Here is a 922,746-nt window from a genome sequence, read left to right as displayed (position 1 = left end):
AATGTCCGACTGCCGTCCAGTGTAACGCCGCCGTTCAGCAACCAGTAATTTTTACGTACCTTCACTACGCCTTCTTGCTTGTTCTCAATACGATGCCTGATCTTTAGCCCCATCTTATTAACATACCGCCTACGCCCTCCAGCCCAGCCAGACAAGGAAGCGGACCCGTTCAGCACTTCCAACCCATCCAAATACCAAGGTTTGCCACCAAAAAAGTGTACTCCTGACCGTAACCGTAACCGACTGCGATAGGAATGCGTGTGCTGAATAGGGGTATACACATGGACAGAAGTAGTAAAGGAAATACCCCCGCCTTTGTTCTCCGTCAAAATACTACGGACCGCCGCCAAGGTTTCGACGCTTCCAGTGTATTTGGCATCCAGTCGAACGCCTATGACCGCGGGGGCTTTGTCGTACACCTCCACCCCGCCGGACTCACCCAACTGGTAGGCAAGCAATTCCTGCAAGGCTACATTGTTCGTTTTGGGATTGAGCACCCACATGGTAAATCTCCGGCGAAAAGATTCAGCCAACTCGCCTGGACGTCTGCGCATACCAAAAAAGCTACCCCAGTAATCGAGCCAACGCCCTGTTGCCATATTACGGTCCAACTGCAGCAAAGCCAGGTCTGTGTCTTCCTCTGCTCTTCGTAACGTTCGATATACCGGATACATCCAGCGCCAAACGTTACTTGTAAAGGCGTTGAGCGTGGAGTTAATATCCTCATTAATTACCTCAATTAGAACCAGTTGCACAGAATCCGCTCTTAGTGTTTCTGGGGCCAACTTCGCCAAGTACCCCATGCCTCGTATTGCATCTAATAGTTCCAGTCCATCAATTCCATGCAAATTGATTGATTGCTTTTCCGGCAGTTTCAGGCGATAAGGCATACTATGAAAATATAAAGTTCCTTCGTCAACCGTCACCATGCTGTGCAATCCAGAACCACGCCCAAGCACTAAATATGGGACTTCTTTCGGTTGGATATTCCACTGGTCCCCTAAGTTATCAAGCAGTTTTCTCAGAACCTTCATGAACCAGCCTCCCGGTAAATTATCGGGAATTGTGGTACAAGCTTCTCTGTTTTGCCTGCTGTCGGATTCGAGTCAGACCAAGTTGCGCCACCATCCACGGACAAATCAAGCTTAACGTCATATATGCCCGATAATAGCTTTATGCGGGTTTCCAACTCAGTTTGTACAATTTCCTGCCCCTGTTTAACCCCGCTGAAATAGTCTCTAATCTCCCGCTCAATATCGATCTGAATCGTTGCAAGGGTCGTACCATCATCAAATTTTATAGTAAGACGGACATCGACCTGCTTGGTGGTAACGGAGAACAAATTTATCTGTATTCCAGCGGACTTGTATCCGTATACGGGCTTGCCGTTTTCATAATACCCGGTCAACGTCCGCTGAATGGCTGCGAACAATTCTGACGATGCAGTCCCAACCCCGTTCCAAACATATAGATCGACTTCTCCTTTTCGCGCAGGCAAATCCTCAAACGCTTGGGAATCCACCACGCGCTCGATTGCCAGCCCTGTTATATCCGTGAGTTGGACGGTAGTCGCTCCATATTCGATGCTCTGCAAGGTTCCCCGCGATAAAGAGGCAATGAATTTCCTGAAACGGTTCTTTTGCTCGTCCTGTGTCTCTTCCTCCTTCCCGTTGGAAAAGGAAGCACCATTAAATACCGTGTCAATTCCCGTTGGCTTGGATACAAAATCGGTAATGGTTTGGGCTTCTGTGTTACCGTCCAAGCCAGGTGTCAGGCAGATTACAGATACATCAACTCTCATTTTCCCAACCGCAATTACCGCATCTGAGGTGGTGCGGTAATTAATCGGTGCCTTGGAAGCTGTGGCCTGTGTTTTAAGCAACGTTCCAACTGGAACAAGGTAATTGGTATCGGCTGGTGTAACACGGCTAAAGGTGACATTTCCAGTCGCATAGATGGCTGGGAGCTTCGGAAAACCAAAGGCCGAATAAATCCCTTGTCCTATGGTATTACGCATGGCACGCCACGTTTTGTCGTAATATTCCTCCAGCTCTTTCCCGAACGCTTCCAGCATTGTCCTTGTACGGGACCCGATAGTAAAGTCCGTTATTTTAGTAGAAACGCCCCGTGACCAATCCACCATATCCTGTACAAGACTTTCCATAGTCTTACGTTCAAAAGCCAATAAAAACCCTCCTCTCTAAGCAGCAATAGCAACGCCAGATTGATCCACCTGTAATCCAATAATTTCCTGTCTGCCTGACACATCAATAGTTAGATAAACATAATATGCGGCCTGCTGAATAACGACATTGTCCACGGTAACGGCGTCTATTCGGTCCTCGTAATTAAGCGTCTCGTGGATATCCAGCTCGACAAGTTGGCGAATGTATGGAGCCTGAGCCAGTCCAATAAACTCATGGAGACGACTACCATAGGTTGGGTGCTGAGTCAGGCTACCACGCCGGGTTACCAGCCTATGGCTTACGGCCTGCTTTATATTGTCTATCCCCGCTACTGCCGCCCAGTCCCCGGTTTCATCTTCCATTAGATCGCCATCCGATGAAACCATTAGGTCTGTGCCGCCCAACGGCTCTAGTGTAGTTGTAACCGCCTGATCGCTGTTAATGTAGATAGTCTGGCCAGTAAGGCGCACCCGCGCATCTTTTCCATTGTTAAAGGGCTCCGGGTTAGTAATGGACAAGGAACCGGGATCAGAGTTGGACCGGACAGACCCAGACAAAACAACGCTATTTGCAATGGTGTTTCCAAAGCTCCCTGGCAATCGACTGCGGACATAAAAATAACCCTCCGCTACACCTGCAGCAAGGGTCGTGTCTTCCACCAGCTCATATACTTTTTGTACACCTTGAGAATCCACATCTGTCATGAATAAGGAACCAGCATAAAACGTGAGTGGCCGTGTAGCCGACTGTCGCCTTACTAGCAAATACCCGTTTGCATACAGCGTGTAATATGCCTCACGGCTGGTCATGGTATATGGGTACTCAAGGCCGTTATAGTCTGCAATATCCTGCCACGGTACATTGTACAGCACAGACAAACCTTGTATGGTATCCGCATCATTAAGTACATGCTCAATCATAGGCCATCATCCTCCGAGCTTATTGCTGTCGGCTCCCCGATTACGTTCGCGCTACTATCGGCGGCTAATGTACGCAGCTTGTACAGCATTGTCAGGATTGACCGCAGCTCCAACAACAAGTCAAAGGGGATGCTAGCAGCGGAAGCCAATCGACTGCAAGTATCTCGACACAGCATAATATACTGCTCTAGCTCAGCAGTATTAACGTCCACACGATCATATACAGCTTCGTTATAATCCGACAGTGCCGTATAGGCCCTCAAAGCATAGGCGGCAATATCCTCTATGTGCTGTTGTTCTTCTCTAAGCACCGGGAAATTTACATAAGTCAATTCTTCCTCAGGCAAATAGATAGGCTCCAACATCGCATCATCTCCTTTGTGTGAGCTTATGAAGGAGCTCTCCGATATTGGACACGCTAGACGACAAGCGCCCGGCCATAGCCGACGTAGAAGGGTTGCGCTTGAGGTAATCTGTGGCTGCTTCCCTCCGCGTTTTGGTCAGACGGCGCAGGCACGTAAAACGAAATTCGTAACGGTATAATAACGGCTCCGACTTACTCCGCTGGAGCCTAAAGTTTTGCGGGTGGATCTCGTAATACTCATTGTCTTCCCAGTTGTACCAATACAACGCGTGCTGCGGATCGTTGGCCTTTAAAAATTTCCGGTAGATATGAGCACGGAATTTTATAAACTCCTCGTACCCATCCATATTTTTGTTTTCCGCAGATGTCCGCTTGCTATATCCCGTTGTGCCGGACAAAGTTACTGTAGGCAGTCCCAAACCAAAGTCAGGCACGTATGCCCCTCCAAGTGTCTGTACAATATTGCCGCGTCCTTGCTCCTCCTGAGTAAAATCAGACGGATTGACCAGTAGTGTGTGCAAAGTAATAGATCCGGAATTCCCGCTTGGCAGCGTCTTACGAAGTTCAAAGGTCATACGGTAAAACTTTTTCTGATCGCGGGTTGAATCCTTGACCAGTGCCATAACAATCATCCTTTCTCTACTGCTATATCCCCTTTCGGTAGTTTGAATATCGCCTTGCCCGTTGGGTGGAAGAACTCAAATCCTCCGGCAGATAAATGGATATAGGCTGGCGCTTCATCTGGAACTGGACAAGATATTTCTACACTTCCCGGCGCCACCCTCAAGGTAACAGGCGGGTTCTTCCCCTCTTTATCGGTGGGATAGCTCAACAAAGCGTGATCAGGGGTCAGCTCCACATAGGCACGCTGGGATTGCTTGCTATCGTCCAGCAAATGTCCCTGAACATCCTTATCGGCTATGCCGTCTTTTACACCTATTTCATACACGGGTAGCTGAAGCTTTACCAGATCCCGCTTAACGGTAATAAAGTTGGTTCCGTAGCTGCTGTTTCTCAAAAATCCAGCCAGATACGGAGCATCCTTTCGGTTATCCAGATAACCTACAATCACGGTATCCCCCTCGACTGGCTCCCTGTCCAGCTCGCCCATAACCCACACAGGAACGGGTTGACTATAGTCCAAAAACACGACCTCAATACGTGCGTATTTTCCATAATCTTTGGTGCTGGTAACCTTCGCCAGCCGGGTAGCACTAAACTCGGGCATTCGGTTTGTCGTCTTTCCTCCAAGTGCAGCTTGATCTTTCACGACTACTTTCCTCCCGGTATCTTAATAACCTGTCCAACATAAATGTATTTCCCGTGTTGGGAAGCATTTCGGCCGTCTCGCTTAATTAGCATGTTCTTATTGGCTTCCCACAGCTTGGTCCAGTCGTCGCCTTTACTGTATACCTTGGCGGAGATACTCCATAGACTATCACCCCGCTTGACGGTATAAAAATCGGCTTTGACCTCTGCCGCTGTCTTAGCGGATGCAGGCTTTTTATCGGTAGCCTTGGCCGCCTGCGCCGTTGTCGCTCTGGAAGCTTTAACTGCGGGTTTGTAATTACGGCCACGGGTAAGCTGCAACGTTGTGGTCCATCCATCGAATACATTGAATGTCTGTGTTACAGATTCTACGTAAAACTCTTTCATAATCCCAGGCGCTTGTAATTTTTGCCCGATCTTATAGCTACCTTTACCACGTACAGTCATGGAACCGTTCAGGAATTTGTGATTATTTTCAAACCACTCCTTCAGCTTGAGCGTATATGCCTTGCTCATTTGTTCCAGCTTGGTCGTGTCCTCCGGCTTGCTCGGATCTATAGCCAATCCTTCTATCTCAATCTCCAATGGCGAAAGGCCATATCGCTCGACAGCAGACTTGTTCATAACAGGCGGAGCAACCCTTTTTAAGTCAAACCCAAACGGATTAATCGTGGTCCCAGCCCAAAACAGGTTATAGTGCTCATCGTCGCTATAGGACAAATCCTCGTCGATCACGTCTTCAGCAGTTACCTCATGAGTTAAAAGCTTGTCCCAAGCGTCCTTTGAAAAAGGTGTATTCCGTAAAAAGACGGACACCACACTGTTGTCTTTGCCGAAGGGAAAACGCGGAAACGGGTAGTAACCCTCTCCCTTAGGAAACTTGGCCTTTGTCTGATCGCTGGACTGCTCAATAGTTTCATTCACAACCCTCGGCTTTGTACCCGGATTCCATGCTTCTAGTGGCTCACGAACATCGACAAACAGCTCCGTAAATGGCTTTGTGGAAGTCCGCTCCATAAGATTCCAAAGAGAACCCTCATAACGATCCAGCGTGAAGAATTGTGGCAAAAATACCGGGACAGTGGCAAAGTTATACCTGAGTATATTGGTAACATCGACCTTCTTCGCGACTGGCTCCGCCTTCTTCTCATCCCAAACAGTCCACTTTACGCTGTTTAGCTTCGGCAAGATAAAACGCATAATGACATCCAGAATTACAGCGGGGCTACCCTTAGCGATGCTCTCCGACTGAAAATATTTAGCCATTGCCAGCCAACCGTTTTCAGTCAGGAAAAACTTATCGGTACCGCCAGATATCTCGGGATAAAATTTAATATTGGACTTAATAAGCACCTTACCAAAGTCCCGCGCCTGAATGGATGTTGTCATGCCATTATCTACGCTGCGGGTCCGCCGAACACGATCCACCAAGCCGACCATGACCGTAGATAATTCCTCGCCCTTGATCGTCTTATATCCCATCTGCACAACCACAAGGTCGTTCGGCATAATGAGTTGCGACCGGAACCACTTGTCTCCAGCAAGGACAATATTCATGGTTCCAGCAGGTGCATCAAGCGTTTTCTGCGTAGTAACGGAAAGCACTTGGCTGGTAGGGTCTTGGCCTGTATCTTCCGTTAAGCTACCTTTAAGCTGGTAGCAGGCCTTATCCGTATGAAAACTAACACGGATAATAGGAACATACCTCTTGCCCTCCACACCGCCGACTGGCGCCCAATTATAACGTTCGATCATGAGTAGCCCGCCTTTACTGGCGACATTCGCAGCCGCTGACGCTCATTTTCCGTAACAAACTGCTTAACAAGTCTCTCGATCTGAGATTTTGCAGCAGTGTTCAAATGTTTGGCTCCTTCGCCTGAAATATTAAGATTGACGGTGATCTCGGATTTATAGCGGATTTCCCTCGGCCCGGATGAAGGCATATACCCCGTGTCGCTATCACCTGATCCAAGTGATTTCAACAAATCCTCAGGATTCATCAGTTTCCCCGACTTATCCATATAACCCAGATGTAAATGACTGCCTGTGGTGCTGTACCCGCTACCCGCAACTCCTGGCGCCCCACCTACATTCCCGATATAAGACCCTGATTCGACTTTTTGACCTACACGGAGAGATGGGTTGACAGCTGATAAGTGGCTGTAAAAATATGTGCTTCCATCAGACATGCGAACACCAACTTCAGTACCGCCTGCCCGTGTATTTTTTGTACCATCCTCATCAAGTTTCCCTCCGTCGTCCATCTTTATAAAAGAAATGGTCCCTCCAGTTAACGCCTGTAACTTGTCTCCCTGAACCCCTTTTATATCTAAACCTCTGTGAGGTTTCTTCCTGAAAGATTCCTGTTGTGCGAATTTACTCGTTATGCGGCTACTCCAATCAGTAAAAAAACCACTTCCGGAATCTGGGGAAATACCACCCGTCAAATCATTTATGATCTCAACTACGCCTTTGGACCAGTAGTTATTCAAATTGTCTGGGTCGTTGCGCGCGCCAATAGGAGCATATTTCCTTTGGACATCGGTTATTGTATCTATTCCTTGATCGACATAATTGACTTTGAGGTTACGCGCCATTGCCGTGATCCCGGCATCAATGGAGGGGAAATTCAGCGGCCCGCTTCCATTTGGATTCATCATGCCGCCTACATTATTACGCGTCAGAACTGCCGCAGATGTACCGTTGCCTGTTTCATGCATCGCAATTGCCGCCAATGCAGCCGGATCAATGCCGAACTGCAAGCCAGCTTGTACAAACTGAGCACCCTTGCCTGCAAGCGCACCACCCAGATTTTTGTTGAGTTGTTCGGCGCTGATCCCGCTCATTGACGTGATTTTTGAGGATATGCTGTATTCCCCTAAGAAACTCGGGACGGTTTCTGGCGAACTTGTCGCCATACTTTGCTGCCAATTTTTAAACTCTGCTAATACATCCGTAGCCCAATTTTGCACCGTGTACAGCATGGAACGGAAAATCCAGATAGATTTGTCTACCAAGTCCTTGCTGTTGCGTTCCATTGAAGCATATTTCGTCCCGGAGTTACTCTCCATCTCGTCAGTATTACGTTCCATCTGTTTGAAATTGTATTTACCAAGAACAGACATGTCTTCGATGTTGCGGTTCACTTGCTCGGGCATACGGCCTATATCACTATCACCAGAACCGCCGAAAAACTCGCTTGTGAATATCTTCGCAGCTTGTTCAAAAAATCCGCCTACCCCTTCTGCAAAGATATCAACCGCAGGCTTTTCTACTACACCAAGTTCTTTGGCGTTCTTGAAATACTGGCTGTTGTATTCAATAACCTTCTGCAGTTCATCATCCGTTAATTTTCCGCCATTAATAGCCTTTTGGCGCAGTTGAGCTCCTTCTGATTCTTTTCTGCTATCCTCATATTTTTGATCCCTCTCTAATTCCCTCATGTACTGTGTTTTTTGTTGGGGTGTTCCTGGGAGATCATCTATCACCGACTTTTTTGGGGTGGTGTCCATTCCGAATAAATTCAAAAAGCTATCCACCAGTCCCCCATCCTCATTACCAAATAGTCGAGTCAGCGCTGTTCCTAAATTCCCAATGGATAAAGTTGTGGCAAGTCCTTTGAGGTTATCATTCATAAACTTGAGGATTGCATCTAAACTCGCATTTCCAGTTCCACTTCCTTCCTGAATAGCTTCAATGACGGAAGTAGCTCCCTCTTTCATCCCCATAACAACTTCCACTAACTTACTCCCCGCTTGTTCCAAAGCGTGTTCAAAGCGAGAATCCGTATCCATATATCCTTGTCCCTGAGTTCCTTGACGCTCCGCATCATACTTAGCTCCCGAATCAATGGAACCATTCTGCAAAGCTTGCAACTGCTCCGGGTTGAACACGGACAGTCCTTTAGTCGCATCATAAAACTCTGATGCTTCGCGTTTGGTTGCTGCGTAGCCGCCATCGGTAAGCCAACGTTGCATGATGCGTTTTGTTAACTGCTCATTACCGCCTGTTTGGGATCGGACGTACTTAGACATAGCCGGAACGTTATCGGCGTTCAGCAAACCGTCCTCAAATGATTGTTCAAGCCCAAAGAGATCCATGCCTCCGTATTTTTGGGGGCTATACTCTCGCAATGCTTGAACTCCCATCCACTTCCAGTCATCGTTCCCTGGACCGAATATGCCACCTAAGCCCGAAATGAGATTGCCACCTTGCGCGCCAGTCAGTTGCATCATGCCTTGCTCTGCACCAATGCGATCAAGTGTAGTCTGATAGGCTAGGAGTTGCTTGGAGCTACCATCTTTCAGCGTCGTGTTCATCGTCTGTAGCAATGCATTATTGGTCTCCATCACTTCGACGACACGCGCTGTCATTCCGGATCTCGCCAAACTACCCGCAATTGCATCGGCAAACCCTTTTGGAGTCTGCATGCCGCCTGCAGCGCGGTTATTCCCGGAAACACTAGCGACTTCAGACGTATCTAAACCGTATCCACGTCCAAATTTCAGCATGCCCTTCAGCTCTCCGTCACTGATATTGCCAGCAACGCGACTGTACTGGTCCAAGAACCCCCAAGTGTCTGCAGCGCTATATCCCATCCGATCAGCACGGCCAGTAGCAGAAGCACGGTCCCACATATCGACAGCTTGGCCACTCCATCCAGCTTGACCCCGCATACGCTGTGCGAGGTCAAGAGAGGTTGTTTGCCGAGCATAGGCTGAACTGTACATTTGTGTTGCGACTCCAATGATGCTGCCAAGACCCACTAGACCAAGTGCAAACTTCCCCGCTCCCAAAACACCAGATAGTGCACCACCCATAAGTCTGTTAGAACCGCCAGTACTCTCAGAATCTTCACTCGCGCTTTTACGTATAGAACCAGCGCGAACAGGGCTTTGGCGGTAGCCACCAGCTTCCTTTGAACGGATGCTATAAAGACGCTCAGCAGCGATCAGTTCTTTTCGAATTACATCTAGTTGACGTTCCCGCTGCTGAATATTTCGCTTGATCTCTTCGCGTTCCCCCCGCTGAGCCGTTTGCAACTTGCCATACAAGGACTCTATGACGTCGTTGTGCTTGCGAAATTCTGCATCCAGTTCCCGCATCGTCCCCAGGAATCGTGAGCGGAATACATCTAATGCTCGGAGTTGCTTTTCATCAAAGAACCCCCCGCCTCTGGCTCCTCTATTAACAACAGAGGAAACACCTTTTAAGTCCTGTTCCAGTTGCTTCAAACCTCGTTGGAGTTGCCCAAATTCGCCTTTTGCTGACACGCGAATCGTTTGTTCTTTTGCCAAATTATTACCTCCTTCCTACTCGATGTCCTCCCAATCACTATCATCTCCCATTGAAGATGATGGGGTTGCTGCATAGTCGTATGAAAGTTTTCCATCTTCTTCTTCAGTTTCGTCTGCCCATTTATCGAACTCAGGATCGTCGTATTCTTCTGATTTTCCCTCCCGGGCCTTTCGATCAATTTCCATATGTTCGAATTCGAGATCAATTTGTTCTGGCGTCATACTCAATATGCGCGGATCAGTTGGAGGCAGTCCGCCGTAGACGTACTTACGGAGTATCCACAGTTTGCGCTCCTGCGGCAGTTTTGCTATGGTCTTCAGATGCAGTTCGAAAACCCTTGCGAAACTGCGCCTCCCACATCTGGTGCAAGCCGAACACGTGGAACAGCAGGTCTGGCTCCGTGATTTCCTTAAGCTTCAGCAGACTCTCAGGTCGTTTATACAGAGCGACGTCGAGGATGGAAATGATGTGCGCCATGAATAAAATGTCTGCATCAACGAGACCGACATCTTGGACGCCTGCCTCCCGTAGGATCTCCGATTTAATAGCACCGGACTTCATTAGATCGGCCATCGTCAGTTTCTTGAACACGAGTACACCTGTGTAATGATTGCCCTCGGCAGAAGTGAAATCTAAGAGTTCGCCTTCCTTCAGTTCTCCACCAGCTCTGACCTTTTGTGCAGCTTCAATAGCTGTTTGAGCAGCGGCTTGTTGCTCTGGAGTAAATTCGGACATAATTGATCGTCTCCTTATATTTTGAAATGTGAATAGCCCTCTCCGAAGAAAGGGCACGGTTGATTGGTCATTTGGTTTCTGGCGTACCGTAGTCAGCGGACAAGTATTTCCAAGTCGCATTTTCGCCAGACATGGCGTTGGCGCTGAAATCTTCGGACGACTCGGACAGGGTGCAACTACGATACACAATGACAATGTCACCCGTGTATTTATCCGTTACCTCAATATCAATTACGTTCATGTTCAAAATACCAGCTCCATAACTGGACAAACCCAGCTCAGCTAAGGACTTCTTACGGATTCGGTATTTCTCCAGACTGATGCTTCCATCAACTTTCAGTGGCACAGACTCTTGTGGCATGATACTTCCAATCTCGTATTGATTTTCCGTACCAAAGGAGCGGTTACCACTCAACCGCTGGCCCCGGCCTACTTCGATTCCGCCGATTTTCAAACGTACCGTGTGTCCTGCGTGAGCTGGTTGGTCTTTTACAATACTCACTGGATGCCCTCCTTTTCCTTATTACAAACTGACATGAGTTGTAATCAAAAAATTATTGATTGGCAGTGTCGGTTTACCTTCCCACTCTAGCCAAAATGCAGTACCATTACGTGTGACTTTAGTAGACTCTGGTACAAATCCTCGTATCCAGCCGTTTTTTTGGAACTCTGCGATGAGAGATACCAAGTCGTTATAGATCGTGACCTCGATTCCTGCCACGCCTGCCTTGCCTGTGTATTTGTTTTCGAAATATGTTTCGACGTTATCGCTCATGTCGTCCGCGAGGGTTGCAACCGAAAGCTCGGCTTTAGTCAGATCATCACTCGGGGAGAGTGTCACACCTTGAACAATACGAAAACCCACATTTTTCACCTGTTCGACAGGGCATATGTGGGCTTCTAAAATTTCTTCAATTTCCAAACCAATGTAGACCTTCTCAAGTCCATCGAACTTGACGGACTTGTATGTGACAGGCTCTTGGGATGCTTGTCCAGCCCAAAGACCTGCAATAGCAGCTGCCATGTAATACCCAGGCTTAACCACCTTGTTGCCGTCACTATCCGCTACGAGAGGGCAAGGAGTCACTAGCATCCCGCGCTCAGTCGGCATGGCCGCTGCCATTCCCTTGATCTCTTCGATCGTTGCACCTGGCTTGTGTCCGTAAAATGCGCGACGACGCTTCCGGTTCTTAACACTCGACATGAATTCGATATGTGTGTCTACCTTGGCCCAGACAGCTGCCTGCGTCGTGAGCGGGATGATCCCAGCCGTGTCCTCTGGCTGTAGTAGGTCAATAGCATCTTGCCATTGTGTATCCGTTGGCGCTGTTGCCGGGGCAGTGACTTTAACGGGCACAACGCCGATTAAATCTGCTCCGTGCCTCCAAGATACCTTCATGACCTCCAGCAGCTCACCTTCACCGACAGCCGCAGCCGCCAGCTTCGGATCATTGAAATATGAGACTTTCCCCTTCGGCAGCATATTCCCCGCCGGAGGTACACCGATCACGGCCAACACTTTGTTTGATCCCAATGTGACGGGGGTCATTTCGCTTGAATCCACAACCGAATAAGCCCCTGGTCGCTTGATGCTAGCCCCGCCAAAAGAAATATTAATGCTCATAGTTTACCTCCTATTCATATTGTGCCTGGGACTGTTGCTCCAGAGTTGCAGTCCACTGCTCATCCGTTTTATCTTTCAGTAGTTCAGGGTTGGACCGGGCTTCGTATCGAAAGCTCGCTACCAAGCCCATATGGACTTTGACGCGGGATAAATAATCTTCCAGCGTGACCGCTTCGGCAGCCTTCTTTTTTAACGTTTCTTGAGCAGGCTGCACCTGCTCTTTTTTGGTATCATCCATCAATTCTTCCCCCCCCTCTCACGGTAAATCCGCTGATCGCCTCGACGTGCTCGGTTACTTGTACGTCAAGCGGATTAATGTACGAAATGACAATGCTTGCCCAATAGACCGGGAACGGGGCTACTTGTCCGGTAAAATCACTCTCGTCCTTGCCTGAATCCATGCTGAAACTCAAAAGGCCTTTACTTACTGCCACTGGACGAAACAGCATAAGCAATGCCTTAAGAATCCTATAAGCCCGCTCACGTTCATCCGCATTGGTATGCCAAATACGCACTTCCATGGACTCCTGAAAGTGCGTACTGTGAATTTCGCTATATTGGAGTTCGGATCGGTCAAAATCCTCTCCGCCGAAGTCACCCAGTATATGAGCTGCTTCGCTGTCCGATACTCGATTGATGCCCACACAAGGCAACTCCACTTCTGTTTGCGGATCGGCCTTGAAGACGTTCATCCGAACTTCGTTTTCTTTGAATCCTTTTTTTAAAAACTGGAGCAGTTCCTCTTTTACATCAACACTATTGAACTCCACGAAGTCAATCGCCTCCTAAGCCGATAGCGGCCAGGTCTTGCTGGAACCCCTGTAAGATCATCTCCTGCACCTGTTCGCGTGTGTTTTCAAGTACCGCATCACGGATCGGTTTCGGCTTGATCGCTGGACGCATCCAGCTTTTAGGGCTTGAGTTTTCGGATAGTCGCCGGAAAGTAAGATACTGCTCTTGTCCAGGACGCCCCATCCTCACCAATCCTTGATATTTACCAGCCTTCCAGCTGTATCCTGCGCCTGGATGCGCGCCCGTGTGGCTCCTCTTGCCTGTCTCATCCTTCCGGATTCTCCCACCCCATGAATAGGTGCGGGTCGGAAGTGGAGCTGTAACTCGGCTGATTTGTAATTTTTTCGCCTGCTGGTGAATCGATTTAGGCATGGCAGGCATTGTCCTGGTTCCTGGTGCGCCGTGGCGAAAAGGAACCGTGATATACTTTTCACCTTCCGCACCAGTCTTAGCTTTCGGGGAACCCAACAGGCCAGGCTTCATATCCTTTGCTGCTTGCCCATCCTCAATAGCCGCTCCATGAGCTGAGGTTGTGAATACTTCTCCTGTCAGATCGTCAGGGAACCGCAACCCGGCCTGGATGCTGCGGACATAGTCACCCGTTTGAACACCAACACGAAAACTGCCGCCGCTGAAATTCACCTGCACACCTGATGCGTACTGTATCCACGTCTGCTGAATCAAGTCCATCGTTGCGGCTTGTACAGCAGCTCGTGTATACGGCAACCGATGTCGCCTTGAGAGATTGGCAAGGATGTTATCAAGAGCTGGCAACTCAGCCTGTATCGACACCATGCTCATGTATCACACCTCCAGGGTAGTAACGAAGTACCACCGTCCGGGGCAAATCCTGATTATTCTGGTGACGAGGTCGAGGCAAGACCGCGTAAACAGTGTAGACCGGACGATGCATGTACATAACACTATATTGCGCCCCTGCTGGGGGCTGATTGCCTATCCAGACGATTGTTGCCCCCTGAACCTTATAATCCCCGGCAGCATACGGCGTCGTTGTGGCGGTGTCAGGATCGTGCATTCGGACGGACAAGACCTTCGTTACTTTTGGATTCAGCAGTGTATCCGCTGGCCGCCCGTGCAGCTCGGTGTCCCGCATGAGCACTTCGGACGTTTTTACTTCATCGTCGGTCAGTGTCACCACATCACCAGCACCAATGTTAAACATCGGGACTGGCTCCCAGCCGGAACGATCAAAGACTCCCTCCGGTGTGCGCTGATACATATTGGCTGGTACGCTCATCAAGGCGTCCCCAGCCTCGAACATCCCCGCGTAAGCCAAGTAGTCCTTGGTTGTGGTCACACTCTGTACAAGAGCACGGCAAGTAAGGGCTGGCTCATAAACAAAGCTTGTGCCACCACAAATTGGACAACCGTATCTCGGCTGTCCGCTGTCCAAGTTAATGCAGGAGCACCGGACAGATTCCTGCCACAGCACATCGCGGCCATGGCGGGCGATCAGATCCTCGAATTTCTGTCCGGTGACTTGAACGCTAGTCATCAAATTCCTCCCATCGTGAAACCGCGCATCTTGGTCCTAGCCCCACCAGCCTTTGGGTCAAAGAAAGAGTCAACCTCTTGTTGGAGCTGTTTGATATGCGCCGAATAAGTGCTGCTTGTCGCTGAAGCAGTCGTTTGGACTGACTCGACCACTCCATCCAATGATAAAGAGTAGTTTGCAACACCCGCCAATACAGCCGTACCTGCCACGCCAAGCGTTGCGATCGCCGCCTGCTTGCCTACCACGGCTCGGATGTCTTCCGTTAACTGCTCTTTGGTCAGTCCAGCGGTGTAGTCAACGTGGAATACTTGGGGCGTTCTGGACATCATTCCGACAGCAAAAGGCGCTGAGTTGTACCCGGTCGGATATCCGCCGAGCATAGGCACCCCCACACCCTTGGTGGCAACATGTAATTGCCCTGATTTCTTGTACAACTTAATCCAATCAGGGTGCTTCATAAAATCAATGCTGATTTGCCCAACGTAAGCTACCAGCTTGAAATCAGCCAACTTGCTTACATATCGCTGCCTCAGTTGCAAAAAACCAAAGTTCTGCCAGCGCTGTGCGTCGTAATCATACGGCGGTTCTTCGACTTCATAATCTTCACCCTGCTCCAGCCCTCGCGCTTCTGCGTTGCAGCGAATGACGGTGGGCTTGAGAAAGATACCAAGCTGCCGCTCAGTATCCTTAACAGCCGCCATCAGAAGTTCGAGTATATCTCGGTCATCCATCGGCTGGCCGTATTGGTCAGTGAGGGGGAGCCCGAAGCACCAACGTCGACGAACTTCGGCTGGGGTGGGCAATCCCACAGAAGAACTGTAGGTGATCTCCCCCGTGCCTGGATCTTCAAACGATTCATAGTACGAAATGATAGGCATAGTGATTATTCCGTAGCTGCAGGGGTATCAGCTGGCGGCTGAGATGCTGAAGACGGGGCTTGCTTTCCCTTGGCCGACTCTTTCTTTTCTTTCCCAGGCTCCTGAGCTCCCTTTCCTTCCTCAAGGTCCGAAGCTTTTGGCTTACATTCAACATATCCCGGAATACTCAGCAATACTTCCCCGATGATCTCGTCTACCTCCGCAATGCCGCGCTTGTCGAAGTGGACAGTTTCATCAAGCACAACAATGTCAAGGGGATATTCTCCTTGTGTCTTGCGAATCATCATATCACTCAATTGTTTCAGCTCCTTTTTTAAGAAAAACGAATGCAAAAAGAGAGGAACAATCCCTCTCTCTACTAATTTGCGTGCACTGGTCGGATGGTGCCATAGCTCTCCGCGCCATAACTTGGATCGTACAGTTCGCGGTTGCTGTTCACGCCCAACTTCCCGACATTTTTGAATACGACAATACGTCGTGGATTGTAGACCTGTAGCATACCGAACAGTAGAATCATGAACTTGCTGGTCGTATCAACCAAACCGAGCGGAACGCGCATCAGATCAGCCAACTTTTTGAAGGCCAACACATCGTCAGGGTCATTATCGATCAAGAAGCAATATTCCGTGCCTGGAATATCCTCTCCGTTATCAACCAATACCTGATTCGTGCCAGTTCCTGCGTCTGTGAATTCAGTCATGAACTGTGCACGTTGGGGATCGGAGTAGTAGCCGCGGTACACTTTATAGCTCTTGGCTTCCAGTTTAGGATCGCCATGAAGGACACGCGGGATTGTGATTTCCACTTTCTGGCCAGCGGCAACAGCGATAGCCCCTGTTGGGACAGGAGCCGACTCGCCAGCTACGCCCTTAGCACTGACGAAGTAGAAATAAGTTCCTGCATCTAGCTTGGACGCGGAATCTTCTGTCGCTACTGCAACCGCCGTTGCAGGAACTGCTGGGGAATCCTTTTGGCTGACTTGTTTCGGTGCGCCCTCAGATTTAAGAAAGCGATCCGCGACGAAGTCGATATTAGCAGCATTGGCGGCATAACCACGTACAGGCTGACCCATACGAACATTGCTCCCAATATCGACGATCCGTTGTCGCCCAGCCGGGCCAACAAATAACTTGGAGAAATCCTTGTGAACCTGATTTGTCAGGTACAACTGTAGCAAGGCGCTGCCGTAGTTATCACTGATGATTGTAGCGGCATCTTCCAAAATTTCCTCGCTTAGCGGCTTACCACGCATGTCGATAATGTGCTGAGTTGCATACGGTTTTCCGCTAACAAATCTTTTGACTTGGGCAAGAACGCCGTCAATAGCGAGGGGATTATTGCTGCTATCACCAAAGTAGAGGTTTTTATTCACTTGTTGAAGCAGCCACATTGTACCGTTTCGCGTCTCAGCGGCAACGGCGTCGCCCACACCGACGGTATTCACCAATTGAGCTGGAAGGGTCGTACCGCGAGTCACGCCCATAAATTTGACTAATCCAGCTTGACGGATGTAGTTGCTGTCTCGTTCGATTGGCCGACCGCCCTCAACGATGAATGGATCTCCATCGCTTCCGTAAGAGTCAAGTACATTGAATTCTTCGGTCGTACCACTCGCACCCTTCTTGCCAATGTTTTTCCAAAGACTGAGATGTTCTTCCTTCGCTGTGACAATACGAAGGGTTGTTTCAAGCGATTGCGGCTGAATCGCTGACATGTCGCCGTATACTCCTGGTGCGTAAGCTGCCCCTGGTCCACCTGTCCCCATTGCTTTGACCAACGCTTCAAGGTCTTGCTGCGTCATTTGGCCGAAGCCATCTGGCAAATTCGTGAAATCCATGCGTTATTCCCCCTCTCTTAAAGCCCCAATTGTGTCTTGACGGTAGCTGGCAGTGCCAAGCGATCCAGCGGAGTGCCTGTTTCAAAGCGAATGACCTCGCTGCCGGCCAACTCACCTGCCTCGAAGGATTTTTCGAGCACACCCAGCACTTCTTGCTTGGTCATTTCTTTGCCACCCTCTGGACGTGCGATCGTGGTCAGATCACGCTGACCCAGCACGCTCTGGCGTTGCTGCGGCTGATTCAGAGACTTGCGCAGTTCCACATTCTCTGCGCTGAGGGTGTCCAGTTTTGTCTCAAGTGATTTGATGAGTACAGAATCTTCGCCCTGCTTCTTGATCAGTAGCGTAAGCGACTTCTCAAGTCCTCCCAATTGAGCGCTGATGTCTTGCGTGCTTTGTGCTTGTTGCTGCTGTTGATTGTCTGCCATAGGTAATCCATCTCCCTTAGTAAATGATTTGACCAACTCCGCGTAAGTCATGGTGTTGACCGGATTCATTGTGAGAACCACATTTCTCAGAACTGATTTAATGATTTTTCCTGTCTGGCGGTCCCGTTCCACGACACCGCCCTCAATGCTCCAGCCGACCGATCGACTGCTTTGAGATTTCTGTAAATCTTCAATCGCGACTACCGCTTGCATCGCCAGATCACGATTAGCAAAAAGACGTCCTTTGACAAAGACGCCATTGACTGATTTATTCAATGTTGGATGTTCAAATTGTCCGATCTTAACTTCTACTGGCTCCCCGATAAATTGATTCGGTGCATTACCGTGTTCCCACTTGATCCACCCTTTATCAAGAAAATAGTTCGTGTCCATCCCTTCCGGGGAAATACTGTCTTGTTGCTCGTCTGTGTCGTCGCTGGAGATGACGCCTTGAACGATATAATCGCCTTTATCATCCACTTCCACGGACTTCGAAAGCGGAACGAACAATCGAAAAGTGTCCTGAATCTCTTCCAAGACTATTCACTCCTTCCCTATTCAGTTTGGTTCTGTTTGGTTCACCCTCCTAGTGCGCACCCATCGATGGCGACAGTGCGGATGTAACGGACAACATGGCCACCACTCGGACGCCTTGCGCCCAATATTGGACTTACCTGGCCAGATGTATTTAAACCCATCCGGCATAGAGCCAGCGGATGCGACGAAGGTTTTACCTTCAAGCAGCTTCTGACAATGCGGGCAGGCACCAGGAACCGTAGCTACCTGTATCTCGTCACCAGGGTCCAACGCTGCTAAATAAGCGTCATTTGTCGCCATAGCCAGCTCGGTAATGGCAACACGACGCCAGTCCCTATTCTGATCCCCGTATGCATCAAATAGCGCTTGGGATAGCTTGTTCGCCCCCCAGCGCTCCTTTTGAGATTGGACAATCAGTTCCTTTGCCCCGGCACGATGGTTATCTGTAATTTGGCTCACCTTTGACGCAGCGTGGACGACAGATTGCTCAATCCCTTGCAATTCCTGCGAAGTCAAAGGCGGAATTTCTTTGTCCGGCAGCGGGTACGGCTCTTTCTCGGCCGCTTTTAACGATGTCGGAAGTCGTTGTAACACGGATGCCACCTGAAGTAGATCCTGGTCAAGTACCCTGCCTACCAACCCCGCTTGCAAAATGTATTTTTCGGCAATCTTGTCGATACCCGCATAATTATCACGGATATTCTGGTCCACTTTACGGATCAAGTCCAGGGTGGCGTCGCTCCCATATTTCAGGGTTTTAGTCGTTCCTTTGGAACGCATCTCCTTGACCAAGTCACTAATTCGCCGCTTGTCCCCCGGGCCTTTTTGCAGATCCTCTACAGGCAAGCCCAACAAAACCAGTAATGACGCCAGCATATGATGTCCCATGTCATCAAGCTCGGTGTAAAAGCCATCCTCAAGGGTCGCGATTAGCGGATCATCGGAGGAATCCCACATGCTACGCCCACCCTGCGGACGCTCCGGCTTTATGTCTAGAGCTTTGGTTATCGTATCGATGATTTGACGGCGATCGGCCAACGGGAACGACTTAACCTCGGGCGGCAACCTGATCTGTAGATTAGACATCAGTATCCCTCCCATGAAATATCAATCTCTAACGATTTTTTTAAGGCTTCAGCGGAGTCGTCTGAATTAACTTTGCTATCCTCCTGATCGTTGCGTTGCGGTTCTTCCTGAGCCTGCGACTGCTGTTTGGCCATGTAAGCCTGGATCAGCACCGGATTGGCTGGCGCATTCATCCACATAGCTTTCGGCGGCACCTCCTGCCCCCGCTGCTTCCGCACCTCAGCAACTGTAGTCAGCCCCATCTCCATGTCGTCTTTAAGGCGCTGGGCCTTCCGTTCCTCTTCCTCTTCATCCAGCCCGGACCAGTAAAGAGCAAACTCCGGGGCGATATGATCAAGAATGTTTGAGTTAAACCCATCAGACAAGAAATGCATCAATGGCACAAAGCCCTTGTCCTTACTGCCGTCCATCTTTTCAGCCGTGTTATCCGACTGACTCATACCGTTGCCGCTGGTCCAACTCTTGAATCCAACTTCGTTCGGGTCAATCTGATACACAGCACATGCTAGGTTAAACAGAAACTCCAGAAATTCATTAAACTGCATATCTTGGTTGCTACTCTTGAAAGGAGTGAACTTAAAGCCGTTCCCTTCTTCCATCGCCATGATTGGAACCGTCCACTTGCCCTGTGCTCCATCAGTCAGTGTCTTCCAGTGCCGGCTAAACGCTTCAATGTCCTCTTCCTCGTACTTACCAACAACCTCAAGCACACCTTGTGGAAGTGAGTTGAAGGAAAAGTAGGATGTGTTGTATTTCACACCATTGACGATGCCCGTTACGATCTCGACCAACGTTTCCAATTCACTGAATCCAAAATCGGCATATGCAATGTCTGTCCGTGGATTGCGGATCAAATAAGACAACTCTTGCCTTGAATATTCCGCTGTTATCCGGCCATCCACTCGCTGTATATATGCAATTTGTGAAGCGGCTCCTGAAGTTACCGCTTGGTACGACGTTGGCTGGTAAATCTCCGAAATAGGAGAGGTCGGCAGCAACTCGATAGTGGCCGCATCAACCGCAAACATATCCGTAATCTGGCCGCTGCGTGTAAATACATTTTCCCAAGCGATTGCGTCTAGTGTCAGACTATCGCGTGTGATCTTACGCAAAAACTGATTGAAATTGTCCTTTCGCTCCGGGTTTCCCCAGCTTCCGGTCTTGAGGAAAAATTCCTCCAACTCAAAGGCCCGTGCTTGTGCTGCTCGGCTCATGGACTGTTTTGGATTTTTGAACCCGATCCGAAAGCCCAAATCCCCTTCATATCTAGGTCGCCGTGCGAAACGCGCCACCTGGTTAAGTCGTGTATTGATGATAGCCGCAATAGCTGGCACACGCGCCATCTGTCGCAGCACAGTAAACGGTAGCAATGATGGTTTGGTTCGCGTGCCGCCCATACCGGAATATTGATACGGCAGAATGACCGCCGATTTTGCTTTTGCCTGCGGTTGCTGCGCTCCGACCATTTGTGTATTTGCCAAAGATGTTCACCTCCCCGCTTACGTAATGAGCATGGAACGGCGTGGCTTGCCAAAGATGGCATATACCACATAACGCAACGCATCCATTGCATGGTCATATTTCTTGATTGGCTTGTCTTCACCGCGCTGAGCTGCCTTGTCGTCCCATATATAACTCTGGAACTCTTTTAGCGTTTCCTTGCATTTTGCAGACACAAAAAGCCGCAGCTCTTTTAAAGCTACGGACACAGATTCGATACCAGGCAGCACGCTGTTGTCAGCTTCTTCTATGCGACGCACACCCAGCTTCTTCAATTCGGTGATAAACCCTTTTGCCGATGGATCGATGAATATTTTCTTCACATCCACATCGGAGATAAATTTAACAAAATCACTTGCATAATCGGAAGGCGCGCGTGGCTCCTCTGGGTCAGAATGATAGTATTCCTTTACGATGTACAACTTGCCGTCTCTTTCACCGAGTAACAAGAATACGGTCGCATTGGTGTGGCCATAATCGACACCTACATAAAATTTACTGTATTCCGTAGGCATGTCATCTGGCTTCAGCTCGTGTTTATCTCGGCCAAACAGGTTGTAAATGACGCCTTCGGCCATGACCCACAGGCCCAGGATGTAACGTTGATAGAATATCCCCGTGTATCTACGGCGATACCGTTCCCGGACACGTTCGGACAATGAAAGATTATCCTCCATTGTGAAGTGGATGTGAACAGCACGTTTGGTATCCAGATCATCCAACCATTCCAACTTGAACCAGTGGTACGGGCCTGCCGGATTACAGTTGAACCACATCTTTGCATCTTCGACGGAACAGCGAGCTGTAGCTTGATCCACAAAGGACTTGGGCATTAGGGCGACTTCATCAAAAAACATACCCGCCAGCGTGATACCTTGGATCAGGTCTTGAGAGCGTTCATCCTTACCACCAAATAGGAAAAACTGATTGCTCACGAGTCCGCGGGACACCGTCAGAACATTGTCCGTCTTGTTGTCATGTACCTGATACCCTCGACTGGCAAGCATCCTTTTGAGCGGACCGACAACGTTACGTCGCAATGCGCCGATCGTCTTCCCGGCCATCCCAAACTGCTCAGACCGGAACGTCTCCGTTGCCCAAACGATGTATGAAAAAGACATGGCGACCGTCTTGCCGGCACGAACCGACCCGTCACAAATGATGGCCTCCATGTCATGATGGGGGCTCTCCGGCATCCACCACGTAAGGACCTGAACTTGCTTATCGGAAAACGGCTTCCACTTGAACGATGAAGGTTTAAGCTTCAGTGTTGCCATCTTTAGCCCACACCTCCGCAGCCCGTCCCCTCAACGCATCGATAAAGCCGTCGTCTTCCACTTCATCCGGTTCAGCGCCGCCACGTTTGATCATCAACTCATGTTTCAGCATCTCGATCCGGACGCGCTTCTCTTCATCTTGGAGCCGTGCCTTCAGTTCAATGGCTTTCAGTTTCTTGTCCTGGACTGCGGGTCAGTGCTTCCTCAAGGGAAATGATGTCATCGATCTGGCGGAATGTCTTTTCTTCGATCTCAGATTCGACCAGCTCCGTGCGAGTAATGGGAATCGTCTTGGTCTTCCCTGACATCTCATCATGAACCGTCATAGCTTCTTTAATGGATTTGAGTTCATAAAGAACACGCCGTTCTCTCTCAGTCAGGCCATTGGTCAGCCTCTTGATCCGAAGCAACATCCGACGTTCGCGGATTTCAAACTTCATTATGGCTTCATCTGCCTGCAAGATCGGGTCCGTATCAATCAGATCGATCAGATCCAGCTCGTCATCTTCCAGGGCATCCAGCCAAATGGTTTCATACTCACCTGTCGTTACGGCTTTCTTATTCCCATGTGGTCCACCGTTCCCGCCTTTATTTCCGACAGCTCGCTTGTTGCCTGGTGGAGCTCCACCGCGATTACCGAATGCATTTTTGTTCCCTTTTGGGGCTCCTCGTTTAGTAACGTTACTAATGGGTTCAATGGTAACGTTACTATTCAATTCAGCCGCCCAACCGTCCTGAGACTTCCACTTTCGGATCTGAGTCTCCCCAACAGAAAGAGCGGCGGCGATGTCTTTTAGCATCATTTTCCTGCCGCTCTCCAGCCACATCAGTTTAGCCTTGTCCCGTTCGGGACTTCTCTCTCTGGCCATCTACATTCATCACCACCCCCAACAAAGAAGGGCCGCGACAGTTTCCTGTCACAGCCCCTATTCGACTACAGTGTATTCAGATTCGAAATTTGCTTGCTTCATATGCTTTAATGTCCCTGCTGTGTCTTTGACAATATAATCCCCCACAGGCACCACCAATGGATTCAAGGGGTCAACGATCACGCGAAGCTCTACCACATTACCCGTCAAGTTGATTGAAATCGGAACCCCAACAAACGAAAACACTTCATCCGTATGGGATGTATTATTTCCCTCGAACTGAATGCCTGTAACGGAACGGACATATTTGTACCTTCCTTCGTATTCATATCCTTTCACAGTTGGATTTACCAGACATGAATCCAACATGTTGGGTCAAACTATATTTCGTATTAATAATTTAACACTCAAAGGAGACGTAAACATGAGCGATATCAAAATTTATAGTGACAGATCGGGAAATCCTATCGACGTTAGTGCGCATTTTGTAATTCAACAGGTTTCAAGAGCCTCCGATGAGAAAATTAATGAAGTTGCAAGAAACGCTTGTATAGCTGAATGCGAAAAAACAATTAAAGGATGGAGTAACTCTCCTTCAGGACAAAGTTACAAGTTTGCTGAAGTAACCAATGTTAGGGTCGAGGATGGACAATCTTTCACTCATCAAGAACCTTGGCCTTCAAATAAACGTACATGGGAGTACACTGCTAATGGTGTATGCAACATGATGTACACAGAGAATTAAAACTCATCTTGCTGAAGCTTGATATCCAATTCGATGAGACGTTCCAGATCTTGAACAGTCTGCATCTTTATATTTCCAGCCTGCAGGTCTTTAACCCACTGGGCAATAGCAGCTTTAACGATTTTGCGGTACTGTTCCTTTGATTCAAGGATCCCCTCCATGACTTCAAGCTCGTGCTGCAACAAAATTTCATCTGGTGTTCTCATGTGTACCCCTCGACTTTCCTGTATTATGGAATGCGAGATAGCGGATGTTGTCGATAAAGCCGCGCGCGGCGGGCCGCTATCTCAGTCGGGGGATACCTGGGTTTCAGGAGGACGTTACAGCGTCCTCCTTTTAATTTGTCAACAAAAATAACCGCCTTGTTCAAGACGGTTACCTGTGTTTTATTGAGTTTTAAATATATGATCTCTATGATACTTCAAGTAAATTTTGTGCCCTTCTAGGAGATTTACTTCCATTTCTTCATGTACGTTCATCAATATTCTATTATGGGCTTCAAGTGACGGGGACAATACAATGAAGCCATCATCCCGAAAACTTATCAGACCCTTATCAAAAAGAACGTCATGAGCCGGACATAGTAAAAAACCGTTATATTGATCGAGTCTTTCTTTGTTGCTGGACACACTCCAAGGTTTTGTGTGGCTAGCTCTTAAAAGATTGGGATTATCAATCCCACACAACTTACATTTTTCCTCAAGTGCTCTTAACCTCTGTTTGAAAATACCTTGACCGATTCTGTTTTTAACAACTTGTTCTCTAACTGTCTCTTGCGGCTCATCTGAAACTGCAATTATTTCAGCTTCAATTAATTCATCTTCGCTTTTTTCAACGGTGACAACATCCTCCAATTTAAGTTCTAGCAAGGAGAATAAGTAGTCAGCAAGTTGATCTGTTATCTGAAATAGATACCCTGTATTACCTCGGCCTAATGAATTAAAGGGGGCGTATTTATCACCTTGCAAAGCTAAGATGTCATCCATGTTATCCCTGTACCTAATAGGTTTATCCACTTGAACGTATCTTGCATCAACTTTCCACCCGTCCTTCTCCCATAGATCAACTCCTGCAAGATCGTCAGGCTTGGGTGACTCTTTAAAACCATTCTTTGCAACAATAATTGATAACAATTCACCATTAAAACTATTAAAAATTACGTCTCCTTTTGATACTAAGGTCATGGAATTCCAGTGATGGAAGGTCTGACCTTCTTTATTTGCTTTAGGAGCCCATAAGAATTCCCCTTTTTTCTCTTCTTTGTAGCTTTTGTTTTGAAACACTAAGAAATATCTCATGAAGTTCCTGGCCCCTATATCGTTTATATTTAGGTATCTAGTTCGACATAATGCAACAAATCCCCTTTTATAAACGACATAAGCCTTTTAGTTAATTGTACTCACCCTAAATAAAAGCAAAGGCTTTGTACCGTTTGCCTCCTGGTACCTCTGTTTGATTACATCGCAGAACTTCGGATCAATCTCCATGGTCCTGCAAGATCGATCCATTTGATCGCATGTCATCAATGTGGACCCGCTACCACCGAAGAAATCCGCAACGGTATTGCCAGGGCGGCTGCTATTCTTAATTGGTATAGCCAGGAGTTCAAGAGGCTTCTGCGTGGGATGAACGTACTTGCCAACATCACCACGGGATACCTCCCAGACCGTAGACTGTTCGGCCTCTTCTACTGGCAGACCAGCACGCCATACCGTGGTCTGCCGACGATCACCGTACCAAGCAGGAGCTTTTCCTTTTATGTGACCATAGAATACAGGTTCATGCTGCCAGCGATACTGTGACCAGCCGAATGATGCAGCATTCTTAACCCACACGCACTGACTCCGAACAACAATACCGGCAGCATTCATGGCATCCTCAAATTCCCGTTGATAGGAAGAGGGATGAAATACGTATATACCAGCCGTTCGGTCCATAACACTTGAATATCTTTCAAAAACAGCATGCAAAAAGCCCGCAAATTCCTCTGCAGGCATGTCGTCGTTCTGTATACTGCTCCGGCCATCTGCTGCCAGACGTGCCGAATCGCTCTCTATAGCCACATTGTATGGCGGGTCAGTCACTACCAGGTCAGCCAGCTCCCCATCCATCAGGCAACCGACATCTTCTTCGGAAGTGGAATCCCCACACATTAATCGATGTGGGCCAAGCTGCCATATATCGCCCCGCTGCGTCTCAGGCTCAAGAATATTATCCAATGCACCTTGAACATCGAAATCATCCTCAACGACTGGTACTTCAATCTCCGTATCAGGTATAGTTCCGAACTCTGCAATCAGATCCTCAAATTCTTCCTGGTCAAAGCCAGACAACACCAGGTCGGCCCCATCGGCCTGCAACTCACCCAGCAATCTGCCCAGAGCCTCATCATCCCAACGACCAGACACCTTGTTCAAAGCGATATTCAGCAAACGCTCCTGCTGATCGTCGAGATCCACAACGGACACCTGCAGCTCAGTGTGACCCAGCTCGTTAACCATGATCTTATACCGTTGATGTCCGCCGACCATGTTCCCTGTGCATTCATTCCAGACGATAGGTTCAACATAACCGAATTCCTCTATGCTGCGGCGGAGCTTCTCGTATTCAACGTCGCCAGGCTGAAGGTCAACCCGGGGATTGTAGGCTGCTGCATTAATCTGATCGATAGGCACGATTCTGATGTTCATGTTCTCTACCTCCATTGGATTTTAGGCAATAAAAAAGGACCAGCTCAAAGGCTCGTCCTTGTGTGTTTCTATTGTTCATTGTGTCCTTAATGCTTCTTCCAGGACTCCAATTAGTTTGCTGTAGCGTTCTTTTAATGCATCATGGGTTTCGATGCGTGTAAATTTTGTTGCATCACTTCCGATTGTTACAGAAGCTCGCACATTTAAAGCATACATATAATCTGTACCCGGATTCTGAAGTTTGATTCTTTCAATCTCTTCAAAATCACTATAATCCAAATGCAATGTATCATTGTTCAAAACATCCATTGTATCCCCCCTCTCCATAACTATCATACTCAAATAATGGAAGTTAAACAAAGGGGATTTGTGTTGAGTTGGTTTCAACGTTTGGGTGACCATCATATGCATGCGTAGGCTCACTCAGTTGCTGTTCTCCGCTCTTCAATAGACTGATTTCTACAAACAGACGTTCTCATGTCAAGAAGCTCAGAACGGCTCACATTCTGTCATATGAGAGCAAAAGAAAAAGCACCCAATTTACGGTGCTTCCTTAAGAAATTCGTATATCATTTTGATATAACGCGAAAGTGTTTCGATGTAATCTTCGTCAGCAACTTTAGAAGCATCAAAAATCAATTGTTCTCCTGAATCCAGAGTGATAGTCAATTTCGAACCGGCATAGCGATCATTATGGTGTTTTAAATAGTCTAGTTTAGTCACCTTGTAATCTTTATAAATAATTTCACTCAGAATTCTCGTGTCATTCTTTATAGAAATGATATCTTTGTCCGTGAATATGGTCAGCCCTGGTTTTTCTTTACCGAACCAATCCTCCGGGTAGAATGCCAGTACTTTTTCCTCAAGCTGACTGTTTTGAATATGCATTAGTAAATCCGTATAAATTGATCTGTTTCCAAAGTATCTCTTAAACTCTTTGTACATTTCCATACGAATCCCTCCTCGACATCATAATTCGACATTCAGGAAGGTTTTTCCTTTCTCACACAACAATCATCAGGTTTAGGGCAAAACTGCTTAACCCCATCCCACCTTCCCCATACACAACCTTTGCATTTCTCTGGCTGCTTGATGGGGCGAATGCGTATCTTCTTCCGTCTTCTGCTGATCACTTCAATTCCTCCAATGAAAAAAAGTCGATCCAGTGAAGGAACGACTTTAATGTGATATGTATGATATTGGTGTTACGTCCTAAAAGCATGCGCCCGAAACGGTCGCCACAAATACGCTGCGCTCTTTGCTTTAAATGCATACGTACTATGTAACTATAGAGGAAGAACAAGACCATTTTACCGAAGCTAACAAAACCGGTCAAGAAGAGAAAAACGGGAGAGTACCGATTCCTCGGAACAAACCCGTCATTTCCTTTGATTTTCTTATTAATTCAATATTAGTTATGAGTTCTTCATTCGAAACAAGCAGAATAGATATCACCGATACTAAAGAAACCAATTGCTGCACTAATCAACTCAGGACCCGCGTCTTTTGCAGCGAATTTGACAGCATATCCAATTGCCTCACTTACGCTATAACCCCACTCGTTTTTAGCAACTTTGAAAGCCGGAACCAAGTTACCAATGAATTTTGTTACTCCTCCGCCGGCTTTGATAACGTCTTTAATCTTTGCAATTTTTGCGAATGCGAAAAGGTTCTCCGCAATAGCAAGTCCTACTGCAGAAGTACAACCGATAACACCCAGCGTTCCTACAGTATCATCTTTAGACAAATTATAAAATTTATCACCATCTGTAATATACTTATCCCCTGTATAAGCACTCAGCCATTTTGCAGTTGCTTGGGCACCTTTTTCAATCACTTCATCAGGGATAGCTTCAATAAGGTATAAGGCCTTTTCCAACTCAGCAAATTCAGTTTGGCTGAATTGATATGTAACATTCTCGTTGTTAGCACTCGCCGAAGCCACACCTACCAAATTCAATAACAATACCAAAGCCACAATACTAGAAATAGTCCTTTTGAAAAAATAATTCATGTCTTCTCTCCTTTTTTTCAAATATTTGGTACAAGGACATCTTATACCAAAATATGCTATAATTCAACCAAATATATACAGAAGGAGGTTTTAATTTGAAAAACAAAGTGCCTTTTGGTCTATTAATTCTAGCTATTGCAATTGGTGGTTTTTTTGTGACTAAACTTGAGAATGATACGTTCAAGATAATTTATTCAGTTTTAGGAATCTTGGTTATTGTATTAAGTTACTTTTTATTTTCTAAAAAGAAAGTATAGTTAACCACAGCTTTCAAGAATTTGGAAAAAGCGAGAAGAGAACGCCCCAGTCATATGCCGCATGTGCAGCTGTGCGTTTCATTCTCGCCTTTTTCTATGCTCCTAATGTATCACGAAAAAATGGTCAGGTGGGGTTCAACATGGTCTCAAGATGAGGTCAGGCTTGGCTCACGTTCGGGTCAATAAATCTCCCTCTAATTACATGCTAAGATAGACTATAATGATATTGTTATATTTAATAGAAAAAAGAATAGAGGTATACATAATGAAAATACTAAATGTTCGTATTGAGAATTACAAAAGCATAAAAGATACAGGTGAGATTAACTTACATAATAAAATCAATGCATTGGCAGGGAAAAATAATACAGGTAAATCTGCATTTATTGAAGCTATATATAAAGTTCTGGAGGGAAATTTAGTTATCATACCCACAGAAAATTTACATATACAGTCAATAAAAATTGTAATGGAAATTAGTCTATCTAACAAAGAGTTGGATAGTTTGCATGAAGGTGTTGATAAAGATTATATATTACAGCATTTAGAAAAGTTCAGACTTACTCTATATTTCTTTAATAATAATAACACTACAGTTCTTGATAAAATCGAAGCTTACTATAATAATTTCTTTAGGCCCGTATACGAAAATAAGACTTCAAAAACGATGGGCAACGATACATACATGTTCTCAAGTACAAAAAGTTCAAGCCAAGTTTCATTACTAGGTATACCAAACTTCCTCATCAATCTATTTAAGTTTCTTAAAAGCAAAATTGTCTATGTAGTTGGTTCTAGGTATGTTCCTTCGACTGAAGGGTCGAGTTTAAACCGTTCCTTGAACATCAACGGCACTAACCTCAATGGGTTTCTTTACTCTCTGCATAACAATGAAGAAGAGACTTTTGATATTATTGTTGAAACATTCACTCAAATATTCACTGATGTCACCTCTATTAGAACTCCTATTGATGCAGCGAATCAAACTTTTATTAGTATAACTTTCGAAGGCTTGGATACGCCGATTCCCTTATCACAGTGTGGAAGTGGTTATACTCATGTTCTATTACTATTGTGTGTTCTCTATACAAAAGAAAATAGTATTGTCCTATTTGATGAGCCACAAGTATTCTTACATCCTTCTGCAGAGAAGGCCATATATGATTTAGTAAGTGAGAGCAGTGAGCACCAATTTATATTCACGACGCACTCACCTATCTTAATTAATTTTCCTTCTGAAAAACATTTATTTCATGTTAGTAAGTTGAAGGGAATAAGTTCTTTCACACAGTTAGAACAAATCCAAGAATTACTACAAGATATAGGTGTAAGTAACAGCGACTATGCTTTGTCTGATAAAGTAATATTTGTAGAAGGACAAACTGAGGAACATGTAATTCCCAAAATACTCTCTCATTTTGGTATAAAGCAGATAGGATACAACTATAGAATACTTAACATGAAAGGAACAGGTAGACACTTCATTAAGAAAACCGCTATGCGCGAACACAAAGATAAACTGGATTTAGTTCTAAGTGGTGTATCGCAAAGCCCCATACCTTATAAGATAATTATTGATGCAGATAATAAAAATGACGGAAAAATTAATGAACTAAGAGAAAGTTATGGGGAAAATATAATTATCTTGGAACGACGAGAGTACGAGAACTTTTTTTTGGACTGTTATCAAGAGCTTTCTGAAATCATTAACCAAAATTTATCAATAGCTGCTACAGATCCAGATCGAATAAAGAGCGAAATCGACTATTTGTTATCATCAACCGATGACAATAAATTATTTCCTAGAAGAGGTACCACAAATGTATTAAAAGATGTTGTTGGAAGTGAATTGTTAGAACGCTTATTTGAAGGTTACTCTTTACACTACAATAAAATAGTTCATGGAATGGAACTGACTGAATTAGTGTTAAACAACACTCCAGAAAAACTGGAATTCTTTAAGAACGAACTGCAAAATTTCATTAAAGGATGATAGTGCAAAAAAGAAAAGCTGACGATTAACTCGTCAGCTTTTTTAGAATTCAGCATCATCTTGCTCAAAGAAGCCGATAAGCTTCAAAGTATTTGCGACACTCTCCAGTCCCTCATCGATTTTACGCTTGATCGTGCTGTCACTGAGTGCGCGCCGGAAGAAGAGTATCGTTTCCTTGCGTGAATAACCTTGAATGTATCTGTAATCAACGGCTTTACGGGCTTCTTCGTCTTTGATTAGCCGTTGCGCCCTTTCCAATTGGTGTGTATAGAAGTCATATCTTTTGTACACCCAGCGTTGTTTCTCTATAAGAATCGTAGCGTTTGCCGTTTTGTCAGCATGCAGATCTGTCTGATCGATGCGGCGAGCTGCTTCGCCATCAATGCCTACTTGTTGCATATCCTGCTCGAATTGTTCAAAGTCTCTCATTAAGGAAACCATATCTGTATATTTATCGAGCAGGAACTTTGTCCGCTGGATTTCCTGTTTAGATGCTTTTGCAAAGAGTTCCCCTTGTCCCCATGCCATCGCCATTCCCCTCATTCCCCTTTATCCTGTGATATACTAATAAGACGAATGAGGAAATATTGACCATCCTATCCCCCGCCTGGCCGGCAAGCTTGCGGGGGATATTTGTTATTCTGGAATGACTTCACTGCAAAACTCTTCCCACTTCGCAGCGCAATCTTCTGCACTCCAAGCACTTACCAGTTCTTCCGGATAACCATATTCTAAAAGCAATGCTCTATGATCTCTTTGCAAACCTACCACTCACCTCCGCGTTTATAGTACCTGCTGTTGCCATTATGCTGTTGTGGAGCAGTAACCGCCTTTTGCAGCTTGTCGGGTGGTTTTGGCGGATACTCAGCCCCAATTGCCTTCAAGTGATTCGCTATTTGTTCAGGTGTCCACACTTCCGTTTTCACATTCAGGTAATCCGTCATCTACTGATCCTCCTTAAACAAAATTTAAAATGGAACTTTTTAATATATTTGTCGTATTTATCATTAAAAGGAGATGACTAAGTTGGGAATGATTGTATTAGGTATCATAATAATCGCGCTCACGGTGTATGATCGCAAAAATCCGAACTCTATTGTTTCACGATTTTTTAAACGTATTACCCCTGGACACAAAAACGTAGAAAGTGCTCAAATCAGTAGTACAACGGGCATAGGTTCTGGTGTGATATTTATCTTAATAGGAGTAGTAGCAATTTTTTTATCTCTGTCTTAGGAAACACATTACATAAGAGTGAGCATTCTTTATTTCTTATCCCCTAGGAAGAGGCCAAATGCCTCTTCTTTTATTATCTCTCCTTTCAAGAACATAGACTCAAAATTATCGAACCCATGTGAATCCCCGATATCGATTTTCAATCAGGTATGACCTTCCGCGAGGCATGAAATTACTCGGTTCAACTCGCAGCGTTCCAAATCCAGTCTGAACCGATCCCTGTTCCACCAGTTCCATACCTGCAGCGCAAACCATTTTGATTTGATCGATCTGGCAGCCTGACTGGATCAACGGATTCAAAGCCCTGTCGATCAACTGAATTACCTTTGGAGATATTGCCATGTGATCAGCTCCTTAGAATAATTGCATTTGTCTGACTCGTCCGGCTACGACCGGGTTTATCCAAAGAACTTCAGTTCGTGAAGCACCACCTTCAGCCTTAACTCGGCGCGTTTCCCGCCGCCAATGCCGTAACTGTCTATCATATAACTCATGACTGTACCCACTCAGAACCACTGGTCCTGGATGCTCATTGAGAATTTCAAGCAAGCTACAGTGATCTTGATCAGTCATCTCATAGCGATAACTGGTTGTTGTCCGAGTGCTGTGAAGATATGGTGGATCTGCGTATATTAACACCCCAGGTCGCGCATAACGTTGTAACAATTCATTCGCAGGTTGACATTCAATTTGTACTCCTTGCAACCGCTGAGCAACAGAAGATATCTTTTGAGGAAACGAAACCCATTCCTGTCCTGGAAGCGGTCCATTGCACTCGATCATGCTGCGCCAACCGGTCCGATGGGCTGTCTTACCCCCTCTTCCCTGCCACAACCTTACAACCAATCGGCGAGCTCTCTCCAAATCGTCGGATGATGGTTCATAACTCTCGTAATACTCCTGCCTCGAGTGTGGCGTCCATTTAATCATTTGTGCCAATTCATCAGGTCGTTCACGAATTACTCGAAACAGGTTGACGACTTCTCCATCTATGTCGTTTACGGTTTCCAATTGGCTACGCTCTTTGCTAAAGAGAACTGCACCAGATCCAAAAAAAGGTTCCAAATATGTTGTATGTTCAGAAACTGGCTGATGATCCAATCCGACATGCTCCACTTGCTACCAGGATAATGCAGGATTCGAGGGACTTTCATATGACTCACCTTCTTCCAATATTTAAGGAGGATACCCTGTTGATATACGTACTGGTGGTCCGTCCTAATGAATGATCACCGGGATCTCGTCTTGTACTAGAGCCACCCAAACCGAGTCTCAGCTCAGTGCAAACGAAATGCCTGGCTTCAGCTTCGGCAGCAGCCAACAGAATGACGTTGCCTTAATGCTTTATAAAGCTTTCATATCCAGCCCATAGAATTTGAGTGAACGGTAACTATGCGCCTAATGTTCCTCTCCATGTGATCCGATAAATCACATAAGGAGGTGATTTATATGTTCGCAGCTGTTATACGAATTGCAGATACGCTTCTTTATATATTCAAATTTTTTTCCTATACGTTAATTGCATTTTACTTATATTTTCAAATGAAAGTTGGACAACTACCGCATAACAGTAAGGTCCAAGATTTTCTTGATTGGTCAGATGGTGTGCTGCTCCCTTTTCTAATGGCGGCAGCTGCTTGTGAAGCAATCCATATCTTCCTTCGTCCTATTTTGAAGTGGGTAAAATTAAAGGAAGAAGATGAGATTAGAAATATTTTAAATTCTTAAGAATGTTATATATCACCCCGGTCGAACATTGACCGGGGCTCCTTTTCGTGAAGATTACGCTACCCCGCTGCCTGCCATTTGTTCCTTGACTGCCTTCTTGTAACGAGAAATTGCACCACTCAGCTTGCCTTGTGAAATACCCAGGCTGTCAGCAATTTCACGCCAAGTTTCATCGCTTCCACGTTTACGTTCAATCGCAGCAGGAACGTCTAGGGTGATATCAGGGATGATTGGACGATTTTCCAAGATGTAACGTTCAAGGTCATCGGGATTGATTTCGTCCGAAGCACCTTCCGTATCACCTGCAGGCGGCTGCTCACCCTCTAAATCTCCAGAAGAGAAATCCATCTCCTTCGGTCCGGACTGATCATCGCCACCATCTTTCATCCAGTTCGGAATGTCGTCGTCACCGTATGGATCGTTCGGATCGTTACCCGGATCATCGCCGCTTGTTGGTGGCACGACTGGTTGCCCTTCATCATTTCCATCTTCCTGACCATCTTCAGAAGGCCCCTGCGGCTGAATCGGTTCGCCATCTGGTCCGAACATCTTGCCTTGATTTTCATCCTGCTCAGGTTCGGAACCTGGCCGATCGATCTTGGTAACAACACCAGATTGATCAGTGGTTACGCGATGGCCGTTCCAAGTACGATACATGGCGTCCCGTTCCTCATCCTCAAAATCGAATGCGGCTTGTGGATCTCCCAGAATGACGTGAATCTCTTTGTTCAGGCAACTTGTCAGGAACTGAAGGTTTTGCTGCGCCACCTTATGTGGAATCGTCAGCTTCAGCTCAACATCCTTATCACCGAATACAATCTTTTTGTCCGTAGTTGCCATGAATTTTGCGAAATCTTGTACCATATTCATTCATCTCCTCAAATTTTATAATTGTGATAATTCCTTGATTTTCACTTCAATACGTGGTCGTGCGCTGTACCGCTTCCGGGCAAACACCTCAACTACCTGGCTATCATCCTTCCAAATCACACCTTTCAGGGCATCTTTTACACCCTTCAAGTAATTGTCCACGTCCGGTTTGGTCGTCGGTACGATGTGACCAGCTTCAGCAAGAGCAACACGCTTTTTGCTAAGTGATTTTGGTATGGACCGATAAACCGTCAATACCATTCCAATGGGTCCGAGTAACAAAGCATCAGGTGCATACTCACTAGCAGCCAATCGTACATAATCTTTATAGTCCTTAGATTTGGCTGGATCGTACATCTTCACGAAACCAGTTCGGGTTGAAGCCTTGGGTCTACCTTGTGCCACCGGTTCCCCATAAACCGTAAAAGTAATCATTTGGCTTTCCGTCCTTTCACACTTACTTTTCTGCGTTGACGTGCAGGCAGCATGTCCCGCCGAATGACAAACACCTCGGCCAGCTTACGACCATCGTCCCCACGAACAACGTAACTCAAGTGTGTTTGATGGTGCGGATCAATCAGCTTTCGCATGTTGTACCTCCTGACCTGGCACTTCACCGACAATTGCATCAAACTCAGCGATCCCTTCGTGGAGCTCAGTTTGATCAATCCCCGCAAATTCCTTTTGCAACTCATCCTGATCTGGAACCTGTCCCGTGTTCATAAATCGATGTCTCATGTACTCTGACACCGACCATCTCGTCCAAGAACTGCCCATCATGCTCCCCGCCGAATAGTTCTTGGCTTACCTGAGAAGCGATGAACAATGACCATTCGGTCTGGCATATCCCTTTCAATCAACCAGTTCTCCGCATTCAAGCCATTAGCCTTAATCTCAATCTTTTGCCGCTTTGTCGGCCGCTTCCCTTGCTTCATGTCCGTTTCCTCCTTACGCCCACTGGCGTTGTTCAATATTTTGAGGCTGTTGTGGCGGTTTTGGCCCGAATGAATCGTTATGAGTGCGTTGATAATTAACGAATTTATTGAATTGCTTCAGGAAGACCAGTTCCACAGTACCGATCGGACCGTTCCGCTGTTTACCGATGATAATTTCGATGATGTTCTTCTTCTCCGATTCCTGGTTGTAGTAGTCGTCCCGGTACAGGAACGCTACGATGTCGGCATCTTGCTCAATGGACCCGGATTCTCTCAAATCGGACATCATCGGGCGTTTGTCCTGGCGTTGCTCGACTGCCCGACTGAGTTGGGACAATGCAACAACCGGAACATCCAATTCACGAGCCAATTGCTTCAAAGTCCTTGAAATCTCGGAAACCTCTTGCTGTCGATTCTCAGAACCTTTTCCTTGACGACCTGCGATGAGCTGAAGATAGTCGATGACGATCATCCCCAGTCCTTCCTGCTTTTTAAGGCGGCGACACTTCGCGCGGATCTCGTGTACAGTAATACCTGGCGAATCGTCGATACGGATATTTGTTGCACCCAGGATTCCGACTGCTTCAGCAAATTTTGTCCAATCGCCTGAAGCAAAATCGCCCATCCTCATGTTACTTGCGTCGATGTTCCCCTCAGCACATACCATCCGCTGAACAAGTTGAGCTGCCGACATTTCTAAGCTGAATATAGCTACAGGTTCGGTATTCCGAATGGCCACGTTCTGGGCAATGTTCAGAGCGAAAGCCGTTTTACCTACTGATGGTCGAGCAGCAACAATAATCAAATCACTCTTTTGCAATCCGGCTGTAATACTGTCCAAATCGGTGAAGCCTGTTTGAATACCTGTGACTGTACCGTTCTTAAAGTTGTCAAAACGAACCTCAGCAGATTCCACAACTTCGATCAACACATTTTCAATGCGCTTAAAATCCTGTTTTGGTGCTGCTCGATCAGTTAATTTGTTCTGTGCTTGTTGAACGCTAGACATTAACTGCGACAGTTCGGTTCCAGCAGCTGCTTGCTGTATCAGAAGCATATTCGTCCGGATCAGCTCCCTGCGAACTGCCATATCCTGAAGCTGTTCGAAGTAATAACCGGCATTTGCGGCAGTAGGTACTCCCCCCGCCAACTTAGCAAGGTAACTGACTCCTCCGATGTCTTCCAGTTCACCTTTGTCCTTCAGGCTTTCCGTCACTGTAACAAGATCGATCGGATTTTGACCTTCAGCCAATTCTGCAATCGCTCTGTAAATTAGGCTATGGGCCTTATCATAAAACGCATCTGCAGTGAGGATCTCTGCATGTTCCAAAGCTTCCACTGATTTGAGTATCAATGCACCCAGCGCAGCTTGTTCAAACTGCATGCTGTGGGGCAGGTTATTTTCTATGTCGAAGCTTTGCAAGTAACTCATCCTTCCATCCCGGCGGCGGCGGGCAAGCTTTAAGAGCCGCTGCTTCTCTCTCCGCAAAATATGTTTCTGTTAAATCTCGCATCCGTTCACGTTCAATCTGTTCGCCAAGTCTTCCGCGGATCTCCGAGATGGTCGGCGGCCACTTTATAGTCTTGATATGCTGATCCACGTTTTGGATAGCTGCTTCATACGGAAAATCTTGAAGATGCTTGTAGTGGCGATCCACATTCTCCTCACTGTCATCGAAAGTCGGGTATTCGTCGGTGATTGCCATGAACAATCGAATAACATCAGCCTTTTCCACGGGCTTCCTCCTCCCTCAGCCTTTGTTCTAAACTGTCCCTCTTTTGCTGCCTTAACGGTTGCTGTCTCCGACCACTCGGTACCGAACCTGTTGTAACTGAAGAACCTTTCCTTGCTTCGAAAGCATCATCCAACGCTTTGGCGGCTTCAATCGTTTTGGCCCCAGACCTCAGATAGTCTCCAAGGATCTTGGTAATAAGGGTGAACCTGTACCCTGATGCAGCCAATGCCGCTCGTTCCATCGCCCGTATAACCACAGCCTCGTCCATGTTGTCCTCATCGATGTAAACGATAAGTTGCTGTGCTTGAAATGGATTGCATTCAAATCCAAACACTCGCTTGTGAGCCGAGTAAAATGATTCATACTCCGGATCAGGTTGTTGATCAATCTGATTCTCGTCTGCAGTAGCAGATGATGAAGCAGAAGAAGAAAGAAGAAGATCTTTTAATACAGGGTCTAAAATTTGTTCCACTTTTCGTTCTACTTGAGGAAAGTGGTTTAAATTTTGTCCCGCTTTCTCACCTACCCCGTCAAAGTGGTCTAATTTCTGTTCCACTTCCTGCCCTACTTCGTCTGAGTAGCTATTGAAGTGGTTCAAATTTTGTTCCACTCCGACACCCAACAAGTCAAATTCGACGCTGTAATCTCCTTTGGATTGTCCTCTTGGCGGTTGAATGTAAGCAATCAATCCTGCATCAACGAGCTTTTTTCGATGAGCATTTAGCGTACCTTTGTTCGTGATTCCCGTTTGAACCATGAGATCCTTATTGGTCATTTTCCATGCCTTACGCCACCCAAGCTTTGCACTGCGTCGCCATAAGGCAATCATTATTGCTATCCCTTCAGGACCAAACTCTTCCGGCCCGCCAATGGCTTCAAATTGTTCCAGAAGCCCGGAAAGGGTCGGTCTGGCTGTCTCGGTCACTTGCGTCTCCCCCTCCCGTAGCAGCCGTGAATTTATTCATTTGCACAAATCAATATCGCTTTACTGCGTGGATCTCGGCACCGAGTTTACAAGTTACTCCATGTGCTGTCCGCATTCCAACTTCTACCCCCGTACTCAACTCAGAGACAACAATGTTGAGGAAATCAGGCATCTTATCACGTTCACCAACCACAGCCATTTGAGCACCAAGCGCATATGCTGCAGCCCTGAAATAATCCACTGTTGCACCTGGTCCTGCAGTTGTCGCTTCATCAAGCAACTTTTCCATGCCTTCAAAAACATTCAAGCTTAACTGTTGTTGACTGCTCACTTTGGTTGCCCCTTCCCTAATCCCTTACGAACCTGATCTTGTACCTTTGCCCAAGCATCTTCATAAACGACGCTCGGATCATCACCGTCAAGTAACTCCATAACGATGCTCGCTTCAACCTTCAAACTTTGAAAATTGCCAAGGTTTTTGGTATATGAAGCACCGACAGATATTTGTTTTACCTTGGGTATCCTTAATGCCCCCTTCTATGTTGTAAGAATACATGCGGATACTTGACCCGCTTGACTTCCCAATCCGGGTACCCGCGTTCAAAATACGCAATAGTTTCACGTTGAAAGGCTGCCTTGTCAGTATCGAACAACTTCCAAATCCGTTCCCCCATCATGCTCTTCAGGAGCGGCTTGCCTGACAGATCGTTCATATCGATCACCTACCCGCTACATATACCTGTTTGCCTGTGAGGGCTGCTATTTCTCGTTTGAACAGCGCTTCATTTGAATTGTTGTCTGACAGGTGAAGCAAGTGAATCTCTTGCACACGCCGCATGTCGTTCGCTCGGATAAACTCTTTGACGTTCTCGAGCGAGAAGTGCGAACGCAATAATCTATGTTTCATGACCGCCGGCACATGGCCAGCGGCGATATTTTGATTAAGGATCTGGATGGAATAATTGCACTCGATCATGATGTGAGTAAGTGCGGTAAAACGATGCTTGATGTAATAGGTATCTGTTGCAAACAGAAGCTTGTCCCCTGCTGTATTAGCCAAGAGGAACCCCAAGGGCTCCGCTGCGTCATGCTGAACATCAAAGGGTAGAATTGACCAGGTACCAATGGTGAATGGCTCAAGTGCCGATACACGCCGCACACGATGACTGTCTATCCTTAAAGCATCAGCAGTACCGGAACTGGTGTATATGTCCACTCCTGCCTTGATCAGATCCTTAACAGCGATGCTATGGTCTCCATGTTCGTGAGTTACGAGACATCCGGACAATGATGACACCTGAAATGCAAGACCGCGCTGAATGTCCTTATAGCGCAGCCCTGCATCCAGCAGCAGGGACGTGTGGCCGTCCGTGATTCGGTAGGAGTTACCCGCGCTACTGGAGCCGAGAGAAGTAATTTCGATCATCAGAATCCAGGTCCATTACCATCAGATGGACCATCATCAACGAACTCCATTTCTCGTTGTTCATCGTGTTGATCAGGTTCATGTTGAAGGTCGTTTTCTTCATTTGGTTGACCTGGCGGCGGTGAAATATCAATCGGCTCTGTATTGGCATGTTCAGCGATTTCGCGTTGAACCTCGTTGTACGATTCGTCGGTTGCTTCGGTGTAAGACATTTCAACCAACGCATTACCAAAGTCTTTCGGAATCTTCTTCACAACGTTGTTCCGCATCTTACGAATGATCATAGACTCACGGCTCTGTGGTTCAGTCCACGCAGGACTGATGTATTGTTGTAGATCAGGGTCATCCAACGCTGCCATACCTGCAGCTTTCGCTTTGTTAAGGATTTCCGATTTCTTCACAGCTATCTGTTTACGTTGGTCGGCAGTTGCCTTGTATCGATCAGCGCAAATGCCAAATGTTTCATTCATCATGTTATTGTTCATATGTGCGATAAGATTACGGACAACATCTTCTCTTTCAGCTATATGAAACTCGATAGTTCCGTCTTTCTTCATGATGGGATATACAACTCTCACCACGTCCCCTTTGCCCTTTGGCTGCCAAGTCGGCGGAACAACATCAAAGCCTGTGTATTGCGGATATGTGAATTCGTCACCTTCCCGGACAAGCCAGAACTGACCAACCTTCTTCACATCGCGTCCGTAACGGGCGAGAATGGCATCATTGCCATCACCCTCAATCCCCATCTCGACTTGTTTCTTCCATGTGGTTACATCCTTGCCCTCAACCTTCTTTTTGACCGAGACGTTCCGGGTTTGAAAGTAAACTTCCCGAGGACTTGCCGCAGCATTAAGTTTAAGAGAAGCGACTTGAAGCAAGATTTGAGTAATATTACTCTTATCGAGATCACTGTCATTCCAGCTGATCCCTTTAGAATCCAAGGAATTGTTAATCGCTGAAATGGCATTTAGTACACATGATTTTGCGTATTCGTCCATCTTCACGCCATTCCCGATGAGTTGACGCTCGATCATCGGGAAATAGTTGTCGTTTACTTTTGAAAGTGTTGTAGAAAAGTCGCTCAATTAAATCGCCTCCTGGATGTTGTGCTCCAAACGGAGCTTCTTGTCGCCTTCTGATACCACCAAGCGAATCACTTGGGCATCTGTATCGATGAGCTGCGTCACGGCTTCGGCATTGTCGACAAATATCGGTGCTGAGAATCCGTAATGCTGTCCAAGCGTATTAATGATGTCCAATCCAACGTTGATTCGAGCAGCGTTATTCAGGCCGCCCTCATAAGGAACGCCGTTATACAACGTCTTGCAAACGTCCTTCAACCCACCATTGATCTGTTCTTCGAACAAACGGAACCGTGCATATCTGAATTTGCTGTTGATCTTGGATTCAAGCATAGAAACCTTGGTGCGCGTGAATTCTTCTGTCAAGAACAATTCGTGTTCCAGCTTTTCGAACTCTCCTGCAAGCTTCCGCTCTTCCTCGCTCAGCTCAGTGATCCGCTTCTCAGTAGCAGCTACTGTCGCCAGCTTAGCTTTGTCTGCTTCCAGGTCATCTACCTGGGAACGGATCAAACGGATCTCGGATTGCACTTTGCCAATGGCATCAGCTGAAGAAGAACGAAGTTGCTCAATCTCAGCACGGACTTTTTCTCCATCTCGCTGTATGGATTGATACTTGGTATTGTCTAATGGATCAGCAATGTTACTTTGTAAGCTCTGCAGAGTTGCTTCGGCTGCCATAACTTCTGCCGCCTTTGTTGCAATTTCCTTCTGAAGCTTTGCCAAATCGCCTTCAAGTGTTTTCAATCCCTTTTCAAGATCACTTTTCTCTGCTGCAGCAAGTTTACCGTCTGCACTAATTGCTTCTAGCCGCTTGGACTTGTCCAAATTAAATGCTTCGAGTGCTTTATCCTTTGCCGACTGGACTTGATCATCCGGAAGTGATTGTCCGCATGTAGGGCAGTTGGCATCATGTTCGTGTTCGTGCACCGGGTACTGGAGACTGTCAAGTGACGTCCATTCTGCCCGCAGCCTTTTAACCTGGCTATCTGCACGAACAATTTGGCCTTTGTAGCGCTCTGCCTCACGTTGCCCCGCAGTTAACCGGGACTGTAGTTCAGAAGCTTCACCGCGTAATTGCGAAAGCCTTGCTTGTTGCCCGTTTACTGCTTGTAAGCCATCTGCCTGAATCACTTGCTTAATTTCAGTCAACTCCGCGTTGATCTCGCGCAAGCGGATCTCCTTGGCCGACAACTCACCGCCGGATTGAATCCGTTGAAGCTCAGCGGTTTTGGCATCAACCCTGCCGCGCATCGTTTCGATGTCTTCCTGTAGAAGTTCAACGTCCAAGTCGGACACGTCTGGCATACTGTGACGAGCTTCATCGATGCGGACCGGGATCTTTTCAAGTTCCTTGTTGATCTCAGTCCGACGAGCTGCGATCACCTTGCGGTGATCCTCAAGGCTTCGATCTCCAAGAATGTCAGCCAATGGCGCGAGTTGCTTGCTGCTTGCAATGATTTCGGCATCCGTCATCTCACCGCATACCTCCAACAAAACTTTGCGGCGAGCATCTGGTTTAAGAATCTCGTTAAAGTAAGAAGGACTTGTCAGGAGTTTGAATATGTCCTCACTGATCAGCCCATCGACTTCGGCCTTGTACTGCCCTTGCTTAACTGGTACGCCATCGACGTAATAATCTGTTGTGTGTCCGCTGAACTCCCCTGTTGCTTGCCCACGCTTACGCGTCCATTTCTCAGCAAACACTTTTTTGAAGGAACGACGGCGACGATCAACCATCAGTACTGCTTCAACCTCATGTTGTAGGCCATGTTCAGCAACTTTCCCGGCTTCATCCAGACCTTTGATTTCAAAGTCCGTCCGATTTTGGCTGTCTTTACCGAACAGCGTCCATACGAACCCATCGAACAACGTTGTTTTTCCTGTGGCATTGTCACCGTAAGCAGAAACACTGCGACCCTCAGCTTCCAATACAAAATCCCGTAACCCCTTAAAATTGCGAAGGATCAGGGATATCAAAGTAATTTGTCTCATGCGCTCTTCTCCTTTGATTTGAAGTGCTGGCTGATTGCATCCGCTACAGCCGCAAGTTGATCGTCATCGGCCATCAGTTCAACGGAACCAAATGTACCCGAGACGGAAAGTATTGCTGGCGTGTAGCGCATCGCTGGCTTAACAGCAGCGTCAATGGTTTGAGCGGATAAGTCGACAGTAATTGCAGTCGTTTTACTCATAACGTCCTCCTTGTTTGGAACGGTCACCCATGGTAAGATGACCGTGTATCCATATTTAATTGTGAAAGATCAGGATGACCGCCTACCCGCGGTCATTTTTCATTTCTTCAACTTCCTCTGTCCATTCCATTCTCATCATCCAAACTTCTGATAAAATAGGATTGTCCATATCATATTTAGAAGGGAGGTGATGTATTTGAAAACTATCGGAATTGATGCAGAAACTTTGTTCGTCATCGGCTTAGGCGAACAAATTGCAGATGATGGTGTACTTGAAGTTTTTGAAGATAAAGAAATTATTAATAATCCCCAATTTCTTAAACCTGCAATAGAAGTTGCTAAAGAAGAAGCAATTATTAAAGCCGTTGCAAAGATGATTGAAGCGAACAACGCTGAGCTTCTAAAGCAGTTAAAAGCTGCTGGCGTAATTGCGGATCAGTAATCAATTTTTCAGCCCGATACTTACGAAGCTCTAATAGCTTTATCTCTTGATTAATCAAAGCCGTCGTACCAGCGGCGGCTTTCAACTCCGTCACATCTTCTGCATCATGTACCGCAATCTGTCGATAATCGACGATCACCGGAGCGTTCTCAACGCTTGTAATCAAATGGCCATTCTCATCAAGAACATAGAATTCTGAATGAATGTGTTGTGGAAGTTCTTCTCCCACCTGTTTGATTTCAATGACCTCGCGGCCTTCGATTTCAGTACCCACTTCAAACACCCTGGTCGGGTTGCTTACAACAGTAAGCCGATGAATAATTTGCACGTGGTATCCTCCCTTCATATGTATTGATGCGTCAGCCGCATCTTCCGACGCCGTACGGGAGTTGGTTATGCAACCGTCCGACGTCGGAAGACAAGGCCGACTTGGCTTGTCTTGTTCTCAAGTGTTCTAAATCTCGTCGATTGCGCTAACCGCAAGTGACATATATTCCGTAGGTAGCTCACGAAGGCTTGCGGCAGCATTCTGCCAGTGGTGATAAATCATATCTCGTTCCTGCCAAAGGGCTTCGAAATCAGATCCCTGAACCGATCCATTGAAGGACATCACAGCCGCCGTGTTCTCGCGTAGAGCCTTGGCTGATTCTGTATAGTTAAAAATGATTTGGATAGCCATTTGTACGTTCATACCGAATCCCTCTTGTGTTTATCTGAGGGAGCGGTTAAAATAAGCAGCACAAGAGACTTTAATCGAGTTCTCAAACCAAGTGTCCGCCCTGCCAGGCGGGCATTTTTCATTTCTACTTCCGCGAACCGGATCATCCGGTCAAGATATTCCTCTGCATTCTCCATTCGTCCAGGTAACATTCTTTCAGGTTGCTTTCGTATCAGTCGTAAGTTATGTAAAGAATGTTTTCCAGCTTGCAACGCTTCGGCTGCCAATTGTTCACGAGACATTTCATCAACCTCCAATTAATCGTTGTATCATGCTGATCCCGTCCATGCCGTACAAGAATGCAACGACGACTTCTCTAGCACCTGTTACCTCTGCCCATCGCATCATCGTGGTCATGTCCGGAATCTTATGATCTTTTTCGAATTTGCTTACACAAGCTTGCGTCCGATGGAGCTTGTCTGCCATCTGTTCTTGCGTGAAACCAGCACGTTCGCGGCAAGCCCGCATGATTGTCCCAAACTTCATTTCCAACCGTGTTCACCTCCCCCTCGGATTATTCCAATTTGGAATGGTAATACGTTTAACAGTGGGAGTATCATACTTGTAGAGCATTTCCCTTGATCCCTTCATCGTCCGCCGGTAGCCGGTACAGCTCCGGCGGATTTTCTTATATGCTCAAGGTGCCATGGGTTGTTGCCTTCAATGAATTTAGTTCGTCGAACGTAATCTCTTCCGGATTGTCAGTATGACGACCGTTATATAAGGTTTGTTGAAGAGCTTCATCTGGCTCCATACCTTTAAGCAAGACCCTTACTGCCGCCCCTGCCACGCATGCGGCTGGAGATGATTTTCGATACCAGTGTAGCGCCATCAAGCAACGCCTCCTCGTTGCTCCCAGTATCCTTTGGCGTTGTCTTTCACCCACTCGGTATGCTCATCGATCCAAGCCATCAATGAGTGAAAAGGAACTCTTGGGTGACCAAATTCTCTAATCACTGGGAAGTCTTCTCTATTCAAAAGTTCAGCTGCTTTCGTAGCGCCGATTTGCAGCAATTCCATTAACTGCTTCTTATCCATCAATGTCGGATGAGTATGTAAAGAAGCATATGGTGATTGTTCGAGGGCCTTGTGAACTGCTGACATGATCATCTGTTCTAACTCGCTCGGATTGACTTCAATTTTGAACATTCCCACTTTACCTCCTTACTGAATTCAGAATTAAACAATTATGAACCCGTCTTTTCTGTAGAGTTTTTAACAAAAACTTCGCGTAACGCGTAGCGACTAGCCAAAAAAATTTCTTCTTTCTTTTTCTTATAAAGGTGGGCTATCTGACCAGCACGTTCAGAACTAACTTGCCTTAAACCATTTTCAATCTGAGATAAGTATCCCGCTGATATACCTAAATTTTTCGCTGCCTCTTCAAGGCTCATCTTTGCATCAAGGCGAGCTAATTTTGCAGAGCTATTCAATTGATTTCCTCCTCCCAAACTTTGCATAACGTGAAGTTAAGGTAATAATACATCGCAATAAGCAAAGTGTCAACGCGTTTCGCAAAGTTTTGTGTATTTTATTTTCATTGTGCAAAGTGCAAAGTATAATAAATAAAGGTGATGCGCTATGTTTAATGGAAAAAGGTTGCGTAATTTACGCAAAGAAAAAGGTCTAACTATGAAAGACCTAGGAAAAAGATTTAGTTTGGCTGAATCTACAATTTCAGGATATGAAAATGAAACACGTAAGCCTGATCTAGAGACAGTTGATAAATTTGCTGACTTCTTCGAGGTATCGGCTGATTATCTGATGGGTCGTTCTGTTTCCAAAGCCGCCTCAGGTGGAAGCGCGTATATGGACGGTGGCAAGGGCTGGACTGATGAAGAAAAAGAAGTAGCGAATGCAGCAATACAAGCCTGGCGTGAGATGAAGAAGAAACAACAGGAGCAGCAGGACAAATAGAATCACAAAGCCCTTTGGGCTTTTCTTTTCAACCAAAAAACGAACATATGTACTATTTTACAAGGGGAAATGGCACAATGCTTCCATATTATGAACCAACAGAAACAGAACTGTTGATCTGCGATTTGTATCAAGCGTTTGGCATTAAACATCCGTACGAACTGGATATCGATCTGATAGCCTCCATTTGGGGAGCAGACATCATTTATTACAACGGAAAACCGAAGTCTCACTGGGAAGATTGGGGCAGCGTTATTTTTCTAAACAAGAACACTTCACTGAAGCAACGAAGAGCAGACTTTTTTCATGAGTTGGCTCACATTGTTCGTCATGAGGGTAATCAGGATGATCTCCCAGAGCTTTTTGTTGACCTGCAAGAGATACAAGCATCAAACTTTTGCTTAATCGCTTCTATTCCCTATTATCTTCTTCCTACACCATTGGATATGACTTGGAGTGAGTATATTGGACTCCTTTCGGAAGAGTTCAGAGTCCCTATTGTATTAGCTGCGGATCGTGCAGAACAGATTACTTCTAGATTCCATGAAGAATACCACAGTTACCGCGAAGATGTTGATGCAGCAATCTCCGCTATGCAAATTTCTGCTGCTCTTTATAACTCTAAAACAGCTAAGTCATCTTCTGAAGCTGAACGGCTACTACAGCAGTTGAAATATCAAGTATATGGTAAAATTAAGAGGTGATAGTCATGCCTTACTTCTACAAAGTAGAAGCTAATAATAAACAAGGGTATAAGTGGGTTTGTGTTGGGGATGCCCAGCCTGATCCTTACACAGGAAAGAGAAAACAAATCTCTCGGAGAGGGGATACAAAGAAAGAAGCATTAGCTCGAGTCAATAAAGTAATTGGAGATTTAAATTCATATGGAATTGATGCACAAAAAAATAAGAAGATCACTTTTGAAATGGTAGCAAAGGAATGGCTGTCCACTTATTCCAAGGGCAGAATCAAACAACGCACTCTAGATCAAAGAGAAAGCACCATAAATGCTCTTTGTAAGTACTTAGCACAAGTGAAAATAGAAAAAATCACACATCAACAATATCAGGATATACTTAATGATTACGACAACAAAGGATACTCCACCAGCGCAATAATAACACTTAATAGTGTCGCTAATATGATCTTTAAACATGCAATAAAAAATAAAATGAGACAAGACAATCCTTGTTTTGGGGCAATTATCCCTAAAAAGACCAGAACAGTTGAAGAAATAGAGAATGATCTTATTGCTGAGAAGTACTTCGAAAAAAATGAGTTGATAGAATTTTTAGATGCTACTAAAAAGCATGGGCAGTATCAAGATCTTGAAATGTTTTACTTGTTAACTTTCTCAGGCATGAGATCTGGTGAGATGTGTGCTCTTAAATGGAAGGATATCAATTTCGAAACAAATGAAATTCGAATTACAAAAACTATCTACAGTAAAAATGATAATCGCGATAATTACTTAATAACTCCACCAAAAACAGAAGGTTCAATAAGAACTATTGAAATTGATAGTGACATCATGAGATTATTAGAAAAACATAGAGCAAATCAGAAAAATATTATGAATTCTTCAGATAGCAACTTTGTTTTTTGTAGGAAAAACAGATATCCGTTTTTTCCAAAAATAATTCTAGAGCATATGAAGAAAATTCTTTTGCACACAACAATATCAAAACCGGCAACACCACACATTTTTAGACATACTCATATAAGCATGCTTGCAGAAGCGGGAGCTGATCTGAAATCAACAATGGGCAGAGTTGGACATACAAATGCCAAGACAACTCTACAGGTGTATACTCACGTAACCGATAAAATGAAAAAAGATACTTCTAACAAGATAAAAATACATTACGCAGATATACTTGGTTCAACAAAATCGCAAGAAAAGTGATTTTTTTTGTGAGTTTTAGAAACTAACAAACCCTTTATTCCCTTGTATCCCTTGCGGTATAAGGGATTTCTATTTATCTAACCTTTATAATGCTGGTAGATACGTTGCACGATAATATCCGTCTTTTCTCTGAATCCAAGCTCTCGATATTCGCACTCGAAAACATATTGAATATCCTCCTCAGAGATATAATAACTTCCTCCATCGTCCGTACCTTCCTCCATTCTCAGTCTGCCAAGATCGTAGGTATCAATCATTCGGGAGAGTGCATCCATACCGAATTGCTGTCGGTACAGATAAAACACAATTTCGAATCGGTCCTGGATCGTCAACAAATCTGGTTCTGCAAACAAAATAACTTCATCTACATTTGATTTGTTCAGCCCTATGCTTCGGGTCAGGAGATCCCCTATCAGATTTTTGACATACGTTTTGTCGCTGATACTGCCTGAGACACAGCCCTTCAGTGCTTTTCTCATCTCGGCACGTTGATTAATTCTTCGACGATATTCTTCTTCATGCAGACCCGCATCCGCGAGCTGACTATGACTAAGCTCATGAAGTGAGTTCTTCACCTTCTCAATCAACATATCAATTGTGAATGATTCCTGTTCAGGAACACGAGCATTCTTTTCACGAAGAAACGTTTTATACTTGAACCAGATATAAGTCAGGCACACAATCAAAATTAAACTTATCCATATGGTATTCCAGAGCATCGGAGGTTCAGGCTCCCCTTTCCAGCCTCTTCAGAACTGTGCGCATACCTGCACCGTCCATAATCAGGCGAGCGAGTTCGCTCATACTTGCAGCAAAGCTCCCTTTACGAATATCCTTATCCTCAGTCAAACTTTCCAACTGCAAGTATCTAGCGACATCTCGCCGATTCATTGCATCCAGGTATCCGGTTGTGTACGGTATCGCAGATATCGTACCTTTGTATTTGAACTGGCGCCGAATATTCGAAAGCGTTGCACGGGAATGCAAATCGTATTTGTTAATTACAACATGTATATTCTTATTGTTCATTCGTTCTGGCAGGATCTCTTCAAAGAACAACTCCAGATTTCGCATATTTTGATCGAGATTAATTACAACATAGTCCGCCTGTTGCAGCTTGAGCTGTGAGTCAACACCAGCATGATCCGCATCCAGAAGAACCAGATCATAATACTCGTTAGCTACATTTAGCAGCTTTTTCACAGTCTCACCATGTTCCTGCGGGGAACGTTCCATCACATCAGTTCTTCCGGTTAGGAAATCAAGTCTTTCCTTCAGAAGTGGCTTGGTATAATCCCTGAGATTGTACTTATTCAGACTTCCGCTCGAATGCAGCCGTTCAATCGCATCCAAGCCACCCTCTTCGAAGGAGAACATAAAATCCGCTGAATCCGTATCTTTGGACGGTAGAGCAGCTTCTGTGCCAGTTCCGGCAAGGCCTGCATTAACAAGTAACACTCTTGTCCTGTAGTGAAGCGACATCGCATAAGCACTAATTAATGTGCTCGAAGTGCAACCTGTTCCTGCAAAAGGGCTCCAAAAGGTAATGGTGCTCATGCTTTCATCCTCTCTGCTTCTTTCATCGCACGACGACTACGAACACTTTCCCAACCTGTTAACTGCTCGACCACGCGACACAACGATTTTTTGTAATTTCGTGACAAAGGTCCAAGATGAACTCGGCGATGATGCTCATTCTCAAGCTTAACCGCAGCTGTTAACTCATCCCACGGAAGCACTAAGGATTCTCCTGTCCATGCAAACGGACTGCCCTCCAGATACGCCCACAGATAACGAGCTTCAAGCTTGCAGTCAACCCCGTTAATTAAGATCCGCTGAAATGACAGCTCACCAGGTAATGATTGTTCTTCAAGCAACCGCTTCAACCAGCCCTTGCCACGTTCCAGATTGTAACGCTCATAATCACTCACCCAGACTCTTACATCAGCATTCAGCCAGAGATTACGGGAAGCAAAGTGTGAGGTCTCCATGTCATATAACACATAGTCATAACTGTCTAATCGCTCTCCATTTACTTCAAGATGATTCTCTACAGCTGCTGAAGTGACAAAATGACAAGCGATATCAAATCCTTCAAATTCCGTAATTCGCAAAGACTGCTTACTGTCACCCACACCGTATCCATACTTCTGTTGTAAGGTTCCATCTACGAGCAAAACCTTGTTGCCTGTCGAAGCCAATATCTTGCATAGATATAACATCAGATCATTTTTCTCACATAAACCCGCAAAGATCCATGTATGCATAGATGTTACAACTCCTTTCTTTTTCTAAAACTCCTTGTTATCTGAATTATTCTAAAATAAACCTCGGATTTCGCTCTATTCTCCACCCGTTAGCAAGCTCTGTTGTTCTGTTTGTGAAGCTTCAGCAGGATCATTCACGCTTCCAGAATTAGCTCCTGCTCCGTTTCCTGAACCATCATTCCACATCACTCCATCCGACGTTGCCGGATTATTGGCTGATGGACGACTGTTATAGTTAACTGAGGATTGTGCCACATCCTGTTCAACCCCTTTTGACGGTGCTGTCACGGAGGCGGCCAGTGAACTTTCAAGCGAACTTCGCACCTGTCTGGATAACTCCTGTTCGGCTCGTCGAACAATATTCGGATCACTCTCCAGCAGTTTTAACACTTCTGAATTGGCGGGATACGTCGCGATTGCAGGTGTCTGAAACTGTGGTTCTACATAGGTTAAGGCATAGATTGAAGCTTTATGTAAATAGGCATCTACAATTGCACTTGAGAGTGACAGAATCTCTTCCTCCGTCATCGTAATCCATAAGGTAGCTGCATTGAGTCGTTCCACTTTTTTCTTCGATAAGAGAACATAGTCTTGTCCGGTAGGGAATTGGATACGAACATCAATAATATCTCCCTTAACAAGTGAGGACGGCAGTAATACAACTTGCAGCTCTCGATTTCTTAAATCGGGCGGAGCCGGTGCATCCTCATACACCATCTCGGTGGTAATGGCTGTTCCTTTTTTCAACTCTATTTTGGCCACTTGGCCGTCGATCTGCTTGGTACTGGACCAGAGATTTCGCGGTGCTTGTGCATCCGGAACAGCAATGAGCTTCAGATCCTCCGGTAATATCGGTTCACCTGCTTCAATATCCCGAATCGTAACCCATCCTTGTGCTCCCGAATCCCATTGTTGCTTTAACTCAGCTTCCTTTTCCTCATATGCCGATAAATAACGGGCTTCTACAGCTGACCTGACATCCCCCATCGTTTTGACATTGTAAATAACATATCCTCCGAACACCAATCCTACAGCTCCTGCTCCGATAAGTCCGGCATAGATCAGTTGACGGCTTTGTTTTCTTAATTTAGACAAAAGAGGCTCTCCTTTCGTAATCTCTTCTAATCATGTACTTTCCTTCGTGAAAAGAACGAACGTTTCTTGGGTTGTTGTGCCATCATATGCGTTAAAATATGAGAAAACACTTTATCCATCTGTGCGTCCTTGTCAAAAGGGTCAATATGTAACGGCAGCCCATATACACTCGGTGTATCCAGAGCTTTACGAATGCGCTGAACAGCTTCACTTGCTGCCAGGGGCAGACAATATATCCATTTCTCTCGTGGATACCGATGATGTGATCGAACAAAAGCACCAATCTCCGCCTGTCTCCATTCGGCACCTGAGCCTATCACAATAGGCAGATCTGCACGAAGGAATTCTTCCAGCCGGTTCTGGTCCTGACCACTACCAAGATCCATCACGATGAACTGATAACTCCCCCCAAGCAAAGACAAAATATCCGCTCGCCCGGATTGTTTCCAATAATGCACACCATCCACTGCAAACTGTCTGCCTGCTGGCACCGGTTTACCCGCTTGAGCGATTTGTTGAATTCTTGCAAAGGATTGAGAGCGAGGTGACATTTCAATCACAGCTACTTTGAAGTTTTGCCTTTCGAGATAATGACTGATAGCTATAGCCGTGTGGGTAACCCCTACACCAGATGAAGCCCCAGTCAAGGCAATAACTCTTGTTCCGCCATTCAAGGTCATGGTTGCATCTCCACCAGGCGTTATTCCACCGGGTATTCGGAGCAGTTCCTTCCGCACCTCATCGGCAGATTGGAATCGCTCCTCGGCATTATATCTTAACAATCTTCTTGCCACAGGGATGTACGTCCGTGGAACATCGCTCCGGATAGAACTTTCCACACCCTGAATCCATTCCGTATAGGCCCCACTTGTCATAAGATACAGCAGCAATGCTCCGAGTCCATATAGATCTGAACGCGCATCGGTCTGACCCGAGCCATATTGTTCTGGAGCGGCGAAACCAGCGGTTCCCAACTTAACGGTATCTTCAGCACTTTGCGGTTTGTAACTTCTGGCGATGCCAAAATCAATTAATCTTACTTCATGTTCCGGCGTGATCATAATGTTTGATGGTTTCAGATCCCTATAGATCACAGGTGGATTCAGATTATGCAAATAACTCAACACATCCAGCAATTGAAGTACAAGCTCCGTCAACTGCTCCATCGGGATTTTCCCACGACACTGCTTGAAATACTCACTGAGCGTTAACCCGTCGATGTATTCCATCACCAAGTACGTGTACCCATCTTCATCCGGGACAAAAAAATCAACAATTTGCGGCAATCTTGGATGGCGAAGTGATGTCAGAAGAGCGGCCTCCGTCTCCATACTGCCTTCATATGGCATAATCGTTACGCTTTCTTTAATTGCCCATATCTTGCCCGGCAACTTCAGATCCTCCGCCTCGTATACATGGCTCATTCCGCCTGTTCCCAGAATGGATACGATACGATATCTACCTCCCAGCAGGCTTCCGCGTTCCAGCCTGGCCGGATGTCTCATACCAATTCCTCCTTCATTACACAACAAAAAAGGGAAAGCTTCACCGAAGTAGAACAGACCGGATATCCGGTTTTGTTCACTTCGGGATGCTTTCCCTCAGGTTTGTTATGGTTAATATTGGTATCATTATAGTACAGGCAGGAATAGATTGTAAAGCACAAAATTTAATGTGCTTAATCTCTTAATATTTGACCATATAAAGTGTAATCTCTTCCCGGTTATGGAACAACTGTTTGGAACGTTGAATCTGCATCCGCGAACGCTCAAACGTATCAATGACGTCTTTAATGAGCGCGAGCGGCTTCTTATGCAATAACTTCACGGTAACGATGGCTGTTCCCCCGGGCTGAAGGCTATACAGAAGATCCGATACAAGTCGGCTCATCAGCTTGGGACTCCAACTCATATCACATACGAGCAGGTCGAATTCTCCTTCGCGGAAACGAACATCCCCTGCATTCTTTTTCAAGAAAGTCAGTTTGGGTGATGCCAGCAGCGTTGCATCCATCTTCGCCGGATCTACCGCGGTAACTTCAAGCCCACGTTCAAGCAGGAAGGAGGTCCATCCACCTGGTGCTGCACCGATATCAAGTGCTTTATGAAATGAAGTAAAGTCAATGCCAAACGTTTGCTCGGCTTCAAGCAATTTGAACTTAGCACGCGAGATCTGCCCATCTTCTTTTTGAAAACGTACGGCCCCCCCGCTCCAGTCTGACAGGTTCTGTTCAGGTCTGGATACGCCAGCATACAACATATCATTCGCAGCAAATACAGAAATGACATATTCAGCATCACGAACAACCCATTCACAACCTAGCTCGTCCAGCTTTTCTGTTATCAATTGCTTCAATGAGGCTGCGTTTTCTTGCCAAAAGGACCCTTCTGTCTTCCTTACCTGCAATACGACAGGGGTGCCGGACAATTCCTTATGATTTAGGACGAATGCTATCAATTTCTCAATAGACTGCTCCGAATCTTCTGTATTCTCCTGAAACTGAACAGGTTGAATATGACGTAAAAACGTTGGATACTCTGCCCATAGCTTATCTGCAACTTCTTCCTCCGCTACAGGCAGACCCGCAAGCAATATTTCTCCTGGTACGAGTACCGTGCTCTTCACCGCACCAAACGTACGGCGTAACTCTTCCTGAGCATAAGGGGCAAAGCCATGATTGGCCGTGCAGATAAAACGGGAGAAGTTGCCTTCTTCCCAAGACGATTGTGTACTCAAATTGTGTTACCCTCCAGAACGTACGCGTATCCACGGACGACCATTATCCCACTGGATATCGACCGGAACATCGTACGTATGCTTAATTGTATCTTGTGTCAAAACTTCATGCTTGGGGCCAGCTGCCGCAATACGTCCATCGCGGATCAAGGCCACATGCGTAAATAAAGGTACGATCTCTTCAACATGATGTGTTACATACACAACTGTAATGTTACGCTGGCGCAGACGATCAATCTCAGCCAGCATTTTCTCACGTTCATATAAGTCTAGTCCGGCACAAGGCTCGTCCATAATCAGCAATTTGGGCTCAGCCATTAATGAACGAGCAAGCATGACTTTTTTGCGCTCCCCTTGGGATAACGTTCCAAGCGGGTTGTTGGCCAAGTTGGCAAAGCCCATGTCATCTAACAAACTCATTGCCTTTGCTTTTACTTCATCAGGAATTGTCTGATAAAAACGCAAAAAAGCATAAGCACCTGTAGCGACGACCTCCCATACCGGATCTCTGGGTGTGAGTTTCTCAATCAACGTTTGGCTGATATAACCGATTTTCTTACGTACTTCCCTGACGTCACATTGTCCATACAGATTACCGAGTACTTCAATGCGTCCCTGGCTTGGAAACATATATCCGTTCATCATTTCCAACAACGTTGTTTTGCCAGAACCATTCCGACCCAGAATAACCCAATGTTCGCCTTGTTCAATGTGCAAATGCACGTTATCCAAAATCTGATTCTCTTCTCGTCTAAGTGAGACATGTTCCATCGAGATTATACTCATTTCAGCACCACCTTCCGGATCTCCGAGAGCAAATGCTCCACAGAGCTCATCCGATAAACCATTTTTGGAACATCTTGTTGGCCATCAAAAAGCATCACTGCTGGAACGCTTGAAATTTGAAATTGTTGTACAAGTTCAGGAATATCATGAATGTTCATTTCGGATAAAATACCTTCTGGCAGCATGTGCTCTACTACCTCTAACATACGGCGTGCTGCCGCACATGTCCCACATAAAGGGGTATATATAAATACAGCCTGTGGCATGCCTTCCCATACGCCGCGCATTAACATTTTGGATGTAATTGGCTTCATTAACTTTCTTCTCCCGCAGCAACACGCAGCATGACCTCACCCGTCATTGGACCATTATGAATGGTTACCGAATCCGGTTTATTGCTGTATAACATCTCGTACATTTGGCGTTTTCCAAACATACTGGACGTATGCAAATAGATCTCACGCGGAAATAAACCTTCTCGTACAATGGATGCCGCGACCTCACCGCCACTCGGCGAATCCGGACCAAGCTCATAATCCAGAGACAAAATGTCCACGTCACCTTCTCTTAGCAGCATCAGGCACTCTTCTGCATTCGTTGCCAGAACAAATCCTTTCGGACAGGCCCGATAGTCATCCAAAAAAACATGCATACAATCGCTCCTCTCCCCATTATAACCAGGAACGCATGAGCGCTATATCATCATGGTGCGTTCCATCTTCGCCCGTTTCTGTCTCGAGCACAACAACCGCTTTTTGGAACTCAGGCGCAGTTAACAATGCTTTCATTGATTCATCTCCGATATATCCCTGTCCGATCCTCGCATGTCTATCCTTACACGAACCAGACGCATATTTGGAATCATTAAAATGTATAGCAGCAACATTATCCCAATATCCAAGCATCCTGCCCTTATCAAGCATCGCTGCTTCGTTGCCTGACGACCACAAACCTGAAGCAAAAGCATGGCATGTGTCAAAACAAAAAGCAATATGCTCCGGATATCGGCTTAATTTGCGAATCTGTATCATTTCTTCCATTGTCGTGCCCATCGGGCCATGATCACCTGCCTGATTTTCAATCAGCACCTTCGAATGTCCATTCCAATTCTCCAAGGCGGTATCCAAACAATGAATGAGGTTCTGATAACCCTCCAGCGGATCGTTTGTTTTGATATGTCCAAAATGGACCACCGTCCCAACAGAACCGCAAGCATTTGAAATTTCAAGATCATTGCGAATAGAAGCTATTGTAGCATGAAACCCCGCCTCTCCACGGGTCAGGCCCAACGCCGGATTCGTAGGATAGGGTGAATGCGCAATCGAAGCAAGTCCATGCTGTTCACACCAATCCCTGCACTGCTCAGCATCCTTGAGGTCCAGACTTTTCAGGCTGAGACTACGCGGGTTCTTCGGAAAATACTGAAACGCCGTTGCCCCCATCTCATACGCTCTCTTGGCAGCCTGAAGAAATCCACCTCTGGTGCTGACATGTGCCCCGATACCAGTTTTAGGCCTCATGCTGGCATTTCGGACAGAAGAACGCCTTCTTGCCCGTAATTTCCACTCGTTCAATTGTTCCCCCGCAGCGCGGACAAGTCTCGCCTTCCCGATCGTACACTCGACATTGCTCGTCAAAACTTCCTGTCTTCGTATCCCCTTGCATCAGTGGCATTTCCATATAGCCACCCTCAGAAGCTGCTTCACGCAACACGGACTGCATCGAATGGAACAAGCGCTCCGTCAGCTCAGGTGAAGTCGCGATGTTCTGCGTTTTGGAGCTTGGTTTCAGACCAGCAGCAAAAGCAATCTCATCCGAGTAACAGTTGCCAATCCCTGCAATGATATGCTGGTTTACCAATGTTGTCTTAAGTGTACCCCGACGACCTTTCAACAGAGAAGCAAAACGTTCCACGTTCATCCGTCGATCCAATGGTTCAGGCCCAAGATCAGACATTGCCTCTTCGGTTTCTTTCGAAGTAAGCAGATGTAAATAACCCAAGCGTAGTCCAATAAAGAATAATATGTGATCGCCAAACTGGATTTCCACTTGTGTGGAACGATCAGGACGTTCCTCTTCCGTGCCCCAGAAAATCATACCACCCAACATGAGGTGCAGCACCAGACGTTTACCATTAGCCAAGTGGAAAATCAAATGCTTCGCTCGGCGCTCAACAAATATGATGCGATTACCTGTAAGTTCATTGATGAACAGATCAGGCTCCGTATTTATCGTTTTATCGCGATTAATCACAACACCTGTAATCGGTAGATCAAGTATTTTCTCGGACAGCAAAGTCCGGTAATTTTCCATTTCCGGTAGTTCCGGCATCGTACATTACCCCTTTTTGGAAGCTTGGTCTGCCTCTTGCGACAGCCACTCCATCAATTTATGCAAATCTTCAAACACATGATCAGGTCGAGCCTTGGCTGCTTGTATGTGTCCATCCATATTATCCCGTGTTGTCACACCGGTAAGTACCAACAGCGTCTCACACCCTGCTGCCACTCCAGCTGCAATATCGGTTCGCATATTATCTCCGATCACTGCCACTTCATGAGACGCCCGGTTTAGCCGGCTAATGGCCGACTTCATTATAACACTCGATGGCTTGCCTATAACTGTAGGATGAACTCCGGTCGCGGCTTCAATTGCTGCTCCAATAGTCCCCGCTCCAGGTGTCAGTCCATCATCGGAAGGAAGCTGCAGATCCGGGTTGGTCATGATGAATTTTGATCCCGCATTAATCCACCTTAGCGCCTTGGTCAGTTTATGATAGGAAAATTCACGATCAATCCCCTGTATCACGTAATCTGGTGCATCTTCCGTCAGCTGTAGTCCTGCTTTTTCTATGGCTTCCAGCAGTCCTGCTTCTCCAATACATGCCACTTTTGCACCCGGGGACTCTTCAGCAACATATTCAGCAGCCGCCACAGCAGAAGTACATACTTGAGACGCGTCGGCAGGTATGCCCATCCCGTTCAGATGATCTGCCACACCTTGTGGTGTACGGGAAGAATTATTTGTTACGAATAAATACGGCTTTCCTAGCTCTTGCAGTGTTCGAATAAGCTGATCGGCTCCTTCGATACGATGTCTGCCATGATAGAGCGTACCATCCAAGTCAATCAGATAGGCCTTAATCACACACAGCACTTCCTTTCTTCATTCCATTAACGTTTCATGTCCTTAATCATTTACCTCGAACTTGAACGCGAACCTATGTATTCAGGAAAAAAATAATGGGTTGCTGACATATGCACGTAACAAGTCGAACCGGATCGAACACCGACGGTTTAACTCGCGCGTCTTCTGTACAAGCTTGTCATTTCCTGCGCTTTCCCGGAAAATAATTTGAATCATTTCCCTCTTCATATTGCCCATCCTACACGCTTTCTGACCAGATTGCAAAAGGGACCGCGGGAGTTCCTCTCCCTCAGTCCCGTGCAATTACCCGGATCTTTATATGACGTGTTTAACCGTGCACTGGTTCGCAATCAGGTTTAAGATTCTTGCTTGCGATGCACGACAGGAATAAGCTGGTGTTCGTTTGCAAGTCTGGTATTCGGGAATACGGACTGCGCCTCTTCCAAAAGTGGCTGAAGTTGATCCTCGTCCTTATAGCGTGAACTGAAGTGAGTCATAATTAGTTGCCCTACATTGGCTGCTCTAGCCGCTTCTGCCGCTTGTTTAGAAGTACTATGATAGTACTCATGCGCTGTATCGGCCAAATCATGCATGAATGTAGCTTCATGCACAAGTACATCTGCATTAATGGAAAGTGGCTGTACGTTGTCACATGGACGTGTATCACCTAATATAGTGATCACCATGCCTCGTTTTGGCGCTCCCAATACATCTTCTGGACGAAGCGAATCACCGTTATCCAACGTAATGGTTTCTCCACGTTTCAACCGGCCGAACAATGGGCCTGGTTTCAAACCGTATTCCGCCAGTTTGGCTGGGTCCAGGCTTCCTGGACGATCTTTTTCCGTAATCCGGTATCCATAGCTGTCAATCCGATGCTCAAGCAAAGCAGCTTCCACGATAAAACTGTCATCCTCGAACAGGACGCCGCCCGTATGTTCCACGATATTCAAATCATAGTTAACCCGGGATTGGCTAAGCTCCATTGTTGTACTGATCATTCGTTCCGTACCTGGCGGACCATATACGGTTAATGGTGTGGTGCCACCTTGATAGGCTCTGCTCGAAAGCAGTCCTGGAAGTCCAAATACATGATCACCATGCAGGTGAGTAATGAATATTTTCTCCAATTTGCTCAGTTTAAGCGGAGAACTTAAAATCTGGTGCTGCGTTCCTTCCCCGCAGTCAAACAACCACAAAGCTCTGCGCTCATCCAACATGCGTAGCCCAATGGAAGTTACATTCCGTTGAAGCGTAGGTACACCAGCATTAGTTCCCAGGAAATATAGTTCCATTCTGGATCGCACCTCTTTCTGTTGCCAGCAAAAAACCTCCGACAATGCGGAGGGCTTTGCCTGACACTCTACTGAATTTATGCCTTCTCTACATTAAAATACTTAGCTTGCGGATGGCTAAATACCATCGCTGATACGGAAGCTTCAGGTTCCATCATGAAACCTTCCGTCAATTCCACACCGATATCCTCAGGCTGTAGTAACTTGAACAGCGGCCCTTGGTCTTCCAGATCCGGACAAGCCGGATATCCAAAAGATACCCTGATCCCTTGATAACGTGCACCGTGACGTTGCTTCATGGTCATCTGGGCAGAATCCGGGAATCCCCATATATCTCTCATCATATGATGCACACGCTCAGCTAATCCCTCTGCTACTTCGAGCGCTACGGATTGCAGAGCATGCGAGCGAAGATAATCCCCTTGATCTTTCCACGCCGTCGATAGTTCACGCACACCGTGTCCGGCAGTAACTACCATGAAACCAACGTAATCCATTTGACCAGATTCAACAGGTTTCAGGAAGTCGGACAGGCACAGGAACGGCTCGACTTTTTGACGTGGGAACGTAAATGTATGCAAAATATTGCTCGTGTCCTTTGGATCATAGATGATAATGCTGTTACCACTGGACTGAGCAGGGAAGAAACGATACATGGCATGTGCCTGAATAATCCCGTCACGAACAGCCTCTTGCATAATATCATCCACGACTGCTTTCAGGTCGGTAGCCTTCTTATCTCCTGAAGCAAGCAGTTGTTCAACTGAACCGCGCAACCCCAGATGGTGTCCAAGCAACATCTGCATGTTCACGTAGGGCAGGATGTGTGATAACGGATAGTTGCGCATCGTATGCCGCTCCAGATCAGGAGGGACAAGAACAGGATTATCTACAGCAATATCCGAACGCTCCACTCGTGTAAGCTCTGGAAGAGCCTGAACAGCTACAGCACTTGAAGCATCAGCTTCTTTTTCTGCTTCCATCTCCAGTTGCATCGCTTCACGTGAAACGGGGTTCATCAATTTGTTCGCCAGATCCAGACCGTCCATCGCGTCTTTAGCGTATACAACCATTCCGTTATATTCAGGACGAATACGATTTTTGGTGAATTTACGTGTTAGCGCCGCTCCACCAACCATAATAGGCACATCAATACCTGCTGTTCGCAAATCCTGAGCGGTAAGAATCATCTGCTGCGCTGATTTTACCAATAGCCCCGAGAGGCCGATAGCATCGACTTTTTCTTCTCGGTATGCCTCAATGATACGTTCTGGTGGTACTTTTATACCCAAATTAATGATCTGGTAACCGTTATTCGACAGGATGATCTCAACCAAGTTTTTACCGATGTCATGCACATCGCCCTTGACCGTGGCCAGAATGATCTTGCCTTTAACCGAAGTCTCGTTCTTCTCCATGAATTGCTCCAGATATGCTACAGAAGCCTTCATAACCTCCGCACTCTGCAACACCTCAGCTACAATTAACTCATTGTTGTTAAAGAGACGACCTACTTCCTCCATCCCCCGCATCAGTGGACCGTTAATCACTTGAAGTGCTGTGTATTTGGCAAGTGCCTGTTCGAGATCTGGCAGCAATCCTTCTTTACTTCCTTCTACTACATATGAAGCGAGACGTTCTTCTAATGAAAGGTTCGAGATTTTTTCCTTCTTCTCAACCTTCTTGTTACGGAACGCCGCTACGAACGCCGCCAAAGTTTCATCATTTGTGTTATATAAAAGCTCTTCCGAGAGCCTGCGTTCTTCTTCTGGAATGGACGCATAACGCTCCAGTTTCTCTGTGTTCACGATGGCATAGTCGAGACCTGCTTTGGTACATTCATACAAGAATACAGAGTTCAGCACTTCACGACCTGCTTCAGGCAGTCCGAATGAAATGTTACTGATCCCGAGTATCGTATGACATTCAGGCATCGCTTCCTTAATCACTCTTATACCTTCAATGGTTTCTTTGGCTGAACCGATGTACTGTTCATCTCCCGTACCAACCGGGAACACCAACGTATCGAAAATGAGGTCTTCTGGTTTGAGACCATATTTGTTCACCAGCAAATCGTAAGAGCGCTTCGCTACGTCAAGCTTGTCTTCCCGACTAATCGCCTGACCCCGTTCGTCAATCGTTCCGACAACAACCGCACCACCATATTTATGAAGCAACGGCGTAATCAGCTCAAATTTCTCTTCGCCATCCTCAAGGTTAATGGAGTTAATTATCGCTTTACCTTGTGAGTACTGAAGGGCCAGATCAATTACTGAAGCATCTGTCGTATCGATCATCAGAGGAACCTTAACTTTTTTCACAACCAGTTCAAGGAACTTCACCATGTCTTCAGACTCTTCGCGGTCCGGGTCTTGTACACAAACGTCAACAATGTGCGCTCCATTTTTCACTTGAGCACGAGCAATTTCCGAAGCTTCTTCATATTTGCCTTCTACAATGAGTCGTTTGAATTTCCGTGATCCCAGCACGTTCGTACGCTCACCAACCATGTATGGACGATTGTCCTGTTCAATGTAGATTGGTTCTATACCAGACAATGCCGGTGGATGTGTTCCGTTCATTTCTCTTGGGGGGTACTGGGCAAGTGTATCGCGCATCGCCCGAATATGTGCAGGGGTTGTCCCGCAACACCCACCAGCAATATTCAACCAGCCCTGTTCGGCAAAAGCACCAATCTTCTGAGCAAGCGAGTCTGGTGACTCATGGTAATTACCATTCTCATCCGGAAGACCCGCGTTCGGGTAACAACTAACGGCAACCGATGCCATTCCGGAAAGCGAGCGAATGTGATCACGCATGAACTCAGGACCCGTAGCACAGTTTAGTCCTACCGAAATTGGGTTAAGGTGTTCTAAGGATATATAAAAGGATTCGATGTTCTGACCCGCAAGAGTCGTTCCCATCGGTTCTATCGTTCCTGATATCATCAGGGGCAGTGTAACGCCACTCTGTTCGAAGGCCTGCTGAATTCCAATGCTGCCTGCTTTTACATTGAGGGTATCCTGTGAGGTTTCGAGCAGTAGCGCATCAACGCCTCCCTCTATTAAAGCAAGCGCTTGCTCCAAATAACTGTCGATAAGTTCCTGGAACGTTACTCCCCCAGTTACAGACAGTGTTTTGGTAGTTGGTCCCATCGCACCTACCACATAACGTGGAGATTCCGGTGTAGAGAAACGATCAACCGCAGCTTTCGCAATTCTGGCTGCTTCCAGGTTAATCTCGCGTGCCCGATCCTGAATATCGTATTCAGCAAGCACAACGGATGTGGCACCAAATGTATTGGTTTCAATTAAGTCGGCGCCAGCCTCCAGATATTCTTCATGAATGCGCTGGATCAGCTCTGGACGAGTAAGCACCAACATTTCATTACATCCATCCAAATCTTCGCCGCCAAAATCTTCGCCAGTCAGATCAACTTGTTGAATCATGGTCCCCATTGCACCGTCGAGGATTAATATTCGTTGTTTTAATGCATCGTGTAGACTAATCTTATCCAATATCTTCACCCCCGCAAAACGTTAAATCTTAGTTTAACAGAAACTAACTTAATGTGAAAGATCGGGTTTGGTCCCGAAAGATGGCGGGTTTGCACGAATATGAACGGAATTTGAGAATCGACAAAAACAAAGCAATCCGATATAATTCAATTAAACCAAGTGGAAAAGAGGGAAAGAACATGGCTGAAATTGTTATCCGAAATACGAACGAACGCATCACTGGTGACGAGAATGTTCGAAATTTCTTGAACAAATACGAAGTATTATATGAGAAGTGGGACGCATCCAAACTGAACACTGATCTGCAAAATAACTTTGGATTAACTGATGAACAGAAAACCGAGGTTTTGGAAACTTACGATTATGAAATCAGAGATTTGGCTGCACGTCGCGGATACCAGATCTGGGATGTCATCACGCTGTCCGAACAAACACCAGATATCGAAGAAAAGCTTGCCAAGTTCGAAGAGATCCACACCCACGCTGAAGATGAGATCCGTGCAATTGTTGCTGGTAAAGGAATCTTTGTTATCAAAGCTACAGATGATGTGGGTTACTTTAATGTAGAACTGTCTCCTGGAGACGTCATCTCTGTACCTGAGAATACACCGCACTTCTTCACTTTAATGGAGAACAAACAAATAATTGCTGTACGTCTGTTCATCGAAAAAGATGGCTGGATTGCAGATCCATACCCTGATCCTACTTTTATCAAACAAGCCTAACACTCTCGTGTTACAACTTGCTTAACCAAAACCCCTGTTCAATTGAAAAGGGGTTTTCGCATATGCATATGGAGAGTATTATACAACATCGGTGCATTATATAAAATAATGCGGGTATTTCGCCTTAATCGATTCCTGTTCAATAACAACCAGTCTAAGATGAGCTTCCATCACTTGAACAGCTTGATCGGTCTGACGCTCTGTGATAAGCCGATAAATCTCTTTGTGTTGGGAGATAATGACCTCCAGGTTGGAGTCCTCCGCTAGACGTAATAAACGCAACCGATTAAACGGAATATTCAGTTGTTGCAACATTTTCCATGTTCTCAGCTTACCCGTGCCCTGGAACAAAATCTGATGAAACTCTTCATCCAGTTCAAAAAGCCGATAGAAATTGTTTTTCCCTATACAGACTTCCTGCATTGCAATGTTGGTTTCAAGTCGAAATCTGAACTCTTCAGGAAAAGAAACACAAGCCAAAGTTACGATTTCCTTCTCCATCTTCTCCCGCATAAACCTGCCTTCTTCCACATGCTCCAGATTAATGTGAGAGACGATCGTTCCACTCTGGGGAATAATGTCCAGCAGTTCTTCTTCAGCAAGCTTCATGAATGCTTCTCTAACGGGTGTTCTGCTCACCTGCAGTTCATCTGCAATCTCTTTCTCTGAAATCTTGGTACCTGGCTTAAGTTCCAGGTGAAGAATTCGTTCTTTTAACAGGTTATATGAATATGCCCGGGTCGAGCCTCTAATTTTTTGATTAAGTGACATGCCTAGACCTCTTTCTATCAGCCGTATTCATTCATCTTAGCACAAATTACCGTTCCACTTATATATCGGTGTGAAACGGTAATCTGGCCAACATCAACTATATTATTGCTTGTTTTCTTTGTAGGCTTTGTACGTATCATTTGCCAGCTTCAGATAATTAGATAATCCTTGACTCTCCAGCTCTTTGGCAAATGTATCGAATTCAGACAAGTCCCGCTCACCCAAGATAAATTTAAGTGTATTTTGATCCGAATAGTCTTTCAGTGGTGTACTCAGAAGTGTCACCCGTTCACGGTCCTCTGAAGAGTAAGGAATCGGTGGTTCTGCCGGGATCACTTCCTTGGTATCCTTCATGTCTTGCTGGAATTTCAACTCTTCTTCACTAAACATGGATTGCAGCAGATCTGTGGTACCCCCGTAGGCAAATACTCCACCAGAGAAACCAAAGTCAATACGCAGATCTTTCGTTCCTTTCGGATTCAAGCCATTGTAGTTCACGTCTTCTACCAATTTACGTGTTCCGCCCTCTTTGGTAAATGTTTCGCCTTCAACGCCCCATTTGGCAAACTCTTGACCCTCATCGCTGTAGTATAACCAATCAATAAATTGCATAATAGCTTTGAAGTTTTCGCTTTTTTGAATTTTCCCGGAGATCATAACACCGTTTTCAAGTCTGGAGCCAGACATTAATTGCCCTTTTGGTCCACCAGGTACTGTAATCTTTGCAACTGAGTATTTACCTTCTCCCAGCGTTTTGTTCATATCATTTCGGTGCAGCACCACCGTTTGGGAATTACCATTAATCATGAATGATTTGCCGGATACAAATTTCTGTACAGCCTGATCATCATCCTGTGTAAAACTTTCTTTGTCCAGCAATCCTTCGGATACCAACTTGTTAAAGTATGTTAGCAACTCTTTGTATTCTGGTGTTGTAGCCGTGTACACAAATTCATCCTGATCTTCCTTATACGTCAATCCGTTACCAAAACCCCATCCAGCCTTGGTACCAAAGCCCGTAGCAGCGATGTTCAACGTACTATTAAATTGGAATCGGTCCGAAAACGGAATGGAATCCGGATAAATCTCTTTCAGTTTCTTCGCAGCATCATACAATTCGTCCCATGTGGTCGGAATCGCGATGTTATTTTCTTCAAAAACATCCGTTCTTACGAGTAGTGTGTAATCTGGCCATACTTCTTCATGCAGACCTGGGAGTACATAGTACTTTCCATCTTCCTGTCGAAGTCCTTCAAGTTCATCTTCCAGACCCCATTTTTCCACTTTATCCTTGAAGTTTGGCATTAAATCAATATAATCACTAATTGGCAAAATCGCACCAGAGGACACAAATGCAGACTCTTCACCAGGGTACGTTTTAGGAATAACCAGTGGTGCATCACCAGAGCTTATCAACAGAGATCTCTTCTGAGGGTAATCACTCATCGGTACAATCGTTGGCTCAAGCGTAACACCCGTCAGTTCGGTAATTTTATTAAAAAGTAACCAGTCTTTTTTATATGGATAACTAGGTTGATCACTATATAGTATGGAGAGATTAAATGGCTCGGTCGCCTTGAATGTATCCCCTACATTGTACGTCTCCATCGCTGCCTTGGTTTGAACTTCTGTGACGTCACCTCCAGCTCCGGTACCGCTGCTACATGCTGCCAGAACAACGGTCATCATTGATGCCAACATCATTTTACCAACAAACTTACGTGGCTTTTGATTCATTTAGGTTATCCCCCTGAATTTGGTTTAGGTTGACCTTGCCTTAAAACTTTTTAATCAATCTCTAAAAGTAATCATGTGAATCACTCTAGCTGCTGCGTATTACTGTTTAACAGAACCTAACATGATACCGGTTACAAAGTATCTTTGGACAAATGGATAGATGGTGAGTATCGGCAAGATGGTTAATACCATCGTTACTGACTTAATATTGGCTGCAATCTGTGTCAGGTTATCAGCTGAGGTTGCACCGGCAGATGCCCCGCTTGTCGCTCCTGCAATCATATTGCGCAAATAAATGGTGACCGGGAACAGTTCTTTTTTGTCCAAATACAGAAAGGCTGGGAACCAGGAATTCCAATGACCTACTGCGTAGAACAGCACCATGGTTGCCATAACGGCTTTACTAAGCGGCAATATAATGCGTAACAAGATCCCGTATGTGTTCAAACCGTCAATGGAGGCAGCTTCCTCCAGTTCTTCAGGCATATTTTCAAAGAATGACTTCATGATCAGCATGTTGTATATGCTAATTGCGCCAGGAACAACAAGTGCCCACATGGTGTTGTTGAATCCAAGGGAATTAATCAACACATAGTTTGGAATCAATCCACCACTGAAGAACATCGTGAATACGGCGAACATCGTCAGAAACTTGCGACCCATTAACCTCTTTTTGGACAGGGCATATGCGAAAATAGTCGTCATAAACATGGAGATTAATGTACCTACTACGGTGTAGATAATCGTGTTTTTATAGTTGGTCCAGAACATACTGTCACGTGAGATGGTCTTGTATGTCTCTACATTGAATCCTCTTGGGAACAGACTAACCTTGCCCGAATTAATATAGGACTCACTACTGAAAGATTGTGCCACGACATTTAAGAATGGATAGAGGGTTATAAATACCACAAACAGCAGAAAGATAACATTGAATACTTTAAATACCTTATAAGATCTGGATTCCTGCATGATGCTCCTCCTTTACCATAAGCTTCTTTGTGTCAGTCTGCGTGAGATGGCATTTACGGAGAACACCAGAATCAGACCGATCAGCGATTCGAACAAGCCAATTGCGGTAGCATAACTGAAGTTACTGGATTCCAGTCCGACCCGATACAGGTAAGTGGAGATCACATCAGATGTCTCGTAGATCAGCGGGTTGTACAAGAGTAAGATTTTTTCAAATCCAACAGCCAGGAAATTACCCATGTTCAAAATCAATAACGTCACAATCGTTGGCAAGATCCCTGGAATCGTTACATGAATCGTTTGCTTCCACCGATTGGCACCATCGATACGCGCAGCTTCATACAAAGATTCATCAATGGTTGTCAGTGCAGCCAGATACAGAATCGCTCCCCAACCCATACCCTGCCATACCTCAGAAGTGATATAGATTGTTCTGAACCACTCAGCCCGCTGCATAAAAGGAATATTGTCTCCGGTGAAGAAAGCCACCAGTCCATTAATGGAACCATTCACTGCTGTCAGCTGCAGGATCATACCCGCAACGATAACGATGGACAGAAAATGAGGCAGATAAGACGCGGTCTGTACAAACTTTTTAAATCGTTTACTCTTCACTTCGTTAAGCATCAAAGCAAAAATAATTGGAACCGGGAATGTAAAGAGTAACGCAAGTCCGCCTAACATCAGCGTATTACCGAATACTCTCCAGAAGGTAGGGTCCTCAATAAACATTTTGAAGTATCTTAATCCAACCCACGTTTCTCCAAATATACTTCCCCCGGGAACAAAACGTCTGAACGCAATCACATTACCAATCATCGGCCCATATTTGAAAATAAGGAGATAAATGATGGGAAGGATTAATAGTGAATACAGCTGCCAGTCTTTGCGGAACAAAGTTGCTGCCGTTCGTAATCTGCTCTCTTTACGTAAAGATGTCATGGTTAACGTTGTTTTAGCGGTTTCCGACTCCATGTGTTTTCACTCCGATCCAGGACTTGATAAGTAAGAGTAATTCATGTACAATTCTCATCGTTTCTCCTCTTGTAGAAGACAACAACTCCTTTAACTTCACCCCCACTACGAAATAGATAATTGCTAAATGTAAGCGATATCAATTTGATGTATTATGTAGAATCACACAATCCAAGATGCTTCACATCATTAATTAGCACTTACTACGTGGTGTGATCTCCAAATCGAAAGAAGATTTTTCAAAATATTAAGCGCTTACAATCAATCAAAAACAATAAGCAATAACTCCCTGCTTCCATTTAATGAAGTCAGTCAAAAAGAAATTGCTTTAGGACAATCTAAATACTAGTCATACTAGTATGTTAGTTATATTCTAATCCAGCTTCCCTCTAATTTCAATAACTTTTAGTAAAAAAAATGGATATCTCTTTTAACAAGGTAATTTAGTCAACAAGCTCAAATAAAAAAACATTGGTAACTTCAAGAACGACATCATCGTTCATTGAAGCTTCCAATGTTTCAGGGTGCTGAGGAAAGATGTTATAGCTGATCTGCTTAGAAATTAGCAATAAGCTGATTTAATTCCGATAAATGCGTTATTTCATGGTCTGGCGCATACGTTTCATTGTTGGTCTTATGCTCACGGTTAATCCATACGGATTGGATGCCAGATGATAAAGCACCACGAATATCAGTCGTTAACTTGTCTCCAACCATCATGCTCTCTTCGGGTTTAACACCCAGTTTACTCAAAGCATGTTCAAATATCGACGGATCTGGTTTTCCTTTTCCGAAGTTACCCGAGATAATAATCTCATCAAAAAAAGGAGTTAATTCAGGTACACCATCCAACTTCTCTTGTTGCAAAGCAGGACAACCGTTTGTTAACAACAACAGTTTGTACTTTCCTTGTAACTGACGCAAGGTATCCATCGTTTCTTCGTATACATGAGGTCTGGATCTCCGTTCCACTCCAAACTGTGCGGCCAGTTGTTCAGCAAGATCATCCCGATCTATACCCAACTTCAACAAGCCACGACGCCAGGATTCTTTACGGTAAACTGGAGCAAGCTGTTCCAACTGACGGAACTCAGGTTGATCCCCACCAGTAAAGTTAGCCCAAAGACCTTCAAACGGATTGATTCCAATCATTTTAGTAAAAGGAAAGGTTTCATATGATTCATACAGTCCACGTGCCTCATTACGAACAGCTTCTTCAAGTTCTTCTGGTTTAACCCCAGTCTCTTGCGCTGCGATTAGACAAGTCTCATGAAAAGCTTCTCGAACACTACGCTCATCCCATAATAAAGTATCATCTAGGTCGAACAAAATCGCTTTTAACGCCATTCCGATCATCTACCCCTTTATGCAATAATTACTTTTCGACGGTTTCCACGGTGATCTGGTGTGCTTTTGCAAACTTCAGCAAACGTTCTGCAATCGCATCTGTATCGTAACGGTTCAATAACTTGGTGAACACCCATCTTTTCCCACGACTGTTATGTTCGATAACAACTGTACCTGGTTCAATTCTGAATTTGACAATATCGTCAACCCCAATTGAACGTTCACGATTACCCTTCGTCGTGATAATCCGATTACTGCTAATCTTGATGTATGGACGACGAAGCATGAAGATGACTGCCAAAAATACATAAAGCAACATGGTCACCCAGTCCCAAGTTGTCATTGGAGCTTGCACAAGAAACGTGCTCATAAACAGATACAAAAAGGCGAGACCTATCAAAAATATTGGGAACAACAAGCTGCGTCCCTTAAAGACTTCTTCACCTGGTGTACCAGTGATTGGTTGACCACTTTTTTTGCGTTGCTGATTTAACTGCTTGGAATTTTTCTTAACCGTTCTCTCGAACGAACGCGACATGTGAATCCCCCTTATGTGTCTTTGTATCAGGCTTACATAATTGCAAACCAACATTTCCCCCTATAAATTGCACACTCAAAATAACAGGAAGAAACCTAAATATCATAATGATATCATTAGGTTTCGTTAGTGTTTGAGTTTGCCTTGGTGGCCTTTGTCATTCTCATCATCAACAATCTCAATGGTATCCAGTTGTTGTCTGAAATTGCTGCGAATATTGCTCAAATAAATCTCTCTTAGCTCGGCACGTTCAGCAAGTTCTTCCTCCGACAATCCAGTGGACTTTTGCTTACGAGCCAATTCGTTAATGCGTGCTACCAGACTATCTATATCCAAGCTTGTCCCCTCCAAAAATACAAAGTCATATTAACTTTGCCATTATAAAGGCAGCTTGTCAAGCTGACACGCGTTAACACTCATTGATGTGCATTTTATTCTGCAAATTGCGGTAGAGTTAGTACTTGCCCCACTTGGATGGAAGTCGATTGAAGTTGATTCACTTTCTTAATTGCTTCTATATAAATACGTGTATCCATATTCGTCGGTTTATGTTCCAAAGAAATACTCCATAATGTTTCCCCTTGTGCAACGGCTATCTTTCCTCCAGGTAGAACATCATTCTCATTGCCAGCAAATACAGTTAAAACAGTGCTGCATCCAATAAATATAATCAAAGAGGTAATGGCTACCTTTAACATCCATGAAGAAATCTTGAAGCGCGCTAAAACCTTCTTGTAGTTCCCTATTTTAGACTTCACCAGTTCCGAATTCATTGGTTCATAAATGCTTTGATAAGTAGAATATCTCATTAAATACCCGCCTCCAAACGTTTGTTCCTATCTGTTGAAATCAATATAACACGAACACTTGTTTTGTTCAATAGATTTTTAGAACAATTGTTCGCTTCTTTTTTGAAGGAGAAATTTCTTATTTCACTTCCTTTTGCAAAGCATTTGCAGTATTATGCTCTGACTTTTGGACAATTTCTGTTCTATAAGTTAAAAAACACTGATTTAATGCTATTTTATTTAGAACTTATGTTTGTACGAACGGAGGTTCTATGTTATAATTTTCCCAAACGTTACTAAAATGGGGTTGATACGGTATGTCGAAGATATCCAGCAGGCAGCAGGCTATTCTGGAGTTTATACGAAATGAAGTCCGGTTGAAGGGGTATCCTCCTTCCGTACGGGAAATTGGTGAAGCTGTTGGACTTGCTTCCAGCTCAACAGTACATGGACATTTGGATCGTTTGGAGAAAAAAGGTTTGATCCGACGTGACCCTACCAAGCCAAGAGCCATTGAGCTTTTGAGCCAGGAAGAATCTGAGCATTCTCATCAATTTGCTCATAGCGTTGCACGTATTCCTGTTGTTGGTAAGGTTACAGCCGGGGTTCCAATCACTGCAACCGAGAACATTGAAGACTATTTCCCTCTTCCTACACATTATGTAGGCGAACAAAAAGTGTTTATGCTTTCAGTAGTGGGAGATAGTATGGTGGAAGCTGGAATCGTTAATGGAGATTACGTTATTGTCCGTCAACAGCAAACTGCTGATAACGGTGATATCGTCGTTGCAATGACTGAAGACGATGAAGCTACAGTGAAAACGTTCTATAAAGAGAAAGATCATATTCGCCTTCAACCGGAGAATGCGACCTTCGAACCTTTACGTTTGAAACATGTTAGTATTCTGGGTAAAGTCATTGGCCTTTTCCGAGATATTCATTAATATTTAACTTGAGTAACAAAACTAGATGTAATGAAATACGAAAGAGGTTGTCCTGATCAACAGGACAACCTCTTTTTTTCATGTTTATGTTATTTTTGCGGCTAATTATTCACTGCGTTTCAGAACACTCTTGTGATGCGAGAACACATCAAAGCTCTGTTGACCGTGATATGAGCCCATACCGCTCTCTCCGACACCACCAAACGGGAGATAGTGTGAAGTCATATGAGAAAGTGTGTCATTAATACATCCCCCACCGAAGGATACTTGATTCAGAACCTGATCCTGCAGTTGCTCATCCTGTGTGAAGAGATATAGCGCCAATGGTTTTGGCCGGCGAACAATCTCATCCAGCATAGGATTCAGGTCACTGTACGTAAACACAGGAAGAATTGGACCGAAGATCTCTTCTTGCATCACAGCTGATTCCCAGTTCACATCGCCAAGTACAGTCGGCTCAATGAGCAACTGCTCACGTACAGAACGTCCACCAATCAGCGTTTTGCCATCTGTGAGGAATCCCGACAACCGATCAAAGTTACGCGCATTGACAATGTGCGGGAAATCAGCATTCTGTAACACATCATCCCCAAATTTATCTTTGATCTCTGCGCCAATCAGACTAATCAATTCATCATGAACTTGTTCATGCACAAGCAAGTAATCCGGAGCAACGCAAGTTTGCCCTGCATTCAGGAACTTACCACGAACAATACGCTGGGCCACCAGCTTCAGATCTGCATCACTATGGACAATAGCAGGACTCTTACCACCCAACTCAAGAGTTACAGGAGTCAAGTGCTCCGCAGCTGCCTTCATCACAATGCGACCAACACCTGTGCTGCCTGTGAAGAAAATATAATCAAACTTCTCTTTCAACAATGCTGTACTGGCCTCAACTTCTCCTTCCTTAACCGCAATATACTCCTGAGGGAAGATCTCCTGAATCAGATCATACGTCAGACGAGATACGGCTGGTGTTAATTCAGAAGGCTTGATAACTGCACAGTTACCGGCTGCAATTGCTCCAATCAGTGGGCCAAAGGCCAGTTGGAACGGATAATTCCAAGGTGCAATAATAAGCGCCACTCCGTATGGTTCCGGGTAAATGGTACTCACCCCATCCGGCATAGCCGAATTGGTTGGGACTTGTTTGGGTGCAGCCCATTCCTGCAGGTGTTCTAATGCAAAATCCAGTTCACCCAGAACAATGCGAATTTCGGAACCGTAAGCTTCCGCCTCAGATTTGTTCAGATCAGCCCGAAGTGCATCTTGAATCCGTTGCTGATACTTTTCAATTCCTTTTCTAAGCTGTTGCAGCGCATTAATCCGATACTCGATATTTTTAGTTTGTCCTGTATAAAAAAATGTACGTTGTTCTGTCACTAGTTGTTTTGCCTGATCCATAATAACATCTCCAATTAATTATTTAAAATTAAATTGCATAAAATTTAATTAAAAGTATACCTCTTTTATATGAAACTTTCAACATATAGTTGAAACATTGATTTGAAACTATCTGAAATTTGGTAGAAGTTTTAAGATATGAGAAAGCTACTATTCTTTTTAATGCAAGTATCCATTGATTATAGCGAATTATTGGTATTATTAGAATTCATCTTTATTTCCACAGAAGATTATATGTACTGAGATCTGAAGAGATGAATGTCGCCTTGTAGATCTTACGCATTCAATGTCAACATCTGCCAACATATGTCCTAATTGCGGGTAACTTCGCGGACGAGGAGAAGTGGTTTCTCTAATTCAATGATTTGTGGTTTTATCCTTGGGTTTGTTTGCATAGTAAACAAAGGAGCCGGTGAAGATGGCTCCTATTTTTGCACCCTATACTTGAATGTATCACGAAAGTTTCTCTTTCCCATGTTCTTAATGGATACTGTGCGCTACGCTTCTACTACTCCTCCATAGTCAATGTTTTAGTACATACCAGATAGATACCCGAACCTACATAAGGCTACCGGGAGGAAATCATCTTTTATAATAATGTCTTATATGTATATCTATCTTATTATCAACCAAATCTATTAGTTCGATAAAAGGCATGTTTGTTGCAAAAATAGATCATTTCTATCAATTAGTCAACCTTAGCATTCCAAAAGAATATCCATAAATCCAACATTTTACAACTATATCATTTACAAATAACAATCTTATATGGTATATTTAACCATGGTTGGCCAACCTAATTATGTGAGATCTACTCGATATCTTTAATTTCAAATAACAACTTAAAACAGAATCTTACTCTATTGGTTCTAGTATATTTGGGAGGTTTGAATATGAAAAGATTAAGAAAATTCTCTATTTCTGTTATGGCAACTGCTTGTCTATTAGCATTCGGTTCCAGCTCTGCATTCGCTAAAACTGGTTGGGCTGATTCATTTGAGACAGCAGAAGTGATGTACTCAAGTGTAAACCAGTCTTCTGGATTTAGCGCAACACAGTATTTAGATAGCATGAGCGACAACGATTTTTATGTAGTCGACAACACAAACGGTTCATCCGAAATCACATATTCTGTTATAGCCACTCCACCAGCTAACTTCGACATTGTTATGGGTGTTATTAAAATGAATGCAAGCGGTGCGATCCTGTCCATTCAAATGGATAACTGGAATGGACGGGGATACCCTGAGGCAATTAGTTGGAATGCTAAACCTGGTGAGAAGGTTTACTTCAGAATTATGGATAACGGTATCAACAACTATAACGAGCCTTATACAATTCAATTCACAAAAACCAGCTAAATAATATTTTAGTAGATATTCAATGGCTCCCCGCTATATTAATGGGTGGCCATTTTTTTATACTTTGTCAATAAGGATGAGTACAGTGAAAAATTCATTTTTCGTTTTCCAGAGAGAATGCCCTTTAATTTGTTGAATTGTAACTCAAGAGAATTTTTCATCGAGTCAATATTGCTTATTCAGATTGAGAAGAGCTTTATTATCTACTATTTAAATGAAGTAATAATTTAGTGATCAAATCAATTTATTCTCTCTGATTGACATAGAAATTCCATCAAATTCTCGGAATAGCTATGCATCATATTTTATCATTTTCAAAGTTTGAACGAAGATTTTTTACTCATGGTTAGGAAACAGAATTCAATAGAATATTTTAAGGTTCGTTATTGAATCTAAAGTTATCAGAATTTTACAACATTGTGATCTTCCCTCCCTTTCCGTTCACTATCTCATACCTGCGTGGTTCTTTTACTTGAGTGCGGGGAAGATCTGAAATTCACTGAAGAAATTTTCGAATAGAAAAATATTTTGTGGGCATTTTGTGGGCACTTTGATTTTTCTTTAAATATGTAGGGACTTGCCCACAAAAAGAAAAACCCCTCAGCGCTAGAGCGCCAAGGGATTGAGCTATTAGTACAACGTGATATATTGATCGCGTTCCCATTGGTGGACTTGTGTTCTGTTTATGTGCGATAGCGTCATATTATTGTTTTCTTCAATATATACGCGCTAAATACGAAATATATTAAAAACATACGTTCGCACATAATCATACCTTTTCACGATCTGGGGGACGTTTGGGGGATGATTTGGGGGACGTCCCCCAAGCTTCAAATGAGCTGTCAGTACAGTACTTCCGAAGCATTCTGAAACAATACTATATAATAGAAGAAAAAAACTGAGCCCTTGGGATAATCCCTTGGGCTTGATCAATTATAAACTTGCCTCAGCGATCTCTTCAATCTTGATCCAACTGTAATCCTCTTCACCTCTGACAAGCTTAATTCTTCTATTTGGCCTATCAATTGATGTAACAACACCTCTTATCTCCCCATCGTCAAAAGGATTAAACACCGTCAACGTAACCGCCTGGTAAGACTTCATGATCGACTCTTCGATGGGCTGTACTTCCTGATCGTCCAGAATAGGCTTGCCACGTCTCTCTTGCACATTCATTTCATTGAGATATGCCTCCCGATGCTCAGGAAGGATTATGCGAGATCCTTCATAATACCGTTACCCGACAATTTACTCGCCATAGTTCATTCCTCCTCAATATTCAGTCCAGTATTTAATGTTGCTTGCTCCATTTAATGGCAGCGCTTCTTCAAGTATTGGCTTTTCAGCTTCACGTTCCCAGCCTTTGAGGATAACGATATTCGACGTGTCAGACCTGTCTTCCCAATGTATGTATTCCGCAGCCACAAGAGCGTCCAGAGCAACCATAACGTCTGGTTTATGCTTACCTGTTTTGACAGTCAGTTCATGGATTGTAGGAAATCTACGCCGTCCACCTTTGTAGTTATATAAGATCCGAAGGACCTTTCGTTGATAGTCCGTTAACATATAAATCACCTCCTTTACATTATATACGAACATATGTTCTTTTATCAATAAAAAAATGCCCATTCCGAAGACTAGGCTATTTACCCAAGCAATTCTTGTATTATGAGGTGCTAAAATCCAATCACAACACAGCCGTGATAATCAACTCATCATTTTTAAATAACTCTAAGAATGTTTTCCCGTTAATTTTGCTTTCCTTAATCATTTCTTCATAAGTTGTATAGATTGGTCCCTGAGTCTTGTTTTCGCATACAAAAGCAAAGCCATCCTTATGAGAAAGGAATGCATACAGTTTGTTATTATAAACAAATTCTACTTCCCTGTGCTCCCGAAAAAATTGCAGCATTTCTTCGTAAGTAAACTTTTCACTCATATCGTCACCACCCATTAGAATCTATCACCATTTATCCATTTATGTCTGTGAGGGAATGTGTGTGACCCATCCGCATTAGAATGGTCATAATCGATATCTTCATCTGCATTACCATTTTTATCATAATATCTACGTTGTTTCAACCCTACTCTTGTGTCATAAAGATCTTCAGAGGAGCGGGGTTTGCCGGTTCTATCAAGAGTATTTTTATATGGTGGACGTCTATCGGTATGTGTTCCTGCTTTAGTACCGTTCTTCTTAGCGTCTTGATAAGCTTTTTCTGCTGCAACTTCTGCTGAGGGAGCATCCTTTTCGGAGAAATAAGCTTTGACTTTATTATATATTGCTGAACCGGCGTAGTATGTAGCACCTGCTACAATAACTCCTCCTGTAGCAAGTAATGCCACTTCACCGACTCCTGGTATGAAATAGACGCCAGCTGCCCAAGCAATCTTTGATTCAGCTAATTGATCTTCAGTTAAATAACCATTTGATAAATCATCAACTGGAACTACATAGAAGTCCTCATATGTATCCTCTGTTACCGTTTCCTGCTCAAAAGTTGTTTCGGACGTAAATGATTGTTCTACTTTAACACCTTCATTAGACGATTCAGCATAAACTTGGACACCAGCTACACCTGCAAATAATGATAATGATAGCATTGCGCCCACAAATTTTCTTAAAACCATTCTCTCATCTCCTACTTTTTTAAATTGAAGTATAATCTTACCATATTAATATTTACGAAAACATGGTTAATATGTCACAATATTTATATTATAATAATTACATAATGACGTTTTATTGAATTTGATATACTTCTATAGTAATCATTATCCGACATTTTTCTCGCTAGATTTACTATCCCATAACTTACCGCCTCTACCCCTTATAGTAAAACGCTATAATTGGGGTGAGGTGTTTTTATGTTTATCAGTCCTATGTTATTAGCAACAGCACCGGGCCCCTTCTCACATTCAGAATTCATTTTTGAACCTAAAGTTGACGGTCACCGGTTGATATATTCGCAACAGTCTGGCAATGTCCGGTTATACACACGTCACAATAACGATTGTACTCGCCAGTATCCTGAGTTAACCCTGCCGTTTGACTCTGACATTATCCTGGACGGCGAGGTTGCTTGCACCGATCCAGAAACAGGCTTGAACGACTTCGAGGCAGTCATGAGCCGGTTCAGCACACGGCAGCATTCAAAGATTCAGCAGTTCATCAAGACGTTACCAGCCACGTTCGCAATATTCGATATCCTACAGTACAAAGGTCACGACCTCCGTAAGCTACCTCTTATAGAGCGCAAGGCGATTCTGCACGGCCTCCACCTACCATCTAATAGCTTTGGAGTGGTGCCACATATAGAAGGCGCTGGAGAGGATTTATACACTCAGATAGAGACTATGGGTATGGAAGGTGTAGTTGGCAAGCGCAAAGACAGCCAGTACGTCAGCAGACGGTCCAAGGACTGGATGAAGGTTATTAACTGGTCCTATGCTGATGTGTTCATCATAGGATACAAAAAGGCCGAATTTGGGTGGCTTGCTGCCGTTCCAGATCAGTCAGGCAAGATGAGCCCGGTAGGGATCATCGAGCATGGGCCGAGTCCAAAACATAAGCAAGCTTTCCGCGGAGTGTGCCAGCAGCTCGTGACCGGAGAGGACAAGAATCACGTTTACCTGGAACCACGTATACAAGCTAGGGTCAAAATGCGCAGCTGGACAAAGTCAGGCTTGCTGCGTATACCCGTGTTTGATCAATTTATTGTCTGAGATAATGCAAAAAAAGACTCCGCAACTCAATGCGGAGCCTTTTTTATTGATAGCTTAGTATTCGCTCACTTCAAACGTTAGGACTCGATCAAATAGGATGTAGTCTTTACGGCTCTTGAACGGTCCTTTGTTATTATCATGTTTGTCAATTGCATAAGATGCTTTCCCGCTTCCAGCTTGTTTTGCTTCGTACCAATCGATGAATTCATTCACTTCTTGCATGCTCAGGTCGAACTCTTTCTCCAGACCTGTCGTCATGGTCACTACGAGAATTGCACGATTGCCAGAAGGTTGTTCAGGCTCTGTTGGTTTCTCTGGCTCCGTTGGCTCTTCAGTTCCAGGTTGTTCTATGCTTGGAACTTCTGTTGTTAATTCACCGATAACATCAATGCTATATAAATAATCTATAGTCATTTCCTAAAGTATTTGTTGACGGATCAACAGTCCAAATTTTTACTTCATGTACTCCCATTTTTAAGTTTGTTTTCTCATATATTAAAATATTGTAGTTATAATCTTTGACTGACTGATTATACGGACTAAAGTATTCAACGTTTCCGTCAATGCTGATTGCTACTTTCTTCGAGTATGAATAATTCACAGAGATAAGCAGACGAAGATCAGTCCCTTTAAAGTTAAAATTCAAATCTCCAGCACTACCGGTTTTTGCACCTGAATAAGCTATCTTTGCTTTTTCATCAGTCATATGATCCCAGAGATTTCCGTAATTAAAAAGTTTATTGTTTGCTGAATATCTTGTCCAACCCTCTTCAGGAGATTTTAGTTGTTCACCTAATGCAGCAGCATATGTACTTGATTGAGATAAGCCTATGTACAGTAAAAAAGAAAATGTAAAAACTAAACTTAACCTAAGAAATTTATTCATTCTATCGTTCCTCCTACAAATCTAATTATTAATTCAAAGATAAATTAGATTGCTAAAACTGTCTAAACATTAACTTGCTGATCTATAAATATCATCTAAATTATTGCATTTTTATTTTATATTGGATGCGTATCTCCACAAATTACCCGTTTCTATTCTTAAAGATTTGAGTAAAATTACATAGTAAAGAGTCTCAAAGGAGGCATTATTATGTGCGGAAGATTTACAATAACTGATCCTATAGAAGCTATAATGGATAGGTACTATGCATCTATAGCTGATGGTTTTGAGTACAAACCTAATTACAATGCATCACCTATGCAGTACATTCCCACCATTATCGGCAGTAAGGACGGTAACCGATTGGGTTCGCTCCGATGGGGACTGGTACCCGTTTGGGCCAAGGATGACAAGATCGGGAATAAGATGATTAATGCCCGGGCCGAGACATTGACTGAAAAGGCATCCTTTAAACGGTTGATCAGCTCCAAACGTTGTATCATTCCGACAAATGGATTTTACGAGTGGAAGAAAGAAGGGTCTGAAAAACGGCCGATGCGCATCTTGATGAAGGATGACCGTTTATTCTCGCTTGCTGGTCTGTACGATACCTGGACAGATCCGGATGGAAACAAATTGAGTACGTGTACCATCATTACTACTGAACCAAATAGCCTTATGGAAGACATTCATAATCGTATGCCGGTTATCTTGCGCCCTGAGGATGAAGCTGCGTGGCTCGGAAGAGACAATGATGATGTCCAATCGCTGCTTGGCTTGCTCAAGCCATATCAATCTTCAGAGATGAGAGCGTATGAGGTGCCGAAGGAAGTCGGTAATGTGAGGAATAACAGTGTGGAACTATTGAAGAAAGTAAATTAGAGATTCGACTAGAGTGATACCTTAGTGGTAGTCACTCTTTTTTACTGATCATAATTCAGAAATATATGGAAATAGACGAATAACTTTGATAACATAAGTGGATTGATTACATAAATGGAGGATCTAAATGACTGATAATATGGCATCATACTCACTTCTGGGTCTTGCCGGTCTCATTACTACTTGTTTATTTATATTTGGTATAGCTTGTTTAGTAGCATTGTTTATCAATGTCTTCAGACTGCTCAAGGGTCGATTTAACCGAAAGTTAGAACAATGCCAATCGTGTGTTAATACTATCTCAATCTCAGCTATCATTTGCCCTAATTGCGGACACCATTACGGCAGATCTAATGGAGTTTTCAATTCAATTTTCGGATCATTCGTTGGTTTCGTAATTTTCATTTGCGGAGGATTCATAGCATTAGCTGAACTTATAAAGATGATAAATGATAAGTAATTAAGTGAGAAGGAGCCATAAAAGGCCCCTTTTTGGTACCTTAGATTCAAACACCTTAGCGAATTATTTACTGCCCATGATCTTAATGGATGCCTTTCTATTACTCGATATGTATTCATTTTCTAACATCCACACATTTTTTATAGAAAATTATACGTAGGTCTGATAGACTATTCTGGATTGACTTTATCGTTGAAGGAGTTTGTTATGATTCATAATATCAGTGAGATTTTTGGTATGGTATTCTTTGCAGGATTGATCTTAGCGTTATTTGTACTAGGCTTAATGGGTATTGCTGGAATGTTTCTTAATATCTATAGAAGATTGAAAGGGCTAAAGACTAAAAAAATGGAACCTTGCAGATCTTGTGGGCATTCAATCTCAAGTTCTGCCATTATATGTCCTAATTGTGGAGAACACTACGGACGAAGAAGTGGATTTGCTAATTCAATCATTGGTTGTTTTATCGTTGGATTTGTTTGCATTGGAATTGGTTTCTATGCCTTGTCAGAATTTCTCGAGACATTTGAAACCTTTAGTTTTAAATAGTAAATGTTACATAGTAAGCAAGACTATTCTGGATTAATTAAAATTTGGAGGGAATACATGGAAGAGAAAATAGGAATTATAGTTGGAACAACATTACAGTCTGTTTTCATTTTAACAATGTTTTATATGGCTACTCGTTTCTTTGGTAGAATGTTCGGAAATATATACGCGGCAATTAAAGGTAATAACACTAGCTTGGAATCTTGTCGTTCATGTGGTCATAAAATATCTAAAGAAGCTGTTTTTTGTCCTTATTGTGGTCAAACTTTCGGAAATATCAATTCATTCTCTACCTCTATATTCGCCAACTTTATTGCTGGAGTTGTAGCTCTCGCTGGAGGAATCGGACTTTTATTTTACTTGTTAGACTTATTAAAGGATCAGTAATCTAGCTTTCAGCTACAAAGGTGCCATTAACCAAGGCTCCTATTTTTGTACCCTAAATTCAAATAGGTTACAGAATTATCTACCACCTATGCTCTTTGTTGATGCCTTTCTAATACTCGATATTTATTCATTTTCTAGCATCCACACATTTCTATAGAAAATTTTATCTAGGTCTGATAGACTGTTCTGGATTGATTACATAGCTGGAGGAACGTCATGTTTGAGCGCATAAACAATATAATAGGTAATTTATTCGGTATAGGGATCATTATCGCAATGTTTGTACTAGCAATCCTAGCTTTTAAAGCAATGTTTAGAAATATAAAAAGAAAGTTCAAACCTAACTCAAACAATTTAATACATTGCCAATCTTGCAGAGGTGCGATTTCTGGGGAAGCTTTCATGTGCCCACACTGCGGGCAACATTATGGTAGATCAAGCGCTGGTAATTCTATATTTTACTGTTTATTGGCCGGATGCGGATTTTTGTTGGGGGCATTTTATGGTCTCCAACTCTTCTTTGAAGATGAGGAGGTTCTTTTTTTTATCCAAACATACTTTAACTAATCAAATACCAGTAATTAAGGAGCCATGTATGGCTCCTATTTTTGTGTCCTGAATTCGTACTGCTTTCGGAAGTATCTACCGCCCGAAACTTAATGGATAACACGATATATCCTTCTACTGGGGCGCCATAATCAATGAGTTGCTGAGGATCCACTTGGATTTCCTGCAGATGGATCCGTGTACCTTAGTTAAGGCTGCTGTGAGGAAGTCTTTATTGATGGATAATGTCTGATAGCATAATTCATCAGTCACCTAAATATATTAATTAAACAATTGTTAAAAAGAACTTATTTATATCAATTCAATAAACAAAACACTCCAAAATTATAATTTAAAAACCCACAATTTTACACAATATGTTATTAAAAACAATAATTACATATGGTGTATTTATCCATATTTAGCCAGTCTTCCGAAATTAGCGCAACACAGTATTTAGATAGCATGAGCGACAACGATTTTTATGTAGTCGACAATATAAACGTTTCATCCGAAATCACATATTCTGTTATAGCCACTCCACCAGTTAACTTCGACATTGTTATGGGTGTTATTCGAATGAATTCAAGTGGTTCATGCCTAAATCATCATTGTTCAATGCCTTCTCCCGCATCTTACAACGTTGTGATCTCCCATCCCTCCCCATTCACTCTCTCCGACATACCTGCGCGGTTCTTTTACTTGAGTCAGGGGCAGATATGAAATTCGTTCAAGAACAATTAGGTCACGGAAGTATTCAGATCACATCAGATGTATTTGCCCACATCTCAGGCAAGATCCAGAAAAGCAATATAGATAGATTTGAGAAATTCACTGAAGAAATTTTCGAATAGAAAAATATTTTGTGGGCATTTTGATTTTTCTTTAAATATATAGTTATTTGCCCACAAAAGAAAACCCCTCAGCGCTAGAGCGCCAAGGGATTGAGCTATTAGTACAACGTGATATATTGATCGCGTTCCCATTGGTGGACTTGTGTTCTGTACATATCCCACTCAATTTCTTTCAGCTCATAGAAGTGAGCCAAGGCGTGGTCGCCCAGAGCATCACAGATGACTTCGCTGCGGATCAATTCATTCAATGCTTCTTTCAGGTCAGCCGGCAAGCTTGGAATGCCTTCTTCCACACGCTCTTCTTCTGACATGATGTAAATGTTACGGTCAATTGGAGCTGGTAAGGAAAGCTCACGTTTGATTCCGTCCAGACCTGCTTTCAACAGAACAGCCAAAGCCAGGTAAGGGTTAGCAGCCGGATCCGGGTTACGAACCTCAACACGTGTACTCAGACCACGGGAAGCTGGAATACGAATCATTGGGCTGCGGTTACTCGCAGACCATGCTACATAACAAGGTGCTTCATAACCGGGTACAAGACGTTTGTATGAGTTTACGGTTGGGTTAGTAATTGCTGCAAACGCACGTGCATGCTTCAGAGTTCCAGCCATGAAGTGACGAGCAGTTTTGCTCAGACCCAACTCGTCCGACTCATCAACAAATGCGTTCTCATTGCCTTTGAACAAGGATTGGTTACAGTGCATACCGGATCCGTTCATACCAAACAGCGGTTTCGGCATGAATGTAGCATGTAAACCATGCTGACGTGCAATCGTTTTAACAACGAGTTTGAACGTTTGGATCTGGTCAGCTGCTTTCAGAGCGTCTGCATATTTGAAGTCGATCTCATGCTGACCTGGAGCTACCTCATGGTGGGAAGCTTCGATCTCAAAGCCCATTTCTTCAAGTGTGATAACGATGTCACGACGACAGTTTTCACCAAGATCCGTAGGCGCAAGGTCGAAATAACCACCTTGGTCATTCAGTTCGTTAGTTGGGTTTCCTTTTTCGTCTGTTTTGAACAAGAAGAACTCTGGTTCAGGACCAACGTTGAAGGAAGTGAACCCCATATCTTGGGCTTCCTTAAGGTTTCGTTTCAAGATGCCACGTGGATCTCCTGGGAACGGATTACCATCCGGAAGATATACGTCGCAAATCAGGCGTGCAACACGGTTCTCTGCAACCCATGGGAAAATAAGCCAAGAATCTAGATCTGGATAGAGGTACATGTCGGACTCTTCAATACGTACATAACCTTCAATGGAAGATCCATCGAACATCATTTTGTTATCCAGAGCCTTAGTCAACTGACTCACTGGAATCTCAACGTTTTTGATAGCTCCAAGCAAATCAGTAAATTGCAATCGAATGAATCGTACGTTTTCTTCTTTCGAAATGCGGAGAATGTCTTCTTTTGTATAACTCACTATAACCTCTCCCTTTCTTATCTGCGTATTTGGCTTGCCTGTTATATTTGTACATTAGAAAGTTCCACGGGTCAAGGAGTCTCACACCAAAAGTGCATGTTTTCCCCTCACTCGCCAAGTTATGCGAATTTAATTTTTATTAAAGAATCGGGAAAGCTCTCCCTGAATGAGAGATACTTGTCCTGGTCTCTTACCTGATACCAGCTGCTGCTTCAGCAAGCGGTGCAACTGCGTATCGGACAGCTCTCTGCGTTTAACTTCAGTATCTGGCGTGATAACTGTAGCTTCCTCGGATTCTTTCGAAACAGGATTCATCACTTGTTTGATCCCCGCGATGTTAACTCCTTTTTCAATCAAAGCCTTGATCTCTAGCAATCTCTCTACGTCATTAAAAGAGAACAAACGTTGATTACCTGACGTTCTCGCAGGAACGATCAAGCTGTGCTGCTCGTAGTAACGAATCTGACGTGCAGACAGATCCGTAAGTTTCATTACAATACCAATCGGGAATAAGGCCATATTTCTGCGAATTTCATCACCCATGTTCATCAACCTTCCAGTCATCTATTCTTCACCCTATTGTACATTTAGTTATTACCAAGTGTCAATGACGTGTTAGATAAACTCACAATAATTTGCGATCTTTCATAGTCTGTAACGCCATCAAAACGCCATATTTGACATGAGAGTACGTTAATCCGCCTTGCATATACCCGATATACGGCTCCCGAATAGGTGCGTCGGCTGATAATTCCAGACTTCCACCCTGAATGAACGTACCTGCCGCCATAATGACAGGGTGCTCATAACCAGGCATATCCCACGGTTCAGGGACCACATGACTATCCACAGCTGCCGCACGCTGAATCCCCTGCACGAAGGCGATCAGATGCTCGGCAGAGCTAAACTTAACAGCCTGGATCAGATCTGTGCGAGCTTCATTCCAGGCGGGTTTGGTTACAAATCCGGATTCAGCAAACATTGCAGCAGCAAACGTACTTCCTTTGATAGCTTGTCCTACAATTGTCGGTGCCATGTAAAGTCCTTGGTAGATGCCACGTGTTGTCCCCAGCATTGCTCCAACCTCTCCCCCAATTCCAGGGGCCGTTAGACGATAAGCTGCCAGCTGTACGTATTGTTCCTTCCCACATATGTATCCACCGGTTTCCGCAATGCCTCCACCAGGATTCTTGATCAGTGATCCGGCCATCAGATCAACTCCGACTTCTGTCGGTTCACGTTCCTCGGTGAATTCACCGTAACAATTATCTACGAATACGATGACATCCTCCTTAAGCCCTTTAACACGCGTAACCATCTCAGCAATCTCAGCAACACAGAAGGAGGAGCGCCAGTCATAACCACGTGAACGTTGAATCCCAATGACTTTTGTAGCCGGTGTAATGCTTTTTTCAACTGCTGCCCAGTCCACTCCACCTTCATCAGTTAAGGCCGTCTCACGGTAACCGATGCCAAAATCGCGTAATGAACCTGTGCCATCACCGGGTTTGCCAATAACTTTATGCAATGTGTCATAAGGCTTACCCGTGATGTACAATAGTTCGTCACCTGGACGCAAAACGCCAAAGAGAGCTGTACTAATCGTATGAGTACCTGAAGCAAAATGAGGACGTACCAACGCGGCTTCCGCGCCGAAAACATCAGCATATACTTCATCAAGCACTTCACGCCCACGATCGTTATAGGCATAACCTGTTGAACCTGCAAAGTGAAAATCACTTACTTTTCGCTGTTGGAAAGCATTAATCACCTTCCATTGATTGTGATCTGTGATCCGATCAATCTGTTGCAGTTGTCCTTCAATCTGACGCTCCACTTTACGTTGAAGTTCAGATATTTCTGAATCAAAGCTTACCATCTTACTTCATTCCCCTTCATAGCACGAATCTGACGTTGAATATCTATTATCGTGTCAACTTATCACACCAATATGTCATGAATATTACAATTCAATGAATTCTTCAAGCATATAACCAAATTTCTCATATTCACCTTTTTGCAATTCAACTTCATAAATTACATCATTCTCTTCAAAGCTGGTATCCACCACATCACCAATTTTGTAGAGTATGGACGTTAGATCACCACGTTCTGCCGGAATACGGAAGCGTTTCGTATCACCTGTCAGCTCTGTCTGAATTAATTCACGGATTTTAAGCAGATCCTCAGAGTCTAATGCGCTTACTTTAATATGGCCTTTATCCAATGGAAGCATTTCAAGTTGCTCTGGTGTACATGCATCTTTTTTGTTATACAGGACTAACTGCGGCTTGTCCCCTGAACCAAGTTCTTGCAAAATCGTGTTAACCGTCCGCATTTGATCTTCACGCATAGCTGATGAGGCGTCCACAACATGCAGGATGAGATCTGCTTCATTCACTTCCTCCAGCGTTGCCCGGAATGCTGCAATTAGATCATGCGGGAGATTTTGAATAAAACCAACCGTATCGGTAAGTACGATTTCTTTACCACTTGGAAGTTCCATCGTACGTGATGTTGGATCCAGAGTAGCGAATAGCTGATCTTGAATATACACGTCTGCAGCCGTCAACTGCTTGAGCAAGGTTGATTTGCCAGCATTGGTATAACCAACAAGGGCCACCTGTACAATACCTGTTTTTTTGCGGCGTTCACGATGTAACTTGCGATGACGAGTCAATTCTTCCAGATGACGCTTCAGATCATCGATGCGACCACGGATGTGACGACGGTCCGTCTCCAGCTTGCTTTCACCCGGGCCTCTTGTTCCGATTCCGCCCCCGAGTCTGGATAGGTTCTTGCCATGACCCGACAAACGTGGCAGCAAGTAGCTATGTTGAGCCAATTCCACTTGAATAATACCTTCTCTAGTGTTGGCACGTTGTGCAAAGATGTCCAAAATCAATTGGGTACGGTCAATAATTTTGAGATCGAGGGTTTCTTCCAGATTACGAACCTGCGCGCCTGACAATTCCTGATCAAAAATAGCTGTAGTTGCTCCGAGTTCCTCCGCGATTGCACGGAGCTCTTCCACCTTACCTTTACCAATGAACCATTTGGTATCACGTTTTTCCCTGTTCTGAGAAAGTACACTTAGCACTTCCACTCCAGCTGTCTCGGCAAGTTTCACCAGTTCCTCTAAAGAGTACTCAGGGTTGATACCTGTACGTTTTACATCATCCGTAACAAGACTCACCAAGACGGCGCGATCTTTTTTGACCATATCTGTATCATATGTGCCATTTGTCATGTATATGTTCACTCCCTCTAATTACTATTCCGTTGATATTCATTACCACGAATATGCCATGGCATGCCTTAAGCCGAACCGGTTGGCCCGGCCGGCTGGTGTAAAAACTATATTATCGCTTACTTTCGCTCAAAGTTCAAATCCTCTGTACGGATTGTCATCAGCTCCAGTTTTCCTGGACTGCCTTCCGAGTATTGTTCCAACAAACGAACCGCCTGATGCCTGATCGAACGCTCAATGGCATTACGAACGTATCTGGCGTTACTGAACGCATGCAGCGAATCATTTTTTTCCTGAAGCAAATGTTGCTTTAGCTTGAGTATGGTCTGAGGCATTAGAATATAATCACGCTCTTTGGCCATAATCTCAGAGATTTGAATCAACTGATCAATACTATAGTCTGGAAACTCCACTTGAATGGGGAAGCGGGAAGGTAATCCGGGATTCGTCTGAAGAAAAAAATCAATCTCATCTGAATAACCAGCCAATATGAGGATAAATTGGTTTTTATTGTCTTCCATTGATTTTACAAGCGTATCAATAGCTTCCTTTCCAAAATCCTTCTCTCCCCCGCGGGCCAAACTGTAAGCTTCATCAATGAACAATATCCCACCGAGTGCCTTCTTGACCAGATCTCTTGTTTTCTGCGCCGTGTGACCGATATATTCTCCAACCAGATCCGCACGCTCTACTTCAATAAGATGACCTTTACTTAACACACCCATCTTCTGAAAGAGTTTGGCAACGATCCTCGCCACGGTGGTCTTACCGGTCCCCGGATTACCTTTGAAGATCATATGATACACGTGCGCACCACTAAGTAAACCTGCTTCAGTACGCATCTGAGCAATCTGTAGAAAAGCATAGATCTCAAATACCAAGTCTTTGATATTTTCAAGTCCAACCAGTTGCTCCAATTCACCCTGTATTTCCTGGAAGTGCGCATGTTTGGTTATACTCTTGGCTGCCTGTACTGCCGCTGCTTCATCTTTGACCAACATCTGAGGTTCCTGGTTACGCAACACAATATTAATTTGTCTGGATGGTCTGCCTCCTGGTTGCTCTCCTGCAGCCATGACCCGTCCGTTCATTCGCCATCACCTCTATTTTATCGGGCTGAACTCTCCTGATTATTAATGTATTCTATCAGGTGCTCCAATATTAGAAGGATCATGAAGAATTCTACAGATAAGTAGATGTCTCAAATCTGAATGTTTTTTCGAAACTCTCCATTCTCAAACAAACTCTGCCTATGCTTCAGCGATAACTGAAAGTATGGGAATACATGTGCATCAATGGCATGAAGCAGTTCCTTTGCAGTCTTGTTAGCCAAGTCATAATCACCGGTCGTAATATGCTTCCGTGACAATGCATCTTCAAGCTCATCTTCATCCAGCAAAAATACTTCTCCATCTTTCAGTACAACGACATCCAGATACAGATCATCAAACCAAGGAACCCCCTGATCGGTTATCCCCTGACTGCGACATGTATCAATGTACCATTCCACAATCCGTTCCTGATCGTCAAACATCGCTGTAACTACAAAGTGCTCTCCCTTCGGGTAGTATTGCAGCCAGGAATACCCTTTATCTGCGATACAGAAGGTACTGCCTCCATATGTTTTCCACAAAGGTTCTTTCAAATCCTGTATGGTGTACAACGTAATATAACCTGTAAAAATTTTGGATTGAACGAACCGGCATGTGAATTGTCGGTTCGTAATCCGGCGCCAGTTCGCGCGGTCCCCGAATTTCCGTTTCATACGAACCCCTCTTTGCCGACTACAGGTCCATGACCTGCTCTGATGTTATTGGTGAACAATGTAATAACGTCCGCATGATAGATTCCAGCGCTCTGGGCCCATCTTGAACAACGTATTACGAATAGTTACAGCTTACCATATTTAAGGTATACACTCAAAATGAAGCTTTGTCCCACATATTCATCAAATCAGCTTCCATTACTGTTGGTTCCGTATAACAAAAAAACTGCTTCACCGGTTTTCCGGGAAGCAGTTTTTTCAATGTAGCTATTTAGTGATTCGTTGGCTTAGCCGCCGGTTCCAGCTTGAGAATCTGCAGGTGCATCTGTCCCTCCAGTATCCCCACTTGTTCCGCTGTCCGGAGTTACAACCTCGCCTGGCGTTGTTACGGCCCCATCATCGGGACTTTCACCGGTACCCCCTGGCTCTGTTGTCCCCTGACCAGGTGGGGTCGTGTTTTCTCCCCCAGGTTGACCGTTTCCTTGGCCGGCTCCACCGTTATTACCGTTATTGCCATTGTTGCCGTTATTACCATTACCATTACCATTTCCGTTGTTGCCATTTTCATTGCCGTTACCGTTATTACCGTTCGAGTTGCCATTATCCGGTGAACCATTGTCCGGATTCTCCGTACCTGGCTGCTCAGGATCTATCTCTGTTCCTGGGTCTATACCAGGATCAGGTTCTTCCGGCGGCATTTCCTCCGCTTCAATCATCAAGGAAATAGTGTTGGAAGGATCCGTCTCAAGTCCTGATGCCAAGTCGTAAGCTGTCACATAGTACTCATAGGTTAGACCAGGCAACGCACTTAAATCTTGTGCATTGGTCGCTCCTATTGCATCAATGAGATGAGTGAACTGGGCTTCCGATGTTTCTTTCCGATAAATCCGATATTGCGTACTCGCGTCACCCGTTCCAGTCCAACTCAGGGAGACAGTTTGTGCATTTGGATCGTATGATCCACTCAGCCCACTAACGGACAGAGCCGGCTTTTCTGGTTCTTCTACTGGCGGAGGTGCCTGCCCTCCAGCTGGTGCTTTGAATTGCTTCACAGGAACGCCTTTTAAAGCATCTCCCATGACTTTGGCAAAGAAAGCTGCTGACAGCTTACTGCTGTTCTTAAGCATATGATTGGCATCCGGATTGTCATAGCCCATCCAGACTGCGGCAGTCCATTCCGGTGTGTATCCAACAAACCATACATCACGGTTGGCACTGTTGCCAGAGATACCACTTTGAACTGTTCCTGTTTTACCCGCTACCGGACGATCCAGACGCGCTGAACGCCCTGTACCGTCATTAACAACGTTCTGCAGCATCTGTGTAAGCTGATACGCATTTTGCTCACTCATGACACGCGTTGTGTCCGAGTTATCGTGTTTGTACGTGGTTTTGCCTGCGCTATCCTTAATTTCCTTAATCGAATAGGCTTGTTGGTATTCTCCGAGGTTGGCAAATGCACTATAGGCTTGCGCCATTTCCAGTGTATTTGTACCTTTACTTAGACCACCGAGGGCAATCGCCAGGTTTTTGTCTTCATCTGTCAGCTGTATACCTACACTCTTGGCAAAATTAATGCCTGTGTTAACGCCTATTTTATCAAGCAGCCAAACCGCAGGAATATTTTCCGACTTCGTAATAGCATCCGTCATACTGATCGTTGAAGAATATCCATGCAAGTTACCAGGACAGTAGTTACCAAAACATTGCTTCGCATTACTTAGCGACGAATTGGCACTGTAATTTCCTGATTCAAGCGCCGGTGCATAAGACACAATCGGTTTGAAAGCTGAACCTGGTTGTCTTCGACTCTGCGTTACACGGCTATAACCTTTAGTCTGATAATCCCGTCCACCCAGGAGGGCAACGAGACTGCCATTCTCGTGGTTCATGATAACCATGGAGCCTTGGACCTGTTGATCGTCTTTGCTTGCCTCGAACAGACTATCATCTGTGAAGGCAGTTTCCATGGCTGTTTGAGCCTGAGCATCCATGGTTGTATAGATTTTGTATCCGCCGATATTCAGATCATCTTCCGTTTTGCCTGTTACACGTTCAGCTTCACGGAGCACATAATCAATAAAGGCTTGATATTTCTGGTCTTTTTCTGGTCGCTTGTAGTTATAATCTACCGCTTTAGCTTTATCCATCTCTTCCTTCGTGATGTAGCCTTGTTCATACATTAGCTGGAGAACAACACCACGACGTGCCTTGGAATCATTCGGATTGCTCACCGGATTGTAGGCAGAAGGCCCTTTGGGCATCGCGGCGAGTGTGGCAATTTCCCACAATTCAAGTTTATTCAGATCTTTTTCTCCAAAATAAAATTCAGATGCTGCTTTAATCCCGTAACGCTGATGACCGAAGAAAATCCGGTTCAGATACATCGTCAGGATTTCGTCTTTTGTGTACTTGCGCTCTAATGCCATGGCAATCGATACTTCCGTTGCTTTCCGGAAGAACGTCTTGTCACGGGACAAGAACATGTTCTTGGCAAGCTGTTGGGTTAGTGTACTACCACCTTCCACCATGGAACGAGCCATGACATCCTTAACCGCCGCACGCCCAATGGACCAGATATCCACGCCCTGATGATCGTAGAATCGCTTATCCTCCGTTGCAACAAAGGCTTGCTTCACCAGTTCAGGAATATCATCTTCTTTGACGGGTTCCAGCTTCTGAATGGATAGCTCCCCCATTAATTGGCCATTGCGATCATATACTTTTGAAGTTTCATTAATTGTGGTTTTGTCCTTGTTGGCTTTGAGCAGATTCTCACCACTCACCATAATAAATAAATATCCGCCAAGTGCACAGAATATGGCGATTGCCATTGTGAAAAACAGTGTCCATCCAACGCGTTTACCCGTAATTTTTTTCTTTTTAGAGGTCTTTGGCTTCGCTTTTTTGGGTGACTTGTTATTGTTGTTGCGATTGTTAGACCTCGACAACGGATCGTTTGGCATGTTAACCTCCTGACTCCCTTTCGGTTGCATAATTTCTATTCGTCTGTTGGCTCAGGCATATATTAAACATATTTTGCCCGGAATGAAAAGAACAACCCTTTATTCAGGTTGCTCTGTTTCAATACCTATACTTGTAGACGAAATGGTTGGTGAAAAGGTTTCGTAATTTTTTTAAGCTTCGCCGCTGTTATCTTGCTGCATCAGCGATACGCTGCGTTGCGGCGTGAACGTGGAGATGGCATGCTTGTAGACCATTTGCTGGCGTCCGTCGCTGTCAATGACGATCGTAAAATTGTCAAATGCCTTGATCGTCCCGCGGATTTGGAAGCCGTTGGTCAGATAGACCGTAGCAGGAATATTTTCTTTCCGCAGTTGGTTCAAGAACGTATCTTGGATGTTGATGGACTTGTTCATTAGCCGTACCCCCATTGGTTCATTTGAATTCGTGTTCAAGTAATATTCAATATCGCTGAGTAGCTTTCGTGCTATTATATCATGAACAGTTTCATATAATCCACAAAAACCCCTTGTCTGTTATTTTACCCCCATTCTTGACGAGGTGAACAAATAGAAGACTTATCCATTATACACCGCTTGTCTGTTTTGCAAAAGAGGGACAAAATCTTCATTTTAAAGCACACTTATTCGTTGTTTGGAGAACTATCAATCTCTATCATCTGTTTTAGTGATAATTAAAAACCTCTATCCTTTTGATGACTAAAAGGTAGAGGTTTACATATCTTGATCTAATCGATGCCCGTCAGAAGAATATTAGCAATCGCTCAAATCAATCAAATTTTTGTGTAATCAATTCACTTATCTGCTTGTATTTCCCTTCAAAATCCTGGGTATCCGTCATGTCCACCCATTCAATATCCTTCATATGGCGGAACCAGGAAAGCTGCCGTTTGGCAAACCGACGCGTATCCCTCTTCAACCACTCCACCGCAGCTTCCCAACTCACTTCCCCTTGCAGGAACGCTGCAATCTCCTTATACCCCAGTCCTTGCATGGAAATATGACCTCTGGCCACTCCTCGTTCCAACAAAGATTTCACTTCATCTACCAGACCTTGTTCGATCATCAGATCAATCCGTTCTTCTACCCGGGCATACAACTTCTGGCGATCCATTGTCAAACCAACAATAAGAAGGTCATAAGGTGACTCTTTCTTCTGTACTGCCAGCTGATCAGACCACTTCTCGCCTGTGAGGTGATGGATCTCAAGCGCACGTACAATTCGCCTTTGGTCATTCGGATGCAGACGATCTGCACTGACCGGATCAACTTCCCTCAATCGATCATGAAGGGCCTGTGCGCCGTGTTGCTCCGCATAGCTGAATTGTTGCTCCCTGAACGCTTCATCCGAACCACTATCGGAAAATTGGAAGCCGTAACATACCGATTCCACATACAGACCGGTGCCACCTACAATAAAAGGCATTTTACCACGTTCATGGATTTCACTAATTAATCGTGTGCAACTCTCCTGAAACTCGGCCACAGAGTATGGGTACTCCGGTTCATGAATATCAATGAGATGATGAGGTACACCCTTCATTTCTTCAGAGGTAATCTTGGCTGTTCCGATATCCATTTCACGATATACCTGCATCGAATCCCCTGAGATAATCTCACAATTGAAAGCTTGGGCAAGCTCGATGCTCATTCTTGTTTTGCCTACTGCTGTTGGTCCAACCAGCACAAGCAGTTTGGGTTTTGGTTTAACTTCCACGTTCAACATTAATCACTCCGTACAGGGTTTTTGCATTCGCCCGATCAAGTATTTCAAATCCGAGCCTTTCAAACTCCGCGCTGCCGCGCTTTTCTTTCATCACTACCCTTTTACGGGCGACCCGCCTCGCTTCCATAATGCTCTGTTCATCCAGCGCGTGAGCATTTGCATAATCTCGCAAGGGCTGTATAGCACTTGAATCCATCATCGGTTCACGGAACATGGGGTCAAAATATACGGTATCACAGCTTCGATCCGGCATGGACCGGAGTAACTCAAGATGATCCACATGCCGCAGATCTATGCGTCGGAAAGCCTCATCCACCAAGGGCTGATTGCTCTTATAATGAGACATGCCCTCCAGCAGCAGGGTATAGAGCGGTTGAGAACTTTCACAGGCGATGACTTGTCCACTCTTCCCAGCCGCAACCGAAAATACCAGCGCATCTGAACCAAGTCCAGCGGTACAATCAACAATCGTGTCCCCTTCAAGTACCGCACCTGCTTCCAGCATGGGATCAGCTTCCCCTCTCAGAACACGTTTAGCGCGAACAAATCCCATACTGGGGTGAAATTCAAGCTCCGTTGCATCTTTGCGAAACAAGCGGGCTCTACCATTGAGTACCACTAGTATTTCATTGATACCATAATGTTCAATCAGTCTGGGTAAAGACGTTCTATTGCGCGGTACGTAGGTACCTCCTGTCGTTTCGGCGAGCTTACGTGCACGCTCCACCTGAGAGGCTATCTCCTTGTCACCGGTTGTAATGTACATAATGTCCCCCTAAATAGCTACATCACTCGTTTAAATAATTTTTCCAGATCATACGTTGAAAATGAAACCACAATCGGCCGCCCATGTGGACAAGTGTAGGGCTGACGACATGAACCCAGACGCTGAATCAGCACTTCTGCTTCCTGATCCGTGAGCTTCTGGTTGGCTTTGATGGACGCCTTGCAGGAACACATGATGGATGCAGCTTCTCGCATTTTGGCTACATCTATGCTGCGTTCGCTTAGAACCCATTCGGACATCTCTTCGATAATGTCTTTCTCATCCCCTTTGGGGAACCAGAACGGATGGGAACGCACACGGAACGTCTGTCCACCAAAATGCTCCAAATATACACCTGCCTGCTCGAACCAGGCCAGCCTTGTTTTCAGCTTTTCCGTCTCCGAAGGTGTGAATTCCAAGGTGATCGGCAGCAGTAACTCTTGTGAGGCCTGAGCAGGGTTACCGAATTTCTCGTAATAGTATTCATAATTCACACGTTCATGAGCGGCGTGCTGGTCAATCAAATATAAACCTTGGTCATTTTGCGCGATTAAATACGTACCATGATGCTGTCCAATCAGGCTCAACTCCGGAAATGCGGGCATGGATGCATCCGATTTTATGGCAGCAGCAAGTTTAGTAGCATCAGGCAGACCTGAAGTTTTCCACGTCCGTTCACCTCTTGCAATTGAAGACGGGTTGTAGGTTGTCCGAGCTTCCCTAACCGGTGAATTTACGGATTCGGAGCGATACGTAGCTGGTTTACCTTCAGCCAACGATTTTTCTGTTGCTCCACGATCCCCACCATCTTGAGAAGAGAGGTCAGATTTGGGAACAGTTTCGGTAGAACTTATACTTGTACTTGTACTTGTACTCGTACTTACATCCTTAGTGCCTTCTTGCACGTTAACGGATGTCTGCCCCCCGTCATGACTAGCAATCTTCTGCAAAATATCCCCGTTCCAACTTTCTAGCTGCTCCGGGGGCTGTGTAACCTCAGGTGGAGCTTCGGGCAACGGCACTGTCTGTCCCTGTTCAGATACCGGTTGTACTGCGGACACATCCGCCGGAGCATCCAAATCCAGATCATCATCTTCCGCTGTCAACTTCAGCGGTGCAGCATTAGGTTTCCCGAGTGGACCTTGTTGCCCATATCCTTCTGCATCAGATGCATCTTTCAGCGGACCACGTGGAAAGAGAAATTGTTCCTGAATAAAGGAACTATCGTCTCCACGTCGAATCTGCTGTTTTTTGACCTGAGGAATCAATACCTCCTGCCGGAGTATCCCCCGCAACGTCGTCTCTATGAATTCATACAGTTCTGGTTCCTTGCTGAAGCGAACCTCCAACTTGGCCGGATGCACGTTCACATCCACAAGGGATGGATGCATCTCCAACTGCACCACGACAAGTGGGAAACGGTTAATGGGCAGCAAGGTATGGTAGGCTTTGAGAATCGCCTGATTGAGACCGTAATTGCGAACAAATCGCCCATTAACAATGGTCGACATACCACCACGGTTCGCTCGTGTCCATTCTGGCAGGCTGATCAGCCCACTCACCCGGTAATCCAGACTTTCTCCCTGGATGGGAAGCATCGCTTTGGCAGCACTTGTACCATAGATCGCTGCAACCACTTGCAGCAGATCGCCGTTGCCCAACGTCTGAAGCAACACATTCTCATTATGGCGCAATCTGAACGAAATGTTTGGATGCGACATTGCCATCCGGTAAAGGACATCTGATATATGTCCCAGTTCCGTCTGGATCGTTTTCATATATTTGAGTCGGGCTGGTGTATTGTAAAATAGTTCTTTCACTGCAAAATCTGTACCTTGGGGTGAGGTTGCATCTTCATGAGAGACAAGGTTCCCGCCTTCAATTACAATGCGGCGCCCCCGCCCGTCATTGTCACTTGCCGACAACACCTCTACCTTGGAGACTGCGGCAATACTCGCCAGGGCTTCCCCGCGGAATCCAAGACTTGTGATCTGGAACAGATCTCGGCCATGGGCTATTTTGCTGGTCGCATGACGATAAAAGGCAGTTTCCATATCCTCTGGCTCGATACCTGAACCATTGTCTTTGACACGAATACTGAGGAGTCCGCCCTCTTCCACTGTTACTTCAATCTTGGTGGCGCCTGCATCCACCGAGTTTTCGAGCAACTCTTTGACAACTGAAGCAGGCCGTTCAACCACTTCACCCGCCGCAATCTGGTTGGCAATATGTTCATCTAGCACATGTATTTTCGCCACAGGTTTTCCCCTCCCTTATATTCAGGATAATTGCTGTGCCTTCAATTTGAGATCATTTAATATCTGCATCGCCTGAAGAGGCGTCATATTCATGACATCGATATCTTTCATCGTACGGATGAATTCTCGCGCTGGCTTATCCACCGCAACTACATCCGGTTTCGTTGCCACATTCGGCTCTTCATCCCCAAAGATAGACAGTTGAACCACATCCGAATGGTTTGCACTGGACTGTACCTTGCTGTTTGATTTCTTGGTATGTTGCTTCCCGACCGAATCTTCAATAGAAGGTGTGTACTCTGCACTCTCCACAATCTCGTGTTCCCGGATCAATGGTGCTGAATCCGTGTGCTGGAATTCTCCACCTTTTAATTTCAAGCCTGCTTCCTGCTTCTCGTTTCCGATATATTCACTGCCCACAGCTACTTGCGCGGCCGCATATTCGAACCCATGCAATAGTCCATTCGCCCGCTCAATAATGCTATCAGGCAGACCTGCAAGGCGTGCACAATAGATACCATAACTGCTGCTGGCTGCCCCGGCAATCAATTTGCGCAGGAAATTAACTTTGTCACCACTCTCCTGTACCGCCATCGAGTAGTTGGCCAGCTTGTCCAGACTCTCCTCCAGATGAGCAAGCTCATGGAAATGAGTTGATACAAGGGCTTTACAGCCAATGATATCATGTACATATTCAATAACAGACTGAGCAATGGCCATACCTTCGCTGGTCGACGTTCCCCGTCCCAATTCATCGATAATAATCAGACTGCGTGGTGTGGCTTTGTCCGTCATGACCTGAATGTCGGCCATCTCCACCATGAATGTGCTTTGTCCACCAATGAGATCATCCGCGGCACCGATCCGTGTGAAAATGCGATCCATGATCGGCACTTCCGCCTGACCCGCAGGCACAAAACAACCTACTTGCGCCAAAATGGAGATTAAAGCGACCTGTCGCATATACGTACTCTTACCAGCCATATTCGGTCCAGTAATCAGCAGAATACGTGCCTCTTCCTTGGTCATTGCCGTGTGATTGGCAATAAATGCACCATCTCGCATGACCGCCTCGACCACCGGGTGGCGTCCTTCTTCCACAACCAGATCATAACCATCGGTCAACGTAGGCCGTACAAAGTTTCGCTCAGCACTAATCACCGCAAAAGATTGATACACATCAATTTCGGCTACCTGTTCAGCCAGCTTTTGCAATCTTGCAATCTCTTTGTTCAGCCGCTCGCGAAGCTCTGCAAACAGTCCGTACTCAATATCAACCATTTTGTCCTGAGCTTCGAGAATCAGCGTCTCTTTTTCCTTCAACTCCGGCGTAATGTAACGTTCTGCATTGGCTAAAGTCTGTTTACGTTCATAACGTCCCTCTGGCAACGCGGACAGATTGGACTTGGTGATCTCGATATAATAACCAAATACTTTGTTATATCCAATTTTCAGCGATCGAATGCCTGTCGCCTCACGCTCTCTCGCTTCCAGCTCGGCAATCCACTGTTTCCCGTTAACCGAAGCCTCACGCAATTCATCCAGACGTTCATGGTACCCTTCACGAATCAGACCTCCATCCCTTACCGATACCGGCGGCTCGTCCACAATGGCTTGCCCGATGGCTTCACGCAGATCATTGCAATCATCCATCGTTTCGGCAATATGTTTCAATGTTGCGGAAGATGATCCTGCGCAATGCTGACGAAGTCCTGGAATTTTCTCCAGCGATGACTTGAGCGCATTCAGGTCACGACCATTGGCATTACCAAACGCAATCCGGCCTACCAAGCGCTCCAGGTCATAGATGTCTTTGAGTTCTGCCCGCAGGTCCTCACGCAATATAAACTGGTTGTACAACGTATCCACTGCTTCAAGACGCTCATTAATCTTCCCTTTTTGCAATAATGGCTTATCGACCCAGCGACGCAGCATTCTTGCACCCATGGACGTCTCGGTCCGATCAAGCAACCAGAGTAATGAACCTTTTTTGGAGCGTTCACGCACGGTTTCCACCAATTCCAGGTTCCGGCGGGTAAACGGGTCCAAGATCATATAATGATCCGGCTCATACGTTGAAATTTGGGTTAATTGTCCCAGAGAGCGTTTCTGTGTCTCACTCAGATAGGAGAAAAGACGGGCAATGCACGCTTGACGTTCAGGCTCTAATCTTGCCCATACAGCCTCACCAAACTGCTGACGGACCAGATCTTCCTTATTCTTTGTCCACGACGTGTAGACCACCGGGCGACCGATTGGAGATGCCTCGGCTTCTACCGTTTCAAGCAGCGCTGCATCCCCCACCAGCTCCGATGGTTCGTAGATACCGATTTCATCCTTAAGCCATTCCTTGGAATAGGGTACGGATGTCACATACAACTCACCCGTTGACAGATCACAGGCCGCGAGCGCGAGCGTATTTTGATTACCTGTAAGACAAACCATGTAGTTGTTGGACTTGTCCCCTAGTGTTTTGCCTTCCATTACCGTTCCGGGTGTAACCACACGAACAATTTCACGTCGTACCATGCCCTTGGTTACACTTGCATCCTCCATCTGTTCACATATCGCAACTTTATATCCTTTTTCAATCAGACGCTGTATGTAATTGTCAGCCGAATGATAAGGTACACCGCACATCGGAATTTTGTCATCCGTGCCTCCGTTACGTGCGGTCAGTGTGATCTCAAGTTCACGAGCAGCATTAATCGCATCCTCGAAGAACATTTCATAGAAGTCACCCAGTCTAAAAAATAGAAAAGCATCCTGTGCTTCGGCCTTCACTTGCAAATATTGTTGAATCATTGGCGTATACTGAGCCATGATGAATATCCTCCATCCCGTTCCTATATTGTCAGGAAGAAACGCGTCCTGGAAGGACAATAAGACGGTCAGGCACTGTGTTTGCGCCTCCGCCTTATGTGTTGGCTAATCGCCACTTCCTTCAAGGGTTGCTGCTCCATATCTTCCGTAGCTCTCACTTATAAAAGACTTGTTTCTTATTATATCAAAAAAACGTCCGTACTTCATGAACCTGCCCGAATATTCCAGAGTTTGCGAATATCTCGGCTCTCATCCCAGGTTCTTCCCAGTTTTAATTGAAGAATTAACGGAGATGCATACCGTTCATAACGTGCATATTCATCCAACCTCTTCAGATCATCTACGAGAGCTGGAATGTGTTCTTTGATCACTTCGCGCTTTCCTTCATAAAAAGCGGTATGAACCTCAGCTTTTGCCAACGGACGCTGCCGTAATTGAGTATACCCGCTGGCGATCAGACCTGCCAAGGCCACAACACCTTTCGCAACAAGGGGCGACACAAGAAAGCTGGGTAACGTACGATACTCAAACCCACCATAGGATTTCAGGCGAAAATCACCAAGTGCTCCATAACGGGGTCGTCTTCCCGATCCACGGGGGTCTTGAAGAAATGCCAGTGGCAATGCCAGATAATTGTCCAGTGCACGAAGCAGTTCTCCGGTAAGATTCACGCCGCTAAAATGAATATGTCCGCCAAGAGGTAAACCCCGCTGTGGCATCCCTCCTGCCTGCCAGATGAGCGAGTGATCACTGATGCTGCGGGAAGCTGCTGCGAATGCCCTCATCAGATGAGCCAGCAGTTCTCGTGGTTCGGAGCTGGGAGCGGGTCTCAGTTCGGCAACCGGATATATCCGCCGTCCACCAATCGTCACGGAATCACAGCCTGCCATTCCGGTACGTTCAAGAAATCTGGAGGCGGGTACGATTTTGGATTCCGGCATCTGCACCAGAAGAAACTCCGGGTCCATGCCGAGTATTGGAGTGGGTCTGTGACTCACTTCCTCATCCAGCAGTTCCTGATGCTGCTTCCAGCTTTCCCTATAGGTAGCAGCAAGGTTGGTCACCCCTTTCCAGGGACCCGGATCGATCGAAATCACTGCACATCCGCCGTTCCCTGAGGATTCCATTCGAACAGCTCCATGATCCAGTCCTAGCGTATACAGCGTTTTGATCGCAAGTCGTTCTACGCGCTTAAACAAGGTTGAACTCGCTTCACGCTCCAACAGAGTTTCCTGCGCCCCTCCCATGCCACTAGTATCCTTGCGTTTGATCCGGATCGCCTGCAGACAACTTATCTCTACGTCATAGCGTACACGCAAGCCTGGTTCACGTTTGCGCCGATCGTGCAGTGACAATACTTCAATGCCTGCCTGTTTCAACCGTTCTGCACGTTCTCCAGAAGTCATCCTTTCATATCGGCGCAGCGCTTCCTCCGCTTGTTCCATCACATTCATTACGTCCCCCCTCCCGGATCATGCAACTAAAATAAAAATAACCCCGCAATGCGGAGCCTTCCCGTGAAAGGTATTCCAGGCACATTGCGAGGCTCGTTACCACCCATTTTTCAATATTTAAGAAGAAAGAGGGCTTACGCCCTCTTCACCGCGCCTTCTGGCGCATATGATACCTTAGGTTATCAAAAACAGGCGTCAAACTCACAGTTCATCGTCGAGCAGATCGGGATCGAGATCGTCATAATCTCCATCGCCACTGCCAAAGTCATAGTCCTTGTCTTCGTAATCACCGCAACCATCTGTGCAGACCTTCACACAAACTTTGGTTTCGGCAACGAGTTCCACAGCGAATTCCCGTTCAACCCGGATAATTACACTGCTTCCACCTGCTGATACTGTGGCTTCCACACAGCTGGGTTCCTGCGTTGCATCCGCAGATACCTCCACTGTGGAAGTCCGGTGTTTCGGGTCCAGATAGGACAATGGCACATGTTCTACATACGAGACCGTTTCTTTGGCTACATCCGTCTGCGAATTCTTGTCGTAGGAATACCAAATGTTGATATCGTAAGTACCAATAACTTCAATTCCGTCACCCGCTGATACGGCTTCATATTGGTGGTTGATAATCCAAGCCCCCAAAATACTTGTCGGACCATTTGGCGGAGTCACGGTATGTGTTACGGTAGAGAACTTACGACCTTTGCCGCAGATCGCCTTCGTGATAATCTCTCTACATTGATGTTTATGACTCAATGACATCTTTAAACCTCCTCCATACAATCATTCACTACAAGTGTATGCAGGGCATTCGTCTAGGGTGACAACTATTTTCTATTATTCGTTTGTAGATTGGGACCGGTCCGATATTGGGGACGGTGCTTTGTCCTTCTTCGCGACTTTCAGATACAGCGCGAGTTCACGGCACAACTGGAGAATTGCGGAACGAATCTCGAATTCTTCCCTTGTATCCGGCAGCTCCATACGTTTGAATTCTTCTTGCACATTCGCAAGAAGTTTTTCAGTTCGTCCGGTGTAGGATTCAGTAAGTACATCCTGACTGAGCTGATCGAACAGCTCCGACACCATTTCCGCATGTGGCATCTTTTGATAGATCTGGGACACCAGATGCATCATGTGCTGGATGGAGTCGAGCTGCGTTTTGCGCATATAAAAGTAGACGCTCCATTCCTCATTCGGATGAATCACCTGATTTTCCAGAGAACGCTTGGCTGCATCAATACCGCCCAGAATCGCTTTATCTGCTTCAATCAGTTCTCTACCCGCCCATGCTTCATTTGGATTACGCAGCGTCGCCGCGAATTCTTTGAAAATCTTCGAAAAGAGTTCATCAATTCGTTTGCGAATGCGCAGCATCTGTGGATCCGCTGCCGGCATATAGGCCAGGTTAACCGCCATTGCAGAACCAAGACCAATCAGTAACAAAGCAATTTGTACGAGGACAACATTCACGTCCATCTCTCCGCCGCTGAACACCCGAAACACAACGACTGAACCTGTTACAATACCTTCCTTGAAGCCCACCCGGACAATAACCGGGAATGCAATCAATATGTATACGGCCAACACCCAATAATGGAAGCCTAGAAAGTGAAAAAGTACACTTGCAAATAAAAGTCCAACTACTGAAGCAAAAAATCGCGCCGATATGGTACGAATACTTCGTTTTCTCGTTACATCCACCCCAAGAATGGCAAGCAATCCCGCAGATGTTGGTCCTGGCAAGCCGCACCAGTCCGCAATCAGCACGGCCATTAATGCGGCGATTGCGGTTTTAATTACCCTAAAACCCATTTAACATTCCATCTCCTCTAAGCTGTAAAAAAATTCTTAGCCAGCTCGTCGCCTCATTCAATTATCTTGACTAGTATGTCTCATCCCAATGTAAACTAGACGACATCAACCGACATGCGCATGCATGCCGGTCACAGCAACACGCCCCGAATGAGGGACGCTGGCAAGTTAGATCGTTGCGACAGAACCTCAAGGCCCTCTTCTCCAATCATCGCATTCATTCCGGATCTGCGCGGAATATTCATACTAAATATGGTACTTGATTTTACGGTATCGGGCAACGTGACACCCCTTGTGAAATTGTATACATATCATACCCGGTCACATTACGAGTAAAACCCTTCCGAATCACCTGCGGCCAGCCAGCATTTTGCGTTCTGCATAGACAACAAGTTGGTACATGGCTGTTGCAACTGCAGCAATAATTAACAGACTTGATAATACAAGTGTGAAGTTGAATACCTGGAATCCGTAGATAATCAGATAACCGAGCCCTTGTTTGGCGACCAAAAACTCACCCACAATTACACCCACCCAGGCCATGCCCACGTTTACTTTCAAAGTGGATACAATCGCCGGAAAAGAAGCAGGTAATACAACTTTCGTAAAAATCTCGGAACGGTCTCCACCAAACGTACGAATGACTTTAATATAGTTGGGATCCACTTCATTGAAGCTGTTATACACGACCAGTGTCGTAATAATGACCGTGATGGACAATGTTGTCATAACAATGGCTGTAAAACCAGCGCCAAACATAACAATAAAGATCGGGCCAAGCGCTACCTTTGGCATACTGTTGAACACAACCATATAGGGGTCCAGCACCTTGGACAAAAAAGGAGACCACCAAATTAAAACCGCAAGCAAGGTTCCAACGAGTGTTCCCAGTAAAAAACCAACTGCTGTTTCCCCCACGGTTACCCCAACATGTGCCCACAACTCGCCACTAGCAATGTCCTTGCCGATCTGGGCAAAAATCTTACTCGGATAACTGAATAACAGTACATCAATCCAACGGAGTCTGCCTGCCACTTCCCATAACAAAAACATACATACCAGCATGGATAATTGTACGGCAAGCACTTGATGTCGCCATCTGGCCATCTGCTGAATATGGTTCCGATGCAGTTGCCCCATCCATTCGTCACGCTTTTCCTGCTTCGGATTCGTTTGATTCACGCGTCTTTCTCACCTCCCCCGGACTGATCCAGTTCACTCCATAACGCCTGAAACAACGCATTGAATCCTTCTTGCTCCCTGGCATGGAAGGGCTGAGCCTTCCGAATTCCATCGGGGATGATAAACTCACGACGGATGCGGCCGGGATTACGATCAAGCACAATGACGCGGTCACTGACAGCAATGGCTTCAGACAAATCATGGGTGACGAGTACAGAGGTTTTTCCAAATTGTTTTAACGTGTCCGAGACCAGATCCTCCAATTGCAGCTTGGTTTGATAATCGAGTGCTGAGAATGGTTCATCCAACAATAAAATTCCTGGGTCTGTCGCCAGCGTGCGCACCAGGGCTACTCGCTGTCTCATGCCTCCTGAAAGCTCTGAAGGGTACTGATTCTCCGTTCCGGCCAAGCCCATACTTACCAGTAGTTCCCGTACACGCTCACGGCTCCGTTCATCCAGTCTGCCTGTCAGTTCAAGACCGATCAATGCATTATCCAGAATGGTCCGCCATGGAAACAGATAGTCCTGTTGAAGCATATAACCAATCTGTGCTGAGGGGCCGCCAACGAGTTTGCCTTTAACCTTAACTTCTCCTCGGGTGGGTGTGAGCAGCCCGGCGATGATCGACAACAATGTTGTTTTACCGCATCCGCTCGGTCCAACCAGACTGACGAACTCTCCTTTTTGGATCTCCAGACTCAAGTCCTCAATCACCAAGGAAGCTTCCCGCTCGCTGACGTATACTTGAGAGATCCCCTCCAGTCGGATCACACTTTCGGATTCAGGCATTCTGCTCACTTCCTTTCCTGAATACCCATTACTTTGATTTCGTAGCTTCTTCCGCATAGGCATTATCCACAATGGCGTTCAAATCCACGCGTTCTTTCAGCTCGCCGGCGGCACTCATGACATCAAGCAGATTGTTCCACTCTTCCTCATCAATGATCGGGTCCGTTGCATAGCTGCCCTGTTCCTTATAACGGTTTACACTACTGATCAAAATGGCTGAATCGATGTCTTTGAAAAAAGGAGAAATGACCTCCGCAATCTCTTCAGCACTGTGGGAATCTACCCATGCCTGCGCTTTGTGCAGACCATTCGTAAATTTCTGTACGATATCCTTATTGTCATTCAGATAACTCTGTTTCGTCATGAAGACGGTATAAGGCAGACGACCACTTTCTGTTCCAAACGATGCAACAACCTTGCCCCGATCTTCTTGTTCAAAGATGGATGCCTGGGGCTCAAACAGTTGAACATAATCTCCCGTACCTGAGGCGAAAGCAGACGCAATGTTGGCAAAGTCCACATTTTGAATCAGCTCCAGATCACTTTGCGGATCAATGCCATGTTTGTTCAGTGCGAACTCCCCTGCCATTTGCGGCATGCCGCCTTTGCGCTGACCGAGAAATGTGGAATCCCTCAGTTGCTCCCAATCGAAGCTACCTTCTGTGTTACGAGCGAACAGAAATGTACCATCCGTCTGGGTGAGCTGGGCAAAGTTAATGACCGGATCTTCCGCTCCCTGCTGATAGACATATATGGACGTCTCCGCTCCTACCAGTGCGATATCCACTGAACCTGCGAGTAATGCCGCCATCGTTTTGTCTCCGCCAGCAGTCGTCTGAATATCCACCTCAAGTCCCTGCTCTTCAAAAAAACCTTGAGCCACAGCCACATATTCCGGTGCGTAAAATACCGAACGAGTCACTTCGCCAATCGTAATCTCGGCTTCATTCTCTTCCTTATTACAGCTGGTGAGCGCCACAATGATAATCAGCAGAATAACGATGCCCCGGACGAACCATGGCGTGTATTTCATGTTGTTTCCCTCCTTCACTGGTTTCAGCAGTTTCTCTCTATTATGGATATGCCGATGCCCAACAAAAGGTTAAGAACTTAAATGCAAAAAAGAGCCGGGCAATAATGCCCGACTCTTCAGCTCTTCGAAATGTTATTCAATATGTTATATATGGGTTACCTACAGCTTGTAAATCTCGGCGTATTTGGCTTCCAGATAATCGGCCAGATAATCCGGGTTCAACTCTTCACCCGTTACGGCAACAATCAATTCGGAAGGTGTGCGACTTTTGCCATACCGATAGATCTTGTCTGTAAGCCATTCCTTAATTGGAATCAGATTACCTTCGGCAATAAGAGTATCAAACTCCGGCATTTCCTTGCGCAATGTATGTAGAATTTGAGCTGCATACATATTACCCAGAGAATACGAAGCAAAGTAACCAAAGTCACCACCAGACCAGTGAACATCCTGAAGAACGCCGTCTCCATCATTCGTTGGCATAATACCGAGGTATTCCTTGTATTTTGCATTCCAGGTCTCCGGCAGGTCTTTCACTTCCAGACCATCGTTGAATAACATTTTCTCGATCTCATACCGGATAATAATATGCAGGTTATAGGTCAGTTCATCCGCTTCAATCCGAATGAGTGAACTCTCCACCCGATTGATTGCACGATAGAAATCTTCCAGTTCAACCTCGCTCAGTTGCGGGAAATGCTGCTGCAAATCTTTATAATAACGTGTCCAGAATGGCAGGCTGCGACCAATCATGTTTTCCCAAAGACGGGACTGTGACTCATGAATCCCCATGGACGTTCCTTCGGCAAGAAGGGTACCCGCCAGACTGTCATCAATATTTTGCTCGTACAGGGCATGTCCGCCCTCATGCAGTGAACTGAAGACTGCGCTTGCTACATCATCTTGCAGATAATGTGTTGTGATCCGCACATCACCCGGGTTAAGACCCGTTGCAAAAGGATGAACACTCTCGTCCAATCGTCCAGCTTCAAAGTCATATCCCATTTGTTCCAAGATGAACAGACTGAATTTTTCCTGCTGTTCGGTGTCAAACAACTGATTCAGAAACTCTGTATTTGGCTTGTTTTCTGAAGCATTGATCTTCTCTTGCAAAGGTACCAAACGTGCTTTGAGGCGAGCGAACACAGCGTCCACTTTCTCAACCGTCAGATCTGGTTCATACATATCAAGCAACGTATCATAACGTGTATCCTTCACACCCCAATAATCAATAAACTCCTGTTTGAGCTTAACGATATCTGTCAGATATGGGGAGAATCCTGCAAAATCACTGTTATGCTTGGCATCTTCCCATGCCGTTTCTGACTTGGCCGTGAGCACGGTATATGCTTGCACTTTCTCAGGTGGTACAGACTGACTGCGCTCATATTCTTTCTTGCAATCTTCAACCTGACGACGATCTATATCTTCGAGCTGTTCCAATACCGCTGGAGTCGTTAATGCATCCAGGTAAGTCTTCATGTCAGCCGAGGTTTGCAGCTTGAATGCTTCGGTGGACAACATACCCAGCGTCTCCGAACGTGTCGGAACGCCTTTTTTCGGCGCACCTGTGCGCAGATCCCAGTGAAGCAAACCAATGGCTTCATGATAGCTCTTAATTTTTCGAGCCAGATTACGGAAGGATTCCAAATGTTCCTGTGTTTGTTTATCCATTGTTATCGTTCACCTCTTCAAAAAAAATGTTATACCCTATTGATGATACTTTTTGCATTGCGTATAATCAACTTTTAACAGATGAAAATTGCATTGTTCTCCTAAAGATACGTGTTCAAAAAGTCTGGTTTTCATTACCGAGAAGATAGAAATTGAATTCAACTTCGATGCTGATGATGCCCTTAGGCATGATTCGTAATCAAAAGTGGACTTTTTGAACAACCTCTAAAGGGTTGGAGTAATGCCATCTGCTGACCGTGAAATACTATTAAAGCAAAGGCGCGTAGGACAAGCTGCATCATATGCAAGTGGCCGTACTCGTCGTATTGGATAACAGGAGGCAATGGACATGAACAACATTCAAGAGATTTTGGCTTACAACAAATCATTTGTCGAGACCAAAGAATACGAAAAGTATACGGCTGGCAAGTTTCCAACCAAAAAGATGGTTATCATCACTTGTATGGATACACGTCTGGTGGAATTGCTGCCCAAGGCTATGAACTTGAAAAACGGCGATGTGAAAATCATCAAAAACGCAGGCGCAATTATCTCTCAGCCTTTCGGGAGTGTAATGCGTAGTGTACTTGTCGCCATCTATGAACTGGGTGCAGATGAAGTCCTGGTAGTGGGACATACGGAATGTGGTATGGCTTCCCTTCACGCTGAGACCATGATTGGACATATGGTAGAGCGTGGTGTATCGGAAGAAGTCATGACTACTCTGGAGAATTCGGGCATCCGTTTGCAAAAATGGTTGCGTGGGTTTGACAGCGTCGAAGAAGGGGTAAAACATACTGTGGAAGTGATCAAGAAGCATCCTTTACTTCCTCCCAATGTACCCGTCCACGGCATGGTTATCGATTCTGCCACAGGTGAGCTTGATCTTGTCGCTGAGGGGTATGGACAACAGGCATCTCTCTAAATGGTTTGGAGTGCGGACCTTATGGTTCGCACTTTTTTTGTCTAAATTAAGGCAGTTGTTCTGTCAGGTTGTCAAACCATACAGTTTCAGTGTACACTTTTTATGAAAGCGGTCAAAGAAAGTAAAAACGATTGTTCTCTCTGACCTAGCCCTAATATTAAGGAGACATGTGCATGAACATACTTTCCTACGGATTGCTCGGGCTGCTTACCCGCGAGGAGTCATCGGGCTATGATCTGATGCTGAAAATCCAGCCTCATTGGCAGGCGAAACACAGCCAGATCTATCCCCTCCTGTCCAAGATGGAAAACGATGAGTTATTGGCCTCCCGCTGGGTACAACAGTCTGACAAACCGGACAAGAAAATGTACGCAGTTACGGAAAAAGGCATTGAAAAGCTCTTGGAATGGATGATAACTCCTGTTACCGCACCGGTTACACGCGATGAATTTAATTTGCGTATTTTGTGTGTTGGCATAGCGGAAGACGGAAGCATGAGACGCATTCTGAATGAGCGTAAAAGCTGGTTCATGGAACGCATACGTTATTTCGAGGATCTGAAGTCACGTATACCTCAGGATAATCTTCGTGTAGGCAACCGAGATTTTGGAAGCTACATCCTGGTACAAAAAGGGTTAATGCACGCACAAACAGGCCTGGAATGGTGTCATTGGGTTACCCAATTGCTTGATGGCCAAGCTGCAATTCAAGACCCAAGTCCAAGCGTTTCGGAAATTTAATAAAATTTGAAACGTTCCTGCAAGTTGACCGTATTACATGAGTAAGGCCCATTTTTGGGCGATTCAAACAAATTAATCGGGGGGTTACGATCTTTACAATGAAGAAAAAATTTGGAGTTAAACATCTAATGATGGTATTTATGGCCTTTACATTATTGTTCGCAACAGTGGGAGTAACGAATCCGGATTCAGCGGATGCTAGACGTGGTGGCGGATTCAAATCCGGTACAAAAAGTTATACCAACACTCCTAAGAAATCCGACTCCAACAGCAACGTGAATCAATCCAATTCCGGTAATAACTCCGGTACTGGTGCAGCTGCAACCCGTGGTGGTGGATTCTTCGGCGGTGGCGGCGGATTCATGAAAGGCATGATGCTTGGTGGTCTTGCTGGTATGATGTTTGGCGGATTGTTCGGTGGCATGGGCGCTCTGGGTAACATCCTTGGATTGCTCGTGAACGTTGCAGCAATCATGTTGATTGTTATGCTGGCTATGGCACTCTTCAGAGCCATCTCCAATCGTCGTAAACCTGCAGCGGATGGTCGTTATGACCGTCGCAATGATCGTGATGATGACCGTAACAGAAACGGACGGTACTAATCTCTATGGTTCTGAGCATGGATGAAATTGTGAATGCAATCTGTATTCATATGGCAGAACGTAAGGGTGTACGTCCAACCGATGTGAACGTAGAACTGAGCTGGGAAGAAGATACAGGTTATTCCGCTGAAGTTTGGATCCAAGGACGCAGTCAATATTTGGTTGAGTCCAACATGATTGAAGCGATTCTTCGCTACCTGCACAGTGAATACAACATCCGGGCGTACCGTGAGAACGTACGACTTGATCTGGATGAAGAGATCACAGCGATTGTCAATCAATAAAATAGGTCGCACACTGGCCTGTTATACTAAAGACCGTCTCCGCTCTGTCGCCTGACAGAGATGGAAGACGGTCTTTTTGTTTCTGTATTTGTAGCTTTATTTGTGTGTCTATTGTAGTCTCTATACGTTTTTGTGTTACGTTCTAATACTCAGACACTACGTTTGGAGTTTAACCAAGCTGTAGTTCTTCTTACCTTTACGGATAATGATGAATTTACCGCCAATGGCATGCTCTGCCGACACCGTGAATTCAAGCTCCGTGATCTTCTCACCATTCATGGAAATCGCACCTTTGGTGACATCCTCACGCGCCTGGCGTTTGGATGGCTCCAGACCCAGATCTACGAGCCAGTCCACGATATTTTTAGCTTCGCCGTCCGTTTCAAATGTTGGCATTTCCTTGAAACCCTGCTCAATTTCATCTGCTGTCAGGGAACGGATATCACCACTGAACAGCGCCGCTGTAATCCGCTTAGCCTGTTCAAGCATTTCTTCGCCGTGAACGAATTTTGTCATTTCTTCCGCGAGTGCTTTCTGTGCTTCACGTCTGTGCGGCTCTGTCTCTACCTTTTCAGCCAAAGCTTCAATTTCTTCTTTGCTCAGGAAGGTAAAGTATTTCAAGTATTTAATGACATCCCGGTCATCTGTATTCGCCCAGAACTGGTAGAACTCAAATGGTGTCGTTTTGTTCGGATCAAGCCAGATTGCCCCGCCAGCTGTTTTACCAAATTTGGTACCGTCGGATTTGAGCATGAGCGGAATGGTCAGACCGTACGCTCTCGCTTCAGATCCTTCTTTTTTACGAATCAGATCAAGACCACTCGTGATATTCCCCCATTGATCCGAACCGCCGATTTGAAGCTGTACATCTTCGTTCTGGAACAGGTGCAGGTAGTCGAGTGATTGAAGAATCTGGTAGGAAAACTCAGTGAACGAGATTCCGCCTTCCAGCCTGCTCGCCACTACATCCTTAGCCAGCATTGTGTTAAGGTTAAAGTTTTTGCCGTAGTCACGCAAAAATTCAATGACATTGATTTTGTGTGTCCAATCATAGTTATTCACCATGCGAACCTGATTATCCCCGTCTGTTACAAACAACTTCTTCATCTGCGCGGTCAGTGCATCCACATTCTCCTGCACTTGCTCCATCGTTTGCAAAGAACGCTCTGCCTGACGACCACTTGGATCACCAATCGTACCTGTAGCTCCACCAATCAAAATGACTGGACGATGTCCTGCCAGTTGAAAACGTTTCAGCATCATGAAGGGAATGAGATGTCCGATATGCATGCTATCCCCCGTAGGGTCAACGCCGCAGTACAGTGAAATTGATTTGGTTTCAGTCAATTCACGTAATCCCTCTGCATCCGTCTGCTGGTTAATGGCGTCACGCCACTGTAGTTCATCAATAATATTCATTTGTATAACCCCTTTTCTATCCTCAAGATTCAGTCATGATCTACGTTAAATTACGAAATTACACGCTGGAACGGCTTTTTTGGACACAAAAAAATCGCCTCCTTGTCTTCATTAGACACAGGGACGATTATCATAACCGTGGTACCACCCAAATTGCATGGACAACACGCGACCTTAACACGTTATCCATACCACTTTTGGCAATATATCGTTTGCCCATCCGCTTGGCATTACCCAAGTACTCCAGAGTGTAATTCGCAGCCCTTGTATGTATCAGGTTCCATCAACCCCTGACTTTCTGTAACAGGGACAAAGCCGCTACTGCGCTCTATCAACGTGATTCATGTATTCAATTTATAGCAAGTATAGCCGAACGTTTCAGTCATTGCAAGACCAAGTATTAATCTTCGAACAGAACAACGGATGTATAGTTGAAACCAGATTATATGATCATCATGTTCAATTTTCCGTGATAATAACCATAGGCTTTCTCCGAGATCTGATCCTCATTATTCCAAAACTGCTGATCCAGCGCATCTAACTGCTGCTCTTGTTCCTCTGTCAGGAATTTAGGAATATCCCACAGCTCAGTAAGCCTCCCATCCTCTTTCAGATTTTCAGATGCTCAATGCATCCGTATGCTGACGTTATAATCTCCACGACTTGAGTCGCACCAATGATATGTAATGCCCGCAACGCGTAACGATATACCTCTTCCCCCCAGTTACAGAAAAACTGTATAAAACCGCCATTAAAGACATCCGCCTCTAACAGCCATAAAGCAGCAATGTCCTGCTCGTTCGAAGTCAACGATGCCCAGCCCTGTTCGGATATAGTCATACCATACGTCATTAATATCTTGCTCGCTCATGTAACACACCTCACTTTTCTTTATGCCATGCCCTCTAACTCCTGACGTTTACCCGTCTGATGCCAATGTAAATACGGATTACCGATCTGCTGGAAAGCTTCCTGAACCCCCCTGTTCAGGTCCTTCATCACATCATTTGTATAGTTCAAATGCGTCTCTTTATTATCCACGCCATGTCTTTCCAACAATCCTACATGCGTCGCGGTGAAAATAATATCTTCCAGCAACCAATAGATGACTTCATCCGGCTGTTTCACCTGTCTCTATAAAAGTAATCTCTATTTCTCTAATTATTGCATGATAATCTCCGAATTCAATGCCCACGATGGATTTTAACATCGATGACAGAGTGAAAAATGAAAAAGCTGCCCAAGGCAGCCTCTTCATTCCATACTGTTCAATCAGGTTCCACAAAAAGTCTGATATGAAGTATTGCACTGTGCTGGCAGTTCGGCATATTCAGCCTGCTCAGGTGAGTGCGCGAACGGGTCTGAAAGAACTGCCAAAAGCTTCTGCATCACGCTAAGATCTCCGTGGTTCTCCGCTTGCTCAAGGGCTTCCTCGACCCGATGATTTCGGGGAATGACGGCTGGATTGCTTGTTCTCATCAACTGCCGAGAGACTTCCTTCTCCTCTTGCTGTCTGTCCAATCTTGCTTGCCACCGCTCATTCCATTCAGCAAATTCTGGCGAGCCAAACAAAGCTGTCCCTTCCAACCTATCAAAGGTCAATGCCAGGAACGTATTGGTGTAATCTGCACTATGCTTCTCCATGAGTTCAAGAAGCTCCTTGATCAACGCTTCATCTTCGGCCTCTTCATCCAACAAGCCCAGTTTGGCACGCATTCCCTTGAGCCAATGATGATGGTACAATTCAGAAAATTGTGCGATAGCATCCTGAGCGACTTGCACCGCCTGTTCTTCATCTTCATGCAACAACGGCAGAAGCGTCTCGGCAAAACGAGCCAAATTCCACCCGGCAATATACGGTTGATTACCATAAGCATAGCGACCTTGCCTGTCAATGGAGCTGAATACGGTTGAAGGATTGTAAGCATCCATAAAGGCGCACGGACCATAATCGATGGTCTCACCACTGATCGCCATGTTATCCGTGTTCATCACGCCATGAATGAAACCAACACGCTGCCATTGGGCAATGAGTACCGCCTGCCGTTTAATTACTTCCTGAAGCAGCAAAAGATAGCGATTCTCAGCTTGAGCAACATCAGGAAAATGTCGATGCAACGTATAATCAGCCAATGCCCGAAGATCGTCGATAGACCCCCATCTGGCTGCATACTGGAAGGTTGCTACCCGGATATGACTGGAAGCCACCCGGGTTAAAATGGCACCCGGCCGCTCTGTTTCGCGGATAATGTTTTCTCCTGTTGATACCACAGCCAGACTGCGTGTCGTTGGGATTCCCAGTGCATACATCGCTTCACTAATAATATACTCTCGCAACATGGGCCCTACAGCAGCACGTCCATCTCCTCCACGAGAGTACGGTGTTCTCCCTGAACCTTTCAGCTGGATATCCACTCGCTCGCCCTGTGGCGTTATCTGTTCACCCAGCAGCAAAGCACGACCATCTCCAAGCATGTTAAAATTGCCGAATTGATGTCCTGCATAGGCCTGAGCCAAAGGCTCGGCTCCTTCCGGAATCGAATTACCTGCAAAAATTTGCGCCCCTTCATCACTGTCAAGAGACTCCACATCCAGTCCCAAGCTGGATGCAAGCAATCTATTGAAAATGATCAACTTTGGTGATTCAACAGGCACCGCGCCCTGACTTGTAAAAAAGGGTTGCGGTAACTGCGCATAACTATTCTCCAAGTTCCACCCTTTGTTCAACGTTTCTTGTTGCATGTGATCACAACTCCTTTTCTGCACCAGGGATATCCCTTGGTTATATTATAGCCTTGTGAACCAATGCTCATTTATGTAGTCGCATGGAAATTCAATTCAAGAGGATGTTGACTTAAACGAACATCTAAAATGTTCTTGATGAAACTTTAGCATATTTGCATGTCTTTTGCATTCCTCATGAATCGTAAGCACCAAAAAATCCAAGAGGTTTCTTTGCCAAGTGGAATCATTGTCTTGCATTCCACTTCCCAGAAAACCATCTTGGATCCATTCCACTTACTACCAGATGACACGTCTATTATTACAAGGATTACGTGTGTGCTTCTTGAGTCTGTACTGGCTGTACTGGCAAGCTCTCTTTTTTCAAAGCAAGGTTAAAGAAGACATTAAGCAGGATCGCTGACAGGCTTCCCGTAATAATACCATCGCTAACAATAATCCGAATACTTTGAGGAAGCTGGGCAAACAGGTCGGGTACAGCAGTAACACCGAGCCCAAGTGAAACGGAGCAAGCCACAATCAATAGATTGGATTGTTTGCCAAAGTCGACGTTTTGCAGCATTTTGATCCCGGATGAAACAACCATTCCGAACAGGACAACAGTCGCTCCCCCGAGGACAGCACTTGGAATAATGGTTGCAAAAGCAGCTACCTTCGGAATGAGCCCCAGAAAGACCAGAATACCTCCGGCTGCAACAACAACATTGGTCGTTTTCACTTTGGAGAGCTGAACCAAACCAACATTCTGTGCAAATGTATTGTATGGAAAAGCTTGAATATGCCGCCAAGGACAAACGCGAGACCTTCTGCACGATATCCCCGTGCCAGATCGTTTTCGTTGATCGGTTGATCACAGATTTTGCTCAAAGCCATAAATACACCTGTTGATTCGATGATAACCACCGTACCTACAATAATCATTGTAATGATTGGGCCGATTTCGAAGGTAGGCCATCCAAAGTAAAAGGGTTGAGGTAAATGGAACCAGGAGGCTTCCTGTACAGAGGCAAAATTCACTTTTCCCATGATGGCTGCGATGAGGGTTCCCACGATAATACCAAGGAGAACAGCCAGGGATTTAACAAACCCGCGAGCATATCGATTCAGGATTAGAATAAAAAGTAATACACCAAATGAAAGCGCCAAATTATCCAAACTTCCGAAATTCTCACTGTTTGCTCCACCCGCCATGTTTTTAATGCCGGTTGGGATTAGCGCAAGACCGATAATGGTTACCACTGTACCGATCACGACTGGCGGAAACAATTTGACGATTTTGCTAAAAAATACGGCAAAGATGACGATAAATAACCCCGCTGCGATGATCGACCCATATATGGCAGGAATGCCGTATTGTGATCCAATCGCAATCATCGGTGTCACCGCTACAAAAGAACTTCCGAGCACCGCTGGCAAACCAATCCCCAAGTACTTCCCTTTTCGTGCCTGAAGCCATGTGGCAATCCCACACGTTAACAGGTCGATGGATACCAGATACGCCAACTGCTCTGCAGTCAGATTTAGTGCTCTGCCCACAAGCAAAGGCACCAGAATCGCTCCCGCATACATCGCGAGTACGTGCTGAATCCCCAGTGAAAAAACTCTCATCTTTTTGGTTTCTTTCATCCCACGTTGCCCCCCTGAAATTAGAATCAACAGAACCGCTGCAAAATCATGTTATGTTGATTCACATTATATAAACTATTCAGGGAAGTTCCATGATTCATAACATAGAATTGTGATCAGAGATAAAGAGCCTAACTAAAATTGGGCGTGTTATACAAAAGGTACTCTCATACCGATTATATCGCGTTATATTAGTTGACAAAAAAAAAAAAAAACGAAAGTGCTCTTTACACTCAGAAGCAATGAAACATGAACGTGGGATGTAACTTCATTGATTCATGTTAATGCATATTTCTCAACATCACTTCTTTCATATTCTCAGCTTGTCAGTTGAGAAGCTTGATGTTAAAACGTTGCTCCATTACTTCTCCGTTCTGGTGAACCATCTCCGTAAAAAACACTTCTTCTCTATTCATCAGAACAACGGATGAAGCTCTGGTCCCATAGTCAAATTTTTCACTTTTAACGAAGATGGGAGAAAGTAAACGTTCCCATTCCAATGGAACACCTGTATGGGGGAGAAGCTCATCCACTGAAGGATCTGCCATTTGCAGCAAACCTAATATTTCTTCTGTCAGGGTAGCTTCGTCCTCCCCTTGGATGACTTTCTCCAGCCCTTCTTTTCCACGTTTTACCTTGGGCCAATCTGTATTGATCAAGTGATTACTAATCCCGTATATTCCCGGTTTCAACTTCATCACAACATTACCTACATTAGAATAATAATAGAGGTCGTCAGGATCACCCACTAACAAATTGTAACCGGGATAATCATTTTGGCTTTGCTCCGCATGTTGCATATATTGCTCAGGTGTGGACGTTCCCTTTAAAAAATCAGCAACCAGATCTCCTCTTGAGCCTTTGGCATGTACCTCTTCATTCGGATCACGATAATTCGTGACAGCAGCCAGACGCCCCTCTGTGGTTACGCCCATCCAGGTTCCCATTTTCGACAAATCCCGGCCAGCCAGTATATGAGGATGGTCTTCCCAATAGTGTGCTTGAGCCGTAGGTCTGTGATAGAATTCATCCCTATTTGATCCCAATATAAGCGGATACTTTGGATGCATGTTGTAAGCAAATAAAATTAAACACATGGGAATCTTCAACTCCTATATTCGTTAAACCTCTAATTTTGCGCCTTTATATCGCATAATCAACTACAATTACATCTTCCACCCAACCTTCGAGGGAAGCTACGAATGCCTGATGAGCAGGATGTGGACCATAGGCGCGCAATGCCTCCTGATCTTCAAACGTCACTCGCAAGCCAATCGTGTAACCTTGAATACGGTCCGTTTCTTCCGTTGCATTGATTCCTGCGGTCAGCCCGACAATCCCCGGGATTTGTTCCTGTAACGCGAGTAATTGATTCACCCATTCCTGCTGTTTGTCTAGCGTGGTTTTATCGTTAAATTTAAAAACAACCAAATGTTCAAACATCTTGTTATTCCTCCTATGTCCATTTGAATAATAATGCAATTTCGTTAAATGAAGTCAATTCAACAATTCCAATCCACCCATCATATAGGGGACCACTCTGTTGGCTAATTCAGCCGGGGATTCCTGCCCGCCTTCAATATTCCATCGATACGTCATTCCATAGATCGACCAGCTTAGCATAGTTGCAGTAATTTTCAGCGTTTTGGGATCTACATCCCCCGCTACTTTGCTCATTAATTCAAGAAGGAATTGCTCCAGTTGAGTCTTGATGTTCTCTTCAATAATTGGTGCAACCGTCTCATATTTTTTGATGCATCCATTACTTGAGACGTGATAATCACATAATGAAAATATAAGCTGCTGTATGGTTTCGGCTGATAACCGGGCATCCGGGTCCACCCTTTTCGTTACATATTCCATAAAAGCATCCGATAACAAGGCTTCAAGCAGTGCATATTTATCCTGAAAATGGGCATAGAATGTAGCCCTGTTAATTGTGGCTTGTTCCGTAATGTTTTGAATTGTAATGCTGTTGAAATTTTTAAGATTCAATTGGTTTAAAAACGCATCCAGAATTAATTGACGCGTGCGAATTACACGCGGATCGTTCGAGTTTGGAGACAATACACCAGACATGTCCCAATCCTCCTTGTACACAAAATATTTGGTTAGACTCCTTCATTATAGATAAGTGTTATTTGTTCAACAAGTGAAAGTAAGTGCAGAGACACCATACAATAATCAGTGTCTTTCGCTTAAGCAACAAAATGCTCCGATTGTTGGTTGAGCATGCCTATACACCTTGTTAAGATTGCACTCGTACCCGCTTGAAGGTGCATAATAATGGAGGTGCTTAGTTTGAGTAATCAACAACATAACGTTATTTCTACGGAGTTTCTGTTCCAACCATACACTGATCAAAAATTAACCCTGTCCTCGCGCATCGTCATGTCCCCCATGGCTCGTGCCTTCTCCCCGGATGGTGTCCCGGGCCCCGATGTAGCCGCATATTATCGTCGGCGTGCCGAGCATGGTGTTGGACTCATTATTACAGAAGGTGCGACCATTGAGCATCCATCTGCATCAAGTGAGCCTAGAATCCCTCATATGTATGGAGAAGCAGCTCTTCAAGGCTGGGCTGAAGTGGTCGAACAAGTCCATGAAGCCGGCGGCAAGATTTTTCCGCAGATTTTACACATGGGAATCGTTCGTCCTTCAGGATCTAACCCACACCCGGAAGCTGCATCACTAAGTCCATCGGGAGTTGATATGGAAGGTACTCAAGTAGGTGCACCTATGACGGAGACAGAGATCGCAACTGTGATTCAAGCTTATACTGATGCAGCAGTTAATGCGCAACGTATCGGTTTTGACGGAATTGAGCTTCACGGTGCACACGGTTTTCTGATCGATCAGTTTTTCTGGAAAACAACGAATAGGAGAACGGACCGCTATGGCGGTGACCTTCAGAAACGAACTCAATTCGCGGTTGAACTTGTAATGGCAGTTCGTGCTGCGGTAGGTCCTGATTTTCCTATTGCGATGCGGATTTCCCAATGGAAGATGAATGATTATCAAGCCAGACTGTTCGACACCCCCGAACAATTGGAACAATTCCTTCGTTTGTTAGTTGACGCAGGTGTAGATATCTTTCACTGCTCGACACGACGCTTCTGGGAGCCCGAGTTCGAAGGATCTGAGCTTGGATTTGCAGGTTGGGTAAGAAAACTGAGTGGCCGAACCACAATTACCGTTGGTTCTGTGGGTATGCCAGATGAGCCTGAAGCAGGAGCAGATAAAACAACACATCCAGGTATGGGCGAACTCATGAAGCGATATGAGCAACAGGAATTTGATCTGGTAGCTGTGGGACGTGCACTCCTTGGTGATCCGGCATGGGCTGCCAAAATACTCGAAGGCCGCGTATCCGAGATTCAGGCTTTTACACCTGAAGCACTCGCTACGTTACACTAAGAACAATTACTTATTGTTCCAGACATTTTTTCTCCCATAAAATATAGGCTTGCACTTATGAATCAACTATACTAAACAAAGGGCTCGCTTTCCCTCCGGGATAGCGGGTATTTTGTTTTTGGAGATATCTGTCCGATCAGACACTTCGAGCAATAGCAATATCATTCAAGAAAATTCCTTCTTTGCATCCTATAATGACGTTAACATACAAGAAAGAAGGTGCATCATGGCTCGGGAAGTACGAACTGTTGTATTTGATACTGATCTACAGCTAGAAGCTTATCAATTTGAAGGCATTATGCAGAAGTTTCCCAATCATTTTCATGACTATTATGTCATTGGATTCATTGAGCAAGGCAAGCGACACCTCGTCTGCAACAACGAAGAATATGTTCTGAATAGTGGAGATATGATTGTCTTTAATCCACATGATCCACATGCCTGCGAACAGGTCGATGGAAGAACCCTCGATTATCGCTGTATCAATGTCCAGCCTGAGGTTATGCGAGAGTATGCGAGAGAGATTACTGGACAAGCTTACTTGCCACGGTTTACATCCCCCGTTCTCTATCAAAGTGAACTTGTAGGTTCCCTGCACGAGCTGCATCAGATGATTCTAGAGGAGCAATCCGATTTTTGCAAAGAAGAATTGTTACTCTTACTACTGGATCAATTGCTGCGAGATTATTCAGATGCTGAACCACCTGTTTCCACACAGGATGTGACCACAGAGATCAGACGCATATGTGATTACATAGAAGCTCATTATATGGAGAGCATCTCGCTGAACGAGTTAGCCGATTTGACGGAGATGAGCAAGTACCACCTGCTGCGTTTATTCACTCGCCAGAAAGGGATATCACCTTACCGCTACCTGGAAACGATTCGCATAAATCAAGCCAAACGTCTGCTGGAACAAGGCCTGCTTCCGATTGAAGTAGCCGCACAGACAGGATTCAGTGACCAGAGCCATTTCACGAATTTTTTCAAAAAACTGATCGGCCTGACACCCAAGCAATATAGACGTATCTTCAATCATGATACCGAGCCGAAACGAAACACCGATCACATCATATGACGAGTCATCATAATACCAAGGTATCTACCGGACATTTGCTCGCTTTGTTTACCATCTTAGTCTGGGGGACTACGTTTGTCTCAACGAAGGTTCTGCTGATTGACTTTACTCCTGTAGAAATTTTATTTTTTCGCTTTCTGATCGGGTATGTGGTACTCGTACTGATCTATCCGCGTTCACTGCGGACCGCCTCATTCAGAGAAGAATGGTTATTTATCGGAGCAGGAATATGTGGAGTAACTCTATATTTTCTCATTGAAAATATTGCACTGGTGTATACAACTGCTTCCAACGTGGGTGTTATTGTCTCCATTGCCCCGTTCTTCACTGCCGTGCTCGCACATTTCTTCTTAGATGGTGAGAAGTTAACTCGCCGCTTTATTATCGGATTCGGGATTGCCTTGAGCGGCATCCTACTCATCGCACTAAATGGCAGTTTCATTCTGCAACTGAATCCGATAGGTGATCTGCTTGCTTTCATCGCACCTGCGGTATGGGCGATCTACTCTGTGTTAATGCGAAAAATTGGCGAGCTTTGTTATCACACCATTGGTGCGACTCGCAAAGTGTTTTTCTATGGCCTGATCTTCATGCTTCCAGCTCTATTCCTGTTTGAATTCCATTGGGAACTCGGACGCTTCACGAACATGACCAATCTCTCCAATATTCTCTACCTCGGTCTGGGTGCCTCCGCGTTGTGTTTCGTGACCTGGAACCGGGCCGTGAATCTTCTCGGAGCTATCAAAACGAGCGTATATATCTATCTGGTGCCTGTCATTACTGTTGTGTCATCTGCACTGATTCTTCAAGAGCAGATAACCTGGGTGATTGTACTCGGTGCGTTCTTAACCCTATTTGGCTCTTACATTTCAGAGCGAAAAGGACACAAGCTTAACAACAAAAACACTAATCCGCATAGGGGTTAGTGTTTGCTTCATTTTTTACTGATATAACTGGACATCGTGGTTGACCACCGTTGACATGAACAGAAGTCATTCATTTTATCTCATTCAATTGACACAGCAGAATCTCCAGTTCCTCTTGCTCCAGATGACGCCATTGCCCCCGCTCCAGTTGATCCAGCGTAATATTCATAATTCGCACGCGCTCCAGCTTCAGGACTCGGTACCCCAAGGCTTTGCACATTCTCCGGATCTGCAGATTGAGACCCTGTGTCAGAATAATACGAAATACATTGTCACTTTGCCTGTACACTTCGCAGGGCTTGGTCACCACATCCAGAATTTCAACGCCATCAGACATGGACTTTACAAATTCGTCGGTTATGGGTTTGTCTACAGTCACTACATATTCTTTATCATGATTATGCTCTGAACGCATCATCTTGTTCACAATGCCTCCGTCATTCGTAAGCAAAATCAACCCCTCAGATGCCTTATCCAGCCTGCCTATCGCAAATATGCGAGAAGGATAATTCATATATTGAATGATGTTCCCCTCCACATGTTCTGCTGCTGTGCAGACAATACCAATGGGTTTGTTCAAAGCAATGTAGACAGGTTCGCTGTCATTACGAGGAATCTGCTTCCCATCAATGAGTACCACATCGTGAGGTTCAACTTCCGCCCCTTTTTCACATACCCTGCCATTGATCGTTATGCGTCCAGTTGCAATTAAACGGTTCGTTTCCCTGCGGGAGCAGAATCCCGTTTCACTTATGTATTTGTTAATTAACATGTGTCACCACTTCTCATCTATAGTATTGCCACTGGTTCTTAGAGTGCTGGTACGTTCATTCGCTTTGTGCAATGAGTTAGCACCTTGTACTGATTTTCATTCCACATCATCTCATTTATACTAAAACGAAGCAATGAATTGTTATATAAAAACACATACAACATTACATAGGAATGCCAAAATACACTCTGGAGGGAGTTTCTCATGTACAAAGTTACTCGAATTACAGTTGACCCCGATGATCCAAACCAAGACTCTGGCATGTGGATTGGCGGAGAAATGGCATACGTTTCCGACTGGCCGCTCAACCCTGAGGGGCAGCCTTTATTACATCTGTTCTCCATTAATTGCAATACACTTTCACAGCAGGTCCATATCCCTTCCTTACCACAAGATAAATATATCTCGGTCTTCTCAACCTACTCCGCCTCCGAATACTTTCTGGATCAGGTAACCTATACGGGGGATGAGCTGGAATGGAACGAGAATATTCTCGCCGGGTGCACTTATGTCTCGGTATCTTCGCATCCACTCACTTCCGTATGTCCCGTTCCACCCATTCCGTTAAGCGGCGTACGTTTGATTGAAATGGAGTTAGACGATCAGGCATTCCCTGCATTCCCTGCATTCTCATTTTTCTCTCCCACTTTACCAAACGGTGTGAAAGGAATTGACCATTTGCTAGAGGAACATCAACTGGTGTGTCAAATATATTCCGGAGATTTTCCTGAGCCTTATCGGGATATATTGGGTCTTCCCGATGCAAACGGTTATTTATTTTTGCGAAGTGGTCCGGCGTCTGTTCACGCACCATTCGATGGAATTTTCTTTGTACAGACTGCTTAATAGCGATACGTGGAAGTCAGGTATCATCATATAAAACGGCTAATCAAAACGTTTCCCGTATACTCAGACAGGGAACGTTTTTTTATATATGCACGTTTTACTATTATCGATCAATACAGATGCCAAACCCTGTTAAAAGGTCATATGGATTGGATCATATTTATCCTTTCGACACGAAATCGTTTTAGAAAAAAATATAACACAATAAATATTTCCAACCTTCAAAACTTAACATTATTTTACAATAAAAAGCATGTACATTTGTGCATTTATGGTATAAGTTATATATGAAATAAACATTAATTACATAATATAAAATTTTTATCCAACTAGGAGGCGGGCTTTTGAAAAGAATATTCGCTCTAAGCTGCGGTTTTTATCTGTTAATCGGCATAACCAGCGTTGTGCTCGGTGCACTTCTCCCTGTTTTATTGTCACATTATGAACGCGGTTACAGTGATGGCGGATTTTTATTGTTTTCTTCTGCAGTTTCTTGGATTTCTTGTCGGTGTAATTGTAGCTCCTGCCCTGACAGCCCGTATCGGAAGAAAAGCTATGCTGACCCTTGCCCTGATCTGTATTGTAGCCGCTTATACATTACTCGGTTTTTTGCCCTCCTGGCCTGTGGTTCTCCTTCTCACGATTATCGTAGGCTTCGGTTCAGGTATCATCGAACCCTCTGTAGGTGCATTCACAATCGAATTCACTGAGAATCAAAAGGCGGTCGCCATGTCCAAGCTGGATGTCTTCTTTGCTCTTGGAGCACTTCTCATCCCGGCTGTTGCCGCTTTATTCATCTGGATGGATCTGTGGCATCTTACTTTTTATACGGTGGCCGTGTTGTCACTGGTTCTCATGCTGCTGTGGATCACTATGCCCCGGCCAGCCGCACTTTATCTGGAACAGGCTGGCGAGAATACAGTGGCACATGCAGCAGGTAAAGCCCAATATTCGAGAAAACATCTGGGTCTGCTGACGATCTTCGTCATCTTCTTTTTCATCTACATGGGATTGGAATTGGGATTGATGAACTTCCTGCCCTCCATACTCGTAGAACGACTGCAACTTCAGGAATCTGTCGCATCGCTGAGTGTCTCCATCCTGTGGATTGCGATGATCATCGGTCGTCTTTTCTCCGGAAAAATAGCCGAATCCGTCAACTATATGCCTTTCCTGATCTGGAGTACGGTTGGCACGCTTTTGTTTACGGTCGCTATGGTATTTGTAACTGGACAGTGGGCAACGTATGTGCTCATCTTCGGAACCGGTCTGTTCATGTCAGGGCTGTTCTGTATCGCACTGGTCTACGCAAATGTGCTCATTCCCGGTATGACCGAGCGGACAACCAGTATCCTGATCGCATCGGGTGGTATTGGAGGTGCCATCTTGCAGTATGTGACTGGATGGAGTATGAGTACATGGCCTGTCGTGAATACGATCTGGATTTTGGCCGGATTCTGTCTGATCTTGCTTGTTACTTTGATGGTCTCTCATCTATGGACTGTAAAAAATAATGCAGTACGTGCTGCTCTCGCACAACATAGCAAGGAAATGTAAACATCGTTTCTTAAGGGAGGTGATGCCCGCATCATCCGGGATTGTTGAGCTTCGTTCGAGCTAGTACACCATTATATTGGAGGAAATCGTATGCAAACTTTAACCAACAACCGCTTCATAGCCGGAAAAGGGATTAAGTTGATTGACGATTCAGGTGTTGAATACCTGGATGGCGTGTCGGGCACGTTCAATCTGTCACTGGGCTATAATCACCCACATGTTGTCAGCAAAATTCAGGAACAAGTCGGCAATCTGACGCATATGTCTTCCTCCTTCACCGAACCGTACGTAAATGAAGTACTTGATCACTTAATCGAATATGCTCCAAACGACATTAATGCCGGATGGATGCGGGATATTACTGGTTCAACTGCCAACGAATGTGCAACCAAAATTGCACAGAAGTATACCGAATCGACAGACATCATCAGCCTGTATCTGTCCCATCATGGGCAGACCCAATTTGCCACCGGGATTTCGGGGAATGCCTTCCGGCGGAAACGCTTCCCCAATTCGGCTGTGGCTAACGCTGTCCATGTACCTGCCCCATACTGTTATCGTTGCCCATTCAAATCCTCAAATGGAGACTGCGGCTATCAATGTGTTGAAGCTATATCTGATGCGATAGAATATGCAAGTTCCGGCTCAGTCGCCTGTATGATTATTGAACCCATTCTCGGGAATGGAGGCAATATCATCCCTCCCGCCGGATATTTCAAACGACTGCGTAAACTGTGTGATGAGTACAATATTATTCTCATTGCTGACGAAGTACAGACAGGAATCGGTCGTACCGGAACCATGTTTGCCAGCGAACTGTTTGATATCCAGCCTGATATGATTACTCTTGCCAAAGGTCTTGGCGGAATTGGCGTACCTGTTGCTGCTGTATTAATGCAATCCCGATTGAATGTGCTCGAAAAGCATGAACACTCCTTCACCTCAGGAAGCAATCTGATCTCCGTAACCGCTGCCAAATCCACCCTGGAGGTGGTATCTGAACCTGGATTTCTGGATGCCGTGAAACGCAAAGGTGAAATTCTGGGTGAATTGCTGCATGAATTGGCTATAAAATACCCAAGTATCGGGGAAGCTCGTGGTGTCGGGTTAATGTGGGGGTTGGAGATTGTAGGTGACGGTAATGAGCCGGATATGCTAAAAACCAATGCCATTGTTGACCGCGCTTTTACAGATGAGCATCTAATCTTGAGAAGTTCAAGATATGGCTTCGGCAACGTGGTTAAGGTCCGGCCTTCCCTTACCACAACCGAAGACGAACTGGTTGAGATTGTGGAGCGGCTGGATTCGGTGCTTGCCAGCGTTCATTAAAACATTTCAATTCAACTGTTCGAAGTGGGCGTTCCGGTTACGAATCGTTCTTATGATCGCTGTTATCCACGGATTTTCTTGAATTCCCTTTTACGAGGGAAAAATCCTTTGATAAAGGCGAACGCTCCGCTTCTTCAGAATCGATTTCGTCCCCTTCACTACTTTCGTATCTTGTCAGAAACTGTTTTAAGATGAATCGCTATATTTATATTTTTATATAATTATAAGGAGGTTATATCATGCTTGCATTGGTATACAAATCGGCTTGGGATGTGGCGCTTGAGGAACGGCCTGTTCCAGAAATCACGAGAGATAATCAGGTGTTGGTTCGTATTCGGGCGACAGGTGTATGTGGTACCGATCTCGGTATTGTAAGCGGCAAATATCATGCGGTTCCTTCTGTCATTCTCGGTCATGAGTCTGCCGGGGAAGTCATTGATGTTGGATCTGCGGTAACGACATTACAACCGGGCGACCGTGTTGTGATCGATCCTACCTACTATTGCGGACAATGTGACATGTGCAGAACAGGTAGACAAAATCATTGCACACACAAGTCTGTTACCGAGACAGGTGTGAGTGCTGACGGAACATTTACAGATTATTATGTGACCGAGGATCGCTTTTTGTACAAATTGAAGGATCATGTGAGCTATGAGGAAGCGACTTTGACGGAACCACTCAGCTGTATGCTGACGGGGATTAATCAGATTCATTTACTGCCGAATTTCAGAACGATCATCCTCGGAGCAGGCCCGATTGGCATTCTGTACAGCTACGCGCTCGCTTCCAAAGGGGTCACAGGCTGTCTGGTCGACATCTCTGAGGAACGCTTAGCCATTGCTGGTTCCATTGCACCTGAACGTTGGGAAGTTCATTCATCCTTCGAAAATGCAATAGAATCGCTGTCACCCGCAACCCATCAGGTCGATATGATCGTGGATACAACAGGTGTTGTGGGCACACAAGTGCTTTCCCAGCTCGCCAGTGGCGGCTATCTGATGCTGGTTGGTCTGAGAGATGGAAACACATCCTTCAATCCCAAGGAAGTTGTGGACCGCAGTCTGAAAATTATTGGTTCCATCGACTCTCTGGGGACATTCGCTACCGCACATTATATGATTGAACAAGGGATTATTCCGGCAAAAAAAATCATCACCCACTCCTTCCCGTTGGAGGATTACGAAGAGGCATTCCGCACACTTGGCTGCGATATTCAGGGACGCACACTTCAAGCTTCTTCACATGCCATTAAAGTTGTACTGCAATCCAGCGGTTCCAGTTTCTAAAGTGGAAGGTTAACCATGAATGGATTACATTAGACATATGTTTACACAATCCTGGAGGAGGAATACAACATGGCAGCAAACAAAGAATCTAACGGACTGGGAGCGCCCAATGATGACATCATTCAAGCGGTCATTTTTGACATGGATGGTGTACTGATTGACAGTGAACCGATTTATTTCGAGATTGAGCGCAGCTCTTTTGCCCATTTTGGAACAAGGGTGACTGATGAAGAACATCATACCTATGTTGGAGTTACGCTGGAATCCATGTGGCAGCAAGTATTGGACAAACATCAGCTGACAGCTACGCTGGAAGAAATATTTGCTTATCATCAGCATAATGTGATGCAAACCATGCTTGCCCACCCGAATCTGACGGCCATGCCTTCCGTGGAACGCTGGTTAAGCTGGCTGCATGATCAACACGTACCAATAGCCGTTGCTTCTTCCTCTCCACGTGCACTGATTGATCTGATCATGGACAAAACCGGACTTGGACAATACTTTGAGGTGCGAATGACAGGTGAGGAAGTTACGAATGGCAAGCCGGCACCAGATATTTTCCTGACCACAGCTGAAATGATTGGTGCATCCCCTTCGAATTGTCTGGTGATCGAGGACTCACGCAATGGTGTTCAGGCCGCCAAAAGTGCAGGCATGCGCTGTATCGGATATCGCAATCCGGGATCAGGCAACCAGGACTTGTCCAAAGCCGATCTTCAGATTTCCAGTTACGATGAGTTATGGACATTGAAGGACACACTGCCCTTTGAAGGCAGATTGCCAAGTTTGTCAAAGTTTCGCTGAGAAGATCATAATAAAAAGATCGTAATTTCGGAATGAGTATTTAAAATAAAACAACCCAAACGGCTTCAATTCATTTGAATTGGAGCTGTTTGGGTTTTGCTTGCTGCAATGGGTGTTACATAAGAACACATGCTGTAATTTCAACTAAACCGAAAGATCGAGACTTCTACCCAGATTGGGATGAGGAGCAGGCACAGACTTCAACATTTCCGTCATCTGCTGGCCTTGCTGCTGTGCCATGTCTTTCGTAATCGACATCACTTGCAAGCTTGCCGACTGTACGACCGAAGCTTGGCTCATTGCCATTGATAATGCTGCAATATCCATGTTTTTCACTCCTTTCACTTTCTGATTACATAGATGTACTTATTATATATCGGTTAGAAGGGAGGAATTGTTAAAAGGTCGATCAAAATGTATACGGAAATCCATTCCATTCAATCACACCACCCCAGGTCTGTGGTGTAACGAATCACAGAGACGTTATTTCGTCGATTGGATCGTTTTTTTACTTGTGCATTAATAACTGTTCGACGTAATCAATGCAAGTTCGTTTATTTTAACTTCCGGGTTACTTACCACCTGTTGAATCATGGAAATAAAGTGTTTTTGAATCTGTTCAACGTTAGATAAGTCATACACATTGGCATTGTACATCAATATGATCTTCATCTTTTCATGAGGCTTGACGATCAAAGTAAAATCAAAACTATTGTGTTCTGTACCCCCAACATTCATAATCTCAAGCGGTATTTCGCCTTTTTGACCCAAACTCTCCATTCGATGATCTACCGGGAAGTTCTGATACACAACAACATGGTTAATCAGAGATTGTTTTTGCTTGGTCAGATTTTGAATATCATATAACGAATACGTATCATATGCATGTGACTCCACAGCTTGTGCCTGATTCCTTTTCATTAGAGATATAAATGACTCATCGGCCTGAGCCTGGATACGAACAGGAATCGCATTAATAAATAATCCAATCATACTTTCGATCCCAGGAATGACAGGTGGTCTGCCCGATACAACACTTCCGAATACAACATCGTTGCTTTCATTGTATTGCTGCAACAATACACCCCAGACCGTCTGCACTAACGTATGGAGCGTTACATGCTGCTGTTCTGCAATCTGTTTCATTTGCTCGATTAGTACATCATCCAAATAACAGTTTAGTGTTCTGGAATCCTGTCTTTCATGTTTCGGTTTGATTTTTTCTCCAGGCAGTTTCGTTTGCCCCTCATAACCATCCAAGTAATGACTCCAATAGGTTATTGCACCTTGATGATTTTGCTGTTCCAACCATTCAATGAATTGACTATAAGGTGTTAATAGAGTCACTTGAGGCTTTCTATTCTCCCGAATCGCAAAGTAATTCTCAAATATTTCTTTGCTTACCAGAGACATACACCAGCCGTCCATCAAAATATGGTGAAAACTCCATATGACGCGGTATTCCTCATGCTTTGTTCGTAAAACAGACATACGTATTAGCGAATCTCGTTGTAAGTCAAATCCTCTTGCCTTGTCCTGCTCGATATACTCGTCAACATACGTTTTACGTTGCAGCTCACTTGTGCCAGCTACATCTTCATAGTGAAATTCAAATTTCTTCTCTTGATACACGATTTGAAGAGGGATATCCACGAAATCACTGTAAAAATTCGTTCTTAATATCGCATGCCTTTGCATTAATTGATCCAAACTTTGCGCAAAAGAAGTAACATCAAAATCTCCACGCATATCAAACATGATTTGTACAAAGTAAGCGCCCGAAATTGGATTCCGTTCACTTTCGTACAACATTTCCTTCTGTAATGGTGTAAGTGGGTACACATTTTCGATTCGACCGATGTGCCCAGTTTGTTCCACGATTTGATCCAATTGATCAATGGTTAATGACTTGCATGAAAAATCACTTGGCGTAAGCTCGGTTTGTTCCTTCGTTACACAATGTTCAACGACTCTATTAAGACCTTCCTTATAGAGACAAGCCAATTGCTCCATCGTTTCCCGGCGATATTGTTTTGAACTATAGTTAATGGACAGCGACAACCGACCCTCTGTAACAATGCCATTGATATTAAGCACAAATGGTCTCTTGTTGTTTTCACTTACGGATGGCCCGCTGGAATAATGCGAGAATTTAATGCCATCTTGGCCCGAATCCTGATTCACCTGTCCCATATAGTTGAAACTAATTTCGGGATTTTTCTCTAACTTGATTCCTTCATTTCCATGTGACAAATACCTCGAAATCCCGTAGCCAATGCCCTTGGTTGGGATCTGGCGCAGTCCTTCCTTGACGGTCTTAATCTTCCTTGATAAGTCAGCCCCGGACTCCATCGTAATCATAACGGGGTACATACTCGTAAACCATCCCACTGTACGCGTAATGTCCAGCTCCGGCAGGATGTCTTCTCTACCATGCCCTTCCAGATTTACAAGGATTTCTCCCATGCCTGTCCAATCATGAACAGCCATTCCTAATGCCGTTAGCAATATATCATTAATTTCCGTATGGTACGCATGATGTGTTTGCTTTAATAAAAGCTCGGTTTCCGCTGCTGTCCAATGAATGGTGATCGTTTCACTATCTTTGCCAATCGTCTCATCACAATCCATATCTTTAGGCAGCGGGCTTAGCTGAGCCTGCTCCACACGACTCCAGTATGGATTCTCTTGCTTCATCGCCGGGCTGTCTCCAAACGTAGACAATTGTTCTGCCCATTGTTTAAACGAGGTCGTTTTTTGAGGTAGCCGAATTTCTTCACCTCTTAAGAACTGGTCTTGCCCTGTCTGAATATCTTCATATAAAATACGCCATGATACCCCGTCTACCAACAAATGATGAATGGCAATAAGCAGGTGATCCCCTTCAGCACATTGGAACAACCCAAGTTTGATCAAAGGTCCGTGAGACAGATCCATACCACTCTGAATTTCTTTTGCTTTATTTTCAATGAACGATGCAGGATCTGCCTCTGTTTTGAGGTCAACGATTTCAAGGCTGTATAATCCTTCTTCGTCTGCCCCTCGATTCCACGCTTCATATCCGCCTTCAGGCGCTTGTCGATAAAGGATACGTAGAGCATCATGCTGTTTAACGATCTTATCCATGATGCTGTGAATAAAGCGGACATCAAACCCTTTTTCACGAAAGAACATCATTTCCTGATTGTAATGATGTGCGTCCACCATATTTTGATCAAAGAACCAGCGCTGAACAGGTGTCATCATCACTTGTCCCGTAACTTCCCTTTGGTCAGAAATAGTGCTCACCGATGTAACGTGTTCACTCAACTCTGCTACTGTCGGATAGGTGAAGAAATGCTTCATTTCCACTTTATACCCTGCTTGAAGCAGTCGTGAGGAAACTTGAATACATTTAATCGAATCACCGCCGAGTTCAAAGAAATGATCTGATGTGCTAACCTTTTGAACACCAAGAACAGCTTCCCAGGCAGAGACGATCGCTTGTTCTACAGCGTTTTGTGGCGCCACATACTCGGTACCTTTTTGCATACGTTCTTGTGGAGAAGGTAATGCCTTTCGGTCAACCTTTCCATTGGAAGTTAACGGTATATGCTCTAAGTGAACAAAATAAGACGGGATCATATAATCCGGAATTTCATGAGATAATGCCATTCTGATTTTCTTCGCTGTCAGTGAGCTGTCGCCTTTCCAATATGCACACAACTGCTTCGAACCATCTTCATTTTCACGGGCAATAACGACCGCTTCCCGAATGAAGTCTATTTTCAAAAGCGCAGTTTCCACTTCGCCAAGCTCAATTCGGTAACCGCGAATTTTTACTTGATGATCGATTCGTCCCAGATATTCAATATTTCCATCCGGCAGCCATCTCGCGGCATCTCCTGAGCGATACATTTTCCCTTCTGTAATCCAGGGATGCTCCACAAATTTCTCTGCGGTTAAATCAGGTCGGTTCAGATATCCTCTGGCAAGCCCTTCACCTGCTACAACTAATTCTCCCTGAACACCGATCGGTTGAATCCGTTGATGTTGATCCAAAATATAGGTTTGCAACGTCGGGATTGGTTTTCCAATATTGCTCTTTCCAGCATGTATTTCAATGTCGGTTATTTCCTTATACGTTACATGAACCGTTGTTTCGGTTATCCCATACATATTAATTAACTGGATAAATGGATATTTCAGCTTCCAGTCCTTCAATAACATTGGATTGAGGGCTTCTCCTCCAAAAATCACTTTTCTTAATTTCAGATCTGCTGTATGACTTGCCAGTTCTTCCTGAAGAAGATGATAGAAGTACGTTGGCGTTTGATTCAAGATCGTCACTTGCTCGTTTTTTAACAATTGTAGAAATTGTTCCGGACTTTTTGCCGTCATTTGAGGTACGATAACCAGTTTTCCGCCATATAGCAATGCCCCGTACATCTCCCATACCGAAAAATCAAAACAAAAGGAATGGAACAGTGTCCATGTATCTGATGCCTTAAAATCAAACAAATTTTTACTGTTGAACAACAATCGCACCACATTTTTATGTGCAATACACGTACCTTTCGGTTTACCTGTCGTTCCTGAAGTATAGATCACGTAGGCCAAGCCTGTTGGTGTAGCAGTAACTCCCAAGTTCGAATGATCTTCATGATAGGACTCAGGTTGATCCAGGTAAACGACCTCTCCTGCAAAAGAGATGCGTTCTTGCAAATGACTTTGCATTAATAATACATGTACACCCGAATCCTCAAGCATGTAGTTTACACGATCCTCCGGATATTCAGGATCAATCGGCACGTATGCGCCACCCGCTTTCAAAATCGCAAGGATTCCTACAACCATGTCTAGCGAACGATCAGCGATGATCCCGATTAACTGATCATTTTGAATGCCTTTAGCCTTCAACGTTCTTGCCAATTGGTTGGCTTTCTCGTTCAGCGCTTGATAGGTCAAATGTTGATCCTCGAATACAACCGCAACGTGTTCAGGAGTTCTTGTCACTTGTTCCTCAAACAGTCCATGAATCGTCTTGTCCATTGGGTATTTAGCCATAGAATCATTAAAATGTTCCAAAATTTGTTTTTTCTCCTGTGTTGTAGTCAAGTCAATGTCATGGATAGGGATAAGCGGATTGTTGACCACTTGCTCCAACATCTGAATCAAGTGACCTTGAATGCGTTCTACGCTTGCCCGATCATAGACGTTAGCATTGTAATAGAACATACATTTCATGGATTGGCCTGGTTTAATAATCAGGTTAAAATCATAGTTCGTTTGTTCATCTGCTTCTACATTCGTAATCCGAAGAGCTGTCTCTTCCTGATCCCCAAACTGTTCCATAATGCCCTGTACAGGATAATTCTCGAATATCAGGATATGATCAATCAAATTTTGCTTTTGCGATGTTTCCGCTTGAATCTCGTATAACGGATACGTGTCATGTGGATGCGAAGCGACAGCATGTTCCTGATTCCGCTTCATAATCGCTGCAAATGTCTCGTTACCTTGAGTCTGAACGCGTACAGGAATGGTATTGATGAATAAACCAATGATTCGCTCAACTCCAACAATCGCCGCAGGTCTGCCCGACACCACGCTTCCGAATACAACATCCTCACTGCCGTTATATATCTGTAGTAACATTCCCCAGGCTGTTTGCATAAACGTATTCAGCGTCACCTGATTCTGACTGGCCACTTGTGCGATTTGTCCGGTTAATTCCTGACTAAGTGTACAAATCATATGCTCTGAATGATATTCATCACTCTTCGTAATTGAATGTTCTTTTGGCAAAGTGGTCTGCTCATCATAACCTTGCAAATAGTCACGCCAGTATTTCAGGGACTCTTCATGATCTTGGTTGTCCAGCCATTCAATATAGTGTTTGTATGGAATCGTACTCTTTGCCTCCAGTTTTCGTTGTTCCTGAATAGTAAAATATCCATCAAACAACTCCTGGATTACAAGAGACAGGCACCAGCCATCCATCAAAATATGATGATAATTCCAAATGAAACGATAGGTTTGGTCTTGCGTTTGCAAGATCGAGATACGCATTAACACATCCTGAGACAGGTCGAAACCTTTTATTTTATCTGCTCTTGTATAGTCTGCCACGTATGCTTTACGATCTTTTTCATTCATCTCACGCAAATCTTCGTATATAAGCCCATTCCGTTTATGACGGTATACCACTTGCAGAGGTCCATTCTTCCATTTGCTGTGGAAATTCGTTCTGAGAATCGAATTACGCTGCATCAACTGATCCAGACTCTTCGTAAAAGCTTCCACGTCTAACGAACCATGAAGATCCAGCGTGGTTTGAAGGAAATACGCTTCAGACTTTGAATGAAGCAGATGATGAAAGAACATTCCATTTTGCATCGGTGACAAAGCATATATATCTTCGATTTCACCAATGTGTTCCGATTCTTGAACAAATCCTTCTAATTCTTCAATCGTAATTCCTTTTAACGTTAGATCACTTGGTGTACATTCCGGCTTCTCTTTTGTCACACAATGCATCACGATTTCTTGCAGATGATCTCTAAAATATGTTGCCACTCGCTCCATCGTTTCTTTTTGATATTGGGTGCGACTATACCGAAGTGACAACGTCAATTTGCCTTCCACAATTAAGGCATTCATATCGATCAGAACATTTCTTCTGTGATTGTCGCTTGCTGTTGTTCCGCCTGGATAGGGAGAGATCTGCATCCCACTATTCTGAAGATCCTGATCAAATTGACCCAAATAGTTAAAACTAATTTCAGGATTCAAGGTAAAGGGCGTTTCTTGCTGATGTGCACTTAAATATCGTAAAATACCATAACCAATCCCTTTTTTAGGGATTTGACGAATCATTTCTTTGTTTGTTTTGATGAGAAAAGACATATTAGAACTTGCTTCCATATCAAGTACAACCGGATACTGGCTAGTAAACCATCCAATCGTTCGTGTAATATCGAGATCCGGTAAAATTTGTTCTCTTCCATGTCCCTCCAGATTGACCAGCACTTTATCCATGCCTGTCCATTGGTGAATAGACATGCCTAATGCATGGAGCAGCAAATCGCTAATCTCCGTTTTATAAGCACGATTCGCTTGTTTTAATAATTGCTCCGTTTCTGCCGCTGACCATTCCATCGTGATCTCTTCACTGTCTTTTTCGAGTGCATGATCCGCTTCGAAATCTGTAGGTAACGGCTTATAGGTTGCTTTTTCAATTTCATTCCAATATGCAATCTCTTGCGTTATCGCATCACTGTTCGCATACAACTGGAGCTGTTCTGCCCATAATTGGAATGAAGCCGTTTTTTGCGGTAGTTGAATCGATTCTCCATCACTTAATTGTTCATAGCCCCTCGATAGGTCTTCGATCAAAATTCGCCATGAAACTCCGTCGATGACTAGATGATGAATAACGATTAGTAAATGATCTCCGTCTGCACATCGGAATACGCCCAGCTTCATCAAGGGCCCACGTTCCAAAGTGAACGTGCTTTGCATTTCATTTGCCTTCTTCTCGATTTCTTGAGACGGATCTGCTAATGACTTGAAGTCCATCACTTCAAGTGTATATAAGGGGTCCTTTTCCTGCCCTTCATTCCACGCTTCATAACCCTGTTCTGTAAGGCGATATGCCGTACGAAGTGCATCATGATGCTCACTCAGTTTATCGAATACACAGCGAAGTGTGGCTTCGTGAAAACCTTCTTTCCGATACAGCATCACGGACTGATTATAATGATGGGCGTCCACCTTGTATTGCCCAAAAAACCAATGCTGGATTGGAGTCAGCATCACTTTTCCAGTGATGATTCCCTGTTCTGACAGGGTACTTATAGGTTGAACATAGGGAATCAAGCTTGCTATGGTTGGATTTTTAAACAGATGATCCATCTGCACCTGGTAACCTGCTTGATATAATCTTGAAGAGACTTGAATGGATTTAATCGAATCTCCTCCAAGCTCGAAGAAATTATCCAAAATCCCAATGTTCTCTACCCCAAGTACCTCTTCCCAGATCGATACAAGTTGTTGTTCCACCATCGTTCGGGGTGCTTCGTACTCCATGCCCTTCAACATATGTTCTTTGGGAGCAGGCAGCGCTTTGCGATCTATTTTCCCGTTGGACGTGAGCGGCATCTGATCCAGCTGTACAAAATAGGACGGAATCATGTAGTTTGGCAGCTGCTGGGACAGCGCCTCCCGCAGTTCCCCGATCGTGATTGCATCCTCTCCTACCAGGTACGCACATAATTGTTTGGTTCCCGTTTCATCTTCTCTGGCTATGACGATGACCTCTTTTATCTGGGTACTATTTAGAAGAGCCGTCTCCACTTCACCAAGTTCAATCCGGTGTCCACGAATTTTCTCTTGATGATCTACCCTTCCTATATACTCTATGTTCCCATCGGGCAGCCATCTTGCGAAGTCACCCGTCTTGTACATTTTTTCTCCCGAAACAAATGGATTATCCACGAATTTCTCCGCCATCAGATCTGGACGGTTCAAGTAACCTCTGGATAGCCCTGCTCCGGCTACACATAATTCTCCCTGAACTCCAATAGGCTGCAATTCATTCCGTTCTCCTAAAATGTAGACTCTATTGTTCGCAATAGGCTTCCCGATTGAGATATTTTGATCTGCCGACTTGATCGACAGAACTGTGGATACAACACTATTTTCGGTTGGACCGTATTCATTACACACTTCGATGCGTGGATTGATGCGCTGCAATTTGTGTATTAAGGCAGGAACAATCTTCTCTCCCGCAGCCACCACATTTTTCATGGATGCCCAATCTTCCGCGCTTACTTGTTCCAATAGGGTCATCAAGAAACTGGGTGGACTTTGGATGTGCGTGATTTGCTGTTTTTTGACCATCGTATTGATGGCTATAGCATCTTTACACTGTTGCTGGTTTAACAAATACACTGTCGAGCCAGATATCATCGGACCAAAGAAATGAGTAATAAATGAATCAAAAACGAAAGGATTCAGCATTAATACCCGATCATCTCCGGTAAAATGATAAAAATCCGACTTCCATTGCAGGGAATTCACAATGCTGGCATGTTCAATCATTACGCCTTTGGGATGACCTGTTGTTCCAGACGTGTAGATCATGTATGCCAAATCACTGGAGATCGCTCCATCTTCCAAATTTAAATGATCATCATGGTGATTTACTTCAGAATCCAGAATGACACATGTCCCTGCATAATGTTCCGGCTTCTGTATATGACTTTGATGCAGCAACCAAGCCACTTTTGAATCCTCAAGGATATAGTGAATACGGTCTGCCGGATATTCCGGATCGATTGGGACATATGCCCCGCCAGCTTTTAGAATACCGAATAGACCTATGATCATCTCAAGTGAGCGTTCTGCCATAATGCCAACGAACTGACCCGCCTGCACCCCCTTAGCTTGAAGCAATCGGGCCAATTGGTTGGATTTTTGATTTAACTCTCTGTACGTTAACTGTCTATTCTCAAATACGACTGCCGGATGGTCCGGTGTTCGTTCCACCTGTTCTTCAAATAATTGATGCATCGTTTTGTTCTGTGGATACCCAACCCTTGTATCGTTAAAGTCATATAACAGCTTGTTTCGATGAAACTCTGATAGCATATCAACTTGACTTAGCTCCAGATCAGGTTGGTTCAGCACAACGGAAAACAATTGGTCAAGATGTTCTACAATTTGAACCATATAATCGCGATCATAACGATCGTCATCATAAACTAATCTTAACTGAATGGAGTCGTTCTCCAGATCAAAGTGGAACATTGTCGCCGCTTTTACATGATTTTCATCAAGGGTGGGATGAATTTCATTCAACGAAACCAAGGTATGAATTAATGGGACATGGTTCGAATCATATTGAACATTTAGATGTTCAACCATTTTTCTGAAAGGAATTCGTTGATGCTGAATGGCTTCGGTTAAACTGGTCTTCACTTGATTAAATAAGGACTTGAATGACATCGCATGATTGATATTATTTTTTAAGACAAGAACCTTATTCGAGAGCGATAGATCATTGTTCTTTTCTTCCATCGTTGGTATGCCAATAATCATCTTGGTTTCATTCGTGTATTTATATAACAAACACTGAACTCCCGTTAATAAGATCGTATATATCGCCATAGGAGCATTTCGCGACATGGACTTGATTTTATATGAAACATCGGCTGACAAAGACTTATATATATCATTCTGGTGCTGCGTATCGTCTGTATGTTTGGAGGTTGTCTTGCAATAAGGCAAATGAACAAGATGATCCTCATCTTCAAATCGGCTTGCCCAATACGATTCCTGTTTTTTAAAAATAGACATACGGCACCCCGATCACATTTATATTTTTAGGTTATTTTAGAAATCTACTTCAATTAGATCAGCCAGCGTATCCCCATCTATTAATTCTTCAACCAATTGAATCTTCTTGATTTCAATATGAGGGTCGTTGGCAATGGTTGTTAATATGACCAACAGATTTTGTGACATCGCTTCAATCGTTGTTTTCTCAAATAAAATCGTACTGTATTCAAAGGCCACTTCTAACTTGTGTTGCAATTCGGTAACATACAACGTTAAATCGAATTTGGATACTCTCGTATTTGGAGCATAAGGCTTACAGGTTACCCCATCCATCTGAATCTCTGAGGCATCTGTATTCTGCAATACAAACATGGTGTCAAACAACGGATTCCGCCGAGCATCTTTGGTTACATTCACTTTCTCAATCAGTTCTTCAAACGGATAATCCTGATTCTCATATGCGTTCAACATATTTTCTTTGACTTCCAGCAGATACTCCGTAAAAGTTTTATCCGCGGCAGGATAATTTCGAATAGCCAGTGTATTCACGAACATCCCCATGACCGGTTCAAGCTCAGCATGTGTCCTGCCTGCAATCGGCGCGCCTACAATGATATCTTCTTGCCCGCTGTATTTAGATAATAGAATCGTATAGGCGGCTAATAGAATCATATATAACGTTGTTCCTGTCCGTACTTCCATGTTCCTTAAGCCTGGAAGGATGTCTTCTTGCAAAACAATGTCCAATACATCTCCCGCATAGCTTAGCGTTTCAGGTCTTGCGTAGTCTGTTGGCAGATCCAATAGCGGGATACTCTCATCAAACACAGTAAGCCAATACTTCTCCTGCTTTTTCATCCGCTCACTATGAAGTTGCATTCGCTGCCATTCAGCATAGTCCTTATACTGAATTCGAAGAGGAGATAGCTCCTCTCCCTTATAGAACTGGCTAAGTTCAGTCATCAGAAGATGCACGGATAGTCCGTCTGCAATGATATGGTGGAGATCTACCAGCAATACATGACGCTCCTGCTGAAGTTCAATAAGTCCCACCCTCATAAGAGGTGCTTGCCCGAGATCAAATGTGCGAACAAACTGTTCAATGCGATCTTCGATCTCTTCTTCCGTTGACTCGATCAATTCAATTCCAAAGTTCACTTTAGGGTATACGATCTGTTTCGGTTCTCCGTGTATGACTTTGAATGAGGTCCGAAGCGATTCATGACGATGAATCAATTGTTGGAATGCTTCTTCCAATCGGATCCGATCAAGCGATCCTTCCAGCATAAACATACCTGACATGTTGTACATGAGTTCCTTGCCAGCTTTGATGCTCATAATGTACATTCTCATTTGCGCCGAAGAAATAGGATAATACTCTTTTTCCTCTACTTGAGGAATGGACACTACTACATCCTGTTCCATTTGTTCAATAGATTGAGCCATCTGTTCAATGGTCTGCCATTCAAAGACGTTTCTTACCGATATGCGGATATTCAGCTTTTGATTGATTATGGCGGCCAGCTTGGTCGCACGTAAAGAGTTGCCTCCTACATCAAAAAAACTGTCTTTTACACTGATTTTTTTCACGGCAAGCACATCCTGCCAAATAGGCAGCAACTGTTTTTCCACCCCAGTTTGGGGTTCTATATATTCACTTCCCGTTTGTATGTTTTCTTCTGGACTCGGAAGCGATTTGCGATCGATTTTCCCGTTTGATGTCAGAGGCATGTGATCCAAGTGTATAAAGTAGGCTGGAACCATGTAATTCGGCAACACCTTAGAGAGGCTTTGTTTTAACTCTCCCACCGTCAGCGTGGAATCCGCTGTAAAGTATGCACATAACGATTTGTCCCCGTGATCATCCTCATGTGCAATGACGATAACTTCTTCCACACACTCTAGATCTAACAGCGCTGCTTCGACTTCTCCTACTTCGATCCGATATCCGCGAATCTTAATTTGGTGATCCATTCTTCCCAAATACTCGATATGGCCATCGGGAAGCCATCTCACCAAATCTCCCGTTTTGTACATTGTCTCTCCCTGAACAAACGGATCACGTACAAATTTTTCTGCTGTCAGCTCAGGTAAATTCAAGTATCCTCTACCCACCCCATCGCCAGAGATACATAATTCCCCTATGACGCCTACAGGCTGAACTTTGCCATGTTTGTTCAATACATACAGGCGATTATTTCCTAATGTTCGACCAATCGGTAGGTGAGCTCGTTGATTCGCTGTATCCAGGTGTTCTGGAAGTACACGGTATGTCGCAACATCCACACAACATTCTGTTGGACCGTACACATTAATTATGGCTGGAGGCGTTATATGATTGAGAGCAAATAATGATGTGATTTCATTTACACTTTGCTGAGAAAGAGCTTCACCGCCAATGAGCATATATTTTAGCGATATGCCTTGAACGTTTTTTGCCTTCGAAAGTAATTTCAGGTGTGCAGGTGTTCCGTCCGTCAAATCAATTTGGTGGTGCTGATAATAATTCATTAAATCTTGTCCATCCAGTACTGTGTCCTTGTCTACAATAAACAAGGCATGTCCTGACAGCAGTGCGCCAAAAATCTGCTTCACAGATGCATCGAAATAGTAAGGCGCAAGTAAAGCGACATGCAAACCACTATGCTGATCATCTATAACTTGACTGTACAACGCTTTAACCAAGTGATGAACCTGACGATGTTCGATCATCACACCTTTTGGCATGCCTGTTGTGCCTGAAGTATAGATCACATAAGCCAACTGCTCGGAATTCCCCGCTGGTTCCAGATTCGACAGATTAGCTGCATAGGTTTCTTTATCGTCCAAATCAATCATTTTTCCATTAAACGATACCAACTGCTTCAAATGCTTTTGCGTGACTAACAACGTTGCCCCCGAATCATGCAGGATATAGCGGATACGCTCTTCAGGAGAATCCGGATCAATCGGTACATACGCCCCGCCTGCTTTTAGAATGCCAAAGATGCCAACGATCATATCAATCGAACGATCTGTCAGAATACCTACAAATTGATCCTGCTGCACTCCCTCAGCTCTAAGCGTATATGCCAATTGATTCGCCCGTTCGTTCAGTTGACGATACGTCCATTGCTCATCTCCAAAAGCAACGGCTAATTGATCGGGTGTCCGCTCCACCTGTGCTTCAAATAATTCCTGAATGGTCTGATCACGGGAATATTCTATGTTGGGTTCATTAAAGTCATATAAAAGAACGTTCTGCTCACGTTCAGACAGCATTTGAATATCGGACAAGGCAATATCAGGTTCGACCATAATGTCTCTGAGGATGTTGAACAGATGTGTTTTCATTCTGTCGATGGTATCCCGTTCAAACAGCTCCGTCTTGTAATTAAAGTGCATTTCCAGACACTCGTTATCATCCTCAACGATGAACATCAGGTCATATAACGATACACCGACATTTAATTCTCTAACTTTAAAGCTGCAATCCTGTTCTTGCCGTTGATTCAACGCGGTATTTAAGAAGATATACATCGTATTGAAAAGTGCTGTCCCGGTTGTATCCCGATGTGTGTTTAAATTCTCTACAAGGTTGTCAAAAAGATAGTCCTGGTTATCCAATGCATCCAGGGATTGTTTTTTAATTTCCTCGAGATAGGATCGAAACGACTTATTCCCCACCGGCTGTGATCGAATCGCTACCGTCTGGATAAAGACACCTATCATATTCTCGACATCCGGATGATTTCTTCCTGATGTTGGCGTACCTACAATCATGTCTTCTTGTGCTGTGTATCGATGAAGCAGCACATTATACGCTGCCAATAACACCATAAACATCGTAGTTCCCGTTTGTTTCGCAAGCTTCTCCAGCGACTGCTTCAAGTGTGCGTCCAACACAAATGACAGTCTTGAACCTGCCGAAGTCAAATGAGGTGTCCGAACAAAATCAGTAGGCAGATTAAGGTTCGGGAGTTCTCCTTTGAATTGATCCAGCCAATATTTTTCTTGCTGCTTATAAGACTCTCCTGCCAGAAATTCTTTCTGCCAAGCTGCAAAGTCTTTGTATTCAACCTCAATGTCCGACATGTTTCTTCCGTCATACACATCAATCAGTTCATTCGCAAGAATGCCAACGGAATATCCGTCCGATATAATATGATGCATCTCAATGAGGATCTCTGCATGATCATCGTCTATACGAATGAATTCGGCACGTATTAACGGCGCTTTGGAGCAATCAAATGGTTTTGCAAACGTCATAACATGTTGTTCGAATGAAGCAGAGCTTTCCTGAGATCGTTGCACTTCAAAATCAATCGTTGGAGCAATACGCTGGTAAAGCTCTCCATCCATCAGATGGAAACTGGTGCGAAAAGCTTCGTGACGGTGCACGATTTGTTCCAATGACGAAATTAGTTTAGCTTCATCGATATTTCCTGTGACCGTGATATGGCCGCACATGTTCTGAAACACACTATTCGGCTCAAATTGATCCAAAAAGTAGATCCGTTGTTGTGCAGATGACGTCTCATAGAATTCCTTGACGTCCAATGCCTTAATCGGAATGAATGTTTCCTCGTTCTCGCCTGTAATCAGACTCGCTAGCTCCTTCAGACGTTGATTATTGAAAAATTGAACGATTGAAATTTTATGATTAAGCTGCTCATGTACCTTGGAAAGCATTACTGTCGCCTTGAGCGAGTTTCCTCCGAGATCAAAAAAGTGATCATGTCTCCCCACTTGATCGAGGGATAATACGTCCTCCCAGATCAAAGTCAGCTTTTTCTCCACGTCATTGACTGGAGGCTCGAACATGGCTGCATGATTAACGTGAGGAAGACGCTCCGTAACAAAATGATTATATATTTCCTGTAATTGGTCCTGTTGCTCGGATGAGAACAACGTCAAAGACGAAATTTCAGCCTCTGGATGACTCACCATTTTTTGCAGCAAACCCTTAAATCCTTCAGACCACAATTTCATCATCTCAGGTCCAATAAGCTTGGTATTGTAATCAAAATCCAGGTACAATTCATGGCTAACATCCGTAATATTAAGAAACAAATCGTAAGAAATATGTTTGATCGGATACGACATGAATTCAGTCTTGATATTTTCAAATTGAAGATGATGAATCGTTCTGTCCATATTGAATAAAATCCGGGTATCCGGTGCAGTCATAGGAGCAAGCTGTTCGGATACGAGGGTCAATGGAACATGCTGATGCTTCATGACAAGAGCCAGCGTTTCCTTGAGCTGAAGAACATGCTCTACAATGGATTGCTTCGTTAACAAGGCATGATGAACAGGTACAATGTTGACACAGTTGCCAATCAGCGCATTTTTTCGCATATGAGACTGACCCGCTGTAGGCACGCCGATGACAAGGTGAGAGTGCCCTGTTAGTTGATGCAAATATAAATGAAACGCTGCAAACATCGTTACAAACAAACTGCTCTTATTATTGATGCTTAACGTTCGCAAAGACTCTGTTAATTGATGATCCAGCTTGATGGAATATCGTTCACCGTCATATCCCTTGGGCACATCATCAGACGGTGCCGTTGGAAGTGTAATGTTGGGATAGGATAAGGAAAATTGTTCTTTCCAGAACTGGACTCCTTCGGTAAATGAGCCTTTTTCATGTTCAAGTCGTTGCCATCTTAAATACTCACGGAATGGAGTGGCTTCAGGTAATTGAACCGGAACTCCTCGGACCAGAGAAGAATAGATATGTTCCAACTCTTGAATGAATACAGCAATCGACCAGCCATCTGCAACAATATGATGAAATGTCAGCACCATAAGGTATTGATCCGCTGTCTGTTTAAGCAAGGTGATTCTAAATAAAGGTTCCCCAGACTGTAAATCGAAGGCTTCATTTGCATCGGCAGATAACCAATTGGAAATTTCCCGTTCTTGATCCTCACCCACATATGCTGAGAAATCCAACCATGTGCACTGAAATTCCATTACGGATCTGATTTGTTGTGTTTCACGATCGGCATAAATGACTGTTCTCAGGGCTTCGTGACGCTGTGCGATCTGATTCACGGCCTGATCCAGTGTGGAAGGCTTTATTCCACCTGTCATTTTTAAAATAACACTCTGATTTAATGCAGCATTTGCATCTTCCCCATGTAACGAAGTTAATAACAATTGTTGTTGCTCTAAAGAGAGCGGATATTCCGAGACAGGCGATTCACCAAGGATAACCCCCCACTCGCGTAGTTCATGGATCGTCTCTTTCACGATTCTAATTATCGTATCCATGTCACCCATGGAATGCACGGTCGATATAAAACAGTTACGGCCTTCCCAAATATATAAACCTTTATAAATTAAATGGTAGAAGAATAATTCCATATCCCCAAATGAAATAAATCGAAATAAGGATCCATAGTTCACCATTTGCATCGGTACATTCGCTGTTTTGAAAAACGCATTTAATTCTTTTACAAGATAATCTGTTTTTTCATTTAATTCCTTATATAAAGTTTCTGCTTCAGATTGAAGATACTGCAGTACCGTTAACGTCACTCTCATCGTAAGAGGGTGTGTACAGAAGGTTCCACCAACAAACGTTTTCTTATCTGCATCGGAAGGGTAAGAATCATCACCAAAATTCCAGGTTCCACCATCTACCGGATTCATAAATTCAGCTTTACCGGCGACTATGCCAATAGGCAGCCCGCCACCGACCACTTTCCCATACGTAACCAAATCTGCTTGAACGCCAAACCAATCCTGCGCTCCACCCAATCCAATTCTGAATCCAGTGATGACCTCATCGAAAATAAGTGCAATGCCAAACTGTTTCGTGATCTCTCTAAGTTCCCGTAAGAATTGTGTTGGCTGCATATCAGGTCTTCGACTTTGCACCGGCTCTACAAGCACAGCAGCCAATTTATCACCCAGGTTCTGAATCATATCCAGGGATTGCGGATGGTTATAGTTAAGAATAATCAAATCTTCCATAGCGCTATTTACAATACCAGGAGCCATAGGCAGCGCAGACGATAAAGCATCCCCAGGATTCGCTACACCCAACACGCCGTCATGTGTACCGTGGTAAGATCCTGAAAATAATACAACTTTGGTACGCCCTGTTGCTGCCCTCGCTAAACGAAGTGCCACCATAACAGCTTCTGTTCCTGAATTATAAAATGCGACACGCTCTACACCCGTTAGCTCGGAAATTTTAGCTGCGACATCTCCTGCCAAGTCTGACATAGGGCCCAATGGCGGCAACTGTTCCTGGAGGCTGTCTGCTATTACATTTTGAATAAATGCTGGATTATGACCAAATAGATTTACACCAAATCCCATCGTCAGATCCAAATACTCGTTCCCATCCAGATCCCATAACTTAGATCCCTCTGCACGCGTTGAAATGATGGGATACACCATTTCCTTCCAATACGAACGAAATCCGGATACATTGCGATTATTCGCATGAACCAAACGTGTTTGGCCTGTTTTTAATTTTGAGCCTTTGGTTCTTGCGGTATACTTGGCTATAAATTGTTCAACATACTGGTTCTGAAGCGGTGATAATCCGCTCTCTTCATGAATCTTCAACGATTGATACGGTATAAAAGGTTTGGCTTCCTTTGATTCCGAATTGGGTTGGCTCTCTTTGGTTGGTTTGGTTTCATTATGTTTCATCTCCAAAAGAGGCGATTGAACAGCATTCATTTGCTCGCCTAACAACACATTCAAACTTTTTAATTGGGACTCCATGAGCTGAATGGCAGACATCACAATTTGTTCCGATACATTCCCTGATGATTTTGCCGTGTTTATATTGTTCACAGATGCCAGATTTCGTTGTTCAGTATGCTCCTGAACTGTTTGATTGTTTATATTTTCAGATACATTATTATGCTTTTTATTCTCTGACACATATTTAACTAAGGAATTAATATTTGTAAGGGTTTCAAAAAACATTTCCATCGGGATATCTAAACGGAACAGCTCTGAGATCTCCTTCTGAATTTGCACAAGAATGATGGAATCCAATCCCATTTGGAGAAAATGAGCTTGATGATCCAGCTCTTCCAACTTCAAACCAGATGCACGACTGATGCTTGTTTTAATCTTTAATTCAATATCGTTTGTATTCATCTCCATTTGAACCTCATTCCTCTCTGACCTATGTCCCGCTGGTATCTGATGTTTGACTTCAATCCAACACCGCTTCTGCTCAAATGGGTATAAAGGTAATGGAATTTTCCGAATGACTTCATGATTATAAAACCTTTCCCAATCAATCACTGCCCCCAGTGTAAATAACTGACCGAGTTCATTTAAAGATTCTACCTTGCCCTGAGCATACAGATGATCGGTAACAAGCGTCTTGTCTTTTTTGGCATAACCAAAATAAACATTTGGCAGTTTACCCTCTCCGTTTGCAATTCGTTGCAATTTTTCATGTAATTCTTGTGTACTCGTGACTACGATGGCAAGCCGATAATCCAGATTAGCCCTTCCCGTACTGGCTGTATAACAGATTTGTTGAATGGAAACATCCGTGTGATCGGTTAGATATTCTTGATACGTTCTGACCAATTCATCCAGCGTCCGTTCCGTGGCAGCAGACAGAACAAATAGATTAGGCTCTTGGGATATGCTTTTATCTACTGTTTTGGAAGGAACATATTCTTCGAGAACCACATGTGCATTGGTACCACTGAAACCAAAAGAACTAACCCCGCATCGTAATGAACCCTCTTCTTCACCAAAAGCCATTAATTCCTGATTCACATAAAAAGGTGAAGCTTCAAACTTAAGCAGGGGATTAGGCTTGTCAAAATGAACCAATGGTGGAATCTTTCTCTGTTGAAACATAAGAATAGATTTAATTAATCCAGCGATCCCCGCCGCTTCAAAGCCATGTCCAATGTTAGCTTTGGCAGATCCGATTGCACAAAATTGTTTCCGATCCGTATATTTCTCAAAAGCTTTACGCAAAGCATTGAACTCAACCGGATCACCTAATTTTGTCCCTGTTCCATGTGCTTCAATAAAGTTAAGCGTATCAGGAGAAATGCCGGCTTCTTTCCATGCCTGTTCGATCACATTGGTTTGTGACTCCGGGTTAGGTGCTGTGATTCCTACCGTCTTGCCATCCTGATTAATCGCACTTCCCTTAATCACACCATAGATATGATCCCCGTCCTTAATCGCTTGCTGCATTGGCTTCAACATGACCGACCCAACACCTTCGCCAAATCCCGTGCCATTGGCATCTTCGCTAAATGTTCTGGTCAATGCATCTGGAGATTCCATATCCAGTCCGATACTTATTGGTAATAATGCCGTTCGAATGCCTCCTGCGATTGCCATTTCACAATCTCCAGCGAGCAATCCTTTACATGCCATGTGAACAGCAACAAGTGAGGAGGAGCAAGCGGTATCAATCGTTAAGGCCGGGCCCTTTAAATTCAAGAAATATGCAATCCTGCTCGCCAGTACAGATGGTAAATTTCCAATGATATAATTTTTGAGTTCTGCGGGGTAATTCGCCGTCACCAGCCGTTCGTAATCATATCCAACTTTGGAATACCCCACGTACACGCCCACATTTCTTCCATTGATTCCTTCCCCTGCATACCCAGCGTCTTCAATCGTATGCCATGCCGTTTGCAAGAACATCCTTTGATTCGGGTCCATAAATTGAGCGGTTTTTGGGGTTATGCTAAAGAAAGAGTAGTCGAATTGATCAATTTGATCCAAGTAACCACCCTTGATCCATTGAATTTCGCTCATTTCACTTCGCATGGATTGTATATAATCCGCTGCGTCTTTTATCCTACTTTCAGGGTAGTCCCGAATGTTATGTGTTCCATTTTCCAAAACACGCCAAAACTCGCTTGCATTTGATGCACCAGGGAGATTCAAAGACATACCGATAATAGCAATATCTTTGGATGGAGTATGATCCTCTTGAGTTTGGTTGACTTTCACGGTCTCGCTGTAGCCTCTGGACAGATATGCTGCCAATTCAGTTATCGAGGAATAGGTAAAGAGGTCCGTAACAGCAAGTTCTTCTCCATATTTTTGTTCTATACGTTCAGCGATTTGGGCCAGCTGTAATGAAGTTGCACCCATATCAAAATAGCTATCCTCAAGGTCAACCTTTTTCCCAACCAGTACTTCAGAAAATAGTGAAGTTAATTCACGTTCTATGACTCGAACCGAAACAGCAGCCTTTCCTTTTGCCTTGTCATTGTCATTCTTGATCCAGTCATGGATGAAAGCGGATTCTGTTGAGAATTTGCCTGCTTCATACTGCTTGGCTAACTGATACCGTTGGATTTTCCCACTTGTTGTTTTGGGTAATTTTTTGATGGGCAGTACCTCTTTGACACTCCATCCCCCATGTTTATATAGGTGTCTTTTGATTTCTTTAACATGAGGCAGGAAGTGTTCGATCTTTTTTTTGTACACGACAAACAAAATAATTTCTTCACTTTGACTATTCGAATCATACACACCACAAGCAGCAACTCTTCCGAGTTCAATATCATCTAATTGGATGGCGACACGTTCAATGTCATGGGGATATACATTTTTACCATTGATAAAGATAATGTCTTTTTCCCGCCCTGTTACAACCAGTTTTCCGTTCATGATGAAACCCAGATCTCCTGTATTCACCCATCCGTCGTGCGTTAATAACTTCTCCGTTGCTAGTGAATTATTATAATAACCTTGGGTGACGTTATCCCCCTTGATTTGAATTTTTCCAATAACCAAATCGGGAACACTGTTCATTTCCTCATCGCAAATTCTAAGATGGCAATAATCAATTGCTTCGCCAACGGCAACAAATGATGCCACATGTTGAGCATGTTTCTCGACTTCGATGACACGCTCCCCTAAGTTCAGATGATCCCGGTGAACGTACACCGCAGTAAATTCTTCTTCTACCTTGGGAAAGGAGACGGCAACAGAGGCCTCTGCTAATCCATATACGGTAAACATGGCTGTTTTCTTTAAGTGATATGCTGACAATACATTTAGGAATTCATCACACACTTCGGGTAATATAGGTTCCGCCCCATTATAGATGACTCTGACAGATGACAGATCCCATCCCTCCGCTTTATCTTCGCGAAAGAAATTCAGGAAGTATTTATAACCAAAGTTAGGGGAAGACAGTATGGTTGCTTTGTGTTCATTTACTTTTTTCATCCATAGAATCGGTTTTCGAATAAATAATTCCGTTGGGAGCAAGTACTGATGAATTCCTGCCACGAGGGGTACGAGATGAAATCCAATCAAACCCATATCATGGGTAAGGGGCATCCAGGAGAGAAAACTATCGTTTGAACTAATTTGTGTGCCATTAATAGCAGCACAAGTATTATAAATCAGGTTTCTATGGGTGAGCATAACGCCTTTCGGATCCCCGGTTGATCCAGAAGAGAATTGAATAAATGCCAAGTCATCAGACTGAGGTGCAACTATATTATTAATAGATTCATAATGATATATGGTGTCTTGGATCAGATCCGTTCTGACTTCTAATTGATGATGGAAATCAAACATGTCATGTTCCAAAACAAATCTCTTCATTTTATCCAGCACCTTCTCAGATGCAATCATGAAAGGGTTATTTAGCAAATTCCAAATACGGCATACTTTCAAGTTTTGTTCTTCATCTTCACCAATACTTACAGGGATAGGGATCATTCCACCGAGTATACAAGCCCAGAATGCTACTAAAAACCGTTTGTTTTCTTGAATCTGAAAAATAATCTCTTGTTTAGGTTTAATTCCGATGGCTTGTAGATAACCTAAATACCCTTGTGCCTCAATAAATAATTGATGATAAGATATAAAAGTTTCACGTTTGTCCGCATCGATAAAACGAATACCGCGGTCCGTTATTTTACCTCTGTCGCGGATAACATCCACTAATGTTTGAAACTGATTAGTATACATATCTCTCCTCCAAATGAATCATCTCTAACATGCTTATCTAATTATTTACACATATTTTCAAGCAAATTTTACCATAGAAATATATGTAAAATCAATCAATTTATTGTTACTATATGGTAAAAAATAGAGATTGATTCGTGAGTTATTGACATATTTATTACCAAATATCTGAAGCTTCAACAAGTTTAGATGCATTAAAGGACAAAAAGACTACCTTTAAAAAGGCAGTCTGTCGCTGTAATATAGATCTTGCAAAAGAACAGATCGGGTACTAGATTGCATCAATCAACGCGGTTCCATCGAATGGAATTTTTTTTGCTATAATAATGGAATGACATACCTGTAGAGCATCATTTATCTCTTCTTCACTAAGTTCATATTCATTGTTGTTTACTTGTTCCTTTGCCCGTTGTAATTGGTGAAATAATGGCTCAACCGTTTGGGTGTATGATATCGAATCTGGGTTATAATTCCGTGAAATGAGTGCGGTTACTATTAGTTCTGATAATAACTTTTTACGAATCGTTATTCGTTTATTTTTCCTTTCTTGTGTATTTGTAAGCATTAGTAAATCGGAAGGCTGACTTAGCGAGTAAGGTACAATACGCTTCGTTATTTTACTCATAAGACTAACTAACACATGTTTAGAACCCAACTCTAAAACTTCAGTAACCCCATTTGCAACCAGATAGAGCATAGACTCTGACCATCTTACAGGCATCGTCATTTGCATGTTTAAATAATCAACGACAGATCGATCAGACTCATAGGGTGCTGCTGTAACATTGGAAATAATTGGGTATATTGCATGGGCATATTGATATTGATCCAATTCAACTTTGAATTGTTCTGCGGCGGTTTGCATCATGGGAGAATGATAGGGACCACTTACATTGATATAAGAATGTTTCGCTCTCAGGGCTTCTGTCCTTTTAATAATTTCTCGTATAGAGTGCCGATGTCCCGAAATGACAAACTGCTGGTCAGCGTTCATACAAGCCACACAAGCAGGACGCTCGATCGTGGAAACTTGTTCGCATATGTTTTGAAGTGTATCAAAATGAATACCTGAAATGGCGGCCATGGTACCTTTCTGATCCGGGTCTGCATTGTGCATAATAATCCCTCGTTGTCTCACAAGTTTAATAGCGTCACGAAAAGATAGAACACCAGCGCATACCAAAGCCGAATATTCTCCCAAACTATGCCCAGCCAAATAAACGGGTTCCATCCCTATTTCTTGCATATAAACTTGATAAGCAATGACACTAACAGTCAAAAGTGCAGGCTGAGCATTCATTGTCATTGTCAAATCAGCCATGCTACCTTCAAAACATAACTTTCTCAAATCGAAAGAAATGGCATCACTGGCTTCTTCAAATAACTTCTTAGCCACATCGAAGTTATTCCAAAAGTCTCTACCCATCCCAACCATCTGAGAACCTTGTCCAGGAAACAACAGAGCTACATTACTCATCCAGCATCCTCCATGTATCAACTTTATATTTCATGCACTTCGACAACCGAAAACCAATAAATTCCTTGTTTGCAAAATTTATAATAAACTTTCATTAGGAGTTATGCAATAATAAAGTCAAAAGGAGGGTCATCTATTTCTATGAACGGAAAAAAATTCGTGGTTCTTTTTGGGATCCTTGTTGGCCTCTGTGTTGGAACATTTAGTGTTATTCTTTACTGGATCTTGTCTGGAGTCTGAGTACTATGCAAATAGACACCTCCATTGAGGAGATGCCTGTTCCATTCTGATCTGATCATTCAAGACTCACGATTCTGCTTATCCTAAGAGAAACGGATTCCTCCAGAGAATTCCTGTTATCGATTTTAACTGTAACTTGTTGTGTTGGCCGTACATCACTGACAGCATTATTCTCAATAGGTCGGTTGACAAAATGGCCATTTCGATTCTCTCTTCCACTTAGATATTATGGTTTGATTAGAACCCTTTTGTAAAAAAATAAAATTGATCTGTTTAAACCAAAAAAAGACCCTGCAATAATATATGCAGGATCTAAAATAAGGTTTGGGACAAAGGGTGTACGTATTACCCGTTTTCCAGATTGTCTCATTACTTTATCAAGTGATCAATCCATACTTCACAAAACTATGATACAATCCATCTTCCTCGACTGTTCCAGTAATATCATCTGCAATGGCTTTCAGACCTGGCTTTGCATTACCCATGGCAATTCCGATGTTACAAAATTCCAACATCTCGGCATCATTCATGCCATCACCGATGGCAAATGTATCTTCTTGGGACATGCCTAGATGCTTCAGCAGATCGGCGATCGCAATGGCTTTGTGAATGCCAGGGATCATCAGTTCACCACTTCCTTCACCAAAGATCGGCACAGTGCACTGAATGACTTCGAATTTCCCTTCAAACTCTTGCTTGATCCGCTCAAACGGGATGACTGAGCTCTCCAAGAAACATACTTTGTTCACATCATCCTTGTACAGGTTAGCCTCTCCATACGTCAATCCGGCAATAAACGGGTGCGGTTTCAGCTCCTTCTTCTCTCTGGCTACAGGGTCATTCTCCACATCGCCATAGATACGGCGTTCCAGGTGAGGTTGAAGATTGCTACTCGCGTACAATGCCGAATTGGATTCAAGGTAGAAGTCAATGCCATTTTCATTAAAGAAATCGACCATATGTCGAACATCTTCCGCTGTTACCCTTTTGTGATATAACACATCCTTGCCAAACTCCACATAACCCCCACCTGCACCAATCAGACCATCGAATCCGACATTCCAGATGGAATCATAAATTTCTGCTTTGGATCGGCCTGTACATAAATAGAGCAGATGTCCGTTCTCTCTGGCCTGTTTACAAGCCTTCTGTGCTGACAACGGAATGCTTCCATCATCGTCGACCAATGTGCCATCAATATCAATAAAAACAATTTTCTGCTTCGTTTCTTGCATCTGCTTATGCCCCCATCATGTATCTCGTATCCCTATACCATCCATCACAATGCAAATTTCACTATTTGTTGGAACTTGTTATAGCACAAGGTTTTAGGTTTGTCCGTTTCCAATGGTTACTTACATGCCAACTTGTCCATATGTACGGTTTGCCAGTCATCATCCTGCTCAGCAATAACCGTAAACCCTTGGCGTTTCCAGAAATCTACGGCTCCTGGCAAGAAGCGATGTGTATGCAAATACAGCGTCGTATAGTGCATATCCTTTACCACGTTCTCCAGTTCGTTCATTAACATCGAACCAATGCCGAACCTACGATACGCGGGATCTACATAACATTTTACTATTTCGGCAGCCGATTGGGCTGCATATCGACCTTCCACAGCTTCGATACGTCCATCATATGGTAATATCCCAATAGAACCGACGATCCCAGCATCCCCCATCATTGCAACAAGAAAGATCGATCCATCGGAGTCCAGATAATGTTCTCTGAACTGCTCGAAGTCCACAGGCAATTTCGTATGATCCATCATCGGAAACACTTCTCTGCGTACACGCATGGCAAAATCAATGGCATCATGAATATGGTGTGTCTGAACTGGTGTGACTGTCGGTATACTCTGAAGTTGTGTCAATAAATCCACATTCCTTATCCTCTGTATTAGGAGTTACCTCTCGGCCCTTCCTTAAATCTTGTTCATGCCAAAGTGGCTCTCTTCATATCATCTTACCGAATTTATCCCTTCCTATCAATCTATCTACACTACTAACCAAATTGAAAAAGTGCCCACGCAGTCTGATAGAGTTCGCATACGATAAGGCGTGTCACAATCCATATTGGAGGGAGAAACGCTCATGTGGTTATGGTTAGGTGTTTTTGGTTTCATTTTGCTATCAATAATCGTGTTCGTGTATCGTTATCTGGACCAACGTGCCGAGAGTAAGTTTCACCCTCATGCCCCCAAGCAGCTCTTAGTCAAATTCAAGGAAGGTACAACCGAGGATGAAATGCACACCCTTCACAAAAAAGGGAGATGTAAAGTCGCTGAGACATACGAGGATTTGGGTTGGTACCGTGTGGAATCCCGCAAAAAAATGCACCGAATGCTGAAACATTACAAAGATCATGAGCTTATTGAACATGCAGAGCCGAATTACCTTGTTGAGGCATCCTTCACCCCTAATGATCCGTTCTTTCCTTACCAGTATAACCTGTCCAAAATCAATGCACCCGCTGCATGGGACATCACTCAAAGTAACAGCTCTGTTAAAATCGCCATTATCGACACCGGTGTACAGCTAAACCACCCAGAATTGGCTTCCAAGCTTCTCCCCGGTTACGATTATGTTGATTATGATAATATCCCTGAAGACGGGAACGGTCACGGCACCCATGTAGCCGGGATCGCTGCCTCCGTTACCAACAATGGTGTAGGTATCGCAGGCGCTGCACCACTCGCATCCATCGTTCCGCTCCGGGTACTGGATAACAACGGGCAAGGAACGGTAGGTAATGTCGGTAACGGGCTTGTCTATGCTGCCAATAACGGTGTACAGGTTGTTAACCTGAGCCTTGGTGGTCCGATGGGAGACGCTTTCCTCCAAGCTGCCGTGCAGTATGCCTGGGATCGTGGAGCCGTAATTATTGCTGCAGCCGGCAACGACAACACTACATTCCCGATCGTACCCGCATCGTATCCCAACGTCATTGCTGTCGCTTCAACCAATCCTTCCGATCTCAAATCCAATTTCTCCAACTATGGTTCGTGGGTCGATATGGCTGCACCAGGAGATACCATCCTATCCACCTATCTGGGTGGTTCCTATGCCTACCTAAGTGGAACATCCATGGCAGCACCACATGTGGCTGGAGTAGCCGCACTTCTCGCTGCACAAGGTAAAACCAATGCCCAGATTCGGGATGCACTATGCTTTGCTTCTGATCCAGTATCCGGCTCCGGAGTCTACTGGACGTATGGACGATTGAATGCCTATCGGAGCTTACAGGTGCCATAATACACTGACTATCGCTCAAGATTGCACAAAGGCATATCATCTATTTTCACGAATAAAAAAAGAAGGGGCATCTGTATATAAGATGCTCCTTCTTTTGCTTAAAAAGTATTCGTTGTTAAACTTTTGCCGCCCAAAGCTCTATTTCAATTTTAATCTCTGGCAGACCTAACTCCGTAATATATCCAATCGTCATTGCAGGATAATTCGTATTAAATAATTGTCCCCATTCGGCATATAAATAATCCCAATCGATTTTCTCGGTTGCCCATACGTTCACTTTGATAATATGTTCAGCCTCTAAACACTCAGATTCGAGCACTGTTTTGATATTAATAAATGTATTAGTAACTTGCTCATTCAGACTGTCCGGAAAGAGTCCGCTTGCATCTGCTCCAATTTGACCCGAAGTTACGAATAGCTCTGCGTTCCTCGGAATTCTTGTAATATGCGTGTATTGTCCTACAGGAGCTGGCATATTCGCTGGATTTTTTCTGGTGATTTTTTCAATTTTCATTTTGATTACCTCGTCATTCTTAAGATTTTTCTGCGTTATTTTCTAGTTTTCTTCCGATTATGGGCAGACCTCTCCCTTGGAATAGATTCTAGAAAAAGACAGCAGTAGAGTAACCATATCCCGAAGATATAAACGCAAGTGATTTTTTCTTCATGATTGGATACTCCCCCTTCTGAAATGACAAGATTATCTACATTCAAATATTATATCCAATATCTACACATTGAGTCAAATTCATCCCTTTATAAACAAAGAGCAATCCCGTTATAACGAGACTGCTCTTTGTTTATTCTATAGCATCGAACACCTTGTATCAGAAATATTGTGCGCCATTACTTGCAATGACATCTTTGTACCAGTGAAAACTCTTCTTTTTCACTCTGCGAAGTGTGCCCGTACCATCATTATTTCGGTCTACATAGATATAGCCATAACGTTTCTTCATCTCTCCGGTACCCGCACTGACCAGGTCAATCGGTCCCCAGCTTGTGTAACCTATCAGCTCGACACCATCTTGAATCGCTTCAGCCATCTCGGCAAAATGACTATTCAAATATTCGATGCGATAGTCATCTTCAACGGAGTCATTGTCTAACAACACATCGGTTGCGCCAAGTCCATTTTCTACGATAAACAAAGGTTTGCCATAGCGGTCATGAAGCTGATTAAGCGTAATTCGAAGTCCTTTGGGATCAATGGTCCATCCCCACTCGGAAGCTTGCAGATAAGGGTTCTTCACCGAACCAAATACATTACCTTCTGTCGAATCTTTCAAAATCTCAGGGTCCGTACTGGTGCACCGGCTTGCGTAATAACTAAAACCGATATAGTCGACCGTGTTCTGCATCAATATATCTGCATCTTCCGGTTGCATGTCAATCCAAATGTCATTTTCTCTGAAAAATCTTTTGGTATAACCCGGATATGCTCCCTTCGATTGTACGTCGATGAAGAAGAACGATTCACGATCTTTCTCCATAGCCTTCCACACGTCATCCGGGTTAGAGCTGTATGGATACACCATTCCAGCGGCCAACATACAACCAATCTGAGCACCCGGAATGATCTCGTGACAGGCCTTCACAGCAAGTGCACTCGCTACCAATTCATGATGTGCTGCCTGATACAGGACCTGATCTTTGTTTTCACCATCCTGAAGAACAATACCCGCTCCAATGTACGGGAGATGCAGCAACATGTTGATCTCATTAAACGTCATCCAGTATTTCACTTTATTCTTGTATCTATTAAATAGCGTCGTCGCATATTTCTCAAAGAAACCAATCATCTTACGATTCTTCCAACCGCCGTAAGTCTCGACCAGATGTACAGGTACATCGAAATGGCAGATCGTTACCACAGGTTCAATGTTGTATTTTAATAACTCATCAAAGACATCATCATAAAATTGTAAACCTGCTTCGTTTGGCTCCGCTTCATCACCATTAGGGAAAATCCGTGCCCAGGCTATAGAAAGTCTAAGGCACTTGAATCCCATTTCTGCAAATAACGCAATATCTTCCTTATATCGATGATAGAAGTCAATGGCTTCATGTGAAGGATAGAATTCCTCTGCCTTTGGCTCATACGAATCCAGGTTACCCAGAGCAATATTCCATCGATTGGCACCAATCGGAATCAGATCTACCGTTGTTAAACCTTTGCCACCTTCCAGATAAGCACCTTCCAATTGATTCGCTGCGGTTGCTCCACCCCAGAGAAAATTCTCCGGGAAGGCTGTAAACTTTTCATTCATTGAGGAGTTCCTCCTTAACCATCCTTAGTTTGAATTAGCTTAATACCGTGATCAATTTATCTTTCTCATGAACGGATGCATCTTTTGTTCCTACAACGTCCAGATAATTTGAAGTATTAGTCACAATGATCGGTGTAACCGTCTCATACCCTGCATCCTTAATGGCTTGCAGATCAAACTCAACAATCAGGTCACCAGCGTTAACACGGTCTCCATCTTTCACATGGGTTGTAAAATGTTGACCTTTCAGCTTGACCGTATCCTGTCCAATATGGATCAGCATCTCTACACCATCATCGCTTACAAGACCAATGGCATGTTTCGTGCGATATACCGTTTGAACAATACCCGTAATTGGAGATACCACTCTACCGCTGGTTGGACGAATTGCAATCCCTTTACCCATGTGCTCTCCTGCAAACGTTACGTCATTAATATCTTTCAGTGCAACGACTTCACCAGCCATTGGGCTTACAATTTCGTATCTGCTGTTCGGATTTGGATCAAGTACTGGTGCAGGTGCAGCTACTTTTTCCACCGGATCTTTGAATCCAACAACATAAGTCAGGACAAAACCAAGAACAAATGCAACCAGTGTTGCAACGATGGCCATATAGAACGTCGAATCCAAACCTGTTTCTTTATTGATGAACGTTGGATATCCAAATACCCCGAGTCCGCCAATCATATATAATTTCGAACCTGCATACCCAAGAATACCGCCTCCGATACCCCCAGCAATACAGCTCATGATAAACGGTTTTTTCAATGGAAGCGTAACACCATAGATGGCAGGTTCAGTTACCCCAAATATACCGGAGATAAATGCTGGAACACTAAGTGTTTTGAGTTTTGTATTTTTAGTTTTGAGCAACACAGCAAGTACAGCACCGATTTGAGCAAAAGAAGCAGCGAACGACATTGCTATAACTGGATCTGCACCTATCGTGCTAAGATTGAGAAGTGCGACTGGAACCAGTCCCCAGTGGAGTCCAAACAATACGAATACTTGCCACAATCCACCGATAACCAACCCTGTAACAATAGGGCTTAATTCATAAATGCTAGTTGCACCAGCACCAATCAATTGTCCTGCCCATGTGGAGATCGGCCCAATGACCAAAAATGTTGCAGGCACGATAACAAGCAGAGTGAAGAATGGTACAAGGAATGTACTTACTACTTTTGGAATAACGTTTTTGAAGAATCTTTCTAATTTCACAGCTACGAATGTGGCAATAATGATCGGAATAACTGATGAAGAGTACTCCATCAAGATAACCGGCATACCCAGGAACGTAATGTGGATAGGAGATTCAAATAATGTACCTGCAAATAATGTGTATAGTGGATCTCCTGCCTTAAGGCCGCCCAATGTAGGATAAACGAGAGATGCACCGATTGCCATACCCAGGAACGGAGATCCTCCAAACTTCTTGATTGCTGTGTAACCCAGGAAAATAGGGAAGAAATAGAACAGGCTGTCACCCGTTGCTTTTAATAACTGATACGTTCCGGAATCCTGAGTTATCCAGCCAAAAGATACAAACATCTCGTTAAAACCTTTAATCATACCTGTTGCAGCCAGCAAACCGAGTAACGGTGTGAACACACCTGAGATCATGTCGATAAATCGGCTGAACAACCCTACTTTTTTGCCGGAGTTGTCCGTTTCCTCTTCAACTTGTCCTTCACTTGGGAAATTCCCTACTTTAACAACTGCTTTATATACATCCGGCACTTCGTTGCCGATAACAACCTGATATTGTCCACCACTTTGCATGACGGTTATAACACCTGGCAGATTTTTAAGTTCTTCCGTTTTGGCTACGCTTTCATTTTTCAGTTTAAACCGCAGTCTTGTTACGCAATGGAATACACTATTTACGTTCTCGCGACCACCTACACGTGACAGAATGTCCTTAGCCAATTGATCGTAGTTGCTCATTGCAATTCTCCCTCTCTAAGTAGACTCCCCATGACTTTTGAAACAAATAAAACCTGAACCACTGAACATACACAACGTACCGGATCGTCCGGAAATCAGTCGTGTTATTCAGCAATTCAGGTTTTGCCCTTAACGGTTGCAACCCTGTAAGGCTGTACACATTGGTATTTAATTATTTGGATAACGAAAGTAAGTTGCACTCCATATCCTCTGAACTGAGGATGGTCGGCATTGCCTGATTGAACAGTTACAACCCGATTAATGTATGCGCTTACTTCTTGAACTCATCATAGAACATCTGAACTACGTTTGCAACACTTATTTTTATTAAATCACAAATACATTTGGGTGACCGAAAATGAAAAAAAGAGACCACTTCGAAAGCATCGAAGTGGCCTCTATATAGCTTAACGTTCACATTTATAAATACACACTAAAGCAGAATTAACCAATAACCGTAACCAATTTATCCTTTTCTTGCACTTCACGATTTGTTGTAGCAACCACGTCCAAATAATCAGCCGTATTAGTTACAATAATCGGTGTTACGGTCTCATAACCCGCCTCAATAATGGCTTGCAGATCGAATTCAACGATCAGATCGCCAACACTCACACGATCGCCATCTTTCACATGGGCAGTGAAATGTTGACCTTTGAGCTGTACCGTATCCTGACCAATATGGATCAGAATCTCTACACCTTGATCATCTACAAGTCCAATCGCATGTTTGGTACGGTAAATCGTCTGTACCACACCATTAATCGGAGATACAACTCTCCCACTGGTTGGACGAATAGCAATCCCTTTACCCATATGTTCACCAGCAAATGTAGCATCGTTAATTTCTTGCAAAGGAACCACCTCACCCGTCATCGGGCTGGCAATTTCGTAGCGATTGTTTGGATTAGGCTCAAGTGCTGCCTTCTCTTCTTTTACTGGCTCTGGAGCCTGTTTGGCAGCCTCTGGATTAGCAGGATCTTTGAATCCTACAAAATAAACGAGAACAAAGCCTAGTACAAAAGCAATGATAGTGGCAATCATAGCCATCCAGAATTCATAGTTGATCCCATCTGTGGGACTAATCAGCGCTGGAACACCAAAGATTCCTGAAGCAAATACAAACATTTTGGAACCTGCAAAGCCAATAATACCACCAGCGGTTGCAGAAGCAATACAACTCATAATAAATGGTTTTTTCAGTGGCAAAGTAAGACCATAAATAGCAGGCTCAGTTACACCAAAAATCCCGGACACAAAGGCAGGAACACCCAGTGATTTGAGTTTAGTATTTTTCGTTTTAAGCATAACCCCAAAAACGGCACCAATCTGAGCAAAAGAAGCAGCAAACATCATCGCCAGAATCGGATCTGCTTTCAGAGTGGACAGATTGAGCAACATGATTGGTACGATACCCCAGTGTAACCCGAAGATAACCAATACTTGCCACAATCCACCAACAACAATACCAGTCACCAACGGACTCAAGTCATAGATGCCCGATACCCCGGCACCAATCAGCTGACTTGCCCATGTTGCGATTGGACCAATCAAGAGGAATGTCACAGGTACAACAATCAGAATTGTAAAGAATGGCGTGAGGAACGTTCTCACAACAGAAGGAATGATCTTTTTGAAGAATATTTCTACCTTTGCTCCAAAATAAGCAGCAATAATAATCGGGATTACGGATGAGGAATAACTCATCAAGATAACGGGAATACCCAGGAACGTGATATGAATCGGTGATTCAAACAATGTGCCTGCAAACAGCGTATAGAGCGGTTCCCCACCACTAAGACCGGATAAGGTCGGATATACAAGTGATGCTCCGATGGCCATCCCGAGGAATGGAGATCCACCGAATTTTTTCATAGCTGTGTAACCCAGGAAGATTGGGAAGAAGTAGAATAGACAGTCTCCTGCAGCGTTCAACAATTGATATGTTCCTGAAGCTGGGTCCAGCCATTCGAGAGAAGTAAACATGGACAGGAAACCTTTGATCATCCCAGTTGCAGCAAGCAATCCGAGAATTGGTGTAAATACACCTGAGATCAAGTCGATAAACTGACCCAAGAGACTCTCTTTTTTACCGGAAGATTCTGACTCATCAGTTGAGACCGGTTCATCCGCATTCATATTACCCACATGTAACAAGGCTTTATACACATCAGACACTTCGTTACCCACAACTACCTGGTATTGCCCCCCGCTTTGCATTATCGTTATGACTCCAGGTAGATTTTTGAGTTCGTCTGTTTTCGCATTATTGTCATTTTTTAATTTGAAACGAAGTCTGGTAGCGCAGTGCACCACGCTGTTAATGTTCTGTTTACCACCAACGCCAGACAGAATGTCCTTGGCTAATTGCTCGTGTTTCATGAAGTCTTTTCTTCCTTTCTGGCTAAACACGGATTCGAAGCATATTGGAGAGAATAAAAAAACCTGAACATCTGAATGTATGGAACATCCGGTTAACGGTATGTTCTGTCATTCAAGCGTTCAGGTTTTGCCCTAGTGGTTGCAACCCTGCAAGCTGATCTATGGGATTATTCAGAAGTTGCATTCACAACTCTCTCAATATGGATCGTTAAGTACATCAATTCTTCGTCAGTTAGTTGATACGTGTAGTTGCTTTCAATGAATTTCTTGATTTTCTCCGAGCACTTGTGCGCTGCCGGATACTTTTTCTGAATCATCAGGAACAGTTCATCATCGTTGTTGCTCTTGTAATGTTTTCCCTTCACCAAACGTTGGGCGAAGAACTTCAAATGCGTCACAAAGCGATAAAATGTCAGTGAGTTCTCATCAAAATCAATCTTGAAATGATACTTGATGATTGTCAAGATTTCTTGCATGACCTGGGTCATACTCTTGATGTTGGGCATTTCCTCATTCAACGCTGCATTGACAAAGTGAAGTGCCATAAAACCGGCTTCGTCCTCGGGCAAGATCACACCAAACTGATCACAGATCATATTGAGCGCTTCCATTCCAACTTCATATTCCTCTTTGTATAACTGCTTTGTCTCCCAGATCAAACCGTTGCGTATGGGCAGATTCTTACGATACCGCTCAATGGCAAAGTGAATATGGTCTGTGAGATGTAAGTAGATGCTCTCATTTAATTTCTTGCCAAGTTTTAGCTTGGCGTAAGCGATGATTTCCTCGGATACTTTCATGTATTCCAAAGGAATGCTTGAGATTAATGCCTTGAAGTTTTCCTGAATATCTTCATTCTGTAAAGTAAATATCTTGTCGATATGCTGCTCGGAAACCATATCACCCGCCCGCTTCTGATAAGCAATCCCCCGGCCAATGATAATAACTTCCTGTTGTTCGTCATTCATCGCAACTACAGCATTATTGTTCAGCACCTTCTCGATTTTCACTTTATCACTCCAATATACAGAAAAAGACAAACCAATCCCTTTTCTCAAGGTATACGGCTTTGCCTGATTCAACAGTTACAACCCGATATGTTGTACGCGCTTCCCTCATAATATTACAAATTTCTACACAGTGCAACATAAAGTTAAATTAGCATGACTCCCGATCTAGGTATATATACTCACAGGAGTGAGCAAATCAAGAATTATTTTACAGGGATTCACGGTTTATTGTTTTTGCTTTCTTTCTCCAGTTCCGCTTCAATTCTTCGATTAATCATGTCCATCTGTTCTGAATCCAAACGATCAACTTGAGTGTATTCTTTATCCAACTCGTACTCTTGCGCCTCGCCTTTGTTCATTAGTCCCAGATGATTCTTGATGTCTCGGATATCTTCACGCATATGCATTGTCTGGCGGTATTGGTCCACAACGAGTGCAAAAATAATACCCCCGGCCACTATTGGGCCAAATGGGAGCAGATAACATAAAACAAGACCTATGAGCAAAAATATAACAAAGTACATGATGTAATGCCCCTCCCATATAAGTATCTACTTTGCTAAGATAGACGTTTCTCAGATTACAAATTAAATCGTTCCTGAATTAACTTTGCCACCTCGTCTGGGCTCTTGTATGTGTTATCAATCCTTATGTAGTGTTCATGCGTGATTTCTCCCGCTTCCGAGTTCAGTCGATATTGCTTCATCGTATCAAGTAAATCTCGCTCAGACCACGCAATGTCACGCTTTGTTGGTTTATGTAACAGACGATGCGGACTTTTATTGCGCTCTAGTCTTTCCGATGCATCGGCCTCCAATTCCACATAACAGACCTGACCCCCTTGAGATGTAAACAACTCACTGATCTTACGGATGTATTCACCATCTGACTCCGCGTCCAAAGCCCATACAAATGTGAAAATTAAACCCGGCAGGTCACTCTTCGCCACTTCTTCGAAAATCTCCTGACGGAACAGACTCACCAGTCTTTTGCCTTGTGGTGTGCCATAGCCGAAGAAAGGAGACACCAATTCAATCGTCATGTGGTTATGAAACAATTTTAGCTTTGTTATCTTCTCCAGCTCTTGCCCCACCGTCATCTTGCCCACAGCCTGTGGGCCAAAAATAATCACTAATTTCATTTTCGATCACTCCTGACAAGGTAGTGTTCATTCCATTAATTCAATTTTATGGACATTAAACTCTATGATACCTTCTTTAGGGCAAATAAAAAAGAGGTTTCAAGTGATTCCCTCAGCGCGTGAGGGCTTGAAATCTCTTATCTTAAATTGCATATGTTTATTTTAACTTAACGTCCAATCAGTACCCATCCCCACTTCATCCGGCGCAATCCCATTGCGCAGATCCATGAGATCAGGAGAGCAACAACATAAGATAGGATGATACCCACGCTGAAGTGCCGAGCCAGGTCATCTGTAAATTCACGTCTCCAGAAGAGCAGTACGAGGGGATGCATTAAAAACACACCAAACGCAACTGTACCCAAGGAATCCAGAATATGCGTAGCTTTACGAACTTCAGTATGTTTTCCTGCGCCCAATCGTTCACTAAAGATCAGCAGGAGCAAGCAGGCTGACAACGTAAACAGATTTCGGAACAGGAACAGCACGGTATAGGTTACCACCGGATATGCAGCAAAAGCGGTTTTGATATAAGCATTACCATATATAAAAATGGCACCTCCACCTAACAACGCAGCTATGAGCACATAACGGTGAGTATACAGTTTCTTTAATGCCCACTCAAAGTTCAGCCCAACCCATGCGCCAAATCCAATCACGATCAGATAACTGGGTAACAAACTTCCTGTCCGTTCGAAGTGAAACTGCAAATGTAGTGCATAAAAGATCGCTTGACCCGCAATAAAGAATAATGGCAAATAACGATTAAACAAACGATGGCGTGTAAGGGACAGAAGCCATGGAAAAACGACATAGAATTGAAGAATAATCAGAAAAAAGTACAAGTGCGTATGAGCGGTTCCCATCACTAATTGTTTGGCAAATTGAACACCATGGGTCAAAGGTTCTTTGCCCGCAAGCAACTGTTTAATGGCAAAATAGATAAGGGACCACACCGCATAGGGTACAAATACATAGAATAAACGCTTTTTATAAAAAGCGAGCATCCAACCCTTCTCATTCACCTTGGAGCTGTAGTTGTAGAACAAAACCAGGGATGACAGGAACAGGAACGCTGGAACGGCAAATTGCAAAAACGTGTTCCAGAAATAATACACATCATGATCTAATGTGTTCTTGGGGTAATGCGCAACTGCTGTTGAAGTCGCATGGATCGCTACCACTGCCATAATGGCAAAAGCACGATAGAGATCCAGATACTCAATACGCCGGGGCCGATTAACCGGTTGATTCATAAAGATAACCTCACTTGTGCCTGATATGGGATGATAGTTTCCGGCCGCAATCCAGATTCTATGCTTCATTTTAATCAGCACGCGAGGGTAATACAATCATAATCCATATTATTTTCGTTATATTACATCATTATTCTGCATCATTCGACATTTTCTATCCAGAATCGTTCAACAACGTTGCCATTGGATTCTACATAGTCTACATCCTTGATGCCACCATTTCGAAGGATAACCCTTCTGGAAGGCTCATTAACCGCATCGCATACGATCAATACTTTGGTAATTCCAAGCTCTCTTGTTTTCTCCAAAGAAAGTCTGAGAATTTCGGAACCATAGCCACTTTGCCGCTCTCCTGGACGAATACCATATCCAACATGCCCTCCACTGTTGAACAATTTATCGTTAAGCTCATGTCTTATATTCACGGCACCCACAATTTGTTGACTATCCGTGACCAGCCAGTATGTACTGTCTTTGACCCAGCCTTCCGGGATGTCGATCCCTTGTTCATTGCGCTGCAAAAACGCCAACATCTCATCGAACGCATAAGGATCTTTGGAAATGACCCAAGGTACCATCGATTCTCCACTTCTGACCCAGTCTTCATAAAATGCCAAATACGCATCCTTATAGGCTTTTGATGGTTTAATTAATCTAACGTGTTCTTTCCCCATGATCATTACATCCTCCCAACAGATATTGATATTGCCACGTTCTCTCTTCCAGGACACGACGTTCTTGCTCTTCCATCAAACAGTCATAAAAGATAGCTTTCACTGCATACGTTGCGGCATGCACCGCATGGTCTTTCACATGGGCCGTTGCAGCTGCGTGTCCCGCCGCACGAGATGCAGCAGAGGCAGCGACATTATCGGCTTCCCGTGCAGCAGCATGAGCTGCAAAAGCCGCCTTTCGAGCATCAACCATGGCAATTTCTCCACGGATCCAACCTCTTCCTGCATCAATGGCATCACGGGCGCGGAGATCCTCCGTCTTTTTCTCAAATATATGCAAGACACGTGCCGCACACTCCGCAGCCCAACAGGCCAATGTATGGTGATCCTGTTGCTTAGCCAGATCCTCTATTTCGCGGCGCAAAGGCGCATCTTTGAATGCAGGTTTTGCCATGGTCATGCTCCTTTCATTGTTCAAAAACTACAAATTTACTCTAAGACAGTTTCGAAAAAGGACCTGCGTGTGTGCAGATCCTCTTCAACTGTACATCTTACCACTTATTCTATCATTATACGGACTCTGTCAATGCAGACTGTTGAATATCTCGTTCCTTTTTCGCATCCGTGTCTTTGTACGTGAATCGGTAACTCCCAGATCCAAGTGTGACTTCAACATCGTCCCCAATGTTTTGAATATCCTGAATTCCACTTATCTGATCCAACTGATCCAACGGTTTCCCTTGCTCCAGAACGATCTGTGCACCTGCTCCAGGAAGACGTACCGTACCTCTCGTATTGACAGGAATATGCACTCGTATCTCCATTTCTCCCTCCGCCAGCCGATACCAACTTGAAGCAACTTGACCATACATCGTCTCCAAACTTGCTTCCACCCAATCCAGCCCAGGCCCGGGTTGCGGCTGGATATGCACCATTCGGAATCCTGGCTGATGTTCATCGGACCGAATGCCAGCAACATAACGATACAACCATTCTCCAATCGCACCGTACGCATAGTGGTTAAATGAATTCATATCAGCACTCCAGAGACTTCCATCCTCTTTGATCCCATCCCAATGTTCCCAGACCGTCGTTGCGCCTTGAGTCACCTGATATAACCAGGACGGATAATCCTCTTGAAAAAGTAATGTATAAGCCAGGTCGTGAAGACCCGCATCACTCAATACCGGATTCAGATAAGGTGTACCCACAAAGCCTGTAGTAAGATGATTGCCCGCCTCTTTCACGAGTTTTGCCAATTGTTCGACAGCACGAGTTCGGGCAGTGGCGTCCAACAGGCCAAATTGGAGCGCAAGAACATGTGCTGTTTGCGTGGGAACAGCAATTTTGCCGGCTGGAGTGACAAATTCATTTCGAAACGCATGAACAATGTTTGTATGCAACTGCTTGTAATATTCAGCATCATCTGTCTTTCCAAGTGCCTCAGCTGCTTTTTGAGTTAACAAAACCGAATAGGCATAAAATGCAGTTGCCACATAATCCGTGTCCGTTGCGCCAACATAACTATCAGGCTTGGAATCCAGTCCCAGCCAATCGCCAAAGTGGAATCCCGTGTTCCACAGATTCGGATTGTCACCCTGCACGTGAATGTACTCGATCCACCGCTTCATACTCTCATATTGCTCGGCCAGTAATCTGGCATCCCCATACATCTCATAGATGGTCCATGGACAGATGACTGCTGCATCACCCCAAGCGGCGGAGGAATGACTGGTGTCACCCCATCCTTCTGACGTGGAACTTCTCAGATCCGGAACGAAGAATGGAATACCTCCATCTTCTCCCTGATCCGCTGCCAGATCCCGCAACCATTTTGTGAAGAAGGGTGCCGTATTCATCAGGTAGGAAGACGTGCGGACAAACATCTGTGCATCGCCAGTCCATCCGAGCCGTTCATCCCTCTGTGGACAGTCTGTCGGCACGTCAAGGAAATTCCCTTTTTGCCCCCACAATATATTGTGATGCAGTTGGTTCACCAGTGGACTGGAGCATGAGAACTGACCTGTTTGCTCCATATTCGAGTGCAGCACTATTCCAGTGAATTCATCCAGACAAACGTGTTCCGGGAAGCCAACCAGCTTAACATAACGGAACCCTTGGAACGTAAAATGCGGCTCAAATGTTTCCACGCCATCCCCCTTGCACGTATAGCGAATACACTGCTTGGCGGAGCGAAGATTATCGGTGTAGAAGTTGCCTTCATGATCCAATATCTCAGCATGGTGCAGCTCAACCGTCTGACCGACCTCACCTTGAATGCTGAATCTCACCCATCCCACCATATTCTGCCCCATGTCTATTACACGATCTCCCTGTGGGGTTGTTAAGAAGGCGATTGGCTGTAGTTGTTCGACTTGGGTAACGGGTACGTTCTCCTGCGCAACGATGATATCTTTGGGATGATCCAGTACGTTCACAGGTACCCAATTCGTCTGAGATGAATCCGACCAATCAGACTCCATTCGTGCATCATACGTCTCCCCCATATAGATGTCCGACATACGGATTGCACTAGGAGCAGCGGTCCAATCCCCACCAGATAAAATCCATTCCTCCGATCCATCTGCGTATTTCATATGCAGTTCCAGCAGCAATGCGGACGTTGAACCAAATATCTCCCGTTCTTTGTTCCAGCCGAGATACCCTCGGTACCAGCCATCACCCAGATAAGCGCCTAATATGTTCTGCCCATCCTGAAGTAGATGAGTTACATCATAGGTTTGATATTGTAACCGCTTACGATAAGAGGTCCAGCCAGGTGTAAAATAATCTTCTCCTACTCTTGTGTTGTTCATATGCAACTCGTATAATCCAAGTGCTGTTACATATATTCTGGCAGACGTAACAGGTTGCTTCACATTAAACTGCTTGCGCATACGTGGGCATGACGTATCTCCATCATCTGATGGTTGAGCTGTGATCCATTCTGCTTGCCACTTGTTATGACGATCCATAAGTCCCATCTCGAAATAAGCCGTTTCGGACCAACCCGAATCACTTCCTGCATCATCCCATGCCCGAATCCGGTGGTAGTATCGCGTTTGTGGGGAAGGCTGAAAATGGTTTAATTCCACATGTATGGATTGATCCGTGTTTATCTTGCCAGAATCCCATGCAATCTCATCAAAATCTTCTGACAGGGACAGCTGGATCTGGTATGCGGATTGCATGCAGTTTCGAAGATCAGACTGTAACTGCCAGCTTAATCTCGGTGATTTGACATCAAGGCCTATCGGATTGATTCTATACTCACAGCGAAGGTGACTCACGTTGAACATTAGCAGATCGTCCTTTCCATCTTGGCTTCCCATTCGGGGTTACGATATAATTATATCGATCCTGTTGCCCTAAATACCCGGTTATCAGGACTATTTCATCCGGTGATTCAGCCATCTGTGCGAGGAGGTTGCTTGTGAATTCATCTGTACAACTTATGAAAAGCGAATACTTTCTGCATAATCATCTGCAACTTTTTGTCAATCGTTGCTCTGAAGATTTTGTGCTTCCTTTTCACGCACATGAATTTATTGAGTATAGCTATGTCTCCGAAGGAAAGGGCTTTCATCATATCGGTGAAGATGTCATTCCCGTGAAGAAAGGCATGCTGTTTGTCATTCCTGTTGGTGTTCCTCATGTCTTTCGTCCTGTGAGCACAAACGTAACCGAGCATCCATTAATTATATATAATTGTCTGTTTAATGCTGAATTAATCAACACGCTGACAGCCATCATTCAGGAAAAAGAAATCATTCAACATCTGATGAATCTGGCACAAAATCAAGTTCCTTATATAGCCGTTGTGGATCACAACGACCGGATTGAAGAACTAATGGTGAAGCTGTACCGTGAATCCTCCGTTCCGGGAATCGGTTCCTCTACCATGTTATACACCTTGGTGAGCCAGCTGGTATTGATGACCTACAGACAACTTTATCAAAAGGAACATGATGTAGAGAATCATTCCACCGGTTTTGATTACATTCTTCATTATCTCAAACAACACGTAAGCAATCGTATTCGGATGTCTGATCTGGTCCGTGTATCGGGCTGGAGCGAGAAGCAAATTGGACGAATGTTTCTTCGGCATACTGGACAGACCTTTAGCGGCCACCTGCAACATCTGCGCATACAAAAAAGCTGCGAAATTCTAAAGAATTCACAGCATAAAGTCAGCCTCATTGCAGAGCTGGTCGGATATCGGGATATGGATTCATTCTATGCCGCATTCAAAAAAATAACAGGCGAAACACCTCTCGCCTATCGCAAAAAATCCAGAGCACTGCACTCTGGACAATAAGGTTAACTAACTTTCAGACACTAACAACCTGTAACACTTCATCTATGTATGCCTTGGCTTCTTTCCATGAAGACATCAACGGAAAGTTGTATCGCTCACGCTCCTGTATATTCCACGGATGCGGGATACAGATAACCTTTTTGCCGTCCTCATGCGCGGGAATCAGGTTATGTGCTCCATCATCAATGAGCAGATCGAAACTGAGCAAGTTTTTTCTTTTGCATGTAATAAACTGTTCAGCGGTTATAAAAGGCATGTGCTGTTGAAGCCAGTTCCACTTCTCAACGACTGTTTTTGGTTCTGCTGCCGTCACGACAATGACATCATAAGCATCGTTCAGCTTTCGCATCTCATCTACAACATATTCGTCGTATAATTCCAATTCCTCGAACAGACCCGGCCGACCATAAAATACATCGTGCGTGCTCTCTGGATGACGCAAATGGGATGTATCCCAATGAATCATATCCTCATACCGCAACGGATGGGTCGGGAAGTTGAGGTTGTTGTGATAAATAGCCCGCTTGACCAGATGACATATCGTGTCATCCATATCTACAGCAATAATAGGCTTCTTCATGGTTATCCCTCCCCCGATACGATCACAGTATACCATCCAGTATGTTATGAAGTCATCCTTTTTACCTTGAAGTGCCATTAGCGCTGATGAGAATCCTGCGAGATGATATTAAATAGGCACCCCGATGACGTAACACTAGCTACGCCTGGGGTGCCTATTTAGATTAATCTATTCCAAGTTTTCGCCATTGGAGGCAATGACTTTTTGGTACCAGCCAAAGCTCTTTTTCTTATAACGATTCAATGTGCCTTGTCCATTGTCATCCTGATCCACGTAGATTACGCCATAACGCTTGGACATTTCCGAAGTGGATGCACTGATGATATCAATCGCTCCCCAGTTGGTATATCCCATCAGGTCCACACCATCCATAACGGCTTCTTTCATTTGTGTAATATGTTTTCTCAGATAATCAATACGATAATCATCGTTGATGGAACCGTCTGCTTCAACCGTATCTTTCGCGCCAAGTCCATTCTCCACCACAAACAATGGCAATTGGTAACGATCATACAGTTCTTTCAATGCTACGCGCAGACCGATCGGATCAAGCTGCCAGCCCCACTCCGTACGCTCCAGATTCGGGTTCTTAATTGTACTGTACAGGTTACCACCCGTCACTCCATATTCCTCTGGGTTCACTGCGGACACCAAGGATGTGTAATAACTGAATGAGATGAAGTCAACTGTGTGCTCACGCAGGATCTGCTCATCCCCAGGTTCCATGGCAATGGTAATCCCGTTCTCTGCCCAGTACCGAGCCATGAATGTTGGGTAACTACCACGAACTTGTACATCCGTATGCAGCAGGTTCAGCTGGTTATCGATCTGTGCTTGCAGCACATCCTCTGGCTTCGATGTCGCCGGGTAGTGAATCATGCGTGCAAGCATACATCCGATCTGGAAGTTCGGGTTAATCTGACGTGCTTTTTCTGTTACCAAGCTGCTGGCTACAAATTGATGGTGAAGTGCCTGATAGGAAGCCTGCATCGTATTCTCCACACGGTCTTCAATAATACCTCCGCCTGTGAACGGTTCAATAATGGTTGTGTTAATCTCATTAAACGTCAACCAGTATTTTACTTTGTCTTTGTACCGGGTCATTACGGTTTCCGCATATCTCACAAAATGTCCAATCACTTCACGGCCAGCCCAGCCGTTATATTTCAGTACAAGTGCCATAGGCATCTCATAATGCGAAAGTGTTACCAGTGGTTCGATATCGTATTTCCGGAGTTCATCGAACACTTCGTCATAGAAACGCAATCCCTCTTCATTTGGCTCGGCATCATAACCATTCGGGAAAATACGCGGCCAGTTGATGGACAGTCGGAATGTCTTGAAGCCCAGCTCAGCGAACAGCGCAATATCCTCTTTGAAACGGTGGTAAAAATCAATCCCGTAACGCTTCGGATAACCTTTCGCGCTATGATGTGCCATTGCTTTCTCAACCGTCGCACTGGTAACATGCATCAGTTCTCTAAGGTTGGTGTAGTCCTTTTTCTCAAAATAAGGAACCATGTCGGCCGTCGACCATCCTTTGCCGCCAGCGTCGAATCCACCTTCAGCCTGGTTGGCGGCAATAGCGCCGCCCCATAGAAAACCTTCCGGAAACCCTTGTCGATTAATCATTCGTATCTCTCCTTCTTTAGTTGATATTGTTAGTCCTAAGACGGACAGTTTAGATTTCAGCTTTCAAGACGTCTTCACCCATCGTGATTTCGCCCAATTTCACAGGTAGAACCTGCTTGTAATCTGCCGTATTGGTAACAACCATAGCGGTTGTGATGTCGTATTCTTTTGCAATCTCGGCCAGTTCAAATGTAAGTAACTTGTCTCCAGCCTGTACACGTGCTCCTGTAGCAACATGTGCATCGAAATACTGTCCACGCAGCTTCACCGTGTTAATTCCAACATGAATCAACAATTCCATTCCGTTATCACTGCGGACAACAATCGCATGTTTTGTTTTGAACACATTCATGATGGTACCTGTCACTGGAGATACCAATTCGCCCACCGTTGGAACAAATGCCACACCTTTACCCATCAATTCATCACCAAATGTTGGATCGTTGACTTCTTTGAGCGGGATGGATTTACCTGTCATCGGTGCAACAGCTACTGCATCACTCGTTGGTGTTGGATCGCCCATGTCTTCCACGTTCACGGTTGCGGCGTCATTGGAAGTTACTTTCGCTGGTGCAGAAGAAGCACCTGGTGAGAATTGAGCTAACGCCTCTGCGTCTCCTTCTTCTTCCTTAATACCAAATATCGTAGACATGATTGCACCCACGATAAAGGCCAAAATCATACCCCCAAATGAATACCAGAAGGTCTGTCCGATCAGGGAAGGAAGTCCTGGGAGACCACCGTTACCCGCAAGTACATACGCTTTCGCGCCAAAAGCAAGGGCGAATCCGCCACCTACTGCACTACCAATCATGGCTGCGGCAAATGGTTTTTTGTATTTCATGTTAACGCCGTACATAGCTGGCTCCGTTACACCCATCAGCGCTGTAAAGCTCGTGGACAATGCCACCGTTTTGAGTTTTTTATCTTTTGCCCGGAAGAATACGCCGAGTGTTGCACCAGCCTGACCCATATTGGAGATAAAGGTCAGTGGCAAGAATTTATCAAAACCCAGTGTAGCGATATTACTCAGGATGATCGGCACAAGTGCATAGTGCATTCCTGTCATAATAATGAGCGCCATCGCGCCGCCAAGAACAATACCTGCAATCAATCCGCCTTCATTCAGCAGCCAGTTGATGCCGCCAGACAATCCGCTACCTACAAATGTACCCAATGGACCGATCGCAATCAGCGTTACCGGAACCATAACAAGTAAGGTAATCAGCGGCACAAGCAATAGCTTGAGTGCAGCAGGGATAACGCGGTCAACCCATTTCTCAACATAGGACATCAACCATACTGCAAGAAGAATCGGGATAACCGATGAAGCATAACTTACTGCTGTAACCGGGATTCCCAAGAATCCAACCGATTCACCGCTAGATAACAATGCTGTCATGTCTGGATACATGAGTGCCGTACCTAGTGCAATCGCAACAAACGGGTTACTGCCAAATTTACGAGCAGCGCTGACTGCTATCAGTAAAGGCAGGTAATGGAATACGCCGTCACCGATGGCTGAAAGAATACGATACGTATCCGTTCCGGCAGACATCCAACCTACGGACACGAATAGTGCAAGTAATCCTTTGAGCATACCTGCTGCAGTAATCGCTGGAAGCATTGGGGCAAAGACACCTGCGATTGTTTCAAAAATTTTCAGTACTATATTTTGTTTTTTATCCGACTTAGGCTGTTTATTTTCCGTACTTTGCTGGATCGCTGGATGTTCCTTCACCATGGCATCGAATACTTTTGCCACATCATTACCGATAATGACTTGGAATTGATCGCCGGAAATATTCGTGCCCATGACCTTATCCAGTTTCTTGAGTGAGCCGTTGTCTACTTTCTCGTTGTCTTTTAGATCAAAGCGCAAACGTGTGACGCAGTGATACACTGAATTGATATTTTTGGTTCCCCCAACGGCTTTGATGATTTCCTGCGCCGCTTCCTGATGTTTCATGATGTTTTCCTCCTCATTTTTCCAATAAAAAATACCCGAATGAATATAGCGCAAAATGTGGCGCCATCTCATTCGGGTATTGCCTGATTGAACAGTAACAAGCCCATAGGATATCCAGTTGTGATTTGATTCTATTGCGTGAACTTTTCGTCCCGCTTGGTTTTCATCAAACGTTCCAGATGGAGCGTTAGATATAACTGCTCAGAGTGAGTCATGTCATACTGATAGTTCTTATGGATAAAAGTCTCGATCTTGCCAATACATTTGAATGTCTCCGGATAGTTTTTCCGAACCACTTCATATAAATACTCCTCAGCATCATCATGTGAAGAATGTGTAATGACACGCTGACAGAAATATTTCAAATGGGTGATGAAGCGGAAATAGTTGACGCTATCTTCATCCAATTCGACGTTGAAGTGATATTTGATGATATTCATGATCTCCTGCAACAGCTGCATTAGATGGGTGACATCGTTCATGGAATCATTCACTTCCGCATTGATGAAATGCAATGCAATATTACAGATTTCATCTTTGGGAAACTCAATATCCAGTCTTTCTTTCAACAAGGTCAATGCTTCTCTGGCCACATCGTACTCCGCCTTATAGAAATGTTGAACTTCCCAGGAAAGTGGATTGCGAGTGATCATTCCTTTTTCCAAGCGTTGAACAGCAAAGTGAATGTGATCAGACAGCGAGACATAGATCCCGTCACTGATGGTTTTGTTCAATTGCGTTCGTGCCAGTGTCACAATATCATCTGTTGCCTGCAGAATCTCAATCGGCACTTCAGCTACGATGGATTTGAATTTCTCATAGATCGATGCATCCTGAAGACGAAATACCTTCTCAATCCGCTCTTCATCAATCTCATCGCCTGCTTTGAACTTGAATCCGATACCCCGGCCGAGGATCAGCAGTTCCTGATTTTTGTCATCCACGGTACTGACAATATTGTTATTAAATATCTGTTTAATAATCATTATGGACCCACCTGGTTTTTTTTGAGGAATAAAAAAGGGCAAAACCAAAACAGAAATAATAAAATCATTTCCATCGTGGTTTTGCCCGCATTACCGGTAACAAGCCTCGGATATAATTTATCATAACCTGAAAACGGTGTCAACCTAAAAATAGTACCGCACTATTCCACTTTTTTCGGTCATATGAAACATTTACCTTTTATGTTATGTTGAAATGAAATTAACCTTTGATTTTTAATAATATGACCCAAACTAATCAGGAGGATTCACTTTGAAAAAAATCACTTCGTTTACCGCCGTCATTGCTGCCATCTCGCTATTGTTATCAGCTCCGCCCACCTTGGCCGCAAAATCCAATGAACTCTCGTTGATAGAAAATTACGAGTCCGCTGACCACCTGGATCGGAAGACACAAAAACTTTTGAGTGATGAACTAGTTAAACTCGTGGGGAAACAGACCATTCAATTCACCACAATAGACACATCATTTGATCCATGGGTCATTAACGGAACTATTGATGGAACCGGATTCGCCTATTTCACACAAACATACGACCCTGATACAAATCGTGTCGCGTCCACCCATATCATGTATGATACCGCCGATCTGGATAAAGTCATGGATAATGCGCTGCGCCTGAAACTCGACGCCTTCTTAAAAACATTTGAAGATGAAGATATCTTCATTAAAGGTGGTTTTTGGCGTTTCAAAGCCAATGATCAGGAACATGGACATTTACTCCAAAACTACTGGGTCATCTTTGGACCAAGTCAACAACTTTACATCGATGTGGACAAAGATAATCAAATGTCGGCAATCCTGCAATATAAAATCGATGATGCCTATGCCTGGATGACAAACATAGCACGAAATTCACTCAAAACACTTGGAATCCCCTCAGTAAAAGCTTTTGATTACACCTTATTTACCGTAGAAGGAAAAGATATGTTATGGCAGTATCGGGATGACGACAATCTAAATTACGTACATATCGGCAGCAAGACCGGAAAGGTATGGAAAGTCACCAACGAACTAGGTATCAACTGGAAAAATGATACTGATTTCAAAAAGTCTTTTGCCAAGCCCAAGCTCAGCAAAAACAAAGCACTATCCATCGCTGTACCTACAGTCAGATCTATATTTGGTATTGAGCTAAAAGGTTATTCCGTTCGTATCCAAGAAAACGAATACACCTTTACGAAAAAAGGAGCCACAACGCTTATCGGTAAAATCAATACAAAAGGCGCATTTTATTCGTTTGAAGCTATTCCTTCAAAAGGGGTAAGAAACTAACTTACATAATAAAAAACAAGCGGCTTGAACTCCGATTTCCGGGAGATCGAGTCGCCTTATGTTAATATAAACTCCTTAATCAATCAGCACCCATTTAAAATTGCATAAGAAATACTCCGCTTTTATGACGACAGTCGATTTGATCTTGTCATCATAAAAGCGGAGCCGGTATCATCAATCTACGCTTGACGTGCTTATAAGGCAGCCCTTCTCTCGAAGGGCTTTTCATCATTGTTGGAAGGTCACATTAATTTGTACAATCTCCGAACGGCTACTAGTACGAATTGGAGGTCCCCAGAAGCCAAATCCTGAGGTTACGATGGAGTGCATAGAACCTTTTTGCAGATAACCCCAATCATTCTCGTAAATCGCCTGTGTGATGAACTGAGCAGGCGCAATCTGTCCACGGTGGGTGTGACCAGATACGACCAGATCTACATTGTTTTGCTCCGCAATATCCAGATCATACGGCTGATGATCCATCATAAGCACCGGTTGGCTAAAGTCAGTACCTTGCATTAACGTAGCTACTTCTGCACGATCCTTCTCTGTGCGATCTTTCCGACCAATCAGAGTGATCTTGTCATCCAGAACAATCTTGTCATCGTACAGAACTTGCATGTTGCTTTTCTCCAGCGCAGCGATCAGATCTTCAATCGGACCATCGAACTTATCGTGATTCCCGAGAGAAGCATAGACACCGTATGGTGCCTGAATATCACTGATAATATCGGCAATTCCGCTATTGAGGTACATATCCAGATTGTCATCAATAATATCTCCAGGATACAGCACCAGATCCGGCTTCAATGCATTAATCTCCTCCACCATGCGTTTGGCATGTGCAGGGCCAGACAGAAGTCCGAAGTGCATATCGGCAGCCATGACAATGTTGAGCTTGTCTACACCTTCTACTTTTTTATCAATCTGGATATTATATGTTCTGACTACCGGGCTGTAAGCGTTATAAATTCCATAACCTAATGTGGACACTAATAACACCAGCGTAACGACTCCCGCCCATTTCTGTGTGTGATGTCTAGGAATACGGGTTAATCTCAGCAACCACATCATAAGGTGAACGACGGGCAGGATCAGTAATAACAACGAAAAGATCGCCAGCCAGTAAGAACCGACGATACCGAGGAACGAGATGCTTCCAAATACCCGTGCCAGAATGAAGGAAACGGCAAGGAATACAAGCGCTATAATATACAACCATCGAAATCTGGCGGACACAACTGGCTTCATCCAACTCCAACCGCTCCAGCCTATGTAGAACACTAATAAACCGTATACGACCAAAAACAATATACCTGCTAATACAAACATGCCCGGTCTAACCTCCACGTCAATAAGTTGTATTCTGAATTTTCATCACGGACACAGGTCCGTCTGAACAAGTATAACGTAGTTGATGAGTCAGATCATCTGTTTGCCAAACCCAGATTCGTACATTTTATTACAATTTGATGATATTCAAATTCGAACCAAAACGAGAAAAAGCATTCCCGCAGCCGCCCTGAATAGTTAAATTCAAGGACAACTGCAGGAATGCTATATTTTCGGAATTAAAATTACTCGTTTGTGTCCATCCACTGGAAGTGGAATGAACCTTCTTTGTCCACACGTTTGAATGTGTGAGCACCGAAGTAGTCACGTTGTGCTTGCAGCAAGTTTGCTGGCAAACGCTCTGTACGGTAGCTGTCATAGTAAGACAGTGCGCTGGAGAATCCAGGTACTGGAATACCTTGTTTTACAGCAGCCGCTATAACTTCACGCCATGCGCCTTGATAAGATTCAACGATGTTTTGGAAGTAAGGATCCAAGAGCAGGTTTTTGAGTTCTGCATCTTTGTCATATGCTTCTTTAATGTTTTGCAAGAACTGCGAACGGATGATGCAGCCGCCACGGAAGATCATGGCAATGTTACCGTATTTCAGATCCCAGCCGTATTCATCGGAAGCTGCACGCATTTGTGCAAATCCTTGTGCATAGGATACGATTTTACTTGCAAACAATGCTTTACGTACGTTCTCGATGAATGCTTTTTTGTCGCCAGAGAATGCTTCAGTTGCTGGTCCACTCAGGATTTTGCTAGCTGCTACACGCTCGTCCTTCATGGCAGACAGGAAACGGGAGAATACGGATTCCGTAATCATGGACAATGGAACGCCGAGATCCAGCGCACTTTGGCTTGTCCATTTACCTGTTCCTTTTTGTCCAGCCGCGTCCAGAATAACGTCAACCATTGGTTTTCCTGTTTCTGGATCGTATTTGGAGAAGATATCTGCCGTGATTTCGATCAGGTAGCTGTCCAGCTCCCCTTGATTCCACTCAGTAAAGATCTCATGCAACTCTTCAACGGAAACGTTCAATACGGATTTGAGCAAGTGATAAGCTTCACCAATCAACTGCATGTCTCCGTACTCGATACCGTTATGCACCATTTTCACATAGTGTCCAGCACCGTCTGGTCCGATGTATGTGCTGCAAGCGTCATCGCCAACTTTAGCGGAGATCGCTGTCAGGATCGGTTCTACCAACTGATAAGCACTTTCCTGTCCACCTGGCATGATTGCCGGGCCTTTCAGGGCGCCTTCTTCACCACCGGATACACCTGCTCCGATGAAGCGGAAACCTTTTTCTTCCAGTTCTTTACTACGACGTTGTGTGTCAGGGAAGTAAGCATTACCTCCATCGATAATAATGTCGCCTTGATCCAGATGAGGAAGCAGTTGCTCGATCGTTGCATCTGTTGCTTTACCTGCTTGCACCATGATCAGAATTTTACGCGGAGACTCCAGGGATTCCACGAATTCTTCAATAGTGAACGCACCTGTCAGGTTTTTACCTTCTGCTTCTTTCAGAAGATCGTTCGTTTTCTCCGGGGAACGGTTAAATACCGATACCGAGAAACCTTTGCTTTCAATATTCAAAGCTAGGTTTTTACCCATTACTGCCAATCCAATAACACCAATCTGTTGTTTACTCATTATGTCCTCCCAATACTCCATTATTTATATAGTAAGTTAAAACGAATGAATGGTTATAGATTATTGTACTGTTTTTTTCCAGTCAGCTGCAAATTTGTCCATACCTTGATCTGTCAGCGGGTGTTTGGAGATTTGTTCAATGACGGAGAATGGAACAGTCGCGATATGTGCTCCCGCCATTGCTACACGTGTAACGTGATCCGGATGTCTTACGGAAGCCGCAATAATCTGTGCATCCAGGTTATGTGTACGGAACAATTCAGCAATTTTGGTAACCAATTGTACGCCATCCTCAGAGATATCATCAAGACGTCCCAGGAATGGAGATACATATGTCGCACCAGCACGAGCAGCCAGAAGCGCCTGGTTCACAGTGAAGATCAACGTTACGTTGGTTTTCACGCCTTTTTTGGTCAAGTAACGGCAAGCTTCAAGTCCTGCAAGTGTCATTGGCAATTTGATCGTAATGTTTTTGTCGCTGTTGTTAATTTTGATCAATTCGTTCGCTTGTGCAATCATATCTTCAGCAGTAAGGGCATCTGGTGTCACTTCCGCAGAAACGGACTCAACTTCAGGTACCAAACGCAAGATTTCTTCAATACGATCTTCGAATTTCACGCCTTCTTTGGCTACCAAAGATGGGTTTGTTGTTACACCAGACAATACACCGATTTTGTATGCTTTTTGGATATCTTCCACGTTAGCTGTATCGATAAAAAATTTCATAATTTAATTACCTCCAGATATAATTTTTTTTATGGTTTAGAGATTCGCATTAACCGCCAAGGGTATGCTATTTGTAACTACAGACTCCTGATCCGCCGGCTCATCAAACCACCAGTGGTGACCATCTTCTTCAAGCATAACATCTGATTCAGCTGGACCATAGCTACCTGCAGGATACAGGTGAAGTGGCAACAGATTTTCCTGGAATGCATCCAGAATGGGTTGCACCCACGCCCATGACAATTCTACTTCATCCCAGTGGGCAAAGAATGTTGGATCACCCAGCAAAGCATCACGAATCAGATTCTCGTAAGCTTCCGCGAGGTCACCTTTATCCGGAGAAAGATCGATGTGAACCGGTTTGAATTCACCTTTATTCTCAGGATCACTTGCGTTCAGTTGCAATGTCATGCTCTGATCCGGACTCATCTCAATGACGAGCAGGTTTGGCTTGGAACCCTTGTTTTTCAGCACATTTGTTTGTCCTGAAGGTTCTTTGAATTCAATCACGATACGTGTTGATTTCTCCTTCATTCTTTTACCCGTGCGAATGTAAAACGGAACACCACGCCAGAAGAAATCATCAATTTGCAATTTGGCAGCAATAAATGTGTCATTCATCGTATTCTCGGCTACACCCGGTTCAGCAGTATAAGCATTTACCGGTTTACCTTGAATGTTGCCATCTGCATACTGTCCACGGATGATGTTTGCGCCCACAGTTTGTTTTTGTAACGGCTGGATCGATTCCATAATGTGTTTTTTCTTCAATCCAACTTTTTCGGAAGTACTGTTGTATGGAAGCTGGATCGCCATCATCATGAGCAATTGCAACATATGATTCTGGAACATGTCTCGCACTGCACCTACATGATCATAATAGGATGCACGTTCTTCGACACCTACAGTCTCATTCGCTGTAATTTGCACATTGGAGATGTAGCGGTTGTTCCATAACGCCTTCATGATTGGGTTACTCTGATGTAACGTCTCCAGACGCTGTACCATCGGTTTGCCCAAATAGTGGTCAATCCGATAAATCTCTTCTTCCGTGAACGATTCGCTTAATTTGCGATTAAGGTCGCGGGCGGACTGCAGATCGTGACCAAATGGCTTCTCGATGACGAGACGCTTCCAGCCGTCTGTGGAACCCAGCCCACTTTGTTGAATGTTCTCTGCAATGGGTTCGAAGAATTCCGGACCAACCGAGAGATAAAACAAGCGGTTGGACGGAATGCCAAGCTCAGCTTCTCTTTGTTCAACTAATCCCAACAGCTTTATATAATCTTCCTTATGGCTTATATTCAATACACTGTAGCGGAAAGCTTTCACAAATGACTTCACAACTTCAGGATCAGCTTGGCGCCTGGAAAATTCATTTAATGATTTTTCCACTTGTGCCTGAAAGAATTCATCAGACCACTCTCTACGCCCCAGACCAATCAATGAGAAGGTTTCAGGAAGCTTCTGCTCAAGATATAAGTTATATAAGGCAGGATATATTTTTCTTTTGGCTAAATCGCCAGTAGCACCAAATAAAACAATGGTAGTTGGTTCCATCTCACCGTTCTCCTTCCAAGTAACTCTGGTTTCTTTGTTGTAGTTACACTATAATACGTTTTATAGCTATACAAGTAATTAATATATTTCACAGGAGCTATAGACCACATCTATGACAACAAATTACGAACTATATAAAGTCTTTTATTGGGCCGCCAAAACGGGAAGTTTGACACAGGCTGCGAAAGCACTGTATATCACTCAACCCAGCGTCAGTCATGCCATTAAGCAATTGGAAGAGAGCTTTGGTCTCACCTTGTTTTATCGAAATTCCAAGGGTGTAGCGCTGACACAGGAAGGTGCCAGTCTATACTCCTATATTGAACAATCCCAAATTCTGATCTCGCTTGCGGAAGAAAAAATGGCCGCACTGAAGAATCTGGACAATGGTGAACTCCGGATTGGTGGCAGTGACTCCCTGTTCAAGCATTACATGCTGGCGTATCTGGAGGAATTCCACACCCTGTATCCTAACATCAAGCTACATCTGAGTCATGGAACCACGCCGGAAGTGATTACCTTTCTGAAAGAAGGCAAGATTGATCTTGGTGTTGTTCGAATGCCCATTGTTGATCCGCAGCTCGAAGTCAGGGAAAGCATTCAGTTGAAAGACTGTTTTGTAGCTGGGGAACGTTATGCTCAGTTGAAGGGTAAAGTCATGACACTTGAGATGCTTCTGGAGCATCAACTGATCCTCTTCTCCCGGAACAGCCGTGTTCGAATGGCTATAACCGAGTTGTTTAACAGCTATAATTACACGTTGAAACCTGAGATTGAGGTTGGTAGCGTTGATCTGTTGATTGAGTTTGCGCGTCGAGGACTGGGGATTTCCTATGTCACACGTGAATTTATATCCAAAGAGCTGGAGGAAGGTTCTCTCTTCGAAATTCAGCTTGATGTCCCGCTCCCCCCTTCCCATGTGGGGATTATGACCAAACGAAATATGCCGATCTCTCTGGCTGCCAACCGGTTTATGGATCTCATTTTCAAAGCCTGAGTGGCCACAATGTCAAAAGGTACAACAAAGAGCCCCACCATCCAGTCATGGATGATGAGGCTCTTTGGCCTGCATAATGTTTGTGTTTATCTAACGATTAAAGACTCACCAGATAGGACGCGTCCAATATAAGGGCCACCTTACCATTACCGAGGATCGTTGCTCCAGATAGATGGTTCATCGCTCCCAGATACGTACCAAGCGTCTTAATAACGACTTCCTGATTTCCTATAATCTCATCTATCGAGTATGCTGCAATTTTGTCAACGGAACGCACGATCACCAGTGGAATGGTCTTGGATTTGCGGTCTGTTCGTGGATAGTTGAGCCTGTCGCACAGTCGGTGAAAAGGTACAATTCGTCCATGATTCAGGATCGCTTGTTGCCCCTGAATCATCTGAATATCTTCAGGTGAAATTCGAACAATCTCAGCAACATTATACATCGGCAAGATTAGCACACGACCTGATACTTTAACTAACAAACCTTTAATAATCGCCAATGTGAGTGGTAGACGAATCGTAAACGTGGTGCCAACACCAACCTCCGTATCAATATCAATGATACCGTTGAGACGCCCGATCTGGCTACGCACGATGTCCATTCCAACGCCGCGCCCCGATACTTCACTTACAGAAGAAGCTGTGGAGAAACCAGGCTCAAATATGAGATGGACAGCTTCCTGTGTTGTTAGGCGTGCAGCCTGTTCCTCACTAATGATACCTTTGCCCAAGGCGGAAGCTTTAATCTTCTCACCATCGATACCTTTACCATCATCCGAATAACGAATGACAACATGATTTTCTTCATGAAACGAAGTTAATGTAATACGTCCTTTGGACGGCTTATCGTTCTCCGCCCGAACCTCTGCACTTTCAATGCCATGATCAGCACTGTTGCGGATGAGATGGATCAGCGGGTCACTCAATTCTTCAATAATCATCCGGTCAAGCTCAGTCTCTCCACCTTGAATAACTAGTTCCAGATCCTTACCAAGCTTCTGCGATAGGTCACGAACCAATCTCGGGAAGCGACTGAATAGTTGATCAATGGGTAACATCCGTGTCTTCATCCGGGCCAGTTGTATTCACGTTAGGCAAGCTTTGTTTCGTTTGCTCTGTTTCAGAGATTAATTCAAGTGGTGCAGACATCGCTGCAACCTCATTGGATTCCAGCAGATATGGAACAATCTCCGGCATATGTATATCCGAGTCTGAAGACAGGTCTGCCTTAAGCTGTTGTGTGTCCTTTGACGTTTTATACTTACATATATACGTATATTCAACATTCTGCATTGACTTTCACATACATCTCCATACAAAATTTCATGTAATATGGTCTTCTTATATTTACATAAGAAGTTGTATAGTTCTTACGTCTAACAAATATCATTTTCCATGAGTGAAAATTATGTATTTCGCTGTAAACACTCAACATTTCAAGACTTAAGTCCAATAAATACTTACACATACTGAGTCCATTTTCCCATAAAAAAAACCAAACCCGAATAAACAAAGTTTGGTTTTGAAGCGAAAAAATACACTTAAAATTAACATAAAACCCGTTTAAAACTAATTACTCATGTGTTATATAACTGCTCCAGTTCCATTAAGCGGTCCTTAATCCTGTGCGGAATAATATCAAACAGATTATCCCACGTCATGAACATCTCCGGTTTTAGTAAATATTCTTCGAACTCCATGGTAGGTACAAACGCTTTGGTCTGCAGATAACGCTCCACCTGAGCATCGATCTGTTCATTCGTTTCAAAATAATCTTGAAACAACTCATTCACAAGTAGCCCATCACATCCAGCTTCGGCACCTGCTGCACTATACAGGTTTGGCAATAACTCAAATACAACCGGAAGTGGTGAGAAAGCATGTTTGCCAGGCTGAGAGTACAGACATACATGATGTCCAACCACATTGACCCGTTCCTTCAATAATCCGCGCAGCACTTTCCCATGAAAGCTGGCTTCACAGTCTACCACCTCTCCGTCATGACCCACATAAACCCATACATGCTCCATTTCATACAGATGTCCAATCTCATAATCCCACCAGATTGCATATTCAATTACGTATTGTACTGCTTCGGTCGGAAACTTAATATCCCTTCTGAACGATGGTGAAGGCCCAGATTGATGCAACACAGAAATGCCAACTAAATCAGGATAAAAGGGTTCGGCTCTGTCAAACATCAAAACAGGTGCATAACTCATTGCAGTTTCAAGCGTTTTCATTTCTGACATGTTCATTCATGAGTCCTCCGTTTTTGTTGGATGTTCATACTATACTAACGATTATTACATCAACACGTCAAAAAACCTGAAACTGTTATTCTCCAGTTACAGGCTCTGTACTTTGATAATAAATAAGGAATCTTGAATTAAGATTTCAGCTTATTGGATGGTGACACGGACGTCTTGGAAGGTGAAGTCGATTGATCAGAAACCTGCGTATCACATCCTATTGGTGGGCCTAGAATCGCATCATTTTTAATAGACGCAACAGCTCTCGCATATGCCTCTTCATCCAAACAGTACGCGCGGTGAGCCACCTCCGGCGGTGTAGCTGCCAAGAAATCCGCTCCAAACACAATATCAGGGGTTGGTTGATCAAAGATGGTTAATACATATACATCATCTGTCTCAGCAACAAACCAGTGAAACCAGCCTTTCGGAAATACCACAACCTGCCCTGGTTTCAGACGATATGTCAATCGTTCACGCGTAAACGGATTGAAGACTGACGCTGTAACTTCACCGCTGATAACCACAATCATCTCCGTGACATTGGTATGCCAGTGTGGCTGCACAATAATTCCTTTGCTTAAGTACACGTTGAAGAAACCATTTGCAATGGTCGGCAGCTGTTCTCCAAACAACTGGGTTACATAGTTGCGTGAATCCCTCTGATAATTGACAACCGCATTGGAATCGGCTGCCAGCGGAACATTCGGGGCTTGTAAAATCGGATTCATCATACGATCATTTCTCCTCCTTGGGCATACACCTCATTGTTGTACTGTATGCCGGAGAATAGAAAGATAATACCGTTGACACATGTTATATATTGTTTTTAATCCTGAACATTAGGTTTCTTAGAATCATGTATAAACAAACTAGACTTGACCAGGGAATCTGCCTCCGGCTGCAATGCCCTGGGGTGATATGCGATCTATCTGGTTCATCTCATCATCCGTAAGCGAAACCTGTAGCGCTCCTAAGTTCTCGTGAACTCTTTCCAAGTTCCGAGTCCCCGGGATCGGAACGATATGTTCTCCCTTTCCAAGCAACCAGGCCAGAGCAAGTTGAGAGACCGTGCATCCTTTTTGCTTAGCCATCTCTTGGATCAATCCAACAACCTCCAAATTTTTCTGAAAGTTCTCACCTTGGAAACGCGGATAGTGACGACGATAATCATCTTCCGGCAAATCGTCTATAGAACGGATCTGACCTGTCAGGAAGCCCCGTCCCAATGGGCTGTATGGAACCAAGCCAATGTTCAATTCATGCAGGACAGGCATAATCTCATCCTCAAGCTCTCGACTCCATAATGAATATTCAGTCTGCAACGCTGTAATCGGATGAACAGCATGTGCACGCCGAATGATCTCTACTGGCGCTTCGGACAAACCAATATATCGAATCTTCCCCTGTTGAACCAGATCGGCAAGTGTGCCTACCGTCTCTTCAATGGGTGTATTCGGATCAGGACGATGCTGATAATACAGATCGATATAATCCATTCCCAGATTGTAAAGACTCGCATCTACTGACTTTTTAATGTAGGCCGGATCTCCCTTGGGCCCCTGTGTGTGCGTAATACCGAATTTAGTGGCAACGATTGCCTTGGATCTTCGACCTTGAAGCGCGCGTCCAAGCAGTTTTTCATTCCCTCCAAATCGCTGTTTTTCATACTCTCCGTACAGATCCGCCGTATCAAACATGGTAACTCCTGCATCCAGCGCACCCTGAATGGTATGTACCGATTCGTCATTATCCGGCATCATCATCACACCCAGGCCGAGCGCAGATATTCGTAATTTATCATTTCCCAGTGTTCTTGTTTTGAGCATGAGGCTCCCTCTTTTCATCTTGAAATAGAAACGTTAACTAGAAACGTATGAACTTGAGTTCATTCTATTTCACTCCCGAGACCCCAACCACACTCTGTTTATGCTAGTAAAGAAATTACCAGTTTGATTAACTTTCTATATGGCAACAGGAACGTAAATACAACAATGAATGCCTGATTGGCTGTTCAGATTATTCATGGAAAAGATATCGTATGCATGCACAACGCCATCTGCCCGATCCGTCGTTTCAAGCAGGACACGATTGACTTGTTTTAATTCAACCTGGTGCAGGTTCCAGATCGTTCGGAAGTCTACACTTTCTTCACTCAATTGTTTCACGATTCTGCTAAATTCGGGGTCACTCGGGTACTTGTCATAATACGTACGGAATACGGCTACCGAGTGCCGCGCGAATTCCTCCCAGTTGTGCATACGCTCCCTGAGCGCTGCATCTAAAAATAAAATCCGCATCATTAAACGCTCATTCACATGCATCGACGAGAAGTTGAAAAGGTTCGTATCTGCAGCTTCATTCCAGGCAAGTACCTCAGAACGTTCATTGGTAATAAAGGAAGGATGAGTCAACTGGCCAATAATGCTCTGCCACCCTGGCTCCAGTTGCGAATACGAAGCAAGGAATTCATGTTCCGTATTAGGGTCCCATAAGTCAAATAGATGACTCTTCTCTTCCAGGGTTAAACGGAGCGCATTCGCTATACTCTGCATCACTTCTCGTGAAGCCGCCAACTCCCTACCCTGTTCGAGCCACGTGTAATACGTTGCACTGACACCAGCCAATACCGCTACTTCTTCCCGCCGTAGACCGGGTGTTCTTCGCTGTCCATAAGATCCTGACAATCCAACTTGTTCCGGTTGAATGCGGCTTCTCCGTGATTTCAAGAACTCACCCAGTTTTTTGTTACGGCTCATACTTGTATCCATAGACATCGTTCCTTTTTATAAAAGTATTCAAGCCTATTCGACTCTATCCAAAATGGTAGTCTCTGAATGACTTTGATATAATTCATCTATTATTAGTTCTGCAGAATACTTGGTTTACAAGTAGCTTAGCATCGATTGGTGCAGAACGAAAGGAGCATAACATGATCCCTAATGTTGGAGATGTATACTGCGTGTACGTCGAAAAATTACAACAATATACCGCCTGCCAGGTAACTGGACTGAAAGAAACGGAGGGTAAAACTTCCGACATGCTTGCCTCCGTCCTTCAGTTGGATTGGACTGGTGATCAACTGCCTAATGAAATGCAGCTTCATCAGATGAAACCGCTGATCTGTAACTTCTATTTCTGGCATGATCGACTTGCCCATAGTTTCGTGAGTGCTAATGTTCCTTCACGGTATGTACTTGCAGGCAATATCCCTCCTCTCTACACCGAGGAAACAAATACGTATGGCGGAGGCTGGCCGATCGGAGAAAGTCTCTATCTCCAGCGTGAATGGGATGGTATCGATGCGACCCGAAGAGCGCAGTTCAAACAAGCTACGGATGAGGACGAAGAAGTGATGGTTGGCGATCGTGTAATGCGGCGCAGTACGAGTACACTCCGCGATTTCAGCCCTAAATCTTCTGAAGATGTAGTCGAACTCGCAAAACTACCTTGTCTGACACATATTGAAATGGATGGATATACGGAATCGATCTTTACATTTATAGAAGACAACCCGTTCATTAATGAACTTCATATCATACATCATGGTCAAACGATGCTGGATATCAGCAACAGTCATCTGACCAAACTTATTGTGGATGTCAGCGGGTTGAAGGAGTTAATTTTGAACACAAAGATGAAGAGTCTGAATTTCACAGGAGAGGTGTCTCCTGATCTGCGTATCGTGGCTTATGAAGACGGTAAATGCATCACTCTCAATGTTCCATCGGGCCTGCCACAGGTTACGGGTATCTCACGACTTGAAGGTCTGTATATCAGAGATATTACGGAACTCAATCTGGAGCCACTTGTGCAGTATTATCCTGAGCTTTCAGAGTTACGATTGTGGGGTAAACCCGGCAATGTATCCCATATAGATTCGATTCAGCATTTGGCAAATCTGCAGACCTTCACTACATATGACCTGTTCGGTTTCAATGGTGAACAATTCCCTGATCCAGAGCAACTTCCGAAATTGGCTAAGCTGTGGCTAACCAGCCTGCCTGCCGATGCAGCCAAATCAATCAAAACAAGATATAAAAAATCCGCTGCTGCCGGACTTGATATGGAAATCACCAAAGCACGCAAACCCGAATGGCTTGCGGAGAACCTGAACAATCCGTTTCGGGATTGGGATGGGCGGGACCACATTAAGGCAGCTCACGCCCAAAAAGCAGCTCAATTGTACAAACAGTGCTTGAAGGAAATACGTCAGTTAAGTCAAGATTTTAACAATCAGGAAGCTATGCACAAACAACTCGTCTCCATGGTTGAGAACTACACACAGACCTTCAACAAGATGGATGCCAAGACCGGCTTTATTGAAACTATTGAGCGGGAAGAGATTTATGTTGTTCTAGCAGCGTTGCTAGAGCAGTTACAGCAGAATTTGGAACTGCGTCAAGATGATTCGGTAGAAGTTAATCACGAGGAATTATATGAGGTATTTGATCGTTTGAGGGATTTCTAGTTTACGCAAAAAGGGTCCTGTTATGAAAATGGCGGGACCCTCTTTGGCACCCCCGACCTCAAGTGTCGTAACTAACCAGATAATGATGAAGTTCCGTGTTATAACAGCCGATACTGTGCTCAATTAATCTGCCTTCTCCGTCGAAGGAGTTACGGAGGCGCTTAAGCACATGCGTCCCCGGGGGGATCTTCAGTAGCTGGCATACCTCAGGGGCTGCCAGCTCCACAAAGAAACGGTCTTTGAAGTTCTCCAGCAAAATGTTGTTCTCCTCCAGTGAGTCATACAGCGATTGAATGTCTCCATTCATCTCTTCCATGCCTCCGCCGGGCAATGCAGCTGCTGCCAAGAAGTGTATCAGATGAATATAAGGTTGTCCGTTAAGAATGTAAAGCCTTTCAATCCGCTGGCAATACGGCCCGTAGCGATCATATTCCTCCGTTCCGGTATCATTGGTGAGTAAACGGGAATTCAGAACTTTCTTTTCCAGCTTATGGCCCTCTTCTACGAGCAGCTCCGTAAACCGTTTGCCCTTTGAGAGCTTCTGATGAGAGGTATTGCGCAACACAATCGTCCCAACACCGCTTTTTTTCTGCACGTAACCTTCCTGGGACAGCTCTTGGACCGCACCGCGGACTGTCATTTTACTGACGCCAAATTCTTTCTCCAGCTGCGGTTCGGAGGGGATGATGCTTCCGAGAGGATATACGCCATGTAGAATCCGATCTTTGAGAATTTTTTGGATTTGCTGATATAAAGGACCTTGCTTGCGCTTCAGAGACACTCACTGTTCACTACCTTTCAATATCTGAGGTATGGTCCGACAGCGCCCGGAGCACCTCATTCTCGGTAAAAAGCGCTGTATCACCTTGAGTGGTATGGGCCAGCATCGCTGCCGCCACTGCCATATTAACCGTATGTTCCTGTGGATACTGCTGCAATTCCCCATGGATGATGGTGCTAGCAAATACATCGCCGGCACCGATCCGGTCATACACCGGGAACGTCAGCTTGCGGGAAAATACGAACGTACCTTGATGATAGATATATCCTGTCAAGGAATGCGTATGGTCAGCGTTAATCTCACGGTGAGTTCCTGCTACCGTTCCGATTCCGAATCGCTGTGCAACTTCAGGAATCGCTTGCTTCATCTGTGTTATTCTATCACATTCTCCGGTTACGATGCCAAGAATGCACTTCGCATCCTTCTCATTCATTAACACCAGATCTGCCAGCCCCAGCAGTTCCTCATAATGCGGGCGGGCCTTGACATAACCATCTGTCCCCCATAACGTAGGACGGTAATTACAATCAAACACAACCTTGCCCCCAGCACTCTTCACTTCCTCAGCAAGTCGTTTCATCTGCTTGCGCACGCCATCATTCATAGCCAGCGTAATGCCACATAAATGAAGAACGTCGACTCGGGAGGCAAGATCTTTCATATCATAATTGTCTGCGTCCGCGGTATTGAAACTGCTGCCCAGCCGGTCTGTGTAAGTAACTCTGCCAGGGCGGGCTCCAAAGCCATTCTCCAGAAAGTACATCCCAAGGTGTTTACCGCCCTGCCTAATAAGAGAGGTATCCACCCCAAGCTTGCGCAGATAAGCGATAGCCGCTTCGCCCACCGGAGTTTCCGGCAAGGTCGTAATAAGAGCGCCATAATGGCCGTATCTGGCTAATGCTGCCGTTACATTCACCCCGCTACCGGAAAAAGAATATTCCAGCCTGCTGCTCTGGACCAGCGTTTCGTAGCCCGGAACCTGCAGCCGCATCATCACTTCGCCAAAAGCAGCAACCCTAGGCATATCGGTCCACCAGCGATTTCATTGTTTCGAGCAGGCTGCGGACATCCTGTACGTTCGTACTCCCGGTCTGTGAATCAATAATTGAAGAATAGACATGTGGTATAACCTGAGGTACGCCTGCCTGAAGTGCAATCTCTAGAATGGGTCCAAAGTTGTCCAGATCAATTCCGCCTGTAGGCTCCAGAGCAAAAGCCGCTTCTCCACAAGCCTTGGCAACAGCACGGTACTCCTCTTCCAGCTTCAACCCCTGCATCGGATAATATTTGAGCGCGTTCCCTCCCATGTCACGAACCAGTGCAATGGCGGCATGAACCGGAACAATGGCCTGCGGAGTGGTTACTGAACTGATGGGGCCAGTCGATATATTTACATAACCTGGCTGACCGCATGGAGATACCAGGCAGTTAATCCAACTATCTTTAGGTCCCAGATTGGCACGGGTTGCCCCGACTGCCGGGAATACCTGATTGATATGGCTTCCCGGATAGCTGGCGACAATCTCCGCCACAACTGCAGCCTGACGGCTGTCTCCGGCCCCGAGTCCAATAGATACGGCATCTTGAATAGCCTGACCATATTCAGTCATGGCAACTACAGCTTCTTCCGACGTAGCATAATTTTTGGAGAGCACACCAATAAGTACATATCCTTCCGCAGCCTCGTACACATCCTTGGCGTTCCCGATACTCCCGGCCAATACATTAATTGCGGCCCTGTTCCTATACAGACACTGCTGAATATGACTCATTCTGGTTTACCTCCCACGATTTCATGTATTCTGCTGACGATGACCTGCGTATCATCCCCTTGTAGCGACCTTGGATCAATATCGAAATAACCCTGCTTGACGCCATAGTCTCGGGTATATACCGCAATTGCACCTTCACGTAGCTGGTCATTCATTTTCTTCGCATCCACCCCAGCAAGAGAGGAATCAATCTGGACACGTCCCCGGAAAATCGATCTGCCGGCTTCATCCTGCACGATGCGGACCGAAACACCAGGAAGTCTATCCAGTGGCTGAAGAGCCTCCAGCGTCTGCTTCTCTCGTTCACTATTATCCGCTTTGTCCTGGTATTCCTCTAGCGCTTGAAGTAACCCAAAAATGGTCTCTTTGCCGACCTTCATGCTGCGGCCAATCCCGTGTAGCTGTACCTTAAGCCACTCCACGTATTTATTTTTGCCGACGACAATGCCGGAAGTAGGGCCTTCAATAGCTTTCGACCCGCTGTAAATGGCCAGATCCGAAAGTTGGATATATTTGTGCAGATCCTCTTCCGCTGCCGCATCAACAATCAGCGGCACCCCTCTACGCTGTGCAACCTCCCACGCCTCTTCCACAGAAATCATGTTCTTCTGGACAGCGTGATGGGATTTAACATAAAAAATGGCTGCAGTGTGTTCACCGATCGCCTGATCGATATGTTCCTTACGGCCTTCATTGGCATACCCGACTTCTACTACCCGGCCGCCGCCAAGGAATATCATGGTTTCGACCGGCGCTCCATATTGCACATTATGGCCCTTTAGCATAATAATTTCATTTTCCAATATCGGCTCCTGGTGCAGACGAAGGCTGAGACGTGAATCTCCGGCAGTCACAATGGCTGCCACTGACAGCGCTATACCACTGGATGCGGAGTTCACCACAACCGCGCTTTCCGAACCAAGTAACTGTGCAATATATTCTCCGGATTTGTCCACAAGATCCGCAATTTCCACGTACTGCTGTCCGCCCTGTTTCATCGCATCCATGACTGAATCCGTTGGTGCGGAAACGCCAAGGATGCTCATTCTTCCACTGGCATTAATAACACGCTTCAATCCATATTTAGCCTGTAATGAGTGACCCATTAGCAAAGACTCCTTTAGCCTCAATATAGTGTTGCGTGACCCGGACATCACCTTCCGAGTCCTTAAGTTGCTTTTCGCCTGCTTCCAGGGAAAATAAAGTCAGGTTCGCCTGCTGTCCCACCCTAATCTGCCCGAGCTCCGGCTTACCGAGCCACTCCGCTGGACTTCTTGTAACCGCACGGATCACCTCTTCCAGACTGTAGCCGAGGTACAGAAATTTCGTCAGCACATTCGACATACTGTATACCGGACCATTCATACGGTTGCCTCGGTAAATGTCCGTACTGATTGTATTCAGCGCAATGCCTGCAGCCTTGGCCTGTTCTGCAATCCGGAAGGAAAAGCTCGCTGTGCCATGCCCCACATCCAGTTGAACTCCCCGAGCAGCTGCATCCAGTAGTTCTTGCAGCGGTGTGCCGTCCGCATGAAACAGATTGTTGGACTTGCCATTAAGGTAATGGGTGATTACATCGCCAGACTGTAGTAGCTCCAGCACATCAGAGATCGCGGGCGGAGCAGAACCGATGTGAACCATGAGTGGAAGCTTCGTTTTTTCCGAGAGTGTGCGTGCCAACTTGAGTGGCTGTATGCCGCTGTCTTTGACGACACTTTGGCTGATGCGGGCCTTCAGACCAACAATGAAATCAGGATAAGCCGCTGCCGCCTCCAGGACCTTGGCCTGGTCAATCCATTCCAACTGCGACAGTTCATCCGTCCGTTCGAGCCCGATGCTTGAAATGTTCAACAGAGCAAATACTTGTGTAGCAGCCTGTAGTCTTGCGGTATAAAAAGCTCCAATTCGATCTGCACCGCAGCTTCCAGCATCTACAAGCGTTGTTACCCCCTGCTTCACACCAATTTCGTCGATATCATCGCCATAGGGATCAAGCTCCTGGACGGCATGCACATGCAGATCAATCCACCCACTAGACACATATAACCCTGAACAATCCAGCTCATTTTCTCCTTCAACCTGTCCTGGCGGTGTAATGGCGGTGATGATCCCGTCCTGAATGGCGATATCCATAATTCGCCCATCAACAAGCTGCAGATTGCGCAGCACATTCTCTGTGCCCACTCATCCCATCTCCTTTTTCAACCCCGGTATACAGGCAAAATCCAAAAAATGATTCATGAAATCTGTACTTCCAAATAGGCAAAAATAAGCCTGATGAGCTACTTTATTCTAAAGATTATAATGTTATAATGTTATAATGTTTATACTAGCACAAGTGTAATCCAGAAGAGAACAATATTTTTAATTCAAAATTTTTAATTCGAATATCTAACACTGGGGGACTGCTTCATGGCAAATTCGGCACTCAAGCCATCCTTGCTCAACAGATTCAGGTTCAGCTGGAATCATTTCAAATCAAGGCTTCTGCTGAAATATGCCTTTTCTTACATTCTCATATTTCTTATCCCTCTGACAGGTGTAACTATTTTTGTATATGAAAACGCTGTCAAAGGATTGCGAGTGGAGATTGAACAATCAAATGTCAATCAGCTTAACCAGGTGAAGAGCACTATAGATAACCGCATGAATGAACTTCAGGAAATAGCGGGGAGAATCGCCTATGACAAACACCTGACCCCTTATATGGTACAGCATCCTTATTATAGCTTGGAGGCGATTCAGGCGCTGGCCAATTACAAAGCTAGCAGCAGCATTGCAGAGGATCTGCTCCTCTATTTCCATAACGATTCCAACATCTATTCATACCGCGGTCTGGCTAATCTTGATGTCACCTTTGATAGTCTCTATCAGTTCGAGCATTGGAATCCGGAAGAATTGCGGCAGGACTTGAATGAAACCAGGCAGCCCCTGGTCCGTCCCGCTGAGAACGTGAAGGTTAATTCCCGAATGGAGTCGATGCTTGTCATGCTTGTGCCCGTTAAACCGAATGACCCGTTTCTATATGGGACCGTTGTTTATTTAATGAAAGAATCCAACCTTACGGGGGTCATGGATTCGATTTTGAGTGATTTCTCAGGAAGCAGTTATATTTTCAGTCCCTCCGGAGAGGTGCTGACCGCGAATAGCCATGGCATCAGCCTTCCCCAGGACGAAATTGAGCATTTAGCTACACTTGAGCCCGGTATTCATAATTTGAAGATGAATGGAGAACAATACTCCGTTGTTTCTGTTCAATCGGAAGAAAATGGCTGGACCTATGTGACCACAATGCCAAGCTTCCAATTCTTCAGCCGTGTCGCCCATGTCCAGACCCTGATCTTGATCGTCTTCTGTATTACAGTCATTACTGGCATAGCTGCTGCGCTGCTGTTAGCCAAACGGCAGTACCATCCGATCAGGGATTTGATGGACAAGATGAGAGGCAGCGGCGATGATGCTTCCAAGCTGCGCAATGAATGGGAATGGATACGACAGACGCTCCACAGTTACAGTGTAAAAATTGATTTTCAGGAGCCCTTCGTCCGTAATCAGTGCATGTTGCTGTTACTCAAGCACGGCAAGCCGGATGATCCGGAGATTGAGCAAATGATCCTGAGCGCCGGATTCCGGCATCCTCAAGGACAAGGGCTCTATTTCTCGGCTATATTGTCTTGGGATGATACGTTGTCTGACGACATGTCCTGGCAGGAAAGGCATCTGTTGCAGAATATACTCAGCAATGTGTGTCTTCCAGGTACCAATGCTCAGATTTTCGGTGTAGAATTCTCAGTCAAAGACCAGTTTGCTCTGATTATTTCACTTCCCGGTGATGCGGAGAAGCCAATTCATAACCAATTGGAACAGGTGATTGAAGCCATTCAAGCGGTAATCCGCGAGCACTCGCAGCTATCTCTGAGTATCGGTGTAGGCACGGCATACAGGGACTTGGCCCGTCTTAACCAATCCTTCATTGAAGCTGCTACAGCTCTGGAGCACCGAATCATCCAGCACAGCGGTCAGGTAACTTATTTCGAGCAGCTTGCAGAGCTGAACCCTTCTGCTTCCGAGAGCTTTTGGATTTCACGCAAATCCATGCTGAAACTGGAGCAGAGTCTAAAGCAGGGCAACGAATCAGTAACCGTGCAACTGATTACCGAAACTATTCATACGATCAAAAACGAGCCGTTACAGGTTCATCTATTGCGCTGCATCTGTTTCGATCTGCTGAACGCTTTTCTACGCACCGCCTCCGAGCTTGGTATGAACGAAGTGTTCGCCAATATGCCGGAATTGACTTCCTTTGAAACACTTGAAGAGTTGGAGAGTCGTTTGCTCTGTCTGGCCGCTGACATTTGCGCGAAGGTGGAGCTGAATACGAAGACAAGCGAGTCTACATTAATGGATGACATTCTCGCTTACGTGGATCAACAGTTTGCAGATTACACACTCAGCCTAGAGCATGTGGCACTTAAGTTTGCCATTTCAACTTCTTATTTAAGCCGGAGCTTCAAAGAGAAGACCGGCCGCAATTTCTCACAATATATCTGGCAGCGACGTGTGGATGAAGTCATGCGGCTGCTGGAGAACACTAGCGCACCGCTCAAAGAAATTATCGAACAGGTCGGTTACATGGATGCGCCAAATTTCATCCGCAAGTTCAAAAAAGAAATCGGTCTGACGCCAGGGCAGTATCGCAAAGAACATGCCTTAAGAGGAGCTACTATTAAAGGACCTGTTTAAGTTGGCGGAGCTTCCGCCCCTTCTGTACTACATTCTTATATTTGAAGATACCGCTTCATTTATGGTTTATTTAGCTACTGCCCTTCCTGAAGGATGTGCTCTACCAGCTCATCCAGCGGAACAGTTGCGAGTGCTATCGCCGTATCTGTTACCCCGTAATAAATATAGAGCAGTCCATCTTTGACCACATTTCCGGTTGGGAAGATGACATTTGGGATCTGGAACCCAAATTTCTCATAATACGTCTCTGGCTCCATAATAAAATGATGTGTCCGGGCAATGATTTTCTCAGGCTGCTCCAAATCCAGCAGCATAGCCCCCACACGGTAGACAATGTCCTCATCGACGCCATGATAGAGCACCAGCCAGCCCTTGTCCGTACGTATCGGGGGCGTAGAGCCACCAATCTTCCGCGATTCCCAGGAGAGGTTCTGGGCGGTAGCTAACAGCTTGGGTTCTTCCCAGTTCACGAGATCCTCGGAGTAGGTAATCCACATGGCCGCCTTATCCGTACCGTAGGCTTCTCCCACATATTCCTCAGGGCGGCGCAGCAGTACGAATTTACCGCCTATTTTCTCAGGGAACAGAATGTTGTCCCGGTCATTAATATCAAGAGGTGTCGTGTCCGCCACATACTCCCAATCCAGCAGATTATCTGATTTCAAAATGGAGGACCGGGTTAGCCAATGTCCCTCCTCGTCTCCCCACCCGTCCGGATATTCCGGAATAGAGCGAAGAGGGACGCCTGCCCCGGTAGGGTAATAACTCATGGCACAGGGGCGAAGGGCGTAGTTCAGGTAGAAGGTTCCGTCAATTTTGACAATCCGCGGGTCCTGCACACTACCATAAGGGAATCCCAGCATGTCTGGCGTCACAATGGGCTCATCCTTCACGTGGGTAAAGTTCACCCCGTCTTCACTCTCTAGCAGACCCAGATAATTTTTGCATGGAGTTAGGGAACCAGCAGTGCGCTCAATCATATAAAATTTACCGTTATCGATGATGACCGCAGGGTTGAAAACCGTAACCTTACGCCATTCATAGTCGCCCGGGACAACAATGGGATTATTCGGATGTCTCGTGATTTGCATGTCTATTCCTCCTGCATCTGCATGAATGTTCAGGGACGCGTTGTATCCTTATATCTCATTTTTAACAGCAACTTTCTTCGCATGGACCTGATTAGTTGGATTTCCAACGATCATAGGCAGCCTGATTGATTTCAACCATACGCTCTCCGCCCATTTTCTTGACCGTCGCCACATAATTGTCCCAACCCGTAAGCGGCTCGGCTCCAGTGATAAATTTCGCCTCCATCTGATTCACATATGTCTTCAAATCAGAATTCAGGCTGCTGATTTCGGTCTGTTCTTCCACGGTAAGGAACAGAGTGGGAAACGGAATCCGTGCGCCTTTATCGAGAAGCTTCTGCTTGGTCTCCTGCTCTACCCAGAGGTCAAAGTCTGTCTTCAGCCCCTTATTAATATCATCCATGGACAGGGTTGGAGCGGGAATGCCGTAGTTAGGTGTCAGAGTTGCCCGATAATCTTCCATTTCCTTACCATCGGGTACCGGCAAGTAACGTTTGACCCGGTTATCTTTGTCAGTGTACTCCCAGAGAGTGCCCTCTGGACCTTTATTGAAGAACATGGCACCTTCATACGAATAGAGATAATCCACCCAGCGCATAGAGGCTTCCGGCGCAGGATTACTCTGCGTGATAGCAAAGGCGCCGCTTGTAATCCCCCTATTCTTCGCAATAGCTGGAGCAGCAACTGATTCACTGTGGACAGGTGCAAACATCGGATCCGCCGTCGAAGGTTCTCCACCTTTGCTCATGTAGGCATGCCAGTCCGAAAAGAGGGCGATTTGATTGTTCTGTGCTTTGGCCTTCTTTTGCTCCGCTGTTTGTGAGAAGCTCTCATGATCCAGCAAGTCTTCAGACCACAGGCGGTTCATATAAGATAAATACTCCTTGTAACCTTCTTCAAGTGGTGTATAATGCACCTTGTCCGCATCATCCACATAAATTTCTTCTTCATAAATGCCGAAGGCACCCAGCAGCCATGTGCGGATATCGCGGAGGTTCGCAGCGGGTGTTGTCACCGAGGAAATCGGAATTTCATCGGCTATGCCATTGCCGTTGGGATCTTCCTCTTTCACACGCTTCAGATAGGTATACAGCTCCTCTGTCGTTTCAGGGAGTTTATCGATATTCAGCGCCTTTAGAAAGTCCCCGTTATACCACATCGGATTGCGGTACCAGTGCTGGCTAAGTTCTACTACTGGCAAGGAATAGATATGCCCGTCCGGTGCAGTGATCGATTTGCGGACATCTGGATTCTCCTCCAACAGCGCCTTAAAATTCGGAGCATACTCTTCAATCAGATCCTCCAGTGGAATGAGGATACCCTGCTCTCCGTAATTCATCTGCTCTGCAGTTGTCAAACCGGCAGCATAGAGGATATCCGGGTAATCCCCACTGGCGAGCACCAGATTTTTCTTCGTTTCGAAGCTATCCTTCGGTGCGTTCTTGTATTCCAGCGTAATACCGGTCTTCTCCTGCATCTGCTGAAGCACCGCCATGTTCTCCCAGTTCTGAATCCCTACATCTGGTGCCATAAGCGACAGAGTAACGGGTTCATTAACAATCGGGAAACCTTCATTGTTCACAGCGACTTTTCCGAGATTGTTGTTCGCTTCACCTTCGTTTGAACTGCTGCAGCCTGCCAGTAATGTAATAACTAAAGCCGAAGACAGCAGCAGCTTCCATGGCTTGCTTGTGGTTGGCATTTATAATTCCTCCCTTGATTTCATCACATTTTAACTGTTTAGCCTTTAACAGAACCTATCATGACCCCTTGGACAAAGTAGCGCTGTAGGAACGGATAAATTGCCACGATGGGCAGTGTGGAGACAACAATGACTCCATATTTAATCAGGGATGCCGTTTCTGCCTTATTATTCATGGCGGTCGCCACCTCGCCGTTGATGGATGAGCCCGTCGTTTCCGCTGTCATTTCCTGAAGAACAAGGATCTGACGCAGAACCATCTGCAGCGGATACTTCGCTTCATCATTTAAATAGATCAGGGACGGGAAGTAACTGTTCCAGTGGCTAACCCCATAGAACAGGGCCATAACGGCTACAATCGGTGCCGACAGCGGCAGAACAATGCGAATGAACAGCTTTAGATTCGTACAGCCGTCAATGTGCGCTGCTTCCTGAAGTTCTTTCGGAATGGTCGTCTGAAAAAAAGTGCGGGCCACGACGATATTCCAGACCGAAGCGGCCACCGGCAGAATCAATGCCCATATGCTGTTCATGAGTCCAAGGTTCTTAACCAGCAGATACGTCGGCACTATTCCGCCACTGAAGAACATCGTGAACAGAATGAGGCCCATGAACAACTGGCGCCCGACAAAATCAGATCTGCTGAGCGCATACGAGGCCGGTAGAGTGACGGCGAGATTGAGTAGAGTGCCCACAACTGTGTAAATAATGGTGTTCCAGTAACCACTCCATATCTTCGGGTTTTCAAATACAAGCTTGTAGCCGTCCAGTGTTACATTCTTCGGAAACAACCACATCGCTCCCGAATTGACATCCTGCGGCGAACTGATTGAAGCGCTGAGAATATAGATGAGCGGATAGAGAACAACCAGCAGTGAAAGACCTAAATAAATATAAGTGCTGATCAGAAAAAGCTTGTCCCCCCTGGATTCTTTCATCGCAGTAACCATAGACTTCAACTCCTTTCTACCAGAGGCTGTTCTCACTGGTGCGTTTGGCGATCTGGTTGACCGTAACAAGCAAAATAACGTTGACTACCGAGTTGAATAATCCCACAGCCGTTGAGAAGCTATACTGGGCGTTCACCAGACCGGCGCGGTATACATAGGTGGATATTACATCGGAAGCTTCCATATTGAGTGAATTCTGCAGCAGCAGAATCTTCTCGAAGCCAAGGCCCAGTATATTACCCATATTTAAAATCAGCATGATCGTAATCGTGGGTAATATCGTCGGCAGATTGATATGAAGCACCCGTTTAATTCGGCTTGCTCCATCCATAATGGCTGCTTCATGGAGCTGGGGATCTACGCCAGACAGGGCTGCGAGATAAATAATGGTTCCCCACCCGGTGCTCTGCCAGACGCCGGAGAATACATACACCGTCTTGAACCATGCAGGATCAGTCAGAAACTGTGCTGGTTCAAGACCAATGAATTCGATGAACCTGACAATCATTCCGCTTGAGGGTGATAAAAAGGTAATGATCATACCTGCCATGACAACTACAGAAATGAAATGGGGTGCATAGGTGACCGTCTGGACCGATTTCTTGAACGGGCCGTTGCGGACTTCATTGAAGGCCAGCGCCAATATGATAGGCAGCGGAAATCCGATGGCAAGTTCATAGAAGCTGATACTGAATGTGTTCCAGAGCAGATCCCAGAAAAAATAAGAATTGAAGAACCGTTCAAAATGGTCAAAACCAACCCATTCGCTGCCTGTAATTCCTTTTGAAGGTACGAAATTCTTAAAAGCAATCTGAATGCCGTACATCGGACCATAATGAAAAATAAGGAAATACAACAACGCGGGAAGCATGAACAGATAAAGCTCCCAGTTTTTCCAAATTCTCTTGCCAAGGGAGTTCTTCTTCAATGAAGGATTTACGGATACTACTGTGTGACTCTCCTTCACTCTCTCACTCCTTTCTATGTCTTTCATTAGCTACGGTTATGTTGCTGCTTTGCATTCTTGCTGACTCCCTTTTTGGTAACGCTTACAATTCGAAGTATAGTGAAACGACGATGACACGGTAAATATGTAGGTTCTGCATTGTCACGAATAGGGTGGGTAAAACCGCGCTACTGCGGTACTTTTCGTCCAACCCTGATGTGGATGGTTGCAGATGGAGCAAGGCTGTACATATGTGAATTACGAACCTCCTCCACGTTGCAAAAGAAACATATTGTGATCACCGAGCAAGAATTCAACGTTTGTTATGAGTAACTGATCAATACTTTGATAAAAAAAAGCTGTTGCGGAGGACGCTACGTCACAATCTACAATGAAAAAAATGTGATAAAGGAGTTTTCATTATGTCTGAGACCCATGCAAAGGAACATTACAAAATACTGTTGATCGCATTACTAACGCAATCAGCTTTTCTATTTATTGGATTTATTTTTATTGGTTTATTTAAGTGGGGAGAAATGTTGCCATTTCTAATTACATTTATCAGAACAAGAACAGAACTCCCTAAAACCGAGGGGTCAGATATGATTAAAAAAATAATGATCCAACCAAGTGGTATAGCTTTAACGGCGATAGGTGGTATATTTGAAGAATTCTTTTTTAGAGGTGTCCTGATCGGATTATTTATTGGATATTCTTTGTTCGTGGATTGGCTCGTCATTCTAATAAACACTTTTCTATTCTGGATAATACATGTTCCTCAATATAAAGGAGCTACAGGTGTCCTTATAGTTGTGTTTGTAAATGGTTTGATTTTTGCTCTACTCTTTTATTTTACGGGGTCGTTAATTCCCCCAATCCTTGCCCATGTCACTTATAATATTTCTGTTGGAATTATTCTGGCACGAAAATACAAGAACTGATTATTTGAATTGAAAAGAGGGAAGTTAGATGCGATTAACAGTGAGTAAATTTGCAAAGCTGGCGGACACAACAGTTCGTACGTTAAGACATTATCGACAACTTGGCATATTGGTTCCCTCATAAAAGAACGAAAATGATCATTATGTATATATAAATGAAGATTTTAAAAGGCTGCATGAAATTCAATTATTTCAAAGTCTAGGACTTTCATTAAACGAGATTAAAGCCGGTTTTGAAGATCCACAATATTATTTTGATGAAATAATTAGAGTTCAAGAACAATCCCTTAAACATAGGAGAAAAGCTATTGATTGTTCTTTAGCATTAATTAAACGAATAAAACTGTTAAAGGAAAAAGATCAATTCAATGAATTAAATTCAGAATTGCTCATGCTACTTATGAACTCGATGCATGTTGAGGAGGACCAAAAAAAGCTGTTTCAAAAGTATGTTTCTACGGATATTATTGAAAAGGTGTTCCCAGAGGATATCTCTAAGCAAACTGCTTGGATGAACAATTATACAATTTGGTATTGCTTGTCCATCGAGCTACCATACACGATCTTAAACCAGATCATCCTTCCATACAGCAACAGTTGAAAGACATTATTGCAAATACCCAATTAAATCATCTGATTCTCAATAACGAAGAAAAGAACGAAGAACTTTATAGAAACGTAAAACCCTATGAGTCGTTGATACCTAAACATACCATGGATTTTTTGACAGAAGCATTTGAGGTATTAAATACGAAGAAGAAATCTTCTAAAGGATCTCGATAACTACCAATAAAAATCTAGAGGTTACGGGTACCCTTTATTGTGAATGATGTATCCAAATTCCTGGCAAGTGAATAGGGATAAAATAAAAAAAAGCCGCTATCTAAGCGACTTTCAATGGAAAAATATTATTGTATCCTGCCAGTATGTTTGTGTTGTTTCATCAACTTCATTATATCCAAATATCATTGACTGCTGTTAATTCCGACTCGGTTTCCCCAGTATTTACTACTCCCCTGGGCTCTACCATCATGATATGACATTCCTGGTGTGCAAACGTTTTGTGTTCGACTCCTCTCGGTACAATGAACATCTCACCTTCGGAAATCTTTACTTGGCCATCGCGGAAATAGACAAACATCTCCCCTTTGATCACGATAAACACCTCATCGGTATCTTGATGATCGTGCCATACAAAATCCCCTTCGATTTTAACCAATTTAAACTGGTAGTCATTCATTTCACCAATAACTTTCGGAGACCAATGTTCATTGAACTTAGATAATTTCTCATTAAAATTAATAGGCTGGTATCTCATATTAAACACTCCTTTTTATTGAGGCTTTAAGGCTAGACTATTGATTCAAAATAACCATAAATAATTCATGTATAAGCGGCGGTTCATCAAATCCGTTGAGGGATTGAAACGGTTCGTTCATTCACTATATTTCCTGTATTTAGTGTAGTTTTTGGTTCGATTAATAATAAATGGACCTCATCTTCAGCAATTGGCTGATGTTCAATACCTTTAGGTATAATCACAAACTCTCCTTCGTTAACAGCTATTTCACCGTCTCTCAATCGGATGAGTAGTCTCCCTTTCCATACAAAGAACATTTCGTCCTCGTGATCATGGTGATGCCAAATGAATTCTCCCTTTATCTTCACCATTTTTACGTAAGAGTCATTCAGCTCTCCACTTATTCTGGGATTAAAATAATCATGGATTCGCATAAATTTATCTTGTATATTGATCTTTGAAATCATCATGAGATTCCCTCCTCATTATCCGATAACGAGATAATCAACCCATTCGCAATGGTGTTAATCCCTCTGATTCATTAAGTTTACATCCTATGATGCATCACGTAAAATCAAATAAAAGTATATAGATCATCATAATATGTGATGCAAAAGGAGAGGGCTGTTTTGGATATTAGGTCTTTGGAAGTGTTTAAGGCAGTAGCCATTGAACAAAGCATCACCAAGGCTGCTGAGAAATTGAATTATGTACAGTCCAACGTTACTGCACGAATACAACGTCTTGAGCAAGAATTGGGCGTTCCTCTGTTATATCGATATCATAAGAAGGTATCCTTAACGCCTGCAGGACGTGAGCTGTTGCCGCATGTAAACAAGTTGCTTTATGATTTCGAGGAAGCGATTGAGGCAGTTAAGCTTTCATCTGCCCCGCGGGGAACCTTGCGCATTGGAGCTATGGAGTCAACTGCTTCTACACGATTGCCATTGATCTTCACACAATATCACAAGAAATTTCCACAAGTAGAATTAAGCTTATATATGGCACCTACCGTAGATCAAGTAAGTACCATTCTCGAATATAAGGTAGACGGTGCATTTGTGGATGGACCAATTCTTCATCCGGAGATTGTTGAATACCCTGTCTTTGAAGAATCTCTAGTTTTGATTACGAGTTTCTCTCCCGAGGCCTTTCAATTAGAATCGATTTTACATGAACCACTGCTTTCGTCTTTCGCCCATTGCATCTATTTGGGACGTTGGCAGCGGTGGCTAGAGGACAATGGTTATGCTTCTATGAAGGTCATGGAATATGGCACACTAGAGGGTGTCCTTAAATGTGTCGAGAACGGGCTAGGAGTCACTGTTTTACCCGTGTCTATGGTTGAATCACGCATAGCGCAGGGGAAAATTAGCTGTCATCCATTACCAGAATCGTATGGAAAAGTGCCCACGATGTTTATAAGACGACGTGACTCGTACATGACAAGTGCTCTCTCACAATTTATGGAGCTAGTGGGCATCACTGATTGAGCCACTGCACGGCGCTCCTCATTGTACGTTTCGAGTAAGGCGGCGTCCGCTCCGTGTAGGATGGCCGCCAGCTTCCAGCCGAGGTTGTACAATACCTTTTCTTTTTCCGGATACACCGTCGGTGATCGGGGGATCACCCTGTCTTCACCACTACCTGTAACGTAAATTCCATAATCTAAACGATACGACTTCATTATTAATGGTAAACGCAAAAACGGAACGAAGCATGCTGATACCCTGCTTCGTTCCGCCCATCTTTTTATCTTCATCCCATTTCGTTAGTGAACTTGCTCTAATCTAAAGCAACCCTTTATTGAATGGAAAAAACTTCTTTTTTCAATAATTCTTCTGGCGTCTGCCCTATCACATCACTGTGAAAATAATCGCGTATAACGCCATCTTGAAGATAGTTGGCGATCGACACCATAATCATCCCTTGATCCAGTGCCAGATAAGCTTTTGCAAGTTCTCCCGTTTCAACATTGACTGAGTCATAGAACCCATACTTGCCAAACATTTTGAAGTTTTTTAAAGCTTTAATGTTCTTTCGAACAGCTTCAGGGGCATAATCCAGGGCAAGGCAATGTTGCGTGTGCTGTTACCGTTGCTCCATCTTTGTAACCTGAGGTACCTAACGGCGTTGCTGCAAACTCACTGTAACCTGCCGGAGTTGCAGAAGGTGAAAAGCCCCATGCGGCATAGCCTTTTTCTTTGGCGTATTCGATCTGCAATTCGACATGACGCTGGTTGTTCAATCCCAAAGCTTGAGTACCCAACTCTTTTTCCTTTATGACCATACCGGGCATAAGAGCTTCAAACATGCTACCTCCCCAGCTTGGTACGAACTTTTTATCCTTGTATACATAACTTCCTTCAAACACATCCACTCCATCGTACTTAACGGATTTCCCTTGAGGAATCTGAGCTTGCCAATCCCATTCTTGAGGTAATGTGCGATACATCTTCCACCAATGATCTTGGGGAACGTCACCTTTCCCAATAGCAATATAACTTCCTACACGGGGTTCTGTATAAAACATCCCATAATGGTGATCCGTCAACGCGCTTTTAGCCACATCGTAACCTCCGCGGAATTGGCCGACTTCAGGATCATATAACGGAGTATAATTCATATTTTTAACCAACTTGCTTGTTTCCCCATGAAGTTCTTCATAGGCTTGCCCAACAACAATTAAACCAGCGGATAACCAGCCATTATCGACTTGAGAAATAAATTGTCCCCAATCTTTCTTAACTGAACCGTCATCTGTGTTATACCAGTTATAGAAAAGGCCGTTCCACTTTTCTAACTTTTCGAGGGAATTGATAGTCGTTTGCAGGCGATGTACAGCTTCTTTCTTTGAAATAATGCCTAACTGTTGCGCTGAAACGGTGCTCATCATATACATGGCGATGTTTGTGGGCGAGGTACTTTTAGCTTCTTCTGTCCCGTTTTCAGTGAGCCGAACTTCATCGTAAGTCAAGCCAGTGTTCTGATCCGTATAGTCCTCAAAATACAAATAGGTCTTATATGCAATCGCTTTCAATTCTGCTCGAAATCCAATTAAATTGCTTGAGTTAGCCGCTGAGGCCATCGGAGTTAAAGCTAGATTAGCGAACAGACAAAAAGTTAAAATGAAGCTGAATATTTTTGCTTTTTTCATGATGTTCTCCCTTCAAATGGATTCGAAACGTTTCGTGTATATGTTATCATAAATTTCCCATTTCCGTAAACAAGAAAATAAAACGCTTACAATTACTGATTATCATAAACATAATATTTAAATATAAATTCGAAACGTTTCATTATCGAGACCACATTAAGACAGAGTTCTAGATTCTAAATTGAGGAGATAAAAGCCTGACTCTATATGAATCAGGCTTAATCCTTTTCTCGTATCCATTCTGGACCGTTCTAAGTTGCTACAACTGTTGTTCCACAATACTCGCAGTCCGTTGATTGCTTGGGAAGCACTTTTGCCTTCGCCCCACACCCCGGGCAACTTACTGAAACTGGCCTTTGTGGCTCTTCTACTTTTTCTTCGACCTTTTCTTCAGCGTTTTCCTTGTCTGATAAATTGATCTCTGTATAGTTTATTGTATTATGACTGCTGTAACTCACGGTGCTGCTATTGGAACTTGAATAAGTATGCGAATTCGCATTCTCACGATCAAGATGACCTCCATAATCTCCCCCATAAAACTTTCGTTCCGGGCCACGCTTTTTCTTAACACGTTTTTTCCTAAGCAATTTAATGCCAAAAAACAAAAATAAAAATTCAATGATAATAACTCCAATTATGCCAAATAGATCTCCACTTTTGTGATTGTCTGCATTGAAAAAAGCAATGGGTATGCCAATTGCATACACCATAAAAATGAGCCCGAAAAACTTCCTCAATCTGATTCCTCCCCAAAAACCAACACCCTATACCTGGCGGTATACACTACAGGTATCTGTAAAAGCTATTAAAGTGTATTTATGTTAGCTACAACTACGAAATTCTCATTGTCGTTCCACAATACTCACAATCCGCAGACAAAGTAGGATATACCTTTACCTTGGCTCCACACCCTGAACAATTCACGGCTACAGATTCTTGAGGTGCCTCGTCATATTTCTCATTATGCTGATCTTCGTAATATTGATTATCATTAGAATCGTAATGATGGTATTGATCAGTGTTAGAACGAGATTTAGGTCGACCACACATTTTAATTCCCGTAACAAATACGATAACCCCAGGGATAAAAAGAATTATCGTACTGATAATGGCCGTTTCTGTTCCCTCGGATATTAATATTAAAGATAACAAGATCGTCAGAGACGAAAGGATAATGAATATAATTCCAAAAAATCTTTTCACCGCGTTTCCTCCTGCAATTTATGATTTGCTTGTCATGATCTGTTGATTGCGCTCTTTCAAACGGAACTTTAACTGGGATAGTTGCGAAGCAAAACGTTCACTATTTACCAATTCCCCTGCTTCGTACTGATTTGCAAGTTCACTGTTCATCAATTCAATGTCCAGCAGGATCTGGCGGTCATTTTTCTCAAGTGAATCCGGAGTGATTGGGTCACTATACTTTACAAGTTCAATTAATGATTGAACGGTTTTGCGCTCCTCTTCCACAGTTAGGACAGGTTGTTGCACCATGGTATGAAGCAATTGCTGTAAAGCTTTTTCGATTAATTGTAAGTTTGCGATTTTTGTATGTTCATCTGTTTCATGACGGCGCACACTCTGAATATAGATCATAATGATTCCGCACAAAATAATTGCGATCGCAATCGTTACCGTGTGTAACAATACGAACCAACGAAGCGCATGATCTGCTGAACCTGTTAACAACGTGTAGATCATCACACAAATTAGATAAATAACCAATACTACACCTAACGCTGTGTAACCTGGAACAAATCGTTTAAACCGATCCATATTTTGCATGATGAACCGTGCGTAGATCCAAATAGCCGTAATCGCTACATAAGAAGCAACGAGATTCATCCAAAAAGAAAACGATAGAAGCGCATGATTAAACAGCGTAAAAGAAACGATTGACGATACTATCATGCATATTAAATAAACGACATCCAAAATCAGGAGATTGCTCCGTTTTACCATCACTATGCCTGTCCTCCTTCTTGCAGATTGTTTCCGCAATCGAGACAGAACTTCTGTCCGGGTTTTACTTCATGTTGGCACCGACTACATTTCAAGCTTAAGCTTGTGCCACAGTTGCCACAGAATTTTGTATGACCGGAATTCATATGGTTACAATTTGGGCATGGGTTAGGCATCGGTTGATGACATTGAATACATTCCAATGCGTTCTCCGCATTATCCGCCCCACATGAAGGACATGCATGGTATTTGTCACCACAGTTAGGACAGAATTTGGTTCCCTTTGGCAAGGCATGTCCACAATTGTTGCAATCTGTTGTTGCTACCGATTTTTCGGCTAATGAATTGCCACATTTGCTGCAAAAAGAGCTGTTCTCCTGATTCGGATGATGACACTGCTTACATATACTTACTGCAGGCGTTTCCTTAGTCGACATCACTTTAGACATCTGGGACATCTCGCTACTGAAAGAACCACCCAGACCAACCCCCATACCTATACCAAGTCCTGCGCCCATGATGTCTGACTGCATGCTTCCTTCATTTTTGGCTGCACCTTCAAGCGTATCAAACGAACGTTCTTGCTGATATGTGTACCCAATAATATCCATCTCAGCTTTGCGCGCCAACGCTTCTCTTAATCGAATGACGGAAGGATCTTCTTCGGGCAGATTGACGTTGTGAATATAGAGGTTGATCAACTCAATACCAAATTCTTCAAAAGTAGAAGCTATTGTGTCTGCGAAATGCCTTGAAATCTCAGCGATATAGGCATTGATCTCCAAAACACTAACTTTTCTATGTATTAGATAGGATGACAACGTGGAGTTAATATTCATGATAATTAGCCCGCGGAAGTAATTAATCATATTAGCTTGGTTAAACTCAGGCAGTGTGCCCACAAGCTTGACCAAAAATTTTCGTGAATCCGAAATTTTAATTCCCATTTGTCCAAATGTTCTTACGGGAACTATAATATTATACTTGGGATCCTGGATCTGAATCGGATTCGCTGTTCCCCATTTAACATCTAATGCGCTAACTTGATTGACATACCAGACTTCTGCTGCAAAAGGTGACTTTCCTCCAAACGGAAGGTTAACGAGTCGGTTCAAGATCGGGATATTCGCAGTACTCAGCGTATGCCTTCCTGGTCCAAACATATCAAGTGCTCTTCCATCCTTAAAGAGAATTGCTTGTTGAGATTGATTCACAATTAACTGGGTCCACGTTCCCAATTCAGTCTCCGGATGTTTCCAAGCAAACACATCAGGTGAGCCATCGTACTTAATTACGTCAATAATCGCCATGTTCAATTCCTCAATTCAGTATTAGATTACTATAATTTACTAAAAAGTTCTTTTGCTAAAACACTGATTCTACACTATTTCCTATATTTAATTATCTTTCCTCTACTTGTTCCATGTTTAGGCATTGATATTTTACCATTTCTAACCTTAATACGCACTAACATAGTTCATTTTTCATATGATATTTTTCCTATATTGACATGTTCATGATAGTAAAAACCTCTTCCATAATGTTAAATAGGAAGAGGTTAACTATATAACTACATGTTGTGAAAAACCAAAATATTAGCTTGAGTATCCACTCTCGATCTTAATCAACGTCCCAATTTTGAAACCACTTGCAAAAGCCTCTTTTGAATGTATAGAGTGAATTTGATCCATCATATCAAACAATATCTCCAACTGTTTAAAGTCCCTCCGAAAGCTTTCTCTGGAATTTTTCGATATAAGTTGTAATTTCCTTATTAATAGATCGATACTCCGAATCTTTAGGAACAATATTCTCTTCTGGTCTCAGGTTACGTAATATAATTCTTCTATTGTTGAGCCCTAGCTCGGGAGTATGCTAAGATAATGGACACCTATTTCTACAAAATTCTATTACAAATCAACCGTACAGAAAGGACACTATGAATCCTTCATCACTGTCATCCAAGTTACAACATATCATTCCGCAGCTGGATCTGCGAAGCTGCCTCGTAAGCGTACGCGGTGAGCTTATGTACGAACACTACCGCAACCGTGAGGCTGCGACCGATATTGCAAAAATCAATTCATGTACCAAGAGTGTGCTGTCCGCACTCATCTGTATAGCGATGGATAAAGGCTTGTTGCCAGAGGCATCAGCTCCAATTTCTACCTTTTTCCCACAGTTGACATCCGATCCTGACCCGCGTAAACCTGCGATTACACTGGAACAACTGCTCACCATGACAGCCGGATTCAACTGGGATGAGTTCGGCGGGCAAAATTCATTCCCTCGCATGACCCGTACCGATCATTGGGTGGATTTTGCGTTGGAACAACGGTTAAGTCATGTACCAGGTACACATATGGAGTACAACTCAGGAGTATCACAGATCCTATCCGCTATTCTGATGCAAAATGCAGGTATGAACGTCGCCGCGTTCGCAGAGCGTTATCTTTTTGACCCACTTGAAATTAAGGACTATGAATGGGAAAGCGACCCCCAAGGTGTACATACCGGCGGATTCGGTCTTAAGATGTTACCCGTAGATCTGCTGAAATTTGGTCAGCTTTTTCTACAGCAAGGAATGTGGGAAGGGGAGTCTCTCATTTCCAATCATCTCGTTACCCGTTCTACGCAGCCATTCATTACAGTCAGCCCACCTAATTACGGCAGTTATGCTTGGCATTGGTGGGTGGATGTCTATCCGAACGAAAGGTCTGACTCCGAAAATATTGCTGCTGAAGACGACAAACCCAATCTCCATTATTATTACGCGCGAGGATTTGGGGGTCAGTATGTATATATTGTCCCAGAGCTCGAACTTGTTACGGTGTTAACCAATGACAAACGAAAGAAAGAGAAACCTCCGCTGGATGTTTTCCCTCGATTAATCGCCCCTGAGCTATGGAAAATGTTATAAACGCAGGCAGTCCTTCTATCCTGTTCGACCAATGCCCCCCCCAACCTTGTGGCCATAACCTGACCATTGGTTGAGGGTTTATTCGTCATGCCAAAGCTTTTTCGATAGCAATTGTTATTGGATACGGACCAGACTCTTGATTAGAGACCACAACCAGTTGTAGATCATAGTCCGGATACACGGAAGACATGAACGACACCCCTGGATCAAACCCCATGACATAAAATTTGAAAATGTCTTCCTCTTTGCGGTCAATCCAGATACCCTGCCCATAATACTCTTCATCCTCTTGATGAGCATGTGGAGTTAATAACTGCTGTGTTGTCTCTGCATTCAACAATTGGTGACCCCATAAAGCATCCCAAAACCGAATCATATCCGGTGCCGTAACATAGGCTCCACCATCTGATCCACCTTTGACAGGAATAGAGAACATATTGGTGTTCCAAGAGCCATCTTCATGATCGATATACCCTAAAGCTGTGTTACGCGGAAGCTGATCTGTTACGAAATAACCAGAGTCCTTCATGCCAATCCTTTTGAAAATGTGCTCTTCCACATAATCTGTAAACGACAGTCCTGAATGCTGTTCCACGATAAGCCCCAGCACAATGAAACCCGCATTGTTGTAGTGAAAACGTTCACCCGGAGCAGACTTCATTGGCAGCTGCTGAAACATGGGCAGAAAGTCACTTAATCGCCGCATCGCGTAGACGGGTCTGTCTTTCCACAATTCTGAAAAGTCATCCATCACTTCTTCATCGAAATAATCCGGAATGCCTGACGTGTGTGTTAACAACTGCTGGATGGTGATTCCTTCGTCCCACAGTGGAAACTCCACATCCAACACATCCGTAAGCTTGGAATCCGCAGACAATTTGCCTGCTTCAATTAGTTGGCATACACTCACTGCCGTGAAAATCTTACATCCTGATGCAATGCCGAACCGTGTATCCACCTGATTGGCAAGCTCTTCACTGCGATTCGCATAACCACGTTTCATATTCAAAAGGGTTTTCCCGGCTTGCTGGAGTAATACAACACCCGAAAAATTCACGCGTTCCATGACTTCTTCTACTTTTGTTGTTAGCTCTACTGCATTCAACATTTTGTTGTTCACCTACTTGTCTATGTATTCATTACATTCTCATTCTTAATTCTTCGTCATATCCTGCATACCTGCCATATTTTCATAAAAAGAAGGATTACTCCCTTATAAAAGGAAATAACCCTTCTTCAGACAACGTAAGATTAAGTTTGACAAAGCATGCTCAAATGCTGTTCAATCACCTGTTCCACTCGTTTTACCGTAAGTCTATCTGGCTGCATTAGGATATGAATGGCGAGTCCATCCACAAAAGCATATAACTTCTCTATTTCCATCTCGGCATCCAGTTCAGGATGTGTCATCCCCTGCTTCTGCAACTCCTCTATCACCCATTGAACCGATCGATACATCCCCTGATGCATCTGATCACTTAACTTTTTTAATTCGGGGTACACCAATAATTTGGCTGTAAACGAAAACCAGACCTCCATTTCCATCATTCTGTCTTCATCCAACGGTAGGAATTGCAAGAGCAGATTCTTCATATCCAGCAGTACAGATCCACTCATCTGTAACGCCTCCACCCTTTTCTGTACCCGTTCTGCAAAAAGATTCATGCAAAAGGCGAACAATTCCGCCTGTGTGGCAAAATAATGACGCATGGAACCTACAGAAAGTCCCGCTTCCTTCGCTATATTCCGAACTGTAGCATGCTCCAGTCCGTGCACTTGAATGACCCGGATTGCTGCATCAGCAACGATTTTCCTTTGAGCTTCATGATCTACGATTTTTGGCATGACAACATTATACAACAAACTTCTCTTTTTGTAATACACTGTGCTATAATCTTTTTAATACATTGTACTAAAATATAAAAACAGCTGTAGGAGAGGAATTCATAAGATCATGCATACAACTACCCCAGCCTCAACACGCAAGAAATTCAGAGTTTTCACCTTCATAGTAAGGTTATTCTGCACAATGCTACTACTGATAGGTGCCGCTTTCCTCTATGAGTGGTTTGCTTCGTCGCAGACCAAAAAGGACTTTCCACCTCCAGGTACACTCGTTCAAGTCGGCGGTTACCAACTACACATTCATAAACAAGGAAATGGCTCGCCGACCATACTTATGGAGGCTGGAAGTGGTGAGACGAGTTTGTCGTGGAGAGACATTCCTGCGGCACTCGCCCAACATGCAACGGTGGTCACGTATGATCGTGCAGGATATGCCTGGAGTGAATCTGCACCTACAGAACGTACAGGTGCAAATATCGTCAAAGATTTACATGCAGCTCTGGAGAAGGAGAATATCCGTGGTCCTTACGTTATGGTAGGCCATTCTCTTGGGGGTATGTATGCTAGACTCTTTGCACAGACCTATTCAAATGAGGTTCAGAGCCTTGTCCTCATTGATGCGAGACCTGAGGATGATGAACGGAACACAAAGACTTTGTTGGAAAAAGCTCAGTTTCAGGGAAACCCGCCTGCCTCCTTGTTATCTTTACTGAAGGTATCTGGAGCTTTCAGATTATTTCCAGACTTTATGCTTGATGGTCTGGTTGCCAAGCAAGATCGGGATACCTTTGTTAATGTGATTGCTACCCCTTCCTATTTTCACGCCAAAGAAGCAGAAGCCCTCCTCGCCCATTCAACAGAAGATGCCATTCGTGGCCAAAGTCTTGGATCAATCCCTGTACGTATCATTGCACGCGGACGTCCTCAAAACTATGCTAGTGCAGGGATTCCAGTTGAAATTGGGCAGAGGCTCGAATCCATATGGCAATCGGGACAGCGTAACATGTTGAATATATCGAAGGATAGTCAGCTCATTGTGGCCACCCGCAGTGGACATATGATTATTCACGATGAACCTGAACTGGTTGTGAAAACAATCCTAGCGTTAATCTCTGGTAAGTAAAAGTAAGATGTTTTTTCTCAGTAGATCCAGGTCTCGTTATAACGAAAGGGCTGTTCCAATAGCCATGTGTATGACTTGGAACAGCCCTTTAAGCAATATATTAAGATTAGTTCTATTTGGTTGCATGCCTCATTTAGCGCAACGCTTGTAGGTCAACCTCAGGACTTCCTGCACTCTTCTTCATTTCACGAGGAGACCTCGTATTAATCAGATAATACAATGTGGCATAGATTGTAGTGATAAACGTGCCAAAAAACAGGCAAAACGCCAGAGAAGGACGGCTTACACTTTCGTGCATCAGTTCAATTAGCGTCTCGCGATTCGTCAGTGCATCCCAGCTATTCAGTCGATATACACGTCCAAGCAATACCCCGTAACTTCCCAAAGCACAGCCAGCCAGTACAAAGATCCAGGATGCCCAGCGTCCAATTCGGTGATAGATCACTTCCTGAAGCTGATACATCGACAGGAATCCAAGCAGGAGTCCAGTCCAGACAAACATTAATACAACACTCAAGTCGTACCAGTAGGTGTAGTCCACTCCATTTCCACCATAATACCGAGAACTTCTTGCTGTCAGATGAACCAAATCCGTAACAATGTAAGAAGAGTTCGGGAAAAATAACAACCACAGCAGCCCACTTACGACTGCAAGCCATGCGGACCCTTTCCATTTCACATCAGATAGCAGATAGGATGCATAAGAGAACACAAAAGGAATCCAGCCCAAAAACAGATTCCAGATCAGGAAGCGGAAATAACGCTGATCCAGCCAATCTGCGGCTACATAGTACAATCCAAGCGTTACTATTGTGACCACACTAAGGAAAATAAATATGCGAATATAATTCAGTTTTCTCAATGATTCTGACCTCACTTGATAAAATTCAAATTAATTTCGAAAATAGCGGATGATTTCTTCCTTGTTCTTTTCAACACGTAAATTCAATCCACGTTTATCCTTTAATCCATACTGCTGTAGTTCATGGCCTGGATCAAGCACCAACGGTTTAGTCGCCACATCAACCAGCAAGTCCATCGTCAATTGATAGGTTTCCCGTAACTTGTCCATCGGCAGAGAAGATTCATACCGTTTAATGAGCTCAATCAGACGTTCAGCATACACGAGACGAACCATACTGTCTGCACTCTTCAATTGTCTTGAGGCAAATTCTGTAATTGCCTTAATTATATTGGGTTCTGTCCGATGTTTGGCAATCAACGCAAGTTCATCTACCGCATCCCAATTCATGATAGACAGCTCGGAACTTAATTGTTGAATTGGAGCTAGAATAAAAAGTGGACACCCGTTAACGGACGGAAGGATAATAAGACTAACGGAGGTGTCCACATGGGAGAACAGCGGCAACGATATAACGAAGAATTCAAGAAACAAACGGTCAAATTCATTCAAGAGCAGACGAAGACACTTGGAGATTTGGCAGAAGAACTCAACATTCCAAAAAGTACGTTGCACCAATGGATGAGTAAGTACCGCGAACTAAAACATGAGCCTGTTGCCAGCGTAGATCGAGTGAAGGAGCTGGAAGCAGAGCTTCAAGAGATGCGCCGGTTGCTTCAAGAGAAAGAGCACACGCTTGCGGATACACAAGAAGAACTGGCGATTGTAAAAAAAGCAGTGCACATCTTCAGCAAACCAAAGAGCTAAGATTTCAGTTTGTGGAAGATCATCGCTCCGAGTTTTCTTTGGAGAAGATGTGCAGAACCTTTCAAGTATCACGGAGCGGATATTACAAATGGCGAATGGGCCAAACCAGCAAGCGACAGAACCGCAAAGACGAGGTCATGAAGCGTATTCGCTATCATTTTTACGACCACCAGATGCGGTGTGGAAGCCCTAAAATTACGTATCTGCTCCATTTAGAAGGGTTGCGAATCTCTTCTCGTACTGTCAGTATATACATGCGTCAAATGAATCTACGTTCTGTGGTCATGCCCAAATATCGCGTTCAGACTACGGATTCCAAACACGACCATCCCCTTGCGCCAAATACGCTGAATCAGCAATTTAAAACGTCCAAACCGAATAAGGTATGGGTTACCGACATCACCTACATTCCTTGCCGAGGAGGTCGTCTATATCTCGCCAGCGTTCTGGATTTGTACACACGTGAAATTGTAGGCTGGCGTCTATATAACCATATGGAAACCAGTTTGGTGATGGGTGCACTGGAGGAAGCTTACAAGGCCAAACGCCCTGCTCCGGGATTGCTCCATCACTCGGATCGCGGCTCTCAATACACGTCAAAAGAATACGTGGAGCAACTAAAATCATACGGAATGGAATCAAGCATGAGCCGCCGAGGAAACTGTTATGATAACGCCTGTATTGAGTCATGGCACAGTATTTTAAAGAAGGAACTCATTTACTGCAACCCTCGTTTTAAGACGCCGGAAGAGGCTTATACTGCCATCTACCAGTACATTGAGTTCTATTACAACCGCAAGCGAATGCATGGCGCGCTAGGGTATCTTTCCCCTGCTCGTTTTGCGATGAAATTTACGGACAAATCCGCAGCGTAGTGTCTACTTTTTTGACATAGGTCCAAATTCGCTCCCCTATCCATTGTTCCTCTAACTCTTGGGGTACGTCCCATCGCTTATATTCTGCATACACACCTTCTCGATGCATTTGTATAGCGCTCCCGTAATGTTTGACGAACAAATCCTTTGCTACACCCCGATCGGTCTCTTCCATCTTTAACCACCACCATGCCTATTCCTATTTGTGCGTACGCTTTTATCCATACACAATACATAAATTTACTACTCTCCAAGCATACTAGAATCATACCATTTACCAAAGGAGAATCAAATTTACAATGAATCCAAATTCCATGAACCCTCAGAATGTAGTACAACCCACATTAAATGCTAATCCAAATGTCACCCCTAACATGAATCATGGCGGCCATGAGATGTTCGATGTGCATGAGATTCTGTCCTCCACCATTAACGTGCTGGATCAATACATGATCTTTCGTACTTTTGTGCAGAGCCAAGAACTGATTGGCATTCTGGACCGACAGTACAACTTCATATTATCCCAGTACAATCTGACAGCAGAGTGTTTTGCATCTGGACAGAAGCCTCATCAAGAGACAGCTACCTATATGATCCCCAACATGGTACCACCGGTATATGGCCTTAAGCCATCAGCACCGAAAAAACCAAACCAGAGCTTGGCCGATGTAAAGGATGCCGGGATTAGCGGTCATATGCTGGGACTGATCAAGTCACATGCGAGTCTGCTCGGCATGTCCTGTAGCGAGATCACAAATGGAACGGTTCGCCGAGTCATCGCTTCTCAGATCCAGCATTTTATCGAGATGGCCTATGAAATTTTCATGTTCCAGAATAAAAACGCCTATTACCAAGTACCTCAACTCACCCCAAGTGATACACAACAGATGCTTCAGGCATACATTCCAGCAACCGGAGCACCTCAGATGCCTAATAGTAATAAACCACTTCATTAATTAGAAAATAAAGTACGAATACCTAGAACAGTCTCTTTAACCCTTTCGGGTTTTAGGGGCTGTTCTTTCATTATTTGTAATCATTTTCCTACTGAAGACACTTGATTCGCTTACCAGAAACTGGTTTAATCAAAGACAGAACTTACATATTCAACATACGGATCATACATATAAAATACGGTAACATGCGGTTATAAGAAAATTCAAATAGCTTTTTCTTCATTATCGGGAGGTATACAAATGAGATGGAAGCAACCTACTAAACTTGGTTTACTGGCTATGGCTCTCGGCTGTACTGCCATTGGCGCAATAATCACACCTTCAACAACACTGGCTGCACCTGTTCCCGCTTCCAAAACGGTGTATCATCAATTCCAAACCTATCGAACAGAAGCAGTGAAGTCCACAGAAAGTCTGGTTAAAGCGCGTAAATACCTGATGAATCATATCGATAAAGTCAGCCCTTGGCAGGCCACATTAATGACGCTGCAACTGGAGAACATGCAGAACGTGAAATTGGCTGATATGGATTACCAAATGTATACGGAACAATTTCAACAGGCCATATCTCAAGCCCATGAACAACTTGGTTACGAACAGAAGCTTACATATAGTCGTCTGCTCAAAGAAATTAAAGATCCGACAGCGAAGAAACTTCTGCAGGAAGCTTCTGATCTCGGGTTCAAACTGGAAACCAGTGAAGGTTTGTATTACCCCATCATCAATTATGAGATATACAAAAAGTTCAAACCTTTTGTTAAGGCTGATATTGCTGCGTACATTGATATTATGGCTACCGAGTCCAACCAAATGACGACTTCAGATGGTGGCATTATCATCTCTTGGAACGAATTAATCCAGCGTGCATTGGAGAAAGAAGCCTTTTTGAACAACTTCCCGAATTCCAATCGCACATCAGCAGTGAAGCAAGGGTTATTTGTGGATTATCTGTTTTACGGAAGTGACAACACGCCTGCTTATGATTGGTACACGGACGAAGAAATCCGCACCATGGACCCTGAGGTGAAACAAGCTTACGAGAAAGCTTTGGCTAAGCGTGAGCCCAATAAGGAGAGTGTTATTCTGGACACTATGGAAAAGATTTTACTGGTTCTCAATCAGAACAGTGATGAGCTTACACCTGAAGTCAGAGCAATCATTGAACCTGTTCAACAACAATTTGCCCGGGAATAATTGGATGCTGAATCGCAAAATGTGAATGCCAAAAAAGCGGCAGTCCTCGAGAAAGAGATTGCCGCTTTTAAGTTTACATATCAAGTCCTTACGTTTGGATCAAAGAGTTGAGGTGTCTATTGATGTAAGTTTGTTTGGATTTACGACGAGATAAACGCCCTCAATCCTCTCTCTGGAAGCGTCCAACTCCAAACAGAGTACCTCGGACAACTGCCCTTCTTTCATCAATGCGAGTTGAAGCTCGCCATTGATCCACATGGGCACCCATTCTCTTTCACGCAATCGCGTAAGGACTCGCCGTGAGGTCAGGAGTGCAAGCACACCTTTGTGAACGTTCATTGTTCTCATAACCGTATGCACAACGCCACCGCCATCTGCTGTAAATACAGGCTGATCCGCCAGTAACTCAAGCATGGCAGAGACGTCATAACGAAGGAAAGCCGTTGTAAAACGGCTCAGCAATTCACCCTTGGCTATCATATCCGCATCACTCTGCTCGATCGGTGGAAGTTTTTCAGGCAAGTTCCGTCTGGCACGGCTAAAGATTTGACGGCAGTTGCTCTCCGTTTTGCCCAGCCAATCCGCTATTTCGGAATAATCATATCGGAACGCTTCACGAAGGACAAAAACAGCCCGTTCCATGGGCGATAGACGCTCCAACATGACCAGATAGGCGTAGGAGATCAGCTCTTTTTTCTCCATCGTTTCCTCTGGCATGTTCGCCTCTTCACTGTCACCCATCGGCTCTGGCAGCCACTCACCAACATAACTTTCCCTCTGATTACGGGCGGAATTTAGCAGATTCAGGCTTCGGTTCACAACCAATCTGGCGATGTAGGACTTGGGATTACGAATATCCTGAGCAGACGTGCTCTGAATCCCTGCAAAGCAATCCTGCACAATATCTTCAGCTTCTACCACACTGCCCAACATGCGATAAGCTATTGAAAATGCATATTTTTTATAACGAATATACAACTCACCAACATCCAGAGAAGACACTTCTGGCTCATTGGCGTGGAAATTAGAATTCATAAGAAGCCTCCTCTGGCATGAGTGCGTGTATTTCTAGTTAAAGCAACCCGGATACATCCCAGTTGTGATCGCAATCCGGTTCCAGTTGTTAATCGTGTTAATGGCCAGGATCAGATCCACCAATTCGGATTCACTGAAATGTTCACGTACCTTATCGTATAACGCAAGTGGTACACCGTGCTCAGAGATTTGGGTCACCGCTTCAGCCAACTCCAGCATAACACGTTCTTGATCCGTGAAGAAAGGCACTTCACGCCACACACTTAGCAAGAGAATATGATCCGCATAATCTCCCAGTTTCATCAGATCTTTGGCATGCATATCGAGACAAAAGGCGCAGCCATTAATCTGGGACACCCGGATTTTTAACAGCTCATACAATACTTTATTTTCAAATTGCCCGGATATATATTGCTCCATCGCCATCATCGCTTTAAAAGCACCTGGACTCGCTACTCTGTAATTCGTTCTTAAATTCATTTCTCATTCGCCTCCGTCATTTGGGTTACATACTGTAGACAAATGACGGCCGGGATCTGTGACATTCTTTGCGAAAATCTTTTATGCCCACAAGAATGGTTGCTCAACTAACGAATATTCACACTGCAAATTCTAAACAGTAAACCTCCATAAAGCCATCAATCAGTAAAAGAAATAACATAATTAAAGGTTGTTCTTTTTTTCTATAAATAACATCAAACGTAATGTAAATTCGAAAATCTCCGTATTCATGTACGGTTTTTGCTGCAGCGTTTGTGATTTTAACCAAAAGTAGGTTTGATATATTGATACTTTGACCAAAAGAGTAGTAACATACGGCTAATCAAGTTAACTTTTCTGACATGAAAAGAGAAACGTTAATCATATCGGCAAGGAGTGTTTCCTATGATAACTTCCAACGCAAACCGTAATGTGACGTCCGAATTGCCTAGAGGCTGTACGTTCACCGCTGAAGACTGGCATGTATTATCCCAATATTGGTACCCGGTAGCCCAAGCAACCGAAGTAACAGACAAACCCTTGGCTGCTCAATTACTCGATGTGAAGCTTGTTCTTTATCGCAGTAATGATCAGGCTGTGGTAGCCAAGGATCTTTGTTTTCACCGCGGGGCTCCACTTAGCAAAGGCTGGGTAGAAAATGGCGAGATTGTCTGCCCTTATCACGGTTTCCGTTATAATTGTGAAGGAAAATGTACCGCAGTGCCTGCGCACCCAAGCTCCAAGATCTCGCCTAAGCTCAAACTCATTGTGTACCCGGCAGTTGAACGTTATGGCTTAATATGGACCACTTTGGCAGGAACGGAAGAACAGATCCCCTCCTTCCCTGGATGGGATGATCCGGATTATATCAATATTTTGCCACCCAACTTTGACATTGCTGGTTCCTCTGGACGACAAATGGAGGGATTCCTGGATGTATCCCATTTTGCCTATGTGCATACCAAAACGTTTGGTGACCGAAACAACACAGAAGTCCCCCAATACAAGGTGAAACGCGAAGGTAATGAGTTACTGGCCGAGTATTGGAGTACAGTGAGTAACTATGGTAAAGGGCAAGATCTTGTTGCACCTGAGGGTTTCCAATGGCTGCGCGAGTTTCGAGTGTTCCCACCTTTTGCGGCTTCTCTTACGGTACATTTCCCAGGTGAGGACAAGCTGAATATTCTGAATTGTGCTTCGCCGATCTCTGCCCGTTATACACGTCTATTCTGTCCAATCACACGCAACTTTGACAAAGATGCTCCGATTGAAGACACAATCAAGTTCAACTTGCAGGTATTTGAAGAAGACCGTGAGATGGTCGAGTCACAGAAACCGGAGGATCTGCCCCTTGATCTGCATGCCGAGGCCCATATTCCCGCAGACCGTACTTCGATTGCTTACCGTCAATTATTAACGGAGCTTGGCTTGGGACGAAATTACACGTCATAAGTAGATAGTATATAAATACAAGGTGTGTATTCAAATTAAGCTATCGAGTTAAATGTGAGCGCCTAAAAAGTCTTGAAGTACCATCCTGCGGACTCTGGGGGAATGGGTTGAAAATTTTCTTAGGAACTCAGGACATCTTATTTGGCCTCTAGGTCCTCATTTAAAATTGTAAGGAACTCCAGACATGTTATTTCCCATAATCCCCGATATAAACACATCAAACGGCTATTTATTCTGATATAAAGTGTCTCAGATTCTTTAATTTCTGGGCACGCTTCAAATCCTTGATTAAGACGCCTACGATTCGTTAACACTCCATGCTCCGGACATGTTCAGGTATGCATCGGCTTTCAGCAGGTTTGAAGACACCTTTAATCAAAAAAAGAAGCGTTCCTTTGCGGACGCTTCTTTTGCTATACCTAATTCAACTGAGTTACCTATGTGTATTAGATAAACCTTGCCTACTAAAGTTCATCTTTCCTCTTGATTATTCGTATTCACAGGAAGCTCTCTATAATACGGGCAACCCGGTTCGTGGATAATACGTGGATCAACCCAAGTGCCCCAGTAAGGAAGACGGTTTACGTAAGGTTGCATATTGGGCTGAGTATTTGGTTGCATGTTGGGTTGTGTGTTTGGTTGCATATTTGGCTGTACATTAGGCATTACGTACGGCTGATGATTCACATTTGGAGCACTGTTAGAGATGGGGGCAGTGGAAGTCATACAATCTGCCGGCGGGCCAATAATCACTGTTTTTTGAATGGGAGCCAGCGCTTCTTGAACTTTTTTCTCATCTAGACAGTACGTATAAGCCAGAAGTTTGGTAGGTGTAAGTCGCAAGATGTCTGAGCCGAATATCGCTTCAGGCACCGGTGCATCGAAGATCGCCAGTAGATGCGTTTGATCTGCAGTAGCCACTTCATAATGCCACCAGCCTTGAGGTACATTCGCCACTTGCCCCGGAGTAATCGGGAAATGAAGCAACTCATTGGTAAACGGATTGATGAGGGACACGACGGCAGAACCGCTGGTGCAATACACCAGTTCGGTTGCATTCTGATGAATATGAGGTTCAACCACATTGCCCGTGTTGAGGAAAATATCCAGTAAAGAAGTATTGCCCAGTGTGTTTAACTGCTTGATGGAAAGAGAGTTAATATAGTTGTTCTCATCCTTCTTGAATAACGGGTTATTGCTCAAATCGTAAGTAAATTCGGTGGTTGGTAAAGTGTAATCCATGTATGAGGTTGCCAAAATAAAACGCCTGCCCTTCGCTCTCGGTTTAGGTCATAACCTATATGCCAGCTTATGCCCAGCGCCCAGATACGTGAGCCCATTTCCGCCAATTTTTCATCGCACAACAAATATCCCTGACTCAGATACACGGAGCCGGGATATTTGGTTATTATAATTCTTCTTCGTCGGAGATGTCCTCCCAACTGATCCCTAGTGGAGTACTGTCCAAATTTACACTCTGAAGCCAGGTCATTCGCTTGACTATGTCCGGCATTCCTTCGATTAAACTATTCGTTATACTCAGATAACGCAGTTTCTTCAACTGCGCCAGTTCGGGTGGGATTTCACGAATGCCAGAGTAACTTATATCCAGATTCACAAGTTCACTCAATTCGCCAATCTCGGCCGGAATATGTTTCAGACCAAGATTCGACTTCTCCTTTGGCTTCCACCCGGTAGGAACATGATAAGAACTACCGCAATAAATTCTAAGCTCTCGAAGTTGTTTCAATTTTCCAATGTCTTGGTGAATACCTTCTAAATCCGCCGTCATGATCTCCAATTCTTCCAAAGATGCCAGTTCAAAAAGGGCTGGAGGAAGCGTATAAACATCCTGCTCAAAAATCGTCAAACGTTTCAAGTATTTCAATTCCCGAATTCGTTCCGGAATCTCTTTCAAGAAATGTGAACTAATATTCAGCACATCGGTCTGATGCCTGATTGCATCCTCCAACAGTCGATGAATATCTTTCTGACGATCTAACTCGAAGAACAAACCTGGAATACGCTCCATTAGCTCAATTGCTTCTTCTTGTGTAATGTGCATGCCATACATATGCTCATGAGCAACCGTGTAGAAGTAATCGCTCCCATCCTCTTTCAGAAAACAAAGATCGTCCGGCAATGACGGATATAACCAGTCATGAAAGCGATTGGCTTCCTCCTTAAGGACCTGCCCGGAATCAGGCGTGCAACGATATATGTAATAGATGCCCTCTGAGTACATAGCGCCACTTTGCATCATCATTTCTTCCATCGTACTCTTTTCAATCAGATACGGCTCAAGTCTCTGTAACACTTTGGCAACCCTCTCAGGTGTATCTCCCTCGACATACTTTCGGTCAACCAGCATAAAACGATTTGTCTTCTCGATCAATTCGTCAATCAACAGTTCATAGGCAGTTCCTCTTGGATCGGTGTGAAAAGCTACGGCTACCATATGCTCCCCCTCATGACTCTATATTCATTATTCTTCAATCTGCTGTATCACCTGAAACCACTATGGCATAGGCTGATATCATCAATCCAGTTATTGGAGGCTTGTTACATGGCATACGGTCCTGGTTCAGTGTCATCCCCGCAACTCGCGGGTTATCCTTACCCTTATTATCCACCACCGCCACCGTACCCTTATCCTTATCCCTATCCATACCCGCCCATCGTTCCTGTTCCACTGCCATTTCCGATCGGTGGCCCTTGGTGGCATGGTGGCTATCCCGGCGGTGGTTACCCCGGTGGACACCCTGGTCATTTCCCAGGAGGTGGCTATCCCGGTGGACCTCACGGTGGTCCAGGTGGTCCAGGTGGACACGGAGGACCTCCAGGCGGAGGATTTCACGGACATCGTTTTTTTCAGTGGTAAACAAGTGATTCATTCAAAGTCCAGGTTCAGATCAGATAAAGAAGCTGCTTCAGCAGCTTCTTTATTCATCTAGAACTATCCTCTAATCGTTTAGATTTAATATGTGATGTCATCCATCACCTTCAGATTTCGGTTCGTCATGCTGAGGAGATCCGTGAAGGTAGGTGTAAGGTAATAAACAAAGTCCGGATCATGCACGTACATAATAATCTGTCCATACGTCCCTTCCTCCGTTGGATCGAAATCGAGCATCAGATACAGTGAACCTCCCGCGATCGTTGCAAATGGAATCCATGGTTTGTGGAACAGGTACGGCTTAATCTCAGGGTCCAACCGGCTGATCTCTTCCGCAGAATAATACTCTTCCAGCTTCTCATCCACTTCACAGAAGTATTGTTTGGTCTCTCGAATCTCTTCCAATGACATCATATAAAATGGCGTACAACGCCCAGCCTCAGCATCACCCGGGTACAGCACATGCAACCCATAGCCACTACCGTCTTTGCCTTGGTAAAAGGTACGAAAATCGCCAGGCAGCCGGACGCCATACTCCTTTTCGAATAGATCCAGACTTTCCTCGGATGCACCTTCCCGATGTTGATATTCTTCAAACAATTGCCGAATCTCGTGATCCTGTATTTTCTCATCCAGCAAGCGATTCAGCTCGTCAATAAGTACGTTTAATGTTACATTCGATTCCGGTTTCACTAGACCTCCCCTTTCTTAGCTCCGCCATTCTCTTCTTGCACATATTGATGATAGCCCCAAAACGCTTCTTCTTCTCCGCCACCTTCGATCAGGATCATGACTGCGTAAGATAACAAATTAAGCCATTGTTCCATCAAAACTACCTGCTCGTCCGAAATGAGGTTGTTGCTGCGAAGCATACCCTCAGGTTCAACGGCCCAGGCACGGGCCATGTGAGTAATTCCCCATAGACATGCCATGACTTCCCGATCCAGTGAAGGCCGTGCAAGTTCTGGTGCCAGAACCCGCAGTATCTCCATCAACTCATGAAAATTCCCTTCAATCAATTGTCCGCGGAAGGGCCGCAGACTGCCAATAAAACCGTTCTCCATCTTGGGATGACTCAGATCATCATAGGATAAGGAGTGACATTTTAATAACGTTACAGCCTCTTCACGTTCCATTCGTTCACCCCTTTACAGGTTGTCATGCTGCCTCACCAGCGCAGAGGTTCTTCTCCACGCCAAAACACATACCGCTCCAACTCACGAAGAGTGCCTGTACCTATCCCGTACTCGTCCATTTCTTCGGAACAAAGATCAAGCACATGCAGCATGCCACCATATGTGCCAACTGCCAGCTTGGACTGCCCTGGCGATACGGCGAGAGAATAGATGGTACTTCCCACAAAATGACGCCATACTTCCTTACCCTCGCCATTTACACAATATAGATAACCATATGCATCCCCCAGCACCATGCCTGCCTCTATTTCCACCGCTGCATACACTCGTGCATTCTCATCCATGACCGGCCAATCTTCCTTCGTTTCGTTACCTGCGATTGATTCCAGCAGAACCTGTATCGTGACCCCGTTATAGAAATGACATGCGTTAAACCAGACGGTCTGGTTATCACTGGTGAATGCCGCATAATGAGGATAGCTTGATTCTGGATAGAGGGAGTATGTCTTGATCAGCTGACGGTCCATCACCATATGATTGCTTCCTTGGCTACCATATGCAATCCATCGACCATCCCGAGAGACCGCTGCATGTCCCATGTCTAACTGTGTATCCTCTAGCTCATATTCTTCGATCTCTGCCAGATCGGGATGAAGCAATGTCACTTGATCTTCCGTTACCAGATATATCCCGTATCGTGAATGTATAAGTAGTGCCCTGCCTTCATCCATAGGTATAAGTCCCTCTAGTGTACGTTCGGGATGCTCACAATCAGCAAGTGATTCAATTCGAGGTGAGGACGACTGTATCCGGGATTGAATATCTACCCAACGATATGTCGCTATCTCTTGTCCTTCCAACTTGCGATCTGGCTGACGAATGACACGAATCCCATCCGGTCCTGCAAGCGCATAGTCCAATCCGTCTGATGAGCAGCCTGCAAAAGTATATGAAGAGATCAACTGCCACCCCTGCTGATCCATCGTATATATCTGACTATTCTCCGTGAAAATCCCCGTATTACATACACACGTTTCCTCGTTCAGATAACCTACAACATTGACCGCCTGCATGGAAGCCTGAAACGTCTCATTCAGTGGCCACGTCGCTGCTGGCAGCTCACGTCGGAGCACCTCCAAGTCACCGTGGAGATTGGCCTGTCTCACCATATGGAATACTTTAATACTCATTCCGTTTCTGGAGTCTCCCTCCAGCTCGGATTCATCCGGTTGCTCTCCCTCCATGCTTCTCTGGACAAATGCATTGACATCCCTTGCATAACGCTTGCCTTCATTGCGCCATTGTTCCGCGATGTCTTCCTTTAACCAACTCATCTGTTCCCCTCCACTCTGCATCTATTCATATGCCGTACAATGATGTGCCTGCAAGAACAAACTGATTTCGTTATCCGTTGCCTCCTCCGCACCATTCTTTTCTTCATAGAACAGGGCAACTTCTCGCCCAGTTGCATAGTTAAATCGTAAATATCCTCCCATCGACACCATGAACATCTTGCACATGTACTCATTCTCCAACACAGCATCCCACTTAAATTCTGTTTTGCATGTATTAGCGAGTTCCTTCATAGAGCTTCCCTGTTCCGTCCCTGAAAAATGGTAAAACGTATGTTTCCGAAGCTCATTCCACGGTTCAAAGTATAGTGGCGTTATTGGATTATCCTGATGGTAATACCCACAATAGATCCGGTCCAGCGTTTCGCCAAATTCAGTCTCCGAGCATGTCCATAAGGTGATATTCTCATCATGACGCGGTAGCCACAACAGCCCCTCAACTTCCGGATGAACAGCAAGGAAATCTCCATCTACAGAACTGCCGATGGAGATGCACTGTTCAAGTTGATGCTGACTTATAGGCGAATCATCCGTATGTATCCAAAAATCATATTCAACAAAAGGCTTCAGCACTTCCGGGTCCGGCCTCTGCACATTCATCCATCCCGTGTATGTACCCTCTCCGTATTGTTCAATCCAGGTCCGGTATGACAAAGGCAGCGAGATGGCGTGCTGTTGTTCAAAGTGATCCAGTTCCTCTGTTGGAACCGGCTTAAGTACACGGGATACGATATACATTTGTCGACATCTCCCATCTCAGTTTGGTTCATTCGTTTTCAGGATCTAAGCCAGTTCTTCCTGTACAATGTCAGTCCATACGCCTTTACGATTCAGAATTCGAATGGCAAAGGCATCATATCCATCACGCTTGACCTGATCAAAATGCATGCGCTCTCCCGTAATCAGTTCATATGCACCATTTTCATCTACATCTTCGCCAAACTCTTCATCCCAAGGCACATTGTAGTAGGCCGTCAACTCTACTTCAAAGATGTCCTCTCCTTCAACATCCAGGTAAGGACGAAGGGGTCTGTCATGTAGTGCTTCTTCCGAATAGGTCTCACATAACATGGCATCATATCCATGCTTGGCGGCATCAATAAGCAGATAGCGCTCACCCGTGACCGTATGCTCCGCATATACAAGAAGCGGTGTCGAATCATGCCAGGTAATCAGATCATCTTCGGTTAAGTCACCATAATAAAAAATATGGAATTTATCATGACCATCACTCATTTGAAGTTTGCCTTTCCACTCCACTTCCTCGGAATTAATGTCGTTGTCCTTACTTGTCAAACCTTCCAGATAAGCAGGTCCGTGTTGCACACCATACTCATTCATCATCTCGCCTCCGATTTGTTCATTCGAATAGTAACTACTTTGTGCTCCTCATCCACCGTCAGTTTCACATCGATGTTTAGCTTGTCACGGAATAGCGCCGTAATATTGATATAAGGATCGCGGGCAGCTTCACTACTACCGCCACTGTTACGGCTCATTCCCTGATGAATAATGGATTGTACGAGCTGTTTATCTCCCTTGCCAGTGTTATCGTAGGAGTAAATCACCTGCCCATCCTGATCATACAGATTCAGAACGGTTCTAAAATCATTGGCGTTCTCGTACTTTTTCTCGGTCTGCACATAGGCGTGGTCCGTGTGTTCATAGTTTACAGTACCTTCCAGATACGGATTGTCCCCACCGGGCTTCACTTCATACTCCCGATAGGCCAGATTAAACAGGTATTGGATATGACTCATATCGATCCGGTAATAAAACTGACGGTTATCCTCTTGTTTATCCATCGCTGCAAAACTGTTAATCAGCGGCCAGGCTTCATAGGACTTCCCTTTAACATCAACCGCGAGAGCATAGTCAGATAAGACTGTCTGTTTTTGAAATATGCCATAAGTCTGTAAAATAAAATAAGCAGGAATCATCAACATACCCAGAATGATTGCAAAAATAGTTAATTTAAATCGTAGTTTCATGTCTTCTCTCCTTGCGGCGTTAACTCTTCAATTTCATTCTCATCCAGTCTTGTGCTGAAGCTTTGACAGTGTACGCACAACCACATCCCTGTTCTTTGCATCCTTGATATAAGCCGGAATACTATGTGAAGCCGTTCGTATAGGCATATTTCCGTATTTCACACGCAGATCTGCGGAGACATAAGCGATGAGATAATTCAGATGCTCCCGATTCACAGCCCATATTATTTTCCCTCTGAAATTATCCAGGAAGTATAATTCCAGCCCGAACACAGGATCTTTCCCTGCACGAATCTCGGAAAAACACCTTTGGTATGTCGGCTTGGCGTGTAATTCAACCTGATTAACAGAACCACAATGCGGACATTCCACATGCGTTGATCGGTGAGACGTCTTCTTCTCGTCTGTGACTTCCACGTTGAACCAGCGTTCACATACAGCACAATTCCCCTTGGCTTTATATTGATACACTGGTTCTTCAAAAGCTTGAGCGTAACATTCGAAACACTTCCATCCCAGTTGATCATTCTGTTGTTCAATCGAAGCGTGCCCACCGCATTTGGGACATTTCACATCAATCCGCTCTCCCCGTCGAAGAACCGAATAAAAACTGTACTTATACGCACCTTCATCTTCGAAACGTTTCATCCTGTATCCACCCTTCTCCTGGACTATGACACACACCGCGTCAGAATACTCAACATTTACCAATCCATCTCTCTAAAATTATATGAAACTCCGTTCCTCAGCACAAGAATTGAAGGAACAATGTTGGAAATACGTCTAATACGACATACCCAAGTGTGTGCCTCATCACACCCGTCCCCACCTCAATAACGTAATCTATAACTAAATAACTACTGAAATGAAAGAAAACCTGCTTTTTAGATTGTGAAAAACATCACTTGAGTAAAGGTTGTGCAACTATGTTTTCCTTACTGAATGTATATAAATGGTCACTCGTATTCGCTATATTCACAGCAACTCTCTCTCACTGTAGTTCCACTGATACGGTTAAACCTGTTCACCACGATGAAGTCTCCTCCTCCTCTGCGATCAGTCAACCCCCGGTGGACCCGATCATTCGCAGAGAAGGTACTACGGTATATATTGAAATGACGGCCCAGGTTACAGATATCGAAATCTCCGAAGGCGTAATCTACAACGCTTGGACATTTAATGGTACCGTTCCCGGACCCGTCCTAAGAGTGACCGAGGGAGATACCTTGGTGTTCACGTTGAAAAATAAAGATTCCAGCCTGCCTCACTCCATGGATTTTCACGCTGTACATGCTGCTCCAAGCAGCAAATTTATTGATGTTATGCCAGGCGAGGAAGGTACGTTCACATACCCAACCTCCTCACCCGGTGTATTTATGTATCATTGTGGAACCAAACCGGTCCTTGCCCATATCGCAAACGGGATGTACGGCATGATTATTGTGGAACCCAAGGCTGGATACCCTTCTGATCACTTGGTAGATCGTGAGTATACCCTTGTTCAGAGTGAATGGTATAAAGAACATGATTACGAAGCTTTTTTGAACGGGGAACCGGATTATGTCGTATTTAACGGCAATGATTATGGATTAGTTAAACATCCCCTGTTAGCCAAAGTAGGAGATACGGTGCGGATCTATGTCAGTAATGCCGGCCCCAATGAAGTCTCATCCTTCCACGTTGTAGGTACAATTATGGACCGTGTATATACCGATGGGAATCCACGCAACATCCAGTATGGAATACAGACGGTTATGCTCCCCGCAAGTGGTGGAGCTGTCGTAGAGTTCACCGTGACAGAAGAAGGCGATTATGCGATTGTAACCCATCAGTTCAACCATGTAGCCAAAGGAGCTGCCGCTGTTCTGCGTGTGACCAAGGATGGTACTGATCATGGTGGACCCGCGATGTCTCACTGAGACATGACAATAGATAATGGCTATACCTATCCTGAACCATTCGAGGTGATTAAACGATGATCTGTACACACGAAGCGAAGGTTGCCTGTTTCTCCAAAGTATCTCTGTTCCAGCATCTTGATCCATCCGAAGCTGCCTTGTTGATCTCCCTTCTGCATACCCGCAAATATAACAAAGGCGAAGTTGTCGTCCAGGAGGGAGAACGCTCAGATACGCTTTATGTGGTTCATCAGGGATGTGTGAAGTTATCCAAATACAATGAAAATGGCAAGGAACATATTATCCGGTTTCTGTTTCCCGGCGATTTCTTCGGACAAGATTCCCTGTTACACCAAAAACCACATGCCGCGAACGCCGAAGTTCTGGAGCCTTCAGCCATCTGCTCTATCAGCAAGCATGACTTTGACCAATTACTTGAACATAATCCGAAACTTGCTTATCATTTCCTGCTTGCCATTTCCAAGTTGCTCCGTGAAACCGATGAATGGAATAGCTCGCTAAGTGCGATGACAACGGAACAGAAGATTGCCAAGTTGCTATTGTATTTTCATACCCGAAATCATGCAAAGCATGAGATCCGCCTGCCTGTTTTCAAAAAAGATATGGCTCTGCTACTCGGGATCACACCCGAAACACTTAGTCGTAAACTCGCCATAATGCAAACTCAGGGACTGCTTCAGGTTACAGGGAACTGCATCCTTATTCTTCAACTGGAGCAGCTTAGGGAAATGGTTCCGTACTGAACTAAAGATTATTTACACTAACACCACGATGACAGAATAACCTTCCCATCACTGCTAACGTGTGAATGATTAGTTCAACTCATATAGCTTTTGGACAAGTATTATATTTCACATTGGATGTGAGTATCATCACAGTGTCACCTAGCATTACAGTATACAGTTAAGAAAATATCTTCAGGAGGTTTATGGGATGAATACGGTTGTTAAATTGGACAAACAGATCATTATGCACAAAATGCAGGAGCTCTGTTCACTGCTACTACAGGATGAAGGCTACAAAGAGATGCGGGAGATGATTGATCAGTTTGCTGCAGATGAGCAAGCCACAGCCCAGTATGAGCGTTTTATGGAAAAACACCAGGCACTGGAGGAAAAAGAACGGCAGAATATTGAGTTGCTTGCCTCTGAAATTCAGGTGTATGAAGAGGAAGAACGTGCTCTTTATGATCATCCCCTCATTCGTCGGTTCATCTATGCACAACGCGAGTTCAGCCAGCTGCATCAACAGATCAGTCACTATTTCACGAAATCCGTGGAAATGAACCGTCTACCCCAAGCGAATGAACTGGGTAAAGAAGCTTGCGGGTGCGGAGGCAGCTGTTCCAGCAACCACTAAGAACGTCCTTTGTTTAATAATAAAAAGAGTATCCGATCAGAAACCACTCTGTTCGAATACTCTTTTTATATAAATCAACTAATATCTACACGACAATGTAGGTATGTAGAGGACAGTGACTAGCAACTGGTTCTGTCATCTACAGATCCAACAACAGCGATACGAGCAATCCCATGGATGCAATCAAGCCCACAACTGGCCCGCCCTCTTCAAAGGCTTCAGGCATCATCGTCGAGCAGATCATGGCAATGATTCCACCACCTGCAAATGCACCAATCGCTGCACCCATCTCCTCTGGAAGCTGTTCCAGAAACAGATATCCACCCAAAGCCGCAAGCGCGGAGATCAATAGTACACTCAGCCACATTAATATAATTTTGCCACGACTGTACTTGCCCTGTAGTCCAACCGTACTGGACAGACCTTCAGGAATGTTGCTGACAAAGATCGATACCACCAGCACCACACTGACACCGTTGCCAGCCAGCAAGCTGGCTCCAAGCATGATGGATTCCGGGATAGCGTCCATTACCGTGCCTGCAAAGATACCCAGGCCGCTTTGATTCGAGTCTCCTGACCTTCCCGAGCGTTTACGCCCTGCCCCTCCCTTTGCAGAAACGAGCAAGTCAAACAGCGTATATACGACGGCACCCGCCGTAAATCCAATGGCTGTAGGGATAATCCCTCCATCATTCAGCGCATCTCCGAGTAGTTCAAAGGTAGCTGCCCCGATTAATGTACCTGTCCCAAAAGCCATAATCCAGCCAATGACTCGTTTGGGAATCTTCAGAAACAATGCTGCGAGTGCGCCTATGACAACCGCTGAGGCAGAGATGCCGCCCCACATGAATGCAGTCCACATCTGGGCCGACCCCTCTCAAGTTCAATTATGTTCTATCATTCCATTAACCTTGGCTGACGAATCAAAAACATTCCTGCGACGTTGTGACCTATATCACCTGCTGTGTTCAAAAATCACGCTATGATGAAATGATGCGAATTACAATAGAATAGACCACAGCAAGAACTGCACGGCTCCAATAATTTCGATGATACCAACCTTCATAGGGCGGAGTGTCCTGCCTGCATAGATGAAGGTTCGCACAGCGGAGTAGACATACGCCAAAGACATCCATGGATATCCTATCACCATCGGTATGATGATTAGAAGGATATGTACCATGCGAGTTAGCATCAGCCAACGCTTATTCGTTCGCTCTCGAAAGACCGATTTCACAAAGAACGTACTTCCTGTAAAATGTAAGAAAGAAAACAAAACTACGATCGCCATTCCATAGTCCCAGTGCCCGCTTCCTACGAGATAAGCAGCTGCTCCCCCTAGAGAAAATACGAGCATGGCACACAGGTCATTGGTAAGCGAGCGTTCTACTTTGTGTCTCACATGCCAGATGTTCACCAGCAACAAGCCAGCCAGTACCGGGCCAAAGAATAACAGTGAGGTATGACCAAGAACGGGCGGAATCAGGCAGATGAGAGCCACTGTACCGTAAATGGCAGCCCATTTGTAGAGACGCTGCCGATTGGCATTTCTTTTCAAAGACTGCAGTAAAGGATACGCAGTTAGATATAGTCCAAGCCAGGCTACAAATAAGGGCACATGCAGCCATTGCGGCCCACTTGCAACCATACCTACCAGAAAAGGTACACTAACCATGGCCCAGCCGCCATGTTCATGGGGGATAACGATTGAATGCGTATTGGTTTTCACTTCACAGTTAACCTCCTAGGATTGAATGATGTCGAAGTTCAGAAATATGAACACAGAGAGGAAAGATTCTCATGAGCAGGGTAAACAAAGATTCAGCAGCTGAGTTTTTACAACAGTTCCCCATCTTTCAGGACCTTAGTCCAGAAGAATTAAAGCAGGTCGAAGATATCGCCATTTCCAGAAGCATTCATAAGAAAACGGTCATTTTTAGCGAAGGTAGCGAAAAAGAAGCTGTTTTTTTCATTCGTACCGGCATTGTAAAAGCATATAAAACGGATGAGAACGGACATGAACAGATTGTCTCTTTCCTCAAAACAGGGGATATGTTCCCGCACACCGGCTTTTTTAACGCACACCCCTATCCGGCTACCGCTGAAGCGATTACCCCTACTGAACTACTGGCCATACCTGTCCGATTGTTCGAACGATTAATGCTGGGCACTCCATCGATTGCGATCAAAATCATGCGTGTACTCGGAGACAAAATACGAGAATTACAGGATAAATTGCAGGTACTCTCTGGTCAGGATGTGCGCAACCGTGTGCTTTCCTTCCTTCTCATGCTCGCAGAACAGCATGGACAGATACATGGAGACCAAATTATCATCAACCTTCCCATGACACACCAGGAGTTTGCCAATTCCATTGGTACAACAAGGGAGACAGCGAATCGGCTTCTAAATCAGCTTACTAAAGAGCATTTGATCGAAGTGGATCGCAGCCGAATTATCATTCTTGATTTACAAGCATTGAAACAACAAAAGGATGCATGATCACCAAGCTCCACTGGGGTTTCCCAATTCCTTACACCAATCTCTGTGTGCAAAAAGAGACCTTAACGCCTGCAATCGATGTTAAGGTCTCTTGCTGTATGCACAATTACCGATACATGTATCAGGCGATTGTGAGCTCTGGCTTGCCCATGTCACTGAACATGCCCGCATAATATTTGACTTCGCCTGCTTCATTACGGATTGCCGTAATACTTAGCCATTCCTGATAGATGTCTCCATTTTTCTTCCGATTCCAGATCTCGCCTTGCCAATATCCTTTTTCACGTAATTCCAGCCATAATTGGTCATAGAAACGTTTATCCTGCTTACCGGATTTCAGCAGACTTGGCTTCTGTCCAACCGCCTCTTCGGCACTATACCCAGTGACCGCAGTAAAGGCCGGGTTCACGGATGTAATAACACTGTTTGTATCTGTGATCAGAATGGCTTCAATGGTACTCTCCAGAATGCTGGCAGATAACTGAAGCTTCTCCTGGTAGAACATCCAGATCACAAGTACCAGGCTGACCAGCGCAATCTGAGACAAAGCCATGAAACCAATGGCATAATGACCCGTCATGCTGTACAACAAAGTCAACATCAAAGGAGGGAAGAATCCACCCAGCCCCCCCATAGCGGAGATCACCCCATTCGCTACACCTGGTTGTTTGACGAAATACATTGGCACTAATTTGAAAATGGTTCCGTTACCTGTCCCTGCGCATAATGCCACAGTCAGACATCCAATCGTATAGATATAGAATGATGGCGCGAAGGATAATACAATCGCTGCAATCGTTAATCCGCCAAAAACAAACATTAATATTTTGAACGGATTAAATCGATCTCCAAGCCAACCTCCTACGGGCCTCATAATGGTTGCAACGAGAATGAATCCCGCTGTACGAATACCTGCATCGACTTTATCCATCTGAAAGTGACTAACCAGAAAATTCGGCAAATAGACCGTAAACGCCACGAACGAGCCAAATGTCAGAAAATAAAACAAGCAGAGCAACCATAGTTTATTGTTGCGTGATATGGCCTTCAGTTGCTGCATCAATGGAGCGTTAACCCGCACTTCCTGTTTGTCACCCAGAACGAAATTTAGCGCAGCCATCCCTACTAGTAAAATACTGTAGAGCAGAACCGTCGTAGACCATCCCATACGATCAGCGATCAGCGGGGCTCCGAATGCAGACAGTGCTGTACCCAGGTTACCAATTCCGTAGATCCCGTTAACAAATCCATGTCGCTCTTTCGGATAATATTTGGGCAGTGAAGTTACACCGACGGAGAAGACAGCTCCACCAATACCGAGGAACAGTCCACCAATAACCAGATCACTGAACGACGTCGCTCGGCTAATCCACCATACCGGGGCCAGCAACAGGACAAAGCTGATCATGAAAATATTGCGTGCTCCATATCGATTCGTCCAATAACCAATCGGAATACGGGCAATCGATCCGATCAATACGGGAATCGCTGTCGCCCATGCAAGCTGAGAAGACGTAAGCGCAATGTCTTCTTTAATAAATGGCATCAGAGATGACAGGATAACCCATACCATGAAACCAAGAACCAGACTTGCGGTTTGCAAGGGCAGTTGAACCTTTCCTTTATGTTGCATTTACATCGCCCTTTCCTTTTTTTGTTCCTGTTTCGGATACACAGCTCCATCTCTTCTGCGATACAACACATAACTGCGTTTCAGATAACCCAGTGGCATACTTAACATGTGAACCAGACGAGTAAATGGAAACACGCAGTACAGTACAAAGGTAAGCAGAATGTGTACTTTGAAATTCAGCGGTACCGTCTGCATCAGAACCGGATCAGGCTGGAATACGATCAGACCTCGCAACCATGGATTAATCGTTGTTCGATAGTCGAAACCTGTGTGATTCACCGCATTGGCCGAGGTCGCCAGTATTCCGGTGACAATGACAATGATCAACATGACAAGGGCCAGCCAGTCCCCGATGCTGCTTGTTGCCCGCACTCTGCGAGCAACATAACGGCGAACCAGTAGAATGACTGCACCTGCAAATGCAATGATCCCCGCAGGCAGTCCTCCTGCGATAGCCATCAAGTGATATCCTTCATCACTCAGGCCGATCCAGCGATAGAACTCCACCGGAACAAGCAACCCGGCAATATGTCCACAGATTACGGCGAATATTCCAATATGAAAGAGTAAGCTGCCCCATTTTAACATGCGTTTCTCCAACATCTCACTGGACTTGGACGTCCAACTGAAGGGATTCGTCACATATCTCCAGATCGTCGCCGTAATACAGAAAACAATGACCATATAGGGAAGAGCGCCCCATAACAACAGTTCCAGTGTACTCACCGATTCCCCCTCCTCATCTGGGCAGCGATCTGCATAAGATCTGCTGGTTGTTGGTTAACTGTTTCTTCTTGTTCTGGCACATCAGAGGCAGGAGGCTCAGGAATGACCTGTAACATCAGGCTGAGTAAGGGTCCATATGGGCTTTTCTGCCCCGCAATGCTTTTGCTCATTGTGACCAACGCCTTATGGCAACTGGAGAGCACACCTAAGGCGTCTTCCTCGGGAGCCTCAGCTACAAATTCAAGCACCATAGGCAGGTAGTCCGGCAACTCACTTACTTCCATGTAAAATCCCGCAGCTTCGTATCTGCGCTTCAATTCAATCAAAGCCGGACCTCGATCCCGCTCATCGCCATGAAGAGCATATGTGAGATAGAGGTTAGACTTTTTATCAAAATCAAATGTACGAACATAAGAATCCTGCCACTCAATCGAGCTAACAACCTGTGCTTCATCGACAAATGTCAACAGGATCTGGTTCACCGTCTCATCCGAAATAGACTGTGCAGCTTCCTTAACACCTTGTAGTCCTTCTCTCCATTCTGTATCAGGATATTGCAGCAGATAGGAGATCAGTTTACAGACCATTCTTCTCGTATCCGTATCGTAAACCAGAGCCTGACCTGTTCCTTCATTGGGTTCGATCGTCATCGTTGTCGTTGTCTCCTTTCCCATCAGAATACTCCGCAAGAACCTGGACCACCTGCAAAATCAAGTCCGCAGCTGCCCTGTTCGCTGAAGAGATCTTCCACTTCCTCACGGTGAGCTGGCGGGATGACAAAACGGTCATTGTATTTCGCAATAGCGAGCAGTCGGTACATGTCCTCTACTTCCTGAGCATCCATGCCTACTCTTTCCAGTAATTCCGATTCACTGGTCTTGCCCGTCTGCTGGTTACGCATGTGAATGCGCATAACTGCCATTTTCCGCAGTACTTCACGGATTCGATCCGTATCTCCTGCCGTAAGCAGATTGGCCAAATATTCCACGGGAATACGCATGTTATCAATCGCCGGGAAAATATCATTGGCCTCCAGTGAACTTCCCTGTCCCTCTACCCGATTGGTAATCGGGCTAAGTGGTGGAATGTACCATACCATTGGCATGGTGCGGTATTCAGGGTGAAGCGGGAGCGCAATTTTCCAGTCGATAACCATTTTATAAATAGGGGACTGCTGCGCTGCAATAATCCAATCCTCTGGAATTCCGGCCTCGCGCGCTTCACGAATCACCTCAGGGTCATTCGGATCAAGGAAAATATCCATCTGGGATTCATAGAGATCCTGATCATTTTCAACTGAAGCAGCGGCTTCAACACGGTCCGCATCATACAGCATCAAGCCGATATAACGGATCCGTCCTACACAGGTTTCGGAACAGATCGTTGGTAGACCCGCTTCAATCCGTGGGAAACAAAGAGTACATTTCTCGGCTTTGTTTGTCTGCCAGTTGAAATAGACTTTTTTGTAAGGACAGCTCGACACACAGAATCTCCATGCGCGGCATGCATTTTGGTCGACCAGTACAATGCCGTCTTCTTCCCGTTTGTACATCGCTCCGGAAGGACAGGAGGATACACATGCCGGGTTGAGACAGTGTTCACAGATTCGTGGCAGGTACATCATGAATACCTGTTCAAAATCCATTTTGATTGAATCTTCTACCCCCTTCATATTGGGATCTTCCATTCCGGTTATATGGGCACCTGCCAGATCATCTTCCCAGTTCGGACCCCACTCCAGATTCATATATTCACCGGTAATCTGGGATTTGGGTCTTGCTACAGGCTGGTGTTTTTTCTCCGGACTGTTCGTCAATTTCTCATACTCGTATGTCCATGGCTCGTAATAATCATCAATGGTAGGCTGATCCGGATTATGGAAAATGTTAAGCAGGCGTCTTGCACGTGTTCCGGATTTCAGCTCCAGCTTGCCATTCTTCATCTCCCAACCACCGCGATAACGCTCCTGGTCCTCCCATTGTTTCGGATAACCGACCCCTGGCTTGGTCTCTACATTGTTCCAGTACATATACTCTGCACCTGGACGATTGGTCCAGGTGTTCTTGCACGTTACACTACATGTATGGCACCCTATACATTTGTCCAGATTCATGACCATGCTGACTTGTGCTTTAATCTTCAAGCCAATCCACCTCCTGCAGTTTTCTTATGATGACGTTGAGGTCACGCTGGTTGCCTGTCGGGCCATAGTAGTTGAAGCCATAACTTAACTGGGCATAACCGCCAATCATATGTGTCGGCTTCACATGAATACGTGTCGGACTGTTATGTGTACCCCCACGTGTCTGTGATATTTTGGTGCCCGGAACATTAATGTGACGGTCCTGAGCGTGATACATGAATGCCATGCCGCGAGGAATACGGTGCGTTACTACGGCTCTGGCAACGACTACCCCGTTACGGTTGAAACATTCGATCCAGTCGTTGTCAACGAGTCCCGCTTCTTCTGCATCTTCGTGGTTCATCCAGATTGTCGGGCCACCTCGGAACAGGGTCAGCATCGGCAGCGCATCATAGTACATACTGTGGATCGACCACTTGTTATGCGGTGTCAGGTAGTTCAGGACGATTTCCTTGCCACCCTCAATCGGACGTTTGCTGTTGGGATGAAACGGCGTATGCTTCAGCACAGGTTTAAATGTCGCTAATGTCTCTCCGAACTCACGGAGCATCGCATGATCAATGTAGAACTGCTGTCTGCCTGTCAATGTACGCCATGGAATGAGGCGCTCCACATTGGTGGTGAATGGCGAATATCGACGTCCACCTTTTTCCGATCCGCTGAATGCAGGCGAGGTAATGACCGTTTTCGGTTTGGAAGTGATCTCGTCAAACGTAAAACATTCCTCCGACCGTTCCTCAGCCAAATCTTTCAGATGTAATGCTGTTTTCTGTTCAAACGCCTCCCACGCACGCACAGCCATCTTGCCGTTCGTTGTACTGGACAAGGTCAGAATGGCCTCCGCAACGTTACGGTCTGTGCTCAGATCTGGACATCCTTGACCAATGCCATCTTTACGGTGCACGCCCAGAATGCCCTTGAGTTTTTCATACTCTTCACTAGCTGACCAAGATATGCCTTTGGTGCCGATTGGTTTATCCTTCACCACAGGTCCAAGGCTGATCATTTTGTTATATACGGCAGAATAGTCACGTTCCACGACCTGAATATGTGGCATCGTTTTACCCGGAATTGCTTCACATTCTCCCGCACTCCAGTCTTTGATCTCTCCGTACGGTTGAGCAAGCTCATCCGGTGAATCATGCAAGAGCGGTGTAGCAATGATCTCCTTCTGCGGCCCATCGAATTGCTGCGTAGCCATCTCGGAGAATACACGTGCGATTTCCTTAAAAGTATCCCAGTCGGAACGGGATTCCCACTGCGTGGCTACCGCCGGGTTGAATGGATGAACGAACGGATGCATATCCGTACTGCTCAGATCGCTTTTCTCATACCAGGTCGCTGCTGGCAGCACAATATCGGAATACATCGCTGTACCTGCCATACGGAAATCCATGTTGATCATCAGGTCAAGCTTGCCTTCCGGTGCTTCATCCACCCACTCCACATGCTCTGGGCGCAGTCCATGATCGTCATCGTTCAGCAATCCGTTCGTTGCACCGAGCAAATGTTTCAGAAAATACTCATGCCCTTTGCCAGAACTTGAGATCAGATTCGCTCTCCAGACAAATAGTACACGCGGGAAGTTCGCCGGATCATCCGGTTGTTCGATCGAGAACTTCAGATTTTTGTTCTGTAGCTCGGAAGCAACATAAGCGCCAATCTCTTCCTTCGTCGTTGCTCCGGCCTGTAGTGCATCCTGATGCAGATCAATCGAGTTACGATTGAACTGTGGATAGGATGGAAGCCAGCCCATACGCGCAGCCATCACATTATAATCAGCCACATGCTGGAACCGCGGTTCACCTTCAAGCGCCGAAGTCAACTCTCCGACTTGGGTCTCCTCGTATCTCCATTGATCTGTTGCAAAGTAGAAGAAGGATGTTCCGTTCTGCAGACGTGCAGGTCCGGTCCAGTCACGAGCAAAGGCAATCGTCTGCCAGCCTTCAGCCGGACGCAGTTTCTCTTGACCGACATAATGGGCCCAGCCTCCACCGTTCACACCCTGACAACCTGTCATCAGAATTAAGTTAATGATGGCGCGATAGATGACGTCGGAGTTGTACCAATGATTAATACCGGCTCCCATGATGATCATGGAACGACCTTTGGTATCGATCGCATTCTGTGCGAACTCACGTGCAATCTGTACGACAGTCTTTTGGTCCACACCAGTGATTTTCTCTTGCCACTCTGGAGTGAATGGTTTTACTTGTGTTGCATGCAAGATGTCGTCTCCATGGTTAACACGTACACTCAACTGTCCCACACCAGTGACAACTTCTGTTGAATCCGCAGAGCGGGTCATTTCTCGTTCGACTCCGTACTTCGCAAGCACAAGATCATATACGGCTGTGACCATAATCCATCGATCCTCAAGCCATATTCGACGTACAGGAATCTGACGTTGCATGATATGTTTACCTTCATCATCAAAGTATGGCAGTTGAATCGTTACAAGATCATGATGGACACCGAGCATGGATAGTCTTGGATCAATCGGCTCACCGTTCTCCACCTGTTCCATTTTGAGATTCCATGTGCCTTCTTCACCCCATCGGAAGCCCAAACTTCCTTTGGGCATCGCATAGGTTCCACTGTTTTCATCGTAAACGAGCGTTTTCCAAGCCATGTTATTACCTGTGATGCCCAGATCTTCCCCAACGAGAAATCTGCCTGCTGTGTGTACGCCATCTTTTTCTTCTACAATCAGCAGATTTGGAAAATCAGTATACTGTTTGGCATATTGCATGAAATAGTCCGTAGGTTTTTCAATATAAAACTCTTTTAGAATGACATGGCCCATAGCCATCGCCAGAGCGCCGTCCGTTCCTTGTTTTACCGACATCCACGTATCTGCGAATTTCACATACTCCGCATAGTCCGGGCTGATCGACACCACTTTTGTTCCCCGATAACGTGCTTCAGCCAGGAAGTGTGCATCCGGTGTCCGCGTCATTGGCAGATTCGAGCCCCAAACCAGAATGTATCCCGAGTTGTACCAGTCACTGCTCTCTGGCACATCCGTTTGATCACCCCAGATCTGAGGTGAAGCCGGTGGCAGATCCGCATACCAGTCGTAGAAACTGAGCAATGGTGATCCCATCAGGGATAAAAACCGTGATCCTGCTGCATAACTGACCATCGACATGGCAGGAATCGGAGAGAAACCAATAATCCGGTCCGGTCCGTATTCTTTGATCGTATGAATTAGCGAAGCTGCAATAATCTGTGTAACTTCTCCCCAAGACGCACGAACCAATCCACCTTTACCACGTACCGATTTATATCTTTTTACTTTTGCAGGATCATCCGCAATGCTGGACCACGCTTGGACCGGGTCACCATGCGTCTGAAGTGCATCACGCCACATATCCAGCAGCGCACCACGTACGTACGGATGTTTGACACGCAGTGGGCTGTACAGATACCATGAGAAACTCGCTCCACGTGGACAACCTCGTGGCTCAAATTCCGGCATATCCGGTCCAGTTGAAGGATAATCAGTAGCCTGCGTTTCCCAAGTGACAATGCCGTCTTTCACATAGATCTGCCAGCTGCATGATCCGGTACAATTGACGCCGTGTGTGGAACGCACCACTTTGTCATGCTGCCAGCGGCGGCGGTAGACATCTTCCCAATCCCGGTTAACCGGGGACATCTCACTCCAGCCCTCCGCACTTTTTTCACGTTTGGCAAAATATTTGAGTTTGCCCATCCAGGGCATGCTTTTGTTACTCATTGTTGTCCTCCCACATATATGACCTGTTGATGCAAGTTGAATCCTGAACTGCTGTTGCTAACCTCCGATTTGCGACATATGTCGCAGCGTTGGCGTGCCGTCAATCTGTTGCCCGTTTAAGGCTTTTAACATGTCATGTGTTTCGGGTTTGGCTCCGAGCGCCTTGTAAAATAAATCCTGCACCGCCTTGTCATCACCTACGAGTGGACGAACATTGAACTCATCTGACCAGTAGAGACAAGGTTTGATATTTCCGTCTGCTGTCAGCCTGAGCCGATTGCAATTTCCGCAGAAATGGCTGCTCACCGGGTGAATCAGACCAAAGGTTCCGGCAGCTCCCACAATGCGATAACTATCTGCCGGGCCATTGCCGTAAACTTCACCACAGCTTTCGTAGTTCCATGATGCTCCGCATGTTTCCAGCACATGTTCGAGTGGTAGATATCCTGATCTCCAGCCATCACCACTGTCACCTATGGGCATGTACTCAATAAAACGAATATCAATTGGATCATCCAGGGTCATACGCAGAAAATCTTCCACCTCATCGTCGTTCACGCCTTTCATGAGTACGACATTTAGCTTGATCGGATGAAATCCTGCTTGTTGGCTGGCTTTGATGCCGTCCAGCACACGTTGCACTTTACCGCCTCGTGTAATGCTTGCGAATCGCTCCGGCTTCAAGGAGTCGAGGCTAATGTTCACCCGGGTTAGTCCCGCAGCCTTCAGCAGATCCGCATAAGCTGCCAGATATATACCGTTCGTTGTCAATGCGATATCTTCAATTCCTGGAATGGCGGACAACATGGCAATCAGTTGATCCAGCCCCTTGCGAACAAGAGGCTCCCCTCCAGTTAAACGCAATTTCCTAATGCCTAATGGAGCAAGCGCCTTAACGATGGACGTGATTTCTTCATAGGACAGGATTCGTTCTGTCGGTTCAAACTGCATTCCTTCCTCCGGCATACAATACACACAGCGGAGATTACAGCGATCCGTAACCGAAATTCTTAAGTAATCATGTATTCTTCCAAACGGATCCATTAATTTCGATTCCATACACGTACCTCCCTTCTCTAGGGTGCTGTCTTCACATCAGCCGAAGGAGAAACCTGCTTCCTCTCATCGAGTGTCATCTTGACGCTAAATATAAGGATGTCTCGTTCGCTCAACTGTGCAAAATATCACAAGAAGTGAAACATAGCGCACAGTTGCACATCTATATATGCTCCGCAACCCTTTTCCAAACAGGATTTTGGTCTAAATAAGGCAAAATTATGGCAAAAGGAAATGTGTGAGCAGGCTCACACAGACCCCTCTTCACATTTTCTATAATCAAATTGCAACACCACACTATCCCTATTTGGAGGAATGACACATGAACACATACACAGCAACCATTAATGCCACGGAGTATCCACCGCATTTGAAACATAAAGTTATTTTCGAAACGTTTGATCAATTGCAACCACATGAATCCATGCTGCTCATTAACGATCACGATCCTAAGCCACTTCGATTCCAATTCCAGTCCACACATCCCGATGGCTTCAACTGGGAGTATATTGAGCAGGGTCCTACAACCTTCCAGGTCAAAATCAGCAAATTATAGATTGGAGCTGAACCGCCATGGCCCACGTTGAAATCATTGACGATACTACACTTCGCATCACGCTGAGGTTGGAAGATGCCCTAACCATGGTACAGATAGCACAGCGTGAGCAGGCCGAATATGCGCAAGAGATTATCACCATCTACGAAAAAATGTCTGTGTTCGAATACACTCATTTCTGTTTTTACGCCTATGACAGTGCAAGACTTTTTGAGCGTATGCTCGGGATGGACCCCAAAGCCTATCTGTCCTTCTCCCTCGATGCGCCGGAGTCATTCTTCTATGCGCTGTACGGTGGAATGGCCGCCCTGTATGAATCATCTCTGCAATTGGTACAGCAGGCGGATGTAGCTAGTGCAGGATCGGATGTGAACGGACATGTCTCCATCTGACGTCCATATTGTTGAATTGGATGTGCGTCCTCATCTGAGTAAAAAGTTGGAGCCGTTTCAACTGATCATGGACACGGTCAAAGGCCTTCAGCATGAAGATGTATTTGTACTACATGCTCCATTTAAACCAACGCCACTGCTCGGTATTCTCAAGATGAAAGGATACTCCAGCACATCGGAAAGAAAAGGTTCAGATCACTGGGTTACCACGTTTGTGCACAAAAAAAACAAAACCGGTGCAAAAGCATTATCTGCAATGGTTTTATCTGGATCAGAAGTTAATTGGGAACCCCATTCAGATGAAGAATCAGCTTCATGCAAAGGACATTCAGAGGAGCAAGCTGTTGCGATTGAAAAATTTGAATCCCTACAGGCGCCCACCGTTATACTGGACAATCGCGGATTGGAACCGCCACAGCCAATGATGCGAACACTTGCCGCACTGGAACGTTGCAAACCTGGGGAAGTCGTACTGATTCACAATGACCGTGTGCCAGTTTTCTTGATTGAGGAGTTAAATAATCTCGGTTGCCCCTTCACGGTTGAGGATCAAGCCGATGGTACGGCCAAAGTGAGAATTGAAAAAGGGTAAGGAGGCAAAAGCCATGTCCAGGTTGCCGTTTCTTTTTATCATCACGGGCATCTTTGGATTTGTAATGTATCACGCATTCTCCCTGCTCTCGCTGACAGGCTGGCTTGGTGATGAACTCAGAGGACCCGAAGGCTGGTTTCATGCCCATCTGTTTGTGCTCGGGTGGGCAACCATGCTGGCTATGGGTGCCGTTTATCAGTTGATACATGTTATTTTGCAATCCAATATCTATAGTCTGTTTCTCGGTTATTGTCATTATTTCTTGTTTAGTATCGGAATCGTGGGCATGTTATACGGCTTCATTCGTGCAGATGTCATCTGGATTGCCGGTTCTGCTACACTCGCGCTTTCTGGCATTCTGTTGTTCGGATGGAATATGGCCATTACCCTCTTCCGGGCCTCACAGTGGAATCCGGTAACGATCAGCGCAGCTTGTTCCTGTCTTTATCTGGTTCTTACCGGGCTGTCCGGTATGCTAATGGGTCTGAATTTTGCCTTTGGTGATTGGAATAGTCTGCATGAACGCTTATTCGGCGCACATATCTGGATGGGAACACTTGGCTGGTTTGGCATGTTAATTACCGGCTTCAGTTACAAAATGCTTCCCATGTTCTACTTATCCCACGATTATTCCATTCGACTGCAAAAAGTGGTTCTGGTTCTGTGGAATGCAGCTGTAGTTACAGGTGTTGTCGCATTTCTGACAGGTATCAAGGGAGGCCTACTCTGGCTCGCGCTCCTACTTCTAACCGCAGCCCTTCTCTTCTATGTGTATCACTTGGAGCAAATTCAGGAGAAACGGCACAAAAGTAACCCAGGTCCGGGCATTCGCTGGTCTGTCTATGTAAGCCGTGCGTTTGCTGTATATGCTGTTGCCCTACTGATCTATTCCTCACAAGGAACTGAACTGCTGCTCCATCCACGTGTTGTTCTGCTGTCTGGATGGGGATATCTCGGGGGCTGGGTGTCTCTCACCATACTTGGCTATGCCTCCAAAATCGTGCCTTTTCTATGGTGGACCCACAAATATGGCAAGCAGGCAGGCAGACCGGGAACACCGTTGATGGCAGGTATGTTGATTGAACGGTATGTCAATTGGGGTATGCTCGCCATGGTGGCTGGAAGCCTTTTGCTTGTCAGTGGAATTCTGATTAATCTGGCAGAGGTCATGATGGTTGGAGGGACGATTTTGTCTCTTGTCTCCATCATTTATATAACAAATATTGCTTTGGTATTCAGACGTTAACATAAATAAGGTGGACTGGAGAGTGAACATGATGGAACAAACCACGCATTTGCTGGAATGTCTCAAGGAAGTGTATGACCCTGAATTAGGTGTCAATATCGTTGACTTGGGTCTGGTGTATGAAGTAAGGGAAGAACCTGAACGGGTACATGTACGGATGACGCTGACTACACCAGGTTGTCCGCTGCACGATACCATTGTTGGTGCGGTGAAATGGGTTTTGCAGGAAAATACAAATATGGCCGATATTGATGTTCAAGTCGTGTGGGAGCCACAATGGTCTCCACAGCTGATGTCGAATGAAGCCAAGGAAATGCTGGGATACTTCTAGGCAGAATGTCGATAGACCGGATGAATAAACAAGCTGCTGGCGGAATACGAAAAAGCGTACTTCAGATCTGATGTTCTCAGACCCAGGTATGCTTTTTATTTTGCGATGGAACAGAATCAAGGTATTCTTGAATAAAAATAAATAAGGAAACTCCAGAATAGAGTTCCCCTTATATGGTGCCGATCATTAACCATTTTATCGATGTCTGGATAAATAGATGTTAGATGAAGATGTTAGATGTCCTTGGCATACGATGCTGCTGGTACTTTATTTAACACCACGAACAAACGAACCTCCTGATCTCCTGTATTATGGAATGCGAACTCCACCTCACCGCCACAATGGATCACATCCTCTTGTTTCACCTCTTGTTCTTCACCATCCAAAATAAGTGTGCCTGTGCCTTCGACCACCAGCAAAATAACGTCTGTGCCCGGATGTTTATGAACGGGAAGCTGCTGACCTGGCAGGAAATGAAGTACAAAGGTCACTCCACCACCCTGTTGGAATAAAATCCGTTTCGTAAAACGGTCCTCGCTGAATGTTTTGACTTCTTGCAATGACGTGATACTCATGATTAATCTTCCTCCTCGATAATATAATCTGTGAATACATTCATCTTATCGCAAGAAAACCCGCATTTCCTTGATCTGAATCAAGGAATGCGGGCAATGAACAGATCGTGGTCGGTCCCTATGACCGTTTGTTTCTAAGATGGTTACACCATCATTTTGCGCAGAGAAGCGATATATCTCGAACGTATAACGATAAAATAAAACGTCTGTGCAAGTACAAAGGCACCAAATACAGTCAACACCGGCATCGTATAATTGGTAATCCCGAATTCAATAAGAAATGGCTTAACCACGACCAAAGTTTCAATGATAGCTACTCCGATCGGTAAAAAGAACAAAATGGCAATCTGAACGGTGGATGATCGTTTCATCTCCTGGAAACTGAGACCCATTTTCGAAAGAGAATGCACCATCTTTCCATCCGCTTCAAGATCGGTATGCAGTCTGAAATACAAAAAGCTTGCGGAAGAGATCGAGAAGATTAATCCGATAAATATGCCCAGGAAGGTAAAGAGTGCTGTCCCCTGTCTGAATCTTTCAAAATCACCGTACCGCGTACTCAGATATCCAGAGTGGTTATCCGTTGAAGCGTTACTGCTTTGAATGGAATCCGCAGAGAATAGAAGCTGATCGCTGACCATGGCTTCCGAGGAGTGGCGGTCAGGTACCGCATGACCCCATGCAGGGATCTGATACAGATATTTACCAGATATCATATTCTCTTTGATCTGTTGGGCAATCTCTTCATACTTCTCATCCGGTAGGACAACTACACCTGTAGCATAGAGTAGGGTTCCAAACTGTGGATCGATATCTGTATCCGTAACCCGAGCTTCCAGTGGGCTCGCATTCAGACTCAACGTCAACTTGTCTCCCTTCGCATAATTACGAAATCTGTTGCGCTCTATCTGACCCTGATCCTTCTCATTGCGGGTATCCACAAATAAGGCGGATCCGGCATCCAATTGGAACATCTTTTTCCCTTGTGTCAGATTGTATTGGTTGTAGTGACTAAGCGGCATAACCGAGACAGCACTCTGATCTGCAGCTGACCAGAAATATTCCAGATATATCTGTTGATAATCCAAACCTGCAGCTTCAAGCATCGAATCAATAGCGCTCATATCCAATTGGTCTGCTGGTCTGAAGACATTGTATTGAATTGGAAAATCGTTGTTTGTAAACTGCTCCCGGTTCTCCTGATCCAGTGACAAAATTACAACTGCACTCATTGAAGCAATCGCAATGACCACGGTCACCATAAACAGCATGCGGGCATTATCCTTCATTTTATAGCTCATCTCTGAGATCCATAACAGACGTGTACCATGCCATACCGTTTTACGATTACGCTTCAACAAACGGATGATGAGCACGGAAAGTTGTGAATAGAAAAAATATGTTCCTGCTATCCCTGTTACTGCTGCAAGCATGATTGTTCCGCCATTTAACTCGCTACGGAGTACCATAAAACCTACTGTAAGTAAGGCAAAACCCAGAAGTGAGAAGAACCACGAAGCTTTGGGCTCTTTTTTAGGTTTGCTGGTCCCCGTCAAAAGTTCTAACGTCCGTTTGTTTCCGATAAAAACCAATGTGAAGAGTGAAATGCAGAAAAATAATAACAGAAAGGCCCCGATCGTAATCAGAATCGCTTTCACCGGAAAATAAAAGGGCAGATCATCCATCCCGATAAAACGAGTAGTTAACATCAGGAACAGCTTGGACAACAACATACCTCCGCCGATACCGGCAATAATGGACAGACAGCCGATCAACATATTTTCCAATATGACCAATTTCCGAATCTGTCCAGGCTCCGCACCAAGTATGGTCAGAATGCCAAACTCTTTATTCCGTGATTTGAGAAAAGCACTGATGGAATACATGACAAAGAAAAAAGCAAACACGTACACGATAATTGAAGCGATCTGCATCCCCGTAGCAGTTGTGTCACCCATTGGCAACTCCGCCACATATGGATGATAGATAAATACTGCATAAGCGAAAAATATCATGACCATAAACACACTGCTAAGAAAAAAAGCAATATACGCTCGCCCATTGCGGCGAATGTTATTAAACGCGAACTGAGGAAAGCTCATGTGAATTCCCTCCCCAGAAGGATAAAGTATCAATGATCCGCTGGAAGAACGTCTGTCGATTATCTCCGCGGTGTACCTCGGCTGCCAGTTTTCCGTCCTTGATGAACACAATTCGGTTGCAATAACTTGCAGCAAGGGGATCATGTGTAACCAGCATAATGGTCGTTTTCTCTTGCTGATTAATCTGTTCAAGCGACTCCATGACGGCCTGAGATGAAGTAGAATCCAATGCGCCAGTAGGTTCATCCGCCAATACAATCGAAGGCATATTAATCATGGATCTGGCAATGGCTGTGCGCTGTCGCTGTCCGCCCGAGATTTCGTACACTCGTTTATCCAGAATATGATCAATCCCAAGCTTGGCTGTAATGCGGTGTAGTCTGCTCTCCATCTCCTTCAGTTTGACCTTGTCCAGTGTCAATGGAAGTACAATATTCTCGGCAACCGTCAGCGTGTCCAATAGATTGAAATCCTGAAAAACAAACCCGAGTTCCCGACGTCGGAACATGGCAAGTTCTTTCTTTTTCATATCAAACGGATTCATGCCATTAATCAGCACCTTGCCTGAGCTGGGTTCATCAATGGTGGAGACCATGTTTAACAAAGTTGTTTTGCCACTACCCGACGGGCCCATAATACCCACAAACTCACCTTGCTTGATTGTCAGATGAATATCACTAAGGGCTTGAGTCTGCACTTTGCCCTGATATACTTTGTTCAGTCCCGATACTTGTAACATTTCCATACATAATTCCCTCCTGATCCATCATTCTTTATACGTTAATTCTATTCTTATCCTAACTGACCTCCCATAACGGTGCTATCGAATTACCTTAAACTTCCCTTACAGTACGTTTAAGGTTCTGTTCCCCTGCCTCCATAACTTGTTGTATCTATAAAAAAAACACCTCACCCATGGCTGTGGGCAAAGCGCTCTTTATTGCGGATATTTCGAATGAATCCAGCTAAATCTGACCAACGTTCCCTTATTCAGCTCCGAAAACAACTCTACCCGGTTATCCAGACGTGCACTGATCTCACGAACCAGATATAACCCCATCCCTGTGGATTCGTGGTATTGCCTGCCACGTTCACCTGTAAAATAGGGATTGAACACACGATGAATATCCTCGGACGAGATGCCGATTCCCTCATCCTGAATGTCCAGGATTGTACGCTCTTCCTGTTTATAGCCGGTAATGATCACTTTTTTGCCTGATTTGCTATCGGAATAGTTCACGGCATTGGTCAAAATCTGGGTGAACATGAACCGTAGCCACTTGGAATCACTGTATATCTGAAGGTCGCCCTCCATCCGGATATCCGGCGTAATGCCTCTGCGAATAAACAAACGTCGGTTCTCTGCAATGCTACTCCGAAGCACCTCATGCAGAGACAGCAGCTCTACACGAAAATCCCCTTCGAACTGTTCAAGCCGTGATGAATGCAAGACCATCTCGAGTCCTTTGCGCATTTTATCCAGCTCATCCTGAATACTGCCAGCCGTCTCATCGTCCACATCTTCCAAGGTCAGTTGGATAATGGACAACGGGGTCTTCATCTGATGAACCCAGCGATTCATGAATACCACCTGCTGTTCCTTACTGGTACGTAATTGACTTATCTCATTCTGCCGATTACGCTCCAGTTCATGTAACAATTCCTGGATGGCTTCCGCCACGACCGAATTTCCAAGCGTTTGGAAAGGCTCGTTTACCAGTTTACGTGGTTGTTCAAGTAGACGATAATACGCTCGTAGCTGGAGGTAACGTATGACCAGATAGATCAACAACACAACAGTACTGATCAGCATACCATAGAGAACAATCTTCATCGGACGGCCCTCACCAGAGAGCCAGTAGACACACGGAACCAGCAACATCTGTAACACATAAATTCCGACTAACAACAGGTGGTCTTTCAGGAAAAGTCTCATTTCCCTTTTCCCTGTGCGGATGAATCCAGATCCAATACACGATAACCCGCTCCGCGAACCGTCTCCAAAATCTCTTCTGCACCCAGCTCCTTCAACTTCCGGCGAACACGTGTAATATAGACATTCAACGTATTATCATCGATAAAATGCTGATCTTCCCACATTTGTTCCAGCAATTTTTCTCGGCTGACAACTCGCCCTGCCTTCGCCATTAGTGCTTCCACCAGTATCGCTTCCTTCTGTGTCAGCTCTGTTGAACGTTCCTCATATTCCAATACAAATCGCTCAGGATAGAGGATCATGGGACCATTCGTCACCGTTACTTCCTGTTGAACAGCAGCGTAAGAACCATAGGCTCGGCGCAGCTGACTGCGGACTTTGGCAAGAACGACTTCATATTGAAAAGGTTTTGTAATATAATCATCCGCTCCATGTTCCAACGCCATAATCTGATCCATACCACTATCACGAGCCGATATGAATAAAATGGGACATATGGAATGTGTGCGTATCTGTCTGCACCAATAGTATCCATCATATTGAGGCAAATTCACATCCATCAGCACAAGGTCGGGATTCACTTCCACAAATTCATCCAGTACATGACGAAAATCACCGGTGACTTGTACCTGAAATCCATTTCGGCTCAGATAAGCCGCCAGCAATCCTGCAAGCTTGGCATCATCTTCAACCAACAATATCGATTGCATCGTTAACCCTCTCTTTCCGTTTCCTGACGTCAATGTATCACATCTAGTTACCCATTTTAGTTGGAAACGGCTTGAAAATAAAGCTTTAGACCACGAGACGCCCTCTCTTCTCTGCCAAACCAATGATAGCTTCCACTCCTGAATTAAACTCAAGAAAGTCCTGCTCGACCCCATCGCTGAAAATAACACCATCCTCTGGCATCTGGGATACAATGTGCAGTGGTTGCTTCGAATGGATCTGTCCAAACACCAGATTGGCCGCTGTCGTTCGGCTCGGAAAAGGTTCACGTACTGAAAAATATAAGTACGGCGCATCCCAGTTAAAATGATTCAGCTCCTGCCTGCTTCCATGAATGGATGCCGATGCTGTAGCGACCTCTGCTTCGGAATTCATGTTCTGCCATGCAGCCGACCCTACAATTCCGGTGGCTCCGGCCAGCACACTTTTGAACCAGCCTGTCGATCCCATGCCTGTGGATACAATAATCCCACTAGAGGATTGTTGTTCACTCGATGTACCCAAACGCACTTCATAACGAGCCGATACATGTGTCTTCCGACCAATGAACAGATCATTGACACCATATAGATACTGTCCATCATTTAGTTCCACTTTGGCGAGAGTGACTTCTTTCAATGTTCGTTGCTTTCGAATGACATCAGGAACAATGAAGCTCAGATCTTCCACGGTAAAAGGTAATAACACCCCGTCCCACCGCATCGGGTCCGGGTTCACACCAATGAGCGGCTGCTCGGTTACGTATTTGAGGGTATTGGCTACAAGCCCATCCTGTCCAACCACGACCACGATATCCTGCTCTCCAAAGATAAAATTAGGCACATGTTCCCGATCAATCGTCTGAACGCGGCCCAATTGACCCAGTTGCTGCTGTGCCTGCTGCACAGATAGCCGATAATGACGGTCTTCCTCCATATAATCACTGAAGTCTGCGCCCAGACGTTCAATATAAAACTGAGCTTGCTGCACCGTGTTATATCGAACCACCAGCTCTTCCAGTCGGGTCCGGCGCTTCACCAGAATCAGCTTGTGTTCGCTCATTCGATCGTCCGGCGTAGCCTCATGACGTACTGATTCCCCTACTTGTTCTGCCTGCTCTCTTCTTCCTAATCTCATCGTGCTCGACCTCCCTGATCTCTGCCCGGCGCGGGAGACATCAATCCCTGCAACAGATCAGGCGAGATATTAAGCTGTCCGATCTTGCCTGCATTTTCAGCCAGTTCCTGGAATGCAAGTGCAATCAGCTTATCAGAATTCATGCCCATGTTTGCCATCGCTTGCAGTACATTTGGCTGTACATTTTGCAACGAATTCATCACGGCAGCAATCTCATACGCTTTGGCATCGGCTTCCGCATTGTGATTGGCAATGGTTAATTCAATCAGTTGCTGCTTGCGTTCCTCCATCGCTGTATTGAACTGAAGCTGCTCCTGCTCCATCTCGTTTTGTTTCTGTTTCACCGAGCGTTCTGCCTGCAATTGGGTCTCACGAATTTGCTGTTTCTTTGTCTCCACGGCAATTTCGGTGTTCAGTTCGTTCTCCTTCACTCGTCTCTCCTGTTCAATCGATGCATTGCGACGCACATACAGCGCTTCATCTGCTTGACGTAAAATCTCTTCCCGCGCTTGTGCTTCCAATGCACGCATCGTCTCTTTATTGGGCAGAATGGCCAGGATGGATAGACTCATCAGCTCAACGCCCAGTTTCTCCAACTCTTCACTTTGTACAACTTCGCGTTTCATGCTGCTTGCCAGCCGTTCACTGGATTGAATGGCCTCCTTCAACGGCATTTTCTCCAGATATTTCTTGGTTAGTACTTTCGCTGTGGTGATCACCCGTTGGTCCAGTTTGCCGGGGTCGTCGGAAATATACCGATTCTTGCGCAAATTGTATGTGTAATTCAGGCTCTGTGTTATTTTCAAATAATCTACAATGCGATAGCTTAGTTGTCCCTGCACTGTAACGGTCTGATAGTCCGCCGTAATCTCTTCGAACATGAATGGTACATCCACCGAGGACACGGGTAGGACTACTACCGATGTGGTCGGCTCATAGTAATAAAAGGACAATCCAACACCCTGACGTTTTACCTCACCATTTTTCACTTTCATTACATATTCACTGGGTTGAAACTTCGCAAATCGGAATCCAAACATGGCTCATTCCCCATTTCTTAATACTGTCGTTTTGATATTATCGAAATGATAACAAATGAATTCGATATTGTCAATACGACATTAACAAAATGTTTATATGCCTATTTAGAGAAAGGGATGAAGTCTGAACCTCTTCTTTCCACAAAACAAAGAGACCGAATCAGTTGATTCGATCTCCTTACCTGCTTTGTTATTTTCTAATACAGTCGTTCCATCAATCTGGCTACTGCAACAGCTCCCTGTGCACGGTTCGCTATTTCTTTCGGAGCAAACGTGCCATCAGGCATGCCATTCAGCAGTCCAAGTTGTTGCATCGAGGCTACAGCCTCTTTGGCGTATGCCGCGATCTCGGCGTTGTCTACAAACACCATATTTCCTTGTACAGAATTGGTCGCAACCTCACGCTGCATAACCTTCAGTGCTCTGTTCAGCATAACGGCCATATCTTCTCGTGAAATACGTTCATTGGCTCCAAAGCTTCCATCTGCTCGGCCTTGAATAATGTCCATTTCAATTCCAAGTCGTACTGAATCGGCATACCACTGCCCTTCCTTCACATCTGTTGGGACCGAAATAGATGGATTCGGCTGGCGTGTATCACCAATACCTTTAATAATCATTTGCAAAAATTGTGCTCTGGTCAGTTCACCTTGCGGGGCAAAACGAGTTGCGCTCATCCCCGAAATAATCCCTTTACCGTAGAGGTTCTGTACCTCTTGGATTGCCCAATTGTGATTTTGCAAATCATGTAATGGCACTTCAACTTCTGCAATAACATAACTGCCCGATTCCAGCGGTTTGAACGTCATCGTTTTGGTCTTGTCATCGTACTTGGAATACGTAACAGGTTTCATTTCTCCACTTGGAGATATGGAATGTACAACCATAACTACATCATTTTTTTTAGGTTGCTCCACATTGGATAGAGCAACTTCAACCGCTCTGTTTGTCCATTGCAATGGCTTATTGTTCATTAACAAATTCACATCAACAATCGCATGATTACCGATCGCTGCTTTTTGAGATGTGGACAGTGTATCTGTCGATCCTTTTGCCACTACGATGTCGAACGTTCCCGCAGTCTCCGCAATAGTTAGCGGGAGTGATTTTAGAGGAACACGAACGGTAGTCTGTCCTACAACTACATCCAGGGATTTCACTTCCTCGGAACGAATCCATGCTGCCAGTTGACTTGCACCCAATTGGAATGTGACTGTCTTGGCTGTGTCAGGCACATCTGCAATCAGTTTCAACGTACGATTTCCTGCATCCATGGATTGCAGTGCCTGAGTTAATAGGGATACATCTGGACGAATCGAATACTTGTCATCCCCGGTTGCTGTTCCTTTTACCGTTATCAGACCCTTAACTGGCGGATTACCAGGTTCAACCGGTGGTGTTACAGCCGGATTCCCCGTTGAAGGAGCTGTTCCCGGGTTGGAAGGTTGTGAAGGTACACTTGGTTCTGATGGCTGGCCAGGGCCAGGTGTTACATCTTGACGTACAAGCTTACTCACAGCATCTTGTAACGCACGATCCGCATTGCTCACATCTTGCATTGAAGATTCAACATCCAAAATGAATGCCTTCGCTTCAGAAAGTGCCTTACTAAATACATTCCAGCTTGAAGTCGTGTATTCGGTTTGCTTTAATTTCTCAGCGGTATCTACAGTAGCTTGCAGTGCAGATTTGTCCGCCGGGAACGTACCGTATGCTTCAAATTCCATGAATCCTACCCATGTGGGACCTGTTTTAATCGTTACGCGAATATAACGTCCCTCCGTGCCTTCTGGAAGTACATGGCTAGGTGCGGTCGATACAACAACATCACTTGTGGTGTCGACTACTTTCACAAAACTTTTGTTATCATTGGACACTTCGATCGTATATTTGATGCCGCCACTCCACATGGACATCTCGATCTTGCGCAGGTTAGCGACTTGCCCCAAATCCACTTGCCACCAGCTGTCAATACTCTTATCGGTCCCCCATGAAGTGTTCGGATTGTTGTCAATTGCACCTTCAGGAGAGTTGGCTTGATTACCTCCTGTCCCTGCACTGCTTGAAGCCGTTGCTGTTTTGCCGGTTGTTAAAGCCTCCAGAGAGACCAGATTAGTAAAGGCTTGTTTCAACGTACTCAGTGCTGAATTCACTTCAGACTGGACAACAGCATTGTTATCTCGGACCTGAATCGCTGCCTGCAAAGATTGTTGCAATACAGACCAGCTCCGGCGTGTATAGGAAGATTCATTCTGCTGCTGCATTTGTTGAATGTACTGGTGCAGTTGTGTTTTGTCCACATTGGATAGACCTTGAATCGCATCATGCAAACGTTTAACCGCTGTATTCACATCCGTCTGTGTTGCTCTTGGATCATTCAAGACCTGCTCAGCGCCTTCCAGCGCTTTGGTCAATACCGCCCAAGTGGCCGCAGACCAGTCAGTCTGCTGATACGTACGCGCTTCCGCTATTTTAGCTCTGAGCTCGTCAAGCTGCGGGGCGATAACCTGCATCTGCTGCATCACACGTTCTAGTGCTGTTGTCGCTGCATCTGTATCTGCTTGAGTTACCCCACCCGGCGTGTATGCCTGACGATTTACGTCATCCGCTGCCGAGATTGCCGGAGCCAGAGTCCCCCAGCTTTCCGGAGTAAAATCAGTCTGTACCAATGATTTGGCTCGTGTAAGTGCCGCATCCAGTTGCTGGCGGTCTGCGGGCAGAAGACTCAATCCACGTTTGTACACATCAAGGGACCATAACGCTCTGCCTTCATACGAATGCCCGCCGTTGGCCGGAAATTCGTCGTAATCAAACATCGCTTGGTTCTCCCATGCATTCCCTTCAGATGCAATCCAGCCTACACCGGCCGGAATCCAAGCTGGCTCCCAGTAGAAGAAACCTGCGCCATGATTATCTGGCACGTTCGCAATCATGTCCATAATGCCGGCGATGGCATCATATTGACCTTGAACGGTTGCGGGGAAGTCTGCTCCCCCAACATGAAGCGCTTCGTCCGACCCGATGATGTTCCCATGAGCGTCCCCGTTTTTGTAGGAAAACGGATAGGACGTTTCAGCGATAATGACATCTTTGCCAAACTCGACTGACACTTCATTCATCGTTTTCTGCACATCCGCAAACGTCCCATGCCAGAAAGGGTAATACGATAGTCCGATAATGTCATAGTCCAGTCCGCCTTTACTTAACTCTCCAAAGTACCATTTGAACGTATCTGCCTTGCCACCTTCAGCCAGATGGATCATGATCTTCACCTTATCCGCGTTATTGGTGATCTCTCCTTCTACTGCACGTACAGCATCAATTCCGCTTTTCAGCAATGCAACATTTTGCTTAAAATCCACGTCGCTGCTCAAGCCGTTCAGAACACCACTGTTGATCTCATTACCGATCTGCACCATATCAGGCATGGCGCCCTTAGCTTTCATTTCTCCCACAACTTCATACGTATAGTTGTATACGGCCTGCTTCAGCTCTTCGGGCGAAAGACCTTCCCAAGCTTTTGGACGAAGCTGCTGACCCGGGTGCGCCCACTCATCCGAGTAGTGGAAATCCAGCAGGATCTTCATACCTTTTTTCTTCACCCGCTCGGCCAAACGAATGACATCTTCCTTATCGTTGTAGCCCCCTGATTTCTGTGGATCATTCCACAGACGAAGACGAACATAATTGACACCGCGATCCTTGAGAATATCGAGCAGATCACGCTCTGTACCGTTGCTGTCCACATATTTTCCGCCTTTGTCCTCAATGGCAGTCAACGTGGAAATATCGACACCTCTGACATAGTCTTCACGATACCCCTCAACGATCACCTTAGCTTTAAGCTGAGGCTCTGGAGGCGCACCATATACAATTCCTGTTACCGTAAATTCGCCTGCAGAGGCGTATTGCATAGGGTCGATATGATCCCAAGTCACAGGCACCATTCCCGATTTTTCATTCTGAAACTGTGCCTTTACCTCGTTAGGCAGAATTGGCGTACTTCTAGTCACCGTTCTCACTTCGATCTCATCATATCCTTTAATATTGGCTGGTTCAGTTCCTTCTGCTTCTCCCCACACTTTGAACTCCAATATTTCCGGCCAGACTCCCTCACCCTTGTAAAAAGATATGTTCAATCTGATGTATCGCACATCATTCTGCTGAAACGTCAGATCAGCGATCTGTTTGGGATCGGCATTTTCATTTTGATCAGCAACGTTGGTCCATGCCTGCTGATCAGCAGATGTTTCTACCATATATTTCACAACCGTGTTTTCTCTCCACGTTATTTCCGCTCCGGACAGATTGTAGTCTTCACCCAGATCAATCATCACCCATTGTGGTTGTTCCGTTGTCACTCCCGCCGTAGCAGTCCAATGCGTGTCACTTTTACCATCAACCAAATGGTCTTTCTTACTCCCCCACTCCAAATATTCTGTGCTTACCGTAACCTGCTTGTTAAGTGCCACGTTCACTTTCGCCTCTTCTGCAGCCGCTGGACGAACCATTAATCCCAGATCACAGAACAGCATCAGCAATACCAGACAACTGCTTATGTACCTTTTATTCACTCTTGATCTCCCCCTTTTTGTGTTTGATTGTGCATGGATCAATGAATGTTATTAACCTCCCTCATTGTAAGCGCTTAATAGCAATAGGCGACACGGCATAATCCAAAGGAAACAGCAGTTATTTTAACAATATGATCCTGTGACAGTTACATTTGCTCTATGTCTGGTTGTCATAATTAGTGAAAAAATCAACAAAGAAGTTTACGTTTCAATACAAATTTTCATAATGAATGAGAAAAAGCACAAAACTCACTTCCCATCTTTATGCATGATATATGAGTACAAATTTTGCGTTATTTTAATCTTAATTATAAAGCAAAAAAACCACTATCTTGTAATAGATAACAGTCAGTTTACATACTCTATTCTCTTCATTAAGATTATTTTGTCTTCTTCTCTTTTACAGAAATTAATACAAATATTGTTAAAAATAAAACTAGTAGATACAATCTTTATACATAAACCACACCATATGTACCTGTATTACCTTGATAATACTACTTAAATCAATAAAATTGGTACATAGGATCATACAGTCCCACCTGAATCGATCCAATGAGGAACCGTATTATCCTATAATATAGAACGTTTAAATCTCTTCAAATCTTTCTACATAATAAGTCTATCCAGAATCTACGCCACACCCGAATTGCACGGAACTATCATGGTTAATCCGCGAGGGATAACCTCAATGTCCATTAACCCATTAGTATGCATTTCACCGTCAATCCCCACTTTTGCTATGTTTTCACCATATTGAGTAATTCTTAAACGTTTTGTCTTAAAATACAAGACATCTGAGCGGTCAAGATGGGTTCCATTTCTTATATCTAAAAGAAGTTGAATTGTATTAAACAATGATTTTTTTTGAATTACAAGTACATGAAGATGACCGTCATCCATCTTGGCATCCGGAACAATGCCCTCAATTCCGCCAATAATCGCTGATTTTGAAACCAGGTAGAGAAGCACATCATGTTCTTGTTCTATATGATCACATTCAATCTTGATATGTGTTCCAGATAATATTTTAGGGAGTTTAGGTAGAGCGGACAAATAATAAGCCTTATCTCCTATAACGTTTTTTAGGGTTTGGTTGGTTGTATAACTGATTGAATTCATTGCACCACCAGCCACAACGTAATGAAAATATTCATTTCCAACCAACCCGATATCTATCTTCTTCGTCATTCCTTTTTCGAACATTTCCGTGAAACCTTCATATGATCGTGGTAATTTCAAAGCATTTCCAAAATCATTGACTGTACCTGTGGGTAGGTAAGCTAGAGGTATATCTAAACCTAGATTTTTAATTGTGTTAATGGCGTAATGCAAAGTTCCGTCGCCACCTGCCACAACCAGTGAATGGCAATCTTCAAAAAAAGAAGTTCCTATATCTGTATTCTCCTTACTTGTGTAGAAGATATCACTATCAAGTAAAGCGTATTTCATTTTCATATACTCTATAACTGAAGCTTTCGTTTTATATGCTGTATGCAGCCCTGAAACGGGATTTACAATCATTTTTGGTTTCATCACTGGAATGCTCCCTCTCCATAACTTCCTTTGATTTATGATTAAATTTTATATTTTTCACGCATGATCGACATCGTACATAAGGGCGGATGTGATCCTGCCCTTTCGGGTATCCGTGAATAGGAGGAGCATGAAAAATGACAAAGTTGGCCACTCTTTCGGATTTTTTCATTTTGATCTGAGCAAATGATACAGAGTTCCCTAAAGGGCAGAAATGATCTGCCTCTTCGAACGATGTTACATTTTTTTATCAGTTGTAGTATATGTGTATGCTATTAATTTAAATTTTGTAGTCGGCATAGCGAAGCATGAGAGTATCCTAAGAATTGAGAGGAGAAAAATGATGAAGAATACTACGATAAGAATGTTGACGGCGAGTTTGACAGCTTTGGCGATTATGACCGTTGCTGTAGGTTGTGGAAATAATACAGATTCGAGCCCTACCCAAGTTGAGGGGAATATGAGTTCAGGCGAAGAATCTATGGTCAGTATTTCTGATTCCTATGACAATACTGAAGAACTTGCGGCTAAATTCCCAATTATTAACTCAACACCAATTGAAACTAAAATGGAAAAAAATATACAGAATAGACTCCTAAATGGATTTGAGAACTGGAATAGAGGATATGAGGCTTGGGAAGCCTGGGGGGACATTCTTTATACAGAGGACTCGCTCTATAACGTCCATGGCGTGAAGCTCACGTTGAAGGAATATCAGGCTGCTATGGATGCACAGCTAAAGTCTACCGATATTCAGATGGGTAACTTCAACAATATGATCATTAACGACGATTGGGCAGCAATTCGATATGACATCTCTTCGACTGCACGAGACAGCCAGCAATCTTCCGATGGAAGCGTAATGGAGTTCGTCCATTTCAAAGATTATGGTGATTTGCTCGGAACACGGGTCGTTGAAGGGTGGGCTGGTACAAAGGGGGCAGATTTTAACGCATTGACCAATTTCCAAACCGATGAAGCGAAGGCGGCACAACAAGCTGCATTGGATGAAATTATTAATACCAAGATCCCTGACACTATAGATCTCAAAACCAAATATCCTGTTACTTATCCCACGCCAGTTGATACCGATATAGCTAAAAAAATTCAAAGCGCCATTTTGAGCGATTTTGATAAATGGAATCAGGGCTTTGATGCTTGGACTGACTGGGCCGATACGTATTATACTAGCGATCTCAAATATCACACAAATGCGGAAACCATGACTCTCCAAGAGTATAAGGATTCCGTGGAGATAGATGCCGAATCAACTGAGGTAAAACGTATTCGTTTTGATAATATGCTTATCAGCGGCGACTGGGCAGCCATTCACTATAGAATTACGAATAAGGACACGAAGACAGAGGAAAAGACTGCTGGCGACGTAATGCAGTTTTTACACTTTACTGAGGAGGGTGACAGCTTAAAAGTTATTGAATCCTGGACCAAATGACTCAGTTGGTTATGAGAAACCAAGGACTACAAGTTCGGATTTGTCTACAGATTAAAAACACATACGAGGAGTACCCTGCAATGGGTGCTCCCGTATGTGTTTTTAATCTGTAGTTCTGCTCATCAGTTTACTTGTTTGATCCGATAATGATATGCGTTTATAGAAATACCTAAAGTAAATACATAGGATAAAATGTACATCCACATGATTAAAACAATAACATTGGCAAAATCTCCGTATAAATCGCTGTATTGGTTATTAAAATGATTAAGATAATATGAGTATGCAAATGTGGAAACTACCCATACAATGCTCGTGAAAAGTGCTCCGATATTGGTGTACTTTCCAGGGATTCTATATCTAGGTGTTACCATATACACAATTTTAATTGTGAGAAACAAAAACAGTAAAACGACAGGCCATCTCAGAATAGCGATCAACAGTTTTGTTATCTCATTAATGCCTTCAAGTAAATCGAAATGCAAGACAATACTGCTATAGCCATACACCAACAAGGTAAATATGATAATTACAACCAACATGATGGTCAGAAGAAGTGCTTTCAGTCGACGAAGAAAATAGTTTCGATGTTTGAAACCAAATAGAGTGTCCGAACAGACAAGCACTGCATGCATTCCGTTAGAAGCTAAAATAAATGCAAAGACCATCCAGACACCACTATGAAGCGTGAGCCCTTTTTCAGTATAAGGAACCAGCATTTCAAATACAGACGTTGGAAGTATTCCTTTTAACGATGCTAAAATATCTATGATCGGAAATTTCAAATAGGCTGATGTGTAACTAATCAAAATTAAGATTGGAATCAGGGATAATACGAAAAAAAGAGTAAGATGCCCGGGGAGTAAACGTAACTCAGGTACGACGATCTGCTTTACTTTATTCCAGTATGGAGTGCATTTTTCTCGAATATGTATGTACGTTTCTTTAATTGCAAATCATCTCCTTTATGTACGATTATCATATATCAATATCCCAATACTTGCATCAATGATAGTACAGGCTCTTTAAAATAAATTCCTAAAGCAAAATAAGTTATTGTCCAAATCAAAGCACTTGAATAGGTAAAAAGAGCAAATTTCTTGAAATGAATTTCACTCATTCCAATCAGCAAAGGCATCGCATAACGCACCACTGGAATAAACATGCCAATAAGCATGGCCAGATCACCCTTTCTTCTTAACATAGACTCCGCTTTTAAGAAATAGCGATTGTTGGACCATCTTTTTTTAAATCTATGACCAAAAAACCTTCCTAGGATATAGGAAGTTGTGATCGCCGATAATAAGCCTATTACAATGGCGCTGTACGTTGCCCAATAATTGACAACTCCTGTATGGCTTAATATGGAACCAGATAAAATAATGACTTCATTAGGTACTGGAATCCCAAAAGGGCCCAGTGAAAAAGCCAAGAAGAAAAATACATATCCGTACTGATTAACAAGTTCTAAGAGTGTATTACTAATCATTATCTTTTAATACCTTCAATACGAATGTGGATCTGATCTGGAGAAATACCCGTCATATGATTCACCACCTCAAATATACTGGACTGTAATTCACGGCTGACATAGTGGATTTTCACTCCGTAATTTACAATAATTCTAAGCTCAATGATTAATTTTGAGTTGGAGAATGATACAGATACTCCTTTGTGCATTTTTTTCCCGCTCACGTGTTTAATCAAGTTATCTACGGCTCCTGTTGACAACAATATAATTCCCGACTCTAACCTTGCAACTACTGAAACAATTGTTGTAATCGCCTGCTCTAAAACATGTATCTTCCCTATATCTGTCTGTATAATCAATTGTAATGTCCCCTTTAAAACAATTTTGTAAGTGGTATAGACCCATTTTATCTTGAATTAGAAATTAACGTAATGTACCTTGGGGCAGAGAGGTTTTGTACCTTTGGGCATATGCTTTTCATATCTGAGGAGCAAACACAAAGAAAGGGAGACATCGACTAATGATGTCTCCCCTTGCCTGTATCCCGAATCATAAAACAGTTAGCCTGCAATCATTTCATTCTTACTCTCTTTGTCCCTCCTGATTACTGTAGACATCAGGTAACTGTAATAAGTAGCTATTAGAGAGGTCAAGTAAACGCTGGGTGGCCGAGAATTGAGATGCAGTCGCTCCCTCTTCCACCATACTGTTATTACTTAGTTCATAACGTACTCCATCGGCATAATTGTTTCCTGTCATATATAATATTTTATCATTAATAAAAGAACCATCAGGTAGAAAGTGTCTTAACGGAATCAAATTACGCTCTTGATTGAACAGGTCTTCACCTAAAACCAGTTGATCTCCCAAGGAAATTCCCAACAGATTGGCTACAGTTGGCAGAATATCAATTTGTCCACCTGTCGTGTTTATTACAGGAACAAGCTGCCCTGAAGGCGAATGCACAATGAATGGGATGTTCATCATATCTGTGTACCCATAGTTATGACCTAATAAGGAATTTATCAGTTCTTTTTCTTCTCCTGTAAGACCAGTCAATGGTATTCCCTGGTGATCTCCATAAAATACGACCACACTGTTATCCCATAGTCCAGACTCTATCAGTTCATCAAGAAACTGACCCATCGCAACATCTGCGTAATTTTGAGCCTGAATATAATCACCGATCAATGTATCCTTGAAACGATCAGGCAGCTCCATTTTAACCTTTTCTTCAGGCAAGTGATAGGGATGATGTGCACTCATGGATATGACCATGGCATAGAAAGGTTGATTCTGGTCATCCAAAATAGACATTTCAGAAGAGGTTTTGGAGTACAAGACTTCGTCTGATGCGCCAAAAGCAATAGGATCGTCTTCTCCGAAAAATACTTGATCATAATATCGTTCAAAACCTATGGCACGATATAATCGATTGCGATTCCAAAAATTAACACTATTGGTATGGAACGTCGCTGTAAAATATCCATTTTCCTCAAGTAAATGTGGTAGACTTGGAAGTTGTTTATCCATATATTTGGATGAGGTTGCTGGTTCATCCTTGGGTACGTAAAAGGATGTGTTTACGACGAACTCGGCATCCGAGGTTGTCCCCTGTCCAGCATTCGTATAGAAATAAGGGAAATACGTATTCTTTTTAATTAACTGATTTAGATGAGGTGTAATCTCCTGTCCATCGATTCTGAGGTCAATCAAAAAGTTTTGAAAGGATTCCATCTGTACGAGTATTAAATTCATGCCTTTATTGATTCCATGAAACTTCGGTTTGTCTTTAATTGGAGATATTCCCTTCGTTTCATTAATTTCCTCTTGGGAGATGTCACCGGGAGCTATTAGCACTTCCTTCTCCAAACGATCGGCAACAACCTTATAGACTTCATAATTAAGAATCCCCATACTCTTCGCTTTATAGATTTCATTCAGACTAGCATGAACCGGCCAGATATTGAATACACATAATGCGAATGATGCGCTAATCATACAACTTAACACCTTATGACTCATACGTGAAATACGATTCTTCCAGATTGAACCATACTTAGATAGGATAATTAAAACGAGAAATAAGGCGATGTCAACAAACAAAAATAGATAATAGGGTGTAAGCAAAGATAATGCGCTTTCTCCTACATGAGTAACTTTTTTGGCTTGTTTAAGTGAATGATACGTAGCGATAACACCATAATATTTGTAGTACATGATGACTGCAAAATATATTAACGTCATGCAAAAATTAACCAGCATATAATATAAAACTTTTCTCTTAGCAGCAAACCACTCAATTAAGCTGAATACCAAAATAAAAAAAGGAAGTTCTGTTTGAACAATAGCCCAATTGGTTCCATCATGAAATACAACAGACCATGCGACTACACTTTTCAACAGGAGAATAAAACTAAACAAACACAAATTTTCATAGGATCGATGTTTTAATCTGATGTCCGCGCCTTCATTTCGTTTGTACATACCATTCATCCTCTAGAATTATTAAAAAGGAGAAGGAGCAGCACCTTCCTCCCTCCCTTACAACGTAATCAATCTTTTAGAATAGAAAAACGAGATTAACCTCTCGGCAAAACATTGGATGGCAGATTTCATCAATAAACCTGCCATCTTCAATTTACATCTCTACTCTATTTATAGGCTCTGGAAATAGATCATGTTGATTCGTACGTTTCTGATGACGCTCTTCAACGATTTCCATTACCTTTTCTCCCTCAACATCAAAGTTCGGCAGAAGTCGATCTAACCATCTGGGCAAGTACCAAGCCGATTTACCCATCAAGATCATCACACCTGGGACAATGAATAGACGAACAATAAAGGCATCAAACAATACTCCAAAGAGTAGGGCAAAACTCATGACCTTAATACTTGGATCATTTGTCATCATAAACCCTGCAAATACGGATATCATGATCAATCCAGCAGTTGTAACTACACCCCCACTATGCTTCATTCCTGCGAGTACAGATTGTTTGGCATCACCATGCTTTTTGAAGTCCTCACGCATACGACTAACCAAAAACACTTCATAGTCCATAGCCAATCCAAACAGGATACCAACAACCATTATCGGTAAGAAGTTAAGCACAAGTGATTGTCCACTGAAGCCAAAGATATTTTGGAAATGTCCATCCTGAACAACGTAGGTAATAAATCCCATCGTAGCTCCAAGTGAGAGAACAAAACCGAGTACTGCTTTAATTGGAACCAAGATGGAACGAAACACCATGACTAGCAGGATAAACGCCAAACTAACGATTATGATACAGAACTTAGGTAAGGCTTCGTTCAGCTTTTGAGAGATATCAATATTAATTGCCGTACTGCCCGTTATTTGTAGTTCTACATGGTTCTGACGTTCAATCTCAGGAATATGACTGCGAATCGTTTTTACCAGTTCCACCGTTTCCACATCAGCGTGCCCCGTAGCTGGAATAATGTTAATCAAAGATACCTTTCCGGATGCGCCTGTAACCGGATCAGCAACCACCCCAATGTTCGGATAGGTTTTAAGCTGTTCCACTGTTTTCAATACATTAGCATCAGCTTCAGCACTTCCATCCGTTTTGGCAAGAATCATCAGAGGATTATGGTATCCCACGCCATATGCTTCAGATAACAAATCGTATGCTCGTCGTTCCGTCATACTCGTTGATTTTAATCCATCATCCATAGTCCCTGTTTCCATGTGTAGAAAGGGTACCGATATCGTGGAGAGAAGAGCCAATCCTAGAATCACTGTGATCCAAGGTCGTCCTGTAACCAATCTACCCCACAGATTTCCTCGAGTTGTTGCTTGATTTAATTTTTTAGAATTCTTTATCGGCTTAACCTTGATTTTTCCGCCCATTACGTCAAGAACGGCCGGCACTGTAATTATTGCAATTAGTACAGCTACAAAAATACAAAGCGCAGCAGCTACTCCCATCGCTGTGAGGAAAGGAATTCCAACGACTACCATACCTGCAAGTCCAATAATGACGGTTATTCCTGCAAAAACAACTGCACTACCTGCTGTACCGTTAGCTATTGCAATAGCCTCTCTTTTCTCAAAACCCTTCGCACGTTCTTGACGATATCTTGAAATAATAAATAGTGCATAATCAATACCTACTGCAAGTCCAATCATACTTGCTAATGATAATGCGAAGGAAGGTGTATCCAGAAAATTAGATCCAAGAATGATCAGCATTACGCCGGTTCCAAGACCAATGACTGCGGTTAGAATCGGAATGATGCCAGTGAGGACAGATCCAAAAGCAATAGAAAGTATAACCAGCGCAAGTAGAATACCAATTCCTTCTGTAGCTCCACCAATCTCCATCTTCACATAACCTGAACCCGTGAGTTCTGCTTGCAGTCCGGCGTTCCGTAAAGCTTCTGCCGCATGGATTACATATTCTTTAGACGTCTCACTAACATCACTATCAGCCTTGTTATAAGAGACTGTCGCATAAGCGATCGTGCCATCCGTGTTCATTGATTCATTATTATATGGGCCAGATACTTCAGTTACAGCAGGATCGTTGGATATGCTCTGAAGTTGTGTTTCAATCAGTTGTTTTACCTTTTCAGAAGATAATGTTTCGTTTGCAGGCGCTTTGAGCACCAGCTGAATTGCTTTGCTGCTATCTATCATAGAAGGAAACTCCTGATACATCTGCCCCATCGTTTCAATAGACTCTAACCCGGGTATCGTAGTTTCTTCACTAAGCTTCGGCCCCATCCCCATTGCTACCATTGAGGTAATCAACATCACCATCATTGTTCCGATGATTACCTTAATACGGTTCTTGGCAGACCAAAAACCCAGTCTGTATAACATTTTTGCCATGTCAGTTTCGTCTCCTCTGCTCTATATCTTAAATATAATCTTATTTTATAATTAGTTTGGGATAGCAACATCGTCCCAATGGGCATTCAATTCTGCCCTTTGGGGAAAGTTATATCAAGTTAAAATTCTCTTTTATGGATTTAATCTACAACATGTGTATTGATTGTCATCAACTCGATAACAACAGAAAAAGCATGCAGGTCGGTACCCTGCATGCTAGCTAGCATTGATCAACAATTATAGCTTCAAAATACCTCGATCCAGCGCAGTAGCTACGGCCTGTGATCGAGAATCTACCCCCAATTTATTGTATATGTTCGTTAGATGAGCTTTGACTGTTCGTTCTCCGATATTCATATCGAATGCGATTTCTTTGCTTTTATAGCCTTTAGCCACGCATTGCAAAATGTAGCTTTCTTTATCGCTCAAGAGTTTGACATCTTCCTTAACCTCTTGTTGCGATTTTAATTTAGCAGCCATTACTCGCTCTAGCATCTCCTCAGATAAAAGCATTTCCCCTCGCATTGCAGAATCAATGCTTCTGAACAAGCTTTCTCTGCTTGTATCTTTTAACAAATACCCTTTGGCTCCCAAAGCCAACCCGTTAATCATCATTTCATCCTCATTATACGTAGTCAGGATAATAATAGGGATCGTCAGACCTTTTTTCTTAAATTCCTTCATCGTTTCGAGTCCACTCAGAACAGGCATATTCAGATCCATTAAAATGATGTCAGGCTGAAGCTTTTCAACGTTCTCAAGCGCATCCTGGCCATTTACGGCCTCCCCTACGACTTGATATTTTTCGCTGGTCTCTAATATGAGCTTCAGCCCTTCACGCACTACAAAATGATCGTCCACCAACATAATTTTATAAGGGCTCATGCTGACCTCCTTCATGAATTGTCATTGACATCGTTATGGTTGTACCTTCTGGGCTGCTCTCCATCTTAATCAGTCCACCAATCAATCTTGCTCGCTCATGGATTCCAAGTAACCCATAGTGGCCTGGTTCCTTTCCGATCGCATCAGGATTGAATCCTTTTCCATTATCTGATATTTCGATCTGAAGTTGATTGTTCGAGACGATAACACTGACTTTTACTATATTTGCTTTGGCGTGGCGTGCAACATTCGTCAAAACCTCTCTGACGATATGAAGACTATGTTCCATCACAACTCTGGATAGTAGCTGATTCAGTTGTACATGGCAGTCTACCTGAATGCCCGTGGAATGTCTGAAGTGTCTCACCTCATCTTCAATCGCTTCCTTAAAATCGATATCAGGTGCTGATGTAGTTCTAAGATCATCTATTGCCCTACGTGCTTCAGCCAGTGTTCTGCGTGCTTGCTGCATGGATTGAATTATAATGTTATGAGCCTTCTCCGTATTCCCCTGCACCATATGTGCATTAGAAGCTTCCAATTGCATAATTAGACCCGCCGACTCCTTGGGCAAGAGTATCATGTAAGTCCCTAGCCATTCGCTGCCGTTCATTGGACAATGTAAGTTCTTCGACCTTTTGATGAGCCACTTGCAGTTCATTCAAAAACTTTTGCAGCCTGACTCGCTCATGTACTTGACGAAAAAATAGGATTCCATAAGCGATGACGATAATTAACATCATTATAAAAATCGGAATGAATACCAGCAGTTCCTTTGTATCTCCAACAGTTAAGGCAGAATCAAAAAATATAATAACACTAACTAAAGCTATAAATATCACCCTGCTGATTCGAAAAGAAAAACCCAAACTTTGAGCAATGAGTACAGGAAGCAACCCAACCAGAACTGCCTGATAACTTCCTGGAAAAAGTATAGCGCACAAGTAAATTAGAATCCCTTGAACTCCAAAATAAAACCAAAAATGTCTTTGGTTAACCCGATAAGAAATCCAATGCAACGCGGCGTGGAGAATAAACAATCCCGTAAATACCAAACTGCTAATTACTCTAGGATCATCCAGAAACTGAAGAGTAACAGATCCTGCGTATACAAAGATTAACCAAATCAAGATGGGCTTTCTTGTTTCAAATAGTTCATGTATAGTCTCAAGTTTATTCTTATTAGTAACAACCATAAAAGTTCACCTCAGTTCCAATATGTACAATGGTTTTTGCAAATTTTTCGATAAAAGCTTACATTCCCTTTTTTGGGTATATGGTTAACGACTTGTCCGATACTTATGCTAAGGATTTGTAAAAGCGCGAAAGAGAGTTAATTCAGTTATTACCTCATCTTAATATTATCTACCTATCCTTTACATCGTACAAATGGGTATGTCTGATTGCCCTTTTGGGCAAAAATGCTCACTCGTATCTCACTAAATACAGTGAAGCACTCCAGATATTGGAGTGCTCCACATACATTAGCTGACCTGACTCAAAATATGACTTAAACTTTACAGGCAGAGAAGCCAGACCTTGTGAGGACAATGAGAAATGCCAGTTCACTTCATCTTGTGGGATGCTGAGCTTAAGCATGTGTAGTCGACGCAACAATGTAGTAAAGACCACCTCTACTTCAACACGTGCCAGTCCTCCTTAACGTTATTCTATTATTTCTTTAAAATTATTAGAGTTATTAGAGTTATTAGAATTTCATATTTCATATTACTACTGTGACATGATGTTTGTTCTCGCTCCATATCACTATTAACTCTTCAAGCGTATACTTATTCAGAACCTGACTAAATTAAGTTGTTTCGGCCTAGGATATTATTCTGGCAATGAAGACATAAGTCATGTTAGCAGCTTGAGTTCTGCTTGAATACAATTCTCTTTCGTTAAAACCATTATACTGTTTATAGTATCAAAGTTACCCTCTAGGGAGAATCAATCCTCTCAGATGAATTCCGATAATTCCTCATGTTTTTTTGCCTGACTACAATAATCGGCTGCTCCTTGTTGTCATTATACACTAACGTTTCTACGTTAGTTTAATGTGCACTGGTTCAATGTCCCACAAAACTATACTTAGATGAGTGTTAGGTTGGTCATCTATAAAATCCAAATCTCGTAGTTTCACAGCGTCTAAAATATTTTCATTCATATGACAACGCATACTATAAGAATCACACGATTTGTAAAAAACAAAAAAATCTGTCCGTCCACCGGAAAGCGGAAGCAGAACAGATTTTTAGGTATATGATCGTTGTCACACTTATTTGGTAAGTTTCAATTCAAGCTGTACCTGAATGTCATTTTCAGTCGAGAGTACAACGGAGTGTGGATTTTCCATTCCGAAATCTTCGAATGTTACCATGGATGTTGCCGACAACAATACTGCATTATTCTCATAAGCAGCTTTTGCATCAAAAGTTACTTCTTTTTCAATACCTTTAACCGTAATCGTACCATTCATTTTGATATCAACCGTTTGACCGACAGGCCATTCCGCAGGTACCCCTTCAAAAGAAGTCGCTGTAAATGTAGCTTGTGGATAGGTAGCAACGTCGAAGAAATCGGCTTGCTTCACGTGACCATCCCGTTGTCCATTCCCGGAATCAATTCCGTCCATCTCGATCTGTCCTTCTGCCTTCATCTGAGCAGCATCATTTACATTAATTGTCCAATTCCCTGTTACCTGCTCGTCCACAAAGTTAACGGTCTCCTGCGATGTAGTTACGGAGAAATATACTTTGGAACCTTCGCTGATGCTCCAGTCTCCGTTCAGTTGCTCTGCTCCAGCAGTTTCATTGGCTACAGGCGTTCCTGTGCTATCTACAGCTGTTGTGGATGTCGCTGTGCTCGCAGGAAGCACCTGCTCAATCTCCACATTGTTCCCCAAGTAGCTATTTGCGATATAGTAACCACCGCCACCAATTACGGCAACCGCCGCTACACCTGTAATAAGCCATGCTTTTGCTTTCTTGTTCATCTCTATGTTTCCTCCAGTACATGATTGTTTAGGTTGCTTGTTGGAGTGAATCATATCAATTGAATGTGTCAGGAAGAAGTCAAGATAAGACAAGTCCCATATTTTTTCAAATCCGTAATACAAGATTGGCTTTACGCTCTGGCTCATGTAAAATCAGTACAAGTTTACAAAGCGAAAGGAGAACGCTTTTCTTGAAATCCATACTTATCGTCGAGGATGAGCAAGCTATTGCACGAGTATTGGCTGCTTATCTGAGAAAAGCAGAATTTGAAGTTCATCATGCAGCAGATGGACCGACTGCACTTTCCCTTTTTGATACCGTAACGCCTTCCCTTGTATTACTTGATGTGATGCTGCCAGAAATGGACGGATGGGATCTACTGCGGATTATTCGTGAAAAAAGTGCTTGTCCCGTGATCATGCTAACCGCACTGGATGACATTTCAGACCGTCTCAACGGATTAAATGCCGGTGCTGACGATTATATGAGCAAACCTTTTGTACCGGAAGAAGTGGTCGCCAGAGTGAATGCGGTGTTGCGCCGTAATCCACATTGGACCTCAGGTGGCGAAGAGAAGCGTTCCTTTGGAAATCTCGTCATTGATCTTGCTGCCAAGCAGGTATTGCTGAACGGAGCAGAGGTTGCTCTCACACCTCGTGACCTGTCGTTACTGTTCTTCCTGTCCGATTATCCGAATCGGACATTTACCAGAGATCATCTTATTGAACAGGTATGGGGGATGGACTATGATGGCAGTGACCGTGCTGTAGATCTATCGATTAAACGACTACGTCAAGCCCTCTCCCACTGGTCGCCAGATACGGGAGAAATTCGGACGTTGCGAGGAATGGGGTATCAATTTTGGATCGCCAACTGAAACAGAAGAAACCCAAACGAACGATATCCATTCTGTCACACTGGACACTGCGATATTTTCTCATTTTGTGCATTGGTTTCACGATTATTGTGGCAGGGGCACTCTACTGGATTCGAACAACCTCCATTGAGAAAAGCCTCAAAACCGCAGAACTGCTTGGTCTGGAGATTGCCGATCATGTGACCAGTGAAAATGATATGCTTCGGGTTCCACCCGATCTTGACAGACTGGTAACCAAGCGAGAGAAACTATTTAATACAGATCATTATTTTTGTGTCATGATCTTGGACAATAACAATCAATTGATCTTTTCCCAGCCTAAAATGGAACAAAAAGATGTGCATTATCGACTGTCAGACGACTATCTTGAACCTCGAAACAACAAATATGCAGGTGTGACGGTCAACATATCCGAGGGTGATCAAACCTTGGGCAAAGTGTGGGTCATGCAGTCCAAACAATCCATTACATTTGGTCCAGAGACGATATGGCTCGTGGCTCTAATCCTCGGAGGACTAATCCTCTGTGGATGGTTTACAATCTATCTCCTGTCCAAAAAGTTATCCAGACCGATTCGTCAGGTCGCCTATGCCGCTGAACAGATTCGAGGTGGCAATTATGATGTGAGTCTTGACTTGGATACACGAGAACGTGAGATCAATGAACTTGTTAATTCATTCCGAGATATGGCCTCTCGTCTCCAACAACTCGAAGAATGGCGTACACTTTCGCTGGCAGGGGTAAGTCATGAACTCAAGACACCGGTAACTTCCATCAAGGGGCTCGTTATGGCAGTACGTGACGATGTCGTGAGTCCACAGGAAGGTAAAGAATTTTTGGATATCGCTTTGAAGGAATCCGAACGCATGGAGCGTATGGTCGCAGATTTGCTTGACTATAATGCCATGGCTGCAGGAAGTGTTGCCGTTCGCAAGGAACGGACGGATCTGAAACTGTTGGTCGGTGAGATCATCTATCAGTGGAAGATTGCGTATGAGGACAAAATGCCAGAGGTTCAGCTGCACGCCCCTCCAATTAACTTCTTTACCATGGGGGATGCTCTCCGCATTCAGCAGATCATTGTCAATTTGCTCAATAACGCACTTCATGCCACAGCTCCTGAACAGAAGGCTGTCTTCAATATTTATCTTAGTACAGAAGAACAGATGCTGTACGTTGATGTCAAGGACAACGGCACAGGCATCGCAGCTGAAGAACAACCCAAAATCTTCGAACGTTTCTATCGTGGAGAACTCAAAAAACGTCGTAACCGCGGCCTGGGTCTGGGATTAACATATAGCCGGCTACTCGCTCAGGAACAGGCTGGTGAACTGACACTTGTCTCCAGTAGCCCGGAAGGCAGCATGTTCAGATTAAGCCTGCCACGCTGGAATGCAACACAAGAAGCCATGGCTGCAGAAAAAGCATACGGAGCAGCCGTTAAGGTGTAACGCACCACGCTAACATGCCAACTAGCCCAGGACTCCATTCAGGAGACTGGGCTAGTTCAACGTTGTTCCTTGTTGCTTTATCCAGAATGGAAGCATTCAACACTCTAATACACGTGGTCTGTATTCATCATAAGCATCCGAGATCAGTTTCTTATGAAGTACACTACTGGCAATGATCGCTTTCCGTTTTGCTTTCAAAACGATCTGCTCTATATCCGCATAACTGCATCCGGTCAAGCGTTCACATATGTAATCTTCCACCTGGGACTCCTGTTCAAATGATCCCACCAACTTACTGATATACAATCTGCGACTTGTATCATCAGGCATACCATAGGTCATCTTCGTATCAAACCGCCGCCAGATGGCGTGATCCAGTTGGGTTTCCAGATTCGTCGCAGCTACCAGGATACTGTCCCCATCGAATTCGTCCAGACATTGCAATAACGTATTGACGACACGAGCCATCTCTTTCACTTCATCATTGCTCTCACGCGTCCGGCCCAAGGCATCAAATTCATCTAGAAATAACACACAGGGATTCATTCGTGCATATTCGAATAACTTACGTACGTTACTCCCCGTCTCCCCAAGATGGCTATGAATGATCGCATCTAATCTCACAAGAACCAATGGCAGATCCAGGCGCTCCGCCAGATGTGATGCCGTTAATGTTTTTCCCGTACCGGGTGGCCCGAACATGACCATTTTGTTGGGGACTGATACATCATGCTCTCTGAACTTCTCTTTCATGCCCAGAATGGTGACAAATTCATTAATGATGCGTTCATTTTCAGCGGAAAATACAATATGCTGGGCTTTGCGCCTACACTCTTTCGGCGTGTAAAAAGCAGCCATATCGATCCCTTTCGCGCGGGGAATCCGGTTCATATGGTTTATTTTGCTCATGTATACACATGCTCCTTCATTTATGTTTCCGGTTATTAATCGTAATTATTACTATTAAATAATAACATACTACTGCCTTTTTGCAAATATAACCACAGCACGTCCACTATTTTGTCACAGATGGGAACATTTGGTTGCAAGCTTCAATAAAATTTGCTATTCTAAATGTGCATCGTTGTGTATAACGCAAAAAAGCCCTCCGAATTTCGTGAGAGCAAAAAATTTCCAGATTGACAAGCGGCAACTTGTTATATCTGGATCTTTATACCAACGACTGTAATCCAATTAAAGTGAGGTTATCGATCATGGCAAAAGACGTATTGTGTGAAGTTAATTCCTGTCGTCACTGGGCTCAAGAGAACAAATGTAACGCTTCTTCGATCTACATCGTGAGTCACAGTTCCAAAGAAGCAAGTCAGTCTGCTGAAACAGACTGTAAGACATTTGAAGTAAAATAAGTAATTTCATGTGATCCACTTAAAGGAGCCCTTACCGGTTCCTTTTTCTTTGTCTATTGTAACAAGAATGATAATTATTATCAAGCCTATTCTGTAAAAATCCTTCTCACCTCTTAAATGCACATTGGACAGATGACCTACGTACACTACGTAAGAAGTCAGTATGCCCATGAACGATTAGAACCAAGAGGTGAATAACAATGCCTGTTAAAAGTGGCACACAGTATCGCGAACGAATTGATGCACAGTCCGTCCCTTGCTGGTACAAAGGTAACCTTATTACTGGAAAACGCTCTGAACATGTAGCATTTGCTGGCTTAATGGAGACTCAGATGTACATGTATGATCTGCAATCTGATCCTAAATTTGCAGATACGATGACGTATGCCTCCCCGGCAGACGGCAAACCTGTGGGCATATCCTTCCTGCCTCCAACCAGTGCAGACGACCTCCGTAAACGCCGGGAAGGGATGAATATCTGGGCAAATGTGCATCATGGCTTTCTTGGTCGCTCACCCGATTACATGAATACAGCCATAATGTCCTTTTACACTGGTGCCGATCTCCTGAACGAACTATCTCCCCAATATGCAGAAAATCTCAAGAATTATTATGCGTACTGCCGTGATCATGATATTACGCTATCCCATGCCTTTATTCAGCCATATGCCAGCAAAATTTCAGGACAATTGGATGCCACTGAGGATGCTATTGCCGCAAAGGTCGTAGATCGCACCGAAGAAGGTCTCATTATAAGCGGAGCATTCATGATGGCTACACAAGCTGCCACTTCGGATGAGATTTTTGTCTATCCGTCACCTTCGCCTGCCCCATTTGATGACGAAAATCCATTTGCATTCTCTTTTGCTGTCCCCAATGATCTTCCGGGAATCAGTCTGGTATGCAGGGATACCTATGCAGCCGAATCTCACACTAATTATCCCCTGAGTTCCAGATATGAAGAAATGGACAATATCGTCATCTTTGACCGGGTACTCGTTCCGCATGAACGAATATTTTTTGCAGGGAGTGAGGAAATGTCCTCGCGTCTCTTCAGTGGTAGCAACTTTCATATTCATGCAGGTCATCAGGTACTGTGTCGTTATATTGCCAAGACGGAATTTGTTCTCGGTACAATCCAGCTGCTCACGGATACACTGGGTCTGAATACGGAAGCACATGTTATCGAGAAAACTGCACGTGTGTTCGCAGGTCTTGAATCGTTAAAAGCATTGGCTTTGGCCGCAGAGGCAGGTGCCATACCAGACGGAAGAGGATTTGTATTACCTGCACCCAAACCATTGATGGCAGCCAATCTGCTTTTTCCGAAACTTTATCCTGAGATGATTGAAATTCTGCAACTTTTGGGTTCGAGCGGGGTAATTATGATCCCTCAGGAAGAAGAGTTTCAATCCGATATCGCTCCTTCACTGAATATATATCTGAAAGGGAACGATATGGCTTCTTATGAACGCAACGCTCTGTTCCGCCTGATCTGGGAGCTTGGGGCTGGATCATTCGGGGGCAGACAGACCCAATTCGAACGATTCTTTTTTGGCAATGTCCTTACAGTATCCAATCGATTATACTCCGTATATAACAAAGATCAGACGAATCGTCAGCTCGTTCGTGATTTTCTATCCAACACCAGCAAATAAGTAACTAAAGAATCGTTTTATACCAGATGGTCATAGACCGTCATCAGTTCAGAGGCTGGTCTGCTTGCATCCACATCCCGCAATCCAGGCTGGTCTCCGTAACCGATATGGAATACCCCCAGCACCTTCTCTGTACTTGTCAAACCCATCAAATTCATAAACACAGGATGTTGTTGATAATCATTGATCTTCCAGACCGCATTCAAACCCTGTTCCGCAGCCAGAATACTAAAGCGTTTGCTCCAGGCTTTGGCCGGCAGAAGATCATCCTCACGGGCATTTCTAGGTGCCACGACAACCAGATGGGTTGGAATTGCTTCCGTGTATTGATATGTAGCCCAATCGCCGTAGCGATCAGCTAGATGGGGTGGATAGCTCTGTCTGACCGCTTCCAGATAAAGCTGTCGCCCTTCGCCTGCAAACAACATAAACCTCCAGGGTTCTGAACTCATCACATATAATGAAGGATCTGCTTCATCAAGCAACTTTCGTATAACCGACTGGGGTACTGGCAACGGACTGAATTCGCAAGTTCCTGCACGTCTCTTGCCGCTGCTTATATCTTGACTTAGACCGGTAGACATGGCAACTTCCCCTCCTCTATGTGCATGATATATCGTTATCCTTCAATCGCCTTCACATCAACCATGTTTTCTTCGGTTCAACGGCTTCCGTTTTCCAGCGATCTACCTCTTCATGTATGCGCGCTTTATCACGCGTCGTAAACTGTTCTGACTCCACCACTTCTGCTTGGGGCATGCTGTCACGTATCAAGCGAATGTAGTCCATGGAACGTATCAGAGACTGGCGTCCAGGGATGTACTTAATTTTGCGTCCTTCCAACAAGCAGTATATCTCGATCATACCCGGTAATTTTCCGAAGGCTTCCCAGCAGAATACACTGACCATATGCTGAAACGCTTCAACTACGTTTGGATCATGGACAACCATATATTTCTGAATAAGAAGCGAATCCCAGCCTTCTGGTTGCCAGGCCGCCTGAAATATCATCGACAAATGCATGGATAATGAAGGTAACTCCGTTCTCCACTGTTCAAAAAGAATGGCTGGATGCTTCAGATCATCGTTCATTGCAATGGCGAGTGACAATTCATCCGTAATCTTGTTCTTCACATCCCAGTAATGGAGAACAGATTCGAAACCATCCGCCTTTCTGGGCCACCATTTCTCAAGTAAATACTGTACGGGTACCTCTTTGCGAACATCGGGGTCGAGACTGTAAAAGGCATTGATCGCATGGCTCACCGCATATTGTACACGGTGCCTCCATTGAAGTGGAAGACGCTGCTCAGACACGGGTTCAGGGCGGATGAATCGGTGTGGGCTGCGCAGCATTTCTTCCAATCTGTAATCTTCAAGCAGACGTCCAGAAAGATCATTTCTTCCGACTGGCATCGCTGCCTGAACATTATGTTTTAACATGATCTTTAGGATACCTGTAATCCGGCAGCAGCGAAGCGTTTGCCAAAATCACGGCATGTTTCTTTCTCCTGCTCAAGCGGACTGTATTCAATTTTCAACATCTCTGGAGATACCTCCGCCCCACGCTCTTGCAGCTTGGCAGCCGCGAGATCAACTGCACCGCAGAACTGCTCATACGAGGTGTCACCACTACCAAACACCGCAGCTCTCTTACCACTCAGGTCAAGCTCATCCAGCTCCTCATAGAAATCAAGGAATTCATCTGGCAACTCCCCATCTCCCCAGGTGTACACACCGATCATGAATCCGTCATAGTCCAATACATCAGATGCATTACAATCCGTTACTGATTTCAGGTCTGCCTCGTGGCCTCCCTTTGTAATTCCCTCCACAATCAGTTCTGCAATTTCTTCTGTATTTCCTGTCATGCTCGCATAAGCCACTAACAATTTAGCCATCTATTTTTCCCTCACTTTAATTTGATCATGTTATATTCTCTCTATGAAGAAAGAATGAATTTTGGATTAACAAAATCATATGTGATAATGATTATCATTGTCAAATTAAATTTTTGGTTATCTTTGTTTTTCAGTATATGGGGCATGTTGGATTTCAACACAGCTAAAATACTTCATCCTTTAAGGTCAGATGTAATACCTTCCTCCAATGATCCCGTCCCCCAACTGGCGTACAAGCCCTTTTTTGTTGTACAATAGTATCCAAATGACTTTTGAAGGATGGATAAATCATTATGTACGTAGCTAAGAATTGGAAGGACTATGAAGTAATCGATACAGGAGGCGGCGAGAAACTGGAGCGTTGGGGAGATGTGATTTTACGCAGACCTGATCCACAGATTATCTGGCCCCTCGAGCAAGAAACCAATGAATGGCGTCAGGTGCATGGTCACTATCATCGCAGCTCTTCTGGTGGCGGTAACTGGGATATGAAAAAGCCTATTCCCGAGCGCTGGACGATCGGATACGAAAACCTGAAATTCCACATTAAACCTACCAGCTTTAAGCACACTGGTCTGTTCCCTGAACAAGCCGCCAACTGGAGCTGGATGATGGATAAAATCTCCAATGCAGGACGCCCGATTTCTGTCTTGAACCTGTTTGCCTATACAGGCGGAGCAACGGTAGCCGCAGCTTACGCAGGCGCTTCTGTTGTGCATGTGGATGCAGCTAAAGGCATGGTTCAATGGGCCAAGGAAAATGTTCAATTATCCGGACTGGCTGATCGCCCTGTTCGTTTTATTACAGATGATGTATTCAAATTCGTACAACGGGAACAACGGCGTGGAAATCGTTATGACGCCATTATTATGGACCCTCCTTCTTATGGCCGCGGTCCGAATGGCGAGACATGGAAACTGGAAGAGAACCTTTATCCATTCTTGAAGTCATGTATGACGATCTTGTCGGATAATCCATTATTCATGTTGGTTAACTCCTACACTACGGGCATTTCCTCTACGGTTCTGCGCAACATGTTGACCATGACGATGTCTGCTCAGTACGGTGGTGACATTACTGCAGGTGAAATTGGTCTGCCGATCACACGCAGTGGTCTGGATCTGCCTTGTGGTATTCTGGGCCGTTGGGAGTCTTAATCATGTCAGAACATCGGCATAATCACGATGCAATTCCGATTTTGTTCGAAGACAACCATCTGTTAGGCATTACGAAGCCGGTCAATGTACCTACACAGGAAGATTCATCAGGTGATCCGGATTTGCTTACATTGCTGAAGCAGGATCTGAAAGAACGATACAATAAACCTGGCAATGTTTATCTCGGATTAGTACACCGACTTGATCGTCCTGTTGGAGGGGCAATGATTTTTGCCAAGACTTCTAAAGCAGCTTCGAGATTGTCCGAGACTGTGCGGGGACGTCATTTCCGTAAAATATATGCAGCTGTTGTACATGGCAAGTTGCCTGCACAGCAGGGAACGTTAAAACACACGCTCCTGAAAGATGCACGTACAAATACCGTTACTGTTGTACCTAAAGGTACGGCTGGCGGTAAGGATGCCGTTCTGGATTACCGTGTTATCGGCGAGACAGACCGTTACAGCCTCGTCCATATCGAACTGCACACCGGCAGATCTCATCAGATTCGGGTGCAAATGAAAGAAGTCGGCTGCCCTCTGTACGGGGATCAGAAGTACGGTGCAAGCGTGAATAAACCCGGGCAACAAATTGCTCTATGGTCTGTGATTGCAGCCTTTCCTCATCCGATTACCAAAGAAGAAGTTATTCTACAATCTTTGCCTGCAAGAGAATTTCCCTGGGCAGAATGGCCTGCTGCGGTGTACCAAAAAGCTTTTGAACAACCTCTATAATACGTGTTCAAAAAGACTGGTTTTTAGTACCGAGAAGATGGGATGAAGCTAGAAATGGAGTAGCGGAGCGTAGATAAGCTACGTGAGCAACTACAATGTTTCCGCAGGAAACATACTTCGTAAGCCTCCCGCTTATTTCGGCTGAATTCCTTATTCGATGCTGATGATGTCGATAGGCATCATTCGTAATCAAAAGTGGTTTTTTTGAACAACCTCTATAAGTGCACAGGATCAGGTTAGATCTGTCCATATTACGTGTCGTTCAGATTCTGTATCTGAACGACACGTTTTTTCATATTTTCAGCTATATACCTAAGATACAGAGAGGAGACATCATGATGACCCCGTTTACCAAACAAGTCATTGCGATCATCGCGGCGATTCCCGAAGGTAAAGTGATGACTTACGGTCAGATTGCAGCCCATGCTGGAAGTCCAAGAGCGGCGAGACAAGTCGTCCGTATTCTGCACTCGATGAGCCGCAAGGAACGTCTGCCCTGGCACCGTGTTGTCAACGCAAAAGGCGAAATCTCCATACCGGACGAACACTCGCGCATGATGCAGGAAACAGAACTGATTAGCGAAGGTGTGGAGTTTCAGCTGAACGGAACCATTAATCTAAAACGGTTCGGACATGAGCCCGATCCTGTATTTCTTATCGATCCAACGATCCAGCCCGAATAATAAGAGTACTCTCCTCCTATCGCGCACACCAAAAAAAAAAGAGAACTCAGGCAGTTAGGGTTACCCCTTCGACTGCTAGAGTTCTCTTTTTTGGTTTTATCTAATATTCGTTATGCAGTAGCCGTCGCTTTTTCCTGTTCTACAGTAACAGGTTCAACAGCTGGTTTTGTTTTCCGAATAAAGAACGCCATGATCAAAGCAACCACAGTCATTCCGGTAGCCACAATGAATGCATAGTTAACACCGTAAATCGTTGCATCTGCTGTAGCAGCTATCATCGCTGTCTTATCAGTAGGATCAACCTGACCCGCAGCCACTGCATTCGCCAGATGTGTTTTGAGCTTGCTACTCATGATGGTAACGAGTATAGCTGTACCAATCGCTCCGGCAACAGTACGCAATGTGTTGGACATGGCGGTACCATGCGCGTTCAGACGTTGTGGCAGTTGATTCAGACCTGCTGTCTGGATCGGCATCATCAGCATCGACATACCGAACATACGAGCCGTGTAGATAAACATCATGTAGCCGTACGTAGTATCGATTGCCAGGCGACTCAGTCCAAATGTTGTGATCGCCGTAATAGCAAGACCCGCAACTGAAAGCCAGCGAGCGCCTACCTTATCAAATATGCGACCCGTGATCGGAGACATAATCCCCATCAATATCGCACCCGGCATCATCAGAAGTCCTGATTCAATCGGTGAGAAACCACGAATGTTTTGCAAGAAAATAGGAAGCAGGATCATACCTGCAAACATCGCCATCGTCACAAGCATATTGATAATTGTTGTTAATGAATACATATTGTACTTGAAAATACGGAACTCAAGGAGCGGATGATCTGTTGTCAGTTGACGAATAACGAACAGAATCAGGGATATCGCACCTACGACGAGGCATCCAATGACAATTGCACTGCCCCATCCATCGGTACCCGCATCACTAAATCCGTAAAGCAAACTACCAAAACCAAGTGTAGATAAAATAACGCCTGGATAATCCAGTTTAGGTCTGGATTGACGTGTTACGTTTTTAACAAAAGCAATACCAATTGCCGTTGCAATAATAGAGAATGGCAAGATGATGTAGAACAACAATCTCCAGGAATAATGCTCAACCACATAACCTGAAAGTGTAGGCCCAATCGCAGGAGCCAGAATCATCGCGATCCCCATGGTTCCCATGGCTTGACCACGTTTCTCGATTGGGAAGATGGTCAGGAATACAACGGTCATGAGAGGCATCAGGATACCTGCACCTGCCGCTTGAATAACACGACCTACCATCAGAATGGTGAAGGTTGGACTAAGACCACAGACTAATGTACCTATGGTAAATAGAGTCATGGCTGTAATAAAAATTTGACGCGTTGAAAATTTGGCAATCAGATATGCCGTAACCGGAATCAGTACACCGTTCACAAGCATGTAACCCGTGGTTAACCATTGGGCTTTGTTTGCATTGATCGCGAGGTCTTCCATGATTTTAGGAAGCGCTACGTTCATCAGGGTTTGGTTCAGGAATGCCACAAAGGCACCAATTAACAATGCCGCTACAATCGGGCCTTTCTTGATGTTGTCCATCGCTGAGGATGGAGCTGCAGCAGTAGTCGTACTCATATGTTGTTCATCTCTCTTCCTTCTAACTTTTCAATCATTTGACTATGAATTCTAAGTAGGTGCTCAAGGTCTTCCTTCGATATATCCAGAATGGGTGACACTCTTTCCATCCACAAATGGTGCGTTTCCTGTTGGGCCTGTTCCCCTTTGTCCGTAATCTGAAGCTTAACGGATCGGCGGTCAGCATCTGAACGTGTCCGAACGATATACTCGCCTTTGACCAGTCGCTCCACAACAGCACTCATGGAACTGCTGCCCATATGGCATAGCTCAGCCACTTCGTTGATGCCAATGGAAGGACGCTCCCTCAGAATGGATAACACCATAAACTGGATCGAAGTCAGCTCGATCTCCTTGTTTTCATTCCAAAATGCTCGAAAAAGCATTTGATTCACTTGGCGGAACGAATTAATAATATAGAATACTTCATACGTATCAGTCATTGATTCACCCTTTTACTTTTGGAATATAATATTTCGTACACGAAATATCAGGGGAACAATTATTTATTATAACAAAAATATTTACATAGTCAACTCTTTACATATGAATTCACAAAAATAATATTAGGACATACTAACTGTGTTACATCCTTGTCTTTACTCAACTAACCTGGACACAGTGTGTATCATATGTAATTTGTAAATAAAATAACCATAGGGCTCCTGCATGAAACGAGCAGGCACTCCTATGGTTATTCAGAAGAATCAGCATGGCATCATACCGAAGTAGATAAGGCAGGCTCTTTGGTCTTGGGTGTTGTCATTTTGCCTAACAGATATACCAGCAATTGTTGATTGTGCATCGAAATGTTACTGAGAACAGAGTTCATGAATTCATTACGGATGGTGATTCCCCGCTCTGTCTCCATTCTTCCTTTCTCTGACAGAGATACCCACACAATGCGTCGATCCTGATTATCCCGATTCCTGCGAATCAGATCATTCTTCTCCATCCGATCGAGCAGCATGGTTACAGCAGCTGGCGTAGTCGACAGATAAGGAATCAGATCCGAAGGTTTCATCTTCTGATGGTCTTCAAGCACCTCCAGAACAGCCAGCTGAGCCTCCGTTAATGAGGGTGCCAGCTCTTGATCCATATGCAATTTATAATCTTTGGTTAACCTGGACCAACACTTGGCAAAATCGGAATTATACATCTTCCATCGCTCCTCTCTGCAACCGGTTATCACTTCACCTGCTTAAGTTTTCGCGCTCCAAAGCCGCATTCCTGCTGCCTTTTTTCAATTTCCTAGCGATCGACCGTAATCGACGAAGGTTGTTAAACTTCGCATGAATGCCCTCGTCTAATCCGCCTTCGAACAACAAAAAAAGACTCCTCGCATGACAGGATTAGCTGTTCTGCGAAAAGTCTCGTTTGTTTGTTTTTATGAAGATGCTGCTGGTTGATTCTCATTAAAGTCCCTCAGAAGTTCAACGATCTCGTCCTGTTTATCCACAGGAACAATCAGTTTGCCAATATGTTTGCGCTCAGTAATCGGAACACCTTCCGAAGAGATCTGATGCACTTGGCCTTCCTTGGTCATTACAGTGATCTTACGTTGCTCTTTGCAATAAAACGCTCCAACAATACGGCTGCCATTCGGTTTCACACGTTTGCCTTCTTTGAATTCAAATGTGGCAAGCCCCTTGCCTCCACGGCTCTGGACAGCATAATCCAGGAGTAATGAACGTTTACCATATCCCAGATCGGACAACACGGCAACTTCACCTTCATCTCCTTCTACCCATAGAGCGGATACAACTTCATCTGTATCTCTCAACTGAATACCACGAACACCACCGGATACACGTCCCATTGGATTGACCTCATCCTCTCGGAAACGAATCGCCATGGCTTCTTTTGTAATCAGCATAATATCTTGAGCGCCTGTACTTAGATGTACAGATAACACTTCATCGTCCTTGCCCACTTTACAAGCCGCAACTGCACCGGAACGTTTGGTCACGTAATCCTTCAGTTCCGTTCGTTTCACCTGTCCTCTTCGTGTGACAAAGACCAGACTGTGATTTGGCTCTTCAAAGGATTTCACAGCAAGCACACTTGCAATACGGTCATCTTTCGCAAGGGGAATCACGTTCACAATGGCTGTGCCCGGGTCTTTCCACTTGAATTCAGGTACCTGATGAACAGGTAACAAGAAATACTGACCTTTCCTCGTAAAGACAAGCAGATTCTCAAGTGTGTTTACTTCCAGAACCTGAGCGATATAATCGCCATCTTTTACTCCACTTCCGCTCCGTTCACCACCAGAACGTGTAAAGGACTGCATGCCTGTACGTTTCACGTATCCTTCTTTGGATAACGTAACAAATACATCTTCCGCATTCACAAGTACTTCGAGATTAACCTTGAGTTCTTCCACTTCACCCTGAATCGCAGAACGACGGTCTATACCGTATTTCTCACGAATCTCCATCAATTCTTTGCGGATGACTCCGATGAGCTTGCGGTCACTATCCAGAATGGATCGTAATTGCGCAATCTTTTTCATCAGTTCACCGAGTTCCTTCTCCAGAGAATTAATCTCCAGATTCGTCAAACGGTATAATTGCAAAGTAAGGATGGAATCCGCTTGACGTTCCGTGAATCCAAACATCCACATCAGGTTATTCTGAGCATCCTGCCGGTTCTTCGACGCTTTGATCGCTGCAATGACCTCGTCAAGGATGTTAAGAGCTTTAACCAAGCCCTCCAGCACATGTGCACGGTCTTCCGCTTTCTCCAGCTCAAACCGGGTACGGAATGTCACAACTTCCCGCTGGTGGGCAATGTAAGCCTCCAGAATTGATTTCAATCCCATTTGTTGTGGTGCTTTATTCACAATCGCAACCATATTGAAGTTGTAAGTGACCTGCAGGTCGGTTTTCTTCAGCAAATAAGCCAAAATACCTTGTGCGTCCGCTTCTTTTTTCAACTCAACCACGATTCGCAGACCTTCACGTCCGCTCTCATCACGCACTTCGGCAATACCTTCAACCTTCTTCTCAAGTCGGATGTTCTCCATCGCTGTAACCAGACGAGATTTCACGACCTGATAAGGAATTTCGGTAATGACGATTTGCTGTTTGCCTCCGCGCATGTTTTCAATCTCGGTTTTGGACCGGATATAGATCCGTCCCTTACCTGTGCGATAAGCATCCAGAATGCCGTCACCGCCCATAATCAATCCGCCTGTTGGAAAGTCAGGACCCTTCATAAACATCATGATTTCGTCTAGCTCAATTGACGGTTTCTCCATCACAGCGATCGAAGCATCAATGACTTCACGCAAATTGTGTGGAGGAATCTCCGTTGCAAATCCGGAGGAAATACCGCTGACACCATTAACCAGCAAGTTCGGATAACGGGATGGCAATACAACCGGTTCTTTGGCCGTATTATCAAAATTATCCTTAAACAGAACCGTCCGTTTCTCGATATCGCGAAGCATCTCCATCGCGATGGGCGACAAACGGGCCTCCGTATACCGCATCGCCGCTGCCGGGTCATCATCCTGTGATCCCCAGTTACCATGACCGTCCACGAGCATATGGCCCATTTTCCATGGCTGAGCCATCCGCACCATGCCCTCATAGATGGATGAGTCACCATGTGGATGATAATTACCCATTACGTCCCCAACGGTTTTGGCAGACTTGCGGTAAGTCTTGTCAGGCGTATTACCTGAATCGTACATGGCGTACAGAATACGCCGTTGTACTGGCTTCAACCCATCCCGGACATCCGGAATGGCTCGATCCTGAATAATATATTTGGAGTAGCGACCGAAACGGTCCCCAACGACCTCTTCGAGAAAGGCCGGCATAAATTGTTCTGATGGACTCATTCCAAGCACCTTCTATTCTTCGTACTCTGTAAAGTCGACGTTCTCTACAATCCAGCGTTTCCGCGGATCAACCTTATCACCCATGAGCGTAGATACACGACGTTCTGCTTTTGCTGCATCAACAATCTGTACCTTCAGCATCGCACGAGTTTCCGGATTCATTGTTGTCTCCCACAGTTGATCCGGATTCATCTCACCAAGACCTTTATAACGTTGAAGCTCAACATTATTACCGAATTCCTTCATATAATTCGCCAGTTCTTCATCCGTCCATGCATATCGAACACTCGCAAGCTTACCAGACTTACGAGTAAGTTTGTACAATGGCGGCTGAGCAATATATACTTTGCCTGCATCAATTAAAGGCTTCATATAACGATAAAAGAAGGTCAACAGCAGCACCTGAATATGTGCGCCGTCCGTATCCGCATCGGTCATAATGATAATTTTGGAATAATTGCTGTCTTCAACTGCAAATTCGGTTCCTATGCCCGCCCCGATCGCCGCTGTAATGGCACGGTATTCTTCATTTTTGAGAATGTCGGCCAGCTTCGATTTTTCCGGATTGAGCGGTTTTCCCTTGAGCGGCAGAATAGCCTGAATCTTCGAGTCACGTCCCTGTTTGGCAGAACCACCTGCGGAATCACCTTCAACAATAAACAACTCATTTCGGGTAAAATCCTTTGATTGCGCCGGCGTCAGTTTGCCGTTCAGGTTGGAACTCTCACTGCGTTTCTTGCCTGTACGCATATCATCACGTGCTTTGCGAGCTGCTTCTCTGGCTCTGGAGGCTTGAACCGCTTTGCGAATTAACGTTTGAGCTACCTGCGGGTTTTCTTCCAGAAACCTTTGAATATTTTCGGACACGACCGAATCCACTGCACTTCGAGCGGAAGCGCTGCCGAGCTGATCCTTCGTCTGACCTACGAACTCAACATCTGACATTTTGACACTGATGACAGCCATCATACCTTCACGCAGGTCATTACCTTCGAGGTTTTTGTCTTTTTCCTTAATCATGCTGGTACGCCGTGCGTAATCATTCATTACTCGGGTATACGCAGCCCTGAATCCGGTCTCATGAGTACCGCCGCCCCGAGTAGGAATCGAGTTCACGAACGAAGCCAGTGTCTCCGTATAACCCGCGTTATACTGGATTGCCACTTCGACTTCAATGTCATCCTTCTCCGCATAGAAGTGAATAACATCATGCAGCACATCTTTATTTTCGTTAAGAAAAGCAACAAACTGGCTTGCTCCGCCTTCATACATGTATTCATCCTGATTGCCCGAACGTTCGTCCTTGAGCACAATTCTCAGACCCGAATTCAGAAAAGCAATCTCCTGAAGGCGTTCTGCCAATGTATCATAATTAAATTGAATGCCATTCTGGAACACACGAATATCCGGTTTAAATGTAACTTTTGTACCTGTCCGATTGGTATTGCCCAACACTTCGAGACCGGAGACCGGTTCACCGACATGTTCAATCCCTTTTTTGTCCTTCCAATACTCGAATCGCTGACGATGAATCTTGCCATCACGGAAAATCTCGACTTCAAGCCACTCGGACAATGCGTTTGTAACTGACGCACCTACACCGTGCAAACCGCCTGATTTTTTGTATCCTGATCCACCGAACTTTCCGCCTGCGTGCAAAATCGTAAACACGACCTGGGGAGTAGGAATCCCTGTTTTATGTACACCTGTCGGAATTCCCCTTCCGTTATCCTGAACCGTAATAGAACCGTCCTTATGCAGCGTGATATCGATTTTGGAGCAGAATTTGGCGAGATGTTCGTCGACAGCGTTGTCGACAATTTCCCATACCAAATGATGTAGACCCGAAGTGCTGGTGCTGCCGATGTACATCCCCGGCCGTTTCCGTACCGCTACCAACCCTTCAAGTACTTGAATGTCGTCCGCGTCGTAGCCTGAAGACCCCTGTCCTCCGCCTGTCGAACCTGCCGACATATCGATTTGCTCGACCATTCATGCTCCCCCTTCTTAACTTGCAACTAAAAAAATGCCTAAAATGCAAACAGATGTTTTCTTATCCTTGTCCATTTTAATTCAAGATATCCCGTTTCGTAAAGACAAGGAATGACACAATGAGTGAAGCAATGCCCCAAACACTAAGCACAATAAGGGAAAAACCTAAATTCATACCCTCGATTGGAGGTAATCCGCCAGACAAATAATTCGGAAGTTCGAGGTTAACCATGAACAGATACTTCGCTGTCTGCCAGGATGCTGCCATACTGGTCAAGATTGTTCCTGCAATCAGCGCGGCCATCATGATAACGATACTTGCAGCAGTACTGCGCACAAGCACGGATACCATAAATGCAAGCATAGCCACAATTACACTCACAAACCAGATCAGTCCTGCCTGCATAAGCATATACAGCCACTGGTCTACAGCATGCACTGCCGACATATCGACATCTGTTCCCACAACTTTGAATCCTGTGAAGATTGGCATGTTGAAACCTTTATAACCAAAGACCGCACCCGATATGACATAACATATAATGTAGGCTGATACCACTATGATCGAAACAAACATAATCAGCGTAATTAATTTACTCAGAAGCACTTTCCAGCGTCTAACCGGACGCGTTAAAAGCATTTTAATCGTACCTGTCGTACGTTCACCTGAAACAAGATCTGAAGCAATAGCCATGATTAACAGTGGAATAAACAAACCAACCGCGTTGTTCATGAACTCCCGCGTAAAGGTAACACCACCTGGTTCTTTGGGATTGATGTCATTTTCAAGATAATACTGCATCTGCTGGATATATACTGTTCTATATTTTTTGTACTCTTCAGGTACCCGATCGCTACCGAGCGAATTTTGATTGTCTGTGATGGCCTGTTGCAGTTCAAGACGCCAATCACCGCCAAACTTGTCGCGATTATTCTCCGCAGATTTCATCTGGGCATACGTAAACATCGGTACGAGGACCGCAAGTACAATAAATATAATATAAAGCCGTTTTTTCTTCACCATCTTAATCGTTTCATTACGGATCAGCGGCATGATATTACTCAATGGATTCACCTTCTGTCATTTTTAAGAATAGTTGTTCAAGCGTAGGCTGAATCCGCTGTACCCCTTCAACCTGAATACCTGCTTGAACCATCTGCTGCACCAGATCAGGAATTCGATCTTCATGCATCTCGGCAACCACAGCGTTGGGACCAAGGCCCGCAACAATGGTATCATCCATCACATCCGCAGGTCGACCTACCAAAGCAATTCCTGCATCCTGTAACATCTTTTTGCCTTGCTCCAGTGGTGAAACATGCCATATGGCCAACTTGGAATGATCTTCAATCAGTTCGCTTACACCTCCAACGGCAAGCACACGTCCAGCACTGATAATGGCTACTCTGTCACAGAGAAGCTGAATCTCACTTAACAAGTGACTGCTGACAAATACAGCCATACCTTCGCTGGCAAGTTGCTTAATAAAGACACGAAGTTCCTTAATGCCTTTTGGATCAAGGCCATTTGTCGGTTCATCCAGAATGAGCAGACGCGGTCGCCCAAGCAGTGCTTGTGCAATACCGAGCCGTTGACGCATACCCAATGAGTAAGTTCTGACTTTATCGTGAATCCGCCGATCCAGACGCACAATATCCACAACTTCCTGAATTCGTTCATTGTCCACACCTGGTTGCATGCGGGCAAAATGCTCCAGGTTCTCCCACCCTGTCAGATAGGTATATACCTCCGGATTTTCAACAATGGAGCCTACATACTTCAAAGCACGCTCAGGGTCTCGATTCACATCATAACCACAGACTTTAATTTTTCCTTCTGTCGGTTTGATCAGATCGACCAGCATCCGTATCGTAGTTGTTTTTCCGGCACCGTTGGGACCGAGAAATCCGAAGATTTCACCAGGTTTTACGTCAAATGTAACGTCTTTAATGATCCACTTGCGTCCGATCCGCTTTTTCAGATGCTGTACAGACAGGACGGAATCATACTGCTGCTCTGCCATTTAATTTCCGCTCCCTTCTGCCGGTGTATCCGCCTGGAATTCCTGTGCAATCCGAACTGCAATTTGCTCATAACCTTGGCCGTTTGGATGAAAATGATCTGACGAGAGATACTCCCCCAGATGATTTTCAAATAAATCGAATGTAGGGACAAGTGTCATCTTATCCTCATTGTTCAAAATAGCCAGTGCAGCGTCGTTCCAAGCAGCAACAACTGCATTACCTGGCTTCTCCAATTCCTTCACATCACCAAATGGATTGTACAACCCTATGTACGCAATCTGTGCATCGGGATTGATTTCTTTTACTTTCTTCAATATCTCTTGAAGGCGTTTGGACGTTACCGGTAAAGCTGCTGCCAGCTGCTCTGCTGTTGGCGGATCTTCCCCCTGTAGAACTTGCCCTCCCTGGAACAGATCATTTGCGCCAATCGAGAGCAAAATAAAATTGGACTGCTGTAGGACATAACGTACGCCTTGCTCATCGAGTTTTTCCAATAAAGCATCCGTTCTCAAACCGTTTACACCCAGATTGTTAAGAACCTGAACGTCATATCCTTTAGATTTAAGCAGGTTCCCTGCACGTCTCACAAAACCGAGTCCCTCATCATCCCCCGTACCTCTTGCCAGGGAATCGCCAATGACGGCCATACGAATCTTGCCATCTTCCACTACAGCGGGTTCTCCTTCCTTATCCTTGGATGGAGCAGTTGCCTCCTGGCCTGTAGTTAACGCTGAATCTCCCTCGGGGAAAATCACGTCTTTTATAGCGTATCCAAATCCAAATAACAACAACAAGGTTGCCAAGATGGATACTGTACTGACGGTTCTCCAGATCCATGGTGCTGAATCAAGGCTTTTTTTCTTTTTCATCATCACATCTCCGCTCATGTACACCAATCCGGGTGCTTAATAATTTATAATGACTTTACATTAAGGCGTGTCTAAAAATCCGCTTCCTTCGGAGTTTTCAGACACGCCCTGATGATGTTATTCCTAAATAACATAAATGTTCTGTCGTTAATTTGCAAATTTTGCCGCTACATTCGCAGAATTCATTTTCTATATGTCATTTAACGGAAAAAAGGTTATGCCATACACAGATTTCAACTGTGCTGGCATAACCTTGTGGAAAAGAAAGTTCATACTTTCTTCATTATAATTGCTTATTTACCGATAAACTCTTGAGCCCAGTATCCGTTGTAGAAGCCTACACCGATATGCGTAAAGTTTTTGCTCAGGATATTGGCACGGTGTCCTGCACTATTCATCCAGGCTGTTACAACTTCCTGAGGTGTTTTTTGTCCTTTGGCAATGTTCTCACCTGCATAGCTGTAAGTTACTCCGAACTGTTTCATCATATCAAACGGAGAACCATACGTAGGTGACTGGTGATCAAAATAGTTATTGTTGCTCATATCTTTTACTTTGGCTACAGCTACTTTGTCCAGAAGAGCATCTGAAGTCAGTGCGCTCAGACCTGCTTTGGCACGCTCAGCGTTCACAAGCTTTACAACTTGCGTAGCAAAGTCGGATTGTGTGCTTTCGCTACCATTATTACTTGTATTGTTACCGGTATTACCTGTGTTACCTGTGTTTGAAGAATCTTTAGCCGGTGTCGTTGCCGGTTTTTCTTCTTGTGTTGGTTGTGCTGGTTTAGTCGGTTGCTCAGGCTTAGTTGTCGGCTTAGTTGGCTTTGTAGTCGGCTCAGCAGGTTTGGTCGTTTGATCAGGCTGCGTAGCAGGCTTCTCTACGATTTGCCCCTCGGATACAGTATATCCGTTTTGTTTGAGCCATTTCTCCAGATATGCTTTCAGGCTGTCTGTACTTGTAATTTTGTAAGTGGTGATAGTCTTATATGTTGAATCTGCAGCAGACGCGGAAGCAGGAAGCATTACCCCTACGGCCAGTACGGCTGTCAGACTACTCGTTACGACAGTTTTCATCCATTTCTTTTTCAAATTCATTCATCTCCTTAAGATTAGTTATTACAACTTTGTAATTAATACTCTAGCAGTATATCAATTCAACAGGAGATTGTGAACCTATAAAATATGGAAAAGTAACTTTTTTGTCATTTTTTAGAATGTTTTAGATTTATCCTAAGGGCTTATCCTGTAAGGCTCTACCCCCATTGACAAAAGCATAAAAAAAAGACATTCGGACTAAAAATGCTAGTCGAATGTCGCTTCACCATCTATTTATCATTCACCACACCAGTATGTGCAGATCAGGATATCATGAGAATTTCCATGCAATAGAAGAAACTTTTTTTATACTATAGAAGAACTTTACTGAACCGATAGCCTCTCTTCTGAAAACCAATGTGCTCATAAAAAGAGTACGTTGTTGAAGTCACTTCACGGTTAGCACCCGTGACAAACAGTTGTTTACCACCTTGCTGTCTGCCCCAATCTTCGGCACGAGCCATCAAACGACGGCCAATCCCACCACCACGATGTTCTTGACCTACAATCAGGGAAGTAATTTGTGCGGCAGGTTCTGGATAGGCATGACTTTGCACACATTGCAAGCCAATCACACCAATAATTTGTTCATCCACTTCGGCAACAAGCATGCATGCGTTTGGATTGGTTTCCAAACATTCAATGCGTTCTTTCATGACATTGGTTGTTGTCGGATAGCTGACCTCTCGCATCAGTCCCGTTACCGCTTCAGCATCTCGCAGCTCACACTCTCGGATCATCAGTACAGGGGCCTCAACATTATTGGACATGATTTACCTCCACTTTCAGCATATTAGCGGCTTGCACCGCTGTTTTACGAGCTTCTTCCACATCTTGGCCAGCACTTAAGGCTACAGCCATTCGGCGTCCTACTTTGGTCTCAGGTTTGCCAAATACACGAATCTGAGTACGAGGAAGAGCCAGTGCTTCTTCGATCCCGCCTACAGTAAAGCCAGATGTTTCATCATTAGCCTTCAGCGTTGCTGAAGCTCCCGGTGTCAACAGATGTACACCTGTGACCGGAAAACCAAGAATTGCACGTACATGCAGCGCAAACTCGGAACTGTCTTGCGTCACCATTGTAACCATTCCTGTGTCATGTGGACGAGGAGATACCTCGCTGAACACAACACCATCCGGAGTCAGGAACAATTCCACTCCAAACAGTCCATAACCGCCAAGTTCATCCGTGACGGATTTGGCAATATGACAAGCCTGCTCCCATTGTTCAGGAGTCATTGCATGAGGTTGCCAGGATTCGACATAATCCCCATCCTTCTGAATGTGGCCGATCGGAGGACAGAATACGGTGCCTGATACGGACCTAACGGTAAGTAATGTAATCTCACTGTCAAATTGCACAAAGCTCTCCACGATAACACGAACGGATTTGCCACGAGCTCCCGAAAGAGCAATGTTCCAGCAATCCTCCACGTCGCCCGGTGTACGGCATACACTCTGCCCTTTGCCGGAAGAACTCATCAATGGTTTAATGACACAAGGTGTGCCAAGCTCACGTACGGCTTCCTGAAGTTGTTCCAGGTTGTCCGCAAAAAGGTAGTCAGCTGTCGGAAGTTTCAATTGTTCGGCTGCAAGCCGACGGATGCCTTCGCGATCCATCGTTAAACGTGCAGCTCGGGCAGTAGGTACTACACTAAATCCCTCTTCCTCAAGCTCCAGTAAAGCTTCTGTTGCAATAGCTTCAATCTCAGGTACGATGTAATGAGGTTTTTCTTTACGGATCAATTGTTTCAAAGCTTCGGCATCCAGCATGTCGATGCAGTAAGACCGGTGCGCAACCTGCATTGCAGGTGCGTTCTCATAACGATCAACAGCGATCGTCTCTACTCCCAGTCGTTGGGCCTCAATAACGACCTCTTTTCCCAATTCTCCACTGCCTAGTAGCAGCATTTTTTTGGCTTGAGCCGTAAAAGGAGCACCCCACATGTTCTTTCCAATCCTCCCAAAGAGAAATCTTCTATATCTGTCTCTCTATTTTCGGGGTTTTGGTTAAAGATTGCAAGAGTGCTCCCTATTTTTCTTGTGAATTTTACAAGATTTTTTGTGTTTTTTCGATTAAATTTTACAATTACCGCTTACAGATTCGATACTCCTTCCATTCCTCCCAAAATTAAGGAAATGTTAAAAGAGCAGACTTTAATACTCCAACGAATCGAAATACGCAAACAAATCCCAAGTTTAAAGACTTGGGATTTGTCGATTTTTTTCTCTGAAGATTTCATGATGGGAAGAAACATAAGCCATCTGGGGTGCGTCTGGCGTCATATATTGTTTCGCACTATTAACTGCCACGATCGCATCATTGAAGGCTCCTGCAATGAGTCTAACTTTGCTCTCGTGGGTCGCACAGTCCCCTGCTGCAAAAACACCCGGAAGACTCGTCTGTGCATGGTGGCTCATTAAAACCATTCCATCGTCCATTTCTAAGCCACAACTGGCAAGATCACTTAAATTGCTTTTATATCCGTGACTAATGACGACTTCATCCACTTCCAACACTACATTGTCCTGACTTTTCATATGCGTAATCACAACCTGCTGGATTCGCTTTCCATTATTATGAAGCTGCGTGATGCTGTATGGTGTTCTCACATCCGTTATATTGTTCATCTCACTGACATTACGTTCCATTGCGCGAAACTCATTATTCCGGTGGATTACAACTACACTGCGAGCAAGTTGAGCAAGTTCAATTGCCCAATCTACTGCACTGTTGCCTCCTCCTGAAATAAGCACACGTTTCCCTGAAAAATGTTCTGGATTTTGGACGGTGTAATGAAGATTCTCTTGCTCATATTCTATCGGCTCCTGAAGCTCCAGCTTCTGAATCTCTGCGATACCACGGCCTACTGCGACAATGATCGTTCGCGTATAATGTATCTTCCCTTCAGTGGTATACATACTCCATATTCCGTTATCCAGTCGAGTGAACCTTTCCACTTTGCAATTCAATACAACCGTTGGATTAAATGTATTGGCCTGCTGAACAAGCCACTCGATCAACTTCGAACATTTCATAGGCGGTAGACCGCCTACATCCCAAATTGTTTTTTCCGCATAGGTATGCAGAAATCCACCAAGCTGGTCTTTGCCTTCGATGATTTTAACTTTCATATCACGCATCCCTGCATAAAAAGCCGCATACATGCCAGCAGGGCCGCCTCCGATGATGGTTACATCATAGATATCTTCTTCATTCATTTTAAACACACCTTGTTTATTTAGTTATGAATTCGAGATACAAGTAACATTCCCAGTTTGCTTTATTTATTTTTTGCTTCAAAAGCAGCAACAATATCATCAATGACATATTCATCGGCAAGTGGGGACATTCCCAGATTGAACCATTCCTTGCCACCCACCATGTAGACGTGGTCCTGCTTGACTGCTTTCAGATTTTTCCATAATGATGAAGATAACATATCTTCAAATTTCTTTTTAATTTCAGGATTAGTCTCATCATCCAGCTGAACGATCAGATGATCTGCGTCGTATTCAGGCAGTACTTCCAAGGATACGGACATGGCAGTTTGATCTTTTGGGAAATTAGGAAGTGGATTCATTCCCAATCGTTTGTGGACAAAGTTTCCTCGGTCAAGGTTCTCCCCATGAAGTACGATTTCTTTTTCCATCACTCTAATGTAGAGAACAGTCTCCTCACCAATCAGCTTATCCAATTTGGCAGCAGCTCCCTTCTCCTTATCCACCAAATCCTGGATAACCTTTTCTGCCTGTTCTTCTTTGTCCAAAATTTTGGCCATATCCCGCAGTTCATCGCGCCAATCATCACGCTGTGGCAAAAGTACGGTAGGTGCAATCAGAGTAAGCTGATCATAGTCCTTTTTGGACCACCAGTCAGGAGCGATAATTAAATCCGGATCTGCCTCCATGAGGGCTTCAAAGTTAGGCGTTCTTCCTATTCCCATTTTCATCGTGTTTGCGAATGGCTCTTGCAAGTAAGAAGGAAAATCCTCATGGTAGTTCTGTACAGCAATGGGTACGATGCCAAGTGAATATAAAAATTCTGGATATACAACGGACAAACCAACTATTTTTTGTAGGTTCACCGGAATTTCAACTTCTCCCATTTCCGTGTTCACTTTTTTCACCTGACTGACTTCTGTTGTTGAAGAATTGGCGGTACCCGCTTCTTGTCCCTCGCTCGAGGATGCTTCTTTGCCTGCTGCCCCACAAGCCGAAATAACGAGCATCAACATCATTGTGTATATTACGGTTAACCATCTGAATCTCATTCTCTATGTACCCCCTATAGGTCATTAATATATGACAATGTCTAATCAATAATAATTATCATTATCACTACGATATAGGAGTAGTATAATAAAATATGTTCAGGCATGATATTGACTATTCAGACTTTTTGCTATGGACGATCTTGCCATAACTTTAATATTTCATCCAACATAAGCTCATGAGTAAACGCAGTGTAGTCCAGCAGGACGCTCGACAAAAGGATATCCATTCTGCCATTCTGTACCGCCAACAACGCAAGCCATTCTTCAGACTTACACACAGCAGACCATGTCTGCCTGGATGTCTCATCATCACCCACAATCAGTAATATTCTTTCCACGTTGAGAACAGATAGCTCCTTAATGGTCACTGTGCCCCGTTCCCAATAAGTCTCAGCTCCTTCGGGACCCTCCATTTGCATATCAACGTAAAAAACGGAAGCAATGCTCCTTGGGCCTAACATCTGCAACGCTTCACCATGAACTTTGAGTACAACCAACCTGTCTTTTCGTATAAAATCCGCAAGCTGATTCTTAATGATCTTTGCCTTCTCTTCATATCTTTGAAGCCACACCTCTGCAATATCCGACCTGTCCAAAAAGCTTGCAACATATCTCAAATGTTCTCTCCAATCCCCTTTTTCCCACGGGAGGTCACACACAGGAGCAATGTATTGAAGCTGACTTTGCAGAGCCTCAGACTCTGTCCCAATCGTAATAATATAATCAGGTTTAACTAATTGAAGCTGTTCCAGCCAGGTGGTCTCACTCTCTGCGAGTGGCATAACTTTGTCCGTTTCATATTTACGTCGGTAATAGTATGTCCAAGGATGACTTGCCGGCGCGGCACATGGAATGATCTGCAATGCAAGCAGTATACCAATGCTCAAAGAATGAACTGCAGCAATTTTTTGTTTGCTATTACGTATAAACGCTGCTGGTGGAATGCCAGAGATTTGCTTGAATTTACGCCGGAAATACGTCTCATCCTGATAACCCACGTACGATGCCACATCCTTGAGTCGATAACTGTGATCATTTCTCATTAAGATCTGGGCTTGTTTGATTCGATATAGCGTTAAATAGTCCACTGGACTGTAACCATACATTTTCTTGAATAAACGCATGAAATGTCGAGGGCTCATTCGTGCCACATTTGCTAATTCCCCAATGGTTAATCTCTTCGAATAATTCTGCTCCATGTAGCCTTTAACATGTTCTATTGGTGAAGCCAGATCCGTCTTTTCTGCGCAGGCCACGTCATAAAACATGGTATACAATAATTCCTGAAAACGAATCTGACCATAGTACCTTTGCAAACCATCCTTCTTCAATGTGTGGTGGTAAATCATCTGACAGATCACGCCAACAGCAACGGGCGAAGATGAGCTGACCTCGCCATTCACTTCATTACGTAAAAATTGCTTCATCATTTCAAGGGCTGTCCCACCCTCCTGATCCAATGTGTACATGACATCAAAACTCATGTGATACACACCTCGTTCATCCAATGAATGCACATTTGCCTCAACCAGTTGCCCCGGGAAACCTACGTACAGTCCGCCCACCTTCAATTCGATGAAACTGCCATCTATCTTTAACCACCCTTGTCCACTGGCTACAAATAATAACATGTATGTTTCAATGAAGTGTTTCCTCAGAAGCCACTCCGTCGCAGGGTAACTCGTATAATTCACGTGAAGGAGCCTAAAATTCATATGATCCAGGTGATCCAAATGCTTTGAATTTATTTCGTTGTTGTCCATCTGCATTGATCTCCCTCCAGCCATGAACAAATTGTATTGATTTCATTCTTCAAAAATATAACATACCACACTAACGAATAAAAAAAACACTCCGGCTATCCTCTAACCTGTCTTCAATGAATAAGATGCACTTATTATTGAAGGATCAGGCTATAGAACGCCAGAGTGTTATAAGTTCATATGTGTTCAGACGCTTCACAGGCGTCCGAAGGTTTCATCACAAAAATCTGTATTGAGCTTCTATTAATCCATTATACACGCCTTGTTTTTGGATCAGCTGCTCATGGTTGCCCTCTTCTTTAATTTCACCATGATCCAGGACGATAATGTTATCTGCATTCCGGATGGTTGAGAGACGGTGAGCGACCATAAAGGACGTTCTTCCCTGCAACAGCACCTTCAATGCTTCCTGGATTTTAAGCTCTGTCTCCGTATCAATGCTGGCTGTAGCTTCATCCAGAATCAGTATGCGTGGATCAGCAAGCAGCGCACGGGCAAAGGATAACAGTTGTCGCTGTCCCATGGATAATACGTTCCCGCGTTCCTCTACTTCGGTATCATATCCGCCAGGCAGCTTCATGATGAACTCATGTGCATTGACTGCTTTGGCTGCGTCCTCCACCTCTTCATTCGTTGCATCCAGTCGTCCAAATCGAATATTGTCACGAATCGTCCCCGAGAAGATGAAGGTATCCTGTAATACAATGCTGATCTGACTGCGTAAACTCTCTACCGTTACGTCCCGCACATCCTGTCCGTCAATGGTGAGACGTCCGCCAGATATATCATAGAAACGACTGATCAGATTGATGATCGTACTTTTACCTGAGCCCGTATGACCAACAAGTGCAATCGATTGTCCCGCAGCCGCCGAGAAGCTGATCCCTTTCAGCGCCTGTCTGCCCTTCTCGTATTCGAACACAACATTTTCAAATGCGATATCTCCTTTAATAGAAGGAAGTGGCTTGGCACCTGGTTTATCCGCAATACTTGGTTTTTCATCCATGAATTCGAAGATACGCTCCGATGATGCCATCGCAACCAACAACTGATTGTACATCTGTCCCAGACGGTTGATTGGGTCCCAGAAGTTGCCGACATAGTTGGCAAAAGCGACAAGTAATCCCACGGTCAACTGACCTTCCTGAATCAGGTAAGCACCGAACCAGAAGAGTATTAATGTACCAAAACCGCCTGTAATCTCAATCAGCGGTCCAAAGCCCTGGTTCATCGCTGATGCTCTATCCCATGACTTTTTGCTGGACAGGTTCATGTTGTCAAAGTATTTCATGTTCTCTTTTTCCTGGGTATAGGCCTGAGTCACTCGAATCCCTTGAATGGATTCATTCAAGTGGGAGTTAATTCGAGAGTTCTTCATGCGCACATCCTGCCAAGCACGACGGATCAGCACCCGCAGTTTGGTCGAGATGATAAACATGATCGGCACCGTAATGATTACGGCAAGGCCCAGTTTCCAGTTAATCAACAGCAAGATTACAATGATCCCGAGCAGCTGTACACAGTCGATCATGACGTTAACTGCACCGTTCGTGAATAGATCCTGAAGGGAGTTAATATCATTCGTAACACGTACCAGTACGGAACCTGCCGGTCTTTTGTCAAAAAAGTTAAAGGATAGCTTCTGGATATGCTTGAACAGATCCGAGCGAAGATCATAAATAACACGCTGTCCGATAATGTTCGTCAGTTTGATCCGGTACGTATTCGCAGCCCATTGAATCAGATACAAAACAAATATGGAGCCTGCGATAAGATAAAGCATAGTCATGCTTGGCAACCCCGTTGCCGGTGCGATGGCCCGGTCAATTGCCAGACTGATCAGAAACGGTACGGACAATTTCGTAATGGTACCCAAGATCATCATTAGAATAACAAGTGGTAACAGTTGTTTCGCATAGGGTTTCATGTATGCAAACAAACGTCCGAACTCTTTCCAGTTAAACGGTTTTTCAATAATTTCATCGTCCTGATACACAAATCGTTCATTCAGTTTCTTCTCAGAGGCCCCTTTGGCCTCGCGCCTGTCTGCTATCGTTTCGGCACTCATGAATTCACCTGCTCCCCAGCCTCCCGCTTACCGCGGGCAATATAATCTGCATATTGAATTTTATAAACATCCTGATATGGTCCAGGTACTTCAATGAGTTCGGTATGTTTGCCACGTTGTACCACGCGACCTTCATCGAGCACCAGAATCTCATCTGCATGTCGTAGTGAAGAAATACGGTGTGCAATAATAAATGTCGTTCTGCCGCGCATAACTTCCTGGAAACCGGATTGAATCTCGTGTTCTGTCTCCATGTCCACGGCGCTTGTTGCGTCATCAAGTACCAGAATTTTCGGATTTTTCAGCAAAGCCCTTGCGATCGCAATCCGCTGTTTCTGTCCACCAGATAAACCCATACCGCGCTCACCAACCACCGTGTCATATCCGTCCGGGAACTCCATAATGAAGTCATGAGCCTTGGCCAGCTTGGCTGCACGGATGATCTCATCCATGGTGACGTTCTTAAGCCCGTAGGAAATATTATTGCGAATGCTGGATGAGAACAGGAATGTTTCCTGGAAGACAGAAGCGATCTGACTCCGCAAACTGCGGATACCTATATCTTTGATGTTTTTACCATCCAGCTTGATCGTTCCCGAGTTCACGTTATATGCACGCATCAGAAGCTGAATGATAGTCGATTTACCTGATCCTGTTCCCCCGAGGAAACCGATTACAGAACCGGGTGCAGCGTCGAAATTAATATCGGTTACCGCTGGCATTTTGTTGCCGTAGGCAAAGGTAACGGATTCAAACGTTACATGGCCGTTGACCTGGTCTGCCTCCACAATGACCGGATCTTGCGTTTCTTCCACGTCCACTGGCGTATTGAGCAGTTCGAGCACCCGTTCACCTGAAGCTTTGGATTGCGTATAGTTGTTGATATGGAACCCAAGGTTCCACATTGGACCGATTATGTACCAGATCAAACTGAAAAAGGCAACGAGTTCACCGAGTGTCAGCGTCTTCTGTATAACCATTCTTCCACCAATCACTAGCAACAGTACGATACTCACCGAAGCAAGAATCTCCATGATCGGAAAATAACGACTCCACAATGTTGCCGCATGAATCTGATTTGTTTTGTAACGTTCATTACGTGTAGAGAATTTCTCCACTTCATAAGGCTCACGTGCAAAGGATTTTACCGTACGTACGCCAGTGATATTCTCCTGTACCGCTGTTGTCAGTGAACTGAGCGCCAGCCGCATCTCCTGAAACGCAGGGTGAATTTTGGATTCGAATCTCAGCGCAACGAAGGCAAGTAATGGGATGCATATGAGCGTGAACAGCGTTAGCTGCCAACTCATGGTCATCATCATGATTGCGCCGAATACGACCATCAAAACCATGTTGAGAATCTGGGCGAAACCAAATCCGATAAAGTTACGGATGGCTTCCAAATCTCCCGTGAGGCGGGACATCAGATCACCTGTCTTGGCCGTATCATAATAACGGAAGGATAAAAATTGGAGCTTTTCATAACATGCGTTACGAAGTCTGTACGCCAGGAAGTTACCCAAGCGTCCTCCAAAAAAGCCATGTAAAAACTGCATTCCCGCTTTCAAAATAACTACACCTAACACTGTCAAGGCAATTATGGGAACGTCTTCAAAAGTTCGCGGAACAATGATGTCATCAATCAGTATCCTCAGCATGTAAGGATACACCAACCCAAGTGCGGTCGCTAAGGCGAGGAACAAGATTGATACAAATAAATACGTTCGCTTTTCCCAAAAAAAGATTTGCAGTTGCCTAAGAACATCCATGTTTCTCCTCCTCTTATGTCGTTCAAAAATACTATGAACATTTATGAAGTTTATCACCGTACCCCATTCGCGGCAAAGCGAATAACAGACCATATTCTGCCTGCTTTCAGCTTATTGACGCATTAACGAAGGTAAATACCCACCTTTCAATCAAATGTTTGAATATTCTCTTTATTTCAGGTTGTTCGTACCAAAAAAAGGCTCCCTATATGCCTTTTCGGCAGGGGCCTTTTTGGGTTGATTTTCGCAACATTTTCAATGTGTTGCTGTATCATTCATTTTGTTTTACAAAGACTTCCAGAGAATACGTGTTATGCCGCGATTTTAACTGCGTTCAATCTGTTCCAGTTGGTTAGACAAGCTGGTCCATTGCTCCGCCGGAATTCCGCTCTCCAGTGTATCTTGAATTCCACTCACCGCCTCGTCCAGACGTTCTTCCAACTGACGGGATTGGTGTTGCAATGATTTACAAATCTGGTTGTCATAAAACTGAATCAGTTTGTCTTGCGCAGCAGGAAGAACTTCAATGATCATCTGTTTGAGGACAGGATCAAGTGCCTCTTGTAATCGCTGACGTCCATCTCCTTCGAAGAACTGTTTCGGATTGCGGAAATAATTCAAATAGCTTTTCCATCCAGACGGTTCTTCCAGACGAACTTCTTCAAGCACAGGTGTACTCCAGCGTTCGTTCAGTGGCAGTGACACATCCACGCCCCCTGATAACTGTCTCACCTCATCTATACAATCCGTAACTTGCTTCATCAGCCAGGTCTGACCTGCCTGCTCAAGTCTGAGGGTTGTGGCGAGCAGTTCCTGCTCCAGTTCAATGGCAATCATGCGTAACAGTTCACGTCCACAGGCTGCAAAAGCCATCTTCAGATTGCCTCGATCCTCCCGAAGTACGGATGGATGGAATGCTTCTGCCATGAATAGACCAAGGCGGTAGGCAAGTCGTTGCCGCACATGGAAGAGTAATTCTGCTGTTTCCTGTGACAATTCTTCCTTCATGGATCTTGCTGCAAGTTGCTGTATGCGCTGGCGTGACTGTCCCTGGATGGTCTCCAGTTCATCCCGCCGCTGCTGCAAAGCTTCCTCCCCTTGAGCCGCATCCTCCGCGCGTTTCTTCAGCCGCTGAATGACACGTGCCATCTCTTCGGAAGCTCCACCTACCGCAAGGTCGGCTAATTCTCTGCCTGCAAATTGGTTGAACTCTTCCTCAAACCGGATAAAACCGGATTGTTCAAGCAGCTTCGAATCACCTGCCATCTTGCCTTCCATCGCCAGTATACTGGATACCGGGAAGAGTCGTGGTGCCCGAATTCCATTACTGCGCAGTTGGGTGCTCACATGATCGAGAACCTGCTCCAGTTCTTCCTCAGAGGAAGACAAGTCACTGGCATTCACAACAAAGAACATCTGATCCATGGCAGAACTATCCTTAACACGTCCCAACTGATTCAGGAACTGGCGATCTCCTTGTGAGAAAGCATGGTTGTAATACGTTACAAAAATGAGTGCATCCGCATTCTTCATATAATTGAAGGTCACGCCCGTATGACGAGCATTCACGGAGTCCGCTCCTGGTGTGTCTACCAATACAATGCCTTGTTCAGTCACATCGCAACTGTAATAGAGATCGATACTGTCTACAAAACAGGACTTCTTCTCGTTTGCGACAAAGTTACGATAACCGTCCAGATCCACCAGCACATCCTGACCTAACTGGTCCGCTGTTTCTTCCCAGCCGGCTGCCGCTGCCTGCAAAAAGCTGTAATGCGGGCGCCCCGCCGGATGCACATCCTGTGGTGAGAGGGACCGTACTCGCTTCTGCCACTCCGCTCCAGGCTCACCCAATCCGAGCAATCGGAAGGAATAGCCGAGGTCTTCCTGGAAGGCATCCCGGGTCTTCATGCGGACCCGGGCTGTTCCATGCTCCGCGCCCCCGGCAGGAGCCATGATCCGGTTAATCGCCGCTGTTGTTGGATGCGGCGAGACGGGTAGTACAGCTTCGCCCAGCAACGCGTTGGCGAAGGAGGATTTGCCTGCGCTGAATGCTCCGAACAGCGCCAGAGTGAACGTGCCGCCCGCAAGCGAAGCCGCGCGTGCACGCAGATCCCGTACCGCCGACCCCATGGCGGGGTACGGCTCCACCAGCGCAGCAGCGGCTTCAAGCCGTGCCGCTGCTGCGTCCAGGCGTCGGCGGCGTTCAGCGCCAGCCGCCGACGATGGCCCAGGCACTGCCGCTGCGGCTGCGCGCTGCGCTGGCGGTGCCTCTGACGTCTGTGGCTGCGCAGCCACAGACGTTGACGTGCCCGCATGCGAACCGGAAGCTTCGCCCGGTTCAGGCACCGCGGGCACGTGCGGGCCCTTCACCTCCGGCAATAGCCCGGAGGGGAGGGGGCTCGCATCGGGCAGCAGGCTGCGCAGCTCTGCTGCCTCTGCGGCGGCGCTGCGCTGGAGCGCCGTGTAGCGCGCCGCCGCCGCAGATTGCGCCAGCAGCGCTGCGCGGCTGGCGTCCAGCGCCTGAAGCGCGGCTTCGCCTTGCGCTGCCAGCGCTTCCAGCATGCGGTCGGCCAGCATCATGGCCGACTTGCGATAGCGGGCCTCAATCTCGCCCCGCACATCTTTACTGAACTGAATCACATATTCTGGTGATACCTCTGCACTGGCACTGCGTTTCATCTCCAGCAATGCTTCATCTATAGCAGGCAGCTCCGTATTAAGCGATTGCTCCCACTCCGCTCCCCATAGCTGATGAGATTCACCCAGCTGTCTAAGCATCGTACGAATATGTACCTCAACTTGTCCGGAAGCCTGATCCTGTAACAGTCTTACCAGCTCAGAAGCACGGCGTTGTTTCTCCTGCTCGGTTTTGCCACCTGAGAACAATAAACCTACTCGGAAGCCCGGTTTGCGGCTCTCCAAATAGGCAGCAGCCGACGTACGAATATCCGCAGGAGTAAGATTTGCATTCGCCAGAAGAGGCTCAAGCTCTGCCCGGAATTTCTCACGCACTCGCGAAGGCCCGGTGCGAATATCTTCTGCTTGTTGATCAAGAAGCTCCAGCTCCCGTTCCAAGCGTTCAATTCCTTCCTTGCCACCGATCTCATCCAGCAGAGAATTTTCTTCATCCTCACGTTTCTCCGCTTCTCTCGTCAGGTGTTGCTCCGTTACATGACTGGCCGAACTTGCCAAACTGTGCGTAATTAACGCTTCCTTTTCTTGCATCATGTGTCCAATGAGTTCCGGAAGCACATCCCACTGGTTGTAGCGATGCTGCTTGTCGCGGAGGGAAGTAAACAACAGTCCGTCATATCTGACTTCCCAGGCCGCAAATATAGCTTCGACACCTTCGGTATATTGTTCAAAAGAAAGCTCACGTTCCCGATGCTTGTCGATCTGGTTTACGATCAAAAACAACGGTTTGCCCCAATCCGACAGACTCTTGGCAAATGAAAGATTTGTCTCGGACTGGACATGATTATAGTCCATGACGTAGAAGACCACATCCGCCAGATGGAGCGCGGAATGGGTCGCGAGACTGTGCCCCCGATCCGTAGAATCCACACCGGGTGTATCCAGTAGAACAGCATCATCCTTCAGCAGGGGAATATCATCCCATACCTCAATGGAGCTGTACGCTCCCCCATTTTTGCAATACGCCTCCAATTCCTCTGGAGAAACTTCAAGTGTTCCTGCTCCATTGTCAGCGCTTACGTTTGGCGTAGTATAAATAAGCGCTCTTGGCTTACCATTACGTATGGATACCACATTTGCACTTGTTGGCACGGGACTTGAAGGCAGCACCCGCTTACCGCACAAACTGTTGATGAGACTCGATTTGCCTGCAGAGAAATGACCACAGAACGCAATCGTCAGATGTTTCGTTTCCGCCTTGCTGATTAAATCCGTTATAGCCTGTACAGCCGTATGGTCCCCTGTCTGCTCCATCGCTTCACGCAGCGGAAGCAGAGGTTTGGCCATTTCTTTTGGGTAATCTGTTCTGGACATGACTGGCCTTCCCCCTGGCTCCTCTAATTTGACATCCGTTTCGACGTCTATCTCTTTTACAACATTTATTTTAACATTATCATGTTTGAATTTGAACGGTTGGAATTGAATATACATAAATGAACGTATAAATCTATAATCTAAAAAAAATAAAACCGAACAAGTCGGTTTTATCTGTAATACGTTTTATACTCGGTATTTAGCAAATGTTTACGCCAAGTGTCTGTTGCATGAATGCGATGCGATCACCTTAATGACAACGATCCTATGACATTAATACAACAGAATCAATAGTGTAATCACTTCTTATGAAACTGCGTTCTCCATGGAAGGCAGCAAGATTTCAAATACTTGTCCATGTTGCAGAATTGTAATGTCTCTGCCTTTGTCTCTCATAACAACAACTTCGGGTTTAACGGACATACGCTCCAGATAATGTTCAGGCACGTCGCCAGAGTGGCTTACTGTGATTCCTTCTACTTCTTTTTCTTCATTTTCAGCCATTTCCTGTTCAACGATTTGTTCAAAGATATCGGAGAAGGCCTCAAAATTGTCAGTGTACACGGAAATGCATTTCATGATTATTCATCCTTTTCTGCTCATTAATTTATTTTTCGTTTTCGGGTGGTGACACGTTCCTTATCTTTCCTGATTTGGGACGTTTTCATACGTTTTTTCCCTTCCCTGCATATGTCCAGCAATGGACAGATATGACACGCAGGGTTCTGTGCCTTGCAATGGTAGCGTCCAAAAAATATAAACCGGTGGTGAGTTAAAGTCCACTCGTCCCGGGGTACGCGCTTCATTAGTTTCTTTTCGACTTCAAGTACGGAGTCATCCCAACCTGCAAGCGCCAGCCGCTTGGATACACGTTCAACATGAGTATCTACCGCAATTGCCGGTACTCCAAACGCATTGGAAACAACTACATTCGCGGTTTTCCGCCCGACACCTGGTAGCGTCACAAGCTGATCATGTTCCTGCGGTACATCACCGCCATACTGCTCTATTAAAATTCGGCACATGTTCTGAATATGCTTGGCCTTGTTCCGGTACAAACCGATTCGCCGAATATCCTGTTCCAACTCTTCGAGAGGAACCGCCAGATAATCTGCTGGGCTTCTGTACTTCTGGAACAAATCTGCGGTTACCTTGTTCACCGTTTCATCGGTGCACTGGGCAGACAAAAGGACAGCTACCGTCAATTCAAATGCATTGCTGTGATTTAATTCGCAATGTGCATCAGGAAACATTGCTTCCATAGTTTCGAGTATATGTCTAACCGTCGCTGCATTCATGAAGAGCTACCTCCCACAAAATGACTCCACTCTGCGGAGCCTTACTTCGAAGCTTCATCCGAGTACTTTGCGGGGACCTCAAAAAGCTTGCAAAAAAAACGTCTTGATGCGGGAAAGATCCCGTATCAAGACGGTCATTCTTTTGATCCTCGAAAAGAAACGATTACTGTTTTTGAATCTCCAGAATAACATTGTTCAGGAGATACAATACAATATTATCATTATCTCTGAGAGATTGCACGCTTAAAGTATTGTCACCCTGGTGAACAAATACACTTGATCCGAGTGCAAAACGATAGTTTGTGTCTGCTGCCGTTTCCCGTTTAACCAAAATCTGGTTACCCACGCCATCATAAGACCAGAATTGTTTGCTCATGACAGTCAGTACTCTGAAGCGTGTGGAATTATCCGTATCTTTTGTCATTTCGACACGATCTCCAACCGTAAGACTCGTCAGTGAAGTTAATGTAGAGCCAGATTTCACGACTTTAACAGCACCGCTAACAGGCACGGTTTCAGTCTGGCCGTTAAACTGCTTGAGCGTTACGGATGAAGCATCCACCGCTGTAACTTCAGCCAGCGTACGCTTCAAGACTTGAACCGCTTTTGGCGTAGCTCCTTCAAACGTTACATTAATCAAGTTGCCTGCTGTCAGTTGTGAAGGCGTGATCGTCTGACCACTCTCTCCTGTCAGTACCGCTTGATCTACGTAGAACTGACTTGTCAACAGATCGGATTTTACTCGAATACGACTATTTGCTTCCAAGGCAACCACTTCGAATTGAGCCACAGTGTTCAGTGCAACCTTCTGCACTACATCCTGATTTGCTCCAAGCGTTACAGTCACTTTGTCACCAATCTTCAAATCTCCCAGACTTGCGCCCGATTTGTTATAGATCTCAACCGTAGGTAAGATAGTATAAGGCACTGTAATCGTCTGATTACCAGACAACAAACTGATTTTTCTGCCCGATGTGTCAATGTTGTTGATCGTACCTTCGTACTTGTAAATCACTTTAACGGACAACGCACGTGTTCCCACATAGGTCAGATCCAATTTGCGACCATCATTTAAAATCGACTCCAGACCAGCCAGTGTAGGTTTGGTTGAATTGTAGTCCAGTTTGGTTTTTTCGTCCAATGTAAATACAAACGGTTTTTTGTTGTTGTCCAGTACGGTAAGTACCTTTGTTTTGCTGTTGTAAGATACAACCGTTACTCCGTTCATAGGTTCCATTTGACGTCCAATCACCTGAATACGCGTTACCTGATCGTCAGCGTTCAATGACAACTCCACCTGATCCCCGTTCGTTGCATCTGTGATGAGATCATTCAGCGTTGCATCCTGAATGCCATTGATAATTACTTCCGGCTTTTCAATCAGCAATTTCGCCTCAAGGGAACCCCCTTCACGTTTGAACGTTAACGTAGACTGGTTGCCACCGATCTCAACCAATGTTCCGCGCACAGATTGCTCCACACCTTGAGACAATGTGATAGTTTGCAGAACACTGTCCTTTACGGTGTATTTCACGGCACTGCCGGCTTTGAGATCAGCCACTGACATGATACGGTTTTGATATGTGATAAGCAGATTGTCATTGTATGCAAACTGCTCTGTTGCACCCGCTGCATTGACAAGTTTGATCGTTTTTCCAGAAGTGGATACTTCAGCAACTACGCCATTGTCACTCTTGTTCACAATGCCGGATTTCACACGAATAGCAACTGTTTTTTTGTCAGCCGAGAACGTCTCACGCTGTACTTCGATGATGCTATCTGCCGTAATATCGGACAGTTTGATTGCATTACCATTCTGATCTATGAATGCAGTTGCCTCATCATAACTGTACGTTTCGTAATTCTCGCCCACAAAGATACCAATTTTATTACCAGACAATGAACGTGCAAATGTACCTTCAACACTTTCCACCTGCGGTGTAGCATCAACAACTTCCACATAGGAAGCCCCACCTGCCGAACCTACAATCATAACTTTCGTATACAGCTTCACATCTGTGGCGGAAGCACGAGTTTCACTGTCTTTCGTAAAGTAAGGCGTACTGCTGTTCACTGCGAAGTTAACGGCTTTGCCGTCCACAACCAGCGTGATCTGCCCATCTTTCAATCCTGTCACATAACCCGTGGATGTGTTCGGGTACGTTGTATCCGTTAACGATTCACCACGACTGAAGAAGGTAGCCAGTTGAGCACGGGTTACGGAACCAGTTGGATTGAATTTGTTGCCTTCCACACCTTTGGCCAGATCCAGGCTAACAGCCAGATTGACATAACCTTTACCACTTTCGGAAATACTTGCATTATCAGCAAATCCGGTAGATTGATTGTTGTGTGCCTTCGCTTCAGCATCCTTGTCCAATGAACGGATTAACAATTTCGTAATCCATTCCCGTGAAGCAGGTTTTTGACCCCAGGAGGTCTTGGATACATCCACCGTTGATTCTTCCGTTTTGTCAATCAGTCCCAGTTGAAGTGCCAGCGCGACATATGGCTTGAAATAATTTCCCACTTCCATGTTTGTCGGTAATGCCGCAGCCGTGTCGGTATTCAACTGGCCCTCTTGATTCATAAAACGGATTGCCATCGTTACAGCTTCTTGCTGTGTTACCGCGTCTCCTGGACGGAACAGGCCGTTGTTACCGAGAAGAATACCTTGATATGCCAGTTTGTACACATGTTTTTCAGCCCAGTATCCGACCTTGATGTCACTGAACAAACCAGTTGGTGCAGCCGTATTTGTTATTGCAGCAGTCTGACCCTGCCCCGTTTCTGTTGATTCTGCTGCCATGGCAGCTCCGCCGGCGCTAAGGGCCATCATGCCTGCAAGCACGGCTGATACTACTTTTTTAGAGTGTGATGGATTGTTATATTTAAAAGTCACCTATGATTCCCCTCTCTCATGTAAAACGACCCATATTCCGTGGATTCACGGTACAACAGCATGCTGTACAGCCTATTCGGATCTTGTCATTGGATGTTCAAGATCCACATGGCCCATCAGACTCTCCGTCTGCTGACCATCCACCAGTAAATCAAGTGATTTTACTTCATCAAACTGGAAGAACGTTTGTTTTAAAGCATCCAGCGCATAAGATTCTCCACCTGCTCCAAGACGTGCCGTATCCGGCATATGAATATCCAGCGTAAGAGCTCCATCCTTGAACTGAACAGACTTCAATTCAATTTCTTTAGACCACAGCGGAACAAGTTTAGCGTCTTTGCTCTGTTGCAGTGATTCAAAGGCAGCTTTATATTTGGCATCATCCGATGCGTATGAAATCTCTGCCGAAGCTTTGTGCAACTCCAGTTCTTCTTCATCCGTATAGAATACAGTGATCGTTTTCTTTTCATTACTTTCGGAAGTTGCCGGCTTCTCCGTAGATGTTTCGCTTGGCGGAGTAGTTGTAGTCGCTTCCTCCGAACCGCCTTCCGTCGATTCTGTAGGCGTTGTATTCTCTTCAGGCTCAGCAGTTACCGGTTCGGTAATTGTTTCGCCTTCAACCTCGGTCACATTGTTTTCAGTTCCTGCGCCTTGCGTCTGATTCGGAGCAGCTGTTGGCTTGCTTCCACATCCAGCAGCAACTGCCATAACCGTTACCAGCAAGGCTGCAATCCATATTTTCTTGTTCATTCTAACTCCGCCTCCTCAACATAAGGGCTTGTCCCTTATTTAATTCCCAGATACTCCTTGATTCCTGCAACAATCCCTTGGGCAACACTGTTCTGGAAACTCTCCGTGAACAGGGCTGCTTCGTCGCTCTTATTGCTAAGGAATCCACCTTCCAGCAGAACTGCTGGCATTGTCGTTTCACGGGTCACATGGAGACTTGCCGTTTTCACTCCACGATCTTTCAGTCCGGAAGACTGTAAAAGATACTTGTGCATCACTGTAGCAAGTGCTTTGCTGTTGGAGCGTGTATAGAATGTCTCTACACCGTTCGCAGCAGCAGGGCCACTGTTAGCATGAATGGAGATGAAGATATCCGCTTTTATGTCTTGTGCAATCTTCACACGTTCTTTCAATGCCAAAAATGTATCATCGCTGCGCGTTAACACAACGTCAATTTTGGATTCTTTTTTCAACAAGGCTTCCACTTTCAGAGCCATTGCCAGATTGAAGTCTTTTTCACGTTTACCAGTTACACCGATTGCCCCAGGATCATGATCTCCGTGTCCTGCATCGATAACGACAACTTTTTTGCCATTATTACCAACTGGAGGAGCAGGTGTACCACTTTGATTGTCCAGGTTAATCATGATCAGTCCGGAATCATTTTGCACACTGTACCCTTTTGAACTGGACAGATCGATTACAAAACGAATTGTAGATGGGCTGTTGCTGTATAACGAGTAACGAATCTTAGACACATCCGGATAGCCGCTAACGACGAGTTGTCCATTCTGGTTGCTGTCTAGAGCCTGTCCTTCACTGAACGAATCAGCAAATGCGGTATTCGGCAAGTCTATAACGATTCGATCTGGTCCTGTCATCGTGAAGACGTTCGGCTTCGTACTTCCGCTTGTTGCAATCATGAAGCGGTTGTCGCTGAAGCTGATGCCGTTCACCAGTACAAGACCTTCTTGATCCGATCCTCCGCCTTCATTGCCAGAGTTCGGAGGTGTGGTTGTCCCGTTTCCGGAACCTGAATTCTGGGTAACTAATGTTACCGTCTTCGTGGTATTGTTCCAACCCACCTTAAGACCCATTTCCTCACCAATAAATCGGAGAGGTACGAGCGTAGTACCATTTTTCACGAGTGGCGGGGCATCCAGGTTTACGTTACTGCCGTTCACCGTTGCCGTCTTCTGTCCAACAATCATCTGCATGGCAGTGTTGTCTTTGCTAATAGTCACCGTTTGCGTTTGCTGCTTCCACTCCACGCTATATCCAAGATTTTCGGACACAACCCGGATCGGAACCATCACCTTGCTGTTGATAATTTCCGCTTTTGTATCCGATGGCTGTACGATTTCTTTTCCGTCTAGGATAATTTTCGTGTCTGTCGCTGCGTGACTATAGCCCGGGAATACGAGCCCAAAGACAAATAACAGTACCAAAAAACCGAACTTCTTCATCCTTCACCCCTACCATTCTCATATTTTTTTGCCGCATGTTGTCATTTTCCAACTCCGACTGACCGCTTGGGCATTACCAGACACCTATTAGACGCCCCTCGCTCTCAAAAGTTGCGAATATATTCCAACATAACAGAAAAAAAACGTTGTCAGATCAAGCTTTTTTTACATTTTAATGTCTTCTTTTTTCCTTATTTATCAAATATACATCTCTAAACAACGTACTATCCTAACCTTCATATTTGCGCACAATTCAATTTACAGTCCCAAAAATTCAACAATTCCTTCCACAATCGCCTGTGCACATTTGTTCTGGTATTCTTCCGTGAGCATGACTGCTTCATCTGTAGGGTTACTTAAAAAACCAAGTTCAAGTAACACAGCAGGCATGGTTGTTTCACGCGTCACATGCAGACTAGCCATTTTAACCCCACGATCCTTGAGTCCTGTTACCGGCAACACATATTTGTGAAGAGTGTCAGCCAAAGTCTTGCTTTCTTTACGACTGTAGAGCGTTTCAATGCCGTTTGGTACCGGTGTAGTGAATTTGTTTCCATGAATGGACACAAAAACATCTGCCTGATTCAATTCAGCAATATCCACACGCTGTTTAAGTGAAAGTTCTGTATCATCCTGGCGTGTAATGACCGTTTGAATATTTTGGTATTGTTGAAGGATTGCCTGTACCTTCAGCCCTACAGCCAGATTGAAATCCTTCTCATAAGCTCCTGACAAACTCACTGCACCCGATTGACGACCACCATGTCCCGGATCAATGACCACAATTGTTTTACCATCATTGGTAGGTACTGCCGGTTGGCTTGTCGGTTCTCCATTCGTGGCTGTCAGGTCAACGAGCAAGACATTGTTATCTCCAACAGACCATTTGGCTGTAGCCGTCTGATTCAGATCCAGAACGACACGCACGGTAGAAGGCGATTTACTGAACATGGCATAACGGACTTTGGAAACTATTGATGAATCCGTAACGAGAATCTGTCCACTGCCATCCGGATTAGATGCTTGTCCCTGAATGAATTCCTGAGAGAATTTCGCTGAAGGCAGATCAACAATAATTCGGTCTGGCCCACCAATACTGGATACTTTGGGGCTAATATTACCGTTTGTTGCTACAATCAACCGATCTCCGCTGAAGCTGATGCCTTGAAGTTCTGTCAAACCATCCGGGACAGGTGCATCGACGGGGTCACTGTCACCTTCCGTTTCAACTACAGGAGGAATACTAAATAGGCTTACTGTCTTGGTTCCATTGTCCCAGCCAACACGCAGACCCATGCCTTCCCCAACAAAGCGTAACGGAACAAGCGTAGTTCCCTGTTTGATCAGTGGGGGCGAATCCAAGTTCACCACGTTTCCATTCACTGTAGCTGCATCTTTGCCAGCCGTCATTTGGATCATGCTGTTTCCTTTTTGAACCTGGACTGACTGAGTTTCCTTCTCCCACTTCACCTTATAACCCAGGTTCTCGGATACAATTCGAATTGGAACCATGACCGTTTTCCCGATATTCTCTGCAGGTGCACCAGTCTGCTGGTTAATGGTTACACCGTCGAGTACAATCGAGGGAGTGGTGTCTGCATGGGCCATGATTGGGAATAAACATAGGAACAGAAGAAAAACGACTGCTGCCGACCATTTTTTCATACCTCATCCACCATTCTTTTTGTCTTTTGAACATCCGACCTGATTCTCTGCAGCGTAACATCAATGACAATATGTAACCTTCCATAATCTACTAATCAGTTTATCAGATATTGTCTGATCATCCGGTTACAACGTTGTCATATTTAGTCGGAAACAGAGTGGCAAAAAGGTTACTTTCTCCATTCGTCTAGTTCCCGAAATCATATGGAAATTACATTCCTCATCCATTTTTGCTATGCTGAGTTCAAATACTTGATTACAGGAGATTGAGACTTGATGCCTAAAATACTGATCGTGGACGATGAAGCAGATCTTCGAAAGCTACTGACTGATTATTTTGAAATTAACGGATATTCCGTGATGACGGCCAGGGACAGCCGGGAAGCGCTGCGGAAAGTGGAGCAACAACCCGATCTTGTTTTGTTAGATATCAACATGCCTGAACAGAACGGCCTTCAATTATGTGAAAAAATTCGGGACTACGTCTCTTGCCCCATCTTATTCTTAACGGCTCGAATCGAAGATGCTGATAAAATAGCAGGTTTTCGTGCCGGAGGCGATGACTATATCCTGAAACCTTTCAGCATTGGCGAGTTGGGCGCCAGGGTCGAAGCACATTTACGCAGGGAACAACGAATCCAAACTAAATCTTCGGTAAGGTTTAACAATGAATTGGTCATTGATTATACGGCCAGGGAGCTCTACTACCTGGAAAAGCGAATTTCACTGCCCAAAAAAGAGTTTGATATTGTCGAATTGCTGTCCACGCATCCTGATATGGTGTTTGGAAAGGAACGCATATACGAAAAGATTTGGGGCATGGACGAGCAAGGCGGACAGTAACGTGATCGCAGAGCATATCCGGCGAATTCGCTACAAATTAAAGGAATACGGCTGTGATAATCAAATCGAGACTGTTTGGGGAGTAGGCTACAAATGGCCAAGTTCATGACTAGACTCCTGTTTTTAAAGCGATTGTCCTTACTCCACTCTTTTATGCTGTTGTGTGTGGTCACACTTATTGCCGTGCTGGCCATCATAACCATGGAGTTTGCTTGGGCGGAGAACCTGCGGCTGCGTTTCGGAGATACGGATTGGGTGCTGCCCTCCCTCGTCTCGGCGGTTCTGCTAACCGTAGCGACTGGAATTGTCACCATGGCCGTTCTATTTTACAGATGGAAGCTAAAACGTCCGCTGGAGCTATTAAAACGAGCATCCGAAAACATTTCGGCCAACGATCTAAACTTCCGCATTTCCTATGACAGCCAGGATGAGATGGGCGAGCTGATCGCGCTATTTGAAAACATGCGCTCACAATTGGAAAAAAACCTTAAGACACTTTGGCGTTCGGTTGAAGAGCGCAAGCAGATCAATGCTATTTTTGCCCATGATCTGAGAACACCCCTGTCAGTGTTAAAAGGAAACGCCGAGCTTCTCGCCACCTATCTTCCCGAGAAGAAGTTGTCGGAAGAAAAGGTGCTCGACCTGATCCATACTATGAACCTTCACATCTTGCGTCTGGAGAGTTATGCAGAGGCCATGAACTCAATTCAGAGGCTGGAGGATGTGCCGTTGAACATCCAATCGATGGATACGATCTCATTGACGGCTTTGCTGGACGGCAGCGCTGAGCAAATCGCGAAACAGTACGGTATACGTTTCGTCTCTTCCGTGGAATATGATAATGCCTCAGTGCATGTAGATCCCTATCTCGTCATGCAGATATTCGAGAATATAGTGGCTAATGGGGCAAGATACGCAGCCAGTCAATTAAACGTTCACTATGACGTGCAGGGTGGCATTATGAAGATTACCGTCTCAGAGGACGGTCCTGGTTTCTCTGACGAAGCACTGAGTAAGGCTATACTCCCTTTTTACCGAGGCGAAGTATGGGATGCGAGCGAACATCGCGGGCTGGGCCTTTACGTTTGCAAGGTGTTTTGCGAAAAACATGAAGGTAGTCTTCAGATTGCAAACGGTCCTAACGGAGGTGGAAGCGTGACGGCAAGTATTGGGACGCAAGTTGATAAATAGTTGAAAATGATCTGATAACATCTTCTTATCTTGAATTCGAGGAGTGTTATCATGCTAAAACTAAAAAAAAGATTGTATATCACAATTAGCTGCTTGTTGTTATGTATCGCGTGGGCGACCCCCTTATCCGCCAATGAAGCCAGAGACAGGACAGAAGTTCTGCAGGAGATCGACGAATATATGAATCGGAGCATGAAGGCCAATCACATTAAGGCTGCTTCACTGGCGATTGCCAATAACGATGAGGTGTTTTACGCAAAAGGCTACGGGACATTTGCAGATGGCCAGAAGGTTACGGGCAACACCCCTTTTCCCATTGCTTCACTCAGCAAGTCCTTTACTGCATTGGCCGTTCTGCAGTTGGTGGACAAGGGTCGGATCAACTTGGATGCTACTTACGCTTCCTATTTTCCAGAGCTTTCTCCACAGGATCCCCGCGTTCTTGACATCACGGTCCGTCATTTACTGAATCAGACGAGTGGTCTCAATGACAAGATAAATCCCGATATGACAAAGACTCCGCAATTCCAATCGTTGGCTGAAGCGAACCAATTATTAAACACGGTTCAACTTGCCCATATCCCCGGAACGGCCTACAGCTATCATAATCCTAATTACGTGCTGCTGGCGAACCTCGTGGAAAGTGTTAGCGGAGAGCGCTTTTCGGATTACTTGAAAGAACATATTTTTGAACCGCTAGGAATGAACCATACCTTCAGTGTCAGTACGACGCAGCAATTCTATGAGAATAATACTATCCCGCTAGGACATTACCTGAGTTTGGGACGCTCTGTAGGTCAATCTGAACCGCTTTGGTTCATTGAAGGCCCCGCCGGCATCGTTTCAACCGCAGAGGACATGTCCCTTTGGATGCTTTCCCAATATAATGGCCGCCTCGTTTCCCCTGTGCTGATGAAACAATATCATGCAGCAGGAGATTTCAGTCCGTACGGCATGGGCTGGCTTGCAAACCAAGATGCGTCTAGCGGCCGAACAATCTCCCACAGCGGCATTTTCTGGACCTACAAGTCAGAAGAACTGGTTTATTTGGACGATCAAATGGGCATTGCCGTAATGTTTAATTCTGGTATAAACGCTTATGTGAATTACTCGGCATTTATTGATGGAATAGCGGATATTATGAGGGGGCAGGAACCCCAAACCTCTTTTGTGAACGGTCGGAATATGGAAATAATCATGATAGCGCTGATCATCGCTACGCTTGTATGGGGCATATACGCCTATTTCCGCATACGTCGGAGCAACCAACGCCTAACGATCAGCAAATTGATTATGATCATGGTTGGTAGACTGATCCCGGTTCTAATTCTCTTGTCTCTGTTCCCCTTGGTTACATTTATCGGCGGAGGACGTGTGCTGCCATGGTTTGGCATCTGGACTACCCTATCAACTCCAATCATATGGCTTATGGTATGGTCACTTGTGAATTTCGTGCATTTGGCTTGTTATATCTATGTCTATTTTCAGAATACAAAAAACGACCATTTGGAGTTACCTCAGTAATCGATTTTTAGGTTCCTCTATTTAGTCGGCTGTTATAGTATCTGTTGAAGTATTCGGCCAAGAAGAATCAGGAGTTCTATGTATAGCTGACTTATTAAGCTAATTTAGCTTCTGAAACTACAAAAAGCTTCTGTCTCACCGATGGGAACAAGGTCCCTTTGGCGAGGCAGAAGCTTTCTTCTATACGATACTTTAGTAATTAACCGAACAGTTTTGCCGCGTGGCGTTGTTCGTAAGCAGCGATTTCATCATCATGTTGAAGAGTCAGACCGATATCGTCCAATCCTTGCAACAGGAATTGACGACGGTGCTCATCCAGATCAAAATCGATATGCAGTCCGTATGCATCGGTGATCGTTTTGTTTTCCAGATTTACATTCATCTCATAGCCTTCATGTGTCGCTGTACGTTGGAACAAGTCTTCAACTTGCTCTTCTGACAACTTGATTGGCAAGATTCCGTTCTTAAAGCAGTTATTATAGAAAATGTCTGCAAAAGATGGAGCGATCACACAACGGAATCCATAGTCCATAATTGCCCATGGCGCATGCTCACGGGAAGATCCACAGCCAAAGTTGGCACGTGAGATCAGGATGGATGCCCCTTCATAACGAGGTTTGTTCATTTCGAAGGAAGCATTATTGTTGCCCTCTTCATCAAAACGCCATTCATAGAATAAAAATTGTCCAAATCCGGTACGTTCAATCCGTTTCAGAAACTGTTTCGGAATGATTGCGTCTGTATCTACATTGACCCGGTCTACCGGTGCAACGATGCCTTGTAATGTTTTGAATTCTTCCATATTAAACGTTCTCCCTTCTGTCTGTTATAGATTAGATCGCTGCTTCTGTTTTGAAATTCCAGTCCCGTACGTCCACAAAGTGACCCTTAACCGCTGCTGCTGCTGCCATTGCCGGAGATACCAGGTGCGTACGTCCTCCGCGTCCTTGGCGTCCTTCAAAGTTACGGTTGGAAGTCGAAGCACAACGTTGTCCTGGCTTCAATACATCCGGGTTCATCGCCAGACACATGCTGCATCCCGCATCACGCCATTCAAATCCGGCTTCCGTAAAGATTTTATCCAAACCTTCTTGTTCTGCTTGGATTTTAACTCGTCCTGAACCTGGTACAACAATTGCTGTAACCTGACTGGATACCGTGTGACCTTTAGCCACTTTTGCTGCTGCACGCAGATCTTCGATCCGACCATTGGTGCAAGAACCGATAAATACATAATCAATTGGAATCTCGGCGATTGGTGTTCCCGGTTCAAGCCCCATATATTCAAGCGCTTTTTCAGCCGCTTTGCGTTCGTTTTCTGTAGGCAATTCAGCCGGAACAGGAACTTTCGAAGAGATGTCGGTTCCCATGCCAGGGCTTGTTCCCCAAGTTACTTGCGGAATCAATGTCTCCACATCGATTTCAACCACATGGTCGAACTCGGCACCTTCATCGGTTACAAGCTGTTTCCAACCTTCTACAGCTTCATCAAACTTCGCACCCGCTGGTACGTATTCACGTCCACGCAGATATTCAAATGTTGTTTCGTCAGGAGCGATCAATCCTGCTCTTGCTCCACCTTCAATGGACATGTTGCACACCGTCATACGCTCTTCCATGCTCAACTCACGGATGGATTCGCCTGTGTACTCAATAACATAACCTGTTGCAAAGTCTGTACCGTATTTGGCGATGACTGCGAGGATCATATCCTTCGCGGTTACACCCGGGTTACGTTTGCCGACAAAACGAACTTCCATTGTTTTGGCTTTTGCTTGTTGCAAACATTGAGTTGCCATAACGTGCTCAACTTCACTTGTTCCGATTCCGAATGCCAGTGCGCCAAACGCACCGTGTGTGGACGTATGACTGTCACCACATACAATCGTTTTACCCGGGTGAGTCAGACCCAGTTCAGGTCCCATAACGTGTACAACGCCTTGATCAATCGTGTCCAGATCATACAATTTCACGCCGAAATCACGGCAGTTTTGCGAAAGTGTATCAATTTGTTGTTTGGAGATAGGATCTGTAATGTTGAAACGGTCTTTCGTTGGAACGTTGTGGTCCATTGTCGCAAATGTCAGTTCAGGGCGACGAACTTTACGTCCGCTCAGACGAAGACCTTCAAATGCCTGTGGAGAAGTTACTTCGTGCACCAGATGCAGATCGATATACAGAATGCTTGGTTTGCCTTCTTCTTGATGAATCACGTGGTTTTCCCAAATTTTCTCAAACATCGTTTTTTTACTCATCATTTTCACCTCATTATAAGTTCGGTCCTTGGAAGAGCCTCGTGTTTCCTTTAAAAAGTGAAGCTCTTGAATGACATAAATATACCACCCTGTCCTTCATTGTTCCAAGATATAATATCTATAGATGTAATAGGTTTAACCTATAGTAAGAGAAAGACAAATAAACCACTGCTCATCGCAGAGGTTTCAATTGATAACAATTATCATTATCAGATAAGTCTTATACTACGTTCCCGCTTCTTCGCTGTCAATGCTTTTTATCTAGAACATAAAAAAGCAGCCCTGAATCCAGAGCTGCTTTCCTAGTTTCTGTTATGAAATGAAAATTATCATATCAACGCCTACTATGAGAGTACTTGTCCTACTACTGTATTACAAACCGTTATTCGCAATCACATCTTTGTACCAATAGAAACTCTTCTTGCGTTTTCTCTCCAGTGTTCCATTGCCGTCATTATCCTGATCTACATAAATAAAGCCATATCGTTTCTCCATCTCTGAAGAAGAATAACTAATCAGATCAATAACTCCCCAACTGGTATAGCCCAGCAATTCAACACCGTCCAGAATCGCCTCATGCATCTGTTCAATGTGAGAGCGGAAATAATCAATACGATAATCATCCTGAATGCTACCATCAGCTTCAATCGTATCTACGGCTCCAATCCCATTCTCAACGATAAACAAAGGCACCTCGTAACGGCTGTACAGTTCATTCAGTGAAATGCGCAGACCTACCGGGTCAATCTGCCAGCCCCAATCATTCGTTTGGAGATACGGGTTCTTCACCCCTCCAGTTGTATTGCCACTCACCTGCTCCAATCGGTCGCCATCCACACTTGATACCAGGGACATATAATAACTGAATGAGATAAAGTCCACAGTGTGTACTTTCAGAATCTCCTCATCCCCCGCAAGCATATCGAGGTTAATTCCTTTTTCGGCAAAAAATCTCTTCGTAAAGTACGGATAAGCCCCACGTACCTGTACATCCGTAAACATAAGATTAAATTGATTATCCTGGGAAGCAACGAGTACGTCTTCGGGATTACATGTATGAGCGTATGTTGTCAGTTTGGTAAGCATACATCCGATCTGAGAGCCGGGAATGATCTCATGACAGTATTTCACTGCGAGCGCACTCGCTACAAATTGATGGTGCAACCCCTGATATACAGCCTGCTCCACATTTTCGAAACGCTCCGGAACAATACCACCACTCGTAAACGGATGACGAACAATGCTGTCAATTTCATTAAAGGTAATCCAATACTTCACTTTGTCCTTATAACGGGTGAACACGGTTTTGCAAAAGCGAACAAAATACTCGACGACTTTCCGATCCGTCCATCCACCGTGGTGATTCACCAGATACATCGGCATCTCGTAATGGGACAACGTAATCAATGGTTCGATTCCTTGTTTGAGCATGCCATCAATAACGCGGTCATAGAACTGCAAACCGGCTTCATTCGGCTCTGTTTCGTTGCCATTCGGGAAAATTCGGGTCCATGCAATGGATAGTCGCAACGTTTTGAGTCCCATCTCCCCAAACAGGGCGAGATCCTCCTCGTAACGGTGGTAGAAATCAATGCCTCTGCGTTTCGGATATTCTCTGTCCGAGGTAGACTCCATCGCAGCCTTGATCTGTTCTTCATTGATCGCATTATGTTTTTTATACTCACTCTTGGCCACACCTTTTCGATAGATAGCAATGTCGGCAGTAGATAGACCTTTGCCATCCACATTCCACGCTCCTTCTGCCTGATTGGCAGCAATCGCTCCTCCCCATAGAAAATCTTCTGGAAACGTTCTTGTTGTATTGGTCATTGTGTATTCCTCCTTGGATTATCTCTGTGACTCTTTGATTCACGCTCAATTGCGACTCATGACCCGATTGATATGAATGATCAAATACATCATCTCTTCATTGGAGATCGTATGTTCAAACCGGGCTTCAATATAATCCTTGATTAGCAGTACGCAGGCTTCTTCCTGCGGGTATTTATTCGCGATCTGCTCAAAGAGCTCATGATCCTGCGTGTTTAATGTTTTATGCTCAAAAAGCCGTTGAATGAAAAACTGCAAATGGGTCAAAAAGCGTGAATAGTTGATGCTGTGTGTATCCAGCTCCACTTGATAGTGAATTTTGATAATATTGAGTACATCCTTGACTGTATTGGTCATCAGCATGACCTGATTCATATTGTCATCATTCTGCTGGGCATTAACGAGATGAAAGGCAATATTCGCCGCTTCCTCTTCAGGCAGGGAGAGTCCAAGCTGCTTTTGAATGAGAGACAGGCCATGCAACCCGATACTGAACTCCTGGGGATAGAACTTTTTCACTTCCCACAACATTCGGTTCTGGATCGTCATATTGTCCTTGAATCGCTTCATGGCCATATACAGGTGATCCGTTAATGCGACATAGAGATGATCACTCAGATGGCGGGACAATGTATGTTTGGCGTATGAGATGATTTCATCAGCCAGAATCAGGTATTCTTTTGGCGTTTCCTTCATCAGGGCGGTGAGATCCGAAGAGATCGTTTCATTTTCAAGGACATAGATCTTCTCGATCTCATCCTCGCCCACGACATCTCCCGGTTTGCTCCTGTAGCCGATGCCCTTTCCCATCACAATAACTTCCTTGTCATCCTCACCACGTCTGGCAAGAACAATGCTCGAATTCAGTATTTTTATGACTTCCATATCAGGCTGCCTGCCTTTCATTCTTATTTCAGCGGGTTATAACACGGTAATTAATGGTTTTCCCGGTCCTGTTATCGAAGCAGTTTCATTGCCCAATACTTCCAGATAATCCGAGGAATTGGTTACAATTACTGGGGTCGTGGTGTCATAACCTGCGGCTTGTAAAGCTTCAATATCAAATTCGATCAGGAGCTGACCATGGGAGATCTGTTCTCCCTCGTTCACTTTTACATCAAAATGCTGGCCTTTCAGTTTCACCGTATCCAATCCTACATGAATCAGAAGTTCTACCCCCTCTACTGATCTCAGACCGATGGAATGTTTGGTACGGAACACCGTCTCAACGGTACCATCAAACGGGGCAAACACCTTGCCAACACTTGGCTGAATGGCCATACCTTGTCCCATGGCTTCTTGCGAGAAGGCCTCGTCCTTCACCTCTCTTAAAGGCAGAACCTTACCTTCCAATGGAGCAAACACCACTTTTTTGGACTTCATGCCGGAAGCCGAAGTTTGCGACTGAGAATCCATACGGACTGGAGAAATGGGCTCAGCAGATGGCTTACCCGCTTTACCAGACTCCGCACTTGCTGCTGTATCTTGAAACCCGATAAGGAACACGCCTACAAAGGCAATAACGGAAGAAATCGCAACCGTAATCAGCGCATATAAAATATTGTTGGGATCATCACTGACAAAGATCGGCAATGTGGCAAGACCAGGGCCAACTGCTGTATACGCCTTCAGATTGACGATTCCCGCGAACATGCCCGCCGCTCCTGCGCCAATGAGGCATGCCAAAAATGTCTTTTTCAATCGGAGATGCACCCCGTAGATTGCTGGTTCAGTAATCCCGAACATTCCGGAAATTCCGGCAGAAAGAGCGATCTGTTTCATTTTTGGGTCTTTTGATTTGAACGCTACTGCGAGTGCCCCTCCCCCTTGTGCCATATTGGCAGCAAGCATTGAAACGAGGAACAGCGTCTCGTAACCCGGTGAAGCTATTGCTCCAAAGATCACAGGATAAAACACTTTGTGCATCCCAAACATCACGATAAATGGCATTAACATCGACATAATAACGACCGTTACCCAGCCTACTTTATCCTGTATCCAGAAGACTCCTTCTGACATCCCTGTACCGATATATGTGCCCAATGGACCGAGTGCAATCAATGAAATGGGGGCAACAATCAGGATCACGATGAGCGGCTTCAAAAATATTTTCACAGGACCGGGTGATACTTTATCAGCGAAACGTTCGATATATGACATGAACCAAACGGTCAAAATAATCGGGATGACGGAAGTTGCATAAGCGACATTTGGTACGTTCATGCCAAGGAAATATACCGGTTCCTCTCCACCCAGAAGACCAATCATGTTCGGATGAAGCAGGACGCCTCCCAGTAATACAGCTATATACGGATTGGCCTTGAACTTGTTAGCACTTGAGAAGGCAAGCAGCATGGGCAGGAAATAAAAGCCTGCATCCGCGATTGCGTTCAAAAATACATAGGCCTGATCTTCTTTCGCCATAATCCCGAAGACGGTAGCCAGCAACAACAGTGCTTTGAGCATCCCAGAAGCTGCGATAGCTGGAATAATCGGTTGGAAGATGCCTGCGACGATATTGGCAAAGGCATTAAACAAACCCTTGGGACTGTAATCCTGCTGAGGCTTAACCTCATCACCGGAAGCTTCCATGCTTACTAACGGAGCCAGTTCGTTATATACATAACTCACATCATTACCAATGATGACCTGATATTGCCCGCCACTATCCACGGCTCCTATGACTCCATCCAACTTTTTGATCTCTTCTGTATTGGCTAGCTTTGAATTCTTAAGTGTAAAACGTAATCTCGTTGAACAATGAATTACTTGATTGATGTTATTATTTCCACCTACATGCTCCAAAATTTCCTGAGCCAGCTTTTTGGAATTCATAACGACACCTCCGCCATTTCTTCTTGATGGGAACAAAAAAAGACCTAAAAAGGGTAGGAAAAAGAAACTCTTCCCACCCAATCTAGGTCTTGCCTGCCGAACAGTAACACGCCATCGTTGGATGAACTGTTATTCAATTATATAAACGAAAAAGAATATGAACATTTGAAATGGTTCCGTACTAACACTTGAAACTGGTACACATGAAAACGTTGATTTTGTTTTACCCGGGTAAGTGGTTCTCTTAAGCGTTTTCAAAATCAGTATATCAACTCTTCTGATGTAGTGCAAGCGGTTAAGCTAAATTAATGTTTTCTTCTTCTGTAGTGATATAATGGTGGCATAACGAAAGGAATGACCAATGACGATGGAATTCAGACAACTTCAATATACGCTGCAAATTGCGGCCGAACGCAATTTCTCCCGGGCAGCAGAGAAGCTGCATATTGCTCAACCTTCATTAAGCCAGCAATTATCCAAATTGGAAAAAGAATTGGGTGTGCTGCTGTTTCAGCGTAATACAAGTACCGTGGAGTTAACCCATGCCGGTGTTACGTTTGTCGAGCAAGCCCAGAAGATCGTAGATGCCATGGAGCTATTGCGTCAGGAAATGTCAGACATCTCCCAGCTTCGCAAAGGTAAAGTCGTTGTGGGCAGCATGCCGATCACGGGTTCACACTTGCTCCCACACGTGCTTCCGGCGTTCCAACAAGCTTATCCCGAGATTGAGGTAACCTTATTGGAAGACTCCGGACTTACGCTTGAGAAATTGACAGCAAGCGGCAAAGCTGATCTGAGTCTGCTATCTCTTCCTTTACAAGAACCAAGCTTGGCTTATGTAACTATTGGCGAAGAACGGATTGATCTGGCAGTTCCCCCGAATCACCCTCTGGCACGCAGGGCAGATCCGGAACATCCGCTTCCTGTGCGAATTGAAGAGCTTCGTGATGAACCGTTTGTTGTATTGAAAAAAGGACAGGGTTTCCGCAAACTTACATTTGATCTCTGTGAGCAGGCTGGTTTTGATCCCCAAGTTGTGTTTGAGAGCACCAATATTGAAACCGTTCAGTCGCTGGTCGCCACTGGCATGGGTATTACACTGGTTCCACGCTTTATTGCCCGTGCGCCGCGCAGTGAATTCGTACCTGTGTATGTGCCGCTTGCTGAGCCAACTCCCAGCAGAACACTTGTTGTGGCTTATCGTCAAGGCAGAGTCCTGTCGAAGGCAGCCGAAGCATTCATCCATACGTTTCAACAAACCGTGGCCGAACTGTCAAAGGGAGACTAAGAAATTTCTCCTATGGTATAGGTACATTTCTTTAGGTACAATTCATACTGAACCAAAACAAAGGCTTGACCCTTATGGGCCAAGCCTTTGTCATATACTCGTTTCCCGCATCCGCAGGATAAAGTTCTTACATTGCAATCACAGTAACTGGTTACAGTACAATGTTGCTTGTTAAGTTGTTTAGCTTTAATGCTAATTTATAATGTTAACGTAGAAACGTACATAAGAAAACTTCATGTGTGGCGGTTTATTTTCGCAAATTACGATCGCTTGTCAGCCTGTTTTGCTGATTCATTACACGGCCTTCGTCCTGAACAGTTGAATCAGGCGGTGATAGCCCTCCTGCTCCATTCTCTAAGAATGCCCTTAAGTGATCTTCCCTTGTGTTATCCTGTTCCAGTCTCCTGAGCGTATCTTTCACATGGTTGTCCATTGATTGATCATCTCCTTGGTAACGGGATAGTTATCATTACCCGCGTCCTGGAAGAATAAACACTTTCTCTGTAGAATTTATTTCATTTTTTTTATTTTTCGCCAAAATAAACGCCAGGTCGACGGTCTTCAAACACGGGAATACGCCCGCGAACCTCATCTACCAGGGAAGGGCGAATGATTCCGGTCACGATCTCTTCCCCTTCGCCACCTTCCGCTACAATCTCACCCCACGGATCAATGATGAGGGAATGTCCGAAAAACTCGGTGTCTCCCCCTTTTCCCACACGGTTACAGGCGATCACATACATCTGATTCTCAATCGCTCGTGCCGTGAGCAATGTACGCCAGTGGTGCAGACGAGGATTCGGCCATTCGGCCGGTACAATCAATGCCTTGGCACCATTCAAAGCAAGGGTGCGGGCAAGTTCCGGAAACCGGATGTCGTAACAGATCGAAGCACCCGCTGTAAGACCGTTCTGCAATTCAAAAATTTCAGGTTCCGCACCTGGCTGTAAATATTTCTCCTCATCCATCAGACGGAACAAATGTAATTTGTCGTACCGAGTGACCTGTTTTCCTTCACGATTATAAGCATACATTGTATTGTATATTTGACCATCCCGTTTCTCAGCGATTGACCCGCCAACGATGGAAATTTGATGTTTTTGAGCAAAAGCAGACAACCATTCCCGAGATTTCTGGCCTTCCGGGTCAGCGAGTTCATGAATTTGCGTCAGAGCGTAGCCCGTATTCCACATCTCAGGTAACACAGCCAGCCCCAGATCCGGATATTGTTCTACCGCACGCTCAAGCAACGTCTGCATATGTTTATGATTGGCCTCAGGGTCTCCGAGTTGAATATCGCCCTGAATCAGGGCTACACGCATTTCTCCCTGTTGTTTTTCTGTCATGACAAGCACTCCTCTGAACCGTAATACCTGCTATCATAGCTTGATCCTCCTGGAGACTGCAAGCCTGTTTTTGTTATGAACTTCCACATAACAACTCAGGCAGCAGAGTCAACAATCGATCACTCGTGAGCGCATCACCCACATTCCATGTTGACTCCTCCACAGGGTATACCCGTCCATTCTGCACAGCCGGAAGGGCCTTCCAGCTGGGACTTTTCATCAGCATCTCTGTAGCCTGTCTCGCCACGACTTCCTCAGGCAGCATAACAAATACATGATCTCCCGCATACTGACGTACCGCTTCAGCCGAAATTTCCTTATAGGCTCTGCCTGCCGCAAGTGCTTCCTTCACTTTGGTAACTGGCCTGAATCCCATCGGATGATATAACATAGGCGCCAGACCGATATTGCCCATAACAAATAATCGTGCACCCCGATGGTATGTAAATACGGAAGCCGTTTCCCCCTCTTCAATCACAGTATGGATCTTCGCCCACATCTGCTCAGTACGCTCCTCATAGGAGGTTAGCCATTGTTCAGCCTGAGGTTGTCTGCCAAACCAGCTGCCCAATCTGCGCATTCGTTCTTCCAACGTGGCATGTGAATTGTAAGCAAGCGTCGGTGCAATCCGGTAAAGTTGTTCATACTGCTGTTCATTGCTGCTATCAAAAATAATCAAATTCGGCTTCATTTGAACAGCTGCTTCCACATTAACCGGAGCAACCGCGTCATAAGTCTGATCTCCCAATATCTGAATACCCAGCATCAGCAGATCTCCAGCCGAATCTCCGTAATACATAATTCGCTCCGGGTTTACTGGAATATTCAAATCATGACCCAACCAATCTTGTACCAACGTCTGCTGCTGAATCGATCTGTCATATTGACGAGGAGATAATCCGGTCATTTGGCGAAAACGCCTGCTGAAATAATACTCATCCTTAAACCCTACGCGACTCGCTATATCCCGAAGTGGTTCATCTGATTTGCGAAGCCAGTCCTTGGCATGTTTGATGCGTACATAATTCACATAATCGAGCGGCTTGTGACCCGTGAGTTGTCTGAAAAGAGTCGTAAATTGTACAGGTCTGATCTCCGCAAGACGTGCCAGTTTCTGTACAGTGATTTCTTCAGCATAATGGTCGTCCACATACTGAATCGTACTGTGTAGTCTTGCTTCCATACTCTGTTCCGTCTTTGGAGAAGTGTACCGGGTAATGATCATCTCCATCCATTTTTGGAACTGTGCATTCAAATGACTGTATTCGGCATCTGTTTTATAATTCCGAATGACATACATTTGCTCAAGCAGACCACTTAACGGAGCATAGGGATAACCATTCAATTGGTTTCTGTGCTCAAATACAGGGCGGGTAAAGAGCTCGGGATCACCCGTCAACACATGAATAACATCAAAAGCCATTACGAAATATTTCAATTCCAAGTTATTACGATGTTCAATCTGGTGCCCCTCTACCGGAGAAAGCGGATAAACACATCCCGTAGTAAACGGAAACTGTTCATGTCCAATATATAACCGCCCATCCCCTTCTTCGCAGATCAGGAAGGCATGTTTCTCGCAAGCAACTTCCAGCATCATCTGTTCAGGTGGTTCAATTCGTCGTACCAGATGATCCATCCGAAACATGAATGCTGAAAAGAACAACGCTCCCCCATCGGCATCCAAAGCCTGCATGTCGGTTCACCTCGTTTTTCTAAAATGAGAATAATTATCAATCATTCTGTATGGTCTGATTATAAGCGAGCGATTGTCAATAATCCAGATATGAGTTTATTCAGCAAAAAAGAGCGCTCAACGAAAGGTTGAAGGCTCCTTTTACTTTTTAAATCCGCATTACTTAAAGGTATTACCAGTGCCTTACTAGCTCATCACCAATTATTGGATCATCTGTTTTGGCAGCTCTTGTAACAGCCACTCCCTGGAAAGGGCATCACTCGAAGCTTTGGCGATATCAAAGCGGTATACTCTTCCTTCTTTCACCGCAGGCAGGTTCTTCCAGATTGAACTATCCAGCAATTCTTTGGTGGATTGCTTGGCATCGTCGGTCACAGGATCCAGAATAAATATCCGATCACCGGCAAATTCAGATAATTTTTCAGTCGAAATCTCTACAAATCCCATGTCTTCATCCAATACTTTCTGGATTTCCGCGGTTGGCTTCAGCCCGTCTTTTCCGTATAACAACTGTGGCAATCCTGCACCCGCCATGACAAACAGACGATTCCCGGGATACATGGTGAATACCGATGCGGTCTCCCCTTCTTTTAATCCGTTCTCATGAAGTTGCGTCCACATCTCTTCAGTCGCTTTTTGATGAGCCGTAATCCAGTCCTCCGCTTCTTGCTTCTTATTCAACAAATCGCCAAGGATACGCATGCGATTTTCTATTAAACCAAACGAATCAAATGTAACCGTGGGTGCAACCTTCGCGATCTGATCATATTGACCCTCGTCACTGTTGGAGAAAATGATCAGATCGGGATTCAGGTCTAACGCCTTTTCCACACTGATCGGACATCCTACATCTTCTGCCCGAGCAACCTGATCATCGAATACGGTTCCCTCTTGACGAAGTATGCCGACAGGGACAACACCAAGCGCGAGCAGATCCCCTGTAACTTCTCCGTGATAGATAACTCGCTTCGGATTTACAGGAACCTCTACTTCATGGCCTGTCCAGTCTTTGAATATCCGGGTCTCGCCTTCATTCGTTTCTTCCATTGCAGTCGTGGTCTCTGTCGTTTCTGTGGCTGCTTTGGATTCATCTGTGCCAGCAGCAGGTGTTGCAGCCTGATTTCCACAAGCTAGTAGCAAAATGGATAACCACGTTACCGTAAATAATACTGCCGTATTTCGAATGCCCTTTTTCATTTCTATTTCTCCCCCTATATCATGTGCGTTGTGAAATGAATTAATGATATTGATTATCATTATCGGATATTATCATAAAACATGGCTTCTCTTAGCTCAATGGACAAAACTAAATGAGTACTTTCAGTTTTGTACAATACTCTGCTCTTTGCTCCTATGTACTGTATATTCAAGTCGATTTCCCTCTATACAGCTCGGGATTGGCGTGATAAATTAATGAGAACTATTTGCCATTTTTAATAACCGGAGTGATGAATATAATGACCCATTCAGACCATACATCTGCTCGTTCAGCTTTTAAGATACCGACTTCTGATGTGATGACACAGCTGCCAACGCAATTTTTCGCCACCCTTGTTCAAAATGTAAATCGTGAAATCGCAAGTGGACATGACGTGATCAATCTGGGTCAGGGGAACCCGGATACACCTACACCACCTCATATTGTGAAAACACTGCAAGAGTCGGCTGAGAATCCCCTCTACCACAAATACTCCCCTTTTAGAGGGTACTCTTTCCTGAAGGAAGCTGTCGCCAAACGTTATAAGGAAGATTACAACGTTGATCTGGACCCCGAGACTGAAGTAGCCATTCTGTTCGGAGGCAAGACCGGACTGGTTCAGTTACCTCAGGTCCTGCTTAACCCCGGTGACACCGTTCTCGTTCCCGATCCAGGCTACCCGGATTACTGGTCCGGTGTTGCACTCGCCAAAGCAAACATGTCATTTATGCCTTTGCTGGAGTCCAATGCATTCCTGCCGGATTATGAAGCTGTTACAGCCGAAGATCGGGAGAAGGCCAAGCTGATGTTCCTCAACTATCCCAACAATCCAACGTCGGCAACGGCTCCCCTTTCGTTCTACGAAGATACGGTTGAATTTGCCATTCAAAATCAAATCGTCGTTGCCAGCGACTTTGCTTATGGTGCGATTGGATTCGACGGACATCGTCCCGTAAGTTTCCTGCAAGCCCCTGGTGCCAAAGAAGTGGGCATTGAGTTCTATACGTTATCCAAAACGTACAATATGGCTGGATGGCGTGTTGGATTCGCGCTCGGTAATGCAGAGATTGTCTCTAAAATCAATCTGCTTCAGGATCATATCTATGTCAGTCTTTTCGGTGGAATTCAAGCTGCGGCAACGGAAGCACTTACTGGCTCTCAGGAATGTGTTGCCTCGCTGGTTTCACGTTACGAATCGCGTCGCAATGCGTTTTATGACGCTCTTTCCTCGATTGGCTGGCAAGCTTCGAAACCCGAAGGTTCATTCTTCAGCTGGTTGCCTGTACCTGCAGGTTATACCTCAGCTTCATTTGCAGACTTACTACTGCGAGAAGCCAAGGTGGCCGTAGCCCCAGGTATTGGTTTTGGTTCGCATGGCGAAGGCTATGTGCGCGCAGGACTGCTAAGTGATGAAAACCGATTACGCGAAGCTGTCGAGCGGATTGGCAAGCTGAATTTATTCAAGTAATTTACAGGACCATAACCCCTTTGCATATGCCAAGTTTCCATGGTATGTTATAAGAAATATTGAACGAAACGTGATGACGGGACCAGTAAGAGAATATCAGTCGCGCCCAGAGAGTAAATTCCACCCTGCTGAAAGAATTTACCGCGGCTCTTCTCTGAAACCTACCCCTGAGCGGCCTGTTACGTGCAGGACAGTGCCTTCTGTTACAGGGCATGAAGCCGGATGATCTAATCATCAATAAAGGTGGTACCGCGGAAGTAACGAACTTTCGTCCTTTTTAACTAAAGGGCGGGAGTTTTTTTTGTACCCGCAAAAGCCCGCTCCAGAAGCACTTATTAATCATGTTTAAGGAAGTGAAACCATGACTTCACGTATTGTAGTTAAGATTGGAAGCAGCTCGCTTACCACGGAAGAAGGCGGTCTGGATCGCAGTTCGATCACTTTTTTTGCCGGAGAAATTGCAGCATTGGCTGATCAGGGTCATGAAGTGCTTTTGGTCACCTCAGGAGCGGTAGCGGCCGGATTCCGGGAGATCGGTTATCCTCAGCGCCCCAAACTGCTACATGAGAAACAAGCCGCAGCGGCCGTTGGTCAGGCATTACTGATGCAGGCATATCAACAGGCTTTTGCAGCGCACCGCGTTACTACAGCGCAAATTTTGTTAACCCGCACAGACTTTCACAGTCGTAAACGCATGGGTAATGCAGGCATGACCGTGGAAGAGCTGCTCAAACAGCGAGTGATTCCAATTTTCAATGAGAATGATACAGTGTCGGTGGACGAATTGAAGTTTGGTGATAACGATCTGTTGTCCGCGTTGGTTGCAAACCTGGTGAAGGCACAGCATCTGATCATTCTTACCGATACCAACGGCTTGTACACCGCAGATCCGCGTAAAGATCCATCTGCCGTTCGTTACGACCGCATCCCCGAGATAACGGCGGAGATCTATGCTTTTGCCGGTGGTTCAGGATCAGCGGTTGGTACAGGCGGAATGCGATCCAAAGTCGATGCAGCCAAGGTAGCAACCCGTGGAGGCGTACCCGTATTTGTGGGAAGTGTGAAAGAACCTGGTGATATGCAGAAGGCAGTTGATGGTACTGGCAAAGGAACTTACTTTGAGACACGCCTCGCTTCGTTATCCCGTAAAAAGCAGTGGCTGGGCTTCATGTCCACTCCGCTGGGAACCGTCGTTGTGGATGATGGCGCTGAAGAGGCCCTTGTCCATGGGGGCCACAGTCTTCTGCCTGTAGGGGTCAAACGCGTACTTGGAACGTTCCATGCCGGAGACGTCGTAGAGGTCATTGGCATGGATGAAACCTTGCTCGGTCGCGGTATTGTCAATTATGATGATGACCAGCTTCGACTCATTGCCGGACTTCCCAGTGGCGAAGTGATGAAACAACTCGCTAGCATCCACAGGCTTGAGGTTATTCATAGAGACGAATGGATTACGTTAAAATAAACATGAATCTATATAGTCGTTGGAATATTCGACTTTATATATATGAGGAGGAATTAAGATGAGTGAAGTGAGAGAAAAAGCCAGCAAAGCTCAAGCCACGGTTCCACAGCTGAACCGATTGAATACAGAACAGAAAAATGCGGCCCTGCGTGTCATGGCAGATGCTTTGATTAAGGAAACGGATTCCATCATTACGGCAAACGCCGAAGATCTGGCACGCGGCAGAGAACAAGGCACGCCGGAATCCATGCTGGATCGGCTCGCACTTAATAAGGAGCGCATTGCTGGCATTGCTGAAGGATTACGTCAGATTGCAGATCTGCCTGATCCAGTCGGCGAAGTGTTAGAGACATTTACCCGTCCAAACGGATTGCATGTTGAAAAATTAAGAGTGCCGATTGGCCTGATTGGCATCATCTACGAAGCTCGTCCTAATGTAACTGTAGACGCAGCTGGATTATGTCTCAAAACAGGTAATGCAGTGCTTCTGCGCGGTGGCTCCTCTGCCCTGTCCTCCAATCGTAAAATTGTGGAGGTGCTGCATCAGGCACTCACAACGACAGACATGCCTGCTGATGCTTTGCAATTGGTTGAAGATGCAGATCGTGCTTCCGTAGATGAGATGCTCAAGTTAAACGGACTGCTGGATGTTATCATTCCACGCGGAGGGGCTTCCCTCATTCGTAATGTGGTTGCCAATGCAACCGTACCTGTTATCGAAACTGGGGCAGGCATCTGCCATACCTATGTGGATGAATCAGCTGATCCAGTTATGGCAGCCGAAATTGCCATCAATGCCAAGGCACAACGGCCATCCGTATGTAACTCCATGGAAACGTTGCTGCTGCACGCCGCATATGCAGAAGAGCATCTGCCTGCTCTTGCCGAGCAATTCCGTGAGGCCAATGTAATCTTGAAAGGTTGCGATACCGTGCGCCGACTTGTTCCTTCTGCCCTTGAGGCAACCGAGGAAGACTATGCGACCGAGTACAACGACTACATTTTAAATATCCGGGTGGTCGAGAACCTGGACGAAGCGATGCAGCACATCGCACATTACGGAACCAAACATTCCGAGTGTATCGTAACCCGTGATACAGACCATGCAGAGCGCTTTATGCATGATGTGGATGCAGCAGCCGTCTATCACAATGCGTCCACGCGTTTCACCGACGGATTTGAATTTGGCTATGGAGCCGAAATCGGAATCAGTACCCAGAAACTGCATGCACGAGGACCAATGGGACTACCAGCACTGACGTCAACCAAATATCGGATTACAGGCAATGGACAGATTCGTCAATAACATCCCAGCACCAGCACCAGCACCAGTTATATAGGAGGAACGATAAATATGAGTCAAGAGCAACAGACGTTACTACAACAGAAGATTACTTTCCACGGAGCAGGCGCGATGGCTGAAGCCATCGTGCGCGGACTGATCTCCCGCCTGGTCGTTCGTCCTCAGGATATTACGATGCTGAACCGCAGCAACCAGAAACGTCAGGAGGAGCTCAGCACCCGTTATGCAGTACATACCGGAACGGCTTCACAATCTCTGGATCATCTTGCCTCCACTCCGGTCATTGTACTCTGTATGAAACCCAAAGATGCTGCCGCAGCGCTGCGCGAACTGGGTCCGCTGTTATCACCTGATCAACTGATCGTGTCTGTCATCGCCGGATTATCAATCCGCACGATGCAGTCCTTGCTTGGTCGTAAACAGCCAATCGCCAGAACCATGCCGAACACATCCAGTACCATTGGACTTGGTGCAACCGGGCTTGCCTTCTCTGCGGAGATTACGGATGAACAGCGCAGTACGGTAATGACCATGTTTGAAGCCGTTGGTATCGTGACCATCGTGCCTGAAGATAAACTCGAAGTGCTCACAGGGATTTCCGGAAGCGGCCCTGCTTATGTATACTATTTAATGGAGGCCATGATTGCCGCAGGTATTCGTGGTGGCTTATCCAGCCAGCAATCTCGTGATCTCACTGTTCAGACGGTGCTTGGCGCGTCACGTATGGTACAACAAACCGGTTTGGAACCGATGAAGCTTCGTAGTGATGTGACATCCCCAGGAGGGGCAACGCAAGCAGCACTGAAAACGCTGGACGAAGGAGATTTCTTTGAAAATGTAATCGCAGCCGTCAACCGCTGTGCAGAGCGCTCACGGGAGATGGGAGCTGCCTTGGAAGGGGATTTAAAATGAATAACATGTGCACAGCCACATATCGTCTGCACGATGACCATGCAGACTTTCGCAAGAAGGCTCAGTCCATCGCGATTGGCATGACCGTGGGTAGCTGGACGGAGTTGCCACAAGCCCAGCGCGAAGCGATGCAGAAGCATCTCGGTGAAGTAATCAGCGTAGAAGTCCATGAAGCTGATGGCGAATGGCTGCGGGTGAGCGTTACGCCGATATTACCATCGGATATCCTGATGTTAACTTCAGTCGTGATATCCCTGCCCTGCTCGTGACGGTTTTTGGCAAAATCTCAATGGATGGCCGAATTAAACTTACAAAACTTGGTTTCTCGGATGGCTTCCTCAGTGCATTCCCTGGACCCAAGTTTGGACTGAATGGTGTTCGTGATCTGCTTGGTGTGCATGATCGTCCACTGTTAATGAGTATCTTCAAATCGGTTATTGGGCTGAATGCAGATGAACTGCGTGAACAATTTATTCGTCAGGCCCTTGGGGGCGTTGATCTGATCAAAGACGATGAGATTCTGTTCGAGAATAAATTGACACCTATCGAAAAAAGAGTCGAGGTCTGCATGAAAGCTGCCGAACAGGCACGCCAGGAGACCGGCAAGAAACTTCTATATGCAACTAATCTCACTGGGCCTACATCTCGTCTGAAGCAACAAGCTGAACGCGCCATAGGTGCAGGAGCCAATGCCCTGCTATTCAACGTATTGTCTTACGGATATGATGTGCTGCATGAACTCAGCAGTGATCCTGACATCAATGTGCCAATTATGGCTCATCCTGCTCTTGCAGGAGCACTGTATCCTTCACCACATTACGGCATGTCGGCTTCGGTTGTACTTGGTCAGTTGATGCGTCTTGCAGGTGCCGATCTGGTGCTCTTCCCTTCTCCTTATGGATCAGTAACGATGCCGAAGGAAGAAAATATGGCGATCACGGAGCAATTACTGACAGCTGATCTGCCAGTACGAACCAGTATGCCAGTGCCTTCAGCCGGCATCCATCCAGGCCTTGTACCGCTTATTTTGCGCGACTTTGGTACAGATGTCATCGTTAATGCTGGTGGCGGTATTCATGGACATCCTATGGGCACTGAGGCAGGCGGACGTGCATTCCTGCAAGCGATTGAGGCAGCTCAGCGTTCCATTCCACTCGCGCAATATGCAACCGAGCATCCGGAGCTAAAAAGCGCATTGGACCTGTGGGGTGGCGAACGATGAGAAGTGATAAAAAAACAGTCATTTTCTGTGACTTTGACGGTACGATTACCCTCTCGGACAACATCGTAGCTATCATGAAACATTTCAAGCCTAAGGGCATTGAAGCGATCATGAAAGATACGATCGAGCAAAAAATCTCGCTGCGTGAAGGTGTTGGAGCCATGTTTGCTCTTCTGCCTGCATCGCAGAAAGATGAAATTGTGGAGTTTGTGCTTGGACAAGCGGGGATCCGTGAAGGTTTCAGCGAGTTTCTTGACTACGTTCGCAGCGAAGGGATCGAATTCAATGTAACCAGCGGTGGCATGGACTTTTTCATTGAGCCGTTACTCGCACCATTCCATATCCCGCAGGATCATGTCTATTGCAACGGAGCTGACTTCTCGGGTGAAACCATTAAGATTGAATGGCCGAATCCCTGCCAGCCTCCTTGTGAGAACGGCTGCGGCATGTGTAAAACGACCGTGATTCGTACCTTCCCGGAAGATCAATATAATCGAATTCTTATTGGAGACAGTCTGACAGATTTTGAGGGTGCAAAGATTGCCGATCTCGTCTACTCTCGCTCCATTTTAACGGACAAATGTATTGAGCTGGGTGTAGACCATGTGCCATTCGCTACCTTTTACGATATCATCGAAGATATGAAACAGAAGCAAACACAAGGAGTGCTGTAAACGATGGGCTTTGAAAAGATTACATTGGAACACAAACGTCAGGTCCTTGAAGAACTGGCTGATATTAAAGCGTTGTTCGCCAGTCGTAACTGGTTCCCTGGAACAAGCGGCAATCTGTCGATGCGTGTAGGAGACTTTGACCCGGAGCAATTTTATTTTGCGGTTACCGCCTCAGGCAAAGACAAATCTCTTCGCACACCGGAAGACTTTCTTTTTGTGGACAAACACGGCAAAGCGATTGAGACAACAACGTTGAAACCAAGTGCCGAAACGTTGATTCACTGTGAAATCTATCGTTTGACCGGCTGTGGTGCTGTATTCCACGTGCATACCGTGTTTAACAACCTGATTAGCGAATTCTTTGGAGCAGATGGACACGTACCGATTCAAGGAATCGAATTGATCAAGGCTTTCAACATTTGGGAAGAAAATGCGGAGATTCGTGTACCTGTCCTGCCTAACTTTGCGGATATTCCATCTATCGCTGAATTAGTGCCAGGTGTACTTGATGCCAATGTACCAGGGATCTTGCTGCGTAACCACGGTATTTATGCCTGGGGTAAGGATGCTTTTGAGGCAAAACGCCACCTTGAAGCTTTTGAATTCCTATTCGAAGTGATGTACCGTCAACTTCTGCTGAAGGGTGCTACGAAATAGCAATCATTCATTCGAAATCAAAGCAGCAAAACCAAAAACACGCCAGAGGCTGGTATACATAGCCCTTGGCGTGTTTTTATGTTGTGGGGATAACAGCGATTAGAAGGTTGCTCTGTCATCGTAGTGTCAGTGTAAATAATCTTTGATTCAACTTGGATCGTAAATTACAGTCGATCATCCGGATCCTTGAATAAAAAGAGACTGTCTGCTCCCTCATCATTTCGATGAGCAGCACTATGGATCCCCGTCCCCCTCTGCTTGCCAAACAGCAGTTTCAAGCCGCCAAAAATGAGCAGCAAGGATACAATGACGGTGTTTAAATAGGAACGGATCTCATACGTCATAAATGCATTAGGGAAGAGCTCATTCAGCTGTGGAATGACAAGACGGATCGTCAGGTAATATAGACCCAGCGCCGCAATTCCGAATCCAATCAGGCGCTGATGACGGGCCCAATCCTTAAAGATCGGCTGATCGATCAATGGCTCGCGTCCATAGCGACTGGAGCACTGTAGCCCGTCAAAGAAGCTGTAGAACCAGATCAACGGTATCATGAACAGGAACACTGATAAGTGAAGCAGGTCCAGAACATAGATGCTGCCCAGGAACAGGAACATCAATTGCATGCCTCTTTTTTGCAAACCCAGATATAGATGACCCGCACCTGGAAAAGCAGATAAAAGGGTTGCAAGCACTTTACTGCGTCGTCCGGCTACTCTGCCCATCTCCAATTCCTCGAATAACGTCCGATCCTGCAGTACCTCTCCAGCCTGCTTACGGTGGACATGCTGCACGGCATCAAACATGCAGTATACCCATATTACAGGCAGAATGAGTAGGAACATTAGAAACACCGATTCATTGGTGATTGAAGCTACAAAAACCATCATGGCAAAGGAACCAAAAAACGCCATCAGGAAGGACAACCCGCGATGCAACAATCCCAGATGAAGATGTCCCAATCCAGGAACAAATGAAAGCAAAATGGTAAAGAATCGTTCACCCTCACTGCCTTTTCGATACATGGGCTGACCATATCCACCCTCATGGTGACCATATTCATTACCTGGATGTTGATGTAGCTCATCTTCATTCATCTGCTCCATAGGCCCTTGCTGACCCATGTATGCTCCCTGGTAGGCTGCTCCTTGGTGTGGAGGAGCTCCATAAGGCGCACCGTATCCCCTATAATGAGCATCTCGGGCAGAAGGTGCACGGAGCAGAACAATAATCATGTCCAGCATGCTGATCCCCCAGAAGAAAGCTGCAAAAAGTGCTCCAATAATCATTAAATCTTGTTCATTAGTGACCATTGCTAACATGAATGAGCCAACAGCTGTTCCGAAGAAAAGCAATGGATAAATCACGGCTCTTGCGGCCCGTCCCCAATACATGAAACCGAGACCTGGTATCAGATTTAATAGAAATGCGAGTAGTTTGTTACGATCTGAGTGCACAGTCGTCATCCTTTCTTTTCAGGCAATGCAAAACTATTTATGGTTTAGGCTTGAAGTTATCCAGCCATGAAGTGGCTGCCTCCGTCCATTTCTCGGTAAAAGACCCTCTGTGGTCGCCATCCTGGAACTTGTGATATGGTGCTACCTTGTCAAAAAGTCCAGACGAGAGGAAGATCAATGTCAAACAGGCTGCTACCGCGTAATGGAACACTTTATGATCAAGCCAGCGCCGGTTTCGTCCAGCACGGGATTTGCGTTGTACCTTGGGTGATTGAATGCCCTCAATCCGATGCATGACTGAATCCGCAAACCCTGTTGGGTCATGTAGCGGAGGCAGTTCTCCGTGGATACCAAGCGCTTCCAGATAGATGTCCATCGCATCCGGATCTTCCATCAGAAGCTGTTCCATTTGGTTCGCTTGAGTTTCACTCATATGGCCTTCAATATAATCAGTCCACTGCGCAGCGGTATACTTCTCCTGTTTACTCACGCCATTCATCCTCCTTCCAATGTTTTCGAATCCACTGCCGTGCACGATACAAGCGGGATTCCACGGTCTTCACAGCCACCTGTGCATCACTGGCAATCTGCTCATAATTTTTTTCGCTTAGATAATACGCAGTGATAATGTCACGATGCTGAGCAGGCAACTGATTAATTCGTTCGCGAAGTTTATCCTGACGTTCTTCACGAACGAGACGGGTAAGAACGTCTTCATCCCGTCCGGGCATATTGATTATTTTTTCTTCTCCACCCAGATCCTCAGCAGTTCGTCTGCCCAGCTTGCGTTTGGCATCAATCGCTTTGTGAAAGGCAATTCGGGTTAACCACGTTTTGAAACCTTCAGAACGGTAGTCGGGGAGAGACTTATACATCTGTATGAACGCCTCCTGAGCTGCATCCTGTGCTTCCTGATCGTTCCTGAGTACGGAATAGGCCACATGGTATACATGCTGGCTATACTTATCAATCAGAGTACGCATCTGGGATGTATCTCCTTGACGGATTTGTTCGATTACGCGCGCTTCATCAATAACTCTCCCCTCCTCTCCAATACAATAGACGACAGCTTGTGTGTTAACCCCTGCGTGATCTATCAAATTTTTGTAAAACAAAGTGAAATCATTGCCTGAAAGGTTGATGTTACTGATAACTCATCCAATCTTTAATCCAAAAAAACAGGCACAGAATGACTTCTGGCCTGTTTCTTGTCCCTGCGTACGCTGGAATTAACGTCCACCATTACGAAACCGCTGCGTGTATGCCTTCGCGTCTTGAACGGTCTTGACACGATTGCGACTCCACTCAAGCAGAATTCGATCGATATACCGAAAATGTACTTTGCCTGCAAAAACCGCTTCCTTCAGAGCCATTAGAATCAATTCCTCTTGATAACGGTCCTGATCCAACCAGCCGGATATCGTCTCGCACTCCATTGGAGAGAGCGGACGTCCAAATTCTTTTTCAAAGATGGAGAACATGTTCCGTTCTTCCTCTTCTTTTTGAACACTGTTCGAATCTTGACGTGCTGTATTTCTACTCTGCTGCTCCGCACGGAATGCGGCTACTTCTTCAGCAGTGCACGCTGCAAGCTTGGCATATAATCCATGTAAATCATATCGTTCGTACTGGATGTCCCGTTCTTCGTCACGGTGCTCGTCAATAGCAATATACCCATCCCTCATCAGACGTTGCAACATTCTGGCAATGCCTTCAGGTGCAAGTCCCATGCGCGCCGCAAGCTCTTCAAGCGTGGGAAACTCATTGAACTCTGCCTGACGGAACCCTAGCAGTTGAATCAGAAGAAGCACTTCTGCATCTGATAGGCCAAGCATGTGATAAAAACGTAACAAGGCATACGGCAGATGGGCTGTACCCGAAGTCATGCCATAAGCTGCTCCATCCAACCAAGCTTTGGATGTGGTGTCTTCCATAGACGCTCCTCGGTTAAGCATTAAGGGTACAGACGATAGAGCATACGTGGGAATGCGATTGTTTCACGTACATGATCCAATCCACAGATCCATGCTACCGTCCGCTCCAATCCCAGACCGAAACCGGAGTGAGGAACCGATCCGTATTTACGCAAATCCAGATACCATTGGTAAGCTTCATCCGAGAGATTGTGCTCCTCAAAACGTTGTTGCATCAATTCCGGATCATCGATACGCTGCGAACCGCCAATAATCTCTCCGTAGCCTTCTGGTGCAATCATATCAGCACAGAGAACAACTTCTGGACGATTTGGATCTGGTTTCATGTAGAACGCCTTGATTCCAGCAGGGTAATGCGTGATAAAGACAGGTGTATTGTACTTCTCAGCAATAGCTGTTTCGTGCGGTGCACCAAAGTCTTCTCCCCAAGGAATATCAAAGCCTTGTCCATGCAGGAATTCAATCGCTTCATCATACGTAATACGCGGGAATGGAGCTACGATTCCTTCGAGTTTGGATACGTCACGACCGATAGATTCCAGTTCTGCACGGCAGTTTTTAACCACGGATTGAACGACATGAGCGATAAATTTCTCTTGTACGCGCAGACTTTCCTCGTGATCTACAAATGCCATTTCCGGCTCAATCATCCAGAACTCAATCAAGTGGCGACGTGTTTTGGACTTCTCTGCGCGGAATGTTGGACCAAATGAATATACCTTACCCAGCGCCATGGCTGCGGCTTCCATATACAATTGACCACTTTGTGTCAGATAAGCATCTTCATCAAAGTATTTGATGTGGAACAGGTTCGTTGTTCCTTCCGCAGACGATGGTGTCAAAATCGGAGGATCAACTTGTGTGAATCCGTTACCATCAAAGAACTGCTGAACAGCGCGAATAATCTCTGCACGAATCACCATAACCGCACGTTGCTTCGTAGAACGGAGCCACAGATGACGATGGTCCATCAAGAAATCAACACCATGCTCTTTAGGCGTGATTGGATAGTTTTCAGTCAGATGAATGATTTCGACCCCAGTAACAGTCATCTCGTAACCGGACGCACTGCGAGGTTCTTCACGAATAATCCCTGTAACATACAAAGAACTTTCTTGTGTCAAGCTCTTGGCATTGTTCCAGATCTCTTCGCTAACTTCACTTTTTACAACAACCCCTTGAATATATCCGGTTCCATCACGCAACTGCAAAAACTGAATTTTGCCGCTGGAACGTTTGTTGTTAATCCAGGCACCGATCGTTACGGTCTCGCCCACATGCTCGTTCACATTACGAATTACACAATTCGTATCCATGCCATATCTCCCCTTGATTCCTGAAATTTGAAAATGCAGCGGACAGGCTGTTGCCTGTCCTCTGCACTTCCTTGCCATTCTATATTTACTTTACAGTTAGATTACTGAGAATTCAATACGATTCGATGCGTATCGCGAGCAATTACCAATTCTTCGTTTGTTGGCACAACGAGAACTTCCACTTTGGAATTCGCTGTTGTGATCCGGCGTGGTTCGCCAGAACGAATGGCATTCAACGCTTCATCCAGTTCAACACCCAGATAAGTGAGCTGCTCACATACTTTTTGGCGAAGTACAACAGAATTCTCACCTACACCAGCCGTAAAGACGATCACGTCTACACCGTTCATTGCAGCTGCATATGATCCGATGTATTTACGCAGACGGTATTCGTACATTTCAAAAGCAAGCGTGGAGTTGGCATCGCCATTCTCCATACCTTCCGTAATCTCACGCATGTCACTGCTGATTCCCGAGATCGCAAGCAATCCACTGTGTTTGTTCAACATGGAGTTCACTTCGCTTACGCTCAGTTCTTCCTTGTTCATTACATAAGGTACGATGGCTGGGTCAAGGTCACCCGAACGCGTTCCCATCATCAGTCCCTCTAGTGGAGTCATACCCATCGATGTATCAACGGATACGCCACCTTTAACTGCTGTTACACTACCACCGTTACCGATGTGACAAGTGATGATTTTCAGATCTTCCACTGGACGATCCAGATATTCAGCAGCTGCCTTGCTTACGAAATCATGGGAAGTACCATGTGCGCCGTAGCGACGCACTTTATATTTTTTGTAAAGTACACGCGGAATAGCATACAGATATGCTTTTTCCGGCATCGTCTGATGGAACGCTGTATCGAAGACCATTACCTGAGGCACACCTGGCATATTTAATTCAGCTGCACGAATACCCATCATTGCAGCAGGGTTATGAAGTGGAGCCAAGTCGAACAAACGACGAATTTCAGCTTTGGCAGCATCATCTACCAATGCAGATTCTTTAAATGCTTCACCACCGTGAACAACACGGTGTCCAACAGCTTGAATTTCACTTACAGAATCCAGTACACCATTTTCTTTATGAGTCAAAATATCAATGACTTTACGGATCGCTGTTGTATGCTCCAGAATCTCGCTAACTTCTGTAACATCCTCGCGGCCTGTCGGTTTGTGTGTCAGAATGGAGGAATCCATTCCGATCCGTTCCACCAAACCTTTAGCCAGTACAGATTCGTCAGTCATATTATACAGTTGATATTTGAGCGAGGAACTCCCCGCATTAATTACGAGTACTTTCACAGTCGGTCACCATCCTTGTCGTACTTGAAGAATCCTTCGCCTGTTTTGGCACCCAGGTGTCCTGCACGCACCATTTTCTTCAGGACTGTAGAAGGACGATATTTCAACTCTCCGAATTCACGGAACATTCTTTCGAGTGCAGCTTCAACAGAATCCAATCCAAAACGGTCAGCCATTTCGAGTGGTCCATGCTGGAAGTTGTATCCGATACGCATTGCATCATCGATATCTTCAGCAGATGCAACACCTTCTTGCAATACATGCAACGCTTCGTTAATCAGCAGGCAGATCAAGCGGGAAGTTACGAATCCAGGTGATTCATAGATCATGACTCCTTTTTTGTCTGCTACTTCTTCAACAAAACGTCTGGTTTCTTCGAATGTTGTATCCGAAGTTTTCAGTCCACGAATAATCTCTACAAGATCAACCCGGGATACCGGGTGAATAAAGTGCATACCAATAACACGCTCTGGGTATTTGGTCGAGCTTGCAAGCTCGGTCAAACTCAGCGTGGATGTATTACTTGCCAGAATGACATTGCTTGGACAAACTTGGTCCAGTTGGCTGAATACTGCTTTTTTCGCATCCAGATCCTCTGAAATCGTCTCAATGACCATGTCGCAAGTTCCAAGTTCAGCTAAATGAGCTACCTTGGTAATACGGGAAAGAATCAATTTCTTCTCCGCTTTTGTAATCGCCCATTTCTCCAGTTGTTTATCCAGATTGGTTTCGATCATGTCATATGCATGATCCAGCTTTTGTGTTGTATGCTCCACGAGAAGCACATCAAGTCCTTTGGCTGCGAGCATCTGGGAAATACCTTGCCCCATCGTACCGCCGCCGACAACTCCTATTTTTTTGAAAAACATGGTTCTACTCCATCCTTTCGGTTCTCTATTTCTCTATTGTACCCTGTTCGCCGAAAATTACAAATTTCGACCCAACATATAATAATATCTTAGCACGAGTGAAATGTAAAAAAAAATAACCAGCATAAATAAATTATGCTGGTAGAAGGGCACTGTCACGAAATTGACAACGAAATTGCTCGCCAGACAAAACTTCCTCACGAATCAAGATGTCGAGTGAATTGTCGAAAATTGTCCGTTGTTCTTCAAGTAACCGCTTTGTCTGTTCCATCAGTTCTTGCAGAATTAATTTATTCTCTCGCATCAGTTCCTCGGTTGTGACCATATCCATGTTCACAATCCCAAGTGAAGTCAATCCCGAAGCCATCATCGTCTGTACAACATTGGTTGCCTGATCAAAGTCATTGCGTGACCCAGTGGAACGTCCACCGTAGTACATTTCCTCCGCAGCGGCTCCTCCGAGTGCAATCATGATCTGCTCTTCCAGGAAACGCTTCGTATAGAGGAACTGTTCCTGTTGCGGGTTGTGACGTACATATCCCAGCGCCTGACCACGCGGACTAAGTGCCACCTGACTAACACTGCCTGGACGAACGAGTTCAGCCATAATGGCATGTCCCAATTCATGAATGGCGACCCTTTTCTTCTCTTCCACACTGGACTCACGGTCTGTCTTCTCACCCATCATGACTTTATCAATGGCCAGGGACAAGTGCCGTTGTTCAATGTGTAACAGCCCGTCCCGCATGGCGTATATTGCTGCTTCGTTCATAACACTTTCAAGCTGCGCACCGGAAAACCCATATGATTCCTCGGCTGTCTTCTCCAGATTAACTTCCTCCATCAGAGGTTTGTTCACAGCATGCAGTTCAAGAATGTGCTTTCTGCCCTTTTTGTCGGGCAAGTCCACTTGAATGTGACGGTCAAAACGTCCCGGACGTGTCAGGGCACTATCCAACATTTCTTTGCGGTTCGTTGCAGCTATAACCAGAATTCGAGGTGTCTCAGAAGAATAAATTCCATCCATCTCCGTCAAGAGCTGATTCAGAGTCTGATCATACTCGCGCTGTTGACCACCTTCACGTTTACCCCCGATGACATCAATCTCATCGATAAATATAATGGCATTTTCCTTATTTTCCTTGGTAGCACGGGTTCTCGCATCCTTGAATAAATCCCGAATTCTGCTGGCACCCACACCAACATACATTTCCACGAACTCACTACCCGATGCTGCTACAAATACAGAATCTGTGTAATGGGCAGCAGCCTTGGCCATCAACGTTTTCCCTGTCCCTGGAGGGCCTGTCAGCAAGATCCCTTTTAACGGACGAATTCCGAACTTCCGAATTTCTTCATGTTTGATGAGAAAGTCAAGTGCTTCACGCAATTCCTGCTTGGCACTGTCCTGACCTCCAATTTCTTCAAAAGTAAGCTTCGAAGGTCCTTTCTTCTTCCGTTTACGTTCCTGTGCAGCGCCTACTGTAATCCCGCCGCGCATTTGCATCATGAACAGCAGACCACCGACAACCGCCGCCGCAATAAGAATCGGAACAATATTAACACCAGTAAACGCAAGGAAAATAATCAACACAGGAAAAAATCCGATGGCAACTTCTTTTGTCCATTTAGGCATTAGGCCACACTCCTATCTGACCGGGCACACGCGGCAGAATAATAAACTTGCTGGCATCTCCGTCACTGAGACTGACATATACATTGTTGTCATCCATAGCTGTATTCACTTTAATCCCGTTCGTCGCCATCTTCGACAACGTTGGTGTAATCTCGGTGTACTGCTTGTTCTCCATCGCCTGGGCTACGGTAAACATGGCATCACCCCACCAGTTCTCAAGCGCCTCGTTGGAATGATCCACAACATCCAGCTTTAACGAGCGTGAACCAATCACCGTCTGTCCTTCTTTGTGAATATATTGTACCAGTCTGCCCAAATCAACATCCGGTTGCAGATCCAGTTTCAATTGTACGTCATTGCGGTTAATAGTTAATTGAACGTCATTGACTCCATCGTACTGGGTAACCATCTTTTCAATCGGATTCTGCACGGCCACCTGACGATATACAAACCAACCTCCAAACAACACAACGGCTGAAATGACGGCAGTTAAAGCAATAGGCAATACTTTTAGCTTCAAGTGAATTACCCCTCCCAGATTTTGGCCTAACCTACTGGCTTATTGGTATATACGAATATGTGCACATTGACTCCTGCGAGAATTTCGACAGGATTATTTGTTTTGAATGTAACTTTGAGTACATATCTGAGTATATCACATCGTATATACATTTTCGAAGGCGAAAATATGAATAAATTATTAATTTTAACTATTTAAATCAAAAATGTTTACAGACAACACAAAGAACCGGTTCAGTCGGATATCCGTCTGCCGGTTCTTTCATTTCTCTAATTCTCTAGTTATGTCACTCTATTTGTACTAGCTGTTCGGGAGTGTGTAGACCAGGTCCACCTGTTCTCCATTGCTAAAACGATAAAAGCGATAGTGGTTATGCGTACCGTCTTTATAATACACTTGCCACACATATATTCCATTCACAACTCCGGGCATGATTCGTTTAATCTCGCCGGCAGGAACTTCAGAACTGAAGCGAGTGCGGATCTGCGCTTCGGACATACCATTCTGCAGCAGCTCACTGTGTACAGCGTTTCCACCCTTAGCCGGTTGATTGTTTGCATCGAATTTAACCCAGACCATAACATCCTGGTTATCCTTATTTTTGCCGATCAGGGTCCAGTAGATGTTGTCAGAGCCTTCTTTGTCTCCCCAGATGTACTTGCGCAATTCATCATAGGATGTAATGCCCAGTTGCTTCTGTGCTGCCTGTATAGCGAGAGCTTCTTCCTTGCGCTGGTCCTGCGTGACATAGACGTAATAACGCTGAAGTCCAAACAGAATCAGAACCAGTGCAAGCAGCGAAATCCATATCCACTTCTTTTTTTTCTTCAAAAGCCGAACTTCCTTTCCCTATGATGCTCTGTCCTGCAATTAACGAGCAAGCAGACCATCAAATGCCAATTGAGACTCACGCAAAATGCGTTCTTCATCCAGCGTCAGACATTCGCCGTGTTTCACCACTTGTTTTCCATCCACCCATACGTGCTCAACATCTTTGGCAGAAGCCGAGTAGATCGTATGTGAGATCAGGTCTGTATGTGGATAGAAATGTGCCTGTTCAATGTCAAGAGCGATAAAATCAGCCTTCATGCCGACCTCAAGTGCTCCGGTATTGTTCAAGAAAATGGATTTGGCACCGTATGACGTTCCGAGGAGTAACGCTTCGCCTGCTGGCACAGCCGTCGGGTCACCAGATACACCTTTGTGGATCAATGCAGCCAGTCTCATTTCCTCGAACATATCCAGGTTGTTGTTGCTTGCCGGTCCGTCTGTTCCGAGTGACACGGTAACTCCTGCTTTCAGTAACGCAGGTACCCGCGCAACACCGGAAGCGAGTTTCAGGTTACTTCCCGGGTTATGGGATACAGCCACATCATGACGGGCCAAAATTTCAATCTCTTCGTCATTCAGATGCACCGCATGTGCAACCAGGGATGGACGAGAGAAAAAGCCCAGTTTCTCCAGATGTGCCACAGGACGCAGTCCATAATCAGCCACGTTCTGCTCCACTTCACGAAGCGTTTCAGACATATGTGTATGGAGAGGAAGGTTCAGGTCGTTCGCGACCTGTACAAGCTTCTCTATGTAGTCAGGAGGGCATGTATATGGAGCGTGTGGCGAGATTACGGTTGTAATGCGACCATCTGCCTGTCCATTCCACTCACGTGCAAACGCTGCCGACTCGTCCAGCTTCCGCAGTTGCTCTTCTTCCGAGCACAGCCCGATTACACCACGTGCCAGTGCTGCTCTAACGCCTGATTGCTCCACAACTTTGGCAACTTGATCCATGTGATCGTACATGTCCAGGAAAGCTGTAGTTCCGCCTTTCAACATTTCAAGCACCGATAGCGAAGTTCCCCAATATACGTCTTGTGAAGTCATTTTCGCTTCCATCGGCCACATTTTTTCCTGCAACCATACTTGCAACGCAAGATCGTCTCCGTGCCCTCTCAGCAACGACATTGCTGCATGACCATGCGTATTGATCAGACCCGGCAGGAAGAACAGTCCTTTTCCATCCACTTTGGTACAATTTTTGTCTCCATCCGGCAATGTCTCACCAATATGCACAATCTTGTCATCCTCAACAACCATGTATCCTTGAACCACGTTCCATGTTGTGCCGCCTTCATTAACGGCAAATTTGCCGTTGTGAATTACCCATCTATTTGTTGTCATCTTCCTCGTCGTCCTTTCCAGTCTCCAAGTAATAGGCCAAACTAAGCAGATCCGTTGTAAAGTCAGCATGGTGAATGCGGATATGCGGCGGTGTTTTTAGAATGGTTGGTGCAAAATTAAGAATCGCTTCGATTCCGGATTCAATAAGCTGATCGGCTACATTTTGGGCTTCCGTATCCGGAACCGTGATAATTCCGATGCGGATGTTTTCCGTTTTAACCGCTTCCGTCAATTCATTCATTGGTTTTACCGTCAAACTGTTAATTTGACTACCAATCTTCGGTCCATATGCATCAAATACAGCAACAATCTTCATGTTGTCTTTCAGATATGCGTTGTAGTTGGACAAGGCTTGACCGAGATTACCCGCTCCTACCAGAGCTACATTAATTTGCTGATCGATTTTGAGAATGTGACGAATTTTCTCGATCAAATAGGATACATCATACCCGATCCCTTTACGACCAAAATCACCGAAGTAAGCCAGGTCTTTACGAATTTGGGCCGGATTCAGATCCAGCCTCTGTCCAAGCTCTTGAGAAGAAACAGTAGCCACCTCACGCTGATGCAACTCGTTCAAATAACGCAAGTATACAGGCAGACGTCGTACCACTGCTTCCGAAATTTTATCCGATTTCATTCTTGCTCCCCCTTACCAAGGCCACGATAAAATAATAGATGAAAAGATGAGCATTCTGTATAAACTCAAAGATAAACATGACATTTTATACAGAATGCTCCTTGTAATTTAGGTTATAAGTTCTTACGTGCAACTGCTTTAATCGGATACGGAAATATCTAATAAAGTTTAACGCCAAACGATAGTGTCATGCAATGATATAACGAACAAAACAACCATTATTCTTGTTCATTAACAGGTTTTTCCAACCACTCGGTAATTCGTGGAACCATCTGCTCCGTGAGCATGTGCTCCATTTTGGGACCAGGTAAAGAATATAAAAAGAATTTACCATAGTACGCTTCAATCACCCGTGTATCATAAACAATGACAATTCCTCTGTCCTTCGCTGTACGCACCAACCGGCCAAATCCCTGCTTGAAACGAATGACCGCTTGCGGCACGGACAGTTTCATGAACGGATTTTTCTTCTGTTCCTGAAGCAGCTCACTCTTGGCTTCCACCAACGGATGATTCGGTGGCTGGAAAGGCAGTCGCACAATAGCGAGACAGGTTAGCGCCTCTCCCGGGATATCTACACCCTCCCAGAAGCTGCTTGTACCCAGAAGTACCGTAGCTTTGGCATCTTGGAACCTGCGAGTCAATTTGGAACGACTTCCACTGTCAACGCCTTGCCCAAGCAACGAGATGTCGTTACCAGATAGCGCCTCCTTCAGCGGATCATAGACCTGTCGCAACATCTTGTATGAAGTAAACAGAACCATCATGCGTCCACGCGTGGCAATTGCCGTCTCTGCAAGTGATTGCACCAGCATATTGACAAAGTGCGCATCACCCACACTTCCCTTCACACTCGGGAAATCACGCGGAATCACCAGAAGTGCCTGATCGCGATAGTTGAAAGGTGATGGCAGCATCGACGTTAACAACCGATTATTCTCGGAAGCTTCCTGCAAGCCAAGCTGTTCAATCATGAACTGGAATGACTTATCTACCGAAAGCGTAGCCGATGTAAGCACAACACTTTTCTTTTTATCAAAAAATAAATCCTTAAGTTGTGCACTGACATCTACAGGTACAGCATACAGCTGAAGAGATTTGCTGCGGAATTGACCGCTGGCTTCCATCCAGTACACCGTTTTGGCATCATCCATACGCATGAAGAAACGTAGATTCTCCTTCAATGTGGTCAGATCTTTCAGCAGTCCTGTAATGTCCGTAATCAGACTATCCGATTGATAATCGTCCTGATCCTCTTTCACCTCAAGCAGCAATTTGTCCCCTTTGCGAACCAAATCCCCCAGAGTCACATAGATCTGGTTCTCCAGATCCTGCAACTCCTGCCATTTCGCAGGTTTCTGAGATGCTTTCAGACGCAGGGAAAATTGCCCCGTCTCTCCCGGTGAAGCATCACTTCGTTCAGGCAACAGACCGAACAAGGCATCGCTCATACGATCCCACAGCTCCTTAACTTCAAGAGCGAGCGGGAACATCTGATCCACCATGGAGCCCCATTGCACCGAATTTTCATGCCCGGATAACTGCGAACGAAGCATAGGCAGCTGACCATTACGACTGTCTTTAAACAGGCGGGTCAGTGTATGAACCAAGGTGAAATATTTCATATGCATTCCAAGATGTTTTCCAGCGACATCCTCCAGATGATGTGCCTCATCGATCACAAGACTCTCATAGGCTGGCAGCAGCTGATGCGCGGCTTTCACATCCGTAAATAATTTGGAGTGATTGGTGATTACGATATCTGACAACCCGGCCTCATGTTTGGCACGATGGTAGAAACATTTGCGGAACCATGGACATGATCTTCCCAGACAAGACTCAGATTCGCTCTGTACCGTCTCCCAGAAGTCCCCTCCGCGTCCGCTAAGGTTAAGTTCCTCATCATCTCCGGTTTCGGTCTGCGTAAGCCAGACAATCATCTGAGCAGCTGTGAAATAATCCTCTTTGGGTGTAGCGAATTCACGTTTATTGATTTTGTGTTCAAATTTGCGCAGGCACAGGTAATGTCCACGTCCTTTGAATACAGCAGCCTTAAACGGGAACGGAACCACTTGAGTCAGCATCGGAATGTCCCGCTCTCTCAATTGCTCCTGCAGGTTGATTGTATGCGTGCTGACCATAACTTTCTGTTCTTGCTTCACACTTTCGTAAATAGCAGGCAAGAGATAACCCAGAGATTTACCAGTGCCTGTTCCTGCTTCGATCAAGAGATGTTTCTCTTCATCAAGGGCTTGCCTTACACTGCTGAACATCTGAGTCTGCGCTTCACGCTCTTCGTAATGATCAAGCGTATCCTTCAGGTTCTCCCGAACCTGGTCCATAAACTGTTCGAAGCTTACACCATCGAGGGGGTTAGCCTCCCGCTCATCGCGTGGTGCACCTATATCAGTCCAATCACTTACATTAAGAGCAAGCTGACGATAATAGGTATGTCCGTCCAGATCCTGAATCGGCTCTGCTTCCTTCTCACTGCGCATTCCATCCAAGAACCAGCCCAAGTCACTGTCTTCTGGTGCAAACAGGTCACTGAGGCGCTGAATCGTTATGAGCGGTAATTCCTTTAACTCATCCAGACACTTGAGCAGCACATAGGCTGTCGCCAGTGCATCACTGTCTGCCTGGTGAGGGCGATCATGTTGAAATCCAAATTCGGAAGACACATAACCAAGTTGATAAGAACCCAGTGATGGGAATGTAATCTTCAGAAAATCAATCGTGTCCAGAATGCGGCCAGTGAACGGCAAATAACCGCAACGGTCAAGAGCATTCTGCAAAAAGTGAAAATCAAAAGCGACGTTGTGTCCAACAAGCACCACATCATTAAGCAGCGGAACCATCTCCATCATCATCTCTTCGAGTGAAGGAGCGTCCGCCACATCTTCATCGGTAATACCCGTCAACCCCGAAATAAACGGGGGAATCGGTACACCAGGGTTCACATAAGAACTATATATTTGAGTTATGCTGTAGTCATGATCTATGATGGCAAGTCCGGCCTGTATAATCTCACCGTCGGACTGCGTGCCGGTTGTTTCGAAATCCAATACGGCAAATTTCATTGCAATGTACGGTCCCTTCCATTCCAGTCTATGTTACAGCATAGCAAAAAAAAGGGGATTTGAAAATTAACTGACAAAAAAGCGGTGTCCCCGCCGCTATGCCAAAGGAGGGAACACCGTTTTTTGTCGCCGAATTCCCGCTTAATGAAGGGTCGTCAGCTGATTAGCATATTGCAATTTTCCCCTGTTCAACCTGCAAGCTTCCATGTTGTACAGTGGTTCGGTCAACGTCGGGTCATACTGAAGGGCCTGTGCAAAGAGTGAACATGCAGCTTCGGGATTCGCAAGCTTGGCTTGAATACAGCCCAGGGCGTTACATACAAGCCCTTTTAATCGAGGAGAACCCTTAAGGTACATGATCTGCTGCAAATGTGTCCCGGCTTCCGCCATTTGTTCCAGATTCAGATACGCGAGCGCCAGGTAAAAACGTGTCAATGCACTCTCCGGATGGTCGGTCACAACCCGGGAGAACTGCATGATCGCCTGCGGATACATCTGTAATTTGAAATAGCCCTGACCTCGACTGAAACATTCCAGATGGAGTTCAGGCAGAGCAGTAACAGCTTCCTGTTCCGGTTCAAGGGAAGTAGGCTTATCCATCTCCCGCTCCCTCACCTGGCTCATCTTTTCTTCAAACATCAGCCATTCATCCAGCATTCCGTCACTCATCCGCTTAAGCAAATTCCACTTTTGCAGCAATTCCTGTTTGTTCAGGCCTTCAGCGGAAGGATAGCTCTTGATAATTTCATCTAACATGTCGTTCATTTCTGCGAAAACATGCTGGAACATCGATGCATCCCCACCCTTGAAAAAATGGATTAGTGCAGTGACCTGTACTCATTTTTTGCTTCAAGGGCCGATTTCATTCTCCTTACCAGTCGATTACATAATTGTTGCGTGGACTTCCTGTTTCATTGTTTGTACAGGTTTATTCTGTCCATCTACAAACACAACGGTTGGTTTGTGAGTATTTGCCTCTTCTTGCGACATCATGGCGTAAGAAATGATAATGACGTTATCTCCAGGCTGCACCAGACGTGCAGCTGCGCCGTTAAGACATATGACCCCGCTTCCGCGTGGTCCTGGAATCACATAAGTTTCCAGACGTGCACCATTGTTGTTGTTCACAATTTGCACTTTCTCGTTTTCCATCAAGTCGGATGTTTCCATCAAGTCTTCATCTATGGTAATGCTACCCACATAGTTCAAGTTGGCTTCCGTTACCGTAGCCCGGTGAATTTTGGATTTCATCAGTGTTCTAAACATGGGACAGTACCTCCGATTTTTGCAACCTTATATTGTCAATCAATCTTGTTTTTCCGAATTTCACCGCAAGTGCAATGAGCAGATCATCACGTCCTTGAACTTCTTCCTGATCTGCGAGCGGCTCCAGGCTTGGAAAAGCCTGAATCTCGGCGTAGTCGATAACCGCAAGCGGTGAGGTTGCAATCTGCTCGCGCAGAATACGACGGATATCTGCGGCGTTTATAGCTGCACCTGTATCTGCGGCTTCCTGAGCTACACGCAGTGCCTTCGACAGAACCAACGCCTGTGTACGCTGTTCAGCGCTAAGATAGACATTTCGTGAACTGAGGGCAAGCCCATCCTCTTCGCGAACAATTGGACAGGGTACAATTTCTACAGGCATATTCAAATCATTCACCATCTGTTGAATGACCGCAACCTGCTGAGCGTCTTTCATTCCAAAAAATGCACGCTGTGGCTGTACGATGTTGAAGAGCTTGGAGACTACAGTTGTTACCCCATCAAAATGACCCGGACGGGAAGCACCACATAAGCGCTCCGTCAGTTTTGAGACAGATACCGTCGTTTGCGTTGCCTGTGGATACATCTCTTCCACAGAGGGAATAAATACGATATCCACTCCTTGTGAGCGTGCTGTTTCCACATCTCTGGCTTCATCCCGCGGATAGCTGTCAAAATCTTCATTAGGGCCAAATTGAATCGGATTAACAAATATGCTTAATACCACGATATCGCTCTGTTGTCTGGCTGCCTGCATCAAGCTTGCATGACCTTGATGAAGATAACCCATTGTTGGTACCAGACCTACAACGGATGCATTGGAACGAATCGCTTGACGCTTCAAGCTTAGTTCCTGTCTTAACTCTGCGATTGTCCGTAGTACTTTCATGAGTTACTCACCACCTTTTCCTTGCGTTGTCCGCCGTACAGTTGATCCAAAGCACCATCCGCAGCATTGAATACATGCTCTTCGGCCGGGAACGAACGATCTTTCACTTCTTTCACGTAAGCTTCGATGCTGGTTCTGATTAATGTACCCACATCTCCATAGGTTTTGACAAAACGTTTGGGCGTATACGGAGATGCGTATTGAACCACATCATGGAATACCAGTACCTGACCATCACAGCCCCGTCCTGCTCCAATTCCGATGGTAGGGATGGATAGTTCCTCCGAGATCGCCTGTGCAACTTCTTCCGTAACCAGTTCAAGCACAATACCAAACGCACCAGCAGCTTCCAAGGCCTTGGCTTCGTCCATCAGACGTTTCGCATCCGCTGCATCCTTGCCCTGAATGCGGTAACCACCAATCTGATTAACTGATTGAGGTGTCAGTCCGATATGTCCAAGAACAGGCACGCCTGCTTGCACGACTGCTCTGACGGTGTCCGCTATCTCAACTCCGCCTTCCATTTTAACCGCATGGGCATGCCCCTCTTGCATCAGTCGACGTACACCCTTAAGCGTCTCATCCACGCTGCCATGATAGGTCATAAAAGGCATATCAGCCACAATAAACGTCTTCTCAGCACCGCGCACTACGGAACGTGTGTGGTACACCATGTCGTCGATGGTCACCGGAAGCGTCGAATTATAACCCAGTACTACATTGCCAAGTGAATCGCCAACCAGGATCAGATCGATACCCGCTTCCTCTGCTAGGAGTGCTGTTGGATAATCGTAAGCCGTGATCATCGTAATCGGCACGCCATCCTGCTTATATTTTTTCATTTTAACAATATTCAACGCTTGTTTGTTCGCCATTTTCTCTCATGGCTCCTTTCTTCTTTTCAAATAAACGCAACAAAAAAACCTTTTAGTTTTCCACTAAAAAGTCCCGAAAAGTCAAAAAAGAGTCACTTGCGATCGTCCCTTCTGTCTCGGTCCTCTTCGGCTCAGAGCAGAATCCAACAACTCACTTAAACGTATTTCATTCTTGCACTGCGGTCTGCTTATATAAAACACATCAAAGCAGAACAAAGGTTACTGTAACGGGAGTGCAATTCGGTCTGCATTAACCGATATCGCCTCACGAACACAGTATACCAAAGTTCTGCTCAAACTTCACGTCTTATGTTCATTTTACCAGTGAAAATTCGACAAATTGTTTATGATTTCCAGGAAATCTCACCAGAGATGATTAGTGTATGTTCTCCATCGTGCTTCTCCACGATAAGTGCTCCAGAAGGGTCAAGACCGATTGCCTTCCCTTCAATGACACCATGAGGATTCGTCACTGTAATCGCTCGATTCATCGATACGGACAGGGCCTCCCATAGGGCTGAGATTACGCCAAATCCTTCTTTTTGATACAAAAAATATAACTGTTCAAGCTCCGTCAAAATGGCAGCCGTTAGTTTGGTGCGATCAACGGATTGCCCCGTCTCCATCTTGAGTGAAGTAGCTATAGTTGTAAGATCTTCCGGATAATCCTCGGGATCAAAATTCACGTCAACACCTATACCTGCAATACAGTATCTGACTTCATGATCTTCCACCGTAGATTCTAGCAATATGCCACATACCTTGCGTCCGTCAATCAACAGATCATTTGGCCATTTGATGCCTGCATCAGCTCCTGAACAAGCTCGAACGGCACGACATACAGCCACACCTGTTAATAAAGTTAGCTGCGGCGTGTGCTGAAGTGGTAGATCAGGTCGTAACAGAACACTCATCCAGATTCCTTTACCCGGAGGAGAGAACCACTGTCGACCGAAACGTCCTCTTCCTCCTGTTTGTTCTTCCGCAATGACCACAGCACCTTCTGCCTGCCCTTGCTCAGCTAGCTTGAGAACATCCCCTTGCGTAGACAGGGTCGAGGTCAACAAAACAGCCTTACGGCCAAATACGGTTGTATCCAGTGCCAATTGGAGGCCAGTAGCATCAATGCTATCCGGCTTCGTTACCAGACGGTATCCTTTGCGGGATACAGCTTCAAACTCATAACCCATGTCTCGCAACTTGTTCACATGTTTCCACACAGCGGTCCGACTGATGGACAGATTACGGCTAATCTCTTCACCCGATACGAATCGTCCTTCTGCATTTAATAACATATGTAACAGATCTTCATGTTTGGTCATCTTGAACCACCCGCTTCACTTCTGCACTTAGTGCTTCATGCTGATTCGCTATCGTTCCAATCGCTGTTTCTCGTAACAAATGTTTCATCAGTTGACCCAGCCAAGGCCCGCCTTTGCGCTGCACCATTTGTAACACTTGTTCCCCTGTGATATCCAGCTCTTTCAAGTCATGCACTGAGATCGATTGACTCCATTCGGCTGCAAGCTCTTGAACCAAAACAACCTGCATTTCTGCCTGTTCGGATTGATTCCGCCATCCTGCTGGCAGTGTAGACTGTATTCGAAGCCAATCATCCGCCGCCTGAACACCACAAGTCAGAACCGTAACGATCCAATCGGAACGGAGACTGACCGTATCCTTCTGCTCCTGAACGGAAGTATGAATCAACTGCTCCACCTGAAGGACCCCTGTTATTCGAGAACGATGTTCATTGGAGAATGTCCACTGACGTAATAATACATCTGCTTCATCCTTGCTATAACCGCCAGCAATCAGGATGAGTGACCAACGGAGTAACACATGCTGACCTGACAATTGTTCCAGATTGGATAACAACGTCTTGTTAAAACGCGCCGAGCTAACCGGCGCTTTGATGTGCGCAAGCGCATCACTTCTGAATAACAGCTCCAATCCTCTTAAAGGATGCGGTCCCGACATCATTTTTACCATCTCGGTGCGTACCCGTTCCATAGCTATATGTTGAAGCAGGTCTTTCTGCCTTACAAGACCCTTCCAAGTATTATGGGCAATTTTGAAATCAAATACGGAAGCAAACCGGACACAGCGGAGCATCCGCAGTGCATCTTCACCAAATCGTTCCATCGCAGAACCCACACATCTGACTCGCTCTTCCTTGATATCTGCCTGTCCACCAAAAGGGTCAACGATTGTCCCAGTGACGTCCATAGCAAGAGCGTTCATCGTGAAGTCACGCCGCTGTAAGTCTTCCTTGATATCCTGAACAAATTGAACCGCAGCAGGTCTGCGGTTATCCTGATATTCGGATTCTGTTCGAAAGGTGGTCACTTCAAAATAATAACCGCCTGAACGAACGGTAACCGTACCGTGTTGCAGACCTGTAGGAATACAATCGTCAAACAGTTCCATGACTTGCTGAGGAGAAGCAGATGTCGTGATATCCATATCGTCTACAACTCGTTCCATCAATTCGTCACGAACACAACCACCTACCCAATATGCCTTGTAGCCATGTTTGTTTAATGTTGTGAGTACATTCTCACTTTGCATTGCCATTTCACGATCTACCTGTGTCCATTGAACCACTACATATCACCTCTTCTCTTGCCTGTTGTGGTATGCACAGTATGAATTCGTCAAAGAAATAATTAACCGCAAACCGGCTTCAGATTCGGAACTTCCCTTCCCAACACCCGGTAATAAATCTGTTCATATTCATGCCGAATAGCATCATTGCAAAAGTCGTGATGCGCGCGCTGAAGACATGCTTCCCTGAACTCCGCAGCCAAACGATCGTCCGTCAATAAACGGATGGTGTTCTCGGCCATGGATTGTGTATCCCCGATCGCGGATAAATACCCCGTCTTACCATGTAAGACCAGTTCCGGAATTCCTCCGGCCTGTGAACCGATTGTAGGTACGCCACAAGCCATTGCTTCGAGCGCCACAAGTCCGAAACTTTCCTTTTCTGAAGGAAGCATCAACACGTCAGCCATGGAAATGACCTGAGCAATGTCATCCTGTTTGCCAAGGAAATGAACTTTATCATTTAACCCGAGATCATTAATTTTCCATTGCATCTTCGGCAAATCAGGTCCTTCACCAACAAATAACAGTTTGGCAGGAACCTGCTCCTGCACCTGACGGAAGACCTCTACCACATCCTGAGTTCTCTTCACCGGTCGGAAATTGGAGATGTGCATTAATATTTTTTCGTCGGGCGCAGCAAAGTCTCTTCGCAGACTGGCAGCATCCCGCGGATAATATATTCGTTTGTCAATAAAATTATAGGTTAGATCGATTGGACGCTGAATATCCAGCAATTCGACCGTTTCTCGAATCAAATCTTGTGATACGGCAGTAACCGCGTCACTTTCATTAATGGCTAGACGGATCAGATCCTTCAGAGATTCATCCTGAGCCAGAACCGTAATATCCGTTCCGTGTAACGTGGTAACCACTTTAAGGCCGTCCCCTACCATTTGTTTCGCAAGAAAGGCGCACACTGCGTGTGGCACGGCATAGTGAACATGCAGCAGATCGAGCTGCTGTGACTTAGCCACCTGAGCCATCTTTGTTGCCAGTGACAGGTCATACGGAGGATAACGGAAAACATAATAATCATTTACTTCAACTTCGTGATAAAAAATATTTTTCTGGAACGTACCCAGTCTGAACGGGATACTGTTGGCAATAAAATGAACCTGATGCCCCTGTTCGGCAAGTAATTTGCCCAGCTCCGTTGCAACAACGCCAGACCCGCCGAGGGACGGATAACAGGTGATGCCGATTTTTAGCTTTTTATCCATCCTGTGGACGCTCCTTTGATCTCCCGCTTCATGCAGGTTGATATCATGCAATGGAATAATGAAACCCTTCGTTTCATTAGACGTAAAATGTGAAATCGTTTATTGAGCACCCGAGCCAAATTGATGAACCACGTAAGGTGTAATTGTAGCAAAACCTTCTGCAAACGGGATGAGACTGCGTTGTCCGAGCAAGGAATCACGGGCTCTTACACGTTCGATATACCCTTGATTCAATGGCGTCGAGACCGCTCCGTCTCCCAGTTCGAATTGGGAACGATAAGAGAGCAATGATGCTTCTTTTTGCTCATAGTGTTCCGTAATATCGACAATCAAATCCGTAGGCCCGATGTCATTAATAAAGTAAAAATAAAGTTCCTTCACCTGCACGGCAGGCATGTCCGGCATGTAGTTGCGAAGCTTGGCGTTAAATACAGCCTCCTGCACAAGTTTACTGCAATTGACATGATCCGGATGACGATCTTCCCAATACGGAGCAAACACCATCCGAGGGGCATGACGTCGTATCTCAGCCGTCACAGCCTGTACATGTTCAGGCGTAAGATATAAACCACGATCAGGAAGCCCCAGATTCGTTCGACACGAAAGACCGAGGACGCGGGAGGCTTGCTCCGCTTCCTCGGTTCTGCGCTCTACTGTTCCGTTGGAAGACATCTCAGCACGAGTCAGATCACACACGCCTACTTTCAAGCCAGCAGCGGTATGTTTGGCAATCGTTCCACCCATACCAATCTCCGCATCGTCTGCATGTGCTCCAAAGATGAGAATATCCAGACTCATTCGGAATCACCCGAATTCAATCCAGCCTCCGGCTTGTATTTATGTACCAGCTCTCTCCAGGCAAAATCACCACGATCCAGAGCCTTAACCAGAATCTCAGCGGTTGCGATATTGGTGGCAAGTGGAATTCCCTGTACATCACAAAGGCGCAGCAACGCATTAATATCCGGCTCGTGAGGTTGTGCCATCAGTGGATCGCGCAGGAAAATAATCAGATCCATCTCATTTTGCGCAACCAAAGCTCCGATCTGCTGATCTCCGCCCAGTGGGCCTGATTCGAATCGATGAATCTTCAGCGACGTTCCTTCCATAATACGAAGACCTGTTGTTCCTGTAGAATATAATTGATGGTCCGTAAAAACAGGCTCATATGCCGTCACGAAGTTAACCATCTCTTCTTTTTTACGATCATGGGCGATAAATGCTATTTTCAACATGACAATCTCCTTTAGTCGATAAAGTGGTCAAATCCGTAGATCATTCCTGTATATTCCATAACCTTTTGCACACCAATCTTAACACCAGGCATATAACCTGCGCGCTCGTAGGAGTCATGCCGAATTTTGAGTGACTGTCCATAGTCTCCGAAAACAACTTCCTGCTGCGCGAATACGCCAGGCAATCGTACACTGTGAATTCGGAAGCCGTTGTAATAACCGCCGCGTGAGCCTTCAATCGTTTCTTCCTCATTCGGATTACCCTGACGAAGTTCTTCCCGATTGGCAGCAATCAGTTCCGCAGTTTTGATAGCTGTTCCAGAAGGGGCATCCAGCTTCTGATCTCCGTGATATTCGATGATCTCCACATTAGGCATATGTTTGGCAGCCTGTGCTGCGAATCGCATCATCAGAATGGCACCGATCGAGAAGTTAGGGGCAATAAGCCCTCCAATTCCTTTGTCCTGGCATTGCTTGTCCAACTGTTCAATCTGCTCCGGCGTAAAGCCGGTAACACCCATGACAGGTCTGACTCCATGACGGATCGCAATCTCGGTATGTGTAAAAGCATATTGCGGTACTGTAAAATCAACCATAACCTGCGGTTTTGTTTCGGCAAAAGCCATTTCGATATCATCAGTCACCAGCACCCCACACTCTGGCAAACCAACAAGCGTTCCTGCATCCGTGCCTGCTCCGGAGCGGTTGACAGCCGCTGCAAGCTCCAATTCCGGGTCCTGAAGTACCAATTTCACAACTTCACGGCCCATACGGCCAGCCGCTCCGATCACGGCAACTCTGATTACTTCACTCATATTGACTGCATCTCCTCGCTATGTTGGATCATATCGTTGAATCCATTTCAATTCGAAAGAAAACTTTGCAAAATGAATTCTTATTGAATGGATTTCATACGTTGCTTGATTTCCTGTAACATCTGATGCAGCTGCCCATTCTGTGGGTCCAGCAAAATTGCCTCACGCAGCGCCTGAATCGCATAGTCAAATTCATTCAAATCACTGTAAGCCAGCGCAAGCATAACATGAGCTTCCACTGAGAGCGGATCAAGTTTGACCGCTTCTTGCAGAATCGTTGACGCTTCCTCATAGCGCTCCTGTGTTGCAATACCCGCCTGCTCCAACAGCAACTTCGCTCTGGAGGTCAATTGTTTCGCTTCCAATGTCTGCAGATGTAAAATATACTCTTCTGTTCCTGGCGACAATTCAACCGCCTTACGTGCATATTCAAGCGCCGGAACCAGATGTTTGCTGCGGGCGTGGGTAATGGAACAGCGATAATATAACTCCGCATGTTTTGGATGAGCGTGAATGGCTGACTCGAACCAACGAATCGCCTGCTCAAAATCATTTTGCAATATACAGCGGTAAGCCTGCTGCATATATTCTTCCGGTTTCATCATTAAGCTGACCCTCCCCGATCGGGTGATGGTACAGCATATGTAATCTACGCCTAATCGGTGTTTTTGGGAGTCCACCGATTGGCATCGCGGGTGTTAAATTTATGCATGACTTTATCGTGCGCCTCAGCCAGATCAATTCCCAGTGAGTTCGCAAAACAAATCGTGATAAATAAAATATCTCCAAGCTCAAGTTCAATGGAATTGGCTGCTTCGGAAGATTTCTTCGGCTTCTCGCCGAACTCATGATTCACTTCTCTGGCGAGCTCCCCAACCTCTTCAGACATCCGGGCCAACATGGCCAGAGGACTGAAATAACCCTCCTTGAACTGGGAGATATACTGATCAACCTCACGCTGCATTTCTGCGATGCTTTTCTCCATGAGAACGGATTCTCCTTTTGAAATGATGTCGTATTTGTTCCTAATAATATCAGTTATTTAGATTCACTTCCACCATCATCATCTACAAATCATTTTTAAAGAATCAATAAACAGGTATACTAGATGGGAATGATTGCTTCTTCATTCTAATATATCTACAGCGAGGGATCTTATGAGCACTGCCAAAACCTGGATTCAAGTTAAACTGGTTCTTCCCATCGTGCTGGGCACAGCCTTATATGCCTTTGGGCTCCTCTATTTCATTATCCCCAATCAGCTTATGGAAGGCGGCCTTACCGGGGTTACGGTGCTGATCAATTACGCTTTTGGCATCTCACCTTCACTTACAACCTTGATTCTGAATTTTCCCCTCTTTCTGATCGGGCTCAAAATTTTGGGCGGCAGACAGATGATCTATACGGGTATCGGAATCGGGGCACTGACCGTTTTTCTATGGTTGTTTGAGAAGTTGATTCATCTGGGCTGGATTGAACCATTACATACCGAGAATGACCTCCTGCTCGCAGCTCTATATGCAGGTGTCACCCTTGGAGCCGGCCTTGGCATTGTATTTCGTTGGGGCGGAACGACGGGCGGTTCAGACATCATTGCTCGTATTCTCAATCGCAAGTATGGGTGGAGTATGGGACGAGTATTACTGGGCATCGATTTTGTCATTATCGGGCTCTCTCTCATCTACATCCCCAAAGAAAAAATTCTGTACACGCTCGTAGCTGTATTCATCGCTTCCAAAGTCATCGACTTTATTCAGGAAGGTGCATATTCTGCCCGGGCATTTATGATCATTAGTGACCATGCGCCCGAGATTGCTGAGCAGATCACACGGGATATGGATCGTGGCGTTACCCTCATTCCGGCCATTGGCGCGTACTCTAAACAGGCCAAACACATGGCCTACTGTGTAATCTCCAGGCAAGAGTTCCGGCGTCTGCAGACCATTGTACGTTCCATAGACCCCAGAGCTTTTGTCATCATCAGCGATGTTCACGATGTACATGGAGAAGGTTTTAAAGAAAGCTGACATGCTGGAGACACTACAAAAAGTCCTCTTTTCACATGAAGAGCCGTTACCGTGGCTGTTTATGCGAAAGAGGTCTTTTTTTTAAAAAAATATACCACGATCACGTTTATATCCAATTAGCGCCGAAAAGGAAAAATCCCCTGCTGCTGTGCACGATATTTACGATATCCGGCGTAACTTAACGTCGCCACAATGACCGAACTTATCAACAGCCCGGCTGCCCTGCGATCAGGGCCTTGTACAAACGGTACAAAGGCACTCTCGTCCTTCTCGCGACCAAATAACTGGTTCACCAGCTCCTCCCCGTGGCCCACCATGCTCTTTAACTGAGCCAGATCAGGCTGCTTTGCAGCGGTGAGCCCTTTGGTATGAGATAACCAAGCGTCCATCTGAGCAATCTCATACGGTTCACGGCGAATCAGTGCGGCAGGACGAATCGTCTCATAATGCTCCTCCAGAACGGTGTAGCGGTTTGCCAGTACGGCCGCAGTTTGCCCTTGATCTGTAGCAGCAGATAAAGCGTCCAGATCGTTTTTTACGATTTTATAATACTGAAGCCATAAAGGCTTGGTTGGATTTGCGAGACTATCTGCTGCAAGTCTGAGTTTGGCAGAGGATTGCTGAAGAGAAGCATCGTCATTTTTCACCTTCACAACGGCTTGTTTCACTTCAACTACGGTTTCGGACAAGGCGTGAATGCCCTCGACTGTCGTTTGTCCCTCAAAGGAAATATGCTCCAAACTTTTACTGATGCGCAGAATGCTTCCTCGCACTTCTTCAATATTGTTCTCGAGTGCCTGACGATACAATATGGCTGCTTCCTCATTCAGTTGTGCAATTGAATTGCTTGTGGACACTTGTTGATCTGAAATCGAATTCAGTCCTTCACTTTGCGCGGATACACGATATGCTAAGTTCGTCCAAAGCAGCAGAGCCATGAACGATACCACCAATAAGCCAGTTTTGATCCCGAACGTTCTCTTCATGGACATCCCTCCCACCACCAATGTATGGCGGGGGACAGTTCCTTAGAACAAGCTTGAGGTCGGAAATCAGGTACGTCTTGCCTGTCTTAAGGCTAGCCACGCGCACAGAATGCTCACCAGTGTCAGTCCGAATGTGAAATTACGTACACCATCTACATGATCATAGAGGGAACCGGGTAACCAAGGGTAAATATCATATGTATAATCCATCGTATCGTTCAACAGCGTCCAGAGACCTGCAACGACAAGGGCAGCCCAGCGGAAGCCGAAAAAGCGTACATAAATGAGAGCTTCAATGGCCATCGCACTATGCGAAGCAATCAACATCCAATCTTGCCAGTGCTGTGTACCACCTTGCATCCAGCCAGCGAAAATAATGGACACGGCCCACACGCCATATTTCACAGATGTGACTACGGCAAGCGCCTGAATCACATGACCGATCCGTTTGATAATGATGGACCGTGGTGGGTACAATATCCATAGCAACGCTAAAGTAAAAAACAAACTCGCTGTTGGACTATCTGGCACAAATACGATCTGCCACACCGGCTGCTCCGCCAGCGTCAATTTCATTTGCTCTCCGTACCAGATGTATCCGTATACCGTTCCTACCGCATTACACCAAAATAATAGCCACAGGAAATAACGATTGGTCAAAAATTCCCTACTCCAGAAATACGATAAAGCCACATTCCCTGCCCCTTCCTTCATCACATATTGTGCACGATACAGTGCTGTTCAAAAAAAACACTTCAAAAAAAACCTGACCGCATAAACGATCAGGTTTCATTGGTTATTTCGATTTTACTGTTCTGCTTTCTGTTTCGCAAGCCATTCGGTCAGATGAGTAATCTCTTCATCCGTAACGCCTTGAGCAATAGCATTATTGTACTGAGGCTGCATTGCATTGTAGCCTTCTTTAATAATGGTCAGAATCTCTTCCTGGCTGTGCTTGTCACCCACACCTCGAAGTGAAGGTCCAGTTGCTCCCTTCATATCAGCCGCATGGCAGCCAATACACCCAGCCTTCTTGTACGTTTCCATTGCAGGATCATCCTGTTCCACGATCGCAACTTCTTCTTGTTGTCCAGGTGCATTGGAAACTGGTGGGAGCCCCTGTTCACGCCTCTCCAGTGCTTCTTCTTCACGTTGAATATGTTCAGGCTTCTGTCCACTTGCTTCCAACTCATGCTCATAGTGCGTCCACGCTACATTCGTCAGGTAGAATACAGAAATGACCGACAAAATCATCAGTGATGAAGCAATGGGGCGCTTATAGAAACGCCGCTCCTTGCCTGTGTCCAGAAATGGTGCCAGCAGCAAAGCTCCGAAAGCGACTCCGCTGACCCCCAGTACCCCGAGCAGAACGTAATCGCCCGATGCGTATGGATACTTCAAGTACTGATACAGAAAAAGGAAGTACCAGTCCGGCATAGGAATTACGGATGCGCTCGGATTGGCCGGATAGCCCAAAGGTGCAGGTTCTGAGATCGTGAGAACCAGAATCCCCACCAATACAACGACACCAACCATCCATTCTTTCAGCAGGAAGTTGGGAATAAAGGCTTCTGATTTGCCGGGATACGCCGTGTAATCAGGCGGGGTAATGAAGCCCACCCCTTTACGGACCCGTGAATCACCGACAAAGATAACCTTTTCCTCATCATCCTTCTTATGTCCGTGAGCCATTGCGATTCCTCCCTTCTCAGTTTATAGTGGTCCCGAAATGCCCTGTCTGCGGATCATGATAAAGTGTCCGACCAGAAGCACCAGAAGCACAGCGGGGAGGAAGAATACGTGCAGGGCAAAGAATCGGGTTAGTGTCTGTGCACCAACAATCGTACCGCCTTGCAGGAATTCTTTAATAATCGGTCCCAGCCAAGGAACCGTATTGGCAATCTCCAGTGTTACTTTTGTTGCAAAATAGGCTTTGTTATCCCATGGCAACAAGTACCCTGTCAGCCCCAGGCCCAACATGACGAAAAAGATCAGCATGCCGACAACCCAGTTCATTTCACGCGGTGCCTTGTAAGAGCCTGTAAAGAACACACGCATCGTATGTAAGAACATCATTACGATAACCAGACTGGCTCCCCAGTGGTGCATGCCGCGAACAATTTGGCCGAAGGCTACTTTGGTCTGCAGATACTCCACACTTGCGTAGGCATTGATAATATCAGGTACGTAATACATGGTCAGGAACATGCCTGACAAAATCTGAATAACAGTAATAAAGAACGTCAATCCACCAAAGCAGTATACGAATGCGGAAAAGTGATGAGCCGGATTTACATGCTCTGGAACTTCATGATCCGCAACGTCCCGCCAGATTGGCGTGATGTCGAGACGCTCGTCAATCCAGTCATAGACATTTTTAAACATCTGCGTTCACGCCTCCTAATTCACTCGGGTGTTCGGAACAATGTCGCCCAGATATACCCAACCCTGCTCTTCCTTGACTACGTACTCATCCAGCGGTTTGGGGGCTACGGCAAGATTCTTCCCTTCCTTGTCATAGTGCGCGCCATGGCAGGGGCAATGATACTCGTCAGGGTATTGCTTGTCACTATTCCAGCCTACTGTACATCCCAGATGTTTACAGATAGGTGAGAGTGCATAAATTTTACCCTGCTCGTCTTTGCGAATCCACGCCACTAACGATGCATTACTCAGATACCAACCATCCTGTTGTTTAAGTTCAAAGGTGAATTCTTGAGGCTCATTCGTAATTTTGCTGATTTCAGCTACTTTGACAGAGGTGCCTTCTCCCTTATGTTGCAAAATCGGGTCCACCGCAAAACGGACCATAGGAAGGATTGCACCGGCGGCCATGTAGGCTGTAGCTCCACCAAGCGTGTACGTCAAGAACTGCCTGCGTGACATCTCCATGCGGCTTGGCAATTTCAATGAAGCTTCGTGGTCATGCTCACTGCTCATACTGTCTCCAACCCCCTTTTTCAGCCAACTCTCTCAAACGTTTTCATTTTCATAAATTCCACGACTTACTAGAACATACATAATCATATAGTAGCCCTAGAACACCGTCAAGAATTTGTCACACATTTTTAAGGTTCAATTGTAAGCGTTATTAAAAAATTGTTGTAAAATTGTCACATTTGTCGCTAAAAACTATTTTTTCCACAACTCTCGTATCTTTTCCCCTACAAATCTCGCAATCCCTTCTTCTCCAACCTCATGAGTTAAGACGGACCGACTCAAAACCAGATCAGCAGCTGGAATGTCCACGCCATCCAAATGACCATCTGATGACATAATAACCACATATTTGAATCCTGAGGATTTAAGCTGTGCGGACAAGGAATTTAATGTCATTGACAATTCCGAATTAGCATAATGAAAGGCTGGATAAGTCATGATTCTCCCTTTGAAAGGAATTTCGACCAGATCCAGAAAATCTCTCAGCCGCTCCAATGCCTCGGTAGCTTCAACTGGCGACTGCTCACCGCTAAGAGCTGTGTATGGAATAAGGCATGTATCCAGATAGAGTTGCAGTTCAGCCCAGCTGTCTTGAGTCATCTCACTGAATTTCAATTCCCTATATCCCCTCTCTATCCATTTTATTCCCATATTATATATGACCATATCTTATAAATCCAGACATTCATTTCAGAATTACACATATCAAAAAAGGAAATACGCCTCTGCGCATTCCCTTTTATCTCAGAAAGGATATATTTTGCCTATCAGTTTATGGTCCTCAGTTCATCCGTCAGACTCCGGAAAGCTACTTCGTCTCCGGTAGCTAACGCTTTATCGATTTCCAAATAGAGCTTCTCGCTGCGCTGTTTGCGAAGCGCTTCGTCCCAAACCATCTCAGCTGCCAGCCCCAACATGACTTCATACGTAACTTTCATTTTATCCAATAGGATGCACCTCCAAAACGGATTTAAGAGCTCCTATATTCTTTTCCTTTGGTAACATAACCCAGTGAAGTTCTGGACATCCGCTCCAGATCGGCATCAGTCAGCTCACGTATCACTTTGGCAGGTGTCCCCAAAGCAAGAGTATAGGGCGGAATCTTACTATTCTCAGTAACAACAGAACCGGCTCCAATCAGCGTATATTCGCCAATGTCGGCTCCATTCAGCAGAATGGCTCCCATGCCGATTAATGATCCTGTTCCAATACGACAACCATGAATGATCGCTGTATGTCCTACTGAAACATCATCTCCCACAATCAAAGGTTGATCAGTATTGACATGCCCGACAACGTTATCTTGAATATTACAGCGCTTTCCAATGATAATAGGTGCCAAATCAGCCCGCAGGACTGCATTGAACCAGACGGAAGACTCTTCTCCCATTCTCAAATCACCGATCAGTTTTGCACCTTCAGCCATATATACCGAAGGGTGTAACTGAGGTTGTAGACCTTTGTATGGAATTATCATTATTATTATCACTCCTTAATTTGGGAGTGATTTTAGCAACTTGTCCTTCACTTGTCAAACATAATAGGTGTAATGTCTCCTGAGATGGAGCGACAGGATGAAGCAAGACGTGTGCCCCAGGCTGTCATTTGTATCGTCCTGCCTTCCTCATGTTCCCCAATACGGACCATGCCAAGATGCAACATCATTTTAACAATTCTGTTATCATAAATGGCCTCGGCCGTATCATAGTAAAACGGCTGAATGAACGGACCGATCTGACGAAACAGTGACTCGGCGGTTGACCATTCTTGGGCACATTCGCCTGTCCAATACACAATAGAGGACAGATTGGGAATAGCACCTTTATACAATCTTAACCAAAACCTAAATAGCTGTATCATTTCGGCTGTTTTCTCAGCTGCCAGCTTGTCTTCTCCAGCTGGTGATAACTTCAGCGTGCCTTGCTCCTCACGAACCAGCCGATGGTGAAATGCATAGTCGTAGAGAAGTGCAAAACGATCCGGGTAATCCTTGAAGGAACGGCCATATCCGAATCTCCATCCACCTTTGCCCACCAATTCCTCACTAATGTGCAGATGCTCCATAATCTGCTGTTGAGAGCGACGGTACATCATTCCTTCAGCGTTAAGGGCAATCTCGTGCTGCTGGACAAACTGCAGGAACAACTTGAGATCATCCGCTAAGAGATGATATTCATCCCGATACATGGGTGGTTCCGTTGTTTTGGTAATCCCTGCTCGCAGATGTGTGGATAACACATCCCTGAATCTTAATTTCAGATCCTGGGGTACCTGATACAAATACCTGGTCTGCTGCGTTGTCCCATTGAACAACCATCCACTCTTATTAAAGCGAACGATGAGATCACGTGGACTCGCGCCAGCCTCACTCTCCTTTTTGTCCATCGATTGACGGGCTATGGCAATGAGTTCTTCCATACCATAATACTGGCGAGGATCAAACAACAAGTTGTTCAAAAAGCGCTGATCTGCTTGATTCAGTTGACGTACCTGCTGCTCAAAAAAGGGTCTGCTGCCCAATGTAGTGAGAATACTCTGGATGAGTTCGTGTTTGGAATTGGGCTTGCATTCACATTGGTAATAGTCTGCTATTCGATTAAGCTGGCCAATATCGGCAAAAGTAAGCATATCCGCTAGATTCATGGGTCCATCGCCTCGCCCGTTAACTACTTCGACTGATGATTCGGAGCCTGAAATAGTTTGGTTTTGTAAACATCGTTGACGGAATTCCCATAATCTAAACCTCTTTTTGGAAATCTTTTATGTTTTAAACCATACTATGCCCCAAGTTGGTCAATCAGAAGAAAAATGAGAGGTTTGAAATCATATAAAGTCTTTATTTCCCCATAAAATGCAAAAAAACAACCCAAGTTGGATTACTCAGGTTGTTTCGCAGTGTCCAAAGACAGATGTCGTGTGCAATTATATAACAGCGGACTCCAGTCATCACGTTCCTTTTCCAGGATCGTCAGTGACAGGTTTCCAATCCGTTCTGTATACCGATCTTTAAACAAGGCTGTTAACAGGTTGGCCAAGAAAGCTCCGTGAGTGACAATGAGTACGTTTTGGTCCGAATAGGCAGACCATAGATCTTCCAGAAACGCCAGTGCACGAATCTGGATATCCGCTATCTGCTCCTGTCCCAAGTCCAATGTCTCCCAGGCTTGGCCCCAACGGGCAACCCGTTCTTCTGAAGTCAGACCTTCAATCTGACCAAAAGCCCTTTCTTTCAACCGTGCGTCCGGCTCAAGCAAAGGTACATTCAACAGCTTGGAGATAATCTCCCCTGTTTCCTGTGCCCGCGATAATCCACTTGTGATGATATAGTCCCATTGGTATTCTTCCTTCAGAAGACGTCTTCCCAGGCGCTCTGCCTGTTCACGACCTTCTCCATTCAGAGGAATATCCGTCTGACCCTGTATACGGCCCGCCGCATTCCAGTCTGTAAGACCGTGACGAATAAGCCCGATTCGCACTTACATCCCTCATTTCTCCACACGGCGAACGAAAGGTTATTACCTATGCACTCGCACCTTGTTTGCGTTTATTCGTTGTTCGATGCATACGTCCAAGAGAAAATAACGCCATTCCTATTGCAAGTAAAGAGAGTGCCATCCAATACTGCGGATAAGCAGGTCCCATGCTCACAACAAAAGGTTCTATGATACTTCCTCTGTCCGCTCCAGTCATGTTGTACTGATACATTCCAGAGGACGATGGTCCGCTTCCGGCAACCCCTGTCTCCAGGATACCCGTAGTAACAACTTTGGTTTGCTCAGCTTCTGATACGTCTGGCTTAAACATTGCCATATACAGAAAGCTGCATAAAAAAATAGCCAGGAACGCGGCAATCCACAAAGACATATGCTTGCGGATCACAGCAGAGAAACGATTAACCTTTACCTCTTCCGGCAGTAACCATGGAGACTCCGCATAGATCCGGTCCATCACGTTACGGTTCACTCTCTCTGCTTGTTGTTCTGTCACTGGAACCGGAATGCTGTGCAGCAAGATCTGAGCTTCTTCCCAGACCTCAAACTGCTCGGAGCACTCTTCACAACCAGCGAGATGAGCATGAAATGCAATCCGCTGAGGATGAGTTTCCGGCAAGTCCCAGACCAGTGCAAACAGTTCCTGGGCTTCATTGCAATTCATCGGTTCTTCATCCCTTCATATGGCTCGTACACCGGTTCGAAGAAATAAGGTTCCAATTGAGTTTTTACGCTTGATCTTGCTCTGAATAATAGCGATTTCACAGAACTGACGCTCTGCCCAAGAATATTCGCAATCTCTTGGTAGTCTAGTTGATCATACTCACGGAGTATAATCGCAGAACGCTGCTTCTCCGGTAAATTGTTAATCGCATCCCTAACCAGCATCACCCGCTCGCTGCGTAGTACAGCATACTCCGGTGTATTCTCCGAAGGAGCAACGGGAACAATCCCGCTCTCTTCAAGTGGGACATTTCCGCTGCGCTGTTTGCGAAGCTCACTCAGTACCGTATTTCTCGCAATGGTATATAACCAGGTTGAGAATGAGGCATCCACCTCACGGAAAGAGTGCAGACTGCGGAACGCCTTATAGAAAGTCTCAGAACAGAGATCTTCCGCAAGCAGCTCCATATTGGAACTTTTCAACATATGATATACGAAAGCCAGTATTTTACGCTGATAACGACTCATCAGCTCGGAATATAACTCCAGGTTACCTTCCTTGATCTCTCGAATCAACTGGGAATCCGTCATTTGAGTGCGACCCCTCCTCGCCCATCCATGTGCTTCTCCCCGTTCGACTCTATCCATGTATTACCGAACAGGCACAAAAAAGTTGCGGTTCTCACCGCATATAAAAAGCGTTCAGCGCCATAACTGGCCTTCCCGCCAAATTCCCCTATGTAATGGCAATTTCCCCAACGTTTCTACATTAACAGTATTATTGTACAACGGTCTGCATCATCCTGGCAAATCTATTGGCATCCACAGAACCCGACCTGTCATTCATATGCAGTCATTTTCACGTTCATGACTTCATTTTGAGCCTTTTTGGTAAGCCTCCCTTATATAGACGGACGACGTACTGAAAAGGTTACAAAAATGTGATATTTTTTTTGATCTAAGGTATGCTAACAGATTAAGGAGGGAGTATGTAAATAGAGGGTGTAAGTTTAAGTGTAACTTTTAACATATCAGTGCCTCACCCATAACTTTTTAAGACAAAAAAAAGACCGCTTACATAAGCGGCCATTGCTCACGTGGAGCAATACAGTTATTGGATAGGAGTGGAGAGAAACCATACTGTACCCTTATTATATGTATACGTTTTCATTTTGTCAACACTTTCAGTAAAATTGTTTGAATTAATTATATCTTTCGGTAATTCAGGATAATACATCCTTTTTTCCGTGACTGAAAATCAAATAATAACTCCAAAATAACCTCACAAAAAAGAGGGCTTTCGCCCTCTTTCTCGTCTTATATCCACACTTGATAGCCTAAGGAATCCAACAAAGTCTTGGCTCGTTCCATATCTTCTTCCTGACGGAAAGACAGACGCATAATACCCGGCACATCCACCCGGTTTTCGATAATCTCCAAGTTGCTCAAGTTGATATCATTCGCACCAAGCTCAGTTGCGATCTTACCAATCATACCCGGTGCATCCTGGACATCAGTATATAGATCAAATAAAGGCGAAATCATGCCTTTGCGTCGTTCTGGTAATATACTGCGGAACTCGCGGGCCTGACGGAATGCCTCCTCTATACCTTCACCGTTCTTATGCTCCAGCATATCCGTAAAGGCCGTCATCTGGCTATTCCAGTCCTTAAGCAAGCCCAGCAGTACATCACGGTTGCTAAGCAAGATATCTCTCCACACAATCGCATCACTGGACGCAATCCGGGTAATATCCCGAAAACCACCTGCAGCCAGCATTTTATACAGTGGATTCGACTCATTATATTCACGCACCTGATTCACCAGCGCAACAGCAATAACATGTGGCAGATGACTAATCGCCCCCACGATGTCATCGTGCAGCAGAGGCTCCACACGCACGATCTGTGCCCGCGTATACGCAAGCAGCTCAGACAGCCTGCTGTAGGCTTCCTCAGGTACATGTTCTGAAGGGGTTAAGACATAGTATGCATTCTCAAACAACACAGCTGAGGCCGCATCTACGCCTGCACGCTCCGACCCCGCCATAGGATGACCACCAATGAAGTAAGCGTCAGTCAACCGCACATGCTCGGCACATGCGGCAATGGAAGCTTTTGTGCTTCCTACGTCCGTGATGATACATCCTTTTTTCAATGGCAGCTTGGAGAGCTTTTCGAAATAGGATTCAAGCAAACCTACGGGAACGCACAAAAAAATAAAGTCGGCATCGTCTACCGCTTCTTCCAGAGAGAGCGTAGCATCATCCACTACACCGCTCGCTATGTACTTGTCCTTCAGTTCATCCAAGTGGGCGTAGCCCATCACGGTTACATCTGGCTTGCCTTTGAAGCAGAGCGCCAGTGAACCGCCGATGAGTCCTACACCAATCATTGCAATTTTTAGTTTCATGGGTCCTCACTCTTTCATCGCCAGTATTAAGGGCGTGCTACCGCCTTCTCAGCCAGCGTGTTCTCCAGTGCCGTGACAAAAGCACGGTTCTGTTCTGATGTTCCGACGGACACACGAATGTAAGTTGGGTATACGTGGAATCCTGGGCGAACGATAATGCCTTGTTTGAGCAAGGATTGGAACGCAATTGCTGAAGGCATATCCAGATCAACCATAATGAAATTACCCTGTGAAGGGAAATATGACAATCCCAACCGTGTAAATTCATTTTGCAGGTAATCCCGATCCGTTGCATTCCGCTTCGAGCACTCTTGAACAAAATCCTGATCCAGTAGTGCAGCGGTTGCCGCAACCTGTCCAAAACGGGAGGTGTTAAACGGTTCACGTACACGGTTAATCAAATCAATAATTTCGGGACGTGCAATGCCGTACCCGATCCGAAGTGAAGCCAAACCGTAAATTTTGGAGAATGTCCGCAGTATGACCAAGTTAGGATACCGTTCGATCAATGGTACGCTTTGCGGATATGCTTCATCGGTTACGAATTCATAATAAGCTTCGTCCAGTATGACCATCACATGAGCAGGCACACGGTCCATAAAAGCTGTAAGTTCCTGCTCGGAGATAATCGTACCTGTCGGATTATTTGGATTACACACCCATACTGCTTTGGTTTTGTCGTTAATTTGCGCGAGCATCGCGCTCAGATCATGCGTGCCATCTTTCAGAGGCACTTCGATGGTCACGGCACCCTCAATATCTGCATTGCTTTTATATACGGAGAATGTCTGATCTGCCATGATGGTCTCGTCACCCGGCAAAAAGAAAGCTCTTGTGATCAAAGCAATAATCTCATCGGAACCACAACCAAATATTAAGTTGTTCCGTTCAACACCAAGATGCTTGGCAAGAACTCCCGTCAGCTCAACCGAGCTACCGTCTGGGTATATGCTTATATTAGTCATTTCTCTCGTAATGGCTTCCAGGGCGGCAGGAGAACTGCCGTACGGGTTTTCGTTGGAGGCCAGCTTGATGACTTGTTCAAGCCCCAGTTCACGTTTCACTTCTTCAATCGGTTTGCCCGGCTGGTACACAGGCAGATTGACAATCTGGGATTTCGGTTTCAACCCGACCGCCTCCTGTTATTGAAATAATGTTAGACACGAATCATCATGCACCTCACGTGTCCAAAAGATGTACTTTCAGGACATCCCTATCCCTTTAATTGTGCCACAAAGTTGCGAATTTGCAACAGTCCTGCTGCACGCGTATCCGGATTTTCAAGCAGAGGAATCGCATCTTCCACCTGACGAACAATGGCACTACCTACAACAACGCCATCGCAGATGCGGGAGAAATGTGCCACCTGCTCATGACTGGAGATACCAAAACCTACCGCTACAGGGAGGTCTGTCAGACTTTTCACCGTCTCAATGAAGCTTTCAACGCCATCAAAGAAAGAAGCTCTCTCTCCGGTTACGCCAAGAGAAGATACACAATAGATAAAGCCACTCGCTCCCGTTACAATCCGCTCAATCCGGGCATTAGATGTAGGTGCAACAAGCGGCACCAGATGCACACCAGCACGATTTGCGCGTTCTCGCACATCTTCCGCTTCCTCAATCGGCAGGTCCGGAATGATCATGCCACTAATATCGTGTTTGACCAATTCATCAAAGAATACATCCAGTCCTGTCTGCAATACCGGATTATAATAGGTGAACAGTACAAACGGCAGTTTCACACCTGCCTTACGAGCTTTTGCAGCGGTTTCCATAACAGTACGAATGGTAATCTGGCTTTTCAGCGCACGTTCGGAAGCACGCTGAATGACTGGGCCATCCGCAAGCGGATCGGAATAGGGAACACCCAATTCCAAAATATCCGCTCCAGCCTGTTCAAGCTCCTTGATGATATCAATCGTTGTGTCCACATCCGGGTCCCCCACGGTTAAGAATGGAATAAGTGCCGTGCGCTTCTGTTCCTTCAATTGCTGGAAGGTCTGGTCCATCAGATTCATCCCAAGTCACCTCCCGTGTATTTCATGATGGATTCAACATCCTTGTCTCCACGTCCCGACAGACAAATGACTACAATATCATCTGCTGTAAGTTCAGGCGCCAGTTTAACAACTTGGGCTACCGCATGTGCAGACTCCAGAGCAGGAATGATTCCCTCCGTCCGACATAGGAGTTGCAGGGCATCCAGTGCTTCCTGATCCGTGATCGGTACATATTTTGCCCGTTCAATATCCTTGAGATAGGAATGCTCCGGACCAACACCCGGATAATCAAGTCCGGCCGAGATGGAATGCGCTGGCTGAACCTGTCCATACTCATCCTGCAACAGGTAACTCATAGATCCCTGGAATACACCATGCGTACCTTTGGTCATCGTCGCAGCATGATACTCGGTTTCGACCCCTTTGCCTGCGGCTTCAACACCAACAAGCTTCACATCCTGATCACCGATAAATGGATAGAACATACCGATCGCATTACTTCCGCCACCGACAGCTGCTACAATTACATCCGGCAAACGCCCTTCGATCTCCTGAATCTGACGACGGGTCTCATCACCAATCACACGTTGGAAATTCCGCACCATCATCGGATATGGATGAGGACCAACCACTGATCCGAGCACATAGAACGTATCCTCCACATTGCTGACCCAGTAGCGAAGCGCTTCATTACCAGCATCCTTCAGTGTCCGTGTTCCGGACGTAACCGGAATCACTTCTGCACCGAGCAGCTTCATCCGAAATACGTTTAACTGTTGACGCTCTGTATCTTCTTCGCCCATAAATACTTTGCATTCCAATCCAAGCAATGCGGCTACGGTTGCCGTTGCAACGCCATGTTGACCTGCACCTGTTTCGGCAATAACTTTCTTTTTGCCCATCCGTTTGGCAAGCAAACCTTGTCCAATGGCGTTATTAATTTTGTGCGCGCCTGTATGATTGAGATCTTCACGTTTCAGATAAATTTTCGGTCCGCCCAATCGGCGTGACAATTGCTCTGCATGATACAATGGCGTTTCACGTCCAGAATACTCGCTTAGCAGATAGTTCAGTTCCTTGTTGAATTCCTCATCTTCAGAGAAGTGGCTATATGCCTCCTCCAGCTCTATGAGTGCGTTCATTAGTGTCTCAGGTACAAAGCGGCCTCCGAAGTGACCGAAACGCCCGTGTTGATCCGGCAATTGATGTGTCATGCCTGCTTCACCCTTTCTACGAATGCTGTAATTTTGGCAATATCCTTCACACCTTCAGTCTCCACGCCGCTGGATACATCGACGCCGAAAGGTGCATATGTCTGTATTAGTTGTTGTACATTGTCCGGCTGCAAACCTCCTGCAACGAACAGAGCAATTTCGCGACTTTTTGCCCATTCAGCATAGGCAGGGATTCGCTCCCAGGCAAACGTCTTCCCGGAGCCCCCTCCATATAGAGGATCATGCGTATCAAGCAATATCGCATCCACGAATTTATCATAAGTATCAAGAGCCCTTATGGCTGCATCATCAGCTTCCGGTCCCGTTTCATCTTTGGGAAAAGAAAAAACTTTGAACACTTTGGCATTCCACCGTTGCTTCACCTGCTGGCAAAATTCCGCAGTCTCTTGTCCATGCAGCTGAATAACATCCAGGTGAGCAATGTCCATAATGTGTTCCAGTTCATCAAGCGTAGGATTCACAAATACACCCGCAAGCTTCGGCCGATCATAGGTAGACCATTCGAACAACACCGTTCTTAATGCAGCAGCCTGCTCAGGTTCGATTCGACGGCGTGATTTGGCAAAAACAACACCAATGTAATCCACAGGCAAGTTTATCATCGATTTTAGCACTTCAACGTCCTGAAGTCCACATATTTTTACGGCCGCTGGCAGCGGGTTTCTCAGTTCTGACATACTGTCGCCTGTGCCATCGTGTATGGAAGTATTCATCATTTGGGTCCCATTAGATCATATACAGCCGCCTCGACATCATCCTCGCGCATGAGATGCTCACCTACGAGAATACCATGAACACCGGCCTGGATCAGAGGTACTGTTGATTCTGGCCCGTCAATACCACTTTCGCTAATCAAGGTAACGCCACTTGGAATCAATTCCATCAAATCCAGTGTCGTGTTCAGACTGGTTTCGAATGTTTTCAAATTCCGATTGTTGATGCCCACTAGTGTTGCCTGCGGAATCTCCAATACCTGCTCCAATTCTGTTCGATCATGGACTTCAATCAAAGCGTCCAGCCCCAAACTTTTGGCAAATTCCAGATATTGACGAATCTGTTCAGGTGTCAGAATACTGGCAATCAGCAATATCGCATCCGCACCCAATAATCTTGCCTCGGCAATCTGTCGTTCATCTATAATAAAATCCTTGCGTAATAGCGGAATATTCACCGCTTGATGGATCGCCTGCAAGTACTCGTTGCTGCCTTGAAAATACGACACATCCGTTAATACGGAGATGCAGTCTGCACCCGCACGCTCATAAGCAGCAGCGATCTCTACCGGATGAAAATCCGGGCGAATCAACCCTTTGGATGGCGAAGCTTTCTTCACTTCAGCAATAAGGCCGAGCTTGCGATTGCGTCCACTTGATAGTGCTTGTTCAAACCCCCGGGTTGCGGGTAGTTGTTCGATTTTTTGGATAGCCTCATCCATGCGAAATGTCTGTGCCAATACTTCTACTTCTTTATGTTTGGTTGCAACGATTCGATCAAGATACATGACTGTACGCCTCCGTTGTATGAATTAACTGTTCAAGCTTCCCGGCAGCTTTGCCCGAATCTACCGCTTCTGCGGCAAGTGTGACTCCTTCAGCAATGCTATCTGCAAGACCGGATACATAGATGCACGCTCCCGCGTTCAAGAGAACAACATCGCGATAGGCACTCTGCTCACCCTGGAAGATCCTCTTAATAATTTCGGCATTCTGTGCCGCATCTCCTCCAAGCACCGCTTCGAGCGGATGCATAGACAAGCCCATATCACGTGGATCAATATCATAGGTGTGCACTTCACCATTGCGAAGTTCAGATACCTGAGTCGGTGCCGAGATACTGATTTCATCCAGACCATCATGGCTGGCCACAACCAACGCTCTTTTGAGACCAAGGCGATTCAGTACTTCAGCAATCATCGGCGTCCGGGAACGATCATACAGGCCAAGCAATTGGCGATCTGCTCCCGCAGGATTGGTTAATGGTCCGAGCATATTGAAAATGGTACGAACACCCAGCTCTTTTCTTGGTCCTGCCGCATGTCGCATGGAAGGGTGATATACCTGGGCAAAACAAAAGCAGATTCCGATATCATCCAGACATTGTCTGGCCTGCTCGCCGTTCAGATGGATATTTACACCAAGTGCCTCTAATACATCTGCACTACCAGCTTTACCTGAAGCTGAACGGTTGCCATGTTTGGCAACCCGAACCGAGACGGCCGAAGCAATGATGGCGGATGCTGTGGAAATGTTGAATTTGTGAATACCCGATCCACCTGTTCCACAAGTGTCCAGCAAGCCGCTGCCATCCGTTAGAATTCGTCCGCCCTGACCACGCATGGCTTCAGCAAAACCGGTGATCTCATCCACCGTTTCACCCTTCATCCGCAGCGCCATCAGCAAACCTCCGATTTGAGCCGGCGTTGCCTCACCTCTCATAATCGAGTACATCAAATCTCTTGCTTCGGCTTGCTCCAGATGGCTGCCCTCCAAAATCTTCGCCAGGCCATGCTTCATGCCTTCCTCACGAGTAATCTCAGCAATGGGGGTTACAGGGTTCTCATTCATTATTGGGTTTATGTTCATCTCCGGTCTCTCCTCTCTCAGTTCTTAGCGGCCGCTGGTGTGACAAAGTAGTCTGCATTGGCCAGTCTCAACGTGCTGTCCTTTTCTTTGGCAGGAAACATTGCTTCTGCTGTTCGAATCGCTTTGAGCAATGCTTTAGCTTTGTTAACCGTTTCCTCATATTCATTCTCAGGCACAGAATCCCATACGATTCCCGCTCCGGCCTGTACATATGCTTTTCCTTTTTTGAAAATAATCGTACGAATCGTAATACAGGAGTCCATGTTACCCGAGAAACCAAGGTATCCGATTGCTCCTGCATAAGCACCCCGTGCCTCTTTCTCCAGTTCCGCGATAATCTCCATTGCTCGCAGTTTCGGTGCACCGGATACGGTACCCGCTGGCAAGCAAGAGAGGAATGCATCGAAGAAATCCTTATCTTCTCTAAGCTCGCCCGTAACGTTGGATACCATGTGCATAACGTGAGAATACCGTTCAATCTCCATGAACATGTCACACTTCACACTGCCGAAGCTGGATACCCGGCCCAGATCGTTACGCCCCAGATCAACCAGCATCAGATGCTCCGCGCGTTCCTTCTCATCCTGGAGCAGATCAGCAGCGAGTGCACGATCTTCCGCTTCTGTTGCCCCCCTTGGACGTGTGCCTGCAATCGGTCGTGTCTCCACACGATTCCCGTCCACCTTGACCAGCGCTTCAGGCGAAGTACCCACGATAATCTCATCATCCATTTTGAGGTAGTACATATAAGGTGATGGATTCAGGGTCCGAAGCACACGATACACGTGAAGCGGAGAAACTTCCGTATCAATGTGGAAACGCTGGGATAATACCACTTGAAAAATATCACCTGCGCGAATGTAATCTTTGGCTTGCTCCACATTACCGATAAACTGCTCCTTCGTGAGGTTGGAGCGAATATCCCCCAGTTCCACGTCTCCCGGAATAGAACGCGGATTCAGGTTCTCCCCTGGTCCTTGCTGCTGCAAACGTTCTGCGGCCTGCTCCAGCTTCTCCGAAGTCACTGCATACGCTTGACGTATCTCGTCATCCGTTGCACCGTCCTTGACGTGTACATTCCCAACGAGCAGCATCTGCTGCTTCACATGGTCAAACACGATAATCTGGTCACAGAACATAAAGCGAATGTCATCCATATTCAAGTCATCCAGCGCGTGAGCTGGAAGTTTCTCATAATAGGAGAGCAGATCATATCCGAAGAAGCCAATTGCCCCACCTGTGAATGGTGGCAGTTCATCATCTTTTGGGCTGCGATACTTACGCAGCAGTGCTTTCAGTTCTTCAATCGGTTTGCCTGGCAATTCACGAGTTTTCCCTGCTTCTTCTACAACAATCCGGCCCTTCTTGGCCGAAATCATCAGGAACGGATCTGTACCGATGAACGAGTATCTCGCCCATTGGATACCCCCCTCTACACTTTCCAGCAGGAATGCCCGGTCGTTGTCAGCATAACGGCGAAATATACGAATCGGAGTCTCCATATCTGCCAGAATCCGTTTGACTACCGGAATCAGATTATACTCATTCGACATTTTCAGTACTTGATTAACGTTTGGCGTTATCATCAGATCACGTCCTTTCAGATTTATATAAGTTCAACTAGAGAGGTTTACACTGAACACTCCGATGACAGAACAACCTTCCGATCGCTGTTATCCCCAGATTTTTTGACTCCCTTTCTAAAGGGAAAATCCGGTGATAAAGGCGAACGCTCCGCTTCATCAGGTTATTTCTGTCCTCTCCGTTTGTGTAAAAAGTTTAGTTGAACCTATAAGGGTAGAAGGAAAAATAATATGTACAAAAAAACCTCTACCATCAGGTAGAGGTTTGGTTATAAGCTGTATTTAACAGGGTGATGCTTCATAAATAACAAGTCCCTATACTTCGCTGTCGGATTATTCACAGGTCGCTGAATTGATGCATCTCACATCATCCAATAGGGAAAATATATCAGTTATAACACTTCAACTCCCATTCCAATATTTCGTAAAATATAGGAGAGTGCATTGATTGTGTTTGTACCAAAATATATCAAAACAAAAGGTGTCCTATGACACGTTTGTTTTCCCTGCTCCTGTTACCTATTCCGTAGCACGACGTACCGTGAATCAGTTGACCGGTTTCTGTTGCCCCGGTTACCACCCACTGGACTCTGCTATATACTCCACTAGCTCAGCTGCTCTCAGCTCAATCTCTACTCTACTCAACTGGTTCTCACTATACATCATTATGATCGGTTTGACAACCCACTACTTAAGAGCCAGAAGGTGCTGCCAAATCCGGACGTAATGCCTGTGCACCGTTTAGATACACATGGTTGATTTCATTCTGAGCTTTGTTTGTATTGACATGCACCATGAAACGAATGCACTGCGCCAAGGCACCTTTAACAGGAACCTCCAGTGCACACATTAGTGGTACGAGTTCCCAGCCATCCAGTTGGCGAATAGCTTTTGCCGGGAATGCAGCATCCAGATCCCCAGTTAACGTAATCCACACACTGCAGATATCTTCCGGTTGGATCTCATTGCGATCCACGATCTCCTGCAATAATACAGCCGTTTCCTTCAAAATCTGTTCTTCGTTGTTCTGCGTGACTGTTGTAGCCCCGCGAATTCCCCGTGTGACCATTGCTGTTATTCTCCCTTCCTGAGCATTTCAATGACGTCCCGAACTGCCGACACAGGTACGTCCTTCACAATTCTTGCAGCCCCGATCCGATCAGGAATGATAAACACCATGTGACCTTCACGGAATTTTTTGTCATGCATCATCGCTTCCATTAATGCATCCGTGTCGAGATGTGCAGGCATCGTTGTTGGAAGGCGGAGTGAACGCAGCATGCGGACCGTATCTTCATAGAGCCCTGCTGGCGCACCAAGCTTCTCACCAAGCAATGCTGATCCAGCCATACCGATCGAGATCGCTTCTCCGTGCAGGAATTCTCCATAACCGGCAATCGCTTCAATGGCATGACCAATCGTGTGTCCCAGGTTCAACAACGCACGTTCTCCATTTTCACGTTCGTCTCTGGATACTATCTCTGCCTTAATGCCACAACCTCGCTCCAGGCCATATCCTAACGCTTCCGGATTAAGCGCAAGCAACTCTTCCGCATGCTCCTCACACCAATGTGCAAAAGCCTCATCACGGATCAGCCCGTGCTTCAGCATCTCTGACAACCCTGCCGAAACATCTCGTGGTGGCAAGGATTGAAGTGTGTCCACATCATAGAGCACTAGCTCGGGCTGGTGGAATGCACCGATCATATTTTTGGCCAGCGGATGATTGACAGCCACCTTGCCGCCTACACTGCTGTCATGCGCCAAAATCGTTGTAGGTACTTGAACAAACTTGATTCCACGCATATATGTAGCGGCAACAAAGCCAGCCAGATCACCTACGACACCACCACCTAGGGCCAGAATCGCAGAACTCCGATCCAGCTTACCTTCGATCGCAACAGTCATCATATCCTGGTATACCGAAAGGGATTTCGATGTTTCACCAGCGGGCACAACCGCCGATACGACTGTATAACCAGCCGTACGCAGTGTTTGCTCCAAACCTGACAAGTATTTGGGAGCCACATTTTCATCTGTAATGATGAGTAACGGACTTTTTTTGGTCAAGCCATATTGCTCAAAATATTGAGGGGCTTGTGCCAGTAGGCCGCTGCCAATCAAAATCGGATATGAGCGTTCCTCCAACTGTACCGTCAGCTGACGCATATTAGTAATTCTCCAGTTGAGCGTTATAACTAGCAACATTCGCACGGATCTCTTCCATGGAATCACCGCCGAATTTCTCCAGGAATGCTTTGGCAATTTCCCACGCTACAACATGCTCCATAACTACACTTGCTGCTGGTACAGCACAAGCGTCCGAGCGCTCAACCTGAGCCGTAAATGCTTCTTTTGTATCGATATCGACACTTTGCAGTGGCTTATACAACGTTGGGATCGGCTTCATCACACCACGTACAACTACAGGCATACCGTTCGTCATGCCACCTTCGAATCCGCCCAGACGGTTGGTCGCCCGGTGGTAGCCGCGCTCATCCGTATGCATGATTTCATCATGCACCTGTGATCCACGAATGACTCCCGCTTCGAATCCGATACCAATCTCTACACCTTTGAATGCATTAATGGACATTACGCCTTGAGCGATTCGTGCATCAAGCTTGCGATCGTATTGAACATAACTGCCAAGACCAATTGGCACCCCTTCAACGATACATTCCACGATTCCTCCGATGGAATCGCCTTCTTGTTTAATCTGGTCGATGTAGGCTTCCATCTTCTTCTCTGTCTCAGCATCTGTGACACGTACAGAGGAAGCTTCTGTCACTGCGATCAATTCATCAATCGGAAGGTCCTGATATGGAGCTTCGATCTCTCCAATACGAAGTACACGTCCAGCTACCTTGATTCCAAATTCGGCCAGGAATTGACGTGCAATGGCACCACATGCCACACGTACCGTTGTCTCACGTGCACTGGAGCGCTCCAGTACGTTACGCAAGTCTTTGAGATTATACTTGAGTCCACCGTTCAGATCAGCGTGTCCGGGACGAGGACGATGAACGCGACGTTTCTCTTCGTCACTGCCTTCGATCGGCTCAATATTCATAATATTCTGCCAATGTTTCCAGTCGTTATTTTGAACAACCAGCGCTACCGGAGCACCTGTTGTATATCCGTGACGGATACCACCAACGAAATTCGCCTGATCTTTCTCGATCTGCATCCGGCGTCCACGACCATATCCCTTTTGGCGGCGGTGAAGCTGGAAATTCAGTTCTTCAAAATCAATCGTCAAATTACTTGGCAATCCTTCAATAATAGCGGTCAATTGGGGTCCGTGCGTCTCCCCTGCGGTTAAATAGCGTAAACTCATAATACGTTCCCCCTTTAAACTGTTAAACTTCACATTGCTAAAATCCCATAATTTCTTTGCTTATTATAGTATAGCTGACCGGCTTTGACAAGAAAGTCGGCTCTTTCTTGTACTTGGTATACAAATAACCGCCTGAACACATGTACATGTGCTTCAGACGGCTGAACAACCATTATCATTATTTTTTCCGATAGAAAAATGTTTCTGCTGTCTCCAGACCATATTGTCCCGGGGAGAAGATCTGCTCCGTACTGCCCACAAATAAAATACCGCCTGGACGCAAACTTGCTGCAAATTTGTGATACAACAGGTTTTTGGCTTCCTCGGTAAAATAGATCATGACATTTCGGCACACAATCAGGTCGTACCCATCGTCAAAACGGTCCACCAGCAAATTTTGTTTCATGAACTTGATCGAATTTTTGAGTTGCTCATCAATACGGTATACCAAGCCATCCTGCTTGAAGTAACGGTTCGCCGTTTCCTTTGGCACATCCTTAAGTGAGCGTTCCATATAACGCCCTTCTTTGGCTTTGGCCAATGCACCTTCATCCAGATCACTTGCCGTAATCGAGCTGTCCTTCAAAATGCCCATCGTGTCCAAAATCATGGCGAGTGTGTAAGGTTCTTCACCTGTTGAACAGGCTGCACTCCAGACTTTGACACGACGCTTGGACCCCAGCAGTTCAGGCAGGATCTCGTCCCGCAGTACTTCCCAACGATTGGGATTACGCCAGAATTCCGACACGTTAATGGTCATGCGATCAAGGAACTCGTAGAACAATGATTTATCTTTCTGCATAGCATCAAAAAAGTTAGAAAATGTATGAAACCCGTTTTTGTTGCGAAGTGTGGTCAGCCTTCTTTTCATCTGGCCTTCCTTGTATTGAGCAAGATCAATGCCTGTGCTCTCTTTGATTTTACGAATGAATCCGGTGTAATCCGGGTCTAGTAGTTGTTCTTGCTCCAGCATCGTGTATCACCCTTTTGGCTAATAATTACAACCAGGCTGCGATGCTCTTGTCGTATACCACCAGTTCATCTGAAGCAAAGAAATTTGCTGCTTCACGGGAAGCACTTTCCGGTGAATCTGCTCCGTGAATCAGATTATGTGGTGTGTGGCTGGCGAAGTCTCCGCGAATGGTACCCGGAGCTGCTTCCTTCACATTGGTTTTTCCGATGACAATGCGCGCAAGCGCCACAATATCGTCCCCTTCCCACACCATGGCAAATACAGGCCCAGATGTGATAAAACGAACCAAATCATCGAAAAACGGTTTGCCCTCATGTTCAGCATAATGGCGTTTTGCCTGATCCTCAGACATCTGCACCAATTTGCCTGCCACCAACTTAAATCCTTTGTCTTCCAGACGGCTAATAATTCGACCGATCAATCCACGCTGCACACCATCCGGCTTCACCATCAAAAATGTACGATCCATCAGCTCACTCCTCACTCACGGTTCAAAGTTAATCACTATGTAAACGCAATCCCTCTGATTGTAACATACATGTCCAAATCCTCCCAATGAGGAATATCACAAGTCTGTTCATCTTTGGGTATGAGCGATCTGAGAGTTGAAGGTCATACAACAATTAATGCGTACGTTTAACCACAAAATGAGCGATATCACGCAGGTTTTTGGTCGTCTTGATGTTAGGTAGCTGATCGAGAGCATCGAGCGCTTTCTTCATATATCGGTCAGCAAGGGCTTCTGCTTTAGCGATTCCTTGACTTTGGCGAATCATTCCAATTGCATCCGATGCACTTGCCCGTCCTTCTTCATGCTGGACACGGGAAATCTCCTTAAGCAAAGGTTCCCGCAGATCGGATTCTTCTAGGGCATAAAGTACAGGAAGAGTAATATTTCCTTGCTTCATATCACTGCCTGGTGGCTTGCCAAGTTGTTTCTCGGTACCTACCAGATCAAGTACATCATCTTGAATCTGGAAAGCCATCCCCACATTGTATCCGTACGTATACAGCAGGGAAGATACATGCTCAGGCGCGCGTGTGGCCAATGCCCCTAACTGACAGCTAACCGCAATCAGAAGTGCTGTTTTACGGCGAATCCGCAGCAGATAGTTACGAACACTTTGTCCCGTATTGAAAAAATCGCGAATTTGCTCCATTTCACCAATGGACATCTGTACCATGGCTTTAGCAAGAATACGATGAATAGCTGGATCGGATAATCCGGCAGTCATTTCAAGTGCCTTACCGTAGATATAGTCTCCAGTGTACATGGCAATCCGATTATCCCATTTTGACTTCACCGTGGGTTTGCCTCGGCGTGTCTCCGCATTATCAATAACATCATCGTGAACGAGGGATGCCGAATGTATGAGTTCCAGCGGAACCGCAACCAGCTTCAGACGTTCAATGTCGTATGTACCAAATTTCCCACCAAGTAACACAAAAACGGGCCGCAACCGTTTTCCTCCTGCTTTGAGCAAATGAAGTGACGTTTCACTCAGCAGCTTCTGTTCTCCTCGAACACTGCGATACAACTCTTTCTCAATGTAATCCATGTCCTTTTTTAACAACCCGAAAATATCCAATAGTTTCATTCGTTCACCCGTATCAGCGTATTGTCAGTCCATAAATTCATGCTTACCTTCCCCTCCAGCAAGTCGGGCCTGCAGGCATTACGAAAAACCCGGCTTACCGTTCTTGCTTGTGTTTTTCTATAAGGTAATCTAACGTATTTTTCTTCTCCGAATGTCATAGCCGACACCCGGAAATTAAACTCTGCGACTTGTTCTGAAACAAAATACAGAAGTTGCCGGAGCATGGGTCAAGACTGTGGTTCATGAAGACTCACCATCAGCACTCACCAATACCCCGGGATTCGTGGGACAAATAAACCGAGCAACACTTTGGCAAAAAACAGCCTTGTATCGAACTCAGTCGTTATCCCCGTTCATCCGGTTCTCCCCATCTTGTAAACAGTTGATGTGGGATGCGCAAGCTATCCAGCACTTTCCCCACCAAAAACAGAATCAACTCATCCATAGTTTGAGGTTTGTAATAAAAAGCAGGCATAGCCGGTATCATTCGTACACCAAGACGAGAAAGCTTCAGCATGTTCTCCAGATGGATTGCATGAAGAGGCGTCTCACGTGGTACGAGGATCAATGTTCTTCCCTCTTTCATCATAACATCGGCTGCGCGAGACATCAGATTATCCGACGATCCCTGCGCGATGGACGAAAGAGTTCCCATCGAACATGGCATGATAATCATGCCGTCGGCCAGATAAGAACCACTTGCAATGGAGGCCCCTATATCACTCACAGGATGATAGATCAGAGAACCGGCACGGTTGCCGAATTTTTCTTCCAGCACCGTGTCCCGATTCGTCACATCCCAGTCCAATTCTTCTTTCAGTACACGCCACCCTGCATTGGATATGACCAGATGAACGTTATATTCCAAATCAAGCAGCGTTTCAATTAATCGAATGCCATATATGCTGCCACTCGCTCCGGTAATTCCGACAACCAGTCGTTTATTGTCCGGCTGCTGTACCATTTATTTCACCGCCAGATCAATCAAAGTGAAAGTAAATACGATTATACTAAGCAAACTGTTCATGGTAAAAAACGCCGTTTGAACACGGCTCATATCATTAGGCGATACAATATAGTGTTGATAGAACAGAATTCCATACGTCACCAACATGCCTGCGCCATACCACCAGCTCAGATCTGTCATCAACAATAACGCAAGAAAACCAATTGCAGTAATCACATGGAAGAACTTAGCGATCTGCAAGGATTTAACCAGCCCAAAACGGGAAGGTATGGAGTGAAGACCCTCTCCCTGATCAAATTCCAGATCCTGACATGCATAGATAATATCAAAGCCCGCTGTCCAGAACACAATCGTAACGTACAGCACAATCGCTGTCCAATCCATCGTTCCTGTTACAGCTACCCAGCCACCAAGAGGTGCCAAACCAATCGTCATTCCGAGAACGACGTGGCATAACCATGTGAATCGTTTGGTATACGAATACAGTACCAACATAAACACAGCAATAGGCAACAGCTGCATGGATAATACATTAAGATTGGATGAGGCCCAGAATAACAATATAAATGAGATAATGACAAATATAACAACTTCCCCATTTTTCAACAGTCCTGCCGGGATGGCTCTCATCGCGGTACGCGGGTTTTTACCATCAATCGCTTGGTCAATAATTCGGTTCAAACCAAAAGCCGCACTACGTGCGCCGACCATCGCAAGCAATACCCACATGATCTGCATCCAGCTTGGGAAGGTATCATTCACTACCATGGAGCCGAGAATGGCCCCCATAAATGCAAAAGGTAAAGCAAAAAGCGTGTGTTCAATCTTGATCATTTCTAAAAAGATGCGAATTTTCCTAAACATGCTGATTCTCCTTGGTTCCAATATGCAGTGCCGCGATACCTCCGGTCAGAGGGTAGGCCTGCACTTGTTGTAATCCAGTTTCTGCAAAAATGTCTGCCAGTTCCTGCCTTCCCGGAAAAATGGCCAGTGAGTCCGGTAGCCATTTGTACTGCTCAAAACTTTTAGCAAACACTTTGGCAAGATTCGGTAAAACCTTCTCAAAATAAAAATAATAAATGCCTTTGAACGGCTGCCATGTTGGCTTGGACAATTCCAGGCACACAACCATACCGCCCGGTTTGACCACACGTTTCATTTCAGACAACACTTGTCTGAGATCAGGTACATTACGCAGCCCGAACCCGATCGTCACATAATCAAATGAATTGTCTTCAAAAGGAAGTGACATGGCATTTCCCTGTGTCAAGGTAATCTGCTTTTGACGTTGCACCGCATTGATCTTTGTCTGGCCGACCTCCAGCATGTTGCTACTGAAATCAAGTCCGTGCATGTGCCCCGTTTCACTTGCCTCTGCCATAGCAAGTGTCCAGTCACATGTGCCGCAGCACAAATCAAGACCGGTATCGCCTTTGGACATATTCATCTTTTTCATGGTGAATTTACGCCAAGCTTTATGCCTGCGGAAACTTAGAATATCATTCATGACATCATATTTTCCGGCTATACTCTGAAAAACCGAATGGACATATTCTTCTTTCGGTTTGGTCTCTCCGCTCCCCATTCGTCTGTCTCCCCCTCAATCTTCCCTTACTGCCGCATGTGAAGGCTGCAAATATGCCAAGTAAGGCTCTAGAATTGCATGTATCTCCTGCAAGCCCATCCGCCCTTCCTCGTCTTGCAACAACAGTTGAATGCGGTGTGTACACTCGCGAAGCTTGTCCAGCAAAACCTCGCCAACCCTATGCTTCAGCACCATAGCGTTCCATGCACGTGCATCCGGTTCAGACTGACGCAACACATTGCGCTCATCGTCATTACCATGCTCGTATATGTGCCAATATGCATAGCTGTGAAGATATTGTTTCGCGTCATTCATCCGCTTCAGTTCTTCCACGATCGTTTCGCAGGAGCTGAATTCAGTCAACAGGCTGTTCCATAAGGACTCTTCGTTATGTTGAATCATGCCTGTAAATGAAAGAAACAGCTGCATCCTCAGCTGTACCGTTTCACGCAAGTATTCATCAGCCGAAACGAGAAGCTTCTTCATCCGTTCATACAGCGTCATCTTGCGTGCGTTCACTCCGGATACAGCACCACTGAGTTTGCCAATCATTTCAATTCTGCCCGCTTGGGCAAGCAATTGATAAAAACGGCTACTTAAATAATCCCCGGCGAGTACATTCAACTGGCGTGAACGCATCTCCTGCTCTCTACGCTCACCGGAAATGGTATCGATTCGATCATGCGTATCCATGGCCAACTGAACGAGCGAAGTTGCAAGAGCATATAACTCTTGATGCACCTTTTCGTCTGTGCGGCCTACAAATACCTGCAACAGACGTGCCCGGCTATCCGGAAATGATGGGATTTCCGTATGTTGTCGAATCATGTCGTAATCCGTATATTTCTTTGCTAGTTGGGGTACGCGATATGAATTCATTCTCAGCCTCCGAGCCTTAACATTGTTAAACCATTTCTGCACTACAATCTTATATATTATAGCATATGTTGAACGGGCACGCACTGAATCCTGCTATTCTATTACCCCTGACTTGTCATTTCGAATTGCTTCTTCCAGAGTTCGGTCTCCATCAAATGAAACCAGTCCTTCAATTCATCTGAAAAGGCCGCACTTTTCCAGTTCCGTAATGTTTCAATCGCATACAGAGGCCACTCTCCACGCCGAATATCAGCAGCAAGCAACAGATGACGTTTATGCATCCATTCATCTTCTGCCATCACACGCAGCAGCACCTGATCCACGTTATCCAGAGTACGAAAGCCCAGATCCGCCACAGCTGCCATGTTCTCATATATTTCAGTGTAACTTGTACCCGTTCCTTTAACTTTGAGGTCCAGCGTCAAAATGGACTGTTTCCATTCCACTCTTGCAATGGGAGTTGATAGTTGCATGGAGCTTAGCACATCAACCAGATTGTCATTCGTTAGCTGAACCGGATGATGTGATGCAGAGGCAGGTTGTACGTTTTCCCCGCCCCATGTACGCATATGTAAGGTTTGTATCGCAACAAGCAGAAAGACCGCCGCAACCGTTGCCAGCATTGAAGCAGTAACAATCATCCGCGGATTCATATACGCCTCCTTGCCTTTACCTGTTAGTGTAGTCTGTCCGGTAAAGGCTCATACCTCATTGTACAATGAAAAAAAGCAGGCTATGCCTGCAATCTTCATTTGATTGTATTCAATCTGTCCATTACTCCGATTCTATCTGTCCATGCTTGGTAATCAGCGTGGCTTTGCCCCGGATTTTAATAGCTGAAGTATGGGTGGTAAATTGGGCAAACATCACTTCACCCTTGTCCAATTTCTCGGTGTGGTGAAAACGTGTATCCTGACCTCGGGTTAATCCGATCACCTGGACACCATTTTCCTCTGCCTTAATTACAATATAATCATTGCCGGTTGGATGATCCATCACGCATGTCCCCTTCTTTAGTTCGATAGCGTTAATGATGATTAAGATTGTTTCATTTGTCAACCTGCGCCTTATACGAATGAACCGCAAGAATCGGCGACCCTCCGGTCATACTACAGTTGTACAGCCACAGAAAGGAGAATCTGCATGAAGTACACCCCTGCCGCACTTACAGACGAGCATATTCATCAGTTAAAAGAAATCGAACAGCATCTGTCTGAAGCTGCTGGCGAAGATCTGATTCTGGTTGCTTATACCGGGCAACCGGATGATCCTGAGCACTCGGATAGCCGCAAGAATCATCGTTAAAGGGCAAAAGAAAAGGCCGTGAACAAGTCACGGTCTTTTTGTCGACATATGGAATATGTAGAAATCTTATTTAATTCCGTCTTTGAGCGCTTTACCTGGTTTGAATGCAGGAATTTTGCTCGCAGGAATTTCGATTTCTTCACCTGTTTGCGGGTTGCGTCCTTTACGTGCAGAGCGCTCGCGAACTTCGAAGTTCCCAAAACCAACCAATTGTACTTTATCTCCGCTTTGAAGAGCCTCAGAGATTGCTTCGAATACGGCATCAACCGCTTTCGTTACATCTTTCTTGGACAATTCAGTCGCTTCAGATACGTGTGTAATCAAGTCTGATTTGTTCATTTGTTTTTCACCTCCTGTATCAATGTCCTGAATGTTATACTGTGTTTCCGTTTTATAGCGAAATATACGTTCATACGCAAAAAATCTACGTACATCTTGAGCGCTGAACACAAATCTCCGCCTGCGGTCAACAGTCATTTTCGGCAGAATGTCGTCTGAAACCACGGGCATTTCAGACGCCGAACAAATTTCATACTAATACAGACAGCCCACAATTTCAAGTCCGGTTGCGGTTTAAGACGTAAAATGTAACCGCCAGGGCAAGCACGAGAACCCCACCTTTTACAATATCATGTGTGAAATACTGTACGTTCATCATCGTTAAACCGTTCACAAGTACACCAATCAGAACCGAACCGATGAAGGTTCCGATGACATTTGGTTTACCCGCACCAAACACAGAGAAACCGACAAATACTGCAGCTACGGATTCCATTAACAACGGTGATCCCGCATCAATTTGCCCAGATCCTACTTTGGAAGCATAGATGATCCCCCCGATTGCTGCAAACACTCCAGCGGCTACATAGGCGAGTGTACGCACCTTTTTCACCTTGATTCCAGACAACCGTGCAGCTTCCTCATTACCGCCTGTAATGTACATCTGGCGACCATATTTCGTATACGTCAAAAAGATATGCACACCTATTACCGCAATAAGTAGCATGATTACCGATATCGGCATACCAAGCCATTTACCCTGCCCTATTAGCAGGAATGTCGGATCCATCTCTCCCGCAGCTTTGCTCCCGTCAGGGAACTGCATGTGATTGTAAATGGTATATCCCTGTGCATACGTTTTGTGAATACCTCCGATGATGTACATCGTGGCAAGGGTTGCGAGTAAATCCGGAATACGTAATTTTACAATGAGCAAAGCGTTCAGTAAACCAATAACAGCGCCAATGATTAGTGGCACAATAATTACAATTGCCAGTGGTTGTTGATACCAAATCATTAACGAAGCAGTAACGACGGTAGTCAATGAGACAGTCGCCCCAACCGAGAGATCGAATCCATCAACAATGAGAGATAACGTAACACCGATCGCTACAAACGTAACGATAGAGATAGAGCCCAAAATATCGGTCAAGTTACTGTACGTAAAGAAATAAGGCAATTTAATGCCAAAAAATGCGATAACACCTATGATGACTATAATCGCCCCGTAACGGAACGCAAAATCCAGTGATTTATCCTTCATGATTGCACCTCTTGTCCACCGCTTGCATAGTATAGCAGCTGTTCTTGATTAGTCTCGCCACGTTTGAACTCTTTCACGATAACACCCTCGCACATGACAGCGATTCGGTCGCCAATTCCCAGGCCTTCATCCAGTTCACAGGTGAAATAGATGACACCCTTGCCGGCCAAAGCCAGTTCATTGATGATGCGGAAAATGTCACTTTTCGCCCCAATATCTACGCCTTTGGTTGGCTCATCAAATATAAATACGTCGGCATCCGCATTAAGCCATTTACCAATGGCTACCTTCTGCTGATTACCACCGCTTAGATATTTCACTTCCTGCTTCACTGACGATGTTTTAATTCCAAGCTGTTTCACCAATGACTCCGCATTCAGACGTTCCCGTTTGCGGCTTATGAAACCTAATGTACTGAGACGGCTTAGCAAAGGCAGACTTAGATTCCGTTCCACGTTCTCCTGAATCAGGATTCCTTGTTTACGTCGCTCCTCCGGTACAGAAACAATCCCCAGAGCCGCCGCATCCGCAGGCTGAGACAGGCGGAGATTACGGTTGTTAAGTCGGATCTCGCCTCCCTCCAGCCGATCCGCACCAATCAGCAAACGAGAGCTTTCCGTTTTACCCGCGCCTACCAGACCTACCACAGCGAGGACTTCACCTCGGCGTACAGAGAGGTCAACACCTTTGACCTTCACTCCACGACGAAGCCCACGTGCCTCCAATAACAGCTCCCCCACGGGCGCTTCCGTCTTCGGAAACTCTTCTTCGAATGGTTTGCCAAGCATCTGTGTGACCAAGTCGTTAATTGTCAGTCCTTTTGCTTCACCAGTAAATACATGTTGCCCATCTCTCATAACCGTAACGCGATCACAGTGACCCGTCACTTCAGCAAGACGATGGGTAATGAAAATGCAGGCTACGCCCCGTTCCTTCAACAGATGAACAATCCGGAAAAATGCATCCGTTTCTTCCTGGCTCAGCGGTGCAGTAGGTTCGTCAAAAATGATAACCTTGGCATCCTGAATTAAAATCCGTGCCAGCAGTATCATCTGTTTTTCTGCAAGCGTCAGATCGGCCACTTTTTGGTGAACGGATATGTCCGCCCCTAATTGTTTCAACGCCTCAACTGCACGCTGTTGCAGCTTTCGCGGACTTTTCCACCAACCCCCGGCAGATGAAGCCAGCTGATCCAACATGATGTTCTCCGCAGCCGTCAGCTGTGGCACCAGTGCCGCATCCACTTCCTGATAGACACAGTGAATCCCACTTGCCTTCGCGTCTCCCGGAGAACTTAAATGAAGCGCTTGTCCACTCAACTGAATCGTACCCTGATCCAATGGATAGGCACCCGACAGAATCTTCATTAACGTGCTCTTACCGGCACCATTGGCACCCAGCAGCGCATGAATCTCCCCACCTTTTACAGAGAAATCCACATCCTTCAGTGCAGGAATACCTGAAAACTGCTTGTGGATATGTTCCATATGAAGCAGAATTGGTGCAGTGCTCATGATGTTAACCTCCAATCGTTCCCTTCCGGGAGCATCCCTTTTTTCATCCAGACAACACATATCTTCATTTATGTTTGAAAAAGCGCGCCTTGCGGCGCGCTTCCCATACGCTGCTTATTTAGCAGTAATTCCGTATTCGCTCATCCAGTCCTTGATTCCTTGTGTGCTGCCACCCCAACCTTCAACGAACTCTGACAGCTCAGAAGTGGAGATTTGTTTATCTGGCAGAGCTTCACGTTGAACATAGACCGGGTTAAGAACAACTGCATCTTCCGTCTCGTCCCCGTTCAGTTTTTGATAAGCATAACGTACCTGGACGCGACCAATATCCGTTGGATCAACAGCCGCAGAAGCAACCCAAGGATTTTTCGGGTCCTGAATCATTTGCAGGTCCTCGTCACTCATATCAATACCATACACTTTGATCTCATCACGTCCAGCTTGTTGAATCGCACGCGCTGCACCTTTGGCGAACTCATCCCATGCAGTCCATACAGCTGTAATCTCACCTTTTGGATACTGCTTGAGAATAGCTTCCATTTTGGCTTGAGTATCCAGCGCCGGGTTCTGTGCAGAACCAAATGTAGCTATTTCCTTGATGTCCGGATTTGCTTTCATGAATTCACCGTATGCAATCTGACGGCGTTCCATCGGTGCGAAACCAGCTACCCATACTTTGACAATATTGCCTTGTCCATTGATATCTTTTTTCATTTGCTCCAGCGTCAGCTCAGCCATCTTCTGGTCATCCTGCGACAGGACTGTGGCTCCCGGAACACTGATAGCTGCGTCAAACACGACCACTGGAATATTCTGTTCTACTGCCTTCTTCACGCCTGGCTCTAATAGGGAATCCCCATGATCCGTGAGAATGGCATCGAATTTTTGGTTAATAGCGCTATCAAGCAAGGATACCATCTTTGCTTTGTCATTATCGGCAACAAACGTTGTCAGTTCTCCACCGAATTTTTCGATTTCTTCTTTTACACCCTGTACATATTGCTGCGAGAAAGTACCTGTATTGAATTCCATAATAAGTGCGATCCGTTTTCCGCTTAGTGGGCCTGTGACTGCTTCTGTTTTTGGTGTATCATCTGATGCACCCGAAGCCGGAGTGGCTGCCGGTTCTTTTTTGATTCCGCAAGCGGACAGCGCCAATGTAAATACTAATAACACACTCAACCATAGCCATTTTGTCTCTCTTCTTTTCATTTCTGTATCCCCCTGTCCAATCTCTGTGATCTCGATCACAATAGTTGAATATTAATATAACGGCTAATCCCTAGTATGTAAATGGGTTTTAGCAATTTAAAGCTAAAACTCGCTAAGTTTTTTCGAAAGCACTATTCTTCCTATCCATTTCATCCAAAATAAAGAAATCACATAAAAAAGACCGCGAGGGGATGCCCCTTACGGTCTTTTGATGTTTTACAGAATGATAGCGATCAAGCCACCTGAACCTTCGTTAATGATTCTTCCCAGCGTCTCTTGCAGTTTGTATCTTGCATTATCCGGCATCATGGCAATCTTGCCCTGAATCCCTTCTCGCACAATAGAGTGCAGAGAACGACCAAACATGTCTGAATCCCATACCTTGATCGGATCGTTTTCGAAGTCCTGCATCAGGTATCTCACCAGTTCCTCACTTTGCTTCTCCGTGCCGATGATTGGAGCGAACTCCGATTCCACATCAACCCGGATCATGTGAATAGACGGTGCCGTTGCTTTCAGACGTACACCAAATTTGGTACCCTGACGAATGAGCTCAGGTTCATCCAGAGCCATCTCGGCAAGAGATGGAGCAGCAATGCCGTATCCGGTCGTTTTGACCATCTCCAGCGCTTCTGCAAAGCGGTCATATTCTCTCTTCGCATGCGAGAATTCCTGCATCAATTGCAGCAGATGATCCTTACCACGAATCTCGATGCCAACCACTTCCACGAGAATCTGATCATACAGTTCATCCGGCGCATACAGGTCAATTTCGGCTACGCCCTGCCCCATATTCATGCCACTCAGGCCTGCGCGATCGATGAATTCATATTCCATGAACTGAGCGACAACCCGATCCACATCACGAAGTCTGCGAATATCCTTAACGGTATCCCGTACGGAATTTTCGTAGTTGCTACGCAGCCAGTGAGTCTCGTTGAGTACCATAACCCAGCTCGGCAAGTTCACATTCACTTCATGCACAGGGAACTCATAGAGCACTTCACGAAGTACACCCGTCACATCATCTTCCGTCATGGTCGCAGCACTGAGTGTCATCACCGGAATGTCGTATTTGGCAGCAAGCTCACTACGCAATTGCAGGGCTTCTTCACTGCGTGGGCGAGTGGAGTTGATGACCAGGACAAACGGTTTACCCACTTCTTTTAATTCCGCAATAACCCGTTCTTCGGATTCCACATAGGAACTGCGGGCAATTTCGGCAATGGTGCCATCTGTTGTGACCACAACACCCAGTGTGGAATGCTCCTGAATGACTTTGCGAGTACCAATCTCTGCGGCTTCCTGAAACGGAATTGGCTCTTCGAACCAAGGTGTGGAGATCATGCGCGGACCATTCTCATCCTCGTACCCCTTGGCTCCTTCCACCGCGTAACCCACACAATCCACCAAACGTACATTGACATCCAGCCCTTCGGCCACCTTGATCTGGACTGCGTTATTCGGTACAAATTTTGGCTCGGTTGTCATGATGGTTTTGCCTGCTGCACTTTGTGGAAGTTCATCCACTGCACGGGCACGATCAGCCTCGCTTGCGATGTTAGGCAATACGATCGTTTCCATGAATCGTTTAATAAATGTTGATTTTCCCGTCCGGACTGCGCCGACAACCCCGAGATAAATATCCCCTCCGGTCCGCTCAGCTATGTCCTTAAAAATGTCCACTTTCTCCAATGAAATCCCCTCCCTAAATTACTCCGAAGGAAAAATGCTAAAGAGCATCCGCTTCGTTTTTTCAATCAGAAGACTGAAATCCCTGCAACGGTAGAGCCGCCTTTGTGAGTGCCCGGAAGTCGTCCGCCGCCGAACGTTGCATTCTGATGAAACCGGCGAGAGCGGCGTTAACTCGTACATGCAATTGGACTAGTATCATCTTATGTATCCGTATGCGGCAATATGACGCGTATTTTTGTTTTTTTATCTTAAGGTGATGACATTAGGAGAATCCCCCGATCTCGGACTGCGCGTCTTTATTTCAATCTACTTTATGTGATCCGTGAAGCTTTTATGACGGTTATTGCTCATACTGACAAAAGAAAAAAGAGATATCCCTTATTTGGAATATCTCTTTTTGAACCATTAGAGCCATGGTGGTTATACAGCTAAATCATTTGAATTGCAACCATGCTTATTTTATTGGCTGGGCAACCGGCGCATTATTTTTCCAAGCGTAGAAAACGGATTTTACAGGTACGAAGTAGGAGTGTTCCACCAGCAAATCCCGAACATCTTCAGTCTCTGCTGGAGACATGTCAGACTTTTCCACTGCCTGCATAATGTCAAAAGCATAATCAACATAGACCTTGCCTTCGTCATCCATCATAAAAGGTAACGCCTGACCTGAATATACACTATTCAACGTTATGGAAGGTGTGCCCGCCTGTGCAGCCTGCTCCATATCCACAGCATATAACCCCGGATACAGTTCTTCCCCACTTGGCAACTTATTGTTATGTACGGACTTATATTGATTAACCATTCGTTGCACATCATTCACTTTCTGTACGGTTAGAAGATCCATCACTTTAACGGTTGGATTCACTTCTTCATCCTGAATAAGGAAGTAAGCGCTCCCACCACTTTCAAAAGCAGTCCCCGGTATTTCATCCAGATACCCCAGTTGTTTCAACTTGGGCAGATCCACTCTGAACTTTTCATATTTTGGCGTTTCCATATCTGCATTAATGATTGGCAAAATCCCCTCATCTTGCTGGAATGCCTCTACCGCACTCTGGATACGGCTCACGCTTTCCCGATAGGCTATCTTAGGGTCTGAATTACTCTGGGATGGATACATACAACCACTTGCTGTAAAAGCAAACAACAGGAATAACAGCAGACCGTCCGTCTGATGTTTCAGACGCTGCCGTCTGCTTCCTTCCACACATTTTGGCTTGTTCCTAATCATTTCTGTCCTCCTTGAATAACTCATTAGAGAATCAATTTCATAACGCTTAGAACCAGTCGTCTTCCTGTTGTTGACGTTCCAGTTGTTTCCGAATGGCTGCCTTCAGCGGGTCCTCTGGAACATGAACCGATAGAGATCCACACACCTTGGCCTGACAGGAGAGTCGTGTACCTGCTTCCAACAATGAACCCAGCTTGCGCTTTTCTGCATCTGTTGGTGGATACAGTTCCGCCCGATGTTCTTCATCCACGTTCACTTTGCACATCAGGCAAGCCGCTTTGCCATCACATCGGGTCGTAATCTTGACTCCAGCACGTCGTGCTGCATGCAAAAGTGTCACCCCTGGTTTGAGTGCTATCGATTTGTTCATAGGTAAAAAAGTAACTTTATAGTCCATCATTTTCCTCCCTCAACCTACTGGGGCCATGTAAAGCCAACAAGCTCTTCCACTTCGGCTCTGAAGCGACTTGTCCATACATTCTGTTGACTTAAAAGCATCATTATAGGTTGATGTGCATCTGGCTGCTCGCGCATCTGTTTAGCAATGGGGACATAACGATCTTCACGACCTCGTAGCAGATTAAACAACAGCTCATGCGCAAGCGGCATCAGTCGCAGAGGATATGAACCCACTTGTGCTACTGGTGCATGCGGAGCAAGTACATGTTCAATCTCGATGCGGTACCAACTTTTGCGAGCCCATATTTCGAAACCACCAACCAGTTCCAGCGCACATTCACCCACCTGATAGTGGCTCAGCAGAGAAGCATACGGTCCCGTCTTGTCCACTGTAGGCTCGTCAAGCATTTCCCCTGGAGCGCTACGGTGAAGTCCTTTAGCAGCAGCGACATCCGCATAGATATCAATATCTCTCGGAGCCTGTTGCAACTCCACCCCTTGAAGCAGCAACCCACAACTTCCTCCAAGTAACCATGTCTGCGGCTGTGTGTTCCAGGCTTTGGCCGTTTCCAGCAAAGCCGCGTGTAATTCCGGATAACGCTCTGTCCGACCCTCCGTATCATGCGGCCCCATAGGCTCACACTCCCCTCATCCGTGTTCATTGTGTCAGTTCTTATGATGTGCTTATGCGGATGTTATCTTTCAGGTTGGGAAATCAGGTCAGAGAAGCGATTCCACCGAAAAAGCCAATCAGCATAATCAAAAATGCAATCAGAGAAAGAATCCCCCGTACAATACCTTTTGTTTTGGCACGAGCAAACGTAATCAGGAATACAGATAGTCCCATAATGAGGATGGCCACCAATGACAGCCACATCTTGTCCATTGCGCTCATAATCCAGCAGTCTCCCCTTCAGTCCGATATTCATCACTGACACTGTGACAATTGCAACCATTATAACACGAAATTCAGCTCAACTTTCCAAAAAAAAGACAAAAAAGCAAGCCGGCAGAAGCCGACTCGTCTTTTTGTCTTACTGGATCACCTGTACATGCAGGTGTGATCTATTATTTTTTCATCATCATTTTCATTAACGATTCCATACTGCTCGGATTCAATCCGCTTTTCTTGACCGCACTCACAATATCCTTAACCGTATCCTCAGATACCGGAACTTTCGCCATGGCGGATACTTGTTTGATCAACTGGCGCAACTGAGCTTCATTCTGAATCGTCGTTGGTTTCACCGTGCTTGCCAATTTCTTAACGGCACCTTCAGTTATCGTTTTACCCGTTTTCTTGTTGATTGCATTCAGTGCATCTTTGGAAATGTTGTTACCCATTCGTCTCCCCTCCTCCGGCAATACTCATGTGTATAGTATGAGTCTGCTACAGAAAAGGTGAATAAGCTTCTTATTTCACAAGGTACCCTTAGGCTGATTACAATCAGGAATGCCATTGCTCCCAGGTTTCAAGTTTCATGACTTCCATCTCAGTCTTCGGGTCACGTCCCATCAAGGCTTCAACCGCATCACGCGGCTGTCTCTCCTGGAATAAAACGTGATATAACTGATCCGCAATTGGCATTTGCACACCGTATTTTTGTGAGATGAAATAGGCAGCTTGCGTAGTTCGAATGCCTTCTACCACCATGCCCATGGACTTCAGTACATCATCCAGCTTCTGTCCCTGACCCAACATTGAACCTGCTCTCCAGTTCCGACTGTGCTGACTTGTAGCCGTTACAACCAGATCCCCGATTCCGGCAAGTCCCGAAAACGTTAGCGGATTTGCTCCCATCGCAACACCAATACGTGTGATCTCTGCCAGACCGCGTGTTAGCAAAGCGGCTTTGGCATTATCACCAAATTGAAGACCATCGGACATGCCTGCACCAAGAGCAATGATATTTTTGAATGCGCCCGCCAGCTCAACACCGATCATATCCCGATTCGTGTAAACCCGGAAATAGGCATTCATAAACAAAGCTTGGGCAGACTCGGCAGACGCCTTATCCAGTGAAGCTACAACCACTGTCGTTGGACAACGCTTCACCACTTCTTCCGCATGGCTTGGGCCAGAAAGAACAACAACACGTCCTTCTTCACATTCAAGCTCTTCTGAAATGACTGTGGACATCCGTTTGAGGCTTTCTGTCTCGAAACCTTTGGTTGCATGAATGACTAACATCTCAGGCTTGTAATAAGCCTTAAGCTGGTTCGTAACTGCACGCATGGCTGATGAAGGCGCAACAATTAACACAGCTATAGCGCCTTCCACCGCAGCTTCCATATCAGTTGTTGCTTGAATCCGTGGTGAAAGCTCCGCATCCGGAAGATAGCGTGTATTGGTGTGCTTGTTATTGATTTCGTTAGCCTGGTCTTCACCACGTGTCCACATCATCACATCCAACTGATTGGCAGCGAGTACACTGGCCAGAGCCGTTCCCCAGCTTCCAGCGACCAGAACAGCAACTTTTTTAGACAACTCGTTTACCCCCTCCAGGGTTTTTCGATCCCAATTTATTTTCCTGTCCTTTGGCGAGCTTCGCAATATTGGTACGATGTCTCCAGAACGCAAACAGACAAATAATCAGACTCCCCCAGAAGATATTCATTGAATATCCGGGTAATACCAAAATAAAGATGGGTGTAAATGCTACAAAAATCAGAGACCCCAATGAAACATAGCGTGTCAATACAATAGACAGAATGGCGATCACCCCAGCACATAACGCAGGTAGGAAAGCAAGACTCACCAGAACACCAATGGCTGTGGCAATGCCTTTTCCTCCACGAAAATGGAAGTAAAGCGGCCAGTTATGTCCTGCAATGGCTGCTATACCACTGAGTGCAGGAATCCAGGCAGAACCGTCACTCAGCCAGATTCCTATCCATACAGCTGCAACACCCTTAAGTACATCAAGTAACAGAACAGCAATTGCCGGTCCTTTACCCAAAATACGCAATGTATTGGTAGCTCCCGCGTTTCCGCTTCCGTGCTGACGAATATCGATCCCCCGTATCGCTTTGGCAAGGAGGACACTAAAGCTGATCGAACCGAGCAGATAACTCAGTACAATCGCTGCGATTTGTAAAATCACACACTTCTCCCCTAACTTTCGTCGGACTTCTTCCGAGTAAATATGCGAATTGGTGTTCCTTCGAAATCAAACGCTGCACGGATTTTATTCTCCAGATAGCGCTCATATGAGAAGTGCATCAACTCAGGGTCGTTCACAAAAATAACCATGGTCGGCGGTTTAACTGCAACCTGAGTCACATAGTTAATTCTCATTCTCCGTCCTTTATCTGTTGGCGGAGGATTAATCGCAACCGCATCAGACACCACATCGTTAAGCAGATGTGTCTGCACACGTAACGAGTGTTGCTCTGCTACACGTTGCACAACCGGCAACAGTTTTTGTAAGCGTTGTTTTGTGAGGGCTGACAAGAATACGACCGGAGCATAAGTCATAAACAGGAAGTGATCCCGAATTTTTCTCTCAAACTCTTTCATCGTTTTGTCATGCTTCTCTACCACGTCCCATTTGTTCACAACAAACAATGACGCTTTACCAGCTTCGAATGCATATCCTGCAATATGCTTGTCCTGTTCAATAATGCCTTCTTCACCATTAATGACAATCAGAACAACATCTGCACGCTCAATCGCACGCATAGCCCGCATTACACTGTATTTCTCAGTTGTTTCATATACTTTCCCACGCTTACGCATACCTGCTGTATCAATCAGCACGTAACGTTGGCCGTCTTTTTCAAAAGGTGTATCAATTGCATCCCGGGTCGTTCCAGCCACGTCACTTACAATGACACGTTCTTCACCCAGAATAGCGTTCACCAGTGAAGATTTACCCACATTAGGACGTCCGATCAGAGCTACACGAATGACATCTTCATCGTAAGTCTCTTCCTCAAGTTCTGGCAGCTTCTCCACAATTGCATCAAGCAAATCACCTACACCTGTACCGTGACTTCCGGATACGCCGATGGGATCACCGAAACCAAATCCATAAAACTCATAAATGAGCTCACTTCGTCCGATATTATCCACTTTGTTAACGGCTACAACAATAGGCTTGCCTGAGCGGTAGAGCATCTCTGCTACCTCTTCATCCGATTGCGTAATACCTGCTTTTGCATCACACATGAATACAATAACATCCGCTTCTTCAATAGCGAGCTCTGCTTGCATCCGAATCGATTTTAAGATTACATCTTCACCATCAATTTCGATACCACCTGTATCAATGATACTAAAGGGTTTACCGTTCCATTCACCGATTCCATATATGCGGTCACGGGTAATGCCCGGCTTGTCTTCCACAATGGCCAGTCTGTCGCCGATGATCCGATTGAAAATGGTGGATTTACCCACGTTCGGTCGTCCGACAATTGCCACAACGGGTCTTGCCATACATTCCACTCCTCCTGTCCATACTTACGATACTCATCATAGCAAAAAAGATATGTCTTGGCTAACGTTTCATGCCAAATTACTCGCAATAAAAACAATCGGCGAACCCGCCTGGGGCTCGCCGATCTTGCTTTTGTTATTCAGCAAAATATGCAGTATATAACTTAGAACCATGCATTGTTAACTTATTTGAATTTGCTGAGTTTGTCTCCAAACAGTTCGCCAAGCGTAGTGCTCATACCTTGATTGTTCAAGGAAACGTTTGGATTGTTGATTTCTTCACGCGGAGCGTTGTTTCTTGAAGGTCTTTCTGATTTTTGTGGTTGAGCTGGAGCTTCTTCTGTTTCTTTGATGCTCAAGCTTACACGTTGCTCAGAAGGGTTCATGTCCAAGATTTTAACTTGAACTTCTTGTCCTTCTTTCAGCACTTCATGAGGAGTGCCGATGTGTTTGTGGGAGATTTGCGAGATATGCACAAGTCCCTCAACACCAGGAGCGATTTCAACAAATGCACCGAAGTCTACCAGACGTTTTACAACACCTGTTACGATATCGCTGGAATTGAATTTTTCGCTTGCTGTTTCCCAAGGACCTGGTTGAACAGCTTTCATGCTCAGGCTGATTTTGCCTTTTTCAGGGTCAACTTTCAGCACTTTCACACTAACTTTATCACCTTCAGACAGTACGTCGGATGGTTTTTCAACGTGTGTCCAAGCCAGCTCGGATACGTGAACCAAACCGTCAACTCCGCCCACATCAACGAATGCACCGAATTGAGTCAAACGTTGTACTGTACCTTCGATCACTTGACCTTCTTGCAAACCAGCCATTACTGTAGCTTTGTTTGCTTCGAATTCTTGCTCCAGTACGTCTTTTTGGGAAAGGATCACTTTGTTGTTCTCACGGTCGATCTCTTTCACTTTAACACGCAGTGTGCGTCCTTTGTAGTCGCTGAAGTCTTCAACGAAATGGCGTTCAACCATGGAAGCCGGGATAAATCCACGTACGCCCACGTCTGCTACCAGACCGCCTTTAACAACATCACCTACAACAACTTCGAATACGTCTTGGTCTTCAAAATGCTTTTGCAATTGATCCCATGCGTTTTCGCTGTCGATTGCACGTTTGGACAGAACGAGTTTTTCTTTCTCGTCGTCGATGCTAAGAACTTTAGCTTCAACTTCTTGTCCAACTTCTACTGCGTCAGACGCGCTGTCAACATGTAATGAAGACAGTTCACGAATTGGAATGACACCGTCATATTTATATCCAATGCTCACATAGGCTTGGTTATCTTCCAATTTGACGATGGTTCCTTTTACGGTATCTCCTTTTTTCAAGGAAACGAATTGATCCAACTCATCTTGGGTTGCTTCTTGATTTTTCATTTCTTCCGACATGTCAAATACCCTCCTCAATTCAAAAACCCCATTATATTCAAACCTGCCTGTAGCAGAGTTCAAAACACTTTCATCACTGAGTGCTCAAGCTTTAGTCTCCCTCAAAAATATGGAAACATGCACTCAGCTACCGACGAAGCCATTACTTGCTTGGCACGCCCGTTTGCACCATTTCGTTAATCTTGGACATAATCTTTTCAGTCGCCTTCTCCAGAGCTTCTCCAGATGGGTCTTCCTTGAACTCGTCCAAACTTACTGGTGCTCCATATACAACTTTCATCTTACGAAAAACTTTGTAGTTACCGATAATAGCAGTAGGAATAACTGTAGCGCCACTGCGGAGAGCAAAACTCGCTGCCCCTTTTTTGCCGATACCTCCATCATTGTGACGGCTTCCCGAGGGGAAGATTCCAAGCACTTGACCATCACGCAAAATATTGAGTGAGGTTTTGATGGATTCCTTGCTGACACCTCCACGTTTAACGGGGAAAGCGCCCACGGCTTTAATAATTCGGCCGAGTACCGGAATTTCAAACAATTCGCTTTTGGCCATGAAACGCACCTGACGGCGAATTTTGATACCAACGGTTGGAGGATCGAAGTTACTAATATGATTGGAACATAAAAGTACGCCGCCTTCTTTCGGAATATTCTCCCGTCCAACGGCCTCCAAGCGGAAAAGAATGGTATAAATGATCCGCAGTAATGTGCTGCAAAATGTGTAAATCATAGACCGATCTCTCCTCTGACCATTGTGCAATAAGATACGATTTTGTCAACCACTTCATGAATGTTCATCTCCGTTGTATCAAGGACGATAGCATCCTCAGCACAACGCAATGGGGAAATTTCCCGATTCTCATCCAATCTGTCACGGGTGGCAATGTCTCGCTCCAGCTGTTGCAACGTCAGTCCTTCAGAGGGGTCCAGTTCTTTGAAGCGGCGAAGTGCACGCTCTTCGACACTGGCAGTCATGAAGATTTTCACTTCCGCATCGGGCAGTACTGTCGTTCCGATATCGCGTCCATCCATGACGACGCCCTTGCGCAAAGCCATTTGCCGCTGAGTATCCACTAATTGCGTACGCAGCCCCTCGATTTGCGCATATCGGGACACGATTCCCGTCACTTCACGGGAGCGGATTTCCGAGGTTACTTCTTCCCCATTACAGAACACTTTCTGTCCGTCGGGATCCGGTTGTAAATCAATGACCAGCTTTTGGGCTTCCTGAAGTACCTGTGCCACTTCTTCCGGCGCAATATCTTTCCGAAGCATGTGCAAGGTTACCGCACGGTACATTGCGCCTGTATCGACGTATACATACGCGAGCGCCTCTGCAACCAATCGGGCCACCGTGCTTTTCCCGGCACCGGCAGGTCCGTCAATTGCAACGTTCATTTTCCCGTTCTCTGATGTGTTCTGGCTTGCCAACGGGGCATTCCTCCTCAAACGATAAACCTCAATAAAAAAACAGGCATTGCCTGCATCGTGAAAATTATACCACACTCTACACATGGATGCAAAAACAGACAAATCAACGATGTTCGTAATCATTCATCGTTTGCACTTCAATTGGCGTTCCTTCCAGGCGGTCAATGGTGGTCAAATTCTTTTTGAAGCCTGGTACCAACAGCAGCAATTGATATACCACAAGCAGGATTAGAAGGACTGTAATCAGAATCGTAACCTTTCGTTCCATTCGCCTGGAGAAAACATAATAAAGTCGTTCATATCTGCGGGTTGCATGACGATGATTCATGGCAATGCCTCCGTTTTTTTCATTACGGTACCCGCAGTTCCTTCTTCTTATGCCACAACATTCCTATTTCGTACGATAGTCCAATTGTCGTTCGAAACAAAACTTGATAATTTTCTGGCGCTCCGAATCTGAAATCTGCACAAATTTCAGCATGCATAGCTGTCTGCCGGTTTCCAGGGTTTTGATCCGCACAACTTCAGCTTCAAAATTCACATGTTCAATGGTTGAATTCCGGTAGGGAACCAGCAACCAGCATTTCAGTTTTTGACCTTCAGCTATTGAAAATCCCGTTTCGCCGTAGATGGACAATCCACCGCCACCAATATCTTCAGTCAATCCGACGGCACGGGTCAGATCTTCACTTTGGATGGCCAATTCGAGGTTTGCATGAACACGAAGAAAGCTGCGCCGTTGTATTTTGGATATATCGCTCGGAAGCGGTTTGCCGATACGGACAAGACGGACCACATCTTCCTCAAATCCCGTGACATAGGTATTAAAATAATGCCGGACCCCATCCTCCGTAATATATGAAATGGACAATTCCTCTCCGAAAAAGAGCCTTTTCAGGCGGCTGCTTCCTTGTTGCATCGGGACCTCAATCAGAAAACTGCTGTCATCCATATCTGCAATGCGTGATTTGTACTCTTTGTGCTCCTCTTTTTCATCTGCAGAAGCAATCTGGATGTATAAAATTTCATTTATTTTAGGAAACAAGCTGTTCACCGCCACTTTATGTATTTATCTTCGTATGTACAAGGACTATTATACCATGACCTTTCTCACATTGAACAAGAAAAAACAGACCACATCGTGGTCTGCCGCAGTTATTCGCTCAACTTCAAATTCAGATTACCCATCGTTTTATGAGGTTGCATTGACCGGTTTGATCTCTTCAACCGCTTCTTCCATTCCTGTATTCGCATTAATGTATATCCGGTAACGAGAACCGTTAATTTTCCCTCCGAATTCATAACACAATACTTCTTTGCTGTAATCATTCTCAATCAAGGATTTTCGAACATAATTTTCTTCGAACTCCGAATTAAGCTTTTTCCGCGCCTGTTGCTCCGTAAGAGTTGCTTTCGGAATTTTGCGCTTGTCATTATGTTCGTAGACAAAGTCACTCGCCTGGAAGCCGGTTACTTCGCCTGTATCCAAACCTACACGAACTGACATTTTCTCAGGATAGATCAAGGTATCCCCTTGCTTACGCACATAAGTAAGGTTACCCAGATTACCATATTCATCGTAGTTTACAGCCTTCATATCCTTATAACCTTTGTTCATTAGAAATTGATCTGCTTTAGCCATGGCATTCTGACGAGACACTTTTTTGGTTCCGATTGGACGCGTATCACTGTAAGAGATCAGCATTCCGCCATTACGAGTGAAATCCATCATCAGTTTGCCATTGTTGGCATGATCAATCGTGGCAGTGTAGGACTCCCAGTCTGTTCCTTTGCCGTTCTCCTGCACTTGGATCTTGCTACGATCCGCATCAGAGAATTTTGCAGCCTTGCTCTGAATCTGTTCTTTTGTCACCGGTAAGCCGCCCAGTTTCTTGACTGATCGTTTTGCATAGATATTGGATACGGAAGGACCCCAATCAAGCTCCGGGTATTCCTGAACCTTTTTGTTCACAGTACGAAAACCATCAACGATCGTGTTGTCCATGGTTTGCTCTTGCGTTGCCATGGCAGTCTCTGCATCCATCCAGCGCAATCGGTCCGTCAGGACTTTCTGCTGCACATCCTGCAGATTCTTGGTAATCTCGGATGAATTCTGATACAGCTTTTTCAGGTTGCCCATTTCCTTCTCACTTAGCGGTTCGTTTGTCAAGTCACGCATCGACGCACGATAGGCAAAGTTGGAAATACGCGAGAGAAACTCCTCTGTCTCGTTAAATGGCAGCATGGTGAGTGGCAGTTGGTTGATCTCATTCTGCGCTTCACTGGTGAGTCGCCATACATTCATCAGACCTTTGCGATGCATCCCCTGTGATGTAGAGTGAACCGCCAAGGTGTTGCCAATCTCCGAATGCAATTTGTCCATATGAAAAGATAAATCGTGAAAGGCACGCTGATATTGATTCTCTGCCTTGATCAGAATTGCATTCTTCTCCTGATTCTCCTGATAGCCCCACACGAGCGCACCGACCAGCAGAACCGCAAATATCGGAAACATAACTGAACTTAATCGTTTATACATCGGTAGAGTCTCCTTTCTTCTAAACCACTACCTCTATTGTGGATCGAAGAAAGATCTCTTATGCATGCGATTTCCAGTCCTTACACAAGCAGGCTGCTAAAGTACCGTTTGGGTCCTCCTTTTAATTCAGCTGAATCCCAGTTGCCATGCCCTCTTCTTCAATTTCGAACTGGTCTCTGTTATCACAGAGGCACTGCTTGAATCCAGTCTCAATCCGGCCCCGCTCTTTCTTCCCTCGTAATGTAAATCGTTCACCGCATTGTTTGCATCTGATTTTAATTTTAATTCTCATCACAACGATCTCCGTTTCTGTTGGTCATTCCCCGGGAGTTTATCCGTAAAAATAAAAACACACCGGAGCCATAGGCGCAATATGCGCTTTATGTCCACCAGTGTGTCCGTATTTTTATAATTTAACCTCTTCCTCCCGCTTCACAAAACGAAAAGGAGAACGGTTATTAGCACGTGTGATTTTACCCATTGCCCCATACCACAGGCCCGCCATTAGCGGCGCTATAAACCACAACCAATGATTCACCATGGTGTTCATGATGACATCGTACAATGCATGCCAGAAAAAAGGTAACACCAGAGAAAGCACCAGGTACCACCGCTTTTTCTTACCACCGATAAACTTGGCTTTACCCATGTAATAACCCATGATTACCGCAAACATAGCGTGCCCCGAAACAGGGAGCAGTGCCCGAAGGAACATGGCTGAGACGGATGCATTCCCCGCAAAGGCATACAACACATTCTCAACAGTGGCAAATCCAAGTGAAACAGCGACTGCATATAAGATCCCGTCATACGGCTCATCAAATTCGGTGTGATTATAGATGATATGATAAAGTACGAACCATTTAACGAATTCCTCCACACCACCTGAGATCATAATGGCCTCAAGATAAGGATTATCCCCGAGCCACATCATCATGCCACGCTGAATAATCATCACAGGCAGTACCATCAGAATCCCCATGAGGAAAACCCGCAATACCATATGAAGTGGCTCATAATCATAACGGTCTTTCAGGTAAAAGTATGTTAACAAGGCGAGACCCGGAGCAACTGCTGCCGCTAAGACCGAAAACAAAAGCACCGAAATTCCCTCCTCTGACTAAAGACGCGATTACAACTAGAGATTAATCCTGGCGTTTGAAGTGGGTGCAGATAACATCAATCGCTTGTGCAGGAATAACAACCTTACCATACTCTTCCATAACTGCCGGAGTAACTGAGGAACCTTCGCCAAATTCAGCAAGCAAGGCAATCAATGCCGCATGTTTGGTGGAATCTACCTCATCTGGCTCCAAATGCAAGAACCACTTGTCTTTATAAGAATAAAGTCTCCCAGCATCCGTAACATGCTGACGCAACATATGTGCAGCTTCAATGAGCACTTCAAAGTCCTTGAATGCATAAACGATGGAATCGCTTTGCTCGAGTGTAACTTCCATTTCATATACTTCTTCAGGAAGATCATCTTCATGACCTGAACCATATTGTTGCGGATCATATTTTCCACGTGTGACAATGACAACCATCCCTTGAGCGGGAAGTGCGAATACTTCGACAGCGAGTGGACCTGTGGCATCAAATCCAAGTTCGGAATAGGCCTGATCCATCATTTCAGTGAACAGTTCATGAACCTTAGGTATTTCCTGCCACATATCTTCTTTTTGTATTCCGCGCTCGCTCAGATCGTCAAAGGTCAGGAAAATCCGTATCTTATCGTGACTTAGTCGTTCTATTTTCATACAGGATCTCCCCTTTATAAGCAAGTCTTATAACAGATTATGAAGCACAAAACAATATGTGCTGAAAATAAATCTATGTAGTTATGTTATCATTTTATACCTCTAAATGCACGAAGTAAAATCGACAAAAAAAGAATCATTCCACAGCCAATCTAGACTGTGGATGATTCTAATTAAAGATTTTGGTTTATAAACCCGGTACTGTTGTGTTTGTTTGACTTAAAATTTGCTCAACTTCATGCTTCACATCCGGATTGGTGCGAATAAAATCTTTGAGCATGCTCATATTCGCTTCTTTTTCCTGCGGTGTGATTGCTCTTGCAGTCTTTGCTGCTGGATTTTTGTGTGATTCACCATGTTGATTTTGCTTGCTTGTGAACCCATCCATACCCGGGAAAGTCATCTCCATCATCTTATGTTTTGCCTGATCCATCATATTTCGTGATGAACCCGATGACATCATGGGCAATTTGCCTTTGGACAACCATGAACTGGCTGCGACACCAATGACAATGCCCCAAAAAAAGGATGACGTCTTCATTACACCAACCTCCTTCAAGTGTTAAAATCATATTTAGTGTTTGCGGTAGTGAGCAATCTCATTCCGTATAAATACAGGAAAGCGAGTTGAAATCATGTTCAGACATACCGCCGCATTGATCATTGCTGCAAGTTTGCTGCTGTCAGCTTGTGGGACAGCGGAAGAAAAAACATCTGATAATTCCGCACCAGCGGGCGAATCAACTACCACAGTTCAAGAAGAGCAAGGTAACTCTAACCCAATTGAAACAGAAGAAACTGGAACTGGTGTGCCCGAGCCTTCAACGGAAGATTCAACTGTGACAGAAGAAGAACCTGAATCTTCGGAGAAGGTTTCTACAGAAGAGAAAGTGGAAAAGACGTACCATATGAATGAAAATTATTATATTAAACCAAACGATGAAGCGAGCCCAAACAAAGTGGTCTTGTTAACTTTTGATGATGGACCCAAAGAAGAAAAAATGATTACTTCACTGATCGACACTTTAGATAAACATAACGCTAAAGCGATATTTTTCGTCAATGGATATCGGGTGAAAAGCCATCCGGAATTGCTCAAACTCATACATGAACGAGGTCAGATTGTAGGCAATCATGCCTGGGATCATGAGGATCTCAAAAAAATGTCCAACGCTGAGGCGGCAAAACAGGTTACAGATGTCCAAAAAATAGTGAAGGATACCATTGGTGAGGAACCGCAATTCTTCCGTCCACCTTTTGGGTCGGGAAATGATGCACTGAAGGCTACTGTGAAGAAAAATGGCATGTTATATATGACTTGGTCTAATGGTTCGCTCGATTGGGATAAAAGCACCAAAGACAAACCGGAAAAAGTCATCCAAAATGTACTGGACCAGTTAAACCCCGGAAGCAATATTTTGATGCATGAGTTGCCATGGACGGTTGAAGCATTGGATGAGTTGCTGACCAAGCTCGAAAAGAAAGGTTATTCCTTTGTTGATCCGCGTGCAATTGAATTGGAAGCTCGTTAAATTGTAATTTTGCGCATTAAAATAAAACAGCCTTGATCCATTGGATCAAGGCTGTTTCTCTGTGAGTGCTTTTTCCGCGGGCACTCTTAACGTGATGATATGCATCTCCGCAGGACAACCTAGTCGGAGAGGAAGATGATTTGTACCATATCCTCTGCTAACAAGCATTTTGCCTTCTTGGTGAACGTCCTCCGGACTTCGCTTCAGGGAGTACCACCCGTTCGATACGGGACGATACGCTTTGCTCAGGAACACAGGTCCGAAAAATGGTAAAACCAATTGTCCGCCATGTGTATGACCGCTTAAAATAAGATCTGCATTTTCTTCCAAGCGAAGGGCCTGCAAAGGATCATGAACGATAGCAATTTTGCAAAAACGGTTACCGATCTGCTGTAGTAATACATCGCCCTGTTTGGAACGATAATCTATACCGATCAGGCTCAATCTGTCGTTGCCCCTTTGCAGATATTCCACATTATCCTGCAGGAGCTTAACGTCCGATTCCCGAAGGATTCGCGTAAGTTGAGCGGTACCAGCCCTCTTGTCATGGTTGCCATACACCGTAAATGAAGGAGCAATGTGCGATAAAATTTTCATGTTATGTCTAACTAAAGACCATGAGATTCCTTTTTCCGCAACATCCCCGCCGATGAGAACCCAGTCCACCTTGTTTTTTACGTTTTCCAGATCCTTCTGCTTCAGCTTGCGCTTGTGAGTATCGGATACATACAAAATCATAGCCCCGTCAAAGGATGTTGGCAGATGAGGCACTTCAACCTCTTCTTCAATCATTTGATGAATATGGGCTTCTCGCCACATATGAAAAAGTAGTAAAACTCCCATCAAAATGATTATACCTGCGAGTAAAAGCATTACCACGGCAAGGGAAGGAACGTATTCAGAGCAGGTGCCCCTTCAACCCCCCACCAAACCAGACTAATCGTTAACATGACAAAAATAAAAATGAGTGAATTGACAAACCTCTTGCTCAATTTTAACCGACGTGAAGGATGTAATTCTGTCCGTGTAGGAAGCGAACCCGCTTCGGGGATCGATTCTTCCGTTGAATTTGGCGTTTTTTTGGAGCGTGATGGTGCCCTTTGAGGAAGTACTGGACTTTCCAGTTTTTCTGTATAAGGCTTGCGCTGTGATCTAGGTAAAGAAACGGAAGTAATTGGTGTGATTCCGCCAACCTCAGCAGCTGCTGCCGTTTCAGCAACGATGCTTACTTGAGAAGCCACCTGACGTTCGGATTTCTCTTTTTTATCCGATTGACGATGGCGCTGACTGCCATATGTCTTCATTCTACTTAATGGCTGATTCATGATCCCCTCCGAAAACGTATCGCTAATCCGGACACCAAATCAATAATAAAGTGACATAATATAGGCGCCCATAATGTGCCGGACTGCAAGTAAATCCAACCCAATCCATAACTTGAGACAAACACCCAGCCTGTTGGAATCCAGTGGCGCAAATAACGAATATGGATAACTGCAAATAAAATACTTGTCCAGTAAGGACCGATGGCATGTTGGATGGCTCCACGGAATAATAATTCCTCACACACAGCAACAATGGCTGCTATACATACAATGTGCCAGATCGGACGCCCACGGAACAACATCTCGTTAATTCCACCGTCATCCATGCTTTCCTGAGGTATAACATACGACAGTACCAAGTCCATAACAAGCATTATTCCTGCAAGACCAAGACCCCACCATATAAATTGGTAATTGTCAGGCCATGCGAGTACATCTAACAAGTTTCGTTTCTGCAATAAGATCCACACAACTCCGATAATCAGTGTCAGACCTTGTGTAAAGTATAGATTGATTAAAAGCAAACGCTCAGTAAGCTGTTGTGGCTCAGCCTTCTGAATCTTGAACTTGGGAAACTTGAATTTTTTCATCGGATGCGTCTGTCCTCTTGAGTTAAATTTGATGGATAACAATTACGTTGTCCAATCGGATAGTATACTAAATGATAGCCAAAAAACCAATTAGGTTCAAGACCTGCTCCAAGTCCTGGTTAGATGTCAGCACCATTACTTCATTAAAGCAGTAAAATTCAGTTCACCAAACAGCTTACTTTCCATCTTCTTGTCGTAGGTATATTAACTATTGTATTACTTATGGTGACTCTGTTTATGTGTGAATCTAAAGACATCTGCAAAACATTTTAAAACATTTAAGCCTATTGACATGCTCATGTCAGCCATGATACATTATGAAAAAATTAGTCACGTTAAACACGATGATGGAAAAAAGACGTTGCTTCGTCTTACAGAGAGCCGATGGTAGGTGTGAATCGGTGGCAGGCAAATGGTCTTGAGCGCTCCTGAGTTATTGCATTGAAATTGGAGTAGGTGCAATCGGTTTAGACCCGTTATCCTCTTCGGTCTTCATTGACCGCTAAGACTGTCGTTGCGAAACGGCGGTGAATTAGGGTGGTACCACGACAACTCTCGTCCCTTATTGCGCAAGCAGTATGTGGATTGAGAGTTTTTTGATTTATTTTAAAGGATATCTGTGGGATCACTCTATTTGCTTCACCTTCTCCCTCTGCTGCGACACCGCGTTGTTGGGCGGAAGAATAACCTGGTTTTAAGGAATACCTCTTCGCTGAGGTCAGACCTTGACGATATAGATACACATACCTAAGGAGGAAGAAACCATGTACAAAGTGTTAGTGTCGGACCCAATCAGTGATCTGGGGATCCAGCAACTGGTGGATGCAAATGATGTTGTTGTTGAGAAGAAAACCGGTCTTAGTGAAGATGAACTTGTTGCCATTATTGGTGATTATGATGCCCTCTTGGTTCGCAGCCAGACTCGTGTTACAGATCGTATTATGACGGCTGGTACCAACCTTAAGGTGATCGGACGTGCAGGTGTTGGTGTAGATAACATTGATCTGGAAGCTGCTACACAGCGCGGTATCATCGTTATTAATGCACCTGATGGCAATACCATCACAACCTGTGAGCACACGTTTGCCATGATGATGGCATTGGCACGACACATTCCTCAGGCATACGCCAAGACAATTCAGGGTACGTGGGATCGTAAAACCTTCCTGGGTGTGGAATTAAGAAATAAAACGCTCGGTGTACTGGGGATGGGACGGATCGGTAGTGAAGTTGCCAAGCGCGCCAAAGCATTCGGAATGGATATTCTTGCTTACGACCCGTTCCTCACGGAGGAGCGTGCCGAGAAGCTGCAAGTGAAGCTGGCTAGTGTAGATGATATCATTCGCAATGCGGACTTCATGACCGTTCACACGCCATTAACACCGGAAACACGGCATATGATTTCACGTCCACAATTCGAAGTGATGAAAAAAGGCATGCGTATCATCAACTGTGCTCGTGGTGGTGTAGTTGACGAGATGGCACTTGTCGAAGCCATTGATCAAGGTATTGTTGCTGGTGCAGCATTTGACGTATTCGAAAGCGAGCCGCCAGCCGCTGATCACCCGTTCCTGAATCACCCAAGCATTATCGTTACACCTCACCTTGGTGCGTCCACAGTAGAAGCACAAGAGAACGTGGCTATCGATGTGTCGGAACAAGTTCTTCATATTCTGCGCAATGAACCGTTCAAGAACGCAGTTAACATGCCGGCTGTTGCACCAACCGTGATGAACAAATTGCAGCCGTATTTCAAACTGGGTGAAACGTTGGGTAGTTTTGCTGCACAGATTACACAAAATGCAGTGCAGGAGATTCGGATCGACTATGCTGGTGAACTTTCTGAAGTAGATACTTCTCCTCTCACACGTTACATTGTGAAAGGGATTCTCGCCAGACATTTGGGTGGGGAAGCCAACATCGTCAACTCCATGCATCTGGCTAAAATCCGTGATCTAAATGTCGTTGTAAGCCAAACCTCAGCAACTAAAGGATTTACTAACCTGATTACCGTAACATTGGTTACAACTCAGGATGCTGAGGAACGTCGTGTAGCGGGTACATTGCTTGCAGGTTATGGAGAGCGTATCGTTCGTCTGGACAAATTCCCGGTAGATATCGCACCGGAAAGTCATCAAATCTTGATCTCACATAACGATAAACCAGGTATTATCGGTCGTGTAGGCACACTGCTTGGACAAAACGATGTCAACATCGCATCCATGCAGGTTGGACGTAAAATTATTGGTGGTGCAGCGATCATGATTCTGACCGTAGATAAAGCTGTTCCAAAAGATGTGCTTGTGCAGCTTGCTGCGCTGCCTGAAATTAATACTGCTGTTGAAATTGTTCTGGAATAATTAAACGTATTTCTAAATGTAAAAGTAGAGACGGGACCCTCGTGGTTCCCGTCTTTTTTTCGTGTACCCGCTGAAATATCGGTGATGAAGTTTTCAAACAAAATATTAGTGGAATTGGAAAAGGGGTGCCCACCAACCCTATATGAACTCCGCTTCTTTTGCTCAACTTAACTTAACTTAACTTAACTGAATAATGTTTAGTGTAGCCCCCGGAGGAGAAAGAACGGCTGCGCCAACAAGCCCGAATAATTGTAACTGTATTGTTGAACCAGCGGTAACGGTGACCATAAAGTCAGACTGCAGCTGACTGAGAGAAAGTACTGGAGATACTACACTCGCTGGAATTACTGCACCGTTAAGTAAAACCCGAGATTGGATAGCAAGTGCAGCTGTCAGATTTATTTTGTATGAGATATAGTAACGACCTGCATTGGTCAACGTGAAGGTGTCATTTGTCCCATTGACGGTTATACCTGTACCAATATTTTGGTTATTCGGTAATGGAACGAGTGTACCACCCAATATTACAACAATCGTACCATTAGTGTTCTCAGCAAAAGCCGAGTTAGATGTTACAGATGTTCCCGTTGCTCCTGTAACTCCAGTTGTCCCTGTTCCCCCCGTACTTCCCGTTACGCCAACTCCTGTGGCCCCGGTTATACCTGTCGCTCCTGTTTCCCCAGTCGCACCAGTTGCCCCGGTACTTCCCGTTACGCCGACTCCTGTTGCTCCGGTTTCACCAGTCGCACCAGTAACTCCAGTACTTCCCGTTACGCCCACTCCCGTGGCTCCGGTTATACCTGTTGCTCCCGTTACGCCAGTCGCACCAGTTGCCCCGGTACTTCCCGTTACGCTTACTCCCGTGGCTCCTGTTATACCTGTCGCTCCGGTTTCCCCAGTGCCACCAGTTGCTCCGGTGCTTCCCGTTACGCCCACTCCCGTGGCTCCGGTTTCACCAGTCGCACCAGTTGCTCCGGTACTTCCCGTTACGCTTACTCCCGTGGCTCCGGTTATACCTGTCGCTCCGGTTTCACCAGTCGCACCAGTTGCTCCGGTACTTCCCGTTACGCCCACTCCCGTGGCTCCCGTTATACCTGTTGCTCCTGTTCCCCCAGTGACACCAGTAACTCCGGTACTTCCCGTTACGCCCACTCCCGTGGCTCCGGTTATACCTGTCGCTCCGGTTTCCCCAGTGCCACCAGTTGCCCCGGTACTTCCCGTTACGCCGACTCCCGTTGCACCGGTTATACCTGTAGCTCCGGTTTCCCCCGTGACACCAGTTGCTCCGGTACTTCCCGTTGTGCCGACTCCAGTTGCTCCCGTTATACCTGTGACTCCTGTTTCCCCTGTGACACCAGTAACTCCGGTACTTCCCGTTACCCCGATTCCTGTGGCTCCGGTTATACCTGTCGCTCCGGTTTCCCCCGTGACACCAGTTGCTCCGGTACTTCCCGTTACCCCGACTCCTGTGGCTCCCATTATACCTGTGGCTCCGGTTTCCCCCGTGACACCAGTTGCTCCGGTACTTCCCGTTATACCAACTCCCGTGGCTCCTGTTTCACCTGTTACGCTTATTCCCGTTGCGCCAGTCAATCCCGTTACGCCTGTTGCTCCTGTTTCACCAGTTGCCCCGGTTTCTCCAGTTACTCCTGTTGATCCCGTTACGCTTAATCCCGTGACTCCTGTAATTCCTGTCGCCCCGGTTACCCCTGTAAAACCAGTCACTCCTGTTTCACCAGTACTTCCTGTCACTCCAACTCCAGTTGCCCCCGTCACACCCGTTGCTCCCGCGCCAGCAAGCAAAGTGTAATCTGGCGATGTGCCCGGAGTTCCAGTTGGTGATGCGACATTCGCAATATACGTACTGCCGTTGAACGTTACAACCTGACCCGCTGGATACATTGGGGCTACGGCTGGATCGAAAGGTACAATGCCACTTAAACCTACACCTGTAGCTCCTGTTACGCCTGATGCTCCGGTACTTCCTGTCACTCCAACTCCAGTTGCCCCCGTCTCACCCGTTGCTCCCGCGCCCGCAAGCAATGTGTAATCCGGTGAAGTCCCCGGCGTTCCCGTTGGTGACGCCACATTCGCAATATACGTACTGCCGTTGAACGTTACAACTTGACCCGCTGGATACGTCGGGGCTACGGCTGGATCAAATGGTAAGATACCACTTAAACCTACGCCTGTCGCTCCCGTTACTCCTGATGCCCCTGTGACTCCTGTACTTCCCGTTGCTCCTGCGCCCGCAAGCAATGTGTAATCCGGTGAAGTCCCCGGCGTTCCGGTTGGTGACGCCACATTCGCAATATACGTACTGCCGTTGAACGTTACAACCTGACCCGCTGGATACGTCGGGGCTACGACTGGATCAAATGGCACTAGGCCTGTCAATCCCGCCCCAGTTGCTCCCGTTACACCTGATGCACCTGTGGCTCCTGTAGGTCCTGCACCTGCAAGCAACGTGTAATCTGGTGAGGTGCCCGGCGTACCCATTGGCGAAGCGACATCTGTAATGTAAGTACTGCCACCAAACGTGACGATCTGTCCAGCTGGATATGTTGGTGCTAATGCGGGATCGAATGGCACGATGCCACTTAATCCTGCACCTGTGGCTCCAGTTACACCAGTCGCCCCCGCAGCAGCGATTAATGTGTAATCCGATGAAAATCCTGGTGTTCCTAGAGGACCAGCTACACTCGTAATGTAAGTACTACCGTTATACGTAATTACTTGACCTGCTGGATAACCCGGGGCGAGCGCTGGATTAAATGCCACGGCTCCTGTCAAACCAGCTCCGGTTGCTCCCGTTGCTCCAGTTGTTCCACCCGACAGCAAAAGAGTATAGTCTGGGGAACTTCCAGGTGTACCCAAGGGACCGTTTACATTGGCAACATAAAGACTACCCTCGTAGCTTACTACTTGACCTTGAGCATAAGTTGGTCCCAGTGCAGGATCATATGCAGTAATATTGTTCAAGCCAACACCAGGTGCTCCTGCCGGACCCTGTGGACCCTGTGGTCCAACTGGGCCAACCGGTCCTACTGGTCCAATTCCTCCCGGTGTACCAGTAGCCCCTTTCACCCCAGGGACTCCTGGGACACCTGGTACGCCCGGGACTCCTGGCACTCCCTGTGGGCCGGCTGGTCCGGTAATCCCTCCGGTTCCAAGAGTTGTCGTCGCCCGGCTTAGCGATATGAAGATCGATCGAATTAATCCCACAAGTTTATCTTTTTCTGCAGGTGGTACTTCCAGAAGCAGTGTCACACTTAACAAGTCATCCAGTAAGTTCTGCAAGTTACCTGCGAGATTAATAAGAGGAACAGGGACAACCTCTGACCCTGCAATCGTTAATTCCAATACGGCTTGTAACTCTGCCTTTACCCCGGCACGAAATCCGGATTGATTTACAAAACTAAGTAACTGGCGTAATGCGTTCTGCAAAGACAGTATATTGGATGAAGTCGGCTGACTAATTGCAGCAGGAATAGCCACAGCCAATGAACGCAGTATGGATTCAAATTGCTCCAGTTCTCTTGTGGTTATTGGAATAAACGGAGAGCCCGGTCTAAAAGATCTGCCTTCCAGAAAAGCTTTAATATTGACCCTTTTTCGATCATCGGACATGCTTAACTCAATCCTCCTCTATCTTGCTTGCTTTTCAAGCTTATGTAACATAGGAAGGAAAATTATCTTGGACACTCTTTTTAGTCAAAAAAAGACCACTCATGTTCCACGTTGAACAAGATTAAACGGTAGCCTTCAACAAAAAAACACCCTCCATAAGAGGGTGTTTCCGCACTTTTTGTATGAAATTCAGGCTATTTCGATGAATCCAAAGGAAATTGCAAAATAAACTCTGTTCCTTCGCCAAGCACACTATTGACGGTAATCATGCCTTGATGCGCATCAACAATATTTTTCACAATCGCTAAACCGAGCCCCGTACCTACACTTTCTCCCCGAACACGAGCCTTGTCTGCTTTGTAGAATCGTTCGAAAATAAATGGCAAGTCGGATGAAGGGATACCTACACCCTGATCCTTCACAGAAACTCTGACAAATGGAGCACGAAGATAAGTGACCCGCTCGGCTGAGATCATTACATTTTTGCCAGTAGGTGTATGTCTGAACGCATTATCCAGCAAATTCGTAAATACTTGCTCAAGTCGATCCTCATCTGCTTGTTGAAGTTCAATGGTTGGTTGTTCGAACTTAAATTGCAGTTGAATTCCCTGTTCTTTTGAACGCACCGAGAACTTCCGATATACACGTTCAAGTAGTTCTCCGAGGTCAACTTCCTTCATCACCATGTCCGTGTGTCCAGCTTCCATCCGCGCCAGATCAAGCAAGTCTTTAACCAGTCTGCCCATCCGCAGGGACTCATCATGAATGACCTGGATCAGTTCTTCGCTCTCTTCCGGTGAGGTTGCCATGCCGTCCAAAAGGGCTTCACTGTAGCCTTGCATCATGGATAGCGGAGTTCGTATCTCATGAGATACGTTAGCCACGAAATCACGCCGCATTTTCTCCAGACGCACTTCTTCTGTTACATCTCTTAAGACGGCCACAGCCCCCCTGACAACACTGTCAGCATACAACGGTGCCATCTGAACAGACCAGACACCTTGCTGTACATGAACATTGGAGTTCTGGTCCCCGCCTTGCTCCATCACCATTCTGAACAAAGGAAGAAGGGGCTCAGGTACATCACGCGAAGTCTTGTCAGACTGCTCGGATTCTTGTCCTTCGTCCATTTTTGCCCAATCGAGATCATACCATGCCTGCATGATCTTCTCTCCAGGCGGATTCGTCAGAATAACTTTGCCTTCACCATCAAATGTAACCACCGCATCGGTCATGCTGCGAAGCACACTCGCCAAATGTTCCTTCTCATGGTTAAGGTTTCGAATATTATCTTCCAGTTGAGCAGCCATATGATTAAATGTGTTGGCAAGTTCACCAATCTCATCACTCGTTACCAGAGAGAGACGTGTTCCGTAGTTCCCTTTGCGAATCGCATTGGCTGCCTGAATCAATTGCTGCATGGGTTGCGTTATTTTGGTGAATAGAAACAATGCAAAAAACGTGGTTAAACTGAATCCGATAATACAGATATAGGTGAACAACCGCTTAATATCTCTGGATTCGGATTCTGCAAAGTTCGTATCAATGTAGGGCAGCAAAAAAAGACCCAGCGCTATAAGTACACAACCCACAAGGCAGATAATAGTGATCCATAACTTCCCGACCAGTGATCTCCAGAAACTAAAACTACTTCGGTACTTCCAGTTTATAACCCACACCCCACACCGTCGTAATCATGGCCGCCGATTCAGGCGATACCTTGTTAAGTTTCTCGCGAAGACGCTTCACATGCGTATCCACGGTACGAAGATCGCCAAAGAATTCGTAATTCCACACATCCTTGAGCAATTCTTCTCTGGAGAAAACTTTGTCGGGAGATGTTGCCAGGTAGTGCAGTAATTCATATTCTTTTGGTGTAAGACTAATCTCTTCGCCACCAGCGGTTACCCGGTGGGCATCATGCTCAATAACCAGATGCGGGAACACGATGTTGTTACTCGAATTGCTCTCCTTGGAGAGATAAGCTGTCGCGGAAGATCGACGCAAAATCGCTTTGACACGATAAATCACTTCACGCGGGCTGAATGGTTTTACAACATAGTCATCAGCGCCAACTTCGAAGCCTTGAACCCGGTTAATCTCTTCACCTTTTGCAGTGAGCATCAAAACCGGCGTTGATTTCACCTGACGAAGACGGGTACACACTTCAACTCCATCCATACCCGGCAACATCACATCAAGCAAAATCAGCCCGTAGTCCCCTGCTGTTGCTTTACGCAGCGCAGTTTCCCCATCCTCAGCTTCATCGATTTCATAACCTTCTTTTTCAAGATACATTTTCAAAAGCCTACGGATTCTCTCTTCGTCGTCCACGACCAGTATTCGATTCTCATGTTCAGCCATGCCTCTCCAGCCCCTTTGCAATAACTCCTCATCACTTCTATTATGTTCGATCTGGCGAACAATATTTGAATACCCTTCAATAATAAGGTACATTTGTGTTTCCCGCTTCTAAACTCAACCTTTGCAATACGAGTCTGTCCTAGTCAGCTCCAGCGTAAGAATGTAATCCGGCAATGATCAGGTTCACTCCAACCAGCGTAAACATGACGACCAAGAAGCCAAGAACTGCAAGCCATGCAGACTTCTGACCTTGCCAACCTCTGGATAAACGCAAATGCAGATACACACTATAATATAGCCATGTGATCAATGCCCACACCTCTTTGGGGTCCCAACCCCAAAAGCGACTCCAGGCAATCTGAGCCCAGATCATGGCAAAAATTAATGCTCCCAGCGTAAATATCGGAAAACCAATGGCAATCGCGCGGTAACTTATCTCATCCAGATCATCAGCATCGATTCCATCCATCATTGGCTGTAACGCTTGTCCAAGTGGTCTGCGTACAAGAAGTCGTACAATTCCATACAGGATCAGACCTACAATAAGTGACCAAACCACCGTATTCAGCTTACGCCCGGCATTTACGCCGTTCATCCAGGAAGGCGTCTCAAGTAAAGGTTTTTTCATGCCAAGAAACGGTGTCATGCTCTCCACTTCACTATTATATGGAGCAAAAATCGGAGGCATGCGATAATTCACTTTCTCTATTGTACTATTTTCCTGTACCTCCGTGTCAATGCTGACCGTTTTCTGTACAAAAACCGCCTCATAACCAGCTGCACGAAAGGCAAATACCGTCCCGATAAAACCGATAACGACGACGATCGTAACCAGGGTGAATTCAACCCATCCTCTTTGACGTCTTGAAGACTTGTCTTTACCACTGAAATCAACAGTACGGAGCAAATACATGAACCCTGCGGCAAAACCCACGGCGAAGAATGCTTCACCAAGTGCGGCCAACGTCACGTGAATTTTCAGCCAGATGGACTGAAGTGCCGGGATTAACGGCTGTACCTCCTGAGGAAATACAGCAGCGTAAGCCATTATAATGATGGTAAGTGGTAAGGCAAACAAACCCAGTAGTGACTTCCGATATATGGCGTATACAACGATAAATGCAACCATGATCATCATGGACAGAAAAGACATAAACTCGTACATGTTACTAACCGGGATATGCCCTGCCCCAGCCCATCGTGTTGCAAAAAATACAAGATGTGCTGCCAAAGCGACAGTCGAGGCAATGAAAGCTCGTTTACCCCAGCGATTCATATGGTCCAGAGGATCACGATTGCTCCATTTTTTGCCCATTACCGCAACACCATATAAAAAGAATGCGGCACAATAGAGAAAGAAAGCTACGATAAATGCGTCGCTGCTGAAATCCAATAAATTCATGCTTGGTTCCCCCCGTTATCCAACGACTTCTCTTCCACTTCCAAATTCATTTGTTTCAAAACAGCCGCGACTTCACGCCTGAAGCCAAACCAGTTTTTGTTGGTATGTCCACCCAAGGTAAGCTGTTGATCATCAAAACGAATCCAGATACGGCGATGATGCCAATAAAAACCCATGACCAGACCCAACATGACAATGCCGGCTCCTACCCACACAAAAGGCATTGCTTTATCCACGCGTATATTGAGATAACTTACGGATTGAATAATATCAACCTTGTCCATGCTGTCTACTTCCAACTGTAAAGGAATCTCTGTTCCAATCAGCTGTTGGTTAATTGCATCCTGCTGAAACCGTTGTTTATCAATCTGCTTCGCAAAATAAAGATACTGTATCCCCTCTTCTGGCAGATTCGGTCCCTTAATGAGAAAGAGAAAAGCAGGTGCATTAGGTGAAGGCGATTTTGATTTGGGCTGACCATTCTCATCCAATCCGAAGTCCATGAACTTTTCCTTTACGGTCAGTTCATAAGGACCCGCTTCAAATGTTTTTTGGGTGTCGACCATATCAATCTTAATCGCCCCATATACTTCACCCGTCTTTGTATTGACCAGATCAGGCGTTACAGACCGAATGGTGGGTGTTAGATCATAATCAAACTGATATGCCTTCAGACCGTTATAATTTAATGGATGATTCACACGTACATCATGTCTGGCTACCTCAGCTAACTGAGGTTTCTTCGAAAGATCCGAACAATCTGCTGTACACTCATACAAAACAACTTTTGTTTCGAACAGTTTTGGAACGGTCTTATTCAGGTTACGGAATTGCTCAGGTACTTCTTCCTCACTGTAAAATTCAACATTAAACTGTTCATTTTGCAGATACATCGACGTATTCGGGATCTTTTTGATCTCACCTTCCGGAAAAGCAACATGCTCATCCAGATTCAGGCCAGGTAGCCCTCGTGCGAGCACCGCCAGCAGAAATATAATGAGTCCAATATGGATGACATATGGGCCCCATCGACTGAATCGCTGTTTCTCGGCGAGTAATGCATCCCCCTGGGTGTGCACGCGGTATCCTTTCTTTTTCAACGGCGTAACCGCTTTCTTAATCCAGTCTTCTGGTGCCTCTTCGATGGTACCTTGGTACACCAGACGCTGTCTTGTCAAAAATTGCGTATGCTTACGTATTCTCTGTTTATTCAGTGCTTTGTAGAGCGGTAGGACGCGATCCAGACTGCATATCACCAATGAAGCCCCAATCAGCACCAGCAGTAGAATAAACCACCAGGATTCGTATGTATGGGATAAACCCAACAGATAATAGATATGACCCAACTGACCGTATGTTTCTTTGTAATACACGGAAGGATCAATATTCAAGAATGTACTTTCTTGCGGATAGATTGTACCAAGCATAGAACCTACAAGCGTAAAAACAATCATATAGACGGCAATTTTAACGGAAGAAAAAAAGTTCCATATGCGGTCAATGATGTTGGGATTACTACGCTGTGAACGGCGCGCCATGCCATCATAACGCATTTCCAGCACTTCATCCGATTTAGCTTCAGACTCCAGCAGCGGTTTCCCACATGCTTCACATAGTACAGTGCCTACCGGATTCTGGTGTCCGCACTCACATTTGGTATTTTGGAACACGAATAGACCTCCTATCAGGGCTGCTTCGCCAGTTGCGAAATTTGAGCGTCAAGTGTGTCCAAATCAAGTTGCCCGATATGAATGGTAGAGATTTTGCCCGTGTCGGATACAAAGAATGTCGTTGGCATCGGAGAGATCCCAAAATCACGAACCGAGTTTTTCTCACGGTCTAACATGATTGGAAACGTAACCCCAACCTGCCGTACAAAATTATCCACGGTCATCTGGTCTTCTCCAACATTAATTCCGACAAATTGTACTCCCTGGCCCTTCCATTTGTCAGCTTGCGCCTGAAGTGCAGGCATTTCTTTAACACAAGGTTCACACCAAGTGCCCCAGAAATTGATCACCATTGCTTTTCCTTTGTACTCATCAGACGTATGAACTTGACCATCCAGGCCCAGCAGTTCAAAAGAAGGAGACTTGTCCCCTTCCTTTGGCTTGCCATTCGAGCCGGATACCGATGTGGTAATCGCATATCCGCCCAACACCAGGATCAATAACAAAATGACGATTTGCACCGTTCTTCTTGATTTCCCCATGTGCTGCTCCCCTTTTAAGTGACTGTAGCATTCGCATCTTATTGGTCTAAGACAACTGTGAACATCCTATGAACAATTATAGCGAATTTCGTCACAAAACTGCGGCGGTTTTATGAAAATTATGTGTCCTCACATTACCTTTTTTTCATTTTTTTGGCTGGTTCTGATTGTGCGAGGGTAATCAGGTTGTTGACTTCCTCTTTGGTCAGATTACGTGTCAGACCACGTTTCAGGTTTTGTAGCAAAATACCACCAAACGAAATCCGTTTCAGACGGGTTACCGGATGGTTGATTGCCTCGAACATACGTCTAACCTGACGGTTACGTCCTTCATAGATCGTAATGGAAATGACCGACTCATTAGCGGCTGTATCCACATCTTTGTACTCTACCTCTGCAGGAGCAGTCATGCCGTCATCCAGCATAATGCCTGTCTTTAATTTCTCCAGAGCTGTACCATGCGGCACACCTTTAACCGTTGCATGATACGTTTTGGGTACGTGATGCTTCGGATGCGTCAGCAAATGTGCAAACTCACCATCATTGGTAAGGATCAATAAGCCCTCTGTGTCATAATCCAGACGACCCACAGGATATACGCGTTCCTTGACACCTTTCAGGTAGTCGGATACAATTTTCCGACCTTCCGGGTCAGATGCACTTGTGATTACACCTTTTGGCTTGTTCAACATCAAGTACACTTTTTTCTCACTGCGGATCGGTTTTCCATTAACCGTAATCATATCCTCTTCGGGGTTCGCTTTTGTACCCAGTTCGGTTACGACCTCCCCGTTAACTTCTACTTTGCCGGACAGGATTAGTTCCTCGCTCTTGCGGCGGGATGCAATGCCTGCCTGTGCGATAATTTTTTGTAATCTTTCCATGTTTGTCATGTCACCTCACACTAATGATACCCATCAAACAGGGAAATCACAAGGATAATCCAAGGATTTTGTAATCTGGCGACACGAATACGCATTTTAGGCTACCTTCCCCTTTGAGATTGACGCAAAAAAAGCCTGCCTATACACGACCTGTTAAACACAGATAGTGTAAAGATAAGCCTTTTCCTCAAATCATTTAACTGGAAACTTTGCCGGCAACTGCAACTTGTTTTTTGGCAGGTTTAGTACTCTCTTTAATGAAAGTCTGCAATGTTTTGGAAGTAATATAATAGGTACGTCCACCGTACACAAATGTCATCATACCAATTACCCGGTTGTTCTGATCCAGAACAGGGCCACCTGAATTACCTTGTGCCATGGATTTCACAATACTGCCGATTCCCTTTTTACCTGGAACGTCCGAAGCTTGGGAACTGAACACTCTGCTTTTGGCTATCGTATTGTAGGTTGAAGGAAAATCTTCATCCAGGATGACAAGATCACCAGCAGGATTTTTGGGGAATCCAATGGTATAGACAACCTGGTTATCCCTTGCGTTTGCAAATGTGACCGGTTGGGCGTCTATTTCCTTGTCCAACTTCAGCAGTGCCATGTCTGTGACCGGATCTGTCTTAATAATCTTTGCCTTTATAGGCTTACTAAGGGAACCCGGACTTGCAACAGTCAGTGTACCTTCATCACCATCAGACAGTTCTGCAAAACTCTGAACGACATGGTAATTCGTGAGCACTTCATCCTTCGAGATCAGTATCGAGGTACCAACATCATAATATACCATATCGGGTTCATCCTGCTTGACCAAACGTACATTCACGACTGGAAAAGAATCTGCCGTGACTGCCATTTGTGCACGCAGCTGTTTATCGAAGTAACCTGTAAAATGTATCGTCTGAACGGCTTGAGCTGCCGCCAGCCCCGTTGACCCTGCGAGCATTGCAATAGCAAGCACGCCTGTCATTCCGACACGGAGCATTCGTTTCCAACTCTTCTGCATGTCTCACTCTCCTCCGCTATTATTCTAGCATATCTAATATATCGGAAGGAAAGGAGATATCTTTTAACCAAAAACGAGCAAACAAATGGCGAGGGCAGCAATAAAACCAACGACATCGGAAAACAACCCTACTTTGAGTGCATATCGACCATTCCGTATGCCTACAGCCCCAAAATAGACAGTCAGCACATATAAAGTGGTGTCTGTACTTCCCTGAATCGTAGATGCCATACGTCCAATCATGGAGTCAGGGCCATGAGTTTTGATCAGATCGGTTGTAAACGCCAGAGAGCCTGTCCCCGTTAAAGGACGCAGTATTCCGAGTGGCAACACTTCGCCTGGAACACCCATCCAGGACACCAGCGGAGCAAACAGACTAATCACAAAATCCAGTGCACCCGAGGCACGAAATACGCTGATTGCGACCATCATGCCCACGAGATGCGGAATAATACTGATTGCAGTGGAGAAACCATCCTTGGCCCCATCAACAAAGGATTCGTAAACCGGGACCTTTTTGGTAAACGCATATAATGGAACAAACGCGATAATAACCGGGATGGCCCAGACGGAGATCCAGTTGATGAAGGTTAACAAAGGTGCTCATCCTTTCATGCCGGGATTGCCACTTTTCTGTATGCGCGGCGGTTTGTGTAAAGCCCTGTTTCGATACCAGCGATCGGCGATTATAGCTGCAAGTGTAGCGATAATGGTAGCCATCAATGTTGTTCCCACGATCTCTGTAGCATTGGCGGAATGATAGTTTAAGCGGATGGCGATCAGCGTTGTCGGAATAATGGTAATACTAGCCGTATTCAGAGCCAGTAAGGTGCACATGGCAGGAGAAGCGGTTTGTTTGTCCGGATTAAGCTCCTGCAGTTGTTGCATGGCTTTGATTCCCATCGGTGTAGCCGCATTTCCTAGCCCCAGCAGATTGGCACTCATATTGGAGAGAATATAACCCATCGCTGGATGATTTTTAGGCACATCGGGGAACAGGAAACCCACAACCGGACCGAGCAGCTTGGCAATACGAGCCAGTAGACCCGCATCTTCAGCCATTTTCATCATGCCCATCCAGAACACAAGCACACTAATCAGTCCAAAACAGACCGTGACTCCCGTTGCCGCCCCATCAAAAGCAGCTTGTGTGACCACTTCGATATTGCCGTTGACGGCTGCAAAAGCAAATCCGATTAAAATCATGAGCAGCCAAATTAGATTAATCATGGATGATATCCTCCCTTCAATGGCGATTTAGCTAAGGAGACAACAGGTGGCTTAACACGGCACGCCATGCAGCTGCCCAGGAAGAAACATCACCGATTCCACCCAGCGTTGCATCTTCTGTCTTCGGTTCAGGAGGAATATAACTGCCTTTGCGATACACGGGAATTGAGCCAACAAGTTTGCCGTCAAGCTGCATATCAATGCGACCTGCCAATCCGAACGAAGGATCTGTCGATTGTTCCTTGCCATCCGTTTCCGACTGTCCTCGATTTTCGTGTAGTATCAATTTCTTGGTCAATGAGCCTTGTTCACTCTTAGCCAGTGGATACCAAAATCCCCGGCCCGTAACGACATCTGTATTTTGCACAGGCTGTTCTTGCTTCGCGACCTCTACCAACGGGAAGTACTCAAACCCGAAATCAAGCATCCGTGCATGATCGTTCCAATCGTTTCCATCATTCAGCGTTACCGCAGCGAGCTGCTGTCCGTTGCGTGTAGCCGAGCTGACCAAACATCTGAAAGCTTTTTTTGTGTAGCCGGTTTTCACTCCATCCGCACCTTCATACATCCGCAGCATTTTATTTTTGTTGTGCCAAGAGTATTCCCAGCTTTCATTGGGGTTCGGTGCGGATTTGTCCTCCGTGGCTACGATGCGTTTGAACACCGGATTGTGCAATGCATATGCCGTTAATCGGGCCAAGTCATTGGCTGTAGAATAGTGACCTTCTGCATCCAGTCCATGAGGGTTCATAAAGCGGGAATGCGTCAGGCCGATTTGCTCCGCCTTTTTGTTCATTAACAGGACAAAGCCTTCTTCCGATCCACCGACATGTTCTGCGATCGCAGAGGCAGCGTCATTGCCTGAACGGAGCATTAGCCCGTACAACATGTTTTCAAGGGTCATCTCTTCACCTAACTTCAGATAGAGAGACGATCCTTCTTTGGCAAAAGCCGTGGGAGTCACTTTCACTTTCTCATCCAGCTTGCTGTGTTCGATCGCTACGATCGCCGTCATGATTTTGGTCAAGCTGGCAATTCGCAGTTCCTTATCCCCATCCTTGCTGTATAAGATCCGGCCTGATGTGACATCAATGAGAGCAGCGCTTTGCGCATGTGTAGACGGACCTTGAATCGTTGCCTGGGCTTGAGTAACCCCTATTGAAGACAGCAAGAAGACAGGGATAAGCATGCATGCAAGTACTTTCGTTATTTTTCGCATCAATTCATTCCTCCGGGTCACTTGGAATCTTGTACTATCTTATGTTCGGACAACTTAGAGTATGTCCCATAGGACGAAAACAGCAAAAATCCCTCACGCTTGGATGCGGGAGGGACGTTATGTATGAGACGTTATATAAGATATGAAGGGCTGAGGCAAAAATCATGCCTGATCCTTTTTATCCAGCATTTTAGCTACTTTTCGCATAATTCTAGAGACCCTCATCTGGCTAATGTCTTCCATATCTGCTGTCTGAGTTTGATTAAATCCTTCTACACGATGCTTCAGTACAGTCACTTCTTTCTCACTAAGCTTGCGCTTGACCGAATCAATAACCGCATCAACGTATAGCTTGTCTAGAATACCTTCTTCAATATTCTCCCCGCTATAGATGGTATCCATCAATGTCACGGATTGAGTTTGTTGATCATCAGCACCTACAGGCTCATCCAGGTACTTCACACCTTTACCCACCTGAAGTGCTTTGTTGATCTTATCTTCCTCCTCATCCAGCAGCAATGCGATTTCATGTGCTGGTGGCAGGTAGCCCATATCGTGCTCAAGTCGATTGATTCGGTTGATTAATTCCGTAGCTGTGCGAGTTGGACGAATAATGCTTGCACTATCTCTTAGAAAACATCTGATTTCTCTGACAATCGCAGTGACAGCAAACGAACTAAATTTCACGCCACGCCCCGTATCAAATGCCCTAATCGCTTTGATGAATCCCAGACGGCCCAGTTGGAGAATATCATCCTTCTCTACACAATGATTTTTAATAATCATTTCGGGCTTTCCAATATACTTATGAACGGAATGCCAAATCAGATTCTCATTGACCAAAATACAATCCCCTAGGAAATGCTCATCGAGCTTACAACGTTCAATATTTTCTACGTCATCCATTGTGTAATGCTTCTTATCTACCTGCAAATTCGTGCTAATATGTTCTGGAAATTTTCCCATTTGGATCTCCCTATGTAAAATTAATAAACGATACTTTAGTATTAAAACTCTATTGTTAACTGATGTTTATTGACCTTTTTTGATTATTCCAAGCATCTTTTTATGATGCTCCTTCACTTGATTGTAGTACCAGGGGCGAGCCTTTCCTTTATCTACATTGCCCTCCCCCTGATTGTACGCAATGGTTGCCTTACGAAGATTTCCGTCGTACTTATCCATAAGATATTCCAAGTATATAATGCTTGTCCTGATATTCGTTTCAGGCTGATGTAGCTCCTCTTTGCTCACTCCAAACGATTTCGCTGTGCTAGGAAGAATCTGAAGTAAACCAATCGCTCCATGAGATGATACACTTTTCTCTAACATCCGGCTCTCTTGCCACATCATAGCCAGAATCCAGACGGAATCGATATCCGTATCCTTCGAATATTGAACTACCCACCTCACATACTTCAGCAGCTTTGCCCGGCTCACTGTTTTCTCATGGTGGAGTTCTATGTACTGCTCAAGCATATCAGTCATTTGTATGTGCGCAGGAGCAACCGATTTAACTTGTTTCTGTTTTTTTTGTTGTTTTTGTTGTTTTTGTTGCTTCGTTGGCTTTACTTGCTTTATCTGCTCTTCTTGTGTTACTTCCTTTAATCTCTTGGAGTCAAGCGCTTCTTCGCCGATCGGTTTGTAATTTCCTAATGCTGATAAACTCCCATATTGCGAAGCTAATATTACAACAGCAATAACAATACCTATTACTCTTTCTAAAGTGAGCAACAGATTCGCCCACCTCCTTACTGAAAGCCTCTATATTATAGAAGGAAATAATCTCATACATAAGTTAGGATTGGTCTTGTTCACTTGGCTGATATACAATGATTGCTGCAAATTCCAATGTGTTACTGGATGGTTCAACGGTGGAGGTAAACTCCAGTCCGGTAACGAAAGTGTGTGGTTTGGATAACATCCATGCGTTGATTAATTCTTCCACACCTGCAGCGCTAGCGGACACAAACGTTTTTACTGCTAAATCCGAGGCGTAGTTTAACACCTTCATTGCTCTTCACCAGATGAGTCTTGTTCCTCTTCCTTTTTCTTTTCAATGAGTTGATTAAACTCCTCTTCGGTCAGTTCATGAATCTCCAATTCATAAGCACTTGTCAGAATGTACCCCATACCATCCGTTAAATGAACGTTATAAAATGTTTGTAGTTCTTCATGGAAGGTACCCTCTTCGTAGTTGAATCCAATAACGGCTTTTTCGTAACCAGCTACACTACCAGCAAACCATACGTTGGCTTTCGTTGTTGCGCCGGTTGGCGTCTGGATTTCATGCATATTGGTCGGCGCGTGGATATACTTTCCAATCATACTGGCTACGATTTCTTCCGTTAATTTATCTTCTTTTGCTTTGATCACATGTGTCATTGAATTATTCCTCCATTAGTTAAAGTCTCGCGAATATTCTTGCCCTTACATTCTCTATACGTGTTATCGGAGCAGCAGTTAAATTGGAGCCGCAGATGAAGTATTGGTTCCGCTGCTTAGGACCATATAGTTCGTCCGCATATGGTGTACAGCCACGTCCAGATCAGCCACTCGTTTGGAGACAAAGTCTTCGATGACAGGCTCCAATGGCCTGAAACCCACAACCAAGATCGGCTTTTTATGTATATAAGCATGATGCATGATCACAATATCAGTAGAGGTCAAATGATCCATATCCAGATTAACCAAGACGGCATCAGCCTGTACCACTACTTTCTCAATGATCAAGGCATACTCCCTGTTGCTTAAATCAGAAGCTGTCGAAGAATCATGACTTGCCCAAGCGATATCCGAATACCCCTCTAGACGTTCCACAGAAAATCCTAAAACCACCACACTAAGCATCTTGTTCCGCCTTTCTTTCTGTACTAATCACTCTATACGACATAAAAAAGCACCCAGTTAAGGGTGCTCTCTCTGTTCTATGTAGGTTACTGATCTATCTTCATCAAACTTAGGCTATTAATTGCCACTTATGACTACAATGCTTCGTATTTCTCACGAATCGCTTTCCATAACTGGGATATACGTGCCTTGGATACACCTAGCATTCCTGCAATCTCTACAAATTCATACCCCGAAGTCCGAAGCTTAAAGATTTGTTTCTCACGTTCGTTCAGCCTCATATTTTCCATAATATCTGTTACAAACTCAAAATTCTCATAAGCAAACCCAGCATGACCAAGTGCTAATGCGATATCTGAGCCTTCCGATTCATCGCCACCACCCTGATCCGTACACATGATCTGTACAGCGTTAACCACACTGAGATTTTTCTCAGACATGCACTTGCGGTACATGTCCTTGATTTTATTTTCGATAAGATGATCAACAAACGTCGACATTTTGGCTTTTTCTGCATCATACTTGTCCAGGGAGTTAACTAATTTGATCATAATCTCCTGGGTCACATCTTCTTTCTCCATCCCGGCAAACGTTTTACCTCTAAGCTTGTGACGACACTTCTCCTGAGCTTTATTCAGGAACATGTCTATATCCCCAATCTCAAATAAATCATCAAAACCCATAGCAGTTGTAGCAGACATTATACATTTCCCCCATTAACTATTTAATTATTAGTAGTTCGTATTCTTTTTTCACAATCTAGTCGCTATCCAGCATGATCTTACTCTATATTCCCGCTATTGCTCCAAAAATCTCATATACCTTATGTAGTCTTATTTACACAGAATTGAAGCTAATAAGCCTAATTACATACAAACGATCAAGAAATCTCCCTTTGATCCGCCTCCCTATTCCCATCCTATTACATTCAGAATAACAAATACGAACTAATGTTCGCAACATTTATTTATTTCGTTCGCTTATATGCCTTTTACTGACTATATACGAAGTATACGGTGAAAGGTAAAGCAGCATTTTTTACAAACAAAAAGACCAACACAGAGCGCACCACTGGAAAATACCAAAATGGTGGAATGTGTCGGTCTTGGTCTGACATCTATTTCGTCCCAATTACCGAAGATATGGCCTTCAAGTTCTTTAACAAGGTTATAGGCTTCGTCAAGATTATTAATCTATTCGATCGCCATAAGGGTAGTATAAGGAAATATGTAGGATATTGTCAACAACAAAAATTAGTTCCTAAGAACCTGTCCAGTATTCAAACGTTAGTTCATAGGTCTTAAGGCATCTTAATCTCATCATTTTTCAGCAGCACTTCAACATCCTTGTTCATCTTGAAGACTGTAATCTGCTCTGCAAAATCATGGCCAAAAAATGTTGTTTCGATGTCTTCGATCTTCAGACCCATGTTGATATAGGAGAAAACGGGGTTGAAATCTTCTCTCATCATATGTGCTAGCTTCATCTTGTATTCGGCGAAAATTTGACTTGAGTGTGATTGCATATGTTCCAGCATGAACGCTTCAGGCTTGGTGAATTTTGCTGTAAACTTTAAGATGATAAAATGATTCATGATAGAGACTCTGGTATCTACCGGCCCGCGCTCAGTAAAATCTTTTCTTATTCTGGATGCCAACTTTGCGAGCTCTCTTTCCAAGTCTTTTATCTCAATGTCCCATCCCTCCTTGCCAATCATCCTGACCCCTTCTACTGCCCCTGAACATATGAATTCAACCTAGTTTAATCAAAACTGCTTGTACAAGACAAGTTTCAATGGATGCATTAAATCAAGTCACTATCAACTTTTCATGAAAAAGGAATAGACCCCAGAACTAGGCTTGGGGTATATCACTTTATTAACTATATTTTATAATTATTCAAATAAATTAGCAGTTAGTGCTGAAAAGCTAACATTAGTTAGCTTATACGCTTAATTTATCATTTCATTGGTGAGCTCTATTTTGAGCAGGCTAAACGCAACCAGGTTCAAAACGACATTGGCACCATAGTCTCTTTCGATCAAATCGAACGCTTCTTCCGTTGCTCCAACCAGATCCTCCTTATCGGAGGTCATCTCGGTAGTGACAATTTCCTCATCATTCAGTGCAAAGGTCAGCCTGTACAGCATCTGTATTCCCCTCCTTAGAGGTCAATTCAATATTTCGCACATCGGTAAGATCAATGATATGAACCACATCGTCTGTATCTTCCAACGTGATCGATTTTCCCTCGTTCTTGTGTTTGGTGAATAGTCGGCGATATTCTTGCTTAACCTCATCCGCAGTTAACGGGATTTCGCGTACGACCTTATCCGAATCTTTCTCTTTCTGTTGTAATCTAGGATTATCTTCTATCCAGTTCACCGTCTTTTTCTTCCCACTTCCCTTGAAATAGAAATGAGCAGTAAGTTCAATATTCATCGTACACTACCTCCCGGAATAATTACGTTCTCATACTACTTTCTCTATACGTCTTGACCAGCTAAGTGTTAATACTAATCTTCATATGTAGATGTGGGTTTCACAAATTATTTCGTTGTTAAAAAGAAAAAAAGGACAGCATACGCTATCCTTCCGTATTAGTGTTTCTTAACCGCTATACGATTGCCGTATGAGTCATATATATATTGGAAGTTGGTTTGAACAGGTGTTGTTCCCAACCTGGTGATGGACTTGGTCACCAATCTTCCCTCATCATCATACTGATAGATGACATCAACCAAAGTAGGAAGCTGCACGAAGTCTAGACCATCGTATCGATAAATCTCACCAATGGAAGTGACCATGAAAGATTCATCCTGTGCATAACCTTCTGGAGAAGCTGGCATGGTCAGTACAGGTTCTCTGACAAGCTGCTCGGTGTAGTTGTCTGTAACGACTTGTCGAATAACTCTTCCCTGCATGTCAAAAGCAAAATATGTAACCACATCTGTATAATCTACCAAATCACTGATCGATTCCCACGGATCAATGACATTCAGGCGTTTTCGTTCACCCCAAGTCATGCTCACATGTGTTTCTCCATCCCTGATCATATCGGCACTGTGTGTGTCAGGATGTGTGTAATGATTGGCCTCACGCTCGATGTTGGACAATTTTTCACGTTCGTTCAGAGTCATGATAACGTTATGACTGCCATCTGTTAACATATCAGCACTGTGTGTATCCGGATGGCTATAGATCACCGTTTTGGTACCATTAAGATTAATCGTTCCATTCTCAGGATGGTTCGAAACTCGATCACCACCCACCTTTACATATTTCCCACCGCTGTATGTATAGGTCGTTGATTCATTTTGATTGCTTGAGTCTTGGCGTACCAGATATAATCTTCCTGCTTCTCCTACGGTTGGAAGTTCTGTTTTCAGTCTGACCGAGACCACGTTTCCTACTGACACTGCGTCCAGTCTGCCATCAAGTGAGGCATAAGAATCCCTGGCTTGTTTAACTTCACGTTCTACTTTGGCAGCTTTGCTGTATGAAACAATATCCATGTGATGGTCCCCCTCTCACCTTGTAGTCAAACCAACGACCTCAATATCGAAGTTGGCCACATCTGTACCCAGATTTTTTAACGACAAGTGAAGTGTTGAAGTCCCATCTACGTCCTCATATGGCAAATCGATCATATCGTAAATTCCTTCCAAAAAATTCCCCGTCGAGTATTGGGCATTGTTGAAATAGAGAACCTCTGGATGTGGACCCGCACTGTTCAAAACATGAACTTCCACATTCGTCTCTCTGGACGGAATGACCCTAATCGTTTTGATCATGAATCGAGGATGTTCCATGGGAATATCAATCATTGCCTTCGCCCCACCGCCAACATACTCTACTCTTTGGGCAAACGATACCGGCAATAGCACTTTTCTCATCTCCTCCATCAGTTTCCATGTCCTGTTCAAGAGTCTTCCCTCCTTCTAGGAATATGCGTATCCGGATACCGTCGTGGACGAAGATGACTATCAGATGTGTCGCCACTTCCGGTGTAGGACCAATCCCCCCACGTTTTCCCCACTAACCCAGCCTGCTGGACAGGAATCTTGACCTTAATACACCAATCGAGCCCCGCATAATTTTGTTTCACTTTGAGGCCACTTATGGTATCACGAATTAAACCTACTCCACTGGACTGGGTCAAAATTTTATGCTTGAGTATCATATTTTTTTCATTAGGAACTCCCACTCTGGTTCGTAGCCCATAAATATACTTATCCGTAACGTATCCAACCAATTGATCGTTATGGTTGTCCAGCATCCTCCATGTACCCCAACGGTAGATGTCAATTAATTCAGCCGTAGTGGATAACGTTCCTAATGAATAGACTATGTCCTTACCTTCAATGGTTAACGGAACAGCATCAAGATCGTATCCAATGCCATGAAAAACTGCCGCCTTACTCTGGGTATAGAGAGAACCGCTCTCGGCGGTCCCTACAACTTTCCCTTGATGTATAGCCATGTCCATCACCACCTTAATTCATCAGGACAGCAACCGTAGCTCCTGATAAGAAGCTCTGTCCACCAATCGACAGCGAGTATACCTTATATGTTTTGGTGCCCACTTTGATCTCATCTCCATGGGAAACTCCGGCAGAAGGTACCGCATAGATATCAATAAGCTCGCCTCTAGGGCCTTCCACACCATTACACATAATAACCGGAGCAAGATGATAAAGAGACGCCCACCCTGGATTAACAGGAAGCATGGCAGAGTAAGCATCATAAATGTTATTCACCATCTGTTTATCTTTATCACGCAACGTCCGGATACCATTATCCCCGTTGTAGCTGAGGCCAACACTCAAACTCGAGGAATCTGTCTCTGTGGCATATCTGTTCAGAATTCCGAAGTAACCCAGATTGGATATACCGGTGACCGAGTTCACATCCCCCTGCAAATAAATAATAATACGGTTTGGTTGAACTGAAACTTGGTAATCGATTAATAGATTCGTATCAACCGCACTCGTATGACATAGAAAGTCCTTTTTCACTTCAGCTCTGCCCAAAGGAATACTACCATCTGTTGCCATCACATCTTCAGCCACACTCACGGTCAATTTGTTTCCCGTAGTTTCCTTCGTGTTTCCAACCTCAAGTCTGAAGAACAGTTTATCTGAACCCGTTGTGCCCACCGATTTCAGCACGATCACACTCGCTGTCTCGTAAAAAATGGACCAGGGAGATCCCGCAATCGTTTTAAAACCTTGAACAATATTCGCGAATAATTCATTCATCTTAACTTTGCCTGTGAAATTAGCCATCCCTCATAAACACCTCCTATATTTGGAAAAGTAACGCTCTTTGCCCGCCACCAAGCAGTCTGGCACCATGGAAGAACTTCGGTCTTGAATACACAGGAGCCAGGTTCGAATTGTGGTAATAACGTCCATAGTCTGTATTCGGATAATCCTGATCTACCACATGAAACACGTAGTACTTGCCATCATTGCCAAGATCCAGGATCGATCCATCGGGGTGCTGCGCACTGTTTTTAAAAACAATGGAACGCATACCCTTGAATTCACCCCTAGCTCCTTCAGATGGATGATAGACCATGAAAGGCGTAACATAGTATCTTGAACCTACACCTGGAGAAGGAATGGACTCTGTCCCAAAATTGTACAGTGCGTACTCCGTTCCATTCCGTGAAGTCATCACGACACCTCTCGGTGTATCATATTGATCTGATATGTTGTTATCCGAAGCGGATAAAGGCATATGTGGGAAAACCCCATAAAATTTATTGGCAATCGCCGGGTCTTCTTGCTCTAATGGCTGGCATTTACCAAGGAATATTCGTACCGGGTAAGCTCTTTCCGGATAGTTCAGACTCTCTCCGTGGATAAACAGGATATCCTCATTCGTAATTACAGACCATTTATAGTTCACATTGTACTGTCCGTTATGACACAAAAAGGGAGTTTCCAACATGAATTTATCCGTGTCTACTGGCGGATTTACGAATAGATCTGGTGATGCCTCATTGCTTCCCAGGTTCTTCAGTCCCCAGCGAATGTTGACTCCTCTGGCGTGCGCCCATACACACATGGTAAAACGCATGGATGTATTTTTTTTATTGGTAAGCAGCGCATTTCCCCAGTTGGCGTAAGTTGTTTCGGCCGTATGTATGGTATCCCAGTAAGGATCGAGTGCATCTTTCAAAGTACTTACAAGTGTTGAAGCAAATAAACTAAGAGTGCTGGTAAACTCGTGTCTGCGAATCATGGTCATGCACTACACCTCCTTCTCGATCTCGAATAGCAGCACCCGTTGTCCGCCACCGAGAAGTAACGCTGAATCGAAGAAGTAGGGTTGTCCATTGTAGTAAGCTCCATTAGTTGCAAAAAATCCCTGATGAGTTGCCGGATGCTGCTGAACATTCACATGGAATACATAATAGCGCTCATCCCCCAGGTCAAGAATTGAACCATCCGGGTACATACTCGAATTTCTTAGTACGGCAGTACGTATACCGAAGAACTCTCCCCTTACTCCTTCCGTTCCATGCCAGACATAAAAAGGAGAGATAAAGTACCTTCCACCTAAACCCGGAGAAGGAACTTGAGAACTCGTTGAGAAATGATATAACGCATTACTTGTACCATTTCTTGATGTCCTCACGTAGCCTCTGCCTGTATTATGCTTCAATTCAACACCAGCAATATTCATACCAACTGGATAATGACCAAAAATTCCCACAAAGTCATTTGCCACAAGTGGATCTTCTTCCTCAAAAGGCTTCATTCTGCCAAGATATAATCTAACAGGATAGGCTGCATCGCCAATGTAATTTTGTGCCTCACCAAATAAATAGATGTAATTAAAATTAGTGAATAGAGTCCACTTCCAGTAAACATTAGGAGCATTAGATAAATTTGAATACGCTTCGTTAATGCAAGTATTCAGAGGAATTTCGGTTACAGCTCCTACATTGGTATAAAGATCAGGTTTCACAATCGAACCATTATTTCTCAAACCTGTTCTAAGCATATAACTCCTAGTGCAATCTCTGCTGTAATTGGGTGTATAAAACCTAGAAACATTCATACTAATTGTGAAGAACATACTTGGATCTTTTATATTTTGAGCCGTAAGAGTGCCCAGATTTGCATCACTCCTACTAGGATGAGTCCAACTCCTTGGAATTGAATATTCATTAGATGGTTCATAAGTCCAGTTCCAATGTATATCCCCATATAAATCTTGACTAACTGTTTTGTAAAGCTCAGCAATCAAATTGGAAGAATAAGAATAAAACTCATAACGACGCAGTGCACCTAACAAAATATTTTCAGCCAACTATCCCACCTCCTTAAGCACCAAATCGGATTTTCATTTCGTGAAAGATGTTCTCTTTAAGTACGGTTAACAAGACTGTTTTCACCATGTCACTTCTCTCTGTTATGAGATTCTCATGATAAGACTGCTCTTTATCCCCGGCTTCATCCTCTGACTCCACACCACTACTAGCAGCCTCATAAATTTCAGGTAACCCTTTTAGTGAAGGCAGAAACTTATGAGCCACATTATCAAACAGAATATTGCTTTCAAAAGCAAAGATCAGAATTTCAATTTCCTCTGTACTGAATGGCTCTAAATGATTGCCCACTAATTTATCCAAAATGGTATGTAGTGCAAACTTCACATCCTGCACGGTCATCGTCACGTCAAATCACAACCTTTCTGATTTTTACTTGTTTGATGTTACCGCTAGCATCGTATACAAATGCCTTCTGAACTCCCTGGCCGTCATAGATTAAGGTCTCAGTCTTAACGGTACCATCTGCATTGTAAGTAAACGATGTTTTCTTCAATAGCTGTGGGGTCAATTCTACTGAGAACACTTCTTCTGACTCAATGTCACCATTAGAGAAGTAGTTATATACGACATCCAGCTCAAGTGTACTTCCTTCAAGAAAGACAAGTCTCCTCCGGATGTCCGTGTCATCGAAGGTAGCACCTCCTTGAAGCACATAATACTCTGCACCATTGTTGATTTCGCGCAGTACTTTACCCGTAATGTCACGCTGATACTCAATGGACTTGATCTGCCCGTTACTCTCAGTAACCTCCTGTCGTTCCAGATTTCCATCCGGGCTATAGAAGTGCTCAATAATGCGGTTGATCCCTCCATCAATCTTCTCTGTATGTACTTTTCCATCTGGATAATAGGTATATTCGGTTACCGAAGTGGTGTTAATAATTGACCCACGACCAATGACCGTTACTCGTGCTTCCTTGGGCACATCAAAGGTAAACCGTATAAGCGTATCATTATATTCAATGTAATCGTCTCCTGCATCCATGCGTATTCCATCCAGAAATACCTCTGCGGAATTTGAACCAATCACATATCTGGGTACTTGAAAATCTCTAGTCGTCGACAACCTGCTGTTAGGAGCAGAAGTAAAATGGAATACGGATTGATGCTCCATAGTGCCTCGACTCTCAGCGAGTTCAAGGCGGCTCTGCATGTTGTCCAGTCTGTCCTTGAGAGCATCATAGACTACTCCGTTTTTATCTTCTCTTGAAACCACAACCTCTTCAGCAACTGCTTCCAATTGGGCTTCCATTGCTTTGATCACCGTATGATGTGTAGCCATTGTTGTGGTTTGCTCACCAACGGTTTTTTCCAGATCATCTACACGAATTCCCAATGCAGACATGTCATTTTCAATAGAACCCTTTGTTAAGAAATACCTGAAATCCAAAGCCGTGAGTGAAGTTGTTGGAGAAACTCCAACATCGAGTCCACCAATGATCATAGCATCCTTGGGCTCTTTTTGATCTGAACTGTAAGAGTACTGCCCATTTTCATGAAGAAAAATATAATATGTCGTATTGGCCACAATGTCTGGAATGCTGAATGTCTGGGTAAATTGATCTACAATAATCTTGTTGATACTGGCTCGTCCTGCATTAATCGTAACTTGAACACTGTTATTTGTATCTATGTACGTGGGGTTGGTAACACTGAGATCCTGAATGGGTTGCTTCGCAACAACTTCAATTGCTTTCTCCAACGTATCAAATCGATGATCTATGGATGCCTCTGCTCCACGTGCTTCTTTCATTTCCGTCTCAGCCAGGCTCAATCTCTTCTCATGGTCATCCTGACTTTTGGAAAGGGTGTTGACATCTGCTCTTACCGTCAGAATATCCTGCTGAACATCATCCAATCGTGAGCTGTTTGAAATAACCTTAGTCTCGACATCGCCAAGTCTTTGCTCATGATCTTTTACTGCATCTCGGCTATCGTGTGCAGATTCTTCTATCAGCGTGATTCGGTCGCCTAGACTGAGTGCAGACCCTCTGGCTTCTTCCAACTCTGCAAGATAGGAATCAATCTCATCATGCGTACGGACCCCAATATCACTCAATTCCTTATGACTCTTGGTGGATGATCGATGAGACTGGTTAATTCTTACTGACATTTGACCACCTCCATTCATGCCTTACATGATCTATACGTAATTACTCCAATTCGATTAAGTCATATGTATGTCGAATACATCTGTAGCGAAAATTTGACCTGGGAAGCATACCTGTCTTGAGATTCTTCCCTTTCCATTCGGAGCCAGAATGGATAGGACGCTCCTGGCAAAATAGTAAACGCGGTGATCGAGTAACTGAAGGACCCAGGAATGCCTTCAACATCAGGCGCAATCTGCACTTTATCCGTCCCGCTTGTGAGCGCAAAGGTTACATTTTTAAAGTCTCCTGATATCATGGGGTTCTTAGCAAACATTCGAACTTCTTGTGTAGCAGAACCACCTGCGGTTAAATAGCCTAGAAACCGATCCGTGTTAGGATAAAGAAGCACATCGAAATCTTCTCCTGTTTCAGGATTCGACTCTTTGTAATATAAATCTGGGGTAACCTCAAAATACATTAGGTCTCCCTTGTATACCTTTATAGAATCCATCGCCTGAAACCGATTTCCATCCGGAAGCCTAATCCCGAAATTGCCCTCAAACGGATATGGATATGGATCCATGTTAAAATGTACAACCGTTTCTTCAGATCGGCACACCCTGGACTCAAGCACAACCCCATTCTGATCGATTAGATCAACCACAGTTCCTTTGGTTAGATTGTCTACGGTAATAGATGTTCCTTTGTTAATTCGAATATACTGAACATGCATGGGGTGATCTCCTTCACCCTTCAGATAGAGACCAATCTTAGGGGCTCCCACCAGTTCTACAGAACCAATGATGTTCCAAATCACGCCATCATCCGACCAATACGCCGTATAATAGTTATAATCTCGAATCAAACGTATCCACGGGTAAGTCTTCAGCAAAGGCTTTGGCAAGGACATATCCAAAAACTCTTCAATCTCCATGTAATTATGTTCGTCTACAAAAACAATAACCCCACCGTAGCATCCCTCCGTATCGGGATTATAATTGTTCTTCACATCCATGACGAATTGCTTCATATCTGTCAGAGGTTTATAGAACATATACAGTGGATCTGGACCATGTTTGAGCACTAAACTCCCACTACCCGCTTCATAGCGAGTAGCATCGTTAGGGAGTATTTCCCATTTGGAATCCAGGTTGGAGCTTGCGAACGCATCCTCATATATCCTGCCTGACTCTTTCAATCTCGCAACACCCATACAGCTCCTCCTTTCTTTAAGTGAATAACCAGATGCGTTTACCGATTACACACATCTTAGGCCGTGCTTTCCAAACTTCCAGCAGGCATTTAATAAGTGCTTCAACACACTTGTCTCCCCCACCGCCTTCGCAGTAAGGAATGACATAGACGTCATCACAGATCCAGTTGGTCAGTTCCATCCAGTCCAGATTAGCGTATTCGTAACTACGCGTACCTACTTCCTGAAGCGAGGTAAACACCCATTTGAATTCATGTTTACCTTTGGGCACTGGATGTGAAAATGTATAGTATCCACCCTCCTGGGTGAATGTTTTGATTAGTTCATCATCAATGAAGAAATCCAGCTGACAATCAAACGGCTCTGGTACCCACACCCATCGTTCGTAGGCTTTGAAGTCATGCACACGGAAGGTGGTCAGATATCGTTTTCCTGTCCAGTCACTGATCTGTCCCTTCTGATCTGTTGTAATCTCCACTTTATACTTGCTATAAGGCTTGGGAGCCAGTTCATTCAGTTCGAAGCCACGATACCCTTCCCCGTAATACTTTTCATCCCATAACACTTTTCCGTCCTCACGTGTAATTTTTACGCGCATATTACTGTTATCGCAGCCGCCCATCCAGATCGGTTTGTTATTCCAAACTTCAAAGTGAGTCACCTCAGCCCAGGATGGATCTAATTTGCTAATATCGTCAAGTTGCATCGATCCGCCCCAGATCATGGCGCCATCTCCAGGGCAGTCTTGCTCGAATCGAACGCGAATCTCGTAATTCTTTTTCTGATCTGAGGTATTCTCAACTTCAATGGAGATGATCTGATCATCTTCATTTGTCACTGGTCGTGGTGGAATTAATAGTTGACCGTCCTCGTAAGTTTCAATGACAATTTTGGTTCCTCGACAAGCCCGATCTCTATTCTCGTACAATCGAATAACGTCGAGCCAGGCATGACTTCCACCATCTGGCGCAGTCGTAACTGGTCCAGGCGGATTCCATGAGTCTTGGTCTGGGTGTGGCGACTCCCCTTCTCGATACAATAACCCTTGAGCATCTATACAATAGTTATCCCACTCTTCTATAAATCTACCTCCACTGAGAGTAAAGCCACCAGCATTAAGCCCCGTTGCCGCCGATTCTCCAGGAGACTTGTACAAGGTGTATTCAATACTATATCCATGTCCAGGTTGTAAAGTGTAAGGGTTTGAGTAGGTTGTTGGTTGTCCATCCATCGCATAGTACTCGTCACCGTTTCCAAGACGCTCTCCAGTGGTTAAATCTGTTAATATTACCTTTACTTTTGTAGAATCAAGAATATCGTAATTATTATTTATTAGATTATTCCCATTCCTACCATAAGGATCTTCGGTCTCTATTTGGATATTTCCAATTGTTGCATGATAAGGAACTTTATCATCGTTCTGATCATCGTCCGTGAAAATATCTGTTACACCGATACATATTGTATACTCCCCTGGTTGAGATACTTTGATAATCTCCGATCTATAGGCAGCCGCAGACTTATCCCAATAATCCTTTGTAAAATATTTATAATTCATTTCCGTGCTACCGTAACCTCTATTTTTTTCTTCTTGGTGAATCAAGATTCTTTTCTCTGGTTTCTCTGTAGGGTACAGATATACCCTTAGCTTGGCACGTGGATCTATACCATCCACTAGATAACTTATGAATTTATAGTTGACTCTAAAATTCCCTTCACAATAAAAATTAATATATATCTTTTTTGTATATTTACTAAAAAAATCAGAGTTCTTATCTCCAGGCTCTGTACCTTTGACGTTAATCGAATAATAGGCTAATCCTAAATACTCAGGCCGATCTATTTCACGACCTGCTAAAACAGTTGGTCTAACTTTTCTGAGATTTAGAACTTTTTTATTTTTTACTGGGTATACGGTTATTGTCTCCAGATATTCAATACTTCCTATAGGAGGCGCTTTAAAGTATCGTGTGATCGTCTTTTCCTCATCCAGCATTTTGATACCATGGACACCATCATCACTGTATATTAATCCCTCGTTCCTCCATCCCCAACGACTCGCTCGTGCTGAATTCCCCTCGAATGGTACTTGCCCATATTCAATTTTATGAATCTGTCTACCAGCCGGGAAACATTTTTCTCCAAAAGGATCGTTTGAAGTATTTTCGGTTTGACCATTCCCAATAGTACCTCCCGAGCCACTCCCAGACCCACCTGTATTTTCAGCACCAGGGGTATACGCCTTACCATCCCGGTAAATCCAGCGGAAACGGTGACTGCCAGAAGGAACTGGATACGTGCAGTTTGTTCCATCGTTTCCATTCGATTGATTCCCTGTCCAGACTGAAACGCCATCTATTTGAAGCTCCAGTTTCTCACCGGGATCGAAATCTCCACCATACTGCCAGAATATATAACCGGGCTTATTTAAATGGGCTTCGAGTTCGCAGATAAATTCCTGATTGTGTCCCTGAGCCCACATTACACCATCACCAGCAATTAACTCCTTCCATTGCCAGCTTCCTGTAAATCTTAATCTTGAACTAATTTTGTCTTCTTCATTGAACAGCTCATAAAAAACCATTTCATCTCGATTCGCGCCCGTTTCCGGATCGTAATTATAGTCCATCGCGGGATAGATTCGCATGTGTTCTTTAATCGTCAGCTTCGCACCTGGATTTAACTCGGAACGATATGTAATTGTGTCGTTATTCGTTTCCGTGGTTGCTCCAGCATCCGTTACATCCCACCCACGTGTCACATCAACATATGAACCTAGCGGAGACGTTGTGCGATATGTATTACCTGTGTTATTGCCATAGGTAAATAACTTGTCCAACTGATATTTAAAGGGTTCCTCCGTTAAACTATCTCTGATTCGAAATTGGATTACGTTGTTTCCAGCTTGCAAAGGAATGCGTACTTGTTCGCCATTACCATTCGTCGTTGTATAATGAACAGACATACCATTGACATTGACCTCAAACGCTTCAGTAGGCCGTAGCTGATGCTTATAGCTAAATATGAACCATCCCTCATCCGGCAAAGATACTATGGTTTGAGCAATCATATCTCCCTGCTTCGGTTCTTCCAGACGCAGCACATTCCCTTGATTCACCCATCTCGGATTTCCCGACATGTACCATTCATATTTCCCAATACCTTGTCCAAGATGAGACGGCTCCCAATGATCAATTTCTCGCGGAGGACAAGTTACTTCGAGCGCACCTCTCAAGTCCACCGTCGTATCCGGCCCTGCAACAATTTCATATTCGATTTTAGCCTGGTTGGTCTCTGTTTCTGAATATTCTCCATTCAGTATCCACTCCACACCATGCAAGGATCGAGCATAACTACCATGATCTCCATCTCCGCGTTGGCTCCGCTGAACGAATTCATCATCAAAAAACAACTGATAATCATGATCGGGATACGGCTCTTCATCCACACCCATTTTGTATGCAAATGAAACCGTACCATCACATTCGTTGTCCAGATCCATCGTCATGGTTTTCTTACGCAAATCATCCGTAATGAACTGTCCTTTAAAATGGGCCTGTGCCACACTTTGCGGTGATCTTACAACCCAGTTTCCATACTCATATACGTCCTCACCATCCAGATCGTAATCTTTCGGTGCAGGCGGCTTACGTGTATCCACAATCTCAACGACTTCAACATCCTTGATATAAATACCATTGTTCTGCCATACTTCAGGTCTCATTTTACGGATCAGCCAGTCGAACTTGTACATCTGTCCTGGCTGCAACGTAAATGCAGCTTCTTGCCATCCGCTATTCTCGCTCCATTCGCCCCCAACTTGCTGCCCATTAATATAGAACAGCATGCCATTACCGCGCTTGGCACTAGCCAGGTACTTGAACCTGATCTGTCCATAACGCTTCACACGCCAGTTAAATGTGATTTTGGATGAATTGCCAATCTCCAGAAGCCCTAAATCCAGTTTTAAGATCATCTCTGAACCAGATTGTTCATTTCGGCCTACGGAGTGGACAGCTACCCATTCCTGATCCTCCGTCGATGATACATATCTGAAGAAATCAGGGAATTTATTCGAGAACGGGACGTCCTTTTTCATTGAAAAGAGCGGGATCTCATATACGGTTGCATCAAAATGATTAAAGTAATTCCCACTAAAATGATGGTAGTAGGGTGCCGGACAGACGGGCAATGACACACCATGATGACTACCGCCAGGCTTCTGGGCGTTTTCAAGAATCTTGTGAATACAGTCTTTTACCATTTGCAGTACTCGCTGATATTGTGTTTTATCTGGAGGCTGCTGCTGTTCTACCCACCATTCAATCCTGCGATACATATTCCACAGTGCTTCACGGCATCGTACACTCGCATACCACGACTTATCTTTCAGATATTGCTCAATGATTTGATCAATACTGTTTTCCAGTGCATCCAATTGAACCGTCTGCCATCTTCCGATCTGACCATAACCTGGATCACCCAGAATAGGATTATTTTCTTCGCCATGCCGGTCCGTTTCACTCCTAGGTGCATTGGGACTCTGCGGTAAATACGCAGGGTTGTTGGGGTTGCCGTAACTTTCGTCCGCAATCTTCGCTCTCATATTCGCGAACAATACACCTTTCTGTGATTTGGAGAACAAACCAAATGTATGACCCATACCAATCACCTCCCAATCTCTCTATACGACAAAAAGAGCACCGAGTTAATCGGTGCCCGTCAGATCATATTGCAATTTCGAGTCGGTGTAGATTTGGAGTTTGTTTTTCATGACAGACACGGACAATGTATACCATTTATCCTTCTCCCACTTAAAGGGTTGCATCGGAGAACCCACTGCAGTTGGATTGCCAGCAACGATTTTGTATAGCTGCATCGGCGTTCTCATATCCAGACTGTTATCGCTGTCTCCTCCATGAACCATAAACATCCAATAATTATTTTCATCGAAGTATTTGAAAATAATTCCTGCGCCATCCCCATCCGTACTTGTATCTACCTTAAAATCAATTGAGAACTTATACGTCTCAGCCAGGAAATTATTTCGGTACCATCCGCTGATGTCCTTCGTATCTTCCTTGGAATAAAACTTTCCAAGCAATTGATCCCGATCCCAATCGCCTTGACCGAATTTAGTCCAATCGTCTGACTGGGATAATTCCAGCGCATCCATATCCTTTGAATACGGATAGTACACATTAAACGGATCATTCGGATCATAGTCCTCTGGAACACCCAATCCCCCTTCCCAATCTTCAGGATCCATCCCTCGATCGAGCAGATCTTCCGAGTAATCGAATATGAGACCCTGTGCCATGGTATCCATCATTGGAATGTAAGCCTCAGCGGATTCCCGTTCAGCCACCGGGTGATCAGTCAGTGTGAAGCTCTCACGTGGTTCCATCTTGGCTTCGTGATACATTTCCATAAGATGAGCTGTTCTCTCGGGAAGGAACGCGTGCAACTGTTCCAGATACTCTGCTCTTTTCTCAGGTCTTTCAGCGAAAATAAAACCTGTGATGACTTGAGAACAGCGTTCTTCAAATGAAGCCATGAGAGAATCAGGATCCTCAATTTCAGACAATCTGGCGTTCGCTATACCAGTCGGCAACTCTCTTTCTATGCTGGATTCACGTTCCTCTGTTATCCCTTTAAAATCATCTTCACTAAGATAACCCGGGTCTATTAGCTTACTGCCAAAGCTCTGGCCGTCATTATCAACGTAGCTTGTGTATGGTAGACTATTTCCGTAACTTAACTCGTCACCTGAGAATGCAAACCTCTGGAGTGTGGTCCCGTATATCCCATCGAAATGCTCACCGGCTCGCTCACCCCCAACGCCACTTTCCAGTTCATGTGTATGACCATATCGATCCATTTTCCCCGCTGCAAGTTGCTCGCAATCCAGAGTCGTGCTTCTTAACATATTCAATCCAGCATCCAATTGATGGTTATACGCATCATAAGAACTTCTGGAGCTCATGAACGAGTTATCTTCAATATGAACGTCTCTCGTTTTAAGGTAAGCATATTCGCTTAGGATCAGGTCTAGCTGTTTATATTGGAAGCCAACCAGTTCCATGTCCAAAATGGATTCATTAAATTCCTTGTTTCCGTAGAACATGTCCTGATCCAACGATCCATTTCGCAGCTTCACTACATCATTGATCGTCTCATGGGTATGAGCCCATCTTTCAGCTTTTACCCCAAATAGGTTGTCATGCAAGAATGCTGATCTATCCTCTTTATTTAACTCAAGCGTTTGGGTCACATCAGCTTCTTTACCGTTTTTAAACGCATGAATTTGCACATCACTAGTGGAATCTTTGGCATTTTTCAGACCATACATGTTCTCTTCCAAATATCCATATTGCGGTTTGTCAGCGAGCAGATTCTCCTCCATATTGCCGTACTGAGGTTTATCCGCTGAGAGCACGATTTCTATTGTTCCATACTTCAAGTTTGTTCCACCAACAATCTCAACCGGAACATCACCGTATTTCAGATTCGTTCCGCCAACAATCTCTACAGGTATATCTCCATAACTGAGCCCCGTCCCACCCACGGATTCCACTGGAACATCTGCATATTTCAGATTTGTACCGCCTAGTGGTAGCGTAAGGTCCATGTAACCATATTGCGGTTTATCCGCTATAAGTTGTTCTTCAAGATTAGCAATCTTTTCAATAATGCTATCAGTTGTCTCATGAAGGTAAACGTCATGAGTATGCTTATAGGCAAGAATCACATCATAATCCAGTGCCGAATCCTTTTTACTCTTTATCGAATCATAGATCAGTTCAACCAAGTTGGAATCTCTGAACCCTTTACCACCGTACCAACCCTCACCATGCAATTCACTCAAGCGTAACTTGACAACTTCACTCTCAATCTCATGGACTGATGCCTCTTTCAAGATTCTTGTAGAATCGTTTTCTTCAAGCATGAGAGATAATCTGTTCATGTTATCCGAAATAATTTCAACGTTGAATTGCCCTTTGCGCATGATTGAATGAGCCGTCAGCATATCGTCAAGATTCGCAGATTTCATTACAGTAGTGGCTAGAGATATCTCATCTTGCACCGATCCATATCGATCTACCCTAATCGCTTCAGAAGTAATATTTACCAACGTAGATTCCCATGCTTGCCGCATACCTGCATTAAACTCAATATCCATCGCACTTTCTCTTGCCCACGATGAACCAAGCGTATATCCAATCCCAGCTACTCCATCTCGATATTTCGAGCTGCTTATGGAATAATCGTCGCTGAGCAGTGCCGATCTCCATTCCATAGTTGCCAGTGAGTAATCGATATTAATAGCTGCCTGACGTGGTTCAATCATGCCAATAGTATAGCTCTCATTCAAATACAACTGTCTAATCCTGGCTGTGCCTATAGAGTACTCACCACTGATTAAACCTTCTCTCATTGGATTAGTAGCCATAAGTTGTTGATCATACGAGTATCCCTCACGAGTCTTTGACGTTCCAATAGCATATTCGCTGTTCAAAAGCATCTGACGCAAGTTCGTACCACCCATGGTGTATTCATCATCAATCATTCCATAGCGATACCGGGAAACCCCGCCCATATTAAATTCGGTATGAATTACGCTTCCACGGTTCATGTTGGAACTCACGACATCATGGTCAAGAACCATTCCGTCCCGTTTGTATTTTGCCCCTATCCCGTACTCATCAAAGGCTTGTCCTCTGCGTTCAACTTGAGTTCCTTCATATTCTGGGTCATCCGGGAATAATCCCCCTCCAGAATTCAGGTAACCTAATGAATCTTCAAACTCAATAATAGCCGGTCTTGCATTAAAATCTGCGCCGTAAATGACTTCCGTAATTTCGCCATGCTGATCTTCCTTTACTTTCACTCCCTCGAAAACGTCTGTCTCTAGAGTCGAATTACGTCTGTTCAGTTCAGCCGATCTAGATTCATCTTCAAGTACTGTCATGCTCAATTCTTTGGATGCTTCTGCGAGTTCCGTCCCTATATCACCAAGCTGAGATTCCTTCGCACCTTCGAAATTAAAGGAAATGATGCCTGATCTGGTTCCTTCTTTGTCAGCTGTTAAGATCCCACAATCGATTAACGCATCTACCCGCTCTCTAACCCCGGCCAAAAACGGTTCATCAAAATAAACCGAAGCGTCGGCATTATTCACAGCTTCCATCATCATTTCCAGAATGACTGCCGGGCTGTTCTCCAAGATCTCCCCAACAATAAATTCCTCATCCAGATATCCAGGGTATGCTTTATTCCCCAACCATCCTCCACCAACCAATTTGTCCAAAAACTCGTCTCGAATCATGGTTGTTCGACTACTATCTCGGATAGATTGCAGGATCGTTTCCAGATGTAGCTTTTTACGATCTCGATGTAACACAAGTGGTTTCTCTGTCAGATGTACATGCTTCTGTTCGTCGTTCTTTCCATACGAATTTAGCTTTTCGAGCATGGTAGAACGTAATAATTCTTTGTCAGCCAAATGGTCCTCAGACTCAGGTAACCACAAATCATGAGCTAGCGCTCTTTCTGCCGTTGTTGAACCAGCCGTATAGCTTTCAAAAGATGCTTCTCTTTCTGCACCTTCCTCGCTGTTCGGGATGTACAAATTCTTTTTCTCTGTTTTTGCAGTATGGAAGTTATCCTCAATATAGCTGTCTAATTTGTTTTCTCTTTCACCAAGTGATTGCTTATTGAGTATTTCAAGAGCCTCTGCAGTCACTCGTTTGCCTGGCCTACTTTCCCTTTCTACATACCCAGGAACCTTACTGATCCTTCTGCTCTCCTGCAAATCTCTGAAAACAAAGCCGTACTCCGTACTTTCACGATAAGCCTGTTCTGCATGTCGGTCCACCTCACTATGAACTACATAAATCCGTTGTGCCTTTGGACGCTCATGCTCAATATACATTTTCTCCAAATAAACTCTTTGCCCCGTAGTCAAATCACCTATGACGTTCATCTTTTCCGCTTGATCCCGAACTGCCCAAGGAAACTGCCTCTCCACATCCGTAATAGTCCCTATATCTCTGGATGCCAAAATGATACCGGATGCTGTAGTTGCCGGATGTTTGTCTATAATTCTGTGAGCTTGGAGCGGATTCCACAGGGTATCACTTGGACGAAAGACTAGTGCATTTCGATATTGGTCACGGCTACTTTGACTGAGATCATCATGAAAGTAAAGTTGCTTGTTGACTTCTCGCGTACTTCTCATTTCGGTATGCAGAACAGTGGGGTACTGACGATCCTTCAGTTTGGCAAGTACATTCTCATGAGTTGTCATTTCATTCTCAATTACCCTCGTAGCCTGATTCAGTTGTGAAAGAAACATATTCTCTTCGATGTCTCTGATTGCTTGAACAATTTTGCCTGTAGTCGTTCCACCAAACGTTGTTGCTCGCACAGCTGTTCCCAGTGTTTGCATGAGTGTCAATTGTGAAGTGTTATACACTCTTTGGGCTAACGGCAACGTGCGATCAAGGTGCATATACTTTATTTCCTGAAATCGACGAATATAAGCAGTCGACATATCAGAGAGAATGGATAATTGCTGATGATCATCTACCCTTTTCCCGATCATGGTAGTTTGTTCAGCAAATGTTTCTTTATGACCATCACGTAAACCTAGCAGATCCTGATATAGAATTTCCACGTCTTGCTTGCTTACCTTCCGGGATTGAAGGCTCCTCTCCAGTTCTGTACTTCTGAAGTGGTCTTGAATGGCTTCTAACAAAAAATCATTTTGTGTCCGGCGTCCAATGATCTTCTCCACTTTCTGGAAAACCTCTGCCACATCCATATCCGGTTTATCGTTTCGAACGGAGTGTATCAATTGCTTAATCACCAGTTCAGAGCTGTTATCTTGCTCTGCACTATCTGCATAGTCCGCAATCATCCCAAATTCACTAACCCTGAAACTGATTCTTCCAGGCTCCAGCTTATCCAGATTCTTCACAAAGTTACGAGTTAAACCCAAATTACGGACAATCTTTAGCTCTTTATCGTTATCTACGCGCCAGCCCTCTGACATATCTTCAGGAATGAATGAGTCCTTTAAACCTCCGGGTCTGTGGCTCTCATCTTGATGATCCATCTCCAAAGCTTCAATTAACGCAGACCGCTCCATTTCGAACGAAAATTCCATAACATCGCCTTGCTTGGTAGCTGAGCTCGATCCTTCCATGGAACTGTGCAGAATCGCTTCTTTATCCTGTTTAGCATCACTTAGGACAATAAATCGTTCTTCTCCTTCCAGATCCTTGCGAATCGCTTCCACAAGTTGATGATTAAATCCATGTGAGATCGATCTTGCCATGTAGAAATCAAGCATCAGGACACTTGGATACCGGCTGTAAGGCATGTATATAAATCGATAATCCTCAGGCCCGCTTCCTGTAGTTCCGACTGTAAACAGGTAACCGTACTGAGTTGTCGTGTAATCTATAACGGTGAAATCAAACTTATTGACTACTTGACTCACGTCACTGCCCCCTTCCAACTAAAAAAAGGGAACCCCTGAGTGGAGTCTCAGAAAGTTCCCTCTCACTGAATCTATACGACTCAGCTTTGATTCAGTTTAACTTACGCCGTATAACGGACTTCCTTCAGAATAGCCACACCCATGCGTTGGTTGGCAGACAGATTCATAAAATTCTGCGCCGTATCGGTATCGAAATAACGATACACCTCTTGGTCCCAAGATTTGCCTTCCACATCAATAATTAACTCATCCAGGTGAAGGATATTATGCTTCGTAACCCGCGATGCAGTTATCGAATTGACCGCGGTAACCCTCGTAAGGGTGAACCACGTAGATCGGAGACAAGTGATATTTGGATGTCCATTTGGACGCCTGGAAGCCTTGAGGCTCCAGTTCCAAACCCGTATCCCCCAATTCAGGATCTTGATAAGCTTTACCTTTCGGTGGAGCTTGCGTGATAAAGGAAGGATAGTGCTGCTGGAATTCAATACCCGATTTGGTTTTCAACATCTGAAGTGTGTTGTTACCTGCAGAAGTATATTGACCGTAGTAGTACGTTCCTGTTGTCGCAATCTGAGAGATATCCGGTTCTTCGATTACCGCTCCAGCTGTCAGCATTACGTTTCCGTCTACATCATTCAGGTTGTATTTGAATGGTTTCAATGCACCTGCGTACAGGAAAGACTTCTTGTAATCAAGGAAGTTTACTGCTGGGTCCGCGACGAGAACCATCGCCAAACGATTGTTCATGACATTCACATACATGTATACAGGTTTTTCTTTATTCCGATCGGTTGGTGTGTAGTTTTCCAGTGCCCATTGGTAGAGTACCGGATGTCCTGTCAGCTTGAATGTTGGACGAGTGGTAACCGGTAGTGTGGTTGGTTCACTGCCTTCGAATCCTTCAAGCAGCTGAACAGTCAACGTACTATGCTCCTCATAGGCTGGAACTGGTGCAACGACGCGTGGTACCAGAGCATGATTAATGAAACTTACATAGAACTGTTTAGTAATCGGTGTTGCTTGTGTTCCGATCGTCATGATCCCGCGAAGAATAAGCTCCTGAATTCGGTCACTACTGTCCTTTTCTTCGTAAAATACTTCCCACAGATTTTGTTCCTGAGATTCGCCTGCCGTGGATTCAAATGGGAAACTCTTAAACCCTGTAACTTCCTCCTTCAGTTTTGTCAATACGTCCTGTGAAGTGGTGATTGTTTCTACATATTTAAAATTTGCCATTATGTAATCCTCCTTATTTTATCTCTTTCAAAAATGCAATCGTAATTACATCTGGTGATGGGGAATGCTTGAATAGATTCAACGGACTCTTGATACTGAAAAACTTGTAAACCTCTGTCCACGTACCCAACGCAGGTTTGGAAGGATCTTTCAGAATTTCTGTGTCTACGATTAATTCATCACGGTTGACCAAATTATGATCGTATATCGCAACTACACCGTCCATATAACCCCGATATCCTTCTGCCTGATGCACAAGGTAGATTGGACTCGCATGATACTTTCCTGTCCAAAGGGACTTCTGGAACCCATCAGAATCTACAATCAATTTCGAAAGTCCCGGGGGAAGTTTACCCACAGAAGGATAGTTTGGAAGATGCGAAATAAATGCCGGGTAATACCGCTGGAACAAGACATTACTGCGTGTCTTCAACATGGACATGGAGTCCATACCATTTGAAGTGTACTCACCGTATTTGGCATAGATATCCGGATTAAGATCAGTGAGAATATCATTTTTCGTATAACCTGTCATATCTGTTCGCAGATCACCCATGCCTACAGTGACACCGAAGTTTCCTCCATGGTCGTAATCATTGAACGGAACGATCTTGCCTATGTATCCAAAACTGCGGTAATAACTGTGAATATTCGGTGAAGGATCACCTTCCAGAACAAGAACTACTCGATCATTATTTACCGATAAAGTGTAAGCTACCAGGTAATCCGGTCTGCGTTTTTTGTTAGGCAACCATGAGGTTGTAGAATGTCTGCCGTGGAAAAAGCGAGCAGCCGGGCTTACGATCTCTGTCTTGCCGTCATAATCCAGCTTCCACTTCGTGGACGGTGGGATGAATGTTTTGACAATCGTATCTGTGTTCCACATCTCGTAAATGGCTTGTGCCTTGGCTTGATCTATAACTGTAGGCGTTAACCCCGGTTTAACCGTAGCTGGATCACAAGCTCCTCTGTATGTGGTCGTTGAATCTCCACTTGTGTTTGTACCTTCAAACTCTTCACCATAATAAATATTAATATAGTTCCAATCATTGGTAGGTTGTTCCAGCATTACAGAGTACTCTCGCACAGGAATTCCAGTTGGTACAGTTGGCGTACCTTTAACCACTACTCTAGAAGGCACATCATGAACGGGATCAGCAGTATAATAACGCTCTGTAAAAGTATACTTAGACTTCCCAGGCTCTACATTGCTTGTTTTTAAAGAAGTCCAACTACCGTAATAATCAAAAAATCTTACATATTCCCACTGATAGGCTGTCTTAAGACTGTAGTTCCAGTCATCAGGAAGCTCCGTAACTATCTCAAATTCATTCCAGTCATCCAAATAAACTACTTCACCCGTGCTAAGCGTTTGTCTCTGCTTTACAATGTAGGCAGTAACACCATCAGGTTTGGTTAGATCTGTTACCAATGTAGCTAGCTGATTAGGAACGTCTACAAAAATATTAGCCCCTGTATTGTCCGTATATGAAAACTGAACAACTTGAATCTTTCTACCGGTTCTGTAATTACCGTAATCCTTTTCTCTAACTGTGGGACGAACACCACCTTCGACAATTTGGTCCCAATATACCGAACTCACTTCATAAAGAAAACCATCATCTTCAACAGCTGGTGTTCCATCTTTAAACTTAAGTTTACTGTAGTCAGGAATTTTAACCACATCATACAAATTACCATCCGTATGAAGGTACTTCCCTTGAATATTAGGCCGAGTTTTAGGAGTATATGTTACCCAATAATCTTGCTCTGCCTCGTATACCTTCTCCCAGCGATTGGCGTCAATTCCGCCCTCTACTCTGGGAATATCAGCACCTACGATTTCATCGGCCAGCGTGTTGATCAATTTTTGTGCTTCCGACTCTCCGTCAATATAAGCGGCAAAGTTCGTCTGCGGTTTTTGCAGTGCCATCGTCACCCTCCTTATCTCAAAAATTTGATGTTGTACCAGACCGACTTGGCTTCAGCCACCGCGTTAAAAAAGTCAAACGTGATGGTCGTTCCAGCCGGAATCGGGTAGACAATCCCGAAACTGTTCCCCATGGAAACCGACTCGGGAAGTTCCTTCGCATAAATGGTGCGGCACACCTTTTCAGTCCCGATCGTCAGTTCCCAGTAATCGCCGACACAGTAGTGGCTCGCAGCAAATGCAATGCTCAGAAACTCCGTGTCATACGCCAAGGTGAACGTATCAGACTGTGTGGTCTTCGCCGCCGGAATGTCCAACATCTGTCCCCGAATGAACGGGATCGTCTTTTTACTGAAGTGTGGGTACGGCAGCTCGCGCACTTTGTCGATGACGCCACCCGCGATGTAAGATACATTAAATGCCATGGAACCACCTCCTACATGTTATATACGACTTACGCTCGTTCCAGTTAAGCGTCCTTCGTCATCATAATTTAGACCAATATTGTAAGTGAACATGGACTCTCCAGCTGGATCATATGTACGGGCCGTCACCTGCGTTAACCTGAAATACTTGTAATAATCATAATCCGGATGGGAATAGCCCACTCCGGAAGGAAAGTCTTCCTCATCCTCTGAGCCAAACTTCATCCAGATCGAAACCTTCCATGCCGATTCATACAAGAGGTCTGCTCCAGTCACCCTGTCCGGGTCCTGCATGTGCTCCCGATATAATGTAACGGAAGGTTCACCTTCAAGAGGAGAAACATTCGAATTGGAGATACTGCTATATTTGCGAAGCTCCCGGTGGATTAGATCCAGCACGGGAAAAACAATATTTTCATTCACAATGCCGGCCATTACACCATCACTCCCTTTCTTGCCCACATCATATCAATGACCTGTAACATGCCACGGTCAACCGAATAACTGGTTTTAATACTTTTAATCGTATATACAGCTCGTGTGGTGGTCGTTTTATCCGTCACAATAACGTTGTCAAGCAGATCAAGCGCAGGATTCGCAGGAATGGATACCTGAAGCGTACGGCACATCCGTTTCATATCAAAAAAAGCTCGCTCTGCCACCTGTCTTTTGGCTTCAACCGTCTTCGCCCAAGGAACGGCCAGCACCATGGTTCGGATTTCTCCTTTGAGTTCGAGCAAAATCTCCTTGTCCACGAAACTGCTCTGACTAGCATTCGAGTCGATAACAACGATGTGACTTCTTCCTCTGGACCAATCCGTGGATTTGGTAATGGAGATCAAATTGTCATTCTCGGAAAACTCTGCCACGACAGGTTTGTCATAATTCAAGCGTTCCAGTCGGTATGTACCATAACGGTCACAGTAGCTTCGATACGGTATCTCCGAGATTACCTCCTGCACAGCTTCTGTAACTTTGGTGGACCATTGCTCAAACGTCCTGCCATATTCCTCAATAAATGGATTAAGCCATCCGTTCGGAGTCAGCACTGTACTTGCGTCCTTGACTTCAAACTCACCTTCCTGACCCGGTACCGGGACAATGACCCTACCCGTCTTCTGGTTCACCTCAATCAGATAGGTCTCATCAATCACATAGTCAGGATAAGAACGATCCTCACTGGTTGCCCTCCAACCCACCATACCTGCATGTTTAACCAGATCTAGTACAACGGTTGATTTGACCCAGGCCGGCTTTTCAAATTCTACAGGCTGAGCTGGTGTTGGTGTAACTGCGGGAGTGGAGGTTGCTGTAATAGTCCAGCTTGCCGGATCTGCGAGCATCTCCTGATAGTAGGTCCATACCTTGTCCACCCAATTCTCCCGATCTTGACTCCAGGTCATGGGAGCAATGTCTCCACCATTATGGAAATAAAGTACATCCGCCTTGGAACTCACTTTTTTCCCTCTGGAAGCCAGCGCCTTGGACATCCGTTCTGCTCCACGCTTCATTTGCTCCTGAATTCCCTTGTAAAGGGGATTGCAAGCACTTTTACTAGGACAGCCATATCCAAGAATAAAGCTTCCATTTTCTTCTGTGCCCTTCCCCTGTGTTCCGAGAACGGTCTCGTGCCTGCATATCGCAAGCAAAAACTTATGATCAGGCACACCATACGCTGCAGCTTGGGCCTGTGCAGCCTGAATTATGGATGATGTCCGGTCCGTGCCAACTGCTGCAGGCGGCACCGGATCTGGCACATTATCAATCTCTTCTACCTCTGGATAGGCTTTTTTCTCGGAAATGACTTTCTCGATAATGCGCTTGTACATATCTCGAGCCGTGATCTCCAGCGTGGAGCCTTCGCCATTGATGTCCACCTTGTCAATCAGTCCCGTAAATACCCGCATCATGTGCTGACCATATCCCATATATATGCGTATCGGTGTATTTTCACTCAGAACTCCGATATGGAATCCGTTTGCAAAATAAGACCATGGAGACGGCACACCCCCAAGCTCAGGAAAATGAGCAGGATTATAATCGGGGGAGAAGAATCCTCTCGGATTGGAGATGGTCAGCCGTGCCTCCCTGGCTTCAGAATCAAACTGATCATCGATTTCGGCACTAATAATATTGGGAAGAACCTGTGTGTCCATATAGACAAAAGATCCGACCTGAATAACATCCGTCTCGATCCTTCTATTATTGATAAAATCTGTGTAGCTGTTCGTTTGATAATATCCTTTAGACGGATCGAGCCCTTCTTCACTCTTTTGATTCTTCAACGGAGCAGGCAACAACTCTTGTATGCGAATATAATCAATGGCAAATTTTTTATACTTCTTACTTGAAGCAGGAACAGACCCGGTTGGGACAGTGGAGTTTTGTTTGCCCCCATACGTCACCTTAATCTTGATACTCTTGGCTTTTGCAGGGATCACAATATTATTCAATTCCGTGAGTTTGGTCAGATCATATGCCCCGTTAAACTTATTCACATAGGCATACGTTTTACCATCAATCACCACAGCGAAAGAATCCCCTTCTGCTTCACTAAAATTAGTCCCCATTCCAATACTAAGCAGCCCTTGCGTCGGCATACTCAGTTTCGTCACGTTAATCTCGAATTCAGCTACGGCGGCTTTGCCTTCAAACGTATACAGCAACTTGCCTCCTGAATCAAACATAGTCCAGCCCGATTCAATCTTGGCATAATCCAAAAATTTCAATCCGGTTGTATAAACGTTTTTCTCATGCCAGTTTCGCTTGTCGAACTTCTCATTCAGTTTGATCTCTCCGGGATATCCTTCGACCTGAACCGGCTTTACATCAGTAAATGTTGTTTTCGCATTCCCATGCAGTTTGCGCTGTCCGCTCAGATATAATCTAGGATCAACTGGCTTGCCGCCCTCTCCGGTTCTCGTTGTTGGATTAACTCCTTCCCAAATTTCAAAATGCAGATGTTTTCCCTTGCCCGCCGCACGTTCTGCCGCAGACACCTTATGACCACCGGTATACACGCCACCAGTATTGCCCAGCGTTCCAATGACAGCCCCTTGAGCTACTTCATCATCCACCGAACAGAGAATTTCTTTCAGATGAAAATATTTGGTGATAACACCATTATCATGTCTTATATTTACGGCATTACCGGCACCTTCTGTTTTATTCAAGGATGTTCGGACTACTTTTCCGGCCCATGCAGCCAAAATTGGCGTTCCGATCTTCTCCGACAAATCGATGCCTCGGTGAATTTTTGACGCGCTATTACGAGGAGCACCAAATTCATCTGTAACAGGAGTGGTAATCAGCGTTTTACCCTTGATCGGAAAACAAATCTCCTGAGCATTCGCTTGAGTCGAACCGTTATATATACCATTACTCGACTCTTCCACCCAAACGGATTCTGTACTGATGATGGGTACTTGCTCGGTTACGATATGCCTGAACTCTTCTGTCCGTCCCGGGATAAATGCCAGCCGATCTACTTCTACACGGATATTGGGAAGCGCTCCTTCCCCCAGCTTCAGACGCTGGGATAGCACATTCATAACCTCATCCGAAATTGGAATCATATTGTAATCTCCCCCTTACTTGAATCGCTCGATGGTCCATTTCATGAATCGGTCCAGGAAAGCTACGGCTTCAGCCCGGGTCATAGCGGAATTCCCAAGGAACCATACCTCTGCTTGCTCTGTGCCATTTGTAGGTCTCCCCATATCTGTTACTATCGCTGCACCATCCAGCTTGTTATTGATCGGAATGCCAGCAATCAGTGGATCATTGTTCGCAAATGTTTCGTCTTCCATTTCCGAGACGGCTATTTTCCAGAAGGCATCCTTGTTCTGTACAACTCGCTCCTTTTTGTCCCGATAATAAATGGCCGAATCTTTGCCAACGTCTGCGAACCTCTCGCTCACATCTTTCAGATAATTGAACGTCACTTCGTCTCCTTCTGAAAAAGGTTGGTTAAAAACAACCGTGTGGTTGTCAATTTCCGAATAAGCCGGTGTTTCTTGGACTTTATCTTTTTTTGGTTCTTTGAATTTCACTGTAATTTTAAGTTTCTTTTTACCTGCCGGATAATTGCCGTTAAGTCTAAAAACCCGTTGTCCTTGAAAAGCGGTAATGGTTTGATTAATCCCCGTCGTTGGTGCTTTCATGTCCGTAAATCTGGCATAGAACACCTTGCGTAACTTATTAATCAGATGAAAGGCTTCTCCCCGCTGTATAATGGCATTAGGAAAGAAACAATTGTTGTATGCTGGTTTGAGTGTTGTCGCTTTGATATCTTCACTCATGAATTTGTTATTCTTTGTCCAATAATTGAACTTGCAGGTGACACCGTTCAGATTAAAAGGAAGAAATACCGAGCCCCCCGGGCTGACACAATATACATCCGTTCGGTAACCAATAGCCTTTGTTGCAATTTTGGTTACCGCCTCTGCATCTCCCATGGTGTCTGCCCATACCTCGGAAGGAATGCTGAGTCTGCGAAGTGGTTGGCCTGCTGCATACAAATATTCCTGATGATTACGACTGAATGGATCGTAGAAATAGGTCGTCGCTGCACTAAGTACAGCTCTGGGCAGATCTCCAGTCCAGGACACGGGTGGCCTTTTCCAAGCACTGTCTAGCAACGGTTCTCCATAACTACAGAAGGACACCACCTGTCCTGCTTTTACACCGGTATACAACTCCACATCGGTTAATCCCTTACTATTGGTTTCAGCCGTTTGGTAGATCGTTTGAACACCGTCAATAAACACATACAGTGGATTGTCATCTGTTGGTTTAATCAGCACAGGCAGACTAAATGAGGTTTGCCCCGCTTTCCCTTTGATTTCCTCATATACAAAAGGCTTGCCTTCCTCAAACTTGTTATAGTTGATCCCGGCCACAAAGACTTCACCATCTTCCAAAACCATATTCGTGGCTTCCATAACATCGTTATAGAACCAATCCCCTTCGTTTACATCAACCCATTTTCGTATGATAAACACCTCCTATCTTTAGAATAGACAGAAAAGAGAGTAGGTCACCCTACTCTCGAATTGTTCGTTCCAGCAGACGCTTGGTTCGCATCAGGAAAGTAACAAACTCTGCTCTGGTTATAAAGTTTTCCGGTCTGAAATATAGAATTGGGGTGCCATCCAATTGTGTTACAACCGTCAGCCCCAAATCAGCCAAGCGTTCAATGGAATCTCTTGCCCAGTGGTCCTTCCCTTCTGTCGTCTGTAAATCCTGAAACTGTATTGCACTCTTACGGTCATATCCATCTTTTTTGATCAGGGTCATGGTCAATTCGACCTTATATCCCTTCTGATCTTTATCCATCGTATCCTGATGGTAGAAAATAGGGTCAACTTTGATGGACTCTACAACACCAACATAGATATTGCCCTTCTCATCATAAAATTTGTGTGTCCAGCCTACGTACATGGCGTAGTCGTGATAGGATTGCTTATCTTTAAACAGGATGTTAATGATGGCCTTGTACGAAGATACGCCCATCTGATGAAAATGCGAGGGAGCATTAATCATTTTAATTTCCCTCACTTGCGGATTGGGCGAAGGTGAAGAGTACGGATCAATGATTCTTCCGTTCACTGGCTCGAACTTCATGCCTGTATCTACCAACAGCCTTCTTTTATACCGGTCATTTACTAAGCCAAACGGGTCTTGCTGAGTCATATCAGAACTCCTCCTTATCTACTATATTTAGAGATATGATTACTTCCCATTCCCGCACCTACATTGCTGGCCATATAGTTCACCATACCCGGGTTGTTCTGCCGCAGTGTCTTGTCCAACGTAGATGTCAGTCTCTCCACATCTTTTGTGCTGCCAGTCATATTATCGATGTTCACATGAACCGTGACATCACCTGAGCCAACCATCACACTTTTATGTGTATTGTTCGTCGTCATGTAATCAAAGTAATCCATGACCTTAAGACCTGCTGGAATGTTGAATGAAGATATCGGTTTATCCATTTTTTTGCTAATTTCAAACAAATTTTTAGACTGTTCTACACCTAATGACTGGATTTGTTTTAAAATCTCCATATATTCATTTGACCCTGGTTTAAACACACCACTATTCAGCAGATTCTTCCAATCTTGCTTGATCGAACTTATTTGTGAGTTCATTTCTGATGCACGGGATTTGTTCAATGCAATTAATTCTGGTGCATCTTCCTTACCCCCATTAGCCGCCAGGAGATCATACATTCGTTTATCATAATCCAACTGCGTCAACTCAAACTGATCATTCATCTTGCGTCTAAGCTCATCAATTTGGCTGTTTTTGACACCATTCAGTTCAAGCTCTGATTGTGCCTTCTGCTGTTTCTTCTCATTGATCTCCAGGCCCAGTTCATCTTTCTCCTTACCTTCAGCCATCTTGTCGTACGTCTTCTGTAAACTTGCAATGGCCTTATCGAAGAACTTGATATTCTCTTGCAAATATTTCTCCATTAGCGCGCGCATCTGACCAGAATCTTCGCGAACACCACTAATCAAAAGACGGGATCGAGTGACTTGGTAATTGGTTTCGTTATCACTTGTCGACTTGTTAAGCTGCCGATTAATCTTGGCGATCATTTCATCAATACCGTTGCTTTGCGGCTGAGGCCTATAACCGTTAGCAATAGTTCCTATTCCGCCCGCAGCAGGAATATACTGCATTTGAGGTTGAATGTATTGTATCTGCGGTTGTTGTTGTTTGTTGTCCCCAGGCGGTTTTCCAGACTCTTTATCCATTTGAATCTGGGCTTCTTTTTTCTCCTGCTTGTAGTTGTATTCCTTGCCCAGTTTCTTCTCAACTGCATCTCCGCCATCTTCACTCCAAACCGCCTTAAATCCCTTCCAGTAATCCCCGAACTTGTTATTGGTAGCATTGTTTCCGAATATTGAACTCATTGTGCCGGACACAGCGGCATCCATCCCCAGGTTTAACCCTTTCCACACTTTCCCTACAAAAGATGACTGCTCCATATCCTTGAAATCTTTGGCCAACTCTTCCTTATTGGTTGCGCGAATACTCTGCTTCTCCGCTTCTGACTTACCCATATTGTTCAATGGATCGACAAGACCAGAGACGACATCCATGGCGGTCATCGCCAACCCAAGTGCAGGTACAGCTTTTAAAGGCCTCAATAATCTCCCGCCGGATTTGACTAATTTCGAAAATTTTCCGGGTGTTTTAATCCCACGGGCAGCTTGCTCCGCATTGATGTCACGCTGAGTAATCGAATTTCCTTGTCTATCTCGAAGTATATTTCCATCTTTATTACGGATCGGGGCATTGCTGTCAAAAAATGCTTTGCGATTGCCCGTGTCTTTCATATCCTTAAACCTGGAAAGAAGGCCTCTTTTGGGTGTATTTTTATTCCCTTTTTTCGAGTCGCCCCCCGGATTGAATTCATCCATTATTGCGTCTTTCATGACATCTTTAATCAAATCTTCATGGCGAGCTACAAAGGTTTTGTTTTTGGAATCTTTCTTGTCATCCTTAACAGGGGATTCAGGGGATCCACCACTTCCTGCACCTGGAACAACTAGTAATCCTCCTGGACCACTCATCATGCTCGCGAGCTGAACCTGTTCCAGTTCCTTCAGTTTGGATATGTATGCTGTAGCATCGATCATGCCTTGTCTAAAAGAAGCATTTAACTCATTGACTTCGGTTCTCAATGTGGAGAGAACGTCATTCAATAGCGTTGACTGTTTACGCAGCTTCTGGATCTCGGATTCGTAGCGCTGAACATCCGTTGAACCGTATGTAAACTCAGCATTAAGGAAATACAACTTGTTTCGTAGTTCAACTGCATCAAGGTCCATGTCATCCATCGCCATCATCAGTACTCTAGCTTGGTGTTCAAGTTGCATCATTGCTCTACTCGTGTCATCCAGTTCTCGGCCTAGAAACTCAAGACTTCGCTTCATCTTTGCAATCTGAATATCGAGTGAATGCATTTCTTCTCGCAACAGAAGAAGTTCTCGACTATACGTTTTGACTCGCTTCTCAGCTTCGTCACGTTCTTCTGCATGAATGGAAGAAGCCGCTGTATCCCCATCTTGTATAGCCTGATTGTACATATTATGTTTATGATCTCGGTTAGTCCGTGCCTGAAGTACATCATCTTGCTTGGCGGCGGCCCTACTTTGAATTTCTGTTTTGCGATGTTCCAGAGTCTGCAGACGACTCTGCTGTCTGCCCATTTCCTGCGCTACACCAGCACGTTGCACATCCGTGACTCGAAGTGGCTCGGGAACATCGCTCCCCGTATTTTCGACTTTCCCTGGATCCGCATTCGTAGCACTGTATCGCTTCTGATCGCCTTCATTCATCACTTCACCGAACTTATCCCACGCAACCTGAACTCCGACTTCATCCATAATTCGGTTAAGCAATTCCATATGATCAACAACGCCACCCGTACGATCTCCAATTAACCGCATGACTGCGATAAGATAATCGCCCAGCTCGGCAAATTCCTCTTTCAACCCTTGCATCGCCTCATGTGTTGCAATCTGAAAAGTGATTTCGATCTCTCGTTGTCGGAATTGAAGGTTGTCTCTACTGCCAGTGCGCTGATGGATCGACGCGTTTGCATCCTTAGCCTTCAATTGTTCAGCAAGAAGATCGAATCTAACTCGATTCGATGCAAAGCCCTGCTGAGGATTATCTCCTTTTGACTTAACCAACAATCCAGCCTTACTAATCCAGTTGGCTAATGCATCCTCTTGTGCAAAAGTTCCATCAGGGTTCCCAACCTTTGGAAGGGTCTGACGCATCATATCCATCAAGTCCTGAATGCCAACATCCAACATCGTTGAAGCTCTGATCATCATGTCTGTGACTTGGGACAGATCAAAGCTACTGCTTCCCCATGCCGGAGTAACAGCTTCCAGACCTGTTGCCGTCTGTTCTACATCCATATTGCCCGCTGAATGCAGCTTGGCTACTTCTTCAGCAAACGCGACAGCTTCAGATGAATGATCATAATTACGAGAACCAATACGATAGGCAAGGCCTACATCTTCCTGATCCATACCATGTTGCAGTGCAATTCGTTGCAGATTTTTGACTGTTCCGGTTTGTGTGAATTGCCCACTGTCATTCGTTGTCCCAGACGATCTAAGCTCCAAATTTTGGTCGGCCCGGCTCATCTGTTGATCCATCTGCTGCGACGAGTCAAGGGATTTCTTGAGTAATGTTGATGAATACCCCTTGGTTCCACCTGCTGAAATATATTTCATCGTATTCATCACGGAGTCTATCAACCCCTGTGAGCCAGCTGCAGACACATCCTTCATTTCACTGAACGCTCCACGATAAAAGTGCTCCAAATCGGTAGTCAGTGTTTCAATCATTTTCGACTGCAAATCACTTCTGATTGTCTCTACACGTCTAATCAGCGTGTTAACGCCTGAAGGGGAACTCCCTTTCAGTTTTACGTTTTGTCCAGTTAATTGATCCTTATCCGTTAATATTTCTTGTGTTAAGGAATGTTTGTCTCCTTGTCCTTCTGTTTCAGTCATAAGAATCACCGCCTTTATGCATAAATCCCGTTCTACCTTCATTTAGGCAAAACGGGATGTCTCTCTCTTATCCTCCGAGCGCTTGTGCAAGCATACCGATATCATCTTCTGATATCTCCGTGTAATCCTCGTCATTGAAGGTTCTTTTACGTCTGACGGTCCCATCTTCTTCAACTTCCTCGCCCCCACCGCCACCGAACATGCGAAGAGGTGCTGTCATAAGTTCAACCTCAAATTGAATATATTTCTCGGCTGACTTGCACAGCTCCGCAACCTGAGGGAGTGTGTACTCCCAAATCTCCCACTTGTTCAGCCCACAGTGTTTATGGAGGGTGAAGAAGATCTCTCCCCAGTGAACGGGTTCCTGTGTTTCCGAATCACGGATTTCGGTTCCCTCCAAAGACTCCCCCTCGGTGCGTTCTACTTTTTTAAACCGTTGAGTCCAATGAGCATATCAATGACTTTACGAGCTGTGTTCAGATCGAGGTACTCATCCAGATATTCTCGATTGATGATATACTCACCATGCTCATCTTTGGTCACGATATGTGGATAGTTTTTGAATGCCATTGCCAATACATCAAATAAATCCTGCTGCCGCTTTTCATCCAGTTCATCATTCTCAGTCGGAATGAAGTTAAGAATAATGGCATCGATATTCACCGTTTTCAGCAACTTCATCAGACGGCGGGCATCCTTCAGGTTACACGGCGGAATACGATATTTCCGTCGATCCCGTAACGTAATAATCTCATCATCTTCAAAGAATGCACGCTCAGCAGCCTCCACTTCCTCTGGAGTCACCCGTTTGTTTTCCGGATCATCTTTGATTCGTTTCGCCGCTTCCTCATTCAGCTTTTCCGCAAGTTCACGCTCGGCTTTTTCTTGTTCTGTTTCCATGAATTTAAAGACCTCCCCAGGACATTCTCCCCCATATAATAAAAAACCTGGCAAGGCAAGGCTCTGTGAAGGGGAGGACACAGATGCCGTTTGATACCTTGCCAGGAGCAATCAACCTTATTTAGATATTAGATCTTGCTTGGTGCGCTGAAGCGTTTGATACTGCCGATTTTTCCGTCAGCACGTTCAGGATCAAGAATCTGCAAGGAGATTGCAGATGCAGAAGCGGCAGCGCGCTGGGCATTGATGCTGAATGTACCTTTTGCACGGCACATGTACAGCTCGGTTTCAACCCCTGCATACGAACCATCTTTTTGCTGGAACGTACCGTGATGAACGACAGAGATTGGGAATGGTACTTCATCAACCAACAGATCAACCATGTCTACAATTTGGTCTCGCTTGTAGTTGAACACAACCTCTTTACCGATATGGGCAGCATTCAGGATAACTACATCATTCGCTTCGTCGTAGAAGAACGCATTGGGTTCCACGGCCGTTCCTTTGGAAGTGAGTTGTTTCAGCAACGTGTTGGAATCTTTGAGACGAACCGTAATGTCACCGTTACTTCCATAGATATCACTCGCATGCTTCGGTTTGGCTTCAGCAAATCCGGAATTGGATACGCCAGCAGCCACTGTAGACTGCTCATTCAGTACCCATACATAAGACTTCACTTGCTCTTGTACCGTTGAACCCATCATCAGCTGGATCGCATCCAGATCGAATTTGGCATCTGTTGCCGACACTTCAATCGATTTGGACTTCACCAGTACATCAATGGCGAACAGACCGTCACCACCAAAGATGTCCTCAAGCTCCACGTTAAGGTCAATTTTCAGATCTTGCAGGGTACCCAGGGTAACTACCTCAATTTCGCCCATCGGATCTTTTGGAAGGCGTTTAGCCATGAACGTACCTACACCTTTGATAATCATTTTTTTAGCCATTGAACAGTCCACTCCTTAGGATAGTATGTATTTTTAGCTACGGAGACTTGCTTAAGCCAGGATCAGGTTAAATGACTTGATGATCGGGAGATCCGTTTCGTTTAACCCGTCTGGCTGTTAACCGTCTCTGCTTTTTATAGTGTAGAACGCTATCTTCAATCCCTAACGATAATGTAAACGAAATATATTGAAGCAGGATTAGCCCCGTCATCTTTGCAAAAGGAAAAGGCCTATATACGATCAAAGAAAAGACCCCTACATTAGAGGGGCCATTCTGTTTGGCAAAGAATCAATAATTTGCGCTACCTGTTCCGCACGTTCCTTGATCTCAAATTCATCGGCAGTAACCAGATGAACATGTGAGCAGTATTTTCCATGCTCATAGATTCTCTCAGGTGTAATGAAGACAACGTCAGCAACAGCTTCCATCTTGTGTTTGTGCTTTTCGTACTGATCCGGATCGGTCAACGAATCAAATACGACCAGATCAGGATAGGCTGTCTCGACAGAACTTGCCAGCCGGCTATCGTTCACCCAATAGATTACGCGATCACCTTGAAACAGCGTACGGACATTATGGCCCACACGGGCTACAACAAAGTTTGGAATCTCCGGATATGGATACTCCAAGGCATCTACCTGATAGAACTCATCACTGGAGTTGATATATATTACATTGTAGCCTACTTCCGCGAGTGCTTTTAACAGCCGCTGTGGTCGACGCCCGAATCGTTCACTATGGAAATCGATCGCAGGCAGATATACAATCGTTGTATCCGTGTTTGGGGTGTATGTCGTAACATTGAACTCTGTCGCGTCAATCTCTATTTCTTCAAGCTCGATTGTTGGTGTAGTCGATTGGCTACCAAACATTCGTTTAAATATCTTTTTCATTTCTCATACCTCCTATGACCTGATTAATCATCTTCACAGCATCCATTGCCCTGCCATCCCAGCTATTAGACTTAGCCACCCTTACTCTTGCCGCAATTTTGGAAGTACTATTCTCACGAATCGCTTTCTCCAACATCACCCCGCAATTATGCTGATTCATAAAGTAAGTTACATCGCTGTACTTATGAACAATTTCCTCCATACGCGTTGTCAACACAGGTTTGCCCGCAGACAAATATTCATAATACTTGATCGGATCGCAACCCCGGATCATCTCTGTCAGCTTGAATGGCACGATACAGACATCGAATTGAGCAATGTAGGCGGGAAGCACTTTATAATCTTTGTGCGGAAGACAAGTCACATTGGGATGCACAATATTTTTTTGATAGAGGGTATTGTTTCCAATCAAAACAACACGATAACCTTTATCTGCAATAGCGGTAATCAGCGAATAATCCACCCACGATGCCATTGCACCGTGGAAACCCACAATCTTTTGCCCATCATGAACATCGGGGAAGTCGGCCGGTTTGGGCAGAATCACTCGCGCTTTCTCAAAATGTTGGTAATCTGCCCCGTTAGGGCACATAAAGATTGGTTTGCCGTCATGTTTATGTGCCTCGTACATCACCTTGGCAGTCGTGGCAATAAGATCTGCACGGTCAAAACATTTCGGGATGTAGGATTTCCACACAGCAAACTCGTCAGCCGAATTATCAAGGTAATCAAATACGGTAAAATCAAACTTCCGTCCATCCGAATAATTGTACTGGCCTGGATTCGAGAACCAGAGTACCTTCTTTCCTTTGACCAGGTGATCGTAGTTCACGCCTTTTTGCACAAGGAACAGATCCTCATTTAACTTTTCAATCGGGCGGCTCTGCTTTCTGTACGTTTCTTCGTTGATAAAGATGGCCCGTATACCTGGAATATTGGAGAAGGCGGTCATCAATTGCTGAGGACGCTGGAACAAAAGGTTCCAGTCGAGTGCGGGCGGGTAGACAATGGTCATTTCTATACTTTCAAAAACCGGATTTTCTCGTTGTTTTCTACGAAGCAACCAATTGAGCAATCAACTCCACCCCTTCCGCATAGGCATGAACGGGACGCAACCGAGTATCTACAAACAGTTCAAATCCCAATCTTCTAGCTTGCTCACAGAATGGTGCATCTTCACCTGTTGGATGAGAACCATATCGAACCCCTGCTTCGATCACTTCACGCTTAATCAAATATACCGCACCTGTCAGTTCTACCGGGAACAAACCCGCTTTGAATTCAGGTATATGTTTTCCGCCGATCATGGCATTATGAGCCTTTAACTTTGGGTGATTCCGTATAAGCATGGAGCATATATCTTTGTCATTATCTATTAACTGCCGTAGGCTACCCTCGGGAATGATGATATCCGTATCAATTGAGAACAGATACTCACAGTCCGATTTCAGAAACTCATCCAGAAGCGTATTTCTCAACAACGCCAGGTTGTGATAGGAATATTGTCCACGTATATGACCATATGTTCTCCCCAGATTATGAGTTAGATAAGGAATCTGATGACAATCAAGGATATGCTCCGTCTGATCTTCACTATCATTCAGGATATACATATAATGTTTCTGCACTGCTTGTTGCTCAAGCGATTGCAAGTGCCGTTCCATAATCCAAGCCCGGTTTCGTACAGGACTACCTATAAATACGTTTTTCACAGTCCATCCCCTCTCCCTTTTTACATAGTCTAGACTGTTGCTCAGTAACCTTCGCACATTAAACAAAAAAGGAGTGATTCCTCAAAAGAAGAGAGAGAACGAAGCATTTTTCCTATTCTAGTACAGAAGGAGTTGATGAATATGTATACCAAAAAAACCATTATTCACACATGGAAAGAAGGTGACAGGCATGCTGGGGAGTGTAGAATTAATCCACAACTGGTTCCAAATGGCCTCTGATGGAGAAGCCCATGCTTCTGTTCGATTTGGGGATGCTTCCAACACCATTCTGGCCCACGATACCGTTCTGACTATGGATTTCATTAAGTCTCATTACGGCTGGTTGAACGATCCTACCTATTGCGGGATAACCTTACCCAACGCGAGTGCGAGAGAAATTATTGTACACTGTCTGCGAAAAGCGGATTACGTTGGACACCTGATCCAGACAGATCACTGGTATTTCAAGCCGTTATTCGATATGTGCCTTGCATATTACAAAGTTGAACCCAGAGAGACCTTCTATGCTTTTGAGAATAATTACATCGCCCGATTCAAGTTATTCTATGAAACTTTCAAGACCATGCCTATTCTGATCTGCGGAGCCAAGGCCGAGCAATATCGAGAAGTTCTGGAGCGGAGATACGGGTGGACAAGCATCGTGGGAACGGTGGACTGCCCCTCGTGGTCTCATGTGAGCACAGCATCCAAACAAATGGAACATATCTACCAACAGACACCGTGGAAGCTTGCTCTGGTGTGTGCAGGTGCACCCGGTAAGGTACTGGTTATTAAGGCCAAAGAACTGCAAACCGTAGGTGTTGACTTTGGTTCCGGAGCAGATGTTGCCATTCAAGCCGACAGCGAAAATCTGAACGCATGGGATTACAACGGATTTCCTGATTATTGGGAAGGCAGACCCAAAAAATGACCCTCTCCGGGTCTTTTTTACTGGATAAAACTGTAATTTCAAATCCAATTTTATTGACTTAGTAGCTGTTGATAAATTAAACTATCTGCCTTATTATTGTTAAGATAACTCCTAATCTAACCTGGTTTAAACTTGCATGAAGAGGAGCTCTGCTAAGATATTCGAACCGTTGGAGGGAAATGTAATGGCGTACTCGCAGTCAAAGACTGAAATAGTAGCAACTCATTTACGAACAAGATTTATGGAAGGTAACGTAGAGGGACATGAGATCGTTGTTGCCTTGATCAGTATGGTCAAAGCTGAGAAGATTAATTTAGATGAGGTTGCCCCTATTCTCTCTACAGTCTTTTTTGAACAACCGCAAGGTATTCTGTTGGCACTCAAAAAAGCTAGCACTCTGATTGATGATGAATTAATTGATTCCATTCTCCACGAAGTAAACGAAAAAGCTTAATCTTACATACAAAGGGAGAGCTTATCATCAGATATTAATTTACAACAACCAGTTATTCTCTCCACACTTTTAGATTAAATAGATTCATCACTGAGAAATTGGACTTTCTCGTTATTTTCTGTCCTCCTCCGCTTATTCTAGTAGTATTACGAAGGAGGGGACACCAATCGAGACAGTGAATAAAGCCATTTTATTTTTAACTGTTATTGAAACCATGCTTGAAGCGCTCCACCATACAGAAGTAGATCAGACAGAACTTGTGGATTCGCTTGTCATGTTAGGTTTTGATCCCATTGAGATGTTGTACGAGACAAATACCATTAGATCTTTCCAAAAGATATGCAGGGCTTTCGCAGAACTCCATCTTACAGATGAGGCCCTGGACACGTTCTCAAAAGAGTAGTTACATAAGCAGAACCCCACATCACATTCGACGTGGGGTTCTGCTTTTTTTTGAATTTCGAACCCTTTTTGAACCGGATCAGCTTAACCTTCCCCATCCTGCCTCGTATAGGTCATCTAGGGACCATGGACATCTCCATCGCCCCTGTTGACTCTGACTTAATAAACGAAAGGATGGTTGTATGAGCTCACCCACACCAACACATGTGATGGAGACAAATCAACTCGCTGTTATTGGAGTCGTCGATGAATCCTCGATTCAGACCCAATATGAACTTGAGTATCCTGACCATATCGTGATTATACAACATTTTTATTTTTTGAAAAATCCGGCACACTTTAACTCCTGGTTAACCAACAGGCATCCTTAGCTCCTAATCAATATGTACTGCTCTCGCGGTTAGGACTTTTTACGTCTGCGCTCATCAATTAAAACTTTCAGTAACAACAATTCTCCATAGGTTAACTTCTTCTTGCGTACCTTCTCTACCCATGCCCAATCTTCAATCACCTTGTCGTTGTAGGCATCTCCAATGAACTGATCAAGTTCATTCCAGGCCCATTGTGCATAATCCAGAACCGTATTCATATCATCATCCTCCGTTACTGCTAATTCTTGTAGTGGGTTTAGTTTTATATGTACTGCTTGCTTAAATCTTTCATATTCACCTGGTTGCTTAATCCATGGCAATGGGCATTCCTTCCATCCAACCACTTCTTTATGTGTGAAGAAGACGGGTGGAAAGCCCCGTTCCCTGATTAGGTATACCGCGAGGTCTACAATGTTATTGAATGTATCCTCATGGATACTGCCATCCTTTTCAATGCACATCTCAATGCCCACTGTACTATTGTTCGGATATGTCCCAAGTTTGGCCAGAGCTTCCTTCGTGTATGTTGCACTCCCGCAGTGATAAGCTAATTCATCATCCGGGAGACTGTTATATATCGAAGTTCGATCTACCGAGAAATGTGCACTTGCATAACGACCTTTCACTGCTTTATTGGAATCCTGCTGTGCCAGACTTGCAAAGTATTTGCTAATGTTCTTCGCGGGCGCTCCGGGAGAAGCCGTATAATGCATCACAATTCCACGTTTCGCTTTTAATTTCAGTCCGGCTCGGCTGTATTTATTCACAGGTATGTAATCCTTAGTGATCTGTATCATGACATCTTCTCCTTATCTTCAACTTGATCTTCATTCCCTCGAAGCTTAAAGAGTGCTGAAGTGATAAACTTCGGTACAGGCAGGCCCAGTTTTCCCATGTTCTCCAAAATACTGATTCCTTCGGTACCAATGATGAACATTAACATTGCATCTCGCATAAAATCATTTGAATTGCCTGCAACCATATCCAGTTGATGTGCAATAATGACAAAGACAAATGTCAATGACTTACGAGCAAGCCCCCACCATCCAACCCTGCTGGATAACTCCTTCCTATACCATGCAGACAGCACCCCTGTGATGTAATCCAGCCCCACAAAGATGGTCACTGCAATAAACAGGTGATCAATTCCTCCTACCAAATACACGACTGCCGATAGCAGCCAGCCAAACAAAACCATAAACACGGTATCTCTGTGCATTAACGTTCCCCCTTCAATAACCTATTTCATGTCTAGGTTAGGCGGATCATAGACATAAGTCTCATGCAATACGGAAACCACCGAAAAAACACTCACCATTCGCTGAACAAACAGCAAAAAATCCCTCACGCTGGGATATGCGGGAGGGATCATGACCAACTGATTCAGCTATAGGTTGATGGATCTGGTGTTACTGGTACATCTGTTGTATTCGTTGGTGTTGTATTACGTTGGAACATGCCTTGAATTCGATCAAGAACATAAGGCGTAGAGTCAATGAGTTTCTCAAACAGATGTGTGGAGTTATCGAGTGGCACAATGTGTACCCCCTGCTTACCTACCACCAGAAACGCAATAGGACGTATGGATACACCGCCGCCGCTACCGCCACCAAATGGAGAAGCCACTTTTGCTGAACTGGCATGTTCAGTAGAGGTACCCGTGGCACCACTTTTGCCATTACTTTCTCCATTGACGTGAAAATCACTACCACCGGCAGCAAATCCGAATCCCACCTTACTGATTGGCAGAATCACGGTACCATCCGGTGTTTCGACTGCATCGCCAACAATTGTATTGACATCCACCATGGCCTTGATATTCTCCATAGCAGTTTCCATTAAGCCTTGAATTGGATGATCTGACATTTTAATTCCCTCCAGTTTCAATGTAAGCTAGGTTTGATCTAACCATATCATCCCCAAACTTGAAGGGACTTATGTAAATAAGCATTTTAAGTACACGCACCGAACCCCAACCTCATATTTCCAAAACAGGTCGGCTATAATGGGTTTTTACAGAGTTGTCCCACTAAGTTTCTTCTTTTGCTTCTCCTTATGCCTGCGGCGCTGTTCCTGAAGAAGTCTGAACCACATCCGCCATCCGCCTTCGACTTGAAGCACACGGGTGAGTAGTGTAACTCCAGCGATCAGAACGGCTGTAAACCGAATTTTCGCTCTGAAATCCAGATCGGTTCTAAATTCCATTTCATCGGACCATACCGGCATAACCTGAAGCACGGGTGTTTCATCAAAGCGGATCTGATAGGTGAGAAAACCAATAATAATGGATTTGATACTCCACACCCAGCCCGTCAGCACCGCTGTATATGCTGCATCACCAACGCCGATGTGGGTAGCCCAGGACAGTTGGGTCATATGTACGCGTGTGAGTGTTTGCTTAAGCCACAGCTTGAGCGCGTCTGTTGCCCTAAGCATAATTTTCACATCTTTAGCCCACTTCTTGACTTTGCGTTTGTTGACCCGCTCACTTCCATGGGCCTCGCCTCTCGAATGATTCATGGAATGTTCGGTCTTGACCAGAAAACCTTCCTTCATATTGCGAAAAACAATACTCGGGATCTCATAGTTAATCCGCACAATTCCATAGAGAAGACGAACATTAATATTGGCGTAATCATCACTTTTATGTTTACTGAATGTAAAATGTACATGAACATTTGAGATGAGGACTGCGGCAATCAGCAATGCGAACAACAAACCGATTCCTCCAAGCCAAATCCACACAGGCCTTACCTCCAAGCCCTCAATTCTTTTCTCGTCTAGTATGGCACTCTGAATAGGAAAAAATTCACGTCTGACCTAAAAATCCCATTACATATTTGTTTGGAAACTGTTCTTTTCACCATTTATCTAAAACAATGCACAAAAAAACCGACTCCACTGATGGGTGTCGGTTAGTATGAGCTAGCAAATTAGAGTGAAGAATCCGTATTATCGTCTTCGTTGTCGATATGACTTAGGTCATCCGCCGGATCAGCACTTTCCGGTTCCAGTTGTTGCAAATCCAGTTTGTTGAATAACAGTTGTGTCTCTTCTTCCAGGTTTTCCGAATCTTCGAACAAGCCTGGTTCCGGAAGGTCTTTAATTGAAGCCAGTCCGAAATAATCCAGGAATGACTTGGTCGTTCCATACAGAATTGGTCGTCCGATGGCCTCGGCTCGTCCCACTTCAATAATCAGATCCTTATTCACAAGCGTATGGATGGCCCGCTCCGATTTTACACCGCGGATTTCCTCAATCTCTACCCGTGTAATCGGCTGACGATACGCCACAATGGCCAGCGTCTCCAGAGCCGCCTGGGATAAGGACGTGCGTGCGGGAGAGTATGCCAGTTTCTCGAAATAGACAGCGTGGTCAGGCAAGGTGCCCAACTGAACTACACCAGCGATCTTGAGAATCTGTACACCTCGTCCCTGCTGTGAAAATTCATGAATCATCTCCTCAATCGCGTCCGTTACAAGCTCAACTCGCTGGTCGACGATCTCGGCGATTTGTTTGATACTCAGACCTTCTTCTCCGGACAAAAACAGCAGGCCTTCAATAATCGATTTCAATTTCGGAAAATCCATGATTCTTTGTTTCCCCTCTCCACTCCATAACGATATCCTCAAACATCCGTTCCTGATAACAGACAATCTGCTTCATCTTCATCAGTTCCAGCACCGCCAGAAAAGTGACAACAATCTCATGGCGATAGATATGCTCATCCATCAACTTGGAGAATAACAGTCTGCCTCCCGGCCCCATACTTTCCAAAGCGCCGATGACATCCCGTATCCGGTCCTTAACCGAAATCTCATCCCGTTTGATCCGGGTTACAGTTGTACGCTTCTCAGCCTTGCGTAGCGCCTTCTGAAAGGCTGCAATCAGGTCAGAGGTGTGTAAACCCTCAACCGGGTTCGATTGGGCTTCTACGGGCATATAGGGGCGCAGATCCTCGGGCTCTTTGGAAAATATAAGGCTGCGTTCCCACTCCCGTTCATGAAGATGACGCGCAATTCCCTTGTACTTGCGATATTCTATCAGACGTGCAATCAGCTCTGCACGTGGATCATAATCTTCTTCTTCCATAAAATCATAATCCTCAAAGTCCTCAATTACCGGTGGTTTGGGCAGTAAAAGTTTGCTCTTGATCGACAGCAATGTTGCTGCCATGACCAGAAATTCACTCGTAATATCCAGTTCCAGTTCCTGCATCGAATGCAGATACGCCATGTATTGATCGGTAATATCGCTGATGGGAATATCCTGGATATGAATTTCAGCCTTATCAATCAGATGAAGCAGCAGATCCAAAGGCCCTTCAAAAGTCTCCAGTTTGTATGTAACTACCGTCACTAGACGAATCCTCCCGCCAGAAAAATACAAAACCCTGCTAAGCCGTCCGAATCCGGTTTCCCGTGTTCGTCTGCGCAAAGCAGGGCACTACTATTAAATAAGCACTATTTTAGCTGTTTCGTCAAGTTTGCCATCTCAATTGCCGCCGTAGCTGCATCCCAACCTTTGTTACCCGCCTTGGTTCCGGCACGTTCAATCGCTTGTTCAATATTTTCTGTTGTAACCAGTCCAAAGATCGTAGGCACGCCTGTTTTCAGGTTAATTGCCGCTACCCCTTTAGCCATCTCGTTGCATACATAATCGTAATGTGTAGTTGATCCACGAATGACAGTTCCCAGCGTAATCACCGCATCATACTTGCCGCTCTCCGCCATTTTCTGCGCAATCAAAGGGATTTCGAACGCACCTGGAACCCAGGCTACATCCACTTCATCATCCTGCACGCCGTGACGTTTGAAAGCATCGAGCGCTGCGCTAAGCAATTTACTGGTAATGAATTCGTTGAAACGTCCAACGACAACTCCATATCTGGATCCTTCTGATACTAAATGTCCTTCAAAAAATTGTGGCATTCAAGTCATCTCCCTAACGGTATAATGTAATGTAAGTAACGGAAATCCCTAATTATTATCTTCCATAAATTACATGGTCAACGTTGTTCATCTAAAATATATTTACTGTTCGTTTTGTTCGATATCATCAAACTTGAGCATATGCCCCAACTTGGCTTGCTTGGTATGAAGATAAACCGTATTGTCCTCGTTCTCCTCTATCTGGATCGCGACACGCTCTACGACTTCAAGTCCATATCCTTCAAGGCCTTTAATTTTACGAGGGTTGTTAGTTAACAGTCTGATCTGACGAACCCCAAGGTCTTTCAGTATTTGAGCGCCAATTCCGTAATCACGCAAGTCAGCAGCAAAACCCAAACTCAGGTTTGCATCCACCGTATCCATACCTTCCTCTTGCAGCTTATAGGCTTTGAGTTTGTTGATCAGGCCAATACCCCGACCTTCCTGTCTCATATAAAGCAGTACACCATTGCCTTCCTCATGAATCTGTTTGAGTGCCGCATCAAACTGCGGACCACAGTCACAACGATGCGAATGGAATACATCACCTGTCAAACATTCAGAGTGCACACGTACAAGTACGGGTTTCGAACCATCAATTTCTCCTTTAACCAAAGCCACATGTTCCTTATTGTCCACAGCGTTTGTATAAGCCACCGCTTGAAACTCACCAAAGTCCGTTGGCATACGCACAGCCACTTCACGTTGAACCAGCTGCTCTTTTTCGTTACGGTAACGAATCATGTCCTGAATACTGATCAGCTTCAGATCATGTTTGCGGGCAATCTCCTGCAGATCCGGAAGTCTGGCCATCGTGCCATCTTCCTTAATTACTTCACAGATAACGCCTGCGGGATATGAACCACACATAATAGCCAAATCTACCGCTGCTTCTGTGTGCCCGGCACGACGAAGTACACCGCCGTCTTTTGCAATCAGCGGGAACATGTGACCAGGCTTACGGAAGTCCCCGGCTTTCGCCTCAGAATCGATTAGACCTTTCACGGTAATAGAGCGTTCATGTGCCGAGATACCTGTTGTCGTATCTTTGTGATCCACAGAGACGGTGAAGGCTGTTCCATGGAAATCCGTATTTTGTTGAACCATCGGTTTCAGGTTAAGTTCGTCCGCACGTTGTTGTGTAATCGGAACACAGACCAGACCTCTACCTTCAGTAATCATGAAATTAATGACTTCAGGTGTCGCCTTTTCGGCCAAAGCGATAAAATCGCCTTCATTCTCCCGATCTTCATCATCCACAACAATGACAGGTTTACCACGCATGAGATCATATATGGCTTCTTCTATTGTGTCCAGAATGGATTGTTCTGACATTGTTCCACCTCCAGTTAATTTCTGTTCTCTATTTATGCAAATCCGTGATTGGCGAGAAAATCTTCACTGATACTGCGCGGCTTGCCAGCACCCGTCTCCCGATGTCCTCTCCCATACTGGAGCAGATGATCCACATATTTGCCCAAAATATCGCATTCGATATTAATGGTATCCCCTGTCTTTTTCACATTTAGTACAGTTTCACCAATGGTATGCGGGATAATGGAAACCGTGAATGCGGTATCCGACGTATGGACAACGGTCAAACTAATGCCATCCAGTGTAACCGATCCTTTGGGGATCAGATATTTGAACAACTGGTGATCATCAGGCTTGATCTCAAACACAATTGCATTTTGATCACGTGTTATACTGCCAATCACTCCAGTACCATCTACATGGCCCTGAACGATATGGCCGCCAAAACGACCGCCTGATTGCATGGCCCGCTCCAGATTAACTTTACTGCCAGATTGCAGCTGACTGAGATTGGTATGACGATAGGTTTCAGGCATTACGTCGGCGGTAAAACCTCCACCTTCGAGTGTTGTTGCTGTTAAGCACACGCCGTTTACTGCTACACTATCACCAATCTTCAGATCGTCCATGATGGCGGAAGCTCCGATATTCAGGACCATCGCTTCGCCTTTCCGACCAATACGCCGGATCTGACCGACTTCTTCCACCAAACCGGTAAACATGCTGCCGCCTCCCTTTTTCAAGTTATAAAGAACCTAACTTTCTACTTTAAAATCCATTTATTTATTCAGGCCACACCGGAATACCGCCAATGCTGATATTATCTCCAACTTGTTCGATCTCCAACTGATTCAATTGAATCGCCTGATTCATACGTTCCACACCCTCGAAGCGGAAGCTTCCAGGTGTATCATAACCGCCTACAATCTTCGGAGCGATAAACATGAGCAGTCGATCGACCAACCGTGCCTCCAGCATGGCTCCATTCAAGGTGCCTCCACCTTCAAGCAAAATCGAACCAATCTCACGCTCACCCAACTTGCTAAGTCCGTTTAACAGATCCACACGTGGTCCAGGACCACAGCGTATAATTTCGACGCCGTAGGCTTCCAAACGTTCAGCAGCTTCAGGACTGGCTTCGTCTGTTGTCAGCACCCATGTTGGAGCAAGACCATCCTTAACCATTTTGGCACCTACGGGAAGACGTAACTTGGAATCCACCACAATGCGCACTGGACTAATGCCTTCGACTTGCAAACGGGTTGTAAGTTCCGGATTATCGGCGATTACCGTGTCGACGCCAACCATAATTCCCTGGTGACGATGACGAAGGGCATGCACAATCTCACGAGCGGGCTCGTTAGAGATCCACTTGCTGTCTCCGCTGCGAGTAGCAATTTTGCCATCCAAAGTAGTAGCCGTCTTCAGTGTCACAAAAGGTAGACCCGTTGTAATAAATTTAATGAATTTTTCATTCATGCGTCTTCCACGCTCACGCAGTACGCCAACTTCAACTTCAATGCCTTGTTGACGAAGCATGCTTATGCCCCTGCCGGATACTTGCGGATTTGGATCTTCACAACATACCACAACACGTTTCACCTTCTCATGAATCAGGCGTTCACTACAAGGTGGCGTCTTGCCATAATGACTACAAGGCTCAAGTGTAACGTATACCGTACTTCCTTCTGCATCACTGCCTGCCATGTTAAGTGCATGCACCTCTGCATGACCGGTTCCACGTTTCAGATGGCTCCCCAGGCCTACAATACGACCCTCTTTCACAACTACACATCCAACGACCGGATTGATCCCCGTCTGTCCCTGTGCTCGTTCCGCCATATCCAATGCCAGTGCCATATAAAATTCATCATTGATCATTTCCAAATCCGTTCACCCCGCGGTTTAAAGTCTTGTTTATTAAAAAATCCCCGTCGAACAATCAGTTCGATGGGGATGATGAGAGACAAATGTCACCAGCAGGAGTGAAATGGATACAGCACGCCAACACTTTGCCCAAAACTTCATTTCGGGCAAGTGAAAATAGACACATACCTTAATGAACATCAATTACAGGTAAAGAGCTTTTATAGTGTGGCATATGTATGGAACTTTCCGACGTAACCGGATCTTCCCTGCACAGTGCAAGACATTACAAATCGTGACTGTGCAGCAATACTCCTGCTGAATGCAAACCTGTTAGGTCTGCACCTCTCCTTCTCCCATCCAGACTATACTGTCGGTTCTGGAATTACACCAGATCAGCCATCTGCCAAGGGCAGACAGGTCACGGACTTTGCATCAAGTGCTGGACACATAGGTCCTTACACTTCCTGCATCACCGCCGGTAGGGAATTGCACCCTGCCCTGAAGGATTGCTTTCGTTATTACTTGGATGTTAGCACTTTAATGCCAAAAAATCAATTGTTTTTTGTTCCTTTTTGTCACATACTAACTTTTAATAAGCTAAGAAACAACAAAAAACCGCTTCCTCTCAAGGAGGCACGGTTTTTGCTTGGAGGCACATTTCACATCCATCGCATCATTCTACATATCAGGAAAACACCAGCTCGCCATATGCTTTAATTCTTTGGCATTATGAAATGGAGTGCGGTCAGGTTCTTGCAGGGGTGAAGTTGGAAGCGGGAACTCTCTTGCCACCCTTCTGACCCAACTTGTGGAATCGATCGCAATAGCCGAGCATTTCCAGCGTCCGTTCGCTCTCGGTCGAAACGTCCCATGCAAATCTGCTTTTCCCGGCATCTCTGGAAAGACACCATCCAGATATTCTACGATGACACGCTTGTCTCTGACTTCATGACAATACACCGTCACCCATACACCTTCCCGCACCCGAACAGCATACACATCTCCAGACTGTACCTCCCCGGTACCTGCATCAGGAGATGCCTTTGGTACTTTTCCGCGAACACTTCTCTTCTTCTCCAATGCCCCTAAGATTGTGTCCTTTACAGCTGGACTCTCATCAGGCTTATCCGCAAGAGATATATTACTCAGATCAAAATCATGAAATATCTTGTTCAGGTTGTTCTCATTAATTCCGACAGATGAGTCCCACCACGCCAGAGGGGCCTGCACTTCAACACGCATATTGGGGCGTGCGTCACGCTGCATGTAAGAGGTGAATTCCGTGATCATTCCGGGATGTTCCGCCGTATCCAGTATGCCAATCAGAGCTAACGTCTCAAGCAAATCACGGTAGGCATATTCCTTCTGTGTAGGCAAAAGGCGTTCCTTCTTGAGCGCTACTGCTGCCTTGCTGTAACGTGTTTTGGGAGGTAGTTCGCGCAGCACCGTTAACACGCACGGAATGTCCAGCGGTCGTAATCATTGGGTATTGGAATCTCCTGCGCGGCAGCCAGCTCTCGGAGTGCCAACACATATCCAAAAGGATCACCGTCCAACGGGGTTCCATTGGTCATCCGCCAATACCATTGCAGCGTCGTGTCGGTTGCTTGATCTACACTTAATCCGCAGATCTTGCAAGTGTTCGAAGATGGATATGGCGTATGTTCATGACTTGGCATACTGCTCGCAATAAGCTTGCCCGTAAGCAACGAGCGCCAGATCATGGGTGCGGACCACAAAGAGGATACAAAAGCCTGCGCTGCATCATTTATCGTCCATTGATTTGCAACTTTTTTCAGCTCAGTAATCGTTTCATCATGTTGCGGACGTACAAATCGATTCGGTTCATGCCCGGCTGCCTCAAGCGCTTCTCGATCCTTTACGGATAGACTATCCGGAACGACATGCCGCGATGCCTGCAGTTCTTCATCCCACAACGTGCGCTCACTATAAATTTGTTTTAACAAGCTTAGCTGAGTAACCATATCCAAGGTTTAATTCATCCTTTCTAATCATCGATTTCAAGTATGTAAAAAAAATAAAAAAAGTGCTTCTATAAAAGAAGCACTTCATGTTTGGATCCAGTTAAGGTGAAGGTATTAAGCTTCTACAACTTCAACAGTTTCCATTTTGTCTTTACCTTCTAAAGCGTCCACGAACTCCATACCTTTGGTTACTTTGCCAAATACCGTATGTTGTCCATCCAAATGTGGTTGCGGTTGGTAGCAGATGTAGAACTGGCTTCCACCTGTGTTACGGCCAGCATGTGCCATAGCGAGTGTTCCGCGCTCATGTTTGTTCGGGTTGATTTCACAGTTGATTGTGTACCCTGGGCCACCTGCACCGGAACCGTTAGGACATCCGCCTTGAGCTACGAAGCCCGGGATAACGCGGTGGAAAGTAAGGCCATTGTAGAAACCGGAGTTAGCCAGTTTCTCAAAGTTTGCTACTGTGTTTGGAGCTTCTTGATCGAACAGATCGATCAAAACTTCTCCGCCGTTTGCCAATTTAATTTTCGCTTGTTTCGCCATATGTAAATGACTCCTTTCGTATTGACCATCGTTAATGGTGCCAGAACGCATGACCCTGGGCCAAGCATTACAGCACTTTTCTTAGTGTACACCGAAAATGTCTGGATCGCAAAAAAAACGGCAACTTTTTTCATGATTTAGCTCAAATACGCAAAAAGCAGACGAAAAAGGAAGTTCCCTTTTCATCTGCTTCAACTTTAAGATCACTATATCTTGAATAATGCAGAATCGTATTATCTTTTGACGAATTAGCGAGTTACTGGCTGTTTTCCAATGCGCGCTGGTACCAGGTCATTCTGGATGATATCTTGATACGTCTCACGGCGTACCACGACATCTCCTTGACCGTCTTTGACAAATACAACGGCCGGACGACGAATCCGGTTGTAGTTGCTTGCCATGGAGTAGTTATACGCGCCTGTGCAAGCTACAGCGAGCAGATCGCCACTTTCCACTTTTGGCAAGTCCAGATCCCAGATCAGCATATCGCCACTCTCGCAGCATTTACCCGCAACAGATACCGTTTCCTGAGCAGCCTCATTCGCACGGTTGGCAAGCACAGCTTCATACTTGGATTCATACAAAGCAGGACGTGGGTTATCGGTCATACCACCATCAACGGCAACGTATTTACGCACGCCTGGAATGTCTTTGCTAGTTCCAACTGTATAAAGCGTTGTTCCCGCTTCACCCACGATGCTACGGCCTGGTTCAACCCAGATCTCAGGTACGGCATAGCCGATTTGAGCAAAATGATTTTTAACTGCGTCTGTAATAGCCTTCACGTATTGCGCAACTTCAAGCGGCGTATCTCCGTCGATATAACGGATTCCGAATCCACCACCAAGGTTAACCACTTTGAAAGCAACATTAAGACGCTCATATACACTTGCTGCAAATTCAGCAACACGTTGAACAGCCATCTGGAAGCCTTCAACTTCGAAGATCTGGGAACCGATGTGGGAATGCACACCCAGCAATACCAGGTTAGACTGCTTGGAAGCCAAGTCAATCGCTTCAAATGCTGTACCATTACCGATATCGAATCCAAATTTGGAATCCGTCTGACCTGTGGAAATATATTCATGCGTATGGGCCTCAACACCAGGCGTCACACGAAGCAAAATGTTTACTTTACGATTTTTGTCCGCAGCTACAGCCTGCAACAGATGTAATTCATTGAAGTTATCAACAACAAAGCATCCAATCTCTGCATCAAGAGCCATTTCGATTTCTTCCAGCGTTTTGTTGTTACCGTGGAAATGAATGCGCTCAGCCGGGAATCCTGCTTGCAGTGCAGTGAACAATTCACCATCAGATACAACATCCAGGGAAAGTCCTTCTTCAGCTGCAAGTGCACACATCGCCATTACACAGAACGCTTTACTTGCGTAAGCAACCTGGAAACCCAGTCCGGAAGCACGGAATGCTTCCATGTACTCTCTACAACGCTCGCGAACCAATTGCTCGTCCACAACGTACAGGGGAGTTCCAAATTGTTCTTTCAGATCTGTTGCATCAACTCCGCCAATCTCCAGATGCCCTTGCGCATTTATTTTACTTGTACCATGTAAATACATAATCTGCATTCCTCACTTTTTTATATACTGGAACATTTGCTATTCCAATGATTTTACACCAGTATATCAAATTAGGCGGCGAGATGAATGGATTTTTCGGAAGATCATTTGTGTTTTTTACTTTTTCGCAGTTCACCGTCCGGATCATCGGACATTTTGGTGTTGTCACGGGTTTTGTTAAATGATGGACGTTTTTTATTTTCCAGCAGCGGAAGCCGGAATAAAAAGTTACCTAAGGCCTTTGCATTAAACGGTATAAAAGGCCAGAGATACGAAGAATTGTAAGACCGGTGAACGGTGAGCGCCAATATGAGTAGTGTACTGCCCACGACCAATCCAGGAACCTTGAATATCGCTACTGCAATGAGCAGAAACAACCTGACCAGCCTATTGGCAAGTCCCAGCTCGTAACTCGGGGTGGCAAACATTCCGATGGCTGCGATCGCCATATAGAGTACAACCTCATTGACAAAATATCCTGTTTTCACGGCGATATCCCCGACTAGAATTGCCGCGATTAAGCCCATGGCCGATGCGAGAGGTGTAGGCGTATGAACCGCTGCCATACGTAATAAGTCGACGCCAAGCTCGATCAGTAGAAACTGTAGAATCAGCGGTAACTTTACATTTTCCTGTGGACCAATGAAGTCCAGTCCCATCGGTTTAATTGAAGGATCAATAACCATCAGCAGCCATAGTGGTAGCAAAAACAACGATATGAGAATCCCTGCAAAACGCACCCATCGTAAATATGTTCCCATTAAGGCAGTCTGTCTGTTCTCCTCCGCATGCTCACACAGGTCGAAGAAGGTCGTAGGCAGAATCATCACACTGGGGGAAGTGTCTACAAAAATGACAACTCGTCCTTCCAGCAAATGGGAAGCTGTAACATCTGGTCGTTCCGAATAACGAACGAGTGGGAACGGGTTCCACCCCTTGTTGATAATCGCTTCCTCTAGCTGCTTATCGGCCGCGGGAATACCATCGATATCCACTCGCTGTATTTTTTCACGAACGGAATCCACCTGCACTTTATCCACAATATCATCAATGTACACAACACAGACATCGGTTTGTGTTCTACGCCCCACCTGCATGATCTCAAATTTCAGTCCAGGGTCGCGTATCCTGCGGCGCACCAAGGTTACATTGGTCAGGAGCGTTTCGGTAAAGCCGTCTCTGGAACCTCGGACTACCCTTTCCAATGAAGGTTCTTCGGGTGAACGTACCGGATAACTCCGGGTATCCATAATTAGGACCGAGCGGTCCCCTTCAACAAACATTGCGCTCATACCGGTAAGAACCTTGTTGATGACCGCACTCATCTTGTCGACTCTTTCCACCTGAATATGGGGAATGTAACATTCGAAATAGGACTTGAGTGCATGCCCTGACACATCATCAGGGGTAAGGTAGGTCAGTCTTTTTAATACTTCAAGCAATATCTCATCTTTCGCGAAGCCGGTGATCATCAGCAAGCCAACGTGTTTGCCACCCAGAACCATTTCCCTCAAATTAACATCAAAGGATTCTCCGAGCCCGAGCACCTGTTGCAGTGTATATTTATTCTCACTCATGCGTGGGGAAATATCATCGTTTTCCTGCCAATACTGCACCGATTCCTCAATGCTGTCGGACATTTCATTTTGTTTTTTCTTTTTGTACGCTCTCTTCTCTTCTTCCTTCTGAATCTCATAAGCAGACTTGTGTAACATCTCTTCCGTTATACCTTCACTATTTTCCTGGCCTCTATGATCCGAACGTTCATCCATTTTCCATCCTCCTATGGCCACGATCTAACGCTGATATATAAAAAAATCAAACAGGGAACCTGTCATTTTGCCCAAAATCATGGCGAGCAGCAATCCAAATAAATAAGGTTTCATGCCCAATCGTTTGGCTAGCACGGGCAGTACATTAAGCACCTCGGTGAGCGCTGCGGCGAGCAGACCGATGAATACACCACAGAACAAACCAACGATCGGGCTGAGCAGCAGCACCCCATGCATTTTCCAGTGCCAGAAATCCGCCACCGTCCCGACAAGTGAACCACCAATTAGCGCCCCTTCATACCAGTGAGTCTTGTCATACGATTGCGTAAGTTGGGCCAACCTGGGAATCATATCGAGCACCAGAATGAGCGCAATTACGCCGCTTCCTACGGCAATTCCCCCTGCAATACCCAATACAATGCTGATTGCTCCATTAAGAACGCTCATCCGCATTCATCTCCCTGCGTTCCTGCTCGTGCATCCGTTCGCTTTCTTCAATCACTACATATTTATCTACATTTTGCTGGTACAGAAACATCTCCACTTCCAGCGGGGTAGGCTCCTCATTCCACTTTTTCTTGAACAAATGATTAAAAAATACTGCCATTCCAAATCCAATGCCAATGGAATACGCCACTTGGAACAGATAGGGATGTTCGTCCCGCTGCCCAGTAAGCATCTCCACAATTCGAATCTGTACTTCCTGCATGTTCACATCGGCATGAAAATTCATAATGGTTAAGGCTGATCCGAAGAACAGCAGCAGCCAAACCAATATGAACAGGGACTTGGAAGGTTGACCATTTCCCGCAATGACTTCAACCAACGTATGACCTGATCCCATCAGTTCCACACTTACCTCCGGCAAAATGTGCCGAATTCGGGGAATAATCTGCAATATATCAATGAGGATCAGATTGCCATCCTCTGGTCCAGGGCGCAGCAGTTCAAGCTCCAGTAGCCTGCCCTCCTGGTCTTCAGAAGAGGTCAGTACATGTGCAATGTCTCCAAGCTTGACTGCTCTGCCCCTCTGGATGCGAATACGGCTGCGTAGACGAATATAGACCATTGGAGTGGGTGTCTGGGACATCCATAGCACTCCTTTACTGCGTAATTTAGGTTAGTATTTGAAGAATGTGCAAATTTATTACAAACGGGTTGGAAAAAGATCGGGAGGTTGTGCTAGTGCTGCGGGATGGATCGGTCATTGGTCGCTGTTGCTCGGGGGAGGATACACGCAGACACTCCGACGGCAGACCAACCTTCTGATCGCTGTTGTCTCCAAATTCTTTTGATTGATTTCTAAGTGTTAGAAATTTGGAGACAAAGGCGAACGCTTCGCTTCTTCAGGTCTAATCTGCCGCCTGCGTTGCTTATGTATCCTTAGGTGAGCCCTCACGCTTCGCTCCTTTTGACCAATTCCATCCCTCCGCTACCCATCGTCCTCCCGTTTCCAAACGTTTGAAATAAATATGCTGGGGAGTAGGCAGGAAGGGAATTAAAAGATGAGCTTTTTGGGGTTATTTTGCTCAAAATTCCATGACTTGTGAAAGTAGCTTTTTGATATTAATTTTAGAAATTAGGAGATTAGCCTTTTATACGCTCTCCTTTTGACCGATTTGAGGCGTAACGGAGTGTAAAGCATTATTTTACATATCAAAAAAAGTCGCCGTATGGGCGACTCTTTGGGATTGGTTGATAGACTTACCGATCATAAACATTTTCTCAAGAATTATTTTCTTTTTCTCTTTTGTTCAATTCCCTTCTAAATCGTAAAGGGGTTGAATTCATTGTTTTGCGGAATTGGTTAATATAATAACTCGTGCTGTTAAAACCGACCTCATAGGCAATTTCGGTGACGCTACGCTTGGAGGATTGCAATAGTTCAATGCTTTTTTGGATGCGGTAATCGATCACATATTGCATGGGTGTAGTTTTCAGGATTTGCTTGAAATAACGGCATGTCTCCGATCGACTCAACTGTCCCGCCTTCGCAATATCTTCCAGCTTAATTTCATCAGCATAATTGAGATTAATCCATTGCAACATGTCTTTCATTCGATTGTTTCTGCTCATCTCTGATGGATCATGTTCTAGAGAATATCCGTTCATAATCAGCAGTTTCCACATATTAAGCACCGCAGAAGCAACATTCACTTCGTAAAAAGGAACTTGGTGCACTAACTCCTTTCTAATCCGTGCAATAACATCCAGAATCTGTTCTCCCCAAACGTTAGCTCTTTCGATATACAGAAAAGGCAAATTAGTTGCTGTTACATATGGATGTACGTACTTTATATACAAATCCGAAGGCATGATAACATGCGGGGACAAATTCAGACATAAATAAATGCAGTTCTCGCTCTCCTCGTGATCTTCAGCCATATGCATTATTCCACTGTTGATAAAAATCCCGTCACCTTTGGACAAAATCATCTTTTGATCGTTGATATGGAACAACGCCGTACCCTGAAGAACGGTAACAAACTGCAATTCATCATGCCAGTGGAGAGGAATATGTCCGTGAACATTTTGAACAATGGTTGTCTCATAACAGGCTATAGATAATGTATCGGTACGGTGTTGCGTCATTTCTTTCAAATGTTGATCAATGATAAATTCGATCTTCTGCATGGCCCTCATCTCAATATAGTTATATTTTTAAGTGTAATATTGATATAAATGTATCGTATTTCTCCTTAATATAACACTATTCTTATATTTAAGGTGAGGCGAACAAGAATGACAACTTCTGCAAAATCCAAAATTTCAGGCATCGTACTCGTTCTGACGGGAGCCATCTGCTGGGGCATTGGGGGGACGGTATCTCAAAAACTGTTTCAACTGGATGGAATTGAGGTCAATTGGTATGTTACTGTACGCTTGTTAATTGCTGGGTTACTATTACTGGTTATTCAATCGTTTACAAATGGACGATTTCAGATTTTTGATGTGTGGAGAAATAAAAAAACGGCTGGACAGCTGATCATTTTCGGATTGGTGGGCATGCTTGCCGTTCAGTATACGTACATGGCATCCATTAAACACGGCAATTCAGCGGTGGCTACACTGCTGCAGTATCTGTCCCCTGTCATGATCATCATTTACATCGCACTCCGTAAGCAGTCGGTCCTCACACGCAATGACCTTGCATGCGCCGTTTTGGCTCTCAGTGGGTGTTTTTTCCTGCTGACGAATGGCTCGCTTACGCGGTTATCTGTCTCCTCGCTGGCAGTGATATGGGGCCTGTTATCTGGGGTTTCAGCTGCATTTTATACGCTGTATGCCGTGCAACTAATTAAAAAGTACGATTCACTTGTTGTGGTCGGCTGGGCTATGATCATCGGTGGTTTGGGAATGAGTTTTATTCACCCGCCCTGGAAAATGAGTTTTGCTAACATCACGCTTGAAACCTACGGTTATTTGATATTTACGATCCTTTTTGGAACCCTGATTGCTTTTTGGTTTTATATTGCGAGTCTCAAAAGTCTTACACCCAAGGAAACTAGCCTGCTCGGGAGCGCTGAGCCCCTTGCTGCTGTTGGAACAACCGTCATATGGCTCCATGAACCTTTTGGCTTCTATCAATGGATTGGTATGGCATGTATTCTTGGCATGATGCTGGTCATGCAGTCCAATCGTTTGAGATCTCCCCGTATTAACAACAAATAACCTTCCTCGCCATAATGCGCGATAGAAGGTTGTTAGTTGTCGTATATTGGTGTATAGACGCCAATATTGTATTGCACTCCACAAAATCACTGCGCGATCTGGTCGCGGATGGATTGCAGTATTTTTTTCTCCAGACGTGATACCTGCACCTGGGATATTCCCAGCCTGCTGGCAACCTCGGATTGGGTCTGATCCCGGTAATACCGAAGATAAACGATTAACCGCTCCCGCTCACTGAGACCACCGATGGCTTCGTTCAGCGCCAGCTTGTCAAACCAACGTTCCTGAGACTCGTCGGCAATCTGATCCATTAACGTAATAGGATCACCGTCATTCTCAAATACCGTCTCATGGATGGAGGTCGGTGGTTTGTTCGCTTCCTGGGCAAATACCACTTCCTCGGGGGTTACCCCCAGCTCTGCGGCAACTTCCTTAATCGTTGGTAAACGATCCAGATGTTTGGACAGTTCGTCCCTTTTTTTGCGGACTTTATTCGCCATCTCTTTCAGTGAACGACTGACCTTAAGGGTACCGTCATCCCGCAGGAATCGCTGGATTTCTCCGATGATCATCGGTACCGCGTAGGTTGAGAACTTCACGTCATAACTGAGATCGAATTTGTCCACTGACTTGAGCAGACCGATACAACCAATCTGGAACAGATCTTCCGGATCATATCCCCTGTTCATAAAACGCTGTACGACGGACCAGACGAGTCTGATGTTGCAGTTCACCAGCGTATCCCGTGAGACATGGTCACCCGACTGACTGAGCGCAATCAGCCGTTTGACCTCGGCATCGTCCAAATAGGTCTGTGAAGATGGTTTCACTTCAGCATCCATAAGAACACCAACCCCTAATTATACAATGCTTTCTTGGATTCAATCCTTTTTTTCATCTTGATGGAGGTGCCTCTGCCGGGCTCACTGCTGACTTCGAATTCATCCATAAAGTTTTCCATAATGGTGAAGCCCATGCCCGACCGCTCAAGTTCGGGTTTGGACGTATATAGCGGCTGCTTGGCGAGTTCAAGATCTTCGATTCCTTCACCGCGGTCTTCCACAATAATTGTGATCATGTCTTCCCGAATCTCGGCCTGGATAGACACCACACCCTCGGAGTTGTTGTTGTATCCGTGGATGATGCTGTTGGTCACGGCTTCCGAAATGACCGTCTTCAGGTCACTGAGCTCGTCCATCGTTGGATCAAGCTGGGAGATAAACGCAGCAACGGTTACCCGTGCAAACGACTCATTCTCTGACTTGGCCGCGAATTGCAGATTCATGAAATTTGTCCCTGTTCCTTCATTCATGAGACGACCTCCAGACCTGAGAGAGCAGTTCCCTCATTTTCGTATATCGGCATAATCTTGAACAGACCCGACATTTCCAGCAAACGGTACACTGGCGAATTGACGTCACACACCACCATCTTGCCGCCTTTATTCTTAATGAGCTTGTATCTTCCCAATATGACACCCAGGCCCGAACTGTCCATAAATTGCAGATCTTTCAGGCTGAGTACGAGATGCTCGCTTTGTCTCCGCTGGATGGCTTCATCCATCTGCATCCGTACCATGTCAGCTGTATGGTGATCCAGCTCCCCGGATAATCGTACAATCAGAATCCCGCGATGGTGTTCCATTTCCACATGCAAGTTCACGTTTGCTCACTCTCCTCCCTGTCTTAGAACAAGGATTTCTACGCTTCCGAAGGCTTTTCCTGCCCCCCGACAAAACTAGAAGAAAACCCCTATTTAACTACAAAATATGTTCGAAGGATGCGTGCAACTCGCGGAAATCGCCGTTTAGTCAAACAGATTGGACGTTGTCCGCTTGAACAGCTTCCACCAGCCAGCCTTATTCACATCCTGTGGAGCCTGAATGTCGAACTCCTTAATGACGTCGTTGCCCTGGTAAACCACCAGTTTACCTATACTTTGCCCAGCCTTGATCGGAGCTTTCAATTCTTTGGCAACCAGCAATTCATGCCGGATGTCATTGGATTTGGCTCCTTTGCGCATCAGCACACTATAATTTTGCGTGGCATTCAGAGGCAATTCGGCAACTTCGCCTTTTTCGATCTTCAGACTGCCCAGCAGATCCCCTGCCTTATAGAGAGCCTTCATCGTATATTGACTAAAGGCATAGTCAAACATCGAAGATACTTCGCTGTTCCGTGTTTTGGTATTCGGTTCACCGAGTACCACGGAAACGACACGCAGTCCATCCTTGGACGCTGTTGCGGACAAGCAGAATTTCGCTTCGGATGTGTAACCTGTTTTCAAACCGTCTGCCCCTTGATAAAAACGAACCAGCTTGTTTGTGTTCACCAGCCAGAATGGCTTTTCCGTATCTTTGCGAAGGTAATCCTGATATGCACCGGTGTACTTCGTAATCCCGGAATGCTTCAACAGTTCACGGCTCATGACGGCAATATCATGGGCGGAAGAATAATGATTATCGACCGGCAGACCGTTACAGTTGGCAAAATGAGTATCCTTCATGCCAAGCTCCTTCGCACGCTCATTCATCAGCTGTACAAAGGCTTCTTCCGAGCCAGCGATCTTCTCAGCCATCGCTACCGAGGCATCATTGCCTGAAGCCATCGCGATCCCTTTTAACATATCATCAACTGTCATTTCTTCCCCGGGCTCCAGAAAGATCTGCGAACCGCCCATCGAAGCTGCATATTCGCTCGCTCTTACTTTGTCCGTCAGCTTCAGCTTGCCTGAGTCGATCGCTTCGATCGTAAGCAGCATGGTCATAATTTTTGTAATGCTCGCCGGAGGCAGCTGATCATGACTGTTTTTCTCATAAATGACCGTTCCCGTATCTGCATCCATTAAGATGGCAGAGCGCGCCGACGGGGCCAGATCAGTTCCTCCCGCTGCCTTCGGTGTTTCTTCAGCTAATGCCGTTGATGCCAAAAGGGACAGCAGGATGCAAAGGGTCATGAACGATGCCATTATTCTTTTATTCACTAAGTTACCTCCTCAAATGACTTGCTTACTGCATGTTCCATGCATGTACTGCTAATCATTGTCGGCCCGTTTCCAGTAAATTATTCCATGTAAAGCATGATTTCCCGAACTTTTATTGAAAATGTGGTCAAAGCAAAATAACGCACTGCACTCAACGAATGAATAACCGTACATTTAACACAACAAAAAAAGGTTACCCCCCGATGATTTCTCATCCAAAGAGGTAACCTTATCTACTCAAATCTTGCTTACATTTGTGGAATAACCGCCAATACCAGCGCCAGGAACGACTCACGCACACGTTCCGTCGTTTCCATCACCTCATCATGTGACAGCGGCTGGTCCAGAATTCCGGCAGCCATGTTGCTGATACAGGAAATACCGAGTACTTCCAGGCCTGCGTGGCGTGCCACGATCACTTCAGATACAGTGGACATGCCCACTGCGTCTGCGCCCAATGTACGCAGCATTCTGATCTCTGCCGGTGTCTCGTAGTTCGGACCAAGCATACCTGCGTATACCCCTTCACGTACGTTAAAACCTTGTGACGCGGCCGTATCCTTCGCCAGCGCACGCAAACGGCGGCTATATGCTTCGGACAGATCAGGGAAACGCACGCCCAGTGCAGCGTCATTTGGTCCGATCAGTGGATTTTTGCCTGTGAGATTTAAGTGATCAGAGATCAGCATCAAGTCTCCAGCTTCATACGACGTATTCACACCGCCTGCAGCATTGGTTACAAGCAGGCTACTTACACCCAATTCTTTCATAACCCGTACCGGGAAAGCTGTCAATTCCGGACCATATCCCTCATACATATGGAAACGGCCTTTCATCATCACGACTGGACGACCTTTAATGGTTCCGACCAATAGTTCACCTTCATGTCCTTCTACTGTGGACACCGGAAAATGTGGAATATCCTGATAAGCAATACTTACGCCATCTTCAATCAGTTCTGCCAGTACGCCAAGACCTGAACCCAAAATCAAACCGACTTCCGGCTTGATGGAGCTTTTGCTTTGAATATAAGATGCTGCTTCCGAAATCATTTGTTGGTTTAATGCTGTCATGCGATGTATGTTCCTCCTTGAGTTGAAACGATCCGTCTTATGTATAACGGCGTTTGGATGTATTCAATTTATTTTATCCTAAATCGGCCCAATGTTCCGCATGTATTTGTGAATGCCATGCGTCAAAATCTATCTTGCCCTCGGATGATGGGTTTCATAGATTTCTTTCATGGTTTTGCGACCATGATTGCCATATTGTTGTCCAGGCTGCTCCACGTGACCCAGCATATCTTGAACCGCACGTGTATCGGCCCCATTGGCAATCAGGTGTGCTGCAAAGGAGTGACGCAGCGTATGCGGCGTAATTTCTTCTGAGATTCCTGCGTCCACCGCCGCTTTTTTGAGCAGCTTCCAGAAGCCCTGCCGGGTTAAACGTCTGCCAGATACATTCACGAATAGTGCCTGCTCGTCCGAATCGGTTTTGAGCAACTTGTTGCGGAATTCCTCCACATATACACTTGCCCAATGTGCTGCTGGTGCACCGATGGGAAGGATACGTTCCTTGCCCGCCCCACCGCATCGTATAAAGCGCATGCCAGGCTGAACATCCCGAATGTCAAGGGCAATCAGTTCCGAGACCCTAATGCCTGTAGCATATAACAGTTCAAGCATGGCTCGATCTCTCACACCCTGCGGTGAACGAATATCAGGCGCCGTCAGCAGTTGTTCGATCTCCTGGATACTTAACACCTGTGGTGGCGTCTTGTCCGCCTTGGGAGCTTCCACATCAAACGTAGGGTCCTGTATAATATCACCCCGCCGCATCAAAAAATGAAAGTAGGAGCGCAGAGATACGATGCTGCGGGCAATGGTTGCATTGGCACGTCCCGCCTGTTTGAGTTGACCTGCAAACAGGACGACATGTGTGCGTCTGACCTGATCGGCTTCGCGTATGCCATATTCCTTATCTGCAAATTCAATGAACTTGTCCACGTCTCGGAGATACGATTCAAGCGTGCTGCTCGACATCCCTTTATCATCTTCCAAGTATAAGGCATAGGCATGTATCGTCTGTTTCATATACAACGCTCCTCAACTGACAGATCTGCCGCTCTGGCAGACTGCTCCCGTATTTGCATCCCTGGCTGTTTGAAGCTACTCCCCGTACCAATAGAACAAACGGAGACGCTCTGCCATCGTAGGACGTCCTTCTCCATTACCCGGCCAATCCGTTTCCTGAAATACTTTGATTGCATTGCCAGTTGGCATCTGATACTGATCCACAGGTGAGATCCAGCCATTGAACAGATCCAGAACATGATAGAACAGATAAACTAATGCGGCAAAAACTATGATAAATCGAATAAAACGGAGCCCTCTCCGCACTGATATAATCATGGGCGCGTCCCCTCCTGATTCGAATCCGGTATTGTCCTTGAATCAGGGTATGTCCATAAACAGAGGTTTATGCCATTCGGGGGAAACTCCAGATCATGTCCGGTGCCAAAAAAGCTCTCCCGTCAAAACCGCCGGTGAGAGCTTGAAGATATGCTATGTTATTCTTCATCTTTGGGTTTCTGTTCATTTTTAGCTTTGCAACGATAACAAATTCCATGAAAGTCCAGTCGGTGATCTACTACCGAAAAGTTGAATTCCCGCTCCAAACGCTCTTCAAGCGGTCCAAGCCAGTCTTCACGTATTTCATCCATACTTCCGCATTGAACACAGATTAAGTGATGATGGTGATGCTTGGATGTATCTCCGCGCAGATCATAACGCGCTACACCGTCGCCGAAGTTGATTTTCTCTACAACATGCAGCTCACTCAGCAGTTCGAGGGTACGGTACACGGTTGCCAGACCGATTTCGGGAGCCTTTTCTTTAACGAGCATGAATACGTCTTCTGCGCTCAGATGATCTTCTTCATTCTCAAGAAGTACTCTTAAGGTGGCTTCCCGCTGGGGCGTTAATTTATATCCTTGGGACTGTAGTTGCTGCTTAATTTTATCAATCCGTGCTTCCATTTTCTCCCTCCCCCTAGGAAATCACTGCACACTGCAACTTAACCCACTCTTTTCATTATAGGGGGAGTGCGTAATTAAAGTCAACATTTTACACTATACGGTGCACGTTAGGCCGGTAGTAACATTGGCGTGACCCAACGCATCATCGCAGGTGTAACCCATGTTTCAAAAGATGCCACGCCGAGCAGCAATGCAGCCATAACCAAAGTTAACACTATATATGAAGCAAAAGGCCTTTGTCGACCAGGTGTTCGCTGCATCAAAACACGATTGCGAATGATGTATAACGAGAACGTCATCGCCGCCACACTGCAGACCAGAAGGATCGGAATGACGAACAAATTATGCGGTGCCACGGACACCAGTGCAAACAGCAGCCCTTTCCAGGAATACTGTCCAACAAGGTACCCTACTGTGAATCCAATGAGCACACCTTTCAAAAAATCCAGAACCAGTATACCGGGTAGTCCAACGACGGATAAACCCAGAATAAAGATCAGACCTACCCATTTCAGATGAAGCATGGCAATGTCCCAATATGCCCCGGTCTCCGTCACCTGTGCACTGTGCTGCACGGTCATGAAGAAATTGCCCAGATAACCCTCCAGATCCTGACGTTGCTCAAGAGACAATGCGTTCACCATGAGCGCGCCAAAAATGACGCCGACCAGAAACAAGACAGCCACGAATACATATAACGAAGTCTGACCTTTAAATGTTAAGTAGGAAGAGCGCATACAGGTACGAGTCCCCTTTCCGGTATCATGCTGCAAGGATTCTCAGTTACATCCTCATAGTCATTCTTATGAACCGGAATGCACCTGTATGACTTCTTGTCCAGATTGGCTCTACGTGAAGAGAAGCTTTATCAGTTGAACCTAGGAGTATTTACACGGGTCACTCCGAAGCTTTTTCCTGAACAGCAACCTTACCGTACGTACCGCCACCTCCGGAGGACAGCACCAGTTGTCCGTTCCGTGCAGCCACAATTAAGCCTGCTAGCACAGGTCCAACAACCGCAGTAAGCTCTTCCTCACGCGTACGATGAAGTACGTTCATTTCTGTACCAAAATGGTCCAGTAGCTGGCGCAGTTTGGCTTTGCCAAGACCGGGGATGAACTCCAGTGGTACCTGATAATGATAGGCTGGTCTGTTTGCAGGGACATGAGGACTCTCCCGATCAGAGATTGACAGAATGCGGTCCAACACCCCCTGAACCAACTTCAGACTGCCACAGTGAGGGCAACGCTCTGCTGACATCGCTTGCTCGTCCATAATGCTGCCACATGCTGCACAGTAGGTACGGTGGTATTTGCCCAGCCTTGGATTCAGTCCATAATTGGCCGCAATGCTCCTGCCGGCTTCTCCTTGAAGTGCCATACGGAATTCATCAAAAGAAGGGGCAGCAACTTGCAGTTCGTTATACTCCCGTCCAATCTTACCAAGTGAATGAGCATCCGAATTGGTCAGAAACGGTACATGATCCAACTCCCGAATATAGCTGGCCATGGATGAGTCCGAGCTTAACCCCAGCTCTACCGCATCCACGAGACTAGTATCCAGCACATCGCTCATACGGGGCGCAGTACTACCATAGATGCCTTTATGCGGTGTAAATACATGTGCAGGCACAATAAGCCCACCACGTGCCTTAATCTCGGCTTGCATCTCCAGAGCGGGCACGTATACCCGCTGAGAACTGAGATTCACATTTTTCATATAACGTTTCATCCAGTCCGTGAAGGACTTTATTGTTTTCAGATCACGGAAGTACGCCAGCATATGGAACTCACGCATTCCAGGCTCGCGCAGCTCAATCTCTGTACCCAGCAGAATGGTGGTGTCCTGGTAGGCAATGCCGCCTCCCTCAATCTCGGACATGGTACCACTCTCCAGCAATTGTTCAATATCCATCTGTACAACCGGAGAATGACAATCAATAACACCAAGCAAATGAATTCCTTTACGTTCCGAAGCTTCCCGGGCAATATTCTCAAATGTCAGATCCCGACTGCCACTAATTTTAACAGCCTCACCGCGAGAGGTTCGTCCGATGTGAATATGCAGGTCTGTATAACAGGGCTCCCACATCGTGGACGTTTTCAGTTGGTCTTGCATGCCTAGAACCGTCCTGTCGTTCTGTAAAGGTCCCACGCGTACACAGCCATCATCGTTTTAGCATCACTAATCCGGTTCTCGTCCATGAGAGCGTAAGCTTCCTCCAGTGTGATCTCGGATACTTCAAGGAATTCATCTTCGTCCAGCGCCATGTCCCCTGCTTCAAGCTCTTCTGCGATGTAGAGATGAATGATTTCATCTGCGAACCCCGGTGAAGTATAGAACGACCGCAAATGACGTAGCGACTTGGCCACATATCCCGTCTCTTCTCGCAATTCACGTGCTGCTGCAACCTCTGGTTCTTCACCCGGGTCCAGTTTCCCCGCAGGAATCTCTACTTCGGTACGTCCCATTGCCTGACGATACTGATCCACAACAAGCATGCGATCCCCATTCAGAGCAAGTACAGCTACCGCTCCAGGGTGTCGGATTATCTCACGTGTCGCCGTCTGGCCGTTTGGCAGTTTAACGGTATCGACTTGAAGTGAAATCACTTTGCCCTCGAAGATTGGCTTAGTGGATACGGTCACTTCATCCAGTTTTGGATTGGCAGGCTGCGCCGCGTGGATGGATTGGGCAGATTGGTTTGGTTTCATTTGTTCTTCAACTCCATATCGTTGGATTATATATAAATTGACTAAAAATATTTACACTAACCACTCCGATGACAGAACAACCCTTCGATCGCTGTTATCCCCAGATTTTTTGATTTCTTTCACTAATAGATAAAATTTGGTGATAGCTTATGCTTACGATGCAGCTTTCCTTCAGAAAGCTTTTTGGCGAACGCTCCGCTTCTCTTGGTTATTTCTGTCCTCTCCGTTCTTGTGTAAAGGATTAGCTCAATTTATATATTCGCTTAATGTATAAATCTCTGATTTGGGGCATATGGTGAGCGTATAGAAGTCTCACAGTAAATATAAACAAATCAGGGGGAATTTTGATGAACAGTTATTTGACGCCTAAATCCGTACACGTGGTAGGACAAGCCCGGCAAGTGCAGCTCATACTCAAGCAATGGTTGCGCGAGTGGGGCCCAGATACCAAGTTAGTCGATCTGCTCGCTGGACGCAAATGAATGGGTCATTAATCCATTCACCCATTGACTCAATTTGACCCTAAATTAACGAGTCTTCTCCCTTGAAATATAACATGAATTCGCAAAAAGTCCGAATCCGTACAAACCGGGTTCGGACTTTTGTCTAAGAAGTACACATTATTTCTTGCCAGCTGCCGTTTCCTGAATAATAGCTACGACCACCTGGGACAACTTCACAATATCTTCAGCACGAATGCGTTCTTTGGTTGTATGAATATCCTCATACCCTACCGCCAGATTCACTGTCGGAAGGTCGAATCCGTTAAAGATATTGGCATCACTGCCACCACCGGAAGCAAACGTACTTGTCTCCAGCCCAATACTGCGGATGGCACGCTGTGCAAGCTGTACAACTTCGTGTTCATCATTGAAGCCAAATGCAGGGTAGAGGATCTCACTTCTGAATTCAGCTGTAGCACCGTATTTGCGACATGTTGTTTCGAGCGCGTCACGCATCTGTGCAACCTGCAATTCAACTTTCTCCTGCACAATACTGCGAGCTTCCGCTTCAAGTTGTACAAAGTCACATACCACGTTGAGTGCTGATCCACCCTGGAATTTACCAATGTTCGCTGTCGTCTCATCATCAATTCTGCCCAGTGTCATCGCTGCAATTGCTTTGGCTGCTACCTGAATGGCGCTGATCCCGTCTTCCGGGTTCACACCCGCATGTGCGGACTTCCCATAGATGCTCATTTGAATTTCAGCTCTCGCTGGTGCAGCAACACAGATCGTGCCTACAGCTCCATTAGAATCCAGCGCATAACCGAACTCGGCATCGATATCCTTCGGATTCATGGCACGTGCGCCCACCAGGCCAGACTCTTCGCCGACCGTAATGACAAATTGAATTTTACCATGTGGAATCTTGTTTTCCTGGATCACACGAATCGCTTCGAACAATGCCGCAATCCCTGCTTTGTCATCTGCTCCCAAGATCGTTGTTCCATCACTGCGGATCCAGCCATCTTCACCCAGTTCAGGCTTAATTCCCTGTCCCGGCGTCACGGTGTCCATATGACATGTGAAAAAGATCGGTGCAACCCCTTCAGTTCCTTCGGCTTCCCAGGTAATGACGAGGTTTCCGGCGCCATGTCCGGTTTGCTCCATGGTATCATCCTCATAGACATGAAGACCGAGATCTGTAAACTGTTCTTTTAACACTTTCGAGATGCTCTGTTCATTTTTCGTTTCACTATCAATCTGCACCAGTTCCATGAACTGATCGATAACACGTTGTTGTTTAATCATAGGACTTTCCTCCCTCTCGTGGATACGGTACAATACAATTACTATGGCTTGTTTACTTTATGTTGAAAGGAGTTCTCTCATCATGCAAAAAAAGAAATGGTTCAAAATCATCATCTATCTCATGCTGATCGCCATGATCGGGTCCACCCTTTTCATAGCTCTCGAACCGTTACTGTTCGGATAGCAACCTAAAGCCTTTCGACGAACTGTTTACAGACGTTGAAGGGCTTCTTTTTCCGTGACCCAATTAATTTGATATGGAAAAATACGATTAAAGTACGGAACAATCTCCTGCGCTACCTGCTCCACCGCATAGGACTTGCCCGTTATATCCTCCAGTGAGGTAACGCCATACTGCTCAATCCCACAAGGAACAATCCCCTGAAAACCTGCATGTTGAATGCCTGAGCTGATGTTAAAAGCAAACCCGTGACTGGTTACAAAACCGCGGCGGTTTTTGCAACGATTAAACTTGATGCCAATTGCAGCAATCTTCATATCGCCAATCCACACACCCGTGTAACCCTCTTTGCGTCCTGCTTCGATGCCCTGGTCTGCGAGATAATCCATAAGTACCTGCTCAAGTTTCCGTAAATAGCCGTGCAGATCCAGGTCTTCATCCCGACCAAGAATCAATAACGGGTAACCTACCAACTGGCCCGGGCCATGATAAGTAATATCACCGCCGCGGTCAATTTGAAACAAAGAAATCCCTTGCTCACGCAACTCTTCCGGACTGAGAAGCAGATGCTCCGGATGATTTTGTGAGCCGATCGTATACGTAGGCGGGTGTTGTAAAAGCAGCATCTGCTCCGCTCCCTCGCCCTCGTCCAATCGCTGCACAATCGCTTTCTGGCGGTTCCAAGCCTCTTCATAATCAAGCATTGGTATGTATGCAACATCCAGCGGCTTGCTCATGATTCCCCACACCCTTCTGCTTCAGGTTCAGTGTACAATTGAGCACCTGTCCGTAGACAGCAGGAAAAGTGCACGGCCTCCGGCACATACACTTCCCCGACAACTATTTGCTTAATACACCTTGGTCTCCATGGTATATCCTTCAAGGTTTTCTTTGACACGTTGCAAGAAACGTCCGCTGATTACGCCATCCAGGATTCGGTGATCCAGCGACAGACACAGGTTAGCCATCGAACGAACAGCGATCATATCATTAATAACCACTGGTTTCTTGACAATCGACTCGAATGTAAGAATCGCTGCCTGCGGGTAGTTAATGATTGGCTGGGACAGGATCGAACCAAATGAACCTGTGTTGTTTACCGTGAACGTACCTCCCTGCATATGGTCCAACTTCAACGTACCTTCACGTGTTTTGCGAGCCAGTTCATCCACTTCACGGGCAAGACCTGCAATATTTCGCTGATCGGCATGTTTGATTACGGGTGTAAGTACGGAATCTTCGGTTCCTACCGCCATGGACAGGTTAATGTCCCGTTTGACGATAATTTTGTCCACTGCCCATACCGAGTTCATGATTGGGTAGTCTTTAATCGCGTTAACGACTCCCTTCATCATGAATGACAGATATGTCAGATTGATGCCTTCCTTACGCTTGAACTCATCCTTGAGTTTATTGCGCAGCATCACAAGATTTGTAACGTCCACTTCAATCATTGTCCATGCATGCGGGATTTCAGATACGCTTTGACGCATATTCCGGGCAATGGCATTACGCACAGGGGTAACATCGATGAAATACTCCGATCTTCCCTGGCCGCCACCTTCCACTTCGATCTGTGGAATTTTCGGGCTTTCGGTTAGATGAATGCCTGAATGTCTCACAGGAACACCTGCATCGGACGCTGAGATCGCTTCTCCAGCGGTTAAACCCATTTCTCCATTTCCACGATTCACTCCGCTGAATGGAGAAGCAGACGGCACACCAGAAGGTGTATGCTGTGCTGCTGCAGATGATGCTTGTGCAGACGATCCAGCCGCGTTACCTCCCTGTGCAACAAATGCCAGCACATCTTTGCGGGTAATACGACCACCGGCTCCAGTGCCTTGGATGCTTTGCAAGTTCAAACCATGCTCTGCTGCCAAGGATTGTACTGCCGGGGAATACCGATTGCGCATCGGCTGGTTGGGATCATGTGCTGCTGTATTTGAGGCGGCAACAGGAGTGTGGCTAGCATGTTGCTGCACTTGCTCCTGTTGCTGCGATACTTGTGTTACTTGCTCAGCCGCTTCTTCGTCAGAAGCTGCGACCTGCATGCGGCAGATTGCTTCACCAACAGCAATCGTTGTGCCCTCTTCCACCAAAAGGTCACCCATAATTCCATCCACAGTGGATGGAATCTCGGCATTAACTTTATCAGTGATTACTTCACAGATCGGCTCGTACTGTTCCACACGGTCGCCCGGTTTTTTCAACCATTTGCCTATGGTAGCCGAGACCAGCGATTCCGCCAATTGCGGCATAATGACCTCGATCCATTTCATACGTTCAGCCATTTGATTATCACTCCAAACTTTACTTTTAAACGATCCAAAAAACGAAATTAAAACTCGGCAAGTGTACGCATTGCTGCTTTGGCTTTGTCCTTGCTCAGCATGTAGAATTTCTCCAATGTTGGGCTAATTGGCATGGCCGGCACGTCAGGTCCGCAGAGACGCTGAATCGGTGCATCCAGTTCAAACAGACATTCCTCGCTAATAATCGCAGCAACTTCGGCACCTACACCACCCGTTTTGTTATCTTCGTGTACGATCAGCACTTTGCCTGTCAGACGAGCGGAAGCAATAATCGCTTCACGATCCAACGGTTGCAATGTGCGCAGATCCAGAACGTGTGCTGTAATGCCTTCTTCACGTTCCAGCTCCTCAGCAGCCTGCATTACAAAATGCAGCGGCTGACTGTAACCGATCACTGTAATATCCGCACCCTCACGAAGTACGTTAGCTTTACCAATCGGAACGATGTAATCATCTTCAGGCACATCTTCCTTGATAAGTTTGTAACATTTTTTATTTTCAAAAAAGAGTACCGGGTCCGGGTCGCGAATAGCGGCCTTGAGCAGTCCCTTGGCATCGTATGCCGAGTAGGGAGCTATAATTTTCAGACCAGGTGTACCAAAGAAAATCGATTCCGGACATTGGGAGTGATACAACCCACCGAAGATCCCGCCACCAATCGGCGCACGGATAACAATCGGACAGCTCCAGTCATTGTTGGAACGATAGCGGATCTTCGCCGCTTCACTAATAATCTGATTGGTTGCCGGCAGCATAAAGTCCGAATATTGCATTTCGGCAATCGGCTTCATGCCATACATCGCTGCACCAATGGCAACACCTGCAATAGCGGATTCAGACAAAGGTGTGTCCATCACTCGCATTTCGCCAAACTGATCTTGCAGCCCTTTAGTTGTGGTAAACACACCACCTTTGAGACCTACGTCTTCACCAAGGATAAAAACATTTTCATCCCGTTCCATCTCTTCTTTCATCGCAAGACGGATTGCATCAATATATTCCATCACTGCCATACTTACCGTCCCCCTTCTTCGCTGTCCGCATAAACGTGCGTCAGAGTGTCCTCAGGTTTAGGATATGGCGCGTTGTCTGCATATTCAGTTGCTTCTTTCATCTCCATCGCAAGCTGGGAAGCCAGATCCGCATCCCGGGCTTCGTCCCAGATGCCGCAATCAATCAAGTAGTTCTTCATGCGAGGAACGCCATCTTTCTTCCAGTTCTCCTCAACTTCCTCTTTGGTCCGGTAAGCCAGATCATTATCGGAGGTGGAATGAGGTGACAACCGATACATCATCGCTTCAATCAGTGTTGGGCCTTCCCCGGCTATTGCACGGCGACGCGCTTCCTTCACTGCAGCATATACTTCTAATGCATCGTTACCATCAACACGCAGTCCGGGGAACCCGTATCCTTGTGCTCGATCGGATATTTTGCCGCTCAACTGTTTGTGAATCGGTACCGAAATTGCATATTGATTGTTCTCACACATAATAATGACAGGCAATTTATGCACACCTGCAAAATTGGCTCCCTCGTGGAAGTCACCCTGATTGCTTGATCCTTCGCCAAACGTAACAAAAGAAACAAATTCTTGCTTCTTCATTTTGGCAGCCAGCGCAAATCCAACAGCGTGCGGAACCTGTGTTGTAACCGGACTGGAACCCGTCACAATCCGCAGCTTTTTGTGACCGAAGTGACCCGGCATTTGCCGACCGCCACTATTCGGATCTTCTGCCTTCGCAAAAGCAGACAACATCAACTCACGCGGAGTCATGCCTACCGCGAGTACAAAACCGTAATCGCGGTAATAAGGTAAATAATAATCGTGATCCCGATCCAGACCAAAAGCAGCGCCTACTTGCGCAGCTTCCTGTCCTACACCGGATACGTGAAAGTTAATTTTGCCAGCCCGTTGCAAGAGCAAGCAACGCTCGTCAAACTTGCGCGCGAGCAGCATGTATTTGTACATATCCAATACTTCACCATCGCTAAGTCCCAGCTGTTGATGCCGATGGACCGCGTCTGCAGTACCTTGTGAACTCATATGAGGTACCTCCTTTTAATCAGAGCCTGTGCCACTCTTACTACCCGATCTTATAACCTGGTACTAAGACTTGGCTTAACCTTATTATAATCCCTTTTACCCAAAAAAGGAAAGGACCTTTCTCATAAGCTTGTTTGGCTTACATTCCAATGGCCTTTCCATCGACCGCCAACATGGCTTCACCCATAATTTCCGACAGAGAAGGGTGCGGATGAATGGTTTGTCCGACTTCCCAAGGTGTGGCATCCAGCATCTGAGCCAGAGAAGCCTCAGCGATTAATTCCGTCACATGGGTGCCAATCATATGTACCCCCAATATATCATTCGTCTTGGCATCTGCGATCACCTTCACGAATCCATCCCGACTTCCGTGAATAAGCGATTTGCCAATGGCCGAAAATGGGAACTTGCCTGTTTTAATGTCATAGCCACGTTCTTTGGCTTCACGCTCGGTGAATCCGATGCTTGCTGCTTCCGGGCGTGTGTACACACAGCGCGGGATACGGTGGGATTCTACAGCATGTACCGTTTCGCCCGCCAGATGTTCGACAGCGAGAATGCCTTCATGACTTGCGGCATGTGCAAGCTGCAAACCGCCGATGCAGTCACCAATGGCGTAGATGTGACCTTCACCGGTCTGTAACTGTTTGTTCACAGCGATGAACCCACGCTCCAGTTTGATATCTGTATTTTCAAGTCCGATATTTTCGACATTAGCTTGACGTCCAACCGACACGAGCATTTTCTCCGCTCTCAGCGTTTCCTGCTTATCTTCACCAAGCTGCACATCAATCTGGATGCCCTCTTGATCTGTGTTATATGTTTCCGTTAGAACAGTGGCACCTGTTAGGAAACGAACACCTCGTTTGCCGAGCAATCGCTGCATTTCTCTGGCAACATCCTCATCCTCGGCAGGCAACACGTGAGCAGCTGCTTCTACTACTGTGATGTCTACGCCAAAGTCATTCAGCATGGATGCCCACTCCAGTCCAATCACGCCCCCACCGACAATGATGAGTGATGCAGGAAGTTCATCCATACGCAGGGCTTCGTCGCTGCTCATTATGAATTTGCCGTCCGGTTCCAGGCCCGGCAACACACGAGGACGCGAACCAGTGGCAATGATGAGATTGGTTGGAACTACCGTATCCATCTCTCCATCTTCAAACTCCACAGCGACTGCTCCGCTCTGCGGTGAGAAGATGGATGGTCCGATGACGCGACCTTTCGCGTGTACAACCTGAATTTTATTTTTTTTCATCAAATACTGAACGCCCTGATGAAGCTGTTCGACAATTGCATCCTTGCGCACCTGTACTTTGGGAAATACAAGTGTAGCTCCAGCTGTCTCGATACCATACGTCTCGCTCTCCTGGATCTCGGCGTATACTTCCGCACTTTTCAGCAAAGCCTTACTCGGAATACAGCCACGATGCAGACAGGTACCACCAAGCTTGTCCTTCTCAATGATAACGACCTGTTTGCCCAGCTGTGCAGCCCGGATCGCGGCTACATATCCACCGGTTCCTCCTCCAAGAATTGCAACATCACATGTAATTGGCATCTCTCATGCTCTCCTCTATGAATCAAATTTCAATATAATTTATGATGGCTTGAATCATGGTTTGGCTTATACCCTCTATATGCCATTGTACTCTCCTTGAGCGGTCAACTCAAAGTTTGAACCAATCACACATGGACAGCCCATGCATTCCAAGCTATGATGGAATCAGGTATGATCTGTAAGCGTAACCTTTATTTAATGTCGACTTTGGCAGAAAGGGTATAATGCTCATGAATACAAGATTGGTCTTTGCGCGATTTTTGGCAATTGTTGTTCTGGTCATCCCCGGTTTAATGGCAATGAAGGGTTTTCTGATGATGAAAGATGCCCTGTTCCTATATTATGCCGAGCACGGGAACGAACTGATTTCACCAGGATTCCAGTGGCTTTCCTTTGGCGGTGGACTTGTCCTTTTTGCCGCAGGTATGAGTTTTCTGGGAGGCTGGATCTTGTTCCGTGACCGCAAGCGTAATTATGTAGGTCCCCGTTTCCGGTCCAAAAGTGTACCCGAAAAAGCAGAGACGCCCGGAAGGACTCCATGAGTCCGGGCTTTTTGTGTGTTTATACAACACACCGCCTACTTTACATAGACAGGATGGATCATCATGGTATCATTTCTAATCACGTTACAACGATTGCTCAAAGGCATTTTCCATGCGTTCAAAGACCCCAAGTTTCTGGCTCTGTTCGCGTTAACGGCAGCAACGTTGCTGTCAGGCACTTTATTTTACACTCGTGTTGAAGGTCTGCACTGGATCGATGCGTTATACTTCTGTGCGGTTACCCTGACTACAGTGGGACATCCTGAATTTGTGCCAACCACCGGATTCAGCAAAGCCTTTACCGTAATCTACATGTTTGCAGGCATTGGTCTCACCTTTGCCATGATTGCCAGAATTACAGCAGGTATTCTATTCCCTCGCAAATTAAAGACAGAAGAGGACCCGGAGTAATCTCCGGGTCATTCGTATAAGGCATCCCGCAGTTTGGTAGACATACGTGATTCTTTGGAAGAAGACTTCAAGATCGTTCTACGCAAGGTAAGGTTACTTGCCTGCAGTCTCTCCGCTTCTGCGAACAGTTCTGCAAATAATGCCTGCGCCGCTTCATCTAGAGATCCCTGTTCTTTCAGGCTTTCATATTGCGCTTGCAGTGATGTTAATGCTTCACTCATACTAAACACCTCTTTTCACAACTCCTGTTAATTAGCTGCCGTAACCAATACCTTAACAATCCATATAGTAACACAAAGCTGCGCAGATTAGTTCTGGCTCTTTCCAAAGATTTTGTGGTACTCTGTAAAGGTCGCTTTTTTTGTTGAATCCCGTATGTGAGAGGAGTAGCAGCATCGTGCAAACAGGACGTATTACCGTAATTACTGGACCCATGTTCAGTGAAAAATCCGGTGAACTCATTCGCCGTTGTCAGAAATTAATACAATTTGGCCGTAAAAAGGTTGTGGCCTACAAACCAGCCGAGGATGATCGGTTTGCCCAAGACGAGATCGTAAGCCGAATTGGTTATCGACTCCCTGCCCATTCCATTCCCCGGCAATTAACCCCGGAATCCGTAGAAATGATCTTGAATCAAACCATAGATGCTGATGTTGTTGCATTTGATGAAGTACAATTTTTCAGCAGTGCCATTATGGAACTTGTCTCGGAGTTAGCGTATTGTGGCAAACATGTCATTGTGGACGGACTTAATATGGATTACCGTGGTAAGGAATTCGGATATGTCGGTGGTTTGCTTGCCATGGCAGATGACATTGAGAAACTCTCGGCTTTCTGTGCGGTATGTGGCAGCCCGGATGCAGCCTTTACGCAACGTATCGTCAATGGGGAGCCTGTTACCTTGGGTCCGGTTGTCATGATTGGCGATTCAGAAGCTTACGAGCCACGCTGTCGTTGCTGCTTCATTCCTCCTCACAAAGTTGAATGCTCATCATAATTTCTAAAAGATCTTAGATATCTTCCAAAAAGGCCCCTTGGGGCTTTTTTTGTTATAGAGTAAATATTCGCACAAAAAAGCACCGCTTCGCAGCGATGCTTCCAGAGTCACTTCCCGCTAGTCCCGGGAAACAAAATATTTGTTGGTCATGTAGTAAGCGTCACCACGCGACGTTTCCACCATTCCTTTTTTGGCATCCAAAAATACAATCTCTTTACACTTTGTACAGTACCATTTTGTGCGCTTGTATGGGGATTCCGTCACATAAGCCGTGCCACATTTACAATCAATCTTCATTAATAACTCGGTTGATTTATAAGCACTGGACAAGCGTTCCAGGTTATCCTGCTGCTGTGTAGGCATAATGGTCTGCTGATAATCCGATAAATGATTTTGAACCTTGAAGTCTGCTACCAATCCTGCATTCAATCCAAAAAACTCCTTGCCAATTTCGGTCACGAAGCGCTTCTCATTTCTGTAGCAATCCAGCCACTCAATAATCTGCTTATTAGACAGTGGAACCGTACCCTTGATACCGCTGTTTAAGGTGTAGGTCATGATGTATAAAGTATCGTCTTGTCTACCTGAGTACATTAGAATCCTCCTTCGAATACATTTGCTAATGTACTACAAAAACGCGCATAAATCAAAGAATTGTTATTTCCTGAGCGCATCTCTTCTTATTAAATGGGAAACATTCCTCGTTCATCCGCCAAAGACTTACAAGAACTGCATACACCTGAAACATTTCCCTGTGGAGCCGCATAATGCACGACCGATTTAACGTTTTTCTTGCATATGGAACAGTAGTGCCTCCTTTCCTTTTTTGGGATATAGTCCGATAGCTTAACCACGTTTTTGTTCGGTCGGAATCGTTGTAAGAAACCCGGCCATTTCATCTCGCTTCACTCTTTCTTGTTCGTCTACTTCGTAGTCATTTTTGTGCTCTGGGCTAAAAATCATTTCGCCTTTTTTTATGTATACGATTCCAAGTTGTGCGTGCCTATCTCATAATCTATTCGACGTTTTGGGCGTTTTTCCTGTTTTTAATCTCTACACATACAAAAAAAACCGACAGAACCTGCTCTCCTTATTTTCGGAAGAACAGTATTTCAGTCGGTTCCAACCTTATTTATAAAAAGTTCCCAGAACGTCCAGCTCTGAAGAGCGCTCAATTCGAAATGGATAGATATAACCCTGATTCATTCGGGTAAATTTGCGGCTCCACAGATCCAGTCCCGAGGTGAATTGATAGGCCTGATATATAAACTTGGAACAGTAATTGCGCTCAATACTGCGCAGATTGGTCTGCAAACGGTAGAATTTTACCTGCTTGTAATGGTCATGTACCCACCCGGCTGCTTTCATGCCTGCCTCATTCAATCTGGAGCGAAATACAATGAAGCGATCACCTTCATAAAACCGCGTGAGATACCACTCTAATGAATCAGCAAATACAGGCCCATAAGGGTGCACATGATAAACCTTGCCGTCGAGACCAATAATGCCCATATGCCCGGCGTAATACGTTGATTCCGAGCTTGGCGTGTACACAATATCCCCTGGCTCTAGCTTCAATTCGCCCAACGCGTTAATGGGCAAGTCCTGATGCAGCCGTTTGGCTGCTGAACGTTCACGCCGCCCTTCAACCAACAAGCGATGAAGCGCGCCAGCCAGTGCGAGATACATTTCAGACCATTTGATCTTTTTTTTATCAGATCGTTTGAACCACCGCTGGATGAAGGTGAAACCTCGTTGTGGCTGTGATCCCTTTTTCATACGCTGCACTCCACTCTGATCTAGTTATTGTATCTACATAAGTTGAATTAAAGTTTATTTACACTGACACTACGATGACAGAACAATCTTCCAATCGCTGTTATCCCCAGATTTTTTCGATTCCCTTTTTCTTAAGGGAAAATCCGGTGATAAAGGCGACCGCTTCGCTTTTTCAGATTTTTTCTGTCCTCTCCGTTATCGTTTAAATGATTATTTCAACTTATATAGTGTCATTCTACAGTTTCTCAGGCTTATTATAGACATTTGGTGGTTCATGTTCAATTCTAAGCGTGTTCTATCTTGTGCCATTATGCCTTCTTATTACCCATTTTATGCAAAAAAGATGACTTCGGGATTAACCCGAAGTCATCTTAATATAACCGATCGCAGACCTTTATTCTTCTACAACACCAAGGGCTTTATTTTTCTCCTTAAAGCGACTGTTATGGGAAGAAACATAAGCCACTTTTTCCGCTTCAGGGTCCATGTAAAGCTTCGCACTGTTTACCGCTAGGGCTGCATCAGTGAAAGTACCTGCAATCAGGTACAGTTTGCTACCATAATCTACAAAGTCACCTGCGGCAAAAACACCAGGAATATTGGTTTGCAATCTCTCCGTTGTAGTGACATGCCATTCGCCAAGATCAAGTCCCCAATCCCGGATTGGACCAAAGTCACTCTTCATGCCGTGGTTTACAATGACAGCATCGACTTCAAGCAGTTCAGTTTCACCTGTGTCCACGTGTGAGATGGTCACCTGTTCAATCACATCACCACTCATACTATGCAAGGTCTCTACCGCATATGGTGTACGGACATCAACAGAGGATTCTCTCATACGCAGTACATTACGCTCCAACCCGCCAAAGCGGTCACGACGATGCACAACCGTAACTTGCTCTGCCAGGGCTTCCAGTTCATTCGCCCAATCCACAGCAGAGTCGCCTCCACCCGAGATCAGCACGCGTTTACCACGGAATGGTTCTAGTTCCTGCACGGTATAGTGCAGATTGCTAACCTCATAGCGGTCTGCACCTTCAAGCTCCAGCTTAGCCATTTTATATATACCATATCCGATTGCCATAATGACGGTACGTGTCCAGTGTTGCTCACCTGTTGCAGAAGTTAACAGAATCGTGCCATCAGGTTGACGCTCGAATCCTTCGATCTGTTGTTCAAATACGAGGGTTGGCTCAAAAGTTCTTGCCTGTTCTTCCAATTGTTTGATCAGATCTTCACACAGAATTGGCGTCACACCCCCGACATCCCAGATCATTTTCTCCGGATAAAAGAGCATGCGACCTCCCAATCTGTCACGTGCCTCAATCAACTTGGTCTTCATATCTCGCATGCCGCTATAAAAGGCAGAGTACATGCCCGCAGGGCCACCGCCGATAATGGTTACATCATAAAGTTCCAACTGCTGATTCATATTAAAAATACCTCCGTTAATTCGATCCAGAACATCGAGTATTTGATATCGATTCTCATTATCACTTAAATTCTAGTCTAATGGTAATCTTATCAAAATACAATGGCTAAAAAACAAACATTTCTTGTACAAAAATTTCACGAACACATCTGCTCTTTACTATTGCGCTCTTGGTGCCGCCAACAGCTTTTCAACGACAAAATCAAGTTGTTTATTAATCGAATAGATATCCGAATAATAGAAGAAATCGAAATCAATCTCAATCAGACGACCTTCCTTGATCGCTGGGATACTGCTCCATATTGGATTATCCGTCAAGTTATCTGCCCCTTCATACACAGAGCGAAACACATAGTCTCCGATATATTCAGGAAGGACTTCCATGGAGATCGTGGAGCCTGCCGCGTCCGAAACCACGTCGATTTTTTTCTGCACGACTTCGGGTGCTTTCATTCCCAAGTACTCATATACCGCCTGAGATCCACGGCCAAATTGTTTGCTCTCTACAATAACCATACCTTTCAAACCACCCTCCACAATGGAGATTGTTTTGTCCAGAATGCCTGCATCTGCAAGAGTTTTCTTACTCTCTTCGACTTTGTTGTTGAGATTGGTGATTAACGTTTCGGCTTCCTGTTCTTTGCCAAAGATACTTGCTATATCATGAAGTCTCTCTTCTGTAGTCAATTTCTCATACGGAATATATACCGTAGGTGCAATATCTTTTAATAAGGTATACGTCTCTTCTGAAGGAACAATGATCAGATCCGGATCAAGATCAATGACAGCTTCAGGATTCGGTTCAAACCAGGTACCCAATGCGTTTACACCCTCTAGTTCACTCTTGTATGCAGCCCCTTCATATACATCTGAGGTAGCGATTGGCTTAACTCCAAGTGCGACGACATCCCCCTGGAGATACAATACAACAACCCGTTTCGGATTCGCTGGAACAACTACGTCACCCTTAACCGTTGAGACCGTACGTGTTTCATTGTCTTTGTTCGTCTGGCTTCCTGTATCTGATGATACTGCCGTACTGCTGTTATTGGAACTGGCACCCGTTCCTTCGCCAGCTGTTGGTGTTGTTGCTGTACCTGAAGAGCAGGCTGCGAGGAGCATCGTTATGCTCAATAATGCAACCATAATCATACTGGAACTTGTTTTTCTTCTTTTCATTGGTGTAGACCCTCCGTCTATATATTGATAATGATTCTCATAATCAATATATCCCGACTTCCATCTTCGGCCAATGGACGATTCAGAGATTACCAATGGACGATCCTCTGTTCTCGCTTCTTCTCTTATCTTTCGTTGATACTGAATCGGAGAGATCCCCACATGTTTTTTGAAGATACGACTAAAATAATATACATCCGAATAACCCACTTCTGCTGCAATTTCACTCAGCGTTGCATCAGATCGTACAAGCAGATTCCGAGCCTTGGCGATTCGGGTCTGAATTAAATAATCAATGGGACTGTAACCCGTTTGTCGTTTGAATTGCATAGATAAATGTCGGGAGCTGTAGTTGAACTGTTCAGCCAGGAAATCAAGCGTCACCTGTTCCCTATAATGGTTCTGTATATAACGAAGTGTTTGTTTCACCGGGTCAGCAAGCTCTGTTTTAATCTCCTGCTCTGCCAACTGAACCATCATTTCATGAATGAATTGGTAAAATAAACTTTTTGTATGAAGCAGATCCAGACTGCCAGATTGAATCCATGCACCCTCAAGCTCATCAAGGTAACGTAACAACCCCAGCGGACTACTTGGCGTAAATCCATATTGCAAAGAGAACGGTGCAACCTCTGGCTGTGCCAATAACCACTTTTTGCGAAAACTAGGAAAGGCAAGGAATGCTCTGTAATAGAGCAGAATATATTCAAAATCTTCGTTGGTTTGGATATCCAGTGAAGATCCTTTGGCCCCATGAAGCATGTAAAATCGCTCTGCATTGTAAGCTCTACCATCCATTTGGAGGTCAGCCGAGCCTCGAATCGTATATATAAAAGCATTTGCCGGAAGTGTGTAGGAACTCAGTTGTGCCCCTGCCTCCATAACGATTCGTCGTATATCCAGAACCTTAACAGCGGCATGATTCCAGCATTTCATCTGTTCGTCTAATTGCATCACATACTCTCCAATCCCAGCCTCACCCGGAACAAAGGCCTTACAAGGTCATCATTCTGCCATACATCCGATAACATATATGTAGCAGAGGTTTACTAATGTACCTTTATTATAAATGATAATAATTTTCATTATCAACTGTAATTTAGAGTGGAATTGGTTTTCATCTCATCCATCACTTGTTAGACTTAATTTGGTTCAGAGATCTTCGTAAACCACGCAGCCAATTCCTCTGTTTGATCCAATGTTACAATCGGGTCAAAGTACCATGAACGATCCGGGCTCCAGATAAACACACGATCATTTTTAACCGCATCCAGTGAACTCCAGACCGGTTTGGATTTCAACTTCTTCCAGGGTCAGATTATCTACTGTTAGAATAATGTAGTCTCCGGCAAACTCAGGATTCGCTTCCGATGAAACTTCAACCAGTTGATCCTTCATTAAGATCTCTTTTTTATCTGCAGGAGGATTCAAACCAAGCGCGCTGTAGACTGCCTGACCTCCCCGACCAAAATTATCACCAAGGACCAACGGTGCTTTATCATAGAACTGCATGACCGACACCTCGGCGATATAATAATCATTCCACATTTTACTAACCCATCTCCGTCTTCATAAATTGTGTCTGTACTCTACTCACTTATTGATAACCATTATCATTTATTATGATGAAGCACGCAATACAACCGATGTAAATGAATCCATTCAGACGAAAAAAGAGCTATTCAAATCCTTCTCTTAACATCCGATATATGTAAATAGAACCATGATAAAGAGTAGAAGGAGAACAGAGGATATGAATTCAATCTCATCTGCAACCAAAAGCAGTTTCACTCCCGGGAATCAAGTCTCCAGTCGGGATAAAGAAATTCAGGGACTCATGCAGCAGAAGATCCGGCTCAATGAAGAAATGCAAGGTGTAAAAACTAATGACGAGTTGGATACCAAAACCAAAGCTCAGCGAATTAAATCCTTAACAAGCTCCATATCACAGATCGACAGCCAGATTGCCCAAATTAAAGCTGAAGAATTGCAAGAAAAGAACAAATTAAGACAGCCCGAAAAGACTCAACACCAACAACCCAAACCAACCGACGAGACACAAGCCCCTTCACTCGATCACCTGATCAAGCATAGTCAGACTTATGATCAATTGGGTAAGCTGGTCGGTTTACGTGATCGCATGCAGGGCTCCATTCAGACCACCGAAGGAGAAACCCGCTTCGACCGACTTGTTCTGGAGATTAATCCTCCTACAAATGATCTCGATCTCGGCAAATCAATGATGTTGGAAAATTCAGAACGCACCGTCTTTCAGGCAAAGCGTGAGACCGTCCAGGACATCAACTCCCAGTTAAACAAGGTTAATCAGAAGATGGGGGAACTGGTGGAAGTGATCCATCAATCCGCGCCTAAAGAATCGGCACAAACTCCTATCTCTGCAACATCTGGAGAAGATAATCAGGAAGTAAATGAAGGAAAGAAAACGGGAAGTAAGGAGCACCCATCAGATGGCGGAACCACAGATCAGGAATCCGGAAAAGGCCCGCAAACTACGGCTTCTACATCTCCTGCTGCTTCATATCCATCCGTCGATATTCGAATCTGAGTACCCTTTGCTCAAACATACCCATATGTATACATAATGAGGTTGAAGTGTTTTCGCAAGAAAACACTCGACTCGCATCCATTGATAGAAAAACCGCTATTACAGGTGACTAAGTCCTGATAAGTAGCGGTTTTTCTTGTATCTTTAACGTTAGTAGTTATAGCTACTTTCTAGCACGGAGTAATGGCGGAATCATTTGCACAGATGACACTACCGACAATCGCTTTACAACCTTTTTTGATCCGTGTAGCCTCATCAATAATCTGATCTATGTTTTCATATTTTCGCTTACTGTTGGTTACAACGGCGATGGATACCGACACGAGAGGGATGGGCCGATTTAGCCCGGAACGTCCTTCCCCCAGAACATATTGATGATGCCAATCATGTTCGTTGTAAAATGTCCTTTTCATTTCCTCAAAACCTGAGATGACTTCCTCACTAATATATTTGTAATCATGGTGATTCAGGATCGTAATAAAATCATCACCACCGATATGTCCAAGAAAAGCTTCAGGGGGAACAAATAGCTTGCGAAGCAAGTTAGCTGTCGCCTGAATAAGCTGATCCCCCATTTTGAAGCCGTAGCTATCATTGAAGGTTTTGAATTGATCGAGATCAACGTACAGTACGCTAAAATGGTCCATCTGAAGAGCCTGAGACAGCCTTTCATCTATAATATGATTACCTGGAAGACCCGTCAGCGGGTTCATAAAAATCGCCATTTCAGCCCGTACGTCAGCAACAGCGAGTAGCAAACGCCGAATACTCACAGCGCCAAAGAAACGTTCTCCTGACGTGACCAACACAAGGTCATATATTTCCCCTTCATCTCGGTCCATGGCTAGAACACTGACATCTGTAATCTGTTCCGAATAATCCACGACCAGTGCCTGCGTGTTCATCACCAGTTCTACAGGACGTCCCATGTACAGATTATAGCCATACTGGGTGCCAATCTGCTGAAAGAATCGGGCCCGCATCATTAATGACACACACCTCTCCCCCATAACAGCTATACCTTCCAGACTAGGTTTGGACTTGAAAAGATGATAGACGATATCACATTTTGTATCAGAATGTACTACAGGAATTGGTTCAGCAATCTCGCCTATTTGCGTAAACATACTATTCTACACCTCTGTTCGTAGCATCTAATCCGAACTTTTTAAATATATATGTAGGTCTTTGTCAATGGTCACATCGTACCACTTTCTACTTGAAAAAGCGTTAACTGAGGGTAAAAGTTTATGAAATAAAATTTTTATCCCCATGTTCTGTGTTATTTCGTTTATGCAAAAATACCGTCATTTACTGGATATCTTAAATCCAATAAATGACGGTATTCGTTGGCATATATTACAGAAGTTTATCTGCATGAAATGAACGAATTCTGATATTGGCCGCCAAAATTCATTTGGCCAGAATCTAATCTGAATTCAAAATTTCCTTACTCGATCACTACTCCTTATCCTTCAGCTTACCTTATGTTCAATTCTCAGCTTGTCAGCGACCATCGCGATGAACTCGCTATTTGTTGGCTTCGACTTGCTGATATTGATCGTGTAACCAAACAAGTGGCTGATGCTGTCGATGTTACCTCGAGTCCATGCCACTTCAATGGCATGACGGATGGCACGTTCGACGCGGGACGGCGTGGTTTTGAATTTTTCGGCAATCGCTGGATACAGTGTTTTGGTGATGGCTCCCAAAATTTCGATATTGTTATACACCATCGTAATGGCTTCGCGCAAATACTGATATCCTTTAATATGCGCAGGAACGCCGATTTCATGTATGATGGACGTAATGCTTGCATCCAGATTTTTGTGTTTGCCCATTGGCACAACATTGGATTTCATGAACATGGATGATCCGTTGCTTGTAGACATCGCGGTCTGTGTTCCAACCAGTTGACGCACACGATTCGCAAGCACTTCCATGTCAAACGGCTTGAGAATATAATAAGAAGCTCCGAGTTGCACGGCACGCTGTGTGATATTCTCTTGTCCGAATGCCGTAAGCATAATGACTTTAGGCTGTGGAGACAGGTTCAGGTTGCGCAAGCGCTCAAGCACACCCAGACCGTCCAGATGAGGCATGATAATATCCAGAATCAATACATCCGGCACATCCCGAGTTTGCTCCAGCAATTGCAGTACTTCTTCTCCATTGTATGCAATACCGGTAACTTCCATATCTTCCTGCTCAGATATATATTCGGCAAGCAAATTCGTAAATTCACGATTATCATCGGCCAGCAATACCTCAATTTTTTGCAAAACGGTATCCTCCTTTAAATTAAACATCGTTTCGTACATTTCCTTACAGGTTAAATTTTCGACACAGCAAGTTAAATTCCTCCTGTCGAAAATTATTTTTCTTTATTTTTTTTTCTTGATCCTATATAATAAATAATTTATTTCATTATCCGATATATTATGTTTGCTTTCGACAAAAAAGAACCTCAGGGCTGTTTAACCAGCCTTGAGGTTTTTATCGTTTTCCTTTTTCATCATAACGCCAGCATCTTGTAACATCCATTCAATGAAGCAACCGTAACCCGATTTCGGATCATTCACGAATACATGAGTAACTGCACCGATCAACTTACCATTCTGTACAATGGGGCTGCCACTCATGCCTTGAACGATACCTCCGGTCTTATCCAGCAGTTTCGGGTCCGTGATTCGAAGTACTAGACCTTTTGTTGCTGGCTCGGTTTGATCTGCCACATGAACAATGTCAATCGAGAAGCGTTCAACTTGTTGACCGTCAACCACGGTAAGTATTTCGGCCGGTCCTTCTTTGACTTCATGAGAAAAAGCGACGGGAATACCTTTCGAATACAGACTGTGCTCAGGATTTCCGGACATTTTACCAAAGATGCCAAAAGCCGTATTACGTTCAATATTGCCCAAAATCTTGCTTTCCTTGAGGAAATGAGCACGTTTTTCACCCGGATCACCGGTCTCACTTTTAGAAATGGACGTCACATTGGACTGAACAATCTGACCACTACCCACAACAATAGATGTTTGTGTGTTCATATCTGTAATGACATGGCCCAGTGCGCCGTATACGCCCTGATCTGGAGCATAGAAGGTAAGTGTGCCAACACCGGCTGCAGAATCACGAATGTACAATCCAAGCCTCCACGCTTGATCCTCGGAGTCATACGCCGGAGTTAATCGTGTCTTCACCGTTTCCTTACCACGTTTCAACACAACATCAATACCTTTTTTACTTTTACCTGCAAGTTCAACGGCTTCAGAGACACCTGCCACGCCATCAAGACGTTTACCATCCATATGCGTAATCAGATCTCCGAGCTTAATGCCTGCCGTTTCTCCTGGCGATACACGCTCATCCTGCCCAGAGTGGACCAGATGATGACCTACAACCAGAATGCCTGCCGATTTAACTTTGACGCCAATCGTTTGACCCCCGGGTACAACACGCAAATCCGGTATCACATTCACATGGACTGTTTTGACCGGAATTTTACCCCACAACTTCAACGTTAATTTGGCATGTCCCGTTTGTTGAGGGTGAAGATGCAAAGGTTGTTGCCTGGTAACATGCATCGCTGCCTGATCATCCAAACCAACGATATCTGGACGATCTACAACGGCGCTTGAAGCAGCAGGTACAGCGAGCCGGACATCCGCTTGCCTGCCAGCAAACACTTGCAATTCATCCGGCAGTGAAGCATAACTTTGCACAGGCTGAATGGCCTGGCTAATCACACAAAGAAAGAAGGCAAATAAAAGACCTAGCAATTTCTTCCTGAGGGGGGAATTCAATGGCTGTCACACTCCCTTTGCTTCTTTCGCTTGACGAAAGGTGGTCGCCAATTGCGTACCTATAAGATAACCTCGCCCCCAGGCTTTTATTACTGTCAATCATTACGCCAGCCGTCCGTTTCACCCTTTTTTGGCTTCCGCCAAATTCAGCATTTCCTGTGCGTGATGCAGCGTTTTTTCTGTAATTTCCACGCCGCCCAGCATACGTGCCAGTTCCTTCACTCTGCCTTCGTCTGACAGCGATTCCACCTGCGTCATCGTCCGTCCATCGTAGACATGTTTCTCAATGAGATACTGATGATCTGCCATACAAGCCACTTGTGGTAAGTGAGTTATTGAGAAAACCTGACAAGTCGAAGACAAGCGGAACAGTTTTTCCGCAATGGATTGAGCTGCTCTACCGCTAACTCCGGTATCAACTTCATCAAAAATCAACACAGGTATCCGGTCATGTCGTGCAAAGATACTCTTCATCGCCAGCATCATTCTCGACAACTCGCCACCTGAAGCAATCTTGCCAAGTGGACGTAATGGCTCGCCCGGGTTCGGCGAAATCAGGAATTCCGCATTGTCCGCACCCTGACGATTCAGACGAATACGGCGTCCATTCCATTCAATGCCCTTCGGATCTTCGAAAGGAGTAATCTGAACACGCAGCGTAGTCCGCTCCATTTGCAGATCCTTGAGTTCGCTTTCCACCTGTGCAGCAAGTTCCTCGGCGCATTGTTTGCGAACCTTGCTGAGTTCTTCAGCAGACTCCATCACAAGGTTAAGCATTTTGTCACGTTCAGCTCGCAATTTCTCCAGCCGTTCGTCCTTGTTCTCCAATTGGTCGGTTTCATGGCTAATCTGATCATAATAACTCAGAATAAGTTCAACACTGTCCCCGTATTTCCGTCTGAGGCCAGAAATCAGATTCAGCCTTTGCTCCACTTCTTCCAGCCTTGCCGGATTAAATTCAATCTTCTCCCGGTAATCCCTTAACTGAAATGTTGCATCTTCCAATTGATAAAATGCGGATTGCAGCTGTTCTACGATTGGTTGCAGTCCTTTGCTATCATATCCAGAAATGTCTTCAATTCTTGAAAGAGCAATGCTCACAGCTTCAAGTCCGCGTTGACCACTGAGCAGATCATATGCACCAGCAACACTGTCCATCATTTTCTCACTATGGGATAGTTTGACCCGTTCTTCCCCGAGTAATTCATCCTCACCTCGTGTAAGGCTTGCTGCTGCGATCTCCTCAAGCTGAAACCGATACATGTCCAAGAGTTGATATGCCCGCTGACTGGACTCCTGAAGCGCACGCAGTTCCTTTTCCGCCGTGATAAACTTGCTGTAACGCTCTTGATACTTCGCTTTGACAGGTCCGATGACTTCCGAGCCATAAGTATCGAGAAGCCCCAGATGGCTCTCTGCACGCAGCAAACTCTGATGTTCATGTTGTCCATGAATATTGATCAGCTTCTCGCCTACTTCCCGCAGCATGGTCAGATTGACCAATTGCCCATTAATGCGGGACGTACTTTTCCCCTGTGTGTTCAGTTCACGTCGAATGACCAGATGCTCTTCAGGCTCACAATGGATACCCAACTTCTCTAATGTCTGCCATACCGGATGACTCTGCTCCATCTCGAACAAGGCTTCCATCTCTGCCTTCTCACATCCGTACCGGATCAGATCAGCTGAACTTCGTCCACCGGCAATTAAGCCAAGTGCATCTATAATAATCGACTTACCTGCACCCGTTTCCCCTGAAAGTACATGGAATCCCGGATGGAATACAACGTCCACTTCTTCCACCACAGCCAGATTACGAATCGATAACGTAACTAACATCTGCAAAAACACCTCCGGATGACTAACTCAGAAATTATGTTTTTGAACCATTGATTAGGAAATGTAACCCATGATGCGTTCAATAACGGTCACGCTGTTACCTTCAGTCCGGCAGATAATCAGAATGGTATCATCTCCACAGATCGTCCCCATGACTTCATTCCACTCAATATTATCAAGCAAAGCTGCAATCGAGTTGGCTGTTCCTGGCAAACATTTCATCACAACCAGATTGTTTGTGTGATCAATGTGCAAGAAGTTGTCAACGAGTGCACGCTTCAACTTTTGAATCGGATTATATCGTTGATCTGTTGGCAAAGAGTATTTGTATCTTCCGTCATCCATCGGAATCTTGATTAACAGAAGTTCCTTGATATCCCGGGATACCGTCGCCTGAGTCACCTGAAAACCTGATTTGCGTAGTGCTTCAACCAGATCATCCTGGGTCTCAATTTCATTTTGACTAATGATTTCACGAATCTTGATGTGCCTTTGTCCTTTCATACATGCCTCCAGTTAAATGTATTGCAATAAAGCAGCGTTTGTAATTCGCCGCAGACTTTGCCCTGCAATGTTCATTCTTTTATATTAGTCCAGATCATCTCCATCATACACATCTTCCTGATAGTCCATGAGCCTGATTAACTTAATATCGGAATCCTCCACGTCAACATACAGCAAGCCTTCACAGCCAGGATATAACAAAAGATAATTGAGGAAGCGATCCCTTAGCGCAGGGCCAGTCATTTCAAGTGGTTGTCTGCGACGAGACGTTTTCACCAGGTATCTGAGATCCTCACGTTCTGCAACATAATCAATGAATAATCTGCTGTAATACACGGATTCATTGGCCTCAAATGCCAGAGGGATTTTCATTTTGCCACCGATGACTTCGTAACCCTGTGCTTCAAGTAAATCCAAGGCCGGGGAATCCTGAATGTTCACGTTCAGTTGCATTCCAGACAAGCTTACCGGCATCGGTCGGTTCACCCAATTACGCAAGCCAAAGAACAGCCACAAGATCAAACAGACAGCAAGTACACCTATAACGATTGTGTCATATTGACCATTCATTATTGCTCACCTCGAAGACATATTCGAGGTTCAGTAATGATTTCCCTTTACGTCAATCACCTTTCCAGCGAAAAGAAACCCATCTTATGATGAGTTTCCCGTAAATGTATGAGCTGCTTCCTTTGCAACTTGCTCCGCAAGTGCATCAAGTGAAGCTGGATCAATCTCTGGTTGTGTTGCCTCTGGTGCTTCCAGACGCCAATGTGCGAGAAATTCTATATTACCTTCTCCACCGGTTATCGGTGAAAAAGTTAAACTCTGCAGATGTAAACCAAGTTGACTGGCAAAATGAAGCATCGTCTGCAATACATCCTTGTGTACCTTCGTATCACGTACCACCCCGGACTTGCCTACTTTTTCACGCCCTGCCTCGAATTGAGGTTTAATCAATGCAACGATGTCTGCAGGTTGTTTCAAAAGAGCCAGAAGTGGCGGCAATATGATTCGCAGTGAAATGAACGACACATCAATGCTCGCAAAGTTCGGCACGGGTCCCGCCAGATCTTCAGGTGTCACATAGCGGAAATTAGTTCGTTCCATAACAGTAACCCGCTCATCATTACGCAAAGACCAGTCGAGCTGATTATACCCCACATCAATAGCGTAGACGTGAGACGCGCCATGCTGAAGTGCACAATCCGTAAATCCACCGGTCGATGAACCAATGTCGAGCATGACAAGTCCATTCATATCAAGGCCGAAATGACGGATCGCTTTTTCGAGCTTCAATCCGCCTCTGCCGACGTAGGGATGTACCGAGCCTTTAACTTTCAGCTCGGCTTCCCTTGGAATTTTCATGCCCGCCTTTTCGATTGGCTCATTATTGGCATATACCAGTCCAGCCATGATTGCAGCTTTTGCCTTCTCACGACTTTCATAATAGCCCTGCTCAACCAGCAGAACATCAATTCGTTCTTTCGGGAGTGACATGTCTGTCTCCTATCATGTAAATTTACGAAGGAAAACGTGTTTTCGGTATGCCGTAAGATGATTGAACAGCCATCTTGCGCAGTTCAGCACATACATTCTCAACGGTAAGACCCACTTCCTCACGTTGTTCCTTAATACTGCCATGCTCGATGAAGCGATCCGGAATCCCCATCAATTGTACATGAACATCATGCAGTCCCTGTTCTGCATAAAACTCCAGCACTGCACTACCCATGCTGCCTGCTTGGGATGTTTCTTCAAGTACAATCAATTTGGTGCCTCGAACAGCTAAATCACGTAACATTTGCTCGTCAAGAGGTTTCAAGAAACGAGCGTTGATTACGCCTGCTGTAATCCCTTCCCGTTTTACCATCTCTGCTGCTTCTTCTGCAAGCTGCACCATCGATCCTGAAGCGATGACAGCATATCCTTCGGATGGACGCAGTTGCTCCCATGATCCGATCGGAATCGGAACAAGTACATCATCCAGAGGTACACCGACCACATTGTTTCGTGGATAACGGTAAGCAATTGGACCTTCATTATAATCAAGCGCCGTTTTCATCATGTGGCGCAATTCATTTTCGTCTTTTGGCATCATCAGAACGATATTTGGAATATGGCGCATAAATGCCACATCATACACCCCTTGATGTGTTTCCCCATCCGGACCAACAAACCCGGCACGGTCAATAGCAAACATCACGTTCGCGTTATGTCGGCAAATATCATGTACGATCTGATCATATGCACGTTGCATAAACGTAGAATACACGGCAAAGACCGGCTTCAAGCCTTCCATAGCCAGTGCAGCACACATGGTTGCCGCATGCTGTTCTGCGATCCCTACGTCAATCATGCGGTCAGGAAATTCCTTACTAAAAGGAATGAGACCTGAGCCTGTAGGCATTGCTGGCGTTACAGCTACGACCCGCTTATCCTGCTTCGCAAGATCAATTAACGTTTGACCGAACACTTCCGTGTACATCGGTTTTCCCACAGCTTTCAGCACTTGACCGGATTCAATTTTGTACGGAGAAATCCCGTGCCACTTGTGCGAATCGGCTTCTGCTGGCTGATAACCTTTGCCTTTGGTAGTGAGCACGTGAACGAGCACAGGACCATCAACGTTATCTGCCTGTTTGAAGGTTTCAATCAATTTGGGAATATCGTGCCCATCAATCGGACCCAAATACGTGAAGCCCAGTTCTTCGAAAAGAACACCTGGTACCATCATATATTTGACACTATCTTTGATCCAGCTTGCCGATTTGGCCAAACGATCCCCAATAGCTGGGATTTTTTTGAGCATCCCCTCGACATCATCTTTCGCTTTCAGATAATGACGATCCGAACGAATCTTGCTCAAATATTTATGCATGGCTCCAACATTTGGAGCAATGGACATTTCATTATCATTCAGAATAACCATCAGTTTTCTCTGCTCATGACCGATATGATTGAGGGCCTCAAAAGCCATACCGCCTGTAAGCGCTCCATCACCAATCATCGCGATGACTTGATTGTCCTCACCCTTCAGATCACGTGCAAGGGCCATCCCCATCGCAGCGGACAATGAAGTACTGCTGTGTCCAGCTTCCCATACATCATGTTCGCTTTCGTTGCGTTTGACAAACCCGCACAGGCCATTATGTTGACGCAATGTATCAAAGCGATCCATACGCCCTGTCAGGACTTTATGCACATAAGCCTGATGCCCTACATCAAAAATCATTTTGTCTGCTGGACTGTTATAGCAGTAATGCAGGGCTACCGTGAGCTCAACCACGCCTAAGTTGGGTGCGAGATGCCCACCTGTAACAGACAGTTTCTCAATCAGAAACTGCCGGATCTCTGCCGATAAAAGGGCAAGATCATCCTGAGACATCGACTTTAGATCACTGGGTTGTTTAATTTGTGGAAGCAGCACGAGAATCTCCCCGCTTTCCTAGATTGTTTAGTTATTGTTGTAAATTGATATATACATAATGAATCAAATGACATTAAATCATTATAACATAAAAGAACAAGAATCATAATTTACTGCACTATACTCCCGATAACGAGCATTTCCGCCAGCAAGTTATTTAGAATTCTTCTCCATATGTATTCCCGCATCCACTCGGGACACACTTTTTCCATCTACTCGGAAAAAGGACATTACATTCATTACACGGTTATACAGATTTTGAAACAGCACGTTTTATCAGAATCTAATGGTCTCGACGCATCAGGTAATCTGCAATTTCCAGCAATCTGGATGCATCAGGTAACTCAGCTCTTTCGAGTGCGTCTTTCGCAGATTGGGTAAGGGATTTCACCTCAGCTACAGAAGCCTCCATGCCAATAAAATAAGGATATGTTACCTTCTGCTGATTCACATCGCTCTGTGTTTTCTTGCCCATCTTCTGCTCGTCACCCGTCAGGTCGAGAATATCATCCTGAATCTGGAACGCCAGCCCCAGATCACGGCCAAACACACGCAACGCTTCCAATTGTCCTTCCGTTGCTCCACCGATTCGTGCTCCAGCAATGAGGGAGAAAACAATCAGGTCACCCGTTTTGTGCAAATGAATATATTGAAGCTGTGCAAGATCAGTCAATCCTTGCTCGCCTTCCATATCCGCAACTTGGCCGCCGACCATGCCTCTTGCTCCAGCAAGTTCGGACATGTCCTCTACGATGGACAGCAATGCATCTGCCGTCACACCGCTGCGACGACCCGCTTGAACAATGCTATAAAAAGCATGAGTTAGCAACGCATCGCCCGCCAATATGGCTGTTGCCTCACCATATACCTTATGATTCGTTAATTTTCCCCTGCGGTAATCATCATTATCCATAGCAGGCAGGTCGTCGTGGATCAGTGAATAGGTATGAACCATCTCCACGGCGCAGGCTACCGGCATTGCAGCTGTACGCTGTGCACCGAAGGCTTCCGCCGCAGCAACGACCAGAAGAGGACGAAGGCGTTTGCCTCCGGCCATGAGTGAGTACTGCATCGCATCCGTCAGCGATTGGGGTACATCCCAGTGATCGGGAAGCGTGTGTTTCAACGCTTCTGTCACCTCAGCTGTGACCTCTTCGAGATATGCTTGAAACGAAGGACGATTACTCATGGACTTCACCGCTCTCATCGTCAGCAGTTCCGAAAGGCTTCTTGCGAAGCTCTCCATCTTCTTCTACGATCATCTCGATCTTACGTTCCACTTGTTCCAGCTTCAAACCGCAAAGTTGCGAAAGCTTCATCCCGCGTTGAAACAGATCGATGGCCTGTTCCAACGGAACATCACCATGTTCCAGCTGACCTACGATGTCTTCCAATGCCGCCATTGCCTCTTCAAAATTCAATTCCGGTTCATTCGCCATGGGTATTGTCGTCCTCCTTCATTCCCCAAACCTGACAGTCCAGCTGTCCGTCTGTTAATTTAATCTTAATTGAATCTCCAGGCTGTACATCCTTCGTTGACTTAATCAATCGCTGTTCTTGCTCATCATAGACAAGGCTGTATCCCCGTGACATGACTTTAAGCGGGCTAAGCGCATCCAGATGCCGCACAGATGATTTCCACTGTTGCTGCTTCGATCTGGTTATAGACCTGATCGCAAGTTCCAGTTGTCTGCGTGCTGCCGCATTCTCACGGCGTGCTGCATTGACCTGCTCACGAGGATTGAATCGTTGCAGTGCTGCTCGCAGACGCTCCTGCTTCTCTCCTGTCCATTTCATACGTGTATCCACTGTTCTCAAAAGCCGTTGGTGCATCATATCCAGTCGTTCCGTATGCTGCATCAAGGTACGTCTTGGATGAACCAGCACTGGCGAGCGCTGTAATCTTGCGAGCCGTTCGCGATTATGTACAGCACGCTGACGCAAGCTATGCTGTAACTGGCGCTGACGTTGTCCGATCTGATCAAGCAACTCAGCTCGATTAGGTACAGCTAATTCCGCAGCTGCTGTAGGTGTAGCCGCACGCAAATCGGCTGCAAAATCAGCAATAGTGAAGTCCGTTTCGTGCCCAACCGCAGAAATGACAGGAATATCCGAAGCGACTATTGCTCTTGCCACAATCTCCTCATTGAACGCCCACAATTCCTCCAGTGAACCGCCTCCACGTCCAACGATAAGTACATCGGCTTCTCCCATCCGGTTCAGGTTGCCAATCGCTTTGACGATGGAAGGTGCTGCACCCTTGCCTTGAACCAGAACAGGATACAAAACAACCTTGGCAGAAGGGTACCTGCGCTGGAGTGTGATCATGATATCCCGCACTGCCGCTCCCGTCGGTGAAGTTACAACCCCGATGGTCTGGGGATAACGAGGAATCTGTCTTTTTCGCGAAGGTGAAAATAACCCTTCATCCTCAAGCTTTTTCTTCAGCTGTTCGTAAGCCAGATACAGACTTCCAATCCCGTCCGGCTGCATATGGGTAGCGTAGAATTGATACTGCCCATCCCGTTCATACACCGAGACATTACCACGAGCAATAACCCTTGCACCCTCCTTCGGTACAAAGGGTAATCGCTGGTTATGGGACGCAAACATAATCGACTTAATCCGGCTGTCCTTGTCCTTCAATGTAAAATACATATGGCCGCTGGAGTGATGTGTGAAGTTCGAAATCTCCCCGCGTAGCCAAACGTCCGACAGGACCTGATCCGATTCCAGTTTCATTCGAATATATCGGTTCAGGTCTTTGATGGAGTAGATCTTTTGATCTGCCACAGACAAAACCCTAGGCCAATCCGTGAGCGCGCTTGGCAGCGATCAATGTATTTTGCATCAGCATTGTGATTGTCATCGGACCAACACCACCAGGAACGGGTGTAATTGGACCAGAAACTTCTTTCACGCTCTCGAAATCAACGTCTCCTGCCAGTTTGCCATTCTCCAAACGGTTCATGCCGACATCAATAACAACTGCACCCGGTTTCACAAAATCAGCATCCACAAAATTGGCACGACCGATGGCTACAACTAGAATGTCCGCCTGGCGTGTAATTTCTTTCATGTTGGCGGTACGGGAATGACACATGGTTACCGTTGCATTCTCGCGTTGCAGCAACAGCGATACCGGTTTGCCGACAATATTGCTTCTTCCGATGACTACCGCATGTTTACCTGACATTTCCAATCCAGTACGCTTGATCAGTTCAATTACACCCGCTGGAGTACATGGAAGCAGACTATCGTCTCCAATAACAAGATTACCAACATTGACTGGATGGAATCCGTCTACGTCTTTATCCACGGCAATTGCATCAATGACCGCTTTCTCTTCGATATGCTTCGGTAGTGGGAGTTGCACCAAAATTCCGTTAATGGATTGTTGATTGTTCAGCTTGTCCACCAGCGCAAGCAGATCTTCTTGGGACGTATCTGCATCCAAGCGATGCACTTCGGAGTAGAAACCGAGGTCGTGACATGCTTTTTCTTTATTACGCACATATACTTGGGATGCCGGATCTTCCCCGACGAGCACAACAGCCAGACCAGGTACTACCCCCTGTTCGCTAAGCTGTTTTACTTCTGTTGTCATGCTTGCGCGGATCTCTTGGGATACTTCTTTACCGTTAATAATAGATGCTGTCATTGTACTCTCTCTCCCTTATGTGAATATAAATTTAGAGGTTGTTCAAAAAAACCGCTTTTGATTACGAAGGATACTGAAAACCGGTCCTTTTGAACACGCACTATAGTTAATCATAACTTAAGATAATTTTGCTTTAATGGCGTCAACTTCCTGAATCATGCGTCCAAGTACGCCATTGACGAACTTACCGGATTCTTCTGTACCAAAATATTTGGAAAGTTCGATTGCTTCATTGACAGATACTTTTGCCGGAATATCATCACGGAACACCATTTCATACGTAGACAGTCGTAGAATCTGGCGATCTACACGTGACAGACGGCTAATCTGCCAACCTTTCAAATAATCCACGAGCAGCCCGTCAATGGCTTCCTTATTGTTCCAGGCTCCTTGTACAATCTCAGTAACATAAGTACGCATTACATCTGCATCGCGGATAACTACTTCGGTTTCATTATCTTCAGCAGCTTCATTGATCAACATGTTTACAGCTTCTGCTGCACCCACCTCATTCATTTCCATCTGATACAGACTTTGTACTGCAATTTCCCTTGCCAAACGTCTTTTCATGTCCTGCCTCCTGCAGCGCTCCGTCTGGAGCGTCATCATGCTTATTTTATAATCCATGCATCCATCTCATCAAATCCTGTATCGGTTAGATCGATGGCTTACACGGTATTGTTATTGTTATCCCTTTTCACAAAAAAACCTGCAATACGTTTCCTCCAAAAAACGGGCAACCTAAACTACAGCTCTATTTTCGGAAGAAACATATTGCAGGGTTCAGGTAGGTCACTTAAACGGACGCCAGCGATCGCCCAGCCATTGTCCCCACTCCCTCCAGGGAATGGACGAACCCAGCTTCGAATCGCTTCGTCTGCCTAACGTATAACCAATGAACACCAAGAGTGCAAAGAACAACATATCCCAAAAACCGATCCATACATAAAGAAATCCAAAAAAGATGCCGCCGATAATTCCGGTAATTCGGCCTCTGTGACTATCCCAAATCTCTTTCCACAGCATCAGTGAAACTCACCTCATTCCACTCGACTCTTGTAGTTAGGCGACTGGGTCACATTAGCGATATACACCGTGACAAAAGAAACCGGGATGCCCGTAATCTCTTGTACATGATCATGAATCGCCTTTTGCAGATCAGAAGTCAGCGCAGGAATAGGTGTCTCACCATCCACTACTGCACGGATCATAATCTCCAGTCCTGACTCAACCACACGTATGCGTGCCTTGACATCACGTACTCCCCGGAAACGGGAAGTTGCCTTCAAACAGAGATTCTCAATCGTCTCCATCGAAATCTGTACATCACCAAACTCAGTACGTTGATCTACAGACGGCAACGATGCACGCTCACGCCGAACCGAGATGTAGAAAAATCGCAAACTCAGGATAAACAAAATCGCTGCTGCTATAACCGACGCAACAATAACGTTTTGTTCCTGCTGGTAATTCAATTCGTAAGGCAGCACACCGCTAATCAGAAGAATGACGGCTGCCGATATTGCTCCAACGCTTATGCTGTATATAAACAACAGAAGCCGATCCAGTATTTTAGCCACGAACTGCACAGCCTCCCTTGCTCACTAACATTACTTAACCTGTTCAATAGCAAAAATCAGATCCTCATCCAGCTTTCGCTATAATGAAGACCTGTCCAAGACGGGATAACCCCCGGCAGATGATGCCGGGGGAATCTGTCTTCTTTTATTTTACGCGCTGACTGTTCAGGTCGATCTCTTCCACTTTCTCGGTGCTCTTGAACTGAACGTCATGAATGTGCACATTCACTTCATTCACATTCAAGCCTGTCATGTTCTCGATGGAACGTTTCACGTTCTGTTGAATCTCCGTAGCCACCTGTGGCAGACGGTATCCGTACTCGATAATTACGGAAACATCAACTGCAGCTTCACGTTGGCCCACTTCAACTTTAACGCCTTTGGAAAGGTTTTTGCGACCAAGCAATTCAGCAAATCCGCCAGCGAATCCGCCACTCATGCCTGCAACACCTTTCACTTCAAGGGTTGCCAATCCAGCAATCACTTCAATAACTTCAGGTGCGATCTGGATTTCACCGATATCCGTTCGTTCAAATTCAGTCGGTAGTGTACTCATAACTGTTCAACACACCTTTCGCGAGATAAGTTTGCGGCCATCCGTCAGGGCGCTGGACTCAGGTTAATCAACCTTCAGAACCCTTCCGGTCCGGCTTTACCGGAACTCCTGCAAACATCCGCGAGATGCGGGCTTATCCTTTGCAGGAGACATGCGCTCTTATTATTACATACTATATCATTTGGGCTACATTATGACAAACAAGCCCAATATACCTTTTAAATCTCGTTTTCTTCAAGAAATTTGATATCAAAGTCACCACGAATGAACGTTGGGTGCTCCAGCAATTTCTGATGGAAAGGAATAGTTGTAGATATGCCTTCAATTGCAAATTCCCCAAGCGCACGCTTCATCTTGGCAATCGCCTCTTCACGATTCGCTCCCCACACAATCAATTTTGCGATCATGGAGTCATAGAAAGGAGAAATGGTATAACCCGGATAAGCAGCACTATCTACACGAACGCCAGGTCCTCCCGGTGCAAGGTAGAATCCGATTTTGCCTGGTGATGGCATAAAGTTACGGTCCGGATCTTCTGCATTGATACGACATTCAATGGACCAGCCATTGATAACCACGTCTTCCTGACGGAATGAAAGTGGGTTGCCTTCCGCTACCGAGATCATCTCACGGATCAGATCCACGCCAGTAACCATCTCAGTTACCGGGTGCTCTACCTGAATACGCGTATTCATCTCCATGAAATAGAACTCGCCATTCGGGCTGAGCAGGAACTCCAATGTACCTGCTCCCGAGTAATCCACAGCAAGGGCAGCCCGTACCGCAGCTTCCCCCATCAGTGTACGCACGTCTTCGGAGAGGATCGGACACGGAGCTTCCTCTACCAATTTCTGGCGACGACGCTGAACCGAGCAATCACGCTCTCCCAAATGTGCTGCATTTCCGTGTTTATCAGCAATGATCTGAATTTCCACGTGTTTCATACCTGTCAGGAATTTCTCCAGATATACACCTGCATTGCCAAATGCCTTTTGTGCTTCCTGCTGAGCAGCGGTAATCTGCTTAATCAGCGTTTCTTCATCTTCGGCAATACGAATTCCCTTACCTCCGCCACCAGCAGTAGCTTTGATAATGATAGGATATCCGATATCTCTAGCAATCATGATGGCTTCATCCATATTTTCAACAAGGCCGTCTGATCCAGGAATAACAGGTACTCCTGCATCTTTCATCGTTTGTTTGGCAACAGCCTTGTCTCCCATTTTGGTAATGGCTTCGGGTGAAGGCCCGATGAATGTAATGTTGCAAGAACCACAGATTTCTGCAAAGTCAGCATTCTCCGCCAAAAAACCATATCCAGGGTGGATTGCATCACATTCCGTCAGTGTGGCTACACTCATCAGGTTTGTGAAGTTGAGGTAACTGTCCTTAGACAGTGTCGGTCCGATACAATAAGCCTCATCTGCAAGACGAACATGTAGAGAATCCTTGTCCGCTTCCGAATAGACAGCTACCGTTGAGATGCCGATTTCACGGCAGGCACGAATAATACGTACCGCAATCTCTCCACGGTTCGCAATCAGTATTTTTTGAAATTTCATTTCGTTTTGTCCTCCTTCGAAGCTCATGCGGTTAGCTGTTAACCAGCTATAACGGTTATTCCGGTTTCACCAGGAAAAGGGGCTGCCCATACTCGACCAGCTGTCCGTTCTCAACCAGCACTTCAACGATTTCTCCCTTGATGTCCGCATCAAGCTCGTTCATCAGCTTCATAGCTTCGATGATACATACTGTTGTTTTCTCAACAACTTTATCACCAGCGCTCACAAAAGGACCCGCTTCCGGCGAGGAAGCTCTGTAAAAAGTACCTACCATCGGAGATACAATTTTATGTAAATGACTTGTAGTATCGACCTGCGGAGCAGCTTCACTTACCACTGCGGCCGGCTGTACTTGCGGAGCAGCAATCATTTGCGGTTGCACAGCAGCTGCTTGAACATACTCCGTTTTGCCCGGTTTGCGGATCGATAACCGTGATCCTTCATTTTCAATTTCCAACTCTTGAACGGAACTTTCATCTACCAGTTTAATCAGTTCTTTGATTTCACTCAATTTAAACATTTCCATTATTCACTCCTTCGGCATCATGCCAGTCTCACTAGGACGGTCATATGGCTTTATGTATTATATCATAATCATTAAAAATGGAAAGAGCCCGAGAGTACAACCAGCTCCCGGGACTGCATTTCCATGATTTGGATTACTGTTCTGTGACGTATTGCACGCTGATTTTGTTCTGTGAAACCGCCAATTCTTTCATGACCAGATCCACAATGGAGACCGCCTGTTTTACATCCAGTTTGTCACTGAGGACCACCACTTTATACTTGTCGGCATCTTCTTGAACGATCGCATTAGCGAACTGTTGAGAGAGCGTCTCCTCAATGCCAGTGATTTTAGCTTCTTTTTCTTCCAGTGTACGGAGCTGCTCCGTTGCTTTGGCATTCTCCTCTGGTGTTTTACTCAAGTCACCTGCCACGGTCATCAGTTCCTCATACTTGCGATTGTTGCTCTCTTCACGCTGCCATTGGTAGTTCTGGAACTGGCTGCTTGCAGATGCTGTCGTATTCTGCTCTTCCATTTCCTTGAGGACTTCCTCATCTGTCTTCGTTGCAGTGCCGCCTGCCTGACCGTCTGTCTCGGGTGTAGTTGTTGCCCCTTTGTCGGTATCTTTGTTGGTTTCTTTGCCTGCCTCACCCTTATTCTCGCCTGGTTCGACAGCAGGTGTTTTCTCTGCATTTCCAGCTTCTTTACCTTCCGTAGCCGCCGGTTCTTCCACAGCGCCAGCCGCACTTGGATCATTTTCAACTTCGCCGCTATTTACCACTTCATTCACAACCAAACCTTCTGTAGGATCAAGAATGCCTGCCGTCTCCTTCGCTTCCCCTTGCTTGATTCCATCCACTTGCTGACTGTCAGCCACCGGCGCGTTGACTGGACCGGAATCCTCAGTGAACAGATAATACGCGGACAAAATGACCATCAGACTCAGCATGGAAACGAGCCATACCGTTTGACGTTTGTTATTCATTAGAACTTCCTCCTCAAATTGGCTTCAATCTTATGAGAATTGAATCTTGTGATTCAACACATCAGATTAGTCTTGTTTGCGCGGTACAACCGAGATCCGGTAGGCTGCCACATTCAGTCCTTTTTCCACAGCATCGGTTATCAGGTCCTTCACAACCTTGTTCTCTGCACCCCTCGCAACAACAAGCACCCCACGGATCTGCGGTTTGAGCTTTTTGGTCACTATAGGTGTCTGATCCCCTGATATTTCGTACGTAATAATCTCGCCATCACGGGTATATTGCGTCATATGTCGCTTGCCCCCGCTAGCATCGGTTTCTTCGGTAAGTTGCTGAGAATCCTTCACGTTCCGCTGAACGACCAATTCTTCTGTGGAATCCACGGTAACCATCACATCAACCGTTCCTACACCAACAATGTTTTCCAGCACACCTTTGATTTTGTCTTCAAATGCAATTTCGATCGCCTGAAAAGGATTCTGTTCCGACGGATCACTCTGTATGGATGCCATGGATGTTGTCGGGTCCGGTGGTTCCCGACCGATATTTTCGGAATCAATTTTTTTGACATTGACGAAGGAATTGAACAGCATGATTCCCACCCCGATCAAACCAAGGATAATCAGCCAGCGGAAGGTTTGACTTCGCCTTGCCCCACCCTCTCCGCCACCCATCCAGGTTTCCATCTTTTTGAACCATTGTTTCATCGGACACCCTCCTTCTCAGAGCACTCCAGCACTTTTTGGTTCTGTCACTTGAACGTTGTTCGCATCAACATCCCACTTTTCAGTCAACAATGTAATAATCTGCACCGCATGTTCGGACCTTGTGGATGTCTCACCTTGCTGCTTCGTCTCATCTGTCTGATCACGTATAACAGGTTCGGAAGACGCTTCATTTCCATCACGTTGCCCTCTACTCACATCAATCTGTACATCAGGCACTTCAATCTGACCGATCTGGATGGGCTGCTGTATTTGATGTGTTTCATCCTTCTCGGATTCTGTGTTTGTTCCAAATATGGGTTGTGTATTTGCAGCGACTTCTTGCTGCCCTGCCTTCACTTCTCCTCCTGCATCCTCTCCGGCCATCTCGACCAATACACGCTGGATTACAGGCAGTTCGACTGATGAGGCAGCTTCCATCTCGGTTTCATATTTACTCATGGTCAGCTGTACCTCTACGGATTGAACCCTCGCTCCTGTTGTTTCTTCAATCTGGCCTTTCATGACATTAGCCAGTTCTTCCGCTGTCCATTGTAAGGATTGTTCCTGTTCACCCGCTTGCAGCCGCTTGCCCTGAGCTAATATCTGTTCGAGTGTTGCATTCCCATCCGATGGAGCATCCATTGCCGACATTGCCCGTTTCAGTTCGCCAACCGGATCACTTTTGAGCAGCTTGGTTATGGGGGATAAAAGGGTCAGCAGGATGAGAAGGCTCAGCACAAGCTTGACATAACGTTCCATGGATCGATTGGGCAACAGCATATCCACAAAAGTCGCCAGCAGAACGATCATTATCAATTCCTGGAGCCAGTTGCTCAGCCACCCCATCCTTTCCATCCCCTTTCTTGCCAACATACATTCAGCGCATCATGACAGTCAGATTGCCCGCGGTCAGCAAGATGGTAATTGCCAGAAAAAACATCAGCCCGACGGCTGCGAGCGCCGCAAATACGTAGATCATACTCTTGCCGATGGCCTGAAGGCATCCTACAATCGGGGTGTCTCCAAGCGGTTGCATAATGGCACCAGTTACGTTGTATATCAAGGCAAGAGCCAGGATCTTGAGTGCCGGAAAGGCACATAGAAACAAAATGATGATCACTCCGGTGAGTCCAATCGCATTTTTGACAAGTAAAGAAGCTGTAATTACCGTATCCGTCGCATCCGCAAATGTTCTGCCCACGACAGGGACAAAGTTGCCTGCGATGTATTTGGCGGCCTTCAGGCTAACTCCATCCGCTACGGAGCCCGATGCTCCCTGAACCGAGATTACACCCAGAAACATCGTCAGCAGGATACCCAGCAGTGCCACACTAATATTGCGGAGGAGGTCTGCCAGCTGTGTCAGCTTGTACTTGTCAGACAATGAACTGACGAGATGCAGAACAGCTGAGAAGAAGAGTAACGGGAATACCAGCAAGTGAATCAATGTACTCACCAGATGAATCATGAAAATGATGAGTGGATGTGTCACGGAGACGGTGATGACATTACCCATGGACGCAAGCAGTGTGAATAACAAGGGAACCATGGCCATCATGAAGTTGATCATGCCAGTTATGGCATCCTTGGCGTATCCAATCGCCACACTAAAGCTGTTGATTGCAATGATGATGATGACCATATAACAGATGGAATAGGCGATTTTACTAATATTATTTTTCTCAAATGCGGTCTGAAGCGTCTCCAGAATCATGCTGAGTACGCTTAACATCACAATCGTGACCAGAAGCTTACCATTATATAAAATTTCATGCAGCATGAAGGTTCCTATCGCTACAAACACCGATTTCAGGCTGAACCCTTCATTGCCGGGGATTAACATATCCATGAAGGAAGGGGTCTTCCCATCCGGGAAGAAACCACCGTATTGTTGCATCAGTTGATCCCAGTATTTCTCCACCTGATCCTTGGGAAGCTGATCGGCCTGCTGCTCCATCCACTCACCGGAAGGTGAGGTTGCAGCAACCTGTCCCAGGATACCAAACAGAAAACAGAGCATCAGCACAACCGTAAGGCGCCACTGCGGCTTATGATGCATTGATTTCATATGAAGTCCGCACGCCCTTTCTACACCGGCATCAGCTTCATGACGGTTTCGATAATAATGCTGATGATCGGTATAGCAAGTACAAGAATCAGTACCTTACCAGCCAGTTCGATCTTGGACGCAATGCTCTCCTGACCTGCATCCCTGACAATCTGTGCGCCAAATTCAGCGATGTACGCTATGCCAATAATTTTCAGCACCGTTTTCAGATAAATACTTTCCATGCCTGAATTCTCGGCAAGCCGCTTCAACACTTCGATGACTGCACCGATTTTGCCAATCAACAACATGAAGATGACAATGCCGGTCGCGGCAGCAATCAGAAAAGCAAACATCGGTTTCTGTTCCTTAATGACCAGAATGAGCACTGTTGCGATGAGCGCCAAACCTACAACTTGGATAATTTCCACAGGTCACCACCATCCGGCTTCATGACCGTTTTTCATTGAAAAAGAAATATCGATTTGATCTCTTGTAGCAGGCTGTCCAGCATACGGACCACCATGAACAATACAACGACAAATCCGATTACGGTCACCCAGTGAGCCATATCTTCCTTTCCCATTTGTTTCAGTACCGTGTGAATCATGGCGATAATGATTCCGATACCCGCAATTTGAAAGATTGCGTTCACTTCTAGATTCATGACCTTGGCACCTCACTATCCCGGCTATTTCAGAAGATCAGAATGACGATTAACGCTCCGACAAGCATCCCGAGGCTTCGGCTCATTCGTTCATATTTCATTTGATCGGCCTGGGCACGGGATTCCTCATGCATTAGTTGTTGAATGGCTAACGATATATGTTTGGTCTGATCCTGACGGTCACTTGTGCCAAGGCTGAAGCTTAATTGCAGCATCACTTCCTTCTCGTCAGCCTTCATGGCCGATCTTCCCCACGCCAGATCCACGCCTGACTGCAGACTTTCCCGGGCAGTGAGTCCATGAGGAGGTTCCATCTGTGTAGCTGCATGAAGAAACAGCGTCTTTACAGGTTCTTTGGTCTGTGCTCCCATCTTGCCCATGGCATCGGGAAGTGGAGTGAGCCCATAGTTAATCTCCGTCATTAGTCGCTGGAGGGCTGCAATGAGTTCTCGCAACTGTCTCGGTCTTAATGCATACTGTCTGGCCTTGTAAAATCCGGCGAGGGTGCTGGCTAACAGAATAATTACCGCACCAAACATGTTAACCAAAGGCTTCACCTCCTGCCCCGGTCTGCTGCAACCCACGCATTTTGCCATCAGCCAGCCGAAAGGTCATGCCCCGGCTCGTCCGTTGCAGCTGGACATAACGTTGAAACATCTGCTCCGTAATTAAGGTTCTGAGGGCGGGTCTGGCCGACAGCTCCGATAGGTCACGGCCATGCGCAGTCGCAATCACTGAAACTCCTGCATGCAGGGCTTCCATCACCGCCTCGGCATCCTCCGGACGACCGATCTCGTCCACAATCAGGACATCGGGCGACATGGAGCGAAGCATCATCATCATGCCCTCAGCCTTCGGACAACCGTCCATCACATCTGTTCGAGGACCTACGTCGAAGCCAGGTACTCCTTTGTAGCTACCAGCTATTTCGGACCTTTCATCTACAATGCCCACTTTCAGACGCGGACGTATTCCCTGAACCAGTTCAGTTCCCCCTGTAAGCTTTGTACCACTGCTAATTTGTCTCGCCAGATCTCGCAGTAACGTCGTTTTCCCTTGTTGTGGTGGTGATAGGATCAACGTGTGCAGGACCTGTCCGCTCTTCATATCGAGAAGATAAGGAAGGATACGATCAGCCACTCCATGTACCTCACGGGCTACCCGAACGTTAAACCCGTTGATGTCACGCAGGTATTCGACACGCCCACCGCTCAGTACCGTTCGGCCAGCAAGTCCGATTCGATGTCCTCCAGGTATGGTGATGAACCCTTTACGCAGTTCCTCTTCCAATGTATAAAGTGAATGGTTACTGATCAGGTCCAGCAACCTGTGCGTCACTTCTTTCTGAGGAACATACGCTTCTTCAGGATTCCCGGTCGGACAACCTTGAGGTGTCAGGAAGTGGTATGTGTTGCCTGCATTAATCTCCAGGGGTCTGCCTTCACGAATACGTACTTCCTCCACTTGTTCCAATAGAGCGGGTGGCATTCTTCCAAGAATGGTTCGGATCGGTTCCGGAAAAAGTTCCCTCCAGTTCACCTTCATGAGTAGGCTCCTCCAACCTTGAGATCATTTGGTTCACACTTCTGGCGCTTGTTCATATCTCAAGTTTATGCCTGTACATTTAATTTATGACGCTGAAATCTATCAATTCTTCAGAATACGGTTGAGAGTTGAAACCATAGATGCACCTTCTGTTCTAGGCACCCGTCTAGATGTGCATGCATATAGTATTTGCAGATAGGTAAGTTCCATTTCGGTTCAAAACAGAACTACCGATCCCCAGATACAGAAAGGAGTTGTGGGGAGTGCGAGTTGATGTCGTTGGCAATGTGAATGAAGTACGTACCATTGATATTGCAGGGCGAAGTGCAGTTGTCATTGATGTATTGTGTACGACCAGTACGATTATTACGGCTCTGGCGTATGACGCTTCCGCTGTGATTGCCGTAGAGACCGTTCCACAAGCCAAACAAATGGAAGTGAAAGATTGCATTCGAGGCGGGGAACGTTTTGACAAAAAAATCACCGGATTCGAGGTGGGGAATTCCCCCTATGAATATATGACTGAGGACATTGCAGATAAAACAATCATACTGACCACAACCGATGGAACCCGAGCCTTGATTAAAGCTTCCCGGGCGAAACATGTACTAGCTGGATCATTTCTCAATGTCAGGGCTGTCGCAGCAGTTCTCTGCCAACTTCAACGAGATGTATTGCTGTTATGTGCGGGGAATCAGGATGAATTTGCACTGGAGGACGCCTTGTGTGCTGGATGTATCATCGACGAACTGCACCGGCAATCCTGTTCTCCCCTCCAACTAAACGATCTCGGCATAGTACTTCATCAGGCGGTATCCCAATGTCAAGAGGGCATCCCGGAGCTGGTTCAGGGATCTGTTAGCGGGCGTAGGCTTGAAAAGTTAGGCAGGGTTCATGACATTTCATATTGTTCTCAATTAAACTTGCTGGATTGTGTTCCCGAGATGGGGGAGGGAAACCTCATGCAACCTTATAGAGGCATACGTGGCGGAAAGATGTTCAAGTTGATGTGAGAATTGCCATGAGAAAAACAAAAAAAGGTGTACTGCTGCCCGTTGGCAACAGTACACCTTTGCTAATTAACATACACAGAAGATACTTATCTGCGATCTTGAGGTCCACCGATAACGGCTTGCTCGGCAGTGTCGAGATCATATGCTGTATGCAATGCCTTAATGACGTCATGCAGCTTATCTCCGTCAATAACACAAGATACTTTGATCTCGGAAGTGCTCACCATCTTGATACTCACGCCTTCAGCGGAAATAACTTTGAACATCTTCGCAGCTACACCTGGGTGACTGACCATGCCTGCGCCAACAATGGAGATTTTAACGAGGTTCTCCTCAGATGTGACTTCACGGTAAGGCAAGCGGCTGTGAAGGCCTTCAATGACACGTAATGCGTTCTCACGATCAGACAGCGCCACAGAGAACGAGAAGTCCGCTTTGCCATCCATCACTCCGCTCTGAACGATAATGTCCACATCCAGCTGATTGGATGCAAGCGCACCAAATACTTCGGCCAGAACTCCTGGTACATCCGGCACACCCAGAATACTGATGCGAGCCACGTTTTTGTCATAGGCAATACCACTAACCACTACGCCTTGTTCCATTGCTGCTTCCTCCTTCACAACCGTTCCTTCATTATGGTTAAAGCTGGATCTTACAATTAAAGGTACACCGGAATGCTTCGCGTACTCTACTGCACGCGGATGCAGCACCGCTGCTCCCAAATTAGCAAGTTCCAGCATTTCGTCATAGGATATTTCCTTCAGCTTGCGCGCAACCTTAACGATCCGCGGGTCCGTAGAATAGATTCCGTCTACATCCGTATAGATCTCACACGCATCAGCCTTAATTGCTGCCGCCAGCGCTACAGCTGTTGTATCCGAACCACCACGACCCAGCGTTGTGATCTCGCCGTCTTCCGTCATGCCCTGGAAGCCTGCAACAATAACAATGTTGCCCTCGGCAAGTGCTGCATTCACACGGTCAGGTTGAATATCATGAATACGTGCCTTTCCGTGAACCGGCTCTGTGCGGAATCCCGCTTGCCAGCCCGTAAACGATACTGCCTTACGTCCAAGCGCTTGAATAGCCATCGATAACAAAGAGATAGAAATCTGTTCTCCTGTCGTTAAGAGCATATCCATCTCACGAGCAGGCAGATCACTATTCAGTTGTTTTGCCTGATCAATCAAATCATCTGTTGTATCCCCCATGGCCGAAACCACGACTACACACCGATGTCCTTCATCAGCTTTTTCTACAACACGTCCGGCTACACGCTTCATGCGTTCTGTATCTCCGACCGAGCTGCCCCCAAATTTCATGACGTACAATGACAACGCAAATCCACTCCCTACCTTGTGCAGTATGCATAATTAATGTCCATCGTCATTATTCTCTACGAGAAATGACTTTAACCCAGTATATTACGAAAGCGCCTCATAGGCTAATCTTTTTTCGAAAAAACCCTCTGCCAAAGGAATGGCAAAGGGTTGTTAATACCGTTTATTAGCTTACAGCTTGTGAAAGTTACGCACGGGAAGAGTATTTACCTTCACGTGTGTCAATCAGGAGAACGTCACCTTCGTTAATGAACAAAGGAACCTGTACGTTCAAGCCTGTTTCCACTTTTGCATTTTTGGTAGCGCCTTGTGCAGTGTTACCTTTAACACTTGGCTCAGTCTCAATGACTTTCAACTCAACGCTTGTTGGCAAGTCGATTCCCAGGATTTCACCTTGGTAGCTAACAATCTTAACGATCATGTTTTCTTTCAGGAAGTTCAATTCCCATTCCAGTTGATCACTAGTCAATGTGAACTGATCATATGTTTCGTTATCCATGAACGTGTGCTCTGTACCGCTTGCATACAGGTAGGATACGCCACGGTTTTCGATGATGGCACGACCAATAGTTTCGCCTGCACGGAATGTTTTTTCAACGGTGTTACCGTTACGCAGGTTTTTCAATTTGGAACGTACGAAGGCAGCGCCTTTACCTGGTTTAACGTGTTGGAAATCAAGCACGGTATAGATATCGTTATCTACTTGCACGGTCAAGCCTGTTTTAAAATCGTTTACTGAAATCACAAAAAATCCCTCCTGATATGGTTAAAAAGTAGGTGATATAAGACGATGGGTTAATATAAAGGTGAGCTCATCTACTTGGTGACTCTGTGCGACTTGACCGTTTCGGGTTCGGATCGTTCTTCCGATCGCTGTTGTCTCCCCATTTTCATGATTGAACTGGAATGCGGTTGAAAATAGGGAGACAAAGGCGAACGCTTCGCTTCTTCAGAATCGATTCCGTCCCCTTCACTGTGTTTGCGCTCGCATAGAATCAATCGTAGATGTACACCTCTATATTAAAAATCGTCTTATATCCCTTGTGGCTGTAATTTAGCCGATTACGGTGAACTTCTTGTCCGACTTCGTGAGAATATGAATACCCGTCTCGGTAATCACTACGTCATCCTCGATACGCACGCCGCCAAGCCCATCAATATATATACCCGGTTCAACGGTAACAACCATACCCGGTTTCAATACATCGTCGCTAAGCTTGGACAAGCGAGGAGCTTCGTGAACTTCCATACCCAGACCGTGGCCTGTGCTGTGTCCGAATTGATCTCCATATCCGTGACCTGCAATGATATCACGAGCCAATGCATCTGCTTCCCGTCCGGTCATACCCGGTTTCAGGTTCTCCAGCGTATGTAACTGAGCTTCCAGTACAATGTCATAAATTTTGCGCAGTTCAGGTACAGGTGTACCTGTTGCAATGGTACGTGTCAGATCTGAACAGTATCCGTCCAAAAGTGCACCAAAGTCAAATGTAATTAACTCATTCTGTCCGATGACCTTGCTGCTCGCTACACCGTGAGGCATAGCAGAACGTTCACCCGAAGCTACAATGGTGTCAAACGAAGAGGACGTTGCTCCATGTTTGCGCATGAAAAACTCCATCTCCAAATCCACTTCACGCTCCGTCATTCCTGGTTTTGCAAACTGCAAAACGTGGCTGAACGTGGCATCCGCCAGATCTGCTGCTCTCTGCATGACCGCGATCTCATCTTCATCCTTGAACATACGAAGTTGTTCCACGATCCCGGATACAGCTTTCAGTTCAATAGATTGAAGTGCTTCAGCATAAGCGGAATGCGTGCCAAATGTGACACTATCCTGCTCGAAGCCCACTTCTTTGATATTCGCGGATGTCAGCAATTCGCGCACCGTATCCATCGGCTTAGCTCCATGCTCCACAACGGTAAATCCTTTGGCTTGCTGAGGCGCTTGTGACATATAACGGAAATCAGTCAGCAGATATGCATCCTGTTCCGTAATCAGCACATATCCTGCCGAGCCTGTAAAACCCGTCATATAACGACGGTTAATCGGGTTTGTAATCAGCATTGCAGTGAGTTCATGCTCACGCATGGCTTCACGTAACTTATTTACTCGTTTGTTTTCCATCGGTAACCCTTCTTTCTCTCACATTCCCGGGTTCCCGGCTCAGGTTTGTTTGTCCAGATGACGCACAAGAGCCAGCAATCCCAGTTCATAGCTTACTTCGCCAAATCCGGCAATCTGCCCGATTGTTTCCGCTGCAATCACTGAATGATGTCTGAACGCTTCGCGTGCATGAATGTTGGATAGATGTACTTCCACCGTAGGGACTTTTACAGCATTGATTGCATCACGTATAGCATAGCTATAATGGGTAAATGCTCCGGCATTCAGTATTAATCCGTCTGCCTCACCCAACGCTGCATGAATGCGGTCAATGATGTCCCCTTCATGGTTCGATTGATAAAAAGCGATGGAGACGCCAAGTTCATCAGCCTGTCTGCGAATTTTGTCTTCAATATCCTTCAGACTAAGCGTTCCATAGATGCCCGGTTCACGTACACCAAGCATGTTCAGGTTCGGACCATTGATCACAATAATTCGTTTCATCGCTGCTCCACCCTCTCTGCAAATAACCATCTGCTATTTTAACACAGCCATTGCCGGATTGAGAAGCTTTTTTGCGCTATGCCCCCGCTTGCTCCGGCTCGCGTTTGCGTTCGTCCGTGTACTCCATGGCTACCGTGTAACCAATGAACAGCCCCCATAACAAAAAGAAACAGAGTTCCGTGATGATCGAATCCCATGTTAAACCGTTCAAAGGTTTCATCATCCCCAGTTTTGGTCCGACCAGTATGAAGAGAATCAGCCACCAGACGATTCCATACACCATGCCGGGTAACGGCCCTTTCAGTTTTCTAATCGTGAACGTGTAAAGCAAGGATGCCAAGATGGAAAAGACGATAAAAAACAACCAGCCTGTCAAATGTCCCGCTGCGGTATATATATATTCATGTTTGAAAAAAGGCTCGGCCAGAAATCCGACAGGTACAATCGTAAAATGCAACAGATAGAATAGCCAATGCAGCCCGCCCCAGATAAAACCGGCAAAGAAGCCAAGCTCTAACGCAAAGGAAAATGGCTTGGTGTAGTAGTGTGATTGACCTTGCCTCTGGGTAGGGCGCCTGCCCTTGTCTTTTGGCTGCCGCTCATTGGGACGTTGACCTTCATCTTGTGATCTATTTTCATGCTTACGTTCTGTCATCGATATTCTCCTTCATTCAGTTGATAATCCCGCATTATGCCTCGAATTTCCGCTCCGATTCTACGAGGTAGTATGTTCAAAACAGGACAATCTTAACAACATCCTTCAAGGTTTGACTCACAAACTAGAAATTGGTCTTAAAATTCGATACAATAGGGTTATTAAACTGCCTTTGATCGCGAAGGCCTAGAACAGAATAGGAAGGTGAATAATTTGCCTCAACAATCCAAGCCTGTCAGCTATGGGGGGCAAGCTGTCATTGAAGGCGTAATGTTCGGTGGGAAACATGTCAACGTTACAGCTGTTCGTAGAAAAGACGGCGAAATTACGTATCTGGAAGTTCCCAAGCAAGACAAGTCCTGGGTCACGAAATTGCGGCGGATTCCTTTATTACGCGGAATTGTCAGCATTATAGATTCAAGTGTCAAAGGTAGCAGACATCTCAATTATTCTGCTGACGCCTATGCTGATGATGAACTGGAACCGGAAGAGAAAGCCAAGCAAAAAGAGAAAGAAGGTTCGGGCTGGAGCCTTAGCATGATTATTGGTGTGACCGCCGTCGCCATTCTTTCATTCCTTTTTGGTAAAGTTGTGCTCACATTGCTTCCTGTTGTTATCGAGAATTTTCTATTCAAAAATGCATTCGACAATCAGTTTTTGCATAATTTACTGGAAGGCGGCATTAAGCTGATCCTGTTACTCGCCTATCTGTGGTTAATCTCACAGACGCCGATGATTAAACGTCTCTTCCAGTATCATGGGGCGGAACACAAAGTAATCAGCGCACATGAAGCTGGTGAAGAACTGACACCGGAGAACGTGCAAAAGTACAGCCGACTGCACTACCGCTGCGGAAGCAGCTTCATTATGTTGACTGTCATTATCGGAGTGTTTCTATACTCCCTCTTCACGTACGATAACCTCTGGGAACGGATGGGTCAGCGTCTGTTGTTATTGCCAGTTGTGCTAGGCATTTCTTTTGAACTGTTAAAGCTCACGAATTCAGTACGTGATATTCCTGTACTGCGTTATCTCGGATACCCAGGATTGTGGCTGCAATTGCTGACAACAAAAGAACCGACCAACGAACAGGTAGAAGTGTCCATTGCTTCGTTTAACCGTATGCGTGAGTTGGATGCCAAGCTTGCCAATGTCTCCGCTACGTCAGAAGTACCTGTTGCAACACTCGATCCTGTGAAAGGGTGAATGATATGAACAAGCAGGCAATCTTATTTTGGACGTTCATCGCACTAGCTGCTGTTGGAGTCTTGACTTGGCTGGGGAATGCTAGTCCATCCAGGATCATTATTCCTCTGGTCGTGTTCGGAGCCGTATTCCTGCTGTACAAATATCCGCCTCGTCGCTGGGCAAGCAAAACCAAATCACCAAAGATTAAGCCATCGGCACGAACCATGGCGAAAGTCAATGCACAGTCCAGTGCCAGAAAGAGCAGCGGCTCTTCAAAGAAGCGTAAGGATTATCCTTTCCAAGTGATTCAGGGACAAAAAGGTAAAAGCGATGAAGATATACCGAAATTTCACTAAAAGGTACTGAACATACAAAAAAGCAATTCTCCCAACATGCGGAGAATTGCTTTTTTCACGTTTATACAGGAATCAGAGGTGGAGCTTCTGCTTGTTTCTTGCGCAATTCTTTTCGTTGTTTGTCCAACTGTTCACCATACATTTTCATATTCCATCCGTTGAAAAATTCGCTCCCTGCGGTTGCGCCTGATCGATATAAGGCTGTGCTGTCCTGTAACGATAAATGAAATTGCGTCGGTTTAATCCCAAGCGTTGGTATCTTCACTGTACGAAACCGATTAATCTGTTCGATGTAGCGTTCATCATGTGCTGTGAGCATCGTCTCCACAAGGGCCTGAAGCATGCTTAGCGGTCCTTTAATCCGGGCAGGTTCCACTTCCGTCTTCCCCACCATTTTGAATCCGACAACCGGAATAAAGTCTCCTCCTCGTTCAGAACGATCACCATCGAAGAGCCACAACGGAAAATTGCTAAGCAATCCACCATCCACGACATACACAAACTGATCTTGAAAAGGAAGTCCTTTGGAGAATACTGGTGATTTGCGTATGACTACCGGATCGAAAAAATACGGGATACTACAACTCATACGTACCGCCTTTGCAACATCCAGCTTCGCAGGGTCAATGCCGAACCGCCGAATATCGTCTGGCAACACCAGAATGGTCCCATTGGATATATCGGATGCGGTAATAAGCAACTTACCTAGTGGCAAGTCAGCGAATGTGCGAATCCCTTTCTGCTCCAGCATCTTGCGAATCCATGATTCCAATGCCTCCCCCGAATACAAACCTTTCTTCAAGAACAGCCTCGCTGCGGGGCCAATCCATCGGGTATTAAATATGTGGGAACGACGCAGCAATGAAACAAAGGGGGTATTCTCAATAATGACTTTCATCTCCTCGGCGCTGTAACCGGCCGCTAGTAGAGCAGCTACAATGGAACCGGATGATGTGCCTGCCACTCGATTAAACTGAATGCCGCAGTCTTGAGCACCCTGCACAGCACCTGCAAGCGAGATCCCTTTGACGCCTCCACCTTCAAACACCGCGTTAATTAACATAACAAAAAACCCCCGTTCTCCAGGCAGCCACATTTCTACTGCCACTCTATGAGAACAAGGGTTTGTCTTATCACTGTATTGTTAAAATGTTTTATAGACCATAGTAGGCTTTTAATTTGGCAATCAAGCCGAGAGGATTCTTCGTCAGGTGCTGTGAACTAAAGAAAATATCCCCTTTGACCGAACCATACTTCTTGTTGTAGTTCAGCTGATCGATGATTTCCTGTGATGTCTGCCAACCTATCTCCGGTGTACCTAACTTATAAGGAGAGTGGCCGATATACAATTTCACATTTGTGTTAGCCACTTCATTCGCCCACCAGTCCACGACTTTGTCGTATCGAGCTACACTCAGTGTCATACTCCAATACACCTGCGGAGCGACATAGTCGATCCACTCCTGCTTAATCCATGTCCGCACATCTGCATTCATGCTGTCATACGCGGTTACTCCTGCTTTGGTATCAGAGCCTGTCAGATCAACGGATTTATTACGCCATACACCAAATGGACTAATTCCATATTCAACATTAGCTTTCACTCTGTGAATGCTCTGCCCGAGCTGCTTAACGAACTGATTGATATTGTCCCGACGCCATTCAGCACGGTCTTTGGTATTCAATGTGTTGTAAGTTTTGAAGGCTGCATCATCATTAAAAGTCACATTGGATGGATAGAAATAGTCATCCAGATGTACACCATCAACATCATACTGATTGACCACTTCCATGATCGTATCGATAATATGCTGTCTGGCTTCCGGGATACCCGGGTTAATGTACATTTTGCCGGATGCATTCACAATCCAGTCGGGATGAAGCTTGGAGATGTGGTTTGCAGCCAAGTTCGATGTACCCGCTGAGTTCGTTGCTCTAAACGGATTAAACCAGGCGTGGAACTCCAGACCTCTTTTGTGTGCCTCCTCAACCATAAACGCGAGGGGATCATAACCGGGATCTTTACCTTGTGTTCCTGTCAATACGCTGTTCCAAGGTACCAGACCTGAAGGATAGATGGCATCCCCATTGGCTCTGACTTGGACAAATACTGCGTTAATGCCCATACCTTGCAAAGTATCTAGCTGTTTTGTATACTCCTGCTTTTGCTTCTCTACATTTCCCTTGGCACCGGATGAAGGCCAGTCTCCATTCACAGTGGAAATCCAGGCTCCCCGCATCTCTTCAGAAGCTGGTACAGTACCCGTGCCTCCAGGCTCCGCTGGGGTTACCGGGGTTGGTTCAGGAGTTGGGACTGATTCGTCTCCTGTGTACAGATCAATGGTCTGGGCTGCCTGATTCCAGTTCACTCGAATGGCCAGGTTCTCACTGACGAATCGAATGGGTACCATGACCCGACCTTGTTTCAATTCGACCGATGCATCCAGACCAACTACAGCGTTATCCACGGTCGCCTGCTGGCGCCCGCTCGTCATAGAGATGACCGAATCAGATTTCTGAATGGTCACGGTACGAGTAGCTTGAGACCATAAAACAGACGCACCCAGTCCTTCGCTAATAACACGCAGAGGCACCATAGTTACATTTACTTTGGGCAAGATGTAGGGTGATACATCCGATTCCAAACGGTTTCCGTCTAGAAAAATAGCGATTTCCTTCTGCCCGGCCGCTTGTGCCGTCATGCCTGCTGTCTGTAATCCAAGTACAAAAATGAGCAGCAGCATCAATCCTTTACGAACGTTCATTAGTGCAGTCCTCCAAAATCATTATAAATTTGCGGTAAATTCTACTAGTTTAATAGACGCTCCTACTGTTCGTTTAGTTGCGATAATCACCAAATTATGGTTTGATTGCACACAAAAAAATGCTTCCTGCCATTGAAACGGCAAGAAGCATCCTTTGATCACAGGATACAATTCATTGTATATCACCATGTGTATTCCACTGCTGAAACTTAAGACTCCGTATTACTCATGACATCCTGAAGGTTTTTGAGGTCACGCAACCGGCTCTCATCCTGACGGAAGTATTCAACCAAGGACTCAATGCATGTAATGGAGTCCCAGCTCAGATGATGTTCAATGCCTTCAACATCATTGTAGATATTTTGTTCCTGAACACCAATCGTTGTCAAAAATTGTTCAAGCAGATGATGTCGCTCCATCAAACGTTTGCCCATCTTTTTGCCTTTTGGCGTAAGCACCAGTCCGCGGTACTTCTCATAGATCAGGTACTCGTCTTTGTCCAGCTTTTGGATCATCTTCGTCACCGATGAAGGATGTACTTCCAGTCCTTCAGCTATATCAGACACACGAGCATAGCCCTTTTCATCAATTAATTTGTATATACGCTCCAAATAATCTTCCATACTGGGCGTTGGCATCTGCTTCCCTCTTTTCTCTCTGACCGGCCCCTATTCGTGCCTGGTCCCTATCTTATAATGATACATGTTATCAATACGCATTGGCAAGTCCTGCACAGTTCGGAGCGCGCTGTTACACAAGTAATTGGCAGGCGTGACTTCTCCCCAAACGAGGCAAACTAAGCAAAGTTCCGCAACGAAAGGAGTGATTTCGTGAGTACAAGTGTAGCCTCACCGCCAGTTCGTAAAGCAAAAGGTACTAAACCCTTTATTCCCGATTTGGTGTATTTTGAACCCGGTGCGTTGGAATATGACAAAGGCAAACGGATTATGGAATGGGTGACATCCAAAAACATACCTTATCAGATGACCACATCCCATAACCGAATCACAAACTTGCCCGGTGAAACCGAACAAGAAAAGTACCGGATGGCAAAGCGTACTCTGGTCGTTGGTGTGCGCAAAACACTCAAGTTTGACCAGTCGAAACCTTCAGCGGAATATGCCATTCCCATCTCTACAGGCTGTATGGGGCACTGCCATTATTGTTATCTTCAAACTACACTTGGTGCGAAACCTTATGTTCGTGTCTATGTTAATACTGAGGAGATCATTCAGGCTGCAAAAGGATACATCGAAGAACGGGCGCCTGAAATCACGCGATTTGAAGCCGCCTGTACGTCTGATCCCGTAGGACTCGAGCATATCACAGAGAATTTAAGTGACTTGATCCGTTTTATGGCGGAAGAAGAATATGGGCGCTTGCGATTTGTAACCAAATATCATCACGTTGATCCGTTGCTGAACCTTAAACATAACGGTCACACCCGTATCCGGTTTAGTGTCAATTCGGATTATGTCATCAAAAACTTTGAACCGGCTACCTCCAGATTTGAGGAACGCATTGAAGCTGCTGGCAAAATTGCACACGCCGGTTATCCCCTGGGATTCATTATCGCTCCGATTATGTGGTATGAAGGCTGGGAAGAAGGATACTCGGAGCTGTTGCAGAAGCTCGCAGATACACTTCCAGAGGAAGCAACCAGGGATCTTACCTTTGAGATGATCCAGCACCGTTTTACCAAAACGGCCAAAGCAACCATTGAGAAACGTTATCCCAAAACCAAGCTGGAGATGGATATCGAGAAACGCAAGATGAAATGGGGCCGCTGGGGTCAGTACAAGTATGTGTATAAGGATGACCAGCAAGATGCGCTGCGCGAATTCATTACGGAACGGATCTTTGAACATTTTCCACTAGCCAATATTGATTACTTCACCTAAACGGAAACAGCCCGACATCATACGCTGATTTTAGTATTCCTAACTAACGATTAAAAAGCAGGTTACATGACCCAGAGTGTCTCTGGTAACATGTAGCCTGCTATGCCATACATAATAATACTTGAATTCAGTTCATCCGTTTAAATAATCATCCAGTCTGGTGTAATCTGCTGCAACCAGATGGTAATCTTCGTCATCTGATCTGTAAAAAGCAATACCCCAAGGAACAACATCAATGCTCCTCCGACTTTCATCATGACATTGGAATACCGTAAGATCCAGCGTGTCGAACCGATGAAAAAGGCCAAAATAAAGAACGGGATTGCAAACCCTGCCGTATAACCTGTAATCAGCGCCAACCAGGTTGTGGGCTCACTTGCAGCCATAGCAATGATAGCTGTTAGAATGGGACCAATACAAGGCGACCAGCCTGCTGAGAAACCAATACCAAATATAAAAGAGCCCAGATAGCCTGCAGGTTTCCATTTCATATCCAGCTTGCGTTCCTTCATCAGAAACTGCGGCTTGAACACACCAAGCAAAAATAAGCCCATAAGCATAATCAAAATCGCAGACAATTGCCGAATCAGTTCCCGGTTATCATTGAAAAATTGGCCAAACAGTCCAGCACCAAGGCCAAGCGAATAAAATACAGCCGAGAAGCCCAAAATAAACGCCAGCGTATGCGTCATCGTCTTAAAACGGACTTCGCGCTGATTGCGGTCATCCTTCAATTGTTGCACCGTCATACCTGTAATGTAGGAGAGGTATGATGGATACAGCGGAAGACAACATGGTGATATAAATGAGACCAAACCTGCTACAAAAGCCATCCATACATTAACATCAGGCATGAAGCGGATGTCTCCCTTCCCCGGGCTCACGTGCTTGCTCGTTCAGTCGTCAGGCTCGGAACCCTTTTTTTCCAATCATCGTCAGAATCAGCATCATGATCAGCAATAATACAATCGTTGCTCCAGGTGCAAGGTTCCAGACACCTGCTACGACCAGTCCAAGGACTACGGCAATTTCGCCAATCACCACGGACAAAATAATGGCGGATTTGAAACTTCGAGCCATCAACAGGCTGACCGCTACCGGAATGGTCAATAGCGCTGACACCAGAAGCGCACCGACAATCTTGATCGCCGTGCTAATGACAAGTGCTGTCATCACAGTGATTAACATGTTCAGAATTCTCACAGGCAGCCCTGTAACCGCTGCCGCATCTTCCTCAAAGCTGAGCAGGAAAAATTCTTTATGTAACAATGCCACTACAATCACCACGATCAGTGTAACCACACCTACCAGCTTCAGATCCGTAGCGTCTAATGTATATATACTGCCGAACAAATAACTCATGACATCTGCATTATATCCTTTGCCCAGCGTGAAAAACAAGGAAGCAAGAGCCACGCCTCCGGACATGATAATGGCAATCGATAATTCGGCGTAACTCTTGTACGCTTTGCGCAATTTCTCTATCGCAAATGAAGCAAGCACGGCAAATATCAAGCCCACCGCAATCGGATACACTTCAATCAGGAATCCAAGTGCAACCCCGGCAATGGTCACATGAGACAAGGTATCTCCGATCATGGATAACCGCCGCAAGACCAGGAACAGTCCGATTAACGGAGCGGTAATGCCGATTAACAACCCACCCGCCAGCGCACGCTGAAAAAAATCACTCATTAATATTTCCAAAACAAACACGACTCCTTCGGCCTTACTCTAATCTAATGGGCCATAAATACGGCTAGCGTACCTGTGCAGTAGTATGTTGCAGATTGGTCTCTGCACAATCCTGTACCTCATGCGAATGACGGACATGAAAATTAATTTTGCCATTCGTTATGGCAGCTTCAGAACCCAAATAACTCTCCATTCGATCCATATCATGAGACACCATCAGAAAAGTCATGCGGTGATGTTCATGCATATGGGTAATCAGTTCAAAGAAACTGGCCTGTGATTCAGCATCAATACCTACTGTGGGTTCATCTAGAATCAACAGATCCGGGTGATTGATAAGCGCTCGTGCCAAAAATACACGCTGCTGCTGTCCACCGGACAATTGACCAATTCGTTTGTTCGCCAGATCTTCAATCCGCATAACCTGCATCGCATCTGTGCACTGTTGCTGACATTTGCGAGACATACGACGGAACATGTTTTTGTTATTATACAAGCCTGACATGACCACTTCACGAACGGTCGCAGGAAACAACGGGTTAAATGCATTCTTTTGAGGCACATACCCGATTCGGTCCCAGTCCTTGAACCTGCGGATCGACTGTCCGAATAGTTTGATATCTCCCTGCGCAGGAGGAAGAAGTCCTACCAGCATACGCAGCAATGTCGTTTTACCCGCCCCATTGGAACCGATAATCCCGACAAAGTCCCGTTCCTGGGCCATAAAATCGAGATTCTCAATTACTCGCTGGTCCCCGTAGGAAAATGATAGTTTCTCGATCTCTATAATTGGATCATGACATAGTGGCATGATTTGCTGCATGGCAAAGCCGCCCTTCATTATATATAAGAATCCCATAGCGTCCTAAGAGCCTTCACCGTGAACGGTAAAGACTCTTCGATCTGAATTCTTCATTCTATCTTATTTTAATGCGATCAGCAGATTTTGCAAATTTTTCTCCATGAGGGTGAAATAATCATCCCCGTTTGTTGCCTGCTCCTTAGTCAATCCCTCAACGGGATTAAGGACCATGGTTTCTACTCCTGCTTCACTTGCCAATGTTTTCGCCAATTTGTCAGAAACCAGCTCTTCGAAGAAAATGTATTTAATGCCCTCATCTTTAACCAGTTTCGCAAGTTTCACAATATCCTGTCCTGTCGGTTCAGCATCCGGGGAAAGTCCCATAATGGCATGCTGGGTTAATCCATAATCACGTGCAAGGTAGCCAAACGCTTGGTGCGAGACAACAATTTCATTGTTTGGTACGGTAGCCAATTCATCTGTAAAACGCTGATCCAGCGTCTCAAGCTTCGTACGAAGCTCTTTATAACGTTGTTCGTAACCTGCTTTGTGATCAGGATCTGTTTCGACCAGACTATTTTTGATGTTTTCAGCCATGATCATGGCCGATTTCGGACTAACCCACGTATGTGGATCAATATGATGATCAGCGACATCTTCACTGGTAGCCTCATCTGTATGTTCATCTGCATGCTCGTCTTCGTGCTCTTCGCCGTGACCGTGCCCATCATCACCCTCAGCGGTTAACAGCTTAACCCCTTCGCTGACGGCAACAGACTTCACCTGAGTATCACTATTCAGCGACTTCAGGAAATTCGGCGCCCATCCTTCCAGTCCAGCTCCATTATAGAAAAACAGCTGTGCCTTAGACGTATTAACGATATCCTGACTCTTCGGAGTCCAGTCATGTGGCTCTACTCCCGTTGGCAGCAGGTTAATGACATTGGCATCCTCACCACCGATTGCGATCGTAAAAGCATATACAGGGTAAAATGTCGTCACAACGTTTACCTTGCCTTCCACTATCTTCGCACTATTGGAATTATCCTGCCCACACGCTGACAATACCAGCAAAGTTAGAATAAGCAAACCCGTCCAAAGTAACTTCATGTTGCCTCTTTTGCTCGTCTTCTCTGTCTGGTTATCCAGAACTTGATGTTGAACTTTATAAAATGTCATTATGATTCACTCCGCATCTCTTAATCGTAAACATTACTGAAAGAATTATAGGTAACCTGAACCTACTTGTCAAGCTATCCCGTCCTATTCATTCTGTCCTGAAGTACGGAGTTCATAACAGTATATGCTTGTTCTCTTCCCGTCAGATACGAATTCTATCAATAAAAAAAGGGACCCGAGTTACTTCGGGCCACCTTGAGTCATAGTTACGACAGTATTTGATTTCTTATTTCACTTGTGCGCCATTAGGCATGTTGTCTGGTACTGTAGCCAGTGTGAGCTGGTCGCCATGTGATGCTGCAAGGATCATACCCTGGGACAGTTCACCACGAAGTTTCACCGGTTTGAGGTTGGTCACACAGATGACTTTGCGTCCAACCATCTCTTCTGGGGAATAGAACTTCGCAATTCCAGATACGACCTGGCGCTGCTCATAACCCAGATCCAGCTGCAATTTCAGCAACTTATCCGCTTTTTTGACTGGTTCGCAGGCAATGACTTGCGCTACACGCAGTTCAACTTTGGCAAAATCTTCAATACCGATCTCTTCTGTACCTTCAGGTGCTGTTACCGGTTCAACAGCTGCTGAAGCTCCAGCATCTGCTTGACTTGCTTCAGGCTCTGCTGCTTTTTGGCCACCAGTCATTGCTTCGGAGATATAAGCAATTTCCTGTTCGGAATCCAAACGCGGGAAGATTGGATCACCTTTTTGCAATGCGTTTCCAGCTGGAACCAGACCCCATTGCTTAGCTGTATCCCAAGCCGTAAGTTCACCTTCCTGAATGCCGAGCTGTGCCCAAATTTTATGAGGAGCACGTGTCAGGAACGGTTGCAACAGAATTGAAGCAATTCGCAAGCTTTCGATCAGGTGAGCCATAACGGATGCCAATTCATCGCGTTTTGCCTCATCACGAGCCAGCGCCCATGGCTGCGTCTCATCAATATATTTATTGGTGCGGCTGACAAACTGGCTGATCGCTGTCAGTGCTACGGAAAACTGCAGGTTTTCCATCGCCTGTTCCACTTTTTCCACCGTAGCATGGCCTGCTTCTTCCAGAGAAGCATCAAATTCCGTTACATTCGAAGCAAACGTAGGGGCTTTGCCTTCAAAATATTTGTCTACCATGGCAACTGTACGGTTCAACAGATTACCCAGATCATTTGCGAGGTCGGAGTTGACACGCTCTACAAAGCTCTCTGGTGTAAACGTACCATCCGAACCAAACGGTACTTCACGCAGCAGGTAATAACGCAGTGCATCGAGACCGTAACGGTCAATCAGGGTAACTGGATCAACAACATTGCCTTTGGATTTGGACATCTTGCCATCCTTCATCAACAACCAGCCATGTGCAAACACTTTCTTCGGCAAAGGCAGATCCAGCGCCATCAACATAATTGGCCAGTAAATCGTATGGAAACGAACAATTTCTTTACCTACCAGATGTACATCCGCAGGCCAGAACTTGTTATACAGGGATGCATCAGATGAACCGTAGCCCAGTGCTGTAATATAGTTGGACAACGCATCAATCCATACGTAGACGACGTGTTTTGGATCGCCTTTAACTTTGACGCCCCATTCAAATGTAGTCCGTGATACAGCCAAATCTTCAAGACCTGGCTTGATGAAGTTGTTGATCATCTCGTTCTTACGGGATTCCGGCTGAATAAAGCCCGGGTTCTCTTCATAATATTTCAACAAACGATCTGCATATTTGCTCATACGGAAGAAGTAGGATTCTTCTTTGACCAATTCAACGGGGTGTCCGCTATCAGGGCTCTTGGCCGAGATAATCTCACCCTTCTCATTCTTCTCTACATCCACCAGTTGAGTCTCCGTGTAATACGTCTCATCCGGAATGCTGTACCAGCCTTCATACTCACCTTTGTAGATATCTCCCTGTTTCAGCAAACGGTCAAAGATATCCTGAACGACGGTTTTGTGACGCTCTTCGGTTGTACGGATAAAGTCGTCATTGGAAATGTCCAGCTTGTTCCACAGTTCCTTGATCCCCACAACGATATCATCGATAAAAGCTTGCGGAGTCTGTCCTTTCTCCTGTGCCTTGCGCTCAATCTTCTGGCCATGTTCATCGGTTCCTGTCAGATAATGAGCATCATAACCACGCAGACGCTTGTAACGAACCATCGCATCTCCCGCCACAGTTGTGTACGCGTGCCCAATATGCAATTTGTCACTCGGATAATAAATCGGGGTTGTCAAATAAAATGTTTTTTGCTCAGCCATGAATGACTTCTCCTCCTTCAAATGTTCCTGCTTCATGTGATCCCTTCATCCAAAATAACTAAAAAAGAACACAAAAAACTCCCGTCCCTATGGGACGAGAGTTGCTCTCACGTGTTACCACCCAAATTCCCCATGTTTTTCGCAAAACACAGGCTCTGTCGGTCCTTCGACCGCCCATTAACGCTGGATCACGCCTCAGCCTTACGACAGCAGCTCTGAAATCACTGTCTGCACGCTCGAAAGAGGTTCCTCCGGGACCATATTCCATCCTCCTCCCAGACCGGTTCTCAGCTCATCCGGCTCTCTGCACTGGGGGTGTGTCTGTACTTATCCCTTCACTGGAAATCATATAGAGGTTGTTCAAAAAGTCCACTTTTGATTACAAATCATGCCTACCGGCATCATCAGCATCGAAGTTGAAATTCAGTCGAAATGTCCGTTGCTCACGTAGTTTCCTACGCTCCGCTACTCCATTTCTACTTCAATCCATCTTCTCGGTACTGAAAACCAGACTTTTTGAACGTGCATATATAGGAAAAATATACTGAAACGCGGACCCCTTTGTCAAGTGGACAGCATCCTCAAGTCAATCCTGGCCTGCTTCTAGTTCATCCGAATGCTTCCGGCTATAACATTACTCTGATACCATCATAGACTTTTCCGCCTTTGGTGGTACCAGATCTACCCCGCCTGGATGAAACGGGTGGCATTTGGCAATACGTTTCGCTGTTAACAACGAACCTTTGAGCGCACCGTGCACTTCAATCGCCTCCATGGCATAAGCCGAACAGCTCGGATAGAACCGACATGTTGGCGGTGTTAATGGAGAGATATAGTTGCGGTACACCCGAATGGGTGCCTGAGCAATTCTGCGCGATAACTTCATGGTCAGTGCTTCCCATGAGCGTGTTGATGTCCCGATGCAGCTTTGGCCGGAGCATGCTCTGCACAGTCCTTACAATATCCAAATACCTCGAACTTGTGGTCTACAACCTGAAATTGCTCAGGCGCATCCGCAAGCTGCATCGGGCAAAAAATTATAGGATATGTCTTCTGACACTTCAGACAGATCATATGATGGTGATGATGATCTTCACTACAGTGCGCTTTGAATTTAACGCCATCTTCGAAGATGACCTGTTCCAGTACACCAAGTTCCTGCATCACCCGCAAATTACGATATACTGTGTCAAAACTCAGTCCGCTGTAAGTCTTACCCATATATTCATAGACGTCCTTGGGTGTAAGATACCCGGGAGACTCAGCAAATAACCGGGCCAGTGTTTTCCGCTGATCGGTTATGCGAAGCCCCTGTGAGGACATGGTCGAAATAATCTGTTCTGTCGACAGCATGATCTAAAGCACCTCCTGTCATACGAGCATTTTGCATCATTCATAGAGCGACAGTTTATTCGGCAAAAGCGAAAACTTTCGCTTTCTTGTATACCTCTAATAATGCATCAAATTACGATTAGAGTCAACGAAGACACCGGGTTAGGTCATTTCAACATCACATAAAAAGGACTCCATACACATGCATTGCCATTAGTCTAGCTTGAGCTAATGACATTACATTTTGATGGAGTCCCTTCCTGACGGTTCAGATGATCAATCGTTCGGGCGACTTTTGGGGTGAACGGGTATATATGATATAAGCTTTCACTCCAAACCGTCCGTGCATGTTCATGATATTACTTTTCAGCCGGAAGAGGCGTGAACAGCAGGTTAACAGGCAAGTTACTTCCTGGTGCCGCCGAGAAGAGAATAGTTACACTCTCGCCGTACGAACCTGTGCGATACATTACGCTTTGCTCATTAGGTGCAGTTACAGATTTCCCTGTGGAAATCTGAACGACCTGTCCATTCACGAGTGCCACACCTGAATATCTGCCTCCACGAGGGTTGAATGAAATCAACGTGCGCGGAGCAACATTATTCAATGTAATTTTGTACAATACACCGAAGTTACCTGCGTTGGACGCTTCAGTGAAAGCCATAGGGTCCGTTCCTACAAGGTTTGGATCACTTGCATTGTCTCCAAGTGGAAGACGTGCAGGCTTCGATCCTAATTCTTGATCGTACGTAATGATCCGTGTTGCATTCGGGTACGTTCCGCGGTTGTGAACACCATCACGATCCAGAACCGGCAGGCTTGACAACACTTCCATCGGGTCCTTGTTTTCTTCAATCATGATAATGTTGTAATCCAGTTCATAGTCACTGAATACATCCGAATACAAGGAAATGACTTGTCCCTGTTTCATCGGAAGAACGCTCAGATCATTAAGAATCAGCTTGCTTTCTCCTGGCTGGATGTACACTTTCTTTTGTCCGGTACCATTCTGCATGGATTGGAACCAACGATCAATGGACAACTTTCCAGCTACCGTTGCAAAAGGAGACGGTCCTGCAAAGCCCATGTTTTGCTGGTCAATGGACGCCGTGTATGCATTGTTGTTTGTCGCTACAACATACATTTTCACATTTTTGCCCGTGTTGTTCACATGGTGAATCATGAAGCGTGTTTGTCCGAAGGAAGATTCCTTGTACACAATGCCTTCTGTATTCACGGTTTCCGGGCTGTTACTGCGGATCAGCAGACTTGGTTCATCATAATAAGTGAAAGGTACTTTCTCCAATGCCGGCACTCCACCACCGTCAAAAGTGAACTTCTCACCGACTGGTGTGAACAATTGATTGAAGTCAGTCAAACTATAAAGTGTTTCTCCCGTAATATTGATCATCTTGGTATAGCTATCGCTAGCACCATGTTTATCGGTAACTGTAATCGTTACGGTCTTCGGTCCTGGAACAAAGAATGCAAGTGCATTGTTATCCCATTCGGTTTTTACAATCGCATTTTCATCATCTGTACTTTGATCAATATAAGTGATTTTCTCACCCATTTTGTATTCTTCTTTATCTGTCGTAAACATTGCGACAGGTGGCAGATTTGGTCTTTCAACCTTAATCGTAACCGAATACGGATCGCTCCATTGACCACTTGAATCCTGAACCGCATAGGTTACTGTGTATACACCTGGTTGGTCGAATGAATCCTGACGGCCTGTCCAACGCTCATCTACAATGCTGAGTCCCTTGGGAGAGCTGGATTTAGTTGTGTAGGTTACCTGGTCTCCGGCAAAAACCTCTTTTTGTACCGTGAAGCTCGCCACCGGTTTGGTACTCAGATTCAATACAACCGTTTTAGCAGATTGATTTACTTTATACGTAATGTCCAGAGCCTGGGTAATTGAAGTCAACGGCACCATGAACGTATTTTTTTGTTGATAAGCCGCGCCCTTCATCGTTCTAGACACACCATTAACGGTATAGATCTTGCTGTTTGTTTTGAAACGCAGCTCATCTTCACCACTAATAATGATCGTTTCTTTGGTTGTGTTATCATATTTGACATCATAGCCAACCCGATCAACGAGAGCACGGATCGCTACATAGGATACACCATTTTTAACAGCCATCGGCTGTCCAGCAAGATACGTTTTGCCATCTTGCATCATTTTATTACTGTTCATATAAAGAGTGAGGTCTCCACCCCGGCCTCCAGCAACAGATGAACTCCCTGTAGATGGTTGCTCCACTTCTACTGGTGCAGGTGCTGGTGTTTCCTCAGCTGTACCTTCTTCGTCCGTAGGTTCAATTACCGGCTCAACAGGAGTCGCGTCTGTTCCTGTAGGAACATCTGTCTCAGGGTTCACTTCTTCAGTTGTTTCATTATTTGATGTTGGAGTGTTTGTTCCAGATTTCACTTCGGATTCCGCGATGGTTTGTTCTTTCTTCACAACCTCCACGGATTTAACTTCGGCTGTATTCACTGATGTAGTATCGCTCTGATCTGCTGATTGTGCATTGGCAGGAATCACTGCAAACGCCTGAAACACAGCAAAAGCGGTAAGTATTGACAATTTCTTCTTCAAATTCATTCTTTGTCTTTGGCTCCTTCTGCTCCCATTTTATAAATATCCCCTCAAAAAGTCATATTATTAGACGCTTGGAACCGGGAAAAGTTGCTAAAAAGTTAAGAGGAGAATTGTAAACTTTTAATAGAAGGAAAATACTATGAAAATAGTTATCTATCAATTATCTTTTTAGCATTCATATCCCAAAATTAACCAATAGAAAATTCCAACAAAAAAATCTCTCCAGGAGATGGTTAATCAGCACCATATCGCAGAGAGATTTAAGGATTGAATAGGTCTAGCGCAAACGGACAGGCAGACTTCCTGTTGGCTGCAGTCCACCGGTTAACACATGGGACAGGGCCCGAACAACTGCAGGTGTATTCTCATACGTACATACATAACTTCCCGGCCTCGAAATCTCCAGCAGGTCATATGGATTACGCAAAGCAATTACAATCAGCGAATGGTTTTCACTAAGCTTTTCAACCAAATACTGTTGCCCTTTCGGAAGATGACCTGCCGATGTGTACGTACATACGATAACTTGTTCACTATCCGACACATCCGCCAATATCCGATCTGCTTCATCATAAGTGGGCTGAGTAGTAATTTTGTGCTCACGAACTCTGCCTCGTAGCTGCGATAGAGCAATACCCAGCGATTCTGTATGAGACCAAGGTTCATCCACCTCTGTCCGTTGCACAACCTCAGGCCAGATGACATACACGTCCTTCTCTGGGTCCAACGGCAGCAGCCCATCATTATGAACGATGGTAATACTGTTTGAAGCAATCTTGAACAACGTCGATTCGTTGGGCTCTGTGGGTTTAGTGGATTCAGTGCAATCAACAGGTTCAACATCGGTTGCTTCGACCGTTTCACTCGCTTTCGGCGAAACCAGATGATCATTCTGCTGGCCGCAGCGCTTTCTTTTCCATGTCATAATGCGTTCAACCGCCTGATGAATAACTTCTTCCGAGATCCGGCCCGTTCGAACTGCTTCCACAATGGCTTCCAGCGCAGCAACCTGATCGTGCAAGGTATGACTCACCAGGATCAGATCTGCTCCTGCCTCCACAGCACGAATCGCAGCTTCAGCTACCCCATATGGCTTGGATATCGCATGCATTTCAAGACAGTCTGTAATAATAATGCCTTCAAAACCCATTTCCTCACGTAATAGACCCGTTAACACCTTATGCGACAACGTTGCCGGAATGGGCTCGGGCTCAATCGAAGGGAACATCACATGAGCTGTCATAATAGCATCAACTCCGGCCTCAATCGCCTTACGGAACGGTAACAACTCCATCTGTTCCAGCCTGTTTCGATCATGAGGTACCGTAACCATACCAAGATGAGAATCTACAGCAGTATCTCCGTGTCCCGGAAAATGTTTGGCAGTAGCAGCTATGCCCTGTGATTGATATCCGGTGATGGCTGCTACGCCATGAGCGGCCACACTTTCAGCATATTCACCATACGAACGAACGCCGATGACCGGGTTAAGAGGGTTGTTATTCACGTCGACCACTGGCGCAAGGTTCATATCAATACCGATGTTTTTTAACTCACCGCCCAGAATTTGAGCACACTCCAGGGTATATTCCGGATTGCCTGTCGCACCCCAAGTGCCATATTACCCGGCACTTGGGTCATTCCCTCTTTGTCAATCCGTGCAACCATGCCACCTTCCTGGTCCACCGAAATCATGAGTGGTAGGGCCCCCGCTTCGGCAGCCATATCTTGTAGTTCGGCGGACAGCCGTGTCAATTGATCTACACTTTCGACATTGCGCCGGAAATAAATGACGCCCCCGACGTGATAGTCACGGATTAAGCGAGTAATCTGTTCATCTGCGTGCTGACTGGGAAATCCACACATCAACAATTGGCCTACCTTTTGCTCCAATGTCAGATCATTCAAGGGTTTCATTTGACCTCTCCTCCCGTTTCCCTTGCCACTACGAACCCAATCGTTTACTCTGCCTGTACTCGGAGGGTTTCATGTGGAAGTGTTTATGAAACACCTTGGAGAAGTAACGGCGCTCCTTGAAACCTGTGGCTTCCCCAATCGCTGTAATGCTCCATTCGGTTGTACTCAACAATAAAGCGGCACTTTCCATCCGTTTCTGCGTCATGTATTCTACAAAAGTAACACCCATTTGGTTTTTAAATAGCTGGCAGAAGTATCCCGGACTGATTCCGAGCCAATCTGAGACTTCATCTATTCCCAAGTCCTGTTGCAGCCGTGCATCCATATACTCACATGCAGACAGGATCAGTTCCGATACAGAAGGACGTGGCTGCGTTTGTTTGCCCTGACAGACATGGGTAACAGCCTCTGCAAGTTCAAGGAGTTCCCTCATGGATACGGCTCCTTGCAGTGCATTCCAAAAATTCGCTTCGTGCTCTTCAGCGAGGGCCTGTACTTCACGCAGTTCCCGAAGCATGTGTACAAGCATAAACCGAAGATTGGTTTCATCTATCTTGCTGGAGGATTGTCCTGAATTCCCCATTTGCTGTTTAAGCCGATCCAATACATCACATAACCCCTGCTTGTTGCCTTGACGAATCCACCGAGTAACAAGCTCCAGATCTTCTCTTGTAATCCATGAGTTAGCCCCTTTGGAGGCCGTATGATCATACGATAAGGCGGTTTCGGGACAACTCGCCTTCAGCACCTTGTCTTCACTCTCCGAATGGGACATCAGTATTTTTTGACAATACCGGTATCGCTCCAGAATTTGACTTTCCAGGTTCACGGGCACAGCATCCTGAACAACCCTGAACTTCACACTTGAATCCAAGGACAATATCATATTTAATTCGAGACACAGTTGATGGGCCAGTTCCTCTGAGCGACGTTTCCACTCCCCCGATGCCTCCAGCAGGATGCACCACTCACCTTTGCGGGTCGAAAGAATCTGGCAGTCATCCATAATTCTCTCTGCCACTTCCCTAAGTCTGGAACTTACGGTCTCATGCCATCGTTGATGCTGAAGCTCGGACCAGCCGATAGAATGGCGAAAATAACCGACTGCATCCACCAGCAGCAACGTATAAGGTGCAGCAGTTGTTATGAATTCAGGAACAGAGGCAGGATAGGCCACCTTCAATGGTGCTTCTCCTCGCAACAGGTCAATCAACTGTTTGTGTCTGATCCAGCTTTCCATCTCTTGGCTGCGATAACGTTGCGATTCGTTTTCCAGGCGTCTCTTCTGGATCTGCCCGGCAAGCTCACGCAGTTTATGTTCCAGATTCAAATAATCAATTGGCTTACATATGTATTCATGTACATTATACTTGATAGCGGTTCGAGCATATTCAAACTGCTGATAGCCGGTCAGCAAAATAATTTCACACGTTTCACCCTGCTCTCGCAGCAAACGAATAAGTTCCAATCCATCCATAGACGGCATCCGAATATCGCACAAGAGAATGTCTGGATGACTTTCTGTTACTTTCCCCAGCGCTTCTACCCCACTTCTCGCTGTACCTGTGATTTCAATCCCCATCTCTTCCCAGGGTAAAATGAAGTTCAGATTCTCCAGAATCGGCAGCTCATCGTCAACCAGCATTGCAGTCAGATTCATCCGGCTTCCTCCTGCTCATATAATGGAATGATGCATCGAATAACTGTGCCGTACCCCGGTGCTGAACATATAAATATGCCATACCCGGCCCCGTATTGAATACGAATTCGATCTGCCACACTTCGTAATCCCAATCCCCTGCGTTCAGTTATAGACGATAATGATTCCGCCCCTTCCGTGAGCATATCCTCCGGCGGATCTTCTGCCATATACTCAAATCGTGCGAGCATTTCCTGGGGAATACCGATCCCATTATCCTCAACACATAACACCAGATGACCCCGTTCTGCATATGCGCTTATCCGCAGTACACCTGGATAGGTGATCCCCTCAAACCCATGTTGAATACTATTTTCCACCAGAGGCTGGAGGGTAAGCTTAAGCAGGATTGAGCTGTATAGATGGGGTGGAATGTCAATCTCATAGGTGAACAAATCACTGAACCTGTACTGTTGAATCTCCAGATAACTTTGCAAATGTCTTATTTCCTCACCCAGCGGAATCTCCTCCTGATCCTGAATGCTAATACGAAGCATATTGCCAAGTCTGGTCACCATCTCGCTTACTTTACGGCCCTCCCCACGCAGCGCTAATCCATTAATGGATTCCAATGTGTTAAACAGAAAATGAGGTTTGATCTGAGCCTGTAGTACACGCAGTTCCGCTTGGGCTTTCTGCTCTTGCTCTGCACGAACACGACGAAATAATCCCCCGATACGATCCAATAGTTCATTGAACCCTTGCGCAAGCAGCTGCATTTCATCGAATCCTTTTCCTTCCACCCTCGCATTAAAATCACCATCATCCACACGACGCATAAACCGTACAAGTACAGCAATGTTACCCGTGATGCGATTCATGAAAAAAAGATTAAAGATCATTGCTGCGAGCAAGCATAATAGAATAATGATGACAGACCAACCTGCAAAGGCATTGGTTTCCGCAGATAAGGCTTCCCATGAAGTCACACTGACGAGACTCCAGTTATAGTTCTTCAGATGATATTGCGAAATGATGCTCTCCTTGCCGTCAAAGACCGTTCTGACACTGCTAAAGCCGGGACCGTACCTGCCGGATTCAGCACCAAGGTTTTGCATGTTCTCACCGTTATAAATACCTGCAGGATCATAAACGATCAGTCCTTCTTCATTAATTAACAGGAACGACGTATCCTGTGCCGAATCGCTGATTTGCAGGTGACGGAAGATCCGGTCGATCTCTCCTTTTTTGATCTGAACAACAAGCACGCCGATATTTTGAAAATAACTGAGTTCTTTGACCAATCTGATTTGGGTGAAGACAGGCTCTACCCCGGTTAATTCGGGATATTCCAGAGGTGCGAGCCATTTAGGCACACCATTAAGTTGCTGAATTTCGTTGAATAAAGGATGCACTTTGAATTGCTGAAAAGGAAGGGCTTGAAAGTTCTCTTTGGTGAAAATGGAGACAATCTGGTTGTTCTCGGAAGAACGCAAATCATATAAAAAGGCATAACTGATGAATGGATAGTTATATAGAAGGGAACGGAAATTGCGCTGGCTGGCATTCAGGGATAACTGATTACCGGTCCCCAGATCCTGCTTGGTCGGATCTTTGGCGTTCAATGCCATTTGGAAAACCGATGTGGCTATCCCGTTGTCGGTCACATTGTTAATCTGCTGAAATACATTCTCGATATTGTAACTAATAGCCTGAAGCGCATATTCGGCCTGTTGATTATATTTTTTCTCAATCGTATGTGATGTGACCAGAAACATGCCAATGCCCAGCGCACACATCGGTACAATGATCAGCAGCAGAAATGCCAAGGCCAGCTTCATTCGCAAGTTCATATCCCGTTCTCCCTATTCACTGGTTCATGGTATTAACCTTTGACACCACCTGCAGTTACTCCTTCTATAATTTTCTCCTGGAGTATAGCGTAGATCACAAGTACAGGTACAACACTGTATACAATACCTGCCGACATCTGGGCATAGTTCATCTGATATTGATCCCGAAACTGGACCATGCCCACTGGCAGCGTGCGCAATTTATCGGTGGATAAGAAATAGTTGGCGAGTAAAAATTCGTTCCAGTTGCCGAGGAAATTAACGATAAAAACGGTAACAATAGCCGGAACCGTAAGAGGTATCACTATTTTAGCAAAGATACCCGGGGCCCTCAAGCCGTCCATAACCGCCGCTTCCTCAATTTCTCCAGGCAGAGATCGCATAAAAGCCGCCAGTATAATAATGGTAAAGGGGATCGCATTCGCCACATAGGGCACAATCAATGCCAGATGTGTATCCAATATGCCCATTTTGCGTACAAGCAGATAGATCGGCAGCATGAGTGCATTGTTGGGAATAAGCATGCCCGCCAGAATCAGGCTGTACAGAAACAGACTCCATTTTCGGTGTCTCATTCGGGTTACGGCAAAAGCAAACATGGCACCGAGTGCAATTGTGCACGCCGAAGACAGAATCGAAATGTACAGGCTGTTCCAGAAATACGTGCCAATCTTTGCATTCACCCATGCCTCCACATAATTGTTAAACTCCCATGTTGTCGGCAGACCGAATGGATTCAAGGCGATCTCATTGTTATCCTGCTTGAAGGACGAGAAAATCACAAATAAAAAGGGAAACAAAATCGCGATTAAATACAACATTAACAACACATGAGGTATACTGCTTTTTATGCTTTTCGCCATCAATATTCCACCTTCTCGCCCCGCCTCGCTACCAGCAGTTGATACACCGCAGTAAGCACAAGCGTCAGAGCAAAGATCAGCACTGCAATGGTATTGCCATAACCATATTTGAAGTTGGTAATCGCATATTTGATCATGTATGTCGCCAGAACCTCGGTGGACCCTGCGGGCCCACCTTTGGTCATGACAATCACGATATCAGCTGCTTTCATGGCTCCTGCAGTGGACAACATGATCACCACTGAAATGATCGGCCGGATCAGCGGCAACGTAATTCGCATTGCACGTTGTACCGCCGTTGCCCCATCGATTGCAGCCGCTTCATCCAAATCACGGGGAATCGCCAGAATGGCCGCCAGCACCATGACAATGTAAAATCCCGTCCACTGCCAGGCGTTGGTCACCAAAATGGACAACATGGCAAATCGGTTATCCGATAACCAGTAGATGGGCTCGATGCCCAGCACATGAAGTATTTTGTTTAACAGTCCAATATTGGGTTCATAGATGAACCCCCACAAGATACCGATAACGGCTGTCGACATGATGGATGGTAAGAAAACAGCCGTTTTATACAGACCTTTCAGCCTTTTCACATTGGCAATCAGAAGCGAAAACAGGACGATTAGGGGTACCTGAATCAGTACCGAAAATCCGATGAAAAAGCCGTTATTCCTTGTGGAAATCCAAAAACGTTCATCGGTCAGCGCCTTCACATAGTTGGATAAACCCACAAAACGTGGCTCAGCCGATACCCCATTCCAACTCGTCAGACTGTAATACAGGGAGCTGCCAATAGGATATAGGAAGAACATCACAAACAGGATTAGGGCTGGCATTACAAACAACGTATAGATTAACGGGCTGCGGAGTGAAGTATTCATGGTCAGCCTCCTTCAGTCACTTCAACGATCGCAGTTTCAGCTTGGATTGATTTATTCCACTGAAGCGTTTGCTTCTTCCTGTACCTTTTGCAGCTCTTCTGCCATTTTCTCTGGCGTGGTCTGCCCACCAATCAACTTCTGGATTTGCAGATTGCTGATCTCTGTCGTCACATCCGCCTGAACGAGTGCATCAAATGCCGGGAACGACGTCTTGGACGCATTAAGAACGGCCACAATTTCTTTCATCAGATCATCGGTAATGCTATCGGTTAACACTTTCTCATCCAGCTTCATGGCAGGCAACACACCATCTTCCACAAGGCCGCGAACCTGCATATCTTCATTGTAGAAATTTTTGATAAAAGCTTTCACTGCTTCCAGCTTCTGCGGGTCATCCGCCACTGCTGCAGAGAATCCGTATCCATTGTTCACATCACGCATCAAAGACGTCTGATCACCTGCTCCGTTCTCTACCGGAGGCATATTGAAGAATCCAACCTTGCCAATGAGCGATTCACCGCTCTGACCTTCCTTGAATACAGATGATTTCCATGTTCCGTCATACATTAATACCGCTTCTCCACTTGTAAATTGCGTGGTGTATTCGGCATACTCGAAGCCCAGCTCACCTTTTTTGAAATAACCCTTATCAACCCATTCCTTATGTTTGGCAAAACCTTGCACAACACCCGGATCGGTCCACTTCGCTTCACCTGTTGCAAACTTTGCGGTAATCTCCGGCCCGGCATATCGGGACCACAGATGGTTGGTTAACATAAGCGGTACCCAGCCCGCCTTGGATGCGGAAGCAAGCGGCACTTTGCCATCAGCCTTGATCTCGGCCAGTATATTGTCCAGTTCAGCCATGGTAGTTGGGGCTTTCCATCCTTTTTGTTCAAAGTACTCTTTATTATAGAAAAAACCTTCGCCTGAACCGCCAATTGGCAGTCCATAGACTTTGCCTTCATACGTAAACGGTTCAAGGGATGTAAACTGGTCTTGAATGCCCAGCTCTTGCAGGATTGGGGTCAGATCAAGCAACATACCTTCCTTGGCATAAACTTTGGAATCCGGGCTACCGAACAGTTCGAATATATCCGGCGGGGTTGCCTGCCGCCATCTCCCCGCGAAGCTTCTCCTTGCGATTCACATCGGATTCGACACCATCCAGCGTAAAGGTCAGATTGGGTATCTCACCCTCCACTTTGTCCACAACATCCTGCAGAATGGCCAATCTTTTTTGTTTGTCAGCCCCCACCTGCGTGTGGCGAAGAAGCATCTCAACCGGTTCCTTACTTGTCTCCTCCACAGGTGTATTGCCTGCGCCCTGCTGTGGCTCGTTACTTGAGCCTGCACATCCCGCCAAAGTCCATGAAGTGATAAGCAATAATGAAAGCAGCAATGTCATTCTTTTTTTCATCTGGTTGACCCTCCTCAAGATATTGAGCATTTGGCTTTACACTCTGATTATAAAAAGCCGGAGCTTACATCGTAAGGATGACAATTCATCAATGGAGGGATAAAATCCTTTACTGGACAAAAAACAGCCCCTGCGAAGTGTATTCGCAAGGACTGCTTGGCTCTTAGTTTCTACGTTATATATAAATGTTGATCACTTACCGGAACAAGCCGCGCCAGCCGTTTCCTGGCGACCTTGTTCGATCAGGCGATACGCCCGCTCCACTTCTTCTTCACTTGGCGAAGGAACACCATCCAGTGGATATACTTTGCCGAGCGCCTCCCATTTATAGATCCCCATCTGATGGTATGGAAGAATTTCGAATTTCTCGACGCCATTTAATGTTCCAATAAATCGTCCGAGGTTAAGCAGATCCTCTTCCTCGTTATGAATGCCAGGAACATACACGTGACGTATCCACATTTTCCGACCTTGCTCCGATAACCACTTGGCCGTTTTCAACGTTCTCTCGTTGGATTTACCTGTCAACTTGATATGTTTCTCATCATCAATATGTTTGAGGTCCAGCAGAACCAGGTCTGTATGATCCAACAGATCGTGAATCCGTTCCGGTTCGTTAAATCCGTTGCTGTCCAGTGTCGTATGCAATCCCCAGCGCCGCTTCACTTCCTTGAAGATTTCGGCTACAAAGTGGGCCTGTAACGTTGGTTCTCCGCCAGATATCGTGAGTCCGCCTCCCGAGCTGCGGTAGTAGGAAAGATACGGCTCAATTTCAGCCAGTACCTCCTCAAGCGTCATTTCTTTTCCACCATCCAGCGCCCATGTATCAGGATTGTGGCAATATTGACATTTGAGTAGACATCCTTGCATAAAAAGCACAAAGCGGATGCCTGGGCCGTCAACCGTCCCGAAAGTTTCGAGTGAATGAATATGTCCTTTAACCATGCTGCCTCTTCCTTTCTGTATCCGCATCCGCTGTGCGTTTAATATGTTTGGAATGCCTTGCTCTAGCAGTCCTCTACTTGCAAATTATTTACATCGAGCCATGGAACGTACGGTTGATGACATCCAACTGTTGTTCACGAGTCAGTTTAATGAAGTTAACGGCATATCCGGATACCCGTACAGTCAGTTGCGGATAGTTTTCCGGGTGATCCATCGCATCAATCAATTGCTGACGATCAAATACGTTAACGTTCAGGTGATGAGCGTTTTGACCGAAGTACCCATCCATCATCGCAGTCAGATTGGATTTACGTGTAGTCTCCTCTTTACCCAATGCTTTTGGCACGATGGAGAAGGTATTGGAAATACCATCAAGACTGTGTTCATAAGGCAATTTGGCTACAGAGCCAAGGGATGCCAGTGCACCTTTTTTATCACGACCATGCATTGGGTTCGCGCCTGGAGCAAATGGTTCACCTGCTTTACGACCATCCGGTGTTGTCCCTGTTTTCTTACCATATACCACGTTGGAAGTGATCGTTAGAACGGATTGTGTTGGAACTGCGTTACGGTAAGCTTTGTGCTTGCGAATCATGCCCATGAAGTTCTCGACCAGTTCAACAGCAATGCTGTCTACGCTGTCTTCATTGTTACCGTAACAAGGAAAGTCTCCTTCGATTTCAAAATCAACAGCGATGCCTTGTTCGTTACGAATTGGTTTTACTTTGGCATATTTGATTGCACTCAGTGAATCTGCTGTAACCGAGAGACCGGCTATACCACAAGCCATCGTACGTACAATGTCACGGTCATGTAATGCCATTTCGATACGCTCATAGCTGTATTTATCGTGCATGTAGTGAATGACGTTGAGGGTGTTCATATACAGTTTCGCCAGCCACTCCATCATTGGTTTGAAGCGTTTCATAACCTCATTGTAATCCAGCACTTCGCTAGTGATGGCAGGATACTCAGGTCCAACTTGTGCTCCGGATTTCTCGTCACGACCACCGTTGATCGCATACAGGAGAGCTTTTGCCAGGTTGGCACGAGCGCCGAAAAATTGCATTTGTTTCCCGATCTTCATCGCCGACACACAGCATGCAATACCGTAATCGTCACCGTAGATTGGACGCATCAGATCATCATTTTCATACTGGATTGAGCTGGTTTCGATAGATACTTTGCTGCAATAATCTTTGAAAGCTTCTGGAAGTTTCGTTGACCAGAGAACAGTCAAGTTCGGTTCTGGTGCAGGACCCAGGTTGTGCAGTGTATGCAGGAAACGGAAGCTGTTTTTGGTTACACGTGTTTCACCATTCACAGACATACCACCGATGGACTCGGTCACCCATGTTGGATCTCCACTGAACAGTTCGTTGTAATCCGGTGTGCGCAAGAATTTGACAATCCGCAGTTTCATTACGAAATGGTCCACCAATTCCTGAGCCTGTTCTTCGGACAGAATGCCTTCTTGCAGGTCACGTTCAATGTAGATATCCAGGAAAGAAGATACACGACCCAGTGACATCGCAGCACCGTTTTGTTCTTTGATCGCAGCGAGATAACCGAAGTACAACCATTGGAATGCTTCTTTTGCTGTAGTCGCTGGCAAGGAAATATCGAACCCGTGCATTTCGCCCAATTGTTTCAATTCTTGCAATGCACGAATCTGTTCAGACAATTCTTCCCGCAGTCGAATGACATCTTCATCAATAACATCAACTTCGAGTGCGTTCAATTCACCTTTTTTGTTACGAATCAGGAAGTCTACCCCGTACAAAGCTACACGACGATAGTCACCGATGATCCGGCCACGGCCGTAAGCATCTGGCAGACCTGTAATAATCCCTGCTTTACGCGCTGCACGCATATCGGAAGTATAAGCATCGAATACACCCTGGTTATGTGTTTTGCGAATGTTTGTAAATATATCAATGACGCCTTGAGGCAATTCGAAGCCATATGCTTCACATGCATCAATCATCATCCGGATTCCGCCTGTTGGTTGAATGGAACGTCTGAATGGAGCATCGGTCTGAACGCCGACAATCTGCTCTTTGGATTGATCCAGATAACCTGGTTGGTGAGAAACAATAGTCGCTGGTGTGTTCACATCAACGTCAAGGACACCGCCGTTATCCCGTTCTTTTTTGGTCAGATCAGATACGATCTCCCACAATTCTTTGGTATTCTGGGTTGCACCTGCTAGGAATGCTTCATCACCGTAATACGGAGACAAGTTGTGTGCCAGAAAATCATTCACATCTACGGATTTGGTCCATGTTCCTTTGGTAAAGTTTCTCCAGCCTGTTTGTTGTTTGACATCTTTTTCAATCACCGACATCTTAATCCCTCCACTAATTTGGATTTCTGGACACATAACATCTTGTTTCATTCGTAGCATTGTGTGCCCAGAGCCGCGATTAATGTGAATTGTTTCACATAAACCGGAACATGTTCTCTCTACTTGGGAACCGGAACCGCGGGATGAATGTTTTTCTTACATTTTCAGTATACGACTTGAGGCTTTCATCATCTGTGATTTTTGTCACAAAGTCAGTGAACTAACTCACTCCACCTGCGCTGTGTCCCATTGAACCCTGTAAATTCACACTTAGCCACTGCGCGGGCAGAACAACTTCCGATCGCTGTTATCCCCGGATTTTTTCAATTTTATTTTTCAAAGGGGAAAATCCGGGGATAAAGGCGAACGCTCCGCTTCTTCAGTTTTTTCTGCCCTCTTCGTTATTGTGTGAACATCTGGGTCAAACGACCTCATCACGGATTCCGTGTAATCTCTTTAGGACCATTGCTCCGTTAAACTCGGAGCAAACAAGGACTTAGGACCATTTCCTGAAAAACAGGTGCTTCGCTCTTCTGTTTTTCTGCCCTCTTCGTTATTGTGTGAACATCTGACTCAAACAGCCACCTCACGAATTCCATTACTACCTCTTTAGAACCCTTTTGCTCCTCTATGCTCGGAGCAAATCAAATCTTAGAATAAAACCTGAAAAACAGGTGCTTCGCTCTTCTGTTTTTCTGCCCTCTCGTTATTGTGTGAAAGATGGCAATCGGGGCTCCCCTCTCGGGGAACCCTGATCTTCTTGCCGTAAGTCACGCTTCGTTCTAGATTTGTTATTCAAACTTTCCGTAGAAAGCGTTGCGGTATACATCAGCCAGTTCAGTTACCAACGGCAACTTCGGATTGGCAGTTGTACATTGGTCTTCGAAGGCACGGTCAGCCAGATAATCTACATGTGCTTCAAAGTCTTTGGCATCAAATCCGATTTCCTGGAACGATTCTTCAATGCCCAATGTTTTGTTCAGTTTGCGAATGGCATTGATAAGACTGGTTACGCCTTCTTCTGTTGTACGTGCAGGCAATCCCAGAATCCGGGCAATTTCGGCATACCGCTCATCCGCTACAAAGTGTGAATATTTCGGGAACGATGCAAATTTGGTCGGTTTTTTCGCGTTGTAACGAATGACGTGTGGCATCAGGATCGCATTGGTGCGTCCGTGTGCGGTGTGGTACTGACCGCCCCATTTATGCGCCAAGCTGTGGTTAATGCCCAGGAATGCGTTGGCAAACGCCATACCGGCAATGGTGGAAGCATTATGCATTTTCTCACGTGCCAGTTTATCTCCTTGCAGCGCAGATTGCTCCAGGTATTGGAATACCAGCTGGATTGCTTTGATCGCAAGTCCATCCGTGTAATCATTGGCCATAACAGATACATAAGCTTCAATCGCATGCGTCAGTACGTCCATACCTGTATCGGCAACGGCTGTTCTAGGCAGGGAGTATACGAACTCCGGATCAACAATCGCTACGTCTGGTGTCAGCTCATAGTCGGCCAATGGATATTTGGTGTTACCTTGATTTTTATCTGTGATAACCGCGAACGATGTCACTTCAGAACCTGTACCGGATGTGGTTGGAATCGCTACAAATTTCGCTTTTACGCCGAGACGTGGATATTTGTAGATCCGTTTGCGGATATCCATGAATTTTTGTTTCAGATCGTTGAAGTCCGTGTCCGGATATTCATAGAACAACCACATAGCTTTCGCAGCATCCATCGGTGATCCACCGCCGAGTGCGATAATGCAGTCTGGTTGAAAGCGTCGCATCATTTCGGTTCCGCGATCTACTGTTGTTGTGGATGGATCTGGCTCAACATCGGAGAATACTTCGATTGCTACTGGCATTTGGCGTTGACGCAGATAGTGTTCTACCTTTTCAACATATCCAAGCTTAACCATCATTGCATCCGTAATAATGGCCACACGTGTGATGTCAGGCATTTTGGCAAGATACTGTGTTGCCCCTTTTTCGAAGTAGACTTTGTTCGGCACTTTGAACCATTGCATATTCACGGTACGACGAGCCACCCTTTTCACATTGATTAAGTTCACAGCGGTTACGTTGGAAGAAGTCGAGTTACGTCCGTATGATCCGCATCCCAGTGTCAATGACGGCATGTTTGTGTTGTAGATATCCCCGATGGCACCGTGTGTGGATGGTGAGTTCACAATAATCCGTCCAGTTTGCAGACGATCTGCGAATTTGCCAATCACTTCTTCATTTGTGGAGTGGATAACCGAGGAGTGACCCATGCCGCCAAAAGCAACCACTTCTGCTGCACGCTCAATGCCCTCTGCTGCCGTTTTAACTTTGTAACAAGCGAGTACCGGACTTAATTTTTCAGCCGACAATGGGAATTTCGTACCTACTCCTTCAATCTCTGCCACGAGAATTTTGGTGCCTGCTGGAACTTCAATTCCGCACAACTTCGCAATGCTCACCGCAGATTGACCAACAATCGCCGGGTTCACCGCACATTTCTCGGCATTAATTGCACCTGCGGTCAATTTTGCTGCTTCATCTTTGTTAACAAAGTAACAGCCATTTGCAATCATTTTTTTCTTCACTTGATCAAAGATCGGTTCTTCAATGATTACCGCTTGTTCAGAAGCACAGATCATGCCGTTATCGAAAGACTTGGATAGGATCAAATCCGTCACTGCCTGATTGATATCTGCGCTTTTCTCGATAAAGCAAGGTACGTTACCCGGTCCTACGCCCAGTGCAGGTTTACCACAGCTGTACGCTGCACGTACCATGCCTGATCCGCCTGTTGCCAGAATGAGAGCCACATCATTGTGATTCATCAGTTCGTTTGTACGATCCATGGAAGGATCATCAATCCATTGAATACAATCTGCTGGTGCACCATGTTTCACAGCCGCTTCCAGCAGGATTTTAGCAGCTTCCCGGCTACAATTCTGTGCAGATGGGTGGAAACCAAAGATGATCGGGTTACGCGTCTTGATGGAAATCAATGCTTTAAACATCGTCGTTGATGTTGGGTTCGTGACCGGTGTAATCCCCATAATAATGCCGACCGGCTCCGCAATTTTCTGGAAGCTCTCATACTCGTTATCTTCAATCACACCTACGGTTTTGTCATACTTGATGCTGTGGTACACATATTCTGTTGCAAATATATTTTTGGTGATTTTATCCTCATACACTCCGCGGCCCGTTTCTTCTACGGCCATCTTGGCGAGCATCATGTGTTTATCCAGACCCGCAAGCGCCATCGCTTGCACAATCCGGTCAATCTGCTTCTGGTCCATCTTCATGAATGCGGCGTGTGCTTTATTCGCTTTGTCGATTAACGTTTGAATATACTGACCTGCTGTCGGTTCTTTTGCTGGGGCGACTTCGTTCTTTACAGCCATCTCCCTCATCCTCCTAAAGGTTCGTATTAGTTTGTCTCTCTCGTTTACATTCACATCGTAACATGACAATAAACTTAATTATGTGATTTTTTTCACAAAGTATAACAAATTTAATTTAAGTTTTGTAGTGTCCTTCATACGACCATTTTCACTTCCTATTTAAAATATAGGGCTGTAGAATTCATCCTCTCCATTAAAAGTGAATTTTATCACAATGTTTGAAATTTCGTCATTTTTGCCCCCTTTCCTTCCCCCTCAAACGGTAAGATTAGGTATATACTGAACTTAAAAATTGAACCACCGCAATTTGTACCGTCCTTCCTCCCGGCCGAGATGACCCTGATCAGGACGGCAACGGTTTGCGGCGAACCTCGGAGGCTACTGCTTACTACAGAAGGTCGTCCGATGGACATAAAGGGGAGATAGACTTATGACAGAACTAACAACTGTACTGGAAAAGCGCGGTAATACTAACTGTTTCTCGGAAGCGAATTTCAACCATTTGCTGGTTACCATGAAAGATAGAACCTATCCGGAAGGTACACATCTGTACTGGGAAGGCGACATCTCTGACAAACTTTATTATATGAAACGGGGTCGTGCCCAGATCACCAAATCCACGGATGAAGGCAAGGAACTGATCATGTACATGTATCAATCCGGTGATATGATTGGGCAGGCTGATCCCTTTTTCGGCTCTAAACACAGCTTCTCAGCGGAAGTGCTGGAGGATAGTGAGATCGGTGTACTGGAGCATAAAGACCTGGAGATGTTAATCTGCCAGCATTGTGACTTTGCGATCGACTTTATGAAATGGATGGGCATCCACCACCGTTTGACACAGACCAAGTTCCGGGATCTCATGTTATATGGCAAACCAGGTGCACTCTGCTCCACCCTTATTCGGTTGTCGAATTCGTATGGTGAGCCTCATGGAGAGCATGTCATTATACACAAAAAAATTACCCACACGGACCTATCCAATATGATTGGAGCCACTCGTGAAAGTGTAAACCGCATGTTAAGCGACCTGCGTAAGAAAGATGGGATTGAATATGACAATGGCATGATTGTTATCAAAGATCTGAAGATGCTGCAAGGGATCTGTCACTGTGAGCTTTGCCCGAACGAGATCTGTCGTATTTAACATTTGGCTATGCTAATCGGATATTACTTATATATTTAATGAAAAAAAGCCCAGTTCTCTAAAAAGAGATTGGGCTTCTTGGTATACTTAGGATGCATTGGTCAATTCAAGCTTTACCGCATCACGTGGATTCAATTTCATGTCCAGACCATTTTCCATTAATTCTTTGTCATTTACCATAATGACCCATCGCTCATTCATACGAGGCGTAACATTCTCGACCGAAACGACAAATTTGTTATTCTCCGACATTCTTACAATGCCGCTGGACTTCAACACATCGCGAACTGTGCACTCTTGAACGTAGACGCCGGCATATTGACGATTAAGGGTTGGCATAATGTTTCCACCGCTAACCTTGAGTAACGTTGTCTGATATGCAACGCCATCCCCCCCACTGTCAGCGGCTTTCACGTAAATGATCACTTCATCTTTGGCATGAAGTTCCATGTCCCAATCTTCCTGCTCAATATCCTTGCCATTCAATTTGACAGCCCAGCTAAGCGAAGAATCCAGAGAAACTTCACCGACGGATTGAATCCGTTTGCCATCTGCCGTAAAATCGACCAGTCCGCTATTGAGTAATGCTTTTTTGAGTGTCAAACCCTCACTAAAATCTCGCTTAATGGACTTTGTTGCATCAGGCAAAAACGTACTGCCATCTACAGCCACTGTGATTGTATTCGCTGTTTCTGTCTCTTTGACAATTGGCTGCTCAGAAGGCTGTGTCTCACTACAACCAGCCAAGATCGCCAGTAGGAGCAAACATACACCTATGTAACCGGGGATTTTCTTCATCATGTAGGTAACACCACCCTGCGTAAAATCATTCACCCTGTTGTCCATAACCTCTATTATGGCACAACCCTCGGCAAAAAAAAGTGTCAAAGCCGTTACTTTTATAGGGTACCGCCTCCAAATAAGGCTTGTACAAGAAAGAGAGCCTGCACACAGGCTCTCCAATCTAAAGCATTTTTATGTTCTCATTGGTTACGTTATCACTGGACACTAGCCTGCATATATGTCCGTCCTCCATCGCCATCTTTCAGATATGGATTAAGCCCGAAAAACTGCTCCTCAGATACGTATACACCTGTCAGCAATCGCCCTTCAAGCAATCCACCGTCCACCTGCACGCAGCATGAAGGTGCGTCTACATACTCCTGATACAACGGAATCTGCCCATATTGTTGATGTACCTTGAACACCTTCCCTTGCTCATGCAAAGGTCGTTCCGAAAAATAGGTAGGCACAATATAACGGGCAATGACATCCAGTTCCTGCACGCTGTAAAAGGGTTCATCACCAAGCCATGGTGCAAACATTCGAATCTTCTCATATTGTGACCAAACAACCGCCTGAATCAGCATTTCTGCCTGAACCAGCCGACCTTCTCCCACATCCAGAACCAACCGCTTACCATGGATGGTTTCTTCCATCTGAGAAGTCGTTGAATCAGGTTGTCCCAGCTCACATCCGATACACTTCCAGCCCCTGGACGTTTGAATCCATTTTTGCAGCACCGCCGGAGCTAATCTCGGACCATCGCTGTTCACAGAATGCGTATTCACTTCGGCAAGATCATCCTTAATTGAACGGGAATATGCTGTGCGCTTGAACAACTCCGCAGCTTTTTTATAAATTAGATGGACCTGAATGGATGCGCTCTCAAGTTCTGCAATATCTTCTTTGCCGTAGCGTACTTCACGGGATAAGCTTTCTTCTCTCATGACAAGTGGGCCTCCTTCGCTCCGGCCGTCTGTGGCCATTTTCTATAGATTATACTACAACTCATGACAACATGTGCATAGCCCAGGAGAAAAACGCCGATCCACCTAATACTTAAGACAAAAACCCCTGATTTCCACGGAAATCAGGAGTCTATGTCATTCATGTAACAAAAGTGGGTGATGCTTATACGTTAGTCAACCCACTGCTCAGCCCAGTCTTGAATTTGATTCATGACGGGCTGGAGCGCTCTACCTTTCTCCGTCAGTTCATATTCAATACGAACTGGCGTCTCGGGATAGACGTGACGAACCAGAATACCTTCACTCTCCAGATCTTTCATCCGTTCGGATAACATCTTATCACTCATGGATGGAATCAGATTGGAGATATCCTTGAATCGCTTCGAACCACTCATCAACGTTTGAATAATTAAACCATTCCAGCGCTTGCCCAAAAAAGAAAACGCCGTCTCAAAACGCGGACACATCCGCAAGTCTTGACCTTCCACATTAATCACCTCTTTAGAGATCACTCAAACCAACTTACATTTTGTTAGTATATTTCATAATAACATATTTAAGCTTCAAAGAAAACGCCTGCAACTAAAAAGTTTAAATTTTAGAAGCATAACATCCAAAATGGATCATACATCCCAGTATACATTACACGCTACGTCGTAACCATGGGAAATATCGTATAACTTCCCCATAGTACTATCTTACCCAAAAAGAACCCAACTGCCACAGTCATCAATGACTCGGAGAAGGGTTCTTTTTGAATAAAACTTATATAATTTCCATTTCACGATTGAGTTAGTGAATTAGACCAGCACGCCACCAAATGGTCTTACAGGTTCGCTCTTGCCAAATTCCGGCTTAAAACTGCGGGCAGGATATGCCCATTTCACTGCGTTGCTGATTACTCTTAATATTTCCGGCTTGTAATAGGTCGGATACGTCTCATGACCTGGTCGGAAATAAAAGATTTTACCTTCACCACGCCGGAACGTACATCCGCTCCGGAATACTTCCCCACCTTGGAAGTTGCTTACAAACACCAGTTCATCCGGTACTGGAATATCGAAGAATTCACCGTACATCTCTTCTTTTTCCAATACAATCTTGCCTTCGATGCCATCCGCAATCGGATGAGATGGGTTAACACACCATACAATTTCCTGCTCGTCAGCTACACGCCACTTCAGATCGCAGCTGGTTCCCATCAGTGCTTTGAATGGTTTGGAGAAATGACCTGAATGGAGCACAATCATCCCCATCCCGTTCAGCACTCGCTGCGCGACCTTCTGTGAGATCTCATCGCTTACGCGATCATGTGCCATATGTCCCCACCATATGAGCACATCTGTGGAATTCAGCACTTCATCACTTAATCCGTGTTCAGGCTGATCCAGTGTAGCTGTACGAATAGCAAAGCCTTCGCCGCCAAGTCCGTCAGCCAGTGCTCGATGCAGACCATCCGGGTAGACTTCCCTTACTTCATCGTGAATTTTCTCATGGACAAATTCATTCCAAATGGTGACGTTGATCATATTCAATTTCCCCCTAGTGTAGCTCTAAACCCACCACATATCGCCCAGCGGTTCTTCGATTAATACTTGCTGGAGATTTTGCACAGCTTTAGAGAATCCTTCTTCAACCGACATGAGACCGTCTTCGTGCTCAATACTTACTACATAATCATATCCGACCAGACGCAAGGCACTCATAATGTCTGCCCATGTCTTGTTATCATGTCCATAACCAACCGAGCGGAACTGCCAAGCCCGATCCAGCATATTGGTATAGTCCTGCATATCCGTTACACCGTGTTTGTTCACGTTTACCGGATCAATTGTTGTATCTTTTGCATGGAAGTGATGGATGGCTCCTTCACGTCCCAAGATGTGAATTGCCTGAACCGGATCAATACCTTGCCACCACATGTGACTTGGGTCAAGATTGGCTCCGATCACTTCACCGGCTGCTTCACGGAGTCTAAGCAATGTTGCTGGAGTATGAACGGAGAATCCACCGTGCAGCTCCAATCCAACTTTTACTTTACGATCTGCTGCAAATTTACCCCACTCTGTCCAGTAAGGGATAACTTTGTTCTCCCACTGCCACTTCAGGATCTCCTGGAAGTCATTTGGCCATGGTGCAACAGGCCAGTTCGGATATTTGGCATCCTCATGGTCTCCCGGACAACCGGAGAAAGTATTCACTACAGGTACTTCCAGCTTCTCAGCAAGTTCTACCGTTTTAACAAAATCATCGTGAAATCCTTTGGCAATATCCTTTTGTGGATGTAGCGGGTTACCGTGACAGCTAAGTGCACTGATCGTCAAACCACGTGATTCCACTGCATTTTTGAAGTTTTTCAATGCTGTAGGATTGCTTAACAACTCATCTGGCTTACAATGTGCATTGCCTGGATGTCCGCCTGTTCCGATCTCTACTGCTTTTAATCCCTTGGATGCTACATAATCAAGAGCATCCTCCAATTTACGTCCTCCGAATAGTACCAAAAATACGCCGAGTTTCAAGTGCGATTCCTCCCTGGATTAGATATCGTATGATTGCTGAATTCATGAATATTGAACTACAATTACCGTTCAGATCACATGCCTGTTTGATTAGTGTGGAAAATCGAGAGTGTTTCTATCCTGAAATTGAACGTAAGAATACTGGTTATTCTGCTTCACTCGTAAGAGCACAAGCTTCGAACACTTTTTACTCAGACTAGTGGGATTCCACGGTTTCAATTTCAGTTTGAACTGTGCGAGTTACTGCAAAAGAATCATAGCTGCTTTCCAGATGTATATGCTTGCCTTCAAGTGAAGAACGCTGGAATGAATGCATGGCTTCCAGTACGTGATAAGCAAGCTTGCCACTGGCTTTGTGTTCCCGTCCGGCACGAATGGATTCGACCATTTCGGTTACGCCGATGCCTCGTTCGTTTTGTCCACTTTCGAAGACTGGTTTGACCGTCTCCCAAGTGTCTTGACCGTATCTGCGAACCTTCACTTCCCCGTTAAAATAATTGGGGTCCGGTACACTAAGCGTACCTTCTGTACCATAGATTTCAATACGTGGCAGATCCGAAGCTCCGCGAATATCGAAACTGGTGATCATGGTTGCAATGGCACCTTCTGCAAAATCAATGGTTCCTGCCAAGTGGGTAGGCGTCTCTACTTGCAGTGCTGTACCTTCCTTCGGCCCAGAGCCAATCTTGCGATCTGCAATCTGTATGCCTGCCGAGGCACTGATTCTGCGTATCGGTCCAAGCAGCGTAATCAGAGCGGTCAGGTAGTAAGGTCCCATATCAAACATGGGTCCGCCGCCTGCAACATAAAAGAACTCCGGATTAGGATGCCAAGCTTCTGGTCCTCCACCCATAAAGAATGAAGTCGCTGCAACCGGCTTACCAATCAGCCCATCCTCAATGGCTTTACGAGCTGTCTGTACCCCTGAACCAAGGAAGGTGTCCGGTGCAGAACCAACATACAAACCCTTTTCCTCAGCCAACTCAACAACCTTGCGACCATCCTCAAGAGAAATTGCCAGCGGCTTCTCGGCATACACATGTTTGCCTGCTTCGAGTGCAGCCAGATCGGTCATCGCGTGACTGCCAGGAACCGTAAGGTTCAACACAAGTTCAATTTCGTTATTTTGCAGCAACTCATCTACATTGTAAACGTTTGCGATATTAAATTCATCTGCCCGTTCCTGAGCGCGTTCACGAATCAAATCCGCAACAGCCACGACTTCAATGATCGGGTTGTTTTTGAGATTTTCCAAGTAGATGGCGCTGATGTTACCACACCCGATGATGCCTGCTTTCATTTTCTCCACTGTGACGTTCATCTCCTTACGCATGGTGAAAATCTGCGTTTGAATGGTTGAGATACATATGTTTTGTTGGATGTTTCCTGTTCCTTAAATCTAATACTATGGTATTCCGTTTCAGCTTCAATTAAAATGAATAATATGATTGAAACATGAACTATCTGGTCATAATTTTCAAATTGCAAGGAGTATGCCCATGCCGACAGATCAAACCTGCCAAGTTCTTACAGCAGGCTTTTCATTTCATCGTAAACCCTACGCTATGGTGCAGCCTGAAGGGGTGAAGAACTACCTGTTAAGACTGCAAACAGACGGACGTTGCCGTGCACGCATAGACGGGGACATGTCCCTGGTGGATGCGGGCGATCTGCTTCTTTTTGATCCTGACGAGCCCTATGAGCTGAGAATAGACAATGAAACCAATCCGATGGGAGAACGACTGGTAGAGAGTGGCGACTATCACATCTTCTTTAATGGTTCCTGGGTGGATGAGTGGTGGAAACGTCACAAACGGCCGATCCGAATCAAAGTCGAACTGACGGAAAGCCTCTTGGTCCTGTTTCGACAGCTCGTACTGGAGCAGCGCCGCATCTCCAATCCTTATCCGGAGATTTCAAGTTATTATATGCGAATTTTATGTCTCGAAGTGGATCGTCTGCTCGCGGAGCATCCAACGATAACCAACACCAATTATGTGGCTTATGAGATCAAGAATTACATTGAAGAAAACGCTTCCTCTTTATTCAAGCTGGATGATGTGGCAACACATATTGGCATCAGTGTCTCACGGGGTGTACATCTCTTCAAAGAAGCGTTTGGCAAAAGCATCATGCAATACACGCTTGACGTACGGCTGAATATGGCCAGGGAACGGATTATTTTCAGTCCAATGACCCTGGAGCAAGTGTCTGAGTCTTCCGGCTTTAACAACTATACCTATTTTCATCGGGTATTCCGTTCCCGGTTCGGCATGTCGCCGAAGGAATTCCGCGTCATTCACCGGGAACAGATGTAATCATACCAGTATACGTAAGTTGAACTTATTTGCGCGCGGCTATGGCCTCGGATACAACCATCGCCAGATCTTCATTGCCAAACATGGACAACACGCCAAGTACAGTATCATCCGGGATCTCACCGGCTTCCTCCTTGGATACAATCAGCTTCTGCACCTGCTGCAAACGCTCGTTGCTCTGCTGATTCGGGTAGGCTTGCCGGTACATCTCTTCCGGGTCCAAACCATTATTGACACACCACTGTGCAAATACGAGGATCATCATCTCTTCTTCCTGTTTATAGGTTTCTATAACAGCTTCCTCGATCTGTTTATTACGTTCCTTTTCATATTCATCCATGACTTGTATTCCTCCGTATGTGTATTCTGCAATTATTTGCGAATCAATTGTTCAGCCAGTTCATGACTGTCCATGACATGACTTGCACTGATCAGGCAATCATCAGGTGAGTCCAGACAAGCCAGGAAATTGTCAACTGCTCCGCTAAAACCTCTGCGTGTTAACACGGTGTCCCAGCTCCCGAACGTTTCTTTGGTTTCCAGACTCCCCTGTTCCATGTAGCTGATCGTCTCCATGTTTACCACTTCAACAGATCGTCCACCACCATGCAATTCGATCTTCTCCAGATCTGCCCCAGCTTCACGCACCATATCGAATCGACCGTAGGCTGTTCTGCCCAGCTTGGCCGTTCCGGTTGCATGCAGCAGTCTGTCCAGATCATTCTTCCGAATCCATTGATGAAGTAACTCCACATTATGATCCGAGTACCACAACATCAGGTCCAGGATATGGATGAGATCATCATAGATGGTTTCTGCCGCAGGACGATCCTGAATGCCTGTACGATGTTTGGTCACTGTCAAGGATTCAAAGCCTTTTCCACCCTGCATCCATTCTTTGGCTTTTTGGTACATCGGTGCGAATCTGCGGTTGAAGCCCACTGCCAGCAACAGCCCTTGTGCCTCGGCAAAAGCAGTCATCTCTTCCGACTCCCGAATCGTATAGGATAACGGCTTGTCTACGTACACGGCTAATCCCTGTTCCAGACATTGCATGACAATATCAAAGTGTGCTTCCGTTGCTGTATGTACAAACACCGCATCCAGATCCCAGGACAACAGTTCTTTCAGATCCGTTGTTCCCCGTTCTAATCTATACGCCTTTTGAACGGCTTTGACCGGCTCCGGAGATCGGTTCATAATGCCTACAATCTCCACGTTCGGATGAGCTGTTAACAGCGGCAAATATACTTTACGTGCAATATCGCCGAGGCCGATAATTGCAACTCGTTTACGTTGGGTTGTTTCCATGATGATCATTCCACCTTCAGTTTGGTTCTATATTTCCACGTCCTATAGTGTAACCCTTCAGACAGCAACTTGCCAGTGATTGCAGCAGACTTCGCACGAATTGTTCAGACAATGGGCGAACGTGGTAAACTTAGGAGGAACAGCAGTACAGATCGGGACACGACCAGACCTGCCTGATCTGAAAGGAGCGTTTGGGATTTTGCGAAAATGGTTATGGCTTCTGTTATATGTTTTACTTGCAGGAGTCACGTTTATTTACAGATATGAACTGCTGGCCTGGACCGATCTTCATCAGTCCATTCCGCTGTTACTCGCCATGGCAACATTGTTTGCTCTTGTGCCTGTCATTCCTTATAAGTTTGTTATTATCGCCTTTGGTTACAGTTACGGTACCACCACGGCAGCCTGGATATGCTGGCTTGGCACCACACTTGCAGCCATGCTCGTTTATGGCGGAGCAAGAACCATCTTCAGACATCAGGCGAGATCGTACCTCGAACGCATTCGGGGTCTTAACCGTTTTACCACATGGATGGAAGCACATCCGTTCATGGGTGTCATGTCGATGCGACTGTTGCCGATCGTGCCTCAGATGGCCGTTAATATTTACGCAGGTATAACGTACACGCCATTCTGGGTCTTCATGGTTGCCACGGCCATTGGCAAATTGCCAGCGATTTTTGTTTTTGCCTATGCAGGTGCACAGGCTGAAACGTCCATCTGGCTGAGCCTGGCCATCCTTGCCGGATATCTGGTGCTCATGGCCATTGTATTGCTCTTATTTCGCTTTCGGTCACGCAACAAAGCCTGAATTCAGAATTCGCAAACCGTTCAGATTCAGCTTGTTTTCATTCCGGCTTGGTTGGCTTGCCAATTCAGGATATAATAGAAGAGCAAGCCTAATGCTTGTGTAACAAGTTTTAATAAAACGGTAGATTGCTGGAGCTCGAACACGAGCGCTAAATCTTCATCAGAAATGGAGTGACTATAGCATGGAACAACATTCAAGTGAGTTAGCAACTTTTGCAGGCGGATGCTTCTGGTGTATGGTGTCCCCCTTTGAAGAACTGCCCGGTATTCATAAGATCGTATCGGGTTATACAGGAGGACATACCGAGAATCCAACATATGAAGAGGTCTGCTCGGAGACAACAGGACATGTAGAGGCTGTACAAATTACGTTTGACCCTGCCATCTTCCCTTATAAGAAACTGGTTGAACTGTTCTGGCAGCAGATTGATCCTACGGATACAGGCGGGCAATTCCATGACCGTGGATCCTCCTATCAGACGGCCATCTTCTATCACAGCGAAGAACAGCGCCAGATTGCGGAAGCTTCCAAAGCGGAGCTGGGACAAAGCGGACGTTTTGACAAACCAATCTTCACTCCCATTTTGCCAGCCAAACCGTTCTATGAAGCGGAAGAACATCATCAAAATTATCACCGGAAGAACCCTGCCCATTACAAACGCTACAGCAAAGGTTCTGGACGTGTAGATTTCATCGAACGTAACTGGTCCGGTAATGTGGACAAAGACGGGCTGAAAGAGCGTCTGACGCCGCTTCAATATGAAGTTACGCAGAACAGCGCAACCGAGCCTGCATTCCATAACGAATTCTGGGATCACCACGGTGATGGTATCTATGTGGACATCGTATCTGGCGAGCCATTGTTCAGTTCTACCGACAAATACGATTCCGGCTGCGGCTGGCCGAGCTTCACACGTCCATTGCGTGACCACAACGTGAAGGAAAAAACCGATCTCAGCCACTTCATGATTCGTACGGAAGTGAGAAGTCGTGAGGGTGATTCCCATCTGGGTCACCTGTTCAACGATGGTCCTGCCGAAGCAGGTGGAATGCGTTATTGCATCAACTCTGCGGCACTTCGTTTTGTACCCAAAGAAGACTTGCAAAAAGAAGGATACGGTGAGTACGCCCGTCCTTTTCCAATAAGTTATAATACAAATACAAAAAGAGCAGTGGGATGATCCCGCTGCTTTTTTGTTGTACGTTTTTGTTTTTAATAGACGAACTATTGTTACACGAGAATGCATTGATTTAGGTTTGGCTCGAAGAAATTTCCGAATTCAATTGGCTGGCAGAAGCCGTCTGATCATTATGAAATTGAATTCGCATCGCTGGAACAATACCCATGATCATCACGGTAACCGAGATTGCGTAGACGATAAAAATGGATGTGCTGTTCATCAGTACACCTGCCATGGAAGATCCAAGAAGCATGCTTCCTATGAATAAAGGTGTGATGGTGCCATTCACTCTCCCGATCAAGTGCTCATCAATACGGGTGACCAAGTACGTGGAGATGATGACGTTGATGAATGCCAAACTGATTGAGCTTAAGAAGCTGATCAAAAGGGTCAGCCAGAACCAACTGGATAACACTTCCCCCATCGTGGCTACAGCCAGACACAGCACACCTACGATTAGAGTTAAAGTCTGATTCAACTTGCTACTTACAGCAGCCGCAATCCCTCCTCCAATCAATAAACCTATTCCAGATGCACCTGACAAAAACTGTAACGACGTTGCTTCAAGTCCCAGACGTTCGGTGATCAGAAATATTCCAAGTGGGCTGATGAGACCCGCAGAAAGCCCTATACAGATGAATACCAGACTAAGCATTTTTAACGAGCGAGATCGAGCAACATATTGCCAGCCCTCTTTGATATCCGCTAATAATGAGGTATTTGTTTCCCGCTGAGTGGCGTCTTTAGGCAGAAATGTGAGTAGAAGCGCAGAGGTGAGGAATAGAATGAGTAATGCGTACATGGATGCCTGAATTCCCATTGCAGTGTATATAAACGTTCCGACGATTGGTCCGAGAATTAAAAACAACGATTGACCACTCTGTGTAATAGCAATTGCAGATTGCAAATGTTCTCCCTTTACATTTCGCCTCACAATCTTTAGAGAGGATGGTTGCGAAAACTGGCTAACGATAGAGGATACAAACGTGGCTACGTATAGAATCTGCCAATACCCGGAAGATAAAACGCCAATAATCATGACAATAGACAACGCACTCAGAATATCTCCCAGTATCATTGTACGTTTGGGATTCCAGCGATCAGCAAGTGCACCGCCAATGATGGAGAAAACAAAAATCGGGGCATATTCAAGTACGGTAATCAGCGAGACGGCTATTGGACTCCCCTGAGTTCGATCCATTACATAATAGAGGATCGCCATATTTCGGATCCATATCGCCAGATTTTGCAGCAGATCAGACCCTGTAACGATTAAAAAAGCTTTGTTTCTGAACAATGTGTTCATTCTCCATCTCCTTTTTTAAAACCGACTGTCCGGTTTATTAATATTTAAAAAGAAAAACTGACGTTACATCAGCTTTTCATGGTTAACGTTGTTGAATGCCTGCTAGCAAACTGGCCATGCCTTTGTGGTAAATACGACGAATATCCGCCAAGTCCTTCTCGTAATAGAGTGTAGTCAATCCGCTAAACAGACCGTAGATAATGTGCATTACATCCTGTGGATCATCCGTCTTTAACTCCCCATCTTCCATCCCTTTAGTAATAATGGACTCGTATGTCGCATATGGAATTCGGATCAGGGAAAGCATCTCATCGAGCATCTCCTGACTAACGACCTGACCTGAGACAAACTCGTTAATGGCGTGATTCAGCGGGTTAGCCAAATCATCCACGTAATGGTCAGCAAGTCCGTACAGTTTATCTACAGCTGTCTCATACCTGGATTCTTTCTCTAGCCAAGCATCCATCCAATCTTCATTATTAAGCTTGATTAGATACATGAATAACTCTTCTTTGCTTTTGAAATGATAATAGATACTGCCTTTACTCCGATTGTTAATCGTACATATGTCTTCCATGGAAGTTGCACTATATCCCTTTTGGGCAAACAGTTCCTTGGTATTACGTGCAATGTCTTTTTTAATCTGGGCAACATCTTTTCTTCGTTTGACTTCGATTGGAAAAACCTCCATAAACTAAACCGACTATTCGGTCTAATAGTATCACAGCACAAATACCTCGTCAATTCAATTTGCACTGGCACCCTCTCATTTACTGCTTCAAAAGATATACAAGAGAGTGCCTGGCTACAATTCACGAAAGAATTCGTCACATCATACTTACGATCCAACCGATCCAATACGCAAATGGAATTAATAACAACTGTGCCAACAGAGTTCCGAATAGACGGGATACGAGCATGCAGCCATAAATCTGATTCATGCGATCCAAACGGATCTCGCCACGTAATGATCGGTCACTGAGCAAGGAAATCCGCGGATCAATCAGGATGGTTAACAAAATAGTCGCTATTCCGTTAATTAACCCGGTTGATTGGGATGCAGCTACAGCCTGCCCTGGGTAAAGGTACGCTGCGTATAAACTGGACAGGACACCTGTGGTATAGATTGCGGTTACCGCTACATTAAGCAACATTAACCGTCTTGGCATCCCATGTTGTACCAATCGTTTGGCCATCTTCCAGGATGGCGGGGTGATGTAATACGTTGCATTTCTAATCTTGCTTCGCTTCAGCATACCGCGAACCATTGCTGGGATAGAACCGGCTGCTTCAAAATGTACAACCATTCTCGACGAGAGCTTCACCATGGTTGGAAAACACAATATGGCTAATGCCGTTCCAATCGTTGCCGCACCCATTAACCAGTGCAGCTGTGCTGCAAAGTGTGGATTGGCTCCACGTGTTGCGGTATCCACCAGATTACCTACCATTGGACCCTGGGCCATATTCGAGGTTCGAGAAACCAACAGCAAGATACCTGCCAAAGAAATGGCAAGCGCAATTCTGCGAGTGCGTAGCCCACCAAGGCGCAGCGCATAGGACAAGCTATCTGCGGCATGAATCAGCATGGTGAACAGCATAGGGATTGCCAGGCTAAGACTAAACATATGTATGTACTCCTTTATATTCCTTTTGTTGAACTTATTTCTTTCATGGACAGCATTATACTCCTCTGTCTTGCAAAAGTATAGGAACGAGATCCTTCTGGGTCATCGGTAAATGCACTTACGACCTCGGATGTTCATCGTTTATCCTCCCCCTCACAGGGTAATATACAACTAATCCATTATTGTACAGGAGGGGTTCATATGCCTTGGAACAAACAGGATTATCCGGTATCCATGAAGAACCTGGAACCACGTGTCAGACATAAAGCAATTGAGATTGCCAATGCTCTGCTCGATGACGGGTATGAGGAAGGACGCTCGATTGCCATAGCGACAGCTAAGGCGGAAGAATGGGATGAAAATCATCCCGCACCGGAAAGTTCGAAATCGGACTCCACATCTTCTTCCGATCATTCCGACCACAAAAAGTCGACTTCCACGGAACGTCGTCATTCCGAGCCCGTTTCTTCGTCCAAAAGTCATGATAACATCCATGTAGTACCTACCGACTCCGGTTGGGCGATCAAAGAAGAAGGAAAGTCTACCTATCTGTCCACATTTGATACTAAGGCAGAAGCTGTAGATAAGGCCAAAGAACTGAGTAAAAAACAAAATATTCGAGCGATTATCCATAATCAGGATGGTCAGATTGCTTCTTCGATCAAGCCCTGAATGGATCGGAAAACAACAAAATCCCTTTTGCTGCTGAAGAGCAGTCAAAAGGGATTTTATATGAACGTTAACTATCAAGACCTGAATATGATTCATACAGGTTATGGTTGTTCTGAAACGTATGGTTAATTGGATACCCCTCTAGCCACCGTAGTCCGTTGTGAAATAGCAGCAGCGTTAACTGCCTTGGCTGCAGCCGATGGCATCGGCAATTTCACAGCCGAAGTTGTAACCACGGTTCCGCGAGCCGGAACACTAACGACGTACGTGATGACTTTACTGGCAATCCATACGGCCAGAATCGTATATAAAGTTTCTTTTACCGGAAGAAAGAAAAGCGACAATCCCAATACAAAAGCATCGCTGACAAAGAAAACTGTTCCCAGCTTCCATCCCTTCCAGCGGCTAACCAGCACGGCGAGAATATCATCTCCGCCTGTCGCTCCACCGAATCGAAGCACGATCCCAGCGCCTACCCCTGTCAATATACCGGATAGAACTGCCGGAATCCACAGATTTCCGTTAAACGACAATACCAGTGTGGAGTATCGTTCAAAGCCGTCATAGAATAGGGAAAATGCACCAACGCCAAGCAATGCCTGAATCATGAATTTCCAGCCTTTGAGGAACCAAGCCAGGATCATGACCGGAATGTCCAGTAACAACATACCGATAGCAGGTGATAAGCCTGTTGCGTATTTTCCGAGCAGGGCCAGACCAACAAATCCGCCCTCCGATAAATGATTCTGAAAGTTAATGTGATAATAGGCAAAAGCTAAAATAAATGTACCGAGCAGCATAATGGCGAATTTGATCGCCTCTGTTTTAACGTGTTGTAAGGTTAACGATGTTCTCTTCATTCAGGTTCCCTCGCAGTTTGTAGGTTGGTTTTTTAGACCGACCGTACCCTGCAAAAGGTAAGCCTGGAAGAAATCATCGTGTACGTCCTTCGAATATTCATTCCAATCCCCTCTTTCGCAGAGTCAGCCGTTTTTTTGAACCGGTTGGTGTACTCTACAAGGGGCGCTATGTGTATGAGAGATCGTAACGTTTCCAGATCGTCCTTGGGGAGATTGTCCTTCGGGAACTCATGGTATCCTGATCCTTTCTGTTCTGTTGTGGTTAGCTGTGCTCAGTTAAACTGAAAAATAACTACAATGCATAAGCTTGAACATTTAATTGTACACTTACATTTGGATTACAGTACCCTCTTTCGATCGCGGTTATCCCCGGATTTTTGGAATTCCATTTTCCCTCTGGGGAAAATCCGGTGATAGCTTATGCTTCCCAAGCTGCTTTCATTCAAAAAGCTTTCAGGCGAACGCTTCGCTTCTACAGATGGGTTCTGCACTCTTCGTTCCTGTGTAAATTGTAAATCCAACTTACAGCAGTTGCAAGTTCATTCAGTTTAAACACCAAAGCTAACTTGCTTGTTCTTCTATTATATAACACCAACGTGACCGGGTCTAAACAGCGGACCCCTCAAAAACAGGCATAAAGCAGCCTTTGGACTGCTCCAGCAGTCATACGGCAACACCAGGATAAGCAATGCTTGCTAATGGTGCAACCTGCTCCTTTATTCTATGACCAAAGCTTCCAAAAATAACTGTCAGTCACCCAACTGTGACAAATTGGAGCCTTTTTTTATTTTCTTGCGCTTTTTAAAGGAATCATTTTCCTTTCATACATACACTATAGCAAACGTAATCGGCTTATTCTTTGTCCAGTTCAGACGTTTCCAGACTTACTCTGCTGTTTATGGTATAATATAACAATTGAATCCCACTACCGTTTAAGCGAGGCGGATTGATGAAAACGTTAAAGCCAAGAGTCTTTATTGGTTGCTCGCTGGAAGCAAAGCCGATTGCAGCCGCAGTACACGAAAACTTACGTTTTTCAGCCGAAGTTACCCCTTGGTATTCTGGGGTTTTTAATCCAAGCAGCTATACCATGGACGATCTGGAAGTAGAGGTCCGTACGACCGACTTTGCCATTTTTATTTTTCATCCGGATGATATATCCAAAATTCGCGGGAAGTACTACGCGTCGGTCCGGGATAATACAATGCTGGAAATGGGTCTGTTTATGGGTCGTCTGGGACGAAAACGTATTTTTTTCATTCTTCCTGAGGATATTACAGACATCAAGGACACAACCAAGGTCGAAGGATTGCGTATGCCCACAGATCTGCTGGGGTTAAATCCACTCGTATATGAAATCCGTTCTGACGGAAAGTGGGCACCAGCCGTGTCCGTGGCATGTTCCAAAATCGCAGACAGTATTGAGGAACAAGGACGCTGGAGTGATCCAGAATTGGAGAACATCATTGAGAAGCATAAACGCACTGAGGGAGAAGCAAGGTTACAACTGCTTAAGTTGCTGCGGTTCTTTAGGGAATTGCTGCGTACCCGCAAAGCAGATGCCAAGATGCTGGAACGAATGAGCGATGCCCTGCGTACTGCCTTTGTCTCTCATCCTCCATTCGCTGTACGTGGCACAGCCATATACCGTACAGATGACAGTGGTTATATTGAGCAATTATGTGGTAATGTTGGAGAACCGGGGAGAAAGTATGACTTGTCCGCTAATGACGACAAACAACCGGATGATCCCAAGCGCATCCTGGTTATTGATTCTTACCGGGAGAATAAAATCAAGATCAACCTGTATGATGATTACCTTGAGAAAGAGTATCTGCTATGCTATCCTGTAGCCAAGAGGTATGTAATCACCGTTCACATTATTGGACATATTGAAGCGGATGAGGCGGTATTTCAGCAGATTGACCTACAGAATCGTCAACTGTTCAACGCCATCAACGATTTGTTAGGAGGCGAACCGGAATGAAACCGGAAACGAAAAAAATAAGCAAGCGCTGGGGCAGCGAAAAAAAGGTACGCCTCAGTTCTGCGCCCGAATCATCACGACCGGTTCCGGAACCCAAGGAAGAAGATCGTTTCCACAAGCCGGCCGTACCGCTAACTACCATTGGGCCCTCTTTGAAGGGCAAGGAAAGACCTTATAAGGTCATCCTTGAAAAAGAGGCGTTCTACGAAAAGCCTCAATATCTTGCCTAATTTCTGAACACATCATCAAACCTGCCGCTGAATCGGCAGTATTCCATAGGCCCCGCCGCCCAAGGCAGGGGCTTTTTTGTTGCTCATTTTCGCTAAAATAAAACTGCTTCTACTCGTTGACCTGGTGCCATCCTGTTAAAGGTAAGGCATCCTTGAATCATTATCGCAATTCATTGCTTGTAATTACTTCTGTAGCAGACTGCATTGCATAAGGTTCATTTGGTTTATGGCCTTAGGTTTCCTGCAAAACCCATAAATTATACCTTATTTTGGAGCAGGCTTGTCCTTAAATCCCTAGCTTCATCCACTATCTGTACCTTTAGAAAAATGAGGTAATATGTGCTTCCAATATTTCTCGGTTGTATTGTGTATCTCCATTACATATATTGATTATAATATAGGAACACATGTTCTGTAAATATAAAATTCCAATTAAAGGTTAAGGAAGTGAACATATGACATCCTCAACTTCCGCCCCATCCCCTGCGGATGAAGATCATCGTCTGATTAAAGGTCTGGTTGTTCGCACGCTATTGCTGGATGTACTTGAACGGGATATTCGAACTTTGGATACGCTGCTGCTGAAGATGCCTGAAGTCTACATTTTGTCGCTGACCCGCATTCAGAACAATGTACTCAAGGAGATTCTGGGTCTTCGCAAACAGATGAGAACTCGTGGTGTCAAAGTTTTGGAGGAGAAACGTGAGGCCGATGGAATTGAAACCTTGTATATGTGCAGGGGGTATTGGCAACGTTTCTACATGCTGTGGACGTTCGCACGCAATGAAGTCAAAAAAGAGCTCAGTCGGCATCTGCAGATGGACTTGGCGCAGACTTGATACAACTCTGACAATATTGAACCCATCCCCAGCAAAACAAGTTGACCACGGAAGGTTACGTTCATTAAGATGGAATAGAGATATCCAACCATTCCAATAAGGCATGAATTGATTTCAACCGGATATACTCTCAACGTCTTATCAATCAAGGAGTTGTACTTCATGGAATTGAATACACATTCGATTAAACAAACACCCGCACATACAGGCATTGCTGCAGATGTAACCGAGCTAATCGGCCAGACACCTGCCGTTAAACTGAACCGACTCACAGGCAGCGACTCCGCTGACGTATATGTGAAACTGGAATATTTCAACCCAAGCGGCAGCGTCAAAGACCGTGCCGCCTATAATCTGATTGTTCAGGCTGAACTTGCGGGACACTTGCTCCCTGGTGCTACCATTATTGAACCAACCAGCGGCAATACCGGGATTGGTCTTGCGATGAATGCCGCCGCCAAAGGATATAAAGCCATTTTGATCATGCCTGACAATATGTCTAAGGAGCGCATCAATATCCTGAAAGCCTACGGCGCAGATGTGGTGCTCACTCCCGCTGCGGAGCGGATGCCTGGCGCGATTCGCAAAGCGAAAGAACTTCAGGCAGACATTCCGGGAAGTTTCATTCCGCAGCAATTCGAGAATCAGGCGAACCCGGACATTCACCGAATCACGACGGCTCCCGAGATTATGCAGCAGATGGATGGCAAGCTGGATGCTTTCATCGCTACCGCGGGAACTGGCGGAACCATTACGGGCACTGGGGAAGAACTGCGCAAGCAGTTACCCGGTATTCGCATCTATGCGGTGGAGCCCAAAGGTTCTCCGGTGTTGTCCGGTGGCGAGCCCGGCCCACACAAACTCGTCGGTACAAGTCCGGGGTTCATTCCGGACATCCTGAATACCGACGTGTGGGATGCCATCATCCAGGTGTCCGATGAGGACGCACTGGATACGATGCGGCAGCTTGCTGCCCGGGAAGGGCTGTTGCTCGGCCCTTCCTCTGGCGCTTCGGTGTGGGCCTCCCTTCGCATCGCGAAGGAACTCGGGCCGGGACACCGGGTGCTCTGCATTGCGCCGGATACCGGGGAACGGTATCTGAGCATGGGTATTTTTTACACAGCTAACATCTGTACACATCAAAAAGGGGCTTCCATATCCCACAAGCCATGAGCCCATAAGCATGACAAAGGTCCTCCCTTATTCGCGCTCATTGGTCATTGGTTCTAATGAACCTGACACACGCTATTCGCTCCTATTTGCGCAGGTCTGACGTGTAACGAATCATAGCGACGTTATTTTTCCAAATTCGGTCGATTTACAGCTTAAAAGCTATTTTCGGCGGGATAACGTTACTGAGATTCGTTAGAATTTACATCTCTTCATTATCACCCCTATAAGGTGTGATAGGTTCGTTAGAATGTTGGAGCGATTGGTAGCGAGGAGCGAGGGAAAATCCCTCGAAAAAAAGGGAAGAGAAGTACATTGGAGGAACCATCAAAATAAAAAAATAAGCTCATGCTCACATACGGATGGTGAATCCGCAGAGAACAAGAACTTATTTTGGCAAGAAACCTTATCATCAAAAATAAAGCAAGAACATTTAACGTAAGCTGGTTAATGTGTCAGCGTTGTCCATTCCACACCTTCGGGAAGCAGAGCCGCAATGCGGTCTTTGGCTTCCTTTTTGGTATACAGTGATTCATCGAGAATGACCGCAGAACCGGAATCCGTGCTTGTCCGGATCAGACGTCCAAGACCTTGCTTCACACGCAGGAGCATATACGGAAGATCGATCTCTTCATAAGGGGCAGCCGACGCACTGCGTTTTGCATTGAACACAGGGTCCTGTGGTGGATACGGGAGCGACCAGATCATGACATTGGATAATGACGGACCTGGAACGTCAAGTCCTTCCCACAGATTGACGGAGCACAGCACACTCTCCTCATCCTGCTGGAACGCCGCGATCAGATCACTGATCTCCCGGTCGCCCTCATACATGAAGCGCAAACCTTCTGCTTCAGGCACATGAACAATATCCTGCTTGAACGCACGCAATTCTTCCATCGTACGGAACAGGATCAGCGCACGTCCTCCACTCTCCTGAAGCATGGATACTGCATCGCGCATGCGATTTTCATTTTCGGGATGACCCGGTAAAGCTTCATCGGTAATCTTCATCTTCATTTTGTCCGCATAATCATATGGTGAAGCTACGGAGAAGGATACAAAATCATCAATACCCAGGCTGTCCGCCACATAACGGAATGAACTGTCCACAGATAACGTTGCAGAGGAGAACACGATTGGAATGCCTGTGTTGAACACACGCTCGTTCAGCATTTCCTTCACGGTACGCGGCATAATCGATAATGTCGTCTCGTCTTCACTCTCTTCCGCCCAGCAGATGTAGCCGTCTTCCTTACGGAACAACGCAAGTGCAGACTGAATCATGTCCAAATGTTCTTCGACGACACGCATCTGGTACCCATCCAGCGAGAACAATCCACTTTCAAATACCAATTCTTCGCCGATCGCATCCAGCACACTAGTGAGACGTTCAATCTCACGCAGCAATGGCGGCTCTACCCGAACTTCTTTCCGTTCCGATCCCGGAATTGCCACCGTATACGTATCCAGCAACGCAAACAGTCGTTCACTGCTCTCAATCGCCTCATCCACACGCTCCGCGAGGGATTCACGAATCTCTCCTTCAAGCAGGCGAGTCACGAGTTCCTCGAAAATACGGTGTTTCAGCTTGTAACTCAATGCGTTCAGGGCTGCTTCTTCCAGCAAATGTCCTTCATCAAACACAACCGAGCTGTGATCAGGCAGCAGGGGCAGTTGTCCCTCGCGTTTGCGCGCATCATAGGTCCACACATGCTCCATGTAATAATCATGGGAACAGATGATGATGTCTTTGGAACGACGGTAATGGTCACGTGACAGCGTTAGGCCGCAGCGTTGTCTTTTTGGACAAACAAAACAATCCTGGAACGGGTCCCAGTTGATTTTGTTCCACTGACGATCGTTCAGATGTGGATATTGTTTGCGGTCACCATACGGATGGAAAGCCTGAAGCGTACCCGGCGTATTCACAAAATCCGGAAGGCTCTCGTGCACTTCTTCAATAACAGGCGCATCCTCATCGGCGAATCGCACCGCACTTAATTTGTTCAGACAGACGTATTGGTCCGGGGACTTGCCCAGACGTGCGTCCACTTCCAGATCCAGATGTGCAGCCAGCTTCGCAATATCTCCGCCAGGCTTCACAAGTTGTTCAATCAAAGACTCATCGGCACAGGCGATCACTGCCGGTTTGCCCGTATAACGTGCATAACAGACCGCGTAGAGCAGATAGACTAACGTCTTGCCTGTCCCTACTCCGGCCTCAGCCATAATGGTCTTTTTATCTCCATAGGCCCGTTCGAGCTGGTACGCCATAAAAATCTGTTCATCCCGTACCTCGAAGCCGAACTCAGGCAAAATATCGTAAAAAACATCGGCAACCCACTCTCCCAGACGGGATACAAAAGGTTCAGCCGGATCATATGCAAAAGGATAACGTTGTGTAGACAATCCTAGGTCAGCCTCCATTCTTAGACAAAGCGGTCCTATTTCATTTTCACGTACCAAAAAGGCCGCTGGACAAAAGTTAATTATCTCACGCAGCGAGGCGGGTGACAAGCTTTTTTTACGAGGAAGCACGCCAGGGCGGTTGGTGAGGTTTTTCAAAAGGTAGTTTAGATGTTCGTTGGTTGCCACGATGTATAGAACCTGCCCACAGGGAAAATATATACAGGAATCCAACTTAAGGAAAGGTGGCGTTCCACTCTATGGATAACCATTCTTCACAATCCGAGCATTCCTCAGACCAATCAAGCGAGACTTTAACGGACCGACAGGGTCACCCCATCACGGACAATCAGAACGTACGAACCGTTGGCAGCCGCGGACCAACAACACTGGAGAACTATCATTTTCTCGAAAAGATCACTCACTTCGACCGCGAACGCATTCCGGAACGGGTTGTGCATGCCCGGGGTGCTGGTGCTCATGGGGTATTTGAAGCGTATGGAACGGCCGGGGATGAACCTGTATCGAAGTACACACGTGCACGTCTGTTTCAGGAAAAAGGCAAACAAACGCCCGTATTCGTTCGTTTCTCTACCGTGATACATGGTGGACATTCACCGGAGACCCTGCGGGACCCGCGTGGCTTTGCCGTGAAATTTTATACCGAAGATGGCAACTGGGATCTCGTCGGTAACAACCTGAAAATCTTTTTCATTCGTGATCCGCTCAAGTTCCCGGATATGGTACACGCCTTCAAACCCGACCCGTTGACCAACGCACAGGATATGGAGCGGTTTTTCGATTTTGTCTCACTCAGTCCCGAAGCAACCCATATGGTGACGTTCCTCTTCTCCCCTTGGGGTATTCCAGCCAATTACCGTCAGATGCAAGGCTCGGGTGTTAATACATATAAATGGGTCAATCAGGAAGGCACGGGCGTGCTCATCAAATATCACTGGGAACCGCTCAATCAAGGGATACGCAACCTGCTGCAAAAAGACGCGAGCGAGATTCAGGGGCAGAATTTTAACCATGCCACGCTGGATCTGTATCATGCCATTGAACAAGGCGACTATCCCGAATGGGAGCTGTGCGTTCAGGTGATGGAAGACGGCGAGCACCCGGAGCTGGACTTTGACCCGTTGGACCCAACCAAGTTGTGGCCGCCGGATCAGTTTCCGTTTCTGCCTGTGGGCAAAATGACGCTCAACCGCAATCCCGAGGATTATTTCAATGAAGTGGAGCAGGCAGCATTTGGCACCGGTGTATTGGTGGACGGGCTGGATTTCTCGGATGACAAGCTGCTGCAAGGACGCACCTTCTCCTATTCAGATACCCAGCGTCACCGGGTCGGTGCGAACTACCTGCAACTGCCTGTGAATGCACCGAAGAACCGTGTTGCGACCAATCAGAGCGGCGGGCAGATGCAATATCAGGTGGATCGTGCACCGGGTCAGAATCCGCATGTGAACTACGAACCTTCCTCGCTTGGCGGGCTAAAGGAAGCGGCGCCACGTGGCAAGGAACATGAACCGTTGGTGGAAGGCAGGCTTGTTCGTGAGAAGATCGAACGTACGAATGATTTTGGACAAGCCGGGGACACCTACAGGGCATTCGAGGATTGGGAGCGGGATGAGCTGATCAGCAACATGGTCGATGCTCTGGCCCAATGCAAACCGGATATCCGGGAGCGCATGATCTCTCATTTTACCCAAGCGGATGCCGACTACGGTCGTCGTGTGGCGGAAGGACTGGCGTCTGTGCCAACCGATGATAGTGCCACAGTCCAACCAAAACATGAACCAAGTGTCGAGCAAGCGAAGAAGCGCAGTCATGAGACGGACGGATATTAAAGTGAGCAGCGTTGTAGAACTCTCGTCTATGCATCGCTTATAGTGCATGAGATTGTTCGGACGATAAGTCCCAGCGTTGGTTTAATAGAGCACATCGCTTGATTCGATGAGTCTTGCCATGAAGGACAACGCCTACAATGATTAGATAATACAACTTCGAACATCGCCCCAATAGTCTCGTTGCCTCTGGCAGCCACTATGGGGCTTTTTGTTATGCGTTAATTGCCCCATCATTTCGATAGATGGCACGGATTATGTTTATGCCCCCTATTGAATGCGTGTTGGTCTTTTTTGAAAATGCGAAGTTCATTTGGGTGGATTGAGGGTGAGTCTCGTGCCTTGAGCGTTGTAAAAGCGTGCATCTCGAAGTTCATTTCAGATGATTCATCGTTAAATCAGGGCTACCAGCCAATGTCAGGATTACATGTAACCTGTGAAACTCCAGGCACTGGGAGCGACTACGCCTAACCTGCCTGCGTCTAGACCCATCTGATCAAATGATTATTGAAGATATCCTTTACAACATTTACCATAAAACTATGCTGTACAGAGAGTATTCATTCCATCGCAATGAGCTACTTCATCGATGCATCTGTCCGGCATACCGCAACAGCTCACGCATTCTATTTTCCATTAACCAAGGAGGTCTATTAATGAAATTATTCCCATCCACATCTACTCATGTGTCTGCACGATCTGTACATTCCCTGAAGGAGCGTTCCCTCAAATCAAAAATGGCCCAGATCTGTCTGAGTGCCGCGTTTCCTCTTTTATTGATTGGTGGTGGATCGGTTAGCGCGGCGGATGTAATCGAGAGCAGCTTGCAAAATAATCCATCAGAAGCCGTGGCTACCTCAAGTGTGACACTTGCTGCGGGTGATCTCTATGTCTCCCCTAACGGCTCAGCCAGCAATCCGGGAACCATAAATAGTCCAACATCGCTGGCTAACGCATTGACCCAGATCGCCCCGGGCAAAACGATCTATCTGCGCGGCGGCACCTACAGCTTCTCCCAGACCATTACCATTGAACGCGGTAACAGCGGCACCTCCTCACAACGTAAAAATCTGGTGGCGTATGGATCGGAAAAACCAGTCTTTGATTTCTCCGCTCAAGCCTTCGCTTCCACCAATCGTGGACTGCAAATGTTTGGAGACTACTGGTTCGTCAAAGGTCTTGAGGTGAAAGGTGCGGGTGACAACGGAATCTTTATCGGAGGCAGCTACAACCGCTTGGAGCAGATCGAGGCCCATCACAATCGGGATACAGGGATTCAAATGGGACGTTATGCTTCCACCGCCGCCAAGAGTGAATGGCCTGCTTATAATGAAGTGATTCGTTCCTACTCCCACAACAACTATGACCCGGATGACGGCGAGGATGCAGACGGTTTTGCCGCCAAACTGACCGTTGGCCCGGGCAACGTCTTCGACGGTTGTATTGCCGCCTATAACGTGGACGATGGCTGGGATCTGTATAGCAAAACGGACACAGGCGCCATCGGCGCGGTCACGATCCGCAACAGCATTGCCTACGCTAACGGTGCAACCGCAGACGGCACTTCTACCTCCAACAGCGACGGCAACGGCTTCAAGCTTGGCGGCGAGAAGATTGCGGTGAATCATATCGTTGAGAACAATATTGCTTTTAATAATAAAAAGCACGGCTTCACCTACAACAGTAATCCAGGTTCGATCCAGATGAAAAACAACACCTCCTGGAACAATGGGCAAAGTAACTTTGCCTTTGATGTAGGCACCCACATCTTCACCAACAACCTGTCCTTTCAAGGCGGCGCCAGTGACAAAACAAGTGGAACCGACGTCAGCAGCACTAACGTCTGGTGGAAGAACAAAAAAAGCATCAACGACAAAGGCCTGCTCGCCAGCGCAGCCGACTTTGTCTCCCTCGTGCCTTCGGTAACACGTAGCACGGACGGAACACCTGTCCTGGGCAATTTCCTGAAGCTTGCGGGTGGTAGTGATCTGATTGGATCGGGTACGCCATCAGGTACGAATATTGGGGCGAGATAAAAGGTAGTGTAAGTTGGAGTTTGAGTAAGGCATGTGTGTTGAGTGTACATGTGGATTAAAAGATGCTACGGAATAAACATAAAATCCCCTTCTCTATGCCTGACAGATTGTCGGTGTTGGAGAAGGGGATTTTTGAGTTGCTATGCATACCCTGCTGACTTATGGATTGATAGATACTCACGTTTTGCGTAGAACCTCAATGATGAGTTTACCGCCTGTGCGAAAACCTTGCTCGAACGCCGCTTCCACATACATGGATGTGGATTGTCCAATCAAGTCGATCAGTTGCTCCAAAGCATCGTATTCGTTCTCGTCAAGCTGTATTTTGTAGTCTTGCATAAGGCTCGCTGTCGATTGATCTCCTGATACTCAGTTTGTTCAGGATGAATTGACTCGTCCAACCGCAGGTTTTCCGTGAAACAAATCTTCAATCAAGTTTGACATGTTATCCCCACCTAGTCTTTTTACCAACTATTCTCACTATACTTTAGCGGATTTTCCGCTAAAAATCAATAGCGGATAACACGCTAAAGTATAGTATTGGTGAGGTGATGAACATGTATAGTCGTATACGCAATTTGCGTGAAGATAAAGACTTATCCCAAACACAAATGGCTACCTATCTTGGCTGTAGCCAACGTGTTTATAGCAACTATGAACGTGGTGAATTGGATATTCCCACAGCTATATTGATAAAGCTGGCTGATTATCATCAGACCAGTACAGATTATCTCTTGAATCGGACGGATGTAAGGAAGCCATATCCTTAAAGTTGATTTGAATTTCTGCTGGCTAGTGCTACTTTTACATAACTCCGAAGGGTTCAATTATCTCATCATAATCAAAAATTAGTTCAGTAGATTATACAACAAAGACAGTAATTTTCTTTAGGGTAATCTAGTCCCTTTTATGTTGGATTTTTTTCATGAACATTTAAAAGTACATTTTCACTTCATTATTTCACTTTTGTTTGGCTTTACTTTCTGTAATATGAATTCAACGAAACTAAACTTCACACTGGAGAAACCTTAGTTTGTGAACTAACAAAAAACGGCATCTCTGCCGTTTTTGTTAGTTGATTTTGAAGTCAAAGATTGAAGCCACGATGCAAGATCAAATTTTTAAACGTTAAATAAATTTGAAATATCCTTGTAAAGTAAGTTTCGAGATTTGTTTTTTTACACTCAAATAATGTGACAACATTATTGTTTAGCTTTATTCGCAATAGAGTCCAAAATTTCTAAATTGTCAAGAGAGGACAATATTAATTGAATTACTTTTTCTTTGTTGCTTGCTCTTAATAAAGCTTTTGAATGTCCAAATTTCTCATGTCCGATTTTTTCCAATAATACTTTAGTTACATTTTCAGAATTCATGCACATATTCCTGATTTCAGCGTTAGAGATATCCAACACTTTTAGTGAGTCTACTATTTCGTCTCTTTCAGGAGATTTTTCTTCAATCAAATTTGAAATAATATCAGTTAATTCTTGTAGTGACATTCCTTTTATAGGCTGTAATGTTTTAAGGAAATTTTTTATTTGAGAGGAATTTGCACCACTGCCCATTAAAGGATTTTTAGACATCCTATAAATCGACTCTATAATTGAAAGTAAATCCTGTACTTTTACTTCCTTTTCAACTCCTATTTTTTTCCCACCTGCTTTTCGGGCACTCTTTTTCTCTTCTTGCATAAACTACCCTATCCTCCCTACTGTATTATGTACCAGTTTTTCAAACACTTCAAAATACTCTCTCTTTTCAATATTTTTGTTATCTGTTCTATCATATACTGGGTAACCTTCTGCCATCGCTTCTGGAACCCCCGTACCTTCTTCAATATAAGGGCGTATGATTTCATTTTTCCATTTCGAACTAATCAAAGTCAGATGTTGTGTATGATCATTAGTATAACCGCTTTTAGAATTACCTGCTACCTTAAGCTTAGAGACAACCACACCTCCAAGTTTTGTATCTCTCACATAAGCATTTGGAACTTCTCTACCACTCGCTACCAAAAAGTCTGCTAAACTCGAGGTTTTCTTATCAATTTTATTTTTTAGCAAATGAACAAGATGTTCTAATCCTCTACTGGAAATTGCATCAGGAATGACCGGAACAATATAAAAATCAGATGCCGAAATAGCATTTTGTGAAACAAGTTTAGTTGCGGGTGGACAATCGAAGAAAATATAATCATACTCATTATCTAAATTGTTTTTATCAATCCATGAACTTAACAATGTTCTTTTCTGAAACTCGGAAAAAACAGCTTCACCTCTTGAAGAAGAAGCCAGTTCAAGTTCCAAATCATCTAATTCAAGACTTGATGAAACAATATCTAAATTAGGATAATCTTTTTTATATGGAGCAGGAATAATTATTTCTTTACCAGGCAAAGGTTGATTCGATTTTGTAAAATGTTCAAAAATTTTATTCACTGTTTTTCCGCTATTCACTGCATCTTCCCATTTTTTTCTTAATGCCACTATTGAGAGACTACTTTGGTGATCCACATCAATCATTAATACCCTTTTCTGATAAAAATATTCAATACCAGCAGCTAAATGCAACGTGATGGTTGTCTTTCCAACTCCACCTTTAAAATTAATAATACTTATTTTCTTTGCCAAGATACTTTTCCTCCTGTTATATAAAAATTATGAAATTGTGATGAATATTTAAATGTTCTCTTACTTAAAAATGAAAACTATCCGTTTAAACTCTGGGAATTGCATTATCTATAAATCCAATGTCATATCCAGCCCTCGGAACTACACTGAACTTCTTAACTACAAAAGCTTCTAAGGAATCTTCCAAATCTTCAGGTAAATCATTATCTACAATAATAATTTGAAAATCGTATTTATGAAGCAATTCTTCACACATCAAAACTAAGTAGGCAAAAATGTTTCTATACTTAAGTGGATCGTTTAAGCCTTCGGCACGATCTTGACTCTGATCTGTAGATAGCAAATACTTTGGTTTTGTCTTACCTATATATTTACCAACTGTATCAACCATAACAAGACTTGGAAAATTAGTCTGATTTCCTAAGCTATTTCTTAAGATACTTATTAGGTATCCGACTGAAACTAAAGTTCTAAGTCCACCTGATGTTAATTTCGAATAATCTTTTTCTCTGACAACAGGAAGGAATGTGTTTCTACTTATACTTATTCCATACGCATTTCTTATTGGAATACTTGTAAGAAAGTCATTTAATAAATCACCTATATTTCCCAAAACACCCTCGACAGAAGGAGCATTTGCCTTCAGAAGCTCTAACTTCTCATTTAACTCATCAATTTGTTCTATAAGTTGATCTGATTTTATTGTGAGATCATTGACTTGCTTCCTGAGTTTCAGTAAGTATTCAATTCTTTTAACTTCTTCCGTAATCTCTCCTCTTCGTGTATTAAGCAGATCTCTTTGAGCTATAAACGGAGAGACAAACTCTTGTGTCTTTAAATCCAATATTTCTTTAGCTCTACGAATATCGTCCTTCTCATTTTCAATTGTTGCGATAAATCTTAAAATTGCCTCTCGATCTTGTTCAATTAATGCAGACAATTCCTTTTCCCTATTTTTTAAACTTTTAATCTCCTGTTCTATAGCAGTCGAGTCATAGTGACTAAATAATTCATTAAACCTTGAAGCTTTTAATTCGCTCTCACATATTGGGCAATTAACATGATGTGATTCATGATTTGGCATCTTACGAATAACCTCAAGAGAAGCCTTCAACTTTTCAATGTCTTGGCGATAATCTTTTTTCAATCTTAAATTTTGTTCTAACTGAGTGTTTTTGTACATTTTACTCATTGACAATTCATCAAGATGACTTTGTTTATTTACGATTAGCTTTCGAAGTTCTTCATCCTGTTCATTATTCGATTTCATACTATGTGTTATCATTGTCATTTCACTATCAACTGTATTTAAAGCTTCAGCAAGTTGTAATGATTTTTCTTCTAAAGATTCTGTAGATTCTAACTGTGCTTCTCGTAAAAAGGAAGAAATAATCGTAAACTGCTGACTGATTGATTGCTTTACTCGGTTCTTCTCACCTATCTCTTCTTGCAAGAGTGTAATTTTATCATCTAACAAGTTATGGATAAATTTAAAAGTTTCTTTGTTCTTGGTAAATACAGAAAAGTTTTTCTGATCCAATATATCCTTATTACCTACTTCATCTTGATCCATAAAGCAATATTTCAAAATATCTCGAAAGCTCAATGTTGACATTTTGGAATCTTCTTTTGAAGGCGCTTGTTTTAGTTTAACCCGTGGGATGTTTAGCGCCTCTAAAAGAAATTCAGACAAATATCCAGCAGGCCCTTCTTTTCTAGAATGTGGACCGTACTCCTTGGGAAATACTTGATCCATATGCTCTATTGTTTCTTTATAAACTTCAATAAGTGCATTTGGGTCAAATATGTCTCTCTTTATGGTATAAATTTGATTGTTTAAATTAACTTCAAGCAGTGCATATCTACCATGCATTTCAATTTCGTCATAAATAGCAACTTCACTAGCACCCAATAAATAATCAATTAAATTTAAGATACTTGATTTACCTGTATCGGAATCACCAAAAATGATATTTAAACCTGACGAAAATGGTACAACATAATTTTTCTCTCTTCCTACCAGTATAAGCTTATTCAAAATCATTTTAGGAGATCGATTGTTTTTCATAATTAAGAAAGCACCCCGTATTGAGTCGATTTTATAATTTTCTGCAATTGTGCATTAGATAGCTTTTGTAGTGAAATCAAAACTTTGCTTAAAGTTTGTATTCGTTGAAAGTAATTTGATTCCAACTCTTCAACAAACTTATCCCCTAAGGGACTTGTAAAATAAAAAATGTACCCCTGATTGTCATGCTTTGCTGAGACATAGCCATAATAAAACAGAGAGTACATAATTTTTTTAATAATATTCGTGTCAAATAGAGAAGATTTATTAGGAAATAAAGATTCAATTGAGTTTCTCTCTTCGTACTTTAGCTCCATTAATTTGCCTTGTCCTTCTGCTTTCAACACTCTTTTAAGCAATTCAGGATTCCTCAATAAATAATCGTATATAGCTATTCGATCTATGCTTAAAACAAGTTTCCCTCGTTTACTGAAAGCTAATTCCTTCACAATAATAAGTAGTCTCGCAAATCTAACATTATATTCATTTTCAGGAATAATAAACGGTAGTTGCATCATTTCCTCCGCGCCTCTCTAAATTGTTCAATAGTTTGTATATTATGATCTTGTGCCCACCATAAATCTTTCTCCAATTTATTCATTAGTTGATGTAACATACCTGTTTTATGGTAGCTACTTAGTAAAGGTATTGCGCAGTTAAGAAGTTCAGGTTCTTTCATGATTTGATCATGAACGTAGGTTACCAAATGATTACTATTAGTTAGTTCTTTACTCATAAGTTTCCCAAAAGCAATTGTATAAAAAAATTCTATTTTAGCGTACAGATCCGTCAAAAGCATTATTGACTGATCCCCTTGATTGGTAAGAACTTTCCTCATATATTCTGCATTAAAAAAAGTTTGTTTAGCACTACTTACATGAATATTATGAACATCAGCAATCAATAATCGAATAACAAATACCTCATCATCCATTTGACCAGTATCTATAAATTCTTGAATGTTTAATGTAGCTTGGCTTAATGTATCTTTAGCGAAATTTTGAAGTATTGATTTTACTGCAACGAATATAAGTCTATTCTTATCGGATGGTCTCGTAATAGAATTATGATCTTCATCACAAGGCACTTTCTCTGGTTTATTTACTTGGAGCAACACAGCACTATCCTCACTTACTACATCATCATAATGACCGTAGAAGCATACAGTTCGAGGTGTATTGGAGTTTTCAATCCAACTCCGATTAATTTGAGACATTAAGTGACTTAAAGGATTAAGATCAATAGCTTGTACATTTCTGAAAAGTTTCTCGCCTAATTTTGCCCAGTCAGAACCAGTGTGAGGTACCGCCAGTGAAAGAAACAGTTTTACTTGGGGAGCAGTCGAACGCTGCTGTAATTCATTTAATATATATGATTTCGCAACTAGCCCTCCCATGCTATGGGCAACAATTACAATGTTCTCATATGATTCACAGTTATACTGAATTACTGCTTGAATAAACTCTCCCAATTGCTCAATACCAACATTTTTTCTAGCAGTACCTGCATCGAAATTCAACATTCTCATCAGCTTTTTTGCTCTTGACTTAAGACCGTATAAATCAATCAATGTCGTATAGTAGGAAACGTAGGCAACATCATAATGTTCAAGAATTCCTTCTTCTTCTATAAGCATTTTGGGGAATTCTTGACCAGTTCCATTTTTCCATGTATCTTGGCTACCAGTGAAACCATGTATAAACAAAATTAAATTAACCTTGTTATTTCTTGATATAAACTCAATGGTATTCATCCTAGTCCTCACTATCTATATGATACTTATTATAATTAAACAACTTTAGTCCTATTTATATTGTATCCTTAGACCTATGTCGAATGCTGGCGAAGTCTGTTGTCGAAAAATATTAGTATTTCACTCCTGAGATTGCATTAAATTAAAATAAAGCACACAAGTTGAAGTTCATATTGAATTTTTCAAGAATGCTCGTAATACAATTTTGCACAAAACAGCAATTTGGCTTTCATGGTCTGTATTCTCGATGCCTAACCCGAGTTCAGATGTTTACCAAAAAAATTATCTGCACCAACTTCAAACTACTTTATTCATATGGATTGCCTCCTAGTAATTGATTTATGTTATTCCAATAATCAAGTCAACATAAGTAATACTTAGAAGACAAGCGAATAACTTCATCTCACAGGAGGTTCATTATGAAAAAATAATGCTGTTTATCTTGATTAGTATGATTATACTGCCTGACTTTACTAACAAGGAGGAGAAAGAGCATTATCCAGTTTACGAGGGTATTGTAGTACTTGGAAAATGGAAATCTTGAGGATTTTATAGAACTAGCACAAGACCAGGAAGCTTCGTATTATTTTGTCGATAAAGAGAATTATAAGTCAATTGAAATAGGGCAAAGAGTAAAAATCGCTGCTGACTTTAACCAACAAGAATCCTTGCCACCCACTAGGACGGTTGTGAGTATTGAAAAAATCAATGAATAAGTTACTCAATAGAGAAAATCCCCCGCGATAACTTCGCAAATTATTAAAACAAGAACCATGATTAAAACCGACAATCCAAGACTGAGGGGAAATTATCATGGTTCTTTGTACTCGATAACACACTTTTTCACCAAGCCGCTGTTCGCCCTCAAAAAATAAAACCCCGAAAGTGAGATAACCAATCGAGGCTTGCATTGCGCTAAGATTCAAATGTTGTTTTATCGGGGAATGGTCCTTTTTCTCTATACAGACATCTTGCCAATCTTTGAGCCGCTCTATCGAAATAAAATTTCGATTCGTTATTAGGGTTTACTACTGGCTCCACTTCTTGAATGGTTTCCTTTTTTTTTAGTTCAATCTTTCCCATGATGTTCATTTGGACCAAACCGATAAATTACCTTTTCATCATCTTCATAATCTTTCAATAATAATACAAAGGAAGCCATTTATTTACTCTCAAAATCTTTAACTTGCTCAATCTTTTGTGCGAAATCACAAGCATCCTGAAAATCTTTTTTCGTATAAAGTTCGGTTAACCCATTTGCCTCTTCCTGCCAATCGGGTCCATACTGTAAAAGGTAATCGGTAAACCATTCATAGTAGGACAGGTTGGTTGGATTTAACAGAATCAATCTTTGATACATCTTTATCACACAAGGGATCGGTAGAAAGAAATACGTAAGCTCATAATTAATGGCTTCTAATAAATGATCTGAGTTGTTGGTATGATCTATCTCAGATAGCAATTCATTGGATAGAGATTCTACAGTCTCCCTCGTTGTTTTTAACTCTGCCTGATCTAATTTCGACCAATCCTGGTCAATCAACTGATGCAATTCTTCCACTGTCTTCTGTATAGTCAAGGTAAATGTCCCCTTTATTTTTTATTTAGGATAATAGGTAGAGACCCTTAAAGTACCATCAGGCGTTTGTGTTACGGTATAGCCCATCGGTTTCTCATTTACTTGAATAGTTCGTTCAATCGTTTTAGGAGGTCTAGGGAAATCAATATTTGCCTTATTGGCTAATTCCATATCTTTAAGTATAACGGATTCAATCTGATCCATGGTGCCAATATCTTGAGCATTTCCTGTTCGATGGCCACTTCCACGGTAACCATGTCCACTATTAATTTCTACTTTAGTTCCGTCTATCTCAAAAGTACGTTTTAGTGCATCACCTTCCCCTTTAGTCCCAAGTGGCTTCAATTTAACTTCTCCGATATTAGAAGCTTGCCCTGTAACCCCAGAACCACTCTTTTGCTCATTCGCTTTCCTCGCCTCAGCCGCTTCCAAATTCTTTTTAATCTTCGCCACAGCTGGATGAGAAGAAGGTAAGCGAAACGGACCTTTGCCACCCGGCATACTCCCGCGAACCATCTGAAATGCCATGAATAGCTGGCTAAACTTTAGAGAAGTCAACATCATCTGAGCATATTTATCGGATACAGGCTCGCCTGTGAACGGATCAATTCCCATTTCAAAGCCTTTGATCTGCATCGCAAAAATATCTTCCCCTGACGGTTCAGCAGTTACAGCCTGCATTCGATTAATATCCAAATGCCCCTGATCTCTCTCATAAGCTTGGAGTGCAGACTGATCCGTAACTCCATTCTCGTTGACAGGCATCGACATCCACTTTCCAAAAACATTGACTTGTGCCATCCCATAGCCCTTATCGTCCGAACCGGCATAATATCTCGAGGTCTCCATCATCGCTACAGCGCCAACAGTACCAACGGCATTACCCAGACTCACCTTCTGAGCATCAGCATTCTCAAACCGCATAGCGATATCCTTGAGTTCCTTGGAGATGCCCACCATACTTTCCAGCGCCTTCTGCAATACAGGGCGTGACTGCTCAAATTCATAGTAGAATCGCTCCTGCGTCACACCCAGCCACATCTGCTGAAGGAACATGATCTGTCTTGAGAGATCCTCCCGTATATGCTCCAATTGATGTCTCGCCTGATCTATTTGATTCGATACGTTATGTAACTGTTCAGGGGTAACTTTAATGGTACTCATCCATTTTCACCGCTCATCTAATATATGATAAGACTATGTTAGCAGAAGTTTAATGGCAATGACATCCGGCTAATCTCCTGATTTCACTACATTAATTCCCACTAAGAATGATTTATTTCCGTTCTTCAGTCCCATACGATTTCTATGTAGGTGTATACATGTTCCTGAGGGTTCCTTTTATTTGACGACTTCAGGATACTGTAGCATCTTTACTGCGACGAGCAACACGCTTTAACAATTCATAGAATTAATGAATAAACTTGACTTGAATTGATAATCAGATGTACTATATGTTTATATAAATGGAATATATTTCAATTTAAATGCTTATTTTGAAATCTTATATTTTCACCATGAGTATTAGGGCCTAATATGAGTTTACCATTTTGTCTGCAACACACAATGATTGGCAGGCATTCATTTTACATATACATTCCTACTTCATAGAGTTTTCTAGCCTGTAGAGTTCTATCTCCTTTATTTCTATTTTCCAGTAAAGAAAAAGAGGGAAGAACCATTTTCACAAGAGAGGAGGGCAAGAGGCTTTAATCTGCAAGCAGGTCTATTTGTCGTTATCCATATTTTTGTAAAAAAAAGAATACCCATAACAAGAAAGGTGGAATTTATTACTATGAAAAAGTTGGTTGGTTTAGCTCTTATTCTTGTTCTCGTACTTTCGTTTAATGTAGCTGCCTATGCAGATGGTGACGTGACTCAAGCCAAACCGTTGACAAAGGAAGAAATTATTAATTCCAAAGAATTCCGTGAAGCTGTTGAGGCTGCTAAGGCTGAATTTAAAGCGCAGAAGGCTAAAGATACGGGTGGTCCAGTTCTGTTTGCACCTGCTCCGAACGTATCTCACATTAATGTATACGGTGTTGTATCTCCTAATGGCGGTCAAGAGATTTACGGCTTCAATAACAACCCGCTCTCCACGACCAATGATCATGGCGGGGCTTGGATTCAGTGTATTACGTTCCAGATCGGTTATGACAGCAGTCACTACGGCAAACTCGCCGGCAATACAATGACCAACAACTGGTCTGAAGCTATTGATCTGGACGGTGATCGTGTCGTAGATGCTTTTGCCCATTCTTGGGTTTATGAATCCCCTAATACAACAGGCGGACAATTTGTAGGTACGGTCTATTCCATTAATATTCCAACACAGTGGACCGCTTGGATTAATGTTCGTTAACAGGAAAGATGTTATATGAATATTGGAGGAATTGGCCATCCTGGTTCTATCCTGAGGAATACGGGGGAAGTACGCCCAAATGCTCATCAGCTTCGGATACGAATTCGATCGTATCTCAATTTGATGTGATAGCTCACTCTTCTGCTAACAATTACGTTAGTACATTTTCTCAGGCGGCCTTCAAGAATGCATCTCAAGAAGTCCAGGAGGAGTGGAACAAAGCATAGGAAAGAAACAGTGGCTTCAATCCCTTAACTGATGCTGATGGTAAACTTGCAGGTTCCTCCTTGTTGGCGCGACATATGGAGATGGAATACAACCTGATGCTTGGTTATGGTAATAAGGAAGCCCGTGTACGCATGGACAATGTGTTTGCAGACAAAGATTCCGCAAAGGCTCTTATCCGTGCGGCTTTGGAACGAGCTAATCATCCGTTAACAAGCACTAAAGGCTCTGCCCAGTTTGAGTAGAAAAGCATTTTTTAGAGTCTTTTCTATCCTATCTGGATTGATGGACACGGATTTGATTCTTGATCAGGCGCAGGGATATACATCCCCTGCGTCTTTTCTCGTACACCATATGCTTTCCCACTACCATCAAGTTAAAAGAGGCTTTTCCTTCTATTCAGCCTCCTGCTACAGAATAGTGACAAGGATTATTTTTTATTTCATCTGCTCTTGCTTCTGCAGTTTTCTTCATTGAGGTGCTAAAATCAATACATTTCTTTGTTTTGCATAGGCATCATAAAAAGAAAACACCCGAAAAGGGTGTTCTCTTAGGCTATAAATCGCTCGTCATATCTACCCACTTCAAATCCAATACAACCGATACTTTAATCGAATCTCTCAAAACCTTGTTTTTATAGTCGCTGTCGTCTTATGCAAAGGAGAAGTACTTCGCCGAGCACTGATAATTATAGACTTCTAGGTATCGACTGGACATATCCCCACACTCACGCTCCACATACCTTGAGTGTACCAAAAAGATGCCAGCTAACTAGGACGTGTCTCAAAAATCGCTGAAGTGCATCTTTTACCACCTTTTCGCCCCATGCTGCGTCACTTTCCCTTGACGTGCCCAGGCACACCTGCGGAAAACTTCCTGGCTTGGAACGAAAATTCGGCAAAACCTGCTTCCTTCGGAGTTTTCAGACACGCCCTAATCCCTCGCACTTTCGATTAGTCTTAGTTTCTTAGTATCCCGAGCCGGAGATGAACCGAAGAAGCGGGAGTACTCTCGATTAAATTGTGAAGGACTCTGATAGCCAACTTGATATGCTGCACTGGCTACTGCATAACCCTCATATGCAATGAGGTTTCTAGCCTCCAACAGCCTTAATTGCTTTTGAAATTGAATAGGACTTAAACCCGTTGCACGTTTAAACTGACGGTGAAAGGTGTTTATAGCCATACCAGATTTTGATGCCATCTCATCAATGTCTATTGGCCTCATAAAATTATCGCGCAACCATTTTACAATTTGAGAAATCTTAGAGAAATTACTTTCCCGCAGACCCAGTTGTCTCAGGTACCACCCTTGTGATCCCATCAGAACGCGATACAGGATTTCACGTTCATAGGCCGGTGCAAGAGCTGGAATATCTCTTGGTGTATTCGTTAATCGCAATAAGCGTAGCCATGCCTCCATAAATTCAATGTCTATTTCACAAGCTGCGAAATGCTCAGAAGCAGTTGGTATTAGATTTTCAGGAAGATCTCTTAATAAACTCTGAAGAACATTCTGATTCAACTCAAGACCAAGGGACATGTAAGGACGGCCATCACGGTCTGGATGTACACTCGCCGTTGCGGGAACATGTACCGGTACGACGTAATACGAGGGCCCTTCTAGTGTAGTGCTACGCCCCCCGATGGATAGAATCTTTGTTCCTTGAACCGTAAATCCAATCATCGGCTCGTAGAGCGCTGCGAGTTGATGTGCGGGAATGTCTCCCTTAATCATCCATAGCCCCGGCACTCCGGTTTCAACTGGTCGAGTTCCTGCACTTTTCATTAGATCCATAATTTCATCTACAATTTTATTCATACACTTATTTTATCACATTATCCCTCAAAACAACTCAGACATACATCGGCATTTTTAGGATCTTCTTATAATAAAGAGAAGGGATATTCTCGGTTTATCGAAATTATACATGGTGTTTTTAGGCAACCAATAGGCATTATTAGATCTATATTATTTCAACAGATGCGACTAAAATTTAAGACAGATCGAACACAAAATAAGGAGGATTTTATGAAAATTGCGATTGTAACAGGTGGAAGTAATGGTATTGGAAAAGCGACGGCACTTGAGCTTGGTAAGCGCGGAATTAGCGTCATTCTCACGTACAATTCCTATAAGGACCGGGCGGAAGCTGTCGTTAAGGAAATTGAGAAGAACGACGGAGTTCGGGCTGTAGCACTGAAGTTGGATCTGACTCAAATATCAACATTCGAAGGTTTCGTTCTAGAAGTCAAACAGAGCCTTAAAGAAATTTGGGACAGCACGACTTTTGATTACTTAGTTAATAATGGCGGTGTTGGTGGGCCAGCGATGTTCAATGAGATGAGCGAAGAGTACTTCGACAAGATTGTTAATACGAACTTTAAAGGACCGGTTTTTCTAACACAACACCTCGTCCGATTCATGAATGATGCTGGAGCCATCGTAAATACCACGAGTTCATCCAAGAACCACGCATTTCCAGGATACTCCACCTACGGCTCGTTAAAAGCAGCATTCTCAACTTGGACTCGCTATATCGCCAAAGAACTTGCACCTCGCAAAATTCGGGTCAACGCGGTTTCTCCTGGTCCTACGCACAGCAATTTCGGCGATGGAGTATTCGATAAACAACCTGAATTTATTAAGCCGCTGGCTGAGCAATCTGTATTTGGCAGAATCGGACAACCCGAAGATCTTGCGAAGGTCATTGTGAATGTATTGTCCGATGATTTCGGCTGGGTTACAGCCCAGGACATTGAAGTGTCTGGCGGACATTTGCTTTAATAATGTAAGGACAACACGTTCTGAATAATGGCATATCTGCGGAGTTCCACACTGATCTTGCTCTGCTTATAGAAAATTCCGCTAGCTGCTACGCTCGATTAAACTAGGGTTTGTTTAGCTCATGGTGAATTCTACTGGTGTGAAAAGTTGTGAGAACTTTCATTCTAATCGAATTTGGCCATGAGCATTTTTTATTTATTTTCGCAAGAGTAGTATTACATTGCTCTTTCCGGTTCGTGTATTTCTTGATTTTCTTGTTAAACAATTCGATCAGATGCGTCGAATACAGGCTTCTCCAGATCGGTTTGGGAAAGCTGTGAAAAGGTCTTCCTTTTTCTATTTACACAATATATTTTACGCTCTCCTCCGTAGAAGCTGATAAAGCGGTAATAGTAATTTAGTTCTCAATTATAAGGACTATTTTCCTTTTATACTTCGATGACATTTGGAATCAATCTGATTAACTAGTCAATTTTCGGCGGTAAATGATACTCGTAAGAGCATCCTCCAAAAGGTTGCTGGATACAACAAAAGCCGCCGGATGGCGACTTTTTAGTAAAAAGCACTTATCCTTATAATTTGCTCACATAGTACAAACTACTTTTCCTCTCTATATATAAACACATACGTACTCTCATCCGATTTCTCTTCTGAAAAAACAAACTCTAACCGATCAAAGCTTTTTACATCTCTCACATCTGTAATTTTCCGCTCTGCCATATATCGTACCATCTCACCTCTAGCCATTTTGGCCCGGGTTGCCTTTTCAACAAGCTTCCCATCAACCATTTGTCCAAAAACACAAGTGATAAAGCGAGTTTCCTCGCTCAGAAAAGGCGTGATGTTTTTGCTATACTCTTTGGAAGCCAAATTCAGAATACAGTTGCTGTCCGCTTGAAGTTGATCTGCCAACTTGCTGCCCCAGAATTGATAGAGCGATTTGAAGCCCGGACCTTGCAGCTTGCCCTGCATCTCCAACCGATAAGGTGTAACCCCATCCAAAGGCCGCAACATGCCATAAAAACCGGATAAAATACGTAAATGCTGTTGAAGATACGCCAGTTCCTCATCTTGAAAAACACCCGGAGCCATATATTGATACTGAATGCCCTCATAGGCATATATTGCTGGTGTCAGATTTGCTTTTAAATTCATCTTCTGAATCCGCTCCACGTTCTGTTCGGCGATTGCATCGTTACACTTCCACATCGCTTTGAGTTCGTCATAGGATAACTCTTTTAGCAGACTCAATAGCTGTTCTGACTCGTTTATAAACTGCGGCATCTGCGCGATAGCCATAAGATCGGTATCAATCTTCATCTTTTTAGCTGGTGATATGATAATTCTCATCGTGCTGATCCATCCTTAATCTACCGTTGTTTTTGTCGTTATCCATTGTACAGGATTGGACAGGCGAATCCAATGCCAAGGCTTAACTAAATCCCTCATAGTACCTTTGAAAAGACTCAAAATGAACAAGTCAGCCCACGATTGGACCGGCTTGTTCATTAGAATTCAACACATTCAATTGGTGAGAAAGCAAGGTGTGCATTTCAAACCGCAATTAGGGAGATACGCTCCCCGCGCCGCTATTTTGCTCTGTTTTTGTAGTCGGCAATTGAATCATTGGCGTATTTGACCCACTTACATATGGAAGGGCTCCATCCCATTTCTTGATGGTTTCATATTCAACGAGTTGACTCGATAATGATTGTTGAAGCTCTTTATTTGCTTTAGCTTGACCTTCTGCTTCGATCAATAGTTTGTCTGCATTACCTTGCGCTTCCACGCGCTTACGATCTGCTTCTTTCTTGGCGATCTCAAGTTCAGTCGTTTTACGTTCCAGTTCTTGAGAAGCTTCGACACGTTTATCGATTGCTTCCTGAGTCTTGGCGTCAGGTTGAGGAACACCTACAGTAACGTTTGATACAATAAAGCCTAATTCTTTAACGTCATCAGAAAAACGTTGTTGCACGTCTACTCCTGCTTCGGATGACTTTTCACCATAAACATCAATTACTGTAAACTTGGAAATACCTTTACGAGCTGCGTCACGGAAACGTGTTTTGAGATATGTATCCTCAATTTCTTGAATGCTAATTGGCCCAAATGTGTTGAAAATAGAAGATACTTTACTTGGTTCTACTTGGTAGTTGTAAGCAAAATCGATTGTGATGTTTTTTCCGTCAGACGTAGCAATCTGAATATCTCTGTATTCCACCGTTTGAATTCGGATCGGATATTTGGTTACTTTATCAAACGCTCCAACCAGTTTCCACCCTTGACTCAGTGTGCTATCTTTTACCCCTCCATTGGGTGAATACACGACCCCAACATAACCATTAGGAATTCGTGTGACGAAGAAGGTCACCAGTAATACTCCTACAATAATAACGAATGCAACTGTTATTGCCCCTACTCTAAACGTCTTTGAATTTTTCATTACCATTCTCCTCTTGTTTGAATTTATTGTATTTCTTCAGAATTCTACTACCTATTTTATTGAATAGCGGGATCATTAATGCCCATAGAATAAATGCTAGGATCAAGATTAAAATGATTCCCCCAATAAATGGCATATTCGTCCTCCCCTCTATGGATGTAACCGAGTACAAATTTATAACCAACTAATTATATCCTCCTTTATATATACTTTGTAAATTCATATTAGGTTTCAATGATATTCAGCGTCGCTTCCTGTAGCCCCAGAATTTCTACAACGTGACAACAGAATCCTCACAATATATGTATGAGACCGTTGTTTTTGTCGTTATTCATTGTACAGGAGCTGTAACTTCTTGCCACTAAGCGGACAACTCTTTCAAATAAACAACATATGATATTTAAATATAATAGATTGGAGGAATGAAAATGGTTCGTACACTTGACGCTCGTACTTCTCTTGCGTCCACAGGCATTACTCCGCTCAACATCCCACTTCCATCTAACACTCCTACTCTTCTTGGGATCCTGGGACTCAACATTGTTAATCCGGGACCACTCATCCGTACTCAGTTTAATGGGACCTATCGATTCTCAGTGGCCAGTTTATCTTCGTTGCCCTCTACTATTCGCCTGGAAATATTCAGGGGATCCACCAATACAGGCCAACCTATTTATGTCGTTTCCCAACCTGTATTCCCTTCCACCAACAGTATACTCGCAAGCTTCGAAGGTTCAGATTACAATGTTCCTCCCCCTGTAAATGGTCAATTAATCTATTCTTGCTATGCAACATTTGTACCAGCATCCGGGATGGAACAAGCTACCCGTATTGGACCGGAATGCTTTAATGCTGTCGCATATAGCGACGATTAACTTCAATTTCTATATGAATCTTTATGGAAGGAGGACATCCAATGGTCAAAACCTTAGATGCACGGACTTCCCAAGGCTCGAACGGACAGAACCTTTTAACACCCAGCTTCACGAATGGAGTCCCACTATTATTCGCGCAGGTTGGACTACAAGTAAATAATCCAGGAACGGTCATACGGACGCTTTTTTCGGGTATTATCGAAATTACCGCTGATCAGCTTCCTGTTAACGGGGATCTTGTCATAGAAGTGTATCGAGGATTGAGCAATTCACAGCAGCTTGTTTATCGTGCGGGTACTATTGTTCAGGCCAACCCGTTCTTTAGTCCTTGCGTATTAAGCTTTACTGGTGCGGATTATAATGTGACACCACCAGGAAATGGCCAACTTATTTATTCTGTATACGCTACATTTACCTTTAATCCAATTTACAGTGTTAGTAACCTGCGCCTGGGGCCCGAAAGTTTCAATGCTACTGTTTATTCCAATGATTAATAGTCATGAGCTAATTTCGGAAAAATCTCCCCCTCTTCTCATTCATTTATTGAACGCAAAAAGGGGAGTGCTAGAATTCATTAGCTCTCCCCTTTATTTCCGTTTGTTATTTAGTAAACGGATTCCTTACTTAGCTCTATCTCTTTCAATACTTCCAACCCCAGTTCTATAAAATATATATATCTAAAATCAAACTCTGCATTCAAGTCATAGGGCTAGCCGATTGCCTTTTATTCGATATATATCGCTGCGGTCTCATTATCCATAACCCTGAGCGTCCAAGCCATAAGAGCCGTTTCGATATTCATCTTTTTGGCAGGTGAAATCATAATCCGTATCAAGCTGATCCATCCTTACTCTATGTTGTGTTTTCGTTATTCATTGTACAGAATTGGTTAGGTTCATCCAATGTCAAGTCCCCGGACCTGATCTACGTGCCGAATAACCGCCCTAGAACACCAAAATATATCATGATGAAAAATAATAGTATAGATATGGGTAGTATAATCAAAAATTTAAGTCTGCTCGTAGGAACAACAATGACCATGATTAGATTTATTCCATAAGTATTGTAATCAAATAGTAATGAGTATGCTCTGGTAAGTAAGCGTCTCGCAATTGATACCCTTCGGACATTAGAGCTGTGATTGGAAGGGATAAAACTAAACTATCTACACATCCATTGCCACGTGCATACCACATCACATAAATAAGTAATATTCAGCAGTTTCGCTCAATTAAACAAACCCCCGGCAACGCTTCTGCATTGAGCAGCGAGCCGGAGGTTTCACTTTATGGCCTGCCATCCAATGTATTTTAATGCATGATTTCTTTCTTGTTTACCTTCATGCCAGACAATGACTGATCGAACATGTCAAGAACAAATAAGAATCTTTCGGCTTCACGAAAAACGTGATCTGCTAATAAGGGGTGAATGATACTTTTGATTCGACACTCCTCAATTAAGTCGCGAGCAGTCTTCTTAAAGTCTCGTAACGATTGAACTGAAACGCGGTTTTCATCAACAAATTGACTTAGTAAGGGATGGGTTTGCGATTGTGGACGCATGGAACTTAAATCGATGGCTTGAAACATCAGCGTATCAAAATCTTGACTAAATTCCCTTGCTTGTTCCACTAATTTTCGCTCGGATGGATCAAGAAGATGACCTATAAATTTTGCATGGTCTGCCATGATTTTGAGGAAAAATACATTCTCATCGATAATCGCATCAGGTAATGGTTCAAGTCTCCCACTATTGAGTTCCTCTAACCGATTTCTAAAGTAATTGGCCTCTCGGCTAACATGATCCACAAGCAAAGGGAAATTGGTTCCCCCCGGAAGCTGACACCGTAGTATAAGCCCAAGCACTTTTCTTTTAAATGCCCATATGTGCGCAGCCGCATTGTGAACTTCTAAATTAAACTGTCTAATGGTTTGCGGATCCGTATCTGCTTGAAAAGAATGTGATCTTCTTTCAATATCCTCAAAGATTGCATGGAATTGATTAGCCTCATTAATTAACTGCGTATCTTCACACCTAAATCCCAGTCGAAGAAAAAAGGAATGTTCTTTCATAATGCGTGACCAAAACCGTATTTCGTCTAATGATTTGACAACAAAAGGATCCGACAAACCTTATCCCACCTTTCAGCACAATTAATAAGTAGACCATTTAAATATGCCATGATAGCAGAGTATATGGGGATGCAATGTTTCAATATGCTACCGAAAAATAAAAATCATGATTAATAAATTGAATTTAAATACTTTTAACAAAACAATTGTCTTTTAACATTTAAAAACCAGAGTTTGAACAACGCAAGCTGGTTTATTTGTCGCTACCTGTCCGCCAATATTCTTAGCTAAACGTGCACATAAAGCTTACACGGCTCATCACCAAAACATGCAACGCCTCGTCAAGCACTTTCTGCAAAGCAGACTTCTTAACGTTTCAGCTGTCAAACTAACAAACCCCCGGCTGGCGCGTCTGCATTCAGCAGGGCATAGCCGGGGGTAATTTAATATTTACAATTATTTCTCTTAATTCCTCTACTTATCTCATCTCGTAAAATCATGCTGCCCAATGGTCAGAAGCGTCGGCCTGCTCTTACTCCACACCGAAGTGGCAATCTTCGGATTGTAATAATAGAGTGCTCCGTTCGTCGGATCAGCGCCATTCAGAGCTTTGCGAGCAGCCCTGTAAGAGGTCTGGGTTGGCTTGGTGTTAAACTGGCCATCGTCTATAGCCGTGAACTGACCTTTCTGGAAAATGACCTTGGAGATCGATGATGGGAATGCACTCGAATGCACCCGGTTTAGAACAACCGCCCCAACAGCGACTTGCCCTTCAAAAGATTCCCCACGCGCTTCACCATGGATTAGCTTCGCTAACTGGCGTAGTGTCTCACCCTCAGCTTTGGCCTTTTTGTTCAGCCTGTTCAGTGTTGCCGGGCCTGCAATACCGTCTGCACTCAGTCCCTGCGCCTGTTGGAACTTGCGAACAGCACCTTTGGTGATGGTACCGTAATATCCAGTCATTCCAGCATCGAAGTAGCCCAGATCGCTTAATTGCTCCTGCAATTGCAGCACATGCTCGCTACGAACGCCCTGTTCCAACTTCTGTGCTCCCGCAGAAGGAGCTGCCACGGTCAATCCCAGAGTCAATGCGCAGGTACCGAGAAGCATGCTGACCCGCCCTGCTCTTTTGCCAGCCGTTTTCCCCTTTCCATGAGTGACTTTCCGACTGACAATGATAGGTTCCATGTTGTCAGCAAACGTCCGCACATCAGATCCTTCATCTGTACTACTGGTTCTAATCAGTGCATTCTCGCTTCCCGTGTTGTCCATGTTTTTTGTAATCGTCATGTTATTCATCATATTAGTGACCTCCATCTCTTTCATAGGTTTACTTTCGTCCACAACATACACATCATACATTCCGTTCATCTGACTCAGTTCATTACTGTTATTATCGCTGTACGTTACATGTATGTCGTTATTCATATGTGCACGCACCATGTCAATCACGTTATTTTGGCTTCCATTTACTGTATTCACACGAGACGTTTCATTCATTTGTGCCATCTGCTTATACTTCTTCATCATTCCAGTTACCTCCACTTTTCTGAATCCACACAGTTGGACATCCCGAGTGTCATTATAGGATATAGAAAAAATGAAGTCTATCGGACCGATGACGCAGTGAAAAAACGACGCTGAACATAACAAAAAGAGGCATGAGCCCATGGTCACACCATGGTCATGCCCCTTCTTGTATCAACCTTATACCGCTTGTCCAACCTGTTATTTCCGTAGGCAGGCAGACCCGTACAAAAGTTACGTTGTATTTATTGACAATTACTCGGCCAGTTCCTGACCCTTCGTTTCCCGGCCCCAGAACAGTACTGCCGCTGCGCCAATGAGGATTGTCACGAAGAAAATCGTGAAAATCAGGCTGATTGCCACTTCACGCTGAACCAGCATACCGACCATCAGTGGAGCAAGTACGCCACCGATCCGGCCTACCGATGTGGCAAGACCGACACCCGTCGAACGAACGGAAGTCGGATATAATTCCGGGCTGTACGCGTACAATCCACCCCAGGCACCCAGGTTGAAGAACGAGAGGCATATTCCCGCAGCCAGAATCGTTGCTTCCGTGGTTGCGAGTCCGAACGCAATCGCACTGCACGCAGTCAACGTAAGATAGACAACAAGTACGAACTTGCGACCGTAACGTTCAATGAAGTACGCCGCGGTGAAGTAACCTGGCAACTGCGCGATCGTCATGATCAGCACGTATTGGAAACTTTTAACCAACGTAAATCCTTTGGCCATCACAACCGAAGGCAACCACAGGAACATGCCATAATAAGAGAAAATGACGGTAAACCATAAAATCCAGAGCATCAACGTTGTACGGCGATGTGGTGCTGACCAGACGGTAGCCACTTTCTCGCGGAACGTGATTTTACGAAGCTTGGCATGATTCTTATACCGCGGCGGGTCCTGAATGGCACGACGCAGATATAATGCGTAGAACGCCGGAAGCGCACCAATGGCAAAAGCAATTCTCCATCCGTACTCCGGAATGACAAAGTTGGCAATGAGCGCCGATACAATCCAGCCCCCTGCCCAGAAACTTTCCAATAATACAACGGCACGTCCCCGTTCCGCTGTAGGCATCGACTCCGATACCAGTGTGGATGCCACGGGAAGCTCTCCACCAAGTCCAATACCCGCAACCAAACGCAGGGCACACAATACGGCGAATCCAGTCGCCAGTGCAGATAGACCGCTTGCAATCGTGAAGATTAGCAAGGTCCACATCAGTATGGCCTTCCGTCCAAATCGGTCCGCAAGTGCACCTGCAAGCAAAGCACCTAGCGCCATACCGATGGAGTTAATACTCGTAAGCACGCCGACTTGTCCGGGACTGAGACTCCATTCCTTGGCAAGTGCAGCCACGATAAAGGAGATCATTCCCACTTCCATCGCATCAAACAGCCAGCTCATGCCGGCACTGAACAGCAGCTTGCGCTGCTTGGGATTCCGCAATACTTCCAGTTTGCTCATCACTTATAGCTCCCTTGATCTCTATGTAGTCATCCTGACACTAAATCATTATTATGCAGAATGCTCCAGAAATCAATGCAAAATAAGCTTTTCCTTCCGATTTCTGCGATACCTTACCCCTTGAGTGAACCCGCTGTCAGACCTGCAACAAAGTAACGCTGGAGCAGAAGGAACAACGCGATCATCGGAATGGCCGTTACCAGCACACCCGTAAGCATCATCGGATAGTTCGTCACGTATTCCCCGCGGAACTGCATAAGCGCAAGCGGTAAAGTGAGCTTGGACTTACTGCTGAGCATCAACATCGGAATAAGCAAGTCATTCCATACCATGACGAGCAGGAACGTAGCCGTTGCAGCCAGCGAAGGTGCAGCCAGTGGCAGTGCAATCCGTGTATAGAGTCTCCATTCATTTGCTCCATCCATACTGCCCGCTTCCAGAATCTCCGAATTGAGCATGCGCATAAAACCTGTCAGCATAAATACTGAGACAGGCATGAGCATCGCGGCAGATACGACAATCAATCCCGTGAGACTGTCCGACCAGCCCAGCGTACGCGTGAGGGAATAGATCGGCAGCATGCTCACTTGGGAAGGAACAATCAGACCGGCTACGAACAGAGCAAACACGATTTTGCCTACGCTGCCACCCCAGCGGACAATGGCATAAGCAATCATGCTGCTCAGCAATAACTCAATTGCAACCGTACCGAGCGTCACGACCAGACTGTTTCCGAAATATTGCCACATCGGCTGATTGCGGAACATGCCAGTAATGTTATCCCACGTAAACGGGTCCGGCCAGCTGAACGGACTGGTGAAGAAGTTGCTGCTTGTTTTGAACGAGGATACAAATACAAAGTACAGCGGCACCAGGATCAGCAGCGCGTACACCAATAAGATCAGGCGATTGAACCATTTTAAAAACATGTGAACTCCCTTCTGCCTCGGTTGCAGGATGAATGATCCAACATCAACCTCAATAGCTTACCCGGTCGGCACGAAGTGCCTTGAACTGCAACAGCGTCAAGAGCGCGAGCAACACCAGGAAGATCATTGAACCGGCAGAAGCCAGACCAAATGAATAGCTGCCAAAGGCGGTATGATAGATATAGGTTGTCAAAATTTCAGTTGCGTAGTTCGGGCCTCCGTCCGTCATGGTGAAAATGAGGTCAAATGCCTTGAACGACTGAATGGTCGTATAGGCCACAACAATCGTTGCCGAAGGTGCCAGCAGTGGCCAGGTCACGGTACGGAATACCTGCCATTTGCTGCCGCCATCCATGCGAGCCGCTTCATACAGTTCTGCTGGGATGCCTTGCAGACCTGCGATGAATACAATCATCATCTGGCCAGCATGGGCCCAGACCTGTACCGCAGCGATGGAATAGATCGCGATCTTCGGATCACCAATCCAGTTACGAGCGATGCTGCTCATCCCCGCCTCATTCAACCCATAATTGATCAATCCAATGGATGGATCATACATAAATGCCCAGATCAGTCCGACCGATACGGATGACAGAATCGCTGGCAGGAAATACAATGCCCGAAGCACAATGCGTGTCTTGGTATTGCGTACCAGGAGCAGCGCCAGGACAAGTGAAATAAAGGTTTGTGCAATAACAACCGTTAACATGAACTCCACGTTATTGCCAAAGGCTTTGCGGAATACGATGCTGCTGAGACTGTCCTTGTAATTATCCAGCCCTACAAATGCATACGACGGGGATACCCCATCCCAATCCGTAAAGGAATAGAACAGCCCCGTCAATGTAGGAAATACGAACAATCCAACGTACAGCAGCAACCCAGGGATCAGAAACAGGGATAGCTGAAGACGGTTTTTCATCGTTTATTTCCCGATATGCTGATCAATGATCGCTTGTGCCTGCTGTGCTGCTTCCTCTGGAGAAGTGCCGCTCAGCACAGCCTGAATGGAGTTGGTTACTGCTTTTTGATTATCTCCGTTCAGGATGGTGAACCGTGGCTGGAACACGGTCTTTTTGCTCGCCCATTCTCCGGCTACCTGAAGTTCAGGCGTATCGTACTTCACATCATTTACCGTTACATTCTGTCCTGTCTGGTTGGCGTAGTCACTTGCTACATCGGGATTGCTCAGGAATTCGAGGAACTTCTTCGCTTCTTCCGGATGTTTTGACTTGCTGTTCACAGCGAGCATGAATGTCGTCGTATGCACTCCTTCATACTTCGCTTGATCGACACTTACCGTAATTGGTGCAAGCAGTTTTTGCTCCAGATTAGGATTCTGCTGCTTGTTCTGAGCCAATTGATATGAGCCACTCGCCAGTATCGCTGCTTTCTCTTGGATAAACAGTGCGCCCGCCGCAGGGTCTTTGGTACCCAGTGCATCCTGTTGGAAGTAACCTTTATCGTTCAGTTCCTTGATTTGAGTCAATGTTTTCACCCAAAACTCATCCGTCAGTTTCGCTTCGCCCGCTTCAACTTTTGTAAAAATGTCGTCACTTGGCGCATTGTTCATCACCATCGTATTCATGAATTGGCCCGGACCAATGTCCGCTCCGGCAAAGGCAATTGGAATGATGCCATTGTCTTTCAGCTTCTGGCAAAGGGCCAGGAAGCCTTCCCAATCGGTCGACGGCGTCAAGCCATATTGTTCAAACAGTTTTACGTTATAGATTGGATCGTTATATACGAGTTGATACGGAATTGCATATTGCTTGCCATCGTGCTGTCCTGATTCAATCAGCTTCGAATTGTAGGCCGACAGGAACGATGATCCGGTCAGATCCGTGAACAATCCGGCTTTGGTAAAGGCTTCAAACTGTGCACCCGGGAAGGAAGCAAATACATCTCCTACCGAACCGTCACTGATTTTGGATTGTACGGTGGACTGATATTGATCGGAAGGCAGTGTCTGCATCTCCACTTTAATGTTTGGATTTGCTGTCTCAAATGCGTCAATGCTCTTGTTCAGTGCTTCCACATCTTCTCCACGCCAGTGCATGAAGCTGATCGTAACTTTGCCTGAACCCGAGGAGCCGTTCTCACCAGATGACGCGTTATCCCCGCCGCCGCAAGCCGACAGCAGGATGGACATGACCAGCATACTGACGAGCGGTAGGAGCAATTTTTTATTTTTTTTCACGAAAGACGACCTCCTGAGGATGATTAATGTAAGTTGCACGAAAGTTTTTACACGGCGCACTCCGAGTGCAGTACCATCTTCCGATCGCTGTTATCCCCGAATCTCTTTGAATCATTTTTTTAATGGTTAAAATTCGGGGATAAAGGCGAGCGCTTCGCTTCTTCAGATCGGTTCTGTCCTCTCCGTTTTCGTATAAAAAGATTAGTTGAACTTATTTAGTTGGTAGTAACTGAATGTTGCTTCTGTCTTGTTTTCCATTTCTCGCGAATGATGGGCATCACGGTCCGTCCGAAGATTTCTGCCTCTTCCAGATGCGGGTAACCGGACAGAATGAAGGTTGTAACGCCGAGATCTCCATATTCCATCAAACGCTCTGCGACCTGTTCAGCTGTACCCACAATAAGGATTGCACCGCCGGAGCGCACAACGGACAAGCCTGTCCACAGGTTGGGACCTACGACAAACTGCTGCTTCTCGGACAGTTCCCGTAGCTCGTTCTGTCTGCGTTGGTTGGTTGCATCCGTCTCGGCAAAAGCGGCTTTGGCTTTCTCAATCGCTTCTGGTGGTACTTTGCTAATAATCTCCCAAGCTGCTGCCCATGCTTCTTCTTCAGTATCCCGAATGAGCACCTGAGCACGCATGCCGTAACGGAGCTGACGATCCTGTCCCGTTTCCTCTTTCACCTGCTGACGAATGACCTCAATCTCTTCGATCTGCTCCTGAATCCAGTCATGAGGCTCGCCCCACATGAGGAACGTATCTGCATGTTCAACAGCGACCTTCTTCGCAATCGGTGAACTTCCTCCCAGATAAAATGGTGGATGTGGATTTTGCACCGTCTCCGGCATGCCTACTGGTCCTTTGAAGTTGTAATACTGGCCGTTGAATTCAGGATTGGGATCGCTGAGTGCATCTGCACCAGAGTTTGAACCACTTCCGGCAAACTCCGTCAGATTCAGTCCCGTCGATTGGGTCCATGAACGCTTCATGACTTCCATATACTCGCTCGCCCGCACATAGCGTTCATCATGTGCATGTGCCAGTGGATCGCCAAGTTCCTCCAGATCGCGAACAGAACTGCCTGTAACCACATTGATCATGGCGCGACCACCAGATAGCTGATCCAATGCCGCTCCCATGCGTGCAGCAAGTACGGGTGTAACCAAACCCGGGCGAATGGCAACAAGTGGACGCAATGTCTTCGTGTGGCTCATCACAGCTGAGCCGACCACCCATGCGTCTAGACACGCTCCCCCTGTCGGAATCAGTACAAATTCGAATCCTGCCTTCTCCGCCGTCTGTGCCACATCAATCAGATAATCCAGACTTGGCTCCCGCTCCGGGGCAACCCCTACATACTTACCATCCCCTGCTGTAGGCAAAAACCATCCAAACTCCATTTCTTCCTGTTCGCTCACACAAGTCAATCCCTTCTATGATAAATTGCTCTAAAAATGTTTCACTCAAGCCTTCGGTTACAGAAAACCTTTCGAGCACTCTTGTCCCCAGATTTCTTTTAATTCCCCTTTCATGGGAAAATCCGGTGACAAAGGCGCCCGCTTCGCTTCTTCAGGTTCTTTCTGTCCCCTCCGTTGTCGTGTCATTCTTTAAATTGATTTATTAGGCATAATCAAACTCAAATACCGATTAATTAACTTGGTTTAATAGGTATGGACATCATATCAATTGATTTGTCTGTGATCAATGTCATTTCGCGGCAATTTCATTTTGTCATTTTGTGGTCTTTTCTCAGATTTAGGTCTTCCTGATCTTGAATATGCATAAAACCCACCTGTATAATAGGTTTAAATACGTGTTCAAAAAGTCTGGTTTTCAGTAACGAGAAGATGGGATGAAGTTAGAAATAGAGTAGCGGAGCGTAGGAAAACTACGTGAGCAACCACAATGTTTCCAAAGGAAACATACTTCGTAAGCCTCCCGCTTATTTCGGCTGAATTTCAGCTTCGATGTTGATAATGCCACTTGGCATGATTCGTAATCAAAAGTGGACTTTTTAAACTACATCTGTAAGTGAAACTTTTAGATCGTATCTACGATACTTATACATTAAAGAGGTGTTCCTGATGACCGAGAGTATGAAGGAGGACCACCATGAGTTTTTGGATATTATTTTCTTCACTCCATCTGAATTCGAGAAAGCTGGTGGCGCCTGGCCGATTCGCATTGGCCGTAATATAGCCAAAACCAACTATCATATTGGCCCGCGCACTACGCCTTATTATTATTTGCTGTTTGTACTGGAGGGGGAAGGTACATTCATACAGAACGGACAGCGTCACGCCCTTCGAGCCAGGGATGCGTTCTGTCTGTTTCCACATGTTACCCATGAGTACTGGACAGACCCAGAGGATACGTTGCAGAAAATATTTATCGCCTTTGATGGTGCATACGCAGCCGAACTATTGTCTCGGATCGGACTTACACCTGACTTACCATACCGTTCAGGTGTACTTACCCCGGAGACTGCAAGTGCCATGCGCTCGTTCATGGAGGATGTTCGCAAACCGCAGGATGGAGCGAGTGATCTGGGGCGACTCACCCGTTTTCTAAGCCTCTTTGACCGGATCGCCCGTTCCCCTGCAACCAAAGGATTGCAACCGGATTCAGCCACACCTTGGCTCCAGAAAGGCAAGGAATACATGGACATTCATTTTGCAGGCGGCATCTCCGTGGAAGGGGTATCCGCTCATGCGGGTGTGGATCGAACCCATTTTGCCAAACAGTTCCGCAAAGCCTATGGTCTGTCCCCTGTGCAATATATCCAACAATTGAAAATGAATCAGGCCAAACGTTTGCTCGTGCAGACTCCACTAAGCTTAACCGAAGTGGCTCATTCCGTAGGTTACCCGGACTTGTTCTCCTTCTCCAAAGCGTTCAAAAAGCAAGTCGGTCTGCCGCCCAATCGCTATCGCACATCGGAGAGCACGAAAGAATGAGGGAGCGACCTTTCGCTCCCCAGCCTATAATCCATGCCTCATGCACCACGCCTTGTGTACGGTTGTGTAGATGTCGCCTCTACCAAATTACAATGGACTCCTGAGTTTCATATCCTGCACATCCTAGTGCTGCAAAACCCATTACGAAATCCGTCACCAAAGAAGGCAAGCCCCATCTACCCGGGACTTGCCTTCTTTCTATACTATAGTCTTGACGCACGTACTCGAAACCAGGAACTTTTTACGTTGAACTAACGCTATTCCTTCTCCTCATTCTTGCGCGCAAGTGGAATACCGTTCTTCTTCGCATACCATGCTTCATAATGATGCACAGCCACACCTGCAAAAGAAGAATGAGAGGAACCGAGGTCAAACACCTTCTCCATCTCTTCATTCATATTGCTAACCGGTTTACGGAAAAAGGTCAGGTGATCCCCCTCGTGTGTATCCGCGAGTTCCGCTCCGATCCAGACTTTCTTGCCGAGATCATCCGCTTCGTCCAGTTCTTCCTTGGACAGATCATACATCTGCTGCCCACTGTCCCGGTAAGCCATAATGGCCACCGCATCGAAGTGGGAGATCACCCAGCGACTGAATGTACCCTCACCTTCAGCCGACTGACGGGCATCAAGCCAGAACGGAATGGCAGCGCTCATGTACAGTCCGGCATCCTCGCCGGCTTTTGTCCAGGCCTTCATGTTGTTCTGCCACTCTGCAATGACGCTGCTCTCCTCGTTCTCCCAGCGCTTCAGCTGATACGGCTCCACATCCAGTTGAATGCCTTCGAAGCGTTCATTCTTGGTGGAAGCTGCATTATATGCCCGTACTCGCTCGATAAAAGCAAGCCCTTCATCCCGCTTTTCCTCATAGGCCCAGTCTGCATGACCGTTAAGTCCATGCACTTCAATCTCAGCCTGCCCTGCAGCCGCAATGAATTTGCGATATGTTGCATCAGGCACCTCATCCTGGATTTGCAGGAAGATGGTATCCACGCCCTGTTCTTTGGAAAAAGCAATAATCTCAGGCGTTTGTTCTGCAATAATGGACGCGTCCCACAGCCAAGTCGCTTTGTGTTCCTCCGCCGAGAACCATTTGAACATCCAGGACAGAAGCAGCAGGCACAACACCACAGCCAGAATGGCCCATTTCGCCATACCCACCAGTTTGCCCCGTTGCCTCATATATTTCCTCAGACGAGCAACGCTTCACTTGGCTCAAGCACAGGATGCTGCACCGAGTGACCAATCTTGTAGATATGCGGATGTGTGTACGAACGGAACGCATTACGTGTATCCAGAATCGGCACACCCATCTCGGCAATATCAAAGTAAGGCAAATCGCTGTGGTTGGTGATCAGCACGATGCAATCGTACTTTTTGAACTGCTCCAGATTGAACACTTCGCTGTGTACGGTCTCGCCATGCTTGTCTTGGAAGGAATCCGCATGTGGATCGTAGTAGCTAACGTTAGCTCCACTTTCCTTGAACAGTTCATATACTTCCAGTCCTGGTGATTCACGCAGATCGGCAATATTTGGTTTGTACGACATGCCAAGGAGCAGAATATTTGATTTACGTACGGATTTCGCGTATTCGTTCAGAATCGTTGACGTTTTGTTCAATACATAATATGGCATGTTGTCATTGGTAGATTGCGCCAGCTCAATGAATTTGCTATAGAAACGGAAACCTTTGGCCTTCCATGACAGGTACATCGGATCAAGCGGAATGCAGTGTCCACCGATGCCTGGCCCTGGATAGAATGGCATGAAACCAAATGGTTTCGTCGCCGCAGCGTCAATAACTTCCCAGATATCGATTCCCATGCGGTCACACATCATCGCCATTTCATTCACAAAGGCAATGTTCACACTGCGGAATGTGTTCTCCAGCAGTTTGGACATCTCAGCCACTTTTGGCGAAGATACCGGTACTACGGTTTCTACATATTTGCTATATAACGCTGTTCCAAGTTTCAGGCAGGCTTCAGTTGTGCCCCCGATCACTTTCGGCGTATTAAATGTTGTGAAACGTCCGTTGGACGGGTCCACACGTTCAGGCGAGAAGCAGAGGAAATAGTCTTTACCTGCTTCATGTCCGATCTTGTCCAGCTTCTGCTGAATCAATTCTTCGGTAGTACCCGGATAAGTGGTGCTCTCCAAGGTAATCAGCATGCCTGGTTTCATATGCAGTTTGATCTGATCCACAACGGTCTCGATGTAAGACGTATCCGGGTCCTGATTCTCACTAAGCGGTGTCGGTACGCAGATACTGAGTGCGTCGATCACGCGCAGCATACTGTAATCTGTCGTTGGTTGGAAACGGCCGCTTTGCATTACTTTTTTCAACTCATCGGACGAAATATCGTGAATATAGGAATCTCCTTGATAGATACTGTCTACTTTGGACGCATCCAGATCAATTCCGATTACCGTGAAACCTTGATTGACCATTTCCACGGCAAGTGGAAGTCCTACGTAACCGAGCCCGACAACGCCGAGTACAGCTTCTTTATTTTCAATCGCATTCAGTAATGTGTGGAATTGTTGATTCTCCATGATATTCCCTCCGGGCAGTGTATTTTGGTGGTGCTTAAAATCCATATAAATAGATGAGTGTCTGTGCTCTAAATGTTGCTCTAATCTATCTGATTCATAGTGTAGAAAAATATCTTACTTGGCACTTCACACAATCAGTTGTTCCAAGCTGTCTTCTAATGCAGGCAGCGTCTGATTCGGGCATCCAGCTCTACAGGCGAGAACGGTTTGGTCATGTAATCATCGACTCCGCTGCGGAAGCATTGACTGATCGTCTGCTCGACACGTTGCTCGGTCAACACGACAATTTTGGGTGGCTGCTCCATCTCCAGATTTTGGATATGATGGATGAACGGCAGACCGTCGATGCCATACAGATTCAGCTCGGTGAGCACCAGGTCCGGTGTAACTTTCTCGATCAGCTCCAGTGCAGCCAGTCCATCGACGGCTTCATAGGTTTCGTATCCCTGCATCTTCAACCGCAATTGCAGGAACTCGCGTACCGTAGGATCGTTATCCACAATCAAAATGCGTTCCGGCTCGTCCGCCGTATTGTCCAGTGTGTAGATATGAATCTCCGACGAATCTACGAGCTTCGAGGACTCAGCCATATGCTGAATAGTTGCCTTCGAAGGGCGCTCCCCTTCCGGGAAACTGGCCAGTGTAATCTGTGGATCGGCACCGGGAACGGTCTCTTGCAGTTCATGCTTGATCCGAAGTCCTTCATAATGAACTTCATCCAGTGACAACCCTGGCAGCAGGACGGCAATCGCCTGAGTGGCCCCATCCTTCCACACCTGGAAGGCTGTCCCGCTCGTCTGTTCCAGATGTGCCCTGACCTGCTGCTCAGGTTGAGAATTTCCTGCACAATGGATGAACATTAAGCCGCATGTCTCGGCACCCGTTTCCTTCAATCCCTGTTCTACACTTCGGTACACATTAACGGCAGCCTCACGCTGCAATGTCGCCGTATTTGGCATGTTCTTTTCCACCCTTCTCCTCGATTATCTATACATGTCCAAAAAATGTTATTTACACTGACACTCCGATGACAGAACAACCTTTTGATCGCTGTTATCCCCAGATTTTTTTGATTCCTTTTAACAAGGAGAAATCCGGGGATAAGCGTATGCTTTCGATGCAGCTTTCTTTCAGAAAGCTTTTAGGCGCACGCTTCGCTTCTTCAGGCTTTTTCTGCCCTCTCCGTTATCGTGTAAATGTCTAGTTGGACATATAATTGCTTTGATTATTCTGTACTTAAGCGGCTTCGCTTGTTTTCTTCTCATCCTCGGACCAGCTTTGGCGTGTCATGGTACCCCATGAGTTGTTGTTTTGCATGAACTGCACATGTCCCTGCAATCTCCACAGTACGCCGAGCTGATGGTAGCCCACGAATTTCAGCGCGGAGTAGACCAGCATTTTGACCAGATCGGAGAGCTTGTTGTAACGCTTGAAAGCAATCTCCTCCAGGACAAGTGCGCCTACACTCAACAGATAACCACTCACGAAGTTCAGCAGTCCGAACAGAACCAGAATCGGCCATTGCGTCATATCCAGAAGGACATATCCAGCGAGAGCCAGAAGTCCGGTAATCCGGAAATACGGGTTCAGCGCTTCAAAAAGGACGTTATATGGCATGGTCACCATACCCATGACTTTGTATTTCGGATTGAACAACATGCCGCGATTCTCAATCATGTTCTTCAGATTCCCGCGGCCCCAGCGCTTGCGCTGACTGGACAAAATTCGGTAGGAATCCGGTGCCTGCGTCCAGCATACGGCCTCAGGGCAGAAGGCAACGCGATACTTCAATTTGTTTTCCAGCATGTAACGGTGAAGTTTGATGATGATGTTCATGTCTTCCCCAGGATAACCATCCCGGTATCCACCTACGGCGATTACAGCGTCCTTACGGAACATGCCGAAGGCACCGGAGACAATGATCAGACCGTTCATGTGACTCCAGCCAATCCGTCCGCCCAGGAAGGCTTTGAGATATTCAATCGACTGGAACATGGGCCAGATCTTGCGTGGCAGTGATACATCTTGCACTGCCCCGTTTTCAATTTTGCAGCCATTAGCGATCCTTACATCTCCACCGATGGCTACCGTCTCTTCCGGATTCTCCATATACATGCGTGCCATGCGGATCAGGGCATCCTTCTCCAGCAAAGAATCGGCATCGATGGAAGAGATCAACGGATAATGGGACAGGTTGATCCCGGCATTGAGGGAATCGGCCTTACCGCCGTTTTCCTTGTCAATGACATACAGATCAGGAAACTCTGGATTATGGTAGATCCCGCGAATTTTCTGACAGGCGATCTTGCCCCGAATCTTCGTATTGGGTACTGGCTTCAAACGATATTCTTCCAACAGGATATTCAACGTGGCATCACTGGAGCCATCATTCACAACAATGACTTCATACGTTGGATAATTCAGCGTCATCAGGCAGTTCACATTTTCAATAATCGTCAGTTCCTCGTTGTATGCCGGTACCAGCAGAGAAACGGAAGGTACCAGTTCCGAGCCTGACAATGTATTGTATTTGGAATAATGCGACCGCCGGAAGATCGTCCAGATGTTACGGAACGATAAGGCCAGAATGGAAAAATAGAGCGTATTTACAAAAACAACATAGTAGATTGCGACCATACCGTAGATTAATAGTAGATCCCTAAGCAGTGTAATCCCCTCCTACCGTAGCGACACCTGTACGTTTCTTGCTGGTTCTGTTCTCTCGTATAGGGCCAAAATAGCGATCGTACAGCAGTCTTTTTTTGTTATGTGCAATCATCTGCTCTACAGCTCTGTCATCGGTTCTCGTGTGCTGCATGGTACTCTCAATCTGCTGCATCGCAATCTCGCGCTCAGCAACTGTACCTTGCACCGCAGCCTGACACAGCGCTTCGAATCCCGGTTCGCCGAGCTTGCTCAAACTCTCCGCACTGTTATAACGAACTCTCCAGTCTTCATCCCGCAACGCTTTGCGCAGCAATGGAATGCTACCCGATGCATGCTTCGAACCGAGCGCTTGCACCACTTCGGCACGAACTTCCGGGTCAGTGTCCTGAATCAGCTTCAGAATTGTCTCATCCCGCAGTGCCGGACTTGCGCTAAGATACAGCTTCACTGCTTCGGCACGTACATCCTGATGTTCTGCGCCTACCAGTCTGTCGAGTGCAGGCATCACTTCAGGTACAGCCTGTCCCCACATGGCAACCAGTCCGACTTTGACAAAATCAGGATTTGGGTCTTCCAGCAATTCGATTAGAATTCTGCTCGTATCCAGACTCGTTTCGAGCAGAATATCTGCTGCCAGATGATGAATGGACTTACCTTTGGTTAACAGCAACGCGAGCATGTCTTTCAGTTCACCTTGTCGGGTCGTACATCTGGAGATGGAACGACCAATCATAATGGCCATCGGGCCCGGCTTCTCATCCTTAAGCAATTCCATCAAACCCGGAACGGCTTCGGGACAACGCATGCCACCCAAGCGATAAGCCGCATCAATCTGGCGACCGTAACGCAGACGGCCCAGTTCCTTCAGATCATGCTCTACGAATCCTGCTTCACGGCACAGTGCGATTAATTTGTCGCGATACTCACCCTTAAACTGGTCGATCCATTCAATCAGTCTGTCCTGAATGACTCTGCGTTCCAGCGGAGCCAGTTTGCCTGGTGGCAATTTGAGTGGACTATTCTCAGTCAAGGCTGTTTGCAGATAGGTGAAGTAGTCACGCTGCTTCAATTCATAAAACGCCGTCTTGCGTCGTTTGCCATTGTGGGACATTTTCATGGCAAACAATACGATGACGCCTACAACAACAAGTGCGATACAGATGTACAAAAACAGATAGGCCAAAGCCAAACTTGGAAACATGTGAAAAGGTCCTCCTTTATACTCATTTATTCGATCTGAAAACTAGGAATTTTTTCATAGATCTTCTTCATTTTTTCGTAGCTTAGCTTCAGGCGTTCACTATACTGCACCTGCTCCCAAGGCTGCCAGCTATATACCGGCAATGTCTTCAGATCCAAGGTCGTCTGTTCACCCCCAGGCCAAGATACTTTCTTCGTGGCGCGGTCCGTTAACCACGGAATGAGGGCAACGCCTTCCACAGCAACTGTAGAGAACTCACGTCCATTCTTGAGCGGTCCATAGTCGATCGCTTGCAGCGAACTCGGATCACCGAACCCGAGCAGCATCCAGGGAATTCGCATCTCCACCTGATTGCCGTTATACTGCCATGCCGTTAATGAATCCGTATCGGGCTGACCGGGAGCCGTCGTTCCCCGCTTCAATGTTCCGACCTTTTCATTCATGAATGGATGAGCAGATCGGGTATCCGGCGGTGTCATTCTCAGGCTGACTGCCAGATTCCATGGGTGGAACGGATCTGTGGAGTCTGACTGCTGATCTGGTAGCATGTCGTATCCATCCTTGCCATACAGACGCTGATTAAAGTCATAATCCTTGGCGATCTCCACCTGAGATTCTTCATCCTGCCCCAGTGTAATCACCGCCTCAAGACCATCACTGAGTGTCCGGCCCGGGAGTAACTTATCAGGTTGACTGCCTCCAGCAAGTGTATCGGTCCCAATTCGCAGCACTGTCTTATCCGGGTCAAACGGTTGATCCAGGGTCAGCCCGATATACAGATAGGCTTCATCATGGGTCATCTTCATTTCCTGAATGCCGTCCACTTGGCCCTGCCAGGTCGTGACCTCTCCATCCTTCAGATCATCCCAGTCATCCAGTGATCCGTCGATGGTCAACTGTTCCTGTTTACCGGGGTCCATGGCAAGCAGACCAAACATTTTCTCGTTTGTCAGCACATTCAGCCAATATGCACGGCGATCAGCCGGGATTTCCAGTGGCATTGTGTTCCATGTTTTTTTGAACCATTCATCCTGCCACATGAACACAATCGCTCCCGAGTATCCTTCATCATAGATATCCTGCGTCAGTGACGCGTCAATGTCTCCCTGCTGCACTTCGTTATGTCCACCCTGATTCCGGCCGCCCATACCCAGATGGGAAATACCAAGAGACGAGGGTACACCATACTCTGTAATCATTACAGGCATATCGGAAAACTCGGCTTTGAGTTTGCGCAGATAACTTTTGTACGTGTTGTACTCACCGTTCTCATCCTTGATCGTTTGGAGCGTTTTATCGATATGGAACAGGTCCGGGTAATACGGGTACACATGGTAGGCTGCAAAATAACCTCCCTGCCACGCCTCCGGCTGAATATGACGGGCATCCACACTGACAAGATCCTCTTCATACAGCGGCTCGCCGGGATGATCCAGCACATCGGTGGTTACCCAGTTGGTGAAGGTCATCGGATGCTCCCATCCGTATTTCTTCTCCAGAACCGCCGTATGATCCAGCAGCTCTGCGAGCCAGTTCTCGAACGGTGACGCTTCTGGACTCGCCGAGAAATGAACTCCCTTGTACTGCGGCACGTCTGAATGTTTCGCGTTTGTATTGTCTACCATCGCCGGGTCCCATTCCGTCCCCACATGCCAGGCCATCAGGTATTTTCCTGCATTCGTCTTGTATTTGCCGCTGGACTCTCCCTGCTTGGCAGGAATGTCCGCATCGCCATAGACAGCAGATACGGCCTTTTCAATCTCCTGCTTGAACGTCTGCTCAATATGGGCCTCATAGGCATCCTGCTTCTCAATCAGCTCTTCTTCAGGTGACCATATGCCCTGTATAAAATATAACGGTTGCTCCCGGCCGCGATTATATTCGACCAATGCGGAGTAAAAAATCGGTTCGTGAACCGTGTATACCCGGATTACATTGGCTCCCAGATCCTCGATCTGCTGGAACCACCGCAAGTAATCCTCTTTGGTCAGCGGGAATTCTCCCGGGTAATGCCCCGGTGAAGTTGCGCCCAGGTTGACACCTTTGACGAACATCTCCCTCCACGTTCCATCCGGCCCGTATTCCATGAACCGGTCTCCATCGGTCTTGAATTTCATCTCCGTGCCGTTCTCCGCTGTGTACGTAACGAGCTTGGGTTGCATATAGTGCCATCCGGCAAATATCCCACCGGTTACCACCACTGCTCCTGTCAACACCGTTAATAGCCAGCGTCTTCGTCTTTGTCTGCTCATGTCTTTAGATTGCTCACCTCTCTAATATCATCCTGCTTCAACATCGAATGGTCCAACATGAAGTTTATGAATCATTCCGCTTCGGATGTCCGCTTGGTAGAGATGTCAGCGGTGTGTTCTCACTATAGCGCTAAGCCTCTGCATTTGTAACTAGGCTGATGGAAGCAAACATGAAATGGAACATTCTGCCCATAATTCGTAAAAAACGCCATCAATTAACACCCGGAAGCCTCCACGATACGTCTGATTCACAAACACTAATATCTGCGGGAATCGCATGGGTTCGATGCCTGCTGATCTTGCACTTCTGGAACCTTTAATGTTATGTGCAACGCGGGTCCAGGCAAGGTTTGCCGTTTGAACACATACCCCATTAAACGCGAGTTATATTTTAAAGTTGCGGACTATTTTACAGTATTAACCATAAAGATTACAAAATTGATACTATAGTCCGATAACGCATCAGCGATATTCCGCGTCACATCAAGGTTTTCTGAAATATGCAGAAAATCAAAAAAGGACATCAGTCCCCCTCTATAGGACTGTGCCCATTTATAACCCTTTTACAAAAACCCAAATGAACGCCCGGTCATCACCCAGAGGTCACGGATCTCTCACATTAAATGTAAAAAAGCACATCTTATTTCCTAATTTCTGCCTCTAATATAGCTAACCAATAATTGTGTCCAATTTGCAAAATAATTCCGGTTGCTGCATTTCGAATTGTCAGATATGCTTATAAAACAAGAACACTTGTTCCATACTGTAAATAAACTGTTAATTACCGATGTTCAAATGAAGATAATTGATGCTCAACAGAAGAGCTTAGCATCACGAATAAGGAGAGAAGTCTTATGCCCCGCCAGGACAGACGTGTCATCATGTTGGCAGACTGCCAGTCATTCTATGCCAGTGTGGAGAAGTCTGCACACCCCGAATACAAGGACCGCCCCCTCGTTGTCGCGGGAGATCCTGCTCGCCGTTCGGGTATTATTCTTGCGGCCTGTCCAATCGCCAAGTCCTATGGAATTACGACAGCAGAACGACTGGGCGAAGCGCTCGCCAAATGTCCGGATGTTGTTGTTGTGCGCCCCCGGATGGCCGAGTACATTCGGGTGTCCCTTCATATTACGCGTATCCTTCAGTCGTACACAGATCTGGTAGAACCCTATAGTATTGACGAACAGTTTCTCGATGTCACCGGAAGCCTGGAACTGTTCGGCAGTCCCGAGACGATTGCGCGCAGCATTCAATCGAGGGTAATGGAAGAGACGGGTGTGTACATTCGGATCGGCATTAGTGATACCAAGGTCGTTAGCAAGATGGCCTGTGATCTATATGCCAAAAAAGTCCCTGGTGGCATCTGCACACTGCCCCGCAGAGATCTGCCGTCCACCATCTGGAAAAAACCTGTGCGAGACATGTTCATGGTGGGTTCCCGCATGGCGCAGCATCTCTACAAGATGGGGGTTCATACGATCGGTGATCTGGCTCAGACTCCGCTATCCCGTCTGAGAGAACGTTGGGGTGTGAATGGCGAGGTACTGTGGCGTATCGCCCGCGGTATTGACGATTCCCCGGTCAAACCCGGGACCTATGCTCATCAACAGCAGGGGATCGGACATCAGATGACGCTGCCCCGGGACTATGACTCCTGGGAAGATATCAAAGTGGTACTGCTTGAACTGGCGGAACTCGTCAGTCGACGTTCCCGGGACAAATCACTCATGGGCCATGTGGTCTCGGTTGGATGTCGCGGACAGGATTATGATCGGCCAACCGGTTTCTCCCGCCAGATAAAGGTGAATGAACCCACCAACATTACGGATGAAGTATACGATGCGGCAGCAGCTCTGTTCCTGCGCCATTGGGACGGATTACCCATCCGCCGCATCAGCGTGTCATTGACCGGACTTGTACCCGATTCTGAAGTGCAGCTGTCCTGGTTTGATGACCGCGAACGTAAAAGAGAATTGGAACGTGCCACGGATGATATCAAGCGCAGGTACGGAGATACCGCCATCATGCGGGCATCCTCCCTCTGCTCGTCCGCGCAAGCCCATGAACGTTCTCATAAAATTGGAGGTCATTATAAATGAGTAAAAAATTGCAGCAAAACGGTATCTTTGAGTCCTCACGCATGATGCTCCCCGAACACCGGGAAGCCTACATTCTTCATCAGGAACAACTTGCTCCTCGTACCCGCCCATCTCTGGATGCCCAGGCCGCGGAAGTAATGTCCCGTTTGCTCAGCAACTCGATGATGCTTGGAGATATCGTTACCATTACGTTGTTTCACGAACATGACGATATCCGTTACACGGGGCAGGTGCTTCGGCTGGACCGTCCTGCCCGTACCCTCAAACTGCTGATGGAAGACGGGTCCCGGGATATTCAGATGAATCTCATTACGGATGTGGCGCTTGCCAATGAATGAAGGGATATATACCCACCCCGATGTTGTGGATGTTCCATGATAGATGCAGCATAGCCGTTGCCATGCAGGACTGCCTTCCTACACATCCTGATGAACACCAAAAGCAGCCGACGAGACATACCCGGACCATTCACTTCGTTCAAAAGAAGCAAAATATCGGATACGTGATTCATCGGCTACATATAAGGGTATAACTTTTTTCGAAAACTTTTTAGAAAAAGCTCCAGTCGAATTCCTTGGACAGACGCTCGAGCAGATGCACGCCGGCAATACTGTTGCCTTTGCGATTCAGAGCAGGGCCCACAAGACCAATGCCGAATTGACCCGGTACAAGGGTCAATATCCCTCCGGATACACCACTCTTGGCGGGCAAACCAACCTCGATTGCAAATTCGCCTGACGCATTGTACATACCACAGGTCGTCATGAAGGTTTTGGCAATCTGTACATAACGACGGGGAATAAGTTCGTTGCCCGTAATCGGATCTGTTCCATCATAAGCCAGAACGAGTGACATTCGTGCCAGATCAGTACAGGTAACTTCAATAGAGCAATGTCGGAAATACACGGCAAGTACATCTTCCACGTCATCCTTGATCACACCATTATGCTTCAGGAAATAACCAAGCGAACGGTTCAGGTGACCACTCTCCGATTCGGACTGGAATACCTCTTCGTTATAGCCCAGCTGATCATTATTCGCCAGTTTGCGAAAAAACTCCAGAATGCGCCGTGATTTCTCCTCTTTGCAGTCACCTGCAATTAGAGAGGACACCGTAATCGCACCCGCATTAATCAAGGGATTAAACGGAATTCCGGGTTCAACTAGTTCAAGCTTGATCATCGAATCGTAATCGTCGCCTGTCGGTTCTTTTCCTACATTAAAGAAAACCGCTTCTTCCCCATGATCCATCAGGGCCAGAATAAGGGTAAATACTTTGGAGATACTTTGCATCGTAAATGGGACACCGCAGTCCCCTGCCGACACATGGTTCCCTTCGGCGTCCATGATATGTATACCGAGCTCATCCTGAGAGGCTTTGACAAGCTCCGGGATATAAGAAGCCACCTTACCCTGCCCGGTGTGCAAACGACTGGTCTCCAGCCACTCCGGCAGTAATGCATTCAGACGTTCCATGGTTGAATTGCTCATATGTCATCTCCTCCACATCTCTATATAAGCAAGCATCTTGCATGAAATGTGTATGGTGAACCCATGTACCATGATGATAATGAGTTCCAGCCATCTCATGCAAGATGCCCTATATTATCTGATTACCATAAGAACAGTTCCTTTACCGCTTCATTTGAAGATTCAACTCTAAAATCTCACCAGGAAGACCATCGTAATCACCTGTCCAGGTGGATACAAAGTTCTGTCTGGTCAAGATCCGGCGGGAAGCAGCGTTAGCCGGATCGATAACTGCATAAAGTGATCCAATCCCTGCGGCTTGTGCCTGAATAATCAACCGTGACGCTATGGATGTGCCTTGACCTTTGCCCCAATGTTCAGGCAGGATCATGTAACCTATCTCAGCCTTGGTCGGGTCCTCCTGATCCGGAATCAATTTGGCATACGCCACACCGGCACCATCTTCACTAAATACCCGGTAATGTCCGCAAGTGGAACGCTCATTAAACTCCAGCATGGACTCAAATTGCGTTCTCGCCTCTTGCTCCGGTAGTGCACGTTCTGTAATCTGTTTCATTACTTCCATATTGGAAACCAATGCATAATAATCATCAAAATCAGGTTGTGTGTATTTAATGAACTTCATGATATGCCTCCTCTGGGGTACATAACTTGGTCTTAGTCTTGTTGAATTCACCTAGAGTATAACAGATGCGAATGATGGAATGCACACAAGGCACCACGCTTGCAGGCAGCCAGATGGTCCGATAGGCCAACAAGTCAGCAATCTGACAACTGTAGATACCAAAAAGCGGCCTCATCTGGAGACCGCTTTGTTTACTTTGTTTTTTAATTTGCTTTTTAAGATGAAGAAATATTCTCTGTTCCGTACTTCCAGTGCATGTTGTTAGCTTGCCCGTGATGAAGGGTTAAGGTTCATCTGTTTTTCACGTTGACGTGCACGACGACCTTGACCCGGAGGGGTAATGATCAGTGCGAGCAACAGCGAGACAGCGCAGAGTACAGCAATCACGATGAAGGTTAGATGGAATCCACCCAGCAGGGCGCTGATGAATGAGCCAGCCAAAGCACCAAATCCAAATCCCTGATAGATCACACCATAGTTTTTGCTCTGATTTTTCAATCCGAAGTAATCGGCCACAATCGCCGGGAATACCGTAATGTTACCGCCGAAGCAGAAGGCAACGGCCGCCACACAGGCGAAGAAGATCCCGAAGGTCAGTGGAACCAGACTAAGTGTCATGACAGCTACGGCTGTAACCAGCAGCGCACCAGCGATGACTTTCATTCGTCCTACTTTATCCGACAGCGCACCGAGAATAATACGTCCTGCCGTGTTAAAGATTGCAACCATGGCCACTGCGTTCGCAGCGGTAGCTACATCAAGACCTGCAAGCTGTACACCGATATCTTTAACAATACCGATCAGATACAAACCGCTCATACACGCCGTGAAGAAAATAACAAACAGCATGTACGCTTCTTTTGTACGCAGCATCTCTTTCACCGTGTAGTCATGACGTGCTACGACTTGTTTGGATCCTTCCTTGCTTGTCGGAGCCTGTACACGAACAACCGCTTCACGGATCAGGAATGATCCCGCAACGACCAGAACCAGAACGATAATGCCCCAGTACATAAATGCCTGAGCAGGACCAACGGCACCAATCAATGCCGTGTTCACATATTTGAACAATAAACTGCCGGTACCAAAAGCTCCAACCGATATTCCCGAGATCAGACCTTTACGCTCCGGGAACCATTTGATCAGATTAGACAGCGACGTAATGTACGCCGTACCATCTGCAAAACCAACGACAAATCCAGCCAAAATGTACAGCAGTGTTAATGAGGTGACTTGGGAACTCAGAATCAGACCCAGCCCAAGCACAACCCCGGCTACACGGATCAGACGCTGAAGACCCCAACGTTCCTGCAATCGTCCTGCAAACAATGTGGCAAAAGCCAAAGCAAAACTGGTAATTGAAAAAGTTATCGCGACCGAGCTGACGTCCCATCCGAAACGATCAGACAACGGTTGATTAAATAAACTCCAAGTATAGATGGTTCCAAGACCCATTTGTACAATGATGGTCCCCAAAACAATAAGCCAGCGATTCATTTTTGTAGGTACAGATGTTGATTCAGGTGTTGATGAAACGGATGAAATTGTTGCTTTCATCGTGATCTCCCCTTTGCCGATGTCATATACATGAATGCGTTCACAAGCTAATCATACATGAAAGGGGATTCATCACACCGTTTTGAGCATGAGTTGCATCAGATGCGGAATGAAATGCTTCTAGATGCGCATGAGTTGCCTGAATTCTTTGACCTTCCCACGACTCACGGGCACTTCAGCTTCCAAATCGCGCAGACGGAGCAGATACGTATTGTTGAACCAAGGTACTATTTCACGGATTTGAGACAGATTTACAACGTACGAACGGTGGCAGCGAAAGAACGTATCCTCTGGCAGTCGGCTGTGAAAATCCGATATGCTCACTGGCATGGTGAACTCCCCATTTTTGGTATATACCTTTGTCACTTTCTCTTGCGCTTCCGCATAGTAGATATCTGCCGTATCCGTAACAATAATATTGTCATTCCGCAGCAGATTAATTCTTCTGTCTGTATGGGAATTCGTATCTCGTTCTCGTAACAGATCTCCCTGTGCAGCAGATCCGTCCACCAGAGTAGCTGGTCCATCTTCAGCATGTTGCTCCACCGGCGCATGATCACGTTTGAATGCGAGCTCCAGCTTATGGAGCATTGCAGCAATTCGTTTCTCGTCATACGGCTTCAGAATATAATCAAACGCCTCCAACTCAAAGGCTTCCGCTGCATGTTCCTTATACGCCGTAGTAAATACAATGTAGGGTTTCGTTGCAAACTTTCCAATATGATGGGCCAGCATCATACCGTCCAGCGAGGGAATATTGATATCGAGGAAAATGACATCTACTTCTTGTTCCTGCAAAAACTTTAGTACATCCAGCCCATCTTCAAGGCGATCCACCACTTCAATCTGACTATGTTCCTGGATTAAATAATTCAATTCCTCACTTGCCAGAATCTCGTCTTCCACAATAAGAGCTCTCATTGATCCATCATCACCTTGTTACGACATCTCCTTTGGGCACATCAAATAAAATATCGGTTCCTTGTTCCAGCCGTGTAATGGTTACACCTTGTCCGTAGATAAGCTTGACCCGGCGATGCACATTATATAGCCCGATCTGGTTACCAGGCATACGATCGTGATAGACCCGTTCAATAACATCTGCACTGATCCCTGCTCCTGTATCGCTGACACTGATTCGAACAAACTCCGGATAATCCTGCACCCGAATTCGAACAGTCCCGGGTCCTTTGACCTTGAGAATGCCATGAATAATTGCATTTTCGACGAGCGGTTGGATAACGAGACTCGGAATATGCACCGCGACCTCATCAATGTCATAGATCACGTTAAGTCGACTACCAAAGCGAGCTTTCTCAATCTCTACATAATTACGGACCTGCTCCAGTTCCTTATGAATATCGATTAACTCATCCGACAGCTCCAGATTGTAGCGCATGTACCCGGATAGATTCACAATCAGCTCCCGCGCTCGATCCGGTTTGGTTCGAATGGACGATGCAATCGCATTTAGCGCATTAAACAGAAAATGAGGATGAATGGTCGTCTGTAATGCACGCAGCTCTGCTTTGTTGGCAGCAGCCTTGATCTCTTCTACCCGCGATACCTCCATCTGGGTTGAGATGATCTGCGACAGACCTACAGCCATCGTTTGTAATGGATACGTAATTTTGTACGCTTTGCGATAATAGATTTTGAGCGCACCTGTAATGTCTCCTCGTTCTTTGAGCGGAATGATTAACAGCGAGTGGATATCGGGTGTTTTTTCATCAATGACATCATTACTGATCGTAATCTCCCCGCTGGATATCGTCTTCTTGGTCATCTCACTTATAATTTCATTACCGATATGATATCGTTCCTCGCCAAATCCTACATACGCCAGTACATTCCGGGTATCCGTAATTGCAACCGCATCGGCCTGAATATCCTCCTGAATAATCCGGCAGATTTTGCGCAGAGAATCCTCATCAATCGATCGAAAATACGGCAAGGTTTTGTTTGCAATCTCCAGTGCCAGCTTCGCCTGACGGGCTGCAATCATTTCCTTTTCCCCTTCAACACTCTGCACCAAGAGCACAATCAGCCCAATGTTGACTTCACCCAGAATCATAGGCAGCGCAATCTTCGAGACAATGTCGGCACCCAGTGGATCGGGATAGGAATATAGCAGGATCAATAACATCGTGAGCGCTTCACAGATCATTCCGGCACCAATACCGATAATCCATCGCTTAGGCTTGGGCGTGTACTTATGTATATATCCGGAGACCAGACCTGCCAGGATACTTGTGATCAGACAAGGTATAGCTGTGACTCCATCCATATCAATCAAATACCGATGTACCCCGGAGACAATCCCCGTAATAATACCCACAGGCGCTCCGAACAAAATACCACCCGATAACACGGCGATGATCCGTACATTCACCAGTGAACCTTCAACATTAATGCCCGTATATGTCCCGAAGATGGCAAAAGCACAGAATAACAAGGTAACTGCAATAGACTCTTGCCACCTTAATTTCCCCTTTTGCAGAATCTGCCTAAATCTCGGCACCCTCGACAGAAAGAATAAAAATATAATCAACAGCGCTGCCCGTTCAAATAAACCCAGCAGCATCGTAAACATTTCCAATCGTACTTCCTCCACATCTGTCTGAAAATAAAATGCATACCGACACAGCCACGCCTTTTTGACATAAAATCCAGGACATTGATCGCTGCTGCTCGTATGCTCGTATGCTCGTATGCTCGTATGCTCGTATGCTCGTATGCTCGTATGCTCGTATGCTCGTATGCTCGTATGCTCGTATGCTCGTATGCTCGTATGCTCGTATGCAACAGTTTACCGCTCCCCCCGGAGGAAAGCAAAGTCCATCCTGTGAAAATACATCAACTATGTTACACCATTCACACTATAGTTCATCCCTTAACTTCTATGAAAATATCCGACTCCAGAAAAACCTATGTTATAATTAGTTGTCATGTTATTCCAATTATTAAGTGAGAATTAATACAGAAAGGTGTTCATGCATGCTTGCCATTATACTCCTAGGTTCATTTCTGCTTTTTAGTCTTATATGGTTCATCATTTATTGTGTCTCCAGACGATCCAACAATCCTGATCGCTCAACAAGACTTGTCCTGCAAATGATTTTATTTATCTCAATCCTGACTTTAATTGTACAGGACTACATTCTAAAAGAAGATTCTTATAACAGCACTATAATTGTATTTCTACTCATAACTTTAATATTCATCAGCTCTTTCCAGGATAAAAGTAAAAGTGTAGTGGATGAATATACATAAACACAATTTAAAGCCCAACTAAAACCTTTTTCATCCTTACCTCCACCAAAAAAAGGGATGTTCCATTAGTCAGATGACTTAATGGAACACCCTTCTTTACATTACTACACCAACTTGGATGTAATTTGGTTTTTTATAAAGTACTTTCGTTTACTCAACAACGGAGAGGGCAGAACCAATCTGAAGAAGCGAAGCGTGCGCCTTTATCCCCGGATTTTACCCTTTAGAAAAGGGAATCAAAAAAATCCGGGGATAACAGCGATCGAAAGATGGTACTGCACTCGTAGTGCCCCCGTGTAAACAACGCTCTTTATCCCACCCAACATGACATCAAATCCCTACCTAAACATCCCCCACAGCTTAATCAAATGAAACGTATTGTTCGGATCAATCTTCTGCGCGAGTACAAACGCAACAAACTGCTCCTCCTGCGCCGGAGAGAAATTCTCATTCATAATGACAGCTGAAGACTTGACCAACCTTCTGACCTTGGCCTTATCTTGCAGATCAGACTTGGTCACGCCATCAATCAACTTTTTGATACGCTCTTTGACAGCGGGATTTTTCATCTTTAATTTGATCCGCTCCACCAGCTGCGGACTAATTCCATATTGTTGATAACCCAAAACGTATAGCACCTCCCAAAAGAATGAACTCACTTCTTATTCATATGTCGGGAGGGCTTGTACACTTGTCTTTTTTTACAAAGGTAATACGAAAAACCCGCTATCATGGCAAACATTAGTCAATCAGATCACCCTTGAATACTTGCTGTTGCTGTAGGAAATCACGCAAAGGTGCGTAGTCCATAGACGTCCAGAAGGTCGCATCCTCAATCAAGTGGGTTACGTCATCTCTGGCTTGTTCCAGCACAGCAAAATCGGCAACCATGTCGGCAAGACGGAATTCAGGCAATCCGCTTTGTTTTGTACCAAAGAAATCACCCGGGCCCCGGAGATCGAGGTCACGCCGGGATACCTCGAATCCATCCTCCGTTTCCGTCATGACCTTCATGCGCTCCGTTCCAACCTCCGTCTTGGGATCAGCAATGAGTACACAATAGGAAGCATGTGCACCACGACCGACCCGACCACGAAGCTGATGCAGCTGGGATAGACCGAAGCGGTCCGCGTCCATAATGACCATCAACGTTGCATTTGGCACATCGACCCCAACCTCGACAACGGTGGTGGAGACAAGCAACTGAATATCATTGCTGTAGAAGTCTCGCATCATCTCTTCTTTCTCCGCAGCCGTCATCCGGCCATGCAGCAGACCTACACGATATTTTGGAAAGTTCTGCTGCATCTGCACATGCAGATCAATGGCATTCTGCACATCCAGTTTCTCCGACTCTTCAATGAGCGGACAGATCAGATAAGCCTGACGCCCCTGATCCACTTCTCTGGAGATAAACCCGAGCACCCGCTCCATCATATCGTGCTTAACCCAATACGTAGAGATCGGAATCCGTCCTTTCGGACGTTCCGAGATCGTGGATACTTCAATATCCCCAAAAGCCGTAATCGCCAGTGTCCGTGGAATTGGCGTAGCCGTCATCGTTAACACATCCGGGTTATATCCTTTACGTCTTAAAACGCTGCGCTGATTCACCCCGAAGCGATGCTGCTCGTCCGTCACCACAAGGCCCAGATCACGGAAGAAAACATCTTCCTGAATCAGGGCGTGTGTACCCACCACAATATCAATCATGCCCATTTGCAACGAGGCGATCAGATCTTTACGTTTGCGTCCATTTACACTGCCCGTTAACAGCCCTACGGTTACCCCAAACGGTTCAAACAGCTTTTGCAGTGAGCGCATATGCTGTTCCGCCAGAATCTCAGTAGGCACCATCAGAGCCCCTTGGAACCCAGATCGAACAGTCGTGTATAGTGCAATTGCCGCAATAACCGTTTTACCCGATCCTACATCACCCTGCAATAACCGATTCATTGCATAGGGCGAACGCATATCATGCAGAATTTCAAGCTCCACCTTTTTCTGAGCATCTGTCAATTCAAAAGGTAAACTGCGTACAAACTCACGAATCGTCGTATTGTCCGTAGTATGCACAACACCATCCATACGATTCCGGTTGAGCGCACGATACGCCTGCATTTTCAACTGGAACAGAAACAGCTCTTCATACACCATTCGCTGTCTGGCCTGCTGACCTTCCCGGTTGTCCTGTGGACGATGAATCCCCGCAATCGCCTGTTTACGAGGCATCAAGCTGTATTTCTTCATCAAGGACTGAGGCAGAATCTCAGGAATCATATCTCCGAATTGGATTAATCCCTGATTGATCGTTTTCCGCATCCATTGTTGCGTCAGCTTGCCGGTTACCGAATATACAGGTTGCAGTGTACCTGAACGCCCATCGCCTTTATCGGGGAACTCCGAGTCAGTAACTGTCATCTGCATGCGTTTTTGTTCCCATTTTCCCGTAATCACAATCTCCCGATTGGGGGTAAGTTGTTCTTTGAGGAAATGGCGATTGAACCAGGTGGCTGTAATCATCCACTCTTCCGTCATGATCTTACAGGTAAGACGGGACTTTTTACCGTATCGTTGTAATACAGGAATACCCATTACCTGTCCCTGGACCGTAATTTTGTCCCCATCCTTCACTTCACTGAGCGAACGAAGACGATAATCCTCATAACGGAACGGATAATATTCAAGCAGGTCTTTAACAGTAGAGATGCCAAAGGCGTGAAGCTCTCCCTCTTTGAGAGCACTCACGCCGTTAATTTGCTTAACTGATATTTCTTCCAATTTCATGTCTAATCCCTCATTCCGGAACAGGCCACATAAAGATCGCAATGACACCAGGTCCAACATGACTGCCTATTACGGCTCCAATATTGGTATAGATCACTTCATTCAGTGTAAAATGACCCCGCAGCTGCTCTGCACAAGCGATCGCTGATCCCGGGTCAGCGGTATGACCTACCGCCAGGTTAACCCGTTTGCCTGCAAGATCCTTCTGGAACAGCTCAATAATGCGTGCCATTGCTTTTTTATGACCTCTGACTTTCTCAACTGCGTAGATAACGCCTTCTTCATCAATAGACAGGATCGGCTTAATGTTAAGCAACGTTCCCAAGATGGCTGAAGCTTTGCCAATCCGACCGCCTTTTTGCAGATACTCCAAAGTATCTACAAGAAAGAACAACTTGCGAGATTGTTGCATCCCTTCAATAGCAGCAGCGATTTCGACTGCTGACTTGCCCTGTTCGGCAAGTTCAGCAGCCTGTACCACCATTAGACCGTATCCATACGAAGCTGACTTCGAATCCAGCACGGTGATGTCACCCTCACGCTCCAGCAAAGACTTGCCAAGCATGGCCGATTGGTAGGTACCACTCATGCCGGATGACAGGTGGATCGATACAATCGGGCGTTCCGGGTTCTCATCAAGAAGTGATTGGTACACATTCATGAAATCGGTTGGAGATGGCTGTGAAGTTGTAGGCAACACAGATACCTTCTTCAACTTTTCGTAGAACTGTTCCGAAGTCAGATCAACGCCATCTGCATAGGTCTCTTCACCGAACAGAACACGTAGCGGAACAATATGAATCCCGTATTTGCGAATGAGTTCTTCGGGAATATCTGCCGTACTGTCTGTTACTATCGTAACCTTGTGGCTCATGACTCTCCTCCTCTTCGCTAGAGTGCTATTGGTACCTGTTCAAAAACTCAACAAGAGACGTTTTGAACAACCTTTATTAGGACTCTACGGAGAACAAATAATAATACACAGGCTGTCCTCCACGATGTACCTCTACCTCAGCATCAGGATACTGTACTTCAAGCCATGCAGCGAGGGCAGCAGTAACCTCAGGGTCAGCTTCGTCCCCTTCAAGTATCGTCACCACTTCATCTCCACTCTCCATCATCTGTTTGAGCAGACCTTCACATGCTTGAAGCATGGTTTCATCCGTCGCTACAATTTTGGAGTTATGGATACCGATGTAGTGCCCCGCCTTGATATCCAATTCATCATATTGCGTATCACGAACCGCATGAGTCACTTGACCGGACTGCACCCGGCTAATGGCCTCCAACATTTGGTCACGGTTTGTTTCCGCAGACTCATCCTCCTGGAAAGCAAAGGCAGCAGCCATCCCCTGTGGAATGGTCTTACTTGGAATAACCGTAATCCGGCGCTCATCTTCAAGCAATTCACGAGCCTGCTCCGCAGCCAGTACAATATTCGAGTTATTCGGGAGTATAAATACCTGCTCCGCAGCAATGGAACGAACGGCTTTTACAAAATCCTCAGTACTCGGATTCATCGTCTGTCCACCGGACAGAACAACATCAACGCCAAGACTTTGGAAAATCTCTGCGATACCGTCACCGGAGGATACCGCAATAAAACCATACGGTGCCATCTCATCTGCAGGAAGCACAGCCTCTTCCATACTGCGCGCTGCCTCTGGTGGAATCTCTGCAAACAATTCAGGTGATGGAGCAATGTCCATGCCTGCTGTCAGGAGATCCCGATGCTGTTCACGCATATTGAGAATATGAATCTGTGTTATCTCACCATAATGCAGCGCCAAGTTTAATACATCGCCTGGTGTCTTGGAATGGACATGAACTTTGATGACTTCATCATCGGCAATGATGATGATCGAATCCCCATTAACTGACAACGCTTTCCGGAATGCTTCGTCATCAAATGCCACTCCTGCGTTCTCTCCAAGCTCACGATTAATGAAGAATTCCATATCATACAGGAATTCAATATCTTCCGTTTCCAGTCTCGCCTGAGCAGACAATGGCATCTCCGGTGCAATCACCTGCTGCTGTGCAGGCTTCTTGATATCCACTTCTGTCGGTGCAGCCGGTTTCAAAGCAGATGCTGCTACGGATGGGGTTACTTCTTTGTTCAGCGAAGTACGACTCAATCCGTCACTTTGCAGCAATACTTCCATAAAGCCCTCGTAGATATATACAAGCCCCTGACCACCTGAATCCACAACACCAACCTGTTTCAGTACAGGCAGTAATTCCGGAGTCATTGCCAGTGCTTCTTTTGCTTTTAACAAAACTTCATTCATTAATTCAGTAATATCATTCGTCCGTCTTGCGTAGTAATTGGCATGTTTTGCCGCTTCCTTGGCTACGGTAAGAATGGTCCCTTCAACGGGTTTTACGACTGCTTTGTAAGCTGCGTCAACACCGTTCTGCAGGGCTGCTGCAAATTGGAGCGTATTCAGTTCCTCATAGGGAGCAGCTGAACGGCTAAAACCACGGAACAATTGCGACAGAATAACTCCTGAATTCCCCCGTGCGCCCATAAGCAGGCCTTTCGATAGAATACCGGCAGCTTCGCCGATGGAGGCAGAACTTTTTCTTTTAATCTCTGCGACTCCTGCACTCATTGTCAAATTCATGTTCGTTCCCGTGTCACCATCCGGCACAGGGAAAACATTCAGGGAATTGACGTGCTCTGCATGCTGTCCAAGTTGTTCCGCTCCGGCAAGTACCATTGCGGTGAAATCTGTTCCATTTAAAGAACGTATACTCAAGTGAGAATTCCCCTTCCTAGCTTGATACACGAACACCTTGCACCAAGATGTGTCTGGTCTGTTCATGCGCTAACGCGGACCGCGTTATTCTTCGTCCATACCTTGTCCGGCACAGGCATACAATACAACATGTCAGCCGGATTAACGGTCTGGGCGGCCGGGCTACCAATATCCTGCACTCTCTGCACCCCTAACTTCGGGGCATACGGATATGCACCGGTATCAAGAGCCGGCATGAATGCCGCATGGAGACTGGTGCCAATGATGGAATGCCGCAGCTCACAGCGTTGCCAAAAAGCAGACCACCGACCTCTAAGTACGGTTTATTCTCCGACTTCCTCGCGGCAACAGCCTGTTCACCACTGTATTATGGACTACTCAACATTGTACTATATTAGACAGGAGAAATAAATAAAGTTTTTGGATCAGTTGACGAAGCTTTTTTAATTATGATATTATATTCAAGTATTGTTTTATGCAGGTTAAGTAATGGAAATGATCCGGTTCATGCCGGCTTAAACAACGCCATTAGCTACTGAAACTTGATCTTTATGATCAGGAAGAACAATTTAGTCCTTATGGAATGACTTTTCGTTTCTGAAGGCAACTGGTTATTTTAGGATAGGAGGTGTAATCTATGTCTCGCAAATGTTATGTGACAGGTAAGAAACCGGGCACCGGTAACCACGTATCCCACGCTAACAACCGTAACCGTCGTACTTGGGGCGTAAACGTTCAGAAGGTCCGCATTCTCGTTGACGGCAAACCAAAACGTGTATACGTAAGCACCCGTGCACTGAAAGCCGGTTAAAGTGACTCGCGTATAATCACGCAAAGCTACTATAAATCGGGTAAGCAAAAAGCACCTTGTTCCTTGCAGGTGCTTTTTTGGTATTCAAAAAGAGGGATTCTTGAATACGCTCATTAACATGTGAATGGCCGCCGCATGGCGCTTCGCAGGTACGAATTCCAGATAAGACTGAGCCAAAGCGGCGGTATTCCCTGTTACCTTATCAATCGGATCAGTTCTTTTGAAACGTATTAAGAATCGCCTTTACAAACCCTCCCAAAAACTTCGGCAGTTTGAATGTGTAAAATTTCATAATTCACCCTCCCCATCATGCTCATGCGTCCGCCGTATCCTATGCTTCAGGCCTTCTTTACCTCAAACACGACAAAAAAGGCTACATGAGAAACCTGCTCATGTAACCATATTTATGCGGAACCTTCGATCCCTATTCCACAATGACAAGCCCGAAGATCAGGTCATTTACGTTTGGGCAGGAATATATTGATAGACAGCGATCATGAAAACACTCAGTACATAATACAGTATGCTGAATATGACAAAAGTAACCCGATGTCCGGTACGATCAAATTTGCGGAAATACATAATAACAACGCCTACCCCGATTAATGACGTGATGGCATTAAACGGGGATTGAATAACCGCAAACAAAGCAAGCACAAGTCCCGTCACGAGACTCGCAGCCATCGTCCACAGTGTCTCCTTGAGGGTCATAGATCAGCCTCCGTAGCTACGGCGAATTTCAGTAATCGCGGCAGCACGATCCTCACGGCCAAATACGGCACTCCCAGCAACGAGCACATCCGCCCCAGCTTCCACCACAAGCGGGGCTGTATCGGCAGCAATTCCGCCATCTACTTCGATATGTACATCATGGCGTCCCTTTTCGTTCAACCAGGTACGAATCTGCTTGATTTTGTTCATGGTACCCGAGATAAATGCCTGTCCGCCAAAGCCAGGATTGACCGTCATTACAAGAACCATGTCCACATCATCCAGAACTTCGAGAATGGCAGACGCTGGCGTTCCCGGATTAAGGGCAACTCCTGCCTTCACTCCTTGCTCCTTAATTAGATGAATAACGCGGTGCAAATGCACACAAGCCTCAGCATGAACGGTAATTACCGCTGCACCCGCTTTGGCAAATTCCTCAACATAACGCTCCGGATTCTCAATCATCAAATGCACATCGAGCGGCAAGCTTGTATGTGGAGCGATTGCCTTCACAATCGCAGGTCCAAGCGTAATATTAGGGACGAAATGACCGTCCATAACGTCAACATGAATCCAGTCTCCTCCTGCGGCTTGAGCTTCTGCAACTTCCGCACCAAGGCGGGCAAAATCAGCTGATAATATCGATGGGGCAATTTTAATCATGTTAATACCTCCGCTTCTTATCTTTCATTTCGGTCAGGAACAGCACATAGTGCTGATATCGGCTTTCGGAGATCAGACCTTCCTCCTTGGCCGCAAGCACACGACAGCCTGGTTCATGTGTATGGGTACAACCTCGGAATTTGCACTGATCTGCAAACTGGGCGAATTCCCGGAAACAAGTGGAGAGTTCCTCCACACCGATCTCCAGAAAGTCCAGTTGGCTGAATCCTGGCGTATCCGCAACGAATCCACCATTATCCAAGGGAATAAGCTCCACGTGCCTGGTGGTGTGTTTCCCTCGTCCTAGACGCATGCTGATCGCATTTGTCTCCAGCGTCAGGCCCGGCATCAATGCATTTAACATCGAAGACTTGCCTACACCGGATTGTCCGGAGAATACGCTGATCTTACCAGCCAGACGATCTCTGAGCAATTCACTGCCTTCACCGGTACGTGAACTTGTGGAGATCACTTCATAACCAACCTGTTCATACAATGCTTTCACTTCAGCAACAGTGTCTTTGGCTGGATCAGCCAAATCCAGTTTGGTTAACACAATGAGTGCATCCAGCCCCGCCTGCTCGATGTGAACAAGGAACTTGTCCAACAGGTTCAGGTTCATATCCGGTTCCTTCACAGAGAACACGAGAACAGCCAAACTTACATTGGCTACAGGAGGACGGATAAGTTCCGTCTCACGCTTCCGGATTTCATCTACCGTTCCTTCTCCGTTCTCTGTCAACATGTAGCTGACGCGGTCACCTACAAGCGGTGACGTTCCCCGTTTTCTGAAGATACCTCTGGCTCGACATTGAACGGCGGAACCTTCAACCGAAGGAACCCCGTTTTCTTCCACTGGCATGACATAATAGTAACCGCTTAGCGCTTTAACGATGATACCTTCTGGCATAGCTCCGTCGCCCTCCTTTAGATGGTGGTACATTTACTCCAGACGCCAGCATAAGCCGCCCTTATGGACGGCTTGATGCGTTAATGACTTCCTTTTTCTTCTCTTTTTCCTTGCCGTGCCCCTTACCATTATTCATGGCAGAAGTGTCCTCATCTACACTGTCACCTTCACCGTCTGCCGGTGTGGACTCAGGTTCGCCTTCCTGATTGGGATCAACACTGCCTTCATCAACGCTACCTTCACCTGGATCAGGCTCATTTTCTGGCGGCGTCTCAGTGCTTTGTTCCGGGTCAATGGAAGGTACATTCACTGTTCCGTTTTTGGCGTCACTGTAGGAGACAAGATACGTATCCAGGAACTGTCCATCACGATATACGGACACAGCCCCATTTTCATTTGGAGCGAGCACAAGTGGAATGGTCAACATTTGGGTTGAATTAACAGTGCGAGTTCCCCATTCCTGATTCTTGCCACGTGCATCTTCATATGTGATACGGATTTTACTGTTTTTGCCCTCTTCTTTGGGTGATACATTGATATCAAAAGGATATTGGAGCGCTTCAGGCGGATACCCTGTGCTGATAAAGATCGTAATCTTATCGCCAGGACTCACATCTGCGCCCGCTTCCACAGGCCATTGCTGCGTCACTTTACCCTGCTCCACTGTATAGCTAAATTCTTCCTGTACCTGAGCAAGCTCAAGTCCGGCAGATTTAAGCTTTTTTTCGGCTTCACTACGGGTAAGATTTTTCAGATCAGGCATTTTAACCGTTTCAGTACCTTTACTTACGGTCAACTCAATCTGAACTGTCACAGGATCGAATTCCTCATTCACACCCGGTGTCTGGGAAATAACAGAACCTGAAGCCACATCATTGGAGAAGTCATCTTTCCGCTGAATCTGATCTTCCTTGATGCCAAGCGCAGTCAACTTCTTGACAGCCTCATCATAAGTTTCTTGTTTGACATCAATCATCTTCACCAGTTCTTTTTCTGCACCAACACTGATCTGGACCTCGGATCCTTCTTTGACGACATCGCCTTCTTTTCTGCTCTGGTCAAAGACAATACCGGGTTCGATACCTTCCTGGTACAGACGGATGACCTCATCACTTACGACGAGTCCTTTCTCCTCAAGCATTTCCCGAGCCTTTTCTTCTGTCTGGGTGATCACGTTAGGCACCGTTACTTCAGGTACGACCAGCATACCCTTGACATACCATACAACGCCCACCATGGCGATTAGAATAAGAACGGTTAATGAAATGAGTAGAGCTGGCTTCTTCCAGCTCTTGGATTTTGCCTTACCCTTGCCAGTTTCTTCGTCAGACTCCATCACAGGCACTGCACCCGTCGATGTAACTCCGCGAGGTTCAGGTTTGATCGCTGGCATAACGCGAGTCTGGTCTATATCATCCTCATCCGGAAAATCAATCTTCGTTTCATTACGTCTCTCCGGCATCAGGCAAGTTTCCAGATCGGTCTGCATTTCTTTGGCCGACTGATAACGTTCCTGCGGATTTTTACGCATGGATTTTAAAATGACATTTTCCACACTTTGCGGAATCAATGGATTGAATTTGCGTGGTTCATCGAACTCTTCCTGCAAATGCTTCAATGCCACACTGATAGGACTTTCACCCAGAAACGGAAGTTGCCCGGTAAGCATTTGGTAAAGTACGATCCCAAGAGAATATAAGTCCGATTTTTCACCAGTAACGATCCCTTTGGCATGCTCTGGTGAGAAGTAATGTACAGAACCAACTACGGAACCGGTCTGCGTAATCGTTGTAGATGTAACGGCACGGGCAATCCCGAAATCCGTTACTTTCACACGGCCATTCCGACCAATTAATATATTGTGGGGTTTGATATCCCGATGAATGATTTGATTATGATGTGCATGATCAAGAGCATCTGCAATCTGGGAAGCGATTCGTACCGATTCGTCCACCTGCAGAGGGGCACGTTCTTTAATAATTTCATTCAGGTTTTTGCCTTCCACGTACTCCATGACAATATAATGAACGTCATCTTCCTGCCCCACATCATAAATGCTAACTACATTCGGATGAGACAGCGATGCTGCCGACTGTGCTTCCCTGCGGAAACGGCGAATAAACTCTTCGTCATGCACAAACTGTTGTCTAAGGACTTTGATCGCTACATTCCGGTTCAACAGAAGATCCTGGGCTTTGTACACAAGAGCCATGCCGCCACCGCCGACACGCTCAATCACTTCATAGCGTCCGCCTAGCTGGTGCCCAATCATGACTCACACCCCGTTTCCGTATCCACGGAACCTTCCCTCTGCAACTCGAACAAAGCAACCGTGATGTTGTCGTCTCCCCCAGCAAGTAAAGCCAACTGAAGCAGTCGGTCTGCACGATCTTCCAATGCCAGTTCCAGATTGCCGGCAACCTGAATAATCTGCTCATTGCTGACCAGGTTACTGAGACCATCACTGCATAGGAGAAGAACTTCGCCTTCTTCCAGCTTGACGGTATCCAGATCAACCTTCACCTCGGCATCTGTTCCAAGCGCACGAGTTAGTACGTTGCGACGTGGATGATGGGACACATCCTCTTTGCTAATCTGACCATTTTTGAACAATTCATTCACCAGTGTATGGTCCTCGGTTAGCTGGATCACAGCTTTGTTCGCAATTTTGTAGGCTCTGCTATCACCGATGTGTCCAATAACACCTTCCGTATCGTTCAATAATGCCGCAACCACCGTTGTTCCCATGTTGTGGTACTTGTCATCTGTGGATGCCTTACGGAAGATAACTTCGTTGGCATGCAAAATAGCATCGCTGAGAGCTGCAGACAGAGACGCATGTGACAGACCTGGTTCCAGTGTTCCCAGATCTTGTACCAACGTCTCTACTGCCAAGCGGCTTGCCGTATCCCCTGCAAGATGTCCACCCATGCCATCGGCAACAATACCCAAAATATATCCTGTATCGAGATTACGAATCCAGGCTGAATCTTCATTCACCGAACGCACTCGTCCGATATGGCTCACATGAACTGTTTTGATCAAAACGTTCTCACCTCAACTCCATATGCTTTGCACGAAGCTGACCGCAAGCGGCAGCAATATCATGTCCCTGTTCACGACGAATGGTTACATTAACACCCTGTTCCGAGAGAATCTTCTGAAAATTGAAAATGTCGCTTCTCGATGTTCTTACGTATTTGCGTTCAGGTACATGGTTAACCGGAATCAGGTTCACGTGGCACAACATGTTCTTAAGCACACTTGCCAGTTCTGCTGCATGCTCTGGCTGATCGTTTACCCCACCAATAAGTGCATACTCAAACGTAATTCTCCGACCTGTTTTGGCCAGATAATAACGAAGGGACTCCATCACGTCTTCAAAAGGAAAACGACGGTTAACCGGCATCAATTTCGAACGCAGTGCATCATTTGGTGCATGGATCGAAATGGCGAGGTTAATCTGTGTATCTTCATCCGCAAACTTGTAGATGTTTGGAACGATTCCGCTCGTGGATACCGTGATGTGACGCTGACCGATGTTTAGCCCTTTTTCATGAATCATAATGCGCAGGAAAGTCATCGTTGCTTCATAGTTTTCGAAAGGTTCACCCGAACCCATGATTACAATGCTGCTGACACGCTCGCCGCGTTCATCCAGAATTTTCTGAGCCTGTACAACCTGGGCAACAATCTCCCCAGCCGTAAGGTTACGCTTGAGACCACCCAATGTGGAGGCACAGAACGTACAACCAATACGACAACCAACCTGTGTGGTTACACAGATGCTGTTCCCGTAGTTATGCTTCATGATTACCGTCTCAATGGCATGATCATCATGAAGACCAAAGAGGAATTTAACCGTTCCATCCTTGGATTCAAACTTGGTAATTTCCTTAAGCGTTACGAATTCAAATTGCTCTGTCAGTTTTTCACGCAATGGCTTGGACAGATTGGTCATTTCACTGAAATCATTCACGCGTTTTACATAAATCCAGTCAAAGATTTGGCCACCGCGAAACGCCGGCTCCCCATTCTCAACAGCCCATTGCTGCAGTTGTTCCAGAGAATAATCATATATAAAAGGTTTCATTTTGTTGTCAACACCTATTCCTTCTTTTCTTTTCGTTGGCTTCCTTCTTTTCGTTCCATTCGTCCTATTCTATCACAAAGACCACGTTACATCCATGTATACCCTTGATATCTGTACTTCATGCATTATAACACCTCAATGCCGCCATCGCACCCTGTCATCACTTTTCTCTGACAATTATATCGAAGTCCCATCACAAAGAAATCCGCCGAAGTTCCCCTCGGCGGTCATGCTTCCGTGCTCTATTAAACTGTTATTCCCCTGTTTTTGTCAACCGTGCGATGAAAAAACCGTCGCTGTGAGCGTATTGTGGCAAAATCTGAATACCACCGTTCACGGCCTTCAAATTCACTGTCTCCGATTCGGACCAGACCGATGTTTCTGCTGGACTATATTCCGGATGTCGATTCAAGAAATCTGCAACCATATCCTCATTCTCAGCAGGCTCAATCGTACACGTGCTATACACCAGAATACCACCTGGTTTTAACAACGGCGCAACCCGATCAAGTAGTTCACGCTGCAAACCTGCGATATCTTCGATATCTTCTACGGTTTTGGTCCATTTCACATCAGGCTTGCGGCGAATAACACCTAGACCCGAACATGGTGCATCCAGCAAAATGCGATCAAACGACGCTTCCGGATACCGCTCGTTCAGATCAAGAGCATCTCCAGTTACCGCATCGATGCAACTCAGACCGAGACGCTCCGCCTGATCCAGGATCAACTGGCGCTTATGAGCATGTACATCGTTAGCGACAATACGACCACGATCGTGCATTTTTTCAGCCATGTGAGCTGTTTTACCACCTGGAGCTGCGCAGCAATCCAATACAAGCTGGTCTTCTACAGGCGCAACCGCTTCAGCGACGAGCATGGAACTTTCGTCCTGTACAGAGAATAGGCCGTCCCGATACCAGGACGTTAGAGCCATATTTCCGCCACTACGCACAAGAATACCATCGGAACTCAACTGAGAAGCTTCAACGACTGCACCTGTGCTTGCCATCTCATGCATCAGTTTCTCCCGTGTGGTCATTGTTGTATTGACTCGGACACTCACTGCTGGAGGCTCGTTATTCGCACGACAGATCGCTTCCGCCGTCTCCTCGCCGTACTGGGCAATCCAGCGTTTAACCATCCATAACGGGTGGGAATGCTCAAGTGAAATACGTTCGGCAACGGGCAGATGTTCTGGAATACGAAGTTCATCCCGATTACGGATCATATTGCGAAGTACACCATTCACCATACCCGAGATTCCCTGATGGCCCAGTTTCTTCGCCAGATTAACCGCTTCGCTCACCACGGCATGCTCCGGAATACGATCCAGGTATATCATCTGATATACGCTGATTCGAAGCAGGCTACGAACCCACGGTTGCAGTTTGGATACTCCTTTGGCGACGTAACGTTCCAGAAAATAATCAAGTGTATTCAATCTGGCGATTGTTCCATACACCAATTCGGTAGCTAGTCCAGCATCTGCGGGGCTTAGTTCCGCCTCTTTCAGACGACGGTTCAACTCCAGATTACTGTATGCTCCATCTTGCTCAACAGCACTCAGAACCTTGACTGCCAATGCACGAGCAGATGTTTTGGGTTTCTGGGAGCGAGATGCACCACCCGATTTACCCGAATTAGGATGACGGTTTCCTTCACGCCCGGATGAATTTCCAGTAGCTTTCTGGCCTTTTCCTGACGAACGACCTGGTATGTTACCGCTCATCGCAGCACCGTTCCAGGTTTCAGTGTACCACCGCGAGCAAAGTCAGCGGCCTGCATCACCTTTTTGCCTGCAGGCTGCACCTCAGTCAACCACAGAGACCCATTACCTGTACGAACTTCAATCCCTGCTTTGCTCAATTGCAGCACGGTTCCCGGCTCTGCTTGTCCAGCATCCGAAGAAGTTGCCAGATCCACCTGATCCGGGTTAGCCGCAGCCCAGACTTTAAAGACCTGATCATCCCACATCGTAAATGCACCGGAGAACGGCACAAGACCACGAATCTGATTGAACAGTTCGCGTGAAGTACGATTCCAGTCCATTTTCTCGTCATCCCGAGTCAGATTACGAGCATACGAAGCCTCGGCATCATCCTGAGGGACCGCCGTTGTCTCGCCTGCAATCAATCGTGGCATTTCTGCCTGAAGCAGTTTGGAACCAGCCTCACTTAATTTATCAAACATCGATCCTGATGTATCTTCATCCGTAATCGGCAGTTCCACACGCGAGATCATATCTCCGGTGTCCAGGCCTTCAGCCATATACATCAATGTGACTCCTGTCACGGATTCCCCGTTAATAATGGAACGTTGGATCGGGGCTCCTCCGCGATATTTTGGCAGAAGAGAGCCATGTACGTTCACACAACCGCGAACAGGCATATCCAGCACAGCTTTGGGCAGAATCTGTCCAAAGGCCGCGGTCACGATCAGATCCGGCTTCCATTCAGCCAAGCGGGCTACGGCTTCCGGATCACGCAATTTAACAGGTTGAAACACCGGCAGATCATGGCGTTCTGCCGCGGCCTTAACCGGTGTTGGCGTAAGTACTTTTTTGCGTCCCTGTGGTTTATCAGGCTGAGTCACCACACCCACCACATTGTATCCCTCTGCCATCAGCATATCGAGAGAAGGAACTGCAAATTCAGGTGTTCCCATAAAAACAATATTCAAATCGATCACTCCTTAATTACGACGCGGTCCCGTTTGATCGGCTGCAATTTCGTACACTTTCTCGGCGACATCCGTAAAGAGTACGCCATCCAGATGATCAATCTCATGCTGGAATGCACGGGACAGCAAGCCACTACCCGTAATAATCAGCTCTTTGCCTTCACGATCCAGACCTTTAACCGTAACGGTCTCGAAACGGCGAACATCACCATTAATTCCAGGGATACTCAGACAACCTTCCGGTCCAAATTGTTCTCCCTCACTTGCAATGATCTCCGGGTTAATCATCTTGATCAGCCCTTGCTCATCACCTGCGTCGATAACAATCAGACGTTTCAAAATACCAACCTGCGGCGCAGCAAGACCCACACCTTCTGCATCGTACATGGTATCAGCCATATCATCCAGCAATTTTTGTACATTTGGTGTAATTTTAGTTACTTCTTTGGCTCTCTTGTGGAGCACCTCATCTGGTTCTTGCACGATAATGCGAATCGACATGTTGTAAGCACCTTCCTAATCCTCATCATAATTTCAGGACGATATCTGTATTTTTGGGGTATTCATTTTAATCTATGTTTATACCGCTTGTTTACATCCGCATTGCTGCAAAATGCTTACATTAACATTTGCGGGTCTACATCCAGACTAATAAGCAATTTCTGCGCCTGAACATCATCGTCCATGCGCCGGGCCGTTGCCAGAGCGAGTCCTATGGCGTCTACATCCCCCCGCCATTTTATCATACATTGGAATCTGTATCTATTCTTGATCCGAGGAATCGGAGACGCTACCGGCCCTAGTACATCAAAGGCATCATTGCTGAATCGATCCAAACTGCCGAGCCATCCGGCTGCATTAGCCTTCTCTTTCAGTATTCGCGTGTAGTTCTCGGCAAGACGAATCAATACCGGAAGCTGCTCATGCGAAAAGGTCACCAGAATCAGGCGACAGTAAGGCGGATATTGCAAATTGCGACGGTGCAGCAATTCCTCACGTACAAACGACACGTAGTCATGCTGACTCGCATGGCCAATGGAGTAGTGTTCCGGCGTATAGGACTGAACAAACACTTCACCAGGCAATTGGTGCCGACCAGCTCGGCCAGCTACCTGTGTTAATAACTGAAACGTTTTTTCCGCAGCACGGAAATCAGGTAAATTCAACGCTGAATCCGCTGTTATTACGCCAACCAGGGTTACATCCGGGAAATCAAGTCCCTTCGCAACCATCTGGGTGCCCAGCAATACATCCGCCTTTTTCTCACGAAACTGTTTCAGCAGCTTCTCGTGCGCCCCTTTTTCCGTTGTTGTATCCACATCCATCCGAATGACCCGAATACCCGGGAAGAGCTTGGCAAGCTCTTCCTCGACTCGCTGTGTACCTGTACCAAAGTATCGAATATGCTCGCTTCCACAATCCGGACACACTTCCGGGGCCGCTTCCGCATACCCGCAGTAATGACAACGGAGATTATTCGAGCGCTGATGATATGTTAATGAAATATCACATTCGGGACAACCTGCCACATATCCACAACTTCGGCACATAACAAAGGTCGAATATCCACGGCGATTCAGTAGAAGCACAGTCTGTTCACCACGCTCCAAGCGCTCCTCCAGCCCTTTGTGCAAAGCCCTGCTGAACATGGAACGGTTGCCATCCTTCAACTCTTCACGCATATCAACGATCCGCACTTCAGGCAGCTTGTTACCCAGTGCCCGTGTTGGCATCTCCAGCAAGAGTGGTGCAAAATCATCATTACTCTGCGAGCGTGCCGCATAATAACTTTCCAGCGAAGGTGTCGCTGAACCCAGAACAACCACGGCCTGGTGCTGCTGTGCTCTTTTTACGGCTACATCACGGGCATGATATTTCGGAGTTTCCTCCTGTTTGTAGGAAGTCTCGTGTTCCTCATCCATAATGATCAACCCAAGCCGACTGAACGGAGCAAATACAGCTGAACGCGCCCCAATCGCAACCTTCACCTGACCCTCACGAATCTTGCGCCATTCATCATAACGTTCACCACCAGACAGACGACTGTGCGTAACAGCAACTTGGTCCCCAAATCGCCCTTTAAAACGTTCTACCATCTGTGGTGTGAGTGCAATCTCGGGCACCAGAACGATAGCTTGCCGATCCTGCTCGATGCATTGTTGAATGGTTTGAAGATAGACTTCCGTCTTGCCACTTCCCGTAACACCATGTAACAAAAACACCCCATGGCGTTGTTCCTGCAATCGGCCATTGATATTGTCGTAGACAAGTTTTTGTTCATCGGTCAGAACCAGCGGTTCAGTCGCTTTGAACTTCCTGCCCTGATAAGGGTCACGAAAGACCTCAACGTCCTCGGTTACGATCAATCCCTTTTCCTCAAGCCCTTTAATCGTTGCGGCCGATACCTGTAGTGTAGATAACACTTCTTTCATCGGCATGGGCAGCAGTTCTTTCATTTCCAGCAAAAAAGCCAGAATCTCCTTCTGCCGCTGTGCTTTCGCCGGGAATGAAGCAAGTGCTTCCTGAGCAGCAGCAATATCTACAGCCAGATCAACGGACTTCATCGTTTTTTTATTTAACTTGTCCTTGATGGCCTGACTTTCCAGCAGCACGCCACCAAGCAATAATTTCTTAATTAGTGCAGCATGATTGGGATATTTTCGACTCAGTTGTTGCAGCGGTACCTGACCCCGACTTTTGACAAAACGGATGATATCCTGCTGTACTTTCTCGGTCGTAGACTCTTCTCCCCAAACAAATAACACCTCATCATCCGGTTGTGCACCCGCCATCTGTCCATCAAGTGCATCTCCCAGCGAGATGTATCGCTCTGCTTTCCCTTTCAATGCCGTCGGCACCATGACCTGCAATGACAAAATCCGGTTACTGGCATAACGTCCACTCATCCATTCGGCCAACTCAACCAAATCCTTTGACAACGGGGGAACAATGTCCAGCAACTCCTGAATCTGCTTAAGCTTGAATGTTTCCTCTCCGGTACGCGGCACAAGATCAATCACGAATCCCTGTACCGTCCGATGACCAAAAGGTACACCCACCCGGCTGCCAATCTCGATCCATTCCCTCATCGATTCAGGTACCAGGTAATCAAACGGCCGGTCTGTTTCCTTCACGGGAACATCGACTATGACCTTGGCAATCTCCATATCCTAATTCCTCCCGGCAATGCGCTCCGCCGCAATCCGAAGCAACCGATGAGCCACATCGTCCTTGGCCATCACTTGAAGCTCCTCCACCAAACCTTCCCGGTCATAGATATGTACCGCGTTGGTGTCTGTTCCAAATCCTGCACCCGTGCGGGTTACATCATTGGCTACGATCAGATCACAGTTTTTCCGTTCCAGTTTCTCACGTGCATACATCTCAACTGACTGAGTCTCCGCAGCAAAACCAATCAAAAACTGATGGGTTTTCTGTTTGCCCAGCGTTTCAAGAATATCTATATTTTTAACAAGTTCGAGCGACAACGTGTCGCCTTTCTTCTTGATCTTCTCGGTGTAAACTTCCTTTGGACGATAATCGGCAACTGCCGCCGCCTTAACCACGATATCAGCATCGCCCCACTCGCGTGATACGGCTTCATACATATCCTGTGCAGACTGTACAGGGATCAACTCAACATTCTCCGGTGGCTCGGCTTGGGTATTGCCCATAACCAATTTAACATCTGCCCCCAGATCACGCGCAGCTGCGGCTATGGCAAATCCCATTTTGCCAGATGAATCGTTGGTAATGTATCGTACTGGGTCAATGCGCTCAATCGTACCGCCAGCCGTAACAACAACCTTCTTGCCTTGTAACAATTGAGCTTGTCCCTGCCGGCTAATGTCTGCAGACTCGCGCTGTTCAAAGAAACGTTCCACCACATCCACAATGCTCTCCGGTTCTTCCAGACGTCCCTTGCCCACATATCCACACGCAAGCAGACCTTCACCCGGTTCAATCATCATGGCTCCCCGTTCAACAAGCAGGTTCATATTATGCTTTACAGCTGGATGATCATACATATGTACATTCATCGCTGGAGCAATCATGACAGGGGCTGTCGTCGCAAGAAGAGTTGTTGAGAGCATATCATCTGCCATGCCATGCGCCATCTTGGCAATCACATTGGCAGTTGCCGGAGCAACCAGAACAAGATCCGCCAGATCGGCCAGATGAATATGAGATACGACTGCTGGTTCACGCTCATCAAATGTATCGGTATATACGGTGTTTCGGGTCAACGTTTGCAGCGTCAATTCGGTAATAAACTGTGTAGCGGAAGCTGTCATAATCACATGAACATCCGCTCCCTTTTGCACCAGTCTGCTGCATAATGTTGCCGCTTTGTAAGCGGCTATGCCGCCAGTCACACCAAGCACGATTTTTTTACCGTTCAACATGTTTATTTCCCCCGATATTTATACGACGTCTAAGTAAGATTCCGTTAAAATATGCTTATTCGTAAAAAAATAACAACCTCGCGGTTGTCAATTAATCCGGCTTGCGCCGTATGCAGTTGAAGAGCAGCCGCAGGCGGCTTACTCTTCTTCTTCGTCCTGTCCTTTGATGACAACGAGCAGGTCTCCATAGATTTCTTCCAGTGCAACGCCAACTTGTTTATGGGATCTCGCACCTCTTAAATCCGTTTTTTCACCTTCACGTAGCTGTCTAGCCCGGCGGGAAGCAGCAACAACAAGGGAATACTTGCTGTCGACTTTGTTCATCATTTCATCAATAGAAGGATACAGCATATTAACAAACACCTCTTCGCATTAGTATAATCGCAAGTTGCCGCCTGACAGAACTGATGTGGCATGTCTTCACACCCGGGCATTCCGAGAAGGAGTGCTTCAGTATATGATATGACAACTGCCCCACTTATATCGCATTCTTCAGCGGCAAAAGGGATTATTTATTGATCTTACAATGTTCGGCGATTATGATGCTTTCTATTCTCTTGCACGCCAAATCAATTTCATCATTAACAACAGCGTAATCATACTGCTCCAGCAGACTGATCTCATCAACCGCCACGGACATCCGGTGATCAATGGTCGCTTGGCTTTCGGTACCACGGCCCTGAATGCGATCTTTCAGCTCGTCCAATGAAGGAGGAAGCAGGAAAACAAAGATCCCTTCCGGGAATTTCTCTTTCACTTTTAACGCGCCTTGAACCTCAATCTCCAGAATGATGTCGCGGCCTTCGTTAATCGTTTTCTCTACAAAATCACGCGGTGTTCCGTAATAATTACCAACATACTCCGCATGTTCCAACAATTGATCTTCAGCAATCATGTTCTGGAACTCTTCATGACTTCTGAAGAAATAGTTCACACCATGTTCTTCACCAAGACGAGGCTGACGGGTTGTCGCCGATACGGAATAGATCAATTCCGGCACCCGTTTGCGCAAAGCGCTGCATACAGTACCCTTCCCGACCCCAGATGGGCCGGACAACACTACCAGTAATCCCTTAGACATATTACACTCCATTTTATTCGTCGTTATCATCATCTTTCGAAGAAAGACGATGGGCGACCGTCTCAGGCTGAACTGCAGACAAAATGACATGATCGCTATCCGTAATAATTACGGCACGAGTACGTCTTCCGTACGTTGCATCAATCAGCATGTGACGATCTCTTGCCTCTTGTATAATTCTCTTGATCGGCGCCGATTCCGGACTCACGATGGATATAATCCGGTTCGCCGATACGATGTTACCGAATCCAATGTTAATGAGTTTGATTGCCATAATCAGGTTCTTCCCCCTATACATGCGACTCTTTTGCCGAAATTTGGCCGTTCATTCGATATTCGCAGCTTGCTCACGAATCTTCTCCAGCTCCGCCTTCATCTCGACAACACGATTCACCAGAGCCAAATGGTTGGCTTTTGATCCAATCGTATTGACTTCCCGATTCATCTCTTGAATTAGAAAGTCCAATTTACGACCTACAGGCTCATCACTCTTCAGCAGTTCCCTGCTCTGTCCAAAGTGACTCTGTAGACGCGTAAGCTCCTCTTCTATGTTAGAACGATCGGCAAACATTGCAATTTCCATACCCAATTTATGCTCATCAAAAGGGAAAGAGCCTTCTTCCTGCATTTCCGTAAGCCTCTGTCTTAGCTTGTTGCGGTAATCACTTACCACAGTCGGTGCAAGATCAAGCATCTCGGTATGCAGTGACTCCAGACGGGTAATCCGCCGTTCCAGATCACTGGCCAGATGAAGACCCTCGCGAGCGCGCATCTGTTCAAGGCTGGACAGAGCCTCTTTCAATCCTTCCTGCAGAACTCGCTCCCATTCGTCCTTCTGCTCTTCGGGAATGGAACTTGTCCCATCCGAATGAACCATGACGTCCGGCAGCCCAAGCATATCCACAATACTTGGTTTGCCCTGCATTCCATATTGGGTCTCCAGTTGCTCTGCAGCCTGCAGATAGGCCCTGACCGTCTGTTCATTCAGAACAGCGGGAAGAGCCTGGTCTTCCTCTTTTTCTTTCATTACATAAACATCAATCCGCCCACGTTTCAAACGACTCTGTACGATTTTCCTCAAACCGTCTTCATAATACGTCCACTCTCTTGGCAGACGCATCATCACTTCGCAATAACGATGATTAACAGATTTGATCTCTAATTGTACCTTATAGCCGCCAAAATGAAAGGCGGATTGACCGTATCCGGTCATACTGAATGACATCGGCATCACATCCGTTTTACTATTGTAATTGATTATTAGGGTTGAAACAAGTAGGACATTGATGCTCCGACTTCTCCCATACGTACTGAGTCAGTTCGGCCGTCATACCGTAGAACATAAACGGTGTCATAAGATAGATCCCTTTGAAATGCGCTGTTGCTACGTCCAGCAATTCTTTGGCAATTTTTACCCCCATCGCACGGCCTTCTTCGCCTTCCAGACCTGCCATACGGGAACGCACTTCATCCGAAAGCTGAATTCCGGGAACCTCGTTGTGCAGATACTCTGCATTCCGTCCACTCGCCAGCGGCATTACACCTATAAAAATGGGCACATCCAGATGTTTGGTCGCTTCGTGCATTGCTACAATCAACTCAGGATCATAAATCGGTTGTGTCATGATGTAATCAGCGCCAGAAGCAATTTTCTTCTCCAGACGTTGTACAGCTTTCTCCAAATATTTCACATTAGGATTAAATGCTGCTCCGATGACAAAGCCAGCTTTCTGCTTCAGCGGTTTACCTGAGAAAGCCACTCCATCGTTCAACTGTTTGATCATGCGTATGATTTCAAAAGAAGTCAGATCATATACCGAGCTTGAACCCGGCAGATCACCAAATCTTGCAGGATCTCCTGTTACAGCCAGTACATGATTAATGCCCAGAGCATCAAACCCCATCATGTGGGACTGTGTTCCAATCAGGTTCCGGTCACGGCAGGCAATGTGCACAAGTGGACGAAGGCCCGTGCGATCCTGAACAAGGTGACCCAGCGCCATGTTGCTCATCCGTGTAACCGCGAGTGAATTATCGGCCAGTGTCAGGGCATCTGCTCCTGCTGCTTTTAATGTCTCGGCACCTTTCATGAACTTGGCAATGTCCAAGTCACGCGGCGGGTCAAGTTCAACAATGACCGTGTGACGCTGCTTGACCAGATCAACGATCGTAGGCTGTCCTCCACGTCCGGAACGCTCATCCACATGTTCATGCAACACAATACGCGGTTTGGATTCTGACGGATCAGGCTCCAAAATAGGCGAAGGTATATAGTCAGCAAGCGCCTCTTTCATAGCGGTAATATGATCAGGTGTCGTACCACAGCAACCGCCGATAATACGAGCGCCCAGTTCGGCAAATTGCACTGCCGTCTGACCAAAGTACTCCGAAGTTGCACCATAACGGAACTGACCATCTACATAATCTGCTGCACCCGCATTTGGATAAACAGACATTGGAATACCAATACGTCCGGAGACGGTTTCCATGGCACGCATAATCCCGTTTGGACCTGAGCGACAGTTAAAACCAATGACGTCCGCGCCCTGCTCCCGCATAATCCGGAAGGCTTCAGGCATCGTATATCCGTCCAGTGTATGTCCTACATCCTCTACAGCGAACTGTCCAATTACAGGCAAATCACTCAGCTTGCGCGCTTGCAAAAGGGCAATATCCATTTCCTCGATATCATAGAAGGTTTCAAGCAAAATGCCATCCACGCCTTCATCAAGCAGTGCAGAGATCTGTTGTTGATAAAAGCGCTTCAGTTCACTCGTTGACACGTTCGTCCGCTTGCCACCTCGAATGGAACCAACTGCACCAAGCACATAACCGGTATCCCCAGCTACCTCTTTGGCAATGCGTACGCCGGCACGGTTCACGTCCTCCACCTTGGACTCCAGACCGAACTTGGACAACTTGTCGTAATTGGCAGAATACGTATTTGTTTCAAATATTTCTGTACCTGCATCCCGATAACGGCGATGTACATCCGCCACTACTTCAGGTGAAATCAAGTTCAATTCTTCATATGAAATCCCCACTGGGAACCCCATTTGGTACAGAAATGTTCCCATGGCCCCATCTCCAACGAGAACCCGTTCCTGCATAATTTTGCGCAAATCCGCCTTCATCCCATTTCCCCCCGCCTAGCTGTGATCATTTACATACTAATGTAACACAAAAAACGCTAAAAAACGAAGAAAAACAAAGGTTTTTGTTGAATATCCAGCTCATAAGGACTTTCTTTCCACATAACACCCAATATGTCTCTGTACAGGAGACACGACCTGTCCTTTTTGACAAAAAAAGAGGCCCGCAGGCCCCTTTGGTTAAACCTTCCACTTTTTATGAAGTGATTCCCTTAAAAACAACTTCAGCAGGTCCAGTCATGTACACATGATTGTCAGCTTCATTCCACTCAATGTGGAGATCCCCACCCTTGAGGCTGATGACTGCTGTACGATCTGTATGTCCATTCAGGACAGAGGATACCAGTGTTGCACAGGCTCCGGTTCCGCAAGCAAGTGTTGGACCCGCTCCGCGTTCCCATACACGCATGTCCACATATCCACGGTCACGAACTGTTGCGAATTCCACATTGATTTTTTTTGGGAACATGGGATGTACTTCAAGAAGTGGGCCCCAAGTTGTGAGATCAAAATTAACAGCATCATCAACATAGATAACTGCATGTGGGTTACCCATGGATACGGCAGTGAATTTGAACGCATGTCCATTTGCTTCAATGTAGTGATCAACCACTGGGTTGGCATCCACCGTTGTAGGCACTTGAAGACCGTTCAGGATCGGCTCACCCATATCGACACGAACCGTTTCCACTTTACCATCACGAATATTGAGACTTACAGGTTGTACCCCTGCACCAATCGTTTCAATGGTGATCTGCTCCTGGTTCACGTGACCATGATCGTATACATATTTGGATACACAGCGGATGGCATTACCGCACTGCTCTGCTTCCGAACCGTCCGAATTCATGATGCGCATCTGAAAGTCAGCCTTCTCCGAAGGCAGTATATAAACCAGGCCGTCCGCACCGATGCCAAAGAAACGGTTGCACCATTTCACAGCCAATTCTGCTGCATCTGCCGGAAGCTCCTTTTCACCAAATACAACGATAAAATCGTTACCAAGTCCATGCATTTTCGTAAATTCCATAATCTTGCCCACTCCTTTTGGCAGTCTGCTACCAAAGCTATATTCTTGCTCTTCTACAGGATTACCATAGAAATTCATATTCAACATTTACACAAAAAAGCTATCCTGCAAAATGCCAAAGCTTCCGCTTCGAATCATTTTGAGGATAGCATAACGAAATAGGTGAGGAAAAGGTATTGATTTTATGCCGAAAACTTTGTACTTTTCGGTACGAAGCGGCCAGAACCACCCATACGGCGGCGGTTACGACGACCACCCCACACGCTGCCTGCGCCCATAAGGAACGTGGGAATGCCTGCAGCAACGATACAGATCGCCCATTCACGCAATCCCAGAGGTACGGTTTTAAAGATCGGCTGCAACGGTTCAACGTACATCACAACCAGCATCAGTACAACCGATGAAATCACGGCAAGAACCAGATATTTGTTCTGTAAAGGATTCCGGTGGAAGATGGACCGCGAACTACGGCAATCAAAGACATGAATAAGCTGCGCCAAAACGAGTGTAGCAAAAGCCACAGACTGTGCCTTGATCAGTTGACCCGGATTATCCGGTGCAGCCTGAAGGGTAAGCCAGAACGCTCCGAGTGTACATAATCCAATCAATACACCCCGGCTGACGATTTTCCAACCCAATCTGCGGGCAAAAATGTTTTCCTTGGCTCCACGGGGTTTGTGTTCCATCAAATCTTTCTCAGGCTGATCTACCCCGAGCGCCATTGCAGGCAAACCATCTGTTACGAGGTTAACCCACAGAATCTGAATAGGTACGAGTGGTAGCGGCAAGCCCATCATCATTGCAAAGAACATTGTCAAAATCTCACCCACGTTTGATGCCAGCAAATAACGGATAAACTTTCGAATGTTCTCATAAATATTACGGCCTTCTTCAATGGCAGCCACGATCGTTGAGAAGTTATCATCACTCAGAATCAGCGCCGAAGCTTCCTTCGTGACATCTGTACCCGTAATGCCCATCGCGATCCCGATGTCTGCTGCTTTAATGGCTGGAGCATCATTGACTCCATCACCCGTCATGGCGACGACATGCCCTTTGCGCTGCAATGATTTCACGATGCGAAGCTTATGTTCAGGAGATACCCTGGAGAACACGTATATGCCCTCTACCTGTTTATCCAGTTGCTCGTCTGTCATGCCTGCCAGCTGCTGACCACTTAAGGAGGCACCTCCACGTGGAAGAATCCCGAGTTGATGAGCAATGGCTTCTGCCGTTGTTCCATGGTCACCTGTGATCATGACAGTTCGTATCCCCGCCTTGCGGCATGTGGCAATCGCATCTCGCACTTCACGACGCGGCGGATCAATCATACCTGCAAGCCCTACGAAGACAAGCTGACTCTCGGCGGCTTGTTCGTCAGCCACTTTTTCTTCCGGCCTCACTTCACGATAGGCCATTCCGAGGACACGCAGTGCTGCTCCAGCCATGCTCTCGTTAGCTGCCATCACTTTCTGTCGCAGTGTTCCAGTGAAAGGCACGACCTTACCTTCCCACAAAATATAACTACAGTGTCCGATTAACACATCCGGTGCACCTTTGGTGTAGATCATTCGGCCCCCCTGATGATGAACCAGAACCGACATGCGTTTTCGCTCCGAATCAAACGGGAATTCCTGCTGGCGGGCATACAACTCTTTGAGTCCGGCAGGAGTAAGCCCCATTTTGGAGGCCAGTGTGACCAGTGCCCCTTCCGTCGGATCACCTTTCAGCTCCCAGAATACATTGTCTCGTTGAACGGTTTCTTCTTGGAGATCACCTTTTTTTGTGTTTTTCTTGCCGTCCTTTTTGGTATCCTTGCCCTTTTTCTTGCTCCCCACCTCGCTTGCAACACTCTCGACAATACTGGCATTGTTGCAAAGCGCGCTGATCTGGAGCATTCTGCGTAGCGACTGGTCACTCTTCAGTTCTACCGTTCGACCGTTCTCCAGCATCTGTCCTTCAGGTGCATAACCATCCCCGGTAACCTTGATGTTACGTCCCTCCAGCCACACATCCGTTACCGTCATCTTGTTCTGAGTGAGCGTGCCTGTCTTATCCGAACAGATTACGGATGCACAGCCCAGAGTTTCGACGGAAGGCAGTTTGCGTACAATGGCTTTACGTTTGATCATACGCTGCACGCCTAGTGCAAGTGCAATGGTTACAATAGCCGGCAGACCCTCCGGTATGGCAGCCACCGCGAGGCTGACCCCTGCCAGAAACATGCCAACGGCTGGTTGTCCGTGCAATATCCCTGCAACGACAACCATGACAGTTAGTCCCAACGCTACAAAAATCAGAATTTTGCCCAGTTGTTCCAGCCTGTGCTGTAGCGGTGTTTCTTGCTCCTCCGTATTCTGGATCAGATCGGCGATTTTGCCCATCTCCGTCTCCATCCCCGTACGGATAACCACACCTTTGGCTGTACCACGAGTGACCATGGTACCCATAAAACCAATATTCTTCTGATCACCCAGCGGAACATCCTCATCGGCAATCGGAAGGCAATGTTTGCTTACAGGAACCGATTCCCCGGTAAGGGCCGACTCCTCGACATCCAGACTGTTTGTTTGCAACCAGCGCACATCAGCGGGTATGCGGTCCCCACTCTCCACCATGACAATATCTCCGGGTACAAGTTGTTTGGCGGCAAGGTGTACTTCCTGGCCTGAACGAAGCACTTTGGCAAGAGGTGCAGACAACTGTTTTAATGCACGAAGTGATCGTTCAGCCCGGAATTCCTGTACAAACCCCAGAATCGCATTCAGTACGATAATAGCCACAATCGTTACCGCATCCAGATACTCACCCAGCAATCCGGATACCAACGTTGCTCCCATCAACACCAGCACCATAAAATCCTTGAACTGATTCAAGAGCAATGTAATTGGAGAAATGCGTTTTCCCTCGCTCAGCTCATTCGAACCGACCACTTTCCTCTTCTCTGCTACAGCTTCATCCGTCAATCCTTCCTGCGGGCTGACGCCAAGAGTGTTACGAAGCTCTTCATCACTAAGTTGATGCCACTTGGTATGTTCCATGCTTCAAGTTTCCCTCCCAGTCTGTATTTCATCTGCTAAATAAGCTCACATGCTTCACCGGCGTGCTGGTCGACAGGCTGTACACTATGCCGGACAAACTACCTGCTCTATATGTATTCGGACAGGTCTGTGATTAGCACCCGGAAGGTGAATCCTTTCCCTGATGGACAGAATAGGCTAAAATAAAAGTCTGCGATGTTCTGCGCAGTACCGATTCCAGCGTTCAACAGGCAAGCAACGAAGAATCTGCAGCCAGTCCTTGTTTTTTTATATACCTGGTTGCACGGTTTCAGTTATATAGATGAAGCATTTGGCATGATAAATGCAGATGCTCGATAGAGAGAGGAAGTGGAAAAAATGGCATTGGACGGCATCGTAACACGGGCCATTGTTCATGAACTGCAAGGCTGCATTGGTGGACGTATCAGCAAAATCCATCAGCCGAATGGTCATGACGTAGTTCTCACCCTGCGTGCTCAGCGCGGTAATAGTAAATTGCTTGTTTCGGCAAGCCCAACCTATCCCCGTGTGCATTTTACGGAAAAGACATTCCTTAACCCTACGGAAGCACCCATGTTCTGCATGCTGCTCCGCAAGCACTGTGAAGGTGCAATCATCGAGGAGATCCGTCAGATTGGCATGGAACGTATCATCCACATTAATGTGCGCCAGCGTGACGAATTGGGGGATGTTTCGGTTAAACGGATCATCATTGAATTGATGGGGCGTCACAGTAACATTATTTTGCTTGATCCCGTTACTGGAACGATTCTGGATGGCATTCATCATGTGACTCCTTCCATCAGCAGCTACCGGGTAATTATGCCTGGATTCTCATATACTGCCCCACCCGAGCAACATAAAAGTAATCCGCTCGAAGTGAGTCGTACAGCATTCGAGGACAGCTATCATTCCGCTGAGGAAGAGGCATCACGCTGGCTTGTGAACTCCTTTAGCGGTCTTAGCCCGTTAATTGCGGGAGAGATTGCTGACCGCGGGATTGCTTCTGAAGGCACATTGAGCACTCAGGCTGTGGTTGAGGGTGAAAGCCGAGTTGAGGCTGGTGCACTCTGGAACGCTTTTGAAGCCGTGATGGGGCCTGTCAGAGATCATATCTACACGCCTGTAACCGGAACAAACGCCAAAGGCAAAATGATTTTCTCGGCCGTTCATCTTCAGAGCATTCAGGACTTGGAGAAAACCTATGACACGATGAGTAAGTGCATGGAAGATTATTACGGAGACAAGGCTGAACGGGACACGGTAAAACAGAGAGTAAGTGATCTGCTCCGTTTTCTGCAGAATGAGCGAAGCAAAAACATCAAAAAGCTGGACAACCTGAACAAGGATCTGCTGGAAGCGGACGATGCAGACAAGTTCAGACTATGGGGTGAGTTGCTGTTTGCCTCCCTGCATCAGGTCCACAAAGGGGACAAGAGCGTGGAACTTGTGAACTTCTACGATGAAGACCAAGCCAACATTACCATCCAGCTTGATCCACTGCTCACACCGTCTGACAACGCACAACGTTATTTCAAGCGTTATAACAAATACAAGAACAGTCTAGCTGTGATTCATGAGCAGCTTGGCAAAACCAAAGACGAGATTGACTATCTCGATAACCTGTTACAGCAGCTGTCCATTGCATCCATGAACGATATTGAGGAAATACGGGACGAGCTTGTGCAACAAGGATACCTTCGTGACCGCAATAAAAAAGGTAAAAAGAAGAAGAAAAGTGACCGTCCAACCGTACACCAGTTCACCTCCTCCGAGGGGATTGATATTCTTGTGGGCAAAAACAACCTGCAGAATGAGTACGTGACCAACCGTCTCGCTTCTTCCAACGACACCTGGTTGCATACCAAAGACATTCCAGGTTCACATGTCGTTATTCGCAGTACGGACTTTGGTGAAGCTACATTGGAAGAAGCAGCACAGCTTGCTGCCTATTTCAGCCAAGCCAAGGAGTCCAGCAGTGTGCCTGTGGATTACACGTTTATCCGTCATGTGCGCAAACCAAGTGGTGCGAAGCCAGGTTTTGTGATCTATGATCATCAGAAGACCTTGTTTGTCACGCCAAATGATGAATTGATCAAGAGTCTGCCATCCACGATTAAAAATGGATAAGGCTATATAAGTTGAACTAAAGATTATTTACACTGACACTGCGATGACAGAACAACCTTCCAATCGCTGTTATCCCCAGATTTTTCGATTCCCTTTTTCCAAAGGGGAAAATCCGGGGATAAAGGCGAACGCTTCGCTTTTTCAGGTTTTTTCTGTCCTCTCCGTTATCGTGTAAATGATTAGTTCCACTTATATAGATGTAACAGTAACAAAGACAGAAACAAAATCCCCTGACCATTAACGGTTCAGGGGATTTTTGTGGTTGCATTTCTTGTTTGAATGATATGTGAAGCTCAGCTTATTTAGCATTCTTATTGAATGTTAATTCATTTATATCTATAATAATTCAATTCTAAGAAATAAAAATTACTTTTAAGGAAGTGTACCATGACCCTACATATCAGAGAAACTCAACCTGATGATCTGAAACCCCTGATGGCATTAATGCATGACTATGTGGTGGGATTCTACAACAACCCCTGGCCTGGTGATCAATCCATCCAGCTTTTGATCAACAACCTGCTTAATCAGCAGATCGGTGCTCAATTCGTGGCAGAACAGGACGGAAAGCTTATCGGATTTTCCACCCTGTTCTTTACTTACAGCACGATGAAAGCAGAGCGTGTTGCCATCATGAATGACCTGTTTGTTACGGAAACATTCAGAGAGGGCGAAGCAGAAGTCAAATTATTTGCACACTGTCAGCAATATACGCGTGACCATGGATGCGCATATATGTCTTGGATCACAGCAGTGACCAATGAGCGAGCACAGCAATTATTCGAACGTCTCGGGGCTACACGTGGCGCTTGGGTAAACTATTCCATTACATAGACTATTTTTAACACAAAAAAGGGACATGAATACATGAAGGTCGAGCCTACCATGTTTCCATGTCCTATACTCCTTTGATCCTAAAATGTACTCAATAAGCAAAAACTCCCTCATAGCCAGAGAGAGCGTTGCAACGTCTCGCTTACTCTCCCTTTTGCTGTGAAGCAGCTGCCTTCAGCCTTTCCAACACATCAACCGTCACCGTCTTGCTACCAAGATCCCCGTGGAAAACAACACCTTGCCGTTTGCCATGATAATCAGATCCACCTGTTTCAATGAGTTCGTATTCCTTGGCCAGCTCACCATACCTGCGTTCCTCATCCGGGCCATGGTCCGAATGAAACACCTCAATGCCATCTGGACGAGAGTCTTCGATGATACGTCGCACCAATTCATCATCATTATAGAGACCCGGATGGGCAATCACAGCGGCTCCACCTGCGGCTCTGATCCACTCGCACGCATCCTCTGGTGCAACGCGGGGTACAGAGACAAAGCCTGGCTTGCCTTCAGCAAGATACCGATCGAATGCATCCCGCATGTCAACAGCGTATCCCTTCTTCACCAGCACATCAGCCATATGAGGTCTGCCAATACTCTCATCCGGCTCTAACGGTCGTCCCAGCTCATCCAGTACCTCCTGCCAGCTTATATCAAGCCCGAGTTCTTGGAGCTTGGCGATAATCAGATGATTCCGCTCATCTCGCGCTTCTCGTAATCCGCGCAACCGTTGCAGGAACTGCTCATCCTCTGTATTCACATAATACCCGAGCACATGAATATCTTTCCCACCAGCCCGAGTGCTGATCTCCACTCCGGCAACAACATCAATATCGTACTCTTTTCCCGCTTGTTGTGCTTCCGCTACACCAGCTACTGTATCATGGTCCGTTAGGGCAACCGCAGATAGCCCTTTTTGTTTGGCAAGCTTCACATTATCAGCAGGTGGCTGCATTCCATCGGATGCCTGACTATGCGTATGAAGATCACAGCGTCCTTGGCGCTGATTCATGAACAACAGCTCCTTTGTGTAAAATTGATTATGATTCAATCTTATCTATCATTGATGTTGCCAACTATTATGCCTTCCCCGTCTTATGTACCGACTCAGGCTGCTCCTGCTGACGCAGATAATTCAGGAAAGCGACTGCTGACAGGGGCAACAAAGACGATTTTAGATGGATGGCATAGAACTGCCTTTTGAATTCGAGTCCGCGGATATCCACAATATGAACAAGTCCCAGAGCCAGTTCATGCTGCACCGAAGAAGGAGATAACATCGTAATGCCTACCCCTGCCTCCACGGCCGATTTTACCGCTCCTGTACTGCCAAGTTCCATTACAACATTCATATCCTGTGGATCAATCTTTTTCTTTTGCAATTGGTCTTCCATCACCTGACGAGTACCCGAGCCCTTCTCACGCAGCACAAAAGGATAATTCATTACATCCTCAATATTAACTTTGCTACGCTTAGCCAAATCATGCCCGGCAGGTACAATCAGTTTCAGCTCGTCCTGCATGACAGGCTCTACAATCATGTCCGGGTGGTGCACTGGCGCTTCAATCAGACCAAAATTAAGCTGGTGCTTCAATATATCATCCATAATTTGCGTTGTATTCATCACTTTCATGACGATGGAAATATCCGGATATTGAAGTGCAAATGGTCCGAGCATGCGCGGAAGCACATATTCCCCGATCGTTAAACTGGCTCCCAGCTGGAGTCGGCCTTGTAACATCTGGGTAAACGCCGACATCGCTTCGTCCGTCTGTCTGACCAGCTCTACACTCCGTTTCGCATGAGGTAATAAAGTCCGGCCAGCCTCGGATAATTCTATTTTTTTGGTGGAACGATGCAGTAACTTGGTGCCAAAATAGTCCTCCAATGATTGAATCTGCATCGTTACTGCCGGTTGAGTCATATGTAATGCTTGTGCAGCAGCCGAGAAACTCCCCTTCTCTGCTACCGTATAAAAAATATGCAATTGGTGAAAATTCATATCTTCGCCCCTCTTCGATTACACTCTCTACATTGTAGCCGATTTCCCGCTTGGCAACAAAAAAAGCATGCAGCTTGTCTGCATGCGATAATACTTGAATCTATGATTTCAACATATTGAATCTACTCAGGCTTACTTATGCTTGCGGCTATTTTTGACCAACGTCATTCTTCTTGAATGTCTTAACCATGAATAATATGATTTCAGGTCCCTCAACTCAATGGTCTCCGACATACGTCCTAGAAACGTAACTACAATCATTTTGTGCAGCGGGTTGCCCGCAATATCATATTCTCCTTCAAGTTCGGAAAATTCGGCGACCACCACCAGATCCTCATCAATCAGGTAGACGTCCTGTTCATTACGGTAGTATGGTGTTATACGGTCCTGCTTCAGACACTCCCATAACCACGCCGCAATATGGTCATCATCACTACGTGCAGGCTCAATACGGTCTGCATACCGCATCTTGGCATGATGGGTAATGACGATGTCGGCCACTTTCTTGTCTCCAAGAGCCACGAAAAAAGGCTCGTAGGTGCTCCAACGTTGCATCACCTTATCACGCATGGGAATCACTCTCCACCAGATAGGACTTTCTATCTATTTATTACCAAATATATTACAACATTAGTCCCGCAACCTCAAGGCGTAAGTTTAACTTTTTTTCACAATAGCCAATTTGTGTATAATTCAAGAAAAGAGCGACCCCAAAGGGTCCCTCCAGTTTCTCGTCTATATTCCGTAAAAGCTCGTTTTGTCCATCGTTTTGCTGGCATACTCGGTTTTGATCTCATTACGATACGAGCGTTCGATCTTGCGCACATAGGAAAGTCGCTTCACATTTTTCATCGTATCTTCTGCCCGTTCTGCATTAACATACATGACCACATAATGCATACGGCGGGAGATATAATGCACGGTGCCATATTTTTCGAGATTACGGGCAGCCTTCAAATCACTGACCCAAATAATGAATCCTGTCCTTTCCGCAAACATCATCGTTCCCCGCCCTTCTATAATGATTACTTAACTGCAACCACACTTGCCGCCACTACCGCAGCCGCCCTTCGGATTCGGGTCATTGCTCGGTACTTTAATGGTTGTTGACACTGCGAATGCAATGGTCTCTGACATCTGGAATAACATATCATCCAGGGACTTCTCTGCCTGTTTGAAGCGGATTACCGCCTCGAAATTTTCCAACTCCTGTTCCAGAGCCTTCACCTGGTCTTTTGCTGCATGATAATCCGGGTGAAAATGACCGAAACGCTGTGTTTCTTCAAACAATTCCTTCTTGGCATTCAGCTTCCGAATCCCCATCTGAATCTCAGGGGTAGTCTCGACTTGCTGCTTCCAATATAAATAATCCGATACTTCGGCAGATTGGTTAATCATGTCGCCCAGTTCATATGCGCCCGTTAACACTTGGGCCATATCGACCGTGTTCATTTCCGCTACGCTCATGAAATATTCATCCTATCTATATATAAAGTTCTACTTAACGTAGACTACCTCATCATAGCATATCCATGAATAGTTAAGAAGAGTTTTTCCTGCAATTAGAAATAGGGGGAACTCGAAAATTCGCCTTTCAACCTGATATTCACGTGATATAGTCAGGTTATGACATCATCTGGCAGGATAAGACGCATTGTATCCCACTCTGACGGGGAGAATGTACGCCATTCCGTCTCTGATGTATTTTCACTTGAATCCAGCATGCACCAACCGCTTAAAGTCCATTGTTCATGACCCTCTACCTGATGTGGAATGAGGTATTGCGTACGATTTTCCTGTTGTATCCCCAGCTTGGTCTGCCATTCAATGGCTTTGGCAGCAATCTGTCGGGCGGTTGAACTATGATATCGACGCCACTCCTTGTACCAGGTCTCCGGTATCTCCTCAAACCCCAACAGAGAGAACTTCTTCTCAATGACAGAATGATCACGCTCCAACCCATGCAGAGAAGCAGGGACATCAACCAGACCTTGATTATCCGGTGTGTAGAAAGAAGAATATACACCGCTCAACACATCTTTTTCTAATAACTTCGAATCATCTGCGGAGCCTGTACTTACATCCATTACCTCCATGTGCTGATCTAAAGTTAACGGTGCAGCATCCGTCTCCTTTGCCCAATCTTCTAACGCAACACGTACATTCTCCGGTATACCTGTCAGAGCATATTGATCCAGAAACTCTATCACTTCAGGTAATTCATACCCTCTGGCTATGACCGAAATGAATCGTTCTCTTGTCATGCGGTAGATCGACATTCGATCACGCGTCACCCGTTCTGCGCATTGCTCCAGCATCCAGATCACGTCAGGCCCTGCTTCCGGCGGCACCAACATTTCGAAATCAGGCTGCATGTAAAATCCACACGGCTCCGCTTCACTTACCATCTCTTGTTCTCGATATAACAGGCTCTGCGGTTCGATCAGCCAGCGGAATGCCAGATCTCCCGACTGATCTTCTCCTACTTCACCATACCCCCAGCCAGCTAGTGCGTAGAGCCAGCCCCTGACTCGTGGTTTCAATTCCGAATTCTCTATATGGCACCAAATGTTCTTTTCGGGAGCAAGCACTGCTAATTGATAACAGAAATGCTGCAACGCGGGTTCAGCTTCTCCGTATCTTTCCATACACGCTTGATATATTTCCCGATGCATCTGTCTCCACGAGAGCTTCAACCATTTTTGTAATCGATGATCTACAATCTGAATTCGATCATCTGACTTCTGAACCAGATTCAGACTGAGCAGTAGATCGAGAAGGATAGCTACGTGGGTCGGATACAAATCCGAATGCTCATATCGGATGCTCAGACCATCAAAGTCTGTCGAAGATAATACCGTGATCACACTTAATTTTTGAACACTTTTTTTATGTATAGTGCCCTTACCTGTCAAAGGAAGTCCTTCTCTTTTGATCCACGCGATCAGATGAAGCAGCTCCGCAGCAATATCCGGCTTTCCTTCCTGTAATACATGAGCATGCTGTGCCATCTGTTTAACGGTTATACCCACTCTTTGTGCGTAAGCAATCGTCAATGTCTCCATCAGCGAAGCAGGAATATAGAATAATCGCTCCCCCCAACTCTTATGCACAGATTCGATCCATTTTTGCTGCCGAAGGTTGGCAAATGAAGATTTGGCTTCTGCGACACTTAGTCCTTCGATGGCCCACTGTTCTCGAGGCAGGAGGGAGGAAAAAGGCTGACCCGCATGTTTGTGAAAAATTGCACCAAGTACTTTTTGTTCCACCAAAGCAAGCTTTGACCAAGAATCAAGGTTCAGTACCACAGGCTCATCTATTGGTTCAAATGAAGACATATCCCAATCCCTCCTCTTTTCGCGAGTATAAATGGACTATTCGTTCTCATGAACGATGGCATATTCATATCCCTGCTCCACCAAGAACATCTGACGGTTTAATGCAAACTCCTGTTCCTTACTATCCTCTGATACCAGCGCATAGAAATAGGCTTTGTTTTCTCCTGCTTTCGGTCTCAGAATTCGTCCCAACCGCTGTGCTTCTTCCTGCCTTGAACCGAAACTCCCGGATATTTCAAGCGCAACAGCAGCATCGGGCAGATCCACAGCAAAATTGGCAACCTTGGATACCACAATCGTTTTAATCTCTCCACGTCGAAAAGCGGCAAACCATTTGATTCGCTCTTGCTGTGACATGGTTCCCGAGATTAGAGGTGCTTCAATTTCCCGGGCAATCAACTCAAGTTGATCCAGATATTGACCAATCACAAGTGCAGGCAAATCCCGATGACGTTCCAGCAAACGCTTGACTACACGTACCTTCGCCGGATTCTCGGCAGCCAATCGAAATTGATGCTTAACCTCAGCTTGCAGATAATTTGATCTTAGTTCCGGGGAGAACGGGATGCGTATCTCCTGACATTGTACATCCGCAATCCACCCTTGCTGCTCCAATTGTTTCCATGGCATATCATAGAGCTTCGGACCAATCAACGAAAACACATCCTGTTCACAGCCATCCTCTCGAACCAATGTAGCCGTTAATCCCAGTCTTCGGGTAGCTTGAATATCCGCAGTTGCACGAAACACTGGTGCTGGGAGCAAATGTACTTCATCATATATGATCAGCCCCCATTGCCGCTCACTGAGCAGTTTGATGTGGGTAAAATCAGCATCCTTTGATTTCCGGTGTGTAAGAATCTGATATGTAGCTACAGTCACAGGTTTCACCTGTTTTTTCTGACCTGAATACTCACCAATCTGTTCGCTGGTAATTGTGGTTTTGTCCTGAATTTCTTGAATCCACTGTCGCACAGACGTTGTATTGGACGTCAAAATAAGGCATTCACATTGAAGCCGCTCCAGCACGGCCATGCCAATGACCGTTTTGCCTGCCCCGCAAGGAAGTACGAGTAAACCACTTCCTCCCATGCCCTCACTTCCTTCGAATGCATCCACAGCCTCTCTCTGGTAAGAACGCAGCGCAAATCGCTCAGAGTGGTCCCCTGTATCATTGGTTCGCCATTGGAATGAAAGCTTGGTTCCCTCCCGATACCCCACGTAATCAAGTACGGGGTAACCCAATCGTGTTAATTCCCTTTTTAATAACCCTCGCTGTTCTCCTGGGAGCAAAAGTTCATGAGCGTCCTTGCGTTCCATACGAAAGGCAGCTATCGTTTTCAATCCACTTAATTCATCCAGCAACCGCTCATCCTCACTGTAAAGGCGCATTCTGGTGTGATCTGCTTCGGAATGCAGCTTTAATTTGCCATACTGATCCATGATTCTCCGAACATCCTGTATGAGTGCAGCAGGCACGTTCCAGCGGGATACCAGCTCCAGACTTGCGATGACTTGTTCTGCATTCCATCCCAGCGCAGCAGCATTCCAGAGCGATAACGGAGTGATTCGGTAGGTATGAAACGCTGCCGGTGTCTTAACCAGTTCTGAATACATCCCAAGTTGCTCTCTTGCTCTTTCGAATCCGGGGTGACCAACTTCCAGCAAAACTGTAAAATCTCGCTGAACAATACAAGCATCTGTCCTTAACATATGTTCTGTTCCTTCCATGTGGAGCCTTCCTCCTCACAAAAAAAGTCCAGTTCCGGCAGCTTCCGAAAATGAACCTCTATAATTTCGAGTTCAAAAAGTCCATTTTTCAGTACCGAAAAATGGACTTTTTGAACAACCTCTAAAAATCCACAAAAAAAACATCCTGCCCATACCTTGGTATGAACAGGATGCCCAACTGCATCTAAAGTCATTCGGCTGTGTAACCCTTAGCCATGGCAATAAATAATCTCACGGCCGTCTGCATCGCGTCTTCATCAAAATCAAACATCGGATGGTGATGCGGATAGATCGCATTTTTATCCGGGTTACCTGCTCCAACAAACATAAAGCACCCTGGAACCTTCTGCAGATAATAAGCAAAATCTTCCGCTGGCATCAGCATTGGGGAAACTTGCACTTGTTCTGCCCCAAATAATTCTGTAGCTTCTCTGAAGAAACGTGCTGTCTCCTGTTCATCATTAACCACAGGCGGATATCCCATAATATATTTCACTTGCGTCTCTGCCCCATAAGCTGCCCCTGTCTGGGCTACCATGGTAAGCACACGCTCTTTCATCCCGTTTCGGGTCTCTTCATCAAACGTTCTTACCGTACCGCTCATTTTGCATTGCTCTGCAATTACATTCTGAGCCGAGCCCGCCTGCATTGTACCAATGGTCAGCACCGCGGGTTGCAATGGATCCACCGAACGACTGACAACGGTCTGAAGCTGCATCACAAGCGCAGAACCCGCGATAAGACTATCTATCGTGGATTGTGGCATCCCGCCATGTCCACCTTTGCCTTTGATCTCAATGTAAAAATCGTCCGCCGCCGCCATCATCGGTCCTGCTTTACTGGCAACAACACCTACAGGTAGCGGGGTCCACAGATGAATGCCATATATGACATCGACACCTTCAAGCGCACCATCCGCAATGACCTGAACTGCGCCGCCCGGAAGCAGTTCTTCTGCTGGCTGGAACAAAAACCGAATCTCTCCTTGGATCTCCTGCTTGTGACGGCTGAAATACAATGCCGTACCGAGCAAGATGGAGATATGACCATCGTGGCCGCATGCATGCATCGCTCCTGCTTGTTGTGATGCATACTCGACATTCTTTTCATCCTGAATTGGAAGTGCGTCCATATCAGCTCGCAGCATGACGACAGGACCCGGCTTGTCCCCACGAATGGTACCGATGACCCCGTGACCACCAACATGACGCCTCACTTCAACGCCAAAACTCTCCAACATATCCGCTACAAAAGAGGATGTCTTCTCCTCATGAAAGGAAACCTCAGGATTGCGATGAAGGTGACGCCGCCATTCCACCATGTGGATCTGCAGATCTTCCCACCATATATTATTAGTCATTTCTCTCCACCCTTTCAATCTTAAACGGGACTTATATCAAGCCCGAACCTTCCTCTTCAAACCTATTGCTGTATATTGTAGCAGAATTGGAAGAAAACCGATACGAAACGCCTTCGGAAAGCTTGCACGGGAAGGGGAAACATACTATCATGAACTAGAGAAATACTCGAGAAATTATACTCGGAAGCTTATGAGGAGGATCAAACGCTTATGATTTTTGAGAATACAGGCTTGGATGGCTTGAAGAGCGACTTGGCATACCTGGATGAGAGCGCCGAGAAAGTCGGATTTGTCCGGTGGCAATGGGAATATTACCGTGCTACATATGACTACAAAATTGAAGATGAACAAACCAAATCAGAATACTTTGTACGCATCAATACCCGCGCTGTGGAAGGCAAATTGGAAAAACCGGATACCGTTCTTGCTGTTGAAGCAGTATACCTTGGCAAAGCCACTTTCCCTCACGGCCTGGATTATGACTCTTCCGTTCCGCAACCAGTCGTGAAGCTGGCAGCCGAAAAATTACAGCAGCTTAAAGAACTGCTGGAAGCATAGGCTGGGCCAAACGATGAAACAACAAACGGCCCAAACGAAAACGAAGAGAGGCACGCCGGATTTTCAACTGCTAATCCTCACTTTATTGTTGGTGGGCTTTGGACTGGTGATGGTATTCAGCTCCAGTTCCAGCATTGCAATCGCAAGCGAAAAATTTAACAATGATGCCCTTTACTTCACGAAAAAACAACTTATGTGGGCGATTATCGGTCTATTTGGCATGTTTTTTGCCATGAATATCCGCTTCAACAAGTACAAAAAGCTTTATGCACCCTTTTTCCTGCTTACTACGGTAATGCTGGTAATTGTGTTGGTCACAGGCGCGGTATTGAACGGTGCACGAAGCTGGATTCACATTTTTGGTTTCAGTCTTCAGCCTGCGGAATTCGCTAAAATTGCTATCATTCTCTATCTCTCTGCTCTTATTACCAAAAAAGGTGAGAAATTCAGGGTTTTCAAGACAGGGTATTTTCCCGTCTTGTTCATCGTTGGATTCATCGCAGGGCTGATTATGCTGCAACCAGACTTCGGCACCACCTTCATTCTGGTGTCCACCTGTGGTCTCTTGATCTATGCCGGTGGAGCCAGTATGAAACATATCCTGGGTTCGATTCTCTTGGTTGTACTCGGTGGGGCACTGGCGTTCGGAGCGAATTCTCTGTTTTCTTCCATGTCTCCTTCCGACACAACGACTGCTACAACAGCAGTCACTGCGGAGCAGAACTACAAGATCGGACGTATTCAGGCTTTTCTTGATCCATTATCCGATATTAATGGCGGAAGTCTTAACCTCTACCGTTCTCTTGTTGCCATTGGTGATGGCGGCATGACAGGTTCGGGAATTGGACAAGGTACGATGAAGCTGCACTATTTGCCAAATGCGTATAATGACTTTATTTTCTCCGTAATTGGGGAAGAACTCGGATTCATCGGAAGTGCATTATTCCTGCTCGTTTACCTGTACTTTATCTGGCGAGGAATTATTGTCTCTCTCCGCTGTCCCGATCCATTCGGAACATTGGTCGGCATAGGTATCATGGGACTAATCGCGATTCAGGCATTTATCAACATCGGTGGTGTAACTCAGACCATTCCGGTAACGGGTGTCACACTTCCGTTTATCAGTTATGGAGGTACCTCACTCTTTGTGATGATGGTTGCCATGGGCATTCTGCTCAGTATCTCGCGCACCAATAATCTGGACGTGATCAAGGAAGAGAAAACCAAGTCCGTGACTGTACAGACACAGACTCGGACCTCTCCTGCTCTTCGTTCACGGGAGTCCATCCGTCGGATTCGATAAAAAACAACACAAAAAAGGCTGTGCACCTAATGGATGCGCAGCCTTTTTCTGTGTACTCGGTACAATTCTGTCTATCAAGATGAAGAACAGGTCAATATGGCTCTGTTCTCCATTGCGGATTGCGATTTCTACAGATCGTCGCCTTTGAAAGATACGCCTTCTACCTTTACATTGACTTCAACCACGCGTAATCCGGTCATGGTCTCTACCGCTTCTCTTACATTCTGCTGGAGCATACGGGAAACTTCATGAATCGGGGTTTCGTACAGGACGATGATGCGCAGGTCAATGGCTGCTTCCAGCTGGCCGACCTCAACGCTCACGCCTTTCTGTACGTTTTTACCGCTGAGTCGCTTCGCCCAGCCCTCTGACAATCCTCCAGACATTGCGGCAATTCCGGGCGTTTCCATTGCAGCCATTCCGGCAATTTTTGCAACCACGTCATCGGCAATCCGGATGTTTCCGCTCTCCAGTTGAAGTTGTTCTGCCATGCCACATCCTCCTTCACTTCGTTACTCGTATTTTAAATCCTTTCCACCCCAAAAAGCAAATTAAACTCAAAAAGATGCGTTTACAACCTACCACCATTTGGTTATATTGAAATATGAAAATAATCTCATAAGCGATTTACAGTGTTATTCAAAACAAAATAATTTATAACCGAGGTGTTTGTTGTGAGAAACCGGATTTCATCCATTTTGCTGATTGCTTTCTTTGCACTCAGTGCCATCGCCCACTTCATGAAATGGGATTCGATTCTACAGTTCGTGATATCAGCCATTTCGGTTATTTTTGTGGCCGGTTTTTTAGGCAAAGCCACCGAAAATGTGGCCCACTATGCAGGACAGCGGCTGGGTGGATTCTTGAATGCGACCTTCGGCAATGCCGCCGAATTGATCATCGCCATTTTCCTCGTTAAAGAGGGGCTGTTCGACATGGTCAAAGCAAGTCTGACAGGCTCCATCATCGGAAATCTGTTGTTAGTGCTCGGGTTAAGTATTTTTGCCGGAGGACTCAAGTTCAAAATTCAGAATTATAATGTTTCACTCGCAGGTCTGAATGGTTCCCTGATGATTGTTGCCATCATTGCCCTGTTTATTCCGGCAGTCTTTCTCAATACACATTCCATTACACAGAAAGACACCAATACACTTAGTCTCATCGTGGCCGGATTGCTCATCCTCGCGTATATTGCGTGGTTGCTATTCTCCATGGTGACACATAAGAACTACCTTGCAGACGTCACTGAGGATAGCGATGAAGAGCTACCTCATGAGCATGCTCCGGCGTGGTCCAAGAAAAAATCTATTCTCTACCTGGTGCTCGCAACAGTCATGGTTGCCTTTGTCAGTGAATGGCTGGTGGGCACGCTCGAAGTCTTCACTTCGGAATTTGGACTTAGCGAACTGTTTGTCGGTGCATTCCTTGTGGCCATCATCGGTAATGCGGCCGAACACAGTGCAGCCATCATGCTTGCCATGAAAAATAAAATCGGAGCAGCCGTCGAGATTGCGGTTGGCAGCAGCTTGCAGATCGCGCTCTTCGTCGCTCCTGTACTGATTTTTGTCAGCTACTTCACAGGCAGAACCATGGATATCGTATTTACAACGATTGAACTGGTCGCCATCGGCGTATCCGTATTTATTGCGAAGTCCATTACCCAAGATGGTTCAACGAATTGGTACGAAGGTTTACTCTTGCTCGTGGTATATATCATACTCGGTGTATCCTTCTTCCTGGTATAACCCTTCCCTCAGGTAGCATATAAACAAGCCACAAGAGGCAGCCCGAATTCACATTCGGTGCTGTCTCTTTGCTTGTATACGCCTCCCGGCTGGCTTGCATCCCAATCCCGTTCAGACGCACAAAAAAAGCATGCATAAACGCCTGCATGCCTTCTATTCTGACCCGCGCATCTGCAGGCTATTGCTCATTCTTCTTGTTCAAGGCTTCATATAGAATTGCCAAATTCCGCTCAAGCGCGCTAACCAGCTGCTTACCTGCACCTTCTGGAAGGAGCCCTGCACGAACAGCAAAGTCAACTTCCTTGGAGAACCCATACATCTGTGTATCCAATACTTCCTCATAGAGAGGGCAGTAGCGGGTAGCCAGATTCTCCATCTGTACTTCAATAAGCTTCTGTATTTTATCTGCATCTTCTTGAAGAAGACTGATCGCTTTCAAATTCAGCTGGTCCTGCAGATCAGATGAAGTCATGCATTTTTCCCCCCTATGTCCCAAAAATCGCGTAAAGACGTTCTACCTCTAATATTAGACGAAATGAAGAGCTAATACAAGAACCTGACCAAAATAAGCCCGCAAAGTTAAGCCTTCTGTTGAAGCATAATCCACCTGTTCAAGTCACGTCCAGACGAGTATTCAGATCATTCCATGCCAAAAAACACCCCTGCCTAAAAAGGCAGAGGTGCTTCTTGAGAGCTATTACTCAGATGCGATGCTTACATTCAGTCCATGCTTGGCAAATACTTCTGACATGGCTGCTTTTGCTTCAACTGCATCTGGACCATGAACATGCAGTTCATAGCTGTGCGTGCTGATCAGCGTTGTAAACAATCCGAGAATACTTTTCACATCGATATACTTGTTCTCCGAATGAAGCACGATTGAAGAAGTAAACTTGCCTGCTGTTTGAGCAATTTCCACTACAGCCGCGTTATTACTCGACATAGGAATCCCTCCGTCTTTTTACTATTGGTATCATCTATTAATTACCACTACATGATACCGTGAATCCGCTTTCCTAGCAACAGCAAAATCCTGTTCCTATTTCAAACGGTCCGGATTCAGGCATTCCAGCTCAGGAATAACAAAAATACCGTCTTTACGAATCAGCACATCATCAAAATAAATCTCCCCGCCGCCATAATCCGGACGCTGGATCAACACCAGATCCCAGTGGATGGACGAGCGGTTGCCATTGTCCGTTTCTTCGTATGCCTGACCCGGTGTAAAGTGCAAGCTGCCTGCGATTTTTTCATCGAACAGGATATCTTTCATCGGATGCAGAATATGCGGATTAAATCCAATCGCGAATTCACCGATATGACGAGCACCCTCATCCGAATTCAGGATTTCATTCAAACGCTCTGTATCGTTGCTTGTCGCTTCAATGATTTTTCCATTCTCGAACGTGAACTTGATATTTTCAAATGTCACTCCGTTATACAGCGTTGGCGTGTTATAACTAATCGTTCCGTTCACGGAATTACGCACAGGGGCACTGTACACTTCGCCATCCGGAATATTTTTTTGGCCAGAACATTTCTCTGCACCGATATCTTTAATGGAGAAGCTCAGCTCTGTTCCTGGTCCGGTGATACGAACTTTGTCCGTCCGCTTCATCAGGTTAGCGAGCGAGTCCTGCGCTTTGTCCATTTTGGCGTAATCCAGGTTACATACGTCGAAGTAGAAATCTTCGAACGCTTCTGTACTTGTATTAGCGAGTTGCGCCATACTTGCGTTAGGGTAACGAAGTACAACCCATTTCGTATGTTTGACACGTTGTTCACTATGTACCGGGTGGGAGTACAATGAATTGTACATTTTCATTTTTTCTTCCGGCACATCGGACAGATCATTCACATTTTCTCCCGCACGAATACCGATATAACAATCCATCTGTTTCATCCGGTTCAGATCAATCTCTGCCCACGTTTTCATCATTTCTTCTGTGGCATTTTTCAGCATCGCACGCTGTACGGTTTTATCGGTCAACTGTACAAAGACGTTACCACCTTTTTTGCCTACTTCTTCAATAATGGCGTTAATCAGATCACGTTCCGATCCAATCATCTCAACCAATACATTTTCACCAGGCTGTACATCTACTGAATAGCCCACCAGGTTTGCTGCAAGCTTTTGAATTCTTGGGTCCTTCATCTTGGTAAAATCCTCCTGTCATCTGCCATACTTAAATTGAACAACGGTAAATTACGATACTATTGTAGCACGCGAACAGTCATCCCGTCAGCAGGCAGTCCCTCACTTCGTTTATTGATATGACTTGAAGTTTACATCGGTGACAAGGGCTTCTTTGTTACTTTTACGGTTGTTGTCCGTGTAACTCATCTGACTTTCAGAGGATAAACGAAGAGGCAGACTGCTCTTCCGATCTACCGTGAGATGATATACCGTCTGCACGCTCGCTTGTTTCATCATCTGTTGCATCGTTGTTTCACCCTGTTTCCAAACTTTCTCCAGATCCTTCTCAAGCTTCTCCTTACGCGCCCCTTTCACCGAAGCTGCCTTATGCATATATTCTGCCCGAATGGCGTTCATCTCGTCGTTTAGCTGGGTTACAGCCCATGATTTGGCGTCTTCCGGTGCAAGTTCAATCCGTAATGTTCTGGTTCGACGACCAGCGCCATACTCCGATTGAATGGTTTTGTGCATCCCATCGATCTTCTCCAATTGGGCAATTGGGTTAAAACGAGAAAGAGACCCACGTAGCGGCTCATGCTGCGCTGACAATGCCATCCATTGCCCTTGTTTCCGCTCGAAAGAGGCGCTAAACCCACTGGGCTGTCCATTATTTTTTACGGCAGTTGTTTGAATGCCTGTGCCCACAGCAGTTACTTCTCCAGGTAATCGGGTCTGAAGGGTCAGACGATCATGATTCTCCAGCTTGCCTTCAAACTTGAACTGATTCTCGAACAGCCCACTGTTCTCCCGTCGAAGTCCTGCCTCTCCTTCAAAACTCAACGTTTCTTTTCCCGCTATCCCCGATAAAGCCAAGGAAAAAACCTCTTCAGGCGTTTGATCTCGCTGGATTAATCCACAACCCGGAACACCAATAATCACGATGCTCACAAATAACCATAATGTACGTAACGAATGGCGGTTAAACATGTCTATCTTCACCCTTCCGTGAACTTTCTCCATAGATTGCCCCGCCCGTATACGCTTATACTTCCTTCTATACACAACTTGATCTGCAATGCACAAAAAAAAGAGAACGACTCCGCAATTGGAATTGTTCTCTCTTAACGTGTTACATCCTGTTCCTCTACAACGATTCTGTTCCGACCACCATTCTTGGCGCTGTACAAAGCCATATCAGCCCGATAAAACAAGGACTCTACACTGACCTTTTCATCCATCCAATTCCACTCTGCGATGCCACTGGATACCGTAACGGGCGGTCTGGTCTCTTCTGCGACTCTCTTTCGAATCACTTCCGCATAATCTAACGCCTGCCTTACACTCACCTGTGGCATATAGATCGCCAGTTCTTCTCCACCCCATCTGGCACATACATCCTCCGAGCGAACAGAGCTGGTGACGATCTCACTCACTTGCTTCAATACTTGATCCCCCGTCTGGTGTCCGAATGTGTCATTCACCTGTTTGAACTGATCAATATCCACTACTATGAGGGAGCCACAGAATTCATGAGCCTGTCGCTCGTGAATCACACTATCCAGATAATGCCTCACATACAGACCTGTCAACATATCCAGATTAGCCAAGCGCCGAACCTCGGCATGCAGCGTGGCATTTGACAGGGCAAGCCCGATATGAATGGATAACATCTGCAAGAGCCGATAGTTATCATATGAAAAGTAATGCTCTCTACTATGTCCCAACAAAATGGCACCCTTCACTTCACCATTAACTCTGATCGGTGATGCAATAAGTGACATGGATCCCGTATCTTCCATGAAAAAGGAGGACACTTTATCATATTGCGCATAATTGACTATAATAAGCGGTTCCTCTGTTCGATAGATCAAGCCTGCGATACCGTAGTCTACAGAAAAGGATTGGTGAAAAACATCTTTCACGTTAGATGACATAACTTCGAAGTCATTTGTACTGTCATTGAGTTGAAGAATGCAACACGTTTCAGCCTGGAATATTTCCTTTAACTCTTGCTCGGATAGTTGATAAATCTCCGAAAGATGCAGACTCTTGTTCAACCGCTGTGTAAGATCATTAATTAAACGAAGTTCCTGAATTAACATATTGGATTGTTCATGCAACTTGGCGTTCTCAAAGGCCGTTCCTGCAGTGTCTACCATCATCGTAATCAATTGCAAGTCCGATTCTTCCATAATCTCTTCATTCATTTCGATATGGAACACACCGTATATGCCTTGTTTGCCTTTCAGCGGAATCCCTACATCTACAATGCGGTTCTCTGCATCATGTGAGCGAGCAACAATCAGCTTACCCTCCATAAATGAACGCACACAAATATCTTCTCCTCGCTCGTGCACAAGCAACGGTTTAATCCGTGGGTCAGAGTTGCTCTGATCCTGAGACATATACAATTTGATATAAGTCGCCGGGTACAAGTAGTCCATACTGTCAAATACCTCATCCAATATAGCCTCGACATCCATTTTGTCATGCATTCGCTGAACAATCTGAAAGAGGATGGACCTCCGGTGTTCCTCACGGGCTGTTTGTTCATGAGCATGTAACAGGTCCGTCATAAATATGTATTCAAATCTTCGGTAAAAGCAGGTGCGATAATGCAATGCCTCAGATTGAACCACAGCTTCAGACGTTTCATATCCATTGGATTCATAGATCACAGCAGTGAATACGGCAAACATATCCTTGTTTGTTCTGGAGAATAAGGGATGTGTTATTATAAGATATTCTCCGCGTTCGCTTGTCCCTTTAAGGGACAGGACCTGTCTCTTATCCAAACATTCCAATACCAGCCTGCGTGCATTTACGCCCGGATCAGCTTCATGATCGCTATCGTATCCTATGCAATCGCCTTCGGTGTTCCACACGCTGTAAAAGGTTGATGTTCTGGCCAGCCTTGAACCCACTCTGGAGTTCCAGTCACTGTATGCCTGCTCTAGCAAGCTGCCCAAATATGAAAAATCAAAAGGTGTGATATCCATTTTTTGCATCCACAACACATGCTCTTCATGAGAATGAGGAGCGGCAAAAGATGCGGAATCGCCCGAACTTCGTGAATTCAAGCTGGCAGGTAAACTTCTTAGATGTTCTAACATGTCAGGCGCTCCTTTGCACCGTTTTTGCATCCACCAGGATGCATTAATCTGCAGACGTTATCGCAAACCTGCAAATTCGTTGCGATAACCTTATTACATAAAGATGATTTAAAGTTAAGATACAATCTATTTTACTCTGTTTAAAGCTTTTTTGCATCCATATTTCAGAAAATTGTCCCATTATTTTAGGCCCAATGACCTATCGACAAATTTAGACGTTTTTTTGCTTTTATTCTACGCTTGACTTTGTTTCTTTTAAACTGTAAAATAAATTGTTGATGAAGACTACTAATGGGTCTTTAAATTTGGGCATTACCGGTTGTGTCACCCTCATTCTTTTTGTTGCTTTCAGGACAGCGGCTGAACTTTCCTGATCGTTCTATGCGAGGCCAAGCCCGCATCAACAAATTGGAGCGCAAACAGAGCCCTAATATGAACTTTAACTAAAAAGGAGCTACTTTAAACATGGCACGTTACACTGGTCCTAAATTTAAATTGAGCCGTCGCCTCGGCATTTCCCTTAGCGGAACAGGCAAAGAATTGAAACGCCCTTTCCCTCCAGGTCAGCACGGAGCTAACCAACGCAGAAAAATGAGCAACTACGGTATGCAATTGCAAGAAAAACAAAAATTGCGCCACATGTACGGTTTGGGCGAGAAGCAATTCCGCACACTGTTCTCTAAAGCTCAAAAAATGCAAGGTATTGCCGGTGAGAACTTCATGTTCTTGCTTGAGTGCCGCCTTGACAACCTCGTTTACCGCCTTGGGTTTGCTAACTCCCGCGCTGGAGCGCGTCAGTTGGTAGCACACGGTCACGTAACTGTAAACGGCAAAAAAGTCGATATCGCTTCTTACCAAGTAAGCACTGGCGATGTAATCGGCTTGCGTGAGAAGAGCCGCGCTCTTTCTTCCGTTAAAGAAGCTTTGGAAGGCCGTTCGCATCTTCCAGCATACGTTGAATACAACGAAGCAGCTGTAGAAGGTAAATTCATCCGCTTGCCTGAGCGTGCTGAATTGTCCCAAGACATCGATGAAAAACAAATCGTCGAGTTCTACAACCGTTAATCGTTGCAATCACATTAAAGTTTCAATCCAAACAGCTGTCGAGATTTTCTCGGCAGCTGTTTTTCTATGCTTTTTTTTAATTATCTTCATTATAGGAACGTAAATAACGATATAAAATATAGACTCCCTTCAGGAGAAGCACACATCCATATATACATCACAAGAATGACACCGAGGGGGATTAAACATGCATTTTTTTCGCAATCGCAAGCTCGCTGTTAAGCTTGGACTTTTACTCGGTATCGTATTACTCTGTTGTATTGGAGCCCTGATTGCATTTAATACCAAATCCATTTACGACAAAAGCCTCCAGTACGGCGAAACCGTTGCTGGACAGGCAGCAAACCGGGCTACGAATGAGTTTATGACTGACATTAATCAGGTTAAAAACACGTTGGACACCATGAGTACCACCTTATTGGATGCCGCTCAGAACGGATCACTCAACCGTGAAGAAATCGTCAGACTCCTTGAACAATATCTGAAAAAGGACGAGAAAGTTTTTGGCTTTTACACGGGCTGGGAACCAAATGCCTTTGATGGAAACGATACGGAGCACATCAACAAAAAAGAATATGATGATGCTACGGGGCGATTCGTTCCATACGTTATACGTGATGGCAACTCCATGCATTTTGAGCCTATGCCTACTTATGAGGGAAGCGGTGAAACCAGTACTTACTATCAGCAGCCAAAGAAAACCAAATCCATCTATTGGTCCGAGCCTGTTACCTATACGGTTGGTGGAGCTGCAAGAGTCCTCCCGTTCCATGAATGAAATATCTGCAGGGATCGGAAGAATTGCAAAGGCCGCCTCCGATGTATCGGATTCATCGCGAGCTGTGGCTGAGCGAACAACTGTCGGAACCGATAAGATTCAGTCCGCCATGCGTATGGTCGATAGTGCCACCTCTTCTGTGCAGACATCCATGACCGCACTGGAGAATTTCCGTCAACGTTCTGAAGAGATTGGCCATATTACAGGCATGATCACGGAAGTTAGCCGTCAAACCAATCTTCTTGCCCTTAATGCTTCCATTGAAGCATCACGAGCAGGTGAACACGGGCGCGGCTTTGGTGTTGTTGCTTCCGAGATTCGTAATCTGGCTGATCACTGCAGGTTGATGCCACGTTAGTGCAACTCAAAACCATTGGTCATGAGACAGCAGATCACGCAACTCGTGTTGCCTCTGCCTCTGAAGAACAACTCGCATCCATGGAAGAGATTACGGCGGCATCTGCCTCACTAGCGAATCTTACTCAGGAATTATTAGAACTGATTCAACGCTTCAAAACCTAATGTAGAAGACCTCCAATACGACAAATCATTCAGGTCACCCTATGCACCTCAGCATGGAGGTGGCCTGCTTATTTTGGCTTACAACTCATGAAATGTGCTTCAATATCGCATGATATATAGCATAATGCATGGCAGAATGGCAAATTTCGACCATTACTTGTATTTCTCAGGCATGCAAACCCGCCTTTTTATGCTATAATAAGTGCTGTTAAAAGGAGGAAGACACTGAATGGTTGATGTTAATAAGAAAAAGCCCGATGAACAGCCTGTACGCAAACGCAGTTTTGCCCGCAGACTGGGAAGTTTCGTCAAATGGATGGTTGTCCTTGGATTTATGGGGGCACTATTTGTAGGCGGTGCTTTGATGGGATACGTCAGTTCCATTGTGAAAGACGAGCCTGTCCGTTCAAGGGCCCTGATTGAACAAAAAGTCAGCGAAAACTCCATCACAGGCTTTGCTTACTTTGCCGACGGCAGTCCGATCGGTCAATTACGTACGGAAGAAGACAGGCGTCCGGTCACTACAGACCAGATCCCACAAAAGGTTATTGATGCTGTCATTTCGATTGAAGACAATCATTTTTACGAACATAAAGGTGTAGACATGAGCGGAACACTACGTGCCGTGAAACAAAAAGTGCTGAAAGAATCAGTACAAACCGGCGGTAGTACACTGACTCAGCAATTGGCGCGTCGTGTGTTTTTGAATCTGGATCGCACGGAAGATCGGAAAGTGAAAGAAATTTTGCTCTCACTCCGACTCGAACGTTTCCTGACCAAAGATGAGATCATGACAGCCTATCTGAACAAAGTTCCTTTTGGTAATGGTTCCAGCGGATACAACGTTTACGGAATCAAAGCGGCCGCCAAAGGATTGTTCAATATTAACGATCTAGAAAAAATCAACATCGCTCAAGCTGCTTATCTTGCTGGATTGCCACAACTCCCCTCCTCTTACTCCGCTTTTAACGGTAAAGGTGATTTTGTAGAGGAGAATTTTGACCGCGCAATCAACCGTCAGCATCTGGTACTGCGCCGTATGCTTGAACTGGGCAAAATCAATCAGTCCGAGTATGACAAAGCTCTTGCTTTTGATATCAAAAGTTCACTCGCTCCGAAGACCATCAAGGCTTACAACACTTATCCATATCTTATGATGGAAACGGAACGACAAGCTGCACAGATTTTGATGAAACAGTTGAATTCCGACACAGCTGAATCTACAGACAAAGCTACGGATGCAGCCACACCTCAGAAGGAAAGCAGTGCATTATTAGAGGAAGCTCAGACGCAACTGCGGACAGGTGGATATCGTATATACACGACCATCAACAAAAGTATCTACAAAACGATGCGTACCATTGCGGAAGATGACAGCAATTTCTCAGCAGATGATCCTGTCAAAGGAAAAGAACAAACTGCTGCCATGCTGATTAATCACAAAACCGGTGCTATTCTGGGCATGATCGAGGGTCGGGATTTCCAGGATGAACAGATGAACTATGCAACGCAGATGATACGTCAGCCAGGTTCAACGATGAAACCTATTGCAGCTTATCTGCCAGCTCTGGATGAGGGTCTTGTCCAACCTGCTTCTATTATTGATGACTCACCGATCATTCTCAAAAATGGTCCGAGCGGCTACCACATTGCCAAGAATGCCAACAATCGGTATCAGGGACTGGTCACTGCCCGCAGAGCACTGAATTATTCTCTAAATATACCGGCTCTGAAGTTGTTTAATGAAGAAGTAGGGATCGAGAAAGCTTGGACCTTCGCCAAGAAACTGGGGATTACCACCATTCAGAAGGAAGACTATCAGGCTCAGACAGGTGTTCTCGGAGGTCTCCAATACGGTGTAACCGTTGAAGAATTAACCAGTGCCTATGGCGCTATCGCCAATAAGGGCGTATATAACGATTCTTACATGATTAGCAAAATTGTAGATTCCAAAGGCAACATCGTCTACAAACACGATACTGAACCTGTCCAAGCCTTCTCGGAGCAGACAGCATACCTGATGACCGATATGCTGCGGACCGTTATTACAGAGGGAACAGCAGATAAAGTACGTGAAAATTACAAATATTCCAAGAGTGTGCCAATCGTAGGTAAAACGGGTTCCACTCAAAACTACGCAGATGTCTGGTTTGAAGGTTATACACCAGATGTCACACTTGGCGTGTGGGTTGGATACAAACAGCCGGTGAATACGCTGGAAAGTAAATCACAGAGAAAACGTGCGCAGCAACTGTGGTCGAAAATCCTGAACGAAGTGATCGATACGCAAAAAGATCTGTTCGTCACAGATTCGTTCAAAAAACCATCTGGCATCGAAACGCGCACGGTGTCGGCTTACAGCGGCAAGTTGCCAACATCCATGACTGACAAATTTGTTACGGATATTTTCAACAGCAAGTTTGTTCCGAAGGATAGCGATGACGGTGTAGCCAAAGCCAGGTACATTACTTACAATGGTGTAAACTATATTCCGCGTGACGGAACACCTTCGGACATGTTGAAGGAAAAAACAGTAATCAAACGTAAAAAACCAATCTCGGATCTCATCAAAGAATTGCAAAATGCATTCTCACGTATGAGTCGACATGAGTCACTTGCGTATTACCTTCCCGAAGATGCTGATGCAGACATGCCAACACAGATTGATCCAAGAACAGATAACGGTAAAGCACCTGATGCACCAGGTAACGTACGAATCTCAACCTCGGGTGACAGAGCTGTCATTACATTTAATGCCACACCTGAAAATGATGTCGTGGGTTATCGTCTGTATCGTTCTGTAAACGGTGGAGGATTCCAGAACCAGGGTCAAGTTGTCCTGACTGGTGAATCGAGATCATTCTCTGCATATGCAGCACAAGGCGGCAACTTCGCCTTCTATGTGACCGCAGTGGATGTTGCCGGCAGAGAGTCTGCTCCTAGCGCTACAGTAAATAGTGCTGGTGTAGCTCCTCCTGTGGAAGAAGAGATTAATGAGCCAATTGAAGTTCCAGGCACAGTCATTACGCCGGGAGAAACGCAGACCGATAATACAACAACGACAGCCCCAGCTACACCTGGTCAAGTCAGCGTATCTGCCCTCTCTCAAGGACTGCGCATTCAATGGGCGTCAACTCCAAACGCAGATAGTTATGCTGTATATTACAGTGAAACAGGCTCGGCTCCTTACACCAAAATTGGAACAACAGCGGGAAATACGATGGATTATGGAGTACCCGCATCGACCAGTGGATGGTTTAAGGTATCTGCCAGCAATAGTGCGGGTGAATCCGAACCTTCTGCAGCCATACATTTTCAACCCTGATTCAGACATAGCTTTCCAAAACAAGCCGCATCCTCAGACTGTATCTGAGTGTGCGGCTTTTTATTTGGTTGTGCAGCAGCTAAAAAAGCCTGCTTTCATGCCATTGGCATAAAGCAGGCTTTTACAATCCATTTTAATGGGTAGAGTCACCGTATTTGGCTTCGTAGAGTATTAACTTCTTCCCCACTACTCAATGTATCGGTATCGATACCGACACATTGATGATCCTGGCACTGTCACGTTAGTCTTCAATGGTGGATAGATCTCCTGTTGGCAGATCAAGCTCCCAGGCTTTCAGGACACGGCGCATGATCTTGCCAGAACGTGTCTTGGGCAGTTTATCCTTAAACTCAATCTCACGCGGAGCAGCGTGGGCAGACAGGCCCTCTTTGACAAAACGATAGATCTCTTCTTTCAGCTCAGGTGTCGCCTCATATCCTTCACGAAGCGCCACAAAGGCCTTGATGATCTCACCACGTGTCACATCCGGCTTACCGATTACGCCCGCCTCTGCTACCGCAGGATGCTCCACGAGCTTGCTCTCCACCTCAAAGGGGCCGATACGCTCGCCTGACGAATTAATCACATCATCAATCCGTCCCTGGAACCAGAAATATCCTTCTTCATCCATATAAGCGGAGTCACCGGATACATACCAGCCCGTAAGCCTGAAATACTCCTCGTATTTCACAGGATTATTCCAGATCTTCGCCATCATGGATGGCCAAGGTGCCCGTATGGCCAGATTACCCATACTGTACGGCGGCAATTCCTGCCCGCGATCATCAATAATCGCTGCTTCGATTCCAGGTAATGGACGTCCCATGGAGCCAGGCTTGATCGGCATTCCGGGATAGTTACAGATCAGCTGTGCACCTGTTTCCGTCATCCACCATGTATCATGAATTCGCTGACCGTAGGCTTTCCATCCCCAACGAACAACCTCCGGATTGAGCGGTTCACCGACAGACATGACATGACGCAGACTGCTCAGATCAAACTGGGCGATGGTCTCTTCTCCCGCTCCCATCAGCATACGGAAGGCCGTTGGTGCACTGTACCAGATCGTGACTTTGTTCTTCTGGATGGTGCTGTACCAATCTTGAGGACTGAAACGACCACCCCGTATCACATTGGTTACTCCGTTGAGCCATGGAGCAAAGATACCGTAAGACGTGCCTGTCACCCAGCCAGGGTCAGCAGTGCACCAGTACACATCATCCTCACGTAAATCCAGAACAACCTTACCTGTATAATAGTGCTGAATCATGGCATTTTGAACATGATATACCCCTTTGGGTTTCCCCGTAGAGCCTGAGGTATAATGAATAAGCAAACCATCCTCACGATTCAGCCACTCTACTTCCATCTCATCCGAAGCGGCAGACATCTCTGCATCAAAATCGATGAGTCCTTCTTCAGTTTGCGCGCCCCCACCCACAATAAATATATGTTTGAGTTCGGGCAACTCGGAACGTTTGATCCGTTTCAGTAATTCTGGAGTTGTGACGAGTGCTACTGCTCCGCTATCCTCCAGCCGATCCTTCACAGCCGTTTCCATAAAAGCTTCGAACAAAGGGCCCGCGATGGCTCCAGCTTTCAATATACCCAGGAGACTAAAATACAGCTCAGGACTTCGAGGCATAAAAATAAACACCCGTTCCCCTTTGGCTATGCCATATTTGCGGAGAACGTTCCCGAACCGACTCGACTGTTCACTCAGATCAGCGAAAGTATAGGACTCTTCACGTGAAGCATCGCTATACAATAAAGCGGTTTTTCCGCCCCTTCCTTCCTGTACATGACGATCAATCGCTTCATGCGCCATGTTTACTTTTCCGCTGGCGTGCCACGTAAAGTGCCTTTCCACCGATTCCCAATCGAACCGGCTTCTCGCCTCCGTGTAATCGCCCAGATTAGATTCAGACACAACCGTTTGCAGCATCTCACCATGTGCTTGACTCATGCTTGCCAGCCTCCTTCAACTCGACATTTCGATTCCCGTCAGGGGTCAATTCTCATTGCCTTTGTGTTGACTGAACTTCCAGTTAGCGCTTACATTAGTAGAGAGAACTTCTCATCATGTACTTGCTCGGCCAAACAGATGTTAACTATACTGTATTGAATTGTGAACATTTTTTGTCTACGCAATTATAGCAAATCTTTTCAATTGTCGTCTATGGCTTTTCAATTTTTTGGATTTTGCTATAGCGAACTTTTGGAACAACCTCTATAAGTAGGAGAGAGAGGAGCATGAACCATGGAGCATATCAAAGAACATCATATACGTTCCATCTTCAAGTCCGGCCACCGAATTACTGTTGAAGGCCCCGTGCAGGCCGAGGAGATAACCCGTCTTGCCTTCCATCCGGATCTGGATGCCTTTCGGCGACCAACGGAGCAGCAGGAAGCTCTGGCCGAGATCGCAGCATTACCTGAAGGGCGAATTATCATTGCACATGAAAATGAAACGATTATCGGTTATGTAACCTTTCACTATGCGGATGATTGTGAACGCTGGTCCGAGGGCAATATGACTGATCTGATTGAGCTTGGGGCAATCGAGGTTGCGGACGACTATCGCTCGCTTGGCATTGGACGTGAGATGTTGCTTACTGCTTTGGAAGATAAACATATGGAGAACTACATTATTTTCACCACAGAATATTATTGGCATTGGGATCTGAAGGGCAGCGGACTAAACGTATGGGATTATCGTAAAATGATGGAGAGGCTGATGGAAACGATCGACATGACCTGGTATGCAACAGACGACCCCGAAATCTGTTCACATCCTGCGAACTGTTTGATGGTGCGAATCGGAAGTCAGGTGCCGATCACATCAGAAGAACAGTTTGATCGTGTACGCTTTCGCCATCGGTTCATGTACTAATTTGATGATCTGTTCGAAAAACGATATACATAACAAAAACCGCCTCTCGCAGCGTTGCTCCATACTTCATGGAACAGCTAATCAAAAGGCGGTTTTTCAAGTTACTTCCATTACATATTTTCTAACATATGCTCCACAATACGGTGTGAACGCTGAGAAGATTCCACGGTAAATTCAGCAAAGTTAACATGCGCCGAACCATCCGCTTTATCTGACATCCCCCGCAGGACAACAAATGGTACTCGATTCATGTAACAGACCTGAGCAACTGCTGCCCCTTCCATCTCGGCACATGCACCGTCCATTTCGGTATATAACATATTAACCGTATCTTTATTTGCAATAAATTGGTCTCCAGATAACACTTTACCGATCAGGTAATTGGCTCCCTGAGCTTTACATGCTTCTTCAGCCAGTGTAATAAGCGAAGCCTCGGCAGGGAATGCAGATGTCTCCTGGTAAGGGATAACCCCGCGTTGAAACCCTAGTGGCGTTACATCCATGTCGTGCTGAACACATACCGACGATATAACCATATCTCCGATGTTCAGATCCGGGTTAACTGCACCCGCAACACCTGTGAAGATAATCCGATTAACCTGAAAACGATCAATCAAGATCTGCGTCGTAACCGCTGCATTTACTTTACCTACGCCGGATTTGCACACGACAATTTGCTTGCCCAGCCACTCGCCTGCAACGTATGTAATCCCGGTTTGTTTGACCGTCTCAAGCTGCTTCATACCTGCCAGCAAAAGCTCGACTTCCTCATCCATCGCTCCGATAATCCCAATCGTTTCACGCATTTTCCGAATACCTCCTGTTTTCACTTTTAACCTCATTCAGCACAAAAGCTCCGTCTCCGGAGCTTTCGCATATCCACTATGTAGAGAGAATGACTTCTCCCTTACTGTATATAATCCCAATTAAACTACATCTGCGTGACTTACAGACAGACGAAGAATTGTTTCATGCGGCAAAATAACCCGTGGGTTCTCCACATTTTCTTTCTTCATCAACTTGGTCAGCAAACGCATCGCTACTGCACCCAGGTCATACATTGGCTGAGCCACTGTTGTCAACTGAGGACGCACCATGGAAGCCATACGGATGTTATCCACACTAATAATGGAGAAATCATCCGGTACTTTCAGGCCTTCATCTTGAATGCTGTGAATGGCACCAATCGCCATTTCATCTGTTGCAGCAAAGATCGCCGACGGCTTCTTCTTCAGTCCGAGGAAATACTTCATCGCTTCCACACCGGATTCGTAACGATAGTTACCGATACGTACCAGATCCTCTTGGTATTCCATGCCTGCTGCTTCCAGTGCTTTCTTGTAACCTTGGAAACGGGCATATCCATTCGCAGGATCTTGCAGTGTACCACTGATCATCGCAATTTCCTTGTGTCCATGACGAATCAGGGTGTTTACCGCGTCAAACGCAGCCGCCTCATGGTCAATATCCACCGAAGGGAATGTGCCCTTCTCATCACTCGTTGCACAAAGTACGATCGGCACAGCCGCAGACTGGAACGCCTGAATGTGTTCGTCCGTTACTGTTCCACCCATGAAGAGCAGTCCGTCTACTTGTTTTTCAAGCAACGTGTTAATAACACGAATTTCTTTTTCTTTCTTCTTGTCTGCATTACACAAAATAATATTGTAGTGATACATATTCGCAATATCTTCAATTCCGCGGGCAATCTCTGCGAAGGTTGAGTTCGAAATATCTGGAATAACGACCCCGACCGTGGTTGTCTTCTTGCTTGCCAGACCTCTGGCTACCGCATTCGGACGATATCCCAACCGTTCGATGGCTTCATATACTTTTTTCCGCGTTTGCGGTTTGACATTAGGGTTATTATTAACTACCCGTGATACCGTTGCCATAGACACTCCAGCTTCACGTGCCACATCATAAATGGTTACCGTCACAGTACTTCTCTCCATTACCAGTAAATTTTCATACCATTTTCATTAAGATTTATATTACGACAAATTTTTGCATTAATCAATTAAAATAGGCTTTAGGACTCACCCAAAACATTCGTAAGTGTGGTTCTAGTAATATCTGAATGGGAAGTATGCCATACAGGAATTCCCTTTTTGATCAGGATTGCCTGTGGAGATTCGTGCTTAACACCCAGTTTGTCTGCTGCTTCATTCGATACCGGGCGATCTTCCACAACATAGATGATGCCATATTTCACTTGTTCATTGGCATTGTTAAGCAAATAATCGTTCATCTCCTGAAAAGCGTTCGAGCTGATCGGACAGCGCGTGCTATGCTTAAACAGAAGCAAGGGTTGATCCTTGGTAGCCTCCACTGCGGAGTTTAGCTGTTCAATACTTGTCATTTTAGTCATGTCAGCCATTAGATATACATCCCCCTTTACCAGGAATACCGCTATGTTGAGCGTTTTCACTCTTCGATATCTTAACAAAAAGTGCGCGAAAAAGCCAATTTTCATGAAAACAAGCATTTTACACGTCAAAATTAGACAGCATTTGAGAAGTACTCCTGCCACACAAATCCGGATAATTGACTTAATCTGCGCTCCGTGGTCTCAATCCACGCTGTATCACCAGACTTCGTTGCGTAACCCATAATGTCCAGCAACAAATTGATACGCTCCTCCACTGCTTGCTGCATTCGATACTCCATCTCCCGATCGGTCGCATCCGGCCAGGCCAGCAGTAACTCATGAAACAGGTCTGCCAGTTCATTACGTTCACCAAAAGATACGTCTTGTTTCACGGGCTGTTCACCCAATGTGTTAATGCATTCTGTTAAGTCCGGCTTGACCGGCGGAAGCACTTCATATGATACACAGTCTGTACACGCAAATACGGGTACGTTTCGAATCTCCACTTTTTTGGCGTATACCACTGTTCTTAATTCCAACTCCATTACATGTCCACATCTGCACGACTTGCGCACCACCATCACCTCATTCGTTCTATACTCTATATAAGTACCATTCGACCTATTTCGGCTCAAATCCTGCTATAAACGAAAGGTTGCACAAATTACCACTCCCTCCAGATGAAGGTTGTCGAATGCAGGCAGTTACTGACTTGTAATCGCTTCCTCCAAACTGAATATGCACTTCCATGAAGTCCCTTGGAGAATCTGTTACAATTAAAGACGCAACAGACCTAATCACCGCAAAAAGGAGAGATGGACATGAGATTAACTGGTAAAAAAGTCATCGCTCTGGTCGATGAAGAATTCGAGGATTTGGAATTGTGGTACCCTGTGCATCGTGTTCGTGAAGAAGGTGCAGAAGTGCATCTTGCTGGAGAGAAAAAAGGAAAAACCTATATTGGCAAATACGGTGTGCCTGCTGAAGCCGAATACAGTTTCGATGAACTCGACAGTTCAGATTACAATGGCATTCTCGTGCCAGGCGGCTGGGCGCCAGACAAGCTGCGTCGTTATCTCAAAGTACTGGAGCTTGTGAAGGAAATGAATGCAGACCGGAAACCGATTGGACAGATCTGTCATGCGGGCTGGGTGCTGATTTCTGCCAAAATTCTGGACGGAGTTACAGTAACCTCTACACCAGGCATTCGGGATGACATGGAAAACGCAGGTGCTATCTGGAAAGATGAAGCCGTTGTTGTTGATGGACATATCATCTCAGCACGTCGTCCGCCTGACCTTCCACCTTATGGCAAGGCATTCTGTGATGCACTCGCTGACAAATAAAAACAACCCCATTGTGCTCTCATGCACAGTGGGGTTGTTTTATATAACAAGTTTTCCAATAAATAATTATCACAAATGTAAATATATTAACTTAAAGGTATTTATATCCAATTTACCTAATCACGATGCGTTCGAACCACTTTGTTCATCTGGACTTCCCGTGGAGTCATTAAAAACTTGCAGTCGCTCCTCAATATCTCCGCTGGTCCGTAAGGCGAAGCACTTTCGCGCTTCTTCTTTGGCGGCCGATGCTGTTGTGTTCAGCACTCTGTGCTTCACACGTAACAGGGATTGTGGAGACATACTCAAGTGGCGAATGCCAAGCTCCAACCAAAGCGGAATGGCGCGTTCGTCCCCTGCCATCTCTCCGCACACACTGACATCAATTCCAGCCGTATGAGCCGCATCTGCTGTCGCACGAAGCATCCGCAGAACAGCCGGATGATAGGGGTGATACATATGAGCGATCTGCTCATTCATTCGATCTACTGCCAGTACATATTGAACCAGGTCGTTCGTACCAATACTGAAGAAATCAGCTTCCTCTGCGAGCAGATCAGCAATCATCACCGCTGCAGGAACTTCAATCATAATCCCCACCTGAATGTGAGGGTCGTATGATAATCCGCGCTCGTCCAGATCGGACATCGCCTCACGGAGAATCTCATTGGCCTGCTGAAGTTCTTCCACCGAAGAGATCATCGGGTACATGATTTTGACATTTCCGGCAGCGCTGGCACGCAGAATGGCTGTAAGCTGTGTTTTGAACAGATCCTTGCGGTCCAGACTAATCCGAATGGCACGGTATCCCAGAAACGGATTGTCTTCCTCCGGCAGTTCAAAGTAATCGAGTTGCTTGTCACCACCGATATCCAGTGTACGAATAACAACAGATTGTCCTGCTGTTTTCTCCGCCACAAGGCGGTACACCTCATACTGTTCTTGCTCACCCGGGAACGTAGCACGGTCCATATACAAGAATTCTGTTCGGAACAAGCCCACACCTTTGGCTCCTTGTTTCAAAGCAAGGTCCAATTCCTTCACCGAACTGATATTGGAAGCCAAGTGCAAAACGGCCCCATCTTTGGTTACGGCATCCACGGTAGCAAGGACTTGAAGTTGTTCCTTTTTCTTCAGTTGTTTGCTGCGAAGCATGGTATACCGTTCAATCGTCTTGCGATCCGGGTCCGTAAATACCAAGCCATTGTCACCATCCACCACAAGCATATCCCCTGTCTCTACCGGCATGCCAAGACTCGCTTCCAGACCGGAAACGAGAGGAATGCCAAGGGCACGAGCCATAATCGCGGAATGTGATGTTTTCCCGCCAATCAAGGTTACAATACCTAGTACATGGGTGGGATTCAGATGCGCCAGTTGAGATGGCGACAGTTCTTTGGCAACGAGTACATACGGCTGGGTATCCGAAGGAAGTGTAATCTCCGGTGCACCGAGCAAATGCTTGAGCAGACGGTTCCCCACATCCTTGATGTCAATGGCCCGCTCCTTCATATACTCGTCTTCCAGCAAGTCAAACATCGTGACAAAATGGTCTATGGCTTCTTTGACCGCCACTTCTGCTGCCTTATATTGACGCTCAATAATACCGCGAATTTCGTTCATGAATACCGGATCTTCCAGGATTGCCAGATGTGCATCAAAGATACTGGACTCTTCTGGACCAACAACTTCCTTGAACTCATTTTTGATATATTCGATCTCATCCTTAGATGTCCGTATGCCCTCATACAGCCGTTCGAACTCTTGGGCGAGATCCACCGAATCCATCTTCTGATCCGGCAGATCCCATTCCCAACTGGGCAGGACAAATGCTTTGCCGATGGCTATGCCTGCAGCTCCGTTGATGCCTTGTATCTTCATTCTACCCCTCCAACGTTCCTGTCATAGAGCACCACGGACATAACGGATGCCTGACCTTTCTTAACTTGCTTAAATGGAGCAAAACTCCATGATTTTACACGATCTGGATTCGTAATTACCATTGGTGTTGTTAGTGACGCCGCTTGCTCGCGGAGTACTGCCAGATCAAACTTGATCAACAACTGCCCTGGCTCCACCGTATCGCCCTCCTGAACAAAAGCTTCAAAATGGCCTTTCAACTGAGAGGTATCGATGCCGATATGCAGTAACACTTCAAGCCCCTCACGGGTAGAAATACCCAAGGCATGCATGGTCGGGTATAAGTGCATAATCGTTCCGTACACGGGTGAGACCAGCTCTCCCTTTTCCGGAACAAAGGCTACACCATCACCGACAAGCTTGGCTGCAAAGATCTGATCCGGCACCTCTTCAATCGGGAGCATTTTGCCCTGAACGGGGGCACAGAACAGAACCTGTTGCAGGTCTCTTTCCAGCAGCTTCGCGATTTCTTCCCGAATCAATTCCGAGTAGGTACCGAATACCACCTGTACGTTACCGCCACCCAGCTTGATCAGTCCAGCAGACCCCATACTCTTCATGGCACCCGTGTCGATCAGGCGGTCATCATGCACAGTCAGGCGAAGACGTGTAATACAAGCTTCAACCTGTACAATGTTACTCTTCCCACCTAACGCTTCGAGGATTAAAGGTGCCTGATAAGGAATGTTACCTACCCAATCTTCCAGCATGGAGCCCTCTTCACGTCCTGGTGTTGGAATCTTGAACGTACGAATCGCCCATCGGAACAGAAAGTAGTAAACCAGCCCATATAGTATGCCAATCGGAATGAGCTTCCAAGCATTCTCCGATAGATGGAAATTGAGTATGTAATCAATAATACCTGCGGAGTAAGAAAATCCATGCCGGATATCAAGCCAGTAACTAATCCACATGGCAACGCCCGACATCACTGCATGCACGATGAACAGATAAGGTGCCGCGAACAAAAAAGCAAACTCAATCTGTTCCGATACCCCGGTTAGAAAACAAACGAGTGCCGATGTCAGAAAAGTTTTCTTGATTTTTGGTTTCAGATCTTCCCTGGCTTCCTGAATAATAGCAAAGGCTATTGCCGGAATGGCAAACATCATGATGGGAAACAAACCCGCCATAAAGAATCCTGCTGTTGGATCACCTGCAAAAAATCGGGGCAAATCCCCTTGCACAATGTTACCATCAGGCGTTTCAAACGTCCCTAACTGGAACCAAAACACATTGTTAAGCAGGTGATGAAGCCCGAAAGCGACCAGCACCCTGTATAACACCCCGTAAATGAACAGGCCAAACCCCCCGAGACTGTATTCCCAAGTAGCAATGCCGTTCAATCCATGCTGTAGGATCGGAGCGAGCCACAACATAAAACAGGAGAACAATGCCGAACAGAGTCCGACGATGAGCAAAACAAACCTTGAACCTCCAAAAAATTGTAAAATTTCAGGCAGTTTAATGCTTTTAAACCGATTATGCATCCCACCGGCAAGCGCGCCGAGTATGATTCCGATTAAGGAAGCGGGCTGAACGGTGCCATCCCCAAAGTTCCGAGTCACCTGATCATATATCACGATACCAGCCAGAGCAGCAAGTCCCGCTTGTCCGGCCTGGTTGGAGAGTCCCAGTGCTACACCGACAGCGAACAAATACGGTAAGAAATAAAAAATACCGTGTCCGGCCACGGTAGACACTTCACCGACAATATCCAATCCCCAGGCGTCCCAAGGCAGACTGCCAACACTGAGCAAAATTGCGGCGGCGGGCAGGACCATTGTAGGCAGCATTACCGCTCGTCCGAGCTGCTGCAAGGATCCGAGCCAATTCATGGCGACCTCTCCTTTCTATCCTAGATGGTAAGCTTTACGCAACGTTTTGTCAAAGCAAAACAGTAACCAATTGGTAATTAATAACGGCAAAAATAGAACAGAAAAAATCCCGTCAACTTCAAGTTAACGGGATTCAACCTATGTTCATTCAATTGGGTCAGATCAGGAGATCATCCGATCACAGGTGAACAAGCCTCTCAGCCGCGTCCAGCGCCGCGCAGAACGATGGAATCCTCTACCTTGATACAACGATTAGTTACCGCTGTCATGCCGTTCTCAGCAGCAATCTGGACCGCTTCATCACTATGGATGCCAAGCTGCAACCATAGAACATTTGCTTTGATGGCAGCGGCGTCACGAGCGACATCCGCGCAGAACTCATCGCGACGAAACACATTGACAATGTCTACCGGCTCTGGAATATCCGCGAGTGTAGCATATACCGTCTCTCCCAGGATTTCACCTTGCACCTGTGGGTTAACCGGGATGATGCGATAACCTCTGCTCTGCATGGCTTCTGCCACCATATAGGAAGTGCGATCCGATTTGTCTGATAAACCGACGACTGCGATGTTGCCTGCCTTGCGCAAAAGTTGTCCAATTTCTTCACGAGTAGGGTTGTTAAATTCCATGTTCAAGCACCATCCTTTTCTGATTAAAGTGCGTGTTCAAAAAACAGGTTTTCAGTTATTTACTCTTTTACCCATTGAACCGAGGCACCAAGCGCCTGCAAATGATCGAAATATTGCGGATAAGACTTGGCTACATGGTGTGCATCCCGAATACGAAGCGGCTCCTTGGAACGCAGACCAACAACAGTGAGCGCCATAATTACGCGATGATCGTAGTGAGCGTTAATCTCAACACCGCCTTCAACGCCTTCCGGACGTCCGTGTACGATAATCTCAGCTTGACGCTCTTCAACGTTCGCTCCTGCCTTCCGCAGTTCGTTCAGGTAATCGGTGATTCGGTCACATTCCTTGTAACGCAGGTTCTCTACATTATAAAACCGTGACGTTCCTTCCGCAAACACAGCTGCGGCTACCATAGCCAAAACGGCGTCCGTCGCGGCATCCCCGTCGAATTCGATCGCTTTCAGTCTGCCATTACCTTGAACGTGTACAACATCGTTCTCATGTGTCAATGGCACTTCCATCATACGCAGCACGTCAACGATGGCACGTTCACCCTGTTTGCTCTGCTCCATCAGGCGCAGAATTTTCACATCAGACTGTGTAACCGCTGCTGCGGCAAGAACGGCTGCCGAGCCCGGGTAGTCCCCTTGAACCGTGTAGGTCGTCGGCTGGTAAGCCTGTCCACCTGGTACACGGAAGGACATGTAATCATCACTTGCATGGATAACGATGCCTGCCTGCTCCAGCACTTCCAGCGTCTGTCCGATAACCACCTTGGACTTCAGGTCATTCAGTACTTCGATGGTGCTGTCTTCTGCAAGCAACGGCGTAACAAACAACAAGGCGCTTAGATATTGGGAGCTGACGGAGCCGGATACACGAATGTGTCCACCCTTGGCATTGCCACCTTTGATTGTAATCGGCAAACGTCCTTGTTCGTGCTGTACTTCTACACCCAGTTGGCCCAGCGCATCGATCAGGTCATCATGTGGACGTTTGCCCAAAGAATCCGGGTACGTATTCACAAAAGTAACTTCAGGGCAGAGCGCTGTAACACCCATCAGGAAACGAAGTACAGCACCTGCATTTCCTACATTCAATTCACGCACATCACGTGGATGACTGCCAAAGCCCTGGATCACAATCTTGCTGTCGTCTTCTTCAAGCACTGCCCCAAGATCACGAATACATCTGCGCATGGCGTCACTGTCTTCACTGTGTGCCGGGAAATGAATGGTACTTGTGCCTTCTGCCAGCGCAGCAGCCAGCAAATAGCGGGTAGTGTAGTTTTTGGAGGACAGAGCCCCGATTTCCCCGTTCAAAGTTGGGGTTGGTTTAACAATAACGTCCATGGATGAAATTCTCCTTCATTGATTATATTGTGGCCAAATTGACATTCCGTGCATCGCTTGGGTATCATTATAGCGTTAAGTCCATACAGAAAAGAGGACCTGAATATGACACAAATAGCTGAAATTGAAACGTCTGAGCTGCGCCGCCGTTTACAGGCAGGAGAGGAGCTGCAGATGATAGACGTCCGCGAGGACGATGAAGTCGCGCAAGGCATGATCGAAGGAGCCAAGCATATTCCGCTTGGACAGATTCCGGACCGACTGTCTGAGATTGAGAAGTCAGGCGAGATCGTGATCATCTGCCGTAGCGGATACCGCAGTGAGCGTGCCTGTGAATATCTGCAGCAACTGGGATATGAAGGCTGTACAAACATGGTCGGCGGTATGCTTCAGTGGCAACAGGAAGACTAGAGAACCCCGGAGGGGAGCGAAGTCATTTGTAACCTTGTGACCTCTGCTCTGCTCCACTTCTAGAAACGGGCCAATATGGCCCGTTTTGTTATATCTGCCACCATCTTTCATCCATCAAACTTCGATGATAACAAGCTTAGACGCGGTAATGCGCTAAAATTAAACGAGTCACTTCAGCAGCGGATAACTCGGTTGTATCCACCGTATAATGTGCGAACCGATATGCGTCTTTCCGTTCTTCCATAATTGCCTGAATGCGTTCCTCTGCATTGCCTGCGAGGAGTGGACGATTGTCACAGCCACTAACACGCTCTACAATCACTGCCGGATCAGCAGTCAAGGCAACAACCCAACCATTTTTCAACATCACGTCACAATTATCCGAACGCAGCACCACGCCACCTCCGGTCGCTATGACCTGTGACTTCTTCTCCAGCATCGAGCATAACATGCGGCTCTCGGCATCACGGAAATACGTCTCTCCCTTGCCAGTGAACAGTTCCGGAATCGTACAGCCTTCCTCTTTTTCCACCGCGGCGTCTACATCAATCAATCGATAACCAAGCTCGCGTGCAAGCATATCAGCGACGGTTGATTTGCCGGTTCCCATCATACCAATGAGAATAATATTGTTAGACTTGCTCAAGGTGTACACTCCTTTAATTCAAGCAATTCGTGAGCACTTTTGTCCTATCATAACACAGCCCTGCGGACTGGGAAAGACCATCTCCTAACCGACTTCCTTTCGACCATCTGCAAGTACTTCCAAGACAGATCAAGTAACTCCCGGCATCTAAGCCTACGTCAGATTACCCTCAAGCAGTTATGAGCCCCCAAACGTCTCAATCAGTAACCATCCCAGCAAACTAACGAGAACCGGCTCATTTTGCCAAAATAGAGTGTCTCATGTTCATTATGTCTAGAACCAGCTACATATCTTCTCCATCAACATTATTACTGTATAACACAGTAAAAAAAGAGGCCCAGCGTTAACCGGCAATCACCGGAACACCAAACCTCTTTTGAGCCCCTTAGCAGGCCAAAGCTCCTGCTTAAGGGCACTTTGGCCAAATCTAATAGACTTGTATAGGTGGTACTACTCCATCCAGTTGTGGTGGAAGCTGCCTTCTTTGTCCACACGTTTGAACGTGTGAGCACCGAAGTAGTCACGTTGAGCTTGCAGCAAGTTTGCTGGCAGACGCTCTGTACGGTAGCTGTCGTAGTAAGAAAGAGCGCTGGAGAAGCCAGGTACCGGAACACCTTGTTTTACAGCAGCCGCTACAACTTCACGCCATGCCCCTTGATAAGACTCAACGATGTTTTGGAAGTAAGGATCCAAGAGCAAGTTTTTCAGAGCTGCGTCTTTATCATAAGCTTCCTTGATGTTTTGCAGGAATTGCGAACGGATGATGCAGCCACCACGGAAGATCATGGCAATGTTGCCGTATTTCAGATCCCAGCCATACTCGTCGGAAGCTGCACGCATTTGTGCAAATCCTTGTGCGTAGGATACGATTTTACTTGCGAAGAGGGCTTTACGCACGCTCTCGATGAACGCTTTTTTGTCGCCGGAGAACGCTTCAGTCGCTGGTCCACTCAGGATTTTGCTAGCTGCTACACGCTCGTCCTTCATGGCAGACAGGAAACGGGAGAATACGGATTCTGTAATCATGGACAATGGTACGCCGAGATCCAGCGCGCTTTGGCTTGTCCATTTACCTGTTCCTTTTTGTCCAGCCGCGTCCAGAATGACGTCAACCATTGGTTTGCCCGTTTCTGGATCGTATTTGGAGAAGATATCTGCCGTGATTTCGATCAGGTAGCTGTCCAGCTCCCCTTGATTCCATTCCGTAAAGATTGCATGAAGCTCTTCAACGGAAACGTTCAGTACGGATTTAAGCAAGTGGTACGCTTCACCAATCAACTGCATGTCTCCGTACTCGATACCGTTATGCACCATTTTCACATAGTGTCCGGCACCGTCTGGTCCAATATATGTACAACATGGATCGTCACCGACTTTGGCCGAGATCGCCGTCAGGATCGGTTCAACCAGTTTATAAGCACTTTCCTGTCCACCTGGCATGATGGAAGGGCCTTTCAGTGCGCCTTCTTCACCACCGGATACACCTGTACCGATGAAACGAATGCCTTTGTCTTCCAACTCTTTGCTGCGACGTTGCGTGTCAGGGAAGTATGCGTTCCCTCCATCAATGATGATGTCGCCCTCATCCAGGTGAGGAAGCAGTTGTTCAATGGTAGCGTCGGTCGCTTTGCCGGCTTGTACCATGATCAAAATTTTGCGCGGGGATTCCAGGGATGCTACGAACTCTTCAATGGAGAATGAGCCTGTCAGGTTTTTACCTTCAGCTTCTTTCAGAAGATCATTGGTTTTCTCCGGGGAACGGTTATATACCGATACTGAGAAACCTTTGCTTTCAATGTTAAGGGCCAAATTTTTGCCCATGACAGCCAGGCCAATTACGCCAATTTGTTGTTTTGTCATCTGGTCCTCCATCCTTTGCTCCAATTAATTTTATTGAAATAAATTCTCAACAATACTCCCATTTTAACGGTTTTATGTATAGAAGTGAACCCCGTGGCACAGCTACGCAACGAGAAAACACCCCAATCTGCTGAGGTGTTCATCGTATTTTCATAAATACGGACTTATCTTGTCACCCTTCCAACATTAACAGATGTCCAGACAACTGTTTTAAGACTTCACGGCAAGCATTTGCTTTTTCGATATTATCCATCTGCATGGCCGTGTAGAGGCGCTCCAGTTCATCGTCCACTTCCATGCGCAACAACATGAGCCTTTCCTCGCCTTCACGCGAGAGGAACATTTCTTCCATCTCTTCCGCCGTCGGCGCAGGTTCCTTTTGAAAAATGACACGCTGTTTGAATCCGGACACTTCCACGAGCCGAATGACTTCACCGAACAAAATGTTCTCCACGGTCATCTGCTGATCCTTAAACCGCTTCACAACCGCATGCCCGCGTGTATCTCCAATCAGCTTCTCCAGCCACTCTGCAAGCTTTGCATCCTTAATGATATAATCTCCAGTCATCTTGTAGTTCCCCGTGCGTGTCTGTTGAAAGCGGAGCTTTACCAGCTTGCGGCCGGTCCGGACTGACAGAATAAAAAAGGATTCGTCCTCGCTCCAATATAGTGAATATCCCTCACGAATAAGGTCTCTGATCAAATTTTGGATATGCCGACGGTTGAACCGCAGCTCCAGATTGCAATATTCAACTTCATAACTCTTATTCACGGCACTCCCTCCATCTGTACCGGATCAACTCCGGCCCTCGTCTTCAATCGCTTCTACTCAATCGGCTTACCCTATTTTATACTTCATTTTATGTAAGGGTACTTGGTTATTTGACTATTTTTCACCGAAAGGACCGCAGGATTGCAGCTTTCCGCAGACGCACAGGGGCAAGCCCCCGATTATCATGATATAATGGACGCGAAAAAGGGAGCTCCACAACCAAGACGGTTGGTGGAACTCCCTTTTCTTTTGCTTATTTGGCCGGAGCGGTGCGAAACGGATTGCGGGATAACACAAAGTGCACAACGGCAAGTCCTGCCATGACGATGGCACTGCCAATGAATGGGGCCGGATGGCTCACATGGTCCCACAGCAGCCCGGAAACAATAGGGCCGACAACCATGCCTGATCCCTGCAATGTAAGGAAAAATCCCCAGATCGCTCCCCGCTCTCCTTTCGGAATCAGTGTGGCTACAAAAGCATTCCAGGCGGGCAAAATCATGGCATAACTGATGCCCACCAGCATCACAACACCAAACACCACCGGAATGGATGTTATGGAGGAGAATGCGAACAGACTCGCAGCCGCCATCAAAAAACCAACGTTCAGGAACGGTTTCGTGCCAAACCTGTCTACCATTTTACCTACAGGCAGTAAGGCAATAACGGTTATTCCACCTCCCGCAATCAGCAACAAGCTGTAAAGATTTGGTGAGATGTGCAGATCTGTGCGTGTATATAGCGTGATTACTGGACTGAGCAGCCCAATGACAAACGACTGCATAAACAAGGCAGGATACACGAGTGGATTAACATTAAGTGTGCTGCGAACCCGTTGCAGTGTGCCCTTCACACTCTTTTGCAGCCGGATGAACGGCGTGAGCAGATTCGGTTTGGCTGGATATTTCCCATCACTATTCTTCACTGCTTGCTCGGTATGCTCTCCTTCAACAATGACACGTCCAGGAAGAATCATAGCCACCAGAATAACAAGAATGGCACAACCCATCAGCACGAGGAATATAGTTCGATAATCATGATGCGTGCGCTCCAGCAGCCAGTTCATGCCTATAGGTCCAAGCCCCGTTCCGCCGAGAGCAGCCATCTCCAGCGCCCCCATCGCTGTACCATTCTTGTTCTGTGGGCCTGACATCGCAGTCACCCCTGTCATGGCGCAAGGCCAGAGTGGTGACGTACCAATGCCAAGAATGAGACAGGCCATGGCCAGTCCAAAGGCACTTTTGAGAAAAAGGATCATAATAACAGCGATTAAGGTACAGATTAGAGCTGTAACCATCGTTGCGCGGAACCCGATCCGTTCTGCTGCCCAGCCGGAAGGCGCCCGGAACAGATTATCTCCCAGATATTGAAGAGCAAATGCCACACCAATGACGCCTGCAGACAGACCCAGTATATTGTCCATGTACACGGGCAAAACAGCTACCAACAGGGCTCCTTTGATAATTTCAACTAGAAAAAGTGTCAGCCACATCGCGATAAAAAATGGTGATCTCAAAATTTTGGCTGGTTTTGTATCGGTTTGCATTCTTTTTCCCCTTTCGGTGTTCATTTGCCTATTCCCTATCCTTAGTGTAACCGTGGGGAATGTGCCCAAATCTCGGCAATTTAAAAAATTGTCGATTATACTGTTGCATTCGGTTCTTAATTTGCTATACTCATCTTTGTTTACCAATTTTATTAGGAAGGGTTGTGACAGCACTGATGAATCACCACCGTACGCCGCTGTTTACCGCTTTAAAAAATCATGCGGCACTCAATCCGGTACAGTTTCATATTCCGGGCCATAAAAAAGGATTGGGAGCGGATACCGAATTCCGTGAATTTATTGGCGATAATGCCTTCTCCATAGATTTGATTAACATCGCACCGTTGGATGACCTGCATCAGCCAACCGGTGTCATTCAGGAAGCACAGATTTTGGCAGCAGATGCCTTCGGAGCCGATTATACCTATTTTAGTGTACAAGGCACAAGCAGTGCCATTATGACCATGATTCTGTCTGTATGTTCACCGGGTGACAAAATTATTGTGCCCCGTAATGTGCATAAATCGGTTTTGTCCGCCATTATTTTCTCAGGCGCCAAACCCGTATTTGTTTCTCCTTCTCAAGATGCCAATCTGGGCATTGACCACGGAGTGACCACACAGTCTATCCGTCGCGCACTTGAGCGTCATCCAGATGCCAAGGCATTACTTGTAATTAACCCGACCTATTACGGCGTGGTTACCGATCTTAAAGAGATTGTTGAGCTGGCACACAGCTACCAAGTCCCTGTACTTGTTGATGAAGCACACGGTGTACTCATTCATTTCCATGAGGATCTGCCGTTGTCTGCGATGGCAGCAGGTGCCGATATGGCTGCAACCAGTGTTCACAAGCTTGGTGGCTCCATGACACAGAGTTCCGTACTCAACTTGAATACGAAGAATGGGTTCGTGAATCCACAGCGTGTACAGACGATCCTGAGTCTGCTCACCTCAACATCAACTTCATACATTTTGCTTGCTTCACTCGATACATCAAGACGCAACCTGGCACTCCACGGTCGTGAAATTGCACAGAAGGCGATTGAACTAGCTGAGTTTGCCAGACGTTCGATTAACGATATGGATGGCCTGTATTGCTTCGGTAGAGAGCTTCTGGGTACAGAAGCGACCTTCAACTATGATCCAACCAAAGTAACGATCCATGTTCGCCATCTGGGCATTACAGGGTATGAGACAGAGAACTGGCTGCGTGAACATTACAACATCGAGGTTGAACTTAGTGATATGTACAATATTCTGTGTCTCATCACGCCAGGAGATACGGATGACAGTGTCGATATCTTGCTGAACGCTTTGCAGGATCTCTCCCGTACCTATTATCAAGTGAACCCAGCCCATGAACTGGTAGTAAAAGTTCCGGATATTCCACAGTTGATGCTGACTCCACGTGATGCATTCTACGGTGATACCGAAGTGATTCCGTTTAAGGAATCCGCAGGACGTATTATCTCGGAATTCATCTATGTCTATCCGCCAGGAATTCCAATCCTGTTACCGGGTGAGGTTATCACCCAGGAAAATATCGACTACATCATCGATCATGTCGAAGTTGGATTACCCGTCAAAGGACCCGAAGATCGCAGCGTAACCAACGTTAAAGTGATCGTGGAAGCCGATGCCATTTTCTAAAACAACTCCCTTGCGCTGTGCAGGGTATAAACTTAAAGGACCAAGCCCTAGCTTGGTCCTTTTTTATTTTATGAGACAAGCGAGTTTGCATTTTCCCGTCTATTTCGTCGTTCAAACCGGTGGTGTACATGCTCGTATACCTCTTAAAAAACAAACAAAAGGCCCCCTGAGATCAAGGAGCCTTCATGTTATGTTCCAAAAGAATGACTATTCTTGTGATGCAACGAGTTCGTTGTAAGCCGCTTCAACGCGGTTCCACTCTTCTTCGTCTTCAATATTGTAGAGCACCATTTCCTCGTCTTCTTCTTCCATACGCAGGATGATGCCGTCAGCTTCAGGATTGTTACGTTCCAGCAGGAGCGCATAAACATGCTTCTCCACGTCAAACGTCTCCACCAAAACCATCTCCACGTCTTGGCCGTTCTCGTCTGTTAATGTGAGAAGGACTTCTTCATGCTCGTGGTCGTGGTCGTGGTCTTGCCCGCATCCGCAGCCATCGCCGTGTTCATGTGTGTGATCGCTCATTGAAATACCTCGCTTTATAAATAGAAATTGTGTAACCTTGCATATCGTAACATGTTCAATGACCCAGGTCAATTTAACTCACAGGGTAATTTTCGCTTCAATCGTTCAGCGCTGTAATGATTTTCTCCGCTACCAGGACGTAGCTGCTGTTTGCATTTTCTTTAATATGAAAGCCGACCTGATACTTGCCGGCACGACTGAAATCGTACGTAAAATCATATGTGCGGAACCAGAAGTTATCCTTCTGGGTCGTGAGCTCCTGGGACTGGATATCCTTCACCTGACCGCTCGGGTTAGTGATTGTTACTTTCACGGCAGCTACATCTGCTGTCAGGCTGTCCACTTGTGAAAATACATTGAATTTCAGCTTACCTACGTTAACGTTGCCAAATACAGTGTCTCCCTTGAAGAGAAAAATATGTACATTCGGTTTGATCACCGTTACTCTCTTGTTACTGCTGTCCCATTTGACGACGCCTCCGGCTTCTCTTACAGGTACATAGGTCGTTCCATCAATGAGATAACCTCCATCAGCTGCTTCCTTGCCGTTAATGAGAACACGAATCTTCTCGTTCACCGAATCTGCAAACAATAAAGACCCGCCGAGCAAGGAGAATACCGTGACACAAAGCAATATTCGTTTCCATTTCATCCCGTCAATATTCCCTCCCCTGCTGCTAGCTGTTGTACATTTATACTGCAGATTCATCCACAAAGTTGCGCTGTTTTTCATCATTTTTCATTTTTTATCCAGAATTTTTTCCACCCCTTGGAATGCACAAAAAGAGGCGATCCTCATTAAAGGATGCCCCTGATCTATAATTGTTATATATACGGGATTATACGAAGAGTTATGAAGAAGTATGGCGGGTCAATATACAGGGAACGCCCTTGCCTAAAGCCCCTTCAATTCTCATACGTGCAGCATAATCCATGCCTCGCGTACATGGTGTCTTACATCTCTCACATACATCCGAAGTGACCAACTTCATGGATACACGAATTTTGTCACTCTTTAATGCGGGAGTTTTCTTGCCCTTTGCTTTTGCCATCCCGGATTCCCCATTTCCCCAAGTGCTTACTGATGTAATGCATCATATGGGGATTCGCCCGGTTGTGTGTCTATTTAAAAAACGTATTTAAATAATAAAAATATGACCAGGAGGATGCCTCCGAGAATGAGCCAGTTGCTGATTTCATACCAAATACCCTTGCCTCCGGACAGGTATTTCTGTTCATTCTCCTGATGACGCTGACGGTGTGTATCCGTCTCAGAGCCATGGGGTGGTTTGCTAAAATCCATCATAAGTACATCCCCTTTCAGCAGTTTTGTGTAATCTTACTACCATTATAACCCATAATTGAGTATGAGTTTGATTTTTCTGAATAAAAAGGGCTGTTTCATGCCAATGGTTCTATTGGATAGCAGATAATTCTTCTTCTGTGACCCATTTGTGATTCTTTATCGAATCTCCACCTGTTGTAGGAGTATAATCAACCATATATACCGTTGTCTGTTCAGCAGAATCAATTGTGGCCTTGGCACCCTTCATTCCCTTCATGTGATCAGCGCTCAACACTACCTCAGAACCTGCCGCATACGATTGATCCGTATGGTCCTCTATTTCCTCATGGATAACCCATTTATGATTATGCACGGGATCTCCGCCTGTGGTTGGCGTATACGTAACTGCATATACCGTAGTCTCATATGCTCCAACGATCTTTGCTTTCGCACCCTTCATGCCTGGCATGTGGTCGGCACTCATCAGCGCCTGGCTTCCTATTGGGAAGGTGGGATTGTTTTTTTCACGCAGTTCTTTCGGTAGCTCTCCCGATTCAGAATGGTGCATCTCACCTGCGGCAGCTGTATGACTGCCATCGTTACTTTTAATAGTCTGTCGATTCTCCTTGCCACATCCACTCAAAACCAAACTGCTTGTAATCAATATAGTCGATATGGTCAATACGTACTTTTTCATGTTCTGCACTCCTTTAATTCTATTTATACCATTCATTATACCCCCTATAGGTATGTTGCAATCATTAATATTGCTTTTTCCGAGCAAAGCACATCTTAGAACGGAGCAAAATAATACAAAAAAACCTCCGATTTCTCGGAGGCTTCTTATCAATAACAAATAGTATCAGTGATTACGCGAGTTCCACGTTAACATTCACGTTCCCTTTGATTCCTTTGGAATATGGGCAGTAGTCATGGGCAAGTCTCACAAACTTTTGTGCTGTCTCCTCATCTAGACCAAGAATTTTAACTTCCAAATCGACTTGAAGCTTCACGCCGTTGTCCTCAGAGTCTGTCACCAACATTACGGTTGCAGCTACAGTACTTCTTTCAATTTCAACTTTGTGTTTCTTCAATTGAAACTCCAGTGCGGAGTTAAAACAAGCACTATACCCTGCTGCAAACAACTGCTCCGGATTGGTAGCTGTCGTCACTTGTCCTCCCAGTTCAGGCGGTGCCGCAACATCCAACATAAACACGTTATCTGGGGATTGTACGATTCCTTGACGTCCACCTGTATTGATGACTGTTGTTTCATATAATGTTTTCATTTGTGAAAACTCCTTTAGTTGATTGGATTTATGTTGATTAAAATTCGACTTCTCTTGTATCGCTAACAATTACATTGTACACAATTTAATTGTGTATGTAAATAGTTAATAAAAAAAATAATACAGTTTAATGCTGCGTTTAAACGAATAGCGATGATAAGGATTATAATTGTAGTCATCGGTAGAGGAAATTTGTCCTTTCTTAACTGTCACCATCGGATAACCTAAGTAAAACCTAAGGAGGGATAACACGTTTGGAGAATAATTCATTTCTAACCCCGGACAAGCCCAAACATAAATCCAGGGCTCTCTATGAGGTGCTGGCTGTATCAACCAAACTCGGCCTTACTTCATTTGGAGGACCGATCGCTCATCTTGGTTACTTTCATGAAGAATATGTTCGCCGTAGGAAATGGATGGATGAACGAAGCTATGCAGATTTAGTTGCGCTATGTCAATTTTTGCCCGGGCCTGCCAGCAGTCAAGTCGGGATTGGAATTGGCATCATCCGCGGAGGTTTGCTGGGGGGACTGATGGCTTGGCTTGGTTTCACACTTCCTTCTGTCATTGCTTTAGTTTTGTTCGCTTTCCTTCTTCAAGGATTTGATATCAGCAGTACTGGCTGGATTCACGGCCTTAAGATTGTTGCTGTAGCTATTGTCGCTCAAGCGATATTGGGCATGGGGCAAAAACTAACTCCTGACCGTTACAGGGCAACCATCGCTATCTTTACTGCTGCGGCGACTCTTATATGGCAGACTGCGTTCACTCCAATCCTTTTTATTGTTATTGCAGGCATAGTAGGCATGATCCATTTTAGAAAAATGACAAGTATTAAGACAGCAGACTTGTCTGTTCCTGTGAGTCGTAACTTGGCAATATTATGTTTGGCTACGTTCTTTGGAATCCTGTTTCTTCTCCCGGTACTCACACCCTTTGATCGTTCGGGATGGCTGTTATTCTTTGATAGCTTCTACCGTTCAGGGTCACTTGTATTTGGTGGAGGGCATGTTGTACTTCCGTTACTGGAACGTGAATTCGTCCCTACGGGCCTGATCAACAAGTCCGACTTTTTGGCGGGATATGGAGCAGCACAAGCTGTACCAGGACCATTGTTCACCTTTGCCGGTTATTTAGGAGCGATGATGCGTGGGGTTCCGGGTGCTTTGGTTGCAACGATTGCTATCTTTTTGCCAGCGTTCCTTCTTATCGTAGGAGCATTGCCCTTTTGGAATTCTTTATGTAAAAGTTCAAAAATTCAAGGAGCATTAATCGGAATTAATGCAGCCGTTGTAGGTATTTTGTTGGCATCGTTGTACGATCCGCTTTGGACAACTGCGATTCTGACTCCTGTTGATTTTGCACTGGTATGCATGTTGTTTCTAATGCTCGTTTTTTGGAAAATACCACCGTGGATCGTTGTCGCTGCTGGTGCAGCAGGCGGTACAATCATCAACCTTCTCTAAATAAAAAAGGTACCCGTACACTTGAACACTTTTTTTTCAAAGTGTTCAAGTGTACGGGTACCCGATTATTCTAAGCATACCTTTTTTACCGCTCCATGCAGATTATCGATTTATCCTCTTCGTCATTCCAATCGTAAACTTCTCAAATCCCAGTTTTGCGTAGTAGGTTTCCAAACCTTCCGTGCACATCAGTTGTGGAATCACCTTATTTTTCTCGCAATGCTCAACGATTCGTTTCATTAATTCTGTACCTATTCCTTGAGATTGATAGTCAGGCAGAACGCCTACCCCGCATATTATACCTGTTATCACTCCATCTGATATTACACGCCCCATGCCCACTAAGCGCTGCTGATCATAAGCATACATTGCATACCAACTTTGTTTGCACATACGTTCCAATTCATGTTGAGATAAATTCAGCGAATTCCATCCCAAAGATTCATATAGCGTTAATAATTGGTCGAAGCTCTCAGGTGGTTCTATTGAATAATGTATCGATTCTCTCATCAGATACCTCCTCTATCTACTCCATTTTAGTTCAGTTGCTCCAAATATCCACTTTCATCTGTGCACATTTGAAATACTTGGCCTCTGCCTTGCTTGTAGTCAGTTTCAAAAGACATTGCAGTTCTCCATGTTGGAACAAACCACCGCTAAGGTCAGCAGCAACACCACCATACTGATCATCCGCACCAAGCCATACGGACGGTCTCTCGAGTCCAGCTGAGAACTGTAATCCGGTACAGAGCAGCACAGTGAGATTCTTACGGTTCTGTGCCTCATCTCCTGCTACGCCATGTGTGGTGAAGAACACCATGTTTTGATTAAAATCCGTGTACGTTCCATCTGCTTTATAGGCACGGACCATACCATACTTCTGATTTACGTTTTGAAAAAAGGTGATTCCGGCTTTGCTATCCTTTGATTTAATGCCAACCTGAACTGAAATTCCAATGTTCCCGTTTAATTGTAGCGCTTCCAAAGTGATTGCAATTGCTGTTACTTTCGAGCTGTCAATCAGATGTTTCATTTTCAACTCTGCCGTGGCTCCTGCCGTTGTCGGTGTTGTAACGGTTATGGTCCCTCTGTCGGGCAAAGGCTCAAACGTAGGGTTGCCCACCACCTCCACCCAATCCGGTAACGTTCCGTAAAGAAAATCGGCCACAAGCTGTTTGTGAACCTTTCCAAAGGGCACGATCTGACCCGCTGCATCACGTATAACCATCTCTACACCCCCACCGAATAGGCTACACCGATATTATGATCGGTATTGTAATACACGTAAACTACACCGTCCATAACGGACACCATCAAGGACTGCATGTTCGTCGTTTCCCAAGTCAATGCCGGAAAATATATATCTGTAGGTTTGTCCAGCAGTTGACGGAAGTCTGCGCTGATCTTGGCAATGGCAGGTCGAGCTACAGTCGTAACCCCACCGGAAGCATAAGCCGATAACATGCCCAGCCACCACATGCTCCCTTTGTACATAAATACACCAGCATTGGATCTCGAAATGTTTTCTCCCGCTGTTAAAGTGGCATCATTACCACCCATTAATGGTCTTGGATCAGCTAACCAGCTACGTCCGTCATGTGAATGCCAGATACATTTACGACCAAAGTCACCACCGCCCATCACCGAGAAACCGATCCATTTGCCGCCATTTTTGAAACACGAGAAGTAACCGGTATGACCATCACCAGGGAACCCGGGAGGTTTGTCCAATATCAAACCCACTCTTGTCCAGTTAATCATGTCTACAGAGGTCGCAAGTGCCGTTGATTGATTGATCCCCAGTCCGTTTTGTTGATAATACATAAAGAACAATTGTTCTTCATCGTTCCAGATCACAAATGGCGTTTCCGTCGAATTCCCAACCACAGTATCGAGATACACCTGTCCGTGTTTGGTCCATGGTCCTGTCGGGCTGTTGGAATACGCAAGTCCAATTCCACCGATACGATTATGGTTGGTAGAATACGTAGCATAATAATCTGCTTTTGCATCAGGGATAAGCCCCTTCACTTTGATCGCCCGAAACCAATAGATCGATTGAAGACCAGCCATTGCGGCGGTATACATAGGATTGTCCATTTTTTTATCAAATTGAGGCGTGTACATCCGTCTGGATTCTGCATCGCAATAATCATAAGGCGCAATGGCCCTGTTGGCCTTCATCGCTGCGTCGAGTGCTGCCTGAGCAATATTCTCAGTCGTAGACATAGGAACTCAACTCCTTCGTGAGCAGGGGATTACCATTTACCGGTCGCAAATCTAAAACATCCGAAGTGTCCTCTAATAGGATTGAATAATCAACAACATTACCCACATTCGCAGCCGGCACCTGAGTAATACGAATGATAGGACAAATTCTAGCATTATATGAATACGCTTTCATTTTGTTCATTCTTTTATTTCCTATACAGTTGTAATCAGCAACTGTCCCCTTCATGGGTACGCCCGGATAATGATGATCCTTCATATTAATCCCTCCTATTGTTTTCTCCCGATAAGTATATTCATGAAGTTACCTTTCTGTTAAAGCATTATGCCCATATTACAGCCTATTATTCTCAGTCTGGTTTTCATATAACTAACCGTTTGCTTATGTTAAACATGACTAAACAGAAAACAGGCTAACCAATACGAATTGGCTAACCTGTTTGAACGAAGAAACTGCAAAACCAATTACTTATTACTCCGCAAAAAGTGAAGATATGGGATTCGCAACTTTTTTATTGGATTTCTCCTTGCCTTGGTTATCCAATACATAGTACTGGTAAAAGTCGTTAGTGAATCCGATAGACTCCTGTGTTTTCTGCTTAAAAGCTTCAAATGCCGCATCACTCAGATGATCCTCATTCCAGAAATAATGAAGCATCAATCGATTCTGGTTATAGGGATGTTTGATAACGTATGCACCCGCGGCGAGAGGTTGATTCATGGTATTTTTCCAAGGAAAACCCGTCTGTTTCGTTCGATCAATAATGTTAAATTTTAAAGCCTGCACCAATCCGTTTGACTTGGCATTGCCAATGACTATAAGGTTACTGTTGCCAATCTCTTTTTTCATCTTTTGCTTCAGTTTCTTGCGATCCCGTATAATGTTGTATCTCATACCGGTCATATCAAGGAATCCGGTCAACTGATTAACCATATCTTCCTGCTGTTTAGTTGCAAGCTTACTGACCTGATCACTGAGCACAATGGTTAATTCCTCGCCTTGAAGGACTTTGTCCATCAATCGATTCATCACTTCATAAGGCAGATTAGGGATCATGCCCATGACAGCCTGATACTGTTGTTGTAACATGTCATGTACATAGGCGGCGGTCTCTTCCTGTGATAATTGGTATTCCGGCTTTAAGACAAAGTTAGGCTGATATAGGGCCATCTGCATTTCTGAACGTACTTCCTTACCAAGCACATCTTCAATGGTGTGAAGCAGCCCCTCTAAAGTTGCATTCTGGTACACGTAGCGTTTGAAATATGTTCTCATCAATTCGTCAAATTTCTCTTCGCCGACGGTACGATAAAGCTGATAGATCGCTTGTCTTCCCTTCTGATAATATACCAAACCTGCTAAATCCCCAGCTTCATCGTTTGTTGACGCAATCGCCATGTCTATGGGCACAGTATCAAACTGTATGGATCTGAACCCATTTAGCTTGTCTCCCTGTTTCTCGGCAAAATACACCATGGAGAAATCAGCAAAGCCTTCATCCAGGAAGGATTCTGTCTCCGAATTATTACCGATCAATGCATGGAACCACTGATGCGCTATTTCATGAACAAAGGTTGTGTCTTCTTCTGGAATAGCACCATTTTGAATCTGTCCCATCTGGATGAGCCTCGCATACTCCACGGCAACGCCTTGTACATACGTCTCGACAATTCGGAACTCTGGATAGGGATACTTGCCATATTTCTCACTATAAAAATCGATGACCTTGAATGCCTGATGAATGTACCGGTCAACTATCTTTTTCTTGGATGGATCATCGTTGTAATAATAGTATTCCACCGTCAGACCGTTACGGGTAGCGCGTTCCACTTGAAGATTAGGACTTGCAAAGAAAACAAACTCCCTCGTATTCTCGGCTACAGCAGACACAATCTTACGTCCATGTTCTGTACTGTCTTGAGTGGTGATCGTGCCCGGCATGGCTACCTGATACTCATCAGGAACATTTAATTGAACTTCAAAGTCCGATGAGGTGTAATAATCGCTCTCAAATGTTCGACTATACGGTGCCTTGTTCCATTGATGCTTAACCTCGTCGTAAACAGACATCACCGGGAACCAGTGCGCACCATTGATCATGTCCTTGTAGTAGGAAACTCGCTGTGAGCCATAGGGTATATTCAACTGAAACTCCAGTTGGAATGATACCGATTCGCCTGGTTGAACGGGCTCTTTCAACTGCACGGTCAACGCTTGGTTTTCCTTATGGAGCTCCAGCGATTGGCTATCTGCTGTTACAGCCTGAATATCGATGCCACCCAGAAAGTCCTCCGCCGTCTTCTCCGGATGATCTTCACTAATCTTTTCATTATGCTGTTGGTACATGCTCGCCTGTGTAGACTTGGAGAGGTTTGCGTCAGCATATGTATGAAGGACCAACTGCTGGAGGGTATCCTTGCTTGTGTTGCGATACGTTACCTTCTCGCTCCCCTGGATCGTCATGTCCTTCTCATTTAATCGAGCCTGGATCTGGTATTGAATCGGGGTCTGCGCTAAAGAGTCTTTCTGTGTTTTATGTATCTTCGTAGATACAGGAGCTAGGTCTGCTTCCGCGGCAATAACCCCCATGTTGGCAAGTGGGCTTGTTGCCAGTATTAAAGCCAGTGTACCCGCGATCCCTACTCTGGCTAACTTTGATGTAAATGGACTTGAATAATTCATAAGTTCTCTCCTTCTTCTGTTCTATCTTGACCTCAGAACCAAGTATAGAAGACGAACCTTACGCTGAATTTATGTTTTATTTAAGTTTTGTTTAAAAAGAGGAGAGAAACTGAAACTATCGCAAATCGCATTCATGTTTGTATGTAAAAAAAGAAAAGAAGCCTTACAATGTAAGGCTTCTCATGTATGATCTGTAGTGGGCTCGAACCACTGACCCCTACCCTGTCAAGATAGTGCTCTCCCAGCTGAGCTAACAGATCATGATATATAATTGTTTCCCAATCAAGTAACAGTATCATATCAAGTAACCGTGTTCATTGTCAATGATTTATTTGGTTATAATTCACCCGAAATGGTGCACAATAAAGGAAAGATTACCATTTCTACAACGAGGTGAATTCCCTATGAGAAACTTAACAAAACGGTCAAAATCCAATGAATATACATTTACCAAATACATCTTTCTCTTTGCTGGGCTTGTGATTCTCAGTACAACCGTTACTGGTTGCAGCTTAGAGAGGGATGAACATACAGTTCAATTCCAACAGTTAAAACAGCCCAATGAAAATGGTGAACCTCTGCCCGTTTGGCTGGACGTATACTCCAAATCTGTAATTCAAGATGTATATTCTCCGCGAGGAAGCAGTGAAGTCTTGCCGTGAAGGTTAACAGATGAATTACTCATCTTCATCCCACTTGCGTGAGTATGCTTTCTTGGTCACGTAATACAACAGAGTAATCATTGCAGCCGACATTAACAAGGTAATGACCATGATGCCTGTCATGCCCATCACTATCCCCTCCTCTCCCAATATGTTCCAGACTTCACTATACAGGAAAAACATTTTTTTGTATAATTCAGTCTGATATGTCGCGCAAGAGCAGAAAGAAGGAATGGAATTGGCAGCTGAGATTAGTTATGTATCGACAGAAGAACAACTGGAGCAAGCCCTGGGAATTCGCCATCACGTCTTTGTGATCGAGCAACAGGTGCCTGCCGAGATTGAGATTGATCAATATGATGTCATCAGTCCAGATGTGCATCATGTATTGTTAAGTACGGATGGCCAAGCTGTAGCCACAGGACGTCTGATCTATTACAGCAAGGATACGGCCAAAATGCAGCGGATCGCGGTGCTTGAGTCTCATCGTTCATTCGGTTATGGACGTGTGCTTCTGCTCGCGATGGAGGAGCGAGCACGTGAACTCGGCTTATCCTATTCTGTACTGGATGCTCAATGTCAGGCACAGAAATTCTATGAAAAACTGGGTTATGAAGTGATTTCGGAAGAACCTTTTTATGATGCAGATATTCTGCATGTTCGTATGAGAAAGAGCCTGTAAAACCTCGGCGTTGGCAGGTCTTATTAGCATATGGTGCATACTTCCGAAGAATTCGGATAGGCTAATCAGGTAAGCAGATTCCTATCTCGTCATATAAGGAGAGTGTGACATCATGGATCAAACAACACGCGAGAGTTTCACAGCCGTACAGAAAAATGGCGACGGTGACCTGACAGCATTTCAGACTTCAGCAGGACGCGTACTGGATTATCAGCAGGCACTTGCAGAAGTAAAAGCTGGCGCTATTGCCGGTGTGAATGTATTTAAAGGCAAGGATGGCGAAATGTACATTCGCGGAGATGCCGACGGTGACCCAACCAACAACCTGGACCAACTTCCCCATTTCTAAAATAGATGCACACGTTGTATGTGTGACACAGTAAGCGCCGATCCGGATATCCGGGTTGGCGTTTTCTTATTATGATTAGTAGTCCGTAAAATATTTTGCAGAGTCCCCGGAAGGCTGGCTTTTGCGAATCGGCTGTTGTACCTGTTCCCATGCCTGCAAAATCTGTATCCCTTCCAGAGTAGACCGGTTCTCCCACGCGATGTACCCGGTGCGTTCAAGCTCCAGCAATGACTCATGAATGTAAGCTCTGCTTCGTCCCGTCTTGGTCTCCAGTTCATCCATACGCGGCAGCCTGCGCCGTTGTCCTGCATAGTTCACCATAATACGCAAAATCTTGCGTTCAAAGTCGTTCAGCATACTGTACCTCCCCATTCTGGTCCTTAACAGGACGCCATGCCAGAATACCTTGCTCCAGAAATGTTCGGGGTGAGCCTTCTTTTCCCGCTGATGCTCTAATCATCCCGCCACGTACACTATTAATTCGAATGTGTCGCTGCGTAATCTGCCCTGCACGATCCATGTAGACAAGCTCCACCATCTGGCCAATATATTTCCCTAGCATAATCATCCCTCCGATAAGAACGTTTGTTTGTATTTCATATTATATGCGAACATAAGTTCTTTATTCAATAGTAAAAAAAGGATTTTGTAAAATAAAAAAACCAGACTTTCACCTTAATGATCAAGGCAGTCTGGTTCATAACGGATCAGTGTCGATCCGATTCCGAAAATTGTACTTTCTTTAACTGTTGTGTAGATGGATTAAAATCAACATTTACATAGACTGCGAATTGCTTGCCGTCTTTAGCACGAACCCACAGCTTGAACTGTTCCCGTGATTGATCCGCTGTTAGAGAGGTACGACCGATATGCTTATAGTCCAAAATATCCACATTATACTTGGTCTGTGTTTCTTTGACCGCAATAATTCCCCACTTCGCATAATCAGGGATAGCGCCACCTGTTCCTGATGTAATTCCGGCTAAACTCAGGACTACCGACATAACGGTAACGATGAGCATTCTCATTTTACTCACTCCTTGGGACAATATGTTTCTGTTATATTGCCCGTCCGGCTTTCATTTTACACGAATAAACGAAAGATCCAGGCCAGTGGCCGTAGGGAAAAAGGAACCACATGAACAAGCCGGTCAAACGAATCAGGAGGCTCCGTCCGAAAGCTCATTCCCCAGTCACCCGAGAAAACGTGTTGTTGTGTCTTTGGCTCCTCAGGCCGTTCCAACCCGTATTTCTTCTCAAGTAACTTTCTCGTTGTTTCATCCACCTGAACTTCGTTCGTAACGACATATGCTGTGGCAGGCTCGCTGCTTATGTACATCAGAATCATTAGAAACATCACAATCCTAACTAGTTGTATCCAACGCTTGTTCATCTCTTACTCCTTTATGGATTCATGGCTCTCTTCTCTTGTACGTGAAAACTTGTTTGAATGTTTTATTATACAAAAATTTTACTATAGTAGGAAATAACAAGTGGTAAAAAATATGAGACATTCGTTATGCGATGCTTAAGTCCCATTTGGTTGATTTTTTGTTTGAAAAATCCAATAGACGTGTAATAGGCCATGACAGAGTTACTTCACGATCTGAAACCCTACACGATCTGCCATACCAATTTGAGGAGGTTACACCGAATGTTCAAACGCTTGGATGAAATCCTGATTGAGATTCCCAATGTCGAGAAGCCAGATCCGAATGCTGCGGCAGCTATACAAGAATTACTCGGCGGCAAATTCGGAGAAATGTCAACGTTGAACAACTACCTCTATCAATCTTTTAATTTTCGATCCAAAGAAAAGCTGAAGCCTTTCTATGACCTGGTCATGAGTATTACGGCTGAAGAATTGGGTCATGTTGAACTCGTGTCTCATGGCATTAACAAGTGCCTTAGAGGTTCAACCGAGTACAAAGAACCCGATGATACGCCGCTAGGTTCCGTGAAAGATGCTCGTCTGTCGTATCATTATCTGGCAGGTGCACAAGGCGCAATGCCTTTCGACTCTATGGGTAATCCATGGACGGGAGCAAACGTCTTCAACAGCGGCAACCTGGTCGAGGATCTGCTGCATAACTTCTTCCTAGAATGTGGCGCTCGTACCCATAAAATGAAAGTATATGAGATGACGGATCACCCGGCAGCCCGGGAAGTAGTTGGTTTCCTGCTGGTACGTGGCGGTGTGCATGTCGTCGCATATGCGAAAGCACTTGAGATTGCAACTGGCGTAAATGTGACCAAGCTGGTGCCTATTCCTTCACTGAACAACAAAGCCTTCAACGAGGCTCGTAAATATGAAGAAAAAGGCGTACACACCAAGCTGTACACCTATAGTGATAAAGACTTCAATGCGATCGGCCAGATCTGGAAAGGTACTCACCCGGAAGATGGACAACCTCTTGAAGTCATCCAAGGGATACCTGAAGGATTCCCGATTCCGGAAGCTCCTGCAGTAGAGGAAGAATTCGCACCAGGTATATCGCAAGAAGACTTTAAAGAGATTGCTCGCCGTCTGAAGATGGCAGGGAATATTGCGGATTAAGGAACAAGTTGTTTAACAGTTTCTTTCCCTATATATATTGTTAACTCTATGTTTAGGTGAAGCCCTCAAACCCTGCTGCTGAATGCAGAGAGGATTTGAGGGCTTTGTTATAATAAATTTATGATACAACTTTATGTTGCAAAATGAGTATGTTGTATGCACTTCATTTCCTGAAAATTTAGCTGTAAAAGTAAACCTGATCTCTGCTCACATCGTTAAACTTAGTTAAACTCCAACATCGATTCCTCACGCTGACTCATGACTTCAATTAGCATGTTGGCCCCCAGACGAAAACCTTGTGCAAACGCTGCTTCCGTATGCATGCCCTCACATCTGCCACACAAGTCAAATAACTGTTCAAGCTCAAGAAATTCGTCCTCGCTCAATCGATTCTTCCATTGCACTGTCAGAGCTGCAATCTGCCGCCCTAACGCTTGGTATTCAGGATGTGTCGGCATCATCATCTCATCCGGTCGAAGTCGTCCATTATATAATGCTTCTAATATCAAATTCATGTGCATCCTCCTGTATATCAATTCGCACCTCACTTGAATGAACGTTCTACACATGATAGGATATTTATGCAGTCGCTCATTCAACAAGTGATTGTGGGTTAGGAAGCAGCGTGTTCTTCGTGGGACTTACGCTGCTTCCTTTTTTCATTTTTGGAGTTCGTCGTAAATCTTCTCAATCCCTTTGCGAACGATGTCTGATCGATTCGTATTCAGCTTCTCAGCCGAAATATCGAGCTTGTTCATAATGTCCTCATCGACACGTATCTCAATCGTTCTGCTTTTGGGTTTGTCAGATTTAGGCCGCCCCATCTTTTTGGCGGACATTGCTTCACCTCTTTTTTTGTCCTGACAATAATATATTATTGTAAGGACAAAAAGTCAATTTAATTATAGAACATACGTTCGTTTTTGTGACAGCAGATTCATAGATAAATTTATAGTCCGTAATCCGTTTCAATGATAATAAAAACTTGAACGGCTAGCCGCTCAAGGTCGTTAGAGTACTATTATTGAGTAACACTTTAAAATTCAGGAGATACGCAAACAGGTAGGGAAAAGAAGTTGGTATTTTAGCATTTTTATCACTACATATTCAATATTTTTAATTTCGAAAACCGTTTCACTTGTCAACTGGCTTTCCATATCTCACTAAGACATGCCAGAGTAATTTCAACTCTTGTAGAACTTCTGTGTAGGTTCCTCTATCACTCCAATGGCTTGGGTTTTGTTTCAATTCCATAGCTGCAGAACCAATCTTATTTGCATCAATAAAATCACTTTTTGCAATTCTCTTGGCTAGTGAAGGCATCGAAGGACCTCGAAAATCCATTGGAACTTCATCTACTAATAGTGTAAAGCCCATGTGCCAGTGGAGATCAATGGAATACTTTAAACATATCTGCTCTAAGATTCGTCCTGTATGTGTGCCTTTAAATGATGGGTCGGCAACAAGCATCTTTACATCTTTTTCAAGGGAAATATCACCATGAACCTGAGCTTCGATATAATGGTCCAGATTTCGATTTGGCTCTTGGTTTGATGGATTTCGGAATGATTTCTCAAGATTGATGAGCATATGGTCAATTAACTTTTGAACTGTTAGATTTCTTTCACCAATGGCAAAATTATTATAAAATACATCCCTCATAAGAGCAGCCAAAACCAGGTCAAATTCCTCATACGTTCCCTTTTCCTCGGGGTCTTGGTGAGAATCCAAATATGTATACGTGCAACGCTGAGAGACCTCAGTGGATAAAAGGAAGTAACATGATCCAAAACGCGGAGCAGGTCCATCGGGATGTAACATGACATTGAGTGCCCCATACTTGGGACGTTCGCTATTGGTTGAGCCATTAATTTGGTACGCTCCGCCAAACATTTTATTCTCCCAAACGTCACGTTCACCGCCTGGAAATGCGGATAAACTTCCATTCGATAAGAAAGTCTCAAACTGACTTTTATAAAACCCCTGCTCAAGTAGTGCCTCAGCCACGCTTTTCATATTCGGATCTAATCGATCTGGGTGAAAGTGTAACGCGATACTTGCATGAGATTTTAGTTTAGTGATAGCATCTTCAAATGTCTTCAGCTCGATGTTGGACATACGAATGATTTCCCTAATGGTTTGCTCCGCCTCATTTTTGCGGCTTCTTGCATAATTGGTTACATGCTCTTGAGCTAATTGCTGAGACCTTGATAATTCCATGAGCAGAAGATTCCTTTCCATTTTTATAAAACCATAATACATGATGGACAGTAAGGGAACTTACAGGCGGTTCAAACATCATGATAGCTTGCAATGAATCTAATCCACATCATTTCTTTCAATTTGAATCATATTCATGTGCAACGCGCGTTCCTCCACCATCATAAAGCTATGAACCCCTTATTCTCCGCCTTGTGTCTTAACTTTCTCCTCATCCTTCACGGTCACATGAACTACTTGCCCTTCATTCGCTGTATTCGCATCTCGCATCTGAATGGTCCATGTCCCTGTATCTGCAACAAACCGTGTGTCCTCTATGACGGGAATATGCATGTTCTCTGTATCAAGTGAATGCAGTCCGCTACGAATCGCATCCGCAGCCGTCATGTGCGCACCATCCGGTGCTACTGGACAAGATACCGCTATCTTTTCTGCTCTGGCCTGCCCAGGATAGGGTTGATTTTCCGGGCCTCCATCCGTCCAGACTTCAACATAGGAGCCGATCTGCGGATCAGGCGCATTGGAGAACCATTTTGCCGGATAATACCGACTTTTTCCTCCATTGGAACTGTAATCTTGAAACGTGGGATCAACAACAAGAATGGAATTGTCTTTGCGTTCAACCACATAACCAGAGAAGCCCTTTTCTGTCGGTGAATTTGCAATAGTCTGTACTGACTTGCATTCGTTTGATCCAGCACATCCCGTAAGACCTAGTATCCAGATCGGGAGCATTGTACAAACGATACGAAGATTAGACAACTGTTGTTTCCCCCCTCTAACAGCATTCACTTTCTACTTCTTATTGCTGACGTCCCAGATCAGGTTATTGTTGCATAACAATGGAGTCAACTTTGAGTGCTAGATTTACAAATACAACCAAAAGTCCTCTTGTTTTCCTTCGATACAAAACGTATCATTTATATTAGGTAATATAATCAATGAGGGGGAATCATGTATGATCCAAAGTCCAAAATGGGTAATTCAATCATTCATGCTATGTATTTTTACTATCTTACTTTACATTACATATGCTGAAACATCTCATGCTGCTGGTTCAGCGGCATCACCTTCCACTTACGAGAACGATATCACCCTACCGGCTGTTGTTTATGGAAAAGTTACAGATAGAGGAGGAAATGCGGTACCCCACGCCAATGTTGAATATGAACTCAATCATCTAGGAGAAATAACGAAAAATAGTACAGTAGCAGATGAGAACGGAAATTACCATATTGAGGCTGTTGTACGAGATTCTACAGATATGTATTTGTACGTCAGTGCAGATGGTTTCATCACCTACATTTCATATAATAAATACGATACCTTTACGCTAAGACCTGGTGATGAGGTGAAACATGACATCCAGTTATATGAGCCATCCACAATCATAGGCACGGTAAAAGACCAGACTGGCCAGCCCATCGCTGGTGCTAAAATTGAAGTTACAAGTATCCCATACCTGGTCGAAACAGATGAAAATGGCAGATATACCGTAACGGGTATTGATTACGATTATAGTGCAAACATTGCAATGTGGGTTGATAGTGACAACTATGTTCCCTACGTGGAAGATCGTATATACATCCGAGCAGGTGAAACGATCCAAATCGACGTAATGTTAGAAGAGGCTGCACATGTAAGGGGACAGGTGGTTGATGAAAACGGGGTACCCATGCCTGGGGTCAGAATAAGTGGTAATCCTACAAGAACAACGACTGATGCTCAAGGATACTTCATTCTCAGACGCACTATGGCAGGTTCAGTCGCACTAGCCGCAGACTTTACAGGGTATCCCAGACACGTAATATTAGTAGATTTAGTCCCAGGAGATCATAACACAGTTAATTTTGTTCTTAAAAAGAATCCTTGAACCTTGGGTTCTTTTACAATAACCTTAGCATAACCTCTGAGTAGTCTCCCATGGTCATCTATCGTATTTGTAGAACTGAATTTCCAGTATAATCATAAACTAACCCAAAAGACTCATGATGAATTCTCTATACGAATTCGGTCATGAGCCTTTTCTTATGTCCAAACATGCAGATGTGACCATCGTAAACAGGTTATTAAACCATTCACTGCTTTCTACGCTGCTTGTACACGTACCTTCCCCATACCACCAACGCCGTACACAACAAGATCACACAATAAGCCCATACAAAAAACATGGCAAGCCCCAACCCGATGTTGGCATCCAGGCGCTCATCAAAGAACTCTGTGTATAGCGAAAAACCGAGTGGCACGGCGCCAACAATGAAAAGCCCAATGGACCATCCACCCCAGCGTCGGAAACCGGACCCCGCACGAGTACTGGAAAGTTTACGAACTCCTTGAATGAGAAACCACAAAATTAGAATAAATAATAGACAGGTTATTAGAATTTTAAGCATGTCGTTCATCTGCATCTCGTTCGCCTCCTACGCTATAAATAATGATGAGTATCTTAACCAAGTAAAGTTTGAGACTTGATGATCATTACCCGTTTCCATGTCCCCTGATCACAGGCAGACACAATTCAGCACCCCAGAACTACATCCTATTCACATCACAGAAAAAAATGCCATCGCCCTGACTCCTTCCAAGTCAAGAACGATGGCGTTACTTCTCATATTTACATTTTTACATCCACATCTGATACGTTATGCGCCAAACTGCGCATAGTGAAGGCGGCTGTACACCCCACCTGCTGCGAGTAATTCTTCATGACGTCCCTGCTCCGTAATGCCTTGTTCAGCAACGACAATAATGCGGTCTGCATTTTTGATCGTAGCCAATCGGTGAGCAATAACCAGTGTGGTCCGGCCCTCGGACAGCTCAGCAAGGGATTGCTGAATCGCCGCTTCCGTTTCTGTATCCAGCGCGGATGTGGCTTCGTCCAGGATCAGAATTGGCGGGTTTTTCAGGAACATACGGGCAATAGACAAACGCTGTTTCTGTCCACCGGACAACTTCACGCCACGTTCACCAATTAACGTATCCAATCCTTCCGGCATCGATTGAATTAAAGGTTCCATCTGTGCACGTCTGGCAGCCATCCAGATCTCTTCTTCGGAAGCATCCAGCTTGCCGTAGGCAATATTCTCCCGAATGGTTCCATCGAAGAGGAATACATCCTGTTGTACAATACCGATATGACTACGCAAGGAATCCAGCGTCATATTCTGAATCTCCTGCCCATCAATCGTGATGCGACCTTCCAGCACATCATAGAATCGTGGCAGCAGACTGCACAATGTTGTTTTACCCGCCCCGGATGGACCGACAAGAGCGACGGTTTCGCCTGCTTGCACGTTCAGATCGATACCTTTGAGAACAGGTTCCTGATCGGAATAACCAAAGGTCACTTGCTCATAACGAATATCTCCACGCAAATGGGATACCGTAACGGCCCCTGGACGATCTTCCACATCCGGCTCCATATCAAGCAGCTCCGTATAACGTTTGAAGCCTGCAATCCCTTTCGGATACGTCTCAATAACCGAGTTGATCTTCTGAATTGGTGTCAGGAACACATTGGACAGCATGATAAATGCAATGAACTGACCGTAGGTCATACTGCCTTTAATGACAAACCATGTTCCGCATACCAGAACAAAGAGGGATACCAGCTTCATCAGCATATAACTGACAGAGGAGTTCCAGGCCATGATTTTGTATGCGATCAGTTTGGTTTGACGGAAACGACCGTTGTTCACAGCGAATTGTGCTTTTTCATGCTCTTCATTAGCAAAAGCCTGAACAACACGGATACCTGTAATATTGTTCTCTACACGAGCGTTGAAGTCCGCAATATCTCCGAACATTCGACTGAATGCCTTGGACATTTTGCTACCAAAGTAGAGCGACAGATAGATAATCAACGGCACGATGATAAAGGTTAACACCGCCAGATTTCCGTTAATGCTCATCATGATACTGAATGCACCAATTAGCGTCATGACCGCGATAAATACATCCTCTGGACCATGATGGGCAATCTCACCGATATCCATCAGATCGTTAGTCATGCGGGACACGAGGTGTCCTGTTTTTGTATTATCGAAGAAACGGAACGATAACTTCTGCACATGATTAAACAGACTTTTACGCATATCCGTCTCGATGTTAATACCCAGCTTGTGTCCCCAATAGGTAACCACGAAGTTCAGGAATGAATTCAATAAATAGATGCCGAGCAATGCCAGACACGCCCATAGAATCCAGTCCCAGCGGCCGCCTGGCAGCAGATCATCGACTACCCGGTTGACCGCCAGTGGAAAAGCAAGTTCAAGCAGCGCGACCAGAATCGCACAGCTAAAGTCAAGAATAAAGAGCTTTTTGTAAGGCCTGTAATAGGCAAAGAAACGGCGAAGCATGGACCAATGTCCTCCTTATGCAACCACACAATGATGATTACGTTCTATTTCGTCTTGCTTAAGAGGTACAGGAAGTATGGCGCACCAATAATGGCAACCAGGATCCCCGCAGGAATCTCCGAAGGCTGTAGGATGACACGACCCAGCGTATCTGCAACCAGTACAAGCAATGAACCGATCAGTGCAGATGCGGGTAACAGGAATTGATGTTTTGGACCCACCAGACGACGCGCCAAATGCGGTCCGATCAGACCTACAAAACCGATCCCCCCACTCACAGATACACATGAGCCGGCAAGTCCTACAGCAGCCGCAAGCAAAATCAGTCGCTCACGCTCAACCGGAGTCCCGAGTCCGCTTGCAGTCTGGTCCCCCAGATTCAGTACGTTCAATACACGTGCCTTATACAGGACAAGCGGGACAAGAATGATCAGAAACGGCAGTAATGCCGTTACAAATTTCCAGTTCGAACCCCAGATGCTGCCTGCCATCCAGGTAGCTACAAATTGATACTTTTCCGGACTAAGCCGTAACGTAAGCACGATCATGGCAGAACTGATTCCCGCCGCTACCCCGATCCCTGTAAGCAACATACGCGTAGGAAGGATGCCCTCTCCTTTTTTGTAAGAGAGAACGTAGATCAGAAATGCAGCAAAACCGGAACCGATCAGGGCCAGAATTGGCAAAAGAAATACCGGCGCTGCTGTCGTTGTCGGGAAAAAGGAAACAAATAACATGACGACCAGACCAGCACCTGCATTAATCCCGAGGATCCCCGGATCTGCCAACGCATTCCGAGATACTCCCTGCAAAATACAACCAGATAACGCAAGTCCGGCCCCGACCAGCACCGAAATCACAATACGTGGCAGACGGAATTCAAAGAGAATCAATTCCTGTTTCGCCGTGCCTCCACCAAACAGAGTTCGCATCACCTCGAGCGGCGAAAGCTTGGTAAAACCTGTGTTCATGCTCACCACAAAAGCCGTAATAATTAATAGGGCAAGTACAATGAGGACAATCGTACTCTTGGTTCTCTTCTTGCGCTCTGCTCCAACTATTGTTGAGGATTCCATCGTTACAGAGTCCTCCTTTCTTTACGCGCCAGATACAGGAAGAATGGTACCCCGATGAGGGCAACCAATGCGCCAATTGGCGTCTCGTACGGCGGGTTAATCATACGTGCGGCCAGATCCGCAAATACAAGCAACAGACTGCCCATCACAGCGGAACATGGAATAATCCAGCGATAATCGACCCCAACCAGCTTCCGCGTGAGATGGGGAATAATGAGTCCAACAAAACCGACCGCACCCACCACGGATACAGCCGTACCCGCGAGAATCAGTACAACAATCAGGCCTATGAGCTTGATCAGCCCAGTACGTTGCCCCAAGCCCACCGCAATATCTTCTCCGAGACTAAGCAGAGTAATGGAACGGGAGATGAGAAGACCTGCGATTAGTGCAGCGAGTACCCATGGGAACATGACCTCAAGTTGAGACCACTTCGTTCCGGCTACACCACCCGCTGTCCAGAAAGCCAGATCTTGTCCAATCCTGAAATATAATGCAATCCCTTCACTGAGTGCCGACAACATCGCTGATACAGCCGCACCTGCAAGCACAAGGCGTAGTGGTGTAAGACCCGATTTGGAAGCTGCACCAAAACCATACACCAACAGGACACCAAGCCCTGCTCCAAGGAAGGAATACATGATGATATACATAAATGGCAAGCCAGGGAAGAAGGCAAAACAAACTGCAAGCGCAAATCCAGCTCCCGCATTCAACCCAAGCAGACCTGAATCGGCCAGCGGGTTACGAGTCATGCCCTGCATGATCGCACCAGCTACAGCGAAACATGCACCTACCATTGCTCCTCCAAGGATACGTGGTAATCGAATCTCCCATATGATCTGATGTGGAGTCAGCTCAGGATTGAAATCAAAGATAGCCTTCCAGACTACACTAAGCTTAATATCAGCAGCGCCAAATGAAATGGACAACGCCATACCCAGAGCGAGTAGCAAAACTCCCCCTGTAAGAATAAGTGTGGCTGCCCACGGACGAGTGTGTATCTTCGCTGTGGGTGAATCCGGATTATGTTTTTCTGGTGAAGCTTGTGAACTCATACGCGCCCACCCTCGTTATGAGTGGAGCTGCTCAAACCTATGTACATAACAATCACCTCTCTATAAATACCGAACTTTAATGATATTGATTCTCATTCCCATAGACCATTGTAAGTGAATCCACGGGCTCTGGCAATGGACAAATAGGACATGTTTATTGCATATATGAAGATTTGCACACAATTTTACACGCAAAAAGGCTGCGCAGGAGCCAAAAAGCTCGAACACAGCCTTATCATTACATATGTAGAACATGTAAAATACAGACTCGTTTAACGGGCATGTACCGTAAGTAAGGATACCAGGACATCCGGAACATCGGTAATGATTCCTTGCACACCCATGTCAATCATGGCCTGCATCTCGGCAGGATCATTCACCGTAAATGGATAAGTAACAATGCCATGTGCCAGTGCAGCAGCAATATCTTCTTGTGTGACTGCCAGCTTGTAGGGATGAAGGCCGGAAGCTTCGAGTTTGGCGGCATAATCATAGGGACGGTACAACTTTTCCATATATAAAAGTGCTGTACGGATCTCCGGGGCAAGACGTTTACATCTCACGAGCGAAGCATGATTGAAGCTTGACAGCACGACCTGTTGCTCCAGATTCCACTCCCGGATCGCCTGTATAACCTTCTCTTCCATCCCCTTATAACTCACAATACCATTTTTCAATTCCAGATTAAGCAGGGTTCCTTTCCCCTGTACCAGCTTGAATAACTCCTCCAGAGAAGGAATACGTTCCCCGGCAAAATCAGCATGGAACCAGGACCCGACATCCCGTGCGCGCAATTGATCGTAAGTTGTATCCTTAACCCAGCCTTCTGCGCCGCCAGTTCGGCTTAACGTCTCATCATGAATCAGTACCAGTCTGCCATCACTCGTCATCTGCACATCGGTTTCGATCCCTGTTGCTCCAAGCTCTAGACTCCGTTCAAAAGCGCTCATCGTATTCTCCGGGCATACGGCAGATGCACCGCGATGGGCAATAATCTCCATGTTCCTCATTCCAGCGCCTCCTGTGTTCAAGCTTCACTCTATGATCCTTACTATAAACACGGTTTGTTAGACCTGTATTAACAGAGCGTATAATGGGTTACCTGCTTCGCTAATACTAGCGACCGGGTTCAACATCAACGGGCTGGGGATTCACTCATTTTTGCGAACTCAATCTGAAAATCGACATAACATAGTATGAACGATGGAAGCACTGAACTCCGTATAAGGAGGTTGACTATTGAATCCCCCAAAGAAAAAATCGATACCTACGCGTCCTCACACATCCCAGTTACAGTCGGCTTCCAGGCTTTCCAGATCATCTGTCCATATCAAAAACAAATCCGGCAAGACGGCTAATCAGCGTTCTCTTAACTCCAGTTCACCCAACATACTGGATCAGCTGGCTATTGTTGCAGCAATACTCTCCTTAATTGCAGCCGCCATCGGGCTATATATCGCCTGGAAATCGTTAAGTAATCCGGATCAAACTGCTGTTGTGGTGTAAGCTGCTTGTTACGCAGCTAATGGCTCAGGAGGCTCTCTCTCCTGCTTCTGACCTTATTCAGGGGCAGGTTTTTGCTTTTTCAATTACTTAACGTATGCTGGAAACGTCAAAAAACCGTTCCCCTGAAACGCCGGCATATACCGGCGTCTCTTTGGAAAGGTCATTTTTTTATTCGGGCGCTGCCTCTGCAGCTTGATCCCCGTCCCGAGATACTGACCGAATTACAGAATGAATGTGCGAGAGATAATAACCAACAGAATGAACAATACCAGAATTGCACCTGTTGATGTCCATGCTCCACCACCGAAGCCTCCGCAATATCCGTAACCTGTACCTTTGAGCTCGCTCATCAGTGACACTCCCCTCTTCATCGAAGTACACTATAGACTATGTCCGATAGCGCAACTTGCTTGGGCAGATCGAAAATTCTCCCGAGGAACGAGTGGGATCAGGCCCGTCTTCTTATGCACTCATTTCCCGTTGAGTTGTGACCACTTCTGAGTCAGCTCTGCAGGAATATAGGATGACATTTGTTTAATTAGTTCAGCCGGATCAGCTTCCAGACTCCACAGGCTGAGATGGGAGGTGTTGGAGAATCCTTCCTGTACGCTATGTTCTACCATCTTCATCAGCGGTCCATAATATCCGTTGACATTCAATAAACCGACAGGCTTACGATGAATACCGATCTGTGCCCAGCACAGTACCTCGAATAGTTCTTCAAATGTACCCATACCTCCAGGAAGTGCAATGAATCCATCGGATAATTCGGCCATCGTAGCCTTCCGTTCATGCATGGTTCCCACTTCAATCAGTTGTGTGAGCCCTCCATGAACAACCTCGCCCCGGAACAATCCGGTAGGCATAACCCCGATAACCTCTCCCCCTTGCTCAAGAGCAGCATCGGCTACTGCACCCATCAAGCCCATGCAAGAACCACCATAGACCAGTGCATAACCGCTATCAGCAATCTGTTTGCCCAGTTGAACAGCCTTCTCTGTATAATCGGGGTGATTTCCCGGATTGGAGCCTGCAAAAACAGCTATACGTTTCATTGGGTTTCACTCCTTCTCATGATCTATTTTAATAGTATACAACATGAATGTAATGGGTATGTACAACAGGTTAACAGAATCAATGGACAAAAAAATACCCGACCGTTTGCAGCCGGCCGGGCTCCCATTTCAATACACATCAATTTAGAAGGGGTTGTTACTATCTAATATACAGACCGAACATTAAATCCGTATGATCTTTGCATGAAATGAATATTAAATCTTCGTATAACTAACGTATCCCACGGCGTGAACGTACGACAAACATATGCTTGTCTTTACGAAGAACCCGACCATCTGCAAGTTCAACCTGATCCTCGTCATGACGCAGAATCGTCGTGGATAACGCTACAATTTTGGCCCGGCGCCAGATCATAACCTGTGACTTGAAATAGATCGCATTTTCGAACTGAATTGCCTTTTTCATCACATATCCAACCTTGTGCACCTCAGAACGTGCTTTCTTTAAGGGAAGACTCTCTTCGGGAAGAGGTCTGATCATTGCGATATTGTCAAACGATACCTTGATCCGTTTCGGTCCGATCCGTACACATTCCGCTTCTTCATCCCACTCGACCAGCGTTCCCTTCAATGGCTCCCGTATGCCTGTTGCACGATATACCGCTACTTTTCGTCCTATCCAATGTCGCAATGTTCTCACCTCCATCTGTCTATATAAGTTGACTACAGATTATTTACACAGACACTACGATGACAGAACAACCTTCCAATCGCTGTTATCCCCAGATTTTTTCGATTTCCTTTTCCGAAGGGAAAAATCCGGGTATAAAGGCGAACGCTTCGCTTTTTCAGGTTTTTTCTGTCCTCTCCGTTATTGTGTAAATGATTAGTTCAACTTATATCGTTTTCCGGTATCGTCCAATCGATCGGTTCAATACCTTTGGAGGTCAAGAAATCATTGGCTTTGGAAAAGGGACGACTGCCGAGGAATCCACGATGTGCAGCCAGCGGACTGGGATGTGTAGACTCCAGTACCAGGTGCTTGTCCCTGTTAATAAAAGCACCTTTCTTCTGGGCATGACTGCCCCATAGCATAAATACCATTGGCTCTGAACGTTCATTCAACGCACGAATAACAGCATCCGTAAATGTCTGCCACCCTAGTGCCTGATGCGAGTTAGGCTGACCTTCACGAACCGTCAGAACAGCATTTAATAGCAGGACTCCCTGCTGTGCCCAATGAACCAGAGATCCATGATTCGGAATTGGCAGGTCCAGATCGGCATGAAGTTCCTTATATATATTTTTCAGAGAAGGCGGTACGCGTACCCCGGGTCTAACCGAAAAGCTTAATCCTTGAGCCTGTCCCGCTCCGTGATAAGGGTCCTGACCAATAATAACGGCCTTAACCTGATGATATGGCGTCAGCTTCAGTGCGGAGAACAGGTCTTCTTTGGGCGGAAAGACCGTCTGCGTTTTGTACTCGGCGGCGAGAGTGTAACGAATCTTGTTGAAATACTCGGCTTCTGTCTCTTCCTGAAGCACCTTGTCCCAATCGTTTCCAAACATATGTATAGGCTCCTTTCCCCTGGTGAATGCAGTTTCGTTCAGCCCAACTACTGGACTCTTCCTTCTGAGAGCCACATGCCATGCAACTCATAGACTATCCACCATTTTAACATAACCGGGGACAGCAGACCAGAATTGCACATCAGGGTATACGTTCACCTCGAAATTAATCGTATTCTTGCTACATTCAGTATACTCATACAAAAAAGTCACCTCGCTATTGCGTGATGACTTGATGACTTTACACTTGAACGGGTACCTCTTCGACTTCTTTCACAAGCACACTGCTAATTCTACGTAATCCTTCCTGAAGGACAGAACGGGGACAAGCCAGATTCAACCGAATGCAACCCTCACCATTGGCTACAAACATATGACCATCTTCGAGCAATACACCCGCTTGCTCCGCGAAGAATAAAGGTAAACTTACATGCTCGGGAGCATATGCCGAGATATCAATCCAGGCCAGATACGTGGCTTCCGGGATGTGAAAGACAGCCAGTGGCAGATGCTGCTTCACATACTGTTCTACGCAGGCGAAATTGGCGTCTAGATAACCTTTTAATTGTTTCAGCCATTCATCACCCGTTTCGTAAGCCGCTTGAGTGGCAGCGATGCTCAGTGGGTTTTTGAAACCATAATGGCGTGCCTGCCAGATATCTCGAAGTTCCTTATTCGGAATGATGACATTGGAGAACATCAGACCAGCCATGTTGAATGTTTTGCTCGGAGACATACATGTAACGATTCGATCCGTATCGGGAAACAGCTTCGCAAGTGGCGTATGTCTTTTTCCAGTCCGCAGCAGATCACAGTGAATTTCATCTGAAATGACCCATACATTGTTTCGCAGGCAGATCTCACCCACACGTTGTAACTCTTCCGTTGTCCAGACACGTCCAGATGGATTATGCGGGTTACAGAAAATACATACCCTTACCTTCTCATCCTTCGCCTTGGCTTCAAAATCCTCAAAATCAATGGAGTAACGCCCCTGCTCGTTGATCATATCCGAACACACCAGTTCAAGATTGTTATGCTCCGCAGCTGACTTGAAGAAACCATAAGACGGGGTCACGATCATTACTTTCTCATCCGATTGACAGATATATTCCACCAATTCATATAAAGCGGGAATGATCCCGTTTGAGGTCTCCAAATGCTCCTTCGCGAAGGACCAGTCATAGTATCTTTTCATCCAGTTCGAGACAGCTTCATAGTATGCCGGATCAAATACCTGAGAGTAACCCATAATTCTACGGTCCAGACGCTCCTTAACTGCATCCAGAATCTCGGGAGGTGTGGCAAATTCCATATCTGCAATCCACATGCGAATAAATTCTTCATCTTTGAATGGAAAAGTCATGTCCTCTGTCGCGTTAAAAATATATTGACGGAAACCATCCGTATTCATGGCATTTGTACCTGTGCGGTCGATAATCTCATCAAAATTATATTTCATAGCTTCTGCTCCTCTATCTGCTTTACTTTTTCATTGTCGTTTCATGTCGTATTACACCTATTATTTCATGATGCAGGAATTGCATCAAATGCAATACAATCTATTCTGACGAAACAAATGAAGCTTATTGTTTCTTCAAAATAGGTATTTCCGAGAAAAAGTGATATATTTCTCATATAACATCATTTTATGAATGACTTTCATCATTTTCACGTACTCTCAAGAAACATTGGCATAAGGAGAACCGGTTATGAACAATATCAATCAGGAAGTTGGCAAGAAAATACGAAACTTTCGGAAGTGGCGGGGACTGACCATTCAACAGCTTGCGGATCAGATCTTCAAGAGCAAGGGCACGTTATCCAAATATGAGAGCGGAGATATTACACTTGATCTGGTCACGTTACATCATATTGCGAACGCGCTCAACATTCAGGTGGAGCAACTCTTGTACCAAGAACCGAGGCATGCATCTCCCCTGATGAATGCCGTCCCGTCCAGCTTTTTCAAGAACTCAACCCGTTTCTATTCCTACTTCTATGACGGGCGTAACAACAGTCTCATTCGGTGTGTCATTGACATGATGGCTCAGTCGGATGCCAACCGTTATCGCACCGTGATGTATATGAATGTGAAGGATTTTGAGAACTACCAAGAGTGCGAGAATATGTATTGGGGCCACACCGAGCATTATGATACACTGACCACGCTAATTTTGAAAAATCAGGCCACGCCGCTGGAGAATCTATATATTAATATTCTGGCATCTTTTCAGGAATCGGAGAAAAAGTGGGGACTGATGGCAGGTGTCTCCTTCAGGCCTTTCATGCCTATCGCGCTCAAAATGTTATTCTCCAGAACCCCGCTGCCCGAGAACCAGGAGTTATATAATGAATTAAAAATCTCAAAGGAAGATCTGCGGACCCTGAAAATATACAACATGCTTGCTGTCACCTGAAGAACGCAGAGCGTCACACATTCTCATATCATATGGGATGGAGACAGTCCCTCCCCATTAGAAAAGGCACTTCTATAAGCTGTTGAAACCAGCTCATAAAAGTGCCTTTCGCTTTGATGCCTATTCGATCCGGGAATAAGCGAGACTAACGCTTAGTTTTTAATTAAATCCAGCGTCTCGTCAAACATTTGCTTCTGTTCCTCAATCTTGTTCTCATTACCGATCACGCAGCGCTGTTGCTGCTCAAGTATGGCCGATAAAAGCTCAGCAAAACCGATAATGTCGCTTTCCTTTGTGCTTAACACTTCGTCACGTTCCTGTTGCAGATCTGCTTCCGTCACATTCGACAGATAACACTCCAGGGAGAATGCCCCTTCGCCATAAGGTGTTCTCGGCGTATCTAGATCCTGGATCGCACCAATGATGTAACGTGTCATTTCCCGCTCGTCTGCCCGGAAATCGGTTAAATATTGCGGTATCTCTTCATACACTTTGTACGTTTTATCCAGGTTCGGATCACGGTACGATGCAACGTAGCTGTCTCCGTTCCGTCTGAAGCCTGACATACAGCCATAAGCTCCACCTTTGGCGCGGATATTGGTCCACAAGTAATCCAAGGATAGAATGCCCTGCAAAACCCGTAGTGAACCGGTGTATTGATATCCTTTGTCGATATAATTACCCGTTTGCACCACGTACTGCACCTCTGAAGGAGAACGGAATCCTTCCTTATGAGTAGCCGGTGTGAACGTAAACTCTTCCTTGGCAACCTCATGTGTGAACAGCTTCGCTTTCAGATCGGAAACCTGTTGTTCCAGTCCTTCATATCCCTGCTCATCGGCAGTGTAACTGACAAGCAAGTTCTCCGGTCTGAAAATATACCCCGTTAACTCTTGCAGGCTGGAAGATAACTCTTCTTTTCTAGCCTCAAAATTCGCCTGAAGATCCTCAAGCCACTGGTAAAAGGCAATGCCACTCACAGCTTCTCTGAAATCCGCAACCGCTGAATGTTTGGACGATGACCGACCAATTCCCGCAGAGTGTCCGCTATTGATCAGATTACGTTGCAGATTACCTTTCATCTGAGAGATGATCTCATACAATCGCTTCGAATTATCGAATCGGGATGTGAACACAATTTCTTTGATCATATCAAAGGCAAATCCAAGCTTGTCATATAACACTTTTGCGTTGAACTCATAGGTAGCCTTGAATTCATTGTGCTTATGCGCGTTGGCATAAGATCCAATCCCGCTATGAATACCGCCCGAATGGATATGGATTTCATTGGACAGTTCATTGAACGAGTAGTTTTGAGTATCCACGTAACCCAGTACATTTTTCAGCAATCCTGCATACGGCAGGAGATGACGTGGCACTTCTTTGATATCAAACAGCAGTCTCAGATAACCAATTCCGTTGGTGTAAAGGTTATGATGGAGAATGGTTGTGCCGTCGACCTGGTTCACCGTTTGATGCAACGTAGAGGCTTTTGGTTCAATATCTTCAATCGATAACGTCGGAATGACCTGCTGCTGCTCTTTGGTTGAAGGTGTATTCTGATACTCGGCGAGTGCTTCTGTTTTCTGAATCAACGTCTGAACTTCTTCCTCACTAAGACCGGACTGAATAGTTTTCAGACGTTCTTTCAATGCTTCCTCCTTGCGTGAGTTCAGCCCCTTATCCGGGGTAAGCGCCACAAAAGAAGTATGTGTGTTCTGCAAAATATATTTCTCAATCAGTTGCTCGAAGTAACCTTCGTTCATTTTTGTCCGCAGTTCAGCAAATACGTCATTGGCTTCCAAATGAGTGAAAGGTGCTTCTTCATCGTACAACCAGCTTTGCAGGGAGGAGAATCCGTAGATCAGGCCTTTCGGCATTCTGCCATAGTCCGCTTCCCTGTGATTGAACTCATACGAGTTAATTCCAGCAAGCAGCGCTTTTGGATCAAAGCCTTCTTTTACCACACGCTCAAGCACTTCTTTGACCGTTCCCAGGAAATCCTCTTTGCTCGCTAGATTACTCTTCTTCAGTCCCACAGTGAACACAGGCTGATACAGGCTGTCATCATACGAACCATAGACGTCCTTCGCAATTCCTTTATCCAGCAAAGCCTGTTTCAATACCGCTCCCGGAGCGTTCAGCAGGGCGTATAACAGAATTTGGAACGAAATGTTCAGTTCCTTGTCCAGACTTGTGCCGATCACCGCGTTATAGGTCAAGAAGCTGTTATCCACTTCCGATTCCGTACTTCCCGCAGAGTAAGTCTTAACTGTGTCTACCCGTTCTGCAAAGGCAGGTTGAAGTTGAATGGCCGAATCAATATCGATTCGATCATATGCACTAAGGTAGTTCTCATCAAGCCATTGCAGCTTCTCTTCCATATCCATATCCCCGTAGAGATAGATGTAACTGTTGGAAGGATGATAGTATCTCGTGTGGAAATCCAGCAGCCCCTGATAGGTCAGATCCAGGATAGCTTCCGGGAACCCGCCAGACTCGGAGGAATAAGTGGTATCCGGGAAAAGGGAGTTCAGCACTTCTCTGCGCACCATTCGTTCCGGTGAAGAAAAGGCACCCTTCATCTCGTTATATACAACTCCGTTGTAGGTTAACTCATCGTCAGCAGAGGTCAGGTTGTAGTTCCAGCCCTCTTGCAAAAATATCTTTTCATTCTCATAAATATTTGTATTTAATACCGCATCCAGATATATATCCATTAGGTTATGGAAGTCATGATCATTACGACTCGCGATCGGATAGATCGTCTTATCGGGATACGTCATGGCGTTAAGGAATGTATTCAATGAACCTTTCAGCAACTCAACAAAAGAATCCTTGGCCGGAAATTTCTTGGACCCACAGAGCACGGAGTGTTCGAGGATATGGGCTACCCCTGAATTGTCTTCCGGAGGTGTGCGGAAACCGATACTGAATACTTTGTTGTCGTCCTGATTGGACAAAAGTACAATTTTGGCTCCGGATTTCTGATGTTCCAACAGATACGCATCCGATTTCAATTCTTCGATTCTGCGCTCCTGTAACACCTTGTATGGCTTAAGCTGTTTCATCATAAACTTGAGTCCTCCGTCCATAAGATTGTTTTATTGGTTTTGTGACTATATCGTTCAGCAAGGTAAAGGTAATATATGCCTACGGATAGTATACACCATTGTTCCGTCTCTTCATAAAAGTCAGATAAATGTACCTTCTGATATGTATTATGTAGGGTTTATGTTTATGAGCTGCATGGTGATGTGGTCTACAATGAAGTGACATTGATATTAAAGAACATAAAAAAAGATCGCATGCAGCTTGGTTAACAAGCGTCATGCGATCTTTTCTTTTTAAGATGCCGAGGACCGGGATCGAACCGGTACGGTAGTCACCTACCGCAGGATTTTAAGTCCTGTGCGTCTGCCAATTCCGCCACCCCGGCATGGATATTATTTCTTGGCGACAAGAAATATCTTACCATGAACTAATTAACTTTGCAACACCTTTTATTAAAAATAATAAAAAAATGAAACAGGCACTGCAAGCGTCAGCTCACAGTGCCTAGAAAGTCCGAGTTGCGGTCCCGGACTTCCGGTAAACCAATCTATATTAAGGGAGGTGTGAGATAAGAATACCTCCCCAACATTAAAGAAACCTAAAATCAGCCTTAAATTAAACTAAAAAAGTAAAATAGGTCGAACACGAGCCGCTTCTTCCTCACTACACTCCACGATAACCAAGATATGGTCCTTTAACAGCCAATCTTCGTAATACCGCGCATCCTCCTCCGAGATCCCCGCTTCAGTCAGTGTAAGCACCAAATCATCAGTCTCACTCCCAATCTCATTACCAGCGAGCCTGCGCACTGCATTTCCGATCGACATCGTCTGATCCATTCGCTTCCCCAGACCAGCCAATATGCCTTTCAGAGCGCCAAAGGCACCATCTGTTCCGGCACCCTTCAGAGGTTTGGGCAACCCCGTCTTTTCGCTCACCAGCTCCAGATTAAGCTGCTCCTTTGCCACCGCTCCTAAATATTTATCCTTGATGCCTTCCTCTTTCACCTGATTCAGCATCAATATAGCCTCGTTTTCGGTACGGGCCAGCCCAATAATCAATTGTGTCATTCCGTTCCCCTCCTTTTACCCTAATATAACCCCGTAATGCCCATTCAAAAACGGATACACGCCAGCTATGACAAATCACCTAGAAGATTGTTGATTTCTCTTCTGGAAATCTATACCTAGTTCTGATAGACTAGATAAAGAAGACAAATTAACCATTGAAAACATTGACATATGGATTTAACATCTCATAATCAGGAGCAATGACTTATGAAAAAAGAGGTAGAAATTGCCATCCGGCGCAAGCAACAGATTATGGTTCGTAATACAAGCGGTCAGACGGTAACCGGTTTTCCCGAGCGCACCGCTGATACATCCATTCTCTCCTTACGTACCGTTCACGGAAGTCTGTGGATTCCGTTTGATGAGGTTGAACATGTTACACGTCTGTTAAGCATCCGGTCTCATCATTTAAGCGGAATGCAACTCGTATAGTCGGATCTGTAATTCTAGAAACTCACTTCCCTTATAAAAAAATACGTTAACTAGATCTATTTATGCCAGCACTTTATACCAAAAAACCAGACGCATGCACGTCTGGTTTTTCTCTTCTACTTATCCTGTAACATACCGCCACTTACCTCACAACAAAGGCCCTACTATCATTGTTTCTGCCCACCCATATCCTGTTGTTACTTCACTACAAACTTCACTCGTGTTCCATCCGGATATGTACTTAACTGATTCCCTACCCATGAACCCGCACCGCGATTATCCTTCGGGGTAATGTACTGGATATCTGCACCTGTGCCTCCCTCAGCGCACATCGCCATAGGCCACTCGTCACGATCCTTACCTTTTTTGACCGGAACACCCTTGAGTGATAGATCCCGATTGCCTTCAGCTCCACTACGATCAATGGTGCATACATCCGAATGCCCTGCCTTAATGGCAGCTTTAATATGATTGGCTGTTTCGGGATAGCGCTCTGAAGGGAACGTAATGGTGTGGTCCACACTCTTATTAACCCCTCCGAATGGATTAGGTATCTCCTCCGGCCATTCTCCCCCTGCCCAGGCGTAGAGGGCTACCAGCAGCATCGCTACCAGTGTCAGTACCTGCTTTTTGAAGCCTTGTTTACCTTTTCGTTTTCGTCCAGTGCGTCTCTTACTCATGCTGTGTCTCCCCCATTCAACACTTGCATTATAACAGAACGCCCGTTCGTAAAACAATCCAATAAAATGTAAATCAGGACCACCCGTCCAACGGGTGGTTTGCTCTTGGGGTATAACCCCCTGTTGCCAAACTGCGCCTAAAGACGCTAGCCTGACAGCAGGGCTGTTCAGGCTCAGTGTTATTTGTCACTTTCACTTACCAGTTAAACTGGTCTTACTTCTTTTTGCTCCGATTACTGCTGAATGGATCTTCGTATTCTTTTACACTCAGCTTATCTAACGCTTGATCATGTGCTTCTTGCTCACGAATATACTTTCTTACCGTTGCTTCATTTAGACCCACTGTACTCATATAGTACCCTTCTGCCCAAACTTTCGATTGCCGTATTTATACTTGAGCTGGGCATGCTTCTCGAAGATCATGAGCGAACTTTTTCCCTTTAGATATCCCATGAACGTTGAGACAGCTATTTTCGGTGGAATCGCTACCAACATGTGAACATGATCGGGCATCATATGACCTTCTATAATTTCTACTCCCTTGTACTTACATAGACGTCTAAAAATTTCGATTAAGTCTTTTCTCACTTGATTATAGATTTCTTTCCGTCTATACTTCGGGGTGAATACAATGTGGTATTTGCACATCCACTTTGTGTGAGCTAGGCTGTAGCTCTTGTTTGCCATTGAAGACCATTCCTTTCTTTGAGCCTGAACATCTCAATTTTATCGGAATGGTCTTGGTGGTCAAACCTCAGGTCCCTCCACCCGCATAGCGGGTGGTTTTTTGTTTCGCGCGTTACACGCACTCAACTGGCTAAAGCCATAAATAAAAAAAACAGCCGAGACCGCCCGGCTGTCCTGCTTGATTATCCTACATTGGGAATGGCCTGGTGGCGCAGCAAGGGCAGTGTCACCTCAAACTGTGTACCTTTCCCTTCTGTACTCTCCACCGAAATCTGACCATTCATCAGTTCCAGCAGTTCTTTGCAGATGGTCAGACCAAGACCGCTTCCGCCAAATCGGCGCGCATGGGAGATGTCGGTCTGGGTAAACGCATCAAACAATTGTTCGATCTGATGCTGAGGAATGCCAATTCCCGTATCACGCACAGAGAATACCAAAACTATGGTATCCATGATTTGTTGCCTCACATCAACCTGTAACTGCACTTCACCTTGTTCTGTGAACTTGACCGCATTACTCAGCAAATTATCCAGTACCTGCCGAAGTCTTAGCGGATCACCGATAAGCACATCAGGAACATTCAGATCAGCATGACAGAGCAAACGTATGTGTTTATTCTGTGCGGCAGGTTCATGTGTCTTCACAATCTGTTGAATTAGCTTCAATGGTTGAAACTCAATGTTTTCAACATCCATTTTGCCTCTGCCCAGTTTCGCCATATCCAGGCTATTGTTAATGATGCTAAGCAGCGCCTCACCTGATTGACGTGCAAGCTCCAGATATTCTTTCTGCTCATCCGTAGTTTCACCCATACTGGCAAGTTCGATCATGCCCATAATGCCGTTAAGCGGGGTACGAAGCTCGTGATTTAGCTTTCCGATGAATTCCAATTGCCCTCTGCTGTTCATCTCAGCCATGGAAGTTGCGAACTTCAACTGTTGTTCGGCATACTTCCGTTCTGAGATATCGTATTGAATGCCTACAAAATATAAACACTCTCCGGATTCATTAAAGATCGGGTCAATATTCAGTTCGTTCCAGAACTTCTGGCCACTTTTTGTATAATTTAAGATATCAATCTTAATGGACTGTTGTTTCTTTAATGCATCACGAATCTGCATTACCGTTTCGGGGTCTGTATCCTGCCCTTGCAAAAATCGGCAATTGTGTCCGACAGACTCTTCATACGTGTATCCTGTCAGTTGGGTAAAGTGTTCGTTTACATACATGAGCGGAAGCTCAGGCAAGGTAGCATCGACCACCGTCACGGAGGACTTCACTTTCGAGATGATAAATTCCCATTGTAATGAGAGTTGATTATGTTGGCTCATGCCTTCCTCCTTCATCTCACACACATTAATGTTTATATATTCTGCAATCGTACATTATAAGGAGAGAAAACTAACCAAACGGAATGTGTTGATATTAAATCAATATATTTTAATTGTAACACAGTTATTCAAGTCATGTGGTTCTTGGGTAATAGTTGATAATTAACATTACACAATAACCTAACTACTCATTAGGAGGAACATACATGAAATTTCTGTTAATTATCATCATTATCATTTTGATTGTAGTCTTTTTTACCAGACGCAAACGTTAAGATGAGATTCGTTATGTAAGTAAGAAAGGAAGATGGGTATGAGAACCCTCTTTTTTATATTCATGGTACTCTGTATCATCAATTTCTGTTTCCCAAAATTCGGCTGGTATCTGCGCTATGGCTGGATTTTCCGCGGTGAGGCCGAACCCAGCAGGCCTTATATGACGATGGTGAGAACGACCAGCCTGCTGATGTTACTTATCGCCTTCACACTCACCATGGCATGAACTATAACCATTAGAAGATGACTGCCCTGTTGGGCAGTTTCTTTTTTTGAGCTGAAATGACGGGAAAATGATAACTTTGTTTGTGGTGCAATGATGACAATGCCCGTAATATAGATATATCGTTTCGGAAAGGACATCATTGGCATGAACATCGCATTTTATCCGTATTGGGCCGCCAAAACGCTGCTCTCGCTTATTAATGTCATATATATCATGGTCATTACTACGTTTATTTACAGTCACACTGGATCGGTACTCTATGCTGCAATGTTTCCACTAATTCAGATCATTACACGTATAACAGCAAGTTTCACTTTGCCATTACTTGTGAACCATTTCCCATTCTCCAAACTATTGATCCGCATTTCCATAGCCAAAACATTAATCATGACCTGTATAGCCATTTCGTTGAATCACTTGATTTCACAATTGCCGCTTTTATTGCTCGCAGTGGTCATACTATCCTTTTTGGACGGATGGGAAACCCCGTTACTGAAGACTTTAACGCCACAATTGGTTCAAGGTGAAGATCTTATAAAAGCAAATAGCCTACTATCCGTCTCCAATCAGACTGTAACCATTGTCGGTTATGCCATGACGGGATTCGCCGTGATGAACTGGGGGGCGGCACAGACCTTCTGGGCAGCTACAAGCCTGTCCTGGGCCGTTCTGATCTTCATGATTACCATGGGATCGCTCACACGGAATGTAGAACAACCCCACAAATCTGCTGTATCGCGGAAAGTATTTAGGGAAGGTTGGAGTATACTTTGGAAGAATCCATCATTACGACTGATTACGCTTATGGACATTGCCCAGGCACTTACGGGCTCCATCTGGATCGGAGCTGTTACGCTGGCCTTTGCAAAAGAAGCTCTGGGACGAGGAGAAGGTTGGTGGGGACTCATGAACTCGAGTTACGCTGCTGGAACCATGCTTGGAGGTATTCTGGCTCTTGCACTGGCCAAACGTATTCAGAAGCATCTAATCGCTAGTATGACCATGGGTTCTCTTCTCTTCAGCCTGCTGACCGTAGTTTATGGTCTAAACAACCTGCCATGGCTCGCTCTGGTGTTATGCATACTCATGGGTCCAGTTCATCAGATTCGTGATGTGGCTCAGCAGATAGCGCTTCAGAACAGTGTACCTCTCGAATCTCTAACCAAGGTATACGCCACCCATGGCGTCCTAATACCCGCGGTAATGAGTGTATCCATAGTCATCTTTGGTCTAGTCGCTGATCAACTGGGTGTTCGATGGGTATACCTTATCGGTGGAGTCTTGTTTATTGTGTCTGCGTTATGCTCATTATCGTTGAACAGGGTTCACAGGAACCAGCCCATTGTTAAACATACGAAAAATATGTAAATCAAAAGAGACGAGCAACATTCTGCTCGTCCCTCACAATCTCAATCCAATCGATAATCGGTCAGCGGCCTGCCTTTTTTATAATACAAATTAGGTGACAATATATTGAAGAAAATATGCACATCCGGCATGTATGCTTCTTCCAAAATAGCTTGCACCGACGATGCAATCCGATTATGAATCTCCTGGTCACGTTGAAACATCAGAATCTCTATAGAAGCCGGAGAAGGTGTTAGCGCTTGTACATCATGACGCTCTGCCTTCATTCTCTCCCTTGGAATATGAGTAATTAGGGCCATCTGCTCTGTAATTTGGGGTACAACTTCCTCTAGCTGAGGACCTGTGAATCCTTTAAAGCGAATAAACGGCATTGCTATCCCTTCAATCTCTGTTAATAGTCTCTTATGTGATTTTAAGCACATTGTTTTCAGTTGTCAAATGTCATGGATGGCATATGTTGCTTCTTATAAACAGGAAAAGCCCCGCTGAAGTCTCAGCGGAGCCACTGTTTGCACGTTTCTATACGTGACTTACAGCCAGAAAGATTTTGTGATGATCACGAGCAGGATGAAAAGCACAAGAATTGCACTTGTAGAAGTCCATCCGCCGCCGAATCCACCAACATTGCCACAACCGTATCCAACTTGACTCATTTGATTGGCCTCCTTTGAATTTCAAGGTATGCCATAACATATGCGTATTACGCGCAAGTGACCGGGCGAATCGGAAAGTTCATCAGCCCATTCATACGGGTTTCATGCTTGGTAACTTAACCAGATGAGTCGATGGAGATTTTCAGTTGTTTTTCTTGTGACTCCTGAGGTGAAGGGTCTATACTTCCTCTGTCCAGTAGGATTGTACGAGTACGTGTATCACTTCGGGATGCCAGAACAACCTCTCCATCAGGTGTTATACAATAGGCGATCGGAATGGAGATCTTGCTATCACGGTACGAACCATCCGCATGGCTTGTCCCCATGACAACACATCGATGCTGTAAAGCGATCTTACGTGCCTCTTCAACCCACTCACTGTACTGCCCTTCACTGAACATACCCACACCAATGGAATGCATCACAATGTCCACGCTTCCTAAATTCTCGTTGCGAAATCCTTGCAGGACCAGCTCATCACACAACAAAGTGCTTATCACCCAGCCTTGTTCCTCAACCATCTCAGCAGGTGTATATTTAGCTTTCTCCAATACAATCTCTCCAGCCTTACTGATGATGATTGATCGGTCCTTCGGACGTTCGTCCAGTCTGCGATGACCTGTTACAATCATGGTTCCATATGCAGCTGCCAGGCGGCAAGCGTCTTCGACATTCTGGTTCAGATATCCTTCAGGAAAGAACAACACATCCGCATCAGGGTGTTGCTTGAGTTCGGCTTCAAGCTGCAGCACATGCTGTTCCAGCCTCGGTTGTCCAATGATAATCTTCATCCGGTATCCCCCATTCATAAATAAAAGCCGGTTCATACCTGAATAAGGTACAAAACCGGCTTAAAGGTTGTACGGTCAGAACAGCTCATCGTACTTCGCTTCAAGAGTAAGTGCTTCTCATGTTAATGCTCGGTGAAACAATTACCTTTACAGTTCAATGATATGTAGTTAGGCATTTCTACGTTCAATACTATCATAGATAGCCTGCCCATCATAGCTTCGATCTGTAGCGATATCTTTCACCAAAAGGACACTGTTTGCATTTCCAGATAAGATACTCAGTGCCCCCAGCACCCAAGCAAGTGGATATAATGCAACGGATAACATTTTCTTCATAGCTCTATCTCCTTTATGTACTATAGAAATAATTGGTTGAATATCCCATTAATACGATTACACCCCAATTAAGTTTCAATTTTATATACAACCATCACTACTTCTAGACATATAGGAGACAAGACTTCAATTGTTCCGTTCAGATCAACTCAAAACTCTGAAGTAACGCTGCTGCCTCTTCATGATCAGGTTCTAAAGCCAGTACCTTATGGGTATATGACAGTGTTTCTTCTTCCAGTTCAAGTTCATAACAGCACACAGCCAAATCGTATAAGACGGCTGGATTATGGTTACTCGGATCTGCAACCAACGATATCTCCAGAAACCGTTTTGCATCCTCATACATATACATCTCATATAATAGCTGCCCTGCCAGAAATGCGAGACCTCCTTGCTGCTCCATCACATAGTAGGACGACCACATCGTATGAATACCAGACTGAATATCCAGCATTTCCTCATCACTTGCATCAGGAAGAAGACTGGAGATGTGCGTCGCACTGTGAATCAAGAACTCAGCATCGTACCCGCCCAGACGCCAAAACGGTAAAATATGCTTCAACTCCATACTTTCTATCCGTTGATCTACCCATTGTTTCATGCTGAAAAAGTCATCCGGGCCAAAACGTTCAACAAATCGATGGTAGGCCAAACGTGTGTTCACATAGCTGATGGGTTCGTCCAACATCAACATGCACCCAACATTCAGGTCTTTATAATGATGTGTTGTGAATCGTGTATGGGCACCCTGTTGTTCCAAGACATATTGAATGGCATGGTAGTTAGCAGTTAGCGAAAAACTCCCGTGAAGAACAAATTCAGGTGGCTCTGCGAACTTCCAGTTATCCAGACGATGATCCCCTTTATCAGCGGTAATCAACACATAACCTGACTGTGACAATTTGTTCAACCGTTCAAGACAGGACAAGCCGATGGCAGGAAAAAGAATATGTGAATCCTCCAGCTCTGCCTTGTACAATGTGATCAGCTCCGAATACGGATAGTTATCTGCACTGTATTCGGGCGCCCGGCGATACCCATAACTCAGCGTCATATTCTTCAGCATCTCAGCGGGATCAAGTTCACGATGATCCGGAGACTGAACAAGCAGATCACATTCATATATCTCGCCATCCCCAATATAGATTAGTTCCTGTGGGATGCTGTCAAAAAAGTAATTGGCAATCAACAACAACGGTTGTTTCAGATCACCGGGTCGAATAACCGTTCCTGCAACGACCAGATTCAATTCCGTATCCGCTACAGCATCAAAACGTGCAAAATCCACTATGCCTTGTTGAATAAAGGATTGCATGGATGGATGCTCCTGCCAACCCAGCACATTCTCCGCTACCAGATCCGTCATCACATATCTGAAAGGCGGTAACTGTATTCCAGCAAATTCCTTTAACTCAAGCAGTTTCAGGAGAATTTGGTGTGCCAAACGCCCTACACCCGCTCCAAGTTCAAGAATGGTTACGGTCTCGCTGATCTTTCCTTTGTTCGAGAGGTCCTGAAGAAAGCCAAAGATCATCTCTGCATACGCCGTGGCAATCATCGGATTACTCGTAATATATTGAGGGACTTGGTTCTCTGTCCAAGCTTGTAGCCCCTTCTGTTCATAATAAGCCCTCTGCCAATCCCAGACCGGAGCTTCACTGTAACGAAAACGTTGACTTTCATTTGACGTCATTAAACGGAAACCTGCTTTCTATCACTAATTTCATACGTTTCCAAGATGTTCACGTACTATTTTATGTCCAATACCATTCAATCTCTGTAATGCATTATATCATAGAACCCTACCTACTCGATGAAGTTCAGTTTTCCCCTTAACCAAGAAAAAAACCTGCTTTTGAGGGCAGGCCTGTGATTTCCTTCATTTAAAACTGATTGCTCTAATTCACTTTGGAGTAAGTGAGCTCAACATTAATCGGAAAACAAGACTCCATCAAAGTTCTCAGGGCCTACACGGATCGTACCGAGCAAGTTGGAACTGATAAATGCAGTGTACGTCAATTGAGGCGTGATAGGCGGATTGAAGTCATCCCCAGAGAAGGTAATAATCTGAGGTGCGAGGACGCTCAAGTTAAACGTAGACGTTGCAGAGTAAATTACGGGGTCTGTTGGCGCAGTTCCTCTGACAATGGTGATCGTTATACCAGCGAGAGCTAATGGGAGTTGCACAGATACGGTACCCTTGAACTGAACCCGTGGGTTTGCTCCAATGCCAGCAGTGGTTATCAAACCAATCTGTCCAAATAACTGAGGCGTGTTAACTACAAGGATTGGTATGGAGATTGATCCTGCCAAACTCGCATTCTGCGAGGTTCTTGCATCAATAAATTGACTCATGAAATCTACCTCCTGTGTGTGGGATAGGATAGTATATGCGAGATTTGATATACGGCATGGACATACATTGAGATGCACAAAAAAGGGCATACCAACAATTCCTTGATGATGATAACAAGTTACCTTTTGGTCCAGCACCTATATGAAGACAGAAAAAAACCCTTGCTCGGCAAGGGTTTCAAGAGTATGGGCCCTACAGGACTCGAACCTGTGACCAATCGGTTATGAGCCGACCGCTCTAACCAACTGAGCTAAGGGCCCTAGACATAATGTATAACGTGCAGATGATGGCTGTGGATCATCCAAGTGAAACTAAATTGCGGGGGCAGGATTTGAACCTGCGGCCTTCGGGTTATGAGCCCGACGAGCTACCGGGCTGCTCCACCCCGCGTCAGTAAGAAATATTAAAACAGCGACTTAATTAATATACACCATACTACCCTAATAAGTCAAGGGGTAATGTCAGGGAATAAAACGTACACCATAACGACCTTTGCGTGAACGATACACTTCGACTTCTGCCGGTTCATTGTGACCATAGATCCATCCGTCCTGTTCCATACGTTTGGCCAGACATCCTGCCTGAAATTTGGTTGCATACAACTTGCTGAAATATACCCAGTGCATACCGCTCGTCCTTTCCGAAGTCGTCATTTATTCCTTCTTTTTGTAGAATACCCCATTTTCATAAAAATAGCCGCCAAAGATTAAAATCTTCAGCGGCTATCCTTATCATGATATGACTACTTCATCAAATCTCATTGGAACGTAGCTTTAGGATCCTTTTTTAATTTCTCCAGCATCTCGTTTCCTTTAGCTGCCCACTCACCAAGTGCTTCTTTTGGTGTCTTTTTGTTCTCTATTACTTGGTTGAAATATTCCATACCTTTTTCATTTACTTGCCATAAGCCTGGGGATTTTTGATACATTTTATCCAGATTGGTATTTGTTGGCGGAATCGGCTTCAGTGCATAGAATGCTTGAATGTTGTAATCCAAGCCATCTTTTGGCTTGATGAAGCTCTTCCGGGATACCATCTCATAGCTGCTACGTGCTTTGATCTTAGCCCAGTCCTCACTGTTCATGTACTTAATCAGTTCCCACGCATCATCCGGGTTCTGAGCCGAACTATTAATCGCCATGAGGTTGCTCAGGTAGATGCTGCCTCCAATTTCAGGAGCTTCCGGGTGAACTGGAGGTGTTACCACATCCCAATCTACTTTCGTAAAGTCTTTCATTTTATCCGCGTTTTTATTGGCATCAATTAATTGATTAATATAGCTGTAATCACCAATAGCCATGGCTGCCTTGCCGCTCAGGAACAGGTCACCCTGTACTGGATCATAACGTCCACTCGGATTTTGATCCTGTGGTTCGTCGCCTTTAGGAATAACTTTGTCAATCGCAAGTTTGCTGATGGTGCTCCACACTTTCTCCCATTGAGGAGAATCTACTGTCATCTTCTCTGCTTTGTCATCAAACGTCTTCAGCTGCAACGCGCTGTAGTACTGCTGCATGGAGTAATAAGGCGAACCACCCTGATATGTCGTGAAGGCGAAACCAAATACGTGATCTTTACCCTCGCCTTTTGTAAGTCGGGTACCCAGATTGAAGATATCGTCCCAAGTCATATTGTCCGTTGGCGGTTCCACACCTGCTTTTTCAAACATGCCCTTGTTATAGAACAAAGCCGAAGATGAGAACGTTGGTGTCAATGCATAGATGCTCTGATCCCCCAGATCTTTGATACCCTCCAGCACACTAGGAACAATGTCAGTGGTATCAAACTTATCTTCTTGCATTAATGGGTCCAGCTGTTTCACCAGATTCTCCTGAATTAATGATTTGACAGTAGAGGTATCCGCCACGATGACGTCAACCGGGTTATCGCCAGTCATAATCTTCTTCAGACTTTCCATCGTATCCGGAACTTCCGGCTGTTCTTCGGTGTTGCCATACCCATACATGCTGCTCTGATCAACGGCAGCTACAATCTCAATGGTTACATTGGGATGGGTCAGCTCAAAAGCATCAGTAAACTGTTGACGGAAATAACTGTCGTCTTGCCCTCCCCACATTGTAGCCACACGTAATACACGTTGCTCTGTATCTTTCGCCTCACTTGCCGTACAGCCAGCAATCAGCGGCAATGCTAGCGTCGCAGTAGCCATGACAGCCAGCACACGTTTTCCCCACAACCTGTTCTTCATTTCCCAATTCCCCCTCATTAATTATCTTGGCGGTGTAATGACAATGCGTTCACCGTCAAATTCCAATGTAGCCCGGTTATCAATGGATAAGGCCTCCAGATACTCTTTTGGCACCTGAAGCCGCCCTGCACGGTCAATAATGACAAATGCTTCGTGAATGTCCGGCATACCCGTCTCGGATAAGCTATGCTCATCGTCCAAATTCGGGTTGCGCTTCACAAACTCAGTACTGGTCAAGCCGTCCCGGATCGCAACGATCCGGTCTACCTTGCCAGCTAGCGTCAAGTCATGGGTAACGATGACAATCGTAACGCCGAGTTCCTTGTTCATTCTTCGGAAAATGTCCATGATTGTATCACATGTCTCGGAATCGACCGAACCGGTTGGTTCATCTGCAAGCAGAATTTTGGGACGATTGGATAAGGAGATCGCAATCGCTACCCTTTGTTGCTCTCCTCCTGACAATTGATGCAATTTGTTATGCATCCGATCCTTAAGGCCTACCCATTCGAGCAACTGTTTCGCGTAAGCACGATCACGCTTGCCTCCCAGAATCATGGGAGTCTCCACATTTTCCAGTGCAGTGAGATAAGGCAGCAAGTTACGACCGTTATTTTGCCAGATAAAACCTACCGTATGACGTTTGTATTCGACCAATTGGGCATCTGTCATCTTGAGCAAATCCCAGTCTCCCACAACGGCCGTACCAGCCGTAGGACGATCAAGCCCGCCCAGAATATTCAGCAGTGTGGATTTACCGCTACCGCTGTTACCGATGATGGCCATCATTTCACCTTGATTGACAGTCAGGTTGAGACCCTGAAGGGCAACGACTTCCACATCGCTGGATTTAAAAATTTTGACAAGTCCTTCGCATTGGATCACGTTTACCTCTCCTCTCCCATTTTGACTGCCTGGTGAACCCGCAATCTGCGAATCTGCCAGAGCAACATCGTTGCACCAATGACCAGCATCACTACGGTGACCCCATACAGTTGCAACATATCTTGCTGTTCAAACACAATCCGGAACGGAGGTACCTGAGCAGATACATTATCCGTCGTTTGCAGGAATGGCAGGAATAAACGACTGGATACCTGACCAATCCCAATACCTAGCAGGATCGATAGCCCCGCTGTGAACACCTGCTCCAGTAGCAGCATACCGCTCAGTTGTGCCCGGGATAAACCCATGGCCCGTAATACACCAAACTGCACAACACGTCCGGACAAATTGAAGAACCAGTACAGCACGTATCCGATCAACGAGATAATAACCGATACCAGGAATCCAAGGCTCAGAATCCCAAATACGCCGCCCCGTGACGGATGTTTGCCCTGAGATACCAATTCGGTACGTACGTCACGCACAGAAGATAACTCGATACCTTCTGCTGCGAGCTTCTCCATTAATGGAGCCACTTTGGCATCCGGTTCCATTTTCAGCCACACCTCATAAGGAATTAGAGGCACCTGATCATAGATATAATCCAGATTCGCCACAAAGAATGGCATCTGATCCGGATACTGGGCTGGCCAGTAAGGAATGATCCCGAAGACTACGAATTCAATCGCCTGTCCCTGCACACCCATGGAGACGAGGTCTCCAGTTTTCAACTTAAATTTGTCAGCAAATTTGGAAGAGATCAATACAGCCCCTTCATATTTACCAAGCAAGTCAAGGTACTTGTAGGGATGTGCCGGGAACAGATCGTTGCGGAACCACGCCACTTGAGCAAAGTCCACATTATCAATTCCGACCAGCATCCCCTGTCCGCCCGATTTACCAGAGACGATAATATTGCCTTTGGTCTGCAGCACTCTTGCTGCATGTTCAACCCCGTCTAATCTGCGGAACACTTCGAATGGAGGTTCGGAGTAGATGACTTTGGATGGCTGCGAAGAACCGCCGCCACCACCACCTGGAGCACCTCCACCGCCGTTGCCTCCGCCGGAACCACCACCAGCAGAACCTCCTCCTCCATTGCCACCACCTTGTTGACCTCCACCCGTACCGCCATTCTGTCCGGAACCACCGGGTTTAACCTCAGGTGTTCCTTCCCACACAGTCTGCATAATCACATCAGATCCATAACGGTACAAGGTACGCTCAGTGGAATTCAGATCAATCGTCCGAGCAGCAGCCGAGTTGTACACCCCAAGTCCCAGTGTCAGTACAAGGAGGATCATCAGCGGATAATATGAAGAAGATGATCGCGATAGCTGTGTTAATGTCAGATACAACGGGACCGGGAGAAACTTGCGACCGATTAACTGAATAAGCTTCAATATCCACGGGAACAAGCGCAGGAAGAATAGTCCAAGCGCAAAAATCGCGAGTGCGGGTACAAAGAACAGAAACGGCTGTACCTGCAGCTGATCAGTTGTCATTCCAGTCTGGAAGGTCAACATCTGACGTTCATAGAACAGGTAGTATCCATATCCAGCCAGACCCAGCAACACAACATCCAGGAACCAGCGTTGCCATACTGGAGCACGGTCTGTCCGTGCTTGCCGCCGTTTGGCAGATACAATGGTTGCCCGTGCATAGGTTATCGCAGGGATAAGTGATGCGATGATCGCAACAAGGACCGCTGCTACGCCCAGGAGAATAGCTTCTTTTGATACACCGATCGGAATAGATTTTCGATCTACGAACGAGAGAAAGCCACTTGCTGAACCGATACTCTTGGCCATAAACCAACCGAGCAACGGCCCAATAACCAGTGCAATAGCGCCCAGAAATATGCCTTCAAGCAGGTAGAGAGAGAAGATCTGCCGAGCTGAAGCTCCACGGCTGCGCAATACCGCAATATCACTCTCTTGCTTTTGTAATGACTGTCTGGCATTCATCGCAATAAAATAAAAGACCATCGCAATCATTGGTGCTGCCAAGGTAAACAACATCGTCTGCAGTTGCAGACTCTGACTGCGGAACTGCTTAAGCAGATCACCAAAGGTGATGTCCACTTTTGTATCTTTCAGCCGCTGGTACAGATCGATATCCAGCCTTTCCAGCATGGAAGTCAGACCTGATAACTGGCTGGTTTGAATTTCTTTCAGATCAAAGGCATAATACCAACGTGAATTTTGAAGTGGAATCCCTTTTTCCTTCAGTAAAACATCATTAAAAACCGATTCATCCACATAAAGTCCATTCATCATGCCGTCAAATCCTTGTACCCAGTAAGGGCTGTTCGGATCATCTGCCTTGAAGGAACCCGTAATCTTCACACGTAATGTGATATCAAGACCGCTATACACCGGATATTCCAGAATATCACCGATATGCAGGTCGTTACGGTACATACCCTCTTCCAACATGACTGCCTCGATCGTGTCATCTTTGACCTGGTTTCCAGGTTTCACCCCGGCAGAGTAATTCACCTGTGCATCCAGCCCACTCATCGTACCCAGACTCATACTGCGCGCCCTGCTGGCATCCACTTTGGTTGGATCTTCCGGGCTCACCTCTGTGCTGCGAATAGATCTTGAATTCACATACGTATGAAAAGGAAACCCGATGTCGCGAGGAACATCCTCACGAATATAACGATCTACTTCATCCAGACCCCGTGTGTCTGTCTTCACGCCACCGGGTGCCTGATAACTCATAAGCAACGAACCGGCTGGCAACCCTTCACTGTTATCCTGCAGCGTTTGCGCGACGACCCGTTTCAACGCACCATCGGCATACATTGGAATACTGACGGTGAACGCTACCGCCACAATCAATCCGATCAGTGTGCTGAAGGTCATCCAGCGCGTGTTCCACATTTTGCGGAACAGCAGCCGAAGCAATGGCAGCCCCATTAGCGTCCCACTACTTTCTGGCCTACGGTCAGACCTTTCAAAATCTCAACATCTGTCGATGTCTGCTGACCAACTTCAACGTCCACTTCACGCTTGCTGCCATCACTCTCCACCACTTGCACATACGTTCTTGAACCGATGGAGCGTAAAGCGGATACAGGAATCACAATTGCGTTCTCGGTACGCTGCGTTACAATCGAGACCGATAGTGGTGTACCGCGTTCGACGCCTTTTGGCATTTTTGCAAGTGTAACGATAACATACTTATCCAGCGTTTCCTTGGTTGGAGGCGTACCGCCTTCACCCGTCCCTTCGCCACTGCCACTTCCCGATGCTTCCGCGATAGGCATAACTTTAATTTTGCCAGAGACTTTACCAGCTCCATTAATATCTACTTCTGCCTTCATACCCGCGGAGAACTTCTCCAGATCTTCCTTGGCAAAGGTAGCTGCCACAACCAGATTGGATGTATCCGCAATCGTAGCAATCGGATCATACGCTTTCACGGCTGCACCCTTCTCTACCTGCACAGCAATAACGGTACCGCCAAACGGAGCTGTCAACGTGGCTTTGCCCAGTTGTTCCTCCAGATCAGCGAGTTCCTGGCGCAGTTCTTCAAACGCAATCGTTGATTCTTCGAACTCTACCGGGTCCATCTCATCCTTCTTGCGGAGTGTTTCCTTCATTTGAACTTCGGATTTGCGAATAGCCAGTTTCTTGCCACGGATCTCCTTCTCCACACTCTCCACATCGAGGACAGCAAGAAGTTGACCCTTCTTCACTTTATCCCCTGGTTTAACATTTAACTCTTTGATATGCATGCCATCAAGCGTGAAGTACACCTTCTCTTCCCGCTGACTCATCATTTTTCCACTGCCACTTACTTTTTTCTCCAACGTTTCCGTCCGGACTTCATATTCCGGTTTCTTGGAGATCGTTGGTGGTGTAATAGGCGGAAGTACTTCTTCCTCTGTTTCTGACGGCAGCAATGAGCAGCCGGACATCGTTGCAACCATTATCGCACCAAGTACAATAAGTGCTGCGCGTTTCCCCCTTTTCGGAGCGGCCCCTTTACTTGATAAATCTGCCGTCCGCCATTTCATAAACATGGTCCGCAACCTCCAAAATTGTAGGATCGTGTGTAGTCATACATATTGTTACTTGTTCTACTTCAATAATATTGCGGAATACGGCCATGACCTGAGCGCCCATCTTGGAATCCAGTTCCGCTGTAGGCTCATCCGCAAGCAACAATCTGGGTCTATGGGCAATGGCCTTGGCTATAGCCACCCGCTGTTGTTCTCCCCCGGACATCTCGAATGGACGGTGCTTCACCCGTTTGGATAGTCCAACCAGATCCAGACAGTGACCAACCCTGTCCTTCCATTCCGCTCGCGGAACGTCCGCCATGCGCAGCGACAGTTCTACATTTTCCCAAGCAGATAATAAGGGCATGAGTGCATATGCCTGAAAAATAAAACCGATCTCTTTGCGCCGCAAAGCGGTCCGCCTCCGGTCTCCCCAATCCTGAAGAGGCTGGCCAGAGAACAGAATGTCTCCACTTGAAGGCTGATCCAGTCCACCGAGCATATTCAGCAGTGTTGTTTTGCCTGAGCCCGATCGCCCCTTCAGCATGACCAGTTGTTGCGGATTCACTTCCATATCAATGCCTTTGAGCACATGGATAATGCGACTGCCTGTCTGGAAACTGCGATGCACGTTACGCACCTCCAGTACAGGTCCATCATATGGAGGCAGCATATCCTTCTTTGGTTTGATCTTCTTCTGGGGTTCATCAACGGTGGTGATAGCAGCTGCAGCCACTTCATCCGAAGCGATTTCACTTTCAGATAAAGATACTTCACTTGTCGGGTGCGCTGATTCACCTATGTATGTATTTTCTCCCGACTCCGTCGATGCCTCCAACGGTGTTTCCCCCTGTTGATGTTCATCGCCTGACTGGCTCTTGGCAGGTCTTTTTCTGAGAAATAAATTCTTCATGCCAGCAATCACGCTCATCCTTTCTTGATATCCCGATCATTTCTTCAAAAAACCTAAAATTAGAAATCTGTTCCAACCTACACTGAATTATAAACGACCGATCCCAACTAAAAGTTACAAGCTTTTTACAACGGTAGAGTGAAAAAGTTAATATTTTGATGAACAAACAAAAAAAGCACCCCAAAGTGCGGGATGCCTCTTGCATATTCGATGGTTTTGCCGATATGACGGCAATCATTACAATTTTGATACCGTTCATTCATGAACATTTTTTCGAGGTATCAATTAAATTATTTACCAAATGAAGAAGGATCTTCACGCCATGATTTTAGCAATTCAAAATCGCTTTCCTGAATCGTTCCCTGAGCCAAAGCCACATCCATCAGAGCCGTATAATTGGACAACGTCTGAAGTGGAATTCCAGCATCTTCGAATGCTTTAACACCTTTATCCAGCTGGTAGCTGAAAATGGCAAGCACGGCCAACGGTGTTGCGCCTGCTACACGTACGGCTTCGGCTGCTTTGATCGAGCTTCCACCTGTAGAGATCAGATCTTCGATGACAACCACTTTCTGTCCTTCGGTAATCAAACCTTCGATCAGGTTCTCCTTGCCGTGTCCTTTCGCTTTATCACGAATGTAGGCCATCGGCAGATCCAGCTTCTGAGCCACCCAGGCAGCATGCGGGATACCCGCGGTTGCCGTACCTGCAATGACTTCTGCATCCGGGTATTGGTTACGAATGATCGTTGCAAAGGCTTCAGCGATATCATTACGAATCTCGGGATAGGACATCGTTAAACGGTTATCGCAGTATATTGGTGATTTGATGCCGGATGTCCATGTAAATGGCTGTTGCGGACGTAACGCCACGGCTTTAATTTTCAACAGTTGGGAAGCAATATGATTCGGAATCTCATTCAGTTCGATCATGCGTTCAACATCTCCTTCAAAATGGTTTCTGCCGCTTCACGCGGATTGGAAGCGCCTGTAATGGGTCTGCCTACAACAATGTAATGACTTCCTCTGGCAATGGCTTCACCCGGCGTCAAGACTCGTGTCTGATCTCCCAGACCACTACCCGCTGGACGAATTCCTGGTGTAACGGTGTGAAAAGCACTGCCACACGCTGCCCGAATTGCGGGTACTTCCAGTGGAGAAGCAACAACCCCATCGAGTCCGGCCTCTTGGGCTAGTCCTGCATAACGGACCACAGCAGCTTCCACACTTCCCGGGATGCCAATCTCGTTATTCATCGTTTCCAGACTTGTACTGGTGAGTTGGGTGACTGCAATGATCTCAGGCTTGCTAAGGGAAGGATCGGCAGCGATTGCTGCCTCAGCACCTTCACGTGCAGCACGCATCATGAGGGCTCCACCCGCTGCATGAACATTGAACATGTCTACCCCAAGACGTGTGATACTTTCAGCACCGCCACGAACGGTGTTGGGAATGTCATGCATTTTCACATCCAGAAAAACGGAGTAACCTTTGGATTTTAGCTCCCGAATAAAGTCCGGTCCTGCTGCGTAGAACAGCTGCATGCCCACCTTCAGATAACAGGGAATGCCTTCAAGAGCTTGTACCAATGCTTTCGCTTCTTCCGCTCCAGGATAATCCAGTGCCACCATCAGACGGCCAGCCATTTCATTGAAACTCGCTTGATTCATCACCAGCGCTCCCCTCCACTTGCTCATTTTTTCCGTTTTTGCCCGATATAAAGGACATCCCGCCAGCTCGCAGGCTGACTGATGTCCTTCATCAGAGACTTATTTATTTTACAAAGACAGGCATTGCTTCTGAGGAGAAGTTGATCGTTTGCAGCATGATCAGCAGCGCACGAATCGTATCCAGTGAAGTCATACATACAATGCCGTTTTCTACCGCTTCACGACGAATTCGGAATCCGTCACGCTGCGGTGTTTTGCCTTTGGTGAGTGTGTTGAAGACAAAGTTCGCTTCGCCGCTGCGAATCATATCCAGAATGTTCGGCGAACCTTCACTTAATTTGTTCACAGTCGTTACCGGAATGTTCGCTGCTTCAAGCGCAGCTGCTGTTCCACCGGTAGCCATGATTTTGTAACCCAGTCTGTAGAAACCTTCGAGCAAAGGAACCGCTTCGTCCTTGTCTTTGTCTGCTACAGTCACAACAATCGCTCCGGTTGCCGGAATTTTCATTCCTGCGCCGATCAGGCCTTTGAACAACGCTTTGGCGTAATTCGGGTCACGACCCATAACCTCACCTGTGGATTTCATCTCAGGTCCGAGGGTTGGTTCTACACGACGCAGCTTCGCGAAGGAGAAGACCGGAACTTTGACAGATACATGATCCGATTCAGGCCACAGCCCGTCAACATAACCAAGATCTTTTAGTTTCACACCCAGAATGGCTTGTGTTGCCAAGTTCGCCATCGGAATGTTGGTTACTTTGCTAAGGAATGGTACAGTACGGGATGAACGCGGGTTCACCTCGATAATGTACACTTGGCCATCATGGATAACAAACTGGATGTTGACCAGACCAACCGTTTTAAGTTCTTTCGCAATTTTGATTGTAATCTCTACAATTTTCTCTTTCAAATCCTGGGACAGGTGTTGAGGAGGATATACCGCGATGGAGTCACCAGAGTGAACCCCTGCACGCTCGATATGTTCCATGATTCCCGGAATCAATACCGTTTCACCATCACAGATGGCGTCAACCTCAACTTCTTTACCCATCATGTAACGGTCGATCAGGACCGGATGCTCTGGATTGATTTTAACCGCCTGTTCCATGTATGTCAGCAATTCAGCATCGGAGTATACAATCTCCATCGCACGACCGCCGAGTACATAGGAAGGACGAACCAGTACCGGGTAGCCCAGACTTTGAGCTGTTTCTACCGCATCATCAACGGAAATGACCGTTTTACCTTTTGGCTGTGCAATCTCCAGACGGGAGAGCAGACGTTCGAACTTCTTGCGATCCTCCGCCTCATCGATGCTTTCCAGATCCGTTCCGAGAATGGTTACACCTGCATTACGCAGTGGTGCTGCCAGGTTAATGGCCGTTTGACCACCGAACTGTACGATAACCCCTACTGGTTTCTCCTGTTCAATCACGTTCATGACATCTTCGAAGAAGAGCGGTTCAAAGTACAGGCGATCGGATGTATTAAAGTCCGTAGACACCGTCTCCGGGTTATTGTTGATAATGACTGCTTCATAGCCTGCTTTTTGCAATGCCCATACTGCGTGTACAGTAGAGTAGTCGAACTCGATCCCTTGACCGATCCGGATTGGTCCTGAACCCAGTACCACAACTTTTTGCTTGTCGGAAGGGATCACTTCATTCTCTGTCTCGTAAGTTGAGTAGTAATATGGCGTTGTGGCTTCGAACTCAGCCGCACATGTATCTACCATTTTGTACACTGGGCGCAGGTTCTCTGCTTCCCGACGAGTTCTAACTTCCGCTTCAGTTGTTAATGTGCCTCCTGGTTGACCTTGCGCACGCAGTTCAGCAATGGCACGGTCTGTGAATCCAAGGCGTTTCGCTTGATACAGAATGTCGGAAGACAATTCGGATTCTTCGCGAATGCGATCTTCGAATGCGATCAGACCTTCGATTTTGTCCAGGAACCACCAGTCAATCTTGGTCAAATCCTGTAGCTGTTGCAACGTATAACCTCTGCGGAATGCTTCGGCAATCAGGAAGATACGCTCATCATCTGCTTTGATCAGACGCTCGTTCAGGGTAGCTTCGTCCAGCGTTTCGGCATCCTTCAGGTAGAGGCGATGTACGCCAATTTCCAGGGAACGAACTGCTTTGTGGATCGACTCTTCGAATGTCCGGCCAATCGCCATTACTTCGCCTGTTGCTTTCATCTGAGTTCCCAGTTTACGGTTCGCCGAGATGAACTTGTCGAACGGCCAGCGTGGGATTTTGCTCACGATATAATCCAGCGTAGGCTCGAAGCAAGCATACGTTTGGCCTGTTACCGGGTTCACGATTTCATCCAACGTGTAACCCATGGCAATTTTGGCAGCCATTTTTGCAATCGGATAACCCGTTGCTTTGGAAGCCAGAGCCGATGAACGGCTTACCCGTGGATTTACTTCGATAACATAGTATTGGAAGCTGTGTGGGTCCAGTGCAAACTGTACGTTACATCCACCCTCGATGTTCAGGGCACGGATGATTTTCAGGGAAGCTGAACGCAGCATTTGATATTCACGGTCCGACAGGGTTTGGCTTGGTGCTACAACGATACTGTCGCCTGTATGAACACCTACCGGGTCGAAGTTTTCCATGTTGCAGACAACGATACAGTTATCGTTTTTGTCCCGCATAACCTCATATTCGACTTCTTTCATGCCTGCAATGCTCTTCTCGACCAGACATTGCCCAATTGGGCTGTAACGAATTCCCGCTACCACAGTCTCGCGCAGCTCTTCTTCGTTCGCACAGATCCCGCCGCCTGTTCCGCCCAGCGTATAGGCTGGACGCACGATGATTGGATAACCAATCTCATTTGCAAATTCAAGTGATTCTTCAAGTGTTGTTACGATCACACTCTCAGGTACAGGCTGTTCCAATTCACGCATCAGGTCACGGAACAGATCACGATCTTCCGCTTTCTCGATGGATGTCAGTTGCGTTCCGAGCAATTTCACATTTTCACGTTCCAGCACGCCTGCACGTGCCAGTTCTACCGCCATGTTCAGACCTGTCTGACCACCCAGTGTTGGCAGCAAGCCGTCTGGACGCTCTTGACGAATGATTTGGGTTACAAAATCCAGGGTGATTGGCTCAATGTATACTTTGTCAGCCATGTTTGTATCTGTCATAATGGTCGCCGGGTTGCTGTTAATGAGTACAACTTCCACGCCTTCTTCTTTCAGAGCCTGGCAAGCTTGTGTACCGGCATAGTCGAACTCGGCCGCTTGACCGATGACGATTGGACCGGAACCAATCACCAGGATTTTTTTGAGATCTTTGTTAATCGGCATGTTATTGTGCTCCTTTCACTGCGGCTGCCAATACGGCTTGACGCGGCTTTTGCGGGTTAGTGATCTTGTGCTCGCGAATCATCTCGATGAAGCGGTCGAACAGATAGCTGTTGTCATAAGGACCCGGGGCTGCTTCAGGGTGATATTGAACCGAGAATGCCGGGAATGATTTATGTTTCAGACCTTCAATGGTCTTATCGTTATTGTTGATATGTGTAACTTCCAGATCTGTACTCTTCACAGACTCTTCGTTTACGGTAAATCCGTGGTTCTGGGATGTGATGAAGCAACGTCCGCTCTCCAGTTCTTTCACCGGGTGGTTTCCTCCGCGATGTCCAAACTTAAGTTTTTCGGTGTCTGCTCCTGCCGCAAGTGCGAACAACTGGTGACCCAGGCAGATACCGAAGATCGGGTATTCGCCAAGCAGTTCACTGATCATCTTAACTGCATGAGGTACGTCTTTCGGGTCCCCAGGGCCGTTGGACAGTTGAATGCCGTCCGGGTTCAAGCGACGAATCTCGTCTGCTGTTACATCGTGTGGAACAACAACAACGTCACAGTTACGTTTGCTGAGTTCGCGCAAGATTCCTGTTTTAGCACCATAATCCACGAGCACAATACGCTCAGCCGTTCCCGGGCTGTTATAGACATGTTCTGTAGAAGTCATTGGCACCTGGTTACGCAGTTCGGCAATGGTGGTGTCTCCCATCATCTCCAGCAGTTCTTCCACAGGCTTCGATCCTGTTGTGAGAATTCCCTTCATTGTGCCGTGGTGACGAATCCGGCGAGTCAACATGCGTGTATCAATTTCGCTGATTCCTACGATGCCGTATTCCTTGAGCAGATTGTCTACGCTATATTCCGCACGCCAGTTGCTTGGCGTTGGCTCATGACGACGCACAACGAAACCGTGTACGTATGGACGAATCGACTCAAAGTCATCACGCGTAATGCCGTAGTTTCCGATCAGCGGATACGTCATGGTTACGATTTGACCGCAATAGGAAGGATCCGAAAGCACCTCTTGATAGCCTGTAATTCCCGTATTAAAAACGACCTCACCTGTCGTTTCACCTTCAGCACCAAATGCTTTCCCGGTGAACAGTGTGCCGTCTTCCAACAATAATCTTGCCTGTGCCTGCATCCCATTTCACTCCTCTGTGTTTATCAACGTTGAATGGCATTTGGGTTGAACATGGGGGACGTTACGATTGTGCGGCTCCGCGTACAGAAAACCCTTTGATCGCTGTTATCCCCGGATTACTTTGATCCCATTCTTCAAATGGAGTAATCCGGTGATAAAGGCGAACGCTTTGCTTCTTCGGGTTCTTTCTGCCCACTCCGCAGTTACGTTGGTGTCCAAGTTCAAAATCATGACATTCAACTTTGCTTTGTTTCGTATGTTAGACTCTCGGCATGATTTGCCTCGAGTTAGTTGAAAAGATGTTACTGATTTAAAGAGTTAAAGATATAGAGTTACTAATTTATTAATTTGCTGAGTTACCGTTTTACTGTTGTACCGTGTTATGCCACACGCTTTTGCCATCCACCCAAGTTTGTACGGCCCAGCCTTTCAGCTTCCAGCCTGTGAATGGTGTGTTTCTTCCTTTGGTGGCAAACGTTGCAGGATCAACCGCTTTTTCCTCGTTCAAGTCAATCATCGTGATATCGGCTGGTGCTCCCTCTTCCAGTTTGCCTGTATCCAGTCGGAATACACGTGCCGGATCAGCAGTCATACGTTTCACCAGGAAGTCCAAGCTCCACAGTCCTGTTTCCACAAACTTGGTGTACAGCAGCGGGAAGGCTGTTTCGAATCCAACGATTCCGAAAGGTGCCAGCTCCATGCCTTTGGCTTTCTCTTCTTCACTGTGTGGCGCGTGATCAGTTACGATCATATCCAGCGTGCCGTCCAGCAAACCTTCGATACAAGCCTGCACATCGCGTGGTGAGCGCAACGGCGGGTTCATCTTCCAGTTGGCGTCCATGCCCGGGATATCTTCATCCGACAACACCAGATGGTGCGGACATACCTCAGCAGTTACTTTAATGCCGATGGACTTCGCTAGACGAATCAGACGAACCGATTGCTCTGTACTTACGTGACAGACATGGTAGTGAACTCCTGTTGCTTCTGCGAGCAAGATATCACGGCCAACGTGGATGGCTTCGGATTCATTTGGAATCCCTTTGATGCCGTGGCGCTTCGAAAACTCACCTTCCGTCACATATCCACCAACAACCAGTGAGTCATCTTCACAGTGAGCGATCACTGGCATATCCATGCTTGCCGCAAGGCTCATGGCATCTTTCATCATTTGAGCGTTTTGTACGCCTACACCGTCATCTGTGAATCCAATAGCGCCTGCTTCCTTTAATGCGGCAAAATCGGTAAGTTCACGACCCAGTTCGTTTTTTGTAATGGCTGCATAAGGCAACACTTTAACCAGATCAGCTTCTTTGGCCTTATCCAATACCAGCTTCACAACTTCCGCTGTATCTGTTACTGGTCTTGTGTTCGGCATGCAAGCAATTGTTGTAAAACCACCTTGTGCTGCTGAACGGGCACCTGTCTCGATCGTCTCTTTGTGTTCGAATCCAGGTTCACGCAGATGCACGTGCATATCGATCAATCCCGGAATGACCAGTTTGCCTGATGCGTCTGTCACACTTTGCGCTGACTTTTCGGCATCCAGTACCGCTTGGTCTTCCAGACCAACGATCTTTTTAATTTTACCTTCATCTATAATGATGGTTTTCCGTTCAAGTTCCCCTTTTTGGTTCAAGACGTTCGCGTTTTTTATAATCTGTAGCATAATTGCCCTCCGCTTCGGTTCTGTCCGGCTTACCAGGCAAGCCGGATGATTTTCTTTATCGTGTACTCTCTTATTGCTCTATAAGAACTACCGTACCGTCAGCCTATGACCCACAGCCAGACCCTGTTACAGTTTCATCGCACGTTCCATAACCGCCATGCGGATTGGAACGCCGTTTGCCATCTGCGGGAAGATCCGCGATGCTTCACTCTCCACAACCGCGTCATCTACCTCGACATTGCGATTCACAGGAGCAGGGTGCATGATAATGGTGCTTGGTTTTAGGCGTGATGCCCGTTCTTCCGTCAATCCGTAGTGTTCGCGATAATCCTCAGCTGAAGTAATTAAGCCATGTTGATGACGTTCCAGTTGAACACGGAGCATCATGACCACATCTGCATCCAGCGCTTCTTCAAGACCGACATAAGGAGCATGCTCTGCGAGTTCCGGTGCCTGCATCGTTTGCGGAGCACAGAAGCGTACATCTGCACCAAACTTTTGCAGTGCCCACAGATTGGAACGAGCTACACGGCTATGCAGGATGTCACCAATGATGGAAACACGCAAGCCTTTCAGTTCGCCAAATGCTTTCCTCATCGTGTAGAGATCCAGCAACGCCTGTGTGGGATGCTCATTGTTGCCGTCTCCGGCGTTCACGAGTGGTACATTCACTTTCTGAGCCAGTTGTTGCAGAACGCCTGCCGGTTTCAACCGGATCACGCCTGCATCTATGCCCATCGACTCAAGTGTTCGTACCGTATCGTAGATGGACTCTCCTTTTTCCACACTGGATGCGGCTGCCGTAAAGTTCAGCACTTGTGCACCCAGGCGTTTCTCTGCCATTTCGAAGGAGAAGCGGGTACGTGTGCTGTTCTCGAAGAACATGTTCGCAACAAAGCGTGATTCCAGTACAGGAGCCAGTTTCTCTTTCTGTGCTTCCCAGTGAGCCGCTCTGTTCAGAATGGACTCGATTTCTCCTCGACTAAGTTCCTTCAGTCCAAGCAAGCTTCGGTCTCTCAATGCTGTCTGTGTAATCATTATGCTTGCTCCCCCCGGTTCTGAGTGATTTTGACTTCGTCCTGTCCGTCCGTTTCCATGAGTGCAACTTCGATCTCCTCTGATTTGGAAGTCGGCACATTCTTGCCGATAAAATCAGGTCGAATTGGAAGTTCCCGGTGTCCGCGGTCTGCGAGTACAGCCAGCTGAATGTTCTGCGGTCTTCCACAGTCCATCAAGGCATCCATCGCTGCGCGAATCGTCCGTCCGGTATAGAGCACATCATCGAACAAAATCACTTTTTTGTTATGGATCGAAAGTGATTCAGGTGTCATAATCAACATTTCCTTGCGATTCGCTTTATTTTCGTCCAAGCGGTCATCGCGGTAAGGAGTCACATCCAGTTCTCCCCAGGGGACTTTGGCGCCTTCGATTTCTTCAATCTTGGCGGCAATCCGTTCTGCGAGGTAAACCCCGCGTGTGCGGATACCGACCAACACACAATCGTCGATTCCTTTGTTTTTCTCCAATATCTCATGGGCAATCCGTGTTAGTGCGCGGCGGATCGCCGTCTCATCCATAATGACATGTGTCTCTGTGCTCATGCGTTCAGCCTCCTCAGGATTTCCCTTCAGCATCATGGCCCCGTGACGAGGAGAAAAAAAAAGACTCCTTGCCGTGTTTATTGGCAAGGAGTCTCCGAACTTCAGACCGCTCTGAAGAAAGTTTACTCTCGGGGATGCATCGCTTCATTTGCCGCAGCAAAAAAACGATGTATCGTTCACGTTACCTTGCCAGTCTCACGGGACTGATTTAAAGGTGCTATTCATGTCGTTCATATTGCATGACCTCACAGGGTTCTGTAATCAATATGTCCGTTTGTCTTCATGAATTATGACAGAAAGACAACCCCCTGTCAACACCTCACCATCGCAGGTGAAAACCCTCTGCTACGTTCTTCTTAGAATCAGCAGTTAGGCTGAAAAACATCCATGCACAATACATCTCATTGGTTATTCATAATTATACAACATTTCTGCATATTTATCCATAGGCAAATGAGAAATTTGATATAACCAAAATAAACCTCTGACTATACTTAAGTAGAGACAAAACACTTCTTTTGAGAACAAACGGTGAGTTTCGTTTTACGCAATATATGAAGGCTCTGAATTAGTACCAAGTGAAATGGGTACAGTTTATAAACATGAACCCATTCATAGATGCTGCAATAATGCCGATATACATAAGATTCACAAATATGCGACATAGAAATAAGATACGCCCTACATTTATGTACATTTAGGAGGAAGTCATGCGTCACATTTGGCACGTTTACAAAACAGACTGGTTACATATTCTGAAGGTTCCCACAGGTATATTTCTAATTGTGGCTATTATTCTACTTCCCGGGGTGTATGACTGGGTCAACGTGAAGTCCGTATGGGACCCGTACAGTAATACCCAGGGGATCAAAATTGCAGTGACAAGCGAGGACGCGGGTGCGACTGTTGAAGGAACCAATATTAATATCGGAGACGAACTGGTATCCAGCCTCAAAAACAACGAAAAGCTGGGCTGGACTTTTGTAGATCGAGCTGAGGCTAGTCGGGGGGTACAAACAGGAGAATATTATGCCAGCCTGCTCATTCCCGGAGACTTTTCGTCCAAAATTACAGGTATCGTTGACGGAAAGCTGGAACGCCCAGAGGTAATCTATACCGTTAATGAAAAGGTGAATGCCATTGCTCCTAAAATCACAGGCTCTGGTGTATCTGCCATAACAACACAAATCAATGAAAATTTCACTGAAGCCGTCAGTGAGGCAGTTCTAACCAAGTTGAATGAAGCCGGGGTTGAGATTAATTCCCAGCTTCCAACATTACGCAAAATGGAGAATGGCATTTTTACATTGGAGAAAAATCTTCCGGCTATTCAAGCCGCAGGTCAAAAGGTTCTGGAAGTAGAAAAAGCCATGCCCGAGATTGTAAAAGATGCTCAAAAGATCGTTGAAATCGAGAAAAAACTGCCTGAAATCAATGAAGCAGCACAGTATGTGCTCAAGGTGCAGGAGTATTGGCCACAAATTAATGATGCGGCTTCCGAGGTGCTGGATATTCAAGGGCGGATACCGGATTTACAAAAAGCGGTAGAACGCATTCGAGAAGTGGATGAAAACTTTGGTCAGGTATCAGATGTCATCCAAACGGCGCTGGATAAAACCAACAAAGCTCTGTCTATCGTAACGGCCGCAGAACAAGATCTGGACAAAGTATCACAAATCGCTGGCAACGGGATTGAGCTTGCAGAGGGATTAGATCAGTTCGTGGATTCCAGTGAAGAAGCGTTCCAGACAATTAGCCCGGCGATCCACCAAAATCTGCTGCTGGTGCAGCAGATTACTAACGCTGCAGGAGACGTATTTGCACAATTGCAAAATTCGGATCTTAATAACCTTCCTACAGTAGAAGATCTCGACCGGATTGCTTCACGTTTAGGGATTGCGGTAAAACTCGTCGACAGCATGGCAGAACTACTGGGCAAAATAGACAACTTGCTTCCAAGCCATCCACTTGCCGATAAAATTACACAACTGAACTCCCTTTCAGATAAACTTCAGTTGCAAATCCGCTTGGCTGGCATCATGAGTGATGCCATGCGTCGTAATACAACTCCACCGACAGAAGTCATCGCTCAGTTAAATGCTCTCTCGAAGGACATTAGCAGCGGGATTGGCAATATCTTAAACACCTATGAAAGTGAAATATCGCCTGCACTTGCAGCTGGTGCGGATAAACTCAGGTCTATCCTCTCCACTTCATCAGAAACTCTACAAGGAGCAAAGGATCGTATTCCGGATATTGCTGACATTCTGGCATCAGCCAAAGAAGGGATTATGTTCGGGCAGACCGAGTTGACAAAAATCCAGAGCGAACTGCCTCAAGTACAATCTAAGATCCATGAGGTATCAGAGACACTCGCGAACAAAAGTGAAGGTTTTATCCAAGCTTTGAACACCGTGTCTTCATTAATTCGAAACGATCTGCCCAAGCTGGGAAACAAACTGAACGAAGCCGCTAATTTTGTTCGTAATGATCTGCCTAATGCCGAGAAACAGATAGGCAAGGCATCCGATTTTGTCCAGAACCAGCTTCCGGAGGTCGAAAAAGGAGTACATCGTGTTGCCACGCTGGTACGTGATGATCTGCCAGCATTAGAAAGTGCCATCAGCAAGGCTGCGGACAAGCTCAGGGAAGTCGAAGGTAATAACCAATTTGCCGAACTTGCCAAACTTTTGCGTGGCGATATCGAAGAAGAAAGTGCTTTCCTTGCAAGTCCGGTGCAAATTAAGGAACAACAGCTTTACCCAATTCCGAATTATGGATCGGCTATGTCACCATTTTATGGCGTGCTGTCCTTGTGGGTTGGCTCAACACTGCTGATCTCCCTGCTTCGTGCTGAAGCCGAAAATCCGGATGGCAAGTTCCGGGGATATGAGTTGTATCTTGGACGTCTTGCTACTTTTCTAACCATTGGATTGCTCCAAGCGGTATGCGTCACCTTGGGAAATATATTAATCCTGGGTGCTTATGTCGCAGATAAACTGTGGTTTGTCCTGTTTGCCATGCTGGTGAGTGCCGTATTTGTCACCATCACGTACACCCTGCTGTCCGTTTTTGGAAATATCGGAAAAGGGATCGCCATTATCTTCATGGTGTTCCAGTTCTCCAGCTCCGGCGGTACGTTCCCAATCAGCATGACATCACCCTTTTTCCAGGCATTAAATCCGTTCATGCCCTTCACGTATGCGATCAGTCTGCTACGTGAGTCGGTCGGCGGCATATTGTGGTCTACTGCCATCAAGGATATTCTGTGGTTGTGCATGTTCATCGCACTGAGTCTCATTGTTGCTCTCGCTTTGAAACGCCCACTCAGCAATCTCACCAAACGTTCAGCCGAGAATGCCAAGAAGACCAAAATTATTGCTTAACTCATTAGCTGGATACTAAATAAGATAAGGCCATTGGACTTTCCATCCAATGGCCTTATCTTATTTCCTTATATGAATCGATACATTTTGATTAATTCACTGAGCGTTCCTGTTCCAACTGATTATAGGATTGTTTGATTGTTGTTAATGTTTCTACATGGCGATAGATGTTGTTACTTGCCGTAACGATAACACATAACATGATCAAGCCTATAACCACTTTTTTCCCCAATCCCGGACGAAGGCTGATGACAAAACCTCCACCCAACAGGAAGAACGCAAACAGATAATGCCCCGCATACAGGTACATATCATATTGAAATACAGCCAGACCAAAGCCCACGACTACATGAAGCAAAAAGGCAAACAGAATATATGGCACAAGGGTCCACACTTCTCGTTCACGAATTCCTTTAATGAAGCCCATGAATGCCAGTAGTAAAATAAAGATACCTGTCATCTGCACATAGATTGGATTGTAACGGGATAGATCCGTAACAAAGGCTGCCATGCCCGGGTCCAGTAAATGCATCTTCGGTGTCAGCATCGGATTAATGGTTAGCATGTTCAATGCTCTCCAATGAACAGCGAACTGGAATGGCGTTGCATAGCTGGTTCCACCATTTTGAATGCCCAACAGCCAGTTACTAACCCAGCTGCGGCCTCCAAAGGCAACATACTGAATACCAGTTAATACGACGATGATCAGAACCGCCAGTGCCATGATGCCGATGTATTTTTTCAGATTCGCCTTATTGCGCCATACGTTCATATTGAAGAATGTGGCCGCAGCAAATGGTACGATATTAGTCGAGGTTAGTCCAAAGTTAATCGACGCAAGCAATGCATTGGGTACATAACGTACGTCCTGACGCTCACGAGTATACTGCATGTAAACTACAGAGAGAAGGATAACGAACTGTACATACGGATACGAGTCCGGAATCAACGCAGTATACATCAGGTAGGAACTGAAACCAAACAGTAAGGCCAACAGCAACGGTACGATGGTCTGTTTATCTTCTTTTTGACTCAGGAACAGATAGGCCAGCACCACCGAACCGGCATTTATCATCGATTGCAAGATTAGAAAGAACCAGTTACCTCCCAGCAGTTTCGCTACAGCCGCAAGGGTGACTGCCAGAAAGGAAATCAGCGGATGGATCACGGAAGAACTGTTGTCCCCATAATACATTGAAGGATCAAAGTTGAATAAATTGATTGGAAACAGCGTTGTATTAAATGGGGTATACTTCCCAAGCAGTTCTGCATTATTTTCAATGTACAGAACATACGAGCCGTTCATTAAACCATAGAACAGAGCAAATCCTGCAAACAGGTAAAAGGCTGTCCAGTTGGCTCTGCGATTATAAAATAAGTAATCTAAAAAGTTCATGCTTTCATTTCACATCCTGATTAATTAAGTTCTAGAACACCAATAAACATAGCCCGCCCATAATACATGCCACACCTATCCAGTGTAAAGGGCCCACTGTCTCTTTAAATACCAACATCGCAATGATGATAGTCCACACATATGTTAATGCGTTCGCAGGCAACACTACGGTTAATGGAAGAAACTTCAGCAATACAATATTCAGCAACGCACCCGTTCCGTAGAATCCAAGTCCCATGAGTACATGCAGACGATTGCGACTGGATGCATAAGCTTTCAGTCCGGCCCCGCCCAGTGCACCACACAACGTCATGACAATTAATACGGCAACCATCCAGCTATCGATCAACACTGGTTAATGTCACCCCGATTCCAAGCAACACAACTGCTGCCAGCTTCTGCACCGTAATTTCTTCCCCAAGCAAAAAATATCCATAGATTAAGGCAAATACGTAGCTGGCACACATCAGAGGATAAGCAACAGAGAGTTTTTCCAGAGCAAAAGCTTTAATCATCAAAATCGCTCCAAGTCCATAACAAAGAAAACCAACACCCAGGTAGATCCACTCGGTTAGTCCCCATTTCCAGAACAATTGACCCGTTGCTGTCAGAAATGCGGAGACGAGCATCAACCATTTACCGGTATGACGCGATTTTATTTCCCCCACGTTAATGCCTCCATGTCCGGAACACGCTTGTTAATAAAGTATCGTTGACTCACTAGCTGCATGACTGGAAGGTCGGATAAGGAGTCCGAGTAGGAACATGACTGGTCATAATCAATTACCATATTTTTCTCACTCAGATAAGCCTGAATTCGGCGTACCTTCTCTTCCCCTTTGCAATTGCTGCCATCAATTCTGCATGTGTAACCATTCTCATGTCGGACAAGTTCAGTTCCAATGACATGATCCACCCAAGGAAAGTTTTTAAAGTATTTCATATAGGCATGCGGAGATGCGGTTACCAGCAAGACATGATAGCCTGCTTCTTTACGATGTTGCATCTCTACACTGGCCTCGGCAAAAATGGATGTACGCAAGTGGGTATCAAAGAAATGTTCGAGATCTTTTTCAGACATACGCTCAATTTCTTGAAAGTAGGATCGTTTGACTTGTTCAACCGTCATGAAGCCTGCCTTGAATAACACGGTATGTAATGCAATGACAGGTAATCTCCATACCTGCCACGGGTAACGGCGAACACCGTAATGCACAAATTGAAACATGGAATCACTGCGTATGATCGTTTTATCAATATCAAAAATTGCGACTTTCGTGCTTTTCACCCTGATCCCCCTCAGCCTTTATTCAAAGATTGCAAAGATTGTAACAACACTTATCACATACAACATAACCGTAATTAATATGGGCTTGTCCTCAAACAGCACACGATCGGGCGAACCTCCCTGGTTCTTCATGTGGATCAGATACAGGTAACGGAACATGCCGTAAATGACTAATGGAATCGTCCACATGAGATGAATGGTTCGATCTGAAGTGAATGTGAACAGGGAATAACTGATAATCGTAGCTGTCGTCACAATCGTATTGAATTGATCCAGTAACGTAATGGAGTAGTTATCCAAAACCTTACGATGTGATCCCGTATTCCCCTCAAGCAACGTAAGTTCATTTCTGCGTTTGCCAATGGCCAGAAATAACGACAACAGCATTGTACAGATCAAAAACCACGGTGTGAACGGCACATGGATCAACACACCACCTGCAATGGCACGAAGTACAAACCCGGCTGCAATGGTCATCATATCCAGAATAACGAGATGTTTCAGCACAAATGAATACGATACATTCAACAGGAAATAGACGATACATAACACCCCGAATATAGGGTTCATCATGAAGGCCGTTCCTACGGAAAGGATTAATAGAATAATGCCAAACAACAAAGCATGACTCGGATTCACCTGCCCAGAAGCCATAGGACGATACTTTTTCACCGGATGCTGTCGATCCCTGTCCTGGTCTACAAAGTCATTTAAAATATACACACAGCCTGCAACAAGGCTAAATAGAATAAAACCGAGCAACGTCGCAAGAATGGTTTCAGCCCGTATCTCCTCAAAAGAGAATAGTAACGCAGCAAATAACAGCAGATTTTTAGTCCACTGTTTGGGTCTTAACAATCTGAATAATCCTGACACTGTACTGCCTGTTCCTGTAGCCGGTGAAGACACCGTACTTGTTCGTGATGATAACAATTATAATAACTCCCTTCAAAAACAACTTCTGTATATAACAAATAACGTAAAGATCTAATCATATGTTGCTTGTATAATTTTGTAAAGGGAGTAAATGAAAAAAATCTAATATGGGCATAAAAAAGAGACCGTTTCCGGTCTCTTCGTTAGTACGTGATTTAATTATTGGGTAATACGATTAAAATTCGAATTGTACGTCGCTCAGACGACGTTTGATCTCAGCAATAACACGTTTCTCTTCCTCTTCACCCTTCGCCTCAAAGGTTACGGAGAAACGAACAAAGTTACCAGCATCATCCCAAGGTACGGATGAGATCAGTTTCTCACGGATCAGGAATTGGGAGAAATCTTCGCCGGATTCGAAGCGACGTCCGCCAACCACACCTTTTGGTGCTTCAACATACAGGAAGAATGAACCTTTAGGTTTTTCAGCCTGGAAGCCCAGTTCATTCAATGCGGCAACGAGCATGTCGTGACGACGGGAATATTTCTCTGCAATTTTTTCCGTAATTTCAGGGTGATTCAATCCATAAGCAGCAGCCTTTTGAATCGCGATGAACTGACCGGAGTCATTGTTGTCCTTCACGTCGCTGAATGCTTTGACTACAAGTGGGTTACCCGCTACAAATCCGATCCTCCAACCCGTCATGTTGTAGGACTTGGATAAAGAGTGCAGCTCTACGCCGACATCCTTCGCTCCAGGTACCGACAGGAAGCTGAACGGTTTTTTGCCATCATACGTCAATGCTGCATATGGAGCATCATGTACAACCACAACATTGTATTTCTTAGCCCATTCAACGACTTCAGTGAAGAACTCCACCGTCGCGCTTGCGCCTGTTGGGTTGTTCGGATAGTTCAGGTAGAGCAACTTGGCACGTTTTGCGATGTCTTCCGGAATCGCCGTCAGATCAGGCAGGAAGTTGTTCTCTTTCGTCAATTGGATATTGAACACTTCTCCACCCAGATACTTCGTATGTGTACCCATAACCGGGTAACCTGGAACGGTCATGATGGTCACATCACCCGGATTGATGAAGCATGAAGGCATCATCGCTAAAGCCGGTTTGGAACCAATGGAGTGTACGATTTCAGTATCTGCATCGATACCTTCTACGTTGAATACGTTTTTCAGGTAAGAAGCAGCAGCAGCTTTGAATTCAGGAATACCATTGTCGGCATAACCACGGTTCTCAGGTCTGGAAGCTTCTTCTGCAAGTGCAGCTACAATGCCTGCATCAGCCATTTCGTCCGGTTCACCTACACCAAGGTCAATCAGTTCCACATCGGGAAAATCTTTTTTGGCCGAAGCTTTGGCACGTTTGATTTTCTCGAATTTATAAATGTTCGTGTCTTTACCATAGTTGGAGCCACCGATACGGTCGGCAAAATTAGTCTGAATGTAAGTTTCTTGATATTTATCGATACTCATAACGTTGTTCATCTCCTCATTTGACGCAAATTTCTACACTTTAATATGAAGCATTTGCGTGATCAAAGCCATGGACAAAGTATCCGAACATTTGTACTTTCTTGGAGCTGTTAACGACTGCGTAGCGAGGCAAGCACGTCTTCCATATCTTGCGGAATCGGAGCTGAAAATTCAAGGTATTCTCCCGTTGTTGGATGCACAAATCCAAGAATAGCCGCATGAAGAGCCTGTCCTTGCATTTTGATGCCTTTATTCCGTCCATAAGTTGGATCTCCTACAAGCGGATGACCAATAAATTTCATGTGAACCCGAATCTGGTGAGTACGTCCTGTCTCCAGTTTCAATTCCAACAAGGTGTAATCATTAATCCGCTCTCTAACGGTAAAATGCGTAACGGCATGTTTACTGTTACGTTCTGTGACCGTATACATTTTGCGGTCATTGGTATCTCGTCCAATCGGTGCATCAATAGTCCCTTGATCATGGTTAAGATGACCATGAACGAGCGCAATATACCGTCTATTCACCGTATGGTCCTTCAACTGAGCAGCCAGTGATGCATGAGCACGATCGTTTTTGGCAGCCATGATCAGGCCGGATGTATCCTTATCGATACGATGCACAATACCCGGGCGCAACTCTCCATTAATACCCGAGAGGTCTTTGCAGTGATGCATAAGTGAATTAACGAGGGTACCAGACGTATGTCCTGGTGCCGGATGCACCACAAGACCACGCTGTTTGTTAATCACGATCAGGTCGCTGTCTTCATATACCACTTCCAGCGGGATATCTTCGGCAACGATCTCAACGGCAGCCGGTTCAGGAATCTGTAGTTCAATCAGATCACCTTCGGATAACTTGGCATTGGCTTTGACTACAGCACCATTTACCGTAACCATTCCGTCTCCGATCCACAATTGAACTTGGGAGCGAGATACGTTATCCACGGCTTCCGTAATATATTTGTCAATTCGTTCTTTTTTATGTTCAGCGGCAACGGTCCATTCCATACGTTCATTGCCATTCATTAGTTCTTCGTCGTTAATCTGTTCCTTATTCGGATTACTCATGATGTTCATTCCCTTCAATCTTCGCGGCTGCTTTTTCGCGCCGTCCTTCAAGCAATGTCTCCACTATGATCAACGCTACACCGATGCAGATTGCCGAATCGGCGATGTTAAAAATGGGAAACGTATAACTTCCAAAATTAAGTTGTACAAAATCTACAACTTCTCCGGTCAATGCCCGGTCAAGGAAGTTGCCAATTGCTCCACCAAGCACCAAACTAAGCGCCACAGGCAGCAATTTGTGCGGGGTATCTTTTACCTTTTGCAAATACCAAATCAAGGCAACAACCACAATCAACGTAACCACGATAAAGAACCAACGCTGGTCTTGCAGAATGCCAAAAGCTGCTCCTGAGTTACGATGTGATGTGATGACAAAGAAATTGCCGATGACCGGAATTTCTTCTCTGAGTTCCATCCGGGTTGCAATCAGATACTTGGTTCCCTGATCCAATAAAAATACGATAAAAGCGAGGATATAATACACCACGTTTGTTTGTCACTCCGTTCTTGTCTTTTCCAAACGATACCAGGCTTACGCCAGACTTGTTTATTGTAGCACAGCTGTTTGGAAATCGTCCACGACGCGCTATATCAGCAATGCTTATGGCAAAAACGATAACATTTCCCTTCTGTAATCTTGCCCATAATGGCACATCCTACAATAGAGTCAAAATCCGGATTCCAGCATGAAAGCAGAAAGGGGAAAATCATGTCACATTTTACTAACGAACAACTGCAATTTTTACGTTCCCAACTGATGTCCGATAAGCGCGATATTGAACATAGACTTTCGGAAAACGAGCATTATGGCCTTGGAGATTCCCTTAAACTACAGACAGGTGAATTATCACCAATTGACAACCATCCTGGAGACATAGCCACGGAAGTGTATGAACGTGAGAAAGATATTTCCCTGCTGGAACATGATGAATTCCAATTGGAACGAATCGATTCTGCACTGCACTCCATCGAAGAAGGGCATTACGGTACATGTGCGGTCTGCCAGCAACCCATCCCTTATGAACGCATGGAAGCTGTTCCCTACACCAAATACTGCAAAAAACATCAACCGGAAACCGTTGTCTCCGAAAACCGTCCTGTAGAGGAAGAATTCCTTGCCCCGGCATTTGGTCGAACCAGTCTGGACGAGCGTGATGATCAAAATGGCTTCGATGGTGAAGACACGTGGCAGATTGTTGAAAGCTGGGGCACATCGAACTCTCCAGCCATGGCTGAAGGACGCGATATCGACAGCTATGATGTTATGGCGATTGAAGCAACCGATGAAGTGGAAGGCTGCGTTGAAGCGTACGAAAGCTTTGTTGCCACGGACATCTATGGTCATGACGTCTCCATCGTGCGCAATCGGCAATATCGCCAGTACCTGGAGAACCGTGAGGGCGAGGGTCTGTTAGAACCGGACATGGAGACGGATGACATTTACTAAATGCACTTTGATATCCTTCACCTTTGATCGCTTAGTAGGTGTTCATATCAAGCTGACGCTGGACAATGCGCACAATATCAGCGATGTAGTCTCCAACAATGGGAAGATTGAGCGCCCCAAGTAGCTGCAAAACGTAAATAATCGTTGCTGCAAAAAAGGTAAATCCAATCGCAATCCCCACACCTCGTGCGGCTCCAGACAACAGGTTAAGTCCGATCAATTTCCATGGTCTGTTCAGCAATTCTGTGTATTGCGCTATTCGTGAACGTTCCAGTTCATTCGCCAGACGGTTCGTCAGGGTATGTAACTCTTCAATTTTGTCATGGGAACTCGGATTATCTGATGTTGATTGTTGTGAAGTGGATACGGTTTGCTTATCATGTTCGCTCATGTTTTGGTCAGTTCCTTTGATCAATATAGATTGGCTGCACTATAGAATCATTGCCTTTTTGCTTAAAAAACAAACGAGCCCAGATACAGGGAATATGTCCCTGCCTCTGCGGCTCGTTGGTTTATACTCTATATTCTGTCCTAATTGAATGGGACATGCTTCGAATTACGCTTCGATGTAAATACCGATCGATTTGCCTCCAGCTTCAACGCGTTCCATAGACTCATTCGAACCAAATGTCACTTCGGTTACGAGAACATTTTCACGCAATACATCATCAAACGCCTGAATAGCTTCCTGAAGGGATGCATCCACATCCAGTGTCAAACGTACTCTTTTCTCAATCGGCAAGTCCAGTCGTTTCCGGGTATCCTGCACAGCACGAACCACTTCACGGACCCAGCCTTCCTGTTCCAATGCTGGCGTGATTTCGGTATTGAGTGCAACCGTCAGACCGTAACCTGATGCTGAAGCAAAACCTGATTTGGCCTGTTTATCAACCAATAATTCTTCGCTCGTCACTTGCAGCTCTTCGCCTTCCGGTGAAACGATGTTCAGCACACCCTCCGAAACCACTTTACGCGTCTCATCGGCCGACATTCCCTTGAAGAAGTTTTGCAAGAATCCTACGTTTTTACCGTATTTCTTACCTGCAACTTTCAGGTTCAGCTTCAATGTAAAGTCAACGAATTCCGCATCATTATGCTCCGTACGAATTCCTTTTACATTGATCTCTTCCTTGATGATCTCTTCATAACTTGCCAGGTCAAACCCTTTATCGAGAGAAACGATCAATTCGGACAGTGGCTGACGTGTCTTGATGCCTGTTTCGTTACGAACGTTACGGGCAAGTTCAACCACGCGGCGAGCCGTCTCCATATCCTGTTCCAGTCCTGCATCAATTAGCGCTTCATTAGCTACCGGATAGTCTTCCATGTGCACACTCTCACCTGTTGCAAGGTTCAGATAGATGTCTTCTGCCAGCATCGGTGTGAACGGAGCAACCAACTTCGCAGTAGTCACCAGTACTTCAGTCAATGTACGGTAAGCGTCCAGTTTATCGTCTGTCAGGCCACTTCCCCAGAAACGGTCACGGGAACGACGGATATACCAGTTACTCAACTCATCAACAAATGCTTCAATCGCTTTGGAAGAGTTCAGATAGTCGTTAACCAGCAACGCTTTTTCTACAACCAGGATCAGGCTGTTCAGTCTCGACAGAATCCAGCGATCCAGCTTGTGTGCGGACAGTTGGAACGGGTGCTCCTGTGGATCAAATCCATCAATGGTAGCATAAAGCGTCAGGAATGCATGGGTGTTAACCAGCGTATCCACCATTTTGGATTTTGCTTCGCCTACGATACCTTTGGAGAAACGTTTGCTGTTCCACGGTGCACTGTCAGACAACAAAGCCCAGCGGAATGCATCTGTACCGTATTCTTCAATCACTTCCCAAGGATCAATAACGTTACCTTTGGATTTGGACATCTTCTGTCCGTTCTCGTCAAGAACGTGTCCTGTAGCCATAACCGCTTTGTAAGGCGCTTTGCCTGTCAAAAGGGTAGAAACCGCCAGCAAGCTGTAGAACCAGCCACGTGTCTGGTCAATCCCTTCACAGATCATATCTGCAGGATACTGTTGTTCGAATATTTCTTTATTTTCAAATGGATAATGTTGCTGGGCAAACGGCATGGAGCCGCTGTCGAACCAGACATCGATCACTTCCGGTGTACGTTTCATTTCATATTTGCCACAAGAGCTCATGACTTTAACGTCATCCACATACGGTTTATGCAATTCAAGATTCTCAGGCACATCACCTACCGCACGGGCACGCAATTCTGCAATGCTGTGTGGAGCAAATTGTTCGCCAGTCTCCTCGCACACCCAGATGTTCAGCGGAGTTCCCCAATAGCGATCACGGCTGATATTCCAATCCACCAGATCCTCAAGGAATTTCCCGAAGCGACCTTCACGAACGTGACCTGGGTACCAATCCACTTCACTGTTGTTGGCAATCACTTGGTCCTTGATGGCTGTTGTTTGGATAAACCAACTGTCCATTGCATAGTACAGAAGCGGTGTATCACAACGCCAGCAGAATGGATAGCTGTGCTCATATTTTTCTTTGCTGAACAAACGTCCATTTTCAGACAGATATCGCACGATATCAATATCACAATCCTTCACGAAACGTCCGGCAAAGTCAGTAACCTCAGCAACAAATTTACCTTCCAAGTCCACCATGTTCACAAAGCTGATTCCATTCTCACGGCATACACGGTAGTCATCTTCACCATGGGCAGGAGCCATGTGTACGATTCCCGTACCACTTGCATCCGTTACAAAGCCTGCACCCAGAATGATGTTGGCTTTCTCAGCCTGTACGTAGTTGAACGGAGGATCATACGTTTTGCCAACCAGATCGGCACCTTTCAGTGCACCGATGATCTCATACTCACCCTTGGTATCTTTCATCACTTTCTCAACCAGATTGGTTGCCATGATGTACACTTCATCACCTTGACGAACACGGGAGTAGTCCATATCCGGATTCACGGCAAGTGCAACATGTGAAGGCAGCGTCCAAGGTGTTGTTGTCCAAGCCAGTACAAATTCTCCGCTGTCATTCAGTTTGAATTTCGCTGTAGCGCTCAGGTCTTTGACGTCTTTGTACCCTTGTGCAACTTCATGGGAACTCAGTGTTGTCTGGCAAGATGGGCAATACGGACTCACACGGTGACCACGATACAACAGGCCTTTCTCATGGATCGTCGCCAGGATATTCCATACACTCTCGATGTAGTTGTTATCAAGGGTAATATACGGGTTATCCATATCCGTCCAATATCCGATACCTTCTGTCAGATCACGCCATTGTTGCTCGTACTCGAATACGCTCGCTTTACATTCGTTAATGAATTTCTCCACGCCGTAATCTTCGATTTCCCACTTGTGGGAGATACCAAGCTTCTTCTGTACACCCAGTTCTACAGGCAGACCATGTGTATCCCAGCCTGCTTTACGCACAACACGGTAACCCTTCATCGTGTTATAACGACCAACAAAGTCCTTGATTACACGTCCAAGCACGTGACCGATATGCGGTTTTCCGTTCGCTGTAGGTGGCCCTTCATAGAATACGAAGTTTGGCTTGCCCTCCCGGTTTTCGATGGATCTTTTGAATGTATTCTCCGTTTTCCATTTATCCAACACGCGTAATTCTCTGGCACGTGCCTTCTCTTTGACGTCAACTCGTTGCATGATGATTATCTTCCCTTTCTTTGGTTGGATTGTGGACCGTCCACAAAAAGCGTTTCAATCCCCCTAAATCCCCCTTGCCAAGGGGGACCCCATAGGCGCTCCGCCCTCTGGACACCCGGAATGGGTTGTCGTTGGGAATCCCGTGGCGTGCTTATGGGCGAGGGTTTATGTGCGTGGTGGCGGCCATTTTGCGGCTGTTCCCTGCGTGAACGCCGCATGGCCTTACCGCGAAACCCGTGTGCCGGGTGCTTCGCTCTCCCGGCAGGCGGCTCTCTCCCTGAGGTCCCTGCGGGCCTCATGAACGTTCGCCTTGGCGAAACCCGTGTGCCGGGTGCTTCGCTTTCCCGGCGGTTGGCTCTCTCCTTGAGGCACCTTTGGGCCTCATGGACGTTCGCCTTAGCGAACCCGTGTGCCGGGCGCTTCGCTCCCCCGGCAGGCGGCTCTCTCCTTGAGGTCCCTGCGGGCCTCAAGGAGAGAGCCTTTTTTGGACACAAAAAAGCCCCGTCCCTGGAAAGGGACGAGGCTATACTCGCGTTACCACCCTAATTCTGTTCATCACAAACCACATCCAGACAAGCCTGGGTATGCTCTGTCATCAACAGCGCTTATGCCCCGCTATACTACTGCAGGGTGCCGTTATAACGTACGGCTTACGGTTCGGCTTACCCACGGCAATCAAGATCACCGCTTCAGCGTCACTTCTCCGGGGAGATATTCGGCTATAACTCATCCATTGGTTTGCACCAACCACCAACTCTCTGAGGGATGAGATCATAACGTACTGAACCCGTCATGGAATCACTATTCATTATGAATATAGTTATAGCCTCTTTGCAGACAAAAGTCAACCAGGAGAGAGACTAATAAATTTCTTTCATCTCCCGCTCACGGTCACGCACTTCCTGCTCCCGGCTCTCCAGCACTTCCCAACCATCCTGAGTCAACAGTTCAAGCTGCGCTTCAACAAGCGTGCGGAAACGGGCACGATAAATCGATGCCTGCTTTTTCAGTTCTTCCACTTCCAAAGCAATTTTACGCGATTTTCCCAGCGATTCGTTCACGATCCGGTCTGCATTTTTCTCTGCTTCCTTCACGATCAACTGCGCTTCTTTCTTCGCATTGTTTTTCACATCATCAGCAGCTTCCTGCGCAATGATGATCGTTTTGCTAAGTGTCTCTTCAATCGTGGCAAAATGATCCAGCTTTTCCTGAACGGACAGCAACTGATTGCTCAGCTCTTTGTTCTCGCGAATGACGCCTTCGTAATCTTTGATGACTTGATCCAGGAATTCATTGACTTCATCCTCGTCATACCCGCGCAAACGTCGGGAAAATTCCTTGTTGTGTATGTCCAGCGGCGTTAATGGCATGCTGTCCACCTCCTGTTAAAGTTCCTTCCCGTCCAGAGAAGGTTTGCAGCACATGGGTACCACCCAAGGGGCCGTATCGTTGATGCCTATAAACTTGGCAAGGTATACGGAATGCAGGATCAGAATTGCATCCTCCAACGTTCATGTAAAGCTTTGACTTAATGTATATCGGATACACCGCGTATTTTCTACACCTTTATGATAAACATTTCGACAAGAAAGCGGATTTTCCTGCAACAGACTCAGGCAAATTTGCCGATTTTCACTCGGCAGCGCCCTTTTTTGGTCATCCCATCCTGTTCCATAACCTTGAAACGGCCAAATCCCTGAATGGATACGACATCACCCGCTTTTAGCGATTTGGAGGGATCTTCCTCAACTTTCCAGTTCACACGGCAGCGACCAGCTTTGATCGGCACCAGCACTTTACTGCGACTAAGCCGATACACATCTGCACAGATTCCATCCAAACGAAGCGAAGCGACCGTAATGTCCATCGTCTCCAGTTTACTCTCTGACCATCGCATCTGATCCAAAGGAAGTAACTCTGTAAACACATGTAACCGATGCACCTGATTCAGTTGAAGCGATAAAAAAGCGCCGGTTTCCGCCGCCACCACTGTATGGCAACCGTCCTCCAGCACTTGGATATCCCCGATCTTTCCACGTTTCATCCCAAGCCCGAGCAGGGAACCCATATAGTCCCCATGCTCCAGCTCCGAGATTTTCTGATCATCAGACGTGATACTGAGCACCTGCATTCCCATATCCTCATCATCCAGATACATATAATCAGGTGCAACCAGCGCACGCTTGCGTTCAGCAGCCTCGTAACCACCATCCAGACGAATCTGAACGTCGTTACGACGATTGGCAAGAGTCTGTAAGATAAAAACCTGTCTTGGGTCAAGGAAGTCAGTTAGCTTCATGTCATGATACTTGCCTGCCCGCTCAACCCAATCCGAAGCCTTATCTACAAAATCCCGCTCATCATGGCTAAAATGTTCGTAAATTTCACCGCTCATCTATATCACCCTACCCTAATAGTCCGTGTTCAAAAAGACCGGTTTTCAGTACCGAGAAGATGGGATAAAGCTAGAAATGGAGTAGCGGAGCGTAGAGAAAACTACGTGAGCAACCACAATGTTTCCGAAGGAAACATACTTCGTAAGCCTCCCACTTATTTCGGCTGAATGCCATATTCGATGCTGACGATGCCACTAGGCATCCTTCGTAATCAAAAGCGGACTTTTTGAACAACCTCTAATATACAAAATACCGAAGTATGGAGATCAGCCCATTAAGCGCGAGTTGCAGAACGATCAGCGCCACAATTGGGGAAATATCCAGCACACCGAACAAAGGGGGGATAAATCGACGGAATGGTCTTAGATATGGCTCCACTAATTTGCCCAGCCATTCACCGATGAAGCTTTCCCGCGCATTGGGAAGCCAAGACATCAATATGTAGACAATGACCATGTAAAAGTAAATCTGGTATAACGTGTACAACACGCTTTCAATCTGATACAAAAGTGGCTCACCTCATTCTGTTATAATCTTGCTCGCTGTCAGCCAGTATTTCCGTAATTGAGCCCTGAATTTCAACCGTATCTGGCGTACAGAGAAAAATGTTTCCGCCGATTTTGGAAATACCGCCACCCAATGCATATACCGTGCCACTCAAAAAATCAATAACGCGCAGCGCTTGGTCCTGGCGAATTCGTTGCAAGTTCACCACAACGGTACGATGCGAACGCAGATGGTCGGCAATTTCCTGTGCCTCGTCATAAGAACGCGGTTCATACAGGACAACTTTAACATTTTTCTGGGAATGAATGCTCACCACATTATTCCCCCTTTGGTTTCTACGTTTATCGAGACTGGAGGTTTCAGCTTCCTGATGTTCAGACTCATTTTCCTCCTGTGCTGCCATCCGTTCACGTTCCACAATCTCTTCCTCTTCCTGAAGTCCGAGGAAATTCATAAATTTATTCATTACGCCCATCGTGAACCCTCCTCTTTTCCTACGAGAATCGATCCTAGCCGTACCCAGGTTGCCCCTTCTTCAATGGCCACTTCAAAATCATTGGACATCCCCATCGACAGCTCAGTCAATGGCTCTGCTGTAAGGGCTTGTCCATTCAATTGATCTCTCAGCTCACGCAACCCACGAAATACGGGACGTGTCAGCTCCGGATCTTCCTCGTGAGGTGCCATGGTCATCAGGCCAACGACCCTGAGATTGTTGAACGAACGAATATCACGCAAAAAAGAACTTGCCTGTTCAGGCTGTAAGCCATACTTGCTCTCTTCACCCGAAATATTCACCTGCAAAAACGTTTCCACTTGGATGCCAAGTGAAGCTGCTTTTTTATCCAACTCCTTCGCCAATGACAAACGATCCAGTGAATGTATGTAACGAAACTTGCCAATCACGTCTTTCACCTTGTTTGTCTGCAAATGACCGATAAAGTGCCAGGTACCCTGTTGACCAAAAGCTTCCCATTTGGCCTGTGCATCCTGCCACCGGTTTTCTCCAATATGCTCAAGACCATGATTCAGCACCAATCCCGTTGTTTCAAGTGAGACATATTTCGTGACCGCAATCACATTCACATCATCACGATGACGGTTACTGCGCCGACATGCATCCTCGATCTTCTGATTTACTTGTTGTATACGCTCCTCCAATGACACAGAGGGTCACCTCTCTTCCAGCCCAATCCAGCTCGCCATCCGCCCTGTAACACCATTTTCCTTCCGATAGGAGAAAAATAGTTCAGGCTGACAACTTGTACACCATGTTGTACATTCGATATGATCCGGCATTATTCCTGCTTTCATCATAATGTGTCGATTACATTCTTTCAAGTTTAACATCGTTTTACCGTTATTCACGGCTCGATATGCTCGTTTAGAAGCAGAATCCTCGTATTTATCATTAACCGGGGAATCATCAAACCAAACCCGTACATGCTGCATGACCGCCTCATCCACTTCATAACAGCAATCCCCAATCGACGGACCGATTGCAGCTCGAATGTCCTGCCTACGGCTGCCATACTCCCGTTCCATCGTCTCCACCATGGATACAGCGATACCCGCGACTGTGCCTTTCCAGCCAGCATGAGCAAGACCTACCGCCTGCTGCACAGGGTCATAGAAATAAAGCGGAACACAGTCTGCGTAGAAAGAAGTCAGCAGCACACCAGGCACATTCGTGACCAATCCATCCGTATCCTGCAACGCAGATTGACGATCAAGTAATCCTCTGCTCCGATCTTCAGCGGTAATTACTGCGACATGTTTGCCATGCACCTGCTCTCCACAGGTCCAAGCTTCTGCTGCAAAACCAAGCTTCTCGGTTACAAGCCTGCGGTTGTTAAGTACAACTTCAGGGTCATCCCCCACATGATAAGCACAATTGAGCGTGGCATACGGAACTTTTCCGACTCCACCATGCCTCGTCGTAAACCCGACTGACAGCTGTTCAAATTGCTGTCTCCAGGGCTCAACATATAATAATAACGGATCAGGACCGAAATCTGAATTTGGGTTCTTGGTCCGTTCAAGTAATTTTTTATCCAATACAAAGGGTTCCATTATCTCACCTCACCACTTCCAGTGTACCAAATGAGCCACATTCTGTCTCATTTATATCGTTCGACGCTGATTACGTTCCGACCGTTCAATGCGTTCCACACGCTCTGTCCGGTTATGCTGCTGTTCATCATACAGGCGCGCTTCGCGATCACGCTCGTCATACGTATTTTCCTTCACCTCATCCATCTTTACCAGAATCACATCTGAACCAATCTTCACAATGTTTCTCCAGGGAATCACCAGATCCGTTCCCCCTCCAAAGAGTCCCATAAAACGGCTGTACCCTGGCACTACAATCGCTTCAATTCGTCCCTGCTTCAGATCCAGCTCCAAGTCACTGATCTGACCCAGGCGTTTACCATCCGTAATGTTAATGACATCCTTTGTCTGAAAGTCCGAGATTTTCATGCCTCGTGCCGCTACTTCGCTCGTATTTACTTTCATTCATTTCCGCCCCCTGTTATTCCTCTTCTGCCCGTTCTTCACGCTTCTATACAATATATGTTTCAGGGGCGAAAAATGTCCTGTTTTTCATCGAATGTGGAAACAGTCCATAACAAAAAGACGACCAACGGTATACACTGCCCCGATTGATCGTCCTTCTGCCTTTGCATCGTGTTATGACTTTACATGTTTTTGCATCTGCTGTATCGCTGATTTCTCCAGACGTGATACCTGAGCCTGGGAAATGCCAATTTCATCAGCCACTTCCATCTGGGTTTTCCCTTCGAAAAACCGCATCGACAGAATCATTTTTTCCCGCTGACCAAGACGATGCATCGCTTCACGGAGTGCAATTTCCTCGATCCATGACACATCTTTGTTTCTGTCATCGCTGATCTGATCCATTACATAGATCGGATCTCCACCATCATGATAAATCGGTTCGAAGAGCGAGACCGGGTCCTGAATGGCGTCCAATGCAAAAACAACATCTTCCTTCGGCACATTCAGTACTTCCGCAATTTCGAATATCGTCGGTTCCCGAGAGTTTTTATTCGTCAGGCTGTCACGGACCTGAAGTGCTTTGTAAGCAATGTCCCTCAAGGAGCGAGATACCCGAATCGGGTTATTGTCACGCAGGTATCGACGGATTTCACCGATAATCATCGGCACCGCGTAGGTTGAAAATTTGACATTCTGGGATAAATCAAAATTATCAATGGCTTTCATCAGGCCGATGCAACCAACCTGGAACAGATCATCGACAAACTCCCCCCGATTGTTAAAACGTTGAATGACACTGAGCACAAGACGCAGGTTGCCATTCACTAATTTCTCTCTTGCTGAGCGATCATGGTGTTGCTGAAGGGAATGAAACAATTCCCGCATTTCAGTGTTGGTGAGGACAGGCAATTTTGCGGTGTCCACGCCACAAATCTCGACTTTGTTTCGGGTCATCGTGATTTACCTCCCAAGGAGAAACATTAATGTACATTATCTCCGGGGCAGGCTTTTTTATTCGTACTTGGCACCCTTGCCAGTAATACCCATTCTGACCAATGACGTATTTCAGACCATTTTATTGAACTCCTTGCGAAGTCTTTTAATGATTCTTTTTTCGAGTCGAGAGATGTAGGATTGGGAGATTCCGAGGAGATCGGCTACATCTTTTTGTGTCTTTTCTTCCCCATCCGTCAGGCCAAAACGAAGCTCCATAATCATTCGCTCGCGCTCCGTTAATTTTTCCAGTGCCTTGTGCAGAAGTTTCCGGTCTACCTGCTCTTCAATATTCCGATAGATTGTATCGTTTTCTGTACCCAGTACATCGGATAATAATAGTTCATTTCCATCCCAATCAATGTTAAGCGGTTCATCAAAAGAAACTTCAGTTCGGATCTTACTATTACGTCTCAGGTACATCAAAATTTCATTTTCGATACAACGTGATGCATAGGTTGCCAGTTTGATTTTCTTTTCCGGGTCGAATGTATTAACTGCCTTTATCAGCCCGATGGCTCCAATGGAGACCAAATCCTCAATATTAATTCCTGTGTTTTCAAATTTGCGTGCAATGTACACCACCAGACGCAGGTTGCGCTCAATGAGCATCGCGCGAATGGCCGAGTCTCCCGAGGATAATTTTTGCAGCAAAAATTCTTCCTCTTCCCGTGTCAATGGCGGCGGAAGTGCCTCACTTCCCCCAATATAATAGATCTCTTCGCTTTTGAGTCCCAATAAAAATAACAGACGGTAATATTGCAGCTGCGCCACCAGTTTCCATTTCACAAGCATGTACGTTCCTCCTATACCACATTCAGCGGCTTTTCTGTTGCTCCCGCAGAGAGAGCCGTAGACTGCGCAGAAGCAGCGTCTTGCACAAGTTCAGGATGAATCACGGCCTGGTATTTCCCATCCGACGACAAAACACCTCCATCCAGCCCAATAAGTACCCTTGTCGTCTCATAACATGTTTCCTCCATCGTCACCTTCACCCGGTCCGGCTTCATTGCCAGCATAAACGCAGTCCCTTTGTTAATGCCCCGATAAGGCACTAGCCGCAGTCGATCCTGCCACTGAAAACTTTCCTGATCAAGCTCCAGAATAAGGTTGTCCGGCGCCTCGTCCTTGAGTCTACCCTTCCATGAAGCAGGTAACATGTCTTGCCATAACGAAACCTCCATAACCATGACCGGCATGCGCGATAAGGGATCTGTAAGTTGATTGCCCGTATCCAGAAGGCCTGTACAAGAAATGACTACCTCATCGATGCAGACCTCAACTTTGCCCAAATAGGTCGTCATGCGATCCGTTTTCCGTTTTGAACTCTGCACAGCTTTGAATAAAAACAGGACAGCAAAAAATACGATAAACGTGAACCAGAAAGCAATTTTCAGATCAAATGACATACCGCCAGAAGCCGTGAACCAAATGCCGTTAAACAACTCACCGGAGCTCTGAAGCATGTAATGCACACCCAGAATACCTCCAGCAGCGACAAAATTAATCACATAGAAGGTACCCAGCGTCCTCGCAAAAGCCTGCAGACCTTTAAAACTAAAAGCAATCGTAAGCATGACCAGCGAGAACCCGAACTTGATCAAAAAGGTGAACATAAAATCAAACTCCGGTACAAACATCATGACCACGTATAATGCACCGACAATGGCTGACAGCAACCATCGCCACCAAACCAGCTTTGTCTTGCGCATCCAGGCGGTCATTCCGATGAGTGCACCGTCAATACACAGGTTTGTCAAAAAAATTAGATCCACATAAACAACCAAAGTCTTCACCTGCCTGCGCGCAACATATCGAAATACCGGTACCCGATATCCTGATATTCATGAGCATATTCACAAGTATACGGAGCCCCCTGTTCAAAGTCTGTCTAATCATGGGGGTGTGGTTCCAACTTTTTTTGTCGGAATTGCTCAGGCCCTTTGTTCAGAATTTGTTCATTGCTGTATGCTATGATATCTAAATAAACAGAAAAAACCCGGTCGCTCCATAAGGAGTACCGGGTTTCCAATAAATTGATTTGCGTATTAATCGTTGTTATTATTGCGTGAACGATTGCGTAAAAATGTCGGAATGTCCAGCTGATCATTGCTCGGCTGATTTCCGAAAGGACGCAGGTTCGGCGAACGCGTATCTGTCGTCTCCGCTGTTGCTGGAGCAGGCTTACGTCCTGGTGGTGGTGGAGCAGGTTTATCTTCAAAACCAGTTGCAATAACTGTAACCTTAATCTCCTCTTTCAGGTCTTCGTCAATGATGGCACCAAAGATCATGTTTACTTCCGGGTCGGAAGCAGAAGTTACAATCTCTGCCGCTTCGTTCACTTCATACAGGGACAGATTAACGCCACCCGTAATGTTCATGATTACCCCGCGAGCACCTTCAATAGAAGTTTCAAGCAAAGGACTCATAATGGCTTTCCGTGCTGCTTCTGCGGCACGATTCTCACCAGTTGATTCACCAATCCCCATAAGGGCTGAACCACGTTCGTGCATAATCGTTTTGACGTCAGCAAAGTCAAGGTTGATCAGACCCGGTACAGCGATCAAATCAGAGATACCTTGTACAGCTTGACGAAGTACGTTATCCGCTTGACGGAATGCTTCAAGCATAGGAGTCTTTTTGTCTACGATTTCGAGCAAACGATCATTAGGAATCACGATCAGTGTGTCGACTTTTTCCTTGAGAGCTTCAATACCTTGCTCTGCATGGCTGGAACGCTTGCGTCCTTCAAATGTAAATGGACGAGTTACGACACCAACGGTAAGTGCACCACACTCTTTAGCGATTTCGGCAATAACCGGAGCCGCACCTGTACCTGTACCGCCGCCCATACCGGCTGTAACAAATACCATGTCTGCACCTTTCAACGTGTTCATGATCAGATCTCGGGACTCTTCCGCTGCTTTTTTACCTACATCCGGGTTGGCACCAGCACCAAGACCACGAGTCAATTTATCACCGATTTGCAATTTATGCTCGGATTTCGCCAGGTGTAACGCCTGAGCATCCGTATTTACCGTAATAAATTCAACACCTTGTACACCATTTTCAATCATACGGTTGACTGCATTGCTTCCGCCGCCGCCTACACCGATGACTTTAATTTGAGCCAAGCTCTCCATCTCGAAATCAAATTCCAACATATTATTCCATCTCCCCCTCAATGTGCATGGATGGCCCGTCCAATTTTTGATTTGAACCGAATCAATTTCATATATCGACGAACGAAAGCGTTTATTTTAGTACCGGCGCATTCAGACGGCTTCAAGAATGTATGAAATGGATCCAACCTGTTATATAAATTCGCTGAACATATTCTTCAGCCGCTCGAACAGACCGGGTTTTTGCTCCGATTCCTGTGCCGTATTTGGCTTCGGACGGTTGGTCGGTTTCTTGTTGTTATTATTGTTGTTGTTATTTCCACCGCCGTTATTGATCGAGGGACGAATGCGCAAACTGCGAATTACACTGTGCAATATGCCGACTCCGCTTGTAAACCCAGGGTCACGCACACCAATATAATCCGGAACTGCAACTCGTACCGAAGCAGCAAGCTCATGCTGAGCGACCTGCAGAACCCCCGGCATAGAGACCGTACCTCCCGTTAGTATATAACCTCCAGGAAGCTCGTTGTAACCAAGACGCTTCACTTCTTGGGATATCATCTGGAATATTTCTTGAACCCTAGGTTCAATAATTGCTGCCAGATCCTCCTGTGAAAACTCCTTGTCTACATTACTGCCAATTCGGGTGACTTTGAACATCACATCCGCAGCAGCATCATCCAACCAGGCGCAGCCATATTTCAGTTTCACCTTCTCTGCCTGATCCGTTAACGTGCGTAAGCCATAGGCGATATCATTTGTTACGAATTCCCCACCTATAGGCAACGTTGATGTTGCAACAAGACTGTCTTCTTCAAAAATGGCGATGGTTGTTGCACCTGCTCCAATATCAACAAGCACTGAACCCATCGTTTTTTCATCTTTGGACAAAGCCAGTTGACCCGCTCCAAGCGACATGAGAACCAGATCGCTTACTTTCAGACCCGCTTTTTCCACGCAGCGCAAAAGATTATGTATCGCGGTTTTTGCACCCGTAATGATCGTTGCTTCAACTTCCAGACGAACACCAATCATACCACGGGGGTCCTGTATGCCCTCCAAGCCATCTACAACATATTGCTTGGCGACAACATCAATAATTTCCCGTTCCGGCGGAACTGCAATGACTTCGGCTGCTTTCAACACCCGTTCCATGTCTTCTTCTCCGATTTCACGATCCTCGTTAGACACAGCCACGACGCCGTGACTGCTCATCAGTCCGATATGATTTCCCGAGATTCCAACATACACTTCGGATATTTGAATACCTACCATACGTTCTGCATGATCCACTGCGTTGCGAATCGACTGCACCGTCTGATCGATATCTACGATTACACCTTTGCGAATTCCCTCCGAGTCGGCAGATCCAACTCCTATAATATTAAAGGTTCCATTATTCATTTCCCCAATAATAGCGCGAATTTTGGATGTACCGATGTCCAAACTAACAATGATGTCATTGTTGCTCAAGTCTGTGGCACCTCCTGACTCCAATAGTAAATTACGTTCGAATTTAAACACTCTTAAAACATATTCAACACACTTCAGGCTTTCCCTCTTTTTTCTACAATGTTTTTGGGTGTCAAAATCTGGTTGCCAGACATAAAACATTGAAGAAAAAAGAAGGAGGCAACTCATGTGCCATAAGTTCAAGTGTATCATTTTTTCTTCATCTCAGAAAGAACAAGTTTCATTGCTCTGACGGGGTCAAACCCCGACCTGCCTAGGCTTTCATATTCAGTCCAGCCTCATCATGGCAAAGATCAGGGGGTTGCTCCTAGTTCAGCATCATCTTCCGGGTCATCCGGGATGAAAGGGACATAGGTATCTGCCTCAAGCATGGTGATTTTCCCAGGCCGTTCGGTCTCAATCACCTGATTCAGATACTCCACTTTATCCGATAAAAGAGAGACGGTTGTAATCACTTCAAACTGTGATTTGGTATACATCCGAATCTGATCCGGAAATGAAGGCGTTGGATTCGGAATAATTTCCGAAATATCCGTCGTCAATTCATTCGGAATTTTAGCCAGTGTCTGGCTCAGTTTGGCTTTGAGTGGATCATCAGCCTTCCATTGGGTCAATATGGGCTTCTCCACAGCAACACCAATTGTTGCCGGAACCGTCAAGCTTGTCCCACTGGCTAATATCGCTTTTAACGTACCGTCAGAACCAAGCTCATAAGCAACCGTGGCATATTCCTGAACCTTGATATGGATGATACCCGGAAATTGCTTGTCCACGGTAACGGTGGAGATCGCCTTGATGGTCTTGAGACGCTCAATAACCTCGGCAGTACTTGTCCCAAAAAATTGTTCGCCTTCTTTCAGCCCGCTTTTCTCCAGCAGTTCTGAAGTTGCTGTATATACATTACCCGTAATTTCAATTGCCGAAATCCGACTCATGGAAGAACGAAAGAATAATACAGCGAGCAATACAATAAATAATAATAAGAGAATAATTACAATTTTGCGGCTTGTGTTTCCTTTTGGCCGATTCTTCTTCAGAACCGGAATTTGACTTTTAGGCATAAGTAGCGCTCCACAAAGCCTCAGGTCCCCTCCCTTCAAGAAGGGGACTCCAAGGACGTTAATTGGCAAAATCCAACTGTTTCGAAACGGACGACTGTCGCTCAACCGATGCTCCAAGACTTTGGAATAACTTCTCGATCTGATCGTAGCCCCGGTCAATATGATGCACTTGCTCCACAACCGTTTTGCCTTGAGCAGCCAGACCAGCAATTACCAGAGCTGCACCTGCACGAAGATCGGTTGCTTCTACTGTAGCCCCGTACAGACGGGGAACACCACGGATAAATGCTGCGTTCAGATCGACTGAAATATCAGCCCCCATCACATTCAGTTCATCCACATGTTTAAACCGGCCCTCGAATACCGTTTCCTTCATCACACTGAATCCGTCTGCCAGACTGAGCAGCACCATGATTTGCGATTGCAAATCTGTCGGAAACGAAGGATACGGAGAAGTCACAATACGGTCTACTGATTTGGGACGGCTCATACAGCTCACCGTCATTATATCATTGCAGACTGTGATTTGAACACCAGTGCGCTTCAATACATGTATAAGTGAAGTAAGATGAGCAGGATTGCAGTGTGTAAGCGTAACATTGCCTCGTGTTGCTGCTGCTGCAATCATCACAGTTCCGGCAACGATTCGATCCGGTATAATCTCATAGGAACAAGGCTTCAGTTTCTCAACGCCATTGATCGTGATTGTATCCGTTCCTGCACCAATAATGCTTGCACCCATAGCATTCAAAAAGTGTTGCAGGTCCTGTATTTCAGGTTCTCTTGCCGCGTTGCAAATGGTTGTCGTCCCTTTAGCCATAACGGCTGCCATCATGATATTCTCGGTCGCTCCCACACTCGGGAAATCCAAATGAATATCTGTACCCACCAGATTGTGCCCATGACAGATAATCTGTTGGTCCTGCTCTTCAATCAAAGCTCCGAGCGCTTCCAGGCCCCGGAGGTGAAGATCAATTTTGCGTTCTCCAATGGCACAGCCGCCTGGCTGATACACTGACACTTGCCCAAACTTAGCCAGCAATGGTCCCATCAAAAAAATGGAAGAGCGCATCTGCTTCATTAGATCTTCTGGCACATCATATGACCGGATAGACGAGGTATTAATCGTCACTGTTCCCTGTTCATGCCGACACGTGCATCCAAGCCGTTCCAGGATATACAGCATCACTTCAATGTCCAGCAAGTGTGGAACGTTATGCAGTGTAACTTCTCCATCTGCCAACAAACTTGCGGCCATAATCGGTAAAGCGGCATTTTTTGCTCCATGGATGCGTATGGATCCTGAGAGGGGTTTCCCGCCTTCAATCACCAATTTGTCCAATGTATCACCTCCGGGGTTTACCGCTCACCCACTACGAAGACTTCCGGTACCAGGTTAATACCGTTTTGAGATGATATAGTGCTCTGTATCTGCTGCATTAGGGTGATAACGTCCTCTGCTGTTGCTTGGCCTGTATTAACAATGAAATTGGCATGCATGGTGGATACCTGTGCGCCTCCCTGGGTCATTCCTTTCAGCCCTGCTGCTTCAATCAGGCGGGCTGCATGATCACCCGGTGGATTTCGGAATACACTACCTGCACATGCCATCTGCAGTGGCTGTGTGCGGCGCCGGCGATCTTTGTAAGTCGCCATGGTTTCCGAAATGACGTTGCGCTCTCCATACTGGAGTTCAAATGTAGCTTCCAGCACGATGCCTCTCCGATCATGCAGAACAGAGTGGCGGTAGGCAAAATCCATGTCCTCCTTGCTGTAACGTACCAATTCCCCTGTCTCCAGTACAATCTCAGCGAATTTGAATATCCGTGACACATCCGATCCATGCGCGCCTGCATTCATGTACACAGCTCCACCGACAGTGCCGGGGATACCGCTGCCGAATTCCAGACCGGTCCATTCCTTTTTGGCAGCAACCACACTGAGTTTAACAAAAGAATGCGCCGCTCCGGCAGTTACACCACCTTCGTGAAATTCGGCATAATCAAAGCCCTCGCCTGGTTTCACCACAACACCACGTATTCCTTTGTCTGACACCAGTATGTTTGAGCCCCGTCCAAGTTGCATCCACGGAATCTGATACGTGTGAAGCAATTGAACGAGATTCATCATCTGCTCTTTATTCTCGGGAATGACCAGTGCATCCGCAGGACCGCCGATCTTCCATGTGGTGTATTTGGCTAGCGATTCGTTTTCAAGAACTCTGCCAACATTATTCTGGGATAGTAACGATATCCACTGATGCATGTTTGCTTCCTCCTTTGCTTCAAAACCGATGAGCACGGTATGTTCTGTTGTTACAGACCGTGTTCTGGTGCCATGGAACGATGGTCACGATTTATACGGTATCTTATGTCAGCCCCGTCTTGTGTGTGACAATCGCCCACAAACACACTTTATCGGCCTGCAGCAAGACGCTGAATTTCATGAACAAGCACTTCAGCTGCATCGGGTTTCCCCAGTTTCCTAGAGGCTTCAGCCATTCGTTTGCGTCCCGATTCATCATTCATAATCTTGGCGATGGCTTCATACAGGACTTTGCCTGTAAGATCCTTCTCCAGCATCGTGAGTGATGCGCCTCCACCTTCAAGCGTACGTGCATTGGCTTCCTGATGATTATTAGTCACGTTAGGTGACGGAATCAGGATCGAAGGAATACCCAGTGATGTAATCTCCGCAAGGAATGATGCACCTGCACGGTTTACAATCAAGGATGTGCAGGCAAGCACCTCAGGCATATTGTGCACATAAGGCAGGACATGCAGGTGGTTTGGCATCGTACCCAATGAGCTGCGAATGGCTTCACGCGTTTCATCAAAATAGGTATCCCCTGTCACGTAAACTACATGTACATCGTCCAGTTGTTCCAGCATTGGAGCCATGTCCACCATGGCCTGATTGATTGCTTTTGCCCCGCGACTGCCACCAACCACAAGAACAACACGGCTGTTCATCGGTACACCTAACGTGGCAAAACCACGATCACGGCTAGCCTGGGCTACCGTAGTCGCTCGGGGATTACCGGTGTAGATCACCTTTTTTGCGCCGGAAAACGATTTTTCAGAACCTTCAAAGCTAACGGCAACCGTGTCCACATAACGCATCAAAAATTTGTTCGTCAGACCAGGAATGGCGTTCTGTTCATGAATTATACTCGGAATTCCCAGTTTTGTTGCTGCATATACCACAGGTCCACACACATATCCACCTGTACCAATCACAACATCCGGTTTGAATTCCTTCAGCATTTTTTTAGACTTGCGTACACCTTGAATGAAACGCATGACCGTTTTCAGGTTGTCGATGGACAATTTCCGCCGAAAGCCCGTAATATCAATGGATTTAAAAGGAATATTTTCTTGGGGAACCAGCTTGCTTTCCAGCCCTCTGGTTCCTCCAATGTATAGAAATGTCGAGTCCGGGTTCTCCGCCTCGCATTGTCTTGCTATGGCAACGGCCGGATAGATATGTCCACCCGTACCGCCACCGCTTAGAACGACTCGCATCGCATAGTCACCTCGCATAACGGGATAAATTCACTAAAATGCCCAGTGCTGTGAGCATGAGGGTCAATGATGATCCGCCGTAACTGATCAGGGGCAATGTAATGCCCGTAACAGGCATCATGCCAATGACAACACCAATGTTAATAATGACCTGTACGGCGACCATACCTACGATACCAACACCAAGCAGACTGCCAAAGGCATCCGGAACGGTCATGGCTACACGCATTCCTCTCCACACCAGCACCAGAAACAACAATAATACAATCATTCCACCTATAAAGCCGAGTTCTTCGGCCAAAATACTAAAAATAAAGTCCGTTTGCGGTTCAGGTACATAACTGTACTTCTGCCGGCTCATACCCAGTCCCAATCCCGCCAGTCCACCCGGACCAATCGCGTATAAGGATTGAATGATCTGATATCCGGCACCCAATGGATCGGACCACGGGTCCAAAAACGCTGTGATACGCTGCAACCGATAGGGTGCTGCTGCAATCAAAGCTGCAAACCCCGCTACGCCGCCAAGAGCAAGCAAGCTCAGATGTTTCATTCGCGCTCCGGCTGTGAAAATAATAAGCATCGATGCGCCCATCATCACGGTGCCAGTCCCCAAATCAGGTTGCAGCATAATAATCCCAAAAGCCAAACCGATCAATCCCAGCGGTGGCAGAAGCCCCGTTGTGAAGGTTTTGATTTTGCCCGGCTCCTTGCTCAGCCAGTGAGCGAGAAACAGAATCATGCCCAGCTTCATAAATTCCGAGGGCTGAATACCGAACGAACCAATGCCCAGCCAACTTCTTGCACCACCGCGAACCACACCGATTCCAGGAATGAGCACCGCAATGAGCATAATAAAACAGGCAATCAATATAGGCTTGGCATATTTCCTCCACACCCGGTAGTCTACGTTAGCAGTTACGAACATGGCCACAAGCCCAAGCACCGCAAACAAGGCCTGTCTTTTTACAAAATAAAATGAATCGCCATAGTCATGAAAGGCAAGCACCGAGCCCGCACTATATACCATAATAATGCCGATGGCAAGCAATGCCAAAATACAAATCAGCAACCAAATATCTGGTGCCGGTCGCGTCTGTTTCATCAGGAGGCCACCCCTTGCATGGAAGTAGGGGCTTTTCCACCCCCCTACTTACAAGTTATGCGCCGCCTCTTTAAAAATGCGTCCCCGCTCTTCATAGGAAGCAAACATGTCCCAACTTGCACATGCCGGGGATAACAAAACGACATCACCGGCACTGGCAAGCTTCGATGCTTCCTGCACAGCAACGGTTAACGTCCGGGCAGCGTCCTCCTCATTATCGACGACCTTAATTTGCTTTAATCCGGCAAGTTCCGCGACCTTGGCAATTTTTGTTCGTGTCTCTCCAATTGCAACGACAGCTTTTACCCGTTCCTGGAACAAGGGCAACAACTCCATCATGTCTGACCCGCGATCCAACCCTCCAGCAATTAATACGACCGGTTCCTTGAACGAATTCAGGGCCATAACCGTAGCTTTCGAATTGGTCGCTTTGGAGTTGTTGTAGTATGCAGAGCCGTTATGCTCCAGGACATATTCAAGTCGGTGTTCAACCGCCTTGAAATCTGCAAGCGGAGCAGCCAGCACTGCTGGATCAGCTCCTGCCGCTACGGCAATGGCCACAGCGGCCATTGCATTTTCCACATTGAATCGTCCAGCGATGCCAATATTCTCGATGTCAATAATGGTGTGGTGATCTCCGTTTTCATCCGCGTAGATAATCTGACGCTTCACATCATCCTCTTCTCCATCCACATAAGGAGGATCTGCATACACACCTGTATCCAATTTCTCTGTCACTGAGAAGGGGATCAATCTGCCTTGGATGTAAGGAACCAGACCACGACATACCGCATCATCCCAATTTAGAATGGCTACGTCGTCAGGCTGCTGATTGGCGAACAGTTTGGCTTTGGAAGCCACATAATCATCCATGTTCCCGTGATAGTCCAGATGTGTCTCTGCAACGTTAAGTAAGCTGGCAATTCGGGGACGGAAATCAACCGTTCCTTTGAGCTGGAAACTGCTAAGCTCAACAACCATCCAGTTATCTGGAGAAGCTTGCTCTGCCGCTTCACAGAGAGGTGTTCCGATATTACCGGCAACGATCGGGTTGAGGCCGGCATGTTCCAACATTTCCCCCACCCAAGTGGTTGTTGTTGTTTTACCGTTGGAACCCGTAATCCCGATCATGGGTGCAGCACATAGATGATAAGCTACCTCTACTTCGGTCACCACTTCAATGCCCAATGCCAAAGCTTGCTGCACAGGAGCTGCATGGTATGGGATACCCGGATTTTTAACGACCAGCTTCACACCACTGTGAATCAGATCATCCGGATGCCCTCCGCATACAACAGAAATTCCCAAAGCCTCCAATTCGGAAGCTTCGGGACATTGATCTCTCTCTTTTTTATCATTTACTGTAACCTTCGCTCCTGCGCGATCCAGCACTTTGGCGACCTGTACGCCACTTTTCGCCAATCCGAGCACGACTACTTGTTGTCCGCGATATGATTCAGGATGGTTCATGATCTACAACCCCTTGTTGAGATAAAGTCCAAGAGCGGCCAAAATTGCGCCTACCGCCCAAAAGGTAATAACAACCCGCCATTCTGACCAACCACTTAATTCAAAGTGATGGTGAATGGGGCTCATTTTGAATACACGCTTGCCACGAGTCTTGAAAGATACCACTTGAATGATGACAGACAGGATCTCGATAACAAAAATACCGCCAATGATGACAAAAAGAAGCTCTGTCTTGGTTACAATGGCTACCGCACCAATCGCACCGCCAATCCCCAGAGAACCGGTGTCTCCCATAAACACTTTGGCCGGATGTGCATTGTATACCAGAAAACCGAGTACGGCTCCGATCATCGCTGCTGCACACACTGCTGCCGGCATCGACGTGGCTTGCATCGCCACAATGGCAAACGCGCCAAAGGCAATCGCACTTACACCTGACAGCAAACCATCCAGACCATCGGTAAAGTTAACCGCATTGGTGATGGCAAGCATCATGAATACGACAAATGGATAATAGAACCATCCGGTCCAGTCAAACGAAAATGACGTACCCGGAATAGAGATGGCTGTGCTGTGTCCATTCTGAATCAGCAAGAAACACATCACTGCACTGAAGAACAATTGACCCAGCATTTTTTGTCTGGCCGTCAGTCCCAGCGAACGTTTGAACACAATTTTGATGTAATCATCCAGGAAGCCAATCAGCCCAAACCCCAGCGTAGCCACGAGCAAGACATAAAAGTCTGTATTCTTGACTGCCGAAAATTTCAAAAAGGCCAATGTGAACGCAACTAAAATGACGACTCCACCCATTGTAGGTGTTCCGCTTTTTTTCAAATGGCTCTGAGGCCCATCTTCCCTAACTTGCTGTCCGAATTTCATTCGACGTAACAGCGGAATCAGGAGCGGTGCGGCAATCACCGCCAGAATAAATGAAACACCGATTGTTAACAGTAATACCTGAAAATCCATGGGTTCACCCCTCTAGTCTACTCGATTCTGTAATGGTGCTATTTGTAATGCTTCGACCACGTCCTCCAGCTTCATGCCTCTTGAGGCTTTGAACAAGACAACGTCTCTGGGATGTAGTTTCTCCAGTAGATAACGGGTCATTTCTTCTTTATCTATAAAAGCATGCACAGCCTCTGCCGGCATATGCTTTCTTGCTCCTTCAGCAATATGTGCTGATAGGTGACCATATACGAGCACCATGTCCATTTTGGCAGATGTAATATACTCACCAATTCCAAGATGCAGATTCTGTTCTTCAGGTCCAAGTTCAAGCATATCACCAAGCACAGCCACTTTCATGCGGTATCCTTTCAGACCCTCTAGTACATCAATTGCGGCCTTCATGGAGGTTGGACTTGCATTGTATGCATCATTCAGCAGGGTTAGACCACTAACGCCTTGAGTAACCTCAATACGCATGCCTGTCAGTTTCAAGCGAGACAATCCCGCTGCAATCTGCTCCGTCGTCACTTTGAAATGACGGGCTACAGCCAAAGCAGCCAGACAGTTAACGACATTATGCGTTCCTAGCAGAGGTAGCGTAAATGCATGTTCTCCAGACTGTTTGGTGGTGAAAACTACGCCGTTCTGCGCATTCATAAGTCCGGTAGGATAGTCATCATTATCGGTTTGCAGACCAAATGTAAACCTCTGCAATCCCTCAGGTTGTTTCGTTGCGGGCTCTTCAAGGACTTGTGCAATTAAAGGCTCGTCTCCGTTGTAGATCAGTAACCCGCCAGACTTCAATCCCGCGGCAATCTCGGCTTTGGCTCTGGCAATCTCCAATCTGGACCCCAGCTGAAGCAGATGAGATTCACCAATATTGGTTATAATCGCTACATCTGGCTGAGCAATAACCGACAAATCGTTAATTTCCCCGCGACCACTCATACCCATCTCCAAAATGATAATCTCGGTATCCGGGTCCATGCTTAGTACAGTCAGTGGTAAACCAATGTGATTATTAAAGTTGCCTTGCGTCTTATGCACTTTGAACGTCGTTGAGAGAATGGCATCAACGATGTCCTTTGTTGTTGTCTTGCCGTTGCTGCCTGTAATGCCAACAACAGCCGCTTTATTCTCCGTTAGATAAGCAGATGCGAGTGCTTGCAGTGCGACAAGTGTGTCGTCAACAATAATGACAGCTCCTTGTGGCGGAATACCATGATCCTTTTGCCAGATCGCGCCTGCAGCCCCCTTCTCTAGACAGGCTTGCACAAATTCGTGTCCGTCAAACCTTTCACCCACTAGCGGAATAAATAAACTGCCTTCCAGAGGTTTACGCGAATCGGTAAACACCCCTTCAACCATTACATTGCCATGAGCGGCAACGTCACTTAATGTTCCTCCACACATCTCGGCCAATTGTGCCAATGTTCTTTTTATCAATTGGATTTGCCCCTTATCGCTTCTTTGGCTATGATTCGGTCATCAAAATCGGTTTTGGTTGTGCCGATAATCTGATAGGTCTCGTGACCCTTGCCCGCAATCAATACTACATCGGCTGGGCTTGCCATTTCAATAGCTTCATGAATCGCCTGGCGTCGATCCACAATCATCGTATAACGTTCAGCAGGAACGGATTCTTCAATCAGGCCCTGTTCAATGTCTTTGAGAATCAGATCCGGATCTTCTGTCCGTGGATTATCGGAAGTAACCAGTACAAAATCACTATAATTCGCAGCAATTTTCCCCATGAGAGGGCGTTTGGTACGGTCCCTGTCACCACCACAGCCAAACACGCAAATTACACGTCCTTCGGCAAATTCTTTCACCGTCCGCAGCACATTCTCCAGTCCATCCGGTGTATGGGCATAATCGACAATAACAGCAAATGGCTGTCCTTCGTCCACTCCTTCAACACGTCCATCCACGCCCGGAACCGTCTCCAGACTGCGCTTGATCTCTTCCAGCGGAATACCTTCCACCAGCGCTGCAGAGATTGCTGCCATTGCATTGTACACATTGAATTTGCCTACCATGCGCAATCGAATATCCGCGCTGCCTGCAAATGTATCCACGTGAAAAGAAGTTCCCTGAGACGTGATTGAGATTTGGGATGCGCGTACATCCGCCTTTTCACCCATGCCATATGTAATCACTTCAGCCGCAGTCACAGAGATGAAATAAGCCGCAGCCGGATCATCTGCATTGATGACAGCGAATTTACGCTGTGAAACATCTTCCGTATAACCGTTACCCAGACGTGCAAAGAACAATCCTTTGGCCCCGCGATATTCCTCCATGGAATGGTGGTAGTCCAGATGATCTTGCGTCAGGTTAGTAAATACCGCAGTACGGAAATTTGTTCCCTTTACTCGTCCTTGTTCCAATGCGTGAGAAGAAACTTCCATAACACAGCAGTCCGTACCCTTCTGAACCATATCATGCAGACTACGCTGCAGATCAAGCGCCTCTGGTGTCGTTCCTGACATCGGGTAGGTGCGACCGTCATACCGCATTTGAATAGTACCGATCAATCCCGTCTTGCGCCCGTAATCACTCATGATTTTTTCAATTAAATAGGTGGTCGTTGTTTTTCCGTTCGTTCCCGTTACACCAATCATATTCATCTTCTGGCTTGGCGAGTCAAAAAAGAAATCTGCCAGAACAGCCATCGCAAATCGGCTGTCCTTCACCAGTAATTGTGGTACAGGCAGATCCAGCTGCCGTTCAACCACCAATGCAACTGCACCAGCATTTACAGCTTTTTCTGCATAATCATGACCATCTACCGTATGTCCCGGAAGACAGATAAACAGATCACCCGGTTTTACCTGCCGGGAATCTGTCTGAAGGTTTTGGCATTCTGTATTTGATTCGCCCACGAGGCGGGCGGTGGTCAGCATCGATGCAAATTGTTTTAAAAGCACATGAATAACCTCACTTTTCCAATTATACTTCTGTTTTAACATATGTCTGTATTTATTAATATCGTCAATACAACCCTATAATGAAACGCACTTGGATGAATTTTGTTGCGCTAGAAGCCTCAAACTACCCCTAAGTCCTGTTATTCATCCTTTGTGTGATCATGTGCATCGTTCAGTACATTCCCCATATAAATGCGGATGGTTGATCCCTGATCTACCCTCGCGCCAGGTTTAGGTGCCTGATTAATCACGTATTTACCACTGCCAGACTTCGCCAGCATAAAATTCATGTTCAGGTCTTCGTACAGATCTTCAACAGTAGCTCCTGTCAGGTCTGGGACTGTCACGATTTTGGTTTCACCATACTTGTATTCTTTGGCGACCTGATCCTTCCGAACAGGTACATTCATATAATGCAAAGCATCTTCAAGGATGTTCTGCACAATCGGGGCGGCAACCACACCTCCGAACTGAATTCCTTTGGGATTATCAACTGCGGTATAGACCACAATCTGTGGATCATCTGCTGGTGCAAATCCGATAAAGGATACGATATGCTCAGTCGAGGAATAACGTCCGTTGATAACCTTCTGGGCTGTACCTGTTTTGCCACCGACCCGGTATCCATCAATGAATGCCGGACGCCCGGTACCTTTTGCGACAACACTCTCGAGTGCTTCACGTACTTGTTTGGATGTATTCTCCGAGATCACCTGACGAACCAGTTCCGGCTTGGCTTCTTCCATAACTTCCCCTGTGACCGGATGGACCCACGCTTTCGTAACATAAGGCTTGTAAAGTTTACCCCCATTGATGGCCGCTGACACAGCTGCTACTTGCTGAATGGGTGTTACGGATACACCTTGACCAAAAGCAGTCGTTGCAAGCTCGACAGGTCCCACTCTGGACAGTTTGAACAGAATTCCACTGGCTTCTCCGCTGAGGTCGATCCCTGTCTTGGTACCGAAACCAAAGTCTTTAATATAGGAGAAGAGCGATTCTTTGCCCAGCCTCTGCCCCAAAGCCACAAAGCCCGGGTTACATGAGTTCTCCACAACTTGTAAGAAGGTCTGACTTCCGTGGCCTCCCTTTTTCCAGCAACGCAGACGGGCTCCACCCACCTCAACATATCCGGGATCAAAAAATTGATCCTGTTGCAGATTGACCTTTTTCTCTTCAAGCGCTGCTGCCAAAGTAATGATCTTAAATGTGGAGCCGGGCTCGTAGGTCATCCAGATCGGTAAATTGCGATTGTATATCTCCGCTGGATATTGCTGATAATCGGCAGGTTCGTATCCCGGCCTGCTGGACATCCCCAAGATTTCACCCGTTTTGGGATTCATCGCTATGGCCAATGCTGAGTTCGCCTGGAACTTCACCATGGCCTGATCCAATTCTCTCTCCATGATGGACTGAATAGATTTATCAATGGTCAGCTTGAGGTTAAGGCCGTCCTTCGGTTCCACATACTTCTCGGATGAGCCCGGCATTAGCCTTCCGGCCGCATCGGACAAGTAGGACACACTGCCATTCAAACCATTCAGCTTATCATCATATTTCTTCTCGACACCTGTTAAGCCCTGATTATCAATGCCCGTAAAACCAAGAATATGGGCAGCCAAATCATCATAAGGATAAAAACGTTTATTGTCCTCAGCAACAACGATACCCGGAAGCTTCAAATCACGGATGCGCTGAGCTTTCTCCATCGTAATTTTGCGGCCGCCGGGTTGTAGTCGTACAATGAGTTCTCGTTTCTTGATGGTTGCGAGCACTTTTTCTTCCGTCATCCCAAGTAATGGGGCCAGCGCTTTAGCTGTCGTTTCAGCTTCTTTAACCTGAGCCGGAATGGCCATAATGGTCGGTGTTGTCACATTATAGGCCAGAGAGGTTCCATTTCGATCCAGGATCTCCCCCCGCTTGGCTGAGTAAGGAATATTACGCCGCCAGGATTCTTCTGCTTTTGCTGACAATTCAGGGCCTTCCCCGAGCTGTACATAAGCAAGCCTGATCATCAGGGCCGAAAATAACAAAACTAAAATCATTAAACTCCATAGCAACCTGCGCCGCAGATTTACGCTTGATCCCTTCACGAAAAGATCCCCCCACTCGTCCCAAAATCATGACATTCGTTCCATTCATGAATATTCAGGACAACCGGGGGTTAGAACAAGCTGTCAGAGCTCCCTAAGGAAGCGAAGCTCCGTTTGTGGCTGGATCATCAGAGGACTCGGATTCATTGGCAGGAGCCTTGTTGTTATCTGTTTCGTCGGTTTTAGCTTCTCCGGCCGAAGCCTCTTGTTCCTTCACTTCAGCTTCTGACGACGGATCAGAAGAGATTGGAGCCTCATCGGCTATACCTGTTACTGCAGCTTTGGCAGTTTGCAAGTTCAACTGCACAGTTCTCTGCTCACCTGCGACCTGCTCGGTTTGCTTCACGACATAACCCTCACCCTTGACTGTAACCCCCACCTTCATGAGAGAAAGTACTTCCAGGGCATCACGGAGAGATTCACCTGTTAGATCGGGAATCTTCATCTTGCTGCTTTCTTCCGTTAGCAGATAGATTCGTTGGCCTGGATTCATAGAAGCGCCAGCAACCGGATACTGCCGAATTACATTATCACCTTGACCAAGAGTCACATAAGCAATACCTGCGCTTAGAAGCTGGCTTCTGGCTTGTTTGGCTGTCTTGCCACTCAAGTCAGGCGCCTTTGCTTGCACGACAGAGACTTCTTTTGACTTTTTGTCAGGAGTTTTGGCTGTATCTTTGGGTATTCCCATGTATTGAAGAGTCTGGCTGACAATCTTTTTGAACACCGGGGCAGCTGCGGTTCCTCCCCCAATGTTGGTTCCATCCGGTTGGTCAATGACAACAAGTATAGCAATCTTCGGATTATTCACGGGCGCGAATCCAATAAACGATACAACGTCTTTTGACTTGCTGTATGCTCCATTAACAACCTTTCTTGCCGTACCTGTCTTACCAGCTACACGGTAACCTTCAATATAGGCGTTACGACCAGTACCAATCGTTTGGTCTGCAACCACTTGTTCCAAATAACCACTCACCAGTTTGGAAGATTCCTTGGAAATCACCTGACGAACAACTTTAGGTTTGATCACTTCCGTTGTCCCATCATTTGGGTTCTTGATCTCCTTCACCAGATGTGGCTCCAGCAATTTGCCGCCGTTGGCAATCGCAGAGATGGCTGCGACCTGTTGAATTGGTGTTACCTGTACAAGACCATGCCCATAGGCTGCCGTGGCAATCTCGGATTTGTATACAAGTGGCTTGATCGGTGACGCTGACTCATTCGGCAGATCAATACCTGTCTTTTTGCCGAAACCAAATTCGTCTATGTAATGACGCAGACGTTCACCACCAAGCATGTTATAACCCAAGTTAACAAAGGCAATGTTACTTGACCGTTTGACACCTTCAAGATAAGATATCCAACCATAGGCATGTCCATTATCACTAATTGGGAAACCACCAATATACATGCGTTTGGATTCAAAACTTGCATTGGGATCAAAGAGTTTTTCTTCTACAGCCCCTGCTAGCGTAACTATTTTGAATGTACTACCTGGCTCATAGATGGATTGCGTAGCATGGTTGATAAAATTCTTTTGATCAGGTGTACTCCCATACGTATTCGGATTAAAAGTTGGCCAGTTGGCCATCCCTAGAATCTCCATGGTGTTTGGGTCCGCAGCAATGACCGTCATGCTCAATGGATTATACTTGGCAACGGCTTCTTTCATTGCATCCTCAATGTAGAACTGGATCGTATCATCTATGGTCAGCGTAAGGTTCTTACCGTTCTGAGGTGGCAGATAGTTATCCTGTGAATCCGGAAGTTTAATGCCTTTGGCATCCTTCTGATAATTCAGATATCCGTCTGTACCTGTCAGTGCTTCATCATATGAGACTTCAAGTCCATTGACAGCTTTCCCATCACGGCTCATATATCCCAAGAGGTGAGAAGCAAGTGTTTCTTCAGGGTAAAAACGCTTCGACTCTTGAGCCATGACAATGGCATTACGAGCCTTGTATTCTTCTTGTAATTCCTCACGCAGTTCGTTGACTTGTGCCGCAAGTTCAGGACTTATCTTATATCCTTCACTGCGCACTTCACGCTGCTCAAAGAATTTTCCATCTTTTTTCTTCGCTGTGACTAGAGCACGCATCTCACTCTCATTTTTCCCAAGAAGGGCCGAGAGCTTCTCCGTAACAACATCCTGAATGCCAAGTTCATTAATTAATAACGGATTAACGGAAACCGTGTATGCAGGCGCGTCCGCAGCCAAAACGTTACCATTGCGGTCCGTAATCGTCCCACGTGCTGCCTTAATCGTCTGTTCCCGCTCTACCAAACCGGCCGCCCGTTCTTGCCATACACCGCCGTTCACAACTTGAATGAAAAAGATTCGGGTTACGAGTACAAGAAAAAAGAGGGTAATACATCCCCCTATTAGCAACGTGCGCATCTTTATTCTTTTTATCATCGGAACACCTCTTTACTTACTGCTTGTTGTATTCGAAGACGATTCAGTACCTGTTGATTTCGTACTTGTTGAGCGTGGTACAAAAATGACATCCTTACCGGAAGCTTCAACGTAACCAAGTTGTTTTGCATTTTCGATAACCTGGTTGTTCAATGTTTCTTTTTCCACCTGCAGGTCTGCGATCGTCTTTTCATACACCTTGATATCCGAAATAGTGGACTGCGCCTGCTTGTTCAGATCGTAGATATGAGCATAACGAGACATCAAGGCTCCTCCAACAAGGATAACTGCAACCAGGGTAATCAGATACAAAATCTTCTCGCGCGCCGGAAGACCCGTACGACGGGTCACCACTTTGGTGGTTTCTTTGTATCGTTGCTGGGTCACACGTTCCTGGGACGCTTTTTCTTTTACAGCGAGATTACCACGTGTATATGCCATACTCCGATTCTCTCCTCCACTCTTGATCTACAATTTCTCGGCTACGCGCAGCTTGGCTGAACGAGCACGTGAATTTTCGGTCAATTCCGTTTCCGTTGGAATCAACGGTTTTCTGTTAACTAATCGCAGGGTCCCCTTGCCGCCGCATACACACAACGGAAAATCGGGTGGACATGTACATTTTTCCAGATAACTGCTGAAAATCTGTTTACATATCCGATCCTCAAGGGAGTGGAAGGTAATAACAGATACACGTCCTCCTGGTGCCAGACAACGAACAGCCTGATGCAAGCCTTCCTCAAACGCACCCAACTCATCGTTGACGGCAATGCGTAGTGCCTGGAAGCTGCGTTTGGCAGGATGTCCACCAGTACGTCGAGCTGCCGCCGGGATGCCTTCCTTGATCAGTTCCACGAGTTCACCTGTTGTCTCAATGGTAGACTGCGCTCGTTTTCCGACGATAACACGGGCAATTCTTCTCGAAAACTTCTCTTCACCATAGCGATACAAAATTCGAGCAATCTCTTCTTCTGGCCACTCATTCACAATCTCTTTGGCCGTCAGCATTGCATCCTGGTCCATTCGCATATCGAGCGGAGCATCGTGATTGTAACTGAATCCACGTTCTCCTTCATCAAATTGCGGAGAGGACACACCCAAGTCGTACAAAATACCGTCGACCTGTGGCACACCATCCATCATTGGTACATCCAGATCCTTGAGTACCTGTTCCAGATCTCGAAAATTGGTTTTCACCAATGTTACACGTTCTCCATAAGCAGCGAGCTTCTCGCGAGCATTATCCAAAGCCCAATCATCCTGATCAAGTGCGATCAGACGTCCCCCTGGACCGAGCTTGGAAGCAATCACGGAGCTATGTCCGCCACCGCCTAAAGTGCAGTCCACGTATATACCGTCCTGCTTGATGTTTAATCCCTCTGTTGCCTCTTCTTTGAGTACGGTTATGTGGTGAAACAACCTGCACCCCTCCTGACTTTATAAATCAAAATTAAAATCGACCAGCTTTTCGGCAATGTCGTTGAATGCTTCTTCGGATTGATTGAAATAACTCTCCCATATGCCTTTGCTCCAAATCTCCACCCGGTTCGACACGCCAAGAACAACACAATCCTTGTCCAGCTTGGCATACTCTCTTAAATTGCCCGGCAGATTTACCCTGCCCTGTTTGTCCAGTTCACATTCGGTTGCACCCGAGAAAAAAAAACGGGTAAACGCACGTGCATCAGATTTCATCAATGGCAGTGCTTTGAGCTTCTGTTCCATGACCCCCCACTCCTCCATGGGGTACACGAAAAGACACTGGTCCAAACCCCGTGTGACAACGAAAGACGGTCCCAGAGATTCGCGGAATTTAGCCGGAATGATAACCCGACCCTTATCATCAATGCTATGTTGGAACTCCCCCATAAACATTGGCCCACTCACTCCTCACCCGTTTCTCCCACTTTGCCCCACTTTCCACCACCTAAGCATAATAGATTCGCACAAAAAAATCAAAACCCTTCTTGCATTACTTGATTTTTTAATTTTTCAGCATAAAAAAACGTCCTTGATCCTGTCACTCAGGATCAAAGACGCTTCCCTTAAACGGGCAATCTTATATCTACCCGCACATGAGCCATATCATCAATATACCATTCTATACCTATTGAATCATTTCATCAGCTTGTAATTATTGGATAGTGCTTAAAATTTCCAGCTATCCAGGTATTTCTCTTGCTCAGCTGACAAGGAGTCGATGCCAATATTCAGGCTTTCAAGTTTATAGCTGGCAACCTGCTGGTCAATATCATAAGGTACATTAACAACGTTTTTACCCAAGTTTTCATAATTCTCACTTACATAACGCAGACCAAGTGCCTGCAGGGCAAACGTCGTATCCATGATTTCGGCAGGGTGACCATCTGCTGCACCCAGGTTTACAAGACGACCTTCTGCAAGAAGATACATTTTACGACCATCTTTGAAACGATACTCCTCAATGTTACGGCGAACTGTGCGAATCGATTCCGAACGTTTGGCCAGTTCAGGTTTATTCACTTCAACATCAAAGTGACCTGCATTACTCAGGATCGCTCCATCCTTCATCACATCGTAATGCTCACCTGTGATAACATCCTTATTGCCTGTAACCGCAATAAAGAAATCGCCCAATTTGGCGGCTTCCACCATCGTCATGACCCGGAACCCGTCCATGTGTGCTTCTACCGCTTTGATTGGATCGATCTCGGTTACAATCACATTCGCTCCAAGACCTTTGGCCCGCATCGCTACACCTTTACCACACCAGCCATAACCTGCTACCACTACGTTTTTACCAGCGATAACCAAGTTGGTTGTACGAATAATTCCGTCGAATGCAGATTGTCCTGTACCGTAGCGATTATCGAACAGATACTTGCAGTATGCGTCATTAACCGCAACCATTGGAAACTTCAATTGGCCTTCTTTCGCCAATGCTTTCAAACGAATAATACCCGTTGTCGTTTCTTCTGCTCCGCCGCGAATTGTTGCTGCGAGGTCAGGGCGCTCGGATGCAATAATGGTAGCAAAGTCTCCGCCATCATCAATAATGAGATCAGGCTTCACCTCTAGCGCACGAAGTTGCAATGATTTGAATTCCGCAGGTTCCGGATTGTATTTCGCATACACTGTAACGCCGTCTTCCACCAATGCTGCGCAGACATCATCTTGTGTAGACAATGGGTTGCTGTGCGTAATCGTTACTTCCGCCCCACCCGCTTGAATCACTTTTGCCAAGTAAGCTGTTTTCGCCTCCAAATGAAGACAAATCGCGACCTTCAAACCTTTGAAAGGCAGATCCTGTTCGAACTGGCGACGAATGCGGTTTAATACCGGCATATGTGCCTCTACCCAGTCAATTTTCAGATGACCCTCTGAAGCGAGTCCCATATCTTTCACAATACTGTTTTGCAACGCAGATGTAGTCATTCCATATCCTCCTTGTTTATGTGTTTCTTCTATTATAAAGGGCTCTATAGTGCAATAACCTTGTGCTCTCCAAGGAATTCGCTTGAGGCCTTAATCAGTTCATCGATCCACTCGGAGCCATAACGATTCAGGTAAAAGAGTGCATTATGTACTCGTTCCTGTGGTTTGCCCGTTGGAAATAAGGAGTTTTGAATGCCGTTCCAGTGCCTTAGACTCACATTATGTTTATCTTCAATGGCTTTGTGAGTCTGCTGTTTCAGATACTGCATTTGCTCGTTGATTTTACTCAAATTGGTATCGCCAATTCGTTCCAGCCCTGGATGAATCTCCACGATCTCATCTAGCAACGGTCCATACAGTTCAAGGAATGCTTCCTGTACCTTGTCAAACTGTTCATCTACCTGGAACGTCTCCTGTTGTGCGAGCCACTGTTCTTTCTTTTCTTCCATGTGATATTGAACATCCTGAAAAGAAAGTCCATATTGTTTCATATGTTTGTGATGAATATCTTCCATAATGGTGAAGGACAACCGCGGCAACAAAATGGGCATTTGCAGTCCGAACTGACGGAATGCTTCCCGAGTCAAACCCCAATATGCAATTTCACCTTGCCCCAAAATAACAGCGGCTACAGGCAGCACGGAATCTTGCATTAATGGTCGTGTCAATACGTTGTTACTGAAGCGCTCCGGATGTTCTCCCAGTTCCTGAAGCAAACGCTCCTCTGTGAAAGAAACCAAACCTTTGCGATCACTATATAAACCGTCCTTCAACAACAAGAGCAAACGCGTACCTTCATGAATGTAGAACAGATTGGATCCATCCTCCGCTACTTCGGCAGGCATAGCATAACCAGCTTGTTGTACCAGCGAAGCACCTTGTGTGTATGCGCTGCGCAGCACTTCATTTTTTCGTATCAACCGCTCAAACACGGGCTGTTCCAATCTGCGTAAATCTGGATCCGATGCATCCATTAGAACAAGTCCACTACTGGCAAACAAGGCAGATATCATGCGGGCAAATGCATCACTCAGATTTGAACTGGATTGATGGATCTCTGTGATGCATTTCATCAGTCCTGGTTTATGTATCGTATCAGGTAAAAGATGTTCCACCTGTTCGAGTACATTCACCCACTGCTGCGAATCCACATGAACATTACTCACAGAATCCCTTCCTGCGAATCGTCCTTGTAACTTGACCTTCTTCATGTCTCCCTGATGATCAGGTAGATATGTGTGGTTAACCTCATCCCAGTCATGGTCTTCACCAGCAATCCAAAATACCGGAACTACAGGGCGTTGAAGTCTTTTTTCCGCTTCACGCGCAGCTGCCACTACGCTGGCGGCTTTGTATATGACGAACAGGGGTCCGGTGAGCAGACCGCTCTGCTGTCCTCCTGTAACCACTAGTGCATCTTGTTCTGCAAGACGTGTGATGGACGCATGAACCTCTCCATGGTCGTTCACCCGCTTATTATATATACGTAAATACTCTGCCAGATCACGACGATCAATACGTGTGTTTTCCGATTGGTCCAGCCACTCGGCACGCGCCTGAAGTCCTGATTCCCAGCGAATGTCATACTCGTAAAGGCCACGCGCAGCATCTCTTGAACAGATATAATCTTCTGCAAGTTTTGATCCGCTGCGGAGTGCCTCGGTAATACCGTTCATGAGGTCTGCCTCCTATTCTGCTTCAAAGAGCCTTTCTTGATTGTACCGAATTCAAGGCCGCTTCGTCAAAAGAAAGTGATTAAAATACGAAAAAAACCGCCGAACGAGTCGGCGGCACTTAATACATCAATAATAGCATATCGCTTTAATATTCCTATTATACGTAAGGTTCTGCAACCCAGTGACCTTTGGAAACCTCAATCAATTGAGCATTTTCCAGGTTGTACGGGTCATTTGCAGGACCACCAGATCCATTCTGAATCGGGCTCATATGCTCTTCCGGCAGCAAGATGCGACGTTTGTTCGCTTCCACTTCCGGATCAGGTACAGGGATTGCTGAAAGCAATGTTTTGGTATAAGGGTGGACAGGGTTCGCATACAGTTCTTCACTTTCTGCGAGCTCAACCACTTTACCCATGTACATTACAGCGACACGGTCACTGATATGTTTAACCATCGACAAGTCATGCGCGATAAACAGGTACGTCAAGCCGAGACGTTGCTGAAGTTCTTCAAGCAATTTAACGACCTGCGCCTGAATGGATACATCCAGTGCAGACAATGGCTCATCACAGATGATGAATTTAGGGTCTACAGCAAGTGCACGCGCAATCCCGATCCGTTGTCTTTGACCACCGGAGAATTCATGTGGATAACGCAGTGCATGACTTGGGTTCAAACCTACCAGATCAAGCAGCTCCTCCACTCGTCTCTTACGCTCTTTAGAGCTGGAAGCCAGACCATGAATATCGAGGGACTCCCCGATAATATCCATTACGTTGAAACGCGGGTTAAGGGATGCATATGGATCTTGGAAGATCATCTGCATATCTTTACGCATTTCTTTCATTTTGCGCGGAGACAACTTGTAGATATCCGTTCCGTTAAAGTTAACATTTCCACCAGTTGGCTCGTAAAGACGCAGAATGGTACGACCTGTTGTGGATTTACCACAACCAGACTCGCCTACAACACCAAGTGTTTCACCTTCAAAGATATCAAAGCTTACGTCATTGACCGCTTTGAGAATGTTACCTTTACCCAAATTAAAGTACTGTTTCAAGTTTTTCACTTGTACCAGAGGCTTATTGCTGCCTTTGATAATACCAGCCGGAGCTGGTTTTTCCTTTTTGGGGCTCGTCCAGACGAGGCAGAGCATTCAGCAATTTAATGGTGTATGGATGTTGAGGGTTACTAAAGATTTCAGCAGTTGTTCCTGTTTCAACAACTTCGCCTTCCTTCATAACAACAACACGGTCACACATACCCGCTACGACACCAAGGTCATGCGTAATCAGCATAATCGATGTTCCCAGCTTTTGCTGCATGTCTTTCATGACATCCAGAATTTGAGCCTGAATTGTAACGTCAAGTGCAGTTGTCGGTTCATCCGCAATTAGAAGAGATGGACGACATGCAAGTGCGATCGCAATCATGGCACGCTGACGCATACCACCAGAGAATTGGTGAGGATAATGATTCATGCGAATAGCCGCATTTTTAATACCTACAAGTTCCAGCATCTCCAAAGCCGCTTTATTCGCCGCTTGTTTGGACATGTTCTGATGCTTGCGCAATACTTCAGTAATTTGTTTACCAATTTTAATGGTAGGATTCAATGAAGTCATTGGATCTTGGAAGATCATACCGATATCTTTACCACGAATCGCTTCCATTTGTTTGTCTGTCTTATTCAGCAGGTCTTGCCCGTGAAAAGTAATTTCTCCGCTTTTGACCTTCGAAGGCGGGGAGGGAATCAATTTCATGATGGTTTGGGCGGTAACACTCTTACCACTACCCGATTCACCTACGATCCCCAGCGTCTCTCCTTTGCCAATTTCAAAACTCACATTTTTAACGGCATCAAATTCACCAGAACGTGTTGAGAACGACACACTCAGGTCTTTGACTGTTAAAATCGGCTCCATAATCCCACCTCCTATTTCTATTTACGTAATTTCGGATCGAGTGCGTCACGCAGACCGTCTCCGAGCAAGTTAAATGCAAGCATTGTAAGAACCATCAGACCTGCTGGGAACCACATCCGCCACGGGAATAGCGTCCAGCCTGTAAGTGCATCATTGATCATAGAACCAAGTGAAGATCTTGGTGCAGATACACCCAATCCAAGGAAGCTCAGGAACGCTTCGGCAAAGATTGCATTTGGAATGGACAATGTCAATGTTACAAGAATCGGTCCTATTGCATTGGGCAGCAAATGACGGAACAATTGACGCCCTGTGCTTGCTCCCATGGACCTTGCAGCAAGAATAAAGTCTCTGTTTTTGAGTTGCATAATCTCACCACGCACAATCCAAGACATGCTGATCCAGCCTGTGATGGTGAGGGCAATGATAATCGTTGTCAGACTTGGTTCCAGTACAACCAGCAACAAAATTACAACAAGCATGTACGGCAAGGAGTAGAGGATTTCGGAAAACTTGTTCATAATTCCATCTACACGTCCACCGTAGAAACCCATGATCGCTCCATAAATAACCCCGATAACAAGGTCAATCAAGGCGGCGGCCAAACCTACAGTTAGGGATACACGTGCTCCTACCCAAGTTCTTACCCACACGTCACGACCAAGCTCGTCCGTACCGAACCAGTGCTCCGCACTCGGCGCTGCATTGGCATTCAACAAATCATTGGAATAATAATTATAACTTGTAAACAAAGAAGTTGGACCAATCAAAGAGAAAATCACGACAAGAACCAATACACCCAGACTTATCATAGCAGCCTTATTGGTTGCAAGTCTGTACATGGCATCTTTAAAAAGGGATACACTTTCTTGCGGTTTAACCGCTGCCTGACTAGTCAGGTTCGTGTTCGCCGTTTCATTCTTTTTATTATTCGTGCCAGACAACGTTATGCCCCCTTCCGGCTTTCCAGCTTAATTCTAGGATCAATCAGCACGTAAGCGATATCCGTAAAGAAACGAGCCAACATCAGGAGGATACCATAGAAAATTGTAATCCCCATGATCATAGTGTAATCACGGTTTGTGATACTCTCTACGAATACTTTACCAATTCCCCCGATGTTAAAGATCTGTTCAATTACAACGGAACCTGTGATGATATTCGCTGTCATTGGACCAACATAAGTTACTACCGGTAGAATACCGTTTCTTACAACGTGTTTAAACATAATTGCAGGCCATTTCAGACCTTTGGCTTTAGCTGTTTTGATATAATCTGCATGTAAGACTTCAAGCATGCTCGAACGCGTCAAACGAGCGATAAAAGCAATCGGAGATGCAGATAGCGCTGCAACCGGAAGAACGTAATCCAATGGACCATCAAAGCCCATAACGTTAAACCAGCCTAATTTAGTAGCAAAGAGATACTGCAATAGTGAAGCAAGCAAGAAGCTCGGAACAGCTATACCTATGACAGCGAGGATCATCGTGATATCATCAATGAGTTTACGATGGTAAACTGCCGCAATAAGGCCCAGCAAAACACCCACGATAATGGAGATAACAATTGCAAACACTCCAAGCTTCAGCGAAGCGGTGAATGTTTCGCCGATCATTCCGGCTACATCTCGATTGAGATATTTCATTGAGACTCCGAAATCTCCCTTAAGGATTCCACCCATATACTTCAGGTATTGTTCATACATCGGTTTGTCCAATCCATACTTCTGTTCCAGCAAGACCCGAATTTCAGGCGATACTTTTTTCTCGGATGTAAAAGGGTCACCCGGAATAGCCTTCATCAGGAAGAAGGTTGCAGATGCGAGTATGAAAAGCGATAGCAGCATAAATAATAGTTTTTTCAACACATACTTAACCAACCCTTGCACACCTCCACAAACAATATTTTGTATACAAATCGATTGTAGAATTAGACAGAAATAAAGTCCAATCCATTTATCGGAAATTTCAAGAATTATAAGGAAAATCGGTGCACATACAAAAAATCGGGATATATATGGAATTCCACATATATATCCCGAAGTATTCATATTAGACTTCAGAACAACTTATTTCTCTTCCAGATATGCACGCGTGAAGTCAATAGCTCCACTGAAATCAAGTTGTACGCCTTTCAGGTAAGGCTTGGTCAAAGATACGTTAGTGTAGTAATAGATTGGCATAACGCCCATTTCATCTTGAATCAGGATTTTCTCAGCGTCAGCAAATGCAGCCATACGTGTAGCTGGATCAGCAGATTTTACAGTTTCTTTAACATCTTTGTCATACTGTTCGTTGCTGAATTTGGAATCATTGTTTGTGTTTCCAGTAGTCCACATTTCCAAGAAGTTGTATGGATCGTTGTAGTCAGCAGACCAACCTGCACGAGCTACTTGGAAGTTTTGGTTCTGACGGTTCTCAAGGAATACGCCCCACTCTTGGTTTTCTGTTTTCACATCAACACCAAGATTTTGTTTCCACATGTCAGCAACCGCCAAAGCGATTTTCGCGTGACCATCACTAGTGTTGTAGATCAACGTAACAGCTGGCAATGTTGTGTAACCTTCTTCTTTCATACCTTCAGCAAGCAACGCTTTAGCTTCTTCCACATTTTCTGTGAAGTAATCGTCTTTGTGCTCATCACGGAATTCGCCGTTTTCACCACGGATACCTGGAGGTACAAAGCCGAATGCTGGAATTTGTCCACCTTGTGTAACTTTGTCAACAATCAGCTGACGCTGAATTGCCATTGCAAATGCTTTACGGATTTTAACGTTGTTAAATGGTGCTTCGTTTACGTTGAACTGATAGTAGTACGTACTTGCAATACCAGTAGCTTTGAACTCGTCCGGCAATTCCGCTTTTACAGAAGGAATTTGGTCGGATGGAATTTCACCGTTAGGTGCACCAGTGTAGTCCAATTGTCCTGATTTGTAAGCTTGCAGTTCGGAAGCACTGCTGTTCGTCAGAGACATATCGATTTGAGCCAATTTAATATCGGCAGCCGCATGGTAACCATCGTTTTTCTTCACAACAATTTTTTGACCTTTAGAATATTGATCCATTACAAATGGTCCGTTAACGATCATGTTTTTGTAGTCTGTGAAGAATTTGTCATTTGTGTCAGCAGATGCATGTACTGGGTAGTACGTGTAGAATGCTGTCAGACCCAAGAAGTAAGGTGTTGGGTTTTCCAACGTTACTTCCAATGTGTGCTCATCAGTAGCTTTAACGCCTACTTGTGAGAAATCTGTGACTTTAGTACCTTTGTATGTTTCATCTTTGCTGAGGTTGTAACCTTCAGCGCCTTTGATGTAGTACAATTGGTAAGCATATGGAGAAGCTGTTTCCGGTTTCAAAGCACGTTCCCAAGAACGAACAAAGTCTTCGGCAGTGATTGCATCACCGTTGCTCCATTTAGCTTCCGGGTTCAGGTTGAAAACATATTTCAAACCATCTTCGGAGATTGTCCAGTCTTTAGCTACGCCTGCTTGTTCTTTACCATCAGCATCGATGCGTACAAGACCTTCGTACAAGAATTTCAAAACTGTGTTGGTTTGGCTGTCTTTTGCTTGAGCCGGGTCCAACGTAGGAGGTTCAGCTGACAGGTTGATTTTCAGAATTTGATCTTTAGCAAGACCATTTCCTTCGTTTGCAGAACCAGTATCGGTGTTACCTGTGCCTTCGTTTTTCGATCCGCACGCTGCAAGTACGGTACCGAACGCCAAAATCAGCGTCAAAAGGACTAATAGACTTTTCCTTTTCATCTAACACGTTCCCCCTAAATTGATATGGTTTATATGTTTATAGATTATACAACCACCGGTCAAAAAAATCTACATTACTTTTTCAGAAAGTAATGTTTTTTTCAGTTTTCGACAAAATCGACACATTTTTTGCCTCTTTTGCGTTATGTAACCTCACATCTGTTTCATGAAGTATCTAAATAATCCAAATAAAGTAAACAAAACATACCCGAAACTCATAATGATGAAGGCCATGCGCCATACGGCCCGGAACATTCTACCCCCATCGACCTTCCCCTTTAGTCGATTTTGCGCACCTCCGATAAATCCAAGTGCTAGTAGTATGAGTAATAGTGTCAGATAAAAACCAAAATTCGAATCAAATGTTAAGTTGAATAACGCCGATACTGAAAAAACAAGAAAAAAAGTGGTTACATCCATTGCCATCCGCATGGCGTTCCGTTTGTCTTTTTTCCATACGTACATTCCCCAATAAACAAGAAAGAACGGAAAAAAGGGCAATATGCTCAACACAATAAAAAGTCCCATTAATTCACTCCTTCCGGTTGCATTCCTTCAATCAGATGAAGCAGTATTTCATGTGTAGGTGCAACAAGGTCCAACTCCTGTGCCATTCTTACAATATGACCGTTAATTGACCTCACTTCTGTACCACGTCCAGCGAGAACATCTGCAAGCATGGAGGAAGTATTCGTGGCAGTAGAACGACAAACCGATATTAGTTGATCCCACATATCCTGATCCAAACATATTCCACTTGCAGAGTAGATCAACAATACCTCATCATATAACTGGCGCATTAGCCTCTTTCGTTCTTCCTTGATGATCAATTCTCCATTAGGGACTCGCCATAATGCTGTAAGCGGGTTAATGACTGCATTAATCAATAGTTTCCTGTATATCAGCTTATCGATTTCATTCGACACTGTACAGTCAAATCCTGCCTGCTGCAACGATCCCGACAGAGTAAATGTTCTCTTCTCCTCTATAGAGGTAGAGGCTACTATATGTATGTTATACCTTCCCAGCCTGGTTTCACCTGTACCTGCACGAGTCACCTGACTCTGTGTACGCTTCGCACCTTCTGTTGTAACCGCACTACACAGAAGCGACTTTGGCAAAGCTGCTTGAAGTTTGGCCAGATGGCCCATCCCATTCTGAAAACAAGCGATATTCAGCACATGATCTTGTAATGGACTAATCTCATGAATGAAATCATCAATGCTTGTCTGCTTAACCATGAGCAGTAACCATTCTCCTGGTGTGTTCTTCCATGTGTCAGTCAGCTCACTTATTGGTTTCGCCTGTATTTGATCCGGTAGAACATGTATCTCCTCGTCTTGTTCCACAATGGTTACTCCATCACGGCTGAGGAGGTTTGCCTGAGCAATTGTTCTGGTCCAAAATCTGACCTGGTTACCTGACGCCAGCAGTTTCCCGCCATATAAAAGACCCAGTGCCCCCGCTCCTACGATGTCAATGATCATATGATGCACTCCTCTCCGCTTCAGTAGTTGCTCTTCTATTATCTATAATAGAACAAAAACACCAAACTAAAAACCCGTCATACCTACCGTTGTGTAACGGAGGTGTGGCGGGTTCATACCTGACTTTCAAAAATCAAACGTCTGAACTTGTTATTCAATTCGTTCCAGATTCCCGTTGGCATCCATCTTGAAACGTGTCTTAAGTTCCTCTTCTTCTTCGGACAAAAATGCGAGTCTGCGAGCCCGATCCATAATCTGAATCAAAGCTTTGTAGTCGTCATTCACCACACGGTAATCCGTCTGCACTTCATTCACTTCCTTGGAAAGACGGTCATTCTCAAGACGTAGTTCAAGCAATTCATCTTCTTTCTCGCGAAGCTCCTTCTCCAGCATCTTGAGTTGACGATTGCTCTCCTGCACTGTTCCCTTCCATTGTCGCAGGAAGCGGATTACTGCATCCATCGATAATGAATCGTCTGAGATCCCATCTGATTTGTACAGATGTTCTTCAGTGTCCAGTGTAGACAGTGCTGCAACCTGCGGTCCGAGCATAGCTGGTTGCTTTCTGAGATAACTTCGTTTTTGTCGTTGTGCCTTGGCGTTACTGATGGCAGAATCATACTTTTTTCGTACACAACTGTTCCAGCGAAAACCGCATGCGGCAGATGTTCTGCCTATTTTTTCGCCCACCTCTTCAAAAGCGGCCAATTGTGTACTGCCTTCCCGAATATGACGCAAAGTAACCTCAGCCAATATCAAATCGTCCTCTGTACTCCAAGCATCCTGTCTCACTGCAGTCATGCTATAATACCCTCCTAACAACATCCTAAAATAACCGTCCGCATTACCGGAAGCCCGGTATGTGAATTAGGTATAAAAGCTGCTTCATTCATTCTTATGCCTCTCATAGAGTTCATAGAATTGATTTCATACTAAAATGTATTTCCACATTCAGGCTTGCTCATACGTGACATACGTAAAACATATCCCTCTATACTTACTTTGAGCAAAAAAAGAATTCGCTTTCATATCCAAATTTGTTTACACGTTTTTCCTTTCCCGGTATAATGTTGTGTAGACAATCTATGAACGTACTTAGGAGAGGAGGATTTACCGTGGCACGCATGTTTCGGGTACTCGGGTTCTTCACGCTTGCAATTGGCCTGATGGCTTTTGCGGGAGATCTGGTCGAAATGGCTTTGCTTTTTTTCCTGCAGACTGCGTTTTTTGTCATTTTGGGATACTTGAAATTTACCGAGCGAACGTACATATTGCTCTTCTGGGGTTATATGATCGTAACATTCACGGGGTTCAGCTACTGGACCGTATTCGAAATGGGGTTGCCGCTCTAATCCACCTGCAGCATCAAAGTGATCCGATATCTGTCGGGTTGCTTTTTTGTTGTGTTCAGATTAAATGAATGTTCATGGTGTTATTTAACCACTAAGGATATTTCACGTATTTGTTTCATATATTGTCTGGAGCACAACAAGCCTGTACGATTGTCATTTAAGAAGTGGAAAGGAGAATGGATCGGTGAAACGTCAATACGGCATTTCAGCCTTTATATTATGCATCATTTTATTACTCCAGCTACCTTTAGCCCATGCCTATGGAGAGTCTTCACCTGAGGATACACGTGAGATATTGCAAAAAAGCCTATCCATCGTTGAAATCGATCACGAAATCGAACGCATCGCCGAAAGGCAGAAACAGCTGGCTCAACAATACGAGACATTATCCGTCCAGCTTCAGGAACAGGAAGAGCAGATACATATTCAGCAAGATCGGGCCGGAGCAGTAGTGAGGTCCTACTACACAGGAGAACGCGACAGCCTCCTCATGACGGTCCTGGGAGCCAGGTCATTCAAAGACCTGTTTGTACTGTATGATTATTACCAGATTATTATCGGACGGGATCAGGCTGTGCTGGACAAGTATCAGGACCGTTATCGCAACCTGCAACAGACTTCCACTCAGATTCGTCAGACTACAACAGAATTAACCGAAATGAAGACTAATCTTCAAAACCAGCGGGAACGTGTAGTCACCCTGCAAAAAGAAATGGATGCCCAAATAGCCACCAGCGGAGATGCGGCAGCGATTCAGAAACTGATGGATGAACTAACCCTTTATTGGGAGAATATCGGCATCTATGAGGTGAAACGATATTTCAAAGCATTGGCATCTGCCATGCAGAACCTGCCTGACTTTATCCAAAAACAAAACGGAGGCATATCCACGACTGGAACAACGTATACGATTCGAATTGAGCAGGATGAGCTTAATGCATTTCTGCGTTCCCAAAATCCAATCTTTGAAGACTTTGCCTTTCAGTTTAACCAGGATAAGATTATAGCTTCCGGTCAGCGGGATCAGTTGCAATTAAGCATTGAAGGACATTATACGGTAGAAAATGAACCTCAAAACTCCATTCGTTTTCATGTGGACAAACTTGTATTCAACCAGCTTGAACTACCAGATACGACTCGCCGAATGCTGGAAAGAGAATTTGACCTTGGGTTCTATCCACAGAAAATCCTGTCGTTTGTTAAAGCAACCGATGTTTCAACAAGTGAAGGCATACTTGAAGTAAAACTAGCTATATCATTTTGAACACGAACTTAAAGTTAATTCGTCGTTCCAATACTATCTACGTATTGATTCGCTGTAATTTCTCCTTTTAAGAATTGTTGTACTTTTTTATGAAAACGAGTTATTAGAGCATGATTTTTGGTCGTTGCAGCGGGGACATCTTGGGTGGTTGAGAACCAGGATTGTCCCTTTGTCATGTCATAAGGTCCAACGAGTTTCTCAGACTCCAAATCTAGCTCCTGTTGCTTTGCGGGCAACCGGTTAACCTGTTGGTACCATTTCAGCTGTGTCGTAGCGGACGTCATTCCTTCAATCCATCTACTCGCCTCCTCAGCCTCAACCGAACCCGCAGTAATGACAAGACTTCTGGAGTTTACAGTTTCCAAGGTTTCGAAAGAAATTCGCTTAAAAGAATCTTTATCAACTGTACTCGCTTGATCCGCATTCAATAATTGAGATAATAATGATACAACCATTGGTGTGTCGTTTTGGTCAGCAGTTGGAGAGAACCCTGGATTGGTAGACTCAAGCCTAATAAGGGGCTGAATCTGATTCATCAACTGAATCCCCTGCTGAAGATCCCCCGTTTGCGAATCTATTTGTGTTCGTTTAACTTGATCTGGTGCCATTCTCGGTTCCAAATGATTCAGCCACGCATTTGTCCCGTACATATCATTGATGTTTATTGTAATTAAAGGGATGCCTTCCGCAATGGCTTGTTGAGTAAGTTTGACCCACTGATCTTTATTTCGAGGTAATGACTCCAGACCAGCTCTCTTCAGAAATGAAGATTGTGCAGCCAGAATGTACGGATCAAAATCAAAAGGCATTCCCCACTGATAACCATTCCACTCTGTCATTCCCCGTAACCCAACTACCGTATCTCCTAGTGACTTCGATAATGTTGTTCCGTTTAAGGGATACAGGTACCCTTTTTGGGCATAGTATTGCACTTCCTCACTATCAAGCAGAACAACATCACCGTTCTCCCCTAGTGAAAATTCAAGATCCAAAACATGCTTATATGTATCCGGCTTCTCATTCCGAAGATTAATTTCTACCAGCTGGGAAGCAGCAACTTCTTTGGCTATCTTTTGAAAGACTTGAAACTCTTCATCCGACATCGCCACTACAATCTCCAGCGGAGCTTGAGCATCTTCATTACGGGACGAAGACCCAGGAAAAGCATCCTTCTCCTGATCGCGTTCCTGATTGAGCTGCGAACCTCTAAAGTCAAAACTCGGTGACAAGATCGTTAACGAAAGCAGTAATACCGCGAACAAAACAACCTGATGTCTACGCTTCATTAACTTCCCTCCCTGTTCACCTAGTTTTTTCCTGCAGCAATTATTGTAACAAATAAGTAGTACTCTTGTCCTACCCTGCCGAAAAACACTTTTTCGGATTTTTGCATAATACGAGCATATCGAGTTCTGTGTAATAACGCTTACTTATTTTTTCAGCAAAAAGCCGACTCCAGGAGCCGGCTTTAATAACAACATTTTCCGGGAAATAAATCCCCTAAATATTACAATAAATCAGCTGCAAGCTGTGCCAGCTTGGACCGTTCTCCTTTTTCGAGCATGATGTGTCCGCTGATTCCCTCTTGTTTGAACCGTTCCACGATATACGTCAGGCCGTTACTGGCAGAATCAAGATACGGATGGTCTATCTGTTCGGGGTCTCCCATCAAAATAATCTTACTGCCTTCACCGACCCTTGATACAATGGTCTTCACTTCATGGCGGGAGAGATTCTGGGCTTCATCAATAATGATAAACTGTCCAGGTATCGATCTCCCACGAATATACGTTAAGGCCTCCACCTGAATACTGCCAAGCCCCATTAGAATTTTATCGATATCTCCGGCTTTTTTGGTGTCAAACAAAAACTCCAGATTATCATAAATCGGCTGCATCCATGGACGTAGTTTTTCTTCCTTCTCACCAGGCAAGTAACCGATATCTTTCCCCATCGGAACGACAGGACGAGCAATCAACAGTTTTTTGTATTTATGATCATCCTCTACCTTAAGCAGACCTGCTGCAAGTGCCAGCAAGGTTTTCCCTGTTCCAGCTTTACCGGTGATGGTAACAAGCGGGATGTCATCATTTAAAAGCAATTCCAGTGCCATGCGTTGTTGTGCGTTACGTGCGCTAATGCCCCAGACATTGTCATTACTGAGGAAAAGCGGCTCCAGCTTTGTTCCCTCTGTATTTACTTTAAGCAAAGCCGATTTATTGGTTCCCATCTCATCCTTGAGAATGACAAATTCATTCGGATACAACGAATAAGACAACTGTAACGGTTTGATTGGTAAAAAACGATATGTGTAAAACTCATCAATCACTGACGGATGAACTTTTAGGGCCGTATAACCTGGATATAATTCACTGAGTCCTGCCGTCCGATCTGATAAGTAATCCTGTGTAAACAGACCAAGTACATCCGCTTTGATACGCACAAGTACATCTTTACTGACAAGCACGACCTGACGTTCGACTACTTCCTTTTCATTCTCCTCAATCTGATAATTCAGTGCGACAGCCAAAATGCGATTATCGTTGGACACTTCACCAAACATTTCCTGAACTTTCACGAAACTCCGATGATTCAGTTCTACTTTCAGGTTACCTCCATTAGCCAAAGGTACCCCACTGTGCAAGTGACCCAGCTCACGTAATCCGTCTAACAGTCTGGATACATTACGGGCATTACGCCCAATTTCATCGGCATTTCTTTTTTTGGAGTCGATCTCCTCCAGTACAACCGCGGGAATGATTACCTCATGTTCCTCAAAGGCAAATATGGCATTGGGGTCATGCAGAAGCACGTTGGTATCCAATACAAAAATCTTTTTCATTCAATCCCCTCCAAAGCGGCGTCGTTAAAGGCATGGATAGTGTGATCTTTCAGCAGCGGCATGGACAATCATGATCCCATACATAAATGTATTCGACTAGGGCAAAATAATTGTCAACCATTCTGAAAAACTCCAAGAAAGGATGAACATTTATGAAAATATGGGTTTGCACGCTGCTTCTGATCTTTATACTTACAGGTTGCAACAGTTCCACACGCAGCGCTTCTCAGGAACCGCATACGTCACATCCAAGAAGCTACGGAGGAAATGTAACAACTCAGCAAGATCAAGGGAAAGGATCTCACATGCTCAATGCACAGGAAGATCGGATGAATCCTTCACGTTTGGATCGTCTCAATGAGAATACAGGTGAAGTCCATGATACCAACATTGCTGATGATGCAAAGAGTGGCCGGATGCCCAATGAAAAACGAATCAATCACCTTAAAGCTCTTGCCAAGCAAGTGGAAGGTGTTGAAGATGCGAACTGCGTCATACTCGGTAATACAGCCGTAGTTGGCATCGATGTTGATGGTGAACTGGAACGTGCTCGGGTTGGTACCATTAAGTACGCTGTCGCCGAAGCACTTCGCAAAGACCCAGAAGGCTTGGATTCCATTGTTACTGCTGATGCAGATGTCACTGAACGAATTAAAGAAATTGGTGAACATATTCGTCAAGGGCACCCAATCTCCGGTTTTGCTTCAGAACTTGCTGACATGGTGGGACGAATTATCCCTCAACTCCCGAAAGACGTCAAAGTCCGTCAAAATCCGGATGAAAACGTGAATCAAAAACAACAAATGCAGCAGCTGCATTCATCTGACAAAAGACAACAAAAAGCCCAGTGATCTCTCACTAGGCTTTTTTCATGGCAGCAAAAACCTGCTCATCTAATTTCTCAGCAGCACGCTGATCATATATTTTGACATATTGAGGCATAGAGGACAATTGAGCGCCGTAAAACAGAGCATTCCTCACCGCTTCAATTGTAATGTCGAAACAGCACATATTAAATGGAACGTCCTGCAGCGGATCTTGACGTACCGCAGCACGTCCGTTCACTGCGTACACCGTCTCTTCTCCAAAGACAGTTACCGTAATGAGCGGATTAGTAATCATGTTATTCACTAAACGTGAACGATGATCGATCGCCAAACGAAAAGTAGAAGCATTCTCCGCATAAATCCAAGAGATGGCTGTTGAAGTCGGACCTCCGGATTCTACATCCACTGTGCTCAGAAGCACAAAGGTCTCATTCTTGAATTGCTGTAAAAGAGATTCAGTTAATTGTGTGACGGCTTCGGACATTCAACCAGCCCCCCTAACCTTCTTTATGCAATTCTTGTACTTGGTTTATGTTATTATAGCATACCGATTAACGTGCTTCCAATCCCAAAGGAATGAAGGTTATTCGCCTGAAGGTGAAGCCGTTACTTTACCTGAAAGTGTATCTTGTAAAGCCTGCTTTGCATTGGCAAGTTCCGTCTCATTAATATACACATATGGACTTCTCCACTCTCCGGTAACCGGAGTATAATGCACATCCGCGGTGGAAATGTTCCAATACGTCGAGATAAAGTTTTTCATTTGTTCCGATTCCACATCTGTCGTCATATTCTTGTCAACTGCACCAATCACTTTGCTGATCTTTGTAATGCCCCCAAGAGATTTCATCTGATCCAGCATGGAGTTCAGCACTTGGTTTTGACGTTTGTTACGATCAAAGTCATTGGATTCATCAGTCTTTGGATTACAATTGGATTTGCGGTAACGAACAAAATCTAGTGCTGCTTTACCATCGAGATGTTGTGCGCCTGCGACCAGATTGATATCTGTACCATCGGCTGTATCTCTATAACACATATTTTTATCCACAGTCACATCCACGCCACCAACGGCATTGACAGCATCACGGAATGCCTGGAAATTCAGGACGGTTGTATAATTAATATCTACATCCAAATACTTGCCCATCATTTCTTTCATCTGATCCTCTGCATTTTTTCCAGTGGTTTTTTCCTGTGCTTTGAATCTTGGATAATAGGAATTCAGCTTGTTGGATTTGTACCCATCCAATTGAATACGCGTGTCTCGAGGCAAAGATACAATGGTTGCCGTCTTGGTCTCGGGATTCAACGAAGCCACCATAACAACATCCGAGAGATATGTGCCAGTTTCAGGACGGTTATCTGTGCCTAATAACAGCATCGTGATCGGTTTGGTTGTGGCTGACATCCCGGGAGGTACCGGTTTATCGATGCCTGTGTCCACGACTTGATTGTATACCCAGTATGCATATCCACCGCCTACCACAATGGCAATAACCAATAGACTTAAAAGGATTCTGCCAAAAGCATTCATTCTCTTTTTCTTCTTAGGCTGCTTGCCCTTGCCATTCTTCGATCCAGAAGCACCAGATTGCGTTGGTGCCTGTCTCCGTGGAGGCAGTCCGTTCGAATTTGAGTTCATATCTTCAACACCTTTATCACATCTGTTTTTGTCTAAATAAAAGACAACCGCTTTCCCTAAGGAAAACGGATGGTCTGTACAAGACAGGATTTATGAGTTTCGAGCGGCAGCTTCCGCTTTTTTCTTTTGACGACCTTCAATAAAATAACGCACTCTCACTAACAACATCAAACCAACCGCGACCAACAAACATTGAATGATGGGCAGCTTGTCGATCTGAAAAATAAGAAGCATGAATGTGCCCATCGCCATCAAAATATAGAGAACGATTTCCTTACCAAGTGGCAATTTCTGACGTACCCGAAACACCTTGTTATATACGTAAGTAATCAATACAAAGATGACGATGTAGGCTACGATCGGGTGTGATGCGAACCATGCTTGCATGCACAGCCAGCTCCTTTCGTGTTCATGCTAGAATATAAGTTAACTATTGTGAAACCCTTTCGATAACTCTGAATAAAACACACATCGGAGGTGACCGTTCCGGTATCGGATCGTTCTTTTGATCGCTGTTATCCCCAGATTTTTTTGATCCATTTACTCAATGGTAAAATCCGGGGATAAAGGCGAACGCTTCGCTTCTGCAGAATCGATTCCGATCCCTTCACTACTTCCACTGTGCATAACATCGTTAACTTCTGTGTTTCATCAAATGCTAACTTATATAAATTATTTTGTTGTTATTAGGCTTTGGAAGCCATTTTGCGTTGTTTTTCTGCACGCTCACGCTCGGATTTATTCAGGATCTTCTTACGAAGACGAATAGATTTTGGTGTGATCTCACAATATTCATCTTCATTCAGGTACTCAAGCGCCTGTTCCAATGAGAAGATAATCGGAGTTTTAATTTTAACGGTATCATCTTTACCAGAAGAACGAACGTTAGTCAGTTGTTTTTCTTTGCAGATGTTAACTACGATATCATTGTCACGTGTATGTTCACCAACAATCATACCTTCGTAGATCTCAGTACCCGGCTCCAAGAAGAGCGTACCGCGATCCTCAACGCCCATCATGCCATAGAACGTAGATGTACCCGTTTCAGTTGAGATCAGTACACCTTGGTGACGTCCACCCACTTGACCGGATACTACTGGAGCGTAGCTGTCAAATGCATGGTTCATAACACCGTAACCACGAGTCAATGTCAGGAAGTTTGTGCTATATCCGATCAAACCACGTGCTGGAATCAGGAACTCCAGACGAACTTGACCACTACCTGTGTTAACCATGTTAACCATCTCTGCTTTACGTGCACCCAGGCTCTCCATTACGGAACCCATGCTCTCTTCAGGGATATCAATCAACAAGCGCTCAACAGGTTCCATTTTCTTCCCGTCAACTTCTTTAATGATAACTTCTGGTTTGGATACTTGAAGCTCATATCCTTCACGACGCATATTTTCAATCAGGATACCCAAGTGAAGCTCACCACGTCCGGAAACGACAAATGCATCCGGGCTTTCCGTTTCGTCAACACGAAGGGAAACGTCTGTTTCCAATTCTTTTAACAAACGCTCACGAAGTTTACGGGAAGTTACCCATTTACCTTCACGACCTGCGAATGGACTGTTGTTCACGAGGAACGTCATTTGTAGTGTAGGCTCATCGATTTTCAGAACTGGAAGTGCTTCTGGATTGTTAGGGTCGGCAATGGTTTCACCAATGTTGATGTCCTTGATCCCTGCAATGGCAACGATGTCGCCTGCTCCTGCTTCTTCTGTCTCAATACGTTTGAGACCCTGGAAACCGAACAGTTTCTCGATACGTGCAGTTTTGCTCTTACCATCACGCATAATAACCGTTACCGATTGTCCTTGACGGATCACACCGCGGTTAACACGACCAATGGCAATACGGCCAAGGTATTCATTGTAGTCCATCAAAGTAACGAGGAATTGAAGTGGTTCTTCAACATTTTCGGTAGGGTGTGGGATATGACTAACGATGGTATTGTAAATCGCCATCATGTTGTCATCCTGTTTTGCAGGATCATTATCCATGCTGGATGTTCCGTTCAATGCGGAAGCATATACAACAGGGAATTCAAGTTGTTGATCGTTGGCACCCAGTTCAATGAACAGGTCCAGTACTTCATCAATAACCTCAGTCGGGCGAGCCGCTGGACGGTCAATTTTGTTAACAACAACGATTGGTGTCAGGTTGTGCTCCAGAGCTTTACGAAGTACAAACTTCGTTTGTGGCATACAGCCTTCATATGCATCAACAACGAGCAATACGCCGTCAACCATTTTCATGATACGTTCCACTTCACCACCGAAGTCGGCGTGTCCTGGTGTATCCACAATGTTAATCAGGTAATCTTTATAAGTTATAGCCGTGTTTTTGGCCAAAATCGTAATACCGCGTTCACGCTCCAAATCGTTGGAGTCCATTGCGCGCTCCTGTACCGTTTCGTGATCACGGAAAGTACCGGATTGCTGGAGCAACTTGTCGACGAGCGTAGTTTTCCCGTGGTCGACGTGGGCAATAATCGCAATATTGCGAATGTGTTCTCTTGAATGCATGGTTTGTATCCATATCCTTTCCAATTTCAATTCTTATCTACTAAACTTCCCGCAATTTCGCAGGTTACTCACAAAATAAGCGTCGGTGATATCCCGACGCATGTCTATATCCCTTATATTATAGTTTATTATAGGTAAAAATCAAGATATTTCGCACGAAAAGACCATTGGGAATGTTACCAGCCTCTCCCTTGACGTCCTCGTCCAAGCAATAACCAGACTCCGCCCAAGATCAAAAGGACAGCAAGTACATAGATTATTCCTGTTTGCAGCAAGGTAAATCCGAATAATATGATGGACACCGCACCAAGGATCAAAGCTGCAGGTAACACATATTCCGGTCTTCGCCGTTCAGCCATTCCATATTCGAGTAACCCTATGGCGATCCCGAGCAAAAATGCTGGCCACAGCCTGCTCATAAGTCCAGCGCCCCATGTATTCGTTATACTGAATATAACACCATACACCGTTAGTATGCCGGCAGGAACGAGTGACCACGATGGTGAAATACGCGCATAATATAACGCATGAAGGGCGATGCCTGGCAGCAGGATCAGCAAAGGCCAGAAATTGCGACCAATAAATCCAAACACGCCAAACTTGCCAAGCAGAATAATAATTCCCGCAGCTGCAATAAATAGTCCAATCGCTTTTTCATTTCTCATCCTCATCTGCAATCACCTCTTATATCATGGCTATGTACTTTATTTCTTAATAAACGATACGCATTCCATACTGACTGTTGATTTTTAAGCCTGTAATCCTGCTTCTAGTGTATCCGATGTTTCGGCAAAAAACTATACTTTATGTCGCACTTTGCGTGTGTCCTTTACCTGTATTACCCTAAAATGTGCAACTTATGACTAGCCCAACGGTTGTTGTATTTACAAGCGTATTATCTCAACACAAAACCGCCTAAACCCGACAGTTCAGACGGTCATATGTTCAAGCTTTTATCCAAAATTAAACTATGCGTTCTTACGCACAAATTTATGTGCGCCTCCAATCGCAACCACAAGACAAGCCATTGCTACGGGTAGCAGCGTATGCACCTCTGATGCCATACCTCCCAGCCATTCTCCTAACTTGGGGTCTTTCATCACCATCTCACCTGCTGTGAAGGCTAAGATGCCTGCTCCGGCGAATACAAGAATCGGAAATCGCTTCAACAAACCAACAATTAACCCGCTCCCCCATACGACGATGGGGATACTGATTGCAATACCTATGACAATCAAAGCCAAATCTCCATCTGCCAAAGCCGCTATGGCCAAAACATTATCCAAGCTCATTACAAAATCGGCAATCAGAATGGTTTGAATGGCTTTCCAGGTCGTAGAAACTTCTCGAATATGTACTTCATCATCATTTTGAAGCAGCAGCTTTACTGCAATCCAGAGTAGCAACAGCCCACCTGCTGCTTGGATAAAGGGAATTCCCAGCAATAATACCGCTACAAAGGTTAATACACAACGCAGCAGCACCGCACCAAAAGCTCCCCACCATACCGCTTTTTTGCGTTGTATTGGTGGCAGATCCTTGCTGGCAAGCGCAATAACAACCGCATTATCTCCACTCAATACCAGATTGATCATCAAAATTTCAGTTAACAGCCATAGTGTATCCATGTCCTCATCCCCCCACATTAACTTGTATGTCAGAGTTGTCCATGCTATTCTTAATGATTGAACCGTATATAAGGAGTGACATATATCATGGAGCTATTTAGTCCCACATTCTGGCTGGCTTTGCTGAACGTTGTCTTTATTGATCTAATTCTGGCTGGGGATAATGCCATCGTCATTGGTCTCGCAGCTCGAAATTTGCACCCTTCCGTGCAGAAAAAGGCGATTCTATATGGAACTGGCGGTGCACTTTTGATTCGAATTTTAGCAACAGTTGTTGTTTTATGGTTGCTTAAAGTTCCGTGGCTCTTGCTTGTGGGAGGCATACTTCTGATCTGGATTGCCTATAAATTATTGGCGGATCAGGGAGATGAACACAATGATGTTCAGGCGGGAACTTCCTTGTGGACCGCTATTCGTACCATCGTGATTGCGGATGCAGCCATGGGATTAGATAACGTGATTGCAGTTGCTGGAGCTGCGCAGCAGCATCTCGTGCTTGTCATCCTTGGACTCCTAATTAGTGTACCTATTATCGTCTGGGGAAGTACCCTGTTTATCAAGCTAATTAATCACTTTCCTTGGATCATCTATGTCGGAGCCATTGTTCTCGGGTATACGGCTTCTAATATGATCACTGAGGAACAGCGACTTTTGCCTTACTTTACTGAGCATCCGGCACTGCGCATTCTCTTCATCGTTGTGGTTATTGCAGGTGTAGTCTTTGCAGGTTATCGCAAACGCTCCAGCAGTTCCAGCCACAAGGGATCTGGCGGGGAACAGCAACGCTCCTATTCGTAGGCTAATTTAAACTAAAAATTTCATCTGAATACAGCAAAGGACTGAACGATATTTCATCGGACAGTCCTTTTTTGCAGTTAACATAGCCCTTATTATGTCAGCCATGCTAATTTTTATTTAGTTTAGAACCAGTCATCCTTCATACCATTGTCTCCTGTCTGATTCGTTACCACAGAAGTTTCACCGGCGTGCAGTGTGATCGTTTCAGTTTGTTCCACCGCCTGATCCACCCATTCTGTCAGATGGCTCATTGTTGATTCTATTTTATCCACAATTCGAAGATTTGGATTGGTTGAAGGTGACTTTGGCACAAAGAGAGTACAGCAATCCTCATATGGCAAAATAGATATGTCATAAGTTCCGATCTGTTTGGACAGGGTAATGATCTCCTGTTTATCCATCATAACCAGTGGTCGCAACAGTGGCAGATCCGTCGCACGACCAATGACATTCATACTCGGAAGAGTCTGACTCGCTACTTGGCCCAAGCTATCCCCGGTGATCAGTGCCAATGCCCGCTCACGCTCGGCAAGTTTGGATGCAATTCGCAGCATTGAACGTCGCATCAGCGTAATAATCAGATTATCCTGACCTAGCTGGGTAAATGCCGTTTGGATCTCCGTAAATGGAACCAGATGCAGCTTGATTGTTCCTGCATGATCAGCAAGGGCACGCGCCAAATCAATGACTTTTTCTTTGGCACGCTGGCTTGTGAACGGATAACTATAAAAATGTACACATTCCACTTCAAGTCCACGGCGCATGGAAGACCAGGCTGCAACCGGGCTGTCTATTCCACCTGATAGCAGTACCATCGCTTTTCCATTCGTGCCCAGGGGAAACCCGCCTACTGCAGGAATGGTTTTGTTGAAAATATAGGTGCCCTGATCCCGAATTTCCACTCGCAGCTCAATATCAGGTTGGCGAACATCAACACTCAATTGCTGGAACTTCCGAAGGATCGGGGAACCGACCAAATGGTTCATTTCATGGGAAGAGTTCGGGAACTCCTTCCATACCCGCCTTACATTTACCTTAAATGTGGTGCCTTCTTTGAATTCGTCTTCCCTTTCGTCCATAAACGCAACTGCTGTTTTTACAATCTCATCAAGCTCTGATGGAGTAACTTTAACCGGACTAATCGACATCACACCGAATACCCGCTTCAGCACCTTAATCAGTTCAGTATGTGATTCACCGCCAAGATCCACGTAGACACGGCCATATTCTTTGCGAAGGCTCGCTCCTGGATAAGGTTTAAGCAAAGCTTTCACCTGTGTAATGATCGTTTTTTCAAATCGGGCACGATTTTTCCCTTTTAACATAAACTCTCCGAAACGGAGAAGCAGCATATCATATTTCATATTCATTACATCCGCCTTTCGAGGGGCCTCAACTGCCCCACCATCTGATGTAAAGCCTGTTCAAGCAAGGCTACATCTTCCTCTGTATGTTCATCTCCAAGACTAATACGCAATCCGCCACCAGCACAAGCTGCATCTCTGCCCATCGCAAGTAGAGCCCGACTCGGTTCAGCCGAACGCGATGAACAGGCAGATTGGGTCGATATGGTTACACCAAGCTGCTCCAAGGTGTGCAGCGCCACTTCTGCCTTCATCCCGGGATAGGAGAAGTGCACAATATGAGGTGCACCCTCTGTGCGACTGTTCAATTCAAATTCAGGAATGGCACGTATCGTTTCCATTAATCGATCACGGAACGCCGTTGTACGCCGGGCAAAATCAACCTGATCTTCTGCTGCCATTCGCATAGCCTTTGCCATGCCTACCAGCAAGGCCACGTTTTCGGTGCCTGCTCTTAGGCCTTGTTCCTGTGATCCTCCTGACAATAGTGGCGTAAGCTCCACCCCACTTCGCACATACAGGAGACCTGCTCCCTTCGGTCCACGAATCTTGTGAGCAGACAGACTGTACAGATCTGCACCCCAAGCAGCAGGTGTCGCCTCCATTTTCCCAAAACCCTGAACACCATCTACATGGAAAAGCACGCGTGGTGCTTTCTTTTTGAGCTGTTTGCCGATCTCTGCAATCGGATGGATGGCTCCTGTTTCATTGTTTACATGCATCAGACTTACAAGCACCGTGTCGGGCCTGATCGCGTCTACAACCTGCTGAGCATTCACCACACCAGCGGAATTGACAGGAATAAGCGTCACATCCCATCCCCACTGCTGCAATTGCATAAAACTTTCGTACACCGAGGCATGCTCGGTAGCCGTAGTGATGATGTGTCTGCCTCGTGACTGATAACGTAATGCCACACCTTTTATCGCAAGATTATTGCTCTCGGTCGCACCAGAAGTAAATACAATCTCCTCAGGCTTAACGCCGATTGCCGCAGCACAGCCGGATCGAGCACGACGCAGCAACTGATCGGCACGCTCTCCATACCCATGGATGGAGGACGGATTACCGAATTGTGTCTCCATAATTTCGGCCATCGTACGAATTACATCCGGATGGGGAGGTGTGGTTGCAGCATAATCAAAATATTTCAAATGAGGTTAGACCTCCCTTATCTCTTCGTTCATGAACCTACAGTGAGCATTGTAACACGATACCCGTACAACACAAAAAGACCAACCGGGAACAGGCGTTTCAAGCGCTACTGCTCCCACATTTGATCTTGTCCTGCCTATCAATGTTATCGCGAAATGTCTATCTGTGAGTTTAGATCACATATTTCGACTGTGCCTTCTCCACCTTGGAGATATAATTCTGAGTTTCGGAAGGCAGACGGTTAAGTACACTCATCAGTTCGCTATCACTCGACACACCCAGACGTGAAACACGGCCTGGTCCTGCATTATATGCAGCAAGCGCCATCTTCACTTCTCCACCGAAACGCTGGAGCTGAAGGGAAAGATACTTCGTACCCGCATCAATGTTCTGGGCAGGGTCAAATGAATTACTCACACCCAGCCCTGCAGCCGTGCCATCCATTAATTGCATGAGCCCCTTGGCTCCGGCAGAGGACACAACATTTGGGTTAAAATTGGACTCTGTGTCAATGACGGCTTTAATCAATGATTCAGGCACACCATATTTCGCACTTGCTTCCGCAATCAATGATTCAAAATCCGTAGGTACGGATGCACCGGAATCCACGATTCCTGTATTGGATGAAGATAATAAAGACTCAACGATGTTATTGGAGACAGAGGACGATCCTGCCGTATTTATATCCGGATTGTACGTGCTTCCGAGTTGCAGCCACAACAAACCATCACTGGATCTTTTGGAGACCGTAGCGGTGGAATCTGTATTGCTCGTCGAATTGGCACCCGTACCTAACAGCCCGTCCATCACATTGGCGAAATCCACTGTTGAACCAGCATCCGATTGTGATCCACTGGTTTGGTTTTTCACATTGGACAATTGCAGTTCCAACAACTGCCGCGATCCGCTTGGATCAATCTGCATGAGTTATACCCACTCCCGTATAATTAAGCGTATTATGACCTTATTCTACATCGTTTTACAGCAAGGTTCCATTGTTTTCAAAAAAATATATGAATCTTCCCACCTAACCTGCGCATATACGAAAAAAACCTTCTGTAATTCACCACATTTGGGTGAGAACAGAAGGCTTTTGAATGAATCATTTTACAGGTTAGCGAGCGAATGGAATCATGAAAAAATAACTCAGTGTGGCTACAATACCCAGTCCAATGGACCAAGCTCCCGCTGTCTTACGACCATTCACATATGCATAGTAACCCAGTACGGCTGCGGCCGGTCCAAGTACGATTGACCACATGAACAAAGATGCGATCCCGAAGGCAAGTCCCATGTAACCCGCGACTTTGCCTGTTGATTCCATGACCCGGTCTGCCTCATGTTTCTCAGGTACAGGCTCTGCCCGTTCGGTACCTCTAGTTCTTACGACAGTCGGAGGAGCGACCTCTGCCCCGTATTCTTCGCGATGTACTTTTCTTGGATAATCGACACGCATACGCTGTTTTTCACCGTCACCCTTGGTTTCAGGGCGATCTTGAAAATTAAACTTATTATCGTCATTTTTCATTTGGAAGCACCTCCGTTATGAATAGGGATGACTGCTCACTTGGGTTTGAACGTGTGACAGCATGTTGCAGAGGATGTGCGTGCGTGATCATGGTGATCGGAGTCAAATGTCTCACCGGCAAATTCCTCATGCAGACGACGGGTGGCATGTTGGTCAATGTCAATCATGATGGCATCAGCGTGGCAGAAATTGTTCTCTCCCCAAAAGTTGCAGTTGGAGACGCTGCATTTGACAATTGGTTTGTCTTGGCTCATTTTTTATCACCTCGACTACTATTGTCTCCCCGCCACAAACCTGATATTCCCCGTCAAAATGCCAGATGATGACATGATCACACCTCGTCTGATTCTCACTAAAAACACAAAAAAACCGCCACAAGGGCGGTTTCGTCCAATTTCATATTAAGGTTTAAACGTTACTTAGGCGTGATTCCGTTGATTTTGCATACGGCGCTGAGTCAGGTAATCACTTTCATAATATGCCAGATCATCGCGCAATTCTTCGTACGTTTTGGAAACCTCCAGAATAACATCCCGTACTGCACGGATTGGCTTATCACGGAAACGAATGGCATCTTGTCCTGTGTAAGCGTATCTTCCGTCTTCGGAATAACATTCATTTTTGGGATAGAAAAAGCTGTTTACGCATTGGTGATACGTATTATAAAGAGCCTTTTCGGCAAAATCGACATCAAAGTTGGCACGACGCAGCACAACGCCAAGTTTTTCGTAAGAAACTTCAGAAAAAACGAGCAAATGACGGAGATCTGAAAGAAATCCTTTATAGAAGGCTGTTGATTCTTCCGTCTGATTCTGATCCAGTTCAGGCAAAGCATTCTCATTCAAAAATTTTTCAATCCGATCGATAGCCGGTTTTAACTTTTCCCTAGTTGACTCACATGTTTTCTGTACATTGGCTGCTGACATAAAGGTAGCTCCCCCTTAAATAAGTCCTTACATATAGGTCGGCCAACGGTGGTTTTCCCCTGACCTTTGAATTCTCAGCTATAATCCTACCATAAAAAGATGACGAGCGGTATCCCTTAATCATGCTTTCCGCTTCTGCCGTTAAACATGCCTATTATACGCAGTCAGACTCGAACTCGCCTGCATAAAAATATCCGCTTTTTCTAACGATAGATATAACCAGTGACAACGATGAAGCACTGTTAATGATTGTCCAAAATGAACGAAGGAGGTTCCATCCACCATGTCCAGACCGAAATGGATTAACTGGGCCCTTGCAGCTGGTGCAGGAGCACTCGCCCTGACACTCTTGCTTCCAACATCCAATCGTCCCGAACCTAAACCAAGTGCCCTGTCCAACTCTGCTCATGAAGAGCACACGAGTAAGAAGCGTCTGAAAGTGCAGGATGTCAAAGCAACCGATCTTCTGACCCGTATGGATGCCAAGCAACATCTCAGTATCATGCTGGAGAAAACCGCCACAATGAATGCTGCGCAGGTTAGGCGATATGTGAATGATCTCCAAAGTTCACATGAACATATCAGATCCATTCATCTCATGAATACCAATGGCTCTTTTGACAAGCCCTTTGATCAAGCCACCTCACAAGGAAGCAAGTTGGAACAACAGAAGCTTCAACATTCGCTCAACCTTGCCAAAAAAGCGGTAAACAAACGTCAAAGTTTTGAATCCTCTTCTTTTCCTTTGGGTAAGGAAAAATATTTTGTTATGGGGCAACCCTCCAAAGATGGCAAAAGAGCTGTAATTGCCTTGTTCAGCCAGAACGTATTAAATGCTGTTGAACAACATCAGCGCAAAAATCTTCGCATGATCCCTTATCCGCGTGAGGGTAAATTCAAAATTGAGTCTGTTCACCCGGATACGCTTAACGAAATCACAGTGAAGACCGGACATGATAATGCAAATGCCAGTCATTTTTACGAAAATGAAATCGTCATCCGTTTTCGCCAAGATCCCGGTGAACGGGATATGCGTATCATTAAATCCGATCTGAGAGCGCAATCTGCGCGCAAGCTGGGATACACGTATGTTTTTCGGTCAGAACACATGAGTTACAAACAATTGCATAGTTATTTCGAAAGCAAATGGAATCCACTCTATATGGAACCCCACTATATGTATTTAACCAATGATACTGTAACTGAACAAACAGATGTAACGATACCCAATGACATTTTGTTCTCCGATTATCAGTGGAACCTGCCTGCGATTGAGACAAACAGAGGTTGGAATATTACCAAGGGAAACAAAGATGTCATCGTTGCGGTGGTCGACACGGGGGTTGATATGAATCATCCTGACCTGAAGGGCAAGCTCCTTGAGGGTTATAATGTGGTCGAGCCGGGAAGCCAACCGATGGATGATGTGGGACATGGGACACACGTCGCAGGCATTATCGGCGCTACTGTCAACAATAATGAAGGCGTGGCAGGAATGAGCTGGTATAACAAGGTACTACCGGTTAAAGTACTCGACAACTCGGGTTCTGGTACCACGTATGCCGTTGCCGAAGGCATCATCTGGGCAGCCGATCATGGAGCCAAAGTTATCAACATGAGTCTGGGCAATTATGCTGATGCGCAATTTCTTCATGATGCCATTAAATACGCTTTTGACCGGGATATCGTCCTGATTGCAGCCACGGGGAACGATAATACAGAGCGTCCAGGATACCCTGCTGCTTATCCGGAAGTATTTGCCGTATCTGCTACAGACCCGGATATGAGCAAAGCTTCCTACTCCAACTATGGGGATTATGTAGATGTGATGGCTCCCGGGTCCAGTATCGCCAGTACCTATCCAAACAATCAGTATGCAGCCTTGTCTGGAACGTCCATGGCTAGCCCTCATGTAGCCGCACTTGCAGGTTTGATTCGTTCGTTGAACCCGGACTTGACCAACACGGAAGTGATGGATTTGATGCGCCAAAGTGTTATTGACCTCGGTGATCCGGGTCACGACAAGTATTTCGGCTATGGGCAAATCGATGTCTATAAGGCACTGCAAGCCGCATCAGGCAACAGCGCTCCTTTGCAATTCTGGCCGCAACATGTCAGACAACAAATGGATAACACGATGAAAAAGTATACTCATTAACCGTAATGACTCTGCTCAATAAAAATACAAAAGCAGCTGCGCCCCGGGGCGTACGCTGCTCTTTTGGTTTATATCCAATTCCCCGGGGCACCCGCTGCAATTAGCGCTTGCGAGAAGATGTGCGGGCTTTACTCGATTTTTTCACGGATTTTTTCTTCGGATTATGGCTGGATACATAACAAGGGTCTTCTTCTTTGACAACAACAGGATACATGTGGTGATGAATCGGAACACAGTGATGTTTTTTGATCACTTCAATCGGGTGGATTACAGGCACGATTTGTGGGATGTAATAATCCTCAACAACCTGGATCGGGTCACAGACAATCGGGCAAAGCGGTGGACAGTAATGGTTCATTTCAAAACCAACTCCCTTTCTGGTGATACTATAACCTATTGCAACAGATCGAAAGTGGATTGGATGTATGTCCATAGTCCGAAAAATTATATGAGCGGTAGCCTGTCCGCCACTGTCCCACCCTGCCCAGGTGTAACTCTGTCAATGACTTGGCACAGTACACGAAGTCCTTCACACAAAAGCTCAACATTTGTCACAGTGAAGCAGATACGCAGACTTGGTGTATCCATCTCTCCTACATAACAGGCCGAACCCGGGAGGAAAGAGACCCCTGCAGCAAGTGACTGATGATGCAACTCACGCATATCCAAGTTACTCGGAAGTTGGAGCCACAGATTGAGTCCTCCCTCGGGCAAGCGCCATTGCATTCCCCTAGTAGCATGCTCTTCCAGCACTTCAGATGCTGCGCACAAGCGAGAATACAATTCATCCCTCAATCGGGATACATAGGCACCGTACTGATTCTGAATAAAAGATTGCAATGCCTTTTGTGTAAGCAGCGGACTCCCCAAATCCGCCGTAGATTTCGCGGCCACAAGCCGGGTCAATACACTTCCGTCTGCGATGGCGCAGGCTATACGGCAACCGGGAGACAGCACCTTGCTGAAGCTTTTGATATATACGACATGACCTGTCCCATCCATCGATTTAATGGAAGCCGGGGGAGGGTCCCGAAAATAAAGATCTGCAAACGGATCATCCTCCAGAATGAGGCAGTGGTAGCTTTGCGCGAGATTCAGAAGTTGTGCTCGTCTTCTTGCACTCATCGTGATACCTGTTGGATTGTGATAGGTCGGGATCGTATAGATCAGCTTGGGCGGATAGGTATCACATAATCGGGTCAACAGATCAATACGCATGCCTTCGTCATCCATCGGGACCGTAATGATCTTCGCGCCTCTACTCGTAAATACATCAATGGCTCCGGTATAGCTTGGTGCCTCCATGTATACAACATCCCCAGGTCCGACAAAAGTCCGTGCCACAAGATCGATCCCCTGCTGAGCACCACTTGTAATTAACATGCGTTCAGGTGCAGCCTGTAGTCCACGCTCGGCAAAATGTTCGGCAAAGATCTGCCTAAGCTCCCGATCCCCCTGAAAAGATCCGTAAGCTGCCATACGCTCTGTATGATCAGAGGAGAGTCGGTAGGCGCTGTCGATAATCTCTCGTGTAGGCAACAGTTCAGGCTGAATCGCTGACATATGAAGTTCATACCGCACTTGAGGTGACGTATCAAAATGTCTCCAGAGCTGCGCTCGCGGTAAATAATCCACCAGTGCCATCTGCCAATTCCATGAGGTACCGGATTCACTGTTGGCATTGTTTCGCTGCGTTCGGTCCACATCCTCCATCTGATCCACGTTCAATGTACCTCTCACATAACAACCTTTCCCCTGGGAGCAGGTGATCAATTGAATCGCTTCAAGTTCAGCATACGCTTTGGATACAGTGACCAGGCTGACACCCAAATCCGTGGTCATTTTACGAACAGAAGGAAGTCGGGTTCCGGGTTCAATGAGTCCTGATCTGATGCGATCGGCAATCGTTAGCGCAATCTGCACGTACAATTTGGTACTGCTTCCCCGCTTTAATTCAATATGCATATGTGCTCCCCCAACTGTTATGATCTTCATTTTACTGTTATAGTGTAGTCCGTCTATTATAGTTTATAATATCAGTATAACAGTGAATAACAGGAGATGAGAATAACATGAGTATCCCTTGGTCCAAAATGGCACAAAACACCCCGTCCTCTGTCGTTCGCGACATGCTCCAGGCCGCTCAGGCACCTGGAATGATCTCACTAGCCGGTGGATTACCCGCCCAGACTTCATTCCCGCTGGAAGCCATCCGCGTTGCATATGAAAAAGTATTTATGAGCGGAGCAGCCGCTCTTCAATATGCGGAGACTGAGGGTTACCGTCCTCTTCGCGCCAAAATTGCCGAACGTCTTGAATCCAAGGGCATTCCAGCTTCACCCGATCACATGCTTCTCACTACGGGTTCACAGCAATCCATTGATTTGGTTTGCCGCATCCTTCTCGACCCGGGTGACCGCGTATTGGTTGAATCACCAACCTACCTCGCTGCGCTGCAAGTAATTCATTCCTATCAGGCTGAATCTCACGGCGTAGCCTGTGATGATCACGGCATGTTGCCTGAATCTCTGGAGGAACAGCTCCAGTTGCATCGTCCAAAACTTGTCTACATTAATCCCACGTTCTCCAATCCTACGGGAAAAGTGTGGTCACGAGAAAGAAGACAGCAGGCTGTGGATCTGTGCCGCAAGTATGGTGTACTCATTCTGGAAGATGATCCCTATGGTGAAATTCGGTTCAATCCGGAGCAATTGGATGTCCCTGCTCTCGCAGAACTGGATGCAGTATCCTATGATGGCCCTTCCAATGTTATTTACACCAGTACATTCTCCAAAACGGTAGCACCTGGCCTTCGTACGGGCTGGATACTGGCTGCTCCCGATATTGTCAAAATGGCAGCACGAGCCAAACAAGGTGCCGACTTGCACTCCAGCAGCATTGACCAAAGAGCGCTTCATGCACTGCTTGAATCTTTCGATCTGGATGCGCATATCCGCCATATTTCAGAGGATTACGAACAACGCATGAAAACACTGACGACTCTTATGGCAGCCAAAGCTTGGGAAGGCATCTCGTGGAATTCACCTCAAGGTGGCATGTTCTTGTGGCTGCAACTGCCTGAAGGCATGCTTGCAAGCAATCTGTTCACTTATGGTATCCAGGAGAAAGTGTGCATCGTCCCTGGTGATTCCTTCTATGCAGGTACACCAGAGTTAAACCGCATGCGAATCAACTTTACTCATACGGACCCTGAGCTTCTTCCGGAAGCCGTGGAAAGAATGGATCGCGCCATCCAACGCTGGCATGCTTCCTTAACATCGGACAGTGTTGTTACACTGTAATGAACTGTCATAAACGTTTGACTATTCCATTAGCGTATGAAGGTTATTAACTTGATATGAGAAATAAAAATAAGGCGGCAGGCCCGAGAACCTCGGAACTGCCGCCTTATTTTTATAGAACCTGTTATCAACAGGAGTTATGTTTTTTTAGATGTTCATGGGTCCTTCTGATCAGTCAGGCCATCGGATGATTCATACGAATTGTCCTTGACTGATAGGTGGACTACATTGTATTGCTATGGTGTTGTTGCAGTTAGGAAAGCTTACCGTAAGCCGGGTTCTGTGCTCTTCGTGGTTCATACGGGAACTACCCTCCCACCAGAAGCGACAATCATCTATCTAGGCCATACATTGCTGCACAGCTCAAGCGACCAACCTAGACACACCTCGGGCTAAGGTTGCCTCCTCCGAAGAGGTGGCTGTGTCCCATTAGGTCTTGCTCCAGATGGGGTTTACCAGGAACGAAGTCACCAGCGTTCCTCGGGGTCTCTTACACCTCGGTTCCATCCTTGCCTGTGCCGGAAAATCCGGCCATCGGCGGTCCATTTCTGTGGCACTATCCTTCAACTCGCGCTGACTGGACGTTATCCAGCATCCTGCCCTGTGGAGCCCGGACTTTCCTCTCGTGGCAACAAAGGCCACCAGCGATTGTCTGTCAAGCTTTCCGAACAACATTACATAGTATACAGGCATTTAGGTTCACAGACAAGCTTAATATTACTGGAAGCTGCACATCAACGGTCTTTTTAGATAAACTGGAATACTTCCGTATTTACCTCAGAAGCCGTAACTTGTGTATCATATCGTTTTTCTTCCAAACGGGAACGAAGCCAATCCGCTGTTTTTGGTTTCATAATCTTCTCGGAATTATGTCCCGGGTCAATGATACACATACCTGCCATTAACGCATCATGAGCCGTGTGATAATCAATATCTCCGGTCACAATAACATCCGCACCTTTGAAGCGGGCAGTGAGCGCATAACGGCTGCCAGAACCGCCAAGAACTGCTCCTTTTTTGATCTGCTTGTTCAGATCTCCTACTACACGCACATGAGGCACATTGAATTGGGTCTTCACAACCTCCACGAGCTCACCTAATGTCTTAGGTTCCTTAAGGGGTCCCAAGCGTCCCAGACCGAGCGTACGGCCCTTTAAATCCATTGCATAAAGGTCGTAGGCCACTTCCTCATACGGATGAGCCTTAAGCATCGCCTGAACGACCTTACTTCTCAGACTTTGGGGTACGATGGTCTCAATCCGCATTTCTTCCACACGTTCCATCTGCCCTTGGGTACCGATAAACGGTTGAGTCCCTTCACCAGGTACAAACGTTCCTGTGCCTTCCGTGTTAAAGCTGCACTTGTTGTATTGACCGATACTCCCCGCTCCGGCTTCCAGAATGGCCTGAAGAACCTGTTCATGATGGGTACGAGGCACAAACACTGCCAGCTTGTACAGATGATCTGTGTGTACATCTTCCAGCGATTCTTTACTCTCGATGCCAAGTGCCTCGGCCATCCAGTCATTCATACCACCCTCGGCCACATCCAGGTTCGTATGACTGATATAGACAGCAATATCATGCTTAATCAGCTTTTCATACAATTTACCCATAGGTGTATCTGTACTCAGTGACTTAACCGGACGGAAAATGATGGCGTGATGAGCGATAATCAGGTTGGCACCAATACGAATCGCTTCGTCCACCACTTCATCCGTCACATCCAAAGCTACTAACACGTGACTGATTTCTTTTTGCAAACTGCCGAGCTGGAGACCAATGCGGTCATCCGGTACAGCCAGATGTTTGGGAGCGAGCTGCTCCATCAGTTGAATTACAGTTTGACCTTTGGCAAACATGCCAAAACCTCCTTCAAGTTTGCGATAAGACGCTCTACCTCAGCCGCCTTGTCCCGGGAAGAATCCTGATCGGATTTGGAGATCGAGTTTACAACCCCTTGCAGTTTGATGATCTCACTTTCCCATTTGGCAAAGAATACATCCGTTGGACGATCCACCAAATATGGCCCCATCCGCAGCAGCAAATCTTCCGTTAATTCTGCCCCGCCTTGAAGCGGACGTGCACGATATACCTCTACATTGGCAATCGGGCTTACGGATTGTGGCATCGCCGTTATAATCTCATAGATCTTGCCATCTTCTTCGAGCAACTGTTCTGCTACAACCACCCAGTGATGCTCCAACAACCAGCGTCTGAGGATATCCTCTCCCACATTTGGTTGCAAAATAAGTAACTGGACTCCTTCCAGTTTGGATATACCTCGGTCCAAAATAGAGGCAATCAGGGCACCACCCATGCCTGCAATGGTGATGACATCCACTTCTCCTGCAGAGATTACATCCAATCCGTCTCCACGGCGTACCGTTATTTTTTCTTTCAGGCCAGCATCACTGACTTGTTTGCATCCAGCATCATAAGGACCAGGATTGACTTCCCCGGCTACTGCACTTGCAGCTTTCCCACTGCGGATTGCGGCTACTGGCAGCAACGCGTGGTCTGAACCGATATCAGCCATGCGGCTGCCATCGGGAATTTGATCATGTATTCGCTGTAATCGATTCGAAAGTTTCATGAAGCACCTACACCATTCATTTAATTTATTGATTTGCATTGAACAAGGAAAAGCGATAAAATAAAATCCAATAAAACATTTCAAGGATGAATTTCCAAAACCAAGAAATCAAGACGTTTAAATTAAAAATAAAGGAGACCCCGCCGCCGCTAAAGCGTCTTGCGGAAAGTCTCCCATAGTTCGATTATTCGAGGAAATCCTTGAGTCGTTTACTACGACTCGGGTGACGCAATTTACGAAGAGCCTTGGCTTCGATCTGACGAATACGCTCACGCGTAACACCAAATACCTTGCCAACTTCCTCCAACGTTCTCGTCCGTCCATCGTCCAGACCAAAACGTAGACGAAGCACGTTCTCTTCACGTTCAGTCAGTGTATCCAATACATCTTCGAGCTGTTCTTTCAGCAACTCATACGCAGCAGCATCCGCCGGAGCAAGGGCTTCCTGATCCTCAATGAAGTCACCCAGATGGGAATCATCTTCCTCACCAATCGGTGTTTCCAGAGAAACCGGTTCCTGTGCAATCTTCGTAATTTCACGAACTTTCTCTACACTCAGATCCATCTCAGCAGCGATTTCTTCTGGTGTCGGTTCACGCCCAAGTTCCTGCAACAGCTGACGGGATACCCGGATCAGCTTATTAATCGTCTCCACCATGTGCACAGGGATACGAATTGTACGCGCCTGGTCAGCAATAGCACGAGTGATCGCTTGGCGAATCCACCATGTAGCATACGTACTGAACTTGTATCCTTTTTTGTGGTCGAACTTCTCAACCGCTTTGATCAGACCCATATTACCTTCCTGAATCAAATCAAGGAACAACATTCCACGTCCAACGTAACGCTTGGCGATACTGACTACAAGTCGAAGGTTCGCTTCAGCCAAACGACGCTTGGCTTCTTCATCCCCGTTCTCAATACGTTTAGCCAGTTGTACTTCATCATCTGCCGACAACAGTGGCACACGACCAATTTCCTTGAGGTACATACGGACAGGGTCATTGATTTTGATACCTGGCGGCAAGCTCAGATCATCATCAAAGTGGAATTCGTCCTCTCCCTCTCTGGTGTTGTTCTCGGAATCTTCACTAGGACGAAGTGTAACCTCTTCATCATTTTCATTCACTACATCGATACCCAGATCGCTCAGTTGCTCATAGAACTCATCCATTTGCTCTGCATCCTGCTCAAAAGGAGAGAGTTTCTCTATAATTTCCTTGTAATTCAGCGAAGCTCTTTTCTTACCTGATTCAATCAATTGATCTTTAACCTGATCCAGTGTCAATTCTGTTTCTAGTTCAGTATGCTGATCATTCGCCATAACTCGACTCCCTCCTCCCTAGAAACATCTAATCCTCAGACGTTCACTGTCTCTCTAGGGCAATCATTTCAATTGCAATCTGTGCCGCGCGTACAGAATCACCTGCCCGCTCTGCAGCAATCATTTCTTCTTTTTTCAAATCGTACTCTTTTTTACGCGGATACTTCAGCACTTCCCTGATGCAATCATCGAGCATTTGAATACTCCATTCACCTGGACCATCCATCATCGAGATTGAACTGACCGTTTTTTCCAAGCGATCGTCATGCAGTGAAGACATAAAACGGCTTGTATCCGACGGTTTGCCTTGCGCATAGTAGGCATATAGATAAGCAGCAATAGCTGCATGATCATCCAAGTTAAAAGCTTCACCAAGATGCTCATTCACGTACTGGGCAGCCTCATCATCCTGCAACATCCAGGCAATCAGTTTGCGTTCGGCAGCGTGATAAGCCGGCAACAGATTCGGTGTAGGCACCTGCCTATTTTGTTGCCTACCATTATTCCACCTTTTCGGGTTATTATCCCCGTACTGGAGGTTATTTTTCATTGCCTCCCGTTCTTCATTACACTCCTGCTTCAATGTTTCGAAGGATACGTCCACTTCTGCAGCCAGTTCACGAAGATACACTTCCCTTTCTGTTGGAGAAGGTAAGGGTGCAATCAATTTTACTGCTTCTTTCGAATAGGCGATTTGTCCGCCACCCTCTAGCAGTATATGGCTTTTTTTCAAGTTTATAAGTTTAAATTTTGTAGTTGTCACGGCACCATCCACAATCTGGTTTCGGAACCGTTCACCACCATGCTTCCGGATAAAATCATCCGGGTCAAGTCCCTCGGGTATGAGAGCCACTTTGACCTGCAATCCAGCTTCCTCAAGAATGGGGAAGTTTTTGAGTGCAGCAGCCTGTCCTGCTCTGTCGCCGTCATAACATATGATGACTTCGTCGCACATTCCTTTGAGCATCAGTGCCTGATTCTCGGTTAGCGCAGTACCCATTGCCGCTACACCATTCTGGATATCCTGATCCCATGCGGAGATGACATCACCATATCCCTCGAACAAAATGGCTTGTCTTTGTTTGCGAATTGCATTTTTGGCATGATGCAGATTATAGAGAACACGGCTTTTGTTAAATAACCGGGTTTCCGGTGAATTTAGATACTTCGGTTGCCCATCTCCCAATATGCGTCCTGCAAATGCAATCGGCTTACCGCTCCTGCCATTAATCGGGAACATAATCCGGTCTCGGAATCGATCCACATATCCCTGACCTTCATTTCGCGGTGACAGAAGTCCACCCTTTTCCATCTCTTCGAGCGGATAGTTACGTTTCTCGAGAAATTGTACCAATGTGTCCCAACGATTTGGTGCGAAACCAATCTGGAACTGGTCGATCAACTTGTCGCCAAAACCTCTTGAGCGTAAATACTCCATGGCTGACTTGCCGTGCTCTGTATTTTTCAACAAAAAATGATACAGCTTCGCGGTAAGCTCATAAGCCTCCAACAGACGTTCAGTCTCCGGATTCACATGAGCAGATTCACGCCCTTGCCAGTCCCCCATAGAGATGTGACTTTCTTCCGCCATCGTTTTGACAGCCTCGGGAAAGGATAACCCTTCGATTTCCATCCTGAATTTGATGGCATTTCCACCCGTGCCGCAACCGTAGCAGTAGAAAATTTGTTTCTCAGGTGTAACGGTGAACGAAGGCGTCTTCTCGGAATGAAAAGGACAGAGGCCTTTCATATACTTCCCCTGTTTGGTCAGATGCACAAATCGGCTCACCGTATCGACAATATCATTCTGCTGTAACACCGATTCAATAATACTTTCGGGTATACCGCCTTGTCCGGTACTCATCTCTGGCCACCTTCATCTCTTCAACACGTAAATATAATTCGATAAACTTACACATTCTCCTGCAAATCTTTTAAAAGTTTTGTCAGTTTATGTTGAAACATTTCTCGATCCTGCTCTGTGAAAGGCTTTGGGCCTTTCCCGTAATGGCCTCTTTTTCGTGCTTTGGCCGCAGTATGACGAGAATCCAACATGAAATCAATGTCACGATCGTTGAACTCACGACCACGAAAGGATAAAACATAACAACGTTTGCCGAGCGCAAGTGCCGCAAGTCCATAGTCCTGAGTGATAACCACATCATATGGCTTAATATGATTAGCAATATACAGGTCTGCGCTCTGATCACTGCGATCCACTTGCACGGTTCGTACCCCTTCTCCTCCTTGAAGCAAATGATCAAATGAAGAGACTAACAATACGGGGATGTTGAAAAGGCGAGCGGTTTGCGCAATCTCGGTTTTGACCGGGCAAGCATCACCATCCACAACAATGTGACGTATATTTAACTCACTCAAACCCAGACCACCCGGTTTCATAAAATAGCTGCATATTGTTATATACGACCCCGGCCAGGCAAAATCCTTCTGGCACAACAAGGGAAATCAAAGGCTAAAATACGGAGCGGTTGTAAAAAATACATTTCACAACCCGTTCCGTATATTTATACCCTCATATATCCTTCTTTAATACTGAATTTTAGCTTTGCGCAAAGTCTGTGGAAAAGGACTCATGAAATAAGTCCAATTACCAAACCAACTTGGAAAAATCAGCAAATCCTTTCAAGTCACGATCAATAGCCGCGAGCAGGGCAAGTCGATTCGCCCGAACAGCTTCATCTTCAGCCATAACCATAACCGAATCGAAGAATGAGGTAATACCATCCTTCCAGGCAGATGCAATAGCCAGTGCTTCAGCAGCATGATGCTGAGTCAACGCCTGACGATATTCTGCATTCGTTTTGCTCCATGCCTCATGTAGCTGACGTTCTCCATCTTCTGTGAACAGTTCTGGATGTACGGAAGCATTGGATGCTTTGGCAGCCAGATTACCCACACGGTTGAACGATTCAACCGTTGTTTTGAATGCGTCTCCTGTCAGAACAGCCGCCATCAACGCTTCACCTTTTGGTACCACAGCGCTGATATCATCGAATCCGGAAGAAATTACGGCATCCACTACGTCGTAGCGGACGGTTTCTGACAACAATTTTTTCACACGAAGACCAAAGAAGTCTTGCAGATCTTTACGAACCTCTTCATCTGCACGTTTCAACAGGTTCATCTGGGCATGTACTTGAAGTGCTACTCCAAACACGTCTGACAATGTCAGCGGAAGCTTGTGATCCAGCAAAATCTGTACAATACCTGCAGCCTGACGGCGCAGCGCGTACGGATCCTGAGAACCCGTTGGAATAATGTTGATGGAGAAACAACCCACGATTGTATCCATTTTGTCCGCTGCACTCACAATGGCACCAACAAGAGAAGCAGGGGATTGATCTCCAGCGAAACGTGGCTGATAGTGTTCAAATACCGCTTTGGCCACTTCTTCTTTTTCGCCGGCTTTACGAGCGTAATCCTCACCCATCACACCTTGCAGTTCCGGGAATTCACCCACCATCAGTGTCACCAGATCGAATTTGCAGATATCTGCTGAGCGGCTAACGGATTCGGCAACATCACCGGACACTTGCAGTTTGGCAGCAAGTCCATCGGCAATCTTGCGAATACGGCGCACTTTATCTCCAACCGTTCCCAATTCTTCCTGGAAGACGATGCTTTCCAGCTTCGACAATGCATCCTTAATCTGTAGCTTCTGATCTTCCTCATAGAAGAACTTGGCATCAGACAGACGTGCACGCAGAACTTTTTCATTCCCTTTGGCAATAACGTCCAGTGAATCACTTCCACCGTTACGTACCGTCACGAAGAATGGCAACAATTGTCCTTCATTGTCCAGTACAGGGAAATAACGCTGATGCTCACGCATGGAAGTAATCAATACTTCTTGTGGAATATTCAAGAATGAGGAGTCAAATGTCCCGAACAATACGGTAGGTGTTTCCACCAGGAACAGGACTTCCTCCAGCAAGTCTTCCTTAATCGCGATATCCCATTTTTTCTCAGCAGCCAGTGCCTGAATCTGGGATACAATCATCTGTTCACGTTCCTGAATATCAGCAATGACATGTTCTGCACGCAGCACTTCCACGTATGAAGACGGAGTGGAGATCACGGCCTCCTTACCGAGGAAACGATGTCCGCGAGTTACATTACCCGATTTAACACCTGTCACTTCCAGATCGATAACATCACTGCCGAGCATAGCCACAATCCAGCGGATTGGACGTACAAATTTGAAATCATAGGAAGCCCAACGCATGAATTTCGGGAACGTCATGGCATGTAATACAGAAAGTAATCCTTCGCCAACCACAGAAGCCGTTTCCACACCTTTGCTGCTCTTCGTTGCATAGATATATTCGACACCGTTCAGTTCCTTGAACGTGAACTGGTCGGGTTCAACACCTTGACTGCGGGCGAATCCGAGTGCAGCCTTGCTCCAATTGCCACTGTCGTCCAGGGCAATTTTGCGTGAAGGACCTTTCACTTCTTCCTCGATATCTTCCTGTTTTTCAGCCACATTTTGAATCAAAACAGCCAGACGGCGCGGTGTAGCGTATGCATTCACTTCAACATAAGCAATGCGGGATGCGTCAAGCCATTTCACGACACGCTCTTGCAGCTGTGCGATTGCTGCGCGCATAAAGCGTGCAGGTACTTCTTCCAGCCCGATTTCAAACAACAGATCCTTAGACATGGTCGGCTCCCCCTTTCTTGATCAGCGGGAAGCCTAGCTTCTCACGCTCTTCCATATATGTTGCAGCGACTTGGCGAGCCAGATTACGGACACGTGTGATGTAACCCGTACGTTCCGTTACACTGATAGCTCCACGTGCATCCAACAAGTTGAATGTGTGGGAACATTTCAGCACATAGTCATATGCCGGGAATACCAGATGCTGCGCCATGGCCTTGTTTGCTTCTTCTTCATGCATGTTGAAGAGTGTAAACAGCATTTTGACATCAGATACTTCAAACGTATATTTAGAGTGTTCGAATTCTGGCTGACGGAATACATCACCATAAGTGATACCTTCCACCCATTCCAGATCAAACACATTCTCTTTATCCTGAATGTAAGAAGCCAAACGCTCCATACCATACGTAATTTCAACAGCTACCGGATTTGTCTCGATTCCACCAACCTGTTGGAAATACGTAAATTGCGTAATTTCCATTCCGTCCAACCATACTTCCCAACCAAGACCTGCACAACCAAGGGAAGGATTCTCCCAGTTATCTTCAACAAACCGAATATCATGTTTGAGCGGATCAATGCCCAGACGCTTTAGACTTTCCAGGTAAATTTCCTGAATATTGTCCGGTGAAGGCTTGATGATTACCTGGAACTGATGATGCTGGTACAGCCGGTTAGGGTTCTCACCATAACGTCCGTCCGAAGGACGACGGGAAGGCTCCACATAGGCTACTTTCCAAGGTTCGGGTCCAAGCGAGCGCAAAAAGGTCATCGGGTTCATCGTACCTGCCCCTTTTTCCGTATCGTATGGCTGGACAATAATACAGTTATGCTCGGCCCAGAATTGTTGCAGCGTTAGAATCATCTGCTGAAAATTCATAATCATGCTCCTTTTCAATGGTTTGTTAGCAAGCTTAGGACGGTGAAGACAACAATAAATAGCCCCCGTCCTACGCCTGTTGTACAGACGTAGGGACGAGAGCTATTCCCGCGGTTCCACCCTACTTGGCTTAGATCAAACAGAATGATCCTGTTCGTTCCAGCCCACTTTTCCGTGTCCATTCATGCTCCCGAGTGCCGTTTCAAAGACCGATTCAGCCAGGCTCCCACCATCCCCGGCTCGCTCATTCATGATTACCAAGTGTTATACAAAGACTTGTCTCCATAAATGCAATAAATCCAGTCTTTTACTTTCTCGTTCAATGCATGTCTCATAAAGAGAAATTATATTTCATAATATATAAAATCTAGTATGAAGTCAAGATATAGTTTCACTTCCACCAAAACGCCTCAAATCCCGTACTTCTCCATCTGATCGAGGAAAGAACGGGATTTAAGATTCAGACCAAGCTGATGATCCATAAAAGCACGCATCAACTTTTTGATCTCATCACGGGTAGACTCACTCACTGATATATTCCCCAAGCGCTGCAGATCCAACTGCGCGAACAAACGCAACAACTTCAGAGCCTTTGGACTTACGGACATCGCAGGAGGATCGAAATGTTTGCATGCTCGACACAAGACGCCACCAAGTCTGGGACTTATGAACAACTGCTCATCTGGTCGCTCCTGGTTGCAGGAGATGCACTCATCGAACTGTGGACCATATCCGGATGCCTGTAATATTTTCATTTCGTACAGACTTGTAATAACAACCGGATCTTTCTCTTCCTTCAACGCCTGCAAACACGCCTTTAACTGTTTGAACCAAAATGTACCTGTCTCTTCATCCTGAAGCACCCGATCCAATAGTTCACACGCATAAGAAGCATATGAGGCCTTGACCAGATCTTCACGCAACTCATGATAAGATTCAACAATTTCTCCAGCGTTCAGTGTGCCTAGACCTGTATTGCGAAAATATACATATTGACCATACGTAAACGGCTGCACCAGTGCAGCATGTCGGCTCTTGGGCTTTTTGGCACCGCGGACGAGTACCCCTACTTTCCCGCCGCTTTCGGTGCAAAGCGTAATGATTTTGTTCCCTTCGCCGTAGTCCATGCTGCGGATGACAATCCCTTCCACCCTGTATAGCATGCCTCGTCACCTAACCATTCCCGAATCAGCCAGTTATCCTTCGGCTTCTTCATCTTCAATCACTTCCCTTGCATTATCCGACTCCTGTCCTAACGAGTTACACGCCTCGGTATATAACAAATAGGACTCTACATCCCCCGTCATCGCAAAAACCTTCCACGAAAAATCTCGCATCGGAATTTCATCCTCTCTTCGGAAATGACGTCTGCATCTACCAAATAGGATGGAGTCTTGCAAGGTAAACTATGTGTTGCAATTACTGGATACAATTCCGACGATCAGTCGCGGCCAAAGCCGAGGTCACGCAGAACTCTATCCTGATTTCTCCAGTCTTTTTTCACTTTAACCCACAGGTCCATGAAAATTTTGGAGCCAAGCAAGTTCTGAATATCGTGTCGAGCTCGTTTACCTACTTCTTTCAGAAGGGCACCCTGCTTCCCGATAATGATCCCTTTTTGCGAATCCCGTTCAACAAAAATGACAGCTGAAATATAAACAACACCGTTATCTTGTACTTTCATATCCTCAATCGTTACAGCAATGGAGTGTGGCACTTCTTCACGAGTCATCTGCAAAATTTTCTCACGGATCAACTCTGCGCATACAAACTGCTCCGGATGGTCAGTAACCTGGTCATCAGGATAGTACTGCGGACCTTCTGGCAAATACTTGCCGAGTTGTTCCAATAGTGTGCTTACATTGCTGCCGAGCATGGCAGATACAGGCACGATTTCAGCGAAATCATGCAGTTTGCGATACTCCTCAATAAGGGGCAGCAGCGCTTCCGGCTCAATTTTGTCAATTTTATTCATGACAAGAATGACAGGCGTACGAATATTTTTCAACTGTTCCGCAATATAACGGTCACCGCCACCCATGCCTTCCGATGCATCAATCAGGAACAGCGCTGCTTCTACTTCTCCAAGTGTGTTCAGAGCAGTCTGGTTCATGTAATCGCCAAGTTTGGATTGACGTTTGTGAATCCCCGGCGTGTCCAGGAATACGATTTGCTGATGTTCGGATGTATACACACCATGAATTTTATTACGTGTGGTTTGTGGCTTGTCCGACATAATCGCAATTTTCTGTCCGATAACCTGGTTCATCAGTGTGGATTTACCTACGTTTGGACGTCCAATAATGGCTACAAAACCGGATTTAAATGCTTGTTTTTTCATATGTTCCTCCTCAGGCGCCTAGGCCTGGAATATTGGTTTATTTTTTGGCAGAATTCAGATCAGAAGGCCCAAAAGCCCAAGGTAACAGTTCAGCAACGGTGGTCTCTTGCAGATCACCTTTCATGTTCCCCAAGATAACTTTCATATCCGGTTCACACAGTTCGTACATCACCTGACGACATACACCGCATGGAGCAATCGGACCATCCGTGTCGCCCACAATGGCAATCGCTTTGAAGCTGCGAGGCTTCTTCCCACCTGCAATGGCACTGAACATCGCCGTACGCTCAGCACAGTTACCTGGTGTATACGCAGCATTCTCAATATTACAACCATGATGCACATGCCCTTCACTGTCAAGCAAAGCCGCGCCTACACCAAAATGGGAGTAAGGCGTATACGCCTTCGTACGTGCCTTAATTGCTTCTTGCATTAACAAACCGTTATCCATCATTATTCTCTCCCTTAGGGTGCAATATAAAGTTAGTACCTACGAATTAAGTTCAACCAAAGCCAATTTTACACTAGCCACTCCGAGTCCAGAATAACCCTTCGATCGCTGTTATCCCCAGATTTTTTGATCCACTTTTTCAAAGTGAAAATCCGGTGATAAAGGCGAACGCTTCGCTTCTACAGGTTTATTTCTGTCCTCTTCGTTATCGTGTAACGTCTACAAGTTCAACTTAAACAAGGTCTAACTTTATAAAGTTGTGTAGTATTAAAATCACAAAACGAATCAAAATCAAAACAAAATCAGTACAAACCTAGCCAGCTCATCACCGGCTTAATGAAAACGATACAACCGATGATGACGGCGAATACCGCAGCCAGAAGAACTGCCCCGGCCGCGGTATCCTTTGCCGCTTTTGCCAGCGGATGGATATGGGGGTGTGCCAAGTCAACCGCTGCCTCTACAGCCGTGTTCATCAATTCAGTCACCAGGACCAAAAAGACAGCGGTCAGCACAAACATCCAATCCGTTCTTGAGATTCTGAAAAAAAAGCCGGCTACACACATCAAAATAGCCACTCCCGTGTGAACTCTCACATTACGCTGAGTCCGCAACCCATATGCGATTCCTTCCGCAGCATTGCGGAATACCAGACCCCAGGAGCGCCTTTTCATTATCGTGTCAACCCGGCCTGGGCCAATACCGCTTCTTGTTTGCCCATCATTTCAGCCTCACTTGCTTCATCCTGATGGTCGTATCCGAGCAGGTGCAAGAAACCATGGACAAACAGAAAACCAAGTTCACGTTCAAATGAGTGTCCATACTCTTCACTTTGCAGGATGGTCCGTGGTACGGAAATGATGATGTCTCCAAGAACATCCGGCATTTCTTCCATTTCTTCATCTTCGTCCAGCTCATAGATAATATCGAGCTCTTCATCAACCGTTTCGTTCATCGCAAAAGACAGCACATCCGTAGGACGGTCAATGCCGCGATAATCACGGTTCAACTCATGGATCTGCTCATCGTTCACAAAAGTCAGAGCCACTTCCCCGTCTGCAACACCTTCCGCTTCTCCGGCGAGATTCAGCAACTGTTCCAGCATTGCAATCATCGGTTCTGTAATTTCTTTATCCTGTTGTTCATTATTCCATGCCAGATTAAGACTCATTCCTTCATAACTCCTGTCTACTCATATTATTAGCCTGCTTCGGGTGAAGTCGGCTTTGGTTTCTTAATCTCCTCCGGATATTCTATCCTGGAGTGGAAGATACCCATCACCGTTTCCTTCAATGTTCTGGCGACGATATCCAGTTCACGCATCGTAAGGTCACAATCATTGAATTGATGATCGTCCAATCGTCCTTTAATAATCTTCTCAATCATGGACTCCACTTGCTCCACGGTCGGTTTGCGCAAAGATCTCACAGCAGCCTCCACACTATCAGCAATGCCAACAATAGCCGATTCCTTGGACTGAGCCTTCGGCCCAGGGTAACGGAAATCTTCTTCCGTGAAATCAGGCTCAACGCCTGCTTCTTCAGCCTGGCGCAGTGCTTTGTGATAGAAATAGTGGAGAAATGTCGTGCCGTGATGCTGTTCCGCAATATCCCGAATAGGTCTGGGCAGCTTGTAATCCTTCTGCATTTCCACCCCATCGCGCGCATGGGCAACGATAATGGATTTGCTCAGTTTCGGATCAATTGAATCATGCGGATTCTCCATATTGTTCTGATTTTCAATAAAATAGATGGGGCGCTTCGTCTTGCCAATATCATGATAATACGAACCCACTCGGCAGAGCAATCCGTTAGCTCCTATGGCTTCTGCTGCTGCTTCGGACAGATTGCCTACCATAACACTGTGATGATAGGTACCCGGTGTCTCTGTCAGCAACTTGCGTAGAAGCGGATGGTTCGGATTAGACAGTTCTACCAGTTTGAGCGCTGATAAGATGCCAAATGAAGTTTCAAAAAATGGCATCAGCCCAATAACCAAAATCGCTGTCAGTACGCCACCAGCAAATGCAAACCCAACGCCATACAGTGTCGTGGTTCGATTCCAATCGCCCGAGTCAATCAAAGCCAAGGTGAAGACGGCTATGGACCCGAACAGACAGACCATAATGGCTCCTTTCAGGATCGTTGATCGCTGGCTAGCCTTATGAGTTGCAAAGATCGCAACAAATGAAACCAATACAGCAAAGAAACCTAATTCGAAGTCAAAAAGCTGACCCTGATGGGTATTCAAAATGATGCTGGACAACATACCGATCAATATCGAACATACAAAGGCAAGCGACGTATCCAGCAGCAGCGCAATTAACATTGCCCCTACCGCAACAGGTGCGAGGAAGCCCACATACGACCTCTCATTGGTTTGAATAATCGCCGTCACATGCATAACTACAATCGTAATAATAAAAATGAGAACAAGCATCAACAGCTGCGCATTATTATATTTGAAATGCGTTCCGCTGCCTTGCTGAATGTACATCAGAATTGCTGCCGACAACAGGCAGGAAAACATAAGAAGTCCAAGCTGCGGCCAGTAGTTCACTTCATTTTTCAGCAAATCATTTTCATCCAGCAAAGTATACATCTCCGGTGTGATCATCTCACCCTTGGCAACTAATGTGTCCCCTTGCTTGATAAAGACGGTTTGCGTGTTCTCACGCGCCTGAACTTTCGCTTCCTTGGTTCCCTCTTCATCGTAGAAGCGGTTAGCGGTCACCACGAGGCGAGCAAGCTCTTGCACGACCTCACGTTGCGTACGCTTACCAAGAGAGCTGACACTCACCATCTCAGCTACTTTGGCACGGGCAGTGGTTGCATCGCTGATCTGATCCGTCATTAACCGGGCAACAATATCCCTCGCAACCGGTTTCATCTCCTGGATATCATCCGATGTCAGACGCGAGATTTTGATGTAAGTTTCTTCAGGAATACGGTAGCTTTGCTCCTGTACCACATTTCTGATCTCTTCCAAAAGAGTCTCGGAGTATGTACCGGCTTTCCGATTATTATTGATATAGTTGGTCACAAAATCCTTCTGACGCTGCGGAATTTCATCCCGATAAATATCAATCTTGTCCTGACTTGAAATCTGATCATCCTGATTTAATCGATCTACACGATCAAGCAGGGTAGTCATCAAATTTTCGTTTCGCAACTGGACAATCTGAAATATGGGCTGTACCCGTTCAGCAGCTTCTTCCTGTGCTTTGAGTGTGGCCTTGTTATTCGGAATCTGCATGGGCGCAGCAATATCCACTTCACTCCGTGTACCTTCCTGAATATCATACCGCTCAGGGAGCAGCTTGGAAGCCAGACTCACGTAGAAAAGAATCACCAGAAACAAAAACAGAAGATAGCGTGCCCACACGCTATACTTCCATCCTGTAGCCTTATTCTGAAAAGATTTGCCTTTTGACGGTTCCTTCGAGGTCACTTTAGACAATCCCTTTCTATGCTTGATTTTCTGCGGCGTGGTTGTAAGCCACGATAATTTTCTGGACAAGGGAATGCCGTACAACATCTTGCTCGGCAAAATAGACAAATCCAATCTCGTTAACTTCGTTTAAGATCGTATTCGCTTCCACAAGCCCGGATTTCTTACCACGCGGTAAATCAATCTGTGTCACGTCTCCGGTGATGACCATTTTGGAGCCAAAACCAAGACGGGTCAGAAACATCTTCATCTGTTCCGGTGTTGTGTTCTGTGCTTCATCGAGAATGATGAAGGAGTCATCCAGCGTACGCCCCCGCATGTAGGCAAGTGGTGCAATTTCGATTAACCCACGTTCCAGTGCCTTAGCGGTCTGTTCCTGTCCCATAACGTCATACAGGGCATCGTACAGTGGTCTCAGATACGGGTCTACCTTCTCCTGAAGATCCCCTGGCAAAAACCCAAGACTCTCGCCCGCTTCAACAGCAGGCCGTGTGAGTACAATTCGCTTCACGCTGCCTTCTTTAATTGCGGCAACAGCCAGTACAACTGCAAGGTAGGTTTTACCCGTACCGGCAGGACCAATGCCAAATACAATATCACGTTTTTTAATTGTAGTTACATAGTGCTTCTGTCCAATGGTTTTAACACGGATTGGTTTACCTCGGTATGTCGTTGTAATCTCGCCCTTGAACAGATCCAATAGCTGGTCTGCCCGCATATCCTTGGCAAGTTCAATCGCATACTTCACATCTCTTTCAGTTAACACATATCCATTGCGTATCAATTGCAGTAACACATCAAATAATTGTTCAAGCGATTCCACCTGCTGTGCGTTGCCAAAAATCACAATCTCCGCTTCACGGGATGCAATCTGGGCGGGAATCTCGGATTCAATCAGTTTAAGAAAAGTATCTTGGGGTCCAAAAAGAGATTGGCCCTCTCCCGCACTCTGGAGCGAGATTTGTATGCTGCGTGTTTGCTCTGACAAATATCCTCATTCTCCTTGACTATGGACTAGCGGAAGTTCTTCCGCAATGCTTTCTTCTACTTCAAATAAGACTTTCATATAAACTTTACCATTCTCTTTCTTCTCATGCAAAATTTTTTCACTTATAATTTTTGTGCCTTTGCCGTTTTTGGCGATAATATCGTTCCTTGCTCCTTCCAATCCTTTTGTTCTGGCCCATTCTATCGTCTGTTGTTGCTCATGCTCTCGGGTCTCCAGATCTTTCTCTGTCAGCCAACCCATAGGGAGTGTAAAGGATCGCCACGTCAATGGTTTATGATTACTTTCTGTATCAAATGAACTGAATGGTGTACTTCCGTACCCCCACAGCTGGATCGCCCAATTCCCCAGCACCATGTAAAAACGTTCTTTGCTTTCACCTGTCATTGTATTATGTTTTTGCACCAGTGGAACCTCTACCTGATACTCACGCCACACCAGACCACGAACTTCACCTTTGGCAACGATGGTTTTGGTGTTCTCCTCATCCCCGAGAATCCCCGAGATCAATACCTGACCCTTTTTGACACGCATGTCCTTCTGAACTACAGGGCGTCCCTGCTCCGCATAGATTTGAGTGACAACAGCATCTGACTTGCTAATCAGATGTCTAGGGTTCAGTAATGGTTCGCGCTTGGGTTGCGCCGATTCTACGACCTGAATGGTAATGGTTGTCCCCTCTTTGCTCACGCCAATCCAGGTTACATCCGGCAGAGCGAGTGCAAGCTGCCTAGAGAGCTTGTCTTGGCTTTGCAAACGGAACCCCCATTGGAAAGGATATATCCCTTCTTTCTTCGCTGCTGCGAGCACCTCGTCCGTAGGAATGGTGACGTTACCCTTGACCTCCACATCCCATACCATGGACGACAATGTAAACAAAGCTGCGACAAAAAACAACATCCCTCCAAGAAAGAACTTCCTACGTAATAATCGAGCTGCAAAAAAAGGGAAACCACTGCGATGGGTTACTTTCACCCTGCAGCCTGTCCGTTTCAACACAGGACGCAACCTGAAAAAATGCGGCAGCAGAATGTTCATCTCTGCCACGCGTCCATCGTGAGCACGCAGGTTCCACACTTCCAGTCCCTGCTCTGCCACCGTGTTGATCAATGTTTCAATGTCTCCCCCAGTGACCGTGATTCGGACTGCTCCCCGCAGTTTATACAGACTGGGCTGCTTCATCCGTTCCCCTCCACTCCATTCATATGAATATCCAGAATCGTTCCTTCAACAGCTACTTCATCCGGCAAAATGTTACGTATCACCAAGGCAGTTCCTTTGATCTCCAACTGGCCTTGGGAAAGAGCGAGCACGATGCGATCCGGTGTGAAATGGATGACACCGCGATGATTCTCTATATACAATTGCTTACTGCCGATCAGGGTTAACCGTGGCATATCATAAAGCACATCCTGCGGCAGATCCAACACCTCACTGGTCCATCTGCGCAGCTTGCGGCTGATCCGGGTCATTCGAAGGTCTTCCCCCTTCCTCTACAGTTCAACTTATGCGCAGATTCATGAATTTATGAAAATTCCGGGTCGTGTTAGGTACGAATGTTGAGAAAAAAGCAAGGAACACAGAAAAAGCCGTCTCTGGCGGCTTTCTGCGCACCAGAGACGGCTTTATTTTCTGTTCATTATGAAGACTTGTTTACAGTTTCCCTCTTGTACCAAACGGCTGTTTGGAACGAGGAGGACCCAGTACTTCTGCCCACAACACACCTGTACGAATATCGGCAGGGCGAAGCGGAGATGCTCCCGATTCATCGGTGCTCGGTATATCCCAACTGGAATCAGACACAACAGGTTTATTTGCAGAAGAGAAGCGATTTAATCTCTCTTGAATCAAACGCTCCTGTCGTTCCACTTCTTTCATTTGTTGCTCAAGCGAGCTTGTGCGAGAAGAAGCAGCAGGCTCCGAATATGGTTGATCATAACGATCATCATGCTGTTCACTTTCATAACGTTCTTCATTATACGGGTTCTCATACCGGTCTTCATCATACGGATTCTCATACGGTTCATCGTAACGAGTTCCACCTGCAGTCTCGGTCGGGGCAGGTTGCTGCCTTGAGGTCTGCGCTGGTGAACGGTCGGACCGATCTGAATCACCACTGCCTCCGAAGGTTGGCATCCCGTTGCCAGGGCGCTTTTTGTTCGGATCAGCCGATTTGGCCGCTTTCCCCAAAAAGGAGAAAAGCATAAAGCCGATAACGGCTACAATATACAGATTATCAAAAATCCATTCAAATAGGCCCATATGCACTCACCGCCTATCTTCCGTTTTTGGAATCACCCTGATCGTTGGAACTCGAACCTTCAACAGGTTTTCCCAATGTATTACGCATTTGAGTATCTGCTTCAATATTTTTCAAGTTCATGTAATCCATGACACCAATCTTACCACTACGTAAAGCCTCAGCCATGGCGAGCGGCACTTCGGATTCAGACTCAACAACACGCGCTCTCATTTCCACTACGCGCGCTTTCATCTCTTGTTCCTGAGCTACAGCCATCGCACGACGCTCTTCTGCTTTCGCCTGAGCAATACGCTTGTCAGCTTCTGCCTGCTCAGTTTGCAGGAAGGCACCAATATTTTTACCGATATCCACGTCCGCAATATCAATGGACAGGATCTCAAAGGCCGTTCCAGAATCCAGTCCTTTGGACAAGACTGTACGAGAGATCAGATCCGGATTTTCCAAAACCACTTTATGAGTTTCTGCCGAACCGTTCGTACTTACGATACCTTCACCTACACGAGCAATAATCGTTTCTTCACCAGCACCACCAACGAGTCGATCAATGTTTGCACGAACGGTAATTCTTGCTCGAACATTGACTTCAATACCATCCTTTGCTACTGCAGAAACAACAGGCGTTTCGATAACACGCGGGTTAACACTCATTTGAACCGCCTGCAATACGTCACGACCAGCAAGGTCAATCGCAGCAGCACGTTCAAATTCGAGTGGAATGTTTGCACGCTGGGCAGCAATCAGAGCGTTAACCACACGGTCAACGTTACCCCCGGCCAGGAAGTGACTTTCCAGTTGGTTCATCGACAATTGAATACCTGCTTTAGTTGCTTTAATCATCGGATTTACGATCCGACTAGGTGTTACACGTCTGAGTCTCATCGCGACCAATGTAATAATACTAACACGCACACCGGATGCAATTGCCGAGATCCACAACATTACCGGGAAAAAGCTGAAGAATACGCTCAATACGATAATGGCAACTACCGCAATGAGCAAAACCGTAATCATGGTTGGTTCCATAGTGAAAATTCCTCCATTTTTGCTTCGATTTGTAAAAACACATCATAACAGAATTATAAGATTCTGCTTGAGTTGAAAATTGATCCCCTTCTGCTATCAGTTTCGCAGAAGGGTTATGTACATTGCCGAAGTATTAAGCACTTCGACAACAGAGCGGGTTTACACCGGTAATGCTTGCTGAACCACAATCCGGGTACCTTCCGCTTTAATCACAATAATCGGGGTGTCAACCGGAATGAAATCACCATCTGTTACAACATCAATTCTTTCTCCTTCAAACATCGCTGTTCCAGAAGGTCGAAGTGGTGTGAGACTAATACCTTGCAGTCCAATCAACTCTTTACGCTCGGTAGCGGATGAGTATCCACGCTCAGCTGACAGACTGTCACTCAGTATGAATCGATTCCATATCCCTCGATCTTTAAACAGTACTGCGATAATTGCAATCACTACCAATGCGGCTCCGAAAGCGATACCCAAGGAAACGAATGCATCACTCGTATCATAAGCAGCCCTCACAACACCTGCAACAAGCGCAACTGATCCCAGAATACCCAAAATACCCATGCTTGGTATGAACATCTCCAGAATCATCAAGATGAGTCCAACAGTGAACAATACCCACGTCTCTGCTCCTGCAAAACCGGCAACGTAATTTCCTGAGAAATACAGGACAAAACATACAATACCGACAATACCAGGTACTCCAAACCCAGGAACGATCAATTCAATGGCCACACCTGCGATTCCGAGGAACAACAATATGGTCATGACAACCGGATTGGTAAGAAAGGATGAGATGTTCTCTGCTGTCGTCCGTTCTACCTTAAATACATCATCCTGGCTGTAACCGAGCCACGTTGCCGCTTCTTCCGGTGTGTTGCTGATGTGGTCAGCATAACCAACTTTCAGTGCTTCTTCAGCCGAGAGAGCAATAATTTCACCTTTTTGCTTGGTTTTATTGATCTCTGGCATTTCCACAACCATGTTAACATCAGTCATTCCAGCTGCAATCTTGCCATCACGACCACTGATTTCTGCCGCTCCCTGCATTTTGCTTTTCCAGAATGCAACAAGCTTTGGATCATCAACATGTTTACCCGTACTGTCCACCATTGCTGCCGCACCAATCATACTGCCTGGTGACATTACGATCTTATCTGCATTCAGAGCCAGAAAACTCCCGGCTGAAGCAGCATCTCCACGAACAAATGCAACAGTCTCAATCGGACTGTCCTTGATCAGGGTACCCAATGCTTCTGCAGTGTCGACACGGCCTCCCGGCGTATTGATATCAAGAACGATCAGGCCAGCATTCATCTCTTCTGCTTGTTTGAACCCGCGTTCCATGAACTTGCCAAGTCCCTGCTCGATTGGTTTATCAACCGGAATAATATATACGGCGCCACTCTTCTCAGCTGCATGCGCTGACGGTGATCCAATCCAGACAGGAAGCAACAGCGTCAGCAGCATTAAGAGCATCAATGGCCCCGTAAGCTTCTTCCGGCGCTTTCCCTTCACAATAGTCCCCCCTTTTCCATTAATGTTATACTGTCCAGCTTATGGTATTTATTACGTGCAATGCAACATTTCGTTTCAAAATCTTAAAATTATATTTGAAAACTCGATCAATTGCAAGAATGAAAATCCATAATAATATATATTAACCATTAAAAAGAAATTTCGTTATAACAAGGACATCATGCCTTTTGATAAATGGAAAAAACACCTCCTGACAAGTCAGAAGGTGTTTATTGATTTGCTTTATTGCAGAAATTGTTGAACTGCTTGATTTACCAGTTTGCCGTCCGCTTTGCCTTTAACTTTCGGCATAAGGGCCGCCATGACTTTCCCCATCTCGGCTTTCGAAGAAGCACCGGTTTCCTGGATGGTCTGCTGTACAATAACTTTAATTTCTTCTTCGGTAAGCTGTGTGGGAAGGTACTGGATGAGTACTTCAATTTCCGCTTTTGCATTTGCCGCGAGATCTTCACGGCCCGCTTTGTCAAATTCTTGGAGGGCATCTTTGCGCTGTTTGATTTCACGACTCAGGATATCAAGCACTTCGTTGTCATCCAAATCTCTTTTCAAATCTATTTCAAGATTCTTGATCGTCGAACGAATCAACCGAATGTTGGAGAGTCTGAACTTGTCCTTACTCTTCATCGCTTGCTTCATATCTTCGTTCAATCGTTCGCTAAGATTCATGTAGTTAAAATCCTCCTAAAACTTTCTCTTACGAGCAGCCTCGGACTTTTTCTTGCGCTTTACGCTTGGCTTCTCATAATGCTTACGTTTCTTCACCTCAGCCAATACGCCATCTTTAGCGATGGAGCGTTTAAAACGACGAAGTGCAGCATCAATAGTCTCGTTTTTGCGAACTTTAGTTTCAGACACCAGTTTTCCCTCCCTCCGACCAGACCGTCCAAGAGCAATAACACGGTTCATCATCTTTCATTATAGGCGAAAGGTAATAAAGGTGTCAACCTCAATGTAATGATCACTTATTTGAATCCATTTTATAACTCAAAGGTATTATGAAATGAATTCATTATATAAGCATTTGGTCACACATTCGTGGATTTAATGCATATGACTAAATCCTCAATATTAGTACCCATTAGCTCGTTTATTTGTGAGAATCGGACAGACTTGTCAACACACCAAGTCTGGTACCACCCAACAAATGGTAATGCAGATGATGAACGGTTTGTTCTCCATCCTTACCACAATTGTTGATCAAGCGATATCCTGTTTCCTCCACGCCAAGACGCTTCGCCGCTTCTTGAGCAGCCAGATGAATCTCGCCGATCAATGGCAGATCTTCTGCAGTAACTTCATTCATGGAAGCAATATGTTTCTTCGGAATGACAAGAACATGCGTCGGTGCAGCGGGCTGGATGTCATGAAAAACGATAACATGGTCATTCTCTAGTACTTTATTGGAGGGAATGGTGCCCTCTACAATTTTGCAAAATAAGCAATCCATAGTTCATACCCTCCTTTGTATTCCAGTGTATGTATTCCCTTCTATCATACTAAAAGTAAAAACCCACGTCCAATCTTTAGACACACAACCAGGTATTCTAGGTCAACTCTCCATCTATCATCGGGCCGAACACTATACAACATTGGATGTATACCAAGCCATTTTATCGAAATATGGTTTTATCACGCACTTTTCCCGAGTAAACAAATATGTATGGTTAATGACACACAAAAGGAGATTGGTTAATTTGACCGTTTATCAACTTGTACAGGAACTTATAGGTAATACACCTCTGCTTGAATTAACTCGTTATCCATTACCGGAAGGAATCGGCCTTTTCGCCAAACTGGAATTCATGAATCCTGGAGGAAGTGTGAAAGACCGGATCGGCAAGTTTTTATTGGAGCAGGCCTTGGCACGAGGAGATGTTAAGCCAGGTGGAACAGTGATTGAAGCTACCGCAGGCAATACAGGAATTGGTCTTGCAATGGCGGCTGTAGGCCTGAATTTAAAGGTCATTTTCACAGTACCTCAGAAGTTCAGCGTTGAGAAGCAGCAGTTGATGAAAGCCCTTGGTGCTACGGTCGTGAACACACCCACATCAGAAGGTATCACTGGTGCCATACGTAAGGCGGAATCGCTGGCGAAAGAGATACCGGGTTCGTATATTCCAGGTCAGTTCTCCAATGCGGATAACCCACTCGCACATTATGAACATCTGGGCCCTGAGATTTGGCGTGATCTGAACGGGCAGGTGGATGTATATGTCGCCGGAGCCGGGTCTGGCGGAACTTTCATGGGAGTATCTCGCTATTTGAAGGAGCAAAATTCGTTAATTAAAACATGTATCGTAGAACCCGAAGGTTCGATTCTGGCAGGAGGTCCATCGGGACCACATTGTACAGAAGGAATAGGGGGCGAAACGTTATCTTCTTTTATGGATGTGAGTTACTTTAATGCCATTCATACGATCTCAGATGAAGATGCCTTTGAGCGGGTCAAGGATCTGGCCTTGTTGGAAGGCTTACTGGTAGGAAGTTCCTCAGGTGCAGCTATGCAAGCCGCATTAAACGAAGCTGTTCACGCAGCTCCCGGAAGTAACATCGTCGTTATTTTCCCGGATAGCAGCGAACGGTATTTAAGCCAAAATATCTATAATGGAGGACAATGAAATGAGACCAAAAACCAAGCTGATTCATGCAGGTATTGTTGGTGATCCACACACTGGAGCGGTGAGTGTACCTTTATCAAGTAAGCACGTATGAGCAAGAATCGGTTGGCGTACACAAAGGATACGAGTATTCACGTACAGGCAACCCTACCCGTCATGCGTTGGAAGAAGTCATTAAAGAGCTGGAGGATGGCGTTCGAGGTTTTGCTTTTAGTTCAGGAATGGCTGCAATTCACACTGTACTGTCTCTGTTAAAAACTGGAGATCACGTCATTCTGACGGATGATGTATACGGCGGGACCTATCGCATTTTCACCAAGGTGCTGAATCGTCTGGGGATCGAGACTACCTTTGTAGGTACCACTTCACTACAAGCACTGGAGCAGGCTTTGCAATCCAATACAAAGGCCATTTATGTAGAAACACCTACCAATCCGTTACTCAAGGTCACCGATATTGCTGCTGTAGCGAAATGGTCAAAACAACATGAATTGTTGTTCATCGTGGATAACACGTTTAGTACGCCTTACTGGCAAACCCCGCTAGCTCTGGGGGCAGATATTGTACTGCATTCTGCAACAAAATATATCGGTGGTCATAGTGATGTCGTGGCAGGACTTGCGGTTGTCAACAGCGAGCAATTTGGTGAAGATCTGCATTTTATTCAAAATGCAATTGGCGCAGTCCTGGGACCTATGGATTCCTGGTTGTTAATGCGAGGTCTTAAAACATTGGGACTGCGGATGGAAGCGCAAGAACGCAATACAGAGCAGCTTGTGACATTTCTGAATCAGCATCCAACAGTGAGCAAAGTCTATTATCCCGGGTTGCCCGACCATCCACAGCATAAGCTCGCTTCCATGCAAGCGAGAGGATATGGCGGTATGGTTTCCTTTGATGTAGGAAGTGCTGAAAAAGTAGATGAAGTATTAAGCAAAGTCCGTTATTTCACATTGGCTGAAAGTCTAGGCGCGGTGGAAAGTTTAATTTCTGTACCTGCCCGAATGACACATGCTTCCATTCCCTATGAACGTCGGCAAGAATTGGGGATCACGGATGGTTTGATTCGTATCTCCGTTGGGATCGAGGATGTTGAAGATTTACTTGAGGATTTGAAATCTGCATTAAGTTGAGGGCATTTTGAAGTCCACGCTGGCTGATACTCGCGAATGGGTAGTCGACGATTTTCTAAGGAACACAGGGCATCTTATTTGGCGTTCAGACCCACATTTGAAATTATAAGGAACATCAGGCACGTTATTTCCCGAAAAAACCTCAAAAAAATGCTGAAAGCGGCTCTTTATTCGGTTATAACGTGTCTCAGATTCCTTAAAATTCTGCGGGTGCTTCAAAGGCTTGAATAAGATGCCTCAGATTCGTCAGCGCTCACATCATGCTCTGCTCCTCCAACCGTGGGCAAGAGAACAGCATCGATTCCACCAGAAGCGAAGCTTTTTATCGGAATGGAGAATTAAACTTTGCGGTTTCTTAATGTTTGCTCACACATAGGCACATTCTCGCATATTCAGGATGCGGTACGCCTCTGCTGCGGACACGTTAAGGCCCGCTTCTGCTTTAAGCAGGTTTAAATACACTCGTTGTGCCATCCGTTCATCATCGACCTTACACTAGTTAGGTTCAAAAAAAGGTCATGCCTTACAGAAGTTCACTTCTGCACAGGCATGACCTTTTGGTTGTTCGTATGTTGCCCGTTGTATTGCAAGGACTGATACATCAGGCTGAGACTGCGTATGTGATAAGACCTCTCTATCTCATGCTGTACGGTACCATGAATGAAACATCCATCCTCAGCTAGTTATTTTCGAGGATTTTCATCGGATGCCCATAGGGTACATAAGAATGTGTCACTTGCAGTTATGCCTGTTTTTTTAATTTCAATAGTACGGTAAAAGGGTTAACGCTGTAAGCGCAAATAACGGGAGCACCAGTCGGTTAAAACGTCTACGGCCATAACCATAATACGGATAAGGCGTAGGGTAGCCGTAACCTGGATAAAATCCGCGAGTATGACCTATCGGATAGTTTGCTCCAGGCATTGCATTTGGAGCCCAGTTCGCATGATTCACCATGGCTTCCGGCCCAACCGGAACAGCCAGGTAAATCATTTCGTCATCCACATTTTCCATAATGCCATCGTAGTGCATACCGTCATTCATCTGTACACATACATAACGGTGCATGTGTTCCTTGCATATTTTCTTCGCTTCCACTTTTTCCACTTGCCAACGCCTCCCTGATTCTGCTCTTGATCACCTTTTCATGGTATTCAGAACTGGGCGAATTGACACTACTGACGAGAAAACACAAAAAAGAAGCACCCCGTGAGCGGCTTCCTTGGAAGGCTGCTGCGCGGACATCTATTCAGGAAACGTCCTGATCAGATGTCCGCCGGGGTACTAAAATAAAGTTTGTCGGCTTAACTGTAGTATAACAGCGGGATGAACCTGTATCTGTGATGTAACTCACTCCGCTAAGTTATAAAAGCAAGAAAAGAAATATTTTTACAATATCAATTCGGTAATATTCAGTTGCTTGGACTATAAGAGCTTCTATCATTTATATTGCTGAGACTTGGGGTAGAGAGAAGCGTAATGCCTCCCTCTTTTCTCCACGTCCTGCCGTTCAAGCCGTAACAGGTCACTTCTCCAGACAAACATACATCCGCACTATATTTTCAGCATTCTGGTCCAAGCCCGGATTGTAAGCGGATATACATCATACACGTTTCCCTCTACAGGGTCTCCAAGACCACCCGTGAGCCGTTTCCAGCCTCACCTGCCGGGATCACCACAAGCTTGCGCGGCAAACGTGCACGCAGTTCAGGCACGTGACTGATTACACCGACAGCCAAACGGTCGTCATGCAATTTTTCCAGAGACGTAATGACGGTATCCAACAGTTCAGGGTCAAGGGTACCAAACCCTTCATCCAGGAAGAAGAATTGAAGTGGGTACTGACCTCGCAGCTGAATCTGGGCCGACAGTGCCAAGGCCAGTGACAACGAAGTCAAAAACGTCTCGCCACCTGACAACGTTGATACCGGTCGTTTGACCCCCCCGTTGGCATCATCACAGATTACAAAACCACCGCCGGAATCCACCTCCAGTGAATAACGCTGTTTGGTTAGGAAGCGCAGACGCTGAGATGCCGCATGACTAACCTGCATCAGCTGTTCTTCGGCAATATACTCGACAAAAGCATTGCCTCTGAACGCGGATTGCAATTTGCTGAGCAGTTCACCTTGACGGCTTACCTCCACCCGCTTGTTCTCAAGTTCGGTCCAGCGAACATGTCGCTGCTCCACATCCTCCAGATCACGTTCTGCACGTGCTTTGGCACGAAGGGCAGCCTCGTCCTCAATTCGGACCTGCTGCAAACGTTCGGTGCAGGCTAACCACTGTTCCTCTGATACGACAGCACCACCCAGCTTTTGTTCCAATTCACGTAACTGGGATGCCAGTTCACGCTCACGTTCACGGTGTTGCTGGATCTCTCCTGCCAGTCGCTCGGCTTCGTGGGAAGGAATTGCCGCAGACACAACAGCATCATCCGAGTCAAACGGGGATTGTTCCAGCAATTGCTTCCACCGTTCCTGTGCTTGTTGCAAATGTTCTGCGGCCGAGACGGCTGCCTGCTGAGCCATGACGTCTTTCTTGGCTGACTCCTGTTTCAGCGTGTCCGCTTCTTTGAAGCGTTGTGCAGAATCCGTAGCTGCTTTCCGCAGTCCATCCAGACGAGCCTGAGCCGCAGCAATCAGATCTTCTACCCGCTTCTCTCCGACCCATTGGCGCAAGCGTTCTTCCTTCTCGGCCAGCTGTTTGCTATTGCCCTGCCACTCCGTTTGCCACTGAATCAGTTGTTTGTCCAATTCAACCAGCTTCTGCTGGAGAGATTGAATGATTTGGTCTTTTTCCTCAAGGAACGTCACGCTTTTGTTCAGACGTTCCTTGATGTCTTCGGCGCGTGCATCGCGCTCCTGCATCGCCTGATAGAGGGCCTTGGCCTCCTCCTGAGCGATGCCCGGCAGTTCCGCGGCCCAGCGGCCCTGCAAGGCAGCCGCAGCGGCCTCGCTTTCGGCCAGCTTGCGCTCCGCCTGGGCGAGCCCGGCACGGCCGGCCTCCTGCGCAGCTGCCGCTTCCATGCGGCGCTGCTGCGCGCCCACAGCCGCCTGCTGCAACGCGGCGGCTTCGGCCTGGAGCGGCGCTGCTGCGGTAGCCAGCGCCTGCGCGGCTTCGCGCAGCGCCGCGGCACGCGATGCCCAGCCTGCCGGGGAGCGCCCGTGTTCGGGCGACCCGGCGGGCTCGGGCTCCGCTGCCGCAGGCGCGGCCTCGGCTGCGGCAGGAGCTTCGCCGGCCGCAGCGCCAAGCTGCGTCAGCAGGCTGCGACGTTCGTGCAGCTGTTGGCGCAGCCCAAAGCGCAGCTCCTGCAGCTCCGCGTGCAGGCTGCGCAGCAGTTCCAGGTCCGCATCGCCTGCGTGCGGACCTTCTCCCGGCGGCGCAGCCGGGAGTGGGTGATGCGGCGAGCCGCACACCGGGCATGGCTCGCCGTCACGCAGCTCGGCGCGCAAGGCGGAGGACAGCCGGTGCAGCTCCTGCTCCCGCATCGTGCCACGCAGCTGTTCCTCCGCAAGGACCAGCAGGCTCTGTTCGCGGCTGATGTCCTGCTCACAAGCAAGCAAGGCCTCAAGACCTGCTGACGCCTGTTCTACCAGATGCTGACGCTGATCACTCAGGCGTTTTTCTTCCTCAGCCGCCGCCTTCAGCTTGTCGGCTCCCTGTTCTGCCGACTGCTTATAGGCTTGCATGTCAGCCTTATTTTGCTGCAACTGCTCCGCGGCAGTATCCACACGATGTTTCAGTTCAAGCGCAGCTTGAAGTTGCCTGCGTTCCTCTGACTTCACTTCATTTGGCTTGAGGCTCTCCTGTAGTTCCTCACGCCGTTTGCGCCCGCGCTGCTGCAGCTCCTTTTCTTTCTCAAGCTGCTGTCCAAGTGCAGTCTGTTCGCTTTGCCCCTTTTCCAGAAGCTGCACGAGGCGTGAGCAATCAGCCTGAAGCCCGTCTCGTTCACGTTGCAGCTCTTTCGCTTGTTCGAGTTGCTCCAGGCGCAGCAAAAGTTTCGGTTCTTCCTCTGTCATTTGCTTGCGTGCCGTCTCAGCCTTCTCCGCTTCCTGAACAGCCAGACGCTCATGTTCCAGTGCTTGCTGATGAGCTGTCTCGGCGGTATCCTGCCGTTGCTTCTGTGTAGCCTTGGCATCTCGAACCGTCTGCAACGCAGGCAGTATTGCATCTGCCGCAACGGATTGTTTCAGCCGTTGTTCGCCTGCCTCTATCTGTGGTTCCAGTGCTTTCAGCTTCTGCTGTTCATCCATCCGGGCCTGCCGTTCGTTACTTAACTCACGGATTTTGCCCAGTTGTTCAGCTTCCTTTGCAGCTTCATCCAGCGCTTTGCGGGACAATTCAGACTGCTGAACAGCGGTTTGAAGAAGACGTTTCGTTTCTTCCAGCGTCTCCTTACTGGCATTGCCCAGTCCCTGTTGCTCCGCAGCAAGAGATTGGTGAACCATATCATTATCCTTGACCCGCCGGCTTAATTTGATGGCTAGCTGATCGCCATACTTCTCCAGATGGAATAATCGTTGCAGCATCTGGCGACGTTCACTGCCTTTGAGTGACAAAAACTCGGCAAACTTCCCTTGCGGAAGCACCACTGCCCGTGTAAAATCATCCATCTTCAAACCGATCACATCTTCAACGCAGCGATTCACATCTGCCAATTTGTCGGCAAGTACCTGTTCTTCGCCATTAACCGTCTCTATGAATTTGCTGATCGTGTTACTCACCGACACTTCATTATTTCGTTTGAAACGTCGCTCTACACGAAATCTTCGAGTCCCCTCTGCCGACATCAGTTCAAATGTAAAAGCAACCGACAACGAATCCTCTGCATGGTTCATAATACCTTGCGTCCCATTCACCGCACGTTCCACTTTTCCGTACATGGCGAGTGTGATGGCATCGAGCAAGGAAGATTTACCACTACCCGTTGGACCGAAAATACCGAATAGTCCCGTCTCCGTCAGCACGGTAAAATCAATCTCCTGCATCTCCCGATAACTTTGCAGTCCGGCAACTTTTAATAGAATTGGCTTCATCTTTCCTCGACCTCCTCACGCACACCTGGCTCGTCTTCATCCACAAGTTCCAGGAAAAGCTGTACCAGGCTGTCTTCCGGCTGTGCACCACCCGTCTGACGCTGATAAAATTTACGGAACAGTTCGTGGACCGGCAGCTCGGATCGTTGTTCCAAAAGCCCTGCTGCAGCCATTTCGGGATACACCGGGCGAATATGAATGATACCTTCATGTGATTTTCGCAGCTGCTGAATCTCCTTCAGGGACATCGCCTCGTCCAGCCAAACTTCCATGTCGATAAAAGCCTGTGGATCACGTCCCTCATCCAGCCAGCGATATACTTCTGCCAGACCACCACGGGCCTGCCAACGCACAAGCGGACGCCCGGACGTTAACAAAACTTCCTCTACCTGTGCAGCTCCGCCCGGTGCCAGATCAACCATCGTGACAGACTTGCTCTGCCCTGCTTCCGAGAAGCTGTAAGCCAGCGGAGAGCCGCTATATCGAATCACACCGTCTCCTTTGACAGCCTGTGCACGATGAAGATGCCCAAGCGCCGTGTATTGCGCACCAGTCGATAAAGACGAAGGGTCCACCGTGTAGGCCCCACCGATCTGAATCGGACGTTCCGAATCACTCTCAAGACCGCCGAGCACATAGATATGACTCATGGCCAAGTTCACGGTATCCGGGCGAAAAGAAGCTGCCAGACGCTGCATTAACATCCCCACACGGTGACTGTATGCCTGACGAAGCACATTTTCGTCCCCATCTGTTGTCAGCAGTTCATTCAATCTGGCTTCAGAAGGATAAGGTAATGCGGCAATCTGTGCAATTTCTCCAGTTCGCTTTGCATGGATAGTCACCGCTTCTGAAGTAGGCATCCCTACGAGTGTGATGCCCTGTCTGTTCACAAGCGGAGTCACAGAAGCCACACGCTCTGGCTGATCATGATTTCCTGCAATCACCACGAGGGGTCTTCCATGCTCCGTCAGACGCGCTGCCGCTTCATAAAAAAGTTGTTCCGCCGCTGCGGGAGGATTCACCGAATCATATACATCTCCGGCCATCAATATGGCATCCGCCTGCTGCTCATCAGCCAACCTGACGAGTTCATCAACGAAATCTTCCTGTTCACGCAGTCGGCTTCGTCCTTCCAGCGTTTTTCCCAAATGCCAGTCCCCTGTATGCAAAATACGCATCGTCCGTTCCACCCCTCTCCCATATGAAATCCATGGTTTTAAATTCCGATCCAGTTCTTTTACAATTCCACTGCATGTCCACCATCAAAAAAGTACAGCCATTTCCGGTCAACTTTCCGACCCAATATATCTTCAATGGCCCGTCCATACAGATCCAGCTGGAAGCGATAATTTTTGGTGAGTTCATCCAAACCACCACGATGCTCCAACACCCGATCCGTCTTGTAATCAAGCAAGACAAGCTCGCCGTCCACCTCATACAGGCAATCGATAATCCCCTGTACAAGCACGGTTTCATTTTCAATCGTTGCCTGCATTTTGCTATCTTCTTTTAGCACCTGTATATCTGAGTTCGCCGCCCGTTCATGAAGCCATTCCACTGGAGACTGATGTGCCGGAAGTCCATACACAAACGGTATTTCCCGTTTCACCCACGCTGCACGCAATAATTCTTTCCCTGGTTCTGTACTGAAAAATCCGGCCAGTTCTTCAGGTTCAATAGCCGCAGCATGATGGGGCAGCAAAATCTGAAGCTTAATCAACCGCTCAATCGTCTGTTCAATAAGCTGTGAATCAACGGATGAACCCTCTATAGGAAGATGCTGCATCAACGTATGATACACATTCCCCCGTTCTGCCCCTGTCAGCTGCGTTGCCTCCATGAATTTCGGACGACGCAGGTGCAGTTTGAAAGACGTACCCGCAGATCCCGGATCCGGAAGGTTCATCGTACCGTTTGAATCTGCCCCTGATCCAGTCTCACGCTCGTTAGATTCATCGGATACGCCACGTAGTACATGGCCTGCTTCATCTTTGGTGTAATTGATTCCTGGGGTGTTGTGAGCCAATAATTTCTCGGATTGTTCGCCCAGTTCCTCCATCACCTCTACGGACTGGATGTCCTGCATCGCAAGTAACGTTTTCAACTCCGTGACAGATGTACTGGCTGCTACTTGAGTTGCTGCTTCATAGGGGTACGTCCATGAAAGCCGTTGATCAACCTCGTTGATCAGCCGTGTCTCCTCTTGTTGAAGAGCTACTGTATCTGCACCTTCATCTTCAATGTTTTGGTTAGCCGTATCTTGTGCAATCTTCGTCAGCTCTTCTACAGTTGAGGATGTAACCAACTTCACAGGCTGAACGGCTTTTAGCGCAGCAATTCGTTCTTTCCGTACCTCAGTCATTCCGTCTTCTTCTCCGAGTGTCTGATCCACCACATGGTCACGGGATACCTGATCGGCGGAAATAATAGAGATCGCCCATCGTGATTGATCATCTGCAAGACAGGCTGAGAACGAATCATTGCTTCCAGCAAGTTCACGCAGCACAACAGCATCTGGATGTCTCATCAGGGATGGTCCAATCCAGTCCAGGTAACTCCGTCCAGCAGCAAGCAGATAGTCTGGCAATGCCAGTTCAGGACTATCTTTGACCTGAGACCACGCCAGCGCTTTTTTCGCGGCATCTTTTACAGTACCCAGCAAAATCATTTTCTCTTTGGGACGGGTCAACGCAACATACAGCACACGCATCTCTTCAGCAAGCAGTTCAAATTGCGCACGACGACGAATCGCCAGATTGGCTAATGTAGGATAGGCAACCCGGTTCTCACGATCCACAAACCTCGGACCAAATCCCAGTTCCTTATGCATTAGAAACGGTGCGTTCAAGTCCTGCTGATTAAACATCTTGGATATGCCACCGACAAAGACAATTGGAAACTCCAAACCTTTACTCCGGTGAATCGTCATGATACGTACGGCGTTGTCCTGCTCACCAGAACTACTTGCTACAGTCCCGAGGTCTCCCCCGTTTTCCCGCAGTCTGGAAACATAGGTCAGGAAACGGAACAAGCCGCGATTTGCAGTTGATTCCTCATATTGTCGTGCGCGATCGTACAATGCCTTAAGATTACTCTGACGTTGCAGTCCTCCAGGAAGACCACCAACCCAATCCAAATAACCGGTTTCCCGATACATACGCCAGATCAGTTCACTTAGACTGCCTTGTCTTGCCTCAAGTCTCCACTGCTCCAATTGACGCATAAAGCGAATTAACTTTTGCTGCAACTCCAAGCCTGAGATCTCCTTTATGCCCAGATCCTCACTTGCATGTCCCGCAACACCAGCATTTTGCATTCCATCTGTATGCAATGTATGCACATCGAATTCATATCCATCATCCAGGATCTCTGCCTCTACAGAAGCGGCTGTCTCCCGCTGTCCCTGTTCCATCTCTGACCAGGCTTCCGGCCACTGCAACTGGACGATGTTGGAATCAGGATGATTTTCCTGCCGGGATTGTTGTCCGGCATTAGTGGAAGAATCGCCCCATTCTCCAGCAGCCGATATAACTGCATCGTAGAATGACTGTCTTTTGTCACCAAGCCGAATCTGTGCCAGTTCTTCTTCATCCAGTCCAACAATCGGGGAACGAAGCACGGAAGCGAGCGGAATATCCTGCCTTGGATTATCAACAAGCTGAAGCAGAGACATCATGATTTCCACTTCCGTAGCCTGGAAGTAACCCTTGCTCTGTTCTCCGCCAGCAGGAATTCCCTGCTGTCTGAATTCCTCAATCATGAGCGGAGCCCACATCAAGGTCGAACGCAGCAAGATGACCATGTCACCGTAACGTGCCGGGCGCATCGTTTGCAGGGCTTTGTCATATACATGGAGGGCAGGTTTGTCCGTATCCCCAACCATCTCACGAATACGCCTTGCGATCGCCCGCGCTTCCAACTGGGCTGTTTCAAGTTCGGCACTCTCCAGTTCTGCGGAGACCGATGCATCCCCATTCTCATCCGTACTCTCTGTCAGATCAGGACCACCGCCCTGACGATCGATCAGCATAAGTTCAGGTGTATACGCCTTATCACCAAGCGTTTCTGACGGAAACGTAGCCCCATATGCCAGTTGAGCTCGTTCATCGTAAGCAATCTCTGCTACACCTTCGTTCATGAGTTGCCGGAATATCATATTGACCGAATGCACGACTTCCGCACGACTGCGGAAATTCCGTGCAAGATCAATACGTTGACCTGTACGATGCAAACGATCTTCCACTATTCCATCTTCACGTGTGCTCGCTCCATATTGGCGATACTTGTTCATAAACAAACCTGGCTCAGCCAACCGGAAACGGTAGATACTCTGTTTGACATCACCGACCATGAATCGGTTACCCGGGTTTTCTCTGGAGATGAGCTTCACGATATCTTCCTGAACCGTATTGGTATCCTGATATTCATCAAGCAACACTTCATCGTATCGCGAACGGTACTCCATAGCCGCATCGGAAGGCATCGACAGTTCAGGCGTTGAATCCTCATGTCGCAAAATGTGAAGACAGTAATGCTCCAGATCACTGAAGTCTACTTGCCCACGTTCCTGTTTGGCCTGTCGGTAACGTTCTCCAAATGTACTAACCAACCTAGACAACTCCTGCATGAGTGGTGCCGCTTGCTCCAGCTCCTGCCAGAACGAAAACGCACTTCTTCCGAACAATGAACCTTTCAGGTCGGTAACTGCCTTTTTCGCAGCCTCACGGAGTTCCTTCACCTGATCTTGTAAAGCAGGGTCCGTTTGATCCTTTTTGCAGGGTTTCAGTTTGCCAAATGCAGCGGGTTGAAACACTTCAGGCAACCTTTCCCATGGCACAACCTGGGCCGCAGACAACAGCTCTTCTACCATCACCAGGTCTTCTTTTAACGTATCCGCATAAGGTGCCGGACCTTCAGGCTGCATGGAAATATGGATGCCTTGACGGAGCAGTCCTGCTGCACCACTCAAAGCAAGAGCCGCATCACGCAAAATACTCTGAACCCATGCTGAATGTCCAAGTGCCTCCACACTTTCCACCTGAAAAGCAGATGCCATCTCTGAGAGCCAATGATCCGGCCAGGAATGACTGCGGGAGAAATCATACAATCGTTGCACCAGTCGATGCATCGCATCATCATTTCGTTCTCCACTGAACCAGTCCACCAATTCGCGGAATGTACTCCCTTCATCTTCTTCGCCATACTTTTCCTCAAAAAGTTCTTCGAGCAGTTCCTGGCGCATGATTTCCGCTTCATTTTCATTCAGGATACGAAAAGCCGGGTTCAACGGAATCTGCTGATAGTAACGGCGAATGACTTCCATACAGAATGAATGCAGCGTTGTAATAGATGCCCGTCCAAGCAGCGACAGCTGCTTACGCAGATGCTCTTCTCCAGGCTGTTCTTCCAGCGCACGTTCCAGCGCTTCCCGAATCCGTTGTTTCATCTCGGCGGCGGCCGCTTTGGTAAATGTAGCTACAAGCAAGCGATCCACACTGAATCCTTGGGAGGGATCTGCAATCTTGCGAATAATTCGTTCAACCAATACAGCTGTTTTGCCTGATCCCGCCGCTGCGGCAACAAGGATGTCTTCTCCGCTTTCGGAGATGGCACTCCACTGGTCATCACTCCAGAAGCTTCCTTCCGGTTTTGGCATATTCGTCATGATGTTTCCCCTCCCTTGGTGTGAGATAACATATCCCAGATTTGCTGTTTACCCGGTTTGGACAACAGGTTGTATTCATTTCCTTCTATATTCTCATCAAACTGACATACAGGCTTATACGGACAGAACGTGCATGCCACTTCCTGTTGAATACGATAAGGCTCAATGGCCACATCCCCATCCGTAATCCGGGTACCAATCTCACGGATATTACTGCGAACCGAAGCAAGCAGCGTATCCCATTGCTCTGGCGTAGCTACAGCGGCGCTGCTATAAAAGCTGCCATCTGCTTTAAGGGCAACCGGAATAATAGCTGAATACCCCTTATCCAGGGTGTTGTCCATTTGAGCGATTGCATCCCGATCTGCCAGCAGCAAACCTTTCATTTTGAACCGTTTCAGCAGTTCTTGTCCTGCCTGCTCCGATGTCATGCCGTTTGCGGATTGCAACAGCGGGTTATGCACATGGAAATACAACGTTCCTCCCGGCATCGCCGTTTCCCCAAGCCATTCTTCGGCAGCACTAAGCAGCACCTCCAGATAGGTGAGCATCTGCAATGACAGACCATAGTACACTTCATGTAACTTGAGGTCCGTCTGGCTTGATTTATAGTCAATGACACGCAAGAGCAGACCATTCTCGCCTTCTGCCACATCCACACGGTCAATCCGACCCACGATCTCCATCACACATCCGTTCTCCAGTTCAAAACGTAGTGGCGGCAGTGTTTTATCCGGTCCAAAATCAAGCTCCAGCCCAATCGGTTCAAAACTTCCACGTCTGGACTGTTCACCGAGAATAACGGATGCCCGGCTAACAATGTCCTTCAATTTGCGGAAAATATAACCGTATCGCTTGGTGCTTAGCAAAATCTCCCCTTGCAGCTGTGGTGCAATCTGCTCCACAGTTTGCTCGGCTTCCTGACGGCATTGGTCTGGAGTCAAACTTCCCCAACTACGATTTTCTTCGCGCAACCGCATAGCCAGCTGGCTTAGTGCAGCATGAAACAGCTGTCCGATATCAGGAGCCTGAAGGCGGTACAATTGCCGTTCTTTGAGGCGTAACCCGTGCGAAGCAAAATGAGAGAACGGACAAGCAACGAACCGCTCCATTCGTGAGACACTCGTCCTCACCTCTGTACCATACAATCTGCGACTGGTAGCTGTACGTAGTGGTAATGCTCTATTACGATAAAAGATCGATCCCATCAACCGCTCCAGCTGAGGTCTGCTTGTCTCTCGAGATACATGCCAATTGTAGACCGCCCACCACATTTCAGGAATGTCTTCTCCGCGGCGCCATTTGCGCAATTGTCCAATGAGCGTTGACAGACTCTGACCCGGATGGGTGACATAGGACCAATGCGCTTCTTCAAAGTTCGCAAGCGGTGGTTGAGCGAGCAATGGCTGTTCTTGTAGACCAAACATTTTCCGTACATGGCGGATAATCTCGGAAGGAAGCAGTGTTTTCCCCTCATCATCAGCAACCGGATAACTTAGCCACAACTGGCTGCTTGCCGCTGTAAGTGCCGTGTAGATCAGAAAACGTTCATCCAGCATCTGCCTTGTTGCACCTGGTCCAAGCGCCACGCCTCTTTCCGTCAGTAACGCTCTCTCCAGTTCCGTTAATACGCCATCATCCTGAGGTACGGCGGGTAATTCACCATCAACGGCGCCAAGGATAAATACGTATTTGATGTCCTGAAGGCGTGTACGGTCCATGGAACCGCCCAATACCTGATCAAGTGCTGGTGGTACCAGACCCAGCTTCAGTTCCGTCAATCCGGTCTCAATCATCCCGGCAAACAGAGTGATATCCAGCCGTTCATTCCCCATCATATCGACCATCTGATCCAATAAATCCAGCACAGCTCCCCACATCTGCCGATGTTCTCTCGACCGTTCCGGGTCACCTTGAGCCTTAGCTTCAGCAGACATGTTCTCCAGCTTCCATGGGATCTCAGCATCTTCCAGCAGTCTGTATAGTGCCTCGCACTGGGCTTTGGCTGTCTTTGCCTTTTTCATTCGTTTCTCAAAAACACCCAAGGAATCTGTAATGACCGTTCGGCAGCTCTCCATTAGAGAAAGCATCTGGTCCCGTCCTCGACTACGGCCATCCTCACCGTTGTCTTCCAGGGACAGGCTTGGTACATACTTCCATGGTTTACCGTCAGTCCAGCGATACCCATGGATACCACAAGCCAGTACATAATTCTCAAGCTGGTCCATATCTTCACGAGTGATGGCACCATCACGCGGAAGCAGCAGATCCGTTTTGACACAGCGAAATACATCCTCGTAACGCCAGTGGCGCCGAACAATATCCAGTGCGGAACGGATAAACTCGGATAATGGATGATGAAGTTCATTTCTTCTGCGGTCCAGAAAGACGGGTACGTCATAATCCCTGAATAGAGGTTCAGCTATATCAGCGTAGGTATCCAACTGACGAACAAGTACCGCCATATCCCGATAACGCGCACCTTCGTTTTGTGCCAGGCGCCGCATCTCACGCAGTGCCCCCTCCATCTCAGCTCGTCGGTTCTCCGCTGCAACCAGTCGGATTCCGGAATCAAGGCCTTCACTTTTCCAACGAATTCGGCGGTCGAAACCTGCCTCCAGATGAGCAAGTCCCGGACGATCCTTGTATCTCGGTGGAATCTCCGAATCTAGCACGGTTATATCGCTCCGTATACCCAGTTCGTCAGCCATCCCTTTCAGGCGCGCATAGGCACTTGCCGTTGGATAGAACAGTTCCAGTTCTCCAGGCAGTGCTCCGTGATCATAAGGACGATCCAATGTCAGTGCAATCGTCACGGAAGAGGACTGCAACATCAATCGACCAATCACACTCATCTCCTGTGGCGTGAATCCCTGAAAACCATCAATCCAGATCTGGGCATCCTGCAGCAATGCACTTTCCGACAAACGATCTGTCAGCTCGGTCAACGTGTCTTCATCATCAATATATAAATTGGTCAGTTCCTGTTCATAGTCACGATATATCAGATTCAAGTCATGCAACTTGTCCTCCAGAATTGGCGAAGTGGATGAGGTATTCCCTCCAGACAGCCCTTCTTCCAGCAATGATGGATCAACTTCATAACGTTTAAATTCACTATATAAGTCATTTAATTCGCCTATAAAACCCAGCTGGCTGCCGGATGCGCCAAACAGCTTTAATTCTTCCTTACGACGCTGGATTACTTTATAGAGCAGCATCTTTTTGCCTTCGGCTCCGATCGGAATACGAGCAGAACCACCTGCTTCCTGCATTACACGATAGGCTAAACGGCGAAAGCCGAGCACTTCTGCACGCATCGTACCTTTAATTGCTCCAGAAGACACCAATGCCTGCTCTGTTCGAAAAGAACTCTGTTCGGGAACGAGTAAAATCAAAGGTGTGCCTTGCGGTTCTTGTTGAAGCAGGGATGTAATTTCCCGGGTAATCAGCGAGCTTTTGCCGCTGCCTGCCCGGCCAATAACAAAACGAACGGACATGTCTAATCCTCCAAACCACACGTACAAGATTTTAATTCCCAGTATAACATATCTGACTTGGTTCGGAACATACGTTTGCCACTATCCGGTAAAACCGGAGATCATCTCCGTTAACACGGCAAAAAGCCCGCAGCTGTTCACACTGTGGACTTCTAACCGAAAGTATCATTCATTTAAACTTCACTTTATTTCACGAAGGATTAAAACAAGTAAAAAGAGACTCCTCTAATTCTTTTTACTACGCACTTCGAAAATAGCAAATTTCAGGTAATGTCCTTCATCCACGCCCAAAATTTGCGGGTGATCCTTACCGGCTGCCTTCCAGTCGATTAGACGCAGTACTTTGCCTGCATCTTCTGCTGCATCGGCAATCGTGTCCAAGAAAAGGTCAGGACGCATGTGATACGAACAGCTGGCTGTTACCAAATATCCGCCCTCATTAACCAGTTTCATTCCTTGCAGGTTGATATCCTTATATCCACGGCATGCACCTTTAACTGCTGATTTCGTTTTGGCAAATGCAGGAGGATCAAGGATGACTACATCAAATGTTTTACCGCCAGCTGCCAGCGCTTTGGATGTATCCACTTTCTGTTCGCCTGCACGCGCACGTGCGGTACGTTCATCCAGCCCCTTCACTTGTTCACGCAAGTACTGAAATGCATCAGCAACTACGAATTCGACCCGGTCGGTGAAGCCGTTCAGCTCCACATTTGTTCGTGCACTCTCAATGGCATGCTCCGAAATATCAAGACAAGTCACTTTTTTGGCTCCATACTTGCAAGCATTCAACGTAAAGCTTCCCGTGTGTGAGAAACACTCCAGTACGGTGGCACCGTCCCAATAAGGGAATGTAACTACCTTACCGCTTTTATTCACAGGCAACAGCTGCTCTGTGCCATCCTGCTCGGTCGTTTGTAGTGTGATTCCACTCTTGTAGCCCCAACCCTTCATGAGCGGTTCGATGGCAGCACGATTCTCGCGTTGGTCGAAGAAGTAACCTGTCTTCTGCCCTTCCACAATATCCACTTTAATGAGTAATCCATTTTCTGTAACTGTGACATGCCGTGGGCACTCTCCGTACAGTGGACCTTTGGTCTGCTCCAAACCTTCGAGTTCACGAATCGGGACATCACTGCGCTCATATATACCTTCCGGCTGCATCACTTCAATGAGTGCTTGTACAATGGCTTCACGGCAACGATCCATACCAAGTGTAAGCAACTGTACAACGAGGATGCTGCCGAACCGGTCAACGATCAATCCTGGCAGAAAATCAGCTTCGCCATAAACGAGACGGTATGCCTCTCCATCCCGGATAAAACGTTCCCGATGACGCAAGCAATCGCGGAAACGCGCTGCAAAGAACGCCGTATCCATCTGTTCAGACTCCAGCGGTTGATACGCTACAACTCTTACATTGATCTGAGATGCGGGATTGTAATATCCTGTCGCCAGATAGCGACCTTGATGATTCAATACATTGACCAGATCTCCCGGCTCAGGGTTTCCGTCAACAGAGGCAATTTCGTTGTTAAATATCCATGGATGTGCATGTTCAAGCCGCTTTTTGCGACTGCGTTCGAGTGTAACTGATGGCAAGGTAGATCCACTTCCTTTAATTTAATAGTTCGAAAGATAGGTTTGGTGCGGCGCGTAGGTGGCGTTTCGGTTACGAATCGATCTTCCGATCGCTGTTGTCTCCAGATTTTTTTGATTCCCTTTCTTAAAGGGAAAATCCGGAGACAAAGGCGCACGCTTCGCTTCTTCAGATTCGATTTCGTCCCCTCCACTACGCTTGCACGAATCAAAGTATCTTTCGAATTGGGGTGCGGCAATTGAAATACTTGAATTGTGGGAGGCTGGCTTCCTCTGAATTCCTTTAGGCTTGTCATGGTTGTCTTTTCTTACTCATAGGATGAGTTAAGGAACCCGGACGGAAGGAATGATGTTTCTATGTTTAGAGATGTGATATTGCCCCTACTATATGGGCTTATTATCTTTTTTGGTGGCATGAAGCTTATGGAAACGGCCTTGCAGCGCATGGCTGGGCCCATGTTGGAAAGTTGGCTCAATCGCGCCACCTCTGCTCCATGGAAAGGCATGGCCTTCAGTGCGGGCGCAACGGCTCTGTTACAGAGCAGTACTGCAGTCACAGTACTCACCATTGGACTGGCTAATGCCAGATTAATTACCTATGGGCGGACACTCGGCATCATCCTCGGCACGAACATCGGGACATGTCTGACGACGGAGCTGGTGGGACTGCAGATCGGACGTGCTTCCCTGCCGTTGCTTGTCCTGTCGCTGACGGGCTGGGCCATGTTTGTTGTACTTGGTGAACGCAATCTGGCCGCTCCTGAACGTACACGCCAGACTCTGTTTAACATCCAGTACAGCTTCCTCGCAGCTGCGGGATTTGCACTTGTTATGACAGGCATTCAGGTGATGCAATCCATTGCCTTACCCTTGCGGAGCATGGGCGTATTTCAATGGTTTCTCGACCGCTCGGCCGACAGCTTGTGGTGGGGCTTCCTGGCAGGTGCCTGTCTGACAGCGCTCATTCACAGCAGCGCAGCTGTCATTAGCATGGCGATTACGCTCGCAGCCACAGGGGTATTGCCTGTGGAGATCGGCATCGCCATTGTGATCGGGTCCAACGTGGGGACCTGCATCACCGCTGTGATCGCTGCCGCGGGTGGAGCATCCGCAGGCAAGTTTGTCGCAGCTTCCCATGTTATATTAAACATTGCGGGAGCACTGCTCTTTATGCCGCTGATCGGCCAGCTGCATGCAGCTTCGGTCTGGCTGTCAGCGGACAACGGGGCACAGATTGCGCATGCCCAGACCCTTTTTAACATCACCAGTTCACTGCTTGCTTTACCGTTCTGTTACTTGCCAATCTGGCACAAAAAACCACCGGTCCACGCCCCCGCGGCGAAGTCACCCGTGGCTTGATGATCTGCTTATCAGACCCACAGAGCGCGCGGGCTAACTGACTCGAACCAGAACTATAATGCGTTATACGTTAATGCCTAACTTGTTCAGGGCTACACGCAAGATATCATCGTTATTATCATATCCGCTCTGCTGCTGTAAGGACCATGCTTCTTCCGGAGCATACCAATCCACACCCTTGATTTCTTCAATCTGAGGCTGCAGATCTCCACTCTCGGCTTCAACGAGATAATAATGAACTTCCTTGTCCACCGGGCCAAAATCTGCATGTTGGTACGTGTAAGCAATGATATCAACCGGTTCTACAATGCGACCCACCATACCTGTCTCTTCCAAAATCTCGCGCAGTGCCGTCTGTTCGATTGTTTCTCCATCTTCCATTTTGCCCTTGGCGAGAGTTGTTTTACCATAACGATCTACGATAAGCTGAATTTGAAGACCCCCGTCTTCCCCTGTTCTATAAACAACTCCGCCTGCTGAAATTTCTTTTTTGTTCATCGTGCTCTCCCCCATCAACTTCGATATCTTTATCTTATTTTTTTGCAAAAGAAGGACCTCATCTCCCCGGGTAAGCTCCCCAAGGAAATGAAATCCTTGTTTCTGACGCCTCGATCACATCGCGGCGGACTTAAGATTCTCTTCCAACACCCGTACCAGCGTAGCCTGACTCTCGTTGACGCCGGCTTCAACCACTTTGACTCGGCACACTTTACCGACCATATCCATCGTTCCGTCAAAGACCAGTTGAATGTAGTTGTCGCTATAACCGTGCAGTTTGCCACTTCCCTCGCGGCCTTTGGCTTCACCTTCGGGAATAACATCCAGTACCTGTCCGACAAACTGCTCAGCGTACTCCAGCTGCATCTGCTCAGACAAGTCAATCAGTTCATGCACACGTGCATTTTTGACCTCTTCGTCCACCTGATCTTCCATTCGTGCTGCTGGCGTACCCGTACGCTTGGAATAAGGGAATACATGCATTTCGGAGAAACCGATCTTCCTCATCAGCTCATAGCCATTACGATACATCTCATCGGTCTCACCCGGAAATCCAACAATAATGTCTGTTGTAATCGCCACATCCGGCATCGCTTCCCGAATGCGAAGCATCTTATTATAAAACTCTTCTGTCGTATATTTGCGGCGCATGCGTTTCAACACCGTATCATCACCCGCTTGCAGCGGAATATGGAAGTGACGAACAAGTTTGTCTGAACGTTTGATCACGTCGAGCATACGGTCGTCAATCTGACTGGCTTCAATCGAGCTGATTCGAATACGCTCCAATCCCTCTACCTTATCCAAATCCCACAGCAGGTCGGTCAGATCATAGTTCTCCATGTCATCGCCATACCCACCTGTATGAATACCGGTCAGAACAATCTCCTTGTATCCGGCGTGTACGAGTTGATGCGCCTGTTGAATAATGCTGTTTGCTTCCCGACTACGTGAGAGACCACGAGACCACGGAATGATGCAGAACGTGCAAAAGTTATTGCAACCATCCTGAATTTTCAGGAAAGCTCGGGTACGATCAGCAAAATCAGGTACATCCATTTCTTCAAACACACGAGTTTTCATAATATTACGTACCGCGTTAACAGGTTGACGCGACTCCTGAATTTCATTAACATATGGCAAAATCTTGTCACGGTCCTGTGTACCGATAACCAGATCCACCCCTGGGATGTCCAGAATCTCTGCCGGAGAAGTCTGCGCGTAGCAGCCTGTAACGGCCACAATCGCCTCCGGGTTGCGCCGAATGGCACGACGAATAATTTGACGGCTCTTTTTGTCGCCGGTATTGGTTACTGTACAAGTATTAATCAAGTATACATCCGCTGTCTGTTCATCAAAGTCCACTTGATCGTAACCTTCGTTTTTGAACAATTGCCAAATCGCCTCTGTATCATAGAAATTAACTTTGCAGCCTAAGGTGTAAAACGCCACGGATGGCATAATTACATTCCTCCCATTTCTCCGGATTCATATAACACGCAAGTTAGTGCTGCCATTCCAGCTGTCTCAGCACGCAAAATGCGTTTGCCCAGTCCAACAGATACAGCACCTGCCTGATCAGCCTCTGCCGTCTCCTTCTCAGAAAATCCACCTTCCGGTCCAACAACGATCAGTACTTCTGCACTTGCATCAGGTGCAAGCTGCTCTACAAACGGCTTCAGTGCATCTCTCAGCTGTTTACCGTTTTCTTTCTCATAACAATAACATACCAGGCTGTAGCCCTCAAAAGAAGATAACAGCCCTTTCCAGGAAAGCGGCTGCTCGACGGATGGAATGCGATTCCGGTGACTCTGTTCGGCAGCTTCCTTGGCAATTTTCCGCCACCGTTCCAACCGTTTGCCTTCTTTCTTGGCATCATATTGCACAATTGTACGTTCTGATAGGAATGGTACAAAGGATACCGCCCCAATCTCAGTGCATCTCTGGATGACTGTTTCCATCTTGTCGCCCTTGGGCAAACTCTGCGCCACAGTTACACGAATCCGTGCTTCACGGTCCATAACCAGAGACTCTACAATATTTGCAGTAACTTGGCCAACTTCAATAGTTTCAATTTCCACGAGTGCTTCTCTGGAGTTTCCGTCACTGACAATCAGTTTATCTCCAGGTTTACCACGCATGACCTTGCCGATATGGCGTGCATCATCACCTGTGATGATCACAGCGTGTTCATTAAACTGTTCTGCAGATACAAAATATCGCTGCATTAGTCAATCCACCCATTCTGTCCTGTTATGACTGGAATTCACCCCGCCTAATGACAGGCGTGAATCCAATCGCCACAGATGATCATACAACTTTTACGTGTTTCTGACCAGTATTCCGGTCCAATACAAGATATGCTTTTAGCGATATAGTTCAATAACCAGCTTTGCCAAGTCCACATACATCGTTCGCGCAAACTCATACAAAGGTTGAATCGTCACATTTTGCAACGGAGGAATAACAAGAATTAATAGGAAGATAAAAATGGACCATTGCTCCACCCCTTGCAGCTTGCGGCTGAGGGAAGGTGGCAGTAGATCTTCCAGAATCCGATAACCATCCAGTGGGGGCAACGGAATCAAGTTAAACAGGAACAAGAAAAAGTTTGTTAGGTTAAAAATAGCGAAGAACGTCGTGATTGCTGTCAGCAACCGCTCATTATCAATGCCGCCGAGTGCTCCCGAACCAACCAGTGAAGCATAGATGATTGTACCAATGATCGCGAGCAACAGATTACTCAGAGGCCCTGCTGCGGATACGATGATGCCCATCAATCTAGGTTTTTCGAAGTTAGCCCGATTAACCGGAACTGGACGTGCCCAACCAAAGCCGGCAATAATGAGCAACAGCACACCAAATAAGTCAAAGTGTACAACCGGATTCAGTGTGACCCGACCCAACAGCTTGGCTGTTGGATCACCGAATTTGTTGGCAAAATACGCATGCGAGAATTCATGCACCGTAAATGCGATCAGAATGGTCAGCAGGAAAAACGGAAGCTGATCGATCGGATAACGAAAGAACGAATTCCAAAAGTCCATACGTTACCCCTTTCTGGCTACAAACGCCAGCCAATCCTCATCACGATGGATCGCACTCACTTCAAACCCGGAGGCTACCAGTGCATCATGTACAACCTGCTCTTTGTTCTTCCAAATGCCTGATACAATATAGGTCCCACCAGACTCAAGCGCATTATAGACATCGTCTACGAACAACAAAATGATTTCAGCCAGAATGTTCGCCACGACAACCTTAACCGGTAGTTGTACACCAAGTGCAGGGTCCTGACTCCCGAGGACGGACAACAGATCACTCTCTTTAACCGTAATTTGTTGCTCCAGCCCATTCAGTTCCACATTCTCCCTGGCACTGATTACCGCAACCGGATCAAGATCGAGCGCCAGTACATGTTTTGCGCCAAGTTTTATCGCTCCAATAGCCAAAATTCCAGAACCTGTACCTACGTCAATAACTTCCTCGCCGCCCTGAATAACCGTTTCCAGTGTGCGCAAGCAGAGGGAGGTCGTTGGATGTGTTCCTGTACCAAAGGCCATGCCTGGGTCAAGCTCAATAATTTTCTCATCCGGACTTTCTGGCGTATACTCTTCCCACGTTGGTTTGATCGTGAGACGTTCCGATACACGTACCGGCTTGAAATATTGCTTCCAGGCTGTTGCCCAGTCATTTTCATCTACTGTACGCGTCTCATAACGAACTTCACCTGTATCAATTCCGAATTCGGGGAGTTCCTCAATTCTCGGATTAACTTCTGACTGTAATGCAACCATATCCGTACCTTCGGAGAAGTACCCTTTGATGACCGCAAAGCCTTCCGGAATATCATTCAAAGGAACGTCGTATAACTCACCATATGTCGTGTCCCGTTTTTTATTTAAAGTACCGGACTCTTCAATCGAAACCCCTCCAGCACCCGCTTCATGTAAAAAATTCGAAATCATCTCCACAGCTTCTTCTGTGGTATGTATTGTTAGTTCATGCCATAACATACTTGGTTTTTCCTCCTCATTTTTCAAACATCCCAACTATTGTACTACACAAGCTAGCCGGAGCACAAAGCCGCACCAGTAAAAGAAAAACAAAACAGGATATCCGCAGCCTGACTGCTCGAATATCCTGTCATCTATTCATACATATCTATTTCATTTACTTCAGCATTTTGCATAATTCGAATCTCACTTAGCAAAAACGTCCACCATTCTGTGTGATCATCTCTGCGGCTTGCGGGAGCGAATCGTTGGAGACGGACACAGTCAGCAAAATTTCTTGTTTTAGCCTGTTTGCCGAATCCTCTTCGGGTGTATCATACACCTGACCATTGGACAACATTTCCGTGTCATCACTAATCAGGGCAAGTACATTCAATTCGCCACTAAATCCTCCGACCACGGCTGTAGGAGAATTATCGAAGCCCTTAACATCGTTTGAATCCAATGCAGACGCTTCATTGCCAAGGCTCTCTATACTCAATTGGTTTGGGTGCAACAATTCCAGGGCTCTGCGTGCAGACTCGGCCTCAGTCCAGCTTGTAAAAACAGCTTCGAGGGTCACTGCCGAGCGATCTTCAGTCATGAAGCTCCCGTCCCTGACGTCGATCAGCCGCTTCACTGCGGCGTAGTGCTTCTATATCTTCATGATCCGCAGCTTCAGCGCTGAATTCCACGTCTTCATTTTTCGCGGATTGCATACGTTTCATCTTTTCCGTTTTCGTTAAAATCTTGCCTGGACGTTCATGTTCTGCCATTGTAATGCTCCTCCTTCAAATTGTATAAGTTCAACTAAATCATATTTACACTGACACTCCGATGACAGAACAACCTTCCGATCGCTGTTATCCCCAGATTTTTTTTAATTCCCTTCTTCCAAAGGGAAAATCCGGGGATAAAGGCGAACGCTTCGCTTCTTCAGTTTTTTCTGTCCTCTCCGTTATTGTGTAAATGTTTAGATTGAATCTTATATTGTGATCTAAATATAGATTTCTTGAAACTAGATCATTCCACCGGCTTGTTCGATTATAGACATAGCACGGTGATGTACCGATTCATCTACGATGACCGTTAGTAATACATCCCTTCCCGTAGGTCCACCCTGTCCACCATCACTCATACCGCTTGCAGAAGGGTCCGCCGCAGCCATGATTCCAGCACTGGCATTGGTTTGCATCGAATCGGGCACCCATGATGAAAAACTGCCGGAAACACCCGGCTTGTAGGAAGCCCCGCTTGGTCCTACACCCGCATATCGGCTGAATCGATTAATTGACAGGTCCTCCACTCGCAATGCCTCCAGTTTTTTGGCTGCCCCTTGAGCCTGCTCCGGGCTGTGAAAGTACGCCAAAATATTTTTCTCGGTCATCCGCTTCACCTGCTTCCCTAATTTCTCGCATATCAGCTATGCATATCATTCTCGCCATGCTATCTTTCCGCAAGTTTGCTCAGAATATACCGAAACGCCACCACAAATTGTTGTCGTTCTTTGTAGCATAAATCCATGGATTTTGCCAAAAACACTGAACCACTAAAAAAAGGCGTACAAAAAAGGACACCTTGCGGTAAAAACCGCTGTGGTGTCCTTTTGGGCTTGCTTTATTTTATTCTCAGTCGCCGCGGAAGGCGCGTTTCACTCTGTCAAAGAAAGATTGTTCATGCTCATGTGTTTGCTCTCCATCCAGCGCAGCAATTTGGCGAAGCAGATCTTTCTGCTCGTCATTCAGCTTACTAGGTGTAACCACAACCACTTTCACATGTTGATCCCCTTGCCCCATACCGCGCAGGCGTGGTACACCTTTGCCTTTGAGTCGGAAATACGTTCCCGTTTGTGTACCAGCTGGTACTTTCAACTTCACTTTCTCGGTCAGCGTCGGGATTTCAACTTCATCTCCCAGAGCTGCCTGAGCAAAGGTAAGTGGGATTTCGCAATAAATATCGTCCCCTTCACGCTCGAAGAAATCATGTGATTTCACGCGAATGACAATATACAGATCTCCCGCTGGTCCGCCACGCAGGCCTCCCTCGCCCTCACCTGTCATACGCAGTTGCGCGCCGTCATCTACACCCGCTGGAATGCGAACATGGATTTTGCGTTGCTTGCGAACTTTACCGCTACCACTGCACGTTGTACATTTTTCTTTGATAATTTGGCCCGAACCACTACAGTTCGAACATGCACGACGATTAACCATACGACCAAACGGTGTATTTTGCACGACTTCCTGCTGACCGCTACCTTGGCAGACCGAGCAGGTTTCCGGTTTCGTTCCAGGTTTGGCACCTGAGCCATGACAGGTATCACAGCCTTCGGTACGCGGAATCGTAATATCGGTTTCTTTACCGAATACAGCTTCCTTGAACTCGATCGTCATCGTGTACTGCAAATCATTTCCCCGTTGCGGAGCATTTGGATCACGTCGTCCACCGCCACCACCGCCAAAGAACATGTCGAAGATGTCGCCAAATCCGCCGCCGCCAAAATCACCGCCACCACCGAATCCACCTTGATTCGGATCGACATGACCATATTGATCATATTGTGCACGCTTCTGACCGTCACTCACTACGTCATAAGCTTCTTTAACTTCTTTAAATTTAGCTTCCGCATCAGCAGCCTTGTTTACGTCAGGGTGATACTGACGGGCAAGCTTACGGTAAGCCTTTTTAATCTCATCGTCGTTAGCCGTTTTACTAACGCCAAGCACCTCATAATAATCACGCTTTTCAGCCACTCTTCCACCCCCATATCATTCACCATATCGCACATCGTGACAAAAGGAAAGCCAAAGCGCGGGAGCCCCGGCTATGACTTTCCCTCTAATTCGAACGTCACCGATGTTTAATTCGCGTAGAACTACGAATTAGTTTTGTTTTTTATCTTCATCCACAACTTCGTAATCAGCGTCTACGACGTTATCACGTTTAGCGGAACCTTGTTGCTCTTCAGCACCTTGTGCTTCTTGCTCTTGCGCTTGAGCTTGCTCATACAGTTTCACGGACAGTTGTTGAACGATCTCTGTCAGTTCTTCTGTAGCAGCTTTGATATCTTCCAGGTTGTCGGAAGCCAGAACGCCTTGCAGTTTTTCTTTGGCAGCATTTGCTTTTTCAACTTCGCCAGCATCTGCTTTTTCGCCAAGATCTTTGATCGTTTTGTCAACAGAGTAGATCAATTGATCTGCACTGTTTTTCGCTTCAACGAGTTCTCTGCGTTTTTTATCTTCTTCAGCGTGCAACTCAGCATCTTTCATCATTTGCTCAACTTCAGCATCGCTCAAACCGCTGGAAGAAGTGATTGTGATTTTTTGAGTTTTGTTAGTACCTTTATCTGTTGCAGATACGTTAACGATACCGTTGGCATCAATATCGAAGCTAACTTCGATCTGTGGAACGCCACGTGGAGCTGGTGGAATATCACCCAACATGAAACGTCCAAGCGATTTGTTACCTGCTGCCATCTCACGCTCACCTTGCAGAACATGAATCTCAACGCTTGGTTGATTGTCTGCATATGTGGAGAATACTTGAGATTTGCTTGTAGGGATCGTTGTGTTACGCTCGATCATTTTAGTGAATACGCCACCTGCTGTTTCGATACCTAGGGACAGTGGAGTTACGTCAAGCAATACAACGTCTTTCACGTCACCTGTCAGTACGCCCGCTTGTACAGCAGCACCCAAAGCTACAACTTCATCCGGGTTAACGCCTTTGTGAGGCTCTTTACCCGTCAGTTTTTTGATTGCTTCTTGTACTGCAGGAATACGTGTGGAACCACCAACCAATACGATCTTGTCGATATCGTTAGCTGTCATACCCGCATCACTCAATGCACGACGAGTTGGTTCAAGCGTACGCTCAACCAGACCTGCAGAGATTTCTTCAAATTTCGCACGGCTCAGGTTCAACTCCAAATGCTGAGGAACGCCATCAGCAACCGTGATAAACGGCAAGGAGATCGTTGTAGTCAATACGCCGGAAAGTTCTTTTTTCGCTTTTTCCGCTGCATCTTTCAAACGTTGAACCGCTGCTTTATCTTTACTCAAGTCAATGCCTTGATCTTTTTTGAATTCACTTACGAGATAATCAATGATTACTTGGTCAAAGTCATCCCCGCCCAGTTGGTTGTCCCCGCTCGTTGCTTTAACTTCGAAGAAGCCGTCACCCAGTTCAAGAATGGATACGTCGAACGTACCGCCACCCAGGTCATATACGAGAATTGTTTGGTCTTCGGATTTCTCCATACCGTATGCCAAAGCTGCTGCTGTAGGCTCGTTGACGATACGCAGAACTTCCAAACCTGCAATTTTACCCGCATCTTTAGTCGCTTGACGCTGACTGTCATTGAAGTAAGCTGGTACAGTGATAACTGCTTGAGTTACCGTTTGACCCAGATAAGCTTCAGCATCAGTTTTTAATTTTTGCAGGATGATTGCAGAGATCTCTTGTGCAGAGTAGTCTTTGCCATCAATTGTTTCCTTGTGGGAAGTACCCATGTGACGTTTGATCGACATGATGGTACGATCCGGATTGGTGATCGCTTGACGTTTTGCAGTTTCACCAACAACGCGCTCCCCATCTTTTTTGAAACCAACTACGGATGGAGTTGTACGTGCGCCCTCCGGATTTGGAATTACGACAGCCTCGCCGCCTTCCATTACTGCTACGCATGAGTTTGTTGTTCCTAAGTCAATACCAATTACTTTGCTCATCCGAAAATTTCCTCCCTCAACAATTTAAAATGAATGGGTCTGATCTGACCCCTATTTAGATGTTCATGTTGCTAATCGTGCTCTATGTGTACAAACCTTTATATTAAACTTCGCCCACATTGTTCAACTATGGAGCCGACTCATTCCTTCCTATAAGGAAATTATGAGCTGACTTTAACCATAGCTGGACGAAGCACTTTATCTTTCAGCATGTAGCCTTTTTGGACTTCCTCAACAACGATACCTTCTTCGTACTCGTCGCTCTCCACTTGCATAATAGCTTGGTGGAATTCAGGATTGAACGGTTGTCCTACCGATTCCATTGCCGTCAGACCTTCGTTATTCATCACGGTTTCCAATTGACGGAAAATCATTTGGATGCCCTTGGAGAAAGATTCGACCTCTGCTCCTTCTGGTACAGTAGCCATGGCGCGCTCGAAGTTATCAATAACCGGTACCAGTTCGGTGACCAGCTTCATCGAAGCATATTTAGCCAATTCTTCTTTTTCCTTCTGCGTACGACGACGGAAGTTGTCAAAATCAGCCTGTGCACGGACATAACGCTGCTGTTGCTCCTCAGCTTCTGCCTTCAGACGTGCAAGCTCATCCTGCTCCTGATCAGCGATCTCTTCAGCTTGTGCTTCTGCAGCGCCAGCTTCATTAATAGGCTCCTGCTCAGCTGTTGTTACCTCTTGTTCTTCTGTAAATGATTGCTCCTCTTTCAAGATGTTCACCTCCTTATACGAATGAAATGGTTCATTCCCGAATCTTATTTGAACCGATGCGTCAGCATCGCCGTCAAGTCACGGGATAGTGTATTTAGAATATGAATGACACGTGCATAATCCATCCGCGTGGGTCCTAGAATACCGATCGAACCCAAAGCCTCACCGTCCAATGAATAGGAGGCTGTAATCAGGCTGCAGTTGGCAAAGGCTTCATGATCATTCTCAGTGCCGATTCGCACTTGAATACCAGATCCACCCGGCACGGGCATCATCAATTTCATGAGTGTTGGTGTCTCTTCCAGCAGGTCAAGAATATCTTTTACCTTTTCGATATCTTTAAACTCCGGTTGAGTCAACATATTGGTGGCACCACTGAGGAACAGACGATTATCATGTTCGTTGTCAAAGGCACTGTTCAGCACCTGCATAACTTCCTCGTAACGTGTAATATGCCGTTCCATCTCTTGCCCAAGTTCAGTATAGAGACGGGATTTCAATTTGTAAATTGGCACACCAACCAGCTTGGTGTTCAACAGTCGAACCACTTTCTCCATCTCGGCTACCGAGATTTCTGGAGGAATCTGGACCGTCTTGTTCTCCACCTGACCGGTATTGGTCACGATGATTGCCACAGCTTCACTTTCGTTCAGCGGAAGCAATTGAAAGTGACGTAGGGACGTATGGAATACTTCCGGTCCAAGCAGGATCGAAGTATAATTCGTCATATGTGACAAAATATTGGATGCATGTTGAATAACTTGTTCCATGACATTCAGCTTTTCGGCGAAGAACGACTTCAGATCGTCCAATTCCTGAGGCTCTACCTGATTCCAGGGAACCAAATGATCGACATAATATCGATAGCCTTTATGGGATGGAATGCGTCCAGCAGATGTATGCGGCTGTTCCAGAAAGCCCATATCTTCAAGATCCGCCATTTCATTACGGATCGTCGCCGGACTGTATCCAACATCTCCCCTTTTGGAAATGCTCCGGGACCCTACGGGCTCAGCTGAACGGATATAGTCATCCACTATAGCGTTCAGAATCATTCGTTGACGCTCTGTTAACATGGTGAGTATTCCCTCCTTCTGACTGTACTGTCCCATGTCGTTAGCACTCCGGTTAGATGAGTGCTAAGCGGTAATACAAAAATACCAAACTGACGTGAACATTGTCAAGTGAGTTTGATGAGTGGGCTCATCTATTTATAGTATAGACCAATGTCGACGAGTCCTAACAACTTTATTGAACATACTTTGAAATAAAAAAGGACTGCATGTAGGGCAGAGGCTGACTCGGCTCAATCCATGCAGTCCATTCAGTTGTTAGGCTGAAACGTTAAGCTCTTTTAATACCGCGATCTCATCGCAACAATCCTGCTTGCTACAATGAACACAGTCGGTCCATACTTTCTCGGGGAAAATCTCTTTTTCCACCACAGCAAAGCCGTTTTTGAGGAAGAAGGATACTTCATATGTCAACGCCATCACCTTGGGAATCTGTTGTTTCTCCGCCTCTTCTACCAGTCGATCCAGCAATCGCGAGCCAATACCGAGCCCTTTGTGCCCTTCCGAGATACCGAGTGATCTGACTTCTACCAAATCATTCCCCAGACGACAAAGCGATCCGCAACCCACCACTTCACCATCAACTTCGGCTACAACAAAGTGCTCCAGCTGCCGGTGCAGTATTTCCCGTGATCGCGGAAGCATGATCCCACGCTCTGCATAGCCCTTAATCATTTCATACAGTGGTTCAACATCTTCCGGCACGGCTTTTCTGCATATTACCGACATCTTGCTCTCCTCCTATTACCAAGCTTTCCAGAGGAAAGCTGACTTCGTAGTTGTTAAATTAACACGCTCTGTAAAATCAATATGAATAAATATACAACAGAGCGTATAGAATTTCAAGCTACGAATTCAGCGATATGGACCCGATAAACTCCGCAAAAACGTCATTTCCGAACAAGATACCCTGCTCGCTCAGTCGGAAGCCGTCTGCCGTCCGCTCAAGCAACCCTGCGTTCAACATTTTGCCCAAAGGCTTCGCAAACACTTCTTCCATGGACTCTCCGAACTGTTCGCTAAACCGTGAGGCTGAAGCCCCCTCCAACATTCTCAGTCCAACCATCAGATAATCTTCCATGGCCTCTGGGCGAGCAATCTCGAAATGATCCAGACGAGGCAGTCCTGCTCGTGAAGCTTCAACATAAGGATTTATACCTTTAATATTCATATGCCGTTCGCGGCCCACATATCCATGTGCACCTGCACCCAGACCATAGTAGTCCTCATTACGCCAGTAGGTAATATTGTGACGGCTCTCAAAGCCCGGCTTGGCAAAGTTACTGATCTCGTATTGTCCATAGCCTGCTTCTTTCATACGTCTCATTAATAGAAGATACATCTCCAGCTCGTCATCTTCATGAGGGAGTGGTAACTGGTTCTTCTGATACAGAGTATGGAAAAGTGTATTCTCTTCCACTTTCAGGCTGTAGATGGAGTAATGCGGCAGATCCAGTTCCAGCGCTTTGTCGATACTTTCATTTAACATCTCTACGGTCTGGTTCGGCAAACCAAACATCAGGTCAATGGACAGGTTATTCAAGCCTGCTTTACGAGCATTCTCCAAACTGCGATATACATCATCCGTATTATGAATACGGCCAATGCCTGTCAGCAGATCATTCTGAAACGCCTGCACGCCAAAGCTGACACGGTTGACGCCGCCTTCTTTCATCGCAGCGAGTTTCTCCGCATCCGTTGTTCCCGGGTTGGCTTCCATCGAAAATTCAATATCGTCCGCCCAATTTGGGAAATACGTCTTCACGGAACGAAGAAATACTGCCATCTCATCCGGTTTCAGAGCTGTTGGCGTACCCCCACCTACAAATATGGTCTTGATCTCACCCGGTGGATTGGCCTTAACTGTATGTTCCATCTCCCGTTCCAGCGCTTCGAGATATTGCATCACGGGCTGATCTTTCAGAACGTAGGAGTTAAAGTCGCAATAAAAACATTTATTCGTGCAAAAGGGAATGTGAAGATACACCGCTTGGGGCGCACCTGTCTTCCGGCTGTGTGCTGCCAATGTCATGGCAAGTCCCCCTCTATTTGAAAAAAGGAAAGCCATCCGGCTTCCCTTTCAGCTTAGTTATTTAATCATCAATTTTCAGTACCGCCATGAATGCCTCTTGTGGCACCTCAACGTTACCAACCTGCTTCATCCGCTTCTTACCTTCCTTCTGCTTCTCAAGCAGTTTCCGTTTCCGCGAGATGTCACCACCATAACACTTGGCAAGTACGTTTTTACGCATTGCTTTTACCGTCTCACGAGCAACAACCTTGGTACCTACGGATGCCTGAATTGGCACCTCGAACATTTGCCGTGGAATCAGCTCGCGCAGTTTCTCACAGACAATGCGTCCGCGGTTATAGGCACGGTCACGGTGAACGATGAAGGACAGAGCATCCACCTGTTCGCCATTGAGTACAATATCCATTTTCGCCAGATTGGACTGACGGTAACCGGACAGCTCATAATCCAGGGATGCATATCCTTTGGTACCGGATTTCAACTGGTCGAAGAAGTCATATACAATCTCGGACAACGGAATCTCATAGGTAATGGTAACCCGGGTTGTGTCCAGATATTCCATATTCACATATTCACCGCGTTTATTCTGACACAGCTCCATAATGGTACCTACATAATCATTCGGTACGATAATATCTGCCTTGACGTATGGTTCCTCGACGTAATCAATCCGTCCCACCTCAGGATAGTTGGATGGGTTGTCGATTTTCATCACTTCACCATTTGTTAAGGTGACGTGATAGATTACACTTGGTGCCGTTGTGATCAACGGAATGTTAAACTCCCGCTCGATCCGCTCCTGGATAACGTCCATGTGTAGCAGTCCAAGGAATCCGCAACGGAATCCAAAACCGAGTGCACTGGATGTTTCCGGTTCAAAGCTCAGAGACGCATCGTTCAACTGCAATTTCTCCAACGCTTCACGCAGATCAACATAGTCCGATGTTTCGATCGGATAGAGACCACAATACACCATTGGGTTAATTTTACGATAACCCGGCAAAGGTTCCGGTGTTGGATTTTTGGCATCCGTTACCGTATCCCCGACTTGTGTATCGCCAACATGCCGGATACCTGCAACGATAAATCCAACATCACCCACGTTCAGCTCGTCCACGATGGTCATGCGAGGTTTGAACGCTCCAACTTCAATGACTTCAAATGATTTACCTGTTGCCATCATTTTGATTTTGGAACCCGATTTGATTTTGCCATCAACAACACGTACATATACGATTACACCTTTGTACGGGTCATAGTGCGAGTCAAAAATCAGCGCTTTCAAAGGCTGGTCAGGATCACCAGTCGGTGCCGGAACACTTTTCACCACTTGCTCCAAAATTTCTTTGATTCCGATTCCTGATTTGGCCGAAGCCAAAACCGCATTACTTGTGTCCAAACCAATAACATCTTCCACTTCCTGCTTCACCCGTTCAGGATCAGCGCTCGGAAGGTCAATTTTGTTGATAACCGGTAAAATTTCAAGGTTGTTATCCAATGCCAGATACACGTTGGCAAGTGTTTGGGCTTCAATTCCCTGAGCCGCATCCACAACCAGCAGAGCACCTTCACATGCAGCAAGACTGCGTGATACTTCATAGGTGAAGTCTACGTGTCCCGGTGTATCAATCAGATTCAATAAATACTCTTCACCGTCATCCGCTTTGTAAGTCAAGGCTACTGCTTGTAGCTTGATCGTTATTCCACGTTCGCGTTCAAGGTCCATCTTATCCAGAACTTGTTCCTGCATTTCACGCGAAGTGAGCGCACCTGTGTGCTCCAAGATCCGGTCCGCAAGTGTTGATTTGCCGTGATCTATATGTGCAATAATAGAAAAGTTACGAATTTTACGTTGTCTTGCCCGAATGTCAGTCATTCCTTACCCCCAGAAACAGCCTAGTGTCAATCACTTCATTATAACAGTTGAAGCACAGTGCATCAATCCCGTGATGTCTCAACTTTATAATAAAGTGTTATCATGCACTCCCAGAGGTTATATTGTACCTTTAAATCATGGTATTTTATTCAGCAACGCCACTAAAAAGAGAGACCACCCACTTGATTCCACTATGTGAGAGATTTTGCAATAGTCCAGCCGTTTTGTCTGCCAACACATCAACCGGAGCCTTATTTTGATCTGCCCCAAGCACTTGGCTTGGTGACTGAACAGGTACAAATGGTGGTTCTTTAATTTCCTTTTGGACAGGTGCAGTCGGAACAGATTCGGTAACCGATGAAGTTGGCTCAGTTGTCACAACGGTTGACGTGCCTCCTGATGGATTGCCCATATGAAAGTTGCTGCCAGCCAGCTGCATTCCAAACAGAACACCCAGCAACATTAATACAGCGATGGATAACAGTCTTTTACCGAATCTGGACATGTGCATTGCCTCCTGTCACTCTCTACTATTTTTCCTTCATACATATATAGTTCTTATCCACCCTGCGACGAGGTTTTGGCACTGGCTTTGTCCACCTTCTGATCTTCCCAATACACTTGAGCAATCATGTCTGCTAGAATCTTCGATGTCCGTTGGAGCTCAGCTCCTGTGTTGTCGATGCCACCAATCTCAATCAAAATGCTGTTGGGTGAAAGGGTTTGGTTATACTCTCCATTGTTGGCTCCTCCGCCATCTTTGCCCCACACACCACGGGATACCCCAGGATACTTGGCTTCCAGCTTCTTATGAATTTTCGCTGCAAAGGCTTCATTCTGCCGCCAATTTGGATTTTCATGTCCAATAATGAAATATACTTTGGCGTAGCCCAAGTCATTAATAGTTGTTGTTGTTTTGCCATGACGTTGTGAATCGCGATGAATGTCTATGAGATACGTCAGATCATCATTTTGAGCGAGTGCTGCTTTTACCGTTTGACGGGAGTATTTATAAGAATAGTTCCAGTTATAGTCCTTTACTTTAGTGGGGTAATCATCCTTTGCGTGTTCTACGCCGATTCCCAGCTTCTCCAGACTGTCTGAGAGGTAGGATCCCACTTGAAACACATTGCCTGTTGATTTGCCTGATGATGGATTATCACTTTTCGTACCTAGCAGTGGATTGTAGCCTTCCCGTGGATGGGAATGATAGATAAGAATTGACTTTTTGCCTGTTGTCGGTGAGCCTGAATTGTCTTTCTCACCATTCTTCGCTGGGGGATCTTCTTTACCTTCTCCATCTCCAGGCTCACTCGACTCAGGTGGATCCGTATTGTCCTGGCCTGGTGGAACATGCAGATCACTACCGGGTTTTCCTCCACCTGCGGAAGCCGTATCCGTAAGACCGGGACCGGGCTGATAATCTTCGGGAGCCTCGGCTTTTTCGTTACCAGATCCAGGACGGAGCAGAACAGGTTGGTTGGAACCCATGCCCGGCATTTCTCTCGCAATCAGGCTCTTCGGATCTTGAGGATTTACATTTGTTAGTAATTGAAAAACAAATGAGGTGAGATTTTCACCGGATATGGCAGAGGTCTGTTCTTTCTGGGTGAGATGAGGCATCTCCATACCGAGCATATCGACGAAAAAGCGGCTTGATACGGCACTCGCAAATCCTTTCATGGAAGAAACGGGTGAATTATTCAAGCGTTTCTCTGCCATGCCCCCCAGACCCAGTACGACAAAAAACAAGGCAGATATGATCATAAGCAACAACAACGTACGGCCCATGGCCAGCACGTGCAGACATCTTTTTTTCCACTTTCCAATATTCCAGGCCAATATCTTGTTCATTCTGCTGTCTCCTTCCCTGCTGGACAACTCTTATACTTCAACTCTATGAGCCCGGACAATTTGATAGAACAGGAAAATGAAAGATTCCAGAAACAAAAAAAAGAAAGTCCGATAGATTCGGACCTCCTTCTCAGCAGTTTTAAGTTTTAATGTGTATAAGCGGCTACGTTATCCGGATTCACGGCATCATGGAGTGCAGCGTTAAGTCCTGTAGCGATAACATTGGCAATTCCTTCAATAAACTCATCGATTTCCTTTGGGGTAACAATGAGGTCATGACCCAGTGGCTCCAGTACCTCTTTCACCAGACTCAAGCGATCTTGCTCACCAATGTCGTCCAGCATGCCCATGATCTGTTTGGTCTGATCCGTTTCCTGGCGAAAGTGTGAGCGCATCATCTCAATCACATTATTCACGATGGTGGACGCATAACATACGGTTGGTACTCCGATGGCGATGCAAGGCACACCTAATATCTCACGGGTCAGGCCACGCCGTTTGTTTCCAATACCGGAACCAGGATGAATACCAATGTCCGCTACCTGAATGGTTGTATTTACACGTTCCAAGGAACGGGAGGCCAGCGCATCAATCGCAATAATGGCATCCGGCTTGGTCCGGTCTACAATCCCCTGTACGATGTCACTGGATTCAATACCCGTTGTACCGAGCACGCCGGGAGCAATCGCGCTGACTTCCCGATACCCTGGCGCAACCTGATCTGGCACCAATTCGAAATACTGACGGGTTACCATCAGATTTTCCACAACAAGTGGACCGAGTGAATCCGGGGTGACATTTAAGTTGCCCAGCCCAACAATCAAAACCTTGGATGTTTTGTTGATTCCGGCCTTAATCATAAAATCTTCCATTTCACGTGTGAACTCGGCAGCAACTCGCTCCTGTAACTCGGTATCACCATTCCGTAGGGAAGGTACTTCCAAGGTGACATAGTGGCCTTTTACCCGACCAATAGCCGTGGCTGCTTCTTCATTCAGGACATCAATACGTGTAATCGTAATACCCTCTTTTTTCTCCACATCTTCCCGCAGTCCGGGGATCGTCTGTTTCTGTCTACCTTGCGCCATTTCCTTGGAGTCGATCGCCAAATCGGTACGAACTGTATAGTTTTGCAAATCCAGTGTCATTCTGTCCCTGCCTCCTTACCGCATTTGAGCATATTGTGTG

860 protein-coding genes, 4 tRNA genes, 1 other RNA gene, 11 pseudogenes, 1 riboswitch and 3 other annotated features (1 of these 880 only partly in view) are annotated in these 922,746 nt (G+C 45.6%); of the genes and pseudogenes, 152 read left to right on the top strand and 724 right to left on the bottom strand.

What is annotated here, in order from left to right; translation table 11 throughout:
- The 26 genes from QF049_RS05305 to QF049_RS05180 all read right to left on the bottom strand — a co-directional run.
- Nucleotides 1–1,034, bottom strand: the 5' portion of a protein-coding gene (locus tag QF049_RS05305; RefSeq protein ID WP_307535430.1) for a hypothetical protein. Its footprint begins 31 nt before the window's first position; 1,034 of the gene's 1,065 nt are visible here — the first part of the coding sequence; its start codon is at nucleotides 1,032–1,034; its stop codon lies off the left edge, out of view.
- A complete protein-coding gene (locus QF049_RS05300; protein ID WP_307535428.1) occupies nucleotides 1,031–2,185 on the bottom strand; it encodes a baseplate J/gp47 family protein in 1,155 nt (384 codons plus the stop codon). Before QF049_RS05300 ends, QF049_RS05305 begins: the two co-directional genes overlap by 4 nt.
- Before the next feature lie 15 nt (nucleotides 2,186–2,200).
- Nucleotides 2,201–3,106 (bottom strand): GPW/gp25 family protein, encoded by a 906-nt coding sequence (locus QF049_RS05295; protein ID WP_307535426.1) that lies wholly within the window; start codon nucleotides 3,104–3,106, stop codon nucleotides 2,201–2,203.
- The gene (locus tag QF049_RS05290; RefSeq protein ID WP_307535423.1) at nucleotides 3,103–3,471 is read right to left on the bottom strand and encodes a hypothetical protein; all 369 of its coding nucleotides are present in this window, start codon (nucleotides 3,469–3,471) and stop codon (nucleotides 3,103–3,105) included. The genes QF049_RS05295 and QF049_RS05290 overlap by 4 nt, the downstream gene beginning before the upstream one ends.
- A 4-nt stretch (nucleotides 3,472–3,475) precedes the next feature.
- On the bottom strand, nucleotides 3,476–4,093 hold the full coding sequence (locus QF049_RS05285) for a hypothetical protein (RefSeq protein ID WP_307535421.1): 618 nt from the start codon (nucleotides 4,091–4,093) through the stop codon (nucleotides 3,476–3,478).
- A 5-nt stretch (nucleotides 4,094–4,098) separates the two neighbouring features.
- Entirely contained in the window at nucleotides 4,099–4,740 is a 642-nt protein-coding gene (locus QF049_RS05280) for a hypothetical protein (RefSeq protein ID WP_307535419.1), read from the bottom strand.
- Between the two features lie 2 nt (nucleotides 4,741–4,742).
- Nucleotides 4,743–6,494 (bottom strand): LysM peptidoglycan-binding domain-containing protein, encoded by a 1,752-nt coding sequence (locus QF049_RS05275; RefSeq protein WP_307535417.1) that lies wholly within the window; start codon nucleotides 6,492–6,494, stop codon nucleotides 4,743–4,745.
- The gene (locus tag QF049_RS05270; protein WP_307535415.1) at nucleotides 6,491–10,036 is read right to left on the bottom strand and encodes a peptidoglycan DD-metalloendopeptidase family protein; all 3,546 of its coding nucleotides are present in this window, start codon (nucleotides 10,034–10,036) and stop codon (nucleotides 6,491–6,493) included. The genes QF049_RS05275 and QF049_RS05270 overlap by 4 nt, the downstream gene beginning before the upstream one ends.
- Nucleotides 10,037–10,051: 15 nt before the next feature.
- The gene (locus QF049_RS05265) at nucleotides 10,052–10,258 is read right to left on the bottom strand and encodes a hypothetical protein (RefSeq protein WP_307535414.1); all 207 of its coding nucleotides are present in this window, start codon (nucleotides 10,256–10,258) and stop codon (nucleotides 10,052–10,054) included.
- A gap of 46 nt (nucleotides 10,259–10,304) precedes the next feature.
- Nucleotides 10,305–10,772, bottom strand: coding sequence for a hypothetical protein (locus QF049_RS05260; protein ID WP_307535412.1), 468 nt, complete (start codon nucleotides 10,770–10,772; stop codon nucleotides 10,305–10,307).
- Nucleotides 10,773–10,839: 67 nt separating this feature from the next.
- On the bottom strand, nucleotides 10,840–11,274 hold the full coding sequence (locus QF049_RS05255) for a hypothetical protein (RefSeq protein WP_307535410.1): 435 nt from the start codon (nucleotides 11,272–11,274) through the stop codon (nucleotides 10,840–10,842).
- Nucleotides 11,275–11,295: 21 nt separating this feature from the next.
- On the bottom strand, nucleotides 11,296–12,396 hold the full coding sequence (locus tag QF049_RS05250) for a phage tail sheath protein (RefSeq protein ID WP_307535407.1): 1,101 nt from the start codon (nucleotides 12,394–12,396) through the stop codon (nucleotides 11,296–11,298).
- Nucleotides 12,397–12,406: 10 nt separating this feature from the next.
- The gene (locus QF049_RS05245; RefSeq protein WP_307535405.1) at nucleotides 12,407–12,634 is read right to left on the bottom strand and encodes a hypothetical protein; all 228 of its coding nucleotides are present in this window, start codon (nucleotides 12,632–12,634) and stop codon (nucleotides 12,407–12,409) included.
- On the bottom strand, nucleotides 12,627–13,166 hold the full coding sequence (locus QF049_RS05240; protein WP_307535403.1) for a hypothetical protein: 540 nt from the start codon (nucleotides 13,164–13,166) through the stop codon (nucleotides 12,627–12,629). Before QF049_RS05240 ends, QF049_RS05245 begins: the two co-directional genes overlap by 8 nt.
- Nucleotides 13,167–13,170: 4 nt before the next feature.
- Nucleotides 13,171–13,989: a hypothetical protein gene (locus QF049_RS05235; protein ID WP_307535401.1), complete on the bottom strand. Its 819-nt coding sequence runs from the start codon at nucleotides 13,987–13,989 to the stop codon at nucleotides 13,171–13,173.
- Nucleotides 13,964–14,704: a hypothetical protein gene (locus QF049_RS05230; protein ID WP_307535399.1), complete on the bottom strand. Its 741-nt coding sequence runs from the start codon at nucleotides 14,702–14,704 to the stop codon at nucleotides 13,964–13,966. The genes QF049_RS05235 and QF049_RS05230 overlap by 26 nt, the downstream gene beginning before the upstream one ends.
- Nucleotides 14,704–15,435 (bottom strand): hypothetical protein, encoded by a 732-nt coding sequence (locus tag QF049_RS05225; protein ID WP_307535397.1) that lies wholly within the window; start codon nucleotides 15,433–15,435, stop codon nucleotides 14,704–14,706. The genes QF049_RS05230 and QF049_RS05225 overlap by 1 nt, the downstream gene beginning before the upstream one ends.
- A 152-nt stretch (nucleotides 15,436–15,587) precedes the next feature.
- Nucleotides 15,588–15,878, bottom strand: a complete 291-nt coding sequence (locus tag QF049_RS05220) for a hypothetical protein (protein ID WP_307535395.1) — start codon at nucleotides 15,876–15,878, stop codon at nucleotides 15,588–15,590.
- A 62-nt stretch (nucleotides 15,879–15,940) separates the two neighbouring features.
- Nucleotides 15,941–17,419 (bottom strand): hypothetical protein, encoded by a 1,479-nt coding sequence (locus tag QF049_RS05215; RefSeq protein ID WP_307535393.1) that lies wholly within the window; start codon nucleotides 17,417–17,419, stop codon nucleotides 15,941–15,943.
- Between the two features lie 17 nt (nucleotides 17,420–17,436).
- Nucleotides 17,437–18,384, bottom strand: coding sequence for a hypothetical protein (locus QF049_RS05210; protein ID WP_307535391.1), 948 nt, complete (start codon nucleotides 18,382–18,384; stop codon nucleotides 17,437–17,439).
- A gap of 21 nt (nucleotides 18,385–18,405) precedes the next feature.
- Nucleotides 18,406–19,449 carry a hypothetical protein gene (locus QF049_RS05205; RefSeq protein WP_307535389.1) on the bottom strand — a complete coding sequence of 348 codons (1,044 nt, stop codon included), beginning with the start codon at nucleotides 19,447–19,449 and terminating at the stop codon, nucleotides 18,406–18,408.
- A 20-nt stretch (nucleotides 19,450–19,469) separates the two neighbouring features.
- Nucleotides 19,470–20,951, bottom strand: a complete 1,482-nt coding sequence (locus tag QF049_RS05200; RefSeq protein ID WP_307535387.1) for a phage portal protein — start codon at nucleotides 20,949–20,951, stop codon at nucleotides 19,470–19,472.
- 18 nt (nucleotides 20,952–20,969) lie between these two features.
- The gene (locus QF049_RS05195; protein ID WP_307535386.1) at nucleotides 20,970–22,247 is read right to left on the bottom strand and encodes a PBSX family phage terminase large subunit; all 1,278 of its coding nucleotides are present in this window, start codon (nucleotides 22,245–22,247) and stop codon (nucleotides 20,970–20,972) included.
- A complete protein-coding gene (locus QF049_RS05190; RefSeq protein WP_307535384.1) occupies nucleotides 22,228–22,359 on the bottom strand; it encodes a hypothetical protein in 132 nt (43 codons plus the stop codon). Before QF049_RS05190 ends, QF049_RS05195 begins: the two co-directional genes overlap by 20 nt.
- A gap of 46 nt (nucleotides 22,360–22,405) precedes the next feature.
- On the bottom strand, nucleotides 22,406–23,116 hold the full coding sequence (locus QF049_RS05185; RefSeq protein WP_307535382.1) for a phage terminase small subunit-related protein: 711 nt from the start codon (nucleotides 23,114–23,116) through the stop codon (nucleotides 22,406–22,408).
- A 57-nt stretch (nucleotides 23,117–23,173) separates the two neighbouring features.
- Entirely contained in the window at nucleotides 23,174–23,485 is a 312-nt protein-coding gene (locus QF049_RS05180; protein ID WP_307535380.1) for a hypothetical protein, read from the bottom strand.
- A 55-nt stretch (nucleotides 23,486–23,540) separates the two neighbouring features.
- On the opposite strand from QF049_RS05180, the gene QF049_RS05175 reads away from it, so the two are divergent.
- On the top strand, nucleotides 23,541–23,861 hold the full coding sequence (locus QF049_RS05175; protein ID WP_307535378.1) for a hypothetical protein: 321 nt from the start codon (nucleotides 23,541–23,543) through the stop codon (nucleotides 23,859–23,861).
- Here QF049_RS05175 and QF049_RS05170 read toward each other — a convergent pair.
- From QF049_RS05170 to QF049_RS05145, 6 genes are all read right to left on the bottom strand, one after another.
- A complete protein-coding gene (locus QF049_RS05170; RefSeq protein ID WP_307535376.1) occupies nucleotides 23,858–24,067 on the bottom strand; it encodes a hypothetical protein in 210 nt (69 codons plus the stop codon). The genes QF049_RS05175 and QF049_RS05170 overlap by 4 nt on opposite strands.
- A 180-nt stretch (nucleotides 24,068–24,247) precedes the next feature.
- Nucleotides 24,248–25,159 (bottom strand): HNH endonuclease, encoded by a 912-nt coding sequence (locus QF049_RS05165; RefSeq protein WP_307535374.1) that lies wholly within the window; start codon nucleotides 25,157–25,159, stop codon nucleotides 24,248–24,250.
- Between the two features lie 87 nt (nucleotides 25,160–25,246).
- Entirely contained in the window at nucleotides 25,247–26,551 is a 1,305-nt protein-coding gene (locus QF049_RS05160; RefSeq protein WP_307535372.1) for a site-specific DNA-methyltransferase, read from the bottom strand.
- Between the two features lie 75 nt (nucleotides 26,552–26,626).
- Nucleotides 26,627–26,860 carry a hypothetical protein gene (locus QF049_RS05155; protein ID WP_307535370.1) on the bottom strand — a complete coding sequence of 78 codons (234 nt, stop codon included), beginning with the start codon at nucleotides 26,858–26,860 and terminating at the stop codon, nucleotides 26,627–26,629.
- 231 nt (nucleotides 26,861–27,091) lie between these two features.
- On the bottom strand, nucleotides 27,092–27,502 hold the full coding sequence (locus QF049_RS05150; protein WP_307535368.1) for a hypothetical protein: 411 nt from the start codon (nucleotides 27,500–27,502) through the stop codon (nucleotides 27,092–27,094).
- A gap of 475 nt (nucleotides 27,503–27,977) precedes the next feature.
- On the bottom strand, nucleotides 27,978–28,565 hold the full coding sequence (locus tag QF049_RS05145; protein WP_307535366.1) for a hypothetical protein: 588 nt from the start codon (nucleotides 28,563–28,565) through the stop codon (nucleotides 27,978–27,980).
- Nucleotides 28,566–28,660: 95 nt separating this feature from the next.
- Here QF049_RS05145 and QF049_RS05140 point away from each other — a divergent pair, with 95 nt between their 5' ends.
- Together QF049_RS05140 and QF049_RS05135 are read left to right on the top strand one after the other, a co-directional pair.
- Nucleotides 28,661–28,822 (top strand): hypothetical protein, encoded by a 162-nt coding sequence (locus tag QF049_RS05140; RefSeq protein WP_307535364.1) that lies wholly within the window; start codon nucleotides 28,661–28,663, stop codon nucleotides 28,820–28,822.
- Nucleotides 28,823–29,087: 265 nt separating this feature from the next.
- Nucleotides 29,088–30,815, top strand: a complete 1,728-nt coding sequence (locus QF049_RS05135; RefSeq protein WP_307535362.1) for an ATP-dependent nuclease — start codon at nucleotides 29,088–29,090, stop codon at nucleotides 30,813–30,815.
- A gap of 42 nt (nucleotides 30,816–30,857) precedes the next feature.
- Here QF049_RS05135 and QF049_RS05130 read toward each other — a convergent pair whose 3' ends face one another.
- The 5 genes from QF049_RS05130 to QF049_RS05110 form a co-directional block, all read right to left on the bottom strand.
- Entirely contained in the window at nucleotides 30,858–31,349 is a 492-nt protein-coding gene (locus QF049_RS05130) for a hypothetical protein (RefSeq protein ID WP_094938840.1), read from the bottom strand.
- A 102-nt stretch (nucleotides 31,350–31,451) separates the two neighbouring features.
- Nucleotides 31,452–31,577 (bottom strand): hypothetical protein, encoded by a 126-nt coding sequence (locus QF049_RS05125; RefSeq protein WP_307535358.1) that lies wholly within the window; start codon nucleotides 31,575–31,577, stop codon nucleotides 31,452–31,454.
- 2 nt (nucleotides 31,578–31,579) lie between these two features.
- Nucleotides 31,580–31,759, bottom strand: a complete 180-nt coding sequence (locus QF049_RS05120) for a hypothetical protein (protein WP_307535356.1) — start codon at nucleotides 31,757–31,759, stop codon at nucleotides 31,580–31,582.
- Nucleotides 31,760–32,156: 397 nt separating this feature from the next.
- Entirely contained in the window at nucleotides 32,157–32,393 is a 237-nt protein-coding gene (locus tag QF049_RS05115; protein ID WP_307535354.1) for a hypothetical protein, read from the bottom strand.
- A 12-nt stretch (nucleotides 32,394–32,405) separates the two neighbouring features.
- Nucleotides 32,406–33,152, bottom strand: a complete 747-nt coding sequence (locus QF049_RS05110; protein ID WP_307535351.1) for a DNA adenine methylase — start codon at nucleotides 33,150–33,152, stop codon at nucleotides 32,406–32,408.
- Nucleotides 33,153–33,500: 348 nt separating this feature from the next.
- Between QF049_RS05110 and QF049_RS05105 the strand changes: the two genes are divergently transcribed.
- Complete coding sequence (locus QF049_RS05105; RefSeq protein ID WP_307535349.1) at nucleotides 33,501–33,779, top strand: hypothetical protein; 279 nt, start codon at nucleotides 33,501–33,503, stop codon at nucleotides 33,777–33,779.
- Between the two features lie 54 nt (nucleotides 33,780–33,833).
- On the opposite strand, the gene QF049_RS05100 is transcribed toward QF049_RS05105, so the two are convergent.
- From QF049_RS05100 to QF049_RS05035, 14 genes are all read right to left on the bottom strand, one after another.
- Nucleotides 33,834–34,643: an ICP22 family protein gene (locus QF049_RS05100; protein ID WP_307535347.1), complete on the bottom strand. Its 810-nt coding sequence runs from the start codon at nucleotides 34,641–34,643 to the stop codon at nucleotides 33,834–33,836.
- A 21-nt stretch (nucleotides 34,644–34,664) separates the two neighbouring features.
- Nucleotides 34,665–35,084, bottom strand: a complete 420-nt coding sequence (locus tag QF049_RS05095; RefSeq protein ID WP_307535345.1) for a RusA family crossover junction endodeoxyribonuclease — start codon at nucleotides 35,082–35,084, stop codon at nucleotides 34,665–34,667.
- Complete coding sequence (locus QF049_RS05090; RefSeq protein WP_307535343.1) at nucleotides 35,081–35,239, bottom strand: hypothetical protein; 159 nt, start codon at nucleotides 35,237–35,239, stop codon at nucleotides 35,081–35,083. Before QF049_RS05090 ends, QF049_RS05095 begins: the two co-directional genes overlap by 4 nt.
- The gene (locus QF049_RS05085) at nucleotides 35,223–35,387 is read right to left on the bottom strand and encodes a hypothetical protein (RefSeq protein ID WP_307535341.1); all 165 of its coding nucleotides are present in this window, start codon (nucleotides 35,385–35,387) and stop codon (nucleotides 35,223–35,225) included. The genes QF049_RS05090 and QF049_RS05085 overlap by 17 nt, the downstream gene beginning before the upstream one ends.
- Nucleotides 35,388–35,425: 38 nt before the next feature.
- Entirely contained in the window at nucleotides 35,426–35,584 is a 159-nt protein-coding gene (locus QF049_RS05080; protein ID WP_307535339.1) for a DUF6906 family protein, read from the bottom strand.
- A gap of 13 nt (nucleotides 35,585–35,597) precedes the next feature.
- Complete coding sequence (dnaB, locus tag QF049_RS05075) at nucleotides 35,598–36,968, bottom strand: replicative DNA helicase (RefSeq protein ID WP_307535337.1); 1,371 nt, start codon at nucleotides 36,966–36,968, stop codon at nucleotides 35,598–35,600.
- A gap of 13 nt (nucleotides 36,969–36,981) precedes the next feature.
- Nucleotides 36,982–37,320 carry a replicative helicase loader/inhibitor gene (locus QF049_RS05070; RefSeq protein ID WP_307535335.1) on the bottom strand — a complete coding sequence of 113 codons (339 nt, stop codon included), beginning with the start codon at nucleotides 37,318–37,320 and terminating at the stop codon, nucleotides 36,982–36,984.
- Nucleotides 37,307–38,245, bottom strand: a complete 939-nt coding sequence (locus QF049_RS05065; RefSeq protein WP_307535333.1) for a DnaD domain protein — start codon at nucleotides 38,243–38,245, stop codon at nucleotides 37,307–37,309. Before QF049_RS05065 ends, QF049_RS05070 begins: the two co-directional genes overlap by 14 nt.
- A gap of 49 nt (nucleotides 38,246–38,294) precedes the next feature.
- A complete protein-coding gene (locus tag QF049_RS05060; protein ID WP_307535332.1) occupies nucleotides 38,295–38,576 on the bottom strand; it encodes a hypothetical protein in 282 nt (93 codons plus the stop codon).
- A 193-nt stretch (nucleotides 38,577–38,769) separates the two neighbouring features.
- Nucleotides 38,770–38,958, bottom strand: coding sequence for a hypothetical protein (locus QF049_RS05055; protein WP_307535330.1), 189 nt, complete (start codon nucleotides 38,956–38,958; stop codon nucleotides 38,770–38,772).
- Between the two features lie 5 nt (nucleotides 38,959–38,963).
- The gene (locus tag QF049_RS05050; protein WP_307535328.1) at nucleotides 38,964–39,671 is read right to left on the bottom strand and encodes an MBL fold metallo-hydrolase; all 708 of its coding nucleotides are present in this window, start codon (nucleotides 39,669–39,671) and stop codon (nucleotides 38,964–38,966) included.
- A complete protein-coding gene (locus tag QF049_RS05045; RefSeq protein ID WP_307535326.1) occupies nucleotides 39,671–40,759 on the bottom strand; it encodes a hypothetical protein in 1,089 nt (362 codons plus the stop codon). Before QF049_RS05045 ends, QF049_RS05050 begins: the two co-directional genes overlap by 1 nt.
- A complete protein-coding gene (locus tag QF049_RS05040; RefSeq protein WP_307535324.1) occupies nucleotides 40,760–42,748 on the bottom strand; it encodes an AAA family ATPase in 1,989 nt (662 codons plus the stop codon).
- The gene (locus QF049_RS05035) at nucleotides 42,745–42,948 is read right to left on the bottom strand and encodes a hypothetical protein (RefSeq protein WP_307535322.1); all 204 of its coding nucleotides are present in this window, start codon (nucleotides 42,946–42,948) and stop codon (nucleotides 42,745–42,747) included. The genes QF049_RS05040 and QF049_RS05035 overlap by 4 nt, the downstream gene beginning before the upstream one ends.
- A 196-nt stretch (nucleotides 42,949–43,144) precedes the next feature.
- Here QF049_RS05035 and QF049_RS05030 point away from each other — a divergent pair, with 196 nt between their 5' ends.
- On the top strand, nucleotides 43,145–43,390 hold the full coding sequence (locus QF049_RS05030) for a hypothetical protein (RefSeq protein ID WP_307535320.1): 246 nt from the start codon (nucleotides 43,145–43,147) through the stop codon (nucleotides 43,388–43,390).
- Here QF049_RS05030 and QF049_RS05025 read toward each other — a convergent pair.
- The 7 genes from QF049_RS05025 to QF049_RS04995 form a co-directional block, all read right to left on the bottom strand.
- A complete protein-coding gene (locus tag QF049_RS05025) occupies nucleotides 43,305–43,718 on the bottom strand; it encodes a hypothetical protein (protein ID WP_307535318.1) in 414 nt (137 codons plus the stop codon). The genes QF049_RS05030 and QF049_RS05025 overlap by 86 nt on opposite strands.
- A gap of 126 nt (nucleotides 43,719–43,844) precedes the next feature.
- Nucleotides 43,845–44,081, bottom strand: a complete 237-nt coding sequence (locus QF049_RS05020) for a hypothetical protein (protein ID WP_307535315.1) — start codon at nucleotides 44,079–44,081, stop codon at nucleotides 43,845–43,847.
- Nucleotides 44,078–44,350, bottom strand: a complete 273-nt coding sequence (locus QF049_RS05015) for a hypothetical protein (RefSeq protein WP_307535313.1) — start codon at nucleotides 44,348–44,350, stop codon at nucleotides 44,078–44,080. Before QF049_RS05015 ends, QF049_RS05020 begins: the two co-directional genes overlap by 4 nt.
- Nucleotides 44,351–44,354: 4 nt before the next feature.
- Nucleotides 44,355–44,594 (bottom strand): helix-turn-helix domain-containing protein, encoded by a 240-nt coding sequence (locus QF049_RS05010; RefSeq protein ID WP_307535310.1) that lies wholly within the window; start codon nucleotides 44,592–44,594, stop codon nucleotides 44,355–44,357.
- 142 nt (nucleotides 44,595–44,736) lie between these two features.
- Nucleotides 44,737–44,940 carry a hypothetical protein gene (locus QF049_RS05005; protein WP_307535309.1) on the bottom strand — a complete coding sequence of 68 codons (204 nt, stop codon included), beginning with the start codon at nucleotides 44,938–44,940 and terminating at the stop codon, nucleotides 44,737–44,739.
- On the bottom strand, nucleotides 44,940–45,257 hold the full coding sequence (locus QF049_RS05000; protein WP_307535307.1) for a DNA-binding protein: 318 nt from the start codon (nucleotides 45,255–45,257) through the stop codon (nucleotides 44,940–44,942). Before QF049_RS05000 ends, QF049_RS05005 begins: the two co-directional genes overlap by 1 nt.
- A gap of 38 nt (nucleotides 45,258–45,295) precedes the next feature.
- A complete protein-coding gene (locus tag QF049_RS04995) occupies nucleotides 45,296–45,502 on the bottom strand; it encodes a helix-turn-helix domain-containing protein (RefSeq protein ID WP_373428335.1) in 207 nt (68 codons plus the stop codon).
- Nucleotides 45,503–45,689: 187 nt separating this feature from the next.
- Between QF049_RS04995 and QF049_RS04990 the strand changes: the two genes are divergently transcribed.
- The 3 genes from QF049_RS04990 to QF049_RS04980 all read left to right on the top strand — a co-directional run bounded on the left by QF049_RS04990 (nucleotide 45,690) and on the right by QF049_RS04980 (nucleotide 47,931).
- The gene (locus QF049_RS04990) at nucleotides 45,690–46,025 is read left to right on the top strand and encodes a helix-turn-helix domain-containing protein (protein WP_307535302.1); all 336 of its coding nucleotides are present in this window, start codon (nucleotides 45,690–45,692) and stop codon (nucleotides 46,023–46,025) included.
- A gap of 77 nt (nucleotides 46,026–46,102) precedes the next feature.
- A complete protein-coding gene (locus tag QF049_RS04985) occupies nucleotides 46,103–46,729 on the top strand; it encodes an ImmA/IrrE family metallo-endopeptidase (protein ID WP_307535300.1) in 627 nt (208 codons plus the stop codon).
- A 5-nt stretch (nucleotides 46,730–46,734) separates the two neighbouring features.
- The gene (locus tag QF049_RS04980) at nucleotides 46,735–47,931 is read left to right on the top strand and encodes a tyrosine-type recombinase/integrase (RefSeq protein WP_307535298.1); all 1,197 of its coding nucleotides are present in this window, start codon (nucleotides 46,735–46,737) and stop codon (nucleotides 47,929–47,931) included.
- 77 nt (nucleotides 47,932–48,008) lie between these two features.
- On the opposite strand, the gene QF049_RS04975 is transcribed toward QF049_RS04980, so the two are convergent.
- From QF049_RS04975 to metH, 14 genes are all read right to left on the bottom strand, one after another.
- Nucleotides 48,009–48,650, bottom strand: a complete 642-nt coding sequence (locus QF049_RS04975; RefSeq protein WP_307535296.1) for a hypothetical protein — start codon at nucleotides 48,648–48,650, stop codon at nucleotides 48,009–48,011.
- Between the two features lie 7 nt (nucleotides 48,651–48,657).
- Nucleotides 48,658–49,488 carry a CpaE/TadZ family protein gene (locus QF049_RS04970; RefSeq protein WP_307535294.1) on the bottom strand — a complete coding sequence of 277 codons (831 nt, stop codon included), beginning with the start codon at nucleotides 49,486–49,488 and terminating at the stop codon, nucleotides 48,658–48,660.
- On the bottom strand, nucleotides 49,485–50,198 hold the full coding sequence (locus QF049_RS04965) for a hypothetical protein (protein ID WP_307535292.1): 714 nt from the start codon (nucleotides 50,196–50,198) through the stop codon (nucleotides 49,485–49,487). Before QF049_RS04965 ends, QF049_RS04970 begins: the two co-directional genes overlap by 4 nt.
- A gap of 75 nt (nucleotides 50,199–50,273) precedes the next feature.
- Complete coding sequence (locus tag QF049_RS04960; protein WP_307535290.1) at nucleotides 50,274–51,293, bottom strand: SAF domain-containing protein; 1,020 nt, start codon at nucleotides 51,291–51,293, stop codon at nucleotides 50,274–50,276.
- Between the two features lie 26 nt (nucleotides 51,294–51,319).
- Nucleotides 51,320–52,798 (bottom strand): serine/threonine protein kinase, encoded by a 1,479-nt coding sequence (locus QF049_RS04955; RefSeq protein WP_307535289.1) that lies wholly within the window; start codon nucleotides 52,796–52,798, stop codon nucleotides 51,320–51,322.
- A 181-nt stretch (nucleotides 52,799–52,979) separates the two neighbouring features.
- A complete protein-coding gene (locus QF049_RS04950; protein ID WP_307535286.1) occupies nucleotides 52,980–54,029 on the bottom strand; it encodes an SAM-dependent methyltransferase in 1,050 nt (349 codons plus the stop codon).
- Between the two features lie 6 nt (nucleotides 54,030–54,035).
- Nucleotides 54,036–54,809, bottom strand: coding sequence for an ABC transporter ATP-binding protein (locus QF049_RS04945; RefSeq protein ID WP_307543099.1), 774 nt, complete (start codon nucleotides 54,807–54,809; stop codon nucleotides 54,036–54,038).
- Between the two features lie 2 nt (nucleotides 54,810–54,811).
- Nucleotides 54,812–55,129 carry a thioredoxin family protein gene (locus tag QF049_RS04940; RefSeq protein ID WP_169481047.1) on the bottom strand — a complete coding sequence of 106 codons (318 nt, stop codon included), beginning with the start codon at nucleotides 55,127–55,129 and terminating at the stop codon, nucleotides 54,812–54,814.
- Nucleotides 55,129–55,467 (bottom strand): cyclic-phosphate processing receiver domain-containing protein, encoded by a 339-nt coding sequence (locus QF049_RS04935; protein ID WP_124115277.1) that lies wholly within the window; start codon nucleotides 55,465–55,467, stop codon nucleotides 55,129–55,131. The genes QF049_RS04940 and QF049_RS04935 overlap by 1 nt, the downstream gene beginning before the upstream one ends.
- A 19-nt stretch (nucleotides 55,468–55,486) precedes the next feature.
- Entirely contained in the window at nucleotides 55,487–56,335 is an 849-nt protein-coding gene (locus QF049_RS04930) for a deoxyribonuclease IV (protein WP_307535282.1), read from the bottom strand.
- The gene (locus tag QF049_RS04925; protein WP_307535280.1) at nucleotides 56,325–57,146 is read right to left on the bottom strand and encodes an Fpg/Nei family DNA glycosylase; all 822 of its coding nucleotides are present in this window, start codon (nucleotides 57,144–57,146) and stop codon (nucleotides 56,325–56,327) included. Before QF049_RS04925 ends, QF049_RS04930 begins: the two co-directional genes overlap by 11 nt.
- 6 nt (nucleotides 57,147–57,152) lie before the next feature.
- Nucleotides 57,153–57,962: a TIGR01457 family HAD-type hydrolase gene (locus QF049_RS04920; protein ID WP_307535278.1), complete on the bottom strand. Its 810-nt coding sequence runs from the start codon at nucleotides 57,960–57,962 to the stop codon at nucleotides 57,153–57,155.
- 356 nt (nucleotides 57,963–58,318) lie between these two features.
- Nucleotides 58,319–59,257, bottom strand: coding sequence for a ribonuclease Z (gene rnz / locus QF049_RS04915; RefSeq protein WP_017688042.1), 939 nt, complete (start codon nucleotides 59,255–59,257; stop codon nucleotides 58,319–58,321).
- Nucleotides 59,258–59,334: 77 nt separating this feature from the next.
- Nucleotides 59,335–62,775: a methionine synthase gene (metH, locus tag QF049_RS04910; RefSeq protein ID WP_210108473.1), complete on the bottom strand. Its 3,441-nt coding sequence runs from the start codon at nucleotides 62,773–62,775 to the stop codon at nucleotides 59,335–59,337.
- 179 nt (nucleotides 62,776–62,954) lie between these two features.
- Between metH and QF049_RS04905 the strand changes: the two genes are divergently transcribed.
- Nucleotides 62,955–63,500, top strand: a complete 546-nt coding sequence (locus QF049_RS04905; protein WP_047843398.1) for a cupin domain-containing protein — start codon at nucleotides 62,955–62,957, stop codon at nucleotides 63,498–63,500.
- A 96-nt stretch (nucleotides 63,501–63,596) separates the two neighbouring features.
- Here QF049_RS04905 and QF049_RS04900 read toward each other — a convergent pair whose 3' ends face one another.
- The 8 genes from QF049_RS04900 to QF049_RS04865 form a co-directional block, all read right to left on the bottom strand.
- On the bottom strand, nucleotides 63,597–64,271 hold the full coding sequence (locus QF049_RS04900) for a GntR family transcriptional regulator (protein ID WP_307535275.1): 675 nt from the start codon (nucleotides 64,269–64,271) through the stop codon (nucleotides 63,597–63,599).
- Nucleotides 64,272–64,373: 102 nt separating this feature from the next.
- The gene (locus QF049_RS04895) at nucleotides 64,374–66,008 is read right to left on the bottom strand and encodes an ABC transporter substrate-binding protein (RefSeq protein WP_307535273.1); all 1,635 of its coding nucleotides are present in this window, start codon (nucleotides 66,006–66,008) and stop codon (nucleotides 64,374–64,376) included.
- A 99-nt stretch (nucleotides 66,009–66,107) separates the two neighbouring features.
- On the bottom strand, nucleotides 66,108–66,980 hold the full coding sequence (locus tag QF049_RS04890; RefSeq protein ID WP_036613592.1) for a carbohydrate ABC transporter permease: 873 nt from the start codon (nucleotides 66,978–66,980) through the stop codon (nucleotides 66,108–66,110).
- A gap of 12 nt (nucleotides 66,981–66,992) precedes the next feature.
- Complete coding sequence (locus QF049_RS04885) at nucleotides 66,993–67,922, bottom strand: ABC transporter permease (RefSeq protein WP_373428333.1); 930 nt, start codon at nucleotides 67,920–67,922, stop codon at nucleotides 66,993–66,995.
- 588 nt (nucleotides 67,923–68,510) lie between these two features.
- Nucleotides 68,511–69,302: an HAD family hydrolase gene (locus QF049_RS04880; RefSeq protein ID WP_150366697.1), complete on the bottom strand. Its 792-nt coding sequence runs from the start codon at nucleotides 69,300–69,302 to the stop codon at nucleotides 68,511–68,513.
- A 28-nt stretch (nucleotides 69,303–69,330) separates the two neighbouring features.
- Complete coding sequence (locus tag QF049_RS04875; protein ID WP_017688037.1) at nucleotides 69,331–69,840, bottom strand: hypothetical protein; 510 nt, start codon at nucleotides 69,838–69,840, stop codon at nucleotides 69,331–69,333.
- Nucleotides 69,841–69,966: 126 nt separating this feature from the next.
- The gene (locus QF049_RS04870) at nucleotides 69,967–70,176 is read right to left on the bottom strand and encodes a DUF896 domain-containing protein (protein ID WP_017688036.1); all 210 of its coding nucleotides are present in this window, start codon (nucleotides 70,174–70,176) and stop codon (nucleotides 69,967–69,969) included.
- 95 nt (nucleotides 70,177–70,271) lie between these two features.
- Entirely contained in the window at nucleotides 70,272–70,649 is a 378-nt protein-coding gene (locus tag QF049_RS04865) for a LysM peptidoglycan-binding domain-containing protein (RefSeq protein WP_307535268.1), read from the bottom strand.
- A 296-nt stretch (nucleotides 70,650–70,945) separates the two neighbouring features.
- Between QF049_RS04865 and lexA the strand changes: the two genes are divergently transcribed.
- Nucleotides 70,946–71,572 (top strand): transcriptional repressor LexA, encoded by a 627-nt coding sequence (gene lexA / locus QF049_RS04860; RefSeq protein ID WP_017688034.1) that lies wholly within the window; start codon nucleotides 70,946–70,948, stop codon nucleotides 71,570–71,572.
- Nucleotides 71,573–71,677: 105 nt separating this feature from the next.
- Here lexA and QF049_RS04855 read toward each other — a convergent pair whose 3' ends face one another.
- A complete protein-coding gene (locus QF049_RS04855) occupies nucleotides 71,678–72,979 on the bottom strand; it encodes an aldehyde dehydrogenase (protein WP_307535265.1) in 1,302 nt (433 codons plus the stop codon).
- Between the two features lie 893 nt (nucleotides 72,980–73,872).
- Between QF049_RS04855 and QF049_RS04850 the strand changes: the two genes are divergently transcribed.
- Nucleotides 73,873–74,340 (top strand): hypothetical protein, encoded by a 468-nt coding sequence (locus tag QF049_RS04850; RefSeq protein WP_105599244.1) that lies wholly within the window; start codon nucleotides 73,873–73,875, stop codon nucleotides 74,338–74,340.
- Nucleotides 74,341–75,273: 933 nt separating this feature from the next.
- Here QF049_RS04850 and QF049_RS04845 read toward each other — a convergent pair.
- From QF049_RS04845 to QF049_RS04830, 4 genes are all read right to left on the bottom strand, one after another.
- Nucleotides 75,274–75,516 carry a YolD-like family protein gene (locus QF049_RS04845; protein WP_307535262.1) on the bottom strand — a complete coding sequence of 81 codons (243 nt, stop codon included), beginning with the start codon at nucleotides 75,514–75,516 and terminating at the stop codon, nucleotides 75,274–75,276.
- Nucleotides 75,517–75,612: 96 nt separating this feature from the next.
- Nucleotides 75,613–75,906: a LexA family transcriptional regulator gene (locus tag QF049_RS04840; protein WP_307535260.1), complete on the bottom strand. Its 294-nt coding sequence runs from the start codon at nucleotides 75,904–75,906 to the stop codon at nucleotides 75,613–75,615.
- Between the two features lie 121 nt (nucleotides 75,907–76,027).
- Entirely contained in the window at nucleotides 76,028–76,279 is a 252-nt protein-coding gene (locus tag QF049_RS04835) for a hypothetical protein (RefSeq protein ID WP_307535258.1), read from the bottom strand.
- Nucleotides 76,280–76,293: 14 nt separating this feature from the next.
- Complete coding sequence (locus tag QF049_RS04830; RefSeq protein WP_307535257.1) at nucleotides 76,294–76,971, bottom strand: hypothetical protein; 678 nt, start codon at nucleotides 76,969–76,971, stop codon at nucleotides 76,294–76,296.
- Between the two features lie 237 nt (nucleotides 76,972–77,208).
- Here QF049_RS04830 and QF049_RS04825 point away from each other — a divergent pair, with 237 nt between their 5' ends.
- Nucleotides 77,209–78,066 (top strand): ATP-dependent DNA ligase, encoded by an 858-nt coding sequence (locus QF049_RS04825; RefSeq protein ID WP_307535254.1) that lies wholly within the window; start codon nucleotides 77,209–77,211, stop codon nucleotides 78,064–78,066.
- A gap of 54 nt (nucleotides 78,067–78,120) precedes the next feature.
- Here QF049_RS04825 and QF049_RS04820 read toward each other — a convergent pair.
- Nucleotides 78,121–78,360 (bottom strand): annotated as a pseudogene (locus QF049_RS04820) (fibronectin type III domain-containing protein); the annotation flags it as partial.
- 97 nt (nucleotides 78,361–78,457) lie between these two features.
- Nucleotides 78,458–78,952 (bottom strand): hypothetical protein, encoded by a 495-nt coding sequence (locus tag QF049_RS04815; protein WP_307535252.1) that lies wholly within the window; start codon nucleotides 78,950–78,952, stop codon nucleotides 78,458–78,460.
- A 210-nt stretch (nucleotides 78,953–79,162) separates the two neighbouring features.
- Between QF049_RS04815 and QF049_RS04810 the strand changes: the two genes are divergently transcribed.
- The 5 genes and pseudogenes from QF049_RS04810 to QF049_RS04790 form a co-directional block, all read left to right on the top strand.
- Nucleotides 79,163–79,834 (top strand): SOS response-associated peptidase, encoded by a 672-nt coding sequence (locus QF049_RS04810; RefSeq protein ID WP_307535250.1) that lies wholly within the window; start codon nucleotides 79,163–79,165, stop codon nucleotides 79,832–79,834.
- A gap of 667 nt (nucleotides 79,835–80,501) precedes the next feature.
- A complete protein-coding gene (locus tag QF049_RS04805; RefSeq protein WP_307535247.1) occupies nucleotides 80,502–80,843 on the top strand; it encodes a zinc ribbon domain-containing protein in 342 nt (113 codons plus the stop codon).
- Between the two features lie 57 nt (nucleotides 80,844–80,900).
- On the top strand, nucleotides 80,901–81,230 hold the full coding sequence (locus tag QF049_RS04800) for a zinc ribbon domain-containing protein (RefSeq protein ID WP_307535245.1): 330 nt from the start codon (nucleotides 80,901–80,903) through the stop codon (nucleotides 81,228–81,230).
- Nucleotides 81,231–81,446: 216 nt separating this feature from the next.
- Nucleotides 81,447–81,797 carry a hypothetical protein gene (locus QF049_RS04795; protein ID WP_307535243.1) on the top strand — a complete coding sequence of 117 codons (351 nt, stop codon included), beginning with the start codon at nucleotides 81,447–81,449 and terminating at the stop codon, nucleotides 81,795–81,797.
- 575 nt (nucleotides 81,798–82,372) lie between these two features.
- Nucleotides 82,373–82,630 (top strand): annotated as a pseudogene (locus QF049_RS04790) (tyrosine-type recombinase/integrase); the annotation flags it as partial.
- Nucleotides 82,631–82,728: 98 nt separating this feature from the next.
- Here the strand turns inward: QF049_RS04790 and glnA are convergent.
- The 19 genes from glnA to QF049_RS04695 all read right to left on the bottom strand — a co-directional run bounded on the left by glnA (nucleotide 82,729) and on the right by QF049_RS04695 (nucleotide 107,578).
- The gene (gene glnA / locus QF049_RS04785; RefSeq protein WP_091029299.1) at nucleotides 82,729–84,057 is read right to left on the bottom strand and encodes a type I glutamate--ammonia ligase; all 1,329 of its coding nucleotides are present in this window, start codon (nucleotides 84,055–84,057) and stop codon (nucleotides 82,729–82,731) included.
- Nucleotides 84,058–84,186: 129 nt separating this feature from the next.
- On the bottom strand, nucleotides 84,187–84,600 hold the full coding sequence (locus tag QF049_RS04780) for a MerR family transcriptional regulator (protein WP_017687924.1): 414 nt from the start codon (nucleotides 84,598–84,600) through the stop codon (nucleotides 84,187–84,189).
- A gap of 82 nt (nucleotides 84,601–84,682) precedes the next feature.
- Nucleotides 84,683–85,936: a methionine gamma-lyase family protein gene (locus QF049_RS04775; RefSeq protein WP_307535241.1), complete on the bottom strand. Its 1,254-nt coding sequence runs from the start codon at nucleotides 85,934–85,936 to the stop codon at nucleotides 84,683–84,685.
- 84 nt (nucleotides 85,937–86,020) lie between these two features.
- Nucleotides 86,021–87,307 (bottom strand): GTPase HflX, encoded by a 1,287-nt coding sequence (gene hflX, locus QF049_RS04770; protein ID WP_307535239.1) that lies wholly within the window; start codon nucleotides 87,305–87,307, stop codon nucleotides 86,021–86,023.
- 119 nt (nucleotides 87,308–87,426) lie between these two features.
- Nucleotides 87,427–88,398 carry an AAA family ATPase gene (locus tag QF049_RS04765; RefSeq protein WP_036613563.1) on the bottom strand — a complete coding sequence of 324 codons (972 nt, stop codon included), beginning with the start codon at nucleotides 88,396–88,398 and terminating at the stop codon, nucleotides 87,427–87,429.
- Nucleotides 88,399–88,508: 110 nt separating this feature from the next.
- Entirely contained in the window at nucleotides 88,509–89,072 is a 564-nt protein-coding gene (locus QF049_RS04760; RefSeq protein ID WP_062835000.1) for a ribonuclease FAU-1 family protein, read from the bottom strand.
- 287 nt (nucleotides 89,073–89,359) lie between these two features.
- Nucleotides 89,360–92,038 (bottom strand): transglycosylase domain-containing protein, encoded by a 2,679-nt coding sequence (locus tag QF049_RS04755; RefSeq protein WP_307535235.1) that lies wholly within the window; start codon nucleotides 92,036–92,038, stop codon nucleotides 89,360–89,362.
- 171 nt (nucleotides 92,039–92,209) lie between these two features.
- Nucleotides 92,210–92,452, bottom strand: a complete 243-nt coding sequence (gene hfq / locus QF049_RS04750; protein ID WP_017687918.1) for an RNA chaperone Hfq — start codon at nucleotides 92,450–92,452, stop codon at nucleotides 92,210–92,212.
- A gap of 373 nt (nucleotides 92,453–92,825) precedes the next feature.
- Complete coding sequence (gene miaA / locus QF049_RS04745; protein ID WP_307535233.1) at nucleotides 92,826–93,782, bottom strand: tRNA (adenosine(37)-N6)-dimethylallyltransferase MiaA; 957 nt, start codon at nucleotides 93,780–93,782, stop codon at nucleotides 92,826–92,828.
- Nucleotides 93,763–94,548: a class I SAM-dependent methyltransferase gene (locus QF049_RS04740; RefSeq protein WP_307535231.1), complete on the bottom strand. Its 786-nt coding sequence runs from the start codon at nucleotides 94,546–94,548 to the stop codon at nucleotides 93,763–93,765. Before QF049_RS04740 ends, miaA begins: the two co-directional genes overlap by 20 nt.
- 17 nt (nucleotides 94,549–94,565) lie before the next feature.
- The gene (mutL, locus tag QF049_RS04735; RefSeq protein WP_307535228.1) at nucleotides 94,566–96,806 is read right to left on the bottom strand and encodes a DNA mismatch repair endonuclease MutL; all 2,241 of its coding nucleotides are present in this window, start codon (nucleotides 96,804–96,806) and stop codon (nucleotides 94,566–94,568) included.
- 21 nt (nucleotides 96,807–96,827) lie between these two features.
- The gene (gene mutS, locus QF049_RS04730) at nucleotides 96,828–99,629 is read right to left on the bottom strand and encodes a DNA mismatch repair protein MutS (protein WP_307535226.1); all 2,802 of its coding nucleotides are present in this window, start codon (nucleotides 99,627–99,629) and stop codon (nucleotides 96,828–96,830) included.
- Between the two features lie 203 nt (nucleotides 99,630–99,832).
- Nucleotides 99,833–101,083, bottom strand: a complete 1,251-nt coding sequence (locus QF049_RS04725; protein ID WP_307535224.1) for a putative amidoligase domain-containing protein — start codon at nucleotides 101,081–101,083, stop codon at nucleotides 99,833–99,835.
- Nucleotides 101,084–101,284: 201 nt separating this feature from the next.
- Entirely contained in the window at nucleotides 101,285–101,845 is a 561-nt protein-coding gene (locus QF049_RS04720) for an outer spore coat protein CotE (RefSeq protein WP_062835006.1), read from the bottom strand.
- Between the two features lie 75 nt (nucleotides 101,846–101,920).
- Nucleotides 101,921–102,898 (bottom strand): aromatic acid exporter family protein, encoded by a 978-nt coding sequence (locus QF049_RS04715; protein ID WP_124116373.1) that lies wholly within the window; start codon nucleotides 102,896–102,898, stop codon nucleotides 101,921–101,923.
- 348 nt (nucleotides 102,899–103,246) lie between these two features.
- Nucleotides 103,247–104,005, bottom strand: coding sequence for an ABC transporter permease (locus tag QF049_RS04710; RefSeq protein ID WP_223869124.1), 759 nt, complete (start codon nucleotides 104,003–104,005; stop codon nucleotides 103,247–103,249).
- A gap of 71 nt (nucleotides 104,006–104,076) precedes the next feature.
- Nucleotides 104,077–104,871, bottom strand: a complete 795-nt coding sequence (locus tag QF049_RS04705) for an ABC transporter ATP-binding protein (protein ID WP_150366688.1) — start codon at nucleotides 104,869–104,871, stop codon at nucleotides 104,077–104,079.
- Between the two features lie 28 nt (nucleotides 104,872–104,899).
- On the bottom strand, nucleotides 104,900–105,904 hold the full coding sequence (locus QF049_RS04700; protein WP_307535219.1) for an ABC transporter substrate-binding protein: 1,005 nt from the start codon (nucleotides 105,902–105,904) through the stop codon (nucleotides 104,900–104,902).
- A gap of 159 nt (nucleotides 105,905–106,063) precedes the next feature.
- Nucleotides 106,064–107,578, bottom strand: a complete 1,515-nt coding sequence (locus tag QF049_RS04695; RefSeq protein ID WP_307535217.1) for a carboxypeptidase M32 — start codon at nucleotides 107,576–107,578, stop codon at nucleotides 106,064–106,066.
- 349 nt (nucleotides 107,579–107,927) lie between these two features.
- Here QF049_RS04695 and QF049_RS04690 point away from each other — a divergent pair, with 349 nt between their 5' ends.
- The 4 genes from QF049_RS04690 to QF049_RS04675 all read left to right on the top strand — a co-directional run bounded on the left by QF049_RS04690 (nucleotide 107,928) and on the right by QF049_RS04675 (nucleotide 110,129).
- Nucleotides 107,928–108,503: a beta-class carbonic anhydrase gene (locus QF049_RS04690; protein WP_091011943.1), complete on the top strand. Its 576-nt coding sequence runs from the start codon at nucleotides 107,928–107,930 to the stop codon at nucleotides 108,501–108,503.
- A gap of 173 nt (nucleotides 108,504–108,676) precedes the next feature.
- Nucleotides 108,677–109,243 (top strand): PadR family transcriptional regulator, encoded by a 567-nt coding sequence (locus QF049_RS04685; RefSeq protein WP_036613540.1) that lies wholly within the window; start codon nucleotides 108,677–108,679, stop codon nucleotides 109,241–109,243.
- A 98-nt stretch (nucleotides 109,244–109,341) separates the two neighbouring features.
- Nucleotides 109,342–109,845, top strand: coding sequence for a hypothetical protein (locus QF049_RS04680; RefSeq protein WP_124116370.1), 504 nt, complete (start codon nucleotides 109,342–109,344; stop codon nucleotides 109,843–109,845).
- A 5-nt stretch (nucleotides 109,846–109,850) separates the two neighbouring features.
- Nucleotides 109,851–110,129 (top strand): YxcD family protein, encoded by a 279-nt coding sequence (locus tag QF049_RS04675; protein WP_017687903.1) that lies wholly within the window; start codon nucleotides 109,851–109,853, stop codon nucleotides 110,127–110,129.
- Between the two features lie 156 nt (nucleotides 110,130–110,285).
- Here the strand turns inward: QF049_RS04675 and tyrS are convergent, their stop codons facing one another.
- From tyrS to QF049_RS04635, 8 genes and pseudogenes are all read right to left on the bottom strand, one after another.
- On the bottom strand, nucleotides 110,286–111,548 hold the full coding sequence (gene tyrS, locus QF049_RS04670) for a tyrosine--tRNA ligase (protein WP_307535213.1): 1,263 nt from the start codon (nucleotides 111,546–111,548) through the stop codon (nucleotides 110,286–110,288).
- Nucleotides 111,549–111,664: 116 nt separating this feature from the next.
- Nucleotides 111,665–111,892 (bottom strand) — a binding site (T-box leader).
- A 265-nt stretch (nucleotides 111,893–112,157) separates the two neighbouring features.
- On the bottom strand, nucleotides 112,158–112,388 hold the full coding sequence (locus QF049_RS04665; protein ID WP_307535211.1) for a DMP19 family protein: 231 nt from the start codon (nucleotides 112,386–112,388) through the stop codon (nucleotides 112,158–112,160).
- Between the two features lie 51 nt (nucleotides 112,389–112,439).
- A complete protein-coding gene (locus QF049_RS04660; protein WP_307535209.1) occupies nucleotides 112,440–112,676 on the bottom strand; it encodes an Imm63 family immunity protein in 237 nt (78 codons plus the stop codon).
- 144 nt (nucleotides 112,677–112,820) lie between these two features.
- Nucleotides 112,821–114,290 (bottom strand): protein adenylyltransferase SelO, encoded by a 1,470-nt coding sequence (locus QF049_RS04655; RefSeq protein WP_307535207.1) that lies wholly within the window; start codon nucleotides 114,288–114,290, stop codon nucleotides 112,821–112,823.
- 310 nt (nucleotides 114,291–114,600) lie between these two features.
- A pseudogene (locus QF049_RS04650) lies at nucleotides 114,601–115,916 on the bottom strand (nucleobase:cation symporter-2 family protein).
- Nucleotides 115,917–116,242: 326 nt separating this feature from the next.
- On the bottom strand, nucleotides 116,243–117,013 hold the full coding sequence (locus tag QF049_RS04645; protein ID WP_307535205.1) for an NRDE family protein: 771 nt from the start codon (nucleotides 117,011–117,013) through the stop codon (nucleotides 116,243–116,245).
- A 46-nt stretch (nucleotides 117,014–117,059) separates the two neighbouring features.
- Nucleotides 117,060–117,359, bottom strand: coding sequence for a Dabb family protein (locus QF049_RS04640; protein WP_307535203.1), 300 nt, complete (start codon nucleotides 117,357–117,359; stop codon nucleotides 117,060–117,062).
- 54 nt (nucleotides 117,360–117,413) lie between these two features.
- Nucleotides 117,414–117,995: a TetR/AcrR family transcriptional regulator gene (locus tag QF049_RS04635; protein WP_076317587.1), complete on the bottom strand. Its 582-nt coding sequence runs from the start codon at nucleotides 117,993–117,995 to the stop codon at nucleotides 117,414–117,416.
- Between the two features lie 222 nt (nucleotides 117,996–118,217).
- On the opposite strand from QF049_RS04635, the gene QF049_RS04630 reads away from it, so the two are divergent.
- The 3 genes from QF049_RS04630 (at nucleotide 118,218) to QF049_RS04620 (ending at nucleotide 121,337) form a co-directional block, all read left to right on the top strand.
- Nucleotides 118,218–119,333: an NADH:flavin oxidoreductase gene (locus QF049_RS04630; RefSeq protein WP_307535200.1), complete on the top strand. Its 1,116-nt coding sequence runs from the start codon at nucleotides 118,218–118,220 to the stop codon at nucleotides 119,331–119,333.
- Nucleotides 119,334–119,559: 226 nt separating this feature from the next.
- The gene (locus QF049_RS04625) at nucleotides 119,560–120,411 is read left to right on the top strand and encodes an AraC family ligand binding domain-containing protein (RefSeq protein WP_307535198.1); all 852 of its coding nucleotides are present in this window, start codon (nucleotides 119,560–119,562) and stop codon (nucleotides 120,409–120,411) included.
- Complete coding sequence (locus QF049_RS04620) at nucleotides 120,408–121,337, top strand: DMT family transporter (protein ID WP_307535196.1); 930 nt, start codon at nucleotides 120,408–120,410, stop codon at nucleotides 121,335–121,337. Before QF049_RS04625 ends, QF049_RS04620 begins: the two co-directional genes overlap by 4 nt.
- Before the next feature lie 70 nt (nucleotides 121,338–121,407).
- On the opposite strand, the gene QF049_RS04615 is transcribed toward QF049_RS04620, so the two are convergent.
- Nucleotides 121,408–122,109 (bottom strand): pseudouridine synthase, encoded by a 702-nt coding sequence (locus tag QF049_RS04615; protein ID WP_307535194.1) that lies wholly within the window; start codon nucleotides 122,107–122,109, stop codon nucleotides 121,408–121,410.
- Between the two features lie 204 nt (nucleotides 122,110–122,313).
- Here QF049_RS04615 and QF049_RS04610 point away from each other — a divergent pair, with 204 nt between their 5' ends.
- The 5 genes from QF049_RS04610 to QF049_RS04590 all read left to right on the top strand — a co-directional run bounded on the left by QF049_RS04610 (nucleotide 122,314) and on the right by QF049_RS04590 (nucleotide 127,937).
- Complete coding sequence (locus tag QF049_RS04610) at nucleotides 122,314–122,955, top strand: DUF1963 domain-containing protein (RefSeq protein WP_307535192.1); 642 nt, start codon at nucleotides 122,314–122,316, stop codon at nucleotides 122,953–122,955.
- Nucleotides 122,956–123,396: 441 nt separating this feature from the next.
- On the top strand, nucleotides 123,397–124,512 hold the full coding sequence (locus QF049_RS04605) for an MFS transporter (RefSeq protein WP_307535189.1): 1,116 nt from the start codon (nucleotides 123,397–123,399) through the stop codon (nucleotides 124,510–124,512).
- 90 nt (nucleotides 124,513–124,602) lie between these two features.
- Nucleotides 124,603–125,841 carry an aspartate aminotransferase family protein gene (locus tag QF049_RS04600; protein WP_307535187.1) on the top strand — a complete coding sequence of 413 codons (1,239 nt, stop codon included), beginning with the start codon at nucleotides 124,603–124,605 and terminating at the stop codon, nucleotides 125,839–125,841.
- 239 nt (nucleotides 125,842–126,080) lie between these two features.
- Nucleotides 126,081–127,130 carry a zinc-dependent alcohol dehydrogenase gene (locus QF049_RS04595; protein ID WP_307535185.1) on the top strand — a complete coding sequence of 350 codons (1,050 nt, stop codon included), beginning with the start codon at nucleotides 126,081–126,083 and terminating at the stop codon, nucleotides 127,128–127,130.
- Nucleotides 127,131–127,199: 69 nt separating this feature from the next.
- Entirely contained in the window at nucleotides 127,200–127,937 is a 738-nt protein-coding gene (locus tag QF049_RS04590) for an HAD family hydrolase (protein ID WP_307535182.1), read from the top strand.
- Nucleotides 127,938–128,081: 144 nt separating this feature from the next.
- Here the strand turns inward: QF049_RS04590 and QF049_RS04585 are convergent, their stop codons facing one another.
- From QF049_RS04585 to QF049_RS04560, 6 genes are all read right to left on the bottom strand, one after another.
- Nucleotides 128,082–128,264, bottom strand: coding sequence for a YjfB family protein (locus QF049_RS04585; RefSeq protein ID WP_091020566.1), 183 nt, complete (start codon nucleotides 128,262–128,264; stop codon nucleotides 128,082–128,084).
- Nucleotides 128,265–128,456: 192 nt separating this feature from the next.
- A complete protein-coding gene (locus QF049_RS04580) occupies nucleotides 128,457–138,278 on the bottom strand; it encodes a non-ribosomal peptide synthetase (RefSeq protein WP_307535179.1) in 9,822 nt (3,273 codons plus the stop codon).
- 36 nt (nucleotides 138,279–138,314) lie between these two features.
- Entirely contained in the window at nucleotides 138,315–150,200 is an 11,886-nt protein-coding gene (locus tag QF049_RS04575; RefSeq protein ID WP_307535177.1) for a non-ribosomal peptide synthetase, read from the bottom strand.
- 271 nt (nucleotides 150,201–150,471) lie between these two features.
- Nucleotides 150,472–151,677, bottom strand: a complete 1,206-nt coding sequence (gene fabD, locus QF049_RS04570; protein WP_307535175.1) for an ACP S-malonyltransferase — start codon at nucleotides 151,675–151,677, stop codon at nucleotides 150,472–150,474.
- A 617-nt stretch (nucleotides 151,678–152,294) separates the two neighbouring features.
- Nucleotides 152,295–153,152, bottom strand: coding sequence for a Cof-type HAD-IIB family hydrolase (locus tag QF049_RS04565; RefSeq protein ID WP_307535173.1), 858 nt, complete (start codon nucleotides 153,150–153,152; stop codon nucleotides 152,295–152,297).
- Nucleotides 153,153–153,268: 116 nt separating this feature from the next.
- Nucleotides 153,269–153,799, bottom strand: a complete 531-nt coding sequence (locus QF049_RS04560; protein ID WP_307535170.1) for a GNAT family N-acetyltransferase — start codon at nucleotides 153,797–153,799, stop codon at nucleotides 153,269–153,271.
- Between the two features lie 211 nt (nucleotides 153,800–154,010).
- Between QF049_RS04560 and QF049_RS04555 the strand changes: the two genes are divergently transcribed.
- Nucleotides 154,011–155,171: a S8 family peptidase gene (locus tag QF049_RS04555; protein WP_307535168.1), complete on the top strand. Its 1,161-nt coding sequence runs from the start codon at nucleotides 154,011–154,013 to the stop codon at nucleotides 155,169–155,171.
- Nucleotides 155,172–155,286: 115 nt separating this feature from the next.
- Here QF049_RS04555 and QF049_RS04550 read toward each other — a convergent pair whose 3' ends face one another.
- The 11 genes from QF049_RS04550 to QF049_RS04500 form a co-directional block, all read right to left on the bottom strand.
- Nucleotides 155,287–155,685, bottom strand: a complete 399-nt coding sequence (locus tag QF049_RS04550; protein WP_307535166.1) for a RidA family protein — start codon at nucleotides 155,683–155,685, stop codon at nucleotides 155,287–155,289.
- Nucleotides 155,686–155,998: 313 nt separating this feature from the next.
- Complete coding sequence (locus tag QF049_RS04545; RefSeq protein ID WP_307535163.1) at nucleotides 155,999–157,441, bottom strand: 6-phospho-beta-glucosidase; 1,443 nt, start codon at nucleotides 157,439–157,441, stop codon at nucleotides 155,999–156,001.
- A gap of 34 nt (nucleotides 157,442–157,475) precedes the next feature.
- Nucleotides 157,476–159,389 (bottom strand): beta-glucoside-specific PTS transporter subunit IIABC, encoded by a 1,914-nt coding sequence (locus QF049_RS04540; RefSeq protein WP_307535161.1) that lies wholly within the window; start codon nucleotides 159,387–159,389, stop codon nucleotides 157,476–157,478.
- Between the two features lie 444 nt (nucleotides 159,390–159,833).
- Nucleotides 159,834–161,771 (bottom strand): beta-glucoside-specific PTS transporter subunit IIABC, encoded by a 1,938-nt coding sequence (locus QF049_RS04535; RefSeq protein WP_307535158.1) that lies wholly within the window; start codon nucleotides 161,769–161,771, stop codon nucleotides 159,834–159,836.
- A 167-nt stretch (nucleotides 161,772–161,938) separates the two neighbouring features.
- The gene (gene licT, locus QF049_RS04530) at nucleotides 161,939–162,781 is read right to left on the bottom strand and encodes a BglG family transcription antiterminator LicT (RefSeq protein ID WP_074095537.1); all 843 of its coding nucleotides are present in this window, start codon (nucleotides 162,779–162,781) and stop codon (nucleotides 161,939–161,941) included.
- A 218-nt stretch (nucleotides 162,782–162,999) separates the two neighbouring features.
- Nucleotides 163,000–163,305 (bottom strand): hypothetical protein, encoded by a 306-nt coding sequence (locus QF049_RS04525; protein WP_124116346.1) that lies wholly within the window; start codon nucleotides 163,303–163,305, stop codon nucleotides 163,000–163,002.
- Nucleotides 163,306–163,361: 56 nt separating this feature from the next.
- A complete protein-coding gene (locus QF049_RS04520; protein WP_307535155.1) occupies nucleotides 163,362–163,922 on the bottom strand; it encodes a DEAD/DEAH box helicase family protein in 561 nt (186 codons plus the stop codon).
- Between the two features lie 167 nt (nucleotides 163,923–164,089).
- Nucleotides 164,090–165,247: an acyltransferase gene (locus QF049_RS04515; RefSeq protein WP_307535153.1), complete on the bottom strand. Its 1,158-nt coding sequence runs from the start codon at nucleotides 165,245–165,247 to the stop codon at nucleotides 164,090–164,092.
- Nucleotides 165,248–165,318: 71 nt separating this feature from the next.
- A complete protein-coding gene (locus QF049_RS04510; protein ID WP_307535151.1) occupies nucleotides 165,319–165,858 on the bottom strand; it encodes a GNAT family N-acetyltransferase in 540 nt (179 codons plus the stop codon).
- On the bottom strand, nucleotides 165,833–166,306 hold the full coding sequence (locus QF049_RS04505; protein ID WP_307535149.1) for a putative immunity protein: 474 nt from the start codon (nucleotides 166,304–166,306) through the stop codon (nucleotides 165,833–165,835). The genes QF049_RS04510 and QF049_RS04505 overlap by 26 nt, the downstream gene beginning before the upstream one ends.
- A 115-nt stretch (nucleotides 166,307–166,421) precedes the next feature.
- Complete coding sequence (locus tag QF049_RS04500) at nucleotides 166,422–169,151, bottom strand: family 78 glycoside hydrolase catalytic domain (protein ID WP_373428215.1); 2,730 nt, start codon at nucleotides 169,149–169,151, stop codon at nucleotides 166,422–166,424.
- A 134-nt stretch (nucleotides 169,152–169,285) separates the two neighbouring features.
- On the opposite strand from QF049_RS04500, the gene QF049_RS04495 reads away from it, so the two are divergent.
- Nucleotides 169,286–170,170 carry an AraC family transcriptional regulator gene (locus QF049_RS04495; protein ID WP_307535145.1) on the top strand — a complete coding sequence of 295 codons (885 nt, stop codon included), beginning with the start codon at nucleotides 169,286–169,288 and terminating at the stop codon, nucleotides 170,168–170,170.
- 13 nt (nucleotides 170,171–170,183) lie between these two features.
- On the opposite strand, the gene QF049_RS04490 is transcribed toward QF049_RS04495, so the two are convergent.
- The 4 genes from QF049_RS04490 to licT (QF049_RS04475) all read right to left on the bottom strand — a co-directional run bounded on the left by QF049_RS04490 (nucleotide 170,184) and on the right by licT (QF049_RS04475) (nucleotide 175,337).
- Entirely contained in the window at nucleotides 170,184–170,750 is a 567-nt protein-coding gene (locus tag QF049_RS04490) for a 5' nucleotidase, NT5C type (RefSeq protein WP_307535143.1), read from the bottom strand.
- A 168-nt stretch (nucleotides 170,751–170,918) separates the two neighbouring features.
- On the bottom strand, nucleotides 170,919–172,382 hold the full coding sequence (locus QF049_RS04485) for a glycoside hydrolase family 1 protein (RefSeq protein ID WP_307535141.1): 1,464 nt from the start codon (nucleotides 172,380–172,382) through the stop codon (nucleotides 170,919–170,921).
- Between the two features lie 49 nt (nucleotides 172,383–172,431).
- A complete protein-coding gene (locus tag QF049_RS04480) occupies nucleotides 172,432–174,351 on the bottom strand; it encodes a beta-glucoside-specific PTS transporter subunit IIABC (RefSeq protein ID WP_307535139.1) in 1,920 nt (639 codons plus the stop codon).
- Between the two features lie 131 nt (nucleotides 174,352–174,482).
- Nucleotides 174,483–175,337, bottom strand: coding sequence for a BglG family transcription antiterminator LicT (gene licT / locus QF049_RS04475; protein ID WP_307535137.1), 855 nt, complete (start codon nucleotides 175,335–175,337; stop codon nucleotides 174,483–174,485).
- A gap of 271 nt (nucleotides 175,338–175,608) precedes the next feature.
- On the opposite strand from licT (QF049_RS04475), the gene QF049_RS04470 reads away from it, so the two are divergent.
- Nucleotides 175,609–176,631 (top strand): hypothetical protein, encoded by a 1,023-nt coding sequence (locus QF049_RS04470; RefSeq protein ID WP_307535135.1) that lies wholly within the window; start codon nucleotides 175,609–175,611, stop codon nucleotides 176,629–176,631.
- A gap of 228 nt (nucleotides 176,632–176,859) precedes the next feature.
- Here QF049_RS04470 and QF049_RS04465 read toward each other — a convergent pair whose 3' ends face one another.
- From QF049_RS04465 to zwf, 4 genes are all read right to left on the bottom strand, one after another.
- Nucleotides 176,860–177,963 carry a metallophosphoesterase gene (locus QF049_RS04465; RefSeq protein ID WP_307535133.1) on the bottom strand — a complete coding sequence of 368 codons (1,104 nt, stop codon included), beginning with the start codon at nucleotides 177,961–177,963 and terminating at the stop codon, nucleotides 176,860–176,862.
- A gap of 245 nt (nucleotides 177,964–178,208) precedes the next feature.
- Complete coding sequence (gndA, locus tag QF049_RS04460) at nucleotides 178,209–179,627, bottom strand: NADP-dependent phosphogluconate dehydrogenase (RefSeq protein WP_124116334.1); 1,419 nt, start codon at nucleotides 179,625–179,627, stop codon at nucleotides 178,209–178,211.
- A gap of 60 nt (nucleotides 179,628–179,687) precedes the next feature.
- Nucleotides 179,688–180,353: a fructose-6-phosphate aldolase gene (gene fsa, locus QF049_RS04455; protein ID WP_091020607.1), complete on the bottom strand. Its 666-nt coding sequence runs from the start codon at nucleotides 180,351–180,353 to the stop codon at nucleotides 179,688–179,690.
- A gap of 36 nt (nucleotides 180,354–180,389) precedes the next feature.
- Complete coding sequence (gene zwf / locus QF049_RS04450) at nucleotides 180,390–181,913, bottom strand: glucose-6-phosphate dehydrogenase (protein ID WP_307535129.1); 1,524 nt, start codon at nucleotides 181,911–181,913, stop codon at nucleotides 180,390–180,392.
- Nucleotides 181,914–182,025: 112 nt separating this feature from the next.
- Here zwf and QF049_RS04445 point away from each other — a divergent pair, with 112 nt between their 5' ends.
- Entirely contained in the window at nucleotides 182,026–182,910 is an 885-nt protein-coding gene (locus tag QF049_RS04445; protein ID WP_076328475.1) for a LysR family transcriptional regulator, read from the top strand.
- Between the two features lie 97 nt (nucleotides 182,911–183,007).
- On the opposite strand, the gene QF049_RS04440 is transcribed toward QF049_RS04445, so the two are convergent.
- From QF049_RS04440 to QF049_RS04415, 6 genes are all read right to left on the bottom strand, one after another.
- Nucleotides 183,008–183,982 (bottom strand): chemotaxis protein CheA, encoded by a 975-nt coding sequence (locus tag QF049_RS04440; protein ID WP_307535126.1) that lies wholly within the window; start codon nucleotides 183,980–183,982, stop codon nucleotides 183,008–183,010.
- A complete protein-coding gene (locus QF049_RS04435; protein ID WP_307535124.1) occupies nucleotides 183,957–184,205 on the bottom strand; it encodes a hypothetical protein in 249 nt (82 codons plus the stop codon). The genes QF049_RS04440 and QF049_RS04435 overlap by 26 nt, the downstream gene beginning before the upstream one ends.
- Before the next feature lie 284 nt (nucleotides 184,206–184,489).
- Nucleotides 184,490–185,170 carry a hypothetical protein gene (locus QF049_RS04430; protein WP_307535123.1) on the bottom strand — a complete coding sequence of 227 codons (681 nt, stop codon included), beginning with the start codon at nucleotides 185,168–185,170 and terminating at the stop codon, nucleotides 184,490–184,492.
- A 131-nt stretch (nucleotides 185,171–185,301) separates the two neighbouring features.
- Complete coding sequence (locus QF049_RS04425) at nucleotides 185,302–185,898, bottom strand: cupin domain-containing protein (protein WP_307535121.1); 597 nt, start codon at nucleotides 185,896–185,898, stop codon at nucleotides 185,302–185,304.
- A gap of 138 nt (nucleotides 185,899–186,036) precedes the next feature.
- The gene (locus tag QF049_RS04420; RefSeq protein ID WP_307535120.1) at nucleotides 186,037–186,993 is read right to left on the bottom strand and encodes an aldo/keto reductase; all 957 of its coding nucleotides are present in this window, start codon (nucleotides 186,991–186,993) and stop codon (nucleotides 186,037–186,039) included.
- Nucleotides 186,994–187,128: 135 nt separating this feature from the next.
- Nucleotides 187,129–187,935, bottom strand: a complete 807-nt coding sequence (locus QF049_RS04415) for a helix-turn-helix transcriptional regulator (protein WP_307535118.1) — start codon at nucleotides 187,933–187,935, stop codon at nucleotides 187,129–187,131.
- 161 nt (nucleotides 187,936–188,096) lie between these two features.
- On the opposite strand from QF049_RS04415, the gene QF049_RS04410 reads away from it, so the two are divergent.
- Nucleotides 188,097–189,635, top strand: a complete 1,539-nt coding sequence (locus QF049_RS04410; RefSeq protein ID WP_307535116.1) for a hypothetical protein — start codon at nucleotides 188,097–188,099, stop codon at nucleotides 189,633–189,635.
- 58 nt (nucleotides 189,636–189,693) lie between these two features.
- On the opposite strand, the gene QF049_RS04405 is transcribed toward QF049_RS04410, so the two are convergent.
- The 5 genes from QF049_RS04405 to QF049_RS04385 are packed head-to-tail and all read right to left on the bottom strand — an operon-like array spanning nucleotide 189,694 to nucleotide 194,321.
- Nucleotides 189,694–190,416 (bottom strand): GntR family transcriptional regulator, encoded by a 723-nt coding sequence (locus QF049_RS04405; protein WP_307535114.1) that lies wholly within the window; start codon nucleotides 190,414–190,416, stop codon nucleotides 189,694–189,696.
- Nucleotides 190,417–190,426: 10 nt separating this feature from the next.
- Nucleotides 190,427–191,440 carry a sugar kinase gene (locus tag QF049_RS04400; protein ID WP_307535112.1) on the bottom strand — a complete coding sequence of 338 codons (1,014 nt, stop codon included), beginning with the start codon at nucleotides 191,438–191,440 and terminating at the stop codon, nucleotides 190,427–190,429.
- The gene (gene dagF, locus QF049_RS04395; protein WP_307535109.1) at nucleotides 191,433–192,188 is read right to left on the bottom strand and encodes a 2-dehydro-3-deoxy-phosphogluconate aldolase; all 756 of its coding nucleotides are present in this window, start codon (nucleotides 192,186–192,188) and stop codon (nucleotides 191,433–191,435) included. Before dagF ends, QF049_RS04400 begins: the two co-directional genes overlap by 8 nt.
- Entirely contained in the window at nucleotides 192,185–193,294 is a 1,110-nt protein-coding gene (locus tag QF049_RS04390) for a DgaE family pyridoxal phosphate-dependent ammonia lyase (RefSeq protein ID WP_307535107.1), read from the bottom strand. The genes dagF and QF049_RS04390 overlap by 4 nt, the downstream gene beginning before the upstream one ends.
- Nucleotides 193,272–194,321 carry an amidohydrolase/deacetylase family metallohydrolase gene (locus QF049_RS04385; protein WP_307543096.1) on the bottom strand — a complete coding sequence of 350 codons (1,050 nt, stop codon included), beginning with the start codon at nucleotides 194,319–194,321 and terminating at the stop codon, nucleotides 193,272–193,274. The genes QF049_RS04390 and QF049_RS04385 overlap by 23 nt, the downstream gene beginning before the upstream one ends.
- Nucleotides 194,322–194,600: 279 nt before the next feature.
- Here QF049_RS04385 and QF049_RS04380 point away from each other — a divergent pair, with 279 nt between their 5' ends.
- On the top strand, nucleotides 194,601–196,931 hold the full coding sequence (locus QF049_RS04380; RefSeq protein WP_307535105.1) for a helix-turn-helix domain-containing protein: 2,331 nt from the start codon (nucleotides 194,601–194,603) through the stop codon (nucleotides 196,929–196,931).
- 74 nt (nucleotides 196,932–197,005) lie between these two features.
- On the opposite strand, the gene QF049_RS04375 is transcribed toward QF049_RS04380, so the two are convergent.
- The 4 genes from QF049_RS04375 to QF049_RS04360 form a co-directional block, all read right to left on the bottom strand.
- A complete protein-coding gene (locus QF049_RS04375; protein WP_124116322.1) occupies nucleotides 197,006–198,022 on the bottom strand; it encodes a glycoside hydrolase family 130 protein in 1,017 nt (338 codons plus the stop codon).
- A gap of 91 nt (nucleotides 198,023–198,113) precedes the next feature.
- Nucleotides 198,114–199,724 carry an extracellular solute-binding protein gene (locus tag QF049_RS04370; RefSeq protein ID WP_307535101.1) on the bottom strand — a complete coding sequence of 537 codons (1,611 nt, stop codon included), beginning with the start codon at nucleotides 199,722–199,724 and terminating at the stop codon, nucleotides 198,114–198,116.
- 38 nt (nucleotides 199,725–199,762) lie between these two features.
- Nucleotides 199,763–200,674: a carbohydrate ABC transporter permease gene (locus QF049_RS04365; RefSeq protein WP_307535099.1), complete on the bottom strand. Its 912-nt coding sequence runs from the start codon at nucleotides 200,672–200,674 to the stop codon at nucleotides 199,763–199,765.
- A gap of 16 nt (nucleotides 200,675–200,690) precedes the next feature.
- The gene (locus QF049_RS04360) at nucleotides 200,691–201,668 is read right to left on the bottom strand and encodes an ABC transporter permease (RefSeq protein WP_124116319.1); all 978 of its coding nucleotides are present in this window, start codon (nucleotides 201,666–201,668) and stop codon (nucleotides 200,691–200,693) included.
- 374 nt (nucleotides 201,669–202,042) lie between these two features.
- Between QF049_RS04360 and QF049_RS04355 the strand changes: the two genes are divergently transcribed.
- From QF049_RS04355 to QF049_RS04350, 3 genes are all read left to right on the top strand, one after another.
- Entirely contained in the window at nucleotides 202,043–202,561 is a 519-nt protein-coding gene (locus QF049_RS04355) for a CPBP family intramembrane glutamic endopeptidase (RefSeq protein ID WP_307535095.1), read from the top strand.
- A gap of 28 nt (nucleotides 202,562–202,589) precedes the next feature.
- On the top strand, nucleotides 202,590–202,685 hold the full coding sequence (locus QF049_RS31335; RefSeq protein WP_366344209.1) for a MerR family DNA-binding transcriptional regulator: 96 nt from the start codon (nucleotides 202,590–202,592) through the stop codon (nucleotides 202,683–202,685).
- A gap of 383 nt (nucleotides 202,686–203,068) precedes the next feature.
- Complete coding sequence (locus tag QF049_RS04350; protein ID WP_307535093.1) at nucleotides 203,069–203,344, top strand: hypothetical protein; 276 nt, start codon at nucleotides 203,069–203,071, stop codon at nucleotides 203,342–203,344.
- Nucleotides 203,345–203,513: 169 nt separating this feature from the next.
- On the opposite strand, the gene QF049_RS04345 is transcribed toward QF049_RS04350, so the two are convergent.
- Complete coding sequence (locus QF049_RS04345; RefSeq protein ID WP_307535090.1) at nucleotides 203,514–203,879, bottom strand: cupin domain-containing protein; 366 nt, start codon at nucleotides 203,877–203,879, stop codon at nucleotides 203,514–203,516.
- Between the two features lie 86 nt (nucleotides 203,880–203,965).
- Nucleotides 203,966–204,328 carry a cupin domain-containing protein gene (locus QF049_RS04340; RefSeq protein WP_091029110.1) on the bottom strand — a complete coding sequence of 121 codons (363 nt, stop codon included), beginning with the start codon at nucleotides 204,326–204,328 and terminating at the stop codon, nucleotides 203,966–203,968.
- A 162-nt stretch (nucleotides 204,329–204,490) separates the two neighbouring features.
- On the opposite strand from QF049_RS04340, the gene QF049_RS04335 reads away from it, so the two are divergent.
- Nucleotides 204,491–205,354: a LysR family transcriptional regulator gene (locus QF049_RS04335; protein ID WP_307535088.1), complete on the top strand. Its 864-nt coding sequence runs from the start codon at nucleotides 204,491–204,493 to the stop codon at nucleotides 205,352–205,354.
- On the opposite strand, the gene QF049_RS04330 is transcribed toward QF049_RS04335, so the two are convergent.
- From QF049_RS04330 to QF049_RS31330, 8 genes and pseudogenes are all read right to left on the bottom strand, one after another.
- Complete coding sequence (locus QF049_RS04330) at nucleotides 205,240–205,548, bottom strand: FAD-dependent monooxygenase (protein WP_307535087.1); 309 nt, start codon at nucleotides 205,546–205,548, stop codon at nucleotides 205,240–205,242. The two genes, QF049_RS04335 and QF049_RS04330, sit on opposite strands and share 115 nt — an antisense overlap.
- A 116-nt stretch (nucleotides 205,549–205,664) precedes the next feature.
- The gene (locus tag QF049_RS04325) at nucleotides 205,665–205,895 is read right to left on the bottom strand and encodes a glucoamylase family protein (RefSeq protein WP_307543094.1); all 231 of its coding nucleotides are present in this window, start codon (nucleotides 205,893–205,895) and stop codon (nucleotides 205,665–205,667) included.
- Nucleotides 205,896–205,911: 16 nt separating this feature from the next.
- Nucleotides 205,912–207,018, bottom strand: coding sequence for a DUF3131 domain-containing protein (locus QF049_RS04320; RefSeq protein WP_307535085.1), 1,107 nt, complete (start codon nucleotides 207,016–207,018; stop codon nucleotides 205,912–205,914).
- Nucleotides 207,019–207,269: 251 nt separating this feature from the next.
- Nucleotides 207,270–207,755, bottom strand: a complete 486-nt coding sequence (locus QF049_RS04315) for a hypothetical protein (RefSeq protein ID WP_307535083.1) — start codon at nucleotides 207,753–207,755, stop codon at nucleotides 207,270–207,272.
- Nucleotides 207,756–207,849: 94 nt separating this feature from the next.
- Nucleotides 207,850–208,221 (bottom strand): hypothetical protein, encoded by a 372-nt coding sequence (locus tag QF049_RS04310; protein ID WP_307535081.1) that lies wholly within the window; start codon nucleotides 208,219–208,221, stop codon nucleotides 207,850–207,852.
- Between the two features lie 18 nt (nucleotides 208,222–208,239).
- Complete coding sequence (locus QF049_RS04305; protein WP_307535078.1) at nucleotides 208,240–208,983, bottom strand: hypothetical protein; 744 nt, start codon at nucleotides 208,981–208,983, stop codon at nucleotides 208,240–208,242.
- Nucleotides 208,983–210,290, bottom strand: coding sequence for an SPFH domain-containing protein (locus tag QF049_RS04300; RefSeq protein WP_307535076.1), 1,308 nt, complete (start codon nucleotides 210,288–210,290; stop codon nucleotides 208,983–208,985). Before QF049_RS04300 ends, QF049_RS04305 begins: the two co-directional genes overlap by 1 nt.
- Nucleotides 210,291–210,575: 285 nt before the next feature.
- Nucleotides 210,576–210,807 (bottom strand): annotated as a pseudogene (locus tag QF049_RS31330) (DUF6809 family protein).
- Nucleotides 210,808–210,919: 112 nt separating this feature from the next.
- On the opposite strand from QF049_RS31330, the gene QF049_RS04295 reads away from it, so the two are divergent.
- The gene (locus QF049_RS04295) at nucleotides 210,920–211,900 is read left to right on the top strand and encodes a serine hydrolase domain-containing protein (protein ID WP_307535074.1); all 981 of its coding nucleotides are present in this window, start codon (nucleotides 210,920–210,922) and stop codon (nucleotides 211,898–211,900) included.
- An 85-nt stretch (nucleotides 211,901–211,985) separates the two neighbouring features.
- On the opposite strand, the gene QF049_RS04290 is transcribed toward QF049_RS04295, so the two are convergent.
- Nucleotides 211,986–213,008, bottom strand: a complete 1,023-nt coding sequence (locus QF049_RS04290) for a serine hydrolase domain-containing protein (protein ID WP_307543092.1) — start codon at nucleotides 213,006–213,008, stop codon at nucleotides 211,986–211,988.
- 143 nt (nucleotides 213,009–213,151) lie between these two features.
- Nucleotides 213,152–213,745 (bottom strand): TetR/AcrR family transcriptional regulator, encoded by a 594-nt coding sequence (locus tag QF049_RS04285; RefSeq protein ID WP_307535072.1) that lies wholly within the window; start codon nucleotides 213,743–213,745, stop codon nucleotides 213,152–213,154.
- 184 nt (nucleotides 213,746–213,929) lie between these two features.
- Here QF049_RS04285 and QF049_RS04280 point away from each other — a divergent pair, with 184 nt between their 5' ends.
- A complete protein-coding gene (locus tag QF049_RS04280; protein ID WP_307535070.1) occupies nucleotides 213,930–214,868 on the top strand; it encodes an alpha/beta fold hydrolase in 939 nt (312 codons plus the stop codon).
- Nucleotides 214,869–215,001: 133 nt separating this feature from the next.
- Here QF049_RS04280 and QF049_RS04275 read toward each other — a convergent pair whose 3' ends face one another.
- Nucleotides 215,002–215,730 (bottom strand): DUF1361 domain-containing protein, encoded by a 729-nt coding sequence (locus tag QF049_RS04275; RefSeq protein ID WP_307535069.1) that lies wholly within the window; start codon nucleotides 215,728–215,730, stop codon nucleotides 215,002–215,004.
- A gap of 30 nt (nucleotides 215,731–215,760) precedes the next feature.
- Nucleotides 215,761–216,120: a hypothetical protein gene (locus QF049_RS04270; RefSeq protein WP_307535067.1), complete on the bottom strand. Its 360-nt coding sequence runs from the start codon at nucleotides 216,118–216,120 to the stop codon at nucleotides 215,761–215,763.
- Nucleotides 216,121–216,219: 99 nt separating this feature from the next.
- On the opposite strand from QF049_RS04270, the gene QF049_RS04265 reads away from it, so the two are divergent.
- From QF049_RS04265 to QF049_RS04250, 4 genes are all read left to right on the top strand, one after another.
- Nucleotides 216,220–216,537, top strand: a complete 318-nt coding sequence (locus QF049_RS04265) for a transposase (RefSeq protein WP_036673079.1) — start codon at nucleotides 216,220–216,222, stop codon at nucleotides 216,535–216,537.
- Nucleotides 216,538–216,548: 11 nt separating this feature from the next.
- A complete protein-coding gene (locus QF049_RS04260; protein ID WP_307535065.1) occupies nucleotides 216,549–217,412 on the top strand; it encodes an IS3 family transposase in 864 nt (287 codons plus the stop codon).
- A 314-nt stretch (nucleotides 217,413–217,726) separates the two neighbouring features.
- On the top strand, nucleotides 217,727–218,368 hold the full coding sequence (locus tag QF049_RS04255; RefSeq protein ID WP_373419867.1) for a spore coat protein: 642 nt from the start codon (nucleotides 217,727–217,729) through the stop codon (nucleotides 218,366–218,368).
- Between the two features lie 240 nt (nucleotides 218,369–218,608).
- On the top strand, nucleotides 218,609–219,562 hold the full coding sequence (locus QF049_RS04250) for a hypothetical protein (protein ID WP_307535062.1): 954 nt from the start codon (nucleotides 218,609–218,611) through the stop codon (nucleotides 219,560–219,562).
- Nucleotides 219,563–219,661: 99 nt separating this feature from the next.
- Here QF049_RS04250 and QF049_RS04245 read toward each other — a convergent pair whose 3' ends face one another.
- Nucleotides 219,662–220,597 (bottom strand): sigma-70 family RNA polymerase sigma factor, encoded by a 936-nt coding sequence (locus QF049_RS04245; protein ID WP_307535060.1) that lies wholly within the window; start codon nucleotides 220,595–220,597, stop codon nucleotides 219,662–219,664.
- 33 nt (nucleotides 220,598–220,630) lie between these two features.
- The gene (locus QF049_RS04240; protein WP_307535058.1) at nucleotides 220,631–221,077 is read right to left on the bottom strand and encodes a carboxymuconolactone decarboxylase family protein; all 447 of its coding nucleotides are present in this window, start codon (nucleotides 221,075–221,077) and stop codon (nucleotides 220,631–220,633) included.
- 405 nt (nucleotides 221,078–221,482) lie between these two features.
- On the opposite strand from QF049_RS04240, the gene QF049_RS04235 reads away from it, so the two are divergent.
- Entirely contained in the window at nucleotides 221,483–222,529 is a 1,047-nt protein-coding gene (locus tag QF049_RS04235) for an aromatic ring-hydroxylating oxygenase subunit alpha (protein WP_307535056.1), read from the top strand.
- A gap of 471 nt (nucleotides 222,530–223,000) precedes the next feature.
- On the opposite strand, the gene QF049_RS04230 is transcribed toward QF049_RS04235, so the two are convergent.
- The gene (locus tag QF049_RS04230; protein ID WP_307535054.1) at nucleotides 223,001–223,771 is read right to left on the bottom strand and encodes a cupin domain-containing protein; all 771 of its coding nucleotides are present in this window, start codon (nucleotides 223,769–223,771) and stop codon (nucleotides 223,001–223,003) included.
- Nucleotides 223,772–223,937: 166 nt separating this feature from the next.
- Entirely contained in the window at nucleotides 223,938–224,987 is a 1,050-nt protein-coding gene (locus QF049_RS04225) for a leucine-rich repeat domain-containing protein (RefSeq protein ID WP_307535052.1), read from the bottom strand.
- A gap of 108 nt (nucleotides 224,988–225,095) precedes the next feature.
- On the opposite strand from QF049_RS04225, the gene QF049_RS04220 reads away from it, so the two are divergent.
- Nucleotides 225,096–225,410, top strand: a complete 315-nt coding sequence (locus QF049_RS04220) for a hypothetical protein (protein ID WP_307535049.1) — start codon at nucleotides 225,096–225,098, stop codon at nucleotides 225,408–225,410.
- 96 nt (nucleotides 225,411–225,506) lie between these two features.
- Here the strand turns inward: QF049_RS04220 and QF049_RS04215 are convergent, their stop codons facing one another.
- From QF049_RS04215 to QF049_RS04185, 7 genes are read right to left on the bottom strand one after another with little or no spacing between them, the layout of a single operon-like run.
- Nucleotides 225,507–226,118, bottom strand: coding sequence for an SMI1/KNR4 family protein (locus tag QF049_RS04215; protein WP_307535047.1), 612 nt, complete (start codon nucleotides 226,116–226,118; stop codon nucleotides 225,507–225,509).
- Entirely contained in the window at nucleotides 226,118–226,561 is a 444-nt protein-coding gene (locus tag QF049_RS04210; RefSeq protein WP_307535045.1) for a hypothetical protein, read from the bottom strand. The genes QF049_RS04215 and QF049_RS04210 overlap by 1 nt, the downstream gene beginning before the upstream one ends.
- A 32-nt stretch (nucleotides 226,562–226,593) precedes the next feature.
- On the bottom strand, nucleotides 226,594–227,895 hold the full coding sequence (locus QF049_RS04205; RefSeq protein WP_307535043.1) for a hypothetical protein: 1,302 nt from the start codon (nucleotides 227,893–227,895) through the stop codon (nucleotides 226,594–226,596).
- A gap of 21 nt (nucleotides 227,896–227,916) precedes the next feature.
- On the bottom strand, nucleotides 227,917–228,651 hold the full coding sequence (locus QF049_RS04200; RefSeq protein ID WP_307535041.1) for a hypothetical protein: 735 nt from the start codon (nucleotides 228,649–228,651) through the stop codon (nucleotides 227,917–227,919).
- Between the two features lie 45 nt (nucleotides 228,652–228,696).
- Nucleotides 228,697–229,257 (bottom strand): hypothetical protein, encoded by a 561-nt coding sequence (locus tag QF049_RS04195; protein WP_307535039.1) that lies wholly within the window; start codon nucleotides 229,255–229,257, stop codon nucleotides 228,697–228,699.
- Nucleotides 229,254–229,904 (bottom strand): hypothetical protein, encoded by a 651-nt coding sequence (locus tag QF049_RS04190; RefSeq protein ID WP_307535038.1) that lies wholly within the window; start codon nucleotides 229,902–229,904, stop codon nucleotides 229,254–229,256. Before QF049_RS04190 ends, QF049_RS04195 begins: the two co-directional genes overlap by 4 nt.
- Before the next feature lie 39 nt (nucleotides 229,905–229,943).
- Entirely contained in the window at nucleotides 229,944–230,552 is a 609-nt protein-coding gene (locus tag QF049_RS04185; protein WP_307535036.1) for a hypothetical protein, read from the bottom strand.
- Nucleotides 230,553–230,830: 278 nt separating this feature from the next.
- On the opposite strand from QF049_RS04185, the gene QF049_RS04180 reads away from it, so the two are divergent.
- The 3 genes from QF049_RS04180 to QF049_RS04170 all read left to right on the top strand — a co-directional run bounded on the left by QF049_RS04180 (nucleotide 230,831) and on the right by QF049_RS04170 (nucleotide 233,182).
- Nucleotides 230,831–231,823 (top strand): multicopper oxidase domain-containing protein, encoded by a 993-nt coding sequence (locus QF049_RS04180; protein WP_307535031.1) that lies wholly within the window; start codon nucleotides 230,831–230,833, stop codon nucleotides 231,821–231,823.
- Nucleotides 231,824–231,879: 56 nt separating this feature from the next.
- Nucleotides 231,880–232,566, top strand: coding sequence for a Crp/Fnr family transcriptional regulator (locus QF049_RS04175; protein WP_307535029.1), 687 nt, complete (start codon nucleotides 231,880–231,882; stop codon nucleotides 232,564–232,566).
- 190 nt (nucleotides 232,567–232,756) lie between these two features.
- Nucleotides 232,757–233,182 carry a YlbF/YmcA family competence regulator gene (locus tag QF049_RS04170; protein ID WP_307535027.1) on the top strand — a complete coding sequence of 142 codons (426 nt, stop codon included), beginning with the start codon at nucleotides 232,757–232,759 and terminating at the stop codon, nucleotides 233,180–233,182.
- Between the two features lie 139 nt (nucleotides 233,183–233,321).
- Here QF049_RS04170 and QF049_RS04165 read toward each other — a convergent pair whose 3' ends face one another.
- Complete coding sequence (locus tag QF049_RS04165) at nucleotides 233,322–234,044, bottom strand: ZIP family metal transporter (RefSeq protein ID WP_091017873.1); 723 nt, start codon at nucleotides 234,042–234,044, stop codon at nucleotides 233,322–233,324.
- Between the two features lie 138 nt (nucleotides 234,045–234,182).
- Entirely contained in the window at nucleotides 234,183–234,911 is a 729-nt protein-coding gene (locus QF049_RS04160) for a YwiC-like family protein (protein WP_307535024.1), read from the bottom strand.
- A gap of 71 nt (nucleotides 234,912–234,982) precedes the next feature.
- Here QF049_RS04160 and QF049_RS04155 point away from each other — a divergent pair, with 71 nt between their 5' ends.
- Nucleotides 234,983–235,684: a Crp/Fnr family transcriptional regulator gene (locus tag QF049_RS04155; protein ID WP_307535022.1), complete on the top strand. Its 702-nt coding sequence runs from the start codon at nucleotides 234,983–234,985 to the stop codon at nucleotides 235,682–235,684.
- A gap of 121 nt (nucleotides 235,685–235,805) precedes the next feature.
- Here QF049_RS04155 and QF049_RS04150 read toward each other — a convergent pair whose 3' ends face one another.
- From QF049_RS04150 to moaA, 6 genes are read right to left on the bottom strand one after another with little or no spacing between them, the layout of a single operon-like run.
- The gene (locus QF049_RS04150; protein ID WP_307535020.1) at nucleotides 235,806–237,317 is read right to left on the bottom strand and encodes a nitrate/nitrite transporter; all 1,512 of its coding nucleotides are present in this window, start codon (nucleotides 237,315–237,317) and stop codon (nucleotides 235,806–235,808) included.
- A complete protein-coding gene (gene narI / locus QF049_RS04145; protein WP_307535018.1) occupies nucleotides 237,318–238,043 on the bottom strand; it encodes a respiratory nitrate reductase subunit gamma in 726 nt (241 codons plus the stop codon).
- Nucleotides 238,040–238,732, bottom strand: a complete 693-nt coding sequence (gene narJ / locus QF049_RS04140; protein WP_307535016.1) for a nitrate reductase molybdenum cofactor assembly chaperone — start codon at nucleotides 238,730–238,732, stop codon at nucleotides 238,040–238,042. Before narJ ends, narI begins: the two co-directional genes overlap by 4 nt.
- Nucleotides 238,717–240,186, bottom strand: a complete 1,470-nt coding sequence (gene narH / locus QF049_RS04135) for a nitrate reductase subunit beta (protein WP_150365487.1) — start codon at nucleotides 240,184–240,186, stop codon at nucleotides 238,717–238,719. Before narH ends, narJ begins: the two co-directional genes overlap by 16 nt.
- On the bottom strand, nucleotides 240,176–243,928 hold the full coding sequence (locus QF049_RS04130) for a nitrate reductase subunit alpha (protein WP_307535013.1): 3,753 nt from the start codon (nucleotides 243,926–243,928) through the stop codon (nucleotides 240,176–240,178). Before QF049_RS04130 ends, narH begins: the two co-directional genes overlap by 11 nt.
- Nucleotides 243,929–243,985: 57 nt before the next feature.
- Nucleotides 243,986–244,987, bottom strand: coding sequence for a GTP 3',8-cyclase MoaA (moaA, locus tag QF049_RS04125; protein ID WP_124116286.1), 1,002 nt, complete (start codon nucleotides 244,985–244,987; stop codon nucleotides 243,986–243,988).
- 319 nt (nucleotides 244,988–245,306) lie between these two features.
- On the opposite strand from moaA, the gene QF049_RS04120 reads away from it, so the two are divergent.
- From QF049_RS04120 to QF049_RS04100, 5 genes are read left to right on the top strand one after another with little or no spacing between them, the layout of a single operon-like run.
- A complete protein-coding gene (locus QF049_RS04120) occupies nucleotides 245,307–245,540 on the top strand; it encodes a DUF2249 domain-containing protein (RefSeq protein WP_307535010.1) in 234 nt (77 codons plus the stop codon).
- 17 nt (nucleotides 245,541–245,557) lie between these two features.
- Entirely contained in the window at nucleotides 245,558–245,932 is a 375-nt protein-coding gene (locus QF049_RS04115) for a hypothetical protein (protein ID WP_307535009.1), read from the top strand.
- Nucleotides 245,919–246,524, top strand: coding sequence for a DUF2249 domain-containing protein (locus QF049_RS04110; RefSeq protein ID WP_124116284.1), 606 nt, complete (start codon nucleotides 245,919–245,921; stop codon nucleotides 246,522–246,524). The genes QF049_RS04115 and QF049_RS04110 overlap by 14 nt, the downstream gene beginning before the upstream one ends.
- A 13-nt stretch (nucleotides 246,525–246,537) precedes the next feature.
- Nucleotides 246,538–247,770, top strand: a complete 1,233-nt coding sequence (locus QF049_RS04105; RefSeq protein WP_307535006.1) for a hypothetical protein — start codon at nucleotides 246,538–246,540, stop codon at nucleotides 247,768–247,770.
- Between the two features lie 31 nt (nucleotides 247,771–247,801).
- Entirely contained in the window at nucleotides 247,802–248,101 is a 300-nt protein-coding gene (locus tag QF049_RS04100; RefSeq protein WP_373428332.1) for a metal-sulfur cluster assembly factor, read from the top strand.
- Nucleotides 248,102–248,334: 233 nt separating this feature from the next.
- Here the strand turns inward: QF049_RS04100 and QF049_RS04095 are convergent, their stop codons facing one another.
- From QF049_RS04095 to QF049_RS04055, 9 genes are all read right to left on the bottom strand, one after another.
- Nucleotides 248,335–248,676 carry a cupin domain-containing protein gene (locus tag QF049_RS04095; protein WP_307535001.1) on the bottom strand — a complete coding sequence of 114 codons (342 nt, stop codon included), beginning with the start codon at nucleotides 248,674–248,676 and terminating at the stop codon, nucleotides 248,335–248,337.
- Between the two features lie 143 nt (nucleotides 248,677–248,819).
- Complete coding sequence (locus tag QF049_RS04090) at nucleotides 248,820–250,778, bottom strand: ABC transporter permease (RefSeq protein ID WP_307534998.1); 1,959 nt, start codon at nucleotides 250,776–250,778, stop codon at nucleotides 248,820–248,822.
- The gene (locus QF049_RS04085) at nucleotides 250,753–251,523 is read right to left on the bottom strand and encodes an ABC transporter ATP-binding protein (RefSeq protein ID WP_017687815.1); all 771 of its coding nucleotides are present in this window, start codon (nucleotides 251,521–251,523) and stop codon (nucleotides 250,753–250,755) included. Before QF049_RS04085 ends, QF049_RS04090 begins: the two co-directional genes overlap by 26 nt.
- A gap of 192 nt (nucleotides 251,524–251,715) precedes the next feature.
- A complete protein-coding gene (locus tag QF049_RS04080) occupies nucleotides 251,716–252,687 on the bottom strand; it encodes a sensor histidine kinase (protein WP_307534996.1) in 972 nt (323 codons plus the stop codon).
- 23 nt (nucleotides 252,688–252,710) lie between these two features.
- A complete protein-coding gene (locus tag QF049_RS04075; protein ID WP_307534994.1) occupies nucleotides 252,711–253,424 on the bottom strand; it encodes a response regulator transcription factor in 714 nt (237 codons plus the stop codon).
- An 85-nt stretch (nucleotides 253,425–253,509) separates the two neighbouring features.
- The gene (locus QF049_RS04070; RefSeq protein WP_307543089.1) at nucleotides 253,510–254,484 is read right to left on the bottom strand and encodes a diacylglycerol kinase catalytic domain-containing protein; all 975 of its coding nucleotides are present in this window, start codon (nucleotides 254,482–254,484) and stop codon (nucleotides 253,510–253,512) included.
- Between the two features lie 71 nt (nucleotides 254,485–254,555).
- Entirely contained in the window at nucleotides 254,556–255,599 is a 1,044-nt protein-coding gene (locus QF049_RS04065) for an SPFH domain-containing protein (protein ID WP_307534992.1), read from the bottom strand.
- A 197-nt stretch (nucleotides 255,600–255,796) separates the two neighbouring features.
- A complete protein-coding gene (locus QF049_RS04060; protein WP_307534990.1) occupies nucleotides 255,797–260,173 on the bottom strand; it encodes a glycosyl hydrolase 53 family protein in 4,377 nt (1,458 codons plus the stop codon).
- Between the two features lie 633 nt (nucleotides 260,174–260,806).
- A complete protein-coding gene (locus QF049_RS04055; protein ID WP_307534987.1) occupies nucleotides 260,807–261,709 on the bottom strand; it encodes a diacylglycerol/lipid kinase family protein in 903 nt (300 codons plus the stop codon).
- A 364-nt stretch (nucleotides 261,710–262,073) separates the two neighbouring features.
- Here QF049_RS04055 and QF049_RS04050 point away from each other — a divergent pair, with 364 nt between their 5' ends.
- A complete protein-coding gene (locus QF049_RS04050; protein ID WP_307534983.1) occupies nucleotides 262,074–263,162 on the top strand; it encodes a nuclear transport factor 2 family protein in 1,089 nt (362 codons plus the stop codon).
- 122 nt (nucleotides 263,163–263,284) lie between these two features.
- On the opposite strand, the gene QF049_RS31325 is transcribed toward QF049_RS04050, so the two are convergent.
- From QF049_RS31325 to QF049_RS04010, 9 genes are all read right to left on the bottom strand, one after another.
- A complete protein-coding gene (locus tag QF049_RS31325) occupies nucleotides 263,285–264,049 on the bottom strand; it encodes a YihY/virulence factor BrkB family protein (RefSeq protein ID WP_373428331.1) in 765 nt (254 codons plus the stop codon).
- Between the two features lie 98 nt (nucleotides 264,050–264,147).
- Complete coding sequence (locus QF049_RS04045) at nucleotides 264,148–264,651, bottom strand: DedA family protein (RefSeq protein ID WP_307534981.1); 504 nt, start codon at nucleotides 264,649–264,651, stop codon at nucleotides 264,148–264,150.
- The gene (locus tag QF049_RS04040; protein WP_307534979.1) at nucleotides 264,651–264,992 is read right to left on the bottom strand and encodes an Asp23/Gls24 family envelope stress response protein; all 342 of its coding nucleotides are present in this window, start codon (nucleotides 264,990–264,992) and stop codon (nucleotides 264,651–264,653) included. The genes QF049_RS04045 and QF049_RS04040 overlap by 1 nt, the downstream gene beginning before the upstream one ends.
- Before the next feature lie 223 nt (nucleotides 264,993–265,215).
- Nucleotides 265,216–267,129: an LTA synthase family protein gene (locus QF049_RS04035; protein ID WP_307534977.1), complete on the bottom strand. Its 1,914-nt coding sequence runs from the start codon at nucleotides 267,127–267,129 to the stop codon at nucleotides 265,216–265,218.
- A gap of 145 nt (nucleotides 267,130–267,274) precedes the next feature.
- Complete coding sequence (locus QF049_RS04030) at nucleotides 267,275–269,494, bottom strand: MMPL family transporter (RefSeq protein ID WP_307534975.1); 2,220 nt, start codon at nucleotides 269,492–269,494, stop codon at nucleotides 267,275–267,277.
- Between the two features lie 237 nt (nucleotides 269,495–269,731).
- Nucleotides 269,732–270,379 (bottom strand): response regulator, encoded by a 648-nt coding sequence (locus QF049_RS04025; RefSeq protein WP_307534972.1) that lies wholly within the window; start codon nucleotides 270,377–270,379, stop codon nucleotides 269,732–269,734.
- The gene (locus tag QF049_RS04020) at nucleotides 270,366–270,926 is read right to left on the bottom strand and encodes a sensor histidine kinase (protein WP_307534970.1); all 561 of its coding nucleotides are present in this window, start codon (nucleotides 270,924–270,926) and stop codon (nucleotides 270,366–270,368) included. Before QF049_RS04020 ends, QF049_RS04025 begins: the two co-directional genes overlap by 14 nt.
- Nucleotides 270,907–271,575: a sensor histidine kinase gene (locus QF049_RS04015; protein ID WP_307534968.1), complete on the bottom strand. Its 669-nt coding sequence runs from the start codon at nucleotides 271,573–271,575 to the stop codon at nucleotides 270,907–270,909. The genes QF049_RS04020 and QF049_RS04015 overlap by 20 nt, the downstream gene beginning before the upstream one ends.
- 1,082 nt (nucleotides 271,576–272,657) lie before the next feature.
- Nucleotides 272,658–273,374, bottom strand: a complete 717-nt coding sequence (locus QF049_RS04010; protein WP_307534966.1) for a YceI family protein — start codon at nucleotides 273,372–273,374, stop codon at nucleotides 272,658–272,660.
- Between the two features lie 191 nt (nucleotides 273,375–273,565).
- Here QF049_RS04010 and QF049_RS04005 point away from each other — a divergent pair, with 191 nt between their 5' ends.
- Together QF049_RS04005 and QF049_RS04000 are read left to right on the top strand one after the other, a co-directional pair.
- Nucleotides 273,566–274,252, top strand: a complete 687-nt coding sequence (locus tag QF049_RS04005) for a response regulator transcription factor (RefSeq protein ID WP_307534964.1) — start codon at nucleotides 273,566–273,568, stop codon at nucleotides 274,250–274,252.
- The gene (locus QF049_RS04000) at nucleotides 274,237–275,703 is read left to right on the top strand and encodes a HAMP domain-containing sensor histidine kinase (protein WP_307534961.1); all 1,467 of its coding nucleotides are present in this window, start codon (nucleotides 274,237–274,239) and stop codon (nucleotides 275,701–275,703) included. Before QF049_RS04005 ends, QF049_RS04000 begins: the two co-directional genes overlap by 16 nt.
- 96 nt (nucleotides 275,704–275,799) lie before the next feature.
- Here QF049_RS04000 and QF049_RS03995 read toward each other — a convergent pair whose 3' ends face one another.
- Nucleotides 275,800–276,612, bottom strand: coding sequence for an AAA family ATPase (locus QF049_RS03995; protein ID WP_307534959.1), 813 nt, complete (start codon nucleotides 276,610–276,612; stop codon nucleotides 275,800–275,802).
- Nucleotides 276,613–276,917: 305 nt separating this feature from the next.
- Here QF049_RS03995 and QF049_RS03990 point away from each other — a divergent pair, with 305 nt between their 5' ends.
- The gene (locus QF049_RS03990) at nucleotides 276,918–277,070 is read left to right on the top strand and encodes a DUF1540 domain-containing protein (protein WP_074095586.1); all 153 of its coding nucleotides are present in this window, start codon (nucleotides 276,918–276,920) and stop codon (nucleotides 277,068–277,070) included.
- 200 nt (nucleotides 277,071–277,270) lie between these two features.
- Nucleotides 277,271–278,728, top strand: a complete 1,458-nt coding sequence (locus tag QF049_RS03985; protein ID WP_307534957.1) for a 4-hydroxyphenylacetate 3-hydroxylase family protein — start codon at nucleotides 277,271–277,273, stop codon at nucleotides 278,726–278,728.
- 17 nt (nucleotides 278,729–278,745) lie between these two features.
- Here the strand turns inward: QF049_RS03985 and QF049_RS03980 are convergent, their stop codons facing one another.
- From QF049_RS03980 to QF049_RS03970, 3 genes are read right to left on the bottom strand one after another with little or no spacing between them, the layout of a single operon-like run.
- Entirely contained in the window at nucleotides 278,746–279,312 is a 567-nt protein-coding gene (locus QF049_RS03980) for a nitroreductase family protein (RefSeq protein ID WP_307534955.1), read from the bottom strand.
- 52 nt (nucleotides 279,313–279,364) lie between these two features.
- Entirely contained in the window at nucleotides 279,365–280,171 is an 807-nt protein-coding gene (locus QF049_RS03975) for a hypothetical protein (protein ID WP_307534953.1), read from the bottom strand.
- Nucleotides 280,172–280,176: 5 nt separating this feature from the next.
- On the bottom strand, nucleotides 280,177–280,629 hold the full coding sequence (locus QF049_RS03970) for a flavodoxin (protein ID WP_091017919.1): 453 nt from the start codon (nucleotides 280,627–280,629) through the stop codon (nucleotides 280,177–280,179).
- Nucleotides 280,630–280,922: 293 nt separating this feature from the next.
- On the opposite strand from QF049_RS03970, the gene QF049_RS03965 reads away from it, so the two are divergent.
- From QF049_RS03965 to QF049_RS03955, 3 genes are all read left to right on the top strand, one after another.
- Complete coding sequence (locus QF049_RS03965; protein ID WP_017687801.1) at nucleotides 280,923–281,786, top strand: class I SAM-dependent methyltransferase; 864 nt, start codon at nucleotides 280,923–280,925, stop codon at nucleotides 281,784–281,786.
- A 2-nt stretch (nucleotides 281,787–281,788) separates the two neighbouring features.
- Nucleotides 281,789–282,520, top strand: a complete 732-nt coding sequence (locus tag QF049_RS03960) for an RluA family pseudouridine synthase (RefSeq protein WP_307534949.1) — start codon at nucleotides 281,789–281,791, stop codon at nucleotides 282,518–282,520.
- A gap of 338 nt (nucleotides 282,521–282,858) precedes the next feature.
- Complete coding sequence (locus QF049_RS03955; RefSeq protein WP_253438335.1) at nucleotides 282,859–283,203, top strand: MGMT family protein; 345 nt, start codon at nucleotides 282,859–282,861, stop codon at nucleotides 283,201–283,203.
- Between the two features lie 110 nt (nucleotides 283,204–283,313).
- On the opposite strand, the gene QF049_RS03950 is transcribed toward QF049_RS03955, so the two are convergent.
- From QF049_RS03950 to QF049_RS03840, 23 genes are all read right to left on the bottom strand, one after another.
- A complete protein-coding gene (locus QF049_RS03950) occupies nucleotides 283,314–284,825 on the bottom strand; it encodes a DHA2 family efflux MFS transporter permease subunit (RefSeq protein ID WP_307534947.1) in 1,512 nt (503 codons plus the stop codon).
- A complete protein-coding gene (locus tag QF049_RS03945; RefSeq protein ID WP_036613308.1) occupies nucleotides 284,822–285,268 on the bottom strand; it encodes a MarR family winged helix-turn-helix transcriptional regulator in 447 nt (148 codons plus the stop codon). The genes QF049_RS03950 and QF049_RS03945 overlap by 4 nt, the downstream gene beginning before the upstream one ends.
- A 275-nt stretch (nucleotides 285,269–285,543) precedes the next feature.
- The gene (locus QF049_RS03940) at nucleotides 285,544–285,984 is read right to left on the bottom strand and encodes a MarR family winged helix-turn-helix transcriptional regulator (protein ID WP_036613306.1); all 441 of its coding nucleotides are present in this window, start codon (nucleotides 285,982–285,984) and stop codon (nucleotides 285,544–285,546) included.
- A gap of 228 nt (nucleotides 285,985–286,212) precedes the next feature.
- On the bottom strand, nucleotides 286,213–288,675 hold the full coding sequence (gyrA, locus tag QF049_RS03935) for a DNA gyrase subunit A (protein WP_307534945.1): 2,463 nt from the start codon (nucleotides 288,673–288,675) through the stop codon (nucleotides 286,213–286,215).
- Nucleotides 288,676–288,687: 12 nt separating this feature from the next.
- Nucleotides 288,688–290,667, bottom strand: coding sequence for a DNA topoisomerase IV subunit B (parE, locus tag QF049_RS03930; RefSeq protein WP_307534943.1), 1,980 nt, complete (start codon nucleotides 290,665–290,667; stop codon nucleotides 288,688–288,690).
- Between the two features lie 76 nt (nucleotides 290,668–290,743).
- A complete protein-coding gene (locus tag QF049_RS03925; RefSeq protein ID WP_036613298.1) occupies nucleotides 290,744–291,733 on the bottom strand; it encodes an ABC transporter permease in 990 nt (329 codons plus the stop codon).
- Nucleotides 291,726–292,691: an ABC transporter ATP-binding protein gene (locus tag QF049_RS03920; RefSeq protein ID WP_307534941.1), complete on the bottom strand. Its 966-nt coding sequence runs from the start codon at nucleotides 292,689–292,691 to the stop codon at nucleotides 291,726–291,728. Before QF049_RS03920 ends, QF049_RS03925 begins: the two co-directional genes overlap by 8 nt.
- The gene (locus QF049_RS03915; RefSeq protein WP_307534939.1) at nucleotides 292,692–293,561 is read right to left on the bottom strand and encodes a GDSL-type esterase/lipase family protein; all 870 of its coding nucleotides are present in this window, start codon (nucleotides 293,559–293,561) and stop codon (nucleotides 292,692–292,694) included.
- A 293-nt stretch (nucleotides 293,562–293,854) separates the two neighbouring features.
- The gene (locus tag QF049_RS03910; RefSeq protein ID WP_307534937.1) at nucleotides 293,855–294,649 is read right to left on the bottom strand and encodes a CAP domain-containing protein; all 795 of its coding nucleotides are present in this window, start codon (nucleotides 294,647–294,649) and stop codon (nucleotides 293,855–293,857) included.
- 317 nt (nucleotides 294,650–294,966) lie between these two features.
- Entirely contained in the window at nucleotides 294,967–295,425 is a 459-nt protein-coding gene (locus QF049_RS03905; protein ID WP_017687788.1) for a GNAT family N-acetyltransferase, read from the bottom strand.
- Entirely contained in the window at nucleotides 295,415–296,602 is a 1,188-nt protein-coding gene (purT, locus tag QF049_RS03900) for a formate-dependent phosphoribosylglycinamide formyltransferase (RefSeq protein ID WP_307534934.1), read from the bottom strand. The genes QF049_RS03905 and purT overlap by 11 nt, the downstream gene beginning before the upstream one ends.
- Nucleotides 296,603–296,854: 252 nt before the next feature.
- A complete protein-coding gene (locus QF049_RS03895; RefSeq protein ID WP_307534932.1) occupies nucleotides 296,855–297,877 on the bottom strand; it encodes an NAD(P)/FAD-dependent oxidoreductase in 1,023 nt (340 codons plus the stop codon).
- A gap of 62 nt (nucleotides 297,878–297,939) precedes the next feature.
- Nucleotides 297,940–298,929, bottom strand: a complete 990-nt coding sequence (locus QF049_RS03890; RefSeq protein WP_307534930.1) for an ABC transporter substrate-binding protein — start codon at nucleotides 298,927–298,929, stop codon at nucleotides 297,940–297,942.
- A 131-nt stretch (nucleotides 298,930–299,060) separates the two neighbouring features.
- The gene (locus QF049_RS03885) at nucleotides 299,061–300,563 is read right to left on the bottom strand and encodes an AraC family transcriptional regulator (protein WP_307534928.1); all 1,503 of its coding nucleotides are present in this window, start codon (nucleotides 300,561–300,563) and stop codon (nucleotides 299,061–299,063) included.
- Nucleotides 300,564–300,912: 349 nt separating this feature from the next.
- A complete protein-coding gene (locus QF049_RS03880) occupies nucleotides 300,913–302,763 on the bottom strand; it encodes an ABC transporter ATP-binding protein (protein WP_091017941.1) in 1,851 nt (616 codons plus the stop codon).
- A complete protein-coding gene (locus QF049_RS03875; RefSeq protein WP_124116257.1) occupies nucleotides 302,760–304,532 on the bottom strand; it encodes an ABC transporter ATP-binding protein in 1,773 nt (590 codons plus the stop codon). Before QF049_RS03875 ends, QF049_RS03880 begins: the two co-directional genes overlap by 4 nt.
- A 324-nt stretch (nucleotides 304,533–304,856) precedes the next feature.
- Nucleotides 304,857–308,543 carry a dynamin family protein gene (locus QF049_RS03870; protein WP_307534925.1) on the bottom strand — a complete coding sequence of 1,229 codons (3,687 nt, stop codon included), beginning with the start codon at nucleotides 308,541–308,543 and terminating at the stop codon, nucleotides 304,857–304,859.
- 306 nt (nucleotides 308,544–308,849) lie between these two features.
- Nucleotides 308,850–309,122, bottom strand: coding sequence for a hypothetical protein (locus QF049_RS03865; RefSeq protein WP_017687779.1), 273 nt, complete (start codon nucleotides 309,120–309,122; stop codon nucleotides 308,850–308,852).
- 23 nt (nucleotides 309,123–309,145) lie between these two features.
- Nucleotides 309,146–309,841: an endonuclease III gene (gene nth, locus QF049_RS03860; protein WP_036607558.1), complete on the bottom strand. Its 696-nt coding sequence runs from the start codon at nucleotides 309,839–309,841 to the stop codon at nucleotides 309,146–309,148.
- Nucleotides 309,842–310,004: 163 nt separating this feature from the next.
- A complete protein-coding gene (locus tag QF049_RS03855; RefSeq protein WP_307534923.1) occupies nucleotides 310,005–312,743 on the bottom strand; it encodes an S-layer homology domain-containing protein in 2,739 nt (912 codons plus the stop codon).
- A 72-nt stretch (nucleotides 312,744–312,815) separates the two neighbouring features.
- Nucleotides 312,816–313,493, bottom strand: a complete 678-nt coding sequence (locus QF049_RS03850) for a GerMN domain-containing protein (RefSeq protein WP_307534921.1) — start codon at nucleotides 313,491–313,493, stop codon at nucleotides 312,816–312,818.
- Nucleotides 313,494–313,528: 35 nt separating this feature from the next.
- The gene (locus QF049_RS03845; protein WP_307534920.1) at nucleotides 313,529–314,938 is read right to left on the bottom strand and encodes an N-acetylmuramoyl-L-alanine amidase family protein; all 1,410 of its coding nucleotides are present in this window, start codon (nucleotides 314,936–314,938) and stop codon (nucleotides 313,529–313,531) included.
- Nucleotides 314,939–315,196: 258 nt separating this feature from the next.
- Nucleotides 315,197–316,603, bottom strand: a complete 1,407-nt coding sequence (locus tag QF049_RS03840; RefSeq protein WP_307534919.1) for an N-acetylmuramoyl-L-alanine amidase family protein — start codon at nucleotides 316,601–316,603, stop codon at nucleotides 315,197–315,199.
- Between the two features lie 276 nt (nucleotides 316,604–316,879).
- On the opposite strand from QF049_RS03840, the gene QF049_RS03835 reads away from it, so the two are divergent.
- Genes QF049_RS03835 through QF049_RS03825 form a run of 4 tightly spaced genes read left to right on the top strand, consistent with a single transcriptional unit; the run spans nucleotide 316,880 to nucleotide 320,161 of the window.
- A complete protein-coding gene (locus QF049_RS03835; protein ID WP_483874748.1) occupies nucleotides 316,880–317,446 on the top strand; it encodes a response regulator transcription factor in 567 nt (188 codons plus the stop codon).
- Between the two features lies 1 nt (nucleotide 317,447).
- A complete protein-coding gene (locus tag QF049_RS31470) occupies nucleotides 317,448–317,555 on the top strand; it encodes a winged helix-turn-helix domain-containing protein (protein WP_483874747.1) in 108 nt (35 codons plus the stop codon).
- Nucleotides 317,540–318,637 (top strand): HAMP domain-containing sensor histidine kinase, encoded by a 1,098-nt coding sequence (locus QF049_RS03830; RefSeq protein WP_307534917.1) that lies wholly within the window; start codon nucleotides 317,540–317,542, stop codon nucleotides 318,635–318,637. Before QF049_RS31470 ends, QF049_RS03830 begins: the two co-directional genes overlap by 16 nt.
- A 51-nt stretch (nucleotides 318,638–318,688) precedes the next feature.
- A complete protein-coding gene (locus QF049_RS03825; protein WP_307534915.1) occupies nucleotides 318,689–320,161 on the top strand; it encodes a serine hydrolase domain-containing protein in 1,473 nt (490 codons plus the stop codon).
- 199 nt (nucleotides 320,162–320,360) lie between these two features.
- Here the strand turns inward: QF049_RS03825 and leuD are convergent, their stop codons facing one another.
- From leuD to QF049_RS03800, 5 genes are all read right to left on the bottom strand, one after another.
- Entirely contained in the window at nucleotides 320,361–320,963 is a 603-nt protein-coding gene (gene leuD / locus QF049_RS03820) for a 3-isopropylmalate dehydratase small subunit (protein ID WP_091028995.1), read from the bottom strand.
- 31 nt (nucleotides 320,964–320,994) lie between these two features.
- Nucleotides 320,995–322,416, bottom strand: a complete 1,422-nt coding sequence (leuC, locus tag QF049_RS03815; protein ID WP_124116247.1) for a 3-isopropylmalate dehydratase large subunit — start codon at nucleotides 322,414–322,416, stop codon at nucleotides 320,995–320,997.
- Between the two features lie 372 nt (nucleotides 322,417–322,788).
- On the bottom strand, nucleotides 322,789–324,246 hold the full coding sequence (locus QF049_RS03810; protein WP_307534911.1) for a glycoside hydrolase family 1 protein: 1,458 nt from the start codon (nucleotides 324,244–324,246) through the stop codon (nucleotides 322,789–322,791).
- A 45-nt stretch (nucleotides 324,247–324,291) separates the two neighbouring features.
- The gene (gene licT, locus QF049_RS03805; protein WP_307534908.1) at nucleotides 324,292–325,131 is read right to left on the bottom strand and encodes a BglG family transcription antiterminator LicT; all 840 of its coding nucleotides are present in this window, start codon (nucleotides 325,129–325,131) and stop codon (nucleotides 324,292–324,294) included.
- Nucleotides 325,132–325,167: 36 nt separating this feature from the next.
- Complete coding sequence (locus QF049_RS03800; RefSeq protein WP_307534906.1) at nucleotides 325,168–327,081, bottom strand: beta-glucoside-specific PTS transporter subunit IIABC; 1,914 nt, start codon at nucleotides 327,079–327,081, stop codon at nucleotides 325,168–325,170.
- A 367-nt stretch (nucleotides 327,082–327,448) separates the two neighbouring features.
- On the opposite strand from QF049_RS03800, the gene QF049_RS03795 reads away from it, so the two are divergent.
- On the top strand, nucleotides 327,449–328,369 hold the full coding sequence (locus tag QF049_RS03795; RefSeq protein WP_307534903.1) for a LysR family transcriptional regulator: 921 nt from the start codon (nucleotides 327,449–327,451) through the stop codon (nucleotides 328,367–328,369).
- Nucleotides 328,370–328,616: 247 nt separating this feature from the next.
- On the opposite strand, the gene QF049_RS03790 is transcribed toward QF049_RS03795, so the two are convergent.
- From QF049_RS03790 to QF049_RS03775, 4 genes are all read right to left on the bottom strand, one after another.
- Nucleotides 328,617–328,802, bottom strand: coding sequence for a hypothetical protein (locus QF049_RS03790; protein WP_017687767.1), 186 nt, complete (start codon nucleotides 328,800–328,802; stop codon nucleotides 328,617–328,619).
- Between the two features lie 91 nt (nucleotides 328,803–328,893).
- A complete protein-coding gene (locus QF049_RS03785) occupies nucleotides 328,894–329,715 on the bottom strand; it encodes a carbon-nitrogen family hydrolase (RefSeq protein WP_150365445.1) in 822 nt (273 codons plus the stop codon).
- Nucleotides 329,716–329,788: 73 nt separating this feature from the next.
- On the bottom strand, nucleotides 329,789–331,411 hold the full coding sequence (locus QF049_RS03780; RefSeq protein ID WP_307534900.1) for an AraC family transcriptional regulator: 1,623 nt from the start codon (nucleotides 331,409–331,411) through the stop codon (nucleotides 329,789–329,791).
- 201 nt (nucleotides 331,412–331,612) lie between these two features.
- Nucleotides 331,613–332,608 carry an ABC transporter substrate-binding protein gene (locus QF049_RS03775; RefSeq protein WP_307534898.1) on the bottom strand — a complete coding sequence of 332 codons (996 nt, stop codon included), beginning with the start codon at nucleotides 332,606–332,608 and terminating at the stop codon, nucleotides 331,613–331,615.
- Nucleotides 332,609–332,868: 260 nt separating this feature from the next.
- Here QF049_RS03775 and QF049_RS03770 point away from each other — a divergent pair, with 260 nt between their 5' ends.
- From QF049_RS03770 to QF049_RS03740, 7 genes and pseudogenes are all read left to right on the top strand, one after another.
- Nucleotides 332,869–334,077 carry a pyridoxal phosphate-dependent aminotransferase gene (locus QF049_RS03770; RefSeq protein WP_307534895.1) on the top strand — a complete coding sequence of 403 codons (1,209 nt, stop codon included), beginning with the start codon at nucleotides 332,869–332,871 and terminating at the stop codon, nucleotides 334,075–334,077.
- Nucleotides 334,078–334,438: 361 nt separating this feature from the next.
- Entirely contained in the window at nucleotides 334,439–335,542 is a 1,104-nt protein-coding gene (proB, locus tag QF049_RS03765) for a glutamate 5-kinase (RefSeq protein ID WP_076317457.1), read from the top strand.
- A 58-nt stretch (nucleotides 335,543–335,600) separates the two neighbouring features.
- Nucleotides 335,601–336,848, top strand: coding sequence for a glutamate-5-semialdehyde dehydrogenase (locus tag QF049_RS03760; RefSeq protein ID WP_307534892.1), 1,248 nt, complete (start codon nucleotides 335,601–335,603; stop codon nucleotides 336,846–336,848).
- A 48-nt stretch (nucleotides 336,849–336,896) separates the two neighbouring features.
- A complete protein-coding gene (gene proC / locus QF049_RS03755) occupies nucleotides 336,897–337,757 on the top strand; it encodes a pyrroline-5-carboxylate reductase (RefSeq protein ID WP_036671976.1) in 861 nt (286 codons plus the stop codon).
- A pseudogene (locus QF049_RS03750) lies at nucleotides 337,754–338,979 on the top strand (2,3-diketo-5-methylthiopentyl-1-phosphate enolase). Before proC ends, QF049_RS03750 begins: the two are co-directional and overlap by 4 nt.
- Nucleotides 338,976–339,653 carry a 2-hydroxy-3-keto-5-methylthiopentenyl-1-phosphate phosphatase gene (locus QF049_RS03745; RefSeq protein ID WP_307534889.1) on the top strand — a complete coding sequence of 226 codons (678 nt, stop codon included), beginning with the start codon at nucleotides 338,976–338,978 and terminating at the stop codon, nucleotides 339,651–339,653. The pseudogene QF049_RS03750 and the gene QF049_RS03745 overlap by 4 nt, the downstream one beginning before the upstream one ends.
- A 3-nt stretch (nucleotides 339,654–339,656) precedes the next feature.
- The gene (locus tag QF049_RS03740) at nucleotides 339,657–340,310 is read left to right on the top strand and encodes a methylthioribulose 1-phosphate dehydratase (RefSeq protein ID WP_036607600.1); all 654 of its coding nucleotides are present in this window, start codon (nucleotides 339,657–339,659) and stop codon (nucleotides 340,308–340,310) included.
- Between the two features lie 164 nt (nucleotides 340,311–340,474).
- Here QF049_RS03740 and QF049_RS03735 read toward each other — a convergent pair whose 3' ends face one another.
- From QF049_RS03735 to QF049_RS03615, 25 genes are all read right to left on the bottom strand, one after another.
- Nucleotides 340,475–341,776: a multi-tm2 domain protein gene (locus tag QF049_RS03735; RefSeq protein WP_307534885.1), complete on the bottom strand. Its 1,302-nt coding sequence runs from the start codon at nucleotides 341,774–341,776 to the stop codon at nucleotides 340,475–340,477.
- A gap of 28 nt (nucleotides 341,777–341,804) precedes the next feature.
- On the bottom strand, nucleotides 341,805–342,257 hold the full coding sequence (locus tag QF049_RS03730) for a hypothetical protein (RefSeq protein ID WP_124116237.1): 453 nt from the start codon (nucleotides 342,255–342,257) through the stop codon (nucleotides 341,805–341,807).
- The gene (locus QF049_RS03725) at nucleotides 342,250–342,867 is read right to left on the bottom strand and encodes an RNA polymerase sigma factor (RefSeq protein ID WP_223868885.1); all 618 of its coding nucleotides are present in this window, start codon (nucleotides 342,865–342,867) and stop codon (nucleotides 342,250–342,252) included. Before QF049_RS03725 ends, QF049_RS03730 begins: the two co-directional genes overlap by 8 nt.
- Before the next feature lie 129 nt (nucleotides 342,868–342,996).
- Nucleotides 342,997–343,701 (bottom strand): DnaD domain-containing protein, encoded by a 705-nt coding sequence (locus QF049_RS03720; RefSeq protein ID WP_307534880.1) that lies wholly within the window; start codon nucleotides 343,699–343,701, stop codon nucleotides 342,997–342,999.
- A 20-nt stretch (nucleotides 343,702–343,721) separates the two neighbouring features.
- Nucleotides 343,722–345,017 carry an asparagine--tRNA ligase gene (asnS, locus tag QF049_RS03715; protein ID WP_091017987.1) on the bottom strand — a complete coding sequence of 432 codons (1,296 nt, stop codon included), beginning with the start codon at nucleotides 345,015–345,017 and terminating at the stop codon, nucleotides 343,722–343,724.
- Between the two features lie 101 nt (nucleotides 345,018–345,118).
- Nucleotides 345,119–346,324: an acetate/propionate family kinase gene (locus QF049_RS03710; protein ID WP_124116234.1), complete on the bottom strand. Its 1,206-nt coding sequence runs from the start codon at nucleotides 346,322–346,324 to the stop codon at nucleotides 345,119–345,121.
- Complete coding sequence (locus tag QF049_RS03705; RefSeq protein WP_017687750.1) at nucleotides 346,321–347,193, bottom strand: 3-hydroxyacyl-CoA dehydrogenase family protein; 873 nt, start codon at nucleotides 347,191–347,193, stop codon at nucleotides 346,321–346,323. Before QF049_RS03705 ends, QF049_RS03710 begins: the two co-directional genes overlap by 4 nt.
- A gap of 133 nt (nucleotides 347,194–347,326) precedes the next feature.
- Nucleotides 347,327–348,829, bottom strand: coding sequence for an AAA family ATPase (locus tag QF049_RS03700; protein WP_124116233.1), 1,503 nt, complete (start codon nucleotides 348,827–348,829; stop codon nucleotides 347,327–347,329).
- Entirely contained in the window at nucleotides 348,822–349,349 is a 528-nt protein-coding gene (locus QF049_RS03695) for a hypothetical protein (RefSeq protein ID WP_091017992.1), read from the bottom strand. The genes QF049_RS03700 and QF049_RS03695 overlap by 8 nt, the downstream gene beginning before the upstream one ends.
- Nucleotides 349,350–349,649: 300 nt before the next feature.
- Nucleotides 349,650–350,180 carry a cell wall elongation regulator TseB-like domain-containing protein gene (locus QF049_RS03690; RefSeq protein ID WP_307534874.1) on the bottom strand — a complete coding sequence of 177 codons (531 nt, stop codon included), beginning with the start codon at nucleotides 350,178–350,180 and terminating at the stop codon, nucleotides 349,650–349,652.
- Nucleotides 350,181–350,219: 39 nt separating this feature from the next.
- Entirely contained in the window at nucleotides 350,220–351,527 is a 1,308-nt protein-coding gene (locus QF049_RS03685) for an amidohydrolase (RefSeq protein WP_307534872.1), read from the bottom strand.
- On the bottom strand, nucleotides 351,514–352,167 hold the full coding sequence (locus QF049_RS03680) for a redox-sensing transcriptional repressor Rex (RefSeq protein WP_036607616.1): 654 nt from the start codon (nucleotides 352,165–352,167) through the stop codon (nucleotides 351,514–351,516). The genes QF049_RS03685 and QF049_RS03680 overlap by 14 nt, the downstream gene beginning before the upstream one ends.
- A 218-nt stretch (nucleotides 352,168–352,385) precedes the next feature.
- Nucleotides 352,386–355,247, bottom strand: a complete 2,862-nt coding sequence (gene dinG, locus QF049_RS03675; protein WP_091017997.1) for an ATP-dependent DNA helicase DinG — start codon at nucleotides 355,245–355,247, stop codon at nucleotides 352,386–352,388.
- 141 nt (nucleotides 355,248–355,388) lie between these two features.
- Nucleotides 355,389–356,012, bottom strand: a complete 624-nt coding sequence (locus QF049_RS03670) for a tetratricopeptide repeat protein (RefSeq protein ID WP_307534868.1) — start codon at nucleotides 356,010–356,012, stop codon at nucleotides 355,389–355,391.
- A 117-nt stretch (nucleotides 356,013–356,129) separates the two neighbouring features.
- Nucleotides 356,130–356,513: an aspartate 1-decarboxylase gene (panD, locus tag QF049_RS03665; RefSeq protein ID WP_017687742.1), complete on the bottom strand. Its 384-nt coding sequence runs from the start codon at nucleotides 356,511–356,513 to the stop codon at nucleotides 356,130–356,132.
- Nucleotides 356,506–357,402 carry a pantoate--beta-alanine ligase gene (gene panC / locus QF049_RS03660; RefSeq protein ID WP_307534866.1) on the bottom strand — a complete coding sequence of 299 codons (897 nt, stop codon included), beginning with the start codon at nucleotides 357,400–357,402 and terminating at the stop codon, nucleotides 356,506–356,508. The genes panD and panC overlap by 8 nt, the downstream gene beginning before the upstream one ends.
- A complete protein-coding gene (panB, locus tag QF049_RS03655; protein WP_307534864.1) occupies nucleotides 357,399–358,277 on the bottom strand; it encodes a 3-methyl-2-oxobutanoate hydroxymethyltransferase in 879 nt (292 codons plus the stop codon). The genes panC and panB overlap by 4 nt, the downstream gene beginning before the upstream one ends.
- A gap of 344 nt (nucleotides 358,278–358,621) precedes the next feature.
- Nucleotides 358,622–359,599: a biotin--[acetyl-CoA-carboxylase] ligase gene (locus QF049_RS03650; protein WP_307534861.1), complete on the bottom strand. Its 978-nt coding sequence runs from the start codon at nucleotides 359,597–359,599 to the stop codon at nucleotides 358,622–358,624.
- Nucleotides 359,586–360,884 (bottom strand): CCA tRNA nucleotidyltransferase, encoded by a 1,299-nt coding sequence (locus QF049_RS03645; protein WP_307534859.1) that lies wholly within the window; start codon nucleotides 360,882–360,884, stop codon nucleotides 359,586–359,588. The genes QF049_RS03650 and QF049_RS03645 overlap by 14 nt, the downstream gene beginning before the upstream one ends.
- A 62-nt stretch (nucleotides 360,885–360,946) precedes the next feature.
- Complete coding sequence (gene bshA / locus QF049_RS03640; protein WP_076209934.1) at nucleotides 360,947–362,107, bottom strand: N-acetyl-alpha-D-glucosaminyl L-malate synthase BshA; 1,161 nt, start codon at nucleotides 362,105–362,107, stop codon at nucleotides 360,947–360,949.
- Between the two features lie 99 nt (nucleotides 362,108–362,206).
- Complete coding sequence (gene bshB1, locus QF049_RS03635) at nucleotides 362,207–362,905, bottom strand: bacillithiol biosynthesis deacetylase BshB1 (protein WP_036607631.1); 699 nt, start codon at nucleotides 362,903–362,905, stop codon at nucleotides 362,207–362,209.
- Nucleotides 362,902–363,342, bottom strand: a complete 441-nt coding sequence (gene mgsA, locus QF049_RS03630; protein ID WP_017687735.1) for a methylglyoxal synthase — start codon at nucleotides 363,340–363,342, stop codon at nucleotides 362,902–362,904. The genes bshB1 and mgsA overlap by 4 nt, the downstream gene beginning before the upstream one ends.
- 11 nt (nucleotides 363,343–363,353) lie before the next feature.
- A complete protein-coding gene (dapB, locus tag QF049_RS03625; protein ID WP_017687734.1) occupies nucleotides 363,354–364,157 on the bottom strand; it encodes a 4-hydroxy-tetrahydrodipicolinate reductase in 804 nt (267 codons plus the stop codon).
- Nucleotides 364,158–364,237: 80 nt separating this feature from the next.
- A complete protein-coding gene (locus QF049_RS03620) occupies nucleotides 364,238–364,762 on the bottom strand; it encodes a tetratricopeptide repeat protein (protein WP_307534854.1) in 525 nt (174 codons plus the stop codon).
- A gap of 50 nt (nucleotides 364,763–364,812) precedes the next feature.
- Nucleotides 364,813–365,142, bottom strand: coding sequence for a nucleotide pyrophosphohydrolase (locus tag QF049_RS03615; protein WP_017687732.1), 330 nt, complete (start codon nucleotides 365,140–365,142; stop codon nucleotides 364,813–364,815).
- A gap of 172 nt (nucleotides 365,143–365,314) precedes the next feature.
- Between QF049_RS03615 and QF049_RS03610 the strand changes: the two genes are divergently transcribed.
- Nucleotides 365,315–366,184, top strand: a complete 870-nt coding sequence (locus tag QF049_RS03610; protein WP_307534852.1) for a YitT family protein — start codon at nucleotides 365,315–365,317, stop codon at nucleotides 366,182–366,184.
- A 116-nt stretch (nucleotides 366,185–366,300) separates the two neighbouring features.
- Here QF049_RS03610 and QF049_RS03605 read toward each other — a convergent pair whose 3' ends face one another.
- The 32 genes from QF049_RS03605 to mtrB form a co-directional block, all read right to left on the bottom strand.
- Entirely contained in the window at nucleotides 366,301–367,170 is an 870-nt protein-coding gene (locus QF049_RS03605; protein WP_307534850.1) for a sporulation protein YpjB, read from the bottom strand.
- Between the two features lie 66 nt (nucleotides 367,171–367,236).
- Nucleotides 367,237–367,863 carry a DUF1405 domain-containing protein gene (locus QF049_RS03600; protein ID WP_307534847.1) on the bottom strand — a complete coding sequence of 209 codons (627 nt, stop codon included), beginning with the start codon at nucleotides 367,861–367,863 and terminating at the stop codon, nucleotides 367,237–367,239.
- Nucleotides 367,864–367,977: 114 nt separating this feature from the next.
- Nucleotides 367,978–368,862 (bottom strand): menaquinol-cytochrome c reductase cytochrome b/c subunit, encoded by an 885-nt coding sequence (locus tag QF049_RS03595; RefSeq protein ID WP_307534845.1) that lies wholly within the window; start codon nucleotides 368,860–368,862, stop codon nucleotides 367,978–367,980.
- Between the two features lie 21 nt (nucleotides 368,863–368,883).
- Nucleotides 368,884–369,555: a menaquinol-cytochrome c reductase cytochrome b subunit gene (gene qcrB / locus QF049_RS03590; protein ID WP_017687726.1), complete on the bottom strand. Its 672-nt coding sequence runs from the start codon at nucleotides 369,553–369,555 to the stop codon at nucleotides 368,884–368,886.
- Nucleotides 369,556–369,570: 15 nt separating this feature from the next.
- Nucleotides 369,571–370,110, bottom strand: a complete 540-nt coding sequence (locus QF049_RS03585) for a QcrA and Rieske domain-containing protein (protein WP_036607648.1) — start codon at nucleotides 370,108–370,110, stop codon at nucleotides 369,571–369,573.
- 192 nt (nucleotides 370,111–370,302) lie between these two features.
- Entirely contained in the window at nucleotides 370,303–370,725 is a 423-nt protein-coding gene (locus tag QF049_RS03580; RefSeq protein ID WP_307534843.1) for a DUF2487 family protein, read from the bottom strand.
- Between the two features lie 152 nt (nucleotides 370,726–370,877).
- Nucleotides 370,878–371,057, bottom strand: a complete 180-nt coding sequence (locus QF049_RS03575; protein ID WP_017687723.1) for an IDEAL domain-containing protein — start codon at nucleotides 371,055–371,057, stop codon at nucleotides 370,878–370,880.
- A 23-nt stretch (nucleotides 371,058–371,080) separates the two neighbouring features.
- Complete coding sequence (locus QF049_RS03570; protein ID WP_017687722.1) at nucleotides 371,081–371,587, bottom strand: gamma carbonic anhydrase family protein; 507 nt, start codon at nucleotides 371,585–371,587, stop codon at nucleotides 371,081–371,083.
- A gap of 47 nt (nucleotides 371,588–371,634) precedes the next feature.
- A complete protein-coding gene (locus tag QF049_RS03565; protein ID WP_307534840.1) occupies nucleotides 371,635–372,753 on the bottom strand; it encodes a hypothetical protein in 1,119 nt (372 codons plus the stop codon).
- Between the two features lie 233 nt (nucleotides 372,754–372,986).
- Complete coding sequence (locus QF049_RS03560) at nucleotides 372,987–373,586, bottom strand: histidine phosphatase family protein (protein ID WP_307534838.1); 600 nt, start codon at nucleotides 373,584–373,586, stop codon at nucleotides 372,987–372,989.
- A gap of 43 nt (nucleotides 373,587–373,629) precedes the next feature.
- Entirely contained in the window at nucleotides 373,630–374,265 is a 636-nt protein-coding gene (locus QF049_RS03555; RefSeq protein ID WP_036607660.1) for an anti-sigma factor family protein, read from the bottom strand.
- Nucleotides 374,262–374,855, bottom strand: a complete 594-nt coding sequence (locus QF049_RS03550; protein ID WP_036607662.1) for an RNA polymerase sigma factor — start codon at nucleotides 374,853–374,855, stop codon at nucleotides 374,262–374,264. Before QF049_RS03550 ends, QF049_RS03555 begins: the two co-directional genes overlap by 4 nt.
- 726 nt (nucleotides 374,856–375,581) lie before the next feature.
- Complete coding sequence (locus QF049_RS03545; protein ID WP_124116217.1) at nucleotides 375,582–376,676, bottom strand: prephenate dehydrogenase; 1,095 nt, start codon at nucleotides 376,674–376,676, stop codon at nucleotides 375,582–375,584.
- A 26-nt stretch (nucleotides 376,677–376,702) separates the two neighbouring features.
- Complete coding sequence (gene hisC / locus QF049_RS03540; RefSeq protein WP_307534835.1) at nucleotides 376,703–377,803, bottom strand: histidinol-phosphate transaminase; 1,101 nt, start codon at nucleotides 377,801–377,803, stop codon at nucleotides 376,703–376,705.
- Between the two features lie 86 nt (nucleotides 377,804–377,889).
- On the bottom strand, nucleotides 377,890–378,696 hold the full coding sequence (trpA, locus tag QF049_RS03535) for a tryptophan synthase subunit alpha (protein WP_307534834.1): 807 nt from the start codon (nucleotides 378,694–378,696) through the stop codon (nucleotides 377,890–377,892).
- Nucleotides 378,693–379,892, bottom strand: coding sequence for a tryptophan synthase subunit beta (trpB, locus tag QF049_RS03530; protein WP_017687714.1), 1,200 nt, complete (start codon nucleotides 379,890–379,892; stop codon nucleotides 378,693–378,695). Before trpB ends, trpA begins: the two co-directional genes overlap by 4 nt.
- Nucleotides 379,889–380,590, bottom strand: a complete 702-nt coding sequence (locus QF049_RS03525; RefSeq protein WP_307543084.1) for a phosphoribosylanthranilate isomerase — start codon at nucleotides 380,588–380,590, stop codon at nucleotides 379,889–379,891. Before QF049_RS03525 ends, trpB begins: the two co-directional genes overlap by 4 nt.
- Before the next feature lie 35 nt (nucleotides 380,591–380,625).
- Nucleotides 380,626–381,414, bottom strand: coding sequence for an indole-3-glycerol phosphate synthase TrpC (gene trpC, locus QF049_RS03520; protein WP_307534831.1), 789 nt, complete (start codon nucleotides 381,412–381,414; stop codon nucleotides 380,626–380,628).
- Nucleotides 381,404–382,477: an anthranilate phosphoribosyltransferase gene (gene trpD, locus QF049_RS03515; RefSeq protein WP_373428214.1), complete on the bottom strand. Its 1,074-nt coding sequence runs from the start codon at nucleotides 382,475–382,477 to the stop codon at nucleotides 381,404–381,406. Before trpD ends, trpC begins: the two co-directional genes overlap by 11 nt.
- A gap of 35 nt (nucleotides 382,478–382,512) precedes the next feature.
- On the bottom strand, nucleotides 382,513–384,081 hold the full coding sequence (gene trpE, locus QF049_RS03510) for an anthranilate synthase component I (RefSeq protein WP_036607674.1): 1,569 nt from the start codon (nucleotides 384,079–384,081) through the stop codon (nucleotides 382,513–382,515).
- A gap of 688 nt (nucleotides 384,082–384,769) precedes the next feature.
- Entirely contained in the window at nucleotides 384,770–385,147 is a 378-nt protein-coding gene (gene aroH / locus QF049_RS03505) for a chorismate mutase (protein WP_047843558.1), read from the bottom strand.
- Nucleotides 385,148–385,152: 5 nt separating this feature from the next.
- Entirely contained in the window at nucleotides 385,153–386,247 is a 1,095-nt protein-coding gene (gene aroB / locus QF049_RS03500) for a 3-dehydroquinate synthase (protein WP_307534830.1), read from the bottom strand.
- A gap of 1 nt (nucleotide 386,248) precedes the next feature.
- Nucleotides 386,249–387,418 (bottom strand): chorismate synthase, encoded by a 1,170-nt coding sequence (gene aroC, locus QF049_RS03495; RefSeq protein ID WP_017687707.1) that lies wholly within the window; start codon nucleotides 387,416–387,418, stop codon nucleotides 386,249–386,251.
- A 178-nt stretch (nucleotides 387,419–387,596) separates the two neighbouring features.
- On the bottom strand, nucleotides 387,597–388,391 hold the full coding sequence (locus QF049_RS03490; RefSeq protein WP_062835189.1) for a CheR family methyltransferase: 795 nt from the start codon (nucleotides 388,389–388,391) through the stop codon (nucleotides 387,597–387,599).
- A 25-nt stretch (nucleotides 388,392–388,416) separates the two neighbouring features.
- The gene (gene ndk, locus QF049_RS03485) at nucleotides 388,417–388,860 is read right to left on the bottom strand and encodes a nucleoside-diphosphate kinase (RefSeq protein ID WP_017687704.1); all 444 of its coding nucleotides are present in this window, start codon (nucleotides 388,858–388,860) and stop codon (nucleotides 388,417–388,419) included.
- 154 nt (nucleotides 388,861–389,014) lie between these two features.
- Nucleotides 389,015–389,989, bottom strand: a complete 975-nt coding sequence (locus QF049_RS03480; RefSeq protein ID WP_017687703.1) for a polyprenyl synthetase family protein — start codon at nucleotides 389,987–389,989, stop codon at nucleotides 389,015–389,017.
- 343 nt (nucleotides 389,990–390,332) lie between these two features.
- The gene (locus tag QF049_RS03475) at nucleotides 390,333–390,953 is read right to left on the bottom strand and encodes a UbiX family flavin prenyltransferase (RefSeq protein ID WP_307534827.1); all 621 of its coding nucleotides are present in this window, start codon (nucleotides 390,951–390,953) and stop codon (nucleotides 390,333–390,335) included.
- Nucleotides 390,954–391,820, bottom strand: a complete 867-nt coding sequence (locus tag QF049_RS03470; RefSeq protein ID WP_091028934.1) for a UbiA-like polyprenyltransferase — start codon at nucleotides 391,818–391,820, stop codon at nucleotides 390,954–390,956.
- On the bottom strand, nucleotides 391,813–392,541 hold the full coding sequence (locus tag QF049_RS03465; protein ID WP_036607690.1) for a demethylmenaquinone methyltransferase: 729 nt from the start codon (nucleotides 392,539–392,541) through the stop codon (nucleotides 391,813–391,815). The genes QF049_RS03470 and QF049_RS03465 overlap by 8 nt, the downstream gene beginning before the upstream one ends.
- 15 nt (nucleotides 392,542–392,556) lie before the next feature.
- Nucleotides 392,557–393,420 carry a heptaprenyl diphosphate synthase component 1 gene (locus tag QF049_RS03460; protein WP_124116206.1) on the bottom strand — a complete coding sequence of 288 codons (864 nt, stop codon included), beginning with the start codon at nucleotides 393,418–393,420 and terminating at the stop codon, nucleotides 392,557–392,559.
- Nucleotides 393,421–393,521: 101 nt separating this feature from the next.
- The gene (locus QF049_RS03455) at nucleotides 393,522–394,073 is read right to left on the bottom strand and encodes a hypothetical protein (protein ID WP_307534822.1); all 552 of its coding nucleotides are present in this window, start codon (nucleotides 394,071–394,073) and stop codon (nucleotides 393,522–393,524) included.
- A 121-nt stretch (nucleotides 394,074–394,194) separates the two neighbouring features.
- Nucleotides 394,195–394,416 (bottom strand): trp RNA-binding attenuation protein MtrB, encoded by a 222-nt coding sequence (gene mtrB / locus QF049_RS03450; protein WP_017687697.1) that lies wholly within the window; start codon nucleotides 394,414–394,416, stop codon nucleotides 394,195–394,197.
- A gap of 147 nt (nucleotides 394,417–394,563) precedes the next feature.
- On the opposite strand from mtrB, the gene QF049_RS03445 reads away from it, so the two are divergent.
- The gene (locus QF049_RS03445; RefSeq protein WP_307534820.1) at nucleotides 394,564–394,725 is read left to right on the top strand and encodes a hypothetical protein; all 162 of its coding nucleotides are present in this window, start codon (nucleotides 394,564–394,566) and stop codon (nucleotides 394,723–394,725) included.
- Between the two features lie 66 nt (nucleotides 394,726–394,791).
- Here the strand turns inward: QF049_RS03445 and QF049_RS03440 are convergent, their stop codons facing one another.
- From QF049_RS03440 to QF049_RS03330, 23 genes are all read right to left on the bottom strand, one after another.
- On the bottom strand, nucleotides 394,792–395,064 hold the full coding sequence (locus tag QF049_RS03440) for an HU family DNA-binding protein (RefSeq protein WP_024630670.1): 273 nt from the start codon (nucleotides 395,062–395,064) through the stop codon (nucleotides 394,792–394,794).
- Between the two features lie 217 nt (nucleotides 395,065–395,281).
- Entirely contained in the window at nucleotides 395,282–396,268 is a 987-nt protein-coding gene (locus QF049_RS03435; RefSeq protein WP_017687695.1) for an ABC transporter permease, read from the bottom strand.
- Nucleotides 396,265–397,782, bottom strand: a complete 1,518-nt coding sequence (locus QF049_RS03430; RefSeq protein WP_307534817.1) for a sugar ABC transporter ATP-binding protein — start codon at nucleotides 397,780–397,782, stop codon at nucleotides 396,265–396,267. Before QF049_RS03430 ends, QF049_RS03435 begins: the two co-directional genes overlap by 4 nt.
- 114 nt (nucleotides 397,783–397,896) lie before the next feature.
- Entirely contained in the window at nucleotides 397,897–398,994 is a 1,098-nt protein-coding gene (locus tag QF049_RS03425; protein WP_074095648.1) for a sugar ABC transporter substrate-binding protein, read from the bottom strand.
- Nucleotides 398,995–399,210: 216 nt separating this feature from the next.
- Entirely contained in the window at nucleotides 399,211–400,689 is a 1,479-nt protein-coding gene (gene spoIVA / locus QF049_RS03420; RefSeq protein ID WP_017687692.1) for a stage IV sporulation protein A, read from the bottom strand.
- Nucleotides 400,690–401,143: 454 nt separating this feature from the next.
- Nucleotides 401,144–401,923, bottom strand: a complete 780-nt coding sequence (locus QF049_RS03415) for a hypothetical protein (protein ID WP_307534813.1) — start codon at nucleotides 401,921–401,923, stop codon at nucleotides 401,144–401,146.
- A 46-nt stretch (nucleotides 401,924–401,969) separates the two neighbouring features.
- Nucleotides 401,970–402,320: a 2Fe-2S iron-sulfur cluster-binding protein gene (locus QF049_RS03410; protein ID WP_017687690.1), complete on the bottom strand. Its 351-nt coding sequence runs from the start codon at nucleotides 402,318–402,320 to the stop codon at nucleotides 401,970–401,972.
- Between the two features lie 17 nt (nucleotides 402,321–402,337).
- The gene (locus QF049_RS03405; protein ID WP_124116202.1) at nucleotides 402,338–402,955 is read right to left on the bottom strand and encodes a hypothetical protein; all 618 of its coding nucleotides are present in this window, start codon (nucleotides 402,953–402,955) and stop codon (nucleotides 402,338–402,340) included.
- Nucleotides 402,956–403,037: 82 nt separating this feature from the next.
- Nucleotides 403,038–403,217 (bottom strand): DUF2768 family protein, encoded by a 180-nt coding sequence (locus QF049_RS03400; RefSeq protein WP_017687688.1) that lies wholly within the window; start codon nucleotides 403,215–403,217, stop codon nucleotides 403,038–403,040.
- Nucleotides 403,218–403,390: 173 nt separating this feature from the next.
- A complete protein-coding gene (locus tag QF049_RS03395) occupies nucleotides 403,391–403,666 on the bottom strand; it encodes a stage VI sporulation protein F (RefSeq protein WP_017687687.1) in 276 nt (91 codons plus the stop codon).
- Between the two features lie 103 nt (nucleotides 403,667–403,769).
- Entirely contained in the window at nucleotides 403,770–404,810 is a 1,041-nt protein-coding gene (locus QF049_RS03390) for an NAD(P)H-dependent glycerol-3-phosphate dehydrogenase (protein ID WP_307534809.1), read from the bottom strand.
- A complete protein-coding gene (gene plsY / locus QF049_RS03385) occupies nucleotides 404,803–405,426 on the bottom strand; it encodes a glycerol-3-phosphate 1-O-acyltransferase PlsY (protein ID WP_076209908.1) in 624 nt (207 codons plus the stop codon). Before plsY ends, QF049_RS03390 begins: the two co-directional genes overlap by 8 nt.
- A gap of 11 nt (nucleotides 405,427–405,437) precedes the next feature.
- The gene (gene der / locus QF049_RS03380) at nucleotides 405,438–406,760 is read right to left on the bottom strand and encodes a ribosome biogenesis GTPase Der (RefSeq protein ID WP_076209907.1); all 1,323 of its coding nucleotides are present in this window, start codon (nucleotides 406,758–406,760) and stop codon (nucleotides 405,438–405,440) included.
- 185 nt (nucleotides 406,761–406,945) lie between these two features.
- The gene (rpsA, locus tag QF049_RS03375; protein ID WP_036607712.1) at nucleotides 406,946–408,160 is read right to left on the bottom strand and encodes a 30S ribosomal protein S1; all 1,215 of its coding nucleotides are present in this window, start codon (nucleotides 408,158–408,160) and stop codon (nucleotides 406,946–406,948) included.
- A 142-nt stretch (nucleotides 408,161–408,302) separates the two neighbouring features.
- Entirely contained in the window at nucleotides 408,303–408,890 is a 588-nt protein-coding gene (locus QF049_RS03370) for a lysophospholipid acyltransferase family protein (RefSeq protein WP_091018056.1), read from the bottom strand.
- Entirely contained in the window at nucleotides 408,887–409,591 is a 705-nt protein-coding gene (cmk, locus tag QF049_RS03365; protein ID WP_076209905.1) for a (d)CMP kinase, read from the bottom strand. Before cmk ends, QF049_RS03370 begins: the two co-directional genes overlap by 4 nt.
- Before the next feature lie 103 nt (nucleotides 409,592–409,694).
- Nucleotides 409,695–409,919, bottom strand: coding sequence for a hypothetical protein (locus tag QF049_RS03360; protein WP_091018057.1), 225 nt, complete (start codon nucleotides 409,917–409,919; stop codon nucleotides 409,695–409,697).
- A 63-nt stretch (nucleotides 409,920–409,982) separates the two neighbouring features.
- Nucleotides 409,983–410,636 carry a flagellar brake protein gene (locus tag QF049_RS03355; RefSeq protein ID WP_307534805.1) on the bottom strand — a complete coding sequence of 218 codons (654 nt, stop codon included), beginning with the start codon at nucleotides 410,634–410,636 and terminating at the stop codon, nucleotides 409,983–409,985.
- A 147-nt stretch (nucleotides 410,637–410,783) separates the two neighbouring features.
- Nucleotides 410,784–412,130, bottom strand: a complete 1,347-nt coding sequence (gene ypeB / locus QF049_RS03350) for a germination protein YpeB (protein ID WP_124116198.1) — start codon at nucleotides 412,128–412,130, stop codon at nucleotides 410,784–410,786.
- Nucleotides 412,131–412,251: 121 nt separating this feature from the next.
- Nucleotides 412,252–412,422: a hypothetical protein gene (locus QF049_RS03345; RefSeq protein ID WP_165980215.1), complete on the bottom strand. Its 171-nt coding sequence runs from the start codon at nucleotides 412,420–412,422 to the stop codon at nucleotides 412,252–412,254.
- 114 nt (nucleotides 412,423–412,536) lie between these two features.
- Complete coding sequence (gene prsW, locus QF049_RS03340; RefSeq protein WP_017687676.1) at nucleotides 412,537–413,232, bottom strand: glutamic-type intramembrane protease PrsW; 696 nt, start codon at nucleotides 413,230–413,232, stop codon at nucleotides 412,537–412,539.
- 43 nt (nucleotides 413,233–413,275) lie between these two features.
- On the bottom strand, nucleotides 413,276–413,890 hold the full coding sequence (locus tag QF049_RS03335; RefSeq protein WP_076209900.1) for a genetic competence negative regulator: 615 nt from the start codon (nucleotides 413,888–413,890) through the stop codon (nucleotides 413,276–413,278).
- A 187-nt stretch (nucleotides 413,891–414,077) separates the two neighbouring features.
- Nucleotides 414,078–414,431, bottom strand: a complete 354-nt coding sequence (locus tag QF049_RS03330) for a hypothetical protein (RefSeq protein ID WP_047843572.1) — start codon at nucleotides 414,429–414,431, stop codon at nucleotides 414,078–414,080.
- 94 nt (nucleotides 414,432–414,525) lie between these two features.
- Here QF049_RS03330 and QF049_RS03325 point away from each other — a divergent pair, with 94 nt between their 5' ends.
- Nucleotides 414,526–415,422: a polysaccharide deacetylase family protein gene (locus QF049_RS03325; protein ID WP_307534801.1), complete on the top strand. Its 897-nt coding sequence runs from the start codon at nucleotides 414,526–414,528 to the stop codon at nucleotides 415,420–415,422.
- A 45-nt stretch (nucleotides 415,423–415,467) separates the two neighbouring features.
- Here the strand turns inward: QF049_RS03325 and QF049_RS03320 are convergent, their stop codons facing one another.
- The 3 genes from QF049_RS03320 to QF049_RS03310 form a co-directional block, all read right to left on the bottom strand.
- Nucleotides 415,468–416,214 carry a metallophosphoesterase gene (locus QF049_RS03320; protein WP_307534799.1) on the bottom strand — a complete coding sequence of 249 codons (747 nt, stop codon included), beginning with the start codon at nucleotides 416,212–416,214 and terminating at the stop codon, nucleotides 415,468–415,470.
- Between the two features lie 80 nt (nucleotides 416,215–416,294).
- On the bottom strand, nucleotides 416,295–416,747 hold the full coding sequence (locus tag QF049_RS03315; protein WP_017687671.1) for a hypothetical protein: 453 nt from the start codon (nucleotides 416,745–416,747) through the stop codon (nucleotides 416,295–416,297).
- On the bottom strand, nucleotides 416,744–417,337 hold the full coding sequence (locus QF049_RS03310; protein WP_036607728.1) for a CPBP family intramembrane glutamic endopeptidase: 594 nt from the start codon (nucleotides 417,335–417,337) through the stop codon (nucleotides 416,744–416,746). Before QF049_RS03310 ends, QF049_RS03315 begins: the two co-directional genes overlap by 4 nt.
- Before the next feature lie 335 nt (nucleotides 417,338–417,672).
- Nucleotides 417,673–417,903 (top strand) — a binding site (T-box leader).
- A 198-nt stretch (nucleotides 417,904–418,101) separates the two neighbouring features.
- Between QF049_RS03310 and serA the strand changes: the two genes are divergently transcribed.
- Nucleotides 418,102–419,697 carry a phosphoglycerate dehydrogenase gene (serA, locus tag QF049_RS03305; protein ID WP_076209897.1) on the top strand — a complete coding sequence of 532 codons (1,596 nt, stop codon included), beginning with the start codon at nucleotides 418,102–418,104 and terminating at the stop codon, nucleotides 419,695–419,697.
- Nucleotides 419,698–419,874: 177 nt separating this feature from the next.
- On the opposite strand, the gene QF049_RS03300 is transcribed toward serA, so the two are convergent.
- The 46 genes from QF049_RS03300 to QF049_RS03075 all read right to left on the bottom strand — a co-directional run bounded on the left by QF049_RS03300 (nucleotide 419,875) and on the right by QF049_RS03075 (nucleotide 475,261).
- Complete coding sequence (locus QF049_RS03300) at nucleotides 419,875–423,327, bottom strand: BclA C-terminal domain-containing protein (protein ID WP_307534798.1); 3,453 nt, start codon at nucleotides 423,325–423,327, stop codon at nucleotides 419,875–419,877.
- Between the two features lie 194 nt (nucleotides 423,328–423,521).
- Nucleotides 423,522–424,919, bottom strand: coding sequence for an ATP-binding protein (locus QF049_RS03295; RefSeq protein ID WP_253501426.1), 1,398 nt, complete (start codon nucleotides 424,917–424,919; stop codon nucleotides 423,522–423,524).
- A 55-nt stretch (nucleotides 424,920–424,974) separates the two neighbouring features.
- Nucleotides 424,975–425,691, bottom strand: coding sequence for a response regulator transcription factor (locus QF049_RS03290; RefSeq protein ID WP_017687664.1), 717 nt, complete (start codon nucleotides 425,689–425,691; stop codon nucleotides 424,975–424,977).
- Nucleotides 425,692–425,830: 139 nt separating this feature from the next.
- On the bottom strand, nucleotides 425,831–427,093 hold the full coding sequence (ccsA, locus tag QF049_RS03285) for a cytochrome c biogenesis protein CcsA (RefSeq protein ID WP_091018068.1): 1,263 nt from the start codon (nucleotides 427,091–427,093) through the stop codon (nucleotides 425,831–425,833).
- Nucleotides 427,090–428,763: a cytochrome c biogenesis protein ResB gene (gene resB / locus QF049_RS03280; protein WP_307534792.1), complete on the bottom strand. Its 1,674-nt coding sequence runs from the start codon at nucleotides 428,761–428,763 to the stop codon at nucleotides 427,090–427,092. The genes ccsA and resB overlap by 4 nt, the downstream gene beginning before the upstream one ends.
- 14 nt (nucleotides 428,764–428,777) lie before the next feature.
- Nucleotides 428,778–429,305, bottom strand: a complete 528-nt coding sequence (locus QF049_RS03275; protein WP_307534789.1) for a redoxin family protein — start codon at nucleotides 429,303–429,305, stop codon at nucleotides 428,778–428,780.
- A 134-nt stretch (nucleotides 429,306–429,439) separates the two neighbouring features.
- Nucleotides 429,440–430,189 carry a pseudouridine synthase gene (locus tag QF049_RS03270; RefSeq protein WP_062835222.1) on the bottom strand — a complete coding sequence of 250 codons (750 nt, stop codon included), beginning with the start codon at nucleotides 430,187–430,189 and terminating at the stop codon, nucleotides 429,440–429,442.
- A gap of 196 nt (nucleotides 430,190–430,385) precedes the next feature.
- Nucleotides 430,386–431,204 carry a S1 family peptidase gene (locus tag QF049_RS03265; RefSeq protein WP_307534786.1) on the bottom strand — a complete coding sequence of 273 codons (819 nt, stop codon included), beginning with the start codon at nucleotides 431,202–431,204 and terminating at the stop codon, nucleotides 430,386–430,388.
- Between the two features lie 63 nt (nucleotides 431,205–431,267).
- Nucleotides 431,268–431,801 carry a spore maturation protein gene (locus QF049_RS03260; RefSeq protein ID WP_017687658.1) on the bottom strand — a complete coding sequence of 178 codons (534 nt, stop codon included), beginning with the start codon at nucleotides 431,799–431,801 and terminating at the stop codon, nucleotides 431,268–431,270.
- 6 nt (nucleotides 431,802–431,807) lie between these two features.
- Nucleotides 431,808–432,434, bottom strand: coding sequence for a nucleoside recognition domain-containing protein (locus tag QF049_RS03255; protein WP_036672256.1), 627 nt, complete (start codon nucleotides 432,432–432,434; stop codon nucleotides 431,808–431,810).
- A gap of 31 nt (nucleotides 432,435–432,465) precedes the next feature.
- The gene (locus QF049_RS03250; RefSeq protein ID WP_307534784.1) at nucleotides 432,466–433,653 is read right to left on the bottom strand and encodes a D-alanyl-D-alanine carboxypeptidase family protein; all 1,188 of its coding nucleotides are present in this window, start codon (nucleotides 433,651–433,653) and stop codon (nucleotides 432,466–432,468) included.
- 162 nt (nucleotides 433,654–433,815) lie between these two features.
- Complete coding sequence (locus tag QF049_RS03245) at nucleotides 433,816–434,619, bottom strand: sigma-70 family RNA polymerase sigma factor (RefSeq protein ID WP_307534782.1); 804 nt, start codon at nucleotides 434,617–434,619, stop codon at nucleotides 433,816–433,818.
- A 66-nt stretch (nucleotides 434,620–434,685) separates the two neighbouring features.
- A complete protein-coding gene (locus QF049_RS03240) occupies nucleotides 434,686–435,387 on the bottom strand; it encodes a lytic transglycosylase domain-containing protein (protein ID WP_307534780.1) in 702 nt (233 codons plus the stop codon).
- A gap of 64 nt (nucleotides 435,388–435,451) precedes the next feature.
- On the bottom strand, nucleotides 435,452–435,667 hold the full coding sequence (locus QF049_RS03235; protein ID WP_307534779.1) for a hypothetical protein: 216 nt from the start codon (nucleotides 435,665–435,667) through the stop codon (nucleotides 435,452–435,454).
- Nucleotides 435,664–436,038: a hypothetical protein gene (locus QF049_RS03230; protein ID WP_307534777.1), complete on the bottom strand. Its 375-nt coding sequence runs from the start codon at nucleotides 436,036–436,038 to the stop codon at nucleotides 435,664–435,666. Before QF049_RS03230 ends, QF049_RS03235 begins: the two co-directional genes overlap by 4 nt.
- A 78-nt stretch (nucleotides 436,039–436,116) precedes the next feature.
- Nucleotides 436,117–436,473: a hypothetical protein gene (locus QF049_RS03225; RefSeq protein WP_307534775.1), complete on the bottom strand. Its 357-nt coding sequence runs from the start codon at nucleotides 436,471–436,473 to the stop codon at nucleotides 436,117–436,119.
- A 164-nt stretch (nucleotides 436,474–436,637) separates the two neighbouring features.
- Nucleotides 436,638–437,204: a sigma-70 family RNA polymerase sigma factor gene (locus QF049_RS03220; protein WP_127550955.1), complete on the bottom strand. Its 567-nt coding sequence runs from the start codon at nucleotides 437,202–437,204 to the stop codon at nucleotides 436,638–436,640.
- A gap of 599 nt (nucleotides 437,205–437,803) precedes the next feature.
- Nucleotides 437,804–438,220, bottom strand: a complete 417-nt coding sequence (locus QF049_RS03215; RefSeq protein ID WP_105599449.1) for a Na-translocating system protein MpsC family protein — start codon at nucleotides 438,218–438,220, stop codon at nucleotides 437,804–437,806.
- Nucleotides 438,221–438,454: 234 nt separating this feature from the next.
- Entirely contained in the window at nucleotides 438,455–438,652 is a 198-nt protein-coding gene (locus QF049_RS03210; protein ID WP_076251186.1) for a hypothetical protein, read from the bottom strand.
- On the bottom strand, nucleotides 438,621–438,944 hold the full coding sequence (locus tag QF049_RS03205) for a hypothetical protein (RefSeq protein WP_307410704.1): 324 nt from the start codon (nucleotides 438,942–438,944) through the stop codon (nucleotides 438,621–438,623). Before QF049_RS03205 ends, QF049_RS03210 begins: the two co-directional genes overlap by 32 nt.
- Before the next feature lie 158 nt (nucleotides 438,945–439,102).
- Nucleotides 439,103–440,017 carry a hypothetical protein gene (locus QF049_RS03200; RefSeq protein WP_307534770.1) on the bottom strand — a complete coding sequence of 305 codons (915 nt, stop codon included), beginning with the start codon at nucleotides 440,015–440,017 and terminating at the stop codon, nucleotides 439,103–439,105.
- A 15-nt stretch (nucleotides 440,018–440,032) separates the two neighbouring features.
- Nucleotides 440,033–440,428 (bottom strand): hypothetical protein, encoded by a 396-nt coding sequence (locus tag QF049_RS03195; RefSeq protein WP_307534769.1) that lies wholly within the window; start codon nucleotides 440,426–440,428, stop codon nucleotides 440,033–440,035.
- Nucleotides 440,425–440,985 (bottom strand): hypothetical protein, encoded by a 561-nt coding sequence (locus QF049_RS03190; protein WP_307534768.1) that lies wholly within the window; start codon nucleotides 440,983–440,985, stop codon nucleotides 440,425–440,427. Before QF049_RS03190 ends, QF049_RS03195 begins: the two co-directional genes overlap by 4 nt.
- Nucleotides 440,986–440,998: 13 nt before the next feature.
- Nucleotides 440,999–441,790, bottom strand: a complete 792-nt coding sequence (locus QF049_RS03185; RefSeq protein ID WP_307534766.1) for a hypothetical protein — start codon at nucleotides 441,788–441,790, stop codon at nucleotides 440,999–441,001.
- A 16-nt stretch (nucleotides 441,791–441,806) separates the two neighbouring features.
- A complete protein-coding gene (locus QF049_RS03180) occupies nucleotides 441,807–442,760 on the bottom strand; it encodes a hypothetical protein (RefSeq protein ID WP_307534764.1) in 954 nt (317 codons plus the stop codon).
- A gap of 3 nt (nucleotides 442,761–442,763) precedes the next feature.
- Nucleotides 442,764–443,828, bottom strand: coding sequence for a hypothetical protein (locus tag QF049_RS03175; RefSeq protein ID WP_143781244.1), 1,065 nt, complete (start codon nucleotides 443,826–443,828; stop codon nucleotides 442,764–442,766).
- A gap of 13 nt (nucleotides 443,829–443,841) precedes the next feature.
- Nucleotides 443,842–444,189, bottom strand: coding sequence for a hypothetical protein (locus QF049_RS03170; RefSeq protein ID WP_307534762.1), 348 nt, complete (start codon nucleotides 444,187–444,189; stop codon nucleotides 443,842–443,844).
- A 7-nt stretch (nucleotides 444,190–444,196) separates the two neighbouring features.
- Nucleotides 444,197–445,963: a toxin-antitoxin system YwqK family antitoxin gene (locus tag QF049_RS03165; protein WP_307534760.1), complete on the bottom strand. Its 1,767-nt coding sequence runs from the start codon at nucleotides 445,961–445,963 to the stop codon at nucleotides 444,197–444,199.
- 59 nt (nucleotides 445,964–446,022) lie between these two features.
- Complete coding sequence (locus QF049_RS03160; protein WP_307534758.1) at nucleotides 446,023–447,156, bottom strand: NUDIX hydrolase; 1,134 nt, start codon at nucleotides 447,154–447,156, stop codon at nucleotides 446,023–446,025.
- A gap of 16 nt (nucleotides 447,157–447,172) precedes the next feature.
- Complete coding sequence (locus QF049_RS03155; RefSeq protein ID WP_307534756.1) at nucleotides 447,173–451,819, bottom strand: hypothetical protein; 4,647 nt, start codon at nucleotides 451,817–451,819, stop codon at nucleotides 447,173–447,175.
- A 45-nt stretch (nucleotides 451,820–451,864) separates the two neighbouring features.
- Nucleotides 451,865–457,663: a hypothetical protein gene (locus QF049_RS03150; protein ID WP_307534754.1), complete on the bottom strand. Its 5,799-nt coding sequence runs from the start codon at nucleotides 457,661–457,663 to the stop codon at nucleotides 451,865–451,867.
- Nucleotides 457,664–457,764: 101 nt separating this feature from the next.
- On the bottom strand, nucleotides 457,765–457,896 hold the full coding sequence (locus tag QF049_RS03145) for a hypothetical protein (protein WP_307534752.1): 132 nt from the start codon (nucleotides 457,894–457,896) through the stop codon (nucleotides 457,765–457,767).
- Between the two features lie 31 nt (nucleotides 457,897–457,927).
- The gene (locus QF049_RS03140) at nucleotides 457,928–458,902 is read right to left on the bottom strand and encodes a hypothetical protein (RefSeq protein WP_307534750.1); all 975 of its coding nucleotides are present in this window, start codon (nucleotides 458,900–458,902) and stop codon (nucleotides 457,928–457,930) included.
- Nucleotides 458,903–458,915: 13 nt separating this feature from the next.
- Complete coding sequence (locus QF049_RS03135) at nucleotides 458,916–460,835, bottom strand: hypothetical protein (RefSeq protein WP_307534748.1); 1,920 nt, start codon at nucleotides 460,833–460,835, stop codon at nucleotides 458,916–458,918.
- Between the two features lie 11 nt (nucleotides 460,836–460,846).
- Entirely contained in the window at nucleotides 460,847–461,257 is a 411-nt protein-coding gene (locus tag QF049_RS03130) for a hypothetical protein (protein ID WP_307534746.1), read from the bottom strand.
- 18 nt (nucleotides 461,258–461,275) lie between these two features.
- Nucleotides 461,276–461,692, bottom strand: a complete 417-nt coding sequence (locus tag QF049_RS03125; RefSeq protein WP_307534744.1) for a hypothetical protein — start codon at nucleotides 461,690–461,692, stop codon at nucleotides 461,276–461,278.
- Complete coding sequence (locus QF049_RS03120) at nucleotides 461,692–464,832, bottom strand: M23 family metallopeptidase (RefSeq protein WP_307534741.1); 3,141 nt, start codon at nucleotides 464,830–464,832, stop codon at nucleotides 461,692–461,694. The genes QF049_RS03125 and QF049_RS03120 overlap by 1 nt, the downstream gene beginning before the upstream one ends.
- A 15-nt stretch (nucleotides 464,833–464,847) precedes the next feature.
- Entirely contained in the window at nucleotides 464,848–466,200 is a 1,353-nt protein-coding gene (locus QF049_RS03115) for a hypothetical protein (protein ID WP_307534739.1), read from the bottom strand.
- A 100-nt stretch (nucleotides 466,201–466,300) separates the two neighbouring features.
- Nucleotides 466,301–466,951 (bottom strand): S-layer homology domain-containing protein, encoded by a 651-nt coding sequence (locus QF049_RS03110; RefSeq protein WP_237174663.1) that lies wholly within the window; start codon nucleotides 466,949–466,951, stop codon nucleotides 466,301–466,303.
- Between the two features lie 14 nt (nucleotides 466,952–466,965).
- Complete coding sequence (locus QF049_RS03105; protein ID WP_307534736.1) at nucleotides 466,966–470,805, bottom strand: coiled-coil domain-containing protein; 3,840 nt, start codon at nucleotides 470,803–470,805, stop codon at nucleotides 466,966–466,968.
- A gap of 67 nt (nucleotides 470,806–470,872) precedes the next feature.
- Complete coding sequence (locus QF049_RS03100; RefSeq protein WP_307534734.1) at nucleotides 470,873–471,205, bottom strand: hypothetical protein; 333 nt, start codon at nucleotides 471,203–471,205, stop codon at nucleotides 470,873–470,875.
- Between the two features lie 20 nt (nucleotides 471,206–471,225).
- Nucleotides 471,226–471,705, bottom strand: a complete 480-nt coding sequence (locus QF049_RS03095; protein WP_076331342.1) for a hypothetical protein — start codon at nucleotides 471,703–471,705, stop codon at nucleotides 471,226–471,228.
- Nucleotides 471,706–471,833: 128 nt separating this feature from the next.
- Entirely contained in the window at nucleotides 471,834–472,655 is an 822-nt protein-coding gene (locus tag QF049_RS03090) for a hypothetical protein (RefSeq protein ID WP_307534733.1), read from the bottom strand.
- Between the two features lie 255 nt (nucleotides 472,656–472,910).
- On the bottom strand, nucleotides 472,911–473,549 hold the full coding sequence (locus QF049_RS03085; protein WP_307534731.1) for a hypothetical protein: 639 nt from the start codon (nucleotides 473,547–473,549) through the stop codon (nucleotides 472,911–472,913).
- Nucleotides 473,533–474,564: a glycosyltransferase gene (locus tag QF049_RS03080; RefSeq protein WP_307534729.1), complete on the bottom strand. Its 1,032-nt coding sequence runs from the start codon at nucleotides 474,562–474,564 to the stop codon at nucleotides 473,533–473,535. The genes QF049_RS03085 and QF049_RS03080 overlap by 17 nt, the downstream gene beginning before the upstream one ends.
- A gap of 37 nt (nucleotides 474,565–474,601) precedes the next feature.
- The gene (locus tag QF049_RS03075) at nucleotides 474,602–475,261 is read right to left on the bottom strand and encodes a glycosyltransferase family 2 protein (RefSeq protein WP_307534727.1); all 660 of its coding nucleotides are present in this window, start codon (nucleotides 475,259–475,261) and stop codon (nucleotides 474,602–474,604) included.
- 190 nt (nucleotides 475,262–475,451) lie between these two features.
- On the opposite strand from QF049_RS03075, the gene QF049_RS03070 reads away from it, so the two are divergent.
- The 4 genes from QF049_RS03070 to QF049_RS03055 all read left to right on the top strand — a co-directional run bounded on the left by QF049_RS03070 (nucleotide 475,452) and on the right by QF049_RS03055 (nucleotide 477,419).
- Nucleotides 475,452–476,192 carry a GT-D fold domain-containing protein gene (locus tag QF049_RS03070; RefSeq protein ID WP_307534725.1) on the top strand — a complete coding sequence of 247 codons (741 nt, stop codon included), beginning with the start codon at nucleotides 475,452–475,454 and terminating at the stop codon, nucleotides 476,190–476,192.
- 184 nt (nucleotides 476,193–476,376) lie between these two features.
- Complete coding sequence (locus QF049_RS03065; RefSeq protein WP_307410620.1) at nucleotides 476,377–476,646, top strand: hypothetical protein; 270 nt, start codon at nucleotides 476,377–476,379, stop codon at nucleotides 476,644–476,646.
- A gap of 175 nt (nucleotides 476,647–476,821) precedes the next feature.
- The gene (locus tag QF049_RS03060; protein ID WP_076328272.1) at nucleotides 476,822–477,049 is read left to right on the top strand and encodes a hypothetical protein; all 228 of its coding nucleotides are present in this window, start codon (nucleotides 476,822–476,824) and stop codon (nucleotides 477,047–477,049) included.
- 181 nt (nucleotides 477,050–477,230) lie between these two features.
- On the top strand, nucleotides 477,231–477,419 hold the full coding sequence (locus QF049_RS03055; protein ID WP_307534722.1) for a hypothetical protein: 189 nt from the start codon (nucleotides 477,231–477,233) through the stop codon (nucleotides 477,417–477,419).
- 29 nt (nucleotides 477,420–477,448) lie between these two features.
- Here the strand turns inward: QF049_RS03055 and QF049_RS03050 are convergent, their stop codons facing one another.
- The 18 genes from QF049_RS03050 to QF049_RS02965 form a co-directional block, all read right to left on the bottom strand.
- Nucleotides 477,449–478,216: a peptidoglycan recognition protein family protein gene (locus QF049_RS03050; protein WP_307534720.1), complete on the bottom strand. Its 768-nt coding sequence runs from the start codon at nucleotides 478,214–478,216 to the stop codon at nucleotides 477,449–477,451.
- The gene (locus QF049_RS03045; RefSeq protein WP_036607828.1) at nucleotides 478,213–478,638 is read right to left on the bottom strand and encodes a phage holin family protein; all 426 of its coding nucleotides are present in this window, start codon (nucleotides 478,636–478,638) and stop codon (nucleotides 478,213–478,215) included. Before QF049_RS03045 ends, QF049_RS03050 begins: the two co-directional genes overlap by 4 nt.
- A 164-nt stretch (nucleotides 478,639–478,802) precedes the next feature.
- Nucleotides 478,803–479,285, bottom strand: a complete 483-nt coding sequence (gene ytfJ, locus QF049_RS03040) for a GerW family sporulation protein (RefSeq protein WP_307534717.1) — start codon at nucleotides 479,283–479,285, stop codon at nucleotides 478,803–478,805.
- A gap of 147 nt (nucleotides 479,286–479,432) precedes the next feature.
- Nucleotides 479,433–480,164 (bottom strand): DUF2953 domain-containing protein, encoded by a 732-nt coding sequence (locus QF049_RS03035; protein WP_307534716.1) that lies wholly within the window; start codon nucleotides 480,162–480,164, stop codon nucleotides 479,433–479,435.
- Between the two features lie 188 nt (nucleotides 480,165–480,352).
- On the bottom strand, nucleotides 480,353–481,009 hold the full coding sequence (gene scpB / locus QF049_RS03030; protein ID WP_036672307.1) for an SMC-Scp complex subunit ScpB: 657 nt from the start codon (nucleotides 481,007–481,009) through the stop codon (nucleotides 480,353–480,355).
- Complete coding sequence (locus QF049_RS03025; RefSeq protein WP_076328266.1) at nucleotides 480,978–481,778, bottom strand: segregation and condensation protein A; 801 nt, start codon at nucleotides 481,776–481,778, stop codon at nucleotides 480,978–480,980. The genes scpB and QF049_RS03025 overlap by 32 nt, the downstream gene beginning before the upstream one ends.
- 104 nt (nucleotides 481,779–481,882) lie before the next feature.
- Nucleotides 481,883–482,350 carry a 6,7-dimethyl-8-ribityllumazine synthase gene (gene ribH, locus QF049_RS03020; protein ID WP_017687651.1) on the bottom strand — a complete coding sequence of 156 codons (468 nt, stop codon included), beginning with the start codon at nucleotides 482,348–482,350 and terminating at the stop codon, nucleotides 481,883–481,885.
- Between the two features lie 102 nt (nucleotides 482,351–482,452).
- Complete coding sequence (locus QF049_RS03015; RefSeq protein WP_307534712.1) at nucleotides 482,453–483,685, bottom strand: bifunctional 3,4-dihydroxy-2-butanone-4-phosphate synthase/GTP cyclohydrolase II; 1,233 nt, start codon at nucleotides 483,683–483,685, stop codon at nucleotides 482,453–482,455.
- 32 nt (nucleotides 483,686–483,717) lie between these two features.
- Complete coding sequence (ribE, locus tag QF049_RS03010) at nucleotides 483,718–484,386, bottom strand: riboflavin synthase (protein WP_150364570.1); 669 nt, start codon at nucleotides 484,384–484,386, stop codon at nucleotides 483,718–483,720.
- 61 nt (nucleotides 484,387–484,447) lie between these two features.
- Nucleotides 484,448–485,551, bottom strand: coding sequence for a bifunctional diaminohydroxyphosphoribosylaminopyrimidine deaminase/5-amino-6-(5-phosphoribosylamino)uracil reductase RibD (gene ribD, locus QF049_RS03005; protein WP_167483687.1), 1,104 nt, complete (start codon nucleotides 485,549–485,551; stop codon nucleotides 484,448–484,450).
- A gap of 323 nt (nucleotides 485,552–485,874) precedes the next feature.
- Nucleotides 485,875–486,043, bottom strand: a riboswitch (FMN riboswitch).
- Between the two features lie 168 nt (nucleotides 486,044–486,211).
- A complete protein-coding gene (locus tag QF049_RS03000) occupies nucleotides 486,212–486,988 on the bottom strand; it encodes a hypothetical protein (RefSeq protein ID WP_307534710.1) in 777 nt (258 codons plus the stop codon).
- On the bottom strand, nucleotides 486,982–487,524 hold the full coding sequence (locus QF049_RS02995; protein WP_307534708.1) for a hypothetical protein: 543 nt from the start codon (nucleotides 487,522–487,524) through the stop codon (nucleotides 486,982–486,984). Before QF049_RS02995 ends, QF049_RS03000 begins: the two co-directional genes overlap by 7 nt.
- A 108-nt stretch (nucleotides 487,525–487,632) precedes the next feature.
- On the bottom strand, nucleotides 487,633–488,064 hold the full coding sequence (locus QF049_RS02990) for a peptidylprolyl isomerase (protein ID WP_017687646.1): 432 nt from the start codon (nucleotides 488,062–488,064) through the stop codon (nucleotides 487,633–487,635).
- Nucleotides 488,065–488,312: 248 nt separating this feature from the next.
- Nucleotides 488,313–489,644 (bottom strand): diaminopimelate decarboxylase, encoded by a 1,332-nt coding sequence (gene lysA, locus QF049_RS02985; protein WP_017687645.1) that lies wholly within the window; start codon nucleotides 489,642–489,644, stop codon nucleotides 488,313–488,315.
- Nucleotides 489,645–489,748: 104 nt separating this feature from the next.
- Nucleotides 489,749–491,416 carry a spore germination protein gene (locus QF049_RS02980; protein WP_307534706.1) on the bottom strand — a complete coding sequence of 556 codons (1,668 nt, stop codon included), beginning with the start codon at nucleotides 491,414–491,416 and terminating at the stop codon, nucleotides 489,749–489,751.
- 24 nt (nucleotides 491,417–491,440) lie between these two features.
- Nucleotides 491,441–491,869, bottom strand: a complete 429-nt coding sequence (locus QF049_RS02975) for a stage V sporulation protein AB (protein WP_179198576.1) — start codon at nucleotides 491,867–491,869, stop codon at nucleotides 491,441–491,443.
- Nucleotides 491,850–492,506, bottom strand: a complete 657-nt coding sequence (locus tag QF049_RS02970) for a stage V sporulation protein AA (RefSeq protein ID WP_307534704.1) — start codon at nucleotides 492,504–492,506, stop codon at nucleotides 491,850–491,852. Before QF049_RS02970 ends, QF049_RS02975 begins: the two co-directional genes overlap by 20 nt.
- 635 nt (nucleotides 492,507–493,141) lie before the next feature.
- Nucleotides 493,142–494,050: a helix-turn-helix transcriptional regulator gene (locus tag QF049_RS02965; protein WP_307534702.1), complete on the bottom strand. Its 909-nt coding sequence runs from the start codon at nucleotides 494,048–494,050 to the stop codon at nucleotides 493,142–493,144.
- A 108-nt stretch (nucleotides 494,051–494,158) separates the two neighbouring features.
- Between QF049_RS02965 and QF049_RS02960 the strand changes: the two genes are divergently transcribed.
- Complete coding sequence (locus tag QF049_RS02960) at nucleotides 494,159–495,088, top strand: DMT family transporter (protein WP_307534700.1); 930 nt, start codon at nucleotides 494,159–494,161, stop codon at nucleotides 495,086–495,088.
- 86 nt (nucleotides 495,089–495,174) lie between these two features.
- Here the strand turns inward: QF049_RS02960 and sigF are convergent, their stop codons facing one another.
- The 11 genes from sigF to QF049_RS02905 all read right to left on the bottom strand — a co-directional run bounded on the left by sigF (nucleotide 495,175) and on the right by QF049_RS02905 (nucleotide 503,821).
- Complete coding sequence (gene sigF, locus QF049_RS02955) at nucleotides 495,175–495,930, bottom strand: RNA polymerase sporulation sigma factor SigF (RefSeq protein ID WP_036607856.1); 756 nt, start codon at nucleotides 495,928–495,930, stop codon at nucleotides 495,175–495,177.
- A 14-nt stretch (nucleotides 495,931–495,944) separates the two neighbouring features.
- Nucleotides 495,945–496,400, bottom strand: a complete 456-nt coding sequence (gene spoIIAB / locus QF049_RS02950) for an anti-sigma F factor (protein WP_036672324.1) — start codon at nucleotides 496,398–496,400, stop codon at nucleotides 495,945–495,947.
- Entirely contained in the window at nucleotides 496,397–496,750 is a 354-nt protein-coding gene (gene spoIIAA / locus QF049_RS02945; protein WP_017687636.1) for an anti-sigma F factor antagonist, read from the bottom strand. The genes spoIIAB and spoIIAA overlap by 4 nt, the downstream gene beginning before the upstream one ends.
- A gap of 144 nt (nucleotides 496,751–496,894) precedes the next feature.
- A complete protein-coding gene (locus tag QF049_RS02940; protein ID WP_307534698.1) occupies nucleotides 496,895–498,070 on the bottom strand; it encodes a D-alanyl-D-alanine carboxypeptidase family protein in 1,176 nt (391 codons plus the stop codon).
- Nucleotides 498,071–498,318: 248 nt separating this feature from the next.
- Nucleotides 498,319–499,143: a purine-nucleoside phosphorylase gene (locus tag QF049_RS02935; protein ID WP_091018093.1), complete on the bottom strand. Its 825-nt coding sequence runs from the start codon at nucleotides 499,141–499,143 to the stop codon at nucleotides 498,319–498,321.
- Nucleotides 499,144–499,272: 129 nt separating this feature from the next.
- Entirely contained in the window at nucleotides 499,273–500,163 is an 891-nt protein-coding gene (locus QF049_RS02930) for a tyrosine recombinase (protein WP_105599514.1), read from the bottom strand.
- A gap of 75 nt (nucleotides 500,164–500,238) precedes the next feature.
- A complete protein-coding gene (locus tag QF049_RS02925; RefSeq protein WP_076215836.1) occupies nucleotides 500,239–500,481 on the bottom strand; it encodes a DUF4227 family protein in 243 nt (80 codons plus the stop codon).
- 158 nt (nucleotides 500,482–500,639) lie between these two features.
- Nucleotides 500,640–501,107 carry a ferric iron uptake transcriptional regulator gene (gene fur / locus QF049_RS02920; RefSeq protein WP_036607866.1) on the bottom strand — a complete coding sequence of 156 codons (468 nt, stop codon included), beginning with the start codon at nucleotides 501,105–501,107 and terminating at the stop codon, nucleotides 500,640–500,642.
- Nucleotides 501,108–501,214: 107 nt separating this feature from the next.
- A complete protein-coding gene (gene spoIIM, locus QF049_RS02915) occupies nucleotides 501,215–501,844 on the bottom strand; it encodes a stage II sporulation protein M (protein ID WP_307534691.1) in 630 nt (209 codons plus the stop codon).
- Nucleotides 501,845–502,004: 160 nt separating this feature from the next.
- Entirely contained in the window at nucleotides 502,005–503,225 is a 1,221-nt protein-coding gene (locus QF049_RS02910; RefSeq protein WP_307534689.1) for an endonuclease Q family protein, read from the bottom strand.
- A 2-nt stretch (nucleotides 503,226–503,227) separates the two neighbouring features.
- The gene (locus QF049_RS02905; protein ID WP_307534687.1) at nucleotides 503,228–503,821 is read right to left on the bottom strand and encodes an NUDIX domain-containing protein; all 594 of its coding nucleotides are present in this window, start codon (nucleotides 503,819–503,821) and stop codon (nucleotides 503,228–503,230) included.
- Between the two features lie 347 nt (nucleotides 503,822–504,168).
- Here QF049_RS02905 and mciZ point away from each other — a divergent pair, with 347 nt between their 5' ends.
- Nucleotides 504,169–504,303 (top strand): Z-ring formation inhibitor MciZ, encoded by a 135-nt coding sequence (gene mciZ, locus QF049_RS02900; RefSeq protein WP_307534685.1) that lies wholly within the window; start codon nucleotides 504,169–504,171, stop codon nucleotides 504,301–504,303.
- Nucleotides 504,304–504,441: 138 nt separating this feature from the next.
- On the opposite strand, the gene QF049_RS02895 is transcribed toward mciZ, so the two are convergent.
- Nucleotides 504,442–505,575, bottom strand: a complete 1,134-nt coding sequence (locus QF049_RS02895; RefSeq protein ID WP_307534683.1) for a M20/M25/M40 family metallo-hydrolase — start codon at nucleotides 505,573–505,575, stop codon at nucleotides 504,442–504,444.
- Nucleotides 505,576–505,657: 82 nt separating this feature from the next.
- Here QF049_RS02895 and prli42 point away from each other — a divergent pair, with 82 nt between their 5' ends.
- Entirely contained in the window at nucleotides 505,658–505,759 is a 102-nt protein-coding gene (gene prli42 / locus QF049_RS02890; protein ID WP_017687624.1) for a stressosome-associated protein Prli42, read from the top strand.
- 26 nt (nucleotides 505,760–505,785) lie between these two features.
- Here the strand turns inward: prli42 and lipB are convergent, their stop codons facing one another.
- From lipB to lpdA, 5 genes are all read right to left on the bottom strand, one after another.
- On the bottom strand, nucleotides 505,786–506,493 hold the full coding sequence (lipB, locus tag QF049_RS02885) for a lipoyl(octanoyl) transferase LipB (protein ID WP_307534681.1): 708 nt from the start codon (nucleotides 506,491–506,493) through the stop codon (nucleotides 505,786–505,788).
- Nucleotides 506,494–506,604: 111 nt separating this feature from the next.
- Nucleotides 506,605–508,050, bottom strand: coding sequence for a dihydrolipoamide acetyltransferase family protein (locus QF049_RS02880; RefSeq protein WP_105599522.1), 1,446 nt, complete (start codon nucleotides 508,048–508,050; stop codon nucleotides 506,605–506,607).
- A 47-nt stretch (nucleotides 508,051–508,097) separates the two neighbouring features.
- Nucleotides 508,098–509,084 carry an alpha-ketoacid dehydrogenase subunit beta gene (locus tag QF049_RS02875; protein WP_017687621.1) on the bottom strand — a complete coding sequence of 329 codons (987 nt, stop codon included), beginning with the start codon at nucleotides 509,082–509,084 and terminating at the stop codon, nucleotides 508,098–508,100.
- Nucleotides 509,085–509,086: 2 nt separating this feature from the next.
- Nucleotides 509,087–510,115 (bottom strand): thiamine pyrophosphate-dependent dehydrogenase E1 component subunit alpha, encoded by a 1,029-nt coding sequence (locus tag QF049_RS02870; protein ID WP_036607878.1) that lies wholly within the window; start codon nucleotides 510,113–510,115, stop codon nucleotides 509,087–509,089.
- A gap of 139 nt (nucleotides 510,116–510,254) precedes the next feature.
- Nucleotides 510,255–511,679 (bottom strand): dihydrolipoyl dehydrogenase, encoded by a 1,425-nt coding sequence (gene lpdA, locus QF049_RS02865; protein ID WP_307534678.1) that lies wholly within the window; start codon nucleotides 511,677–511,679, stop codon nucleotides 510,255–510,257.
- A 224-nt stretch (nucleotides 511,680–511,903) separates the two neighbouring features.
- Here lpdA and QF049_RS02860 point away from each other — a divergent pair, with 224 nt between their 5' ends.
- Together QF049_RS02860 and QF049_RS02855 are read left to right on the top strand one after the other, a co-directional pair.
- A complete protein-coding gene (locus tag QF049_RS02860) occupies nucleotides 511,904–512,221 on the top strand; it encodes a DUF2627 domain-containing protein (RefSeq protein ID WP_017687618.1) in 318 nt (105 codons plus the stop codon).
- Nucleotides 512,222–512,284: 63 nt separating this feature from the next.
- A complete protein-coding gene (locus QF049_RS02855) occupies nucleotides 512,285–512,632 on the top strand; it encodes a potassium channel family protein (protein WP_036607883.1) in 348 nt (115 codons plus the stop codon).
- Between the two features lie 8 nt (nucleotides 512,633–512,640).
- Here QF049_RS02855 and QF049_RS02850 read toward each other — a convergent pair whose 3' ends face one another.
- Nucleotides 512,641–512,853 carry a hypothetical protein gene (locus tag QF049_RS02850; protein ID WP_133385409.1) on the bottom strand — a complete coding sequence of 71 codons (213 nt, stop codon included), beginning with the start codon at nucleotides 512,851–512,853 and terminating at the stop codon, nucleotides 512,641–512,643.
- 176 nt (nucleotides 512,854–513,029) lie between these two features.
- Between QF049_RS02850 and QF049_RS02845 the strand changes: the two genes are divergently transcribed.
- The gene (locus QF049_RS02845; protein ID WP_062835251.1) at nucleotides 513,030–513,629 is read left to right on the top strand and encodes a thymidine kinase; all 600 of its coding nucleotides are present in this window, start codon (nucleotides 513,030–513,032) and stop codon (nucleotides 513,627–513,629) included.
- Between the two features lie 117 nt (nucleotides 513,630–513,746).
- Here the strand turns inward: QF049_RS02845 and QF049_RS02840 are convergent, their stop codons facing one another.
- The 5 genes from QF049_RS02840 to QF049_RS02820 form a co-directional block, all read right to left on the bottom strand.
- Nucleotides 513,747–514,223 carry a hypothetical protein gene (locus QF049_RS02840; RefSeq protein WP_017687614.1) on the bottom strand — a complete coding sequence of 159 codons (477 nt, stop codon included), beginning with the start codon at nucleotides 514,221–514,223 and terminating at the stop codon, nucleotides 513,747–513,749.
- Between the two features lie 534 nt (nucleotides 514,224–514,757).
- Nucleotides 514,758–515,408, bottom strand: coding sequence for a hypothetical protein (locus QF049_RS02835; RefSeq protein WP_307410539.1), 651 nt, complete (start codon nucleotides 515,406–515,408; stop codon nucleotides 514,758–514,760).
- A gap of 394 nt (nucleotides 515,409–515,802) precedes the next feature.
- The gene (locus QF049_RS02830; RefSeq protein ID WP_017687612.1) at nucleotides 515,803–516,840 is read right to left on the bottom strand and encodes an NAD(P)/FAD-dependent oxidoreductase; all 1,038 of its coding nucleotides are present in this window, start codon (nucleotides 516,838–516,840) and stop codon (nucleotides 515,803–515,805) included.
- Nucleotides 516,841–516,999: 159 nt separating this feature from the next.
- Entirely contained in the window at nucleotides 517,000–518,973 is a 1,974-nt protein-coding gene (locus tag QF049_RS02825; RefSeq protein WP_307534673.1) for an AraC family transcriptional regulator, read from the bottom strand.
- A 306-nt stretch (nucleotides 518,974–519,279) separates the two neighbouring features.
- On the bottom strand, nucleotides 519,280–519,567 hold the full coding sequence (locus tag QF049_RS02820) for a TroA family protein (protein WP_307534671.1): 288 nt from the start codon (nucleotides 519,565–519,567) through the stop codon (nucleotides 519,280–519,282).
- A 205-nt stretch (nucleotides 519,568–519,772) separates the two neighbouring features.
- Between QF049_RS02820 and QF049_RS02815 the strand changes: the two genes are divergently transcribed.
- The gene (locus QF049_RS02815; protein ID WP_307534669.1) at nucleotides 519,773–520,585 is read left to right on the top strand and encodes a FlxA-like family protein; all 813 of its coding nucleotides are present in this window, start codon (nucleotides 519,773–519,775) and stop codon (nucleotides 520,583–520,585) included.
- Nucleotides 520,586–520,755: 170 nt separating this feature from the next.
- Here the strand turns inward: QF049_RS02815 and QF049_RS02810 are convergent, their stop codons facing one another.
- The 26 genes from QF049_RS02810 to spoIIIAA all read right to left on the bottom strand — a co-directional run bounded on the left by QF049_RS02810 (nucleotide 520,756) and on the right by spoIIIAA (nucleotide 543,977).
- Entirely contained in the window at nucleotides 520,756–521,712 is a 957-nt protein-coding gene (locus tag QF049_RS02810; protein WP_307534667.1) for a GGDEF domain-containing protein, read from the bottom strand.
- Nucleotides 521,713–522,060: 348 nt separating this feature from the next.
- Nucleotides 522,061–522,867, bottom strand: a complete 807-nt coding sequence (gene spo0A / locus QF049_RS02805) for a sporulation transcription factor Spo0A (RefSeq protein WP_091018123.1) — start codon at nucleotides 522,865–522,867, stop codon at nucleotides 522,061–522,063.
- 195 nt (nucleotides 522,868–523,062) lie between these two features.
- On the bottom strand, nucleotides 523,063–524,391 hold the full coding sequence (spoIVB, locus tag QF049_RS02800) for a SpoIVB peptidase (RefSeq protein ID WP_076215808.1): 1,329 nt from the start codon (nucleotides 524,389–524,391) through the stop codon (nucleotides 523,063–523,065).
- 120 nt (nucleotides 524,392–524,511) lie between these two features.
- Nucleotides 524,512–526,230: a DNA repair protein RecN gene (gene recN / locus QF049_RS02795; protein ID WP_124116166.1), complete on the bottom strand. Its 1,719-nt coding sequence runs from the start codon at nucleotides 526,228–526,230 to the stop codon at nucleotides 524,512–524,514.
- Nucleotides 526,231–526,284: 54 nt separating this feature from the next.
- Nucleotides 526,285–526,734, bottom strand: a complete 450-nt coding sequence (ahrC, locus tag QF049_RS02790; RefSeq protein WP_145322615.1) for a transcriptional regulator AhrC/ArgR — start codon at nucleotides 526,732–526,734, stop codon at nucleotides 526,285–526,287.
- A gap of 84 nt (nucleotides 526,735–526,818) precedes the next feature.
- Complete coding sequence (locus QF049_RS02785; RefSeq protein WP_307534663.1) at nucleotides 526,819–527,304, bottom strand: hypothetical protein; 486 nt, start codon at nucleotides 527,302–527,304, stop codon at nucleotides 526,819–526,821.
- A gap of 84 nt (nucleotides 527,305–527,388) precedes the next feature.
- Nucleotides 527,389–528,234: a TlyA family RNA methyltransferase gene (locus tag QF049_RS02780; protein WP_307410507.1), complete on the bottom strand. Its 846-nt coding sequence runs from the start codon at nucleotides 528,232–528,234 to the stop codon at nucleotides 527,389–527,391.
- 22 nt (nucleotides 528,235–528,256) lie between these two features.
- Nucleotides 528,257–530,164, bottom strand: a complete 1,908-nt coding sequence (gene dxs / locus QF049_RS02775; protein ID WP_036614362.1) for a 1-deoxy-D-xylulose-5-phosphate synthase — start codon at nucleotides 530,162–530,164, stop codon at nucleotides 528,257–528,259.
- Between the two features lie 283 nt (nucleotides 530,165–530,447).
- Entirely contained in the window at nucleotides 530,448–531,353 is a 906-nt protein-coding gene (locus tag QF049_RS02770; RefSeq protein WP_373428196.1) for a polyprenyl synthetase family protein, read from the bottom strand.
- Nucleotides 531,346–531,603 carry an exodeoxyribonuclease VII small subunit gene (gene xseB / locus QF049_RS02765; protein ID WP_017687599.1) on the bottom strand — a complete coding sequence of 86 codons (258 nt, stop codon included), beginning with the start codon at nucleotides 531,601–531,603 and terminating at the stop codon, nucleotides 531,346–531,348. Before xseB ends, QF049_RS02770 begins: the two co-directional genes overlap by 8 nt.
- Nucleotides 531,593–532,957 (bottom strand): exodeoxyribonuclease VII large subunit, encoded by a 1,365-nt coding sequence (gene xseA / locus QF049_RS02760; protein ID WP_150364559.1) that lies wholly within the window; start codon nucleotides 532,955–532,957, stop codon nucleotides 531,593–531,595. The genes xseB and xseA overlap by 11 nt, the downstream gene beginning before the upstream one ends.
- 10 nt (nucleotides 532,958–532,967) lie before the next feature.
- Nucleotides 532,968–533,825, bottom strand: coding sequence for a bifunctional methylenetetrahydrofolate dehydrogenase/methenyltetrahydrofolate cyclohydrolase FolD (gene folD / locus QF049_RS02755; RefSeq protein WP_017687597.1), 858 nt, complete (start codon nucleotides 533,823–533,825; stop codon nucleotides 532,968–532,970).
- Between the two features lie 117 nt (nucleotides 533,826–533,942).
- Nucleotides 533,943–534,395, bottom strand: a complete 453-nt coding sequence (gene nusB / locus QF049_RS02750) for a transcription antitermination factor NusB (RefSeq protein WP_017687596.1) — start codon at nucleotides 534,393–534,395, stop codon at nucleotides 533,943–533,945.
- Nucleotides 534,396–534,617: 222 nt separating this feature from the next.
- Nucleotides 534,618–534,851 carry a DUF2273 domain-containing protein gene (locus tag QF049_RS02745; protein ID WP_017687595.1) on the bottom strand — a complete coding sequence of 78 codons (234 nt, stop codon included), beginning with the start codon at nucleotides 534,849–534,851 and terminating at the stop codon, nucleotides 534,618–534,620.
- Between the two features lie 14 nt (nucleotides 534,852–534,865).
- Entirely contained in the window at nucleotides 534,866–535,405 is a 540-nt protein-coding gene (amaP, locus tag QF049_RS02740; protein WP_017687594.1) for an alkaline shock response membrane anchor protein AmaP, read from the bottom strand.
- Between the two features lie 145 nt (nucleotides 535,406–535,550).
- Entirely contained in the window at nucleotides 535,551–535,961 is a 411-nt protein-coding gene (locus tag QF049_RS02735) for an Asp23/Gls24 family envelope stress response protein (RefSeq protein WP_017687593.1), read from the bottom strand.
- 218 nt (nucleotides 535,962–536,179) lie between these two features.
- Nucleotides 536,180–537,523, bottom strand: coding sequence for an acetyl-CoA carboxylase biotin carboxylase subunit (gene accC, locus QF049_RS02730; RefSeq protein ID WP_091018133.1), 1,344 nt, complete (start codon nucleotides 537,521–537,523; stop codon nucleotides 536,180–536,182).
- Between the two features lie 55 nt (nucleotides 537,524–537,578).
- Nucleotides 537,579–538,043, bottom strand: a complete 465-nt coding sequence (gene accB / locus QF049_RS02725) for an acetyl-CoA carboxylase biotin carboxyl carrier protein (protein WP_036614903.1) — start codon at nucleotides 538,041–538,043, stop codon at nucleotides 537,579–537,581.
- Between the two features lie 139 nt (nucleotides 538,044–538,182).
- Complete coding sequence (locus tag QF049_RS02720; protein WP_307534655.1) at nucleotides 538,183–539,013, bottom strand: SpoIIIAH-like family protein; 831 nt, start codon at nucleotides 539,011–539,013, stop codon at nucleotides 538,183–538,185.
- 66 nt (nucleotides 539,014–539,079) lie between these two features.
- Nucleotides 539,080–539,718, bottom strand: coding sequence for a stage III sporulation protein AG (spoIIIAG, locus tag QF049_RS02715; RefSeq protein ID WP_307534653.1), 639 nt, complete (start codon nucleotides 539,716–539,718; stop codon nucleotides 539,080–539,082).
- 15 nt (nucleotides 539,719–539,733) lie between these two features.
- Entirely contained in the window at nucleotides 539,734–540,564 is an 831-nt protein-coding gene (spoIIIAF, locus tag QF049_RS02710; RefSeq protein ID WP_307534651.1) for a stage III sporulation protein AF, read from the bottom strand.
- Nucleotides 540,565–540,595: 31 nt separating this feature from the next.
- Nucleotides 540,596–541,738, bottom strand: coding sequence for a stage III sporulation protein AE (gene spoIIIAE / locus QF049_RS02705; protein ID WP_373428329.1), 1,143 nt, complete (start codon nucleotides 541,736–541,738; stop codon nucleotides 540,596–540,598).
- Nucleotides 541,739–541,806: 68 nt separating this feature from the next.
- Nucleotides 541,807–542,196, bottom strand: coding sequence for a stage III sporulation protein AD (spoIIIAD, locus tag QF049_RS02700; protein WP_017687586.1), 390 nt, complete (start codon nucleotides 542,194–542,196; stop codon nucleotides 541,807–541,809).
- A gap of 32 nt (nucleotides 542,197–542,228) precedes the next feature.
- Entirely contained in the window at nucleotides 542,229–542,432 is a 204-nt protein-coding gene (spoIIIAC, locus tag QF049_RS02695) for a stage III sporulation protein AC (protein ID WP_017687585.1), read from the bottom strand.
- A 29-nt stretch (nucleotides 542,433–542,461) separates the two neighbouring features.
- Complete coding sequence (spoIIIAB, locus tag QF049_RS02690; RefSeq protein WP_036614389.1) at nucleotides 542,462–542,980, bottom strand: stage III sporulation protein SpoIIIAB; 519 nt, start codon at nucleotides 542,978–542,980, stop codon at nucleotides 542,462–542,464.
- Nucleotides 542,973–543,977, bottom strand: coding sequence for a stage III sporulation protein AA (spoIIIAA, locus tag QF049_RS02685; RefSeq protein ID WP_036674989.1), 1,005 nt, complete (start codon nucleotides 543,975–543,977; stop codon nucleotides 542,973–542,975). Before spoIIIAA ends, spoIIIAB begins: the two co-directional genes overlap by 8 nt.
- A 263-nt stretch (nucleotides 543,978–544,240) precedes the next feature.
- Here spoIIIAA and QF049_RS02680 point away from each other — a divergent pair, with 263 nt between their 5' ends.
- A complete protein-coding gene (locus QF049_RS02680) occupies nucleotides 544,241–544,990 on the top strand; it encodes a 2-phosphosulfolactate phosphatase (protein WP_307534646.1) in 750 nt (249 codons plus the stop codon).
- Between the two features lie 86 nt (nucleotides 544,991–545,076).
- Here the strand turns inward: QF049_RS02680 and QF049_RS02675 are convergent, their stop codons facing one another.
- The 5 genes from QF049_RS02675 to QF049_RS02655 all read right to left on the bottom strand — a co-directional run bounded on the left by QF049_RS02675 (nucleotide 545,077) and on the right by QF049_RS02655 (nucleotide 549,599).
- Nucleotides 545,077–546,330 carry an aspartate kinase gene (locus QF049_RS02675; protein WP_047843625.1) on the bottom strand — a complete coding sequence of 418 codons (1,254 nt, stop codon included), beginning with the start codon at nucleotides 546,328–546,330 and terminating at the stop codon, nucleotides 545,077–545,079.
- Nucleotides 546,331–546,520: 190 nt separating this feature from the next.
- Nucleotides 546,521–547,078, bottom strand: a complete 558-nt coding sequence (gene efp / locus QF049_RS02670) for an elongation factor P (protein WP_307534644.1) — start codon at nucleotides 547,076–547,078, stop codon at nucleotides 546,521–546,523.
- Nucleotides 547,079–547,387: 309 nt separating this feature from the next.
- Entirely contained in the window at nucleotides 547,388–548,461 is a 1,074-nt protein-coding gene (locus QF049_RS02665) for a M24 family metallopeptidase (RefSeq protein WP_036674988.1), read from the bottom strand.
- Nucleotides 548,462–548,500: 39 nt separating this feature from the next.
- On the bottom strand, nucleotides 548,501–548,944 hold the full coding sequence (gene aroQ / locus QF049_RS02660; RefSeq protein WP_145322649.1) for a type II 3-dehydroquinate dehydratase: 444 nt from the start codon (nucleotides 548,942–548,944) through the stop codon (nucleotides 548,501–548,503).
- Nucleotides 548,945–549,020: 76 nt separating this feature from the next.
- Nucleotides 549,021–549,599 carry a YqhR family membrane protein gene (locus QF049_RS02655; RefSeq protein WP_307534641.1) on the bottom strand — a complete coding sequence of 193 codons (579 nt, stop codon included), beginning with the start codon at nucleotides 549,597–549,599 and terminating at the stop codon, nucleotides 549,021–549,023.
- Nucleotides 549,600–549,812: 213 nt separating this feature from the next.
- On the opposite strand from QF049_RS02655, the gene QF049_RS02650 reads away from it, so the two are divergent.
- Nucleotides 549,813–550,805 (top strand): DUF1385 domain-containing protein, encoded by a 993-nt coding sequence (locus tag QF049_RS02650; protein WP_062835280.1) that lies wholly within the window; start codon nucleotides 549,813–549,815, stop codon nucleotides 550,803–550,805.
- 5 nt (nucleotides 550,806–550,810) lie between these two features.
- Nucleotides 550,811–551,143, top strand: a complete 333-nt coding sequence (locus QF049_RS02645; protein ID WP_036614407.1) for a hypothetical protein — start codon at nucleotides 550,811–550,813, stop codon at nucleotides 551,141–551,143.
- Nucleotides 551,144–551,204: 61 nt separating this feature from the next.
- Here the strand turns inward: QF049_RS02645 and QF049_RS02640 are convergent, their stop codons facing one another.
- The 3 genes from QF049_RS02640 to mntR all read right to left on the bottom strand — a co-directional run bounded on the left by QF049_RS02640 (nucleotide 551,205) and on the right by mntR (nucleotide 554,546).
- The gene (locus QF049_RS02640; protein WP_307543080.1) at nucleotides 551,205–552,206 is read right to left on the bottom strand and encodes a patatin-like phospholipase family protein; all 1,002 of its coding nucleotides are present in this window, start codon (nucleotides 552,204–552,206) and stop codon (nucleotides 551,205–551,207) included.
- A 91-nt stretch (nucleotides 552,207–552,297) separates the two neighbouring features.
- Nucleotides 552,298–553,908, bottom strand: coding sequence for a family 10 glycosylhydrolase (locus QF049_RS02635; protein WP_307534639.1), 1,611 nt, complete (start codon nucleotides 553,906–553,908; stop codon nucleotides 552,298–552,300).
- Nucleotides 553,909–554,117: 209 nt separating this feature from the next.
- Nucleotides 554,118–554,546 carry a transcriptional regulator MntR gene (gene mntR / locus QF049_RS02630; protein ID WP_036614415.1) on the bottom strand — a complete coding sequence of 143 codons (429 nt, stop codon included), beginning with the start codon at nucleotides 554,544–554,546 and terminating at the stop codon, nucleotides 554,118–554,120.
- Nucleotides 554,547–554,738: 192 nt separating this feature from the next.
- On the opposite strand from mntR, the gene splB reads away from it, so the two are divergent.
- Nucleotides 554,739–555,809 (top strand): spore photoproduct lyase, encoded by a 1,071-nt coding sequence (gene splB / locus QF049_RS02625; RefSeq protein WP_124116153.1) that lies wholly within the window; start codon nucleotides 554,739–554,741, stop codon nucleotides 555,807–555,809.
- A 140-nt stretch (nucleotides 555,810–555,949) separates the two neighbouring features.
- Here splB and QF049_RS02620 read toward each other — a convergent pair whose 3' ends face one another.
- The 18 genes and pseudogenes from QF049_RS02620 to adhE form a co-directional block, all read right to left on the bottom strand.
- Nucleotides 555,950–556,663, bottom strand: a complete 714-nt coding sequence (locus QF049_RS02620) for a cytochrome c biogenesis CcdA family protein (protein ID WP_036614418.1) — start codon at nucleotides 556,661–556,663, stop codon at nucleotides 555,950–555,952.
- Nucleotides 556,664–556,712: 49 nt separating this feature from the next.
- Entirely contained in the window at nucleotides 556,713–557,516 is an 804-nt protein-coding gene (locus QF049_RS02615; protein WP_278294255.1) for a metal ABC transporter permease, read from the bottom strand.
- Between the two features lie 52 nt (nucleotides 557,517–557,568).
- Nucleotides 557,569–558,345: a metal ABC transporter ATP-binding protein gene (locus QF049_RS02610; protein ID WP_307534634.1), complete on the bottom strand. Its 777-nt coding sequence runs from the start codon at nucleotides 558,343–558,345 to the stop codon at nucleotides 557,569–557,571.
- Between the two features lie 81 nt (nucleotides 558,346–558,426).
- Entirely contained in the window at nucleotides 558,427–559,485 is a 1,059-nt protein-coding gene (locus QF049_RS02605; RefSeq protein WP_373428195.1) for a metal ABC transporter solute-binding protein, Zn/Mn family, read from the bottom strand.
- A 226-nt stretch (nucleotides 559,486–559,711) separates the two neighbouring features.
- Nucleotides 559,712–561,772, bottom strand: coding sequence for a methionine--tRNA ligase (gene metG, locus QF049_RS02600; RefSeq protein ID WP_307534632.1), 2,061 nt, complete (start codon nucleotides 561,770–561,772; stop codon nucleotides 559,712–559,714).
- A gap of 598 nt (nucleotides 561,773–562,370) precedes the next feature.
- Entirely contained in the window at nucleotides 562,371–562,622 is a 252-nt protein-coding gene (yidD, locus tag QF049_RS02595; RefSeq protein WP_017687565.1) for a membrane protein insertion efficiency factor YidD, read from the bottom strand.
- A gap of 2 nt (nucleotides 562,623–562,624) precedes the next feature.
- Nucleotides 562,625–563,089, bottom strand: coding sequence for a Fur family transcriptional regulator (locus QF049_RS02590; RefSeq protein WP_074095707.1), 465 nt, complete (start codon nucleotides 563,087–563,089; stop codon nucleotides 562,625–562,627).
- A gap of 338 nt (nucleotides 563,090–563,427) precedes the next feature.
- Entirely contained in the window at nucleotides 563,428–565,680 is a 2,253-nt protein-coding gene (locus QF049_RS02585) for a stalk domain-containing protein (protein ID WP_307534630.1), read from the bottom strand.
- Nucleotides 565,681–565,954: 274 nt separating this feature from the next.
- Nucleotides 565,955–567,241, bottom strand: a complete 1,287-nt coding sequence (locus tag QF049_RS02580) for a glycoside hydrolase family 3 protein (protein WP_307543076.1) — start codon at nucleotides 567,239–567,241, stop codon at nucleotides 565,955–565,957.
- On the bottom strand, nucleotides 567,226–567,594 hold the full coding sequence (locus QF049_RS02575; protein ID WP_307534629.1) for a glycoside hydrolase family 3 N-terminal domain-containing protein: 369 nt from the start codon (nucleotides 567,592–567,594) through the stop codon (nucleotides 567,226–567,228). Before QF049_RS02575 ends, QF049_RS02580 begins: the two co-directional genes overlap by 16 nt.
- A 28-nt stretch (nucleotides 567,595–567,622) precedes the next feature.
- Nucleotides 567,623–569,254: a response regulator transcription factor gene (locus tag QF049_RS02570; protein WP_307534626.1), complete on the bottom strand. Its 1,632-nt coding sequence runs from the start codon at nucleotides 569,252–569,254 to the stop codon at nucleotides 567,623–567,625.
- Nucleotides 569,251–571,086, bottom strand: a complete 1,836-nt coding sequence (locus QF049_RS02565) for a cache domain-containing sensor histidine kinase (RefSeq protein WP_307534624.1) — start codon at nucleotides 571,084–571,086, stop codon at nucleotides 569,251–569,253. The genes QF049_RS02570 and QF049_RS02565 overlap by 4 nt, the downstream gene beginning before the upstream one ends.
- 32 nt (nucleotides 571,087–571,118) lie before the next feature.
- On the bottom strand, nucleotides 571,119–571,949 hold the full coding sequence (locus QF049_RS02560; protein WP_307534622.1) for a carbohydrate ABC transporter permease: 831 nt from the start codon (nucleotides 571,947–571,949) through the stop codon (nucleotides 571,119–571,121).
- Complete coding sequence (locus QF049_RS02555; RefSeq protein WP_307534620.1) at nucleotides 571,949–572,833, bottom strand: carbohydrate ABC transporter permease; 885 nt, start codon at nucleotides 572,831–572,833, stop codon at nucleotides 571,949–571,951. Before QF049_RS02555 ends, QF049_RS02560 begins: the two co-directional genes overlap by 1 nt.
- A 51-nt stretch (nucleotides 572,834–572,884) precedes the next feature.
- A pseudogene (locus tag QF049_RS02550) lies at nucleotides 572,885–574,253 on the bottom strand (ABC transporter substrate-binding protein).
- Between the two features lie 192 nt (nucleotides 574,254–574,445).
- Nucleotides 574,446–575,198 (bottom strand): pyruvate formate-lyase-activating protein, encoded by a 753-nt coding sequence (gene pflA, locus QF049_RS02545; protein ID WP_124116141.1) that lies wholly within the window; start codon nucleotides 575,196–575,198, stop codon nucleotides 574,446–574,448.
- An 88-nt stretch (nucleotides 575,199–575,286) separates the two neighbouring features.
- Nucleotides 575,287–577,545, bottom strand: a complete 2,259-nt coding sequence (gene pflB, locus QF049_RS02540) for a formate C-acetyltransferase (RefSeq protein ID WP_124116140.1) — start codon at nucleotides 577,543–577,545, stop codon at nucleotides 575,287–575,289.
- A 791-nt stretch (nucleotides 577,546–578,336) separates the two neighbouring features.
- The gene (adhE, locus tag QF049_RS02535) at nucleotides 578,337–580,949 is read right to left on the bottom strand and encodes a bifunctional acetaldehyde-CoA/alcohol dehydrogenase (RefSeq protein WP_074095716.1); all 2,613 of its coding nucleotides are present in this window, start codon (nucleotides 580,947–580,949) and stop codon (nucleotides 578,337–578,339) included.
- Nucleotides 580,950–581,379: 430 nt separating this feature from the next.
- Between adhE and QF049_RS02530 the strand changes: the two genes are divergently transcribed.
- Nucleotides 581,380–582,096, top strand: coding sequence for a Crp/Fnr family transcriptional regulator (locus QF049_RS02530; protein WP_307534615.1), 717 nt, complete (start codon nucleotides 581,380–581,382; stop codon nucleotides 582,094–582,096).
- A gap of 87 nt (nucleotides 582,097–582,183) precedes the next feature.
- Here the strand turns inward: QF049_RS02530 and QF049_RS02525 are convergent, their stop codons facing one another.
- From QF049_RS02525 to QF049_RS02500, 6 genes are all read right to left on the bottom strand, one after another.
- Nucleotides 582,184–582,897: a hypothetical protein gene (locus tag QF049_RS02525; RefSeq protein ID WP_017687552.1), complete on the bottom strand. Its 714-nt coding sequence runs from the start codon at nucleotides 582,895–582,897 to the stop codon at nucleotides 582,184–582,186.
- Between the two features lie 197 nt (nucleotides 582,898–583,094).
- Nucleotides 583,095–583,826 (bottom strand): hypothetical protein, encoded by a 732-nt coding sequence (locus QF049_RS02520; RefSeq protein WP_105599559.1) that lies wholly within the window; start codon nucleotides 583,824–583,826, stop codon nucleotides 583,095–583,097.
- A 191-nt stretch (nucleotides 583,827–584,017) separates the two neighbouring features.
- Nucleotides 584,018–584,314, bottom strand: a complete 297-nt coding sequence (locus tag QF049_RS02515; RefSeq protein ID WP_167483707.1) for a winged helix-turn-helix transcriptional regulator — start codon at nucleotides 584,312–584,314, stop codon at nucleotides 584,018–584,020.
- Between the two features lie 333 nt (nucleotides 584,315–584,647).
- A complete protein-coding gene (locus QF049_RS02510; protein WP_017687549.1) occupies nucleotides 584,648–585,376 on the bottom strand; it encodes a ThuA domain-containing protein in 729 nt (242 codons plus the stop codon).
- A gap of 24 nt (nucleotides 585,377–585,400) precedes the next feature.
- On the bottom strand, nucleotides 585,401–586,369 hold the full coding sequence (locus QF049_RS02505; protein WP_307534611.1) for a sugar phosphate isomerase/epimerase family protein: 969 nt from the start codon (nucleotides 586,367–586,369) through the stop codon (nucleotides 585,401–585,403).
- A 196-nt stretch (nucleotides 586,370–586,565) separates the two neighbouring features.
- The gene (locus QF049_RS02500) at nucleotides 586,566–587,678 is read right to left on the bottom strand and encodes a Gfo/Idh/MocA family protein (protein ID WP_307534609.1); all 1,113 of its coding nucleotides are present in this window, start codon (nucleotides 587,676–587,678) and stop codon (nucleotides 586,566–586,568) included.
- 190 nt (nucleotides 587,679–587,868) lie between these two features.
- On the opposite strand from QF049_RS02500, the gene QF049_RS02495 reads away from it, so the two are divergent.
- Nucleotides 587,869–588,687 (top strand): AraC family transcriptional regulator, encoded by an 819-nt coding sequence (locus tag QF049_RS02495; RefSeq protein WP_307534607.1) that lies wholly within the window; start codon nucleotides 587,869–587,871, stop codon nucleotides 588,685–588,687.
- A 25-nt stretch (nucleotides 588,688–588,712) separates the two neighbouring features.
- On the opposite strand, the gene QF049_RS02490 is transcribed toward QF049_RS02495, so the two are convergent.
- Together QF049_RS02490 and QF049_RS02485 are read right to left on the bottom strand one after the other, a co-directional pair.
- On the bottom strand, nucleotides 588,713–589,027 hold the full coding sequence (locus tag QF049_RS02490; protein WP_091028755.1) for a hypothetical protein: 315 nt from the start codon (nucleotides 589,025–589,027) through the stop codon (nucleotides 588,713–588,715).
- 32 nt (nucleotides 589,028–589,059) lie between these two features.
- A complete protein-coding gene (locus QF049_RS02485) occupies nucleotides 589,060–589,998 on the bottom strand; it encodes a Gfo/Idh/MocA family protein (protein ID WP_307534605.1) in 939 nt (312 codons plus the stop codon).
- Between the two features lie 121 nt (nucleotides 589,999–590,119).
- On the opposite strand from QF049_RS02485, the gene QF049_RS02480 reads away from it, so the two are divergent.
- Both QF049_RS02480 and msrA read left to right on the top strand, forming a co-directional pair.
- Complete coding sequence (locus tag QF049_RS02480; protein ID WP_307534602.1) at nucleotides 590,120–590,809, top strand: TVP38/TMEM64 family protein; 690 nt, start codon at nucleotides 590,120–590,122, stop codon at nucleotides 590,807–590,809.
- Nucleotides 590,810–590,990: 181 nt separating this feature from the next.
- Nucleotides 590,991–591,989, top strand: coding sequence for a peptide-methionine (S)-S-oxide reductase MsrA (msrA, locus tag QF049_RS02475; protein WP_307534600.1), 999 nt, complete (start codon nucleotides 590,991–590,993; stop codon nucleotides 591,987–591,989).
- 70 nt (nucleotides 591,990–592,059) lie between these two features.
- Here msrA and QF049_RS02470 read toward each other — a convergent pair whose 3' ends face one another.
- The 3 genes from QF049_RS02470 to QF049_RS02460 form a co-directional block, all read right to left on the bottom strand.
- A complete protein-coding gene (locus QF049_RS02470; RefSeq protein ID WP_307534598.1) occupies nucleotides 592,060–593,295 on the bottom strand; it encodes an MFS transporter in 1,236 nt (411 codons plus the stop codon).
- 82 nt (nucleotides 593,296–593,377) lie between these two features.
- The gene (locus tag QF049_RS02465) at nucleotides 593,378–593,986 is read right to left on the bottom strand and encodes a TetR/AcrR family transcriptional regulator (RefSeq protein WP_307534596.1); all 609 of its coding nucleotides are present in this window, start codon (nucleotides 593,984–593,986) and stop codon (nucleotides 593,378–593,380) included.
- Between the two features lie 136 nt (nucleotides 593,987–594,122).
- Nucleotides 594,123–594,923 (bottom strand): lipid II flippase Amj family protein, encoded by an 801-nt coding sequence (locus tag QF049_RS02460; RefSeq protein WP_076216967.1) that lies wholly within the window; start codon nucleotides 594,921–594,923, stop codon nucleotides 594,123–594,125.
- 201 nt (nucleotides 594,924–595,124) lie between these two features.
- Here QF049_RS02460 and QF049_RS02455 point away from each other — a divergent pair, with 201 nt between their 5' ends.
- Nucleotides 595,125–595,595, top strand: a complete 471-nt coding sequence (locus QF049_RS02455) for a DUF2188 domain-containing protein (protein ID WP_307534592.1) — start codon at nucleotides 595,125–595,127, stop codon at nucleotides 595,593–595,595.
- Nucleotides 595,596–595,720: 125 nt separating this feature from the next.
- Here the strand turns inward: QF049_RS02455 and QF049_RS02450 are convergent, their stop codons facing one another.
- Nucleotides 595,721–596,455 (bottom strand): YitT family protein, encoded by a 735-nt coding sequence (locus QF049_RS02450; protein WP_036614465.1) that lies wholly within the window; start codon nucleotides 596,453–596,455, stop codon nucleotides 595,721–595,723.
- A 949-nt stretch (nucleotides 596,456–597,404) separates the two neighbouring features.
- Between QF049_RS02450 and QF049_RS02445 the strand changes: the two genes are divergently transcribed.
- The 4 genes from QF049_RS02445 to cysK all read left to right on the top strand — a co-directional run bounded on the left by QF049_RS02445 (nucleotide 597,405) and on the right by cysK (nucleotide 600,684).
- Entirely contained in the window at nucleotides 597,405–598,442 is a 1,038-nt protein-coding gene (locus tag QF049_RS02445) for a nucleotide-binding protein (protein WP_051447360.1), read from the top strand.
- Nucleotides 598,439–598,672: a hypothetical protein gene (locus QF049_RS02440; RefSeq protein WP_017687536.1), complete on the top strand. Its 234-nt coding sequence runs from the start codon at nucleotides 598,439–598,441 to the stop codon at nucleotides 598,670–598,672. The genes QF049_RS02445 and QF049_RS02440 overlap by 4 nt, the downstream gene beginning before the upstream one ends.
- A 455-nt stretch (nucleotides 598,673–599,127) precedes the next feature.
- Nucleotides 599,128–599,511 carry a YhjD family protein gene (locus QF049_RS02435; RefSeq protein ID WP_307534591.1) on the top strand — a complete coding sequence of 128 codons (384 nt, stop codon included), beginning with the start codon at nucleotides 599,128–599,130 and terminating at the stop codon, nucleotides 599,509–599,511.
- A gap of 162 nt (nucleotides 599,512–599,673) precedes the next feature.
- Complete coding sequence (gene cysK, locus QF049_RS02430) at nucleotides 599,674–600,684, top strand: cysteine synthase A (protein ID WP_307534589.1); 1,011 nt, start codon at nucleotides 599,674–599,676, stop codon at nucleotides 600,682–600,684.
- Nucleotides 600,685–601,128: 444 nt separating this feature from the next.
- On the opposite strand, the gene QF049_RS02425 is transcribed toward cysK, so the two are convergent.
- Nucleotides 601,129–603,111 (bottom strand): ATP-dependent DNA helicase, encoded by a 1,983-nt coding sequence (locus QF049_RS02425; protein ID WP_307534587.1) that lies wholly within the window; start codon nucleotides 603,109–603,111, stop codon nucleotides 601,129–601,131.
- Nucleotides 603,112–603,350: 239 nt separating this feature from the next.
- Between QF049_RS02425 and QF049_RS02420 the strand changes: the two genes are divergently transcribed.
- Together QF049_RS02420 and QF049_RS02415 are read left to right on the top strand one after the other, a co-directional pair.
- Nucleotides 603,351–604,943 carry a catalase gene (locus tag QF049_RS02420; RefSeq protein ID WP_307534584.1) on the top strand — a complete coding sequence of 531 codons (1,593 nt, stop codon included), beginning with the start codon at nucleotides 603,351–603,353 and terminating at the stop codon, nucleotides 604,941–604,943.
- Nucleotides 604,944–605,596: 653 nt separating this feature from the next.
- Nucleotides 605,597–606,976 carry a right-handed parallel beta-helix repeat-containing protein gene (locus QF049_RS02415; protein ID WP_307534582.1) on the top strand — a complete coding sequence of 460 codons (1,380 nt, stop codon included), beginning with the start codon at nucleotides 605,597–605,599 and terminating at the stop codon, nucleotides 606,974–606,976.
- Between the two features lie 177 nt (nucleotides 606,977–607,153).
- Here the strand turns inward: QF049_RS02415 and QF049_RS02410 are convergent, their stop codons facing one another.
- Entirely contained in the window at nucleotides 607,154–607,315 is a 162-nt protein-coding gene (locus tag QF049_RS02410; protein WP_307534580.1) for a DUF6809 family protein, read from the bottom strand.
- A gap of 218 nt (nucleotides 607,316–607,533) precedes the next feature.
- On the opposite strand from QF049_RS02410, the gene QF049_RS02405 reads away from it, so the two are divergent.
- Nucleotides 607,534–607,746, top strand: coding sequence for a helix-turn-helix domain-containing protein (locus QF049_RS02405; RefSeq protein ID WP_307534578.1), 213 nt, complete (start codon nucleotides 607,534–607,536; stop codon nucleotides 607,744–607,746).
- 432 nt (nucleotides 607,747–608,178) lie between these two features.
- Here the strand turns inward: QF049_RS02405 and QF049_RS02400 are convergent, their stop codons facing one another.
- The 5 genes from QF049_RS02400 to QF049_RS02380 form a co-directional block, all read right to left on the bottom strand.
- Complete coding sequence (locus QF049_RS02400) at nucleotides 608,179–608,670, bottom strand: hypothetical protein (RefSeq protein WP_307534576.1); 492 nt, start codon at nucleotides 608,668–608,670, stop codon at nucleotides 608,179–608,181.
- Between the two features lie 3 nt (nucleotides 608,671–608,673).
- Nucleotides 608,674–609,609 carry a ParA family protein gene (locus QF049_RS02395; RefSeq protein WP_307534574.1) on the bottom strand — a complete coding sequence of 312 codons (936 nt, stop codon included), beginning with the start codon at nucleotides 609,607–609,609 and terminating at the stop codon, nucleotides 608,674–608,676.
- A gap of 85 nt (nucleotides 609,610–609,694) precedes the next feature.
- The gene (locus QF049_RS02390; RefSeq protein WP_307534572.1) at nucleotides 609,695–611,677 is read right to left on the bottom strand and encodes an AAA family ATPase; all 1,983 of its coding nucleotides are present in this window, start codon (nucleotides 611,675–611,677) and stop codon (nucleotides 609,695–609,697) included.
- Between the two features lie 2 nt (nucleotides 611,678–611,679).
- A complete protein-coding gene (locus QF049_RS02385) occupies nucleotides 611,680–612,195 on the bottom strand; it encodes an ABC-three component system middle component 4 (RefSeq protein WP_307534570.1) in 516 nt (171 codons plus the stop codon).
- Entirely contained in the window at nucleotides 612,192–613,430 is a 1,239-nt protein-coding gene (locus tag QF049_RS02380) for an ABC-three component system protein (protein WP_307534568.1), read from the bottom strand. The genes QF049_RS02385 and QF049_RS02380 overlap by 4 nt, the downstream gene beginning before the upstream one ends.
- A gap of 524 nt (nucleotides 613,431–613,954) precedes the next feature.
- On the opposite strand from QF049_RS02380, the gene QF049_RS02375 reads away from it, so the two are divergent.
- Nucleotides 613,955–614,146, top strand: coding sequence for a DUF3221 domain-containing protein (locus QF049_RS02375; RefSeq protein WP_307534566.1), 192 nt, complete (start codon nucleotides 613,955–613,957; stop codon nucleotides 614,144–614,146).
- Between the two features lie 199 nt (nucleotides 614,147–614,345).
- Here the strand turns inward: QF049_RS02375 and QF049_RS02370 are convergent.
- The 3 genes and pseudogenes from QF049_RS02370 to QF049_RS02360 form a co-directional block, all read right to left on the bottom strand.
- Nucleotides 614,346–614,592 (bottom strand): annotated as a pseudogene (locus QF049_RS02370) (hypothetical protein).
- Nucleotides 614,593–615,009 carry a hypothetical protein gene (locus QF049_RS02365; protein ID WP_307534564.1) on the bottom strand — a complete coding sequence of 139 codons (417 nt, stop codon included), beginning with the start codon at nucleotides 615,007–615,009 and terminating at the stop codon, nucleotides 614,593–614,595.
- 21 nt (nucleotides 615,010–615,030) lie between these two features.
- Nucleotides 615,031–616,173 carry a WXG100 family type VII secretion target gene (locus tag QF049_RS02360; protein WP_307534562.1) on the bottom strand — a complete coding sequence of 381 codons (1,143 nt, stop codon included), beginning with the start codon at nucleotides 616,171–616,173 and terminating at the stop codon, nucleotides 615,031–615,033.
- Between the two features lie 631 nt (nucleotides 616,174–616,804).
- Between QF049_RS02360 and QF049_RS02355 the strand changes: the two genes are divergently transcribed.
- Together QF049_RS02355 and QF049_RS02350 are read left to right on the top strand one after the other, a co-directional pair.
- On the top strand, nucleotides 616,805–617,371 hold the full coding sequence (locus tag QF049_RS02355) for a DUF4879 domain-containing protein (protein WP_307534560.1): 567 nt from the start codon (nucleotides 616,805–616,807) through the stop codon (nucleotides 617,369–617,371).
- 287 nt (nucleotides 617,372–617,658) lie between these two features.
- Nucleotides 617,659–617,841 (top strand): hypothetical protein, encoded by a 183-nt coding sequence (locus tag QF049_RS02350; RefSeq protein WP_307534558.1) that lies wholly within the window; start codon nucleotides 617,659–617,661, stop codon nucleotides 617,839–617,841.
- Nucleotides 617,842–618,529: 688 nt separating this feature from the next.
- Here the strand turns inward: QF049_RS02350 and QF049_RS02345 are convergent.
- Nucleotides 618,530–619,417: an AraC family transcriptional regulator gene (locus QF049_RS02345; RefSeq protein ID WP_307534556.1), complete on the bottom strand. Its 888-nt coding sequence runs from the start codon at nucleotides 619,415–619,417 to the stop codon at nucleotides 618,530–618,532.
- A gap of 210 nt (nucleotides 619,418–619,627) precedes the next feature.
- Here QF049_RS02345 and QF049_RS02340 point away from each other — a divergent pair, with 210 nt between their 5' ends.
- Nucleotides 619,628–620,383: an SDR family NAD(P)-dependent oxidoreductase gene (locus QF049_RS02340; protein WP_307534554.1), complete on the top strand. Its 756-nt coding sequence runs from the start codon at nucleotides 619,628–619,630 to the stop codon at nucleotides 620,381–620,383.
- 220 nt (nucleotides 620,384–620,603) lie between these two features.
- On the opposite strand, the pseudogene QF049_RS02335 reads toward QF049_RS02340, so the two are convergent.
- From QF049_RS02335 to QF049_RS02325, 3 genes and pseudogenes are all read right to left on the bottom strand, one after another.
- Nucleotides 620,604–620,705 (bottom strand): annotated as a pseudogene (locus QF049_RS02335) (transposase); the annotation flags it as partial.
- Nucleotides 620,706–620,980: 275 nt separating this feature from the next.
- Nucleotides 620,981–621,733 (bottom strand): peroxide stress protein YaaA, encoded by a 753-nt coding sequence (yaaA, locus tag QF049_RS02330; RefSeq protein WP_307534552.1) that lies wholly within the window; start codon nucleotides 621,731–621,733, stop codon nucleotides 620,981–620,983.
- A gap of 214 nt (nucleotides 621,734–621,947) precedes the next feature.
- On the bottom strand, nucleotides 621,948–622,826 hold the full coding sequence (locus tag QF049_RS02325; protein ID WP_307534550.1) for a prohibitin family protein: 879 nt from the start codon (nucleotides 622,824–622,826) through the stop codon (nucleotides 621,948–621,950).
- Between the two features lie 916 nt (nucleotides 622,827–623,742).
- Here QF049_RS02325 and QF049_RS02320 point away from each other — a divergent pair.
- Nucleotides 623,743–624,195: a hypothetical protein gene (locus QF049_RS02320; RefSeq protein ID WP_307534547.1), complete on the top strand. Its 453-nt coding sequence runs from the start codon at nucleotides 623,743–623,745 to the stop codon at nucleotides 624,193–624,195.
- Nucleotides 624,196–625,011: 816 nt separating this feature from the next.
- Here QF049_RS02320 and QF049_RS02315 read toward each other — a convergent pair.
- The 7 genes from QF049_RS02315 to QF049_RS02285 form a co-directional block, all read right to left on the bottom strand.
- A complete protein-coding gene (locus QF049_RS02315) occupies nucleotides 625,012–625,773 on the bottom strand; it encodes a DUF2935 domain-containing protein (RefSeq protein ID WP_307534545.1) in 762 nt (253 codons plus the stop codon).
- A 483-nt stretch (nucleotides 625,774–626,256) separates the two neighbouring features.
- A complete protein-coding gene (locus tag QF049_RS02310; RefSeq protein ID WP_307534543.1) occupies nucleotides 626,257–627,303 on the bottom strand; it encodes a cell wall hydrolase in 1,047 nt (348 codons plus the stop codon).
- Between the two features lie 252 nt (nucleotides 627,304–627,555).
- Nucleotides 627,556–628,773 carry an MFS transporter gene (locus QF049_RS02305; RefSeq protein ID WP_124116114.1) on the bottom strand — a complete coding sequence of 406 codons (1,218 nt, stop codon included), beginning with the start codon at nucleotides 628,771–628,773 and terminating at the stop codon, nucleotides 627,556–627,558.
- Between the two features lie 113 nt (nucleotides 628,774–628,886).
- Complete coding sequence (locus tag QF049_RS02300) at nucleotides 628,887–629,702, bottom strand: carbohydrate ABC transporter permease (RefSeq protein ID WP_307534539.1); 816 nt, start codon at nucleotides 629,700–629,702, stop codon at nucleotides 628,887–628,889.
- A 49-nt stretch (nucleotides 629,703–629,751) separates the two neighbouring features.
- Entirely contained in the window at nucleotides 629,752–630,624 is an 873-nt protein-coding gene (locus tag QF049_RS02295) for a carbohydrate ABC transporter permease (RefSeq protein ID WP_017687487.1), read from the bottom strand.
- A 3-nt stretch (nucleotides 630,625–630,627) separates the two neighbouring features.
- A complete protein-coding gene (locus QF049_RS02290; RefSeq protein ID WP_307543074.1) occupies nucleotides 630,628–631,863 on the bottom strand; it encodes an ABC transporter substrate-binding protein in 1,236 nt (411 codons plus the stop codon).
- A 254-nt stretch (nucleotides 631,864–632,117) separates the two neighbouring features.
- Entirely contained in the window at nucleotides 632,118–633,302 is a 1,185-nt protein-coding gene (locus QF049_RS02285; protein ID WP_307543072.1) for an LLM class flavin-dependent oxidoreductase, read from the bottom strand.
- Nucleotides 633,303–633,986: 684 nt separating this feature from the next.
- On the opposite strand from QF049_RS02285, the gene QF049_RS02280 reads away from it, so the two are divergent.
- Nucleotides 633,987–634,859, top strand: a complete 873-nt coding sequence (locus QF049_RS02280; RefSeq protein WP_307534537.1) for a helix-turn-helix transcriptional regulator — start codon at nucleotides 633,987–633,989, stop codon at nucleotides 634,857–634,859.
- 257 nt (nucleotides 634,860–635,116) lie between these two features.
- Here the strand turns inward: QF049_RS02280 and QF049_RS02275 are convergent, their stop codons facing one another.
- From QF049_RS02275 to QF049_RS02250, 6 genes are all read right to left on the bottom strand, one after another.
- Nucleotides 635,117–636,040, bottom strand: coding sequence for a hypothetical protein (locus tag QF049_RS02275; protein WP_307534536.1), 924 nt, complete (start codon nucleotides 636,038–636,040; stop codon nucleotides 635,117–635,119).
- Nucleotides 636,041–636,048: 8 nt separating this feature from the next.
- Nucleotides 636,049–637,416 (bottom strand): nucleotide sugar dehydrogenase, encoded by a 1,368-nt coding sequence (locus QF049_RS02270; RefSeq protein WP_307534534.1) that lies wholly within the window; start codon nucleotides 637,414–637,416, stop codon nucleotides 636,049–636,051.
- Nucleotides 637,417–637,571: 155 nt separating this feature from the next.
- Nucleotides 637,572–638,375 (bottom strand): response regulator transcription factor, encoded by an 804-nt coding sequence (locus tag QF049_RS02265; RefSeq protein ID WP_307534532.1) that lies wholly within the window; start codon nucleotides 638,373–638,375, stop codon nucleotides 637,572–637,574.
- A 277-nt stretch (nucleotides 638,376–638,652) separates the two neighbouring features.
- Nucleotides 638,653–640,053 carry a glycosyltransferase family 2 protein gene (locus tag QF049_RS02260; RefSeq protein ID WP_017687480.1) on the bottom strand — a complete coding sequence of 467 codons (1,401 nt, stop codon included), beginning with the start codon at nucleotides 640,051–640,053 and terminating at the stop codon, nucleotides 638,653–638,655.
- A gap of 22 nt (nucleotides 640,054–640,075) precedes the next feature.
- Nucleotides 640,076–641,284, bottom strand: a complete 1,209-nt coding sequence (locus tag QF049_RS02255; RefSeq protein ID WP_307534529.1) for a HEAT repeat domain-containing protein — start codon at nucleotides 641,282–641,284, stop codon at nucleotides 640,076–640,078.
- A gap of 26 nt (nucleotides 641,285–641,310) precedes the next feature.
- Complete coding sequence (locus QF049_RS02250; RefSeq protein WP_307534526.1) at nucleotides 641,311–643,536, bottom strand: hypothetical protein; 2,226 nt, start codon at nucleotides 643,534–643,536, stop codon at nucleotides 641,311–641,313.
- Between the two features lie 854 nt (nucleotides 643,537–644,390).
- On the opposite strand from QF049_RS02250, the gene QF049_RS02245 reads away from it, so the two are divergent.
- Together QF049_RS02245 and QF049_RS02240 are read left to right on the top strand one after the other, a co-directional pair.
- Nucleotides 644,391–645,635, top strand: coding sequence for a DNA polymerase IV (locus QF049_RS02245; protein ID WP_307534524.1), 1,245 nt, complete (start codon nucleotides 644,391–644,393; stop codon nucleotides 645,633–645,635).
- Entirely contained in the window at nucleotides 645,632–645,973 is a 342-nt protein-coding gene (locus QF049_RS02240; protein WP_307534522.1) for a YolD-like family protein, read from the top strand. Before QF049_RS02245 ends, QF049_RS02240 begins: the two co-directional genes overlap by 4 nt.
- A gap of 211 nt (nucleotides 645,974–646,184) precedes the next feature.
- Here QF049_RS02240 and glsA read toward each other — a convergent pair whose 3' ends face one another.
- The 9 genes from glsA to QF049_RS02195 form a co-directional block, all read right to left on the bottom strand.
- Entirely contained in the window at nucleotides 646,185–647,126 is a 942-nt protein-coding gene (glsA, locus tag QF049_RS02235; protein ID WP_307534520.1) for a glutaminase A, read from the bottom strand.
- A 142-nt stretch (nucleotides 647,127–647,268) separates the two neighbouring features.
- On the bottom strand, nucleotides 647,269–647,751 hold the full coding sequence (locus QF049_RS02230) for a GNAT family N-acetyltransferase (RefSeq protein ID WP_150364290.1): 483 nt from the start codon (nucleotides 647,749–647,751) through the stop codon (nucleotides 647,269–647,271).
- 261 nt (nucleotides 647,752–648,012) lie between these two features.
- A complete protein-coding gene (locus QF049_RS02225; RefSeq protein ID WP_307543070.1) occupies nucleotides 648,013–649,248 on the bottom strand; it encodes an L-lactate MFS transporter in 1,236 nt (411 codons plus the stop codon).
- A gap of 180 nt (nucleotides 649,249–649,428) precedes the next feature.
- Nucleotides 649,429–650,229, bottom strand: coding sequence for a LytR/AlgR family response regulator transcription factor (locus QF049_RS02220; RefSeq protein WP_307534517.1), 801 nt, complete (start codon nucleotides 650,227–650,229; stop codon nucleotides 649,429–649,431).
- Between the two features lie 10 nt (nucleotides 650,230–650,239).
- On the bottom strand, nucleotides 650,240–651,892 hold the full coding sequence (locus tag QF049_RS02215) for a sensor histidine kinase (protein ID WP_307543068.1): 1,653 nt from the start codon (nucleotides 651,890–651,892) through the stop codon (nucleotides 650,240–650,242).
- Nucleotides 651,893–652,919: 1,027 nt separating this feature from the next.
- Complete coding sequence (locus QF049_RS02210; RefSeq protein WP_036614589.1) at nucleotides 652,920–653,207, bottom strand: stage VI sporulation protein F; 288 nt, start codon at nucleotides 653,205–653,207, stop codon at nucleotides 652,920–652,922.
- Nucleotides 653,208–653,322: 115 nt separating this feature from the next.
- Nucleotides 653,323–655,368 (bottom strand): ATP-dependent DNA helicase RecG, encoded by a 2,046-nt coding sequence (gene recG / locus QF049_RS02205; protein ID WP_307534515.1) that lies wholly within the window; start codon nucleotides 655,366–655,368, stop codon nucleotides 653,323–653,325.
- A 10-nt stretch (nucleotides 655,369–655,378) separates the two neighbouring features.
- Nucleotides 655,379–656,242, bottom strand: coding sequence for a DegV family protein (locus tag QF049_RS02200; RefSeq protein ID WP_076250889.1), 864 nt, complete (start codon nucleotides 656,240–656,242; stop codon nucleotides 655,379–655,381).
- A 76-nt stretch (nucleotides 656,243–656,318) separates the two neighbouring features.
- Nucleotides 656,319–658,130 carry a DAK2 domain-containing protein gene (locus QF049_RS02195; protein ID WP_307534513.1) on the bottom strand — a complete coding sequence of 604 codons (1,812 nt, stop codon included), beginning with the start codon at nucleotides 658,128–658,130 and terminating at the stop codon, nucleotides 656,319–656,321.
- A gap of 637 nt (nucleotides 658,131–658,767) precedes the next feature.
- Between QF049_RS02195 and rpmB the strand changes: the two are divergent.
- Nucleotides 658,768–658,957: pseudogene (rpmB, locus tag QF049_RS02190) on the top strand (50S ribosomal protein L28).
- Nucleotides 658,958–659,152: 195 nt separating this feature from the next.
- Here the strand turns inward: rpmB and spoVM are convergent.
- From spoVM to QF049_RS02095, 19 genes are all read right to left on the bottom strand, one after another.
- The gene (gene spoVM / locus QF049_RS02185; protein WP_019424875.1) at nucleotides 659,153–659,233 is read right to left on the bottom strand and encodes a stage V sporulation protein SpoVM; all 81 of its coding nucleotides are present in this window, start codon (nucleotides 659,231–659,233) and stop codon (nucleotides 659,153–659,155) included.
- Between the two features lie 167 nt (nucleotides 659,234–659,400).
- Nucleotides 659,401–659,652, bottom strand: coding sequence for a hypothetical protein (locus QF049_RS02180; RefSeq protein WP_091014322.1), 252 nt, complete (start codon nucleotides 659,650–659,652; stop codon nucleotides 659,401–659,403).
- Nucleotides 659,653–659,655: 3 nt separating this feature from the next.
- On the bottom strand, nucleotides 659,656–660,315 hold the full coding sequence (gene rpe / locus QF049_RS02175) for a ribulose-phosphate 3-epimerase (protein ID WP_017687456.1): 660 nt from the start codon (nucleotides 660,313–660,315) through the stop codon (nucleotides 659,656–659,658).
- A gap of 1 nt (nucleotide 660,316) precedes the next feature.
- On the bottom strand, nucleotides 660,317–661,225 hold the full coding sequence (gene rsgA / locus QF049_RS02170) for a ribosome small subunit-dependent GTPase A (RefSeq protein ID WP_307534507.1): 909 nt from the start codon (nucleotides 661,223–661,225) through the stop codon (nucleotides 660,317–660,319).
- 61 nt (nucleotides 661,226–661,286) lie between these two features.
- Nucleotides 661,287–663,497 carry a Stk1 family PASTA domain-containing Ser/Thr kinase gene (gene pknB / locus QF049_RS02165; RefSeq protein WP_307534505.1) on the bottom strand — a complete coding sequence of 737 codons (2,211 nt, stop codon included), beginning with the start codon at nucleotides 663,495–663,497 and terminating at the stop codon, nucleotides 661,287–661,289.
- Nucleotides 663,494–664,270 (bottom strand): Stp1/IreP family PP2C-type Ser/Thr phosphatase, encoded by a 777-nt coding sequence (locus tag QF049_RS02160; protein ID WP_307534503.1) that lies wholly within the window; start codon nucleotides 664,268–664,270, stop codon nucleotides 663,494–663,496. The genes pknB and QF049_RS02160 overlap by 4 nt, the downstream gene beginning before the upstream one ends.
- Nucleotides 664,271–664,277: 7 nt before the next feature.
- Nucleotides 664,278–665,318 (bottom strand): dual-specificity RNA methyltransferase RlmN, encoded by a 1,041-nt coding sequence (gene rlmN / locus QF049_RS02155; RefSeq protein ID WP_036614609.1) that lies wholly within the window; start codon nucleotides 665,316–665,318, stop codon nucleotides 664,278–664,280.
- A 253-nt stretch (nucleotides 665,319–665,571) separates the two neighbouring features.
- The gene (rsmB, locus tag QF049_RS02150) at nucleotides 665,572–667,050 is read right to left on the bottom strand and encodes a 16S rRNA (cytosine(967)-C(5))-methyltransferase RsmB (protein WP_307534501.1); all 1,479 of its coding nucleotides are present in this window, start codon (nucleotides 667,048–667,050) and stop codon (nucleotides 665,572–665,574) included.
- On the bottom strand, nucleotides 667,047–668,000 hold the full coding sequence (gene fmt, locus QF049_RS02145; protein WP_307534499.1) for a methionyl-tRNA formyltransferase: 954 nt from the start codon (nucleotides 667,998–668,000) through the stop codon (nucleotides 667,047–667,049). The genes rsmB and fmt overlap by 4 nt, the downstream gene beginning before the upstream one ends.
- 12 nt (nucleotides 668,001–668,012) lie before the next feature.
- Nucleotides 668,013–668,501, bottom strand: a complete 489-nt coding sequence (gene def / locus QF049_RS02140) for a peptide deformylase (RefSeq protein ID WP_017687449.1) — start codon at nucleotides 668,499–668,501, stop codon at nucleotides 668,013–668,015.
- Between the two features lie 116 nt (nucleotides 668,502–668,617).
- The gene (priA, locus tag QF049_RS02135) at nucleotides 668,618–671,167 is read right to left on the bottom strand and encodes a primosomal protein N' (protein WP_307534497.1); all 2,550 of its coding nucleotides are present in this window, start codon (nucleotides 671,165–671,167) and stop codon (nucleotides 668,618–668,620) included.
- A 3-nt stretch (nucleotides 671,168–671,170) separates the two neighbouring features.
- Nucleotides 671,171–672,406: a bifunctional phosphopantothenoylcysteine decarboxylase/phosphopantothenate--cysteine ligase CoaBC gene (gene coaBC, locus QF049_RS02130; RefSeq protein WP_307534494.1), complete on the bottom strand. Its 1,236-nt coding sequence runs from the start codon at nucleotides 672,404–672,406 to the stop codon at nucleotides 671,171–671,173.
- A 138-nt stretch (nucleotides 672,407–672,544) separates the two neighbouring features.
- The gene (gene rpoZ, locus QF049_RS02125; RefSeq protein ID WP_036614619.1) at nucleotides 672,545–672,757 is read right to left on the bottom strand and encodes a DNA-directed RNA polymerase subunit omega; all 213 of its coding nucleotides are present in this window, start codon (nucleotides 672,755–672,757) and stop codon (nucleotides 672,545–672,547) included.
- A gap of 157 nt (nucleotides 672,758–672,914) precedes the next feature.
- Nucleotides 672,915–673,487 (bottom strand): guanylate kinase, encoded by a 573-nt coding sequence (gmk, locus tag QF049_RS02120; protein WP_017687445.1) that lies wholly within the window; start codon nucleotides 673,485–673,487, stop codon nucleotides 672,915–672,917.
- 13 nt (nucleotides 673,488–673,500) lie between these two features.
- Nucleotides 673,501–673,761, bottom strand: coding sequence for an extracellular matrix/biofilm regulator RemA (remA, locus tag QF049_RS02115; protein WP_006209218.1), 261 nt, complete (start codon nucleotides 673,759–673,761; stop codon nucleotides 673,501–673,503).
- A gap of 51 nt (nucleotides 673,762–673,812) precedes the next feature.
- Nucleotides 673,813–674,712, bottom strand: a complete 900-nt coding sequence (locus tag QF049_RS02110) for a YicC/YloC family endoribonuclease (protein WP_076211386.1) — start codon at nucleotides 674,710–674,712, stop codon at nucleotides 673,813–673,815.
- Nucleotides 674,713–674,731: 19 nt separating this feature from the next.
- On the bottom strand, nucleotides 674,732–676,621 hold the full coding sequence (locus QF049_RS02105; protein WP_307534492.1) for a bifunctional homocysteine S-methyltransferase/methylenetetrahydrofolate reductase: 1,890 nt from the start codon (nucleotides 676,619–676,621) through the stop codon (nucleotides 674,732–674,734).
- Nucleotides 676,622–676,835: 214 nt separating this feature from the next.
- Nucleotides 676,836–677,669: a diaminopimelate epimerase gene (dapF, locus tag QF049_RS02100; RefSeq protein ID WP_036614947.1), complete on the bottom strand. Its 834-nt coding sequence runs from the start codon at nucleotides 677,667–677,669 to the stop codon at nucleotides 676,836–676,838.
- Between the two features lie 182 nt (nucleotides 677,670–677,851).
- Complete coding sequence (locus QF049_RS02095; RefSeq protein WP_307534490.1) at nucleotides 677,852–680,710, bottom strand: cation-translocating P-type ATPase; 2,859 nt, start codon at nucleotides 680,708–680,710, stop codon at nucleotides 677,852–677,854.
- Nucleotides 680,711–681,067: 357 nt separating this feature from the next.
- Between QF049_RS02095 and QF049_RS02090 the strand changes: the two genes are divergently transcribed.
- The gene (locus tag QF049_RS02090; RefSeq protein WP_307534488.1) at nucleotides 681,068–682,840 is read left to right on the top strand and encodes an Rqc2 family fibronectin-binding protein; all 1,773 of its coding nucleotides are present in this window, start codon (nucleotides 681,068–681,070) and stop codon (nucleotides 682,838–682,840) included.
- Between the two features lie 387 nt (nucleotides 682,841–683,227).
- Nucleotides 683,228–683,674, top strand: coding sequence for a GNAT family N-acetyltransferase (locus QF049_RS02085; RefSeq protein WP_307534486.1), 447 nt, complete (start codon nucleotides 683,228–683,230; stop codon nucleotides 683,672–683,674).
- Nucleotides 683,675–683,816: 142 nt separating this feature from the next.
- On the opposite strand, the gene QF049_RS02080 is transcribed toward QF049_RS02085, so the two are convergent.
- From QF049_RS02080 to QF049_RS02045, 8 genes are all read right to left on the bottom strand, one after another.
- Nucleotides 683,817–684,686, bottom strand: a complete 870-nt coding sequence (locus QF049_RS02080) for a PHP domain-containing protein (protein WP_307534484.1) — start codon at nucleotides 684,684–684,686, stop codon at nucleotides 683,817–683,819.
- A 67-nt stretch (nucleotides 684,687–684,753) separates the two neighbouring features.
- Nucleotides 684,754–685,677: a selenium metabolism-associated LysR family transcriptional regulator gene (locus QF049_RS02075; RefSeq protein ID WP_076211396.1), complete on the bottom strand. Its 924-nt coding sequence runs from the start codon at nucleotides 685,675–685,677 to the stop codon at nucleotides 684,754–684,756.
- Between the two features lie 132 nt (nucleotides 685,678–685,809).
- Nucleotides 685,810–686,247 carry a hypothetical protein gene (locus tag QF049_RS02070; RefSeq protein ID WP_017687436.1) on the bottom strand — a complete coding sequence of 146 codons (438 nt, stop codon included), beginning with the start codon at nucleotides 686,245–686,247 and terminating at the stop codon, nucleotides 685,810–685,812.
- A 165-nt stretch (nucleotides 686,248–686,412) separates the two neighbouring features.
- Complete coding sequence (locus QF049_RS02065) at nucleotides 686,413–686,676, bottom strand: YlbG family protein (protein ID WP_095290540.1); 264 nt, start codon at nucleotides 686,674–686,676, stop codon at nucleotides 686,413–686,415.
- A gap of 30 nt (nucleotides 686,677–686,706) precedes the next feature.
- Nucleotides 686,707–687,144: a YlbF/YmcA family competence regulator gene (locus tag QF049_RS02060; protein WP_036614642.1), complete on the bottom strand. Its 438-nt coding sequence runs from the start codon at nucleotides 687,142–687,144 to the stop codon at nucleotides 686,707–686,709.
- Between the two features lie 152 nt (nucleotides 687,145–687,296).
- A complete protein-coding gene (locus tag QF049_RS02055; protein WP_307534480.1) occupies nucleotides 687,297–689,015 on the bottom strand; it encodes a helicase-associated domain-containing protein in 1,719 nt (572 codons plus the stop codon).
- A gap of 36 nt (nucleotides 689,016–689,051) precedes the next feature.
- Nucleotides 689,052–690,746, bottom strand: a complete 1,695-nt coding sequence (locus tag QF049_RS02050) for a DNA repair helicase XPB (RefSeq protein ID WP_307534478.1) — start codon at nucleotides 690,744–690,746, stop codon at nucleotides 689,052–689,054.
- A gap of 190 nt (nucleotides 690,747–690,936) precedes the next feature.
- The gene (locus tag QF049_RS02045) at nucleotides 690,937–692,106 is read right to left on the bottom strand and encodes a M20 family metallopeptidase (protein ID WP_307534476.1); all 1,170 of its coding nucleotides are present in this window, start codon (nucleotides 692,104–692,106) and stop codon (nucleotides 690,937–690,939) included.
- Nucleotides 692,107–692,316: 210 nt separating this feature from the next.
- On the opposite strand from QF049_RS02045, the gene QF049_RS02040 reads away from it, so the two are divergent.
- Nucleotides 692,317–692,664, top strand: a complete 348-nt coding sequence (locus QF049_RS02040; RefSeq protein ID WP_062835371.1) for a YugN family protein — start codon at nucleotides 692,317–692,319, stop codon at nucleotides 692,662–692,664.
- Between the two features lie 13 nt (nucleotides 692,665–692,677).
- A complete protein-coding gene (ftsW, locus tag QF049_RS02035; protein ID WP_307534472.1) occupies nucleotides 692,678–693,967 on the top strand; it encodes a putative lipid II flippase FtsW in 1,290 nt (429 codons plus the stop codon).
- Nucleotides 693,968–694,095: 128 nt separating this feature from the next.
- Here the strand turns inward: ftsW and QF049_RS02030 are convergent, their stop codons facing one another.
- On the bottom strand, nucleotides 694,096–694,458 hold the full coding sequence (locus QF049_RS02030) for an Asp23/Gls24 family envelope stress response protein (RefSeq protein WP_017687428.1): 363 nt from the start codon (nucleotides 694,456–694,458) through the stop codon (nucleotides 694,096–694,098).
- A gap of 183 nt (nucleotides 694,459–694,641) precedes the next feature.
- Between QF049_RS02030 and cax the strand changes: the two genes are divergently transcribed.
- Nucleotides 694,642–695,712, top strand: coding sequence for a calcium/proton exchanger (cax, locus tag QF049_RS02025; protein ID WP_150364278.1), 1,071 nt, complete (start codon nucleotides 694,642–694,644; stop codon nucleotides 695,710–695,712).
- A 178-nt stretch (nucleotides 695,713–695,890) separates the two neighbouring features.
- On the opposite strand, the gene QF049_RS02020 is transcribed toward cax, so the two are convergent.
- From QF049_RS02020 to QF049_RS02000, 5 genes are all read right to left on the bottom strand, one after another.
- Complete coding sequence (locus tag QF049_RS02020) at nucleotides 695,891–696,184, bottom strand: Fpa/YlaN family protein (RefSeq protein WP_017687426.1); 294 nt, start codon at nucleotides 696,182–696,184, stop codon at nucleotides 695,891–695,893.
- A gap of 225 nt (nucleotides 696,185–696,409) precedes the next feature.
- Entirely contained in the window at nucleotides 696,410–696,655 is a 246-nt protein-coding gene (locus QF049_RS02015; RefSeq protein WP_036614658.1) for an HPr family phosphocarrier protein, read from the bottom strand.
- Between the two features lie 96 nt (nucleotides 696,656–696,751).
- Nucleotides 696,752–697,867: an aminopeptidase gene (locus QF049_RS02010; RefSeq protein ID WP_076211404.1), complete on the bottom strand. Its 1,116-nt coding sequence runs from the start codon at nucleotides 697,865–697,867 to the stop codon at nucleotides 696,752–696,754.
- Between the two features lie 111 nt (nucleotides 697,868–697,978).
- Nucleotides 697,979–698,869 carry a hypothetical protein gene (locus QF049_RS02005; RefSeq protein WP_307534465.1) on the bottom strand — a complete coding sequence of 297 codons (891 nt, stop codon included), beginning with the start codon at nucleotides 698,867–698,869 and terminating at the stop codon, nucleotides 697,979–697,981.
- A 101-nt stretch (nucleotides 698,870–698,970) separates the two neighbouring features.
- Nucleotides 698,971–700,962, bottom strand: a complete 1,992-nt coding sequence (locus tag QF049_RS02000; RefSeq protein ID WP_307534463.1) for a sensor domain-containing diguanylate cyclase — start codon at nucleotides 700,960–700,962, stop codon at nucleotides 698,971–698,973.
- Nucleotides 700,963–701,427: 465 nt separating this feature from the next.
- Between QF049_RS02000 and rpsD the strand changes: the two genes are divergently transcribed.
- From rpsD to QF049_RS01975, 5 genes are all read left to right on the top strand, one after another.
- A complete protein-coding gene (gene rpsD, locus QF049_RS01995) occupies nucleotides 701,428–702,027 on the top strand; it encodes a 30S ribosomal protein S4 (RefSeq protein WP_062835377.1) in 600 nt (199 codons plus the stop codon).
- A gap of 187 nt (nucleotides 702,028–702,214) precedes the next feature.
- Entirely contained in the window at nucleotides 702,215–702,805 is a 591-nt protein-coding gene (locus QF049_RS01990) for a cache domain-containing protein (protein ID WP_307534460.1), read from the top strand.
- Nucleotides 702,798–703,163 carry a methyl-accepting chemotaxis protein gene (locus QF049_RS01985; protein ID WP_307534458.1) on the top strand — a complete coding sequence of 122 codons (366 nt, stop codon included), beginning with the start codon at nucleotides 702,798–702,800 and terminating at the stop codon, nucleotides 703,161–703,163. The genes QF049_RS01990 and QF049_RS01985 overlap by 8 nt, the downstream gene beginning before the upstream one ends.
- On the top strand, nucleotides 703,163–703,327 hold the full coding sequence (locus QF049_RS01980; RefSeq protein WP_307534456.1) for a hypothetical protein: 165 nt from the start codon (nucleotides 703,163–703,165) through the stop codon (nucleotides 703,325–703,327). Before QF049_RS01985 ends, QF049_RS01980 begins: the two co-directional genes overlap by 1 nt.
- Nucleotides 703,328–703,556: 229 nt before the next feature.
- Complete coding sequence (locus QF049_RS01975; RefSeq protein WP_307534454.1) at nucleotides 703,557–706,652, top strand: transglycosylase domain-containing protein; 3,096 nt, start codon at nucleotides 703,557–703,559, stop codon at nucleotides 706,650–706,652.
- Nucleotides 706,653–706,893: 241 nt separating this feature from the next.
- Here the strand turns inward: QF049_RS01975 and acsA are convergent, their stop codons facing one another.
- On the bottom strand, nucleotides 706,894–708,618 hold the full coding sequence (acsA, locus tag QF049_RS01970) for an acetate--CoA ligase (protein WP_307534452.1): 1,725 nt from the start codon (nucleotides 708,616–708,618) through the stop codon (nucleotides 706,894–706,896).
- 294 nt (nucleotides 708,619–708,912) lie between these two features.
- Here acsA and QF049_RS01965 point away from each other — a divergent pair, with 294 nt between their 5' ends.
- Entirely contained in the window at nucleotides 708,913–709,545 is a 633-nt protein-coding gene (locus QF049_RS01965) for a GNAT family N-acetyltransferase (protein WP_307534450.1), read from the top strand.
- Between the two features lie 110 nt (nucleotides 709,546–709,655).
- Here QF049_RS01965 and QF049_RS01960 read toward each other — a convergent pair whose 3' ends face one another.
- The 4 genes from QF049_RS01960 to QF049_RS01945 all read right to left on the bottom strand — a co-directional run bounded on the left by QF049_RS01960 (nucleotide 709,656) and on the right by QF049_RS01945 (nucleotide 712,455).
- Nucleotides 709,656–710,351, bottom strand: a complete 696-nt coding sequence (locus QF049_RS01960) for a 5'-methylthioadenosine/adenosylhomocysteine nucleosidase (protein WP_307534448.1) — start codon at nucleotides 710,349–710,351, stop codon at nucleotides 709,656–709,658.
- 120 nt (nucleotides 710,352–710,471) lie between these two features.
- Nucleotides 710,472–711,485: a catabolite control protein A gene (ccpA, locus tag QF049_RS01955; protein WP_062835383.1), complete on the bottom strand. Its 1,014-nt coding sequence runs from the start codon at nucleotides 711,483–711,485 to the stop codon at nucleotides 710,472–710,474.
- 92 nt (nucleotides 711,486–711,577) lie between these two features.
- The gene (ytxJ, locus tag QF049_RS01950; RefSeq protein WP_307534445.1) at nucleotides 711,578–711,925 is read right to left on the bottom strand and encodes a bacillithiol system redox-active protein YtxJ; all 348 of its coding nucleotides are present in this window, start codon (nucleotides 711,923–711,925) and stop codon (nucleotides 711,578–711,580) included.
- Between the two features lie 122 nt (nucleotides 711,926–712,047).
- Nucleotides 712,048–712,455, bottom strand: a complete 408-nt coding sequence (locus tag QF049_RS01945; protein ID WP_143786476.1) for a hypothetical protein — start codon at nucleotides 712,453–712,455, stop codon at nucleotides 712,048–712,050.
- Nucleotides 712,456–712,737: 282 nt separating this feature from the next.
- Here QF049_RS01945 and QF049_RS01940 point away from each other — a divergent pair, with 282 nt between their 5' ends.
- Nucleotides 712,738–713,262, top strand: coding sequence for a type 1 glutamine amidotransferase domain-containing protein (locus tag QF049_RS01940; protein ID WP_307534441.1), 525 nt, complete (start codon nucleotides 712,738–712,740; stop codon nucleotides 713,260–713,262).
- 120 nt (nucleotides 713,263–713,382) lie between these two features.
- Here QF049_RS01940 and ptsP read toward each other — a convergent pair whose 3' ends face one another.
- The 4 genes from ptsP to aroA form a co-directional block, all read right to left on the bottom strand.
- On the bottom strand, nucleotides 713,383–715,143 hold the full coding sequence (gene ptsP / locus QF049_RS01935) for a phosphoenolpyruvate--protein phosphotransferase (protein WP_036614699.1): 1,761 nt from the start codon (nucleotides 715,141–715,143) through the stop codon (nucleotides 713,383–713,385).
- A complete protein-coding gene (locus tag QF049_RS01930; protein WP_036674872.1) occupies nucleotides 715,140–717,020 on the bottom strand; it encodes a glucose PTS transporter subunit IIA in 1,881 nt (626 codons plus the stop codon). The genes ptsP and QF049_RS01930 overlap by 4 nt, the downstream gene beginning before the upstream one ends.
- A gap of 197 nt (nucleotides 717,021–717,217) precedes the next feature.
- Nucleotides 717,218–717,652, bottom strand: a complete 435-nt coding sequence (locus QF049_RS01925; protein WP_091014241.1) for a CoA-binding protein — start codon at nucleotides 717,650–717,652, stop codon at nucleotides 717,218–717,220.
- A 59-nt stretch (nucleotides 717,653–717,711) separates the two neighbouring features.
- The gene (aroA, locus tag QF049_RS01920; RefSeq protein WP_145151207.1) at nucleotides 717,712–719,007 is read right to left on the bottom strand and encodes a 3-phosphoshikimate 1-carboxyvinyltransferase; all 1,296 of its coding nucleotides are present in this window, start codon (nucleotides 719,005–719,007) and stop codon (nucleotides 717,712–717,714) included.
- A 105-nt stretch (nucleotides 719,008–719,112) separates the two neighbouring features.
- On the opposite strand from aroA, the gene QF049_RS01915 reads away from it, so the two are divergent.
- Nucleotides 719,113–719,418 (top strand): rhodanese-like domain-containing protein, encoded by a 306-nt coding sequence (locus QF049_RS01915; protein WP_307534436.1) that lies wholly within the window; start codon nucleotides 719,113–719,115, stop codon nucleotides 719,416–719,418.
- A gap of 136 nt (nucleotides 719,419–719,554) precedes the next feature.
- Here the strand turns inward: QF049_RS01915 and QF049_RS01910 are convergent, their stop codons facing one another.
- From QF049_RS01910 to QF049_RS01895, 4 genes are all read right to left on the bottom strand, one after another.
- Nucleotides 719,555–720,064: a shikimate kinase gene (locus QF049_RS01910; protein ID WP_223868845.1), complete on the bottom strand. Its 510-nt coding sequence runs from the start codon at nucleotides 720,062–720,064 to the stop codon at nucleotides 719,555–719,557.
- A gap of 450 nt (nucleotides 720,065–720,514) precedes the next feature.
- Nucleotides 720,515–721,924, bottom strand: a complete 1,410-nt coding sequence (gene gndA / locus QF049_RS01905) for an NADP-dependent phosphogluconate dehydrogenase (RefSeq protein ID WP_124116071.1) — start codon at nucleotides 721,922–721,924, stop codon at nucleotides 720,515–720,517.
- Nucleotides 721,925–722,096: 172 nt separating this feature from the next.
- On the bottom strand, nucleotides 722,097–722,696 hold the full coding sequence (locus tag QF049_RS01900) for a hypothetical protein (protein WP_076211433.1): 600 nt from the start codon (nucleotides 722,694–722,696) through the stop codon (nucleotides 722,097–722,099).
- Nucleotides 722,697–722,949: 253 nt separating this feature from the next.
- Nucleotides 722,950–724,242, bottom strand: coding sequence for an MFS transporter (locus QF049_RS01895; RefSeq protein WP_150364999.1), 1,293 nt, complete (start codon nucleotides 724,240–724,242; stop codon nucleotides 722,950–722,952).
- Between the two features lie 176 nt (nucleotides 724,243–724,418).
- On the opposite strand from QF049_RS01895, the gene QF049_RS01890 reads away from it, so the two are divergent.
- A complete protein-coding gene (locus QF049_RS01890) occupies nucleotides 724,419–725,894 on the top strand; it encodes an aminotransferase class I/II-fold pyridoxal phosphate-dependent enzyme (protein WP_047844430.1) in 1,476 nt (491 codons plus the stop codon).
- 207 nt (nucleotides 725,895–726,101) lie between these two features.
- Here the strand turns inward: QF049_RS01890 and QF049_RS01885 are convergent, their stop codons facing one another.
- The 5 genes from QF049_RS01885 to QF049_RS01865 all read right to left on the bottom strand — a co-directional run bounded on the left by QF049_RS01885 (nucleotide 726,102) and on the right by QF049_RS01865 (nucleotide 728,993).
- Complete coding sequence (locus QF049_RS01885) at nucleotides 726,102–726,419, bottom strand: DUF1292 domain-containing protein (RefSeq protein WP_036614722.1); 318 nt, start codon at nucleotides 726,417–726,419, stop codon at nucleotides 726,102–726,104.
- 97 nt (nucleotides 726,420–726,516) lie between these two features.
- The gene (locus QF049_RS01880; RefSeq protein ID WP_036614723.1) at nucleotides 726,517–727,071 is read right to left on the bottom strand and encodes a stalk domain-containing protein; all 555 of its coding nucleotides are present in this window, start codon (nucleotides 727,069–727,071) and stop codon (nucleotides 726,517–726,519) included.
- A gap of 474 nt (nucleotides 727,072–727,545) precedes the next feature.
- The gene (locus tag QF049_RS01875; protein ID WP_036614724.1) at nucleotides 727,546–727,725 is read right to left on the bottom strand and encodes a hypothetical protein; all 180 of its coding nucleotides are present in this window, start codon (nucleotides 727,723–727,725) and stop codon (nucleotides 727,546–727,548) included.
- A 109-nt stretch (nucleotides 727,726–727,834) separates the two neighbouring features.
- Nucleotides 727,835–728,401 (bottom strand): YdhK family protein, encoded by a 567-nt coding sequence (locus tag QF049_RS01870; RefSeq protein WP_307534428.1) that lies wholly within the window; start codon nucleotides 728,399–728,401, stop codon nucleotides 727,835–727,837.
- Between the two features lie 172 nt (nucleotides 728,402–728,573).
- On the bottom strand, nucleotides 728,574–728,993 hold the full coding sequence (locus QF049_RS01865) for an organic hydroperoxide resistance protein (RefSeq protein WP_307534426.1): 420 nt from the start codon (nucleotides 728,991–728,993) through the stop codon (nucleotides 728,574–728,576).
- Nucleotides 728,994–729,247: 254 nt separating this feature from the next.
- On the opposite strand from QF049_RS01865, the gene QF049_RS01860 reads away from it, so the two are divergent.
- Nucleotides 729,248–730,459, top strand: a complete 1,212-nt coding sequence (locus QF049_RS01860) for a chromate transporter (protein WP_307534424.1) — start codon at nucleotides 729,248–729,250, stop codon at nucleotides 730,457–730,459.
- 102 nt (nucleotides 730,460–730,561) lie between these two features.
- On the opposite strand, the gene QF049_RS01855 is transcribed toward QF049_RS01860, so the two are convergent.
- The 6 genes from QF049_RS01855 to QF049_RS01830 all read right to left on the bottom strand — a co-directional run bounded on the left by QF049_RS01855 (nucleotide 730,562) and on the right by QF049_RS01830 (nucleotide 735,631).
- Nucleotides 730,562–730,969 carry a GNAT family N-acetyltransferase gene (locus tag QF049_RS01855; RefSeq protein WP_192134129.1) on the bottom strand — a complete coding sequence of 136 codons (408 nt, stop codon included), beginning with the start codon at nucleotides 730,967–730,969 and terminating at the stop codon, nucleotides 730,562–730,564.
- Nucleotides 730,970–731,000: 31 nt separating this feature from the next.
- Nucleotides 731,001–731,687, bottom strand: coding sequence for a hypothetical protein (locus tag QF049_RS01850; protein WP_307534421.1), 687 nt, complete (start codon nucleotides 731,685–731,687; stop codon nucleotides 731,001–731,003).
- Nucleotides 731,688–731,689: 2 nt separating this feature from the next.
- Complete coding sequence (locus tag QF049_RS01845; protein WP_307534418.1) at nucleotides 731,690–732,688, bottom strand: glycoside hydrolase family protein; 999 nt, start codon at nucleotides 732,686–732,688, stop codon at nucleotides 731,690–731,692.
- Nucleotides 732,675–732,947 (bottom strand): hypothetical protein, encoded by a 273-nt coding sequence (locus tag QF049_RS01840; RefSeq protein WP_307534416.1) that lies wholly within the window; start codon nucleotides 732,945–732,947, stop codon nucleotides 732,675–732,677. The genes QF049_RS01845 and QF049_RS01840 overlap by 14 nt, the downstream gene beginning before the upstream one ends.
- A gap of 213 nt (nucleotides 732,948–733,160) precedes the next feature.
- Complete coding sequence (locus tag QF049_RS01835; RefSeq protein WP_307534414.1) at nucleotides 733,161–735,371, bottom strand: M1 family metallopeptidase; 2,211 nt, start codon at nucleotides 735,369–735,371, stop codon at nucleotides 733,161–733,163.
- 187 nt (nucleotides 735,372–735,558) lie between these two features.
- Nucleotides 735,559–735,631, bottom strand: a tRNA-Val gene (locus tag QF049_RS01830).
- A gap of 144 nt (nucleotides 735,632–735,775) precedes the next feature.
- Here QF049_RS01830 and QF049_RS01825 point away from each other — a divergent pair.
- The 3 genes from QF049_RS01825 to QF049_RS01815 all read left to right on the top strand — a co-directional run bounded on the left by QF049_RS01825 (nucleotide 735,776) and on the right by QF049_RS01815 (nucleotide 737,064).
- The gene (locus tag QF049_RS01825) at nucleotides 735,776–736,033 is read left to right on the top strand and encodes a hypothetical protein (protein ID WP_307534412.1); all 258 of its coding nucleotides are present in this window, start codon (nucleotides 735,776–735,778) and stop codon (nucleotides 736,031–736,033) included.
- Between the two features lie 238 nt (nucleotides 736,034–736,271).
- Nucleotides 736,272–736,715, top strand: coding sequence for a GNAT family N-acetyltransferase (locus QF049_RS01820; RefSeq protein WP_091014406.1), 444 nt, complete (start codon nucleotides 736,272–736,274; stop codon nucleotides 736,713–736,715).
- A gap of 112 nt (nucleotides 736,716–736,827) precedes the next feature.
- The gene (locus tag QF049_RS01815; RefSeq protein ID WP_017687389.1) at nucleotides 736,828–737,064 is read left to right on the top strand and encodes a DUF3892 domain-containing protein; all 237 of its coding nucleotides are present in this window, start codon (nucleotides 736,828–736,830) and stop codon (nucleotides 737,062–737,064) included.
- A 75-nt stretch (nucleotides 737,065–737,139) separates the two neighbouring features.
- On the opposite strand, the gene QF049_RS01810 is transcribed toward QF049_RS01815, so the two are convergent.
- The 4 genes from QF049_RS01810 to QF049_RS01795 all read right to left on the bottom strand — a co-directional run bounded on the left by QF049_RS01810 (nucleotide 737,140) and on the right by QF049_RS01795 (nucleotide 738,457).
- On the bottom strand, nucleotides 737,140–737,421 hold the full coding sequence (locus tag QF049_RS01810) for a LexA family transcriptional regulator (RefSeq protein ID WP_307534410.1): 282 nt from the start codon (nucleotides 737,419–737,421) through the stop codon (nucleotides 737,140–737,142).
- On the bottom strand, nucleotides 737,405–737,626 hold the full coding sequence (locus tag QF049_RS01805) for a hypothetical protein (RefSeq protein ID WP_307534408.1): 222 nt from the start codon (nucleotides 737,624–737,626) through the stop codon (nucleotides 737,405–737,407). Before QF049_RS01805 ends, QF049_RS01810 begins: the two co-directional genes overlap by 17 nt.
- A gap of 145 nt (nucleotides 737,627–737,771) precedes the next feature.
- Nucleotides 737,772–738,092, bottom strand: coding sequence for a DUF3889 domain-containing protein (locus QF049_RS01800; RefSeq protein WP_124116058.1), 321 nt, complete (start codon nucleotides 738,090–738,092; stop codon nucleotides 737,772–737,774).
- A gap of 56 nt (nucleotides 738,093–738,148) precedes the next feature.
- Nucleotides 738,149–738,457 (bottom strand): hypothetical protein, encoded by a 309-nt coding sequence (locus QF049_RS01795; RefSeq protein ID WP_307534405.1) that lies wholly within the window; start codon nucleotides 738,455–738,457, stop codon nucleotides 738,149–738,151.
- 261 nt (nucleotides 738,458–738,718) lie between these two features.
- Between QF049_RS01795 and QF049_RS01790 the strand changes: the two genes are divergently transcribed.
- A complete protein-coding gene (locus QF049_RS01790) occupies nucleotides 738,719–739,621 on the top strand; it encodes a manganese catalase family protein (RefSeq protein WP_091014199.1) in 903 nt (300 codons plus the stop codon).
- Nucleotides 739,622–739,842: 221 nt separating this feature from the next.
- Here the strand turns inward: QF049_RS01790 and QF049_RS01785 are convergent, their stop codons facing one another.
- The 4 genes from QF049_RS01785 to QF049_RS01770 all read right to left on the bottom strand — a co-directional run bounded on the left by QF049_RS01785 (nucleotide 739,843) and on the right by QF049_RS01770 (nucleotide 742,603).
- On the bottom strand, nucleotides 739,843–740,136 hold the full coding sequence (locus QF049_RS01785) for a DUF6809 family protein (RefSeq protein WP_307534402.1): 294 nt from the start codon (nucleotides 740,134–740,136) through the stop codon (nucleotides 739,843–739,845).
- Nucleotides 740,137–740,280: 144 nt separating this feature from the next.
- A complete protein-coding gene (locus tag QF049_RS01780) occupies nucleotides 740,281–740,460 on the bottom strand; it encodes a ribbon-helix-helix domain-containing protein (protein ID WP_307534400.1) in 180 nt (59 codons plus the stop codon).
- Between the two features lie 295 nt (nucleotides 740,461–740,755).
- Nucleotides 740,756–741,841, bottom strand: a complete 1,086-nt coding sequence (locus tag QF049_RS01775) for a DUF3626 domain-containing protein (RefSeq protein ID WP_307534398.1) — start codon at nucleotides 741,839–741,841, stop codon at nucleotides 740,756–740,758.
- 180 nt (nucleotides 741,842–742,021) lie between these two features.
- Nucleotides 742,022–742,603: a DUF3221 domain-containing protein gene (locus QF049_RS01770; RefSeq protein WP_307534396.1), complete on the bottom strand. Its 582-nt coding sequence runs from the start codon at nucleotides 742,601–742,603 to the stop codon at nucleotides 742,022–742,024.
- 196 nt (nucleotides 742,604–742,799) lie between these two features.
- Here QF049_RS01770 and QF049_RS01765 point away from each other — a divergent pair, with 196 nt between their 5' ends.
- The gene (locus QF049_RS01765) at nucleotides 742,800–743,714 is read left to right on the top strand and encodes a carboxypeptidase-like regulatory domain-containing protein (protein ID WP_307534394.1); all 915 of its coding nucleotides are present in this window, start codon (nucleotides 742,800–742,802) and stop codon (nucleotides 743,712–743,714) included.
- Between the two features lie 205 nt (nucleotides 743,715–743,919).
- On the opposite strand, the gene QF049_RS01760 is transcribed toward QF049_RS01765, so the two are convergent.
- The 5 genes from QF049_RS01760 to QF049_RS01740 all read right to left on the bottom strand — a co-directional run bounded on the left by QF049_RS01760 (nucleotide 743,920) and on the right by QF049_RS01740 (nucleotide 749,343).
- The gene (locus tag QF049_RS01760; RefSeq protein WP_307534392.1) at nucleotides 743,920–744,249 is read right to left on the bottom strand and encodes a hypothetical protein; all 330 of its coding nucleotides are present in this window, start codon (nucleotides 744,247–744,249) and stop codon (nucleotides 743,920–743,922) included.
- A 234-nt stretch (nucleotides 744,250–744,483) separates the two neighbouring features.
- Nucleotides 744,484–746,199: an ABC transporter ATP-binding protein gene (locus QF049_RS01755; protein WP_307534390.1), complete on the bottom strand. Its 1,716-nt coding sequence runs from the start codon at nucleotides 746,197–746,199 to the stop codon at nucleotides 744,484–744,486.
- 44 nt (nucleotides 746,200–746,243) lie between these two features.
- Complete coding sequence (locus QF049_RS01750; protein WP_091028555.1) at nucleotides 746,244–747,275, bottom strand: FecCD family ABC transporter permease; 1,032 nt, start codon at nucleotides 747,273–747,275, stop codon at nucleotides 746,244–746,246.
- Nucleotides 747,276–747,277: 2 nt separating this feature from the next.
- On the bottom strand, nucleotides 747,278–748,333 hold the full coding sequence (locus tag QF049_RS01745; protein ID WP_036614761.1) for a FecCD family ABC transporter permease: 1,056 nt from the start codon (nucleotides 748,331–748,333) through the stop codon (nucleotides 747,278–747,280).
- Nucleotides 748,334–748,605: 272 nt separating this feature from the next.
- Nucleotides 748,606–749,343: a glycerophosphodiester phosphodiesterase gene (locus tag QF049_RS01740; protein ID WP_307534385.1), complete on the bottom strand. Its 738-nt coding sequence runs from the start codon at nucleotides 749,341–749,343 to the stop codon at nucleotides 748,606–748,608.
- Between the two features lie 229 nt (nucleotides 749,344–749,572).
- Here QF049_RS01740 and QF049_RS01735 point away from each other — a divergent pair, with 229 nt between their 5' ends.
- Nucleotides 749,573–749,839 (top strand): hypothetical protein, encoded by a 267-nt coding sequence (locus QF049_RS01735; protein ID WP_307534383.1) that lies wholly within the window; start codon nucleotides 749,573–749,575, stop codon nucleotides 749,837–749,839.
- Nucleotides 749,840–750,060: 221 nt separating this feature from the next.
- Here QF049_RS01735 and QF049_RS01730 read toward each other — a convergent pair whose 3' ends face one another.
- The 5 genes from QF049_RS01730 to QF049_RS01710 form a co-directional block, all read right to left on the bottom strand.
- Nucleotides 750,061–750,189, bottom strand: coding sequence for a hypothetical protein (locus tag QF049_RS01730; protein ID WP_255319930.1), 129 nt, complete (start codon nucleotides 750,187–750,189; stop codon nucleotides 750,061–750,063).
- 120 nt (nucleotides 750,190–750,309) lie between these two features.
- Nucleotides 750,310–750,894 carry an LOG family protein gene (locus QF049_RS01725; RefSeq protein ID WP_017687370.1) on the bottom strand — a complete coding sequence of 195 codons (585 nt, stop codon included), beginning with the start codon at nucleotides 750,892–750,894 and terminating at the stop codon, nucleotides 750,310–750,312.
- Nucleotides 750,895–751,126: 232 nt separating this feature from the next.
- Complete coding sequence (locus QF049_RS01720) at nucleotides 751,127–751,546, bottom strand: hypothetical protein (protein ID WP_017687369.1); 420 nt, start codon at nucleotides 751,544–751,546, stop codon at nucleotides 751,127–751,129.
- Between the two features lie 200 nt (nucleotides 751,547–751,746).
- Nucleotides 751,747–752,424: a uracil-DNA glycosylase gene (ung, locus tag QF049_RS01715; RefSeq protein ID WP_307534380.1), complete on the bottom strand. Its 678-nt coding sequence runs from the start codon at nucleotides 752,422–752,424 to the stop codon at nucleotides 751,747–751,749.
- A 241-nt stretch (nucleotides 752,425–752,665) separates the two neighbouring features.
- Nucleotides 752,666–753,886, bottom strand: a complete 1,221-nt coding sequence (locus QF049_RS01710) for a MalY/PatB family protein (RefSeq protein ID WP_307534378.1) — start codon at nucleotides 753,884–753,886, stop codon at nucleotides 752,666–752,668.
- Between the two features lie 250 nt (nucleotides 753,887–754,136).
- Between QF049_RS01710 and QF049_RS01705 the strand changes: the two genes are divergently transcribed.
- On the top strand, nucleotides 754,137–754,844 hold the full coding sequence (locus tag QF049_RS01705; RefSeq protein WP_017687366.1) for a helix-turn-helix domain-containing protein: 708 nt from the start codon (nucleotides 754,137–754,139) through the stop codon (nucleotides 754,842–754,844).
- A gap of 152 nt (nucleotides 754,845–754,996) precedes the next feature.
- On the opposite strand, the gene QF049_RS01700 is transcribed toward QF049_RS01705, so the two are convergent.
- From QF049_RS01700 to QF049_RS01690, 3 genes are all read right to left on the bottom strand, one after another.
- Nucleotides 754,997–757,918: an insulinase family protein gene (locus tag QF049_RS01700; protein ID WP_307534376.1), complete on the bottom strand. Its 2,922-nt coding sequence runs from the start codon at nucleotides 757,916–757,918 to the stop codon at nucleotides 754,997–754,999.
- A 279-nt stretch (nucleotides 757,919–758,197) separates the two neighbouring features.
- A tRNA-Leu gene (locus QF049_RS01695) sits at nucleotides 758,198–758,283 on the bottom strand.
- A gap of 235 nt (nucleotides 758,284–758,518) precedes the next feature.
- On the bottom strand, nucleotides 758,519–758,968 hold the full coding sequence (locus QF049_RS01690) for a general stress protein (protein WP_124116048.1): 450 nt from the start codon (nucleotides 758,966–758,968) through the stop codon (nucleotides 758,519–758,521).
- Between the two features lie 207 nt (nucleotides 758,969–759,175).
- On the opposite strand from QF049_RS01690, the gene QF049_RS01685 reads away from it, so the two are divergent.
- Nucleotides 759,176–759,400 carry a hypothetical protein gene (locus tag QF049_RS01685; RefSeq protein ID WP_017687353.1) on the top strand — a complete coding sequence of 75 codons (225 nt, stop codon included), beginning with the start codon at nucleotides 759,176–759,178 and terminating at the stop codon, nucleotides 759,398–759,400.
- A 197-nt stretch (nucleotides 759,401–759,597) separates the two neighbouring features.
- Here QF049_RS01685 and QF049_RS01680 read toward each other — a convergent pair whose 3' ends face one another.
- From QF049_RS01680 to QF049_RS01670, 3 genes and pseudogenes are all read right to left on the bottom strand, one after another.
- A complete protein-coding gene (locus QF049_RS01680; protein ID WP_307534374.1) occupies nucleotides 759,598–760,080 on the bottom strand; it encodes a NucA/NucB deoxyribonuclease domain-containing protein in 483 nt (160 codons plus the stop codon).
- 214 nt (nucleotides 760,081–760,294) lie between these two features.
- A pseudogene (gene tnpA / locus QF049_RS01675) lies at nucleotides 760,295–760,767 on the bottom strand (IS200/IS605 family transposase).
- Between the two features lie 182 nt (nucleotides 760,768–760,949).
- On the bottom strand, nucleotides 760,950–762,098 hold the full coding sequence (locus QF049_RS01670) for a sensor histidine kinase (RefSeq protein ID WP_307534372.1): 1,149 nt from the start codon (nucleotides 762,096–762,098) through the stop codon (nucleotides 760,950–760,952).
- Nucleotides 762,099–762,411: 313 nt separating this feature from the next.
- On the opposite strand from QF049_RS01670, the gene QF049_RS01665 reads away from it, so the two are divergent.
- A complete protein-coding gene (locus tag QF049_RS01665; protein WP_124116435.1) occupies nucleotides 762,412–762,600 on the top strand; it encodes a DUF6199 family natural product biosynthesis protein in 189 nt (62 codons plus the stop codon).
- A 144-nt stretch (nucleotides 762,601–762,744) separates the two neighbouring features.
- Nucleotides 762,745–763,968 (top strand): MFS transporter, encoded by a 1,224-nt coding sequence (locus tag QF049_RS01660; protein WP_307534367.1) that lies wholly within the window; start codon nucleotides 762,745–762,747, stop codon nucleotides 763,966–763,968.
- Between the two features lie 41 nt (nucleotides 763,969–764,009).
- On the opposite strand, the gene QF049_RS01655 is transcribed toward QF049_RS01660, so the two are convergent.
- The 21 genes from QF049_RS01655 to pyrR form a co-directional block, all read right to left on the bottom strand.
- Nucleotides 764,010–764,339: a DUF1904 family protein gene (locus QF049_RS01655; RefSeq protein WP_091028528.1), complete on the bottom strand. Its 330-nt coding sequence runs from the start codon at nucleotides 764,337–764,339 to the stop codon at nucleotides 764,010–764,012.
- Nucleotides 764,340–764,498: 159 nt separating this feature from the next.
- Complete coding sequence (locus tag QF049_RS01650) at nucleotides 764,499–764,621, bottom strand: sporulation protein YjcZ (protein ID WP_083679583.1); 123 nt, start codon at nucleotides 764,619–764,621, stop codon at nucleotides 764,499–764,501.
- Nucleotides 764,622–764,737: 116 nt separating this feature from the next.
- Nucleotides 764,738–765,412 carry a hypothetical protein gene (locus tag QF049_RS01645; RefSeq protein ID WP_307534364.1) on the bottom strand — a complete coding sequence of 225 codons (675 nt, stop codon included), beginning with the start codon at nucleotides 765,410–765,412 and terminating at the stop codon, nucleotides 764,738–764,740.
- 168 nt (nucleotides 765,413–765,580) lie between these two features.
- Nucleotides 765,581–765,748 carry a hypothetical protein gene (locus tag QF049_RS01640; protein ID WP_307534362.1) on the bottom strand — a complete coding sequence of 56 codons (168 nt, stop codon included), beginning with the start codon at nucleotides 765,746–765,748 and terminating at the stop codon, nucleotides 765,581–765,583.
- Nucleotides 765,749–765,887: 139 nt separating this feature from the next.
- A complete protein-coding gene (locus QF049_RS01635) occupies nucleotides 765,888–767,441 on the bottom strand; it encodes a tetratricopeptide repeat protein (protein WP_307534360.1) in 1,554 nt (517 codons plus the stop codon).
- Nucleotides 767,442–767,677: 236 nt separating this feature from the next.
- Entirely contained in the window at nucleotides 767,678–768,103 is a 426-nt protein-coding gene (locus QF049_RS01630) for a hypothetical protein (protein ID WP_307534358.1), read from the bottom strand.
- 187 nt (nucleotides 768,104–768,290) lie between these two features.
- Nucleotides 768,291–768,364: transfer RNA gene (locus tag QF049_RS01625), tRNA-Ile, on the bottom strand.
- Between the two features lie 56 nt (nucleotides 768,365–768,420).
- A tRNA-Met gene (locus tag QF049_RS01620) sits at nucleotides 768,421–768,494 on the bottom strand.
- Between the two features lie 71 nt (nucleotides 768,495–768,565).
- Complete coding sequence (locus QF049_RS01615; protein ID WP_307543508.1) at nucleotides 768,566–768,757, bottom strand: hypothetical protein; 192 nt, start codon at nucleotides 768,755–768,757, stop codon at nucleotides 768,566–768,568.
- Between the two features lie 104 nt (nucleotides 768,758–768,861).
- Nucleotides 768,862–770,313, bottom strand: coding sequence for an ABC transporter substrate-binding protein (locus tag QF049_RS01610; RefSeq protein ID WP_307534355.1), 1,452 nt, complete (start codon nucleotides 770,311–770,313; stop codon nucleotides 768,862–768,864).
- 21 nt (nucleotides 770,314–770,334) lie between these two features.
- Nucleotides 770,335–771,198 (bottom strand): ABC transporter ATP-binding protein, encoded by an 864-nt coding sequence (locus QF049_RS01605; protein WP_307534352.1) that lies wholly within the window; start codon nucleotides 771,196–771,198, stop codon nucleotides 770,335–770,337.
- 2 nt (nucleotides 771,199–771,200) lie between these two features.
- Nucleotides 771,201–774,125: an ABC transporter permease gene (locus QF049_RS01600; protein ID WP_307534351.1), complete on the bottom strand. Its 2,925-nt coding sequence runs from the start codon at nucleotides 774,123–774,125 to the stop codon at nucleotides 771,201–771,203.
- A complete protein-coding gene (locus QF049_RS01595) occupies nucleotides 774,125–775,234 on the bottom strand; it encodes an efflux RND transporter periplasmic adaptor subunit (protein WP_307534348.1) in 1,110 nt (369 codons plus the stop codon). The genes QF049_RS01600 and QF049_RS01595 overlap by 1 nt, the downstream gene beginning before the upstream one ends.
- The gene (locus QF049_RS01590; RefSeq protein ID WP_307534346.1) at nucleotides 775,197–776,126 is read right to left on the bottom strand and encodes an ABC transporter ATP-binding protein; all 930 of its coding nucleotides are present in this window, start codon (nucleotides 776,124–776,126) and stop codon (nucleotides 775,197–775,199) included. The genes QF049_RS01595 and QF049_RS01590 overlap by 38 nt, the downstream gene beginning before the upstream one ends.
- Nucleotides 776,127–776,416: 290 nt before the next feature.
- Nucleotides 776,417–777,058 (bottom strand): orotate phosphoribosyltransferase, encoded by a 642-nt coding sequence (gene pyrE / locus QF049_RS01585; protein ID WP_036614805.1) that lies wholly within the window; start codon nucleotides 777,056–777,058, stop codon nucleotides 776,417–776,419.
- On the bottom strand, nucleotides 777,055–777,795 hold the full coding sequence (gene pyrF / locus QF049_RS01580) for an orotidine-5'-phosphate decarboxylase (protein ID WP_124116036.1): 741 nt from the start codon (nucleotides 777,793–777,795) through the stop codon (nucleotides 777,055–777,057). The genes pyrE and pyrF overlap by 4 nt, the downstream gene beginning before the upstream one ends.
- Nucleotides 777,796–777,898: 103 nt before the next feature.
- On the bottom strand, nucleotides 777,899–781,117 hold the full coding sequence (gene carB / locus QF049_RS01575) for a carbamoyl-phosphate synthase large subunit (RefSeq protein ID WP_124116035.1): 3,219 nt from the start codon (nucleotides 781,115–781,117) through the stop codon (nucleotides 777,899–777,901).
- A 1-nt stretch (nucleotide 781,118) separates the two neighbouring features.
- Entirely contained in the window at nucleotides 781,119–782,261 is a 1,143-nt protein-coding gene (gene carA / locus QF049_RS01570) for a glutamine-hydrolyzing carbamoyl-phosphate synthase small subunit (protein ID WP_062835434.1), read from the bottom strand.
- Nucleotides 782,262–782,625: 364 nt separating this feature from the next.
- A complete protein-coding gene (locus tag QF049_RS01565) occupies nucleotides 782,626–783,930 on the bottom strand; it encodes a dihydroorotase (RefSeq protein ID WP_307534343.1) in 1,305 nt (434 codons plus the stop codon).
- A gap of 126 nt (nucleotides 783,931–784,056) precedes the next feature.
- A complete protein-coding gene (locus QF049_RS01560) occupies nucleotides 784,057–784,968 on the bottom strand; it encodes an aspartate carbamoyltransferase catalytic subunit (RefSeq protein ID WP_036614815.1) in 912 nt (303 codons plus the stop codon).
- The gene (pyrR, locus tag QF049_RS01555; protein ID WP_017687330.1) at nucleotides 784,968–785,531 is read right to left on the bottom strand and encodes a bifunctional pyr operon transcriptional regulator/uracil phosphoribosyltransferase PyrR; all 564 of its coding nucleotides are present in this window, start codon (nucleotides 785,529–785,531) and stop codon (nucleotides 784,968–784,970) included. The genes QF049_RS01560 and pyrR overlap by 1 nt, the downstream gene beginning before the upstream one ends.
- A 710-nt stretch (nucleotides 785,532–786,241) precedes the next feature.
- Here pyrR and QF049_RS01550 point away from each other — a divergent pair.
- Entirely contained in the window at nucleotides 786,242–788,917 is a 2,676-nt protein-coding gene (locus QF049_RS01550) for a YhgE/Pip domain-containing protein (RefSeq protein ID WP_307534341.1), read from the top strand.
- Between the two features lie 91 nt (nucleotides 788,918–789,008).
- Here QF049_RS01550 and QF049_RS01545 read toward each other — a convergent pair whose 3' ends face one another.
- From QF049_RS01545 to lspA, 8 genes are all read right to left on the bottom strand, one after another.
- On the bottom strand, nucleotides 789,009–790,313 hold the full coding sequence (locus QF049_RS01545; protein ID WP_307534339.1) for a DUF6080 domain-containing protein: 1,305 nt from the start codon (nucleotides 790,311–790,313) through the stop codon (nucleotides 789,009–789,011).
- A 31-nt stretch (nucleotides 790,314–790,344) separates the two neighbouring features.
- Nucleotides 790,345–790,647: an EamA family transporter gene (locus QF049_RS01540; RefSeq protein ID WP_307534337.1), complete on the bottom strand. Its 303-nt coding sequence runs from the start codon at nucleotides 790,645–790,647 to the stop codon at nucleotides 790,345–790,347.
- Nucleotides 790,648–790,651: 4 nt separating this feature from the next.
- Nucleotides 790,652–790,942 (bottom strand): EamA family transporter, encoded by a 291-nt coding sequence (locus QF049_RS01535; RefSeq protein WP_197997836.1) that lies wholly within the window; start codon nucleotides 790,940–790,942, stop codon nucleotides 790,652–790,654.
- 26 nt (nucleotides 790,943–790,968) lie between these two features.
- On the bottom strand, nucleotides 790,969–791,601 hold the full coding sequence (locus QF049_RS01530; protein ID WP_307534334.1) for an HAD family hydrolase: 633 nt from the start codon (nucleotides 791,599–791,601) through the stop codon (nucleotides 790,969–790,971).
- Between the two features lie 18 nt (nucleotides 791,602–791,619).
- A complete protein-coding gene (locus QF049_RS01525; protein ID WP_307543063.1) occupies nucleotides 791,620–792,510 on the bottom strand; it encodes a decaprenyl-phosphate phosphoribosyltransferase in 891 nt (296 codons plus the stop codon).
- 202 nt (nucleotides 792,511–792,712) lie between these two features.
- Nucleotides 792,713–793,966 carry an LL-diaminopimelate aminotransferase gene (locus QF049_RS01520; protein ID WP_036674844.1) on the bottom strand — a complete coding sequence of 418 codons (1,254 nt, stop codon included), beginning with the start codon at nucleotides 793,964–793,966 and terminating at the stop codon, nucleotides 792,713–792,715.
- A 110-nt stretch (nucleotides 793,967–794,076) separates the two neighbouring features.
- Nucleotides 794,077–795,039: an RluA family pseudouridine synthase gene (locus QF049_RS01515; protein ID WP_373428194.1), complete on the bottom strand. Its 963-nt coding sequence runs from the start codon at nucleotides 795,037–795,039 to the stop codon at nucleotides 794,077–794,079.
- Nucleotides 795,032–795,526: a signal peptidase II gene (gene lspA / locus QF049_RS01510; RefSeq protein WP_091028497.1), complete on the bottom strand. Its 495-nt coding sequence runs from the start codon at nucleotides 795,524–795,526 to the stop codon at nucleotides 795,032–795,034. The genes QF049_RS01515 and lspA overlap by 8 nt, the downstream gene beginning before the upstream one ends.
- A 222-nt stretch (nucleotides 795,527–795,748) precedes the next feature.
- Between lspA and QF049_RS01505 the strand changes: the two genes are divergently transcribed.
- The gene (locus tag QF049_RS01505) at nucleotides 795,749–796,486 is read left to right on the top strand and encodes a TraR/DksA C4-type zinc finger protein (protein WP_036614837.1); all 738 of its coding nucleotides are present in this window, start codon (nucleotides 795,749–795,751) and stop codon (nucleotides 796,484–796,486) included.
- A gap of 31 nt (nucleotides 796,487–796,517) precedes the next feature.
- Here QF049_RS01505 and QF049_RS01500 read toward each other — a convergent pair whose 3' ends face one another.
- From QF049_RS01500 to QF049_RS01315, 38 genes are all read right to left on the bottom strand, one after another.
- On the bottom strand, nucleotides 796,518–796,877 hold the full coding sequence (locus tag QF049_RS01500; protein ID WP_192134166.1) for a DUF5665 domain-containing protein: 360 nt from the start codon (nucleotides 796,875–796,877) through the stop codon (nucleotides 796,518–796,520).
- 165 nt (nucleotides 796,878–797,042) lie between these two features.
- Entirely contained in the window at nucleotides 797,043–800,141 is a 3,099-nt protein-coding gene (gene ileS, locus QF049_RS01495; protein WP_307534327.1) for an isoleucine--tRNA ligase, read from the bottom strand.
- 510 nt (nucleotides 800,142–800,651) lie between these two features.
- Nucleotides 800,652–800,944, bottom strand: a binding site (T-box leader).
- Between the two features lie 57 nt (nucleotides 800,945–801,001).
- The gene (locus QF049_RS01490) at nucleotides 801,002–801,511 is read right to left on the bottom strand and encodes a DivIVA domain-containing protein (RefSeq protein WP_062835445.1); all 510 of its coding nucleotides are present in this window, start codon (nucleotides 801,509–801,511) and stop codon (nucleotides 801,002–801,004) included.
- Between the two features lie 242 nt (nucleotides 801,512–801,753).
- Complete coding sequence (locus tag QF049_RS01485; RefSeq protein ID WP_091014083.1) at nucleotides 801,754–802,536, bottom strand: YlmH family RNA-binding protein; 783 nt, start codon at nucleotides 802,534–802,536, stop codon at nucleotides 801,754–801,756.
- 238 nt (nucleotides 802,537–802,774) lie between these two features.
- On the bottom strand, nucleotides 802,775–803,044 hold the full coding sequence (locus tag QF049_RS01480) for a YggT family protein (RefSeq protein ID WP_260632824.1): 270 nt from the start codon (nucleotides 803,042–803,044) through the stop codon (nucleotides 802,775–802,777).
- A gap of 7 nt (nucleotides 803,045–803,051) precedes the next feature.
- Nucleotides 803,052–803,519, bottom strand: a complete 468-nt coding sequence (locus QF049_RS01475; RefSeq protein WP_017687313.1) for a cell division protein SepF — start codon at nucleotides 803,517–803,519, stop codon at nucleotides 803,052–803,054.
- Nucleotides 803,510–804,211, bottom strand: a complete 702-nt coding sequence (locus QF049_RS01470) for a YggS family pyridoxal phosphate-dependent enzyme (RefSeq protein WP_307534324.1) — start codon at nucleotides 804,209–804,211, stop codon at nucleotides 803,510–803,512. Before QF049_RS01470 ends, QF049_RS01475 begins: the two co-directional genes overlap by 10 nt.
- Nucleotides 804,212–804,217: 6 nt before the next feature.
- On the bottom strand, nucleotides 804,218–805,117 hold the full coding sequence (gene pgeF / locus QF049_RS01465; protein ID WP_307534322.1) for a peptidoglycan editing factor PgeF: 900 nt from the start codon (nucleotides 805,115–805,117) through the stop codon (nucleotides 804,218–804,220).
- A gap of 51 nt (nucleotides 805,118–805,168) precedes the next feature.
- Entirely contained in the window at nucleotides 805,169–805,561 is a 393-nt protein-coding gene (locus QF049_RS01460; RefSeq protein ID WP_017687310.1) for a YlmC/YmxH family sporulation protein, read from the bottom strand.
- A gap of 174 nt (nucleotides 805,562–805,735) precedes the next feature.
- Nucleotides 805,736–806,518, bottom strand: coding sequence for an RNA polymerase sporulation sigma factor SigG (sigG, locus tag QF049_RS01455; protein WP_017687309.1), 783 nt, complete (start codon nucleotides 806,516–806,518; stop codon nucleotides 805,736–805,738).
- 111 nt (nucleotides 806,519–806,629) lie between these two features.
- A complete protein-coding gene (sigE, locus tag QF049_RS01450) occupies nucleotides 806,630–807,352 on the bottom strand; it encodes an RNA polymerase sporulation sigma factor SigE (RefSeq protein WP_017687308.1) in 723 nt (240 codons plus the stop codon).
- An 11-nt stretch (nucleotides 807,353–807,363) separates the two neighbouring features.
- Nucleotides 807,364–808,344, bottom strand: a complete 981-nt coding sequence (spoIIGA, locus tag QF049_RS01445; protein ID WP_307543061.1) for a sigma-E processing peptidase SpoIIGA — start codon at nucleotides 808,342–808,344, stop codon at nucleotides 807,364–807,366.
- A gap of 261 nt (nucleotides 808,345–808,605) precedes the next feature.
- Complete coding sequence (ftsZ, locus tag QF049_RS01440) at nucleotides 808,606–809,721, bottom strand: cell division protein FtsZ (protein ID WP_017687306.1); 1,116 nt, start codon at nucleotides 809,719–809,721, stop codon at nucleotides 808,606–808,608.
- Nucleotides 809,722–809,871: 150 nt separating this feature from the next.
- Nucleotides 809,872–811,155, bottom strand: coding sequence for a cell division protein FtsA (ftsA, locus tag QF049_RS01435; RefSeq protein ID WP_036614863.1), 1,284 nt, complete (start codon nucleotides 811,153–811,155; stop codon nucleotides 809,872–809,874).
- A gap of 293 nt (nucleotides 811,156–811,448) precedes the next feature.
- On the bottom strand, nucleotides 811,449–812,216 hold the full coding sequence (locus tag QF049_RS01430) for a cell division protein FtsQ/DivIB (RefSeq protein WP_149846753.1): 768 nt from the start codon (nucleotides 812,214–812,216) through the stop codon (nucleotides 811,449–811,451).
- Nucleotides 812,217–812,274: 58 nt separating this feature from the next.
- Nucleotides 812,275–813,558, bottom strand: a complete 1,284-nt coding sequence (murA, locus tag QF049_RS01425; protein ID WP_149846754.1) for a UDP-N-acetylglucosamine 1-carboxyvinyltransferase — start codon at nucleotides 813,556–813,558, stop codon at nucleotides 812,275–812,277.
- 17 nt (nucleotides 813,559–813,575) lie between these two features.
- The gene (gene murB / locus QF049_RS01420; RefSeq protein WP_307534317.1) at nucleotides 813,576–814,481 is read right to left on the bottom strand and encodes a UDP-N-acetylmuramate dehydrogenase; all 906 of its coding nucleotides are present in this window, start codon (nucleotides 814,479–814,481) and stop codon (nucleotides 813,576–813,578) included.
- A gap of 149 nt (nucleotides 814,482–814,630) precedes the next feature.
- Complete coding sequence (murG, locus tag QF049_RS01415; RefSeq protein WP_307543059.1) at nucleotides 814,631–815,740, bottom strand: undecaprenyldiphospho-muramoylpentapeptide beta-N-acetylglucosaminyltransferase; 1,110 nt, start codon at nucleotides 815,738–815,740, stop codon at nucleotides 814,631–814,633.
- 7 nt (nucleotides 815,741–815,747) lie between these two features.
- The gene (gene spoVE / locus QF049_RS01410) at nucleotides 815,748–816,845 is read right to left on the bottom strand and encodes a stage V sporulation protein E (RefSeq protein WP_062835457.1); all 1,098 of its coding nucleotides are present in this window, start codon (nucleotides 816,843–816,845) and stop codon (nucleotides 815,748–815,750) included.
- Nucleotides 816,846–816,893: 48 nt separating this feature from the next.
- On the bottom strand, nucleotides 816,894–818,315 hold the full coding sequence (murD, locus tag QF049_RS01405; RefSeq protein WP_307534315.1) for a UDP-N-acetylmuramoyl-L-alanine--D-glutamate ligase: 1,422 nt from the start codon (nucleotides 818,313–818,315) through the stop codon (nucleotides 816,894–816,896).
- 3 nt (nucleotides 818,316–818,318) lie between these two features.
- Nucleotides 818,319–819,287 carry a phospho-N-acetylmuramoyl-pentapeptide-transferase gene (gene mraY / locus QF049_RS01400; RefSeq protein ID WP_047843751.1) on the bottom strand — a complete coding sequence of 323 codons (969 nt, stop codon included), beginning with the start codon at nucleotides 819,285–819,287 and terminating at the stop codon, nucleotides 818,319–818,321.
- 12 nt (nucleotides 819,288–819,299) lie between these two features.
- Nucleotides 819,300–820,712 (bottom strand): UDP-N-acetylmuramoyl-tripeptide--D-alanyl-D-alanine ligase, encoded by a 1,413-nt coding sequence (locus QF049_RS01395; RefSeq protein ID WP_307543056.1) that lies wholly within the window; start codon nucleotides 820,710–820,712, stop codon nucleotides 819,300–819,302.
- Nucleotides 820,712–822,199, bottom strand: a complete 1,488-nt coding sequence (locus QF049_RS01390; protein ID WP_124116018.1) for a UDP-N-acetylmuramoyl-L-alanyl-D-glutamate--2,6-diaminopimelate ligase — start codon at nucleotides 822,197–822,199, stop codon at nucleotides 820,712–820,714. The genes QF049_RS01395 and QF049_RS01390 overlap by 1 nt, the downstream gene beginning before the upstream one ends.
- A gap of 140 nt (nucleotides 822,200–822,339) precedes the next feature.
- A complete protein-coding gene (locus tag QF049_RS01385) occupies nucleotides 822,340–824,292 on the bottom strand; it encodes a stage V sporulation protein D (RefSeq protein ID WP_036614879.1) in 1,953 nt (650 codons plus the stop codon).
- 94 nt (nucleotides 824,293–824,386) lie between these two features.
- Nucleotides 824,387–826,711 carry a penicillin-binding transpeptidase domain-containing protein gene (locus QF049_RS01380; protein WP_307534312.1) on the bottom strand — a complete coding sequence of 775 codons (2,325 nt, stop codon included), beginning with the start codon at nucleotides 826,709–826,711 and terminating at the stop codon, nucleotides 824,387–824,389.
- 12 nt (nucleotides 826,712–826,723) lie between these two features.
- Nucleotides 826,724–827,152 carry a hypothetical protein gene (locus tag QF049_RS01375; protein ID WP_307534310.1) on the bottom strand — a complete coding sequence of 143 codons (429 nt, stop codon included), beginning with the start codon at nucleotides 827,150–827,152 and terminating at the stop codon, nucleotides 826,724–826,726.
- 27 nt (nucleotides 827,153–827,179) lie between these two features.
- Complete coding sequence (gene rsmH, locus QF049_RS01370) at nucleotides 827,180–828,130, bottom strand: 16S rRNA (cytosine(1402)-N(4))-methyltransferase RsmH (protein WP_091014057.1); 951 nt, start codon at nucleotides 828,128–828,130, stop codon at nucleotides 827,180–827,182.
- 18 nt (nucleotides 828,131–828,148) lie between these two features.
- On the bottom strand, nucleotides 828,149–828,586 hold the full coding sequence (mraZ, locus tag QF049_RS01365; RefSeq protein ID WP_017687291.1) for a division/cell wall cluster transcriptional repressor MraZ: 438 nt from the start codon (nucleotides 828,584–828,586) through the stop codon (nucleotides 828,149–828,151).
- A 273-nt stretch (nucleotides 828,587–828,859) separates the two neighbouring features.
- Nucleotides 828,860–830,125 carry an adenosylhomocysteinase gene (locus QF049_RS01360; RefSeq protein ID WP_124116015.1) on the bottom strand — a complete coding sequence of 422 codons (1,266 nt, stop codon included), beginning with the start codon at nucleotides 830,123–830,125 and terminating at the stop codon, nucleotides 828,860–828,862.
- 44 nt (nucleotides 830,126–830,169) lie between these two features.
- On the bottom strand, nucleotides 830,170–831,801 hold the full coding sequence (bshC, locus tag QF049_RS01355; RefSeq protein ID WP_307534305.1) for a bacillithiol biosynthesis cysteine-adding enzyme BshC: 1,632 nt from the start codon (nucleotides 831,799–831,801) through the stop codon (nucleotides 830,170–830,172).
- A 157-nt stretch (nucleotides 831,802–831,958) separates the two neighbouring features.
- Nucleotides 831,959–832,864 (bottom strand): ABC transporter ATP-binding protein, encoded by a 906-nt coding sequence (locus tag QF049_RS01350; RefSeq protein WP_373428193.1) that lies wholly within the window; start codon nucleotides 832,862–832,864, stop codon nucleotides 831,959–831,961.
- Between the two features lie 22 nt (nucleotides 832,865–832,886).
- A complete protein-coding gene (locus QF049_RS01345) occupies nucleotides 832,887–833,729 on the bottom strand; it encodes an ABC transporter ATP-binding protein (RefSeq protein WP_307534303.1) in 843 nt (280 codons plus the stop codon).
- A gap of 17 nt (nucleotides 833,730–833,746) precedes the next feature.
- Complete coding sequence (locus tag QF049_RS01340) at nucleotides 833,747–834,628, bottom strand: ABC transporter permease (RefSeq protein ID WP_371129057.1); 882 nt, start codon at nucleotides 834,626–834,628, stop codon at nucleotides 833,747–833,749.
- Nucleotides 834,629–834,675: 47 nt separating this feature from the next.
- On the bottom strand, nucleotides 834,676–835,608 hold the full coding sequence (locus QF049_RS01335) for an ABC transporter permease (protein WP_076211567.1): 933 nt from the start codon (nucleotides 835,606–835,608) through the stop codon (nucleotides 834,676–834,678).
- 189 nt (nucleotides 835,609–835,797) lie between these two features.
- Nucleotides 835,798–837,495, bottom strand: coding sequence for a peptide ABC transporter substrate-binding protein (locus QF049_RS01330; RefSeq protein WP_307534300.1), 1,698 nt, complete (start codon nucleotides 837,493–837,495; stop codon nucleotides 835,798–835,800).
- Between the two features lie 153 nt (nucleotides 837,496–837,648).
- Nucleotides 837,649–838,023 (bottom strand): DUF3397 domain-containing protein, encoded by a 375-nt coding sequence (locus tag QF049_RS01325; protein ID WP_047843759.1) that lies wholly within the window; start codon nucleotides 838,021–838,023, stop codon nucleotides 837,649–837,651.
- Nucleotides 838,023–838,982 (bottom strand): ketopantoate reductase family protein, encoded by a 960-nt coding sequence (locus QF049_RS01320; RefSeq protein WP_307534297.1) that lies wholly within the window; start codon nucleotides 838,980–838,982, stop codon nucleotides 838,023–838,025. Before QF049_RS01320 ends, QF049_RS01325 begins: the two co-directional genes overlap by 1 nt.
- A 150-nt stretch (nucleotides 838,983–839,132) precedes the next feature.
- Nucleotides 839,133–839,783, bottom strand: coding sequence for an RsfA family transcriptional regulator (locus QF049_RS01315; protein WP_076211575.1), 651 nt, complete (start codon nucleotides 839,781–839,783; stop codon nucleotides 839,133–839,135).
- Between the two features lie 314 nt (nucleotides 839,784–840,097).
- Here QF049_RS01315 and QF049_RS01310 point away from each other — a divergent pair, with 314 nt between their 5' ends.
- Together QF049_RS01310 and QF049_RS01305 are read left to right on the top strand one after the other, a co-directional pair.
- A complete protein-coding gene (locus QF049_RS01310; protein ID WP_017687281.1) occupies nucleotides 840,098–840,334 on the top strand; it encodes a DUF2626 domain-containing protein in 237 nt (78 codons plus the stop codon).
- A gap of 184 nt (nucleotides 840,335–840,518) precedes the next feature.
- Nucleotides 840,519–841,598, top strand: coding sequence for a coiled-coil domain-containing protein (locus QF049_RS01305; RefSeq protein WP_307534295.1), 1,080 nt, complete (start codon nucleotides 840,519–840,521; stop codon nucleotides 841,596–841,598).
- A 14-nt stretch (nucleotides 841,599–841,612) separates the two neighbouring features.
- Here QF049_RS01305 and QF049_RS01300 read toward each other — a convergent pair whose 3' ends face one another.
- Both QF049_RS01300 and QF049_RS01295 read right to left on the bottom strand, forming a co-directional pair.
- Nucleotides 841,613–842,884 (bottom strand): ABC transporter substrate-binding protein, encoded by a 1,272-nt coding sequence (locus tag QF049_RS01300; protein ID WP_307534293.1) that lies wholly within the window; start codon nucleotides 842,882–842,884, stop codon nucleotides 841,613–841,615.
- Between the two features lie 221 nt (nucleotides 842,885–843,105).
- On the bottom strand, nucleotides 843,106–844,440 hold the full coding sequence (locus QF049_RS01295; RefSeq protein WP_024628438.1) for a PhoH family protein: 1,335 nt from the start codon (nucleotides 844,438–844,440) through the stop codon (nucleotides 843,106–843,108).
- 152 nt (nucleotides 844,441–844,592) lie between these two features.
- Between QF049_RS01295 and QF049_RS01290 the strand changes: the two genes are divergently transcribed.
- On the top strand, nucleotides 844,593–845,291 hold the full coding sequence (locus tag QF049_RS01290) for a YhcN/YlaJ family sporulation lipoprotein (protein WP_307534291.1): 699 nt from the start codon (nucleotides 844,593–844,595) through the stop codon (nucleotides 845,289–845,291).
- Nucleotides 845,292–845,298: 7 nt separating this feature from the next.
- Here QF049_RS01290 and QF049_RS01285 read toward each other — a convergent pair whose 3' ends face one another.
- The 6 genes from QF049_RS01285 to QF049_RS01260 form a co-directional block, all read right to left on the bottom strand.
- Nucleotides 845,299–845,751 carry a pyridoxamine 5'-phosphate oxidase family protein gene (locus QF049_RS01285; protein WP_307534288.1) on the bottom strand — a complete coding sequence of 151 codons (453 nt, stop codon included), beginning with the start codon at nucleotides 845,749–845,751 and terminating at the stop codon, nucleotides 845,299–845,301.
- A 99-nt stretch (nucleotides 845,752–845,850) separates the two neighbouring features.
- Nucleotides 845,851–846,912, bottom strand: a complete 1,062-nt coding sequence (locus QF049_RS01280) for an LCP family protein (protein WP_307534286.1) — start codon at nucleotides 846,910–846,912, stop codon at nucleotides 845,851–845,853.
- 90 nt (nucleotides 846,913–847,002) lie between these two features.
- Nucleotides 847,003–847,299, bottom strand: coding sequence for a YlaH-like family protein (locus QF049_RS01275; RefSeq protein WP_036614990.1), 297 nt, complete (start codon nucleotides 847,297–847,299; stop codon nucleotides 847,003–847,005).
- 299 nt (nucleotides 847,300–847,598) lie between these two features.
- On the bottom strand, nucleotides 847,599–849,443 hold the full coding sequence (typA, locus tag QF049_RS01270) for a translational GTPase TypA (RefSeq protein ID WP_307534283.1): 1,845 nt from the start codon (nucleotides 849,441–849,443) through the stop codon (nucleotides 847,599–847,601).
- Nucleotides 849,444–849,619: 176 nt separating this feature from the next.
- Nucleotides 849,620–850,114 carry a hypothetical protein gene (locus tag QF049_RS01265; RefSeq protein ID WP_307534281.1) on the bottom strand — a complete coding sequence of 165 codons (495 nt, stop codon included), beginning with the start codon at nucleotides 850,112–850,114 and terminating at the stop codon, nucleotides 849,620–849,622.
- A gap of 297 nt (nucleotides 850,115–850,411) precedes the next feature.
- Nucleotides 850,412–851,071 carry a TerC family protein gene (locus tag QF049_RS01260; RefSeq protein WP_307534278.1) on the bottom strand — a complete coding sequence of 220 codons (660 nt, stop codon included), beginning with the start codon at nucleotides 851,069–851,071 and terminating at the stop codon, nucleotides 850,412–850,414.
- Between the two features lie 87 nt (nucleotides 851,072–851,158).
- On the opposite strand from QF049_RS01260, the gene QF049_RS01255 reads away from it, so the two are divergent.
- The gene (locus QF049_RS01255; RefSeq protein ID WP_047843768.1) at nucleotides 851,159–851,869 is read left to right on the top strand and encodes a TerC family protein; all 711 of its coding nucleotides are present in this window, start codon (nucleotides 851,159–851,161) and stop codon (nucleotides 851,867–851,869) included.
- 122 nt (nucleotides 851,870–851,991) lie between these two features.
- On the opposite strand, the gene thiI is transcribed toward QF049_RS01255, so the two are convergent.
- From thiI to QF049_RS01225, 6 genes are all read right to left on the bottom strand, one after another.
- The gene (gene thiI / locus QF049_RS01250) at nucleotides 851,992–853,233 is read right to left on the bottom strand and encodes a tRNA uracil 4-sulfurtransferase ThiI (protein ID WP_307543054.1); all 1,242 of its coding nucleotides are present in this window, start codon (nucleotides 853,231–853,233) and stop codon (nucleotides 851,992–851,994) included.
- A gap of 5 nt (nucleotides 853,234–853,238) precedes the next feature.
- Nucleotides 853,239–854,387 carry a cysteine desulfurase family protein gene (locus QF049_RS01245; RefSeq protein WP_307534275.1) on the bottom strand — a complete coding sequence of 383 codons (1,149 nt, stop codon included), beginning with the start codon at nucleotides 854,385–854,387 and terminating at the stop codon, nucleotides 853,239–853,241.
- Between the two features lie 172 nt (nucleotides 854,388–854,559).
- The gene (locus QF049_RS01240) at nucleotides 854,560–855,312 is read right to left on the bottom strand and encodes a lytic transglycosylase domain-containing protein (RefSeq protein WP_124115990.1); all 753 of its coding nucleotides are present in this window, start codon (nucleotides 855,310–855,312) and stop codon (nucleotides 854,560–854,562) included.
- A gap of 190 nt (nucleotides 855,313–855,502) precedes the next feature.
- Entirely contained in the window at nucleotides 855,503–855,844 is a 342-nt protein-coding gene (locus tag QF049_RS01235; protein WP_307543052.1) for a hypothetical protein, read from the bottom strand.
- A gap of 107 nt (nucleotides 855,845–855,951) precedes the next feature.
- Nucleotides 855,952–856,170 carry a DUF1540 domain-containing protein gene (locus tag QF049_RS01230; protein WP_074095869.1) on the bottom strand — a complete coding sequence of 73 codons (219 nt, stop codon included), beginning with the start codon at nucleotides 856,168–856,170 and terminating at the stop codon, nucleotides 855,952–855,954.
- A gap of 165 nt (nucleotides 856,171–856,335) precedes the next feature.
- Nucleotides 856,336–856,842 carry a YpuI family protein gene (locus QF049_RS01225; protein ID WP_062835484.1) on the bottom strand — a complete coding sequence of 169 codons (507 nt, stop codon included), beginning with the start codon at nucleotides 856,840–856,842 and terminating at the stop codon, nucleotides 856,336–856,338.
- Between the two features lie 283 nt (nucleotides 856,843–857,125).
- Between QF049_RS01225 and QF049_RS01220 the strand changes: the two genes are divergently transcribed.
- Entirely contained in the window at nucleotides 857,126–859,000 is a 1,875-nt protein-coding gene (locus QF049_RS01220) for a S8 family peptidase (RefSeq protein ID WP_307534271.1), read from the top strand.
- A gap of 100 nt (nucleotides 859,001–859,100) precedes the next feature.
- On the opposite strand, the gene QF049_RS01215 is transcribed toward QF049_RS01220, so the two are convergent.
- Both QF049_RS01215 and pdxR read right to left on the bottom strand, forming a co-directional pair.
- Entirely contained in the window at nucleotides 859,101–859,358 is a 258-nt protein-coding gene (locus QF049_RS01215) for a hypothetical protein (RefSeq protein ID WP_076211601.1), read from the bottom strand.
- 86 nt (nucleotides 859,359–859,444) lie between these two features.
- On the bottom strand, nucleotides 859,445–860,965 hold the full coding sequence (pdxR, locus tag QF049_RS01210) for a MocR-like pyridoxine biosynthesis transcription factor PdxR (protein ID WP_307534269.1): 1,521 nt from the start codon (nucleotides 860,963–860,965) through the stop codon (nucleotides 859,445–859,447).
- 107 nt (nucleotides 860,966–861,072) lie between these two features.
- On the opposite strand from pdxR, the gene QF049_RS01205 reads away from it, so the two are divergent.
- Entirely contained in the window at nucleotides 861,073–862,302 is a 1,230-nt protein-coding gene (locus QF049_RS01205) for an aminotransferase-like domain-containing protein (RefSeq protein ID WP_036615022.1), read from the top strand.
- 254 nt (nucleotides 862,303–862,556) lie between these two features.
- On the opposite strand, the gene rnpB is transcribed toward QF049_RS01205, so the two are convergent.
- The 24 genes from rnpB to QF049_RS01085 form a co-directional block, all read right to left on the bottom strand.
- Nucleotides 862,557–862,966, bottom strand: an RNA gene (rnpB, locus tag QF049_RS01200) — RNase P RNA component class A.
- 82 nt (nucleotides 862,967–863,048) lie between these two features.
- Nucleotides 863,049–864,164, bottom strand: coding sequence for a Nif3-like dinuclear metal center hexameric protein (locus tag QF049_RS01195; RefSeq protein ID WP_307534266.1), 1,116 nt, complete (start codon nucleotides 864,162–864,164; stop codon nucleotides 863,049–863,051).
- Nucleotides 864,140–864,898 (bottom strand): tRNA (adenine(22)-N(1))-methyltransferase, encoded by a 759-nt coding sequence (locus QF049_RS01190; protein ID WP_307534264.1) that lies wholly within the window; start codon nucleotides 864,896–864,898, stop codon nucleotides 864,140–864,142. Before QF049_RS01190 ends, QF049_RS01195 begins: the two co-directional genes overlap by 25 nt.
- Nucleotides 864,899–865,082: 184 nt before the next feature.
- Entirely contained in the window at nucleotides 865,083–866,222 is a 1,140-nt protein-coding gene (rpoD, locus tag QF049_RS01185) for an RNA polymerase sigma factor RpoD (protein WP_062835490.1), read from the bottom strand.
- Between the two features lie 43 nt (nucleotides 866,223–866,265).
- Nucleotides 866,266–868,086: a DNA primase gene (gene dnaG / locus QF049_RS01180; protein WP_124115984.1), complete on the bottom strand. Its 1,821-nt coding sequence runs from the start codon at nucleotides 868,084–868,086 to the stop codon at nucleotides 866,266–866,268.
- A gap of 47 nt (nucleotides 868,087–868,133) precedes the next feature.
- Nucleotides 868,134–868,622 carry a YaiI/YqxD family protein gene (locus QF049_RS01175; RefSeq protein ID WP_047843776.1) on the bottom strand — a complete coding sequence of 163 codons (489 nt, stop codon included), beginning with the start codon at nucleotides 868,620–868,622 and terminating at the stop codon, nucleotides 868,134–868,136.
- A gap of 208 nt (nucleotides 868,623–868,830) precedes the next feature.
- Nucleotides 868,831–870,906: a glycine--tRNA ligase subunit beta gene (glyS, locus tag QF049_RS01170; RefSeq protein WP_307534259.1), complete on the bottom strand. Its 2,076-nt coding sequence runs from the start codon at nucleotides 870,904–870,906 to the stop codon at nucleotides 868,831–868,833.
- Nucleotides 870,899–871,786 (bottom strand): glycine--tRNA ligase subunit alpha, encoded by an 888-nt coding sequence (gene glyQ / locus QF049_RS01165; RefSeq protein WP_307534257.1) that lies wholly within the window; start codon nucleotides 871,784–871,786, stop codon nucleotides 870,899–870,901. The genes glyS and glyQ overlap by 8 nt, the downstream gene beginning before the upstream one ends.
- Before the next feature lie 410 nt (nucleotides 871,787–872,196).
- Nucleotides 872,197–872,949 carry a DNA repair protein RecO gene (recO, locus tag QF049_RS01160; protein ID WP_047843778.1) on the bottom strand — a complete coding sequence of 251 codons (753 nt, stop codon included), beginning with the start codon at nucleotides 872,947–872,949 and terminating at the stop codon, nucleotides 872,197–872,199.
- A gap of 33 nt (nucleotides 872,950–872,982) precedes the next feature.
- Nucleotides 872,983–873,123: a YqzL family protein gene (locus QF049_RS01155; protein ID WP_074095877.1), complete on the bottom strand. Its 141-nt coding sequence runs from the start codon at nucleotides 873,121–873,123 to the stop codon at nucleotides 872,983–872,985.
- 104 nt (nucleotides 873,124–873,227) lie between these two features.
- Nucleotides 873,228–874,127: a GTPase Era gene (gene era, locus QF049_RS01150; protein ID WP_062835494.1), complete on the bottom strand. Its 900-nt coding sequence runs from the start codon at nucleotides 874,125–874,127 to the stop codon at nucleotides 873,228–873,230.
- A gap of 37 nt (nucleotides 874,128–874,164) precedes the next feature.
- Complete coding sequence (locus tag QF049_RS01145; protein ID WP_307543050.1) at nucleotides 874,165–874,578, bottom strand: cytidine deaminase; 414 nt, start codon at nucleotides 874,576–874,578, stop codon at nucleotides 874,165–874,167.
- 302 nt (nucleotides 874,579–874,880) lie between these two features.
- On the bottom strand, nucleotides 874,881–875,252 hold the full coding sequence (locus QF049_RS01140) for a diacylglycerol kinase family protein (protein WP_017687246.1): 372 nt from the start codon (nucleotides 875,250–875,252) through the stop codon (nucleotides 874,881–874,883).
- Complete coding sequence (gene ybeY, locus QF049_RS01135) at nucleotides 875,252–875,749, bottom strand: rRNA maturation RNase YbeY (protein ID WP_036674804.1); 498 nt, start codon at nucleotides 875,747–875,749, stop codon at nucleotides 875,252–875,254. Before ybeY ends, QF049_RS01140 begins: the two co-directional genes overlap by 1 nt.
- A gap of 29 nt (nucleotides 875,750–875,778) precedes the next feature.
- Nucleotides 875,779–878,028: an HD family phosphohydrolase gene (locus tag QF049_RS01130; protein ID WP_036674803.1), complete on the bottom strand. Its 2,250-nt coding sequence runs from the start codon at nucleotides 878,026–878,028 to the stop codon at nucleotides 875,779–875,781.
- Nucleotides 878,029–878,044: 16 nt separating this feature from the next.
- Entirely contained in the window at nucleotides 878,045–879,016 is a 972-nt protein-coding gene (locus QF049_RS01125; RefSeq protein ID WP_017687243.1) for a PhoH family protein, read from the bottom strand.
- 6 nt (nucleotides 879,017–879,022) lie between these two features.
- Nucleotides 879,023–880,216 (bottom strand): sporulation protein YqfD, encoded by a 1,194-nt coding sequence (yqfD, locus tag QF049_RS01120; RefSeq protein WP_124115980.1) that lies wholly within the window; start codon nucleotides 880,214–880,216, stop codon nucleotides 879,023–879,025.
- A complete protein-coding gene (gene yqfC / locus QF049_RS01115) occupies nucleotides 880,213–880,506 on the bottom strand; it encodes a sporulation protein YqfC (protein WP_017687241.1) in 294 nt (97 codons plus the stop codon). Before yqfC ends, yqfD begins: the two co-directional genes overlap by 4 nt.
- A gap of 181 nt (nucleotides 880,507–880,687) precedes the next feature.
- Nucleotides 880,688–881,296: a hypothetical protein gene (locus QF049_RS01110; protein ID WP_307534253.1), complete on the bottom strand. Its 609-nt coding sequence runs from the start codon at nucleotides 881,294–881,296 to the stop codon at nucleotides 880,688–880,690.
- Nucleotides 881,297–881,309: 13 nt separating this feature from the next.
- Nucleotides 881,310–882,320: a flotillin-like protein FloA gene (gene floA, locus QF049_RS01105; protein ID WP_307534251.1), complete on the bottom strand. Its 1,011-nt coding sequence runs from the start codon at nucleotides 882,318–882,320 to the stop codon at nucleotides 881,310–881,312.
- Nucleotides 882,321–882,479: 159 nt separating this feature from the next.
- Nucleotides 882,480–883,802 carry an NfeD family protein gene (locus tag QF049_RS01100; RefSeq protein ID WP_307543048.1) on the bottom strand — a complete coding sequence of 441 codons (1,323 nt, stop codon included), beginning with the start codon at nucleotides 883,800–883,802 and terminating at the stop codon, nucleotides 882,480–882,482.
- 282 nt (nucleotides 883,803–884,084) lie between these two features.
- A complete protein-coding gene (locus QF049_RS01095) occupies nucleotides 884,085–884,528 on the bottom strand; it encodes a GatB/YqeY domain-containing protein (RefSeq protein WP_017687237.1) in 444 nt (147 codons plus the stop codon).
- Nucleotides 884,529–884,543: 15 nt separating this feature from the next.
- Nucleotides 884,544–884,717, bottom strand: coding sequence for a 30S ribosomal protein S21 (rpsU, locus tag QF049_RS01090; RefSeq protein ID WP_005547957.1), 174 nt, complete (start codon nucleotides 884,715–884,717; stop codon nucleotides 884,544–884,546).
- A 232-nt stretch (nucleotides 884,718–884,949) separates the two neighbouring features.
- The gene (locus tag QF049_RS01085) at nucleotides 884,950–885,309 is read right to left on the bottom strand and encodes a histidine triad nucleotide-binding protein (RefSeq protein WP_017687236.1); all 360 of its coding nucleotides are present in this window, start codon (nucleotides 885,307–885,309) and stop codon (nucleotides 884,950–884,952) included.
- A 247-nt stretch (nucleotides 885,310–885,556) separates the two neighbouring features.
- Here QF049_RS01085 and QF049_RS01080 point away from each other — a divergent pair, with 247 nt between their 5' ends.
- Nucleotides 885,557–886,480 (top strand): PLP-dependent cysteine synthase family protein, encoded by a 924-nt coding sequence (locus QF049_RS01080; protein WP_307534247.1) that lies wholly within the window; start codon nucleotides 885,557–885,559, stop codon nucleotides 886,478–886,480.
- Between the two features lies 1 nt (nucleotide 886,481).
- A pseudogene (locus QF049_RS01075) lies at nucleotides 886,482–887,613 on the top strand (bifunctional cystathionine gamma-lyase/homocysteine desulfhydrase).
- Nucleotides 887,614–888,375: 762 nt separating this feature from the next.
- Here the strand turns inward: QF049_RS01075 and QF049_RS01070 are convergent.
- The 6 genes from QF049_RS01070 to QF049_RS01045 all read right to left on the bottom strand — a co-directional run bounded on the left by QF049_RS01070 (nucleotide 888,376) and on the right by QF049_RS01045 (nucleotide 903,422).
- Nucleotides 888,376–888,720, bottom strand: coding sequence for a hypothetical protein (locus QF049_RS01070; protein ID WP_036674796.1), 345 nt, complete (start codon nucleotides 888,718–888,720; stop codon nucleotides 888,376–888,378).
- Nucleotides 888,721–889,232: 512 nt separating this feature from the next.
- The gene (locus QF049_RS01065; protein ID WP_307534245.1) at nucleotides 889,233–892,652 is read right to left on the bottom strand and encodes an AAA family ATPase; all 3,420 of its coding nucleotides are present in this window, start codon (nucleotides 892,650–892,652) and stop codon (nucleotides 889,233–889,235) included.
- Complete coding sequence (locus tag QF049_RS01060; RefSeq protein ID WP_150364949.1) at nucleotides 892,649–893,833, bottom strand: exonuclease SbcCD subunit D; 1,185 nt, start codon at nucleotides 893,831–893,833, stop codon at nucleotides 892,649–892,651. The genes QF049_RS01065 and QF049_RS01060 overlap by 4 nt, the downstream gene beginning before the upstream one ends.
- A 59-nt stretch (nucleotides 893,834–893,892) precedes the next feature.
- Nucleotides 893,893–898,320, bottom strand: a complete 4,428-nt coding sequence (gene addA / locus QF049_RS01055) for a helicase-exonuclease AddAB subunit AddA (protein WP_307534241.1) — start codon at nucleotides 898,318–898,320, stop codon at nucleotides 893,893–893,895.
- Nucleotides 898,317–901,820, bottom strand: coding sequence for a helicase-exonuclease AddAB subunit AddB (gene addB, locus QF049_RS01050; protein WP_307534239.1), 3,504 nt, complete (start codon nucleotides 901,818–901,820; stop codon nucleotides 898,317–898,319). The genes addA and addB overlap by 4 nt, the downstream gene beginning before the upstream one ends.
- Before the next feature lie 225 nt (nucleotides 901,821–902,045).
- Nucleotides 902,046–903,422: a class I SAM-dependent rRNA methyltransferase gene (locus tag QF049_RS01045; protein WP_307534237.1), complete on the bottom strand. Its 1,377-nt coding sequence runs from the start codon at nucleotides 903,420–903,422 to the stop codon at nucleotides 902,046–902,048.
- Nucleotides 903,423–903,776: 354 nt separating this feature from the next.
- Here QF049_RS01045 and QF049_RS01040 point away from each other — a divergent pair, with 354 nt between their 5' ends.
- Nucleotides 903,777–904,778 carry a Na/Pi cotransporter family protein gene (locus tag QF049_RS01040; RefSeq protein ID WP_307534235.1) on the top strand — a complete coding sequence of 334 codons (1,002 nt, stop codon included), beginning with the start codon at nucleotides 903,777–903,779 and terminating at the stop codon, nucleotides 904,776–904,778.
- A 63-nt stretch (nucleotides 904,779–904,841) separates the two neighbouring features.
- Here QF049_RS01040 and QF049_RS01035 read toward each other — a convergent pair whose 3' ends face one another.
- The 18 genes from QF049_RS01035 to gpr all read right to left on the bottom strand — a co-directional run bounded on the left by QF049_RS01035 (nucleotide 904,842) and on the right by gpr (nucleotide 922,706).
- Entirely contained in the window at nucleotides 904,842–905,276 is a 435-nt protein-coding gene (locus tag QF049_RS01035) for an NUDIX hydrolase (protein ID WP_307534233.1), read from the bottom strand.
- A gap of 114 nt (nucleotides 905,277–905,390) precedes the next feature.
- A complete protein-coding gene (gene mtaB, locus QF049_RS01030; RefSeq protein ID WP_047843791.1) occupies nucleotides 905,391–906,737 on the bottom strand; it encodes a tRNA (N(6)-L-threonylcarbamoyladenosine(37)-C(2))-methylthiotransferase MtaB in 1,347 nt (448 codons plus the stop codon).
- Nucleotides 906,738–906,739: 2 nt separating this feature from the next.
- The gene (locus tag QF049_RS01025) at nucleotides 906,740–907,504 is read right to left on the bottom strand and encodes a 16S rRNA (uracil(1498)-N(3))-methyltransferase (protein WP_307534231.1); all 765 of its coding nucleotides are present in this window, start codon (nucleotides 907,502–907,504) and stop codon (nucleotides 906,740–906,742) included.
- A gap of 138 nt (nucleotides 907,505–907,642) precedes the next feature.
- Entirely contained in the window at nucleotides 907,643–908,323 is a 681-nt protein-coding gene (locus tag QF049_RS01020; RefSeq protein ID WP_307534228.1) for a site-2 protease family protein, read from the bottom strand.
- A gap of 3 nt (nucleotides 908,324–908,326) precedes the next feature.
- Complete coding sequence (gene prmA / locus QF049_RS01015; RefSeq protein WP_307534227.1) at nucleotides 908,327–909,292, bottom strand: 50S ribosomal protein L11 methyltransferase; 966 nt, start codon at nucleotides 909,290–909,292, stop codon at nucleotides 908,327–908,329.
- A 190-nt stretch (nucleotides 909,293–909,482) separates the two neighbouring features.
- On the bottom strand, nucleotides 909,483–909,875 hold the full coding sequence (locus tag QF049_RS01010) for a hypothetical protein (RefSeq protein WP_307534224.1): 393 nt from the start codon (nucleotides 909,873–909,875) through the stop codon (nucleotides 909,483–909,485).
- Nucleotides 909,868–910,047: a YfhD family protein gene (locus QF049_RS01005; protein ID WP_017687220.1), complete on the bottom strand. Its 180-nt coding sequence runs from the start codon at nucleotides 910,045–910,047 to the stop codon at nucleotides 909,868–909,870. Before QF049_RS01005 ends, QF049_RS01010 begins: the two co-directional genes overlap by 8 nt.
- Before the next feature lie 242 nt (nucleotides 910,048–910,289).
- Nucleotides 910,290–910,658 carry a hypothetical protein gene (locus tag QF049_RS01000; protein ID WP_017687219.1) on the bottom strand — a complete coding sequence of 123 codons (369 nt, stop codon included), beginning with the start codon at nucleotides 910,656–910,658 and terminating at the stop codon, nucleotides 910,290–910,292.
- Between the two features lie 241 nt (nucleotides 910,659–910,899).
- Nucleotides 910,900–912,024, bottom strand: coding sequence for a molecular chaperone DnaJ (gene dnaJ, locus QF049_RS00995; protein WP_062835521.1), 1,125 nt, complete (start codon nucleotides 912,022–912,024; stop codon nucleotides 910,900–910,902).
- A 129-nt stretch (nucleotides 912,025–912,153) separates the two neighbouring features.
- A complete protein-coding gene (gene dnaK, locus QF049_RS00990; RefSeq protein ID WP_091028373.1) occupies nucleotides 912,154–913,998 on the bottom strand; it encodes a molecular chaperone DnaK in 1,845 nt (614 codons plus the stop codon).
- A 161-nt stretch (nucleotides 913,999–914,159) separates the two neighbouring features.
- A complete protein-coding gene (gene grpE, locus QF049_RS00985; protein ID WP_124115966.1) occupies nucleotides 914,160–914,723 on the bottom strand; it encodes a nucleotide exchange factor GrpE in 564 nt (187 codons plus the stop codon).
- A gap of 44 nt (nucleotides 914,724–914,767) precedes the next feature.
- A complete protein-coding gene (gene hrcA, locus QF049_RS00980; RefSeq protein WP_076211670.1) occupies nucleotides 914,768–915,799 on the bottom strand; it encodes a heat-inducible transcriptional repressor HrcA in 1,032 nt (343 codons plus the stop codon).
- A gap of 255 nt (nucleotides 915,800–916,054) precedes the next feature.
- Entirely contained in the window at nucleotides 916,055–916,525 is a 471-nt protein-coding gene (locus QF049_RS00975; protein ID WP_017687214.1) for an N-acetyltransferase, read from the bottom strand.
- 118 nt (nucleotides 916,526–916,643) lie between these two features.
- On the bottom strand, nucleotides 916,644–917,828 hold the full coding sequence (gene hemW / locus QF049_RS00970) for a radical SAM family heme chaperone HemW (protein ID WP_036668565.1): 1,185 nt from the start codon (nucleotides 917,826–917,828) through the stop codon (nucleotides 916,644–916,646).
- Between the two features lie 61 nt (nucleotides 917,829–917,889).
- Nucleotides 917,890–919,704: a translation elongation factor 4 gene (lepA, locus tag QF049_RS00965; protein ID WP_076211672.1), complete on the bottom strand. Its 1,815-nt coding sequence runs from the start codon at nucleotides 919,702–919,704 to the stop codon at nucleotides 917,890–917,892.
- Nucleotides 919,705–919,849: 145 nt separating this feature from the next.
- The gene (locus tag QF049_RS00960) at nucleotides 919,850–920,209 is read right to left on the bottom strand and encodes a hypothetical protein (RefSeq protein ID WP_076211674.1); all 360 of its coding nucleotides are present in this window, start codon (nucleotides 920,207–920,209) and stop codon (nucleotides 919,850–919,852) included.
- A gap of 53 nt (nucleotides 920,210–920,262) precedes the next feature.
- Complete coding sequence (locus tag QF049_RS00955) at nucleotides 920,263–921,558, bottom strand: stage II sporulation protein P (RefSeq protein ID WP_307534220.1); 1,296 nt, start codon at nucleotides 921,556–921,558, stop codon at nucleotides 920,263–920,265.
- A 146-nt stretch (nucleotides 921,559–921,704) separates the two neighbouring features.
- Entirely contained in the window at nucleotides 921,705–922,706 is a 1,002-nt protein-coding gene (gene gpr, locus QF049_RS00950) for a GPR endopeptidase (protein ID WP_307534218.1), read from the bottom strand.
- Between the last annotated feature and the right edge of the window lie 40 nt (nucleotides 922,707–922,746).

It is taken from the genome of Paenibacillus sp. W4I10, from assembly GCF_030816325.1.
In the GTDB taxonomy this organism is placed as follows: Bacteria; Bacillota; Bacilli; order Paenibacillales; family Paenibacillaceae; genus Paenibacillus; species Paenibacillus amylolyticus_B.
This window is presented reverse-complemented; position numbering and strand designations above follow the sequence as displayed.

Coding starts and splice junctions, on each gene's coding strand:
- QF049_RS05295 (WP_307535426.1), bottom strand. CDS start 3,106: ATGATTGAGCATGTACTTAATGATGCGGATACCATACAAGGTTTGTCT.
- QF049_RS05290 (WP_307535423.1), bottom strand. CDS start 3,471: ATGTTGGAGCCTATCTATTTGCCTGAGGAAGAATTGACTTATGTAAAT.
- QF049_RS05285 (WP_307535421.1), bottom strand. CDS start 4,093: ATGGCACTGGTCAAGGATTCAACCCGCGATCAGAAAAAGTTTTACCGT.
- QF049_RS05275 (WP_307535417.1), bottom strand. CDS start 6,494: ATGATCGAACGTTATAATTGGGCGCCAGTCGGCGGTGTGGAGGGCAAG.
- QF049_RS05265 (WP_307535414.1), bottom strand. CDS start 10,258: ATGACGCCAGAACAAATTGATCTCGAATTCGAACATATGGAAATTGAT.
- QF049_RS05260 (WP_307535412.1), bottom strand. CDS start 10,772: ATGTCCGAATTTACTCCAGAGCAACAAGCCGCTGCTCAAACAGCTATT.
- QF049_RS05250 (WP_307535407.1), bottom strand. CDS start 12,396: ATGAGCATTAATATTTCTTTTGGCGGGGCTAGCATCAAGCGACCAGGG.
- QF049_RS05245 (WP_307535405.1), bottom strand. CDS start 12,634: ATGGATGATACCAAAAAAGAGCAGGTGCAGCCTGCTCAAGAAACGTTA.
- QF049_RS05235 (WP_307535401.1), bottom strand. CDS start 13,989: ATGAGCATGGTGTCGATACAGGCTGAGTTGCCAGCTCTTGATAACATC.
- QF049_RS05230 (WP_307535399.1), bottom strand. CDS start 14,704: ATGACTAGCGTTCAAGTCACCGGACAGAAATTCGAGGATCTGATCGCC.
- QF049_RS05225 (WP_307535397.1), bottom strand. CDS start 15,435: ATGGATGACCGAGATATACTCGAACTTCTGATGGCGGCTGTTAAGGAT.
- QF049_RS05215 (WP_307535393.1), bottom strand. CDS start 17,419: ATGGATTTCACGAATTTGCCAGATGGCTTCGGCCAAATGACGCAGCAA.
- QF049_RS05195 (WP_307535386.1), bottom strand. CDS start 22,247: ATGGCAACACTGAAGCTTAAACCTTCATCGTTCAAGTGGAAGCCGTTT.
- QF049_RS05190 (WP_307535384.1), bottom strand. CDS start 22,359: ATGCTGAAACATGAGTTGATGATCAAACGTGGCGGCGCTGAACCGGAT.
- QF049_RS05185 (WP_307535382.1), bottom strand. CDS start 23,116: ATGGCCAGAGAGAGAAGTCCCGAACGGGACAAGGCTAAACTGATGTGG.
- QF049_RS05180 (WP_307535380.1), bottom strand. CDS start 23,485: ATGTTGGATTCATGTCTGGTAAATCCAACTGTGAAAGGATATGAATAC.
- QF049_RS05175 (WP_307535378.1), top strand. CDS start 23,541: ATGAGCGATATCAAAATTTATAGTGACAGATCGGGAAATCCTATCGAC.
- QF049_RS05170 (WP_307535376.1), bottom strand. CDS start 24,067: ATGAGAACACCAGATGAAATTTTGTTGCAGCACGAGCTTGAAGTCATG.
- QF049_RS05165 (WP_307535374.1), bottom strand. CDS start 25,159: ATGAGATATTTCTTAGTGTTTCAAAACAAAAGCTACAAAGAAGAGAAA.
- QF049_RS05160 (WP_307535372.1), bottom strand. CDS start 26,551: ATGAACATCAGAATCGTGCCTATCGATCAGATTAATGCAGCAGCCTAC.
- QF049_RS05155 (WP_307535370.1), bottom strand. CDS start 26,860: ATGGATGTTTTGAACAATGATACATTGCATTTGGATTATAGTGATTTT.
- QF049_RS05150 (WP_307535368.1), bottom strand. CDS start 27,502: ATGGAAATGTACAAAGAGTTTAAGAGATACTTTGGAAACAGATCAATT.
- QF049_RS05145 (WP_307535366.1), bottom strand. CDS start 28,565: ATGAATTATTTTTTCAAAAGGACTATTTCTAGTATTGTGGCTTTGGTA.
- QF049_RS05135 (WP_307535362.1), top strand. CDS start 29,088: ATGAAAATACTAAATGTTCGTATTGAGAATTACAAAAGCATAAAAGAT.
- QF049_RS05130 (WP_094938840.1), bottom strand. CDS start 31,349: ATGGCGATGGCATGGGGACAAGGGGAACTCTTTGCAAAAGCATCTAAA.
- QF049_RS05120 (WP_307535356.1), bottom strand. CDS start 31,759: ATGACGGATTACCTGAATGTGAAAACGGAAGTGTGGACACCTGAACAA.
- QF049_RS05115 (WP_307535354.1), bottom strand. CDS start 32,393: ATGGCAATATCTCCAAAGGTAATTCAGTTGATCGACAGGGCTTTGAAT.
- QF049_RS05105 (WP_307535349.1), top strand. CDS start 33,501: ATGTTCGCAGCTGTTATACGAATTGCAGATACGCTTCTTTATATATTC.
- QF049_RS05100 (WP_307535347.1), bottom strand. CDS start 34,643: ATGGTACAAGATTTCGCAAAATTCATGGCAACTACGGACAAAAAGATT.
- QF049_RS05095 (WP_307535345.1), bottom strand. CDS start 35,084: ATGATTACTTTTACGGTTTATGGGGAACCGGTGGCACAAGGTAGACCC.
- QF049_RS05090 (WP_307535343.1), bottom strand. CDS start 35,239: ATGCGAAAGCTGATTGATCCGCACCATCAAACACACTTGAGTTACGTT.
- QF049_RS05085 (WP_307535341.1), bottom strand. CDS start 35,387: ATGAGACATCGATTTATGAACACGGGACAGGTTCCAGATCAGGATGAG.
- QF049_RS05080 (WP_307535339.1), bottom strand. CDS start 35,584: ATGAAGCAAGGGAAGCGGCCGACAAAGCGGCAAAAGATTGAGATTAAG.
- dnaB (WP_307535337.1), bottom strand. CDS start 36,968: ATGCAGTTTGAACAAGCTGCGCTGGGTGCATTGATACTCAAATCAGTG.
- QF049_RS05055 (WP_307535330.1), bottom strand. CDS start 38,958: ATGAACGATCTGTCAGGCAAGCCGCTCCTGAAGAGCATGATGGGGGAA.
- QF049_RS05050 (WP_307535328.1), bottom strand. CDS start 39,671: ATGATCGAAATTACTTCTCTCGGCTCCAGTAGCGCGGGTAACTCCTAC.
- QF049_RS05040 (WP_307535324.1), bottom strand. CDS start 42,748: ATGAGACAAATTACTTTGATATCCCTGATCCTTCGCAATTTTAAGGGG.
- QF049_RS05035 (WP_307535322.1), bottom strand. CDS start 42,948: ATGAGTAAAACGACTGCAATTACTGTCGACTTATCCGCTCAAACCATT.
- QF049_RS05020 (WP_307535315.1), bottom strand. CDS start 44,081: ATGAACGTACAAATGGCTATCCAAATCATTTTTAACTATACAGAATCA.
- QF049_RS05015 (WP_307535313.1), bottom strand. CDS start 44,350: ATGTCTCGTGAACAATTGGCAGCCGAAGCGTTGCAAGCTGGAAAACAT.
- QF049_RS05010 (WP_307535310.1), bottom strand. CDS start 44,594: ATGAAGTTTGGGACAATCATGCGGGCTTGCCGCGAACGTGCTGGTTTC.
- QF049_RS05005 (WP_307535309.1), bottom strand. CDS start 44,940: ATGGCGCTACACTGGTATCGAAAATCATCTCCAGCCGCATGCGTGGCA.
- QF049_RS05000 (WP_307535307.1), bottom strand. CDS start 45,257: ATGTTCAAAATTGAAGTCAATCCGAGCGAGTTAGAACAGATGATCATG.
- QF049_RS04995 (WP_373428335.1), bottom strand. CDS start 45,502: ATGAGCCTTGAAGAGGCAGCGAAAAATTTAGGTATATCAGCGGGATAC.
- QF049_RS04990 (WP_307535302.1), top strand. CDS start 45,690: ATGTTTAATGGAAAAAGGTTGCGTAATTTACGCAAAGAAAAAGGTCTA.
- QF049_RS04985 (WP_307535300.1), top strand. CDS start 46,103: ATGCTTCCATATTATGAACCAACAGAAACAGAACTGTTGATCTGCGAT.
- QF049_RS04980 (WP_307535298.1), top strand. CDS start 46,735: ATGCCTTACTTCTACAAAGTAGAAGCTAATAATAAACAAGGGTATAAG.
- QF049_RS04975 (WP_307535296.1), bottom strand. CDS start 48,650: ATGCTCTGGAATACCATATGGATAAGTTTAATTTTGATTGTGTGCCTG.
- QF049_RS04970 (WP_307535294.1), bottom strand. CDS start 49,488: ATGAGCACCATTACCTTTTGGAGCCCTTTTGCAGGAACAGGTTGCACT.
- QF049_RS04965 (WP_307535292.1), bottom strand. CDS start 50,198: ATGCATACATGGATCTTTGCGGGTTTATGTGAGAAAAATGATCTGATG.
- QF049_RS04955 (WP_307535289.1), bottom strand. CDS start 52,798: ATGAGACATCCGGCCAGGCTGGAACGCGGAAGCCTGCTGGGAGGTAGA.
- QF049_RS04940 (WP_169481047.1), bottom strand. CDS start 55,129: ATGAAGCCAATTACATCCAAAATGTTAATGCGCGGCGTATGGGAAGGC.
- QF049_RS04935 (WP_124115277.1), bottom strand. CDS start 55,467: ATGCATGTTTTTTTGGATGACTATCGGGCCTGTCCGAAAGGATTTGTT.
- QF049_RS04930 (WP_307535282.1), bottom strand. CDS start 56,335: ATGAGGCCTAAAACTGGTATCGGGGCACATGTCAGCACCAGAGGTGGA.
- QF049_RS04925 (WP_307535280.1), bottom strand. CDS start 57,146: ATGCCGGAACTACCGGAAATGGAAAATTACCGGACTTTGCTGTCCGAG.
- rnz (WP_017688042.1), bottom strand. CDS start 59,257: ATGGAACTATATTTCCTGGGAACTAATGCTGGTGTACCTACGCTTCAA.
- QF049_RS04905 (WP_047843398.1), top strand. CDS start 62,955: ATGGCTGAAATTGTTATCCGAAATACGAACGAACGCATCACTGGTGAC.
- QF049_RS04900 (WP_307535275.1), bottom strand. CDS start 64,271: ATGTCACTTAATCAAAAAATTAGAGGCTCGACCCGGGCATATTCATAT.
- QF049_RS04895 (WP_307535273.1), bottom strand. CDS start 66,008: ATGAATCAAAAGCCACGTAAGTTTGTTGGTAAAATGATGTTGGCATCA.
- QF049_RS04890 (WP_036613592.1), bottom strand. CDS start 66,980: ATGCAGGAATCCAGATCTTATAAGGTATTTAAAGTATTCAATGTTATC.
- QF049_RS04885 (WP_373428333.1), bottom strand. CDS start 67,922: ATGACATCTTTACGTAAAGAGAGCAGATTACGAACGGCAGCAACTTTG.
- QF049_RS04880 (WP_150366697.1), bottom strand. CDS start 69,302: ATGGCGTTAAAAGCGATTTTGTTCGACCTAGATGATACTTTATTATGG.
- QF049_RS04875 (WP_017688037.1), bottom strand. CDS start 69,840: ATGTCGCGTTCGTTCGAGAGAACGGTTAAGAAAAATTCCAAGCAGTTA.
- QF049_RS04865 (WP_307535268.1), bottom strand. CDS start 70,649: ATGAGATATTCTACTTATCAAAGCATTTATGAACCAATGAATTCGGAA.
- lexA (WP_017688034.1), top strand. CDS start 70,946: ATGTCGAAGATATCCAGCAGGCAGCAGGCTATTCTGGAGTTTATACGA.
- QF049_RS04855 (WP_307535265.1), bottom strand. CDS start 72,979: ATGGATCAGGCAAAACAACTAGTGACAGAACAACGTACATTTTTTTAT.
- QF049_RS04850 (WP_105599244.1), top strand. CDS start 73,873: ATGAAAAGATTAAGAAAATTCTCTATTTCTGTTATGGCAACTGCTTGT.
- QF049_RS04845 (WP_307535262.1), bottom strand. CDS start 75,516: ATGAATGTGCAAGAGAGACGTGGCAAGCCTATTCTGGACGATCAGGAA.
- QF049_RS04840 (WP_307535260.1), bottom strand. CDS start 75,906: ATGTTAACGGACTATCAACGAAAGGTCCTTCGGATCTTATATAACTAC.
- QF049_RS04835 (WP_307535258.1), bottom strand. CDS start 76,279: ATGAGTGAAAAGTTTACTTACGAAGAAATGCTGCAATTTTTTCGGGAG.
- QF049_RS04830 (WP_307535257.1), bottom strand. CDS start 76,971: ATGGTTTTAAGAAAATTTGTGGGCGCAATGCTATCATTATCATTATTT.
- QF049_RS04825 (WP_307535254.1), top strand. CDS start 77,209: ATGTTTATCAGTCCTATGTTATTAGCAACAGCACCGGGCCCCTTCTCA.
- QF049_RS04815 (WP_307535252.1), bottom strand. CDS start 78,952: ATGAATAAATTTCTTAGGTTAAGTTTAGTTTTTACATTTTCTTTTTTA.
- QF049_RS04810 (WP_307535250.1), top strand. CDS start 79,163: ATGTGCGGAAGATTTACAATAACTGATCCTATAGAAGCTATAATGGAT.
- QF049_RS04805 (WP_307535247.1), top strand. CDS start 80,502: ATGATTCATAATATCAGTGAGATTTTTGGTATGGTATTCTTTGCAGGA.
- QF049_RS04800 (WP_307535245.1), top strand. CDS start 80,901: ATGGAAGAGAAAATAGGAATTATAGTTGGAACAACATTACAGTCTGTT.
- QF049_RS04795 (WP_307535243.1), top strand. CDS start 81,447: ATGTTTGAGCGCATAAACAATATAATAGGTAATTTATTCGGTATAGGG.
- QF049_RS04780 (WP_017687924.1), bottom strand. CDS start 84,600: ATGGGTGATGAAATTCGCAGAAATATGGCCTTATTCCCGATTGGTATT.
- QF049_RS04775 (WP_307535241.1), bottom strand. CDS start 85,936: ATGGTAAGCTTTGATTCAGAAATATCTGAACTTCAACGTAAAGTGGAG.
- hflX (WP_307535239.1), bottom strand. CDS start 87,307: ATGACAAATGGCACATATGATACAGATATGGTCAAAAAAGATCGCGCC.
- QF049_RS04765 (WP_036613563.1), bottom strand. CDS start 88,398: ATGAACGGACGGGTCATGGCTGCAGGAGAGCAACCAGGAGGCAGACCA.
- QF049_RS04760 (WP_062835000.1), bottom strand. CDS start 89,072: ATGAAACGGAAATTCGGGGACCGCGCGAACTGGCGCCGGATTACGAAC.
- QF049_RS04755 (WP_307535235.1), bottom strand. CDS start 92,038: ATGCCAAACGATCCGTTGTCGAGGTCTAACAATCGCAACAACAATAAC.
- hfq (WP_017687918.1), bottom strand. CDS start 92,452: ATGAACAAGTCCATCAACATCCAAGATACGTTCTTGAACCAACTGCGG.
- miaA (WP_307535233.1), bottom strand. CDS start 93,782: ATGTTGAACGTGGAAGTTAAACCAAAACCCAAACTGCTTGTGCTGGTT.
- QF049_RS04740 (WP_307535231.1), bottom strand. CDS start 94,548: ATGTACATTACAACCGGTGACAAGGAGATAGCCTCTCAGGTGGAGCGT.
- mutS (WP_307535226.1), bottom strand. CDS start 99,629: ATGGCTCAGTATACGCCAATGATTCAACAATATTTGCAAGTGAAGGCC.
- QF049_RS04725 (WP_307535224.1), bottom strand. CDS start 101,083: ATGAATGTGATGGAACAAGCGGAGGAAGCGCTGCGCCGATATGAAAGG.
- QF049_RS04720 (WP_062835006.1), bottom strand. CDS start 101,845: ATGTCATTGAGTCATAAACATCAATGTAGAGAGATTATCACGAAGGCG.
- QF049_RS04715 (WP_124116373.1), bottom strand. CDS start 102,898: ATGGGTTTTAGGGTAATTAAAACCGCAATCGCCGCATTAATGGCCGTG.
- QF049_RS04710 (WP_223869124.1), bottom strand. CDS start 104,005: ATGGCCAGATGGCGACATCAAGTGCTTGCCGTACAATTATCCATGCTG.
- QF049_RS04705 (WP_150366688.1), bottom strand. CDS start 104,871: ATGCCTGAATCCGAAAGTGTGATCCGACTGGAGGGGATCTCTCAAGTA.
- QF049_RS04700 (WP_307535219.1), bottom strand. CDS start 105,904: ATGAAATACACGCCATGGTTCGTCCGGGGCATCGTTATTCTGCTGATT.
- QF049_RS04695 (WP_307535217.1), bottom strand. CDS start 107,578: ATGGATAAACAAACACAGGAACATTTGGAATCCTTCCGTAATCTGGCT.
- QF049_RS04690 (WP_091011943.1), top strand. CDS start 107,928: ATGAACAACATTCAAGAGATTTTGGCTTACAACAAATCATTTGTCGAG.
- QF049_RS04685 (WP_036613540.1), top strand. CDS start 108,677: ATGAACATACTTTCCTACGGATTGCTCGGGCTGCTTACCCGCGAGGAG.
- QF049_RS04680 (WP_124116370.1), top strand. CDS start 109,342: ATGAAGAAAAAATTTGGAGTTAAACATCTAATGATGGTATTTATGGCC.
- QF049_RS04675 (WP_017687903.1), top strand. CDS start 109,851: ATGGTTCTGAGCATGGATGAAATTGTGAATGCAATCTGTATTCATATG.
- tyrS (WP_307535213.1), bottom strand. CDS start 111,548: ATGAATATTATTGATGAACTACAGTGGCGTGACGCCATTAACCAGCAG.
- QF049_RS04665 (WP_307535211.1), bottom strand. CDS start 112,388: ATGACTATATCCGAACAGGGCTGGGCATCGTTGACTTCGAACGAGCAG.
- QF049_RS04655 (WP_307535207.1), bottom strand. CDS start 114,290: ATGCAACAAGAAACGTTGAACAAAGGGTGGAACTTGGAGAATAGTTAT.
- QF049_RS04645 (WP_307535205.1), bottom strand. CDS start 117,013: ATGTGTTTAATTTTATTTGCTTACAACATGCATCCAAAGTATCCGCTT.
- QF049_RS04640 (WP_307535203.1), bottom strand. CDS start 117,359: ATGTTTGAACATTTGGTTGTTTTTAAATTTAACGATAAAACCACGCTA.
- QF049_RS04635 (WP_076317587.1), bottom strand. CDS start 117,995: ATGTCTGGTGTATTGTCTCCAAACTCGAACGATCCGCGTGTAATTCGC.
- QF049_RS04625 (WP_307535198.1), top strand. CDS start 119,560: ATGGCTCGGGAAGTACGAACTGTTGTATTTGATACTGATCTACAGCTA.
- QF049_RS04620 (WP_307535196.1), top strand. CDS start 120,408: ATGACGAGTCATCATAATACCAAGGTATCTACCGGACATTTGCTCGCT.
- QF049_RS04615 (WP_307535194.1), bottom strand. CDS start 122,109: ATGTTAATTAACAAATACATAAGTGAAACGGGATTCTGCTCCCGCAGG.
- QF049_RS04610 (WP_307535192.1), top strand. CDS start 122,314: ATGTACAAAGTTACTCGAATTACAGTTGACCCCGATGATCCAAACCAA.
- QF049_RS04605 (WP_307535189.1), top strand. CDS start 123,397: ATGAACGCGGTTACAGTGATGGCGGATTTTTATTGTTTTCTTCTGCAG.
- QF049_RS04600 (WP_307535187.1), top strand. CDS start 124,603: ATGCAAACTTTAACCAACAACCGCTTCATAGCCGGAAAAGGGATTAAG.
- QF049_RS04595 (WP_307535185.1), top strand. CDS start 126,081: ATGCTTGCATTGGTATACAAATCGGCTTGGGATGTGGCGCTTGAGGAA.
- QF049_RS04590 (WP_307535182.1), top strand. CDS start 127,200: ATGGCAGCAAACAAAGAATCTAACGGACTGGGAGCGCCCAATGATGAC.
- QF049_RS04585 (WP_091020566.1), bottom strand. CDS start 128,264: ATGGATATTGCAGCATTATCAATGGCAATGAGCCAAGCTTCGGTCGTA.
- QF049_RS04580 (WP_307535179.1), bottom strand. CDS start 138,278: ATGTCTATTTTTAAAAAACAGGAATCGTATTGGGCAAGCCGATTTGAA.
- QF049_RS04575 (WP_307535177.1), bottom strand. CDS start 150,200: ATGTATACTAATCAGTTTCAAACATTAGTGGATGTTATCCGCGACAGA.
- fabD (WP_307535175.1), bottom strand. CDS start 151,677: ATGAGTAATGTAGCTCTGTTGTTTCCTGGACAAGGTTCTCAGATGGTT.
- QF049_RS04565 (WP_307535173.1), bottom strand. CDS start 153,152: ATGCAAGAAACGAAGCAGAAAATTGTTTTTATTGATATTGATGGCACA.
- QF049_RS04555 (WP_307535168.1), top strand. CDS start 154,011: ATGTGGTTATGGTTAGGTGTTTTTGGTTTCATTTTGCTATCAATAATC.
- QF049_RS04550 (WP_307535166.1), bottom strand. CDS start 155,685: ATGAAAATTGAAAAAATCACCAGAAAAAATCCAGCGAATATGCCAGCT.
- QF049_RS04545 (WP_307535163.1), bottom strand. CDS start 157,441: ATGAATGAAAAGTTTACAGCCTTCCCGGAGAATTTTCTCTGGGGTGGA.
- QF049_RS04540 (WP_307535161.1), bottom strand. CDS start 159,389: ATGAGCAACTACGATCAATTGGCTAAGGACATTCTGTCACGTGTAGGT.
- QF049_RS04535 (WP_307535158.1), bottom strand. CDS start 161,771: ATGAAACACGAGCAATTAGCCAAGGACATTCTGTCTGGCGTTGGTGGT.
- QF049_RS04525 (WP_124116346.1), bottom strand. CDS start 163,305: ATGTACTTTGTTATATTTTTGCTCATAGGTCTTGTTTTATGTTATCTG.
- QF049_RS04520 (WP_307535155.1), bottom strand. CDS start 163,922: ATGAAATTAGTGATTATTTTTGGCCCACAGGCTGTGGGCAAGATGACG.
- QF049_RS04515 (WP_307535153.1), bottom strand. CDS start 165,247: ATGAAGCATAGAATCTGGATTGCGGCCGGAAACTATCATCCCATATCA.
- QF049_RS04510 (WP_307535151.1), bottom strand. CDS start 165,858: ATGATCATGGGGAAAGAACACGTTAGATTAATTAAACCATCAAAAGCC.
- QF049_RS04505 (WP_307535149.1), bottom strand. CDS start 166,306: ATGGCAAAACCTGCATTCAAAGATGCGCCTTTGCGCCGCGAAATAGAG.
- QF049_RS04500 (WP_373428215.1), bottom strand. CDS start 169,151: ATGTTCAACGTGAGTCACCTTCGCTGTGAGTATAGAATCAATCCGATA.
- QF049_RS04490 (WP_307535143.1), bottom strand. CDS start 170,750: ATGAAGAAGCCTATTATTGCTGTAGATATGGATGACACGATATGTCAT.
- QF049_RS04485 (WP_307535141.1), bottom strand. CDS start 172,382: ATGATTAATCGACAAGGGTTTCCGGAAGGTTTTCTATGGGGCGGCGCT.
- QF049_RS04480 (WP_307535139.1), bottom strand. CDS start 174,351: ATGAAACATCAGGAAGCGGCGCAGGAAATCATCAAAGCCGTTGGGGGA.
- licT (WP_307535137.1), bottom strand. CDS start 175,337: ATGATTATTAAACAGATATTTAATAACAATATTGTCAGTACCGTGGAT.
- QF049_RS04465 (WP_307535133.1), bottom strand. CDS start 177,963: ATGTTTGTATTAGCAGGTATATTGTTTTTGGTCGTATACGGTTTATTA.
- gndA (WP_124116334.1), bottom strand. CDS start 179,627: ATGAGTAAACAACAGATTGGTGTTATTGGATTGGCAGTAATGGGTAAA.
- fsa (WP_091020607.1), bottom strand. CDS start 180,353: ATGAAATTTTTTATCGATACAGCTAACGTGGAAGATATCCAAAAAGCA.
- zwf (WP_307535129.1), bottom strand. CDS start 181,913: ATGGAACCAACTACCATTGTTTTATTTGGTGCTACTGGCGATTTAGCC.
- QF049_RS04445 (WP_076328475.1), top strand. CDS start 182,026: ATGACAACAAATTACGAACTATATAAAGTCTTTTATTGGGCCGCCAAA.
- QF049_RS04440 (WP_307535126.1), bottom strand. CDS start 183,982: ATGAAGACACGGATGTTACCCATTGATCAACTATTCAGTCGCTTCCCG.
- QF049_RS04435 (WP_307535124.1), bottom strand. CDS start 184,205: ATGCAGAATGTTGAATATACGTATATATGTAAGTATAAAACGTCAAAG.
- QF049_RS04430 (WP_307535123.1), bottom strand. CDS start 185,170: ATGAACATGTCAGAAATGAAAACGCTTGAAACTGCAATGAGTTATGCA.
- QF049_RS04425 (WP_307535121.1), bottom strand. CDS start 185,898: ATGATGAATCCGATTTTACAAGCCCCGAATGTTCCGCTGGCAGCCGAT.
- QF049_RS04420 (WP_307535120.1), bottom strand. CDS start 186,993: ATGCTCAAAACAAGAACACTGGGAAATGATAAATTACGAATATCTGCG.
- QF049_RS04415 (WP_307535118.1), bottom strand. CDS start 187,935: ATGGATACAAGTATGAGCCGTAACAAAAAACTGGGTGAGTTCTTGAAA.
- QF049_RS04410 (WP_307535116.1), top strand. CDS start 188,097: ATGATCCCTAATGTTGGAGATGTATACTGCGTGTACGTCGAAAAATTA.
- QF049_RS04400 (WP_307535112.1), bottom strand. CDS start 191,440: ATGCCTAGGGTTGCTGCTTTTGGCGAAGTGATGATGCGGCTGCAGGTT.
- dagF (WP_307535109.1), bottom strand. CDS start 192,188: ATGAGTCATATTCAGCAGTGTCTGTATAGGAACAGGGCCGCAATTAAT.
- QF049_RS04390 (WP_307535107.1), bottom strand. CDS start 193,294: ATGGGTCACTCATTACAGGCTAAATATGGATTGAAGCGTGTTATTAAT.
- QF049_RS04385 (WP_307543096.1), bottom strand. CDS start 194,321: ATGGATATCGCCATTCAGGACGGGATCATCACCGCCATTACACCGCCA.
- QF049_RS04380 (WP_307535105.1), top strand. CDS start 194,601: ATGGCAAATTCGGCACTCAAGCCATCCTTGCTCAACAGATTCAGGTTC.
- QF049_RS04375 (WP_124116322.1), bottom strand. CDS start 198,022: ATGCAAATCACGAGACATCCGAATAATCCCATTGTTGTCCCGGGCGAC.
- QF049_RS04370 (WP_307535101.1), bottom strand. CDS start 199,724: ATGCCAACCACAAGCAAGCCATGGAAGCTGCTGCTGTCTTCGGCTTTA.
- QF049_RS04365 (WP_307535099.1), bottom strand. CDS start 200,674: ATGGTTACTGCGATGAAAGAATCCAGGGGGGACAAGCTTTTTCTGATC.
- QF049_RS04360 (WP_124116319.1), bottom strand. CDS start 201,668: ATGAAAGACATAGAAAGGAGTGAGAGAGTGAAGGAGAGTCACACAGTA.
- QF049_RS04355 (WP_307535095.1), top strand. CDS start 202,043: ATGTCTGAGACCCATGCAAAGGAACATTACAAAATACTGTTGATCGCA.
- QF049_RS31335 (WP_366344209.1), top strand. CDS start 202,590: ATGCGATTAACAGTGAGTAAATTTGCAAAGCTGGCGGACACAACAGTT.
- QF049_RS04345 (WP_307535090.1), bottom strand. CDS start 203,879: ATGAGATACCAGCCTATTAATTTTAATGAGAAATTATCTAAGTTCAAT.
- QF049_RS04340 (WP_091029110.1), bottom strand. CDS start 204,328: ATGATTTCAAAGATCAATATACAAGATAAATTTATGCGAATCCATGAT.
- QF049_RS04330 (WP_307535087.1), bottom strand. CDS start 205,548: ATGAAGTCGTATCGTTTAGATTATGGAATTTACGTTACAGGTAGTGGT.
- QF049_RS04320 (WP_307535085.1), bottom strand. CDS start 207,018: ATGAAAAAAGCAAAAATATTCAGCTTCATTTTAACTTTTTGTCTGTTC.
- QF049_RS04300 (WP_307535076.1), bottom strand. CDS start 210,290: ATGGCGATTATTGACGTAATTAAGTACGATGGCTCACCTGATGTGTTT.
- QF049_RS04295 (WP_307535074.1), top strand. CDS start 210,920: ATGAATCCTTCATCACTGTCATCCAAGTTACAACATATCATTCCGCAG.
- QF049_RS04290 (WP_307543092.1), bottom strand. CDS start 213,008: ATGTTGAATGCAGTAGAGCTAACAACAAAAGTAGAAGAAGTCATGGAA.
- QF049_RS04285 (WP_307535072.1), bottom strand. CDS start 213,745: ATGCCAAAAATCGTAGATCATGAAGCTCAAAGGAAAATCGTTGCTGAT.
- QF049_RS04280 (WP_307535070.1), top strand. CDS start 213,930: ATGCTACTACTGATAGGTGCCGCTTTCCTCTATGAGTGGTTTGCTTCG.
- QF049_RS04270 (WP_307535067.1), bottom strand. CDS start 216,120: ATGAATTGGGATGCGGTAGATGAACTTGCGTTGATTGCCAAACATCGG.
- QF049_RS04265 (WP_036673079.1), top strand. CDS start 216,220: ATGGGAGAACAGCGGCAACGATATAACGAAGAATTCAAGAAACAAACG.
- QF049_RS04255 (WP_373419867.1), top strand. CDS start 217,727: ATGAACCCTCAGAATGTAGTACAACCCACATTAAATGCTAATCCAAAT.
- QF049_RS04250 (WP_307535062.1), top strand. CDS start 218,609: ATGAGATGGAAGCAACCTACTAAACTTGGTTTACTGGCTATGGCTCTC.
- QF049_RS04245 (WP_307535060.1), bottom strand. CDS start 220,597: ATGAATTCTAATTTCCACGCCAATGAGCCAGAAGTGTCTTCTCTGGAT.
- QF049_RS04240 (WP_307535058.1), bottom strand. CDS start 221,077: ATGAATTTAAGAACGAATTACAGAGTAGCGAGTCCAGGTGCTTTTAAA.
- QF049_RS04235 (WP_307535056.1), top strand. CDS start 221,483: ATGATAACTTCCAACGCAAACCGTAATGTGACGTCCGAATTGCCTAGA.
- QF049_RS04230 (WP_307535054.1), bottom strand. CDS start 223,771: ATGGATTACACTTTACCAACCACCGAATTTACTTACGATTTGAGCAAT.
- QF049_RS04225 (WP_307535052.1), bottom strand. CDS start 224,987: ATGGTAGCCGTAGCTTTTCACACCGATCCAAGAGGAACTGCCTATGAA.
- QF049_RS04220 (WP_307535049.1), top strand. CDS start 225,096: ATGGCATACGGTCCTGGTTCAGTGTCATCCCCGCAACTCGCGGGTTAT.
- QF049_RS04210 (WP_307535045.1), bottom strand. CDS start 226,561: ATGGAACGTGAAGAGGCTGTAACGTTATTAAAATGTCACTCCTTATCC.
- QF049_RS04205 (WP_307535043.1), bottom strand. CDS start 227,895: ATGAGTTGGTTAAAGGAAGACATCGCGGAACAATGGCGCAATGAAGGC.
- QF049_RS04200 (WP_307535041.1), bottom strand. CDS start 228,651: ATGTATATCGTATCCCGTGTACTTAAGCCGGTTCCAACAGAGGAACTG.
- QF049_RS04195 (WP_307535039.1), bottom strand. CDS start 229,257: ATGATGAATGAGTATGGTGTGCAACACGGACCTGCTTATCTGGAAGGT.
- QF049_RS04190 (WP_307535038.1), bottom strand. CDS start 229,904: ATGAAACTACGATTTAAATTAACTATTTTTGCAATCATTCTGGGTATG.
- QF049_RS04185 (WP_307535036.1), bottom strand. CDS start 230,552: ATGAAACGTTTCGAAGATGAAGGTGCGTATAAGTACAGTTTTTATTCG.
- QF049_RS04180 (WP_307535031.1), top strand. CDS start 230,831: ATGTTTTCCTTACTGAATGTATATAAATGGTCACTCGTATTCGCTATA.
- QF049_RS04175 (WP_307535029.1), top strand. CDS start 231,880: ATGATCTGTACACACGAAGCGAAGGTTGCCTGTTTCTCCAAAGTATCT.
- QF049_RS04170 (WP_307535027.1), top strand. CDS start 232,757: ATGAATACGGTTGTTAAATTGGACAAACAGATCATTATGCACAAAATG.
- QF049_RS04165 (WP_091017873.1), bottom strand. CDS start 234,044: ATGTGGACTGCATTCATGTGGGGCGGCATCTCTGCCTCAGCGGTTGTC.
- QF049_RS04155 (WP_307535022.1), top strand. CDS start 234,983: ATGAGCAGGGTAAACAAAGATTCAGCAGCTGAGTTTTTACAACAGTTC.
- QF049_RS04150 (WP_307535020.1), bottom strand. CDS start 237,317: ATGCAACATAAAGGAAAGGTTCAACTGCCCTTGCAAACCGCAAGTCTG.
- QF049_RS04130 (WP_307535013.1), bottom strand. CDS start 243,928: ATGAGTAACAAAAGCATGCCCTGGATGGGCAAACTCAAATATTTTGCC.
- moaA (WP_124116286.1), bottom strand. CDS start 244,987: ATGGAATCGAAATTAATGGATCCGTTTGGAAGAATACATGATTACTTA.
- QF049_RS04120 (WP_307535010.1), top strand. CDS start 245,307: ATGAACACATACACAGCAACCATTAATGCCACGGAGTATCCACCGCAT.
- QF049_RS04115 (WP_307535009.1), top strand. CDS start 245,558: ATGGCCCACGTTGAAATCATTGACGATACTACACTTCGCATCACGCTG.
- QF049_RS04110 (WP_124116284.1), top strand. CDS start 245,919: ATGTCTCCATCTGACGTCCATATTGTTGAATTGGATGTGCGTCCTCAT.
- QF049_RS04105 (WP_307535006.1), top strand. CDS start 246,538: ATGTCCAGGTTGCCGTTTCTTTTTATCATCACGGGCATCTTTGGATTT.
- QF049_RS04100 (WP_373428332.1), top strand. CDS start 247,802: ATGGAACAAACCACGCATTTGCTGGAATGTCTCAAGGAAGTGTATGAC.
- QF049_RS04095 (WP_307535001.1), bottom strand. CDS start 248,676: ATGAGTATCACGTCATTGCAAGAAGTCAAAACATTCAGCGAGGACCGT.
- QF049_RS04090 (WP_307534998.1), bottom strand. CDS start 250,778: ATGAGCTTTCCTCAGTTCGCGTTTAATAACATTCGCCGCAATGGGCGA.
- QF049_RS04085 (WP_017687815.1), bottom strand. CDS start 251,523: ATGGAAATGTTACAAGTATCGGGACTGAACAAAGTATATCAGGGCAAA.
- QF049_RS04075 (WP_307534994.1), bottom strand. CDS start 253,424: ATGCAATCGATATTGTTGGTTGAAGATGATGCCAAGCTTGCAGGATTG.
- QF049_RS04070 (WP_307543089.1), bottom strand. CDS start 254,484: ATGAGCGAACACAAGCTGATTCTGGTGAAGCGCCGGACCCGACTGGAA.
- QF049_RS04065 (WP_307534992.1), bottom strand. CDS start 255,599: ATGTTTGGATTCCGATTTGCGAAGTTTCAACCCAGTGAATATGTAATG.
- QF049_RS04055 (WP_307534987.1), bottom strand. CDS start 261,709: ATGAAACCAAAAATGATTGTAAATCCCGTTTCAGGGCTGCATACAGCA.
- QF049_RS04050 (WP_307534983.1), top strand. CDS start 262,074: ATGTTGACGGCGAGTTTGACAGCTTTGGCGATTATGACCGTTGCTGTA.
- QF049_RS04045 (WP_307534981.1), bottom strand. CDS start 264,651: ATGATTAGTAATACACTCTTAGAACTTGTTAATCAGTACGGATATGTA.
- QF049_RS04035 (WP_307534977.1), bottom strand. CDS start 267,129: ATGAATGGTATGTACAAACGAAATGAAGGCGCGGACATCAGATTAAAA.
- QF049_RS04030 (WP_307534975.1), bottom strand. CDS start 269,494: ATGGCAAAAATGTTATACAGACTGGGTTTTTGGTCTGCCAAGAACCGT.
- QF049_RS04025 (WP_307534972.1), bottom strand. CDS start 270,379: ATGAGCCCTTATAAAATTATGTTGGTGGACGATCATTTTGTAGTGCGT.
- QF049_RS04020 (WP_307534970.1), bottom strand. CDS start 270,926: ATGCAATTGGAAGCTTCTAATGCACATATGGTGCAGGGGAATACGGAG.
- QF049_RS04015 (WP_307534968.1), bottom strand. CDS start 271,575: ATGGTTGTTACTAATAAGAATAAACTTGAGACTATACATGAACTATTT.
- QF049_RS04010 (WP_307534966.1), bottom strand. CDS start 273,374: ATGAACAAGAAAGCAAAAGCATGGCTTATTACAGGTGTAGCGGCGGTT.
- QF049_RS03995 (WP_307534959.1), bottom strand. CDS start 276,612: ATGAGCAAAATAAACCATATGAACCGGATTCCCCGCGCGAAAGGGATC.
- QF049_RS03990 (WP_074095586.1), top strand. CDS start 276,918: ATGGCAAAAGACGTATTGTGTGAAGTTAATTCCTGTCGTCACTGGGCT.
- QF049_RS03985 (WP_307534957.1), top strand. CDS start 277,271: ATGCCTGTTAAAAGTGGCACACAGTATCGCGAACGAATTGATGCACAG.
- QF049_RS03980 (WP_307534955.1), bottom strand. CDS start 279,312: ATGTCTACCGGTCTAAGTCAAGATATAAGCAGCGGCAAGAGACGTGCA.
- QF049_RS03975 (WP_307534953.1), bottom strand. CDS start 280,171: ATGTTAAAACATAATGTTCAGGCAGCGATGCCAGTCGGAAGAAATGAT.
- QF049_RS03970 (WP_091017919.1), bottom strand. CDS start 280,629: ATGGCTAAATTGTTAGTGGCTTATGCGAGCATGACAGGAAATACAGAA.
- QF049_RS03965 (WP_017687801.1), top strand. CDS start 280,923: ATGTACGTAGCTAAGAATTGGAAGGACTATGAAGTAATCGATACAGGA.
- QF049_RS03960 (WP_307534949.1), top strand. CDS start 281,789: ATGTCAGAACATCGGCATAATCACGATGCAATTCCGATTTTGTTCGAA.
- QF049_RS03955 (WP_253438335.1), top strand. CDS start 282,859: ATGACCCCGTTTACCAAACAAGTCATTGCGATCATCGCGGCGATTCCC.
- QF049_RS03950 (WP_307534947.1), bottom strand. CDS start 284,825: ATGAGTACGACTACTGCTGCAGCTCCATCCTCAGCGATGGACAACATC.
- QF049_RS03945 (WP_036613308.1), bottom strand. CDS start 285,268: ATGACTGATACGTATGAAGTATTCTATATTATTAATTCGTTCCGCCAA.
- QF049_RS03940 (WP_036613306.1), bottom strand. CDS start 285,984: ATGTATAATTCCGATTTTGCCAAGTGTTGGTCCAGGTTAACCAAAGAT.
- gyrA (WP_307534945.1), bottom strand. CDS start 288,675: ATGAGTCCATCAGAACAATTTATGCCGGCCTTTCTCGAAGAGGTCGTT.
- parE (WP_307534943.1), bottom strand. CDS start 290,667: ATGGTCGAGCAAATCGATATGTCGGCAGGTTCGACAGGCGGAGGACAG.
- QF049_RS03920 (WP_307534941.1), bottom strand. CDS start 292,691: ATGGCAGAGCAGCAGTATGATTCCGTCCTGTCTGTACAGCATCTGAAA.
- QF049_RS03915 (WP_307534939.1), bottom strand. CDS start 293,561: ATGAAAAAGAAAAAAAGCCTTGATTCAGCACCATGGATCTGGAGAACC.
- QF049_RS03905 (WP_017687788.1), bottom strand. CDS start 295,425: ATGTCCAATAATGTTGAGGCCCCTGTACTGATGATCCGAGAGTGTGAG.
- purT (WP_307534934.1), bottom strand. CDS start 296,602: ATGTGGGGTGCTCCTTTTACGGCTCAAGCCAAAAAAATGCTGCTACTA.
- QF049_RS03895 (WP_307534932.1), bottom strand. CDS start 297,877: ATGAATGAAGAAGATATCTATGATGTAACCATCATCGGAGGCGGCCCT.
- QF049_RS03890 (WP_307534930.1), bottom strand. CDS start 298,929: ATGAGATTCAGATGGTTAACCGTAATATACACAATGATGTTGATGCTC.
- QF049_RS03885 (WP_307534928.1), bottom strand. CDS start 300,563: ATGTTATTATTTGTAGCCAGTGGACAAGGGTGGTTAAAGATAGATGGC.
- QF049_RS03880 (WP_091017941.1), bottom strand. CDS start 302,763: ATGAGTGCCGAAACGATAGCAGACAGGCGCGAGGCCAAAGGGGCCTCT.
- QF049_RS03875 (WP_124116257.1), bottom strand. CDS start 304,532: ATGGATGTTCTTAGGCAACTGCAAATCTTTTTTTGGGAAAAGCGAACG.
- QF049_RS03870 (WP_307534925.1), bottom strand. CDS start 308,543: ATGTCCAGAACAGATTACCCAAAAGAAATGGCCAAACCTCTGCTTCCG.
- QF049_RS03865 (WP_017687779.1), bottom strand. CDS start 309,122: ATGAAATGCATTTCCGTGTACACTGACAATTTTGAGGCCTTCTCCGAT.
- nth (WP_036607558.1), bottom strand. CDS start 309,841: ATGAATGCAGCGACGGTTAGACATATACTCGAAACTATGGAAGCAATG.
- QF049_RS03850 (WP_307534921.1), bottom strand. CDS start 313,493: ATGAACAAGAAAATATGGATTGCAGCCTTGCTGGTAACGGTTATGGCA.
- QF049_RS03845 (WP_307534920.1), bottom strand. CDS start 314,938: ATGAAGAAGTTCGGTTTTTTGGTACTGTTATTTGTCTTTGGGCTCGTA.
- QF049_RS03840 (WP_307534919.1), bottom strand. CDS start 316,603: ATGAAAAAATGGTCGGCAGCAGTCGTTTTTCTTCTGTTCCTATGTTTA.
- QF049_RS03835 (WP_483874748.1), top strand. CDS start 316,880: ATGCCTAAAATACTGATCGTGGACGATGAAGCAGATCTTCGAAAGCTA.
- QF049_RS03830 (WP_307534917.1), top strand. CDS start 317,540: ATGGCCAAGTTCATGACTAGACTCCTGTTTTTAAAGCGATTGTCCTTA.
- QF049_RS03825 (WP_307534915.1), top strand. CDS start 318,689: ATGCTAAAACTAAAAAAAAGATTGTATATCACAATTAGCTGCTTGTTG.
- leuD (WP_091028995.1), bottom strand. CDS start 320,963: ATGGAAGAATTCAAAACATTACAAGGCATCGTTGCACCGGTAGACCGG.
- leuC (WP_124116247.1), bottom strand. CDS start 322,416: ATGAGTAAAAAAACGATGTTTGAGAAAATTTGGGAAAACCACGTGATT.
- QF049_RS03810 (WP_307534911.1), bottom strand. CDS start 324,246: ATGACCAATACAACAAGAACGTTTCCAGAAGATTTTCTATGGGGAGGA.
- licT (WP_307534908.1), bottom strand. CDS start 325,131: ATGGAAGTCATAAAAATACTGAATTCGAGCATTGTTCTTGCCAGACGT.
- QF049_RS03800 (WP_307534906.1), bottom strand. CDS start 327,081: ATGAATTCCAAAAAGCTGGCTCAGGAAATTTTGGAGCATGTAGGTGGA.
- QF049_RS03795 (WP_307534903.1), top strand. CDS start 327,449: ATGGAATTCAGACAACTTCAATATACGCTGCAAATTGCGGCCGAACGC.
- QF049_RS03790 (WP_017687767.1), bottom strand. CDS start 328,802: ATGGACAACCATGTGAAAGATACGCTCAGGAGACTGGAACAGGATAAC.
- QF049_RS03785 (WP_150365445.1), bottom strand. CDS start 329,715: ATGACAGAAAAACAACAGGGAGAAATGCGTGTAGCCCTGATTCAGGGC.
- QF049_RS03780 (WP_307534900.1), bottom strand. CDS start 331,411: ATGCAGGCTTTGGATGCCGATGGGGGAGCGTTGTTCTTTTCAGCATTC.
- QF049_RS03775 (WP_307534898.1), bottom strand. CDS start 332,608: ATGAAAAAGGGCATTCGAAATACGGCAGTATTATTTACGGTAACGTGG.
- QF049_RS03770 (WP_307534895.1), top strand. CDS start 332,869: ATGACCCATTCAGACCATACATCTGCTCGTTCAGCTTTTAAGATACCG.
- proB (WP_076317457.1), top strand. CDS start 334,439: ATGACTTCACGTATTGTAGTTAAGATTGGAAGCAGCTCGCTTACCACG.
- QF049_RS03760 (WP_307534892.1), top strand. CDS start 335,601: ATGAGTGAAGTGAGAGAAAAAGCCAGCAAAGCTCAAGCCACGGTTCCA.
- proC (WP_036671976.1), top strand. CDS start 336,897: ATGAGTCAAGAGCAACAGACGTTACTACAACAGAAGATTACTTTCCAC.
- QF049_RS03745 (WP_307534889.1), top strand. CDS start 338,976: ATGAGAAGTGATAAAAAAACAGTCATTTTCTGTGACTTTGACGGTACG.
- QF049_RS03740 (WP_036607600.1), top strand. CDS start 339,657: ATGGGCTTTGAAAAGATTACATTGGAACACAAACGTCAGGTCCTTGAA.
- QF049_RS03735 (WP_307534885.1), bottom strand. CDS start 341,776: ATGACGACTGTGCACTCAGATCGTAACAAACTACTCGCATTTCTATTA.
- QF049_RS03720 (WP_307534880.1), bottom strand. CDS start 343,701: ATGGAAGACACCACATCCAAAGCTTGGTTGGATGGAGCAGCTTATGGC.
- asnS (WP_091017987.1), bottom strand. CDS start 345,017: ATGGATACGAATTGTGTAATTCGTAATGTGAACGAGCATGTGGGCGAG.
- QF049_RS03705 (WP_017687750.1), bottom strand. CDS start 347,193: ATGTTTTTCAAAAAAATAGGAGTTGTCGGCGGCGGTACGATGGGGCAA.
- QF049_RS03700 (WP_124116233.1), bottom strand. CDS start 348,829: ATGCCTAAATGGACAAAAGAAGTTGCCATCGGATTTTTTCCTGTGTTG.
- QF049_RS03685 (WP_307534872.1), bottom strand. CDS start 351,527: ATGACAACAAATAGATGGGTAATTCACAACGGCAAATTTGCCGTTAAT.
- QF049_RS03680 (WP_036607616.1), bottom strand. CDS start 352,167: ATGAAATCGGATAAAATTTCGGAAGCAGTGGTACGACGTCTGCCTGTA.
- dinG (WP_091017997.1), bottom strand. CDS start 355,247: ATGAAATTTGCCGTATTGGATTTCGAAACAACCGGCACGCAGTCCGAC.
- QF049_RS03670 (WP_307534868.1), bottom strand. CDS start 356,012: ATGAACGACATGTTAGATGAAATTATCAAGAGCTATCCTTCCGCTGAA.
- panD (WP_017687742.1), bottom strand. CDS start 356,513: ATGTTTAGAACACTGATGAAATCCAAAATTCACCGGGCTACGGTAACG.
- panC (WP_307534866.1), bottom strand. CDS start 357,402: ATGAAAGTACTACGGACAATCGCAGAGTTAAGACAGGAACTAAGCTTG.
- panB (WP_307534864.1), bottom strand. CDS start 358,277: ATGGCGAACAAACAAGCGTTGAATATTGTTAAAATGAAAAAATATAAG.
- QF049_RS03650 (WP_307534861.1), bottom strand. CDS start 359,599: ATGACCAAACATGAAGATCTGTTACATATGTTATTAAATGCAGAAGGA.
- bshA (WP_076209934.1), bottom strand. CDS start 362,107: ATGGATAAAAAGCTAAAAATCGGCATCACCTGTTATCCGTCCCTCGGC.
- bshB1 (WP_036607631.1), bottom strand. CDS start 362,905: ATGAGTCTGGATATTCTCATCTTTGGAGCACATGCAGACGATGCGGAG.
- mgsA (WP_017687735.1), bottom strand. CDS start 363,342: ATGTTGAAAATAGCATTTATCGCCCATGATCGTAAAAAAGAAGAGATG.
- dapB (WP_017687734.1), bottom strand. CDS start 364,157: ATGAGTGAAGTAATCAGAGTTGCCGTGATCGGAGCGGCTGGCCGTATG.
- QF049_RS03620 (WP_307534854.1), bottom strand. CDS start 364,762: ATGATGAAACCGGAAGAATATATGCAGCAGGCTTACCGCTGTATATTG.
- QF049_RS03615 (WP_017687732.1), bottom strand. CDS start 365,142: ATGGAGAAAAGCATCGCAGAAATGCAGCGTGAGGTTGATCAGTATATC.
- QF049_RS03610 (WP_307534852.1), top strand. CDS start 365,315: ATGAGCACTGCCAAAACCTGGATTCAAGTTAAACTGGTTCTTCCCATC.
- QF049_RS03605 (WP_307534850.1), bottom strand. CDS start 367,170: ATGAAGAGAACGTTCGGGATCAAAACTGGCTTATTGGTGGTATCGTTC.
- QF049_RS03595 (WP_307534845.1), bottom strand. CDS start 368,862: ATGGCTCACGGACATAAGAAGGATGATGAGGAAAAGGTTATCTTTGTC.
- qcrB (WP_017687726.1), bottom strand. CDS start 369,555: ATGTTTAAAAATGTCTATGACTGGATTGACGAGCGTCTCGACATCACG.
- QF049_RS03585 (WP_036607648.1), bottom strand. CDS start 370,110: ATGAGCAGTGAGCATGACCACGAAGCTTCATTGAAATTGCCAAGCCGC.
- QF049_RS03570 (WP_017687722.1), bottom strand. CDS start 371,587: ATGATAATTCCATACAAAGGTCTACAACCTCAGTTACACCCTTCGGTA.
- QF049_RS03565 (WP_307534840.1), bottom strand. CDS start 372,753: ATGAATCTAGCGGATATGCTTACTTTTGCCGATATTGGCCAGCTTAAT.
- QF049_RS03555 (WP_036607660.1), bottom strand. CDS start 374,265: ATGAATTGCAATGAAGCCCAGGAACTGTTTGCACTGGTCTGGGACTTG.
- QF049_RS03550 (WP_036607662.1), bottom strand. CDS start 374,855: ATGACGGATTCCCAGTTGATTCGAGAGATCAAGGAAGGTAACCTGGAG.
- QF049_RS03545 (WP_124116217.1), bottom strand. CDS start 376,676: ATGAAACTAAAAATTGCAATGATTGGTGTAGGACTCATCGGCGGTTCA.
- trpA (WP_307534834.1), bottom strand. CDS start 378,696: ATGAATCTGATGGACCAGACCTTCCAGCAATTGAAGGAACAGAAGCGC.
- trpB (WP_017687714.1), bottom strand. CDS start 379,892: ATGACACATCAATTGCCGGATCAACACGGGCGTTTCGGTCACTTCGGA.
- QF049_RS03525 (WP_307543084.1), bottom strand. CDS start 380,590: ATGTCAGAACTGAGAAACCCGCTGCCAGCGGCCGTAAAAATATGTGGA.
- trpC (WP_307534831.1), bottom strand. CDS start 381,414: ATGTATCTTGATCGAATCGTTGCAACCAAACATAAAGAAGTAGAAGTA.
- trpD (WP_373428214.1), bottom strand. CDS start 382,477: ATGAATGAGAACCCTGTAACCCCCATTGCTGAGATTACTCGTGAGGAA.
- trpE (WP_036607674.1), bottom strand. CDS start 384,081: ATGATAACGCCAAACGTTAATCAAGTACTGAAAATGTCGAATGAGTAT.
- aroH (WP_047843558.1), bottom strand. CDS start 385,147: ATGGTCACACGGGGAATTCGCGGGGCTACAACAGTCACGCAGAACAAC.
- aroB (WP_307534830.1), bottom strand. CDS start 386,247: ATGCGTCAGCTGACGGTACAGTTGGAGGAACGCTCATATCCGATTTTG.
- aroC (WP_017687707.1), bottom strand. CDS start 387,418: ATGAGTTTACGCTATTTAACCGCAGGGGAGACGCACGGACCCCAATTG.
- QF049_RS03490 (WP_062835189.1), bottom strand. CDS start 388,391: ATGCTGGAGCAAGAACAACTACTAGACCCGGATTACACCGGATTCATT.
- ndk (WP_017687704.1), bottom strand. CDS start 388,860: ATGGATCGTACATTTTTGATGGTGAAGCCGGATGGTGTGCAGCGTGGA.
- QF049_RS03480 (WP_017687703.1), bottom strand. CDS start 389,989: ATGAAACTATTGGATATTTTCGGGTTGTTAAAAAAGGACATGGATTAC.
- QF049_RS03475 (WP_307534827.1), bottom strand. CDS start 390,953: ATGGTACAGCAGCCGGACAATAAACGACTGGTTGTCGGAATTACCGGA.
- QF049_RS03470 (WP_091028934.1), bottom strand. CDS start 391,820: ATGTTTAGGAAAATTCGCATCTTTTTAGAAATGATCAAGATTGAACAC.
- QF049_RS03465 (WP_036607690.1), bottom strand. CDS start 392,541: ATGGGGAGCGGAGAGACCAAACCGAAAGAAGAATATGTCCATTCGGTT.
- QF049_RS03460 (WP_124116206.1), bottom strand. CDS start 393,420: ATGAATTCATATCGCGTACCCCAACTAGCAAAGAAATATACGGATTAC.
- QF049_RS03455 (WP_307534822.1), bottom strand. CDS start 394,073: ATGAATCCGCGGATGATTGTTACTGCTTCAATGCTGGCAACGGTTGCG.
- mtrB (WP_017687697.1), bottom strand. CDS start 394,416: ATGGATCATCCAACCGGCAATGATTATATTGTAATTAAGGCAGAGGAA.
- QF049_RS03445 (WP_307534820.1), top strand. CDS start 394,564: ATGAAGTACACCCCTGCCGCACTTACAGACGAGCATATTCATCAGTTA.
- QF049_RS03440 (WP_024630670.1), bottom strand. CDS start 395,064: ATGAACAAATCAGACTTGATTACACACGTATCTGAAGCGACTGAATTG.
- QF049_RS03435 (WP_017687695.1), bottom strand. CDS start 396,268: ATGAAGGATAAATCACTGGATTTTGCGTTCCGTTACGGGGCGATTATA.
- QF049_RS03430 (WP_307534817.1), bottom strand. CDS start 397,782: ATGAGCACTGCACCAATTCTGCTTCATATGGAACATATCCACAAGCAG.
- QF049_RS03425 (WP_074095648.1), bottom strand. CDS start 398,994: ATGAAAAGAAGAGAGACAAAATGGCTATGGTTGAGTGTGTTATTAGTA.
- QF049_RS03415 (WP_307534813.1), bottom strand. CDS start 401,923: ATGATTAGGAACAAGCCAAAATGTGTGGAAGGAAGCAGACGGCAGCGT.
- QF049_RS03410 (WP_017687690.1), bottom strand. CDS start 402,320: ATGGACTATAAAGTTACTTTTTTACCTATGAACAAATCGATAGCACTC.
- QF049_RS03405 (WP_124116202.1), bottom strand. CDS start 402,955: ATGGGGCCGCATGATACGGAGGGTCGGACAGAGCGTTATCCGGAATTA.
- QF049_RS03400 (WP_017687688.1), bottom strand. CDS start 403,217: ATGAGCGCAATGGACAAGATGTGGCTGTCATTGGTGGCCATCCTCATT.
- QF049_RS03395 (WP_017687687.1), bottom strand. CDS start 403,666: ATGGGTAACAACATTTCCAAAGATGCACTGAATGCAATCAACAAGAAA.
- der (WP_076209907.1), bottom strand. CDS start 406,760: ATGGCAAGACCCGTTGTGGCAATTGTCGGACGACCGAACGTGGGTAAA.
- rpsA (WP_036607712.1), bottom strand. CDS start 408,160: ATGTCGGAAGAAATGAAAAATCAAGAAGCAACCCAAGATGAGTTGGAT.
- QF049_RS03370 (WP_091018056.1), bottom strand. CDS start 408,890: ATGATTTACACATTTTGCAGCACATTACTGCGGATCATTTATACCATT.
- QF049_RS03360 (WP_091018057.1), bottom strand. CDS start 409,919: ATGAATCATCGTCATGCAACCCGCAGATATGAACGACTTTATTATGTT.
- ypeB (WP_124116198.1), bottom strand. CDS start 412,130: ATGTATAAACGATTAAGTTCAGTTATGTTTCCGATATTTGCGGTTCTG.
- QF049_RS03345 (WP_165980215.1), bottom strand. CDS start 412,422: ATGAGAATTAAAATTAAAATCAGATGCAAACAATGCGGTGAACGATTT.
- QF049_RS03335 (WP_076209900.1), bottom strand. CDS start 413,890: ATGAAAATAGAACGACTAAGTCACGATAAGATACGGATTTTCCTGACC.
- QF049_RS03330 (WP_047843572.1), bottom strand. CDS start 414,431: ATGAAGACGTCATCCTTTTTTTGGGGCATTGTCATTGGTGTCGCAGCC.
- QF049_RS03325 (WP_307534801.1), top strand. CDS start 414,526: ATGTTCAGACATACCGCCGCATTGATCATTGCTGCAAGTTTGCTGCTG.
- QF049_RS03320 (WP_307534799.1), bottom strand. CDS start 416,214: ATGATTGAAGAAGAGGTTGAAGTGCCTCATCTGCCAACATCCTTTGAC.
- QF049_RS03315 (WP_017687671.1), bottom strand. CDS start 416,747: ATGAATCAGCCATTAAGTAGAATGAAGACATATGGCAGTCAGCGCCAT.
- QF049_RS03310 (WP_036607728.1), bottom strand. CDS start 417,337: ATGAAAAAATTCAAGTTTCCCAAGTTCAAGATTCAGAAGGCTGAGCCA.
- serA (WP_076209897.1), top strand. CDS start 418,102: ATGTACAAAGTGTTAGTGTCGGACCCAATCAGTGATCTGGGGATCCAG.
- QF049_RS03300 (WP_307534798.1), bottom strand. CDS start 423,327: ATGTCCGATGATCGAAAAAGGGTCAATATTAAAGCTTTTCTGGAAGGC.
- QF049_RS03290 (WP_017687664.1), bottom strand. CDS start 425,691: ATGGCTGAACATGAGAATCGAATACTGGTCGTGGACGACGAAGAGAGA.
- ccsA (WP_091018068.1), bottom strand. CDS start 427,093: ATGAATTTATTGGATTTCAGCAGCGACGCATTTATCGTAGCTTTCTTT.
- QF049_RS03275 (WP_307534789.1), bottom strand. CDS start 429,305: ATGGGGAAATCAAGAAGAACGGTGCAAATCGTCATTTTGTTATTGATC.
- QF049_RS03270 (WP_062835222.1), bottom strand. CDS start 430,189: ATGGAAAGATTACAAAAAATTATCGCACAGGCAGGCATTGCATCCCGC.
- QF049_RS03265 (WP_307534786.1), bottom strand. CDS start 431,204: ATGCAGAAGAGTTGGAAACGAATGCTCCGTGTCGGAATGACAGGCGTG.
- QF049_RS03255 (WP_036672256.1), bottom strand. CDS start 432,434: ATGATTAATCTAATTTGGCTGCTCATGATTTTAATCGGATTTGCTTTT.
- QF049_RS03250 (WP_307534784.1), bottom strand. CDS start 433,653: ATGCGAAAAATAACGAAAGTACTTGCATGCATGCTTATCCCTGTCTTC.
- QF049_RS03245 (WP_307534782.1), bottom strand. CDS start 434,619: ATGGGAAAATTTCCAGAACATATTAGCACGAATTTGCAGGTAGATAAG.
- QF049_RS03235 (WP_307534779.1), bottom strand. CDS start 435,667: ATGAAGGTGTTAAACTACGCCTCGGATTTAGCAGTAAAAACGTTTGTG.
- QF049_RS03230 (WP_307534777.1), bottom strand. CDS start 436,038: ATGACACATGTGATCAAAGCAAAAGAAGATAAATTAACGGAAGAAATC.
- QF049_RS03220 (WP_127550955.1), bottom strand. CDS start 437,204: ATGTCTGCTACAACTGCTATGGGTTTTGATGATTTATTTGAGATTGGG.
- QF049_RS03215 (WP_105599449.1), bottom strand. CDS start 438,220: ATGATTGGCAAGGAGGGATGGGACATTGAGATAAAAGACTTGGAAAGA.
- QF049_RS03210 (WP_076251186.1), bottom strand. CDS start 438,652: ATGCTGTACAGGCTGACCTTTGCACTGAATGATGAGGAAATTGTCACT.
- QF049_RS03205 (WP_307410704.1), bottom strand. CDS start 438,944: ATGAATATTGAACTTACTGCTCATTTCTATTTCAAGGGAAGTGGGAAG.
- QF049_RS03200 (WP_307534770.1), bottom strand. CDS start 440,017: ATGGATATTGTTTCATACAGCAAAGCTGCCAAAGTAGAACGTGAAGTT.
- QF049_RS03190 (WP_307534768.1), bottom strand. CDS start 440,985: ATGGCTATACATCAAGGGAAAGTTGTAGGGACCGCCGAGAGCGGTTCT.
- QF049_RS03185 (WP_307534766.1), bottom strand. CDS start 441,790: ATGGCTAATTTCACAGGCAAAGTTAAGATGAATGAATTATTCGCGAAT.
- QF049_RS03180 (WP_307534764.1), bottom strand. CDS start 442,760: ATGACCATGATTCGCAGACACGAGTTTACCAGCACTCTTAGTTTATTT.
- QF049_RS03170 (WP_307534762.1), bottom strand. CDS start 444,189: ATGACCGTGCAGGATGTGAAGTTTGCACTACATACCATTTTGGATAAA.
- QF049_RS03165 (WP_307534760.1), bottom strand. CDS start 445,963: ATGTCAGTAAGAATTAACCAGTCTCATCGATCATCCACCAAGAGTCAT.
- QF049_RS03160 (WP_307534758.1), bottom strand. CDS start 447,156: ATGGGTGTTGCGAGATTGAAAGAGTCAGGCAGGATATATGAGGATGCG.
- QF049_RS03155 (WP_307534756.1), bottom strand. CDS start 451,819: ATGGGTCATACATTTGGTTTGTTCTCCAAATCACAGAAAGGTGTATTG.
- QF049_RS03140 (WP_307534750.1), bottom strand. CDS start 458,902: ATGGCAAATTTTAAATATGTAGAAACAATCACCACTTCACAGGACGTA.
- QF049_RS03135 (WP_307534748.1), bottom strand. CDS start 460,835: ATGGCACTGCAAAAACCGCAGACGAACTTTGCCGCTTATATTGACGGA.
- QF049_RS03130 (WP_307534746.1), bottom strand. CDS start 461,257: ATGGCATTTAATGTATCTTACATCGCGGGTGGCGTCATCGACAAAGTG.
- QF049_RS03125 (WP_307534744.1), bottom strand. CDS start 461,692: ATGGCCGGCATTGTGAATGAAAATATTGTTTTTCCCGTGCTGGATCTA.
- QF049_RS03120 (WP_307534741.1), bottom strand. CDS start 464,832: ATGATTCCAATTTCGGATGAGGTTATGAATGTGCTATCCCAGCGTCTG.
- QF049_RS03115 (WP_307534739.1), bottom strand. CDS start 466,200: ATGGAAGCCACGAATATGGTTTTGGAAGATGGTGAAGTCTTTGTGGCC.
- QF049_RS03110 (WP_237174663.1), bottom strand. CDS start 466,951: ATGACTCAGCAAGACCCGTTTGGCTTAGTAAATGACCGGTATAAAAGA.
- QF049_RS03105 (WP_307534736.1), bottom strand. CDS start 470,805: ATGACTGAAACAGAAGGACAAGGAGACAAACATTCCTTAACACAAGAA.
- QF049_RS03095 (WP_076331342.1), bottom strand. CDS start 471,705: ATGGAAACAGAACAAGAAAAAGCCGAGCGTGAACTTGCGGAAAAGCTG.
- QF049_RS03090 (WP_307534733.1), bottom strand. CDS start 472,655: ATGGCTAAAAAAATGATTATCAAAGGTGTAGGTACGTTCATGGCTAAA.
- QF049_RS03085 (WP_307534731.1), bottom strand. CDS start 473,549: ATGAAAAAGATATTTAAACGAATGTTTGGTAGCCAATCGACTACACCA.
- QF049_RS03080 (WP_307534729.1), bottom strand. CDS start 474,564: ATGACCATTGTCTACCCGCCCGCACTCGACTGGAACCTTTTGTTCCAG.
- QF049_RS03070 (WP_307534725.1), top strand. CDS start 475,452: ATGCTGGGGAGTGTAGAATTAATCCACAACTGGTTCCAAATGGCCTCT.
- QF049_RS03065 (WP_307410620.1), top strand. CDS start 476,377: ATGGCGTACTCGCAGTCAAAGACTGAAATAGTAGCAACTCATTTACGA.
- QF049_RS03055 (WP_307534722.1), top strand. CDS start 477,231: ATGAGCTCACCCACACCAACACATGTGATGGAGACAAATCAACTCGCT.
- QF049_RS03050 (WP_307534720.1), bottom strand. CDS start 478,216: ATGATACAGATCACTAAGGATTACATACCTGTGAATAAATACAGCCGA.
- QF049_RS03045 (WP_036607828.1), bottom strand. CDS start 478,638: ATGCACAGAGATACCGTGTTTATGGTTTTGTTTGGCTGGCTGCTATCG.
- ytfJ (WP_307534717.1), bottom strand. CDS start 479,285: ATGTCAGATCATCCAATTCAAGGCTTAATGGAAACTGCTATGGAGAAT.
- scpB (WP_036672307.1), bottom strand. CDS start 481,009: ATGGATTTTCCGAAATTGAAATCGATTATTGAAGGCCTGCTGTTTTTG.
- ribH (WP_017687651.1), bottom strand. CDS start 482,350: ATGCCACAATTTTTTGAAGGACATTTAGTATCAGAAGGATCCAGATAT.
- QF049_RS03015 (WP_307534712.1), bottom strand. CDS start 483,685: ATGTCAGAACAATCCATTCTGGACACAATAGAAGAAGCCATATATGAT.
- ribE (WP_150364570.1), bottom strand. CDS start 484,386: ATGTTTACCGGTTTGGTGGAAGAAGTCGGTCAGATCCGGCGTATTGGT.
- QF049_RS02990 (WP_017687646.1), bottom strand. CDS start 488,064: ATGGCGAAACAAGCGAAAATTAAATTGGCAAACGGCGGAGAAGTTTTG.
- lysA (WP_017687645.1), bottom strand. CDS start 489,644: ATGTATTTACATGGTACAAGTAAAATAAATGCGCAAGGGCATCTGGAG.
- QF049_RS02980 (WP_307534706.1), bottom strand. CDS start 491,416: ATGGATGAACGTTCGGATCATAGAGGCCAGGAAAATAGTGAAGGTATA.
- QF049_RS02975 (WP_179198576.1), bottom strand. CDS start 491,869: ATGCGGATGAGCGTTCTTAATGGAGCAATCAGCATTGTATTGGGTATT.
- QF049_RS02970 (WP_307534704.1), bottom strand. CDS start 492,506: ATGTCCCAGACACCCACTCCAATGGTCTATATTCGTCTACGCAGCCGT.
- QF049_RS02965 (WP_307534702.1), bottom strand. CDS start 494,050: ATGCAGAAGATCGAATTTATCATTGATCAACATTTGAAAGAAATGACG.
- QF049_RS02960 (WP_307534700.1), top strand. CDS start 494,159: ATGACAACTTCTGCAAAATCCAAAATTTCAGGCATCGTACTCGTTCTG.
- sigF (WP_036607856.1), bottom strand. CDS start 495,930: ATGGATGCTGAAGTGAAACCATCTTCACAGACCTATTTGGACGATGCC.
- spoIIAB (WP_036672324.1), bottom strand. CDS start 496,400: ATGAATGAAGGAACAGGGACAAATTTCATGAATCTGCAATTCGCGGCC.
- QF049_RS02935 (WP_091018093.1), bottom strand. CDS start 499,143: ATGACAGCATTAAACCAACAAATGATTTCGGAAGCAGCATCTTATATT.
- QF049_RS02930 (WP_105599514.1), bottom strand. CDS start 500,163: ATGAAACAGACGATACATGCCTATGCCTTATACTTGGAAGATGATAAA.
- QF049_RS02925 (WP_076215836.1), bottom strand. CDS start 500,481: ATGATTATATCAGTGCGGAGAGGGCTCCGTTTTATTCGATTTATCATA.
- fur (WP_036607866.1), bottom strand. CDS start 501,107: ATGGAAGCACGGATTGATAAAATTAAGCAGCAACTACAGTCCCAAGGA.
- spoIIM (WP_307534691.1), bottom strand. CDS start 501,844: ATGCGCTCTTCCTACTTAACATTTAAAGGTCAGACTTCGTTATATGTA.
- QF049_RS02910 (WP_307534689.1), bottom strand. CDS start 503,225: ATGCAAGACCAACTGAAAACGTCCACGATGTGGGAGCCCTGTTATACA.
- QF049_RS02905 (WP_307534687.1), bottom strand. CDS start 503,821: ATGAAACCAAACCAATCTGCCCAATCCATCCACGCGGCGCAGCCTGCC.
- mciZ (WP_307534685.1), top strand. CDS start 504,169: ATGAACAGTTATTTGACGCCTAAATCCGTACACGTGGTAGGACAAGCC.
- QF049_RS02895 (WP_307534683.1), bottom strand. CDS start 505,575: ATGATTAAACAACAACGTGTTATCGATCAGTTCATGGAACTGGTGCAG.
- prli42 (WP_017687624.1), top strand. CDS start 505,658: ATGCAAAAAAAGAAATGGTTCAAAATCATCATCTATCTCATGCTGATC.
- lipB (WP_307534681.1), bottom strand. CDS start 506,493: ATGAGCAAGCCGCTGGATGTTGCATACATACCAATGCTTGATTATGAA.
- QF049_RS02880 (WP_105599522.1), bottom strand. CDS start 508,050: ATGGCTGAACGTATGAAATGGATCGAGGTCATTATGCCGCAATTGGCG.
- QF049_RS02875 (WP_017687621.1), bottom strand. CDS start 509,084: ATGGCAGTGATGGAATATATTGATGCAATCCGTCTTGCGATGAAAGAA.
- QF049_RS02870 (WP_036607878.1), bottom strand. CDS start 510,115: ATGAGTTCACAAGGTACTGCAGACGCGGTCCATCGGCATCAACAGCTG.
- lpdA (WP_307534678.1), bottom strand. CDS start 511,679: ATGCCAATTACATGTGATGTTGCAATTCTTGGAGGAGGAACCGGTGGA.
- QF049_RS02860 (WP_017687618.1), top strand. CDS start 511,904: ATGCTCATGAATACAAGATTGGTCTTTGCGCGATTTTTGGCAATTGTT.
- QF049_RS02855 (WP_036607883.1), top strand. CDS start 512,285: ATGGTATCATTTCTAATCACGTTACAACGATTGCTCAAAGGCATTTTC.
- QF049_RS02850 (WP_133385409.1), bottom strand. CDS start 512,853: ATGAGTGAAGCATTAACATCACTGCAAGCGCAATATGAAAGCCTGAAA.
- QF049_RS02840 (WP_017687614.1), bottom strand. CDS start 514,223: ATGTACTCAGGTAGACAAGACGATACTTTATACATCATGACCTACACC.
- QF049_RS02835 (WP_307410539.1), bottom strand. CDS start 515,408: ATGAAAAAGGGATCACAGCCACAACGAGGTTTCACCTTCATCCAGCGG.
- QF049_RS02830 (WP_017687612.1), bottom strand. CDS start 516,840: ATGAATCAGCAGTTGGAACTTTATGATGTAACCATTATCGGCGGTGGC.
- QF049_RS02825 (WP_307534673.1), bottom strand. CDS start 518,973: ATGCAATTAGACGAACAGATGAAATGCTGGAATCATGCCGCTGTTAAG.
- QF049_RS02820 (WP_307534671.1), bottom strand. CDS start 519,567: ATGTGGAATGATTATTATATCGCCGAGGTGTCGGTCATGCAGTTCTAT.
- QF049_RS02815 (WP_307534669.1), top strand. CDS start 519,773: ATGAATTCAATCTCATCTGCAACCAAAAGCAGTTTCACTCCCGGGAAT.
- QF049_RS02810 (WP_307534667.1), bottom strand. CDS start 521,712: ATGTTTACGCAAATAGGCGAGATTGCTGAACCAATTCCTGTAGTACAT.
- recN (WP_124116166.1), bottom strand. CDS start 526,230: ATGTTAGTTACGTTATCGATTCGTAATCTGGCTGTGGTGGAAGAAGTG.
- ahrC (WP_145322615.1), bottom strand. CDS start 526,734: ATGAAAGGACAAAGGCACATCAAGATTCGTGAAATCATTAGTCAAAAT.
- QF049_RS02785 (WP_307534663.1), bottom strand. CDS start 527,304: ATGAATGGTCAATATGACACAATCGTTATAGGTGTACTTGCTGTCTGT.
- QF049_RS02780 (WP_307410507.1), bottom strand. CDS start 528,234: ATGTCACTCCCGAAAGAACGAATTGATGTTCTGCTGGTTGAGCAGGGC.
- QF049_RS02770 (WP_373428196.1), bottom strand. CDS start 531,353: ATGAGTAATCGTCCTTCGTTTCAAGCATATCTCGAAGAGGTCACAGCT.
- xseB (WP_017687599.1), bottom strand. CDS start 531,603: ATGGCGAATGAACCGGAATTGAATTTTGAAGAGGCAATGGCGGCATTG.
- folD (WP_017687597.1), bottom strand. CDS start 533,825: ATGACAGCATCTATTATTAACGGTAAAGAAGTATCCCAAGAGATCCGC.
- nusB (WP_017687596.1), bottom strand. CDS start 534,395: ATGAAAAGACGTTTGGCAAGGGAAATTGCAGTACAAAGTCTGTATCAG.
- QF049_RS02745 (WP_017687595.1), bottom strand. CDS start 534,851: ATGCTGTGGAAAGAGATTTGGGATAGTCACAGAGGCCGAATTACCGGA.
- QF049_RS02735 (WP_017687593.1), bottom strand. CDS start 535,961: ATGAGTACACTACCGACTGAATTTGAACGAACGGATATCGGTGAAATC.
- accC (WP_091018133.1), bottom strand. CDS start 537,523: ATGAAATTTCAAAAAATACTGATTGCGAACCGTGGAGAGATTGCGGTA.
- accB (WP_036614903.1), bottom strand. CDS start 538,043: ATGTTTAAATTGAGTGAAATCAAAGAACTGATTAAACTGGTAGATGAA.
- QF049_RS02720 (WP_307534655.1), bottom strand. CDS start 539,013: ATGAATAACAAACGTCAAACGGTATGGCTCGTTTCCATGCTGAGTCTG.
- spoIIIAG (WP_307534653.1), bottom strand. CDS start 539,718: ATGAAACAATGGTTCAAAAAGATGGAAACCTGGATGGGTGGCGGAGAG.
- spoIIIAF (WP_307534651.1), bottom strand. CDS start 540,564: ATGGGGTGGCTGAGCAACTGGCTCCAGGAATTGATAATGATCGTTCTG.
- spoIIIAE (WP_373428329.1), bottom strand. CDS start 541,738: ATGCTCTGTTTTCTGTTTGGTATCCTGGGACAGGTTGCTGCAACCTCA.
- spoIIIAC (WP_017687585.1), bottom strand. CDS start 542,432: ATGAATCTAGAAGTGAACGCAATCTTTCAAATTGCGGGTATCGGAATC.
- spoIIIAA (WP_036674989.1), bottom strand. CDS start 543,977: ATGAAGGTGAACTGGAGGGAACTTTTTCCGGAACCGATCCGAACCATT.
- QF049_RS02665 (WP_036674988.1), bottom strand. CDS start 548,461: ATGGAAAACAAACGAGTAAATAAGTTACGTGAAGCCATGCGTGAGCAT.
- aroQ (WP_145322649.1), bottom strand. CDS start 548,944: ATGAAACGAATTATTGTGATCAATGGTCCGAACCTGAACATGCTTGGT.
- QF049_RS02655 (WP_307534641.1), bottom strand. CDS start 549,599: ATGACAGAACGTAAGCATGAAAATAGATCACAAGATGAAGGTCAACGT.
- QF049_RS02645 (WP_036614407.1), top strand. CDS start 550,811: ATGAACAAGCAGGCAATCTTATTTTGGACGTTCATCGCACTAGCTGCT.
- QF049_RS02640 (WP_307543080.1), bottom strand. CDS start 552,206: ATGTTAATTAACGCGGTGTTTGAAGGTGGAGGCGTCAAAGGGATCTCG.
- QF049_RS02635 (WP_307534639.1), bottom strand. CDS start 553,908: ATGAACGTTCGTAAAGGATTGATGCTGCTGCTCATTTTTGTACTTGGA.
- mntR (WP_036614415.1), bottom strand. CDS start 554,546: ATGCCAACGCCCAGTATGGAAGATTATTTGGAGCGTATATACAAATTA.
- QF049_RS02620 (WP_036614418.1), bottom strand. CDS start 556,663: ATGCCTGATGTTAATGTATGGATGGCTTTTGTAGCAGGTTTGGTCTCA.
- QF049_RS02610 (WP_307534634.1), bottom strand. CDS start 558,345: ATGAAGGGCGGCTTTGCCATGCAGCAAATCATGCCACTATGTCATGAT.
- QF049_RS02605 (WP_373428195.1), bottom strand. CDS start 559,485: ATGACATTTTATAAAGTTCAACATCAAGTTCTGGATAACCAGACAGAG.
- metG (WP_307534632.1), bottom strand. CDS start 561,772: ATGAAGCAGGAACATTTGAAGGAGGAGAAGTCATTCATGGCTGAGCAA.
- yidD (WP_017687565.1), bottom strand. CDS start 562,622: ATGAAGTTATCGCGCAGAATTGCTCAGGCACCCATTCGGGTGTACCGC.
- QF049_RS02590 (WP_074095707.1), bottom strand. CDS start 563,089: ATGCTGTCGACAGAACAGATTATTTCGACCATGTCCTCACAGGGGCTT.
- QF049_RS02585 (WP_307534630.1), bottom strand. CDS start 565,680: ATGAATTTGAAGAAGAAATTGTCAATACTTACCGCTTTTGCTGTGTTT.
- QF049_RS02575 (WP_307534629.1), bottom strand. CDS start 567,594: ATGAAACCCTTGAATGATCTGACATTGGAGCAAAAGGTAGGCCAATTG.
- QF049_RS02570 (WP_307534626.1), bottom strand. CDS start 569,254: ATGAATCTGACTGCAATGCTGGTTGACGATGAGCTGCCGATTCTGGAG.
- QF049_RS02565 (WP_307534624.1), bottom strand. CDS start 571,086: ATGAACTTGCGAATGAAGCTGGCCTTGGCATTTCTGCTGCTGATCATT.
- QF049_RS02560 (WP_307534622.1), bottom strand. CDS start 571,949: ATGGCGAAAAGCATAAAAAGCAGTATACCTCATGTGTTGTTAATGTTG.
- QF049_RS02555 (WP_307534620.1), bottom strand. CDS start 572,833: ATGAATACTTCACTCCGCAGCCCGTTAATCTATACGTTGTTTGTAATG.
- pflA (WP_124116141.1), bottom strand. CDS start 575,198: ATGGTTAAAGGACATATTCATTCACTCGAAACTTTCGGGACGGTTGAC.
- pflB (WP_124116140.1), bottom strand. CDS start 577,545: ATGTCGGTGATTGAAAAAGATGTCAAACAACAAACAGGCTGGAGAAAC.
- adhE (WP_074095716.1), bottom strand. CDS start 580,949: ATGGCTGTAAAGAACGAAGTCGCCCCAGCAAAAGAACCGACAGCAGGT.
- QF049_RS02530 (WP_307534615.1), top strand. CDS start 581,380: ATGACAGAACTAACAACTGTACTGGAAAAGCGCGGTAATACTAACTGT.
- QF049_RS02525 (WP_017687552.1), bottom strand. CDS start 582,897: ATGATGAAGAAAATCCCCGGTTACATAGGTGTATGTTTGCTCCTACTG.
- QF049_RS02520 (WP_105599559.1), bottom strand. CDS start 583,826: ATGAGAGAAGAAAGCTTATCCCGTGAAGTACGCTACGGCAAAGAAGAT.
- QF049_RS02515 (WP_167483707.1), bottom strand. CDS start 584,314: ATGTGTCCGCGTTTTGAGACGGCGTTTTCTTTTTTGGGCAAGCGCTGG.
- QF049_RS02510 (WP_017687549.1), bottom strand. CDS start 585,376: ATGATCAACGTCACCATTTGGAATGAATTTGTCCATGAGAAAATTCAC.
- QF049_RS02495 (WP_307534607.1), top strand. CDS start 587,869: ATGCCGACAGATCAAACCTGCCAAGTTCTTACAGCAGGCTTTTCATTT.
- QF049_RS02490 (WP_091028755.1), bottom strand. CDS start 589,027: ATGGATGAATATGAAAAGGAACGTAATAAACAGATCGAGGAAGCTGTT.
- QF049_RS02485 (WP_307534605.1), bottom strand. CDS start 589,998: ATGGAAACAACCCAACGTAAACGAGTTGCAATTATCGGCCTCGGCGAT.
- msrA (WP_307534600.1), top strand. CDS start 590,991: ATGGAACAACATTCAAGTGAGTTAGCAACTTTTGCAGGCGGATGCTTC.
- QF049_RS02470 (WP_307534598.1), bottom strand. CDS start 593,295: ATGAACACATTGTTCAGAAACAAAGCTTTTTTAATCGTTACAGGGTCT.
- QF049_RS02465 (WP_307534596.1), bottom strand. CDS start 593,986: ATGGAGGTTTTTCCAATCGAAGTCAAACGAAGAAAAGATGTTGCCCAG.
- QF049_RS02460 (WP_076216967.1), bottom strand. CDS start 594,923: ATGTTTAGTCTTAGCCTGGCAATCCCTATGCTGTTCACCATGCTGATT.
- QF049_RS02455 (WP_307534592.1), top strand. CDS start 595,125: ATGCCTTGGAACAAACAGGATTATCCGGTATCCATGAAGAACCTGGAA.
- QF049_RS02450 (WP_036614465.1), bottom strand. CDS start 596,455: ATGAAGAGAACATCGTTAACCTTACAACACGTTAAAACAGAGGCGATC.
- QF049_RS02445 (WP_051447360.1), top strand. CDS start 597,405: ATGAAAACGTTAAAGCCAAGAGTCTTTATTGGTTGCTCGCTGGAAGCA.
- QF049_RS02440 (WP_017687536.1), top strand. CDS start 598,439: ATGAAACCGGAAACGAAAAAAATAAGCAAGCGCTGGGGCAGCGAAAAA.
- QF049_RS02435 (WP_307534591.1), top strand. CDS start 599,128: ATGACATCCTCAACTTCCGCCCCATCCCCTGCGGATGAAGATCATCGT.
- cysK (WP_307534589.1), top strand. CDS start 599,674: ATGGAATTGAATACACATTCGATTAAACAAACACCCGCACATACAGGC.
- QF049_RS02425 (WP_307534587.1), bottom strand. CDS start 603,111: ATGGAGGCTGACCTAGGATTGTCTACACAACGTTATCCTTTTGCATAT.
- QF049_RS02420 (WP_307534584.1), top strand. CDS start 603,351: ATGGATAACCATTCTTCACAATCCGAGCATTCCTCAGACCAATCAAGC.
- QF049_RS02415 (WP_307534582.1), top strand. CDS start 605,597: ATGAAATTATTCCCATCCACATCTACTCATGTGTCTGCACGATCTGTA.
- QF049_RS02410 (WP_307534580.1), bottom strand. CDS start 607,315: ATGCAAGACTACAAAATACAGCTTGACGAGAACGAATACGATGCTTTG.
- QF049_RS02405 (WP_307534578.1), top strand. CDS start 607,534: ATGTATAGTCGTATACGCAATTTGCGTGAAGATAAAGACTTATCCCAA.
- QF049_RS02400 (WP_307534576.1), bottom strand. CDS start 608,670: ATGCAAGAAGAGAAAAAGAGTGCCCGAAAAGCAGGTGGGAAAAAAATA.
- QF049_RS02390 (WP_307534572.1), bottom strand. CDS start 611,677: ATGAAAAACAATCGATCTCCTAAAATGATTTTGAATAAGCTTATACTG.
- QF049_RS02385 (WP_307534570.1), bottom strand. CDS start 612,195: ATGATGCAACTACCGTTTATTATTCCTGAAAATGAATATAATGTTAGA.
- QF049_RS02380 (WP_307534568.1), bottom strand. CDS start 613,430: ATGAATACCATTGAGTTTATATCAAGAAATAACAAGGTTAATTTAATT.
- QF049_RS02360 (WP_307534562.1), bottom strand. CDS start 616,173: ATGAGTACCATTAAAGTTACCCCTGAACAGTTACATAACGTATCGAAT.
- QF049_RS02355 (WP_307534560.1), top strand. CDS start 616,805: ATGAAAAAGTTGGTTGGTTTAGCTCTTATTCTTGTTCTCGTACTTTCG.
- QF049_RS02345 (WP_307534556.1), bottom strand. CDS start 619,417: ATGAATAAAATTGTAGATGAAATTATGGATCTAATGAAAAGTGCAGGA.
- QF049_RS02340 (WP_307534554.1), top strand. CDS start 619,628: ATGAAAATTGCGATTGTAACAGGTGGAAGTAATGGTATTGGAAAAGCG.
- yaaA (WP_307534552.1), bottom strand. CDS start 621,733: ATGAGAATTATCATATCACCAGCTAAAAAGATGAAGATTGATACCGAT.
- QF049_RS02325 (WP_307534550.1), bottom strand. CDS start 622,826: ATGAAAAATTCAAAGACGTTTAGAGTAGGGGCAATAACAGTTGCATTC.
- QF049_RS02320 (WP_307534547.1), top strand. CDS start 623,743: ATGGTCAAAACCTTAGATGCACGGACTTCCCAAGGCTCGAACGGACAG.
- QF049_RS02315 (WP_307534545.1), bottom strand. CDS start 625,773: ATGAAAGAACATTCCTTTTTTCTTCGACTGGGATTTAGGTGTGAAGAT.
- QF049_RS02310 (WP_307534543.1), bottom strand. CDS start 627,303: ATGATGAAGAAGTATAAGCAGATGGCACAAATGAATGAAACGTCTCGT.
- QF049_RS02305 (WP_124116114.1), bottom strand. CDS start 628,773: ATGAGCAAACTGGAAGTATTGCGGAATCCCAAGCAGCGCAAGCTGCTG.
- QF049_RS02300 (WP_307534539.1), bottom strand. CDS start 629,702: ATGTTTTTAAAATGGTTCAATCGCCTGATCTTATTGGTGTACGCGCTG.
- QF049_RS02295 (WP_017687487.1), bottom strand. CDS start 630,624: ATGAAAAACCGTCTTCAGCTATCCCTGTTTCTGATCCCTGGGTTGCTG.
- QF049_RS02290 (WP_307543074.1), bottom strand. CDS start 631,863: ATGCTGGTCATGTCCATCCTGCTGTCGGCTTGCGGCGGCGGGGATAAC.
- QF049_RS02285 (WP_307543072.1), bottom strand. CDS start 633,302: ATGGAGTTTGGATGGTTTTTGCCTACAGCAGGGGATGGTAAGTATGTA.
- QF049_RS02280 (WP_307534537.1), top strand. CDS start 633,987: ATGACCGAGAGTATGAAGGAGGACCACCATGAGTTTTTGGATATTATT.
- QF049_RS02275 (WP_307534536.1), bottom strand. CDS start 636,040: ATGAGGCAACGGGGCAAACTGGTGGGTATGGCGAAATGGGCCATTCTG.
- QF049_RS02270 (WP_307534534.1), bottom strand. CDS start 637,416: ATGGAGAATCAACAATTCCACACATTACTGAATGCGATTGAAAATAAA.
- QF049_RS02265 (WP_307534532.1), bottom strand. CDS start 638,375: ATGCCAAATACGGCGACATTGCAGCGTGAGGCTGCCGTTAATGTGTAC.
- QF049_RS02260 (WP_017687480.1), bottom strand. CDS start 640,053: ATGGTCGCAATCTACTATGTTGTTTTTGTAAATACGCTCTATTTTTCC.
- QF049_RS02255 (WP_307534529.1), bottom strand. CDS start 641,284: ATGTTTCCAAGTTTGGCTTTGGCCTATCTGTTTTTGTACATCTGTATC.
- QF049_RS02250 (WP_307534526.1), bottom strand. CDS start 643,536: ATGAGCAGACAAAGACGAAGACGCTGGCTATTAACGGTGTTGACAGGA.
- QF049_RS02245 (WP_307534524.1), top strand. CDS start 644,391: ATGCCCCGCCAGGACAGACGTGTCATCATGTTGGCAGACTGCCAGTCA.
- QF049_RS02240 (WP_307534522.1), top strand. CDS start 645,632: ATGAGTAAAAAATTGCAGCAAAACGGTATCTTTGAGTCCTCACGCATG.
- glsA (WP_307534520.1), bottom strand. CDS start 647,126: ATGAGCAATTCAACCATGGAACGTCTGAATGCATTACTGCCGGAGTGG.
- QF049_RS02230 (WP_150364290.1), bottom strand. CDS start 647,751: ATGAAGTTCATTAAATACACACAACCTGATTTTGATGATTATTATGCA.
- QF049_RS02225 (WP_307543070.1), bottom strand. CDS start 649,248: ATGAATCGCTGGCTTATTGTTTTGGGGACCATCATTGTACAAATGGGT.
- QF049_RS02220 (WP_307534517.1), bottom strand. CDS start 650,229: ATGAGAGCTCTTATTGTGGAAGACGAGATTCTGGCAAGTGAGGAATTG.
- QF049_RS02215 (WP_307543068.1), bottom strand. CDS start 651,892: ATGCTGCTGGGTTTATTTGAACGGGCAGCGCTGTTGATTATATTTTTA.
- recG (WP_307534515.1), bottom strand. CDS start 655,368: ATGAAATTGGAAGAAATATCAGTTAAGCAAATTAACGGCGTGAGTGCT.
- QF049_RS02200 (WP_076250889.1), bottom strand. CDS start 656,242: ATGAGCCACAAGGTTACGATAGTAACAGACAGTACGGCAGATATTCCC.
- spoVM (WP_019424875.1), bottom strand. CDS start 659,233: ATGAAATTTTACACATTCAAACTGCCGAAGTTTTTGGGAGGGTTTGTA.
- QF049_RS02180 (WP_091014322.1), bottom strand. CDS start 659,652: ATGACCCTCAAGGAGACACTGTGGACGATGGCTGCGAGTCTCGTGACG.
- rpe (WP_017687456.1), bottom strand. CDS start 660,315: ATGATTAAAATTGCCCCATCGATATTATCAGCTGATTTTGCCCGCCTT.
- rsgA (WP_307534507.1), bottom strand. CDS start 661,225: ATGCCAGAAGGTATCATCGTTAAAGCGCTAAGCGGTTACTATTATGTC.
- pknB (WP_307534505.1), bottom strand. CDS start 663,497: ATGATTGGGCACCAGCTAGGCGGACGCTATGAAGTGATTGAGCGTGTC.
- rlmN (WP_036614609.1), bottom strand. CDS start 665,318: ATGAAACCTTTTATATATGATTATTCTCTGGAACAACTGCAGCAATGG.
- rsmB (WP_307534501.1), bottom strand. CDS start 667,050: ATGAGCGGTAACATACCAGGTCGTTCGTCAGGAAAAGGCCAGAAAGCT.
- def (WP_017687449.1), bottom strand. CDS start 668,501: ATGTCGATTCGCATTATCGTGCAAGAACCAGATGAGGTGCTCCACAAG.
- priA (WP_307534497.1), bottom strand. CDS start 671,167: ATGGAGATTGCCAAGGTCATAGTCGATGTTCCCGTGAAGGAAACAGAC.
- coaBC (WP_307534494.1), bottom strand. CDS start 672,406: ATGTTGAACGGTAAAAAAATCGTGCTTGGTGTGACTGGCGGCATAGCC.
- rpoZ (WP_036614619.1), bottom strand. CDS start 672,757: ATGCTGTATCCTTCTATTGATGAAATGATGAACAAAGTCGACAGCAAG.
- gmk (WP_017687445.1), bottom strand. CDS start 673,487: ATGTCTAAGGGATTACTGGTAGTGTTGTCCGGCCCATCTGGGGTCGGG.
- remA (WP_006209218.1), bottom strand. CDS start 673,761: ATGGCAATCAAACTCATTAACATTGGATTCGGTAACATCGTATCGGCG.
- QF049_RS02110 (WP_076211386.1), bottom strand. CDS start 674,712: ATGTCATTCAGTATGACCGGATACGGTCAATCCGCCTTTCATTTTGGC.
- QF049_RS02105 (WP_307534492.1), bottom strand. CDS start 676,621: ATGAAGGCGGATTTGCGCAAAATTATGCAGGAACGGGTTCTCGTTGGA.
- dapF (WP_036614947.1), bottom strand. CDS start 677,669: ATGGAATTTACGAAAATGCATGGACTTGGTAACGATTTTATCGTTGTA.
- QF049_RS02095 (WP_307534490.1), bottom strand. CDS start 680,710: ATGGAACATACCAAGTGGCATCAACTTAGTGATGAAGAGCTTCGTAAC.
- QF049_RS02090 (WP_307534488.1), top strand. CDS start 681,068: ATGGCATTGGACGGCATCGTAACACGGGCCATTGTTCATGAACTGCAA.
- QF049_RS02085 (WP_307534486.1), top strand. CDS start 683,228: ATGACCCTACATATCAGAGAAACTCAACCTGATGATCTGAAACCCCTG.
- QF049_RS02080 (WP_307534484.1), bottom strand. CDS start 684,686: ATGAATCAGCGCCAAGGACGCTGTGATCTTCATACGCATAGTCAGGCA.
- QF049_RS02075 (WP_076211396.1), bottom strand. CDS start 685,677: ATGAATTTTCACCAATTGCATATTTTTTATACGGTAGCAGAGAAGGGG.
- QF049_RS02070 (WP_017687436.1), bottom strand. CDS start 686,247: ATGCGTGATAAGGTGATGCAACGTTGGAGCACCTACGAGCCTTTTTTC.
- QF049_RS02065 (WP_095290540.1), bottom strand. CDS start 686,676: ATGTTTGCGGAAAGGACAGGATTCATTATTTGGGTCAGTGATTTGAAG.
- QF049_RS02060 (WP_036614642.1), bottom strand. CDS start 687,144: ATGAGCGTAGCGGAAATGAACACGGTCGATATGGCCCAAGTGTTAACG.
- QF049_RS02055 (WP_307534480.1), bottom strand. CDS start 689,015: ATGTCTTCATTTGAACCAATAGATGAGCCTGTGGTACTGAACCTTGAT.
- QF049_RS02050 (WP_307534478.1), bottom strand. CDS start 690,746: ATGGAAGGAACAGAACATATGTTAAGGACAGATGCTTGTATTGTTCAG.
- QF049_RS02045 (WP_307534476.1), bottom strand. CDS start 692,106: ATGACTAATAATATATGGTGGGAAGATCTGCAGATCCACATGGTGGAA.
- QF049_RS02040 (WP_062835371.1), top strand. CDS start 692,317: ATGATTTTTGAGAATACAGGCTTGGATGGCTTGAAGAGCGACTTGGCA.
- ftsW (WP_307534472.1), top strand. CDS start 692,678: ATGAAACAACAAACGGCCCAAACGAAAACGAAGAGAGGCACGCCGGAT.
- QF049_RS02030 (WP_017687428.1), bottom strand. CDS start 694,458: ATGGCAGAACAACTTCAACTGGAGAGCGGAAACATCCGGATTGCCGAT.
- QF049_RS02020 (WP_017687426.1), bottom strand. CDS start 696,184: ATGACTTCATCTGATCTGCAGGACCAGCTGAATTTGAAAGCGATCAGT.
- QF049_RS02015 (WP_036614658.1), bottom strand. CDS start 696,655: ATGTCGAGTAATAACGCGGCTGTAGTGGAAATTGCTCAAACAGCAGGC.
- QF049_RS02010 (WP_076211404.1), bottom strand. CDS start 697,867: ATGAAGGACCCAAGAATTCAAAAGCTTGCAGCAAACCTGGTGGGCTAT.
- QF049_RS02005 (WP_307534465.1), bottom strand. CDS start 698,869: ATGGAGAAAGTTCACGGAAGGGTGAAGATAGACATGTTTAACCGCCAT.
- QF049_RS02000 (WP_307534463.1), bottom strand. CDS start 700,962: ATGTTAGAACATCTAAGAAGTTTACCTGCCAGCTTGAATTCACGAAGT.
- rpsD (WP_062835377.1), top strand. CDS start 701,428: ATGGCACGTTACACTGGTCCTAAATTTAAATTGAGCCGTCGCCTCGGC.
- QF049_RS01990 (WP_307534460.1), top strand. CDS start 702,215: ATGCATTTTTTTCGCAATCGCAAGCTCGCTGTTAAGCTTGGACTTTTA.
- QF049_RS01985 (WP_307534458.1), top strand. CDS start 702,798: ATGAATGAAATATCTGCAGGGATCGGAAGAATTGCAAAGGCCGCCTCC.
- QF049_RS01975 (WP_307534454.1), top strand. CDS start 703,557: ATGGTTGATGTTAATAAGAAAAAGCCCGATGAACAGCCTGTACGCAAA.
- acsA (WP_307534452.1), bottom strand. CDS start 708,618: ATGAGTCAAGCACATGGTGAGATGCTGCAAACGGTTGTGTCTGAATCT.
- QF049_RS01965 (WP_307534450.1), top strand. CDS start 708,913: ATGGAGCATATCAAAGAACATCATATACGTTCCATCTTCAAGTCCGGC.
- QF049_RS01960 (WP_307534448.1), bottom strand. CDS start 710,351: ATGCGTGAAACGATTGGGATTATCGGAGCGATGGATGAGGAAGTCGAG.
- ytxJ (WP_307534445.1), bottom strand. CDS start 711,925: ATGGCTGACATGACTAAAATGACAAGTATTGAACAGCTAAACTCCGCA.
- QF049_RS01940 (WP_307534441.1), top strand. CDS start 712,738: ATGAGATTAACTGGTAAAAAAGTCATCGCTCTGGTCGATGAAGAATTC.
- ptsP (WP_036614699.1), bottom strand. CDS start 715,143: ATGAAGATACAAGGCATCAACGGAGCTGCAGGCATAGCCATCGGCAAA.
- QF049_RS01930 (WP_036674872.1), bottom strand. CDS start 717,020: ATGAATTGGCTCGGATCCTTGCAGCAGCTCGGACGAGCGGTAATGCTG.
- QF049_RS01925 (WP_091014241.1), bottom strand. CDS start 717,652: ATGGAATTTAACAACCCTACTCGTGAAGAAATTGGACAACTTTTGCGC.
- aroA (WP_145151207.1), bottom strand. CDS start 719,007: ATGGACGTTATTGTTAAACCAACCCCAACTTTGAACGGGGAAATCGGG.
- QF049_RS01915 (WP_307534436.1), top strand. CDS start 719,113: ATGACACAAATAGCTGAAATTGAAACGTCTGAGCTGCGCCGCCGTTTA.
- gndA (WP_124116071.1), bottom strand. CDS start 721,924: ATGACAAAACAACAAATTGGCGTAATTGGCCTGGCTGTCATGGGCAAA.
- QF049_RS01895 (WP_150364999.1), bottom strand. CDS start 724,242: ATGCAAACCGATACAAAACCAGCCAAAATTTTGAGATCACCATTTTTT.
- QF049_RS01890 (WP_047844430.1), top strand. CDS start 724,419: ATGAATCACCACCGTACGCCGCTGTTTACCGCTTTAAAAAATCATGCG.
- QF049_RS01885 (WP_036614722.1), bottom strand. CDS start 726,419: ATGAGCGATCACACACATGAACACGGCGATGGCTGCGGATGCGGGCAA.
- QF049_RS01880 (WP_036614723.1), bottom strand. CDS start 727,071: ATGAAATGGAAACGAATATTGCTTTGTGTCACGGTATTCTCCTTGCTC.
- QF049_RS01875 (WP_036614724.1), bottom strand. CDS start 727,725: ATGATGGATTTTAGCAAACCACCCCATGGCTCTGAGACGGATACACAC.
- QF049_RS01870 (WP_307534428.1), bottom strand. CDS start 728,401: ATGAAAAAGTACGTATTGACCATATCGACTATATTGATTACAAGCAGT.
- QF049_RS01865 (WP_307534426.1), bottom strand. CDS start 728,993: ATGAAAACATTATATGAAACAACAGTCATCAATACAGGTGGACGTCAA.
- QF049_RS01855 (WP_192134129.1), bottom strand. CDS start 730,969: ATGAGAGAATCGATACATTATTCAATAGAACCACCTGAGAGCTTCGAC.
- QF049_RS01850 (WP_307534421.1), bottom strand. CDS start 731,687: ATGGTTATACGTGATGCAGCGGGTCAGATCGTGCCCTTTGGAAAGGTT.
- QF049_RS01845 (WP_307534418.1), bottom strand. CDS start 732,688: ATGTCTACGACTGAGAATATTGCTCAGGCAGCACTCGACGCAGCGATG.
- QF049_RS01840 (WP_307534416.1), bottom strand. CDS start 732,947: ATGAAGGATCATCATTATCCGGGCGTACCCATGAAGGGGACAGTTGCT.
- QF049_RS01835 (WP_307534414.1), bottom strand. CDS start 735,371: ATGAATTATTCAAGTCCATTTACATCAAAGTTAGCCAGAGTAGGGATC.
- QF049_RS01825 (WP_307534412.1), top strand. CDS start 735,776: ATGAGAAACTTAACAAAACGGTCAAAATCCAATGAATATACATTTACC.
- QF049_RS01815 (WP_017687389.1), top strand. CDS start 736,828: ATGGATCAAACAACACGCGAGAGTTTCACAGCCGTACAGAAAAATGGC.
- QF049_RS01810 (WP_307534410.1), bottom strand. CDS start 737,421: ATGCTGAACGACTTTGAACGCAAGATTTTGCGTATTATGGTGAACTAT.
- QF049_RS01805 (WP_307534408.1), bottom strand. CDS start 737,626: ATGCTAGGGAAATATATTGGCCAGATGGTGGAGCTTGTCTACATGGAT.
- QF049_RS01800 (WP_124116058.1), bottom strand. CDS start 738,092: ATGAGAATGCTCATCGTTACCGTTATGTCGGTAGTCCTGAGTTTAGCC.
- QF049_RS01795 (WP_307534405.1), bottom strand. CDS start 738,457: ATGAACAAGCGTTGGATACAACTAGTTAGGATTGTGATGTTTCTAATG.
- QF049_RS01790 (WP_091014199.1), top strand. CDS start 738,719: ATGTTCAAACGCTTGGATGAAATCCTGATTGAGATTCCCAATGTCGAG.
- QF049_RS01785 (WP_307534402.1), bottom strand. CDS start 740,136: ATGAATTTGATATTAGAAGCATTATATAATGGACGACTTCGACCGGAT.
- QF049_RS01780 (WP_307534400.1), bottom strand. CDS start 740,460: ATGTCCGCCAAAAAGATGGGGCGGCCTAAATCTGACAAACCCAAAAGC.
- QF049_RS01775 (WP_307534398.1), bottom strand. CDS start 741,841: ATGGAATTATCAAGGTCTCAGCAATTAGCTCAAGAGCATGTAACCAAT.
- QF049_RS01765 (WP_307534394.1), top strand. CDS start 742,800: ATGATCCAAAGTCCAAAATGGGTAATTCAATCATTCATGCTATGTATT.
- QF049_RS01760 (WP_307534392.1), bottom strand. CDS start 744,249: ATGCAGATGAACGACATGCTTAAAATTCTAATAACCTGTCTATTATTT.
- QF049_RS01755 (WP_307534390.1), bottom strand. CDS start 746,199: ATGCTTCGCCGTTTCTTTGCCTATTACAGGCCTTACAAAAAGCTCTTT.
- QF049_RS01750 (WP_091028555.1), bottom strand. CDS start 747,275: ATGGAATCCTCAACAATAGTTGGAGCAGAGCGCAAGAAGAGAACCAAG.
- QF049_RS01745 (WP_036614761.1), bottom strand. CDS start 748,333: ATGAGTTCACAAGCTTCACCAGAAAAACATAATCCGGATTCACCCACA.
- QF049_RS01740 (WP_307534385.1), bottom strand. CDS start 749,343: ATGAGGAACATGGAGATTATTGCCCATCGCGGTGCATCTGCCGTATGC.
- QF049_RS01730 (WP_255319930.1), bottom strand. CDS start 750,189: ATGAGCGAGCTCAAAGGTACAGGTTACGGATATTGCGGAGGCTTCGGT.
- QF049_RS01725 (WP_017687370.1), bottom strand. CDS start 750,894: ATGAAACGTATAGCTGTTTTTGCAGGCTCCAATCCGGGAAATCACCCC.
- ung (WP_307534380.1), bottom strand. CDS start 752,424: ATGTTTGGAAACGATTGGGACAAGGTGCTTCAGGAAGAGACAGAAGCC.
- QF049_RS01710 (WP_307534378.1), bottom strand. CDS start 753,886: ATGAAATATAATTTTGATGAGATTATCGACCGCACAGGTACAAATGCC.
- QF049_RS01705 (WP_017687366.1), top strand. CDS start 754,137: ATGAACAATATCAATCAGGAAGTTGGCAAGAAAATACGAAACTTTCGG.
- QF049_RS01700 (WP_307534376.1), bottom strand. CDS start 757,918: ATGATGAAACAGCTTAAGCCATACAAGGTGTTACAGGAGCGCAGAATC.
- QF049_RS01690 (WP_124116048.1), bottom strand. CDS start 758,968: ATGACACAATTGATTATTGGGCTGGCCCGTACCGAAAACGAGGCTATA.
- QF049_RS01685 (WP_017687353.1), top strand. CDS start 759,176: ATGAAAAAAGAGGTAGAAATTGCCATCCGGCGCAAGCAACAGATTATG.
- QF049_RS01680 (WP_307534374.1), bottom strand. CDS start 760,080: ATGAGTAAGAGACGCACTGGACGAAAACGAAAAGGTAAACAAGGCTTC.
- QF049_RS01670 (WP_307534372.1), bottom strand. CDS start 762,098: ATGAGCCAACATAATCAACTCTCATTACAATGGGAATTTATCATCTCG.
- QF049_RS01665 (WP_124116435.1), top strand. CDS start 762,412: ATGAGAACCCTCTTTTTTATATTCATGGTACTCTGTATCATCAATTTC.
- QF049_RS01660 (WP_307534367.1), top strand. CDS start 762,745: ATGAACATCGCATTTTATCCGTATTGGGCCGCCAAAACGCTGCTCTCG.
- QF049_RS01655 (WP_091028528.1), bottom strand. CDS start 764,339: ATGCCGTTTATTCGCTTTAAAGGATTCACAGGTCCTCAGCTAGAGGAA.
- QF049_RS01650 (WP_083679583.1), bottom strand. CDS start 764,621: ATGAGTCAAGTTGGATACGGTTGTGGCAATGTTGGTGGATTCGGCGGC.
- QF049_RS01645 (WP_307534364.1), bottom strand. CDS start 765,412: ATGAAGATTATCATTGGACAACCGAGGCTGGAACAGCATGTGCTGCAG.
- QF049_RS01640 (WP_307534362.1), bottom strand. CDS start 765,748: ATGAAGAAAATGTTATCCGTTGCATTATATCCACTTGCTTGGGTGCTG.
- QF049_RS01635 (WP_307534360.1), bottom strand. CDS start 767,441: ATGACGTCAAATGAAAGTCAACGTTTTCGTTACAGTGAAGCTCCGGTC.
- QF049_RS01630 (WP_307534358.1), bottom strand. CDS start 768,103: ATGAGTCAATTTATTGATGCAAGAACCTCGCAGAATGCGAGTTTGGCA.
- QF049_RS01615 (WP_307543508.1), bottom strand. CDS start 768,757: ATGACGACTTCGGAAAGGACGAGCGGTATGCACTGGGTATATTTCAGC.
- QF049_RS01610 (WP_307534355.1), bottom strand. CDS start 770,313: ATGAAGAACAGGTTGTGGGGAAAACGTGTGCTGGCTGTCATGGCTACT.
- QF049_RS01600 (WP_307534351.1), bottom strand. CDS start 774,125: ATGGGGCTGCCATTGCTTCGGCTGCTGTTCCGCAAAATGTGGAACACG.
- QF049_RS01595 (WP_307534348.1), bottom strand. CDS start 775,234: ATGTTTATGAAATGGCGGACGGCAGATTTATCAAGTAAAGGGGCCGCT.
- QF049_RS01590 (WP_307534346.1), bottom strand. CDS start 776,126: ATGAAGAATTTATTTCTCAGAAAAAGACCTGCCAAGAGCCAGTCAGGC.
- pyrE (WP_036614805.1), bottom strand. CDS start 777,058: ATGATCGAACTGAATGAGATTCCGAATCATATTGCTTCCCAACTGTTG.
- pyrF (WP_124116036.1), bottom strand. CDS start 777,795: ATGAATCAAGCGAGTTTCAATGAAATGGCTGGCCGTCTGATGGTGGCA.
- carB (WP_124116035.1), bottom strand. CDS start 781,117: ATGCCGATTAACAAAGATCTCAAAAAAATCCTGGTGATTGGTTCCGGT.
- carA (WP_062835434.1), bottom strand. CDS start 782,261: ATGCAGGCACAGGCAAGATTATTGTTGGAAGACGGCACACTGTTCACC.
- QF049_RS01565 (WP_307534343.1), bottom strand. CDS start 783,930: ATGCTACAGATTATAAAAAACGCGAACGTCTTGAACCAAAAAGGGGAA.
- QF049_RS01560 (WP_036614815.1), bottom strand. CDS start 784,968: ATGATTACACAGACAGCATTGAGAGACCGAAGCTTGCTTGGACTGAAG.
- pyrR (WP_017687330.1), bottom strand. CDS start 785,531: ATGAGCACAGAGACACATGTCATTATGGATGAGACGGCGATCCGCCGC.
- QF049_RS01550 (WP_307534341.1), top strand. CDS start 786,242: ATGCGTCACATTTGGCACGTTTACAAAACAGACTGGTTACATATTCTG.
- QF049_RS01545 (WP_307534339.1), bottom strand. CDS start 790,313: ATGAACTTTTTAGATTACTTATTTTATAATCGCAGAGCCAACTGGACA.
- QF049_RS01540 (WP_307534337.1), bottom strand. CDS start 790,647: ATGGTTGCCGTATTAATTGTCATGACGTTGTGTGGTGCACTGGGCGGG.
- QF049_RS01535 (WP_197997836.1), bottom strand. CDS start 790,942: ATGCTCGTCTCCGCATTTCTGACAGCAACGGGTCAATTGTTCTGGAAA.
- QF049_RS01520 (WP_036674844.1), bottom strand. CDS start 793,966: ATGAGTATCGATAAATATCAAGAAACTTACATTCAGACTAATTTTGCC.
- QF049_RS01515 (WP_373428194.1), bottom strand. CDS start 795,039: ATGAGTAATCCGAATAAGGAACAGATTAACGACGAAGAACTAATGAAT.
- QF049_RS01505 (WP_036614837.1), top strand. CDS start 795,749: ATGTCACATTTTACTAACGAACAACTGCAATTTTTACGTTCCCAACTG.
- QF049_RS01500 (WP_192134166.1), bottom strand. CDS start 796,877: ATGAGCGAACATGATAAGCAAACCGTATCCACTTCACAACAATCAACA.
- ileS (WP_307534327.1), bottom strand. CDS start 800,141: ATGCAACGAGTTGACGTCAAAGAGAAGGCACGTGCCAGAGAATTACGC.
- QF049_RS01490 (WP_062835445.1), bottom strand. CDS start 801,511: ATGCCATTAACGCCGCTGGACATACACAACAAGGAATTTTCCCGACGT.
- QF049_RS01485 (WP_091014083.1), bottom strand. CDS start 802,536: ATGAGCGGTGAAATTTACGAACATTTTAGCCATGATGAGCGGGATTTT.
- QF049_RS01475 (WP_017687313.1), bottom strand. CDS start 803,519: ATGGGCGTAATGAATAAATTTATGAATTTCCTCGGACTTCAGGAAGAG.
- pgeF (WP_307534322.1), bottom strand. CDS start 805,117: ATGGAACCCTTTGTATTGGATAAAAAATTACTTGAACGGACCAAGAAC.
- QF049_RS01460 (WP_017687310.1), bottom strand. CDS start 805,561: ATGAAAGTAAATACGAGCGAAGTAGCGGCACGAGGCATGAAAATCTCG.
- sigG (WP_017687309.1), bottom strand. CDS start 806,518: ATGACCCGAAACAAAGTCGAGATTTGTGGCGTGGACACCGCAAAATTG.
- sigE (WP_017687308.1), bottom strand. CDS start 807,352: ATGCTTGTGAAATGGAAACTGGTGGCGCAGCTGCAATATTACCGTCTG.
- ftsZ (WP_017687306.1), bottom strand. CDS start 809,721: ATGTTGGAATTTGATTTCGAGATGGAGAGCTTGGCTCAAATTAAAGTC.
- QF049_RS01430 (WP_149846753.1), bottom strand. CDS start 812,216: ATGCCTAAAAGTCAAATTCCGGTTCTGAAGAAGAATCGGCCAAAAGGA.
- murB (WP_307534317.1), bottom strand. CDS start 814,481: ATGCATCAGTGGATATCGTTACTATCCCAGAATAATGTTGGCAGAGTT.
- murG (WP_307543059.1), bottom strand. CDS start 815,740: ATGCGAGTCGTTCTAAGCGGTGGCGGTACGGGTGGACATATCTATCCG.
- spoVE (WP_062835457.1), bottom strand. CDS start 816,845: ATGAAACAGACGCGACCGGCACCAGATATTTGGTTGCTGATTTGTATT.
- murD (WP_307534315.1), bottom strand. CDS start 818,315: ATGAACCATCCTGAATCATATCGCGGACAACAAGTAGTCGTGCTCGGA.
- mraY (WP_047843751.1), bottom strand. CDS start 819,287: ATGGATTTTCAGGTATTACTGTTAACAATCGGTGTTTCATTTATTCTG.
- QF049_RS01380 (WP_307534312.1), bottom strand. CDS start 826,711: ATGATAAAAAGAATAAAGATGCGCACGTTGCTAATAGGGGGATGTATT.
- QF049_RS01375 (WP_307534310.1), bottom strand. CDS start 827,152: ATGGCATATACACGTGGTAATCTCGCTGTAAAAGAAAAAGCGTCCCAG.
- mraZ (WP_017687291.1), bottom strand. CDS start 828,586: ATGTTTATGGGGGAGTTCCAACATAGCATTGATGATAAGGGTCGGGTT.
- QF049_RS01360 (WP_124116015.1), bottom strand. CDS start 830,125: ATGACTACATCTGCGTTGCAAAACAGTATTGTGAAAGATATGGGACTC.
- bshC (WP_307534305.1), bottom strand. CDS start 831,801: ATGAACGGTATTACCGAGGCACTCCGCAGCGGATCAAAACTTGCAGAA.
- QF049_RS01345 (WP_307534303.1), bottom strand. CDS start 833,729: ATGGAGCCGATTTTAACAGTCAAAGACCTGAGTGTGTCGTTCTCAACA.
- QF049_RS01330 (WP_307534300.1), bottom strand. CDS start 837,495: ATGAAAAGGAAAAGTCTATTAGTCCTTTTGACGCTGATTTTGGCGTTC.
- QF049_RS01325 (WP_047843759.1), bottom strand. CDS start 838,023: ATGGGACTTTTTATTGTGTTGAGCATATTGCCCTTTTTTCCGTTCTTT.
- QF049_RS01320 (WP_307534297.1), bottom strand. CDS start 838,982: ATGATCATTGACATCGTAGGAGCGGGGGCACTGGGTCTTTTATATGGC.
- QF049_RS01315 (WP_076211575.1), bottom strand. CDS start 839,783: ATGACTGCAGTGAGACAGGATGCTTGGAGTACAGAGGACGATTTGATA.
- QF049_RS01300 (WP_307534293.1), bottom strand. CDS start 842,884: ATGAAGCGTAGACATCAGGTTGTTTTGTTCGCGGTATTACTGCTTTCG.
- QF049_RS01295 (WP_024628438.1), bottom strand. CDS start 844,440: ATGAAAAAGATTTTTGTATTGGATACCAACGTGCTTCTGCATGACCCC.
- QF049_RS01290 (WP_307534291.1), top strand. CDS start 844,593: ATGAAAATATGGGTTTGCACGCTGCTTCTGATCTTTATACTTACAGGT.
- QF049_RS01285 (WP_307534288.1), bottom strand. CDS start 845,751: ATGTCCGAAGCCGTCACACAATTAACTGAATCTCTTTTACAGCAATTC.
- QF049_RS01280 (WP_307534286.1), bottom strand. CDS start 846,912: ATGAACTCAAATTCGAACGGACTGCCTCCACGGAGACAGGCACCAACG.
- QF049_RS01275 (WP_036614990.1), bottom strand. CDS start 847,299: ATGCAAGCATGGTTCGCATCACACCCGATCGTAGCCTACATCGTCATC.
- typA (WP_307534283.1), bottom strand. CDS start 849,443: ATGCATTCAAGAGAACACATTCGCAATATTGCGATTATTGCCCACGTC.
- QF049_RS01265 (WP_307534281.1), bottom strand. CDS start 850,114: ATGAGGATGAGAAATGAAAAAGCGATTGGACTATTTATTGCAGCTGCG.
- QF049_RS01260 (WP_307534278.1), bottom strand. CDS start 851,071: ATGGATACACTATGGCTGTTAACTGAAATTTTGATGATCAATCTGGTA.
- QF049_RS01255 (WP_047843768.1), top strand. CDS start 851,159: ATGGAGCTATTTAGTCCCACATTCTGGCTGGCTTTGCTGAACGTTGTC.
- thiI (WP_307543054.1), bottom strand. CDS start 853,233: ATGAAATATGATATGCTGCTTCTCCGTTTCGGAGAGTTTATGTTAAAA.
- QF049_RS01240 (WP_124115990.1), bottom strand. CDS start 855,312: ATGCAGATTGATCCAAGCGGATCGCGGCAGTTGTTGGAACTGCAATTG.
- QF049_RS01235 (WP_307543052.1), bottom strand. CDS start 855,844: ATGCGTGTCGATTATCCAAGAAAAGTACATCGCGAAGAATACGGGGCA.
- QF049_RS01230 (WP_074095869.1), bottom strand. CDS start 856,170: ATGAGCCAAGACAAACCAATTGTCAAATGCAGCGTCTCCAACTGCAAC.
- QF049_RS01225 (WP_062835484.1), bottom strand. CDS start 856,842: ATGTCAGCAGCCAATGTACAGAAAACATGTGAGTCAACTAGGGAAAAG.
- QF049_RS01220 (WP_307534271.1), top strand. CDS start 857,126: ATGTCCAGACCGAAATGGATTAACTGGGCCCTTGCAGCTGGTGCAGGA.
- QF049_RS01215 (WP_076211601.1), bottom strand. CDS start 859,358: ATGAACCATTACTGTCCACCGCTTTGCCCGATTGTCTGTGACCCGATC.
- pdxR (WP_307534269.1), bottom strand. CDS start 860,965: ATGCATATTGAATTAAAGCGGGGAAGCAGTACCAAATTGTACGTGCAG.
- QF049_RS01205 (WP_036615022.1), top strand. CDS start 861,073: ATGAGTATCCCTTGGTCCAAAATGGCACAAAACACCCCGTCCTCTGTC.
- QF049_RS01195 (WP_307534266.1), bottom strand. CDS start 864,164: ATGTTTGCCAAAGGTCAAACTGTAATTCAACTGATGGAGCAGCTCGCT.
- QF049_RS01190 (WP_307534264.1), bottom strand. CDS start 864,898: ATGAAACTTTCGAATCGATTACAGCGAATACATGATCAAATTCCCGAT.
- rpoD (WP_062835490.1), bottom strand. CDS start 866,222: ATGGCGAATGATCAGCATACTGAACTAGAAACAGAATTGACACTGGAT.
- dnaG (WP_124115984.1), bottom strand. CDS start 868,086: ATGAGTACCGGACAAGGCGGTATACCCGAAAGTATTATTGAATCGGTG.
- QF049_RS01175 (WP_047843776.1), bottom strand. CDS start 868,622: ATGAAACCGGGTGGTCTGGGTTTGAGTGAGTTAAATATACGTCACATT.
- glyS (WP_307534259.1), bottom strand. CDS start 870,906: ATGTCTAAGGATCTGTTGTTTGAAATCGGGCTGGAAGAAGTACCTGCA.
- glyQ (WP_307534257.1), bottom strand. CDS start 871,786: ATGAATTTTCAGCAGATGATTCTAACGCTGCAACAATTCTGGGCCGAG.
- recO (WP_047843778.1), bottom strand. CDS start 872,949: ATGCTATACAGGGTGGAAGGGATTGTCATCCGCAGCATGGACTACGGC.
- QF049_RS01155 (WP_074095877.1), bottom strand. CDS start 873,123: ATGCGAGATTTTTCGTGGAAGGTTTTTGCGATGACGGGGGATGTAGAG.
- era (WP_062835494.1), bottom strand. CDS start 874,127: ATGAAAAAACAAGCATTTAAATCCGGTTTTGTAGCCATTATTGGACGT.
- QF049_RS01145 (WP_307543050.1), bottom strand. CDS start 874,578: ATGGATAACGGTTTGTTAATGCAAGAAGCAATTAAGGCACGTACGAAG.
- QF049_RS01140 (WP_017687246.1), bottom strand. CDS start 875,252: ATGAAAAGGCGCTCCTGGGGTCTGGTATTCCGCAATGCTGCGGAAGGA.
- ybeY (WP_036674804.1), bottom strand. CDS start 875,749: ATGAGTCTTAATCTGGCATGGAATAATGAACAACAGGATAAAGAAATT.
- yqfD (WP_124115980.1), bottom strand. CDS start 880,216: ATGAAGCAGCCCAGTCTGTATAAACTGCGGGGAGCAGTCCGAATCACG.
- yqfC (WP_017687241.1), bottom strand. CDS start 880,506: ATGACCCGGATCAGCCGCAAGCTGCGCAGATGGACCAGTGAGGTGTTG.
- QF049_RS01110 (WP_307534253.1), bottom strand. CDS start 881,296: ATGGGCCTATTTGAATGGATTTTTGATAATCTGTATATTGTAGCCGTT.
- floA (WP_307534251.1), bottom strand. CDS start 882,320: ATGGAACCAACCATGATTACGGTTTTGCTCATTGCGGTAGTTGCCATT.
- QF049_RS01100 (WP_307543048.1), bottom strand. CDS start 883,802: ATGCTCTTAATGCTGCTGACGCTGTTGCTTCCTGTCTGGATTGGATCA.
- QF049_RS01095 (WP_017687237.1), bottom strand. CDS start 884,528: ATGAATCTTAGCGAACGATTGAACGAAGATATGAAGCAAGCGATGAAG.
- QF049_RS01085 (WP_017687236.1), bottom strand. CDS start 885,309: ATGGATTGCTTATTTTGCAAAATTGTAGAGGGCACCATTCCCTCCAAT.
- QF049_RS01065 (WP_307534245.1), bottom strand. CDS start 892,652: ATGAAGCCAATTCTATTAAAAGTTGCCGGACTGCAAAGTTATCGGGAG.
- QF049_RS01060 (WP_150364949.1), bottom strand. CDS start 893,833: ATGCGTATTTTGCATACAGGGGACTGGCATTTGGGAAAAACGCTGGAA.
- addA (WP_307534241.1), bottom strand. CDS start 898,320: ATGACGAATATGCCAAAACCGGAAGGAAGCTTCTGGAGTGATGACCAG.
- addB (WP_307534239.1), bottom strand. CDS start 901,820: ATGTCCGTTCGTTTTGTTATTGGCCGGGCAGGCAGCGGCAAAAGCTCG.
- QF049_RS01040 (WP_307534235.1), top strand. CDS start 903,777: ATGTTTAGAGATGTGATATTGCCCCTACTATATGGGCTTATTATCTTT.
- QF049_RS01035 (WP_307534233.1), bottom strand. CDS start 905,276: ATGAACAAAAAAGAAATTTCAGCAGGCGGAGTTGTTTATAGAACAGGG.
- mtaB (WP_047843791.1), bottom strand. CDS start 906,737: ATGCCATCCGTGGCGTTTTACACCTTAGGCTGCAAAGTTAATTTCTAT.
- QF049_RS01025 (WP_307534231.1), bottom strand. CDS start 907,504: ATGCAGCGATATTTTGTATCTGCAGAACAGTTTAATGAACACGCTGTG.
- QF049_RS01020 (WP_307534228.1), bottom strand. CDS start 908,323: ATGGACTTTTGGAATTCGTTCTTTCGTTATCCGATCGATCAGCTTCCG.
- prmA (WP_307534227.1), bottom strand. CDS start 909,292: ATGTTATGGCATGAACTAACAATACATACCACAGAAGAAGCTGTGGAG.
- QF049_RS01010 (WP_307534224.1), bottom strand. CDS start 909,875: ATGACTGAAGATCGCTCGGCAGTGACCCTCGAAGCTGTTTTTACAAGC.
- QF049_RS01005 (WP_017687220.1), bottom strand. CDS start 910,047: ATGGCAGAACATGAACGTCCAGGCAAGATTTTAACGAAAACGGAAAAG.
- QF049_RS01000 (WP_017687219.1), bottom strand. CDS start 910,658: ATGACCGAGAAAAATATTTTGGCGTACTTTCACAGCCCGGAGCAGGCT.
- dnaK (WP_091028373.1), bottom strand. CDS start 913,998: ATGAGCAAAGTAATTGGTATTGACTTAGGAACAACAAACTCATGCGTA.
- hrcA (WP_076211670.1), bottom strand. CDS start 915,799: ATGTTAACAGAGCGTCAACGAATGATTCTGAACGCTATAGTGGATGAC.
- QF049_RS00975 (WP_017687214.1), bottom strand. CDS start 916,525: ATGTCGGTAATATGCAGAAAAGCCGTGCCGGAAGATGTTGAACCACTG.
- hemW (WP_036668565.1), bottom strand. CDS start 917,828: ATGACATTGGCAGCACACAGCCGGAAGACAGGTGCGCCCCAAGCGGTG.
- lepA (WP_076211672.1), bottom strand. CDS start 919,704: ATGACTGACATTCGGGCAAGACAACGTAAAATTCGTAACTTTTCTATT.
- QF049_RS00960 (WP_076211674.1), bottom strand. CDS start 920,209: ATGTCCAGATTCGGTAAAAGACTGTTATCCATCGCTGTATTAATGTTG.
- QF049_RS00955 (WP_307534220.1), bottom strand. CDS start 921,558: ATGAACAAGATATTGGCCTGGAATATTGGAAAGTGGAAAAAAAGATGT.
- gpr (WP_307534218.1), bottom strand. CDS start 922,706: ATGACACTGGATTTGCAAAACTATACAGTTCGTACCGATTTGGCGATC.